Below are 855,380 nucleotides of genomic sequence, written 5' to 3'. Positions count from 1 at the left end.
AGTCCATTTACGTAGACTCCGGCGGGAACAGCGTCTTCCGAAGACCCCGCAGGCAGTGATTTTCTGCCGAGGAGGCTGAGGTGGCGCCCGCGGAAAGCGAAGTAAATGGACGGAGCTTTTGCTTAACACTCATCATACTCTCAAAATCGCTACAAGTTCGCAGTTTGTGTCTACTTAATATTGAATGTTTAGTGTTTGGATTTATAGATTTTCCAGGTATTCGACTGCTTCGTCAAAATGATCGACAGGCACTATTTTCATGTCTGTTCCTATGTCTTTTGCCACCTGTTTGGCTACTTCATAGTTAGATCCTGATCTTCCATTTTCGTACGGTGCAAAAAAGATATCACAGCCTGCTCGATCTGCGGCCACTACTTTTTTATCCACTCCACCAATTCGTCCAACATTACCTTGATAATCCACTTCACCAGTACCTGCTATTTGATGACCTTTTGTCATGTCTTGTTCCGTTAATTGGTCATAAATTTCTAGAGAGAACATCAATCCGGCACTTGGACCACCTATGTCACCACTCGAAAATTGTAATTCAGGTGAGACGCTAACCGATCGATTCGTAACTAAACTAATACCAATTCCCGGTTTACCCTCCAATTGTTCAAGTGCTTGCAATGTAACTTCTTTTTCAAGGGTTTCGTTATCTCGCAGAATGGTTAATTCAATCGTATCTCCCGCTTGTTTAGCTGTCACATAATCAATTAAATCATTTGCTTCATTTATTTTTTGTTGGTCTATTTCTATTATTTCATCCTCTGGTTGAAGTATGCCCTCGGCAGGCATATCCTCGACCACAGAAACAACATATACACCCTCATATTCTATCTCAATTTCTTGATTCGCTGCCTCATATGCTACAACTTTAGAGGACTCCTGAGAGTCTTCCATCATCATTAGTTGCATCTGACGGTATTCTTGATCACTCATGCCCTCTGGCAATACATTTTCGATTGGCAATATATCATAATAATCTCTCATTAATGCCATTAGATATTGAAAAGGTGTTGCCTTCCCACCTTGTATCGTAACAAGATGCATATCCCCTTCACTCTCAAATCCTCCCTCAACCGCTACCACAGGATTAAGAGGATCGGCATGGCCAGGTTTATGGATATAATATGGCAATTGATAACTAAAAAACAAGAAGATGCAAATCAAAGCTATCATAAACAGTATAATACGTGCTTTACTCTTAAGTTGAAACATAAGTAACCTTCTTTCTCGAAATCACGATTTCCTTAAAAACTTTATGAAGTGTAATATTTCCTGTACAAGCTTGCGTATATATTAGCAAACAAATATTTTAAAAACATAATATATTTTACTACTCATTCGAGCAAAGGTACAGAAAAGTGTTACCAAAGGAGTGCAAAAGTTGAATCAAAAGGTGTATTCTATTATCTATGCATCCATATCCGTATTTATTGCGGGAATGGTAATATATTTTCCACAAGAAGTACTAAAAGCTAGTCAAAGAGGGTTAGAAGTTTGGGCGAATGTAGTATTCCCTTCACTGCTTCCGTTTTTCATCGTTGCAGAATTATTAATTGCTTTTGGTGTGGTACATTTTATCGGTGTCCTCTGTGAACCTATTATGAGGCCATTATTCAATGTTCCAGGGGTAGGGGGTTTTGTTTGGACAATGGGAATGGCAAGTGGTTATCCTTCTGGAGCTAAATTTACAGCACGATTAAGACAAGAAGGACAGTTAACAAAAACAGAGGCAGAACGACTTGTCACTTTTACTAATGCTTCAAATCCTTTATTTATTATCGGTGCCGTTTCTATCGGTTTTTTTTATGATCATCAACTTGGTATTTTATTAGCGCTAACTCATTATTCGAGCAACTTTTGTGTCGGAGTTTGTATGCGTTTTTATAAATATCGCGAAAGAAACAATTATAGATTTCAGAATTTTTCAATTTCAAAAGCATTTGAACAACTACACTTAGCCAGGATCAAAGAAAATAGACCTCTTGGCAAGATTCTTGGCGATTCTGTTACAAACTCAATACAAACACTACTCGTCATTGGGGGATTTATCATTTTATTTTCTGTTCTCACAGAGATAATGCGTGAAATTCATTTGGCACACTTTTTTGCTGGTGGAATTGCTGGATTTTTACAGCTACTTCATTTACCGATAGAAATGGCACTCCCTTTATTTACAGGATTTTTTGAAATTACGATTGGTGCTAACGAAGTATCTCAAACAGAAAGTTCCATACTAATAAAGGCTGTATTTGTCTCAATTATACTTGCCTTTAATGGATTTTCTGTACAAGCACAAGTGGCTAGTATTTTAGCAGAAACAGATATACGTTTTGCTCCCTATTTTTTTGCGCGTATTCTTCATGCTATTTTTGCGAGTATTATTGTCGTACTTTTATATGTACCGATATATAAATATCAAATCCAGTCTACTATGGTTTCCTTTATGAATTGGGCACAACCGCCGCTCGAAAATATGCAACAGTTATATCGATCAATTGAACAAGCTGGTTTATTATTCACTTTAATGGCGTTGTTTGTTTATCTTTTATTACTAATAAAACACAAATAGTTACGTTATCGAAACTTATTAATTAAGGCATCCTCTACAACCTGTGGTACAAGATCAGAGACATTCGCTTGGTATTTTGCTATTTCTTTAACCATACTTGAACTTAGAAAAGAATACTGATTATTTGTCATCATAAAAAACGTTTCTATTTCTTCGTTTAATTTTCTGTTCATGGAAGTTATTTGCAATTCGTATTCAAAATCGGTTACAGCACGAAGCCCTCTTAACACTGCCTGGGCATTCTTACTTTGAGCATAATCCATTAAGAGTCCACTGCATGAATCAACAGAAACATTATTCATATCTGCTGTAGCTTCCTCTAGTAGATAAACTCTTTCTTCCACGGTAAAAAGTGGTTGTTTAGATTGATTATTAAATACGGCAACAATAACTTCATCAAATACTTTTGCCCCTCTGCGAATAATATCCAAATGACCATTAGTCACAGGATCAAAACTACCTGGGCATATTGCTAATCTAGTCACACTCTTTCACATCCTTTTTAAAAATGGTGATGGCTGTTGTATTGTTATACTCTTCATATTTAATTAGGCTGTAATCGGTTAATTTGGTTTCTAGCTTTGTACTAGGGTCATGTTCACAAACAATACTTCCATTATCTTTTACGATATCCATAGATATAATACTGTCTAACAACTTATCGTAAGAAACTTTATGATACGGTGGGTCTAAAAAAATTAAATCAAATTGGATATCTCTTTTTTTAATAGCTTTCAACGCTCTAAAGGCGTCATTTCGATAAATTTCGACGTTTTTTTCCAAACGTAAATGTTTGATATTTTGACGAATAGTAGATATAGCTTTTGGATGTTTATCAATTAAAATGGCTTGTTCCATTCCCCTACTGATCGCTTCAATAGCTAATGCACCGCTACCTGCAAATAAGTCGAGACAAGTTCCTCCATTAAAAAAAGGGCCAATTATTTGAAATAATGATTCCTTTATTTTATCACCTGTCGGTCGTGTTACTTGATTAGGAACTGGTTGGATTCTATTTCCTTTATATTCACCAGCAATTACTCTCAAAGCCTTTCCCTCTCTTCATTTTTACTAAATCTCCCTTACTATAGCACGAAAGTAGTAATATTCTCAAATTCACTTGTATAAAACGATCCGTCTTGGTACAAACTTTAAATACAGCAACGCATATGGTTGCTTAAATTCGGAGAAGACTTACATTTCCCCATAAGTTCTTCCTCCGGTTTCTCCTCTCCCTTTATCTTTTTATTTTCTTTTTGATTAAGAAAATAAAAAGAACCTGCAGTTAAAGGATAACTGCAGGTTTTTTTATATACGGCAAGAAAGTATAAAAATTTGAAGTTGTTTAGCTCCGAGCACCCAGAAACTAGGCGACTTCACAAATCTGCTTGCGATAAAGAAGACTTGCCGATTGGTGAAACCAGAGGCTTAGTAGCACTTATGCCTTCAGGTGAAAGTCATCATCGGTTCGTAATGGAGGTACATCTGCTAAGGTCGCCTACGTCCTGTAGGCAACACAGATGTCAACACTTCCTGTGTAAGTCCGTGATTCCTTTATCTCAGTTGATTCGCTCCATTCGCTACGTTTCTAAACGGGTGCTCTCCGCTTTTCTTATATACCCATTTTATAATCATATTCTTTTTCTTCTTTATCAAACACTTTTTTCTCAAAGTCGGTTTTGATGAAAGGTTTATAAGATGGTTCAATTTTTGTAACAAAAGGTAATTTTATAAGCTTTTGATATGTATCATCCAATTGATCTTGATTGACATATATCATTGCATATTTTAACTTTTTAGATACATGAACCATGTGTCCGAATTTCTTTATATGTTTAACATGCTTCATTTGATGAAACCAAACTACTAAACCTTGGCGTTTAACTATCATATATATACCTCACTTCAAACAGGATTATACTTAAGAAGCTTTACAGCCACAACCACTGCTTCCAGACCCACAGCCACAGCCACCATCTGTAAGTGCAGCTCCATCCATTGGAACCTTTACTTTATCACTCACACTAAAAGCGACCACTTGGCTTACCTCATCTAGAAGTTTTTGTAAGTCTGTTTCTGCCATTTTATAAGCGGCAATAGTTTCGTGCATATCCATTTCCCGTTTCGCAACACGAATTTCCTTCATGATTTTACTATAATCCGGGTGGTATCTGCCGAATCGCTCGACTTCATCGTAAGAATCCTTGACTTTGGTAAAGTGTCTAATTAAGCCCTGTGCCTCTTGATCTTGATCCATCGTTTCTTTCGCTTTATTAAAATTCTGCATTACATCTGACTCTAACACCATTTGACCTAATGCTTCTGATTTATCTAAAATATCAACAATCTCGATTGTTGCTAACATGTATGAAACACCTCCATTCTCTTTATCATACCAATAATTGAAGAGAAATAAAAGAGGCAGACTCTTAATCATTCCATGAGCCCGCCATTTCCATTAGTAATCGTATCATTTGTATATTTTGTTGTGTTTTTTCCAACCTTTGAGGTAATGTCTTTCCAAAATATTGTTTTGATTTTAACTCTAGTTCACTTATCCTGTCAGGTTCTCTTGTTAAATAGCGATACCATTCAGGGTTATTTCTAATGAAACGCCATAAGTCTTCTCGCTGTTGTATTAATCGATAGGTTTCCGGCTCCATTCAAATCCCCCTAATCTTTTGGACGATTAAAAAAATGGTCAGACTGAGAGGAAGACATTTGATTATTTCTAAATTGTTTGAACTGTTCAATTAAGGTTAGTATATTACCGATTGCTCCATTCAAGTCATTAATATGATTCTCTACTTGATTGACGTCCAAGTGTTCTATGTGTTTCCATAATTTTTGATAGAGCTGACTAGTACTATTATTTTCTTCCGTCTTTTCCTCTCGATTTTTTTTATATTTTTCCCATGTAGGATCCTCTTCACCTAATAACACATATTTTTCATATGTTTCTTGTAAGTTTAATTCGCCCTCTCGAACTTTTTTGATTAATAAGGGGTGTTCATGAATAAAGGTTTTAAATTGTTGGACAGAAGAATGGGATGCATTTGTCATTTTACGTGCTCCTTCCTCATGATCTTCCTATCCTCAATATATGCGAATTACCTACATATGTGTACCACTATTTCCCAAGAAAATTTTGTGTGTAATACGATTGATATACCCCAACACCTAAGTGAGTATAGTCTTCTTTTAATAAAGCCTCCCGGTGTCCTTCACTGTTAAGCCAGCCATGGATCACAGCTGGACCATCTATATAATGTGCCGCAATATTTTCACCTGCTACTAAGTAATAGGCATCAACAGCTAGTAATCGTTCCTTCAAACCATCTCCGTTTTGACTATAATGTGAGAAGTAATTTTTTTTCACCATATCTATACTGTGGTTTTTTGCCGCTTCTGCAGCCTGATCGTCCCAAGTTAACGAATCAAGTTCATACACACTTCTTAGTTCATTTGTTATTTCAAATATTTGCTTTTCGATACTTTCTTCGATTTCGTTTCTTTTATTATCTTTAGGAGTCTCAACTTCTTTTAACTCCCCCCAATAAAATAATTCATATGGTTTAAGTATTTCTAGTGCTTCCTTATTTAACACTCGTATTCCAACAAGTTTGTTAGTAAATTGATCGATGTATAATTGAGCAAATATTTTTTCTGATAAGCGAACGATCGGCCTTTGTTTCAGATCTTGTTCCGACAATTTAAACTTAAGATGATCAACTTCTATTTCTTCGTGAAATGTATACGTATCTTCTAAACTTTCAATATCTTGTCCAATAATTAATGGTCGAAAATCCAATTTTGGTGAATTGGAATATAAACTAATTATCTTGTTATTTTTGACAGCAATCTGCAAATAATAATTTTCATTGTTATAAATCCACCAATCATAATTGTACATCGAGGGGTCTTTTCGATCCGGATTTCCAATCTCAGATTGGATAGTTGTTACATCTTGGTTTATATATTTCCAAATCGCGTCTTGTTGTTCAATAAGTGTATGATCTTCGGCAAATTGTACTTTACTATCTTTAATCTGTGACTGTTTTTTATGATAAATAACCTTCTTTGGTTCGTCTTCTGGACTAAAATAAAAATAACTAAGAGAAATCCCGACAAAAAGAAAAGATATTACCGCTATCACTTTATATTTCATCACACACCACCTTGAATTTTAAAATAGTATTTTTATAACTATATGCACGCTCTTTTTATTGATGAAAGTTTTTATCAAGGAATATCCTTTTTAAATTGCATCTTTTCGCATTTCATACTATTATAGTTTTAGTGATAATTTTAGATGGGGTGAAAGTATGAAAATTACAGACACAGGAATTGAAGACAATCTAATCGATTTAAAACCCTTAGACCATGCGATGGAGAAAGCTAACTTTGTGCGTGCAGGTCAATGGGATTATGAAAGGGTTACATATGATTATAAAATCGGTTCACCAGAGAAAAACATTACCTATTACATAAGAGTACAAGGGTATGCGGTTGAAGGTGACGTAGATAAAGGTGATGCTGTCATCAAATTATTAACACCTTTACTTGGGAAGCATTATTATCCTACAGGTATCGAATACGGCGAACAGGAAGAATTTCCACAAACAACAGTGGAGCGCGCTTCGACATTATTAAAAAACGCTAAGCAAAACTTCGAACCTTTTGTGAAAAACTAAGTTTCAATCTCTGAATGAGCGGCTGTATACGTAATACAGTCGTTTTTCATAATACATAACCATCTTCTTTCTGAAAGGAGTTATGATAGTAGTTAAATGAAAAATATATCTAAAAAACATATAAAATTATTCTTTATTATACTTTTATTGATAGTAGCGGCTATTCTTATCTTGCCTGTATCTATCCCCTTAATTTTAGCTTTTATTACGGCATTAATTCTTAATCCTGTCGTACGCTGGATTATACAAAGACTTAGATTAAGCCGTAAACTAGCTGTAACAATTGTCTTTATAATTTTTCTTGTAATTATTAGTACAATTGGTACTTATGCCGTTACCAAGATTATCGGACAAGTTGTAAATTTTGCTGAAAACGCACCTTCATATATGCTTTCAGTAAAAGACCAAGTATTAGAATGGGAAGAAGATTTGGATCATTTTACAGAAGATTTACCTAATGAATTCGTCATTGAAGTAAAAAAACAAATTCAATCAACTACAACATCTTTGAGTGATAACCTACGAGATATGGTACGCATTGAAAAAATTGCTAATATAGCAAGTGAAATCCCTAATTATTTGGTTAGCTTTATCGTATATTTGATTGCTCTATTTATGTTTATGCTAGAGTTACCTCGATTAAAAGCAAATGCATATAAACATTTAAAAGAGACTACTGCTGAAAAAGTAAAATTCATGAATGATCGTTTGTCCTATGTCATATTTGGTTTCTTTAAAGCACAATTTCTAGTTAGTATTATCATTTTTATTGTTTCCTTAATCGGATTATATATTATTGTGCCTGAATATGCGTTAATCATGTCCCTTATTATTTGGATCATTGATTTTATACCTATAATTGGTTCTATTGCAATATTAGGCCCATGGGCACTCTATATGTTAATCACAGGCGATATTTTTATTGGTAGTCAACTAGCCATACTCTCTGTCATCTTGCTAGCCATCCGAAGAACCGTTGAACCTAAAGTAATGGGCAAACATATCGGCCTATCTCCTTTAGCCACGCTGATTGCTATGTATATTGGTTTAAAGCTATTAGGAATATTAGGATTTATTGTGGGACCGTTGATTGTTATCGCATTTAACTCTGCGAAAGAAGCAGGTATTTTTAAAACAAATTTTAAAATTTAGTATTTTCCTAAACTAGAATGCCCCCAAGAAGTAGATCTTCTTGGGGGCATTAACTGTTTGATTATTAAGTTCCGAGAATTGCCTTCAATAAGCTAGTGGTTTCTCCACCTTCATAAAATACATATAACAATAAATAGACGGCAACTCCTGTTATTGCGGTAAAAAACCATAACACACTAGTAACAGGGCCAATTTTTTGATGCTTTTTAATATTTCGCTTAAAAGCTAAGATTAAAGTGACAACCCCAAATATAGCCCCTGTCGTTGCTAATGTAATATGGAAGATTAAAAATACAGTATAATAAATCTTTAAATCTTCGGGACCACCAAAACTTGTATTACCGATAAAAATCGTTCTCGAAATATAAATAATAAAAAAGCAAAGTGCACTTATTGCTGCAGCAACCATTGTTTTTTTATGTGCCTTATATTGCTTTTTTACAACGAATCTCCAACCTATTGCAACGAGAATCGCACTTAACACAATAAAAAAAGTACTAATTGTTGGTAATATTTCCATTTCCCCCACGCCTTCCGATCTTATATTTGTTCTGCTTGGTGATTTTCAGGCAACGGATCAATTTTGTCTGCTCCACTTCTAAACCAAGGGAAGAAGATTCGTGCTAGAATTGCACCATAGATAATTTCTTGGGTGATTTTCATTACGATACCACCAAGTTGTTGATCTTCAAGTACACCTATTGGTGAAAACATTTCAGGTCCACTTAATGACAGACCGCTTAAAACATCTCCAGGAACACATAGTGCTAAAGCTTGAATCCAGCCACCTGTTGCTCCATATGTGGTGTAAATGGTGTCTGTTGAAAATATAATAAGAGCACATGCCGGTGTGATTAATATCCCATTGGCGGCTATATAACCTATTTTTAATAAAGGCGACATTGTATCCATTTCTTTTAATGGCGTGAAAATAGGCCACCATACAATAAAAGCAGTGAATAAAATAGTAAGTGAGATGCTTGCATGTGCGATGTCATTTGCTTTAGCAAAATCAAAAATTACTGGGATATGATAAAAAGAAAATGTCCCATTAAACAATAATAATGCGATTAATGGTTTTGTTAGTAGCTTCAATATTTGCTTCAATACTGGAACTTCGAATACTTTTCGCCAAAACCATATTGGCATTCCTTTGATTATTAAAATTGGAAATAATAAATAGTACAAAGCCATTTGGATCATGTGTGCCGTAAACATTATATGTGATAGTAAATCGATAGGAGATCCCTTGATCACATACAATAACAATAAACCGCCATAGAAGAATAGTATTTGCTGGATATTTACTTGTTTAGAATCTTTCCTCTTTATAAAGATAGCATAATAAACTAAGGCTGATGCTACAATAAACAAGGCATAGTATGGACTCCATAAGGCTCTAAAACCGAATATTTGTAAATCCTCTAACATATATGATCACTCCAATTTATATCATGACAACTAGTCCTTATTATACCGAAGTTGCCCAGGATTAAAAAGCAATATATCAACAATTATTCAACAATTTAATGAACAAAGCATAGCCCACTCAGAAAAGCCAACCTTCAACAAAGTAGACACAAACTGCGAACTTGTGACAATTTTAACTGCTTGATGAGTGCTAGCAAAAGCTCCGTCTATTTACTTCGCTTTCCGCGGGCACGTCGGTCTGCTTCCTCAGAAAAGCAAAGAACGCTTTTCTTGCGGGATCTTCAGCTCGCACTGTTCCCGCTGGAGTCTTCGTAAATAGACTACGCTTTAGTAAAGTTCTACAAATATAGTAACTGCAAGAATATTGATGTCACAGCATATTTCATCGTTTTTGAACAGAAATCTAGTCAAAGCGGAGGAAAAATGCGACACTCCTGGGGGAATAGCGCGAGCTGAAGATCCACTTTGGAAAGTGGTTTTCTTTCCAAAGTTAGCTGAAGCCGTGCCCCCGGAAAGGGAGTGTTTTTCCGGAGCGTTGGATTAGCACTTATCTCAATACTTTTGCCAATAATCCTATGTCACTTACTTCGCAGTTTAGTTTTAATGTATCATAAAAAAAGCTTGAGAAGTGTTTAGACTTCTCAAGCTTCATTTTTACCACCAAACCAATGCAGCTAATGCTAGAATGGTTAGAAACGCGGCAAATGCTCCACCATAGAACATCATCGCTGGTAATTCATGACCTTTATGACTCATATGCATGAAATAGTAAAGTTGGAAAGCAACTTGTACGGCAGCAAGTACGAGTAATATTGGTATAACGAATAATTTATCTAATCCAGATGTCACCATTGCAAAGGCGATAATTGTAAAGATGATCATTAAAGCAAACGTAATAACCTGTTGCTTCATTTCTTCTTTTCTTTTTTGTTTTTCATACTCATGTTGCAGAGGAGATTCAGATACTTTTTCTGACATTTAAAGCACCCCCATAAGATACACTACTGTGAAGATAAATACCCATACAACATCAATAAAGTGCCAATATAAACTCGCAACGTAGAACTTAGGAGCGTTATATAAATTTAATCCTCTTTTCGCATTACGAATCATTAGGGAAACGATCCAAAGCAAACCGAAAACAACGTGACCACCGTGGAATCCAACTAAGGTATAGAAAGCTGATCCAAAAGCAGATGATCTCAATGTGAATTCATATGCATGAATATAGTGATAGAACTCATAGATTTCAAATCCAAGAAATCCTAGACCTAAAGCTACTGTAATACCTAACCAGATTTGCATCTTCTTGAAATCATTATTTTTCATATGATACATTGCATAAACACTTGTCAATGAACTTGTTAAAAGTAACATTGTCATAATGAAAACTAATTCTAGACCAAATAACTCTTCAGAAGATTTACCACCGTTTGTAGAATTATTCAGAGCTAAATAGGTACCAAATAAACTTGCAAAAAGAACTGCTTCTCCACCTAAGAAAAACCAAAAACCCATAAATTTATTTTTACCTTCCAAGGTGGCCTTCTCAGGGTTTTGAGGCATTTGTCCTGGGTTTAACACATCATGTTCACTCATTATTCCCCTGCCTCCTTTTTCAAGTCTTCTTTATGGATATGGTATCCAAGATCATCTTTCACAGATCTGATTAACATACAACCGAGCGTTATACCCATACCGATAAACACAAGTGATAACCAAGCTATGTCAAGCTTTTGATAGATAAAACCGAATCCTGCAATAAACAATCCTAGAGACATTACAAATGGTAAGAAAGAATTGTTTGGCATATGGATATCTGTAAGTGGTTCTGCAGGTGTCATGCCTTTTCTGCCTTCCATTTTTTCAATCCATAAAGGATCTAAACCACGTACTAATGGTAATTGTTTAAAGTTATAAAAAGGTGGTGGTGATGGAATTGCCCATTCTAAAGTACGTCCATCCCATGGATCTCCACTTACTTTTTCATTTTTTACAGATGTCTTAATTATATTAATTAATAAGACGATCGTACCAACTCCCATTAAGAAAGCACCGATTGTACTAATTACATTACCTAAATCTAAACCTTGCCCTTCTAAATAGGTCCAATAACGACGTGGCATACCCATCAGTCCTAAGAAATGTTGGATAAAAAACGTCATATGGAATCCAATAAAGAATAACCAAAATGTCAGTTTTCCTAATTTTTCATCAAGAATAGTTCCAAACATTTTTGGCCACCAATAATGTGTCCCTGCAAATAAGGCAAATACAACACCACCAACAATTACATAATGGAAGTGTGCAACAACAAAGTACGTATCATGGTATTGGAAATCAGCTGATGCTGCAGCCACCATTACACCTGTCATACCACCTAAAGTAAAGGTTGGTATAAAACCAAGTGCCCATAACATGGCTGTATTAATTTGAATATTTCCACCCCAAAGGGTAAATAACCAGTTAAATATTTTGATACCGGTTGGTACTGCAATCGCCATTGTTGCTACGGCAAAGATCGAGTTCGCTGCCGGTCCCATTCCAACTGTAAACATATGGTGTGCCCACACCATGAATCCTAGAAAACCAATTAAAACTGTCGCAAAAACCATTGCCGTATAACCAAATAATCGTTTTTTAGAAAATGTTGAAATGATTTCACTAAATATACCAAAGGCTGGTAAGGCTAAAATGTACACTTCAGGGTGTCCAAAAATCCAGAATAAATGTTGCCAGATTACTGAATTACCACCCATAGATGGGTCAAAGAAACCTGAACCAAATAAACGATCAAACATCATTAAGAATAAACCAACCGTTAATGCCGGAAATGCAAATAAAATAAGTGCACTTGCAACAAAAGCAGTCCAAGTAAATAATGGCATACGCATATAAGTCATACCGGGTGCACGCATATTTACAATCGTTACTAGGAAGTTAATCCCCCCGATTAACGTACCTGCACCTGAAATTTGAAGACCTAATACATAATAATCTACACCTTCACCAGGTGATGTTGTGGAAAGTGGTGCATATGCTGTCCATCCAGCATCCGCCGCTCCCCCAGTGAACCATCCCACGTTTAGCATGATACCACCAAATAAAAATAACCAGAAACCTAAAGAGTTTAAAAATGGAAATGCAACGTCACGTGCCCCGATTTGCAAGGGCACTACTGCATTCATAAAAGCAAAAATTAACGGCATCGCTGCCAAAAATATCATTGTTGTTCCGTGCATGGTGATTAATTCATTGTAAAAACCTGCACTAACAAAGTCGTTCATCGGTTGCACTAATTGCCATCTAATAGCAAGTGCTTCTAAACCACCTAGGATAAAGAAGAAACCACCCGCAACTAAATACATAATAGCAATTTTTTTATGGTCTACTGTTGTTAAATAGTCCCAAATAGTAGAACCGAAGCTTTTTTTGTTATTAGCTACCATTGTACTCACGTCTAGTTAACCTCCCTTTAATTGTTGTTCTCTGCCTCTTCTTCTTTAAATTGCTCTACACTATCAACAGGTTCATCTGTTGCTTTTAACTCCATTAAAAAGTCAGCAATTTTTTCAGCATCCTCTTCTTGAATTGAATTATCTTGTAAATATGGAGCGCCAAGCATACCATTACCTGGTTTCATTTCAGCTGGATCCATAATCCAATTTACAATAGCTTCTTTACTATAATTTTTGATGCCAGCAACCATTGTTCGATTTCCAAAATCAGCTAAGTTAGGACCAACAACAGGATTACTCGAACTTGCATCTATTGCATGACAACTTATACAACTATTTGCGAACATTTCTTGTCCTTCTTGTGCTGTAGAAGATTCAGCAGTATATTCAGGATCAGTGTTTTGCATACCTTCTACCCACTGATCGTATTCTTCCTGACTAACTACTACAACTTTGAAATCCATTAAAGAGTGTGAATCACCACAAAACTCTGTACATTTCCCCCAATACACGCCTTCTTCATATGCTTCAATGTACATCGTATTTTCATTATCAGGGTTTACGTCCATTTTCCCTGAAATAGACGGTAACCAGAATGAATGAATTACATCACTTGATAACATGTTCAAATAAACTTTTTCATTTACTGGAATGTACAGTTCCTGGCTTGTTTGTATTTCTTCATTGGCATATTCAAAATTCCACCAGAATTGCATCCCTTGTACATTAACATTAATACTGTCTTCTTTTTCGGATTCATCTGCTAAATCATATGTACTAGCAATAGTTGGAACCGCAATAATAATTAGAAGTAAAATAGGAATAACTGTCCAAACAACCTCTAACGTTTTGTTCCCCTCTGTTTGTTTCGGTATATGATTTTCTTGTCCTTTTCTTTGACGGAATTTAAAAATTACATACACATAAATCGCCATTACAACAATAAAGACAAAAATCATAACTAGAATTGATATCAAAATGACATTAAATGATTCCTCTGCCCCATATCCTTTTGGCACTAATGCAGTTAGATTGTCTTTACCGCACGCAGAAAGTATGATTACCAAAAAAGAAAATAATGACAGAGTTCGGATTTTTCCCATCCATTCTTTCATTTTTAACCCTCTCTTTCTTTTTTTAACTTAAAATATTATTTAGAAAAACCTGAAAAAATTCAAGTTCTACTGACAAAAAAACTCCTATTAGTTATTATAACAAATTACTTGGAAAAGTAATAATAATCATTGAAAAGAAAATGATTGTTAAATATAACAAGGAATAAATAAACATTTGATTAGCCCATTTATAATCGTCTTTTGCAAAGAAACCTTTGATTGCTAAAACGAACCATCCAATATTTAAAATAGAAGCTAATACAATAAAAAGCAATCCCAACTGATGCAAGAAAAAAGGGATCGGTATTAAACAAATGATATAGATTAGCATTTGCCGTTTCGTAATTTCAAAACCATGAATAACTGGTAACATTGGAATATTTGCATTTCGATAATCTTCGACTTTTTTCATGGCTATTGCTAAAAAATGTGGCGTTTGCCAAATGAAAATCAATAGAAATAACACCCATGCACTTGCTCCTAAATTTGGTTCTACTGCTGACCAACCTATCAATGGAGGTACGGCTCCAGATAAACTTCCTATTGCAGTATTGATCGTATATTTTCGTTTAGACCAAATCGTATATAAAACTACATAGCTAAACCACCCTACTAAACCAAAAAGAGCCGTTGGGATAGATGCTAATGATAACACTAAAACCCCTATTACGGAAAGTGCTATTCCAATAGTAAGCACATGTATGATATCAATCGTCCCTGTTACAGTAGGTCTTGATTGTGTTCTTTTCATCACTTGATCAATATCTCGATCATAATAATTATTAATCACACAACCGCCTGCAATAACAAATGCAGTACCTATTAAGGTCACAAGCAGTACATGCCAATATTGTGACAAGGAGGAACCTGTATAAAACAAGGCTAACCAAAACCCAGCAAATGCAGTCATAGTGTTCGAATTAATGATACCAACCTTCATCAATGATTTTAATTCTGACCAACTATATAAATATTCATTAGTGTGTGTTGATAAAATTGGTTCATTCGACGAAAACTCCATTTTATCCATTTTTAGTTGTTACCTCCTTTCCAACATTTCAAAACATAAAAGTATGTAAATCAATTCTTTACAAATAGTGATTTCACTATGATAAACTACCAAACAATGATATTGTACCATGTATTAAGCTGCTTCGCTATTTAAGTTGTCTAGAGATTTTTAAATATGACATTTTTGTGAACAATTAAACGAAATAGATTATATATGACACGAAGCGACTTTATTTTGTTATAATTAACAAGATTTTTATAATGTTTCTTCTATTATGCCCTATTTATTTCTAGCATAATCCATTGTGATTTTGCAAGGGTTTAACTAAGTGTATTTATAATTGAGAGATGTTAAGCTATCAGAAAATGATTATGGAATAATAGATGATCAGCTAGACGAAGAGGTGTATATATTTAATGAAATTTTTGAAATACTTATCAGTTTTATCAACAATTGCTATGATGTTTGTACTTGTAGGAGGTGCACTTGTTACAAAAACAGAATCTGGTATGGGGTGTGGAGCCAATTGGCCATTCTGTTACGGTGATTGGTCCTTGGAGATGTTCATCGAGCTTAGTCACCGTATCGTTTCTGGAGCCACAGGTTTTTTAGTTTTATTATTATCGATTCTATCCTGGAAGTTAATCGGTCATATTCGCGAAACAAAATTCTTAGCATTTATTTCGATTTTCTTTCTGGTTGCCCAAGGTTTAATAGGAGCTGCTGCGGTGCTCTGGTCACAGTCTGATTTTGTGCTGGCACTTCACTTTGGAATTTCTCTCATTTCCTTTGCTGCCGTTTTATTACTTACTTTATTAATTTTTGAAATTGACCAAAAGTTCGATGCATCCTCATTAAATATTAGCGCATCTTACCGTAAACAGTTTATCTGGTTGACGGTGTACATTATGTTTGTAGTCTACTCTGGAGCACTGGTAAGACACATTGATTCAAGTCTTGCCTGTCCTAGTTGGCCATTTTGTAATAATGGTCAACCTTTCAGTTTTGATTATCATCTAGGACAGTGGGTGCAAATGGGGCATCGTTTATTAGCCGGTATTGCGTTTGTTTGGACATGGGTGATATTCTTTAAGATCAAACGTGACTATCGAAATCATCGCGTCATGTACCTAGGATGGATGATTGCAACAATTTTCATATCAATCCAAGTTATCCTAGGAGCATTTGTTATCTTTACGATCGGTAACTTAATAATTGCTCTATTACATGCATTATTTATCACATTGTTTTTTGGATTGTTATGTTATTTCTTATTATTGTCATACCGTAGTAGTAGAATGTAATATATTTAAGGTTGTTAATTAACCTAAAAAAGCAAAGCCTAAAATTTAGGCTTTGCTTTTTTTATAGCTTATGACATTTATCAAGTCTTAATCGTGCGAAGTAAACTTATATTAACGTGAAGAATATGTTTGCCTAAACCTATTGGAAGTGACTTGTTTATTTGTTTCTTGCTCTTCTGGTATTGTAGATTCTTCATTAAATCGGTGATAATTTACATGTCTGGTAATGTTATTTAAAATGCCAACTGAAAATAATAACACCACTAGCGATGTCCCACCATAACTAACAAAAGGTAATGTTACCCCTGTGATAGGCAATAATCCACTGATCGCCCCTAAGTTAATAATTGCTTGAATACCTATCATTGATGATATTCCTATAGCCAGAAGACTGCCAAAAGCATTTTCGCACTTTTTAGCAATGAATAAACCTCTTAATACAATAATACTTAAATTTACTAAAACAAACAATACACCAAATAATCCTAGTTCTTCGGAAATTACCGCCATAATAAAATCACTTTCAGCTTGTGTTAAATAACCTAATTTTTGAATACCTTGTCCAATACCTACACCTGGAACTCCACCAGTTCCAATAGCTATATAGGACTGAATAAGCTGGTAACCACTATCTTCTGGATCTTCAAAAGGTTGATAAGCACCCGTGAAACGTGAGGCTTTTTCATCTGTTACCATTTGAAAGCCAATCGCTATAAGAATAGTCACTCCAATAAAGATTAGTAATGATAAGTGTTTAAATTTTATCCCAGAACTAAAAATAACAGTACATGCGATTGAAAAAATAATAGCTGCAGTTCCGACATCTGGCTGTTTGATAATTAAGGCTAGCAAAAGACTAGTAATGGCAAGTGGTGGTAAAACAGCTTTAAAAAAATCACCTATGTAGGCTTGTTTTTTTGTATAAATTGCCGCTAAATAGATAATTAAACCTATTTTAATAAATTCAGAAGGTTGTACTGAAAAAGATCCTATATATATCCAAGACTTAGAGTAATTAAGAGTTACTCCAAAAAGTTCAACTGCTAGTAATGCCATTACCATCACAAGAACAATCCACTTTGTTAATTTTTGGTATATTTTATAATTAAAAAAACAAGCAAACAAGAAACCTACCAATCCAACTGTGAACCATATACCTTGTTTTAATGCCAGACTATACGCAGGCTCATCTTTCATGACTGAAGTCACCATACTGGCACTGTAGATCATCACTATACCGAATCCTGATAACAGTAAAGGTGGTAGCATTAATAAAAAATCAAATGTTTTTGTTTTTTGCTTCATATTGAATACCTCGATAGTTTCTATATCATTGTAATTATTCTATCACAAATTAAGCTTCTATTAATATAGGTCATTTTATATAATATTAGTAAAAACTCAACTTTCGCACACTGAAATAGGCAGGTAAGCCCTGATGTAGATAGGTAATCCTGCAATCCAGTGTTGGACTTGATTTTTGATTAATTTTTGTACCTTCTTGTTGCTCTGTTTCAAGGCATCTTCAAGAAGCTCGATCAACTGCTGAAGTGCCACAGCCCAATCGAGATCATGAATTTCATCACATAATTCATAAAACATGCCGCCAAGTGTTCGCTCGTCTGTGCTACATCGGTTTTGCCACGAGAGAATAATATATCGTGCAAATACGATGGTCGTATGACTAATTAAACCGTCATACGAACGACTTTGGAACTCTTTTTGAAGCTTCAAAAGAGATTTTGTTGTTTTGAAAAAAACTTCAATGTCCCATCGCATCCCATAAATACGAATGATTTCTTGATCACTAAGTGTACAATCGGTGCTTAGAATAGCTAACCATTCACTCTTTTTATTTCGATTACGAACAAAGACAACTTTAATAGGAACGCCATTCGCTTGTGTGGTATGAATCGAACGAAGAATGCCTTTCTTTCCCCCTGTTGGTTTCGCAAAACGATAAAGGTCCTTTAAGCTTGCAAGGTGGCATTCACAGGGTAACGCTGTTTCAAGTTCTTTACCATGCCAATGACGTCCAACCCTTGCTCTTTTATTTCCTTAACGAGAGGCTGATACGTGAACCAAGAGTCCATCAGCACATAGGAAGCATCGATACCGGCATTCATGGCGCGTTCCACCATACCTGGTAGTTGTTCAGGTGCGGTTTGTAATGCTTCTACTCTACGTTTATAACCGGAACTACGCTTATCAACTTTTGATGATATACCATTGATTTGGCTTTTCTTTGAGCTCAATAAGGAAAAGTCCACTGGAATGAACGTTGCACCATCTGACCAGCCAAGCGTGAGCATACGGAATCCTTTATAAAAGCGCATCTTTTGGGATGCATGGTCAAAACAGCGAGCTAATAATTCAACGGATTTACTGCGATTACGATCATACGAAGAATCGTCGACAATCAATACTTTTGGTCGATCATGACTCGTTAAGTTCGTTACTTTTCCAATGGTATGAGCGCTTAGAAATAGTAAAAACCTTCTCCAAGCAAAGGTAGATTTGTTTAAAAAGCGATAGACGGCATTCTTCTCTGGACAATCATTCGCTTTGTTACTTTGAAGTACTTGATACCAGTTCTTATTTTCAAAGATCAAACAAAAAATCAATTGAAAAAGATAGGCACAAGTAAAGCCGACAGACTTTGTAATACCAGCTTTTCTAAGATGCTTATACACGTTTAATTCTTTAAAGATGGAGGAAAGTTCATTTGGTAGTTGATTATTTTGGTCATTATTCGCTATCATATAGGAGACACCTCTTCTGTATTGGTAGTGTTTTCTAGTCAATTACACTATACCAAAAGTTGAGGTGTTTTTTTATACCTATTTCGATTGTCAATGAGCATATTTGAACAGTAATAAGCTTTACAGCTAGTTATATGGAATGCTTTTTTCTAGCTGCGAAAGTTGAGTAAAAACATAAAAACTTTGCCCAAAATGGCAAAGTTTTTGAACTTTTCCGATTAAACGTTTTGTGATGCTTCGTGCAGTACATTTAATTGTCTTTCTAAATTATCTAGTAACTCCTTACCGTCCTCTTCTTGAATGAGCTCTAAGCGGACAGCAAAATCTATTTCTCTAGATAATCCAAACATTTGAGTATCCAGTACTTCTTCATATAAAGGGCACTGAGGCATGGTTAAATTATCTATTTGAACTTTTATTAATTGCAGAATCTTATCCGCATCTGCCTTTAGAAGGGCATAGGCTTGCTTCTCTTTACTTAAAGCCACTTCAGGTATCAAAAAAATCCCCTCCGTCTATAAAACTTCTATTATTAATTTTATCGTGAAAATTTCTAAATTGCAAGATAATACAAATGTTCACAAACTATCTCTATAGTTATAATTAATTAAAATGCATTTTTTTTAAGAGTCTGCTATCCTTAATAGTAACGTATAAATGAAGAGGTGAAAGATAATGATAATCCAAATTAAAGGAAATGTTAAATATCCTATTACATTAGACCCTAGTGTCTGGATTTTTGATGACAGAAAAGTCAGATTGGAAGAGGCTTTTAATGATGCAGCTCCCTCAAGTGAAGAAAAAATCGAATCAAACAGTAAGCTTAATAAACCACCAGTCAATAACAGCATCAAAAAATATAATAAAAAAGAATTGCTCGAGAATTCTTATGTCATGCCAATCAAAGAATTTATCGAAAATGCAGAAATGAACGAAAATGTTACCAAAGCTAACTTGGTAATGAAAGATGATACTAAAACAATCTCAAAGGAACAACTTATAAACAGTTATTTGTTATTTTCTATCGATGGCAAACAAATAAAAGATCAAGGTCCTGCTTATTTGTATTTTGGAGATGGTTCAAATCAAGAAAACCCAATAAAAGGTATTAAAGAAATCGAAATGATTTAAACAATTCTTTCGTCCTTTCTTCTACTCGTTAGTATATTTTATTATTTATTACAGAAAATATACAGAGAAGAAGGAGGGATTTTTTTATGAAATATTTAATTATGTGTAGTTTACTATTTGTGTTGTTTGGTTGTCAGCAAGATGTACAAGAAAATGATTTATCCACTAGCACAGATAATATTGGTGCAGTTCAAGTCAAAAACTCTGATCCATCTGCACCAGATGACGCAGATAATCAAGAAAAAGCTCAATATTTAGCAAATCTTGCAAGTAAAGTGCCAAATGTAAACGATGCTTCCGCTCTTATTACGAACCGAGGGGTAATTGTAAGTGTTGATGTAAATGAGGATTTAGATCGGACACATGTTGGATCAATAAAATACTCCGTTTTAGAAGCTTTAGAACATGATCCCTTCGGCAGAAAAGCAATTATTGTAGCTGATGCAGATTTGCATAAAAGAATTCAAGGGATGGGAAATAAAATACAAGATGGGCACCCTATCGAGGCAATTACTGAAGAACTCGCTAATATAACAGGAAGATGGATGCCTGAACTGCCTTTAAATGAAAAACAATCCGATAAAATTGATCAAAATAAACAAATGATCGATGAAAAAGAAGAACAGGAATTGGAAAAAATAAATCAAGAACAATCTAATCACCAGAAAGATCGATAGTGTATAACTCTCAAAGTACTTCACACAAAGAAAGAAGCCGTGTATGGTCGGCTTCTTTTTTTATGATTCTTTCACTTTATTATAATAATCGACACCAAATTGAGACCCTTCGGCAACCATGTCGGCATTTTCTAAATTATCTTTTCCAGGGTCCCCTGCTTCCTCAATTGGTAAGTCTGTATTCTCATTTATGAATGAACTTCTTAAGTCACTCCATTTAGTCTTAATCATATCTCTTCGGTTTTTATCCATTAATAAATAAGATAAAGTAGCCACACCTGCAGCTCCACCAACCATACTTATTACATTCCTCTTGCGCATATCTAAACCATCCTTTCTGTATTTCTATCTAGTATAGTTTTACCCCCAGCACCTAAAATAAAACATTATTTTTGAATTTTATCACGATGCAAGCGCCCTTAATACTCTAAACGAAAAATTCTATCGTTAGTAAAGGAGATAGGTGAGGAATAACTCCCGATAATTGCAGAATCACTTTATGGTTTTATGACGTTTTATGTTACAATAACAAAAAGACTGACGAATAACTTGAGGTGAAAGTATGAGAGTGAAATGTGTAATATGTGATTCTATTAAAAAAATAGACAATGATTGCCCAAAAGCTAAAAAGTTACGAAATCGTCTTATTCACACGTACATGTGTCCCGAATGTGACGAACGCATCGAAAAAAATACAATGGCAAGACATAGAACAGGTAATTTTAAGTTGTATAGAAAAAAAGAAGTGCAAGATCAATATTTATCTTAATTTTAATAAACAAAAAGAAAAGGCTGGGCAATTTTAAAGTGGTCCCTATGTCAAGGACACTTTTAAAAAAAGGCCTTAAATTTAGATGATTAATATCGTATTCTTCTGTTAAGGAGAAGATACGACATAAGAACCAGTACCTCTTCTGCCATAGAAAGTTACTGGTTCTTAAATTTTATCCGTGTCTTAGATGTATATATGAATAGAAATTTTATAAAGTCATTTGATAGCTTTCAAGTATTTATGCTGGGGGAAGATAGGCCGAATTACATTCATAGGTATTGTAACCAATTGGATGATTCACAATGGCAATGGTTTTATGAACAGATGTTGGAACCTGTTGCTTTTGTTACGGACATCACGTATCTTTTCTATGTACTAAAGTGGATTCTAAAGTATGACTTTGACGATTTATCCTATGCTGTGTATTTTCAGGATATTATGAATCCCGAATGTATTCCGCAGTCACAAATCAAAGATGAGTGGTTGGCGAAACTGTTGGATCGCTATGAGCAACGTTTGAAGAAGGAATTATCGGAAATCCATTATAGCTCGAATGTTACTATTGATGATGACGCTGGTATATTCTAAGTGGGTATTCACCTGTTTTTAAATACGCTGCATATTGATTAGGGGAGAGTTTTGCTAGTTTCCATTGATAACGGTCATTATTATAATAATCCATGTAGTTATCAACCTCTTGGCAAAGCTCCTCAAAACAATGGCAGTTTTTCAAATTGAGTTCATCCTTCATATGCCCGAAAAATGACTCCTGCGGTGCGTTGTCCCAACAGTTACCACGTCGGGACATGGATTGCCTAAGTTCCTTATCTTTTAACAGTTGTCGGAAAGAGACGCTTGTATAGTGACAGCCTTGGTCAGAATGGATGATGGCATCCGTCTCTAAGTTATTACCATGCGTTTTTAGTAGGATTTTAATTGTTTCCAATACAAAATCGACTTCAAGTGATTCACTTGAAACGTATGCCAGTACCTGTTTCGTGTAACCATCCTTTATGACAGAGAGATAAGCTTTACAGCCATTATTGTAATAAAGATAAGTTATATCTGTAAGTAGTATTTTTCCTGCACCATGTTGTTCAAATTCTCTATTTACTATATTTTCTGATATGGTATCTGTCCTCAACGCTTTAGCCATTCTTCTGTATGGATTTGCCTTTCTGATTGGACAAAATAAACTAAACTTTTTCATGAGGCGACTGATTTTCTTTTGGTTCATCCTTATGCCCATATGCAGAAGGCGCATATATATGCCTCGTCTGCCTTTGTCATATCCGCGAAAACGATATGCTTCCAATATTAGTTCAAAATCTTTTTTATCCTGCTCATCTTTCTTTATGCGTTTCTCTGCGGACTTCAACCAGTTGTAATAACCACTTCTTGACACACCTGCCATATCACAAAGCCAATAGATATTAAGCTCATTATTATCTCTTAATGTTATTTCTTCGATGTGTCTGAATTTTTCTTCTGGCGTTGCTTCTGGTTTTCCTGCCACTCTGCCTGCCTGTCTAGAAATTCTGTTTTTTTTAGAAATTCATTCTCTTGTTTTAAGTATCTGATTTGATGTTCCAATCGCTTTATTCGGTCGACATCCGTTAATTCCTTAGTGGAAGGACGACCAGAATTTTTCCCTCTCAGGTCTTGATAACCGTCTATTCTCGATGCATACTCCTTAATTCTTTGAACCAGACTGCTTCTTCTCTTTTCACCTAAAAGAGTCGGATCAATTCCCATATCACTTAGTATAGCTGATGGTCCTTTTCCAGTTTGGTATTCGTGATGAAAACGTTCTTTAAATTCTTTTGTGTAAGAAATAGTTGTTTCACTTACTTTCTCGATGAAAGGATTGGACCGTAGCTGTATTTGTTGTTCTTCTGAAAATTTGTTTCTCCCCATTTTTTCAACCTCACCTATTAGAATAAGTTAACTATAACAAAAAAAAGACCCTGCAAAACAGAGTCAGTAAAAATTCAAGGACATGCCTCTTTTTTTAAACTGTCTATTCTACAGGGTCCATTTTATTTATCGCTCAGCCTTTTCTTTTTGTTTATTCTGTTTACGTTCTTGCGAAAGGCGTAAACGGTATATACCCATTACCACTGCAATAATAAATAAACTTTCTGCAAGTGGAAGATTTAATCCAAAAATAAGTGTTAAAAAGAATACACCAATGAATAACAAAATATAAATAATCAAAGATTTTAAAGGAGATAGCTTTTTTGCAAAACCAAACTTATAAGCCAAAATAGCAAACAAGACGACAGTCAAATAAAGTAGCATGAATCCTCTTATTAATAGTGCCATCTCGCCTTCATCTGCAACGTTTACCTCTCCACCTAGATCTTTCATAAAAAAATCAGCCACTGGCCAAAGATTGTCAGGTACTTGAATAACTGTTTCTCTTAGCATGTGAAACCTCCAAATTCTACATTCAAACAAATCTATTATACTTTAATCCACTTATAAATACAATTTCTATAAAAGTAAATTATTTTATGATATGCTAAAAATAGTTCTAAATATTTGAGGTGACACAATGAAGTTTCAATTCTCGAAGTTTATATTAGCAATTTGTGTGATTTTGGCATTTTCTGCAGCAGGAGTTGGTATTGCTCTACGTAGTATCTGGTTTATACTTATAGCCTTTTTAATCGGTTTTGCATTAATGGGTTTCGGAATCTCGCTAAAGAAAAAAGAGTACAATTAAAAACTAGCAATCCTTTGACTGCTAGTTTTTTTCAATTCACTTTAAATCAATATACGTATCTAAAAGCTGATGTTGTATTTGTTTATTTGTTGTTAATATCGTATTCTTTTCTAATAAATTAACAGGTTGACCATTTGCCTGGACAGTAACTCCTCCAACCTCATTGACTAAAATAAGCCCCGCCGCAAAGTCCCATGGTGCTAATCTCATTGTCAAATAAGCGTCCACAATTCCTTCTGCTACATATGCAAATTCTAAAGCTGCCGAACCATATGATCTTGTCCCTCGACAATCCTTAATCAATTGTTGCACTTTTTTCTCATTAATGCGTTTACTCTCACACGCTAAAGAGCTATTCAATGCGATGATGCTTGTTTCTAAATTTACCTGTTCAGTCAGTTGAGCTAATCTTTGTCCATTTCGAAAGGCTCCTTCTCCCTTGATTCCAGTATATAAGACATCATCCATCACATTATAGATAAAACCAATTTCACCAATACCATCATGGTAGATGCCAATGGAGATTGCAAAATTTCGCTTTTGGTGCACAAAATTCATTGTTCCATCAATCGGATCGATAATCCATATCGTACCATCCAAAGAGTCAACTTTATCTCCATACCCCTCTTCACCCACTATATGGTGGGATGGATATGTTTCTCGTATTTTCTCTGCAAAAAACTGTTCCGTTGATCGGTCTACTTCGGTTACTAAATCATTTGCATTTGATTTTGTATCAATTTGATAATTATCATGAATTTGTTCACGTATTAATTTTCCGGCTTGATAAATCCATTTTTCTGCATCATTATATATATTTTGTCGGATTGTTTTATTCATCAACCTTCCTCCATTCTCCTTAGAGTATCTTCTATTTTAGCAAAGAAAAGACTAATTGAAAAATATCGGGTGTTTCTTTTGCAATTAGATAATAATTATTATAAAATTATAATGATAATAAACAGATAGAAAGGTGAAATTTATGACATTCAATGGTTTTAGTAAGAAAGACTTTGAAACCTTCCATATTGATGGACTCGATCAAAGGATGGAAGCAATACAAGAGAGAATTCAACCAAAATTCAGGAGTATATATGAGGAAATTACTGATAATTTAAATGAAGTCACAGGTCACGATATGTATTTACATATTGCTAAACATGCTCGACGAACTGTAAATCCTCCAAAAGATACCTGGTCTGCATATTGCCATAACAAACGTGGTTATAAGAAACATCCTCATTTTCAGGTAGGTTTATGGGAAGATAATTTATTTATTTGGTTAGCTTTTATTTACGAGTTACCACATAAAAGTGAAATTGCTCAAAAATTTTTAAATGAGCTAGAAGATATTCAACAAACGATTCCTAAAGATTTTCAAATTTCACTGGATCATATGAAAAATCAAGCGTCATTAATTTCTGAAACGGATTTACAAGAGTCATTAGAGAGATTTAAAAAAGTAAAAAAGGGTGAATTTTTAGTTGGTCGAAGAATTGCAGCAGATGATCCGATTATTAAAGATGGCGACCAATTAGTAACAACAATCAAACAAACCATCCAACAACTGGCACCAATCTATCGCTCATCTATGAATCTTTAAATAGTATAAGGAGACTATGATATAAATATTTTATTGAAAATTTAAACACGAACCATGTAATATGTATTATTGCGCAATATCATGAAACTGCGCAACAAAAGATATAGTAATTTTGAAATTTTTTTAACTGGTTAACAACCGCTCCGGCTGCCCACTTCCCTTTCCGTGGGGTTTTCCCTTCAGCTAACTTTTTTAAGCAAAGAACGCTAAAAAAAGTGGATCTTCAGGTAAAACGTTCCCACAGGAGTGAAAGTGGGCGGCCTGCACTAATATAAGGCTTCTACAACTATTGTGCCAGCTAACATTTTGAGTTGTTACTCCAATCAACGAATTTTTCACAAGAAAGTAATGTCACAATGCAACTTCATGCTAGAGTTGTAAAATATCAAATTAGCGCAGACGTCCACTTCGACTCCTGGTGGATTAGCGTGATCTGAAGATCCACTTTGTAAAGTGATCTTCTTTACAAAGTTAGCTGAAGAGCATGCCCTCCGGAAAGCGAAGTGGGCAAGCCGTAGCGGTTGGTACGCTCATATTTACTGTCAAAATTACCACATCAGTTATTGCGCAGTATGTTCCTAATACTCATATAAAACCAAACGATTTCGAATGATTGTTTTTTTTTTTAGTTATAGAATTCTTTTATCTCAGTCTCTTTTTTAACAACTGTTTTACACTAAACGTTTTTACATCTTCACCAGCTTGTCATTTTCGAGATCTTTTGCTTTTTTTATTACTCGAAATGGTACATAGCCAGATTGTTTTTCAAATTGTTTATCTAATTGCTTTTCTTCACTTTTTGATGGCACAATCTCCTTGTAACGATTGTAAGCAGCTATTAAATCTTGCTTCAGCACTCCTTTTTCATAAGCTTTTTCAATTAAAGAATAATAATTGACCACATCTATAATTTCCTTTGTAGACCACGCTTCATCAATTGGATAGCTGTAATTCATCATAAAACACCTCTTATTTAGATTCGATCGTATTTTAACATGTTGTTTTACATAAGTACATCATTATAACTAGCTATTCTTCACATGATTTGCTATAATACCTCTTGCTTTATACTTAAATTTATTAAAGGAGCACTACCAAAAGCATGTATACTCAGACAGATACCCCATTATTTAGTGGCCTATTACATCATATCGAAAAAAAACCAAAAGCCTTTCACATTCCCGGGCATAAAGCGGGAAAAGGCATGGATCCATTATTTAGAGAATTCATTGGAAATAAGGCACTTGCTATTGATTTAATAAATATTGAACCATTAGATGATCTACATCATCCAAAAGGTATGATCAAAGAAGCACAACAGTTAGCAGCGAACGCATTTGGAGCAGATCATACCTATTTTTCAGTGCAAGGAACAAGTGGCGCTATCATGACAATGATACTAAGTGTCTGTAATCCAGGAGATAAAATTATCGTTCCAAGAAATATTCATAAATCGGTATCATCGGCTATTATATTTTCAGGTGCTATTCCCATTTTTATTCATCCAGAACTTGATCACAAACTAGGGATTTCCCATGGAATTACGCCTAATGCTGTATCAAAAGCACTGCATGCACATCCCGATGCTAAAGCGGTTTTGGTAATCAATCCTACCTATTTCGGAATTGCTGCTGATTTGAAACAAATCGTTGAAATTGCACACACTTTCCAAATACCAGTATTAGTTGACGAAGCACATGGTGTTCACATCCATTTTCATAACGAATTACCCTTATCTGCAATGCAAGCAGGTGCTGATATGGCAGCAACAAGTGTGCACAAGTTGGGAGGATCTTTGACTCAAAGCTCGGTTTTAAATCTCAAAGAAGGTCTTGTTAAGACTGAACGTGTACAAACCGTCATGTCAATGCTAACAACCACCTCCACTTCCTATATTTTGTTAGCTTCATTAGATGTAGCTAGAAAATATTTAGTTGAGCAAGGTGAACAGTTATTATCTGATACTCTTAAACTTGCCCAAAAACTAAGGGAAGATATTAATAAAATCCCTAATTTATATTGTGCAGGTAAAGAAATGTTAGGTACAGAAGCCACACATGATTACGATCCGACTAAAATTATTATTTCCGTAAAGGATTTAGGTATTACTGGACACGATGCAGAAGTTTGGTTAAGGGAAAGATTTCAAATTGAAGTAGAGCTTTCTGATATGTATAATATTCTATGTATTTTAACCCCTGCTGATGATCAGGATGACACGAATTATCTTTTAAAAGCGCTTTTGGAGCTATCTATGGAACTACTAACAAAAGCAAGTCAACAGGACGTTAAAGTTTCAATTCCAGAAATACCGATTCTTGCTGTCAGTCCTCGTGATGCTTTTTATGCTGATTATGAAATCATTCTCTTAGAAGACTCTGCTGGAAGAATTAGTGCAGAATCTATAATGGTGTACCCCCCAGGTATTCCGATTTTCATACCAGGTGAAATTATTTCAGAAGACAATTTAGCCTATATTTCTGAAAATATTAAATCTGGATTACCTGTTCAAGGCTTAGAAGACGAATCCTTGAAAACTGTTCGTGTACTGAAAGAGAGAGTAGCTTTTAAATAGAAGCCGGGACAAAAATATTTGTTGTGCAATATATCAATACTAAGCAGTAAATGATGTAGTCATTTTGACAGTAAATTTGTGCGTAACAACCGCTACGGCTTGTTCGCTTCCCTTTCCATGGGGTTTTCCCTTCAGCTAACTTTTCCAAGCAAAAACCGCATGGAAAAGTGGATTTTCAGGGAAAACGAGTCCCATAGGAGTGGAAGCGAACGCCTACGCTAGTTAATGTTCTAAAATATTTAAACAAAGACTACTATCGCGTAATATAAACGAAATACTTACAGAAAGATCAACATGATAGCTGTGACAACAGTTGTAGAATCCATTCAGAGCGAAGGCGTCCACTTTCACTCCTGCGGGATGTTTTTACCCTAAGATCCACTTTTTTAGCGAACTTTGCTTAAAAAGTTAGCTTAGGGTAAAAACCCGCGGAAAGGAAGGCGGGCAAGCCGCAGCGGTTGCAAAGCACATATAAAACCTCATAATTACCACTTCAGCTATGTCGCAGTATCTTCCAACTATGCATAAAAATCCAAACGATTAAGTTCGTTTGGATTTTTCTTATTTTATATTTCTTTTGTCACAGCCTTTGTTTACTCAGGCAATTTTAATGTCATTGGATCGGCCATTTCGTAGCCTTTCTCACGTAAACCTTTAACAATGTCCTCTAATGCCGCAGCTGTCCATTCACGATCATGCATCAATAGATTAGCTCCATCTGTTAAAAGTTCTGTATTAACCATAATATCTGCAATTGCATCTTTAGATCGATAGTCCGCTTCCCAATCATAGCCATAGGTCCAATTCATTAATAACATACCTTCTTCTTCTACCAAAGCTGAAGCATAGTCTGTATTTACCCCGTTTGGTGCTCTGAAGAATTTGGGCTTTTCACCAATAGTTTCTTCGATAAGTTCACTAAGCTCAAGAATTTCTTGCTTTTGTGTTTCTTCGTCTACTTCAGATAAACGTTGATGGTTATATGTATGGTTACCAATCGCAAAGCCCATTTCATGAATTTGACGCAACACATCTTTACTTTCTTCTGATTCAAGAAAATGTCCATTCACAAAAAAGATTGCAGGAGCGTCAAGTTGATCTAAGGTTTGAGCCATTTCTAAAGCATGACCATCAGGTGCATCATCAATGGTTAATAAAACAACCTTCTCATTGGTACCTTCTTCTATTGGAACCAAATTCCATATCTCATTTAATTCATACATTGCTTCTTTTATTTCTTCATCACCAGAGGTTTGCTCTGTTTCACCCTCCATTTCACTATCTTCATCAGGTGAGGTTTCCTCATCCGTTTCTGGTTCCGATTCATCAGTTGTATTCGTTTCCTGTTCTGTTGGCTCTTCTTCTGTTATTTGTTCTTCTCCTGATTCTTCTTCACTCTCGTTATTACTACACGCAACACTGAAAAGACCTAAGAATATTATGAGAAGCATTATGATACTTTTTCTAAACAAACTAGATTCCTCCTAAAAGCGTATTAACTGTTGTAAAAAAGGAGTCTGCACACGCAGACTCCTTTTTTATCATTATTTTACAATGTGAATTGGCGTACCCATTGCAACTTCTGCTGCTTCCATTGTAATCTCACCTAAAGTAGGGTGAGCATGGATTGTAAGTGCTAAGTCTTCTGCTGTCATACCAGCTTCAATAGCAAGCCCTATTTCAGCGATCATATCACTAGCATTAGGTCCAGCAATTTGACCACCAATTAATAAACCATCCTGTTTGCGAGTAACAAGCTTAATAAAGCCATCACTATCATTTAAGGATAATGCACGACCATTTGCTGCAAATGGGAATTTAGATGCTACGGCATCATATCCTGCTTCTTTAGCAGCTTCTTCTGTAAGTCCTACAGAAGCAAGTTCTGGATCAGAGAATACTACAGCTGGAATTGCATTATAATCAATAACCGAATTCTCACCTGCAATAACTTCAGCGGCAATTTTACCTTCATAAGATGCTTTGTGCGCTAATGGAGGTCCAGCTACAATATCACCAATTGCAAAAATATTATCTACACTTGTGCGACATTGCTCATCAATCTTAATAAGACCTTTGTCATCCATTTCGATTCCTACTTGCTCTAAGCCAATTTCTTCTGTATTTGGTTTACGACCAACCGTAACCAATACATAATCGGCATCAATCGTTTCTTCTTTACCTTTTGCTTCATATGTTACTTTTACACCGTCTTTTGTTTCCTCTACGCCCTTAGCCATAGCTTCGGTAACGATTGTTGCACCTTTGCTTTTTAACTTTTTCTTCACTAAGGCACTCATTTGTTTTTCAAATCCACCAAGAATATCTTTTAATCCCTCAAGAATGGTAACTTCAGTACCAAAGTTAGCATACGCAGTACCTAATTCAGTACCTACATAACCCCCACCAATAACGACAAGCTTCTTAGGGATTTCTTGTAAGCTAAGAGCGCCTGTAGAATCTAATACACGATCAGAATATTTGAAAGATGGCAACTCTATAGGAGTTGAGCCTGTTGCAATAATACAGTTTTTAAATGTGTATGTTTGTGAATTTTTATCATCCATCACTTTTGCTGTATTTTTGTCTACGAAATAAACTTCACCTGATACAAGATCTACTTTATTTCCTTTTAATAAACCTTCTACACCGCCTGTTAATTTCTTAACAACTGATCCTTTCCATTCTTGGACTTTTGAAAAGTCTACGGAAACATTCTCAGATTTAATTCCTAAAGCTTCATCACCATGTGCATGTTCTACACGGTGTCCTGCTTGGATTAAGGCCTTAGATGGGATACATCCAACGTTAAGACATACACCACCAACGTCACCTTTTTCTACTACTGTAACTTTTTGACCAGTCTGCGCTGCACGGATTGCTGCAACATAGCCACCTGGTCCCGCGCCAACTATTAGTGTATCTAATTCGATCGGAAAATCTCCTACTACCATTTGTTTACCCCTCCATCATAATTAATTGTGGGTCTTCTAATAATCGTTTAATTTGATTTAATGCATACTGTGCAGTTGCACCATCGACGATTCTGTGGTCAAAGCTTAAAGATAATGCTAATACTGGTGCTACGACAATTTCCCCATCACGAACTACTGGTTTCTCTGCAATACGTCCAATACCTAAAATCGCTGCTTCTGGATAGTTAATAACTGGTGTAAACCATTGTCCACCTGCAGATCCAATATTCGTAATCGTACAAGATGCACCCTTCATTTCATTTGGAGCAAGTTTACCATCTCTTGCTTTTCCAGCTAGCTCATTGATTTCACTTGAAATAGCAAAGATAGATTTAGCATCTGCATTTTTCACAACAGGTACGAGCAATCCTTTTTCCGTGTCTGCTGCGATACCAATATTATAATAATGCTTTTGAATAATTTCATCTGTATCATCATCTACAGAAGAATTTAAAATCGGATATTTACTTAATGCTGAAACTAATGCTTTTACAACATATGGTAAGTAAGTAAGCTTAATTTCTTGTTCGGCAGCAATTGGTTTAAATTTCTTACGATGTGATACTAATTCCGTTACATCTACTTCGTCGTGTAGGGTAACATGTGGTGCTTTATGTTTGGAATTTACCATCGCATTGGCAATTGCTTTACGGATTCCACTCATTTTTTCGCGAGTTTCAGGGAATTCACCTTCTGGAACAGCATTAGCTGTAGCCTTTTCTTCACTAGGTTGATCGGCAGATTCAGTTGATTCTGCTTTTTGATCTCCACTTAGGTACGCATCAATATCTTCTTTTAATACACGATTATTTTTACCTGAACCTTGTACCTCAGTAATATTGACATCATTGTCACGTGCATATTTACGAACAGAAGGCATTGCAATTACGCGGTTGTTCGGATCTTTTGCTGCCGGCTCTTGGTTTTCTTGTTTATCCGCTTTTTCTTCAGAAGCTTCTTCTTTTTTCTCTTCCTTCGGTTCTTCTTTTGTTTCTGATTCTTGTTTATCATCAGAAGAACCTTCATCTTCATAGCCTTCTGCATCGATCGTAATGATGATTTCACCAACTGTCGCTACAGAACCTTCATCAAAATGAACTTCTTTTACTGTTCCATCTACTGGAGAAGGGATTTCAACTACAGCTTTGTCATTCTGTACTTCACAAAGCACATCGTCTTCTTTAATCTCTTCACCAGCTTTTACAAACCATTTTACAATTTCACCTTCATGGATACCTTCACCAATGTCAGGCAATTTAAATTCAAAAGCCATTCAAATGACCTCCCGTCTCGATTTTGTTACTTAGAAATTAATAACTTTATTTACTTTTTCAATAATATCGTTATAGTTTGGTAACCATACTTCTTCTGCTTGTGTAAATGCATATACTGTATCAGGAGCGGCTACTGTTAAGATAGGAGCTTCTAAGTGTAGTATTGCTCTTTCTTGTACGTTAGATACCACATATGAAGCAATTCCTGCTTGACGTTGTGCTTCTTGTACCATAACCATACGATTGGTTTTTTCCACAGATTCGATAATTGTATCAAAATCTACAGGCATAACAGTACGTAAATCAATAACTTCTGCATCAATGCCATCTTTTTCAAGGTCTTCAGCCGCTTTTAGTGCAGAATGTACCATTGCACCATACGCTACCAATGTTACATCATTACCTTCACGAACAACATTTGCTTTACCTAATTCAATCGTGTAATCATCTTCAGGTACTTCTTCACGGAAAGAACGATAAAGTTTCATGTGCTCTAAAAATACAACCGGATCATTGTCACGGATAGATTGAATAAGTAATCCTTTAGCATCATAAGGACCAGATGGAATTACTACTTTCATACCTGGCTGTTGCGTAATTAGTCCTTCTAGAGAATCAGCGTGTAGTTCCGGTGTATGTACACCTCCACCAAATGGCGAGCGAATAGTTACTGGCATACTAACAGTGTTACCAGAACGATAACGTAGACGAGCCATTTGACCGTTAATCGCGTCCATTGCTTCATAGACGAAACCAAAGAATTGGATCTCAGGTACAGGACGGAACCCTTGTGTTGCAAGTCCGATAGATATACCAGCGATGCCTGATTCTGCTAATGGTGTATCAAATACACGGTCTTCACCGAATTCATCTTGTAATCCTTCTGTAGCACGGAAGACACCACCATTTTGTCCGACGTCTTCTCCATATACTAGAACATTTTCATCATTTTTCAATTCAACTCTTAAAGCATCAGTTATTGCTTGGATCATTGTCATTTGAGCCATGATTTACTTCGACTCCTTTGCTTTGTATTCTTCCATTTGTTCCTGCAAGTGAGCTGGAAGTTCTTCATACATATTGCTAATTAAATCAGTAACCTTTTGTTTTGGCTGCTCATCTGTTTTCTTAATAGCAGCTTTTATTTCTTCTTTTGCTTTTTCAATTACTTCGTTTTCTTCTTCTTCTGTCCATAATCCTTTTTCTTCTAAGAATTTACGGAAACGTACGATGGGGTCTTTTTTCTCCCATTCACTGTCCATATCTTCTGTACGGTAACGAGTTGGATCATCACCTGCCATCGTGTGCGGACCATAACGATATGTTAGAGTTTCAATTAAAGTCGGACCTTCACCATTAACGGCACGTTCTCTTGCATCTTTAGTAGCAGCGTAAACAGCTAAAACGTCCATACCGTCAACCTGAATCCCTTCTATACCAGCTGCAACAGCTTTTTGTGCTAATGTTTTAGCAGCTGTTTGTTGTTCAACTGGAACAGAGATAGCAAATTGGTTGTTTTGTACAACAAAAATAGCTGGCGCTTGGTATGCACCTGCAAAGTTAATACCTTCATAGAAATCACCTTGAGACGTACCACCATCACCTGTATACGTGATCGCTACAGCTTTTTTGTCACGCTTTTTCATACCTAAAGCAACACCGGCCGCTTGTGTATATTGTGCACCTATAATAATTTGTGGACTAAAAGCATTTACACCTTCAGGCATTTGATTTCCATGATAATGACCACGAGAAAATAAAAATGCTTGGTATAACGGAAGACCATGCCAAATTAATTGTGGAACATCACGATATCCCGGTAAGATAAAGTCTTCTTTTTCAAGAGCAAACTGTGTACCTAATTGTGAAGCTTCTTGTCCTGCCGTTGGTGCATAAAACCCTAAACGACCTTGACGATTTAAAGCAATCGAACGTTGGTCCAGAATTCTCGTGTACACCATACGATACATTATTTCTTTTAAATCTTCATCTGAAAGTTCAGGCATAGCATCTTCGTTAACAATCTTACCTTCTTCATTCAGAATTTGAAACGTTTCAAACTGTTCTTCAATATTTTCTAAACTACGCTTCAAAAGAATTCACCTCTTCCTTTCTCAATCCCTAATTTAAATTTATCAAAATTAGCTTTCCCAAAAGATTAAAAAATCTGTACCAAAGTCATTATTATTGCTATACCCAGTTAGGATAAAAATTAATCAGCTTATGAACATTTCAAACTGTTACATAAAAATTGACTAAATAAACTGGTACAATTTTTTCTCATTCTTAGTTTAGCTTATTGATCCAAGTTGGTCAAACACTTTGCAACATTTATTTATATTTTTGTTAGCTATTTTCACAAGGATAGTTCATCGGAAATAAAAGCGCTTTTATATCATCTGTTTCACTTTGTTTTTATGTCTGTACTATTTTTATTAAAATTAGATTTTTTAAATAAAAAAAGCTTTCGAATAATCGAAAGCTTAGTTTTACTCATATACCACATTTAATTCTGCAGATTCATAAAAATCTTCTTTTAATTGATTGTATTGTTCTGTTAATTCGTTAAACTGATTGTTTATTTCTGATACATTATCATAGGAACTATTAACAGTTTCTATTTGCGAACGTAATTCTTCTTCTGTTAATTCTTCATCCATAAATAATTCATATAATACTTTATCTTGATCTAATGAAGCATGATAGGCTTCATTAAGTTCACCATATGTATTATAACGTTCCTCCATGGTTTGTATCATATCGTTTGCGATACTTTTAGGGTCTTCTTCTAAGTCTTCTACATAATCCTTTACTTTAGAAAACTCTTGCTCTGCTGCTTCGATGCTTTCCAATTCTGTTTGTAGCAACTCTTTTCGGTCATCGATTGTTGTGATTGCTTGCTCTGATAATGATGTAATTTCATCCATTTCATCAGCTGACAATTCAATAATTTGATTATATAAATCCTGTTCTTCTTGCTCTAATTCAATGAATGGTTCTTGTTGATCTACAAACGTTTTCTCGATTTCCACAGTTTCTTCAAGGTGTTGATACATGTCATTAGCTACTGATTCTCCACTACACCCAACTAAAATAAGGGTTAGTGAAACAGCAATGAACAATAATTTTCTCATTCTTAAAATCCTCCTAAAACAACTTCTTTATTAATAAGCGAATTTATTATAACATAAAAAGGACTATCTTTTTGTGAAAAGTAAAAATTGCTTATTAGAATTCTATATTTTTATTTTATTTTTCGTTAAGATAGATATTACTACTAAATGAAGAGGTGGATATCAATGATTACTATGAAGGATATCGTGAGAGAAGGGCATCCTGTTCTTACTCAAGTAGCCAAAGAAGTGAAATTACCTTTAAAGGATGATGATAAAAAGACTTTAGAAGAAATGTTGCAATTTTTGAAAAATAGCCAAGACGAAGAACTTTCTGAAAAATATGAATTGAGAGCTGGTGTTGGGTTAGCTGCACCTCAACTTGGCATTTCTAAACGAATGATGGCTGTTCATTTTCAAGATTTTGACGAGAATCAATATAGTTATGGATTAATCAATCCAAAAATAGTCAGTCACTCTATTGCCCAAACTTATTTATCAAGTGGTGAGGGTTGCTTATCAGTAGATCGAGAAGTTCCTGGTTACGTTCCTAGATACCATAAAATCACCATTAAAGCAACGAACCTTGAAGGAAATGAAGTGAAATTGAAACTCAAAGGATATGCTGCCATTGTTTTTCAACATGAATTGGATCATCTGAACGGCGTTATGTTCTATGACCGCATTAACAAACAAGATCCATTTACCATCCCCGAAAACGCCAAAGCTTGTGATCAGTAATTCTAATAGTCAAAAATCCACAACCATGTTCCAAATTAACATGGTTGTGATCAAATGCTTTTTTATTCAATTAGTGACAAGTGCTTCATGGCCTTGCTTAATCCATCCTTGTCTACATCATCTGTTACATAGTTGGCAATAGCTTTTACTTCATCTACACTGTTGCCCATAGCTACTCCCATGTTTACTTTTTCAATCATTTCTACATCATTTAACCCGTCTCCAAAAGCGTAAGTGTCTTTCCAATCAATTTCCATAGCTTGAATGAATTGTTCGATTCCGTGCGCTTTAGAACCGATAATTGGCATAACGTCACACGAATATTGATGCCATCTTACAAACCTTAAATGGTCGAATGCATTTTCGTAAATAGCTTGTTCCTCTTCTCCGTTAAAGAGCAGCACCTGAAATATCGTGTGTTTTTTATAGTATTCAGAATCTACGATAGGAAATTCTCTTTTTAAACTTTCCATTCCCTCTGTTATATGCGGATGATCACTTACTGATGACTTCATATCATTAATACTCTGATAAACTAATGGATGGTTATTTTTTATACTGAATTCTGTAATTGCCTCCAGCTGATTCAATGCGATCGGATTTTGATGAATTACTTCGCCATCGTGCACAACATACTGACCATTAAAACTAACAAAAGTAGAAATATTTAATTCTTCTAATAAATTCTCAAACATAAATGGTGCTCTACCTGTCGCAATTGAAACAATTACACCGTTCTCCTGCAACTGTTTCACAGCTTGTTTTGTAGCGATTGGTATTTTTTTTTCATGATTAAAGATTGTCCCATCAATATCGAGAAATACAACTTTTTGTCCCAATTCAATTCTCCTCTATCTATTTGTAATAAGCATAAAACCAACTGCAATTATATCATGAATGAAGTGAATAAGTATATTTAACATTGTTAAAACTAAGAAAAAGATTCGCAGTGAAAATACTATTTAAATCACCAATCTTAGGATGGTTAAGAAAAATAATTCAGTTATTTTAGGCTTTTTTGTTTCAAATTTTAAAGAATCGTACTATACTATAAGTAATAGGGATTGGATCGGTTCGTTGAATACTTGCTTTGCTTTTCTTTTCTATATCTGGATAGGAAGGAGTTGGCAGATATCATGTTAAAACGTTTAAGAGAAAAATTAAAACGACGCATGCGGGAAGCTTTACGGAGAAAACGTATACCAACTACAATTAATCGTTCTGGAAGTGTAACAAAAAATACTAAACAAACCATAGAATCTAAGAATAAATAACAACTAAAGGAGAGATACCGTGATATATAAAGTACTTTATCAAGAAAATGGATTAGAAGTACCTGTACGTGAACATACACAAAGCTTATATGTCGAAGCTACTTCTGAAAAAGAAGTGCGCGATGCATTAAAAGAAAAAAATATTAACATTGAATTCATCCAATTATTAAATGAGGCACATTTAGAATATGAACAACAATCTCCTTCTTTTAAAGTGGAGAATGCCTAAACTATGAAATTTGTAAAGAATGATCAAACTGCAGTTTTTGCATTAGGTGGTCTAGGAGAAATTGGTAAAAACACTTACGGTGTTCAATTTCAAGACGAAATCATCTTAATCGATGCAGGTATCAAGTTTCCAGAAGATGAATTATTGGGAATTGATTATGTCATACCTGATTACACCTATCTGGTGCAGAACCAAGATAAGATTAAAGGTCTATTTATCACCCATGGCCATGAGGACCATATTGGTGGTATTCCTTACCTGCTTCGAGAGATCAATGTGCCGATCTATGCAGGGAAATTAGCAATGGGACTAATTAGAAACAAATTGGATGAACATGGATTATTAAGAAGAGCTAAACTTCACACCTATCAAGAAGAAGATATATTTAAATTCAGAAAAACGTCTGTATCGTTTTTCAGAACGACCCATAGTATTCCAGATTCATATGGTATTGTAGTTAAAACACCTCCAGGAAATGTAGTTCATACTGGTGATTTTAAATTTGATTTTACTCCTGTTGGAGAACCAGCTAATCTTTCTAAAATGGCTGAAATTGGTAAAGAAGGTGTTCTTTGTCTCTTATCCGACAGTACAAATAGTGAAGTTCCAGGATTTACATTGTCCGAACGAGTAGTTGGAGACAGCATTAATGATATTTTCTCTAGAATTGATGGCAGATTAATTTTTGCTACATTTGCTTCCAATATTCACCGCTTGCAACAAGTCGTTGAAGCAGCCGTTAAACATAACCGTAAAGTTGCTGTATTTGGTAGAAGTATGGAGGGCGCGATCAAAATTGGACAAGAGCTCGGTTACATTCGTGCACCGAAAAATACATTTATCGATGCTCATCAGATAAATCAACTTCCAGCAAACGAAGTAACGATCCTATGTACCGGTTCACAAGGTGAGCCGATGGCAGCCTTATCAAGAATAGCTAACGGGACACATCGTCAAATTCAAATTATACCTGGTGACACAGTTGTATTCTCTTCTTCACCAATCCCTGGGAATACATTAAGTGTTAGTCGTATTATTAACCAATTATATCGTGCGGGTGCTGAAGTCATTCATGGACCATTAAATGATATTCATACTTCTGGTCATGGTGGTCAACAAGAACAGAAATTAATGTTACGTTTAATTCAACCCAAGTTCTTTATGCCAATCCACGGTGAATATCGCATGTTGAAAGAACATACGAAATTAGCAGATGATTGTGGCATTTCACCTAAAGACAGCTTTATAATGGATAATGGAGAAGTTCTGGCTTTAGGAAAAGATAATGCTACCATTGCTGGAAAAATCCCATCAGGATCAGTATATGTAGATGGCAGTGGAATTGGGGATATCGGAAATATTGTTTTACGTGACCGTCGAATTCTTTCTGAAGAAGGCCTGGTTATTGTAGTAGTAAGTATCAATATGAAAGAATTCCAAATTGCTTCAGGTCCAGATATTATTTCTCGCGGGTTCGTATATATGAGAGAATCCGAAGATTTAATTAATGAAGCCCAAAAACTTGTTTCCAAACACTTAAATAAAGTAATGGAACGCAGAACCACACAATGGTCTGAAATTAAAAATGAAATAACAGATACAATTGCTCCATTCCTATTTGATAAAACAAAACGTCGTCCAATGATCTTACCGATTATTATGGAAGTATAAACAAAAGCCCGATGATTTTTCATCGGGCTTTTTAATTTACAAAAATAATGAAAACTAAGCATAATAACTAAACTAAGAAGTATCCAGACAAAGGATTATTGGCAAAAGTATTGAGATGATTGCTAATCCAACGCTACGGAAAAACACTCCCTTTCCGGGGGCACGGCTTCAGCTAACTTTGGAAAGAAAACCACTTTCCAAAGTGGATCTTCAGCTCGCGCTATTCCCCCAGGAGTGTCGCATTTTTCCTCCGCTTTGTGCAGATGTCTGTTCAAGTACAATGAAATATGAAATGACATCAATAGTCTAGCAGTTACTTTATTTGTAGAACATTACTAAAGCGTAGTCCATTTACGTAGACTCCGGCGGGAACAGCGTCTTCCGAAGACCCCGCAGGCAGTGATTTTCTGCCGAGGAGGCTGAGGTGGCGCCCGGCGGCATAGAAAACACTACGAAAGCTTTGCTTGAGTAGATGTTGCACTTGTGCCCTTGGGTGAAAGCGAAGTAAATGGACGGAGCTTTTGCTTAACACTCATTATACTCTCAAAATCGCTACAAGTTCGCAGTTTGTGTCGACTATCTGTGTGATTCTTTAACGAAGCAATAAAATATTTTTGCTTTGAGACCTTTTTTATGTAATTAGTCTTCAACTACCAGCTGTTTTTCGAAGCGTGAGAGGTCTTTATCTGCGCCGATTACGATAAGTATATCGTCCTTTTCAATTTTTTGTGTGGCCATTGGTGAAACATTGATACCTTTTTCATCCGCTTCTTTTATGGCGACAACGTTACATCCGAATTGAGCTCTGATATCTAACTCGATTAATGTCATACCATCCATTTTCTCTCCGGCTTTCACTTCCACAATACTATGATCATCTGACAACTCTAAATGATCCAAAATATTTGTTGAAATAATACTATGGGCAATTCTCCTACCCATATCACGTTCTGGATGAACGACATGATCTGCCCCTATTTTATTTAATACTTTTTCATGATAATCATTTTGAGCTTTCACGGTTATTTTATTAATACCTAATTCTTTTAACATCAATGTTGTTAATATACTTGCCTGAATATCGTCACCTATCGCAACAATTACGTGATCAATATTACGAATTCCAATTTCTTTCAAAACGTTCTCATCCGTTGTATCAGCAATAACAGCATGTGCTGCTATATTCTTAAATTCTTTTACTTTATCTTCATGAATGTCGATTGCTAGCACATCCATACCTTCTGCACTTAACTCACGACATATACTTCCCCCAAATCGACCTAAACCTATGACAGCAAACTCACGTTTCATAATAACTCCTCCAAAAAAATAGAATCTATCTTATTTTACCATATCCAATAAAAAAGGAAACCAGTTTATCATTAACTGGTTTCCTTATCTTTATCACAGCGTAACCGTCCGTAAAACCCTAAACGAAAAGATTCGAGTATAGACGGAGAAGCTAAGTGGGGGGTAAACGGACGATAAATCCTGATAAGTTTCGCTAACAATCAGTGGGAGTTAAAAACTGCCACTGATTGTAGTCTCACTTTATAACGCATCTAACATTTCAAATTGAGATTTAACAAGGTCATAATACTCCCCTTGCTTTTTCATTAACTCATCATGGTTACCTTGTTCTAAAATTTTACCATGTTCTAAAACGATTATATTATCAGCTTCTCTAATCGTTGATAGTCGATGGGCAATCATAATTGCTGTCCGTCCCTCAAGCAGCTTTTTTAGTGCTTTCTGTATTTTAACTTCTGTTTCGGTATCAATACTTGCCGTAGCTTCATCTAATATCAAGATTCTAGGATCTGCTAATAAGGCGCGAGCGAACGATAACAATTGTCTTTCACCAGCAGAGAGAATATTCCCTCTCTCTTCTACTTCTGTTTGATAACCATTCGACAGTCGTTTAATAAAGTCGTCCGCACCAACAACCTTTGCAGCCTCCTTGACTTCATCATCACTAGCTTCTGGTCGGCCGAATCGGATATTTTCCATAATCGTTCCAGAGAAAATAAAGGTATCTTGTAAGACAACAGAAATATTAGTACGAAGGCTATCTAGGCGCATATCGCGTAAATCATGGCCATCAATTCGCACTTCCCCTTTTGTCGGATCATAGAAACGACTAATCAAGTTAGCTATCGTGGACTTACCTGATCCAGTATGACCAACGAGAGCAACCGTTTGACCCTGGTTCATTTTTAAAGAAATTTCATGTAAAGCGACACGATCTTCATCATACGAAAATTGCACTTTATCGAAAACAATATTTCCTTTCATGTCTTTAAATGCTTTGGCATTTTTCTTTTCTTCCACATTTGGTTGTTCATCTAAAAATTCAAATATTCTTTCAGAAGAAGCCATTGCTACCAGCAATTGATTATAAATTTGACCTAGTCTGGAAATTGGTTCCCAAAACATACCTAAATAGAAAGCAAAAATAACAAACGTACCAATATCGATTTGATTACTAATAATTAAATGAGCACCATATGAAATAAGAATGATTGTACCTATTGCATTACTCATCTCAACAAACGGACCAAAATAGGCACTTTTCTTCATTGCAAGACGTTCTTTTTCGTAATTATCTGTATTGACACCATTAAAAAATTCTGTGTTCTCTTTTTCCTGAGAAAAAGATTGCGTAATACGAATACCTTGCATGCTTTCATTTAAGTGCGAATTTAACCGGGATTTTTGAATACGGACGTCTTGCCAAGAACGACGGATTCTTCTTCTTAACTTCGTCGAAATAAAAAACATAATCGGTAATATTATTAATACCGCTAATGCTAATGGCGGGCTCAAAACAAATAAAACTATAATAATAGCTGACAACATAACTACATCCATCAGTAAATTAATGATACCGTTTGTAAATAATTCCTGTAATGAATTAACGTCATTCAGTATTCGTACTAGAATTGAGCCTGCTGAACGTTTATCAAAAAAGTTATGGGACAAACGTTGTACATGAGAGAACAGACTTTTCCGTAAATCATGTATAACTCGCTGTCCAAGAATATTGACCCATTTAATACGAAACATATTCGCTAAATAACTTAATAAATAAAGAATCGATATTCCAATAATCATATATGTTAATAGCCCTACATTTTCGTTTTGAATAGCTTGATTAATTACTACTTCCCCTATAATAATCGGGACAGCTAAGCGGACAAGGGTGGAAATTAACATAGCGATTATGGCCGCTGGCATTAGCGTTTTTGAATATGGTTTTAAATAAAACAACAGTCTGAGCATTTGTTTCCAGTTAAAAGGTTTTTCTACTGCTTGATCTAATGGATAATAAAACCTTTTTAAATGCGGACTATTTTTTTTCATCTCTTCTGCAGTCATAGATTTTGACACTGGTTGTACCCTCCCTTTTATTTAATCGATTGCATGACACTTTCTCGATCTTGATATTGAATATCATAAATTCTTCGATACGGTCCTTTATTATTAATTAGCTCTTCATGGGTTCCACGTTCTTTAATTTGTCCTTCTTCTAAAACTAAAATTTCATCTGCATGTTTCAATGATGAAATACGATGTGCAATAATAAACGTAGTTCTACCATCCATTACTTCTTTTAAAGCTTTTTGAATTCGAAATTCTGTTTCCATATCTACTGCCGAAGTGGCGTCATCTAAAACTAGGATACTAGGATCAATTAAAATGGCACGAGCAATCGCAATTCGTTGTTTTTGCCCACCTGATAACCCCATACCTCTCTCACCCAATAAAGTGTCATACCCCTTAGGCATTTCCATAATAAATTCATGGGCTTGTGCTCGTTTAGCAGCCGAAATAATTTCTTGCATGGAAGCTTCTGGATTACCGTATGCAATATTCTCTTTGATCGTAGTAGAAAATAGAAAAGATTCCTGTAATACAAAACCTATATGTTTACGTAACCATTTCAAAGAATAAGAGCTAGTTGGTTTGCCATCTACTAACACTTCACCCTCTTCCGGTTCATAAAAGCGGGTAATAAGTTGTGTAATACTCGTTTTACCTGCACCAGTTGGTCCTATTAGACCGATCACTTTTCCAGGAGGAGCATCAAAAGAAATATCTTTTAGTGCCGCGTCATCATCTTCTGTATAAGTTAATGTTACATTATTGAATGCGACATGCCCTTTAATACGCTCTGGAATAAGTGGATCATTCTCTTCTTCAATATCTTCAGGTGCCTCTAAAATTTCTAATAGACGTTCACCGGAAGCTTTTGCTTGAGAAAATTGATTGACAATAAACCCTAAGTGCATTAACGGGCCTAAAATATAGGTAACTAAGCTAAAGAAGGCTATCAGCTCGCCCAACATAAGCTCTCCATTAATCACTAAATATCCTCCATATATCAACAATGCTACCATACATACATTTCCGATAAATTCCATGAATGGAAAGTATCGCGCCCAAATATTCGAAGTGAAAATATTTACTTCTTTATAATGTGCATTACTAGTAGTAAATCGATTTATCTCAAAGTCTTCTTTGGACAAAGATTTAACCGTATTCATACCGCTGACATTTTCTTGGATACGTGTATTCAATCTACCTAACGACTTCCTAATATTACGAAAAGCTGGGTGCACTTTTTTATCAAATTGAAAAACGACCACTGCTAAAAAAGGCATTGCTGCCATTGTTACTAATGCTAATGGAACAGAATAATAAAACATAACCCCTAAACTAATAATAATTAACAATGATACTCTTATAAGTTCTTTAAATCCGGCAGCCAAGAAAAATTTAAAACCTTCGACATCCATTGTTAATCTCGACATAAGATCGCCAGTTCGAGCATTGTCATAATAAGTAAAAGAAAGCCTTTGCAATTTCTTGTACAATTCATCTCGCAGTGTGTAAACGGATTTCACTCCAAAAAGATCGCCTAAATATTGCTGCGAGAAGTTGGCCACACCCTTTACAATCATAATTAATAAAAATCCGATTGCCAAATATGGTATTAATTGATATTCGCCAGGAGTTACGACGTCATCAATTGTAATTTGTAAAAGGATTGGATATAGCACAGTAATTCCTGTAACAATCATTACAAATAAAACAGAATAGAAAAAGTACTTTTTAAAAGGCCAATAAAAATCTTTTAATTTTTTAAATGTTTCCATCTAGTTTGCACCCCCAATTTTTTTACGTATGTATAAATATAACGGCAACCGAAATAAATTTCCACCTTTTCGACTTATTTTCTTAAATTTTTTTAGAAATGAATATAATATAAAAAGCGTATGGCACTTTAATAATAATTTTTTTCTGTTTACAAAATAGCTTTTCAGGTTATTTACTTATTAGTTGCTAGTTGTATTAGTATTTAATATGATAGTACTATCATCGAAAGAGGAGGAAAATAGATGTTTGAAGATGGATTAGAAATAGATTGGGGTTACATTTTGGATAACGTAATTACATATGGGATTCAAATCGCGATTCTTATTATCGCTTTATTAATAATAGCTCCAATAGGAAAAAAACTAATTAAAACGGCATTAAAAAAGTCGAGTGCAAAACAATCTGAAGCACGAATGCAAACATTAGAAAAATTGTTATTAAATGTTTTTTCTTATGTATTAATTTTTATTTTCATCGTTATGTTCTTTGGTATCATTGAACAACCGATAGGACCACTATTAGCTGGAGCTGGTGTTATAGGTTTAGCGATAGGTTTCGGGGCTCAAGGATTAGTCAGCGATGTAGTCACAGGCTTTTTCATTTTATTAGAAAAACAAGTCGAAGTCGGAGATTATATAACTGCTGCAGGTTATGATGGGATTGTGGAAGAAGTAGGACTAAGAACAACCCAAATCCGTGGATTCGATGGCACTTTACATTTTGTACCCAATCGTGAAATTGCAGGAGTTAGTAATCACTCCAGAGGCAATATGCGTGCACTTGTAGACATTGGTATTAGTTATGATGATAATATTGATCAAGCTATGAATGTATTGCAAGGTATTTGCGATGAATTTGCAGAGGACGCACGTTTTGTAGATGGACCTAATGTACTTGGTGTACAAGCATTCGGTTCGAGCGAAGTAGTACTCCGTATTCTTGGCAAAACGGTTAACATGGAACAATGGGGTGCTGAGCGAGATATTCGAAAACGCATCAAAGAGGCATTTGATCAAAATAACATCGAAATCCCATTCCCACATCAAGTAAACATTCAAAAGAATCAATAAGTAATATTTTTCGATGAACGTATTACTATAAAAGATAAACCCGAATGACATCAAATTTGCATGTACATTCGGGTTTTTTCAATTTCTAAAATATAATTTCAACTTGCTACGTATAAGAATGATTATGCGACATAACTCTAGTGGTAATTTTGAAATGGTATATGTGCTTAGTAACCGCTTCGGCTTGCCCACTTCCCTTTCCATGGGCTTTTTCCTTCAGCTAACTTTTCCAAGCACAAACCGCATGGAAAAGTGGATCTTCAAGAAAAAGAATCCCATAGGAGTGGAAGGAGGCCACTGAAAAACATATTATGGAAATTATTTTCCCCACTTTAACCACCGAAACACTATTGAAAATGCATCTAATTCCCCACCTTCATATGATATTTAGTATGAATTTTGGGATTGTATTTTTATTGATTAAAAAGGAAGGGGGTTTTTCAGTAGCCTCGAGTGGAAGTGGCCGCCTACGCTTAGTGGCACTCTACAACTATTGCAAATGCTAATATTTTGGATGGTTACACTTAGACAATAAATCAGCTTAAATTGATAACAATGATAAGTAGTGAATAACGCCAACATGATTATTCTTGCTTGAGTTGTAGAGCATTAAAAAGCGCAGGCGTCGGCTTTCACTCCTGGGGGATGTTTTTATCCGAAGATCCACTTTTTAAGCGCACTTTGCTTAAAAAGTTAGCTGAGGAGAAAAACCCGCGGAAAGGGAAGCCGACAAGCCAGAGCGGTTGCAAAGCACATATAAAATCTCATAATTACCACAATAGTTACGTCGCATAATCCTGCTTAAATTCATTTTCATTTACATATCTCTGATCATGGCGGTTACGGCGTTTATGCCTACTGTAATGGCATCTTCGTTAGGATTTAGTTTACTATGATGTAATCCATATGGGGAATCTACACCAAGCCAGAACATAAAGCCTGGTATCTCTTTTAAGAAATAACCAAAATCTTCTCCTGTCATCGCAGCATTAGCTTCAACATATTCAATTCCTTCTTTTCCAACTACCTCTGCGAAGCGATTGACATATTCACCTTGATTACTGACCTGATAATACATTGCACCGTAATCAACATCTATTTTACAATCGTACACCATTTCAAATCCCTTTATAATCTGTTCTAACTCTGTTTTTATAATCTCCATTGTCGCTGGTTGCAAGGTGCGAATGGTTCCTTCAAGTCGTGCTGTTTCTGCAATAATATTCTGGACAGTCCCTGCAGTCATTTTTCCGATGGTTATCACACCACTATCGAGTGGATCAATTTTCCGAGAAATTATTTGTTGTAACTGTGTAACAAAACTGCTTGCGGTAACAATCATATCTTTCGTTAGATGTGGATATGCAGCATGACCACCCTTTCCAGTAAAGTTCAAAAATAATTCACTCGTATTGGCAAATAATAAACCTTCACGACTTGAAACAGTACCTACTGGTAATTCTGGGGCAATGTGCAAAGCAAAAATGCTATCCACCTTCCAATTCTTAAAAGTTTCAGATGCTAACATTGGCTCTGCTCCACCTGGTCCTTCTTCTGCTGGTTGAAAAATAAATAAAACATTATCATTAATTGGTTGTTCACTTATATGCTCTAACGCACCTAAGGCAATCGTCATATGTAGATCGTGTCCACACGCATGCATATTTTCACTATGTTCTGAACGAAATTCTAAGCCTGTTTCTTCTTTTATTGGTAAGCCGTCGATATCAGATCGATATGCTATCGTTTTTTTTGGATTTTTCCCCTTTACAAAAACAAAAAGACCTGTTTTCCATTTTGTTATTTCAATGTTTGATCTATCCATTTCTTCAATCTTTTTTATTAATAAAGCTTGTGTTTTGAATTCTTGAAATCCTAGTTCAGGTATTTGATGTAATTGGCGTCGAGTAGCTACTAACTGTTCAATGTTCATGATAAACTCCTTTCTATCTAAATAAGCGATAAAGAAGACAGGACCATTGACGATGATCCTGCCTGACTTTTTATGATTAATTATCTAATTTGCGTAAAGCTTCCATAATTTCAGTTTTCGATTTTGTTTGATCATCGATATCTTTAATTACTCTTGCAGGAGTACCAGCAACTACTTTATTTGGCGGTACATCTTTTGTAACAATTGCACCAGCTGCAACAACTGCTCCTTCACCAACTCGAACACCTTCTAAAACTACTGCATTCGCACCGATCACCACACCATCTTCAATAATAACTGGTTGTGCAGATGGTGGCTCAATTACGCCTGCTAAAACAGCACCCGCACCAACGTGGCAATTTTTACCTACTGTAGCACGTCCACCTAATGATGCATTCATATCGATCATCGTACCTTCACCAATAACCGAACCAATATTAATCATTGCACCAAACATAATAACAGCACCATCACCAATTTCTACTTGTTCACGGATGATTGCACCTGGTTCGATACGTGCATTGATATCCTTCATATCTAATAATGGTATCGCAGAATTACGACGATCACTTTCCACTACATAATCCTCAATTTGCTCGCTGTATGTATCAAGTAAAGCTTTTACTTCTTTCCATTCTCCGAATATAACACCATTCGTATCATTTAGAAAAGTTTGAATGGATTCTGTAGCTTCAATTGCAGCTAAGCCAGTCCCTTTTACATATACTTTGACTGGGGTTGATTTTTTACTGTTTGAAATAAATGATATTATTTCGTTTGCATCCATTTGTTTCATCTTTTAGTTCCTCCAATATGGTTGTTGTTATTAATGTAACAAAAAATCAATTACTTTTACAAGTAGAATTATTTACTAGCGTACATAGACTTGTTTACTTCCTTTAAAATTGCACGTCTAGTTAAAATACCGAGGAAATACCCTTCCTCATCTACTACACATGCAAAAGCATGATCGATTACTATTTTTAAACTAGTTAAAAAATCGGTATCTTTCAATAATGTTGGTTGATCTTTTTGCATCACAGCTTCTACTTTTGTCTCTGATAATTTTTCCATTTCGAATCGTTCAATTCCCATTATACTTTTAAGGATAGGTGTTTTTGCTATGGTTCCTTTAAATTTATAATTTAAATCAAGTACAGGAACAGATGAATAACCCGATTCAACTAAAACAAGTAAGGCATGTTCTATCGGATTACCTTCTTGAACATGTGCTACCTTTTCCGCTGGTATCATGAGATCAGCTACCGTTAAATCGGTAAGTGTTCGTTTCAATACACTGGACATATAGACACTCCTTTATCTATTGGTGAAGGAGCTATGAAGACAATCACCTTAACTATTTTAACATATTTTTAAAAATTGTGTGTAGACTCACCACTATATATTTTTCTTGATATACTTCATGCTATAATGGCATCATATGTGATTATAGGAAGGGCATTGTGAATTTATGAATCGTAGAACTTTTTTAAAAAGACTTTTTGGTAGTTTTATAACCATGTTTGGACTAAGCGGTGGTACTTATTATTATGCAAGAGAGTTAGAGCCGAATATGTTAGATATTCATAATGTGAATATTGAATCATCAAAAATAACGAATACTTTCGAAAATTATAAGATATTGCAATTTTCTGATACACATCTAGGATTTCATTATACACTTAATCAATTGGAAGAATTAGTTAGTAAAATCAATCAGCAAAATCCTGATATTGTCGTTTTCACAGGAGACTTAATTGATAATCCTAGAACATATACAGCAACTCAACGTCTAATAACCTTACTCGATCAAATACAAACAAAAGATGGAAAGTACTGGATTTACGGTAATCATGATCATGGTGGATATGGAACAGATATACTTAAGGATATTTTTGACCAGAGTGGTTTTGAATTGTTACAAAATGGACACAGACAGATTAATAAGAATGGTGATATCATCAATATAATAGGTGTTGATGATGTGTTATTAGGTCAACCTGATATAAACCAAGCTTTAGAAAAAGCAGATCAGAACTATTTAACTATTCTCCTAGCACATGAACCTGATTTTGCAGATGTTGTACAAGACTATCCAGTTGACATTCAATTATCTGGACATAGTCATGGTGGTCAGGTTCAACTACCATTTATAGGTTATATATACACGCCACATTTAGCTGAAAAGTATGTGGAAGGTTACTATGCTGTAGGTAGTAGGCCCTTGCAATTATTTGTAAGTAGAGGAATAGGAACTACCCGTTTACCTTATCGATTCTTTTGCAAACCCGAAATTACCGTCTATCATTTAAAACAAATATAATGAGGTGTACTATATGTTAAAAAAGGCATGGATTTTTTTACCCTTTATTATTATAACTGCTTGTGGTGGAAATAATATATTAGGCGAAAATAATTCAAATAATAATGGAAATGAATTTTCATATGAAGTGGAAGACTTTACTTTCACAAATCAAGATGGCGAAGACTTTTCTAAAAATGAACTGGACGGAAAATATTGGATCGCTGATATGATCTTTACCAATTGCGAAACCATTTGTCCCCCAATGACAGCTAATATGGCTCGTTTACAAGGATTATTAGAAGAAGAAAATATTGATGCTGAACTGGTATCTTTTAGTGTTGATCCCGACAATGATTCACCTGAAGTATTAAAAGAATACATTAAACAACGTGGTGGTACTTTTGATAATTGGCATGCACTAACGGGCTATTCGAATGACGAAATAAAGAGCTTTGCACAAAACTCTTTTAAAGCTTTTGTAGAAAAACCCGATAATGAGGATCAAGTCATCCATGTTAAAACGTTTTATTTAGTTACTCCTGATGGAAATGCTATTAAAGGATATAATGGGGAAAAAGCAGATAATATGAAAAAAATTGTTGAAGATATCAAAGCAATGAATTAAAGTAAAAGTAGAAGGAGTCCATTTCCTTCTACTTTTTTTATAAGCAAGTAAAGCATAATCCTCGGTATCAAGGCATTTGTTATCAAAGTAGTCATTTTGAGATGTAGTATGTAGGAATCCACCGCTACGGCTGTCCACTTCCCTTTTACCACGGGCACAAGTGCAACATCTACTCAAGCAAGCTTTCGTAGTGTTTTCTATGCAGTGGCGTTTTCCCTTCAGCTAACTTTTTCGAGCACAAACCGCTCAAAAAAGTGGATCTTCAGGGAAAACAGATGCCACAGGAGTGGAAGCGGACGGCCTTCGCTATAAAGTGGTTCTACAACGTTTGTAACAGCTAACTTGTTGAGGTTTATGAACAATATGAAATAAAAGTCGCCATTTCACTACCTACTCCCATTGTAGCGCATCATTTAGCGCAGGCGGCCACTTCGACTCCTAAGGGATCAGCGTGATCTGAAGATCCACTTTTGTAAAGTGAACTTCTTTACAAAAGTTAGCTGAAGACACGCCCCTTGGAAAGCGAAGTGGGCAAACCGTAGCGGGGTTTAAATCTATAATCCATTTCAAAATTAATACTAAATGGACCGGGTGGGCTTTCCTGGTTTTTCTTAATCCTATCGTAAAGAAGGTGAACCTATGACAAAAAAAGACACTACAGTAGAAAGCATTGGACAAGCATTATTTATTGTGAATCGTCATGCGAAAACAGCACCAGATCCTTCCTACCTCTATAAGTTAAAAAATGAAACAATGAAAAAATTAATCAGAGAACAAAAAGCTCACAAGATAGGATTACATTATTCGAGAAATCCTAAACGTAGCCACCAGCATTCTGTGCTATTAGTACAAATTGGCGAATACTTCTTTCATATGCCACCTACAAAGGAAGATATGAATTTTTTACATCATTTAGGGCATTTAGATGACTCCTATAGAAATCCTAAGCCCTCCCTATCGCTTACTAAATCAAAAGGGATATTACAAGAATATCTTAATTGGATGGAACCAAAACGCAAGCCAATAAAATCTCATTATTCTAACCAACCCTCTTCTCTCTCTCCTTTTTATCATAAAAGAAAACGTTGGTAAGTTTGTAATCACAGGAAGCATCAATGGACTTCCTGTGATTACGCTAATCTCTTCTTATAACTAAATATACGATCAGCCCTATAACAGGGAAGAATAGTGTTCCGATTAAAGCTATCAATGCATATTCTTTACTATTACCATTACGAATCGCATCTCGATATGTCCAAATACTTGTAATAATATTTAGAATTAACAAAAATAAAATGAATAATAAAGGCAAAAAGATCACTAGTGTTTCCAATTCAAAACACCTCCTTATATATTCATATACGTAACGACAACACATTTGGTTTCACACTACAAAAATTATTGATACTTATTCCTCAGCCAACTTGTATATGCGTGTAAAACCACCGATATCTTACTATGCTTTATATTTATTCCTTCTCAATTGAATACCTCTTTTTATACTGAGGAGGATCGAGAAAACTACAATTGCATATAATACATATTGCCATTCTTCTACATGTATCATTGTTGACATAAACCAAAACATCAGAATAACAGCAATAATATAAGTTAAAAACACACTCCACTCTAAAGCTATAACAAATTTAACAAATGGTAATAATAATAAAAATAAAAGTGATAAGCCTAAGACCACGTAGATTACAAAGAACATTTCCGTTTGCATCGTTAGTAATAAAAAGTCACTAATCCTTAGCATTTCCTTCCAAAACTGTTCAACCAATTTGTATCGTCCCCTTTGAATATATGATAAAATAATGCTAGATTTTTAATTTTACTATTATTATCACCATGCTATTCAATAGATATAAGTCATTTAGGAGGTATTTTCATGGAACAGCTTATAAATAATCGTGTCAAAAATATAGAAATCTCAGGAATAAGACAATTTTTTAATATGGTAGCAGATAAGAAAGATATATTATCGTTAACAATCGGGCAACCAGATTTTCCAACACCTCATCATATAAAAGAAAAAACAAAGGATGCTTTAGATAAAAACCATACTAGTTATACACCTAATGCTGGTATTTTATCATTACGAAAAGCCATTTCAGATTTCAGCTATAAAAATCATCAACTAAACTACAATCCAGAAAGTGAAATAATTGTAACTGTAGGTGCTTCACAAGCAATCGATGTTTCACTACGGACGATTTTGCAAGAAGGCGATGAAGTGATTCTTCCTGGACCTGTTTATCCTGGATATGAACCGTTGATCACTTTAGCTGGCGGTATTCCAGTACATATTGATACACGTGAAAATCAATTCAAGATTACTGCAGAACAGATTGAACAAACGATCACAGATAAAACAAAGGCTGTTATTATACCCTATCCTTCCAATCCAACTGGAGTTACCTTATCTAAAGAAGAATTAGAAGAGCTATCTGCAGTAATAGATAAATATAATATATTTTTAATTGCAGATGAAATTTATAGTGAATTAGTTTATAAAGACACACATGTATCTATTGGAAGTTTTGAGAATATTAGAGATAAAGTTATTATTATTAATGGGGTATCCAAATCTCATTCAATGACAGGCTTTCGAATCGGATACATATTAGCAGCAAAATGGTTAGCAAAACAGATGTTAAAAGTGCATCAGTATAATGTCTCCTGTGCTTCTTCCATCAGTCAATATGGTGCTTTGGAAGCTATTAAAAATGGACAAAACGATGCTTTGGAAATGAAAAAGATCTATCAAGTAAGACGAGATTATGTATACGATCGGTTAAGAAAGATGAATGTGGTTACTTATTTACCGACTGGAGGGTTTTATTTCTTTATTGACATAAGACACTTGGAGGAAGATTCATTTACGGTCGCTTTAAAGTTGGTAGAAGAAGCAAAAGTTGCTCTCGTTCCAGGAAGTGCATTCTCTCAATTCGGTGAAGGATTCTTGCGTTTATCTTATGCTTATGACTTAGAAACAATCAAAGAAGGGCTAGATAGAATCGAATCATTTATTAAGAAGGATGGAAAATAAAAAATCGGCAACTTTAGTGAGACTGCACCTGGTGGAAGTTTTGAACTTTTTACTGACAAAAAAATCCATTGGGAACTTATCGTCCGTTTATCACTCAGTTGCTTCATTACTAAAGCTCGAAACTTTTCGTTTAGGGTATTGCGGACGTTAACATCTTAATAAGAGTTGAGAGAACTATTAACATACATTCTCTAACAGTTTCTAGAAATACTAAAATCAGTTTATCCCTGGTGTTTATGCTTTTCGTTCTCTTGATGTTTATATTGTTCATAATCATTTAATAATTCATCTAATTCTTGACTTATATGTAAAGACTCTTTACTCGTTATCCCTTTTTTAAGAGCAACATCGGTCATTTCTTTACGTAATTTCTCAATCTTAATTATTAAATTAACGGAATATAGTGACATTATACCGAGTTACCCCCTATATAATATTTGCTTTGCCGATAGAAAAATATTTGGTAAACGCTATTGATTATCCCAAACAATTTAATTAATGTAAAGCGAACCGCAAAATAAGACATATTTTTCACAAGAATTAACGATAATTTTTTCATTTCGATGTGGATTCGACAATTTCATCACTTTTTATGATATAGTATAAATCAATCTAGTAGTCATAAGGGTGAATTGTTCCATGCATTATAAAAGAAACGAGGCATTCCGTTATCAATTCAAAGAAAATATTACAGCAGAAATAACAATGGAAGGACGAACTACTCACGCAATTACAATTATTGATGTCAGTCCAAAAGGAATGAAACTTCGATGCGCAGAAAAAATACCAGTAAATTCAAATATATGTATTAAATATAAAATATTAGAAGGCAATTTACAAGTTAACGGATTAATTGTATGGCAAATAGATTATGGAGAGTTTTATTTATACGGGGTTTCTTTAGAGGATAGTGAAACATATCAAACACAATTAATAAAAGAATTAAAAAGACTTGCCAAGACAAAACCTCAATAGGCACTATCCTATTGAGGTTTTTATTATAAGCTTGGATTAAAATTTCACACATAAATTAAAACTTATTAGAACGTTAGTGTCCATTTATCCCCCATTAGATTCTTTGCTAAAGCTTGAATTGGGTTGTACGAACCATTTGATCTTAATAAAAACTATTTAACTCGGTCAAATAGACTAAATCCTATACAACCGATCAAAATAACAAAACATAAAATTCCAAAAATTGTAGACTCCACAATAACACACCTCTTTTTCATAAATCATTAATATTTATAGTATACCTAAAATGCTCCTTTTATTAAAGAAGATTGTTCATTATTTATAAAGATTTTTCCAATTTCATGCTATAATATAAAGTAAGACTTGATATACTTTGCAGAAGGTGAGGTTTTACATTGTCTTTTTGCCCTAAATGTGGTGGCCAGGTTCAAGAGATTGAAACATTTTGTGTATCTTGTGGCAAAAGGCTTCCTGAAGATTTAAAGAAAAGAAATATGCCTGAAAAACCTACAAAAAAATGGTGGTTTCTTCCTGTTCTGTCTATAGTAATTGCTTCAATTATATTATTTTCTACATATTTATTTACAACTTATCAATCTGATAGAGCGCTAGCATATTATCAAGAAGCAGAGGAAATGGCTTTAATAGGAGATTACGAACAAGCAAAAGATTTATTGCAGCAAGCACTGCAATACAAAGAAAAATTCCCATCAGCAAGAGAAGTCTTGAATTTCTTGCAAGTGGCGTCAGATGTAGAACACAATTTACAAAAAGTGCAACAACTAAATGAAAATAAAAATTTTTCTGAAGCATTTGATGCGATTCGTCAATCGGAGAATGAGCTAGAAAAATATAATGGCGATTTAGTTGATCAAATGACAGAAAAAACAATTTCCAGAAAAAGTCAAACATTGTTAAATCAAGCTTCTTATAAGCTAAATAGTGACCCTACTATAGAAGATTTAAAGTCACTAGTTTGGGAAACAAAGGATTTATCACATGAACAAGCACCTGAGTTAATAGAACAAGTACATCAAAAGTTAGTGGCAATGACGTATCAAGAAGCAACTAGTTTGTTAGATAATCTTCAATTCTCTCATGCCTTACGTACTATTGAAGATACATTAGCGGTTATCGAAAATTCTGAACAATTGGAAAGTCTAAAAACCACAATAAATAAAGAAAAGACAGCTTTTGAGTCGGCACAAGAACAACGTATTGAGCAAGCACTTTCGATATTTGAAGAAGAACAAGAATTAAATGAAAGTCATGCTATCGAATTAATTGATATCCAATTAAAAACGGAAGATGAAAAGTGGCTAATTAGTGGTCAACTTAAAAGTGTCGCAACCGTACCTATTCACTCTATTTTAGTTAGTTATTCCATCACTGATAAAAGCGATGAAGTGATCTTAGAAAATGAAGTCTATGTCTATCCGGAGACACTTTATCCAGACGAAACTGGAAAGTTTGAATTTACTCATTTTGATGCCAGTACAGAAAATTCTAGACTAACAGCTAAAGTAGACGAAATAACATGGTATCTTGAATAAAACGATACTTCATCATTGGGAGTATTACGGACAATTACACCGTGATAAACAACGGAGGAATATGATGTACAAAAAGAGAAAATATATCCCTGTTTTTTTGTCTATTCTCATTTTGCTTGCAACAATAATTATCGCCTTTATTCATTTTCGTGATTGGCATAATCAACCATATTTATTAGATAATACACTTGCAACCAATATAGAAAATAGTCAAAATCAAATTAATTTAAAAAATATTATTCATGAATCCCAAAAATCTGTGGTACAAATTGAAACAGCTAATGAAACAAATAGTAAAACGGGATCTGGCTTTGTTATTAATAATAATGGTGATATCATTACAAACGCTCATGTTATTGAAGAAGCAGACTCTATTGTAGTAATGTTATCTAATGGAAGGCAATATCCTGCGGCAATTGTAGGCATTGGTAAAGAACAAGACTTTGCTGTTATTAGAGTGCCTGAATTAAACCATTTAGATCCTATTACAGTCGATTCAGAATATCAAGCAGAAATCGGAGATGAAATAATAGCTATTGGTAGTCCTGTAGGCATCCAAAATAGTGTTTCCTTAGGTTTGATCGTTGGAACAGATCGCTCTTTTACGATTAACGATTTTCAATATGAGGAAGTATTCCAAATTTCCGCAAACATAACGTATGGAAACAGTGGCGGTCCACTTATTTTACGGGATAGCGGCAAAGTTATTGGCATTAACTCAGCGGGTATTACAGATACTGATATTGGTTTTAGTATACCAGTGACACAAGTTAAAGATCAGGTAGCTGAATGGATTGACGAGGCAAATAGTGAAAAACTAGAATATCTACCCGCTGCTGGACAACAAATTGATCAACAACAATTAGAAGAAGATGCCTTGTATCTTGTTGATTATCTAATTGATAATATTTCTTTGAGAGATTATGTGAATGCATACTCTCTGTTTGGTAGTGAATATCAAAGTCAGACAAGTTATACTGAATTTCGTCAAACTTTTCAATCTTTACTTGGTTTAAATGCTAAAGAAAAATCAATCATCGAAAAAAAGAACGATACAGTTCAAATTAAAATAGATATGGAAGTGACAGCAAGAAATGAATCATATCAAGAAGTAAAAGAAAATAAACAATATACCATAGTAGTTGGATATGAAAACGATCAATTAAAAATATTACAAATGTCAACTTCATCTTAATATAGATTGGAGGTGGTTTTTTTGAAGAAACTGATTTATTTATTGCCTTTTCTCTTAATAGCTTGTAGCAACCAGGAATCCGAGCCTATGATAACAAAAGAAGAACCCCATGAACCTGTTGAAGAAATGTTAGAAAAAGAAGAAGTCTCAGAGACACCTCAAGAAAAGCAAAACTTTGAAATAGAATTTGTTTTGGAAGATGAAATCATTACATTGAATACTAAAAATATTACAATCCTAGACGCATACCTAAAAACCGTAAAAAATAAACAAAAATCGATTTCAAATATGGAGTTAGAAAAACTTGATATGGATAGCCTCTATTTATTAGCTTTTAATTGCAGTGAGAATACCTGCTCCTATCTTCTACTAGATAGAAACGAACCAAACCGTTCCTTTCTAATAGACGACTTAGTAAATATAAAAGAAGTAAGCTATTCTCCTAAGCAGTCGAAGCTGTTATTTATAATTGAAACTTATCATACAGATACATATAAAATTTTTGATTTAGATGATTGGACACCGAAGTCTTATGAACCTAAACTTTCAGAAGAATATATTAGAATTGATAATAAAATCTGGGTTGATGAGGAGACTGTTAAGTTAGAATACCAACATCTATCAGATAGCAGCACTAACCATGAAATGACATTGAAGCAAAGTAAAGAACAGTTATTTGAATAGTCCATTTAATTTTAAAAAAATGTGCTGGAAGCAAAAAATTGTGTAATTAGTAAAAAAACAAACGAAATCGAAAAACTATTCGATTTCGTTTGTTTTTGTGTGGTAAAGAATTTTCCAATGCTAACTCTTTATTTAAACTTTATTTCACTTTCTGTTCTAATATCTATTCTTTGTTCCTCTATAAAAAATTGTGTATGCACATAGACTTTATGTACACCTTTATCAAGCGCTTGAAATTTAAGAGGTTCTTGCGGATGATACTGTAAACCAGGCTCCATTTGTTTTGATATTGGACTGCCTGTAAAAACTGCATTATCAGCATTAATAGTTACTTGAGTAAGCGGTGTACGATGCCTCAGCATAATGGCCTCTTGTCCAATGTATTCAATTGACCTCAATACTTGAAAACCTTCTTCTGTTTTTTCGATTCTAATATGTACAATAAAATCCTCATATTGCTCCTCAATCTTGACTGTTTTATCTAAAGATGTTTTTTGAATATCCTTAAAAACAAACAATGAGATTGCCCCAATACAAGCGATTAAAGCGATGACAATCGTGATCTTTTTCCACATCTGTCACTCCTCCTCGCTACTCTTTTTTTTAAAATAAGACTTGAATCAGTAGAAGTTTTACCCTCCTACTGATTGTTAACGTTAATTATTAGGATGTTAGCCTCTCGCTCAGCTTCTTTGCTAAAGCTCAAATCCTTTCATTTCGGATATTACAGACGTTTACCCCGTGATAAATATATAGACGAATTAATTACTCCATAGGTTTCATTTATGATGTATACTTTCTTCAAAATTCTGCAAGATATAGATATAGTTTATCAAGCAACAGGAAGGAAGTAAAAAATGAAACAGTTACACATAGTACTTTTTTTCATTTTGATGAGTTTAGCAGCATGTAATAATCCTGAACAAACTACCCAGAATAATTCTTCAGACATAGTGATGCTAAATTCTGACACACCAGCTACTTTTGAACAAAATTCCATTCCTAGAATAGCACAGTCCTATTTAGACGACCAATCAAATGGTATTTCTACCTACAGAGCAATTCATGTAAATGACCAACTTTTTGTAGCATTTAATGCTACTCCATTAAAACAAGCTACTGAACAAAAGGTGGAAAAAAAGGTAAAAAATGATCTAAAAACACTTACAAAGATTAACCATATTCATGTAACATCCGATCAAAAATTCTTCATGGAACTAACAAAACTTGAGAATGAAAAACTAACAAAGGATGAAACAATAAAACGCCTAAAAAAGCTTGAAAAATTATCCAAAGAACAAACCTAACGGAGGATTCAATAATGAAATATAAAGACTATGAAAAAACGAAAGAGCCTAAAAGACCACTAATTAAAAACTGTAGTAAAGCATTCTTAGTTGGTGGTTTCATTTGTGTTATCGGGCAAGCAATTTCAACCTTTTATATGTATTTTTTCGAATTTACTGAACAAACTGTGGGAAACCCGACTGTCGCTACATTAATATTTATAACGATGTTACTTACTGGTTTTGGTTATTATGATCGCATCGCCCAATTTGCAGGCGCAGGCACCGCCGTCCCCGTTACTGGTTTTGGTAATGCTGTTATATCAGCTGCGATTGAACACAGGACGGAAGGTTTCGTTCAAGGCGTGGGAGGAAATATGTTTAAACTAGCTGGATCTGTAATATTGTTTGGGGTTTTTTCAGCTTTCATAATTGCTCTTATTAAAACAATCTTCTCTTATTTAGGTGGTGCAGCATGATTTCTGGTAAACAAACAATGGTATTTGAATCCCCTCCTTCTATACTCTCTACAGGAGTTGTAGGTGGTCCCTTTGAAGAATTAGGTAATATTCCTACTGACTTTGATTATTTTTATTCAGATCAATGGATGGATGAAAAATCGTTTGAGCTTGCGCATCAACATATGATAGAAGATGCATGTCATTACGCGATCGAGAAGGCAAATTTAGAAACAAGTGACATCCAGTTTTTCTTGCATGGCGATCTTATCAATCAATTAACACCATCTAATTTCGCTGCCAAAAACTTAGCAATTCCTTATTTAGGTCTTTTTAGCGCCTGTGCAACCTCTATGGAAGGTTTAGCTTTATCTGCATTAATCATTAACCAAATGAAAACAGGCTATATTATAACCGGAGCTGCTAGTCATAACTCTGCTGTAGAAAGACAATTTAGATATCCAACAGAATATGGCAGTCAAAAACCTGATACTTCACAATGGACGGTGACTGGAGCAGGTGTCGCGATAATTTCCTCCAATGGAAGCGGACCTAAGGTTACTTCAGCAACCATAGGTAAAGTGGTGGATCGAGAGCTAAAAGATCCATTCAATATGGGAGGTGCTATGGCTCCGGCAGCTTATGACACAATCACAAGACATTTAAAAGATCGAAATTTAGAAGCAGATTATTATGATTATATAATCACCGGTGATCTAGCAAAAATAGGAAGAGACATTTGCCTCGATTTATTTGAACAAAACAAAATAAATATAAATAGAAATCAGTTTGTTGATTGTGGTTTAACCATTTATAAACCCGAACAGCAGGTTTTTGCAGGTGCTAGTGGTGCAGCTTGTTCTGCTATCGTTACTTATGGTCATTTTTTCAATAAATTAAAGAAAGGTGAATGTGACCGGATTTTAGTTGTTGCCACAGGTGCTTTACTTTCTCCATTAACTGTTCAACAGAAACAAACTATTCCATGTATCGCACATGCAGTTTCTATTGAAAATATATAAGAAAAGCGCAGAGCGCCCGCTTAGAAACGTAGCGACTGGAGCGAATCGACTGAGATAAAGGAATCACGGTGAGCTTGCGAACCGATGATGACTTATCATAGGGCGATTTCGTGAAGTCGCCTAGTTTCTGGCGCTCGGAGCTAGACATGACGCCGATTATATACTTTCATATATAAAGCGTTACTTCAATGAACGAGATAAACTAAGTCATTAGGGATGTTAAAAGAGGTGATAATTAATGGTGTTTTTATGGGCTTTTATTGTTGGTGGACTAATTTGCGTGGTCGGACAACTCTTACTGGATGTGGGGAAACTCACTCCAGGTCATACGTTAAGCATATTGGTTGTAGCTGGTGCTATTCTTGATGGCTTTGGTTTATATGAACCGTTAATTGATTTTGCTGGTGCTGGTGCTACGGTACCTATTACTAGCTTTGGTAATTCCCTTGTACATGGTGCCTTAGCTGAAGCAGAAAAACATGGCCTAATAGGGGTTGTCACAGGTATGTTTGAAGTAACAAGTTCTGGTATCTCTGCTGCTATTATATTTGGAATGATAGGCGCTATTTTTTTCAAAGCAAAAGGCTAAATCTTTTAAGAAATATCGATATACTAATTTAATACCATTACAGTAACAAATGAGATTATGACTATAGCTGAACATAAGAATGATTATACGACATAACACAGGTGACAATTATGAGATTTTATAACTGCGTAACAATTGCTTCGGCTTGTCCGCTTCCCTTTCCACGGGTTTTTCTCCTCAGCTAACTTTGGTAAGCAAAGACCACTTACCAAAGTGGATCTTCGGATAAAAACATCCCGCAGGAGTGGAAGCGGACGCCTGCGCTTTTTAATACTCTACAACTAAAGCAAGAATAATCATGTTGGCGTATATACTATTTCCCATCAATTTATCATTAGATTACTTATCAATGTTATCAATATAAGCTGATTTATTGTCAAATTGTAACAATCCAAAATATTAGCACTTGCAATAGTTGTAGAGTCCGGCTAAGCGTAGGCGGCCACTTCTACTCCTATGGGATTCTTTTTTCTGAAGATCCACTTTTCCATGCGTTTTTTGCTTGGAAAAGTTAGCTTAAGGAAAAAGCCCATGGAAAGGGAAGGTCGGGTAGATGGCAGGCGCGCGCATTCAATAGAACCACGTTTCCTGCAGCCCCCATACGATCCCGGACGGTCGGATTTCCCGAGTCCGGTTCTGACACTGGGTTTCTATCGCTATATAAGCCTTCCTTATGTATCCCAGGTTTAAATGCTGACACGCATGTTCACCCATTGATACATAAGTTTACTTATATGCTAGTCTTATGCCAATCATTCAACAGACTCTGTGTTCTGTTTATTCTTTGACACGGACGCCCAGTCGCCCAGAGGTCCTTCGCTCTACTCTGGTGTTACCTTTGTAGAAGCTTCATTCCATAAGCTTAGAAAGGCATTACCCTTTCCTCTTCGCTACTACGACCTCATGCGTCCATCCTAAATCCTCCTAACCATTTTCGCTTGTCACTTATATGGTTGGTCTTTGCTGGTTGTTGTCATCCCAGCTGGAAGTAGGACTTTCCCGTCGTTATCTCTGAAAATCTTTCTCTAGATGCCAGAACCCCTACTCCGGCTGCTTCTATGGTGCTCTTGACCGTTACTTCCCATAGAACATCGGCCTTCCCCATTGCCCAACCAGGTCGGCGCATCACAGACATCCCTTCAACAGCTTCTGAAGGGCGCTCGATTTCGGAGCTGCAGTATTCGTTAAAGCCTTCTAGCCTCTAGATTTGCTCGCCACTCTAGCTGTTCCGACCCATACTCTCTCTGCGTAAAGTTGAGCCGCAGTGACTTTTACTTCCAAGCAGAACGTGACTCGTTACCTCACCACGCATTGGATATACTAGTCATCCGAACCGGTCAATTGATGACAGGAGACTTTCACTCCATTAGATTCTCAGCCTTGACGGCTACTCCTGGGCAAGCCGAAGCGGTTTTACGCACACAAATCATTTCATAATTACCAACAAAGATATATCGAATAATCCTGCTTTTATGCATTGTAAAAATCGAATCATTAACTTATTTTCACCCTGTGTCGCTCTCTCACTTTCGGTGTTATTTTGCAAAGTCTATATATACCTTCCCTAGTTGTTCTTGTGAAGCTAAATAAGAAAATGCTTGATCTATTTGATCGAATGAAAATCCTTTGTCCATTATCGGACTGATTTTATATTCTTTTATCAGTTTAATTAACTCGTGCAGCTCTTCCCTGCTCCCCATAGTAGAGCCAATTAATTTATATTGACCATAGAAAAATTGTCTTAAATTAAACGTGAATTCATCATTTGTCGAAGAGCCATAAGTTACGATGCGTCCTCCCTTCTTTAATACTTCTAAAGATCTGTTAAATGTAGCGCCCCCTATACTTTCAATCACCATATCTATTTGTTCATCCGCTAATTCACTCTTCCAATCACCCGTTGTTAATACGCCACGGTCAAAACCCAACTTTTCTGATTCTTTAAGCTTTTTCGGATCTCTGGAACTGGTAATGACTCTTGCCCCTAGTGCTTTAGCCATTTGAATTATAAAAGAGTTTACTCCCCCACCGACACCTGGTATAAATAATGTTTCACCTTTTTTTATGTTACCTTGCGTAACTAAAGCGCGATAACCTGTCAATGCCGATAAAGTAAATACACCTGCTTCCTCCCATGAGAAATGCTTTGGCTTCTGTTCAATAAAATCTTCATGTATTAGAATTTTATCAGCAAATGTACCGGCAAATGGCACACCTACTATCTCAAAATCTTTTGGCGGTGCCTCCGATTTATGATACCAATTCAAACTAGGATTAATGATTACCTCATCTCCAATTTGAAAACGAGAAGCATTATCTCCCATTTTTTCAATAATTCCAGCACCATCTGAACCTAAAATGAAGGACTTGCCTTTATCCTTAACTCGATCTTTTAACATTAAATCACGATGATTTAATCCTGCTACTTTTAATTTAACCAATACTTCGTTGTCTTTTGGGCTTCTCTCTGGAACATCTCTTAAACGATATTCTCCGTCTATTACAACATAAGCTTTCATATCAAATTCCACCTTCCTTATTTATGTAAAGGAACATTTGCAGTAATGCTCTCTTTTAATAATCGTTGCATTTCGCCAATCCCTTTTGTCCCTAATAATGGAAACTGAATCGAATCCGCGTGCGAAAATGTGTTATTAATAATTGGACGATATTTTTTTCCAGTTAATACGATGATATCATTAAAATGTTCCAGTTTCTTTTCTTTTAGCTGCCGTTGCAAAGTCTTAACGGAAACCACTTCAGGATCATTTGGTCTAAACGTAACATCATAGTTTTCTGGAACCTTATCGCTCGGTAACAATAAACCGTGTTTACCTGAAATAATCACCCAGTTATTAAAATAGTTCGTTACATATTGCTGACATAAATTATGGAGTACACCGATATAAGCAAATTGTGCTTCTGTCTCAGTCGCGTCAGGAAACTTATCCCATATTTTCTTTTTACCACAAGGTATAATACAAAGTTGTTTCATCTAATCCCTCTCTTTTGTTTGTACCGTTAATTATACAAAATTATAATTAGAAAGAAAAACAAGCAATTTGTTAGAAATAGTTACAGGAAACGAAATGTAGATAACAGCAACGTTGTAATCGCTTACCGTTATTACTTGCATAAATAAATGTCAGAAAATTATTAAAAAACGGTTGACCAAACGCGATTTTGGTTGTATTATTGTCGTCAATCAGATATTTCTGAAAAGTTAATCATTTTCAAAAAATACCTGTAGACAGGATATAATCAATCGTATAGTATAAACTATAGAAGGTTCATTATAAATTCAAAAACGAAGACGGGAACAAAAGAACAGGACCCTGTATTAATAGAGAGCCAAGGACGGTGGAAGCTTGGTAATACACCCTATTCTGATTACTCATCCCTGAGTGTTATGTTGAAAAGATTTCTTAGTAAACATAACCAGGTGAAGCATTCACCTGTTATCAAAATGAAGCTAATCCTTAGTTAGCTTCACAAGGCAATATTTGTAAAAATATTGCGAATCAGGGTGGTACCGTGAAAAGAAAGGCCTTTTCTCCCTTGTTTATTGCTAAATAATAGCAATTACAAGTTAGAAATGGCCTTTTTTCTATATATACTCTAAAGATTATAAAGATATCAAATAGAAAATACTATACTCTACAATTTAGGAGGGATTAGAATGGAAAGAACACAAAAGCAAGAACAATCAGTAGCAAAAACAAAAGAACCGAAAACAGGTGCTGATCTACTTGTCGAATCGTTAATCAACGAAGGTGTTGAGACTTTATTCGGTTACCCTGGTGGAGCCGCTTTACCAATATTTGATGCGCTATACAAAGCACAAAACTCTTTTGATCAAATTCTAGCACGTCATGAACAAGGTTCGATTCATGCTGCCGAGGGATACGCTAGAGTGTCTGGTAAACCAGGTGTTGTAGTTGCTACTTCTGGTCCTGGTGCAACAAACCTTGTGACAGGAATTGCAGATGCGATGATTGACTCCTTACCTTTGATTGTAATTACCGGTCAGGTTGCCCAAGGTGTAATCGGAACGGACGCCTTTCAAGAGGTTGATGTAATGGGAGTGACTACACCGATTACGAAACATAACTATCAAGTACGTGACGTTAAAGAGCTACCAAGAATTGTGAAGGAAGCATTCCATATAGCAACAACTGGTAGACCTGGACCCGTTTTGATTGATATGCCTAAAGATATCTCGGCAGAAGTAATTGAAGCAGAATTTCAAGCAAATGTGGAATTAGATTTACCTGGCTATCAACCAACAACAAAACCTAATCCACTACAAACCAAAAAATTAGCAGAGGCAATCGGAAACGCTAAAAAGCCAGTATTATTAACTGGAGCTGGGATCCTGTTCGCTGAAGCTTCCGAACAGGTTAAAGAATTTGCAGAAAAGTATTCACTACCTGTTGCTTCTACCCTTCTAGGCTTAGGTGCATTCCCAGGAGACCATCCATTATTTATGGGGATGGCCGGTATGCATGGGACATATACTTCAAACACTGCGCTTTATGAATGTGATTTACTAATCAACATTGGAGCTCGTTTTGATGACCGTCTAACAGGGAAATTAACTTCTTTTGCGCCAAATGCAACTGTTGCTCATATCGATATTGATCCGGCAGAAATCGGTAAAAATGTTCCAACCGATATTCCGATTGTTGGCGATGCCAAAGAAGCATTAACAAAATTATTAACACATGATATTAAACAACCAAAACATGATGAATGGCTTGTTCAGATTCATGAAAACAAAGAAAATTATCCGTTATGGTTTAATACTCCTGATCAAGATATGATTGGTCAATGGGTGATTAAGAAAGTCCATGAAGCAACTAAAGGAAATGCGATTGTCACCACAGATGTTGGTCAACACCAAATGTGGACTGCCCAGTATTATACGTTTACACAACCAGATCGTTGGGTTTCATCCGGTGGTTTAGGAACAATGGGATTCGGTTTTCCTGCAGCAATCGGAGCACAATTAGCAAAACCAAACGAGACAGTTGTAGCTATTGTAGGTGACGGTGGATTCCAAATGACTCTGCAAGAATTATCTATCTTGCAAGAAAAAGGATTACCTGTAAAAGTCATTATCGTTAATAACCAAGCATTGGGTATGGTAAGACAATGGCAAGAAGCATTTTACTCTGAACGTTATTCCCAATCCATCTTTAGCATCCAACCTGATTTTGTAAAATTAGCAGAATCCTATAACATCAAAGGAATGCAACTTAAAACACAAGATGAATTCATCAAAGCATTGCCTGAAATTTTCGATTATGAAGGCCCTGTAGTTGTTGATGCTCGTGTCCTTCAGCAAGAAAATGTATTTCCAATGATTGCTCCAGGTTCAGGAATAAATGAAATGATTGGGGTGAAACCATGAAACGAATAATTACAGCAACTGTTAGAAATCGAAGTGGTGTTCTAAATCGAGTAACTAGTCTTCTTCAACGTCGACAGTTTAATATTGAAAGTATTTCTGTTGGAAGAACGGAAACTGAAGGTATGAGTAAAATGACTTTTGTGGTCGATGTCGAGGATTTTCAAAAGCTCGAACAAGTAACCAAACAATTAAACAAACAAATTGATGTTATTAAAGTGTCTGATATCACCGACAAAGCGATTGTGGCTCGTGAATTAGCTTTAATTAAAATTGTGAGCAATAGTCAATTACGCGCAGAAATTCAAGGTATTATTGAACCATTCCGTGCTACCATAATCGACGTAAGCAAAGATAGCTTATCGATTCAAGTAACAGGAAAACCAGATAAGGTAGAAGCATTAATTGAATTGTTGAAACCATATGGCATTAAAGAGTTAGCAAGAACTGGATTGACTGCTTTTGTTCGTGGTCATCAACCGAATACACAAGATGGCAGTTTTCAATCCCTATTAGGTTAATAATAAGTAAAATTATTATATAAAAAATACAAATTATTTGAGAGGATGTAGTTTTTCATGACTAAAGTACTTTATAACAACAATATTAACGAAGAGGTATTACAATCTAAAAAAATCGCAATTATCGGCTATGGTTCACAAGGTCATGCACACGCATTAAATTTAAAAGAAAGTGGATTTGACGTTGTAGTTGGTCTTCGTAAAGGCCGTTCTTGGGATAAAGCAGTTGAAGATGGTGTTGAAGTAAAATCTGTTGCAGATGCATCTAAAGAAGCAGATGTAATTATGATTCTTCTTCCAGATGAGTACCAACCATCAATCTATAAAGAAGCAATTGAACCGAACCTAGAAGCAGGAAACGCATTAGTATTTGCTCATGGCTTCAATATTCATTTCAACCAAATTGTACCTCCAGCAGACGTTGATGTGTTCTTAGTAGCACCTAAAGGTCCTGGTCATTTAGTACGTAGAACATATGAAGAAGGTGCTGGTGTACCTGCTCTTTATGGTATTTTCCAAAATGCAACTGGTAGCGCAGTTGATGTTGCCCTAGCATATGCTAAAGGAATCGGAGCTGGTCGTGCTGGAATTCTTGAAACTACTTTCCAAGAAGAAACAGAAACAGACTTGTTCGGTGAGCAAGCGGTACTTTGTGGTGGTACTTCTGCATTAGTTAAAGCAGGATTTGAAACACTAGTAGAAGCTGGTTACCAACCAGAAGTTGCTTATTTCGAATGTCTACACGAATTAAAACTAATCGTTGATTTACTATATGAAGGTGGACTAGAAGGTATGCGCCATTCTATCTCTGACACTGCTGAGTGGGGTGACTTTGTTTCTGGACCACGTGTTGTTGATCAAGATACGAAAGCACGCATGAAAGACGTTCTTACAGATATTCAAACAGGTAAATTCGCTCAAGGATGGATCCTTGAAAACCAAGCAAATCGTCCTCGTTACACTGCAACTAAAAAAGCAGAGAGCGAACACCAAATTGAAAAGGTAGGGAGAGAGCTACGTGAATTAATGCCATTTGTTAAGCAAAAGGCGATTAATAAAAAGGAAGTGGTCTCTAATGACTCAAATTAAGATTTTTGATACGACACTAAGAGATGGTGAACAATCACCAGGTGTCAATCTAAATCAGCTAGAAAAGTTAGAGCTTGCTAAACAATTAGAACGCTTTGGGATAGATGTGATGGAAGCAGGATTTCCTGCTTCCTCCCAAGGTGATTTTGATGCAGTCAAAAAAATTGCTGAAACTGTCAAAAATGTATCGGTAACTGGTCTTGCTCGTGCGGTAAAGTCAGATATTGATGCATGTAGAGACGCATTAAAAAATGCTACTAATCCAAGACTTCACGTTTTTATCGCTACCTCCCCTATTCATATGGAATATAAACTAAAGAAAACTCCTGAAGAAGTGATCGATACTGCTGTAGAAATGGTTACTTACGGTAAACAGTTCTTTGACCATGTAGAATGGTCTGCAGAAGATGCTTCTCGTACAGACTTAGCGTTTTTAGCAAAAATCATTGAAAAAGTGATTGATGCTGGAGCGACAGTAATTAATTTGCCAGATACTGTCGGTTACACGATGCCTCGTGAATATGGAGCAATGTTTAAATATATCAAAGAAAATGTGCCAAACATAGATAAAGCTGACCTTTCCTGTCACTGTCATGATGACTTAGGAATGGCATTGGCTAATTCCTTCGCAGCTATTGAAAATGGTGCCACTCAAGTAGAAGGTACGATTAATGGTATTGGTGAACGTGCAGGCAATGCTTCATTAGAAGAGTTTGCAGTAGCCTTGAAGATTCGCAATGATTATTATCCTTATCATACTAATTTAGTATTAAATGAAATTAAACGAACAAGTGACATGGTTGGCAAATTTACCGGTATGACTGTTCCTGGTAACAAAGCGGTTGTCGGACGCAATGCTTTTGCACATGAATCAGGTATCCATCAAGATGGTGTGTTAAAAAATGCTGAAACGTATGAAATTATCACTCCTGAACTTGTTGGGGTGCATTCGAACAACCTAGTCTTAGGTAAACATTCTGGTCGACATGCTTTTACCGATAAAATTAAGCAGCTTGGTTATGAGCTTCCCGAAAACAAGCTAAAAGAAGCTTTTAAAGCGTTTAAATTGCTTACAGATCGTAAAAAAGAAGTTACCGATGATGATTTGTTTGCGATCCTTACCGACATCCAAACAGATACTTCGAATGTGAAACGTTATAAACTAGAACATTTCCAGGTACAATATGGTTCAAATGATCAACCTAGTGCAACTGTATCCTTATCTACGCCAAGTGATCAAACAGTTGAAGAAACAAGCACAGGGTCAGGTAGCGTTGAAGCACTGTATAATACATTAGATCAAATTATTACAGAGGAAACACACCTAACAGACTTTCAATTAAATTCAATTGGTCAAGGTCGTGATGCTCTAGCTGAGGTCCATGTCAGTCTAACGGTAGATGACAAAACAGTCAGTGGACGTGGTTCTGCACAAGATGTTTTAGAAGCTGCAGTTCAGGCATATTTGAATGGTGTAAATCGTGCCATTTATCAAAAGAAAGCAAACTAAGCTCGTTTGGAGGTTTTGTAATTGAGCAATAAAATCGTACTGCTTCCGGGTGATGGTATTGGAGCTGAAGTAATTTACGCTGCCAAAGATGTCCTTGAAGCTGTCAGTAAAAAATTTAATACAACTTTTGAATTCTCTTCATACGATATTGGTGGAGTTGCCATTGATAATCACGGCACTCCCCTGCCAGATGAAACCGTTAATGCTTGTAAAAATGCGGATGCCGTTTTGTTAGGAGCTGTTGGTGGTCCAAAATGGGACAATAATCCTTCTGACCTAAGACCAGAACGTGGTTTATTAGGTATTCGTAAAGCGTTAGATTTATATGCTAATTTGCGTCCTGTAAAAGGATTTGCTAAGTTATTACACGCATCTCCTTTGAAAGAAGAAATTATCCAAGGCAGTGACCTTCTCATCGTTCGTGAATTAACTGGTGGTTTATATTTTGGCCAACCAAGTGAGCGATTGGACAATGGCAATGCTGTTGTAGATACATTATCTTATACCAAAAGGGAAATGGAACGTATTATTGATAAAGCATTTCAAAGTGCACAATTACGTAATAAGCATTTAACTTCTGTTGATAAAGCGAACGTGTTAGAATCTAGTAAATTATGGCGAGAAATTGTTGAAGAGAAGAAACAAGATTATCCTGATGTAACGGTGGAACATGTCTTGGTGGATGCTGCAGCTATGAAGCTGATCACGAATCCAACTCAATTTGATGTTATTGTTACAGAAAACATGTTTGGTGATATTCTAAGTGATGAGGCTTCTGTCTTAACCGGATCACTAGGAATGCTCCCTTCTGCCAGTTTAGCTGAAGATGGTGTCGGTCTTTATGAACCAGCACATGGTTCTGCACCAGATATTGCTGGTAAAGGCATTGCTAACCCGATTGCGATGATCCAGTCAGCTGCTATGATGCTTCGCTATTCTTTTGATAAGAATGAAGAAGCACAAGCAATTGAAGATGCTGTTGAGAAAGTTTTAAATCAAAATTATCATACAGCCGATTTAAAAAACGACAACGGAACTTTAGTCAATACAACAGAAATGACACAACTAATTGTAGATGCAATATGAGTTCGTGATATAAAAATGAGTCTTTTGAAAAACTTCGGCGCCACCATTTCAATTTAATTGGTCGCCGATGTTTTTCTACCCACAACAACAGGTAAGGAGTGAAAAACGATGAGAAAACCAAAAACAATTGTTGAAAAAATTTGGGAAAAGCACATGGTACATCAAGAAGCAGGTAAACCCGATTTATTATATATTGATTTGCATTTAGTTCATGAGGTTACCTCCCCTCAAGCTTTTGAAGGGTTAAGAATGAACAACAGAAAAGTACGTCAACCTGAACGTACTTTTGCTACGATGGATCATAATGTACCGACCATCCATCGTAATGTCATCAAAGATGAAGTATCCAAAACACAAATGGAAACATTAAAAGCAAACTGTGATGAGTTTGGTGTACCTTTAGCAGACATCCATCATCCAGATCAAGGAATTGTACATGTTATTGGGCCAGAATTGGGCTTAACACAACCAGGTAAAACAATCGTTTGTGGTGACAGTCACACCTCAACACATGGTGCATTTGGTGCTTTAGCATTTGGTATTGGTACAAGTGAAGTGGAACATGTACTAGCGACACAAACGATTTGGCAGCAAAAACCTAAGACCTTAAATGTCAAAGTGAATGGCAAATTAGGTACAGGTGTAACTGCAAAAGATTTAATTTTAGCGATTATCGGAAAATATGGTGTTAAATTCGGAACTGGATATGTACTTGAATATACTGGTGAAGCCATCCGTGATTTATCGATGGAAGGTCGTATGACAATTTGTAATATGTCAATTGAAGCAGGGGCTCGTGCCGGTCTAATTAGTCCAGACGATACCACTGTAGAATTCTTAAGAGGAAAACGACATGTTCCAGATGGTGAAGCATTTGATAAGCTTGCTGAAGAATGGAAGGATCTTGCTACCGATGAAGGTGCTGTCTATGATGAGCAAGTAGAAATAGATGCAAATGAAATCGAGCCACAAGTAACATGGGGAACAAATCCTGGTATGTGTATTCCAGTAAGCGCAAATGTCCCTACTCCAGAAGATGTACAAACGGATAATGATAAAGACGAAATTAAACGTGCATTGGAATATATGGGTCTTGAGGGCGGCGAACCAATATCTTCTGTAGCAATTGAGCACGTCTTTATTGGTTCTTGTACGAACTCTCGCTTAGCCGACTTACGTAAAGCATCAGAGATAATAAAAGGCCAGAAAGTCAATCCAAGTGTTACAGCAATTGTTGTGCCTGGTTCTCATAGTGTAAAAACACAGGCAGAAAAAGAAGGTATTGATGTAATCTTTAAAGAAGCTGGATTTGAATGGCGTGACGCTGGATGCAGTATGTGTCTTGCAATGAACGATGACGTTGTACCTGAAGGTGAACGCTGTGCCTCTACTTCTAACCGTAATTTTGAAGGCCGTCAAGGTACTGGCGCTCGTACACACCTAGTAAGTCCTGAAATGGCTGCAGCAGCTGCGATTAAAGGGCACTTTGTAGATGTAAGACATTTAGGTGTAGCAACACCAAGTTAATTGATAAAGGGGGTAACTACTAATGGAACCAATTCGTAAACATGAAGGGCTTGTCTTTCCATTAAATCGAGCAAATGTGGATACAGACCAAATCATTCCTAAACAATTTCTGAAACGAATTTCTCGTCAAGGTTTTGGACAGTTCGTTTTTTACAATTGGCGTTTTGATTCAAAAGGCGAATTACGTCAAGACTTTTCATTAAATCAACCAAAATATGAAGGAACTTCTATCTTAGTAGCTGGTGAAAACTTTGGCTGTGGATCATCCCGTGAACACGCACCATGGGCATTACAGGATTATGGTTTCCGAGTTATTATTGCGCCAAGCTATGCGGATATCTTTTACAACAACTGTACAAAGAACGGTATTCTTCCTGTTAAATTAACAGAGGAACAAGTACAGACTTTAATCAAAAATGCTGAAGCAGATCAATATAATCTGACCGTTGATTTAGAAGAGAAAAAAGTCTATGACAATCAAGGTTTTGAGGCATCTTTTGACTTAGATGCTTATAAACGGGAAATGTTGTTAAACGGTTGGGATGAAATTGCTGTTACATTAACACACGAAGAGAAAATTACTCAATTCGAAAAAGCAAGAGGCTAAACTAAAACTGACTTTCTTTTCTAAAGGAAGTCAGTTTTCTTTATGTAACCTCATTTTCCCCTCTTCTACTCCAAATTATTCTTTCTAGAATTTCCAAAAACATCTTTAGTTAAAATGACATTTTCGGTGATACTAAACGTGTAAGGAGGTGCAGTAATGATTGAACAAAGACAACTGCAACAATGTAGAAATGAACTCCTTTCACGAAAAAAATCTATCATGAAGCATGTGGAAGACCATTTTGGTGTAGGACTAGCGTTGAATAAAGAATCGACGTCCGAGTTATCGAATTATGATAACCATCCAGGAGACACAGGTACAGAATTATTTGAACGAGAAAAAGATATTGCTTTAAATGACCATGCAGAACAGGAATTAAAAGATATAGACACTGCTTTACAAGCCATCGACCAAGGCACCTATGATAAATGTGAAGAATGTGGTGCAGAGATTCCTACAGAAAGACTTCTGTCAATGCCGACTACAAGACGATGTATACAGCACGCGGAACATCATCTAGCAAAAACACGCCCAGTTGAAGAAAATGTTATTCATTCCAGTATTAATGAAATGGAATCAGAAGTTGATGAAGAAGAATCAACCATATTTGATGCGGAAGATTCCTGGCAAAGAGTTGAAAAATACGGATCTTCCGATGGCCCATCAGATTTTTATGATTCCGAAAAAGATTATGATGACATGTTTTTTAACTCAGATGAATTGGTCGGCAGTGTAGAAGAATTAGAAGGTTTCTTACTATCTGACATCAATGGTAAATTTATTGGCGTTAATGAAAAACATGAACGATATGAAGATTATTTGGATGAGAATGATATCGGATCTATTCTATATACTGAGAGATAAAACAAATGAGATGGGATATCTTCTGTGATAGTCCCATCTCTTATACAAAACCTCTACTTTAAATGATCAAATGGTGGATTTTGATGACCTTTGTTTGCAACTTCTGCAAAGAGGTTATCATTTTGTTGTTTATTTACTTCTTCTATCTTATTTTGCAATTGTTGCAATTGACTAGTAATTAAGTTCAAATCCTGTTTTGTTATAGGTTGTGCCTCTTCTCTTAAAATAAAACCTAATTGTCCATTTGGTTCTAATGTTGCCCATTCTACATCACTTATTTTATTAACATTTTTCTGCCTTAACAACATTTCTAATAAATCAACTGTTATTCGATACTTCTTTAAATTCTTCTCGACAACTTGACCATTTTCAATTAAGATCGTTGCTTTACCGGTTATAATACTCTCAACTGTATCCAATTTTAGCTGAGCATACTCCATAATTATTAACGTGATAACTAATATGCCACTTACACCAAAAGTTACCCAAATATTTTCACCAGCAACTGGCTGAATAAGTAATGACCCAATTCCTATCATTAAAACCGTTTGTGCTAAAGACATTTGAGATATCGATTTTCTTCCTGCTAAGCGAAGGAGCATTGTACCTATAAGTATAATTAAAACAGCTTTCCAAACCCAATCTAACTCCATACAACCCCTCCCTACCGTATTGATAGGTTGGCTTGTCCAGAATAAAATTATACATGTAACATTATATAAGGTCTATCATAGCTAACATGCCAGTAATAGCATACATATTCCAAAGTATATGTAGTATAATTGGGACCACTAATGACTTGGTGACTCGATATAACAGAACAAATATTGCTCCCATAATTGCTGCAGACAAGAAATGTCCCGGATGGAGAGCACCAAAGATAACAGACGATACAATCAAGCCAATCCAGAAATGATATTTCACATCTAAAAACTTATGAACTAGTCCTCTGAACATTATTTCTTCTTTAATCGGTGTAATAACTGTAAAGGCGACGTAAAGCAATAAAATATTAAACCAATGATCCGAAACTCCTTCTAAACCAAAGGTATCTACCTGACTTGTACCATCTTCCCATTTTAATACATTCAGTACGAGAAATTGACTTATGTAATTGATGATAAACGCTGCAATTAAGAATAAATATGTACTTACTTTTTTTAATGGTGCAAACGAAAAGGCGGTCTTTAGAAACTGACGAACCTTCTTAAATAGCAACAATGCTAAGACAAATCCGATCGCATCTAAAATCAACATATAATGACTTTGCATAAATAGATTTGTATAATAACCATCAGTTCCTCGATCTAAGATCACAGCAAGTATGCCTATCATTAATCCCATTACAATAACAATAACTAAATAGGAGGCAAATAAGCCGATTACTCCACCCCACCCTACTTTTCGATTGTCTTCTGCTGTATCTTGATCCTCATTATGAACAACCTCTTCTTCGTACATATAACTCTCCCCTTTTTTCATCATACCTATCATATATAAGTTAAAATTATCATAAAAGTTTCAGGTAACTGGAAACATTTGCATATTTACTATCAACTTTGATGTGTATATTATCAACTTCTTATTCTACTGGCAACTTTTTAAAATTACTATCATAAGTGACTATTAAGAAAAACCGTGGAAAGCCCACCCGGTCCTTTTAATAGTAATTTTGAAATGGATAATAGATGTAAAACCCGCTACGGCTTGCCCACTTCGCTTTCCAAGGGGCGTGTCTTCAGCTAACTGTTGTAAAGAAGTTCACTTCACAACAGTGGATCTTCAGATCACGCTGATCCCTTAGGAGTCGAAGTGGCCGCCTGCGCTAAATGATCCACTACAATGGGAGTAAGTAGTGTAATGGCGAGTTTTTTTTTTATATTATTGTTCATAAACCTCAACAAGTTAGCTGTTACAAACATTGTAGAACCACTTTATAGCGAAGGCCGTCCGCTTTCACTCCTGTGGCATCTGTTTTCCCTGAAGATCCACTTTTTTGAGCGGTTTGTGCTCGAAAAAGTTAGCTGAAGGGAAAACGCCACGGAAAGGGAAGGGGACAGCCGTAGCGGTGGATTCCTACACACTACATCTCAAAATGACTACTTTGATAACAAATGCCTTGATACCGTGGATTATATACTTTCCTTGCTTATCAATAAAAAAGGATACAACCTTCCCTCAGGTTGTATCCTTCCCTTTAATAGTCACTATTACTTTCTTCCCCTTTGATGATTGAAACACTTGCACTTGCGCCAATTCTGGATGCACCTGCGTCTACCATTGCTTGTGCGGCTTTTTGATCGCGGACACCGCCTGAAGCTTTAACGCCAATTTCTGGTCCGACTGTTTTACGCATTAATGCGATATCTTCTGTTGTTGCGCCAACGGAAGAGAAGCCTGTTGATGTTTTTACATAATCCGCACCTGCAGCAACTGCTAATTGACATGCTTTTTGTTTTTCTGAATCTGTTAATAAGCATGTTTCAATAATAACTTTTACTAGTGCTTTTCCTTCAGCAGCTTGAACGACTGCTTCAATATCTTTTTGGACAGCTTCATGATTTCCATCTTTTAATGCCCCTACATTTATAACCATATCGACTTCTGTTGCACCTTTTCCAATGGTATATTTGGTTTCAAATGCTTTTACAGCTGATGTGGTAGCACCTAATGGAAAACCAATAACTGTACAAACTGCCACGTCAGTACCTTTTAATAGTTCCGAAGCCAGTGGTACCCATGTCGGATTAACACATACGGAATAAAAACCATGTAATTTAGCTTCATTACAGAGTGTTTCAATTTGCTCCTTAGTTGTATCTGGCTTTAACGCTGTATGATCAATCTTGTTAGTTAATGTCATAATAATTCCTCCTTATTTTTTTGCGTGTGATAGATCGTCTGAGATAAATGCTCCCGGTAACAGCTCACTGACAGTTGTTTCTAGCACATCACCTTGCAAGTTTGTTAATATGACTTTCATGTTGGCGTCACATAATTCTGCAAGTACTTGACGACATGCGCCGCACGGAGATACTGGTCGATCTGTATCTGCCACAACTGCCATCATCTTGAAGTTTTTCGAGCCATTGGCATATGCGTGGAATAGAGCAGTTCTTTCTCCACAATTACACATTGAATAGGCAGCATTTTCGATGTTACAACCGTGAAAAATGTTACCTTGATCATCTAATAGTGCTGCACCTACTTTAAAATGAGAATAAGGCACATAAGCTTTTTCACGTGCTTTTTTTGCTTCTTCGATTAATTGTTGATCCATCTAGGTTCCTCCTCTTATCCAATCTCTTTAATTAATTGTTTAACAAACATTAGAAAGGATTCTCGAACCTTCTCTGTAGTCTCTATCACTTCATCATGTGTTAACGGCTGATCTAGAATCCCTGCTGCCATGTTCGATATACATGATATACCTACACATTGAATACCTGCATGACGGGCAACGGTTACCTCGGGTACGGTTGACATACCAACTGCATCACCGCCGATTGTTTCAAGCATGCGAATTTCAGCTGGTGTTTCATAACTTGGTCCCGTATTCCAAACATAAACACCCTCTTTAAGTGTGATATCTAATTGACTTGCTACTTGTTTGGAAACCTGTTGAAGATTACGATCATATGCTGTTGACATATCTGGAAAACGAACACCGTGATCACTTAGATTTTCCCCAATTAAAGGATTTTGCCCTGTATTATTAATATGATCAGTGATTAGCATTAAATCACCAGGTTCTAAATCACGGTTAATTCCACCAGCAGCGTTTGTGACCAACAACTTACCGACACCTAACTCCTTCATTACTCGCACTGGAAATGTAACGGCCTCTAAACCATATCCTTCATAATAGTGGAAACGTCCTTGCATCGCAATTACCTCTACCCCTTGCAGGTTCCCGATTACTAATTGACCAGCATGTCCCTCAACTGTTGATATAGGGAAACCTGGTATTTCCTCATACTTTATTTTGGTTGGATTCTTTATTTCATCCGCAAGCATTCCTAGACCTGAACCTAGAATTAATCCAACTTTTGGTTTTGTCGTAATTTTAGTTTGGAGATAAGATGTTGCTTCGTTTAGCTGATTCATTGTCATGTCCTCCTGATTATTCAATATCCTTTAGAAAACTCTTCCCGTTTGACGGTAGTGATACACCAAAATTTTCTGCAATGGTTGCACCGATATCTGCAAAGGTTTCTCTTAATTCTAGTTGTTTACCTTTCGTGATCTGGTTATGATGAACCAATAATGGTACATACTCTCTGGTATGATCTGTGCCATGATGGATAGGATCATTTCCATGATCAGCGGTAATGATTAATAGGTCATCTTTCTTCAATTTTTCTAAAACTTCAGGTAGTCGTTTGTCAAAAGTTTCTAATGCTTCCCCATACCCTTGAGGATCACGGCGATGACCATATTTTGCATCAAAGTCAACCAAATTCAAGAAATTAAGCCCATGAAAATCTTTGTCGATGGATTGGATGAATTTTTCCATACCATCGTCGTTATCTTTTGTTCGAATCGATTCCGTTACTCCTTCTCCGTCATATATATCCGCTATTTTCCCTAAGGCAATAACATCAAAATCACCATCAGCAAGATCATTCATTACTGTTCTTCCAAATGGTTTCAAGGCGTAATCGTGTCTGTTTGAGGTACGTTCAAAGGAACCTGGCTCTCCTTTAAATGGACGTGCAATAATGCGACCTACCATATATGTTTCATTTTTGGTTAATTCTCTTGCGATCTCACAAATTTTATATTGCTCTTCAATTGGAATAATTTCTTCATGGGCAGCAATTTGTAAAACAGAGTCAGCAGATGTATATACGATTAAATCTCCACTCTTCATATGCTCCTCACCAAGTTCTTCAATAATAGCTGTTCCTGAGGCAGGTTTATTTCCAATGATTTTACGTCCAGTTTTTTCTTCTAATTGTTGAATTAAATCGTCTGGAAAACCATCTGGGAATGTTTGAAAAGGCTGTTCGATATGTAAGCCCATAATTTCCCAATGACCAGTCATCGTATCTTTACCATTGGAGGCTTCCTGCATTTTTGTATAATGAGCTTTAGGTTTTTCTGCTTTTTCGATCCCTTTAATCTCTCTAATATTGCTCAATCCTAATTCACCGATATTTGGCATATTAAGTCCATTCATATGTTCCGCAATATGACCTAAGGTATCTGCTCCCTCGTCATTAAATTGAGCAGCATCTGGAGCTTCACCAATCCCAACGGAATCCAAGACAACTAAAAAAATGCGTTTAAATGGTTGATTCATATATGTTCTTCCTTTCTATAATGTAATTTTTTATCGTCGATGATCTTTGAAAACTAGACATACAGCTTCTATAATTATTCCCCACATTTAGTCTAACTACCATTTCTTCCGAGAATTTGTCCACAAAAAAGTTAGTTTGCAGTAGGATGTCCAACCTATCCAACTATGTATGTAGCCCTTTTATAAAGTAAAAGGGCTTTGCTCTTAATTAATAATATCATAAATTAAAGGTTGCACTGAAACGTTTTGATCTGTGATGGCATACGCTTGCTGTATTTTTTGTTCTACTTCTTCGACGTTCGTTTGATTGCTATATATTTGGACAATGACGTCTCCTTTATTTACTTCTTCCCCGATTTTTTTCTTTAAAACTACACCTACAGCCAAATCAATAACAGAATCTTTTGTTAACCGTCCTGCACCTAACATACTTGCTGCAGTACCAATTTCATCTGCAATAATTTCACTAACAAATCCTGACTTTTGTGCTTTTACTTCAAAAACGTGCTTCGCTTGTGGTAGTCTTTCTGGTTGATCTACCACAGTAGCATCGCCACCTTGAGATGTAATAAATGTTTTGAATTTCTCGATGGCTTTACCAGAAGAAATGGCTTCTTCTAATTTTTTTCGTGCTTCTTCTAATGAGTCTGCCTTTTTCGCTAAAAGGACCATTTGACTGCCTAATGTTAAACATAATTCATAAAGGTCTTCTGGGCCTTGACCTCGCAGTGTGTCGATTGCCTCTTTTATCTCTAAAGCATTTCCAACTGCAAAGCCTAATGGTTGATTCATATCTGATATAACGGCAATCGTATCCCTTCCAGCTCCATTACCAATATCAACCATTGCTTTTGCTAATTTTTTGGCATCATCTAATTCTTTCATAAATGCCCCCGATCCTGTTTTCACATCTAATACAATCCCATCGGCGCCTGAAGCAATTTTCTTACTCATAATCGAACTAGCAATTAACGGGATAGAGTTTACAGTTGCCGTTACATCACGTAAACCATATAATTTTTTATCTGCAGGAGTTAAGTTTCCACTTTGGCCAATCACAGCTACCTTCTGATCATTTACCAACTGATTGAATTTTTCCGCAGTTAGTTCAACTTGAAAACCTTCAATTGACTCTAATTTATCGATCGTCCCTCCTGTATGTCCTAATCCTCTTCCTGACATTTTTGCAACAGGTACACCTACAGATGCTACAAGTGGTGCAAGGATTAATGTAGTAGTGTCCCCAACACCTCCAGTTGAATGCTTGTCCACTTTAATACCTTCAATATCTGATAAATCTACTTGATCTCCAGATTCAACCATTGCCATTGTTAAATATACTCGTTCTTCTGTTGTCATTTCTTGAAAATATAAAGCCATAGCCATTGCCGACATCTGATAGTCAGGTATTTCTTCTTTTGTATAGCCATTGATCATGTAATTAATTTCATCTTTAGTTAAAGAATAACCATCTCGCTTTTTTGCTATTAAATCAACCATTCTCATTTGTCCGTTCATCCCTTCGAAAAACATATTATTTTAGAAAAACATACCTGCTACAGCTGCACTTAATAAAGAAGCTAACATTCCAGCAGCTACTGCCTTTAATCCCATCTTAGCAATATCTTTACGACGATTCGGAGCAATTCCACCAAGTCCACCTAAAAGTATCGCCATTGAGCTTAAATTAGCAAATCCACATAAAGCAAAGCTTACAATAAGATTCGTTTTAGCTGATAAGTTTTCCATTTCAGGTGAAAATGATGCATAGGCAACAAATTCATTTAACACTAGTTTTTGTCCAATGAAACCACCAGCCATAACTGCTTCAGACCAAGGTACTCCGATTGCAAACGCAACTGGAGCAAATAAATACCCTAAAATCAATTCCAGTGTTATTCCACCGAATATACCTAATATACCATTAATAAGTGCAATCAGTGCAATAAACGCTAGTAACATTGCCCCTACATTTAACGCTAATTTTAAACCATCTGACGCACCTCTCGCAGCTGCGTCAATCACATTTGTTGACTCTGAATCTTTTTCAATCTCTATTTTATCAGTAGTTTCAGACACCTCTGTCTCAGGCATCATTATTTTAGCCATAACTAAACCTGCTGGCGCTGCCATAAAACTTGCTGCTAACAAATATTCTAATGGTACACCTAATAAAGAATAACCGATTAACACAGAACCCGCTACAGATGCTAAGCCTCCAGTCATCACTGCAAATAACTCAGACTGAGTCATTTTAGCCAAAAATGGTCTAACGACTAATGGTGCCTCTGTCTGACCAACAAAGATATTAGCGGCTGCTGACATCGACTCAGACTTGCTTGTTCCTAACAACTTGGATAATCCTCCACCAAGAATCTTAATGATCCATTGCATTATTCCTAAATAATACAATACCGAAATTAACGAGGAGAAGAAAATGATGATTGGTAATATATGAAAAGCGAATATCGTACCAACGTCATCCGCATCTCCTAGAGGACCAAATAAAAAAGCGATCCCTTCATTCGCATAATTAATTACATCTTGTACACGAAGGGTAAACCATTCTAACCCCTCTTTTCCATTTTCCCATTTTAAAACAATAAAAGCAAAAAAGATTTGAATGGCTAATCCACCAAATATCGTTCTGAAATTAATCGCTTTCTTTTTTGTTGAAAATAACAATGCAATGCTTAATACGACAATAACTCCTACTACTCCCCATAAAAAATTCATTCTATTTTCCCCTTTCATTATATTGATTGGACGTCCAACAACTATCCGCAAAAATGAAAACCCTTTCTAATCAGGGTCCGGAATTTATTATATAGGTTAGACGTCCAACAAGTCAATAGCTAAATATTACAAAAGAAAAACCACCCTTGCTAGAGTGGTTTGCTTACAGTATTCTTTTCCGATAAACACTAAAACTCACTTGATCAGAACGGAAAAAGTTCAATGAATATAAAATAGGCTTATCATTCAAATCATAATGAATTTGCTTGAGGATTAACAGTGGTTCGTCTTGTTCTGCTCCTAAAATATCCGATATTTCTTCATGATAACCAATTGTTTTGATATCAGCTTTTGCATAACTAATCGTGATTCCTTTTTTCTCCTGAAGGGAATTTAACATCGATTCCTCATTAAAATCATAATCTTCACCAATAACAGAAGTTGGTATTTTATCTATACAGTATACCAATGGCACCCCATCAGCTGTTCGTACCCGTTTTACTAAATATACACGATCATCATCTGTCAAATTTAATTCCTGTTTATCTTCGCCGACAGCAGCTACATTACCATGATGGATTAATTGTGTGCCAGGCTCTTTGCCTTCTCTTTTAATAAAATCAGTTATACTAAATAATTCTTCTATTCCACCTGAAAAAATCGGCTTTTTATTCACGAATGTGCCAATACCATGCTTACGTATGATCACATGTTCCTCTTCCAATATTCGAAGCGCTTCCCTTAATGTGTTACGAGAAACATTTAATTGCTTTGCGAAATCCATTTCGGATGGCAAACGCTCCCCTGGTTCTAGTTCGCCGTCATTTATTTTTGCTTTTATCTGTTCAATTACATGCAAATATCGTGGTGTTTGATAGTCAAATGCCAATTTTCTTCCCCCTCTAGTCACCCGGACAACAGTCAATATGTATACATGATACCACATCTATCTTATAAAAAATAAGTCCTAACTTCTTAATTTTCTGAAATCTAGTTTCTCTTGACACTTTTCAGAATTTATGATAATTATTATGTGTTAGCACTCTAATAGCAAGAGTGCTAACCTACATATTATACAATTATTAGGAGGACGTAAATAATGGAACAAAAGCAATTCCAAGCTGAATCGAAACGATTACTCGAGATGATGGTTCACTCCATTTATTCACAGAAAGAAATCTTTTTACGCGAACTTATTTCCAATGCTAGTGATGCCATCGATAAAATCTATTATAAAGCATTAACAGATGATAGTATATCTTTCAATAAGGATGATTATTATATCCGCATTGAAGCAAACAAAGAAGACCGTAAGCTAACGGTAAAAGATACAGGTATTGGCATGACGAAAGAGGAATTAGAAGATAACTTAGGAACTATTGCTAAAAGTGGTTCACTCGCCTTTAAAAATGAAGTAGAAATGAAAGATGGTCAAGAAATCATTGGTCAATTTGGTGTTGGCTTCTATTCTTCTTTTATGGTCGCAGATAAAGTAACTGTCTATACTCGCGCCCTTCACAGTGAAGAAGGCTATAAATGGCAGTCAGATGGTGAAGAAGGATACACCATTGAACCTTATAATAAAGAAGATGTTGGTACTGAAATCATTATCCAATTAAAAGAAAATGCGGATGAAGAAAATTACGATGAGTATTTAGAAGAATATAAATTGAAATCTATCATTAAAAAATATTCTGATTTCATTCGTTATCCAATAAAAATGGATGTAACGGAACAACACCCACAAGAAGATAATGAAGAAGAAACAGTGGAAGTAACAGAAGAACAAACAATTAATAGTATGGTACCAATCTGGAGAAAAAATAAACAAGAATTATCGGATGAGGACTACGAAGCATTCTACCAAGAAAAACATTTTGGCTTTGATAAACCTCTGAGCCACCTGCACATTAGTGTTGATGGGATGGTACGATTCCAATCGATTCTATATATACCAGAACAATTACCATTTAATTATTACTCCCAAGATTTTGAGAAAGGCTTAGAGCTTTATTCAAATGGTGTGTTAATTATGGATAAATGTGCTGATCTTTTACCAGATCATTTCAGCTTTGTTCGTGGTATTGTGGACTCTGAAGATCTATCATTGAATATTTCTCGTGAAATTTTACAACAAGACCGTCAAGTAAACCTAATTGCTAAAAATATTGAGAAAAAGGTGAAGAATCACCTGCAAAGCATGCTTAAAAACGATCGTGAAAAATACGAAAAATTCTATGAAGCATTCGGTCGCCAAATTAAATTTGGTGTATACAATGACTTTGGGGCAAATAAAGAGAAATTACAAGACCTACTTCTCTTCTATTCTTCAAGTGAAGAAAAACTTGTATCACTAAAAGAATATGTAGAGCGCATGCCTGAGGATCAAGAACATATTTATTATGCGACAGGAGAATCACATGACCGTATAGAGAAACTGCCACAAACCGAGATGGTTAAAGATAAAGGATATGAAATCCTTTATTTCACCGATGAAGTCGATGAATTTGCAATCAAAATGTTAGTCAAATATGATGATAAAGAATTCAAAAATGTCTCAAGTGGTGATCTTGATTTAGAAGATGAAGAAACCAAAAAAGAAGCAGAAAAACAGAAAGAAGAACATAAAGACCTTTTAACTGAAATGAAAGAAATTCTAGGCAATAAAGTAAAAGACGTCAAACTATCCACGCGATTAAAATCACACCCTGTTTGCTTATCTGCAGAAGGTGATGTATCGATAGAAATGGAGAAAGTCTTGAAGCAAATGCCTGATAATCAAAATATTGAAGCAACGAAAGTATTAGAAATTAATAACAAACACGAGATTTTCAAAGCTCTCATTAGCGCACACGAATCTGACAAAGACAAAGTAAAATTATACACTAATATCTTGTATAACCAAGCTCTTCTTATTGAAGGATTACCAGTTGAAGACCCAGTTGCACTAACGAATGATATGTGTAAAGTAATGGTATAACTCAAAAGCCATTCATGATCGATTACGATTGTGAATGGCTTTTTCTATATATTTTCTTTCCCTGAATATCCTCAGCTATATACTTAATAACGTTTATCACTAATTAAAATGTGTAATATACATAATAAAGCACAATATAAAACCGAAGAATTTTATATTAAGGAGGATGGGTATGAAACTAAATGTTGCACAAAAGTTAATCAAACAGCATCTTATCTCTGGTGAGATGAAAGCTGGTAATGAAATAGCACTAAAAATAGATCAAACATTAACCCAAGATGCGACAGGAACTATGGTTATGTTGGAATTAGAAGCAATGGGAATTGACCGTGTCAAAACAGAAGCTTCTGCTCAATATGTTGATCATAACTTAATCCAGGAAGACTATCGTAATGCGGATGATCACTTATTTTTAAGAAGTGCTGCCCGTAAATTCGGTATTTTTTATAGTCGCCCCGGTAACGGTGTTAGTCACCCAGTCCATATGCAGCAATTAGCAAAACCAGGAAAAACATTGCTAGGCTCTGATAGCCATACCTGTGCGAATGGCTGTATGGGAATGTTAGCTATCGGTGCGGGCGGAATTGATGTTGCAATGGCGATGGCTGGTGAACCTTATCATATAAAAATGCCAAAAGTGATTGGAGTAAAATTAACGGGTACACTACCTGACTGGGTGAGTGCCAAAGATGTTATTCTTGAAATGTTGCGCCGACATGATGTCAAAGGCGGAGTTGGTAAAATAATCGAATATTACGGACCAGGTCTTAAAAACTTATCTGCAATGGATCGTCACGTGATCGCAAATATGGGTGCTGAATTAGGTGCAACCGCTACTGTCTTTCCTTCCGATAAAGAAATTAAACACTTTTTAAAACAACAAGGTCGTGAAGAAGATTGGATCGAATTAACTGCAGATCGTGGTGCTCCATATGACGAAGAAGAACATATCGATTTATCTAAGCTAGAACCACTTATTGCAAAGCCTTCTAGTCCGGGAAATGTAGTACCTGTTAAAGAGATAGCAGGAGAAACCATTTACCAATCGTATATCGGTTCTTCAGCAAATCCAGGGTACCGAGATTTTGCAATTGCTAGTGAAATAGTAAAAGGGAAAGAAATAGCTGCAGGTATTTCCTTTGATATTAACCCTACATCCCGTCAATTGTTAGAACAATTAGTGGAGAACGGTCATATTGCTAATCTTTTATCCGCTGGTGCACGTATGCATCAAGCAGGTTGTAATGGTTGTATCGGAATGGGACAAGCTCCTGCAACTAAACGTAACAGTTTACGAACCACACCAAGAAACTTCCCAGGTCGTTCAGGAACAAAAGAAGACAGTGTATTCTTATGTAGTCCTGAAACAGCTGCAGCATCAGCTTTAACCGGTAAAATCACAGATCCAAGAACATTAGAAATGAAGTATCCAAAAATACAAGAACCAAAAAAATTTAAAACAGAAGGTATGTTAGAAGCACCACCGAGTGAACATACAAGTGATATTGAATTGGAAAAGGGTCCAAATATTACAACAATTCCAGATTTTGAACCAATTGAGAACAACTTTGACTTGCCTGTTCTGTTAAAAATGAGCGATAACATTTCAACTGATGAAATTTTAGCAGGTGGATCACGTGTTTTACCTTACAGAAGTAATATTCAAAAAATAAGTACATTTGCTTTTGAAATAATTGATGAAGACTATTATGAAAAGGCAATGAAGAAACGGGATAGTGGTGGTCATATGCTTCTAGCTAGTTCGAACTATGGTCAAGGATCAAGTCGTGAACATGCTGCACTTGCACCACGTTATTTAGGTTTAAAAGTCGTTCTTGTTAAAGATTTTGCACGTATTCACCTACAAAATTTAATTAACTTTGGGATCTTGCCATTAACGTTTGTAGATGATAGTGACTTCGATCATTTATCACAAGACGACATTTTAGAATTTAGGAATGTCCATCAATCCATTAGGGACGGTCGCACGCTTGAGATACAAGTTAAAGGATCCAATCGTACAATAGAGGCTCAGCACGATTTAACACAACGCCATATTGACATTATTTTAGCAGGCGGAATTATCAATTGGATTAAACAAAAACAAAGCTAATATCAGAAAAGGAGTTCAAAAATGGGATCACAACATATGAGATGTAAGGCTTGCGAAGGAACTGGATTGTTAATGGATGATGAAGAGTGGCGTTACACTTGCTCCATTTGCCACGGAGACGGCTTCATTTCAAGGTACGAATCCAAAGAAAATCACGACTTAATCGATGTAGATATAACTAACAGAACCCTAGAATAAATTCAAATCGGTCAAGCAAAAAAAATATACTAACCATTTCGTTATAAAAATATGTTCAAAAAAATCAGTTCACAAACGAAATATTATACGACATAACTGAGATAACCATTTTGAAATGATATATGTGCATAGAAACCGCTGTGGCTTGCCCACTTCCCTTTCCGTGGGGTTTTCCCTTCAGCTAACTTTTCCAAGCAAAAAACGCCTGGAAAAGTGGATCTTCAGGGTAAACGATCCCACAGGAGTGGAAGTGGCCGCCTCCGCTGGATAAAACTCTACAAATATTGCAAATGCTATCATTTTGGATAGTTAAAAATAAGAACATTTTTTGTTAATTATGATAAGTAATCAAAAGACAAATTCATAGGCGATATGGAATAACGTTAATATGATTATTCTGACTTTAGTTGTAAAGCATTAAAAAGCGCAGGCGTCGGCTTTCACTCCTGCGGGATGTTTTTATCCGAAGATCCACTTTTTAAGCGCCCTTTGCTTAAAAAGTTAGCTGAGGAGAAAAACCCGCGGAAAGGGAAGCCGACAAGCCGAAGCGGTTGTTACGCACTTCTCAAATCTCATAATTACCACAAGAATTATGTCGCATTGTCCTACTTTAAAGATACTTATGTCTTAAATAGTTGATTTTATTGAATCTTAACACCGTGTAGTAGTTTTTTTAGTCCATATTAAAAGGCCACTTTGCGTAAGTGGCCTTTTGTTTATGCGTGTAGGAATTTTAAACATACCGCTTCTGGAGCTTTTACATCTTTCTGGATTAGAGACAATGTACCTTTATCCGGATCACGCTCAAACAAAACTAATGTACCTGACTCCTGGTTAGAGGCAACGATAAATTGTTCGGTTGGATCCAGGACAAAATCACGTGGCCAGTCACCTTCTGTATCCGTCCACTCAATAAATTCTACCGTAAAATCATCTGCTACTCGATAAACAGCGATAGAATTATGTCCGCGATTGCCAGCATAGACAAATTTACCATCAGAAGATAAATGAATGGCACTACCTTGACTATTTTCCTTAAAATCTTCAGGGAGTGTGGTAATATACTGCAATTCTTCAAATGAACCATCCGCTTCATTATATTTTAAAACAATTACTTCGTTACTTAACTCTGTCATCACATAAGCATATTTACCATTTGGATGAAATGCTAAGTGTCTCGGTCCACTACCGGACTTTGTATTCAATACACTGATCTTTTCAAGTTTATCTGCCTCAGGACGATACGTTGTGATCGTATCACTGCCTAAGTCAACCACCACTACAAATTGTTGATCAGGTGTAAAGCCAGCATAATGTAAATGTGGTTTTTCTTGACGTTCATGTGGGCCATTCCCCTCATGCTCTACAGACTTAGCAGCTTGAATAGTACCATCTTGATTAGTTACGTGTGCTTCTACTTGTTTGGTATGATAATTCGCTGTTACAATTAAGCTATTATCGTTTTTTACACTTACATGACATGGCGCAGACCCGTCCGTTGCTTCACTATTCAATTTCTTTAAACTGCCTTCTGAGTCGGTAACTTCAAACGCTGTGATACCACCCTTATCCTCTTCTTTTGAAACGGCGTATACATAACGATTATCGTTACTAATAGTCAAGTAGGTAGGATTATCAAGAGGTGCTGCTACTTCAACATTTTTTAATTTTTTATCCTCTGTATCTAGAATAAAACGGTAAACACCTTGGCTTTCTTTTTTAGTATAAGATCCAATATAACCTATGTATTCTTTCCCCATTCTTTCAAATCCTTTCTCTTTCAATATTTAACTTTTTTAATTATAACAAATTTCAGAAATGAAAGAAAACTTGGCACTAGCCAAGTTTTCCTTTTCATTATATCGTCTTATCTTTTTTCATTTGATAATATGCGTATGCTCCAATACCGATAGAAGCTAACATTGGTAACATTTTAGCTCTTCTTCTCATTTGTATCCCTCCATTTTGTTTTGGGTACATCATTATTCTGTACTTGTTAGCCTGTATTACTCCAAGCTAATCAAGGAATTATTGGAATTTACTCCCTACAAAAAGGAAAAATAAAATAAAGAGCCCAATTGTAAATGGTAAGGCACCTATAAGGCTTAAGCTCATTCCATTATAGCCACCTACAATTTCATTACCGACTAAATAAATGATTACTCCGACAGCACAACTTAAAAACCCCCACCAATAAGGCAATTTTTTTATAATGCTATAAAGGACACCAATCAAAAACAAGCATAAAAAGATCCATGGCAACACAACATATATAATATAACTCATAACAGACATCCTTTAAATAAATTCAGAATCACATCTCTAAAGATAGAATTTTTTAGTGATGATCCTTCATCCATTATATACCTAATTTGCAAAAGAAAAAACCAGAAACATTTTATGCTCCTGGTTTTAATAGACCTACATCATTCTGATTATAACTTTGTTTAATTAACGTTCTTGCTCTAAAAATTCTTGTTTTAACAGCAGAATGTGTAATATTTAATATTCTTGCTATTTCATGATCATCTAATTCGTGTTTGAATTTTAAATCGAAAACACTTTTTAATTTATCATTTTTTTCTATATACTGTTCTAAATCCTCGATTGTAGATGTCCAATTCATTTTTTCTTCAACCTCATTAGTTGAACATATGCTAATTTCTTCTAACAAGGAAGGATCATCAAACATGAAAGATTTTGAACGTTTTTCTTTTCGTAATACATCGATCGCTGTTCTAGAGGTGATTGTTCGTAACCATGCTCCGATTTTATCAATTTTGGTTTCATTTAGATGTTGAAAGATCTTAATCCATGACTCCTGTACAACATCTTCTGCTAACTGTCGATCTTTGACAATCTTTAAGGCCGCATAAAACATCATACTTTGGTACTGATCCACTAATCGCTCATACATATTATCTACGAACATATAGTCACCTCCTCTTCAAAATTTATTTAAAATATTCTAAAACGAATGCAGGTAATTGATTTTCATTAACACGAAAACTTGTGATAAAGTTATTGGTATTAATCTCATATAAGCCAATCTCCCAATCACCTTCTATAGTTTCTTGCGTTTCTTGCTCCCTTAGGGAAAAAATTTGATCTAATTGCTCTCTATCCTCTATCAGCATCAAATTTTCTTCGTCAAATTCATTGGGCCGAGACAAATCATAAAACAACTCTCTATTATTGTCGCTCACCCTGGTTACAGCTGCCATTGCTATATCATCTTTTTCTAAGAAGATTCCACGATTTAATTGCTCTTCTTCCAGTACTTGTTTTAAATGTTCATAATTATTTAAAATAGGTACGTGATAAAACTGTTCTGTTTTTTTCTCAAATTCGATACTGCCTAAATCTTGATGATAATATCCTTGGGTTATCTCCTCGTAAGAAGCCTTCATATAATCTTTTTTCAATGCTTCTATTATTTTAGCCATAGTGTTTTGATTATCTATTTCTTGATTTCCATGAAAACCATATAATGAAATTTTATTAAAGTTACTTATATCATCATATAGCCAGGCAAGGTTAGATCGTTTATAACTATCTGATTCCAATATTGGTTTCAGTAGGTGATCTAGCTCACTCATCGAAGAAATAAAATACCTGCGATTTATTTTTTGCCCATTTTCCAAATAATAAGTGATGAAAATTGTCTGAGAATCTTCGTTGTAATTTCTGTTTTGGGTTTCTTCATAATAATTTTCATCTAGTATGGTTTGATGAAGTGTAATTATTTGATTAATTAATTCTGGATCTGTAATGTTTGCTTTATCGTTCGCGTCTTCATGACTTTGATACGTATTAAAACGAAACTGCTCATCTGTTATAAAAACACTGTCTACATTTTCAGTTTCTGGAATTCTCGTTTCAAAGCCGTAGATATCAAATACAATCGATAAAAGAACCAATAGAGAAACACCAATATAGATTAATAACCCTTTCCATTGATGAAAAATTCGCCATGTTTTTTGAAGCAACATTTCCGCTAATAAGTAACCTATTATAGCTCCAAATAAATAGCCAAAAGACACCCAACCAATAAATTGACCTTGAACAAGTCCGAAATATGTTCCGCCCAATAACATAAAACAGAAAGTAACACCGATTTTAAAAACTGGTTTAAGAATCGTGAAAGCAAGAGCTTGATTAGCTGCTTCAACATTCCTAACCCGGTAAAATACAATGGAGAAAACAATACAAATAAGCGAGATTATCCAATAAAATGAAAAATTATATATATCAAACTCACGATATTGAATTTCAAAAACTTGGATAAAGGGTGATAAATTGGATAAGCTATTTTCCCAAGCATATTCCGGACTAAAACCGATCAACAACATTTCTAGATTATAGTAGATCAACATCGAGATACCTGCCGGGAATAGCAAGAAAATATAACTTAATGCTGCTTGAACTGTTGATATACCTGTTAGAACACCTATTAATACCGAGAAGGCGTAAAATAAAGTATTAATCATAATCGTGAAATATAGCCAGTTCCCAATATCTGCGTGTTGATACATATAATCGACATCCATCGTACCGTAAATGGTTAACAATAACAGGGCAATAAGTACAACTGGTAAAATCACCATCATATAACCTAGTGAAAATTGGTGATAAAACAGCCTTGATCGTGTAATTGGTAAACTATGCATGAAATCTGCCGACCCTTTAACTTGCATATACCGAAAACTAAAAATTCCTGCTAATACTGGTGCAGTCACCATTAATAAACCTTGAATTTCACCATTAAAATACAATAAATGTTGCACATTTTCTTGATAAAAAGTAATTGTTTCTTTGTCATCTCTCGATAGTTCCATTATGATTTGGAGTGGTAATACAAAAATAAGGGCGATAAAATATGCAATCCCTATCCAGCCAGATGTACGAAAACCTTGTTTCCAAATTTCCTTTTTAAAGTAAGATGTTTTCGATGGCATACCCTGCACCCTCCATTTCGTAAATAAAAATTTCTTCCAATGTTAATGGCAACATATCAAAAACAACAGGATCATAATTATTTATGTGACTTTCCACCTTTTGATATTCGCCTCGTACTATACATACGAACACGCTACCTCTTTTTTCTTGGTATAGCATGTCTAAACCTTCAAATAATGAATCATCAACGTCATTTTTGAAAGCTACTTGTACTTTATGGATATCTGCTTTGAGATCATCTAAATCTTTTTCTACTAATAATTCACCGCTATGTAAAATGCCAACTGCATCACAAATATCTTCGACTTCTTCTAAATTATGGGAAGATACCAGCACTGTCATTTCACGATCTGCTACATCTTGTATGATCCAAGACTTTATTTTTCTGCGAATTACCGGGTCTAATCCATCGAATGGCTCATCAAGAATTAGATAATCAGGCATTGCACATAATGCAAGCCAAAAAGCAACCTGACGTTGCATCCCTTTTGAGAATCTTTGAATCTTCTGGGTTATATCCAAATCTAGCAACTTTTGCATTTGCACAAATCGCTCTTGATTCCATTTTGGATAGAGGTTTGCATAAAAGCTTGCCATTTGATTGACTGTGTAATGGGAGAAAAAGAACAGGGAATCAGGAATGAAAATTAATCGTTCTTTCAGTTCAACATTTTCGAAAACGGGTTTACGTTCTATTTCTACCGTACCGCTATTTTGTTTGATAATCCCAGCAATCGTTTTTAACAACGTCGTTTTGCCTGCTCCATTTGAACCTAATAATCCATAAATAGAGCCTTTTTCAATTTGTAAGCTAACATCTGCTAATACGATATCCTTTTCAAATTTCTTTTTCACGTTCTGAACTTGGATCATTTGTTTCCCCCCCTACTACCGATTGATTTGCTTCTGTAATAAGTGACTGTAATTCTTTTACGGTTACACCTAAAAACAAAGCTTCGGACATTTGCTTTTTTATTTGTTCTTTTACTTTTTTAAGCTCAGCCGCGTTATCCGTTATAAGCATATGATTCACAAAACTCCCCTTCCCTTTTACCGAATATATATATCCTTGGGCCTCTAATTCACGATATGCCTTTTGAATCGTATTAGGGTTAATTGACAACTGTTGGGCAAGCGTTCGAACAGAGGGTAATTTTTCGTCTTGCTTCAGAACGTCATTGATGATCAATTGCTTTAATTTTTCAACTAACTGTTCATAAATAGGCTTTCTACTGCGTAAATCAAGTTCAAACATAACACCCTCCCTTTCCACTGTATGATCTGTATTAATTGTATTAACTGTATTAATATATTTAGTACAGTTATATTATATGCTATATCTTAAAAAATGCAAGCATTATTTTAATTATTTAAAAGAAGGAAAATACGCCATAACTCTAGTTGTTAATTATGAAATGATTAGTGTGCGTAAAAACCGCTTCGGCTTGTCCACTTCCCTTTCCATGGGCTTTTTCCTTCAGCTAACTTTTCCAAGCAAAAACCGCATGAAAAAGTGGATCTTCAGAAAAAAGAATCCCATTGGAGTGGAAGTGACCGCCTACGCTTAGTGGGACTCAACAACTATTGCAAATGCTAATATTTTGGATTGCTACACTTAGACAATCAATCAGCTTATATTGATAACATTGATAAGTAATCTAATGATAAATTGATGGGAAACAGTGAATACGCTAATATGATTCTTCTTGCTTGAGCTGTAGAGCATTAAAAAGCGCAGGCGTCGGCTTCCACTCCTGCGGGATGTTTTTATCCGAAGATCCACTTTTTAAGCACACTTTGCTTAAAAAGTTAGCTGAGGAGAAAAACCCGCGGAAAGGGAAGTCGACAAGCCGAAGCGATTGTAAAGCACATATAACATCTCATAATTACCACTACAATAGTGTCGCAAAGTCCTTCTTATATGCCTCAATTTGAGGTTTATTTTTATACATATTAAGAATATGCACAGAATTTTTTCTATTAAAAAAGCTATGCACCTCGGAGGAGGTTACATAGCTTACAATTAGACTATTTTGTTTTGATACCATTCTTTGGCTGCTTCTACTTCTGTTCTTGTTAATTGATGACCGTTATTTTCCCAATGGACTTGAACTTCAGCACCATTTTCTGCAAGAATCTTCTCAAGGTCGATCGATTCTTGTTCGGTACATAGAGGATCATTATGGCCTGCCGTGATCAAGACCTTAACTCCCGATAGATCAGGTAATTCGACTCCTCTTTTTGGAACCATCGGATGGTGTAGCACCGCTCCATTTAAGACATCTTGGTAATGGAAGAGTAAACTGCCTGCTATATTGGCCCCATTGGAATAACCAACAGCTATCACATAATTTCGATCAAATCCATATTCCTCAGCTGCTTCATCTATAAATTCATATAATTCCTTCGTACGTAACAATAAATCCTCTTCATCAAAGACACCTTCCGCTAATCGTTTAAAAAAACGCGGCATACCGTTTTCGGATACACTTCCTCTAACACTTAAAATATTAGCATCAGGGTCTACAATCTCAGCCAGTGGTAATAAGTCCTGTTCAGTTCCACCCGTACCATGAAGTAATAATAATGTTGGACCGTATAAGCTTTTGCCTTCTTTAAAAATATGCTTCATATGAACACCTTCCTTTCATTTATCTCAAATTCGAACTATTTTCTTTTTGTAGGAAAAGAATCTACCTTTAGTGTAAGAAAACTTGCTAACATCTGTCAATTAGCTTGCCTTGACTAACTGCTACGTACTACAATAAAATGAGACTTCAATGCTCCGGATAAATAGAATAGGAGGTGCCATCATCACATACCTACCATTGCTAGTCAATTTAACAAATAAAAGCATTGTCATTATTGGTGGTGGAAAAGTGGCTGAACGACGATTATCTCAATTATTAGACTTTAAACAATCAATAACTGTAGTTAGTCCGACTCTCACTGATACCATGAAAGAAATAATTACTATTAATAATATTAAATGGTCAAATGCACCTTTTAGAAAAGAAGATATAGAAAACGCAGATCTAATTATCGTAGCTACTAATGATGAAACAATCAATGACAACATTATCAAGCATGCACCTAAAACAGCCTGGATTAATGCAGCACATCATGCTGAAAAAGGTACCATACATTTTCCGATTACATTAAAACGTGGACGCTTACAAATTGCAATATCAACAGGTGGAGCAAGTCCTCTTCTGGCAAAGCGAATTAAAAAGGAAATAGACTCACAATTTCCAGAAGACTATGAAGGCTACATCGATTTTTTATTTGAGGCAAGAGCAATAATAAAAAAATTAGACATCAATAAAACGGAAAAACATCAATTACTTAAAGATATTGTACATAATCCAATTTATGAAACAGAAAAACAGCAAACGATTATAACAACATTAAAAAAACAAATGTGAAAGGTTATCTGACCTCACATTTGTTTTTAATAATCGATTCCAGTTTTCGCATCCCATTACCATTTTTAAGTTGCTGCTCGGCAATATTAATTCCCTCTTTAATTGAACCCGTATGATGAAATAAATAATAGCGTAAACCTGCATTTAGTAATATTTGATTGTAATAATAGCGATACTCGGGTTTTGACTCTCCAGATAAAATCGAGCGCATAATAGTTGCTTGTTCCTCTGCTGATAGCTTCTTAGACTTATCAAACTCTTTACATTCAAGTCCATATTCACTCGGTTTGACAATAAAAGATTCTAAATTTTCTGGTGTCCAATCAAACACAAAACTATTACGATGAACCGGAACATCTTCTGAACCTTCTAGACCTTGGACAATATAGACATGACGGTAATCTAACTGTTTAAAGACATCATTCAATTTATGAATTGCTGTTCTGTGAAAAGCACCTAACATGACGTTTTTTGCTTGAGGTATATTAATTAATTTTTCAACGGTATTAAACAATGTACGCACCCCAATTTCCTCCCTGATAGGACGAACTGAAGCTAATACATTGCTATAGTATTCAGTATCGACGAATCCAAAAGCTTCCTTCTCAATTATCTCTTCTATTCGACTACTGGAAAGTGTCACATCAACACCTAAAGAGATCATAATCGATTTAAGTGATGTACCATATTTTGGTGGCAATGTATCACTTGCAGATAGGAATACCGGAATTCCCTGATCCGCTAATAATAATGTAACCGGAATTGTAGCTGCAAATGAATTTCGACCATTGTATGGACCAGCAAAATCAATCAAATTATCCTGTATCTCATCAGATATATTTAATCGATTAGTATGATTTTTTAATGTCTCAATAAATGCGCACAATTCATCTGGTGATTCTGTTTTAATTCTTTCGGCAACTAAATAGGCTGCGATTTGAGCATCAGTAGCTTCTCCAGAAAGGATTTTTTCAGCAACAGCTAGTGTATCTTCATAGTTTAAATCCTTTGCACCTTTTTTACCTCTAGCTACTTCTTTTAACCATTGTTGCATGGGGGTCCGCTCCCTTTCTTGCTTCTGCTACGCGACTTATTAACACTTCAGATACATTTTGATGGTGTCCTAAATAATCAGCAAGCAATATTTTTTGACCTGCTTGCAAATCTAATTGCTCAATGTATTCTTTAATCCCTTTATCTAATAAACCAGTAAAAAGTAAATAAGGTAAAATAAGAACAGATTTATTGTCTTTCACTTTTTCTAATAAAAGTGCTTCAAACTTGGGTTCGCTTGCAGCAAGAAAGCACTTCTCTATTTTATTGTTGGGATAATGCTCTTTTAGATGTTGAACAATTTTTTCAGTATCCTCTACAGCAGATCGATCACTACTTCCGCGACCTACAAGGAGGAGATCATATTGTTCTACTTCAGAAGTACAAGTTGATATGCGATCGATTAATATTTCTACCATTTTAGCGTCAACTTCAATCGCTCGCCCATAAATAAAATCTATCTCAGGGTATTTTTCTCTTTCTTTATCGATCATATTTGGAATGTCCTTTTTCGCATGGCCTGCTGTAAGTAACAAAATTGGCATTATGATTACTTTGGTAGCCCCTTTTTCAATCACTTTGCTAACCGCTTCTGCAAGAGTTGGTTCTTGTAATTCGAGGAAACAGGTTTCTTGTAAAGGTATATCTACGCCTTTTTTCACTTTATCGATTAACGCATAAGACTCTATCTTTGATTTGTGTAATCGACTACCATGACATATATAGATGACAGCTTCCATTCTTATTCACTCCTACTAATATGCTTCTAATGCCGGAACTTCAGCAGACTGCTGCTGATAGCGTTCTTTCAAATACTGTAATTTTTCGCCTACTTTTACAACTTCTCCCACGACAATCATTGCTGGATTTTCAATTTTGTTTTGTTCTACTAAATGTACAATAGATTGCAGTGTTCCAGACACTACTTTTTGATTTTTAGTTGTTCCTTCTTGAATAATAGCCACAGGGGTTTTTGCTGATTTTCCGCAATTGATCAATTTTTCTGTAATATATGGTAAATTACTCATGCCCATATAGATTGCTAACGTGTCCACAGATTTCGCTAAATATTCCCATTTAATGTCAGATGGTTCACCATTTTTACAATGCCCTGTTACAACCGCAAAAGAGCGACCCAATTCACGATGTGTTATTGGAATGTCTGCATAAGCTGGTGCAGCAATTCCAGAAGTGATCCCTGGCACCACTTCATAGGCAACACCATTTTTAGCTAAAGCGACAGCTTCCTCCGCACCTCTTCCAAAAACAAAGGGATCTCCACCCTTTAATCGTACAACATTTTTACCTTTTTTTCCATATTTAACTAACAAATGATTAATGGTATCTTGCTTCATCAGATGTAATTTTGGCAGTTTTCCACAGTAAATCAAATCAGAATCCCGTTTTGCCTCTGCTAATAATTCTTGGTTTACTAAGCGATCATAAAGAATAACATCCGCTTGTTGGATTGCCTTTAAAGCTTTTACTGTTATTAAATCCGGATCTCCCGGTCCTGCACCGATCAAATAAACTTTCCCCATTTGTATTCCCCACCATTCATGTTTCTTTTTTAGCTCCGAGAGAATATCTTTCTGCCCGGAGCGTTAGTTCATTATTTTTCTGGAACTTCCACAAATACCTGATTTTCTTCTACACTTGTCTTGTAGGTCTGCACACAGCCTTCATCAGGGGCTTGTACGAGGCCATCTGTGACATTAATTTTCCAATCATGTAATGGACAAAAAACATGTTCGCCACTTACCATTCCTTCTGACAAAACACCACCACGATGGGGGCATTTATTTTCAATTGCCTTTACATTGCCATTGGAAAGTCGGAAAACGGCCAATTCTTTGTCATCAATAACGACTGCTTTCCCTAAGCTTACTGGTAAATCATCATAATTAGCTATGAATATTTTGCGCACAATCTGTTCCATAAACGTTTCCCCCATCCTTTATTTCGCTGTTACTTTTTGGTAAAGATCTTTTAAAGTTGTTTCACTCTCTAACACTTCGTTCCAAGGTTCTTTATAGACACCTAAAGCTTCATCCATACGATCATTTAGTTCTTTACGCAATTGATCATCATTAACAACTTCCTTCACGTGTTCAATGCCTACACGTTCTAAATAATGTGAGGATCTTTCTAGGTATCTAGCATTCTCGCGATAATATTGTAAAAAAGCAGCTGTATATTCGAGTACTTCTTGCTGTGATTTCACTTTGACTAATAGCTCTGCTTTACGCAATTCCGTACCACCATTACCACCAACATACACTTCCCAGACACCATCTAACCCAACAACACCAACGTCTTTAATCCCGCCTTCTGCACAGTTACGTGGACAAGCAGATACCCCCATTTTCACTTTGTGAGGCGTATTTAACCCTTCAAATTTTTTCTCTAATTGAATTCCCATCCCTGTAGAATCCTGTGTTCCGAACCTGCAAAATTCTGCACCTACACATGTTTTCACCGTTCTCACTGATTTACCGTATGCATAACCTGAAGGCATCCCTAAGTCCTTCCAAACGTCTGGTAAATCTTCTTTCTTAATTCCTAGTAAGTCAATTCGTTGACCCCCTGTTAATTTAATCATTCCCACATCGTATTTTTCTGCTACATCTGCAATCGTTCGTAAATCTTTGGCATTGGTTACCCCACCATACATTCTCGGAACTACAGAATAAGTACCATCTTTTTGAATATTAGCGTGAAGACGTTCATTGACAAAACGTGATTCTCTCTCATCTTCATGTTCTTTCGGATAAACCATGCCTAAATAATAATTAAGTGCTGGTTTACACTTGGAACATCCTTCTTCCGTTTTCCATTCCAGTACATTCATAACTTCTTTTGTGTGTGTCAAACCTTTCTCTTTTATTTCAGCAATCACTTCATCACGTGATAAATCGGTACAAGCACAAACTGTCTCTTTTGTATCTGCTTCATATTCATCACCAAGCGTGTCGGTTAATAAATCAGACACTAAATTTTTACAAGTACCACATGACCTGGAAGCATTGGTAGCACCTTTCACCTCTTCTACTGAGGTTAATCCATCAGATTTGATCGCACTTACAATCGCACCTTTTGATACGCCATTACAGCCACAGATAATTTCATCATCACTCATCGACGCAACAATGCTTTCCCCATCGTCTGCTGCGGATTGACTTTCCAGATAGTCCTCTACATTCGCTCCTTTTTTGATTAGGCTCAGTAATTTCGTGCCTTCTTTTGTATTACCAAATAATACGGCGCCTTTTAATTTATCATCCTGTACAAGAATTTTTTTGTAGGTATTTTGCCATTCGTCAAATACTTTAATTGACTTCGTCTCCGCTGTTTCATTAATTAAGCCCGTTGAAAAAACATCAACTCCTGAAACCTTCAATTGAGTAGATAATACAGATCCTTTGTAACCTTGATGGTTCATACCACAAATATGTTTGGCTAATGCTTGACCTTGCTCATATAACGGTGCAACTAATCCATAAACCATTTGGTCATGTTCAGCACATTCTCCAACAGAATAAATATTTGGTACATTGGTTTCCATATGATCGTTCACGACAATACCACGATTTACTGCAATGCCTGATTCCTGAGCTAATGCTACATTCGGTTTAATCCCAACTGCCATTACCACTAAATCTGCCGGAATCCAACCACCATCTTTGAATTTCAAACCTGTCACTCGTTTTTTTCCAGTTATTTCAGCAGTTTGTTTCTCTAATAAGAAATTCATTCCTTGAGACTCTAATTCCTTTTGTAGTAGTTCACCAGCAGGCCGATCAAGTTGACGCTCCATTAAATAGTCTGAAAGATGAATCACATCTACTGCCATTCCAAGATTCAATAAACCACGAGCAGCTTCTAAACCTAGTAACCCTCCACCAATAACAGCTGCTCTTTTATAGTTTTTAGAAGCATCGATCATTTTCTCGCAGTCTTCTATATCACGAAAAGCTGTTACTCCCTCTTTATCAGCGCCTGGTAACGGAAGCATAAACGGATTGGAACCAGTTGCAATGATCAAATAATCATATGGAGTTTCTTTTCCTTTATCGGTATAAACGACTTGGTGATCTTTATCTATTTTTGTTACTGTTTCGCCTGGATATAGCAAGATGCCGTTATCTTCATACCATTGCCATTCATTTAACGTTATATCTTTTAGTTCCGTATCGCCCTGTAAAACTTTCGATAACTGAATTCGATTATAGTTTGGATAGGGTTCTTTTCCAAACACGGTAATTTCGAATTGATCCGGTAATAACTTCATGATTTCCTCAATCGTCCGAATACCGGCCATACCATTTCCTATTAATACAAGTTTTTTCTTATCCATTTTTAGTCCCCCAATATCATTTGGAAAATTTAACTTGTATTCATCGTACCTATCAAAAAGTAATCTTGCTATCGACTTGTCAACTTATCTTACACGCTTTTTGAAGTATCTAAAATACACCTTTAAAGAAATAACGTTATATTATCTGACATGATCACGGACAAAAATAGTTGGATCATGATAGTCTTCGAGATGATAACGAACGAAAGATCAGTGTCATTAGGAGGTATTATAAAAATGAATAAAAAAAGACTTGTCGTGATCGGAAACGGGATGGCAGGCTTAAAAACCATTGAATATTTGTTAAAAGAAAATTCATCTTTATATAATATTACAATCTTCGGATCTGAACCCTATACCAATTATAGCCGGATCATGTTGTCTTCCGTTTTACAGGGTGATGTTTCGTTCGAAGATATTACAATACACGATTGGCAGTGGTATAAGGATAATCAAATAAAACTGTTCACAAATGAAACGGTTCTATCTATAGAAAGAAACAAAAAAATAATTGTGACAGATAAAGAGAGAACCGTACCCTATGATCACTTAATAATTGCTACAGGTTCTAACCCGTTTGTCTTACCTGTTCCAGGAATTGATAAAAAAGGGGTAATGTCTTTCAGGACGATTGATGATTGTAAAGAAATGATTGATGTATCTAAACAGCATAAGAAAGCAGCAGTAATTGGTGGTGGGTTATTGGGACTCGAAGCTGCAAGAGGTTTATTGAATTTAGGTATGGATGTTGATGTCATTCATTTATCCAACCAGTTAATGAATCATCAATTAGATCAGACAGCAGGATCTATGTTAAAGCATTCGTTAGAAGAACAAGGCATGCGTTTTATATTCGAAAAAGAAACAGCTGAGATTTTTGGGACGGATCGTGTCGAGGGCTTATGTTTTAAAGATGGAACAATACTTGAAGCTGATTTAGTGGTGATGGCAGTTGGAATAAGGCCTAATATTTCATTAGCAGATCAAGCTCAAATAGAAACGAATAAAGGGATTATCGTAAATAATGTTTTACAAACAAATGATCCAGATATTTTTGCAGTAGGTGAATGCACAGAACATAAAGGAACAGTATATGGTCTCGTTAAACCGCTTTATGAACAAGCAGAAATTCTTGCAAAACATTTAACGAAACAAAATGCTACCTATCAAGGTTCTACGATATATACCCAACTAAAGATATCAGGAATTGATCTGTTCTCTATCGGTCAAATTAATGAAAAAGAGACCACAAAAGCAATCTATACGTACGACTCGATAGCGGATAGCTATAAAAAAGTAGTATTCGAAAACGATAAAGCCATTGGTGCTGTGTTATTTGGAGATACATCGATGGGGCCAATCTTGCTCGATAACATTCAGAAAAAGAAATTTATACCTAACAATAAAAAAGCTACTTTATTACAAGCCGTTAAAATCGACGAATCATATGCGGCTACATTACCCAAAAATGAAAATATCTGCACATGTAACAATGTTTCAAAAGGATGCATTATTAAGCAAGTACTTGCAGAAGATTTATCAACTGTTAATGATGTAAAAAAATCCACTAAAGCATCTAGTTCATGTGGTGGATGTAAACCAGTAGTCCAAGAACTACTCGATTATATCAACAGTGACTTTTTTGATGAGAAGGTCAAAGATAATCGATTTTGCAATTGTACAACACTCTCTGAAGATGAAATAGTCCAAGAAATACAGGAACAGAAATTAACGAATCTTGACATGGTTTTCAACTCTTTAAACTGGAAAAACCTAAACGGATGTGAAACGTGTATTCCAGCTCTGCACTATTATTTGGACATGATTTATCCCGAATATCAACAAAACGACTATTTCTTTTATCTCGACCCACAGACGAATGCATGGTTAGAAACCGACGGCACCTATAGTGTAACGCCTCAATTATATGGTGACAAAGCAACTAGTAGTCAATTGCGTAAAATAGAGGAGGTTTTGCGTAAATACTGCTTACCTGGCCTGACCATAACAGAAGATCAACGATTAAAAATAACTGGTATTCAAGAAAAAAACTTAATCTCCATTTGTAGTGACCTCAATATGAGATTACACTCACCAGAAAATCATGTATTGAGAAAGGTGCAAATAATTGGAACTACTCATCCAATCGGTAACGAAATCGAGAATATAGCTTGTAAAATAGAAAAACAAACAGAATTTTTAACGATGGCTAGCAACCTTAAAGTGAAAATTTTCACTAATAAAACTGGCATGCTAGAGAATTATTTTGATCTAGCACTAATAAAAGAAAATGCAGGTTGGGAGTTGATTGTACAGGAAAACAATAAACAATCACTATTGGCTATTGCTAAAACAAATAATGAAATCATCAATCTGACCCTTTCATTCCTTCAATATTACCGGCAGTCCGCTAATTTTAATGAGAAAGTAGGAAATTGGCTGGAAAGAGCAGGCATGATTCATGTTCGTGAAGTGTTATTTGATCAGGAAAATCAAACGATGTTGCTGCAAAATCTCTGTAATGATCAAATTAATCGTAAAAAAACCTTTGTTTCAACGTTATAAGAAAGGATGTCTAGAAAATGACAGAACTAATGCTTAAATATTTCCGCGATAAACAACAAAAAGCACAATCCGAAAAAATATATGATACTCAATGCCCCTATTGCAGCATGCAGTGCAAAATGCAATTGATTGAACAACGTGTTATATCAAGAAAAAAACACAAAACAATCGGTAAAGACAATCCCACCTCTGAAGGTCGCCTTTGTGTGAAAGGAATGAACGCCCATCAGCACGCCTTGCACCATGACCGAATTAAACAACCTTTACGAAAAATTAATGGTGAATTCAAGCCCGTATCTTGGGAAGAAGCCTATCAACTTATTACTGAAAGATTTCAAGAAATACAAAAAACAGATGGAAAAGATGCCTTATCTGTCTATGGTAGTGCCTCGATAACAAATGAAGAAGCTTATTTACTCGGTAAATTTGCTAGAGTTGGTTTACAGACCAAACATATTGATTACAATGGCAGACTATGTATGGCCTCTGCAGCAACAGGTGCCAACCTCACATTTGGTATGGACAGAGGTTTCACAAATACCTTAGCAGAAATTCCACATACACGTTGCATTATATTAGCCGGCACTAATATTGCAGAATGCCAGCCAACGATTATGCCCTATTTTGAAAAAGCCAAAGAAAATGGTGCCTATATTATTGCAATTGACCCACGAGAAACAAGTACTACAAATCTAGCTGATTTACATTTAAAAAACAAACCAGGCACAGATGTTGCTCTGGCAAGTGGGATTCTAAAAATCTTAATTGATTTAAACTTAATTGATCACGAATTTATCCAAAAGCGCACGGAACATTTTGAGGATGTTAAAAAATATATACAATCGCTAAATCTCGATACGATCGCAACGGATACCGGCATATCGTTAGATGATCTCTATCAAACAGCTCTTGTGTTTGGCCGTGAATCTAGTGGTATGATTTTTACCGCGCGAGGAGTAGAACAACAAATAAATGGTACAGATACGGTAAGAAGCTTCTTAAATCTATTATTAGTCACAGGAAAAATAGGAAAGAAATATTCAGGATATGGGGCCATTACTGGGCAAGGAAATGGTCAAGGAGCTAGAGAACATGGTCAAAAAGCAGATCAACTGCCTGGCTATCGTTCGATTGAAAAGGAAGAAGACCGAAAATACATCGCAAAAGTCTGGGGGATAGAAGAACAGTCTCTTCCAAGAAAAGGTGTTTCAGCCTATGAAATGTTCGAGAAAATAATAGATGGCGAGATTACTAGCATGTTTGTCATGTGCTCTAATCCAATTGTCTCCAATCCCAATGCAAACCTCATTCAAAAAGCATTAAAAAAATTAAAGTTTCTAGTTGTGGTCGATTTATTTTTATCAGAAACAGCTAAATTGGCAGACCTTGTACTCCCTACTACTTCGTATCTAGAGGATGAAGGTACCTTAACAAATGTAGAAGGACGAGTAATGTTACGTGAAGCTAGTTATCCTATCCAGGGAGAAGCGAAACACGATTGGGAGATTTTATGTGATATTGCACAGTCACTTGGAAAAGGAGCGTTTTTTAATTTCACGAATGCTGAGGAAATCTTTGAAGAATTGCGAATCGCAAGTAAAGGTGGAAAAGCGGACTATTCAGGAATTACCTATGAACGAATTCGCAAACAACAAGGGATCCTATGGCCTTGTACTGAGAGCAATCAAGCGGGTACAGAGCGATTATTTGAAAGTACTTTTGCTCATGAGAATGGGAAAGCAAAAATGGCAGTTATTCCAATCGCAGATACCAAAAAACCGAGTATTAACAACGAATATCCATTATATTTAACGACTGGCAGAGTAATGTCACACTATTTAACGGGTGAACAAACTCGGAAAAGTCCTTCCTTAGCGGCCAGAAACTTTGAAGCTTTTTTAGAAATACATCCAGATACCGCTGAGTTATATGGAATCAAGCCTGATACGCTCGTTCGAGTCACTTCTAAAAAAGGTTGGATCATCGTTCGAAGTAAATGGTCTACATCGATTAGGAAAGACACCGTTTTTGTACCGTTTCATTGGACAGAAAAGCAGAATGTGAATCAATTAGTTGCCGATACCCTTGATCCTTATTGTCAAATGCCCGGCTTTAAAATGAGTGTCGTACGAATAAGTCCAATAAACTAAAAAACCAACCTAAAAAGTAATCTCTACTCACAAAAGCAGGATTATGCGATATAACTATAGTGGTAATTTTGAAAGGATGTATGTGCGTAAAAACCGCTTCAGCTTGCCCACTTCCCTTTTACCACGGGCACAAGTGCAACATCTACTCAAGCAAGCTTTCGTAGTGTTTTCTATGCCATGGGCTTTTTCCTTCAGCTAACTTTTCCAAGCAAAAATCGCATGGAAAAGTGGATCTTCATGAAAAAGAATCCCATAGGAGTGGAAGTGGCCACCTACGCTTAGTGGGACTCTACAACTATTGCAAATGCTCATATTTTGGATGGTTACACTTAGATAATAAATCAGCTTAGATTGCTAACATTGATAAGCAATCTAATGATAAATTGATGAAAAATAGTGAATAGGCCAACATGATTATTCTCGCTTGAGTTTTAGAGCATTAAATAGCACAGGCGTTGGCTTCCACTCCTGCAGGATGTTTTTTCCACGTTGCTAACTGTCCGTAATCCCATTCTTGATATTCTCATAATGCAAAAAATAACGTATGGGATACGGTCAGTAACAACCTGATAAGTTTCGCTAACAATCAGTGGAAAAACCCCACTGATTGAAGTCTCACTTTATCCGAAGATCCACTTTTTAAGCGTACTTTGCTTGAAAAGTTAGCTAAAGAAGTGTCCGCGGAAAGGGAAGCCGACAAGCCGGAGCGAGTACAAAGCACTATAATATCTCATAATTACCACTAAAATAGTGTCGTATAATCCTGCTTTTATTCTGTACATAAATCTTTTGTTTTAATAGACAATATTTATTTTGTTACAAGAAACAAAATGTCTTTAATGAATGATCAGTTACGGACGGTTAAGTCATGTTCAAGAAAAGGTTATGTTAGATCAAGCAACCTATTCCATTAATTTTAAAGATGCTGATCTAACATTCTATGTAAGATTATTTTACTGTTTCATTGTTTCATAACTCTATCTTCTTATAATGAAGATATCAACATAAAATGGAGGTACTTGAAATGAGCACAGGTCATAAAGGAAATATAAAAACACTCGGATTCACAACGTTAGCTTTTTTTATCACATTTGTCGTCTGGTTTAATATGGCACCATTTATGACGACATTAAAAAAACAATTTGGATTAACAAACGATGAAATAGCTTTACTAGCAGTAGCGAACGTCACGCTTACCATTCCAGCCCGGGTTTTAATAGGTATGCTTGTCGATCGGTTCGGACCTAGAAGAGTTTTTTCAAGCCTATTAATGATATTAAGCATCCCCTGTTTCACATTTGCTTTATCCAATTCCTTCACTCAATTAATGGTTTCAAGAATATTCTTAGCATTGATTGGTGCCGGTTTTGTTATTGGTATTCGTTTAGTATCAGAATGGTTTACAGAAAAAAATGTCGGGTTTGCTGAAGGAATTTATGGTGGTTGGGGTAATTTTGGGTCTGCCGCTGCGGCAATGACTTTGCCAGCATTAGCTATTCTATTTGGTGGTGAAGATGGCTGGCGTTATGCTATTGGTTTAACAGGATTAATTAGTTTAATTTATGGGTTTTTGTTCCTTCGATTAGTGAAAGATACACCAGAAGGAGTTACCTTTAAAAAACCAAAGAAAAGTGGGGCATTAGAAGTTACTAGTTATCGCGACTTGATCGGTTTAATGTTGATGAGTATCCCTCTCTTTGGTATTTTAATCTTTCAAAGCTTTCGTTTATGGGATTTAAATTTCATTAGCTTTAATATTATGTTAATTTTAATCTTGTCGCTTGTTGCATTGTTTTTCTATAATTTATCAAAAATATGGAATGTAAATAAGGACCATTTAAAAGAAGGAGTACCAGAAAAAGAAAAATACTCGTTTAAACAAGTAGCTATTCTTAATTTCGCTTATTTCTGCACTTTTGGATCAGAATTAGCAGTAGTCTCAATGTTACCTCAATTTTTTGAGGAAACCTTTGCACTTGGCGTAGCTCAAGCTGGTATTATTGCCGGTAGTTTTGCCTTTATGAATCTAATGTCTCGCCCTAGCGGTGGTTGGTTCAGTGACAAGTTTGGTCGCAAAAAAACCTTAATGATATTCTTAGCAGGTCTTGCGGTTGGATATATCGGCATGGCTCTAATTGGTTCAAGTTGGCCGATTTGGTTTGCAGTCTTAGTAACAATAGGTTGTTCTTTCTTTGTTCAAGCGGGTGAAGGTGCAGTATATGCAATGGTTCCCATGATTAAAAAGCCTGTAACAGGTCAAATATCTGGTATGGTTGGAGCATATGGAAATATCGGTGCAGTAGTATTTTTAACCATTTTTACGATGGTAAGTCCAGCCGTCTTTTTTATCATAATTGGGCTAACCGCTGTTGTTTGTTTCTTTTGTATCTTCTTCCTAGACGAACCTCAAACAGCGACTGCGAAAGAAAAAATAAAAAAAGCCCGAACAAAAGATGCAGTATCGTTTTAATAAAGGATGATACCGAACATTATACCTACGTCAAATACCAACAATACAATATATAGTGTTGCGCAATAACAGGATACTACGCAGTAAGTGATGTAGTCATTTTGACAGTAAATTTGTGCGTAACAACCGCTACGGCTTGTTCGCTTCCCTTTCCATGGGGTTTTCCCTTCAGCTAACTTTTCCATGCAAAAATCGCATGGAAAAGTGGATCTTCAGGTAAAACGAGTCCCATTGGAGTTGAAGCGAACGCCTACGCTAATTAAAGTTCTACAATAGATGCAAGAGTTTAAATAAAGACTACTATCGCGAAATATAAACGAAATACTTATAGAAAGATCAAATTGATAGGTGTGAAGACAGTTGTAGCATCCATTAAGAGCGAAGGCGTCCGCTTCTTTCACTCCTGCGGGATGTTTTTACCCTAAGATCCACTTTTTAAGCGAACTTTGCTTAAAAAGTTAGCTTAGGGTAAAAACCCGTGGAAAGGAAAGCGGGCAAGCCGCAGCGGTTGCAAAGCACATATAAAATCTCATAATTACCTCTTCAGCTATGTCGCAGTATGTTCCTAATACGCATGAAAATATTTTCAATTCAAGTCTTATATTTAACCTAAACTACTATTTCACAATAACCTCTTGGCCAATAATTTCTGGTATTTGTACTAATTCAAAAACTTCTAATATATCTTCTTTCACATTCAAAATTTTCACTTGTTGATTTTTTTCTTTTAATTGGTTAACAATTTGGATTAATAGACCCATACCTGACGAATCAACAAAATTAACCTTTTGGAAATTCAAATGAACTTCTGGATAATTCATTAATTCAGGAATCAATGTATCATTGACATGTTCAGTCGATTCTATATCAAAATCTCCAATTAGTGCCACGTTACAATGATTAGCTGTTTTTTTTAGTTGATATTCTAGCATAACTGAACCTCCTACTCGAAAATAATCTGTCCATTTTCGTCTAATTTCGCCTTAATAAACTTTTCCTCCCGAAACAACTGTCTAACGGCATCTCCAATACGAAGAATTGTTCCTTCATACGCTCGCATTATTGTGATAGATTTATCAGATGCAGTAGATATAATTGTTTTAGTGCCACTGATTGTACCTACTTCACTGACGATCACTCCCAACCTACCGTATACTTCACCACCTCTTAAAGAACCATCTACTTTTAATAATCCACCAGAATGTACTTTTGTATTAATGCAACCTTTTCCTATGATATTGACATTACCACTAGAATAGATTCTACTATTTGTAGTATCTGATATAGTGATGTATGAATTGGGTTCGACATCTGATTCTGTTGTTTGCGCTAATTCTTGCATCAAATCTTTTAAAATATTTAATTTTGAAAGAGTTATCGTTTCATTCGTTAGTGTGAGAAACATCATTTTCAAATCAGAACTGACCTTTTTCCATTCTGGCTCTTCAATATAAGCATCCGCTTTTTCTACTATATCTACATATTTACGTGCAAAAGATTTAAAATCTTTGAACTTTTTTTCAGATAATAAAATAATTAATGGTTGTAAACCTTTCATTTTTAGCTCTTCTGACTTATATGCCTTAGAACTTGTAAGTTGTTGAATAATAACGATCATCTTATCTAATTGTTTTTCTAATATCGTTAATAGATGGCCTAACTCAATAACAAGCAAATGGTGTTTTCCCGCGGTCAAACTAGAGTTAATAACATTTCCTTTTGCAGTTATCGATTTGGAAGCAGTTATGTTCGATTCGCTAATTGATCGTTGCACATAAATATCACCACCTGCTTCCACAATCATGTTGTCTTCTACCTCTCCCAAAATCTCGATATCACCGCTAAAACGAATATTACCGGAAGCAATATTGACATTTCCGTCATGAACGAGCTTCGACATAATCATTGCTTTTACAGTCCGACCTCTTTGCTCGATGACAGGTCTTCCGGATTCTGTTGCAATAATCTTATCTTCGATTAAATCGACACCTTTCCCGGGAACCAGTCTTAATTCATGTGTCTCTTTTGTGGGTATTTCTTCGTCCAAAACAGAGCGCCCTGGTAATCCAGGTATGGGCGGGTGAAGAATAGCCATTATCGTACCCACTTCTACATTTGGTATTATATTGGCATCTTTAAAGTTAATATTTCCATTTTCATCTTCAACGAGTCCATTTTCCGCATCAATATCTACCTTTACTTCTAACTCACCATCTAATCCATGTTTAGCCTCTTTACCTAGAGCAATAACAAAGCGACCTTCTACTTCTGTTTCAATTGCGTGTTCAATTGCTTTCTCATTCAAACCAAACGTGATATTTTGGTTTTCAAGTTCTTTTATAATATCTTGTCTGGATAATGTATTAATAATTTCAGACTGTGCCTCTAATTCCATATTGATATGTTCACTAGGTGGGGTATCCTTCAATGTATAGGAAATTTTTTCACCTGGATACACATCTAATATAGATTCTAATCCATTTTTTATAATTGATATTTTCCATGACATTGGCTTTTCCGTAAATTGATCGTAATCAATCTTATATTCATCCTCTTCACTTAATAGCAATGTTTTTTTATTAATTAATTGTCCATTTTTATATAATGAAATCTTTTCATCAATTGAAGCGGTTGCATATTTATTATTAGCACTTTTCATAAACAGCTGATTATTAATAATCCAGGCTCTTCCATCCGTTTTATCATCCCAAGAAGGTTCTTTCAGTGCTTCGATTTCTAAGTGCTCCAATTCAGTTGTTTCATTGATTGCATTTTCAACTAGTTGGTCCAACTCTACTTTTTCATGGATTTCTCCATCATTCGTAGTATTTTCACTGGATTTTGATAATTTAACGATTGCTTGTTTCTTACCTATACCCATAAAGCCCTCTGTATCGAATTGAAGTACTTCAATATTGACTTCATGTTTAGACATTTGCATTATTTTTAACCCGCGATCAATTGCTTCTTCTACTGATTTACCTCTTGAAGTAAACTGATTCAAGTCTATCCCTCCTTCTCAGAAGCAATTTTACTGTGTAATCTTTCTTCTATTCTCTTCATTTTCACAACGACCATTGTTATGTCATCCTTTTGTAAAACGCCATTAGTAAACGATTTTACATCTAGTTGAATTGCTTCTTCAATTTGCTCTGCTTCTAAGTGTTGATACTTTCTTAAACTATTAACTAATCTATCAATTTTAAATAACTCTCCCTTTTCACTTTGAGCTTCAATAATACCATCCGTGTAGAAAAAGATAAGGTCTTCATCTGCCAGTCTTACACTTTTTTCTTGATACTTTGTATTTGGTAAACCACCTAACATAACTCCTTTTATAAGTGGTAAGTTTTTTAACTCTAAATGCTGATCAATGATTATTGGTAAGTTATGACCTGCACTTGCATAGGTTAACGTTTGATCCTTTGGGTTCCAATCCGCACACAGTAATGTGACAAATGATCCCAATGTGCGTAAGTCACTGTACATTGCTTCATTCATTGCTTCCAATGTATCGCTAGGAGAAAAGAGGTGCTCTGCACTACTCCGAAAGACTCCACGGGTAAGAATCATTAACATAGCTGCTGGAATTCCTTTACCCATTACGTCACCAATTACGATTCGTACATTTCCCGATGGTAAAGTGTGAAAATCAAAATAGTCCCCACCAATTAAACGTGCAGGGATCGAAACACCTGAAATCTCCCCTTCATTTAACTCTGGTTTTCTCGCGTTTAATAACTTCATTTGAATCTTTCGTGCCTGTTTAATCTCTCTTGCTAGAGTTTGATCCATATGGTCAGTACCATTACTTTTTTTAAATTGATTTTGTTCGAGCAAATCGACCACCGCCTTAAATTGCTGCTAATACCTGATATACACCTAGCGTCTCCAATATTTCTTCTACTTGTTCTGTCGCTCCGTTAATGTTCAACTGAACTGCATTGTCTTTTGATTCATGAATAAGATTGATGAATAACCCGACTCCGGTTGAATCAATAAAATCTAATTTACTTATATCAAGGATTAACATATCAAATGACTCGTTTATCTCATAATCGTCTTCATGAAGTGAGTTAATTGTCGAAAAGTCCAATATACCATCAAAATAAATATATTTGGTTCTATTAATAATTTCATTCTCAACCACTAAATATTCTTTCATTCGCCTATCCTCCAAATCTCTAACGAATTAGGCTATATTATTAGAATAAAAAAGTCCACCAATGAAGGTGGACATATAGAGTAACTACAGTGTTTTGTAGTCTCTGTAAATATTCCTTACCCTTCGGCAACCCGGCTACCATAGTCAATTGACCTTAGATCCATAGGTTTTGCGTCCTTACTTTTCAATAAGTTTGCCATTATCGTTAGTAGTAAAAAAGTCTTATTACATTTATATTTTAAAAGATATTACGTTATTCGTCAATATGCATATTTAGGACCAATTAATAAGAGTATTATGCTGCAAAGATTCTCAAATAAGGAAATGCCCTTTAGTTCTTTGGACTCATATTATCATTTAATAAATAACAGTAAAATATAACATCGCTCTCCACTTCAAACAAGACTATTCAATGTATTGTTGCGCAACAACAGGATACTGTGCAATAAATGGAGTGGTAATTTTGAAATGTATTAATTACTAGATACCCGCTCCGGCTGCCCACTTCCCTTTCCGTGGGGTTTTCCCTTCAGCTAACTTTTCCAAGCACAAATCGCTTGAAAAAGTGGATCTTCAGGTAAAACATTCCCACAGGAGTGAAAGTGAACGGCCTGCGCTAATATATTGGCTCTACAACTACTGTGACAGGTAGCATTTTGAGCTTTTACTGTAAATAATGTTTTACAAATGATAGAAATACCAATAAGCTTCCTGATAATAGCGTTGTAGAATATCAAATTAGCGCAGGCGTCCACTTCGACTCCTGGGGGATTAGCATGATCTGAAGATCCACTTTGAAAAGTGTTTTCTTTTCAAAGTTAGCTGAAGAGCATGCCCCCCGGAAAGCGGAGGTCGGGTAGATGGCAGGCGCGCGCATTCAATAGAACCACGTTTCCTGCAGCCCCCATACGATCCCGGACGGTCGGATTTCCCGAGTCCGGTTCTGACACTGGGTTTCTATCGCTATATAAGCCTTCCTTATGTATCCCAGGTTTAAATGCTGACACGCATGTTCACCCATTGATACATAAGTTTACTTATATGCTAGTCTTATGCCAATCATTCAACAGACTCTGTGTTCTGTTTATTCTTTGACACGGACGCCCAGTCGCCCAGAGGTCCTTCGCTCTACTCTGGTGTTACCTTTGTAGAAGCTTCATTCCATAAGCTTAGAAAGGCATTACCCTTTCCTCTTCGCTACTACGACCTCATGCGTCCATCCTAAATCCTCCTAACCATTTTCGCTTGTCACTTATATGGTTGGTCTTTGCTGGTTGTTGTCATCCCAGCTGGAAGTAGGACTTTCCCGTCGTTATCTCTGAAAATCTTTCTCTAGATGCCAGAACCCCTACTCCGGCTGCTTCTATGGTGCTCTTGACCGTTACTTCCCATAGAACATCGGCCTTCCCCATTGCCCAACCAGGTCGGCGCATCACAGACATCCCTTCAACAGCTTCTGAAGGGCGCTCGATTTCGGAGCTGCAGTATTCGTTAAAGCCTTCTAGCCTCTAGATTTGCTCGCCACTCTAGCTGTTCCGACCCATACTCTCTCTGCGTAAAGTTGAGCCGCAGTGACTTTTACTTCCAAGCAGAACGTGACTCGTTACCTCACCACGCATTGGATATACTAGTCATCCGAACCGGTCAATTGATGACAGGAGACTTTCACTCCATTAGATTCTCAGCCTTGACGGCTACTCCTGGGCAAGCCGGAGCGGTTGGTACGCTCATATTTACTGTCAAAATAATCACATCAGTTATTGCGCAGTATCTTCCTACTATAAATAAAATCCAAACGCTATCGAAGTTTTTTCGAATAATCGTTTGGATTTTTTTGATTGATACAATTTTTGTCCCAGTCTTCACTAAAATAACCATCTCTAAAATAATTGTTTTCACTTATGTTTAGGTCATGAGCCCTGGTTCTGCGATTGTCTGCCACCATACTATCAAACTAATAATAATAGCAATAAATACAATTAAACTTTTCACCGCGTATGGAAGACGATTTGGAATAAACTTCAGTGCTAACCCTACAATAAGACCGGCTATAAACATATAAATAACTGCATATATCAACATTCCTAAAAAATTATCGACAGGTGTTGCCATTGATTGTTGTATCAAGTCCATATTTCCACCTCATTATCATACATAATCATCAAATCTTTTTCTTCACAAATACTATCATACAAATAATTTTATTATTATGAAAGTATTTTTTTCATTTTTACTAAAGATTGTTAAAGATTGTAAACTATTGTATAGATTTTTTTACGCCAGATTTAAACTACTTTCATACTTATTTTTTATAATCGGCACTAAGGTACAAGCAATTGAACTAAAGGAGATATACTTATGTATTCAGTCGAATTAATGAATGTAGACAAAACGTATGACAATAAGCAACTCGTTGTGAAAGATGTAAACGTCACGATCGAACCTGGAGAGTTCTTTGTGCTTGTAGGTCCTTCGGGCTGTGGCAAAAGCACATTATTACGAATGATTGCTGGATTGGAAGACATTTCTGCAGGTTCTATTCGAATCGATGGAAAAAAAGCTGACCATTTACCACCAAGTAAAAGAGAATTGTCGATGGTTTTTCAAAATTATGCTTTATATCCTCATATGACAGTAGAAGATAATATCAGATTCGGATTAGATGTAAAAAAAATGAACAAAAAAGAACAACGAAAAAAATGCAAAGATATCGCCGACATGTTAGGTTTATCTGATTATTTAAAACGAAAGCCCCGGCATCTTTCAGGTGGGCAAAGACAACGAGTAGCTTTAGCACGTGCTATTATTACCAATTCCCCTATCTGTTTAATGGACGAACCATTATCAAACTTAGATGCCAAACTTCGTGCACACATGCGCGCAGAAATCAGAGAATTGCAACGTAAACTTGGAATAACCCTAATCTATGTTACCCATGACCAAGTTGAAGCAATGACAATGGGTGATCGCATAATGGTATTAAACGAAGGTGAAATTCAACAAGTTGGAAAACCGATTGATGTCTATAATTCACCTGCAAATCCTTTTGTAGCTAAATTTATAGGTTCACCTCCTATGAATCTCACAACAGGACTTGTAAATCGTGAGAAACATCATATTAGTCTAGAAGATACTTTAACCATTCCAATCGATCCAATTACCTTAAACAATATCGAAAATAATAAAGTGATCGTTGGAATTAGACCAGAAAATATCGAAATCAGCGCTGCTCACAACCAGGAAAATCTTTCATTTGAAGTTACGATAGATCATGTAGAAATATTGGGTACAGAAACATTGCTGAAGTTTAAATGGAATAACTCGAATTGGTATGCAAAATGGTATGGTCAATGGAATATCCAGGTAGGACAAAGCCTTTTTTTACAGTTAAACAAAGATTCTCTATGTGTCTATGATTCACAGTCAGAAAAGTTGATTGTTGAGCCAAAAAATATTCAAAAACAAAATATTCATGAGGGAATTGTATGAAGAACACAGCAGAAATTCAGGAAAACCCAATAACTAAAATTGATCCTAAATGGCGTTTTATCCATTGGCGTTCAGCAATCCTGTATCTTTTACCATCGATCATTCTATTTAGTGTGTTTCTGTTTTATCCATTAGGAAAAACACTATATCTAAGTTTTTTCCTAACCGATCAACAAGGAATCGCAAATGTCTTTGTAGGGTGGGAAAATTATCAATATATTTTACAAGCGGAAAGTTTCCATAAAAGTATTAAAGCCACCTTATTATTTGTGTTATATACTGTCCCGACTGGGATCATAATTTCTTTGTTTTTAGCCTTACTAGCAAATGAAAAAATAAAAGGTGTTGGTTTTTTTCGTACGATTTATTCGTCCACTATGGGCGTCTCTGTAGCAGCATCTGCTGTTGTCTGGTTATTTATTTTTCATCCCAGTATGGGGATCTTAAATCAATTCATAACATCAGTTGGCGGCACTTCTATTGATTGGTTATTACATCCAGATTGGGCACTCGTTTCCGTTGCTGTGACGACAATCTGGATGAATATTGGATTCTCTTTTTTAATTATATTAGGTGGACTACAAAATGTTGATGAGCATCTATACGAAAGTGCCAAAATATCTGGTGCTGGCTATTTTTATCAATTACGACGTATTACAATTCCGATGTTATCTCCTACCCTATTTTTTGTCGTAACAGTATCCTTGATTAATGCATTTCAGACTTTTGGTCAAGTTGATATTTTGACACAAGGTGGTCCTTCTGAATCCACCAATCTCATTGTGTATTCTATCTATCGTGAAGCTTTTGTTAATTATCAATTTGGTACTGCTAGCGCACAATCGATCTTTCTTTTTCTATGTATTTTAATTGTAACTATTTTACAATTTAAATTTGGCGAAAGGAAGGTGCACTACCAATGAGAGTTTTTCGACCGATTATTACCTATGTATTATTAATCATGACAGCGATTATTGTCTTTTTCCCGGTTGTCTATGCCTTTTTCATTAGTTTCATGAGTGGCTCAGAACTTTTGCAAGGTAAATTCATTCCAGAATCCTTCCACTTTGACAATTATCAAAAAGCATTTGAACGGTTACCATTAGCACATTATTTATGGAATAGTTTCTTTATTTCAACTACCGTGATGCTCGGGCAATTGCTTGTGAGTGCCCTAGCTGCATTCGCGTTTGTCTTTATTCCTTTCAAAGGACGAAATCTAGTTTTCTTTATCTTTATCTCAACAATGATGATTCCTTGGGAAGCTACCATGATACCGAATTTTATTACGATTCAACAACTGGATTGGATTAATAGTTATCAAGGCTTAACGATTCCCTTTTTCGCTATTGCATTTGGAACTTTTCTGTTGCGACAACATTTTCTTACGATTCCAAAAGAATTAAAAGAAGCAAGTGATATTGCTGGGATTCGCTCGTTTAAATTCTTCTGGAAAGTTGTCATTCCATATTGCCGAACTTCCTTTGTAACATTAGGGGCCTATGGATTTCTGACGACATGGAATATGTACCTGTGGCCTTTACTTGTGACAAATAATGATGATGTTCGACCGGTTCAAATTGGTTTAAAACAACTCCAAACCCAAGAGATGGCTACAGATTGGGGGGTGGTAATGGCCGGCGTTATTATTGTAATCATTCCAACATTAATACTGTTGTTTTTAGGACAAAAACAACTCCAAAAAGGGCTCGCTCAAGGTGCTTTAAAATAACAAGGGGGAAATAAAAGATGAAAAAGTTTTTATTAATATTATTAACAATCTGCTTTGCAATGCTGATCACTGCATGTTCAAATGATGCAGATGGTCAAGAAGTAGAAGAGGAATCAAACGAGTCAGAAGAAACGAACGAAACTACGGAAACAGAAGAAGAAACAACTGAAGAAGCTTCAGACGAAAAAGTAGAAGCTGTATTCTGGCATGCTATGTCAGGTGGTGGACAAGAATCAATCGAAGCAATCGTAGATAATTTCAATCAATCACAAGAAGACTATACGATTATTCCAGAATTCCAAGGATCCTATGAAGAAGCGTTGACGAAATATCGTAGTGTTGGTGGTACGGAAGATGCACCTGCCATTATTCAAACGTTTGAAGTTGGAACAAAATATATGATTGATAGTGGTTTTATTGAACCAGTGCAATCATTTATCGATGAAGAAGGCTATGATATCTCACAACTTGAAAAAAATATCCTAAATTACTATACAGTGGATGATCAATTATATTCGATGCCTTTTAACTCTTCCACTCCGGTTATGTTGTATAATAAAGATGCGTTTAAAGAAGCTGGACTTGACCCTGAAAACCCACCACAAACATTTGCTGAAATAAAAGAAGCGGCTGAAAAGCTTACTGTTAAAAATGGTGATAATACAGAACGGTACGGTTTCTCACTTTTAAATTACGGATGGTTTATTGAAGAATTGATCGCGACACAAGGTGGCCATTTTGTTAACAATGATAATGGTCGATCTGAAGCAGCAACAGAAGCTGTATTTAATGGCGAAGAAGGCTTACGCATATTTGAATTAATAGATGAAATGAATAAAGCTGGTACGTACGGTAATTTCGGCTCTAACTGGGATGATATTCGAGCTGCATTCCAAACAGAAAACACGGCGATGTATTTAGACTCTTCTGCTGGTGTAGCTAGTACGATTGAAAATGCACCATTCGAAGTTGGCGTTGCTTATATTCCATATTCAGAAGAAGCAGAACGAAATGGTGTGATCATCGGTGGTGCTTCGCTTTGGATGTCTAATGGTATTGATCAACAGAAACAACAAGCAGCATGGGAGTTTATGAAATTCTTACAATCAGCTGAAAGCCAAGCAAAATGGCACATTGACACAGGTTACTTTGCGATTAATCCAGCAGCATATGAAGAAGATATCGTAAAAGATAGATGGGAAGAATTTCCGCAATTAAAAGTGACAGTTGATCAATTACAAGAAACAACACCTTCTTCTGCGACACAAGGTGCTTTAATTTCCGTTTTCCCTGAAGCAAGACAACAAGTCGTTACCGCAATGGAAAATGTACTACAGGGTACGGATCCAAAAGAAGCGTTAGACAAAGCAGCTGAGGAAACAAATCGAGTGATAGAGCAAGCAAATCGAGCAAATCAATAAGGACTAAAAGAAAGACATGGTATCTACACATTGCCATGTCTTTCCTTATCTGTAATTTAGTTATTGCAATTCTTTTATTACTGCTTCAGGCTTTTCTTTGTTTAATGCTTGTAAAGCGTTCTTCGCAGCGAAAAATTTCATTTCTTCACGTGTTTCAGCAGTAGCAGATCCGATATGAGGTAATGTCACGACATTCTTCATTTTCAAGAGTGGATTATTAGGATCTACCGGTTCTTGTTCGAATACATCTAAGCCTGCACCAGCAATACTTTCCTCTTTGAGTGCCTCAATCATCGCAGCTTCGTTTACAACTGCACCTCTTGAAGCATTTATAAAAAAGCAGGTTTCTTTCATGTTTGCAAATGCTTTTGCATCTATTAAATGATACGTTTCTTTCGTTAAAGGAGTCATTAATAAAATAAAATCAGACTCTTTTATCAAATCATCTAATTCTTGAAAATTGACTCCTAATTCTTTTTCCAAGTTTTCTTTTCTACTTCTATTATAGTAGGTTACATCCATTTCAAATCCTAGTTTCGCTCTTCTTGCCACTTTTTCGCCAATCCGCCCCATCCCTATTATACCTAGTTTTTTATGATGGACATTGCGACCGAATAAAGGAAGGTCTACAGCTTTGTTCCAATTCCCTTGTTTAACATAGTGATCAAGTTCTGGAATTCTTCTTGCACTACTTAGAATCAAACCAAAAATAAGATCTGCTACTGTTTCATCTAATACGTAAGGAGTATGAGTTGCTATCACCTGAGAGCGCTTTAACGCTTCCACATCAAAATTGTCATAACCTACTGAAATGTTACTAACAACTTCTAGTTTCTTTGCTTTGTTAAGTAATTCATCATCAATTTTATCCTTTGCTGTAATTAGACCATGGTAGTCTCCTATCGTATCTAGTAATTGCTGTCTTGGCATCTGATCAGGACTATCCCAGGTATCTACTTCCACTTGTTCTTTAAGGTAGTTTTTCACGTTTTCAGGTATTGGTTCTGTTACTAAGATTTTTTTATTCATGATGTCCTCCTTCAATTATTCCTCTGTTATACCATTCATTTTAGCATTTTCTTTTCCTTTAATCGATAAAAGCGATTTCAAAAAAATCATTAAATGTGTGTTATCACATAGTGATGTGGGAATAGTATACAAAATATTAAATGATGAGGAGAATGAAAATGTCTAATCGATTCACAGGTAAAGTTGCTGTTGTAACTGGTGGAAGTTCAGGGATTGGAAGAGCCTCTGCGATCGCTCTCGCCCATGAAGGTGCTAAAGTTTGCTTAATGGATATTAAAGAAGAACAGGCTAATCAAGTAAAAAATGAAATTGAAGATATTGGTGGTGAAGCCATAATTGTAGATGTGGATTTATCAGATCATCAACGTGTTCAATCAGCAATGGAGAAGGTCCATGATACGTGGGGCAGGCTTGATATTGTCTTTGCAAATGGTGGTATAAACGGTGTACTTGCTCCAATTGAAGATTTAGACCCTGAGGACTGGGACAAGACTATTAATACAAATTTAAAAGGGACGTTTCATACTGTAAAATATGCCGTACCTTATTTAAAAGAAAATGGTGGAAGTATTATTATTACAAGTTCCGTGAATGGAAATAGAATTTTCTCAAACTTTGGAATGGCAGCTTATAGTACGTCAAAAGCTGGACAAATGGCTTTTGGAAAAATGGCAGCTCTCGAACTTGCTCAATATAAAATAAGAGTAAACATCATCTGTCCTGGTGCTATTGAAACGAATATCGGTAAAAATACAGAAAAAACCCCTGAACTGGAAAAGATCGATATCCCAATGGACTTTCCAAAAGGGGATAAACCATTAGAAAATAGACCAGGTAAACCAGAAGAAGTGGCCAAGCTAGTAACCTTTCTAGCATCCGACGACTCGAGCCATATAACAGGCACAGAATTGTTCATAGACGGAGCAGAGTCATTATTAAAATAAATTAGTTCACAAAGACATAACTTTGTTAGCAATTTTGAAAAGGTATATGTGCGTGGTAACCGCTTCGGCTTGCCCACTTCCCTTTCCGTGGGGTTTTCCCTTCAGCTAACTTTTTCAAGCAAAAACCGCATGAAAAAGTGGATCTTCATGGAAAACGATCCCACAGGAGTGAAAGTGGCCGCCTACGCTGAATTAAACTCTACAAATATTTCAAATGCTAGCATTTTGGATTGTTACAGATATGAAAATATTTTGTTAATTAAGAGTAAGTAGTCTAAAGACAAATTTATAGGCGATATGCAATAAAGCCAATATGATTATTTTTACTCTAATTGTAGATCAATAAAAAGCGCAGGCGTCGGCTTCCACTCCTGCGGGATGTTTTTATCCGAAGATCCACTTTTTAAGCGCACTTTGCTGAAAAAGTTAGCTGAGGAGAAAAACCCGCGGAAAGGGAAGTCGACAAGCCGAAGCGATTGCAAAACACATATAACATCTCATAATTACCACTAAAATAGTGTCGCATAATCCTGCTTATATTCATCATTGGTATTACAATCGATCATATTTTAATCCGTAAAAAAAGTAGGAGCTTATATTTTGCTCCTACTTTTGATTTGCACGCATGTTCATGATAACTCCGGCAGTTTCTTCAATTGATTTATCCGAAACATTAATAACAGGACAATCTAATTTGGTCATTAATTCATTCGCAGTCTTTAATTCTTTTTTAATCTGCTCCATTGAAGCATATTTAGATTGGGCTGGTAAACCAAGAGTCTTTAACCTTTCCGTGCGGATCTTTAATAAATGCCCAGGGTCTATCGTTAAACCAACAATCATACGATCTTCTTCTTTAAATAACTCTTCTGGAGCTTCCATATCAGGTAAAATAGGAAGATTTGCTGTTTTTATCCCTTTATGCGCTAAGAAAATGCTTAATGGCGTTTTTGACGTTCTGGAAACACCAATTAGTACAACATCGGCTAATAACAGCCCTTTTACATCTTTACCATCATCATATTTAACAGCAAATTCTACTGCTTCAATTCGTTTAAAATATTCTTCATCAAGTACTTGTCGTTGACCTGGTTCAGGTTTAGGATTGCCATTAAACGTATCAATGTATGCTTGCATCATCGGCCCCATTACGTCTACCGCTCGTATATCATAACGAATTGCATCTTGCTGCATTTTAGCTCTTAGTTCAGGTTGGACGAGCGTATAAGCTATAAAGCTGTGATTGGCACGTACTTCTTGAACAATGGTTTCGATTTCTTCTTCAGATTGGATGTGACTGTACCTTTTCACTTGTACATTACTATTGGTAAATTGTCTGACCGTTGCTCGAACAACTGCCTCAGCTGTCTCCCCTACTGCATCGGAACAAACATAAATAAAAGACTTATTTTCAACCATACCTAATATCCCCCTTACATTATGCTTCTGATCCCATATCAATTAATGCTTTCACTATATTCGTTTTAGTGATACGCCCTATCACTTTATTTTTGTTGTCATCTTCTGGTTTTACAACTGGTAAGCTATCCACTTCATAATACACCATCATTTTTGCTGCATCATACACACTCTGATCTGCTGTTATGGTGTATACCTTTGGTTGCCTAGTCATCACAAGTTGGACCGGCATTGATGTCGCCTGTGGATTTCCTAATGTTACCTTTAATAAATCTTTCCGTGAAACGATACCTTGTAAATATTGATTTTCATCAACCACGATCAATGAACCCACATCGTCTAGAAAAAGGGAGATCACTGCATCATTAACGGTTGTGGTCCTTTGAACTGTTACTGCAAGACCTTGAACATCTTTCACTAAAGTATGCTTCCATACATTTTGATTATTTGTTTCACTTTTTGTTTTCGATAAAAAATAGCCGACTTTAGGTTTTGCCTCAATATGTCCGGTCATTACCAATACCGCTAAATCTGAACGAAGGGTTCCCTTACTTACACCAAGCATCTCAGCAATTTGTTCAGCAGTAATTGGTTCGTGTTTTTTTAAAATTGTCATAATTTCTGATTGCCGTTTTGTAAAATCGATCATTTTCTTCCTCCTGATTTCAAACCAAAACCTATCCTGTAATAATTCAATCATAACACATTTTTGAATAGTACAAATGAAATGTTATGTTAACTCATTGTATCTTTTATTTAATAATGAATGAAGCTACACTTCAGATTGGAGTGTAGCTTAATGAAAGAGCATTTACATCGTACGAGTCCAAACTATCATTTCTCCTTTCCCTCTATTACCCCAATAACTATAAGGAATTGCCCGCCAAGTTATCCTTTCTTGTTCTATCTTCTGATCAAATGTATATAAATTGGGGGTAGAAAGCTTTTCCCGTACACCATTGCCTTCTAAGAATGGAATACCATTGATAGTTGCATCTGATCGAGCATTTATTTTTTCAGTAAGATCAAGTTTAATGGCATGTAAATCCTCCGCATTATCTAATTCCTCTAACGCATAGACAATTGGTCCTCTCTGTAATGCAACCTTACCAGCATTTTCTCTTACTTTTGGATTTGCTCTAACCACTTTAATATCCATATTGAACGATAAAGTTATCCGATCATTATTCTCCCATAATTTATTAATAAATAGATAGCCATTCTCGATCTTGTCTAAAACTACCGTTTCTCCATTAATTTTTACCTTGACCTCATTTGACCATGAAGGCTTTCTAAAAGCTAATGTAAAGCTTGTACTTTCAGCTATTTCTATAGATATATTAACACTACCATCGCTAAGATAATCCGATTTTTGATTCAATTTAACTGGCTGTTTTTCTATTTCAAATTTAGTTTGATTACCTATATATAAATGCGTGTAAATCGTCTCGTTATCTTGAGTATATATATAATTGCCTAGCGATGTTAAAAGTCTTGCAATGTTCGGTGGACAACAAGCACAACCAAACCAACCGACCCGCTCAGAATCGACATGTTGATGGTCATGTCGATAATCTGTTACTTCTGGAACCATTTCTAACGGATTGACATAGAAATATTTTTTTCCATCCTCTGACATACCACTTAAAATACCATTATATAATGCTTTTTCCATGACATCCCCATAGTTTTGATTTGCCTCAATCTGTAACATTCTTTTTGCCCAGAAGACCAAGCCAATCGAAGCACAGGTTTCAGCATATGCCACATTATTAGGAAGATCATAATCTAAAGTGAATCGCTCACCATGGCCTTGTGATCCAATTCCACCTGTAATATACATTCTTTTTTCTACTACATTGTCCCAAAGGAGTTCTAATCGTTTTTTCCATTTTTCTGAGTCCGTATATCTTACAAGGTCTGCCATCCCAGCATACAAATAAACCGCACGAACAGCGTGTCCTTCAGCTGTATCTTGTTGATCTAATGGAGCGTGTGCTTGATGATAAGCTAGATCGAACCATTTATCATTAAAATGTAAGCCTAAAGTTGGTTCATCAAGAAAAACACTTGGTTGTTTTCCTCTTTCTTCGATAAAATATACCATCAAGTTAAAATATTTTTCTTCATGGGTTACCTCATATAATTTGACTAATGCTAATTCTAATTCGGGATGACCCGGATAAGTCTTGTACTTACCTTCTTCAGGTCCGATTACACTTATAATATAATCCACATATTTTGTCACAATTCGCAACAATGAATCTTTTTTGGTTGCTTCATAATATGCCACTGCTGCTTCAATCATATGTCCTGCACAATATAACTCATGTCCATGACAAACGTCTTTCCAACGTTTTTCAGGTTCTTTCACAGTAAAGTATGTATTGAGGTAACCATCTTCTTGCTGTGCTTTTCCGATTAATTGAATGACTTCATCAATCGTTTTTTCTAATTCTTCGTCATATTCATAGATCAAACTATAACTTGCAGCTTCTAACCATTTTGCGACATCGCTATCCTGAAAAACCATTCCCTTGAATTCACCATCAGATAAACCGGCAGCAATCCGAAAATTTTCAATCGCGTGGCTCGGAGCAGCTCCTGGAATATTATCATTTAACGCATCCCATTGATAGGGAATGATAACATCTTTGGCTAAATCTATTTTACTTTTCCAAAAATCATCTGTTATTTGAACTTGTTTTAGTGGTATGGTTTTCATCTGTGTCTGATTCATATTATCACCTCTGTTTGAAATCGCTTACTTTCGAGTATAATATATTCATATTTTAGAATCTATCATTTCGAATCACAAAGCATTACAAATTAATGCTTTTAATGTATGATTGTTAATAACGTTTTCACAAGGAGAATAATACATATGAATCTTAAACCAAAAACGAATTATTTTTTACTTTTATTTGTTATCTTTGGTGGTTTTTTAATTTTTGGGGTTTCCGAGAATATTAAAGGGCCAGCTATACCTGATATGCAAAATGAATTATCTCTTAGCGACGGGACACTAGGAGTGTTATTAGCTATTAATGCATTTGGATTTTTACTCGCATGTACGTATACATCTTGGTTAATTGCGAAGATCGGTGCTAAAGCCACGAGCATTCTAACCTTTCTACTAATGGCGATTTCTGGAGTATTCATCTATTTTTCTACTAATTTCGCTTCTCTAGTAGGGGCTTACTTTTTATTATATATTGGAAATGGAATGCTCGAGATTGGTTTAGCGATCATTGCCGCACGATTATTCACTAAAAATACTGGAACAATGCTTAATTTGTCCCATTTCTTTTATGGACTTGGTTCAACGGTTGCACCAATTGTAGCTGCCCAAATGATGGGTTGGGAAATCTCCTCTACTGTGCTTGGCTGGCGTGGGATGTATATGATTATGCTATCCTTATCGATTTTACCAATTATACCTGTTGTATTAAGCCGTTTCCCTAAAGATGAGGGAGCTGAAGAGGAAGACCGTACTTCTATAAAAAAATTAACACGTGATCCGATTGCATGGCTCATTGTATTTGCATTAACCATGGGGGTCACTGCGGAACTTGGAATCGCAGCATGGCTTGTTAACTATCTGGTAAAAGTAAGTGAATGGTCGATTGCTGAAGCTTCTGGAATGTTATCGATCTTTTTCTTTTCGTTTATGTTAGCAAGACTTTTATTAGGACCTGTAACAGATAAATTTGGATACGCTATCTCGATTATTGTATTTTCGATATTTGCCGGGGTATTTAGTATGATTCCAATTTTTACTGGTGATCAATATGCTATTCTATTTGCCATCGCTGGTTTTGGAATTGGTCCGATTTATCCTACGATGATGGCGTTAATTGCTAAAAAGTACACGAAAGGAACAGATACCGCGATTACCTTTACCGTAGTGTTAATTGGGATTGGAGGTGTGGTAACGAATTTATTGATTGGATATATTATTGAATGGGTTACCAATCTATCTTTTGGTGTTTCATTTGAGGAAAGTAATAGAATCGGTATGCAAGCAGGCTATTTCTTTATCGCATTCACCGCTATACTATGCGCCTTAGCTACCTGGGAGATATATCGGAGATTAAAAAAAGAAGGGAATATTTTATAGTGGACAAATCGAGATTATAGATTTCGTTTAAAATGAAAGTATTTTTTCTTCACAGGAATTTACTCGCGCTTAACGGGAATCCTCTTCTTCTAGACAGGAATTTTCATCGGCTTCACGGGAAAAAAGCATAATTCCCGTCTAGCGAACAACACTTCCCGTGAAGAAACTATAAACAAATACTTCACAGTTTCACTCCATTCATAATAAAAAAAGCATGGAATTATCCATGCTTTTTCATTATTGTGTTAATCCTTCAATTTCAATTTCTTCGACTGTGGCGGTCCCGTTGTCTAAGGTTTGAACTTCCGCTCTAATGGTATCTCCTTTTTCTAAAAAGATCGATAGTGGTGAAGAACTAGCATTAACCGTATAAATCGTTTGATCACCATTTAATAAAAACTGCACGACCTGTCCTTGCTCAGTTGATGTCACCAAGACTCGATCTATTTCACCCGACCTTGTCTCCAACTCTGCGTCATCCGTAGCACCGACATTACCTGGTCTTTGTAATAATGCCATTCGATATGCATCTAAGGTCTGATTAGCCGTATCTCCAAATACAACAAAATCAGAATCATTTGCTTTTATATAGGCGTATTGTTTGTGTAATCCATTAGGATCTAGTACATTAACTACCCAGGTCGGATTGCCATCAATATTATATAATACTGGCATGTATCCTTCCCATTTCTTCTCAGGAAACTCCTTATTTACAATCTGTTTAGCACCTTCACTATCCATTATTCCATTATTTTTTTCTCCACCATAATAGGTTAGTTCCCCAGTACGGGCGTGAATTAAGGTATAACCCAATGCAGAATCAATATTTTCCTTAGGTGACGTCAAGTCTGTAAAATAGAACATCTCCCCATTCTCATCAAAAATTGGGGTAACTTCGGACTCTGAACCAGATGCATTTGGTATTTTAACATCTCTTTTTCCAAAAACACTATTTAACCAACCATGTATATACTTACCAAAATAATTGTTTTCTGTTGTAGCCATTTCTGAACTTACCGATCCTTCGATAAAATCAGGTGCTTGATCGGTTTCAAACATCTCCATCTCCCCTGAAGTTGGATCAATTACAACGACTTTTAATGCTTCTAGATTTGGTTTATTGGTAACATGCATTGGGCGATAAATAGTTTGAACATACCATGGCTTTCCATCATCGTCGATTTCAATTTGAGCATCACCACTTTGAATATATTGTGGATACTGATTATAGATCACCCGTTTTACATATTTATGAAAATAGCTGGAGTTTGTATACTGCATCGCACTCTCATGAAATTCTGGTTGGGCATTTACATTTGTTGCAGAGATCGTAAAATAACCTGCTGTTTCTTTTCCACGAACAAACTTCCAGAAACCTGCAAACTCTACTGGTGCTACATAGACAATTTCTTGATCGACTTTTTGCACTTGTAATTTACCTAAATCATAAAATTGCGGATTTGGTACAACACTCATTGCTTTCTGAATTTTATTTCGTGCAAACTCAGGCGCCACTGTAATTGGCGTTTCATCTTTTGTTAATGGTTTTGCTTCCTCTTCTTCTGTTACAGAAATCGATTGATGTGCTTCATCTAAGGTAGTAAAACCTAATACAATTACGACGATTACTGCGATAAAAGCAAGACTAAAAAAGCCAATTATTGGTTTCATTACCCTTGTTTCTACTTTTTTCCCTGGCTGAATCACATAAAGAAACAGCGGTAAAAAGATCACGGCTACTACCAGATTAGCGATTAACATATTTGGCACAGATACTGCTGGTAAAGCAAAATAAAATATAATTCCAGTAGTAAGGTAACCCACGACAAATATAAATAAACCGTGTTTCATTACGCGAGTAGCATTTAGTTTTGAAATGCTTACGGTTAGAATTACACCTACTACATATAAAATCATTGCGATTAATGTTGCGATTAATACACCTAACATTTTTTATCCCCCTTGTTTTTCTCTACTACTACTTACGAATGAGGGTAAAAAAGGTTTCAATTATTTGATTTCATCTTCTGTTAAACGAAAAATATGTACTATTTTACCTCCACCAGAACCTCCTGAGTTACCCGAAAAATAGTTGTCAACAGATAATATTTGATCTTGACTGTCATAAGGAACCCATCCTACATTTATTTCTGGTGGTTGTGACTGAAAATGAAACATTTCATTTGTACTCGTTGGTTCATGTGGTTGAAACTCAAAAATTACTTTATCCCAAACTGAAGGTAATGGCTTCATACCATATACTTCTTTTGATACATTAAGTTTTTCCGTCATATCAATCTCCGGATGATAAAAATCATTTCCATTTGTTATGCCGTACTCTCTCTCCCGTTGTCCTAGTAAATCGACATACTCCAAGCTATCATTCGGCTTAACATTCCATATAAGATAATTTTGATCATCCACTTTCCAAATCGTATATGCCCCCATTGCATTATGACCAATGCTTTGCCATTCTGCTTCCTTCCATTGCCAAAAAGCTAATGCATATTTATCTGTCTCTGAGATGAAAGGAATAACGACATGGGCATCGTCTAAATAGATCGTTTCTTGTATTTTCTTTACGTTCATTTGATGATACTCTTTTATTTGGTTTTTGATTGTTTGTTTTGATAAAAATGTATCAGGATTTGCATAAAATTTACTGATGCCAAACCAAATCAGAGCAATCACGATGATCACTGCTAGGATGACTCCTATTTTTTTATATGCCATTGATCTGTCACTCCCATAGGCGCTTTTCAGTAGTAAAATAATATTGTTTTTCAGGTGAAGAAACCAGCATCCCTTTCCCATCTTTTTCTAGGTAAATGACAGGTATTATACCACTACCCCACTTTGGATTTATTCCATCTAAAATATAGGGAAACTGTTCTGTATGGCCTTGATCTAATTGTGAAAAGTTATTAATATCTAAATCTTTTACTTCAGCAGTTTCCAAGGCATCCATGAACTGCTCCTTATCGATCGTTTTATTCGAAAGATTCCCATAAGTCGTAATGATATCCGCATTCTCCACATCGGCAATATAGGTATCAATCTCATCTAATGGATAAATGATAGGTTGCAATACAAGAGAAATAAGGTTCGATAATAAAAATAGAAAACTTGCGGCATAACCTAACCATGCAAAAGGACGAACTCGTTGCCAGCGCTCTGGATCATTTCGCAAAAGAAAGTAAATAATCCAAACGCCTAGTGGCAGAATCGGCAGGGTCCATTGATTCTGTCCCGATGATTGCCAATTAAAATCAACCGTAAATAATCCTACTAATATAAGCAAAATTACTTTCCATATCGCCATGTGCTCTTGTTTTTTTCGATAAATATTAACAGCGGCAAAAGCAATGATCATCCATACTGGAATGATCGATACTAATGCGATAAGATCTATGTGAAACTGCACGTTTACCACTCCTCTTTATCACGATGTCGATCACTCTAATGGCACATATCCTGTTCGATCAACTATTTCTTGACCTAGTTCTGTTTGAATCCAATCGATTAACTTTTCAACATTTTCACTTTTTGTTCTTCTAGTTACTGCATAAAACTCAGCTATCACTGGATATTTTTCATTTTGGATATTTTCTTTCGATGGTTCTACTTCATTAATAGCTATATGTTTAATCTCACCATTCTCAACCATCTCTTGTGAGAAAAAGCGAAATGAAAAACCTATCGCATTTTTATGGTTTTGGTAATTAGACGTTTCTCTAATAATTCCGCCCATGCCAGAAACAATTTCATCAGCAGGGGGTTCCATTAATTCTCTGTTTTCCATAAATCGAATTAATGCCGATTGGCTACCACTACCTTCTGGACGCTGAAAAGCACGAATTTCTTCATTATTTCCTCCGACCTCTTGCCAATTTGTGACTTCACCTGAATAAATCGCTTGAATTTGCTCTATTGTTAAAGAATCTACTGGATTGTTTTTGTTAACAAAAAAGACAAACGCTTCTTTCCCAATCGGGGTTAATTCTATGTCAACATTTATCGAGTCTGCATATTCATATTGTTTTTCTGAAGGTTCTGCCATAAAAGCTATATCGGCATCACTATGTATTACGTTTTTAAATGCATTAGATGTTTGACTTGATATGACTTCACTCTCATCTAAATTATAAGTTTTTTCAGGATAGACAGCCTGAGCAAATCCTGCATATACTGGATATAATGCCGTAGCACCATCTAATTGTGGTAAGTCATCTGTTAATTGTAGTGTCGACTCTTCTTCTAACCTGATTGCCCTTGTGTCTTCTTGAAAAGGTTGGTATTCGGACAAGTCGACGTCCTGAGTGCTTACAATTTCAAGACTTTTTAAATAATATTGATAGCCTTCATAGGAACCCATAGTAATAATCGCTATTACTAAAAAAGATATACTGAACAATTTTGTTCCTTTCTCTTTCCACTTATCGTAGATTGCTAGAATTATGATCACGATTAGACCCAAGCTCAAAATCGGAATATATACACCGTAAAATTGCTGATCTTTTCCTAATAATGCAATAATCCATAAAAACAGTCCCGCAACGCCAATCCCAATAACAATCAATATGCTTGCAAATAACCTCATTATTTCACCTCAATAATTGGAATAGTTCTAATCACATAGTACCATAAGTAAAGAGGTTGTTTGAAGTTATTTCCATAAGAAAAACTCATCACTCGCCACGTCTTTTAGCGAGTGACGAAGTTTTTCTATTACTTAGTTCATTTGAAATTTTACCTTCGCTGAAATTTTATGATTTCCTAGCGTAAAAAATAAAAAGATAGAGCCTTGGCCCTATCTTTCAAAATCTATAAACTCTTGTTTTTCATTTATAAGTAAGGATGTTTCTTTCGGTTTTGTTCCAACTATTTTTTCACCATTCCGATAAGATGCAATCACTTCTGCTTGCTTACGAACCGCATCGTACTCATTCGTTGCATTTAAAATAATAAAATTGGCTGGCTTACCAATCTCGATGCCATATTGATCCTGAATATCTAAGGTTATCGCACTGTTACCTGTAATAAAATCAAAAGCATCGATGATTTGGTTATATCCCATTAAATGCGTCACATGAATTCCCATATGTAAGACTTGTAACATACTGCCTGTTCCTAACGGGTACCATGGATCGAAAATATCATCATGGCCGAAACAGACATTTAAACCAGCCTCAGACAATTCTTTTACACGGGTAATACCACGTCGCTTTGGATAATCGTCAAAACGGCCTTGTAAATGAATATTAACTAGTGGATTCGCAACAAAATTAATTTCAGACAAACCGAGAATTTTCATTAATTTTGATACATAGGCTCCGTTATACGAATGCATTGCTGTCGTATGACTTGCTGTTACTTTGCTACCTAAGCCTCGTTTGTATGCTTCAGCAGCTACTACTTCGACAAATCGTGATTGCTCATCATCAATTTCATCACAATGAATATCAACTAACTTGTCATACTTCTCAGCTAAATCAAAAGCAATTTTCATAGACTCCACACCGTATTCCCGAGTGAATTCAAAATGCGGAATCCCTCCAACAACATCTGCTCCAAGTTTCAATGCCTCTTCCACTAACTCTGTACCATTCGGATAAGATAAATAGCCATCTTGCGGAAAAGCTACAAGCTGAAGGTCCACATATTCTTTTAACTCATCCTTAACTTCTAACAAAGCTTTCATTGCGGTTAAAGATGGATCACAGACATCAACGTGTGTACGAACATGTTGAATACCTTGAGCGATTTGCCATTTTAATGCTTTTGTTGCTCGTTCTTTGACATCTTCTATTGTCAGAGTCTTTTTTCGTTCTGCCCAAGTTGATATACCTTCAAAAAGGGTTCCACTTTCATTCCATTTTGGCTCACCTGCTGTAAGAGTGGTGTCCAGATGACAATGTGGTTCAATAAAAGGGGCACTCACTAGTTTTCCTTCCACATCGATCGCACCTTCGACAGGCTGTGCTTGCTCGATTTTGGTGAATTTACCTTTTTCGATATAAATATTAAATAAGCCTTCTTGTTTTGGTAGTGCTGCGTTTTGAATAATCAATTCTATACCTCTTTTCCAAGTGTCAAACTTTTCTCCGTTGTAAAAACTTTTTCTGTTAAAAGTGTTAGTCCTACATATAACACAACTGCGCCGATAATTCCATTCAGAGGTGGAATTCCTGATAGATATTGTGCTGCGGCAAAGCCACCGCCCCAGGCTACAATTGCAGGCCAACGTACGGCTTGAAAGCTCATATCTTCCAATTTCGGATATTTACCTTTTTTCATAATGAAAAAGTCTGCTAACAGAATCGCTCCAATTGGTGGTAAAGCTGCACCTAAAAGGGTTAACCATCCAACAAAATTGTTATATAACCACATCGCAAAAATCGTACCTACGATGCCATTAAAGATAACGACTTTACTCTTTTTAATTTTTGTAATATTAGAAAACCCTAAACCTGAAGCATATAAGGAATTATCATTTGTCGTCCAGATATTTAACCCTAATACAATGATGGCCGGTACAACCAATCCTTGAACAAACATAACTTCGGATATATCGCCAAGACCTGTTGCAATCGAACCAACTGCCCCGAATAAAAACATTAGTGAATTTCCGATAAAAAATGCGATCAGAGTAGTGACAACTGCTGTTTTTTTCGTTTTCGCAAAACGAGCAAAGTCAGGCGTTAATGTACCACCACTGGCAAAGGATCCAACACAAATCGTCAATGCAGCTGCGAGTCCTAATGATGCCTCTGGTTCATAAGCGAATAATCCAGCTAAACCACCAAGATCATCGACTGCTATTCCGACTGATATACTTCCTAAGATCGCTATTGCCGGAACTGCGATAAAACTTAAGATCGCTAAAGCTTTCATTCCAAAAAATGCAGAGAAAGTCATAACAATCCCGGAGACGATGATCAACGTGGTCATATCGATTCCTGTTACCTTATTAACTGGTACAGCAAACATTGCTAAACCTACTCCAAACCAACCAACTTGAGTGGCTCCCAGTAAAAATGATGCTAAATAAGAACCTTTTTCTCCGAAAGCGTAGCGTGCTAATAAATGTGTGGATAAGCCTGTTTTTGCTGCAATATAAGCTAGTCCACCTGTATATAAACCTAAGATTAAGTTACCTAATAAGACCATCCAAATAAATTCTTGCATCGTTAAACCTAAACCTAACTCTCCACCTGATAGCATGCTTGCCGAGAAGAATGTAAAACCTAACATGACGACAAACATTTTCCAAAAACCATTTCTGTGTGATTTAGGTACTGCTTGTAATGAAAATTCTTTATCCATTTAAAATCTCCCCTTGTCTGTTTGACTGGCACCTGTTGAGCAAGTCACTTTATTGTAAGAACAACTGAGCTAATCGACTACTAGATTGTAAGATTACCTGTCAACATTCTGAACAATAAAAAAACTCCTTGCCCAACTGACAAGAAGTTTCAGACAAAAGGGTACAAATCGTCCATAGACGTATCCCTTCTGCAATCCGTTGTCCTTGTCAGCCTCACGGGACTGAATTAAAGGTACCAATATTTGATTGAAATTATTATCTCAAGATTGAAAGAGTTTGTCAATATTTCTTATGTTGTTTTAATTAAGAAATTTTAACAAAAGTGATCTCGTTTAAGCTTATTTCAAAGGAGTTAATACTTTTTCCACGAAACCTACTCTTGCTGCTGTTCACTTTTCATGCTATCTTCGCTTTTTCCGTGAAATTTCCTCTTGTTTCGGTCCACTTTTCATGCAATCCTTGCTTTTTCCATGAAATCTCCTCGTGCTCCTGTTCACTTTTCATGCTATCTCCGCTTTTTCCGTGAAATTCCCTCTTGTTTCGGTCCACTTTTCATGCAATCCTTGCTTTTTCCATGAAATCTCCTCGTGCCCTCTCCACTTTTCATGCTATCTCTGCTTTTTCCATAAAAAAAGAATATTATTCTATCGGTATATAATAAGCTCCCTTTGTATTTCCTTGTAAACTAAGATACTTTTTTAAAATGTAACGCATTCTTTGGTTGGATATAGGTAAATCACACCATTCCTGCATCTTCTCTATAGTTATTCGTTCTTTCGGAAAAAGCAGCGTGTATTCTTTAAGATTACGTAAAACACTATCATGAACGAATTCACGATTGCTACAAGAAGAACAAAATGTTTGCTTTCCTTTCACTACATTTAAAAATTGGCGACATGAAATACAGGGTATACCTTTTTTCAACTGATCATAATTATAATTAACGATATTAATATATGATGATTGCTTTAATTGGATGGATTCTAGCCGTTTTGCTAATTGGGGAAATTTATGATTTAAAGAAACATGTTGCTGGAATTGTTTGAAATAGCGATTTATTTGTGTAGGTAAAAGAATATTATTATTTCTGGAAGCCTGAAAAATAGTACATTCGGAATTGATGAAGACAACCTTAGATTCAAGATGATAGTGGTAGCCTAGAGACTTTAGTAATTGTCTTAAAAGTGACTCACTTCTTTTCAGTTGGATGAGAGGATCATCGATCTCCTGTCCTGTTTCCTTATACAGCTTTTCGTTTTCGTAATAGAAATCTCCAGAGTAGTTTTTCACTTCGAACATATATATGCAGTCTTTGTAAAACAATAGATGATCCAGTTGGAATATTCGGTTATTTTTAGAGAGCCAAACATCTCTGAGGACTATAGAATCGCATGATAATTCCTCAAGATAGGAGTCAAACAGAATTTCACCTTGATAACCTCGCCATAAATTTTTATAGGTAAGCAATTCTTGTTGCGTAAGGGTTTTGCGGTTTAATAAATACTCAAACAAGAGCAGTTCCGTTGGCTTTTTTCGTTTATTCAAATACATCACTCCTTTTTTACAACTATATTTTACCCTACTAAAAGTAACTTGGCTAGAAAAGGCTTCCATCTTTGAACTGAAAGCCTAATATATTTCTTGTAACCAATTTTGTAAAGAACTATTCTTTCTTATATCTTCAACTTCTTTTTGCTCAATAATCTGGCCATCTTTCAAAACGATAACCTCATCTAAAATGGCTTCGACTTCTAATAATTCGTGCGTTGTTATAATTAGCGATTGCATTTCCAGATCGATAAATTGAATAATTCCTTTTATAATTTTTTCCTTCACCATCGGATCAAGACCTGCTAGAGGTTCATCCAATACTAAAAAAGGGGCTTCTCTAGCAATTGTTACTGCAATTTTCACACGGCCTACTTGCCCTTTTGAAAGATATTTAATTTTTTCTTTGCGGTTTAAATCAAAAAAATCAATTAAACCCTCCGCTCGCTCCCGATTAAAATCGGAATATTGGGTCTGATAAAAATCGATCAACTGTGCGATCGAAAAATAATCAAAAAAATAGGATTGATCAGGACTATAGGAAATATATTGACTTGGATCTTTAGCAATATTCCTACTTCCCTGACTGGGATGTAATAATCCTGTCACTATTTTTAGCAGGGTTGTTTTTCCACTACCATTTTCACCAATAATGCCAACAATTTTCCCAGTATCAATGGCAAATGTACAATCTTTTAACACGGTTTTAAACATTCTTTTTTTACGTACATTCTCAACTTTAAGCATCTTCTTCCCCCTCCTTTAGACTTTGGAAAATTTCTGCTTTGCTAAATCCTAAAGCTTCCATATCAGAAAAAAATTGCTTGATATATCGCCTTTTAAAATCCGTTCTAACCTGTTCGATAAGCTCTTTATCTTCTGTCACAAACGTTCCTTGTCCTCTTTTTGTTATCGTTACTTCTCGTATATCTAATTCCCGATAGACTCTCTGAATCGTATTGGGATTGACACCGACATCGACTGCCAATTCCCTTACGGATGGTAATTTATCGCCAGCTTGTCTGTTGCCACTAACTATTTCCTGCATTATCTGATCGACAACTTGTAAATAGATTGGCTTATCTCGTTGAAATTGTGGCGTCATAGTCATACCTCCACTTTTGTTACAAGAAGCCAAGTTGTAAAACGATAAAAAACATACAAAATGATAAAAAACACTAGCATCATACTAACAGACAATTGATTATCTACTATAAATATTGTAAACGGGACATCAATTAGGGAACCGACTTTCACCGACCACCAATTAGCTATAAATGATAAATTTGTTATGATTATGTCAAATAGCTTTAGCAACAGATTAAATGTTACGATAAGTGCGACTAGACTTAATACAAAGCCAATTTTTTCTCTAAACCATTGATGCAGGACCCATGCAATATAAACAGCGACAGTAGAGATGATGGAGATAATCGAGATAAAAATAAATATAATCAATAATACCTTCATTGTTTCTAGTAAGGATATACTCAACCAGCCGAACCATTTAAAAAGGATAGCTAAACTTACCATCATAAAAAAGGATACTCCTGTTAACATAGCCCCGTGTAAAAATTTGATATGTATTTGTTTGACAATTTTCTGCTTCGAAAATAAAAACATCGACAATTGATGTTTTTCCATATTGAGACTAAATAATACAGTAGCTGGGGGAATTATAAAACTAAACGTCGCCAACTCCACAATATAAATTTCATCTATATTTGTGGTCCTCTGGTAAATCATGAAACCAGCTAATATAAAGAAAATAAATGCAAGAACCATTTGATACCCACTCATCATCGTCATTTCCTTTTTCCATAGACCTCGATAAATTGACATACGATCGCTCCTTGTATTAGTGTACTATCCAAATAGTACACTAATGTTTTAAAAGTTACAAATAAAAAACTACCTCTCTGATGAGTAAGTAGTTCCGATACAAAGGAGAAAATGTTAAATAACAGTAAATCGAACTCATTTCACTTCCTTTTTATGTCATCAACTCTTTAGGACACGGGTTAATAATTATGAAATTTACTCACTTAAATACATTTTTTCTTCAAATAACTCCTCCAATTCTTGTGAAAGTATATTGCCGATAGTTCAAGTGCAACATTTCACAATTTACATCAAACAGTGTAATCATAGGTAAGACAAATATTATTTGGAACAAAGAAAAAAGAAGCTAAATTGCTCCTTATTGTTTTTCAATATGCGTTTAAATCTTTAAGTTCATCTGTTTTTTCATCAATATGTTTTTCGACACTTTCAAAGTATGGTCCAAAGATAAGATTACCTTTGATACTCGAAACGTCTTCTTTTAGTTCTTGCTGTCCTTCTTTAAGTTCTTTTAATTCATTGAGAATTAATTTTAAAGTTTCCTCCATTAAAATCACATCGAATTCTTTTTCATATTATAACACGAATAAGTTAATATGAATTATTCTAATCAAATTTCTCTTCGCAATATCTGTCTAAGGTAAAATAACAAAATGAATTTAACATTCGAAAATTTAGTCATAACAAAAGAAAAGGTACAACCCTGGTGTTGAATATTCGCCCCACGTTTGTTGAAGAACAAATATATTAGTGCTTAACATTTCTCTCGGTTCAAGACTTTATTACCGATTCCCAAGCTAAAACGAACTCTTCTATTGTTGAATATCTGTCTTTTGTGTCTTTTTGAACTGCCTTCATTGCTATCTGATAAAGTTCTTGTCCCGCTTCCCACTTTGAAATTGAACGGTCAAGTTCTCCCCCTAAAAGACCAAATGCTATTGCTCCCATATTATACACATTGGTTTTTCCATCAATTTTAGCACCTAATTCAAATTCTTCTGGTGACATAAATCTCGAAGAACCCCATAGCCTCCCCATTGTATTGATGAATGGTTTTTTCTTATATAAATCAATGTCGCAAATCTTTGTTAGATTATTTCTAAAGTCATATAAAATACTCCCGTCATAGAAATCAACTGCTACATAGTTATTCCTTTCCACATGACGATGGAACTCTAATATACTCTTAAATGACTTTAAACGTCGTTCAATTGGTAATTGCTTGAATCGATAAAAAGGAGACTCAGGGTGTGTGTATTTATGCGGTGGTGGAAATGACCAGTGGGGGTGAAGACAGTCACCTTCAAACCACTCAAAGACTAATACATATCCTTTCTCGACTTCAAAATGCTCTAGCAAATTTATCAAGTGTTTATGTTGCAAGTCTTCAAAAATAAAAATTGAATTCTTTAATGTCGTTATCGCATCTTTTGGTTGTCCTGTATATTCTTTTGTTTTTGCACCAGCATACTTCACAAACTTTTTTATCCCGTCTTTTTCAATTCCGAAACATATATTTCCTGAGTCTTGTTGATCAAAAACTCTAAACACTTCTCCCATATTTGTTAGCCATTTGAAGTTATGTTTTTCTTGTAATTGAAAAGTTACGTTATCCAGACTGATAAATTGCAATTCACCCATTTAAAACCTCCATTTTATGTATAATGACATATTTTATTTCATATTGTAGAATTTCTTCCACTAACCTGCTCCGTCAATGAAGAAATTCACTTCACAACCTCTACATTTATTTTAACATAAAATTACATTTACTTACTTAGTTAATAAAAATCAACAGACCAAATCACCTACGATTTGGTCTGTTATAAATTTGCTATTTTGACTATTTCACCACTTACTTATTTCAAGAGAAAGTTTTACTATTCATATCTCGTTACATCCACTTGATCCAATATCATATCATTCAATTTTTCATTAACAACTAATTGAAACCTATGCAGTTGTTCCCGTTGTTGTGCATTGGCACTATTCATGACTCGATCAATACTCTGAGATAACTTTTCCAATTCTAAATGGGCATTTGTATAGTCTTCATTTAGTGTAAACTGACTACGATTGGACATATCTAATTGCTCTTCTGCTTGTTGAATAATATGTTGACCTTCGATAAGTAAGTTTTCGATCGAATCTCTAGTGGTCATAATCATCACCTCATGCTTAGTGTGAAACAAGCAAAGAAATTCATACACATTCGCATAATAATTTGCTAAAATAAATTTTGATTATAAGCTATTTAAGGAGTCCTACTAAAATGAAATCAATTATTGCTTTTTCTCATCAATTATTAAAAGATATCATTCAAAATGGTGATGTGGTCATAGATGCAACCTGTGGGAATGGAAATGATACGGCCTTTTTAAGTAGATTAGTTGGAAAAACCGGAAAAGTATACGCCTTTGATATTCAAAAACAGGCAATTGAAAAGACGCAAGTATTATTAGAAAAAAATAATATAGAAAATGTCGAATTGATCCATGCTGGCCATGAACAAGTTTCGCATTATATACAGGATCAGACGATAACAGGTGCGATATTTAATTTAGGCTATTTACCACACGGTGATCCTTCGATCATTACTGTGCCGGAAACAACGATTCATGCAATTTCATCAATGTTAGCTTTACTAAAAAAACGCGGACGAATTGTGATCGGCATTTATCATGGTCATTTAGGCGGGACAACAGAGAAAAATGAAGTATTAGCTTATTGTGAGCAGTTAGATCAAAAAAAATATCAAGTATTGCAATATCAATTTATTAATCAAACCAATAAGCCGCCTTTTATTGTGGCAATTGAAAAGAAATAATGATCAGATCTACAGGTTGTTACTTACTGGCAAGCTAAATTCACCTGTCTATCCCTCTACCATTGCCTGATAAACGAGTATTTCACCATCTTTTTCTACTAAAACTGTAAATGGTGCAGCATCTTTTTCGTATTCTTGTCCTTCTTTTATATATACTGCTGTTCTCTTTGGCAAGATCGTAGCGAAGTAATCAAGATAAAACCATTTCCGCTTTGTTTGTTTTCTTATTTCGCCTATTTTATCACCTAATAGATATTCTTGCTCTTTTATCCACTCATTATCTGTCACATTAGAGTAAATTAAACCATCTATCTGTATAATATCAGCGTCTGAATTAGCTTTTAGTATATCTCTTGCAGTTGGATTACCGATCGCACTGGAATTTGCCGACGCGATTAGTACAATGACCAAACATACAATGGACGAAAAGATAAATAGCTTTACTTTCATAGTTCGCTCTCTCCTGTAGATTAGTTAATCTCTATAATGTAGACGTATATCTATCCTAAAAGTTACAATACTCCTATTTAGACTGAATCATTTATTAATGATAAGCTAAATACATAACTTTTATGGGAGGATGACATGTGATGAGCAATGTTACTTCAACACTTACCATGCAGAAAGCTTACTTCGCTACTGGAACAACAAAAGATATCTCGTTTCGTAAACAAGCATTAATAAAGTTAAGAAAAGCGATCCAAAAAAACGAAAAAGAGATTATCGCTGCTCTTCATCAAGATTTAAACAAATCAGAGACAGAGGCTTTCACAACGGAAATCGGGATCTTATATAGTGAAATTGATTTTAACCTCAAACACATAGATGGATGGGCAAAAAAGAAAAAAGTCAAAACAGCGGTGACACATGCTGGCTCCAGTAGCTATATTTATCCCGAACCTTATGGTGTAGCTTTGATTATCGCACCATGGAATTATCCTTTCCATCTTGCGATTGCACCATTGATTGGAGCAATTGCTGCAGGCAACTGTGCCGTCATTAAACCTTCTGAATTAACACCAGCTACCTCTTCACTACTAAATCAATTAATAGCGAAAAATTTTGCAGAAGAATATATAACAGTAATCGAAGGTGCAGTTGAAACAAGTCAATCACTGTTAGCAGAAAACTTTAATTATATCTTTTTCACCGGGAGTGTGCCAGTCGGAAAAATCGTCATGGAAGCAGCAGCGAAACATCTTACCCCAGTTACATTAGAGCTTGGTGGTAAAAGTCCAGCGATCGTTGACAAAGATGCCAATCTAACATTAGCAGCTAAGCGTATTGCCTGGGGGAAATTTACGAATGCAGGACAAACCTGTGTAGCACCTGATTATTTATATGTGCACAGTGATATAAAAGCAAGCTTTCTCTCAGCGCTTAAACAAGAGATTCAGACCATGTACGGGGAACACCCTATAGAGAATAAGGATTTTGTTAAGATTGTGAATGAAAAACATTTTGACAGATTATCACCGTTTTTAGCAAATGGCGATACAATATTAGGTGGTAAAAAAGATCGACAACAATTAAAAATAGAGCCTACCCTGCTTACTAACATTAATTGGGAAGATCCTGTTATGAAAGACGAAATTTTCGGACCAATTTTACCAATCTTAGAATATCAAAATATAGAAGAAGTCATATCAGGTATTCAAAATCATCCTAATCCATTGGCATTTTACTTTTTCTCTGAAAATGATCGTTTAGCAGAAAAGATGATTGAAGAAGTTTCTTTCGGTGGCGGGTGTATTAATGATACCTTATATCACTTGGCCTCTCCCTATTTACCTTTTGGTGGTATTGGAAACAGTGGGATGGGTGCCTATCACGGCAAAGAAAGCTTTCTTACTTTTTCTCACCAAAAAAGTTTACTTAAACAAACAACCAAGTTTGATATTCCTTTCCGTTATCCACATGTTAAAAATGGTTTGAAATTAATGAAAAGATTTTTGAAGTAAATAAAAGCCCCCGATCGAATCATGATTTAGATTTGATCGGGGACTTTTATTGTTTTTTACGACTTAATAACGACCGGCTAATCGATTGTATACCTTGATATTCCAATGGAAAAATTGCGATTTTCGACCACTTGCTTTAATCAATCTTTTAACAGTCGATTGAAATTGACGCATTTTTCGCACTTTAGGATCGGCCAAATATAATCCGATTAAGCCATGTTGAATCATTTCATGGAATTTTTTATTCGGTAACGTTTGGACATGCTTATTCGTTTGCTCGACAAAATAAAGGAGTCGCTTTTCTAATTCTAGTTCGTCTTGATAATAGTTACAGAAATTCAAGTCGCCTTCTGCTTCATCCTCATCTTGATCAATAAAGTAATCCAGCATAATATGTAAGCCCTGTAAGAAAGGGAAATAGCTCTCGAATACGTTATCTGCTAGTTCGATAGTCATCTGATTATTTAAGCCATAGGAAACCATGCAAAAAACACCTAATGTCGAACCAGTACAAGCAGAAAATTCATACCATTCAAGCATCGGCCATTGCCGTTGATGCTCCTTAAACCATTTTTCTAATCTTGGTATCCGTTCACTATGTGTGACATGTTTATGTACTTGTAAATCACTATACAAGTTTTCTAATTGAATCATATGTTTTTGGAAAAGGGAGTAATTCGGAATATCACGAAGCACGTCTTGACATGTTCGGACTAAGTCTGTTAAATATCCTTCATCTGCTTGTTCTTCCCGATATTGATAATAGTTTTTCACTCCAGTTTCAGGCGTTAACGCATCCTCCATTGATTGATGAAGCATTCTAAAATCAGTCGGATCTAATGAGGTACTGCGGTCACATAAATTATCCAAATAGTCACTAATAGTCTGATAGGCAACAATGAAACGAATTGCCTTCTTCCATTCCTCACCTGCTAACAGACTATAGACACCGCCACCTTGACAGTGAAATTTTTTATCTTGAATACTAGCTAAAGCTTGAGTACGTAATTCTTCGTTCGTAATCTTTGATGCGCGTTCTTTCCAATAATTCAGCTCTAACTTCACTTGTGGAAATATTTTTTGGTATACATTTTTCATTAAAAATGGTGCATTTGTTGGGATTTGTAGTGTCACCTTTTTTCCCTCACTTTATATTTCTTATGGTATCATAAAGATAACTAGATACTAGGAGGTTAACATAGATGATATATGATTATAAAGGAAAAACCCCTGCGATTGATCAAGCTGCTTATATAGCACCAGATACTGTGATCACAGGTGATGTCGAAATTGGTGCCTACAGTAGTGTCTGGTTTAAAACAGTGATTCGTGGTGATGTCGCTCCCGTAAAAATTGGTGCTTACTCAAATATTCAAGATTTATCACTTTTACATCAAAGTCCTGATTTACCATTAATCGTTGAAGATAATGTTACGGTAGGACATCAAGTAACACTTCATTCAGCCATCATCCGCAAAAATGCCTTGGTTGGCATGGGTTCCATTATTTTAGACGGAGCAGAAGTTGGCGAAGGTGCTTTCGTTGGCGCAGGAAGCCTAGTACCTCCAGGGAAAAAAATTCCGCCACACACACTTGCTTTCGGTCGCCCTGCAAAAGTAGTTCGGGATTTAACAGAAGAAGATGTAGCAGAAATGAAACGAATCCAACAAGACTATGTTGATAAAGGGCAAGCATACAAAGCGAAATTATGATCGGTGGGGCAATACACCCACCGATCATAAGCGACAAACTCACCCTATTTTTTAAAATTTAAAGTTAAAGTGTTAGTGAATATAAGCAGGGTTATACGACATAACTTTGGTAGCAATTTTGATAAGGTATATGTGCGTGATAACCGCTCCGGCTTGCCCACTCCCCTTTCCATGGGGGTTTTCCTTCAGCTAACTTTTCCAAGCAAAAACCGCATGGAAAAGTGGAGCTTCAGAAAAAACGAGTCCCATAGGAGTTGGAGTGGCCGCCTACGCTCAATGAGATTCTACAATTTTTGCAAATGCTTTTATTTGGGATTATTTCTAAAATATTTACCACAAAAGATTGTGATTATAGCAAAAATGCACTCTCTTGCTTTAGTTGTAGAGTATAAAAAAAGCGCAGGCGTCCGCTTCCACTCCTGCGGGAAGTTTTTATCCGAAGATCCACTTTTTAAGCGCACTTTGCTTAAAAAGTTAGCTGAGGAGAAAAGCCCGCGGAAAGGGAAGTGGATAAGCCGGAGCGATTGCAAGGCACACATAACATCTCATAATTATCACTCCAATAGTGTCGCATAATCCTTCTTTTATTCATCAAACGACTTTTATTTCATACCAACTCACATCGCTACCATCGCTTTTTCTAATATATAACGAAAAAAGCAAGCTTGTTAGGAAACCTGTACAAGCTTACTTTCTGTTTTGTCTTCTGCTTGAAGTTCTGTAATATCAAATTTATCTTCCACGTATATTTGATGCCATAGCATAAACATCAGAACGGTCCATAACTTTCGACTGTTATCCCTTTTATCCATACAATGATCCTCTAATAGATCAAAAATTACCTCTTTATCCAATATATGCTCAGTTTGACTTTCTTGAATTAAGTTCAATGCCCAACTGTATAATTCATTTTTCAGCCAATGACGTATGGGAACAGGAAATCCCAGTTTTTTTCGATCCAAAACATGATCAGGTACAATTCCCCGTGCTGCTTGGCGTAGAATGTCTTTGGTAGTTCCATTTGCGATTTTTTTATTTACCGGAATTTCTCTTGCTAGCTGAAACACCTCTTTATCTAAAAACGGAACACGCAATTCTAAAGAATGTGCCATCGTCATTTTATCCGCTTTTAATAAAATGTCACCACGAAGCCATGTCTGTATATCGATATATTGCATTTGATGAACAGCAGGCTCATTTCCTATCTGATCATAAAACGGTGCTGTTACATTTTGATAGCGATAATCCTGATGATACTTCTTTAATAAACTATTTTTCTCTGTTTCTTCAAACATTTTCGCATTTCCGATATACCGCTGCCTTAATGGTGTAGTTCCTCTAGTTAGAAAACTTTTTCCTTTGACACCTTCTGGTAAGATATTTGCTATCTGTGCTAATAAATTCTTGACCAATGTTGGTATCGATTCAAAAACGCGTAATGAATCTGGTTCATGATAAATATTATAGCCACCGAATAACTCATCTGCGCCTTCACCTGATAGTACAACTGTGACATGCTTTTTTGCTTCTTTTGCAACAAAATATAGGGGTACACATGCAGGGTCTGCAAGGGGATCATCTAAATGCCAGATGATTTTTGGTAGCTTTTCCACATATTCTTCTGGAGAAATAATATAAGAATAGTTTTCAACCCCTAATTTATTTGCTGTTTCTTTTGCTACATCTATTTCTGAATAGCCTTCTTGTTCAAATCCGACAGAAAATGTTTTGATATTTGGGTGGTACTGTTTGGCTAATGCTACAATTAGGGATGAATCAATCCCACCTGACAAAAAGGAACCGACAGCTACATCGCTACGCATATGCATTTGAACTGATTGATCTAATGTAGCTTTAATTTTATCTACCCACTGATGATCCGTATATTCTTTCGTTTGAAAGCTTGGCTCAAAATAACGAACACATGTTATAGGATTATTTTGTTGTTTAATAAAGTAAGTGCCTGGTTCTAATCGATTGACTTCTTGATTCATTGTTATCGGCTCTGGTACATATTGAAAAGTGAAATAATGTTGTAAACCTTGTTGGTTTATTTGTTCAAACTTAGATAATAAGCTTTTCTTTTCCGATGCAAAATAGGTGCCTTTTTCTGTTTCTTTATAATAAAATGGCTTAATCCCAAAAGGATCTCTGGCACCGTATAAACATTGAGCATGCTTATCCCAAATTAAAATGGAAAACATGCCGCGGAGTTGCTTAAAACAATCGACACCTTGTTTAGAAAACAGAGCAATAATCACCTCTGTATCAGATTCCGTCGCAAAATCGATCCCCTCTTGTTGTAAACTTTCTCTTAATTCAATATAATTATAAATCTCCCCATTAAACACTATCCAATAACGCTCGTCTTCATAAGCAAATGGCTGGTTGCCCTTATCTATATCTATAATACTTAGTCTTCTAAAACCAAGGATGATATCCTCATCTTCAAAACAACCTTGGTCATCAGGTCCTCTGTGGTCGATGATGCTAAGACGGTTTTCGAATTCCTGTCGCTCTGAAACCTCTAACATTTGTTTTTTTGCTTTTAATAGTCCAATAAAACCGCACATCAAATTTCCTCTTTTCTATTCCAATATTGTTATTCGCTTATTTGACGATATTTTGTTCTGATTGTTTCACTTTTTTAAAATTTTTGACAAAAAAAAGCCAAGTACTTCGTAAGTACTTGGCTTTTGTATTACTTATTTCATTCCTGTTTTACGCTTTTGACAAGAAATTTTTTAATTCATCCACTTTATCCGTGTTTTCCCAAGGGAAGTTGGCATCAGTACGACCAAAGTGTCCATATGCCGCCGTATTGCGATAAATTGGTCTTCTTAAATCTAACATTTTAATAATCCCCGCTGGACGCAGATCAAAGTTAGCTCTCACTGCATTTACTAATTCTTCTTCTGAATATTTTCCAGTACCGAACGTATTAATAGAAATGGAAACAGGTTGTGCGACACCAATCGCATATGCAAATTGCACTTCACATGCCTCTGCTAATCCTGCAGCAACAATGTTCTTTGCTACATATCGCGCTGCATATGCTGCAGATCGATCCACTTTTGTTGCATCTTTACCACTAAATGCACCACCACCATGACGCGCATAGCCACCATAAGTATCCACAATAATTTTTCGACCTGTTAGACCAGCATCCCCTTGTGGACCACCAATTACAAATCGACCAGTTGGATTAATAAAATATTTCGTCTCCGCATCTAACAATTCTGTGGGAACCACTGGCTTAATAACATGCTCTTTTAGATCTTCTTGAATTTGTTCTAACGTAATATCTTGATGGTGTTGAGTAGAAATTACGATCGTATCGATTCGCACAGGTTTATCATTTTCATCATACTCTACTGTTACTTGTGTTTTACCATCGGGGCGCAAATATGCTAAGGTTTTATTGTTTCTTACATCAGATAATTGCTTAGCTAATTTATGTGCTAGACTAATCGGCAGTGGCATTAATTCTGGTGTTTCGTTATTGGCATAACCAAACATAAGGCCCTGATCACCAGCACCAATTGCTTCAATTTCGTCATCAGTCATTTGTCCTTCTCTTGCTTCTAATGCTTGATCAACACCACCAGCAATGTCCGCTGATTGTTCATCAATAGCAGTTAATACACCACAAGTTTCTGCATCAAACCCATATTTTGCTCTCGTATATCCAATTTCTTTGATTGTATTTCGAACGATTTTTGGAATATCTACATATGTAGAAGTTGTGATTTCTCCAGACACCAGTACTAATCCTGTTGTAACTGTTGTCTCACAAGCAACTCTTGCATTAGGATCTTTTGATAATATTTCATCTAATATCGCATCAGAAATTTGATCACATATTTTATCTGGATGTCCTTCTGTAACAGATTCTGATGTAAATAAACGTCTATTTTTAGCCATGTTTTAAAATCCTCCCTATTTGTTTCTACCAAGACTTTCCACACTGTATTTTAATGATAGAAAACGGGACCTCTTCTAACTCGTCTGCCTATCTGAGTGTTTAAAGTCCTTACTTATATTTTATTTGTTTAAATTTCTACATGTTCCACTATACAACGTTTCACAAAAAAATGCACGAATCAAATTAACATATTAATCCGATCTAAATACTTTGAATTGATTATAGATTTTATCGTATCGAATTGTTTAATGAAAGTCAATTTATTGATATTAAAAAAGCGCAGAGCACCCGTTAGAAACGTAGCGACTTCTGAATCACTGAGAAAAACGAACCGATGATGACTTTCACCTGAAGGCATAAGTGCGACTAAGCCTCTGGTTTCACCAATCGGCAAGTCTTCTTTTATCGTAGGGTGAGTCGTGAAGCCGCCTAGTTTCTGGGTGCTTGGAGCTAGACGCCTGCGAATTTTTATACTGTCTTTCCTAATAAGAAAAACTCGGCATTCGCCTCGTTTTTTAACGAGTCCCGAAGTTTTTCTTATACTTTATACACATGATTTTTTCTTCGTCGAACTACTTCATTGCTAAAACTTTATGCATTTCTAACGTATAACGAAAAATAAATAGCTAACCCGTAGATTAGCTATACATTAATTCAGCTTTATTCTTAATATAATCTAAACTATATGTTAATACATCATCTTTCATCATAAAACTATAAGACTTATTTGTTTTTATATTTTTGGGTAATATTTCTAATAAAACAGGTCCATCAGTTTCATAATAATCATTTTTTTCTTGAAGCGTTTTTACAGTTGCGAAGTATATATTTTTTGCAAGTTGTTCTCTTTTACCCCAGACAAAGTATTGTCCCAAATATGTAAGTTGTTCTACCTCGCCTCCAGTCTCTTCTAATACTTCTCGAATGGCTGCTTGATTTGGGCTCTCATTTTTTTCTACCTTTCCGCCTGGAAATTCTAATCCGCGATTTTTATGTCTGGTCAATAGCCACTTTTTTTTGTATCTACAGATTACCCAGACATGCTTTGGATACGACTCAAACGGTTGACTATCAAAAGCTAATTGCACTTTGTTGTTATAGTAATCATAAAAAGTTTTCATACTCCTATACTACCTTTTATTTTTACTCATGGCTAATATTTACTATCTTCCAGGTTTCATCGATTTTTTCGAATGTGAGGACAATTGTATATTTTCCATGTAGTGCATTTTCATTTGTTTGTGTCACAGTTATTTTTCCATCTTTTTGTTCCTTCTCATATTCAGCATCCTTTACAAACCATGCTGGTGTTTCAGTTGGAACAATATATAGTCCATCTTCTTTTTCTTTATAATAAAAATCAATGTATGGTTGTACTACTTCTTGTTTAACGTAAGGATCAAATACTTTTATAAGTTCTTGTTTTGTATCAAATTGTTCTACTTTATAATGATCGTCAATATCCTGTACTAATAGTTCCATAAACTTATCAGTTAAAGTTACAATTTGCTCATGTGATAGATTTGCCTCTTTTTGCGTCATCTGTTTAATATCATCCATCTTAAGTGACTTTAGTTCATTGCTTTTGGTAGCATGTGCTTTCGGTGTCTCCTGTGCCTGTGCCTGATCCATTTGTGGTTGATTAACCACCATCATTGCGAATGCAAAAAGGGCTATAACTGTTACCGTCGTGATGATTTTTTTCATGATTTCTACCTCCTATTGTCCCTTTACCTATCTATTCCTTTTTTATGTTTTCTTAAACACATATTTATAAAATTAGACGTATTTACCTATTCATTTGTTTCATTATTCCTCATTTTTTCTTGTCCAATATTTGATTCTTCCATTGCTACCTTGGTTTCTGGACTAGCTAATTGATAGATCATTTGAAACGCGTCTTGTAGGTCTCTATCGTATTCATCATTGTCACGATCATCATGATATTGGACAAAAGGGATATGAGCCCTAACATAGGTGCCGAAGTCATCGTCATGAATTTCACTGAATTTTTCTCTCAACATAAATACTTCTTCATCTGTCGCCTCAATCGTAAATTCCGTATTTGCTCCATAAGGAATCTGAGAAATTTCCTGTGATCCTATATTGACATAGTATGTTCTTTTTTCCATATTCACTCACCTCTTCACACATATTGTATGTAAAACAAGTCGAAACATGCATCGTTATCCTTCCGAAAAAAATCAAAACATTCCTATGCCATGCACATAAGAAAGATTAAGCGACATAACTATTGTGGTAATTATGAGATGTTATATGTGCTTTGCAATCGCTCCGGCTTGCCCGCTTCCCTTTCCGCGGGTTTTTCTCCTCAGCTAACTTTTTAAGCAAAGTGCGCTTTAAAAGTGGATCTTCGGATAAAAACATCCCGCAGGAGTGGAAGCAGACGCCTGCGCTTGTGTATGCTCTGCAACCTAAGCAAGAATAATTATGATGGCTTTATTCACTGTCTTTAGGATACTCTTTAATTTTTTAATGCCTTAAGCAATTATTTTGTAAAAACCCAAACTGTTAGCATTTGTAATCGTTGTAGAGTCTCACTGAGCGTAGGCGTCCACTTCGACTCCTAGGGGATCAGCGCGATCTGAAGATCCACTTTTGTAAAGTGAACTTCTTTACAAAAGTTAGCTGAAGACGCGCCCCCTGGAAAGCGAAGTGGGCAAGCCGGAGCGGTTACCTCAAACATATAACCTTTCATAATTACCACAAGAGTTATGTCGCATTGTCCTGCTTATGTGACGCTGTATTTATTATTATTGGAGAATTATATAAGTTCTTTGATGTTATCGTGACAAGGGTGATTTTTTGCTCAGGTATACAAAAAACCCTGTATTCTTTATCGAATACAGGGTTTTTCTTAACTGGTTAATTGTTGTTGTTTTGACTCTTCTACGGCTTCTTTAATGAGACATCGGCCTCTGCCGTGTGGGATACACATCGGGGTACCGAACATTGGATCATACATCACATCTGCCTTCATTTGGAAGACATCGTGGACAAGACCACAGCTGATAATTTCTTCCGGTTTACCTTGTGCATATACTTTCTTATCTTTTATGGCTACGATATGATGCGCATAGCGACAAGCTAAATTTAAATCATGTAATACCATCACAATTGTGCTTCCACGTCGTTCATTTAATTCAAATAGTAAATCAAGGATTTCTATTTGATGTGTCATATCCAAATAGGTGGTTGGTTCGTCTAATAGTATTGTGTCTGTCCCTTGCGCTAACGTCATCGCAATCCATGCTCGCTGACGCTGGCCACCTGATAAAGAATCAACCGCACGATCTTTTAACGCGGTCATATTGGTTGCATCTAATGCTTCATTAACAGCTTTTTCGTCATCTGTAGACCACCGTTTAAACATTGTTTTATAGGGATGTCTACCTTGCTTTACTAAATCTTCTACTGTTAAACCTTCTGGGCTAATTGGGCTTTGAGGTAAAATGGCTAATTGTTTAGCTACATCCTTTGTCGGAACTTTTGCAATATCTTCGCCATTTAATACGACATCACCTTGTTTCGGCTTCAATAACCGCGCCAAGGAACGTAATAATGTGGACTTTCCACAACCATTTCCGCCAATAAATACAGTAATTTCACCTTTTGGAATCGTAATATCTAGATCATCTATAATTATCTCATCGCCATAACCTAGCGTTAAATCTTTCGTTACTAGTGTTTCCATTAGGAACCTCTCCCTTATGTGCGCTATGTAAAAGCTGGGCATTGTTTATCTTTTATTCAAACTATTTCTCTTCTTCTAGTTTATTAGCTTTTATCAAGAAAGTCAATGAGTTTGATAATCCTTCTCAATTATTTACTATATTTTAACACTTTTCTTTTTTAGTTTTCTCGTCTATAATAAACGAATAAGAACAAATGTTCGTTAGCGAGGTTGAACTGATGGATTATCGAACTTTTCCTAAACATAATGTACTTTGTATCGATATGCGTTCCTTTTATGCTAGCATCGAGTGTGTGAAACGCGGATTAAATCCGATGACAACAATGTTAGCGGTAGTTGGCGATAAAAATCGCTCAGGTAGTATTATTCTCGCTGCTTCTCCTGCATTAAAGCAGCGACACGGCGTAAAAAATGTTAGTAGATATTTCGAATTACCAAATGATCCAGCGATTCATGTCGTAGAAGCTAAAATGGGAGATTATGTGCAAGTATCTGTTGCCATTACACGATTATTGCATGACTATGTACCAAAAGAAGCAATACACCCCTACTCTGTCGATGAGATGTGGATTACAGTCGATGGATTAGAACCCCTGTATGGAAACGCAGAACAAATAGCACAAATGATAAAAGAAGAAATATATGAGACTATGGGATTAACTTGCGCTATTGGGATTGGAGACAATAAATTTTTAGCTAAAGTTGTAATGGATTTGTATGCTAAAAAAACAGGTATTGCCACATGCCGCTATCAAGATGTTGAACGATTATTATGGCCGGTCTCCATTGAAAAAATTTGGGGAATTGGCCGACGTTTAACGGTTCATTTAAATCGAATGGGGATTATTTATTTAGGACAATTGGCGAATTATCGTTTAGACCGACTAAAGAAACGATTTGGTGTAATTGGGGAACAATTATATTGGCATGCATGGGGAATCGACCTAAGTCCAGTATATGATTCTTATGGCAAAAAAGAAGAACAAAAGGGATTTGGTCATGGCATTACCTTGTTAAGAGATTACACGGCTGAAGAGACATTAACTTGTATTCTTGATTTAACAGAAGAAGTCTGTCGACGAGCACGGGATCACCAAAGAGCTGGGAGAACGATCCATCTCGGTATAGCTTATGCTGACCATAGTGGAGGATTTCACCGTTCTTCGTCTCTCCAGTTACCCACTAATGTCACGATGGATGTGTATCGTGTATGTTTACAGTTGTTTCATCAATTTTATAATCATCACAGTAAAATTAGACGTGTCTCCGTATCGTTAAATAATCTTTATGATGATATGGAAACCCAATTAAATTTATTTGATGATCAACCAAAGAAAAAAGATATTGGCTATGTAATGGATGCGATTCGCACCAAATATGGCTCTACCTCTCTTTTACGTGCGACTAGTTATACAGAAGCTGGGATCACAAGAGAAAGAAGCAAAAAAATCGGTGGACATTATGCTTAAAGTGGGCAATTTTCCACAGGGATTGAGATACTGTGACGTAAAAGACATTTGGAGCGAAACTGGAACATAACATTTTTCTCCGCTTCAAACACACGCTAAGCAATATAGTGTGTGCAATAGCTATCTGCACTATATAATGACTCAGGGAACCATACAAATAGGAAACAGACAATGAAACATACACCTAAAACTATCATAGTATACCTTTTTATCCTTTTACCGAGTGAATCAATATTATATCTGAATAAAACGGGGACTAAAGCCGTTCCTATAATAGAAGAAAGCAGAATACCAAAGCTTATAATTCCATATGTCATTCCTTCCCAACCGTTACTGGTAAACCACAAGCCATAACCGGTAAAAAGTATCGCTAACAAAAAAACAATTATGGGTGGTATGAAAAGAAACTTTGATTTATTAATTTTCACATAGCTATAGAAAAGAATATTTAACCCTAGAAAAAAACCAAACAGAATATAAATAAATAGCATTCAAGTAACCTCCTTGTGTTAAATAAGTTGAAAAATTACTATCAAAAGTTGTTTTCCACTAAATTGTGAAGAAAGCTCCCTAAATGTGAGATTTCTTTGTAATTGCAGAATGTATCTATTTTCAAACAGACTTAGCAAAGGAAACAATAGAAAAAAGTAAGATTGTGACAGCTAAATAAATATATGCAGCACCTTCAAAACCTCTAACAACATAAATAGCTACTACCATTAATACTACAAAAGCGATAAAACCAATCAATGAAGGAATTTTTGAAAAAGAAGTATGTGCATTCTTAAGCCATTTGGTTAAAAATAATATGACAATGCCAATTCCAAACCCTATTGCAACTGGAACATATACTAACACGCAATCACCCCTGCTTTTAGTAACGTAATAATATTCTATTTTGTTTTATTTACCTAGTTTTGTTCAAACTACAACGTTTTTCTATATATGTAAATAGAACTAAATCCTTTTCATTAAAAAAATTGCATCGCATAAAATTCACAGATTTTGTAGGTGTACACCGAAGAAACTACGATAAGAATCGAACCCAACACCAACTGGATTTTATCTATTTTGTTTTTTGTATATCTATATAGAAGCCCATACCACATCAAAAGCAACATAGCAGATGTTCCCAAAAACATATATGGTGGAACATCTTTTATTGGGGTAGGGACCAAAGTTGTTAGAAATAGACTATATACTATCAAAATACCAGAAAGAAATATACTGATAAACGTCCAATTTTTAGCAGGATAAATTAACTGTATCTTATCTGCATCCGATTTCAAACTTAGAAAACGCCAAGTGTAATCACTAAGCCATAGCGTACTTAAAACAAAAGGAATAACCAAAATAAACAGGTTAATTTTTCCAGCGAATCCCGCGCCAAAGATTATAAAAAAAGACATGAAAGAAAGGACAATAAGCGCAAAAAAATAACTTATGTGACAAAATTTCACCTTCAAAATATTCAGTCCCTTTTTTAAATGATAGGAAACACACCTGTTAGAACTAAGCTTCAGTTCAGTTTGCTTAACCTCCTAATACATATTTTACCATAAAATAGAAATAAAAAAAGCTAATGAAAAACTATCTCTTTATAATTGTCGCGCAAAACTACCACCTACCACCTTTACAATCCCTTAACTTATGTGGTTACGAAGACTCATCGCACTAATTGCTGTCGTTGGCGCTATTTTAAAAGCAAAAAAATAGCCCCCCCTATTCTGACCAAATGGGTAAGCTATTTTCTGGTTTGAACTAGAATAAATAAGACAATTTTTTTACTTGGCGACCTGCTCGATTTCACGAAAAGAAAAAGTCATTCGTCAAGAATTTTTTGCCCTATTTTAGTTTATGTCGTTGTAATTTATTGGTAGCATTTCTAGGAAGCTGATCGCGAAAGTGAATTTGTTTAGGAACTTTAAAATTTGCCAAGCGTTCTTTACAATAATCTTTTATATGATCCGTGGTTATTTGTTTATCATTTTTTACTATATACGCTACTGGCACTTGTCCCCACTCCCTATCTTCCTGCGCTGTCACTCCTGCCTCCATGACGCCGTCCACAGTCAAAAGAACTTCTTCGATTTCAGCAGGATAGATATTCTCTCCACCAGAAATAATTAAATCACTGCGACGATCAACAACATAAAGAAAACCCTCTTCATCGAAATAACCTAAATCCCCTGTTCGCAACCATTCATTACTTTGTTTCTTATGTTGATAATAACCTGGTGAAACCATTGGCCCCTTCGCCAGTATTTCTCCGATTTGATTAGGAATACATTCTCCTTTTTCATCGATAATTTTTAATGACGCAGTGAAAAGTGGCTTTCCTGCAGAACCTAACTTTCGCAAAGCATCTTTTTCATTCAATGTAGCGATTTGTGAACAGGTTTCGGTCATGCCATAGGTTTGAACAATAGGTACCTGCTTCACTTTAGCCTGTTCTAATAATGGTTTTGGAGCTGGTCCACCGCCCAATAACATACAACGAAATGAATCTGGATAGGATTCGGTACCCATTCTTTCTAATAAGCGTGAACATGTTACTGCAACTACTGATATGATCGTAACTTGATCTTCCATAATTGCTTTGTGTGCCTGTTCTGCATCAAATTTTTCTAGCAAATATATCGGCATGCCATAAATTACACTTTTTATTAAAATCGATAGTCCGCCAATATGAAATAACGGCAAAGAAGCCAACCATTTATCCTCAGGGAACAATCCAAGATTCAGAGAAGATGCAACAGCACTTGACCAATGATTGTCAAAGGTATGCTGAACAGCCTTTGCTCTGCCAGTAGTTCCCGAAGTAAACATCATCGAGCAAACTTTTTCCATATCTATTTCATCTACGAGTGGATCCTCACTTATAGTTAATTTTTTTATTGCGAAAAAGGATTCCAGTGACACATGAAGATGTTTAGCTTTTTCCAAATAACGAGATGATGTAAGAATAAGACCGACATCTGCATCGTTACATTGTTGTTGCCATTCTGCTATAGACAATCTCGTATTTAGAAACACAACAGGTGTATGTATATATGTACACGCCCAAAAGGCAACCACCATATCGATCGAATTGTCGGATAAAATCGCAATATGACCATTTGGCTTAAGGTTATTTAACTGACGAGCAAATTGTTGTGATTTTTGTTGCAACTGAAGAAAAGTCACAGAATGATCTTCCGTTTCAATTGCAATCTGATTAGGCGATAGGACTGCCCTCTTATTTAACCAATGTTCCATAACACACCTCCACGATGGATACTAGTAAAGAGACTGGGACATAACTATTATTTAGATTCTAACACGAATGATGTAATATGTATTATTGCGCAATTAAAGGATTATGCGACATAACTTTGGTAGTCATTTTGATAATTTGGAACAGCTAAAAACCGCTACGGCTTGCCCTCTTCCCTTTCCATGGGGTTTTCCATTCAGCTAACTTTTCCAAGCAAAAACCGCATGGAAAAGTGGATCTTCATGGAAAACAATCCCACAGGAGTGGAAGTGGCCGCCTCCGCTCAAAGGAATTCTACAACTATTGCAAATGCTAGGATTTTGGATTGTTACAAATATAAGCTTAAATTGCTAATAATGATAAGTAATTCTAGAAGTCATTTATGATCAATAGGGAATAAAGCCAACATTTTTATTCTTACTTTAGTTGTAAAGCATTGATAAGCGCAGGCGTCGGCTTCCACTCCTGCGGGATGTTTTTATCCGAAGATCCACTTTTTAAGCGCACTTTGCTTAAAAAGTTAGCTGAGGAGAAAAACCCGCGGAAAGGGAAGCCGACAAGCCGGAGCGGTTACTAAACACAACCACCATTTCAAAATTACCACTAGAGTTACGTCGCACAATCATGCTAATACACATGAAAATCCAAACGATTTCATAGTCTATCCTGATAATCGTTTGGATTTCGCTAATCGTATATTAAGGGAAACGTGGGAATTTTTTAAAGTCTGGCTTACGTTTTTCTTTAAACGCATCGCGACCTTCTTTTGCTTCATCTGTTGTATAATAAAGCAATGTAGCATCTCCACCCATTTGTTGTAAGCCTGCTAATCCATCTGTATCAGCATTAAACGAAGCTTTCAAGAAACGTAGCGCTGTTGGCGATTTTTCTAACATTTCCTCACACCATTGCACCGTCTCTTCCTCTAGTTTGTCTAGCGGAACCACCGTGTTTACTAAGCCCATATCTAACGCTTCTTGGGCATTATATTGACGGCATAAATACCAAATTTCACGAGCTTTCTTATGTCCTACGATTCGAGCTAGTAATCCAGCACCATAACCAGCATCAAAGCTTCCTACTTTAGGTCCTGTTTGGCCAAAAATAGCATTATCTGCTGCAATCGTTAAATCACATACAACGTGCAGTACATGTCCGCCACCAATTGCATAGCCTGAAACCATGGCGACAACGGGTTTAGGAATTACCCTAATTAAACGCTGTAAGTCTAAAACATTTAGACGCGGAATTTCATCTTCTCCAACATAACCACCATGACCACGTACTTTTTGATCTCCACCTGAACAGAAAGCTTTTTCTCCTGCTCCAGCTAGCACGATCACACCAATTTTGGAATCATCACGCGCATATGTAAAAGCGTCGATTAGTTCATTTACCGTCTGCGGACGAAAAGCATTTCGCACCTCTGGACGGTTAATCGTTATTTTTGCAATACCATTATATGTTTCATATAACACATCTTCGTAGCTACGTTCACTTACCCATTCTACTGTCATCGTTTGTCCTCCTCTTATTTATCGATTGAGACTTCCATCAATCTAAGTATTAAAACTTCTGCTATCCACGACGAAACTTATCTGGAAGTTTGCGTCATAATAAAGTCTTCTACTATTGTACCAAAAATTTTTGATTGTTCCACATGAATTGCATGTCCAGCTTCTTCGATCACTACCAATTTGCTATTTGGCAGGGATTGATTGATCTTTTGATTGATCGTGACAAACTTTTGATCCCACTCACCGACGATTAATAACACAGGTAAAGTTAAATCGGAGAGCTTATTCCACAAAGAAGGCATAACACCAGTCCCCATTACTTGTAATGAAGCGGATAAACCTCTTTTATCCTGATTTAATCGTTCTTCTCTAATAGCCAAACGTTTTTCAAAAGGGAGTTGCTTTTGTGAATCAAATAAGGGGATATTCTCCCATTTATCAACGAAGTCCTCTATTGTATGATGTAAAATAAAATCAGCTAATTGTGCGTCTTTTTCCTGTCGTTCATGTAGATCTTGCTTGGCTTTTAATCCTGGAGAAGCACTTTCTAAAATTAAAGTGCGAATGATTTCTGGATAGTAACAAGCAAAAGAAAGTGCTGTCCTACCTCCCATTGAGTACCCGACTAAATCTATTTCATCTAATTGTAAATGAGCTAAAAGCATTTTAAGATCAGCACAACAATCTTCCATTGACTTCACACTTGCTTTTGTCTGCCCATGACCAGGCAGATCAATCAAAATACATTCATTTTTCGGAAAAAACGAAATGATCGACTGCCATGTCTGGGTGGAGCCGGTAAAACCATGTAAAAAAACAATCGGCTTTCCTTTCCCATAACGTTCCACCCAGTACTCGTTATTTCTAGTCTTGACGAGCATCGCTATTTTCCTCCAAAACAGATAACGAATTCTTTTCTATTTCTTGCCATTTTGTTCGATGCCAATTGACATTTTCATCGCGAATCGTCTGTACCTCTATCAGAGATACGCCGCCTTTCATATAACTTATGTTTAAAGCGCTAAGATATTGTTGCCAATCTTCGACAGCATGGTAGTCGATATCGTATAAAGCTGCCGCCTTTTCCATTGAAATATGTTGGGGCGTTCCAAATAACATTTCATAATGAACATTTTCCGCTTGTGCTTGCGGTAAAAAGGAAAAGATGCCACCACCTTGATTGTTAATTAAGACAATTGTAAGGTTAAACGAATAGTTTTTGGTCAATAATAGACCGTTCATACTATGTAAGAAAGAAATGTCCCCCACTAATAGCGTGACATGTTTTCCCGTGACCGCTGTACCTATAGCAGTAGATAAAATACCATCGATTCCATTTGCACCACGATTAGCATATATCGTTATTTCTTTATCACTAGCAAACCAGAAGGTATCTACGTCACGAATTGGCATGCTATTACCTACAAAAAGCGTACTCTCTTTTGGAATGGATGATTGAATCCCTTGTACAGCCGTTCCTTCTGTTAATAGCTGGTGATCTCGAGCTAATATTTCTTTTGTCTGTTTATTTAAGGATTGCCATAAGGATAACCAGCTTGAATCCATTGAAACCGAAAGTTGCGCTAGTTGTCTGGCAATCTCTTGTGGGTGACCATCAATATAGTCTGCCCCTTTGATAGATGGATTACGATAGCTAATTTCTTCATCAATAATAAACTGCAAAATGTTTTTTTCCTGTACTAGTTGCAAAAAAGCTTTGGATACAGGCATTGCTCCAAATCGAATAACAATGTCCACATTAAGTCGTTCACGCACTTGCTTTGATTTCAAGATACTGTCATAACTTTCTATAAGGAAATCTTCGTTTTTTACATCCCTTAAGTAGGATAATGGATCAGCAAGAATAGGCATCTGCCAAGCTTTAGCCAATTGCAGAATGGACTCTGCTAGTTTCGGATCGTCATGCGGTCCACAAACAATTAATCCCCGCCTAGATTCACCTATTTTATTCTGAATCGCAGCTATTGTAGTCTGATCTAACTGAGATTTTCTAGTGTGAAAATGAGTTACTTCTTGAGAAGTTGCTCCCCACACATCATTTTCCGTAAAATCAGGTATCAGTGGTTCACGAAATGGAAAATTAAGGTGGACTGGTCCTTTTATAGGAAATAATGATTGTTGTACTGCACGGTCGCCATGATTTCTTGCGTATTGTAACATGTTTTCGGTTGCTTCCGGCAACGCCATTTCTTGAAACCATTTAACATAATTACCATAGATCTTGATTTGATCAATCGCTTGTGGAGCACCCACATCACGTAACTCATGAGGGCGGTCGGCAGTTAAAACAATTAAAGGAATTCTGCTATAGTAAGCTTCAATAATAGCTGGAAAATAATTAGCGGCAGCCGTACCAGATGAACATACCAGTACGACTGCTTGTTTGGTTTCTTTCGCAATTCCTAAACCAAAAAATCCTGCCGAACGTTCGTCAATATCTACCCATAATTTAAATGCTCCATATTCAGCAAATGTTAATGCAAGAGGTGTCGATCGTGAGCCAGGTGAAACTACAACATGCCGCACCCCACTTTGGTAAAGCTGATCAACAAAATTACCGACATACTTTGTTAAAGATGTAATATGACTCATATTGATCCTCCAAGCGCCTGCAGCATAGGTGTAAACTTTATGTTTGTTTCTTGGTATTCGATTTCAGGATCAGACCCCTTCACTACACCACAGCCAGCGAACAAGGAAGCTTTATCCTGATCAATTAATGCCGAGCGAATAGCCACTGCAAATTCACCATTAAAATGTTGATCAAACCAACCGATAGGTGCACCATACCAACCACGTTCCAACAACTCAAACTTTCGGATAAATGCTAATGAACTTTCACGCGGAAAACCACATAAAGCAGGTGTTGGATGTAATTTCTCAACAACATCTAATAACGTATATCCTTTTTTTAGCTCTGCTTTTACAGGGGTGTATAAGTGTTGCAGATTTTTCAATCGATATAATGTTGGTTGATCAGGAATTTCTACATACTTAGCACATGAATGTACCGCATTTTTTATCATGTCGACGACAAACTGGTGCTCTTCCCTATTCTTTTGATCGTTAAGTAATTGTTGACCATACCAATTATCTTCTTTCAAAGACTTTCCTCTTGGCGAAGTACCCGCCAAACAAGTCGAAAATAATTGTTGATTATCTACTTTCACTAGTCTTTCCGGTGTAGCTCCTACAAAACAAACATCATCTTTTTCCCATGCAAAAACAAAACTATGCTCTTGTGTACTTTTTAAAGTGTTCAAAACTTGTCCAATATCACATATTTCATCAAATTCGATTTGAAGTTCTCTTGCTAATACAATTTTATCGACATCTTCTCTTTCAATCGTGTCCGTGGCTTTGACAACTAACTCTCTCCACTGCACAGGATCCACTTCATGTTTTAATACAATTGCATTTTTCTCAAATATCGGCTTCGGGGCATGAATCAACTGGTTTCTTTTAGTAACTAGATCTGCTGACAGTTCATCGATGTTACTTTCCTCATTGACATAGACCGTTGTTGTTAAGAATGCACGATCATATTCCACCGTCAACAAAAAAGTTGGCACACGAAATTGACTTCCCTCAAAACCTTTCCATAGTTCGTTGACTTTTTCATCCGAGTCAAAAGGAAAGCCCCCAAATGCAATCGGACCTGTTTTATAGTTATCGTATGGATTATCCACCCAACTATTTTTCAACACTTGTTGCCATTCATTGGTTAATTGGTGATAAGAGCCGTCTTGATTTTGTAAAAGCACAGCATCTCCAATACCAACAAATTGTGTAGATTGATCTGCACTTGACCAAAACATTCTATTCTCTTGCAGTCCTTTACCAGCCTGAAAAAATTGGATTGGATCGATCCATGCTATTTGTTCCGTAATACTTACAAAGGTTGGTGCAGCCTTGCCTATTGATTGCTTCTGTGCTGCTTGCAACACACCATCTATATCTAAATCCTTTGTTTCAATCATTGGTAACCCTCCAATATAATAGGGCATTTATCATAAACGCTATTCATTATAGTATAATTTGTTATATTTTAAAAGGTTATAACTTATGCTACTAGTTATATACCCTTTATTAGTATAACAAAAAACTTAACTTTGGTGCTGAATAATGTTTCAAACAATAGATTGACACATATTTAAGTATTCACTAAACTTATAATGTTACTTACTTTTTTTCAAGGAGATTATTTACATATGGGAAATAAATCAGATTCAAACGCAAACCACTTAAATGAGAAACCGGGATTTCATATATGGTGGAGACTATTAAGACCACATACACTAACTGCTTCATTTATTCCTGTGTTCGTTGGAACGATGCTTGCCATTTTAGATGGAACTTTTCGTCCTTTTGTATTTATTGCGATGTTAATTGCAGCTATACTTATTCAAGCGGCAACAAATATGTTTAATGAGTATTATGATTTTGTAAGAGGCTTAGATAACGAAAATTCGGTAGGCATAGGTGGCACCATTGTTAGAGACGGTATAAAACCAATTGTCGTCAAAAGGTTAGCATTTACCTTTTATGGAATAGCAGCTCTATTTGGTATCTACATCTGTATCATTTCAAGTTGGTGGATCGCAGTCATTGGACTTGCATGTATGTTAATCGGTTATTTATACACGGGCGGACCTCTTCCAATTGCCTATACACCGTTTGGAGAAGTTTTTTCTGGTCTTTTAATGGGAACGGTCATTATTGGAATTAGTTACTATATCCAAACCTTCGCTATCACATGGCAGGTACTTGTCATCTCTATTCCGATTGCCATTTTAATTGGATGTATTTTACTGTCAAATAATATTCGGGATCTTGATGGAGATAAGGAAAACGGGCGTAAAACGATTGCTATTTTAGTTGGTCGAAACAAAGCGATTATATTATTATCCAGTTTAATGTTAACAAGTTATGCCTTAACGGCTGCTTTTATTATCGCTGGACTATTACCTATTTACAGTATTATTAGTTTACTTAGTATCTCTAAAGCTAGAGAAGCAGTTAAAACGTTTCAAGCAAATACCACAAATGTTGGAATGATCCCGGCAATGGCGGCAACGGCTAAGACGAATACATTCTATGGTGGATTAATAGGTTTCTCTCTCTTGTTGCAAATCCTTTTTCCATTGTCTTTATAAATTAAGAGAAGACTTAGGAGGAAATAGACATGACACATCAAACATTAATGGAAGCATTACAGATGAACATAACAAAACAATCAAAAGAACTAGTAACAGTTGAAATGCCAATTACAGGATCGGTAAAACAGCCGATGGGTTTTTTGCACGGTGGAGCAACTGTTTCGTTAGCAGAAACCGCTGCAAGTATTGGTGGTATGCAATATGTCAACCCTTCTTCACAAGCAATTGTAGGGATTGAAATTAACTGTAATCATCTGAAAGGTAAAAAAGATGGCACTATAACTGCACAAGCAACACCAATTCATATTGGGAAAAAAACAATGGTATGGAATATCAATATAGTTGATAAAAACAAACAATTAATCGCTATATCACGATGCACGCTAGGTATTGTCAGCACAAACAAAAACTTAGAGTAATCACTTCACTTATCACAGAGGTTGAGACAAAATATTTTTTTAACTAGAAAATCCAAACGATTTCAAAAGCTATTCGAATAATCGTTTGGATTTTATGCGTATTAGAGCTATGAAATAATCTATGGAGAGATAATAACTGCGTAACAACCGCTCCAGCTTAGAGGGACTCTACAACTATTGCAAATGCTGATATTTTGGAATATTACAATTAGACAATAAACCAGCTTATATTGATAACAATAATTAATCTAATGATAAATTGATAGAAAATAGTGAATACGCCAACATGATTATTCTCGATTCAGTTGCAGAGTATTAAAAAGCGCAGGCGTCCGTTTCCACTCCTGCGGGAAGTTTTTATCCGAAGATCCACTTTGGTAAGTGGTCTTTGCTTACCAAAGTTAGCTGAGGAGAAAAACCCGCGGAAAGGGAAACGAACAAGCCGGAGCGATTGCTAAGCACATATAATACCTCATAATCACCACTACATTAGTGTCGCATAATCCTTAAAAATGCATATTGCATTATTCGCTTTTTAAGTTAAGAACAACCTTTATGTCTAAGTATTTTTTCTATTGCTTCTTTATCCATTTTTGTAATTTAGTGAATATAATAGCAAAAACAATTCCCACTATTACACCTTTGATAAGGTTAAAAGGTAAAATCCCCACTAATACTGTGCTTAGCTTCACACTCTCAGACATTTCTTCCCATCCCATAAACCAACTGTAAGCTGGGATGAATAGAAAATAATTCAAAATACTTAAGCCAAGTGTCATAAAGATCGTACCAAGTACTATTCCATTTAAAACACTTTTCATTGTGCCATGTTTTAAATAAAGAAAGCTTACCGGAACAATATAAAACATACCAGCAAAGAAATTCGCCAATGCTCCAATCGGATCGGATATTGCTGTCAAAAGTAAATAAAGAATATTCTTTATAGCTACTACCAAAACACCGGCAACAGGAGAAAACATAGTTCCGGCAATAAGTGCAGGTATATCGCTGACATCTATTCGTAGATATGCCGGTATAAATGGAAATGGTAATGGAAAATTCAAAAACATTAATAAGACCGAAATGGTTCCCATAATGGAAATAACTATTAAACGATACAAATTATTCGTTTGGGTCAAGGATGACTTCAATATGTTAGCCTCCCAATACAACATATATTTTTTAGGCGGTCCAAAAAGATCCACCACAAATTATCGTATGGTTTTTAACATATTATGTCAACCTTTAATTTAATCTTCTAATGGATTTAAGGTTTCCGTTCCACTCATGTTTGTGATCATTTCCACTAACAGTTCAATTTCTTCTTCGATATCTTTTAAACTTGCTGTTTCAACTGGAGAATGCATATACCTTAGTGGTAAGGACACTAAACTGACAGGTACACCGTTGCCAGTCAGACGCATTTTGTCGGCATCTGTTCCGGTATGTCTTGGCGTTAATTCATATTGTACGTTCATTTCTAATTTTTTCGCTGATTTTTCTAATAACTGATTCAACTTTCGGTTTATTGGTGCACCTTTTGCTAGAACAGGTCCTCCATCTAGTCGGATATCACCGTGTTTACGTTTATCTACAGAAGGATAATCTGTAGCAAATGTCACGTCTAATGCTAATGCAGCATCTGGTTTCAATCCAGCTGCTGCAAAATAGGCACCACCCATGTTCGTTTCCTCATTTACTGTACTGACTCCGTAAATTCCGATATTGAGTTTTTGATCCTTTAATCGCTTGATCACTTCTGCAACAATAAAAGCACCCGTACGGTTATCGAGGCCTCTTCCAGAAATATAACGATCGTTTAATATTTCTGAGTTACGCCTGTACACCACAAGATCTCCTATCTGAATATTTCGTTCCAATTCTTCTTTAGAAGTGGCTCCACAATCGATAAATAGATCTTCTACATCAAAATCACCTTTTAAACCACCATGATGTTGCGCATTCACTCCAATAACACCATTTACATTTTTTTCAGACCCTAAGATCTCCACTTTCATTCCAATCGCGGACTTAGGATTAATGCCTCCCATTTTTTCTACATATACAAACCCTTGATCATCGATCCGGTTAACTACAAAAGCGACTTCATCACAATGACCTGCTAAGAGCAAATGAAAGTCTGCCTTCTCATTTAGCACTGCAATCACATTTCCAGCATGATCGGTACGGATTTCATCGGCATAAGGTGCAACATATTTCATCCACTTCTTCTGAATTGCCATCTCCATGCTAGATGGTGATGGGGTATGTAATAATTCTTGTAAAAATTCTTTTTCCATTAAAATCACTCCTATAAAAAAATTGAATAAGCATTTGTATATTGTGAACACTAAAACAAAAAAGGTGATGACATGCTTTGGAATAAATGGATCCAATTTTATTTCCATCTTCCTATTATCGTTCGATTACTATTTAGCGTTTGTCTCTTAATGCTATTATTTGGTTATTTAATACATATTATTGAGCCAAGTCATTTTCCAACGATTTTTGATGGCGTCTGGTGGTCCTTTGTCACAGGATCGACTGTAGGATACGGTGATTATGTACCCTTAAGCTTTTTAGGTAAGTTAATAGGAATATTGTTAATCCTTGCCGGTGGTGGTTTAGTTACCTTCTATATGGCTACTCTATCTGCTGGCACGATTAAACATGAAAAGGATTTAACAGATGGTAAAGTATCATATAAAGGTTCCAACCATACCATCTTAATTGGGTTGAATGAACGTACCAAGCAATTAATTGAAATGTTCAAAGAGCATCATTTTAAGACAGATACTGTATTGATAGACCATACATTAAATAAGGTCTCCTATCAAGACCATCACATACATTTTATACATGGACAACCTACGTCAGATGAGACATTAAAAAAGGCGAACATCGAAAAAGCGAATTTTGTGGTCATTACAGCAGATCCTTCCTTAACTGAGGAAGAAGCAGATCGGCAAACCATTCTTAATATCATCGCTGCTCGCGGAAATCATTCAAGTGTACATATTATTTCGGAAATTCTGACAGAAGTCCAACGAATCAATGCAATTAGAGCAGGGAGCAATGTTGTTCTCCGCTCCAATAATTTCATGAGTTCATTATTTTACCAGTCATTATTTCAAAAAGATGTACAGGTTACAGATATTATAGCAAAGACATTGGAGGAACAACAATTCTGCTCTTGTATTATTAAAGATCCAATGATAGACCATGATTTTTATTATTGTGCAAAACAATTTTTACACGAAAAAAAATGGTTAATTGGTCTGATCCGTGATGAAGAAATGCTTTTACATCCATCTTTTTCATTGCTTATGCAAAAAGGAGACAGACTTATTTATCTGAAGGGTATGGAGCAGGAATGAATCATCATGATTTAATACTCAAAATTTTCACTTCGACGAGTTGAATTTTCAGCTTTTCTACAGTAAAAAAGACAAAGTGGCTCTCTGTCTTTTTTATCATTACTGCTATATTTGCTCAAGCAAAACTTCTAAATTCTCTAAAACGATTTTTCCTTTTTCAATATATGAAGTCGGTATATCTGCATCTTTTTCTACTGGTGTTTGAAACTGATTAAAAGAAGCTTGAATAACACTACTCTCTGCATAAGCATCTACGTCGTCTTGATAACGGTGTGTTAAAATATAGGGCTTATCCATTTTAATCACAGCATTCTCATTTTCAATTTCACCTTTAAGAGAATGAAATGGTACTCGGAGAAAGTGATAGCCATCATCATTTGCCAATTTATAGTCGAAATATCCATGGTCGTACTCCCAAGCTCCACCTAAGGCATATCCTTCCTTCTCCAATATGCGCTTAACTTCACGATAAAAAAACACTTTATTTTCGATGGTCGAATCTAATTCAAACAACGCATTCACCCCTTTTTCATTTAGGATGCCAAAATAAACTGCTTTTATGTGAACCAGGTTATATTTATAGTAAAACTAAACTGCGAAGTAACAACTGGTGTCTGATTGACAAAAGTATCAAGTTGAACGCAAATCCAACGCTACGGAAAAACACTCCCTTTCCGGGGGCACGGCTGAAGCTAACTTGGTAAAGAAAATCACTTTACCAAGTGGATCTTCAGCTCGTGCTGTTCCCCCAGGAGTGTCGCATTTTTCCTCCGCTTTGTTAGTTATCTGTTCAAGTACGAGTAAATATACTGGAATATCAATATTCTAGCGGTTCCTGAATTTGAAGAACACTATTAAAGCGTAGTCCATTTACGTAGACTCCAGCGGGAAAAGCGTCTTCCGAAGACCCCGCAGGCAGGGATTTTCTGCCGAGGAGGCTGAGGTGACGCCCGCGGAAAGCGAAGTAAATGGACGAAGCTTTTGCCTAGCATTCATCATATTTTCAAAATTGTCACAACTTCGCAGTTTGTGTCTACTTATCACTTCACCGATATTAAAAACCTCCCATTTCAAAATAAAATGAGAGGTTTTGGCATTATTATAGACGTTTTTCTAATTTTGCTTTTTCTTCTTCAAATCCTGGCTTACCTAATAGTGCAAACATATTTTTCTTATATGCTTCTACACCTGGTTGATCAAATGGATTCACACCTAATAGGTATCCACTGATTGCACATGCTTTTTCAAAGAAATAGACAACATAACCGAAAGTATATGCGTCAAGTTTCGGTAAATGTACTAATAAGTTTGGCACTTCACCATCTGTATGCGCAAGTAATGTACCCTGGAATGCTTTTTCATTTACAAAGTCTAGCGTTTCACCAGCTAAGTAGTTAAGACCATCTAAATCCTGATCTTCTTTTTCAATCGTGATATTTGATTTCGGCTCTTCTACATGCAGGACCGTTTCAAAGATATCACGACGGCCTTCCTGTACATACTGACCAAGTGAATGAAGGTCTGTCGAGAAATTGGCGGAAGATGGGTAAATTCCCTTGAAATCTTTACCTTCACTTTCACCATAAAGTTGTTTCCACCACTCAGAGAAATATTGAAGTGCTGGTTCATAATTAATTAACATTTCAATCGTTTTTCCTTTATTGTAAAGAACATTTCTTACTGCTGCATATTGGTATGCAGGGTTTTTAGCAAGATCAGCTTCACTTAATTCAACCTGTGCTTTTTGTGCACCTTGCATCATCTCATCAATATCTACACCACTTACGGCAATTGGCAATAAACCTACAGCAGTAAGAACAGAGTAACGCCCACCAACATCATCAGGAATGACAAAGCTCTCATATCCTTCTTCATTCGCCAACGTTTTTAAGGCACCTTTCGCTTTATCTGTTGTCGCATAAATACGTCCTTTTGCTTCATCAACTCCATATTTTTCTTCTAGAAACTTACGGAAAATACGGAATGCTATCGCAGGCTCTGTTGTTGTCCCACTTTTAGAAATAACGTTTACTGATACGTCTTTATCCTTTAATACATCAAAAAGATCATTAATATATGGAGCACTTATGCTGTTACCAACGAAGAATACTTGTGGTGTATCACGTTGACCTTTAGATAATTCGTTATAAAAAGAATGATTTAACATTTCAATTGCTGCGCGTGCTCCTAAGTATGAACCACCAATACCCACTACTAAAAGAACATCCGAATCTGATTTGATTTTTTCAGCAGACTTTTTAATACGTGCAAACTCTTCTTTGTCATAGTCAGTTGGAAGGTCTACCCAACCTAAAAAGTCATTTCCTGCACCAGTTTTGTTATGTACCATTTCATGCGCTAATTTTACCGGTTCTTTTAAATAATCCAATTCATGTTCACCGAAAAAAGTTAGTGCTTTCTCATAATCAAAGCGTACATGTGTCATGTTTTAGTAACCTCCAATAATTTTTATCACTATTTAAATGTACCGAATCCTGCAATGTAAATCAAGCATTGCGGTATTAGATTTTTTATTACTTTCTGAATTTAGGCAAAATTTCTAAATATTAAGAAATAACCGATAGCTATTTTGTATATTTTTCAAGAAAGACCGCAAAATAGAAAAGAATCTTATGGTTTTTATAAAATTATGGGAAATTATTCAATATCTAACCTTTGAGTATTTTATCTTTAATTTTAGAAGCTGTGACCATAAGTAGTTGTTTGGTATTTTTTTTTAACAGAAAGGAGTTAACCATAAATGAAAAAATTAGCATTAGTTCTTATCATCGTTGGCGCGATCAATTGGGGGTTAATAGGCCTTTTTCAATTTGACTTAGTTGCTACCCTTTTCGGTGGTGGTAGTCAAGAAGGAGCATTCGCAAGAGTTATCTATACGATAGTTGGTATAGCCGGTGTTGTCAGTATTGCCTTTCTTTTTGATTCCAATAAACATGAATAGTAATCCAAAAAACCAACAACAATAATAGTTGTTGGTTTTTTGTGTTACTCGGATTGTTTGATCCATTCTTTTAACTTATCTTTTAAGGTGTTAAAACCATGTTCGCCTTCTTTTTCAGAAATCGCATTTTCATTTCTAGTTTCCGTTCTTTCAGGTTCCAAAGCACGTATTGATAAAGCATATTTATTCTGCTCGTCATCAATTTCAAGAATCTTTACTTTTACTTTATCTCCTTCATGAACATGGTCTGATATATCTTTGACAAAGCCATTTTTAACTTCTGATATATGAACCAACCCTTGGACCTCATCACTAATTGAGACAAAGGCACCATAAGGTTGTACACCTGTAATTACACCTTCCACAACATCTCCTACATGAAATTCTTCAGACATATTTCCAACTCCTCGTAAATTTCTTGCCAATTTATTAGTCTTTGAACATTAAATAATGTTAGCATATTAAGAATAAAAATAGCAAAAGAAAGCCAAAAAAAGATTTTTATAAAAAAGGTTTAAAAATTTAAAATTCGGGCATTATATAGACATGTAAGACTTTCTCGTATTCCCCCTGGATAGCAAAGCGATCAGTCGCTTTGCTTATTTTTTTCCTAAGTGAGGTAAGTATAATGAATCAGACGGTTACTTATCAAGGCCATCATATAAATTATCTTCTTTTCAAAAACCCAACGAAACCTACTATTTTATTACTACATGGTTTTTTAGCTTCTACTTATTGTTTTCGCCACTTAATCCCATTATTAGAAAAAAACTATCAATTAATCGCGATCGACCTACCACCGTTTGGAAAAAGTGAAAAATCACATACTTGTTTGTATTCGTACGATCATATGGTTGATATCACTTCGTTTCTATTAGATACATTAGCCATAAATAAACTATCTATTATCGGCCACTCAATGGGAGGGCAAATCGCTTTACGCTATGCCTTTCGATATCCAGAGCAACTTCATCATTTATTTTTATTATCACCGACGAGTTTTATGAGAAAATCTCAAGTATTCTCCCGTCTTATCTGCCATAACCCGTTTTCCCCTATAATTGCACGCCAGTTATTAAAAAGAAAAGGTGTCTACGAAATGTTACGTCATTCCATATATCATGATCAGTTAATAACAGATGAAATGCTCCAACAATATAAAGAACCTTTTTTAGACAGAAAAATATATCCTTGTTTAATAAAAATATTAAATGACCATCAAGGCGACTTGTCTGAATCTGAATTACGAAATCTCCAGACACCTTGCACAATTCTATGGGGTAAAAATGATGAAATTATTCCTTTTACCATTGGTTATGAATTATTACGCTTTTTATCTAATTCTTCCTTGTCTTTACTCGATAACATAGGGCATTTAATCCCAGAAGAGGCACCAAATTCTATAGCAAAAATGGTAATCAATGTGAAGCATTAAACTTTTTTTCTTGCGATCAATATGATTAGATATAGGTAGGAAGTGAGACTTATAAGGAGTGAAAAGATTGAATTTTTCATTTGATAAACAAATAGAGAGAAGAAATACAAGAGCTGTTAAGTGGGATCTTGTAAAGTCATTATACGGAGATGAAGACGTATTACCGATGTGGGTTGCTGATATGGATTTTGAAGCTCCACCAGCTGTTACACAAGCACTTACAGAGCGAGCTAAGCACGGGGTTTTTGGTTACACATTTACCGATACAGTCCTCCAAGACACGATAACAGAGTGGTTAGCCTATAAACATAATTGGGAAGTCAATCGTGCATCCATTCTATACAGTCCTGGTGTGATCGCAACCTTATATATGGCAATCCAAACATTTACTGAGGTTGGAGATAAAGTATTAATCCAGACACCCGTTTATCCTCCTTTTTATGACATCGTGAAAAATCATGACCGACAATTAGAAAAAAACCAGCTAATCTTAGATGGAGATACATACAGAATCGATTTTGAGGACTTCGAGAATAAACTAAAACAAGGTGTCAAAGCTTTTATACTATGTAATCCTCATAATCCAGTCGGAAGAGTGTGGACCAAAGATGAGTTAGCAAAAATGGTAGCTTTATGTAAACAGTACGATGTGCTAATCCTTTCAGATGAAATCCATGCAGATCTTGTATTTTCTCCTAATAAACATTTGCCAGTGGCAAAGATAGATCCGGAGATGGCCGACAATATCATCACATGTATGTCACCAACCAAAACGTTTAACTTAGCTGGACTTCAAGTATCCTATGCTATTGTTAGCAATAAACAAAAACGTGAGGCATTGGAAAAAACGTTCCACAAACAAGGCATGCATATTCTAAACACCATGGGAATCACTGCGTTAGAAGCAGCATACCAGGATGGACGAGATTGGTTAGATGGATTAATGGAGCAGTTAAAAGAAAATCTAAATTACCTAACAAACGCTTTTTCTAACCGTAATGAGGTGAAAGTTTTCCAACCAGAAGGTACTTATTTGGTTTGGCTTGATTTTAGAGCATTGAATCTTTCACAGGCTGACTTGAAAAACTTTCTGCAAAAGGAAGCTAAAGTTGGATTAAATGACGGCGCCTCTTTTGGCGAAGAAGGAAATGGCTTTATGCGCATGAATATCGCCTGTCCATTAGAAAGTGTTAAAGAAGGCACAAAACGAATAATCAAAGCCTTAGATAGGCTGTAATATATGTTGTAAGACTGGATTAATGATTTTCGCCCATTCAATTTACCTATAAATTGAATGGGCATTTTCATTGTCAATTAAAGCACAGGTCATGCATGAAAGTAAAAAAAATCGCCCATCATTAAATCTTAGACCATTGCGTATAAGCAAGACAATGCGACATAACTCTTACGGTAATTATGAGATTTAAGGACTGCGTAACAACCGCTTCGGCTTGTCGGCTTCCCTTTCCGCGGGTTTTTCTCCTAAGCTAACTTTTTAAGCAAAGTGCGCTTTAAAAGTGGATCTTCGGATAAAAACATCCCGCAGGAGTGGAAGCCGACGCCGACGCTTTTTTATGCTCTACAACTATAGCAAGAATAATCATGTTGGCGCATTCACTATTTTCCATAAATTTATCATTATATTAATTATCAATGTTTACAATATAAGCTGATTTAATATCTAATTGTAACCACCCAAACTATTAGCATTTGCAATAGTTGTAGAGTCCTACTAAGCGAGGCGGCCACTTCCACTCGAGGTCACTGAAAAAGTCCACAATATTTCACACCAAGAGAACGGAATCCCAAATTTCATGCTAAATATCCTATGAAAGTGGGGAATTGAAACCACTTTAGCTTTATTTATAGCTGTCTAAGTGGGAGAAAAAAATTCCATAATATGTTTTTCAGTAGCCTCCTTCCACTCCTGTGGGATCGTTTTCCATGAAGATCCACTTTTCCATGCGGTTTTTGCTTGGAAAAGTTAGCTGAATGGAAAACCCCACGGAAAGGGAAGTGGGCAAGCCGAAGCGGATACTACCCACACACATCATGTCATAATTACCACCAGGGTTATGTCGCATAATCCTTCTTTTATGCAGCAGCAATTCTTATTAAGACTAATAAATTTTTTTTTTCAAACGCAAAAAATAAAGGTTTTTCCTCTGTTAAAACGAGAAAAAACCTTTTATGCTTTGCATCGCTTTCCTATTCAGCTTGTTACTCTTCTTCTTCATTTGATTCTGTTGGATCTGTCGGTTTTTCTTCTTGTGTTGCTTGATCAAGAGATATTATACCACATGCGATTCGTTCACCTGCATCACCGGCTGGTTGTGAAACACCATCATCTTGAGCTGCATGAATGACAATAGATGTTCCATCTTCACGTAATAAAGACTTCTCTCCATCCATTAATGTTACACCAGGCAATTCGAATTCAACATCAGCAGTTCCATCTGCCTCTATTTCAAGATTTGGCATATCACCTAAATGAGCACCATCAGGATGCATAAGACCATGTTCTTTACCTTCAGGATTGAAGTGGTTACCAGCAGATTGAAAGTCTGGCCCCTCACATTTCGGATACTCGTGTATATGTACGCCATGTAAACCTTGTTCCATAGCTTCGACTTTAATTCGTACGGTAACTTTATCTTCTTGTTCCTTAAAGGTGGCAGTACCGACTGCATCTTTATCAACATTAAATAAACGCACTTCTAAAGGTGATCGTTCGTCACTTTGGCAACCAATTAAAAAAAATAGAAACACAAAACTCGCAAAAAATAATTTCCAATTCATTTGATGATCGACTCCTCTTATCTTATCCACTACTATTATGGACAAAAATTAATGAGGATAATCAATCTTTCATATTCTTATACTTCTGTTCCCATTTTGCTTCCTCTTTTTTCGAAGCTTTCTTAAAAAAATACATTGCCACTAATGCACCAATAAAAAATATCGTCAAACTTATGATGGCTGGTATATATAGTGATTTATCTTCTGGGAAATAAAGAAATTCCATCATTGTCAAAACACTTCCCTTTTTCATTTTATTAAAAACTCATTATAACATAAAAAAAAAGCTAGTATAAAAACTAGCTTTTTTTCAAAGAAAAAAAGGAAATTCAGATGATGATTCCTATTATCAGCACCAGAAAGATCAACCGAATACCTGTAAATACGGCTCGTTTCCTTTCAATCGGAACATATTAATTGTCCTTATTATTTCCCTAGATGCTCTTCAATTGTTTCTGCGATGCCTTCAAGTGCTTGATCTTCATCATTACCGTCTACAGTAATACGAATTTCTGCCCCTTTAGGAACACCTAATGACATAACACCCATGATAGATTTTAAATTTACTGTCTTACCATTATAATGTAATTCCACATGTGATTCATATTGCCCAGCTTTATTCACTAATAAAGTTGCTGGCCGTGCGTGAATTCCTGTGTCACTTTGAATAGTAAAAGATTGTTCTTTCATAAAAAAATTCCTCCTCATCAATCGATCATCATTAAACAGTCAAGTTTTGCCCAAACTTGTGAAATGACTAACTAAATCTATTATATACGATAAAGACGATTTAAGAAACTAAAAATTAAAATTTTCCCTTTACAATGTAAAGGATACCATTTGTATTTCATTTTTTTATATGATATTTTCTTACTATAACGATTTGCCTTTAAGGAGGGCTATAACATGAGTGTACATATTGGAGCAAAAAAAGGGGAAATAGCTGATACTATTTTACTTCCCGGTGATCCATTAAGAGCTAAATATATTGCTGAGAACTTTTTAGAAAACGTAACTTGCTATAATGAAGTACGAGGGATGCTAGGTTTTACAGGTACTTATAAAGGGAAAGATATTTCTGTACAAGGTACTGGAATGGGAGTCCCTTCTATTTCTATTTATGTAAATGAATTAATCCAAAGTTATGATGTACAAAATCTAATTCGAGTCGGTACGTGTGGTGCCATTCAAAAGGATGTAAAAGTACGAGACGTTATTCTTGCAAGTACATCCTCAACAGATTCTCAAATGAACCGCATGGTATTTGGTGGCATTGATTATGCGCCAACAGCTAGCTTTCAATTACTTAAAAACGCTTATGATACTGGGATAGAAAAAGGTCTTTCATTACGAGTGGGAAATGTTTTCACAAGTGATAGCTTTTACCGTGACAACATGAAGGAACTTTTAGAACTTCTTGATCAATATAATGTATTAGCGATTGAGATGGAAACTACTGCATTATATTCACTAGCAGCGAAGTTCAACCGCAATGCTTTGTCTGTGTTGACAGTTTCTGATCATATTATCACTGGTGAAGAAACAACTGCCGAAGAACGTCAAACAACATTCAATGAGATGATAGAAGTTTCACTTGATGCTGCAATTAAGTAATAAGAAAATGGTGAGAAATAACTCTCACCATTTTCTTTATTAAAAGCTTGTTAATTGCTTGGTTAATTCATATAAAATATTAAAAAGCTATGCTATAATGTTAAAGAAAAATTCAAAACTCACCATGAAAGGTTAACGAGGGTAGCTACTCATTATACCTATGTGCATTTCTTGAAACCATCGAAGTTTGAAGTAAGAATTTATCACTTAAATGAATACATACTTTAATTCATCTAAGAGTCAGAAAGGATGTTACTAATTGGAACTTTTCGGAAATTTTCCATTGTGGGCGGCATTATTTGCCATTACTTTTGCTCAAATTGTTAAAGTTCCCCTACACCTTATTGCAACAAAAGAATTTAAACCTAGTCTCGCTTTCAGCACAGGTGGAATGCCAAGTAGCCACTCTGCTGCAGTAACTGCACTCTCCACAGGTATTGGAATCGAACATGGAGTCTCTTCAGGATTATTCGCCGTTTCCTGTGTGTTTGCCATTATTATTATGTTTGATGCCACAGGGATTCGTAGACAAGCGGGGGAACAAGCTATCTTATTAAATATGTTAGCAAAGGATTTTCACCACTTTGTATCAGAGGCAAAAGGATGGTCAAAAAAAGGAGAATACGAGAAACAAAAAGAGCTAAAGGAATTATTAGGACATCAACCTATCGAAGTATTTTTCGGTGGCCTAACCGGCATTATCCTAGCCTTTTTACTATTTCCCCTATTCTAAAACCAAGCCACACACGATTATATTTAAACACCGTGGACAAAAACTGCGAAGTAATGACAATTTTGAGAGTATGATGAATGCTAGGCAAAAGCTCCGTCCATTTACTTCGCTTTCCGCGGGCGTCACCTCAGCCTCCTCGGCAGAAAATCACTGCCTGCGGGGTCTTCGGAAGACGCTTTTCCCGCAGGAGTCTACGTAAATGGACTACGCTTTAATAGTGTTCTACAAATTCAGGAACCGCTAGAATATTGATATCACAGCATATCTTCTCGTACGTTAACAGATCTCTAACAAAGCGGAGGAAAAATGCGACACTCCTGGGGGAACAGCACGAGCTGAAGATCCACTTGGTAAAGTGCTTTTCTTTACCAAGTTAGCTTCAGCCGTGCCCCCGGAAAGGGAGTGTTTTTCCGTAGCGTTGGATAAGCATTCATCTCAATACTTTTGCCAATAATCCTATGCCAGGTACTTTGCTGTTTTAGTTTTACTGCATATATTCGTAAGTTGTGTTAAATAGCTTATTAAAAAAACAGCCTGATTGGCTGTTTTTTTATTTACTCTGTTTTATATTGATGGCGGAATACTTGGAGTGCTTCTGTATTATTTAAGTTTGCTAGAGCTTCTTCGGTTAATTTACCATCGCCATACTCCACTACATAAACATCCACTGACTTTTTCCCCCACTGCTCATAGACATCTTCTACAGAAGGGTAATAAAGATCAATCTTATTACCTTTTATAGCCCCACCTTTATCTGCGACAATTCCATAACCATAGTCTGGTATATATAAAATTGTACCGAGTGGAAAGATGGTCAGATCAGCAGCAATAGTAGAATATAAATCTCTAGTGACTTTTACTCCTGAATAAGTAATACCATATGCAGGATGGTCTGGTGTTTTTCCAGTTGACTCTACACCCGCTGTATAACCTGTTGCCACAACATTTCTTTTTTCATATTCATTGAAATCTATTGTCTCTTCTAGTGTTGCTGGTCCAGTTACTTGCTCACTCGAAATATATGTTACACGATTATTTACATGTTTCATATATTTCTTTTTGTCAATAATTTCTCGATCTCTTTGATATTGTATATCGAATGATTGTTCATTCTCTTCTGTTAAACTAGCGAAGACTTCTGTAGCAGAAACATTAGATATCATTGTAAAACTAGACATCAGGGCACAAATAAATAGCAATAGTAACAACACGTTTTTTGCTAATTTCCATAAAAACATGAAAGATCACACCTTTCTAGGTGTCATCTTATCCAGTAATAAAAGTTTTTATACATCCAGCATGGATTTAAAACATTTGATAACCATTTTTCCGTAAGAACTTAATAACCATTCCAGCAGAAATAGTTCCAACAAATCCAGACAATAAAATAATGGCATCTTGTAAACCTAACGTGATGAACTCATTCCATAACGTACTAAAAGCATAACCTGGATCTGTAAAATAGGTAGAAAAAGAAAATGTATCGATTATTAAAATTACGATCAGTGGAAAAACAAACGCCATTAACCATGTTTGTCTCAAAATCATATTTAATATAAAACTAATTCCAAAAAATAAAACAAAAAATAGTAGTACTGATATAAAAAGTTGAATCATTGGTCTACTCCTCTTCCATTATCTCAAAACTAATGAACTTCTCCTATTTTATAATGGAGTTCGGTCAGTTGCAATAATGTTCATTGTATTGTAAATATATAAGGCTCTTTTAAAAAAGCAGAGGAAAGATCCTCTGCTTTTACATTTCTATTACAAAATATTAAATTTACCTTTTTTCAATACCAATCCAACTCCACCGATTTTATACAATGCACGGTTATCAATAACTTTCTTCATAAAGGAAGCAGTCCATCCGTAGATTTTCTTACCACCGAAAATAGATCCCATAGCATCGTCTTCACCTAATGAACAAACAGTTCCACGATTAATGAATTCAAAATGCTCTAATTCGCCACCTTTTACAAGTGCAACTAAATTATGAGCACAAATCTCAGCTTCTTGCATAGCAATTTGCGCAGTTGCTGGGTATGGACGATCGATTTCTTTATTCCACACTAATGCACAATCTCCAACAACAAAAACGTCTTCATGGGATGGTGCACGTAATTCTGGCGTCACTTCTACTTTACCACGGTTATCTTCTAATGATGATTCTTCCACTAAATGATTAGCACGAACACCTGCTGCCCATACTGTCGTCATTGTCGCGATATCTTCTTTCTCACCATTTTGTTCTACCGTAATACCATCAGCACGTACTTCTTTCAAGAAAGCGCCTAGCTTGAATTCAACTCCACGTGCTTCTAGTGAATTCATAGCATATTCGATTAGTTCCGGATCAAAGCCTGGCATAATGGTATCCATAGCTTCCACCACAATTAAACGAACTTTACTGCGGTCAATATCATACTCTTCACATAATTCAGGAATGCGATTTGCTAATTCCCCAACAAATTCGATACCGGTAAAACCACCACCACCGACAACAATGTTAAGACGTTCTTGTTTTGCCTCAGGCTCATTGTTATATTGAGCAAATTGATGTTCTATATGTTGACGAATTAAACGTGCTTTATTAATACTTCCAATCGTAAAGGCATTTTCTAACAGTCCAGGAATACCGAATGTTGCTGCTTCAAATCCTAGTCCGACAACAAGATAATCATATTCTAATTCACCATCTTGTAATTCCACTTTTTTCTCATCTGGTTTAATCGCTGTTACTGTGTCTTGAACAAAGTTAACCTTTGCAGAGTTAATTAGATCCGTGATTTTAACACGACTTCGATCATGGTGTAACGTTCCTGCTGCAGCTTCATGCAACCAAGTTGATTCATAGTGGTAATCGTTTTTGTTTACAAGTGTAATATGTGCATCGTTTACCCCTAACTTTTTTTGCAGTTTTGCTACTGTTGTAAGTCCACCATAGCCTGCACCAAGAATTACTATTTTGGGTTGATTCATCTTTCTCACATCCATTTAAAGTATTTTTTTGTTCCATTTCGTGATATTCTTCACGTACTACCACAAAAGGTATGAGTGAATAATAATTAGTCCATATTATATGTTAGACTTTTTTCCGACATTTTTCAACCCTAGATTTACTTTTTTGTGTTATTTATTGAAAACTTAATTTCGGATTTAGCTGATTTCACAAAATTTATATTTACGACTTGTTCTAATGACATGATAGTAAAGATTGTGTTAAAATATATTGCATTGATGCAAGCATTAGGGGGAATCTAAATATGTCAAATCAAGTTTACGATATAACAATAATCGGGGCAGGTCCTGTCGGATTATTTACTGCATTCTATGGAGGGTTAAGACAATCGTCAGTTAAAATTATCGAGAGTTTACCACAAATTGGCGGGCAACTCAGCGCATTATATCCAGAAAAATATATTTATGATGTAGCTGGTTTTCCAAAAGTTCGTGCACAGGAACTCGTCGATAATTTAAAAGAACAAACCGATTTATTCGAACCAGAAATTGTCCTAAATCAATCAGTAGAACGAGTAGAAAGATTAGAAGACGAGACATTTAGAATCACTACTTCCACTGAAGAACATTACTCCAAAGTAATCATTATTACTGGTGGTAATGGTGCCTTCCAACCGAGAAAATTAGCAATTACCAATGCAGAAAATTTTGAAGATAAAAATCTTCACTATTTCGTTGATAATATGGATAAGTTTCGTGATAAGCGCGTGGTTCTTTTTGGTGGTGGGGACTCTGCTGTGGATTGGGCTTTAATGCTTGAACCTATCGCAAAAGAAGTGACCTTAGTCCACCGTCGTGACAAATTCCGTGCCCATGAGGCAAGTGTTGAAAATTTAATGAATTCCAATGTGAATCTTTTAACACCATATGTTCCTGAAAGCTTAATAGGACAGGAAAAAATAGATCAGGTTCGCTTAAAAGAAGTGAAAGGCGAGAAGGAAATCGTACTGGACGTAGATGACGTCCTTGTTAATTATGGCTTTATTTCTTCACTGGGACCTATTAAAAATTGGGGATTAGAAATTGATAAAAATAGTATTGTCGTCAATTCGAGAATGGAAACAAATGTCCCTGGCATTTATGCTGCAGGTGATATTTGTACCTATGATGGAAAAGTCAACTTAATCGCTGCAGGTTTTGGAGAAGGACCAACTGCCGTAAACAATGCAAAAGCATATATGGATCCAAAAGCCAGAATTCAGCCTAAACACTCTACTAGCATGTTTTAAGAATGAAAATAAAAGCACCGAGCTTAAAATGCTCGGTGCTTATTTTTTATTTAACAATTTTCAGGGGTTCCTTCACGTTCTTTCGCTTTAAAAGAAGAGCCACACCCACAGGAAACAATGGCATTTGGATTATCAATCGTGAATCCGCCACCCATCATGTTTTGCTTAAAATCGATGGTTGTTCCTTCAATTACGTCAATATCAAACCGCTTTATGGTAAGTGGTATTCCATTTGATTCTTCTGTATAATCCAACTCTTCATTGACATCATAATCAAATCCTAGCGAATACGACAGGCCACTGCAGCCTCCACCTTTGACACCGAAACGTAAACGTACAGTTTCAGCATCTTCTTCTTTCATCATTTCTTCTATTTGAGATTTAGCATTTTCGGTAACATTAATAACCATAGAAAAAAACTCCTTTTTCTAAGTAACTTTTTTATATTGTAACAACAAGTATACTAACTCAGGTCTTGTACTTCAATATTTTTGTTTTTATCTTCTGAATTGATCTACCAGATAAATGTTCCTTCAACTGTTGTTTCTGCCGCTCCTCGCATCCAGACATGGTTATCTTCGGCCCAAGTAATATATAAGTCACCACCAGCTAAATGCACGGTAATTTCTTTCCCTTTTTCTAATTTATTATTAAGAATTGTTGCGACTACTGATGCACATGCACCTGTTCCACAGGCTTGGGTGACACCTGAACCACGTTCCCATACACGGAAGTTGATTTCTTGCTGATTCACTATCTCGATAAATTCTACATTAACTCCCTCAGGAAAACGGTCATCTTTTTCGATCTCTGGTCCTAACGTAGTTAAAGGAGCTTTTTCTATATTATCTACAAAGAAAACCGCGTGAGGATTACCCATTGATACGGTTGTTACTTCCAGTGTATCATTTTTTATTGCAAAAGGTTCTGCTACCACTTGATCAACTGGCTCTCCAACCATTGGAATTTCACTTCTTTTTAATAATGGCAGTCCCATATCAATGGTGACCTCTTTCACATGACTGCGATCACCATGTACTTCAGCACTGACATTCCCTGCTTTTGTTTCAATCGTAAAATGGCGATTATCTATAAGTTGATGTTCATAGGCATACTTTGCAACGCAACGCAGACCATTTCCACAGTTTTTACCTTCTGATCCATCTTTATTAAAAATTCTCATGCCGACATCCGCTTGATCTGTTGGATGAATTAAAATAAGACCATCTGAACCGATGCCCGTATCTTTGTTTGCTACTGCTATTGCTAGATCAGCTAAAAGATTTTCTTCTATAGGAAAATCGAAAACATTTATAAAAATATAACTATTGCCTAATCCATGCATTTTTGTAAATGGTATTTTCATTTTGATATCTCCTTAATTTATAAATGATCCAATAATTCGTTATCGATATAATCATCAATATTCGTTAATAATTCCTCTGGGGTATCCGCTGTGATTGGTTTTCCATTAACAATTGCTACGTGATAGTTGCGACAAATACCGCAGTAACTTGTACAACCATATTCAATCACATCTAAATCAGGGTCTTTCAATAATTTTTGTCTTGCTGCTTCTGTACCTTTAGCTAAATTTTTGACACAAAATGCAACTTTAATTCTTATCATTATTATACCACACCTTCAACTTATCTAAAGAACACTGCATACTCCATTATATTTTTAACACACTTTTATTTACAAATAAATCGATAAGATATAAAATAGTAATGAAAATGTTTATCATTCGTGTGACTTATCGCATAGATTTTTATGTGTTTCACTTTTATATTAGTAGTAGCAGTTAGGAAAGGAGACCTTTTGTATGGAACAACAATCAGAACAAGTACAAGAAGTATTAAATAAATTACGTCCTTTTTTATTACGTGATGGTGGCGATGTTGAGTTAGTTGATGTAGAAGATGGCATTGTGAGATTACGTCTAATGGGAGCATGCGGTAATTGCCCAAGCTCGACAATTACCCTAAAAGCAGGTATTGAACGCGCCCTAATGGCAGAAGTACCCGGAGTAACAGAAATCGAACAAGTATTTTAATAGCATTACCTCAAGAGAAACGAATCAACCATTCGTTTCTCTTATTTATTATATTGCGTAATAACAGGATCACAGTGCATCTTTCCTGCAGTAATTTTGACATGATGTTTGTGCTCAGCAACCGCTCCGGCTTGTCCACTTCCCTTTCCACGGGTTTTTCTCCTCAGCTAACTTTGGTAAGTAGAGGACGCTTACCAAAGTGGATCTTCGGATAAAAACATCCCGTAGGAGTGGAAGCGGAAGCCTACGCTAATTTGGTATTTTACAACACTAGTATGAGGTAACATAACATATTGCTATTTTTTCTTAAAAAACATTAATAAATTGGTGTAGTAACTCAAAATAGGACCTGTCACAAACATTGTATAATTTTTCATATAGCGGAGGCCAATTGCGGAGACTCCTGCAGGAACAGGGCGAGCTGAAGATCCATTTTTCAAAATAAATTTATTTTATTTTGAAAAATTAGCTGAAGCCGCCCTCGCGGAAAGCGAAGTAATCGGCCGGAGCGGTTGAAAAGCACGTACAAAATCTCACGATAAAAATATCCGAGTAATAACGAATTCCATAATTGAAATTTGTTATCGCTCGGATTATTTATAGCTATTCACTTTTTAGTTAACTAATTTCTTCAACGGTTTTATATGCAGTGGCTCCTGAGTTTTCTACTTGAAGTGGTAACCACTGATAATCAGGATACTTTCTTTGCCACTCTTTTATGACAGTGAAGACTTTTTTATCGTCAACAACCGCAATCATGGTTGGTCCTGCTCCACTTAAGAAAACGCCATACGCTTCTTGGTTTAAGAATTGATAAAGCTCATCATAATGAGGAATCAGTCCTTTTCGATATGGCTGATGAAAATGATCTTTTTCCATCATTTCACCTAAAACATCCCAATCCCCTTTGCAAATCGCAGCCACACTGACATTAGCTACACTGCTTGCTTGTACACTCTCTTTGAAAGAAAATTCTTTCGGTAAAACCGCTCTTGCATCTTTTGTTTTCAATTCAAAACCAGGAATAACCGCAACAAATGTGACACCTTTTACTGGAATTTTGGTATAGGTTACTTTTCCATCATAATGACCAATTACACATCCACCTAAAAGCGATGGTGCGACATTATCTGGATGTCCTTCAACCTCTGTAGCAATTTGTACTTTATCATCACGTGATAAGCCTAATTCCAATAAAATATTTGCAAGCTCAATTCCCGCAATAATTGCTGTTGCACTACTTCCAAGTCCACGAGCAAGAGGGATTTCACTTTTCATTACTACCTGGCATGCGGGGATCTGATCCGTTTTTCCATATTTGGATGCCACTTGCTCGACAATTTCATATACCAAGTTATCTTTACCGGTTGGAATACCTGCAAGACAATCAGAACCGGCAATAAACTCCCATTCACTTGCCCTAGTGACCTGCAATTCCAAATATAAATTCAATGCCAAACCGATCGAGTCAAAACCAGCACCTAAATTGGATGTACTTGAAGGTACTTTGATCGACCAACTCATGCTTTGACACTACCTAGAATTTCATTCATAATTACTTCTTCGTCGTTTGGCAGGACAGTTGGTTTTACTTCGCTGTAATCTATTGCAGTATTAGGATCTTTTAGTCCATTACCAGTTAACACTGTAACAACCGTTGATCCTTTCTCCACTTTTCCTTCTTTTAACTTTTTCAATAGTCCGGCTACAGATGCACATGATGCAGGTTCAGCAAAGACACCTTCATTTTTGGCAATCCATTGATATGCTTCAATCATCTCTTCATCAGTAATTTCGTCAATTTCGCCTTTTGATTCGTCACGAGCATTGACAGCACCTTGCCAGCTAGCCGGGTTACCAATTCGAATCGCAGTACCTACTGTTTCAGGGTTTTCAAACACACGATTATGTACAATCGCTGCAGCACCACTTGCTTCAAATCCCATCATCTTAGGTAAGCCTGTTTGTTTTTTCTCGTTATATTCTTTAAAACCTTTCCAGTATGCTGTGATATTACCGGCATTTCCAACTGGAATAAATAGATATTCAGGTGCTTTACCTAATTCATCAACTACTTCGAATGCAGCCGTTTTTTGACCTTCGATACGATACGGGTTTACTGAATTTACTAAAGCGACTTTGCCTGTTTCCGCCATTTTACGTACATAACGAAGGGCATCATCAAAGTTACCTTCAATTGAGTAGATTTCAGCGCCATACATCACAGCTTGTGCTAATTTACCTTGTGCAATTTTGCCATCAGGAATAACGACAATACATTTTAATCCTGCGCGTGCCGCAAATGCTGCTGCAGATGCAGAAGTGTTACCAGTAGAAGCACAGATAACCGCCTTTGCACCATCTTCTACTGCTTTTGCCATCGCCATAACCATTCCTCTATCTTTAAAAGAGCCGGTTGGGTTAAGACCATCAAATTTTGCGTATGCATTAATGCCATATTCCTCTGACAATTTTTCTAATTTATATAAAGGAGTGTTACCTTCATATAAAGTGATAAGTGGTGTATTTTCTTCAACAGGTAAAAATTCTTTATATTCTTTCAAAAGACCTTGCCAAGCCATAATAATTAATCCTCCCCATCGACGCGATAACAACTGATAATTTCGTTAACAACGTCTAATCCTTTTAAGTTTTCTCTACTATTTAGTAATTGCTGCTTACTAATTTTATGTGTCACCATCACAATTTCAGCCATCTTATCTTTATCTGAAGGTAATTGCAAGATTTTTTGGAAACTTACTTTTTCATCTGTAAAGACGTTCGTAATTTTTTGGAAAGTACCTGCTTCATCGTCGACTTCCATACGAATAAAATATTGCATATACTTTTCATTATTTTCTTTTAATTGTTTTTCATATTGTGGAACAATGTATTCATTTCCGGTGATACCTAGTCGAATGTTTTTGACTACGTCCATTAAGTCAGAAACAACGGCCGTCGCGGTAGGCATACTTCCAGCACCTGGTCCATAAAACATCGTCTCGCCAACGGCTTCCCCGTAAACATATACCGCATTGAATTCGTTTTTCACCAATGCTAATGGGTGATCTTTAGGCAGAAGCGTTGGTTCCACACTTACTTCGACTTTTCCATTATGAATCGATGCAATCCCTATCAACTTAATAGTATACCCTAAACTCGTTGCAAAAGTAATATCTTCTTGAGAAATAGTTCGAATTCCTGTAATTTCTACATCCTCTAATCCAATTTCCATTTTAAATGCTAAATTAGCGAGCAATGTCATTTTTCGTGCAGCATCTAAACCATCTACGTCTGATGTTGGATCAGCTTCAGCAAATCCTAATTCTTGAGCCTCTTGTAGCACTGGTTCAAATGCTAATTGATCATCTGTCATTTTAGTTAAGATATAGTTTGTTGTTCCATTAACAATACCCATAATTTTTTGAATTTTATCAGATGCCAGTCCCTCTGTTAATGAACGAATAATAGGAATACCACCGGCAACACTTGCATCATACAAGATATCACAGTTATTTTCTTTTGCTAAGCGTAATAATTTTTGACCATGAACCGCCATTAAATCTTTATTCGCTGTTACGATATGTTTTTTATTACGGATTGCTTGTTCTAATAATAGGTTTGTATCTTCAATCCCACCCATTACTTCAATTATGATATCTATATCAGGATTACTTACTAAGTCTTCAGCGTTGTCTGTTAACCATTCCGATTGAATCGCTACATCACGCTTTTTATCGATATCATGAACAAGAATTTTTTTAATCTGGATTTCACTACCTACTTTATATTTAATCTCTTCGGCGTGGCTTTGCAGTAATTTGACAACACCTGTCCCTACCGTTCCTAAGCCACATAAACCTACGTTAACTTGACTCATTTAGACGTCCTCCCTTTGTTTGCGCTTCGAATACATTTGTTTATATATAGTGGACATTATACATGTGTCTTACCTGTTTATCAAGACACAAAAGCCTAAAAAAGTAAAAAATAATGCACCCTCTTATTAAAATGTGGGGTACATTACTTTCTATGCACTAAGCATTCAATAGCCAATCTAATTGTATACTATTTATTTGTCTTTCATCAATACCCAACTGAAAGAAAAATGTTCTTAAATTTTCTTCATAAATAGCTTGATTTTCAATGATTTGATCAATGCTTTGATTTGGTTCTGACGAGTTTCGAACATGGTCCATAAAGTCTAATAAATGAATAGGAAATAGTAAACGTGCATATAATAGTTTCCATCCAAAAACTGATAATGGTAAGGTAGATACGTATTCTTGTAAAAAGGAACGACATTGTTCAGAAGATAAACCATTATCTTTCATCATAAAAGGTCTGATTTTTTCTGCAATATCCCGAACCGGGTGATCATAAACAAATTGATTACACCAAATAAAAGACTCTCCGATTTGATCGTTAAATCTGCCAAACGTTATGGTTGGTTGATCATGTTGATGAAATTGCGTTTCTTGCTCGACATGGTTCATATATTGAATTGCATTCTCTGCAATGCCTACCATATAGGGAAACAGATTTACTAACTCCCGATTGTAAACGGAAGCAGGTCTTTGTTGGTAAAGTTGCTGATAAAGAGCCTCATATTGATCCATTTTAGTAATCCATAACTCTTTCCATTTTCCATAATTATTAATAGAATCGGGCTGATATGGATACTGGAAACCTGCTTGATGGAAAGAATTTAATTCGTAAGTCTCGTTACTTTTCCTCGCATAACACAACATGAATTTTTCCTTTCCAATCATTGTGACGAATTGATTATGTACGTTAGGTATAGGACATGTAACTTGAGGAAATCCTTGTTGATGAAAATGGGTAGCAATAGTATACAATTCTAGTGCATAGCGTTCGGATACGTTTGTAGGTACCACAAAATAATAATACGATTGCTCCGTAAAAGTAGGATATGGTTGTTCTGATACTTGTTTAGTCGGAACATGAATAGGGTAATGTAAAAATATCGGATGCAACAGAATCTTCCCCCTTTAATTGTTATTCTCATAATGCTTAATGTCAGTAAGTCTTTTTCATATTTCAAATAGTTCTATTTCAGATACGAACCGCTTGATAAGTTTTGCAATGTTCAGATGGATTCAAAATAACCCCCACGGAACATAATATCGCTTTATATTATGATATATATGTATACTTTTATGGTAAAATGATGAATATAGGATGTGATCAAATGACAAATGAACGCAAACAAACTGCGTTAGAGTTAAAAGCCCGAAGCTGGTTAGAAGAACGAGGCGTCAAATTAGAGGATATTGCAGAATTAGTATATTATTTACAGAATAAATACCAAGAGAATTTAACGTTAGAGCACTGCTTAGAAAATGTCGATCGTGTATTAATGAAAAGAGAAGTACAAAATGCGATTATTACTGGCATCCAGTTAGATGTTCTGGCAGAGGAAAACAAACTCGATTCTCCATTACAGGAAATTTTAGAGACGGATGAAAGTCTGTACGGAATTGACGAAGTAATCGCGTTATCTATTGTTAATGTTTATGGATCTATTGGATTCACGAATTATGGCTATATTGATAAGCAAAAGCCTGGTATATTGGAAAAGTTAAATGACAAATCCAATGGTTGCCACACTTTCCTGGATGATATAGTCGGAGCAATAGCAGCAGCAGCTTCCTCAAGACTAGCCCACAGCGCAGCACAAGACGAAACAATAGATGATGAATAAACCCTATAAAGTGAGACTTCAATCAGTGGGAGTTTTAAACTCCCACTGATTGTTAGCGAAACTTATCAGGAAGTTAGCGTCCGTTTATCCCCTTCGCTGTCGCTCGACTCTTGAAGTGGGGGTTTTACGGACGATTACACCGTGATAAAATAGAAATATGGTATGGCTTCACATTTTAAGTGATATATCCTTTTTATCGGACAAACGTGTGGGTCTGCGCTTACCCTTTTGGGCGATACATCTTTTTATCGGACATATGCATGGGTCTGCGCTTATCCTTTTGGGCGATATATCCTTTTATCCGACAAATGCGTGGGGCTACGTTTATCCTTTTGGGCGATATATCCTTTTATTGGACAATTGCATGGGTCTGCGCTTATCCTTTTGGGCGATATATCCTTTTATCGGACAATTGCGTGGGTCTGCGCTTATCCTTTTGGGCGATATATCCTTTTATCCGACAAATGCGTGGGTCTACGCTTATCCTTTTGGGCGATATATCTTTTTATCCTAGTTTTCAGCGCTTTGCACAGCACTCATCTCTATACTTAATAATACTGGTGTTTAGATGATATAGGACTATATTTTCTTTCATTAAGCGGAGCATTTGATAATGCCCGTCTTTTATTTACTATTAGTAAGATTCTTCTTTTCCTTTAACAAGGGGGAAGTAAAGATGAAGATGGTGACGAATATTGCGACACCGATCATAAAGATTTTCACATATAATAAAGGAATCACGGTCAATGTAAATAATACGCTCGTCCACACAATCATGACCGCAAAAATTTTAATGCGAATCGGTACACCTTTTCCACTCTGATAATCCATTAAATATCTGCCAAAATATTTATTAGTAACAAGCCAGTGATGTAGAGCTTTTGACGATTTGCCGAAGCAAAAAGCAGCCAATATAACTAAAGGAGTGGTTGGTAATAAAGGCACAACAATACCGATTAACCCGATAATGAGGCTTAAACTCCCAGCAATCATCCATAAAATTCTTTTAAAATTCCACATAAGATCACTCCAACTAGTCCCTCAAATAGTATTGATAGTCTTCCTCTGTATTAATATTTGCAAAAAAATGTTCCTCTTCGGATGAAAAATCAAGATATTTAACTGCTAATTTTGCTAATAATTGATGCATGGAAAGCTGATTATTTTGCAATTGCTGGAGGATCACCTGAATTACGTTGGCATGATACATTCCAATAAGTGGCTGGCATTTACCGTTCACACGTGGGATGACAGCCTCATAATTATTATTGCTACATTTAATTATTCGTGAGAGAATCGCTTCATTCATTAAAGGTGTATCAACTGGTAATACTAAAAACCATTCGGATGAACCTTTTTCCATAGCTGAATAAATACCAGCTAAAGGACCTGCCCCCATAAATTGCTCGATATCTGTTATTACTGATATTTTAGCACTTTCTACTGTTATCTGCTGTTCCAAACGCTTCACCAGATATACACGATCTGTTATAGATTCGATTAATTGCAATGATTTTTGATAAAAAGATTCATTATCATATTTAGCAAATGCTTTATCTGATTTAAATCTACTTGATTTTCCACCAGTTAACAAAATGCCTGTTATATCATTATTCACCATGCACACCCCTTTCGTTCAAACATTCACAAAATAGTCAAATTTCCTTCACTAAATTGTTTAATCTTTATCGTCAAATCTTTAAACCTATGTGATAAACTTAAACTAAATAGTTAAAAAATTAAATAAACCATGTTATGTCATTTTATTCTGTCTACGTTTTACTGTCTATTATTTAATTTCGCTAAATGGAGGGTTCATTATGCAACCTGCAAAACAGTTAACCAGAAATAACCGAAAGCACTATAATCAAATTTCTGTAGAGTTACGCCAATTACTAGAATCGATTAGTACAACGAAAAAGATAAGAAAAGACACGTTCTTATTTCAAGAGGGCATGGATGCTCAAGAAATTTATATTTTAAAATCAGGTTTAATCCGTATTGAAAAATTAACTGCAGATGGTAAAGAACTTACGCTAAGACTATGTAAATCGAACGATATAATAGGTGAACTAACATTATTTAGTGACGATGCTAAGTATTTATTAAGTGCCAAAGTACTAACAGCTGGTGAGGTTTTAGTAATAGACCGCAAACGTTTAGAAGAAGCACTGGTAGAGAATGGAAAACTTACTTTTGAATTTATGAGATGGGTCAGCAACCATATGCGCGTGTTTCAATCCAAAATACGCGATTTATTATTAAACGGCAAAAAAGGCGCATTATATAGTACATTGATCCGACTGACAAATAGTTATGGTATCGATACAAATAACGGTATTTTAATTGAAATGACGTTAACGAATCAACAGCTAGCTAACTTCTGTGCAACCACAAGAGAAAGTGTTAATCGGATGCTCAGTGAATTAAGAAAGCTTGATATCATAGAAGTTAAAAAAACTGGACATATTTTAGTCAAAGATATTCAATTTTTGCGCGATGAAATTGGTTGCGAAAACTGTCCAATTGAAGTTTGTAATATAGATTAAATAAATTTTGAAGCTGATACAAATCACAAATGTGTCAGCTTCTTTTTTATTTTATTCCAATCAAACTCCTCAAAGTCTTGCGCAATCTGTTTTATAAGCTCACGATTCCTTTTATCATCAAAAGAATGACAGATAGCTTTTACATTTTCTGTATCTTTCAGTAATTTCTCGTCACCTTCCCGTAACAGAACTATTTTTGGAAAAGGAACGCTCTTATACCCTTCTACTATCACAACATCGATATTTAAAATATCATATATGTCTAATAATTGACTAAGTGATAACTGCTCATTACGACCCGTCATCACAAACTGCTGTGCTCCTTTTACTGTTGACAGTACTGCACCGCTTTCGACATGTTGATAGCTATCAGTGTGCTTCACTTGGTCTGGTTCTCCACCATGCCCATGATGTTTAATAGTAGCTACCAGATAACCTGTTTGTTGTAAATAGTCGATCCAATTATTAATTAACGTTGTTTTCCCGCTATTTTTATAACCGACAACTTGGATCACAATCATATTAACCACCACTTACAGGAGGTATAATTGCCACCGTATCTCCTGCCTTAATGATATCATCGTCTAATGCATATGATTCGTTAACAGCTATCATAGACTCTTCAATCTGTTGAAAGGCATATTCATTTCGTAGCTGCTCTTTTAATTGCTTAACCGTAACAGTAGTAAAATCGACCGTTATCCGATCGGTCCCTGCCTCTTCTTGTAATTGAGCAAATAGTAGAACTTCAATCATTTGTCTCATCCTTTATATCTGGTTTTTCATTTGGATAGCGGACTTTTTCTAATTGATCACCAATCCATGCTTCGCCATCGTCCCATTGTTCTTTTTTCCAAATCGGTACAATTTGTTTAATTCGCTCGATGGCATATTCGTTCGCCTGGTATGCCGCTTTGCGATGTGGTGAAGATACCGCAATAACGACAGCAACTTCTAAAATATCTAATGACCCGATTCGATGGGTTATTGCAACCTTTGTTCCATGCCATTTCTGTTTAATTTCGTCTCCAATTTGAGCGAGCATTTTCTCAGCCATTGGTTTATATGCTTGGTATTCTAAATAGACGGTGCGTTTCTCACCAGTTAATTCACGTACCGTTCCAATAAAAGTGGTGATCGCTCCTGCATTTCGATCCTCGACTTTTTTTATGATCGATTCAATATTAATAGGTTTTTCTACTATATCAAAAAGTTTTTGTTCCATTGTTAAGCTCCCCTAAAAAACGTTATTCCAATATATGAATGGTAACTTGACTCCCCTTCTCATAACCGCTACTTCCTCCAGGCAATTGAATCAAACAATTAGCAGTGGCCAAGCTATGTACCATATTGGATTTATCCTTACCCGCAGGTCGCGCAAATAACTCCCCTTGTTCTATTGAATAAGTCCCTCGTATAAAACGATCAAATGGGTTATTTTTAGCAATATCGACCGCTAGCCTTGCCTCTTTTTTCTGATTACCAACCTCTTGTTTTCCGAGGTAATAATCAATGATTGGCTTTGTAAATAATTCAAATCCCACATAACAAGCAGACGGGTTCCCAGATAAACCAAATAAAATTTGATTCTGTAATGTAGCAACAGTTGTCACACTACCTGGGCGCATTGCTACTTTATTAAATAAAACATCTGCTTGCATTTCTTGATAAATTTCTGGTAATAAATCAAAATCACCTACAGATACACCACCAGTTGTGATCAGAAAGTCAACTTCCTTAATTACCTCTGTCATTTTAGCTAAGCTTTCTGGTAAATCATCTGTTAGTTGACCAAAATATTTTGGAATAGCACCAACACGTTTGATTTGTGCCATCGTCATGTAGGCATTACTATTACGAATTTTACCAGGCTCTAAAGGTTGATCTACTTCTAATAATTCACTACCAGTAGCAATCACACCGATCACAGGCTTTTTAGCCACTGGTACTTCTGCATAACCAAATGTTGCAAGTAACGCTGTAATCCCTGGGTTAATAACGGTTCCTTTTTCAACTAATGCTGTTCCTTTTTGGATGTCTTCTCCTTGAAAAGAAATGTTGTCATGATACTTCACGCTTTTTTTTACAGAAACAAATGGTATTCCCTTGTCTTCAAACATATCCGTATCTTCTAACATAATTACCGCATCTGCACCTGTTGGAATTTTTGCTCCTGTCATGATTCTTACCGCTTGACCTTCTTCTAAACGATCAGAATAGACACTTCCTGCACCGATATGACCTACTATTTCTAAGACTCTTGGATTCTTATCTGTAGCTTGAGAGATGTCTTGTGCTCGTAAAGCATATCCATCATAAGGAGAACGATCAAATCCTGGTACATCCTGATCAGCGAGGAGGTCTTCTGCTAAAACTCTGTGATAAGCATCAGATAAGTGCACATACTCTGTTTCACCTGTTACATACTGATCACAAACCCGTTGTATTGCTTCTGTAACAGGTATTGGTTTTCTTTCATTTAACATAAATATTCCCTCCTACCCTACAACTTGATAATAGATCTTTTTAGCATCTTCTATCGAATTGGTACCATGTACAAATGCACGTCCATCATGAAAGAAAACGAGTCGCTTCGAATCTATTTCTACCGATACTAAAAAAGGATTTGCTTGCACCTCACCAAATTGAGCTAATTTGGATTCCAAGCTTTCTAATGGGTACTTGCGGCCACGAATTTGTACTGTTTCTCTTCCACATAATACTTCTGTTTTGGTGCTATTTTGATAAGTTAATGACGGATAAGTTGGGGTAACGCCACAACTTTTACAATTTTCTTGCTTGGACCTACTTACATCTATTTGTTGATAATGATTATGCCACAAATCAAATAGGACAAGCTGGGTACGAAGCTTTTGATTTGCTTCAATTAAAATCTTAATCGCTTCTGTTACTTGATGGGTAACGACCATTTGAACGGCAGGTCCAATAACACCTACTGCATCACAGGTGGCACCAAATACAGGTGTTACTTTTAACAGGCAGTCTAGACACGGGGTTTGACCTGGCATTATCGAAAAACTCATACCAGAACTTCCGACACATGCCCCAAAAATCCATGGAACTTGATATTTGTGGGCAAGATCATTGATAATAAATCGTGTATCAAAGTTATCAGTGGCATCGATAATTAGATCTACTTGTTTAACATAGTTAACCATATTGTCGGCCGTAGCATCGATTACTACATGATTTATTGTTATTTCACTGTTAATAGTGGCAAGCTTATTAGCTGCAGCAACTGCTTTGGGTGTTTTGTTCTCTACGTCTGCTTCCGTAAATAAATGCTGGCGCTGCAAATTGGTTAATTCGACATAATCTCGATCGAGTAATGTTAATTCTCCGATACCAGCACGTGCAAGCATCTCAGCAGCAGAGGAACCTAATGCACCGCAGCCCACGATCAAGACATGTTTGTGTGCTAATTTAGCTTGTCCCTCTTTACCAATTGGTGCGAATAAAGTTTGACGATGATATCTACTCATGTCTGTCATAGCACAAATTCCTTTCTTTAACCACCAATATATGACATCTCAATTTTTTTGCGATTCTTAGCAGTTTCCTCTGTTCGTTGATCAGAATATCGGTCATCACGGTATTTCCATCTAGATATAATCGTTTCGGTTAATTCCTGATTGGTTGCACCATCTCTTAATATATCTTTTAAATTCAAACCTTCTCCAGCAAATAAACAAGTAAAGAAATGGCCATCAGCTGCAATACGTGCTCTCGTACAAGACGAGCAGAATGATTCTGATACAGAGGTAATAAACCCAACTTCAATATCTGTTCCTTTATAACGATAACGTTTTGCAACCTCTCCAAAATAAGCTGGATCAACTGCTTCTAAGTCATGTTCTTGTGCAATCATTTGATAAATCTCTTTCTTTGTTACCACATGTTTGAAATCCCAACCATTTGTTTGTCCAACATCCATAAACTCAATGAAACGTAGGGTAACGCCTATTTTCTTAAAAAAGTTAGCCATCGGCAAAATCTGATGATCATTCATTCCCTTTTTGACAACCATATTTACTTTTACTTTAAGTCCTGCTTCTTTTGCTTTTATAATGCTATCGATAACTGGCTGTGATTTGACATTGCTATCATTTATTTTCATAAAAGTTTCGTCCTCAATCGCATCTAAACTTACATTCACTCGCTTCAGTCCCGCTTGCTTTAGTCCGCTTGCCATTTTTCCTAATAAGACGCCGTTCGTTGTTAAACCAATATCCTTTAATCCGTCCAAATTCGCCAATCTTTCAATTAAATGTGTAATATCTCGTCGTAATAATGGCTCTCCACCAGTAAGACGAATTTTACGAACGCCTAAATCTAAAAATATCGTTGTTAATCGTTCAATCTCTTCAAAACTTAATAAATGTTCTTTCGGCAAAAAAGCAAAATCTTTCCCGAAAATTTCACGTGGCATGCAATAGCGACAACGGAAATTACAACGATCTGTCACAGAAATCCGTAAATCCTGAAGTGCACGACCAAATTTATCTGTTATGACTGACTGTTGCATAAAACCGCTCCGTTTCTTTAAAAAGTTATATATCTAGTTAAACATATTAATAAAAAAATATTTGTGAGAAAAATCACAACAGTTTCTAACCTATTTTTGGTTTGAAAATGTGTTCGCTACACCCATTTCATTTGCTAAATAGCTACGAACTTGATTAGTAAAGTTTGCATACGATTCTTGGTGTTCGCTCAAAATATTCTTGATCAGATTATGATCGATTTTTTGATAATCTTGTACAAGTTCTTTTCTTATATTTATAATCGATTCATATGCTTGTTTCTCGTTCTGATCGAGTACTTTTTCATCGATCAAAATATAAATAATATCAAGATAACTTCCCGGATCACGCATAATAAAACCGTCAATCATCATGTTACCAACATCCAAAATCGATTCGATCATTACTTGAGTAATTCGCTCCAATGCTAATAAATCAAATTTTGATTCAAACTGTTTTTCTTTTAGTAAAGATAACGTTTCATCAAAAAAATCTAATGTTTCATTCATTTTTCTCATATCAACAAAGTACACTGTAATCCTCCTACTACTTATTACTAACATGATATCATATTACAACAGCTCTCGTTAAAGATAATTGTCTGATAATCTTACAACAATTTACACTTTGATAAGAAAAGAATATACTGAAGAAAAGAAGGAGGGTTTTCTATGAGTGACATAAAACTGAGTTATTTTAAAAATGAGCAAGAACCTAGTGACACACGTTTTATCAGCTTCAAAGGAGCTTCAGAACGGTTTGATCTTGCTATTATCACTTCAAATTCACTTGGGAAGGACTATATAATTTTGGACATGAATAGTAATAAATACTCTCGACTTAATTTAGACACCATCGATCAACCAAATTATGTCGAACATGCTTTTCAATATAATGAAATGGAAGCAGAAGACTTCAGAGCGTATCTAAAACCACTATTAAACGAAAACTAACACTAAAGATAGTGTTAGTTTTCGATTTGTTTTACGATGAAATAACGACACCCAAAATTGCAATATTCGTATAAATAATCTTCACACGTACTTATTTTTGTATCAAAAGTTGCTTTCGGATTTTGATCATCATAAAACCCTTTGAGCCTTAGTTGTTCATAGCCCCAGTCGCCAACAATAAAGTCATATTTACTTAAAATATCTGTGTACCTTTCTTTAAACGCTTTTTCATCGAAGCCATTATCAAAATTCTTAATCACTTCATACCGATGTCCTTGAACTTCAACCACTATATTCACACCTTTTACAAGATAATCTTTTTTAGCAAATGTTACTAGCATGAAATCAAAGAATATAACCGACAATAACGATAGACTAAAAAAACTATCCAAGGAGGCAAATTCCTTTGATTCAAAAATGCTTAGGATTAATACTTACAACATTTTTTCTTCTTACTACTATAGCACATGCAGAAGAAAATGTGGATATCGATCAAGAAAAAATCACTTTATATAAGCAAATCGAAGCACTCACTTTTATCCCCTGGTATTATCTGGCTGCTATTAATCGTTATGAAACAAATATAAGTGACAATAAAACTCCTGAAGATCAACGAATTTTCATTAGTATTCCTGAAGAAAAGTGGTATGGACTCACCCCTGAGCAAAAGCCAGCTGATGAAAAAATTGTCGCTTTATTTGGAGGTATTGGAAAAGATGGTAACGGAGATAACATTGCCGATCCTACCAATGAATATGATATTCTCTATACAATGGCCATGTATCTCCAACAATATGGCCACACAAAACAAGATATTCGCACAGCTCTGTGGAATTATTATCATCGAGAACTAACCGTTTTATCGATTATGAATTATGCGAATATGTTTGATACTTATCAAAAAATAAGTTTAGATGAAACAGCATTTCCTATTCCGAAAGGCTACAACTATAGTTATCGCAATACTTGGGGAGATGCTCGAGGATTTGGTGGACGAAGGATTCATGAGGGTACCGATATTTTTGCAGGGTATGGAACCCCAGTACGTGCGAGTACGTATGGCGTCATTGAATTAAAAGGGTGGAATAGATTTGGCGGTTGGCGTATTGGCATCCGCGATATCTATAATCGCTATCACTATTACGCTCATTTAAATGGTTTTGCTGATGGATTAGAAATTGGCGATATTGTCGAAGCTGGTCAAACTATTGGTTCAGTTGGTTCGTCTGGATATGGACCTCCTGGAACTTCTGGTAAATTTCCACCACATTTACACTATGGTTTATATAAAGACGACGGAAAATCAGAATGGTCATTCGACCCCTATCCACATTTAAAGCGATGGGAAAGAAAATAAAACGAGCTGAAAATACACCTTATATAAAAGGTATTATTTTAGGTGACGAACAAAAGAGAAGGATTACAGGACATAACCTGATGGTAATTTTGACATGATGTACGTGTGTGGCATCCGCTTCGGCTTGGCCACTCCCCTTTCCATGGGGTTTTTCCTTCAGCTAACTTTTCCAAGCAAAAGCCGCGTGGAAAAGTGGATCTTCTGGAAAAACGAGTCCCATAGGAGTTGGAGTGGCCGCCTACGCTTAATGAGATTCTACAACATTTACAAATGCTTATACTTTGGTTAGCTGGATAGTGAAAAAAGCCAATATGATTACTCTTATTTAAGTTGTCGAGTATATCAAAGCGCAGGCGTCCGCTTTCACTCCTGCGGGATGTTTTTATCCGAAGATCCACTTTTTAAGCGCACTTTGCTTAAAAAGTTAGCTGAGGAGAAAAACCCGCGGAAAGGAAAGCGGACAAGCCGGAGCGGTTGCTAAGCACATATAACCTCTCATAATTACCACTACAATACTGTCGCATAATCATCCTTTTATGCATTAAAAAATCCGAACGATTGTTGCAAATTCTCTATGTGGAATTTGTACAATCGTTCGGATTTCGTTTTTTAACCAAATCATTCCTGATCCAGCATTGTATTAATTAATTTTTTGAAGCACTTCTTGCTCTTAAAATACTTAGAGCTAAGCCTCCCCAAATAATAACAATCCCAATTACCGCCATCACAATAGCGCTAGTAGACATAAAGGAAACCTCCTTTTATTTATGTTTTTTATGCTTCATGGTCTTTCGTAGGCCATTTTTTAATTGTAATAACTGCACCAAGTAACATCGCACCAATGGCGACTACCCAACCAAAATTGAATAAGAAATCGATTGGATAATCTTCATATGAACGTGATACTTCAGTTTTTAAGTTTTGTAACATCATGTACCCTAAAACGATAGGTGTAATAACTCCTAAACATAATCTCCACCAAACTCCAAGCTTAATATCAGATACTGAGTCTGCATGTTTTTGTAAATCTTTTAGTGATCTTGCAAACCAAGCAATTGCTACAACTTCAAACAATCCTGCCAATGCTACACCATAGTTATTAATAAAGTAATCAACTGTATCTAATAAAGTCAATCCACCTTGAGTGGCATAAAAAATTGAAACTATAAACGCAAGGCCTCCACCAATGGCAACTGCTTTACCACGGGAAATCGCGAACTTCTCTTGTAAACCGGCTATATAGGTTTCTGAAATAGAGATCATTGAAGATAAACCTGCTAAGAACAAGGATGCAAAAAATAGAAATCCAAACAATCCTGATGCCGGCATCTGACTAATAATTTCAGGGAATACCATAAAAGCTAACCCTACGCCGTCAGCAGCTACATCTTCTACTGCAGAATTTGATTGGAGAGCCATAAAACCTAATACCGCAAATACCCCAATACCTGCTAATAATTCAAAGGATGAATTCGCAAAACCTGTAATAAAGGCATTATTAGTAATATCTGACTTTTTCGGTAAATAAGATGAGTAAGTAATCATAATGGCAAATGCAATCGATAAACTAAAGAAAATTTGACCATATGCGGCAACCCATACAGATCCTTCTGTGATACTACTCCAATTAGGTTCAAAAAAAGCATTTAAACCATCAAGTGCACCTGGTAACGTTACAGCACGAATAACAATAAATATGAATACAATTAATAATGTTGGAATAAATATTCTGTTAGCAAATTCTATCCCTTTTTTAACACCTCTTCCAAGAAAGAAGAAAACTAATACCCAAACAATGAGTAATGGAATTATAACGGCTGGTACGATAGAACCAAATGTTCCTGGATCTGCTAAATTCAAGAAATCTCCGACAAAGAATGCTGTTGGATCGTCACCCCACTGTGTACCAAAAGAGAAATAGGCATACATAATGGCCCAAGCTATAATAACTGGATAATACGTAGAAATAACGAATGATATCAGTACTTGCCACCAGCCAATCCATTCCATTCCTTTACTAATTTTCGAAAAACTTCTAGGTGAAGAACTTCGATATTTATGACCAATTGTGTATTCCATAATAAGTAACGGAATACCTGCTGTTAATAGAGCAAATAAGTACGGTACAAAAAAGGCACCTCCACCATTCTCAAATGCTGTTGCTGGAAAACGCCAAATATTCCCTAGCCCAACAGCTGAACCGATTGCTGCCAAAAGAAAACCTAATCGTGTTCCCCACTGTGATCTTTTCTCCATCACTCAAACCCCTTTCATTTTTTTAGCCCACTATATCTATCAATCATAGAGTTGAAATTGCTTTCAAAAATGGGCTTTTTTTAGAATAAAAAAATGGTAACAATATTTCTAATCTTTGAAATTATAACGAACTTTCGAATATTCTGTCAAAGGAAATAATAGGAATGCTCTCACTCGATAAAATCCGGCTCTATTGGAATTGACAAATTTGACGATCCCTCCCCATCATGATAATAATTTGGCACATCTCCAGGATGAAACACCTTGGTTACTGGAATATCTTGTACAATTTGGACTGGCTCTGAAGCAAAAGGTATGACAACCATCATTTCTACTTCTATATGTACATTTACTTCAATTAATGCACCGTTTATTCCGGTTTGAGCCAATTCACTCGTTATCTCAGTTCCAACACTTCCAATCACTTCCATATTCACAGGCACCTTTGGACCTAAATTAGCAAGGATCGGTATACCTAATGTTTGACCGATTGGTACTTCTACCAATAATCCTCGTTCCCTTACATCATCCAACAGTTCCTGTTCATCCGGTTCTAGGTCTAATTCTACTTCAATTGGTACACCAGTTTCTGGCCGTTCCCCTTTTTCTAATAATTTCAAAAAATTTTCGACCCTGTATTGTACATTTCGTTGAACACGATTTTCTACAACTGAATTAAAAATGTAGTGTTCTACCTGTCCTTGTTCATCTAATTGAACTTGAACAAGTTCTTCTGTTTCCAAGTCTTCCGAAATTTTCTTACTTACTGCGATCCCCATTGCCTGATTAGCAATGGCAGTCACCCGAACCTTAGCATAATCCAGTAAGACTGGCTTTATCCCTTCATTTACAATTAATATACTAGCAATCATGCATAAGACGAATAATAAAAGAGATATTATCACCAATTGATTTTTAGGAGGTGAACCTATCTTTCTTTTATTCCAACGATTTTTCCGCATAAAAAATCCCCCCTTTATATTCATATGAAAGGGAAGATCTTTTTAGAGATAAAAATGTATATTTATCATGGTGTAACAACTAATCGATCGGTATTTTCTATCATTACATTTAGTACAATTGATAAATCGAGATCGTATGGTACAACTTTTGATCCATTCTCCTTGATTATCCTAATAATAGGCCGCTCATACATATGTGGGTTTTGTCTAGCAACTACCCCTTCTCTGCCGTCACTTAGATATACAGTGAGTCCATTAGGATACAATGCGACCGTTTTTTTGAACTTCTCTACTAAACGTTGGTCAAATTGTGATCCCGCTCCAGCATATAGAATTTCAAGGCCTTCATGAGGCAGCATAGCATCTCGATAAGCTCGATTACTTGTAACTGCATCAAATACATCTGCTACTCCTATAATCCTTGCATATGGGTGTATATCTTGATTTTGAATACCACGCGGGTAGCCGGAGCCATCGAGTCGTTCATGATGTTGATAGGCACAATGAGCAACGAGCAAAGGAATGCTAGGAGTTTTTCTTAACATATCGAATCCATATTCTGTATGTGTTTGAATAATTTTAAACTCCATATCTGATAGCTTTGCTTCTTTATTTAATATTTCGTCAGGTATTATTATTTTCCCAATGTCATGAAGCACAGCACCTAAACCAATGTCTTCTAATTCTTTTGGTTTGAAATTTAATTCTTGTGCCAATGCTAAAGTATACATACTAACATTTAAGGAATGTGAAAAAACATAATCATCAATAATTAATAGATCAGATAGATAGTGGATTACATCATCATTACGGCTTATTTCTTTCGCTATTTCTTTTACCAAATCATTTAATTCAAAGGCAGTTCTTTCGAGCAAAAAATTATTTTTCGTAAGATCCTCCTTTTGTAAGGAACGAAAAGCCGATTTGATTTTTTGTACCGCATCGATCCGTTGCTCATCTGGAATTGGTGGATTTACAATAATATCGTCAGTGTCTTCATCTCTAATGAAGACATAGGTGACGCCCATATTTTGCAATCGATTTACCATAGCTTGTGATAACTGCATATTTTTTTGCAATAAAATCCTACCATGGATGTCATATATTGGTTTTGCTAACTCGATCCCTGGTCGAATGATCGTTGTTGGAACTAATCTCATATCAAAACACCTATTTTTCATTTTAGTAAAATATTATCAGAAATTGTCGATTTTATCTAGCCTTTTTGTCACTTTGTTAAATATTTTTAATAACTAGTATTATTATATGTTTGGCTTTGTAAGCATTAACAGTGCTTCCTTTACAGGCATTCCAGGTGCCCAACCACGCAACTTGGAGGCATGGGTCACTTTCTCTAATTTCGCATTTTTCAATTCTTCGATTGTCTTCACACCAATTGCTCGCCCTGCTATAATAGGACGATCGGCTAATTTATCATTCAAAAGGTCTACATCTAAAGCACCACACATTACATAACCTTTGTCATTAGCAATTACCAAAAGAGTAGTATGTGGTAAGTTCACAGTAATAGCGGTAAACGGATGATTATTTATATAAACGGGTTTTAATTCCATCATAAAAAGCCCACTCCTCTCCCTACAAAGTATGTAGGAAGCTAAGAAGTGTGCTAGTCTTAGTCGGTATGATTATCTTTGTCATATGAGTTTTTTATGGAATCAGCCAATAAGTCCCTCATAAATTCAGGTAAATAAAATTTCTTAGTTGTCGAACGTGCTATTTCCGGAAACATTTTACCAAATGTAAACATATCGGCAGTTGCTAATGTAAAAATACGGTCATTATCAATAAGTTTTCCATTATAATAGACATGTTGTACATGACTTATTCCTTGTTCATCCACATACGTATCTATATCAATTCCGCTAAAAACAAACTTTCCAATTACTTTCCCTCGAAAGCCAAATCCTTTAAGTTCAAGCCGCATTAAGGCTTCATCAAGTGCTCCCCGAACCACTTCCAATAATTCAATTCCCCTTAGTTGAACTGTAACTGGATTTATCGGGTGTGGACATATTCGATGCACATCACCATAAGTTACATGACCTTTGTGGATATGATCCAGCAATAAACCAGCGTTTAACATACTGATATCCGCTTTTGTCCACTCTTTTAATTTATCTGTTAACTGTTTAATAATAGGTGTTTGCACAAACCAATCCACCTCTAATTGCTGTTCTAAATAAGCTATCTGTTTGCCTAATAATTCATGGGCTTCTTCCTTCATTTTTCTTATTGTATTACTAGTTGCAATATCTTGATCTAAATAGGCTGTCTCGACTGTAAATGCTTGTTTATTCGATAGTTTATTTTGCGAGTGATCCCAATCAATATGTATCTCACCTACATATTTACCATGTTTCCCCGCTGCTGTAAGCAGAGTTTCATTTATTAGTTCTCCATTTTTAAAAAGGTGGTGAGTGTGACCACCGATTATAATATCAATTTCAGGATATTTTTCGGCAATATTCTGATCATCTGTTAAACCGAGATGGGACAATAAAATAAGAATATCGGTATCATTCTTTAATTGGTCAATATTCCGTGACAAGTAGTCATAGGGTGACTCAACATCCCAACCCAATGGATGATAAAAAGGACGGAAGGGTGCCGTTAAACCGATTAATTTGACCCTTAATTGATGTTTGGTAACAAAAGAAATACTATCTTTAAGCCAAAAAGGCTTCTGTTTATTTGTTGGCTTTAGATTGCCACAAGTAACTTGAAAATCAGCTTTATCGTACAAGTGATATAAATCATCATGTTCCAATGTTATTCCTTCGTTATTCCCAATAGTTGCAAAGTCAAATTGTGCATCATTTAAGAGTTCTACATTCGCTTTGCCTTTAAAAGCTTCTGCTATCGGATGAAAACGATCCACATGATCACCAATATCAATGATCCAGCTCTGCTCATTTGTTTGCTGATGATGTTTCTTTTTCTGTTTAAAATAATGCACAATGTTTGGCCATTGATTAAAATGACTGTGCAGATCATTACAATAATAAAAATGGATATGTTCGATCATGAAGCTCAGCCTCCTCTAAAACAACCCTTGCCATATCAAGCGCAATCCTATAAAAAGTAATACGATTCGAAGTAAATTCTCTACTGCTTTACTGGACAAATGTTGGTTTATTTTAGCACCTAAAACACCACCAAACCAAGCACCTGGGATAAATGCCCAAACATAAATCCATTCGATATGCCCTAATATAATGTGTGTAAAAGAACTTACCATACTCAGGGCTAAAATCATAAACATTGATGTTGCAGTAGCAATATGTGGCGGAAATTTAAAAAATAAGATCATCGCAGGCACCATCAGCGAGCCTCCGCCAATACCAAAAAAACCAGACAACATCCCTACTGTAAAAGCAATCAGCAGTGCCAGCACCGGTGAAAAAGCATATTGGTATATTTTTTTACCTATTTTCACCTCTCGAATCACCTTATTAGAAAGGTTCGAATTTAGCTTTGGTGATTCAGGGTTCGGTGTTTTTTTGAATAAAAACAGTGAAAAAATCAGCAACATAAAGATTCCTAAAAATAAAGAGAACATTTTTGTTTCTACAAATTGATTAAACCATGCACCTAAAACACCACCAGGTATACTACCAGCTATAAAATACAAACCACTTTTATAGTCAATCCGTTTAACTTTTGCATAAGTGTACGTGGATGACATTGCCGTGAAAATCATAATGACTAATGAAATCCCGACTATAGTACTGGCATTTGCCCAATCAAACATATCAGTAGTGCCATGTAAAATAAGTAAGATCGGAACTAATATCACGCCTCCACCTAGACCGACAATACTTCCTAACATAGCAGAAAGCAAACCTATTAACAAACAAATAATAATTACCAATTAAATCCCTACCATCGTCGTCTCTGTTGTATATCAAAAATTTTCGTGAACTCTTTATATTATAAAGGTTATCTAACAATTTATCCAATTAGCCATTCTTTTTAATTAAATACAGATAAGAAGCACAATGCGACATAACTCTTGTGGTAATTATGAGATTTGAGAAGTGCGTAACAACCGCTTCGGCTTGTCGACTTCCCTTTCCGCGGGTTTTTCTCCTCAGCTAACTTTTTAAGCAAAGGGCGCTTAAAAAGTGGATCTTCGGATAAAAACTTCCCGCAGGAGTGGAAGCCGACGCCTGCGCTATTTAATACTTTACAACTCTAGTAAGAATATTCATATTGGCATTATTCAATATAGCCTATGAATTTTCTTTAGCTTACTTACGATAATTAACAAAAGATGTTCATATCTGTAACAATCCACTATGCTAGCACTAGCTATCTTTGTAGAACTTCATTCAGCGTAGGCGGCCACTTCCACTCCTGTGGGATCGTTTTCCCTGAAGATCCACTTTTCCTTGCGGTTTTTGCATGGAAAAGTTAGCTGAAGGGAAAACCCCACGGAAAGGGAAGGTCGGGTAGATGGCAGGCGCGCGCATTCAATAGAACCACGTTTCCTGCAGCCCCCATACGATCCCGGACGGTCGGATTTCCCGAGTCCGGTTCTGACACTGGGTTTCTATCGCTATATAAGCCTTCCTTATGTATCCCAGGTTTAAATGCTGACACGCATGTTCACCCATTGATACATAAGTTTACTTATATGCTAGTCTTATGCCAATCATTCAACAGACTCTGTGTTCTGTTTATTCTTTGACACGGACGCCCAGTCGCCCAGAGGTCCTTCGCTCTACTCTGGTGTTACCTTTGTAGAAGCTTCATTCCATAAGCTTAGAAAGGCATTACCCTTTCCTCTTCGCTACTACGACCTCATGCGTCCATCCTAAATCCTCCTAACCATTTTCGCTTGTCACTTATATGGTTGGTCTTTGCTGGTTGTTGTCATCCCAGCTGGAAGTAGGACTTTCCCGTCGTTATCTCTGAAAATCTTTCTCTAGATGCCAGAACCCCTACTCCGGCTGCTTCTATGGTGCTCTTGACCGTTACTTCCCATAGAACATCGGCCTTCCCCATTGCCCAACCAGGTCGGCGCATCACAGACATCCCTTCAACAGCTTCTGAAGGGCGCTCGATTTCGGAGCTGCAGTATTCGTTAAAGCCTTCTAGCCTCTAGATTTGCTCGCCACTCTAGCTGTTCCGACCCATACTCTCTCTGCGTAAAGTTGAGCCGCAGTGACTTTTACTTCCAAGCAGAACGTGACTCGTTACCTCACCACGCATTGGATATACTAGTCATCCGAACCGGTCAATTGATGACAGGAGACTTTCACTCCATTAGATTCTCAGCCTTGACGGCTACTCCTGGGCAAGCCGGAGCGGTTACCACGCACATATATCATTTCAAAATGGATACCTCAGTTATGTCGTATAATCCTTCTTATGTACATTAATTAGATGGAATGCGTTTTGGGAATCCTGTTTGCTTTTCTAATGTACAAAAAAAGGTAACGAGATCGTTATGAACTCGTTACCTTTTATTTTAAATATTATATACATCAACTGGTTAATGACAATTAACCAATACTACCTTCCATTTCGAACTTGATTAGGCGGTTCATTTCTACCGCATATTCCATTGGAAGTTCTTTTGTAAATGGTTCAATAAAGCCCATTACGATCATTTCAGTCGCTTCTTCTTCCGAAAGACCACGACTCATTAGATAGAATAATTGTTCTTCGGATACTTTTGAAACTTTTGCTTCGTGTTCTAATGAAATATTGTCATTAAGAATTTCATTATACGGGATTGTATCTGAAGTAGATTTATTATCCATAATTAACGTATCACACTCGATATTAGAACGTGCACCATCTGCTTTACGACCAAAATGAACCATTCCTAAATAAGAAACCTTACCACCTTGTTTTGAAATCGACTTAGAAACAATTGTCGAAGAAGTATTAGGTGCTAGGTGGTGCATTTTAGCTCCTGCATGTTGGTGTTGTCCTTTACCTGCTAACGCGATAGATAGTGTGTTACCACGTGCACCTTCACCTTTTAGGATGATTGCTGGATATTTCATTGTTAACTTAGAACCAATGTTACCATCGATCCATTCCATTGTGGCATTCGCATCACATGTAGCACGTTTTGTAACTAGGTTATAAACATTATTTGCCCAGTTTTGAATTGTTGTATAACGGCAATAAGCATCTTTCTTAACGAAGATTTCCACAACGGCACTGTGCAATGAATTTGTCGTGTATGTTGGTGCTGTACAACCTTCTACATAATGTACAGAAGCACCTTCATCCACAATAATTAACGTACGCTCGAATTGCCCCATATTCTCCGAGTTAATACGGAAATATGCTTGAAGTGGTGTTTCACACTTCACTCCTTTTGGAACATAGATGAACGAGCCACCAGACCAAACAGCAGAATTTAGTGCAGAGAATTTGTTATCTGCAGATGGAATAACTTTACCAAAGTATTCTTTAAAAAGATCTTCGTTTTCTTTTAATGCTGTATCCGTATCTTTAAAGACAATTCCTAAATCTTCAAGATCTTCTTTCAGATTATGATAAACCACTTCTGATTCATATTGGGCAGATACACCTGCAAGATATTTCTGTTCTGCTTCTGGAATACCTAGTTTATCAAATGTTTGTTTGATTTCATCAGGTACTTCATCCCAAGAACGTTCAGAGCGTTCAGATGGTTTTACGTAATACGTAATTTCATCAAAATCTAACTCTTGTAAATCACCACCCCATTGTGGCATGGGTTTTTTGTAAAATTGCTCTAATGCTTTTAAGCGGTATTCTAACATCCACTCTGGTTCTTCTTTCATGCGAGAGATTTCTTCTACTACTGCACGAGTTAAACCTCTTTCAGTACGAAAAATCGAAACATCACGATCATGAAAGCCATATTTATATTCGCCTATTTCAGGTGCTTGTTTAGCCATATTAAATTACCTCCTATTTAGGATTTCTTCATGCCTTATTGCTCATCAGTCGCGACTGCCTTTTCCATTGCTTTCCACGCCAATGTTGCACACTTGATTCTAGCCGGAAACTTAGAAACACCTTGTAATGCTTCAATGTCTCCTAAATCGAAATCCACATCTTCCAGATCTTCACCTAACATCATTTTCGAAAAAATAGTTGACATTTTAAGTGCATCGTCAACATTTTTCCCTTTCACAGCCTGTGTCATCATTGATGCTGATGACATGCTAATCGAACAACCTTCCCCTTCAAACTTTGCATCTTTCACTTTGTCGTCTTCTATTTGAAGGTGTAACTCAATTCTATCTCCACAAGTAGGGTTGTTCATATCTATTGTAACAGATTCTTCCGCTAAACTTCCACGGTTTCGCGGATTTTTATAATGATCCATGATTACCTGTCTGTACAATGTATCTAAATTATTAAAAGACATCGCCGAAATACTCCTTCGCTCGCTGTAATCCTTCAACTAATCGGTCAATATCACTTTCATCATTGTATAAATAAAAGCTCGCTCTTGCTGTTGCCGTGACATCTAACCATTTCATTAATGGTTGTGCACAATGATGACCAGCACGAACTGCTATACCTTCTGCATCGAGAACAGTAGCAGTATCATGAGGATGAACACTATCAACATTAAACGTTACTAATCCTCCACGTTTTTTAGGACCGTAAATCGTTAGTCCTTCGATCGTTGATAATTTATCTTGAGCATAATCTGCCAACTGTTGTTCATGTTCGATAATATGTTCCAAACCGATATCTTCTAGAAAATCAATTGCTGCTCCCAAACCAATTGCTCCGGCAATGATTGGGGTACCACCTTCAAATTTCCAAGGTAGGTCCTTCCATGTCGAGTCATATAAATCAACAAAATCAATCATTTCCCCACCGAACTCAACAGGTTCCATTTCTTCTAAGATCGATTTTTTTCCATAAAGTACACCTATACCAGTTGGTGCACACATCTTATGGCCTGAAAATGCGTAGAAATCACAATCCAAATCCTGCATATCTACTTTCATATGTGGAACACTTTGGGCACCATCCACTACAATTACTGCATTATGCCCATGTGCAATTTGTGCAATCTCTTTTATCGGATTAATGGTACCTAACACATTTGAAACATGTGTCACTGCTACGATTTTAGTTTTTTCCGTTACCGTTGACTGTGCTGCTTCAAGGGTAATCGTTCCATCTGCTTCCATCGGAATATACTTTAATTTTGCACCAGTATATTTTGCTGCCTGTTGCCATGGAATAATGTTACTATGATGCTCCATCTCTGTTAAGACAATTTCGTCACCTTCTTTTAATTGATGACGAGCATATCCATATGCCACCATGTTTAAAGCTGTGGTCGTACCTCTTGTAAAGATAACTTCTTCAGTTGAACTCGCATTTATAAAGTTTTTCACTTTATCTCTGGCACCTTCGTACTGATCCGTTGCTCTTGTACCCAAAGTGTGAACACCACGGTGAACATTGGAATTGTGTTGTCGATAATAAGCATCCAGTGATTCAATAACTGGTAAAGGCTTTTGAGATGTAGCTGCAGAGTCTAAATACACTAATGGATGACCGTTTACTTCTTGATTTAATATCGGAAATTGTTCACGAATAGATGTAACATCCATTAGTAAACTTTCCTTTCAATTACCTCTGTCAATTGTTCACGCACTGCGTTAATAGGTATTTCTTTAACAACAGGCGCTAAGAACCCGTGAATAACAAGTCTTTCCGCTTCCTCTTGTGATATACCTCGACTCATTAGGTAATAGAGTTGAATCGGATCTACCCGGCCTACAGATGCTGCGTGTCCTGCTGTAACGTCATCTTCATCAATTAACAGAATCGGATTTGCATCCCCACGTGCATCTTTACTTAACATTAATACCCGTGATTCCTGTTCGGCATTTGCTTTAGTTGCGCCATGTTCGATCTTGCCAATACCATTAAATATAGCAGAAGCACTATCTTTCATTACACCATGTTGTAAAATATGCCCTTCACTTTGTTTACCATAATTAACGATTTTCGCTGTATAGTTTTGAGCTTGGTTACCACGTCCAACGGCAACTGTTTTAGCATAAGATGTTGAATTATCACCAATTAGGTGTGTAATGTTTTCTGAAACAGTATTGCCATCATTCATTTGTCCAAGGTTCCATTCAATGCGAGCATCACGATAAGCCACTCCACGACGATTTACGTATACGGTAGTGCCTGCTGCAAAATTATCAACAGAACCAAAATTAATATTCGCATTATCATGTGCAATTACTTCCGTGACAATATTAGCTACTGCATGTTCATCCGTATTGTGAGAAATATAGTTCTCCACATACGTTAAGGAGCTATTTGCTTCAGCTACTACAATGACATGATTAAAGGTTGCAGCTTCAGGATCTTCTTGCCAGAAGATAGCTTGCAACGGTTCTTCAATTTGTACATTTTTAGGAACATATACAAATACTCCACCGTTCATTAAAGCTGTGTGCAGTGCTGTTAATTTATGTTCATCAATTTGGACAGCATCTTTCATATAATAACGCTGCACTAACTCACTGTGGTCTTTTATTGCTGTTTGAATATCTGTAAGAATAACACCTTTTGCTTCTAATTCTGAAGCAAGAGATTTATATGCAACAGATTGATTACGCTGAATTACAAGGTTTTCATTAAGATTTTCCATATCCAAAAATACTTGAATATCTTCTGGTAGATCATTTAATGAATGGATTTGTTCTCCGTTGACATCATGTTTATAGTCATTGAAGTTCCATCGTTTGATACTAGTCTTATCTGGTTTTGGCATTTCTAATCCCTCTGCCAATTCAAGAGCTTGCATTCTTAATTCTTTCATCCATTCAGGTTCATTTCTATTTTCTGAAAATGATCGGACATAGTCCTGATCATATGGTAGTTTTGTTTCCACAGTCATACGATACCTCCTACCTTACGCTTTTTGTCCTACTGTTTCGTCTTCGATACCTAATTCTTGCTTAATCCAGTCATAGCCTTCAGCTTCTAAACGTTGTGCTAATTCTGGGCCACCTGACTTAACAACGCGTCCTTGCATCATTACGTGTACTTTATCTGGTGTAATGTAATCCAATAGACGTTGATAGTGCGTTATGATTAAACAACCGAATGATTCATCACGTAATTTATTAATCCCTTTAGAAACAACTTTCAATGCATCGATATCTAGACCAGAGTCAATTTCATCTAAAATTGCAATTTCAGGCTTTAACATCATTAGCTGAAGAATTTCGTTACGTTTTTTCTCACCACCAGAGAAACCTTCGTTAAGGTAACGCTGCGCCATGTTTTTATCCATTTCCAGGTAATCCATTGCCTCATCCATTTCTTTGATAAATTTCATTAAAGAAATTTCATCGCCTTCTTCGCGATGGGCATTAATAGAAGAGCGTAGGAAGTCAGAAGTTGTAACACCACTGATTTCACTTGGATATTGCATAGCTAAAAATAAACCAGCTTTTGCACGTTCATCTATTTCCATTTCTAATACGTCTTCACCATCAAGAAGAACTTGACCTTGTGTCACTTCATATTTCGGGTGACCCATGATTGCAGATGCTAAAGTTGACTTACCGGTACCATTTGGTCCCATTACAGCGTGGAATTCTCCACCATTGATGGTAAGATTAACACCCTTTAATATTTCCTGACCTTCAATTTCAACATGAAGATCCTTAATTTCTAAAGTAGAACTTGCCATAACTACATACCTCCAAAGCTTTTAGTTGTTCTTGATTTGAAGTGGAATTAAATCTATTCTCACTTTATTCTCATTATAATCTTATACTATTTCGAATCTATAATCAACCATTTACCGTTGTTTCAGACTATACGATTCATAACATTTTCGTTTGATATTATACCACAAAAAGCAATCCTCTATAAACGTTAATAAAATGAGCCTACAATCATTAAAGATTTCCTATACTATAATTTTACATATGGAATAAATAATAACAAAACCATGATATATATTCATAAGAATCAACTACCTATTCATATAAGTAGGATTATACGACACAAATTTGGTAGCAATTTTGAAAAGGTATATGTGCGTGGTAACCGCTTCGGCTTGCCCACTTCCCTTTCCGTGGGGTTTTCCCTTCAGCTAACTTTTCCATGCAAAAACCGCAAGGAAAAGTGGATCTTCAGGGAAAACGATCCCACAGGAGTGGAAGTGGCCGCCTTCGCTGAATGAAGTTCTACAAAGATAGCTAGTGCTAGCATATTGGATTGTTACAGATATGAACATCTTTTGTTAATTATCGTAAGTAAGCTAAAGAAAATTCATTGACTATGTTGAATAACGCAATATGATTATTCTTACTGGAGTTGTAAAGTATTAAAAAGCGAAGGCGTCGGCTTTCACTCCTGCGGGACGTTTTTATCCGAAGATCCACTTTTTAAGCATACTTTGCTTAAAAAGTTAGCTGAGGAGAAAAATCCCGCGGAAAGGGAAGCCGACAAGCCGAAGTGGTTGTTAAGCAGTTCTAAAATCTCATAATTACCACAAGAGTTATATCGCATAATCCTGCTTTTATGCAAAAAATTATGCTTCTTTTGAAATTTAATTACGAATAAAAAACAACAGCTACTTATTTATAAAGCAACTGTTGTTTTAATTTTATTACTACTTATATATACGATCTGATTATCTGTGAACTAAACGCTCTACATCCTTCACAACTTCTTGGCTTTCGCGGTAGCTCATTTCTCGTTCTCTTTCCACTTCTAATCTTTGAGAAAGCTTACGCCCATACTCTGCATACCCTACACCATGTGATTGGTGCATCGCTTTTTCCATCTCCGTTGTGTAATTTAGATGTAACTGTTGGTCACTAATAATAAATCAATCCTTTCTTTTTTTGACAATAGTAATTGTAACATCTTCTCACAATCCAACCAAGTAACCTGAGAGATGATCTGTCACAATAAACTATCGTTTGTAAAGGATATACCCAAGTACGAATATGTTTAATCATATTTATAACAATTTACTGCCAAATATTTTAAATTACTCTATAATTGATGCCATTGTTCTAAAACTTCATGCAAATTGGTCACCGATTCAAAAGCATATATATGATCACGAACTATACCTTGCTCCACTAATAATAAGGCTGGAACACTTTCGATTTTATTTTTCTCCATAAACTCAGGAAAGAATGAAGCGTTCAATCGATAGAAAGATTGATTTGGTTTGGCTTCTTCTATGATTGCAAGCATTCGTTCCGCCAGTTGGCACGTAGCACAAAAAGGAGTATGGACAAACACAACTTTTTTTTCTTCATCTCGCTCCAATTGTTTCCAGCTATCTATTGTCACTTCAATCATGTTAATCTCCTTTTGCTATAAATAATTTGGATTTATCAAAATATGTGATGAAACAAGGGCTACAGCCAATTCTGATTCAGGAGTGGCTGCTACCTCACGGTAAGATTTATCAATAAATATGTGCGCAGCATGTGGTAACTCTTTTGACAATTGTTTTCTAAGCTTCTTCCCTGCATTATCTTCGTCTACTAAAATAAATACATCTCGATGGTCCATATGATACATTTCAATTAGGTTTTCTAATCTTTCTACATTAATTGTGCCATTCGTACAAACAATTTCTACCTCTTCATTAAGTAATTTTGCAACTTTATCTCTGTCTGTTCGTCCTTCAACTATAATCACTTTTTTCTCTTGCATTGACATCGAATCACCTACTTCATCATTGTTCAAAACAAAAAGCTATTAGTTCATTCTATGGAAAAACCTTTGCAATTTATTACTGATAAAGTGAGACTTCCATCAGTGGGTGCAAAACCACTATGTTCAGCAAAAAATATCATGGTGTTAGCGACACTTTTCACTCACGCCGAGATAAAAATTAGCATTCACTAGGTAGCGAATGCTAATTACTATTATTCCTCATTAATCATTTCGTCATAATCTTGAGCAGATAACAGTTCATCTAACTCTGCCTGATTATTGGGTTCAACAACAAGCATCCAGGCTTTATCGTATGGTGATTCATTTACCAACTCTGGACTGTCCTCTAATTCACTGTTTACTTCAACAACTTTTCCACTTAAAGGAGCATATAATTCGGAAACGGTTTTTACAGATTCCGCGCTACCAAACGGTTCGTCTGTCTTAATTTCGTCTCCAACTTCCGGAAGTTCAATAAAGACAATATCTCCTAATTCAGATTGTGCATGCTCTGTGATACCTATCCGTACTTTACCATCTTCTTGATTAACCCATTCATGTTCTTTCGAATATAAATACTTTTCAGGTAAACTCATATAAATTGCCTCCTATTATTTGTTCATTTCTAACTATTCTTACAACCACTCTTGTTCAAAAGTAGCTTCTTTAAAGCCTACCGTAACGCGATTCTCACCAACAGTAAGCGGTCGTTTAATTAACATACCATCTGAAGCTAAATATTCAAGCATTTCTTCTTCAGTTGCATCATTTAATTTATCTTTCAGTCCTAATTCGCGATATTTTTTTCCACTGGTATTAAAGAATTTTTTATATGGTAATTGACTTTTTTCAATAATTGTCTTTAATTCAGATTTAGTTGGAGTTTCTTCAACAATATGTATGGCATCATATGCAATCTGATGTTGATCTAACCATTTTTTTGCTTTTTGACACGTCCCACACTTCGGGTACCAATAAAACTTTAAAGTCATGTAGAACTCTCCCCTCAGATTCGATGCTTTCATTTTATCGAAAAGAGACTTTAAAAACAAATAATTAGCTGATTATGGTTATTAGCCACAATATTTGAATAGTTTTTCTTTTTAATGAAAAGCTATAATGACAATAAACAGAGGAGGAAACTAAAATGCCCTTTGAACAACAGCAAAATCAAGCAATGACCCAACCACCTAAAATGATTAGCACAAAGGATCATCTATATTTAACCGATATGCTTTCATGGAACCTAAATGCTGCTAATAAAGCACATTTTTTTGCAGAAAATTGTTCGATTCCAGAAGTGAAACAAACAATTGAAAAGACATGCCAAATGCATGAAAAACACTATAATATCTTATTGGAACATTTAATGGATAACCAAAAAAAATTAATGTGAGGTGGTAACTTATGCAACAAATGAATAATGCAAAGGTCCAAAATCCAGAAACTCAAATTCCTAAATCACAAGCGATGAACGATCGTGATTTTATTAACGACATTCTGACCACAGAAAAATATTTTACTCAAGCTTATAGTACTGCACTAAATGAAGCCAGCAATCAAACATTATATCAAGATATACTTCACATATTTGAGGATACTCAAAATAGTCAGCGAGAATTGTATAATCTTATGTTTAAAAATGGCTGGTATAGTTTAGAACAAGAATCAGCACAAACTTGCCAACAAAGCTACCAACAGTTTCAGCAATATCAGCAACAATTACCAAAACACTAGAAAAAAATTCAAAATCGGGTAGTCACTTTTAACTAAGTCGCCCGGTTTTTTAAATTCATTAATATAGGTAAGTCTACATTAAATAAATCATATATTTTACAAACCGTAATGGTTACGATAAAATACTTATAAGTTCTAGTTACAAGGAGATTATAAAATGACAAAAGCTATTGTTGAAATGAACAATGTTAGTTTTCATTATGGTGATCGTCAAGCCTTATCTAAAGTAAACTTCACAATAAATGAAGGAGATTTTATTGGCTTAGTTGGCCCCAATGGTGGTGGTAAAACCACCTTAATTAAATTACTTTTAGGGATGGCAAAACCAACAAATGGTTCGATTCACTTATTTGGCAAACCTATTGATAAATTCAAGCAAAAAAATAAATTAGGATATGTATCACAAAAAGCAAATGCATTTAACAGAGGGTTTCCAGCCACAGTTGAGGAAGTTGTAACGATGGGCCTAACGTCAAAACTGGGCTACTTTCATAGAGTTTCAAAACAAGACAAAGAAAAAATTCACCAGGCCGTTGAGAAGGTTGGCATGGAAAACTACCTTTCTGAAAATATCGGTGACCTTTCTGGTGGGCAACAACAACGAATTTTTATTGCCCGTGCATTAGTTAGTGAACCCAGTTTGTTAATTTTAGATGAACCCACAGTAGGTGTTGACGCAGAAAATGTTGAAAAGTTTTTCGATTTATTACATGTATTAAATAAGCAGAACATCACCTTATTGTTGGTTACACATGACATCGGAACCATGACACATCATGCATCAAAAGTAGCGTGCTTAAATAAGACACTTCATTTCCACGGAAATCCGAATGAATTTCATTCGATTTCGAAGGATCAATTATCGGATTTTTATGGTCATCCTTTGCATTTAGTGACACATGACCATTAATGGAGGAACAAAAAAATGTTATTGAATTTATTAGAATATGAGTTTTTAAGAAACACTTTTATCACTGGTATTATAATTGGAATTATCGCACCTCTTTTAGGTGCTTTTATCGTGGTTCGCAGATTATCATTAATAGCTGATGCTTTATCACATGTTACACTTGCAGGTATCGCTTTCGGACTGCTTTTAGAAAAGAAAACAGGTGCCATGTTAATTACACCCTTCTATTCCGGACTTGGCTTTTCCATTATCGGTTCTGTATTAGTGGAAAGATTACGAAGAGTTTATACTGCTTTTCAGGAATTAGCAATCCCTATTATTTTATCTGGTGGCGTTGGGCTAAGTGTCATTTTTATTTCAATTGCAAATGGTTTTAATACAGACTTATACAATTACCTATTTGGCTCTGTTTCAGCTGTCAGTCGACAAGATTTATATAGCATTCTTATTATCGCAGTAATCGTATGTCTCGTTATTTTCTTATTATATAAAGAGCTATTTTTATTATCATTTGACGAGGAACAAGCTGTTGTTACCGGCATTCACGCTAAAAGAATTCATTTTGTTTTCATTGTGTTAACAGCCTTAGTAATTGCCGCATCCATACGAATTGTAGGCGTGTTACTGGTTTCTGCTTTAATGACCTTACCAGTAGCATCTAGTATTCGAATTGCAAAAGGATTTAAACAAACGATTATTTATGCGATAATATATGGAGAAGTATCCGTTATTTTCGGTCTGATATCTGGTTACTATTTAGAAATACCTCCAGGTGGAACGATTGTAATGCTATTAATCTTTTTATTAATAGCAACTATTTTAACGAAAAACGTCATAGAAAAAGCAAAGAATCGAAAGCATCGTTTAAAAACGGGGTGAGCAGATGAATACAGAAGAAGCATTGGATATATTAAAAATGAAAGGCTACAAGTATACGGATAAACGAAAACATATGATTACCTTTTTCGTTGAAGAAAACCGTTACCGTACAGCAAAGGATCTGTTAGTGAATATGGAGCCAAATTATGAAGGTATAAGCTTTGATACCATATACCGTAACCTCCATTTATTTGATCAATTGGGAATATTAGAGTCAACGGAATTAAACGGTGAAAAACATTTCCGGTTAAAATGTGACCATCATCACCACCATCACTTTATTTGTAAAAACTGTGGAGTCACAAAAGAAATTCATCACTGTCCAATGGATGAGATATCAGAAGAACTAAAGCAATATATGATAGATGATCATAAATTTGAAATTTACGGATTCTGCCCAACATGCCAATGAAAAAGAACTGTTTGCCAGTTGGTTACAAGACCAACTGGTATTTTTATTAAGCAAGGAAAGCATATAATCAGCGGTATCAAGGGATTTGTTATCAAAATAGTCATTTTGAAATGTAGTGTGTATGAATCCACCGCTCCGGCTGTCCACTTCCCTTTCCGCCACGTTTTCCCTGTTTTTTCTTATTTTCATTAACGAAATTAAGTAGAACAATTTATTTTATTATTATTACCGGACACGAAATATTTTTAGCGACTTTATGACTGACACTACCAAGAACCATTTCTTGAAATCGATTCAATCCTCTACTTCCAACAATGCACAAGTCCATTTCTTCTTGCCTCGCATATTTCACCAATTCATGCTTCGGTTCTCCGATCAAGATCACCGTACGAAAATGCACTCCTGCCCTTTTTAGCTTTCTCTTTGTAAGTTTTAGCTTTTCTTCCACTACACTTACCATATTGAATGAATTACTTTCCTTTACATTTTCTTTTATTACAATTACAACATCTAAATTATATTCTCTAACACTTTTCACGAATTTTATAGCATGATCGGTAGCTCTTAAAGCATGATCTGATCCGTCTGTGGCTAATAATATTTTTTGATAAATCATAGCACATCTCCCTTTATCTCCTACCTTTATTATACAAAAAGGCATCCATTCATGAAAGCGTTATCTTAACTGGTATACAAACTATTTACAATCATTTAACATACTACAGTTGTTCTTTACAATTTTTCGACATATGTTTAAATTAGGAAATACTTTAAGGGGGAATCCATTTGAAAGTAGCCATTTTCACTGATACCTTTTTGCCAGACGTCAATGGTGTCGCTAAAACGTTAGGTCGTTTCACAAAATATCTCGATCACAGTCATCATTCCTATATCGTTATTTCACCGAAACAAACTAAAAGCGAAATAAGTGCCGGCCAAATCTATCGTCAATCAAGCTTTCCCTTCCCACTATATAAAGATTGTCGTATTTCTGTACCTAACACACTCCATGTGAAAGATATTATTAAATCATTCCAACCAGATATCATTCATTTAGCGACCCCTTTTTCGATCGGATTAGCAGGGCTCCACATTGCCAAAAAATACAATATACCAATTGTGGGATCCTATCATACTGATTTCGATCATTATTTGAAATATTATCATCTTACCTTTCTAGCTAAACCTTTGTGGCGATATATGGAATGGTTTCATCAACCATTACATCGTCTCTTTGTTCCATCCGATGTTACCTACCAGCAGTTAAATCAAAAAGGATTCTCAAACTTACAAATTTGGCAGCGCGGCGTCGATATGACTGTTTTTCATCCTTATCCAACCACAAACGAAATTAGAACAAAATATCAAATCAAAGAGCGATTTATTTTGAGTTATGTTGGTAGACTAGCACCTGAAAAAAATGTGGAATTATTAGCAAAAATTGCGAAACAGTTGCCGCCACACCTTCAAGAGAATATTCATTGGTTAATTGTTGGCGATGGACCTTCAAAAGCTACTTTACAAAAAGAATGGGACCAAAAAGTAACGTATACTGGCTTTTTACCACAGGGTGAAGTTGCTCAATTAATTTCTAGCAGTGATATTTTTGTTTTCCCTTCTGAAACGGAGACTTTTGGAAATGTAGTATTAGAAGCATTGGCTACTGGTACTCCAGTTGTGGCAGCAAATGCTGGTGGTGTAAAAAATATTATTCAAGAGGGTTTTACTGGGAAGCTCTGTGAAGCGAATGATAGTCTATCGTTTATAAGTGCGATACAGTCCATTTTACAAGATGCCCAATGGCGAAAACAATTAGAGGAAAATGCCATTCGCTATGCTCAAAAACAACGTTGGGAAGACCGCTTCCAAGAACTGTTGCAAGCCTATCAAGAGACTCTTGACGAAACAAAAAAACAACAAAAACACGCCTAATCCTATCAGCGAGTGTTGTTGTTAAGTAATACAAATATTTTGCATAAAAACTAAACTGCGAAGTATCTGCCCTTCTCAGTTTGAAAATGTCATGAGTGGAACCCCGCCAGAGTCTATGCAAATGGACTACGCTTTAGTAATGTTCTACAAATAAAGTAATTGCTAGAATACTGATATAATAGCTTATTTCATCTCACTTGAACAGAGATTTCTACAAAGCGGAGGAAAAATGCGACACTCCTAGGGGAACAGCACGAGCTGAAGATCCACTAGGTAAAGTGTTCTTCTTTACCTAGTTAGCTGAAGCCGTGCCCCTGGAAAGGGAGTGTTTTTCCGTAGCGCTGGTAATCCACTCATCTTTATCCTTTACATGAAGTAGTTTTCATTAGTTCACAATTTTTGTTTACTTGCCTGTATATTTGTTGTTTGTTTTGCTTAGGATAAGGCATTTTTGGCTAGCAGTGAAATGACCATGTCGTCCATTGGTGGGTTATGAAGGCCTGCCCTTATATCACGGTAATATTGCTCAAAAGGCATATTTTTTGATAACCCTCTTCCTCCTACTACTCTCATCACAAGATCTATAACTTCATTTGCACTATTGGTAGCGACTAGTTTTACTGCACCTAATTCCTTCATTAACTGATCTCTTTTTTCAGGATGTTCATCCCATTTCTGGGCAACACTGTACATAAAATAACGAGCCTGCATTAATTTTAAATCAATCTCACCAATTTTATTGCGAACATGGTCCACTTCAGATATTGGCGTATTTAAACTATTAGGCTGAAAGTTTTTCGCGAATTCTATTACATCATTTCGAGCGGCTATCGCCATCCCTAAATAACAAGCAGGTATATGCAACAACCATCCCTTAGGACCAGGACGTTTTGGTTTGTCACTTAATTCTACCAAATTTTCGATTGGTACGCGGACGTTTTCCATAATTAAATCGTCACTCCCAGTACCACGCATCCCTAACGTATCCCACGTTTTATTAACCCAAAGTCCATCTGTATCTTTTGGAATTAATATCGAGCCTACTGCATCCTTGTCCTTCACATAGGCTGTTACAATATAATAATCTAATACTAATGCCATCGTGGTGAAGGTTTTTTTACCATTAATGATTAAATCATCTTGGTCGATTGTAGCTGTTGTTTCTGGCATGCCACCTCGAGTTGGACTACCTGTAGCAGGTTCTGTCGCACATCGGTTTACTAATTTTTGATTCTCTCCCACTTCTTTTGCTATGAAATCATACATTTTAGGTTCCCAAAGTTTTTCTTCGCTTAATTCCTGGATAACGCCTAAATGCCAACCAACAGATAAAGCAGTTGCACCGTCCCCTTCTGCTAATCTCTCTTGTAATAAAAGAAATTCATATAATGATAAAGATTCTCCACCATACGACTTAGGTAACGTTAATGATAAATATTGCTCTTTTCTTAATTCTTTAATATTATCTACCGGCAAACTGGCTTCATCATCTGCTTGTTTTCTCCGATCACGAAGCTTTTCCGCTAATTGTGTTGCTTTCTGATATAACCTTTCTTGTCGATCCGTTTGAATAAAATTAGTACTTACATCCATCAATTTTCTTCCTTTCTTTGTTCTTACACCGATGATATCGAACGAATAGCATTTTTACCAATATTCTACTCAATATCGTTTATTTTACCAAACTATATGAATATTTTTCATATATAAGATACACAATAGGTTCACCAATACTTGTGTATTATAGGAAGGTTATCATTGCTATGTTTAACAGAATAAGAACTAAATCTAAAAAGAATAAAAAACAAACAGACGTACATGATTTCGAACAATTAATCCAAATCATGGAGAAAAGCGATGATTTTAAAAAAATCGATTTTGGCAATGTTCAGACGATTAAACTTTTTTATTATCAATCTTTAATAAATACTGAAAAACTTCAAACCAACCTATTACCTTATTGTCAGCAGTTAGATATTAAGAATATAGAGGAATTAGAAAGCATCTTACCTTTCGATGATACCGAAATCACTTCTGATATCGGTATCATCGAAGAAAAAATAATGGCCGGCTTTATTGCTACTCACTTAAAAGATGATACTACTAATGTTTTATTAATCCCTGCAAAATTTGAAACAGATCGCGATGTGGCACCACCAGAAATTGAATTTAGTGTGATTGGGCCAAAATTAGCATTTATAGAAGACATCAACACAAACATTAATCTGATAAGGAAACGAGTGAAATTACCACAATTACATGTTAAACGTCTGCAAGTAGGAAAAGTTACGAAAACTACGATTGCCGTTATGTATATTGATGGAATTGCAAGCCCGGATAATGTCCAAACGGTGATTCAAAGAATATCCGAAATTGAATATGATCAAATTATCGACAGCTCTTTTATCGGTCAAATGATTGCCGATAACGCACAGTCCCCCTTTCCACAACTAATGGACTCGGAAAGACCTGATAGAGTTAGTAGCGCTTTAGTGGAAGGGAAAGTCGCTATTGTTTGTGATGGTTCCCCGCATGTATTAACAGGACCTACAACATTGGTTGAATTTTTTGCAGCGTATGAAGATTATTTTTTAACTTGGCCTATTGCTACCGCATTTCGTATTATACGTATTTTCGCTGTTATGTTTTCCGTTTTAATCACACCTTTATATGTCGCTGTATTAACCTATCATTATCATATTGTACCAGGGGACTTACTTGGGACATTAATTTCTTCTAGAAAAGATATCCCTTTTCCACCGATATTAGAGGTATTAATTCTGGAGTTAACGATTGAATTACTGAGGGAAGCAGGGGCACGATTACCGACAAAAATCGGTCAAACGATTGGTATTGTTGGCGGTATTGTAATTGGTACTGCAGCTGTAGAAGCTGGTTTAACAAGTAATGTATTGCTTATTCTAGTAGCATTAGCTGCTTTAGCATCGTTTACCACTCCTATTTATCGGATTGGTAATACTATTCGGTTAATTCGATTTCCGTTTATTATCTTTGCCCAAATGTGGGGACTAATTGGGGTAACAATTGGAGCGATGTTTTTAGTCACTCATTTATTAAGGCTTACATCATTAGGTCGTCCTTTTACAGAGCCTTTATTCCCACCTAGATGGAGAGATTTGAAAGATGCATTTATCCGTTTACCTTTTAATTTACAAGGAAAACGACCAATTTACACATCATCGAAAGATCACAATCGAATTAATCTTAACAGAACCAAGCACAAAAGAGGAAAACGAAAGTAGGTTAATGATGAATAGTCAAAACAAACCGGATATCAGTCAAATGGTATCCCCTTTCTTACTCTTTTTTATTCTTCATGCTACTCAAATCGGGGAAGGAATATTAAGCTTTGAAAGACGAATATCAGAAGTAGCAGGTTATGATAGCTGGATCAGTATTCTTTTAACTAGTTTGGCTACAGCCATAGTTATTTTTCTTATATGGCGTATCTTACCTGAAAATAATGATCTAATTGACGTTCATTTAGAGGTCTTTGGAAAAATTATTGGAAATTTATTTTCTGTATGTTTTAGCTTATACTTTTTCTCTATTGCCATTATTATTGTTCGTTCCTATATAGAGATTATTCAAATTTGGTTTTTTCCAGAATTAAATGTAACTTTCTTTTTAATCATCCTCTACATCTTAATCCTTTACATTGTTTTAGGGGGTTTTCGGATTGTCGTTGGTTTTGCCTTTTTTAGCGTATTTATAACGACATTTTTAGCTATTTTTAAGCATGCCGCATTTTCAAATGGTTATAACGATAACTTATTACCAATACTAAATACGGAATTTATCAATATTATCAAGGCTATCGAACCAATGACATTTGGATTTCTAGGCATTGAACTTATTTTAATATATGCACCTTTCCTTCATCGATTTCAATCGGGGTTAAAGTGGGCTATTCTTGGGAATGGTCTAACTTCTTTTGTCTATTTATATTCTACGATCGCGATCTTTGTTTATTATAATATGGAGCAACTTCAGAAAATAACATGGCCTTCCCTACAATTATGGAAAGTAATTAATTTTCCTTTTGTTGAACGCTTTGAATTTGTTGGCATAAGCTTACACTTTATTGCCATTATTGCTTCTGCCTGTCTTTATTTTTGGGCAGGAACACAATGTTTTCACCGAATAAGTAATATTTCATTCAAAAAAATTGCTATATTAGTTGCAATTACAGGTGTTTTTAGTGTGTTTTACGTGACCAATTTTTTAGTAATTGAAAAAGTTACTACATATCTTTCTAAATGTGGTGTTTATTTATTGTTCGGATATATACCTTTTTTATTTATTTGGCGATTATTCGTACTTGGAGTGAAAAAAAAACATGGTAAAAACTAAAAGTATGGTTGCATTTCTCTTATTATTGGCTTTTTTAACTGGATGTGTTAAATCAAAGGTAATCGATGATATTGAGTTAATAATGATGCTTGGTTATGATTGGAATGCTTCCGAAGAGGAATACATCGGAACTGCCGTTGCACCAAGATATGGAAGCAGTGAGGAAACAGATATGCGTGAAAATGTAGAATATACTGCTCAGGCTAAGACGATACAGAATATTAATTCCTATATACAAACAAAAGCCCCCAATCCAGTAGAAATCGGGAAAATTTTAGGCATTATATTTGGTGAAGATCTAGTAAATAATGGGATAGAGGATATATTGCTAGCCATTAATGAAGATCCAAATATAGGACGAGGAATTTACCTGGCCATTGTTCGTGACTCTGCTGAATCTTTGTTGAAAGACGAAATGATTACAGAACATACTCTACCTCGTTTTATTGAAAAGTTATTAAAGAATAATGCTAAGACCAATGTGCCTGAGATGAATTTACACGATTTTAATTATCGTTACTTAGGACAAGGTATGGATCCTTTTCTACCAATTATTGAATCGACAGCAACTGGAATTGAATTAACTGCCTTAGGCTTTTTTCAAAAAGATAAATTCGTACACGAAATTGGCTATGATCAATTTTTTGTGTTTAAGTTACTTTATGAAGATTGCGAGGATCACACATATGAATATGACAGAGAAGAACAAAATAAAACGATTGCTATTAGTTCGATTCATTCTAAAATGAGTAAGAAATGGTATGGTAAAGATAAAGTGGAAATTCAGGTAGAAATTACAGGAATGTTGACAGAATCAAAACAGTTAGGTATTGGCACATTTAAAGAGAAGGCTGAATTAGAAAAAGAAATATCAGAAAAATTAGAGGAAGAAGGAAATACCATTATTGCAAAATTTCAAGAATTAAACATTGATCCTCTAATGATAGGCGCCTCAGCAAAAGGTGAATTCAGAGATTGGAATATTTCAGACTGGGAGAAACGTTATCCGGAGCTTGAAATTGTTCCGAAGATTGAGTTTAATCTTGAACAAAGCAATATTATTAAAAAGTGAAGAACGAAATGAGTGTAACCTTTAAAACTTTTTGTTATAGTTAGCAAGTGAGCTTTCCTAAGAGGTGAATAACATGTTAAAACTATATCAAAAAGGATTTATTTATTATATTATTGGGATTGTCATTTTAACGTTAGGTATTTCACTAACCATACATTCTCATCTTGGTACTTCGCCATTTGATGCACTGTTAGTCGGTCTCTACCGCACTTTTGGTTTAAGTATCGGTAGCTGGGAAATTGTAGTTGGCTTCTCGATCATCATACTAAATGCATTATTTTCCAAAACAAAGCCAGAATATTTCGCGATGTTAACCTCAATATTTACTGGAATTGGCATCGATAGTTGGTTATATATACAGGGATCATGGCTAACTCCAAACTCTATTTTTGAGCAGTCTATCTTCCTATTGCTCGGAATTATATTTACTGGGATTGGTGTTGCCATCTATTTAGAATCTAGCTTTGCCCCAAATCCCATGGACCGTTCCATGGTTATCTTAACCGATAAAACAGGGTGGTCTTTTAGTAAATCTCGTGCAATTATTAGTATCGCTTTAGTAATAGTAGCCTTTTTCTTTAATGGCGCAATTGGAATTGGAACCTTACTAAACGCGCTATTTTCCGGACTAATCATTCAAAGCCTCCGCCCATATGTTGTATCTTTTAAACAGAGAAACTATTCAAAAAAAGTAAAAGTAAGCTAAGAAAAAAGAATTTAGTATAACATCTCCTCCACCCTTACAATAACAGAACAATATATAATGTTGCGCATTATACGGAAACTGCGACATAACCTTGTGGTAATTTTGACTTGATGTAAATGTGTAGTATCCGCTCCGGCTTGGCCACTCCCCTTTCCATGGGTTTTTTCCTTCAGCTAACTTTTCCAAGCAAAAACCACTTGGAAAAGTGGATCTTCAGGAAAAACGAATCCCATAGGAGTTGGAGTGGCCGCCTACGCTGAATGAGATTCTACAACATTTACAAATGCTACTACTTTGGTTTCCTACTAAAAAAATAGTAAAAAAAGCCAATATGATTACTCTTGCTTAAGTTGTCGTATATATCAAAGCGAAGGCGTCCGCTTTCACTCCTGCGGGATGTTTTTACCCTAAGATCCACTTTTTAAGCGAACTTTGCTTAAAAAGTTAGCTTAGGGTAAAAACCCGCGGAAAGGAAAGCGGGCAAGCCGTAGCGGTTACAAAGCATATATAAAATCTCATAATTACCTCTTCAGCTATGTCGCAGTATGTTCCTACCACGCAATAAAAAAATCCAATCGATACAATTTTAATTGAAATTGCATCGTTTGGATTTTAGTTTGCTCGAATATTTTTTCTTATAATAATTTATCTAGGGTTTCTTTTACACGCTCTTCTGTAAATGGCTTGACAATAAAATCGGAAGCTCCTGCTTTAATAGCGTCCAATACCATTTGTTGTTGCCCCATTGCGGAACACATGATTATCGTTGCATTTGCATCTTTACCTTTAATTTCTTTTGTCGCTTCCACACCGTTCATCTCAGGCATGGTAATATCCATCGATACAATATCTGGATTTAAATCTTGATACATTTCTGTCGCTTGTTGGCCATTCTCCGCTTCTCCGATTACTTCATGTCCTAAATTAGTAAAAATATTCTTTAATTGCATGCGCATAAACGCAGCATCGTCAACGATTAATATTTGTGCCAATTCTTACCCCTCCATTAACTATGTATATGTTTATTCATCTGCAACTTGTTGTACTTCATCTAACTCGTCTAAACTTAATACGTGATTTAAGTCTAGTAATAACAACATACCTCTGTCTTCTAACTTGGCAACACCTTTCATGTAGCGATGGTCCACACCTTTTACTAATTCAGGTGCATCTTCTACTACTTCTGGGGATATATCGATTACGTCTGTTGCTTCATCAACAATGAGACCGACTTGTACACCTTGGACTTTCGCAATTAATACTCTAGTTTGTTCCGTTGGCTCCAATTCTTTCATTCCAAGTCTTGTTCTTAAATCAATTATTGGTGTTACATCACCCCGCAAGTTGATAATCCCTTTGATAAAATCAGAGGTTTGCGGTAATGATACAATCTCCTCTAACCTTTCAATAGATAAAATCTGATCAATATTAGCACCATATTCCTGGTTGTTTAGTTTGAAAATGATTGTTTTTGTCATCGTCTCTTCCATTTCATTCACCTACCCATTTTATTAATTTAATAATAGTGACATTTTCATATCGCCTACATTCTGATAATGTATAGCAACTTCTAATACTCTTTTAAACCCTGTCAACTTTGCTTGACCACTTATAATTGTAGGATGAGTAATATCTGTATCAATACCTGTATTAGCTAAATGGGTAGAAAGACTACCAGCTAACATATTCCCTAATTCCCCAGAAAAAGAATCCAACATTTCGTCTGAGATTTCCATTCCGTATAATGCTTCTCCTATCGCGCTAAATACCTTGTTGTCCGCCTGAATCAATAAATCTCCTTTAAAAGTCCCGCTATAACCAATTAATACACCGAATTCTACATTTAAAGGTTGAGTACTCATTTTTGGTGCTTCAAATTCATGGTCAATAGGTACAACATTTTTTATCGCTTGAACCGATCCATTATATAATTCTTTGATGATTTCATTTACTTTAGTTTCTGTCGATGATGACATATAACCATTCCCCTTATTTAATAAAAAATAGTAGTAATATAAAATTATTCCTTATAATTCATAATACCTAATTTGAAGCTATTACACAACAAAAACTTATAGACAAATAGTCATAACGCGAAATTTTCTCAGTATTTTGATACAAAAAAAGAGACTGATTCCGACATCAGCATTTACTGATGCACGAAAATCAGTCTCTTTATTGTCCATCTTCATAATGGATCATAAGACAGGTCGATCACTTTTGCTAAAAACAAAACGAGTTATCTTTACTTCAATGCTTCTACAACTTCTTCAATTTTTGCAAGTTCTGATTGAAGACCACCACCACTTAGATACCAAAGTGCTCCATCTAAGTAAACGATTTGTTCATTTTCATAAGCTGTCGTTTTTTGAATGATGTCATTTTCCATATCTGTATCAATGTTAGATTCGCCATTTATCGCTGCTGTACGATCTATAACAAATAATACTTCTGGATCAAATTCTAGAATTGCTTCAAACCCAAAGTTAGAACCATGAGAAGAGGCTTCAATATCTTCTGTTACTGGCTCGAAACCATATACGTCATAAATATAACCAAAACGAGAATTTGTAGCAAAACCTGATAAACTACCTTCGTTGTACATCGTTACTAAGCTTGTTTCATAGTTACCCGCTAGCTCCTCTACTTCTGCTAATGCTGTATCAAATTTAGCAAGATATTCTTCAGCTTCTTCTTCTTTGTCAAACATTTTTGCTGCTATATCTACTGAATCTAAAAAGGTATTCCAATAGTCATCCTGAGTAGTTCCGACGAATACTACATTTGGAGTGATCTCCTTCAATTGGTCATAAAATGCCGATTGACGTCCAGAAATAAAGATTACATCAGGTTCTAATGCAGCAATATCTTCAAGTAGTGGTTCCTTTAAACTACCTATGCTCGTATAGTCATCAGAATTATATTCCTCTAAATGATCAGGTAATGTATTTCCATTGGCAACACCTACAATACCTTCCACACCAAGAGTATCTAATGTATCTAAGAAACCATAGTCAAATACTACAATATTTTCTGGTTTTTCCTCAAGTTCAACTTCCGCAAAGTTATATTCTGTACCGTCTCTATCTTCTGTTCCCGAGATTGTTGGAGATATAGTCATCGGGTAGTTCGAACCTTCATCATCTGTTGCTTCCGTTTCACCTTCATTGTCTGATTCTTGATCCTCAGAAGTTTGATCTTCTGAAGCAACAGCCTCATCTGTTCCCTCTGTAGCACTCTCTTCATCAGTACCACAAGCTGCCAACAATACTGCAAAAACTAAAAATACTATAGCTAATTGCCATTTTTTCATTATACTCTCTCCTCTTATGTATCTTTTATTATTAATAATGATAATCATTATCATTGATAACAATTATCATTATACTGTTATTAATCAATATCGTCAATAACATTTTTCATTTTTTTGAATATTTTTACTATATTTGATGGATAACATACAAAACGGTCTAGAGAAAAAGAGCTTTTAAGGTAAAACTGTTTCTCTAGACCGTAAATAAATTTAAAAACTACGTTTGAGAATTAAAATAAACACAAATCCTGCATCCATCTTGCTCTTGAATTGGAATATTCATATCATAAATTTCTCTCAATGTATCTGAATTAATTATTTCATTGGTAAGACCATTTTTGACCAGTTTCCCATCTTTCATGGCAACAATACGATCTGAATAAACGGAAGCGAAGTTAATATCATGTAAGACAATAACAACGGTTCTCCCTAGTTCATTTACAAGTTTACGTAATATTTTCATAATTTGAACAGAATGCTTCATATCTAAATTATTTAGAGGCTCATCAAGTAGAATATAATCAGTATCCTGAGCAATCACCATCGCAATAAAGGCGCGTTGTTTTTGTCCTCCAGATAATTCGTCTAAAAACTGATCTTGCATATCGGTTAAGTTCATATATTCCAGTGCCTGATCGACGAATTTTTCGTCTTCTGCTGTTAGTCGGCCCTTGGAATATGGATATCGACCAAAGGAAACAAGTTCACGGATTGTCAAGCGAACATTAATAAAGTTTGCTTGTCTTAATATCGCAACTCGCTTAGCAAAATCATTAGACTTCCACTTTTTCACATCATTTTGATCAAGTAAAACCTCTCCTGTATCTGCATTCAATAACCTACTCACCATAGAAAGAAGAGTAGATTTACCAGCACCATTCGGACCGATAAAAGAGGTAATCGTTCCGGGTTCAATATTGACTGATACATCTTCTACGACAGACTTCTTACCATATAGTTTTGTTAGTCTCTTGATTTCAATCATCCTGAAGCCCTACTTTCTTTTAATAGTAAGTAAATAAAGTAAATTCCACCAACAAAATTAATAATAACACTTATGGTTGTACGCAATTCCAATACATGCTCCACCAGAAATTGACCACCAACTAAGGCGACAATACTAAACAAGCTTGCACCTAAAATCAGAGTCGAGTGCTTATAGGTAACGAAAAATTGATAGGAAAGATTCGCAACAATTAATCCAAAGAACGTAATAGATCCTACCAACGCTGTCGAGGTGGCAATTAAAACCGATGACAATATTAAAATATTCATTACCATCCGATCATAATTAATACCCAGGTTTATCGCATTTTCCCGACCAAGCGACATCACATCTAGTTTTTTCATAATGAAATAACCATAAATAAACGCGATAATCAATATTCCCAAAGCAATATATAGTAACTCCGCCTTTACTTTTGTAAAAGATGCAAATAATTGTGATTGCAGTCCTAAGTATTCGACTGGATCAATTAACACTTGTAAAAATGTTACAAAACTACCTAAAAGTGTGCCGATAATCATCCCGATTAATAAAAGTAAGTAGATCGGATACTTATCAGGTCGAAATAAGAATCGATATAACAGTAGGGCAAATACAATCATTGCTATAATCGCTGCACCAAAATTCAAATATTTATTAAGCACCCAAATCGACATCGAACCTGCAAAAAAGTATATTAAAGTCTGCACGACTTCATACATGGAACCAATACCGATCACACTAGGGGTTAAAATCCGATTATGAGTGATCGTCTGAAATACGACAGTTGAATAGGAAATCGCAACTCCAGTGATCACCATTGCGGCAACACGAATCATCCGTCTTGGGAAAGCATAATCAAATCCACCTTTAATATCATAGAACCCATACAAAAGAATACTGATAATCACCAATATAAATAACAAAATCATTTTTGTACTATTTCGCATATGCTCTCCCCCTAAGCAACATAATTAAGAAGATTGCACTGCCTATTACTGCTACCGTAACGTTTACAGGTATCTCATAAGGGTGAATAATGACACGGCCAATAATGTCACAGATTAAGAGAAAGACAACCCCTAATAACATCGTATGCGGGATGATTTTCCGCAAGTTATCACCTAAATAAATCGATACAATATTAGGTACAATTAATCCTAAAAAAGGAATAACCCCAACAGTTAACACTACTGTTGTCGAAATAATCGCAACAAGGAATAAACCTATATTTAGTACTACTTTATAACTTAATCCTAGATTTTTTGCGAATTCTTCACCCATTCCGGCGACAGTAAATTTATTTGCAAAGAGATATGCTAAAATAATAGCTGGAATACTAATATATAAAAGCTCATAGCGTCCAGATATTATTAACGTAAAACTCCCCATTAACCAAGCCGAAATATTTTGGATCAGATCCGCTTCATATGCAAAAAAAGTGGTAATCGATGATAAAATATTTCCGTACATAATCCCGATTAACGGAACAAAAATAGCATCTTTAAATTTGATACGATCTAGAATTTGCATAAAAATAAATGTTCCAACTAAAGCAAATGCAAAACTAAAAATAATTTGCTGTGTGTATGTAACGTTTGTAATAAACAACATAGAAATTAAGATTCCTAGTTTTGCAGCATCTAACGTACCTGCTGTTGTTGGAGACACAAATTTATTACGACTTAACGCCTGCATGATTAACCCTGCAATACTCATGCCCGCACCCGCCAAAATAATTGCCAGTAAGCGTGGTACCCTGCTTATTAAGAAAATATGTGTTTCGTCTGAATTCCAGTCAAACAAATCACTAATACTGATATCAATCGCACCTATAAATAATGATATGAATGATAGAATAATGGTAGAAATAATTAATATCCATAATTTCATATGTAATCCTCTTAACCTATTAAATTCTTATCACGATAATTGAAAATGATTATCATTCCAAGTACGTAGATAATTATAATTAAATATGAAAATAATGTCAACCTGAAATTACACTATAACAAAGAACTTCAATTATTTATCCTCCATATACTTCACTTTTTAACCTTTGTAAATTACGTTATAATAAATTGAAACATCAATCAGTAAATTAGCTTCCATTTAAACTAGACATAATTTCTATGCTATTTTTGTTTAGGGAATTGTGAAGACTCAAACTGTGATAAATTCGTAACTCTATATTTAAGTGAGGGAAAGCTCATGATTGTGATTATCGATAATTATGATTCATTTACATACAATCTAGTACAATATTACCGTCAAATGCGAGAAGATGTCGTTGTATTTCGAAACGATAAGACGTCAATTAATGAAATTGCAGCAATAAATCCTACCCTTCTGGTCCTATCTCCTGGACCAGGGTCACCTGCAGATAGTGGAATTTCATTCAAAGCTTTAGAACATTTTCATAAAGTAATTCCTGTTTTTGGTGTCTGTCTCGGGATGCAAATTATCATTGAATTTTTTGGTGGTGAAATCGTCCCTGCAAGTAAACCGATGCACGGGATGACAAGTACGATCCACCATAAAAATGATGGTATTTTTCACAACTTGCCTGCTTCTTTTAAGGTAACGAGATATCATTCTCTTGCAGCCAACAAAAACTCTATGCCAAATGACTTATTAATAACCGCCCTAACAGAAGAAAATCAAACAGTGATGGCTGTAAAACATCAGCTCTTACCAATAGAAGGAGTCCAATTTCATCCAGAGGCGATTTTAACTGAATATGGTTATGAGCTTGTCAAAAATAGTCTGAAAATGAGAGATCAAACGGTCAACTATCGAAGGGAAGTGTTGTAAATGAAAGCATTTCTACAGTTCGATTTTAAAGGTATGGAGAGCACATTCACAAATCCAATCGAGATCATTACAGCAACCGAAATAGATCGTGTGCCCGAGGCTTTCGTAAAAATAGAAAATGCTTTACAGAAAGGTTATTACCTTGCTGGATATGTTTCATACGAAGCCGCCCCAGCTTTTGACGACAGTTATAAAGTAAGAGCCGAGAGTTCTTTACCATTACTTTGGTTTGGAGTTTTTAAGGAGAAATTAATATATCCTATTAAAAAGAAAGAAGCCTTACCATACTCTATTTACAGGTGGAAAAATACCATGAGCAATGGTCGCTATAATCAAATGATAGAGAAAATCAAATCACTCATTGGACAGGGCATTACATATCAAGTGAATTTCACTACAAGGTTAAAGGCAGAGTTTGAAGGAGATAGTTATTCATTTTACAAGCAGTTATTAAAAAACCAATCGGCCTCCTATAGTGCATATTTCGATCTAGAGGATTTTCAAATTTTGTCCGTATCACCCGAATTGTTCTTTCAAGTTGATAAAGGAAAAATTACAACAAAACCGATGAAAGGAACGATCAAACGAGGAAAAACATTAGCTAGTGATGTAGAGTTAAAAGAGCAATTGAAAAATTCCAAAAAAGATCAAGCAGAAAATGTAATGATTGTCGATTTATTGAGGAATGATTTAGGTCGAATTGCGAAACCAGGAACGGTCCATGTAGAAAGTTTATTTGATATAGAGACATATCCAACTGTACATCAAATGACCTCTACAATTACGGCTGAATTAGAAAAAAATAGTGTTTTTGATTGGTTTAAAGCATTATTCCCATGTGGTTCTATTACAGGTGCTCCTAAAGTAGAGACGATGAAATATATTGCTGAATTAGAAGATACACCACGCGATGTGTACTGCGGAGCGATAGGATTTATCACTCCAGAACGTCAAGCAACTTTTAACGTTCCAATCCGTACAGTTGTTATTAAAGATGGAGTCGCGACTTATGGAACAGGAGGCGGGATAACATGGGAGTCAACGTCTACTGCTGAGTATCAAGAATTAATGCAAAAGGCAGCGGTTCTTCATCAACAACGACAAGACTTCTCACTATTAGAATCTATTAAATTGGAAAATGGGCATTATCCTTTATTATCTTATCATTTTAGTAGATTAAAGCAATCGGCTGACTATTTTCAAATTTCCATTAACTTTGATCATCTAAAAGAACAATTAGAAAATGTTGCTAAAGAGAATTCAACTGGTCTATTTAAAGTAAGGTTACTGGTCCATACAGATGGAAATTTCGAAGTAGAATATCAGCCAATAAACAAATTATCCAATCAAATACAAGTAGCTATTGCAAAAAATCCAGTAGATAAAGAAAATAATTTTCTCTATCATAAGACAACGAATCGATTATTATATCAGGCTTTTGATCAAGATATGCCTGATGAGGCAATGACGACACTTTTATGGAACGAGGATGGCTTTATTACGGAATTTACAATTGGTAATATCGTATTAGAAAAGAACGGTACTTACTATACTCCTCCTATTACAGATGGGCTGTTAGCAGGTACTTATCGAGAAAAGTTATTAAATGAAGGTAATTTAATAGAAAAAAGGATTCGCTTGACTGATATAAAAAATTTCGATCAAATATGGTTCATTAACAGCGTAAGAGGTTGGTTAAAAGTTACAGTTCTATAGAATCATATATGTCGCTAACACTGTACCTTTTTTGTTAAAATTGGATTACACGAAATTTAGGAGGTTAAATATGAATGCATATGAAGAATATATGAGAGAAATGGCACAACCAATGCGTGATGAATTAACAAATGCTGGCTTTGAAGAATTACAAACGCCTGAAGAAGTCAACGAATTTATGACATCTAATCAAGATACTGCGCTAATCGTGATAAATTCCGTATGTGGTTGTGCAGCAGGACTTGCGCGACCTGCTGCTATCGAGTCACTAAAACATGATAAAAAGCCTAATAAGATTGTAACGGTCTTTGCGGGGCAAGATCGAGAAGCAACAGCGCAAATGCGCGATTATTTCGATGGTATCGAACCTTCTTCCCCTTCAATGGCAGTAATCGTTGGTGGTGAATTAAAACACTTTATACCTCGAGAACTAATTGAAGGATATGAAGTAGAAGATATCGTAGAGCAACTAACCGCAGCATATCAAAAATACTGCTAAACTCTAGCAAACGAACGAAAAATAACCGGCTTAGTTGCCGGTTATTTTTTTATCTTATTGGCATAGTAGACACAAACTGCGAACTTGTGACAATTCGTTTAAAGGACTTAGATGAGTGTAAATCCAGCGCTACGGAAAAACACTCCCTTTCCGGGGGCACGGCTTCAGCTAACTTTGGAAAGAAGAACACTTTCCAAAGTGGATCTTCAGCTCGTGCTGTTCCCCCAGGAGTGTCGCATTTTTCCTCCGCTTTGTATAGACGTCTGTTCAAGTACGATGAAATAATCTATCTTATCAATATTCTTGCAGCTACTTTATTTGTAGAACATTACTAAAGCGTAGTCCATTTACGTAGACTCCAGCGGGAACAGCGTCTTCCGAAGACCCCGCAAGAAAAGTGCTCTTTGCTTTTTTGAGGAGGCTGAGGTGACGCCCGCGGAAAGCGAAGTAAATGGACGGAGCTTTTTGTATACCACTTATCATAATTTCAAAGTGAGCAGTAACTCTTACTTCGCAGTTTAGTTTTACGGGAGAGCGGGTAATTACTTATATATAGATACAAAAAAGCAAATGACTTTAATGGAAAGTCACTTGCTTTTATTAGTTATTATTGTGCGACACGGCGTACGTGGCCAGAAAATGTTGAACTCCAATAACCACTCATGCTCGCTATAGCAACGCCTGTTGAACTTTGAGCACCGATAAACTTATTATTCCCTAGATAAATACCTACATGGCCATTTGTTTTATAAGTGTTAAAGAAAACTAAATCACCTGGTTTTGCTTCACTCATTGATACTTTTGTACCTACTGATGATAAACCAGAAGTACTTGCAGGTAAGTTAATACCAGCTTGTCTGAATGCCCAGCTTACAAATCCAGAACAATCAAATCGACCATTTGCAATATCGGAAGCAGTTCTTCCACCACCAAATACATATACAGAGTTACCGATATAACGATTACCAACAGTCATTGCAGTTTGTAGAGCACCACTACTTGCTGAGGCTGGAGCTGATGAGCTATTGGCATATTGTTGGATAGCACTATTGTTTGTAGAACCATTTGATTGATTACTTCTTTCAGAAGAGGAATTATTTGCAACTTGTTCTTCTGCTTCTTTTAAAGCTTTCTCTTTATTTGCTAAAACTTGGTCTTCTATTTTCAAATCATCTAAAACATCACTATTTTCTTCTTCTTTCTTACTTAATTCTTCTTTTAATTCTTCGTTCTCTTCTTTCTGAGCAACGATTTGTTTTTGCATTTCTTCATATTCAGCTTTCATAGACTCTAAATCTTCTAATTTATTATCTAATTCTACTTTACCTTTTTCTACTTCCAATTTATCTTGTTCTTGACTCTCTAAAAGATCTTGATCTGCTTGAGTAATTTTATGTACTAGAGAAACGCGATCAATGAAGTCTACGAAACTAGTAGCTCCAAATACCACTTCTATATAGCTAGAAGAACCACCATTTTCTTGAAGCGAAGAAATTCTTTCTTTTAATATGTCACTTCGTCTGTCAATATTTTTTTGAATATCAGCAATCTTCTGCTCTAGTTCCTCTGCTTCGGCTTCAACAGATTGCATTTTTTCTTCTGTTTCTGCTATTACTTCTTCATTAGCTTCAATAGCTTCATCATAGCGAATAATATCTTCATTTAACTTCACTAATTCTGCTTTAATTTCTTTTAATTCTTCTTCTTTATTATCAATATCTGACTGTAATTCGGATCGCTGTGCTTGAATTTCCTCTTCCGTTTCAGCACTTACTGTTTGCACAAAAAACAAACTAGACATTACCGTTAAAACTACTACAGAATTTTTGACTAAACCTTTTATTTCTCGCACTCGCTTCCCCTACTTTCAAACAAAATTTTAATAGATCAAATTTTTCTCTATGTATTAAAAACCAGTTTCAGAAAAGGTTTTCATGTTGTCTATCTTTAGAACCAGACTCATTGTAACATAGAAAGATTTCAGCCATGTTATATAAATGTTACAAAAACATTTCAATATTATGATTTCTTATGTTAATATCTGTCGAATCACCTAATTAATAGAATTCAAAATTAAAGAAGCTGGTACAAAAGATTTTTTATGCGTATTAGGAACAAACTGCGCAATAACCGATGTGTATTTATTAGCCAAAGTGGTAATTTTGAAATGTATTGTCAGATAAACATCCGCTCCGGCTGCCCACTTTCCTTTTACCACGGGCACAAGTGCAACATCTACTCAAGCAAGCTTTCGTAGTGTTTTCTATGAAGTGGGGTTTTACCTTCAGCTAACTTTTTAAGCAAAGAACGCTAAAAAAGTGGATCTTCAGGTAAAACGTTCCCACAGGAGTGAAAGTGGGCGGCCTGCGCTTATTATTTACCTACAATTATTTTGACAGGTAGCATTTTGATCTGTTACATTAATAATTCTTTTTTTACATTGCAGAAATGGCATAATGCTACCTCATGCTAGCTTTGTAAAATATCAAATTAGCGTAGGCGTCCGCTTCAACTCCTACGGCATGTTTTTATCCGAAGATCCACTTTGGCAAGCGGTTTTTGCTTTCCAAAGTTAGCTGAGGAAAAAAAGCCGTGGAAAGGAAAGCGGACAAGCCGTAGCGATTGCTAAGCAGTGTTATTATCTCAAAATTACTACTTCATGCACAGTTTCCTGATATTACGTAACAATGCATTTTGCTTCTTTTCAGTTTAAGGTTAAGAAAATTGTTATGTCCAAGTCTCAATTAATAGAATACAAAAAACGAGCCGATCACAACGGCTCGTTTTTCTATAAATCGGTTAATGTTTGATTTTTATTATACGATTGTTTCTGTTGTATCTTATCAAATGCTTTAATGGCAGGCATCATTAAGGCGACTGCTAGCAAACTCAAACTAAAAAATAAGGCTAACCCTTGAAATTGCCACAGTATAAAGATGATGCCAAATGCTCCAAGACACATTACTAATGTAGGCATTGGGTTTAGTATCATGATAAAAAAAGAGCTTTTAATTATTTGAAAAAACTTCATTTCAAAATATACGTATACTGGAAATATATACAACGCTGTTAATGAAAATAGGATACTAATAAAAATAAAGGGGATAGTAAGTAACATGATATAATCATTCGGCACTAATGTTATAAATAAAAAATCCAAATATAAAACGTAAGCTACTACAACCATTAAATACCCAAGTAAATTACTTTGCAATAATGATTGATTAAACGCTCTCCAAAACGTTTTAAAAATAGCAACATCAGAATAACCGGTCACCCATTTTCGAACGACTGTAAATGTCGCCGCTGTAGCAGGGAAAATACCGAATAAAACTAAGCCTAACAAGGTGAATCCTAACCATAATAAATTTAAATATGCTATTTTCGTTATCCATTCAAATGCTTTATTTAATGCACTCATGCTACTATCCCCTCCAAAAATATTTACAGAGGTAATAGTTAGAAATTAACAATTACCCCTATTAATTACCCTTTTAACCCACTAGTACTAATACCTTCTACTACATAACGTTGGAAAATAAAGAAGATAATAAATACTGGTACTAATGATACAACCGACATCGCAAACATTGCACCCCAGTTAGATACGGTTTCATTACTTAAGAACATATTTAATGCCATCGATACCGTGTATTTAGATGGACTGTTTAAATATAACACCGGTCCAAGTAAATTATCCCATGTCCAATAAAATGTAAAAATAGCCGTAGTTGCTAATGCTGGTACAATTAATGGAAGAATAATTCGATAATAGATCCCAAATATATTTGATCCATCAATAATCGCTGCTTCATCCAATTCTCTTGGTATTGTTCGAATAAATTGAACAAGTAAAAAGATAAAAAATGGATGGCCGAAGTACGCAGGTACAACTAATGGTTTTAATGAGTTTAGCCACTCCAATTGAGCAAAAATGATATATTGCGGAATCATTACTACTTCATAGGGAAGCATTAATGTCATGATCATAATCGCAAACCAAAAATTACGTCCTGCAAAATTAAGTCGCGCAAACCCGAAAGCAATTAACGAACAAGATATTAAGTGACCAATCAAAACTAATACGACAAATATCGCTGTATTCGTAATAAATGTTCCGAACCCGTAATCTCCGAAACCTTCCCAACCTTGAGCATAGTTAGAGAATACAAATGGATCTGGAATTAATTGATCTGCTGTTACAAATATCCTCTCACTTAATTTAAAGGAACTCATCACTAACCAAAATACTGGATACAATAACAGAATGGCAAAACCACCAACGATAATATGATAAATAAGTTTTTTGATATTTTTTGGTTTCATCAGCTATTTGCCTCCTTCTGATTCATAGTGAACCCAATATTTTGATGATAAAAAGATTAATGAGGTTAGAATCGCAATAATAATTAACATTACCCATGCCATTGCAGAGGCATATCCCATATGGAAAAATTCAAAACCTTGTTTAAATAAATATAGGGAGTAAAGCAATGTTCCATCTAAAGGACCACCAGTACCTTTTGAGATAATAAAGGCTGGTACGAATGTCATGAATGCTGCTATCGTTTGCATGATCGCATTAAATAGAATAACTGGGCTTAACATCGGAATTGTAATATTAAAGAATTTCTGAAAGAAACTAGCTCCATCCACACTAGCTGCTTCATAATAACTTTGTGGAATCGATTTAAGACCTGCCAAGAAAATTAACATGGATGAACCAAATTGCCAAACGGATAAAAAGATTAACATCCATAAAGCTGCTGTTGGATCCCCAAACCATCGCACAGGATCAATCCCCATCGTTAATAATGCAATGTTAACAATACCATCATCACCAAATATATTTCGCCACATAATAGCTACCGCGACACTACCGCCAATTAAAGATGGTAAATAATATAGAGTACGGTATAATCCTACTGCTCTAGAAGCTGTATTTAATAGCATTGCTACAATAAGCGCAAATATCAGTCGAAGAGGAACACCCACAAAAACATAAATAAATGTAATTTTTAAAGAATGTAGATATCTGGGATCAGATGTGAACATTTCCTTAAAATTATCTAGTCCTATCCACCTCGGCGCATTAAAGAGGTCGTAACTTGTAAATGAAAAATAAAAGGAAGCAATAATAGGAATAATGGTAAAAGCTAAGAAACCAATAATAAAAGGTCCAATAAAGATATATCCCCAAAGGTTCTGTTTCATATTTGTCTGCATTTTTATAGTGACTCCCTTCCGATAAAGAGTAGTTGAACAACAATAGCTGACCACTTAAGGATCAGCTATTGCCTTTTATATTGATGACAATTAGTTTCCTAAAATACTTCCTGCTTGTGTTCTGAAATGTTCGGCCGCATCCTCCGGAGTAATTTCGCCATAAGCGATTTGCTCTGAGAGGTTACTCAATAATTCAATAATTTCACCTGCTCCTGCTGGATCTGCTGCTCCCATTTCTGAACTATTCTCTTCAACCCATTCAATGTATTCAAAAACTTCTGCTTGAGAAGCTGATACTTCTTCTTTTAATGCTTCTTTTACAACAGAAGACACTGGTACACCACGATCGCCAAGAATTAATTTATTTGCTTCGATATCGTTAACAAAGTAGCTTATAAATTTAGCTGCTTCTTCTTTTGCTTCCGAATTTTCTGAAACAGAGAAGAACATACTAGGTTTTAGGAATAAACCATCTGCCACATTCGGACCTGGCATAGGTGCCATATCAAATTCATGTTCAGAAATATCTTCTAATCCAACGAACTGGTTAGACCATTGGAAAATACCAATACCTTCACCTTTTACAGTTGGATCATCTTCTGGTCCAGCTAATTGAGCCAAGTAATCTGGTGTTGGTGTAGCTTCTTTTTCTACTTGCCCCTGTACCATAGAGAAGAAGTCCACGAATAACTGATCATCCTCATAACCTAAACCGCTTCCATCTTCAGCATATAGACGTTTCCCGTTCTGACGTAAGAAATAGTTAAAAAATACATCTGCTTGGAAACCAGTATCAAAAAATACTCCTGCATCCACTGCTTTTTGAGACATTTCTTGATAATCTTCCCATGTCCAATCTTCTGGAATTTCATCAATTCCTGCTTCAGCTAATAATTCTGGATTATAATGAAAACCTACCGCATTTACCCCTAAGTTAAAGCCATAAATTCCATCACCTACTGTACCACCGTTAACAACATCTTCTGATATATTTTCAACATCAATTTGATTACCTAAAAATGGATTCAAATCTGCTAATTGGCCATTATCGGCATATTGTGATAAATAAGATAAGTCCATTGCTAGAATATCAGGTAATTCATTTGCTGCAGCCTGAGGTGCTAGCTTTTGCCAATAATCATCCCAACTAGCGTATTCTGGTTCAATCGTAACGCCAGGGTTTGCTTCTTCATACATTTCAATTACTTCTAGTGTATAATCATGACGTGGTTGAGAACCCCACCAAGCAATTCGTAATGTGACATCTTCACCACTAGCTTCTTCTTCTTCTTCTGAAGCATTGTCATCTGTTGTCTCTTCCGTTGCATCCTCGTCTGTGTCTCCACCTGTTTCTTCAGATCCCTCATCGCCACCGCAGGCAGCTAACCAAAGAATCATCATCATTCCTAACAGTACTAACAAAGATTTTTTCATTTCTTTCCCTCCCCTTTTTTATTCGCTGTAAGCGATTACAGTAATATCATATCAGATTTAATCTCGATTGTATGATAGAAAAATCAGTGGTAAATGTTTAAAAAAAAGAGGAAATTGTAACCGTTTTATTCTCCGTCATTTGTTTTAATTATCTCGGAAGGCGTAAACCCTTTCATTCTTTTAAACAATTGGCTAAAATATTGAGGATTATTACCAAACCCTAATCTCTCCGCTAATTCAAATACTTTAATATCTTCCTCAGACTCTATTATTTCAACAGCTCTATTGATTCTGGCATTTGTTACATATGATGAGAAACGATGACCGGTTTCTTTTTTAAACGTTTTTCCTAAATAATCTGCATTCATATATAAACAATTGTTTGCTAACCATTGTAAAGTTAGTTCTGGGTTTTCAATTTCCTCTTCAATACATTCCTGCATTTGTCTCACAACTTTTGAATATTTTGTAGGATGTTCCACTTGTTCAACCATTCTCTGAAACAAATCTTTAAAGAAATGAATGAATTTTGAAATATGTTGAAAGTCTTCTAATTTACCGATTGCTTGTACTCGATCTTCAGTAGAATACTTAGAGTGCTTACTCATCAACAATAAATATATTTGGATAAAATATCCTCTTGTCGTTTTTGGACTTATTTTATGCTCTTTTAATTGACTGATAAAGTCTTCTAAATATTTCAATGCTTCCACTTGTTGGTTTTTCTTTAAATAATACATGATTTTATCAATGTCAATTTCTATATCTGAATGTAAGTTTTCATAAAATGACATCCAATTATGGTGGTTAACACTACTATAAGCAGGAAGGTAAAATAATTGCTGAATCATATCTTCCATCTTAGGAACATCTTTTAAATTTTGTTTGGTATAACACTCTGTAGACACAACACTATAACCACTTTCGTAGGAAAAAGGAAGTGAATCTAAAAATCCATACACTTCTTGTTCTGAAATTCTTTTTGGCATCATTATAAGTATTTTATTTTCTATAAAAGTGGTTATAACTTCAGGTTGATCCCAATGGTTTTTAATCGATTGCACTACATCGATAATTTGATCATATGAAACGATTGCTTCCATATCGATATACCAAAAATAAAAGGCTTCAGAAGCATACACTTGTTCTACTAGACTTTTCATTTTTCTTTCGGTATCATCTGTTAACTTCTGATACAGGAAAAATTGTTTCACGATTTCCTCTTGTTCTGAAAAATTGTTTTTCGTGACTTCTTCTTCCATTACTTTCATATAAGTTAGTGCTTCTTCCTCTTCTTGCTTTTCTTTGACTACTTCTTCTAATGCCTCTGCAATATTATTCTCGTTACATGGCTTTAACAGATAGTGTTTTACACCAAAACGCATTGCTTGTCTGGCGTATTCAAATTCATTGTATCCAGATAAAAAAATCCATTTTATATCCGGATAGTGTGCTTTTGTCTTTTTCACTAAACCTATTCCATCTAATCCTGGCATTGTTATATCTGTAATTACAATGTCAGGTTCATTTTGGGAAATAAAATCAAATGCTTCCAGACCGTTCATTGCTCTACCCACTAACTCGGTTTGATGCTTAGACCAATCAACAATTACCGATATGCCGTCTAGAATCATTCGTTCATCATCTACTAACAATACTTTGTACATAAGCTTGTTTCTCCTCCCTTGGCAACATGATCGAAACTTTGGTACCTTTTCCTATCTCACTATCAATTTTCAATCCATATGGTTCACCAAATAATAACTTAATTCTTTCATCTATATTTCGTAACCCAATCCCTGTACCTTTTGGTTGATATTCGCCTGTTTCAATTTGTTCCAGATATGCTTTTTGCATGCCTGGTCCATTATCTTCCACATGAATAATAAAAAATCCCTTTTCTTCTATAACAGATAGGTGAATTTTACAAACTCCAATCATTTCCTGTAATCCATAACGAATAGCGTTCTCTACTAATGGTTGAATAATAAACTTAGGTACTTGCTCAGATAAATATGCCTTTGGTATATCTTTGGTAAATGCTAACCTTTCTTCAAACCGATAACTTTGAATGGTTATATAATGTTCTGCGATCGATAGCTCTTCTTCTAACGAAATTAACGTGTCCTTCATATTAATAGAAGCACGTAATACATATCCTAATGACTCCGCCATTTGCGATATTTTCTTTTCCCCTACAATTTTCGCTGACCAGTTAATCGATTCCAGTGTATTATAGAGAAAATGTGGGTTGACTTGAGCTTGTAATGTTTTAAATTCTGATTCCTTAATTAATAATTGCTTTTTATAATTTTCTCCGATAAGGTAATTAATTTGATTCATCATTTTTTTAAAATTTTCATGCATTTGTCCTGCTTCATCTTTGGTTAATTCGTTTTCAATACCAACATCATAATAATCAAGGTCACCTGTCTGAACTTTTTTCATTTTCTTATTTAAACTTTCAATTGGATTTACGATGGTACCTGTAAACTTTGAACCTAAAAAAATCATAAGCAAAAATAAAGCAAAATAAGTTATAAAAACAGCAGTTCTAGCCTTGGTTATAACTGTAAACAAATTACTGTAAGGCGTTAAAATCATGTAAGTCCAATCCAAATGATTTGCTTCCGAATAGGTAAGAAAGTAGCGTTCATCTTTGTATTTTATAATTTGATATCCTTGTTGATTTTTTTGCAAATACTCAGAAGGATTAATCGAATCGATACCATCTTCTTTAGCAAATACGATGTTGTCATTCTTATCAAATATTAAAAAGTCTGTTTCCTGTTCTGCTAAATTATTGGTAAGCTCATTCATAATTTCATGGATATCAACTCGTACACCCACCGTGCCAAGTCTCTCAAATGAAAAGTCCATATACTCTCGTATATCTCGGACTGCCATCACAGTTTGATCTCTTTCAGAAGGTGAGACCCAGTTCACTCCACCTTCCTCTTGCTTTGCCACTTCCTTCATAGTTTGTAGTCTGTCATCAGACAAATTCATCATGAAATTACCGCTGGCGTATTCCTTATCAAACACATCGTATACTTGAATTGATTGGACATATTTATTTAGAGCACCTATATGTAATAACCGCTTTCTTAATTCGTTCCCAATCATAAACATATCATAGCTAGAATCGGTACTGCTCAATTCTTCTAAATAGGATTGAACATAAGCGTCTGTAGAAATCTGATAAGATAAACGTTCCATTTTTTTTAGTTCGGCTTCTACTGAGTTGGTGGATACCTGTAATGCTTGAGCAGATTGACGATATATTTCTTTATTATATAAATTAAAAGCATATTGTAATATCGATAAACCACCTATACTAAAAGCGAGCAAAACCAACGAAGTTAGGATTATCATTTTATACTTCAGACGTAAATTCAAATAATATTGACGGACTTTTCGAAACATCATCTCACCTCGCTTTATTGTTAACGCTTTCAGTTAAGTGCACTATTATTATATGGGCAATTAATAATAGCGTCAATTCAAGAAAAAATTCTTAAGCGAATTTAAGAAGAGCTAACGATAACAAATCCCAGAGTAAATAAAAATAGTGATCCTACAATACTTATCAAAACATAAAAGATCAATTCTTTCCATTTTTTTGAACTAAATAATTGAATTGATTCTACGCTAAAAGTAGAAAATGTCGTGAATGCTCCAAAAAAACCGATCGCTAGACCTAGATAAATGGGATCTGAATAACTACCATTAGAAAGAACTCCATCATATAAACCCAAGAATAAACCTAAACCGAACGATCCAAGTAGATTTACAACAAGCATCGCCACCGGAAAACGTGGTTGCTTGTATCTTTTCTTTAGGCTCATACCAAATAAATAACGACTAACAGCACCTATTGATCCACCTATCATAAGTAGGGCAATATTCATTTCGCATTCACCTCTTTCCTTTGATCCTTTACTTTTGTTGCTATGTTGCTAGCAATTAAATAACCGCAAAGTGCTAATAAGATACCACCTAATACTGATCCACCTATATATATCAATACTTCTACTAATGAAGATTTAACAAATAAGGTGAAAGTATCTGCTGCAAAAGTAGACATTGTGGTAAAACCACCACATAGACCAACACCTAAACCTACTTTCACCCATTCTCTCGGAATGAGAACAATAAACCAAGCGGTCAGAAATCCTAATAAAAAACTACCAATTAGATTTTCTAATAGTGTTTCAACCGGATAAATGGAATCACTTGTTATAATATTTAAACTGTAACGACCATATGTCCCTATAGCTCCACCTACTGCAATCGCTACTATGTTTTTCCAATGGTTAGTCATTTTGAAATCACCTTCTACAAATACTAAGTTTCTACATATTCATTACTTTATATAATATACGGTGTAATGATCATAGTCCAAAAAAATAGATTTTTGTAAATATATGTGAAAAATTTTGTTTGAAATGTGTTAAGGTAAGAACTATAAAATAAGACATTAATCCTGAGTTTTACAGTGGAATTAGACAAAAACACCCCTTCATCCCTTGGCGCACAAAGGAAGAAGGGGTATCTTATTTTTCAACTTTTCATCGTGAAATAGACCCTTTTTTCGTCTTCCCTAAAATTTTTTTAATTTCTCCTAATTTCCTATACCTTTTCGAGAAATCGATGTGAAATTTGGTTCCTAATTCTTCTAGAATGTCATCATAATAATCAAATAAATAATAATTCTGAGTGAGTTCCGTGCATTCCGCCTGACGTAAACTATCCAATAAATTGGCGACGCTATGCTTGCCGTCTGATTCTACCTGTAAAATACGCGCAAGCACAAGGGAGACAAAGCACGTAAGAAAATGGGCTTCAATGTGTTCTTTTCTGGATACGTAAACCGGTCGTGCTTCTAAGTCACTTTTGGTAATACGAAACGTTTCTTCAATTTGCCACAATCCCCGATACATATCAATAATCGCATCATCAGCTTCCCTGTATTCGCTTGTAATCAGCACATAGTACCCATCTAATGCTTCTTGTTCTTGTATTTTCTTCTCATTGAGGTGCAGTTGTTTCTTAGGTGTTAAGATTTCTCCTGTCGTTTTGTCGAACGCAATATCTTTAATATAGTTGCTTGCTCCAACGGATGTGGCTCTCTTATAAGCGCCAGGATTCTCCATTAATGCTTTCGCTTTTTGAATGACTTTCTCTCGTTCATATTTGGCTTTTTTGGCATATTTCGCACTCCAAAATACCACTTGTTTTTCATGTACTTGCTTTTTCATTTTGGATCCATTTTTCGCTGTTACCAGAATATCTCTTGGGTACAATCGGGACTTTCGCTTGTATTCCTTTCCAACCCATTGATAGTCTGCTTCGTTTTTGACATATTCTTTTAATTCTTTATTGGCACCACGTACCGACATACTGAATACATAGCCGTCTTTTGCTGATAAGGTAAACCAGATATTATCCCCCGTTGTCATTCCCTTGTCCGCCACAACTACGGCTCGTTTTATACCATAATCCAGTTTCAATTTTTTTAAGTTGGGACGATACGTCATACAATCATTGGTGTTGCCAGGGAATAGTTGATAAGTGATCGGTATTCCCTGGTTATCCATAAACAATCCCATCTGCACAATCGGATTCGGTCGATGCTCTTTCGACACTCCTTTACGCCGCATGTCTGTTTCATCGATCGTATCGGACTCAAAATAATAATTGGTCACATCATAAAAAACACGAGTGGTATCCCGTCCATATTGACTAGTCACTTGGTTATGTAGCCATTTCAACAAGTCATCCTTTTTTTCATGAAAGAAGGTGAGTGCGCGGTATACATCCGCCAATTCAAAAGTGTTTCGTTCAAAAAATAAAGAACGAGAGGCAAACGACTTCGCCTTGGAACCGGGATACAATAATCGCGTAAAAATTAATAATTTGAAAATAATATTAGGGTCAAAGGCAAAGGAGCGACGTCTGGCACGATTTTTCCAAAAGGTATCTAGCTGTAACTGATGATAAAGTTGGCTCAGGATCACGTGTCCAAAATTTTTGCGATAGTCCTTCTTCTTTTTTATCTTTTCGTTCGGAGAAAGTTCTAGTTGTATCGGTTCTTTTTGTGCTGCTTTCGCTTTCTTTAATTCCTCTACTCGTTTTTTAAAATGAGCAATCGGGTCGTCGTATTCTTTTTCTAATTCATCCAGATATCCCAAACTTTCTATGGTTACCTGACGAGCATATTTTTTCTCTTTATCATAATAAGAATCCACAATCGATAAATGGATACGGCCTTTTTTGTTTTTCGTTTTTTTCAGATACACGTTATCACCTGTTTCGTTACTCGTTTTTATACTTATTATATCATGTTCCGTCATAAAACGCTATTAAAATATGACGAAAAATAAAATAAAAAAATAGCGCTCTAGGTTGTTAGAGCTACTTTTGCGCGACTTGTATGTGAAAGAGTACTGTAAAACTACCGAGAATAAACCTAAACCGAACGATCCAAGTAGATTTACAACAAGCATCGCCACCGGAAAACGTGGTTGCTTGTATCTTTTCTTTAGGCTCATACCAAATAAATAACGACTAACAGCACCTATTGATCCACCTATCATAAGTAGGGCAATATTCATTTCGCATTCACCTCTTTCCTTTGATCCTTTACTTTTGTTGCTATGTTGCTAGCAATTAAATAACCGCAAAGTGCTAATAACATACCACCTAATACTGATCCACCTATATATATCAATACTTCTACTAATGAAGATTTAACAAATAAGGTGAAAGTATCTGCTGCAAAAGTAGACATTGTGGTAAAACCACCACATAGACCAACACCTAAACCTACTTTCACCCATTCTCTCGGAATGAGAACAATAAACCAAGCGGTCAGAAATCCTAATAAAAAACTACCAATTAGATTTTCTAATAGTGTTTCAACCGGATAAATGGAATCACTTGTTATAATATTTAAACTGTAACGACCATATGTCCCTATAGCTCCACCTACTGCAATCGCTACTATGTTTTTCCAATGGTTAGTCATTTTGAAATCACCTTCTACAAATACTAAGTTTCTACATATTCATTACTTTATATAATATACGGTGTAATGATCATAGTCCAAAAAAATAGATTTTTGTAAATATATGTGAAAAATTTTGTTTGAAATGTGTTAAGGTAAGAACTATAAAATAAGACATTAATCTGGGAGGAGATTTTTTTATGAGCGAACAAAAAATTGTACCGCACTTATGGTTTAATAATGAAGCAAATGAAGCTGCACAATTCTATACATCGATTTTTCCCGATTCTAAGACTATTAGTAACACTACCATTCATGATACACCATCAGGGGATAGTGATCTTGTTTCTTTTAATCTAGCAGGATATTCATTTATGGCCATAAATGGAGGACCACATTTTACATTCAATCCTTCAATTTCTTTTTTTGTTAATTTTGATCCATCGAAAGATGAGAATGCAAGGGAAAACTTACTTCAACTTTGGGAAAAGTTGTCTCAAGATGGCACACCACTAATGCCTTTACAAGAGTACCCTTTCAGCAAATTATATGGCTGGATTCAAGATAAGTATGGTCTTACATGGCAATTGATCCTTACCAATCCAGATGGAGAAGACCGCCCATTTATTGTACCTTCTATGATGTTTGTTCAGGACGTATCCGGTAAAGCAGAAGAAGCCAGCGATTTTTATCTTTCGGTCTTCCATAATACAAGACGAGGTGAAATTGCTCGTTATCCTGCAGGTATGGAGCCTGAAAAGGAAGGAAATCTAATGTTTACAGATTTTACGTTAGAAAAACAATGGTTTGCAGCGATGGACAGTGCTCAATCCCATGACTTCACATTTAATGAAGCAGTCTCACTTTTAATTCAGTGTGACAACCAAGAAGAGATTGATTACTACTGGGAAAAGCTTTCCTCCGATCCAAACGCAGAACAATGTGGTTGGTTAAAAGATAAGTATGGTGTTTCTTGGCAAGTCTGGCCAAAAATTATGGCAGAAATGATAGCAAATGGATCAAGTGAACAAATGGAGCGAATAACTAAGGCGTTTTTGAAGATGAAAAAATTTGATATTGAGAAATTAGTAGAAGCTTATCAAAATAAATAAAATTAGGACTTTTATAATAAACTATAGTTTGTGAGAGCTAATCATAAGAAGTGAACTAGATATGTATGTTTTACTAACCATTTTGTATAAACCTCTCTTCTTTGTAGTAATATACATTGGTTGACTTACTTATACTTATTATTCATTATTTGGAGGTAAAAGTGATGGAGGTTCCAGAAGCTGCATATTTAGCTGGTATAATTGATGGTGAAGGTACTATCACACTTACTAGAATACACAAAAATGAATACAGAAGACCTTGTGTGACAATTGCTTCAACGGATCTTGAATTATTGGAATATTTGCAGACAATTACAAACGGAAATATCTTAAATAAAAAGAATTATAAACCTGATATATATAAGGATTCCTATATTTTAAGTATAAGAAAAAAAGTAGATGTTTTCTATACATTAACAGCTATTTTACCCTACCTTCGCATAGAACAAAAAAGAAAAAGAGCGGAATGGATTTTAAAATATTATGATATTGTTACAGTAAGAAATGGAAAATACACAAAAGAGAAATTAATTAAAAAAATAGATTTTAAAAATAATTTTTTCACTCTACTTTAATATGCGAATAATTAGTAAAAATCTTCATTTTTTTAATCCACAATAAAAAACCACCAATTATGTATTGGTGGAGACGGTGGGACGTGCTATTCCATGCTTTCGTCATGGCACTGACTATATCTTGAACCTGTTTAGTCTTAACAGGTTCTTCGGCGTATTATGCAAAATCAAGATTTACATTCGTATGCACGAAAGTAGTATTTTGCATCCTAGTACTACCCTAAAGGCAGCCTATAAGTCGATACACGGCTGTTGGATCACTCCACACACCGCTCGGTATTGCCTTATTACCAAAAAGGTAACGTAGGTTTCACCGATAAAGCCGAATTTTCACATATGTGTTACCACATAAGGCGACTAATTACTAATCGAACCCACGTCCAAGGATATCGTCACTCAGGCGTCTACACGCATAGTTGGTATATTGATAATTCGCTAGCTCTTCTGCCTACCAACAGGCGTCCGAGTAGCTAGTCTGATTAATCTCTTCTACAAATCCACAGACGGAGGATCGTAGCGTAGCCCACTAATAAGTGAGACCCTTCGATCTATCACATGGGCGATGATAGGAAGGATCCTTTAGGCAGTGCTTACGCAGCTGCTAAAGAGTAATTGTTTTCTTTGCCAGTTATTATTGGCGATAACGTTTTACGAGTCGTAACCTCGACGCGCAACCTGAGCTCGATCTACCCCTGTCGAATCCGGAACGTCCCCATATAAATATAGGGCATACGGACAAAAGCATTCAAGCTTACATTATTCAATTATAGATGTCCTGCCGATAAATTCATTATAACATATAGGATACAAATTTCAAGATAATACAACTGGTAAATACTAGTTCAAACGATCTTTGATTGCTCGGTCCATATCTCGTTTCGCTTGCTTTTGTTTTAAATCTTCACGTTTATCAAATTTCTTTTTACCTTTTCCAAGTCCAATTAATACTTTTGCAAAGCCATTTTTAATATATACTTTTAATGGAATAATCGAATAACCCGCCTGTTTACTCTCTCCGATTAATTTATCGATTTGCTTACGATGTAATAACAATTTTCGGGCTCTAGTTGGCTCATGGTTATAACGGTTACCTTGTTCATATGTTGATATATGCATGTTATTGATATATGCTTCCCCTTGCTTAATAGTGGCGAAACTATCCTTTAAGTTAACCCTTCCTGCCCTAATTGATTTGATCTCAGTACCTTGTAAAACTAACCCTGCTTCATAGGTTTCTTCTATAAAATAATCATGATTTGCTTTTTTGTTTTGTGCTATGACTCTACTTTGATTTTTTGCCATATCCGTTCCTCCTATTGTTACCGTGACACTTATTTTAACAAAAAAAAGAGAAACGTGCTAATCCTTATCTATAGTTCGAGAAAGAAAAAGCAGAAAAGCAAAAAGCTTCTCTACTTCTTCTTTTTCTTTCTACCACCGTTTTTCTTTTTCTTGCCATTGGATTTTTGTGATTTTTTTGCAGTCTTTTTTAATTTACTGTTATTTCGCTTCGTTTCGATAACTTTCCCTCTGGTTTGAGGTCGATTTTTTCTTGGTTTCATACCTAAGATTTCAAAATCAACTGCTCTTTCATCCAAGTTAACTTGCGCTACTTTTACCATAATCGCATCACCTACTTGAAATACATTTCCAGTACGTTCACCGATCATAGCATAAGCTTTTTCGTCAAAATGATAATAGTCATCTGTCAGATAACTTACATGTACAAGACCTTCTACTGTACTAGGAAGCTCTACAAACAGACCAAAATTAGTAACAGAACTAATGACGCCTTCGTATTCTTCACCAATTTTATCCTGCATGTACTCTGCTTTTTTCAAGTCATCTACTTCACGCTCTGCATCGACTGCTGCACGTTCTTTTAATGAAGCTTGTTTCGCGATATCTGGCATACGATCTTTCCAATGATTACGTGTTTTCGCATCTAATTTATTTTCAATTAAATAGGTGCGAATCAATCGATGCACCGTTAAGTCTGGATACCTTCTTATTGGCGATGTAAAATGGGTATAAAATTCTGTTGCCAATCCGAAGTGTCCAACTCCTTGTGGATCGTATTTCGCTTGTTTCATCGAACGTAACATAAGCTTAGAAATAATCATTTCCTCTTCGGCTCCAGCTACTTCATCCAATACATTTTGTAATGCTTGTGGATGTATTTCATTGGAAGAACCTTTAACAACATAACCGAACCTTGAGATAAACTCAAAGAACGTTTGTAATTTTGATGGATCCGGGTCCTCATGAATACGATGAATAAAAGGAACATCCATCCAATGGAAATGCTCAGCAATCGTTTCGTTTGCACATAACATAAATTCTTCAATTAAACGTTCACCCACTGAACGTTCGCGGATCACGACATCATTTGCTTTACCCTTGTCATCTACTAATACCTGTGCCTCTTTAAAGTCGAAATCAATCGCACCACGACCAAAACGCTTACCTCGTAATATTTCTGCAAGCTTCTCCATATCTTGAAACATCGGTACTAACGATGCATATCTTTCCATTGTTTCCTGGTCTTTATCAGCTAATATTTGGTTTACTGCTTTATATGTCATCCGCTCTGTTGTGTTAATTACTGCTTGAAAGATTTCGTGGTTGACCACTTCACCTTTCGTATTGATCTCCATATCACAACCAAGAACGAGTCGGTCTACTTGCGGGTTCAATGAACAAATACCGTTGGATAAGCGGTGTGGGATCATCGGTATCACGCGGTCAACTAAATAGGCACTCGTCCCCCGTTCTAATGCTTCACGATCAATAGGTGAACCTTCTTTGACATAATGCGTGACATCAGCAATATAAACACCTAATTTATAATTACCATTGTCTAATTTCTTCACGGTAACTGCATCATCTAAATCCTTGGCATCTGCACCATCAATGGTCACGATAACTTCATTTCGCAGATCGCGTCTATCCTTTATTTCCGATTCTGTTATTTCCTCGGAAATATTCTCCGCTTGCTCTAATACTTCTTGTGGGAAATCAATAGCAATGCCATTTTTATAAATGATCGATAATATGTCCATTCCTGGATCGTTTTTGTGACCAAGAATGTCAATTACTCTACCCTCAGCACTCATTCTACCTTCAGGAAACTTGGTGATCTCGACAATCACTTTATGACCACTTACGGCTCCCTTTGCTTCACCCTTTGGTACAAAAATATCATTTGGGATTCGTTTGTCATCCGCAATAACAAAGCCAAATGCTCCATTATCTTCATAGGTTCCGATCAGTTCTTTCATATTTCGCTCGATGATTCTGACTACGACGCCTTCTGCCCGTTTCCCATCATCATCCCGGCGATCAACACGAACAAAAACTTTATCACCATTCATAGCAGATGCTAAATCCGCATGGTTGAGATAAACATCTTCCATTGTCTCATCGTCTGGTAATAAAAAAGCAAATCCTTTTGCATGCATTTGGATCGTACCTCGGATTAGATTCATTTTTTCAGGTAATCCATAACGATTTTTTCGTGTGCGGATTAATTCTCCATTTTCTTCAAGTTGATTAAGTGTTTTAATTAGTTCCGTGAACTGATCTGCATCGTCTAACTCTAGTACATCCTCTAGTTCTTGAACAGATAGTGGTTTAGTTGCATTTTCATTAAAATACTCTAAAATTTGTTGTTGTAAATTTGCCATATTTACGCTTCACCTCTTTCTTCTTTTTTTGTTAGTATGGCTATTACCAATCAAGTGATGCGAGAAATTCTTCAACATCTTGGTGTAATTGGTCTTTATCTTTACTAAATGTAATGGCATGTCCTGCATTTTCATACCATTTAATATGCTTATTATCCGATTCTACATTCTCATAGATATAATCTGCACTTTTTGGATTAATCATTTGATCGTGAGTTGCTTGTGCAACAAATGTCGGCGTATAAAGCATATCGACATTTTCTTTCACTCTCGTGATCGACTTTTCAATTTGTTGAAATAGTTCTTTAGAATTAGTCAAAAGGTTTTCTACTTCCTCTTTGATCGTTTCTTCGTCCTTTTTTTCTAATTGCTTATACTCTTTTGCGAATTGTCTAAATCCAATCGTTAATTGTTCTTCATTATCAAAAAACATTGGAGAACACATGGTTATTACTCCTTTAATTGGATTATTGCATGCCAATCGTAAGCCTAGCACTCCTCCTAGTGATAATCCTGCAACTGCGATTTTTTGATATCCTTTTTCTTGTAAATGCTGATAGGCATCAAGTACGTCTTCCCACCACTGTTCAGCGGTTGCCTCAATTAATTCCTCCGGTGATTTTCCATGTCCTCGATATATCGGTGCATAGCATGTATATCCAATACTGTTTAAATGTCTTCCCAACATTCTGACATCTGCCGAGTGTCCAGTGAATCCATGTAATAGTAATACCGCACGTTCGTCTCCTTCAAACATAAAAGGTTGTGGTTGTTTCATTTTCATGGTTGGCTAACTCCTTCCTACCTAGTAAATATTTCTAAGTTTACTACATATTTATATTCTTTACTAAGAAAAGCGCAGAGCGCCCGAATAGAAACGTAGCGACTGGAGCGAATCGACTGAGATAAAGGAATCACGGTGAGCTTGCGAACCGATGATGACTTATCGTAGGGCGATTTCGTGAAGTCGCCTAGTTTCTGGGTGCTCGGAGCTAGACATCTGCGAATTTTCATACTTTCTTGCCTTTTAAAGAAAAACATCCTCTGCATGAGAGCTGAGGATGTTTTAATTGATGCTATTATATTGTCCTATTTCTGGATTATAATAAATACGCAATAGCAAATGTAAGAACAAACAGTAACACTCCGGTTACGATCGTTCCACGATGCAATACAGCATCGACACCTTTTGCTTTTTGTTTACCGAATAATTGTTCTGCTCCACCTGAAATTGCTCCAGATAGACCTGCGCTTTTTCCTGATTGTAATAATACAAATACAATTAAAACGATGGCATCAATAATTAATAAAGTCATTGCAACGGTTAACATGTTGCAAACCCCCCTTAGACGTACAAATACATATTAACAATGTAGCAAAAAGTATCATAAATAGCAAGAAGTTTTTCTAAATCTACCACCTTTATCATGGTATGATATATTTAAGTAGAGCAAAGGCATATTAATATTAAACTGCTGCGAAGTAAGAATTGTAAAGTCTCTTCACGGGAATTCATGTGCAGTTAACGGGAATTGTAAATTTCTTCACGGGAAATACCTTTCTGTAGACGGGAATTGTTTGCTTCTTCACGGGAATAAACGACAATTCCCGTGAAGAGCAGTATAATTCCCGTCTACAGCAGCACTTTTCCCGTGAAGAAGATCAGAAGTAACTTATCCACGTTAAACGAACTTACAAAAGAATCAATAATTCGCAGTTTGTTTCTACAAGGGGGTTAAGTACATGAATGAGGAGTCTTTTTGGTATCATACTAATGATCAGCATGAACTTTTTGTGAGGTGTTGGAAAAGATCGGTTGAACCAAAGGCAGTTGTGCAAATTGCTCATGGTATGGTTGAACATATTGAGAGGTATAACGAATTTGCTACATATTTGGCAGAACAAGGCTTTATTGTATACGGCCATGATCATAGAGGGCATGGAAGGACTGGTCAAAGAGCTGACAGTTTAGGTTTTTTTGGGGAAAGCAATGGATTTGAGAGAGTGGTTCAAGACTGTATTGAACTAACAGAACATATTAAGAAAAAGCATCCATCAATCCCTATTTTCCTCATTGGACATAGTATGGGATCTTTTATTAGTCGGCGCTATATCATGCAAAAACCAGAATATCTTAATGGCGTGATTTTAGTTGGTACGGGCTTTCAACCTTCAGCTTTACTTAAAATAGGAAAGCTGTTAGCAAAAACAATTGGTATAAAGAAAGAAAAATCATCACCTTCACCCTTTATGAATAACATTACCTTTTTTGGCTATAACAAAAAAACGGATCGTAAAACGTCATTAGATTGGTTATCTTCCAACCCACAAGAAATCAAAAAATATCAAAATGATCCTTTATGTGGTTTTGTACCAAGCATTCAATTTTTTTATGATTTTTACAATGGCATAGAAAACATTCAGTCAAAAGCATCCGCGAATAAAATACCAAAGGATCTTCCTTTATTATTACTAAGTGGTAAAGAAGACCCTGTTGGTCATTATGGCAAAGGGGTGGAAAAGACTGTTGCCTTTTATCAATTGCTTGGATTACAGTCTATTGAATGGCACTTATACAATCATAGTAGACATGAATTATTAAATGAAACGAATAAAACAGTAGCTTATCAAGATATTATTAAATGGTTAGATAGGCAAATTGCTTGTAAGAATAGCACTTAATACGTATAATTACCATGCTACACATGATTTCCCTTGAAATATGACCCATAAAAAGAGTAAAATTAAGTTGTAGTATTATCTAAAATCATATTATTTAGGAGGTTTTTTATTATGGCAGTAGAAAAAACAGTAACAATCACAGACGAGACAGGGGTTCACGCACGTCCAGCAACAGTACTAGTAAATAAAGCAGGTAGTTTCGCATCAGATATGAACTTAGAATATAACGGTAAGTCAATTAACCTTAAATCAATTATGGGTGTTATGTCTCTAGGTATCCCACAAGGTGCAGAAATTAAAATCGTTGCAGACGGATCAGACGAGCAAGAAGCACTAGATGCAGTGGTAGAAGTTATTAAATCAGAAGGTCTAGGAGAGTAATACTTAAATGAGTCAATTAACAGGAATAGCAGCATCAAACGGGATAGCTATAGCGAAAGCTTATAAATTAGCAATTCCCGACCTTTCTTTTGAAAAAAAGAAAGTAGAAGATACGAACAGTGAAGTAGACCGCTTAACAAAAGCATTAGATATTTCCAAAGCTGAATTGGAAAAAATCAAAGAGCATGCTCGCACCTCTTTAGGTGACGAGCATGCAGAAATTTTTTCAGCTCACTTATTAGTTCTAAGTGACCCTGAATTAATTAATCCTATTGAAGACAAGATCAAGTCAGATAATGTCAATGCTGAATTCGCATTAGATGAAACAGCACAAATGTTTATTCAAATGTTCGAAAACATGGAAAATGAGTACATGAGAGAACGTGCAGCAGATATTAAAGATGTAACCAAACGTGTTATGGCACATTTATTAGAGGTTTCATTCCCGAATCCTGCTTTAATAGATGAGCAAGTCGTTGTGATTGCTGAGGACTTAACACCATCTGATACGGCACAATTGAATAAACAATTTGTACAAGGGTTCACAACAAATATTGGTGGCCGTACATCGCATTCAGCTATTATGGCACGTTCCTTAGAAATTCCTGCAGTTGTCGGTACAAAAGATGTAACCGAACAAGTGAAACAAGGAGATATCTTAATTGTTGATGGCATCGATGGTAAAGTTATTATTAATCCATCTGAGGAACAAGTGAAATCCTATCAACAAAAACAAGAAGACTTCGAACAACAAAAACAGGAATGGGCGAAATTGAAAGACGAACCATCTGTTTCAAAAGATGGTCACCATGTAGAGCTTGTAGCCAACATCGGTACACCAAATGATGTCGAAGGTGTTTTAAACAATGGCAGCGAAGGTGTCGGCTTATATCGAACAGAATTTCTTTATATGGGTAAAAACGAACTGCCAACAGAAGATGAGCAATTTGATGCTTATAAATCTGTATTGGAACAAATGGGTGAAAAACCTGTTGTCGTTCGTACGCTTGATATTGGTGGCGATAAAGAGTTGCCATACCTTGAATTACCTGAAGAGATGAATCCTTTCCTCGGTTTCCGTGCCATTCGTTTATGTTTAGAACGTGATGATATTTTCCGTACACAATTACGTGCACTACTTCGTGCAAGTACATATGGAAATTTAAAAATCATGTTCCCTATGATTGCGACATTAGACGAGTTCCGTCAAGCAAAAGCAATCCTTTTAGAGGAAAAAGATAAACTGACAAACGAGGGTACAGAAGTATCTGATTCAATCGAAATCGGAATTATGGTGGAAATTCCTTCTACCGCAGTAATTGCTCGTCAATTTGCGAAAGAAGTTGACTTTTTCAGCATTGGAACTAACGATTTAATCCAATATACATTGGCTGCTGACCGTATGAACGAACGTGTTAGCTACTTGTATCAACCGTACCACCCTGCTATCCTAAACCTTGTCAATAATGTGATCGAGGCAGCGCATGCTGAAGGTAAATGGGCAGGTATGTGTGGAGAGATGGCTGGCGATTCGATTGCGATTCCAATTTTACTTGCGTTAGGTCTTGATGAATTTAGTATGAGTGCAACTTCTATTCTACCAGCTCGTACGCAAATCAAAGACTTATCGAAAGAGGAATTAGCTTCGTATAAAGAGCAACTTCTTAGCATGAATACAGCTGACGACGTAGAAACTTTTATACGTGAGAAAACTAAACAATAGTTATAATTAATCCCCTCTTGAATGATTTTTCAGAGGGGATTTTATAATTTTCAACCTATGATCGATAGAATTTCTTCTGGTGTATGCACCATATAATCCGGACTATGTTTTTCTATTACTTCTTGTGAATCATATCCCCAATCAACCCAGATCATACGGACATTCACTTTTTTACAAGCAATTATATCCCGTTCTTCATCCCCAATATAGGTTACTTGAGAAAAAGGTATGCGTTGTTCTCTCACAAATTTCCTTAATAATTTATCTTTTCCAAAAACACTGGTTGAGCTGTAAATCTTACTAACACTTGATATGTTATAGCGTTTTAAAATGATTGAAATATTTTCTTTTGAATTCGTAGAGATTATTCCAATCTCATACCCTCTGCCTTTTAAACTATCCATCAGTTCTTTTATGCCATTTATGATTTCGACTTCATCAATAGAGTCTCGGTATACAGAATAAAATTTTGGCATTAGAAATGGTATTTTAATTAATGGACACCTTAAAAATTCGCTTTTTGCCTTTAGAGATAATTGTCTAAAGGCTTCAATATCACTTAATTTCATTTCTCTGTAATTTGCTTTTCTTGCTAGCTTATTCCATCCCGCAATTAATGCTTTTTTAGAATCAACCATTGTGCCATCGAAATCAAAAATAATTGTTTTTGTAATTGTTACCACTTCCATTTAATTTGATAATTACATTATACCATATATTAACAAAGGATTATCCATCTTTTTAGATAGATAATCCTCTTGTTACATTTTCCACTTATTTGACCGATTCATTAGCCATAAAAAGTATGGCGCACCTATTATAGCGATAATAATACCTGAAGGAATTTCCTTAGGTACCAGCAGTGTACGGCTAAGAACATCCGCTATCATCAGAAATACGCCACCTAATAACGCAGATGTCATAAATAATTGTTTATGTGTTGGGCCTAAGAGCATACGGGCAACATGTGGAGCTATTAGCCCGACAAACCCAATCGTTCCAACAGTTGCGACACTTGCTGCAGCTACTATCGATGCCAACAAAGCTAAATAGAACCGAGTTTTTAACACAGGTAAACCTAAGCCTTTTGCTGTGTCATCTCCTAGTGCAAGTGTATGAATCCGATCACTAACTAAAAAGACGATTGGCACCAATATAATCAGAGGTCCGACAAGATAATATAATAATTCTGTCCAACTTTTAGCATAGGTTGTCCCTGAGAGCCATGTTAATGCAGAAGCAACCGCCATATCGGAACGTACTACAATGATTTGAATGATCGCTGAACCAAAAGCAGATACACCTATCCCTAATAATGCTAATAACGCTGGTTGAAAGTCTGCCCGATAAGCTAACACCATAACGATTAAGAAGGCTATAATTGCACCAGTAAATGCCCCCAACGGCACCCATACTGCTGAAATCGATCCGATATAAAGGAAGATTAATGCACCAACACCTGCACCGGAAGTGATCCCGATAACCGATGGATCTGCTAAAGGATTTCGTAAAACACCTTGGAAAATGTAACCACTGATCGCAAGTAAAATACCACTTCCAGCTGCTACGAGTAATCGAGGCAAACGCAAATCCAATGCCATATTCTGAATAAAAGTATCATTATTCAAAAATATTGCTTGAAACGTTTGGACTAATTGAATACCATTGTTTCCTGTCGATATCCCAATAAAAAGTGTCAACAAAGCTATCAATATCAGTGTAGGGACGACCAATTTTTGAAACTTGCTAGACTTTATCTGACCTGCTAATATACCTGTATCTTTACTGCTATAATTTTTGTTTTGTTTTTTCATAATCAAAAAGATTAACCATGGCGCACCAATAAATGCTGTAATCGCACCAACCGGTAACTCAGAGAACGTTGGATCTAAAATTCGTGCAAGTACATCTGCTCCTACTAAAACAATTGCCCCCCACAAAAAGGAACCTAAAATAACCATATAGTGTTTTTGAAAGCCAAGGAGTTTAATTAGATGAGGTGCGATGATTCCTACAAATCCAATTGGTCCTACTACACTGACAGTAACGGCGGTTAGAAAGACAGCTAACGTGATCGTTATCATTCTTGTTCGCTCTACATTTTGTCCTAGACCAGTAGCCACCTCTTCGCCTAATTGGAATAAATCAAGTGATCTTGCAATCAACAGCGAACCAATCACCCCTACGATAATAAAAGGATATGTAAATTGAACGCCATCCCAATTATTTTGAACTAATGTACCTGATCCCCATAAAAATAAACCGGCAGTTTCATTCTCAAAGAAAATCTGTAACATCGACGTAAATGCCGAAAACATCATAGTAACAACCATTCCTGCCAGCACCATTTTGACTGGGCTCGCGTTCGCTACGCCCGCTAATGTATAAACTAAGACAGCAGTCAAAATCCCACCAACAAATGCAATCAATAAACCACTCCATCCACTTGTTGCGGATATAAATACACTGGCAAATACAACAGCAAAATAAGACCCGGAGTGAATACCAAGAGTACTGGCAGAAGCGAGTGGATTTTTCGTAATTGTTTGTAATAATGCACCAGAAACTGCCAGTGCTCCACCAGCTAAAATACCTATAACAGCACGAGGCATTCGTAAATACCTTACAGTGTGGTGTTCTAATATATCTTTTGGAGCAAATATCGCTTCAAGTATAGTTTTAGGAGCGATTGATACGCTCCCTTGGTTCATATGTATAAAAACTAATAAAAGCAAAAGGACGGTTCCGCCCCCAAAGGTCAGAACCGTTCTTCCCATATATGTTTTGTTTTTTGTTACCATAAAATCACTTCTCTTGTGTTAATGCTTCTTTAATTTGGTTTGCAAAAACTTCAGCAGACAGTGGTCCACCAAATGTCCATGTATCACCAGGTAATTGGTGCGTTCTCTCTTCTTTGACAAAAGCTAATTCTTCCCATGCAGGATTTCCTGCCAATTGATTGGTGAAAATATTATCATCTTCTTGCACAATATAGAAAAAATGTGCATCTTGTGCTGTCTGTAATGATTCTACACTAGTTTCGTCAAATCCGTAAAGTTGGAAACCATCTGATTGATAAGCATTTTCTAAACCAATCTTTGTCATGATTTCAGTAGCCATTGCGTTATCTTTAAATAAGCGAATCACTGGAGAATTGTCAGAGCTGAATGCTTGTGCCAAAACAAAGTCTGTGTTATCAACACCTGCTTCAGAAATTTCTGTCTCAATATCGCTATATGTTTGATCTAAATCAGCTAAAAGTTGATTTGCTTGCTCTTCTTTTTGTACCAATTTAGCCATCTCTTTAAAGGTTGATTCCATCTCTTCATACTGTGTTCCTTCTCCCTCTTCCGGGTAGGAATTGTAAGCAAGTGTTGGTGCGATTTCTTTTAAGCTATCCATGATCGCTTCATGTCGGGAATTCGCGGTGATAATCACATCCGGTTCGAGCGCTTGAATCGCTTCTAAATTTGGTTCTTGTCTCGTTCCAACATCCTCTACATCATCACCAATTTCTGGTTCGATGTTTACCCAATCATGATAACCTTCAATATCTGCCATACCAACAGGTTGTATATCAAGTGCTAGCAAATTTTCGGCATATACCCATTCTAACACAACGATTCGCTCAGGCACTTCATCAAAGGTCTGCTCTCCATAAACATCTGTAACAGTGATAGATGTTTCTTCACTTGTCTCTGACTCATTAGCCTGCTCTTGTTCTTGATTTTCCTCTTGCCCTTGTTGGTCGTCCTGATCAGATTCAGTATTACCCTCTCCACAGGCAACTAAAACAACACTAATAAACATGATAAATGCGATAAAAAATAACTTTTTCATAAATATGTCCCCTCTCTTACATTATGTATTTTTTTGTGTGGTGGCAAATATAATCCGTTTATCGGACAAAACAGGTGCTTTTTTCTTTGCGTTTTGGGCGATATATCCGTTTATCGGACAAAACGGGTGCTTTTCCTTTGCGCTTTGGACGATATACACGTTTATCGGACAAAACGAGTGCTTTTGCTTTCGATTTTGGGCGATATATCCGTTTATCGGACAAAACGAGTGCTTTTGCTTTCCGTTTTGGGCGATATATTCGTTTATCGGACAAAACAGATGCTTCTCCCTTTGCGTTTTGGGCGATATATTCATTTATCAGACAAAACGGGTGTTTTTTCTCAGCGCTGAGGTGAATATAAAACCTCATCTAATTGAAAAAGATTATCATTTGCACTACCTAAAATAATACACATTAAATAAATCCTTGTCAATTATATTTTTCAAATAAAAAAGTCCAAAAGGATTATCAATAATCGTTTTGGACTTTAGTCACTCTAACTTAGTTATTTAGGTTATAGAATGCTGTTTTACCAGCGTATTTTGCTGTTCCAATTAGTTCATCTTCAATGCGAAGTAATTGGTTGTATTTTGCTACACGGTCTGTACGAGACGGTGCACCTGTTTTGATTTGGCCAGCATTTGTAGCAACTGCGATGTCAGCAATTGTTGCATCTTCTGTTTCACCTGAACGGTGCGAGATAACCGCTGTATATCCAGCTGTTTTTGCCATTTCGATTGCTTCAAATGTTTCTGTAAGTGTACCGATTTGGTTCACTTTTACAAGGATAGAGTTACCTACACCTTGTTCAATACCTTGAGCAAGACGCTTGGTATTTGTAACGAATAAATCGTCACCTACTAATTGTACTTTGCTACCGATACGATCTGTAAGAAGTTTATGACCTTCCCAGTCGTTTTCATCAAGACCGTCTTCGATTGAAATGATTGGGTACTTATCTGTCATTTCTTCATACCATGCAACCATTTCTTCTGAAGTACGAACAACACCTTCACCTTTAAGGTTGTACTTACCATCTTCATAGAACTCAGAAGATGCTACGTCCATTGCAAGCTTCACTTCTTCACCTGGTTTGTAACCAGCTGCTTCGATTGCTTCAATGATAGTAGAAAGTGCTTCTTCATTTGATTTCAAGTTTGGTGCGAAACCACCTTCATCACCAACACCTGTGTTATATCCTTTTCCACTAAGAACTTTTTTCAAGTTGTGGAAAATTTCTGCACCCATACGAAGTGCTTCACGGAAAGTAGGCGCACCTACAGGCATGATCATGAATTCCTGAATATCTACGTTGTTATCCGCATGCTCTCCACCATTAAGGATGTTCATCATTGGTGTTGGAAGTGTAGTAGCATTAAATCCACCTAAGTACGTATAAAGTGGAACACCTAAGTAGTCAGCCGCTGCATGTGCTGCTGCCATCGATACACCTAGGATTGCATTTGCTCCTAGTTTACCTTTGTTTTCTGTACCATCAAGTTCTAATAAAAGTTGATCAATTACAACTTGGCGAGTTACGTCGATACCAAGTAATTCTGGAGCGATTACTTCGTTAACGTTTTCTACTGCTTTTAGTACACCTTTTCCAAGGTAACGGTCTTTGTCACCATCACGTAATTCTACTGCTTCGTGTTCACCAGTGGAAGCACCACTTGGAACTAGTGCAGAACCGAATGCTCCTGTTTCTGTATAGATTTCAACTTCAACTGTTGGGTTACCACGAGAATCTAATACTTCGCGTGCATAAACATCTGTAATAAATGGCATAATCTAAAACTCTCCTTTTAATTCATTATTTTTTAATAAGGCTTGCGCCGGTCATTTCTTTTGGTTGGTTGACTTCTAATAAATCTAATAGGGTTGGTGCAAGATCTGCTAAAATACCACCATCTCGTAATTCCACGCCATCCTTAGTTACGATAACAGGAACTGGATTGGTTGTATGGGCAGTCATCGGCTTACCTTCTTCGGTTAACACTTCATCAGAGTTACCATGGTCAGCTGTGATGATGGCATTTCCACCTTTTTCAATGATCTTGTCAACGATTTTACCTAAGCACTCGTCAACCGTCTCAATTGCTTTGATCGTCGGCTCTAACATACCAGAGTGACCTACCATGTCAGGATTTGCAAAATTTAAAATAATCGCATTTTGCTCGTCCTTATCTAATTCTTCTAAAAGTGCGTCTGTTACTTCATAAGCACTCATTTCCGGTTGCAAATCATATGTTGCAACTTTAGGTGAATCGATTAAGATACGTTTTTCGCCCGGAAACTCTTTCTCACGGCCACCACTCATAAAGAAGGTAACGTGTGGGAATTTTTCGGTTTCGGCAATACGTAATTGATTTAAATTGTTTTGTGCTAAAACTTCACCGACTGTATTGTCCAGGTTCACTGGTTCATAGGCAACATAACCATCGACTGTTTCACTAAAGTTAGTAAGACATACAAAATGAATATCCTTCGGTGCTTTAGCTCCTCTGTCAAAATCACGGAAATCTTCATTTGCGAAGGTCCGAGAAATTTGAATAGCACGGTCTGGTCGGAAGTTATAAAAGATCACAGAATCTTCATCTTGAATCGTTGCTTTCGGTTGTCCATTCTCATCCGTAATAACGGAAGGAAGCACGAATTCGTCATAGATTTCATTCTTGTATGAATCCTCCACTACTTCAATAGGATCTGAATAGGTTGGACCTTCACCGTTTACCATCGCATCGTACGACTTTTTAACACGATCCCAACGTTTGTCACGATCCATCGAGTAGTATCGACCAGAAATGGTAGCAAATTCACCAACACCAAATTCATCCATTTTGGCTTGGGCATCTTCAATATATTTTTTTGCTGATTTTTGACCAACATCACGGCCATCTAAAAAGGCATGCACATACACTTTTTTAAGACCTTTATCTGCTGCTAACTTGAGTACTGCATATAAATGTTCAATATGACTGTGTACCCCACCATCCGATAATAATCCGAAAATGTGTAGTGCTTTATCATTATTTTTGGCATGATCAGTTGCGTCTAATAATACTTTATTTTCAAAAAAGTCGCCTTCTTTAATCGATAAGTTGACACGGGTTAAACTTTGATAGACAATTCGTCCTGCACCAATGTTTAAGTGACCAACTTCTGAGTTCCCCATTTGTCCATCAGGTAAGCCCACAGCTTCGCCTGAAGCAGTTAGCTGACTGGTTGGGTATTTGCCCCAATAGCGATCAAAGTTAGGAGTGTTTGCTTGTTTGACTGCATTTCCTTTTTCTTCATCTCGAATCGCATAACCATCCAAGATGATAAGTGCAGCTAATTTGTTTTGGCTCATTTGGCACCAGCCTCCACTAGCTGTAAAAAGGAATCTGCTTCAAGACTTGCACCACCTACAAGTGCGCCATCAATATCCGATTGTGAAAGTAGCTCATCCACATTTGCTGGTTTTACACTTCCACCATATTGAATACGTACTGCATCACCTGCAGCAGCGGAGATTGTATCTGCAACTACTTTACGAATATGTGTACAAACTTCATTCGCTTGTTCAGAACTAGCTGTTTTGCCTGTACCAATTGCCCAGATAGGTTCATAAGCAATGATCGTAGCTTTAACTTGTTCTTCACTTAACCCTTCAAGTGCTGCTTTTACTTGTTTTTCGACAACATCCATTGTTTGATTTGCTTCACGTTGTTCCAATGTTTCACCAACACATACGATTGGAGTTAAATTATGAGCGAAAGCTGCATGTGCTTTTTTATTTACTGTTTCATCTGTTTCAGCAAACATTTCGCGACGTTCTGAGTGTCCTAATACAACATAAGTTACTCCAATATCTGCAAGCATGCTTGGGCTTACTTCACCTGTAAATGCACCATTTTCTTCAAAGTGCATCGTTTGAGCTGCTACAGCTAAGTCGGTACCTTTTGCTTTTTCTACTAATGTTGGTAGGTAAGGAAAAGGTGCACAAACTACTGATTCTACTTTTTCTGTGCTAGGTACTTTGTCTTTGGTATCTTCGACAAATTGTACTGCTTCACCTAGTAGCTTATTCATTTTCCAGTTACCTGCAATTACTTTTTTACGCATGTCATTCACCTCTCCTTTATTACTTGTCTGTTAGTACACTTACACCTGGTAGTTCTTTACCTTCCATAAACTCTAAGGAAGCTCCACCACCTGTTGAGATGTGGTCCATTTGATCTGCGTAATCAAATTTTTCAACAGCTGCTGCTGAATCTCCACCACCAATAACAGTATAACCTTCTGTTTTGCTTAATGCATCTGCTACAGCTTTCGTTCCATTAGCAAAGACTTCTAATTCGAATACACCCATTGGTCCATTCCAGATAACTAGCTTAGAATCTTTCACGATATCTGCGTATTTTTCACGCGTTTTCGGACCGATATCTAATGCTTCTAAGTCAGCAGGAATTTGATCAATTGCTACGATTTGCGTGTTCGCATCATTAGAAAAGTCATCCGCAACTACAACATCAACAGGCATTACAAAGTTAACACCTTTGTCTTTCGCTTTTTGCATATACTCTTTCGCTAATTCAATTTTGTCTTCTTCTAAAAGTGATTTCCCTACCTCATGACCGAGTGCTTTTACAAACGTATAAGCAAGACCGCCACCAATAATAAGGTTATCTACTTTATCTAAAAGATTATCAATTACACCGATTTTATCCTTTACTTTTGCTCCACCAATGATTGCAGTAAAAGGACGTTCTGGGTCTGATAAGGCTTTTCCTAAAACATCTAATTCTTTTTCTAATAAAAATCCTGCTGCAGATGGAACATGCTCCGCAATTCCTGCTGTAGACGCATGTGCACGGTGAGCAGCACCAAACGCATCATTAACAAAGTAATCGGCAAGACTTGCGAATGCTTTCGCTAATTGAGGATCGTTTTTAGTCTCTCCTGCTTCAAATCGAACATTTTCGATTAACAAAAGATCTCCATCTTCTAATTGAGCTACTGCTTGATTTACTTCGTCACCATAAACCTCATCTGTTTTAATGACAGATTTGTTGATTAAATCGCTAAGGCGCTTTGCTACTGCATCCATTCGAAGTTCTTCGACAACTTCTCCACCGGGACGACCTAGGTGACTAGCTAGGATTACCTTTGCACCTTGATCTGATAAGTATTGAATCGTTGGTAATGCTGCTTTTATTCGTGTATCATCTGTTACCTCTCCGTCTTTCATTGGCACATTAAAGTCTACACGACAAAATACTTTTTTACCTTTAACTTCTATGTCTTTAATCGTTTGTTTGTTCATAAAAATGAACCTCCCTACAGATTTAATCCTATCCATAAGTACGCATAAAAGGGGAAGCGCGTAGCTTCCCCGCTTTATATGGTACATGAATATTTGTTACGAACGCTTTATGATTATAATTTAGCGAAATATTCTAATGTACGTACTAATTGAGCAGTGTAAGACATTTCATTGTCATACCAAGATACAGTTTTTACTAACTGCTTATCTCCTACTGTCATCACTTTTGTTTGCGTTGCATCAAATAGGGAACCGTAAGTGATACCAATTACATCACTAGATACGATTTCGTCAGTAGTGTAACCATAAGATTCATTTGAAGCTTCTTCCATTGCTTTGTTTACTTGTTCTGGAGTTACTTCTTTATCAAGAACTGTTACTAGCTCTGTTAATGAACCAGTTGCAACTGGAACACGTTGAGCTGCACCATCTAATTTACCATTTAATTCAGGAATAACAAGACCGATTGCTTTAGCAGCACCAGTTGAGTTAGGGATGATATTTTCCGCTGCTGCGCGCGCACGACGGAAATCACCTTTCGGGTGTGGACCATCTAATGTCATTTGATCACCAGTATAAGCGTGAATTGTAGTCATTAGACCTTCTACAACACCGAATTGATCGTGAAGTGTTTTAGCCATTGGTGCTAAACAGTTTGTAGTACAAGATGCACCTGAAATAACTGTTTCTTCACCAGTTAACGTTTCATGGTTTGTATTATATACGATTGTTGGCACATCATTTCCACCTGGAGCAGAAATAACAACACGTTTAGCGCCACCTTTAAGGTGAAGTTCTGCTTTTTCTTTTGAAGTAAAGAAACCAGTACATTCAAGTACGATATCTACTCCAAGATCTCCCCATGGTAATTCATCTGGGTTAGCATTTGCTAATACTTTAACCTCATTACCATTAACAGTGAATGATCCATCATTTACTTTAACATCGCCGTTGAAACGGCCTTGTGTAGTGTCATATTTTAATAAATGTGCTAACATATCTGCGTTTGTTAAGTCATTGATTGCTACAACCTCAATACCTTCTACATCTTGAATACGACGGAAAGCTAAACGTCCGATACGTCCAAAACCATTAATACCTACTTTTACTGCCATGCTAAAATTCCTCCTTAGAATATGCTTTATAATTTATATTTAAAGGGATTTACCCCTTTAACAACTCTTTTGCGGCTGCTTCATCTGTTATCAATACATTACTCTTTCCTTGTTTGAAGTAAGATTGAATTGCTTTTGCTTTTGAAGATCCACCAGCAACTGCTACTACGTACTCTGCATGTGCTAATTCTTCTAGTTGCATACCGACTGTTCGAACTTTATATACTACTTTTCCTTGTTCATCTAAATAATAACCAAATGCTTCACTAACGGCATTTTCATTAGTCAATTTATCTATTACAGGTGTAGACGCTTTACGGCGTTTCGCCATTGTAATAGCATCCCCAATACTATGAAGAACAATCTTAGAATCATGAATCATTTCCAAGATATCTTTTATTGCTGGCTCTTCAATAATCGTATGATACGTATCTTCACTTAAAGGATCAGGTACATATAACATTCGATAATTGCCGTTAACCTTTTTAGCCATTTGCGCACATATTGTATTGGCCTGATTTTCCACCTGTTCACCTAATCCGCCTCGTGCTGGAACAAACGTACAATTTGCAGCATGCTCCATTGGTTTCATTTGGTTTGCAACCTCTGCCATAGATGTTCCACCTGTGACAGCAATCGTTTGATTGGAAGTTAATATCGAACTTAAAAATTGTACACAAGCTTTTCCTAAATCTTGTTTGACGGATAATTGTTCATCACTATTACCTGAAACAATAATGACATGCTCCAATTGTAATTTATCCTTAATTTCTGATTCTAAAACACGAAATTCAGAAATTTCATCCATAAACGAAGATAATTTCTCGATGATATTTTCACCATCTGCTGTTAATTGCATGCCTTTTGATGTCACCATAATAAATTGATGCTTATTTAAGAATTCTATTTCGGTTCGAACGACACGTTCTTTTAGCTTGATATTCTCAGCTAAGCTTCGTCGCCCGATTGGCTGCATTAGTTGTATGTAATGTAATATTTTATATCTTCTTTGCATGACATCAAGTAAATCTGGGAACAATTTTTCTTGAATATCTAATAAATCCTTCAATCGAAAAGCTCCTTTGCTAGTACCGGGAAATATTTGTCCCTCCTAGTCGCATTTCGTCCCACTCAGAACAAAAAAAATTAACTTCCATAGATAATTGTACCAAATGCTCTAACTTCTCTCAACTATTTTCTGAATATTTTTTCGATTTCAGATAAGTTTCGACCTTTTCGATGTCAATAATCTCTGAGTCAATCAAGTATTCCTTGTGTTTAATCACCGGAATTAACAAGTGGTATTCTTCTAAAAGCTTATCATCATTATAAATGTTTATTTCTTCTATTTCAAATGAATAGTCTTGCTGCAACATTTCCAGAGTGACTCTGGCCTGATCACAAAGCCCACAATTTTCCTTACCATACAAAGTCAGTATCATAACACCCTCCGAAGTGTGTTTAATTTATTAAAATAATACTTATTAAACACAAACTGTGAAGTAAGAGACGTGATAATTTTGAAATGATTTATCTATTAATTATCCGCTCCGGCTGCCCACTTCCCTTTCCGTGGGGTTTTGCCTTCAGCTAACTTTTCCAAGCATAGACCGCTTGAAAAAGTGGATCTTCAGGTAAAACGTTCCCACAGGAGTGAAAGTGGGCGGCCTACGCTTTAAATAGATTCTACAACGGTTTTAACAGTTATAAACTTGGCCTTTCTAGAAATGATGAGTTAGTAGTCATTATTTTAACTCTTGCCTCCATTGTAGAACTTTATCTAGCGTAGGCGTCCACTTCGACTCCTGGGGGATTAGCATGGTCTGAAGATCCACTTTGAAAAGTGTTTTTCTTTTCAAAGTTAGCTGAAGAACATGCCCCCCGGAAAGCGAAGGTCGGGTAGATGGCAGGCGCGCGCATTCAATAGAATCACGTTTCCTGCAGCCCCCATACGATCCCGGACGGTCGGATTTCCCGAGTCCGGTTCTGACACTGGGTTTCTATCGCTATATAAGCCTTCCTTATGTATCCCAGGTTTAAATGCTGACACACATGTTCACCCATCAATACATAAGTTTACTTATATGCTAGTCTTGTGCCAATCATTCAACAGACTCTGTGTTCTGTTTATTCTTTAACACAGACGCCCAGTCGCCCAGAGGTCCTTCGCTCTACTCTGGTGTTACCTTTGTAGAAGCTTCATTCCATAAGCTTAGAAAGGCATTACCCTTTCCTCTTCGCTACTACGACCTCATGCGTCCATCCTAAATCCTCCTAACCATTTTCGCTTGTCACTTATATGGTTGGTCTTTGCTGGTTGTTGTCATCCCAGCTGGAAGTAGGACTTTCCCGTCGTTATCTCTGAAAATCTTTCTCTAGATGCCAGAACCCCTACTCCGGCTGCTTCTATGGTGCTCTTGACCGTTACTTCCCATAGAACATCGGCCTTCCCCATTGCCCAACCAGGTCGGCGCATCACAGACATCCCTTCAACAGCTTCTGAAGGGCGCTCGATTTCGGAGCTGCAGTATTCGTTAAAGCCTTCTAGCCTCTAGATTTGCTCGCCACTCTAGCTGTTCCGACCCATACTCTCTCTGCGTAAAGTTGAGCCGCAGTGACTTTTACTTCCAAGCAGAACGTGACTCGTTACCTCACCACGCATTGGATATACTAGTCATCCGAACCGGTCAATTGATGACAGGAGACTTTCACTCCATTAGATTCTCAGCCTTGACGGCTACTCCTGGGCAAGCCGGAGCGGTTGTTATACACATGCTTTCATTCAAAATAACACTCTTTTTATGGCCCAGTTTGTGTCTAAGGGTAAATATTATTTTAGTTGATTATTACTTGATTGCTTTCATGCCGGTGTCGATCATTTCTTGGATGACGTCTGCTGATTTTTTGAGTTGTTTTTGTTCTTTTTCGGTGAGGTCGAGTTCCATTACTTCACGGATACCATTTTCATTCAATAATGCCGGCACACCGATGTAAAGATCGTTGAGGCCATATTGTCCATCTAAATGAGCAGAAATGGTAAGTATCGCATTCTCATTATTCAATATGGCTTTCGTTAAGCGAACTAAGCCAAGTCCGATTCCATAATAAGTTGCCCCTTTGCGCTCAATAATATGATAAGCAGCATCTCGAACATTTTCAAAAATGTCTGTCATTTCTTGATTTTGATAGACATCTTCTATGTTAGCATACTGACTAAGCGGTACCCCTCCGATCTGTACATGACTCCAGACAGGTAATTCAGAATCACCATGTTCTCCTATAATATAGGCATGCACATTACGAGCATCAACTTCAAAATGTTCGCCTAAAAGATATCGGAACCTAGCCGTATCTAATATCGTACCAGAGCCAATCACGCGTTCTTTGGGTAAACCAGAAATTTCGCGAGTTAGATGGGTTAAGATATCAACAGGATTTGTTGCAACCACAAATATCCCTTGAAAATCCACAGCCATAACTTTATCAATAATTCCTTTAAAAATCTTTGCATTCTTTGAAACCAGATCCAATCTTGTTTCGCCAGGCTTTTGATTCGCTCCTGCTGTTATGACAACTAAATCCGCATTATGACATTCTTCATAATCTCCCGCTTTAATACGCATTGGATTACCAAAAGCCATACCGTGATTTAAGTCTCGTGCTTCACCGTCTGCTTTTGCTTCATCTAAATCAATCAGCACTAGTTCATTCACTACACCTTGATTCAGTAAAGCGTAAGCATAACTCGTACCAACAAACCCTGTTCCAATTACAACTACTTTTCTTGTTTTTGTTTTACGATTTGTCATAACATTCATTCCTTTCCATAAATAAATAGGATATAGTTATACTATATCCCACTTGCCATACTTATGAAACTATAATTTATAACAATTATGTGAAAAGTTGAGCAATGTTATCTTCTACGCCTAAAACTCCTGCTGTTACTAATCCATATATATAATGACTCTTGATAGTTACAGCGTCAGCACCATGTAGAAGATACTGGTTTACTACCTCTTTCGTTTCCACTTCGGTTTCGATCACTACTTTTAATTTATCAGCGACGATAGTATCCACCTGTGCTAAAAGATCAGTTGTTGCTGAAGGAATATTTGTGAAAATAAGTCCATCAACTTGATGCTGCAAGGCACTGCGAACATCTTCAATTGTTAAATCCCCATAAATATAAACTGGAAGTGTCGTGAATTGTTGTAAATAACTAATATCCTCCCATGTTATCTGACGATCCTGATACTCTTTTGTAATCTGTTCCTTAATTGTTAATGGACTATTAAAATTCTTTTTTGCGAATATAGGATCAACTACAAAATTAGCAATCCCTTTGTTTAATTGGTCTGCATGATGATGAATTGTGTCATCTGAGATATTTAAGATAATGGCTTGATACCCCGAAAGTTCTGCCCTTTGGATGAAGTTTTTAGTCAGAGCACGATCTTTGAAAATATGTGCCTGGAACCATAACTCACACTCTGGTACAGCATCACTAATTTCTTCTATGCTATAGGCTGAATGACTACTGACGATGAAAGGTATTCCTTGTTTTTGGGCAGCTTGAGCACTGGCAAGTTCGCCATCCTCATGGAAATAGGTCTGTGCCCCGATAGCTCCTAGTAACAAAGGGGAAATTTTATTTTTTGATTCCACACCTTTATTTAATCGAAAAGAAGTGGGGCGTATCCGTGGTTTTGTGATCTCCCTTAAATAATCTTGAGATGCTTCTGACAATTGATGGATCGCCACTTCCTTTAATTCTTCCTCTTTACTTTTGCGGATGATTGTTTTTACCATTTGCTTATTCCTCCTAAAGTTAAGGGAAACAAAAAGTCCCTCTTGATCGAACAAGAGAGACTCACATTTATGATCTCCCTCTTATTTTTCAAACAATTGTTTGCAGGATTTAGCACCTTTTAAGCAGTTGCTTAAGGTTGCCGGGTTTCATCGGGCCAGTCCCTCCACCTCTCTACATAAGAGTATTTATATGTTTTAAATGTTTACTTTATTAGCATTAGCTCTTTCGATTTCTAATGCTTTTAATTGTCGTCTTAAAATTTTACCACTGATTTTGGTTTTTGGCAGTTCATCGACTACTTCAATCTCTCTTGGAGCGGCATGTGCAGATAAGTTTTTCCTAACAAAAACACGAATTTCTTCTAATAATTCCTTAGATTGACTAAATCCTTGTCGTAATGTGATAAATGCTTTTACCAATTCCCCACGTAATTCATCAGGTTTACCAATCACACCAGCCTCTTCAACTGCAGGGTGTTCAATTAATTTACTTTCCACTTCAAAAGGTCCAATCCGCTCACCAGCAGAATTGATCATATCATCGTTACGACCTTGGAAAAATACATAACCTTCTTCATCTTGTAATGCTAAATCTCCAGAAATGTACCAGCCTTCATATTGGAAATAGGATTTGAATTTATCCTGGTTTCCCCAAATCTCTTTCATCAATCCTGGCCATGGCGTTCGAACGGCTAATTGACCAACTTCACCACGAGGTAACTCTTGCCCTTCATCATCTAATATACCAACCTGTACTCCTGGAAAAGGTCTTCCCATTGATCCAGGTTTGATTTTTTCAGCAGGGAGATTAACGATTAAATGTCCACCTGTTTCTGTCATCCACCATGTATCATGAATTCGTACTTTCAAGCTATTCCAAGCCCATTGAATTACTTCTGGGTTTAATGGTTCCCCTACACTTAATACATGTCTAACGGATGATAGATCATATTTTTTATATAAATCTCCTTGTGATAACAACATACGGAAAGCGGTAGGAGCACTGTACCAAATCGTCACCCCTAGCTCTTCTATCAGAGAATACCAGTTTTCAGCACTAAAACGGCCACCTTGAATAACAACAGTCGCTCTATTTAATAACGGGGCAAATAAACCATATACACTACCTGTTACCCATCCTGGATGTGAAGTACACCAGTAGACATCTTCATCCTTGATATCTAACACCCATTTACCTGTTACAATGTGATGCTGAACTGCACGATGAGCATGTAAGACACCTTTTGGCTTTCCAGTTGACCCACTCGTATAATGAATGATTAAACCATCTTCCCAGTCAACCCATTCGACAAATTGATCACCATCGACTGGTTGTAAGGCTTCTTTTTCAATATCTTCTACATATAAAATTGTTTGAAGTGACGGAATATCTTGTTGTGGTACTCGTTTGGCTAGTTCTTGATCGGTAATTAACAAGGTACCATCACAATCATTAATTCGGTCTCGTACCGCATCTTCCATAAACGCCTCGAATAATGGACCAGCGATAGCACCTACTTTAATCGCCGCTAAGATGGCAATATAACATTCAGGTGTTTTCGAAAGGAAAATGAATACACGATCACCTTTTTTTACACCGTTTTCTTTTAAAATTTTGGCATAATGATCGGTTTTATCTTTTACTTCTCTAAAAGTGTAAGATCTCTTCTCAGTCTCATTTATATAGTGTATTGCTATTTTGTCTCCATATCCTTCATCCACATGACGATCAATCGTCTCATATGCTGCATTAACTTTCCCTGTTTTGGCTGCCGACAATAACTCTTTTGCATCTTCCCAGTCAAAATTTTCACGAATGGTTTCATAGTTACTAAGGTTATAGTTACCCTCTACTTTTTCTATATGTGATGTTGCTTGTTTTGTCATGAGATTATCCCCCTTGAAGACTGTTACTTTTTATTTAAGTCCAAGCAATCCAGAATTTCAGATTTTAAATGTGCTAAATATTCACTGCCTCTGTCTCGTGGACGCTCCAGATCTATTTTTATTTCTCTTTCAACTTCACCAGGCTGTCCTTTTAAAATAACGACACGGTCACATAAATACATCGCCTCATCAATATCGTGTGTCACCATAACAATTGTCGATTGATACTTTTTCCAGACATCAAGTAATAGATCCTGTAATTGCATTTTCGTAAAGGCGTCCAATGCACTAAATGGTTCATCTAATAGTAAGATTTCTGGAGACGTAACCAGCGCTCGAGCGATTGCCACACGCTGTGCCATACCACCGGATAATTCGCGAGGATAAAGGACTTCTTTACCTCGTAAACCAACACTTTCTAAATAATCAATTGCTCTATTTTCTTTGTCTTTACGTTTACCTGTCAATCCGAATGTGACATTATCTAACACATTTAACCATGGTAACAATCTCGGTTCTTGAAAAATAAAACTTGCTGTATCCTGAATTTGTCTGGAGACATTGCCGTTAATTTCAATTTCTCCATCATATTCTGGATCCAATCCTGATATTGCTCGTAATAAGGTACTTTTCCCACACCCACTTGTGCCAAGTAAACCAATAATTTCTCCTGGTTTTACTTCTAAATTAACACCTCTGACAGCAGTAGTTCCATTAAATGTACGACTAACATCTCTAAGTGCTAAACTCATTTTAAATACCCCTTCCTATTTCTCCAGTCGATCTTGCCAATGCAAAGAACGAACTTCTACTTGTTTTAAAACCCAGTCAGAAAGCTTGCCAATAATCGCAAAAAGGATAATACTTGCTAAAATCGTTTCTGGACTCGACATATTCTGTCCAAATACAAGTAAGAAACCAAGACCTTGACTAGCACCCATTAATTCTGCGGCTACGACAAACATCCAACCTAGTCCTAACCCACTACGCATTCCTACTAAAAAGGAAGGTAATGATGCCGGAAGAATGATTCTTTTGACAAGTTGGAAGGTATTTAAACCGTACATTTTTCCTACTTCAATTAATTTTCGATCGACACCTAAAATCCCACTAACAATGTTTAAGTAGACAGGGAAAAATACCCCAACAGCAATCATTACTACTTTTGATGTTTCTCCGATACCCATCCATAAAATAAACAATGGTACCCATGCTAGAGATGGAATCGAACGAAACGCTTGAATCATTGGATCAAATAATTGTTCCGCCTTCTTATAAAAGCCGACTACTGCACCTAAAACAATGGCTGCAGCTGTTCCGATAATAAATCCTGCGAAGACTCGATAAGTGGTGATCCATATATGTCCCCAAAGTGATCCATCCTGACCCAAACTAATGGTTTTTTCTAAAATAGTAGTTGGAGCTGGTAGTTGATTGGAAGGGACAACGCTAGCACGACTTAGCAGCTCCCATAACACAATCAACGCAACTGGAATAATACTTCCGTATAAGACCGTTTCAAGTAACGATCCTCTATTTTTTTTTGAGGAATCATATTTTCCCTTCTGTTTTAAATCGATTTGCGCTGGACTAGCATATCCAGAGACTGTACTATTTTGCTGTTCTGCCATTGTTTGCCCCTCCTATTAACCTTTACCTATTATTCAATAACACTTTCCGCATATTCTGGATTAATCAATTCATTTGTTAATGCTTCTACATCGTCATCTTCTTCCAAATCTCCTGCCTGTTGTAACACATCCCCAGCAGCTTTAATTGCTTCCACATGCGTATCTCCAGGTACTGGATTATCTAGAATGGTTCGTTCTACTAGTTGAATATTTGCAACCTCTGTACTGATATCGGCTTCTTCTGCTAACAATTCTGCCGCTTCATCAGGATTTTCCAAGACCCAGTTACGAGCTTTTTCATATACTTCGATTACTTTTTCTACATATTCCGGATGATTTTCAGCAAATTCTTCTCGAACATTTAAGAATCCATATGTGTTTAAGTCAATATCTCTAAAAAATAATTCTGTGCCTGACTCTAACTCATGCTTTGCCATGTGCGGATCAAGTCCTGCCCATGCATCAACATCACCATTTACAAGTGCATTACCACCATCAGCGTGCTGTAGATTGACTAATTCAATGTCATTGATCGTTAAACCAACGGAGTCTAGTGCTCTTACTAAGAAAATATATGGATCTGTACCAAGCGTTGCTGCAACTTTCTTACCTTTTAGATCTTCAATGGATTCAATTCCTGATCCTTCGTTCGTTACTAATGCCGTCCACTCTGGTTGTGAATAAACATAGACGTTTTCTAATGGTACATCATTTGATTCTGCGATAAGTGCTGCTGCACCTGCAGTTGATCCAAAATCAACACTGTCACTATTTAAATATTCAATTGCTTTGTTACTTCCTTGACTTAGTGTCCATTCTACTTCGATACCTTCTTCTTCAAATGCTTCTTCTGCCCACTTGAATTCTTTTAATACAATACTTGTCGGCGAATAATAAGCATAATCTAAACGAATTTTTGATGGTTTACCTTCTGCTTCGCTTTCAGATGAACAACCTACTGCTAATAATAAAATAATGCCAAATACTGCGATTGCTAAAAAACTTCTTAAATCAATTAATGGTACTCTTTTCATGATAATGTCCCCTTTTTCCTTTTATTTTTTATCATCGACGCTAACAGCTTCGCTAAGAATCAGTGGTGGTTTAACCACCCACTGATGGAAGTCTCACTTTAGATTTCACATGCATATGTTGAAATCGTTCCTCTTAATCGTTGTGCTTCTTTATAAGTACAACGGTTATGCACTACTTGCAGGCCGCCTTCTAATGCAACTTGTTCTGCCTTAGGTGATACGACACCTTCTTGTAACCAGAATACTTTCGGATTTACTTCAATTGCTTCTTTGGCAATTTCAATTGCTGCATCTGGACTACGGAATACTTGAACAATATCAATATCTACCGGAACACTCTTCAAATCCGGATATGCTTTTTCTCCTAAAATTTCTGTTTCTCTCGGATTGACTGGAATGATTTTATAACCAAGTCGCTGCATTTTTCTTGCAAGTCGATAACTTGGTCTTGCTTCTTTGCCACTCAAACCGACAATTGCTAATGTTTTTTGACGTGTTTTTTCCTCACCATTTTCTGTATAACGTTGATGTGGTGAATTTAACGCCCATTTGATGATACCTTCATCATTTACGATAATTTGTTGTTGTTTATCTGTGCCGATGCCAGTTGCTTTCGCTAGTGCTTGATCTAAATCGTTTTTGATATCTCTAACAGATTCAATACCAACCGATAAACGAACCAATTCTTCTGTAACTCCTGTTTCATCTAATTGATCTTTTGTTAACTGCTGATGCGTTGTTGATGCAGGGTGTATGATTAATGATTTGGCGTCCCCAACATTAGCAACATGTGACCAAAGTGCAACATTATTAATTAAGTCACGACCAGCATCTCTGCCGCCTTTAATACCAAATACAATTATCGACCCAAAACCGTTGTTTAAAATATGCTTCGCTAAATCATGTGAAGGATGACTTTCAAGTCCTGGGTAACTAACCCATTCTACTGCTTCATGATTGTTTAAGTATTCAGCAAGTTCTTGGGCATTTTGATTATGGCGTTCAATTCGAATGTGTAAGGTTTCTAACCCTTGAAGAAGTTGAAATGCATTAAATGGACTTAATGCTGCACCAAAGTCTCTTAATAGTTGAACTCTCACCTTCGTAATAAATGCTAATGTACCAAAATCAACGGCATATCGAATGCCATTATAACTCGGATCAGGTTCCGTGAATGCTGGATACTTTTCAGAATTCCAATTAAATCGTCCACCATCAATGATGATCCCACCGATCGAGGTACCGTGACCACCAATCCATTTTGTTGCTGAATGTACGACGATATCAGCACCTAATGTGATTGGTTTGCACCCGAATGGTGTAGCAAACGTATTATCGACAATTACCGGAACACCGGCATCATGTGCGATTTCTGACACTCTTTCTACGTCTAATACTTGCAATCCTGGATTACCAATAATTTCACCGTACACAGCTTTTGTTTTATCGGTTATCGCTGCTTTAAAGTTCTCTGGATCTGTTGGATCAACGAATTTAACATTAATGCCATATCGTGGAAGTGTTACATTAAAGAGGTTGTATGTTCCACCGTATAAGTTAACCCCTGCCACAATTTCGTCGCCAGCGCTTGCTAAGTTTAAGATTGAAAGTGTGATAGCGGACATCCCAGATGCAGTGGCTACTGCTGCAACTCCATCTTCTAACAGTGCTAACCTTTTTTCGAAAACATCTACTGTCGGATTTCCGATTCGTGAATAAATATTTCCTGGTTCATCTAGAGCGAATAATCGTTCCGCATGCTCGGTATCGTGAAATACATAGGACGTAGATTGATAGATTGGTACCGCTCGTGAACCTGTTGTTGGGTCTGGCGCTTGCCCACCATGTAAGTGAATTGTCTCTGGATCATATGTTGAATTTTGAAAGTCTGTCATTTCTATTTCCCCCTCAATTTGTTAATTTCATCATTTTTTGGTAATAAAAAAGCCTTCTTCGATAAGAAGAAGGCTTTAACTGTCATTGCAGTTGTCCTCCTCTTATCTACCAGGATTCGCATCCTGCAGGAATTAGCACCTTTTAAGCTTTACTTAATGGTTGCCGGGCATCGTCGGGCCAGTCCCTCCGCCGCTCTTGATAAGAGTTATTATTAAATTTTAAATTAAGAAAAGCGCAGAGCGCCCGCTTAGAAACGTAGCGACTGGAGCGAATCGACTGAGATAAAGGAATCACGGTGAGCTTGCGAACCGATGATGACTTATCGTAGGGCGATTTCGTGAAGTCGCCTAGTTTCTGGCGCTCGGAGCTAGACATGACGCCGATTAAATGCTTTCTTTACTTACAAAAAAGTCTCTCTACATGGAGATAGAGAGACTTTAAATATCTGGATTCGCTCTCTTATCTCTCCAGGTTTTAGATCACCTAGTGGAATTGGCACCTGTATTAAACGAATGAATCGCTCAATGGTTGCCGAGGTTTCAAAGGGCCAGTCCCTCCACCTCTCTGGATAAGAATTATTTAATTCCGAGTATTTCACTCGCTTTTGTTTTTCGATATTTATAACTTTAGCATGACGCTTGATTGATGTCAATATATTTTCTGAATTTATTTAAATTCACTGTAGAATGAGTCTAATGAAACATATATCTATTTGTATATATGATAGGACAGGTAATTTAATGAATGTGTTTTTTGAACAGTTACAATTGTGAATAACTTTTTTAAAATGAACTATATTTTATTTGATACATATTATAGAGTACAACAATCTTGTAGGTGGAATTCATGTTGCTGGAATGATCTTCATTTTCCACCCCTCAATGGGCTTTCTCAATGGTTGTTAGTTTTAGAATGTTTTCATTTTTAATTAGAGGTTTGAAATCATATTCAATGAATTCGTTCCAAAAAAATTAGTATATTTTTAAATTCTGAAGTATTAAGAAAGGTGTGAAATTATGAATCCTACGCTTTGTGAATTATTGGATAAAGGAGGAATCACAACCTGTTTTTTGTCAGATGAATTTGGTAATCCACTTGACCCCTTTAGTACAGAATCACTTATCTGTGAAGAGGTAAAAGAGGGAAAAGGAAGGAAAAATGTTCCTGTAACATTGCCCGATGGTCAAGAAGTGCAATTGCAAAAAGTCATAATACGTAAATCGGGCTTTATAGTTGTAAAGGTGTCAGATGGCTTGAATACATGTTTGTCAGAGCCCATCTCTTTCTGTAAAATCGAGAACGTCCTTCTTTGTGCTCCTGAAGGCACAGAAATTTTATGTAAGGTTAGTGACTTTCAATGCTTTGCATGTATTAACTGCCAAGGAGGATTTTATAATTCTCTAGAGGTCTTTTTGGACATATGTCAAGATATTCAAGTGAGTACCGATGTAACAGTTGAATTGACAAGTGACTTTTGTGAACCTAGGGATATCATTGATGTTTCTTGTAAAAGAAATGTTTCCATCCCCCCGCAGTGTGATCTAGGGTTTGGTAGTCAGAGTTCCGCAGAAGATCTTCCAATCGTAAGGAAGGTTGAGGGAAATTCCATTAAGGACAACACTTATTTTGAAGAAAATATTTGTATAAACACTAAAAAAGTATATGACTGGATTGTTCAGCAAACTAATATTGAAATACGAAAAAATTCTGACGATGCTCCATTTGTTTGTGATATATGTAGAATCGATCAATTTGTTCCGTCTAACATTATTTGTGAGGACGAGATTACAGGAAGCGTAGTTTGCGATAGTACACCTGTTGTAGGAGCTTCCGTTTTCTTTACTAGTTCTAACGATATCGTTACTTTTTCACCAAATCCAGCCATAACTGAACCTGATGGAACATTTTTCACTACAGTTACTGTTCCGGAAGGAACCGATTTATCAGAAGTAACCATAACTACTACTACCAATGCGAATGGACAAACGGTTTCTGACACAATGCCGACCATGGTTTCATGTCCTGAAGAAGAATGCAGTATTGTTTTATTTGGTTCTTCCGCCATTGAATGTAGTGGCGTAGTTTCAGGTAACATCACCTGTGGAAATGAGCCGATTCAAGGAGTTGAAGTGACATTTACCGCAGCCCCTGATATAATAAATTTCGACCCTAATCCTGCTACTACAGGGGCAGATGGGAATTTCTTTTCAGGAGTCATTGTACCTGATGGAACACCACCAACAGAGGTTGAGATAATTGCTTCAACTAATGTGGACGGTGAGCTCTTATCAGATACTATTATTACTGAAGTCTCTTGTGATCAAGATTGTGAGCTGACCATAGACGTCCCTAACGAAATTACTTGTGAAGGGGACATCACTGGTACCATTTTCTGTGACGATCTACCTGTTGAAGATGCAGAAATTACCTTTAGTATTTTCCCTGCCATCGGTACTTTTACTCCTAATCCTGCACTATCAGCAGGGGATGGTACCTTTACGACAAATTTGATAATTCCTGTAAACACACCACCAACTTCGGTTATGATTACTGCTACTACAACAATTAATGGTTCGACAGTAACGACCATGGCTGGAACAACTGTGGATTGCCCAGGTGAAGAATGCCCATGTAAGTTCCGTATAGGTGTTGAAGGAAACGCAGCACCAGCAGAAGTAGTAATCACTGAAAACGGATCAAGTGATACCCTAAATGGAACAATTAACATAACAGCTGTTGAGTGTTTTACTGCTAGTCCGATGTGCAACCCTGCTGTTGACAACTTTAATGTAACATTTAGTTCGAATGGAACAACAATTAATTTTATCCAAGGTAGAAGAATTGAAATTGAGTGTGAAGGTAATTCATTTGCTCGTGTTAGAGGTACAGCAATGGCCCAAGGAAATCTGTTAAGTGGCATTTTCGAAGTAGAAATTACGTTAGCTATAGATAATATGAATATAGGAACATGGTCCGTATTCGCAACTAATTTCGAAGGTGAGACATTCTCGACAACATTTTTGGCGGAAGTGAATCCTATGACCTTTATTGGTGATTGTGATGATACCACTGTCAACTAAAATCTATAAAAACCTTCCTAACTCATGTTGATTTAAAAATTGTGTGGATTCAAGGGTAAAAGTAAGTATTAGAATTTAAACAATCCAAATATGAATTTTTTTCCTCATGCTCAAGCTTTGGAGTATTTCAAATCAATTAAACTATATTTCTATATATAGGATTCAACTCACTATTTGTATTGTCTCTTAATCTTAAATTGCCCTTCTGCAACATTGTAAAGGGGCAATTTGTTTTTTGAAATTCTGCCTCTTTTGTTTTTACTTTATATTAATAGTTCATACAATAAACATAGAGCTTTTAACAAACTATCACAATTATGTATATCTATAAACCGTTTCTATAATAATTATCCACATCAAAGACAAACTGTTTGCTAAATTGCTTATAAATCCTCTTACCTTTGTTATACAGGAGTTTAACGCGCCCGGAGGGATTTGAACCCCCGACTCATGGTACCGGAAACCATTGCTCTATCCCCTGAGCTACGGGCGCATGTCAATTATATTATATCGAATATATTATATAATTTCAATAAATCTAAATAGAAATTGAAGTAATACTATATAAACTCTCCCTAAATAGTTTATAGTCAACTTTAATCGACCACACTTTTTAGCATACAATGGAAAATATATTATTAATTACACCTTTTTTGTATAACTAAGATATTTATCTAGCCTCGTTTGTTTAAGCAGCAGCGGTTTGGGGTAGTATGAGTATAGAAAATCAAATCTTTTGACCTTTTTTGACCATTGGGTTAAGATGTACATAGTTAGAAAAATACTAACGAAAAAGCAAGTGTTTAAAGGAGGAATTGTTTTATGAATTTAATCCCAACAGTTATTGAACAAACAAACAGAGGCGAACGTGCATATGACATTTATTCTCGCCTATTAAAAGACAGAATTATTATGTTAGGAAGCGGTATTGATGATAATGTATCCAACAGTATCGTAGCACAACTGCTTTTCTTAGCAGCAGAAGATCCAGATAAAGATATTTCGTTATACATTAACTCACCAGGTGGTTCCATCACTGCAGGTATGGCGATCTATGATACGATGCAGTTCATCAAACCAAATGTTTCCACAATCTGTATTGGTATGGCTGCATCTATGGGCGCGTTCTTACTTGCAGCAGGCGAACCAGGAAAACGGTTTGCACTACCTAACAGTGAAGTAATGATTCACCAACCACTAGGTGGTACACAAGGTCAAGCATCAGATATTCAAATCCATGCCAACCGAATTATTGAAATGCGCAAAAAATTAAATCAAATTCTTGCTGATCGTACCGGTCAACCGATTGAAGTTGTGGAAAAAGATACAGATCGTGATAACTTCATGACGGCAGAAAAAGCAAAAGATTACGGTTTAATTGATAAAGTAATGGAAAAGAAACCATCTGACCTAAATTAAACAGGAAAAAAGTGGCGAACTCAATATTCGCCACTTTTTTTATTTTTTTCCTTCTACAAATTCTACTAACTCTTTCAATGCCTCTTGGTCGTCTGAACCATCCACTATAATTTTTATTTGATTTCCTTTTGATAAGGCAAGACTCATCAATCCCATGATACTTTTGGCATTAATTCGTTTTGAATCTTTTTCAATAAAAATTTCTGATGAGTAGCTATTCGCCTTCTGAACAAATTGTGCTGCAGGTCTCGCTTGTAATCCTGGTTCTATTGATATTACAACCTCTTTCTCTAACATGATATTCCCCTCCTGTTTAATAAACGCCATTTAGTAAGCGTTATCATTTTATTCTACTATTTAATAGCTCGTCTTATTCATTTTTAATGAAGCGGGGAGTGAATCCCCGCTTTTGCTTAATTTACTGGTAACCCTTCATTGCGTAACTGTTCTGCAAATTGGTCAATTTTTTTCAAACGATGATTAATACCAGATTTACTGATCTTCCCGCCAGAGACCATTTCACCTAACTCTTTTAAGGAAACATCTTGATGTTCCATGCGCAGTTTGGCAATCTCTTGCAATTTATCAGGTAATGCCTCCAGACCAACTGTTTTGTCAATAAATCGAATATTTTCTAGTTGTCTAAAAGCAGCCCCGATCGTTTTATTAAGGTTAGCCGTCTCACAATTCACCAAACGATTAACGGAGTTTCTCATATCTCTGACAATTCTTACATCTTCAAACTTAAATAAGGCTTGATGTGCACCGATATAGTTTAATAACTCAGTAATTTTTTCTGCTTCTTTGATATAGGTGATGAAGCCTTTTTTTCGTTCCAGGATTCGCGCATGTAAACCATATTCATTCAATAAATCACAGAGCGACTGATTGTGCTCTTCGTGAAAATTATATATTTCTAAATGATAGGAAGAAGTCTCTGGATTATTCACAGAACCACCAGCTAAAAAGGCGCCTCGTAAATAAGCTCGGCGACAGCACTCTTTTTTCGTATATTTAGTTGAGATCGTTCGAATGAATTGTAACGGTTCAACAAGTATTTCCATGTCTTGCAACATTTCTTTTACACCCTTACTCATTCGTACAATGTAGACATTATTTTTCTTTAATTTCATTTTTTTCCTTACGAGTAACTCTACCGGAATAGCATACCTCGCTTTAATCAGCGTATAGATTCGGCGCGCAATAGCCGCATTTTCTGTTTGAACATCTAACGAGTAATGACTTTTTGAAAAAGAAATTGCCCCATTCATCCGAATTAATGCTGCCAATTCTGCTTGTTGGCAACAATCATCACTCTCGATTTTCGTTAACTCTTTTTTTATATCTGCAGCAAATGACAACTTTCTCCCTCCCGTCTCACCTTATAAGGAGTCTTTTACTATATTAAGGAACATAATACCTTAGCTACCTTATCTGTGTCATGACGTAATGAATGATTACGTTCTTTTACGATATCTTCTTCAATAATTTCTAATCCCATACTTCTTAGTTTATCCAAATCATAGCGAACAGGTTCCGCATTTTCTTCCGCATAGACCATTTGCACGTCTCGGTCAATCGTTCTGTTGTGCATAACAACTGCTTGAATGCACCCTGTTCCAATATGATCTGCAATAGCCTGTACATGATCGGATGCACTGTAATGACTTGTTTCACCTGCTTGTGTCATCACATTACAGACATATACTACTTTTGCAGTTGTTTCTCGTAAGGCTTCACCAATTTGGGGAACAATCAAATTAGGAAGTGTACTGGTGTACAAGCTTCCAGGTGCAATTACCACAAGATCAGCATCATGGATTGCTTCTACAGCTTCTGGTAAAGGAAGTACTGGATTTGGCTTTAGAAATACCCGTTTAATACGCTTGTTTGCTTTAGGAATATTCGACTCGCCGGTCACAATGTCACCATCTTCATACTCGGCATGTAAAAACATATTTTGATTTGCGATCGGATAGATATTCCCTTTGACATTTAATACACGTGAGATTTCTTTTATTCCTGTGTAAAAATCACCTGTTACAGAGGTCATAGCAGCTAATAAAAGATTTCCCATTGAATGACCTGAAAGACCATTCCCTTTGGTAAAACGATGTTGAAATAACTCCATTAACATTGGCTCTACATCAGACAATGCTGCAATCACGTTCCTGATGTCACCTGGTGCTGGCATTTCCATCTCAGATCGCAGACGACCAGAACTGCCCCCATCATCGGCTACTGTGACAATTGCTGATAAATCGATGGGATGTTGCTTTAAACCACGCAGTAAAACAGGCATGCCTGTTCCACCACCAATCACAACTATTTTTTTTAGAGCGGTTTGTGCCATGTAATTATCCCTTTCGCTTCTCTATATCACGATGACTGACATGTGTGACATAATTTTTTTGAAAATGTTTTGCTAGATGCTCAGCAATTGCTACAGACCGGTGTTGACCACCTGTACAACCAATCGCAATCACTAACTGTGTTTTTCCTTCTCGTTTATATTGAGGAAGCATAAATTGTAAGAGATCGGTCACTTTTTCTAAAAATTTCTGTGTATCTGACCATCTAAAAACGTAAGATGATACTTCTGTATTTAAGCCTGTTAATGGCTGCAATTGCTCGACATAATGTGGGTTTGGCAAAAATCGCACATCAAATACTAAGTCTGCATCAATCGGCAAACCGTATTTAAAACCAAAGGAAAGCGCATGAACGGAGAAAATTTCTTGATCTTTTTGACTATATCTTTGGACAATTTCTTCCCGTAATTCCTTTGGCTTTAGCTTAGATGTATCAATAAAATGCTGCGAACGTCCTCTTAATTCATCTAAAATCTTTCGCTCGGCATGAATACCTTCTAATGGCAAGCCATCTTGTGCTAAAGGATGGGAACGTCTTGTTTCTTTATACCGTGATACTAACACGTGATCACTTGCGTCTAAAAACAGAATATGTTCTTCGAGCCATTCTTCTTGTCCAAGTGTATCTAATGCTTCAAATAATGTATCAAAAAACTCACGGCCTCTCAAATCCATTACGAGCGCGACTTTTTGAATATTATTTGTTGCATCTTTCATTAATTCGAGGAATTTTGGCAACAGTGCAGGAGGAAGATTATCTACACAATAATAACCAAGATCTTCAAAACTTTGTACAGCAACGGTTTTACCTGCACCGGACATCCCTGTAATAATCACTAATTTCGTTTCTTCAGATTGTCTCCCCATCTCTCATCCACTCCTCTCTCTTACATTTATAGGTAACGATTCTTTTTTTTTATTCTACTTCTATTATACACGGAGTGAATCAGCTCTACCACAAAAAAAATTGGCATAGGTATGAGAACCTATGCCGTCAAGTTATATTTATTAAAAAGGGGGTCAATTAGTTAACTACATTGTATCGCATTTATATTTCGTCCGTGTTACAGCCACGTTAATTTCTATTTACGTGTATATGTCGAAATGATTACAGGACTAGCTTGGCGTATTAACAGCCTCATCTAAATTCTCAATATACGCTTGAGCGGCCTGTGCTGCAATACTTCCATCACCTGTTGCCGTAACAATTTGACGTAATTCTTTTTCGCGAATATCCCCAGCAGCAAATACACCTGGTACGCTTGTTTCCATTTTCTCATTTGTTGGAATATAACCTTCCTCATTAGTAATACCTAATGACTTGAAAGGTTCACTTAATGGCACCATGCCGATATAAATGAAAGTACCATCTATCGCACGATCATATTCTTCACCTGAGTTTTTGTCATAGAGGGTAACACTTCCGACCTTACCATCTTTTTCATTAATCGATTTAACAATCGTATCCCAAATGAAATCAATTTTATCATTTTTAAAGGCACGATCTTGTAGTATTTTTTGAGCGCGTAGTTGATCACGACGGTGAACAATCGTCACTTTCTCAGCAAATTTCGTTAAATATACGCCCTCTTCAACCGCAGAGTCTCCGCCTCCAACAACGATTAATTCTTTTCCTTTAAAGAATGCACCATCACAAACCGCACAATAAGACACACCACGACCGCCTAGTTCTTCTTCACCTGGCACTCCAATCTTCTTATATTGTGCACCAGTTGTAATAATAAGTGCTTTCGTTTTATATTCTTTAGATCCTGCGACTACTGTTTTATAATCGCCATGATCAATTACTTCTTTAATATCACCATATGCATATTCTGCACCAAATTTTTTAGAGTGATCAAACATTTTCGTCGATAAGTCTGGACCTAATATATGGTCATATCCAGGATAATTTTCGACATCTTCGGTGTTAGCCATTTGGCCACCTGGTATTCCTCTTTCAAGCATCAATGTATCTAAATTTGCACGTGATGTGTAAACAGCAGCTGTTAAACCAGCTGGACCAGCACCTGCAATAATAACGTCATAGATTTTTTCCTCAGTCATTATCGTCATCCTTTCATCTTTAACTTATTACTATTATCTTATGCTTATAAAAAAACGTCTAATATTCTGCTCATTTACCTTTTTCCCATGCTGGTAACTGTTGAGAAAGAATGTTGTGTTGTTTGCAACCCTCTTTCCAGAGACGAATCGCTGCATCTTCCATTCCTAAGTAGTATTGACATGTACTATACCATCTATAATATGAAGGATGACCCTTTAGTTTAGATTTATGCAGCATTTTAAATCGATCTAATGCTTGCTGATATAAGCCAATCTGAGCAAAAGTTACAGCGATCCGTAATTTTTGTTGTTCATGGATCGGATATATATTTTCAAGCATTGCCGTAAAGTAATCTCGTTTTTCCTCGTCATTTTCATGAGAATAAAAAATCGCCAAATTCATACAACTGAACAAAGCATCTGGATGCTCTTTTAAATACTGTTCTTCCATAGCAATCGCCTCATCTTTTTCTCCAACAAAAAATAACGCATAATGGTATTCATGTCTTGCTTGTGAAAATTCTGGGAACAATGTAATCATTTCTTCCAAGACCGCGATCGCTTCCTCCCACTCTTCACGCTCTAAGTGATAAAAAGCAGTTTCTTGGTAGATGATGAGATCGTCTTCTTCCTCAAAGGTCCAATCATCGTCGTCTTCCTCTTCTTCACTAAAATCCAATAATTCTAATAACGTTTTAGCTTCTTCTTGGAAATCACCATCTGGTTCTTTTTCCAAATAGATTTGGGCATATTTTGTTGCGTCTTCCAATAAACCCAAATGTGCATAGTTATTTGCAATTAAATAATAGCAGTCCATGTATTCTTCACCATGTTCTGATAATACCTTAGTCAACAATTGATTCGCTAAATGATAGGAACCTATTTCTGTATAGACAATCGATGCTTGACATTGATACAATGGATTTTCAGGCTTTTCCGATAGCGCTTTTTGAAACCACTTCAAGGAGAGGTCAAATTTCTTTTTTTGATAGGCTTCTACACCTTTTGAAAAATAAAAATCCCCTTCAGGAATGAAAGGTATGATGTTTCCTTCTAATTGATTTGGATTTTGCACGTGACTATTTCCCCTCCCATTCATTTTTAACTTATATATTATATCTACTAATTATTTTAAAATCCGATGACTTAAGCATTATAACACATTTTGCTCACAATAAAAGAGTTTATTGTATAATAACTGTAAGAGGAGGAATTTTAGATGAATATTGCAATCATTGGCGCAGGCGCTCTTGGTAGTTATTTTGGAGCAAGATGGATTAAAGCCGGAGCAAATGTGCAATTCATAGTAAGAGAAAAAAGAGCAAATCAATTGAGAGAACATGGTTTAAAAATCGAAAGTGTGCTTGGTAATGATGTCATTGACAATCCAGACATCGTAACAGATCCAAGTAAAGCACGAGTTGCCGATATCATTGTTATAGCTGTAAAAGGCTATCATGTAGACGGCATTTTAGACACGATTACTAAGATGATGAACAAGCATACGTTTATTCTGCCTATAATGAATGGCGTTCGTCATTACTCTGATTTAGTTGATCATTTTGGAAAAGAGAACGTATTAGGCGGTTTGGCGAATATTATTGCAACATTGGACAGTAATGGGCACGTGGTACATACAAGCAAAATTCATGAGCTTCGTTTCGGTGCATTACAAGACAACCAACAACAGATATGCGATAAACTAGCCGTTTTATCAGAAGATGCTAATATGGCTAGTACCTATAGTCAGGATATATTAACAGATATTTGGTATAAGTATATGTTTATTACTGCTTTTTCGGGAATAACCACCGTAAGTGACCTTGAAATTGGTCCTATTCTCAAGCAGGACGAAACAAAGACGATCATAGATCATTTGTTAAAAGAGATGCAAATGATTGCCAAACATGAAGGTGTAGTACTTTGGGATCAACATTTAGAAAAGGCCTGGAAAATATTGACTAACCTACCAGCTGACGCTACTTCTTCGATGCATCAGGATTATCGCAAAGGATTAAATCTCGAAGTCGATCACCTGCAAGGAGCTGCAATAACGTTAGCGAAAAAGTATCAATTGGATGTGCCATATTTAGAAACGATATATGGAATTATCAAAGTTAAAACCAGCTAAAAACAGTTTACACAACTTCAAAGTAGATACAAACCCGAAGTAATGATAATTTTGTAAGTTTGTTAACGCGGATAAGTTACTTATGATCTTCTTCACAGGAATTAGTCTTTTCTTCACGGGAAAAGTGCTACTGTAGACGGGAATTATACTGCTCTTCACGGGAATTATCGTTTATTCCCGTGAAGAAGCAAACAATTCCCGTCTACAGAAAGGCATTTCCCGTGAAGAAATTGACAATTCCCGTTAACACCACATGAATTCCCGTGAAGAGACTCTACAATCTGGTACTTCGCGGTTTAGTTAAAAACAGGAATATACGATCGCGTTGGTGGCGATGTATATTCCTGTTTTTTAACTCTCGGATAAGAAGGTGTCATTTTTTATTCGCTCTTGCATTTGTTCTTTGGTATAAATCACTCGCATTGGGTTACCTGCTACAAATGTTCCGGCTTCTACATCCTTATGTACCACCGTACCCGCTGCAACAACCGCTTGATCGCCAATCGTCACTCCAGGCAAAATCGTGCTATTTGCACCAACCATCACTTCATCTCCTATAATCACGTCGCCTAATCGGTACTCTTTGATTAAGTATTCATGCGCTAGAATTGTGGTGTTATAGCCGATCACCGTGTTTTTTCCGACATGAATCTTCTCAGGGAACATGATATCCAGCATAACCATCAGTGCAAATGCGGTTTCTTGGCCGACTTCCATCTTTAAAAAGCTACGATACATGCGATTTTTTAAATTTAAAAAAGGTGTGTATCTGGCTAATTGTATTATAATAAAATTTCTAACGACCTTCCAAAAAGGCACCGTTTTATAGATATGCCATAAACTGTTCGCACCTTCAACGCGATAACGTTTCGTTCTACGCATCTTATTCCACTCCAACGATTTTTAATAGATCACTCATTTCCTCTAACATATAATCCGGATCATGGTCTTCTAAAATTTTTCTACCTTTAATCGTCCAAGCTACACCTGCTGTTTGCACACCGGCATTATGTCCCGCTTCAATGTCATGATAATTATCACCAACCATCAATGTTGTCATTGGATTGGCGTTTAGCTCATCAATCGCTTTTAGAATAGGCTCAGGGTGTGGTTTCGCATTTTCAACATCATCTAGACCAATCAGTACATCAAATAACTGATCCATTCCCGTAATTTTCAGACCTAATTTAGCTGTATCTGATAGTTTTGTTGTGACAATACCTAATTGAAATCCTGCTTCTTTCAATGTCTTGATGGTATCCACCACGGTGGGATAGGCCTCGACATATTTTTCGTGATTCGCATAATTATGCTCTCGATAGGTTGCCATCATTTCTTCTACTTTTTCTGCGTTGACTTTTTTCAAACTGTCTATTAATGGTGGACCAATAAAATCAAGTATTTCTTCTCTTGTATAGGGGCGATTTCCATACTTTTCTACTGTGTGTGTAAAAGAAGCGATAATCAATTCATTGGTATCAATCAATGTTCCATCTAAATCAAATAATAGTGTTTCCATTTTCACATTCATTACCTCCAAGTTACATTACGAGAAACGAGCTTTTGCTTATAAGCAAAAGCTCTTATTCTTTATTTTTTCTTATGTTGTCTAATTTTTTTACCTTGATACGTATGTGTAGCTAATCCTTTTTTACGACGATACACCATCACAATTATAGCACCCACAACAAGCAAGATTGATATAATCTGCGCTGTTCTCAATTCGCCAACAATATAAAGGCTATCGGTTCTCATTCCTTCTATAAAATAGCGACCAATCGAGTACCATATTACATAGGTTAAGAACATTTCGCCGCGACGAAGTGGGTATTTGCGCAATACTAATAATAAAATAAATCCTGCAATATTCCAAATCGATTCATACAAAAAGGTAGGGTGATACATCGTGCCTTCAATACACATCTGATTCATAATAAAATCTGGTAAGTATTGATGAAAACTTTCATATGTAGATTGTGAGATCGGTCCGCCGTGTGCTTCTTGATTCATAAAGTTACCCCAGCGACCAATTGCTTGTCCTAAAATTATGCTTGGCGCTAAAATATCGGCAATTTGCCAGAAAGATAACTTTTTTACTCTGGTAAACACAATAGCTGTAATAACAGAACCGATTAACGCACCGTGAATCGCAATCCCGCCTTCCCAAACCGCGAAGACTTTCCACCATGGTTCACCAACATAGCGATCCCATTCAAAGACAACGTAATAAATTCGTGCTGACAAGATAGCAATTGGGATAGCAAATACTACTAGATCAACAATATAGTCCTTCTTTACACCTAATCGATCCGCTTCCTTGGTTCCAACCCAAAGTGCTAAAAAGGCACCTGTCGCAATAATGACGCCATACCAATAAATAGATAAAGGGCCAAGTTGCAGAAATACAGGATCAAGTGCAGGAGCTTCACATGCCAAATTCAATCTCCTCCGTTCTACTTTTAATCCATATCTAAGTCTGTTTCAAATTCTGACTCTTCGTGTTCGCCATTTTGTATCATCTTTGATAGTCGTTGTGAGAATTCTTCTGCTGCATTGACACCCATTCGCTTTAAACGGAAATTCATCGCAGCCACTTCTATAATAACAGCTAGGTTACGACCAGGTCGAACAGGAAGCGTTGCTTTCGGTATTTTTACGTCGATTATTTTCATTGTCTCTTCTTCTAAGCCTAGACGATCATACTGTTTCTTCTGATCCCACGTCTCCAAATTGATCACAAGTGATATACGTTTATGGGAACGAACTGATCCAGCACCAAACAATGTCATCACATTAATAATACCTAGACCACGAATTTCTAATAAGTGTTCAATCAATGGAGGTGACGATCCGATCAGTCGATCATAATCTTCTTGGCGAATCTCCACACTGTCATCTGCAACAAGACGGTGACCTCTTTTCACTAATTCTAAGGCTGTCTCACTTTTACCTACACCACTTTGCCCTGTTATCAGCACACCGATACCATAGATATCAACTAATACACCATGAACAGCAGTAAAAGGTGCAAATTTTGCTTCAAGGAAATTGGTAATACGGCTTATTACTCGTGTTGTTTTATACGGAGAACGCATCAATGGAACACCTGACATCTCACATGCTTCAACAAGTTCTTCAGGTACTTCCATATCTCTTGTTACGACAATTCCCGGGGTAATATCTGTACAAAGTCGATAGGAACGATCTTGTTTTTCCTCTTTGGTTAACTCAGAGAAATACGATAATTCTGTTTTGCCTAACAGTTGCAATCGATCTTTAGGATAATATTTAAAATAACCAGTGAGTTCAATACCTGGTCGCGATACTTCACTCATAAAAATTTCTCGATGCACACCTTCTGAACCTGCAATCAATTCGATTTTAAAACGATCCAACAAATCTTGTGTACGCACTTTTGCCATTACTTAGCCCCCTATTCACATCACGTCTTTTTATCTTCATGATGTAACTATTGTAGCACTTTTTTTAAAAGATAGTACAGATTTGTCCAAAAAAATCATCACTTTATGCTATTTTTAATGGAACAGAGGGTAGGACATAAATATTGTGAACAGTGCAATATCGATTATTTCGCAATAGAAGGAAACTGTATCATAATTTTGGTGGTAATTTTGAAATGATGTGTGTGCTTAGAAATCGCTACGGCTTGTCCGCTTCTTTTTCCACGGGTTTTTCTCCTCAGCTAACTTTGGTAAGCAAAGATCGCTTACCAGAGTGGATCTTCGGATAAAAACATCCCGTAGGAGTAGAAGCGGACGCCTGCGCTAATTTGATATTCTACAACGCTGGAATGAGGTAGCATTATGTCATTTCTCTCATGTGAAAAGTTTGTTGATTGGATTAACAGCTCATAATGTTAGCTGTCACAATAGTTGTAGAGCAAATATATTAGCGCAGGCCGCCCACTATCACTCCTGTGGGATTGTTTTCCCTGAAGATCCACTTTTCAAGCGCTCTGTGCTTGAAGAAGTTAGCTGAAGGGAAAACCCCACGGAAAGGGAAGGTCGGGTAGATGGCAGGCGCGCGCATTCAATAGAACCACGTTTCCTGCAGCCCCCATACGATCCCGGACGGTCGGATTTCCCGAGTCCGGTTCTGACACTGGGTTTCTATCGCTATATAAGCCTTCCTTATGTATCCCAGGTTTAAATGCTGACACGCATGTTCACCCATTGATACATAAGTTTACTTATATGCTAGTCTTATGCCAATCATTCAACAGACTCTGTGTTCTGTTTATTCTTTGACACGGACGCCCAGTCGCCCAGAGGTCCTTCGCTCTACTCTGGTGTTACCTTTGTAGAAGCTTCATTCCATAAGCTTAGAAAGGCATTACCCTTTCCTCTTCGCTACTACGACCTCATGCGTCCATCCTAAATCCTCCTAACCATTTTCGCTTGTCACTTATATGGTTGGTCTTTGCTGGTTGTTGTCATCCCAGCTGGAAGTAGGACTTTCCCGTCGTTATCTCTGAAAATCTCTCTCTAGATGCCAGAACCCCTACTCCGGCTGCTTCTATGGTGCTCTTGACCGTTACTTCCCATAGAACATCGGCCTTCCCCATTGCCCAACCAGGTCGGCGCATCACAGACATCCCTTCAACAGCTTCTGAAGGGCGCTCGATTTCGGAGCTGCAGTATTCGTTAAAGCCTTCTAGCCTCTAGATTTGCTCGCCACTCTAGCTGTTCCGACCCATACTCTCTCTGCGTAAAGTTGAGCCGCAGTGACTTTTACTTCCAAGCAGAACGTGACTCGTTACCTCACCACGCATTAGATATACTAGTCATCCGAACCGGTCAATTGATGACAGGAGACTTTCACTCCATTAGATTCTCAGCCTTGACGGCTACTCCTGGGCAGCCGGAGCGGATTTTTAGTAAATCAATCATTTCAAAATTACTACTTTGGCTAATAGTTACTCATCTGTTATTGCACAGTATTCTCCTACTACGCATAAAATCCAAACGATTCGGTGGTTAGCCCTTTCGAATCGTTTGGATTTTTAAAATTAAAATATTCGTTTGTCAGAACCACTAGTCTTTGATTATTTTGTTGATGATTAAATTCATGATCGAGAATAGGATGGCTGCAATGATTGCTGTTCCGAAGCCTTCAATTGTAAATTTGTCTCCTAATAACATTTGTGTGAGCCATAGGGTGACAGCGTTTATCACAAATAAAAACAAACCTAACGTTAAAATTGTGACTGGTAATGTCAAGAGGACTAAAATAGGTTTAACGATCACATTTAAAACGGCAAGTATAACAGCAGCAATCAACGCTACAACAAACCCATCAATCATAAACCCTTCAAATAGATAGTCAATCAACATTAATGCTAGAGCATTAAAAACAAGTGATAATATCCAACGCATTTTATTCGACTCCTCTTTTGAGCGCATTCTATTCTATACTCTTCCACAAAATGATAAAGATAAACCTTTGATACATTCTATGTCTAAATATAATTCACCATGTCTCAAAATTTCCAAGTATAGAAAGATTCTACCCCTAACCATTGTTTGGCGGCCTCTTCCAAATCTTCTTCTTCTTGCTTCATTTTTGCTAGCATGCCATCTGCTTGTGATTTATGCGCCATGATTGTTTCGAACTTCTTATGAAAGACAGATTCTACATCTTTTTGGATATCTGGTTCACCGATTTCCTCTACATGGGTTCTACTGATCGCTTGCGCCCAAACAGTTGGACGTTGATCCGCAGAAAATTTCTCCACAGCTCTGATAGCAGCTGCCCCAAAAGCATCGTGATCTGGGTGGACAGCGTGTCCAGGATAATGCGTAATTACCAATGATGGCTTTATTTTATCTAAATACGTAAAAAGGTGGTCCGCAACCTCTTCGGTCGACTCAAATTCTAAGGTTTTGTCACGATACCCTAACATTTCTAATTGAACATCCATCACTTCACATGCTTTGATCAATTCAGCTTTTCTGATTTCCGGCAATGTTTCTCTTGTCGCAAAAGTTGGATTGCCCATATTACGGCCCATCTCACCTAATGTTCCGCATAAATATGTAACCGGAATCCCTTGTTCACGGAATGCTGTGATCGTGCCAGATGCTCCAAACGCTTCATCATCTGGATGTGGATAAATTACTACAACATGTTCTGTCACTATAATTCCTCCTTCATATTAATAATTAAATGGTGTTTCACTTATTTGTAAGGCAACCATTAAACGCCCTTCCCGGTCATGGCCCGCCATTAATAGTTTATTATTGTCATCTACTTCATATTGGTTAACACCTTCTGCATAAATCCAGCCAATATCTAACTTAAGACCAACTCGATAAGTTGTGCCAGCACCTACGACTTTCCCGCGTTGATAAGTTACTTTAGCATTTCTGATAAACGCACCAACGTTGTATGCATCTTGGTTAAAGTGACTAGCATATGCTCCATTGGTTGTTTCCAAATGTACATAGACTTCTTTATTGGCATGTTGATCGATCAGTTTTTGCAAATGATTTATTTCAATTGGTTCCATAAGTAAGATGCCTCCTCTTCCTACATTCATATCTATTTTAGCATAGTATAAGCAGAAGTTCTTGTTAGACAGACCGACTTGTAAAGTTTATATACTGTTTTCTATTTGTAATACCATCAACTTTCAATATTAATCAAAAAACGCTCAAAATCGAGCGTTTTTAAAATACTTACCTTTTCTACTTGAAGTCCCTTCATTTTGATTATCTATTCCCACAATTGGGACATGAGGTAAGTTGATCATCATATTCATAGTCGCAATTTGGACATTTGATTGTTTTTGTGTGAAGCTGTCTAGTAAATTCATTATGTAATTGCAATTGATACAAAATCTTTAACTGATTATCATTGATTTGAGATAAAGCAAATAGCAGAGATCCAACAACGACTCCTCCGATTGAACAAATAATGAAACCCAAGAGCGAACCTGAAAACACCCCTGATATGACACTAACTATGATTAAAAACCCACCAATGAAATAAAGTGCCCCACTCATTATTAACCACTCCTTTTTAAATGAATGAATAAGTATCCCACTTCGATAATAGCATAATATTCCAATTACTCCATAAAAAATTGTTTTACACTGTTGAAAAACGTTAACTTTTGTCAAATAAAAAAAGGAGTACAACCTCAACGCGAATTGTACTCCAAAATAGGATAATATTTCTTACTCAAACTTTAATTAACTATTAATCTTAGCTTCCATTCGTTTCTTGTCTCTTTCTAAAATTGGCTTAAGATATCTGCCTGTATGGGACTCTTTAACTTCAGCAACTTGTTCTGGTGTACCTGTCGCAACAATCGTCCCTCCGCCGTCGCCACCTTCTGGACCGAGATCGATAATATAATCAGAGGCTTTGATCACGTCTAAGTTGTGTTCAATGATAATTACGGTATCGCCGTTATCGACTAACCTTTGAATCACAACTAACAATCTGGAAATATCATCAATATGCAACCCAGTCGTTGGCTCGTCTAATATATAGAGTGATTTACCATTGGAACGGCGATGGAGCTCACTTGCTAATTTTACACGCTGGGCTTCCCCACCAGACAATGTTGTGGCAGGTTGTCCAAGTCGAACATACCCCAACCCTACATCATAAACCGTTTCTACTTTTCGTTTAATCTTCGGGATATTTTCAAAGAATTTTAATGCTTCTTCGATCGTCATATCTAATACATCCGCAATATTTTTACCTTTATATTTCACTTCTAAGGTTTCACGGTTGTATCGTTTACCGTCACATACTTCACAAGGTACATAAACGTCAGGTAAAAAGTGCATTTCGATTTTAATAATACCGTCACCGCGACAAGCTTCACAGCGTCCACCCTTGACATTGAAACTAAAACGACCTTTCTTGTAGCCGCGAATTTTCGCTTCATTAGTTTGGGCAAAAACATCACGAATATCATCGAACATTCCCGTATACGTGGCCGGATTCGATCTAGGTGTTCTGCCAATTGGTGATTGATTAATATCGATTACCTTTTCTAGATGTTCGATTCCTTTTATTTCTTTATGCTTACCAGGCTTTTGTTTCGCGCGATGTAGATTAGCTGCCAAACTTTTATGCAAAATTTCATTAATTAAACTACTTTTTCCTGAGCCCGAGACTCCTGTAACTGCCGTATAAATACCGATCGGAATCTTTACATCAACGTTTTTTAAATTGTTTTCTTCTGCACCAATAATTTCAAGATAGCGACCATCATTTTCATGGCGCCTTGCTGGCACTGAAATAAATTTCTCACCTGACAGATATTGTCCGGTTAAAGATTTTTTCTTCTTCTTCACTTGATTCGGTGTACCTTGGGCGATAATTTCACCACCATGTTCTCCAGCACCAGGTCCGATATCAATTAAATAATCGGCCGCAAGCATCGTATCTTCATCATGTTCGACGACAATAAGGGTATTACCTAAGTCGCGCATTCTTTCTAATGTTTGAATCAAACGATCATTATCCCGTTGATGAAGTCCAATTGACGGTTCATCTAACACATATAAAACACCTGTTAGTGCAGAGCCAATTTGAGTTGCTAAACGAATTCGCTGTGCTTCTCCCCCAGACAGAGAACCTGCTGAACGTGATAAGGTTAAATAATCTAAACCTACGTTTTGTAAAAAGCTTAAGCGATCATCTAACTCGCGGACAATCATTGCTGCAATTTGTTTTTCTTTTTCGGATAACGAAAGCGTAGCAAAAAAGTTATTTGCTTCCGTAACTGACATTTCGGTTACTTGGCCAATATGCAGATCGTTCACTTTTATTGCTAGTGCCTCTTCTTTCAAACGATAACCGTTACAACTTGGGCATGCTGTGTTCGCCATATATTTTTCCATCTGTTCACGGATAAAATCGGATGACGTTTCCCGATAACGACGAGCAATATTATTTAGTACTCCTTCAAAGAATATCGAGGTCTCACGCTTCATACCGTATTCATTTTCGTAATTGAATTCGATCTTTTCTTTTCCACTTCCATGCAAAATTTTATCTAATTGCTTTTTGGTTAGCTTCTTAACTGGTACATCCATATCAATCTTGAAATGTTTACATACACTTTTTAATAATTGTGGGTAATACTGTGAACTAATTGGTTCCCATGGCACGATGGCACCTTGATTTAACGTTAACTCCTTATTTGGAATCACAAGGTCGACATCTACTTTTAATTGTGAACCTAAACCATCACAGGTCTGACAAGCTCCCCACGGACTATTAAAAGAGAATAATCTTGGTTCTAATTCATCAATCGAAAATCCACAAATCGGACATGCGTGATTTTCACTAAATAACAATTCTTCATCATCGATAACATCGACAATTACTTTACCATCACCCAGTTTTAAAGCTGTTTCTAATGAATCAGAAAGACGGCCTGCAATGCCTTCTTTCACGACGATTCGATCAATCACTACTTCGATCGAATGTTTTTTGTTTTTATCTAATTGGATATCATCACTAATTTCACGCATCTCATCATCAATACGCAGACGAATATAGCCTTCTTTTTGTAAGTCTTCTAATACTTTAACATGTGTCCCTTTTCGTCCTGACACAACTGGTGCAAGTATTTGTAATTTCGTACGTTCCGGATAAGCAAGGATACGATCCACCATTTGCTCTACCGTTTGAGAAGTAATTTCTTCACCGTGAATCGGACAAATTGGATGACCAATTCTGGCAAAAAGTAAACGCATGTAGTCATAGATTTCCGTTACGGTCCCGACTGTTGATCTTGGATTTCGACTGGTTGTTTTCTGATCAATCGAAATCGCCGGTGATAAACCTTCAATCGAATCAACATCCGGTTTATCCATTTGTCCGAGAAATTGGCGAGCATATGCTGACAATGATTCAACATATCGTCTTTGACCTTCTGCATAAATCGTATCAAAAGCTAAAGATGATTTACCAGACCCAGACAAACCAGTCAGAACGACTAGCTTGTCTTTCGGAATATCGATTGATAGATTTTTTAAATTATGTGCACGAGCACCTTTTATCGAAATGCTTTTTCTAGCCATTAGATTCACCCTTCTGCTTTCAATTCTAATACAGCATCACGCAGCTCTGCCGCTCGCTCGAAGTCGAGGTCGCGAGCCGCTTGTTTCATTTCGGCTTCCATTTTTTCGATTAACGCTTGTTTTTCTTTTTTGGTCATTTCTTTGACTTTTTTTGCTGTGCCTTCGTATTTCTCTTCATCTTCCGCTGCGATTGTGGCACGGATGACATCACGTACTTCTTTGTTAATCGTTTTAGGTGTAATACCATGTTTTTCGTTATATGCTTGTTGTTTTTCACGACGACGATACGTTTCATCAATCGCCTTTTTCATAGAGTCGGTCATCTTATCCGCATACATGATAACCATGCCTTTTTCGTTACGGGCAGCACGTCCCATTGTCTGAATTAAGGACCTTTCAGAGCGTAGGAAGCCTTCTTTGTCAGCATCTAAAATCGTAACAAGCGATACTTCGGGAATATCCAGCCCTTCTCGTAAAAGGTTAATACCGACAATTACATCGTATTTTCCGACCCGTAAATCCCGAATAACTTCAATTCGTTCCAACGTTTTAATTTCGGAGTGCAAATAGGCAACTTTTAAGCCTACTTCTTTCAAATAATCGGTTAAATCTTCCGACATTTTTTTGGTCAGTGTTGTCACAAGCACCCGTTCATTGCGATCGACCCGTTTATTAATTTCACCGATCAGATCATCGACCTGACCATCGATTGGTCGAACATCGACAACAGGATCTAATAAACCAGTCGGTCGAATGATTTGTTCTGTCATGTACGGTGTATGTTCTAACTCATATGGTCCAGGGGTCGCTGAAACAAAAATAAGTTGGTTCGCCTTTTGATCAAATTCATCAAAGGTTAATGGTCGGTTATCTAAAGCAGATGGTAAGCGAAACCCATGATCTACTAATACTTGTTTACGAGCCTGGTCTCCATTATACATACCACGAATTTGCGGTAAAGTAACATGGGATTCATCAATTACGATTAACGAATCCTCCGGAAAATAATCAATTAACGTATAAGGAGTTGATCCCGGTTCACGTAATGTTAAATGACGTGAGTAATTTTCAATCCCTGAGCAAAAGCCCATCTCTTCCATCATTTCGAGATCATAATTGGTTCTTTGCTCAAGGCGTTGTGCTTCTAATAATTTATCTTCTTCACGGAATTTTGCTAGTTGTTCATTTAGTTCTGTTTTGATATTGACCATTGCTTTTTTTAATTTTTCTTCTCCAGTGACGAAGTGGGATGCTGGGAAGATAGCAATATGCTCACGGTCACCGATAATTTCTCCTGTTAATGCGTCTACTTCACGTATTCGATCAATTTCATCACCGAAAAATTCGACACGCACGCAATGTTCTTCACGTGAAGCCGGAATAATTTCAACCGAATCACCACGAACACGAAAAGTACCGCGCTGAAAATCAATGTCATTCCGTGCATATTGAATATCGACAAGGCCTCGTAATAATTGGTCACGATCTTTTTCCATACCGACCCTTAGTGACAGGACTTGGTTTCGATATTCTTCAGGTGAACCTAAACCATAAATACATGAAACACTAGCGACAATCAATACATCATTTCGTTCAAAAAGGGATGAGGTCGCTGAGTGACGTAGCTTATCTATCTCATCATTAACACTGGCGTCTTTTTCAATAAACGTATCTGTCGATGGGACATATGCCTCTGGTTGATAATAGTCGTAATAACTGACAAAATATTCGACAGCATTATCCGGGAAAAATTCTTTGAATTCACTATATAATTGACCAGCCAACGTTTTATTGTGAGCGATCACTAATGTTGGTTTATTGATTTCTGTGACCACATTGGATATGGTAAATGTCTTACCCGTACCTGTTGCACCAAGTAGGGTCTGGTGGCGTTTGTTTTGTTTGACACCCGTAACTAACTCTTTTATCGCACCAGGCTGATCACCTTGGGGTTGATAGGGGGCCTGTAAAGAAAAGGTTTGTTGTTCCAAATCAATTCCTCCGTTCTTTTTGCTAGAAATAGTATACACTATATTTTATAAAAAAGCGAACAAATATTCGTTTTTGATTTCTTAACTCTTTCTACATTATAACCAAAGCTGTCAGGATGTTAAAAAGATATGATGTAATTAATTTGAAGGAGGATAAAAAATAAGATCCAAATGATGAGGTAATTTTGACAATATGTATGTGCTTAGAAAACGCTGCGGCTTGTCCGCTCCCCTTTCCACGGCTTTTTCTCCTCAGCTAACTTTAGTAAGCAAAAACCGCTTACCAAAGTGGATCTTCGGATAAAAACATGCCGTAGGAGTTGAAGCGGACGCCTACGCTACTTTGATATTCTACAACGCTTGCATGAGGGATGCTTATTGATATTTCTATCATTTGAAGAATTCGTTACTTGGCTTAAAAGTTCAAAATGCTAGCTGGTACAAACATTGTTGAATTATTCAAATAGCGGAGGCCGATTGCGAAGACTCCTGCGGGAACAGGGCGAGCTGAAGATCCATTTTTCAAAATAAAATTAATTTTATTTTGAAAAATTAGCTGAAGCCGTCCCCGCGGAAAGCGAAGTAATCGGCCGGAGCGCCATTTTGACACATTACTGGTTTCAAAATTACCACAATGCTTAATACGCAGAAAATCCAAACGATTCGGTCGTTTGGATTTTATAATGATATATTTTTGTCGAATATTCCTTATGTCGTTTGATCGTATTGGTTTACTTCGTATAAATCGATCAAATCAACTTCAGGGTGTTTGTCGATGAACCATCTTAAGGCAAAGTCATTTTTGAATAATACAAGGAATTCGCCGTCGCGGTCTTTTACTAAAAGATTGCGTTCATCAAAAAGCTTTGGATCAACCTGTTCCTTTTTTAGCCAACGTGGAATCCTGTCACCAATTGATTCAAGTAATACTTCGACATTGTATTCATTCTTCATTCGATGCTGGAAGACTTCATATTGTAATTGTCCGACTGCTCCAATAATCATTGAATCAGTTGGATAACCTCGGAATAATTGAATAGCACCTTCCTGGACCAGTTGCTCAATCCCTTTTCTAAACTGCTTTGCCTTCATTACGTTCTTGGCAGTTACACGTTGGAACATTTCTGGAGGGAATTGTGGCAATTCGTCATATTCAAACGTCTGTTTACCATCAACTAATGTGTCACCAATTCGGTAAGATCCAGGGTCATATACCCCAATAATATCGCCAGCAAATGCTTCTTCAACTGTGTCACGGGAAGATGCGACAAATTGTTGGGTTTGCCCCAACCGTATTGTTTTCCCTGTTCGGGCAAGCTTGACATTCATACCTCGTTCGAACTTACCAGAGCATACTCGTAAAAATGCAATACGATCACGATGTTGTGGATTCATGTTCGCTTGAATTTTAAAGATAAATCCAGAGAAGTCTGGATAATCTGGACTTATCACTTCTTCTGTCGTTCTTCTTGGACCTGGTGCAGGTGCCATTTTGATAAATGTGTCGAAAAATGACTGTACTCCAAATGGAGCTAAGGCACTACCAAAGAAGACTGGTGTTTGTTCACCTTCTAATACTCGATCAAGCGAGAATTGATCCCCTGCTTCATCCAGTAACTCTAATTCTTCCACCGTTTCCTGAAAAGTCGGCTGCTGGGAAACCTCATCTTTATCGATCTCACTCATTGGAATATAACTCTCTTCTTCATTACCGTTATATTTAATAAATTGATCATGATAGCGGTCTAGGATTCCTAAGAAACGTTTACCCATACCGACTGGCCAGTTGATTGGATATGTTTCTATATTTAAAACTTCTTCAATTTGATCTAATAAATCGAGGGGTTCGCGTCCTTCTCGGTCCAATTTGTTAATAAAAGTAAAAATTGGAATGCCACGCATTTTACATACTTTAAACAACTTTATCGTTTGTGCTTCGATCCCTTTGGTTGCATCGATAATCATGACAACACTGTCAACAGCTGTTAATGTTCGATAGGTATCTTCACTGAAATCTTCGTGACCAGGTGTATCGAGAATATTGACTTTATGACCCATATAATCAAAATTCATCACACTGGAAGTAACAGAGATTCCACGTTGTTTTTCAATCTCCATCCAATCCGACGTGGCAAATTTTCCTGATTTTTTACCTTTAACCGTACCTGCTGAACGAATTAAATTTCCAAATAACAAAAGTTTTTCCGTCATTGTTGTTTTCCCTGCATCAGGGTGTGAGATAATTGCAAATGTCTTTCTTTTTTGCACTTCATCCTGTAGTCCCATTCTATAACCTACTTTCTCCATTACGTACCTTTTAACCTATCCTATTTTAACATTAAACAATCAGACTGAAAATAAAAAAGACAATAGGATGGCATGAATTTGGAAATCTGCTATAACCTGAGTTTTACAGTGGAATTAGACAAAAACACCCCTTCATCCCTTGGCGCACAAAGGAAGAAGGGGTATCTTATTTTTCAACTTTTCATCGTGAAATAGACCCTTTTTTCGTCTTCCCTAAAATTTTTTTAATTTCTCCTAATTTCCTATACCTTTTCGAGAAATCGATGTGAAATTTGGTTCCTAATTCTTCTAGAATGTCATCATAATAATCAAATAAATAATAATTCTGAGTGAGTTCCGTGCATTCCGCCTGACGTAAACTATCCAATAAATTGGCGACGCTATGCTTGCCGTCTGATTCTACCTGTAAAATACGCGCAAGCACAAGGGAGACAAAGCACGTAAGAAAATGGGCTTCAATGTGTTCTTTTCTGGATACGTAAACCGGTCGTGCTTCTAAGTCACTTTTGGTAATACGAAACGTTTCTTCAATTTGCCACAATCCCCGATACATATCAATAATCGCATCATCAGCTTCCCTGTATTCGCTTGTAATCAGCACATAGTACCCATCTAATGCTTCTTGTTCTTGTATTTTCTTCTCATTGAGGTGCAGTTGTTTCTTAGGTGTTAAGATTTCTCCTGTCGTTTTGTCGAACGCAATATCTTTAATATAGTTGCTTGCTCCAACGGATGTGGCTCTCTTATAAGCGCCAGGATTCTCCATTAATGCTTTCGCTTTTTGAATGACTTTCTCTCGTTCATATTTGGCTTTTTTGGCATATTTCGCACTCCAAAATACCACTTGTTTTTCATGTACTTGCTTTTTCATTTTGGATCCATTTTTCGCTGTTACCAGAATATCTCTTGGGTACAATCGGGACTTTCGCTTGTATTCCTTTCCAACCCATTGATAGTCTGCTTCGTTTTTGACATATTCTTTTAATTCTTTATTGGCACCACGTACCGACATACTGAATACATAGCCGTCTTTTGCTGATAAGGTAAACCAGATATTATCCCCCGTTGTCATTCCCTTGTCCGCCACAACTACGGCTCGTTTTATACCATAATCCAGTTTCAATTTTTTTAAGTTGGGACGATACGTCATACAATCATTGGTGTTGCCAGGGAATAGTTGATAAGTGATCGGTATTCCCTGGTTATCCATAAACAATCCCATCTGCACAATCGGATTCGGTCGATGCTCTTTCGACACTCCTTTACGCCGCATGTCTGTTTCATCGATCGTATCGGACTCAAAATAATAATTGGTCACATCATAAAAAACACGAGTGGTATCCCGTCCATATTGACTAGTCACTTGGTTATGTAGCCATTTCAACAAGTCATCCTTTTTTTCATGAAAGAAGGTGAGTGCGCGGTATACATCCGCCAATTCAAAAGTGTTTCGTTCAAAAAATAAAGAACGAGAGGCAAACGACTTCGCCTTGGAACCGGGATACAATAATCGCGTAAAAATTAATAATTTGAAAATAATATTAGGGTCAAAGGCAAAGGAGCGACGTCTGGCACGATTTTTCCAAAAGGTATCTAGCTGTAACTGATGATAAAGTTGGCTCAGGATCACGTGTCCAAAATTTTTGCGATAGTCCTTCTTCTTTTTTATCTTTTCGTTCGGAGAAAGTTCTAGTTGTATCGGTTCTTTTTGTGCTGCTTTCGCTTTCTTTAATTCCTCTACTCGTTTTTTAAAATGAGCAATCGGGTCGTCGTATTCTTTTTCTAATTCATCCAGATATCCCAAACTTTCTATGGTTACCTGACGAGCATATTTTTTCTCTTTATCATAATAAGAATCCACAATCGATAAATGGATACGGCCTTTTTTGTTTTTCGTTTTTTTCAGATACACGTTATCACCTGTTTCGTTACTCGTTTTTATACTTATTATATCATATTCCGTCATAAAACGCTATTAAAATATGACGAAAAATAAAATGAAAAAATAGCGCTCTAGGTTGTTAGAGCTACTTTTGCGCGACTTGTATGTGAAAGAGTACTGTAAAACTACCGAGATAATTGCAAATGTCTTTCTTTTTTGCACTTCATCCTGTAGTCCCATTCTATAACCTACTTTCTCCATTACGTACCTTTTAACCTATCCTATTTTAACATTAAACAATCAGACTGAAAATAAAAAAGACAATAGGATGGCATGAATTTGGAAATCTGCTATAATATAACGATGGATTCTTTTATAAGGATGGGATCAATTTGCAACAAATACAAATGACTGAAGAATCGATTCGCCAACTAACAGGTGAACGTTTTTATACGAGAGGATACAGCTATTACAAAAATGGAAAAGTATATGGCCTATCCTATAACCCCGAAAATAATTCATGGCGTGGTCTTGTTAAGGGAAGTAAAATCTACACGGTGAGAATATTCTTTACAGACGAGATGATGGTCGATACCACTTGTAACTGCCCAGCTTTTGCAACACATGATACATGTAAGCATGTGGCTGCCGTCCTTTTGGCAATCACTCAGGATGCGCAATCCAATCGCAAAAGGTTTGCAGTAGACCGTAATGCACAAGCAGCCCCGGTTCAAGATACCGATCTTTTTGCGAAACAGTTATTACATACATTTCGTGACAAAAAGGAAGATGCTGAAACACCTCAGGTAGTCGACACGGAATATTTGCTGACTTTAACTAAAGCTAATCGAAACTCACAATATGTGCTGACTTTCGAACTGAAAATTGGCGATAAACGCCCTTATGTAATTCGAGATATACGTGGATTCTTAAAAGCCTTAAATAGTGGTGAGTCCTATAAAATAAATCAAAGTTTCACATTTTATCCAAGCATTCATTACTTTACATCAAAAGATCAAAAAATGATTGAAATGCTTTTGACCTGTTATGATCAAGAACGCTTATTCGGAAATAGCTATGTATTAAAATTAGATCAGCCACGAAGTATTTATATACCGCCAAGTCTAGTTGACCAACTTCTAGATCAGTTGGTGGATATGGACTATATTTTCAAACAGGAGTCACAAAAAGAATATAAATCGATTATCGTTAGTGAAATGACCGATCAGTTGCAATTTCAATTAGATTATCAACAGCAAAAAAGTTACACATTAGAAATGACCGACCTTTCTGACTATTATTTTCTGGATAGTTATCGATTTCTGATTCACGACAATCATTTTTACAAAGTCAGCTATCAGCAAAAACAAATTCTTGAAAAATTATTTCGAATTATGCCTTTTCAAAATAAGAAAAAGCAATATATTTCACCAGATGAAATGGATGTTTTCGTTAAAAATGTGATGCCGCAATTCGAACAAGTCGGTTCACTAAAAATGACAGAACGTATGGAAAGTCAAATGAATACCGCACCTCTAATGACGAAAGTATTTGTCGAGGAAATCGATGGCACTTTAAAAGCAGATGTCGAATACCACTACGGTGACTCTGTCTTCACTCCCTTTTCCGAAAGTGGTTCAGGTGAAGCTATCGTCAAGCGTGAAACGAATAAAGAGCAACAAGTCTTGCAAATGCTTCGTGATGAAGCCTTCATCGAAATTAATCAGGCATTCTATTTATTTAATGATGATGCGATCTATTCGTTTATTCACGAAGGTGTCTACCAACTCGAAACAATGTCAACGGTATATTTATCAAAAAGTGTCAAACAAATGCTGGAAGGAATCGATCAAATTAGTTTACAATCAAATGTCGATTATCGTCCATCAGAGGGCATGCTTGATATTGAATTCGACATGGACGGAATCTCAACAGAAGACGTTTCAAATATTTTGCAAGCATTAGTCGAAAAAAGGCGATTCTATCGGATTCCTAATGGCACTTTGATTCACTTAGAGTCAGATGACTTTTCTTCCTTCCAATCGTTACAGGAGAATTTGCAATTATCAAAAAAACAAATGGAAGATGGAAAAATCTCGATACCTGCTGCTCGAAGTTTTCAGGTTGAAGAAGCATTAAATAAAACAGATTATCGTTATAGTGCTTCGTTTCAACAAATGTTAGAACAATTAAAACATCCGGAACAATTGCAATTTGAATTACCAGATCATTTAGATGCTGATATGCGTGATTACCAAGTCACAGGTTTTCAATGGATGAAAGCATTGTCTCATTATCATTTAGGTGGTATTTTAGCGGATGATATGGGGTTAGGTAAAACATTGCAAACGATTAGCTATATGCTTTCGGAAACGAATGAAAAATCGGAGCAATATCAAGCAATAGTGGTTGCACCTGCATCACTTTTATATAATTGGAAAAAAGAAATAGAAAAATTTTCACCTACTTTAACGACAGGTGTGATTATCGGACCTAAGCAACAGCGTAAGGACCTTTTAGAACAGCATAAGGATACGAATATTTTAATTACTTCCTATCCAACCTTGCGCAAAGACCAAGACCTATACGAAGAGCATTTATTCGATTGTATTGTGTTAGATGAAGCACAGGCAATTAAAAATCATTTAACATTGACGGCAAAAGCAGTTCGCTCTCTTAAAGCAAAACAATTTTTCGCTTTAAGCGGGACACCCATCGAAAATGCGTTGGATGAATTATGGTCGATCTTTTATACGATATCACCTGGTTTATTCGGCAGTAAAAAAGCGTTCAGTAACCTTGATGCTCATTACATTTCTAAAATTACACGGCCTTTCATCTTACGTCGGGTCAAAAAGGATGTATTAGAGGAACTGCCAGATAAAATTGAATCAGTACAGTACTCGGAATTAACCAAACAACAAAAAGAAGTTTATATCGGATACTTACAACGAATTCAAGATGAATTAGATGAAACCATTGAGTCAAAAGGATTTGATCGAGGTAAATTGCAAATCTTAGCTGGACTGACTCGATTAAGACAAATCTGTTGTCACCCTAGCTTGTTTTTAGAAAATTACAGTGGTGCTTCAGGAAAATTAGATCAATTAATGGAACTAACAGGGGAATTAGAAGCAAATGGAAAACGAACGCTCATTTTTTCTCAATTCTCAAGTATGCTGCAAATCATTCGTAAATCTCTGGAAGATAGCGGACACCAGGTCTTCTATTTAGATGGCTCGACACCATCTGAACAACGGATGAAAATGGTTGAAGCTTTTAACGCAGGAGAAAGAGGCTTTTTCTTAATCTCCTTAAAAGCTGGTGGAACCGGACTTAACTTAACAGGAGCAGACACGGTAATCTTATATGATTTATGGTGGAATCCAGCTGTAGAAGAGCAAGCTGCAGGCCGTGCACACCGAATTGGCCAAAAGAAAGTAGTGCAAGTGATCCGGTTCATTACAGAGGGCACGATCGAAGAAAAAATATACCAACTACAACAAAAGAAACGCGAATTAGTCGATCAAATCATCCAACCAGGAGAAACACTATTATCCAAATTATCAGAAGACGAAATAAGAGAATTATTGCAATTTAACGAAAAACAAGAGAGCTGAATTAGCTCTCTTGTTTTAATTTGCTATAGGCTTCTTTTTCACTTACTAATAAGATTCCTAACTTATGGTGTTCACCTTCGTACAAAGCTCTTTGTGCAAAACGAGTTTCTCCATTTAAATCTTTTATCGCCATTTTGCAAAACGCACGATTTTCATTAATTGCTTGATAATATTGTTGCTCATTTTCAACTACTATTTCATTAACTTTAACGATTCGCTCTCCTGGAATTAATCCTAAATCCACCGCTGGGGTATTTGGTAACGTACCAAGCACTAATAAACCATTTTTCGCTGGTTGAAAATAGGCTTTGCTTTTGTGTTCAAGGGTACGATAAAAATACTGAATGATTTCTTTGCCTAGGAATGCTGTTACCAAGGCGATCACCGTTAATATTGGTAGATAATAACCACCGATAGCTAACCCTAAAACAACTAAAGCTACTAATGCTATCCGTTTGGCCAGCCACTTGGATGCAGTTTGAGGCAGCATCGATTTTGCTAAATATTCAAAACCAAACAAGTACGGTATTACGATTAAGCCAAAAGAGGTTTCACCAACTTCTAATAATGGCCACCAATCCGCAAAAGGTTCGATTATCCCTGCAGGTAATAAGGCTATAAACGGTATAATTGTCAATTTCTTAATCCGATGCTGTCCTAAATATTTTCCTCGATTACTTTTTATCAGTTCAGGAAAAGTATCAGTGCTATCCACTTTTGCTAAGTACCACGTTTCCGCTAGTAACAATATCAATACTAGAAAAGGTATGTAAAATAGATCGGTAACATCTAAACTGTTGATCCAACTAGTAGGTATATACCCATCACCATAGACATTGATGAAGTACATCACTGCAGCGGCAATGGCAAATACATATCCGGCAGAAAGCCAACTAAATCGATTTGTTATTGCAATTAAAAAGATAATAACACCTATTAATAAACTAAATGGAATTGACACCATAAAACCGAATGCGATTGATAATCCTGATAAAAGTAAACCCATTACTATAGCAATCGACCAAGTATTCTTTGCCTCATAGAAATACGGATATACCTTGGAACCAAAGCTTTTACGATCCTTTTTAATTCTTCGATAGCCACTGATCAAAATAAACAAGAAAAATAAATAAATAAATGGTTGCATAAAAATCCGAGCAAATGCTAGTCCTACTTCGATCATCCAATCCATCCCGTTGACCCCTTTCCAACCAAACATTACAAACGTTATGTATAGTACTTCTATTATGATCAATAATTTGATTTTTGGCTACCCATTTTTTTATTTTAGTTACAAAATACTAGAAAACCGAAAAATTGGTATGAATTAGCATCTGTTGAAAAGTGAGAGTCCAATTGATCGTTAGCTTCCCTACTTAACTTGTTTACTTATGCTTCAATTTTTATTTATGAGAACATTTCGAACGATAACGGTGTGAAAAAGCCGTCCTTCTCAAAGAAAGGATACAATTATCAAAACAATGATAGGTAGGACATAGACCCGTTCTTATGGACACTTTTTGGCGTTTTCACCTATTTCTGTCCATAAGATTCGTTCTTACGGACACTTTTTAACGTTTTCACCTATTTCTGTCCATAAGATCCATTCTTACGGACACTTTTTAACGTTTTCACCTATTTCTGTCCATAAGATTATAAAAGTAATAAGACAAGGCTATTGATCACAGCCTTGTCTTATTTATAACTTTAACTTTTAATTTATTCTGTTAATGTTTCAATCGCTTTATCAAGTTGCAGGTCATCTTCACCTTCTTGAACTTTTTCAATGATAGCTGTTTGTAAAAGTTCTGCGGTTTTCTCATCGACTTCACCTGTCACTTCCGTTTCTCGATCTTGTTGGAAAGCTTCAACAGCTGATTTAGTAGCTTCATTAAAGTAACCATCTGTGCGTCCTGGCTCATAACCTAATCCTTCCAACATAATTTGGACATTTTCGATCTTACTATCACTTTGATCTAATGTTAACGGCTCCTCAACTTGAACCGGATTTGTATAGTAGTAGTCAGGCATTTTTTGTTCAATTGTTGGTTCTACGCCAACTTCATGAATCGAATTACCATCAGGTGTTAACCATTTAAATCGAGTAATTTTAATGGTACTGCCATCGCCCATTGAAACGGTTTGTTGTACGGTTCCTTTACCAAATGAAGTTTCCCCAACGATATCATAATCTAAAGCTTCATTAAGTGCTGCTGATAAAATCTCAGAAGCGGAAGCACTACCCTCGTTTATTAATGTTACAACTGGATAGTCTTTAGCGGTCTCAATATTAGAAAAATATCGTGTTTTCTTTCCACTAGGATCTTCAATTTGAATATATGGGGTGTCTTTTGGAATAAAGTTTTTTAGAATTTCTTCCACTGATGGTAATAAACCACCAGGATTACCTCGTACATCAATCACTAGACCTTCAATTCCTTGTTCCTCCAATTGACTAAGTTCTTTCTCAAAATCACTAGCTGTATTTTCAGAAAAAGAAGTCAATTCGATAACACCAATTAATTTACCGTTCTCTTCTTTCGTATCTGCATAAACGGTTTCGAGTGGAATAGAATCTCTGGTAATTTCAATTTCTAACGGATCTTCTACTCCAGGCCGGTTCACTTCAAGAACAACTGTAGACCCTTTCTCACCACGAATTTTATTGACGGCTTCATATAGATCTAATCCCTCTACACTCTCTCCATCAACCGATAGAATCTGATCATTTGGTTTTAATCCTGCTTCTTCTGCAGGTGAATCTTTGATTGGTGCTACAATCGTAACACTTCCTTCTTTCATTGACACTTCTGCACCGATACCTTCAAATGAGGATTCTATTTGTTCATTAAATTTTTCCATCGTCTCTTGATCCATGTATACACTATATGGATCTTCTAGCGAACTTAACATACCTTGAATCGCACCTTCAATTAGCTGTGTATCTTCTACCTCTTCCACATAGTTTTCTTGAATAATCGAAAATGCATCTACTACTTTAGACATTTTGCCCATGTTTTCTTCAATATTCTCTTGTTGATCTGCTAATTCAGTTAATAGATCACGATCGGAACTTGCTATTCCACTATTATTTAGGCTTGTTTCACCTGAAAACATCGACAAGCCAACATACGTACCAACTCCTCCAAGCGCAATTGCTACTAATAAAATTAACGTTAAATACCTTTTTCTTATATTCATTATTCCACCCCATAGACGTATTAAAAAGTCAAACTTTTCATTTCAAAAATAATTTCTCTATTATATATTATGAACGTTTAAAAAAGACATCACAAGTTTTTTGTGATGTCTTTTAATATTATTCTTTAAGGTAAATAGTTATAAGGATTGACTCCCTCATGTTGGTCCCATCCGCCTTTATGTACTTCAAAGTGCAAATGATCTCCAAATGATCTACCTGTGTTACCCATTCCACCAATGGTCTGACCTTGTGATACCGACTGCCCATAAGATACGTTTCTGTAATTTAAGTGAGCATAAACGGTAGTAAGATCTAGGTGAGGATGATACACAAATATTGCATTTCCAAAGCTAGTAGATACATAAGATCTTGTAACAACACCATCAGCAGCTGCTTTTATAGGCGTGTCTTTGCTATTTGCAATGTCAATACCATAATGGAATCCACCACCATTGAAGTCACGATAACCATAACCTGAGCTCCTTCTTCCTGTCGTAGGCCAAGCTAAAGAACCGCTACCACCTGCAGATAGTGATGGAGTAGTTGAACTATTATTTGATGATCCACCACTATTAGAAGACTCTGATTTCTTTCTTTGTTCTTCTGCTAATTGTTCTATTTTTTGTTGTGCTTCTTTTTTAGCTTTTTCAATCATTGAAGCTTGCTTTCGAAGTGTTTCTTGTTCCTCTGATAAACTCATTTTATGATCATGTAATTCTTTCTCTTCTGTTTCCAACTCAGCCATCAAACTCTGTTTATTCGATTTTTGTTGATCTAATGTTGATTTAATTTCATTTAACTCTTGTTGTTGAGCTACGAGAGTTGCCTTTGTGCCTTCTAACTCTTCTTTATCTTCTTCCAACGCCACTTGTTTCTCTTCTACTTCTTTTTTATTTGCTTCTACAGTTAACTTGCTTTCTTCTAACTTCTCTTTATCACTTTGCTGTTCTTCCATGATTTTCTTATCCGAATCCATGATTTTTGTTACAGCTGTTGCACGGTTAATAAAGTCACCAAAACTTTGGGCTCCTAAAATGACTTCTAAGTAACTTGTATTTCCACCATTTTGCTGAATTGCACGAAGTCTATTTTTTAATAAATCTTCTCTGGCAGCGATTTTTTCTTCAAGCTGTTTTATTTCTTCTTTTAATTCTTCAATTTCTTCTTTTAATTGCTCGATTTCTGATTCTGTTTTGAAAATTTCATCTTCCGTCTCTGCAATTTTATTATTTGTTGCAGCTATTTCATTTTGTTTAGCTTTTAATTGAGCTTGAGTCGATTCTAAGTCACTATCAATTTCCTCAATTTCATTTTTAGTCTCTTTTTGTTCACCTTGATTTTCAGCAATCTTTTTCTCAGTCTCGTTTACTTTACTTTTTATTCCGTCTGCTTCTTCATCAATTTGACTTTTTTCTTCCTCTAAACCATTGATTTTCTCGTTCAACTCACTTTTGGTTTCAGCAAAAACAGAGATGGAAGAGATAAAAAGTGAAATCATTACCACCGTAAGTACTAGATAAAACCGTTTCATGTAATTTCCCCTCTCTAAGACGTTTCTCGTATTCTATCAGACCTTTAAGAACTTACGTACACTCATTAAACTTCCCCAAACCCCAATTGTTGCACCAATTCCGATAATTAGAGCTGATACTTGAAGGGCAAATGGATAAAAAGGAAGTATTGTAACAAAATCAAATTGCTGTAATATATCTAAATTTTGTGTTAGGAAATAATAACCGATTAATATAACGGCAATAGGAATTAAACTTCCTAAAACACCTAACAACATACCTTCAACGAAAAATGGCCACCTAATAAAGTTATTTGTTGCTCCCACCAGCTTCATAATCCCAATCTCTTTTTTACGGGCTAAGATGGTTATTTTAATAGTGTTCGAGATTAAGAAGATCGCGGTGAAAACTAATGCTATTATTAATGCAAGACCTACATTCCTTGCATATTCATTGAATTTAAACAAACTATCTACATATTCTTGTCCATAATTAACACGATAAATGGAATCAAATTGTTCTATTTCATTTGCGATTCTTTCGGTTTCAAGCGGGTCCGTTGCTTTTACAACAAAAGCATCATTCAATGGATTATCCTGTTCATACAATCCCCAGGCTTGTCCTTGATCGCCCATACTTTCCATTAAGTTTTCCAATTCTTCTTCCTTGGTAAGAAATTCAATGCTCTGCACACCTGAGATATCTCTGATTTCTTCTTCGATCTGATCAACATCTACCTCTTCTGCTGTTATTTCAACCAAAGCTTTTATTTGAACATCTTTTTCTAACTCACCTGCAATGTGATTAAGATTGAGCATCAATACGAGGAATACACCTACTAAGATAAGTGTTGTTGTTACTGCACCCACAGAAGCCACTGTCATCCATCCATTGCGCCAAGTGTTTCTTGCACCTTCTTTGAAATGTCGCTTCAACGTATTAAATTTCATAGCCATACTCTCCTCGATGCTCATCACGTACAATTCTACCGTCTTCCATAGCAATTACACGTTTTTTTACTGTATTTACAATTTCTTTACTGTGTGTTGCCATTAATATCGTGGTACCACTTGCATTAATTTCTTCTAAAATCGACATGATTTCCCAAGAAGTATCCGGATCTAGATTACCTGTCGGTTCGTCTGCAATTAAAAGAGCAGGACGATTTACCATAGCTCTAGCTATAGCGACACGTTGTTGCTCCCCACCAGATAATTCATCTGGTATAAAACGCGCTTTGTTCTTTAATCCAACTTGATCTAGTACATTCATTACACGTTTACGAATATTTTTGGAGGTTTCTTCTATCACTTCCAAAGCGAAAGCTATATTTTCATAGACAGTTAACTTCGGTAATAAACGAAAGTCTTGGTAAACAACTCCAATATTTCTTCTGAAGTAGGGAACTTCTTTCCACTTCAATTTTATTAAATCTTTATTATTAACTAATACCGAACCATCTGTTGGTACTGCTTCGCGGAATAACATTTTGGTGAATGTTGATTTACCGGCACCACTCGGACCTACTATGTAAACAAACTCTCCTTGCTCTATAGTTACATTGACCCCATTAAGCGCAACAACACCATTAGGGTATGTCATATACACATCGTGCATCTCTATCATAAAGTAATCACCTTTTTTTATAATTATAGTATATTTTCACGAAAAATGGAATATTATATCCAAACAAGATTCACACTGACTACATTATAACATCATTTTCGCTATTTTTTATAAAAAATTATATTACATTTTTATTTCAATTTTAATTAAACAAATTCCTGGAATTGATTAGAAAAAGATTTTTTTAATGCCTTAGGATCGTTTGAAACCTTCCCCTAATACTTCCGTTGCATTCATTGCAACCACAAATGCATCTGGATCAATTAATTTTATTGCTCTCGTTGTTTTGCTAAATTCATTCTGATGAACGACACACATTAACACTTTACGATCTTCATCTGTATAACCACCAGAACCATTAAAAATAGTAACACCTCTATCAATATCATTCAACAAAATTCGACGAACTTGTTCAGGTTGATTCGTTATTACCATAATATTTTTAGAGGTATTTAGACCTACCTGAACAAAATCAATTGTACGGCTTGTAACGAATAAAGCAATGATTGCATATAAACCTTGTTCCAAAGAAAAAACAAAAGAGGCTGTCACAACAATTAGACCATCAAACATAGCGAGGCAAATACCTAATGGTAATGCTGTGTATTTGTGTAAAATTTGGGCGGCTAAGTCTATCCCGCCCGTCGAGGCTTTTCCGCGAAATACGATTCCAATTCCAATTCCAACGATCATCCCACCAAAGATAGCTGCTAACAACGGTTCTTCTGTAGCAGGTTGTACATCTTTGGTTAAGAATACGTAAAAAGGTAAAATAATGGTGCCCACTAAAGATTTAGCACCGAAGTTTTTACCTAAAATAACAACACCTGCTATAAAAAGCGGTACATTTAGGGCCCATTGTACAATCGCTGGTTCCCAATCAAATAATGCTTTTGTGATTGTACTGACACCTGCTACACCACCAGAGGCAATTTCATTTGGTAATAAAAAAACATTAAATGCTAACGCTACAAAAAAGGCTCCAATCAGCACATAAGTGTAATCTAATGTTTGTCGTAACATATTTGGCATTTGCTTTCGTCTATATTTAGCTATCATAAATGTTCACTCCATTTCTTTTTGCACAGTAAAAACGAGCAAAAGGAAACCATTCCCCTTTTGCTCGCTTGGATTAATTCATTACAGAACGTAAATAAGCATCAATAAAATTATCTAATTCTCCGTCCATAACAGCTTGACTGTTGCCTGTTTCATAGTCTGTACGATGATCTTTCACCATTGAATATGGATGAAAAACATAAGAACGAATTTGACTACCCCAGCCAATTTCTTTTTGTTCTCCGCGGATTTCCGCCATTTCTTGTTTTTGTTTTTCTATTTCAAGCTGATAAAGTTTTGCTTTAAGCATCTTCATCGCTTGATCTCTATTTTTTATTTGTGATCTTTCTGATTGGCACGTTACTACCGTATTGGTTGGCAAATGCGTAATTCTGACGGCTGAGTCTGTTGTATTAACATGCTGACCACCGGCACCGCTGGAACGATAGGTGTCAATTTTTAGATCTTCTGTTTGAATATCAATATCGATATCATCATCAAGCTCTGGTGTCACATCACAAGAAACAAACGATGTGTGACGACGACCTGATGAATCAAAAGGTGAAATTCGCACAAGACGGTGCACGCCTTTTTCTGCTTTAAGGTAGCCATAGGCATTATGTCCTTTAATCAGTAATGTCACACTTTTGACACCTGCCTCTTCACCTGGAAGATAATCAAGGGTATCAACTTTAAATCCTTTTGAATCTGCCCATCTAGTATACATACGAAGCAACATGCTTGCCCAGTCTTGCGATTCTGTACCACCTGCACCTGGGTGTAATTCGAGAATCGCATTATTTTTGTCATATGGTTCACTTAAAAGAATAAACAATTCAAAGCGATTTAACGCTTCTGTTAAAGTTTTGACTTCGTCTTCAAGGTCTTCACGTAGATCTTCGTCTTCTTCCTCTTTGACTAATTCATAAGAGACTTCTGCATTTTCCAATGACTCCGCATTTTGATCAAATGCATTTACTAGCTCTTTTATGTCATTTGCTTCATTAATTGTTTTTTGGGCTGCTTGTTGATCATCCCAAAAGCTTGGATCAGACATCATTTCATCTAGTTCAGCAATACGAGCTCTTTTTGCCTCTAAGTCAAAGAGACCCCCTAAAGTCCGCTATACGATTAGCCATTTTGTCAAGTTCTTGTTTGATTTCTACTAATTCCATCTTTCCACCTCATTTAATCTTAACGTCCATGACAATTTTTATACTTCTTACCGCTGCCACATGGACATGGATCATTTCTGCCAACCGTTTGTGCTTTTACAAATGGTTTTTTTACTTTTTTCTTTTCCTGATTGCCAGAGACTGCTTGTGTATCTTTTACAACTGCTTCACGTTTTAAGTTTTCACGAATTTGAGCTTTCATGACATATTTTGATACTTCTTCGTTAATGGCTGCCACCATTTGTTCAAACATGGCGAAACCTTCCATTTGGTATTCCCGTAAAGGATCATTTTGGCCATATGCACGTAAATGAATACCTTGACGAAGTTGATCCATTTGATCGATATGGTCCATCCATTTGGTATCAACCGTACGAAGAAGAATAACTTTCTCAAATTCGCGCATCTTTTCTGGTGTTAACTCTTCTTCTTTTTGATTATATTTTTCTTTTACTTTACTAATAATTAAATCGATCACTTCATCTTTTTCCTTATCTTTAAGGTCATCCTCTGTGATCCAATCTGATTCAATTAATGTGCCGTGAAGATACTCGGTTAACCCTGAAATATTCCAGTTTTCTGGAACTTCATCAGCCATGTAAGTATCAACAGCACTTTCCACTGTAGTCTGAATCATTTGTTCAATAATTTCTCGTAAGTTCTCAGAATCAATTACATCAAAACGTTGTTTGTAAATGATCTCACGTTGTTGACGTAAGACATCATCATACGACAGAATCGTTTTACGTGCATCAAAGTTATTTCCTTCGACACGCTTCTGTGCAGATTCTACGGCTCTAGAGACCATCTTACTCTCGATTGGCTGAGTGTCATCCATACCTAGTCGTTCCATCATATTTTTCATATTATCAGAACCGAAACGACGCATTAATTCATCTTCCATTGAAAGGTAGAATTGTGTTACACCAGGATCCCCCTGACGACCAGAACGACCACGCAATTGGTTATCAATTCGGCGTGATTCATGTCGTTCTGTACCAATAACCGCAAGTCCACCTACTTCTGTAACTCCTGTACCCAATTTAATATCGGTACCACGACCAGCCATATTTGTCGCAATAGTTACTGCTTTTGGTTGACCAGCATTCTCGATGATTTCTGCTTCACGATAGTGATTCTTCGCATTTAATACATTATGTTTTACACCAGCACGAGATAATAGCTTCGAAATTAATTCTGACGTTTCAACGGCAACTGTCCCTACTAATACTGGTTGACCTTTTTCATATCGACCCTTAATCTCTTCGACAACAGCTTTAAACTTACCATCCATTGACTTATAAATTAAATCGGCTTTATCTTCACGGATGATTGGCTGATTCGTAGGTATCGCAACAACATCCATCGCGTAAATGTTACGAAATTCCTCTTCTTCAGTTTTCGCTGTACCTGTCATACCTGCCAATTTCTCATACATACGGAAGTAGTTTTGGAAGGTAATCGACGCAAGTGTCATACTTTCATTTTGGATCTGAAGCCCTTCTTTTGCTTCGATTGCTTGGTGCAGACCGTCACTATAACGACGACCTTTCATTAAACGTCCTGTAAATTGATCGACAATCACAACTTGATCTTCTTCGACTACATAGTCGGTATCACGTTGCATGGCAACATGTGCTTTTAATGCTTGATTAATATGATGAGTTAATGTCACATGGTTTAAATCAAAAAGGTTCTCGATAGAAAAGAATCGTTCTGCTTTATTAATACCTTCTTCTGTAAGCTGAACACCTTTCGATTTTTCGTCATAGGTATAATCCTCTTCATTTTGTAATGTGCGCACAAATGCATTTGCCTGTTGATACAGGTTTGCTGATTTTTGAGCAGTTCCTGATATAATTAGCGGTGTACGTGCTTCATCAATTAAGATCGAATCAACCTCATCAATAATTGCAAAATGCAAAGGACGTTGAACCATCTGTTCTTTGTACAGGACCATATTATCCCTTAAATAATCAAAACCATATTCATTATTAGTACCATATGTAATGTCTGCTAGATATGCTTCTCTTTTATCTTCTTTTGACATACCATTTTGGTTAAATCCTACTGTTAAACCTAAAAATTGATATAGCTCTCCCATTTCACGTGCATCACGATCTGCTAAATAATCGTTGACCGTGATAATGTGGACCCCTTTTCCAGTGATCGCATTTAAATAAGCTGGCATAGTGGAAGCTAGTGTCTTACCTTCACCTGTTTTCATCTCAGCAATATCGCCTTTGTGCATCGCAATTGCACCTAATAACTGTACATAAAATGGACGCATCCCTAATACACGATTTGCTGCTTCACGAACAACAGCATATGCTTCTGCTAGTAAATCATCTAATGATTCACCTTGTTGATATCTTTCTTTAAATGACTCTGTTTTATTAGCGAGTTCATGATCTGACAGTAGTTGTATCGAAGGCTCTAACGCTTCTATCTCATCTGCTATTTTCTCTAAGTTTTTTAATTGTCGTTGGTTACCATCACCGAATACTTTCTTTAATAATCCACGCATTCTAGCCGCTCCTCTTTATCTTAAAATCGATACACGAAATATTAAATAATTTCCATACTTATCATAACACTAGCTTTATAAAAATTACAACAATCGGCTAAGTGAAAGAAGAAGCAGTCAAAAGTCAGACTGCTTCACTAAGGTAAGAGGCGAAATGATTTACACCATTTCGAAAGGAGCTAATTTAGTTATAACATAGTATGTAATTCGCACCAAATTACTATTTTCTGATTTTCATATAGTAAGTACACAGTGGAAATTGTTTTTTCATTAAGAGATTCTTGCTTTTTAGCTCTTTTCTCTGATATGAATCAATCAATTTGTATACTTATATGAAAATATACAATTCGACCAGTGCGAGAAACGTAAAAAAGCGATCCACAATGGATCGCTTTTTAATTAAGTATGGTTTAGCTTGGTTCAATCAAGCCATATCTGCCATCACGGCGTCTATATACAACATTGGTGTTACCTGTAATGGAATTCTCAAAAACGAAGAAAGCATGTCCCAACATATCCATTTGCAATACTGCTTCTTCTGAATCCATTGGTTTTAAGTCGAATCGTTTGGTTCTGACAATTTCTAAATCTTCATCATCTTCAAATTCTTCTTGTTCACGAGCTTTTAATGCTTCATTTTCAAGTTCCGCAAAAACATGCTTTGGTGCACCTTGTTGGCGGAATTTACGATTTACTTTTGTTTTATGCTTACGAATTTGCCTTTCTAGTTTGTCAACAACAAGATCGATCGCTGCATACAAATCAATGTGTTGTTCTTCTGCTCTCAATAACAAGTTTGTCATCGGAATTGTAACCTCGATTTGTTGCTCGTCATTATAGACACTTATATTTACATTTACATCAGAAGCAGGAGGAGTATCAAAATATCTTTCCAGTTTGCCGATTTTCCTCTCGACATACTCCTTAATAGCACTGGTCACTTCTACATTTTCTCCACGGATGTTGTATTTCATAAAAAGTGTCCTCCTTTCAAACTATAAAGCTTTAATAAGCTATATATTAATAATACCACATTTAAGACTCTTTAAACGAGTAATAAGTCAATATATATGATAAATTTTTAACAAAATCTTTACATGGGAGTTTTTAATGAACATAAGCAGAATAATGCGACATAACTCTAGTTGGTAATTATGAAATGAGTTGTGTGCGTAAAAACCGCTTCGGCTTGCCCACTTCCCTTTCCATGGGCTTTTTCCTTCAGCTAACTTTTCCAAGCAAAAACCGCATGGAAAAGTGGATCTTCAGGAAAAAGAATCCCATAGGAGTGGAAGTGGCCGCCTACGCTAGTGGGACTCTACAACTATTGCAAATGCTAATATTTTGGATGGTTACACTTAGACAATAAATCAGCTTATATTGATAACATTGATAAGTAATCTAATGATAAATTGATGAGAAATAGTGAATAGGCCAACATGATTCTTCTTGCTTTAGTTGTAGAGCATTAAAAAGCGCAGGCGTCGGCTTTCACTCCTGCGGGAAGTTTTTATCCGAAGATCCACTTTTTAAGCGCACTTTGCTTAAAAAGTTAGCTGAGGAGAAAAACCCGCGGAAAGGGAAGCCGACAAGCCGGAGCGGTTGTTACGCAGTTCTAAAATGTCATAATTACCATTAAAGTTATGTCGCTTAATCCTGCTTATACTCAATAAGTTGACAATGTTAGGGTATTCATGGGAAATAGACAAGCGGATGATGTAGGATACACCGCAATAATGACTTTGCTTGTCTTTGGTACGAAAGTAAAGACCACTGTTCGATACAGTGGTCCGGTTATTTCTTCGAATCAAGAAATCTGCCGTCATAACTTGCGACGTTTTTATATGGATTTAAATAGGAATTATTAGATCGAGGTTGTTTTTTTGCATTTCGCATATCTTTCCTGAGATGTTGATACACTTTTTCCAACGATTCGGATAGTTGCTGATCCAGTAAAATCGCCTTTTTACCAAGCTCTTGTTGTGTATCGTTAAAGGGACCTTTAATTTGTTTTGTGATCATTTCCCTTTCTTCAATCAATTGATTAATCGTTTCGATCGCTTTTTCTCGTTGCTCATTTTTTAATGGTTTTTCTAGAAGTTTCAGCATTTTCTCTGTCTTTTCAATATATTGGTTTATGGATTCCATTAGGCTTTTACACCTTGTCCATGTTGACGAATTCGCTCTTGCTTGATCACTTCTTTCCAGGTATCACGAAAATCCTGAATAATTTCTCTCGCTTGTTCTAGCTGATCAACGTCATTTTTTATATTCGCTTGTGTTAACGCATGGTAAGCGAAATCATAAAGCGGAATAATTTCTTTAGTAATTGGTGCCTCTTGATCTAACGTTACCATCAATTCTCGAATAATATTTTGAGTTTTTTGAATCATTACGTTTTTAGTTTCATGTTCCTCGTTTTCTATTGCTTTTTTGGCTTGCTTGATGAATTTTAAGCAACCATTGTATAACATTAAAGTTAATTCACCTGGTGATGCCGTGTTTACTGAGTTGTTTTGGTATGCTTGATATTGCTGGTAAGCCATATATCGGACGCTCCTCTAATTTCTTACTTAAATTTTTTCATCTACTATGAATCCCATTAACTCTGCCATAGATGCATAGACATCTAATAATTTTTTTGGTGGAATCTCTTTTACGATCTCATCGGTTTCCTGATCAACTACTGTTACATAATAACGATCTAGTTTATCGTGTAACTCATAACGAATACTCGTGTTAGATGGTTCTAAAAACGAGTTAAGTCCATCGACCATGCTTGCTGCTTGATCCTTTGTTAATTCCTCTTGGCCGTTTAATAATTTTACTTTTTCTTGTTCATGGTTATTGGATCGCTCTCGTGCGGATGTGGATTGCTCAATTGTCGGTTCAGTTTGCATGAGTGGAGATCCAGTGATCATTTTACCAACTTCCATGACAAATTTCATCTCCTTATTTGGTTGTTTATTTTATTATCGGATTATGTAGGCAAAAGGTTTAGTTTTTTACGTAATAAACCTCCTATATACACAAAAGGAATCTAGAAAATCCAGATTCCTTTACATGTTTATCCTTTTAGATCAATATTTCCACCTAGGTGTGGTTGCATTGATGTTTCCATCATTTTAATCATGTCACTAGATTGCGTTTCAGCTTGGTCTAGCGCTTTGTCCATCAGGGAAACACTCGCTTGTTGCTTTACTTGTGCCTGATTCATAATTACTGACATTGCAGCTACATCCATATTAGAGCCCCCTTTCAAAAGGTTGCTATATTATTGCATTCCCATACCACCAAATTGTTGCATCATATACGAAGCTTGCTGATTTGCTTGTTGCATCGCTTTTTCCATCGCGGTAAATTGACGCCAGTAACGATCCTCAATTTGAGTTAAACGATCTTGGAATTGTTGAATTTGATCTTCTACATCTTCTAGATTACGACCAATTGTAAACTGTTGATTTGTTGCTGTTGCACGTCCTGCCCGTTCATAGATACGATCCATAGTGTTGTTTACAGAATCTGTTAAGCGACGAGCGATCCCTTTTTCGCCAAACTCTTCACCATCACCACGGAATAAATTCTCTACACCAGATGGATCAGATTCGATTGCTTCTCGTAACTTTGCTTCATCAATTTCTAATTTTCCACCATCCATATAATTTCGAGTAGTGGTGATACCTATCTGTGCTAATTGATTAAAGGATCCTTGAGAATCTCCATTATTTACAGGTGAGTAAAAATCTGTTCTCATTGTTGACAAGGCACTTTGCAAAATGGAGTCTCTTCTTAACAAACCACTCTTTGCCATCTCTTCCCAATCTTCTTGTTGTGTTTCAGTTAAAGATTCTCGCTGATCATCGGTTAACGGACTGTAGTCACGATAATATTCTTCGTTTACTTTTCCATTTATTTCACCTATTAGCGTATTGTAAGTTTCAACAAACTCTTTAATGTTTTCAAAAACAGCATCGGAATCGTTTGTGACACCGATTGAAACAGGACCATCTGCTACATCAAATTTTTGTTTTAAATTAAAGGTGACACCATCAATTTGAAAATTATTGGTGTGTCGCTCTGTCTCTAAACCATTTATCGTAAATGTTGCATTCTGACCTTCAGAATAATTGGTATTTGTTACTGGATCTGGATTTGCAGCAAAATTTAATGCATCCGTCATAAACGATCCACTCAAACTCATATCATTTCCTGTGCCATAATCTCCTGTTTCCGTTCTTCTTAGTGACACACGATCAGAATAAGAATCATACATCATCGAAACTCCCAAGTCGGCACTGTTTACCTTACTAACCACTTGATTTAGAGACTCATTACCACGAATAATAAAATCTTGGTATTTAGCACCCTCAGAAGTTTCCGAACCAACACCAAATGATGTATAATTTTGTGAATACGTAGCAGTTAACTCTGTCTCGCCATCAATAACTCCTTCATCAAAAGCGATTCGACCTAGATCTTTACTCATCAATCCAATTTTGTCGTTCGGATCCGCGCTGTTAACTAGATCATATAATCCATCTTCATTTGGGTCAGCACTCATTGTGTAAGTATTACCATTTAATTGCAATTCAAAACCTTCTAAAGAACGCCCATCAAGTTGTAAATTACGCGCTCCATCAGCTAACGTCTTTGTCTCTTCGTTAGTTTCTCCTGATATAGCATATTGAACACTTACCTCAGAACCTTCCTGTATAACACCACTAGCGAATTCTAATCCCGATCCGTTTAATAGAACAGTATCTTCTGTAAGGTCTGCACTATCTGTAACCACTTTATAGTTTTTTCCATCCACTTGAACAGATAATGCATCTTCACCTCCCAGATTAACAGCATGATCTAAATTAATCGGCTCATCATCAGCACTTGCTGTAATAGATTCTTCATAAATTGCACCAGTAGTAAACGAAAAGCCTGCTAACTTATCTTGTTGACTTAGTAAAGTTTCACTTGCATTTATTGGATCATTGACGTCACTTGAAACTTTTGCTTCGTTCACCCAAGAAGCAGATTTAGCAAGTTGTTTTACCTCTGACAATTCAAAAGACGATTGACTTGCTGCACTACTAGCAGTTGCACTTACTAAATTCTCATTTGTCGAAGAAGTTTCGCGTGATCGATAACTTGTCGTCATACGCATATCAGTCAACTTTGAACGAAAATCTAATAAAAGTGTGTTCATCGCACGATAATCATCGCGCTTCCATTCTAATGTCTGTTTCTCTTGCTCCATTCGTTGAAGAGGCATGCTCTCTGCTTTCATTAAGTCGTTGACCATCTGGTCGATATCCATACCACTGGCAAAACCACTTATTCTCATAATGTCACGTCCTTTAAATTCATTATTATTTCTATTATCGGACAATTAAGTCATATGTTGAATAGAACAAAAGTACCATATTAAAAATAACTGCCTAAAACAGACAGTTATTTTCGTTCATTTATTTTTCTCCATATCTCGTATAATGGCTGCTCATCTTCCTCACTTAAGTTTTTATCGCCATACCGTATATCGTCATACCAATTTTCTAGTCTTTTTAGTAATTGATCTTGTTCATTCAATGCTATAACTTCGTGAGCTGTGAGTGACGCTCGCCACTTTTCTTGTTTTTTTAGATCACGAGCAACCTGGCGATACAAAAAGCGTACTTTCTCTTCTTTTGACATGTTTTCAAATTTTGGTTTACGTTTTGTTACATTTCGAAAAGCTTTTCCGATTTTTTCTTGATTTTCTTTACGCCATTTTTTCCAATCAAACAAGTTCTCTTTCTCATCATCGTAATCTGTTGTTTCAGCAAGATCTTTTTTGCCGGTTACTTTCTTGATAATAGCCCAGAGCGAAAGTATCGCCCGCTTCATCATATTTCGGAATTTTTTAAATAATAAAGCGATAAATAACAATATTAAACAGATCGCCATCACAATACCAAAAATAATCATAATCTGGTCGATCCATTCTGAAAATCTTGAAGGTTCTGACTGATCTTGAGGTAGAGCTGGCATTTCATTTGTTTGTTGCTCTTCTTGTATCGGCTCAGAGTCGCTACCAAATAAAGATGCGAACCACATGACAGACTGGATAATCGATCGTATACCGTTGTAAACCGCTGCTTGAACAACTTGAAAATTAGTGATCGCAAAGACCAATAAGAGCGTTAGTACTAAATAAATTCGATTTAATCTTGTGATTCCTCTTCCGATCTTTTTCTTTTTATCTTTTGCTAAAGATTCTTTTTGCAAATGCTCCCTATTGGTAATAAACAGCATGATAATAATAAACAAGAAACCAACATAACTAATTTGTGATTGATAGCCTTCTAAGGAATCAAGGTTAATAAACAAAATATATCCCACAAAATAAATTGGCATACTAACTGCCCAAAAAATCCTACTTGGTAATATATCCTCCCATTCATTTTCTGCATGCTGAATTCCTCTGAAAGACGCAACAAGTCCTATTAAAATCCCTGGAATCAGTGACCAAATGACTGTCATCACTAAAACATTTACGAATATAGTCAAAAGAATCGCAATAATGAATACTGTCCAGCGTTTTTTTATCAAAGTACGAACAAAATAACAGACCCCAAACAATAGCAGTAAAGCTATATACCAGAAGTACCTGTCAGGTGTATCAAAGAAAAGGACCGCCACTAACAAAACAACAGGGAAAAATCCGATAAATTCAACGATACCGTGCCAAAGCGCAGAAAGGTGATGTTTCATGTTAACTGGCATGTGCCTCACCACCTTTTTTACCGTCATTTAATAAAACAACTTCGACAGCATTACCGTAACTCTCTAATTGCGCTATTTGTCTTTCCATTTTTTCGGTTCGATTAAGGCTAAAAATGATAATGTCTGTTTTGGTTAAACCGTTCTCGACATCCTCTTGCAAAAAGGCTCTAAAGTTACGGCTGCGATCCATTTTAACCTTGGCTATCGCATCCAAAATATAAGAAATTTGTTGACCACTATTGGATGGTTCTATCCGAACAGAAGATTTAATTCGTTCGGTCGTGTTCGTAAATGGTTCAACATAATAGCCATTACAGCCAAAACCAGTGGAAATTCCCTGATCAATGGTATAGTTAGCAAGTGATGCCGCATAGGATAACCCTTTTTCAATTACCTCTGGTTGTTCAATTGGCATGCGAATGTCTTCATTTGTATCGAAATTAACATAAATCATTAAATGGTGATCTGCGGTAAAATCTTTCTTATTAATTTGTAAGTCTTGTGTTCTAGCAGTTGCTTTCCAGTTAATCGAATTCAATGGATCGCCTTGCTGATATTCACGGATACCTGCTTGCAAAAACGGATCTTCGACAATCCAGCGTTTGACAATAATATCACCTAACCAGCTATGAGATGGAAGCGGAATATCATCAAGCGAAACAATTGTTGGATAAACCGTCACAGCGGTACTTGCTTCAAAGGAGTCAAATACCTCACCAAAACCAACCCCATCACCGGTAGTGACCGACACCGTGTTCAACGGATAATACCCTCTTTTAGTTCCGATCAAATGATGACGACGTGTGATTTTTTGATAAGGTAATAAACTAAAAAGAGTGCGATGAAACATCTCTCCCTCATTCACCTGTAGTTCACGTTCAGATTGGGTGATTAGATATGGACTCATTTTAGATTCCAAACGAATCCAAGGAACAGGTAACAGTTTTTTATTCGCTATTTCATCGACCATCTCAATTTTTTCACCTTCAAAAACAGTGGTTTGGGTAAAATCTCGTTTATATGTGATACCTCTTAAGCCAACTTTTCCATAAAGAAAACCTTGCAAAAATACAATCATAAGTAAGACTACGATGACCCATGCGATATTCATGCATTGATGCCAGCCTTTTCTGTTGGCACTGTGACTTGTCCTAAGACATCCGTCAATACAGCTTCTACCTCTCCTTGTTTGATCCCAATCCTTTGTGCTAATACGATTCTGTGACTTAATACAGGCTTAGCCATTTTTTTAATATCATCCGGAATCACATAGGTACGTCCTTGCAATAAAGCATAGACTTGTACCGCTTTTAGCAATGCTTGACTCCCACGTGGACTTACACCTAGTGCAACATTTTCGTGTTTTCTAGTTTGTTCGACAACATCGATTAAATACTGCAAGACATCCTCACGAACTTCTACATCACTATACACCTGTTGCATCTCGATAATATCTTCTATAGAAACAATCGATTGTAATGTTTCTAATGGGTTAACTGCTTTAAAGCGTTTAAGTATTTCTAACCCTTCCTCGCGAGTTGGATAACCCATATTTACTTTTAATAAAAAACGGTCTAATTGCGCCTCAGGCAATGGAAATGTCCCTTGACTTTCAATTGGATTTTGTGTCGCTATTACTAAAAACGGCCTTTCTAACGTATGGGTATTCCCATCAATTGTCACCTGTCGTTCTTCCATACTTTCTAATAAACTTGATTGCGTCCTTGGTGTGGCCCGATTAATTTCATCTGCCAGCAATATATTAGTAAAGATCGGACCAGGTCTGAATTCGAACTCAGCTTTTTGTTGACTGTAAAAATGTATACCGGTAATGTCTGTTGGTAATAAATCTGGCGTAAATTGAATCCGCTTAAAGTTACCTGACAGTGACTTCGCTAACGATTTGGCCATCAATGTCTTCCCTGTTCCCGGCACATCTTCCAATAGTACATGACCAGAAGAAATCATTGCCACTAACAAAAGGTCAATCGTATCTTCTTGCCCTACGACTACTTGATTAACATTCGCTTTTATTTTACTTGTTACATGCTGTATCTCAGTTAATTCCACCTGTAAAAACTCCTCCATAATATGTTTACGCTTACAAACCTCTTTCTACTTTTATAACATTTCTATTAATAATAGGCAAAATATTACACTTGAATTTTCTGAATAATTAAACACTTCGACATCAACGGTTTTTTTGCAGTTTTTAATAGTTTTTTTGGACTAATTTTGGTAGTCTAATTATAGATAAGAAAGGGAAACTAATAATAGCGTGTATGATTTTATGATAGACAGGGGATTTGCAATAATGAAAAAAGTTGTTTTAATCGGTGGAGGCTATGGTGGAATGAACGCCTTACATCAATTAATCGATAACGAAATACCACAGGATGTACAAATAACTGTAATCGATCGAAACCCATATCATTCGTTAAAAACCGAATTTTATGCAGTTACGGCGGGAACAAAAGCGGATAAGGAAGTCCGGATCGATTTCCCGATTCATGAACAGATCAGATATGAATTCGGTGAAATTCTCGAAATTGACACTGAAAATGAACATATTCGGATTAGAGACAATGATGTTCCAGTTGAATACGATTATTTGTTGATTGGACTTGGTTGTGAAGACAATTACCATGGTGTCCAAGGGGCAATGGAATATACAGAAAGTGTACAAACGATTACGAAAGCACGACGGGCAAGCTTCAAAGTCAACAATTCAGCTGCCTATAGTCAGGTATCTGTAGTAGGTGCTGGACTTAGTGGAATTGAAGTAGCTTCTGAAATCAGAGAAAGTCGACCTGATTTAAATATTCGATTGCTAGATCGTGGTGCATCCGTGTTGTCTGCTTTCGATGACAAAGTACAGTCGTATGTGGAAGACTGGTTTCGAAAAAATGATGTAGAAATACTACATCACTCGAATGTTGAATTAGTGGCAGAAGGTATTTTTTATAATAATGGTGAAGGTATCGATAGCGATGTAATTATCTGGACAGCGGGGGTACGACCAAACTATTTAGTAAGAAGCTTACCTTTTGAAAAAGATCGTCAGGAAAAAATTGTAGTAAACGATTTTTATCAAGTACCTACACATCCACATGTTTATGTCGTTGGGGATTGCGCATCCTCTACCTATTCACCAAGTGCTCAGCTTGCCGGTGTTCAGGGTGAACAAATTGGAGATGTTTTAGCCGATGTGTTAAAAGGCAAAGAACCAAGCAAACCTAAAGACATAAAATTAAAAGGTCAGTTAGGTTCACTTGGTAAATCGGATGGATTCGGAAATATGTATCGTAAACCTGTTACAGGTCTATTGCCTCGTTTAGCGAAATCTGGGGTACTTTGGTTGAATAAGCGACATTAATGGACAAAAACATCTCATTAAAGAAGACGCATTTGCAGAAATGCGTCTTCTTTTGTTGTTTATTGTTCGTCATGAAGAACGTTTTCCATAAAAATTATAGTAATTAGAAGTAAACAATCGAAAAACAAAGAAAATGTTCTTTAAAAAGATCAAAATAAGCCATTTACACCTTTTTTAGAGCTTTATTTATAAAATATCTAGATGTATAATTCGTTTGTAGTTCTTTATAAAGAACAAAATAAAGGAGGAATTATTTATGTCAATGAAGAAAAAATTAGGTTTAGGTTTAGCGTCCGCTGCTCTTGGTTTAGCACTTGTAGGAGGAGGTACATATGCGTATTTTAACGATGTTGAAACATCAAACAATACTTTTGCAGCGGGGACTTTAGATTTGAGTTTAAGTCCAGAAGTAATTTTTAATGTTAAAAACTTAAAGCCAGGTGATTATATGGTGAGAGACTTCAAAATGGTGAATGATGGATCTCTAGATATTAAGCAAGTATTACTAGATACTTCCTATTCTGTAGACGATATCAATTCGGATAATGGAACAGAAGACTTGGGTGACCACTTTGAAGTTAAATTTATTATAAATGAAGGTCACACTGAATGGGAAGATGGTTGGTGGGATAACGATGATTACCAAGTAGTTTATGAAAAAACACTAGCTCAGCTTTCTAACATGTCTCTTGATGATTTAGCTACTGAATTAGAAGATGGTTGGTGGGGTGACTATGAAAAGGATGGAATTCCAGCTGGAGATCACGATCATTTAACAGTAATGATTGAATTCGTTGATAATGGTGAAGATCAAAACATTTTCCAAGGTGATTCTTTAGAATTGACTTGGGAATTCACAGCTAAACAAGAAGAAGGAGAAGCTAGATAAAGAAATTATGTGGAGAGGGATAACTTCTCTCTCCCTCCTTTTTATACATAAACATTTAAGTCTATGTATAAAAAGGAGCATATCATATAGTTACTAAAAGCTCTCGAGGAGGATAGTCTATGAAATTCATGTCATATTTCCCTTTTTCTCGAAAACACTTAATTTTAATCATACTTATTTTATTTCTTTTCATGTCTATGTTGTCTTATGTGGTATTGGCAACTGAATCTAAATTTTTTGATAAATCAGAAGATTCATTTACAATCCAAGCAGGCACATGGTGGGATGGTAGCGATCTTTCTTATATTCAAGACCCTGAACAAGATACAAACGCCTGCCCTACTTTATTTATTTCTTTTCACCTTGAGAACGGTGGTTTTACCATGTTAGACACAACAACGTATCAACTCTATTATTCAGCTGAAGGTGATCCTTTAGAAGGAGAAATAGTAAAAGAAGGTACCTTACCCATCATCTCCGAGAATGAGACCTATACCTTAGATGTTGAGGTCGATTCAGAAGGGATATATCAATTAAAAGTAGATCAACGTCCAATGTATCTGGATGATGAAGAAAAGCCACATTCCATTTGGAGTGAGCATATTACTGTTATTTGTATAGAAGAGGAAGAAGAAATGGAAACAGAAGAAATAGAATCGGAAGAAAATAATAAGCAATCTGAGCCTCAAGAAAAAGAGGTAATCATTGAAAAAGAAGAAATCATAGAAGAAGAAAAAGAGCCTTCAGTTAATGAAAAAGAAGAAGTAGAAATAGAAGATGAACAACAAAACGAGAAAAACGATGAAAAACCAAAAGAAGCACCTATCAAAGAAGAAGATAAACAAGTTAAAGAAGAGACCACAGAATCAGAAAGTACTGAGAAAGACAAGAAACAAACAGATAAAGAAGGTGAACAAGATGGAGTCACGAACCCAGAAGGAACAGAACAACAAGAAGCAGATATCGAAAAGAATAAGGAAAGTGATCAGTAGTACGATTACAACTCTGCTGTTCCTTATTTTAATCACAGTCTCGACATTAGTAATTATGACCCGACTCGGTGATGGTGAACCTGAACTTTTTGGTAAGCAGTTAAAAGTTGTCTTGTCAGGATCTATGGAACCAACTTTTCAAACGGGATCGATAATAGCTGTAGATGAATACTCAGATAATACCACTTTAAAAAATGGTGATGTCATTACTTTCGTAAATGAAGATGAGGTACTTGTCACCCATAGAATTATCGATATTGTGGAGAGCGGTGAACACACGCTTTATGAAACAAAAGGTGACAATAACAATGCTGCAGATAATGAATTAGTACAACAGGAAAACGTTGTGGCAGTTTATACAGGATTTACAATTCCACTTGTAGGCTACGCTGTCGATTATATTCAAACTCCAATTGGAAGTGCGTTATTGTTGATTATCCCAGGACTTATGTTAGTTGGATACGGAATCGTTACTGTATGGCAAATCATTATCGACTTAGATCGAAAATCAAAAAAAATAACCGAAGAAAACTAAAGCTAATAGTTGCTAATAGCTGATTAAAAGGTAGGTGGTTTTATTGAAGCAGATACTTACATTCTTCACTCTTTTATCGATCGTCTTTCTTTTTATGGGTTCCCCTGTTCAGGGTAGTCAACAAAATATTATCGATATATCTGGTACTATTTCAGAATCGAATCAATTATTTGATTTAGAAAATATTAAACCTGGAGATTGGGCAGATCGAGAATTGATTATTTCAAACAAACGAAATAATGACATTACGTATGATATTGAAATAGCTTATGAAGATGGTTCAAAAATGTTTTATGATGCGCTTTTTTTAGAAATAAAGTCTGCGGGTAATCAACTTTATTACGATAAATTAGCTAATTTTACTACTATCAAAGATCTTACCTTAGCTGCAAATGAAGAGGAAATACTTGAGATGCAATTGACCTTCCCACCAGAATCCGGAAATGAATTCCAAGGACTAACAACTAAAGCAACGATAACAATTATTTCTCAAGATGATATTGACGAAGAATCTTCTACGTTCACGATTTCAACTGACAGTCAATCAATGGATAATGACTCTTTTCTACCAGCAACAGCAACATTTGCTTTTAACTTTCTAATAATAGGATTAGCTCTATTACTAGTAGGAAGTATTATTTACCTTATCATTAAAAAGAAAAAAATTGCATAAATTTGTCTTACTTGTACTCTCTTATTACTGCAAAACAGGAGTTTTCATTACTCCTGTTTTTGGCTGTTCTGTGGCATTTTATTCTTAGGTATTTTTTCATCTGATTTTATGGATTTCGATTTTTCATTGTTCTTTTGAACTTTCTTAGATCCGTTGTTTTTATTTCGATTATTTTCATCAATTTTACCATTTTTAGGTGATTGTGTTTTTTCATTCACTTGTTTTTTATTTGTTTCTGGTTTAGAGGATTTATCCTTCAAATTTGCATTCTCCTGCACAGCAGCTTTCTTTTCATCCATTTTTTCTTCCGCAGGTTTTTTATTCGTGTTTTCTGGCTTTGGCGTCAATGTTTTGTTCTGCTTTTGCTTTTGATTATTAGACGGTGCTATTTTGTCATTTTGCTTCACATTTTTTTCTATCTTTGCTTCAGTATTTTTTTTTTCTTTTTTACTACTCTTATCACTGTTTCTTGGTTTTGGAGGCGGTACTTCATTCGTATCTTTTGAATTGCTGTTCTTTGGTTTGTTTAGTTTCGCCATTTCCCGTATTTCTTTAATAGATTTACCTTTAACCTCTTCTATATCAATTTCCATGTCATTTTTAGTGATGTCTTGATAGGCGCGATAGACATTAACAGAAAGATCAGATTTAGTAGCCTCTTCATAGTATTGTTGATTTTCTACATGTAAATCTAATTTCGCAGTAACTTTTTCTTCTGCTAAAGATAATCGGAATGCATTTTCAACAGTTACTAATTGAGACTCAGACTGTTTATCTTCAGAGTTTAATTCAATTAGGGTACTACTAATGATCGTTGCGTCGTTTTCTGAAAGATAGTTTTCTTTTTTCAATATTTTTAATAAATTAGAAATGACAGAATCTATATTTTTATCGTTAACATTCAACTGTTCAATGATATCTTTGGCCTCTCCGTTTAGTCCTTGAACATCTAATACATGAAGGTTCTGATCTAATGATATTTCCATACTAGGATTAATATCGACAGCTAGAACATATGCCTGTTGGTTGCTAGGTTGAGAAAAGGGGAAATTACCAAGTAAAAATAGGAGTAGTGCCACGAACGATAAAACAGGAACAACTATTTTACTTTTGGCGAAGATAGATCGATTAATAGTTTTGACTCGGTATGCCTTATACTCACCAATCACCGGAAAATCATTTTTTTCGCGTGGGACATTACGAAAAGTGCCATCTTCACAAAACAATACAATCGTATCCTCTTGTATTTCCATCACTGTTCCTTTTATTTTTTGATAGACCATTTTTCACTCTTCCTTTCCCCACTGACATATGCTTGTAAATTCTCCCACTCTGGATGTAATAAGATGAGAATGACTGCAATTAAATACTTTCTATATTTTTCGACAGCTTTTATTCGATAGTTCGTCCTGCTGGTAAAGTCTTTCATCGGAAAATGCTTTTTTTGAAATAATTGCACAATTAAATCAGATTGCTCTATAAATTCTTCTGCCATCTGTTGCGCTTTTTTTCTTGATCTTTTTTGCTTAGGGCAAGACGATTCTAAATCTGCAAATCGAATATAAAATAGTGACAGTTCCTGATTGAATGCACTAATTTCTTCAGCCATATTACTAACCTTTTGTTGATGAAGATATTGGTCAATGGATTCCTTTATCTCGGGTTCGAATCCTTCTCCCCCACTATCTATAACGTTGTGATACTTGTTTTCTTTTCGAAAAAAATCTATCAATTCTCGATGTATAAGTAAATATACATAATTGAGAAAAGTTCGTCGTTTAGCAGGATTATATGTATCAATTGCTCGATTAAACGCTATTAAACCAATACTTGCTTCATCATCTTTCCACGTTTTAAATTGTTTACACACTTTGCCAACCACACTCAATATATATGGCTGATAATACCGAATAAGTTGTTCACGTAAAATTTCATTTCCTTTTTGAACTTCTGCAATGGATTTGTCGATGTCTTCTGGATTCATATGCCCTCTCCCTTATCCACTCTCTAATGAGCGCTTAAAAAAAGAAAGCTTTATCCTTTCAAAAAAATAATTATATTGAAGGATAAAGCATTGCTATATTTAATGTACGCGATAAGTAAAAAAGGGTAAAGATATTTAGCGAAATTCGTCGAAAAAACCACCTTGTTTTATCTGGTTGTCATAGTTCCACTGATTGAAGTCTCACTTTATCTTTGGTGACCCTTTTATTGATTATTTCCTTTTCCGTTTGCTTTGTCTTTTTTCTTCTCTTCTTTTTCAATCGCTTTAGCGGCTTTTTTGTCTGCTTTCTCTTGTGCTTTCTCAAGCTTTTCTTGCGCTTTTTCTATCTTTTTCTCAGCTTTTTCTTCTGCCTTTTTACGTTTTTCTTCTGCTTTCTCTTTAGCTTTCGCGGCTTTTTCCTGTGCCTTTTGTATTTTGTTTTCTTCTTTCACAGTTGATTTATCAGTTTCTGTCGGTTCATCTGTTTCATCTGTTTCCTCAGTTTCTTCATTTTCTTCTGTTGCATTTTCTGTATCTTGTTCTGGCAAGCTTACTTGTTCAACTTGTTCTTCCTCATTTTCTTTATTATCTTCTTGTTCCTCTTCCTCTACTTCTTCTTTACCTTTAGCACGCAGATAATTTTCTTCCGCTCGTTTTTGATTTTCTAACGCTTTAGCAATTCCGGCTTTTGCTTGCTCAGGTAAATCTTCACGCTCTAGTAATGCTTGTAGCTTAATCGTTCGCTGCTTAGCATTTTCTCTGAATTCCTCTTCGACTTGTTCATTATCATCTTGATCTTCTGTTGATTCTTCTTGATCTTCTTCGACATTTTCATCGTTTTCGCCTGTTTCTTCTTCAGGCATTTCAACTTCCTCTACGTCTTCCTCTTGGGATTCTTCGCCGTCCTCTATCACATCTTGGCTGTCCTCATTTCCTTCTAACTCACTCTCCAAACGATCTAAATATTCTTGATATTCTTCAAGCAATTTCTCCGCTTCTTCTACATCGCCTGCTTCTACTAATGCCTCGAATTCACTTAAGCGATCATCTGCAAACTCATCTAACAAACGAGCTCGTTCTATTTGATCTTCTGTGAATCCTAATTCAGTTTCTTCAATTAAAATCGAAGTATCATAAAAATCATCCTCAGGTGCTAGGCTTGTTTGTTCTGTATCCTCATTTGCGTAAACGGTGCTGCCTACAAAGAAGAAACTAAGTGTTGTGAGTGTTAACCATTTTTTCATTTTCATTTCATCATTCCTCCATTAGAATAATTCTATTTTTTCGTTAAATGATTGAATCTTTTCTTTATCATAATCTTGTTCAGGGGTCATAAATATCAATACTACTTTAAAATCAGATCCTTGATGAATATAGATATCACCAAAAATATTTTCATTTCGATTGGTTTCAAGCCTTACATAATTCTCTTTTTCTTTTACTATTGTTGCATTTTTTGAAAAAGAGGAAAGGAATTTGCTTTTTAATTGATCATTTGATTGTTCGTTATTTGTAGTGGTAATAATTACTTTTGTATTATCATTGATAAATGATACATTTTGTTCTTTTTCTGTAACTGTCTCTTCTTCTATTGTCCAACCATTGATAGCTTCCACCTGATATAACTGATTTTGATAAAGTGGGGCTTTTTTTTCAGCATGAGCCGTTTCATCTCCATTGCTATCAATAGTATCCGCCTGACCACATGCAATTAACAAAAGAAGAGATAGAGCTATAAATACTTGTTTCAACGCTTCACCTCCATCTATTAGATTTTTGATTGATAGCATTACTTAGCTATTCAAGTTTTTAATTTTCCCATTGCAATTATCTATACGAATCAAATAATTCAAAAAAAGGGGGGAAGTTAAATATTTTTTTAAATTAATGCAATTTTTGTAGAAATAACGAAATTAATGATGTAAAATATTAGGTACAACTAATTAGTTTGATCAATAGATTAAATGATTGTTAGTCATATAGTTGCGTTTGTTTTAGGGGGTTGTTTATGTCTATTGCAAAAATTAACGATTTAATTGATAATGAAAAATTTGAACATTATTTTCAAGCGTTATACGATCTGCACACACTATCACCAATTGGATATGAGGCATTATTACGAACCAAATTATTTACAAATCCAGAAATACTATTTGAAAAGGCTAGTCACACTGATCGCTTTTTTGAACTAGAGATACGTTCAATTAAGAAAGCGCTTTATTCTTATGATTCTATATTGTCTAGTCCGTCTGATAACAAAAAACTACTTTTAAATGTATTTCCGACTAATTTAGTACATAAAGATTTTTCTAGCATATTATTTCAAACATTACAAAATACAAAAATTAGTCCTGACCAAGTTATTATTGAAATAAATGAATCAGAAGTCATTCAGAATGTTGATTTTTTTATTGATAGTGTGGAAGAATTAAAAAGCGAAGGCTACTTAATTGCGATCGATGACGTAGGAAAGGGTGTCTCTTCTTTACAAGCGATCGTTGAATTACAACCAGACTATGTAAAAATGGATCGTTATTTTGCAAAACATTTAGCCCAATCAAGTCGAAAGCAAGAAATGGTGCGATCAATTGTTACCTATTGTCTTAATACTGATACAAAATTTGTACTAGAGGGAATTGAAATTCCAGAAGATTTAGAAATAGCAAAAAAAATAGGCGTTTCCATTGTACAAGGCTTTTTATTAGCCAGACCTGAACCCCTTGAAGTGATAAAAAAATACGAAAATGATCATCGAATGACCGGGAATTAATTATTAATATATAGATTCGAAATTTAATTCGATGTATTTACAAATACAATTCAGATTGAAAAAGGGGCAGTTCACATGCCCCTTTTTATCTACTTCAATAACTTTCTTCTCTTTATCAATATAGTGATAGCTAAACCTAGAATTAATAATAGTATTCCAGCTAGAATAACATTAAAATTATTGGTAGCCGTATTTGGAAGCTTTTGATTTGATTCAGTTGCTGTCGAATCTGATTCCTCTTGCATTTCGCCATCATTGTTTGAGCTTTGACCCTTCTCTTTTTGCTTATCATCATCCTTGTTACCATTAGGCGGAGTTGTTGGATTATCTTGATCCTCAATTGGTTTCTCTTCTTGTTCTTCATCTTCCTTTTCTTTATCCGGCTCTGTATCATTTACAGTATATTCAAATTTACCTAACTCTTTGTTGGAATCTAATATAGAAGCAAAAACGGTTAACGTATAACCCTTTTCTTCATCAACATCTAATGCACTAATCTTATCAGAATCTGACAACGCATTAGTTATATGAATCTCTTGATCTAATTCAATATTCGTTGAACCTGATATTTCTGTATATTCAACGTGATTAAATACAATTTTTCCGTCTTGTTCGATTTGATAGGTTATCGGAATTTCCATATCTGGATTTGTATTTAATGTATATTTAGAATCTGGAATGACATTCAGCCATTGGTCAAATGAATCTAAAAACTCTAGATTTGTTGAGATAGCAAGAATATCTTTTGTCATTGTTGCTTCTATTTCCCCCGTAAAATGATCCGTAATAGTGCCATTTGTTGTATACATGCTATCACTAACGTAACTAAAAGCATCAATTACAAAAGGTGTATAAAAAGCACTATTGTGTTCACCATTTTCAATAAAGAACTTGTGATCCACTCCACTTGCACGAAGTTGCTGGTCTAGTCGAATATTCGGGGTTCCAAAACCATAGACATCTCTGTTACCAGAAATGAAATAATGACTGAAGTTTTGTAGATATTCAGCACTCACCTCAGATGCTATCGCATTAGGACTATTTTCACCACCATAGCTAAATGCACCAAAAAAGCTAATAATAGACGAAAAGTAATTCGGATTTCTTAAACCAATTCCATATGCTCCTTGTCCCCCCATCGAGGCACCTGCCGTTCCATTATAGCGGGCGTCAGCTATTGTACGATAATTAACGTTAACAAATGGAACTAAATCTTCTGTTACCATTCGCTCCCAGTCACCTCTCCACCAGCTTAAACCATCACTGTCAGGAATAACTACGATCATATCTTGGATATCCCCACTCGACATACCAGCTTCTAAAAGTTTATCAATACCATCAATTTCATATGATTTACTCGTACTACTAAACTGATGTAACAAATAAACAACAGGATACCTTTTATCTGAAGTAAAATATCCATCCGGTAAATAAATACGATAATTCATATCAATAGGTCCATCTACTTCCTTTGCGCTTGCAGCATATTCCGATGAATATTGATCTAAATAGAAGCGTTCATGATCCCCATACAAACTAATTTTATCATCTTCGATCAGATAGTATTGATTAACAGGTTCTGTAATAGTCTCACCATTTGCGGTAGTAATTGTTCTATCTGCTTTATACAAATACATATCTTGATAGAGATAAACATTTCTTGATTGATCTGAAATACTTACCTCACCATCACCAGCTAGATATTCTTTTACTTTTTCTAGTAATCTATTTTTATCATAACCAGCTTGAAAATAATTAGGTGCAATGGTTGCCGCATAAGTGGTTAAATCCTTTGTTTCCAGTGCCTTATTCTGCTGATCTACGAATGAATTAATTCTCTCTGTAGTAGAACTATCCGCCAGTTCGGAAGGTAAACCAATGACTTTGTTATAAGCAGCTGGTGAGTATATTCCGATCGGTCCTTCATACCAACCACCAGCACCGTTAGAATTAACCATTCGTACAGCTATTGTATTCGTGCCACCATAATTTAAAACAGTGGAATCAAGATCATAAACGCGATCCACGTCCCATGGATTACTATTATCATAATTCCCACCCGGTTCAGGGATGCCGGTTGAGCCAATTCGACTTCCATTTATATAGACTTCATCAGCTTCATCAAACTTACCTAATGCTAATACCAAATCTTCATTTGCAAAATCGGTTGGTATATCAAATTCACGTACATACCAAGCATATCCAGTCCAGTTTGGATTTTCACCTAAACTTTCATCAAAGTCTGCTGGCCACCAGTCAAGGCCAGGTTGCACTGTGCCCCAAGAGCTCCAGACATCCTTAGTAACATTGTCAATATTGTCAAGTGATACATTAGAACTGTTAGAATACTCTTTATATGCATTGAATTTCCAATCACCCATAAGGTCGATTAACTGCTCATCAGGCGCAGAACCTGTATCTTGAATACGAACTAATGCTTCTTTGCCTATTTCCATTTCAAACCCAAGTATGTTTGCAGTCACTTGAACATTAGAACTTTTACCGTTCACCATATTCGGAATTGAAAAAGCACCTTCCAAACGTTCTGGATCAGTAACCTCAACTGTATCGGCAGAAGTATAAAATATTTCTTGATTATCCGGATCAATTAGCGTAACTTCAATATCCATATCTAATGTATCTACGGATAGGTCATTAAAATAGTCATGAATCTCCAGATCATAACCAACATCGATATTTTCAACAGAGCTTGCTGCTACTTGTGGTGATAACGATATACTTCCACTAACGAGGTCACCATAAAATTGTTTACTAAAACGGTTGATCACACGATGAATGGACTCTTTTAAATATGTTTCGTTATAAGATCCGAAACGCGCTGTATATTCATGGTATTGATATGGTGCCATTTGAAACCAATCAATAAATAATGAGCCTATATCATTTGTCGATTCTGACTTGTACGTTGATTCGTCTTCCGTAGGACTGTCAAGGTACGTATAATAGTTATATATATTTTCTGATCCTATCTCGTTGATAATGTCATATACATTCCCATACTTTTGTTGAAATGGATGATCGGAACTATTAAAATCCCCACGAATACTGCCTATATTTTTAATCGAATCAGGTTCATTCATAATCGAATCTTCATCAGTCATACTGTAGACGTAAGCCATGTAGCCACCTAAGCCTACTCCAAGAATGGCACGTTGATCCACTTTTGCTATCGTATTATAAGTATTGTCCACATCCTCAATGATAGTGTCTAATCCCTTTCGAAAATCCTGATTATTATTAAAATGTGGTAGAACTAGAATCATATCGCCAGCATTATTTGTTGCCATTTCTTCTTTAATCATCGAAATCATTTTATCACTATATGAAGATTGTCCGTCCTCTGGCATTAAGTAAAGTACAGGATAGGATTGCTCACTTTCTTCCTTATAATTGGAAGGTAATATAAGTTTATAGGATAAATCATCATCTAGCTGAATATCTATTTCTTTGTTATCTGCTTTCAACGTTTGGAAAAACGGTACATTCATTAAAATAAGAGTACTGATTAAAGTAAATAAAATTATTTTTCCTTTCATGGATAAACCTCCTTGTGATAATAGAGCATGTATAATTCTAGTAAAAATACACTTTCAGATATACTATTACCTTTTGTAAAATCACAAAAGTATCCGTTTACATTTTGGTTTTTGATAATATTCTTTTATCATCATATTTAAAAGTTGGAAATCATAGATGTGTAGTCGATAAAATCGAATGTTAATCGAGGCGATGATAGGTGTAAAACATGAGATGAATTTCAAAACTATAATGAAAAGGTACATATAGCGCATAATAGTATTTAGCTATTGTATATGTATGGTACAGGATATTAAAAGTTTCACCTCCTTCTGTCTAAGCGTTATCTGAAAGCGTGTACATAGTATATCAAACTAAAATTATTTAATTATGGAATAAATACAGAGGATTTTGGTATTTTTTTCACACCAGTTGAAGTTAATAAGAGGTATTATGTAATATATTTAGAATTCGAACTATTTTTAGGTGAATTGTTATAGAGTGATTGTCATAACCTAAAAACTGATGACAATTTTTCACAAAAAATCAGCCAGCGTCTAAAACGCTCACTGATGGCAACCTTACTTTAAATATTTTTCTATTTCTTGTAATGAGTTACATTCATATACATTTTCAATTATACTTTCTAAAGTGGAAATCTCTTGTTTTTTCAATCTATACAACATATCATCTGGCATCGGGGCTACATATTTTTCGATTAACCTCACCGCTGTGTTTAAAAGGGCATCAGTCGCACCTTCTATTTTTTCAGTTCGTATTCCTTCTTTCTTACCTACTTTTTTTCAGACCTGAACCCCTTCAAGTGATAAAAAAATACGAAAATGATCATCGAATGACCGGTAATTAATATTCAATAATAGGAGCTAAACGATTTGATTCTACTTCATTAAGAAGAATTCGGCATTTTCCTTAGCTATTGGCGAGTGCCGGAACTTTCTTATACTTTGTAGATTCAAAATTTTTACTTTGTCGAATTACTCAAGCGCTGAATTATTATGCTATCTTATCGTAGAAAAAGAAAAGCCATAAGATACTTAAGATTTTTTTATTGTTAATCACTTAAAAAGTGAAACAGCTGCTCCGTCCCCATGTTGCATGCAAAAGTTGATTAAATCCTCGATAATAGGTATAGTTATAGTTTAATATATAATGTTGAATAACTAGTATAAGTTAGAGGGGCAGGGATAGAGAATGTTAATTGTTGCTTTAGTTTTATCACTCTTAATGTTTTTCTTCCTTTTTCATTTTAGAAAAATAGCTAGGAAAAATATCTTTCGGCACATGGCAATTATGTATATGATTTTGTTTGGCTTTTTAAGTATTGGAATTGGTAGTTATTATGTTTATAATGCTAATTTACCGACACTTTTTAATGCTATATTTCAAGATAAACAAGTACAACTACATACCTCTAAAAAAAGTAAGTTAATCAATAAATCAAATATATCTTATCAAATAGAAGCTCCCGTGATAAAACAATTCCCTGAACTTCCAAGAGGTTGTGAAGTGACATCCTTATCAATGTTACTTCAATTTCATGACATTGAGGTTAATAAAATGGAGACGGCTGAAAAAATAAAAAAAGACGAGACTTCATATACCAAGAAAAATGGAGTTATTCATTTTGGCGATCCAAATGTTGGTTTTGTAGGTGATATGTATAACATTAGCAATCCTGGATATGGTGTTTATCATAAACCACTTTATCAGTTAACAAAAGATTATGTAGGAGACAAAGCTCTCGATATTACGGGCAAACCATTTGATAGTGTAATAGAATTAGTTGCGCAAGGAAAACCAGTTGTTGTCATTACCAATATCACCTATAAGGCTTTGCCAGATACAAATTTCATTACTTGGCAAACACCAAATGGACCTTTAGATGTTACGATGAAATTACATGCCGTTCTTGTCACAGGTTTTGACTCTAAAAGTATCTATTTCAATGATCCATACGATGGCACACAAAAAAAAGCCCCTAGGCAAGAATTCGTGTCTGCCTGGGAGCAAATGGGTAATCAAGCTATTTCAATTAAATAAAGCTTTATTCTAGTTAAAGTTATTTAAACACAGTTCAGACAGAGATTAAAAATGATTTCAACTTACTGCCTGTTTAGTTTTAGAAATGAATTTTTCTGCATCAAATTTATTTTCTATATAAATTTGATGCCATAGCATAAACATTAATACTGTCCATAACTTACGACTATTGTCAGCCTTGCCGGCACAATGATCATCTAGAAGCTTTGTAATCACTTGTTTATCTAATATGTCACCTGTTTGACTTTCCTGAATTAATTGTTGGGCCCAGTCGTTTAATTCATTTTTTAACCAATGACGTATAGGGACAGGAAATCCTAATTTTTTACGATCTAAAACATGGTCTGGTACAACGCCTCTTGCAGCTAAACGTAATATATGTTTCGTTGTCCCTTCTGCAATCTTCATATTAACCGGTATTTGACGAGCCACGTCAAATACTTCTTTATCTAAAAAAGGAACTCTTAACTCTAATGAATGGGCCATGGTCATTCTATCAGCTTTTAACAGGATATCACCTCGTAACCATGTATGAACATCTATATATTGCATTTGATTCACAAGGTTCTCCTGCGCTACCGATTGATAAAGTGGAGCTGTTAACTGCTGATAAGCTATACTATCTTGATGAGTTTTTAATATAGTTTTCTTCTCTTTCTCTTCAAACATTTTTGCATTTCCAATATAGCGATCTTTTAATGGTGTCGTGCCCCGCTCTAAAAAACTTTTACCTTTTACCCCTTCAGGAATTACCTGTGCTACTTTAGCCAATAAGTTTTTAAATGATGTAGGTATAGAATGGAACATTTTTAAAGATTCTGGTTCACGATAAATAGTATATCCGCCAAATAACTCATCTGCTCCCTCACCTGATAATACTACTTTCACATGTTTTTTTGCTTCTCTTGCTACAAAATATAACGGTACACAAGCTGGGTCTGCTAATGGATCATCTAGATGCCACATTATTTTAGGGAGTTCTGCCACATACTCTTCAGGAGAAATTATATATGAATGATTTTCTACACCTAGTTTTTCAGCCGTTTCTTTAGCGACATCCACTTCTGAATAACCTTCTTGTTGGAAACCTACAGAGAAAGTTTTGATGTTTGGATTATATTCTTTCGCCATAGCAACGATCATTGTCGAATCAATTCCACCTGAAAGAAATGAACCAACCGGAACATCACTTCTCATATGTATACCAACAGAATCAAACATTACATCTTGAATTTTTCTAGTTAATTGATGTTTATCCTGTTGAACTGGATCAAATGTAGCATGGAAATAACAATGGAACTTAATTTCTGCATCAACTGGTTTGACAAAATAATGTCCAGGCTCAACTTTATTGATATTTTCATTCATTGATAATGGTTCGGGAACATATTGAAAACTCAAATAATGTTGTAGTGCTTCAGAATCAATTGTTTCACCAGTTTCAGATAGTAAGCTTTTTTTCTCTGAAGCAAAATACAAACCATCTTGTCCATCTTTGTAATATAGTGGTTTGATACCAAAACGATCTCTTGCGCCATATAACGTTTGATGTCTCTTATCCCAAATTAATATCGCGAACATACCTCTAAATTGTTCGAATGCTTCAACTCCAAATTCTTGAAACATCGCTATAACAACTTCTGTATCAGATTCTGTTGAAAATGTATATCCTTTTTCCTTTAATTTATCTTTTAATTCAATATAATTATACACTTCCCCATTAAATACCATCCAATATTGGTCATCATTATATGTAAATGGTTGATGTCCACTTTCGATATCAATAATACTAAGACGACGAAAACCAAAAAGTACATTGTAATCTTCGTAATAGCCTTCATCGTCTGGACCACGATGGGTAATTAATTGATTTCTTTCAATAAAACTTTTGCGAGCTTGTTCTCCTAACTCCTTATTTATTTCCGAATACTTCATCATACCAACAAAACCACACATGTTAAATTACCTCTTTCTTGTTTTCCCTAAAGAATAACTGATATTTTTACTTCTAATTCATTAATACTATTAAACATTTATCCTAGAGACTACATAAATCAGAAATTAAAGATCTGAAAGTAATAGTCACTTAGTACTAAATTCTACTATTTTTGCGATTATTTTTCAATAAAATTTCATGTTTTCCATAAATTAATATTTTGAAAAGTCATTAATACTGTGTGGATTCTGCCATCCGTTCTGAAGGTATTTGTTATCTCAGTATTTTTTTATTCACATAATGATCGTTTTGACGCAACCTGCAAGTTTATTGTTTATATTATTGTTTCTGAACAATCAATTTATTAAACGAGGTTCTGTGTAAAATCCTCTACAAATACTTTTCCTTCTAAAAATCATATAGAATATTGATAGCCAATCTCGATACAATGCTCTTTATCTTCTTTGTTACATTCTTTGGATAAGTGAAACACTTGCTCCGTCCCCCTGTTGCACCCTTTCTAATGCTTTTATATATAATGGTTGTTTGAAGTCTGGGAATAGTTCGTCTACAAAACATAGTTGGGACATGGCGGATTGCCACATTAGGAAATTGCTTATTCGTTTTTCTCCGCCAGTTCGGATCACAATGTCTGGATCTGGTAAATTTCTGGTATACAAATAGTTTTCTAACATCTTTTCGTCTAATTGATCTATTGAAATTTTGTTTTCCTTTACATCTTTAATAATCTGTATCGTTGCTTGCCTTATTTCATTCCTACCACTATAATTCAAGGCAAAATTAACGATTAGACCTGTGTTGTTCTTTGTTTCGTTCATTGCTTTGATTACGACATTTCTTGTTTTATTGGGCAGATTCTCAATATCTCCTGAAATAAGAATTTTAATATTTCGTTTCATAAACTCTGGTAACTTTTGATTGAAAAATTTCACCGGTAAACTCATTAAATAATTCACTTCCTCAGCAGGTCTCTTCCAATTCTCCGTAGAAAATGCATAGAGCGTCAAAATCCTAATTCCGATATCGGCACTGGCATCAATCAGTTCTTCCATCGTTTTGGAACCTGCATAATGACCTTCACTCCGACTCCTGCCATGAAGCTTTCCCCAACGACCATTTCCATCCATAATAATGGCGACATGTTCTGGAATTGTTTTCATATGCCTCTCCTTTACTATAATTCAAGTTCTCTCAGTCTTTCCACTACCTGCTGCTTTTTGAAATTAAATGACTGCCACGTATCTAAATCAAGAGTATCTATCCTTTCTTTTCGAAGCTGCAAGAGATTTCGTAACTCTGGATAATCAGGTTCCATTTCATATAATGTAATTAATCCATCAATCCCTGAATAGGATAGCGAATCAAAATAATAAATATCAATCTTCTCTGTTTCTTGATAGCGTTCCAGATTATTCTCGACAATCATTTCCTCTAAATCAATGGCATTTAAGCCAGTGTAAAAAATCAACGCTGTAATCATATAAAAATGGAACAGAGAGATTCCTTTTAGCCATACATGGATTAACGTATAAGCAAAGATGACAATAAGGAATAACATAAACGTGTGTGCAAAAATGCGATCGATCGTAAATCCATAAGCATCTTCATACATACTTAATCTCATATATGCCGAAGCTAGCATGACACCACTTGTCATAATTAAAAGGGTATACATGCTTTTCATAAAATAACCGCCAGACTTTCTTTGCACATTCACGAACTTCAAACATATTAACAACAACGACCAATTAATCATCGTTACAACTACAAGTTCAAAAAAACCTCTCCGTGCATACTCGGCATATGTGAAATCGCCTTGAATAGATTCTCCAAAGAAATATTTAAATTGTATAACTGCAAATAATAAGTAGATACTGTTTAACAGCACTAAGATTGTCCCGGCAATGACACCGTCCCAACTCAGCGGTTTATGAACATTCGTTGATCTGCCAAGTGGTATCACATACCTTTTTCTCAGCGTTTGGAATAATGAGAAAAATAATAGAGTGAACAAAATAACCGCAATCCCTCGGAATAACCATTCTAAGAAGTTCACATCCAAGATAAAACTTGGAACTTCCATGATCACATTGGCAAACTTAGCATCTGCTGATATCAAGAGACCGACAATGACGATCAGCAATGGTCCTCCAAGTAATAATCCAATTACAATTCGTTTTACTATCTGGGTAGTGGATTTATTCATTCGTCTGAATATCGTTCTTTTCAAAACAAATTTGACCCACCTTTTTCCATATCCAAACGTTTGTGTGAACTTTTGATGCCATTGCTTCACAAAGACAGTTGAAATCCAATCGATGTTATTAGGAGTTGTAATTAAAACTATGTGGGTAAACACCAACACAGGTATAACAAGAATATTTAAATCATAAAAAACCTGATTGTCATAAAACAAATAGGATGCTGCTAAAACCCAGATCATGACCATCAGTAACAATCCAATTCGACGATGGGAAAACTTCATTCCCAACCGGTAAAAAAGGAGTGTATAAAAAGCTGCAATAAAAAGGACATAACTTATCCCTATCACACCATGAAAAAAGCTAAGTTCTGCCAATACACCAAGCCCTAAACAAATGAATAAAAACAGGAAACTCTTTTGTCGTTGCTTCATTTCATCCACCACCATTTTAGTTAATCTATATACATAGTTATTCTATGCATATAGGCAAAAAAACACTTCAGTTTTTAAATTAAAAGCCCAGGTACTAGACCGAAGCTTTCCTTCCCCAGCGATATCCTATCCAGCTGATGGGAAACAATACTACAGTTAATAAAATACATACAATAATAAAAGGCCCATTTAAAAACGGTTGAAACCATTGATGCGGTATCAATTTAAATACAATTAAATACATTAAGACAATATTTGGAATAACTGCATATGTAAAGGTTTTACGAAGTATTTTTAGTCCGCCACTACCAAATTCTTTGCCAATCTCATATCCAAGCAAGCCCCAAAACGCTGTGTACACGATAATTAGGATAGATGGTACAGCTGTGAGTCTTTGCCACAAAACTTCGATCCATTCCACTTCGTATACATTATAGACAATGGTAAGAAAAATCCCGCCAAGAAAAATGAGAATATTTAATACAACAAACAATAATTGCATCTTTTTCGGTGTAACATTAGCCTCACCTTGCCAGATTGCTGCAATTTCTTCAGGTGTTCCTAGCCTTTTCACGATTTCTTCATAGGATTCTTTCACATCTTCTTCCTGCATAAGGTCATATACATGTGAACGATACTCGGCAATAATTTGCTGTTTTTCAGGATGTTTCCCAAGAGCTTGATCAAGCTCTTGAACAAACTGTTTATCAGCTCGCGTCACGATTCGTTTCTCCCAATGAGATTGTTCATAACTTGCACGTAACGATGCCATTCACTTGTTTTGGTTTCTAATATTTTCTTACCTTCATCTGTAATCCGGTAATATTTCCGAGCAGGACCTTTTTCTCGATTTTGCCAATAGCATTCAATGAATTCTTGCTTTTCAAGCTTATGAAGCGCAGGATATAATGTACCTTCTTTTAATTGCAAATGATGCTCACTGCGACGATCCATTTCCTTCACAAGTTCATAACCATACATGTCACGCTCGATTAATAACTGCAGGACAAGAAGCGATGTGCTTCCTTTTACTAATTCACGATCAAACATTTCCTCACCTACCTAGAATTATTAGGTAACTCCACTATATAGAATTTCGAGGTATATGTAAAGGGTTTTTCAAATAATTATTTTGTCACTTGAATATTTTTATAATTGTGTGTTAAAAAGGACCTCCTTTGTGGATGGCTTTGACATAATAATGATGTTAAAATATAAGTACATATAGTTATATGAGGAGTGCTCCTTATGAAAAATAACTTCGCACAGCAACCAAAATTAACATCATCTGATCGCGATGAAGTACTTACATATTTAAGGCACATTATTACTGATCAGTTGAAAGGAAAGACTTGTAACGTATATTTATTTGGTTCTTGGGCACGCAATGAAGAAAAGCGGACATCCGATATTGATATAGCGATAGAATCGAAAAACCAACTCTCTGAGCAGTGTTGGCTTGAATTAAGTGAACGTATAGAAGAGTCTTACCTTCCATATCGTGTAGATATCGTCAATTTATCAAATGCAAGTCAAGTCATTCAAGAAAAGGTTAAGAAAGAAGGTGTAATATGGAAAGGCTAAAGGAAAGAATGGAAATGGCTACAAGGGCTTTATCAGCTTTTTCATGAAATTCTCCACCATCATGAAGTGAATGATATTATTCGGGATGCAGCTATTCAACGCTTTGAATTCACCTTTGAAGCTAGTTGGAAAGCTGCGAAGCAATATTTATTTGATATCGAAGGTCTAGACATAGGATCTCCTAAAGGTGTAATCCGTAGTTCTCGCGAAGTTGGTTTGCTATCAGATGACGAAACAATTCTTGCTTTAAAGATGGTAGATCATCGTAATTTGACTGTATACACATATAATGAAGAACTTTCTATTGAAATCTTTCAGCAACTAACTAACTATCTCGACTTGATAGGAAAATGGTTAAAGCAGATAAAAGAACGATGTTAATTTCTAAAATAGCTTAGTCAATTTTTCTGCGTTTAAGTTACAACGTATTTTTACTTTCTATGGGTCCCCTTAGAACACGTCTGTACAGTATTATACTATACATGTTAATATAAAAATCACGTAAAAAACTATAACTACATTGTAAGGAGTAATATAATGGGAAAAAAATATACTGATGCTGATTGGGCAAATGCAAAAAAGCGCTGTCGGCTAAATCAAGCTGATATACAAATGGCAAAAGAACTGGGAATGACACCGAAAAGTTTAACAAAGAACATACCAGCAAAAAACGAATTATGGAAAGCACCTGTTAAAGAGTGGGTCAGAGATTTATATGAAGAAAAATTTGGCACTTTGATAGGGAATAAACAAAATCACAAAGAGAAGAAACGAAAGAAAAAATTTGAACCATATCACATAGATCCGGATGATTTACCCTTTTAACCAGGCGATTAATACGAAATTTGGTAGAAATCAACATTCGCCTAGAGCTATACAGTGCTTCATCTTAACTTCATCTAAGATAAAGCACCTTGTTGTCGCTAATTATCTGCTCACAAAAATTTTGAAGTTGAAGTGGTGCTCTTCTTCATACATATCTCAATGTTACAAATGTCCTTTTCATGACAATATCATCCTTTATTAACTATATAAAATAAAACAGTTGCTCCATTCCCGGATTGTCTTCATAGATTTAAAATCTTTTTTCCATATCTATCATTTTGTCTAGTAAAATATCAATGTATGTAATGGGATTTAAATCTAGTATCTTTTTTATATCACTTTTATTTTGATATGCAGGCAATAGATTTAAATCAGTATCATTATAATTATTATTCAAATATTGTACCTCTCTTAAGTTTTTACTATTCTTGATTGCTTTTTCCATTTTATCAAACAAAGTATCTTTATGCGTCCTATACCATTTCTTTGTCTTCTCATAATTAGGTATAGGAAGCATAGTGTTATTATCAGTAAACTTTTGAAAGTATTGATAATGTAAGACAATCCAATTCTCCCAGTGGCGGTTAGATAAATATATAGATATGTCGGCATCATTGCATATTTTTGAAATTTCTTTTATTCTTGCATCAGCACTTTTTTCATAATTGTTATAATCAATGTCACCATCAATAATTGCAGCAAAATGATCCAACTTAAATTGATCCTGATATTTCTTCTTTTTTGACATTTTGGCTTTCTTTTTCAATTCAGATAAAGATAAATTAGGATCTATATTAATATGCTTAAACTGCCGATTCAGTTCACTAAAATACCGTTGCTCAGAGTTTTGTTGATGTTGATTCGCTTCAATATATAAGTGGAACTTAGGATGTAATCTTTGCATTAATAAATCACCTTAGGTATAGCACCTATTCTTCCTTCTCGATAGATATTTCGCCAATTATGATTTTCATATGTTACTTCATCAAAGTCTGACAAACGGTAAACTTCTGACGCAAGTGAGTGGCGATCCTTGTCGATCAACCATATTTGTTCTTTAGCAAATAATTTAGATTCGAGAAAATCAGTATTATGTGTTGTGAATATCAATTGGGAAGTATGCCCTTTTCCTTGTTGCAAAAATAATTGAAGAATGTAACGTTGGATTAAAGGATGATAATGATTTTCCATTTCATCTGTTATATAAACACGATTATTCTCTATACAATCCATTAGTTGAATAAATTCAAATATAAATTTTATGGTACCTAGGGATTCTGAACCAAATTCTATATTAAAGTGGCCATCTTTTAGCTCCCTTACCGTTTTAATATTATAAACTCTGTCTGATTTTTTAGTCTCAATAAATTTCTTTTTTAAGTCTTTTGGCCAATGAGTATCATTCATAATATCTTCAATTAACAAATCCGTTACATCTTCAAACTCAAGATCAGTAATTGATATGTCAATATCATATAGAGCGTCAATTAATTGTTCTTTTAATTCCGGAGATTCTTGCAATTTTTTAACTAAGTATGATTCATCAATTGATTCTCTGCCAAAAACAAGATCATACGCTATAAATTCGTAGGCTACTTTTAATAATTGGTAAGCTAATGTATCTACTGTATTTTGATAATGTGTTTTATTAATGTCTTGATAAAGGACGGTTAATATAGATCTTGCTTCATTATTATTTTTATTTGTATCTTTAACAAGTTCATTTAATGCACGTTCGTATTCGTTAATCTGATCTTTTTCCCTCTCAAAAATAATTTGTTTAGCAGATAATGTTGTCTTTCTAACTAACTGATACGACAACTGCTCCTTCAATACTTTTCCATCAAAAATATCTAGTACATATTCAAAAAGATAGTTATCCTCGTCATATCGCTTTAAAAATTTGATATAAAAAGAAGTAGGCTTTCTTTCTTTTGTAAATTGAAAAGAAGCAATTGCATTTAAATCATTCGATGATTTCACTATTTCATGCAAGTATCTCATCGATGCAATTAAATTCGTTTTCCCTCCCGCATTTGAACCATAAATAGCTGCTGTGTTAAGCACATAACGGTTCTTTTTATCTACTGGGACCTTATACAATACGTTATCATTGAAGATATTTGATCTTCGATAATCAGAATCCATCTTGAAAATTTGACGATCTTTATATGACAAAAGATTTTCAACACCAAATTCAATTAACATGTATGAATCCTCCTCTCCATTAAAGTATAACTTTTTCAATAGTCGAAATCAATCTAAATAAGCAAAACTATTTTAGATTGAACATTAGATAGGATTAACGATTAATTCGTATATTATACATATGACATGATAACGGTGAGATTGCTCAAACATCTCAATTTCTCAGAATGTTCTCCACAAGTGAATTTTTGTCTTTTTGAGGAGTCTTACCCATTAGCCAAAAATGGTTTACAATAATCAATGATCACACAGAATTCTTATAAAATGTCTTCCAAACGTGAACAACTATATTATAATTTTATTAGCCCTGTCATCTTTTTTTCTTTAGAATATCATCAGTTAGCTCATCCATATAAGGATTGTAAAAGCTAATATTAATCATAATATACGATATGAAGCAACTAAACATGACATTTCATATCTTACCGTACCAACACCTCCACACTATTTGCAGAAAAACAAACAACTCCTAAATTAATTTAAATGTCCTCAATAAATGAACATTTGTCTTTTCGAAGGGTCTGACCCTCTATCCCAGTGGTCTGACCCGGAGAACATGTCTGTACAGAGCTATAATATCTATGTTAGTATAAAAAAATCATGTGAAAAATAATTCTGCATAGAAAGGAGTAATAGGATGGGTAAAAAATATACAGATGCTGATTGGGCAAATGCAAAAAAGCGCTGTCGACTAAATCAAGCTGATATTCAAATGGCTAAAGAACTGGGTATGACACCGAAAAGTTTAACAAAAAACATACCAGCAAAAAACGAATTATGGAAAGCACCTGTTAAAGAGTGGGTCAGAGATTTATATGAAGAAAAATTTGGCACTTTGATAGGGAATAAACAAAATCATAAAAAGAAAAAATCAAAACCGTATCCTATAGATCCTGATGACCTACCCTTTTAATCAGGAGATTTATACGAAATTTGGTAGAAATCCACATTCGGCATAGAGCTATACAGTACTTCATCTTAACGTCATCTAAGAAAAAGCACCTTATTGCTGATTTTCTGCTTGTAAAAATGAAACAGTTGCTCCGTCCCCCTGTTTCACTATCAAACGCCTGGACTTTGTAAATAATTCCGCAGTAACTCATCGGCTTCTTCTGCTATTTTTTTCTTTTCCGTTTCTGTTTTTTGTTTAGTGGACAGATGTTGTTTCTGCTTATGTTTTTCATACCAATCAGGTATTGGGGCAGACTTTTGTTCACGATTCCTTTGCTGAAACGTATACTGCTCTTCAAAATGCCGAACATCAGCCAATGTGCAAACTCCAGCATTTTTCCAATTACTTAAAATACTCTCAATAAATCTTACTCCTTTTGCTTCACGTTTAGCTGCTACTTGCATCGCAGAATATAACACATCATAACCAAATTCTTTGTACCATTGCTTCAATAATTCGATATTAAATGGAGACTCTGTCATCCCTTTTTGCAAATTGTTGCGATAAAAATCGATCAGTTCACTAAACCCCTGGTCTCTATTATCATAATTTAATTCTTTTTTGTCTTTCTTCTTTTCTGTCTTTAAAAATGTCTTTACGGACGGTTCAAGCTTTGTGGATATTGGGGTTTTATGATTATTGGCTTCGTGTTTTACGAAGTTGACTGTTCGTGTTTTACTTACTAATTTTGTTCGCTTTATTCGTAAATTACGAACCTTGATATTAGTGGGCTTTCGTAATTTACGAACTTTTTCCATCTTCGCAGTTGTCGTTTTTCGTTTAATATTGGTATGAATCAACTGCTTAAACGTCTTGGTTTGCCATTTAGAACATGGTGTGATTTGCCAATCACGATAATCTTTATTGATCGAAAATACCATCGAATTTTTGTTCCATTGTAGCACGCAACAATCGACTAATCGTTCCAATTCTTTACGAACATCTTGTGTATGTATACCAGCGAGTTCAAACATTTTTAAAGTTGGGATGAGACAGTCTTTTTGTCCTGTACCATATGACAGACGCCAAATAAAGAAAATAATATTCTGTTGCCTTTTGGTGAAATTTCGTCTGATGATCTCGTTCCATAAATCATTTGCAATACGGATGTAGCCCTTTTCGACTTGGGGATTGGCCATTTAGCTCACCTCATTTTTTTATTAAAAACTTATTTATCAGTATAAGAAAAAATAAAAAAAGTGCACAAACTCAAACTTGTTAATGGCCTTATGAAAATCCAAAAACTTGTAGAAGAAATCCGTTTTTCTTCCGTGAAAATCTTTTTTTTGGTTGATTAGAAAAAGTTAGAGCATTATTATGAAAAATTTCATTGATCCTATAGGCGAAGATTAAAATACTAAAAAAATAGAAGTGCATTTGCCTCTATTTTTAATGAACTACATAGGATTGGAATGCTTGATCTAAGTGATCACTCCATCTTTTAACACTTGGTAATAAAGTAAACTGTATAATCTCTTGAACTTTGCCGCGATTTTCTAATTCGTATTGATCGACGACTAGAGAGTTTTACATTCTTGTAGTAAACATCCATTCATATTTCAACCCTACTATTATTATCTGATGAATAATAGTAATTTCAACAAGATTAGATACACAGGAAAAGACGGGCGTGATTGCTAAGATCTTCATATAACCATTTTAGCGGTTGAGACTTTTTTTATTTTTCAATTCTTTGAGTCACTCCATCACTATAATTTTATACCTCCTTTATTCTTTCCTAACATAAAAAAATGGAACATCATTCGTCATACAATACGAAATTAAGTAGTAACACGTGATACTTGATATCTTATCACAACAACCGCTACACACTATTTGCAGAAAAACAAACAACACTCCTAAATAGATTCGAAGGTCCTCAATAAATGAACATTTGTCTTTTTAGGGTGTCTGATATCTATTTCAAAAATCAATCTAGGGTCTATTCGAACTATTAAAACTATCTTATAATAATAAGGTAGACATCATTAATTCCGAATAACATCAGGCACAATTCTCTATATCACAATACAGAAAAGGAAATGAAGGTATGTTTCAGTCATTTATAAACAATCTTAAAAGTAAATTAGCTAAAAAAAGTAAAAAAAGCCCACCAGAACGATCAAACAGTTTTGATGACAGTATAGAAAAGGAAATTGATAAACGAGTAGAGCAGGAAGTTGAAACAAGGTTAGAAAAAGAAGTACATAAAAGGTTAGAACAGTTAAAAGTCAAGCAGAAACAAGAGCAAAAGCAACATCAAGAAGTGGATAAAGTCTACCGTTCACAATTAAGGCAGGAGAAAATAAGCGCATATGACAATACTCAAGCTAATCTGAACAAGAACAAGAAACCACAAATAAGAAAGGCAGAAATAGAAAATGATGAACGATTACGTGCTCAAGAACAAACCTCGAGACGAGTCAAAGCGGAATTAGAGCGGAAAGAACAAATAAAGAATGGAAGTATAAAAGAGAAAAAGCTTGAACAAGAGCGACAATTAAAAGAACAGAAAATCGCGGAACAAAAGAAACAGCAAGAAAAACTCAAAAAGGAAAAAGAAGAACGTTTACTAGCTTTTAAACAGATGAAAGCACGAGAAGAGAAAGAATTAAGGCTAAAAAAACAAAAACTGGCCGAGGAAGAGAAAGCGCGTCAGGAAAAAAGAAAGCAAGAAAAAATAAAACAAGAAAAGCTAGAACAAGAACAAAAATTAAAAGAACAGAAAAAAGCAAAATTAATCGAGTTGGAAAAGCGAGAAAAAGAAAGAAAAAAAACAGAGGAAAAACTTAAAAAAGCACAAGAACTGGCAGAGTCTTTCAAACTTGAATTCGTTAATCAAAGTACTCCTTTGATGATTGCAGCAGAAAATAATGATGTAGAACGAGTGAGGGAACTGTTAACTTCTGGTGCAAATCCGAATGTATGTAACAGATATCTCGAAACTCCATTGATTTATGCACTAAAAAGCATCAAAAAAGGACCATTTCATGAAGTAGTAAAATTATTACTCGATCATGGTGCCAATCCACATATTAAATCAACTTTGGATGTTACAGCATTTATGTATGCCAAATCAAGAAATGATCAGAAGTCATTAGAATTGCTAAAAGCACACGATGTTGATGTAAATGAATATAAGAAACCAAAATCTGAACGGCGACCAATCAAGAAAAAATCAACACGTACAATCATCAATAAAGAGAGTCAGACAAAGGTTAACAGTAAAACAAACATGGCTGATGATACCTTAACAGCAAGAGATATTGACAGGTCTCATGAATTCGAAAAGCATTTATTCGATGCAATAAGAATGCAAATAAGAGCAGAAATTAATAGCTTAAAAGAAAATTTAAGAAGCAATGACCTTGGTGGTGCAGACGAATATACAAATGCTGTTTTAAGAGAACATCGATATAAGCAAATTGATCAATTAGAGAGACAATACACAAAGCCGTATTTTGGAAGAATCATTTATAGAAAAGGAAAACAAATTAAAAGTTTTTACATTGGTGAGCGTGGTTATGATGATTTGATTATATCATGGACAACACCTGCTGCCTCCCTCTTCTATCAAAAGAAATTAGGTAAGCAAAACCATCACACATTAGGTACAGTAAATGTTGAACTGATTCGTCAATTTGATCATGGTAAAATTTATGATCTAGCTGTAACAAAAAGCGGGTATTACGACCCTGTGCTGCATCAAAAGCTTGGGAAGCAATCCAGCCATCAGCTCGGGGAAATCATCGAGACGATACAGGCAGAACAGGATGCTATTTTGCGAACACCAAAGAATACACCAATCCTGCTACAAGGTTCGGCAGGAAGTGGCAAAACAACGATTGCATTACATCGTATTCCCTATTTATTATATCAGTATAAAGAAATCAAACCCGAACAAATCCTTTTTCTCGGACCTAATAAACTGTTTTTAAACTATGTGGAAGCTGTGTTGCCAAATATAGGAGTAGAAAATGCAGAACAAAATACATTGGATAATTGGATCATCGAAAGAATTGACCCGAAAAGTCACGGTTATTCCCTTACTGATTACAATGAAAATCTGAATATTATAGAGAAACTGGACACTGGTAAAAAGGCAGAAATAATAAAAAGATGCAACATAAAGGGTAGCATTCTATTTAAAAAAGCAATCAGCCATTATTTGACAGATTATATGAATTATTTTAGCAATGTTCCCGATTTCAGTTTCAGTTATAAAGACTTTTCTTTCAAAGTGCCACATACAGAAATAAAAGATTGGTTTCAGCGTGCATATCAATCTACTTTCTTCTACGGTCGGAAACAGAAAATTATCCAGCGCTTAGCGGAACAATTTAGTTCTTCGTTGACAAGACATAAATTCGATGAGGAAGACGAAAAACTGTGTAAAGAAAAATTCGAGGCTAGTATCCAGCAATTTGAGCAACAGCAGATGAAGTATATGGATATTTATCAGATCTATTTTCAGTTCATTTCAAATGAGAAGTTACTGAAATTTTATGCGAAAGATTGTTTTGCAGACTATGATACGCTAAATTTTTTCGTGCAATCTAGTAAATATATGTATACAGATAAAGAAATTGAGTATGATGATCTTGCTGGTTTATTCTCGATCTTCGCCAAACTACATGGGAAATATGGTGTTCCTGAGCATAAACAAAAAAATAAAAAAAATTCCTATACGACGAAACGGTACCAGTATTTAGTTATTGATGAGGTTCAGGATTATAATCCATTTCAAATCGAAATAATAAAAGACGTAACAGAAAAAGGATCGATGCTGTTAGTTGGTGATTTAGGACAAAGCATTCACCAGTACAGAGGGATATCAAGTTGGGATCAATTAAGACAATTGTTTAATGAGAACTTACTCTACCAAGAGCTTAGCACTAGTTATCGTTCTACAAATGAAATAACGGATTTTGCCAACAAGATTATTCAGCCATACAGTGATGGATTATATAAATTATCAAAACCTGTTGGCAGAAACGGCAGCAACCATTCCTTCGTATACTCTAATACGGAACAAATGAGATCGGACCTAAGTAAAACGATTAGTAAAATTCAGGAAAAGGGTAGCAGTAACATTGGTATTATTACAAAAAGCCGAACTGAAGCTACATCTATTTATAGTCAGCTCATCGAAATCGACGTTGGTGCGGAATTATTATTGGATCACAATAATAGATTTGAAGGTGGAATTGTTGTTTTACCAGTCTATCTAAGTAAAGGCCTCGAATTCGAAGCAGTAATCGTTACAAATGTTACGAAAGACCAATATAAAAATTCACATGAGGATAGGAAATTGCTCTATGTTGCCACAACAAGAGCTTTAAATGAACTATTTATCGTCACAGAGGATGGCAATATGTCAGAATTAATTGATTGATAGGAAGCCTCTTGTAAAATTGAGGATCCATGTAAAGGCAAGACTTAAGGCAATTTGGATTTTATTCAAATTGCCTTAATGATTTATAAAGTCATCAAGCTGATATATATTATCCATTTTCAGTTGTATCAACATTAGCTTTTTTAGAATTATTGCTGGAACTATCATAGAAAGAATAATAAAACTAACGTGATTGATAGATTTTATTCCAATATACAATTCGACAAAATCCAGTTAGTGACAAGCACTATACCAAAACGTGTCCCTGTTTCCCTTGATAGTCTTTCACACAGTCTCTTCCTGCGTCCTTAGCTTGATACATGGCTTTGTCTGCTTTCTGATAGATCTCTTCAAATTGTGCGGTTCGATTTACTTGAACAACTCCTACACTTACTGTTATTTCTTCTGTTATGGATATATCTATTTCTTTACTTTTCATTTTGAGCGCTTGTTGAAAAGCTTTAATTTGTTTTATCGCTAGCTTACTATCTGCTCTTAGTAAAACGCCTAATTCTTCTCAACCAAGTCGTGCTACTTCGGCATCTTTTTTGGGAAAGTGTTGACGCATTAAATGGGCTACTTTTTGAAGTACTTTATCACCTGCAAAATGTCCATATTGGTCATAGAAATGTTTAAAATAATCGATGTCTAATAGTAAAAAGCTATACTCCGATTCCTTGTCACGTTTATTATACCTATCAATAAATGCTCGCCGATTATATAATTTTGTTAACGGATCTTTTGTAGCCATTTCCTGTAATCGCTTCTCATACAGCGTCTTATCTGTTACATCCTTCCAGACAACAAGAAACAAATCATCTACACGGTTACCGAGTTTCGTCACATGGATGTCATAATACTTATTTGCACGGTGATAGGAGAACTTTGTCATTTGGTTGTTTTCTATTGCATCTATTAGTGGCTCGACCTCTTGAAAGACATGGTTTACAGGCTGATCGATTATTTCAACTGAATAATCTTCTATTTGAAATAATTGACGAAAAATTCTCATGACTAAAGCACCCTCCGAAGTTCTAACTAGACGATCCAATATTACCATAAAGTGATCATAATTATCCAAATTCTAATTCTAAAACACTAGATTTTTTCAAATAATTTTGCTTTAATCTTGAAAAAAATTAAAATGGATAACATGAACTCAGTACCAACTCTCTTTATTAATGAAACTGCACTATAGCAATATGAAAGAATTGAATACGAAATCATTTCAGAAATTGAATTTTTAAAAAACGCGGTTGCATATGTTAGTTAGCGATGAAATTTGCACCTTATATTTGCAGATAGAATAAATTGTGTTGGGTGGTGCCTTTTAGGAAGTGCAACCATTCATTACTAACTACTACAAGAGAACATTTGTCTTTTGGAAGGATCTGCCCCCTTAGTCAGAATGGAAGCATTTACGAGAATATGATGAAAATTAATAGGAAGATTACATAAGGCAAATATTAGCGAATTAAAATCTAGTCTTACTGTTTCTATCCAATAACTAGGTGCTAGAATTCGATTTGAAACTTATGTGAAATTTATAGATAATAATCACAGTTAGAGAATTTTATGATGAAGGTGAAAACATGTACAAACTGATTACTAATGCAGAAGTTACTCAACATAATTTATTCGACGATTTATTTTGGATGAAAATTCTTGATATGTCAAAGATAATGGCTAGTCCTATAGATAAATTTAAAGTGGGTTTTGGCTGGCAATTAAATGTGATTTTTTTAGTTGAAAATGACTTTATCTCATTAGAAGACTTTCACCACTTAAAAAAATGGTTTTATTCTGATTTGAAGGTTGGTGATAAGATTTCAGATAAAAGTTGGCTTGATTATAGTCAAAACCGTCATTATCTTGAGCAGTTATTAGATATCAACCTCAAAAATAAATGATCATAAGTTTATTAATACTTTACCGATCATAGCTATCGTTTTCTATTTAAGTATCTATGATCGGTAAAAAAGGAATTTTCTCCCCTATTTAAATACTAATTATTAAAATACGATTTCACATTATCTACTACAGTGCTAATCTCTTTTTCTGTTAAGTAAGGATGTATTGGTAATGATAGAACTGTATTGCATAATTCATTAGTTATTGTAAAGTTATCATCGTTATATTTCAAATATGAGAATGCTGTTTGTTTGTGCATTGGTTTATGGTAGTATACAAAACTCGGAATACCCATATTAAGTAGATGATTATGTAAACCATCGCGATCTGTTGTATGCTTCAATTTGATTGTATATTGAGCAAAACTTGAATAATAACCTTGTGGAATCTTGGGTACTTTTACTATTGATGCTAATTCATCATCATACATTTTAGCAACTTTATTTATATCTTCTAACTCATGCTCAACAAATGCTCTGTACTTCACAAGTAAAACAGCAGCCTGAATGGTATCTAGTCTAGAATTAAATCCAATTCTGATATTATCATACTTATTTTTACCCTTTCCGTGCATTTTTAACGAAGTTATGGTCTCTGCCAATCGATCATCACTAGTAAAAATTGCACCTCCATCACCATAAGCTCCTAATGGTTTTGCTGGAAAAAATGAAACTGTACCAGCATCACCAAAACTGCCTGCATTTTTATCTCCTATTTTTCCACCAAATCCTTGGGCACTATCTTCCAAAATTAATAAATTATGATGTTTTGCAATCTTTTTAATTTCTATATAGTTTGCAGGAAGTCCAAATAAATCAACTGGAATAATAACTTTTGGTGTTAATTTCCCCTCTTGTATTACTTTTGTAATGGACTTTTCTAATTTCACTGGGTCCATGTTAAAAGTGCCCTGATCAACATCTACAAAAATGGGAGTAGCACCAATTAAAGCTACCACTTCTGCGGTGGAAAAGAAAGTGAAATCTGGAACGAATACAGCGTCTCCTTCTTTAATTCCCCAAGCCATTAAAACTAATGACATTGCTTCTGTTCCGTTAGCACAAGTTATGCAATGTTTTACGCCTTGATATTTACTTAATTGTTCTTCTAATTCTTGCACTTCACTTCCACCGATAAAATGCCCTTTTTGTAGTACATTGTGTATGGATTCATCAATTTCACTTCTATATTTTTGATATTGTGCTTTTAATCCTCTAAATTCCATATTAATTAACTCCAATTGTATTTTATAACAGAAAATTAATTTACCCTTTCTAAAATTCCGTCAATTAAAGAATATTGCTTTGAACATTCCGTACAATTATACTGATTGTTCAATACATTTCCACACTCACAAACCCAGTTAATTTGTTCTGCAGGTACTCCTGCTACAAGGGCATAATCTGGTACATCTTTTGTTACTACTGCACCTGCAGCTACCATTGCCCAACTCCCTATAGTATTACCACAAACAATAGTGGCGTTTGCGCCAATGGAAGCTCCGTATTTCACTATGGTTCGCAGGTAATTTTCTCTCCCTTTTGGGAATTTACTTCTTGGTGTTAAATCATTAGTAAAAACCATAGAAGGACCGCAAAAAACATAATCTTCAAGTTCGACGCCTTCATACACAGAAACATTATTTTGTATTTTAACATTATTACCAATCTTTACTCTTGAAGAGATATTCACATTTTGTCCTAGGGTACAGTTAGTGCCTATTTGAACTTCAGCTTGAACATGACAAAAATGCCAGATTTTTGTACGCTCACCAATGCTAACGTTAGCATCAATATAACTACTTGGATGTACAATGGCCGTCATTGGTTCCAACCTACCTTTTTAAAATCGTTTGTACTCCCTCTCCGCATAGGTAAAGATATAGCCTTTCCTTTAGCGGCTGACTCATATATAGCTAAAACAAGTTCTAGTGCCCTTCTACCATCCACAGCCGATACATAAGGTTCTCTGTTATTGTTAATCGCATCGATTACATCTGCGTATAATGGAGTATGACCGAACCCATAAACATTTGGTGGGTTTTCTTTATAAGTGGCTTTTATCATTTCAGGATCATCATTAGAATCTGCAAAATTCCATTCTTCTATGATATTAACAGATTTTCCGCCAGCTTTTACAGTTCCTTTTTCACCAAATATATACAGTGTTTCTTCCAAGTTATTTGGATAAACGTTTGTCGTTCCTTCAATCATACCATAGCTACCATTTGAAAATTTTATTAATGCCATTCCTAAATCTTCTGCTTCTATATATGGATGTTTAAGATTATCTGTCATACCAATTACTTCTTCTATATCATTTCCCATCATCCAACGAAGCAGATCAATATTATGTATACATTGGTTCATTAAAGCTCCGCCATCTTGTTCCCATGTCCCTCTCCAAGGTGCTTGATTATAATATTCTTTTTCACGATTCCATCTAATATGAGCGGTTCCATGCAAAAGTCTGCCGAATCTTTCTTGTATTAATGCTTCCCTGATTTTTTGTAGAGACTTGTTAAAACGGTTTTGGTGGCAAGCACTTACTTTCAAGTTTTTTTCTTTCGCTTTATTTATAATATCATCTGCTTCCTCTAAAGAAAGTGTAATTGGTTTTTCGATAATTAAATGACAACCTCGATCCAAACAGTTAATAGCTATCTTCCCATGGTTACCACTTTCGGTGCAAATAGCGACTAGATCTGGCCTTTCATTTTCTATTAACTCAATATAATCAGTATATACGTTAACCTTACTAGTTAATTGATGTTTATCAATTTTCGCTTTGACTTTCTCTATATTCAAATCACAAAAACCTACAATATCCAATTCATTTTCTATAGCTGACGCAATATGATTATCTGCTATTCTACCGCAGCCAATGATAGCATATTTCAAAGTCATTACTGATCTCTCCTACAAAAGTTCTATGTTGCTACGTTTTACTTTATCCTTTAATACATTTTTCGTATCAAATATTACTTCGGCATTTTGGCAAACTAACTCATAATCTACGTTTGTATGAGCTGTTGTAATAATTACAATATCAGCATCATTTATGATTTTTTTTGTTAGAAGACTCTCTCCATATTTTATTTTATCCTTAAAGAGATATTTTTTTACGAAAGGATCGTAAAAATTTACTTCTGCACCTTCTTTTTCTAATTCGTTTATGACTTTGATTGCAGGACTTTCTCTAAAGTCATCGATATCTTGTTTATAAGCTACTCCTAATACCAATATTTTAGATCCGTTAATAGGTTTTTTTTGTTTATTTAATATTTTGCTTACTCTTTCAGCACAATATTCAGGCATTCTATCATTAATCATCATTGAAGATTCTATCATTGATGTATGAAATCCATATTCTCGAGCCTTCCAAGATAAATAATATGGATCTAGCGGTATGCAATGTCCCCCTAAACCTGGTCCAGGATAAAAGGCTTGGAAGCCATATGGTTTTGACTTTGCTGCTTCAATAACTTCCCAAATATTAATCTTCATTTTTTCACATAATATAGCTAATTCATTAATAAGACCTATATTAACATTCCGGTAAGTGTTTTCCAGAATCTTTTCCATTTCAGCAATAGCCGGGGAAGAAACTTTATGCACAGGAGCTTCTAGTATATTTTCATATAAAGTAGCAGCAACTTCAGTACATTTAGCTGTAACTCCTCCAACTACTTTTGGAGTGTTTTTCGTTTTATAGATTAAGTTACCTGGGTCCACCCTTTCCGGAGAAAACGCCAAGTAAAAGTCTTGCCCACACTTTAAACCTGATGACTCTAAAATTGGTTTGATAATTTCCTCGGTTGTACCTGGATAGGTTGTAGATTCTAATACAATTAACATATCTTTATGTAAATAAGGAACTAATTTTTCAACAGAACTTTTTACATAACTAATATCTGGCTGTTGATGTTCGTCAAGTGGAGTAGGTACACATATTGATACACAATCTGCTTGAGCTACTTCAGAAAAATCTGTCGTAGCTTTCAACAATCCTTCTGCTACTAAATTTGAAAGATCCTCGTTAACTACATCACCAATGTAATTCTTTCCTTGGTTTACCATGTTTACCTTTGAATTCTGTATGTCAAAGCCAATTGTTTGGTAACCCGCCTTTGCTTTTTCTACTGCGAGGGGCAGTCCTACATAGCCTAATCCGATTACGCCAAGCGTAGTTGATTTCTCTATGATACTTTGTATTGTTGTCATATAATATAGCCTTTCTAGTACATTAGTCAAATAAGAATATTTTATTCAAACTCATATCCATACAGATTCGCAAGTTCTATAAGAGAATATTGATTTATATCGACTAAAGAAGAAAATTCTTTAGTTACTATAAGTTTCTTTAAAATATTGAAGTCAATACTTGAATTTTGGAACTTTTTTATAGAGTTCTTACTAATTTTCGCCTTAGGATTATTATCCCAACTTTTTAGACCACTTTCTCGTTTAATATTTTTCGATTCATATCTGTCAGAATAAAAATAATCATTGTGAAATTTCGTATCAATAAATTCACAAATTTTTTCTAAGATAATATTAGGTGAATTGACTAAATCTTCATACCTTATTTCTAACACCCTATCATCATTGCGATATTTTTGGATGAAACTTACTGAAGATAGCCACCTTTCTGCCGAATTGGTAAAGGTATATCCTCTCTTCATTAATGATAGAATTACATCTCTCGGATCTCTTACTATATGAATCACTTTAACATTGTCTCCATTAAAATGATTCAAAAAATTCCCAACTGCCATTATATTTTCTGGAGTTTTTTCTACCCAGATTTTCTTGTTTGTCATATTTAAGATATGTTCTTTTATATGAAAGGTAAAGTCTATAAAAGTATTAGCTTGTAAGATCCAGTTTTTTAGATCTGAATAATTCATATTATAGGTTGAATAACTTGTTAGAATTTGTTTACCCGGTTGATTAGGAAAAGGACTATAAGGAAAATCAGGTAATGACTTATTCATAATAAAGTCAAAATTATCTCTAACTAGATTAAATTTTTCATACATTTTATTATTTGAAAAAATACTTAATTCCTCTCCGCATACCATTTCAGGATGCCTATTTAATAAATGACTTAATAAGGTACTACCTGACGATCCACAACAACAAATATTTACAATCATCTATGTTCCACCTCATCTAAAAATGTTGTTCTATTATAAGTTTGCTTAGTAGGTTTAAACAATGAGAGCAATTCAGAATCGTTAGTAAGTGATCCATCTAACAATAAGTTTTCATAATACTTCTTGGCATAAGTATAGAATTCCTTCATTTGACTGAATGATAAATTCTGCATTCTTTTACTTCTTTTATCTTCATCTTCATTAATAAAAAATGGCTGTAATTGATTTTCTAAAGTTTTTCTTTGTTCAATTCCCTCAATAAGAGCTAAAGATTTTTCATAATATAAAATAGCCTCTTCTTTTCTATCTAATAACAGTTGTATTTTTATTATGCTCTTATGTAAATCTGCTCTTTGATTATCAAGGAATAATCCGTAATCTATCAGTTTATATGCTCTTGAAAATTCTTTGTAATTTATTAGAATTTCAATAATTTCTAGAACTAATGGTGAATCTACTACATGTTGATAGATATGGTTATTTTTATCTAACTTATCTAACGTTATTATTATTTCGTTTATGTTATTTTCTTGGGTATTTTTGTTTAATTTATTAATGAAATATTTTATCTTTGGAGTAGCACTATTTAAAGATTTTTTTTTCCGATTTTTATGATTCAAAAGGCCTCACCTATTTCAAATTAATTACGTATATATTTCCTTAGTAACTCCTCAATCACTTATGTTATAAATTTACGAAATAAAAATAAACAACTACTTAGCTAATTATTAATTCTATCAGATATTTGATGGTTATGTTTTGTCATAATTAGCAATATGATTCATAACTTTTTAGTGTATCAGGCTTTACAATGAATTATTTTTTTGTAGAGTTACTTATTTTAAAATACTTAAGGTTGTTGAGAACCTTCCAAAGAAGTAATCTTATTTAGTATATCATCCTGCTCTTCATCTGATTCCGATTTAATTAATGCTTCTTCATACATTTCCATAGCTTCTTCATACATATTTTTTTCTATTAAACCCTTTGCTATATCCTGATATAACTTACCCAAATATATTTCCAAATATTTTGCAAATGGTTTATATACATCAACTGCTTTTTTATAATAAGAAATCGTAGTTTTTACATCACCTTTTTTAGCAGATTGTGCAGATAAATAAAGCAATATAAATAATTGATGTTCCATATCATCAACTACACTGTAATTAATTCGCAATCTATCCACTTGATAAAGCAAGTTAATATAATTTTCTCCACTAGCAATATATTGATTAAAGGCTTCAAATAAACGTTCATCTTTTAATTGCTTATTCTCTTCCTTATTCGCTTTTTCCTGTTCATGTAACAATATAGGATTCGAAATTGCACAGTAAACTCTATTTGTTTGGAAATCACTAGTTCGAATATTTGAAGTTGAGTACATATAATCATAAAAATATGAACTTAAGTCAGTACTCTTTTCAAAAGAATATAAAACTAAATGTTTTATATATCTTGAACTTGCTTTTTTTAATTCTTTCAATATTGGGAAGTTAACACTAATTGCTATTTCAAAGATCACATAGTAATTTTTACCTAAAGTAGTTATATCATAACTCTGAAAAAACTCTTTAATAAGGATTGATTGTACTCGTTCATCATCCATTGACCTTATATTATTTAACATACCATAGGAGGTTTCTTCGTCTGCGAATATTGCACTTATATCTCTTATAACTTTATCATCTTTATTATTTAAAACCTCTTCGACTAGATTTTCGATTTCGGTTGGATATTCAGTTTCATGGAAATGGACTATTAGATACTCTTTTAGAGCTGTATAATCTTCTGATTTCAAATACAATTCAATAGCGAGTTTATTTTTGGCTTTTGTATTATTAACAAGATGGATATATTCATTTGCAATTTTAAACTCATTAATTTCTATCGCCGTCATAATTAATTCTTTAATAACATTTAATTTATAATTTTCTTCAAAATAAATTACTTCAAGACTAGCATCATCAAAAATCGATAAATTTTCTCCAATTTCATAAAGTTTAAGATACCTTCTATAAGCGTGAATTGCTTCATGATACATTTTTATATTATATAAACCTTTAGATAGAATAAAAAATAAGTCAATATATTGATCATTAAATTGTAATCCCTCTTCAGAAATTTCAACCGCTTCATTGTAACACTTATTCAGTAATGCTAAATTCGCATACGTCAAGTAAATATATAGTTTAATTTGTTTATTTTCTTTCATTACTTTATAAGCCGTTCTGATTTGTTGTAAGGCTTCGATATGATCTCCATGCATTCCCAAAGACTTTGCTAATTGATATTGATAATATACATTATTAGGATCTTTTAAAATTTCTCTTTTTAATATAGTGGCAGTACGATTGAATTTATTATCCATCAGTTCTCTATCATCATTAATATAGCCATAATGATTAAAGTATATATTGGTATTGTATACAGGTCCATTAAAAATGGGTTGATTATGGATGGCACCATCGTATGATAAATTCCCATTTTTAAATATCCGGCAACTTGGAGTAATAATTGTCTTAGAGCCATCTTTATAAAGAATATTATTGGTTAATAACTGAATGGCGTTATAATTATCAATATCATTAGAATTTAATAGTTTAATGATTTTATCCAATTCAATAAATTCCTCATCAGCATCTATTATAAAAACCCATTTACCATTTGCAGCGGAAATTGAATAATTTCTAATTTCAGAAAAGTTATCTTGCCATTTTCGATAAAAGATTTTTTTAGTATATTTATTTGCAATTTCAATAGTGTTATCTATAGACCCGGTATCCACAATTATTAATTCAACATCACTTCTATCCAAAAGTGGGGTTATACTTTGTAAACAACGTGATAAATTACTTTCTTCATTTTTCACCATCATACAGATACTTATCAAGTAACTATTCTCTTTATGCATGGATAATATGCTCCTCCCAGTGTTGTAATAAAGGATAGAGTTCATATTCTATTATATTAGATACAAGTGAATAATTCTTATTTTCCATCTCATTTAGTATTAATTCCAATTTTTCATTTATTTCTTCTATTTCTATTTCTGTATAATTCTCTTCTATTATAGAAACGCCCTCAAGTAAAACATTTAAATCTTCAAATATAAATTGAAGCTTCTCATTTCCTTTTTCGAACTCCATTTTATTAAAATGCTCAATTGTTACATTGAATCTTTGCAATAAATTATTTAACATTTCTTTTATTGTAATTTCTAATTCTTTTTGCTCCATGGTATTTCATCCTTTTTTGTATAAGAAAAGCCGACCTCAGTCGGCTTTTCCATAATAATTCAATCAATTATCCTAGCAATTGTAGTACTGATTGTGGTTGTTGATTTGCTTGAGCTAACATAGACTGAGATGCTTGAGAAAGAATGTTTGCACGAGTCATCTCCATCATCTCTTTGGCCATATCGACGTCACGGATACGAGATTCCGCAGCTGATAGATTTTCTGATGAGTTATCTAAGTTGGCAATAGTATGTTCTAGTCTGTTTTGTACAGAACCTAAATTAGATCTTTCTGAAGAAACTTTCTCAATAGCATCGTTAATTGCTGTGATTGCAGCTGAAGCATTTTCATGAGAAGAAACATCTAGTGCTGCTTCTGCTTTAATATCATTAGTACCATTTGTTACACTATTTGCATCTGTATAACCTAATTGACCTGCGTTTCCAGTAATTCCTAGCGCTGAAGCTCTCATATCACTAATATTAAGATTAATTGATTGGCCTTCATTAGCACCAATTTGGAAGGTTGAAGTAAATCCTGAGCCTTGAGCACCTGCATCTACTACTTGTTCTACATTACTTAAGGTATTTGTCATCTTTAGTGTAGACAGAGGAGTTCCACCATTATCTGCAACAGAGAAATCTCGTCCACTCTCTGAAATAAACTGCACCTCATCATCTTTAGATAAAGAAGCAGTAATTTCACCATCTAATCCAGCGTCTTGAAGAGAAGCATTAAGGTCATTAATCAATTGAGCTCTTCCTGCATTAGTATCCTCATAATCTCCTTCTTTCAAATCCACCGTATAACTTGGATAGTTAGCATTACCAGTATCGGTTGTTCCAAGCTGGATAGTAAGCGATTCATTAGCTCCAATAGAAGCACTAGTTACAGCCGTTGTTCCAGCAATCCCTACCCGTTCCATGGTAGTTGGATCACCTTCTACTTCAGTACCATCAGCTATTTTTAAAGCTTCAACACCATCAGCACTTAAGCTGAAACTTATTGAACTAGAAGAACCTTCTGATTTTGATTCAATATTTAAAAATCCATTACTATCATATGATACATCTGCGAAATCAGATAACTTTTGTCCACCTGAAGTTACATTCTTTAAAGCTTCAATATTAGCACTACCAGAACCAGCTGCGAAGTCCAAACCTTGTAAATCAAAAGTTCGATTATCTATGGTTATTGTATTATCGCCCGCTGTAGTAGAAAGTGTTGTAGCCCCTGCTGAAGCTGTTCCCACAGCAGTTGCACTGGTAGCTTCAGTAATAGCATCACTATTACTTGAATCCATCCCACCATTAAGAACTTTCTGTGTATTAAATTCAGTAGTATTACCAATACGGTTAATCTCGCTAGTTAATTGGTTAATCTCTTTCTGAATTTCTTCACGATCCACATCTACGTTTGTATCGTTGGAAGCTTGTGTTGCAAGTTCACGCATACGTTGTAGAATATTATGTGTTTCGCTTAATGCACCTTCAGCAGTCTGAATCATAGAAATACCATCTTGTGAGTTACGGCTTGCTTGATCTAAACCTTTGATCTGAGCACGCATTTTTTCAGAAATCGCTAGACCTGCTGCATCATCACCAGCACGGTTAATACGAAGACCCGATGATAGTTTTTCCATAGAATTTTGTGTAGCGTTTTGATTGATTCCCATTTGGCGATAAGTATTCATCGCTGGAATATTAGTGTTAATAATCATAAGTATTGTTCCTCCTTGAGAATTGTAAGTTTCCACATCCTTGTGGTTGTATACTAATTAGTGAAAGCGGCCGCCAGTCACTGAATTAGTTCCTACTTATACTATCGGTAAATGTTACTAGATGTTTAATACTTTTTATCACTTTTTTTTATTAATTCGAGTAAATTTGTCGAAATGTCCGCTGCTTCATTGTTTTCTGCTTGAATTGCTTGATAAATCTCTTGCCTGTGAATTTCAACATTTTTAGGGGCAGAGATTCCTAATTTAATTTGTTCACCATCTATTGCTAATACTTTTACTTCTATCTCATCACCGATTTGAATCGCTTCATTTAGTTTTCTAGTTAGTACTAACATTATTTTTCCCCCTCTGTATTGGAGGTTTGCTTGAATATTTTTTCTTTTGATGTGTATTTTGTATTACCGGTTATATATTGTTTCGCTAATTTTTGATTTTGATTGATGACTATTGGTGCTTGTAAATTTGCTGTACTCGTTGCAAGTGGGTCTTTAACCGTCATAATCGCTAACACAAGTACATCATTTTCTTGCTTGATCTTCAGTTGTTCGATTGTTGTATCATCTAATTTAAATTCGTAATCTTTGACAAAAAGAAATGGATTTACTACCACAAATGCTGGATCAATTGTTTCTGTCGATTGCAACACTTGAAATAAGCCGTTCTCCTCAAAACTTAATAGTATAAAATCTTTTTTTTCTAAAAAACCTGGTATTCCTTGTGGAAAATGAATGACTTCTTCTTGATTGATTTCGATTTCACCGAAGTATTTCGTATTAATTCGCATAGTTTCACCTTTCTATACTTCCATTTCAAAGTTATTGCCGACAAATTTCACATTGACAAAATCAATATTAATGGAGTTCTCTTGTTCTAGATAAACATCAATACCGCCTCGTTGGTAATTAAATTGATTTTTCGTTGGTTGAGTACTTATTTGGGGTGGATTTGCTTTAGCGTTTATATCAACTTCCGCTGGTTGATAATCAAACTTCACCGCATCACCGGAAGGTATCCAGCCGATATTAAATTGTTTTTCGGGTCGTTGGCCATTTTGTTTTGCGATTATTGCTAAAGGATTGCCACCGTTTTCAATTTTCATAAGCATATCACCTTGGCGACGGCGTTTTTTTGCCCCTTCTATTGCTGTTTGCATGGCTTTGTCTGCCATTCTGCTAACCGATTCTTCAGTAGGAATAATCCCAACATCTGCTAAGGCTTTTGACTGATCGATGGTTAATTTACCTTTTATCGTATTAATTTGCAGGTCTGCTTTTGGTTGTTTGATTTCTTGTTTGGCTGGTCCAGCTTCAATCGATAATTGTGCATTTCTGGTTTGAATACCGATCATCGCGTTTTGCTGTTGGATTCGTAATTGAGGTAACTGCATATGAATCCCTCCATTCACATAGTGAGACTTTCATCAACCTAACACCGTGATAAAAAGCCTCACCTTTTTTTAAAAATCAAGGTAAGGCTTCAGTATTAACGTAAAAAGTCTAATAAAGTTGGTTGTATAATTCGTGCTCCACCACTTAATGCCGCTCGATGGACTGCTTCTTGAGATGTTAAATTCATAATCACTTGCTCCATATCAGCATCTTCATTCTTAGACATCATATCTTTTGCCGTTACTGCTTGTTCCTGCACACGATTTTCAATCAAGTCGATTCGATTTTGTCGTGCACCTAAATCAGCACGTGCATTTACATTATTATCAATATGTGTATCCATTCTGCTAATAAATTCGCCTAAAGCTTCATCATCGTTTCCTTCACGAAGCTCTTCTGCAAAATCTGTTAGATCAGAGAATAATTCTTCGTTAAAAATACTGTCCGGTTGTACATTTACTCGAATTTTTGTTCCATCTGATACTTCTATTCGAACGTCATCATTATTAATTGGATTAACAAACGTACCATCATCATTCAATACATATGGTTTGTCTCCACCATTACCAGTCGTTTCTGTTCCACTGAAAATGTATTTGTTATTAACCTTTGTATTCGCAATCTCAAGCACATGTTCCTTTAACTGCTCAACTTCTGATGCGATATTGCCACGTTGTCCTTCTTCATACGTTCCATTTGCACCTTGAACTGCTAATTCACGAAGACGTTCTAAGCCTTTTTGTACCTTATCAAGTGCAGAATCAGAGTTGTCCATCCAATTATGAACTTCACCAATATTTCGCTCATATTGCTCTACTTGGTTTACTTGTGTTCGATAATCCATCCCTTTCATCGCTACAACTGGATCATCAGAGGGGCGGTTGATCTTCTTACCTGTTGATAATTGCTCCATATATTTTCCTAAACTATTATAACTGCTACTTAAATTACGTAACATATTGTTCGTTAACATACTTTGAGTGACACGCATTTAATTACCTCCCTACTAAGCCCATGTTATTAATGATTCGGTCCAACATTTCGTCGACTGCTGTCATGTTTCGTGCTGCGGCATTATAGGCATGCTGGTATTGAATCATATTGGTCATTTCTTCATCCAATGAGACAGAACTGATTGCTTGTCGTGATTCTTCTACTTGTTGTCTTAGAATCTGTGAGTTCCCTTGCATACGTTGTGATTCCTGAGCAACAACACCCATTTCCCCGATAACAGATTCGAAATAACTTTTGATCGTTGCTTTATCATCTAGTTGTTCGGGATTTGTATCGTCATATGACAGAAATTCTTCTACCCGTTTGGTATAGGCATTTGCTAACTCTGTAGCATTTTCACCATCACCCGGTGCACCAGAGCTGCTTGCCGCAATGAGGTCTGCATCCTCTTGGATTGCTTCGACAACTGAGATCGTGTCTGCTGTCGTTCCGGTGAAAAAGTCGCCACCTGGTACAGCGTCACCTGCAGCATCAGTCGTTAAGGTATAGCCATTATTGTGTACAGCGTTAAATTCGGTCACGAAATTCTCTACCATGCGGTCTAATTTCGTAAGCATCTCATTAATTTCGCCTGATGGTGTGCCATCTTCATTACCTGTTCCATCATATTGGAACCCTTCCAGATAGCCAGACCCATCAATCAATGCCTTGAGCTTCCCTTGAACATCGTAATTACTCGCATAGATATGTACTTCATTGTCATAATTAGCTGCAAGATTTTCTGTTTGTTCTTCAACGGTTAAATCTCGGTCAGGTTGGTCAAAAAATAGTGCTTTTAAATTATTATCACTATCAAAATCGCTAAAAACATGTCGAACTGCTTCATCACTACCTAATTCAACGCCTACACTGCCATCAACAAGCTTGATTGCCTCATTATTACCATTTTCGACATCATCACTGTCTGTGATTAATGTTACCGTTGCAATTCCTTGAGCAATTGGGCTTGGTTGACCTGAACTTTTACGGTAATCTACTTTTATATCTACATATTCTGAAAGTTCATCGATTAGGCGGTCACGTTCATCATACAAATCATTTGGTACATAACCATGTGGCTCGATTTTCGTTATTTGACCATTTAACTGATTGATCTGATCAATTAGCGAGTTCACTTCGGTATTATCGACACCAATTTCATTCTTTAGATTGGCTCTGACGTCCTGCAAGGAATTATGGACATAGGAAAAGGCATCTGCTAAGGCATTACCACGCTCTTTTACTACTGAACGAGCACCAGAATCCTCAGGGTTTACTGATAAATCCTGTAATGATTGCCAAAATAAATCGAGAGTTTGTGATAACCCTTCATCTGTCGGTTCATTTAGAATCGATTCCATTTTTGACATCATATCTGCTTTCGATTCGTAAAAGCCAACCTTCGTATTTTCTTGACGGAATTGTTTATCAATAAAACTATCACGAATTCGCTCAACGGAACCTGCTTCGACACCACTACCAATTTGCCCTGGTATTTCTGGACGATTTCTCGATGCAGGTGGATATGGTGCAGTTGGACTCATATTAACTCGCTGTCTTGTATAGCCTTCTGTGTTGGCATTGGCGATGTTATGTCCTGTCGTATATAGGGCTGCTTGTTGGGTATGGAGTGCACGTTTCGCCACTTCCAATCCATTAAAAGTTGATGGCATGCTCTTTCCTCCTACTTATGCTTTCGAATCAAATACCGAACGTTTTGGAGCAGACGTATCAGGTTGTTTTTTGGTTTTTCCGTAATTCATATTCTTTATCGATGGTTGCATCATATCAAGTGATAGTTGAACGAATTGCAACGATTGCTGGGTTAGTTGTTTGTTTAAATCCTCTTGCCGACGTAACTCCATCAATTGCTCTGCTAACGTTAAGGTAACCTCTTCTAAATCTTTTTGATCCGCTCCACTTGTATGCTCTTCAATGATAGTCGATACGGTGATAGTTGTTGGATCTAATTGGTTAGTCTCTGCCCACTGATGAACAGCCTCTAATCGTTTTTGCTCGATTTGATTGATGGCCTGAACATGTTTTTGTTCATTCTTCAACAATTCTTGCAAATGATCCATGTTTCCTTCTTTCAGTATTTCAGTCTTCTGTTTGGAAACATGTACTAAGCTATCATGTAACTCTATCAATTTTCTTAGATGGTCAATAATCGTTTGAACGGACATTGATTCGTCTGCTCCTTTTACTTACGTTTTATTAGGCTTTCCAGAAATTCAGGATTTTCTTCGCTGTTTCTTGTGTATTTACTTGGTACTCACCGGCATCTACTTGTTGTTTAATTTCATTTACATACTTTTGGCGAGCGTCTTTTTGTTGCATTTTTAATGCTTTATCTGAAATTTCCAGTTGATCGGGCTTGTAGGCATTGCCAGTCGATTTCGTATCGTTTTTTTGGATGTTCTTTTGATTTTGATATGGGTTAATATTGGAATGATTTGGTCCATGAATTTTCAAGACCTTTCACCTCTTTCCTTCCTTCGCACGTAGTGATTTAACTATTATATCGGACGATTCTTTTAAATGTTTAATGATTCTTTTAGTATATCTGTTTGGAGTAGTATTGAGAAGAGGTCGAAAGTAGGAGAAATAGCTCGTTTATCACTAAAAAGAGACTGGTTTAATATATTGTACAATTAGAGATAACCAAACGATTGTTCAAATAGAACTTGAAATCGTCTGAATTTTAAGCTATTAGTAAAAACAGCGAAGATTATTACATTCGTTTAGTATGGCATAATTTTTCTTCACGGGAATCAGTACATTCTTGACGGGAATTAAGTCTCTCTTCACTGGAATTCATTTGTTCTTGACGGGAATTGTCTTCTTCTTCACGGGAAAAATGCTTTATTCCCGTCTAGCGGATGATAATTCCCGTCAACAGTAACTAGATTCCCGTGAAGAAATCAACATATATAGGTAAATATCTGAAATAAAACTATTTATATTCCGGTCACAGTGATCCTCCGACTACTTTACAAATTATACTAGTTCTTGTTTCTTGTAAAATACGTGCGGGCCTTTTTGTTTTCTTCTTCTTGATTTTTACGCTTGATTCGTTGCAATTCTTGTTCGTGACGTAGGTCAGATGAGATATCGGTTGTGCAGTTATCGCATAACTTACCACGAGCGATTGGTTCACCACACCGCTCACAAGGGTAACTTAAATTTGGAAATTGCGTTGATCTCAGTCGATTATCTTTAACAAATTGTAGAATAAGATCCTCTTTCACTTCTGTTGCTTCGACAATTTCTGGAATGGTTGCTTGGCGATTTTCACGTTTTTTTAAAAAATTGTAAACGATTTGAAATAATCTTTCATCCTCTTTTATACATTCTGGACAGACCGATTTGGTTGTTTTAACAAACACTTTATCACATCTGGCGCAATTTGCTAATTCACCCATTATTAGCACCTCTCTCTGTTGGATTTTGTTATATTATATCATAACTAAATAGGTTTATAGAACTATCTAACTAAAGTGAAACTGTAGATTTTCGCACATCCTGCATCTTTTAATACTTTTGCTGCATGATGAATCGTCATACCTGTTGTATATATATCATCGACCAGAAGCACATTGGTTTGAAGCTTTTGCGTTAATTGAAATGGATTTTTTGTTGTCATTCGTTCTTTTTTTGATTTTTTCGACTGTTTTTCTGAATGTTGTGAGTTTCTTTCTAAGGCATTTACGATCGGAATATGGGATTTTGCTGCAATGATTTCAGTAATTGCCTCTGATTGGTTAAATGCTCGTTCCTGCAATCTTTGTTTCGTTAGCGGAATCGGCACAATTGTTAGTGATTTAATGGGAAAAAGACTAGAGATCTTTTGAGAAATAGCCTCTTCAAAAATTGAGATTAATTGATAATCGCCTCTATATTTCCACTGAGCTATTATATCCTGCATAAAAGGGTTGTATTGATAAATCGAGCGATTATATTCGAGGACCGATTGAAAATTTTCTGACGCTAACCACTGCTTACAATCGGAACACACTTTTTCTTTCGTTGATCTTCCACATTTTTCACAAATTACATCTGTTATCGCCTGAAGCTGGGCTCTGCAATCATGACATAAGTTATTAGTAGAAGCAGAAATGAAGAGCGTCGACCATGTTACCGATTGGTCAATGCTTTCCTGACAATAGATGCAATTCATAGTTTCATCCCCTTCTTATTCATCATCTTAATTTGGGTAATTGCTTGTTCGATGGCAGTTGTTTTCCCTTGATGGATTAACACTACTTCACCTGTCGGATCATCTGGACTTCTCCCAGCCCTTCCTGCAATTTGTACTAAAGCTGCTTCATCGAAGACTTTATGTCCTGCGTCAAGAACGACAACATCAACAGAGGGAAACGTTACACCACGTTCTAAAATAGTAGTTGTAATCAATACATCTATCTTTTTTTGACGGAAATCTATGACTTTCTCTTTTCGCTTCGGATCCCCTGCATGAACTGACTCTGCCTTTAAAAGAGTGGCCACCTTCTCTAACAAGGCAATGCTCGGAACAAAAATAAGTAACTGTCGCTGATTTGTACGTTTATTGATAAAGTGTTGGAGTGTATTAGGTTGGTTTCCTCGTTTTAGTTTTTTTCTTAAATTCCACTCTATTTGCAGTTGAGGGATTGGTAAGGGATGTCCATGATAACGAATTGGAACAAAAATGGTGGGAAGTTTCTTTTTAGAAATTTGTTTTTGCTGGCTTGGTCTCGGGGTTGCGGTTAAATAGATTTTTGTCGCATCTTCTTTGCATGCTCTGTTTGATAGAAAAGGTAGGGTTGGATCATGATGAAACGGGAAAGCATCGATTTCATCAATAATCATTAGATCAAACGCCTCTTGATAGCGAATTAATTGGTGGGTTGTACTAATGACGAGTTGGCCTATTTCGGTGCGGTCAGGTGAATCTGCATACAAGGCCTCGGTCTCTGTTTGCGGAAATGATTGTTTGATTCGGGGAAATAGTTCTCTTACAACATCTGCTCTAGGCGTTGCAATACATAGACGTCGATTTTCTTTAATCGCAAGTTCTATCACTGGGAAAAGCATTTCCGTTTTACCAGATCCGCAAACGGCCCAGACTAATTGTTCGGCTTGATGAGATGCTAATGCCTTTTTTAATGTTTCTGCTGCTAGTTGTTGATGTTTCGTTAAGGTACCTTTCCAATTACAGGGGTTTACTTGTTTTGGCCATTTCGGCGGATCACCAGTCCAGGTCGTGAGATGCTCACAAGCTAATACTCTTCCAGTGGCGATACAATTCCGACAATAAAGATGTTGACTTTGACATCTAGCACATGGCAGGTTGGCAAATAATGATTGTTTGCGATTACCACAGCGCAAGCATTGGTACCTGTTATATTTTTGTTCGATACTTGGATGTTTTTTAATTTGATTGGTGCGGTGTAAATAAGAAATCGTAGCTGTACTTAGTGGAATTTCTTGAGGTAATAAGAGTTTACCGGCGAGGAAGTCAGAAAAATTCATTAACTATCTCCTTTTTTTAGTGAGAAGATGGGAAAACCCACCTTCTTATTTTTTGTACCAGCCTAGGCCAAGTGCTCCTTCACCCAAGTGGGTTCCGATAACTGGACCGAAATAACTTACACATACATCCACGTTTTCAAAACGAGATTCTAACTGGTGTTTCCATTCCATTGCTTCTGCTTCACGATTGGCATGAATGACAGTAGCTTTGATTGGCGCTCCTTTTGATGCATCTTCTTCAAACAATTGAAATATACGCTTTAATGCCTTTTTCTTTGTTCGAATTTTTTCATAAGGAACGATCTTAGTATCTTCAAAATGAAGAATTGGTTTGACCTGAAGCATACTTCCAATTAATGCTTGTGCGCCATTTAATCGGCCGCCACGGTGAAGGTGTGTTAAATCATCTGCCATAAAATACGCTCTTAATGACGTTTTCATTTGGTGGAGCCTTTTCATAATTGTTTCGGCATCTTGTCCATCTTTCGCCATTTCTGCTGCTTCTAATACATAAAAGCCTTGGGCCATACAGCTGATTTCAGAGTCGAACGGAAATACGTTGATATCCTCTACCATCGCTTGGGCAGTCACAACAGATTGGAATGTTCCGCTAATTCCACTTGATAATGTGATAAAAATAATTTGATCATGTACTTCTGCCAGCTCTCTTAACTTTTCGGTAATCAATCCAATCGAGGGTTGTGAAGTTTTCGGTAATTGCTCTACTTCTCTCACTTTTGGGTAGAATTCATCCGTGGTAATATCTACTTCCTCTTGATACGATTCTGTTCCGAATACGACATTAAGTGGGACCATATGTATATTCATTTGATTTCTTTGTGATTCTGATATGTATGCGGTACTATCGGTGATTATAGCAACTGTCATGGTTTAATCGTACCTTTCTACTTTTGTTTTGGATATACTTATTATATTCTACCTAATATTGTCTACTTTGCATAGTCCAAACTAATTGGATATACAGTATCTAGGTGAATAAAAAAAGCCCCTTTTCAGGAGCTTTTTTCTATAATATCTCAACCCAGCCTTTTTTAATAGCAATGACTACTGCTTGGGTACGGTCTTTTACTTTCATTTTTTGTAAAATACTACTCACATGGTTTTTAACTGTTTTTTCACTAATATAAAGAGATTCTGAGATACCTTTGTTACTTTTACCTTCTGCTAACAATTGTAACACTTGGCATTCACGTCTTGTCAGAAGGTGAAGTGGTTTGCGGTGTTCAATATCTTTTAATCTGGATAGTGTGTTATCAGAATCATATAAAGCATCTTCTTCTGAAACAAGTCTGCGATATTCTTTCACAAGATTATGAGTGACTTTCGGGTGTAGGTATGAACCTCCCTCAGACACTACAGAAATCGCGTCGATCAAAGCATCTGAATCCATTTCTTTTAATAAATAACCTTGAGCACCTGACTTTAATGCGTGTGTCACATAGTTTTCATCATCATGTATCGATAAAATTATCACTTTAACTCCAGGATATTTTTCTAATAATTCAGCAGTCGCTTCTACACCATTGACATCAGGCATGTTAATATCCATAAGCACAACATCTGGCTTATATTTTTTTACAAGCTCTGTTGCTGTTGATCCGTCATCACCTTCTGCTAATACATTAAAGCCATCTTCCAATTCTAAGATCCTCTTTACACCTTCACGAAACAACTTGTGGTCATCGATTAATACGATATTGGTTGTCATAATTAAAATCCTCCTCGATATTTTGATTAACTTCTACTCTATCTGCCATTACCTTTGTTGTATTGTTTCTATCTATTTACTTGTCCATCATCCCTACTATTATACCTAATTTTTGTTAATTTGCATGAAGATTTTCTTGGTTTAGTGGAATTTTAAAGAAAACTTGTGTACCTTCTCCAACTTTACTATTGATTCGAATGTCTCCACCAAGCATTTCAATACGTTCTTGCATTCCTATTATACCAAATGATTTTTCTTTTTTCTGAGATTGCTCAAATCCCTTGCCATTATCAGTAATTCCCACGATAATCCGATCACATGTGATATCAAGGTTGACCTTAATTTCACTTGCCTCAGCGTGTTTGATTGCATTCTGAATCGATTCTTGAATGAGACGAAATAATGCGACTTCATATTGACTGTCCAATCGTTCATCAGATGACTTATATGTGAAATGAATGTTAGAATGCTGATCTTCTAACGTTGAAATATACTTTTTTATGGTTGGTACTAACCCAAGGTCATCTAACGCCATTGGTCTTAAGTCATATATAATCCGTCTTACTTCATGTAAAGAATCTCGCACCAGCTTACGAACACCACGCATTTCTTGAACCGCATTATCGATATCTCCTTTTTTGTAGGTGCGATCGATGATTTCAGAGCGTAACATTATATTTGCTAACATCTGTGCAGGCCCATCGTGCATTTCTCTTGATAAACGGCGACGTTCTTCTTCCTGGGCTTCAATAATTTTTAAGCCGAATTGTTGTTTTTCCTTGGCATCATCAATTAGATCGGATACTTGTTTAAAATCTTCACTCAAATAATTAAGCACAATTGAGATTTTACCAACTAGCCCTTCAGCACGGGCTACCATCTGTTCAATCGCTTTCAACCTTAATTCGATTTCATTTCTGCGTTCTCGCAAAACCTTTTCCTTATCTCTTTTGACAACTAGTTCTGTTTGCAGTTGATGGGCATGATCATATGCTTTCCTAATTTCTTGTTCCGAATATTGATGAAAGTTTTTACTGAGTGTTGACAGTTTTTTCCTTGCTAACTTGGTTTTCTTATCTAACTGATCTCCTTCGTCTATGACGAGGGCAACATCCTCTTTCAAAATAGAGAGTTCTTTATTCAGATTCTCATGTTCTTTACGAGAATCTTCAGCAATTTCAAACACTTCATCTTTGCTGTTTTTTACTGTATCTATCATCTCTTCTATTATATAATTTAATGTACGGTCATTATTTCCCATATATAAAAACCCTCACTATCTAGTGTCATTCATACCATACGAATTATATAGTTCTTTTTTAGGGGGTAGTTTTAACATTCTTTATTCCCTATTACATTCATTTTACACTTTTTATTTTTGAGAATACAAATTTAATCCCGAATTGGAGGAAATTTATTTATGCTGGACCAGTACTTTACAGTAAAAATAGAAGGAACAGATCAACAAATCATTCAAAAATCACGTTTCATTGGTTATGTAAAAAGAGTGACTTCAGAAGAAGAAGCACAAGATTTCATTCAATCCATTAAAAAGAAACATGCGGATGCCAATCATAATTGCTCTGCCTATATGATTGGTGAACATGATCAAATTCAAAAAGCGAACGATGACGGTGAACCCAGTGGTACAGCAGGAGTTCCTATCTTGGAAGTATTAAAAAAAAGAGAATTAAAAGACACAGTAGTCGTTATAACCCGGTATTTTGGTGGAACAAAGCTCGGTGCCGGAGGATTAATTCGTGCTTATTCAAGCACAACGACGTTAGCAATTAATACCACAGGAGTTGTCGAAAGAAAACGAATGCGAACGTTTTATATTAAGGTCGACTATACACTGCTTGGCAAAATCGAAAATGAATTACGTCAATCTACTTATTTGTTAGAAAATATCGAATATTTAGATGTTGTGACGATACATGTGCGAGTTCTAATAGGTGAGGAAAACTTTTTTATCGATTGGATAACCGATTTAACTAGTGGTAATGCTGATATAACAGAAGGTGAAGATTCTTACATCGAACTAGATGTTTCTGCTCACTAAACTATTTCCCAGGAAATATAGCAACTGGAATATGCGAGACTTCTAGTAAAATCTCTTATACTCCAGTTGTTTAGCAGTCTATTAAGTGAGACTTCAATCAGTGGGAGTTAGGTCCGTTTACCGTGATAAATTCTCATGAAAAGGTGATACTTTCGCTTGTTTAATTTCATTTGTTAATTTTTTTATAAAATCTTGTGAGTTATCGATTTGTTTTCTCTCCGTTTGATCTAACATCTTTTGAAGAATTGATCGATATACGTCTTGCTCCGTCAACTATCTCAGCCCCTTTTGCCTTACTTATATTAAAATATGAAGTTGCCTCTATTTTCGTAACTTGTTAGACTTATTATTTTTTATTCGAAAGATGATTAGCATCAACAAGACAGCTAATAGTGCGCCAAAACCATCTAAGAGAACATCCCCTATGTATGGTGTGCGATTAGGTGTCCAACTTTGGTGCCATTCATCAAATATAGCGTACAGTAAAGTTGCAAAAAAAGCAAAAAAACTTAAAAATTTGCGATTGCTATACTTGCTTGTTTGCTGAAATGCAAGATAAAACAAGATACACAATACCATAAAAACCCCAACATGAGCACCCTTACGAATAAAGAATTCTATCAAGCCATTCACACCTAATTGATCGATACTTACTTCGGATTGATTATACGTGAAGGAGATCGTTTGTAAGTATGGTTCTAAAAAAGATAGATCAATATAATCTGATAAGAAAGGTTTTATATCCTGTTCTTGGTAGGGCTGGTCTGATGAATAATAGATTAAAGCCATCCATAGAATTGGGAGTATCCAATATACTAATTTCTTCATTTAACCTTAAAACTCCTCTTTTTTCTTGTTTTTTTTCAATTTATGACTCTTCATTTTCTATTAGTAAAGTGCGTTACTAACAACCTATTATGACATGATTGTTCCTACTAAGCTATCGTCGGTTATATAACATATATTTTAAAAGACACAAAAATAGCCAGCTACTTCTCTTCCAGTTGCTGACTATGTGATCTATGTTTTAGGCTACTATTGTTTTTGTTTCCATTTATTAAATTCCAGAAATTCTTTAAATTCTTGTTTGGATACACCAGAGTTCATGGCATCTTCTGCGAGTCGTAACCATTCATCATCTAATTGTTCCTTAATTTCTTCATCAGATTGAGACATTAATAATTCATTTACAGATACGCCTAACACCTTCCCGATCTTTTCCATAAATTGAATAGAAGGATTCGATTGAATTCCACGTTCAATGGAACTTAAATACGATTTAGCAACCCCTGCTTGTTCCGCAACTTCCGATAATGACATACGCTTTCTTTTTCTTAATTCTTGAATCTTAGGCCCAATCACAACAATTCACCTTCTTTCTTATTAACGAGTTTTCATTATATCATATTATATTATTTCGTTCTATATAAAGTTACGACTTTTTGTCGAATTATGCAAGTGCTTATGACGATTTTGTGTTAAATATCGTTAAAATTAGACTAAAGTCCTAATGTTTCATTCGTTAAAACGTCATAACTACTCTTTAGAGTCGATAACTATTTTTTCTATACTAATTTAACCAAAAATCTTTGTTCTCAAACACGTGCATTTTTGCTACATTATTAGTATAATATGGATAATACATATTAAAGAGGTGTTAAACAATTATGAAAAAAGTAGCTCTACTTTTTATCCTTGCTGGATTTGTATTACTTGGAATTGGTGGCTATCAATATTTCAAAATTCAGGCTGCCGAGAAACAAGCAATGACCGAAGCAACAACACTGCTTGAGCAATCATCAAAAGAAACGAACGAGGCTAAAAAAGTATCACCTGAGGAATTCTTCCCTGAGATCGGTGATGCCGTTGGGATATTGGAAATACCTACCCTTGATGCAGAACTTCCAATTGTCGAAGGGACAGATCCTGATGATTTAGAAAAAGGTGTTGGACACTACCGTGGTTCTGCCTATCCTGAGCAAAATGACCAAATTGTTTTATCAGGACATCGTGATACCGTGTTTCGCAGCTTAGGCGAAGTTGAAATTGGTGATACCTTTACTGTTAAACTTCCATATGGAGAGTTTGAATATGAAATGGTTGATTCCAAGATAGTAGACGCCGACGATACGACTATTATCAAATCAACAGCACCGGATGAAGAATTGGTTATTACAACATGTTACCCATTTTCATATGTTGGAAATGCACCAGATAGATATATTATATATGCAAAACCAATTAATTAAGCGTATTGATCTTTACAATACGCTTTTTTCACACTTACATAAGGGGGAGCCAAACTTATGAAACGAATTATTCTTTTACTTTTGGCTAGTATAGCGGTGATGCTAACCGCCTGCCAAGAGGACGAGGAACAAGTCATGCCAGAAGATCGTTTGCAAGAATATGTCGATTATTGGAACGAACAAGATTTTGACAGTATGTATGAGATGGTAGAAGAAGCAGAAAAGGAAACGTTCGATCGTTATCCGAAAATCTATGGAGATATTGAAGTTAGCGAATTAGCTGTTGACTTTGAAATACCAGAGACAGGTGAAGACGAGGAAGAAGTAGACATCGAGGAAATCGAACAACAAACATTTCCGCTTCAAGTCAGTATGGAAACAGTAGCAGGTCCTATTTCTTTTGAAACAGAGATTGAAATGGTAAAAACGATCGAAACGGTAGAAGAGGAAGAACAAATTGATTGGCTAGTCAATTGGCATCAAGGACTGATTTTTCCTGAATTAGAAGATGGCGGAGAGGTTGGTATGTCCACTATTTCACCTTCTCGCGGTCAAATATATGATCGAAATCGACGCGGTCTGGCAGTTAATGAAAGCGTCTATGAATTCGGGGTGGAGCCTCAACTATTTACAGAAGGACAAGAAGAAGAGGAAAAAGAAGCAATTGCGGAAGTATTAAATATTTCGGTGGATGATATTGACTCGGCGATGAATGCTGGTTGGGTAGAGCCTCACCTTTTTGTCCCATTAAAAGTCGTTCCAAGCTTGAATGGTGATCTTGAAGAGGCATTAGCATCATTAGCACCACTAAAATATCAAACCCCAACAGGCAGAATTTATCCTTTAGGGGAAGCTGCAGCACATCTTGTTGGATATATTGCACCGATCACTGCTGAAAAATTAGAAGAAGTCGACAGTGAGATCTATTCTGAAAGTGATATGATCGGTTACCGTGGCTTGGAAGAATTATTTGAAGAAGAGTTACGTGGTGAAGAAGGTGTTGAAATTTATATCGAGAAAGAAAATCAAGACCCGATCACCTTGGCTGAAAAAGAAGTAAAAAATGGTGACAATATCAATCTAACAATTGATGCCAGTGTACAAGAGAGTATTTTTCATTCACTTGGCGATGACGCGGGGGTAGCGTCAGCGATAGACCCTACTACTGGTGAAACACTAGCATTAGTTAGCAGTCCTTCTTTTGACCCAAATGCATTTGTTTACGGGCTTAGCGGTGATCAATGGAACGAATGGCAAGAGGATCCGAAAAATCCTTTATTAAATCGCTTTACAGCAACTTTTGCTCCTGGATCTGCTTTTAAACCAATTACAAGTGCGATCGGAGTAGAAAATGGGAGTATCGATCCGAATGAAGGACTTACAATCAACGGACTAACCTGGCAAAAAGAAGGCTGGGGAGATTACTCAGTGCGTCGTGTATCAGAATCTAGCGGTCCAGTCGATTTAAAAGACGCACTTGTCCGTTCAGATAATATTTATTTTGCCCAACAAGCATTAGAAATGGGAGAAGAAAGCTTTATAGAAGGTCTAAAGCAGTTTGGACTTGGCGAGGAATTCTCGTTCACTTATCCGATTGAAGATAGTTCGATTTCATCAGATGGCTCATTGAGCAGTGAAGTGTTATTAGCAGATACAAGCTATGGTCAAGGTCAGATTGAAATGAGCGCCTTACAGTTAGCCACAAGCTATTCCGTTTTCTTAAATAATGGAAATCTTGTACAGCCCACCCTCTTATTAGATGAAGAAAAAGGGCAAAGCTGGAAAGAAGGTTTATTATCTGAAGAAAACTCCAACATTATTCAAGATGCATTGCGTGGTGTTGTAACAGATGGAACCGGAAGTGGCGCGAATGTTGATGGCCTAGGTGTTTCAGGTAAAACGGGCACAGCTGAACTGAAACAAACGCTCGAAGAAGAAGGTGCAGCAGAAAATGGCTGGTTTGTCGGTTATCCAGAAGATAGCAGTATCATCATCTCGATGATGGTTGAAAATATCGAAGACAAAAGTAACGGAAGTGGTTACGTCGCCGAAAAAGTAGGCAACGTCTTATCTGAAATAAAATAGCGAAAGAGCTAGCCTAGTGCTAGCTCTTTTCTATTATATCGGGCACTTTATGCGACAATTCGGGCACTTTTTTTATTTTTCCGGGCACTTTCGTGAGGAATCCGGGCACTTTTTCACATTATTCGGGCAATATTTTAGCTAATTCGGGCACTTTATAAAAATGGAGCTAAATCACAATGTTTATACTACGATCCTTTTGTCTCCCCTACTCGAACAAGTGGAGCTCTTTGCAATATCTTTTTGATTACTTCTGCTGATGATATTTGAAGGAATTCCCTTGCGATCTTATTCGTTATCTTATTATCCGTCAGTAATGCTTGTTCATATAAAGCTTCCAGATGTGCAGTAGCATTTCTTTCTCCACAGTGAGGACATTGCCAGCGCATTCTTATTCTCGTCATAGCATATTGATGACAATTTGGGCAACGAACTCCTTTAATGATATCTTCCCAAGGAATTGCATACTTATCGAGAATCGGATAGTATGCTTCTCTGTGCTGATTAGTTAAAAAAGATGAGATCTCATTATTTTTAGAGTGTGAAATTTTTGCTGGATGATTCGAATTGATTTTTTCTAAAAAGGATGGAATAGCTTGTGCAGTTAAAATACGCTTTCGTTCGGGGTAATCGTGGAGTTGCAGTTCTGCATTGCGATTGACAAATACAGCTGCTGTATAGGTTGGTAGTTGCTCTATATTATGCTCTAGGAAAAAGTTACGCAAATGCATGTATTGTCGTTCTACTTGAAATAAAGGATCAGGAAAAATATCTTTAGTACTTCCTTTTTGACGAATTAATTGACGGGAATAAGGATCAAAATAGATAGTGCCGGTGATGTTTTTTACTTCCAGAAGTATGCGGAATCCTAATCCGAGGATAAGGCAATCGATTTGAAAAGGGGTATCATGTTCCATACGTAAACCCTTTAAAAAATGAAGTGAAGTTATTTGGGATTGACCGAGGTAATATTCGAGGTTTGTTTCTCCTGCTTGTCCTGAATCATAACGCCGATACCGATCAGATACCATTTGGTACAATGGATGTTGTTCTGGTAAGCGATGTAGCAACGCTTGATGCTTAGATAATTTTATTGATTTTTCTGGTAACATTATTCTCTCCCTTCCTACAAAATAACGCAGAAGGCACAGCAGAAACCTACTGTGCTCCTGAACATTAAAGTTTTACTACTTCTCCTTTTTTACTACTTTCGTAAACGGCATCTAAAACTTTCATTTGATTTTGCATAGCTGTTAAGTCATATGTTAACGGTTGATCATTTAGAATGGCGTTAGCAAAGTCTTCTGCCATTAAGGTATATTGATCTCCTGCTTCTTTTACTACTTCTGTTGTTCCGTCGTCTTTAGTTACAATAATTTCACCAGCCATATTTTCGTTCGTATCTGGACGGAAAGCGGATGTTACGTTAATACTTCCTTTTGAGCCGACCACTTCATAACTTTCACGTGGTGCACAATCAAAACTTGTATCAAACGATGTGACAATGCCATTATCAAAATTTAGTGTACCGGCCATCGTTGTATCTACTTTTAATTCTGGATGGTAATTTGCACTGGCATAAACACTCGCTGGCTCTTGATCTAAAATGTTGCGGATCACATGTAATGCATAACAGCCTACATCAAACATTGCCCCGCCACCTAATTCATTACTTAGACGAATATTGCTGCGATCTTCTAAATAAAAGGAGAAGCTTGCACGCATAAAGGCAACATCCCCAATCACACCTTCTTCGATTAATTCTTTTACTCTCTGATGTTGCGGATGGAATTGATACATAAATGCTTCCATGAAGACAACTTTATTCTTTTTACACGCGATAAGCATTTCATCTAATTCACTATTAGTAATAGCTACAGGTTTTTCACAGAGTACATGTTTTTTCTTGTTGGCAGCCTGAATCACCCATTCTTTATGCATCGCGTTCGGTAATGGAATATAAACGGCATCAATATTAGGATCATCTAACAGGCTATCATAACTATCATATGTCTTTGGAATTCCCAATTCTTTTGCCGCTTCCTCTGCCTTCTGCTCGTTTCTTGAGGCAATCGCTACAACTTCTCCATTATTGGATCGTTGAATCGCTGGTATTACTTGTGTTCTCCCAATTTGTGCTGTACTTAAAACTCCCCATCTTAACTTGGTCAATGTGATCTCTCCCTATCATAATGTTTTCATTGCGCCACCGTCTACGATTAAAGTTTGTCCGGTGATATATGTATTTGCTTCGGAACCTAAAAACAGAATTGCCTTGGCAAATTCATCTGGTTGACCAATTCGGCCGATTGGTACGTCTTCTCCTGCTTTTACTAAGCGTTCTTCTACCGATTCTGTCGATGCTTGTTGTTTAAAGATATCACGAATTCGATCTGTTTCCATTGTCCCTGGTCCAACCGAGTTAATCAGAATGTTATCTGAAGCAAGTTCTTGTGACAAACTTTTGGACAGACCGACAATTGCTGGTCGAAAGGTATTGGACAATAATAAGCCATCTAATGCTTGCTTCATCGAGCTAGAGGTAATATTGACAATTCGGCCAAATTGTTGTGCTCTCATGCCTGGTGTCACTACTCTAACCGTACGTATGATGTTCATCAGCAATAATTCAAACGCATGCTGCCAGTCATCGTCATTAAAATCATCAAATTTTCCTGCTGGAGGTCCACCTGAATTATTAATCAAAATGTCAATCGTTCCAATACGTGTGATCATTTCTTTAATGTCCTCAGCTTTCGTGAGGTCACAAACGATCGAGGAGACCTGATTGTTGCCGGATTCTTCAATTATTTCTTGTGCCGCCTCTTCTAATTGTTGTTTATTTCTGCTTGCTATGTAAACTTGTGCGCCTTCTTTGGCATAAGCCTTTGCACAAGCTTTGCCAAGACCTTTACTCGCTGCTGTGACAAGTACTTTTTTACCTTTTACACCTAAATCCATGTCACACCTCCTCTACTTCTATTTTACGAGGAATGCGATTACAATAGCAAGTAAAAATAAAAGTAGCAGATGCTTGTGCAACTACTACTTTAAGCTTACATTTCATTTAGTTTTGTTGTATATAATTGAAAACTGGCTAGATTTTTTTCATCTAGAGCACGGTCAATTAAACGCAATAAGTTACTTCTTTCTAATTCCATGATAACATGATCAATATTATCTGTTTTTTCTTCTGATTCTGTCATAATGATATATGGACTTAAAATAGTGGTTAGGTGTTGTTGGAAATCCTTCACCTTCATTAAATCAGCTAATGTAATCCGGTTGTATTGTTTTCCTTTTTGAAAAACAAAAACCGATTCTTGATTTTCGATTGTCTGCGTCTTGCGATTAATTCGGATTTCTCGTGCCTCAAGTGGTACAAAATGATATACTTCATCATCCATCAATAAAGAAAAATATTGATATGCTAACACCACTCGAATATATTTATCTTCTTCCTTCACGTAATAAGGTTTTAACATCTTCACAGAAAGCAAGATCAACACCTCCTTAAAAATTCACAACGCATATTACAACTTGAAACTATACCTCTTATTCTACATCATATGCAGTAAATAAGAAAGCGTTTACAAGTATTTTACAGAAAGTTTTTTTAGATTGCAAAAGATACGTTTTACTTTTTCAGATTGACATGGAAACAGATATCTAGATGATGTATACTATGAAATAGATTGTTTGAAGGAGTATGTCTGTAATGAAACTATCCAAGTTACGTTATCGCCTTTTTGGCAGAAGAGTGATCAAAACGGCTTTAGCGGTATTTTTAACGTCATTAATATGTGAGTGGATCGGCTGGCCTCCAGTATTTGCAGTGATTACAGCAATTGTCACGATTGAACCAACAGTAGCGGCCTCGATTAAAAAAGGTATTGTACGATTCCCAGCATCAGCGATTGGTTCGGCATATGCGGTATTTTTCATTTTTTTATTTGGTGATTCTCCGATTACCTATACGTTAGCAGCCTTATTCACGATTATAACGTGTTATCGTTTAGGTTTGCACGCAGGATTACTTGTGGCAACATTAACTTCTGTTGCCATGATTGAAGTCATTCATACCAATTTCTTTTACTCTTTCTTTATACGACTAGGAACAACAACCATAGGTTTGCTTGTCTCGACACTTGTTAATATGTTTATTTTACCACCGAATTACACAAAAAAAATCATGACAAATATCAATGATTTATTAAAACAAACCGGTGAAGAATTAGAAATTATTTTAAAACAAGTGATCGGAAAAGGTGAACTAACAAGTAAGAAAACAGAAATCGACCGCCGCTTTTCCACGTTAAAAAATACGTTGGATCAAACTGATAAATTATTACATTTTCAATCCGATGAATCGAAATATCATCGTTTGGATGCTCGTACCAAAAGTGTTTTTGAATATGAACAGAAAAATTTGACCCGATTACGCCTGATTCATTATCATATTGGCAATTTAATCAATATGCCGATTCAACAAGTCTGTTGGTCGAAGCAAGAATGTGATGATATTGTACAGATGGTAGAGACATTGGTTGATTTCATGAAATATCCAGACCATTATAAAGCCAGTGCTTACCGCCAACAAGTGAAAAAGTTAATGAATCAATTTTGGGAAAGCAAAAAACCAAACGAGGATGCCAATCATACATTATTTACCCCTGAGGTCATTATCCTTTATGAACTATTGTCTATCTATAATATTGTCAATGATATTTTAATCAGTGAAAAAGATTTTGATAAATGACGTAAACGTAATATAAGTAAATTGAGAAGTATTTGCTTATATTTTCTTCACGGGAATTGCGGCGCTGTTGACGGGAATCATGGTTCGCTAGACGGGAATTATGCTTTTTTCCCGTGAAGCCGAAGACAATTCCAGTGAAGAAAAAGTGAATTCCCGTGAAGAGCGGATGAAATCCCGTTAAGCGCGTGTAGTTTCCCGTGAAGAGGAAATAACTCTTTCCTCTTAAACAAAAACATACATTACTAGATCTAGTTTTGAGTAAAATACATATAAAAATCCAAACAATCGAAATTATTCGATCGTTTGGATTTTCTATTTACAATATACTTCTGCTCTAGACTCGTTTTTTTCGTTATAGTTTAAATTGTCTTACCAATCCATTTAATTCTTCTGCTAATTTTGCAAGTTCGTCTGAGTTTGAAGATACTTCTTCCATAGAGCTGCTTGCTTGTTGGGCGGAAGCAGATGTTTGTTCGACTCCTGCAGCTGATTCTTCTGAGATCGATGCGATTTCTTCAACGGAACTATTAATTTCTTCACTGCTTGCGGTCATTTCCGTCAGATTACCGGTTACCGTTCGAATGCTTGTAACCATATCGTTGACAGCATGGTTAATCTGTTCAAACGTTTCTCCTGTTTTCTCTATTTGAGTTGTTCCTTCTTCAACTTCTCCATAACCCACTTCTAATGATTGTGAAACATTTGAAGACTCGTCCTGAATAGTAGTGACAATTCCAGTAATATCTGTAACAGAGCTTGCTACTTGCTCGGCTAATTTACGTACTTCATCCGCTACTACTGCGAAACCTTTCCCATGTTCTCCTGCTCTTGCTGATTCAATTGCTGCATTTAATGCTAGCAGGTTCGTTTGTTCGGCGATATCTTTAATTACTGCTACTAGTTTTGACACTTCCTTTGTCTGGCCATCAAGACCACGTACTTTCTCCACCGCTTCCTTAACAATTCGATTCACTCGATTCATTTGAGTTACAGATGAAGTCATCATTTCCTGTCCATCTTTTGTCATACCAAGTACGTTAGTTGAGGCACCTTCGATTTTCTCACCGTTTTCATTTGCTTCTCTTACTTTTTGAGAAAAATCACTCATTTTTGATGCGACATCTCCGGCATGATTCGCTTGTGTTTCTGTACCAGAAGCTAGCTCTTGCATCGTAGTAGCGATCTGCTCGGTGCCGGATTTCACTTCATTTGCGGATTGATTCATTTCTTCACTTTGTGCACTGACTGTTTCAGATACATTCGAGATACGTTCGATAATTTGTCGTAAGTTAGCACTCATCGTATTCATTGAGCTTGCTAGTTGTCCTATTTCATCTTTGCTGTGATAGTTGAGCTCTTCTACTTGTAAATCGCCACCTGAAATTTGATTACTGACAGCTACAACTTTGTTTAAATTTCTGGAAACCAAACGATTGACCATGGTAATTAAAAGAATGCTGATCACGATCGAAATAGCGATTCCAATAAGTAATGAAGTTAAAGCAATCGTTTGACTCGTTTGAGCATTTCTTGCCGCTAAAGCTCTGTCTTCATTTACTAACGATGTCAGTTGGTCCAGATTTTCTACTGCCTCGAGCTGTATGGCATTAGCATCTTCTGCAGTACTTAGAGCAATTTCTTCCTCTCCTTGTCTCATATACCCTATCACTTCATTAAATTTACGATTTAATTGATCATCTAATGTTTCAATTTGCTCAAATAATGCTTTTTCTGTATCTGTATTCATCCTTGGTTGTAATTCTGCTTCTAAAGCATCATACAATTCACTTCTTGTTGTATATTCTTCTTCCACTTCTGTCGTAGGATCATCCATATATTGATAGACTCGAATACTTTTAGCGCGAATAAGTGAACCCATTTCGGTAACATCTACAGCTCGATCTCCTCGTCTTTCCATTGATTCGATTTCGGTTTGGATGTTTTGCAACAGGAATCCCACAACAACCGCTGAAATAATAAATAATACAAGTACAATTGATAATATAAATGCGTATTTAGAACCAATCTTTAAATTACTAAAACTTAATTTTTTCCGTTTCGATTTATCTTTTAGCTTTTTCAACATCATCCCCCCTAATTTCAGTATCGTTGTCACCGTATGTATAATGACTAAAAAGCTAATTACGTAAATCTATTTTATCACGAAAACGTATACATTACTATAACTTTATGTAGTTCTTTTTACCTTACAATGATCCTTTTGTATCAACATACAGATCATCTTGCATAGTCCTGTATTTAGGTGAGATTCTGTAATATATAGAAAGAGGACAATACGATAGCAATTTTGAAAAAGGGTATGTGCGAGGTAACCGCTTCGGCTTGCCCACATCCCTTTCCGTGGGGTTTTCCATTCAGCTAACTTTTCCAAGCAAAAACCGCATGGAAAAGTGGATCTTCATGAAAAACTATCCCACAGGAGTGGAAGTGGCCGCCTCCGCTGAATAACTCTACAAATATTGCAAATGTTAGCATTTTGGATTGTTAGATATATGAACATTTTTGTTAATTATGATAAGTAATCAAAAGACAGATTCATAGGCGATATGAAATAACGCCAACATGATTATTTTTGCTTGAGTTGCAGAATACAATAAAGCGCAGGCGTCGGCTTCCACTCCTGCGGGAAGTTTTTATCCGAAGACCCACTTTTTAAGCGCACTTTGCTTAAAAAGTTAGCTGAGGAGAAACAAACGCAGAAAGGGAATCCGACAAGCCGGAGCGGTTGTAACGCAGTTCTAAAGTGTCATAATTACCATTAAAGTTATATCGTATAATCCTACTTTTGTTCACTATTTTAAATATGATTTGATATAATATTACTTCTTAAAAATAAAGATCCCACATCAATTGATATGGGATTTTTTGCTTATATTTTAAATTGTCTTACTAAGCCGTTTAATTCCTCTGCTAATTTGGCTAGTTCATCTGAGTTTGAAGAAACTTCCTCCATTGAACTGCTCGCTTGTTGGGCCGAAGCTGATGTTTGTTCTACACCTGCAGCAGATTCCTCAGAAATCGATGCAATTTCTTCTACAGAACCATTAATTTCTTCACTACTTGTCGTCATTTCCGTAAGATTTGTTGTAACTGTCTGAATACTTACGACCATATCATTGACAGCATCATTAATTTTTTCAAACGTCTCTCCTGTTTTTCCGATTTGTTCAGAACCCGCTTCTACTTCACCATATCCTTCTTCAAGTGATTGTGAAACATTGGAGGATTCGTTTTGAATATTCGATACAATGCCTGTGATATCAGTAACAGAGCTACCTACTTGCTCTGCCAATTTTCGAACTTCATCGGCTACTACTGCAAAACCTTTACCATGTTCCCCAGCTCTTGCAGATTCGATTGCAGCATTTAATGCTAGCAGGTTCGTTTGCTCTGCAATATCTTTAATAACTGCGACGAGTTTTGATATTTCTTTAGTTTGGCCATCTAACCCTCTAACTTTTTCAACTGCATCTTTTACAATCGAATTCACACGACCCATTTGAGTAACAGAAGATTCCATCATTTCACGTCCATCTGCCGTCATACCCAGTACATTCGTCGAGGCCTTTTCGATTTTATCGCCATTTTCATTTGCTTCACGTACTTTTTGAGAAAAATCACTCATCTTGGAAGCAACATCTCCAGCATGATTAGCCTGTGTTTCTGTACCGGAAGCTAATTCTTGCATAGTAGACGCAATTTGTTCTGTACCAGTCTTCACTTCGTTAGATGACTGGTTTAACTCTTCACTTTGAGCACTAACGGTATCAGAAACAGTAGAGACTTGCTCAATAATGTTGCGTAAATTTGCACTCATCGTGTTCATCGAGTTTGCTAATTGACCTATCTCATCATTTCCTTTGTAATCTATCGATTGTACTTTTAGATTACCATCCGCAATTTGATTACTTACTTCCACGACTTGTGTTAAGTTTTTAGCGATCATACGGTTAACGATTGTTATTAAAATAATACTTATAATTATTGAGATGATGATTGCAATGATTAATGCAAATAATGCTCGTGTTTGACTATCTGTTGCTGAATCAGAGGCAATATCTCGTTGTTCATTCACTAATGTTTTTAATTTATCTAATTGTTCAACAGTTTGCGATTGAGCATTGATAGCTGATCCTGCTACATGTGCGGCATTATTCATATCTCCTTGACTGACAAAACTAACAACCTCACTAAAACGTAGGTTGAATTGTTCATCCAGTTCGGAAATAATTGAAAATAGTGATTTTTCTTCTTCTGTATTCATTTTCGGTTCTAGTTCTTCTTTTAATGCATCAAATAATTCTCTTCTTTCATTAAATTCATTTACTACGTCTGATGATGGATCATCCATATACTGATAGACTCGAATACTTTTTGCTCGAATTAGTGAGCCCATTTCGGTTACGTCTGCTGCCCTATCCGCTCTACGATCCATCGCGTCGATCTCCGTCTGGACACTTTGCAAAAAGAAACCTACTATTAATGTTGAAATAGCAAACAACCCTAATACTATTCCGAGAATCAACCCATACTTAGACCCAATCTTAACATTGCCAAACTGAAGATTTTTCAGTTTAAATTTCGAAAAAAAACTCTTCACACCTTTTCCCCCTACAATTATGTAATTTCTGGTTGCCATTTTATTTCCTATGACAATCAAACTATATATGAGTCTATTATAACATGACTATTTATCTGTTACTATATATAATGAATAGGACTTAAGTACTGTATTTACTTAATATTTTATTCTCTATCCTTTATTCGTTAAAATAAAGGTACTAGATTTATCTAAAAGAAAGGATGTTTTTATGGATCTGCAATCGATCGCTGAAGATGCCATCCTGATTCGTTTCCACGATGAAAATGATCTATCACCAAAATTAATTTCATTACAATATGAGCTTACTAATCATCCAAGCCTGCCGATCGTCGAAGCAGTAATTGGTTATTGCACGATAACGATTTATTTCGATCCTTTCAAAATAAGTCATCAGCAATTGAAATTGAAACTGCAAGAAATTATTAAGGATTTTGGCGATTCAAAAAATGATCAGGGTACCCTTCATATGATCCCTGTTTGTTATGAAGAAGAATATGGAATCGATTTAGCAACTTTAGCAGATATCAATCATTTTTCAGTGGAAGAAGTCATAAAGATCCATACCAGCCCTATCTATCATGTTGGCTTTTTAGGTTTCTCACCCGGCTTTCCTTTTTTAACGGGTATGGATCAAAGGTTAGCTACGGATAGAAGAGACAAACCTAGATTAGAAGTAGCTAAAGGGTCGGTTGGTATTGCTGGAGGGCAAACCGGTATCTACCCTAGTTCTTCACCTGGAGGGTGGAACATAATCGGCAGAACTCCGATCAATTTATTACCTTTTAAAAAAGATAGACCAACATTATTTTCACCTGGAGACCAGCTTAAATTTTATGCAATTTCCAAATCAGAATTTGAACAGATTTACCAAGAGGAGCGAACTAGACATGTCATTAGAGGTTATTGAGGAAGGTCTATATACCACGATTCAGGATAAAGGACGAACTGGTTATCAATCCTATGGTTTCTCTGTTAGTGGTGCCATGGATGAATTTGCTTCAGTGATGGCCAACCTTTTAGTCGGAAATGATCCTGAAGAAGCTTTGATAGAAATGAGTTTCATTGGTCCAACCATTAAATTTCACAAAACTACAATTATAGCGATAACAGGTGCTGATATGTCAGCTAATTTGAACGACCAACCTATCCCTTTGGGCAAACCGATTTCAATTAATGAAGGAGATGTTCTTCAATTTCGCACTGCTAAAACTGGCTTGTATAGCTATATTGCTGTAAAAGGTGGTATAGACGTTGACGCTGTTCTTGGTAGCAGAAGTACGATCGCTCGAGCAAAGGTGGATGGATTCTTAGGTAGAAAATTGATAATTGGTGATACCATCCAGTTAAACATGAGTTTCACTACTCATTCATTAAGTAACTGGCGGTTAAACCCTTCATTTTTCGACTATATGGTGCAGCCTTCCCAGACAGTAAGATATATTAAGGGACCTCAGTATGACTGGTTTGATCATCAATCATTTGAATTAACCGATTGGTCTACTTCGACGCAATCCAATCGCATGGGTTACCGGTTAAAAGGTCCAACTATTCAGCGAAAAAATCAGCAGCAATTATTAACAGAAGCGACCACATTTGGTTCTATTCAAATTCCAGCTAACGGACAACCGATTGTATTAATGGCAGATGGGCAACCGACAGGCGGTTATCCGAAGATCGGTCAAGTAGCAAAGGTTGATCTCGGAAAATTAAGTCAAATACGACCTAGTCAGTCTTTCCGTTTCCAACAAATTTCAGTTGATGAGGCGATCGAGCTTCTGCATGAGCGCCTTAAGTTATATCGACAAATACAGCAATTTATTTTTGAGAAATGGTCGGAGGTTCGGTAATGAAAAGAATGATATTAAATTGTGATTTAGGAGAAAGTTTCGGTGCTTATCAAATTGGTAATGATGAAAAGGTCATTCCACTTGTAGATGCTGTTAATATTGCTTGTGGTTTTCACGCTGGTGATCCAGATACGATCAACCAGACGATAAAGCTAGCAAAAAAGCATAACGTAAAAATAGGCGCACATCCAGGTTTTCAAGATTTACAAGGTTTCGGCCGTAGAAATATCGAGATGAGCCCAGAATCTGTTTATAATCTTGTCGTCTATCAATTAGGCGCATTACAAGGATTCACGAATGTTCATCGTGTTAAACTCGATCATGTCAAACCTCATGGAGCCCTTTATAATATGGCATGCAAAGATTACAAACTTGCAGGCGCGATTGCCAGTGCGATTGCGGACTTTGATAAAAGCCTAATATTAGTGGGTTTAGCTAATAGTAAATTAATAGATGCAGGATTAGAAAAAGGATTAAACGTCATGAATGAAGTATTTGCAGACCGTACCTATCAAAAGGACGGCACTTTAACACCTCGAACGGAATCGGGGGCAGTTTTGGATGAAACAGAAGATGTTATCGAACAAGTAAAAGAAATGGTCGAGCAAGGGGTCGTTACAACTACAGAAGGTGAGAAAATTACGATAAAAGCAGATACCATTTGTGTGCATGGTGATACGGAAAAAGCTTTAACTTTAGTAAAAGCCATTAATGAACAATTAAAGTGAAACGTCCAGCTAAGCTAACAAAATATCAGATCTTGTTCGTTTGATCCAAAAATATAGAAATCCTTACCACCCCACAAGTATGAAATTGAGCATAAGCAGGATAATACGCCATAACCCTTCGCTGTGAAATAATCTTTGAGATCTGATAACTGCGTAAAAATTGCTCCGGCTTGCCCACTTCCCTTTTACCACGGGCACAAGTGCAACATCTACTCAAGCAAAGCTTTCGTAGTGTTTTCTATGCAGTGGGGTTTTCCCTTCAGCTAACTTTTCCAAGCAAAAACCGCATGGAAAAGTGGATCTTCAGGGAAAACAGTCCCACAGGAGTGGAAGTGGCCGCCTCCGCTGAATGAAGTTCTACAAAGAATGCAAGTACTAGCAATATCGATTGTTACAGATAGGAACATATTTTGTTAATTATGATAAGTGATCTAAAGACAAATTCATAGGCGATATGGGATAACGCCAATATGATTATTCTTACTTTAGTTGTAGAGCATTAAAAAGCGCAGGCGTCCGTTTTCACTCCGGGATGTTTTTACCCTAAGATCCACTTTTTAAGCGCACTTTGCTTAAAAAGTTAGCTTAGGGTAAAAACCCGCGGAAAGGAAAAGTCGGGTAGATGGCAGGCGCGCGCATTCAATAGAACCACGTTTCCTGCAACCCCCATACGATCCCGGACGGTCGGATTTCCCGAGTCCGGTTCTGACACTGGGTTTCTATCGCTATATAAGCCTTCCTTATGTATCCCAGGTTTAAATGCTGACACGCATGTTCACCCATTGATACATAAGTTTACTTATACGCTAGTCTTATGCCAATCATTCAACAGACTCTGTGTTCTGTTTATTCTTTGACACGGACGCCCAGTCGCCCAGAGGTCCTTCGCTCTACTCTGGTGTTACCTTTGTAGAAGCTTCATTCCATAAGCTTAGAAAGGCATTACCCTTTCCTCTTCGCTACTACGACCTCATGCGTCCATCCTAAATCCTCCTAACCATTTTCGCTTGTCACTTATATGGTTGGTCTTTGCTGGTTGTTGTCATCCCAGCTGGAAGTAGGACTTTCCCGTCGTTATCTCTGAAAATCTTTCTCTAGATGCCAGAACCCCTACTCCGGCTGCTTCTATGGTGCTCTTGACCGTTACTTCCCATAGAACATCGGCCTTCCCCATTGCCCAACCAGGTCGGCGCATCACAAGTTATCCCCTCAACAGCTTCTGAAGGGCGCTCGATTTCGGAGCTGCAGTATTCGTTAAAGCCTTCTAGCCTCTAGATTTGCTTGCCACTCTAGCTGTTCCGACCCATACTCTCTCTGCGTAAAGTTGAGCCGCAGTGACTTTTACTTCCAAGCAGAACGTGGTTCGTTACCTCACCACGCATTGGATATACTAGTCATCCGAACCGGTCAATTGATGACAGGAGACTTTCACTCCATTAGATTCTCAGCCTTGACGGCTACTCCCGGACAAGCCGGAGCGGTTACAAAGCACATATAACATCTCATAATTACCAAAAGAGTTATGTCGTATAATCCTTCTCTTATGTAATATAAAAAACCCGAACGGTAAGAAATTCTAATCGAATTTTCTTACTTGTTCGGGTTTTTTTATTGATTTAATTTTGTTTAATCTCAGCTTTTCAAGTTTTGCGTCTTCGTATTACAACCAATCCCACACCTACTATAACTAGCAAAGATCCTATCGCTAACCAATTAAACAGTGTCGTTGCTGTATCAGGTAATTCTTTGTTGTCTTGTTTATCTTCTCCGTTTTGAGGTTTTTCCTCTTCTTCTGGCTCTGTCGGTTGCTCATTATCTTTCGGCTGTTCTGGATCTGGTTCATTATTGTCGTTTGGTTGCTCTCCTGTAGTTTCTCTCATCAATACCCCATAAATCGAAAAGTGAGCTACTTCAGCTGAAATCATTCCTTGTTGTGCCTCACTATTGCTTTCTTGTTTTTCCCACTTTTGATCTGCTTCATTATAATAGTAGATCGCTACCTCTTCATCCTGATTTGCTTCATCTACCTCTAAAGTGAGTAAAAACGGGTCAGTTGGTTGCTGACTTCCTTCTGGATAGATGATTTCAAAATCAAATATGCTTCCAGCAAGTTCAAAAGGTTTGTTTACCAATGCTTGAGCATCCGCCTCGTTAATAGTTAATAATGTTCCAGCTGGTAAATCATCTGGCATTTGAATCGTTACTTTGGAATCTGTTAAATAATACAACTCGCCTGCATTTACTACTGTTTGTTGACCAATTTGTAATTCATTAGTAGGTACAGGGTCCGTTTCTTCTGTCACTACTACTTTAGCAACATCTGAATGTTTACCATTTGCCGTACTAACGGTAATGTAAGCTTCACCTTCAGCGTGTGCGGTAATCGTTCCAGTTTCATTTACTGTCACGACTTGCTTATTATTAGAATTCCACAATAATTCTACATCTTGATCTGGGTTTATTTCTGCGGTTAGTTGTTTATTTTCTCCAACTGTTAATCTCAAATCTTTATCCGTAATTGTGATCGACTCAATTGGATCTTGTGGTTCTTCTTGCTCTTCTGGCAATTGATTTTGCAGTGCTTGGTATTCTGATGCTGTGATTGGTAAAACAGTTCCGTGACGTGGTCGGCTCGGTAATTCATATTCATCTGGGATCGTCCATTCACCTGAAGCAAGATCTGTCGTTTCAAATGGAACATATCCTCTTCCGCCGAATTCATCAATAAACAAATACCATTTTTCCTCTGTATTTGATTTAAAAATGGCTGGTCCTTCTCCTTGGTTGATGGTTCCTTTTCCTACACCTTCTTTGATCATTTCAAAGTCAGGATCTAATACAGAATCGCCAACTTCTTGGAAAATGAATTTGCCATTTGGAGAATCCTCCGCATGGTATCCTCTTTCATCTTTGGTAAAACGATAGATTTTCCCATCATGCTCAATCATCGTCGTATCTATAATCGAATAACCATAATCTAAATATACTTCAGGTTCAGTAAAGGTATGGAAATCTCTTGTCTTGGTATACATCATTCGTTGGTAGCTTGCGCCATTGTTTCGATCTGTTTCATTTTCATATAATTTAGATGCCCAAAAAACAATGTATTCACCTGTTGTCTCATCATAAAAAATTTCAGGTGCCCATGTATTTCCGGCTTCTTTTGGTGCGACTTCTACCATACGCTGTTCAGACCAATTGATAAGGTCATTGGACTCCCAGACCATAATCGAGCGACTACCTTGTGTTTGCGCTTTATTCCAATCACCATTACCGTGAATCTTCAAATCTGTCGCAATCATATAGAACTTATCGCCCTCTGGTGAACGGATGATAAAAGGATCGCGTAAACCTTTTTCTCCAAGTTCTGAAGTGAATACTGGATTGCCATCATTTAATTGTTGCCATTTCAATGGATTATTTCCTTCACTTAAAGCGAAATAGATTTGCTCACCATTTTCATAACCTTCACCTGTAAAATAGGGAAAGAAATAACCTTGATATTCCTCAGGCTCAGGTAGTTCCTTTACTTTCGCTTTAAATGACTTTACTAATTTTTGTTCGTCCAACTGCAACGTTGCCGTTAATACAACATCTGTATCACCTTCACCAAAAGCAGGCCTTGATACTTCGCCTGTTGCGGTAATAGTCTCTGTATCTGAAGTCGTCCAAGTTACATCAACTTCTTCTGTAACATTCGTAGGTAACGTCAAATTGCCTCTGACATCTTCGACATTGTGAACAACTAATGCTTGTAATGCTTCTTTTAAACGTTGCTCGACAGATGTTTTTTCAAGTACCGTCAAGCTAAATTCTTTTTCAACCGAAACATTTCCATCAGAAAGGGTCGCTGTTAATGTGACGGTTTTGTTTCCTTGTCCATGGTTCGGTCTTGCCACTTGTCCTTGATCACTTATCCATTGTGGATCAGATGATTTCCAAGAAATAGTTGTGTTATTACTTCCAGAGTCAGGTAGTAAAAGATCTTCTGTTATAGTTTGTGCGTCTTTATTTTCACCAAGTATTTGCGAAACCGTTAATCGTTGTTTCGCTTGTTCCACTAGAATCGAATCAATCGCATCCCTTTTTATTTCCGCTACTTCTTCTAACTGTTGTATTGCTGACGCAGATAAGGCCCCATCATACACTTCGAAATCAGCAATAAGACCTTTAAAATAAGGATCTGCACTATAGAAGGATTGTCCGATATAGCCACTTGGACCAGTTGGATTAGCAATATCGGCTAACGTAAATTCACCTGCTGACTCACTGGAGACAAATTCACCATCAATATAGAGATCTAGCGTTTCATCACTTCCATTAAACACGGTGGTCACTAATTTCCATTGATTAGACGCCAACGTATCCGCTTTGGTTGACACTTCATTTCGCCAGCCGTCTGTGGCAATGCCAAAGCGAGCCGATCCATCTGCATTATATCTTGGCGTAAAGTATAGGTACTGTTGATCGTTTTGACCAAAGCTGTACAACCATTCCGCTACATTCTCACCATTCCAATTCACTAAAGAAGAAACCGTAATGCTTTCTTGATCATCTAAAATTCCTTGAGGCATCTCAATATAAGCATCTTCACCACTAAGCTCGATGATTCCAATATCATCTGTTGTAACGATCTCTTCCTCATCAATTCCAGTTAGCGTTCCATCAAAATTACCTGCCTGATCTATGATAGTGTCGTCCTCAATATGTTGCATATCATAATCAAGTAAAAGATCGATTTCTGTTGGTGGTGGCTCAACCGTTTCTTCATCTGCTAAATGTTCAATTTCCTGCTCTGTTAACGCTCGATTATAAATTTGAAACTCGTCGATTCCTCCTGCAAAATAGGCTTGATTATCACGACTTGATCTACCCAGATAATTCATTGTCGTTTCCATTAACATTCTTGGTTCGAGATTATAGGTATCACTCGAATCAACCAGTTCACCATTAACAAAGGTTTTGGCAGTAAAGCCATCAATCGTTACAGCAACATGTTGCCACTGATTTAACCCTAATCGATTAGATGTTAAACGATATTTATAATCCGATGGTAAATCGGCAGTTGCATTGCCGAATTTTTCAGTAAAAGGGGTGACGGTTGCAAATTCCAACTGTCCTGAATCACCTTGGGTACTTAAGTACATACTGTTTCGATTGGCGACTCTACCTGTGTCTGCTCCAAAATCAAAAATGCGTTGATCTGCTTGATTCTGATCGACTTTGACCCAGGTTGAAATTGTCATTTTTTCCAGGTTTTCTTGTTGGATAAGGTTTTCAGGCATTTCGACATAACCTGTGTCACCATCTAACTGCACAAATCCTTGGGAATCCCCAATCGCGTCTTCTGTTTCTATGCTGGCATTGCCATGCATCTGTGCATCATAACCATTACCACTTACATCTGTAATGGAACCATCATCGCTTTGATCAAAACGGTAATGAACAATGGGTTGATCTTGCTCTTCTGGTCCTTCTGGTAAATATTTTTCGGTTAATGCTTGATATTCTTGATTGGTAATCGGTATGACGGTACCATGTCTAGGGCCTGGTGGAAGTGCATAGTCCTCTTCATCTAATACATTGTTCACTAGTTGACTACCATCTTCTAAGTCATCCGTCCAGCGTACATGGTATGGCCATGAATCGAGGAACAAATACCATTTTTCTTCATCGATTGCTTTAAAGATAGTTTGTCCTTCATTATTTCCTCCATGACCAATTAAACCTTGGTTACCACTTTTAGTCCCATCGATCAAATTAAATTGATAACCATTTTCTGCTATTCCATCCACATCTTCAAAAATATCTGTTGCTTTCTCGTAATATACTTTGTAATTCACTTCAGACTTGGTAAATCGGTACAATGTTTCGTCATCCTGAATAAAAGTGGTATCGATCGTTGGAAAACTATCATCAATATACACTTTTGGTTCCGAGAACGTATGAAAGTCACGAGTTGTCGCATAATACATTACATTATATTGACCATTTGGACGACCATTTGGATAATCACCATAGGTTTCTTCATTCGGAATCGAGGATGCCCAAAATACGACATACTCGCCAGTCGGTTCATGATAAAAAGCTTCTGGAGCCCATGTGTTACCACCATTATCTGGAGCAACTTCCACCATACGCTGTTCACTCCAATTAACAAGGTCATCTGATTCCCAGACCATAATCGAGTGACTTCCAGTAATTTGAGCTTGATCAAAGTTTGTGCTCTCACCCATTTTTAAATCGGTTGCGATCATATAAAATTTATCGCCTTCTGGAGAACGAATCACAAACGGATCACGCAATCCCTGTTCTCCCATTGTCGATTGAATGACAGATTGTCCATTATTTAACGCACGCCAATGTAAGGGATCTTCGGCAACGGCAAAAGATATTTCTTCTCCACCTTCATATTCACCAGTAAAATAACTAAAGAAATAAGCATCATAATCTTGTTCTCCTGGATCTTTTTTTACGGTAACTGGAATCTCTTTAGTGGTAATTGCTTCATTATATTGAACACTTGCTGTTAAGGTAACATCTGTGTCAGTAGTTGGCCTTTTAACCCAACCTAATTGATTGGCATCCTCTGTTACTTGTTCGGTTCCTTTTATGATTTCTGGATGTGAGGATTCCCAACTAATTTCAGAACCATTTTCTCCAGTTGTTACTAAATGGAGATTACCTTTGACGTTAGTCGGATTATAAACCGAGATTGATTCTGCATCCTGTTCAACTCTCTCCATATCGGAAAATTGTTTGATAACCGTAACTGCAAACGTTTTTGTCGTATCGATACCTTGATAAGTTAAAGTGGCTGTTAATTCCACTACTGTATTCCCTTGCTCTACTCCAGGGCGCGAAACTTTACCGTCTGATGAAATAATTTCTGGATTAGACGTTTCCCAAGTTACTGCCACACCATTTTCTGTTTCTGTAGGTAAAGAAAGATCTCTTGTCACAGAATCTACTGTATCCTGCGAGTGCAAGTACGGTTCGATAGCTAATTGTTCTTGTTGCTTGTCGACCAGCAATTGATTTAAAGGATCAATTGTATCTTGTAATTGATCTGATAGGCTTGCTACTTCGACAGCTGTTAATGCTTCACCATGGACACGAAAATCTGCAATACTTCCTTTAAAATATTGATCATTTTGAAAAATAGATTTACCAATAAAACCGGAATAACTTGCGCTTGGATCGATAATATTGGCAAGTTGTTTACCTTCCGTAGAACCTGCAGCAATTTCTTCTCCGTTCACATATAATGTGAGTAAACCCTCTTCCCCATCAAATACCGAAGTAACAACATTCCATTGATTTGCTGAAATGATTTGATCTGCTTGAATGAGTGATTCATTTCGCCAGCCTGCTTCAGATATGCCAGTAGCCGCAACATTACTAGCACCATGCATCGGAGTTGTGAACAGATAACTATTTCCATGTTCGATGTCATCATCTACTGTTCCAAATCCATAGATCCAACGATTTGTTCCATCATTTGACCAATTCACCAAAGAGGTAACCGTTACACTGTCTAAATCACTTAATAAATCACGTTGATCATCTGCTTTGGGAATTTCAATATAAGCATTCGCGTCACTTGCCGGACCACCATCTAATTCAACAAATCCTACCTGTTCATTTGAGTAATGATCACCTTTACTATCGTTTTGGTAAATACCATCAAATTCTGCTCCTGCTTTATTTTTCAAAACGATTTTTCCATCTATCTCTTTTGATTGTTTCATGTCATAATGAAGAAGCAAACTACTCTCAGAGTTGTTTGCTTCTTCTGCTGCTTGAACTGTATAAGGAACACTTCCAGCGAACAATTGGAATAAAAGTAATGAAACCATCAACAGGGATATATTTCGTTTATTGTTCATATCTATAACTCCCTACTAAATTATTATTCTTTTGCTTGTTTTTTCTCACTGCGCATCACAATAATTCGTTGTAAAACGATAAACAAAAACAATAAGACACCAATCGCAATTTTGGTCCACCATGAGCTCAAGGTTCCTTCAAAAACAATAATGGTTTGAATGATTCCTAGAATGAGCACACCAACGACACTACCAGCTATATAACCAGCACCACCTGTTAACAATGTTCCGCCAATAACGACTGCAGCGATGGTATCAAGTTCCATACCATTTGCATGTAATCCATAACCAGACAACATATAAAATGTAAAAATTAAACCTGCTAATGACGCACAAAAGCCACTTAACGTATAAATAAGTATTTTCGTTCTGCCTACAGGTAATCCCATTAACATTGCGGATTGCTCACTGCCTCCAATCGCATAAACCGTTCGACCAAATTTTGTGAAATGGCCTAGGAAAATAGCGATAATGACAATGATTATAGCAATCACAACACTTATCGATATGAAGGTATCACCAGGGAATGGAATTTGCGTACTTGCCATATAACTAAAAAAAGGATGTTCGATTGCAATGGTTTCGACACTTATGACATAACTTAAGCCTCGTGCTAAAAACATCCCTGCTAGGGTAACAATAAACGGTTGCAAATTATAGAAATGAATCAGTGATCCTTGTACCATTCCTAGCACCGTACCTACTAAAAGACTAATAGGTACCACAATCACTGGAGATAATTGTGCTTCCATTGTCAAACTTGCAGCAACCATACTCGTTAATGCAATAACAGATCCTACCGATAAATCAATCCCACCAGACAAAATGACAAAGGTCATTCCAACTGCTACAACGATCAAAAAGGCATTATCAATAAATAAATTAAGAAATACTTGGGTAGAAAAAAAGCCCGTATAACGTAAGGAACCAAAACTAAACATAAGAACAAATAAAGCAATGGTGGCAATTAACGGAAGTTGTTTGTAATCAAGTGATAATCGATTAATCATGATAAAGTAACACCCTCGCTTTCTTTTTGTTCTTTTGTCTTTTTCAGCTTACCAGTTCCGAATACTTTGCTCCTGAATTCTGGAGATTGTAATAAACAGACAATCAATACAACAACCGCTTTTACCACTAGGTTCGTTTCTGCTGGGACACCAATTGAATAAATCGTTGTGGTTAAACTTTGAATAATCAAAGCGCCAATGATTGTCCCCATTAAATAAAAACGACCTCCCATGAGTGATGTACCTCCAATAACAACAGCTAAAATCGCGTCTAATTCAAACCACAGACCTGCGTTGTTTCCATCTGCACTCATCACATTAGATGATAAAATTAAACCACCTACTCCTGCACAAAATCCGGAAAACAAATAAACCATAAGCATAATATTTTTTGAATTTATACCAGCCAATCTACTCGCATCTGGATTCGATCCAACTGATTCAATAAATAAACCTAACGCTGTTTTTCTTGTTATCAACACCGCTATTAATAAAACAAATGCAACGATAAAAACGGAGAATGGTAAGGCAAGTAAATAACCTCCACCGATAAAATTATATGGATCATAATAAACGGTCGTAATTTGACCTCCCGTAATTAACTGGGCGACCCCTCTCCCTGCTACCATTAAAATTAAGGTTGCAACGATCGGCTGTACACCTATTCTTGAAACAAGCAGGCCATTCCAACCACCTACTAATGTAGAAATAACTAAAGCTAGGGCAATAGCTGTAAATAGTGGTCCAAGACCATCTGTCTCTGCGCTTGCCACTGACATAGCACCAATTGCACCAGACATTGCAATCACAGAACCAACACTTAAATCAATACCTTTCGTCGCAATAACTAATGTCATGCCAATCGAAATTAACATTAATGGTGCCCCACGGTTTAAAATATCAATAATACTTCCTGTTAGGCGACCATTGCGTACCTCGATTGATAGAAAACTACTATCAAAAAATAGATTGATTAATAGAATAAGTAGTAACACCATGATTGGCCAAAATAATCTTGATCTCATAATAGATTTCCCCATATCACATTCCTCCGGCCATTTCTTTCATTAATTCTTGCTGTGTTAAATCTTTTTGGTTTTGATACTCCGATACTTTCTTTCGATCTCTTAGAACAGCTATCCGATGACTGGTTCGCAAAATCTCTTCTAGTTCAGAAGAAATAAATAAAATGGCTTTATTTTTCTGACTTAATTCTGTCATTAACTTCATAATTTCTGTTTTTGCTCCAATATCAATTCCACGTGTTGGCTCATCTAAAATCAGTAATTCTGGATCCGTGACTAACCATCTTGCCAACATTACTTTTTGCTGATTTCCACCACTTAAATTCTTGATTAATTGTTCTGGGTTGGCTGGATTGATATTTAAAAGTTCTATATATTCATCCGCAATTTTGGATTGCTTCGTTTTTGATAAATAACGAAACCAACCATTAACACTTTGAATAGCTAGAATAATATTTTCCCTAACTGTCAATTCCGGGATAATACCTTCCGCTTTACGGTCCTCAGAACAAAAACCAATATTATTTAAAATCGCTTGTCTTGGTGAAGAGAAATGTACTTTCTTTCCATTGACTGAGATAGATCCCTGGTCTGCTTTATCAGCACCAAATAAAAGTCTAGCAACTTCTGTTCGGCCTGAGCCTAATAATCCAGCAAACCCTACTATTTCCCCTTTATTTAATTCGAAATTAAATGGTTGAATTTTCCCTTTTAAACCGATTTCATCTGCTTTTAGAAATGTTTCTTTTTCTCTTACTTGTTTGGTAATATTTTTCGAAACATTTTCAAGCTCTTCCAATTCCTTGCCTATCATCTTGGACACAAGATCCATGCGCTCGATATCTTTGGTCATATATTCACCGATCCATTCACCATTTCTCAAAACGGTTAGACGATCAGTAATTTCATATATCTGATCTAAAAAGTGACTAACAAAAACGATTGCTAAACCGTCTTTTTTTAAATTCCTTATAACTGAAAATAATTGTTTTACTTCATCACGATCAAGACTTGAAGTAGGCTCATCCAGAATGAGGATTTTAGCAGAGACATTAAGGGCACGTGCAATAGCAACCATCTGCTGAATCGCCACAGAATAATTAGATAATAGCTTTGTTACATCTATGTTTAATTGCAAACTTTCGAGCAAATCTTTTGCACGACTATGCATTTCCTTCCAGGCTAAACGCCCGTGTTTTTTGATTTCTCTTCCAATAAAGATATTTTCGGTAACGGAGAGATTGGTACATAGGTTTACTTCCTGATACACGGTACTAATCCCGTGCTCTTGGGCATCCTGGGGATTTTTAATATGGACTGTTTTGCCATCCATGACGACACTGCCCTGATCAATAGAATAAACACCTGTTAGCACTTTAATTAAAGTAGATTTTCCTGCACCATTTTCCCCCATTAAGGCATGCACTTCTCCAGGATAAAGTGATAGTTGTACATCTGATAAAGCTTTAACACCGGGAAATTCTTTCACGATATTCTCCATGACTAATCGTGGTTGTTGTTCAGGCAACTTGATTACCTCCTTTTTTTGCAAAGTGGTAATTTTGAATGATATGAATACGTAACAACCGCTCCGGCTTGCCCACTTCGCTTTCCAAGGGGCGCGTCTTCAGCTAACTTTGCAAAGAAGAGCACTTTGCAAAGTGGATCTTCAGATCGCACTGATCCCTTAGGAGTCGAAGTGGACGCCTGCGCTAAATTAACTTCTACAATGCATGTAAGTGGTATAATAAAAGTTTTATCATCTTAGTATTAATTGTGATTTTTTTAGATGTGTCAAAATTCAACTGTTACAAACATTGTAGAGTATCATTATAGCGAAGGCCGCCCGCTTCAACTCCTGTGGGAACGTTTTATCCGAAGATCCACTTTGGTAAGCGGATTTTGCTTACCAAAGTTAGCTGAGGAGAAATCCCCACTGCATAGAAAACACTACGAAAGCTTGCTTGAGTAGATGTTGCACTTGTGCCCGTGGTAAAAGGGAAGCGGGCAGCCGCAGCGACTGCTAAGCAGAATAATAATTTCAAAATAACCACATTAAACATTTTCTATCATATGTTCATTATTTTTGATCATTTGTCTTTAGCTGGGACATGGATGTTGTGTCCCAGCCTCTTACTGTTTGCTTTGTCTCTTTTAATTAATATTCACGCGTTGGTAATAATTCTTCTGCTTGATCCATTGTGTACATGCTTTCCTCAACAGCAATTCGTTTCTCTAGTTCTTCACCAGCAAAATGCTGCTCAATTAAGTCTACTAATTGTGGACCGAATAATGGATTACACTCGATCGTAACATTCATTTTTCCATCAGCCATTGCTTCAAATGCACCTCTTACCGCATCGACACCAATGATTGTGATATCTTCACCTGGCTTTAATCCATATTCTTCAATGGCTTGAATCGCACCGATCGCCATATCGTCATTGTGAGCATATAAGACATCAATATTTTCTCCATCAGACTTCAAAAACGCTTCCATAACCTCTTTACCTTTCGCTCTTGTAAAGTCACCAGTTTGAGATTTAATAATTTCGAATTTATCTTCTGAACCAATAATTTCTTCAAAACCTTCTTTACGATCAATTGCTGGAGCTGAACCAACGGTACCTTGTAATTCAACAATATTTACTGGTCCTTCTTCATCAGCCATCTCTTCTACTAACCAATTTCCAGCTTTACGACCTTCCTCAACAAAATCAGAACCTAAGAATGTTGTCCATAATGAATCATCTTCAATGTCTACGGATCGATCTGCTAAGAAAACAGGAATATCTGCGTCTTTTGCTTCTTGTAATACAGTTTCAAAACCAGTTTCAACCACTGGTGAGAATACAATCGCATCCACTTTCTGTGTTATAAAAGAACGAATCGCTTTAATTTGATTTTCTTGCTTCTGTTGAGCATCAGAGAATTTCAGTTCATGACCTGCATCGGTGATTGCGTCTTGAATCGATTTCGTATTTGCTGTACGCCATTCACTTTCAGCACCTACTTGTGAAAAACCAATCACTAATTTTTCACCAGCTTCTCCATTACCTTCTTCCTCTGTTTCCGTTTCGGTTTCTGTTTCTTCTGTCTCATTTTCCTCTTCTGTTTGCTCTGGGGTGTCATCTGCTGCTGGCTCCTCGTTACTGCTTTCTTCTGATGATCCGCATGCAGCCAGTAATAATAACAGACCTAATAGTAAGACCAATATTCCTTTACTTGCTAAAAATTTCTTCATGTTCGTATAACCTCCCTTTTTCTTTACCAAATTTAATTGGTATGTTCTCATTCTAAAACGCTTTCATCATCTTTGTAATAGAATATTTTTTGAAAAAAATTAATTATTTATCAAATTTATAGATAACAGTGTAATTTTTTAAGTAATAATTGTAATTTTTTTTAAAATATTTAAAATAGACTATAGAAACTTATTCTTATAAGTTAGAATAGAAGATACGAGATGAGCGTATCATATTTCACGCAGTTAGGAGCAAATAATAATGAATGCGTTTTCAAGATTTCGAAAATTGCCGATTCGCTCTAAGTTTTTGTTTGTATTTGTTCTACTTTTTTTATGGTTTGGTCTTATTCAATTAGTACAGCTTTTTTTCTTTTTTAGTTATATTAAGCAATATAATGAAATGACAGAAACCATCCATCTTACCAATTCCATTCATGGAGAATTAAGAGATCAATTAGAAGAAGAGATTCGTGATATCGTTTATGGAAAAGTATATTTCGAAGATGGCAAGCAATATCAGATTTTAGCTCAAATGGAAGAACATCTTAATACGGTGGAAAGTAAAGAAACAGCAAAACCTTTTACAAAAGAAATAACAGAAGTCCGAACAGTGATTGGCACAACAACTGAGTATATCGATCGCTTGGGAAATCAAATTAAAACAAATGCCCCTGCTGAAGAGAAGTACATTACCCAAGAATATATCGGTATTGCATCTGGATTAATAAATGAACATGTCCAAACCTTATTACAGGAAACACTTGCAGAAAGTGAGAACCAAAAAGAGGCCATCAAAGATAAAATCAATCGAGATATACGTATAAGTATCATGGTATATATTTTTCTAGTGGTGATTACGTTCTTAGTCATCTGGACGGCATCGAAATTTATGTTAAAACCAATTTACTTATTACATAGACATGCAAGAGAAATCGCAAAAGGAAATTTGGCGGAACCGATCAAGCCAATTATAGCCATGAATGAAATTGATGATCTCTACAATGCATTTCACGTAATGACGAATTATTTGAAACATATCATAAGCCAAGTACACCAAACGAGTAATGAAATCATTCAGACATCACATTACATTCATAAAAGTACGGAAGAAAACTTATCTGCTGGTGAACAAATGACAGCCACTAGCCAAACCATCATCAAAGACCTTCAAAAGCAAAAACTCCAAATCGAATGGCTGCAACAACATAGTAAACAATTAATGGAACAACTATCATTGCAACAGCACTTCCTTGAATCCGGGTTATCCAATCAGCAAGATCACTTCCAAGAAAATACTCATACTTCTATTAGAATGATGAAACAATTACAAAATAATATCGGCGAATGTAATGAACAAGTTAAAAAGTGTTTCCGAAACATGGAAATTATCGGGGGTTTAGGTGAGGAACAGCTTACAACTATAGAAGAAATTGCAGAAATCTCTGAAAAACAACTTATTTATGTAGATCAACTACAAAATCAATTAAAACAATTTCAAATGTAAAAGTTCCTATTATGTTTTACGAACAATTACACCGTGATGAAGGATGGGTGGCAACATGCAATGGAACTGGTTCACGTGGTTAGACAAAAGCTTACGTACAAAAATGCTTGTCATGTTTGTACTTTTAACCGTTTTTCCATTGATATTTATAGGTTTTATATCTTACAACAAATCTGCCAATATCATTTCAGAAAGAGCTTATAGTCTAGCACAAATTAAAAATAGCCAAATAACACGCGAGATTGATGTTTTATTTCAAGATATTCATCGTTTTAATGAAATTGGCAAACAACAAAGTACTGTTCAGTTTCTATTGCATCAAGAAGAAACATATGATGAAGCTAAAGAAATATTAAGTTTGTTTGATTTTTATCAAAGAAGTTATCTTTCAGGAGAGCATATTTTTGATATAGAAATTATGAATCTTACAGGAAAAACAATAAGCGATAAACGTGGAGTCTATCAAAGAGAGGTTACAAAAAACGATGAGCAGTTACATGCATTATTTAGTGAGGATCCGAGCCAGGCTCAAATGGAAATTACCTATCAGGACGGTTTTCCTACCTTAGAAATAACCAATGCCATTGTATGGGATATTACGGAAGCAGTTATAGGTACGATGAAAATCACAATTGATGCTTCTACGATAACATCGATCTTAGCCAATAAATCATTAACAGACACTGATAATAGTTCCTTTTACATTTCGTCGGAAGACCGTGATATCTTTTTCCAACAGAAGGATAGAAACAAAGATCAGCCTGTATATATTGACATGAGTCAAATGAATGATAAGGAACAAGGTTATTATACTAGCGATGACATGTTTTATGTATATGAGACTACCAAAATGACCAACTGGAAAGTGATCGGCCAAGCACCTATTAAAGAAATTATGAAAGACAGTAATGACATTCGAACGTTAATCGTGTTAGCCGTTATTAGTAGTATTATTTTCATTATTGGTTTGTATATGTTCATTTCCAATCGATTGATACGACCAATCCGCTTACTTAAAGATAAAATGCAACAAGCTGCACAAGGTAACTTGGAAGCAAAGGTAATACCTGTTGGTGAAGATGAGATTGCTACATTAGGTGATAGCTTCAATCAAATGATTGTTAAAATCAAGTCACTGTTAGACCTTAGTATTGAAGAAGAAAAAAAATTGAAAGCAGCCGAATTTCGAACAATGCAGGCACAAATTAATCCACACTTTTTATATAACACATTAGATACTATTATTTGGCTGGCAGAAGCAAAGGAACATCAATCTGTAATCGAACTTACCAAAGCGTTATCACAATACAGCCGAATCTCACTTAATAAAGGGAAGGATTGGATTACGATTGCAGATGAGATCGCTCATATTGAAAGTTATTTATATATTCAAAAAACAAGATACGAAGACATATTAGATGTATCTGTTCAAATTGATTCCAATATATTACGCTATCATATTCTAAAATTATTGTTACAACCAGTCGTTGAAAATGCGATTTATCATGGGATTAAAAACAAACGGGGTCAGGGTTTTCTACGGATCAACGGCGGGATAGATGAAGAGAATTGCATACGTTTTGACGTGATTGATAATGGGATTGGAATGGATGAAGAACGATTACAAGAATTAAGAGACCATCTCCTCACTGGTGAGGTTTTACCAGAAGCAAAAAATGGTTTTGGACTTATAAATGTGCAGCAACGAATACAATTATATTATGGGAAAGATTACGGTCTAAAGATAAATAGCTGGAAAGGTTCAGGCACAAGAGTAACGATTACGATTCCAAAATCGGGGGGAAGAAAATGAAAAAGATATTTTTAGTAGATGATGAAGCAGTTATAAGAAGAGGAATTGCCCAGAAAATCGAATGGGAAAAAGAAGGATTTAGCTATTGTGGCGATGCTTCAGATGGAGAAATGGCCTTACCTCTTATCGAAAAACACCAACCAGATATTGTGATAACAGATATTAAAATGCCTTTTATGGATGGATTAACCTTATCAAAAATCATTAAAGAAAAAATGCCGAACATAAAGATTATTATTCTAAGCGGCCATGATGAATTCGAATATGCCCAACAAGCTATCCGCCTACAAGTAGAAGAATATTGCCTGAAGCCTGTCAGCAGTCAGGATTTACTAACGATATTGCGTAAAGTAAAAAAAGAAATGGAGGCACAACCTGTACACTATGCAAAAATTGATACAAAAGAGGAACTGTATGATCATTTATGCAAAGGTTCTTTGTCAACAGAAGAAATCTCACATCAAGCTAAAGCATTACAGATTGACTTGATGGCTAGTTGTTATACAGTCTTAGTAGTAGAATATGGCGAAGAAACAAAACATCTAGCAACATTATTACAAAACGATCAGGCTTTATTTTTTGTTAAAGAAACAAAATGGATTGTCATCTTAAAACATGATGTTGAACATATGCTCATTAAACTAATCAATCAACTACGTGAATCGTTGTCCACTACAGTATTTGGTATTGGGTCGATTGAAACGAGAACCGAACATATTACACTATCGTATGAAAATGCGATAGAAGCATACAGTTACAGTCGCGCGATTCAATCGTATACTTCAACAATGTTTCTTCATGAAAATGATGATATCTACCAAGATTTAATGAGAGCAGCAGACCGACGTAAATTAATTCATTTTTTGAAATTTGGGCAATTAAATCAAGTCAGCAGGTTCGTTCAACATTATTCGGAATTCATTTTAAATAAAAAAGAACGATCTAATGTACTTATTTATTATTTTTTATTAGATTTCACGATAACTATTAAACATCATATCGAAGAAACAGACCAATACGACGATGATTGCGTTAAAATGATTCAACAAGTAGAAGAAGGTATTTATAAAGTACAGTCGACAGAACAAATAGTTGATTATATGAATAATATGCTACTCCCGCTTTTTTCGCGCAAAGATACTGGTAAATATGCAAAAGTAATTCAACAAGTAAAACAAGTGGTTTCAGAGCGTTATCACGAATCCAGTTTATCTCTTCAACAAATTGCGCTCGAAGTAAATATAAGTGCTTCCTATCTCAGTAATATTTTTAGTAAAGAGATGAAACAAACCATTACGGAATATTTAACAAAAGCAAGAATTGAGAAGGCGAAAGAATTATTGGAATTGACCAACGACAAGACGTATGAAATAGCTTATAAGGTAGGATATAATGATTCTCATTACTTTTGCCATATTTTCAAAAAAATAACAGGAATGACCACTAAAGAATACAAAAACCAGTTAACGAACCAATACTCAGCTAGTACATTATAATACGTTCGTTATAAAATGAGGGATTGCCATGAAGAAATGGAGTGTTGTACTTGTCATAGTTTTACTTACCATTAGCTTGTTTCTAATATTTTGGGATTCTAATCCTAACAATCCTGTGGATCAGATTATACCTGAGAATACACAAACTGAAAATACTCAAACTTTTGCCATAATTTATCCTGTTGCACATCCCTTCTTTGAAAAGATTACAGAAACGGCTCAAAAAGAAGCGCATAGAATAGGAATTAATGTGCGAATTGATGCACCGAAAATCGCATCTGCTGAAGATCAAGCCGCTCTTCTTCAAAAATATATCGAACAAGGGGTGGATGGTATAGCTATCGGACCTACTGATCCCGAAATGATTACACCATTAATCGATCAAGCCATTGATCAAGGCATACCAGTAGTTTGCTTTGATACCGATGCACCTAGTAGCAAACGATATACGTATATTGGTACGGATAATTATTTAGCTGGGCTTCACATTGGGGAAACGATTGCTAAATTACTCGATTATGAAGGGGCAATCATTGTCAGTAGTGGCTTATCTACGATGGAAAACCTAAAATTAAGAATGGAAGGGCTGCAAACAGTTGTTGAAAGCTATCCAAAATTAACAATTGAAACGATCGAATATAGTGATGGCACAGCACCTTCTACATTAGACAACATCGAAACTATGGTAGAAAATCATCCAAGCTTTGACGGTTTTGTTGGCATCGATTCTCTTGCTGGTCCTGCTGCTATTACGGTGTGGAAAGCTCATGGTTTGGATAAAACTGCCGTTACATTTGATGACTTACCACTAATTAAAGAAGGTTTGGTGAATGGACAATTAACAAGCATCATATCTCAAAACCAAGAAAAGTGGGGGAATTTAATTATCGAGAAGCTATTCGCCCTCTCAAAAGGTGAACAAGTGAATCAAACAAACTACACCGAAACAGTTGAAATCAATAATCTTGATGATTAACAACAAACAAAACAAATATACACAATTCCGAAAAAAAGAATTATGCGACATAACACTGGTGTTCATTATGAGATTTTATAACTGCGTAACAATCGCTCCGGCTTGCCCGCTTCCCTTTCCACGGGTTTTTCTCCTCAGCTAACTTTGCTAAGCAAAGATCGCTTAACAAAGTGGATCTTCGGATAAAAACATCCCGTTGGAGTGGAAGCGGACGCCTGCACTATTAAATGTTCTACAACTCAAATAAGAATAATCATGTTGGCTTTATTCAATATCGTCTATGAATTTTACTCTAGATTACTTATCATTCTTAACAATATAAGTTCATACCTGTAACAATTCAAACTGTTAGCATTTGCAATCATTGTAGAGCATTATTCAGCGTAGGCCGCCACTTCCACTCCTGTGGGATCGTTTTCCCTGAAGATCCACTTTTCCATGCGGTTTATGCTTGGAAAAGTTAGCTGAAGGGCAAGCCGCAGCGGTTACTATGCACATACATCATTTCAAAATGGATACCAGAGGTATAACGTATAATCCTTAATTCATACAAGAATTTAATAATATGTACAGCAAAAAAACTGACCATTTGGCATCTTTTTGTGCCTTTTGGTCAGTTTTTAGCGGTAGCGATATTTTAACAAGCATTGATCTAGAAAGTCTTGTGGTAATTTTTTGACGGCTCGTTGCCAAATAGTAATGTGTATAAAGGCAAATAGACTAACCATTGCAATAATCGCCATTGGCATATAGAGAACAACGATCGCAAACAAAAGTCCAATTATACCAATCAATAAAATTTCAGGCAAAATAGTAATAGAAGCAATCCAAGCATTTTTCCATAACTTTACTCCCTTTAAGTGAGAAGTTACGATTAATGGAAGCATTGCAATTAAAGTTAAGATAAATATACTAGCTGCAAATAACCATATGACCTGCATAAAAAAATGCATAAACCCAATTAAGGCCGGAATAATAGTTGCGTTCAACGTAAGGATTAGCATGATGACAGCTATATTCAAACCTAAAAACAATGTCTTTCTAAAATAGTATTTGAATGAGTGAAAGAAATTCTTCCAAATTCCTAAGTCAATTCCGTTTTTCGACCATTCAAGTACCACAGCATACATTGCAAGTGTCGCAGGAATAACCGTTATTATCCCCAAAGAGAAGAAAAACCACAACAACTGTAATGTTACAAAAGAAGCGAAAACATGCAAAATACGAAACAATATTGGCTCCGATTGATTCATCCCTTCACCTACTTCACCATTTAATATTTTAAAATAATTTGTTAACATTATTGCCGATTTTTAAAATATTAAACATGAATGTAAGAAAGACTGGGAACCCACCCGGTCCTTTTAGTGGTAATTTTGAAATGAAAAATAGGTGTAACACACGCTACGGCTTGCCCACTTCGCTTTTACCCATAGGGCATAAGTCAACATCTGCTCAAGCAAGCTTTCGCAGTGTATCCTATACCAGAGGGCGTATCTTCAGCTAACTTTTGTAAAGAAGTTCGCTTTACAAAAGTGGATTTTCAGATCACGCTGATCCCTTAGGAGTCGAAGTGGCCGCCTGCGCTAAATAATGCGCTACAATGGGTGTAAGTAGGGATATGGCGACTTTTAACTTCATATTGTTCATAAACCTCTACAAGTTAGCTGTCACAAATGTTGTAGAACCTTTTTATAGCGTAGGCCGTCCGCTTCCACTCCTGTGGCATCCGTTTTCCCTGAAGATCCACTTTTTTGAGCGGTTTGTGCTCGAAAAAGTTAGTTGAAGGGAAAACGCCACGGAAAGGGGAGTGGACAGCCGGAGTGATGGATTAATATACACTATATTTCAAAATGGCTACATTGAAAATGCGTGGATTCAGGGGATTATATGCTTTCCTAACGTACAAGCAAATAAAGTAGGCTTTTAAATCTCTCCTGAGTCTCGAATAATTAATTCCGGATCGACTAAAACAGATTTTTGTACTTTTCGTTCATTAATTAAATCATGTAACATATTGGCGGCCAACCTGCCAATCTTGATCTGATCCTGCTTCACAGTAGCTAAACTTGGCTCACTGTAACGACAGGCTTCAATATCATCACAACCAACAACTTTGATGTCTTGTGGCACGGATAAACCCGCTTCTTTAATTGCTTTCATCACCCCTAATGCCATCATGTCGGATACTGCGTAGACAGCGTCAGGCCTTACATCTCCCTGTAACATTTCTTTCATTTTTTCATAACCACTCTCTTCAAAGTAATTCCCATATTTCACCCATTCATAACGTAAATCCATACCATAATCTTCCATTGATTGTATAAATGCATCTTTTCGCACATTAGAAATCACCGAATCTTCTTGACCACCAATAAACGCCAATTTACGAATGCCATTCAAATAGAAATATTCCACCACTTGACGAGAAATCTTCTGGTTATCTGTCATCACATAACTTGATCGTTCACCTGTTAATTTTAAATCGACTGCAACTGTTGGAATATCACTTTGATCTAACTGGTATATCGTTTCTCCAATATTTTCCCCTGCAATTATTAAGCAACCATCTAATTGATAATGTTTCGCTCGGGCAACGTAATCTTCTTTACCGATATTAAAAGCTTGATTAGAAAAAACGAGTATATCGTATCCTAATTGACCTACTGCATTTTTAAAAGCGTTGATAACTTGATTAAAAAAAGGATGGTTAAATTCTACATGTACTTCCCCTGCATAAATAAGTCCAATCATATTCGATTTTTTAGTTGCTAATGCTTTCGCCGAAAAACTAGGCTGATATCCTGTATCTTCAATAACTTTTTTGACTTTTTGGATCGTATTAGGACTGATACTACCTGTCTGATTAATAACTTTAGATACTGTACCTGGAGAAACCCCAGCCATTTTTGCAATCTCTCGAATCGTTAATTTCATATTATTATCCCTCTATTTGTATTGATGAGAATGAGTGTTTCCTAGTCTATTTTTAGCTTTTTTTGATGTCTTTTGTCAAATAATAATGTTCAGCTATTATACCTAATTCTAAACGAACAACGACAATATAACCAGACCTTAATACTATTGTTGATTTATACTCTATTCAATGAAGCTTATCTGTGTGTTCAACAAATGTTACTACCACTTACATTCTAGAATAAATTAACCCTGCGTATCCTCAGGATTTAAGATAATAATTTTCCCATCTTCAAACTTCACTTCAAGTTTATTATCTTCTTGTGTGAAACCAATAGAATCGAGATATTCTCTTGGAAGTTGAATACGTCCAGTCCGATCTACTACCGCTAACTCTACATGTGTATCCTCTTCCGCTTCTTCCTTATCAAGATCTATATTAGTATTAGAAGCATGAATGGTACGTCTTAAGAATTCACTTGATGTCTTACCATCTCGAATCGAAACAACTCTATCCATCTTTTGCGTTAATTGAGTATCATGAGTAACAATTACGATTGTAATGCCAAGTTCTTTATTCAGTTTTCGAAAAAGATCGAGGATAATATCTGCCGTTTTGGTATCCACACTGCCTGTCGGTTCATCTGCTAATAATAGACTAGGATTATTTGCTAAAGAGATTGCAATCGCTACTCGCTGTTGTTCTCCACCGGATAATTTATCAAGTTTACTATTTATTCGGTGACCCAAGTCGACCATCTTTAATAATTCAATGGCGCGAGCTCGTTTATAACTTCCTTTTAAAAGCATGGGCAACTCTACATTCTCTACAGCCGTTAAATAAGGGATTAAATTCCGAGCATTATTTTGCCATACAAAACCAACCGTTTCAAGCTTATACTTTACAAGTTCTTTATCAGAAAGTCTGAGCAAATCTTTACCATCAACGATTAACTTTCCAGCAGTTGGTCGATCCAAACCACCTAGCATATTTAATAACGTTGACTTGCCACTACCACTATTTCCGATAATCCCCATAACTTCCCCTTTTTCAACTTGTAAGTCAAGTCCCTGGAGTGCCATTACTTCGATTTCATCATCTATCTTATAGATCTTTACTAGATTCTCACATGTTATCATTTTAGTCCTCACCTAACTTTATTGCCTGATGTATTTTTATCTTTTTCACCAACAGAACTAGGATTATTAAACCTACCACTAGCATAAACCCTACAAAACCATAAATTCTCCAAGTATCACTGGGATCAAAAATCACTTGAAAAGGTGGTACGATCGTTTGTGGATCAAATGACAACTGAAATAGAGGTACAAATAACCTACTTGTAATGCCACCAATGGCTACTCCAAATAAGCAAGCCATACCAGAAGTCATTAGTTGCTCCCAGGTTAGCATTGCCACCAACTTATGGACTGGGAATCCCATCGCACGATATACACCATATTGTAATGTACGAGATTTGATGGTAAGTATCCAAAATAACAGAAATCCAATAAAAGTAATCATCATTGCGATAATAAACCCTAGTGTCAATGTCCCGTTTATCCCTAGCAAGAAAGCACTCGTTTTTAATTGTATCAACTGGGGCTGAATATCTTTCATATTGCTGACTGGAAGTTTATCTTGTTTAATAGATTGATATAATTCATTTCTGGTTGTTTCTGGTGTTGTTTTTAACCAAACTTGATATGGCTCTAAGCCCATTAAATTTTGGATATAAGCTAAATTTGCAACAATTAATGATGGATTCTTGTTATCTTCCGTTTCAGCTATAGGATTGAACGTTGGCCAATAATCAATTATCCCATAAACAACGAATTCAGCACGATCCGCCCCATCCCACTCAATAGTTAAATAGTCGCCCTCTTTCACTCCTAGTGAGTTGGATACGGACGATGAAATAAGAACAGCACTAGGTTCCTTAGCAAGTAAATTTAAATAATTATACCAATGGTGTGGGAGTAATGAAGGCTTAAACCATGCAGTTTGCCCAAACTCTTTCGGCTCAATACCTAGCATTTCCGTTGAGAATAATTGATTCCCTTTCGCTTCCACTTGTACAGGCTCTTTTTTAAAAACCTTTGTGGCATGTTCGACACCGTTTAATTGGGTATAAGGTTCGAATGGTGGTTCACTATAGACAATTTCCTTTGTATCTACTTCTTCTGTTACTTCCTCTTCTTCCTCAATTGTGACATTAGCAGGGACTGATTGATTACCTGCTATTATTTCATTGCTCTCCCATCTGATTTCAAGCTGTAGATCGGCACCGTTTTGATAAAGAATTTGTTCTTCTAAGTTATTATTAATCGTTCTAGCGGCACTGGCACTATATAGACCAACACCGATTGTCATTATTAAAAAAACCATTAAGAATTGATACTGTTTCGTCGAACGACTTACTTGCAGGAAAGTGGAGTATAGAGAAACTGACCAAAACTTCTCTCCTATTCGGTAAATTATCTTTAAGAGAAAAGGATATATTCTTAATATAAATAGACCAAGTCCAATAATAAATAATGCAGGAAGAAAAAATAAAACCGGGTCAATGTAGACATCCTCACCAGGCATCACGGAAGCTAGTGCTTTTTGCCGCTTTTGAAAGGAAAATAAACCATATATAGCTAAAGCAATTAACGATAGATCAATTAGCAATGTAAAGCCTTTGAAATGCTTAGCTCTTTTTTTATTTGTCTGTTTTTGATGGACAATACTTTGATTGGATGCAAAATACACAGGTATCATTACCATCACAACAGAGACGATAACAGCAATCAATCCATACAAATACGATGTTGGCAAAATTTCAATTGGAAGGGCGGTTCGATTAACAAATTCTAAAAATCCATTTGTTGCCCCTAATAGTTTACAAAATTGCAGTCCAATATATGGACCGATTATAAATGCGATTACTCCCAAAATCGCTATTTCAATAAAATAAATAACGAGTATTTGCACTCGATTAGCACCACGACTTGCTAATACTGCAATTTCATTTAACTGCCTTTGAACGATCAAACGGGATACCATAAATAAATAGATACCCAGCATAATTAATACAGGTACATTTAGTGACCACAACATTGTTTTTAATTGCTCACCTTTTTGCAGATAGGATGACAAAATATTTTGAGTAGGAAAGTCGACAAGAATAATCGTCTCCATCATTGCACTTATTTCAGCATTCACTTTTCTTTCAAGATTTAATAGTTGCGGTATATCGTTACTTTTAAAAGCAGCATAGTCAAAAGCGGTGATAAATTTGCTAGTTTCTAATAATTCCGCATTATTTTTTAATAGTTGGTCTTTAAATAATCCCTCTAAAATAATAAAATCTTGACTATAAGCATTTGGTGATAAGCTCCAATAAGGATCATTCGTATCTTTCACACGAAATGTTCCAACCGGCTGTACTTGGTACTTCGTTTCCCCTTCTCCTATTGTTAGTGTGTTCCCCAAAACCATTTCCCTATCTAACAACGCCTTCTCAGGAACCAAAACCTCATAAACACCTTCTACTTGCTTACTAATTGGAATTCTCCCATCCGTTATTGTAATATGATCCTCTATATTTGATAACGAAAGAATCCGGGCACTCTTTTCCTGTGATTCACCTTGAAGGCTAACTCGTTGGGGTGAAGTGCTTAAAATAGTGACTTCCGTTACTTTAGGCAGCCCTGTATCCTTTATCATTTGTTGGTTGAATTTCTCAATTCTATTCAAAGTAGACAGGCGATTAATATCCTCATCTTTCGAATAATTTACTGAAAAAGTAAATTCTCCTGGATACTCTTGCTTTTCTATTTTATAATCTTCCAATTCTCCTACCAACAATTTATGAAGTACACCGGAAGTATAGGTTGGTATACTGGAAACGAGTGACACCGTAATCAGCAAACCGAGGAATAAGCTAATCGTGAGCCAGCGATTTTTGAGCATTTTTCTGATAATAATTTTGATGGTTGCCATAGCTTAATCCCTCCTCTATTTAAGAATAACTTCGTCTCCCTCTTCTAATCCTTTCCTTATTTCTACTTCTGTTTTTGAAATAATACCTGTTGCAACATCTATCTCTCTTTTGGTATTATCAACCAGGATTTGCACATAATTTCTAGCTCCAGACGTTCTTAAACCATTTTTAGGGATAAATAATGTATCCTCTTTTTTAGCGATAACTATTTCAATTTCTGCACTTTCACCAACTTCTACTTCTTTCGATTCCATTTCTACATCAATTAAAAGTGATCTATTATACAAATCTGAATCTGTTTCTGAAATATCCTCTGGAATGTCATCAGGTGTTTGAGCTACTTCACCTTGTATTGTTTCTCCATCAATGGTAACGTTTACACTCATGCCGATTTCTATTTCTTCGAGTTCACTTGTATTCATCGCCGAATAAATAAGTTGTAAATTTGCTGTATCCGCCACTCGTACAACGGATTCGAATGCTTCGATATTCTCTCCAATACCTTTATCTGTCACAAAAGTAACAATGCCATCCATTGGAGCAACAATTTTAGAATCAGCCAATTGTTCCCTTAACTGGGAAAGGCGGTGTGCTAAACCTTGTTTATCTAATTCCGCTATTTCTATCGAAAATTCATCAGATTTCTGATGCTCTAACTGTTGAACTCGTAAATCTGCTTTTTTATAGTCAATTTCTAATTGTCGAATGTCACTTTTCAAGTTACCACTGTTGACTTCGATCAAAGAATCCCCTTTCTTAACTACATCCGACTCCGCCACATGTACTTTTTCAAGACGTCCACCTGATTGCTGGTAAAATAAATTCTCACTACTATTTGGTTTAAAAGTCGCTGTACCAGTTAATTTTTTTTCAATCGTCCCTCTTTTAACTTCTGCTACGTCGTAATTTACTTCCGCAGGCTCCACTAAGGGAGGAGCAATTACTTGCTCTTCCTTGGGAAAAAGCGAACAAGCTGTTAATGGTAGAAGCATTGCCATTAAAACGAATGAAAAAATCTGACTACGTATGTTTTTCTTTTTTATCGTCTGCAAGTTGCCCATCCTCCAGTGCATAAACATTATCGATTATTTCCAGGATTGCCGGATCATGTGTGGTCATTAAAATTGACATTTTATCGTTTTGGGTTAATTCCTGAAATACATTGATGATTCGTAATGCCATATTCGAATCTAACTCTGCTGTTGGCTCATCCGCTAAAATTAAGGGTGGCTTGGGTGCTATCGCTCTCGCAATCGCTACCCTTTGTTGCTCACCACCAGATAATTCAGACGGACGATGTTTGCTCCTTTTATTAAGTCCAACCAGATCAATCGATTGATCAACTCGTTTTTTCCATTCTTTCCTTGGCACATCTGTAATTCTAAGACCAAATTCAATATTCTCTTCTACAGTCAACAGCGGTACTAAACCATATGATTGAAAAATAATACCAATATACATCCTTCTTAACTCAGAGCTTTGCTTTTCTGTATACTGACTTATTTGCTTATTTTGAAAAAAGATGTCACCTTCTGAAGGTTTATCCAAAGCACAAAATAGATTTAATAATGTCGTTTTCCCTGAACCTGACCTTCCCCTTAAAACAGTTAAACTACCTTCACTCATTGTAAGATTAATGTCTTTCAACACTTGTACTTTGTTACTACCTTTACCAAAGAATTTTCCTAGATGGCGCGCCTCAAGTATAGAATTCATTTCAATTGCCACCACTTTCTATCAAACTGTTATTATCAAATTTAATACCTAAACTGACTAACTAATGTGTTCAATTCTTCTGCTATTCTGGAAAGTTCTTCTGCATTAGTCGCAACCTCTTCCATCGAACTATTCGTCTGTTGAGATGAAGCTGATGACTGTTCAATACCGGCAGCCGCTTCTTCAGAAACAGTAGCTATTTCTGTAACGGCACCACTCATATTCTGACTATTTGCTGACATAGATGCAATATTCCCTGTTACTGTTTTAAAATTTGCCACCATTTGTTTCATCGACTGGTTAATTTCTGAAAATGTTTTACCAGTATTTTTTATTTGCTTTGTCCCTTTTTCGACTTCTTCATAACCACCTTGTAACGAATTCGCGACCCCTGTGGACTCTTGTTGGATATCGCCAACAATGTTCGTAATGTCTGCAACCGAAACAGATACCTGCTCAGCTAGTTTTCTAACTTCATCAGCTACTACTGCAAATCCTCGTCCATGTTCTCCTGCCCGTGCAGCTTCAATAGAGGCATTGAGTGCTAATAAATTAGTTTGCTCTGCGATATCTTTTATGACAGAAATTAATTGAGAGATTTCTTGCGATTTCGTATCTAAACCATGTACTTTTTCGACGGATTGTTTAACTATTTGGTCAATGAGGCTCATTTGGTGTACAGATGCTTCCATCAACTGTCCACCTTTTTCCGTAATTTTAAGTACATCGTTAGAAGAATGATTAATCTGTTCACCACTTGCACTAATCTCTTGGATCTTTTCGATAAAGGTAGCCATGGAAGAAGATAAAGCACTCGTGTTATTCACTTGTGTCTCAGCACCTGATGATAATTCCTGCATGGTTGCAGAAACTTGTTGAGAACCTGCTTTTACTTCAAGAGAAGATTGCGTTAGTTCTCCACTTTTTTCGCGTACAGTGTCAGAAACTTTAGAAATTTGCTGAATAATATCTCTTAAATTTTGACTCATTGTATTTATAGCCAGTGCAAGTCGACCAATTTCATCTTTTCCTTCATAACTTATCGTTGCCACTTCTAGATTACCCTCTGAGATACTATTGCTTACTGTAACTAACCTATTAAGATTACTGGAGATTAAACGACTAATAAAATATACGAGTAGCCCACCGATCACTATAGATATCATCATCGATAAAAGTAAAACAACGGTCGTAGCTTGCTGATTTTCTTTGGTTTGCGAAACCGATACAGCTTGCTCTTCTATTAACGTTTTTTTGATCTCTTCCAATAAAAAAAGAGACTCATTGCGTAAATTTCTAATTTGAGTGGCGAAGCTCTCTGTATTTGTTTGATTACCTGAAGTTCTTTCTTCCATAATATCCGTTAAGAATAATTGATTGATTTGCTCATCGTTTGCTATTACACTTTCTAACAATTCAGTCTGTTTGTCTGTTTTCATTGATTTTTTTAAATTGTCTGCCAGTGTATCAAATTCCTGTTGTTGAGTTTGATATTCATCAATAAATTGTTGATGACCTTCTTGTACAAAAGTCACAACACTAATTCCTTTTGACTGTATGATTGAACCTAATTCTGTTATTTCCATTGCTTTATTTCCTGTTTTTTCTAAATTCGAGATATCTTCTTCCGTATTATTCATAAGCATTAAGACGATAGCTGTCGAAATAGCAAATAAAATAAATACGACAGATAATGTCAGACCATATTTCTTTCCAATATTTAAGTCCCGAAGTGTACGTTTAGGAAAATTTATTTTTTTCATTTTAGAAATAAGTGTATTTAACATATGTGGTTCCTCTTTTCTAACAAAACAAGAATGTATGTTCTTTAATGGTTTAAGAAAAACCTGGAAAGCCCACCGGTCCTTTTAGTGGTAATTTTGAAATGGATAATAGTTTTAACACCCGCTTCGGCTTGCCCACTTCGCTTTCCAGGGGGCGTGTCTTTAGCTAACTTTTGTAAAGAAGTTCACTTTACAAAAGTTAGCTTAAGGGAAGACGCTACTGCATAGAAAACACTACGAAAGCTTGCTTGAGTAGATGTTGCACTTGTGCCCGTGGTAAAAGGGAAGAGGACAGCCGCAGCGGCGGTTTCCTGTACGCTTTATTTCAAAATGGCTACTCTGATCACAAATGCGTTTATACCAAGGGTTATATGCTTTCCTTCCTTATAAAAAAACGCATTATGAAGATAGGCTGTCAAGGTAATTACTTGACAGCCTATTAAAAATGATTCTATATATTCTTCATATAAAAATGATTCTACTCAAAGCGGGCAAAGCTATCAGGTACTCAGAAAAGCGTAGTTTCTGACTTTTTCATAATATCACCTTCATGTGGGAATAGTTATCTCCGTTTCAATAACACATGATTCTCGTATCATTAATTGTGGATCGACTAATATAGAACCTGGCTCTGCACTATCAGATATTAAATCATGTAGCATGTATGCTGCTAATTTTCCCATTTTTTCTTTATCTTGCTTGACAGTTGCAAGAGGTGGATTACTGTAGCGGGTAGCTTCGATATCATCACACCCGATGATTTTTATATCTTCTGGTACACGAATTCCTTCTTCTTTTATTGCTTTTAGTGCACCAAATGCCATCATATCGGAAGCTGTATAAACAGCTTGTGGATAGGGAGCAGATGCCAGAATTCTTTTCATCGCTGTATAACCACTTTCTTCAAAATAGTCACCATATTGAATCCAATTATTTCTTTTAACCATTCCAAAAAGTTCGACAAAATGAATAAATGCATTTTTTCTAATATTAGATATAATCGAATCACTAGGTCCGCCAATGAAAGCTACTTCTTTAATCGAATTCAGATAAAGGTATTCAACTACTTTTGCAGAAACTTTGTTATTATCTGTAGATACATAACTTGATCTTGGACCTTTTAGTTCGATGTCAATACCTACACACGGAATATCACTCTGATCCAATTCATCGAGAGGTGGTTCCAACTTTTCTCCAGAGATAATTACACAACCATCTAATTGAAAATGTTTGCACCTTGCTACATAATCTTCTTTATTGCCACTAAAATTTTTATCAGAAAAGACCAGAATATCGTAACCTAGTTTTCCGATCGCCGTTTTAAATGAATTCACTACATCGTTAAAAAAGGGATGGCTAAATTCCACATGGAAAATTAAACCAATCAAATTAGATTTTTTCGTTGCCAAAGATCTGGCCGAAAAACTAGGTTTATATCCTGTTTCTACAATTATTTTATTTATTTTTTTAGCAGTCTCTGAACTAATGCTTCCTGTTTTATTAATTACTTTAGAAACAGTTCCTGGTGAAACACCCGCCATTTTTGCAATCTCTTTGATTGTCAACTTCATGAGAATCCCTCTATTAATCAAAAATTAAAATTTTTAACTCTTTACTGCACCTTCTGTTAAACTTTGAATAAATAAACGATTTAATAACAGGAAGATAATTATTAATGGGACGGTAGCCCAAAATGTTCCGGATAAAATCATGCCATTATCACGTACATAGTTATCAATCAAACCACGTAAAGCAACCTGAATCGTAAAAGAAGACTCTTCTCGTAAAACTACAAGTGGCCATAAAAAATCGTTCCAAATATACATAAACTTAATAATCGCTAATGTAGCAAAAGCCGGTATAATAACAGGAACTGCAATATTCCAATATACTCTAAAGTTAGAACACCCATCGATTTTGGCAGCATCTACGAGTTCATCGGGAACATTACTACTTATATATTGCCTCATCCAAAATATACCAAAAGCATCTATCAAGCCTGGTACTATTATCGCTTTTAAATCATTTAGCCAGTCTAATTGAGTTATGATGAAATACTGTGGAATTAACCCAAGTTGTGGAGGTATCATCATCGTAACAAGAATCGCCACAAACAAGAAATTTTTTCCTTTGAACTCAAATTTAGCGAAAGCAAAACCTGCTAAAGAACATAAAAATAACACACCTATTGTTGTTACAACAGATACAATTAAGGAATTCCAAATTGCACCAAAAAAATCGATTGTATTGACCACATTTGTAAAATTAGTAACTAATTCCGAACCGGGAATAAACGCCGGTGGCACACTATTAATGACACTATTATGGTTTGTAGCCATTACAAACATCCAATACAATGGAAAGATTGATAGAAAGGCAGCAATTACAAGTAATAAATAGACAAACAACTTAGAAATTGAAACCTTTTTAGATCCTGTTTTTTCACTCATTTGCTAACCCTCCTTATCGTCCTATCCGATTTGCAATGAATACGTTAATAGACGATATTATAATTATTATAATAAATAAGATAATCGCAGCTGCGGAAGCTGGACCAAATGATAAATTCGTAAATGCTTCACGATATAAATATAAAACAACGGTTATACCTTCTTCTCTGAATGACCGACCAATATAAATTAACGGCTCTGTAAACAATTGCAAAGCACCAATAGTTGAAGTGAATACAGTCAATATAATGATCGGGCGTAGCATCGGAATGGTTATATACTGTATTTTCTGACGTATCGTAGCTCCGTCAATCTGTGATGCTTCATACAATTCGTTTGGTATAGCTTGAAGTCCTGCAAGGTAAATAATCGTGTTGTAACCAACCCAACGCCAAAATACCATAGTAGAAATGGCTATTTTAACCCCCCACCAGGAAGTTCCCCAACTAACTGAATCAAATCCAAACCAGCCTAAAATAACATTAAACAGCCCAAAATCCTGATTATTAAACATAATCCCAAAAACAATCGCAACCGCAACAGTCGAGGTTACATACGGCATAAAAATCGCTACTCTGAAAAGACTTTTCATCTTAATCAGTGCCGAATTTAGGGCATATGCCAAAATGATACCAATTATTAATTGTGGGATCGTTCCTAACACCCACATAATTAATGTGTTAGATAAGGAAGTCCAAAATATCTGATCAGTTAATATCCATTTGAAATTTTGCAAGCCTACAAATTCCATTTCACCTAAACCATTCCATTTTTGAAACCCTAAATAAAAACTAAATAAAATTGGAAATAGCCCAAATATCCCAAATAATATAAAAAATGGTGAAATGTATATGTAAGCAGAAATGGCTTCTTTTGTTTTCTCACTTAAGGATGATTTTTTTTTGGTGGTTAACGTCGTTTCCGTTTGAGCCATCATAATCTCTCCCTTCATTGATTTCAAACGGTCTATGAATCGATTCCATAGACCGTTTGCATATCATCCTTATTGTCTTTCTAACTGTGAATTTATACGTTCTACTGCTGCATCCCATTCATCTTGCGGATCAGCTCCGTCTACCGCGACATTTGTAAGTGCGGTTGACAACTCTGTATCAACAACTGCATAATTCACACCCATGTGTACTGTTTCTACTGCTTGTGCAGCTTCAGCAAAAATCTGTGCAGTCGGAGCACCACTAAAGTATTCATCAGAAGTTGCTAAAAATTCTTCATTCTCATATACATCTGGTGTAGATGGGAACAACCCAGCAATTTCAAATGATCTCAACTGTTGTTCAGGTGCTGTTAACCATGAAATGAAATCAAATGCTTCTTGCGGATATTCTGATTCTGCTGGGATAGTTAAGAAAGAACCGCCCCAGTTACCAGCACCTTCAGGAATAGATGCAATATCCCATAATCCGGAAGCATCTGGTGCATTACCTTTTACATTAGCAACCATCCAACCAGGAGCACCCGGCAATGTGGCATAAGTACCTTCAGCCATTGCAGTTCCCCACTCTGGTGTCCAAAGTTCATTTTGTCCAACTAAGCCTTCTTGAATCATTTTTGTCGTGTAGTCATATGCTTCTTTTACAGTTTCTTCTATGATCAGCTCGTTATCTTCATTAAAATATTGTTGATCTTCTTGATCTCTTAATGCATTAAATACAAGTTTTGGTGTATCTGCAATAAACTTACCTGTTTCAGCATTAACTGTTTTAGCTGCTTCATAGTAAGCATCCCAAGTATCAATTTCAGCTGCTAGTTCTTCACGATCTGTTGGAAGACCAGCTTCTTCCATTACATCTGTACGATAGAACATTGTGGTTGGACCAATATCAGTTGGTAAACCAATTTGGAAAGATCCATCTACATTTTGAGCTTGTGCCCATTTCCAATCAAGGAAATTACCAGAAACATCATTTGCACCGTAGTCATTTAAATTATAAAACTGATCAGATGCTTCCAGAAATTTTTCAACTTGACTGATTTCTATCTGAGCAATATCAGGTGCACCGCTTCCTGCAGAAATGGATGTAAACAAGTTGTTGTGCATATCATTCATTTCACCTTCATTGATGGTGATTTCCACATTTGGATTTTCTTCCATATACTCATCTACTAACTCTTGATAGCCTGTGCTACCAAAAATCCAAAAATCTAAAGCTACAGTTTCACCACTATCAGCTTCGCCATTATCAGTACTTGTACTCTCTCCATTACTATCATCTCCACCATCATCACTACTTGCACTGTCACTATCGTCACTACAAGCAACTAAAGAAAAAACTACAAAAGAAAATATAATTAACATTAACCATTTTTTCATCATTACTAACCCCCATGATTTTTAAGTTGATAAAACACTTACTACTACAACCTTTGACAATTGCGGTTCCAATAACTTTTCTTTCAAAGATACATCTTATTTTCTTGCCAAATCACGAAAACGGTTTCCTTATTTCCTAAAAAAAGATACAAAAATTTCCGCTGCAGCGTAATGTATCCGTTTTCTGATTACATTATATTACGGTGAGTTTACAAAATCAAGTATTATTTCAAAAAAATATCCTTTAATATGCAAATGAAAGGAAAACGGTTTCTGCATAAAGTGTACCGTACTCAATTCTTCTACTTTAAATTCCACTTGTAATATTAAGTAGTGCTGAATTTTTTTATACATGGTAGATTGTATGAGTTACTACATTGTTAATTTACTTCCTTCACTAACAAAAGAAACTGCTTCTCTCCTTATATTAGGAGAAAAGCAGTTTTATTTTACCCTCTATTTCATCTCTGGTATCACTCGTACCTCTTTTTTCATTTCAGAATGACAGATTGGGCAGGCTGGTTCTTTTTCAAACGAATAATTTTCTCGCATCCATCCTTGGCAATCATCACTCACACAAGACCAGACATTTGTTTCTACGCTTTCTACAGGTTCTTTTTGGTTATTAAAATAAGCCATTCGGCACTCCCTTTCATGGGTTATACCTCTATTATACGCTTAATTATCTTTAATTACAAAGTTATTACGATAATCCTTCCAGCGTGAAACGATAGACATAGTTTTGGTTTGCGAATAAACGATATTCTGGGTGTGTTTGTTGCCCCCAACTATCATCACCGCCAACACCCATTTGCCATCCGTTGACTCTTACGGAGACCTTATCAGAGACAGGTAATTTGTAATGATGACTGGCTTCTTCAAGTTCAAAAGGTGTGTAGGCTAGTGCATTCACTTCAATGGTTGGATCTCCAGTTATTTGGATACCATTGCCTTGATTGTCGGTAATTTTCATCCAACGAACACCACTTTTATTTCCACTCTCTTGTGGTTTTAAATAAGGTTGCAGCTGTTCTGAAACTTTTCCTTCATGTTTCGCAACTTTACCACTTTTTTGTCGATCCCAATACGTTTCATGTGGTCCTTTTCCATACCATTCCAAACGGTCAAATGAATCTGCCAATTCAAATCTCATTCCTATTTCTGGAATATCTGATAAACTTTTTCCTGGCTGTAGCATATTTTCCACCTCGATCTTACCTGAAGCATGGATCGTATAACGTATGGTTGCCATTGAAGCTGATGTTGTCGGTAATTGATAAAATGCTTCAACAACTATTATATTCTCCAACTGCTCGATATGAAGGTCGATTAATGTTCGTTCAAGACTAGCCTTACGCCACTCACTGCTCTTTTCATCTACTTTAGCACCACGATCATTATCGGTCATAGCTCTCCAATAATTAGGAACCATCGGACTTTTTATTAATTCTACTCCTTTGACAAGATAAGATGTCAAATCACATGTAGTTTGATCAAAAGAAACGCTAAAATCTTCTCCTGTTATCTGATAAGCATTTGACTGTTCGTTTACACTTATCGTACCTTTAGTCGCATTACTTTTCGATATTGCAGGGATAAAGAATTGTTCAAATGCCACCTCATGATCAGGTTTAGCCCAAAACGGAAGGTTTTCATAGACGATTTGTAATGTAATCACTTGTTCCTTAGATGGATCGAATTTATCATTTTGGTAAGCTAAAGTTACGATCTGTTCTTTTTGTGGTGCTGCATCTAATAATTGGACCCCAGATTCGATAACTTCGCCGTTCTCTTCAACGGTCCATACTAATTTATAGTCCTCTAAGGTTTGGAAAAGGTGCTTATTGATAATTTTAAATACACCTTTTTCTAGGTCTTGTTCTTCAAAATCGATATTACGATAGCAGGCTTTAACCTCTAGCAATTTAGGCGATACGGATCCATCTGCGAATATCAGACCATCACCTGCAAAATTGCCATCATGTGGTGACTCTCCAAAGTCGCCACCATACGCTAAAAACTCTGTACCATCATCCGTCTGATGACGAAGTGCTTGATCTTTCCAATCCCATATAAACCCACCTTGTAATGATGGATATTGATCAAAAAGCTTAGTATATTTATCTAAATTCCCTGTTGAATTCCCCATTGAATGTGAGTATTCACATAATATATATGGTTTTTTATCACCAGGTTGCGTCGCATAAAACTCTAACTCTTGTGGACTTCGATACATGGTTGATTCCATATCTGACGCATGATCAGATGGTCGATAATGGAAAACACCTTCATAATGGACAAGGCGAGTTGGATCTTCTTTCGCAAAATAGTCATGCATCTTCACGAAATTATCACCACCAAATGATTCATTTCCTAATGACCAAATGATAATGGAAGGATGATTCTTATCACGTTCATACATTGATTTACAACGATCCAACACATTTTCTGTCCATTCTGGCTTACTACCAGGCAACGAATCTTCTAAATTTTGCTGTCCATATTCCCATGTTCCGTGTGTCTCCAAGTTTGTTTCATCAATTACGTACAATCCATATTGGTCACATAAGTCATACCATTTAGGATGATTTGGGTAATGAGAAGTACGAACGGCATTGATATTATATTTCTTCATAAGCACAATATCTTCAATCATATCTTGTTCCGTAACAGCACGACCTTTATCAGCAGTGAATTCATGGCGGTTTACACCTTTAAAAACAATTCGTTTGCCATTAATATGCATAATGTTATCGATCATTTCAAACTGACGGAACCCTACTTTTGTCGCAAACACTTCGAAAACTTGACCATCTTCACCTTTTAGCGTCATAACGACCGTATATAAATAAGGATTTTCCGCACTCCACTGAAAAGGTTTTTTAATATTTGTTGTAATTGTAGCCGTTGAAGACTCTTTTTGATCCAAGTCTAATTCAATCGTTTGCTTGCTTACGGTCTTATTATCAGCTGACAACAATTCTATTTCCAGTTGACTTGTAGGAAGAGATTTTTGAAAATAATTAAGCACATGTGCTTGTACTTCAAGGCTTGCATCCTGATAATTTTGATCAAATGAAGTACGAATACGGTGATCATATAGATGTAAGTCTGGTAATGCATAGGCATAGACGTCACGAAAGATCCCGCTCATTCTCCAAAAATCCTGATCTTCTAGCCAACTAGCGTCTGCCCAACGGTATACTTCAACAGCTAATTTATTCTCACCTTTTTGTAAATACGGCGTAAGATTGAATTCTGCTGGGGTAAAGGTATCTTCACTATAACCAACTAATTCTCCATTAAGCCAAACATAGAAAGCCGCTTCCACACCTGCAAAATGTAAAATAACAGGCTTCTCTTCCCAAGAATCCGGAAGATCAAAAGTTGTCACATATTGTCCAACAGGGTTGTAATTTGTTGGAGCAAATGGTGCTTCAATTTCCTCATGTTCAATCCAAGGGTATCTCGTATTGACATATTGAGGATAGTCATAGCCTTCCAACTGCCAGTGGGCTGGTACATTTATTTGTTCCCACTTCGATACATCAAAGTCATTTTGATAGAAATCCTTGATCCGCCCGTCTGGGTTCTTCGAAAAATGAAATTTCCATTTACCATTTAAACTTTTGACAAATGGTGACTTTTCATTCTTATAACTAAGAGCTTGTTCTCGATTTTGATAAGGAATTGCTAAAGCATGTTGAGGCATACGGTTCCATTCAAATATCTCTGGATTGTTATTCCACTCTGGATAGCCATTTTTTGGCGGTGTGTAGGTTTGTTTTGTTTTGTTAAACATCAACTTAATACCTCCTAATATTGAAATCGAATACATTTTCTCATTTCGTATTTTACTTACTTATGTAGTATAATAAAATAAACAGTAAAAATAATCAAGTTAAATTTTACTTATTTTACTTAATGGATGGTGAAATAAATGGCAACAATAAAAGATATAGCAAAAGCAGCTGGCGTATCTATCGCTACGGTGTCTAGAGTATTAAACTATGATCCCACCCTATCAGTGGGCGAAATAACAAAAAAACGAATATTTGAAATCGCTGAATCGATGTCCTATCAAAAAAAGAGTAACCGAAAAAAAATAACACGACGAATTGCTTTTGTACATTGGGTGACAGAGTCTGAAGAGTTGACGGATTTGTATTATATGGGAATTCGTCACGGTATTGAAGATCAAGCCAAAGAAATGCACCTTCAATTAATAAAATATACAGTAAACAATATAGACGAGATCCCACCTGACATAGATGGCATTATTGCGGTAGGACGTTTTAGTAAAATTCAAATTGAGCAATTGAAAGCGATTAGTGCTCATATCGTCTTAGTTGATTCAGACTTTGAACATAGTGGATGTGATGCTGTATTAACAGATTTCAGGCAGGTTATCACCCGTGCTATAGACCACTTATTAGAACAGAAAGTAGCTAAGATTGGTTTTATCGGTGGTAAAGAAACCTTACAAGGTACCATTGCACCAACAGAAGATATTCGAGAATATTATTTTCGTCGGTATGCAAAAGAAAAAAATGTATTAGATGAGGAGCTTATTTTACAAGACGATTTTAATGTAGATAGTGGTTATCAATTAATGAAAGAGTTTCTCTCAAAACAATCGATACCTAATATTGGTTTTTTAGCTGCTAACGACCCACTTGCAATTGGTGCTTTAAAGGCTTTAAATGAATCAAAAGTGGATATCCCCAATAAGGTTCGTTTAGTTGGTATTAATGATATTAGTGTTTCCAAATATGTTTATCCTGCACTTACGACAATACGAATTGAAAAAGAATTGATGGGCAAAACAGCCGTTGATCTAATGATGGAACGTATACGCGATGATCGTCAAATTTGTAAAAAGGTTTATATCGAAACATCCTTAATCAAACGAGAAACAACCTGAAACGATACCATATGTATTATTGCGTAATAACAAGAAACTATGCAATAATTGATGTGGTAATTTTGACATGATGTGAGTGCTTAGCAACCACTACGGCTTGTCCGCTCCCCTTTCCATGGGGTTTTTCCTTCAGCTAACTTTTCCAAGCAAAAACCGCATGGAAAAGTGGATCTTCAGGAAAAACGAGTCCCATAGGAGTTGAAGCGGACGCCTACGCTAATTACAGTTCTACAATAGATGCAAGAGTTTAAATAATGACTACTATCGCATCATGTAAGCGAAATACTTATATAAAGATCAAAATGATAGCTGTGACAACAGTTGTAGCACTTATAGAGCGAAGGCGTCCGCTTTCACTCCTGCGGGATGTTTTTACCCTAAGATCCACTTTTTAAGCGTACTTTGCTTAAAAAGTTAGCTTAGGGTAAAAACCCGCGGAAAGGAAAGCGGACAAGCCGAAGCGGTTGCAAAGCACATATAAAATTTCATAATTACTACTTCAGCTATGTCACAGTATCTTCCTATTCCCCATAAGAATTCTGTTGTCACAATGTCTTTACTCATTAACAGAAGCAGTATCCAGTAGCTAATGTGTTATTTAATCATTGCTTTTAATTCGTGCAATGTCTTTGCGTCTTTTAGGAATTGTCGTTCGTCGTCGTCTTTTACAAACTCCATTAGTACATATCGTTCTTTTCCATCTTCTTCAATGGATTCTAAATAGTTTTGCCATTCTTTAGCACCATTCGCTAAATCCATTCGTTCATTAAATGAGTACCAATGAAAGATATGAACATTTGAAATCCATTGCTTAACCATCTCTATACTAGTAATCCTTTCTTCTACAGATACGCGATTAGGTGGTTGCCAATAAAGGAATACATTTTGATGTGCTATCTCTTCCATTAATCTTCTAGCACTTTCTTTCGTATCTGTTAAGGTATGATCATGATATTCCAGATGAACACTAATCCCTTCTTCTCCTGCTAAATCTGCAATTTTAATTGCATCTACCACCACTTTTTTTCGATAACTATCATCTGCATCCTTACTTCCCATCATTCCAGGCCAAACCCTGATCGCAGGTGCTCCCAATCTTTTAGCTGTTTCTAAAACTGTGATAAAATCATACTCATTACCAGAATGATCTGCTAAACGGTAATACGAACCATATGAACTTACTTCTAACCCTCGAGATGTTGTCAATGCAGCTATTTGCTCTGCTTTTTGATATTCCCCAGGTGAAACATGAACGTCTCCTCCCCATTCAATTCCATCTAATTCTGCTTCCATCGCCAAATCAATAATTTGTTCAGGATTTTTGTCACGAAATGTTACAGAGCATAATCCCAACTTCATATCTATTTCTCCTCTCGTTATTTGAATATGTCTTATTTATAAGATATACCTTTTTATTAGGTACTACTAAACATTAGCAATTATTAGAAAAAATCGACAAGCATATATATGACTTGTCGATTTCTATGTTAAGATTCTAATAATTTTTCTAAAAATTGTGTAGTTTTATCTAAATTCTTAGAGCTAGCCGGTATGATCAGAATTCGATCTTGAAAAGCTTCGATATCATTAAACACATCAAATTGATTGGTACTTATACCGTACACTTTTTCGGAATCGAACTTATATAATTCTACATCATGCTCCTCCAGCAAAGAAACATCAATAACTTCGCTAAAATCCAATAATCCTTCTTGTTCTAACATTTCTGCCGCAAATTCTTCCTCTGTTACCATGATGTCAATCATACCAGTCGCAATTCGCGCAACTAATTTTTGCACCTGTTCATAGGACTGTTCAGATAATGAACCGCCATCAGAAATAATGTTATCGGTTGCTACTTGAAAATCTTCAAAATATTGTTCATTTATTTGAGTCGAAAATTCGTCGGTTTGTTCATACGAAATTTCGCTTACTACCATCAGTTGGTATAACTCTTCTTTTTCCTCAAAAACAGTAGTTAATATCGATACCAATATAAACACACCAAATACAATTGCAAATATATGTAATTTATAATATTCCCAAATATAATCGACGGCTTCTTTAAAAGACATCGTTTTCAATGTTGCCCATAGCTTTTTCATTGTGATGAAACTCCCCCTGATTATTGCTTCTCTATTTAAAAGTATAGCACAATTACGAAAATCTGAGATTGCTCTCGGTTAAATTACACAAAATTTCCTTTATTGAGATTACAATTATTCACATATTCTTTTATGAAAGTTGATCACTTAACCAGTCATAAGCCTTTCTACCGCTAATTTCATGTGTTCCTGGAAAGATATCGCAACTGAACTTTTCTGGTCGATTTTGATAATTTTCTTCAATTTGGTTTATGGCTTCCATTACATAACGATTCGGGAAAATTGGATCCTTTTCGCCTGATTCAATAAAAAGACTCCGTGGTGAGATTAACGAGATCCACTCCGGCAATTCTGCATAGTTTAGTATTCCAGGAATATAATTGTCAATGCAATGATGCATCGCCATAATACTCCCCTTAAATGTGTTTGTAAATCCGGTCAAGACTGTCGCTTTTACCCGTAAATCAAGAGCTGCCGTGTAAGCAGCAATCAATGCACCGCCTGAGAAGCCCATTATTGCTATTTTTTTCTTATCGACGTCACTCGATTTTTCTATAAAATCTACTATTCTTCGTGTTTCCCAAATTCTTAACCCTGCCAATGTTTTTCCTTCCATTAATAAGGTGGTTGCCATCGCTTCACAAGAATTGATATTACCTTGTTGAATATCTCTTGTTAAACGACGATCACCAAATCCGATCACTTCAGGTGCAAAAACTTTAAAACCTTTTTTTACTAAATGTACGGCAAATTGATTATGTATTCTCACCACCTGTTCTTTTTCACCATCTTCAGATAATCCAACAGCTTCTTTCACACCATATCCGTGACCATGCAGTGCTAATACGGGAGAAAAAATTTTTTCGGCTTTAGGTGTTAAAACATACATTTTTATTTCCAAATGCTTTGTTATAGATAAAATCATTAATTCTCGTTTATAATCAGAAAATTCTTTTGTTTCAACTATTGTTGCTTGAAGTGGCACTCTCGTCTCATCTAAATAAGAAAAATCACCTAAGAGTTCTAACAAACTACTTTTCAATGTTAACTTTCTTTCTACTGGCCCTGCAGCTTTAATTGTTTCTTCTAAAGCATTATCATAAAACTGTTCAAATAATCGATCAAGCTGATTCATATATCCAACTCCTTTTAAAAGGTTTTTCTCGATGAAATGAAAACGTTTTTATTTAGTGTTTCTATTATAGCTTATTTTAATCATCGCGAAAATACATAATGTATATTTCATTTAGAAATTAAAAAATCCAAAGTATTATTCGAATTGACTTCGATATCTTTTGGATTTTTGTACGTATTAGGAAGAAGAAGAGACATAGCTGATGCGGATATTCTGTTAGAGACGATAGTATTTTTCTCTTCACAGGAATTAACATGTGCTTGACGGGAATTCAGTCTCTCCTCACGGGAATCCTCTACTTCTTGACGGGAATTATCTTCGGCTTCACGGGAAAAAAGCATAATTCCCGTGAAGAGAACTGTAAGCAATTATATCGCAGTGTACTTATATTCCGATCATTTGTTATTTTTTCTTCAAGAACTCTGTCGGGATATTCGATTTAAAACGAAGGAGTTCTCCTGTTACTGGATGCTTAATCGCTAATACGATTGCGTGTAAACCGAGACGTCCAATCGCGTTTGCTTTTGCTCCATATTTCTTATCGCCAACAATCGGATGTCCAATATCAGACATATGAACACGAATTTGATTTTTTCTACCTGTTTCTAAATAAACGGACAACAGTGAAAGATTATTATTAGCTTTGATTAACTTGTAATGCGTAATTGCTTTTTTGCCATCTTCCGCTTTCTTACTGGAATACATTTTGAACGTTTTCGTCTCTTTTAACCAAGACGTAATGGTATCCTCATTTTTCTTAACAATACCTTCTACAAGTGCCACATAGGATCGCTCTTGGACCATTTCTTTCCAACCTTCTTGCAAGATCTTTTTTATCTTTTCCTTTTTTGCAAATAACATCACTCCAGATGTTTCTCGATCTAGACGATGCACTACAAAAATTCGATTGTTGGGATCAATTGTTTGAACATATTCCGTTAATTGCTTATAAGCAGTTATCGATTTTTCTCTTTCTGTTGCCACCGACAATAAACCTGATTCTTTCTCAATTACAATAATTTCCTCATCTTCATATAAGATTTTCATTTTTTCAAAAGTGGCTGCTTTGGCTGCTTTATTTTTTTGAATTGAAACACTGTATCCAGGCTCAAGAACGTAATTATGTTGGGTGATTTCTTGATTATTCACATACACCTGACCACGTGTCAAAATTGATTTAACGGCATTTCTACTACGATTAGAAAATATTTCGAGCAAGAAAGGAAGCAGTTCTGTCGTTTTTTCCACTTTGTACTCTTCCATATTCGAATTTTGTCTGTTATTTTTCATAGTTTTCGCCTCCATTCTATTACCATTATACCTTTTTTCGAGTTAAAATGTTGGATTTAAGGATATTTCAACAACTTTTAACCATGCTAATACAGTGAGACTTCGATCAATGCACGGATTACATACAGTTAGGAGATGGCATATGGAAGGAAGTTGGATTGCCGTGGTTCCATTTATTGTGGTGATTGTCACCGCTATGTGGACCAAGCAAGTATTCCCAGGTTTAACACTAGGTTTGATCGTTGGCGCTTATTTTATTCAACCTACCCTACTTGGTGGGATGCAAGTATCGATTCAATATATTGTCGATGGCTTAACCGATATCAATAACTTACAAATTATTATCTTTTTATATATGTTTTCCGGTCTCGTTGGTATTATAAAAATTTCTGGTGGTATTAAAGGATTTGTTGATCTCACTTCTAAACGAATTGATAGTAAAAAAGAAGCGATCGTTTTAACATGGTTATCCACTCTAGGTACCTTCAGTGCACCAAGCTTTAGAATCGTTACAGTGGCACCGATTATGAAAGCATTATTAACAAAAATAAACATGACAAGAAAAGAACTTGCGTTTATGATTGAAACAAGTACACAACCCGTTATTGTGCTTATTCCTATTGCGACAGCCTCCGTAGGTTATATGGTTTCGGTAATCGAAATGGGCTTGCAAAATCATGGTATTGAGCAAGATCCCTATTCGATTTTCATTCAAAGTATTCCTTTTAACTTTTTTGCTATTACGATGATTATCGTCGGTACATTATTTGTATTTTTTCGCCATTCTAAAGAGCCATTAATAGAAGAAGAACGAGATCCGAATAAAGTAAATATAGAAAAGGAAAATGCAGCTACTGCTGATGATTTACCTTCTAAACCTTGGAACCTTATTATTCCGGTAACATTGGTGATTACGTTGACATTGTTTTTGACATGGTGGGATGGTTTTACAAAAGGTTTTCGGTTTCCACAAGCATTTATTGAAGCAGATGTCTTACAAGCAATGGTACTTGCATTGTTTATCACCGTACTATTTACTTTTTTGATGCAAGTAGCTCAGCGAAATTCGTTAAAAAAAATGATACATGAATTTATCGAAGCAGGGAATAATCTAATGTCTGTGATTTTATTATTATCGGTTGTTTGGGCATTATCATCTGTCGCAGATGAACTTGGATTTTCTTCGTTTGTAACTAACAATGTAGATTGGATTCCATCATTGTTTATTCCTCCTGTCATGTTTTTAATTGGCTCTTTTGTTTCTTATTTTATTGGTTCATCATGGGGGACATGGGGGATATTAATGCCGCTCGGATTTTCGTTAGCGCAAGCTGCAGATGCTTCCCTACCGTTAGTAATTGGCGCTGTATTTGCCAGTGGTTCTTTTGGTTCCTTTTCTTCCCCGTTAAGTGACAATACGAATACTATTGCCAAAATTCTTGGTCTCAATGTCATTCAATATGCCCGGTACAAATTAGGCCCTGCACTGGTCGCCGTCATTATATCGACGATCCTTTATAGTATTATGACACTAATTCTTTAATAGCTGGAGGTTGCTATGTACAATACAGACTATTTTGCGGGATTTAATGATATAAGAATTTTTTATCGTAGTTGGCTTCCTCAAAAACCAAAAGCAATGGTTTTGTTAGTTCATGGAGCAGGAGAGCATTCCGATCGGTATAAACATATTGGTGAGTTTTTCTTAAATGAAGATATTGCGGTTGTTTCACCTGATTTAAGAGGATTTGGTAAATCAGAAGGAATCAGAGGTCATGTCGATACGTTTGCAGATTATTTACATGACCTCGAAATCCTCATCCAAAAAATAAGAAAAGATTATCCTGCTATCCCTCTTTTTTTATTTGGCCACAGTCTTGGCGGGTTAATCGTAATTCGTTATGTCCAGCAATTTCCCGATTTGACGAACGGTGTTATTTTATCCTCACCTGCATTGGAATTACGGGTGCAAATTCCTTTTTTGGCGAGAAGACTATTAGATACAGCCTCGATCCTTACTCCAGGTCTATCAATCCAACCTACGAGATGGAGGAAGCTTGCAGAGAAATTTCCGATATTAGAACCTTACTTGCCAAAAGAAAAAGCATTACAACAAGACCCACTGATTACTGCAGAGTATACTGCAAGATGGTTAACAGAATTAATAAAAAATGGCATGCAAGCAATCGCAGAAAGTGCGCTTTTTCGTTTTCCGTTATTATGTGTTTACGACCAAAAAGATCCGATTGTTCATCCTCGTTCGATTCAGTTATTTTTAGATTCTGTTTCGATTCCAGAAAAAGGTCTCATTTCATTTGATGAGGGATATCATCATCCATGGCATGCACGCTATCAAGACAAAGCAATCGACAGGCTGATGATATGGTTAAACAATCAGCTTTAACACTTATTTTTGCCAATCAAAGTCGATTTCATTTAGAAAAGCCTTGGCCAAAACAGTATGCCCCGTTTCATTAGGATGGACACGATCCCAAGCAATGGCAGCAGGGTATAGGTTTTCTAATAGTTTATTGAATGCTGCTTGTGTATCTATAAAAAGCGTATTGTGTTTGGCAGCTAACTGATTTACTACTCGTCCATAATCATCCATTTTGGCGCGCATTTGATCGTTCGGATTTGCTTCAATGTAATAGGGTGTCATTAATACGATATTTCCTGCTACTGATTTCGCATCGCTAACTAATTCATTTAATGTATTTTGATATTCATCAATATCTACATGATGGTCCGGAATAAAAGGTGTATCAAATTGTCTCCATACATCATTAATTCCGATCATAATCGCTAACCAATCCGGATTTTGGTCGATTACATCTTCCTGCCACCTTGCTTTTAATTCTCTTACTTTATTACCGGATATACCTTTATTCACTACTCGAATTCCCAATTCAGGATAACTCGCCTGCAAGAAGGCATTCACAATCGATACATAACCATTTCCTAACGCTTGAAATAATCCTTCCCCTTCAGGTTTAGCTCGATCACAATCAGTAACAGAATCACCGATGAATAATAATTTTTGGCTTTTTTCTAATTTCATGCTTTACCACCTCTCGATTCATTATTAGATGATCTCTACTTTTTTTCCTGTTTTAGCGCTTTCTAATGCAGCAAACACCATTTTCATACTGTTAATATTGTCGTGACAATCTGTTTCTGCTCTTCTATTTTCTTCTAAGCCGGCAAACATTTCATCTAAACATCCAAAGTGCCCTTCTCTTCCTTGCCATTGAAAATCATTAGACATTTGCTTGGTTGTTTTGATAAATTCTCCTGAAGAAACTTCAGCAACTATTTCTGATGACGGAGTATTAAAACCGTCCCACTTTGCTGTACCTTTTGTGCCAATCACTCGCCACTCACTTTCCCAGGAAGTAGGAAATCCTTCTGCACACCACGAACCACGATAGCTAAAGACAGAACCATTTTCCATCTCGTAAATACAAATGGCCGAAGCATTTCCATCATACCAAGAACCTTTTGGATTAAATTCATAGCAATAAACGGAGGATGGGTTACACCCTGCAATAAATCGTGCCTGATCAAAAGTATGTATCGCCATATCAATGATAAGCGGGCTTTCCATTTGCTCCCTGAAACCACCAAAATGTGGACCAAGAAAAAAGTCGGCATGTAATTCTTTTATGTCACCGATTTTTCCATTTTGGACAAGATGATGAAGTTGTCTGATTTGTTTTAAATATCTCCGATTTTGCATGACCGTGTATGTTTGTCCAGTGGCTTCCGCAATTTTTATAAGTTCTTCTGCGTCTTGGATATTTTCTGCCATCGGTTTTTCACCGAAAACATCACAACCGTTAGTCAAGGCTGTTGATACCACTGTTTTGTGTGCAGCAGGAATGGTGACATCAAATACAAGAGTAGCTTGTGTTTGTAAGATCGCAGTCTTTAAATCTGTGTATACTGGTACCTCAAGATTTCTTTGTTCTTTCTTGCGAATGGCAGCGCCTTCATTTAAATCAACAAGTGCTACAATCTTAGCATTCTTTCTTTGCTGAACATAGTCCAACCAAATATTGGCCATGTCCCCACATCCAACCACAATTATTTTATGTAAACTCATAATCGCTCCCCCTTCTTATATTCTATATTAGCGAACTAAGGAAAATAATTCTATTCAAAAGGCCCTATTATATTTTACCCACCATTAAGTAGCCCGCAAATGTAGAAAATTGTTCAGTAACACTTGTGGTAATTTTGATATGTTATATGTGTGTAATAACCGCTGCGGCTTGCCCACTTCCCTTTCCGTGGGGTTTTCCCTTCAGCTAACTTTTCCACGCACAAACCGCATGGAAAAGTGGATCTTCAGGGAAAACGATCCCACAGGAGTGGAAGTGTCCGCCTACGCTTAGGGGGACTCTACAATTTTTGCAAATGCTAATATTTTGGGTTATTAAAAATGTATAATAATCCAGTTAATATTGATCACAATAGTAAGTAATATTATGTCAAATTTGTAGACCATAGTACATAAGGTTAACATGTCTATTCTTACCTTAGTTGTGGTAGATATAAAAGCGCAGGCGTCCGCCTCCACTCCTGCGGGAAGTTTTTATCCTAAGATCCACTTTTTAAGCGCACTTTGCTTAAAAAGTTAGCTTAGGGTAAAAACCCGCGGAAAGGGAAGCGGACAAGCCGGAGCGGTTACAAAGCACATACAATATCTCATAAATTGCCACCAGGTTATGTTGCACTTTCCACGCATGAACGTTTTTTAGATTTGAGATATTAAAGAACGATGGTCAAGTTTTTACTTGACCATCATTTTGTCTTACAACTCTATTTCGATCGTTTCGTCACCAGGATTTGCTGATACGCGTTTATGTCCTACTACTTCTACATGGTAAGCATTGCTTAACCCATTTGTTGTAACGGTAACCTTTTGACCATGACGTACTGCCATTATTGCCCCAACCGTTTCACCTTTCGCATTCACGATATTTCTGGTCACTTTTTGATTATTATCAAGATTAAAAATCTTAAATGTAACATCATTCGTATAATCGTAAACTGGGTTCTCTTCATTTACACCAACCGGTAAAATCGTATTCGGACGCACGAATAAAGGCAGGCTGAAATAATCATAGTTTTCTTTAATCCATTTACCACCCTCTAAAACCTCACCAGTTAAAAGGTGTGTCCAGTTTCCTTTTGGTAAATAGAAAGATCCAAGTCCTGCTTCGTTGAAAATCGGTGCTACCAATATCGAATCACCTAACATGTATTGACGATCGAGCGTTTCACATAATGGATCTTCTGGAAATTCCATGACCATCGAACGCATAACCGGTATACCTGTTTTACTGTTTTCGACTGCCTGCCCATATAAATAAGGCATCAAGCTATTTTTCAATTTGGTAAAGTGGCGAGCTACATCTACTGCTTCCTCATCAAAATTCCATGGTACCCTGTAGGAAGAACTACCGTGGAATCGACTGTGACTTGACAATAAACCAAAGGCCGTCCAACGTTTGAAAACATCTGGAGTTGCTGTATTCTCAAATCCACCAATATCATGACTCCAATAACCAAATCCAGAACTCGTTAACGAGAGGCCACCACGTAAGCTTTCTGCCATCGCATCATAAGTGGAATCACAATCTCCTCCCCAGTGTACCGGGAATTGTTGTCCTCCAGCTGTTGCAGAGCGAGCAAAGACCACCGCCTCATCTTCTCCAAGCTCTTCTTTTAACAGATCAAACACTACTTGATTGTATTTATAGGCATAATAGTTATGCATCTTTTCCGGATCAGAACCATCAAAATAGATAACATCTGTTGGTATACGTTCACCAAAGTCTGTTTTGAAGGAATCTACTCCCATATCTAGTAACGCTTTTAACTTTTCTTGGAACCATTCACAAGCATCAGGATTGGTGAAATCAACAACGCCCATTCCCGCTTGCCAGAGATCCCATTGCCATACATCACCATTCGCTTTTTTAATAAGATAGCCTTTTTCCATTCCCTCATCAAAAAGTGGTGATTTCTGCGCAATGTAAGGATTGATCCAAAGACAAATCTTTAACCCTTTATCTTTCAGACGTTTCAACATACCTTCTGGGTCAGGAAAGTTGCGGCGATCCCAGATAAAATTACTCCATTCGAATTCCTTCATCCAGAAACAATCGAAATGAAAAACACTTAATGGAATACCACGCTCAGACATGCCATCAACGAAATGATTAACGGTTTCTTCATTATATTCTGTTGTGAAAGATGTAGATAACCATAAACCAAAACTCCATGCCGGTGGTAATGCTGGTTTTCCTGTTAGTTCCGTATAGCGACTTACAACTTCTTTAGGTGTCGGACCATTGATAAAGTAATAATCTAAGTATTCGCCTTTGACACTAAACTGAGAGCGAGAAACCAATTCTGATCCTAATTCAAAGTTAACCTCTGCTGGATGATTTACAAAAACACCATAACCTTTACTACTTAAATAAAAAGGAATATTTTTATAGGATTGCTCTGAGCTGGTACCACCGTCTTTGTTCCAAACATCTACGGTTTGCCCGTTTTTGACAAATGGCGTAAAACGTTCACCTAATCCATATAAGTGTTCACCCACACCTAAACGAAGTTGTCCTCTCATATAAGTGCTATCTTCGGGACCATCAATCCATGCAAGACCTTTTCCGTCGACATCTGTTAAACGCCCGGTTTGATTCTCAAAAGAGATAGAAAAATCTTGTTTGGATATATTTAATGTAAGTTCCCCACTGCTAAAAGTTACGAATTCTCCTTCATTTTTAACCTGTAGAGCATTCGCTTGATCTAATACATTGAAATGAGGAAATCTTTCTCTTCCGCCTTTAAAATGCCATGTTTGGATTCGAAGAACATCATTGATTGGGGCAGAGATTTTAATGGTCAAAAGTGGACCATCTAATGTATTACCACGGTTATTTAAGTATTTACATGGAGCATATAATGTAACAGCACCATCTTTTTCCTCAACTTCATGTACTATTCTTGGAAAATGTATCTGATAACCTTCTCGTACTAACCAATTTCCATCTGTGAATTTCATATTGTTACCTCCTCTATTTACTTGACTGCTCCATCAGATATACCGTCAATAATATATCGTTGTAAAAACATGTATAATATAATGATAGGTATCATTGCTATAACTAATGCAGCTAAGGCTAGATGCCATTGGGTTGAATACTCACCAAAGAAATAGAATGTTTTTAACGGTATCGTATACATTCCTTCTTTATTAATCACAAGTGACGGTAGCAAGTAATCATTCCAAAACCATATAGCATTGAGTACAATCACTGTAACGGTGGTTGATTTCAACATTGGTAACATGATATACCAATAGACTTGAAATCTATTACATCCATCAATAATTGCAGCTTCATCCAAAGCTTTCGGGATCCCTTTCATCGCGCCAACATAAAGAAATACAGCAAGACTTGATCCTAAACCTAAATACATTATTGCTAAGCCCATTCTATTTAACATATCAACTGCACCAAATAGTGAAATTAATGGAATCATAATCGACTGAAAAGGTATAAGCATACAAATCGCAAATAAAAAATAAACTAATGTACTAGATTTTCCAGGTTTACGCGATAATGCATACCCTGCCATCGATGTGAAAATAACTATAATGAATATACTTCCACCAGTTACTAAAACAGAATTAAAGAAAGTTAATAAAAAGTCTAATTCTGCAAATGCTGTTGGATAATTTTCTAAAGTAGGCGCTGAAGGAAATCCTAGAGTGCCCTCAAAGATTCCGGCTTTGGTCTTGATTGAATTAATAAATACTAAATAAAATGGATAGATCCATAATAAAGAGACAATTGCACCTATAAACAGCATCGTATATTTATGTGTACGTTCTCTATTTCTCATAGTTCTGTCTCCTTTTTACGCGTGAAATAAAGTTGAATAACAGATATTAATGTAATCACAATTAAAAAAACGATCGCTTTCGATTGGGCATAGCCCATCTCTTGTACTTTAAAAGCTGTATCGTAAATATTCATCGTTGCCATTTCTGTTGAACCGAATGGGCCACCACCTGTTAGTGCCATATTTTGATCATAGACTTTAAACGCATTAGATAGCGTTAAAAATAAACTGACAGTAAAGGCAGGAATAATTAATGGAAATTTCACTTTCCAGAAACTTTGCCATTTGTTAGCACCATCTATTGTTGCTGCTTCTAGCAATTCTTTCGGTACATTGTTTAAGAAGGAAATATAGATTACCATGATATAACCACTCATCTGCCACACAAATAGAATGACTAATCCCCAAAAACCCGTTTCCGTATCAGCTAACCAGCCTCTAAAAAATTCAAGTCCAGTTACCTCAGAAATTCCCGTGAAAGCTTTTAGGAATACAAATTGCCAAATAAACCCTAGAATAATACCTCCGATAAGATTCGGCATAAAGTAAACGGTTCGAAAAAAGGTACTCGCTTTACCTAGTTTTTGTGTAACCAGCAATGCAAATGCTAAACCAATAACATTTATACCGATTACAGAAGCTAACGAAAATGCTCCCGTAAATCCTAAACTATACAAAAACTGCTCATCTGAAAATAATTTTATATAATTGTCTAATCCTACAAAACCAGTTACTTGAAACCCGTTATATTCGGTTAATGAATAATATACACCTTGAAAAAACGGAATAATCAATACTAGTAATAGAGCTAATAATGTTGGTAACAAGAACAGCCAATATGTTCGGCTTTTAAAATTCATTTTCCCACTCCTTAACGAAATATCTGTGATGGAGCAAAAGGACCTTTGCTCCATCTACCAGGGAAATATTTATCACGGTTCAATCGTAAGTAATACTCCTAATTAATGATTGCAGTCTCACTTTATCGCATTTCCGTGAATGACTGACTAATATTTTCTTCAAATTCTTCCCATGATTGTTGATCACCTAAATATTTTTGGAATTCAGGGAGTAAAGCCTCTGAGAAAAAGCCATCAGGATATTGATTGTTAGCCCAAATTTTTCCTTTTTCATCTAGTAAGTACTCATATACTTCTCTTGAAACCGGATCGCTAATATCTTCAGGGTCATACCCTTCATGTGCAGGTACATATTTAAAGTCATTCACAATTAAATCTTTACCGGTATCAGAAGTGTACATCCAATCTAAAAACTTTTTAGATTCTTCAACTACTTCTTCATCTTTTTCTTTGTTGATTCCCCAATACCACGAAGGACCTGCAACGATTTTTCCTTCATCATCTGATTCAACAAACAACGGTACAATGCCTAATTTTTCTTCTACAAAACTTTCATCAATACTATTTAAAGATGGTACGATCCAGTTACCTTGGTGAATAATAGCAGCTTGATCATTAGCAAATAATTCTTCTACAGAAGTACTGTAATCAAGTGATAAAATTGGTTGATAGTTATATTGATTAAATAAATCAACATATTCTTTCATGCGGTCGCCATATTCAAGATTTAATTGATCTGTTTCAAATGCAGTTTGTATATTATTATCAAATTCAGGTGCTGTAAAATGACTTGAAAACTGGCTTACTACCCAATCTTCTTTCGCACTAAAAGCAAATACTGATTCGATTCCTAGTTCTTCTTTTTGTGCATCGATTGTTTCGACAGCTTCTACAAAGGATTGATAACTATCAATAGATGCCGGATCCACGCCAGCTTGCTCAAAAATTTGTTTATTAATCATCCAGCCATACCCTTCAATATTTAAAGGGATGCCATAAGGGGTTCCATCAATGGTTGCACCATCTAATGTTCCATCTATCGCCGTCTTAGCACTTTCCATGTCAGATACATCTAATAAATACTCACTATACTTTTCAGTATCTGATAGACCACCAAGTAAAAAGATAGAAGGTTCTTCTCCTGATGAGAATTTAGCTTGTAGTGCTGAAGGTGCATCCTGTCCGCCACCTACAGTAGTAACATTAATGCTTACGTTTTCATTTTCGCTTTCATACTCTTCAACTAAATTATTTAGTTGATCTGTTGTTTCTACCTTGATATTAAACACATCAATTACTACTTCATCACCATTTGATGCCGAGCTATTGTCATCGCTTTCACCAGAGCTACAGGCTACCATTAAACTTACTAAAATAAGCAAACTAATAAATAATCTCACTTTCATATACAATCTCTCCTTAAATTTTTTTCTATGTGATGACTCCCCTCTGTTTCACCTCCACGCTTCAAAATGATGTACGTACATCATTTTTCTTTATAAAAATATGGTGTTCCCACTTAGTAAGTGCTTTCACCATAATTTTAAGATTGCATATTCATCATAAACCATTAAATGAGGTACGTCAATCATTTTTTGATGTACGTTCATCTTTTTTTAAGAAAATTGCTATTTCGATCTATTGAAATAGTATTTTGCATTTGATTTTGTCACTATCTCTGGTTTCACAATATACGAGTTAATCGGCGTCGTTTCTTCATCCATAAAGTAATTCGCTATTTTTTTTAACGAAAAACTTGCTTGTGCAACAGGATCTTGACATATCGAAGCCGTTATAAGTTCTTCTTCAAACGCTTTATAAATAGGTTCATTTATATCATGACCAATGATGACTGGCTTGTAACTCCAACCACTAATGAATTGCACTACTTTATCCAATAAACCTCCAGCCACGTATATGGCATCGGCATGCAAAAAAGTTTCCTTATTTTCGTTCATTAATGTATTTATTTCTTCGGTATCTATGTAAGCTGATGATTCATAATAAATGCTACTTATGCTTGTTTTTTTACTTTTGAAATAATCTTTAAAGCCATTGTCTTTGTTTAACATTTGATAGGTGTTTTCTCTTTCTCTTATTATCAAGACGTTTTTAACATCTCTATTAAATAAGTGAATTAATTCTCCTGCCAAATAGCCAGCATCATAGTAATCACTTCCTACATAAGCAATTCTTTTACTGTTAGGCACATCTGTATTGATGGTGAAAACAGCGATATTTTTATCCATTGCTTGTTCTATTAATTCTTCTAATGGTTCTGTATCATGTGCAGCAATAACGATCGCCTCATATTTATTGTCATCAATGATTGATTGCACAAAGTCTACCTGATGATTGTTTGGAACAGTGTGTACTCTATGGATATCTACTTTTAGGCCAAAATCTGAATAAAGAGAGGCAGCTTCTGTTATTTCATAGTCTAAGTGATCCCAAAAGTAATCTGGGAAAACAGGAAGAACAAATGCGATATTAGTAAATTTTTGAGTAGCTAAAAATTTAGCCGCTTTATTCGGTCTATAACCTAATTCTCGTGCTTTTTCTTTCACTTTCTCAACTGTTTTTGTACTTACGCCTTTTCTATTATTTAATACTCTATCAACTGTTGCTGGCGATAAGCCCAGTTCATCTGCAATCATTTTGGCTGTGATTCGCATATAAATGCCACCTTTTTACCCATCTTTTTATATTTTATAATCGTCCTCATTATTTAATATTTACTATTTATTTGTCAAGTTTTTCATGCTAAGCCCAAAAAAGAGGCTGGGCAGAAGTTATTGTATATATACAAAAGAATTCTAAGGGTTTTATCATCATTCTATTTAATAATTATAACCCCTTTAGATTTTGTATTTATCAAATCTTTTCTTTCCCAGCCTCTTTACTTTCTATTATTAAAATTTTCAATGATAATTCTATATCGACTATGATTTAAATTGAAACCAATTAAAATTAAAATTGGATCCAGGCAAGAAGATAATTGAGATTTTTTGGACTCCTTTTACCCTATTAAAATGAAACCTTTTCTCTTGGTAGTCTTCTGAGTACTCAAACTCCAATATTTCTGCTCTTTCGTCTACACCATCAAAAAAGCGAATATGAATCGAGTTTCTATCGATCGGCGAATGACCATATAATACTAGCTCTGAAGCACCTTGCTCTCCAAAATCAAAATCATCAAATTCAAAGGAAACATTATTTCCTATTTGCTCGACACGGTTTTCTAACTTCGTAAAATCATCACCATAAATTTTATCTGCATTTACCGCATAGTTTTGCTCAAACGCTCTATTTTGTTTTTCGAAACGAAATCCTTTAATATGCATCTTTTTATTCGTAACAAATGATAGCGATGTAATGCCTTTTAATTTCTTTGATAATGTGAATGTTTCTTCTTGATAAACATTCCATTTTGATTCCTTTTGATAAATAGCGTCCGCTAACAAAATACTTGAAGGTTCTCCAGGCATCCCTTCCCAGATTTGAACTTCGTATGGTTCACTGGTTAGGGCAAAGATAGGTATCGTGACTGTATCGGAACCATCTTTACCAAAATCAATATCCCGAAAACCTACCTGTGATTCTCCATCTCTGCTAGTGGCAACACCTCGTTCATTACCATTAGTTAATTCACCTTTGTGTTGGTCATACAAACCTGCTGAAATAAAGGAATATGGATCTTTAAAGGCAGTACCCAATCCTTCTGCTTTAAATTCCAGTTCCGAAATGAGATTAATCGTATCTTTACCGTTTCTACTTGTACACCTAACACGGAAGTCCCCGTCACCAAATGCTGAAACAGTTGCATCGAGCCCGTGGGCTGTAATCGAAGCTATATTAGATTCAATTCCTACATCATTTACGACGCTCCATTTCACTTCCTGATAATCCGTATTCTTTGGACAAAGGTTAGCAGTAACATTAGCTGTAGGTTGTTTAGCAGTTAAAATTTGTCCTTGATCTGAACCAATTTCTATTTTGCGAACAGGTATTTCATTTTGTTGACCTGTTATTATAGCTGTAGACTGATTAGCAGCAATTGGAGTTTTATTCGGCAACTCTATTTTAGGTTTGTTGGCAGTTAGTATAAGAGATGCCTCTGGCAAAGTAGGAGAATTTACTTTTATATGAATCGGACCTGTTTCAAAAGTTGAACTAATAATCGCCATTAATTTACCATTAAATAGACGTCTGCTTGTTCCTTTGTACTGGTCATAATCGGTTTGATCGCCATTGTCTAATCCGACCAAACGACCTGCACCCTCCACCTCAACGTTCACACGATTGTTGGCATTCTCAACAGCCTTCCCATTCTTATCAATCATTCCAATTTCAATAAAAGCAAGATCAATTCCATCTGCTTGAAGTGATGTATCTGCAGTGGCAAGTGTTATATCTGCCGGGTCTTCAAAAGATTGCTTCTGATCCTGAGCAATTATATTTCCTTCCAGATCATAGGCATAGGCTTCTAAAGTTCCTTTTTGATAGGGAACCTTCCACCAACCAGAGATGACATCTCCGTGATTATGATCAATTTCCTGAATACCTAATGATTGACCATTAAGAAGTAAATCAACTTTTGGTGCATTCGTAGCTACCCTCACATCTATCATTTGTCCTTCATTAAAATCCCAATATGGAAAGATATGTACCATTGGACTTTCCTTATAATTTGTCCATGCCGATTGATAGACATAATATGAATCTTTTTTAAAGGTAGCTGTATCAATCGAACCAAAATAAGCGTTTTTTGTGTGATATGGCGTAGGCTCTCCTATATAGTCAAATCCAGTCCAGATGAATTGTCCTAATGAAAAAGGTGTATCTCTTTCTTTAATCAAAGCAGTTTCTATTGATTTTGCACCCCAGCTTGTCGCACTATTTCCTAGTGATGAACAATGCTGATCATCATCTGCTAGAATCGGTTTATCGTAAGGAAAATGATAAACTCCTCGACTTTGAACAACCGCTACTGTTTCACTACCATAAATGACCCAATCCGGATGTTCTTTGTGGTGTTGTTCATAATATTTTTCACCATAATTATACCCAGCCATTTTGACAATATCAGCACATGCTTGAGCATTTTCCCACGGCATGTAATTAGAGCCAATTGTTACAACCGCATTCTTCTTTGGATCAAATTGGTAGACTAACTCTGTAAGTATCTCTGTTAATTGCTGACCTCTTTCATCTGCATGTGTATCATAGATCTCGTTTCCAATACTCCACATGATTAGACTTACATGATTGCGGTCACGTTTCACCCATGATTCTATATCTTTTTTATGCCATTCTTTAAAAAAGCGCGCGTAATCATAGCGAGTTTTAGATCTTTCCCACATATCAAATGCCTCTGTAACGACAAGAAAACCCATTTCATCTGCAAGCGTCATCATTTCTTTTGCAGGCATATTGTGGGCAGTACGGATAGCATTGACCCCCATGTCTTTTAAGATTTTCATCCTTCTTCTTAAAGCGTTAACATTAAAGGCAGCACCTAATGCACCTAAATCATGATGTTCATTGACACCATACAATTTCAGATGTTGTCCATTTAGAAAGAAACCTCTGTCTGTATCAAATTCAATCTGTTTAAAGCCAATTTTCTGAGTTTGAGACTCTATTATTTCGTTATCTAATTTTAACCTTAGCGTTGTGGTTAACTCATATAAATCTGGCTTTTGAATATCCCATATTCTAGGATCATTTATCTGGAAATTTGTTTGACTGATCATCTGATCAGACTTTACATCAGTAGTAACATCGGCAACAACTGTACCGTTTTTAAGAAGCGCATGTCTCAACTCTAAGGGCTCTGTGACTGATAAACTTGTATCCACCTCTACTCTCCAGTTTTCATTTTCTTTAAAAGTAGAAACATATACTCCATCTGTCTCAATATAATTCTTACTTCTCTCTTTCAACCATACGTCACGGTAAATTCCTGCACCTGTATACCACCTACTATTTGGACTTTGATATGTAACTTTCAATAAGAGTTGATTTGTTCCACTATTAAGAAATTCACTAATGTTAAACTCAAATTTCGAATAACCATATTTCCATTCGCCAACCTTTTGATCATTTACAAATAAGACAGAATCCATGTAAACCCCTTCAAAAGTTATCACGATATCTTTCTCAGAAGATGGATCATATTTGTATTCTTTCTTATACCAACCAATACTGTGTTCATATAAATTCTCCGTATCATATATTAACCAGTCATGCGGAATTTCTACCGGATGAAAATTTAAATTTCTTGTAGTAGTTGTTTCTAGATCACTTTTAGCAAACTGCCAATTGTCATTAAATACGTACATTTTATTTAGCATTTTTGTTTATCGTCCCTTTCCAAAAAATTATGTATCTTGTTGCTCATAATGTTCATTTTTAACAAAACTAATCTTCACATCTTGAATAATGGGTTTAGTATTTAAGATGATAAACCAAGCCACTAAACTACTTAGAAAAATGATAATAAAGTCTGATGTAAAAAACATCACCACTACTGTTAAGAATAAAATCGCTATATTACCTGTTGTCCTTTTAATCCAAGTAAAAATGTAATATAGTGATAAACGGTAAATGTCTCTAATTCTAAATTTATAATGTGTAGTAATTATTAATGTGTAAATAGAGAAAATCACTAACAAGAATAATACTACAAGAAATATCCCATTTAAAATTTGGTTGAAGACCGTTGGATTTTGATTAAAGTATTGAATATCAATTACTAAAACAAAAAAGACAGTTAGTATTGGAAACCAAACTTTTAAAACATCTTTAAAATTACTTTTATAAGCAGAAAGAAAAGTTGAAACAGGAGTCATTTCTTGTTGTCTAGCTAAAATACTTAAACTGTGAAGCAAAGCAGCAATCGCCGGACCTGTTGGTATTAAGGCTATGTAATACAAAATCGCATTTGAAATCGTTGGAATCAACAAAATCAGTGCAGCAAAGCTTAATAAGTTTGTAAATACAAAAATGAAATTTAATATTAATAAGCAATATACATAATTCGAAAAACGATAAAACCCACCTTGATTATAATCCATCAAAAAACCCTTCCTTTATATCTATTTACATATCTTATTCTACTATGAATCATTGTTGAATGGGTGATATTTGTATCAGTTTTTTAGAGAACTTGAATACAGTTTTTTGAGGGAAGATAGGATATCTCTATATTAGGTAACAGTCGTTTAAGTTCTTCGGTTACATATACCATCCCAGGTGCTTCGCTTTCATAATGACCTAATATGATCGCAGCCTTATTTTTTTTCATAGCAATCGCATCTCTAACATATTCAGGTGTTTCCCATTCCGGTCCTTCTCCATATATAACGAGGTCCACATGTTCGTGTATAAATGGAGGGATAGCTGTTATGCCCCCACCTCGAAATCCTACTAAAAGAGCGATATGTTTGATTTCAGTAGTCAAATCTCCAATATATCGAATAGGATTGATGTCTAATTTGTCTTTCAAATAGCTTAGTACTTCTATTAATTGTTGCTTAGGAATCTCAAAGATCGAGTATGCTCGCTCGTTTTTCCGTACAAAACCTTGCCATTGTAAAGTTTGAATTATTCCTTGCATGATTCCATCTGGTTGATAACTATGCACATAATCATGTAATCGAAAAATGGCTAAACCAGAATCTTCAATCAAGTCTCGTTTTTGTTGGTACACTTCACTTTCTTCTATAACACCGAGGTTTCCATGACTGTAAAACAATCCTTCGTGACATATTAGTAAATCGATGTTAGTACTAATTGCTCCTTTTATTACCTCATATGTAGGCATAAAGGTAACCGCAACCTTGTTGACTTCTTGGTTAAGGTCTCCAAACTTTAAAGTGTCTACCGTATTGTCTACAGCTTCTACATTGCTTATCAACGTATGAATAACATCCTGAACCTGTACCATATTCTAACTCCCTCTAGATTTATTATTATAAAGAAACATAACACGGAGAAAAGTTTCTCCGTGTTATTTGTTTTCAATCGTTTTTATTTATTGTTTTGGTACACTTCATTCGCAAGATCTACATATCCTTGCATGTTTTGAGCTTCAAGTTCTTGTACATAAGCATCCCATTCAGACATGTCGCGGTCACCAATGATAAATTTCAATGTGTTTTGTTCAACAGTATCTTTTAATGGTGTACTCATTAATGAAGATTGCTCTAATTGAGTTGCATCATAACGGATTGGCGGGTCTGGTAATACCAATTCTTTAGTTTCGTGCATGGCATTTTGGAACTCAATTTCCTCTTCATTGAACATAGAGTGAAGCAATTCCGTAGGTCCACCGTAAGACCAGTTACCTTGAGAGAAACCGTAATCGATTTGCAGGTGTTCTTCAGCATCAGGGTTCATACCACGGAATGTGATGTTATCGAGTAACTCTCGATCTCCACCGTCAGTAAGTTCATACGTTTCTCCTTCTACACCCCATTTAGAAAATTCTAAACCTTCATCACTGTACATTAACCAGTCAATGAATTGTAGCATTGCTTCGAAATTAGGATCATCTTTGGCTTTAGATGAGAACATGATACCGTTTTCTAATTTAGAACCATTCATTAATTGTCCTGCTGGTCCACCTGGAACAACAATTTTCTTAATAGAATAGTTACCTTCACCCATAGTTTCATCCATTGTGTTACGATACTGTGTTAATGTTTGACCGTTTGTATTAATTACAAATGACTCGCCAGAAGTGAATTTTTGAATTGCTGGATCGTCTTCTTGAGTAAGACTTTCGGGATCTAATAATTCTTGTTCAATTAAGCCATTGAAATATTCAACCATTGAACGATATTCTTCAGTTGCTGGTTCAAAAATAAATTCATCAGACTCTTCTTCATAAGATAACATATTGCCGAGACCCCAGCCTGAAATAGTTCCAAAACCAGTCGCTGCAATATTAAGCGTACTGTTAAATTGGAAACGGTCAGAGAATGGGTACTTATCTGGATAAGCTTCTTTCATAGCTGCAAGCATTTCTTCTACTTCCACCCAAGTTGTAGGTTCTTCAAGTCCTAATTCTTCTAAGATATCGGTACGAACTGCTAAACTATAATCTGGCCATACTTTTTCGTGAATACCAGGAATCACATAATATTTACCGTCACGTTGACGTAAACCTTCTAAGAATGGTTCAATTTCCCACTCTTCTACTTTTTGCTGGAAGTGTGGCATCATATCTACATACTCACTAATTGGTAACACTGCTCCAGAAGCCACAAACTGTGTTTCTTGGCCTGGATATGTTTTCGGAAGAATATATGGTGCGTCACCACTACTAATTAATAAACTTCTTTTGTCTTCATAATCACTCATTGGTACTGAAGTGATGTCTAATGTAACATTTGTTTTCTCTGCTATTTTTTCATAAAACATCCAATCTTCCTTTAATGGATAGTTCGGGTGATCACTAAAAAGTGTTGAAAGTGTGATTGGTTCTGTCGCCTTAAAAGTATCACCTACACTATAATCCTCCATTGCTGCTCCAGAAGTTGTTTCTTCAGAACCGTCTTCGCCTTCCTCATCATCAGAAGAGCTTGAGTCATCACTACACGCAGCTAATACGCCTAGTACTAATACTAACAACATAACCAACATCAAATTTTTCCATTGCTTTGACATGTTACTTCCCCCTCTTTTATAAGACCATAAGTTTAAAAAATAATTGCATATTATCAGATTGCGACTCCTTACCTCTTTGGCCACCACCCCCTTAGAATGCGGTGTGAATGATTAACCTTTCACAGAACCTAACATTACACCAGACACGAAATATTTTTGAATATAAGGATATACCGTCAAGATCGGCAATACCGTTAATACCATAGTTACTGACTTGATATTCGCAGATATTTGCACCATATTATCTGCTGATGTTGCCCCAGTTCCCACTGTCGCTTCTGCACCTTTAATCATATTTCTTAGATAAATCGATACCGGAAATAATTCTTTTTCAGTAAAGAAAATAAAAGCCGGAAACCATGAATTCCAATGTGTAACCGCATAGAACAACATCATTGTTGCTAGGATCGGTTTCGACAAAGGTAAAACAATTTTGAACAGGATACCAAATGTACTTGAGCCGTCCATGATCGCTGCTTCTTCAAGTTCATCAGGAATGTTTTGAAAGAAGGTTCTCATGATTAACATGTTAAACACACTTATTGCATTTGGAATTACTATTGCCCAAATACTATTTCCAAAACCTAAAGACGTTACTAATACGTAGTTTGGAATTAAACCACCGTTAAAAAACATAGTGAAAACGAAGAACAGTGTTAAAAACCTTCTACCCCTCAGTCTTGTTTTAGCTAAGGGATAAGCTATCATAGTCGATAATATTAGTGAAATAATCGTACCGACTATCGTGTATACCACTGTATTTTTGTAATTGATCCAAAACATCGTATCCGACATGATCACTTTATATGTTTCAATGTTAAACCCTTTCGGCCATAAACTTACTTGACCAGAATTTATATATGCTTCTGAACTAAAGGATTGAGCAACGATGTTAAAGAAAGGAAACAACGTTACAAAAACTATAAAAATTAAAACAGTTACATTAAAAACTTTAAAGACTTTATACTGCCATGATTCCTTCATTGTTTGTCCCCCCTACCACAAGCTATTATCTGTAATTCTTTTAGAAAGATAGTTAGCACCTAACACTAATATTAATCCAATAATAGATTCAAATAAGCCGATTGCTGTACCATAACTGAAACTACCTGATTGAAGACCTACACGATATACATAGGTCGCAATGACATCTGCTGTTTCATACGTTAATGGATTATATAATAATAAGACTTTTTCAAAACCGATTTGCAGAAAATTACCAATATTCAAGATTAACAAAACGACAATTGTTGGCAAAATTCCTGGGAGTGTAATATGGATTGTTTGCTTCCATCTATTCGCCCCATCAATTCTTGCTGCCTCATATAGTTCTTCATTAATACCTGTTAAAGCTGCAAGGTAAAGGATCGCACCCCAACCTAATGTTTGCCATAAGTCAACCCCAACGAAGATTGTTCTAAACCACTCAGGCAACTGCATAAAACTGATTTTTTCAAAACCCCAACTTGCCAGTAAACTGTTTACTGGACCGTTAAGCGCTAACACTTCAAAAACCATACCTGCTACAACAACTACCGAGAAGAAGTGTGGTAGATATGAAGCTGTCTGCACAAACCGTTTAAATAATTGATTTTTTAATTCATTTAATAATAACGCGAAAATTATTGGTGCCGGAAATGTTATAACTAATAGTAGAAATGCTAAGATAAATGTGTTAGCAAATACTTTATAGAAAGTCGGATCGTTCAAAAACATTTGAAAATATTGAAATCCAACCCATTCTTCACCGATGATGCTCCCACCAGGAACAAAACGTCGAAAAGCAATGATATTTCCAAACATTGGACCATACTTAAATATAATTAAGTAAATGACAGGTACTAACACAAGGGCATATAATTGCCAATCTTTTTTAATGCTGCTCCATAATTCATTTCTTGCTGTTTTTTTAAATTTCACAGTTTCTTCCATTTTTATCCTCCTTTATTTATTGACTTAAATCCAAGAAAAGTATGTATTGAGAAATAAAATCCTTTAATTATCAAAAATAAGAAAAGGCTTTCATGTTTATCAAAAAGAATAACTCTAGTATGATTAGTATACTAGCATACACATACAATAATGATATCGCTTACTAAATTGTTTCTGATTAGATTGAATTTATTATAAAATAATATAAACAGTTTGTCAATATACTAGAATGGTAGTATTTTAATTTTTCTATTATAAATACTTATTTTTAACTTTAAATTTAGACTTTTATTTCCTGATAAGGTAATTCGAATCGTTTCTTAGTGCCCGTTCCTATAGTGTTACCAGACTTACTAAACTTTTTTAAATTACATAAATTAACTTCTTATTTCACTCATTTAGTTTGTATAGCGAATAAACTAAATATTACTAAAAGATAATATAATTTTTTAAATAAATTAAGTTCTTACCGTCTTAATGTTACTCCCGCCCCCGCTAAGTTCAACTTGGAATATAGGTAGTAATTATATCAACTCTACCACTTTTCATCATTTTCATATAATTTGTGTAAACAGGAATATCTGGATATAAATCATTTGCTGTTTTTCGCTTTGTTTTGTCATGGTCATATATTGCTCCAACTTCAATACCCTCTACCAATCCGTCTAAGATAAACGAGATATAACTTTTGGAATGTCGATGAAAACCAACGATGCCAACCTTTATGTTCGCCATATCTATTAATCCCTTCTGTAAAATTGTAGACGCTGATTTCTATAATCTTTCGGTGAAATACTTTCTTTCTCCTTAAAATATCGACTAAAATGTGTGGGATTTTCAAAACCACATTGTTGTGCAATATGTTTTATTGTTTGATGCTGCTCTGTTTCCAATAAATATTTTGCCTTCTTGATTCTACATGCCATGACATATTCCATTACGGTAAATCCAGTCATATCTTTAAAAACATGAGAAACATATGATTTATTAAGATTTAAAGTGTTTGCTATTTTATTAATTGTTAAATTTTCATGGTGGTTTTTTTGAATATAACTAACAATTCGTTCGGCATGACAGGTTTTACCTTTACTCTTTTCCGCTACCTTTGATGTAACATCTTTTAGTAAATAGTTAATAGTTACTAGTAGCTGCCCCATGAGAAATTTAACTTCCCACTCTTTCTCTACTCTAGAAATATCTGTAGCATTGTTAATCTCACTCATTTTCTTAAATATATTTTCTACATCTAATAATCTGCTGTTACTTTTTGTGCGAATTAAATAATGATGAAATGATTGAAAAACATTCAACAGGTCTGTTGCATTAACAGATTTCAACATATCTTGTATAATCTCTGGTGAAAAGTGCAGGTGGCTTCGTACATATTCACTGTCTTTTGGAATATTAGGTTTGTGTAAAGCCATGCCGTCCATTAACAGAATATCACCTGACATTAGTTCATATATTTCATTATTAATAAGATAGCGACATCGACCTCTGTGAAACATATATATTTCGTATGCATGATGTGAATGAAGTTGATCATGATCAGGGTCTCTACTCACCCTGTATTCGACAGAGACTATTTCCTCCATGAATATCTCACCACCTATTATCTATTGTATTTGAAATGAATGATTCTTTAAATAGCTAGAAATGCGATAATATCTTTCATCCTTTTCTGATAGTGCGCAGAAAAAAGTCAAACATTGTTTTATATTAAGCAACTTGCTATGATTTCTTTATTTTAACATAAACAAACCCGTTTCATTTGAAAATGAAACGGGTTTGTTATTTTTAAATTTTTTTCAAAAAAAGTTATTCTACTATTTTTTGCAGCACATCTTTCGGTTCCTGATTTTGGTCAAATAAGAATGGCCAGTTTTTGCGTCCTCTAACTGGAAAATTATCCAACCATGTATAATCATCTGCAACACCCCAAAACGTCACAGCTCCGATATGTTGACTATATTCTTTAAATATTTCAAAGAATTTGAGATATCTTTCATGTTGTAATTCTATCATCTTTTCTGTCGGAGCAGTTAAATCTGTTCTCTTATCGTCTGATGCAAACATAGATACGTCCATTTCTGTTATCTGCACTTCGACCCCTAATGAGGCATACTTTTCAATTGCAGAACGTATATTATCTAATGTTGGATCATAAATATTCCAGTGTGCTTGCATCCCGACTCCATGTATAGGCACATGCTTGTCTTTTAATTGTTTAACAAGTTGAAAAATCTTATCACGCTTTATTGGATCGGATTCATTGTAATCGTTATATAATAATTTGGCACCGGGATCCGCTTTATGTGCATAGTCAAAAGCTTTTTCTATAAAAGACTCACCCATTATTTCATACCACTTAGAATTTCGATAAAAAATATCTTTTTCGTCAGATATTACTTCATTTACGACGTCCCAACTATATATTTTTCCTTTATATCTTCCGACAACGGTGTCAATGTGATCTTTCATTCGATTTTGCAGGGTAATCGCATCCACTACTTTCCCATTCTTTTCAAAGATCCAGTCACTTGTTTGATTATGCCATATTAACGTATGCCCGCGCATTGCTTTATCATGCTTTTGAGCAAACTTGATCATTTCATCACTTATTTCAAATACGTATTCATCCTCAGCAGGGTGAAGATTTTCAAACTTCATTTCATTCTCAGCAGTCAAACTATTAAAATGTTTATCAATCAGTTTTTCTGCAGAATACATTGTCCTATGATTAATCGCCGCTCCTATTTTAAATTCTTTCTCATACTTTTTATATAGACTATTAGCTTCCAACATATTCTAAATCCCCTTTCTATTTAACGGCCCCAAGCGTCATCCCTTTTACAAAATATCTTTGTAAAAATGGATAAATCATAATGATAGGTAAACTTGCCACAATCGTCATTGTAGCTTGAATCGATTTTGGCGTTACCAGGTTACTTCCACCATCCGCAGAGTTGGCAAAAGCGGATGCCATATCACCACTCGAAGTCGTACTAGAATTTTGCAATATTTTCATTAATTCATATTGTAATGTGGTTAAGTGCTCTTGACTAGAGTTATATAAAAACACGTCAAACCATTGATTCCATTGAAATACCGCCACAAACAAAGCTACTGTTGCTAATACTGGTAATGACAATGGTAAAACGATTTTGAAAAATATTCTGAAATCACCTGCACCGTCGATTCGGGCAGATTCAAAAATACTCGTTGGTAATCCCTCTATAAAAGATCTCATAATAATTAAATTAAAAGCACTTATTAGAGTTGGCAAAATATATACCCAAAAAGATCCTATTAGTTGCAGATCTCTCATTAACAAGAAAGTAGGAATTAACCCACCATTAAAATACATCGTCATAATGAATATGATCGTTACCGAGCGTTTGAACATAAAATTCGGTTGCGCAATAGCATATGCTACCATTGCTGTACAAAAAAGTCCTACACCGGCGCCAATGACCGTCCGTAATACGGAAATAAATATGGCCTGATAAATCGCTGCTTTATCAAATACATGCTCATAATTACTCCAAGTAAACTCTCTCGGCCACAAATAAATGGAACCTTTCACCGAGTCTGTCGCCTCATTTAATGATATTGCTAATTGATTTAAAAAAGGATATAGCATAAAAACGCATAGAATAAGCATGAAAATTATATTACTTGTATCAAAAATAACATCTTCTTTTGTTCGCATAAACCCTGCTTTTTTTCGTTTAAACATTTTGCATACCTCCTAGTAAAGTCCGCCTTGGCCCATTTTCTTAGATAATGAATTCGCTGCAATTAAGAATACAAAACTTATTACGGTTTTAAACATTCCAGCTGCTGTTGCTAATGAAAAGTTGAACATGGAGATACCATATTTAATTACAAACACATCAATATTCTCTGAATATTCAACGTTTTGTCCGTTACCGAGTAAGTATTGCGGTTCAAATCCAGCTTCGAGAATGTAGCCAATATTCATAATTAAAAGGACAATAATAACTGACTTCATACCAGGTATGGTAATATGTAAGATCCGCTGAATTCTTGATGCACCATCTATCTTTGCGGCTTCATATTGTTCTTGATCAATCATAGAGATAGCAGCCAAATAGATGATGGCATTCCAACCTACATTTTTCCATGTTTCTGCAGCACCTAAAATTCCCCAGAAATACTCACCTACACCTAACCATAAAATTTCATCCTCGATTAATCCTAAACCAGTCAATATTTCGTTTAAAATCCCATCTATCGAAAGCACAGAAGAAACTAGGGCAGCAGCCACAACCCATGAAAGAAAATGAGGTAAGTAACTGATGGTTTGTACTACTCTTTTAAATTTCATATTAGATAATTCATTAATCAAAACTGCAAGTGTTATCGCTGTAACAAATCCCAACACTAAGTTTATTAAACTTTGTGCCAAGGTGTTACGGAGTACGCCTAAAAATCGATCATCTGTAAATAAAAATAGAAAATGCTTAAAACCAACCCACTCCTGTTCCGAAAAACTTATAGCAGGTTTATAATCCTGAAAAGCCATTGTCCAACCCCATACTGGTAGATATTTAAAAATAAATACCCAAATAATAAATGGTATTGTCATCCACAATAGGGCTTGTTGCTGTTTACATTTTTTTAAGAATCCTTTTATTCCTCTTGGTTCAGCCTCTGTTATCGATTTTGATTTTATTGCATCGGTTTGGCCTGCCATAGATATTCCCCCTCTTTTATATTTATCTTTATGTTTTCGGACCATTAGGCAATTCATAGGTTTGCCTAATGCTCACCATACCTAGCATTCTAATAAAGAATGGTCCGAAAACAACAAAGTAATTCATTTTTTAAAAGCGGAAGGCTGTGTAATCAGCCTTCCACTCTATTATTCAGCTGCCTCTGTGGCTTTTTCAGCTATCTCCATTTTACGTTCAACAGAATCTTGAATAACCTGTTCGTACTCTTCATATGGAAGTCCTTCAAATTCATCTAAATAAGAATTCCATTGACTATCAAATTCACCAGGTTCTGCAAAAATAAGCTCTGGATATTTTCTCTTCATTAAATCATCTAATTGTTGTTCATATAACTGTGCAGGTGTACCCGTTTCAATTGGTGTATCCCATGCAGGGAACCAAGGTCTCTCATCAGGCTCTGCGAATAATTCGGTAAATGTTTCAATACCATAAGCTTCTAAGAACTCCTTATCTCCCTCATCGTACATCATCGTGGCGACTTCCGGTTGTTTCGGTGGTTCTACAGCGTTACCATCTTCATAGAGACCATTCATCCTTGGCCAACCCCATTCAAAGTAACTAAAACCAAATTCATCACGGAACTCAGTATTCCTAGTTTCTGCAATTTGCTCTTCCGTACGAATGTAGCGACCTTCGTCGTTTACTTCATATGTTTCACCTTCAATACCCCAAGTAATAAGTTTTTGAGATTCTTCTTTAGCCATATGATCTAAAAACTTAATAATTCTGATTTGGTCTTCTTCAGAAGTACCTGTGGTAATCCCCATACCTGGTGAAGCTGCAAATCCTACTGGATCTAGGTATTGATCTTTGATACCTTCCTCAAAAACTACTGGGAATGCCATGTAATCATTATAAAAATCTTCATCTTGGTAAAGTGTGTCAAGAGCTTGACCTACTTGCCAACGATAATCGAAGAAACCTACAACACGACCAGAAGTAATTTTCGCTAAATACTCATCGTAATTTTGAGTGAACGCTTCTTGGTCAAATAATCCAGCCGCATTTACTTCATTTAATTTTTTTAACCAACGCTCTGTCTCAGGTTTGTTCCCATAAACATTTACATCTAACGTATCCATATCTACCATGATTCCACCGTCATTCGGATAACCCGCTAAATGATTTGGTTGATTTGATAGTGCAAAGAATCTCCAATCATGCGTTAACGCTGTAAAACCGATTGTGTTCGCACCGTCAATTTGTGGGTTAGCTTCTGTATACTCTGCAATGATATCAAAATAGTCATCTAAAGTTTCTGGTTGTGGATAATCTAGTTCTCGTAACACATCTCGCTTAATCCACCAACCACCTTGCTCAAGATTTGCAGGCTTCACAAAACCATGTGATGCCCCAGATGGTATAATGTAAATATTTCCATCATCACGCTTCATAAATTCTAAATAAGGTCCATACATTTCCATAATATTAGGTGCATGTTCTTCTAAAAGATCATTTAATGCAACAAATCCACCTGCATCGATAACCGCATCAGTTGATTGCTCTGCATTTAATAGTTCCGGATACTCTCCACTTGCAATCATAGTTCCGATTTTTTGATTTACATCACCTACGATATGCTCAATGTCAAAATTAACCCCTGTTTCTTCTTCGAACATTTTACCTATTGTTGTTTCAGAAGTATTAATGTCTTCTCCTGGTCCTGAACCATCAAAGAAATCAAATGTATAAACTTCTCCATCATCTTCTGCAGTTGATTCTCCATCTGAATCATCGTTTCCACCTTCGTTATCATTACTTCCTGTCTCGCTGTCATCACTACACGCTGCCAATAACATCAAAAATGCAACAAGTAAACTAAATAACCATAATTTCTTTTTTCCTAACATCATACTAATTCCCCTTCCTTTTTTAATTTTCTTTAGAAGACTTAATTTGTAAGCACTTTCATTCTATCTTTAATTAGAGTGAATTGTTACCCACCAAAGTTTAGATGATACTTTGAAAAATAAAGAGAGACTTATTCGGAAGGTAATGTCCGTCCATCTCACTACGCTTCTTTGTTAAAACTATAATCTTGTAGTCGGAGGATTACACCGCGATAAAGTACGTGTATCAACTGAGTATATGTAACAAAAATCGTAAAAGAAATGTAGTCCGATTCCGAACTACATTTCTTTGCCAAAATTTAATGGGATTTTTATATAAACTGTCATGCCTTCTTTTTTATTTCTTCTGATATTTAAAGTAAAATGGTCATCATAGTACATTCTCAAACGTTGATAAACATTACATATTCCTATACTTTCCCCAGCTATTTCATCTAAGTTTAAGGATTGCATGATTTCTTGATATTTTTCTTCAGACATTCCCACCCCATTATCTTCAATGATGCATTCCAAGTGTTTATCATTTATCTCCATATAAACATTAATTTTCCCATTGCCTTTAAGAGGCTCAATCCCGTGAATACTAGCATTCTCAACAAATGGAATAATCGTCATATTCGGTATTAAGATATGTTCTGCTCGGCTTGAAAGATGGATCTCATATTGCATTTTCTCATCAAAGCGATATTTTTGAATTTCTAAAAATGCTTGGATTAACTGAACTTCTTCTTTGACTGTTACAAAATCTTTATCCCATGTTATCGAATTTCTAAGTAATTGTGCCATATTACGAATAATATCAGCAGTCTCCTTTTCTTCCTTTAAGAGACTTCTCATTCTTATTGTTTCTAATACATTAAATAAGAAATGGGGATTTATTTGGCTTTGTAATGCTTTTAATTGTGTCTCTTTTTTCTGAATTTCTAAGTCCTTTTTTTGAATCTTGACAACATATACATCATTAATAAGATCTTTGATTTTTTTTGACATACGATTAAATTCTGTTGTTAGTACTCCTATTTCATCTCTATATGGTTTTCCTTCAATAAGTTCAAAATTTTGATCTTTCACTTTTCTCATCTTTTTGACAATAGTATTCAAGCGAAAGTGAATATTACCTGCAAGATAAACGATAAATAAAGTCGGTATTACAAAATTCCATAATGCTAAGTACAAAATGGAAGGAAGAGACTTTCGTACTTCGGTCAACAATTGATCTTCTGGAATTACCCCAACCAATTTCCAATCTGACATATATTGCATTTGATAAGACTCTTCGAATACTAATGAATTTTCTGGAATATCAATGCTATTAAACGGAATATATTCCGATGACCACTGTACTGTATCATCCGTAGTGAATTCGATTGTATTATTCTCATTCAGTAAAAATATTTCACCTTCAAATGTTTCATTTGTAAAGATCTGATGAATAAAACGTTCATTTAGATTAATCATAATTACTTTCTCATTTGAAACAGTATCACTTGAGTCAAGCGCTCTTACGACTACAAATTGCTCTAACTTACCATTTTCCTCTTGTCTTCTTGTAACTACCGGATATTTCTTTCTTGTATCCATGGTAGTTTTATACCAATGTGAGTTGATTACTTCCTCATTAATATCATATATACCTCCTGCTTTGATTACAGTTGGATTATCTGTAAATAAATGAATCGATCTTATTGAGGAATAAATTGGTGTAAACTTATTAATATCTCGAAAATGAGTATTATACGCTAAAATAAAATCCAAAGGTGATTCATAGTTTTTATTGAGAAATTCATATACAAACGCATCCGAATAAAGCACTGAGGCGATTCCGGCAGCATCTTCCACACCTTGATTAAAGCCATTCTTTACTTGACGTAAAGCTAGCTCATTGTCATGAATCTTTTGATTACGTACATTTTCAGAGGTAACATGATAAAAAATCACATTTGTTAAAACGATAGGCAAAAAAACAGAGAACATGTAAATTAATAATAACTTATTTTTTATCCTGATATCATTTAGATGGATTTTATTCATATACTACCTTCTAACTTATCTGTTCCATTAATTTTTTCCGGTACTGTGAAGGGGTAGTGCCGACATTTTTCTCAAACTGTGTAACAAAATAGTCTGGATTCGTAAAACCTACTTTTTCCGCTACTTCATATACTTTCAGGTCTGTTTTTCTTAATAGTTTCTTCGCCTCATCCATTCGTACTTTTAGTATATAATCTTTAAAATAGATGCCATACGTTTTTTTAAATAGTTGTCCCATATAGACGGGATTCATATAAAATGTAGTAGCAATAGACTTCAACGTAATTGGTTGATCGAAATGCGAATGAATATACTTCTTTATTTGATGGATCGTTCCCTTCATATTATTATGATTTAAGTTTGCTAATAATAAAGTGGCTTCTTTTATAAATTGCAACCATAATTCTGTTAATTGACCTAAAGTCAGTGAAACTTCTTCCCACTCTAACATTTCTTTTAATGTTGAAATCTCTTGTTCATCTCCATCCACTTCTTTTATCGATTTTAATATTTTATGATTCAATCGGTTCACAACTGTACGAAAGGCATCTTTAGCAAAATTCAACTCAGTACATGCTTCTATCATTTTGGTTAACTGTTCTTCGATTTTTCTTTGACTATTCTCTTCAATAAATTCAAGCATATCGTCATAGTAGGACTGATCAAGGTCAATAAAATATACATCTTTTTCCTCTATCATTTTAGATGTAATAATTTGCTTATTTAACAGATATTTAAATTGCACACACTTTTTGGCTGATTTGTAGGATGTAGCTAATCCATCAATTCCGTTTACTGTATTTCCACTATACAAGTTAATATTCAACTCTAATTTTGTCGTATACGTATTATATTGTTGAATCAGGAATTGTTCTAAGGTGAGTTTGTTTGCTTTTAAAAAAAGATCATTTATTACCAGTCCAAAGCAATTCACATTATCTTCAAACCAAATATAATGTTCTTGCCCTTCTAATGTTAATAATTCGTTCTCAATAGCGGTGAAGCAACTTTGGTAGTCGATTCCCATGCTGTTAAATTCAGCTTTCAAAAACGTATACGTCTCTGCTGAAAAAAAGGGGTGTTGGTAATTTTTGTCCTTTTTGCACGATTCGTCAAATATTATCTTTTTCATTTCTGTCATTGCTTCCATTTTATCTTGAAGATGTCGAGACTCACAGTCCTTTTGGATAGTTGTCGCTACTCGTTCTAATGTTTGATGAATTTCTTCTTGATCGACAGGTTTTAGAATAAAATCTTTCACACCATACCTTAGAGCACGCTGAGCATACTTAAAGTCCGTATAGCCACTAATTACGATAAAATAAGGTGAATACGTCAATGACTCTTTCGTATATTTAATGAGATCTAAGCCATCAAGAACAGGCATTCTAATGTCGGTTAAAACAAGCTCTGGCTGTAACTGTTGTATATCCGCTAAGGCATCTTCTCCATTATCAGCTTCGCCACAAATAGTAAAGCCATAAGTTTCCCAATCTATCAATGTTTTAATCCCTTTTCTAACATACACATCATCATCCACTAAATACACCTTATACATGTCCTTGTTCCCCTTTCTTTAAAGAGTTATTTTCTGTTTCTAACAATCTCTGTTGTTTCACTTCAAATCGTTCAAATGCCATAATCGATAATCTTGTAATAATATAAATAGGTAAACTGACACCGATTACCGGCAAAAGACCTGGAATAAAGCTCCATAGATAATAAAGCAAAATCAATGATATCCCAATACCAAGGGTAACTAATGGACTAAAAACACCAATAACAATTGCATGCTTCATTACCTGACCAATACTTAAATCAAAATGCGCCATAACTGGAAACGTATACATTATTGTAATTAGATAGATAAAGGCCACAACACACAATACAACTAAGAATAAAAATTGGAAGGTGCTAGTATTTTGTAATATCCATTGTAAATCAACAAATAAAATATACCCTGCCACCAAAAATAGAAGTCCAAATAAATTCGATTTTATAAAATAATGCTTATAAGCTTTTAGAAACGATTTATGGAAAGAAATTTCCTCATGTACATGCCATTCTCTTATGGTTGTGGTTAATGCCATGGTGGCTGGAAATAAACCGAAAATAATTAATCCAGCTAATGTAGAGATAATCCAAAGTAAATTAAGATACATGATCCACATTAACCATTCTAAAAATTTATAAAAACCATTTGTATTTGCTGATTTCATTAAATAACCCACCCCTTCATGTAAACGCTTTACTTTTTAAAGAAAAAAATTTACTTTGTTTATTCATCGGACATACTTTTTATATTATACTATATGTGGAAAGAAAAAAAGGGCATATGTTAATTTCCTTTTCGAACTAGTATGACAGTATTTATTATATCATCACAGATCTATTTTGAGAACCTAAAGGAGGATATTCATGAAAAAATTGTCAGCATTTCACAGTAACCATTACCGGAATTTATTATTAGAATACGGTTATGATCAAACAGAGATCGATACTAAGGTAAAACAAACCTGGGAGATGTTATTTCATTCCGACCATCCCGATACAAAAATCTATTATGAGGTTGGAAATGATTTAGGGTACATGCTTGATACAGGAAACGATGATGTACGTACGGAGGGCATGTCGTACGGGATGATGATGGCAGTGCAAATGGATGAGAAAGACATCTTCGATAGAATTTGGAATTGGTCGATGAAGTATATGTATATGGAGGAGGGAGAAAATGCCGGTTATTTTGCCTGGTCTTGTGCACCAGATGGTACTAAAAACGCATATGGCCCTGCTCCAGATGGCGAAGAGTATTTTGCCATGGCACTGTTTTTTGCCTCAAATCGCTGGGGAGATGGTGAAGGTATCTATCAATATAGTAAACATGCCAAGGATTTGCTCCATAATTGTGTACATAAAGGAGAAAATAATGATGGCTATCCGATGTGGAACCCTGATAATAAATTAATTAAGTTTGTTCCAAGTGTGGAATTTTCTGATCCATCCTATCATATTCCTCATTTCTATGAACTTTTTGCATTATGGAGTTATGAGGAAGATCGTACTTTTTGGAAAGAAGCAGCGGAGGCTAGTAGGCATTACATTGCGAAAGCTGCCCACCCAATAACAGGTTTGTCACCTGAATATGCATTTTATGATGGTACTCCGAATCATATAAGAGGATTTGGTCATTTTTTCAGTGATTCTTATCGTGTGGCTTGTAATATTGCCTTAGATTATGAATGGTTTCATGATAACTCCTGTCCAGTAGTCGTCAATGAAAAATTGCAAGCTTTTTTTGCAGATAAAAATCCAGAAGATTTTCGCCGATACGATATTGCAGGTGAACCTTTTGAGGAAAAGTCTCTCCATCCTGTTGGTCTAATTGCCACAAATGCGATGGCGTCATTGTCTACAAGTGGAGAAAACGCAAAAAAATGCGTTGATTTATTTTGGAATACTCCAGTGAGAACTGGTAATAGAAGGTATTACGACAACTGCTTATACTTCTTTAGCTTGCTGGCGCTTAGTGGTAATTTTAAAATATGGAAGCCCCAGTAGTAAGTCAACATTATATTTAAATAAGAAAAACCGGGAAAGCCCGCCCGTTCCTTTTAGTAATAATTTTGAAATGGATAATAGATTTAAAACCCGCTTCGGCTTGCCCACTTCGCTTTCCAAGGGGCGTGTCTTCAGCTAACTTTTGTAAAGAAGTTCACTTTACAAAAGTGGATCTTCAGACCACGCTGATCCCTTAGGAGTCGAAGTGGCCGCCTGCGCTAAATGATGCGCTACAATGAGTGTAAGTAGTGATATCGCGACTTTTATTTCATATTGTTAATAAGCTTCGTCAAGTTAGCTGTCACAAACGTTGTAGAACTACTTTATAGCGTAGGCCGTCCGCTTCCACTCCTGTGGCATCTGTTTTCCCTGAAGATCCACTTTTTTGAGCGGTTTGTGCTCGAAAAAGTTAGCTGAGGGGAAAACGCCATGGAAAGGGAAGTGGACAGCCGGAGCGATGGATTAACATACACTACATTTGAAAATGACTACTTTGATAAAAATGCCTTGATACCGCGGATTATATACTTTCCTTGCTTAGAACTGAAAAAGCCGAGCGATTCAAACTTCTAATCGCTCGGATTGTAGTTTTAAGCATTCGCGTCTTCCATAGTCTCATAGTTGATTTAGTACTTTCCACCTGTTGTAATGTTATTGCTTGAGAAATTCTCTACAGATTTACCCTTCTCATAAAAGTGATCAACCGTCGATAAGATTCCCTCTCTCGTGTAAAAAGGACTTTTTTCTGTCAAAGGTAAAGATACTGTCTTTTTTGTGTTAGCAGATTGATAAATGGCTGTAATTAGTTCCAAGGTTTGCCGGCCTTGAATGCCATCTACTAGCAACTTCGCTTTTTCGTTTATCGCATCTATCATATTATTAATATGACCTGGATGGCCTTCATATTCAAGGTCAGGTTGCTCTTCAAACACTTCTGTTAATCTTTGCTCAAGTTCAGAATTATTTTCGGGAAAGCCATTTTCCTGAGAAATGGATGCTTTTACCTTCCAAGGAACAGACACGCGTGCCTTCTCACCTTGAAAAATAAGTTGTTGTTCTTCCCCATGGTGGACAACCGAACTGGTGATTTGAGCCAAACTGCCGTCGGGGTAACGAGCAATCGCAATTGAAATATCTTCGACTTCTGCGTTATCATGTGCAGTATTGCTTGTCACAGCCGTCACTTCTGTCGGTACCCCTCTCATCCACTGGAAAATATCGATATGATGGACGGCATGATTTAGAGTACAGCCACCACCTTCTTTTTCCCATGTTCCACGCCACCATAAATCATAGTAGCTATGACCCCTCCACCAAAACGAATCAACCTGTGTATGCAAAATATTACCGATCAAATCTGTATCCAACACTTTTTTTAAGTTCATCATCGGTGTTGTGAACCGATTTTGAGCGACTACCGATAATAGTTTATCATTTCTAGCAGCTGCTTCATTCATCGCATCGCATTCTTCAAGTGAAGAAGCCATAGGTTTTTCGACTAAAACATGTTTTCCTGCATTCAACGATCCAATCGCAATTTCAGCATGTGTGTAAGGTGGGGTACAAATCGAAATTAAATCTACCTCTTCCTTCTCCAGGAGATCTTGATAATTATCATAAATGTTGACATCTAGATGAAAATCTTCCTTTAATTTTTGTGCTTTATCCGGGTAAATATCACATAATGCGACAATCTTACACTTACTCGAAAAACCCAAGTAACCCTTTACATGTGAAGGACAGATAGCACCTGTACCAACAATAGCTACATTTAACATTCCATTCGTCCCTTTCATTTGTTTTTAGAGAAAACCCTTACATTTTAACTTACTACTGTAGAATAACAAAGATGAAGAGGATATTCCAAGATCTTTGGCAATACCCTCTTTGTATTTTCTATTTACGAAATTTCATCAAATCATGATTTAATTCTTTTGTTTTTGTATAAACATTCTTGTATAAATCAAACAGTTGTTGATATTTCTCCACATTAGTAGCAATTGGTTGATAGGTTTCGGCATCTTCTAAAAAGTTATCTGCGCAGTCTTTTAGTGAACGAAACCATCCAGATCCAAATGCCGCTAGCATAGCAGCACCCATTCCAGGACCTTGCTCACTCTTTAGCTTTACGATGTTAGCATTAAAAATATCTGCTTGCATTTGTAACCAATCAGGGTTTTTCGCTCCTCCACCAATAGAGTAAATCGTATCAATTTGTTTACCATTTTCTCTGAAAATAGCAATCGATTCATTTAGAGAAAAAGTAATCCCTTCTAATACCGCACGAGCAAAATCCTTGATCGTATGTGAGCTATCCATACCAATAAAACTACCACGAATTTGTGAGTCAGCATGCGGAGTTCTCTCGCCTACGACATATGGTGTAAAAAGAAGACCATTTGCACCTACTGGTACTTCACCTACTCCGTCTAAAAGTTCTTCAAAGCTTTTATCAGCAGCAAATGTGCTCTTAAACCAATTTAAGCTGTGTCCAGCTGCTAGAGTTACACCCATTGCATAATAAGCATTTTCTTCACCATGGTTGAAATAGTGTACTTTCCCTTGGTAATCTTTATCACCAGTTGGCTCATAGGATAGTACAACACCAGATGTACCTATACTCGCAAATGTTTTCCCTTCTGATAAAATGCCTGAACCAATCGCACCACACGCATTATCAGCTCCACCTGCAAAAACATCGGTGTCTGATGATAGACCTGTTTGCTCAGCTATAGCTGACGTTATTTTACCTACATTTTCATGTGAATCTACTAATGGAGGGCAGATAGAAATAGGGAGATCTAATAAATCACAAATTTCTTGACTCCATTCTTTTTCAGCCACATCTAACAAGCTAGTACCTGCTGCATCGGAATAATCCATGTGCAAGGTTTCGGTCAAACGATAGCGAACATAATCTTTAGGCAACACAAATGTTTTCGCTTTGGCGAATAGTTCGGCTTCATTTTCTTTCACCCATAAAATCTTAGGTAATGTAAAACCTTCTAGTGCTAAATTTTTGGTGATATCAATAAATTTAGTCTTTCCTACTTTGTCATATATCTCTTTACATTGTGCAGTTGTACGAGTATCATTCCACAGAATTGCATTACGAAGTGGTTTATTATCAGCATCAAGCAACACTAATCCGTGCATTTGTCCAGAGAAACTTAACCCTTCAATTTCAGAAACATTTCCCTTAAATTGTTCCACAAGTTCTTTTAAACCTGCTACTGTTTGCTCTACCCAGTCTTCAGGCTTTTGTTCTGAATATCCTGTTTTTTCTTGGATTAAAGGATAGTCTTTTGATACTTCTTGAACAACTTCGCCTGATTTGTTGACTAATAACAACTTTACGGCACTTGTTCCAAGATCGACACCAATCACATAACTCATCGTGACACCTCACATTTCATTTTAATTAGTTAGAAGACTTAGCCGTGATTTAGCTAAGTCTTCTAGAATTTAATTATTTACCTGCATATGCATTTAATAAATATTGATTAATCGTAGCTTTAATTACTTCTAAGCGACCTGATTTATTTTTGATTTCTTTCAGGTTCAATGCATGTTCTTCTAGTGATTTGAAGTCCGCTTTTCCTTCTACGATATCTTTACCAATACCTTCTTTAAAGCTTGCATAACGATCATCGATAATATTTTCAAAAACGCGATCTTCAACTAATTGGCTAGCTACTTTGTAACCTACTGCAAAGTGATCCATACCAGCGATATGTGCATGGAATAAATCATCTTGATCGAATGAGCCACGACGAGCTTTAGCATCAAAGTTTAAACCACCTGATCCAAGACCACCGTTTTTGATAATTTCATACATTGCAAGTGTTGTCGAATAAATATCTGCCGGGAATTCATCTGTATCCCATCCTAATAATGGGTCACCCTGATTCGCATCCACAGAACCTAATAGCCCGTTGACACGTGCATAACGTAGTTCATGCTCGAATGTATGACCTGCAAGTGTTGCGTGGTTTGCTTCAATGTTTAACTTGAATTTATCAGCAAGTCCATATTTCAATAGGAATGCATGTGTTGACTGAGAATCAAAATCATACTGGTGCGTAGTTGGCTCTTTCGGTTTTGGTTCAATTAAGAACTGTGCATCAAAGCCGATTTCTTTCGCATAGTCAACTGCCATTTGGAAGAAACGTCCTAGGTTGTCCTGTTCTAAACCTAAATCTGTATTAAGTAATGTTTCGTAACCTTCACGACCACCCCAGAATACATAGTTTTCTCCACCAAGCTCTTTACCAATTTCTAATTGTTTTTTTACTTTTGCTGCTGCATATGCGAATACGTCTGCATTGCTCGAAGATGCTGCCCCATGAACAAAACGAGGGTTGGTAAAGTTATTCGCTGTGTTCCAAAGTAATTTCACGTTGCTATCTTTCATATGATCCTTAATTAAAGAAACAATCGTGTCTTGGTTTTTATATGTTTCTCTTAGTGAATCACCTTCAGGAGCGATATCTACATCATGGAAACAGAAATACTCTGCACCTAATTTTTCGAAGAATTCAAAAGCTGCTTCTACTCTTGCTTTCGCCTGATCCATTCCATCATATTTGTCCCAATTACGAAGTGCTGTACCTGAACCAAATGGATCATCCAATGGAGCAGTGAACGTGTGCCAATAAGCAACACCGTAACGTAAGTATTCTTTCATTGATTTCCCGTTAATGATCTCTTCTGGATTATAAAATTTAAAAGCTAACGGATTTTTTGACTGCGGTCCTTCATACTGAATCTTGTTAACGTTTTCAAACCATGTCATTTATTCATACCTCCACATTACCTTGTTAGGTTAATTGATTTCGTGATTATTATATCAACTCTCGCAAAGTTTGTCTAGTCAATAAACAAAGATTATAGAATTATTTGATAAATTGTGTTAAAATAGTCCTAATAAAGTAAGACTTCAATCAGTGGGAGTCTAAAACTCCCACTGATTGCTAGCGAAATTTATCAGGAAGTTAGCGTCCGTTGATCCCCCACACTTAGCTTTTTTGCTGTTGCTCGACTCTTGAAGTGAGGTTTTACGGACGATTAAACCGTGATTAATTGAATACGGATGCAGAAAAGAGTGAATTGAATGAGTCAAACATGGAATCAGCATGTCGTGAAAAAAGAAAATAAAGCACTTGTATTAGAAACCATTCAGGAAAAAGCCCCTATCTCTCGTGCTAGCATTGCACAGGTAACTGGTTTAAATAAAGGAACGGTTTCCTCTCTTGTCAGTGAATTAATCGATGAAAAATTAATAAATGAATCTGGAACAGGTGAGTCCAGTGGCGGCAGAAGACCTGTTATGTTGTTACTTAATGAACGAGCTGGCTACACCATTTCTGTCGATTTAGGCGTGAAAAGTATTTTAGGTGTATTAACTGATTTACGTGGCAACATTATTAATGAAAAAAGAATTCGTTTCCAAAATGATAATGTTGATGAAGTTTTACATCTTTTATACACATTAATTAGTGAATTAAAATTAAACGCTCCTACTTCCGAATATGGGATTGTAGGTATCGGTGTCGGGGTACCTGGTGTTGTCACAACAGAAGGAGAAATACTACTAGCCCCTAACTTAGGTTGGAAGAAAGTACCTCTAAGAAAAATGTTAGCGGAACATTATCAAGTTCCGATCACAGTAGAAAACGAAGCAAATGCTGGTGCCTATGGTGAAAAAGTATATGGTGTAGGCCAGTTTTCAACTGAGTTAGTTTATGCCAGTGTAAGTGTTGGTATTGGTGTTGGGCTCATTTTAGACGGCAAGTTATATAAAGGTTTACGTGGTTTTTCTGGAGAGCTTGGACATATGACGATCGAAAAAGATGGAGTAGATTGTCGTTGTGGAAATAAAGGTTGTTGGGAACTTTATGCTTCAGAAAAAGCATTGATAGAACAGGCAGAAAAAAAGGGGTATAAAGCAGCTTCTGTCGAACACATTGTAGAAGCAGCAAATAATGGTGAATCGAAAGCAATCAAATTGTTAGAACAATTAGGGGATTACCTGGGTGTTGGTATTACCAATATTATTCATATTTTTAATCCAGAACAGGTCGTTGTAGGAAACACACTTCAATTAGCAGAAAATTACATAATGCCTGCTATTGAAAGAAGAATCGAAAAAAATGCAATTGGTTTTAATAAGAATGATGTCCAGTTGAATGTTGCTAAACTAAAGAAACATTCTACCGTTATGGGAATGGCTGCTTTTAATATCGAAAAATTTTTTAAGTCTAGCGAAAATGAAATCATGCCAAATTAATACAATGAAGTAACTGCACACTCTGTAAGGTGTGCGGTTACTTTTTTTATTTGTAATTTTCTATTAGTAATCACTTTGCCTCAAGCTACTACATAAGCTACATGGGGTGATGTCATGGATAAAGAATACCAACAATATCTTAATGGATTAGTCGAATGGGGAGAAAAGCTAAAAAATAAGTTACAGGAGTCCTCCATACCTGAAGAAGAAAAACTTCACGCCATTCAACAAGTTGAAATATGGCAAGAAAACATTTATGAGCTATTAAGTAAAGAAGAAGAAGACATTGATTATCAAAGAATACATGATCTAAGATTAGACGGCGAAAATATCATTCAAGAACTTAGAAGTCCTAAAAAGAAAGACAGTGTGCCTTATGGAAAGCATCAATTGCCACAACTTCCTTATAGCTATAATGCATTAGAACCGTATATAAGTGAGGAAATTATGCGATTACACCATACCAAACATCATCAAGCATATGTGGATGGATTAAATAAGGCCGAAGAAGCGTTATATACAGAAAAAAAAGGTAAAGAACCATTAAAACACTGGTTACGAGAACAAGCTTTTCATGGATCTGGTCATTATTTGCACACCATTTTTTGGTTTAATATGACACCTACCAGCGAGAAAAAGCCCTCAGGTGCTATTTTGAATCAGATCAAAAAGGATTTTGGATCTTGGCAAAATTTCAAAAAGCTTTTTACGGATGTTGCTAATTCAGTCGAAGGTGATGGATGGGCGGTATTGGTGTGGTCACCAAGAAGTGGAAGATTAGCGATTCAATCTTTTGAAAAACACCAATTATTTCAAGTACCTGATACCATACCATTATTAGTGTTAGACGTATGGGAGCATGCCTACTACCTACAGCACAAAAATGACAAAGCATCCTATATTAACAATTGGTGGAATGTAGTGGACTGGGATAATGTAAACCAACGATTTAACAAAGCACATCAATTAAAATGGGATTTGTATTAACGTCCTCTTACATGAAAACTAGCTAGTTGAAAAAGCAAAAAGACTGGGACATAACAATATTCTATAACTACAATCACGTACGATACAAAATGTATTGTTGTGTAATATATGGAATGCTGTGCAATAAATGATGTAGTAATTTTGAGATAATGTTTGGCGTAGAAACCGCTCCGGCTTGCCCGCTTCTCTTTCCACGGGTTTTTCTCCTCAGCTAACTTTGGTAAGCAAAAACCACTTACCAAAGTGGATCTTCGAATAAAAACATCCCGTAGGAGTAGAAGCGGACGCCTACGCTACTTTGATATTTTACAACGCTAGTATCAGGTAGCATTATTCTACTTCTCTCATGTAAAAAATTCGTTGCTTGGAGTAACAGCTCAAAATGCTATCTATCACAGTAGTTGTAGAAGCATTATATTAGCGCAGGCCGCCCACTTTCACTCCTGTGGTAACTTTTTACCTGAAGATCCACTTTTTCAAGCGATCTTTGCTTGGAAAAGTTAGCTGAAGGGAAAAAACCACGGAAAGGGAAGTGGGCAGCCGGAGCGGATATTTAGTAAATAAACCATTTCAAAAATACCACTCTGGCTAATAAAAACACATCAATTATTGCGTAGTTTCTTCCTAATACGTATGAAAATTGTTTGTTCCAGTCTTTTAATCCCTGTTCAACCATTCTTATTCCTAAACTTGACGATTGAGTTTAACTTTCTCTGCCTTTTTCTACTGCTTCAATAAATTGTTTTGCTTTTTTAGTTATATCAGTTAAATACTCTTCGGTTATTTTGTTTGTTGGTTTTACTAATGTACTTCCGGCACCGACAGCTACTGCTCCTGACTTAATATATTGACTAGTATTTTCAGCATCAATTCCACCTGTCGGCATTAATGGAATATGTGGAAGTGGGCCTTTTACATCTTTGAAGAATTTAGGTCCTACTACACTTGCAGGAAATACCTTAATCATATCTGCCCCAGCTTCATAAGCAGTTAATATTTCTGTAGGTGTAAATGCACCTGCCACTGAAACGGCACCATATCTTTTTGTCATTTCAATTGTTTCTTTCCTAACAGTTGGAGAGAATATGAAAGATGCACCAGCCATCATAGCGGCCCGAGCCGTCTCCGCATCTAATACGGTACCAGCACCCACCATTACTTCGTCCGCTAATTCATCTTTTACCTTTTCGATTAAGGTTAATACTTTTGGTGTTTCAACCGTAATCTCTAAGGAAGTTACTCCCCCATCACGTAATGCTTTCGCTATTGGAATAATGGTTTCTGGTGTTGTTTTTCGTATCACAGCCACTACACCATTATCAAGCATTTTTGATAACACAGTCATCCTGTTCACCTACCTTTATACGTCAGTATCTTCGATAACAATCACAAGTGTCACATCAAGCACAATTTAAACTCCACTATATGCCATAAATCCACCATCCACCGGAATACAAGTTCCGGTTACAAACCCACTCGCTTCTTCATCTACGAGCCAAAGTAATGTTCCCAATAAGTCTTCAGATGATCCTAACCGGCGCATTGGTGTGTGATCAACAATCTTTTGCATTCTTGGTGTAGGGCTACCATCTTCAGTGGTTAAAAGAGAACGGTTTTGATCGGTTAAGAAAAAACCTGGTGCAATGGCATTGACACGGACGTTAGCCTCCGCCATATGAACTGCCAACCATTGAGTAAAATTATTGATCGAAGCTTTTGCCGCACTATAAGCAGGCACTTTTGTCATCGGACTAGGTGCACTCATCGAAGAAATGTTAATAACTGTTGTTTTTCGTTCTACCATTCGTTCAGCAAAGATTTGCGTTGGAATTAAAGAACCTATAAAGTTTAAATTAAATACGGATGAGAATCCTTCGGTTGTCATATCAAAAAAAGTACGAATGGAAGGATCAGTGAGGTCCTCTTTATTAAACTTTTCTCCTGCAGTGGTACCGTCGGGATGATTTCCCCCTGCTCCATTAATGAGTACATCACAAGCACCATATGTTTGGTATACTTGATTTTCCGCAGCAAGCACGGCTTCCCGATCTAATACGTCACAACCGATCGCAATTGCTTCTCCACCCTTTGCTTTAATATCATCAACTACTTTTTCTGCTTTTTCGAGAGTTCGATTTAATACAGCCACTTTCATGCCTTGTCGTGCTAATTCTTTTGCCATCTCACCACATAAAACACCACCACCGCCTGTTACGACAGCTACTTTATTCGATAGATTAGTGTGTATTGGTAACATATTGCTCATCCTTTCGTTTTGATAATCTCAGGGCATCCCAGAGCCCCCACAAGTACATAATACCAAGAGCTCGATCATATAAACCATAACCAGGTCGACATTGTTCATCCCAAATATGTCGACCATGATCAGGTCTTACATAACTATCGAAACCAATATCATGATAAGCCTCAACAATTTGATTAATTGGTAATGATCCATCTTCAGTACGGTGAGAGGTTTCGATAAAATCGCCATTTTTAAATAATTTGACATTACGGATATGAGCAAAATGAATGCGTTCTTTAAATTCGTGAATCATTGAAATGATATTATTATCTTCTCGAACACCAAGAGCACCAGAACACAAGGTAATACCGTTATATTTACTAGGGACTAAATTGACGATTTCACGCAAACGCTCTTGTGTAGTAACAATGCGGGGGAGGCCAAATATCTCCCATGGTGGATCATCAGGATGTATTGCTAACTTAATATCATATTCTTCACAGATTGGAATCACTTTTTCGAGAAAATATTGCAAATTATCCATAAGTTCTTCTGTAGTTACTTTCTGATAAGCAGCAAATAAATCTTTCAATGTTTCTAATCGCTCCGGCTCCCATCCTGGCATCGTGTAATCCGGATTGGCAGCAATTTTTTTAACTAAATCTAATGGATTCATGTCAGTTACTTTAGCTTTTTCATAAAACAATGCAGTAGATTGATCTGGTAACGAACCAAATAAATTAGTTCGTACCCAATCAAATACCGGCATAAAGTTATAGCAAATTACCTTCACATCAATCGAAGCTAAGTTTTTTATTGTTTCTATATAATTATTAATATAATAATCTCGTTCGCTATGACCTAATTTGATCGATTCGTGAATATTAACACTTTCTACTACATCAAGGTGAAAATCATATGCATCTGCTTGTTTTTTTATAGCTTGAATACGATCCACAGGCCATACTTCTCCTGCTGGAATGTCATGTAATGCCCAAACAATTCCTTCAACACCTGGGATTTGTTTAATTTGAGGAAGTGTAACACTATCATTACCCTCACCAAACCAGCGAAAGACCATTCTCATCGTGCATACCTCCTCTTTGCTCAATAAATAGTGCGATTATGTTGATCATTTATCCCTGATTTCCGATAGAAATAAGTATTAATTTGATCACGCCATTCTCGAGCATTCGCTTTTTGTCTTTGCAGCCGATCTTGCACATTTTTAAAACGATCTTCATCAATGAAATGCTTTAGACTATCCCATTTTTCAATCAGACCATCGACTTGATCAAACCCTTTGAAATGAGTATCATAAATGTGTTGGATGATTGTTTTTCCACTTTTTAACGTATACTTGTATGGTACGTGATGGAAAAATAAAAGCAGTTCATCAGGACAGTGCTCCAAGTTATTATATGTGGACTGGTTTGGTTCCTCATATTGTTCTGTATATCCTGTACCTGTTTCTTTGGTTCGATCTACACCTATTCCATATCGATCAGCAAAGTGATAGGTTCCCCATCTCGAATATTCATATCCATCGATATTTGGACCATAGTGAACACCCGGTGTTACCATCCAACCTACTCCGAGAGGTGCAGTATAATTTTCATAAATTCCCCATGAGTTTAATAACATGTCTTCTATTGTTTCAATGATTGCTTCTGCATTACCAAAAGTTTGCATAATCCATTCTTGAGCAATCTCCTCTGCTGAAAGTGAAGGATCCCACGTTAAACGACCATACCCGTAAAGGTTAGCTTGCGCTAGTGTGTTTCCTGTCCAATTCTCATCATCACCAATATTGGAAACCGCTGAAATTCCACTGTATTTATAATGATGAATATTTCCAGCCACAATTTCTTCTATACTACTACCTTCACCTTTGATATGTGTATCAAACTGTAATACTTGTTTCCATTGTGGAATCAAATAGCACAAGTCAATCTGTTGACCTGTATACTCTTGGGCTACTTGAAATTCTATTATTTGATTGGTGTTTGGCATTGCACCTATCAAAGGGGAAACAGGTTCTCTTACTTGGAAATCCATTGGTCCATTTTTGATTTGCAAAATAACATTTTCATGAAAACGCCCATCTAATGGTTTAAAGTGATCAAATGCCGCTCTTGCGCGATCTGTTGAACGATCACGCCAATCTTGTAAACAATTATAAACAAAACAACGCCAGACTACTTTACCGTCAAAAGGTGCTAATGCTTCCGCTAACATATTGGAACCATCTGCATGATCTCGATCATATGTAAAAGGTCCAGGTCGATGTTCGGAATCCGCTTTGACAACGAATCCACCAAAATCAGGGATATATTCATAAATCTCTGTTACTTTATCTTTCCACCACTCTCGTACAGAATGATCTAATGGATCTGCTGTTGATGAACCACCTATAGCCATTGGACTGGCAAAGTTAATGCTTAAATATAATGTAACACCGTACGCTCTAAATATATCAGCAATTTCTTTAATTTCTGGTAAATATTTTTTTGTAATAAAGTAGGTTTCTTCTTTCCAGACATTAACGTTATTAATAGAAATAGCATTAATTCCAACAGATGAAAGGTACCTGGCATAATCCTTAATTCTCGATTTATCTTGAACAATCTTCCCATTTTTATAAAATATCGATTTACCAGAATACCCTCTTTCCACACTTCCATCTAGATTATCCCACTGATTTAACATACGGAATTGATTTTTCGGTTGTTGATACATCTCAAGATTCCGAAGATCTTTTTCAAGTTGTACTAAACGAATTAAATGGTGCACTCCATATAATACGGCGCGATCAGAATTTCCAATCACTTTTAATTGATGATCGCTACTAGAAAGAAGATACCCTTCATCATTGCTAGCCTTTAACTTTTGAATTTGTTTTGCATCAAGTACATTTTCAAGTTCTTTTGTGGTACCGATTACAATTTTCCCTGAAAAATCGTTCTCTTTTACGTCGACTGATTGATTTAGCATTTGAGATAGTGCCATATGTAGTTCTTGTTTAGCTGCTTCAATAGCAGGTGTATGACCAAAAACACTAATTTCATTTATTAATTGTTCATATTGCGTCGTGTCAGAAATCGGCCGATATTGTAACCACATATTATATTTAGTACGAGTCATTTCTAAATTCCTCCTTAATTACACAAAAAATTCTGGATGTTCTTGCTTTAATTTATTTTTTTCAATATCTACTAATTGTAAGTGTTCTATGGTAGACTGTTCAGCCAAAGTAGTATTCTTTAAAGAAACTGCTTCAAAAATCTTTCTATGTTGCGAAACAATAATATTCCAATCATGATTTACCGACAAACGTAGTAAGCGTAAGCGATCAAACTGGATATTCATGCGCTTAACCATATCCCATGTGCGGTTTTTACCACACCCTTTATATAATAATTGGTGAAATTCATCGTCCAATTCAAATAAACGTTGAAAAGAGCCTTTTTCTAATGAAAACTCTTGAAGAGTTAAATTGGATTCTAATTGTATTAAATCTTCCTCTTTCATCGTTTCCACAGCCTCTTTGACAATTGCTTTTTCGATATTTTCTCGAACAAATCGGCCTTCTTCTACAAGTTTTAAATCAATTTTTGTTACAATAGTACCAATCTGAGGAAAGACGCCTAATAGTTCTTCTTGATTTAACTTTAAGAATGCTTCTCTTACAGGCGTTCGACTCACATCTAATTTTTCCGATATTTCTTTTTCAGATAATTTTGTGCCCGGCGCAATATCACCATTCATAATTTGCGCTTTTATAGTATCATACACATAATCACGTGATGATCCTCTGGTTCTTTGGTTTTGAGTAACCATTCCTACACCTTCTTTATACTAGTATGGTAGATTCATTATACTGTTTTTACTTCTTTAATTCAACTTTAAAAACTTAATTGATTATCAAAATAAATAAACTTTTATATAATTACAAATGAATGTACCACTAATTAATTTTATAACTAGTATTCCCACAGCATTGTCCATTTTTGATCCTCTTCTAAAACAATAACCGGCTGATGGATTTCCAGATAGCCATATTTACTTTCATAAAAATAAATTACGGTTAATCTATAAGCTGTTTGAGGAAAGTTGTTTTCCTGATCAAGCTGATACCCTTCAATTTTTTCTGCATCTGTTAATGTGAACTCAAATGTATCCACTCCAAAGTGGTCAAAAAATACATGTGCTCGATCTTGTATATAACTAGTTTTATCGAATTTTTCTTTCATTTGAGAATGAAATAGTTCCCATGAATTTGAAAAATCTCCTTGTTGTTCATACTGATAAAAATCTTCAACAAAATTGATTACTTTTTGTTCAGTAGAGAATAGGCTGTTAAAAATATAGATCACTAGAATAACAATAATAGTACTCACTGCTGTCACTAGAATGAGTTTAGTGTAATTTTTTCGAGAGTAATATCGTTTTTTTCTCAATTTTATCACCCATTTTATAATTATAATATAATTCCTAGATGCCTTTATAAAGCATATTCAAATAATATATATATTATTATTCTGAGTTACTCACAAATAAAATAGTCCTAATTACCTATTGTAATCGTTTTCTAAATTTTATATACTGAAAACGGTTACAGTAATAGTTGTTGTGTACATATACTGTTCACGCCTTAATCGGTGTGAATCCATGTACAGTATTTTGATTCAAAATAGATTGTCCCCCTTTGCACCCTATTGTAAAATAGGGTGCCTTTTTTTGTTTAATGATAAGTTGGTGATCACAAATCAATACTGATAAATCTTAAAACACACGAACTAGCTATAATACGTATAGATGGGAAACTACGCAATAACCGGTTTGGTAATTTTGAAATGACTCATGTGCTAATATACCGCTCCGACCGGCCACTTCGCTGTCATGTTGCTTTACAACGTTTGTGACAGTTATCACTTGAGCTTTTTGCAAAGAATATCACAGTCATCCACTTGGGCATAAAAATCGAAATGCTAGCTCCTGCATACATTGTCGCACCTTATACTAGCGGAGGCCGCCCGCTTCAACTCCTGTGGGATTGTTTTATCCGAAGATCCACTTTTCCAAGCGATCTTTGCTTGGAAAAGTTAGCTAAGGAGAAAAGCCACGGAAAGGGAAGGTCGGGTAGATGGCAGGCGCGCGCATTCAATAGAACCACGTTTCCTGCAGCCCCCATACGATCCCGGACGGTCGGATTTCCCGAGTCCGGTTCTGACACTGGGTTTCTATCGCTATATAAGCCTTCCTTATGTATCCCAGGTTTAAATGCTGACACGCATGTTCACCCATTGATACATAAGTTTACTTATATGCTAGTCTTATGCCAATCATTCAACAGACTCTGTGTTCTGTTTATTCTTTGACACGGACGCCCAGTCGCCCAGAGGTCCTTCGCTCTACTCTGGTGTTACCTTTGTAGAAGCTTCATTCCATAAGCTTAGAAAGGCATTACCCTTTCCTCTTCGCTACTACGACCTCATGCGTCCATCCTAAATCCTCCTAACCATTTTCGCTTGTCACTTATATGGTTGGTCTTTGCTGGTTGTTGTCATCCCAGCTGGAAGTAGGACTTTCCCGTCGTTATCTCTGAAAATCTTTCTCTAGATGCCAGAACCCCTACTCCGGCTGCTTCTATGGTGCTCTTGACCGTTACTTCCCATAGAACATCGGCCTTCCCCATTGCCCAACCAGGTCGGCGCATCACAGACATCCCTTCAACAGCTTCTGAAGGGCGCTCGATTTCGGAGCTGCAGTATTCGTTAAAGCCTTCTAGCCTCTAGATTTGCTCGCCACTCTAGCTGTTCCGACCCATACTCTCTCTGCGTAAAGTTGAGCCGCAGTGACTTTTACTTCCAAGCAGAACGTGACTCGTTACCTCACCACGCATTGGATATACTAGTCATCCGAACCGGTCAATTGATGACAGGAGACTTTCACTCCATTAGATTCTCAGCCTTGACGGCTACTCCTGGGCAGCCGGAGCGATTGCTTAGCAGAAATATCATCTCAAAAAATGCACTATATTTACTTCGCAGTATCTTCCAAATGTGCAATAACTTTATGCTTCATTTAAATGAAAACGATTCAAGGAGATGCATTGAGAATGATAGTACTTTTTTTATCAATAGAAAAACACGCTCTTTTAATTAGAGCGTGTTTTTTACTTAATGCATTTCTGCTGGTTTAACATACGCTTGCTCGTTTTTGTGGAATACTTTTGCTTTTAAGAATGGGACAACGTAACGGTCTAATCCGAATCGACCTGCATTATATCCAGCTACTAATAAGAATAATGTGAGTAAAATCATTTGACCATTCGTGCTCACGGTTCCACTGAACAAGAAGGCAAAGTTCATGATGATTCCCATTAAGGCTGCGAAATTAGTAAACACTCCAAGGATCAAAGCAATACCAACTAAGAATTCGCCCCACATTACTACGAAAGTAAATATATCTGCACCTGGTAATGCTACTGTTTCTAGAAAACTAGCCCACCAACCTTGCACTGCAGGATGATCACCTGTCGCTTTACCTATGGCGCCTTGAATAAAACCTTCCGCATCAAAGCCTCCTGTTATCTTGCCCCAACCACCTACTAACCATTGATAACCAATATAAACTCGAATGAATGTTAACAGCCCTGCAACTACTTTATTGTTTCTTAATAAATTCACAAACATTTTAAACACTCCCTAAATTGTTTTTTTGTTCACAATTTCACATAATAAACTAAAAATTAATGGGTTTCTGCCACTACTGCTTTTGTTCGATTTTTTCTTTCCTCTGCAAATTTACGAATAAATGGAATTACATAACGATCTACTCCAAAGCGACCTGCATTATAACCTGCTACTAGTAAAAATACTGTTAGTAAAATCATTTGAGCATTTGTACTTACTGTACCACTGAATACAAATGCGAAGTTCATGATAATTCCCATTAAGGCTGCAAAATTTGTAAATAAGCCAATGATAAGAGCTATACCTACTAAAAACTCTCCCCACATTACAAGAAATGTGAATATATCAGCTCCCGGTAATGCTACACCTTCTAGGAATGCTGCCCACCATCCTTGTACCGCTGGATGTTCGCCACCTGCTTTTCCGATTGCTCCTTGTAAATAACCTGATGCATCAAAACCACCTGTAATTTTACCCCAACCTGCTGTCATCCACTGATACCCTAAATAAATACGAATAATTGCTAAAATACCTGCGACATAAACATTTTTCCTTAAAAATTCAACAAACATTTAACTCACTCCTTTTATTTGTTCAATATTTCACATTCATTTATGTGAATGTTTATCTTTACTACACTTATATCATATCATGTTTATAAACTAATTCAATTACTTTGTTCACTATTTCACATTTTGTTCAATGTTTTATGTCTAAAATGTGACAAGGGATTTATAAAAGAAGCAACCGTTTATAGATCAGAAACAGTTGCTTCTTTTAGATAGTAAATTATCTACCATATACATCCTCACGAACTCCTCGTTCGCCATTATCTGATGAACTTTGAACGGAATGATCTACGTTATTCGTAGATTGATCGTTATTACTAGTATATCGTTCATTTTCTATTTCCGCATTATGATAACTTTCCATTTCTTCATCTTCTTCTAGAGACTCGCTTAACTCATCTTTCTCTTCTTTGTCTTCTAGTTCGTCATCATTATCATTTGCTATACTTATACTGTTTTGCTCATAATGATTCATTTCACTTATATCTCTTGAATCGTGAAGAGCGTAAGGATATTGTTGAATAGCATTATTATTAAAGACAGTGTCACCACTAAGGTAGCTTTTGACAAACCACCCCACACCTATTAGTAAAGTAATTCCTAGTGCTATTGTAATATAAACCGGCATTGAATCTTGATTATTCTTCAGGACTCTCCCCTCCAAGCGTCACATTATCATACTACTAAATTACCATTGAAAAATAAAAAAGTAAATAATTTCATTTATTAGACATAGAAAAAGTGCGACTCTTTTTAGTCGCACTTTCCACACCTATACATGTTTTGCAAAACTTTGTGTTACCTCTTTTAAAACATCATCCCCGCTTCGATCCCATAAAGATTGATTAATAATCTCTACTTCGATCGGACCATGATAACCTGCATCTTCCACTGCTTTTCTCATTCTATTTATTTCAATGACGCCCTCACCCATCATCGCGCGTCCTTTAAACATATCTGCCATTGGCACTTTCCAATCAGAAACATGAAAGCCTAGAATTCTTCCCTTTGCTCTTTCTATTTCGTGATAAAGATTTGGATCCCACCATACATGATAAACATCGACGATCACACCAACTTCGTTTGCACTATATTTTTCGGCAATTGTAGTCGCTTGGTTTAATGTATTAATAACAGAGCGATCGGCTGCAAACATCGGATGTAAAGGCTCAATAGCAAGCTTTACTCCATGATCTTTCGCATATGGAACTAACTTGTCAATGCCTTCAGCTACTTGAGCTCTTGCAGTGTCGATATCTTTGTCAGCACTTGGTCCGCAAACAAGTACAAGTGTGTCTGTTCCCAATTCAGCAGCTTCCTCGATGGCTCTTTTATTATCGTCTATTTTTTCTGCTCGTTCTTTGGCCGTTGCAGCTGGAAACATTCCACCTCGACATACACTCGAAACTTGTAGCCCAGCATCTTGAATTAATCGTTTTGATTGTTGAAGACCGATTTCTTCTATTTTATGACGCCACACTGAAATCCAAGGTATATCATGACGGACACAACCTTCAACAGCTTCTTGTAAATTCCATTGTTCTGTTGTAATTTGATTAAGACTAAGTCGACTCATTAGTTTGTCATTTGTCATCGGTGACCCTCCTGCTTAACACCCGCTAATTCAAGTGCCAGTTGCATTCTTTTTGTTGCCATTTCTGGATCTCTGAGGAGTCCTGCCTCGTCAGCCATTACAAATAGATCCGATAAATGAACAATAGAGCGCGCACTTTCTTTTCCGCCAATCATACGGAAGTGATCTTGGTGACCGTTTAAGTATGCCATAAAGACAACACCTGTTTTATAGGAGAAGGTTGGTGCTTGGAAAATATGACGTGATAATGGTACCGTTTTTTCCAGAAGTTGATCATATTTTTGAAGATCTCCTGCATCTAGAGCATGCATAGCTGCTGCCGCCGCTGGTGCTATCGCATCAAAGATTCCTAGTAAGGCATGACTATACCCTTTTTCATCACCTTTAATTAATTCTGGATAATTAAAATCATCCCCTGTATACATGCGCACACTATCTGGTAAACGTCTACGCATTTCGATCTCCTTCTGATCATCTAGAAGCGAGATTTTAATTCCATCTACCTTTGATTCATTATCACGAATAATTTGTAAACAGACATCCATGGCCTCGTCTATGTCTTGATGACCCCAATAACCTTTTAATGCTGGATCAAACTTATCTCCTAACCAGTGTAAGATAACTGGCTCTGAAACATTTTGTAAAATTTTATTATAAACGCGTTGATAATCTTCTGGTCCTTTTGCACAAGCTGCAAGTGCACGACTTGCCATTAAGATAATTTTTCCGCCTTCACCTTCGACAAATGAAACCTGTTCTTCGTATGCTTGTTCGACATCTTCTAAAGTAACAGTTGAAGAAACTTCTAGATGATCTGTCCCAACACCACTTGCGATGTTACCACTAACAGACTTAGCTTCTTTAATCGAACGAGATATTAGTTCTTTAGCGCCTTCCCAACTTAACCCCATTCCACGTTGTGCGGTATCCATTGCTTCAGCAACTGATAATCCAAGTGACCATAAGTAATGACGGTATGCCATCGTTTTATCCCAATCAATTTGAGAATGTAAGGTCGGATCTGCGTCAGCTAATGGATCAGCGACCACATGTGCAGCTGAATATGCTGTCCTTTTTTGAAAAGGTTTATCTTTTGGTATGTCAAAAGGTGTGAATGGACTTGCTTCATATGTGTATAGTTTGCGATCCTTATTTGGTAAAATTAGCTTTGTCATTCTACTACCTCCTTACAATTTGATTTCTGGTACATCCACCCAACGTCTTTCTTCCCACGATTTTAAGCCAAGGTCAGATAGTTGAGTACCTTTTGCTCCTTCTAATAAATCCCACGGGAATTCCGCGTCCTCAACTACGTGCTTAAGAAATTGCTCCCATTGTACTTTGAATCCATTGTCAAACACATCATTTGTCGGTACTTTCTGCCATTGTGCTTCAAAATCAAACGGATTCTCAATGTCTGGATTCCAGGTAGGTTTCGGTGTGTTCACACGATGTTGTACTTTACAATCGCGAAGACCAGCTACTGCACTGCCTTCCGTTCCATCGACTTGAATTGTTAATAAATCATCGCGATTTACACGTACCGCCCAAGATGAATTTGCCTGCACGACAACACCATTATCTAATTCAAATGTACCGTAAGCAGCATCGTCTGCTGTTGCTTTGTATCTATCTCCGTTTTCATCTACACGCTCTGGAATATGTGTCGCACCTAAACAGGATACAGACTTCACATTTCCAAATAAATTATCAATCACATAACGCCAATGTGCAAACATGTCAACGATAATACCACCACCATCTTCCTTGCGATAATTCCATGATGGACGCTGACCTTCCTGCCAATCTCCTTCAAACACCCAATAACCAAATTCCATTCTTACGGACAACATTTTTCCGAAAAAGCCGGAATCAATTAATCGTTTTAACTTTAATAAACCAGGTAAAAATAATTTATCTTGTACTACGCCATTTTTCACACCAGCTTCTCTAGCTAATTTTGCTAGTTCAACAGAACCTTCTAAATTCGTTGCCGTCGGTTTTTCACAGTAAATATGTTTTCCTGCTGCAATTGCTTGCTTAATACTATCTGCACGTCGAACGGTTGTCTGTGAATCAAAATAGATCACATTATAGTCATCAGCAAGAGCTGCTTCTAAATCTGTTGAATAACGTTCAATACCATGCGCTTCTGCTAACGCTTTCAATTTTTTCTCGTTTCGACCAATCAAAATAGGATCTGGCATTAATGTATCTTCATTTTTTAATAATACGCCACCTTGTTCTCTAATCGCTTTAATTGAACGAATTAAGTGTTGATTCGTGCCCATTCTTCCTGTTACACCATTCATAATAATCCCGATTTTTTGCTGCGCCATTTTGTTTTCCCCTTTCAATTGCTATGATACCTCTATGTTAACGCAATAAAAAAAATCCGTCTTATTAATCTAAGAACGAATTTCTTAAAATCGGAAATGAATTTATTGATGGGATTACTGGCGACTTCAGCGTATTTACTGGCAACTTTCACGATTTACTGGCAACTTCTAATGATTTACTATCAACTGTGCTTTTGATTGGTCCGATACTTATTAGGTGATATAGCTGTTATGTTTTTAAATGCTCGATAAAAAGTAGATATAGATTCAAAGCCGACCTCAAAACAGATCGATGCAATGTCTTTATCCGTCTCCACTAACATTTTTTTAGCTAATCCTACGCGAACCTCTGTTAAATATTGAATAGGTGTCATATTATACGTTTCTTTAAAAATAGTGTTCATATGTCGCGTACTGATTCCTAATCTTGAAGCAAGATCCTCAGCATGAATCCAGTCATAATAATGGGAATCGATATAATCTCGTAACCGGTCCGCTCTAAGTGTATTCGCATCTTTTGTTTCCCAGTTTTTTTCGCCACGGGAAATCAACAAGAGTAATTGCGATAAATAGATTTTTAGTGCAATCTCCTGATGAAGGCTGTGATTTGATTGTTCATACAGCATAGTCCTTAATAATTGGCGAATCTCACTACTATTAAATGGATTTAATCCAATGAACTTTGATTCAAACAAAGACTTTTCGAACAACTTCTGATTAGTAGAATTAATCACGCGCTGGTCAAAAGCTAATACTAATACCGTTAATTTATGATCAGACACAATCGCATGTGGTGTTAACGGTGTTATAAACGTTAAATGATCGTGTACAAGTTGATATTCTTTTCCATTTAAACGAATTTGTCCTGTACCTTCTAATGTATAAATTAACTGGTACACTTGATGGTGGTGTTCTTCTATTCTGTCCCCTGCATGGTGTTTACTTTCATATAATTGAACACCAAACGGTTCTATTAAAATATCTCTTAGCATACACTTCCCCCACTTATCAGATTATTTTGCATAATTTCTAGTAATTTATCAAGCGCTACTGCGAAAATTAGGAAGTTATGATATATTCTATTATAATGTATTATATTTTAAAAAAGCAAAAAGTGAGGAGATTTCATTATGAAAACCGTAGTTTCCATTGTGTTAGTCGGAATTGGTGGTTATGGAAACGTCTATTTAAAAAGCCTATTCAGCAAAGAAAATGAAAGCGCATTAGTGGAAGGTGTTGTCGATGTTGCTCCAAAAAGGTCGAACTATCATCAAGAAATCATCGATCGAAACATACCTATTTATGATTCATTAGAAGATTTTTATAAAGAAAATAAAGCTGATTTGGCGATCATTTCTACCCCGATTCATTTACATAGGGATCAAGCATGTCTAGCCATGGAAAAAGGTAGTCATGTACTTTGTGAAAAGCCTGCTACCGCAAATCCTAAGCATTTACAGGAAATGATCGAGACGAGAGATCGCACAAACAAAAAATTAGCAATTGGTTTCAATTGGTCATTCACCGATTCAGTACAAGAACTGAAACAAGATATTCTCAAAGGACAGTTTGGTAGACCGTTAAGAATGAAAAGCCTCGTATTGTGGCCACGAAATGCTGATTATTTTAATCGCTCTGGATGGGCAGGGAAAAAATTTAGTCCGAATGGTGATATGATTTTTGACAGTGTCGCTAATAATGCCACAGCTCATTTCTTGCATCATTTATTATATTTATCTGGTGATAAAATTGAAAAAAGTGCTGAAATTGATCAAATTTCTGCCGAATTATATCGTGCGAATCCGATTGAAACATTTGATACTTGTGCCGTTCATTTACATACTAAAAACGACGTGGAGATCATTTATCTTGCATCACATGCCGTGGCGGATGAGCACCGTCCAAAGTACAAGCTAGAATTTGAGGATGCAACCATAACATATCATCCAGATGGCGAGAGAAGTGAAATTGTAGCAAAATGGCATGATGGAAAAGAAAAAGTATACGAGGATCCTGAGCAGAATCATTTAGCAAAGTTAGGGGTCATGATAAAAGCGATCCAATCGGAAGATCAGAGTATATTATGTGGACCTGAAGCAGCAAGAGCGCATGTTCAAGCAATTTACGGCATGCATCAATCGGTTCAAGACATTCCAAATTTCCCGGTGCATTGGGTTGCGTATAATGAAGAAAACAAATTAACAACCGTCCAAGGACTTGATGAAACGTTAAAACAATGCTACCACCAATTTTGCTTACCGAACGACCTAGGCATCGAATGGAGCACAGCGGGAGATATAGTAAAAGTATAAAACAATTTCAGGAAAAAGGGCCTGAGACTATGGTCTAATGTTTTAAATTGACAGCGTTAACAAATAAATGTATACTAAATTTTAAGTTAATATTTTGTGATGAGATTTGGAGACACATTAATTTCTTTGGATATTTTTTAAATTCAAGGGGGTTTAATGTGTCTTTTTTTTTTATCTTAATTACATTTGTTAACAATATAATATGAAGGAGGATATTATGGGTAATTTAAAGAAATCGATCGTTTTATTGCTTGTATCATTGTTACTCGTTTTTATTGGTAGTTTTATTGCTTATCAATCCAATAGTTCTAGTGGAGAGGTGGATGTATCGAGGATATCTTTTGAAACTGCTAGTGGTCAATTATCAGGTCTATTATATAAACCAGACGGAGCTGATGAACAACCGAGACCAACGATCGTTGCAACTCACGGTTATTTAAACTCGGCTGAAATGCAAGCACCACAAGCTATTGAAATGTCTAAAAGAGGTTATGTTGTGTTGGCTTTAGACCAATATGATCACGGTCATTCTGTAGGAACCATGGAAAAACCGATTCCATTCTTCTCCTTCTGGCCGAATTCAATCTATGATGCCGTTCAGTATGTGTATGAACAAGATTACGTATTGAAGGATGAAAATGGTAATGGTATTATTTCTGTTTCGGGTCATTCGATGGGCGGCTTCTCATCTACACATGCGGTTATTCTTGATGAAATGGCTTTTGAAGAAACCGGTATACGAAAAATTAATAGTTATTTAACGATGGGTTCTGATTACCAGTGGATAAAGGCCTTAGAATATAGTGTGGAAGACATTGTTGCTGCGTATGGGCCAAGGACAGCTGGGAAAATCGCAGGTGTTTATGATGAATTTTTCTTTGATGCTGAGGCAGCAGGGGCCGGTCAACCAGTTGTGAAGAAAGATTATGTATCTACGGAAGAAGGACAAGCCTTTTTAGGGAATCCTGAAAATGCAGTCGCTGGTGAAGCTTATCAAGTAGATGATGGGACGAGAATTATTTATCAGCCAAATGAAACACACCCTTGGAATCACTTTTCAATGACTACTACAGGACATGTAATAGATTTTTATGATATGGCATTCGCTGATTATAACAACTTGGTGACTACTGGTGAAGAAAGCCAGTCATGGATGTATAAAGAGTGGTTCTCATTCTTAGCATTAATAGGGTTCTTTTTGCTATTTATTCCTGTGATCAATTTACTAACAAAACTGCCATTCTTAAATAATGTTTTCACATCAAAACCTGCACCACTTCCAGCTCCGAAGACACCTGGTGGTCGGTTAACAAATCTAATTTTAATGTTATTTGGCGCGCTATTTCCAGCATTATTATTCACTACTTTCTACAGTGGAGATATGACAGGAATGAGGCTTGTTCGCCAAGTTAGCATGATTGTTATTCTTGTATCAGCTGTACTAGTTATTTATGCTCTTATTAAAAATGCAAACAAAAATATTAAAGCGGCATCGATATTTATGCTTGTATTGAGTCTGATACAGTATTTTTATTTAAGAAATCAGAGTACACTAATTGATGTCAATGAGTTTTTAGGTGCCCCAACAGGGAATCCTATTGTCTATTGGGCAATTAATGTTGCGATCATAACCTTAATGATTATAGTGGTCCACCATTTTGTTACCAAGAAAGCCGAGGGTGCCACTATAGCAAATTATGGTGTGAAAGCAAGCATAAAATCAATTATTGCTGGACTAACAACAGCGGTTATCGCAGTAATTATTGGTTATGCCCTTCTATTCTTAATTGATGCGATATTCAAGACAGATTTCCGTCTATGGACATTTGCGGTAAAAACATTTGAAGGACATCATGTCGTAGCATTGCTAAAATATGCACCATTATTCTTCATATACTATTTTGTAGTAGGTTTATCCGTTAATATAAATACGGCGAGTAAGAAATTCGAAGGTTTAAAAGGCTACATCGTGGCAATTCTCATGTTTATTGGTGGCTTAATGCTGTATTTAGGCTATCATTATGGTTTATTATTTACCACAGGTGTAGCAGGTTATCCTGCAGAATCACTGTCATCTATTATAGTTATTGGCTTAGTGCCAGTACTCCTAATCGCAGCAGTATTTAATCGATACTTCTATCGAAAAACAGGAAATGTGTACGTTGGAACATTTCTGAATACAATCCTAATGACAATGATTACACTAGCAAATACAGCTTTATATACAATTTTATAAACTATAGAACAGAGAAATGAAATGGATATTGATTGTCCCTTTATAGTAAACAGCAAAACCTGTTTTACTATAAAGGGATTTTTTTAATGATTTTTTAAACTTACTCACTTTTTTACTAACACGATTCTTAGCTTGCCAGTGATGAAGCATATCTTTTTCACATCTCAGTTATTTCTATTTTTTGTAAACTTTTTCGTATTTCTTGAAGAGATTTACCCAAGTTTGCTTCAACTGCGGCAATGTAGGAGCCTTCTACAAGCGGTATGTGATCTGCAAGTTGAACATTGGTAGACTCTGAAAATTCGATTGACATTTCAGCATTCATTTTGGCACTACCTAGATCATACATTAATAATACACCGTTACCGCTATCTACCTGTTCAATCGCATCCTTAATTTTTTCCATACTTGTTCCAATTTTATTGTCATCTGTTCCTGCCGCGACTGCAATTGGTACTCCGGTAATAACTTGCTTTATAAGATCGAAAACGCCATCACCGATCTTTGGACTGTGCGAAATGATAACAATACCTACTTTATCTGACATCGTTTCAATCCCCCACTTCTATTACAGCTACCAATGCTTCAAAAATATAAAAAGAAGACATTGAACCAGGGTCAACGTGACCTAGAGTTCTTTCTTTTAAATAGGAAGCTCTTCCTTTAGTCGCAACCATCTCCCTGGTATCTTCAATTGTTGCCTGGCAAGCTTCGATCATTTCTTCCCAATCTTCTACGTTTTCTGATGCTAAAAATTCAGCAACTTGATACCAGACGTCGTACATTGTCTTTTCACCGAATTCTGCATGCCCTCGCATTTTAATACCTGCAAGTGCTGCATCGATAGCGGCTTTAAAATTTTGCTGATTGACTTCTTTATCTTGCATAGCCATCGACATTTTTAAAAAAGCGGTTCCATATAATGGACCAGAAGCTCCTCCAACTTTAGCTGTTAACGTCATTGCTGCTGACTTTAAAACATCTGCCACCGAATCATAGTCTGTATCATCAATTTTATTTACAACTTCATTGAAGCCTCGAGCCATATTAATACCATGGTCTCCATCTCCAATCGCTTGGTCTAATGCTGTTAACTGCTCTTTATTTTCTTCCATCCTTTTCTGAATTTCTTTCATCCATTGTTTCGTTTGTTCAACCGTTAAAATAATCATAGTTTGCTCCTTTATTTTTTATTACGATACTAAACTTTTATTTCAGTTAAACCCTAAATGCTAAAGCCTTTGAATTAGCGTTTAATCCATCTTTTAGCTGGTCATCTAATTTTAACAGAGTAATAGAGAAACCGGACATTTCTAAAGCTGTCATATATTCTCCTATCCAAGTTCTATAAATAGTAATCCCTTTATTTTCTAATAATTTGGCTACTTGACGCTGAACAATATAAAGTTCCATTTCTGGTGTTGCTCCCATACCATTAATCATAACGGCAACTTCACTGCCCTCAAATTCAATGTCTAGTAAAATTTTTTCAAGCAAAGTAGCAGTAATCTGATCTGCAGATTGTAATGATACTCGCTCTATCCCAGGTTCTCCATGAATACCAATTCCTATTTCCATTTCATTATTTTCTAATGCAAAACTGGGCTTTCCAGCTGCTGGAACTGTACAAGCTGATAAAGCTACACCCATTGAACGTACATTTGCTATCACTTTATTTGCTACAGCTTTAACCTCTGCTAAACTCGCCCCAGTTTCTGCTAAAGCACCAGCAATCTTGTGAACAAAAACCGTACCAGCAATACCTCTTCTACCGGTTGTAAAGGTACTATCTTCGACAGCAACATCGTCATTTACAATGACCTTTTCAACGTTAATGCCTTCTGCTTCTGCTAATTCTGCGGCCATTTCAAAATTCATAACATCTCCGGTGTAATTCTTAATGACCAGCAAAACACCTGCCCCGCTATCCACAGCTTTAATTGCTTCTAACACTTGATCAGGGGTGGGAGATGTAAATACTTCGCCTACAACTGCTGCATCTAACATTCCCTCTCCGATATAACCAGCATGTGCTGGCTCATGGCCACTTCCTCCACCACTTACTAAACCCACCTTATCTTTAATCGGTGCATCCTCTCTAACTAACACAGTTGTATTATCAATTCGTTTGATAGAATCTGCGTGTGTCGTTACAATACCATCTAACATTTCTTCCACTACATGATCGACATTGTTAACCACTTTTTTCAAAACAGATCACCTCTATTTTTAATATAGTTTCATCGTAAACAAAAATGAATAAAATTACCAAGAATAACGGCTCCAAACTGACAAAATTTTTCTGGACACTTTTGTTAGTTTATTGGACACTTTTCATCATTTGTTGGACACTTTTTCAACTTTACTGGACACTTTCAAGATTTTATTGGACACTTAATAACATTTATTGGACACTTTAACTATTCCAACGATAAGAAAGCCGTGAGATGTTATCTCTCACGACTTTGTTGGATGAACTGCTTCGTAAATGAATTGCTCTAACTCCACTGTATAATTTTCGGTTTCTTGATCTGACCATTTTAACTGTTGCGCCATTTCGGCTATAACTGCCTCTTTTTCTTGCTTTACCCAGTCAATATCAAAGAATAAAGCACCTGTTCTACGAATAAAGAAGTCAATCGGCTTACATGTCGCTTCATATTCAATACTGTAGTTAAGCATCGCATTTGTGACTGGATTCATTTGCTTATCATCTTTCAATTGCTGATAATAATCGAATACAACCGGTACATTTGAGCCATATCGTTGAACAAGCATATCTGCTTCTTGTTCTGACAGTCCTAAATGTATACCTTTAGCCACTTGCTCTTTTTTATATTCGGTAAAACCTTTTGATCCACCAACATCCCCGCCTGATAGTGGTAAATGTTTCGTATCACTTGGATAGAAAACTTTCTGTTCCGATTTCACCATTTTATCGCGAATCACATTCACGACATCTTCTGCCATTTTACGGTAACCAGTTAGTTTACCACCAGCAATCGAGATTAAGCCTGATGCCGATTCAAAAATTTCATCTTTACGTGAAATTTCGGAAGGATCTTTGCCCTCTTCAAAAATCAATGGACGTAATCCAGCCCAGCTTGACTCCACATCATCTGCCGTAATTTGAAGGTTAGGAAACATAAATTCAATCGCCTTTATAACGTAATCCCGATCAGACTCTGTCATAGTAGGATGAGCAATATTTCCTTCATAAACGGTATCTGTTGTCCCTACATATGTTTTACCATCCCGTGGAATTGCGAAAACCATTCTTCCGTCTGGCGTATCAAAATAGATAGCCTGTTTTAACGGAAAACGAGATTCATCAAATACTAAATGAATTCCTTTCGTTAAGCGAAGTCTTTTACCTTTTTTGGAATGATCTTTTTCTCGAAGTGTGTCAACCCATGGGCCTGCAGCATTAATAACATACTTTGCTTCTAATTCATGTATTTCATTTGAAAGTTGATCCTCGATTTGCACACCTTTAACACGCTCATTCTCATAGACAAGTTCTTTAACTTTGGCATAATTTAATGCGAGTGCACCATTCTCGACAGCTTTTTTCATAACTTCCATGGTCAAACGGGCATCATCTGTACGATACTCAACATAATACCCTGCACCTTTTAATCCTTCACTTTTTAACAATGGCTCACGCTTCAAGGCTTCATCTTTGCCAAACATTTTACGACGTTCCGACTTTTTCACACCTGCAAGAAAGTCATAAACACGCAAACCAATATTGGTAGAGAACGGACCGAATGTTCCACCTTGGTAAAACGGAAGCATCATCCACTCTGGTGTCGTAACATGTGGACCATTTTCATAAACGATTTCTCTTTCCTTACCTACTTCTGCAACCATTTTCACTTCGAATTGCTTTAAATATCGTAAGCCACCATGAACTAATTTTGTGGACCTGCTTGATGTTCCTGCAGCAAAATCTTGCATGTCCACTACAGCTACTTTTAATCCTCTTAGAGTTGCATCAAGTGCAATACCTGCTCCGGTAATGCCTCCCCCGATAATAATCATGTCGAGAGAGGTTGATTTTATTTTATCGTATGTTTCCGATCGTTTTTTACTTGATAAAGTCATAGATTACGCCCCCATGGTTCATTTTATTATTTAAAAACTCTAGTCGCTTTCACTGCTTTTTTCCAACCACTGTATAAATCAATTCTAGTTTCATTTGACATCTGACTATCAAAGCGTTTATTAATTTGCCATTGATTACTTATTTCTTCTCGGTCATTCCAATATCCTACTGCCAAACCAGCCAAATAGGCTGCCCCTAGTGCCGTAGTTTCTGTCACTTCAGGTCTTTCAACGGGCACATCGACAAGATCACTTTGAAATTGCATTAAAAAGTCATTTGCTACAGCTCCGCCATCTACTCGTAATGATTTAACATAGGTGTTTGAGTCCTCGATCATAGCATTTAAGACATCTTTCGTTTGATATGCTAAGGATTCTAATGTAGCTCGGATGAAATGTTCTTTCGTTGTTGCTCTGGTTAAACCAAACATCGCACCTCTTGCATCACTATCCCAATAAGGTGTACCTAAACCAACAAAAGCAGGCACAAGATAAACACCTTCTGTCGATTCAATTCTTTTTGCATATTGTTCTGTATCTTTCGCAGATTTGACCATTCTTAAACCATCTCTTAACCATTGAACAGCTGAACCAGCTACAAATATGCTTCCTTCTAATGCATACTCTACCTTGCCGTCTACTCCACATGCTAGAGTGGTTAATAAACCATGATCAGAGCGAACAGGCTCTTCACCAGTATGCATTAACATAAAGCAACCAGTGCCATACGTATTTTTAACCATTCCTCTTTCGAAACATGCTTGACCAAATAAGGCTGCTTGCTGATCACCAGCTGCTCCAGCAATCGGAATATTCTCACCAAAGAAATGATAATCAACTGTTTCCCCGTAAACTTCTGAAGAAGACTTTACTTCTGGCAGCATACTCTTAGGAACACCTAGTATCTCTAAAAGTTCGTCATCCCATGTTAATTCATAAATGTTATACATTAACGTTCTCGAAGCATTTGAATAGTCCGTTACATGGACTTTTCCACCAGTTAATTTGTAAATAAGCCACGTATCAATCGTTCCGAATAATAACTTTCCTTGATCCGCTTTTTCTCTTGCACCTTCGACATGGTCCAATATCCATTTAACTTTTGTTCCAGAAAAGTAAGCATCAACTAGTAAACCTGTTTTTTGACGGAAAGTGTCTTGATGTCCTTGTTCTCTCAATTCACGGCAAATTTCCTCTGTCTGACGTGATTGCCATACAATTGCTTTGTAAATAGGCTTCCCAGTATCTTTATCCCAGACCACTGCTGTTTCCCGTTGATTTGTGATCCCAATGCTTGCGATCTGTGATGCCTCAATATCTGCTTTTCGAATCACCTCAGCAATACATGCTAAAACAGATGTCCAAATCTCATTTGCATCGTGCTCTACCCATCCTGATTTAGGAAAAAATTGTTCAAACTCCATTTGAGCTGATTCTACAATTTCCCCTTTTTGATTAAATATAATAGCTCTTGAACTTGTCGTACCTTGATCAATCGATAAAATAAATTTCTCCATAAGAACCCTCCTCTTTTTAAAAACGTTTCCCAACTAAACAGAAGTCGAAACGATATGTGAGAAAACATTGCTCCTTTTGCGTATAAAAAAGTCCACACAACTTGTTATATTCTCCAATAATAATGAAGAATATATACGTAGCTGTGTGGACTCCTTGTCTCCGGCACATTTTTTAACTTTTAGTATACCTATATGTTATTACAAAATTACCTGCATTGTCAATGAGCCTTAGGAAGAAATCATGAAGTAGCTACTACGATTTGATGTTGGTCCTTATATAGCTGACCATTTACTTTTATCGCTCTTTGTTCTTGCTTTGGCAAATGTAATGTAATTTGATCGAATGGAAGCTTGTAATCTCCAGCTATTTCTGTCTTAATATCAACAAATTGTTCATCACATTCCATCTTCACTTTAATGTACGTATATTCGCCATCTTGGTAATTCATTGTATTTCCGTCATCTTCATAAATCCATTCTTCTATTTCACCATTATTTTGGAAAGGAAATAGTAACAAACCGCGTTCCTCTTTACTATCTTTAAAGCTTATTTCACCATCTCTAATTGGTAAAATAGAGCCTGCTTGAGCATACATTGGAATCTTATTCAACGGAGCTTCTGTAGTTAAGTTTGTACCACCTTCATAATAGGTATCAGATTCAAGGTCATACCAGCCGTGCTGATTTTCAGGTAAATAAACGTCTCGCTCTGTTGCACCTTGCTCCACTACATTACAAATTAAGAGTTTTTCTCCTAATAAAAAATCATCATTCTCCGTAAAAGTCTTTTTATCTTGATCAAAATGATAAAGAGTTGGTGTCAATATCGGTTTATAATCTTTATGCGCTTGGTGTACAGTTTGATAAATAAATGGTATCCACTTCACGCGTTCTTTCATTAATCCACGGATTAAATCTAAGTATTCTGGATACATCCATGGTACGTTTACAGTTTTGTCCTCATTCCAAGAATGGATGGTAAACCGCGGATGGAAAATACCATTTTGAATCCAACGTATTAGTAATTCCGGATCAGGTGCTTTACCTGAGAACCCACCGACATCATGCCCGAAATTATAGACACCACTCATACTTAAACTTAGACCCATTTTGATGTTATATCTAATCGTTTTCCATTCCGTGAAATTGTCACCTGACCATGTTTGTACATATTTTTGCATCCCTGCTGCACCAGATCGTGATATTAAATACGGTCTTGTGTTCGGATAAAATTCACGTTGCGCTTCATAAGAGGCCTTCATCATCAACATTGTTTGAATTGGTTTGATATAACTTACAGGAATCGTATTGCCAAAACCTTCTGCCTTGGCTTCTTCATCCCAAATTTCATATTCATTATTGTCATTCCATGTAGAATCAATCCCATATGACAATAATTGTTCTTTAATTTTTGCTTTCCACCAATCAAACGCCTCTTTATTAGTGAAATCCAAATAGGAGCCAATGTCATCCCAAAACTGCGAAATTTCTGGTTGTTCTGAATCTTTTGCTTTAATGAAATATTTCTTTTCAGCTAGTTCTTCGTATAAAGGATGATCCTTTAACAAAACTGGTTTGATATTAGCACATAGATTTATACCATTGTCATGAAAATTATCAATCATATCAGTTGGTGATGGTATTTTTGAATAATCCCAATTAAATACATAACGTTTATCACCAATGCTTGTATAACCAGACGATAACTGGAACGAATCGCATGGAATATCAAATTCTTTACAGGAATCCACAAATTTCTTTAATTGCTCTTGAGCATCTGGTGCATCTGTATAAGTCATAGTAGACCCTGAATAACCTAGACTCCATTTTGGTGGCATAATCGTTTTTCCAGTAAGTTTTGAAAAGGATTCGACCACATCTTTAACACGCGGACCTAAAATAAAGTAATAATCCAAATCGCCTTTAGCGGCATGATAATATCGGTACAAACCATGATAATTGTCTAATTCATTACCCAAGTCAAAAACGGAATCACTATAATTATCATAATATAATCCGTAAGCAACCTCAGTTTGCTCATTGTAAGTGATATAATATGGAATATGTTTGTATAAAGGATCCGTATTTTCGGCATCATAACCCATCGCATCAATTGTTTTCATACGATATCGTTTCCCTACTTTATTAAAAGGGCCACCCTTTTCACCTAGACCGTAATAATTATCATGCTTATCTCTTTCCAAATAATGATAAACACCAGTTCCTAAACTATCGTTGAAATTATAATTTTGCGTCTTTCTGTCATTTGCAATATTGATCCATTGATTGTTCACCTTAGTAAACCACTGGAATTTTAATCCTGTTAGTTCAATTACAACTCGTAATTGATTGGTGTATATTTCTACTTCTTTCTCTCCTTGAACAATCTCAAAAGCTGGTAAAGAAAAAGGAGATAAGTCCGATTTATCACGGCCTTCTGCACTTACATCCTCAGCACCTGGAGTAATCGTCCATGTTCGTTTTAAAAGTGGATGATCTTCTTTAGGAATATATACTCTAAAAACATCTTCTTCTAATATATAAACATGTGCCTCTATTTCATTGGATTTTAATGTTACTGTATTGTTTTTAACTTTATCTACTTGGAAATGTACATCTTTTATCATATTTAAACCTCACTTTTTTTCATTACATTAACCCAAATAATCTTGGGATTAATAAGCTGATCCATTCAAAATACGTGACTAACAGTAATGCGATAACCATTGGAATATATAATTTAAACAATGGCCTGATTACCGATTCAATTGAGACATTGGCAACACTACTACCTACAAATAATGCACTACCAACCGGTGGTGTTGTTATCCCGATACATAAGTTAAATATTAATATTACGCCAAAATGAACAGGATCGATTCCAATATTTGTTGCTATCGGAAGGAAAATAGGTGTAAATATTAAAATAGCTGGCGTGATATCCATGAAGATTCCAACTGCTAATAAAATGATGTTCATTAAAAGCAAAATAATAATTGGATTATCCGATATCGAAAGTAGTATATCTGTTATTTGTTGTGGGATTCCAGCATAAGCCATCACCCAAGACATAATCGATGATGCTCCAACTAGAAACAACACAATACCAGTCATCACTAACGTATCTTTCAAAACATTAGGTAAATCTGCTATTTTAATTTCTCTATAAAAGGCAGCTAAAATTGCTGAGTATAAAACTGCTACTGCTGCACCTTCTGTAGCAGTAAAAATTCCGGCTACAATTCCTCCAATAACCACGACGATTAAAGAAAGACTTGGAAGAGAATCCAGGATTACTTTAAGACCTTGTTTAAAAGTGACCTTATCTGCAATCGGATACTTTTCTTTTTTTGCGATAAAATAAGCAACGATCATAATCGATAAACCCATTAAAATACCTGGCAGATATCCTGCCATAAATAGAGCTGAAATGGATGTACCTCCACTTACTAATGAGTAAACGATGAAAGCTGTAGTAGGTGGAATTAACAATCCTGTCGGTGCGGATGCAATATTAACCGCTGCAGAAAAAGACGGATCATATTTTTCTTTTTTTTGTAGCGGGGTCATTACACTACCGATTGCTGCTGCAGAAGCTACAGCTGAACCTGAAATAGATCCAAATAGCATATTACCTACAACATTTGTATGGGCTAAAGAACCAGGCATTCGACCAACAAAAAGTTTTGCTAAATTAATTAATCGAATAGCAATCCCACCATTGTTCATGATACTGCCAGATAACATAAAAAAGATGATGGCAAGAAGTGTAAAGCTATCGATACCTTCAAATAACTTTTGCGCCGCTGTAAACGTAATGATATCTAAAGGTACTAAAGTTAAGGCAGCTAATAAGGAAGAAATTCCGATTCCAACAGAGATAGGAACACCTATCACTAACATAATAAAAAAGGATCCAAATAATACGATTGTAGCTAATAAACTGGTATCCACCTTATTCACCTTCTCCCTGATTAGTTTGGAAATAATTTTTTACGTTTAGTAATTTGTACATAATAATGAGCACACCACTGATCGGTAAAATTGTATAAACAAGCCCTTTTTGTATTCCTAGTATTGGCGTAGTTTGAGACATTGTTGTGTTTACTGCATCCATACCACCCTGCAACAAAATAACGACAGCAAAAAATACAACAAAAAGGTCATTGATAATAGTAATGATTAATTTTCTGCTGCCTGATAATTTATTAGTAACAAACGTTAATGCTAAATGTTTATTTGATCCAAAAGCATAACAAGCTCCTAAAAGAGACGTCCACACTAATAAAAAACCTAACAATTCATTCGTAAATGTACTCGGATTTTGCAGAACATAACGAGTAAAAACCTGCCAAAGAGCTCCTAATACCAGGACAACTAACAAGGTGGAAGCCACTATTAAAATCGTACGGTCCAACATCTTTTTTATTTTATCTACCAACATGGAGTATATTCTCCTTTTTTGTTATGATTTATCATTAAAAGAATTAACTTTCTGTCACTCTAACCGAACGCCAAAATCCTTTAATCTAGTTCTATCCAACTTCACAAAATAAATGTATGAATAGAGACACTCGAAGAGAGCGTCTCTATTTTTCAAAAATTATTGATCAAGTTCATTAATTGCATCAATAATTTCAGCTAATTTTTCGTCTTCTTTCATTTCCTCATGTAACGGTTGTACTGCTTCAATAAATGGTTCTTTATCTACTTCGTTGAATTCAACACCCATTTCTTCTGCTTCAGTAACAGCTTCTTCAAGTGCTTGATTCCATAATTCAGTATGTTCTTTTCTTGTTTCATCTGCTGCTTCATTAAAAGCTGTTTTCTCCTCTTCTGATAAGCTATCCCATAAATCTGTACTAACAATTAAGATATCTGGAATATTTGTATGTTCAGAATAAGAGAAGTTTTTAGCAACCTCGCCATGCTGTCCTGTTGTTAAAGCAGTTGGATTACTTTCAGCACCATCAATAACACCTTGCTGTAATGATGTGTAAATTTCGTTATATCCTAATGGAGTTGGTGTACCTCCTAATAAATCCACCATATCAATTGCTGTTTGGCTATCCATAACTCTGATATTTAATCCTTCTAAATCAGCTGGCGTTTCAATTGGTGTATCAACTGTATAAAAACTACGAGCACCAGAGTCAAAATATGAAAAGCCAACAAAGCCATTATCTGCAGTTGATTGATAAATATCTTCAACAACGTCTGATTCCATTACATTTCGATAATGCTCGTTACTTGTAAAAATGTAAGGTAATGAGAAAACAGCAAATTCATCCGAAAACGATTCCAAAGCCCCTGCACTTACTTTTGTCATTTGAACACTGCCATTTTGTACTTGTTCTAATACTTCCGATTCAGAGCCTAATACACCATTCGGAAATATTTCAATTGTAGTATTACCGTCTGTTTTTTCTTCTACACTTTCAACAAATGTTGTTAATGCTTGATGAATAGGATGATCTTCACTCAAGTTATGCGCTAATCTTAATTCCCTAGTTTCACTTCCTGATTGTGATTCACCTTCATTACTCTCTTCTGATGAATCATTGCTTCCACATGCTGCTAATAATCCGATTAACAAAATCAAAATACCAACTAATTGTTTTTTCATTGTAACCCTCCTGAAAATATTTTCTTATTTTATTTAGTGACTCAACAAACTAATTCTTTCTTAAAAAAAGATCCACCTCCTAATTTAAACGCAAAAAAAGACCCATGACTAAGTGAAGGTAAGCGCAATTATATTTGTTTAATCGCATACCTTGTAAAGTTTGGATCTCCGTTTTCTCCGCAATAAATATTATTAACTTGTACGACAATAATATACAATAACTAAAACGCTGTCAACCAACTTCCGCTTTTTTTCTACAAAATCTTCAAAAATTCGAGTAATTACCACGCTCCATTACTATTTTAGTCGATATAAATCTTCATTAGAAGTGGTAATGGCGATAGCACCATTCTTAAGCGCTTGTTCTATATCTGCTTCTGTCTTAATCAAGCCTCCTGCTATTACCGGAATGCCAGTCCGTTCTGCAATATCACTGATAACTGAAGGGATAATTCCTGGTAAAACTTCTATATAATCTGGTTTTGTTTTTTTTATTAATTCAATATTTTTCTCTAGTGCTGAGCTATCAATTGCAAACAACCGTTGGATCGCTACAATATTACTCTTTTTAGCCATCGCAATCACATTTGCTCTTGTTGATATAATCCCATCCACTTTCACATGACGCACAAGAAACTCCATTCCATATTGATCTACTTTTAAGCCATTTATCAGATCGGCATGTACAAATATTTTCTTTTGGAATTTTCTAGCATAACTAACGATTTGAGGTAATTGTGCCACTCTTGTTTCTAGAATAATGATTAAGGGATGATCACTTTTAAGTATTTTTTCAAAGTCCTTTATTTTTCTTACAGCAGGTAATATTCCTTCGACCTTCATATCTTCTTCTCTCCTCTCATCTATAGTAGAGACATTTGCGAATATCGCTAAATTATCATAAACTTATATTAGTATAGGTATTACTCTCTATATAATCATACATGATTTTCAGACTATTAAGACATTAAAGTGAAATCATTATTCATTTTTTAAAAATCATGTTATGATAGGTTATGTGCCTATTTTTTGTCGCATTTTTATGTTTTTCGATTCTTTCTGACAATTGCGGAATCGATTGTTCTGTTTACGTCCTCTAACCAATTCCAGCCAAAAAATCTATTGTAGTTATAAGATGCTCTAATCTAAACATTCAATGAACGACACAAACAAATTAATCATTAAGAAAACATCTTATCAAATTAAAACTTTGAAAGGAAGTGGGACACTATGACAACAACGTCAGAAGAAAAATCAAATGTATCCTTATTAAAAGATGTCGATTACTTAACGAAAATCTTAGATAATGTACTACTACATGAAGGTGGCGACCAGCTCTTAAACACGGTGAAAGAAATTCGTACACTTTCCAAAGAGGTTAGAGAAACAAAAGAGGAAAAAACGCAAGAGAAAATAAAAGAAAAAATTAGTCAATTAGAGCCTGGATTTAGAAAAAATGTTATTCGTGCATTTTCAATTCATCTTCACCTATTAAACATTGCAGAACAAAATTACAGATCAAGAAGACGTCGTGAGTATCAAGCACAAGATGCGAACATTATTCAACCTGGTTCACTTGAAGCGGGCGTTAAACAACTAATTGATAACAATGTCTCACCAGACCAAGTGACAGAACTTTTAGGTAAGTTATCGTTGGAGCTTATCATGACTGCTCACCCAACAGAAGCAACAAGAAGAACAATTCTGCAAATTCACAAAAGAATTGCTCGTTTATTAACATCATGGGATTATTCTTATACACGTTATGAGAAAAAATTAATTAAAGAGCGAATTGCCAATGAAATCACTATTTTATGGCAGACTCAAGAAATCAGACAGAAAAAGCCGTCTGTTATGAAAGAAGTTTCTAACGGTTTGTACTATTTTGATCGCGTCTTATTTGATGTTTTACCGAAAATTCATGATGATTTGGAAGATTTATTATATGAAAATTATAATCAAAGATGGAATATTCCTTCTTTCCTACGTTTCGGTTCATGGATTGGTGGTGACCGTGATGGTAACCCTAATGTAAAAGCTACCACCACTTATAACACATTAAAGCGTCATCGTGAACTCGTACTTAAGAAATATAAAGAATCAATAGGTACACTACAAAATAGACTTAGCCATTCGGACTCAAAAGTTGAGGTAAGTAAAGAAATAAGAGAATCTATTCAAAAAGATCGTCAAGAATTAAATTATAATGGTTGGCATAAAGAAGACGAAGTATATCGTGTGAAATTATCACTTATGCTTAAGAGATTAGAATATACGGAGCAAGATGATGAACGTGGGTACGCAGTATCAGAAGATTTATTAGCTGATTTAAATATGATTCGTGAGAGTATGATGATTCATCATCCAAAACAAAATCCAGTGAAATTATTACGTAAGGTGATTCGCCAAGTTGATTTGTTTGGTTTCCATTTAGCATCATTAGATGTACGTAACCATAGTGGTGAACATGAATCTGCTTTAACGGAAATTTATGAAAAAGTAAATATCACGGACAATTACAAATCATTAGACGAAGATGAGAAAGTAAAAACGCTTATTTCATCATTAGAAAATCCACGTCCAATGATCTCAATATATGATGAATTCTCACCAGAAACACAAGAAGTAATTGATACATTCCGCATGATTAAAAATGCTCAAGATACCTTTGGAATGCGTGCAATTGAAGTGTATTTAATCAGTATGACAAACAATGTAAGTGACTTGTTAGAAGTGCTAGTACTTGCTAAAGAAGTAGGACTCTATCGAGTTTATCCCGATGGCAAAGTAGTAAGCCGTATTCATGTTGCTCCATTATTAGAAACAATTGATGATTTAAAACATGGTCCAGAAATGGTTAAGAAGTTATTTGATATACCATTATACAGAAAGCATCTTGAAGCTCGTGGAGACCTGCAAGAAATCATGCTTGGTTATTCTGATGGTAGTAAAGATGGTGGAAATATTACTGCTAATTGGGTGCTCTATAATGCACAACAAGAAATTCATGACGTTTCCTCCAAATATGGCGTTAAATTAAAATACTTCCATGGTCGTGGCGGATCACTTGGTCGTGGTGGCGGACCATTATATTCTAGCCTATTATCACAACCTGCAGTAACTTTAGGTGATGGAGTAAAAATTACCGAACAAGGAGAAGTATTATCTTCACGTTATTTATTAGAAGACATTGCTTATCGTAGTTTAGAACAAGCTACTTCTACCCTATTAACTGGAATCATGGGATTAAGTGATGATTATGAGAATATGCAACCTTCTCAAGAAGAAGTGGATGCAATGAGTGTTATCTCTGAATATGCATTGAAGAAATATCAATCATTAGTCTTTGAAGATCCTGGATTTATTCAGTATTTCAACCAAGCAACACCATTACACGAATTAGGAGATCTAAACATCGGTTCACGACCAATGAAGCGTAAAGGCAGTAACCGTTTTGAAGATTTACGTGCAATTCCATGGGTATTTGCTTGGACTCAAAGTAGACAACTATTACCTGCTTGGTATGCAGCTGGTACAGGATTCAAGAAATATCTTGATGAAACAGGTAACCTTGAATTCTTACAGAAGATGTATAACCGTTGGCCATTTTTCCAGGCTATTATTAACAACTTACAGATGGCATTAACTAAAGCAGATATTCAAACAGCGAAAGAATATGCCAATATGATGAAAGATACAGAAATTAGCGGTAGAATCTTTGGACAACTTGCTGATGAATACAAAGAAACAAAGGATATTGTTCTAAAAATTACGGGACAAGATGAGTTACTGGATAACAGACAGAATATTAAAGAATCTGTTCGACTACGTAACCCACTAGTTGATCCGTTAAATCTCCTGCAAGTTCAACTTGTCTCACAACTTCGCAATGAAGGTGAAGAAAGTGAAAAATATGAAGAACTTCTAATGGAAGCACTTCTCACCATCAACGGTGTAGCAGCAGGACTTCGCAACACAGGTTAATTTAACTACCATAAGCCTTTAAGCAATCATTTGCTTAAAGGCTTTTTTGTTGTATATCACTGTTAAACTAAACTGCGAAGTAACAACTTGTGTCTGATTGACAAAAGTATCAAGTTGAATGCAAATCCAACGCTACGGAAAAACACTCCCTTTCCGGGGGCACGGCTGAAGCTAACTTGGTAAAGAAAAGCACTTTACCAAGTGGATCTTCAGCTCGTGCTGTTCCCCCAGGAGTGTCGCATTTTTCCTCCGCTTTGCAAGATATCTGTTCAAGTACGAGGAAATATGCTGTGAAATCAACATTCTAGCTGTTTCTAACTTTGTAGAACACTATAGAAGCGTAGTCCATTTACGTAGACTCCGCACGTGTTAAGCGTCTTCCGAAGACCCCACAGGCAGTGATTTTCTGCCGAGGAGGCTGAGGTGACGCCCGCGGAAAGCGAAGTAAATGGACGGAGCTTTTGTCTTGCACTCATCGAACTTTCAAAATTGTTACAAGTTCGTAGTTTTTGTCTACTTAGTCATGTATATAGCTCTCAAAAAAATGTGTCTAAACTATGAACTAATTGTTACAATAATATGAACTTTATGTTATACTATATTTGAAAACACTTACAGCTATTATGTGATATATAAGAGGTGACAAATATGGATATATTATTAACTTTCTTACTGATATTTAGTTTCACTCCTATCTTGTTATGGGGAGATAATTGGAAAAAAACAGCTATAGGGCAAGTTCCATTTGTTGTAGGAGCATGGTTGGTATTTTATAAGTATATGACAGTTGGCATTGCTGCTGGTGAAATGTACTTATGGGGTATTTTTATTGCCAATCTTGTATATGGACATATCGCGTTTACGATCATATTGTTAGAAATGCGCAAGTCCATGAAATCACATCGACCAATGATACACCAAAATAGTTAATACACTCACTTTTCTTAAAGGGAAATGCATTATTTGCATTTCCCTTTTCGTATGTTTAGTTCTCTATTGTTTGTAAGCGGTAACTTCAGTATAATTTAGGAAGTGAGACTTAATCAATGGGAGTTTTAGACTTCCACTATGCTCGGCGAAACTTATCAGGAAGTTTTCGTATGTTTATCCCTCACTTAGCTTCTTTATTAAACTCGAATCTTTTCACTTAAGGTATTAGGGACATTTACACGGTGAGGAAAAATATCGTCAATTATTGGAGGAATATTAAATGAAAATCGTAATAGCACCAGACTCATATAAGGGAAGCCTTTCTGCTACAGAGGTTGCCAACACAATCGCACAAGCTATCGAAGAAACAGGTAGCCATCAAATAATCAAAAAACCAATGGCTGATGGTGGTGAAGGAACGATAGAAGCTATTCTTTCAGCTACTGACGGACAAAATATAGTTATTTCCACATCAGGTCCATTAGGAAATTCAATCAAAACAAATTATGCAATCATTAACAAATCGACTGCCATCATCGAAACTGCTTTACACGCTGGTTTATATCAAGTACCCACACAACACCGCAACCCTGATCTCACAACTAGCTTTGGAATTGGACAAGCCATTCTTGATGCGATAGATAAAGGATGTGAGCAAATTATTGTGGGACTAGGTGGAAGTGCCACGAATGACGGAGGTTTAGGTTTATTACAAGCACTTGGATTAAAAGCCTATGATAGGAACGGAAATCAATTAAATAAATTTGGCAAAGACCTTCTACATATTCATTCCATTGATCTTAGCGAGCTAGATTCTCGTATAAAAAAAGTAGATTTTCGAATTGCTTGTGATGTAGATAATCCTTTATGTGGCGAGTTGGGTGCAAGTGCTGTGTTTGGCCCACAAAAAGGTGCTACTTCTAATCAAGTATCCGAGTATGACCAAGCATTAAATCACTTTGCTGGATTATTAGAAACAACTCTTGGCCAAGAATGGAGAAATCTCCCAGGGGCAGGTGCGGCTGGTGGTTTAGGTTTCGCCTTTTTAACAATAGGTGGAAAACTTGAGTCTGGTGCAGCTTTGATTGCTGAATCTATTCAACTAGATGACCAACTGAAACATGCCGATTTAGCAATTACCGGTGAGGGGCAAAGTGACGAACAAACACTATACGGAAAAGCACCGGGTTTTGTAGCTGAATTAGCTAATCAATGGCATGTGCCTACCATCCTACTTTCTGGTAGTTTAGCAGAGAATAATCAACCTTTACGTGAGAAATTTGCCGGTTGTTTTTCGATCGTAAATCGTCCCTTAAGTTTAGAAGACTGTATGAAGAATACGTCACATTTATTAGCAGAACAGACAAAACAAATCATGACATTAATTCACTCTATTCGAGCAAGATGACTTGTTTCCATTGTCGCTTTTTGCGATAATATAATAATGAACATATACATAGGAGGTCTTTTCCTTGAACGACACATATCATGATACCAAATTAAAAGTCTTCTCATTAAGCTCTAACGTTCCATTAGCAGAAGAAATTGTACATCATATTGGTATTGATTTAGGTAAATCATCTGTAAAAACATTCAGTGATGGAGAAATTCAAATTAACATTGAAGAAAGCATCAGAGGTTGTGATGTTTTTCTTATTCAATCCACGTATGACCCTGTAGAAGATCACATTATGGAACTGCTGATTATGACAGATGCTTTAAAAAGAGCTTCTGCTCGTTCTATTAACATCGTTATGCCTTATTATGGCTATGCGCGCCAAGATCGTAAATCACGCGCACGTGAACCTATTACAGCTAAATTAATCGCTGATCTCATTCAAAAAGCTGGTGCAACTCGAATGATCTCCATCGATTTACATGCTCCGCAAGCACAAGGCTTTTTCGATATACCAGTTGATCCGATTACAGCCGTTCCAATCATTGGTAGTTACTTAGAAGCAAAAGAGCTTGAAGATGTAGTGGTAGTTGCACCAGATCACAGCAGTGTATCTCGTGCAAGACAATTAGCTGATCAATTAAAAGCACCAATTGCTATCGTAGATCGTCGAGGGCCTAGAGACAGTGCTTCCACTATAAACATCGTGGGTGATGTCGCTGATAAGACAGCGATAATTATTGATGATATCATTGATACAGGACGACGGATCACGACAAGTGCCGAAGCTTTAAAAAACCACGGAACTAAAGAGGTATATGCTTGTACAACACATCCTGTTCTCTCTGGAATTGCCGTAAACAAAATAGCTGAATCTTACATAAAAGAATTAATTGTTACCAATACGATTCCATTACCTGAAGATAAACAGTTAGATAATATTACACAATTAACGGTTGCCCCAGTAGTCGCAGAAGCGATTATTCGACTATATGAGCAACAATCGATTAGTTCGTTATATATTTAATGAATCTTAGACAATGTAAACTCTTGCCACAATCATCCAAACATTACAAAGGAATTAAAACCATGCTACTTTATATTGATAGCATGGTTTTATTATTGTTTTAAACTCTCTTATTGTTGTCCAACTCCCTCCTTTCTTTTGAAAATTTTATGTGCACACCTTTTGGGCGAACACATATAATAATTTGTAAAGAGAGGAAGAGATGCAATGTTACAAAAGTTTAAAAAACCATCATTGTCTCAATTCATTACTATCTCCTCTCCCATTCTCTTACTACTGCTCTGGGAAGTCTGTTCACAGTTGTCTCTACTAGACCCACGTTTCTTTCCAGCACCAACATTAATTCTAGCTACATTAATTCAAATGGGGGAATCAGGAGATCTGTTTAAACATATTTATATCAGTTTAACTAGAATTATCCTTGGTTTTGCACTTGGCGTTATTCCTGCTATTTGTATTGGATTATTAATGGGGATGTATAAATACTTTCGGCATTTTTTCTCACCAATTATTATGATTTTCATGCCTATTCCTACACTGGCTATGTTACCAATTATCTTGATATTATTTGGTATTGGTGAATTTTCGAAAATGATTACCATTGCAATAAGTGTCTTTTTTCCAGTAGCAATTAATACGGCTGCAGGTGTAGCGAATATCGACAGAATCTATTTAGATGTTGCAAAGAATTATCACGCGAACGCGAAAGATTTCTTTTTTAAAATTGCCTTACCTGGTTCATTACCAGTAATGTTAGAAGGGATTCAAATGGGGCAAGCGATCGCCTTACTAACGATTGTAGCAGCTGAAATGATTGGAGCAACTTCAGGTATTGGATATTTAATCTGGATGAATTATAAAGCATTTTTATTACCTCAAATGTATGTTGGGTTAATACTTATTTCGTTTTTTGGATACTTTTTCTCTTTATTACTTAGAGGATTTGAACGTAAATTATTACCCTGGAAATAAAGTAGAAATGAGGGATAAAGTTGTCAAAAATTCAAATCAATCACTTATCAAAACGGTTTGTTAAACGGGATAAGTATATAGAAGCTTTAGATGGTATTAACCTCACAATAAACCAAGGAGAATTCGTTTGTTTGTTAGGGCCAAGCGGTTGTGGAAAGACAACATTATTAAGAATACTTGCCAACTTAGAAAAACCTAGCACAGGAAAAGTTTTGATCAATCAAACAGATCCAAAGAAACCTTTACAATCAATGGTGTTCCAAGAAAATGGAATCATTCCTTGGCTTACAGTGGAAGAAAATGTTGCATTTGGTTTAAAAATGCGACATTTATCAGATGACTTTGTGAAAGAACGAACAGAATATTATTTACAAAAAGTTGGATTAACAAATTTCAGACGATTGTATCCTAAAGAATTGTCCGGAGGAATGAAGCAACGTGTTAGTATTGCGCGTGCATTTGCCAATGATCCTGAAATATTATTGATGGATGAACCCTTTGCGGCTTTAGATGAGCAAAATAAATTCATTTTACAAGAAGAGTTATTAGCCATTTGGCAAGAAACGAAAAAAACGGTATTATTTATCACCCATAGTATTGACGAGGCATTGCTTTTAAGTGATCGAATTTTGTTGATGAGTGCGCAGCCTGGAAAAATCATTAAAGATGTGACTATTGAGATGAAACGACCTCGTACGATCGAAAAAGTCCGATCAGATGCTACGATGACCAACATATTCCTAGAAATTTGGGAGCAACTGCAAAGTGAAGTCAAACAAACGAGATTAAAATAAATTCTCTATAAAAAGTGTTAGCGACGGTTCATACCAAAAAAGAATTTTAAATGGGGGAAAAGTAATGAAAAAATTAGTATTACTAGTGATTGCAGCTGCGGTTATTGTTTTAATCTCAGCTTGTCAATCTTCGGATTCTGATCAAAATGATAATGCGAATAGTACAGATCCACTAGCACCATTGGAAGAAACCGCAAAGGTTGTCATTGCCGAAGATGGCTCAGCCTCAGGTGCAGGATTTTATATTGCACAAGATAAAGGATATTTTGAAAAATATAATATTGAAGTAGAATTTGCGACATTTGGAAATAGTGATGAAATGCTTCCTGCTGTTGCTGCTGGTGAAGTTGACGTAGCTGGTGGAATATCTTCTGCTTCCTTTTTCAATTCGATCGCACAAGGGATTGATGTTCGATTTATCGCGGATAAAGGACATAATAATGTAGGGAGTTCTTATTTTACCTTTGTCGTACGAGAAGATCTTAAAGACGACATAACGGATTATGAAGATGTAAAAGGCAAAAAAATCGCTGTCTCTACTCAGAATGCAGTAGATCATTATATTTACGATGAAATGTTAAAGCATGCGAACGTCTCAACAGAAGAAGTAGAATTTATTTTAATGAGCGATTTTGGTAATATGATGTCAGCAATGGGTAATCAACAAATTGATCTTGCCCTGCAAATCGAACCTTTAATTACACAAGGTGAAAACCAAGCGATTCATCAAAGATTCCTCGATGCGACTGACTATGCTCCTGAAGCACAGATCGCTATGGTTCTTGGTTCCCCAAAATTTTTAACAGAACGTAGAGATGTAGCAGTTCGCTTTATGGCGGCATATCTACAAGGTGTTCGAGATTATCATGATGTTTTTATCAAAGATATCGACGATGATGGTGAAGTTATTTCGATAATGGCAAACCATACCGCTTTAAAGGATGAGGAATTGTGGAAAGAAGTTGGAGTTACCGGTTTAAACCCGAATGGTTATATTTTTGAAGACGATGTAGAAAAGCAATATCAATTCTATAAAGAAAATGGGGCAATCCAAGGTGAATTGGATTTTGATAGCATAATTGATATGTCTTTAGTAGAAGAAGCCCTTGATATTATTGGAACGTACGAAGAATAATATTTCTCCCCAACTATCTTTTCTTTCATTCGAATTTCCAGCTAACATTTGGTAAAATGAAGAAAATGGTAAGAGGAGGAATTGTATGGATGTATTAGAAGCAATCAAAAATAGACGAGAGATTACAAAATATCAGGATCGTATTATTGAAAAAGATGTATTAGAATCTGTTGTTGATGCTACTTATTTTGCACCAACAGGCAACAACTTACCGTCAAAAGATATCATAGTCGTAACAGAAAAGGAAAAACTTGTTGCATTAAAAGATACCACTCCTTTTATGCCTTGGATTGTAGATGCTAAGGCTGCAGTAGTGATAACAGGGCGTCCTGATATAAGTAAGTATTGGTTACAAGATAGCTCGATCGCTTCTGGCTACTGTTGGTTAGAGGCAGTCAATCAAGGCTTATGCGGTGCTTTTGGTGCGATTTATCACGCAGAAGATGCAGAAGAATCTGAAAGACGGGAAGGTCATGCTCGTGATGTATTAAATATTCCTAACGATCGTCGTGTGGTTGCGATCATCGGCCTAGGATACCCAGCCGAAACAAAACCACCGAAAAAACATATTCCAAAAGAAGAAATCGTTCACTATCAATCTTTTTCACAGTAATCATCTTGTTAAGAGACTTCGATCAGCGGAAGTATCGTACTTCCACTGATTGTTCTGCTTCTTAATCGTCTACTTAAACACAAAAGCGAATTCTAAATCCAGAATCTTAGTTGGTTGCTTCAGTTCAAATAATATATGTAAAAAATACTCTTTTAGCCCCTGATGATTAATAAAATGTCTTCGTCTCACCGTCGATCCTACTTTTTTGTTATCATAGGACAATTCTAGTTCACCCTTATTTCCAGTTAACAAAATGTAACCTTCCTTTAAATAATAAGGAAGATCAGCAACAATGAAAGATTCTATCAACATATCAGGTTCCTGAGAAAATTGAAAAAAATCTTTCATAACTAGCGATGTATGTTCCTTATTGCTAGTATATGTTCGAGTGAATCTTTCAAGTGTTTGATCCTGATAAGCCTCTGTCATATCTACTTCTATTTGATCATAAGAAGCATGTTGTTCCACCTTTGTAAAAACACCTTTATACTCTTGCCCCGCTGGTTGATATCCGTTAACTACTGGAACAGAATGACCTTCTGAACTGTTACATAAAAACTGATATCGTCCATCACCAAAATATGCTTTGTTATACTGACCTGATCCCAGATCTCGCAAAAAGACTTGATCCATCCCATACAAAATAAATTGACCAATATCATTATGATTATGCGGTTCATTATTATGACCAGCTTTTACCGCAAATCCAAAGTTCTCTCCTTTTGCCTTCCATCTAGATAAGAAGATCGAAGTGTGATCAAAAAGTTGAGATATTTCTGGCCATTCATCACCATGAGTAGTTGGATCATGCCACCATAATTCTCTAATTGCTGGAGCCCATCTCCCACATGGATCTACAATATCGCTAGCTACCAAATGATGAGGTGGTACATGTACCTTCGGAAATTGCTGATGCAAGTAGTGAGTAAAACCAATCATCGGTTTCGCTTTTGGTTCTGCATCGGCAAAATTCATCACATGATTCAACGCTAAAAAGCTATTTTGTTGAAACAGTGCTATTCGCTTCACTTTCGGATTATCTAGTAAATCGATATTCTGATACTTTTTAAGCAAGTCAGCAAAATAAATAAAATAACCAAAACCATATTGCCAGTATCCATATCCTTCTTGACATGCCCCGTCATCTTCAAAGCCTTTTAAGTAGTACTCCATCGTTACGATCACACGATCAATAATTGTTTTTTGTTCGTTACCTTCCAGTAAATATAACGCGGCAGACCCTATTGATCCTGCACAAACCGATGCCCAGTTATGTGTAGCAGTTTCCCAATGAAAATGAGTATTCAAATAGGGAGTAAAAATTCTCCGATCTATTTCAATCTTGATCTTGTTCACTAAAAAATCATCGAGTTGTTCTTCAAAAAGAGAAACGATCTCTGCTAAAGAAAAAGCAGTCTCTGAAGCAAATAAGTCGATCGTATAGCATAGCTGGTTGGTTTGTTTATAAGTCTCATAGCTTTGTTCCTCTAAATCCTGGTCAAGATGTGCAGGTAAACACCAGGTAAATTCATTGCAGATCTGCCATATTTCGTTTTCTAACGCTTCTAAATAAGCTCGCTCATCAGGATATAAATAAAGAAGCAAACCAAAGATAGTCAATCGTCTTCTTCGCAGAAAATATTGGGCCTCAAAGCTTTGACGTTCTCCTTCTTTCATGAATTGACGATAGGTTTGGAAGGTGATCTCTGAAACAGATTCCTGTAAATAACGATCCCCCTCCATTTTTAATTTTGATTTCACTGTTTTTAACCAATCATTATTTGTCACGTTCATTTAGCAAATACCCCATTTATTTGTTTCCCTCTATACTCTAAAGGTGTGTAACCTACTATTTTTTTAAATACTTTAATGAAATAGCTTTGGTTGTCATAACCTAATTGTTCGCAAATACTTCCTACTGAATCATCTGTTATCTCCAATAATTCCTTTGCCCGTTCTACCTTTCTTTGTTTTACATATTCTACAAAAGTGATTTGCATTTCTTTCTTGAATAGTCTGCTAAAATAGCTGGCATTGAGATATAAGTAATCTGCTACTTCATCTAGTGACAGTTTTTTCTCTAAATTATGTGAGACATAATAACATGCACTTAAAACATCTTTGTGGTATTTATCTTTAAGTTGCTGGTTGGTTTCAGCTAAACATTTTTGAGCATATTCTATTAACCAATTACGTAATTCATAGATAGTGTTTAATAAAAAAACTTCCTCTTGTAACGACTCTACGTAATAATTGGATTGTAAATAGGGGATGGTTCTTAACCTCATTTTTAAATCTAAAACCATTCGCAAAAACCATTCTTTTACAATTTTTGAACTGTACTGTTTACTAACACAAAAATGTATCCAATTATCTAAATGATTAGTAAAACTCATGATATCACGCTCAAAGATCGCTTGTTTTAGCTGATTAGCAACATTCTGATAATAATCAAACATCTCCTGGCCTTGATAACTAGATAACTCTTCGCTCTTTTTCATTATTATATTTTTGTTTGCGTAAAAAATTTGTTCCTCACTATTTAGTAACGAATGGATGGAATCCTTTATATCGTTATTCTCCACCTGCTGACTTACCACAAAACTGATATCAATAGATAAATATCGATTTAAAGCTTCTTGAAGTTTTCTTAAAAGCTGTTTTAACGTACCGTGTACATCGTGTTTAATCGTTAAGGAATGTTGGTAAAAGACAAAGCCCTTATTATTTTCATAATGAATACAATAGGATTGCTGTGATTCTTGACTATCAATAATCTCTTGCATAATATTTTGCACTGCAAACTGAAGTGTATCGGACGAAATAAAATTTTTCTTTACTTTATAATAATCATTGATATAAAAATAAACGGGTATGCTATAGTTCGCTTGCTTGAACAAATCTAAAAACTTATTGGAAGAACCTTGTATATATTGTCTTAATAGTTTTTGATGTTCGATATCATGATTCACCTTAATTTTATGTTGTAATTTTTTTACTTCTATCACTTTGGTAGTATTGTTATCTAATCGTTCTTTACAGGCCAAAAGTATTTTTTGCAAATCTTCGGGATCTAATGATTCTTTTAATATATAATCTTGTACATCAAGCTTTAACGCTTGTTGTGCATAGGAAAATTCATTATGGCAGGAAATGATTGCTACCTGAATACTGTCTTTCAGTTTTTTAATTTCTCTCGTTAATTCGATGCCATCCATTTTGGGCATACCAATGTCAGTAATTAATATATCTGGCGTAGTTTGTTTCGCAAATTCTAGAGCCTGTAATCCATTCTCATGCGTACTTATTAATTCAAACCCTAAGCTTTCCCAATCTATAGCTTCTGTTAAAAACTCAATCGTAGGATAATCGTCATCAACTAACATAACCTTGTACATGTTTCTCACCACCTAGTGGAATCTTTATCGTAATTGTCGTACCAGCATCATGCTTACTATCTATGATCATTTGTGGTTTTTCCAAGTAGGATAGCTGCAGGCGTTCATATACATTCGTCATACCAATGCTAGAAAAACCACTTCTAGACCTCTTACTAGAATCTTCTGAAAGTAAAGCTTGATTTAACTTATTCAATCGTTCTTTGTCTATTCCTTCTCCATTATCCTCGACTTTGATTACAAAAAAATCATCAGATATCTCCGCTTTAATGTTAATCGTACCGGAACTTTGATTTAAACCGTGAATAATAGAGTTTTCAATTAAAGGCTGCAATAAAAAACGTGGAACCAATTGTTGGCTAGACTCTGGTGTGATATTTATAAACAATTCGACTTTATTTTTTTGTCTCATATTCATGACATTGACATAATCCTTCACTAAATTAATTTCATCACTAAATTTAATATTGTCCTCTTTATAATCAATCGTCCATCTCAATAACTTGGAAAGGGACTGAATCATACTGGCACTTTCTTTATCACCAAATTTAAATACTTTCATCCGAATAGAATTTAATACATTAAATAAAAAATGAGGATTAATTTGCGCCTGTAACATCGCTAGTTCTGCTTTCCTTTTTCGTTTATGGGTCTGATTAACTTCCTCTATCATGATGTTTACTCGATCTAACATTTCGTTTAATGACTGAGAAAATTCGCCGATCTCATCATTACTATCTACTTTGGATCTGATTGATAAATCACCAGTTTGTACTTTTTTGACGACTCGATCCAAGTATCGTAATGGTCTTGTTATTCGATTCATTAAATAAGCTAATATAATAAAAAATACCGCAAAAGAAACCGCTAACAAAATAAACACTTCTGAGAAAATCGAATTAATATTAGATGTGGCGGCTTTATAAGGTATGACAGAAACAAGTTGCCAATCATTAACAGATAATTCTTTCGTCGTTACAACGTATTTTTGATTATCGAGTTCTGTAATTTGTGATCCTTCTTTTGGATCTATCTTCGTTACAAAATCTGCATTTTGACTAATAAGATCTTGATTTTTATGAGATAAAATTTTGTAATCGTTATCAATAAGCATGATATCTTCTGATTGATTTGTGTTATTTAAAATATCTCTAACCTTTGTCTCTAGTAATGTGACCACCACATACCCATATATTTCTTGGCTACTATCTCTTAACGTTCGTGCAACTGAGAATTGATAGGGGCTTAAGCTTCTTTCATAGGCAAGTACTGTCGGTTCAACGCTAGACCAATAAGATTCAAAGCCATTTAGTGATTGCAATTCGTTAAACCATTGTTCTTGATAAAGCGAATTCGGGTCATACTGAGCAGTTGAATAATTCGTGTAATACTTACCATTTTTCAATAAAATTGTTACATAGGATTTTTCACCTAATAGTGTAATATTATCAATCGTTTTACGTACCTGACGATCTTCAAGATATTCACTATAACTTTGCTTATTAAATTCCTCTAACCTTAAATTCGATTTATTTTTCAAAATGGTATTTAATTCAGAATCAATTTGCACAAAATTAGAGGCATTCATCACATCATCTAAAACACGTGAGATATTTTCTTCTGTTAAATCAAGCTCTTTGTTGGCATTCTGCATCGCTTGTTCTTCCACTGCATCCCTAGTTAGATAACTATAAATCGATAAAGACAATAAAACAGGAATACCAATGCAAATAAAAGAAGCAAGAAATACCTTTGAACGAAAAGAAGGAGACGTTAATCCCCGAAATTTAACCCTCATTTTCATCCTCCTTACTATCAAGAATGTTGGGGGACAACGGAATTAACGTCCCTTACCTTAAGTGTAATTGACGATAGAGCGTTTCATCAAGCTTTATTCGTTATTCGCAATTATTTCTTGTGCTTTTTGATCCATTGCTTCTATCGTCGCATCAATATCCTGTTCTTCATAAATTAATTTCTCATATTCGTCTCCTGCCATTTCATAAATTTCAGCTTGATACGGTGCAGGTGGAACCAATTTTGAAGCTTTTGAATTCTTTAATACGGAGATTAATGCTTCTTTATCTACTTTTTCTGGATTATTAGTGTCATTTAAAATAGTGTCTACGATGTTTTCTAATTCATCATCGCCAACCCCATTCCAAGACGGTATATTTTTACCCTGTACTACTTGACCTTCTGTTGTATACCAACGAATAAATTTATATGCAGCCTCTTTATGCTCTGAATTAGAGGCAACTGCCATGTAGTCTGTTGTTACAGGAGTATATCCTCCTTCATCTTCTGGGTTATTTTTCGGATATGGCGCTACTCCTACATTGAATTCTAACGGGAATTGATCGGTACCACCTAATTCCGTATTCATCCAGCTTCCGATCATTACAAGACTTGCATCTTGATTAAAGAATGTATCACGATAATGTAATTGTTGCGACATGATGTCTGTATATGGTGTAGCAGACTGATCTTCTTTCTCCATTTGCCAACGCAGTTCTAACGTCTTTTTAAACATTGGATCAGTAAAATTAGAACTTCCATCTGCTTTTAATAATTCTGTTTCCTCTTCCTTACTTGCTAATGCTAATTTTAAATATTCCATCCAACCACCATTTTGTGGTCCGTGGAAGAAGGTTCCATAGTGATCATCGTTTGTTAATTGTTTAGCATAGTCTGCATATTCATCCCAAGTCCAATCAGTAGGTGTTTCAAGACCCGCTTCATCTAAGTGGTCTTGGTTGACTAAAACATACCATGGATTAAATTTTCCTGGTAGTGCATAATATTCATCACCAAGTTGTGTATTCACCTTGTAATCTTCGGTGACCTCATATCCTTCTTCTTCGATAAATTCATCAATCGGAGCTACCATACCTAGATCTACTCGTTGTGCATAAGATGCTGGATCACTAAACATTAAGACGTCCAGTTGCTCTCCAGAAGAAGCTGCAAGGTCTAATTTTTGCAGTGCTTCATTTGTATCTCCACTTTCACTTAGAATGACGAGTTCCACTTCGATATTTGGATTTGCTTCTTCAAAAGCAGGAATTGTTTCAGACCAGTTATATGAAGCCTCATTCCCATGCGTATGGAATTTGATTTGAACTTTCTCATCTGATTCAGGTTCTGCTTCCTCTTCCGTTCCTGATTCTGTTTCTTCGGTATTTTCTTGATCTTCAGGTTCTGAATCTCCCGCTGTCTCTTCTCCTCCTGAATTACATGCCATCAGTACCCCAACTAATAAAATCATACTAAATAATAACATGAAGACTTTTTTACTCACTTTACAAACCCCCTAAGTATTTTTGTAAACCCTTACATATATGATGGTATCAAATCTTTAAATTAGATCGATATCATTATTTTTACCATTGACAACACTTTTTTTACTTTAAGTAAATATTCTTTTAAGTCATCCTTTCACACCACCTAAGGCAATACCATCAATAACATGTTTTTGACCCATAATAAATACGATTAATAATGGTAGAATCGCTGATACTGCTGCCGCCATGATCAGCGTGTAAAAACTTCCGTTAATAGTGGTGAACTTTTGCATCGCTAATTGAATCGTATATAAGGCATCAGTTCTTAAGAATATCAACGGATTTTGATAATCATTCCAAGTCCAGATAAAACGTAAAATCGCATAGGTTGCAACAGCCGGACGAACGATTGGTAATGCAATTTTCCAGAATATCCGCCAATGTCCTGCTCCATCAATTTTTGCGGCATCAATAAAATCATTATGAATACCGATGAAAAATTGTCTAAGCATGAACGTACCTAATACACTAAAACTACCTAGTAATATCAATCCAAAATGTGTATCGAATACCCCTAAATAACGAAATAGAATAAACTGCGGTACCAAACTTGCTTGTGGTGGAACCATATAAGTAGCTAATACAATAATAAATAACCATGCTCCTGCTGGAAACTTCACTTTCGAAAAACCATAAGCAGCTAAAGATGAAACTACGACAGATACTAATGTTGTTAAAACAGCTACCTTTATCGAATTCCAGTAATAAATATAAAAAGGATAATCGCCAAACCATACTTCTTGATAGTTTGCTAACGCATTCCATCTCGAAGGTATCCACTCAATCGGATACCTAAATACATCTGCTTCAATTTTTAAAGAAGTGGAAAGCATCCAAATAAAAGGTAACAAGAAAGCAATACTGCAAAAGAATAAGATGATCGTGCTCATGATTTTCTTTATGTTAAATTTACGTTCCTTTCGCATCCTAACACATCCCTTTCGATTAATAATTGACCCATTTCTTTTGACCTACCCATTGCAGGATCGTAATAGTAAAAACAAATAAAAATAGTACAACAGCAATGGCTGACGCATATCCTACATCCAAATCAAGAAAGGCCCGCTCATATAAATGCCAGACTAACATTGTGGTTGAATTTAATGGCCCACCTTGTGTTAAAACGGCAATTAAATCAAAGGCTTTAAATGATGCGATGATCCCGGTAATCAAAAGAAAGAAGGACGTTGGTGATATTAAAGGAACGGTTATATTTCTGAATTTATACCAACTATTAGCTCCATCTATATCCGCTGCTTCATATAATTCTTTAGGAATAGACTGTAAACCTGCAATATACACGATCAAGCTAAAGCCTATTGAGATCCATGTGTGAATGATCATAAGAGATATCAATGCGAAATTCGGATCTGAAATCCATGTTGGTGGATTTTGAATGCCGAATGTCATTAATACTTGATTAATAGGTCCTTGTGATGGATGAAATAGCACTTGCCAGACAACTGCAATCGCCACGACACTCGAAATATACGGCATAAAAAAGGCGACTTTAAAATAACTTTTCAAATAGACATTTTTATCAATGATGACTGCAAGAAATAAGGCACACATCATGGTAATTGGAACGGTTAAAATGAAAATGGCGTTATTGATGACTGATTTTATGAATTTCTCATCATTCGCTAAATTAATAAAATTTTCAAAACCAATCCATTTTAGCTGATCAATACCTGTTATGAACTTCCAATCTGCAAAAGCTAGAATAAAAGTTGCAATAATCGGAAATAAAACAATGACAGAAATACCTAATAACATTGGTGAAACAAATAAAAAGCCGATAAAGTTCTCGTCTTTCTCAATTTTCGACTTTCTTAATTTTCCGATCGTTTTTGGAGCTTCTTTAAATTCCTCTGTTGTTGTAAATTGTTTACTCACTATGGATAACACCTCTTTCGCTAAGAATAGATACACTGGAATGTTTGTTTTTATGATCTTCTATTCGTTTAAAAGCAAAATTACTAAAGTACATTGCGATAAACGATAATCCGCTTCCAACAAATAAAAATGCAAATCCTGGTATCACCCAGCATATAAAAAGAAAGCTTATTAATGACAATGTCATCCACAGTGTTTGAAGTGGAAATAAAGTACTGACTTGGATTGCTCTTCTTATCTGTTTTATCAATGAATTCTGAGGAAATACGGTAATTAAACTAAACACATATAAAAGTACGGTATAACTTAACACTAGTACCGTTGCAGAACTACTCAGAATAATATAATACAAAATCCCATTAAAATTTTGCACGAGTGCAAAATCAATATACAATGTGATCGTTGTCAGAATAATAAGTATTCCTAACAAATTACTTTTAAAGAAATACTTTTTGAAAGCGATCCAAAATTCTTTTGTTATTGAAAAATCCCCTTCGCCCTGGAGCCATTTATTATTTAAAACAAACATAGCGGTTATGGCTGGAAAGACACCAAAGATCACACCACCTACAATCGAAAAACAAATGGCTAACAAATTTAAGAAGGCTAGTCGATATAACCACTCACACATTTTAAACAAACCACTTGATGAATCAAATTGCATCTAACTTCCCCCTTCCTTACAAGAATTATAAACGCTTTCATTTTCATAAAAATAGCACTATTTTTACTTTTATCAGAAGATATTTTACATCGAAAGAGCGTTTTGGTAAGAAGGGGGAATTTTTTAATCAGATGAAATACTTGTTCTTCTACATAATAATAGAGGTTCCACCATGATCACAAAAACCGGGAAAGCCCATCCAGTCCTTTTAGCAGTAATTTTGAAATGTATAATAGATTTAACAACCGCTACGGCTTGCCCACTTCGCTTTTACCACGGGCATAAGTCAACATCTGCTCAAGTAAGCTTTCGCAGTGTATCCTATACCAGGGGGCGCGTCTTCAGCTAACTTTGTAAAGAAGAACACTTTACAAAGTTAGCTGAAGACTGGCGCTGACAAATGCGGAGTCGAAGTGGACGCCTGCGCTAATTAATGCGCTGCAACGGGTGTAAGTAGTGATATGGCGACATTTATTTCATATTGTTAATAAACCTCGACAAGTTAGCTGTCAAAAACGTTGTAGAACCCCTTTATAGCGTAGGCCGTCCGCTTCCACTCCTACGGGGTAATTTTCGCCTAAGATCCACTTTAGAAAGCGTTCTGTGCTTACTAAAGTTAGCTTAGGCGAAAATCCCGTGGAAAGGGAAGCGGACAGCCGAAGCGATGGATTAATATACACTATATTTCAAAATAGCTACATTGAAAATGCGTGGATTCCGAGGATTTTATGCTTTCCTAACGTATAAAAAGAAGACTAGCTAAAACATGTTATGCTTTAGCTAGCTAACTGAAATACCTGTTAGTTAAGTTTTCGACGGAACAACCATACACCGATACCGATAAGTAATAAAACGATTCCCACCAGTAATAGGTTAAATTGATTCGTTGCTGTTTCTGGCAAATTGTTAGATGAATCGTTATTGTCTTTTCCTGAGTCTGCATCACTTGATGGATTATCTTCCGACTCTTCTTCTTTGGCATCTTCTTTATTCTCTGTTAATACTGCATAACTAGAAAAATGATTGACTTCTACTGATAGGGTCGCTCCCTGATCTTTTGTAGCATGTTGTGCTATCCATTGCTCATTTTCTTCATCAAAATAATAGATATCTTTATCGCCAGCGATCGTTTCATCTAGACCTAACGTTAATAGATAGGACTCTTGAGGTTTATCTGCACCTTTAGCAAAGTCAAACTTAAAGGTGAAACTGTCACCAGCCACCTGCCATTGATCGTCTTTGACATCATTCTTATAAATTGCTAGTTTTGTGCCTTCTGGTAAATCAGATGGCATTTTAATCGAACTATTGGTCCCTTTGATTGTGTATAGTTGGCCTGCTACTACATCAAAATATTGCACTTCATTCGCGCTACTTAGAGTTATCTCTTGTTGCGTATTGTCACCAGGATCTTCAGGATCACTTGGATCTGTCGGTTCCTCCGGTTCTTCCGGCTCTTCCGGCTCTTTTTCTTTCTCCGTTATCGAAATCGAATACGTTTTTTGATCTTCTTGATTTTCAGCTAAAACAGTAATGGTTGCTACTCCCGGTATAGTGTCCGGCATTTCTATCTGATAAGTAGCAAATATATCAGCAGTCATTGCAGAAATAGTTGGCAGCGTTTCGCCATGATCTAATTCTATTTGATAAGAATATTGATCGGATTGAAATCCTTCTAAGTTTTGATCATTAATCAAAATCGAATCAAGCGATGCATCATCACCTATTACTGGCGTTTCACCCAATCCATAAACTTCCATTTCAACAATTGCAATACAGGTTTCTTCCATTGCCGTTAATTGCGTTCTTACTTTAGAAGTAGTGATCTCTTCAAATTCAATCGAAATTTCATCCTCTTCCTCTACAGTGGTATCTGAATTTTCGATTTTTATCCAATCGTCGCCATCCCAATATTCAAGATATAATGATTTTGGAGGCCTTGTACCATCTTCATCATCATAAAAGGTAAAATCTACTTTTGAAATAACCTGATCATTCTGAAAGTCTATCTCTACCCAGTCTGTTTCTCTCCATTCATTGGGAACCCAATTGGTCCAGCGTTCATCCGAATATACACCATCGTTCACATGGTCAACACTATCCCATTGTCCTGTAAAAGATGCAGATGCTACAGAGCTATCACGCAATGCTAGGTTCTCGAGACCACTTTCAACAACTTGAATTGTAGCAAGTGCTTGTTGATCTGTATTCTCTACCTCTCCTGTGATGGTGAATTTTCCATAATCAGCATAGTCATCAGTCTCGACCTGTTCCCAATCGACTGTAACATCCATTTCTTCATCATTGGATAGAACTGCTTTAATTGTATTCGGTAAAGAAGGTGCTACTCCTTTGACCGTTTTTAATTTTGTAGCTTTTAACTGCTCAATGCTGCTTACATATACAGTGGCAGTTGCCTGTAAATCAGTTCCTTCTACACTACCTTCAACTTCAAATTCTCCTTCTTGACTGTACTGTTCGGAAGTTATAGCATCCCACTCCACAGATACTTCTGATTGTTCTCCATCACCGTAATAGGCAAGAACGGTTTCTGGAAGATCTGGAGAATTCCCTATCGTTGTCCAAGTAGTTATATTTTCTAATTTAGTAATACCGGACTCCATTATGGTCCATTCTTGATGAGCACCGGCATTCGCTTCCCATACACCTACTGAAGCCCCTTCTGCTGTTGATTGGCCACCAACTTCTAATAATGTACCTGTTGCTTTATTTATAAATGTATAGTCTTTTTTCCCTGAAGTAGAAAGGATCCATTTTTGAGCATCAGTGTTTTCGTTAGCTGATGCAATCACATTACCATCATTTGATGTTAATACTTCATTTGTTGCTGCATGAACAATATGATATTCTTCAGAGGAAGTGTAATCATCTGTTACTTTGTCTAACTGCCATTCTTGACTTGCTTTATCCTTTTCAGATGTATTTTGAACAAGATCTTGTCCGTTTAAATCAAGCACTTTTTCACTATTCTTATTCTCGATTTTAAAGCGCTTGTCTTCCTGTAAGAAGCTTTCCTCATCATTCACACCAGCGACTCCTGAAACAACAAACGTAGTTACAGATTTTGGTTCCACTGTTGTTTGAAGTGTTTTACTATCGATATCAATAGCTTCTCCTTGCTCGACATTCTTTTCAGCTGTAGTAGCATATGGCACTGCACTTGCAGACTGATCGATCACGCCAAAACCTGATAAATCAAGTGCAATGTTTTCTTCTGATTCAGACTGATTGGTATAAACTACCACAGCCTGTTGATCCTTTTTATTAATTGCTGCTAATGTATTTTCATTATTTGTGTTTATCACTTGATGGCCTGGACGAATAAACTTCGTATAGTTAGCCATCGTATAATATTTTTTGTTTTTATAATATTCTAAACCATCAAAATCTTCCGGATCAAAGTCAACATGAATCAAGCCCCAATTCATATTCTCGTTATCAGCATTCATATTGACTTGATCTTCAATCGCTTGCCATAAAACCCATGCTTTCGGTTCTAGAGTCATAATATCAGAAGTGATTCGCTCTGATAATGCCAAGCCTGGTTCAATATTGTCAAAATCTTGCGGGATTCCACTAGGTCCTAAATCAACTTCAGACATCCATAAGCGTTTATCTTCCCCTTTTGCAATATCTCGCACAGCTCCTCTTTCTTCTGGCCAATAGGTATGGACATTCATTTGACCGACATTATCACGAGTTGCTTGATTATATGCTTGCCAGTTTTGACGGAATTTTTGTGGGTTCGTCTCATCCATCGCTGCGATGTCCGTATTTAACCCTAAATCATTCAGTTTGTCGCTTACCTCATTAATGATTTTCGCTTGAGAATCCGGTGACCAATGTGATCCCTCTTGTCTACCTTGCGCGCCCCAATAATCTGTATTAGGCTCATTCACTGGTGAAAGTGTGTTAAAGGTGATTCCTTTTTCTTCTTCAAAATGTTCGACAACTCTCGTTAGATAGGTTGCAAATTCATCGTACTTGTCTTCCCGCAGATTGTCTTCAGTTGAATTCGTATTTCCTGATGTGTAACCACTATTTGTCATAAAATACGGTGCAGAATTTGAGAACGCTTCAAACGTATCAGCACCTCTTGATTTGGCTGCTTCCAACCACCACTGTTGATTGGCATCTTTATCCCAGTCCCAGTGTTCAGGATTGTCAGGATCCCACCAATTTTCTTGCTCTTGCCCATCCTCTGGTGGCGCAAATTCTGCAGGTCGGTTCCAATATCCCGGTACAGCTGCTCCAAGACGCATATAAGGTTCCGTCTCCGGGGCATCTTCTCCACCGATATTATACCTGGCAATATTTAAATTTAAACCGCTTTCATCAAAGAGTTCGTCAGCTAGCTGATTTCGTATATCATCAGGCCAGCCTCCTGTTACATTTGCAAACCATACTAATGCTGTTCCCCAACCATCGAATGGTGCATGCTGATAGCTCGGGTCTAATTTTATTGTCGTATCTATGCTGCCTTCTGATTGATTAGTAGAGTCTTGTGCATTTGCAGAAACAGGGGTAAGTGTTGCAAAAAATAAAACAAAAATACTTAAGCTAAAAGCCATTTTATTCACTAACTGTTTCAACGATTTCATCCTCTCTAATTTTAGGCATTGCTAAACTTACATAAAAAAAGAAAAAGGTTCACCTCCTTTTAAATCATTGTCTAATCGTCCGTTACCCAATTTCAAAAGACGATGATCGGATAACGGACACAACTTTCTGTTCAATAATATTTGAAATCCTAAGCTAACTTAGGAGCATCAACTAAATGTATCTTCTTCTCATCAGCATTCTCTAATTCGAGGACAACTAATTCATTTTCTCCCTGCTTTAACAAGGGACCTGGTAGATACAGTCGTTGTTGTGGTCCTGCAGTGACCCAATACCTGCCAAGGTTGAAGCCGTTAATAAATACATTACCTTTAGAAAAACCTGTTAAATCAACATAGGTATCTGCTTGTACATCTACAGTAAAATAGCCTTTAAAAAATCGAGGGTATCTAGTATCAGAACCTGTAAAACTTTGTGGTAATGTCTCTAATTCGATCGCATACATCTCCCAATCAAACCAATATTGCTCACCTAACCATAGATTCTTCACAAGACCTTTTTGATCTGTTAAATGCTCTCCATAGTTGGCACGTCCCATATTTTCAATTAATATCTCCAACACATTGTCTTGATTAGGAAAGTTTAATTTTCTTTCTTTGATCTCATCATTTTTATATACTGTATCCACATACTCACCATTGATATAAACAAATGCACGATCCTGAATGGCATCAATATTAAATGATAACTCTCCCTGTCTATTTACGTTTGTCTTGTATAAGATATATCCATAGGCTTGATCAATTTTTTCCATGGTTAATGGTGCAATATGGCTGACTTTTCTTCCTAGTTGTGGAATCATATCAAAAATACTTACAGATTCCGTTAATTCTACTTCCCCGTAATTCTTTGTTTCTATTTGACTATGATAATCTTCAGGAACTTCGATATAATCGGAAAGGACCTCTTTCACCTTCTTATATTTTTCAGTAACTTCTCCACTTTCCGAGAGCAAGCTATCATAGTCATAGCTTGTAATGGTTGGATAATAGATATCATAATGGTTAGCACCATTCATAAAACCGAAATTCGTACCTCCATGGAACATGTAGAAATTGACGGAGCTTTTTTGTTCCATTAATTCACGAAATACATCTGCTGCATCTTGAGCATCTCTGGTATGATGTTTTCCTGTCCAATAGTCGAACCAGCCAATCCAGAATTCGGTCACCATTTTAGGTGAACCTGGCTTATAGGCATCAAGCGTTGCAAAAGCACTTTCGACTTTAGAACCAAAGTTAAGTGTTGTTGTCACATCTGGTAATGATCCCTGTTCAATAAAATCTGGTCCATCTGAAGTAAATAAAAAGGTGTGCAGCTCATGTTTTTGATATTGTTGTTTTAAAAACTCCAAATAGGCTTGGTCATTTCCATATGCCCCATACTCGTTTTCAATCTGCATCGCTATAACCGGTCCACCATTTTGATATAAGTATCGCTTGAATTTCGGTAATAGTACATCAAAGTAATCCTCTACATGTTTTAAAAAAGTAGGATGACTGCTTCTTAATACGATATCATTATCCTTTAGTAGCCAAGCAGGTAATCCACCCATTTCCCACTCTGCACAAATATACGGGGATGGCCTGAGAATTACATACAAATCTAATTGATCCGCAAGTTCGATAAATTTTTCAATATCGGCTAATCCTGAAAAGTTAAAATCACCTTTTTTAGCTTCATGAACATTCCATGGTATATACGTTTCTACTGTATTTAATCCCAATGCTTTTAATTTTCGTAATCGATCTTCCCAATATTCAGGAACGATTCGAAAATAGTGGATTCCTCCTGATAATATTTGAAAAGGTTGATCATCCAAGTAAAATTGACTGTTTTTTGTTGTTAACATGTTTATCCCCCTAATCTTTAATCTTGAAATGGGTTTCATGATTAAAGGTAATTGTTTTTTCTAGTCTAATTTTCATATTTTTATAATTACTATGAAACGGGTTTCATAATTTGAATTAGATTGAAACCCTTTTCAATTAGATACTAAAATATGTTTATCTATTTGTCAACTCTTTATTTTTCTCATTATGTCTTTACTTGTTGACAAGAATTCCGCACCATCAATTTTGTCGGAACGGTGATCTTTTTTTCTGCTAACTCATTATTAATCCGTTTAATCAGTACATCTACAGCAGTTCGTCCTAGTTGATCATAATTTTGACTGACAGATGTGATGCCAGGTGGAAAATCCTTTGCTAAATATATATCATCAAAGCCTACAACAGATATATCTTCAGGAACTTTTAGACCAAATTTTTCTAGTGTTTTAATAACTCCAATCGCTACAAAATCATTGACACAAACGATCGCAGTTGGTCGATCCTGTAAAGTTAACAATTGGGAGGCTAGTGCTTCCCCTGATGCTATTTCAAAACCGTCAGCCAATATCCAATCCGGAATTAAAGGTAATTGATTATTCTTCATCGCCTGCTGAAATGCGTTGTATTTTACTTCATGTGAACTAATTCCTGATTCACCGCCAAGAAAAGCGATTTTTTGATGATTTAAATTTTTAAGTAGATCGACAACTTTGGTAATACCATCTATTTCATTTGTTTGAACGATATGAGTATCCACACCCTCCATCTCTCCATTGACAAAAATAACTGGTACTCGATCCATAATTTGATTCATTTCTTCAGCTAAGGCATGATTCGTTTCCACTTGATTGATTCGACCACCAAGAAAAATAATACCATCCACTTGTTTATCCACTAAATTATGTAAGTAAGTGGACTCGATTTGCTCATCGTTCATTGAGTTACATAAAAAGGTTGTATACCCTAATGATAATGCATGTGCTTCAATCTTCAATACAAGTGTCGAGAAAAAAGGGTGGTTAATATCTGGCAAAATGATCCCTATCATTTTTGATTGTTTAAATAATAGACTTCTTGCTAAACTATTAGGCCGGAAATTGTACTTTTCAATAATTGCCAACACTTTTTCTTTTGTAATTGGCTTGACGCGTTCATTTCCAGTAAGAACCCTTGAGACAGTTGCAGGAGAAACATTTGCTTCTTTTGCTATATCGTAAATAGTTATATTTTTTTTCATTTTAGTCACCTAGTTTATCGATTTGTTTTATTCAAACTGATCTTATTATACTATTTTATCACACTATAGTAAAAATCTAGATGAACAATGAAATATATATAGTTGCGTAATATTATGAAACTGGGCAGTAAATTTTTGCGTTGTATTATTTTTGAGATAATAACACTGCTTAGCAATCGCTACGGCTTGTCCGCTTCCCTTTCCACGGCTTTTTCTCCTCAGCTAACTTTGGAAAGCAAAAACCGCTTGCCAAAGTGGATCTTCGGCGAAAACCATCCCGTAGGAGTAGAAGCGGACGCCTACGCTAATTTGATATTCTACAACGCTAGTATGAGGTAGCATTATGGTATTTCTCTCATGTAAAAAATTCGTTGATCGGAGTAACAGCTCAAAATGCTATCTGTAACAGTAGTTGTAGAACCAATATATTAGCGCAGGCTGACCACTTTCACTCCTGTGGGAATGTTTTCCCTGAAGATCCACTTTTTTAAGCGTTCTTTGCTTGAAAAAGTTAGCTGAAGGGAAAACCCCGCGGAAAGGAAAGTGGGCAGCCGGAGCGGATGTTTATCGGACAATACATTTCAAAATTACCACTTTGGCTAATACATACACATCAGTTATTGCGTAGTATCTTATAGTTATCCATAAAACTCCAAACGATTTTAGAAGATTCAAAATCGTTTGGAGTTAAAATTTTTGCCACAGTCTTTTATCTCGTTATTTCTTCAGTCTTCTACCAGCCAATAAAAGAGTTCCAAAAGCTAAGAGAATAAGGCTTATCAATAAGTAGTTATAGATAGATGTCGCCGTATTCGGTAGTTCATCACCTGATTGTTTTTCACCTTCTTTTCCATTTGTTTGCTGATTTCCGCTAGGTATTTCATTATTGTCATCTGTGTCATCCTGATCGTTTGAGTTATTGTTATCATCATCTGAATCTTGATCCTCATCATCATTTGAACCATTATTACCATCTCCGTTATTATCTGGATCTGTTGTATCATCTTCTATCTCAGCAAAAACACCATAACTAGAAAAGTGTGAAACAGCAATCTGGATCGTTTGATGTTCTAAATCTACCTCGCCACCACGATGCTCCCATTCGTCTTTTTCTTCATTATAATAATAAACCGCAATCTCATCTGGATTTGCATCTGCTTGATATCCCAAGCTAAGAATAAAATCATTTGCTGGTTCACTGGCACCTTCCGGATACTCAACCGTAATGTTAAATGCCTCCCCTGCTATTTTTAAACCTTCATAATTGGTTCCTTCTATATCCATGGGTTCAACAATGATCGTTGTTCCTTCAGGTAAGTCTGATGGCGTTGTAATCTGAGCATTTGTTCCTGAAATGATATAAGTTGTAGCTGCTGTAACCTCTTGTTTTTCATGGAAGTCTAACTCTAAGTCCTCTTCAGGTGTTTCGTCATCCTCATCTGGGTCAGTACCTACTTTATCAATATACACGGGTTCTGTTATCCCCTCTAATGTTGGTACCACGTCTTTTATTGTACCATCTTGATTGAATTCCATTTTATCGATCATTACTTCTCGATTAAATCCATTGCCATCTGGAATGGAAAACCTATGATAGACAATATAATAATCATCCGTATCAGGTATATTCAGCACAGAATGATGCCCTGTTGCCTTAATTCCTTGAGCTAAATCTTTATTTAAAATCACATCTTGTTTCGTCCATGGACCCATTGGCGTGTCCCCTATTGCATAGGCAACTTGATAATTTTCATCTCTGGTATCATTCTCCGACCACATTAAATAGTACTTATCATCACGTTTAAATACTACAACACCTTCCCTGAAATTATCAGGCGTCATATTCACTGGTTCTTCTGCAAGTGAAATCATATCCTCATTCAATTCAGCACCCCAAAGCGAACCATTCCCCCAATAAAAATACGATTTCCCATCATCATCGGTAAAAACATATGGATCGATCGCCTGACCAGAATATTCGTCTCTTGGAATAAGGGGTTCTCCAAGTGCATCTTCAAACCCTTCTGTAGGTGAGGACGAACTAGCGACACCTATTTGCTGATTTGCAGAGAAATAATGATAGAATTTCCCATCTTTTTCTGCAAATCCTGGGGCCCATGCATTGCCCGTTGCCCACTCTACATCATCTGTCGCAAGATCAAGAATAACTCCATGATCTTCCCAATTGATGAGGTCTTTCGAAGAAAATGCTTTAAATTGTGTACCAGACCATCCTTCAAACCCATCTGTTGTCGGATACAAATAAAAAGTATCATCGTGTACAAATATTTGTGGATCAGCATACAATCCAGGCAGTGTAGCAGATGGATAGATTTCAACCTCTACTGTCCATTCTTGTTGATTACCATCTTTATCGGTAACGGTATACCTAATCGGCTCAGTAAAATCTTGAGCTTGATCAGCAGTTGGACTTATCTCGGCATCAGATGCTATTACAATTTCAGGTGTTAGATTACTCAAATCAACCTCTTTACCTTTAAAAGGTACGGTTATCTGGTGATTCACTGCATCGATCTCTGTTACACCTTTCTGTCCTGGTAATTGAAAAGCAGCAATACCTGTAGATGAAAGTGATTTATCAAGAATTTCATCTGTACTTAATGCACGATTATAGACTTCTACATTATCAAAGGCACCACTAAAATACGGATCTTCAGGATAAAATGACTTACCTAAATAAGCGAATAAATCATTACCCAAGTCGGACATCGAGACCGTAATATTATTGTTTTCTGCCAATAATATACCATCTTTATACATCTTCATACTGGTCGGTGTAACGACTAAATCAACCGTCATCCACTTATCTTTTACAGAAGCTGTATTCGCTTTTACTTCCTGCTCATTGGACCAACTATTGGAAGTGATCGCATTACGTATTTCCGTATCTCTTGTTCTTAAAAACATGTAACGTTGATTGTCTTTTCCTAATGCAAATGTGAAGAAATTACCTGTTACTGTTTCTGGTTTAATATCCATTGATATTGTAACCGTATCTCTACCATCGAAAAATCCTGTAGGAAATCCTGCAAAAGTGTTGTCTGTTCCATCTAAATATAAAACTTGGGAATCTTTTTCTTGATCATGTTGATATGTTGCATTTCCGTACAGTTTACCATCACGTTCATTACCTGAGTTGTCTTGAATGACGCCTTCATCCATTGATTCCTCAAAAGAATACGATAAAACAGGTGCTTGCTGTTCTTCTTCATCAGGAATTTCCGATTCTTGATTCCACTTTTCTTGAATTGCTTGATATTCTTCCATTGTAATAGGTAAAACCGAACCATGTCGTTTACGGTTAGACCCTAATGAATAATCATTTGCTTCCACCCTTGTAAAATCTCCACTTGATAAATCTGTTGTTAATAATGGAAGGTATCCTTGACCTGTTGCATACTGATCGACCATTAAATTCCACTTATCCTCATCATTCATTTTAAAAATTAAAGGTCCTTCGACATCATCATTCGTTAATCCTAATGGTTCCAGGTTGCCTACTTCCGACCAATCTCCTAAAATCTGTTGACTTTGTTCAATCGTAATTTGACCATCAGCTGAATATCGGTAATACATGTCATGATCTTTAATAATCGTAGTATCAATGATATGTTGATCACCAGGTCGATCAATATAAATTTCTGGTTCAGTAAAGGAATAAAAATCTCTCGTTTTTGCATAATAGATATCTGCTTCACTGTATTCTCCATTTTCATTCCGTGTTGTAGAAGCCCAAAATACAATATATTCTCCTGTTTCTTCATCGTATACTGCTTCAGGTGCCCAGGCATTACCGGCATTTGATGGGGCAACTTCTACCATACGTGCTTCTGACCAATTCACTAGATCTGATGATTCCCAAATGATTAACGATTTACTACCATTTGTCGAGGCTTGACCCCATCCCTTTCCACTAGCAATTCGTAGATCTGTAGCAATTAAATAAAACCTATCACCCTCTGGTGAACGTATAATATATGGATCCCTTACTCCTTTTTCTCCAATGTCTGAAGTTAACACGGGATCACCATCATTAAGATCTTCCCAATGGAAACCATCTTCACTATTAGCGAAATAGATCTGTTCACCAATATCATGTTCACCAGTAAAGTGTGTCATCAGATAGGCTTGATAATCTTCTATTTCTGCTGCGGCTTTGACTGTTACCTCTAGCTCTTTAGTCTCGACAATATCACCATAAGAAATAGTAGCCGTTAACGTAACGATAGTATCTGTTGCTTGACGTGTTACGACACCTGGCGGGATATTATCATAACTCTCGTTGATCCCTTTTGTGACACTAATTACATCTGCATTGTCTGTTTCCCATGTAATAGACGCGCCTTCTGCACTAGAACTAGGGAGCGTAATATTACCTCTAATATCTGAGGCATTCGGAATAACCAGCTCGCTTTTTGCTTTGTCAACGATTTCTTGATCCGTTAATCCTGCCATTTCTTTAATTTCCTCTGCAGTTAAGGTATAGTTATACACTTTAAAATCCGCTAATTTCCCTGTGAAGGCCGGATCAGGAGTATATAGTGATTTACCAATATAGCCAATAAAATCGGCTTCGACATCCACACCATTTGCAAGTATATCCATCACAGAGAAAGTATGTGGAAGATTACCTACTTCCTCCCCGTTGATATAGATAGTAATTAATTCGTCTTCGAAGGTAGCAGTCACCGTTTGATATTCTCCAGATTCGATCGATGCTTCCTGAAACAGCTCTTCAGATTCCGCATCTTTTATTCCAAATCGTACCGTGTCATTTCCTTGCTTCGGATTAAAAAAAACATAATTATTTACATTTGGCCATTCCGCTTCCATTGTTCCTAGCGTATATAACCAATGATTGGCCGCTGTACTTGTGCTAAAAGTCGTTTCAATCGTAAATGTCTCATCAGTAATTAATCCTTTTGGCAATTTGACATACTCCGATTTATCACCCGTGAAGTTTAGAATCGTGTTATCATTTTCTGCTGTGAAATCTGCCTGATCGAAACCTACAACAGGCGCATCATTTCCATTATTTGTTACATCTACTAAATTGCCTTCCTCTTGTGACATATCATAATGTGCAATTAATTGATCTGTAGATGATAAATAAATATGTTTTACTTCAGCCGCTGTTAAAGTTTCATTATACACTTTAAAATCAGCTAATTTTCCTGTGAATGCGGGATCAGGAGTATATAATGATTTCCCAATGTAACCAATAATATCTGAACCAGCTTCCACACCATTTTCTAGAATCTCTTGCACCGAATAGGTGTGTGGCAATTCTCCTGCTAGCTCTCCGTTAATATAAATGGTAATCAACTCGTCTTCAAAGGTGGCCGTCACGGTTTGATATTCTCCAGACGCAATCGATGCATCTTGGAATAATAATTCATCCTCCGCATCCTTTATCCCAAAACGTATCGAATCATTCCCTTGTTTTGGATTTAGAAAAATATAATTGTTAACATTAGGCCATTCTGCTTCAATCGTTCCTAAAGTATATAACCAATGGTTTGCTGCAGTGCTGGTACTAAAAGTTGTTTCAATTGTAAAAGTTTCGTCATCTATTAAACCTTGTGGAAGTTCTATATATTTGTCTTTATCTCCGGTGAAATCAAGTATTGAATGATTGTCTTCCTCTTTAAAATCTTCACTTTCAAACCCAATAATAGTTGCATCATTTCCATTATTCGTTTTATCGATCAGTTGATTTTCTAAATTTGTCATATCATAATGTGCAATTAGTTCAGTTGCTGAATGATTATTCGCCTTCACAGTTGCCGGAACCGGAAAAAGCGACAGAAACATAAGAAAAACCATAAAAAGAGCAAGATATTTTTTACCCAACATTATTTACCTCCCTTAAAAATTTGTTTCATTGCGATTAGTAGTAAAAAGTTCCTCCTTCTCTACGCAAATTTGTAAACGCTTACTTTCTTAGTTGTATAATGTTAATTATGATTAGCAATCTACTAAATTGAAATGTAATATTTTTAAAATTTAGTACGTTTTTTTACGATAAACTCGCATGAGATTACACTTTTCAGAAAAAAATTAACTTCACGGGAAATGTAGTGATCTAGACTGGATAACTGGATAGCTTCACGGGATATGTTTCCTTCTTGACAGGATAAGTCTTGATATCCCGTTAAGAAAAGGATGTTTCCCGTGAAGCATCAGAATTATCCCGTCTAGCAAAGGTATTATCCCGTGAAGCTTAATCTCATAGTAGACTAACTAACTATTATTTACTGCTTTTTCTAACTCTCATAAACATTACTGCTCCAATAATTAAGAGAATGAAACTGATTAATAGATAGTTTGCTATATTTGTCGCGGTATTTGGTAATTTCTCATCTGATGCTTTTTGATTTCCTTGATTATTATTGTCGTTTGCTGGTGTCTTAGTCTCATTATCTGTATCATCTTCATTTGATCCTTTTTCGTCATCAGTTGTACTTCCTTGTTCATCATTTGGTTGTTCCTCCTCATTTGGAGACTCAGGTTCACCATTTGTCGGAGGATCAGATGGTTCCTCTTCATGAGGATCCTCTTCTTCTACCTCAGCGAAAACGCCATAAGTTGAAAAGTGTCGCACCTCAAGACGAATCACTTGGTTCGTTTCATCGACCTCTCCACCGCGGTGCTCCCACTCATTTGTTTCTTCATTGTAATAATAGATGGCTAGTTTATCTGTATCTGCACCTGTTTCGTATCCTAACACTAAGATAAAGTTCTCCGCTGGTTCTTCCGCTTCTTCTGGATAATCAAATGTGAAAGTATAAGCTTCACCAGCAGATGTTATGTCTTGCTCACTGGTATCGGATATCTCTTTAGATTCAACCACTAATGTAGTGCCTTCTGGTAAATCTTTTGGCATCTTTATTTGGGCACTTGTTCCACTAATGATATAGTTAACTCCTGCTATTACTTCATGACTTTTCCCTAGTTCTAACTCTTGGTCCTCTTCTGGGGTCTCATTGTCGGAGTCATCAATTACCGTTATTTCAACCGTCGCCGTAAATCCTCCATCAGCAGTTGTAACTGATATGACAGCTTCTCCTTCACCTACTGCTTTAACCAGTCCATCTTGTGATACTGTCGCAACCTCTTCATTGTTACTGCTAAACCAAACCTCTTGATTTGTAGCATCTTCCGGTTCGATCGTTGCATTGATCGTTGTTTCTTCATTGATTTTTAACTCAACAGTATCCTGATAAACAGTAATACCCGCAACAGGGATGTCCGTGCTATCTTCTATTTCTGTTGGAACATTAGCAAGTAAGGCATCATATTCTTCTTGTGTTACTGGTAACACCGTTCCATGACGCGGACTACTTGGTAAATCATAATCTTCTGATAATGTCCATTCACCGGAATCTAAGTCCGTTGTTTCAAAAGGTACATATCCTCGGCCACCGAATTCATCGATAAACAAATACCATTTCTCTTCTGTATTTGATTTAAAGATCGCTGGTCCTTCTCCTTGACTAATCGTACCTTTTCCAATACCTTCTGTAATCATTTCGAAGTCAGGATCCAACACGGAGTCTCCAACCTCTTGGAAAATAAATTTCCCATTAGGAGCACTATCCTCGTTAAAACTGCGTTCATCTTTCGTAAATCGATAGATCTTATCATCATGCGCCACCATTGTTGTATCAATGATCGAGTAGCCATAATCCAGATAAACCTCAGGCTCACTAAACGTGTGGAAATCTCTTGTCGTCGTGTACATCATTCGTTGGTAGCTGTCTCCTGAATTTCTGTCTTCTTCACTGTCATACAATTTCGAAGCCCAAAAAATCACATATTTACCAATCGTTTTATCGTAAAATATTTCAGGAGCCCATGTATTACCCGCTTCTGTTGGTGCGACTTCAACTAATCTTTGCTCTGACCAATTTACTAAATCAGTTGATTCCCAAACCATAATTGATTTGCTACCTGATGTCTGGGCACGACCCCAATCACCATTTCCATGGATTTTTAAATCAGTAGCAATCATATAAAATTTATCGCCTTCAGGTGAGCGAATAATAAACGGGTCTCTTAGGCCTTGTTCTCCCAATTTGGAGGTAATTGCCGGCTCACCATTATTAAGTTGTTGCCAATGAAGTGGATCATTTCCTTCACTTAGTGCAAAGTAAATTTGCTCGCCGTTTGCTGTACCTTCACCTGTAAAATAGCTAAATAGGTAGCCCTTATAATCTTTTTCTTCTGGCATTTCTTTTACTTTTGCTACAAATTTTTTCGTCATTTCTTGGTCATTTAGTGATACGGTTGCAGTTAGTGTAATATCTACATCCCCTTCTCCGTAAGCAGGACGTGTCACCTCACCTGTTGTGGTAATCACATCAGCATCTTCTGAGCTCCAACTGATACTTGTTCCATTTTCACCTTCTGTTGGCAGAGTCAAATGACCACGGACATCATTTATATTCGGAACTTTTAAAGCACTCAGAGCTTCTCTGATAAGCTCGTTATCAGCAGACATACTTTTTACGGTGATCGTAAATTCTTTCGTAACAGAACTTTCACCTTTTGAAATAGTCGCCGTCACTACTACCTCCTGATTTCCCTCCTCATACGATGGGCGTTTAACCGTACCATCATTGGAGATTAGCTCTGAATCACTCGATTCCCAAGTAACATTTGCTGTTAACCCATCAACATCTACTTCATTCGGAAGCGAGACATCTTCGCTCACTTCTTCAGGTAATACTAATTGAGATTTCGCAAGTTCAACAATCTCTTGATCGCTAACACCTGTTATTTCTTCTGAAGATAATGCATAATTATATATTTTAAAATCTTTCAATTTCCCAATAAAAGCGGGATCAGGATTGTACAAAGATTTGCCGATATAGCCAATATAATCAGCCTCATCTTCTACTCCTGCTTCCAATATTTCCTGAACAGAATAATCATGCTCAAGCGAACCTACTGGTAGACCGTTTAGATAAAGTGATATACTTCCTTCTTCAAAGGTTGCAGTAAAAGTGTTATATTCTCCTTCATTGATACTGGCATTCTGAAATAATATTTCTGTTTCTGCATCTTTAATTCCAAATCTTACTGTTTCATTCGCTTGATTTGGGTTTAAGAATATATAGTTGTTTACATTTGGCCAATTACCTTCTATTGTTCCAATACTATATAGCCAATGATTGGCACCGGTATCAGTATGGAAAGTTGTTTCAATTGTAAAGGTCTCATCATCTATTAAACCAGCTGGTAATTTCACATATTGAGAGTCGTCACCCTTAAAGTTCAGTGCAGTGAAATCCGCTTCTTCTAGAAAATCTTCTTGTTCAAACCCAACTAATGGTGCATCAAATCCATTTTCTGTTACATCTGTTAATTTTCCATCTGCATAACTCATGTCATAGTGTGCTATTAACTGATCTACATCCGTATCTCCATCTTGATTATCATCATCTCCGTCAGAATTATCTGGGTCATCATCTGCCGGACTACTATCTGTAATGATATCAATACCATCTAATATATAGCTGCCACCTTTTATTACTATTTTTGCCGTATGGTTCGTCTTTTCAAGACCACGAATACTATAAGATGTTTGTCTATCACCTTTCGAATAAACGCGATAATCTTGTTCGACTAATTGATCATCAATATAGATATCGATTAAAGCATCTGGAGTAGCGCCAAATAAATTAAAGCCACTACCTTCAAAGTCAAAAATAATTGAATTATCACTTTCTTCTGGTGTGCTATAAATGGTTACACCTCGATAATCCATATACTGTTCTTTTACTTCATTATCTCCCAGTGAAACTTTTAATGTATGTTGTTTTTCTTCTAGGTCTCGTATTGAATATCTGACACCGTCCTCTGCAACATCGAAGTTTCCAACACTTTCACCATCCAATTCAAAATGGTATGTCGTTTCATTACCTGTCCCTGCAAGATAATCGATTCCTGTTCCGGTAAAATGGATTAAGATATACGGATTATCATTAAAATCCGCCCACGCATTCGAGCTATTCGCACCCCATACGTTGCCATTTTCACGATAGGCATAAACAGTATTTTCGTGATCATCTATTTCTGAATCATCTTCAATCGCAGTAAAATCATTTGGTGCTATGGTTGTCGTAGCTTCAAATTCCATCGGTTCGTCTGTTTCTATCTCCGCTCGAACAAAACTTGTGTAACTCTCTTTCGCTACTACTTTCAGCGTATGTTCCCCTTGTTCCAGATCTTCTGCAGACCATACCATTTGGACAACGGAACTATTATTTAAGTAACTCGCTTCCCCTACTAGTTCACCATCCAAATAAATATCTGCGGTCCCGTTAGACGGATTGGTTTCGCCAAAAAGTCTTATTTCATTACCTTTAAAGGTAATTTCAAATGAATCACCATCATTGCCCCAAGCATTGCCACTATTGGAACCCCAGTCACCAGAATAGAATACTTTGTTTAAAGCTCCTTGTTCTGTTGTGGTGTCCGTATGTTCAACAGTTACACCGTTCCAAACAGGGAAATCGGTAGTAGTCCTCATCTGCGTCCGATTAAAATGGGCATACCCCGCTTGTAAGAAATCCCAATCTCCTAGATATCCAATTGGATTCCATGAATCATTGTTGCTTAGTGCTGCCTCTTCTGTATCATATTTTTGACCTTGAGCATTATCGAATTTTAAAGATTGGTATGGGTAACCTTCGATTGGCTCAATCCGCAAATTATCGATAAGTGTTTCATAATAACCTGAGCCTAATGTTACTCTACCTGCCATTACTGTCTTTGCTTCATCCGTATAGTAGGCAATTTCCTCACCATCAAGATAAAGGGTAAATACATTTTCTTTCGCTTCAAAGGCCAGGTTATGCCAAACCGTATTATCAAAATTTTCTATTTCGCCCTGTTCCACGACATTTCCAAGTTTGAGAATTTGATAGCTACCATCTGTGTGTATTCGCGCATTATAAGGAGCTTGTGAGTCAGACCATTCTGCTTTCACTTGACGGAGTCCTATTAATGCATAATTTTCCCGATCCTCGACTTGATTTGTATTTGTGTCTAATAAGAAATCATAAGAGACTTTGTAATTAACCCAACGAAAATCTCCAATATTTGTATTAGGGTTCACATCTGCTGCTGATCCGTCATCACCACCCCAGACAGACCAATCTGCTCCAATAATATCAGTGTTGATTTTTTGTTGTAGCATATTTCCATGTTCAGTTGCATTTGGAATATCACGCTCTACTCTCTCAAAACTGTCACTTTCTGCTGGTTGAGTAGCTTCTGTGACTACTTCAAAAGCACCAATTTGATCTGTTGTATAGCGAGGAGTTCCTCCACGACGTTCTACGTAATCTCTTTCTTTTTCGTCTATGTCATATTCGTCATATTCAAAATCATCTTCATATGGCAGGGACATGATTGTATCCTCTGATAGATTTACAGAGTTAGTCTGATACTCAAATCCTTCAATTTTTGATTGACGATCCAATGTAGAAATCGTTACAACAGAATACGGTTTTACTTCCACCTGGTAGCTTCCATCTTCTGGATTAATGGTTTGAATGTTTTTAAACCAGTTTTCATCATAATTTTGTCCTTGATCAGATCCACGTGTTTCCCAAACATATACTTCAGCATTCTCCTTACCACTTAAATTCTCAGTATTGATGGTATAAACTCTAGTATCTGCTGTATTGTTAGTGAACACACTTGTATAATCATCTGTTTCTGGATCTTTCAATGTCATATAATTGTGCGTACTTGTATCCACACGGACACCGCCATCCCCTTCAACACCATCACTATATGTCGCACTATTCACATACATCCAGCGCTCATTTTCTGTCGTCGTGTGATCGTCATAACCAACAAAGTTCATGACATGGCGAACACCTTGTATACCAGCGTCAGCTTCATAAAATCCAGACCACGGATCGAAAGCACTAATAAGATGCTTTGGATTATATTGTGCACCCTGATAAAATGCTGCGACAGAAGGTTGGAAATCGAAGGACACTGCCTGTAATGGGTTCTCTGTTTCCCCAGTCCAGGAGTAAATTGAAATTATTCGTGAAATAACATCAGCAACACCAACTTCTCCACCAATTCCCTTATAATGCGGCTGCATATTTTCTCGGTAACGAGCATTAATCATCGGTGCTACCCCTTCTGATACCCAAACTTCTTTAGGTTCTTTTCCCTCATCAATCAATTGGTCTTGCAATTGTGTCAACTCATTGGAACCATTTAAATCATAATGACCGCTTATAACATCAATTTCATCTCTTAATTCCGCATCATCAAGCAGTACTTGACTGATCGAAGAAGTGTCTCTGTAACCATCAGCGGCAACTAGTTTAATATTTTGATAGTCTTCTTCATAATTCGGCTCTTTTTTAATCTCTGAGGTAAAATATTTGAGCCAATCGACTTCAATTCGATTATTGCCATTTATCGCTCGTTCGTTTTGCGAAATACCGACATAATCCAACTTAAATCCATATTCTTCATAGACTGCATCAATTGTTTGTTTATACCACTGGTAACGATTCTCGTAATCACCATTTTCGGCGCCTTCCCAAGACCACCGTGGCTCACCCCAACGCAAAATTTCAGTGGTAATATCCTCGTTAATTGACTTAGCATCAGCGGCAAATTGGAACCCCGCACCTCGCAAAACATTCGCAGGTTCATCCGAATATCTCATTGTCGCAGGTTCTGTTCCAGAGGACGAATTAATATCGCCACCTAACTCTACTTTTACGTGAGCTAAGCCAGCGCCTGTTTCTTTATTAAATAACTGATTCATAATTTCCCAATATTTATCTGGATGTTCTTCCTTGTAATCTAGTAATAATCGAGAGGTATTGTTCCCGGAAACAGTCCCAAAACCTTTAAAACGATTGTATGGATCAACATCATCACCATCAATCGTAATTGTTTTTGTTATCTCTTCTGCTTGAGATTGTGGAGTACTAAGAAAAGAAACAAGTCCTACCACTAATACAGTTATGACAAAGAGGCCAACGATTCTTCCTAAGTTACTTTTTATAACCATGAGTTATATATTCCCTCCTATGATATTAGACTGAATGTCATTTATGTAGTTCTTGATGGAAACAGATCACACCTCCCTATTATGAATGCGCTTTCATTATTACACACTAATAATTTTGTTATTATCATTTTTTTTACTTTTTTTACGTCTATTTTTACTTTCTGGAAAACATCGTAAGAAGCAGAGTAGTCAACCTAAGCGAATGCTTTACAATAAAAACTATTTAAATATGCATAAAATCCAAACGAACCTGTTCGTTTGGATTTCATCTTTTACAATTATCTAACTACCGTTGGTCCAACTAACATATCTAACTCTTTTCCTAAAACTATTTTACAAATGTGGTCATAACTTACATCTTTATACTTAGCTAATAATTCTCTTACTTGATCAAATGCATGTGCCTTTTTAAGTTCATTTACTTCTCGTTGAAAAATGGATTGAACATAACTATCCTCGACTTTAGGCTGAAATTCGCTAATGCTTTCATCCATTAATAAACAACCTAAATATTGAAAACCATATTGTAATTGACGAGTCAATTCTATTATATTTTTAAATTGTTGAAATTGTGCTGGTCGCTCCATTCGCAACCTTTCAACTGCTTTTTGGACATTCTGTAATTCTTGAACATTAGTAGATATAATCATACAATCTCTCCTTTAATCCCAAGGTTTATCTAATGATATATTAGAGATTAATTCTTTGCTTTGTTTTCTCTTTATATCTCTAATTTTAACTCGTTCACTGCTTGTCTCATATAAATATTTTTCTTCTTTAGACTCAGGAATTACTTTCGGTACATGTGCCGGCTTTTTATCTGGCCCAATTGCTACAAATGTAAAAAAGGCAGTAGCTGCATGCCTTCTGTTGCCTGTTTCTAAATCTTCTGCAATGACTTTACAAAAAATCTCCATTGAACTTTTTCCAGAATACGTAACAAACGATTCAATACAAACGGAATCTGTCTGGCGAATAGGTGCAATGAAATGTACGGAATCTGTGGATGCTGTTACACATTCTTTAATACGTGAGTGTCTTCTAGCCGATAGGGTCGCACAAGCATCCATCTTCTTCATTAAAACCCCACCAAAAAGTGAGTGATAGTTGTTTAAATCATTTATTAACACTTGATCTGTTTGTACTACTCTAGTGTCTTTCATCTTTTTTGTTTCCATTATATTGTCACCCCTAAAAAATAACCATTTTCTCTACCAATCCTGCCACCTATAAATTATAATCCCTCAGGTCAGTTGAAGTACAATACGAATATCGTATGCTTAAGATAAGCAAATTGAATGGAAACGAATTCAGTTTAATTTTTTTCTTACAAAAAAAACTCACCGTTTTCTCTCGGTAAGTTTAGGTTGCATTATGTGTAATTAATTTTTCTTTAGTAAAATTGATAAATTGTTTATTTGTTTGAGAAAGATAAGTATCTTTTTTCCAAATAAACGCAAGACTCCATGTGATTTTTGGATTATGTATGGGAATACTTTTTATATTTTTGGTCAGTTCCTTACTCGTGCTACTCGGTAATAAGGTAACACCTAAACGTGTAGCAACCATTTCTTCTAAGAAATCAATTTGAGAGGTTTCAGAAACAATCTTAGGAGTGAACCCTGCTTTTTTACATGCATTAATAATAATGTTTCGTGATTCAAAGTCTTGATTGAACATAATAAAAGACTCATCTTTAAGATTTTCTATTTTAATCTCTTGTTTTTTTGCTAATAAATGGTTTTCTGCCACTACTAAATTCAACGTATCTTCGACAAAAGTATAATAATCAAACGATGGGTGCTGGTTGGTTAATACCGATACGCCACAATCTAATTCCCCATTCGTCAATTTTTCTTCTATTATTTTTGATCCATATTCCTCTAATTGAAATGTTACTCCAGGATATAAATCATGAAACTCCGCAATCAATTTTGAAAAAAAGAAAGAATTCACTACAGTTGGAAGGCCAATACGAATATGACCTGTTTTAATAGTTCGCAGTTGATCCATTTCATCATCAAGTAGATGTAACTGGCTAACAATGGTTGAAGCATGTTTGCGAAGCACCATTCCGGCATCTGTCAACTGAATTTTTTTACGAGATCGAATAAAAAGAGGAACACCTAACTCATCTTCCAATGCTTTAATGATTCTACTGAGTGCAGGCTGTGTAATATATAAATTTTCGGCTGCTTGTGTAAAGTTTTCTGTGTTTGTTACTTCCAGAAAGTACTGGAGATGTTTAAAATCCACACTCGTCCCCCCCTTGTTATCATATAATGACCAATTTTACCATAGATGTTGTGTATCTGTTTAGTTTATAATTACACATAAAAAAACAGAGCTGCCTTCGCAACCCTGTTTTTTGAATTTATTTTTCAAACCAATTATTATCAATCGTTTGTTTAAACCAATAGTAGCTATCTTTTTTCGTGCGTTCTAGTGTTCTGTAGTTGACGTGAACAATTCCAAATCGCATAGTATATCCTTCTGCCCATTCAAAGTTATCCATTAATGACCAAGTGATATACCCTTTTACATTTACACCAGAAGCAATAGCACGGCTTAAAGCTGTTAAATGTTGTTGTAGATAATTAATACGACCTGCATCTTTTACACGTCCATTTTCCGGTTCGTCATTATAACAGGATCCATTTTCAGTAATATAGATCGGGATATCACCGTAACTATCTTTAATGCGCATTAATACATTATAAAACCCTTCAGGGAAAATCGGCCAACCAATATCTGTTCGCTCATAATTCATTTCCACCATTTCCCAGTCAAGAAGACCCTCATTTTCTTTATAGCGGGCAATATGACCTGTATAATAATTTATTCCAAGGAAATCAACAGGCTGATTGATAATCTCCATATCACCCTCTTGAATATCTAATTCCACTCCTTTTTTCTTAAACCAATCTACTAAAAATTGTGGATATGTTCCTTTGAAAACAGGGTCCATAAACCATTCAATATACCAGCCGATTTCGCGATTACATGCATCAATATCTTCCTGACGATTACTGTATGGCTCTAACCAAGTGGTATTCGGTGCAAAACCGATCTGTCCATCGAATCCTAATTCACGAAATTTTTTCACTGTTTTACCGTGAGCCACAAGTAAATGGTGAGAAATTTGTGTTGCTAATTGCAAGTCTTGATTGCCTGGTGCATGAATCCCGATAAAATTCGATAAAAAAGAGATACACCATGGCTCGTTTAGAGTCAGCCATTGTTTAATTTTACCCGAAAATTCTTTAAACATTACTTCTGCATAGTTTACAAAAGCATCGATCGTTTCACGGTTATTCCATCCACCTTTATCTTGCAAAGCTTGGGGAAGATCCCAGTGATAGAGCGTACACATAGGCTCAATACCTGCTTCCAATAACTTATCGACTAAGCGATGATAATAATCCAAACCTTCTTGATTTACTTCACCTGTTCCATTCGGAAAAATTCTCGGCCATGCTACCGAAAAGCGGTAGACATCAATTCCAAGTTCTTTCATGATTTCTACGTCTTCTTCATAGCGATGATAACTATCACATGCTACATCTCCGTTATCACCATTGACGACATTTCCAGGTGTTTTAGAAAATGTATCCCAAATCGATACACCTCGACCACCTTCACTTGTAGCTCCTTCTATTTGATAGGAAGCTGTTGCAGTTCCCCATTTCATATCTTTCGGAAATTGTATAATTGCCATTTTAAAACCCCTCCAAAATCTATAGTTTAATTAAAATTGCTGAAAGTATTAACTTCACGAAGAAGGAAATCGGTTTCCGTTTAATGTTAAAATAATATAGTTTATTCACTTTTGCAACGCTTTCGATTGTGTTTTTACTATGTACTCCTGTATATCAACTAACATTAAAGGATACCGGTTTCATTATAACATAAAATAAATGAATCGTTATCATAAAAACATCAACTTTTTCTATTATCCTATAAAAAAACAAAAACCCTATACCTTACCAACCCATGCTACATAAAGGTTGGAGATATAGGGAAGTACTTCAAAAAATAATATTTAAGAATTAATCAATTTTTTCAAATTAACAACATTCTCTTTCGAACTATCTAAAGGATCGCCATCAAAATGCTCTTGCTCTATAACATACCAGTCTACGCCTACTGCTTCACCAGTCTGCCATAATGTTTCAATATCTAACGTACCTTTTCCAATTTCAATACTTCTTTTTTCACCATTCTCTATTGTCATATCTTTAATGTGTAAGGATACTACTAAATCATCATAGCTTTTTATCGTTTGTAATGGATCTACTCCAGCATGTGTAGCCCAATAACAATCTAGTTCCATTTTCACATATTCTCGGTCTGTCTCTTCAAATAAAATATCAAAACCTCTTTTGCCATTGCCTAAATCAAAAAATTCCATGTCGTGATTATGATAAGCAAATGTAAAACCATTTTCCTTACATTTACGACCAATTTCATTTAATTCTTCGGCTGCTCGGTAATAAGCACCTTCATCTTGTCGATATTCATCAGGCAAGATCGGACAGATAATTAAATCATTTCCGATCGTACGGTTGTATGTTAAGGAAGACTCTAGTTGATCACCTGTTAAACTAGCAAAAGGCATATGACTACCTGCAGCAACTAAACCAGATTGATCCATAACTTGCTTCAATTCTTCTGCTGGCGTATCAAAAAATCCGGCAAATTGTACCGCTTCATAGCCCATGTCACCTAACTTTCGGAGTGTAACTAAAAAGTCCTTTGTCGTATGTTCACGAACTGAATATAATTGAATCGCAATCTTTCCCATTAATTTTTCACTCTCCTCGATCTAATATTGTTATATTTTCCATGCTTCTGCTTATTAAACACATGCTGCTAACTCGTGATAATTATAAGCTCCGTAGAATTTTCCTCTTCACGGGAATCTACACACGCTTGACGGGAATTCAATCTCTCTTCACTGGAATCCTCTTCTTCTTAACGTGAATTATCTTCGGCTTCACGGGAAAAAAGCATAATTCCCGTCAAGCGAACCATAATTCCCGTTAACAGCACCTCAATTCCCGTGAAGAGTTGTATCTATACGGACTTAAATTTAATTGATCTGTCTTATAAATTAACTGCTTTGCCTGTTTGGGCGGATTGGTAGAGTCCGTCGATAATTTTTTGGATGTTAGTTCCTTGTTTGGCAAAGTTATCGGTTATATTGCCTTCTAGACAATCTTTTACAAATGTATGGATCTCTGTTTCATGTGCATTTATTTGTGGTAAATATGCAGGTGTAAGATCAATTAATGTATCATGTTTTTCCTGGTACATCTTCAGTGGAAAAATATCTGCGCCACCTTTATTGCCCATTAAGGAAACCTGCATGGTATCACGTTTTTCTACATTGGCTGCGAAAGCAGATTCCAGTACAAGTGAGGCACCATTTTTAAAAGTGATCATCCCAACAGCCATATCCTCGACCGTATAGTTTTGATAATCCCATTCACCAAGTAAGCCTACACCTTTTTTTGTACCTATTTGTTGGTGTGTTTGCCCTAAAACGACTTCTGGTTCAGGATAACCCATTAGATAAAGTGCCGTATCTAACATATGGACACCAATATCAATTAGTGGGCCTCCACCTTGTAATTCCTTATTGGTAAATACTCCCCATCCAGGAATACCTCTTCTTCTTATCGCTTGAACACGTCCAGCGTAAATTTCTCCAAATTCTCCAGCATCAATAAATCGTTTAGCGGCTTGAGTTTCAGATTGAAAGCGATAATGAAAACCGTACATTAATAATTTTCCTGACTTAGTTGCTGCTTCTTCCATTTCGATTGCTTCTTCTTGGTTCATCGCTGGTGGTTTTTCACACAGTACATGACAACCGGCATTTAAAGCTGCAATTGCTGACTCGTTATGAAATTTATTTGGTACACATACACTGACTGCATCCAAATCTACTTTTTCTAACATACTTTGATAACTATCAAATGCTTCTGGAATCCCATGCTCTTTTGCTACTGATTGTGCACGTTCATACGCAACATCTGCTATTGCAACAACTTCAACTTGTTCTGAAATATTTTTATATGCTGGAAGGTGCACATCTGTGGCAATTCCTCCTGCACCAATTAAACCTACTCTAAGCTTTGTCATCCTCATCGTCCTTCCTTATGCCCACCACATATCTGTTGGACTCTCTTTAATATTAACTGCTTTTAAATTATCCACTGCTCGAGAAAAACCTTCATTAATTGACATAATTGGATCTTCATGTTCAATACTTACGACATAATCATAACCATAGGTTCTTAACGCACTTATCATATTGGACCATTCCTCTAAACCGTGACCACAACCTACAGATCTGAAGTTCCATGCTCTTGTTTGGATATTTCCGTATGGTTGCATATCGGTTAAACCATACATGTTAACATTATCCTGATCAATATAGGTATCTTTCGCATGAAAATGATGGATGGCATCTTCTTTTCCTAATATCTTGATTGCTGCGACAGGATCAATCCCTTGCCACCACAGATGACTAGGATCAAGATTTGCACCAATTGCTGGACTCGTTTTTTCACGTAACTTTAACATAGTATATGGCGTATGCACTAAAAAGCCTGCGTGCAACTCAATACCAATCTTCACCTTATGTTTTTCAGCTATTTCACCGATCTCTTTCCAGTAAGGTACAAGCTTTTCTTCCCATTGCCAATCTAGTACTTCAGCGAATTCATTCGGCCAAGGTGCTACAGGCCAGTTCGGAGCTTTAGCATTTTCTTGATCTCCTGGTGTCCCTGAGAAACAATTGACAACTGGCACACCTGTTAAACCTGCTAATTCAATGGTTTTTCGCAAGATTTCGTCACTTTCTTCAGCAAATGCCTGATCTGGTGTTAATGGATTACCGTGACAGCTGAAAGCACTAATCGTTAAACCTCGGTCTGCTACTGCTTTTAAATATGCATCTCGTTTTGATGCGTCATTTAAAAGTTCATCTATTTTACAATGGGCATCACCTGGATAACCACCGGTTCCTATTTCTACGGCATCTAAACCGCTCGCTTTGACATGATCAAGCATTTCTTCAAAGTTTTTGTCTGCGAATAGTACTGTGAAAACACCTAACTTCATATATATGCCTCCTCGTAAAACTTATAGTGAAACATTTTTCTTTGTTTGATTCGATTCTAATGCTGCTAGAATTATTTTTAAAGATTTATAACCTTCTGTTCCATCAATTAATGGCTTGCGATCATGAAGTACGCAATCAACAAAATGATCAACCACTCCAGACGATGTTTGACCATCACTATCATTGGTTTGAATTTTACCTAATTCATAATTTACTTTTGTGCCATCCGTAAAACTTGCGATTAAACTGTAGTTCGGATCATCTTCAAGACGCAAGTTACCTTTTTCACCATAAATGACAGTAGAATTGTCTTCTCCACCTTTATAAGCCCAACTAGCGGTTAACGTTCCGATAATACCTGTCTGACTACGTAAAATAGTTACTGCCTGATCATCGACATCACTATTTTCTTTCGCAGATGATTCGATCATCGAAGCTACTTCCGTAAACTCTTCGCCTAAAATATATCGAATCATATCCGCTTTATGGACACCTAAATCACCTAATGCACCAATAAAAGCTTCTTCTTTACGGAAAAACCAGCTATCTTTTCCATCGATACTCCAACCTTCTGGACCACCATGACCAAAAGTAGTACGGAAACTATATAATTTGCCTAACTCTCCTGCAGCAATCATTTGTTTTGCTTTTTCGTGACTAGGTACAAAGCGTTGGTTATGTGCAATCATTAACTTTTTACCAGCTTTCTCACTTGCTGCGATCATATCTTGAGCTTCTTTTTCTGAAGTTGCCATCGGTTTTTCACATAGCACATGTTTTCCTTGTTCTGCTGCAAAAATCGATACGGGTGCATGTAAATAATTTGGTAAGCATACACTTACTAAATCTGCATCAGATTCTGTTATAGCTTTTTTATAATCGGTATAGGCTGGTGCGTTATACTCTGAACCAGTTAACTGAGCACGTTCTTCTAAAACATCACAAACGGCTACAATTTCCACATGTTTATTTGCTTTATATTCCGGTAAATGGCGGTTGATTGCGATGCTCCCACAACCAATAACTGCTACTTTTAATTTACTCATTATTACTCACTCCTCTTATATTATTTAGCTTTAATATCTTCTAATGGTTTTGCATTGCCATAACTCGAGAATGTTCTGTTTGTCGGCTTAGCCCAACGGACAGCATTTTGTATGACTTTTTGAACATCTTTATGGTAATAGGTAGGATATGCCTCATGACCTGGACGGAAATAAAAGATTTTCCCATGACCACGACGAAACGTACAGCCTGAACGAAAAACTTCTCCACCTTCGAACCAGCTTACAAGAACAAGTTCATCTGGGGCAGGTATATCAAAATGCTCTCCATACATTTCTTCTTTTTCAATTTCAATGTACTCTCCAATTCCTTCTGCTATTGGATGCGAAGGATTAACGACCCACATTCTTTCTTTTTCATCTGCTTCACGCCATTTTAAGTCACAGCCCGTTCCCATAAGTTTTTGGAAAATTTTCGAGAAATGACCGGAATGTAATACGATTAATCCCATACCTTCTAACACACGTTGATGTACTTTTTCGACAATTTCATCTGCTACTTCATGATGTGCTAAATGCCCCCACCATAGCATTACATCTGTTTTTGCCAGTATTTCATCGGTAATGCCGTGATCAGGTTCATCTAATGTTGCGGTTTCTACATGGATATCGTCTGTCTCTACAAATTCTTTAATAGCTCCATGAATACCTTTTGGATAAATTTTGGCTACATCTTCATTTTGCTTTTCATGTCTGTGTTCATTCCAAATTAAAACGTTCATAAAAACGCTCTTCCTCCCTTATCTAGTTATCCTATTTACTTAATCTTTTAGGAATCAAGAGTTACATTCTTTATTTAGATCCTCAATTCTTATGTATTGTCAGCACTTACATACGCAATACAACTATCTATTATATTAAAGGATGATGAATTCAATGAACATAAATGATATAATCAAAACATGAACTATTTTGCTATTATTATAAAATGAAACTTCAATTAGTAAGAGTTTTGAACTCCTACTGATTGCTAGCGAAACTTATCAGGAAGTTAGCGTCCGTTTATCCCCCACTTAGCTTCTTTTCTGTCGCTCGACTCTTGAAGTGGGGTTTTATGGACGATTACAACGTGATGATTTATTAGGAGGTTTTTCTTATGAGAATAGATTTTTGTGGCTATTCCTATCATGATAGTCTTTTTCACACTTCACACCAATCTCGATTTGCTTCCTACTTATTTCGGTTACAGACTGAAGGACGGTCTCAAGTAAAAGTGAATGATAAAATACATATAGTCGAAAAAGGAGATTTGCTCATTATAAAACCAGGAGAAACATATGAATTATATGTTGAAGATGGCCAACAAAGCGGAGATTTTCATTTGTATTGTGAAGGTGAATGGATTGATACTCGCTTCCATCAAGCACCAACTTTAGCAAATATTACGCTAGAAGATACTGTGTTAGATTTGTGGCATCATTTAATCATTGAGGGACGACGACCACAAAAAGAAAGAAACAGTGAACTTACCCAATATTTGCTAAGTGCACTCTGTGTTTCACTAGAAAGATCTTTAGATAAGAAAACGTCAACGATATATCGACCATATGTTGTAACCAAAATGATGAGATACATAGAAGAAAATGCTACAAAGCAAGGTTTCCAAGTACAAGACATTGCAAATCTGTCAAACCTAAGTGTTTCAAGATGTGTACACATTTTTAAAGAGCATGTTCACATGACCATTATTGAGTATGCACAATCTATTAGGATATCAGCCGCCATCAACCAAATGAAATATACAACGATGACACTGGAGAATATTTCACATAATTGCGGCTTCGGTTCTTATTCCTATTTTCATCGCGTCTTTAAAAATAAATTTGGTGTCTCGCCTAGTTCTTATCGAAAAAAGGTTTGACGAGTAAGAAAAAAAGGGGATGTGGACAGACGCAACGAAATTCTGGCCCACACCCCGTTCAAACATGGATAGGATCGATAAACTATCCTGTCATATCTGATAGCATCTGTAATAGAGCAACACGATTTTTGATTTGTAATTTCTTATAGATGATCGATAAATAATTTTTGACAGTACCTTCACTAATACCTAAGTGCTCGGCAATCATCCGATTCGTCCAACCTTTTTTCATTAGTTGAATAATTTGCCATTCTCTATTATTTAAATCTTTTCGATTATTAAAATGTTCTTTAATAAAATGTAAAGAACTCTCTCTTTCAATTTTCAGCAATGATTCTAATCGTTCGGAAAAAGATTGAACAAGTCTTTGAGGTGCTACAAATTTCCCGTCTATGATAAAACGTAGCGTGTTTTTAAATTCTTCGAGACCAGAACTTTTTAATATATAGCCATCTGCAGATACAGTCAATACCGTTTCAATCGACTCTTCATCATCATAAGCAGAAAGTAATACCACTTTGATATTAGGATAAATTTCCTTTAACTGTTTCGCACATTCAAGCCCATCCATTATTGGCATATGTATATCTAATAATACTAAGTATGGTCTAACTTCTTTTTCTTTAATAAAATTGATGACTTCTTGCCCATTCTTTAAAGTCCCTATCACACGAAATTCTTCCATATCTTCAACAAAGCTTGTGATCATGTCACGAAAAAGTGTTTGCGATTCTGCTACTACTACGGTATGTTTAGTCATTTATTGTTCCTCCTCATTTCCTAATTTATTTATTGTAATTATCAAATAAATTACGTTTACTCCTACCTTCTAATTTTATTATAACGTATTTTTCATTCGTTTTAAAGAACATTTTAGTTTTAATTTACTATTTTTTAATTTTTATTCTGTTATTTACTAATTGAATTCAAATACTGTGTAGTTTTCTATTCCTATATAACATACTATTTCACATAAATTACCATACATGATTAGCAAAATAAAAATATCTTTTATTCGAGATATTTTTTTCTAAATGATTGGAAATTATCTTTTTGAACAAACAGTAGTTGATCTGCTATTTTTAAGATCGAATACAACTCATTCATTAAAGTTTGTTTTTCATACTTTATAGATCTTTTTAGATTGATAATCGGTTTGTTGAGTAATTCTGCTTCAAAATAGATCGATGATTGCTTCTCCCATTCCACATAAATATCAATTCCCAGTAAATACAGGAGTAAATTCGCTTCCTCTCTAATGAACTGTACGTTCTTTTCTAAATTTAGTTGCTTCATGTAAGAACGTATTTTTTGTTCACTCTTTATTTCCCCATAAAAATACCATATAAAATTAGCATTCCTATACTTTAACTTCTTACAAAGGTGTATAAACGCTTCGATATGTCGGTGACAAGGTGGTCCGTTGACAGAAAGTATCCTCAATTGTTGATTTGGTTGAAAACGAATATGATTCCGTTTTCTCATTTTAATTAAAGACGCTTTATAAAATGGGTCTGTATAATATTTTACATTAAACGAACTGTTAGCCACCATTTCACTGTACATCGACTGTGAACCTACGTATATAAAATCGTTTTTTTGTAGCCTATTTAAGATAGGTTGATATGCATTAGAGAAAAGTCTTATAGGGAAATAGTAAATTTTTCGACCTGCATTAACCTTATCACGTAAATAATAGGAAGCAAGTCCGGACGAGAAACTGATGGCAGTTTCATAATATGTATGTGGGTGGTGGATTTCTGATTTTATTTTTTTCCAATAAATTTCAACAATAGCTGGATAATTATAATAAGCATTTCGAATACGAGTTGGGATTGGATGATTTTCCACCTTGAAAAACCAGTTCTTTTTTTGATTAATGTTCTTTATAACTTCTGTGATCCTATCTGTAATAGGTGGCAATAATCTAACCGGTTCGGGCAATAAAGTTGTGAAGGTTTTGTTGTCTTCTAATAGTTTTATGTCAATAATCGTATCCTTCGACATATGACGATGAATAAGGAATAATTGATGTTCTATTGTCAAAATAGGATCTACTGGATCGATAATAAATAGCATTCTATTTTGCTTTTTCATGATTTTGTCATCCTCTCTGTCATATAGTCAGACTCGTTATTGTTGATCTTGTTTGTTTTTCCATTTTATAAATTCGAAAATTACTCTATATTCGTCAATATCAGGTTTGGTAATGCCTAATTCTTTTAACTCACTAATAAATTCAGTCCATTCATTATTTGTAATAATCGGTTCATTTTCCGCTCCTAATAATGTTACGACTTCCACTTTTAGTACTTCTGCAATTTTTTCAACAATTTGAATGGAAGGATTGTCGTTTAGGTTTCTTTCAATATTACTTAAATATGATTTTGAAACACCTGCTCGTTCTGCCAATTCAGACAGTGTTAAATTTTTTGCTCTTCTGATTCGATTAATATTTGTCCCTATCATGTAAAAACCTCAAATCCTATCGAAATTCTATTTAATTTACTATGTCTAGTAGTGATAGGTGTAAAAAAAGATTAAACTCATATTCCATCATCCCTAAGTTGTAAATATTTTTGCTCTGTTTGATGTGCTACTTTTTTTACATCGTAACCCTTATTCATTAATACTTCTGCATCTACTGGATTTCGATATTTTTTCTCATATGCTTTATACATCTTTGCTAACCATTCAGATTTATCGTCTAATCGGATAAACTCTATCAAATTGGCACCTAAATCGACCTCTTTTGGAATGCGATCTGAGGCAAGTATAGGTAAGCCTGCACTCTGTGCTTCAATTAATGTCATTGGTAATCCTTCATGCAGCGATGGATACACCAATAAATCAAATGCTTGCATCCATCGTTCGGTATCTTCCTTACCACTTAAAGAAACTACGTGTTCAACTATATGATATTGTTTAATCTTTGCTTCAATTTCTTGCTGTAACGGACCATCACCTATTAAAATTAACTTAGCTTGTGGAATTCTTCTTCGAAATCCTACAAACAATTCAATTAAGTAATCATGATTTTTTTGAGGTGAAAAAGGACCGATGTGGCCAATTAGAAATTCCTTTTCACTAATATGTAAATCTTCTCTCACCTGTTCTCTTACTGATTGCGAATAACAAAAACGTTCTAATTCAATAGCGTTATACATAATTTCAGCATTTTTAGCTTTCGTTTTGAATAGCCACTTTGCAGCTTCCGTTGAACAGGCAAAATAATGAGTAGCATATAAGGAAATAAATGAACCTGCTATATTTTGAAGGAGTTTTTCCTTTCCCGTTTCTTCAGTACCTGTATTATGACTGTGAGCAACCCTAACAGGTATGCCAACTCTTTTAGCAGCTTTGAGAGAAAAAACACTCATTTTATCTAAATGAGCATGCATTACAATATAAAATCGATGTCCTTTAAAAAAATGTCTTAAGGCATTTTGATAACCTTGTGCTCCTACCTCATTAATATAAGGAATACGATAAAGATGACCTCCCATCGTACGAATTTCCTCATCGTAATCGCCTTCCTCATTGGTTAAGAAATCAAATTGCACCTTACTTGTGTCTAGATTGCGATAGACGTTCATTAGCATGGTTCCTATTTCACCATGATTCATCTTTCTGACAACATGTAATATTCTTAAAGCACTTTCCAAGTTAATCCTCCTCTTTCTTTCTATAAATTCTAAAAAACAAAAGGCGGGAATGATTTATTGAAATAGTATTAGTGATACTCTTTATAAGATTTAGCTTCAACTAGTTGACTTATATTTTGTATCCCTAATGTTTCAGTGAATTCATTGCGAATAATTCTCGCCGTTGTGTTTGCAATCAAAACAGCTCGATCCGGTTCTGTATCGACTACAGATATTCGAATAACCTGAGAATCATCTACCCTTTGGATATTTAAATTTCTACTCAAACTTTTTTTGGAATAGGGTAGTTGCAATTCCTTGATTATTTTTTCCATAATGCTGTCATCGCCAATCATCGTCACTAATGTCGTCAACCTTTCTGAATCGGTCTCAACAACCACTTGTGTCGAAGTTTGAAAAAGGGCTTTGTCAGCTTGATAATATAGAAGACTTCCTGCCGCTAAAATGGTGAGAACAGCAAGTAATGTAAAAATACTTCGCTTAATAAAATTTGATCTACTATTTGCTTTCTTGACGTGCTTTTGCATAAGGTTCACCTTTTTCATTATAACGAACAATAATTTCGAACTCTTGGTATTACGAGAGGTAATTTAATATATTAGTGCAAAAATATAATATAAAGAACATAAATTCCTTTATAAAGAACATAAATATATAATCTCATGAGTTTAAAGGCTTGTCAACTGAATTTTGGTAAAAAGGAGGGTGAGCATTCACTCACCCTTTTTCTAAACTATTCTTTTTCTGCTTTTTTTCGATAGAAATAGACAATTCCACCACCTAATGCAAGTAACAATATACCGAAAACAAATAAATTAAACATATTTGTTGCCGTATCAGGTAAAGAAGTATCCTTATTTTCTGATCCATCATCTCCAGAACTCTCATCATTAACTTCTTCTGTGTTGTCGTCGGTTGGGTCATCATCATTTTCTGTTTCATCTGACGCTATTTCAAATACACCATATTTGCTAAAATGAGTGACCTTCGCCGAAAATTCATGTTTATCTTCCTTGTACTTACCTTCCAAAAATTCAATATTTTCATTATTATCATTTATATACACGAGTCTTAATAAATCTTCGTCTGATATATCTTCTTTGTTTACATCGAAGGCTAATGTAATCGGTGTCTCATTGAATTCTGTTACAATCTCTCCATCAATCAACAGTGTAAATTCAAAAATAGCTGATAACGCATCCTGGTAAACAGATGATTCTACTTCTTCAAAGCTAAACACTATTTCTTCACCTAACTGTAACAAGGAAACAGGTAAAAAGGCTTTCACCTTTCCATTCGATAACTGAATAAATGTGCCTTCTTCCATTTGATTGATGACACCATTTTGAATCGTAAATGTATTTCCTTCTTGTTCGTAAATATATACATTATTGGACTTTTTAGTTTGATTAATATTATCTAGTATTGGATGATTTGGTTCTTCTGGTTCTTCTGGTTCCTCCGGCTCTTCTAATTGTGAAATTGCATGTTCTAAATTTGTGTATGCTTGATCAATTTCTTGTTGTTCGTTTGATGATTCAAGTGCGTTTTCTGCTTCTGTTATGGCGGAAGCTAACATTTCAAAAGATTCTTCTGTGAATACATTCTCATCATTTGAATATCCTTTTGCTTCTGAAATTAATTGTGTTAACGCTTCCGTTTCCAATAATTCACCAACATAGTAAAGTTCTAAGCCATTTATTCGTTCTGCTATTTCTACATTTAATTGTCCATCTTCGACAGCAACAAATGTTTCAAACTCCGCAAATTCACCACTTGCAGAATTGATACTATCATAGGTCACTCCTTCAATGGTCAATGTAGTTTTGTTTGATGCTATCTGGTCACCTGTTATTGTTTTTACAAGATACCTGCCATTACTTAAATCTTTGATAAATTCATAATCACTTTGAACCTCTCATGACTAAAATCACTAGATTCTTGGGAAGAGAGTCTACTTGCTCATTTTTTGTCCACTAAGCAGCGGTTTCTCTTATTTACCAAGCTAGCCCCGTAGTTCCTACGGTTCTTCGTTTTCTTGATTATTCCAATGTATAGAGTCTTAGACCTTCATTTCGTATATTATTACTCGCATTGATATCACGGTCATGATGGGCATGACAAGCAGGACACATCCACTTACGTATGCCGAGTGATTTCTTGCCATCTCGATGACCACATTCAGAACAGATTTGACTAGATGGATACCATTGATCCACCTTGATGATGGCACGACCATACCATTCCGCTTTGTACTGTAATTTCGCAACAAAGCTAGACCAGGATACGTCTGAGATACTTTTCGCTAGTTTGTGATTACGCAACATACCTTTTGTGTGTAAGTCTTCCATACAGATCACATCGTGGTTTTTGATGATTGCTGTGGAGAGCTTATTTAGAAAGTCGTTGCGTTGATTTGTTACTTTTTCATGTAAGCAGGCCACTTTTCGTTTTTGTTTTTGATAGTTTTTCGCTTCCAGTAGGCTAACACCGTTCTTTTTAGCGACTAATGCTCGTCTGGACAATTTTCGCTGCTCACGTTTTAGTTTCGCTTCCATTTTGGTTGTAAACCGATGATTGTCTACTTTATGTCCATCCGAAAAAACTGCGAAATCTGTGATGCCTAGGTCCAGCCCTATTGCCGAATCTGTTTTGGGTAATTCGTGGATGTCTTCTTCGCAAAGAATCGACACAAAAAAACGACCACTAGCCTGTTTGCGAATGGTTGCTTTGACAATACGTCCTTGAGGTTCTTGACTTTTTGCACATTTGACGAAACCAAGTTTGGGTAATTTAATCGACTTGTCTAAAATAGCAATGTTGTTATTCGTGAAGTGTGTCGTATAACTTTGAATAGGATTCTTTTTGCTTTTAAAATGTGGCTTATCATTTTGGTGGGAGAAAAAACGTGTGAAAGAATCTGCGAGGTTTCGAAGCGCATTTTGAAGAGAAAACTTGTCTACTTCACGAAGCCATTCTGTATCAGGTTGTCTTTTTAAATCGGTTAACAACTTGGAACATGCGGAATACGTTAGTCCTTTTCCCGTATCTGCATAGGACATATTCCATTGATCCAAAAAATGATTATAGACAAATCTGGAACAGCCAATTGTCTTCATGATCAGAATCGCTTGTTCGTTGGTTGGATAGATTCTATATTTATAGACTTTGTGTCGTAGCACCGTCTTCTCCTCCATTCTTTTTCAGATGATGAATGTACGCTCATTCTTCATGATTAGCTCCTACAGAAAAGTTCCTCTACCATAGTATAACATCTTTTTATCACAAACGCACGTTCGTAACCTATATTATCTTTCTTTTATGTGAAAAGCGTGTCGGTTGATAAGCATCGTTAAAACGATGCCTCAACCGAAGCTTGCTTACTCACGACTGAAGGCACTAGTTTGCGCAAGCCATGTCATCAAGTACTCCTAGCAAAAAAGAAGCTCAGACATAAAAGTCTTTTTTAACTTTTAACACGAACGATGCCATATCTATTATGGCGTAATATCAGAAAACTGTGCAACAATTGATTTGGAAATTTTGACATGATGTATCTGCTTAGCAATCGCTACGGCTTGTCCGCTTCTCTTTCCGTGGGCAGCCGGAGCGAGCGCATGTTTATCATACAATACATTTCAAAATTATCACTTTGGCTAATACATACACATCTGTAATTGCGCAGTTTCTTCCTACTACGCAAAGAAATCCAAACGATCGAAATATATTCGAATCGTTTGGATTTCTTAATGACACAATTCTTTTCTCCAAGCGTCTTTAATCTTCCATCATTTTTTTTCGATCATTTTCTTCTGTTAAGAAGTTCATAAACGTATGGATTCCCATTCGCGGTTGCGATTTAATTAAGGAAATGTAATCCTTTTTCTTATAATCGTTAATGACATCACTTTTTTTAATTCTCGTTACCATATGCTCCATCTCTAACTCTTTTATTTTCCTTTTTATATGTTTCGATTCTTTATATAAGGCTAAACCAACTGCTGCCATGAGCGCATAGACTACTGCAATTGCAAACATTCCATTGGAGAAACCACCAAAGAATAAGAAAAAGATTAAGTTAAAAAGCGAGATAAATAGTAATGGAACGGCAAACATCATATATTTTGTATTCTTCTTGATTAATGGATTAATTTTCTGAAACAACTTTTCTAATTCTAATTTCATAAATGACGGTAATTCTTTAGAGATAAAAGAAAACATATTGAAAACCTCCTTATTTAGAGTTATTCCCATATCACATAGTTTGAAAACCAATTAAAAATTTATTCTTACTATACCTATATTATATGTTTGATGAAAAGAGAACGTCAAAATCTTTGCTTTTGAAAAGTATCATACTTTATCATAAAGGTGGAGGTGTTCACATGAGAATAGCATTTCTTTCAGATATTCACGGAAATGCCGAAGCACTTGAAAAAGTAATCGAAGATATTAAAACAAAGCAAGTAGATCGGATTGTTTTGCTCGGGGATATTGCTTACCGAGGGCCAGAACCAGCTAAATCAATTGATCTGATTCGTTCCTTAACTACAGACGTCATTAAAGGCAATGCAGATCAGTGGGTAGTACGAGGCGTTCGTGAAGGCGAAGTGCCGAATCAAGCGATAGACGTCATGCAAAAAGAACAGCAATGGACAAAAAATCAATTAACTGAAGATCAAGTAGCTTATTTAGAGGAATTACCTTCAGAGCTTTCGTTTGAAGCTGATGGCATTAAAATTCATGCTTTTCACGCCACCCCTGATAGTTTATTTGATGTTGTCTTACCGAATGTGTCGGACAATGATCTACTTGGAAAACTGACACAAAAGCAAGAAGCAGACCTTTATTTATATGGTCACATCCATAAAGCCTATCAACGGACGATTGAAGGGAAAACCATCGTCAACTTAGGTAGTGTCGGCCTACCATTTGATGGAATAGCTAAAGCATCGTACGTATTGGTAGACATTACGGAAGGTCAAATCCAGACTAGTCATGTACGATTATCTTATGATATAGAAAAAGTATGTCAACAGTATGTAGATGTAGATTATCCAAATATAGAGAAGATGCAAAACATTATTCGTTCAGGACGAAATTAACTTCTCAAAAAAAAACTGTTCACAGTAATAAGATCTGTGAACAGTTTTTAATTTAAATCCTGTTCTTCCGCATCAGTCTTAATGCATTTAGTACAACGATTAAAGTCGCTCCCATGTCTGCAAAAATGGCCAACCATAGCGTTAACCAACCAGGAATCACTAATAATAACGCTATTACTTTTAAGCTAAGAGCCAAGAAGATATTTTCTTTAATAATTCGTAATGTCTTTTTACTTAAATGAATGGTATCTGGTATTTTAGCAAGATCATCCCCCATTAAGGCGACATCTGCTGTTTCGATTGCCACATCCGTTCCTGCACCACCCATTGCAATTCCAACAGTTGCTTCTGCTAACGCTGGTGCATCATTGACACCATCTCCTACCATCACCACGTTGCCATATTTATTCTTTAATTCTTTAATAGTAGTTAATTTCTCTTCTGGAAAAAGGTCTGCTTTTACTTCCGATAAATCTAATTCTTTTGCAATGTTATTCGCTACACTATGATGATCACCTGTTAACATAATCGCATGTTTGATTCCTTGCTGATATAATCTGTTGATTTGATCCACTACATTTTTTCTCGGTTGATCAGCCACCGCTATAAATCCGATGATTTCATCGGTTGTTCCAACATATAAGATCGTTTTCGTTTCCAAACCTGAGACATCAGGTAAACGAAATCCCGCAAATAACTTCTGATTACCAATTTTGTACCTTATTCCATTGATCGATGCTTCTACTCCTTTGCCAGTATAGGATTGAAATTGTTCCGCTTCAGGTAATGTAATCGATTGTGTTCGCTTGATAATAGCTCTAGCAATCGGATGTTCGGAATAGGACTCTAAAGCCCCAGCAATTGTCAACAATTCTTCTTCTGTTCCTTCTAATACAGTAACATCAGTCACAATAGGCTTTCCTAGAGTTAATGTTCCCGTTTTGTCAAAAGCTATCGCATCCACTTGCGCCAATTCTTCTAAATAGGCGCCACCTTTAATCAATACGCCATTCCTGGCAGCATTACCAATAGCAGTAACAATAGCAACTGGTGTGGAAATGACTAAAGCACACGGACAACCTACCACTAACACGGCCAGACCATTGTAAATCCACGACTCCCAGCTTAAGTTGAATAGAAGTGGTGGAATGACCATAACAAGTACCGCTAATATCATAATAAAAGGTGTATAATACTTAGCAAAACGATCGACAAATTGTTGTGAAGGTGCCTTTTCTGCTTGTGCTTCCTCTACTAAGTGAATAATTTTGGCAATCGTTGTATCTTCACTGGATTTCGTTACTCTGACAACCATTGCTCCTTCTTCATTGATCGATCCAGCAAAAACATTACTTCCTACTGTTTTTTCTACGGCTACAGACTCACCCGTTATCGCTGCTTGATTGACCGAAGACAATCCTTCGATTACTTCGCCATCCATCGCTACTTTTTCACCAGGTTTAACGACCATTGTATCGCCAATAACGACATCTTCTACATCTACTTCCATCCATTCATTTCCACGTTTAATAGTTGCACGATTAGGAGCGAGCTCCAACAACGATTGAATTGAATTTCTTGCTTTATCCATTGAATAGCTTTCCAGTGCTTCACTCAAAGCAAATAAGAAAACAACTACCGCCGCTTCTGCCCATTCTCCGATGATGGCAGCACCAATTACTGCTATCGTCATTAATGTTTTCATATCAAACTGTAATCTTAGTAAATTCTGCATTCCACTCTTAATTAAATCATATCCCCCGATAGCAATAGCGAGTATGAACGTCACAATCGTCAGCCAAAACGATTCTCCAAGCTGGAAAAAGAAAACATAACCAAGCAACACAAACATTAATGATAATGCTGTTAATTGGTTTTCTCCTTTTTGATAAAAGGGAATTTGAGGCTTCTGTTCTTTCTCAGGATAAACCTTGATATGGTCAAAAGCACCTGCTTGTTCCAATTCTTCGATGGTTGTATGTCCATGGACCGTTAATTTAGCTGCTGAAAAATTCAATTCCACATCATCAATATCTTCTAACTTGCGGACGTTTTTTTCAAAAGTTGCAGCGCAATTGGTACAAGATAGGCCTTGCAATCGATATACTTGTTTTTCAGACAATTTTAACACCTTCTTCAGCATGTGTTTTTGCTATTGTTACCAATTGACGAACATGACTGTCTTTCAATGAATAAAAAACTAGTTTCCCTTCCTTACGATACTTGGCTAATCCCATATTCCTCAACATTCTTAAATGATGAGAAGCTGTTGCTGTTGACGATCCAATAATGTTCGCCACGTCACAAACACATAGTTCCTTTTCAAGGGTCAATGCATACGTTATTTTGAGTCTGGTAGCATCTGATAATGCTTTAAATAATAGCTCTACTCCTGATATTTCCTCGATTTTGGGTTGTACGCGATCTATAACAGCCTGATCATAACAATACGTTTCACAGGCATCTTGCTTGTGCTTAGTCAATGGATCCACCTCATTCAAATAATAATTTGATTGTTTGAATATAGTATATCGGAATTTAGACAAATATGAAACCACTATCAGCAAGAAAATTCTAAAAAGGGCTTGCAAATTTCAACACTTCGTTATATAGTTAATTACATGAGTAACTAACCAATTAGGTGGTGAACTAAAATTGACAGAACGACTCAAAGAAGACCAACCAATCTTCCAACAAATAGCCGAAATGATAGAAACGAATATTGTGGAAGGAGAATTACAAGCAAGTGATAAAATACCCTCCACCAATGAATTTGCCAAACATTATCAAATAAACCCAGCAACTGCTGCAAAAGGAATTAACTTGCTCGTTAATCAGGAAATTATATATAAGAAACGAGGGGTCGGTATGTTTGTTTCAGAAAAAGCGCGTGACATCGTCATTAAAAAAAGAAAAGCACAATTTTATGATCAATATGTGCAACCAATGCTAAAAGAAGCTACAAGAATTGAGTTAAGTGAAGAACAATTAACAAAATGGATTAAGGAGGTTTATAATCGTGGAAATTAAAACAAACCATCTAACGAAAAAATATCGAAAAGAAGTGGCACTTGATGATTTATCTTTTCAATTATCAGGAGATAAAATTATTGGGTTATTAGGTAAAAATGGTGCCGGAAAGACTACATTAATGCGGTTATTGGCAGGACATTTTTCACAATCGAATGGAGATCTGTTGATAAATCAAGAATCGCCATTTAATAACTATTCCTTATCAAAAAATATTTGCCTGATCATGGAAAGCAATAACTTTCATGATAAGTTTACCGTAAAAGACATTTTAAAAGTCTCTGCAAAATTTTACCCATATTGGGACCAAGAATATGCAGAAGAATTACGCGAGATTTTTCGTCTCAAACCAAAGAAAAAAGTAAAAACCTTATCTAAAGGGATGTATTCAGCTTTAGGTATTATTGTAGGTTTGGCTAGTAATTCTCCTATTACCATTTTTGATGAGCCTTATATTGGTTTAGATGCAGCGTTTCGTTCCACATTCTATGATTTATTATTGGAATCCTATGAACGAAATCCTCGTTTGATTATACTTTCTACACATTTAATCGATGAAGTAAGTAAATTATTTGAAGAAGTAGTAATCTTACAGGAAGGTAAACTATTACTACATGAATCAGTGGACGACTTAGCCAATAAACATATCTTGCTATCGGGTAACAAGGAAGAAGTAGATCAATTTTCATCCAATAAAAATGTAATCCATGAAACTTCAATGCTTGGACAAAAAACCGTCGTCTTATATGATGAATCAATTACAGATGCAGAAGGTTTGAAGGTTAGTCGGGCAAGTTTACAAGAATTATTTGTCTATTTAACAAAAGAAGAGGTGAATCGACATGCTCGAGCAAATTAAATTAAATTTATATTTCTTTTGGAAAACGTCATGGATGACACTGTTAATTTTTTGGTTGATTTATGCTAGTTTTATCCTATTTATGTTGATAATTACGATTTCATTTGATGGTGGAATTGAAATGATAGGAGTTAATACTTTCCCAAGTATGATTTTCTTTATTATTTTTGGCATTTATTTCTTTAGGGAAACCTTTTCTAATGTGATTAAATTTGGGATTACCCGGATGAGTTACTATGTATCATTAATGATTTATATCGTACTTTTCAGTATACTCATGACCACAATTAGTCAACTGTTTATCCAATTGATCGACTTACTTATTGAAATTTTCAACATTTCCAATTTTACCTTCACTGGAATTGATCTCAACATGATCGAGAACGTATCACAATGGGAGTTCATATTATACGAAGTGTTAATCTATATATTACTATTTCTATTTAGTCTGTTATTAGCTAGTATTTTCTACCGCTTTGGCTTAAAAATAGGTTTCTTAACGTTATTAGTATTCCCTTTGTCATTCGTCTTCAGGGATGTAGCTGAGATAATTTTTGACGCTCTAGGATACTTACTTATTGGCAGTGAAAAATATCAAGCATTTTACTTTTTGATACCGTACCTAGTTCTTGCTTTAATATTGCTACTACTGACGAAGAGATTAAGTGTGGTCGATCAGGTAACATATAAATAATTTACAAATAACAGTAGGTGGAGAATTCTCCATCTACTGTACTATACATTGCCTTTTTGATTTATATTAGAAAGGTGATCTGTTTGATTATAACGATTAATTTTCCAAGACTCTTCCAACCATTCAATATGCGTAATACAACCATTTACTAATGTTGTTTTACCTGATCCAATCTCCCCTTCAGAGTAAAGAGATAAAATCATATTGATCACAGCACCATGAGCAACGAGTAATACCTTTTTGCCCGTATACTGTTGGTGAATTCTATTTAAGCCAGCTACTAATCTTGTAGAAAGTTCTTCTTTGCCTTCCTGATTAGGATAGCTTCCATCGGGGAAGTAACGTAACCGCTCTTCTACAGTCATTCCTTCAGCATCTCCAAAGCCTCGTTCACGGAATTCGTCCATTTCGATCATCGAAAGATTCAAGTACTGATCAATAATGGTAGCCGTCTGTTTCGCTCTTTGGAGTGGACTACTAATCAGAAGATCCCAATCTGTATCTTGTAAAAATTGACCACATTCGTCCGCTTGTAACTTTCCATTTTCATTGAGCGGGATATCTGTTTGACCTTGGATTCTACCTTCTGCGTTCCAATCTGTTTCACCATGTCTAACTAAACAAACCGTTGTCATATTGAGCCCTCCTTATTCGTGAATTTCCTCAAAAAACTGTTCTAGATATTGAAGCATAAATTGATGACGTTCCTTTGCTAATTTACGTCCGGTGTCTGTATTCATCAAATCTTTTAATTTTAATAGTTTTTCATAAAAATGATGGATAGCACTCGATTTTTCATTTCGATACTGCTCTTTGCTCATCTCTTCCCTTACTTCAATATCCGGATCATAGATAGGTTGACCTTTTTGACCAGAAAAAAGAAAACATCTGGCAATACCAACAGCACCGATTGCATCTAGGCGATCTGCATCCTGAACAACTTTTCCCTCAATTGTTCTTAAAGGTATACCATTACCACCTTTAAATGACATGTGTTTAATAATCGATATGATATGTTGTATATCTTCTTCCATTACTTTTTGAGATTCCAGCCAGTTTTGAATCGTTGCTAATCCTTGTTCTTCACTTTCTACTACTTTATCATCAGCTAAATCGTGTAACAATGCAGCAATGGTTACAATAAATAGATTTGCGTTTTCTTCTTTTGCTAGTTTCCTGGCAGTCTTGGTCACCCTTTCGATATGGTACCAATCATGACCTGACTTTTCGTTTAGTAATTGCTCACGCACCATCTCTTCGGTATGTAATATTATATTCTCTTGCTCCATTCGATCACCACTTCAACAAATTTTTATTTAATTAAAAAACCACAACGGTTATGCTGTGGTTAGTCTAGGCCTGGAAAGCCTTGTTGCTTCATGACATCGTAGACAACAATTGCTGCTGTATTAGACAAGTTCAATGATCGAACCTTATCGGTCATTTGCAGACGAAGACAACGATCTTCTTTTCCTGTTAATAAATCCTTCGGTATACCATTTGTTTCACGACCAAATACGAAAAATAAATCTTTATCACTATCACTAAAATCAAAATCAGAATAGTATTTAGTACCAAAATTCTCAATATAATAAAACTCACCTTGAGGAAACTTTTGATACATTTCATCTAAAGAATCATAATATTCGATCGAAACATCATGCCAATAATCTAAGCCCGCTCTCCTCAACATTTTATCATCGGTTGAAAAGCCAAGCGGACGAATTAAATGTAAATGCACATTTGTAGCAAGACAAGTTCTTGCAATATTTCCTGTATTCGCCGGAATTTCTGGTTGATATAATACGACATGTACTGCCAATTTCGTTCACCTCAACTATTGCTTACTAACCTAAACATTATACCATATTACAATATTTTTGCACCTGCTTAATCGCCAATTCTAAAAAATCGATACTTGCAATTGGGAGTCCATGCTGCTGAATCCTCATATGTCCAATATCGATGTCTACTATTATTAGTATGTGCGTTAACCAATGGCATATTGGCATCATCTTTGGTTACCACAATCGTTGTATGGTCCCATTTGTCATCACCTTCAAAATCATAACAAATCACATCACCAGGGAGAAGTTGAGTTGGTTCACTTAATTCCTCTCCTTTTAATCCAGAATTAGATCCACTTAAATACCAACGAAAAGCATTAGCAACAGACCAACTGTAACTCCAGTTCGAATTATTGTACCACCATCCCTTCGCTCGATTTGGTGCACCGTGCATCGGCGCGCCACCGGCTCTTAAACATTGTGAAATATAATTGGTACAATCATTATCATCAAAATATTTATAAGCAGGGTTTGCATCATTCCACCATCTTTCGGCATATTGAACTGCAGCTCTGCGATCATACACAAATCGATTTGAATATTCGCCTATAGTCATTTGGTCGAAATCGGGTGTTTCTAACTGCTCTCTTTCCATTAATATATCTTCATTTATCTCTCCGTTAATAATGATGGCTTTTCTATTTTCAGATTCTTCTTCATGATAAAAACTGTGCAGATCTTCAATAAAATAAGTGCGGATCAGACTGTAATAAATCTCTACGCCATTATTCGTCTGTAGAGTTTTTTTCTTTTTCCCAGTTACATGAATCCGTTTAATTGTTTTATCATATTTATGATGCAGGTTTCTTTTTGTTTGAAAAATGTCATCTGCATCATTTGATTTAGCCTTCCAATATAATTCAACTAATTTCCATGTTGACACCTTATCCCCTCCTTTCTTCATGTATATTCGTTAAGTTATTGAAAATCACACGAATTGTGATAACTGTTGCATCGACTAAAATGATTGGCGATAGTTAAATATGTCAAATCGGTTACTTTTTTTACAAAACATTACCTTTATATTAAAATAGCTATTTTTATGATTATTAGGTTTTATCCGGGGTATCAGTAGAGTGAACAAACAACAAGGAGGAATTAACATGATGAAAAAATTCTTATCAATGATAGGTATATCTGCATTAACAGTGGGATTATTGGCAGCTTGTGGTGAAGAGGAGTCACCAGAACCAGTAGAGGAAACACCAACAGAAGAACCAGCACCTGCTGAAGAAGAAGCTCCGATGGAAGAAGAAGCACCAGCTGAGGAAGAAGCACCAACGGAAGAGGAAGCTCCAGCTGACGAAGAGGCTCCTACGGAAGAAGAAGATTCGGATATGGAAGAAGACAGTGAAGAAGATATGGACATGGAAATGGAAGGCGACGTTGAAATGGAAGAGTAAAAATAGTTTATAAAGAGACTAGGACCAAAGCAGTCTCTTTTAGAAAAATCCAGACGATTCAAATCGTTTGGATTTTTTTCGTATTAATCGATCATTAATATATTGTAAAGTTTGTTAAAAATTGTATATAGACGTATCTTTTCTTCTCTATTTATCGTATATATGGGTAGTACAGAAAAAAAGGAGGGATAACAATGATCAAAAAGAAATGGTTTTCTATTTTTGCAGTAGCTGTTCTTTCCATCAGTCTTCTTACAGCTTGTGCAGAAGATGAAGGCGAAGAAGATCAAACAGAAGACACGACAACAGAAGAGACAAACGAAGAATCAGAAGAATAGAAAAACTTGGACTACATACCAAGTTTTGCTACCTAAGAGAATTTCAAATTAAATGAATTAAAATGGAATCCGAATGATTGCAGTCCCATTTGAATGTGCAATCATTCGGATTTTTTAATTACATTCCAAAAATGAATGTGTGCATTATTTCAAAAAAATTTTTTATTTAGATGTTATGGACAATTTCGTCAACAACGTGCTCGATCGGTGCAGTGGCGTCAACTACAATGCCTCTTTTCGGAATGTCTTCTTTCGTTTGTTGCAATCGCGTAATAAGTTCTCGTTCCACCTTTTTGCTACCAAACTCATTTTCAGGTCGCTCTTTAAGCCGCCGGTTCAATGTGTCAATATCGACTTCGAGGACAAAGATAGCGTCAAACAGATCAATAAATTTCAAAAAGTTTCTAGATCCGCCGCAAAAAAATGTGACAGCATCATCCTGGTTGGCAACCAAATTCTTTACTTTATCTACATGCCAAATGTGGTTCTCGTGTGTGGCGCTATCCATAGGTATACCAGTCTCCGGATCACCTTGATATGCCAATTCACGGTCACCATGAATAGCTTGGTAACCGCGTTTCTGTAATTCTTCACAGACCGCAGTTTTTCCAGTGCCGGAAACGCCTTCAATTAGATAATTTCTAATACCCATTGACTGCCCCTCCATTCCAATCGTTTTATTTTTCCCTTTCTAATTCCAATAAAAATTCTTTCTTATCAAGACCACCGCCATAACCAACTAACTTTCCATTCTTACCAATTACTCGGTGACATGGTACAATGATCGAAATTGGATTCTGGTTATTAGCTCCTCCTACAGCTCTGACTGCTTTAGGTGAACCAACAATTTGAGCAATATCTTGGTATGAACAAGTAGTGCCATATGGTACTTGAGAAGCCAGCGCTTCCCATACTTTTTGTTGAAAAGGTGTACCATAAAATTTATAGGGAATCGTAAACGTTTTTCGTTTTTGTTGAAAATAATCATCAAGCTCTTCAATGATATCGTGAAACGGTTCGTTATCCTTCTTTAATTCGATCGGAAGCTTATTTTTACTTAACCATTCCGTAATTTTTTTATGTTTGTCTTGAAAACTCCCAAATTCCGTACGAATGAGATAGTTATCTTGATTAACTAGCGTCAGCAAGCCTATCGGGGACTCATATTCGATATAATACATGGTAACCTCCTAATCAATCTGACTTTCCATTTCCAACCCTTTGGTCATTTCATTCAACACGTCTTCATTTGTTTCCCGGATTTTTGCATCTTTTATAGCTTGAAACCCACGTTTTTCACCGATTTTACCGATCGCCCATGCTGCTGTTCCGCGAATTACCGGTCTGGGATCTTGTTGCATGAGCTCTATTAGCACATCTAGAGCAGCTACTTCCTTGTAGTGACCAAGCGCTATTATCGCATTTCGTTGCAGAGGTTTTTTACCACGCCATGAACCTGCCATTTTCCCGAATTTCGTTTTGAACTCTCTGTTGGAAATCGTTAAAAGGTCTACCAATCTGGGTTTAACTAAATCAGGATCTGGCTCAAACTGTTCATGATGATGAAAATCAACACCTTTATTATAAGGACAGACGACCTGGCATGTTTCATATCCATAGATAAAATTGCCAAGTTTATCTCTATGTTCATCAGGTAGAAATCCTTTTGTTTGAGTTAGAAAAGCTAGGCATTGTTGGGCGTTCAATCTTCCCGGTTCCACTAGTGCACCTGTTGGACAGGCGTCCAGGCACTTTGTACAAGTCCCACATCCCTCTTCTATTGGTTGATCCGCTGTAAACGGGATATTGGTAATCATTTCACCTAAGTAGATATAGGAACCATATTCTGGTGAAATGATCAGCGTATTTTTCCCACTGAAACCAATCCCTGCCCGTTCTGCCACTGCACGATCTGATAATTCACCTGTATCGACCATCGAGCTATATTGAAAATCGCCTACTTTTTCTTGCAAAAAGTCAGCAAGTTGATCAAGCTTTTCCTGTAAGACAAGGTGATAGTCAGTCCCCCATGAAGCACGACAAAACATGCCACGTCGATCACCTTTAACACTTTTTGGGTCATCTTTTATTTTTGTTGGATAAGCAAGTGCAATGGCTATGATCGATTCTGCTTGTGGCAACAAAAGCTTGGGTTCGGTACGTTCTTCATTACTACCTTTTTCAAATCCTGATGCATAACCTAAAGCTTGTTGTTCTTCCAATCTCGATTTTAAGTTTGAAAATGAATCGACACTGGCAAAACCGATCTTATCAATTCCAATTTCTTTGCTGAATTGGATAAGTTCTTCTTTTAATTGTGTATATGCCATTACACTCACCTCCTTTTATTTTTACTTTATTTTAGCTGTTCGTATCCGATTTAAGCATGCTGCGATCTCAAAACGTCTTGGACGAGCAAGGTCTCCTGGATGTTGCTTCGGAAATGGCGCAAAAGCTTGCAAGCCCTCCTGATCGATAACCGCTTCGATATCATCTAATAATTCGGTTAGTGGTTTCGCTTGTTTTAATACACCTTTATCGTCCAAATAACGAAGAAGCTCAGCAATCGCTCTTGTCTGCGAACTATCTACTAATTGTTCAACATCTTGTAATTGGATCGAATGATTCCCCATTAGAATTAAATCAAGACCTTTTGCTTGGACTTTTTTCTTTTTACCTTTTTGTAATTGTAAACTATTTGCTAAGAAGGTGCGCTGATTCATTGTGGTTGTTAATTCACCATGATAATCGCTGCGGGTCTCTGGTTGATCTTTTACAATTTGTTGTGCTTTTTCCGTAACATTATATGGTTTATATTGATCCATCATAATCACTTCGTTTGCGACATCAAAGTAATCACCCGAACCTCCCATGACTAAAATAGTGGAAACATTTAATTGATCTCGTAATTGCTTTATTTTATCGATGAAAGGTGTTATCGGCTCTTTTTCTGGAGCGACAAGTGCTTGCATTCTCGCATCACGGATCATAAAGTTTGTCGCACTAGTATCTTCATCTATTAACAATGTGCAAGCGGAAGCCTCGATTGCTTCTACTACATTTGTTGCTTGTGATGTACTTCCACTTGCATTCTCTGTTGAAAACTTTTTGGTATCCTGTCCATGAGGTAAGTCATTAATAAAAGCTGAAATATTTACAGAGGTTACCTGTCTTCCATCCTCTGCTCTAATTTTAACAGCATTAGGATCTGTTAACACATATTCTCGTCCATCACCTTGTATATGGTGATAAACGCCTCTTTCTAATGCTTGTAATAATGTACTTTTCCCATGATAACCACCACCGACAATTAAGCTGATCCCTTTTGTAATGGCCATTCCTGTTAGTGGTTGATTTCGATGAGGAATATCAATGGTTACACCATTTTCTTTCGGGCTTTCAAATGGTACTGCATTTTGTAATGGGCGGTTGCTTACACCACTTTTTCGGGGTAAGATCGCTCCATCCGCTACAAAAGCAATCCAATCTTGTTTTTTCATTTCTTCTCTAATTGCGATATGTTGATCTGCAAGTTGTACACTTTTTTCTAATTCTTCATCTGACACTGAAAAAATCGAATTTTTCAGGATAGATGGGATCATGGCAAAGAATAATTTCTCCGCTTCTTTCCCATTTATTCTTCTACCATTTGCAGGTAATCCTATTGATAAACAGATAACGGTCGCTTTATTATTTAATTGAACTGCTGTTCGTTCTAGTATTTCCTGTCCTGGTTTATCGATGTGAAGCAACCCACTTTTTCCAGAACCTTTTGCAAAAGATGATTCTTTTTCTATAGCATTTGCAACCGTACGTGCGAGGTGGTCTGCTGTATATATATTTCGTTCTTTTGATTGTTTCCATTCTTCTTTAATCGGACGATTTGAATTGGGAATGATTACTCTTATTTTAGAAGGTGATGCAAAAGGGTCGCCTTGAACGTAGTCAATAGATAGTTGATATTGCTCGAAGGCATAGCTTCCTTGGATCGATTTATAGGCTTTATATCCTTTTCCATCTATGTTTTTTAAGAGTTGTTGTAACTTCTTCACTATATCAAAACTCCTTTTTTAGATTCCTTATCAATAAAAAAACGTAATGCTTCATTTTAAAAACGAAACACTACGTTCACACCTATGTATGGAGCGGGTGAAGGGAATCGAACCCTCGACATCAGCTTGGAAGGCTGAGGTTTTACCACTAAACTACACCCGCATTATAATATGAGATTTAACATCTCGCATTCCTCAACGCAATACATGTTCCTGCATCTAATAGTTATTTCAAAGAAGCATCATGCTTCGGAACAACTCGAGGTTTACTCGGTGGATGTATCGCTCGTGGCTGAGGTTTTACCACTAAACTACACCCGCATCTAAATAATGAATTTGTTACATGGGTTTCATATATAATTTACATTCCCTTTACGAAACCACGTGTTTTATTATAACAATCTACCAAAATTAATGCAACAAATATTTTAAAAAAGTTTAATAAGAAAACAAATGGGTATCTTATACATAACAAAATTAAAAAAGGAGTGTTTCAACATGATTTGGACAATTATCGGTATTTTGTTATTAGCTTGGTTACTTGGCTTTTTATTTGAAATCGCAGGTGGATTAGTACACATTTTACTAGTTATTGCACTTATCGTATTCATAGTTAAAATGATACGTAGTTAAAACAAAAACGGGGATTACCCCCGTTTTTCATATGAATAATAACAAACTCAAAGCCATTACAGCCATTCCAGCGATTAGTCCATAAATTGACGTATGGGCTTCATCATATTTCTTGGCAGCTGGTAATAATTCATCTAAAGAAATAAATACCATAATACCTGCAACACCAGCAAATATCATCCCAAACATAACCTCGGAGAGAAAGGGCATGAGAAATAGAAAGGCAGCTAATGCTCCGATTGGTTCTGATAAACCTGATAAGAAAGATAATTTAAATGCTTTTTTCTTATCCCCTGTTGCGAAATAGATAGGTACTGATACGGCGATACCTTCCGGGATATTATGGATAGCTATGGCAACTGCTATTGCAATACCTAATGAAGGATCTTGTAACGCTGCTGTGAATGTTGCAATACCTTCCGGGAAATTATGAATAGCGATCGCTAACGCCGTAAATGTTCCCATTTTCAATAATGCGCCATCTCCATTTGGATTTTTATTCATGTCCTCCACTTTTTTTAATTCATGTGGATTACCTTGTTTAGGGATAAATTTATCAATCAATGCAATTAGAATCATTCCCGCAAAAAATCCAATCACAGTGAGCCAATTACCTTGCGTTTCTCCTAACTCTCCAACCAAAGAATCCTTTGCTTTCACAAATATTTCTACCATTGACACGTAAATCATTACACCTGCAGAAAATCCCAATGCCCATGATAAGAACTTCGTATTTGTACTCGATGTAAAAAATGCTAATACACTACCAACACCTGTAGCCAGACCTGCCAATAAAGTTAAACTGAACGCTAAAGCTACACCTTCTAATTCCATCATTAGCTGTACACCTCTCGTAATCTATTTAAAGTTAAAGATACCTTTATATATATATGACAGAAACCCGAAAAAGTTTCTCTTAGGAAACATATTACACCTAACGCAAAAAATCGTCAATACTTTTAAAAAATCGTCCATCGGAGATTTTCGCTAATGCGAGAAAATGCGCAGTAACTTTATTTTATATTTGAAATGAACTTTTATGATGATAGTATCTCTCGTCGGGATTTTAATCGAAACTAACGGTTGAACTACCGAGGACAACTTTCCATAACTAAACGGTCCAAAGAATTTTTCATTTAACACAACCAAAAAAAAAAGCCCCTGTTTTAAGGGACTTTTAAGTATCTGTGCGATAAGAATACCAATCTGCTATTTTATCAACTTCTTCTACAGGTAATTCTTTAACAACAAAATGACGACCCATAAATTTGTTTAATATAGCCGTATCTATGGTTGCTAAATTCTGCTTGCGGTGTAGAATATGCTGTTTCTTTTTAAATGATTGCAATCGTTTATGTTGCACCAATGCCGTGTCTTTACTAAGGGTTCGACTTTGCACCAACAATTGCTTTCCATTCAGAAGAAAACCAGTCGTCTTATATTGAAAATAACCATACCCCCATGCTAAAAGCGTTACAATAAGTGGTATCCAGGAAAATTCAAAAAACATGATGGCAATCACAATAGTGGCAATCAAAGGTAATACTGCCGACCTAAATAAATAATACGGCAAAGCTTTTTTAGGTAGTTTTGTCATACCTTCTATTTCGTATTGATATTCGGGTAATAATTCCTGTAAAAAGGATTGTACTTGACTCTTTCTTAATAACGGAAAGATTAACGTATGCATTTCTTGATTTTGACTTATTTCCCCACTAGCAATCTCAACATACATCGTCGCTAATCCTAACGGCTGTCTGATAAGTGTTTCTTTAATACCGACCGCTTGAATTCTCTTAAGCGGAATTGTCGACTGTTTCTTTTCTAACAATCCCCTCGTAATAAATAATTCCTTTTCATATCTAGTTATCGTAAAATTCCAATATTGAATAATCGTCGCCAAAACACCCAAGACCCATAACAATAATAATACGATAATTGCAAATACGATTAATATCTGAGCAGCTTGTGAAAACAGCCATTCTGTAACCTGATTATAAAATCGATCAGGGATTACACTTTCAAATTGAGAAAAAACAAGACCAAATAAACCTAAAATGATCCCAAAACTTCCGGAGGTAGATCCTGCTACCAATAGTGCTTTTGGTGTGATTTTTCTCTGAGCTTCTGCTACTGGAACAACATCTTCTGTAGGCTCTCCTTCTTCTTCATCTTCTTCCATTACTTGTTTCTTATATTTAAGTTGGTCGTGAAGCTTTTTTCCCTCGGCCATCTTAACCGCTGAAAGAGCTGCATCAATACGGTGATCACTTCCAGCTGTCTCAATCTGTACTTTCGTTAAACCCATAATCCGATGAATAATATTTTGTGATAAATCGATGGATTGGATTCGGTGTTTTGAAATTGTCCTTTTTTTGCGTATAAGGATACCTTGGTGGATTCGAATTTGATCCTCTTCCAATAGATACGTATACCGATACCAAGATAAGACACTGAAGATGATGATAAGCGCTGCTAATACAGATGCACCAATTATTACATAAAACCATGCATCATTTCCTACTGCTAAAATTACTAAAGGTAAGGCGCCAAAGATAGATTGTCTTATAGCTTGGACTATATTAAATATCATCGCTGCTGGGTGTAGTCGTTTTGGTTCAGACATCATCTTGTTCCACCCTCGCTAACTCTGATATTTGGTCACGTAAATCGGCCGCTTCTTCTTCTAATAATGCAGGTATTTCATGCGTTGTGGCCGCTGTCGATATCTCCAATGTAGATAAACCGTATTTTTTCAAGATAGGCCCTTGTTGGGTATCAACATGTTGAACACGTATCATTGGAACAACGGTTCTTGTAACAATTAAGATACCGTGTTGTATGTATACTTCTTGGTCATAAATCTGATAGCGCCATCTTCTCCATCGCAACTTTGGAATCAAAAACGCAGTAATTCCCCATTCTACTATAGTAATAGCTGCAAGGATAATTCCAATCCAGTATGGAAAAGGTTCAAAATAATAATTGACTACAAAAGCGGCAATTGTTAATAACAACGGAATAATTGCAATAAGGTGTGCTGTTAATTGCCAAGCTTTCACCGCATCTGTAGCGATTCTTTCATTTGGTTGTTCTCTCATTAGTTTCACCCTTTCTATGCTTATTATTGTATACGATTAATCTCTTTCTTTGGTTTCATTAATTGTTTAAAATCTATTACTTTATCACAAAGATTGTTTAATAAAATCTTATCATGACTAATAATTAATAATCCGATATGATTAGTTTGAACGTGTTCTAGTAGCATTTTAAAAATTTCTGCTTGTGATATTGGATCTAACATCGTAGTCATTTCATCCGCTATGATAAATTCTGGTCGTGCTAACAAACACCTCGCAATACATACTCGTTGTAACTCCCCTCCAGAAAGTTGTTCAGGGTAACGATGTAACCATTCCTCTGAAATTTTTAACTTTTTTATTATGGATGGATCGAGCGTACCTGCTTCTGCTAATATCTTATCGATTCGCCATTTCGGATTGACCGCCTGCTCAGGATTTTGCCAAATTAATTGGACAGGATGGGGCTTGTCTTTTTTTTGTTGCACATTTATATCACCATGATCTGCACGTATGTATCCTGCCACAATTTTTGCTAGGGTAGTTTTTCCGAGTCCGCTTTTACCACTCAACCCTATTATTTCTTCACTATTGATTGACAATGAAATGTTTCGAAAAAGAGACAAATGGTTAGGTAATGTGTAAGATATATCTTTAATCTTTAACATTTAAAGGCCCCTTATAAATAGATTTTTAGGTAATGCCTGCCATAAAGCTTTTGTAAAAGGATGGGATAGCCTCTCAGCATTTCCTGCAAAATTTTCTTTAAGCGTGTTTTCGATTATTTTCCCGTCCTTTATTACTGCGATTCGATCAGCTAATTCGACAGCAGCATCATAATCATGTGTAATCAATAGTATCGACTTGCCGGATTCTTTCACTTCTTTTAACAACGACAACATGTCCGCTTTCGCATCTTCATCTAAACCTGGCGTTGGTTCATCGGCAATTACTACTTTCGCAGCACTACCAAGTGCAATCGCGACTAATATTCGTCGAGCCTGACCACCAGATAATTGGAAAGGATAACGTTGAGATATTTCTACTTCGAGACCCAATTTCTGCAATAAATCTACTACCTTATGTTCAGAATCAGAAACTTGTTTTCCGACTTTCATTAACGGATCTAAAGCTTCAACTGATTGTGGTATTAAGGAAATCATTCGTCCTCGATCATTTTTTGAAATTGGTCGACCTCGATAATAGAGCTTACCTGTTTGTCTAAGATTATCAGGTAAGAGCTGTAATATCGCTTGAGCAATCAGACTTTTTCCTGAACCACTAGCACCGACTAATGCTACGATCTCACCTTCATCTACAGACAAATCAACAGAATCTAATAGTTTATGGTTTGTTTTTTGATGAAAAATCGATAGTTGTTCAATCGTTAACATGCTCATCATATGCACGATCCCTTCCAAAATAATCTTTTAATGTATTAGCAAATCGCTGAAAGATGATGATCATCATTAATAACAAAAGGCCAGGGAAAAATGCCAACCACCACATACCTGCTGATAAATATTGCATCGATTCTGACAAAATAATACCAATCGCTGGCTCCTCGGCTGATAAGCCAAAGCCTAGAAAAGTGATGGCCGCTTCATGCAAAATCGCATGAGGAAAAATCAGAGTAAAACCTACCAACAATTGGGGCACAAGGTGTGGTAGAAAATGATGTCTCGCTCTCCACCAAAACGGTTTTCCTAACTGTTTTGATAGTTGAACATATGGCATTTCTTTTAATTGCAATAATTCCGCGCGTAACACTCTAGTAATCACTGGCCAGTGAGTTAGCATTAGACCAACCACTACACCTTTTAATCCTCCACCTAAAACGAATGTAATCAGAATAAGGGTGACAAGATGTGGCAAACTCAAAAACAAATCAATCAACCATGTCACGATTTTATCTAACATTTTATTAATAGAAGATACTAAGCTTAAAACGAGTCCCAAAAATGTAGATAACAAAGCTGTTAATAACCCAATCATCATACTTAATTGCAGTCCTTTTAGCGTCCTGTTCAACATATCACGACCAAGCCAATCGGTACCAAACAGATGATTGAAGCTAGGTGCCTGATTTTTTATTTGCAAATTTATCCCGATCGTATTTTTATCAATAAAAAATGAGGTTAGGTATAGACAAATAAACACAATTAACGGGATCATCCATTGTTTTTTCAAGTTTAACTTCCCCCTTTACGCAAACGAGGGTCTAACATGTAATAGAGTGTATCTGCTATCCAACTCCCAGCAAACACAAAGCAAGCGCTAATTAAAACGATCGCTAAAAATAACGGAACATCTCCGTTCAGACCGGCTTCCACAATTGCCTCACCTAATCCAGGATAACTAAAAACTTGCTCAGCTAGAATGGCACCTCCAAATAATTCCCCAAAAGAAGCAAAATGTACGGATATGGCCGGTAAGATCATATTGCGCAAACCATGCCTGAAAAATAATTTATATCCAGTATAACCGTTTGCTCTTGCTTGCAAAATGTATGGAGTATTTAGCACTTCTACTAATTTTTCTCGAGTATGTAAACAGACATTGGCAACCCCGATGATACTTAAAGTTGCTGCAGGTAAAATAGCATAGTAGACGAGATCTATAAAGGTGACCTCTGTTGCGGTAACTCCAATCGGCGCACTCAAACCTGTCGGAAATATACCTAACCAAACCGAAAAGACCATTAATAAAAGTAATCCTAACCAGAAACCTGGGGTCGACAAAAGCACGTAACAATACCCTTTTATAACATGATCTAGCCAGGACCCTTTTTTCATAGCTGCTATTGATCCTAAGACGATACCAAATAGACCAGAAGCCAACCAAGCAAGCGCAATTAAAATAATAGATGATAAAAAGCGATCCATAATCACGTCAATTACAGGTGCACGATGAATCAGCGAAGTACCGAAATCACCTGTCACAAGACTTGCTACCCATTGAAAATACTGATTGATTATCGGCTGGTCTAACCCCCAATACGCCTCAATCATTCCCCGCTGCTCTTGACTAACGAGTAGCATGTCTGCACCGATATATGCACGAACAGGATCGATAGGTGACAAACTGATAAGTAAAAAGGTTAGGAAGCTTACAGCTACTAGTAATGTTAGTAATCGTAATAGTTTCTTGATCATAAATAGTACCATCCGTTTCACCGTCTTCTTTCTATCTTAATCTACCTGTTGCCATTCCGTAATAAAATCGGTTATCGGCCAGCCGTGACCATGTGGTTGCACTTTCTGTTCGCCAATATCCACATCTTCATTCACAAAGTAAATATGGTTTAAATTGACCAACCAAACCCACGGAGCATCACCTATCACACTCATGCCTGTTTCCCCGTCCCACTGGGCTAATTGCCAGTAGTTATATGCCTCTTCTTCTGAACTAGCAGATAATGCTTGATCTAAATATTGATCGACCTTTTCATTTTGATAATAATTGGCATTATAATAATCGATCCCCTGTATATCAGAATGATACAATGAATATAATTCTGTCGGGTTATGACTGCCCCACCCCATCATTACAGGATGTGCATGCATTTGCTCCTCAATTTCATTCCAGCTAGCTCCTTCTGTTATTACCTCGATACCAAACTCAGTGATCATATCGGCAAAAACAAGTGAGAGTGATTGTCTCATTTGGTCATCTGTTGGGTAATATAACGTCAAGCTCGCTTTCTTACCATCTTTTTCAAAAAAATCATCCGTTCCTCGCTGCCAACCTGCTTCTAGCAAAATTTGCTCTGCTTTTTCAGTGTCACCATCGTCAATCATAACCTCCGGATTTTGCCATGGTAATCGGTCAACACTAGAATAAGCAATCGTTCCCTCTCCATCCAGGACACCATCAACAATCGCCTGGCGGTCCACGGCATAATTGAGAGCTCGCCGAATCGCAGGATCAGATGTGATATCATTTCCGATTGGTTGTCCTTCTTCATTTATGCCTGGTTGTGGGAAAGGTAACATTACACCACGGTTATCGACGCTTTGAAAGGAGAGACGTTCCATTCCTTCTATTTCTTGATTCGACATCGTGATCGGAACTGACAACACATCAACTTGTCCTGCTTTTGCAGCTGCAAGTGCTTGATCTTCTCCTACAAATAAAAAAGTAAGCTGCTTAAATTCTGGCTCTGTCCCATAATAATGCGAATTTATTTCCACCATTAATTGTTCACCTTTACGCCATTCTACCAATTGATAGGGGCCAGAGCCAATCGGATTTTGTGAATAGTCACTATCATAGGCATGTTCAGGGACAATTCCTAATGTTTGTAAGGTATGAACGAAGGTCGATTGTGGCTCTGAAAGATGGAAGATCAATTCAAAGTCATTTACTTTTTCGATTTTTGCAATATTTGCTACATCTACAATTGATTGTGTTTGTTGAGCAGTTTCAAATGTAAAAATGACATCGTCCGCTGTTAATAATTCACCATCTGAAAACTTAGCATCCTCACGAAGGAAAACAGTCCACGATTTGCCATTCTCAGATACTTGATAGTCTGTAGCCAAGTCATATGTAATTTCAAGGTCTTTATTGTAGGCTAATAACGTGCTTTGAAAAAGAGCTGAACCATATCTTCCCCATCCTGTTGTCGGATCAAAACCATTGTCTGGTTCACCACCAACAGCTAGCGTCAGTTGTGATAACGTGTCTTCTTCTGTTTCTGGCTCTAGTTTATCGTTACATCCAGTTAATATAAATATATATATAATAAGTAAAATAGTTATTTTCTTCAACTTGATTGTGCTCCTTTTTAAAGATTACCGAATCATATTATAACATAGTAGAGTTATCAGTGGTCAGATGAGACAATCAACCTATTGATATTTAAAAACCCGAACGAAAAAGCATTCTTTTTCGTTCGGGTTTAAACATTTCTCTTATTGTTTAGGAGGTACTATATCTGATTTTTCTTCCTTCACTTTCGCAATTTCTTCTTGGATCTCTTTCATCTTATGTTCATCTAATGGATAGAATTTCATTGCTAAAATCGAAATTAACCAGCCTGCAATTGGAATACCAAACGCTAACACTAGCGTCATCACAAATAAATCAGGCGTCAAGGTTTCGCCAATCTGCGGAAATTCATTTTGATAACCGATAATCGCAACCATAAAGCCAACTACGGCTGGTGCTAATGAAGATACTAATTTATCAACAAATGAGAACAGCGCTGACATCATACCTGGAACGTAACGCCCTGAACGATAGGTTTCATAGTCAGATGCATCGGCAATCATCGGAATAACAATCGATGGTGTTAATGTGGATACACCTCGACCAATACTGTACAGAATTAAGAATAATATCGTAACAAAGCCGATACTCTCAAAGTTAGCCACTTGTGGATCATCCACTACCATAAATAATCCGATAATGGCAATGAACGAAATTACCCCAACCCAAGAAAAACGTACTAGTGACTTCTTTAGTCCTGTTTTTCTTGCATAACCTACACCTAAGAATGTAATAAGCAAACTTGGAACTAAAATGATTAAATTAATCGTACCACTTAATGCAAAGTTACCTAACAAAATACCAAATAACATGACATTAACGGCTTGTTGTTGCATAGCTTGTGCAGCCAGTTTATCTGTAGACGCTGAAATAACAAGCATTTGCATTGCTCGGTTTTTCTTTAATACTGGCCAGTAATCACGGAAACGTGTTTGTACATTAATATCTGCGAGACCGTAAAATTCTTTGCGGTCTTTAGAACGAATTGCAATAATTGCTAATATCGTAAACGTTAATGACACAATGACTACTAACGTATTTAATTCAACAAATAATGGCATCGGAAAATCTTCACCATGTTTTCCAACTAAATAGGAAGAAACATAAATTTGACCTAGTGAAAATAATGACGCATTATAAATGGAATCAAATATCGTAAACAATGGACGTTGCTTCGGATCATTGGTTAATACTGTTTGTGCTGCTCTTGTTACTGATGTTTGCATCGTGTAACCTAAAATATAGATCGCATGTGTCACAATAAAACCAATCAGTTGCAGATTGTCTGGTAAATGATGAATACTATACATCGCTATAAAAGATGTTAGCAAGACAACGTTACCAATTAATTGGATCGGTCGGAACTTACCAAACTTTGTTTCTGTTTTATCAATAATAAAACCGATAATTGGATCTGTTATTGCATCAAATGCTCTCATTGACGCTAGAATTGTACTTACTACCACAACGGTTAATCCAGCGATACCTGTTGCATAATAGGTTACAAAAGTCATAGCAAAAAGGTACAAATTCGTTGCTGTATTATTTAAGGCAAATAAAGCAATCTGCCAATTCTTTGCTGTATGATATCTTGATTCCATTTCTTGTTTCGACATATTATCCCCTCAATTCTCTTTATTTATCCGCTTACATCTTAAATTAATGTTCGTTATTTTATTTGTTGGAAAAACAAACTAATTAAGTTGTTATTTTGCTTGGGTACCACCTAACAGCATAACCAAGCATATCATTATTGTTTGTAACCGAACTCTGGAATGTTTGTCCAACGATTTCTCAAATCAAAAGCAACTGCTTTCGGTTTGCGATCTCTTGTGAATATCCCTTTTTTATTCCCTTGTACGCGAATAACTCCTTGACTTGTTTCGAAATCGGCGAAGTTCAATACTTGTTCACCAATAAAGTTATCGAATTCGTCAAACACTTCATGGTTAGCTCGATAATACGCAACTTGATACTCTTCTGTGAACATAATCGAATCAATATCATGAAAGCCTGCAACCGTATCTGCCCCATACTCCGTAAACATAATCGGCTTTCCTGGGCATCGTTTATTCCAAGCCTCTAGTTCTTGACGCAGGTGAATTTTAGCTAACTCTAAATTACCACCATCTACATACCAACCGTAATAACGATTAAGCGCCAATACATCGATCAACTCCGCAATTTTATCTTTATCCGGTGTTGCCATCATTAATGTAACGATAGTAACGGGTCTAGATTGGGGATCGAGTTCCTTAGCTAATTCTACTAGCGGTTTGAAATATTCATAGGCTCCCTCTTCTTCAGAAGCAGGCTCATTTGCAACCGACCACATTACAACTGATGGATGATTTTTATCTCTTGCAATTAATTCACGAATTACATCTTGATGATGCTCAAATGTTTGAATTTCTTCAAACGTTTTTCATTTTTCAGCATTGGATAACAAAGTTGCCATGAAATTCAAATGCACCCCAACTGCTGGCGTCTCGTCAATTACCACAATACCTTCCCGGTCAGCCAAACGCATGATTTCTTCTGAATAAGGATAATGGGCAGTACGGAAAGAGTTAGCACCGATCCATTTAATTAAATTAAAATCCATGACATTACTCGCTTCATTAAAACCTCTACCATGAATTGGTGTATCTTCGTGTTTTCCAAATCCTTTAAAATAAAACGGTTTGTCATTAATTAAAAATTGACCATTTTTAACTTCCACTGTTCGGATTCCAACCGGTTGCTCATAAACGTCATTTGCTCCATTTAACTCAATACGCATCGTATACAAATAGGCATTTAGTGGTTCCCATAATTTAGCGTTTTCAATCGTAATCTTTCCTTTTTCGCCAGATGCACTAGCTACTTTTTGATCATCTTCATCAAAAATGGAGATTTGAACATCGTCCACAATTCCATTTACTTCTAATTGATAATCAATTACACCTTGATCACCGATAATATCCGTTACAACGGTAATATCCTCGACATACGTCTTAGGAGTCGTATAGATTTTAACTGGACGATGAAGACCTGCATAATTAAAAAAGTCAAAGTTTGGAGAATTTTGAACAACTTTTCCTAATCCCTCTACCTCTTCTTCTTTATAGATACCAACTGGTAATGTCGATTCATCCACAATATTATTAACTGCTACGGTAACACGATTTTTCCCTTTTGATACAAAATCGTTAAGTTCTGCTTCAAAAGGTGTAAAGCCACCTTTATGTTCAGTAATCAATTGACCATTAACATACACTTTGGCAAAATGTGTTGCCGAGCCAAACCGAAGTACAATTCGCTCATTTAACATATAATTCGGAACCGTAAAAGAACGCTCATACCATACCCAACCAACATGGTTTCGAAGTTCTTTTGTAACTGCAACATCATTATAAGAAGATGGAACAGCCATTGACATCGCATTTTCTAATGGCTGTTGATACCATTTTTCATCAAAGCCATTTCCTTCATCGATTTTAAAATTCCAAATACCGTTTAAATCCACTTGTCCTCTTGTTTCCGTTGTAATCGGGTACAACATCAGTAAACACCTCTCTTTAAGGTTTCATTAGTTTATCAACCAAACTAATTGCTATCTATATAGTAAATTCTATGTCGGTTCCTGACAATACTTTTGTTTGGTAAACAAATTAATTAAGTTATTTATTATCCTTAACCGAAACTTGATCACTTTTATATCTATAAGCTTTTGGAGACATACCCGTTGCTTTTTTAAACGTTTTAAGAAAATAACTTTTACTATCGAACCCCAATTCAAAAGAAATCTCTTCTACTGTTTTTGTACTATGGTTCAAAAATTCCATTGCTTTTTCCATTTTGATTCTTGTCACATATTCAATAAAGGTTTCCCCTGTTTCCTTTTTAAACAAGCGACTAAAATAGCTGGGATTAAGATGTAAATGAACCGAAATATCTTTTAACGTAATTTTTTGATCAAGATGCTGATGGACAAACCTTTTTGCTTTTATAATTTCTTCGTGTTGTGAGCGAGCATCATTTACTGGTACTTGCTGTATATATTGTTGAAAAATATACATTAGTAACGACTCTAATACTTGATAATTTTCTGATTCTTGTAACATACGACTTGTCATGGAATCAAATGGCTTATTTTCGAAATGTTGTAATGCGTTTAAACTGATTTTAATATCCAATACTAATTTTATGGCCCAATCAATAATCGCTTTTGGAGAATACTTATCAGCTACTATTTGCTCCAACCTTTCTTGAATCCAGATTGAAACAGATTGTTTATCTTTATTTAATATGGCTGTTTTTAGCTGGTCAACTTCTTTTGTATAGGAAGTAAAAATCGAATTATGTTGGTATTCTCGTCGTTGGAAATAGTGTAGTGACCCATGTTTATAATAAAAACGCTGTTCTTCATGTTTCATCAATTCATGCAAAACTTCTGTTAACTGCTCACGTTGATGATTTCCTGAATGAATAACAGATGTAATCGATAAACTTAAAAAGCTGGAAATTTTACTCTGTACTTCATTAAGAGCTGCTTCTATCATGCGGTGAATCGTAGTATGTCTGGCTTGCTTAGCTGGAAACAAAATGAAAAACTTATTGTTTAAATAAAAAACTTGTACACCTACAGCATATTTCATTAATACTTCTTCTAAGACATTATTAATACTAAATTGTAGTAATCTTTCATTTTCATAATGAGTATACGCTTGGTCGAAATTATCAATAAAACAGAGTGCGACTGCATAGCTTTCATGTGAAAAATCCATTTCAAGTAGTTCTTCTTGTTCTTGCCACCAAGACTCTTTGATCGTATTAGGTATGTGTAATATTGTCTCTAAAAATTTTGATTTTAGCGACATATTATTCTCTTTCATAAATTTTTTTATTTTTTCTTGATACGTGTCATTTTTTTTCGTTTGCTCTAACGTTTCTTTTAATCTCTCTAAAACAGCTATAATGTCTTCCTCTTCCATCGATTCTTTCAAAATATAATCAAAGGTGCCTATTTTTAATGCTTGTTGCGCAAAATGGAATTCGTCATGACAAGATAAAATAACTTGATAACTAGCACCACTTTGTTCCTTCACTTTTGTGATTAACTCAATTCCATTCATATGCGGCATCCCGATATCTGTTATGAGAACATCACAAGTATGATCATTAAAATAGTTTAATGCTTTCACACTATCCTGAAAGGTCGCTACCACTTCAAAACCTGACTCTTGCCAAGGAATCATTTTTTCAAGAAACTTGGTTACCAATTTATCATCGTCCACTAATACTACTCGGTACATCACAATCACTCCTTCTCAATCGGAAGATAAAAGGTATAACTTGCACCTACATTTTTTTCACTTTCCAATTCCATCGAGAATTGATTACCATAAATCATTTTCATTCGTTGATAGACATTCTTAATACCAATACCATTAAAAGATTGATGGTTTTTCGGCATGGAATCATATTCAGTTTCAAAGATTTTTGCTTTAATTTTCTTTAGTTCTTCTTCATCCATACCTATGCCATCATCTGTAATTTGTAATTTTAACACGTTATCATCTAGTATAACACCATAGATCACAATAGAACCATTTCTTTCATTATAACCATGTATGATAGCGTTTTCAATGACTGGTTGCAAGAAAAATCGAGGAACTTCGACTTTTTTTGTTTCATCTTCCAAAATATAGGTTAACTCCACCTCATGCTGGTGTCTAAAATTCATTAGCCTTGTATAATGATCAATAATATCTAACTCTTCTGCTAACGTAATAAAAGGATTATTGCGATTTATGGTCATGCGCAATAAAGATGATAGAGCATGGATTAAATCCGCACTATGCTTATCTCCATTTAATTTAATTTGTAAACGAATCGCATTTAACACATTAAACAAAAAATGTGGATTGATTTGTGCTTGAAGCATTTCCAATTCTGCTGTTCTTTTTTCTTGCTCACGCAAGCGAACTTCATCGATCATTTCTTCGATGGTATCTAACATCTCGTTAAATGAATAACCTAGGTTTGCGATATCATTATTACCAGATAATTTTGCCCTCCTGCTTAAGTCACCATTTTCGACTGATTTTGTGACAGCATTTAATTCGGTTAACGGTTTGGTTAGCTCTCGAACAAGTGCGATTAAACCAATTAAGAATAATAATAATAGAGCACCTTGAATAAGAATAGTCGTGTTGGTTACACGATTTATATTACCAATCGTTTCTTGATAAGGAATTAAACTGACCAGTCGCCAATTTGAATATGAAACTGGATAACTAACAAGAAAATAATCTTGTCCATTTCGATTCACAATTTGATAATTGGATTGATTCACATCATATGGTAATTGTTGATCTATGAAAGATTCATCCACACTTGAATAAACTTTTCCACTTTGGTCCGTTAAAAAATATTCAGAATTGTTTTCTTGTTGATACGTCTCTAATAAAGATCGGAATTGTTTTTCTTTAATCGAAACAATTAAGTATGTATCATATTGTGTTGCTTGCTGCAAGTTTTTACCAACACTTATAAGATACGGATCTGACTCATGTTCTGATGAAATATAGGTGGGGTGAGCTCCAATCCATAACGTATCGTAATAGTTAGAAGCTTTCAATTTATCAAACCATGGTCTATCGTAAAAGTCTAAAGGATAATATTCACTCAAAGGATAGTTAGTATAAAATAAATCATTGCTAAAAAGAATAGTGAAATAACTTGGTGCTAATACATCTGTAATACTAGATAAACGGTTCGACATTTCAATATAATTTAATGCAATTTCTTGGCTAGCTCTTGAACTACTAGGATCAATTGCTTGATGTTCCTTCATTATTTGATTAAACCCTGTATCGAATTGAATATAGTTGGATGCATACATCACATCATCTAAAATATTTTTGATATTTACTTCAATTAAACTAAGTGATTCGTTCGCTTGATTGGTAGCACGCTCCTCTAACACGTCTTTTGTAATATAATTAGAAACAAAATATGTACTAATCCAAGGCAGAAGTATACAAACGATTACCGCAATAATTAAGCGACTTCTTAAAGATAATTGATTAAGCTTTTTAACAGTATTTTTCATGCTGTACATCACCTCACTTTTAAGGTTGGTCACTAGTAACTCAACATAAATAGAGAGAAGGAGTTGTTCCTTCTCTCTATTCTAGCATATTATTATTGATTAGAGTCTACTACATTCTGCACTCGTTCTTTTAAATTATCCATCGTAGTATCAAGGTCTTGATCTCCTAATAGATATTTCTCTACTTCTGCTGCATACTCAGTGTGTACTTCAGTTATATATGGAGCCGGTGCATACGTTTTTTGCGCCTCAATCGTACTTATAGAATGTACAAATGATTCAATATCGATTGCTTCTGGATTTGGTGTGTTTGATGCTACGTTTTCTACTGCTGTATTCAAGTCAGCATTTTTCCATGATGGTACCCATACACCTTGATCCATAATTCCTTCTGTTGATAACCAACGAATGAAGTCATATGATGCTTGTTTGTGCTCTGATGATTTAGCAACACTTATTAAGTCACCGCCAACCTGAGTATACATATTATCTCCAGATTCATTCTGTGGGAATGGAGCCCAAGCAATTTCAAAATCAGGTGTAAACTGTCCCCACTCCGATAACATATAAGAACCGATTGGTATCATACTAATTGATTGTGTAAAGAATTGCTGACGATAGTCCATTTGCTGTGAAAGATTTTCTGATAATGGTACAGACGTTTCATCCACATTTTCTAAGTTATAACGTAGTTCTAGTGATTCTTTTATTAATGGATCATCCATATTGGAAGTACCATCTTCTTTTAATAGGTTATTATCTCCTTCTGGCTTTCCAAATAATTTAATAGCTGAGAATGCTTCATGCCAAGTATGAAAATATGACCCATAATGATCATCTGTTGTTAATTGTTGTGCATATTCACGATATTCATCCCAAGTCCATTCTGTTGGAATTTCTAATCCAGCCTCTTCTAAGTGATTCTTATTCATCATGACTAACCATGTTACCTGTTTCATCGGCAATCCATAATATTCACCATCAAAAGCAGGATAACCATTCAAATATTCTTCATTAATATCGATTCCTTCTTCATCTAAAAATGAATTCAGTGGCTCTACTAAACCTGCATCAATACGTTTTGCTAAATCATTTGGGTTACTGAACATTACAATATCCAAATCCTCACCAGCTGATGCCATTAAATCGAGCTGTTGAAAGTAGTCTTGTGAATTCATGTTTTCTACTAATGGCATTGACTCAATGGTAACACCTGGGTTTTCTGCTTCATACTTTTCGATTACAGACTCCCATTTCCCATTTTCTTCATTAATCCAGTGAACAAATTTTAAATTAATTTCTTCTTCACTACTTGACTCTCCGCCATTGTCATCATTTGCAGCATCGTCACCTGAAGCATTTTCTTCATCACCATCACTTCCACCCGAACACGCTGCTAATAGCAGAAAACCTACTAACATTAATACAGATAATAAAGACCAACGTTTTTTCATTTACTTTCTCCCCTTTTGATGAAATTTATTTATAGTAAACCAAAATTGGTTTCTACCGAATTAACCTTTGACACCGCCTAGTTGAATACCTTCAATTACTTGCTTTTGACCTATGATAAAAATAATCAGTAGTGGAACAATTGCCGATACTGAAGCAGCCATCATTAAAGAATAAATACTTCCGTGTTCATCGGCAAAGCTTTGCACCCCGAGTTGAATCGTATACAACCCTTCACTTCTCAAGAAAATAAGTGGATATTGGAAGTCGTTCCATGTCCAAATAAAACGTAATATAGCATAAGTTGCAATTGCTGGTCGAACTAATGGTAGTGCTATAGAAGCGAAGATACGGAAGTGACCAGCACCATCCATTCTCGCCGATTCAATAATTTCGTTACTAACCCCAAGATAAAATTGCCGAAGCATAAACGTTCCAAATACACTAAAACTATTTAATAGGATTAAACCTGTGTGAGTGTCATATAACCCAAACCAACGATATAATAAGAATTGTGTTACCAATAACGTTTGTGGTGGGATCATAAATGTCGCTAATACAAGTAAGAAAACGGCATCGCGACCTTTGAAATTTATTTTTGCAAAACCATATGCCGCTAGACCGGACACAAACACTGATGTAAGAGTAGTTAATACCGTTACTTTAATGGAGTTCCAATATAGTAATAAAAACGGCATTGATCCAGTCCAAACTTCTTTGTAATTCTCAACTGCATTCCATGTTTGCGGTATCCATTGAATAGGAAATGTTAATACTTCTTCTTCTACTTTTAAGGAAGCAGATATCATCCATAAAAATGGAGCCATAAACATTATTCCGATAATTGTCATTATAATCGTCATTACTAATCTACGATAATCAAAACTCTCTGTCATTATAAATCCCCCTCTCAAATTAATAGTTCACCCATTTTTTCTGGCCAACAAATTGGATATACGTAATCGCTAGGATAATGATAAACATTACTAGGGCTATTGCCGATGAATATCCTGTTTTCAATTCTAAAAAGGCTTGCTGGTACAGATAAACGACTGGTATATTGGTGGAATTTGCAGGACCACCGTTCGTTAATACAATAATTAAATCAAATATTTTAAAACTTGAAATGATACCGGTTACAAATAGTAAGAAAGTTGTTGGTGAAACAAGTGGTACCGTTATTTTTGTAAATTGATACCATGCAGAAGCACCATCTATTTGTGCCGCTTCATATAATTCTTTCGGTATGTTTTGTAAACCTGCTAAATAAATAATTAAATTAAACCCAATACTTGTCCATATCATGATGATCATTACAGATGGTAGTGCATAGGTAGTATCCGCAATCCATCCTGGTGGATTATCAATTCCTATTGACATCAGAAACTGATTGACCGGTCCTTCTGATGGATGGAATAAAACTCTAAACACAACTGCAACTGCCACGACACTTGAAATAAATGGCATAAAGAATATTACTTTGAAAAAATCTTTGAAGAAAATGTACTTATTAATAATAACTGCAATCCCTAAAGAAAAAATTAATGTAATGGGTATTGCGATTAAAACAACGAAGTTATTAATCAATGACTGTATAAATACATCATTATTAAATAACGTAATAAAGTTTGCTAATCCTACAAAGGATGCATTCTCATAACCTGAAACAAAATTCCAATCCGTAAAACTTAAAACAAATGAAGCTGCCATCGGAAACAGTACTAATATCGAAGTACCAATTAACATTGGAGCAATAAATATCCAACCAGCTAGATTTTCACGCCATCCACCAAATGGATCTCCGTTTTTCTTTTTTACTTTAGCTTTGGACTGTGCGGATTTTTCTTTTACTTTCAATTCCGCTTTCACTTCACTACTCATGTTGCTCACCTCTTTTTCTAAATTGTAGATTCATTATAATCTTTGAAATCGCTTCCAACAATGTACTTTCTTGACGTAAGCAAGAAAATCTTTACTCTTTCAAAAACAGGGTTAAATCCCTTATAAAACAGGGTTTATGACAATTATGTTACAGCATATATCAACCCAATTGTTTTCAGCTTGATTTTAATCCCATATATTACCTATGTTATTTAGCGAGATTTTTACTTTTGCGAGAAAATATTTACTTTATATAAGAAAACGCTTAAATGATAGTACAAACATGATATATTAAATGAAAAAGGAGGAATTTCAATGCAGTTAGGAGCTTTTTCTGGAGCGATTTATACGTTTTGCAACTGGTTTTATCGACTTGCTTTTGTGAACGTCTTATGGATACTCTTTACTATATTAGGGTTAGGCATATTTGGTATTTTCCCAGCAACAATTGCCATGCTAGCAACATTACGAAAATACATTAATCAACAAGAAGTATCGGTATTCTCCACTTTTTGGTATTATTTTAAAAATGAATTTATCCAAGCCAATAAGCTAGGGGCAGTCATTACTTTGATTGGTATTGTACTATATATCAACATTCAGTTTATCCAAACTACTGATGCTGCTTTATCACAATTCATTTATGTTTCTTCTATTATAATGAGTGGTTTCTATTTTTTAGTGATTTGTTACTTGCTCGCTTCTTATGTTGAATTCGATCTAACTATTAAAACACACATTAAAAATTCAGTATTAATCGCTATCTATAATCCGCTAGCAAGCCTATTCATCATTTTTGGTTTTGCAGCCGTATACTACGCGATCACCTTTATTTCCGGACTCGGTTTTTTCTTTAGTATTAGTTTACTTGGATTAGTTGTATTATCATCTGCCAACTTGGCCTATCGTAAAGTGGAGAAAAAACAGGCAGCATTACAAGCATAAAAACAGTTAGTAAAGTTATCAGAATAATCAACCATAAGAAACCCCAAACATGATTGTTTAGGGTTTCTTATATTGAAGTACTTAATTTAATAACTTAATCCAAAGCCAAACAAATATCGATTATGATGTTTATCCGTATAGACGTAATGCTCACCTTTTTTATGACCAGGTATGTCACCTGGCGTTTGTTCCACTATTTCTTGGCTTTTAGGAATCGTAAATGGTAACTTTCCTGACGGCTTGGATTGACCTGTTAGTGTAGCTGCAAGTGCTTCGTATTTAACACCGAATGTCGCAAATGTCGCCACTGCGTCTTGTTCTATTTCACCAATCGCCCATGGATTCATCATATTAACTGCTAAAATTGTTGGTTTTTGTTTTTCAATTGCTTTTATACGATCGACATCTACACCTGTTTCATGATCTACTTTAATCGTCAAAGGTGTATCTGGACGATCAGCAATACCTGTTGGCACAACTACTACTAATGCATAATCTGCTTCTTCGATATTTTCTACAATATTTACATTCTCTGCTTGTTGACCAAAAGCTTTAATAACTTTATTGCGTTCTTCGTCTTGTTGATCATGTTTCACTACTTCTATATATAGTTTAATGTTGGCTGGTAATGGTAGAGATTGATTATCATTGCGCAATAGCACTAGTGATTTTTGATGTGCGTAATCTGCTTTTAGTTGTGAATTTGCACTGTCTGCAATTTCCTGTGCTTCTTGTTCGTCCACATAAGGATTATCAAATAATCCAAGCTCCATCATTTCCGATAATAGGTAACGAACAGATTGGTCTAATAAGGATTCAGAAACATATCCACCTTTTACAGATTGGATTAAACTAGATGGATCCGCCTCATCTGAAAACATATTAACACCAGCCTTTAACGCTTTCGCATAGCGTTCCACTTTTGATAAATGCTCCACGCCCCAAGGCATCATGTTGACAATTCCTGTATCCGAATTGATATATCCATTAAATCCGAGTTCATCACGTAAAATATCTTTGACGATCCTTTTATTATAAGCAAAGCCATACTCTTCAAATTGTTCTCCATTTGGCAATTGTTCTGCACTATGCTGATTACTCGGAAATGCATAATATGGCATGATCGATGACGTACCTGCATCGATCGCTGCTTTAAATGGTGGTATATGATATTCATATAAACTACCTTTAGTTGGATATGGATTAAAGCTACCCCAAGGGTAATGTGGATCGTGTCCTTGGTGTCTAGCACCACCGCCAGGGAAATGCTTTATCGTTAATGCAACACTATTCTTATTTAATTTTTCACCTTGGAACCCTTCTACAACAGCTCGCGTCATAGCTGCTGCTAAATTAGGATCTTCACCAAATGTACCATTGTATCTCATCCATAATGGATCTGTTGCTATGTCTGCCATATAACCATACATTTTATGAAGTCCAGCTGATCGCCATTCCTTCGCAGCAATCTGACCAAATTCTTTCACCAATTCAGCATCATGTGTTGCGGCAAGCCCTAGTTCTCCCGGCCATAAAGAGAATTCGCCAGACGCTTCCATCATTCCATGATATAAATGCCCAATATGGTTTCGTGGATTAGATGTCATGATAGCTGGGATCCCTAGTCTAGAGCTCTCAGCTATTTCTTGAATTTTATTCGTCCATTTTGCTAAGTCTTTTGCTTTTGGGTTATCTCGAACAATGAAATAACGATTATGTAATTCATGGATCGCCTTTTTTGTTCCAGCACTATATAATAAAGGTTGTTCAAATTCATAACCATCATCGCCAGGTTTTAAAAAAGGATGATATTTTAACTCTACATCTTTTGTATTAAGCAAGCCACTTTCATCTGTAACAGTAGCTTCTTTTCCACCTGGAATCCGATCAGAGCCTGGCATAAACTGCGAAGAAATCATCATCATACCTGCTTTTTCTTCTAAAGACATTTTAGATAATAAATCTTCTACTCTTTCCTCAGTTGACAATTCCCAGTTTTCATACGGATCTAAAACACCATTACCATTCAAATCCCGAAATGATTTTCCGTCAACCGTAATCGTTTGTTTCACCTTTGTTTTTACTTCGTTTTGTTTCATGTTTGTTCTCCCTCCTGAGGAATAGAATTTGCAAGTCGATGAATCATAACCGCATTGTAGGCACCACCAAAGCCGTTATCAATATTAACAACACTAATACCTGATGCACATGAATTGAGCATCGTTAATAATGCAGATAACCCTTTGAAATTCGCACCGTAACCTACACTAGTTGGAACTGCCATTATTGGATGGGAGACTAGACCACCCACCACACTAGGTAATGCACCCTCCATACCCGCTATCACTACAGATACCGTTGCCGCTCTAATCTCATCTATATGTGCAAATAAACGATGAATTCCCGCTACTCCAACATCGTAAAAACGTCGTACTTCCACTCCAAATGCTTCCGCTGTTTTTGCAGCTTCTTCTGCAACTGGTAAGTCGGATGTACCTGCACAAACGATAGCAATATATCCAGTATTACCCACTATTTCTTCACTATTTTTCATAAAAAGAGTTCGGCTCGTTTTATCATAATCAAAGTCAGGCAAATGTTGCGATACGACTTCTGCTTTGGTATCTTCCACTCTGGTCACTAAAATATTCTCTTGTTTTTTCATCATTGCCCGGGAAATATTGATGATTTGTGTCGGATCTTTTCCTTCCCCAAAAATCACCTCTGGGAAGCCTTGACGCTTTTTGCGGTGATGATCCACCTTAGCAAAGCCTAGGTTTTCAAATGTTTCTAATTCCTTTTGAGCCTGATCAGGTGATAATGTACCATCTGCTACTTGTTTTAAAATTTGCTCCAACATTTTGACCACTTCCATCGACGGATTTTTTATGGCCACTTTTTATTTGCTTTATGGCCATTTTCAGATGTTTTATGGCCACTTATAACAATTTTATGGCCACTTTGCTTACTTTTATGGCCACTTTCACACTTTTCATGGCCACTTTCTAAAAATATTTCTCAACATCTTTTGCTAATTGTTGATATTTCGTAAATACCTCTTGATATATCTGATGCTTTTTCATGTCAGGTTGTACCACTTTATCAATCGGAATATTCTCTTTAATTTGCTCAAAGGATTCCACTTTTCCAGTAGCGACAAGTGCTGTCCAGCTTGCTCCCCATGCAGCACCATGATGTGTGTCTGCAAGTTGTATTTCTTTCCCAAACACATCAGCTAAAATTTGCACCCATAATGGTGATTTGGATAGTCCACCGTTAACCGAAATCGTGGTTGGTTTTCCTGCGATCTCTTCTAATGACTGACCAATCTGATAAAGGTTAAAGACGATACCTTCTAATACTGCTCTCACTAAATGAGGTCTGCGGTGCGTTACACTTAAACCATAAAAATTACCTCGGGCATCTTGATTCCATACTGGTGCACGCTCGCCATTGACATATGGAACAAACAGTAAACCTTCAGATCCTACTGAAATGTTTTCAGCACCAAGTAGAAATTCTTCATGGCTACCACTGAATTCCATCATTTCCTTCAACCACTGAAGTGCAATCCCACCGTTATTCGTTGGTCCACCAATTATTGAGGTATCTTTTGTAAAAGCATAACTGAACGTTTCGCCATTATCATTCACATGATGTCCCGAAATCAACTGACGGATGGCTCCACTAGTGCCAACAGTCACTGCTACTTCACCTGGTTTAATCGCGCCATTACCGAGGTTCGCTAGTTGACCATCTGCCGCTCCTATTACTAATGGTGTATCTTGTGGCCAATCTAAATCCTGTGCTATCTCAGATTTTAATCCAGTAATGATTTCGGTTGGTGGAACGATCGTAGATAATTGAGTGTTGCTGATACCTGCTAGTTCTAAAGCTTCAGGTTCCCAATCTAATGTGTTTACATTCATCAAACCGGTTGCAGATGCCATTGAATAATCAACAACACGCGTGTCAAACCATTTAAACAGTAGATATTCTTTTAAGGACATAAAATAAGCAGCTTCTTGATAGGGACGATAATTATTTTCTTTCATCCAGATCAATTTCAATAACGGTGACATCGGATGTATTGGTGTCCCTGTTTTACTGTATACACTTTTCTTCGTAGCAGGATCCAAACGCTTTGATAGTTTGGTACTTCTTCCATCAGACCAAATCGACATATCCGAAAGTGCTTGACCTTGTTGGTCTACACATATTAAAGAATGCATGGCACATGAAATCCCTATTGATAAAACCTTTTGATTTTTAGTTTCATGAAAAATATCACGTAAAACTTGTTGTGTCTTTAATTCAATTTCAACTGGATTTTGCTCTGCGAATGAAGGCTCAGGATAATAAGTGTCAATTAGTTGTTCTTTTTCAGTTTTTACATTGCCCTTCAAATCAAATGCTACAGCCTTCACACTTGTGGTCCCGAAATCCAAGCCAATGACTAACTCTTCCATAATGTCCTCCTCTACCTAGATAGAAGAAAAGCCTTGGATGATCCAAAGCTTTTCCACTCAATTATGATAATGCACGGTTCATACTTCCACTTTTATATCCGACTAAGTCCATTGTTACAAATTTATATCCGTAGCTTTGTAACTTTTCAGTAACACGTTGATGATTTGCTAATAATTTCTGCATGTCTTGTGGTTCTACCTCAATACGAGCAATATCTTCATGTGTCCGTACTCGTACTTGACGAAGTCCGATAGTTTTTAGAAACGCTTCTGACTTATCTACTTTAGTTAGTTTCGCTTGTGTGATCGTTTCACCATAAGCAATACGGGAAGATAAACAAGCGAAGGATGGTTTATCCCATGTTGGTAACCCAACTTGTTTCGAAAGCTCACGGATCTCCTCTTTATATAAATCTGCTTCCGCCAAAGGCCCTCGAACTCCTTGTTCTTTGGCAGCTCTCATCCCTGGTCGAAATTCACTCATATCATCTGCAATCACACCATAGACGATGTTTTTAAAGCCTTTTTCCTGCATAATTGGTACAAGATGATCAAACAAACTACTCTTACAAAAATAGCAGCGATTTTTATCATTTTCAGTATAACCTGGTATCGCTAATTCACTTGTCTCGATTACTTCATGTCTTGCCCCAATATGGGATGCTAATTGTTTTGCTTCTTCTAGTTCACTTGTCGGATAGGTTTCTGAGTCAGCAGTTACTGCTAGAACGTTCTCAACCCCTAATGTATCAACGGCTACTTTTAACAAAAAGGTACTATCTACCCCACCGGAAAAAGCAACAACAACTTTCTTCATATCTTGGAGAATAGAAACCAACGCTTCCTGCTTTTGCTCTATCATGTTCTATCTCCCTCCCTTTTTAACGAGTCTTAACTCTATTATATCGTCATACTGCCAAATCCGCCATCCACTCGCAGTAATTCACCAGTTACATATCCACTCGCTTTGTCTGAGGCTAAATAAACGGTAGCTCCTTGCAGTTCTTCTGGATCACCAAATCGATTCATTGGTGTGTGACCCATAATCGAATTAACACGATCTTCGCTCAAGATTTTACGATTTTGTTCAGCTGGGAAAAATCCTGGAATAATCGCGTTTACCCGAATATTGTGTGGTGCAAATTCACGTGATAAATATTGAGTCACACTATTAATTGCCGCTTTTGATGCTGAATACGTAAATACTTTCGATAATGGCGTTGTAGAAGAAACAGATGAAATATTAATGATGCTTCCACCACGTTTTTGCTCGACCATTTTCTTAGCAAAGATTTGTGTTGCAAATACTACTCCTCGTAAATTTACGTCCATAATTTTATCCCATTCTTCAGTTTCTAATTCTAAATAAGGTGTTGTACTATTCATCCCTGGCGCATTTAGGAGAATGTCCCAACCTCCTGACCATGCTTCAATTTCCTTTGCAACTTGTTCTACCGTTTCTAGTTTACTTACATCTGCTTGAAATGCTTTTGCTTCGCCACCAGCTTCAACGATTTCTTTTACAACTTCTTCCGCTGTCTCAAGATTACGTCCGACGATGGCTACCTTTGCACCATGCTCTGCAAGACCTTTTGCCATCGAACCTCCTAGTGTACTATTACCTCCTAGTGCTACTGCTACTTTTCCTGTTAAATCAAATAATTTACTCATATTATTTCCCCTCTCTATTTATTTAAGATTTCCATCTTGATCAAATGATAATTCGTATACATCACTCGTTTTTTCTAGGTTTTCATGTTGTTCAACGTCCGCTATCATATTTTCTGATACTTCAATTTCACCAATCTCTAATGTGTTTTTGATTCGGACTACTCTTGCTTTGGTAAAATCTAATATATTACATGTTTTGATAGCTGCTTGAATCGCTGTTTTATCTGTTGGCATTGCTGTTGAAATATGTGTAGGTCCTACAACTGTTGATGTTAAGCCATTAGCATACGTAGCTTCTCGATTCATTTTGTCGACTAATTTTTGCGTAGTAAAATCAGCCGTACCTACGCCATTAGCATTTCCTTCCGTTTCTTCCGTTAAGTCCAAAACGATCATTTTGGACACATCTGGACCACCGTAGGCATATGGCGTTGGATAGCGACCTGTTATATTAGGATCCATTCCATCACCACTAATGTTTTTACCTATCTCGTCGATAATTAAGACATCAATTTGATCAAAAAACAGCTTCGGCAATGATGCTTTTGCTAGTTTTTGTAGATCGGGTTCTTGTTCTGAGATTTCTTCCGGCAGTAACACATCCAACTTTGCCACTTTATCAAAAGCATTTTCTACCGTTGCTACGGCAAAAAGAATTGGCATTTTATCAATAATAATTTCTGCCATTGCTGGAACATGTTCAGCCATATGCTTAAACCCTAATTGATGACAAGCTTCTGCTCCTTTTTGTTTCCCTAAGCCGATACTAATCATCTTCATAATCCCGCTTTCAACCGGACCACGAAAGGCAGTGTGTGGTTTTACCCGATTAATGACAACAATACCATCAGCTTCAGATGCTAGTTTGTCAATATAAATAGGTAAACCATTTTCTAGTTGATCAATTTTAATGACTTCCATAGAAGAACGGATCTCTGCGCCTACGACATCTTCTTTAACACCTAAATGTTCTAATACCGCTTTCTGCCCAGGGCCTGTTGCTCCACCATGACTTCCCATACACGGCACAATAAAAGGTTTTGCCCCATGCTCTTTTAAAAAATCGATCGTTACTTTTGTTGTTTCAACTAATCGATCTAAGCCTCGACTACCTACCGCTACTGCTACTTCCATCCCAGGTTTTATTTGGGTTTTTATGTTTTTTTGTTCTAGCTGATTGAAAAGCTCTTGACCTAAATCATCCAATTTCTGATCATCAAAGTACTGTTTTACCTTCATCATTTTTGGGATTGGAATAGGTTCTACTAATTCATGTAAAATACTCATTGATAACACTCCTTTATGATTAGTATGGCTATATGTTGTTACTTAGTATATCATTAATTTGTTTGGCGGACAAATTAATTAAACCATTAAAAAATAATTTTTGCAAAAAAGATGACAATCGTAACGGTTAGCATACTTGCTATAGTAGAAAATAACACGGTTTGGGCTGCAAGATCTGGATGACTTTTATATTCCTCTGCTATTACAGCACTATTAACCGATGTTGGCATTGCTGAAGCGATAAATAAGGCTTGTGCCATGATATCCTCCATTTGAAATAACCATATAATGACTAGGGCTACTACCGGTCCACCGATTAATCGTAAGACGATACTTGCATACACGGTATATAATCCTTTTTTAAATTTCATTTTTGCTACCTGTGCACCTAGTGTCATTAAGGCTAACGCAATCATAGCATCTGCAATATAGTTGGCAGAAACCCAAATTGGTTCTGGTATCGCCACATCCCAAGCATTTAATAAAACACCCGCAAGCATCGCATAAAGTACTGGCATTTTAAAGTAGCCTAATGCAGCTTTCCACTTTCCTTCCTTAGCGGCCCTTAGCGAAAAGATACCGTAAGAAAACAGAAATATATTTTGCAGTGTCAACACAATAACCTGTATCGACATTGCAAAAGGATCTCCGCGGAATACTAAATCATTGACCGGAACTCCGTAATTACCTGAATTAAAAAACATGACACTATTGGCAAATGTTGTTTTCTTTCCACCCGTTATTTTCATTACATACGCTGTTGCAAGAGACAACAAATACAATAAGACAATAAGTAATAAAAAGTACAACAACACATAAATAAATAATTCCAGTCCAAAGGTTGCTTCATATAATTTAACAAAAATAAAGCCTGGTACAAGGAAATAAATATTTAATTTAGCTAAAGTAGCCAAGTCTAGTGTGAATCGGATATATAAAAAATAACCAATTGCCATTAATATAAAGATAGGGAGAATAACATCCTTGAAGATGACAAAAAATTCTACCAAACCCTCACTCCCTTTATAACAACGTTGTTATTGTTATTTTATCATACTAATATTTCAAAAGAAACATTACTCGACGAAAGAAAAACTGCATTTTGATTGTAAAATGCAGTTTTTTTATATCATTATTGCGTTACATCTAATGCATTTTCTTGTGCGATCAAGCATAATTCTGCTGCTTTAAATGCATGTTCTTGCGTCATTGCATTTTCTGTGCGATCGATACAGTCTTTTATTAACTGACCAAAGAATGGGAAGCCAACTTTTCCTGCAAGGTCATAATGCTTTTCACCATCTTGATTTACTAAATATAGTTGGTCGCCACCTTTATCTGTTGCCAAATCAACGTACTTTCTAATTTCGATCGTACCTTCTGTACCAACAATAAATGTTCGACCATCTCCCCAAGTACTCAAACCATCTGGTGTAAACCAATCTACTCGGAAAAATTGTGTGGCACCATTATCACCTTTTAGCGTTGCGTCACCATAATCTTCTAGTTCAGGGTGATCAGGATTTGCATAGTTCGCTACTTTACTATGAAGAATCTCTGCATCCTCACAACCAGCGTAATGTAGAAACTGTTCGATTTGATGACTTCCGATATCACATAAAATTCCACCATACTGTTCTTTCTCAAAGAACCATTGCGGCCGACTTGGTGCATTTAGTCGGTGCGGACCAAAACCGGTAACTTGAATAACTTGTCCAATTGCACCGTCATCAATAAGTTGTCCAGCAAATACAGCACTCTCTACATGCAAGCGTTCACTAAAATACACCATATATTTTTGACCTGTTTCAGCAACCACTTTCTTTGTCTCCTCAAGTTGTTCCATTGTTGTGAAAGGCGTTTTATCAGTAAAATAATCCTTACCTGCTCTCATGACTTGATTGCCAAGTGCACTACGCTTTGAAGGGATTGCTGCTGCTGCAACTAATTTTACTTCCTCATCCTCTAGCACCTGCTCAAGTGATTCTGCTCTTTTAGCTTGTGGAAACTGTTCTAAGAAGTTATCTACTTTTTCGGGATCTGGATCATATACCCATTTCAAGGTTGCGCCAGCTTCTACAAGTCCGTTACATTGACCAAAGATATGTCCGTGGTCTAATGCGACAGCAGCGATTACAAATTCACCGTCTTTTACGACCGGATTCGGTTTACCTTTAGGCGCATAATTCATACCATCTGCTTTGCTCATTTTACTTCACTCCTTTGAACGATCTTGTTCCTATTGTATACGTTTTTCTAGGTTCATTCCAATTAAAACCAGTCAGCGTAACCCATCTTTCTAAGGTTTTCAGCCGAATCATGTAAACAATCAAACGGATCACGGCCATACGTGTCGTCTTGTTCGATTAGAAAATACTTTGCACCAGCTTCCTGACTTGCTTCAATTATTGCTGACATATTTAGGTTACCTTCGCCTACCTCGGCAAACTCGATTAAATTGACAAATTTATTGAAAAAGTTACCCATATCTTTTAGATCTTCTTCAGTAACATCAAGATTTCCAATGCGATAATCTTTTAAGTGGATTAAAGAAACTCGATCTTTATATTGTTTGATAAAGTCAACTGGATCAACGCCTGCTCGATGAATCCAATGCACATCCAGTTCAAACCCAAGTTCTTTGGTGTTTTCTTTCATAATATCTAATAGAAACTTACCATCAAAGCGTTGGAATTCGATATGGTGTGTATGATAATATAACTTGATTCCTTCTTCTTTTAATCGCTTAGCAGTTTCTTCTGCTCGATCAATAAAATTCAATATTTTCTCTTTATCTCCCATAATAGAAAATGGAAGCATTCCAATCCGAATGAATTGACAATCTAGTGCCTTACAATCTGCTACAATCTTATCGTAATTGTCTGTTAAGTTTTCTTGCTCTTTACCTGCTACCATTGGTTCTAGTGGTGCAGAGATCGCCGTAATATCAATGTTGAAATCATCACTTGCCTCTTTTAGCTTTTGAACATTTTCTGCTGTCATCGGAATTTGAGAAACTTCCACCGAGCGAAAGCCTAGCTCATGAATTTTTTTCATCGTTTCATAGGCACCAAGCTCTTCCACTTTTCCTTTCAACATCATCATTTGCACACCGATTTTACCAGTTGTCATTGTAAAACCCCCATCTTCATTATTTGCTTATTTTCTGATGATCGGTTAATTAAATCAATCATCTCCATCGATACATAACCTTCTTTTGCATGAATATAATCATGACCATCTTGAAGTATTTGATTATAAAAGTTATTTATCAATTTTGAATGACTTGCGCCATAATAAAATTTAGACCCAGCTAATTTACGGTCTTCCAATAACCTTACTTTTTTGCCTTCTTCGTTTGCAATCGTTAAAATACTATCTTTTATTGTCAATTTTGCTTTCTCCAATAGCACTTGAAATTCAACGGATGAATTTTGCGCATTCGAAACGGTCGCAAAAAATAAACCTGTTGCCCCATTAGCATATTTGATATGTGCAGTTGCTGTATCTTCCACATCAAACCCATAATCTAACAAGCGATCGACTGAGCCTCGAATCGTTTCGATCTTACCACCAATCCATTGCATTAGATCAAGGGTGTGAATCGACTGGTTGATCATTACCCCACCACCAGCCGTTTCCATTTTCCCTCGCCACGGTTTTGCTTCATAATAAGATCTTGGTCGATGCCACGTAACGATTCCTTTTACACCTGTAATGTTGCCATATTTTCCGCTGTTAACAATAGTTGCTAATTCTTCTACCGTTTCATTCAAACGATTTTGCAGACATACTGCAATTTTAACCTCTGGATGTTGTTCTTCCAAAGCAACAATCGCTTGGCTGTCTACTTTAGAATGTGCTAGCGGTTTTTCTAATAACACATGAATGCCACGATCGACAGCAGCTTTTGTAGCGGGATAATGAAGATGATGTGGTAAGCAAATATGCACACAGTCGATATCTACTTCATCCATCATCACTTGATAATCACTATAAAAAGGAACTTTCTTTACCTTGTTAGAAACATGTTTAACGATATCACATATTGCAACTAATTGTGCATTTTCGTTTTGTTGGATTGCTGGAAGATGAATGTTCGATATATCACCTAGACCTATTATTGCAACTTTTAACATCATTTCACACCCCATTGTTATACCGAATTTGGTTACTTTTCTTGTTGACGTAGTTTCGTTAATTCTTCTAAATATTGCTCTTCATTTATCGGTAAGCTAATTTCTTTATTTAACCAACTTGATAAATGCATCGCATTCGCTAATTCGACACCATTGATACCATCTGATCCAGGTGCGATTAATGGTGTTCCATCTAAGATGTTCGCAGCAAAGTTCTCTAAAACGGCTACGTGTTGACCACCCCATACGCTTTCAAATTCTAATACTTCTTCCTGATAAATAGAACCAGGTCCTTCACCTTGGAATAATTTCATAACATCCTGCATCGACATCGAATCGCTCATTTCGCTTTCAGGTGTATTCAAGCGTTTTACTGTTACCTTTTTACTATCGTCAACCACGATTTTCCCTTTATCACCATGGATTTCAAGGCGGTCGGTGCCCATAATATCATGTGTACATGTTATGAATACACCCGTAGCACCATTTCCATAATCGAAAACAGTGGTTACATCATCTTCTACTGGAATATTACGCTGATAGCCATATTGTGCTTTCGTGTATACTTTTTCTGGCATACCACAAATCCATTGTAGTAGGTCAATTTGGTGTGGTGCTTGATTAACGAGGACACCGCCACCTTCTCCGTCCCATGTTGCTCGCCAAGACCCTGCATCATAATAACCTTGTGGACGCCACCATGTTGTAATAATCCAATTTGTACGACGAATCGCACCGATTTCTCCATTATCAATAATCTCTTTTACTTTTTGATATAATTCATTTGTTCTTTGATTGAACATAATCGCATACGTAAGCTCTGGTTTAGTTGCTGCAAATTCGTTAATTTCTTTTACTTGCTTTGTATAGACTCCTGCAGGTTTTTCGAGTAATGGATGGATATCACGTTTCAAGGCTTCGATACCCATTTCCGGGTGCAAATAGTGTGGCACACATGTGACGATAGCATCGACATCACCACTTTCCATCATATCAATATAATTGTCATAAAAAGGTACCTCTGGGTACTCTTCATTTGCTCGTTTCTTTTTTTCAGGATCGGTATCACAAATAGCACCAATTTCCATATTACCTACTCGACCTTCCTTAATGAAAGAAGCATAAGCTCCCCCTTGTTGTCCTAGTCCAATAATTCCTAATTTAACTTTTGCCATTATTTTTCACTCCTTTTATATATTTCAAGGCGTTTCTGACGATATTGTCTAGCCGTCATTCCAACATTCGCTTTAAAAAAACGACTAAAGTGAGAAACGCTTTCAAAACCACATTCATCCGCTATTTGATTTAAAGTTTTCTCTTCATCTACTTCCAAAAGAAATTTTACTTGTTGGAGGCGAGTTGCCATTACATATTCCATAATGGTATAGCCTGTCATTTCTTTAAAGACATGTGACACATAAGATTTACTTAAATTTAAACTTTCAGCAATTCGGTCAATCGACATTTTCTTTCTGAAGTTTTCCTGGATATATGTCGCTATTTTCTCTGCATGCTGTGTCTTATCGTATTTTTCGTTGACAGCTTTTTGAGAGGAGGTTTGACCTAAACGGTTCACGAGAACAAGTACTTGAATCAGTAATGCTTTCATGCCCCATTCCTTTTCTTTTTCTGAGGCAACTTGGTCATTTTTTACCTCACTCATCTTCTTGATTAAATGTTCCAATTCTTCGATATCCTGTCGTTTCGACGAGCGAATCAAACAATGATGAAGTTGGTGGAACACATCTAGCAGAGAAGCGGCACCTATCGAAGCTAATGCTGGTTCAATTACGTCTGGTGAAAAATGAATATGACTACGAACATATTCACTTTCTCTCGGTAAATTAGGCTTATGAAGGGCTAAACCATCCATCAATAAAATATCCCCTGGTTGCAAATCATATATTTGGTTATGAATTAAATACCTACAAGTTCCCTGATGAAACAAATAGATTTCATATTCTTGATGGGAATGCGCTTTTACCTCACCAAATTGACCTTGCAAACGATAATTTACCATTAATTCTCGATTCATATTTTCATCACCTTTATCACTTACACTTTTATTCTATTGTAAACGATAGGATAATAAAATAACTAATATTGCTTTATTTTCTGCAAAAATTGACTCATATTGCATAGATCCACAGCGAATAATGCAATATGAATTGTTACACATTATCAAATAACAGCGACATAATCTTGTAGTAATTTTGACATGGTTTATAAGCGTGGTATCCGCTCCGGCTTGCCCACTCCCCTTTCCATGGGGTTTTACCTTCAGCTAACTTTTCCAAGCAAAAACCGCATGGAAAAGTGGATCTTCAGGAAAAACAGTCCCACAGGAGTAGGAGTGGCCGCCTCCGCTCAATAAAATTCTACAACTGATGCAAATGCTAGCATTTTGGATGGTTACAAATAGGAGCATATGTTGTTAAATATGATACGTAATCTGAAGACAAATTCATAAACGATATGAAATCACGCCAATATGATTATCGTAACTATAGTTGTAGCGTATAAAAAAGCATAGGCGTCGGCTTCAACTCGAGGCCACTGAAAAACCCCCTTCCTTTTTAATCAATAAAAATACAATCCCAAAATTCATACTAAATATCATATGAAAGTGGGGAATTATATGCATTTTCAATAGTGTTTCGGGGGTTAAAGTGGGGAAAATAATTTCCATAATATGTTTTTCAGTGGCCTCCTTCAACTCCTGCGGGATGTTTTTATTCGAAGATCCACTTTTTAAGCGCACTTTGCTTAAAAAGTTAGCTGAGAAGAAAAACCCGCGGAAAGAGAAGCCGACAAGCCGAAGCGGATGTTACACAGTTTTTAAATCTCATAATTATCACAAAAAATGTGTCCCACTTTCCTTCTACTAAGAAAATCCAAACGATTATATTCGAATGGATTTCGAAATCGTTTGGATTTTTCTGAATTAGAATTTTTTCTCCACTTTTTAGAGAATAGCCTATGGTTTTTCGTCTTATATGCTATCCTTTTACACTTCCTGCTGTGATCCCTTCGACGAGATACTTTTGGAAAAATAAGAATACCAACAATTGTGGAACAATCGATGCGACACTCATCGCAAACATTGGGCCCCATGCTGATAAGGCAGAAGGGTCTGAAAATAATTGTAAACCTAACGCCACCGTATATAAACTCGTATCATTTAAATAAACAAGCGGAGTCATGAAGTCATCCCATGTCCAATAAAAGGAGAAGATGGCAACAGTAGCTAACGCAGGTGTAGTTAACGGTAATATAATTCTCCAAAAGATTTGAAACGTACTAGCTCCATCCATATACGCTGCCTCATCAAGTTCTCTAGGTATACCTCTTATAAATTGAATCATTAAGAAAATAAAGAATGGAATACCACCTATAAAAGACGGAACGATTAAAGGTAGATAGGTATTTACCCAACCTAAATTATGAAACAAAATATATTGTGGTATTAATGTAACTTGTTGCGGTAACATTAATGTGATGATCATACATACGAATAAAGCAGTCCTAAAGCGAAAATTCACACGAGCAAACCCAAACGCTACTAATGTTGAAGAAAACAATGTACCGATTACAACCATCGTTGTTACAAACGTAGAGTTAATAAAGAAAGTGGAAAATGATAAATTACCAAAACCTTCCCATCCTTTTGCATAGTTTTCCCAAACCCATTCAGAGGGAATAAGTGAAGCGGCATTTCGAAATATCTCTGATTCTGGTTTTAATGAACTGGCAATCGTCCACAAAATCGGATAAATCATGATAAATCCTAAAATCCAAATCGAACCGTGATAAATTAACGTCTTTCTAGTATGATGATTTTTCACGATTAATTCCCTCCTTCCGATTCATAATGAACCCAACTTTTGGCAGTTTGGAAAATAAAAGCAGTAAAAATACCACATATGATTAATAGAATCCATGCTAATGCAGATGCATACCCCATATCAAAGTGAGCAAATGCTTTTTCATATAAATAAACAGCATAGAATAATGTTCTATCCATTGGACCACCATTGGTGATCAAGAAACTTTGTGTAAAAGCCATAAAACCTTGAATCGTTTGCATAACAAGATTAAAGAATATGACAGGTGAAAGCATCGGGAGTGTGATACGAACAAATTGCAAGAATTTACTAGCGCCATCTACGGCAGCCGCTTCATACAATTCATTTGGTATCGCTTTCAAACCAGCCAAGAAAATAAGCATTGGTGAACCAAATTGCCATACAACTAATATAATCAAAGTGGATAACGCGAAGTCTGGACTCGATACCCAACTTGTACCTTCAATTCCAAAAAAGCCTAAAATATCATTAACAGCACCTTCACGACCGAATAATTGTCTCCATACAACAGCTATTGCAACACTACCACCAAGAATCGATGGAACATAGTATAGTGTTCGATATAGACCGACACCTTTTCGTTTCGTATTAAATAACATGGCTACAAATAAAGCGAAAGCTAATTTCAATGGCACCGAACCAAACACGAAGATAAATGTTACCTTTATTGCTTGAAAAAACCGTGGATCATTGGTAAACATTTCAACGTAATTTTGAAGACCTATCCATGTTGGAGCAGATAATAAATCATAATCGGTAAAAGAAAAATACAATGAAGCTAACATAGGACCAACTATAAATCCTAAAAACCCAATTAGCCATGGGGATATAAATGCAAAACCGACAAGGTCGATTGATTTTTGTGTTTTTAATCTCGTTATCTTTTCCTTTTTATTGGATTCGTTTGCTACATCGTTACCCTGCATGCCTTCCACCTCCTATTGAGTAGGACAAGTCACCGTAAAGGTGACTTGTCATCACTGTTATTGGTTGTTTGCTAGTATCTCACTAGCTTTCTCTCTAAAGTTCGCGGCTGCTTCCTCTGGAGATATTTGCTGATAATACATTGGATGTTCTACTTCATTTTCATACATTGATAAGATCTCTGTTGCACCTTCAGGCTCTGGAGGATCAATAGGTTTTGAATAGTCTTGCGCTAATTCAACAAAGTCGAACATTTTGACACCAACAGGGTCTTGTAAACCTCTTAGGTGTTCACGAACTGCAGTTGCGATCGGCACACCACGCTCAGCATTTAATACTTCGTTTGCTTCAATATTATTTGTGAAATAACTGATGAATTTCGCTGCTTCTGCTTGTTGCTCAGAATGTGATGTCACAGAGAAGAATTGACTTGGTTTTAAGAAGTGACCATCTTCTCCACCTTCTAACATTGGACTAAGCGCTAATTCTAATGGTCGACCTGCTGCTGATTCAAGTGCAACAATTTGGTTACTGTAAATATCTAAAAACATTGCAGTATCTCCATTTACAATTGGTTGCTGTTCAATGTTCGAGCCAGCATCCATAAATACATCAGCTGGAGCAGCTGCACCAGATTCTTGCATATCAACTGTTAATTGTAGGAAATCCACTAATAATTGGTCATCATCATAACCAAGCGCTGTTCCATCTTCATTAAATAAAGACACACCGTTTTGACGTAGATAATGACGAAGATTGTTCACACCTGCAAAAGGCTGAATACCATATGCACCATCTAAGTTATTAGATAATTCTACTCCCATTTCGTTTAATTCTTCATACGTATATTCTGTTTCTGGAACTTCTACTCCCGCTTCTTCAAATAAGGCAGGATCATAAGCAACACCATGTACATTGGCACCTAGATTGACTGCGTAAAGACTTCCATCTACTTTACCACCATCAATATAAACATCATCCACGTCGCTTAAATCTAATGTACCATCATCTACTAATGAATTTAGATCAACTAATAATTCGCGACCAACATACTCATTTAAATAAGCATAATCCATTTGGACGATATCAGGCATGTTTCCACCAGCTGCTTGCGTCGCCATTTTCTCCCAATATCCATCCCAACCTGAAAACTCTGGAGAAATAGTAACATTAGGGTTTTCTTCCATGTACATGTCAATCACTTCTAATGTTCGATCATGTCTATCTTGAGAACCCCACCACAAAATTCTTAATTCTATTTGCTCACCATCACTAGCTTCTGAGCCATCGTCATTAGACCCATTTTCATCACTAGAAGCATCCTCAGAATCATCATTGTTTGTACCACTAGCGTCATCTGAGTCACCTGAACTACAAGCTGTGACTAACCCTACAGCGAACAATAATAACATAAACAGATAAAGCCATTTCGAATTCTTGTGCATAAACTTTTCTCCCCTTTTCTTTTAAAAATTTTATTTAAAACAATTGCTATTACAATTGTTTTAGACAGTTTGGATCGATTCATGTAGATTTTGCTTGTTTTTCTTGCAGTACTGTTACATGATCGATAGCTTGCAAGGATATAATCATAATCATAAAGAAAGTTAAACTAATTCCTACTGAAAACAAAATTTGCGGGTAAAATAAGGATAAATACACAATTCCAAACAAGGAAACTGCAATCCCTACTGTTTTTAATGGATTTAACATGCCAATAATGAAGGCATATTTTATATATTCCAACAGTTTTAACTGGTAAGATACATATATTGGAAATATGTAAATCAACGTCATCATAAACCACACCGATAAAATAAAAATCATGATACTTACCATTTGTGGAACAAGCCCTTCCATTTTCATAAAAAACGTTAAGTCAAAATAAATGATACCACCTATTATAAGCATAATAATCGCTAAACCATTTGACCTAAAAAAATGTTTTTTATAATAATTCCAGAATTCCTTTGTGATCGAGCGAGTATATTTTTCTTCTAACCAACGTTTTTGCAGTTTGCATAACGTAACAGAAGCAGGTACGATCCCAAATATTCCAGCACCTAATAAGGAGAAGAAAAACCACAATATATTGAGGTATACGAGTTTTATTAATCCTTCACAAAATTTGCGTACAATTTCTGTTAATGCCACAGCATTCATTACTCCCACCTCATTTTTTTAAATAATCGATCTTCTATATTGCGTAATTTTTATGTTATGATCATTATAGTAAGCGTTTCCATTATAGAAAAGATACTCTTATAATGAAAAAAGGCATCTTTATTCATCTAATTTCAATAAAAGTATCTTTAATTACGAATTCGGAAATTAAGATACTTTTATGAGGGGGTAACCGTAATGTACAAAATGATAATTGTCGATGATGAAGCAGAAATACGCAATGGTTTAGCTCATTACTTTCCTTGGAATCAACTCGGTTTTGATGTTATCAATAATTGCAGTAATGGTAAAGACACATTAACTTGCATCGACCAACATAAAGTAGATGTAATTTTAAGTGATATACGGATGCCAGTAATGGATGGGATTGAATTAGCAAAAGAACTTTATCAACGAAATTCTTCTATTTATTTAATTTTTTTAAGTGGTTATAAAGACTTTCAATATGCGAAAGAAGCGTTGAAATACGGAGTAAAAGATTACATCGTAAAACCAGGAAAATATGAAGAAATTCATGAGGTTTTCTCTAATGCCAAAATAGAATTAGATAAAAAATGGAGCAAATCACACTCCCAAAATCAGAATTACAATGAGAATATTGTAGAAACGATCGAAAGTTATATTCAAAAAAACTATTCGGACATTTGCTTAGATGACATTGCAACTGTCTTAAAAATGTCCCCCAATTATATTAGTAGTTTTTATAAAGAAAGAACCGGTGATAATATTTCGAAATTCATTACGAAAACTAGGATGGAAAAAGCAGCTGAGTTATTAAGCGATTATCATTACAAGACGTATGAAATAAGTGAAGCAGTCGGTTACCATAATCCGAAAAATTTCACAAGAATGTTCAAAAAATATTATGGTGTTACACCTAGAGAATATCGATCTAAAAAATTGGAGTTAACTAAATGAACAATAAAATACTCTTTAAAAACATTATGTTATTTGTTTTTCCGTTATTGATCCCTGTGTTTATCCTTGGATCGTTCGCTATTTTTATCACAGACAAATATATGCGAGAATCGATACAAAGTAATAATATGAATGTATTACAACAACTGGAGCAACAAACGAATACTATATTAAACGAAATGTATTTATTAACGTTAGATTATAATTGGAACCCTGATATTATTTTAACGTTACAAAATGTTTTTAATGCCGATTCCTATACGTATGAGCAAATCAAAGAAGCGGACTTTCAAGAAGGGAATTTACGTAGAAAAGAGATTGCTACACCTTACATTCAATCGATTTACATTTACTATACGAATCGAAATGAACGTGTTCTAACATCAAGAAATGGTTTTACCCGATTGGATGCCATGTTAGATCGTTCCTGGCTTGAAGAATATGATGACGCTGCAATTAATGACAACATATGGATGAGAAATCGTTTAGTGCCCGATTATTCGTTTAGTGAAACAGAACCTGTTATTAGTGTTTTTCGGAATATTTTTAAAACAAATGCTAAAACATCTGAAGGTCTAATTGTATTAAATATCTATCAAAGTTATTTTTCTGAATTAATTAAAGAATTAAATAATTATCATCACCAAAGTATTTTTGTTTTAGACGAAAATAATAATAAAATATATGGTAATAGTCATAGTGAAACATTAGATTTAGATCAGTTATCTTTAAACAACAATAAACCCAATTATGAAATAACGATTGATGACACAACTTATATCGTTAATCAATTTATTTCCGATCAACATCAGTTACGATATTTTTCAATGGTGGAGAAACATGAAATCTATCAAATTCCCAACCAATTACGATTAGGGACGGTATTATTTGTGCTTTTATCACTAATACTCGGTACAACTACCATCTACTACTTATCACGAAAGAATGCTAGACACATAAGTGATATTCTTTCGATTTTAAATACAACCAATCAAGAAGAAGAAAAATTAACAAAAAATATTTCCTTTAAAGATAATGAATATCAACTGATTGTCCAGAGGATTTTAAAAAATTTCGTATCAAAAAATAATTTAGAAATGGAATTAAACGAAAAAAAGTATCAACTTCAGTCCGCGGAATTATTGGCACTACAAAATCAAATTAATCCGCATTTTTTATCAAATACACTGGCAATTATTTATTGGCGAGCAATGGCACTTACAGGAAAACCGAATAAAGTGACGAAAATGCTCGAAACGCTAACGGATATATTGAATTTTTCACTAAGAATCAAACATCATACAGTATCTTTAAAAGAAGAAATACATCATACCAAAAATTATCTCGAGATCATTAAAATCAGGTCAGAGCAAGAAATATGTGTACTCTGGGATTATGATGAACAGTGTTTGGACAAACAGGTATTAAAATTTATTCTCCAACCTATTGTAGAAAATGCAATCACTCATGGTAGTGACCAGAACACGTCCTTAACCATCAAAATCAAAATCAGACACGTCAATGGAAAAATCCGTTTTATCATTACGGATAATGGGATAGGAATGTCAAAACAACAGTTACATCACCTATTACAGAAATTAAACAAAGAAGAATATATGACCAACCATATTGGCTTATCCAACATTCAAAAAAGAGTCGCATTATTATTTAATAACGAGTATCGCTTTGTTATCCAAAGCAAAAAAGGATGGGGAACAACAATTATTATCGAACACCCCAGTGAATAATCAGCAGCACATTATATTTAAGAATAATAAAGAAAGACTTTAATCAGTGGGACTTGAAAAATCCCACTGATTAATCACGAAAATTATTATCAAGAATATCGTCTGTTTATTCCGATCATCTCCAATACCAATATTTAAATATTTCATACACTAACACTTTATTGAAATCGATTGTTTTTTTATTCAAACACTATTAATTCCTTTTCATTATTTGGTATACTATATAGTAAACAGTTAGTTTGTTTTTTAAACAAATAAATTTTTGGGGGTTTACATATGGTTACCGGAGACGGATCATATATCAAAAAAATAAATAGAAGCAATATATTATCAGAAATTTTCGAGCATCACAAAATATCAAGAGCTAGCCTTTCGAAAGTTACAGGTCTTAACAAGGCAACTATATCTGTACAAGTAAATGATCTACTTAAAGAAGATCTAATCTATGAAACACAAGAAGAACACCATTCTGTCGGTAGAAGACCGATATTACTTTCCATTAACGAAAAAGCAGCTTATTTTTTGGGAATCGATCTTGATCATGATCAACTACTATTTAATATTACTGATTTAAAAGGCAACACGGTTAAATATGAAAAAGTTGATCTACACACAGATATCTATGATGAGATTGTCACACTAATTGCAGATCACATAAAAAACTACGAAGCATTTTTTTCATCTGCTCGATATGGTTTGGTTCAGACAGTAATCGCTATACATGGAACAATTTCTACTGATAATAGAATTCACTTTATTCCTAGAAATCAGTGGAGAGAGAAAGATATTTTATCAGATTTAAATAAACTAGGTATTCACAATGTTACGATTGAAAATAATGCGAATTTATCGGCATATGCGGAACGGATATTTCAATATCATAAAAGTGAAAATTTGTTAAATATTAATCTTTCATCAGGTATTGGTGCCGGAATAGTTATTAATGGCGAGTTACACAAAGGTTATCATGGGCATGCAGGTGAAATGGGACATATGATCATATATCCGAAAGGAAAACCTTGTCGCTGTGGTAATGAAGGCTGTTGGGAAAGGTATGCATCCGAACCTACTTTTTTTGAAAATGCAAAAAAAATTCTGGAACGTAATATTGAGACACATGCAGATATCAAACAATTATTAAACGAAAAGAATGAAGGTATCATTAGAGCCTTAAATGATTGGATATCTAATTTGGCTATTGGATTAAATAATGTAATCAATCTTTATAATCCCGAGATGATTGTTTTAAATAGCCCTATCTTAAAAATCTATCCTGATTCATTAATAGAAATCAAAAAACATCTGATCTCTTCTGTATCACAATACCGTGATATCGTCCTTTCAGGTTTAGGTGCAAAAGCAAGTGTAGTGGGGGCATGTGCAATGGGAATTCAACATTTTCTCGAATTACCGCACCTAACGTTATCAGAAACCAATAATTCTATTGCTATTTAAAGCAAAAGTTGCAAAACAATTTGATACTTAGCAGACTTTTAAATGATAAATATTTTTGTCAAAATAATTCTCACCACTTAACCTAAATTTAACCTTTTTTTTATAAAATGGTTCTAATATATGAGTATTGGAGGGAATATTAATGACAGAAGAAAAAAAAGAACAAGTAGTTGAAGAAAAAGGTAAAACATCCTCAGGGATGACGGAGAATGTAGCAGGTGCTTTAACGTATGTTTTAGGCTTTATTACTGGGATTATATTTTTGTTGATAGAAAAAGAAAACAGGTTTGTTCGTTACCATGCTTTTCAATCTATCATTTTATGGGTTGGCTTTTTTATTTTAAGTTTTATACTAGGACTGATACCCATTCTTGGCTGGATCTTATCTGCACTAATGACACCAGTTGGTCTAATTATTTGGATTTACTGTATGTACCAAGCCTATCAAGGCAAAGAGTTCCAGTTCCCGATGGTTGGTAAAATCGCTAAGGATCAAATAGAAAAGTAAAGCTCATTATAGAAATTTTTTTCATAAAGTGAGACGTAGGAACCATCATATAATAACCTGTATGATGGTTCCTGTTTTACTCATTCACCTTGTTCAAAACAATAACCGAATCCTCTAATCGTCTTAATGAATTTTGGTTTTGCTGGGTTTACCTCTATTTTTTTCCTTAATGTACTTATGTGCACTTTTACTGTTTCTGAATTTCCAGTCGAATCAATTCCCCATAGCTGGTCATAAAGATGCTCTGTACTCCAAACTCTTTTCGGATGTCTCGCTAATAAGATAAGCAACTCCATTTCTTTTCGAGATAATATTAATTCTTCTTGATTCAAATAACAACTAAAACGGTCTAAGTCAATTACAAGTGTCCCATATATTAATTTATTATTTACTGACGCTTGTTCCGAACTAACACGTCTAAGTACCGCTTTTATACGTGCTTCCAATTCGATAAACTCAAAGGGTTTCGTTAGATAGTCATCCCCGCCTAACTCCAATGATTTTACTTTATCAGCTGTTTCTCTGCGAACACTCATAAAAATAATAGGTGTTTCAAAGTGTTTCCGTATTTGTTGACATACTTCAAATCCATCCAATTTAGGCATTTCAATATCTAACAATATGGCATCCGGATGATGTTTGTTCATTATATTTAGCACTTCAGTACCACTGTCAGTAGTAAATACGGTATATTCTTGTTTCTCTAAATACATACGGGTCATTTCTCGAACACCAAATTCATCTTCTACGACGAGTATTTTTTGAGAATTCAATTTTTACCCTCCCAATAAACCTATTAAGTTTCTTTATACAAAGGTAAAGAAATTATGAATTGAGTACCTTGTTTTAGTATACTACTTACCTTAATTGATCCTTGATGTGCTTTAAGAACCTCATAAACAATGGCCAAGCCTAAACCAATACTTTCTTGAAAATCATGATTGCCCTGATTTTTTCCTTTATAAAACCTCTCGAAAATATGTTCCATCATTTCCTCTTCGATGCCTACTCCATTATCTCGAATCAATAGCTTTAAAGCTTCTTCCTCTGAATCCCAATCAGCATAGAAATAAATCTTTCCAAATTTATCATTGGTATGTTTAATCGCATTTGAAATAAGATTCAAAAACACTTGTTGGATCCGATCCTCATCTACGAGTATAAAAGATGTTTTGTCAATCGATGCATCTAATTGACATTCAAATCCTCGCCCACCTTGTTCAACGGTCAAAGCCAACTGTTTACTAATATTTTCTAACCATTGGTGAGCTATTTTTTTCTCAAAATGAAGATTTATTTTTCCTGATTCCAACAACGCTAAATCGTATAGGTCCTTAATCAAACGTCGTAATACATTTATTTTATTCATTACCAATTGATTATATTGAGTATCTTCAATCGAGATTAACCCTTCTTTGATCGATTGAATGTAGCTATGCATCAATGTAACAGGAGTCCCTAGTTCATGTGCAATATTTTGTAACATGTCACGACGAGATTCTGCCATTTGAACCAACCGCTGATTCATTTTTGTTAAATCGTGATTTACTTCATGTAATTTATTGGTTCGTTCTTCTACTTTTCTTTCTAATTCTTGATTTAATAAAGACAATTCTTGATTTAATTTTTTTACATTAACAAGGGTTTTCACTCGTGCTAATAACTCTGATTTATCACACGGCTTAACAATATAATCATTAGCACCTGTGTCAAAAGAAGCAATTTTACTTTCGTCCTGATTCTTTGCTGTTAACATTATGATAGGAAGCTCAATTAAAGAGTACGATTTTCTCAATCGTTTACATATTTCATACCCAGAAATAGACGGCATCATTAAATCTAAAATAACGATATCAACCGGATTTTTTTGTAATAAAGAAAGAACTTCGGCTCCATTCGTTGTATGGATAACATGATAGCCTTCCATTGATAAGTAATTAATCATAATTTGTACGTTAACAACCTCATCATCTACAATTAAAACAGTGCCTTGTTTAGTTGAGCGTAATTTCTCAGGTACTTCAAGGTGAAATGATTCATCTGCTTGATGCACGATAGGCTGCTGTTCCTCAACCTGCTCACTGTCTGATAATAATGCAGGTAGCATTATACGAAAACGCGTTCCTTTATTTACCTCGGACTGCACGTCAATTGTACCGTCGTGTAACTCGACCAATCGTTTGGTTATATCCAATCCGATACCCAATCCTGACACTTTCCTCGAAACACCTGATGTTGCTTGATGAAATGGTTGAAAAATATGCTCTAATTGTTCTTCTGCTATTCCTACTCCAGTGTCTATCACTTCAATTATAACTTTCTCATTCTGTGCTTCTGCCGTTATATTGACGGTTCCTTCCTTCGTATATTTAACAGCATTATCAATAAGGTTATATAAAATTTGTTGGATTCGACTGGGATCTCCGTATATGTGTGGTAAAGTGGCATCCAAGTTTTTTGTTAGTCGTATTGATTGGTGCTTTACCAATGCTTGGCTCATATGAACGACATTATCGATAATTCCTTGCAATTGAATTTTTTTGCGATCTAGTTTGATTTGATCATGATGTAATACCGACAAATCTAAAATATCATTTACTAATTTCGTTAAACGCTGACCACTGCTTATGATCATCGATAATTGATTACGTAATTCAGGTGCAACTTTTCCGTATACTCCATCTCGGATCGATTCAGCAATCCCCATCATTCCAAAAAGTGGTGTTCGTAATTCATGAGAAGTTACCGCCAGAAATTCATCTTTCAATCGATCTGACTTCTTTAAATTTACCATTGCAAGATGTTGACTTTCAGAGATTTGTTGTTCTGCTAAGGCTTTTTCTTTTCGCATAATATTAATTTTATCTGCTAGTGCAAATGACAACAGTACAACTTCAATAGTTAAAGTAGCCTGACCTGCATATTCTGTAATCATTGTAAACGGTAATACAACCGTCCGTTCCAATATCGTAATAAAAACACCGGTTAAAAAAATTAACCACCCCGCAATAAAAAAACGGGCTTGTCGAGCACCACGTCTTAAACTAATAAATGCTGAAGCTAGAACAGACACAAACGTTATAAATGCACCGAAAACCATCAGTGAAAGTGCAGTATAATGAGATATATATAAAGTTGCGATTACAACGATTTGATAGAAAATTAATATATAAGCACTTTGTTTCACAAATGGAATATACCGATCAAGATCTAGAAACGACCTAGTAAAAACAACTATCATTATACATGCAGTACTTACCCAGAACGTTGTTGAAATAATATTAAATTCTGGTTGATCTGGCCAAAAGAATTGGTAGCCGATACCATTAATCGACAGCTTACCCATCAGTGTTAGGAAAATGACACAAACATAATAAAGATAACTTCTCATTTTCAAACTGAAATAAAGAAATAAATTATAAATGATCATAACCAATACAATGCCATAAAATAAACCGAGTAAAAGTAATTCTTGTTGATTTTTTTCAAGAAATGATGTTGGTTTCCAAATATTAATGGGAGGATGTAAGTCCCCGCCCCCGACAGCTTTAACATAGAAGGTTTTTGTAGTATTTGGTTCAATAGCAAGTTCAAAAATAAAATGCCGATGATTAGTAGGACGATTATCGAATGGAAAATAAGCACCTGTATGGTAAAGTTCTGTTAGTTCACCATTCGTTTCTTGGAATATTTCCAGTTCGTAAATAATTGGAAACGCAAATTCTAACATCCATTCTTGCTGTTCTGTACGGTTTTCCACGTCAAATTTTAACCAATTGGATGTATAAAAAAAACCTGATTCCTGTCTCACTTTATGCGACGGAACAAAAGAATCTGCAGCATCACCTAAGCTGACATCTTCGATTGATAATCTATTTTCTCTATCTTTAATCATTTGCAATGACTGATATACATCGATTTTTTCAGTTTCTGCATCTAAGATTAAATGATTTTGCAGCGAAGGATGTTCTTCTCTGTTAAATAAAAATATAAGGATTATGATGAAAAAAATTAACATTAAGATGCTTATCCATTTCTTCAATGAGATCACCTACTCTAGTAAACTCCTATTACTATTTTATTATACACATTTCCAATACAGTTGTAAGAATTTTCTGATTTTTCTGTTTTTTTCTAAGTCTTTGTTAGTTTAGAAAAAGCGAGACAGATACAATTTGCCCTTGATTGATTGCTTTGCTGTCCCAACACTCGTACCACATATCTCGTTACTCTTTACAACAAGCGTAGTTTCCTTCAGCTAGGACATCTTCATTGGTAACCACACCAAAAATTTTTACAGGTGCATTTCCTTCTAACCCTTTCCTGTTGTTGATATAATTACTCATCATCATAGTTAACAAAGGTTAAATCTAGGTTAAATTAAGGAAAGAGTATGAAAAGATTCATTATTTGAAGGTGCATAAGAAAATCCAAACGACTTCGAAAACTTTTCGAATAATCGTTTGGATTCCATTAATCAATTAATTCAATTGTCCAAATTTTTAAATAGAAAATATCAACTTCTAGATAATCCCATCATCAAACTGAAGATTATCGTTATATATTACTAATTATTTCATCCACTCTGTATGGAAAGTACCTTCTTTATCTTTTCGTTGATAGGTATGTGCCCCAAAGTAATCACGTTGTGCTTGGATTAAGTTCGCTGGTAAGTTCTCAGAACGATAACTATCATAATAAGCAATCGCACTTGCAAAGGTTGGAACCGCAATACCATTAGCAATCGCAACAGATACCACTTCTCTTAGAGATGATTGGTATCCTTCTACAATTTTTTTGAAATAAGGATCTAGCATTAAGTTAGCTAGTGCTGGTTCACGATCATAAGCGTCTTTAATTTTTTGTAAGAAGTGTGCACGAATAATACAGCCACCTCGCCAGATCATCGCAATCTCACCATAATTTAAATTCCAATCATTTTCATCTGAAGCCTGGCGCATTTGGGCAAATCCTTGTGCATAGGAAGTAATTTTGCTCATAAATAATGCCTTACGAACCGATTCCACTAACGCTTCTTTATCTCCATCAAATTGTACAGTTGGTCCATTCAATTGCTTACTCGCTGCAACCCGCTCTTCTTTTAAAGCTGAAATAAAACGTGCAAATACGGACTCTGTAATTAACGGTAATGGTACACCTAAATCCAGTGCATTTTTACTTGTCCATTTTCCTGTACCTTTTTGGCCAGCAGTGTCTAGAATAACATCAACGAGTGGTTGACCTGTTTCTTCGTCCTTCTTCGTAAATATATCTGCCGTGATTTCGATTAAATAGCTGTCCAGCTCACCTTTATTCCACTCTGTGAATACGTCATGTAATTCTTCTGTTGTCAGTCCACCAACATGTTTCAAAATATAATAGGCTTCTGCAATTAATTGCATATCGCCATACTCAATGCCGTTATGAACCATTTTGACATAGTGTCCAGCACCATTTGGCCCGATATACGTTACACAAGGGTCACCGTCAACTTTTGCAGAAATTGCTTCTAAGATTGGTGCCACTAAATCATATGCTTCCTTTTGTCCACCAGGCATAATTGAAGGCCCCTTTAAAGCTCCTTCTTCACCACCAGAAACACCCGTTCCAATGAAGTGAATGCCTGTTTCATCTAATTCTTTGTTACGGCGGATTGTATCTGTAAATAACGTATTACCACCGTCAATTAGAATATCACCTTCCGCTAAATAAGGTTTCAATGATTCTATTGTTGCATCTGTCGCAGGTCCAGCTTTCACCATTAATAAGATTTTTCTCGGTTTCTCCAGAGATTGGACAAATTCTTCGATCGTCTTAGCACCTGTGAAATTTTTACCTTGTGCTTCATCTGCAAGAAAAGCTTCTGTTTTTTCATAAGAACGGTTAAATACCGCAACAGAATACCCACGACTTTCGATATTCATAGCAAGATTCTTACCCATTACAGCTAAACCAATTACACCAATTTGTTGTTTTCCCATTTAATTCACCCTCGTTTATAGATTAAAATATTTTTTAGCATTGTAATAACAAATATCTGCAACATATTGTTTTAATAAAGTAATATCATTTGGTACTTTACCTTCTTCTACCCATGTACCAATGACATTACACAAAATACGTCTGAAATATTCATGACGTGAGAATGATAAGAAGCTTCTCGAATCAGTCAACATACCGACAAAATGACGAATCAGTCCAAAATTGGCTAGCGTTTTCATTTGATATTCCATTCCATCAATATGATCGTTAAACCACCATGCTGTCCCAAATTGAACTTTACCTGGTATTTCTGCGTTTTGGAAGTTCCCAGCTGTCGCAGCTAATACTTCGTTATCACGTGCATTTAACGTATACAGAATCGTTTTTGGCAATTTATCTTGCTGCTCCAATGCATCTAGGAATTTATTTAATGGTTCTGCTAATAATTTATCACCTAATGAATCAAAACCTGCATCTGGTCCGACTTGATTAAACATTCTCGTGTTGTTGTTTCGCTGAGGGCCAATATGTAATTGCATCGCCCAGCCTTTGTCGGCATACCATTCACCAAGTTGAATTAAGGTAAATGTTTTAAATTGATCGACTTCTTTGCTTGTTAACGATTGATTATTCAAACGCTTATTAAAAATGGAAGCTATTTCTTGTTTTGTCGCTGCTTGATAAAACATCACATTGATCCCGTGATCAGAACTACGACATCCTACCTCATCAAAAAAGTTCACGCGTTTTTCCAGCGCTAGTAAGAAGTCCTCATAAGTCTCAACGTTCATGTTAGTAACACTTGCTAATTTTTCAACCCAATCATTGAAACCTTCTTTCTCAATAGCTAAACCATTATCTGGACGAAATGATGGAGATACTTTAGTGGAATATCCCTCTTCTTTTAATTTGATATGATAAGCTAGATCATCAGTAGGATCATCTGTTGTTCCTACTAGTTCAACCTTATCCTTTGCTAAAATGGATCGAACTGATAATTCAGGTGATTGTAATTTTTGATTTGCTTGTTCCCAGATTGTTTCTGCTGATTGTTCATTAAGCAACTCGTCAATATCAAAATATCGAAGTAATTCAAGATGTGTCCAGTGGTACAACGGATTACCAAACGTGTTTGGTACTGTTTTTGCCCATGCTTTAAATTTATCGTAGTCACTTCCATTACCTGTTATCAACTCTTCTTTAATACCGTTTGCTCTCATGGCACGCCATTTATAGTGATCACCAGATAACCAAATATCGAAAATATTTTGATAATTTTTATCCTCATAAATTTCATTTTGTTGTAGATGATTATGGTAATCAATAATAGGTAAGTCTTTAGCTGTTTCATGATACAATCGTTTTGCAGTCTCGTTATACAATAAAAAGTCTTCTGTAATAAATGTTTTCATATTTTTGCCCCTCCTCTTTAGTTTGTTTGGCAAACAAATTTATAATTACATCATAAGCTTATTTCTAGTTTATTTCAAGTTTTCTTCTTACTAGAAAGCTGAAAAGCTAAAATAAAACCTAATATGGCCATCACAATAATTCCAATAAAGGCAACATTAATTCCTTCAAGTAACGCTAACTGTGGGTTGGATTCAGTTGATAGTAACGTTATACCACTCATAACCGATACTAATAAACCAGTTATGATCGATCCCCCTACCATTCGTATCGCATTATTCATGGCAGTTCCATGTGCAATCCATTTTGGTGGCAAATCATTAATACCAGCGGTTGGCATTGGCATCATTACCAAACTTAAACCTGCCGAAAGTAACGTAAAAAATATAGTTATCAGAATTAGTGACGAGTTTATATCTAATAATACAAAGTAACTAGCTCCCACAACTGCTAATAAAAATCCGATGATTGCTAGTACTTTACCACCGTGTTTATCGAAAATCCGACCTACAATTGGTGACATAATCCCCATTATTATGGCACCTGGTAATAACACTAGTCCTGACTCCAAAGCGGAAAATCCTAAAACACGTTGAATGAAAATGGGTAGAATGGTTTGAGATGCGATAAGAATTGCAAATAAAAAAACGGTTAATATAGTAGTAATCGTGAATATATAGGATCTAAATACTCGGAACTCAAGAATCGGTTCATCTAATCGTAATTGTCTTTTGATGAATATTGTTAATGATACAATTCCGATCAAAATCGCGATAATCACTTGGCTATCATTAATACCATAGGTTCCTAGCAGACTAAATCCATACAGTAGACCACCCCAACCAAGTGTTGAATAGATAATAGATGGATAATCAATTTCCATCTTTTGTTGTTCTAAAATGTTTTTCATTACAAATGACGTTATGATTAATACAATCAAAGCGATTGGAATGATTGTATAAAAAAGGTATCGCCAGTGAAAATGATCAATTAAAAAACCCGATAAGGTAGGTCCAATTGCAGGTGCAAACGAAATGACTAGACCTACTAACCCCATGGCTTGTCCTCTTTGTTTAACCGGATACATCAATAAAATTAACGTTTGCATTAACGGCATGATAATTCCTGCACCTGCAGCTTGAACAATTCTACCTATCAATAATATTGGAAAAGTTGGGGCTATTGCTCCGATAACTGTCCCCATAGTAAAAATCGCCATGGCGGTAATTAATAATTTTTTTACTGAAAATTTTTCAATTAAAAACGCACTTACAGGTATTAAAATACCATTTGTTAGCAAATAGACGGTTGTCACCCATTGAGCTAAATTTGCATTAATATTAAATTCAGACATAATCGGAGGGATGGCGACTATTAATAAAGTTTGATTAAGTACTGTTACAAAAGCCGTTGCGAGTAATATAGCTACAATAAAAGGCCTTGAATAGGTAATATTTTTTGATGGTGTCATTTAAATTCTCCATTCGGTGACCGATATAATGAATATCACATATTAATTATAAAGAATAGTCCTATGCTGTTCATTGCCTATAAGTGCTTACAATTGTCAAAAACTTTACTATGCATCTTTATACATAGAAAGCAAGACTCTACTGAATGGGTGCAAACTGAAGGTAGGGTTATTTGCATCAAACAAATAACAATTTAAAGGAGTACAAAAGTGCCAAAGGAAACTTTTTTTAATCTACCCACTGAAAAAAATCAAAAATTAATCGATGCTCTAAAGAAAGAATTTTCAAATACATCTTTAACTGATGCATCAATCGCTAATATTATTAACTATGCTCAAATTCCTAGAGGCAGCTTTTATCAGTATTTTGAAAATAAAGAAGATGCTTTCTTCTATCTATTTGATAAGCAAATAAATTATGCTATGGAACAATTTATTTTGATTCTTCAAAAGCATGATGGTAATATATTTGATACGACTATTACCTTTTATCAATTGATTATCGAAGAGCGTGAAAACTTTACGTTCTTTAAAAACGCTCTCTTAAATATGAATTATAAAATCGAAGAATCACTAATCGGAATCTTTGCTAGTACAGACAAAATGGAACACTTTAAAAACATCTGTCAACAAATTAACTGGTCACTGCTCACCATTCAATCAGAGGAAGACTTTTTTCAGTTAATGAAAATAATCGCTGCAGTCACTTTTCATAATTTTGTTGAAAAATTCTCCAAAGATTTACCTATTGATGTTTCCATTTATAGATATAAAACACAGCTATCTTTGATTAGAAATGGTATTGGTAGATAGTTTATGAAACGATATGAGGAGAGAAATATATTGAAAAAATCAGCTATCAATCAGTTTAGGTGGATTGGCCTTATTGAAGGAAGCTCATTAGTGATTCTGCTTTTCATTGCTATGCCTTTAAAATATTGGGCTGGTTTACCTGAAGTGGTGACAGTAATCGGAAGTCTTCATGGCGGTTTATTTATTTGTTATATCTTGTTTACGCTTTATACAACCTTCAAAGTGAAATGGTCTATTATTTGGCTTGTGAGTGCAGTAGCTGTCGCATTTATCCCGTTTGGAAATTTTGTATTAGATAGACGTATTCAAACAAAGTTCACGTAGATTTTTTTGAACTCTACGTGAACTTTTTTAATTGTAAGATCGCTAGTAATTGTTTCGACATATAGACGGAACTATATTTAAAATCTTGCCTAATCCATTCCATAATTAGCCCCCATATTGCATATGCTTGATAACTAGCTAATAACTCTGGTTCAATTTGCTTAACTTTATATTTCTGGATAACTTCAAGCATTAATTCTATTAATTGGGAACAAATTCTATTTTGTATACCTATTAATATATTAGATTGCGTTAATATTCTATAAAAATCAGAATAGCTTTCTACATGGTCAAAAATTTTGATAGCGGAAGCATTCAATTGTTCTAATGAAAATTCCTCTTGAGTTTTATACGGTTCACGATAGGAAATAATTAAATCTGCTATAAGATCATCTACCATCTCTTCTAGTAGATCTTCTTTATATTGATAATGTTTATAAAAGGTGCCTCGATTTAAATCTGCAACAGCAACGATGTCCGTAATTGTAATTTGATGAAGTGCACGTTTTTTCAATAAATTCATTAAGGCCTGTTTTAATGCGGATTTTGATTTTCTTACACGTCTGTCATGATAATCTCTCACAAACAATTCACCACCTGAATGTATAATAACGATCAAAATATATTCATAAATATATAATATCGTTCACTATTAGACATTTGTCTGTTGTTTTGCTTATTGTCTATAAATGAATAGCAATATTATACTATAAACAGATGTTGATTAATATACATCTGTTTTTTATAAACGATGCCAAAAAGAGGAGGAGTTTAAAGTGAAATTAAAAAATAAGGTTGCCATTGTTACGGGAGCAGCATCTGGTATGGGGCATGCGATAGCAGAGCGGTTTGCAAAAGAAGGTGCATCATTGGTTCTTGCGGATTTGAATCTTGAAGGGGTAAAAGAATTAGAAAGTAAAATTGAAAACAGTGGTGGTAAATCGACTGCACTTGAAGTCAATATAGCAAATGCAACCGATATTGAAAAGATGATCGATACAGCAATCGAGAAATTCGGAACATTAGATATATTAGTCAACAATGCTGGAATCATGGATGGATTTGAACCTGTCGCAGAAGTAGATGAAGACAAGTGGGATTTAATCTTCGATGTGAATACAAAAGGGCTTATGCGGGCTATGAAAAAAGCGATCCCTATATTTTTAGAAAAGGAACAAGGTGTAATAATTAACACTGCATCCACTGGGGGCATTAGTGGTGCTCATGCTGGTGCTACCTATTCTGCTTCGAAACACGCAGTTATTGGATTAACCAAAAATACTGGATACATGTATGCGAAACATGGTATTCGCTGTAATGCCATTGCACCTGGCGCAATTGCTACTAATATTAGCCAAACGATAAAAAATGTCAGTGAATTTGGAAGTGAAAGACTAAAAATGGTACAAGGTCTTATTCCCTCTGTAGGTACACCAGAAGATATTGCAAATGTTGCCTTATTTCTAGCTTCCGAAGAGTCAAGCTTCTTAAATGGAACGGTTATTACTGCGGACGGTGGTTGGACTTCCGCATTCTAATAAGTGTATCTATTTCACTGATTTGAGATAGCTTATTCGAAAAAATGCTAATCTATGGTCACCGCTGATAAACAGTGATTACGTGATATTTTTATCGGGGGCTACCCTTCTTTGATATGCTCTCTTTGGGAATCAACTGTAAAACATGAAGTTAAGTGGACGATTTTCTGATAAATTTCATTACTAACGTTTTACTCCCATTGATTGCTAGCAACACTTATCAAGAAGTTAGCCTCTGTTTCACCACAGCTATAGCTCAAATCCCGTAGCGGAGGGTATTAAAGACGATAATAATAATCAATAGAAGTTAAAACTTCCACTTTTTGAATTTTCATTTGTTCATAAATCTTTAATTTTCTTCATAAGATAAAATAATGTCTAAGATCGGAGGAAATTCAAATGAGAGTACGTGTTCGAAAAGGTGATTCCCTATGGTATTACAGTCAATTGTTTCAAATACCACTTCCTTTAATCCAAGCGTCCAACCCACCATTAAATCCAAATCAATTAGCCGTTGGTCAAGAGATTGAGATCCCTGGGTTTATACTCCAATCCCATTCAATCCAGGCAAATGATACGCTTTGGCACTTGTCACAAAGCATATCATTACCTGTGGATGCCTTATTATTACTTAATCCCACCATTCAACCAACTCAATTACAAATTGGCCAAAAGCTCATACTCCCCCATCGAGTGACTAACCTCGTAGTATCAAATGAAAATAATTATTCTTATCAAACAATGCTGACAGATATTCAACAATTGGTTACTGTTTATCCTTTTATTCAAACACAAATTATTGGTCAGTCCGTTTTAGAAAAAGATATCATCGAATTGCAAATTGGCAGAGGATCTCGCCAAAAACATATAAACGGTTCTTTTCATGCTAATGAGTGGATAACAACACCTGTAATTATGAGGTTTATTAATGAATATGCATTAGCACTTACAAATAACAACTCCATTCGTGGACTGAACCTGCTCCCTCTTTTTGAAACCAATACATTATCATTGGTTCCGATGGTTAATCCTGATGGTGTGGACCTGGTGCTAAATGGAGCAGAAGCAGCTGGAGATTTACGCGAGTCTGTACTCGCATTAAATAATGGCAGCAACGATTTCTCAGGATGGAAGGCAAATATTAACGGAGTTGATCTCAACAATCAATATCCAGCCCTTTGGGATACAGAAGCAGGACGTAAGCCGACTTCACCAAGCCCACGTGACTTTCCAGGGTACCAGCCATTAACTGAACCGGAGGCTATTGCAATGGAGCAATTAGCACAACAGCGGCCATTTGAAATTGTGAACGCTTTTCATACGCAAGGTGAAGTTATTTTTTGGGGTTTTCAAGGGTTAGAACCACCTCAATCACAAACGATAGTAGAGGAATTTAGTCGTGTTAGTGGTTATCAACCAATTCAATATGTAGATAGTTTCGCTGGGTATAAAGACTGGTTTATCCAAGAGTTCCAACAGCCAGGTTACACGGTCGAATTAGGTATGGGTGTAAATCCTCTGCCTATTTCTCAGTTCGAGGAGATTTATCAGGAAACATTAGGCATTATGTTAGCAACATTGTACTTATAAACAAGACAATTTATAAAGAAAAATATTCTTATATTATTTTTAAATTCTATTTCCTTTAATAATTTTTGAGCACCTTTCAAATTGAAACAAGCGGTTTAACTATCCTATTTACTCTTTATATGTTTTAATTTAAGCATACAAATCATTCAACTTTATAGAACCAGTTGTTCTGTATCGGTATCAGTATAGAAAGGTGTTAGGCTATGAAAGGAAATCCCTCTCTTCAACCATATCTGGAATCGGAGACTAAAAGAAAGCATTTATACAAGCGGACATTAATTTTTGTTATTTTATCGCAAATTTTTGGCGGTGCTGGACTAGCTGCTGGTATAACCGTCGGGGCTTTATTAGCTAAAGATATGTTAGGTACAGACAGTTATGCAGGGCTTCCTGTTGCTATTTTCACATTAGGATCAGCCCTTGCAGCATTTTTAGTAGGGCGAATTTCTCAACGAAATGGCAGAAGAATGGGTCTTGCTTCCGGATTTATTACAGGTGGTATTGGAGCTATAGGAGTTGTGTTAGCAGCCGTTAGTGATAATATATTTTTACTCTTTTTCTCCTTATTAATCTATGGTGCAGGTACGGCAACAAATTTACAAGCAAGATACGCAGGTACTGATTTAGCCAGTGATAAACAAAGAGCGACTTCTGTTAGTATCGCAATGATCGCTACTACTTTCGGTGCTGTTGCGGGTCCTAATTTAACAGAACCAATGGGAGAAGTCGCATTATTTTTCGGTATTCCAGCTCTCGCTGGTCCATTTTTATTAGCTGCAGCAGCCTATCTACTTGCAGGAATGATATTATACATTTTTCTAAGACCTGATCCACTATTAGTAGCCAATGCACTAGCCAATCAACCGACCAGTTCCAATGAAACCACTAAAATGGCTGAAAGAGAAGTTAAAACCAATAATAACGGGATCATAATAGGAGCTATCGTTATGGTGACTAGTCAATTGGTGATGGTAGCTATTATGACGATGACTCCTGTTCATATGGGTCACCACGGTCATACAATAAGTGCCATCGGTATGGTAATAGGCATACACATCGCTGCCATGTATTTACCTTCTCTTGTTACAGGTGTATTAGTAGATAAGCTAGGAAGAAATACTATGGCGATTGCCTCTGGATCGACATTGTTGATTGCGGGGATCTTACCATTTGTTCTGGATCAAAGTTCAGTCAGTGTGATGATTCTATCATTAGCATTATTAGGTTTAGGATGGAATTTTGGATTGATAAGCGGGACTGCGATGCTAGTGGATGCTACCACTGTTAAAAATCGTGCTAAAGTTCAAGGGTCAGTAGATGTCTCGATCGCTTTATCTGGTGCAACTGGTGGAGCATTGTCTGGCATGGTAGCTGCTCAAACTAGTTTTGTGACGTTATCTCTTATTGGTGGTATTTTGGCCGTAGGGTTACTCCCTATAATTGTTTGGTACACCAAATCGATGAACAAGGTTAAGTCGTGATGATTGTAAGAGTTTGTATAGATTAGTACACGAAAAGCGAACCAAAGATCATGGTTCGCTTTTCACATAATTTTTATTACATTTTTTCTTTTTACGGCAATTTATTCCCTGCCACACGATACAAGTCATACCATTCTTCTCGAGTCAATTTCACATCAGATGCTTTTGCGATTTCTTGTAATCGTTCAGGGTTCATCGTACCAACAATCGGTTGCATCCGTGCAGGGTGACGCAAGATCCATGCGATTGCAATCGTGGTTTTAGTTACACCTTTTGCATCTGCATATTCTTGAAGTTTCTCATTTAAAATAGGAAACTTCTCATTATCCACAAATACGCCTTCAAAAAATCCGTGCTGGAATGGTGACCATGGTTGGATGGTCATATCATGTAGACGACTATAATCTAAAATCCCTCCGTCCCTTACGATTGCTGGATCATGTTCCATATTGACATTTAAACCAGCATCAATCATCGGCGTAAACATCATACTCAATTGTAATTGGTTTGCCACAAGTTCTTGCTCGACATTTTTCTTCAATAGTTCAATTTGTGTTGGATTGTGATTACTTACACCAAAATGACGGACTTTGCCACTTCGTTTTAGTTCATCAAAAGCTTCTGCTACCTCTTCTGGCTCAACTAGTGTATCTGGTCGATGTAGCAATAGAATATCTATGTAATCTGTCTTTAATCGTTTTAAACTACCCTCAACAGATGAGAGAATATGTTCTTTTGAAAAATCAAAGAAACCATCTCGAATCCCGCATTTAGTTTGGATTACCATTTTTTCACGAATACTAGAGTTCATCTCAATCGCATCAGCAAAAATTTCTTCTGACTTGCCACCACCATAGATATCTGCATGATCAAACATATCAATTCCTAATTCAAGTGAATTCTCAATCACGCGATTTGCATCTTGTTTTGACAATTGATCCATACGCATACAACCTAATGAAATTTCACTTACCTGTAGGCCACTTTTTCCTAGTTCTAGTTTATTCATCTCTATCACCTCGTTGATATTGTAGCATATAGCTTTGATGTAAGCGATTAACTTGCTCTATTTTGTAAAAGGAATGTTAGTAGAAACATTCCTTTTATTAGTCATTGCATCACTAAATAGAGTGCGCCTTTCACTCCAGCTTCATCTGTTAAGCCAGGAGAAACAATATAACGATCGATTTCTTTTTCAGTTAAATATGGCGAACTGACATAGCCATTTAACATCTCTAGAACATTTTTTCGAATTAATGGGAATAGTTGTTTTTGTTTCATTACGCCTCCACCCATAATAATTCTCTCAGGGGACAATATATAGATATAATTCGTCAAAGCTTGTGCAAGATAAAATGCTTCCATTTCCCAAACTTTTGGATCATCCGCTAATTCGACACCTTTTTTGCCCCACCGTTTTTCTAAAGAAGGGCCCGCTGCTATTCCCTCTAAACAATCTCCATGATATGGACAGGTGCCATCATAAGTGTCATCAGGATGACGACGCACTTTAATATGTCCCATCTCTGAATGTGATAATCCTTTTAATGTTTTTCCATGAAAATATGCACCTGCACCTATTCCAGTCCCTACCGTTATGTATAAACACGATTCTACATCTTTTGCATTACCCCATTTAGCTTCAGACATTGCTGCTACGTTGACATCCGTATCTATTATGATAGGTATATTTAATCCATCTTTTAGTTTGGCACCAAGTGGATAATCGACCCAGTCTGTCTTTGGTGTTTTTTGTAATTGACCATATGTTGGACTTGTTTCGTTAATATCAATTGGGCCAAAACCACCGAGTCCTAAACGTTCTATACCTTTTCCATCAAAAAATGCTAAGATCTTTGGCATGGTAATGTCAGGGTGTTCCGTGGGAATAACTGTTTTTTCAATGATATTACCTTTTTCATTACCAATTGCTAAAACAAATTTTGTCCCTCCAGCTTCAATAGCACCTAAATACATCTGTATGTTCCTCCTCAAACTAAAACAACTTAATCATATTCTATAAAATATTGTAGCATAATCTGACAGCTAAAATATTATCTATTTTAATATATTTTTTGAATTGGGCAATGCTATTAAAAAAACTAATGTAAAGGAGTTTTATTAGATGAACATAGAAACTTTTTGGCTAATTGTTATTTTAACAGCTAGCTTTATCTTACTTTTAAGACATTTAGGATTGTTGATAAGTCAAATCATTTTTGCAATATTAGTCGATCAATTTATACATTCATTTCTATTTACAATAGCGTTCATCAGTCAAATCTTGTTCGGTTTATGGGTGGCATATCGTGTTTTTCAAGCAGCAGCATACCATTACCAATTAGAAATGGAAAAGACCAGTCGGATTCCCCAACACTATACAATCGAAAGCAGATCAGGCAGAAGAAAAAATTTCTTATAGATAGTACTAAGGAAAAGTTTGATAAAGCGTGGGGATTACGAACGGTTCATATCGTGATATAATATGTTAGTCAAATCTACCAAAGGAGTACATACTAACATGTTAAAACAGTTTTTCTCTTATTATAAACCACATAGACGATTATTTATCATTGATTTCACCAGTGCAGTTATTGTAGCCATTTTAGAACTGGCTTTTCCAATCGCTGTTCAATGGCTAATTGACGATTTATTAGTTGATGGCAACTGGAACTTAATTGTTACCATTAGTATTTTATTATTTGCTATATACTTATTAAGTACATTTTTACAATATGTCGTGAGTTACCTCGGGCACAAATTAGGGATTAACATTGAAACAGATATGCGTGAGGAATTATTTACACATGTCCAGCGCCAATCGTTTCGTTTCTTTGATAATACCAAAACAGGACATATTATGAGCCGGATCACCAACGACCTGTTTGATATTGGTGAGCTTGCCCACCATGGTCCAGAAGATTTTTTTATTGCGATTATGACATTCACAGGAGCTTTTTGGATTATGTTTACGATTAATCCGACACTTGCCCTGATTGCATTAGTCATGGTTCCACTATTGGTAGCACTTGTAACCTACTGTAATATTGCGATGAACAAGGCTTGGCATCAAATGTATCATAATATTGCCGATGTCAATGCGCGTGTAGAAGATGCGGTTTCTGGTGTGCGTGTTGTCCAATCTTTTACGAATGAGGATTTCGAGTTAAACCGATTCAAGGGAGATAATGGCAGATTCCGCAAGGCAAAGATTAAAGCATACAAAGTAATGGCAGGTACCCATTCAAGTATTTATATGATGACACGTTTTCTTACATTGATCGTGCTAATAGTAGGAGCATGGTTAAGCATTAATGGTAAGCTTTCTTATGGAGAATTAGTCAGTTTTGTTTTGTATACCAATGTTTTGATTAAACCCATTGATAAAATCAGTGCCTTATTGGAGTTATATCCAAAAGGAATGGCAGGCTTCCGTAGGTTCAGAGAAATCTTGTCTAAAGAGCCAGAAATAAAAGACGATCCAAATGCCATACATGTAGAAAAATTAGAGGGTAACATTAAATTTGAAAAGGTTGATTTCTCTTATGATGATCAGCAGCAAGTATTAGAGGGTATTGATTTGAAAATAACTCCTGGTGAAACGATTGCATTTGTAGGACCTTCTGGTGCAGGAAAAACAACCATTTGTTCATTAATTCCGAGGTTTTATGATGTCAACAGTGGGGCTATAACAATTGATGGCATCGATATTCGCCAAATGACCCAAAAATCACTTCGGGCGCAAATTGGCATTGTTCAACAAGATGTATTTCTTTTTACTGGAACAGTTCGAGAAAATATTGCGTATGGCAATCACCAGGCTTCAGAAAAAGATATTATTGAAGCTGCAAAAAAAGCACATTTACATGATGTGATCGCCAAGCTACCTGAAAGATATAATACTCAAATCGGTGAACGAGGCTTAAAATTATCGGGTGGTCAAAAGCAGCGATTAGCGATCGCCAGAACTTTTTTAAAAAATCCGCCGATTCTGATTTTAGATGAAGCAACATCAGCGTTAGATACCGAAACTGAACGGATTATTCAACAGTCGTTGGATCAACTCGCAGAAAATCGGACTACATTAGTCATTGCCCATCGTTTAGCTACCATTCGAGACGCTGATCGAGTCATTGTAGTTACCAATGATGGCATTGCAGAAGAAGGAAGTTATCAGGATTTGCTAACTGAAAATGGCGTATTTGCACGATTACACAAAATTCAATATGAGCAAAATCAAAATTAAGGAGTGTATTTACTTACTAAGACAAGGGTGATAGACACTTTTTCTTCCTTTTTGCTTTTTTTGTCCTTCATACCGCTTATGAAGGACACTTTTTCTTCCTTTTCGCTCTTTTTGTCCTTCATACCGCTTATGAGGGACACTTTTTCTTCCTTTTCGCTCTTTTTGTCCTTCATCTCGCTTATGAAGGACACTTTTTCTCCCTTTTCGCTTTTTTTGTCCTTCATTTAAACTGATATTTGTAAAAACGTCCCTTACTCTTCTTCCCAAAATAAATCATCCAATGTTTTCCCCAATGTCTTACATATCGATAGGCATAATTGTAAACTGGGGTTATACTTTCCCTGCTCTATTAAACCTATTGTTTGTCTCGTTACACCGACTTTTTTAGCAAGCTCCGCCTGTGACAAATCATGTTCCACCCTAGCCACTTTGATTTTTATATTTTTCATTCTTCCGCATCCTCTAATTGCTTTTCAATTGCCTTATCACTTCTATTTTTAGCTATTGAATAACTTACAACTATAAATACTACTAAAAAAGGAATATAAAACATCATTGAAGCTCCGAATGTAATAAAGAAGTAACTAACGGCTTCAGAAGTACTATCCGCAAATCTAAATGCACTATTAAAACCAAAAAACAAAGCAATCAGAACACCAAATACAACACCTAAAAAAATATTTTTCGTTTGAAAACTCCACTTACTTCGATTATCATGCATTTCTACTTCTGAGGAGAAGAGCCCTTTTTGAGTGGACCTAATACCATAATAAATACCTGCGACAAGAAAAATAATCATTTCTGTTGCCACATGCTCTATCTCGATCCCGAAGTTAACCATTTTATAGACCACTGATCCTAAGCATATCAGATAAATCAATATATAAATTTCCCGGTAAATTTTATTTTGCTCAATGGTTACTCGTTCATCCTGATATTTCTTTTTAAATAAACCCATCTAAAGATCCTCCTTGAAATATTATATTTTAATAATACATCATCAGATTACTTTTTGCAATATATATATTACATTTTGATAAATATAGCAAACAAAAAAGAAGCCCTCAAAAATTCAGGCTTCTCTCTAAGAGATTTTCGTTCCGTTCTCCACTGGTTGATCCGGGCTTAACAATACTACATCATCTGTTTCCGGCACTCCACCTAAAACTAATACTTCTGATTTAAACCCTGCAATTCTAAGTGGTGGGAAATTAACGACAGCTGTTATTTGTCTGCCAATTAGAATCTCAGGTTGATAGCGTTTGGTAATTTGAGCAGATGATTGCTTGATCCCAAGCTCGCCAAAATCTATCTTAAGTTTAATTGCAGGTTTTTTAGCTTCCGGGAATTCCTGTGCTTCTATTATGGTACCAATTCGCAAATCTAGTTTCGCAAAATCTTCAAAATTCGCCAACTTAGTCACCTCATTTGCATTTTTAACATTTACTGTTTATTATTTTATATTCATCACGAAGTAATGGACAGTTAACCACCAAATTTTTCACACTACAGGACTTTTGTAGGATTTTTAAAATCGGATTTACATAGTAATCCTTTCCATATCAACTTTTCTATCGTTTTCGTGATAGAAGCCCCTAATATTTTATAGTTGTCAAAAACCTCTTCATCGTATAAAATACAACATATAGTAATTCATATTCAAAAGGCATCAATATATTGTATTTTCGCATCTATACTGCAAGAGTGCACTTCGATTGCGGTTTGAAGATATTATACATATTTTATTCTATTATCGCTCCAAGCTGGGCGCTTTTATTATGTAAATGGAGGTTTTCTCATGACAACTGAAATTCAATCTATTAAACAAACTGTCATTACTGCTTTACAAGAAGCGGAAGAAAAGTACGGTCTTGATACAACGGATATTACAAAACGTATCGAGGAATCGACAAAATCAGATAAAGAGTCTACTCAAGAAGCACTCTTTTACTCTTTAAATCGTATTTCCATGGATCAGCCGAACTGGACATTTGTAGCAGCGCACTTTCACCTGACACAGTTATATGAAACTGCTAGTAAAAACAGAGGCTATGATGCTGATCAGAAATACGGTGATCTTTATTCTCTTATTCAAATTTTAACGGATAAAGGTATATATAGCAAAGATATACTTGCACACTATACCAAAAATGAAATTGATCAACTGCAACAATCTATCAACCCTGATCGGGATGGTTTATTTAACTACATAGGATTATTTTTATTAGCAGATCGCTATTTAGCAAGGGATCATGATCGTAATCTGTATGAACTTCCTCAGGAACGATTTATGATTATCGCGATGACACTTATGCAAAACGAAGCAGCTGAAAATCGTTTAGAGTTAGTAAAAGAAGCTTATTGGGCATTAAGTAACCTCTATATGACAGTGGCTACTCCTACTTTATCTAATGCTGGGAAAAGCTATGGTCAATTGTCATCCTGTTTTATTGATACCGTAGATGATTCCTTAGATGGCATCTACTTAAATAACTGGGATATTGCTCGTTTAAGTAAAGACGGCGGTGGTATTGGTATTTATTACGGTAAGGTTCGTGCATTAGGTTCCGATATTAAAAAATTCAAAGGGAACTCTTCAGGTGTTGTGCCGTGGATTCGTCTACTTAACGATACAGCAGTAAGTGTCGATCAACTTGGCCAACGTCAAGGGGCAGTTGCCGTTTATTTAGATGTATTTCATAAAGACATAATGAATGGCTTCCTGGATTTAAAAACAAATAATGGTGACGAGCGCCGTAAAGCACACGATATTTTCACTGGCGTCTCTATTCCGGATCTATTCATGGAACAAATCCAAGAAAAAGATGCAAACGGAAAAAGTATCGGGGAATGGCATACATTCTGTCCACACCAAGTCAAACAAATGATGGGGTGGAAGGATAAAGATGGTAACCCGCTAGGTTTAGAAGATTTTTATGATGAAGAAGATCATAAATATTTCACTGAAAAGTATTGGGAAGCCGTAAATCACCCGCTTCTTCCTAGAAAAACATACCGTGCAATCGATATTATGGCACGAGTGATGATTGCACAATTAGAAACAGGAACACCTTATATGTTCTATCGAGATGAAGTAAATCGTCAAAATCCAAATAAACATAAACGAGGTATCGGTAAAACATCGATCTATTGTAGTAATTTATGTACAGAGATTGCGCAAAATATGTCTCCTACTTCAATTACGAAAGAATATCAGGATGAAGATGGTAATATTGTGATTGTACGTAAACCTGGTGATTTCGTTGTTTGTAATTTATCATCGATTAATCTACCGAATGCCGTTCGCGAAAAAGTATTAGAACGTTTAATTTCGATTCAGGTACGAATGCTAGATAATGTGATCGATTTAAATACAATCAGTGTTGGACAAGCCGAAGCTACCAATAAAAAGTACCGTGCAGTAGGTCTTGGAACATTTGGCTGGCACCACCTGCTTGCATTAGAAAGTATCCATTGGGAATCAGAAGAAGCTGTAGAATTTGCAGATAAAGTATATGAAGATATAGCTTATTATACGATAAAAGCCTCTATGGAGCTTGCAAAAGAAAAAGGAACCTATTCTGAGTTTGAAGGATCGGAATGGCAATCAGGTGTCTATTTTGACCGACGCGATTATCAATCCGACAGATGGAACCAATTACGTCAGGACGTTGCAACAAACGGCATTCGTAATGGTTGGTTAATGGCCGTTGCACCGAACTCGTCAACAGCTAAAATCGGTGGCTCTACGGATGGAATTGATCCACTATATGCGGTAGAATACGCAGAAGAAAAGAAAAACTTTAAATTTAAAGTAACGGCACCAGATCTTGATCATGTGACATATAACTATTATCGCCGTGCTCGTCATGAATTGGATCAAGTATGGAGCATTAAACAAAATGCCAAAAGACAACGTCATATTGATCAAGCCATTAGTTTTAATTTCTATGTACGTCATGACATCAAAGCAAAAGATTTATTAAATTTACATGTTGCTGCCTGGGAGAATCGACTAAAAACGACCTATTACGTCCGCAGTACATCACAAACAGAAATCGAAGAATGTGAAGCATGCCATAGCTAAATAGCTGATCAAACGATTATATTTTCTGGATTTCACAGATCTTACCTTCTGTGAAATCCTTCCATTATTTTTTGAAATGTATACAATAACAGCCATTCTACTTTTTTACATAATTATTCCAAAGGAGGAGATCTGACATGACACAAGTCGATCAACCTTTAACAAAAATCAAACTATTAAACCCAACCTATCCTAATAAAGCAACAGGTATCATTAATGGCGAGTCTTCCGGACTATTAAATTGGAACGATATTGCCTATCCTCAAATGTATGACCTTTATCAAACATTACTAGCAAACTTTTGGAAAGCGCAAGAAATTAATATGCAAGACGATATCAAACAATGGGATAACTTAACTGAGACGGAAAAAGATATCTTCTTACGTATTAACACACAATTAGCATCATTAGACAGTTTGCAAACACCAACAATGACACATGTTATGGATTATGTGACAGATTCTAGCTTTAAGGCCATTTTTGCAGTAATCGCACAACAAGAAGCTGTTCACAATGAATCTTATTCCTATATTCTAAGTTCGATTGTGCCATTACGTGAACAAAATGAACGTTTTACACAGGCAAAAGAGGATCCTATTGTACGTAAACGAAATCAACTTATTCTCGACAGTTATGAAGCGTTTCGTGAAAATCCTACACCACAAAGACTATTTGAACTTGCGATTAACTCTATCAATTTAGAGGGTATTTATTTCTATGCTGGTTTCGCCTTCTTCTATCATTTAGCGCGTCAGCAAAAAATGTTAAAAACGAGTACAATGATTAGCTACATTCAACGGGATGAGATGCAACATGCTTATTTTGTATCACAGTTTGTTCGAATCTTACTTACAGAGAATCCTGAATTAAATACAGAAGAGAATATCCAATACGTGTATAAAACAATTGACCATGCGGTTCAATTGGAAAAAGAATGGGCAGATTACATTTTGAAAGATATCGATGGTATTGATCTTGAAGAATTCCATGGGTATGTGGAATATTTAGCAAATAAACGTTTCCGTCAAATTGGGCTTGATAATTACTATCCGGAACGTGATAATCCGATGGAATGGATTCATGTCTTTAGCGATGAAATGATGAATGAAACAAAATCAGACTTCTTTGAACAAAAATCACGTACTTATACAAAAGTATCCTCATCCAATGGATTCGATGAGCTGTGATGATTCGAATAAGGAGGCACAACTGAAATGAAAGCAGCGATAATCTACACCTCTGTCACTGGTAACACCTCTACCCTGGCAGAAATTATTCATGATAAAATGGAAAAACGTGATATTGTCACTGACCTAATACCAATTGAAGATTTCCATCCCAGTCTATTACAGCAATATGATATTGTTGCTGTTGGCACGTATTCATGGGATAATGGAGATCTTCCGATGGAAATGGAAGATCTTTTTGAAACGTTTGAAACAGAAGAGCTCAAACATCTGACTACAGGTGTGTTCGGAACAGGCGATAGTTTCTATCCTTATTATTGTGGTGCTGTCGATCTTTTTAGAGATATGCTTTTTGTCCACACTAATTTAGCTGTGACATTAAAAGTAGAATTAACGCCACAAGATGACGATTTAAATCGTTGTGAAAAGTTTTGTGATCGATTGACACAAGAACTTGCAGTTGTTTATTAAGACTGTTTAACACTGTCTACAGCTGGTTCAAACGGATAGAAGTTGACATGTGAGCTTATGATAGTTGCTGTAAGGAGAATTTATTATGATGGTTGAATATTTGTTAGTATTTTTAGGTGCCGCTATCCCTTGGTTTGAAATTGCATTAGTTATTCCATTTGGTATTATTACTGGATTAAACCCTGTCGTCGTTATGATCGTTGCTTTTATTGGAAACATGGTGACGATATTGGCTTTAATTATTGGATTTGATAAATTTGAACACTGGTTTTCCAAGAAAGAAAAGAAAAATTCTAAACGAGAAGAACGGGCAAGAACGATGTGGAATAAATATGGCCTACCAGGAATGGTAATGCTTGGGCCTATCTTTATTGGTTCCCATATTGCTGCATTCATCGGAATGCTACTGGGAGCAACAAAACAAGCAACATTGGCCTGGTCCACTATTAGTATTGGCGTATGGTCATTAGTTTTTGGTATATTTACTGCATTAGGGTTTGATTTTTTTGTTCGGTAATAAATAGACTATCCTATAATTTCTAGGATAGTCTTTTGTTATTTGTTCACAAATTTATCATTAGAAGTTGACGGTTATTAGGTTATAATAGGCAATAAGAAGGTGATGGAATGCAATCCTTATATTCATGGCTGGTCATCATTCATATTTTTTCCGCTATCGTCGGGATCGGTCCTGGTTTCATTTTAACAACTATTGTTCGATCAGCGAAAACGATGCCTGAAATACGTCATGCATTCGCTTTAAAAAAAACCATACATATTTTTGTGATGATTGGTGGGATTCTCGTCTTAGTGACAGGCCTATTAATGGGAGCTATTAGACCGATTCTTTTTCAACAAGGTTGGTATGTAATGAGTATGCTTCTATACTTCGTCGCTCTATCATTAGGGCCTACGTTTTTGAAAAAGTACTCTGTGCCTATCAAAAAAATACTGGCAGATAAAGAAATTGAACAAGTACCTGCCAGCTATTATCCGAACCTACATCGATTATTGCGCATTGAATATTTGGAAAATGGTTTGCTCTTAATCGTAATCTTTCTAATGATCACCAAACCATTTTAATATAAACTCTAAACATAAATTTCGTAATAATTTCATTCATACTTGAAGGATTATACGACATAACTCTGGTAGCAATTTTGAAATGGTATATATGTGTGGTGCCCGCTTCGGCTTGCCCACTTCCCTTTCCGTGGGGTTTTCCCTTCAGCTAACTTTTCCAAGCAAAAATCGCTTAAAAAGTGGATCTTCAGGTAAAACGATCCCACAGGAGTGGAAGTGGCCGCCTCCGCTGAATAAAACTCTACAAATATTACAAATGCTAACATTTTGGATTGTTACAGATATGAAGGTATATTGTTAAGAATGACAAGTAATCAAAAGACAAATTCATAGGCTATATTGAATAAAGCCAATATGATTATTCTTATTTGTTTTGTAGAGGAAAAAAAGCGCAGGCGTCCGCTTTCATTCCTGCGGGATGTTTTTCCCCTAAGATCCACTTTTTAAGCGAATTGTGCTTAAAAAGTTAGCTTAGGGAAAAACCCGCGGAAAGGAAGCGGACAAGCCGGAGCGAGTGTCACGCAATCATAATATCTCATACTTATCACTACAATAATGTCGCACTTTCCTGCTTTTGCTAATTAAGATTTATTGTTTCAATTTTCTAAGTGGAGAATATTATTTATCTCCGTTTCTTATTTTTAACTCGCTTGTTTCTTTTCTATATACATTTCCACCCATGGGCGAATCGCTATGTATAGTCCAGCGATTATTAACCAAGTGAATGCTAAATATGTCCATCCTTTGAAGAAATTCAAACTATATTCATAACCAGTGATAAACATGATTCCTGGAAAAAGAATAATAAACACAAACGTCAAACCAAATGCCCATCTCGTACAAAGTTTCGCATCTTTTAGTAATTGTTTATCTTCCATTGCTTACACCACTTCCTTTTTCATAACACTATCGTTAGATTCTTCTTTTTTATCCTCATCAAAACTATGGAATTTATCTTTTAACGAATCAAAATCAAACTCTTGATTGCTAAGCAGTCCATGTCCAATTGCGATTAAACCACTGACTAGAAACACCGTGACATTACCGAATAACATTGAATGCAATTCACCTAACGAAGCAACCGAAATTTCACCGTATCGTACTTGAGCGGTAATAACCCAAACAGTTATACCTGTTACCATTCCTGCTAATGCTCCATAAAAGTTACCTGTGCTTGTTGCTTTCTTCCACATCAGACCTAATGTTAACGGAATAACGGCCCCACTAACGAAAATACCCATGGCCATGTACACAAAGCTTAAACCGATCCCTACTTTGAAAAGTAGAATAGATAATAGCCCCATTGCTAAACCGAAACTTAAGGTAACGATACGTGAGACTTTTAATGTTTTTTCTCCTGTTGCATGTGGATTAATTGATTTACGGTAGATATCGGTCACTATAATATTGGTTATCGCTGTTAACTCTGCAGCTCCAGTTGACATAACTGCCATAAACAGCATGACTAAAAACAAAATAGAACCAACAGAACCTAATAAATGTTGTGCCATCAATGGAGCTGAAGCATCCGGATCGCCAATATTTAATCCAAGTCCTGCTGCACTAACCCCTAGAAACGTTGCAATCGCAAATGGAATAGCAAACCAAGCAATCCCACCATAAATATATGCTTTTGATGCTGCGCTATTCTTACTTGCGATCGCACGCTGCCAATAGGATTGATCGACAAATACCGTACCAAAGTTTCCAATGATATTTATCATCCCAAAGAATAAGCCTGGTACAGATGCCATTGTAAGCATTTGACTTTGTTCTGGAATCGCCTGTAATCCTTCATAAACCGTATCGACACCGAATTTTACATACACAACCGTTGCAAAAATTGTAAGAATCACAAAGATCATAACTGTATTTAAATAATCGGCAATAAATGATGCCTTTAAACCACCAATCATCGTGTAAATAGTGAATGTTAACGGGATAAGAAAGGCTGCGATATAAATGTTCATCCCTGTTAAAGAATTAAGTGCAATCGCACCACCTAAAATAACCATCGCTGTTACGATGATATTGGTCATTAACGCAAATCCCATCATTAACTTGTGATTCTTTTTATCAAATCGTTTACCAACAAATTCTAAAAATGTGTGTGCTAAAGGAGCTTTTCGCTTTAAGTGAATCGCTACAATTGCAAAAAGCAATACTTGAATACATGCACCTGCTGCATACCAATAGGGACCACTAATTCCATACTGAAATCCTGTTGATGAAGACATCATTAAGGTTGCTGCCCATGTCCATGCTGCAATAATGGATGCACTTGCTAAACCAATTCCTACACTTCGTCCTGCGGTACTAAATTGTTCTGCTGTCATTTTCTCTTTTCGGCGACGTTGCATGACGATTGTCAATCCTGTAAAAAACACGCCAAATATTAGTAATATCAGATAACCCGTTGTTGATGATAACATAATTGCTCCTCCATTTTTTTGTAATGAAGCTCACCGGAAAGCTTTTTGAATAGTTAGATTATTTAACAACTATTAGGTTATCGGAGATTATCTGACGAAACAAACACCATGTCAGGAAACCTAACATACTTTTTCGCAAATTAAAACAAATTCACAAAAGCAGGATCATGCGAGATAACTCTAGTGGTAATTTTGAAAGGATGTATGTGCGTGGTAATCGCTTCGGCTTGCCCACTTCCGTGGGGTTTTCCCTTCAGCTAACTTTTTCAAGCAAAAACCGCATGAAAAAGTGGATCTTCAGGGAAAACGATCCCATAGGAGTGGAAGGAGGCCACTGAAAAACCCCCTTCCTTTTTAATCAATAAAAATACAATCCCAAAATTCATACTAAATATCATATGAAAGTGGGGAATTATATGCATTTTCAATAGTGTTTCGGGGGTTAAAGTGGGGAAAATAATTTCCATAATATGTTTTTCAGTGGCCTCGAGTGGAAGTGGCCGCCTACGCTAGTGGAACTCTACAACTATTGCAAATGCTAATATTTTGGAGTGTTACACTTAGACAATAAATCAACTTATATTGCTAACATTGATATGTAATCTAATCTAATGATAAATTGATGAGAAATAGTAAATGCGCCGACCTGAATTTTCTTGCTTGAGTTGTAGAGCATTAAAAAGCGCAGGCGTCGGCTTCCACTCCTGCGGGATGTTTTTATCCGAAGATCCACTTTTTAAGCGCACTTTGCTTAAAAAGTTAGCTGAGGAAAAAAACCCGCGGAAAGGGAAGCCGACAAGCCGAAGCGGTTGTTACGCAGTTCTCAAATCTCATAATTAGAAACTAGAGTTAGGTCGCATAATCCTTCTTATATTCAGTAAAGCTACAGAATCATTCCCTTTTGCTTTTTGGTTCTCTTGAGATATTATATTTGATCTACTATAATACATAGTATGATATTACTAGAATTTCCATAAAGGCGGTGGTGACATGGATAATAACGCGCTTAACGACCTACTTGAGCTTGTAAACAACGCCATACCTGGTAATAGATTGTTTTTAGGTCGTACGACGGACACGACGTTTACTATTATTCATACAATTGATAAGAGTCAAACAGGTATCGAATTATATAATAATCAAACAGTAGATATGAACGAATCCTATTGTCAACAAATCTTTTTTGACCAACAAGAACCAGTACTTATTAATGATTCAACAAAAAATAATCTTACAAAAGATCTTGATGTAACTGCAGAACAACATATTCGTTCCTATGTTGGTGTACCTGTTTTTTATAAAGATGGAGATATGTTCGGTACATTATGTGCTGTTAATCCTGAGAAAAACCAATTTAATCATAAAACAATTGATCTATTAGAACGATTCTCTCGACTTTTTTCATTTGTTATAGAGCTAGAACGGCAAGCCACCATTGATAACCTTACCAATACCTTCAATCGAAACTATCTATTTGAACATTTTACTAATTGGGGAACGGAAGGTATCGTAATGTCACTCGATTTAGATGGTTTTAAAAACGTCAATGATACATACGGACATAACATAGGAGATCAAACACTTATTGAAGCTACCAATCGTATGAAACAAATCATACGTAAAAATGATGCGCTTGTTCGCTTAGGTGGCGATGAATTTATCGTAATACTGCCTCATGCAACTATAGATGAAGCACAAATTATCGCAAAACATATAATAAAATCTCTTAGTGATTGGTCTAGCTACACACCCAAAATTTCTATATCAGCAAGTATAGGCATTGTTTATTATACAAATGAACCAGTTAATACTCTACTAAATACTGCTGATTCTGCTCTATATAAAGCAAAACAAAATGGAAAATCAACCTATGTAACTGTATGTGACTGATAGAGACAACTATTATATTCTTATCAATCAAAACCACCAGTGTGAACTGGTGGTTTGCTCTGCGGCTGAAAGCCTCTATTACCGGCCTCGGCCTAAAAGGCCCACTGAATAGGTTTCCCTTCTGCACCACACTCACTCACTGATTCTAAAAGAATCTCTTATTTCTTCTTATGTTTTTCTCCAGTGAACGGGTCAATTTCTTCGAATAAGGTCAACTGATCACTCATGTAGTCCTCTCTAAGCTGATTTCTAATATATTCTTGTATTTGATTTTTATTTCTTCCCACTGTATCTGCGAAGTAGCCTCGACACCAGAATTTTCGATTACCGTACTTGTATTTTAAATTGGCGTGACGATCATATATCATTAAACTACTTTTACCCTTTAAGTATCCCATGAATTGAGATACACTTAGTTTTGGCGGAATACTTACTAACATATGAATGTGATCTCTGCATGCATGTGCCTCGTGTATTTCAACTCCCTTCCTTTCACAAAGCTCTCTTACTATTTTGCCAATACTTCTTTTATATTTTCCATATATAATTTGCCTTCTATATTTTGGCGCAAAAACTATATGATACTTACATCTCCACTGTGTATGTGCTAAACTGTTCTTGTCCTGCATTGGACATGCCTCCTTCTTTGGTGAGATTTGGTGGTCGGGAAACCAACCTTATCTTACCATGAAGAGAGGCTTTTTTGTGCCCCTACGCTAGAAGCTCTATGGAACCCCCGGCATAGCCAGGGGTTTTCCAAGACCGTAAAAAAATCAGCGGAAGTATTAAACTCCCGCTGATAAAAACCCCCCGCTACTTACTTTCCACATATTGACTAATGCTTGCCATTTCATTTTTGATTCGAGGTAAATCATTAGATAGAAAGCGCACTAAATAACCGATGTCACGTAAACTAGTAACACTTACTTGATGATCTGCAGATGATTGATTCCAATGCTCCGGATCTATTTTTAATTGGTGATCGATTATCCAGATACTTGCCACATATTGAAAATTACCCATTACACCTTGATGTTGAATTGACTGAATATTTGGATCAAAATGTATTCGATCATATACCAAGCATTGCTCTTCCATCCATACCTCTAGCATCGTTTGACAGCTTTCGAACGTAAATGACTCTCCACGTTTTTCTCGACCAGGATATAGTATTTCTTCCCAATAGAAACGGCTATTCCGTTTCATATCTACTTTGGTATGACTTTGAAAACTACTATTAGCAAACGGTATGACCTCTTCTGTTTTCCATGATAAAGAAGCCCTGTCTGCAAGTTCAATACTCACTTTTTGCGAGCTCGGTCGGCCATTGAAAGATGGATATACTTTAGTTGCTGCTTGCGGATGGAGTGTTATAGTGCTACCTTCTTCCAATTGAACATTATATTCGTTGCTGTCACCTGCGACAAGACCACCTGATGACTCCATCAAATAAACGGTTAAGTCGCTAGCATTTTTCACATATAGTCCTCTGCTTGCTTTTAAAGGTGGTTGGTAATAAACATCCTTCATGATTGTTTTGTTTTTTCTCTTGCCAAATAAAAGATCAAGCTTACCATCCATCTAAGATAGTTCGCTTCCTTCTAATAGCATTGCATGTTGAATCCACTCGATCACTTCTGGAATACCGTCACCTTTTTTTACATTGGTAAATACAAATGGTCGTTCTTTACGTGCTTCCTTCGCATCTAGTTTCATTTTATCCAGGTCTACTTCCACGTATGGGGCTAGATCGATTTTATTGACTAACAACAAATCTGACCTCGTTACACCTGGACCACCTTTTCTTGGAATATCGCCACCTTCAGCCACGTCAATTACATAAATATAACCGTCGACTAATTCCGGACTAAAGGTTGCCGATAAATTATCTCCACCGCTTTCTAACAATATGATATCTAAATCATTAAAACGTCGTTTCAATTCATCTATCGCTTCAAAATTCATTGAGGCGTCCTCTCTGATCGCAGTATGTGGACATCCTCCTGTTTCGACACCAATAATCCGATCTTCAGGTAAAATACCTTGTGTAATCAAAAATTGCGCATCTTCTTTGGTGTAAATATCGTTAGTGATAACCGCAACACTATAGTTTTCCACCATTTCCTTTGTTAGCTTCTCTACTAAAGAGGTTTTCCCTGATCCTACAGGGCCTCCAACACCTACAATAACTGGTTTCATTTTCTTTTCCCCTTCCTTATGATATAAATAATCTTGACGTTAAATATTTATGTTGCATTGACGCTAACTCCAATCCCACTGCATGGTTTGAAAGGTCTTTTAATGAGCGCCTTAAAATTTGATTTGTTGCCTTTTCTATCTCAGGAATTAAACGATGAATCACTTCAATTCCCGCCTTTTGTCCTAATGGAATCGCTCGGACAGCATTGTGGACAAGACCGACTGTTGATGAATATAGAAAAGTCATTATTGTTGTATAAAGATCAAATTTCATCTCTTTTGCATACAAACTATAGACGATTGGAAAATGAGCGGTCACTTTTTTCTGATGTAAGAGTCTTTCCCATTCTTGAAGGGATGGGACCTCACTTACTGGTAACACCGCTTTTAGAAATTGCTTACCAATCATACTGCTAGCTTCCCTTGTTTCTTCGGCATTTTTACTGGCATCACAGATTTTTTCTAAACGAATTAACGCAGGCATTTCCTCCTGCAAATAAGCTTCCTTAACAAAAATCCCATCTGTATAGGCAACATTTTCTCGGACATACATGCTGCAAAACGAAAATAGATCTTCTTTTGAAGCAATGGTGTCTGCCTGAATAAACGTCTCCATCCCAAACGAATGAGTATAGCTTCCTATCGGAAATGCCGAATCATGAATATGCATTAAGTACAAAAATTTAGTGCTGATGGCCTCTGTACTTAAAGGGCTCTGTAAATCTTCTTTCTGTTGCTTCATACTCTACACCTACTTCATCAAATAGACGTTCTAACGTTTCATCATAGCGGACCACGATTTCTGATTCCGAAATTAAGCACGGGGTATGACGATTCCCTAATTCAAATGCTGCTTTCCCCATTTCGATGATCGAAGAGGGATAGACAACATAAACTCTTTCCTTTTTGGTACGAATTACAATTTGTTTTGTAGCATCTTCATAAACAATATCTCCAACTTTTAATGGTGCTTTTTCCTCAAGTGAGATCGCCACATCTGTACCTTTATCTGTTGTCTTTCTTAAAATTCGTTTGTTTAATTCGTCCCAATCTAATTCGATCCACTCACGGTTGGCATGATCTTTGGTTTGTTCTTCTATATTTCCAATAATTTCTTTCGTTAACATTACGACTCCTCCTAAAATAAATAATATCTTTGTGCCAGCGCAACTTCTTCAAATGGTTCACAAGTTATCACTTCTCCATCAAGTTTTACCTCATATGTTTCTGGATCAACCTCAATTTTCGGTGTGAATCCATTTAAAGGTAAATCAGATTTTTGAAGATTTCGACAATTTCGCACTGGACGAATTATTTTTTGCAAGCCTAATTTTTCATGCACCTTATCTTGAAGGGCAGCTTGCGATACAAAAGTGATGGCAGTTTGATACTTCGCCTTACCTAAAGAGCCAAACATTGGTCGCATCATCACTGGTTGTGGCGTTGGGATCGATGCGTTTGGATCACCCATTTGTGCATAGGCAATCATTCCACCCTTGACCACGGTTTCTGGTTTCGTTCCGAAAAACTTCGGATCCCAAATAACGATGTCGGCAAGTTTACCAACTTCAATTGACCCTATATCTTCATTCATCCCGTGGGTAATAGCAGGATTTATCGTGTATTTAGCAACATAACGTTTCGCACGTGTATTGTCATTTGCGGCTTGCTGATCTTCTTGTAAAAGACCTCGTTGTTTCTTCATTTTATCGGCTGTTTGCCATGTTCTGGTGATACTCTCACCAACTCGCCCCATTGCTTGCGAATCAGAGGAAATCATACTGATGACACCTAGGTCATGTAAGATATCTTCTGCAGCAATCGTTTCTGGACGAATACGTGAGTCAGCAAAGGCCACATCTTCTGGCACATTATGATCTAAATGATGGCAGACCATCAACATATCTAAATGCTCATCAATGGTATTTACTGTATATGGTCTGGTTGGATTGGTCGACGATGGTAATACATTAGGTAAGGATGCAATTTTCATAATATCTGGTGCATGTCCTCCACCAGCACCTTCTGTATGATAAGTATGGATCACCCGTTCACCAATTGCTGCCACAGTATCTTCTAGGAAACCTGCTTCGTTTAACGTGTCGGTATGGATGGCCACTTGCACATCCATTTCATCTGCAACAGCCAAACACTGACTAATTGCTGCCGGTGTAGTGCCCCAATCCTCGTGCAGTTTCAAACCAATTGCACCTGCTGCTATTTGTTCACGTTGGGGAGCTGCTGTGGATGCGTTCCCTTTTCCTAAAAAACCTATATTGATCGGATATTCTTCTGCCGCTTCCAGCATGCGATGAATATTCCACTGTCCTGGTGTACAGGTAGTTGCATTCGTTCCAGTTGCTGGCCCTGTTCCCCCACCTAGCATTGTAGTATACCCTGCAGCTAATGCTACTTCAATTTGTTGTGGACTAATAAAATGAATATGAGCATCGATTGCACCGGCTGTTACAATCTTATTTTCACATGCGATTACTTCTGTTGAGGCTCCTACAATCATATTTTCAGTAACACCTTCCATGACATCAGGGTTACCACCCTTACCAATCGCCACAATTCGACCATTTTTCACACCTATATCTGCTTTAACAATACCGGTATAATCTAAGATAAGCGCGTTGGTCAAAATCAAATCTAAAACATTCTCATCTCTTGTTCTAGTACTGCTTTGTCCCATGCCGTCTCGTAATACTTTTCCACCACCAAAAACACTTTCATCCCCATAGCTTGTATAATCTTTCTCAACCTCTATCCATATTTCTGAGTCGGCTAAACGAATTTGGTCACCTGTCGTCGGACCATAGAGGGCCGCATATTGTTGACGTGATAGTTTCATAGATTACGCTCCTTTCTAAAAATCTTTTTCCTTTATCGTTTGCAAAATCTTCTCTTTTTCTGAGGTAGCTCCGTTTGTAAGATTATTAAGTCCATATACGTGAAGATTACCTGCTATTTCAACAAGCTCGATTTCCTTTTCCTCGCCAGGTTCAAAACGCACCGCTGTACCTGCAGCAACATTGAGACGCATGCCGATCGTTTCTGAGCGATCAAATACAAGTTCACGATTCACCTCTGGAAAATGATAATGGGAACCTACTTGAATTGGGCGATCTCCTTGATTGGAAATCTTTATCTTTTTTGTGTTTCTTCCCTTATTAATAGTGATCGTTTCTTTAGCTAATTTTAATTCTCCTGGTATCATTTCCACACCTCCTAAATGATTGGTTGATGAACCGTAACAAGTTTCGTTCCGTCCGGGAATGTTGCTTCGATTTGCACACTCTCCACCATTTCAGGAATCCCCTCCATTACGTCATCCGCTGTTAATAAATGTTTTCCTTCTTGCATTAATTGAGCAACTGTCTTTCCTTCTCTTGCTCCTTCTAATAAATAACAGCTAATTAAGGCAACTGATTCTGGATAATTTAGTTTTATTCCTTTATTCTTACGTTTTTCCGCTAGTTCACCTGCTACGTGTAGTAACAGTTTTTCTTGTTCCACGGGCGAAAGCTTCACCTTTATTCCTCCCCATTTACTTTTAATATATTGTTAACCCTAACATGACAACTCACAATCCACTAAAGTATTGTGAGGTTTTCTTACATATCTTTTTACGATACTATTAATCTTCTTTTGATAATAAACAGATTATTAAAACTAACGAAAAATCATATCAGTAAAATTATAAGAGTATTTTAATGACCAAAAAAAGCAGGTGAAATATATTATCCACCTGCTTGACGAAAATAGTTGTATGTTCCCAGTCCATCTCTTTTAAATTAATGTAAATCTTCTAGAATTCATTTAATTTGTATTCTTACTACTTGATAATCAATGTAATACCGGATAAAAAGAATATCAAAACTACTATGATATCCTTTTTATCCCACTCGTTCGTATGTTTATGATAATGAATAGCGTCCATCATCATACTAACAGAGCCTATTATCGGAGCAATACCAATAAACCCATACTCCGAACGAATGATAGCTGCTATTAAAATAACGATCATGGCTGCTAATAGTAGACTTTGCGTTATCATAAATAGTTTCGATTTTGGATATCTTTTACGATGGTCATCTTCAAAGAATATTCCCACATCAATTCCTCTTTCATTCTATTATTTCGATATTTACAGGATAAACATAAGGCTGATCAGGCTCTTCTATTACAGTAGCGTCCTTTACTTGAATCAATGGCAGTTCAGTACCTTGGTACTCCGATAATGCAATGGTTCCGGTTATTTCCAACCAGGTATTATCCTCTATTGTCATTGGATGATCAAATTCTGTTAAAAAGCCAATCAAACTAGCATCTGCCACACAATGTGTAACTAGAAATCGTCCGATGACTAATTGTTGAGGACTAAAATCCGCTTCCCGATAAACAAACCCGGATAAAGTAACTTCTACTCCTTGTAATTGTTGAGCATTCTGCATTATTTCCTGATAATAGGTCGAGAAAAGCGTGTCATCCATCATAATATGGTTTTGATTTACAATATTTTCACGTAATTGATCATAGTCTTTATTAGAAATTTTATTTTTATAAATATTTGGATCAATCGCATTATGGTCAATCTCGGTTTGTTGGTCTTCTTGATTCTGAGCACCGTTTTCTTTTGCGGACTTTTCTGCATTATTTGTAATTGATAATGTTGCTCCTTTATTTTTTGCTATCGATGCATCTAAGCTTGATAAAGGGACTAGTATACCTGTGAATAGTGGAAATATAATCACACTATAACTAATCAACTTCCTAACGTTTAAAGGTTGATCACCATGATCGTGAAAATGATCGTGTTCGTGATGGTGGTGTTGATGATTGTCCTCTTTTTCATTAAAGGTAAATACTCTATGCATCTGAGCCAAAAATAATACGAGAAATAACCCCGCTCCAGTTTTACTTAACGACTCATATTTAGGATTAATTAATTTTAGTATATCCTCACTTACATGTAATTGAAAGATAAACACAGTGAAAAATATTAAAATAATGGCACGACCTAGTTGTTGCCCATTGATTTTCATTAACTTCCCCTCCTACAAAACAATTGTCAACAGACTGATAGTAAGAAACACAGTTATCGACACAATCCCGACAAAAATAATAACAAATTTGGTTTTAAAGACACTTAACATCATCAAAGTATTTTTCAAATCGATCATAGGGCCGTAAACAAGGAATCCAAGGATAGCACTTCTAGGAAATATACTAGAAAAAGATGCTCCGATAAATGCATCAGCTTCTGAACATAATGAAAGCAAATAGGCTAAGCTCATCATCACTACAAGCGACGTGAATTGATCATCCCCTAAACTCACTAACAGATTGGTAGAGACATAAACTTGTACAAAAGAAGCTAAAAACGCACCAATAATAAGATATTTTCCCATATCAAAAAATTCATCTACCGCATGTATAAGAGTTTTTCCTAATTTTTCAAGCAATGATTGACGGTCTGTATGATCATTACAACTTGTCATGGAGGTAGTCGTTGTCTTTAATTGATTGGATTTGAATAAGAAACTGATTAAAACAGCAATTATCAAGGCAATAATAAACCCCACACCCATCCGTAATATAGCCATCTCTAAGTCATTTCCGAATGCCATATATGTGGAATAAATAACAATAGGGTTTATCAATGGTCCTGTTAATAAAAATCCTACACCAGCATAAATAGGGACACCTTTATCTATCAGACGCCTGACAATAGGAACTATTCCGCACTCACAAGCAGGAAATAACCCGCCAACGACACAACTCATAAATATGGCTGCATACCTATTTTTTGGTATCCATTTCTTTAGTTGATTTTCTGTAATAAACATCTGAATAAATCCGGCGATCAGTACACCGATTAATACAAATGGTAAAGCTTCAATCAAAATGCTTAAAAATATAGTGTTGAGCTGATACAAATCATTTGATAAGCCATTTATTTTATAGGTATCACTAAAACCTATTACATAAACGACCATACCAAATAGTAATAAAATTGCCGTATCAATAATAATAGATGGTACACTTTTTTTCATAGCTTAACTTGCTCCTTTATATACTAATCTATTAATATCTATATGAATCGTTTTTTAATAATAGAAGTAAATCACAGGATTAAATCGTAATCATTCCGTTTTTTTCTTCCCATGATATTTCTTACTGAATAAACAGCAAAAAATGAAAAAATGCAATTATGTTTTGATCTAAATATGTTACAATATTTAAGGCTTTTATTTGATTGAAGGAGGATTTATATGCAACAAGAAGGTGAACTTTCACGTGCAACAGGCAGTTCTAAAATAAATAAATTGGACTTCCGTTTAGGTGCTTTTGGCGCAGCTATTCCGTTATTAGTTTTTGTAATATGGGCGATAACTACGAGTGTATTGCAATTATCTTCTGAAATTGGACTCGTTTTAGGGGCTATTTTCGGGATTACTTTAGGTTTATTCTTTTCGAAAAGTAAATGGGCGGATTATGCCCAAGGATTATTTGAAGGATTAGCTCAGCCAATAGGCGTGATAGCAATGGTGGCATGGTTTTATGCCGGTATGTTTGCTCAAGTGCTTCAGGTTGGTGGACTTGTTGAAGGTCTGGTATGGATTGGTACCATCACTGGATTTACAGGTGGACTTTTCGTAGGTTTAACTTTTATATTAGCAGCTATCTTCTCAACAGCAGTTGGAACAGGGTATGGAACAACAGTTGCTTTCTGTACATTAATGTTCCCAGCTGGAGTAGCAACAGGAGCTGATCCGACAATTTTATTCGCAGCGATCCTAGCTGGTGCAGTATTTGGGGACAACCTTGCACCTGTATCTGACACCACGATCGTTTCAGCAACCACCCAAGGTGCGGATGTACCTGGAGTTGTCCGTAGTCGATTTAAGTATGCTGTTTCTGCAGCGATCCCTACACTTATTTTATTCGTCATTTTTGGTGGTGGTGGTTCTTTTGAAAATCAAAATAGTTTAGAAGCCACCACAAGCCCAAATGGACTTTTGATGCTGATACCTTTTATTATTGTCTTGTTTCTAGCGATTTCTGGACATCACATTATTACATCCCTAACGTGGGGCATTTTAGTGGCAGTATTAATGTTAGTACTTTTTCCAGTCGGGACGTTCAGTGATGTGATTCGTTTTAATCCTGATTCGGACACTATTGTGGAAGGAGCGCTGATTAACGGAATTGTCGGTTACATGAATATGGCGATCCTCATTCTGTTAATTGTCGCCGCAGCGCATTTATTACGTTTAGGTGGAACAATGGATGTTATCACATCTACATTAGTCAAATGGATTAAAAACTCTGTAAAAAGAGCTGAAGTTTCGATTTGGGCAATTGTTGCATTACTAAATAGTGCGATCACGATTAATACAGCAGCTGAAATTGCCGCTGCTCCTTTTGTACGAGAAATCGGAGAAAAGTACAAGATTCATAGTTACCGTAGAGCAAATATGCTGGATGCCATTACATCTGCACTCGGTTATATTTTTCCTTGGGGCGCACCGGTTTTACTTGGCTGGTCCACAATTTCTATGATGCAAGAAACCTATCAATGGTTGCCTGTTGTTTCACCGACGGCCGTTTTTCCATTTGTGTTTCAAGGATGGTTCCTAGTAATTGTAATGCTAATCGCAGCACTTACAGGGTGGGGCCTACGTTATCAAGGTAAAAATGGAGAGGAATTAAAGCAACCGCCTAAAGCATGAAAAACAAAGTGATTTGGGGAAAGAATGCTTTAATTAGACATAAAAGGCGACATCATTGATGAGTATAAATTTTGTTAGATACGGAAGCACTTTCTTCTTCACGGGAATTTACTCGCGCTTGACGGGAATTCATTCTCTCTTCACGGGAATCCTCTTCTTCTTGACGGGAATTATCTTCTGCTTCACGGGAAAAAAGCATAATTCCCGTGAAGAATATTATAATTCCCGTCAACAGCAAACCAATTCCCGTGAAGAAAACCTATAAGCAAATATGTCGCAGCTCCCTTTTATTGTGTTGATTTTTTAATTAAGAACAACCTCATTCATCTTTGATTCAAATCACTACTTAAATAATCGTAATTTCTCTATTCTTTCACATGCCTCTTGTAACCTTACCTCGTTATCTAACAGTCCAATTCGAACATAACCTTCACCTGACTCACCAAATCCATTACCTGGTGCCACAACGACGTGTGCCCTTTCCAATAAAAGTTCAGCAAATTGTTCAGACGAGAATCCTTTTGGTGTTGGCATCCAGACGAAAAAAGAACCACTAGCTGTTCCACCATACCAGCCAATCTTTTCTGCATTCGTTAAAAAGGCATCTCTTCTTCTCTGATAGACCTCGTTTAACTCCTCAATAGCTACTTGTCCATTATCCAATGCTGTTTTGGCAGCTTTTTGAATCGCACCAAAAATACTGACATAATAATGATCTTGAATTAATTCTAATGCTTTAATAACTGAAGGATTTCCGACAGCAAATGCTACACGCCATCCCGCCATATTAAATGTTTTAGATAATGTATAAACTTCAACCCCCACATCTTTAGCGCCTTTAGATTGGAGAAAACTTTGAGGCTTATTTCCATCAAACCCTATCGCCCCATATGCAAAATCATGTACCACACAAATATGATGTTTGTTTGCGATTTGAATCGTTTCATCAAAGAATTCCTTTGTTGCTGTCGCTGCTGTTGGGTTGTTCGGATAATTTAAAAACATTAATTTCGAATCATTCAAATCTGCATCTGTTATTTTTTGATAATCTGGTAAAAAGCTGTTTTCTTTTAATAAAGGCATATCTATAGGCGATGCATTGGCAAGGGCAATCCCTGACATATAATCGGGATAGCCTGGATCTGGTACTAACACTTTATCATTTTCATTTAACAAACATTGACTTATTTCGACCAGTCCTGTTTTTGCACCAAATAATATGGCTACTTCTGTTGTCGGATCAATATCGACCTGATACTCCTTTTGATAGAAGTCGGCAATTGCCTCTTTTAAAAAAGGATAACCTTGGAATGGCGAATATTTATGAAACTTTGGATTCTCACTCGCCTCTTGTAATTCTTTCACAATAAATTCAGGTGTCGGCTGATCTGGGTTTCCTTGACCAAGGTTGATGACATCATGTCCTTCTTTCATCAGTGCTTGAGTCGTTTTTACTAATTTAGCAAAAAATTGTTCCGGTAGTCGTTTCAGAGCTTCTGCATATTCAAATTCCATAACAAAATCACTCCCCGTAAAGGTGTGGTACCCGACTAGTAAAGACAGGTATATTGCTTCTGATTTCTTCGACAATCGATAGGTCAATGCTAGTCTCAACCGTGGCCTCTTTTTCTGGTGGTCCAGACTGAACAAGTTCACCAGAAGGATTTATAATAAATGATTCTCCCGCAAAGTCCGTGCCATTACATGTTCCACTGCTATTGGCTGAAATAACATAACATTGATTTTCAATCGCACGTGCATGCTGCAGATATTTCCAATGTTCTTTTCTAGATGTTGGCCATTGGGCGACAACATGAATGACTTCTGCCCCTTGTAATGCCAATGAACGCATTAATTCCGGAAAACGCAAGTCATAACAAATAATCACACCCATTTTGACGCCATCTAGTTCAAATACTTTTGCTTTTTGCTCGCCACCATTTAAGAATTTTGGTTCATCTAACATCGGCACAAGATGGATTTTGTCATATTCATAGACCAAGTCCCCTGTGCGATTAAAAATATAACTCGTATTGTAAATGTCTTTACCTTTTTTATTTGCGATCGATCCAGCAATAATGTTGATTTGATGTCTTTTAGCTAAATTACGCAAAAATGGAATCGTTACTCTGCCATTGTCATCTGCTAATTCATCTAACTGGTCTAATGCATAGCCTGCATTCCACATTTCAGGCAAAACAATCGTGTCTGGCTTGCTTTTAGTCACTTCTGTTTCAACCCATTTTTCTATTTTTTCTTGATTTTCTTTTGGACTAGCGACCACTACATCCATTTGATAAATCATATATTTCATCTGAACACCTACTTCTACTTTTCTCCCATTGTAAAACATATCAATGAGATTAGCGAGCGAGGAAGCACATGATTGATTACATAACCTTTACTAGGATGGGAATAATGGAAAGGACTAGTTACAAGGAGGTTACATAATGGATAAAAAAAGCAAACCAAATCACGGGAAAGAAACATTAACCAATCAACAAGGACATGTCGTAACAGACAATCAAAACGTAAGAACTGTTGGTAATCGTGGTCCGATGACACTTGAAAATTATGATTTTTTAGAAAAAATTAGTCATTTCGATCGCGAAAAAATTCCAGAACGTATTGTTCATGCACGTGGCACAGGGGCACATGGTCATTTTCAATCTTACGGAACAGTAGATGGTGATCCTATTTCAAAGTATACAAGAGCTAAAGTATTCACTAATACCGATGTTCAAACACCTGTCTTTGTTCGCTTCTCTTCCGTCGTTCACGGTAAACATTCTCCTGAGACTTTAAGGGATCCTCGAGGATTTGCAGTGAAATTTTATACTGAAGATGGGAATTGGGATCTTGTTGGCAACAACCTAAAAATATTCTTTATCCGCGATCCACTAAAATTTCCAGATATGATCCACGCTTTTCGACCTGATCCTGTTACAAATATACAGAACCTAGAGCGAATGTTTGATTTTGTAAGTCAATCGCCAGAAGCAATGCACATGATTACTTTTGTCTATTCTCCGTGGGGCATTCCTGCGACCTATCGTCATATGCAAGGTTCAGGTGTGCATACCTATAAATGGATTAATGCAGAAGGAAAAGCTGTGCTTGTTAAATATCATTGGGAGCCTGTTCAAGGTATCAAAAACTTAAGACAAGAGGAAGCAAATAAAATCCAAGCTACTAACTTTAATCATGCTACACAAGATTTATATGAAGCAATTGAGAATGGGGATTATCCCGAATGGGAATTATATGTGCAAATAATGGAGGACGGTGAACACCCTGAATTAGACTATGATCCACTAGACCCTACAAAAATATGGTACAAAGATACCCATCCATGGCATAAGGTTGGAAAAATGGTATTAAACAAGAATCCTGATAACTTTCATGCCGAGACAGAACAAGTTGCATTTGGGACAGGAGTATTGGTAGATGGGTTAGATTTTTCAGATGATAAATTATTGCAAGGCAGAACCTATTCCTATTCTGACACACAACGTTATCGCGTCGGTGCGAATTATTTACAATTACCGATCAATCGACCACACAAAAAAGTAGCTACCAACCAAACCGGTGGACAGATGGATTTCAGACAAGATTACGGAGAATTTAAAAATCCACATGTCGATTATGAACCTTCGATAATAGCTGGTTTAAAGGAAGCGAAAAACCCTGGCGTTGAGCATAAACCCTATGTAGAAGGAAAATTACAACGCACAGCAATTTCTCGTGAAAATAATTTTGGACAAGCAGGTGAAACGTACCGAAGATTAGATGAATGGGAACAAGAAGAATTAATAAAAAACCTTGTATCTGCATTATCAGGATGTCGAAAAGAGATCAAAGATCAGATGGTGAAGATGTGTTATGAATGTGACCAGGACTACGGTGCACGAATAGAAAAGGGATTAAAAGACAGTAGTAATTCTCAATCAGAAAAAATGGATGATGCTATGCGAGCTGAAAGTATGGGACACCCATCTGATCCATATTAAAAGGAGCTTGAGAAACAACCAATTTTCTTAACACCAAATACGAACAATACAATAAGGTTTATTGCGCAATATTAGGATACTGCGCAATAAATGATGTAGTAATTTTGAAATTTCTTTAACTGGTTAACAACCGCTCCGGCTGCCCACTTCCCTTTTACCACGGGCACAAGTGCAACATCTACTCAAGCAAGCTTTCGTAGTGTTTTCTATGCAGTGGGGTTTTCCCTTCAGCTAACTTTTTTTAGCAAAGAACGCTAAAAAAGGTGGATCTTCAGGCAAAACGTTCCCACAGGAGTGAAAGTGGGCGGCCTGCGCTAATATAATGGTTCTACAACTATTGTGACAGCTAACATTTTGAGCCTGTTACTCCAATAAACGAATTTTTCACATGAAAGTAATATCATAATGCAACCTCATGCTAGCGTTGTAGAATATCAAATTAGCGCAGGCGTCCACTTCGACTCCTTGGGGATTAGCATGATCTGAAGATCCACTTTGAAAAGTGTTTTTCTTTTCAAAGTTAGCTGAAGAGCATGCCCCCCGGAAAGTGAAGTGGGCAAGCCGTAGCGGTTGGTACGCTCATAGTTACTGTAAAAATTACCACATCATTTATTGCCTAGTATCTTCCTACTATGCATCAAAATCCAAATGATTCAATGTCTAATCGTTTGGATTTTTTTAATTATAGAATTCTTTTGACCCATCCTATTTTAATTTGTGGAATAATTATCTAGTTTAAGCTTTATATAAAAAGGGGTATATATCATTTGTGAGTACATTTAACTAGTATAGATAAATCTAGGGAGATAAAAACATGACTACGATACCAATGAATTACAACTATTTTATCGTTATCTTATCAATATTAATAGCCATTTTTGCATCATTTACTACAATTGAACTAATTGGAATTGCTAGAACATCTCTAAGAGTCAAAAAGAAGAACCTTATACTACTCGCAGCAATTACGATGGGCTTAGGTATATGGTCGATGCATTTCACAGGCATGATAGCTAGCGGCATCGGTGATTATAACCTTCGCATTAATTTAATTGCGACTATTTTGTCATTAGTTGTAGCAGTCGTTGGGTCTCTTATCGCATTTCGTATTGTACTTTGGAAGAAAAGCAATATATCTTTTATGAGCATTTCCAGTATATTAATGGGGCTAAGTATTGCCTCCATGCACTATATAGGTATGTACGCTGTTCATTATGATTTATATATGGAACACGATATCTCAATTGTCTTGCTGTCGATCTTGATTGCTATTAGTGGTGCATTTGCAGCAATATATGTTTTTAGCAAAGTACCCGATAAATATTTATATATTTATCAATTGCCAATCGCTATTATATTAGGATTAGCTATAAGTCTAATGCATTATGTCGCCATGGAATCTTACACGCTATACAATGTGCCACATCAACATACTACCATTTTTTATGATATTACTTTTTCGATTGATACCTCCGTGATGTTAAATACCTTAATTGTTGTATATTTGATTATCTTTATCATTACCATAGCAATCGCGTTGCGCAATAAACAATTGCAATATCAAATGTATGAGATGGCATTTCATGATCCTGTCACGAAACTACCAAATCGGTATTTATTAGAACATCATTTTCAACGCCTTATGCAAAAAAACACTACAAAGAAAGAGAAGTTTGCAATCTTTTTTTTAGATTTAGATGATTTTAAAATGGTTAATGATCAATATGGTCATGAGGTAGGTGATCGCTTATTACAAAAAATAGCTGAAATATTAACAGATACTTTGACCGATCGAGTACTTGTTTCAAGGCATGGTGGGGATGAATTTATTATTCTTTCTAAAAAAACGGATAAACAAATGGCAGAAAAGCTAGCAGAAAAAATTAGAAGTTCCTTCGATAAGCCTATTATAATCGACGGTAATATGATCGCCATAAGCTTTAGTGTAGGTATAAGTCTATACCCTGATAATGGCCTTGATATAGAAACTTTAATTAAACAGGCCGATCAAGCAATGTATATCGCTAAAGCAGAAGGTAAAAGTAAGTTTCAGCTTGCGAAAGGTTAAACACAGACTTACATTAGTGGGAGATTCAGACTCCCACTAATAGTTACATTTTCACTGAAACATTATCGGCAATATTCTACTACCTCTTGATACGATAGATCACCACCAAATATATCTAAGGCACTACCTATCGTAACATTCAGGTTACCTCTTGATAATTCTTTGAAATTTTCAAGGTCTTTCATCGAGCTTACTCCACCTGCATAGGTAGTAGGTATCGAAACAGCATCCGCTAAGATTTCTACTAGATTTTCTGCGATACCACCTCGCTTCCCTTCCACATCGGCAGCATGGACAAGAAACTCATCACAATAATTCTCTAAATCTTTTATAGTAGAAGGAGTAATTTCAATCTTACTAAATCTCGTCCATTTATCGGTTACTACATACCATTTTCCATCTTTTTGTTTACAACTTAAATCAATTACAAGCTTTTCCTTCCCGATCTTGTCCACTAATCGTTGTAAACGATCCATCTTTAACTCGCCATCATGGAAAATATAAGAGGTAACAATCACATGTGATGCACCAGCTGCAAGAAATTCTTCGGCATTTTCTGCATTTATACCACCGCCAACCTGTAACCCTTCAGGATAAGATTGTAAAGCTTTAATCGCTGCATCTTTATTACCCTCGCCTAACATGATGACATGACCACCCTTAAGCTTATCCTTTTTGAACATGTCAGCATAATAACTGCTATCATAAGTTGATACATAATTTTCAATTACTTCTTGATTTTCCTTATTTAATGTCGCACCCACAATTTGTTTGACTTTACCTTGATGCAAATCAATGCATGGCCTAAATTCCATGGTATCACTTACCTTTCTCTAGCTTTTATAGCCTTATTTTAGAATAGTTTTCAAAAAAAAGAAAGACGTCGTTTTATTGAAACAGACGTCTTTCTCCATGTCCTAATTTTTAGAATCCTCTTTGATATGGCACAGGTACGTCAATTGCATCACCTAACTCATGTGCAGCATGTATTGCCCAGTATGGGTCACGAAGCATACCACGACCGACTGCTATTAAATCGGCGTCTTGATTCCCAACGAGGGCATTTGCTAAATGGGCATCTTCTAAGCGACCTACAGCAATTACAGGTATTTGAAGTGCTTCACGCATCGCTCGCGCAAAAGGAATCATATAACCTGCATGGCTACCCGGATTCCGATTAGGAGAAATGGCACCTTCTCCACCAGCACTAATATGAAGCATGTCGACCCCTGCTTCTTTATATGCTTTTGCGATATCAATTCCCTCTTCCAAAACATATCCTTCTTCCACAAACTCCGTTGCAGAAATCCGCATAATCAATGGCATATCTTTGGGCATCTCACTTTTAGCAGCCTTGACCACTTCTTGACCAAAGCGCGTCAGTTCCGCGTATTCATCTTCACGTTTATTGGTATAATTGGAATGAAACTGATGAATTAAATAGCCATGTGCTCCGTGTAATTCAATCGCATCAAATCCAGCCTTGACGGCACGGCGAACCGCTAACCGGAATTTTTCGACCATTTCTTTTACTTCTTCCGTAGTCAACGCACGCGGTTCCTTATATTTATCACTAAAACGAATTGCTGAAGGAGCAACAGGTGTCTCTGCATCTTCCGCTTTGCGTCCTGCATGTGCAATTTGAATCGCTATTTTGGAACCATTCTCATGTACAGCATCCACGATTCGCTTGTAAACAGGAATCTGATCATCTGACCACAAGCCTAAGCAATTATTAGAAATACGTCCATCTGGTTCGACATTTGTCATCTCAACAATAATTAGACCGGTACCACCTACTGCTCTACTTACATAATGCGTATAATGCCAACCATTTGGAGTTCCGTCTTCCTTTGTAACAGAGTATTGACACATTGGAGGCATCACTACTCGATTTTTTAATTCAAGATTTTTTATTTGAAATGTACTGAATAATGTATTCATATTTAAAGGTATCCCCCTTATCTTTTTCAATTACCATAGACAAGTATACCAATAAATATAAAGTGAATCATGAAATTAGCTTTGTTTAAGCTTTTTCCTTTTTCCTCGCCAAAGCAAAAACTCTAAGGAAATCAAGCAAGTAATTAACCAAGCTAATCCTAGAGCCATACCAGCTAAAATATCTGTAAAGAAGTGAACACCTAACACTACTCTGCTAAAAGGTACGAGAAGAGCCAGTAATCCTAATAATGTGATCGAGAAAAATTTGATCCACTGACGAGATGGTTTTTTCCAAACCAAATATATCATAAAACCATAAAATGCAATAGCTCCTGTCGAATGTCCACTAGGAAAACTAAAGCCTGTTCCATCATATTGATCAATCAATTCAGGACGAGTACGTTCAAAAAATAACTTCAACACTTTCGTAAACGCACTAATACCAACCATATTAATGATAAAAAATAGAATATACCATTTACTTTTCTTAGTTAACAATAGATAGGCAATAACTACTAGTGATATGATCGTTAAAAATAAAACCGACCCTGCTTCAGTTATAAGCTCCATCATTTGATAAATAAAGTTACCTGACTCAAACCCCAAATTATCTTGAAAGAATTGATCCACCATAAACATTTCTTCTTCTAAGACGTCTTCAGCCAGTTCTAAAAATAACGCTGTTGTTGCAATAATCGTAATAAATCCTATTACTAAAGTAATAATTGCAGCTTTTGAAAGATCTTTTAATATCATATTTTATACTCACTCCTATTGATTATCTTCCCTATCTAATAGAAAATAAAACTTCTGTGGCAAAAGTGTGAAGAATTCCTTTCCATTGTTGTTTAAATGTAATAAAGTACTTTAACTGTTGTCCCCTCGGGGTCTTACAGTCTTTCATTCATTTTTACGATTTGCAATTACACCTATTCATATGTTTGAATGGACAAACAATGTTTTTTATTTGGAGGTAATAGAAATATGAAAAAAATAATAATGTTATTAATGATGATGATGACTTTAGCAGTTATTATGGTTGCTTGTGGCAATGATGATGCAGCTGAAGAAAATAATACGGAAGAGGATACTTCTTCTGAAGAAACTAGTGAAGAAACAAACGAAGAGACAGTGGCAACAGATGAAGAAGATACTGAAAGTGCTCAAGCTCAACAGAATGCAATAAGTGATGAAGAGGTTGTCGAAGAAGGACAAGCGGTAGCGACGATTAATGGAGAAGAAGTTTCAGCTGCCAAGTATAATCGTATATATCCAACAGTAAAAAATATGCTCCAACAATATGGCCAAGATGTAGAAGATACAGATGCAGTTAAAGACCAAGTTTTAAATGAGTTAATTACACAAGAGTTAATTTTACAAGATGCGAAAGAAGAGGGACTTGAAGTCGACACAGAAGAAGTCGAAAGTCAAATTACAGCTTTAAAAGAGCAATCTGGTGAAGACTTTGCTTCCATACTTGAGTCTGAGGGTTTTACCGAAGAATCTTATAAAAATCAACTAGAAAATGACTTAATGAGAAATCAGTATATGGAATCTGTCATAGGTATCACAGTAACAGATGAAGAAGTAGAAGAATATTACAATCAGTTAAAAGAACAATCAGATCAAGAGGTTCCACCACTTGAAGAAGCAGAAAGCACAATTAAGCAACAATTAACAACGCAAAAACAGCAGGAAAAGCAAGAAGAGATTAGTGCTAAAATTGAAGAACTAAGAGAAAATGCTGAAATCGAGAAATTAATATAAGTAAGAAGGAAATCCCCCTGACATATGGGGGATTTTTTATTTTCTCCAAATCAATAAGTTTATGACTAGTAAAACTAGACCGTGAATAATTAACCCGTATGGGAAAATATTTGCCACATAGTGAATGACACCAAATAATACGATAAGAGCCAACATACCCAGTGCCTCTCCTGCCTGCTTATTTTGAGCGATTTTAAAGGAGACTGAAAAAGGTAAGCTGTTTTTGAAAAATGTTTTGTAACAAATTCTCCCAAAAACAGAAGCAGATAACAGCAATCCAATTAAAAATGGAATAATTCTCTCAGAAAACATAACTAAAAATATCAGAGTAAGAATGAAATAGACGGGTATAAACAATTTTACAAAAAAAGCTTTTAATGTTGCCCGGTGACTAAGCCTAATATCTTCGATAGGTGCTGTCCGGTAAATCCATGCTCCTTTTTCAGTACTTGAATATTGAAGCATTTGTACACCTGCTGGAATCATTATAAAGCAAACATACATAGCGAAATACATATTCCCTTCCTGTATCTCTTCCATATTATGTAAAATCAAATCGTTAATAATAAAAATGAATGGGAACGCTAAAGCCATTGCAATGGAAGGATATACCTTTAATTTATAATCCCGTTCATTTCTTATCATACGACCAGCAAAATCAAAAAATATCTTTTCTTGTTTTTTTCGGACAAGCAAACGCGACCAAAGTTTCATCCACCAATCTTTCACTTCTTTATGTTTGCCTCCATTGGATAATAATTTCTCGAGATTACGTTCAAATGATGGAATGAGCTTCACATAAAGAGCAAGCGCAAGAAATGGAACAACTATACCTAGTGTCGCAAGAATAATATAGCTTTGATTAACCACTCCATTCATTGCCATTTCATAAATAGTACCATACCAAATCGGAGGCATAAAAATGTGCCACCATTCAAAAGTAAAGCTGATATCTAAGTTAACAAAGTTAAACGATCTGGCCACTAATTGATAACCAACAACCATAGAAATACTTAGCAGAATCTGTATGTAGTTTATAATATCTTTTAACTTTTCACCATCAAAAAATCGGAGAATCGTAATATATACAATCGCAGTTAAAATCAAAACCAGTATATTAATAAAGGTAAAGCTAATAAGACTTATTAAGAAAAAGATAATCCCATGCTTAAATAAACCAACAATTAAAGGAATCCCGACAAATGCAGCCGATAAAAACACTAAATAAATCGTAATATGAATCACTTTGGCTGCGTTAATTGTTTTCGAATCTACTGGTTTAGTGCTTAAAACCATCTTATCTCTAACATCTAACAACACACTCGAAAAATCAGAAATCATCGATGTCATCACGATAAACATAACGATCGAAAATAAAATACTCATTTGAAAAATAAATTCATCGCCAAATAGAAACGGAATTAGAATTAGTCCCATCAAAGCATAGATCCAAAGAGACTTAAGAAATTGATTACCTGATTGATCTTTTGCTTCATTAAAAATGGTTGGGACTCTTCTAGCATCCATCAATAGTTTAATATATAATATGTGTCGCATCATCTTATAATCGATATTTGCCTTTTGAAATATAAACTCAAATTTATCTAACACCTTTAAGGACTTAAAATCAGACATTGTGATCACCATTTCTAACAACGGAAACAAATTGATTAGCTATTTCCTGATGCTGATCAAAACCTGTTAATTGATTAAAGATTTCCTCTAGTGAACCTTCTTTGTTTTGCTGTTGAAGTTGTTCAAAACTACCATCTGCGACAATTTCACCATCTGTTAATAAAACAATCCGATTACTAATCTTCTCGACGACATCCATAATATGTGAAGAGTAAAAAATAGTTTTTCCTTGACTTGCCAACTGATCTAAAATTTCTTTCACGATCATCATACTATTGGCATCAAGGCCACTAAGAGGTTCATCTAGAAAAAGTAAATCAGGGTTATGTATAAGACTAGCGATAATCAATACTTTTTGGCGCATCCCTTTTGAAAAAGATGAGATTCTCGTATGTAACATATCTTCTAAATCAAATAACTGCATTAATTCGGTTGTTTTATAAGTTATTTCATCGTTTTTCATTCCATACAAGCCGCCAACAAATGATAAATATTCTAATGGTGTTAAGCTATCATAGATTTCTCCGTTTTCCGGTACATATCCAATTCTGCTTTTATAAGCTGCTCCACTTGTTTTAATATTATGACCGAATATTTCAATATTGCCATCGAATTCTGTAATGAGACCTAACATCATTTTTACTGTTGTGCTTTTGCCTGCTCCGTTTGGTCCAATATAACCAATAATTTGCCCTTTATACACTTCGAGATTAATAGAATCTAAGACTTGCGTTGCCCCATAGGACTTTGATACATCTCGGATGGAAAGTACGATTTCTTCAGATTGGGACATTATCATCACCTCCACTAACACCTTAACATATATTTACTTTTTATTCTTTATTTTCTAAAAAAATTAGACATTTCTGTTCTTATTAAGTTATTTCAAAAGCAAAAAGAGGTTAGGACATATATATATTATGTTTAACTAAAAACACAAAAAATGAAATATATAGTGTTACACAAAAGCAGGACAATATGACACTATTGTAGTGGTAATTATGAGATTTGAGAACTGCGTATCAACCGCTTCATCTTGTCGGCTTCCCTTTCCGCGGGGTTTTCTCCTCAGCTAACTTCTTAAGCAAAGGTCGCTTAAAAAGTGGATCTTCGGATAAAAACATCCCGCAGGAGTGGAAGCAGACGCCTGCGCTTTTTAATGCTCTACAACTAAAGTAAGAATAAAAATGTTGGCTTTAATTCATAACATATCGCTTACGAATTTATCTTTAGATTACTAATCTTAATTAATAAAATATGTTCATATCTGTAATAATCCAAAATGCTAGCATTTGCATTCTTTGTAGAGTTTCATTCAGCGTAGGCGGCCACTTCCACTCCTGTGGGATCGTTTTCCATGAAGATCCACTTTTCCATGCGGTTTTTGCTTGGAAAAGTTAGCTGAATGGAAAACCCCACGGAAAGGGAAGGTCGGGTAGATGGCAGGCGCGCGCATTCAATAAAACCACGTTTCCTGCAGCCCCCATACGATCCCGGACGGTCGGATTTCCCGAGTCCGGTTCTGACACTGGGTTTCTATCGCTATATAAGCCTTCCTTATGTATCCCAGGTTTAAATGCTGACACGCATGTTCACCCATTGATACATAAGTTTACTTATATGCTAGTCTTATGCCAATCATTCAACAGACTCTGTGTTCTGTTTATTCTTTGACACGGACGCCCAGTCGCCCAGAGGTCCTTCGCTCTACTCTGGTGTTACCTTTGTAGAAGCTTCATTCCATAAGCTTAGAAAGGCATTACCCTTTCCTCTTCGCTACTACGACCTCATGCGTCCATCCTAAATCCTCCTAACCATTTTCGCTTGTCACTTATATGGTTGGTCTTTGCTGGTTGTTGTCATCCCAGCTGGAAGTAGGACTTTCCCGTCGTTATCTCTGAAAATCTTTCTCTAGATGCCAGAACCCCTACTCCGGCTGCTTCTATGGTGCTCTTGACCGTTACTTCCCATAGAACATCGGCCTTCCCCATTGCCCAACCAGGTCGGCGCATCACAGACATCCCTTCAACAGCTTCTGAAGGGCGCTCGATTTCGGAGCTGCAGTATTCGTTAAAGCCTTCTAGCCTCTAGATTTGCTCGCCACTCTAGCTGTTCCGACCCATACTCTCTCTGCGTAAAGTTGAGCCGCAGTGACTTTTACTTCCAAGCAGAACGTGACTCGTTACCTCACCACGCATTGGATATACTAGTCATCCGAACCGGTCAATTGATGACAGGAGACTTTCACTCCATTAGATTCTCAGCCTTGACGGCTACTCCTGGGCAAGCAGAAGCGGTTACCACGCACATATACCCTTTCAAAATCACCACCAGAGTTATGCCGCATAATCCTTCTAATACGCATAAAAAATCCAAACGATTCGAAAATAGCTTTCGAGATCGTTTGGATTTCTCTAATTAAAGAATTCTTTTATCTCAATCTTCACTTTATTATTCTACGCCTTCTGTCCATTCTGCAACTTTATCTTGGTTATCTTCTATCCAAGCTTGTGCTGCTTCTACTGGATCTTCTTCATTTACAACAACTTCTACCATAACAGAGTTAATGTCTTCTTGCGTCCAGTTGAACTGGTCTAAGACTTTATATGCGTTTGGTAGATCTTCTTCTAAGCCTTGACGAACCATTGTTTCAATTGTTTCTGCTTCACCAAATCCACCATTTGGATCTTCTAAATATTTAAGGTCATATTGAGAGAATTTCCAGTGTGGTGACCAACCTGTTACAATGATTTCTTCTTCATTATCAATTGCTTCACCTAGTGCAGTTGTCATAGCTCCACTAGAAGATGTTTGTAAATCCCAATCACTTAAGTTATCATACTCTTCAATTGCCGCTTCTGTTGCAGCAGTTACACCAGCACCAGGCTCAATACCTGTAATCGTTTGATCTGCCTGACCTTCTAAATCTGCAATAGAATCAACATCCATATAAGATGGCACAACTAAACCAGTTTTTGCACCTTCTAGGTTAGGTCCTAATTCAACAACATCTTCGCCAAATTCAGAATATTGTGCTTCGTGAGTTAATGGTAACCATGCAGCTACCATACCATCAGCTTCTCCAGTTGCTACAGCTTCCCACATCGCTGCATTTTCGATTGATGTAAGAGTTACATCATATCCTAAATTTTTCAATACTTCACCAACAACATGTGTAGACGCGATTTCTGTATCCCAGTTCACATAAACTAGTTCAATTTCTTTTCCATCGCCTACTGCAGTTTCTTCTGTTGTTCCTTCGTCACTTCCTGTATCTTCTGTAGTGTCTTCATCATCTGAACCACCACAAGCAGCAAGTACTAATACTAAGGCTAATACAGCCATTAATCCTAAAGACTTCCATGTTTTTAACATGAATAGATCTCCCCTTTTCTATAAAATATATATTTAAACTTTCCAGTAATTCTGGAAAAGTTTATCACCTTATCCTTTGTTTAGGTTTTGTGATACACGATCAATAATAATCGCTAAAATTACAATGCCTAAACCGGCCACAAAACCTGGTCCCTCTTGCGAACGTTGTAGTGCGGTTAATACATCATTACCGAGACCTGGTGAACCAATCATCGATGCAATAACAACCATCGACAATGCAAGCATAACAGTTTGGTTTACTCCAGCCATAATCGTCTTGCGAGCCATTGGTAATTCAACCTTAAATAACTTTTGTGATCCTGTCGTACCAAATGCATCAGCTGCTTCTACTAACTCAGCAGAAACTTGTCTGATTCCGAGGTTCGTAAATCTTACGACAGGAGGTGTTGCAAATACTACGGATGCAAAAATACCTGGCACCATTCCGATACCGAAGAAAACAACGGCTGGAATTAAATAAACAAAGGCTGGCATTGTTTGCATAAAATCTAATATCGGCGTAATAATTGTCTGTGCCCATTTACTTTTTGACATCCATATACCAGCTGGAATACCAATAATAATCGATATTAAACTGGCAAAAACAACTAGTGTGAAAGTATACATTAATTGTTCCCAAAGCTCTTGATTGTAAACAAACCAAAGGCCTACGATTGAGAAAATCGATAAACCAAATTTCTTACCAGATACGAAAAAAGTAATAAGAGCAACGATAATAATAATCAATATTGGCGGCAGTTGACTTAACCATTCAGCAGTGTTTTCAACAAAATCACCAAAGTCTTCTTTGATCGGATCAAAAATAAATTCAAATGTGTTTTGAATATTCTCAACTGCTGTATTGACCCAATCAGCCAACGGAATTTTGGGTATAAAATCAAGCATCTTCCGTCACCCCATTTCCATTTGCTAGTGCTGCAATTACTGCTCCACGTACAATAATACCTTTTAACTTACCTTCTTCGACGACAGCTACTGGAACTGGTGCATCATGAATGATTTCAAAAATCTCATGAATTGGTGCATCACTTCCAACGATCGGCATATCAGTACGTAAGATGGTGTGCAAATCTTTTTCTTCTTTTTCTCTTGCTGCTTTTACATCTTCTGCGATCACATAGCCTTTTAATTGTTTAGAGCGATCAACTACATAAATGCTAGATAAGCCTTGCTCGCGGATACGTTCCAAGGCAACGCGAGGACCGTGCTTTTCGATATCCACCGTTTCAGGTCGTTTCATAATATGACTAGCAGTTAATACTTTAGATCGATCGACATCTTCGACAAAACGCTCGACATAATCGTTGGCAGGATTCACCAGGATTTCTTCTGGTGTACCTATTTGTACGATCGAACCATCTTTCATTAATGCAATACGATCACCAATTCTTAATGCTTCATCCAAATCATGGGTAATAAAAATGATTGTCTTCTGCATTTTTTCTTGTAGATCTAATAATTCATCTTGCATATCCTTTCTGATTAAAGGATCTAACGCAGAAAAAGCTTCATCCATTAAAAGTACTTCAGGATCATTTGCTAAGGCGCGGGCTAAACCAACACGTTGTTGCATCCCACCGGACAATTGATCTGGATACTGGTGAATAAAACTTCCCAATCCAACTAATTCTAAAGCTTCTTTTGCTTTCTTAGCTCGTTCTTCTTTATTGATCTTTTGTATTTCAAGACCAAATTCGGTATTTTCTAATACCGTACGAAATGGAAACAGTCCAAACTTTTGGAAAACCATACTCATTTTTTCGCGACGAACTTTTCTTAATGTTTCCTTTCCAACTTTCGCAAGGTTTTCTCCACCAACTTCTACGTCGCCTTCCGTTGGATCAATCAAACGGTTCAATAATCGCACAAGTGTAGATTTACCACTACCAGAGAGTCCCATAATCACAAAGACTTCTCCTTCTTCAACTTCAAAGCTGGCACGATTCACACCTACAGTACAGCCGGTCTTCTTTAATATTTCTTCTTTTGAATAACCCTCATCTAATAATGAGAGTGCTTCTTTTGTCTTTTTACCAAATACTTTTGATAAATTATTCACATTAATAACAGACATGAATTGATATCACCTCATTTTATTCGACTTTTTCCGCTGTTTTTTTGCATCACTTTTACCATGCTAAAGGTTTTACATATAAATTTCAAGCGTTACACACTGTTTTTTCTGTTTATTACGTTTATAAAGTTTAAACTTTACAAAATGAATTCCTTTCTTTTACCATATATGTAGTATTTCCATTGATTTTTAAATTATGTAGTGTAAAGTTATAAATAAGGTTTTTAAGGAGGTTGTCATGCTTGATGTCACATGAAGCAGATCAAATGAAACTAGAAAAAGTAAATAATAAAATCATTTCGGAATTCTCTAAAACATTAGAAATGTTTTCTTTAAATAAAACGGAAGCACAATTATTTGTCACCCTCTATTTGCATGAGACACCAATGACATTAGATCAAATGAAGGAATCTCTAGGTAAAAGTAAAACAGCAATGAGTTATGCAGTTCGGAGATTACAGGAATTTAATCTGGTCGAACGCGTCTGGCAAAAAGGGGTACGAAAAGATTTGTATGAGGCACGTGAGGATTTATATAAGAAATTCATGAAAACCTATGTCAATCGTTGGCTAGAGTCACTAAATCTTCAAATCAACAACTTAGCTGATATTCAAGACGATTTGGATAACCACCCTAATGAACATAAACAATTAATTGAACATAAAATCCATGAAGCAATATCGTTTCATCGCTCATTGGAAGAAGTATTTTCAAAAATAAAAAAAAATGATTTTCTATAAAATAGACGGAAGCATAAAGATGTTTCTTAGCTTCAAAAACGAATAATATGTATCGTTGAACAGTATCAGGATACTGTTCAATAAGTGATGTAGTGATTTTGAGATGATGTGTGTGCTTAGAAACCACTACGGCTTGTCCGCTTCTCTTTCCACGGTTTTTTCTCCTCAGCTAACTTTGGTAAGCAAAAACCGCTTGCCAAAGTGGATCTTCGGATAAAAACATCCCGTAGGAGTAGAAGCGGAGGCCTACGCTAATTTGATATGCTACAATGCTAGCATGAAGATGCATTATGTTATTTCTAACTAATGAAAAATTCACAGATTGGTGTAACAATTCAAAAAGCTACCTCTCACAAGCATTGTAAAAGATATATATAGCGGAGGCCGATTGCGAAGACTCCTGCGGGAACAGGGCGAGCTGAAGATCCACTTTTCAACATAAAATTTATTTTATGTTGAAAAATTAGCTGAAGCCGTCCCCGCGGAAAGCGAAGCAATCGGCCGGAGCGTCATGCTAGCACACTACTGTTTTTAAAATTACCACAATGATTATTGCGCAGCATTCCTAATACGCATGAAAAATCCAAACGATCAGATCGTTTGGATTTTCTAATTATAAGATTATATTGGCCTAGTCTCTCGTTTGTTACATCATTTCTTCAACGGAACCATCATCTTTATCGACAATATACCATCCTAATGTTGCCGTATGGCTTGTTTCACCATTAGAAACTAACTCATAAACTTGCACGACAAAATCGCCTTCCTCATTATTATGATCCATTACCACATTAATTTCAGAATTTTGTCCAATATTGAGGTGTTGGCGTACGATATCTTCTGCTCTCGCATCCGTTATCTCACCTTCATCACCACTATCACCTTCTGATGGTTCTTGGTCTTGTTCATCATTTTCATTTGTATCAGTATTTAATTCCTCGGATCTCACTTCTGATACAATCCAATCCTCACCTTCTAAAGTGATGACATACGTCATTCTAACATTTCCATTTAATTCACCTGAATTTTCCTGGACAATTTCATATTCTTCATCACTTACTTGTTCAAAGGAGTACTCTTGTTCTTGGTCAAACCAAACCGGTGCTTCTGTCGCTACCACATATAATTTTCCATTATCTTCTTCAAAGTAATGAGCAACAAAAGATTCAGCTAATACATCTGACATTATTGTTGTAAAATCTTCTTTTAATTCTTCTTTTGTTTCATATCCTTGCAGTGCACCTTCATTATCGCTATTTTCTACTACTTCCATAAAAGTATCACGGTAATCATTTAAAATGTCTATTGCTTCTGTTTCTGTTAGGGTAGTAGTTTGTTCGGCGTCTGCATCTGAATCTTCATTTACAGGTTCTTCATCTTCTACTTGCTCTTCTTGCTCATTGTCGACATCTTCTGTATTATTTTCCTCTGCATCATTTTCTGAGCAGGCCATCAAAAATAGTGAAAATAACATTAACATAATTACGAATAAACTTTTCTTTTTCATATTGACCATCCCCTATTATTAATCTTTTTTTGGGCATGCTTTCTTATTATATTTATACCCTTTACTTTATGATACCAAACTATTCCTCACACTCCTATAAGCCTTTATTACTATAATTTTACTTTCATGTTAAAATTAATATATATAATAATGCGAATTAAGGATACTATATATACAGTTTCAGAAGTCACTAGCTTTTCTTTATTGTTCGACTACTTTGTCTAAAAAGGATTGTAATTGTTCTTGGTATTTTTTTGGATGCAGGGCATACCCTTCACCATGTCCAGCATCATCGAATAACATGATATCTGTCACAGTACTAGTATTTTCATGTAATCGATTAGCCATTTCCGTTGGTACAAAAGTATCTGCCTTTCCATGAAAATAGAGAATAGGGACTTGTGCATTTTTAACTTGTTCAAGTGCTGAAGCCTCCCTGAAAGAATAGTTTGCTCTTAAATCTGCAATTAAACTAGTCGTAGGTAATATTGGTACTGCGGGCAAATGATACATGCGACTCATTTGATACTGAAATAATTGATAAACATCTGTATACGCACTATCCGCTACAATTGCTTTTACTTGATCAGGATGTGACTCTCCACTGGCCATTAACATTGTTGCTGCACCCATTGACAAACCATGCAATATGATTTCTGCATCTTCTCCAACTCTATCAATGATATTTTCGGTCCAATCTAGTACATCTAGACGGTCATGCCAGCCAAATCCAAAATAGTCACCCTCACTTTTCCCATGACCTCTCATATCATAGAAAAAAACATTGTAGCCCAACGTCTCATAATAATATTTTGCATATAGTCCCATATCTGTTCCTTTACCAAGATAACCATGCGTGAAAATTACTGTTTTATTCGTTGATTGCTTTGCTGGTAAATAAGAACCCGATAATCGTAAGTTATCAAACGTTCTCAGTTTCCATTCTTCAAAGTCTTGCTCTGTAACCCAACTTCTCCATTGCCCTTTTGTAAATACATCCATCGCTGTAGCAGAGACTTCTAGATCATTATTGTCTTGTAAAAAGGTTTTCTGTTCTCGTTTGATAGCTAGATTATAGAAATAATTACCTGCAACAATATCTATCATTAATAGAGTAACGATAGTCACTATTATTAATTTTAAGCGCTTACTTTTCTTCACCCAAAAATCCCCCTTTTTTTCGACATGTTATCTCTAGTATAACAATTGAAATGGCTGAAAAGGGGATTTATTTCCTGGAAAAGTTGGTGAATTCAGTCAATATTTTAGTCTTCTATATTAGATAAAATTTTATTTATTTTGGTAAAAGAAGCTTTTAAATCGTTTTTATCATCTTGTGATAATGAAGAAAATCGTTCTTGCATCTTATCATACAAGATTGCTTTATTTTTTTTGGAAAACTGTTGTCCTTCTACTGTCATTTTAATATAGGTAATGCGTCGGTCCTGATTATCTTTTATCTTATAAATATAGCCTTTTTCGACAAGTTTTTGAATTAATGGTGTTAAATTTGATTTATTAATACCTAATTTGTTTGCAATATCAGCCATCTGAATCGAATCGGCCTGCTCGACAATATGCAGGACATGGAAATGAGAAGGATGGAGCCCTTCACTTTTGACAGATGGTGTTGAATCGAAAATTTTTTTTGGTAGCAGTGGTAATACCGTTAACACTTGTTCTACCAACTCATTTGTGAGCATATCTTGATCTTTCATCTCATTCGCTCCTTGATTAAAATTGACTTTATATTTGATACAAAGGATAATAGTTATTATAACATAACTATTTAATTTGTAAGGAGGTTACATATTGGATTCTATCATTTCAGTCAAAAATTTAACAAAGACGTATAAAAAAGTAGATGCCGTTAAAGGAATTAGTTTCGATGTCGAAGAAGGAGAAATCTTTGGCTTCCTTGGACCAAATGGAGCTGGAAAAAGTACAACAATCAATATGATATGTACCATGTTAAAACCAACTGCAGGCGACATTATCATTAATGGGTTTGATGCCAATAAACAAAAAGACGATGTTCGTGGCAGTATCGGTATTATTTTTCAGGAAAATACGTTAGATGAGAAGCTTACTGCGAATGAAAATCTAAAACTACACTGCCGCTTTTATAATGTACCGAAAGAAAAGCGAAATCCACGGATACAAGAGGTATTAGAAATTGTCGATTTAGTCGACGAACAAAATCAACGTATTGAAGAATATTCTGGTGGAATGAAAAGACGTCTGGAAATTGCACGAGGTCTACTGCATTATCCAAAAGTACTCTTTTTAGACGAACCAACAGTAGGTCTTGACCCTAACACACGTGCCCATTTATGGGAATATATATTAAAACTAAAAGAAAAAGAAGGCATCACGATGTTTCTCACCACACATTATTTAGATGAAGCAGAAATCAGTGATCGTGTCGCCATTATGGATCAAGGGGAAATTATCGCAATTGATTCACCAAAAGCATTAAAAGACCAACTAGGTGGCGACATTATAGAATTGTCAACAGAAGATAATCAAACAGCCCTTGAAGAAATCAACGAAAAAATCGAAGGTGCAGAAGTAAAAGTAGAAGAGGATACCATTCATTTAAAAGTTGCCAGTAGTGATGCTTTTATTTCCTCATTTATTAAAACATTAGAAATTCCTATTACGAAATTAAATATACGAAAGCCGACATTAAATGATGTATTTTTAGCATTCACGGGTCGCAAAATTAAAGAATAAGGAGGTTTTGAAATGGAAGGTATTATCGCCATTTGGCAAAGAGATTTAAAGAAATTTTTTAGGGATCGCGCCCGATTATTTGGTTCATTTACGATGCCTATCTTATTTTTATTAATATTTGGTGGTGGTCTTAGCGGTACTATGGAAACGATGATGACGGGAAATTTGGGTGAAGATTCAGGAGACTTTAACTATGTAGAATTCATATTTCCCGGGATTGTAGCTATGACTCTATTAATGACTGCTATTTTTTCAGCGATGTCTGTCATTGAGGATAAAAATTTTGGCTATATGAAAGAAATGCTAGTCTCACCTATCTCGCGTGTTAGTATCGCAATTGGAAAAATGTTAGGTGCGGCAACGGTATCTACCATTCAAGGCGTTATTTTATTTCTTTTAATTCCATTCCTTGGGCTGTCCTATAGTATAACTTCGCTCCTCCTAGTTATTCCTTTTATGTTTTTACTTGGTGCAGCATTATCAGGTGTTGGTCTATTATTTGCTAGTATGATTAAGTCAACACAAGGGTTTCAATTAATTGTCCAGATTCTAGTGATGCCGATGATATTCTTATCGGGGGCACTATTTCCTATTAATAATATGCCTTTCTGGCTTGATATTGTCGTTAAGCTAAACCCTGTCACCTACGGGGTGGACGTCATGAAAAAAATAATGATTGATGTCGATAGTTTATCTGCAACAGTCAGGGAAACGATGGGACTTAATCTAACTGTATTTGGTCGACAGGTTTCTGTGTTTGAAGAAATAGTATTTATTTTAGGATTTGCCGTTTTATTTGTAGCGATTGCAACCGTTAGTTTTAAGCGGGCTCACGCCTAAGAATGTTTTCAAATGATGATAGAGCATAATTGGATTAACTAGACTATGCTCTATCATACAACTAGTCTTCATCTTTAAATAATTCATGTAAATATCGCTCTCGATTGTCAAGAAACGATTTTGTTATTTGATAATGGTCGGTATCCTCATAATTCACTTTATTTATCTCACCATTGTCGAAACTATTAATGTCTGAATCAGGATAACCCAATAAAATCGGTGAATGCGTCGCAATGATAAATTGACTATTCCCATCGGTGGATAAATCGTGTAAGACACGCAAAAAAGCGAGCTGTCGTTGTGGTGACAATGCTGCTTCTGGTTCGTCTAATAAGTAGATTGCCTTTTGATGAAAACGATGCTGAAATAACGATAAAAAGGACTCGCCATGTGATTGATGATGAAGCGATCTGCCACCATAGGCATGGCTTGCTCCCACTTCATCAATATGAGAAGCAAATTGGTAAAACGTTTCTGCTCGTAGAAAGAAACCATTTGTTACTTTTGGTAACCATGAAAGTTGAATATAGTCTGCTAGTGCTGACTCAGCAGCATCGACATGATAGGTATTATTTCGTCCCCCTCCTGCCGTGTTAAAACCTGCTTTATCCGCAATAGCTTCAAGTAAAGTTGATTTACCCGAACCATTTTCTCCTACAAAAAAAGTGATATTACTAGTTATGTCTAGTTGATTGAAATGTTTTATGGCTGGTATAGAAAAGGGATAAGTTTGATAGGATGGGATCGTTTCTTGTTGAAGGGTAATTCGTTTTAAAAACATCTATTCGCCTTCCTTTAATTAATGTGGTTCGTTTATAACATATAAACTTTTTTCCCACGATCGTTTTTTATTCGAAATATTTTTCTACATATTGTTGTTCTTCTTCCTCTGTTAAAAGTCTTGACGCTCGACCTATCGTTCCATTTTGTCGTTCCCAAATATAATTGTGGACTTCGACTGCATTACTAAAGTTACCAGTTTGCCAAGCTGTTAATGCCTGCATATAAAAATCGCGATGAGTAAATGTGGAATCTTTGGCAATGTTAAGCATCAAATCGATACGGTCTTGCGTTATTTCAACAGCTCCCCATTTTTCTTCGGCGTGAATCTTCTGGTGGGTCATTTTATGGAGAGTGTTCATGAAGGAATTTTCGCTTAGAATTTTTTCTTCATCTACTTCTTGTACTTCTTCTTGTATGCTTTCTTGATCCTGTTGTTTGGATTCTTTATCTGCTACAGACTCTGTTACTTCCTTTTCATTCGTCTCATCTTGACTAGCTTCGTCCGCACTATTTTCCGACACCAATGCAAATATAATAAAAATAGCGAAACCAATAACTGCAATTCCTAACCCAAGAGCAACAATCCATCCTATAATGCCTAACATTTTATTTTTCATGTCACAACCTCCACCACTTGATCTATGTATAGGTTACCAAATATTGTGAATAGTGGAAAGTGAAAGATATTTTTAAAACCTTTTTTGTTTACGTTTACAAACCATCTATTTAGTGGTAATTAATAGATATAACATATTTAAAAGGAGTGGGATAATGCGTTCACAAATACCTGAAGTGACATTACATGATGGATTGAAAATTCCTAGTATTGGTCTAGGTACAGCAAAACTGAAAGGTAGTGATGGGGTTACTGCTATCACTAGTGCAATTGATAATGGTTATCGTCTAATAGATTCCGCCTATAATTATGAAAACGAAGGGACAGTTGGTGAAGCTGTCAGAAAAACGACCGTGCCTAGAGAAGCATTACGCATTACGTCAAAATTGCCTGGTCGATACCATAGTTATAGCGATGCTGTAACGACAATACAAGAATCTTTATATCGAGCAAATCTAGACTATTATGATTTATATATTATCCATTGGCCAAACCCAATTCAAGGAAAATATATAGAAGCATGGCAAGCATTAATCGATGCAAAAAAATGGGGATTGATTCGCTCAATTGGAGTGAGTAACTTCTTACCAGAGCATTTAGAGCGCTTGAAGAATGAAACTGGTGTACTACCAACAATTAATCAAATTGAACTCCATCCTTTTTTCAATCAAGAAGAGCAAAGAGAATGGCATGAAAAACATGGAGTCATAACAGAATCTTGGAGTCCATTGTCCCGCGGTAGTGACGTGTTTGAGAATGAAACAATTCAAGCTATCGCCAATAAATATAACAAAACAATTCCACAAGTCATCTTACGTTGGCATTATCAACTCGGTGCTGTCAGTATCCCTAAATCATCTTCACCTTCACGCCAATTAGAAAATATTTCTATCTTTGATTTTGCTTTAGATTATGAAGATATGGATTCACTTGCTCAACTAACTCGACCTGACGGCAGAATGAATGATCAAAACCCAGCAGTGTACGAGGAATTTTAAGAAGATAAGTGTGACGCTAAAGTCTTATTTTAGCGTCACCTTTTTTTAATATTATTCTTCTATAACCTTATATATCTATCACAATAGACTTTTCAATTCTCTTGATTTTGCCGAAATTATTGTTTATCGGACAAAAGGGGTGCTCCTCTTCCTTTGTTTTCTCCGATATATTCGTTTATCGGACAAAAGAAGCACTCTTCTCACCCTGTTTTGTCCGATATATCCGTTTATCAGACAAAAGAAGCGCTCTTCTCACCCTGTTTTGTCCGATATATCCATTTATCGGACAAAAGGGGCGCTCTTTCCCTCTTGATTTGTCCGATATATTTGTTTTTACAATGCTAGCTTTTATATTTTTCTTCTGACTGTGACGAACTTTGACTGTTATGTTTTTTCTTATTGTTCTTTTCTTCGATTTCTAAATCTTTTAAAGGGATATCGTCGACAAGTTGTTGTTCTTTAAATTTATACAAATCCGGGCGTTTCTCATCATGCACACTTTTGCGTTGGTTATCTACCTTCTCTTTATTTTTTACCTCTTCCCTTTCTCTTTTATTACTCATTTTAACTTTCCTCCTTTGAAGTATGACGCACATTACTAATAGATATTCTGCTTTTTGGTAATGCCGGAATCTCATTTATACTATAGTTAAAGTTTTGAGCGGGAAAATCAAATTGAATACCATGAACAAAATAATCTAAGGTTACTTTTAGAATATCAATGGTTATCCATTCGCCTGCACAACGGTGACCAATATCAAATTCACCACCCCCTTGAGGAATAAAATCAAATGGTGAGCCATGCCAACTCTCAAAACGATTTGGATAAAATTGATTAGGATTCTTCCAAATAGATGGATCATGATTGGTGCCATATAAATCTAATAAGGTCAACCTTCCTTCTTTAAAGGTATAATCATTCCAAATAAAATCCCTTTTTACTCTAGCAGATGTAAAAGGAAAGAAAGGATAGTACCTTCTAACTTCTTGAATAAATTGTTTTACTTTTTCCTCGTCTTTTAGTTTCCTAATTTCATCTGGAAAGTCATGAAGTGCCAGGACTGTGAAATCTACGTATACAGAAATCGCAACAATAGGACGTAATAAGTTCAACAATTCCACTGCTACGATTCCAGAATCCAACAAATTCCCTTGAGAATCACGGTGCCACGAGAATTGATAAACTGCCCTTTCCTCTTCAACATCTATTCGCTGATCACGAACGTTTTCAACTAATTTTTTTAACCAACCTTCTGCTTTTGCGCGCGATCTTCTAGCTTTCCAATGTTTCGGTCCTATATCGGCAGCATTCTCAAATAAGTCACTTAATTCATCCACCCATTTTTCTGCTTGAGACTGTTCTAACGGTATGCCCGTCCAACGGAGAGCAACATGTGTCAACACTCGCTTTGCCGCCTCATAAACGTTAACTTCTTTTTGAATCATTCCTGAGAATTCTTCGTTCCATTCTTCATAAGTAAAAGCTTTTATTTCTTGTAATCTTTCTTTTGTCATCAATGACATAAACATTGCCTTTCGATGATGATGTTCACTTCCGTCTAATCCTTGAACACCACCTTCGCCAAACAGTGTTTTTTGAATTCTTCCAGGTGCTGCATCTTTTCTTATAAATTTTTCATTATCATAAAACAACTTTGCTTGTTCCTCACCGGTTAAGCAAATCACTTTTTCACCTAATAGTCTTGTTTCAAAAATGCGTGAATCGAATTTATCGGATCGATTCATAATGAAATGATATCCTTCTTTAAGCACTTGAAGCGTATGATCTAAACCTTTATCTTGAGGTATATTATTTTTTGACATGATCACTACTCCCATAATCGTTCAGTTGTCATTATTTTTCCCTTGTAAATCAACATATAAACACCTGTATTTTAGAAAATACTAAAAAACGCATAACGATTATAGGGTATCTAATCGTTATGCGTATAGCAGAAAATGTAATCTTCACATTAGTTCATATATCGATATTCCATCAAACTTTTCAGCATATCTATTTCCTCTAATAGTTCTTTGCCGACATTCGTTTCCAACACTTTTTTTCTTTCTAATTCTTTATCTACTACTCTTTTCACCGACAAAACATCTGTACCGTTCAATAATACATCTTCTTTCGATTTAAATTGTTGATGGGCAACAAGCTGCATTCCGTATGAATTATACAATAATGTGTACCCTGCAATACCTGTAGTTGATTGGTATGCTTTAGAAAATCCACCATCAATCACAATCATTTTGGCATCTGCTTTAATCGGATTTTCCCCATCAATTTCTTTTACCGGCGTATGACCGTTAATAATATGACCTTGATCTGGGTCAAGATCGAATTCTTCCAAAATATTACGGCACGTTTCTTCATTTTCTCTTAAATAATAGTAAGGATTTTTTTTCTCTTTATGTGTGGCCTTATCCTTTATAAAGTATCTCTCAAAGGTTGTCATCGCCCTTTTGCCAAACAGGGACGAATATTCCCCCGTCCACAAATACCATGCCATATCTGTTGCAAGGTCATCTGTTATCTCGCGATGGGAGAAGGCATAGCGTAAATATTGTTCGAATACATCTAATAAATCACGTCCTGCATAGGTTTTTCCTTCTATTTTCATTTGTTCCATATTACCTTGATCATCTATTGGTATACAGCCATGAATTAATAAATTACCGTTGTATTTTAAATAGAGACTGCCTTTTTTCATTAAAAACTTCATATGTCTCGCTAGTTTTTCAGAATTTTGAACAGAAAACAGTAATTTATTGATCACTTGTTCTTCTTCTTTTAAAAGTTGATCAGGTTGTTCTGGATTAATAGTGGCAAAACAAGTATTGTCCAATGGATATGTTTTTCCATATATCGTAATTTCATTTTTTTCATAATCTACTTTTTCAAGTAGCAATCGTTCTGACATATTAAAATAAGGACGTCTTTTAATGATTGGGCTTTCTAATTTAAATTGGATCATGGCAATTGCTTGGTGTATTTTTGTTATTTGCGATTGTTCTTCGGTTAAAGGCTTATCCGAATGAATTTTTGGTCTGAAAGCTGGATTATCGTCGTAATATTTCTCAGCTAAATTGAGAAGTGGACGAAGGTTTATCCCATAGACATCTTCAATAATATCTAAATTATCGTAACGTGCACAGATTCGGATAATATTAGCGAGACAAACCTTTGACCCAGCAAAAGCACCAATCCATAATACATCATGATTTCCCCACTGAATATCAAGTGAATGATAGTTAATTAACGTATCCATAATTTTATCAGGTTCTGGCCCACGGTCATATATATCTCCGACAACATGGAGATGGTCGACCACTAATTGTTGTGTTGTATAAGCAAGACCTGTTATTAGTTTATCAGCTTGACCAAGTGAAATAATTTCCTGGGTAATTTTTTGATAATATGGTTTTTTATTTGTGTATTCATCTGTCTTATATAATAATTCTTCGACAACATAAACGAATTGCGTTGGTAAGGCTTTGCGCAACTTAGAACGAGTATATTTTGAAGAAGCATAGGATATAAGCTGAATCATTTGTTCGATTTTTTCTTTATACCATTTATTCAGCTCTTCTTTATGATCAAAATTACTTTTAATTAATTTTAACTTATCTTCTGGATAGTAAACTAATGCAGCAAAATCATTAATTTCTGTTTCTGACAACTCTGCTTTAAAAATATCTCTTATTTTTTCCTTAACTTTCCCTGATCCGTTCCGTAATACATGTTGAAATGCTTGATACTCCCCATGTAAATCACTAACAAAATGCTCCGTACCTTTTGGAAGATTTAAAATGGCTTCTAAATTAATAATTTCCGTTACCACTTTCTCTTCACAATCAAAATTCTGCGCTAATAAGTCTAAAAATTTTGTATTCACCGCGGAGGAGACCCCTTTCTGTACTATTTCTATAATATATTATACATTATTTATATAAATAATACAGCATTAAACATATATAATGTCATTATTTCATTATATATGTTGTGTTATTAAGAGGAATCGGGAAAGCCCATCCTGTCTTTTTAGTAGTAATTTTGAAATGGATAATAGATTTAAAACCCGCTTCGGCTTGCCCACTTCCACTCCTGTGGCATCTGTTTTCCCTGAAGATCCACTTTTTAGAGCGGTTTGTGCTCGAAAAAGTTAGCTGAAGGGAAAACGCCGCGGAAAGGGAAGTGGGCAGCCGGAGCGGTGGATTCATATACACTACATTTCAAAATGACTACTTTGATAACAAATGCCTTAATACCGCTGATTATATACTTTCCTTGCTTAATAAAAAAACAGCCTTGTTCATGACAACAAGACTGTTTTGAATCTTTTTTTACCTGCCACCTTTGATATAAGGCACTCCATTTGCGCGTGGAGCATCGGCACGTCCGATAAAACCTGCTAAAGCTAATATTGTTAGTAAATAAGGCGCAATTAGTAATACTACTTGTGGAATATCTGCTAATAGAGGGATTCCAGAGCTTACTACACTTAGGCTTTGAGCAAGTCCAAAGAATAGTGCTGCACCCATTGCTCCAAGTGGATGCCATTTTCCAAAAATAACGGCTGCCAAAGCCATAAAACCTTGACCGACAATCGTAGAGTGGGAGAAATTCGATGCAATGGTCAAGGCAAATACAGATCCACCCAGTCCACCAAAAGCACCTGAAAGTAAAACAGCTATATAACGCATTCTTTCCACTTTGATACCATTCGTATCTGCTGCCATAGGATGTTCCCCAACAGCTCGTAAACGTAAGCCGAATGGTGTTTGATATAATACATACCAAGCAACAAAAGCTAAAATAAGAGCTAGATAAGAAGTAATATAAATTCCTTCAAAGAAAATCGGTCCAATGATTGGAATATCTGCTAATACCGGAATATCCATCGTGTAGAATGGGCGATCCACCATATCTGTCTGACCTTTTCCATACCAAACCTTGGTTAAATATACGCCGATACCCAACGCCAGCATGTTGATTGCAACCCCACTGACAACCTGATTGGCATAAAAAGTTACGGAAGCAACAGCATGGATAATCGAAAATATCGAACCTATCACCATCGCCACCAAAATCGAGATCCACGGTGTCCAAATACCAAATACATCCGCAAATGTTAAATTAAATACGATACCAACAAATGCACCCATTACCATTAAGCCTTCTAAACCTATATTAACAACACCAGATCTTTCACTAAATACTCCACCTAAGGCCGTCAAAATAAGAGGAGCTGAATAGAATAGAACGGTTGGAATAATCGATTGTAATGCTTCAAACATCTATTTCCCCTCCTTCTTAAAGCGAGATAAAGCCCAGCGTATAATATAACTAGATGCCACAAAGAAAATAATAAGAGCGATAATAATATCAACAAGCTCTGTTGGAACACCAGCTGCTGTAGGCATCTCTCCCGCCCCTTCTTTTAGCACACCAAAGAGAATACCTGCTAATATCACACCAAAGGCATTGTTAGCTCCGAGTAATGCAACGGCAATTCCATCAAAGCCGAGATTCGTAAATCCAGACATGACTGAAATGGTTCCATATGTTCCTAGACCTTCCATTGCACCTGCAAGGCCTGCAAAGCCCCCACCAATAACCATGGATAAAATGATATTTTTACTTACATTCATACCAGCATAATTGGATGCATGGCGATTAAACCCTACTGATTTGAGCTCGTAACCATAAGTAGTCCGCTCAATAATAAACCACATGACAAATGCTGCAAATAAAGCGATTAAAATACCATAATGAACTCTCGAATAAAAAGTAATTGTTTGTAACCATTCGGACGCTAAAGAAGCGGTACCTGCTATTGGCTCTGTTGTTGTACCTTGATCTGTAAGAACATTACGAATAATAGCATTTGTTATATGTAATGCAATATAATTCATCATTATCGTTATAATAACTTCATGTACACCTAGTTTTGCTTTTAATAGACCAGGCAAAAACCCCCAAAGTCCACCAGCAATAGCACCTGCTAATATGGCAAGTGGTAAATGAATAATCATCGGTGCATCTATGGCAAGCCCAATCCAGATAGCCGCAAGCCAACCCACAATCACTTGGCCCTCTGCACCAATATTAAACAGTCCTGTTTTAAAGGCAAACGCTACTGCTAAACCAGTTAATATTAAGGGCGTGGAACGACGAACTGTCTCACCTATCGTATAGGAGTCACCGAAAGCACCAGCCCATAATGCTGCATACCCTTCAATCGGATTATGGCCAGATAATAGCATAATGAGAGCACCTGCTAATAAACCAATAATTACAGAAATAATAGGAACTAATAATCCAAACTTTTTGCTAATAGATGTCATTGACTTGTCTCACCTGCCTTATTTACCTGGCTACCTGCCATCAGCAGACCAAGCTCTTGTTCATTTGTTTCCTCTGGTTTTACGTTAGCCACTACTTTTCCATCAAACATAACGGCAATTCGATCACTAACATTGATAATTTCATCTAGTTCAAAGGATACGAGTAGAATCGCTCTGCCTTTATCACGCTCTTCAATTAACTTTTTATGAATAAATTCAATTGCCCCTACATCCAAACCACGAGTTGGTTGTGTGGCAATTAATAGATTAGGCGAACGGTCAACTTCCCGACCAATGATAGCCTTTTGTTGATTACCACCGGATAGAGCTCGGGCTTTGGTATAAACACTAGGCGTTCTTACATCATATTCTTCGATAATGTTGGTCGCCTTATCAAAAATTTCCTTATAGCTTAACACCTTTGCTTTTGAATAAGGCTTCTGATAATAGGTTTGCAGAACAATATTTTCACCAATGGAATAATCTAATACTAACCCATATTTATGACGATCTTGTGGAATATGTCCCACGCCACTCTCGGTAATTTTACGAGGAGAAAGATTTGAAATTTCTTTATTATTTATTTTAATCGAACCCGATCTCGCTTTACTTAATCCAGTAATTGCTTCTACTAATTCCGATTGTCCATTACCATCTACTCCTGCAATACCAACTATTTCTCCTGCACGAACTTCTAAATCCAATCCTTTTACTAAATCTACTTTACGTGCATCTCTGACATATAAATCTTTAATTTGAAGCACCGTGTCTGTAGGCTGAGCTGTGATCTTCTCGGTTTTAAAATTTACTTCGCGACCAACCATTAACGAAGCAAGTTCCGTCGAATTGGTCTCAGAAACATTAACCGTTCCAATCCCTTTCCCTTTACGAATAACAGTACACCGTTCACACACTTCCATAATTTCCTTTAACTTATGGGTAATTAAAATAATTGATTTACCTTCCTTGACTAAGGAACGCATAATTTCAATCAATTCTTTAATTTCCTGTGGTGTCAAAACAGCTGTCGGCTCATCAAAAATTAATACTTCTGCACCTCGATAAAGTGTTTTTAAAATTTCCACACGCTGTTGCATACCAACTGATATTTCACTGATCTTGGCATCAGGATTTACTTGTAGTCCATAACGATCAGATAGTTCTTGTATTTCATTTCTAGCTTTAGCCAGATCAATTTTCCCAAGTTTATTGGTAGGTTCACTTCCAAGCACAATGTTCTGTGTTACTGTAAAAGGTTCTACTAACATAAAATGTTGGTGAACCATACCGATTCCTAAATCATTGGCGATGTTCGGATTTGAAATGTGTACCGCTTTACCATTGACACGAATTTCCCCTTTTTCAGGTTGATATAAACCAAACAGTACATTCATTAATGTAGATTTACCTGCGCCATTCTCACCTAATAATGCATGGATTTCACCTTTTTGCAACTGGATGGTAATGTCATCGTTGGCGACAATTCCAGGAAATTCTTTTCGTATATTTAGCATTTCTATTGCATATTCCACTCGTTTCACCCCTATATTAAACATACTATTTATATCTTTGTTACTAAAAATGTGCAATGAAAAGGCCTCTTACAAGAAAAGACCTTTTCATTGGAAATTTTCTTGAATTACAAAATAGTAGAGAAGGCTATGCTTAAGCCTTCTCTATAGACCTTATAATGAACCTTCGTATGCTTCTAATTCTTCAGTTGTTTGAGGTGCTTCTACTTCACCATTCAGAAGCTTCTCTTGCCATTCCTCAACAGAAGTAATAATTTCTTCTGTCATTGCTTCTTCATTTGTTGTAGCAAATGTAATACCATTTTCTTCTATACCATATTCAAGTAATTCTCCACCAGGAAATTCGCCATTCATTCCACGGTCAGCAACGTCTTGAACTGCAACGTCTACACGTTTAACCATTGATGTTAGTGTTACATTGTGATCATTGATTTCTCCTTCTTCATGCTGATCACGGTCAACACCAATCACCCAGATTTCTCTTTCAGGGTCATTTTGTTTTATATCTTTCGCTTGGTTAAATACACCATTACCAGTAGCACCAGAAGCGTGATAAATAACATCAATATCATTATCATACATATTGGTTGCTATTAATTTACCCTTAGCAGCATCTGCAAATGATTCTGCATACTGTACATCTACTTCAATATCAGGATTTACTGATTTAGCACCAGCAATAAAACCTGACTCGAACTTTTTAATTAGAGGAGAATCAACGCCACCAACAAATCCAAGTTTATTTGTAGTCGTTTTTAAGGCTGCCGCCACACCTACTAAAAAACTACCTTGGTGTTCTTTAAATGTAATACTGACAGCATTTGGTGCATCTACAGTATCATCTACTAAAGCAAAATTAGTTTCAGGGAATTGATCTGCAGCTGTTTGAATATCTTCTTTTAATTCAAAACCAATACCATACACTAAGTTATATTCATCACGAACAAAACGAGTAATGTTCGGCATATAATCAGCTTTTTCATTTGATTGAGCATAATCATAACCTTCATCTTCAGTTAAACCATTTTCCTCGCCCCACGCTGTAATACCTTCCCAAGCAGATTGGTTAAAGGATTTATCGTCTACACCACCGATATCGGTAACCATTGCAATTTTGTAATCTCCAGAAGCAGCTTCCTCTTCGGTAGCATCTTCTGTATTTTCTTCTGCACCTTCAGTTGATTCTGATTCTGTTCCTGAAGTGTCTTCAGTGCCCTCTTCTTCTGTTTCTGTACCGCATGCAGCTAAAAACAGACCTAATGTTAACACTAAAACAAATAATAAAAATGTACGATTTTTCATCGTGTCCCCTCCTGTTTTTTATATTTATGTAAGGAAATTTGCATACGCAAATGCATTCTCCTTGCATGATTCTTTCAGGACATCCTTTAATGATGATTTTTTCTGAAAGCTGAATTAATAGTACCACTATTGATGAAAATTATAAATACAATTGTAAAAAAACATTTCATAAAATTCATAATCCTGTAACAAAAATGAAACATTCTTTATTGTTAGTAAAACAATACTTTTATCATCTCCTCCATACTCCCCATTTGATAAAAAACAAATCCTATAAAACTCCAAATGAAAACCCTTTCTTTCGTTGTTTTTATTATATAGGTATGACGTCCAACAAGTCAACACTAATTTAATAAACACATAGAAAAACCGACTGCTTTTATCTGTAAAGGCAATCGGTTATTATTAATATAGTTGATACATAAGCTATCATGGTTGATTGAAAAACGTATGAGTTGAATTAAATTAAACCGTCTTCATTTCACGTTTATATTGATACATTTTCTTATCTACCGTCGAATAAAGTTCATCAACGGTCATCAATTCATTATACGTCTGATACCCATAACTGAAACTCAATTGTTGAATAAATGGATTATTATTCTTTTGTAATAAATTTCTAATATCAGCAATAAGGGATTCAGTACTCTCCACCTGATTCTCCACCACTACGATAAATTCATCGCCTCCAAGACGAGAAACAAAACCAGAATTTGAGAACACCTTTTTCAATATCGTTGCGAATTCAATAAGTACATGGTCTCCTACATCATGCCCATACTGATCATTAATCTCTTTAAAATAATTTAAATCGATCAGCAAAATGCCAAATGACCGGTTTTCTTCCAACAAATGTTGTAAGTATGTTTCATAACTTTGCCTATTATATAATTTTGTAAGGAAGTCTTCTTCTGTAGATGTAGTTTCAAGAAAAATATAAGCAACTAAAATAGCTAGAACAATAGAGGTCCAAGAAAAGTAAAGCTTTGAATCGAATAACTGGACAACCATTCCAATGATTGGAAGCATAAAGAAAATAATAAATATAGTGGCTACATAGGTGTGGATTCTATCTTTGTTTTTATATAAAAAGTAGAGCATGTAGATATATAGACTTGCTAGAACAAAGTAATGAAGGGATTTGAAGTCACCACTACTATAACTATTCGTCACAGGTTCTACATTGAAATACACTGGATGAAAGATGTTAATGATTAAAATAACGAACGTGAGGATACTTAAATGTTGATAAAAACCTTTTTTGTAAACTCTTTGGGGATCCTTGAAAATATGATAATCAACATAAGCCAGTAGCAATCCGCCGATGATTGGTCCCATCATAAATAAGATGAAATTAGTTGAATACTCCAGGAAATAAGCGCCAGGAAACTGCATACCATCAAATATCCAAGTTAACGGTTCTATAATAATAGCAACAGCAGACATCATCATCAATATTTTCAGCAATTTCTTACCGAAGCTTTTAACTCTTGCCTTCATCTTGATAATAATATATAGAACAACCAGCACCATTAAGGCAAAAATATTTAATTGAAATTGCACTAAGTAGTCCATACCCTTTTACTCCTATCTACTTTTTTATAACTTTATAATCGTTCTTTTTATTGAATTTTATTATAATACTATTTTCGACTCGCGTCAAAGGTATGATGAGGTTTTTTGACGGTTTTTGATAGATATTGTCACTGTGATGCATTGAGATTAGACGACGGATTTTTATCTTATAAAGAACACCCATGTTTTAAATTATGGAGTAAAAAGAAGGTAAAAAAATAATACAGAAAAATAAAGAAGAAACCTTGGCAACAAACTGCTGCTTCTCAAACAAATAAGGTAAAGGTAATCCGCTCATAAAGTAGTAATTGATACAGAGGTGAGTTGAGACCATATTAACCTTTACCATTCTTAATTTATTTATTATATATTTGATTTATTACTTATCACTTTAGGATTTAACTCGCTATTTAATATAATTGCTTTGAAAAGATGGATAAATGGGTAATGTCAAATCAAAGACATCTTCTTTCATTCCGTCTTTTCTCCCTTCTCTCTATCGAGATTCTTCTTTTCTGCATACATGCGTTTATCCGCTACTCTATATAACTCATCTTTTGTCTCTCCATCAGAGGGATAGCGACTAACACCGATACTAGCAGATAAACTAATTGTTTTATCATCGAATAACGTCATCGGCAAGTATAGCTGACTTCTTATTTCTTTAACAATCTGCTCCGATTCATCAACATTAAATAACAAAACGAATTCATCTCCTCCTAATCTAGCAACATGATATTTACTTGGTACTACTCCTTTAATAATATTTGCGACACGCTGTATAGCATAGTCTCCTGCTTGATGGCCGTATGTATCGTTTATTTGCTTTAATTTGTTTAAATCTAACAACAGTAAGTAGAAAATTTCTTTTTCGCTTAATAGATCAGCTATTTTCTTTTCAAATGCAGCACGATTTGGTAAACCAGTTAGCATATCGTGGTAAGCCAAATACTGTACTCTCTCTTCTTTTATTTTAGCTTCCGTAATATCCTTAGCCATAATAACTTGTAACCTTTTTTCCTCTACTTGAATAAAATCAGAATCCACCTCTACCGTTTTTCTTTGTTTTGCTTTGTTCTCAAACGATAACTCTGCATTTTTTAGCTTAATTTCCTCTGCAAAAGACTTTTGATACTTACCCATAAACACTAGCCTGTCTACCCCACCCAAAAAAGACACTAATGGAGATTGAATCAGATCCTGCTGTTCCACAGCTAGATATGAAAAAATCCTCGGACTTGCCTCCACCACCTTCGCTTTCTCATCCAAAATAAGTATTCCTAGCGGAGCGCGTTGAAATAGTATATTATACTTTTTTTCATAAGACGATAAATAATCATACCTTGACATACTAAGGAAAATAGCAATCATCCAGAATAATGATCCATGTGGAATGAAGTAATAAAAGAAGTACAAACTAGTACCCTGAAATAATATAGATAGTGTTAACAATGAAACTGTCCAAACAAAATATAGGGCTATTCCTTTAAGCCATAATTTTGCAGCATTATTTCCTTTTTTCATTTCAATTACGGTAAGAATAATATTTATAAAAAGATAGATAAAATCAACTATCCATATCAAATATAAACCAGTTCCGGGTATGAATAGTGCTTCTTGGGAACTCGCATCCGACGATAACATCCATGAATCTATAGGTATTGTCATTAATAAAAGAATGCCCGGAATAAATAAAAGTTTAAATAACTTACCATTCCTAGAATTATACATCTTAGCATTCATTAACCAGAGGTGTAGAGCTAATAAAGCCCCAATAAGTATGGCTCCATTAATCCAATAAATAATAATAGTATTAAAGTATTTCGGATATATAACTAAAGATGTAAATACACCAAAAAACCACATCGATGTACAAATATACAATAAACTGCACGTAATGTGCCTTGCACTGTGACGATTATGACTGTAAATCATGCCTGCCATAAAGATGAATATACAAGCTGGTATAAGATACAAGATGAAATAAAACAGAATATTCAAAGAAGTCACCTACTATTTCTACAAAACTTACATATGCAGAGTTATTATTTATAAAACTAATATTATGCATAGCGCTTTTTCAACTTACCAATTATAGTCATTACGATAGATTTTTTCTATATTTCAGGATAACTCTAGTTCCTTTTGTTTATGATAAGTATATTACATTTTTACTAGTTTTTGAAAATTTTTCGTTCATATCTTTAAGCAAAATTTCATTAGTACAACAATAGTACTCAAATAAACTGTGATTCTTGTTCCTATCCTTAAGTCCTAGAATTCCAATTAATCAATGACTTGTTAACCATCTGCTAATTTCTTACCTAATTATAAAAGGCTATACATTATTCATTTTTATGAATGAATGCATAGCCTTCTTTATTATTTCTTTTTTGTATTACACCACTCAGGAATGAAGGTAAGTAACGTTTTAGTAAAGGAAATTAATTCTTCCAATTCAACCTTTTCATCCACCGAATGTGCTTCGCTCAATTTTCCCGGACCATAAATTGCTGTTGGAATCCTGGCATCATTGAACCATCCTGCATCTGTAACCGTTTTTGACATACCAATTGACGTAGTCTTCTGTTCCACTGCATAATGGGATTTTTCCAAGAGCTTGATCGCTGGATGTTCGGGGTCTACTTCAGCAGACGGGAATATTTCTCCCAGGTCTTCTATCATTGATTTTCCTCCCCATTCGAAAAGAAGGGGATTATTCTGAAACCAAGGATCTTTCTGAACAGATCGCTGTAAGTATTGCTCTATTTCCTTTGATACTGCTCGATAATTTTCATTAGGGTAAAAATGTACAGTAATCCAAAGGCGGCATTCATCAGCAACAAAAGCAGGATGTCGTCCTCCTTCAATTACAGCAGGATTTATAGTGGTCGTTCCTTTTTTAAAACCTGGGTATTGCTTTGTATCTGCCCATTCTTTTTCTAATCTATGTAAGTTTTCAATAATTTTTGTCATTTTTTCTATCGCACTTGCTCCGTGACCAGTTTCATTTAATTCAGCGCGCATCGCGTCATGATAAACTTCTTTACTTTTTACAGTGATCCAACCTGTGATGACGCCTCCTTGTCCCTGTATCTCACGATCGCTTCCATCGATAACCAATGCAAAGTCAGCCTTATATCCTTTTTCGATGCAAGAAAGAGTACCAGCTTCCCCTACTTCCTCACCAATTACAGTCTGCAGCTGCAGATCGCCTTTTAATTCAATTCCCTTTTCATGTAATACTTTCATTGCGAATAAGGCACATGCGACTGCTCCCTTCATATCCGAAACACCACGTCCGTAAAGATAACCTGATTGCTCTGTAAGGGAAAAAGGTGACACTGTCCAACTCGAATCGTCTCCCACATCTGCCACATCAATATGTCCGTTAATAATCAGACTGTTGTATACATCAGGTTGTTTTCCTTTCTTAATTCCGACAAGGTTAGGATCATTAGGGAAGACATTCCAACGCTCTGTGCAAAAGTCTATTTTTTCTAAAAAATCTGCAATATATGCTTGGATTTCAGATGTGTTTCTAGCTGGTGGGCTTACGGTTGGATAACTAATAAGCTTTGATAAAATATGTTTTAATTCTTCTTTTCTTTCATCTACAAGACTTGCAAGTGCTGATTCTCTCATCGGGCATTCACCGGCCAATTCTCTTTGTTGTCAACCATATCCCAAAACATATACTCAAATTGACTAGTTTTCACTACAATTTCTTCGATTTGAGCTAATTCATGTTCAGGCTTCCCTTCTGTGACCTGATTCATCAATTGCTTAGTCTCTTCGGCTAAGTCGGTAAATTCATTCGAACTATACATTTCGATCCAGCTTTTGTAGAAATTATCATCAAGAGCTCCTGGCCATTTTGCCAAAGACTTTCCGATAAAATTATAGCTCCATTCACATGCGAGCACAGAAGCGACAACATTTTCCACTCCACCGCGCTGAGATAGATTTAACATATAACTTGTATAAGCCGTTGTTATCGCAGATGGTTCAGTCGCTTCGAGTTCTTCTTTAGAAATACCAAAATCAGCTGCATACTTCCTATGTAGATCCATTTCCACATCTAATACTCCGTGTAAAAGTTTGGCAAAGACCGTCATTTTTTCTAGGTCCTCCGCTTTCGCACTACCTATTGCAAAAAGTCTCGCATAATCGATGAGATATACATAATCTTGCTTTAACCAGTGTTCGAATTTTTCCTGCTCTAATGTACCGTCACCTAAACCTTTAACAAAAGGATGATCCAAATAAGAACTCCAAATCGGTTCTACCCTTTCCCATAGACGATCTGTAAATAATTTGCTCATTTTACACTCTCCTTTTTTACTTAATAATAGATAGTAAAATCCATTTAGTAGCCAGAGAAGCAGGTGTAATTGCATAATAAAAACCCATCACCATTACAGGGAGAAGGGTTAGTAATATACAGAATAGTGAAACAATCTATATATCTACCAATTCCACTTCCCTACGCTAGTGTTAACTAGATCAGGTTCAAAGGGTCGAATTACTCTCTCAGCATCTTCATGCTCCCCTAGTCGAATTTACGCAATATTTAATTTCCATTATTAGTATACTAGCAAATATTTGGAAAAGCAAAATAAATTAACCTGTGAATTCATAGCACGGTGAACATATTAAGGCTCCACTAATTATCATTGTGTTTATTAATATGTTATTTTTTATGTTGGTTATGATAAAACTCGTAGTTTGCTATTCATCAACTTTAACTAATAACTTTCCGATATTATTTCCTTCAAATAAGTCAAGGAATGCTTCTGGGATTTTGTCGAAGCCTTCTTTTATAGTTTCTTCATATTTGAGTTTGTCTTCTTGAAGCCATTGTGCAAGTGCTTTAGAACCTTCGGCGAATCGGTCTGCAAAGTCTCCTAATGTAAAACCTTGCATTAAGACACTTTTCTTAATCAGTGTTGTTTGAATACGTGGTCCGATATCTTCTCCTTCGAGGTTGTAACTTGATATCGCTCCACAAATAGAGATTCGTGCATATTTATTTAGATTTGAGTGAACCGCATCAGATATTTCTCCACCGACGTTATCAAAATAAACATCGACTCCATTCGGACATGCTTTTGCGATATCTTCCTGCAAATTAGAGGTAGTCTTATAGTTAATTGTCTCATCAAAATGCAATTCTTCTTTTAAATATTGATTCTTTTCATCGGTACCAGCGATTCCGACAACGTGTGCGCCTTTTATTTTAGCAATTTGGCCTACAACGGAGCCGACAGCACCTGCCGCTCCAGAAATAACCACTGTTTCGCCCTCTTTTGGTTTACCAATGTCAAGCAATCCGAAATATGCGGTTAAACCTGGCATACCTAAAATACCTAAATGAGTAGAAATCGGTGCAATATCTTTATCTATTTTCCTCACTTCATCTTCCTTCGCAGTATAATAGCTTTGCCAGCCATAGCTGCCCAGGACAATATCGCCTATTGCAAATTGCGATGACTTAGATTCGACTACTTCACCGATTGCTCCTCCGCCAAGCACATCATCTATTTGATATGGTGGAACATAGGAAGGAGCATCAACCATTCTGCCACGCATGTAAGGATCAACGGAGACATAAATTGTGCGAATTAACACTTCCCCATTTTCCGGCTTTTTTATATCTGTTTCTGCAAATTTAAATGTATCTTTATCAGGTGTTCCTTCTGGTCGCTTTGCTAAAAGAATTTGTTTGTTTATACTCATGTCTATCACTCCAAATATTATTAAAGTTTCTTCTTCCTTAAAATAACAGAAATGAGCTTCTAGCTAAAGTTACTTGCTTATTAATTTTAACTCTACTTATTTTTCTTTTTATTTAGCGATAACTACGGTTAAGGATAAGTGATCTCCCCCCAGAGAGACCGCATATAAATATAATAGATTCCTTTTATGAAACATCAAGAACCGTCCGGGATCAGTGAAAAAGTAATGTTTTTTATTGGAGATAGTAAAGAAGGGATTCTAAACAAAGCCAAAAATTGTTTTTGTATGAATTTTCGGTAATTTTTTAGGGGTATTTGAGGCTATTAGGCGGATGCTATTGCTGCTATCCGCTTAATGTTTGTTGCTATTGCTGCTAACTTTGATTGTTGAGACACGCTGAATAGACCATATCCCCTTGCTCGAGATAGGCCATGGAATCGTTTAAGCTCCGCATTTTTCCCTTCAATAGAAGCTCTTTTTTTATATTTTTCTTTAAATTCTTCTCTCTTTTGATATTGAGATATGTCGTAGAACTCTGCCGTATTTAAACCAACTGTTAGAATTCTACGTGCTGCTTTTTTAGCGCACAAATCATGTAACGGACATGCTTTACACTGCTCGATATCAAAATAATACTTATATCCTTGCCTTTCCCCGTCCTTGTTTTTTGATGTGAAATATTTCTTTTTGACCGTGGTATTACCTTGGCTACAGGACCATTCATCCGAATCTTTGTTATAAGTAAAATTAGATTCATCTATACGATATACGGTAGAACTAACTGGAATAAAAGGTTGTGCCTCTATGGCTTCAATTGCTTCTAATATTGGTTTTCTAAAGTAAGCTTTGTCTCCATATACTTCTTCGATAGTCATTCCGCTTTTAAGTGTTAATTCCAATATCTCGTTCATGAAGCTACCATCCAAATAAGCACCGTGTCCCGTACGAACGGCCGTAATAATGCGTTCCACAGTAGTCATCATAAATTCTGCTTTAAATCCATAAAACGATTCTGTTTTACTTTTGCGACCTACCCTTGCATCTTCATCCACAATGGAGCGAACCCCTTTTTGATTTATAAATTTAGGGTCATAAAGAATGTCCTTCGCCTTCTGAATCCAGGAGCTGGTAAGCTCATGATCGTCTGTCATTTGCTTTTCCACATGATCGATCACTTCTTCCAAGTAAGATTTCATACGTGCTTTTGCTTCTCGGTGATCGGATAATTCTTCATAATTTGGTATTTCAGGTAAACCATCAATTTGTTTTCCAGTTTCTGTTTCATATGCATGAACAATCATTCGTGCTAAATGCTTCATTAAACGCTCAGGCGTTTTCTTAATTGTATTTGCCATAATGTGCGTGGCATCTATGCTCACACTACTCCCTTGTAATATGCCGTTTTCCACACATTGACGTACCATTTCTGTGAGGATACCATCAAGTGTATCCTCTCCAAGACGATGTGTTCTAAATTTGGAAAGAAGACTCTTGTCGGGTAATTCATCTTCAGGATTAATGCCTATAAAGTACATGAAAGCTAAATTTAAACGAGCTTCTACTTGTACTTTTTCGTCCGATAAATTGTATAAGTGTTGAAGAAAAAGTAGCTTACACATCATTTCCGGTTCTTTTGCTGGACGCCCAAAATCTTTACAATAGGTGTCTTCTAGCAATATATTAATAAAGCTAAAATCAATGACAGAAGAAATGACTTTTAGTATATGATTTTCTGGAATTTTATCGTATAATACAGAGTGAAAACTAGATTGCTTTGAATGATTTCGAAGCATGAAGAAAAACCCCCTAATGGTTTGGTATTTGGACGTACTAATTATACCATTTAGGGGGTTTTTATAGTGACATATCTTATTAAAATGTCACAAAAATCTATTATTTAATGACTTTTTTAAAATACAGGGGAATTCGGTGACTTTTTCACTGGTCCCGAACCGTCCCCATGTTTCACTTTCACAATCATTCTCCCGCTTACTTGCCCTTTCAGTAATTTAGGAAGAACATCAGGAAGTTGCTCTAGACTAACTTCTTCTGCCACAAACTCTTCCAAATTTGCTGGCTTGATATCATTAGCGAAACGTTGCCATGTTTTTACTCGCGTCTCCATTGGACAGTTTACAGAATCAATGCCTAATAAATTTATGTTTCTCAAGATAAATGGGATAACACTAGTCGGCAGTTCAGTTCCACCAGTCAATCCACTAACAGCAACAGAGCCACCGTATTGAATTTGAGTTAAAAGAGATGCAAGAGGTTCGCCACCCACAGGGTCAACAGCTGCTGCCCATTTTTGTTTTCTAATAGGATTTAATTCTCCATCATATACCTCTTCACGAGAAATAACGGTATCTGCTCCAAGCTTTTTTAAATAGTCATGTTCAGCGTCTTTACCTGTACTGGCTTCCACCTCATAACCAAGTGAAGCTAAAATCGATACTGCAAAGCTTCCTACACCACCTGTAGCTCCTGTTACAAGCACTTTGCCATTTTCAGGTGTCAGATTGTTTTTTTCCAAGCGTTGAACAGATAATGCCGCCGTGAATCCTGCAGTACCGATGATCATTGCTTCTTTTAGAGAAAGACCTTCCGGCAGCGGAACAATCCACTTTCCCGGGATACGCGCATATTCACTATATCCCCCGAAATGGGAAACACCGATCTCATAGCTTGTTGCAATGACTTCATCTCCCTCCCTAAACTGTGGATCGTCAGATGAAACGACAACACCTGCTAAATCAATGCCAGGTATTGCAGGATACTCTCTTATAATTTTACCATCTGGATGTGCAGCAAGGCTGTCTTTATAATTTATCCCAGAATAATGTACTCTGATTAGTACTTCTCCCTCTTGTAAATCTCCAAAGGATAGTTCATTGACTTTTACGGAAAATTCTTGATCTTTTTTATCGACAACTAGTGCCCTAAATGTATCTGGCATTTTTCATCTTCCTTTCTATTATTAATTGATCCAATTAATTGCCATTGTTTTTTTGACATAAACAAGCTTTCCTACCTCGGCCACCTTTAACGTATATTCTACATACATGCCAGGTGGTGTGGCAATATACACTGCATCAACCTTTTGAAAAGCAGGACCACTCTTTACTTCTGTTACGTCACCACAGCCAATTATTCCCCAACGAACTTTTTTGAAACCCGTGAATGTGCGCCTCCTCTTTTTTTAATTAAAGCAATATGAAGTTTGTTTTTATTATTTGTATTTACTATATAGTTTAGCATTATCGCCTCAATCATGCTTGAATATTATTTATTGTATTGTTGCATGATAATGTAGTGTATTGACAGACCTTCCCCATGTTTCAGTGGCCTTTTCACAGGGAAGATGGTAAAGAGAGGTGATATAATGAATAAGGTAAAAGCTATAGATGAGATCAAAAAGATTTTAGATGTGTCTAAGGTTGGTGTACTATCTACAGCATATGATAATCTGCCACACAGCCGCTATATGATCTTTTATAATAAGGAAGAGGTTTTATACACAAAGACAAGCAAGGACTCTTTCAAAGTTGAAGAGATAGAAAGTAATCCCCATGTGTATATTTTATTAGGTTATGAAGAAACGAAGAATCGAAGTTATGTGGAAATTACCGGAAAAGCAGAAATCGTAGAAGATCAGGAAACAATTGATTGGTTATGGAATATACAGGATAAAAGTTTCTTTGAGTCTAAAGAAGATCCAAGATTGACAGTGTTAAAAATTACACCAACCGAAATCAAGCTATTGAATGATGATAACCTAGATACACCAGAGACAGTCAATTTTACAGATTAACAAAAAATAGTGCTACTGTTGATGAAATGTCAATAGTAGCACGTTTTTTCTTTTATCTAACTAGTGAACCATGTTTACAAACCAAAATCCCGCTCATACGTCTTATGCAATACATACCTTTGCAGTCCTCTTGAACTTGTTCTTGCTTGAAGTGCATGGTTTTTAGCGCTTTCTATATTATCTCGTTTTCGCTCAAGTTCTGCTAACAAGGCATACTTCTTCCACCTTGTCTTTATTTGTTCCGCTAAAGCTTCTGCCTTATCTAAATCACCTTCCTCCATCAGGATAGAAGATTGATAGTACAAGCTATATTCAGAATGGTTAATATGTGTAACATGTTCTTTTGCTTCCTGCAAATTTTCAAAATACAAAGCTCGTACGACTCGATATGACGCATGGCGTGAGCCTTGTTTATACTTATGCAAAAGTGTTTCTGTTAAATCTTCTACTTTGTCATCCAACTTATTTGCTAAAGCATATATAATGTAAAAGTTAGGGTCTTTTTTATTTTTCAACAAAAATCGTTCTAATTTATCAACATCTGTTTGCCAAAGTGTTGTATAAAGCATTGGAGCTAAAAGAATGACTAAGATTAGTAGAACCACGAAAACTATCGTAAAAATATTATTCAGATTAAAATATCCCAATACAAAAAATGCTACTAAACTAATAAAAAAAGCAGTAATATATCTCATCATCCACATCCTATTATTTTAATCTCCTGCAGACTTACAGAGAACCCTTCCAATTCATTACTTTTCCACACTTCTAACAAAATCGAAAACTTGTTTAACGGTTTGGAGATTTTTACTTTGACTTAACAGAGTAAAACCATATGCATCATGATTTGTAAATAATATTAACGGATCTGTGAAGAAGGCATACTTTTTAATATAACTTATACTAGAATTCTTCGTTATCACCCACATGTTATTCGCACATGCTAAGTCAAACCAATCACAAAATACTGCGTCTAACTGCAACTCATCTTTTATTTTCACCGTATAGCCGGGAACTTCAGCGAGATAATTTTTTCCATCGGAGTAAGTCAGTATTCTTCTTTTTGAATCTCTATATTTAATCGAGAAACATTTTCCTTGCTTAAGTGTTTCAAGTATGGTGTCATCGTAACCTTCAAAATGAAGATAAAAAGGAAACGAGAGCAGTTTAACAGCCAGTTTTTGCATTAGCTCACTAGTTGCCTTTGTGTAGTCATCCTCATCCACTGTTACAAAAAATTTATCGTATTGACCTGTTGTGTGAAACCAATCTATTTCCAAGTTGTTATCATGTATAATTTCTATTTGTATATCGATAACCTCCCACTTACATAATTTATACCACAACTTTTACTGCAAGCTATACTTTTTCTGAAAGAGATAACTTAAGTTAATTGCTGCTCAGCAAAAGATCTGTATAATGCATGAGTTTCTAAAAGTTGCTGATGTGTCCCTTTTCCAGTAATTTCACCATTTTCAATAAAAATAATTTGATCAGCATGAACGATTGTTGCAAGTCGGTGGGCAATCACGAAGGTGGTTCTTCCTTCCATTAACCGATGCAGCGCTTTTTGGACAACTTGCTCGGATTGGCTGTCAAGACTGGCTGTTGCTTCATCTAGTAATAACAACTTAGGATTACGCAGAAAGGCACGAGCAATATTGATTCGCTGCCGTTGTCCACCTGAAAGCTTCGTGCCTCGTTCGCCAACTTCTGTATTCAATCCTTTTGGAAGCTCTTGAATGAACTGTTCGGCATATGCCATTCTAGCAACAGACCAAAGCTCTTCCTCAGAAACATGATCAGCATTTGTTAATCCATAGGTCAGATTCTCACGCACCGTACCAGACATCATCGAACTTTCTTGTGACACATAACCTAGTTGTGAACGCCATGCTCGTAATGATAAAGAATTAATAGACTCTTCTCCAATCAAAACTTGACCTTTTGTTGGATTATAATATCTTTCAATCAAGCCAAATACTGTAGTTTTTCCTCCTCCACTCGGTCCTGCAAAAGCAATCATTTCTCCAGAAGCTACCGAAAAAGACATATTCTTTATAATGGAATCATCTTCATCATAGGAAAAATCTACGTTATCAAAGGTGATAGGCAAACCTTCAATCATAAGATCCGCTCCCTGTTGCTTTTCTTCCACTTCTTCATCAAGTATTTCCATTATCCGTCCTGTAGCACCTTTTGCCTTTTGAAGCTCAGTAAAAAACATGGCGAAACTTGTGATCGGAAAAACAATTTGAAATAAATAAAGCAAAAAGGCCACCAATGATCCTGTCGACATCGTTTCTTCTTCTACTCGAATCCCACCATAGGCAATGATCACCACAATTACCAGCATCACGACCATATACATAAAAGGAGCAATGACAGAGAATATTTTCGATTCCTTTAAGCCTGTTTTCAGTAGCGTGCGGATGCCTTTATTTCCTTTTTGGAATTCTATATCCTCGGCTGTCGATGATTTCATTAATTTTATTTCACTTACTGTCTGCTGGATTTCTCCTTGGAAACTGGCTGTCTGATCCTGCAGATTACGGGATATTTTTGACATTCTTGAACCTAATGGCATCATTACAAGCACCGTTAATGGCACAGCAATCAGCATCATCAGTGTCATACGCCAATCCATAATGAACAAGATAATGACTGCCCCCAAAATCGAAATGAGACCAGAAATGAATTGAGGGAAATGCTGTGAAACCAGATTTTTCACAATCCCGGTATCATTAATGACACGACTAACCGACTCACCACTTGGCTGCTGGTCAAAGTAACGAACAGGTAACCGAATCATTTTCGACCAGATCACCTCTCGTAAACCCGCAACCACTTTTTGGCCTACATAGGAAAGGGCATATGCAGAAAAGCCATCAATTAAGGCATGGATCACGAAAACTCCCACGATGAGGGCAATAAATCCAAGGCTAATGGATGCGATAGAAAAGCCGTCAACTAATTCTCTTGTCAGTAATGGAATAGTTAAACCGACTAAGGTGGTCAGAACACTACCTGCCAGACCGAGGATTAATATTAATTTTGGCAACTTTAATGAAAAAATAAGCGACATAAAGGCTTTCACTGATTGATTATTCATAAATTATCTCCTTTTTCTTCTTGATTGAAAAATTCTGCTACTATCTGATCCAGCCATGCTTCTTCTTGTTTTGTTAATGGCAAATACATCAGCTTATCCCAATCCTTTAAAAATTGATTAATTTTCTCTTGATTCTCCTCTTCTTCCAGATCGATAGTAAAGATTTGTGTTAATTCTTGATAATCCTGAAGTTCAAGCGTTTCAAATAGATAGGTTTGTAGTTTCTCTAACATCCTAATTACTTCAGGATGGTCACTAGGTTTACCAGCCAACCGCTTCACTTCTTTGAAAAGATTCAACAGTTTTTGCTCCGAGTGCATTTTTTCCGAGAGCGTAACATCGAATATCTTTGCTAAAGCCTCATCCTTTAAAATCGACTTGGAAATTTCCCTCTGCTGTTTCTCTGTTTGCATTCCAGCTATTAAACTGAATAGAAAGGTGCTGTCTATTTCCTTTTCCTGATCGATTAAATGGACGGTTCGATGAATGATCTCCAATGAGGTGTCAATTCTTTCCCTATCCTTTTTCAACTTTTTTTCTTGTATTTTCAAGGTATCCCTAAAGCCTAAATCCATATTATCAGATTGTATGTATTGCTTGATTTCGCTTAATGGAAAGCCTAATGATTTTAGAATAGTGATCTGATGCAGTCGAATAGCGTCTTTTCTTCTATAGATACGGTGGCCTGTTTTTCTATCACGATGCGGATGCATAAGATTCTTTTCCTCGTAGTAATGCAAGGTGCGTATCGAGACTCCTGTATATGAGGCGAATTCACTTACCGTAAAGCTTTCTGTCTCCACAGATTTCACTCCTCTCTCTATTGGTTAAATATAGCATATCACCTCACGTAACGTTAGGTGCAAGTGTTTTATAATTTATGTGGAATCGTCTGTAGAGATAGGATTATGAAAGCGAAAGCCAACTCCACTGAGAGTTGGCTTTCTATCATTATTAGTCATTTTCCTTTATGATCCCAGTATCCACATAAGTAACTTCCCCAGTATGAGCGTTTATTTTTTCAATATGACCGCCCGTTTTCGGAAAGTCAACAAGATAAGAAAGCGTGTAGTATGTGACATCATCAAGATCTTTCACAGAACGAGATAATGTCATCTCCACTTCACTAAAGAAACGGTGCTCAGCTTCTTCCATCGTTAGAGTGGGGGAAAGGTTTAACTGTGAAAGATTGTATAGTTGTTTTTCTGTCAAATTGGTAACAGAACATTCACGAATAGTGCCTGTGTAAATTCCTACATGAACATGTGCCTCGTACCCATTTAATCTTATCCCCTGATATTCCTTGTAAAATGTAAACATCGATGTTGGTTCAGGATCAGGTAACTCCTCCCATTCTTCCTCCTCAAAATCTTCTGACTCTCCTTGTTCGATCTCCTCTTCAAACAATTCTTCATCGAATTCAGTCAAATCCTCACTTGGGTCATAAGGCTCCTCTATTACGTACTTCTCATGAACATTACCAACTACTAACTCCAAAAACTTTTCGGCTCTCTCTTGCAATTGACCTAGAGATAATTTAGCGTCTTCCTCATTATTTTCGTACGGAAGATTAGAATAACTAAAATGACCCTTTTCATTATTATAAATAGAAATTATAGCTTCTTCTTCCATGGGTACCGTCGGATCAACCCATATTTCAGAGTCATCCTCCCCAAGCTTTTTCATTAAGCCAGCATGTACATGTAACATTTCTTCTATTGTTTCTGTCGGTGTTGTCTCAGCAATACGGTGCACAGGCTTAATTTCCGTATCCATAAATTCATATAAGGACTCCACCTTGCCATCCACACTGACTGACATTAAATCATCATTTGTACGGTAAACGAGCATCGCATCTCCGTAATTTTTCTCATCTTCATCAGGTAGATCAATAGCGAGTTGAAGATAGCCAGCTGATCTTAATCGCTCTTTTGCTTCTTCCTTAGAAATTTCAATGGTTGGATACTCGAGGACAAAATCTGTTTGACCAATCGTAGCTGAAGTTAACTCCCCATTTCTTGTAAAATGCAGAGTGCATCCTGTATGAGGAATAGCAATATTAAGCTTTGGATCGCGCTCCTCATAGATTACCATATAAGTATTATCCGTAAATTCGTTCAACATACTAAACTGTACTTCTCGATCAATGAAAGTATCAACAAAAAGTTGTGATAGCCTCATTATTTCATTAGTGTTTACAGGTATATCACTTAAAGTTTCTTCCATTTCATCTTCATCATAGAAAGAATAGGACTCATAACCTTCAAATTGTCCTTCATCATTTAGTAAAACTACACCATATTCCTCTTTGGTCACTGAGTCTACTATCTGTGAACCATCTTCATCAGTTGCTATTTCAATTGCATTACTTTCTGATACGAATGGCTGTAATTTTTTTATTAAATTTTTCATATTTTCGCTCCATTTCAAAGATATTTTGGTGAATTGATAGTTATACGAGTCTACTTACAAAAAGGTTACATTTTACATAAAGTGAGATTTTATCGCCTACTTAGATTCTTTGCTAAAGCTCGATTCCTTATATGGGGATGTTACGAACGTTTACACCGTAGTTAAAATCAAAAAAAAAAAGCCTTCACGCCCATATAATCAAGGAGTAAAAGCTATCTATAGTCTTTGTTATAAAAAATTGCATTTTCTAATCTCTTTCAATTCCCGCAACACCAAATCCCCCTGGACCAGCGTGCGTAGATATCATTGCACCTGCTTGAATCCATGTGATATTCTCAAATCCATTTTCTTTTGCAATTTCGGTCATTTTCGTCTTGATTTGTTCATCTAAGCCAATCGAATAAATTAGATATAACTGTTCCTTATCAAGTTGATATTGATTGAAATACTCCTGGATCAGTTTTTCAGTAACAAAACTCATTTTACCGCGATATTTTTTAGTAGAAACCAGCTTACCATCTTTTAATTCAATGCATGGTTTTATTTTTAACAGAGCCCCGCCAAGATAAGCTATATTACTGACTCTTCCACCCGCTTTCAAAAATTCTAAACTACCAGGAACAAAGGCAAGTCTTGATTTTGTTACGATGGATTCGATTTTCTTAACTAACTTTTCTGGTTCTATCCCAGGTTCTTTTTCTAATATATTCACAGCGTACATTACAATAGCTGCTAATCCTCCAGTGACGTTTAAGGCATCAATTAGAAATATATTCTCCAACTCTTCGGTAGCAATCACGGCATTTTGGAAAGAAGATGATGCTTTTGAGGTATAACCGATATGAACAATCACGCAACCTGGATTGTTTGCTTGAATATTTTGAAAAAAATGTTGATACTCATGGACGTTAGTTGCTGTGGTGGAAGGGATTTTTTTCGTTCGGTCGTAAAAGTCATAGATCTCTTCCACCGGTAAGGAACCATCTAAATAATCTTTACCATCCATAATCACGTGCATCGGAACCACTTGTACAAGTTGTTGCTCAGTAACACCTTCTGGTAAATCCGCTCCACTTTCAGTCGTTAAAATAATTTTACTCATTTTAAAGGCTCCTTTCTAATTGCTTAATTTTTTCTTACTCTTACTATACATGAATATCTAATATCTGCCAGAAAAATATAAAAAGATATGTAAAAGGATAGCAAATTACCTGCATTAAACATCCTAACCAAAAATAGATCTAATTAGATTAATAATTCTAATTAGATCTATTTACTTGCACTAGTGCAAGATTATTTAGCATTTCTTGTATTTGAACTTGATTTAGATTCCGCTATCTTTCCTAGAAAAAAGCCGTCAATTTCATTTAAGTTTCCTCTCCAGAGTATATTACCTTTAGAAGGGGTTGATTTACTGTCACCACAATACACTTTTGTATTTTTTAAATGAATGAAGCTTGCTGAATCATTTGTATTTGTTTCAGCATCTTGACTTGCCTGCGCTAATTGTTCACTGATTTTTTTGATATTTCATTCCCATCTTCAAAGGCATCACTTAATTCTTCAAAGTATTCCTGGGCTGAAATCGTTGTGCCCGAAACAAGTGCTCCATTGAGATTTAGCGTAATATCCAGGTTGAAATCATGTTTATTCGTAGCTTGTACAAAAAAACCAAGAATTGTATCAGCACTCATTGATATCACTCCTCTTTCTCTTCAGATTTTGTGTCATCATTATTAGAAACAGATGTATCAGTCGATTCAGTTTTTTTGTTGGTTTTATTCGTTGTTTTACTTTTAGGCTTCTTAGTACTGGAAGATTGCTGACTACTTTGTTTTTTAGTGGAAGTATTTTTTTCTTTAGCTATGGAAATTTGATTTAATCTCTCCTCCAGATATTCCAACCTTTCTTGCAATTCCCTATTTTCTTCCTTCAATTCTAAATAACTTTCTTCATCTACTAGTTCAGTGGTTACCTCACCATCAGCATTTGCTTGATCATTTTTCTCATCTGTAAAGACCGTAGAATCTTTTACACGCTGATAAACATTCTGCGTTTTTTGTTTTCCTGCTTCTTTTAAATTTGATACCTTTCCTTTTGTTGCTTTCCCTAAATTCTTTCCTTTTTCTTTCCATTGCGTGTCATTGATACGTGCAATAAGTTTTTTGCTGTTTTCAGGTGTTGCAAGGTATCCAATTGTCGCTCCTACCACTCCACCCGTGACAGCTCTTCTGATAGGGGCTTTGTTGTTTTCGTTCCCTGATTGTTCTTCTCTCATGATCACCACTCCTCAATTAGTTATTAGTAGTTGTCTTCATCGTTTTCTCCAACTGATTTAATCGTTCATGAAGCATTTTATTTTCCTCTTCTAATGCCTTCGTGTTTTCATTAGCTTTAGAACTGAGATAAGGATCTGTTTCCCACCAATCCATACCTATTTCCTTCGCCTTATCTACCGAGGCTACAATTAACCTTATTTTGATCGTTAACAATTCTACATCAGCTATTCCTACCGAAATATCCCCTGCTATCACCACGCCTTTGTCCAATATCTTATCTAATACATCAACAATCGTATTGGATTGGGTTGGGTGTTCTACTGGCATAGCCATTCACCTCCAGTTTTTCATTACATCAAGTTTCCTAAAGGTCCCAGGTCAATATTTAAATCCTCTGCATCAAGACCAAAAACATCCTTTAGCTCTTCCATTTTTTCTTCTAGGTTCATTAACGCAACACCTAAGTTCTCTATTTGTTCTTCTGTTAAATTGCCACCTTCCACTCTCCTCATGGCATGCCTTTCCACTATTTGTCTCAATAGCTCTATTACTGTCATTACAAGCTGTGCAAGTCCTTCTTCGGCATTATCAGGATCTAGATTAATCCGGCCATCTTTCTGATTCACTGGTTGCATGGGACAGTTCCCTCCTTTGATTATCAAATTGCTCAGACGTAATACTACTCTCACGAGATTGTACAAGTTTCTCTACAGAAGAAATCAACACTCTTAAATCTAAATAGACGAGGTCTACTCCCGCAATGGAAATAATTAAGTCTCCCTTTATAGCAATTCCTTTATCCAGGATCACATCTAAAATATCAATCAATGCAATATCCTTGTTTTCGACAGATTCCTTTATCGGCATGATGATTCCCTCACTTTAAATCGGAAAAATGATAGGCTGGCCAAGGACCCGATAATTCTAAGGTAAAGCCTCTCTTATCTACCGACTTTTCAATTTGTACCAATTTATCTTTTAATGATTCAACCATTGGTCTTTCCAGAAAATATACACTGTTCCAGCACATATTCTCCTTGCGTCCTGTCATTTCTTTATTCCAATTTTTCTTAATAATTGACTCTAGGGCAAACTGATTCATTTGCTCATGAACTTCTTTACAAATCTGATGTTTTTCCTTTTCCAATTCCTCTTCCATTAAACTGTCCATTTTTTTCATTTCAAAAAATCGACGTCCAGGTGATAGGTGATTGATTTCTTGTTTCTTGGCTTCTATCGTGGAACTATGCTGACTTATATCTGCTTTTAACTGCTGATCAGCACAGTAGATTTTCAAATTCCATTCTTCTTTTTCTTTCAAATTTTCTAAGGTATTTTTCATCTTTTCCTTTTTAGTTTCTATTGTCTGATAGAGTCTTTCTTCATTTTTATAAATCGTACAAAACTGTAAAGGGATTAAGGTATACGTATCATTGAGATCCATAATGGTTTGATGATGATGAAGAGCCTTTTGTTGAAGCCAATCCATATCATTTTCGGTTTTTTCTTGCAATACTTGCTCAGAAAACTCACTTTCGTTAAGGCCACAAACTACCGCTTCCATAGATCCGACTGGAATCGTGTAGATGCTTTCTTTGTCATCAAAGCCGTTGATTTTTGGTAATGGTTTTTCCTTTGATTCATTTTCTGGGATAAAACCATATAGATAAATTAATTGTTCCACAATCTCACCTCATTACTTCCTTTCGGTCATCTGTTGCCATTGTTCCATTTCGATCCGTTTAGCTCGTTCATAGCGAGCCATTAACTCCTCTTCCTGTTTCTGATAATCTGCTTCAGTTATTTCCCCTTGCTCATAAATCGTTTGTAAGAGGACAAGCTTTCGTTGAATGGTTGAAATATCATACCACTCTTTATCCACCTCTTCCTTTACCTTCTCCCCGATCTTGGTTAAGACATTGATAGGTGCTGTAGCAATTTTGTGCAACATTTGATTAACTCTCCTCCACTGTCAATCGAATATTAACAAAATTATACGCTGGCCACGGACCACTATATTTAAAGTCTACTTTATCCTTCCATTTTTCATGTGCTTCATTTACCAATTGATCAAATGCTGTTTCGTTGTTACGGTCGACTAAAAAAGATGCGTTCAGTAGCATTTTCTCGCCAACTGGATCATTTATTTTTGATGCTTCGGCATTCGATTCAAGAGGAGTATAAACATCCTGTTCTATTTCTTTACTTATAGAAGAAAAGATCTCCTGTGCTGCTCCACCTAGCTGAATCCGTTCATAGTATCCAGCGTCTACTGTTTTACCTCGAAGTTGTTCTGATAACTTTTCTACTTTCTCACTAGCATGAACCTCCGACTTGAGCCAATCTGTTTTTCCAACAACCTTTAGTCCTAGCTCCATCTTCCCTTTAATTGCGGGAAAAAGCTCTTCTAATTGTGGATAGAGATTTTCCAGTAAAACTTCTACATCCTCGACTGATTGAAACACATTTCCAAAACTGATAGGAATAACCGTGTCTTTTTCTGCCATAACCTTAGAAATTAGGTTTTGGTGCATCATCAGATTTTCTTTATTTGGATGATAAATTTTAATCGGGACCCGAGCTGCAACCATAGCTGCATCTTTATAATGGATCGTGAAGGTAGGTCTCTCTTCATTTTCTAGTAGAATATTTCCGAAATCTTCTTTTACATCTGTCTGAATTCCACAGAATATATATATACCATTTTCTTGTTGTTCTGACATAGTCTATACCCCTTTATGTTACGTAGTTTTCTTGCATAACTCTCGAATAAGATCACTTGCATCTTCGTAAGTAATCTCAAGACCTTGAACAACAGAATTACTTAACAAATCAATGCACAACTGCAGAAAGTCCTGATTTGATCCCTTGATAGGTATGTCATCATTTTTCGCTATCTTTGCTATTTGAATCGTTGTTCTGATGCTAGGTGCTCCATGTCTTTCATGAAATTCTTTTCGTACATCCTGCACCAGACTCGAAATGATAGTAGCTTCATTCTCTTCAATACCTATTTTTTCACTTAAAATAAATGTTTCTTCCTGTTTACTTTTATAACAAACATATAAGGTTATCAATCTATCTAACAAGGCATCCTGTGTTTGGTAGACCCCTGCATATTCATTTGGATTACTAGTAAATATTATATTAAACTTAGGATGAACCTTTACATACGGTCGGTTGGACTTTAATCCATATAAAGGCAATATCCCTTCTTCCAGAATGGATAGAAAAATATTATTGGTCGCTGGACGTGAACGGGAAAATTCATCATAAATGAGCGTGTATCCATTCTTCACCGCTTCAAGCAAACGACCATCTTTCCATGATTCCGTTACGGTTTCATCTTTTTTATAGACAGATCTGACATATTGATCCACTACCTTTGAACTCGTATATCCACTAAAGCTGCCAATTAAATCTTTATTGTCCAATTCATGATTACCATGCATCAACATAACAGGCCGTTTTAGTTTATTTGCCAATGCAATAGCGATCGAAGTCTTACCTGAACCAGAGGGACCAATAAAGTGGACAGGATATCCTGTTTTAACATACTTTAAGGATCTTGATAGGAGTGATTTCGTAAACTCATCTTGAATAAAAGCATTATCATTTGTTGTGATTCTCTCACTTAAAACAGTCATCTCCTCTTCCCTCCATCAACTCTAACCCTCTACTCCAACCGCACTTCTGTAACGAAGCTCTAGTCTCTTATACGAGGTAATTTCTTTATCATCGTCTAGCAAAACTTCATATGTTCCTAGCATTTCATCCTTAGCGTATTTCTTCATATATTCTTTTTCTTCCAACACCTCAATTTGCACTCTCCAACCACCTTCTTCAAGCTTTTCTACTGAAGTAATTTTATGTGGATGGGCTATATTCTCTTGAAAGAAGTCCTTGATATTCTTCATTATTTCTTTAATTTTCATGTGTTACCTCCTTCGAATGAGTAAGTGAGGGCTATAGAAGCCCTTCACTTTAAAAGCTAAATGGCGTTTCCCTTCGTTCGTTTTGCTGTGAAGGTAATCCTTCTTCTTCCACTTCATCTCTTAAGAGACCAACAGCTTCCGCATAACGCAACCAAGTGTCGACACTTGCAATAACAACTCGTGCCTCAACCGTTAATATTTCAATTCCTACCACTGAGACTCTTGCAAATGCATCGATTACTATACCCTTGTCTAAAATTCTATCTACTACTTCTGCTAGGCTTGAACTATCTGTCGTCTTCTGAATAGCCATAATTCATTCTCCTTTAATAAAATTTTTAAGAGCCTATTTTTTTGATATCCTTAGATGATTTAATTCTTGTCGAACTTTTAATATCACTTGCTCCTTTAATATCCATTGAGCTCTTAATATGTTGGATACCTTTAACATCTTGGTAGCTTTTTACCTTGTTACTTTTATTACTTGAGGAAATATCCTCCTGAAAGTTTTTCCCCGCCTCTTTCACTTTTGCTAATTTTTCTCTTACAGACAATAATACATCTTGTACCTTCTCTTTTGCTTCCTCTGCATTACCATGCACCTTTTCGGCATTTTGAGCCTTTGCTTCTCGCAAATTAGCAGAGGCGTGTTTCGCTTTATCTTGTACTTTCTCTTCAATTTTTTCTGTTGCCATTTCTTTCATTTTGTCTTTGGCCTTTTCTTTTAAAGGCTCCGGTGATTTTTCGAAAGCTTTTTTTGCTACTTTTTTGGCCGTTTTTTTAATAGGTTTATTTTTCATTGCATCCTCCTTTAATCTTTGACTAATCATTTACATGGAGAAGCTCATCTAACTTTTTCTCTATTTGATCTAAACGTTGATTAATTTGCTTGTTTTCTTGTTTTACCATTTCATATTGTGTGTTATCTTCATTTTCTGACTGATCCGATTCATTGGAAGACATGCCCGTAAGTCTTTTTTTTGGCCTTATTCAAGTAATCAGGTGTTGAATGTTGAACTACTGCCATCACCTGATGGGTAATCAGTTGTTGGACATTTCTACCTAATTCTTTTGCAATTATTTGCCCGGTTTCTGAGTTTTGAACTCTCCGGTAAAGCTGCTGAGCAGTTCCTGGATTCGATAATAATCCAACACCAGCTCCTACAACTCCACCCATTAAGATATATCCCATTGAACCTTGACCACTGTTCTGATCAATTGATTGTTGAATCTCTTGACCTGCCATGAGTAACCTCCTCTCATTAGATCGCTAATTCTGCTTTACTTCTACTAGAATTACCTTCTTCCAATGCCTCATCACGAAGCAATCCAACTGCTTCTGCATATCTCAACCAAGTATCAACACTTGCGATGACGATTCTGGCATCTACAGTCAACACCTCAATTCCTACAAGAGAAACTCTTGCATAAGCATCGATGACAATTCCTTTATCCAGGATTCTGTCAATCACTTCGGCTAAACTAGAGCTTTCCGTTGTCTTTTGTATACTCATAAGCAATACCTCCTTAGCTAAAATGGCTACTACCATTTGCAAAGTTAGTTAACCCTACCACGCTAAACCACCCTTTAAAACATGGGTTGGATAGAAGAGGAAGATAAATGGTAATTATTCCATCCATTTTTACAATCTAGAAATATTTTGTAATAGAAGAAGTAAGATATATCATGGATATCTTTGTTAAACTAAACTTTTCTGTAAGAGTTATTACAATTTCTTTACTTTTATTATTTATTTGTTTCATAAAGTCTGAAGAGAGTGGAAAGAGAGAATAAATGGAGAACAGATTTATCAGGAGGGTATTAGTGAATATAAAGTTCGAATCGTTTGCCTTATAGTTATGTATCAATACTAAAAAAACGTGAAGCAATATATACTTCACGTGTTTTAACTGATTTCCAATTATTATTTTAGACCTGTTATCTAAGCTGCCTTATTATAAACAGGTCGAAATTGTAATATACCACTTACTTGTTTCCGCCCTATCATTACCAGAAAAATTTAATATCCGCCGTATCCACCTGCATACGAAGTCCCTACAATAATTAAAAGAATAAACAAAACTACAATCAATGTAAATCCTGAACCATAACTTTCACTCATCGATATTGCCTCCTTTCAACCGTTATATTAGTAACATATTAATTATTAACATAAACGGAAGGGCGTTTGTACGTATCCATGCTTTTTTTATTGTAGTATGTACACAATACCCTTTGTTTCTTACACTATGTTGTTTTAATGTAACAGCCCTAATGTGCCATCATCTCATGGGCAATGTCACGTCCATCCATTTCTGTTGGATAATAAGTAGGCCAATTTGTCACTTCATCTAAAAGAGCTTCTCGATCATCTCCCCAATAGAGATGGTAATGGTCTGCTTTAGTCGGAAAAATACTATGGTCACTAAATTGGATATATTGCGGAAGTTCTTCCACGTCTTCTACTCGTTCATAAATAAATCTTACCCCTCTATTACCAGCTTCATAGTTTAATATCTCGTACCCATCATACGTATACTCCGCAGAATTTTCTTCTCCGTTTTCAAAAAATGACACAAGATTTTCTTCAATCACTACTCGGTCTAGATTTGTCTCATATCCTATCTGATAATATTCCTTGTACTCTTCGTCATTCATTTCATCGCTATGTTCTGCTTTATGTTCGAATACTTCATCTAGTGTCCCATCTTGAAGATAAGGATAGACTGATTGCCAATCTCCTTCCCAATCGGAAAGCTCGCGATCTTCTATTTGACTGTCCTCAAAATAACCATCATAAATTTCTTGTGTTTCCTCATCGTGTGAATGATCATGTTCGTGGTCATGTTCAGATTCTTCCTCCTGTTTATGCGCGTTATCCTCTTCAGTTTCATTACTGTGATCATGCGTCTCTTCTGCGTCCACATTATTTTCCTCAGATTGCTCATTAGCAGCATCTGAATTCTGACACCCAACTAACAACATTAATCCAAATACTACGAAACTAAACCCTTTTACCAATGAAAATTTCATCATTACATTCTCCTTTTCTTAAATCGTAATCATTACGCTTTATGATTATATATGTTAATAGAAGGATCGTCAAGAAATATTTGGTAAACATTTATAAAATAATTGAAAAATGCCCATCATCCATGGTTTCTAACGGATGATGGGCTACATATTATTTTTAGTAGATATTAATCGACCTTTATCTAAGAATCCCGCTTACTTAAATACCATTCTTTTCACCTGTTTCACATAAAAATATCGTACAATAGTGAAATAAAGAATTTGAATGATCGCGAAACTTCCTAATACAAGGGCAGATTCGACCATTAAGTTGTAATCAAACAAATGAGATAATGCAGTCAGCGCAATGGCTCCATGAACTAGTGCGACAACAATTGGCGAGAAGAATAAAATGGCAATTTCCCTGTTTACGATCTTTTTTAACTCAGATTCTTTCAAACCAATCTTGGCAATCGAAAGGAACTTGCGCTTTTCCTCATCCAAATCAGTGAATAACCGGAAGTAAAGAAAGCTGCCAGCGGAAACAAAGAAGACAATTCCAATAAATAATCCAATAAATAATATCGGTCCATACGCTTTTTCAATTTCATAAAGGGTATAGTCAACAGAATATGCTTTATACTGTAATTGTTCATTTAATTTCCTTCCAGCTTCAATCACTTGATCGGTTTGCCCTTCTTTTGCTTTCCATACGGCCCTCCAGTCAGTATTTACCGGTGTTTCGAGCTTTTCGTAGGCTTTGTCGTTAATCACATAATAGGCACTGTACTCCGACATGACTGAAGTCGATACTACATGACTGGGATCCAGTTTTTCTCCATCTTCCAATGTGATCTTTGACTCCATCAATCTTTCACTCGCCTTGGTTCCCTGTGAGATCATAGCATCACTCTGTTCAACTACAATCGCTTTGTTTGGTTCCGGATGAAGTTCTTTCGCTTCGATCAATGACGCAAAGTAATTATAATCAGAAGCTCTTATAATAAGTACACTATTAATTTGCTCAGACAGCTCATAATAGTTTAACTCCAATTTACCCATTTGCGCTTCGATATTTTCCTCCTCTAAAACAGTGTTGATTTTACGAATATCTCCCTCAATCACTTCTTCACTATCATCCTTCCATGGCGAATACGTAAAGGTATATAGGTTCATATCCTTTGCACCTTTCGTAAGATACGAATGAAATCCGTACAATGAACCTATCGCGCTAAAAGCAACTGTAGAGATAATGGCGACCATAAAAAATGTCCTGGCATTATCTTTCATTCGAAAAGATAGATCAGAAAATAAGAGCATATTCGTTTTTCGCCAGAAGATCGATTTGTTACTTTTCATGCGACGAATAATATACACACTAAGTTGTGTGAATAAGAGATAAGTTCCAAGTGTCACAACTAAAATAACTGGAACCATCGCAAAAACCACAGCAGCTTCTCTCACACTTATGGCAGTGACGTAACCAGCAATAAGCAGAATTGCAGCTATGATCGATAGAATAATGGAAGCTTTTGGCTCTCCTTTTGACTGCTTATCTCCTTTAATTAATTCGGTCAATTTATTCGTACGCAGAATAAAAGAAACAAACAAGGATATACAGAAAAACAGAAAAATAAAGCTGACAAACGTAATCGTAATTGCCAATGTTGGAAAATAAAAATCCAGTGATTCACTAATGATCAGAACATTTTCAGCAATTAATAAAATCGCTTTAGCGAATACTAAGCCAATCAGAATACCCCCAACAGTGGCAATAAAACCAATTATAATATTCTCCAAAAATACCATTAACCGGATTTGTTTATTGGTAGCTCCGAGCATCATTAACAAACCAAACTCTTTCTTTCTTGACTGTAAAAAAGAACTCATCGAATATAGAACGAAAAAGAATGAGAAAACATATATAATGCTTCCAGCAACAGCCATTCCAAACAATGCATTTTGATTAATAGACCCTTCTGAAAACGCTGGATGAAAGGCAAAGATAGCAAAGGTGAAAAACACCATCACGGTGAACATGCTACTGAGGAAATAGGCAATATAAAGTCGCTTGTTCCTTAGTACATTATTAAGAGCGAACTGACGAAAAGTCATTACCGTCGCCCCCCATCAGCGAAAGCATGTCAATTATTTTATGAAAAAACGCTTGTCTACTCTCTCCACGGTGAATTTCTGAGTGAAGCTTCCCATCTCTGATAAAAATGACGCGATCTGAATAGCTTGCAGCTTGTGCATCATGGGATACCATTAACAAGCTTGTTTGTTCCTTCTGATTAATTGACACAAGCATATTCATTACATCCTCGGACGATTTTGAATCAAGGTTACCTGTTGGCTCATCGGCTAACAGTAATTTAGGCTCATGAATCATCGCTCTTGCAATGGCTACCCGCTGCATTTGACCACCTGATATTTCGGTTGTTCGTTTATTCATGATCGACGAGATACCAAGACTCTCAGCAATTTGATCTGCTCTTTTCTTCATTTCTCTTACACTCGTACCATCTAAGGTAAGGGGCAGGACGATGTTCTCCTCGACCGTCAACGTATGCAGTAAGTTAAAATCCTGAAATATAAATCCTAATTGATTTCTACGGAATTTAGCTAACGCATTTTTTTTCAGTTTTAATGGATTCTTCCCTTCCATTTCTATGTTTCCAGTTGTTGGTTGATCATTTGTGGAAATAATATTAAGTAATGTCGTCTTACCACTTCCCGATGGACCCATTATGGCGACAAATTCACCTTTTTCTACTTCTAAATCGATATCTGTTAGTGCACGATAAGCTACTTTTCCCTCGTACACCTTACTTACTTTTGTAAGTTTAAGCATAATCAATCTCCTCTCAAATCTTCTATTTAAAAGTATAGCTTAAGTATGTTTCGGCAAACTATCGATTATGCTTTCACGAAGCTTACATCTTTGTAAGGTTTTGCGAACGGGAAAAAACAATTCGAACGGTCGTACCTTCTCCGACTATTGAATCTAATTCCAACTTGTGTTCTAACTTTTCTGCAACTTCTTTTACCAAATAAAGCCCCATACCTGTTGATTCCCGGTATTTCCGGCCATTTTCACCGGTATAGAATTTGTTAAAAATTCGTTTTTGATCGGCAACTGGAATTCCAATTCCGAAATCTTGAATTTCTAACACCGCTTTTGAAGATCTCTGATAAAGAGCAATTTCAAGATGCTTTGTTTTACCAGTAGAGTATTTTACAGCATTATGTATCAGTTGAGTTAATAAGAAAAAGAGCCATTTTTCATCGATTTCGACCGTGATGCCTTGTTGCTCTTCCCTTAGTTGAGGATATACTTCATTGCGTATATAAAAACGCTTATTTTCCTGATTGACTTCATTTATCAGCTTAGAAAGGTGGACAGGTTTAATGTGAAAATCTTCGGTAATCGTTCGAAGTCTAGCCATATAAAGCACCGTATTTAATCCTGTGCGCATTCGGTCAGTTTCCTCTCGCATACTTGAAGACTCCGGTTCATCCAATGATTGTGCCGTTAGTTCGATAACAGATAAAGGGGTTTTCATTTGATGAACCCAGCGATCCATAAAAAGTAAATGTTCATCCTGTCTCTCTTCCGCTTTTTGAAGCTGTTCGGTATAAAGACGATATTGTTCTAATAGGAGTTGATCAAGAGCTTGTGAGAGTGGGGCTTGTTCCGTAGTCTCAAGAGAGTCATCCAAATTTCCCATTTGGTTCTGTAACCTTTGATAGAATTTTTTTCTACTAATATACTTATATATAAGATATAAAGTTATAAAAAATAAATAAAGGAAGGCAGCGTATATACTTACACCAACACCTCGATAGCCATCCAACCAAAACAGTAGTGGCACTGTAACGCACAAGATCAGCTGCATCACAATCAGTAACAAGTGTTCACGTAAAAATAGTTTCATACTTCTTCCTCTTTCCAGGTGATTCTCAACCGGTATCCCGCTCCTCTAACTGTTTCAACAGCACCTTCCACGCCGAGCTCTTTAAATTTTTTCCGCACTCGTGTTATATTCACATTTAAGGTATTTTCATCGACATAGGTTTGGTCATCCCAAATTTTCTCTAATAAATCTTGTCGTCCCGCAACACGCGGATAGCGTTCAAGTAAACTTTCTATGATATCTGTTTCTTTTTTAGTTAATTGTGCTATTCCTATTTTGAAATGCAATTCATAACGCTCTGGATATAGGGTAAGGCCATGTTGGGTTAGTACTCTTTCTTCTAGCTTAGCTGCGTATTCACCATATGCACGACGCAGTTGACTTCGGATTTTTGCCATAACAATATCAGGGTGAAAAGGTTTTGTAATAAAATCATCCCCTCCATTGTCGAGTGCCATGACTTGATCCATTTCCCCTGTGCGAGCTGATATGAAAATCACTGGACAAATCGACTCTTTTCTAATTTGTCTGCACCAATAATATCCGTCATAACTAGGTAAGTTAATATCGAGTAGCAACAGATCGGGTGCTGTTTCTCGAAAAGTAGTCATTATCTCCTCAAAATCAGTAGCAATCACAGATTGGTATCCATATTTATCTATAAAGGAACCTAAGTAGTCAGCGATTTTCCTATCATCTTCAACTATCATGATTTTTGTCATATATATTTCACCGACCTTTTCTTTATCTTTGTATCGTATATGCCTATCATAACATGTTTTGGACAGATGAATTGTGAGAGAACCCTCTCCTACTAAACTATGAACGATGTTTTGAGAACAACGAATAGGATCCACTAAATATCGCAATTAATAAGGCCGCTATTGGGAACACAATCCAATTAATACGCCACATGTCATATATGAAACCACTAATTAAAAAGACAATCACAGCTAAAGGCATTAAAATGGTTGCAATGGCATCATCGAAACGATTATGTTTTTGAGCTGTTTTTCTATCTAGTAGAGGCTTCTCTAAGAGTTTTGAATACGCACTTCGACTCATACCAAAATAAATCAGTATGTGAATGGCAAACGCTACGATTGTTAACAATATCACTACCCCAAAGATAACCATACTTTCATTTATCAATATAGTGATGAGAAGAATCGATGGTGACAAAATAATCAGAACAACAGCAACTATAATAGCTGTTACAAACTTCGGGTGTTCCTTCTGTTTTTTTGCTGCAATTTTGTCTTTTAAGTACCTAGGTAGTTCCACATCTATTTGCTGATATACATATTTCCACTTATTCATCTTCATCCCCGCATAGATAAACAAACCAACCGCTAACGCTACTACTAATAAAAAGAAACTAATACCTATAGTTAGAGCTATACCGGTGCCCATATAACCAAACTCAGTAAATCCAGTAAACAGGACAATTAGGGCCGATCCTAAAATACATAGCAGTGTACCTAAGCCAATCCATTTGGCTGCTATTCGATTGGACTGAAGAAATGCATCAACCTCTTCTTCCGATAGTGATTTCTTTGATTCTTGCTTTTGTTCCCGGGAAATATCATATGCTTCCATAATTTCATCGATATTACCAAATTCAGCGATCACAATACCAATTGCTTCATTCTCCGTTTTCCCGTCTTGTAACAGTTCATAATACTTCTCTTCCATATTCGCCAAAATTTCATCACGTAATGCTTTCATTTCTTCTGTTTTCGGAAGTGAAGCAAACATGTTATCAATATAATTTTCAATCGTCTCCATTAGCAAAATCCTCCTTGATAAATTGGTTTATCACTTCTTTTGTCAGTTCCCATTCATAACACTTTTCCTGATAATATTCTAATCCTGTTTCCGTAATGTTGTAATAAGTTCTTTTTTTTCCAAATGTCTGTTGTTGATGAAATGACTCAATGTATCCTTTCTTTAATAATCTATTAAAAGCTGAGTATAAAGTTGTTTCTTTTATTACATACTTTCCATCAGATAGCTCCTTAATTCTTTTAGAAATCTCATATCCATAGGATGGCTTTTCTAAAAGTAAATAAAGAATGATGGTATCATTGTATCCACGAATCACATCACTACTTATCACAAAGATAATCCTCCTCTCAAAACTTACTTCACCTGTCGTAGTAATTTAAGAATAACACAATTACTACGACAGGTGAAGTAAATTATTTAAAAAAAGGAAAGCTATTGTGCAGCTTTCCTTTTTTATACTATTAAAATGCTTTTGTTAAGCCTATCGTTTTTTCGATAATGACTAAGGCTATCACAGAGATAAGAATAAACACCACCGAAACAGCATTAATGACAGGATCAAACGTTTGCTCGACATAATTGAAGATTCGTACCGGGACCGTGACAAATTGAGGCGAAGACACGAATACACTTACCGATACTTCTCCAAATGACGTTACGCCTGCAAACACTGCTCCAGCCATAATCCCCGGCTTAATGTTTGGGACCGTTACTTTGAAAAACGTTCGAATTGGTCCTGCACCAAGACTCATTGATGCCTGTTCTAGTATTGGATCAAGGTTTGACATACTTACCCCAACCGATCTGATTACAAATGGAAACACAATGACAGCATGTGCAATGATTAATGCTGTCAATGTCCCAAACCAGCCCATTGCTGTTCCCTGATATAAGAAAGCAATACCTAGAACTACATGTGGAATCATCAATGGGGACATCATCATTGCTTGCAGTGCTTGTTTGCCCGGGAAATTCAAACGGCGTATAGCAACTGCAGCAGCTGTCCCTAAAGTAACCGTTATGGGTGTTACTATCAATACTAAAAGTACACTTGTCCATAATGTTTCCAACCAAGCGCTACTCGTAAACAATTCCACATACCACCTGATCGAAAAGCTTGTCGGGGGGAACTCTGGGTATGCATTCGGACTGAACGATGATAGGACGATAATCAAAACAGGAATCGTCATAAACAAATAGACAAGACTACCGAACAGCCAAATCATAGTGGTTCCAAGATTAAACTTTTTTGATTGGTTGTTTGATTTAGCCATAGACTCTCTCCTCCCAACGACTTAATAACCACCCTAAAAACAACACACAAATAGCTACTATCACAAGTAATGTAAAGGATAATGCTGCTGCAAATGGCCAGTTTGAGATTTGTACAACCTGTTGATATATCGTTAATGGAAGTAATGGCTGCATCCTACCCCCGATTAATAAAGCCGTAATATAACTCCCAGCAGCTAGAGAAAATACAATGACAAAACCAGATATTAAACCCGGAATAGATAATGGTAAAGTTACTTTTATAAAGGTTTTCCACCTATTCTCGCCAAGGCTCATCGAAGCACTTTTCAACTTCGGATTCATATCACCAAGCGTATTAGCGATCGGTAAAGCTGCAAACGGTAATAGAACTTGGACTAAAGCGATCACAACAGCAGTCAGGTTCCAAAGCATTGGGAGCGGTTGATCAATGATATTTAAATTTACTAAAACTTGATTGATCATCCCATTTTGTGCTAATAAAACGATCCATGCAAAACTGAGTACCACCATGCTAATTAACAATGGCATGATCAGTAATATATAAAGAAAAGTTCGCAAACCTGAGTGCCTGGCGTTTACTAACATATAAGCTGCTGGGTATGCCAAGATCATGCAACATAGGCCGGTTATAAAGGCCACCCCTAAAGTAGTTCCAATTGTCTTCACGTAAGTTCCAGATTGAAAGACCTCGATATAATGCTGAAATGTATAAGTCTCCTGGATGTTAAGATAACTGTCTACTTCACGAAAGCTTACTTCTGCTAGCATTACTAACGGTGTTACCAGAAAAAATAATAATAATAGAATGGTTGGAATTAACAGTCCCCAGTAAAAAGCTTTTTGTCGGTCTGATTTCATAATCGTTTTCAACATAGCTCGTTACTCCTTATCTGCCAATGGAATAATGTCTGTTGAATTCCAATATAGATACAATGTTTCTCCTGGTTGTGGTGGCTCTTCAAACACTGTATCAGAAATATGAAGGAGAAGGTCACCTTGCTCAGCTAAAGATGCATGAACACGAAGCGAGTCGCCAATATAATTTGTATGAACAACCGTTACCTCTACTTCGTTACTTTCCTTGTTGCCTTTTGCACCAGCCACTTGAATACGTTCCGGACGTAGCATCATAAGTGATTTATCTTCATTATTTGTGTCCAAATCATAAGCAGACTCCAATAATAAAGCCTGGTTCTTAGCAACTTTATGGTGTTTGGCAGCAAATGTTCCATCCATACCTGCTTCTACTTCAAAAATATTAACCTGTCCAATAAATTCAGCAACAAATCGATTTTTTGGTTGTCGATAAATCGTTAATGGGGCATCTACCTGTTTAACATGGCCGTCGCCTAAAACACCAATACGATCAGATAAACTTAGTGCTTCCTCTTGATCATGGGTAACTAACACTGTCGTAATCCCTATCCGTTGTTGTAACAAGCGTAATTCCGTTTGCATTTCTTTTCTTAATTTGGCATCTAAATTACTTAATGGTTCATCCAGCAGTAAAACGGATGGCTCAATTGCAAGTGCACGAGCAATTGCAACCCGTTGCTGCTGTCCACCACTTAATTGATGAGGCATCCGTTTTGTAAACTCTTCTAAATGGACTAACTTTAAAACTTCTTCTACTTTTTTCTTAATTGCTTTCTTTGACATTTTTTTCACCTTTAATCCATAGGCGACATTATCAAAGACACTTAGATGTGGAAACAAGGCGTAATTTTGGAATACCATACCAATCTTACGCTGATAAGGGGGAAGATTTGTGACATCCTTCCCATTAATCGAAACAGAACCTGTAGTAGCTGGCAAAAATCCTGCAATTATATTTAGTAGAGTTGTTTTACCACAGCCACTGGGACCAAGTAGGGAGAAAAACTCCCCTTCCTTGATCGTGAGATCCACTTGGTTCAAAGCTGTATTATCTCCAAATTGTTTACTGATCTCTTTTACGGTAATACTCATTATTGTCCTCCATCAAAAGTAGTACTCCAACGTTGTGTTATATCGTTTAATTTCGGAGTTAATGCTTCATAGTCTACCCATGTTAAATCTTGATAAAATTCTTCACCTACTTGAACACGTTCACTTAAACTTTCGCTATATTCAACATTTTCATTTGTCATTCCATAATAAGAAAGCTCCGCAAAAGCTCCTTGTACTTCTGGAGATGACAGGTAATTAACTAAATCATATGCATTAGCCAAGTTCGGTCCTCCTTTTGGAATAACCCAGCTAGCAACTGCTGCTACTGGTCCGTCTTCCGGGTAGGTGAATTCAACATCTAAACCAGCATCCTGAAGTGCAAATACGCGTCCATCCCAGAACGGTATTGCTGATATTTCACCACGCTCCAATAATGTTTGGATAGTCCCTGGATTATCTGGATAGGCAACGGTATTTGGCTGTAATTCTGCCAGTTTTTCAAATGTGGCATTAATACCCTCTTCAGTTGATGCATCTCCATCAACTGTATTCATTACACCAGAAAAGAACTGTAGGCCGGCCGAATAGGAAGGTGAAGATATACCAAGTTGCCCTTCAAATTGCTCGTCCCATAAGTCTTCCCAGCTTTCTGGTTCAAATGGAACAAGGTCTGGTCGGTAAGCAATACCTAATTGCCCCATACTAAATCCAGCCGCATAAACGTCATCTTCTACTGTAAACCTTTCATTTACAGAGTCATAAATGTTTTCGATATTTGGAACCTGCTCAGGATTAAGTGGTTCCAATAAATCACCTGCAACAGCGCGTTCAATCGTATCCGGCTGAAAGATCAGTACATCATATTGTGCATTTTCTCCGCCTGAAGATTTTAGATTGGAAAACCAGTTTGCGTCAGCCCCTGCTTCAACAATCACTTCAATACCTGTTTCCTCTTCATACTGTTCTAAACCTGCTTCCATAATTTGCTTTTCCCAATTACCACCATAGACACCAATAACCACTTCATCTGTCTCAGGTAATTCACCTGCATTTTGCTCTTCTTCTGTATCACCGCCACAAGCGGCTAAAACGATTCCAGTTAATAAAATGACTAATAAGATAAAATGTGCTCTTTTTCTCATGTTGTCGACACTCCTTTGTGTAATTTGATTGTGCTGCATGCTAGTACAAGATGTTAACCTATTTAATTTTTCCAAAGATTATAAGTGATCCCACGCCTCTTCTAAATCTGCTGATGTAACAGCTTGATCCTGTAACTTGTCTTTTAAATAGTTTTGAATGGCTATCTTTTGATACCAGCGCTCAGTAGGAGGCAATGTGTGCAATTTTTCAATCAATTGATCCATCACATCCACTGGCCAATGCTGCTCAAATTGTTCTCTATTACTGCCTAAATCGAATTCATTAGTTGTATTTGGTTGGTATTGCGCTCTGAGTTGTGCTGTTTTCGCTTTATTTAGGGTATGGTGACTGGATGTACCATCTGTTTCGATAACCACACCATACTTACTTTTTGCTGTTTCCACACTAATTAGTCCCATTTCAACTTCTCGTAACACAAGCTCTGCTTCCCTCTTATAAGGTAATCCCCAGCCCCCGCCACTCGCAGTTCGAATACTTACCACATCACCAACTTCTGGTGTTAATACATTAATTTTTGTAAGTTGCTTTTCGTTAGGTGCATCTGGATTCAGTACTACTCCACCAAGAGAACCCGCTTCTCCACCAAAAAGTCCCCATGGTTGGAATTTCAATCGCTCCATTCCTCGGGCTGTCACAATCGAATCTGGACGCCTTATTTCAAAATCTAATCGAATCGCATGGCCACCTCTACTTTGACCAACTCCTGCTGTATTTGGCATTAACTCATAGCGATGTACCAATGTATCGATATGTTGTTCCAAGCTTTCAATTGGTGTATTTTTCAGAAATCCGGAAGAATGATCAATTCCATCAATCCCATCAAAGTCATAGTGGCCACCGCCACCCCCACCAAGCGGTTCCACCACAGCCATATTTCGAGATCCGCTTGATTTCTCCTGTGTGGAAAGTACAACAATAGCTGCCTGACCAGCACCGGCTGACGGAATTTTATCCGGTATCGCTTTTGCTAACGCACCAAGTATTGTGCTGTACATCCGCATCGTAATACTATGACGCACACCTACTGATGCCGGGTATTCAGGGTTCACGATCGTACCTTTAGGTGCATGAATACGCACTGGGTTTAGGATCCCACCATTTATAGGTATATGTGGATCTTCACTAATAATAAAGTTAATAAGTCCTTGTAACAAAAAGGAATGTCTGCTCCCGTTCGTCACTAAATTGAATGCAGATTTCACCTGTGGGTCACAACGCGACAAATCAACATCAATACTACTGCCATTTACCGTCAAATCAACAGCTAACCGAATCGGATGTTCGGTAACCATATCGTCATCTAAATAATCATGAAAACTGTAGGTCCCATCAGGTATTTGTAAAATAACTTTTCTTGCACGTGTCTCACTTTGATCCATAAGATCTTGAATGGCAAACTCGATATTCTGCACTCCAAACTTGTCGACCATACTCATTAAACGATTTTCCGCTGTATTAACAGCCGCCACCATGGCATTAATATCTCCATAGTTGAGGTGGGGTACGCGACTATTAGCATCTAACATTAATTTAATATCTGGATTCAACGAGCCCTTGCGATAGATTTTCACTGGCGGAATACGTAGACCTTCCTGGTGAATATCGGATGCTGTTGGGGAAATACTTGCAGGAACAAGCCCACCAACATCACTGCAATGGACGAACGACCATGCATAACTAATTAAGGTATCACCAGCGAAAACCGGCTTAATAATATGGACATCAGGCAAATGTGAGGCAAGACCATTTGTTGTATATGGATCATTGGTGATAACGATATCCCCTTTTTCTAATGGACCACATTCTTCCAACGTTCTTTTTAAGCTTAGCCCTAGAAAAATGGTAACCCCTACGGAACGTGGGTAAACATAGAAGTCACCTTCTGGTGAAGCTAATGCGGTCGCAAAATCGGCTGATTCTTTTACAAATGTAGTATAAGATGTACGTTCAATCACATGTCCCATACTGCTTGCAATCGCGTGAAAATAGCTTCGCATAATTTCTAAATTAGCTGGATCTGTTCTCAAATTAATGACCTCCTTTCTCGTTAGATAAGATTAAGTGACCATATGAATTTACCTTAGCTGTCCAATTTGGTAAAACAACGACAGTAGAGTCATGTTGCTCAATAATTGCTGGCCCTTTAATCTTATGACCATACGTAAGCTCCGTTCGTGTATAAACCGGGGCTTGATACAGGTCACCTTTTAACATGATTTGTCGCTCTGTTGTGGAAACAGGATTTTCCAGTGATTGTTCTAATTCTTGATTGACTACTTTTGGAGGTTTTCCTACGATTCTAACATGAGCATTGATCATTTCAATGGAAGCATCCTGGTTACTATGTCCATACTGATTAAAATGAAGCTGATGAAACTGATCTCTAATCTTTTCCTTTTCCCCTTTTTCTAACCATTCCAACTCGATTGGTACTTCGATTTCATATGCTTGATGCTGATAACGCGCATCAAGTGTATAGGTTAACTGTTGATCCTGTAAGTTTTCTACTTGCTGAGAATTCAGCCATTTTAACGCCTGTTCTTCTAATTGCTTAAAACGATCGCATAGTTCATCGATTGAAATATCATTCAGTAACACCTGTTGGGTCATAATTTCATCATGAATAAAATCAGCATTTAGTGCTCCTGAAGCACAAAGTGTACCAGGCAAAGGCGGTATTAATACTTCATTAACCTGGATTTCTTCTGCTAAGAAATTAGTTAAGACTGGTCCTGCTCCACCATAACCTAATAAGGCAAATTCACGAGGATCAAAGCCGTGATGCTCCATAATATTGTTCACTTCAGCAAACATATTGGCGATCGCTACCTGAATCATACGGTCCGCCGTTTCCTCAATCGTTAATTTTAAGTGTTCTGCAATCGGTTTAACTGCTAGTTTTGCTTTTTTGATATCGAGTTCAAACCCACCACCAGCAAACGATTCCGTATTTAAATAGCCACATATTAAAAAGGCATCTGTCAAAGCAGGTTTATCACCTGTTCCATAACATGCTGGACCAGGAGTAGACCCTACTGAATCAGGTCCAACTTTTAGCATCCCACCATTATCAATCCAAGCATATGAGCCGCCACCAGCACCTACTGAAAACATCGAAACAGATGGCAACATAACGGGGAATCCACCTAAATGATTGTTACCTGTATAGGTTGGATTACCATTTTCTATAATCGAGATATCGGCACTCGTTCCTCCTACATCGAATGTAATAACATTTTCGTAACCTGCTTTCTTCACCATGTCTTGTGCACCAATAACTCCTGCTGCAGGTCCTGAGAATAAGGTTCTAACGGGATATTTACTAGCTGTTTCAATATTCATAATACCGCCGTTTGATTGGGTAATGTATGGAGTAGCCGGCACAGCCTCTCCTTCAAGTCTTCTCTTTAAGTGCTTAAAATGATGTTCTATTTTTGGTTGAACATACATATTTAAGATGGTCATCATCGCCCGTTCATATTCTCTCATCTGTGGCCATAATTCAGATGATAGATTTACTTTTACTTTCGGCAAACGCTCAGCTATCCTTTTTTTGACTTGCTGTTCATGAACAGGATTTATATAACTATGCAAAAAGCAAACAACTACCCCATCAACATTCGCTCGTTCAATCTCATCTATTTTCGTTTCAAGATCATTATCATCTAGAGGTCGGACCACTTTTCCATCATGCTGTAATCGCTCCTTCACGGTAAAAACGAGATCACGAGGAATTAGTGGCTCTGGATGACGAGATCTAAAATCATAGGGAACTGGTAAACGCAACCTTTGGAAACTTAACATATCGCGAAATCCATCTGTCACAATAAAAGCAACCTTTGCTCCATTACGCTGGATGATCGTGTTTAATCCGATCGTTGTTCCATGAACAAAATATTCGATATCCTTCGTGTCAATACCGCTCTCTTTTAAGGCTTCCAGACCATTGGTTATCCCTTGCGTCGGATCTTCTGAAATGGTCGGTGTTTTTTTGCTTATAATCTCCCCATTGTTTTGGTCAATCAAAACTAAATCAGTGAACGTACCACCAATATCTATTCCTAGACGAAAGCGATTTTTCGCCATAAAATCTCTCCTTTAATGTATGTAATAATCGTAGGTGCATGAAACTAACTATATATTCCGATAATTCCTACTTATCTAGTAAGTTTTAGAATAGCTTAAGAAGTTCTGTTTTTCAAGTTATTGAACTGTCACTGATTAGCTTCAAATTTATTACAAAATTTTATGCATACCATTCGATTTTAATAAACTTTTTAAAGAAAAATAATTATACAAAAGTTATACAAAAAGTAGTTTGATATTACTACGACAGGGTATAAAGAACTAAACAAGAATACAATTACTTTTATATAAAGAGGAGCACTATTATGTTAAGCACCCTACCAACAACTGTTATTTCAGACAATTTAAAATTAGAGGCAATCTATCAAAATCTTGCTATTATTCAATTTGATACCGATTGTAAAGTAGTAGATGTCAATGACTTATTTAGAAAAACGATGAAGTTCGATACAAATGAACAAATGCTTGGTAAACACCACAAAGAATTCTGTTTTGATTCATTTACGAACAGCATTGACTATAAATATTTTTGGAGAAGGTTATTAAATGGTGAAACGCTTCAGGATAAGATTAACCGTAAAGATGCTCTAGGAAATTCTATCTGGTTAGAAGCAACTTATATGCCAACCTTCGAAAATGGAAGAGTCGTTGGTGTATTAAAAGTAGCGACAGATATTACAGAAAGACAAACAAACATACAAAATTTTGTCCAACAACTGCAAGTAACCTCCCATAATCTTTCTGAAAGAGCAAATAGCGGCTTAATTAATCAGGAGGAGTTAAATACGATGATGGAGAAAATGGAACAGATATCTAATCAGAATACGAATACTTTAAGTGATCTTCAACAACAAGCTAAGGATATACAAGGGATCGTCGAAACGATCAAAAATATAGCTTCGCAAACGAATTTATTATCTTTGAATGCGGCAATTGAAGCAGCACATGCTGGTGAACACGGAAAAGGATTTGCAGTGGTCGCACAAGAGGTTCGTAAACTATCAAATAAAGTTGAAGATTCGATCTCAGAAGTCAATAATAATGTTACAAATATCACTAATGAAATTGGAAATATTTCTAATGGGGTCATGCACATACAAGAAGATATAAAAAGCGGAATTGGAAAAATACACAATGCAACAGATGATTATCAAATGGTTGCCAAAGCCTCTGAGACTTTAACTGAAGATGCGGATAAACTGAGCACTATCGTTTGAAGTTATACTTTTAGAATTGTTGATTACTGATGAGATCTCATCGGGAGATTGTGCCTCGATTTCTGTTAAGATACCGATGAGATTGCTCCTCGTCGGCATTTTGTCTCTTGATTCCCGCTATTATCCCGATGAGACTGTTCCTCATCGGCAGTTTGCTCCTTGTTTTCCGCTATTATCCCGATGAGACTGTTCCTCGTCGGCAGTTTGCTCCTTGTTTTCCGCTATTATCCCGATGAGATCACTCCTCATCGGCAGTTTGCACCTTGTTTCACCTTATAATGCCGATGAGATCACTCCTCATCGGCAGTTTGTACCTTTTCTCACGTTATAATGCCGATGAGATACTCCTCATCGGCAATTCATACTTTGATTTCTACTGAAGCCACGATGAAACCCTTATTCATCGGGAGTTGTTTTAACTTAATAATTCTAATTGTTCTCTTCTCTCTTGTTCATTCAAAAAATCTGTTAAAAACTCTCTGCTTTGATATAATCTCTCTTTGACCTCCTGCTTAGGGATATTCATCAATAAACTGATGTCTTCGGCAGATACGGAACAAACATGTGTCAATCCTATAATAATCCTATCTTCAGTGGAAAGAAGACAAACTGCTTCATTCACTATAGAAGTGTTACTTTGCAATCTGCTTATTATCTTGTTTCTTTTAACAAGTAATGAGTCTTTTACACAAAGGACCAGATGTTGATAGAGGCTATATGAATTTATTTCTCTGATGTTGCCTTTCTCGTATATGGTGAGAAAAACATTAGCTGTGATTTCTTCTGCTACGGATCGATCATTCACAAGTAAGTAACAGAATTGATAGACCTTTGCTTGATACTTTTTCAAAAATGCTTTAAAAATAAATTTATCTCTGAAGGAAAACTGTAACGATTGTTTTAGCATGTTTATTCCTCCACAAATTCGAGATTCTCAGCAATTTTTATTAAATCTTCCTTCGTGAATTCCGGGTTATTAGATAATATAGAATAACGAATCCCCTCTTCATCCCAGACAAGGTTTTGAATAACATCGTCTGTATATGTAGCACTTAGCCCACGAACTTCTAAGTTTTCTCCCTCACCGAAACCTAAAGATGCTGCCTCCTCTGGTGCCTCAAACGAAGTTAAAGTGAATTGTAAAATGTCATCCTTTATAAATTCTTGGTTTGCTTCCGTCCTGTCAAACTCCTCCATCTCATATTTGTCTATTCCATACAACTTATAGTCTTTACTCGTCAATATCGGTTGATCATAAACTTCTACTAATTCAGCTATTGTTGTCTCTTCAGTAAGGTCCATTTCTTCTATAGGTTTGACGTCAACACCATCTGGTAGATCTATAGTAAAGGTTGAAGTCTCAAATGAAGGATTAATTTCCAAGTCAGTAACTGTATAATCTACTGTTATATCATCATTTTGAGACACAGTTCTGATAATGAACCAATTCTCTTTATCAATCCAATACTCTTCAGTTCCTCTAATCGTACCTTCTTCTTTAGGAGTTGCTTTTATGTGATGCGTATCAAAGCCGTTGATCTCCTCATTGCCCACTACTTCAATATCATGTGTTTCTCTTATCAGCTTTAAAGTGTTTTCAACTTCTTCCCTCGGTGACTGACCAATTAATGTATCATTTGGATCCAGTGCTTCCATTGTATAAGCCTCTTCCTGTAAACTTGAATAGTGAATGATCTCTTCACCGTCATTTACGCTCATTGAAATGTCACCATTTGCTGTTTCAGATATTGTTTTTATTCGATTATTTTCTTTGTCTGTCCATTGCTCTAAAATCGAATCATCGATTTTTTCCTCACCTTTATATACAACTAATTGATTTTTTGTATAATATCCGTTAATATCATCCGTCACTTCTACTGCCTTTGCCACTATTTGATCTGGAGAATACTGGTCAAATCCCTCTGTTGAACAAGCTGCTAAAAGCAATCCGAAACTTAAAACCAATAACATTTTCCAACTATTTTTCATTCGATTCGTTTCCTCTCTCTATTCGAAATTTCATTACGATGATGGTTCCTCTGTTTTCTATTGACCACAACTTTAATTCTCCTTGATGTTTTTCTGCAATTCGTTTGGCAATATTTAATCCTAATCCAGTATTCTTTGTCTGATTAGATGTTCGTGCCTCTTCTCCTTGGAAAAATGGCATAAAAATAGATTCTTTATCCTGAATTGCTGGACCATCATTTTGTACAAGAAGAATGCCGTGCCCTTCTCTAAATTGATCAATTCCTTCTCTTGCTTCGGAAAATACCCAATCTGGTAGTGGTTGCATAGCGTCTACCGCAGCAAGTCCAATTGTCATTCCTTGTGGTGTAAACCTTAAAGCATTACTCATTAAATTATCCAGGTATCGCACCATCTGTTGATCATTCATATCACACGTTCCATCAACAGCATTCGTTTTTACCAAATGAACCTGCTGCTTTTTTGCTAGCTCATCATAGCCTTCAAATAACATTTCAAAAAATTCCTCTGCATCCACATTCGTTAATTCGATATCATACTGTGAGGATTGAAGTTTCGCATACAGAGTCAGATCCTCAATCATACCTTTTATATGAATAGATTTATTCTTCAGGATTTGCAGATACTCTTTTCGTTCTTTGTTTGTTAAACTATCCTCATCTTGTAAAGCTTCAGCATATGCTTGAAGAGAGGTTAATGGTGTTTTTATATCATGTGAAAAAGAGGCCATCATTAGTTGCTTTTCTTCTTGCTCTTGTTTTGCTTGGAATTGTGCCGTCTTTATTTCATCTTGCATTTGTTCAAAATGTTCCATCAATTTACCGATCTCATCTTTTTTCTTATCTTGAAAATAGGTAGGTTCTTGGGTTGAAGAAAAGTTCGACATACCTCTCATCAATTTGTTTAGTGGTCGGTTAAGTTTTCGATTCAGCATAAAAATAACTACTATGTAAACGATCAGAAACAGGGCGAATGATAAAAATATCATAATATTCCGCCTATTTTGTATTCCCTCGACCCATTCTGAACGATCCACACTTACTTCGTATATGCCAAGAATTTGATCGTTCTGATAAACCGGCTTTTTGACTGTTAAAGAATCATAGGACAAGTCGTATTGATAAAGATTTTTAAAAAGTTCAGGTCGATCAACTTGAATTAACATTTTACTTTCATCTTCGGACTGATAGATACGCAAACCGTCATAACGATAAAGTGCAATAGTAATATCAGTTGTTTTCAGTTCTGGGGATAATTTCTTCTCTATATTACTCCCAAGACTATTTTGATATAGAGTAGGTGACTGTAATTCTTCTTCAATCGATTCCATTCGTTCATATAATTCCAAGGTATCTGTCAGTTCTTTAGACTGATTCCATTCTTGAACTAAGATAAAAAAACCATATGCGGCAACTAGCGGAAGTAACATCACAATTAAATAAGAAATAATTAACCATGTCCGTATTTTCATACGATCTGTGCTCCGATAAACCGATAGCCCGTTCCCCAAACGGTTTCAATCCATTTTGGCTCTTTCATTCGTTCTCCCAGTTTATTTCTTAAGCTTTTTATATGAACATTAATCGTGTTGTTTCCAACGCCTTCCACTTCGCCCCAAACATGCTGATATAATTCAGATTTTGTAAATGTTCTGTTGGGATGATGAATAAACAATTGTAGTAAAGCAAATTCCTTCGAGGTTAAAGATATCTCTTTGCCACTTATGCTTACATGTCGTTGTTTTATGTCAAGGACCAGCTCATTATTAAATTTCAGTTGATTGGATTTTGGTTTGATCCCCTGATATCGTTGGTATCTTCGTAAATGTGATTTCACACGTGCCATTAGCTCAGTTAGACTAAAAGGTTTCGTAATATAATCGTCAGCACCCAGGTCCAGTCCCTTGATTTTTGCTTCTTCTTCTAGCTTTGCACTAATGATCAATAATGGAATGTCACTATTCAATCGAATATTTTTACAAAGTTGAAAGCCATCCATTTCTGGAAGCATCAAATCGACAAGTACTAAGTCATAATTTGCTTGATTAAAATCCTCCCAGCCTTCTTTTCCAGTTGATGCCCAGGTGACCTCCATTCCTTGGCGAAGAAGATGATCTCGACAAATTCTGGCAATCTCTTTATCATCTTCTACAAGTAATATAGAAACCATGGTTATTACTCCTCTCACACTATCGATTGTATAATAATTTTCTTTGTTGATTTAAAATTTAATAATTATTTTATAATTGTATATAGATGGAATACTTTTGTTCCTTGATTAGTGTAGCATTCAGCGCTCTATTAGGACCAGCTTTAACATAGCTAAATCTTCCACGCCATCCTCTGTAAAAGTGCTACTTCTGTCTATATTTTTAGCCTAGCTAATTATGAAAAAATCTAATTTAGAGTTTAACAAATTGTGAGGAAGGAATAAGAATAATGTGAAAGATAAAAGACTTCTTACCACAGAATATCTGAGTGAGAATCATTATAAAAACTAATTTTAAGAGGAGTGTTTGTAAATGAGTAAGAATAATGGTATGAGCGATAAGGTAAAAGGTGCAGTAAGTAAAGCGAAGGGCGAAGCAAAAGACCAAATAGGAAACGCAACTGACGATCCTAAAATGCAAGCCGAGGGTAAACTGGATAAAAAGAAAGGAAAAGTTCAAGATAACATTGGGGAAAGTAAAAATAAAGAAGATGAACAAAATAGACATTAAAAGTTTATCAATAGCCCATTTGGTAATGCATATAAAATCGCATTGCAAAATGGGCTATTTTTTTGAGGTAACAAAAGTATATGGATGAAGTGAAATGATTTTATAAGTTAAAACCACTTAGATTCTTTGCAAAAGCTCCAATCTTTTCGCCTAAGATATAACAGCGGTAAATTTAATTTATTTATAAATACTTTAAAGGAATTTTCGTTATACATATAGAAATAACTATAAACCAAACTTTAGAAAGCAGGTTAAATATAATGAGTTATACTAATCCAAACTGGAGAAATTCTGTTTTAGTTACGATCGACACACAAAATGACTTCAGTTTACCTGGTGCACCCGCTGAAATTGAGGGCACAATAGATATAGTCCCCAACATGAAAAAGTTATTAACTATTTATCGAAAATATGAATTACCTATCATACATGTTATTCGTTTGTATAAATCGGATGGCTCCAATGTAGATATTTGTCGCAGAGAAGCCGTCAGAAGTGGTTTGCATATTGTCACACCAGAGACGGAAGGTGCTGAATTAGTTGCTGAAATAACCCCTAATAATAATGCCAAGATTAATTCAAATTTATTGTTGAAAGGTGAATTTCAACTTATAGGAAGTAATGAATGGGTTATGTATAAACCTCGATGGGGCGCATTTTATAATACCAACCTGGAACAATTTTTGCGTACTAAAAAAGTTGATACTCTAGTTTTTTCCGGTTGTAATTTCCCTAATTGTCCCCGGACTTCCATTTACCAAGCAAGTGAAAGAGACTTCCGTATAGTGATGGTGCAGGATGCTATGTCTCAGGTTTACGAAAAAGGGATAGAAGAAATGAAAAATATAGGAGTAAATGTTTTAGAAAGCAATGAAATTAAAGATATATTACGAGCACATGAAAAACTAAAATAATAATGAATTTCGACCACACTTTACTAACGATTGTATCCTTAACTTTCACCAGCATAAAGTGAGACTTATAAGGAAGTTTACGGACTGTTACTTCGTGATAACTGCTGCACCGCTTCCTCAATACGATGTTTTGTTATCTTAAAATGTGATGTATTCCATACAATTTGCTGTTTATCTATAAGAAAAATCTGAGGTGATTTATGGGGGATTCCTGTATCTTTTGCAATCTGATTGGATACTGGTCTATTCTCAATAACTTTCACGGTATAGCAATCTATTATTTCTTTTTCTTCGAAAGCTTTCACGTGCTTGAAGGCTCTAGCACTAATCATACAAGAAGTACTATGTTTATATACCAATAGCGGCAACTCCATTGATCGTTCCCATATTTCAGACCATTGTTCAAGGGTTGTCAGGTAATTGATAACTTTCACATTTCTCACTCCATTCCACTATATTCTACTGACTACGTTTATCCAAGATGATGCCAAAGACTAATCCCAACGCAATTCCTAATGCAAGGCTCGTCGCTATTTGATCAATTGCTACGCCTACACTAGTTCCAATAGCTGCGCCAAGAGCAATACCTAAACCACGAAACTTAGATTTTCCCATATTCATTTTCCTCTCCATTTAGGATTGATTGTTTTTATTAAGTGAGATATGTCAGCTGAATTCCTCCCCACTCACTTGTTTATGCGTGAAGTGGGGAGTTTTATAAAAAATTACGGCTTAATAAAACCTTTTTCCAATTATACGTTTCACAAGAGTTTAAGTTTCATTCTTTTAGTGTCAGTTTATCATTCAGTAACATTGAGCAAGTAACACAATTTAACTCTGTAAATAATTTTAAAGCAAAATCAGCGAATCTGGATAATGTTCACAGAATGTGGCTTCACTTCAATCTCCATATCGTTCTCAAAATCCCCTAATGCTTCTTGATAGATAGCCACTTCCTCACGGTCCACATCATTATAGGAATCTTTTGTTTCTCCACTAATGCAAAATAAGGTTACTTGATTACCATTAGCCGGTAGAGAAAGTTTGATTTTTTGGTGATTAACCGGATCCTTGTTCACCACAGCTAAAGCAATACCTGTTTGATCGGACCATTTAGTTGCAAGAATATCAAGACTCTCTAATTCTAGTTCTGTTCCACTTTTATTTTGAACGGACATTGTCGGTACTTCTTCAGACCATGAATCAATGATTGTATCACCCAAATAATTTACATATAAATCAAATACGTGATACGTTGATCGCAAAACAATGCCTTCATCATGACTGTAGATACAGCCTCGTGTATTTAAAATGGGGGCAAAATTGGCCATTCCAACAATATCGCAATTTCGATTCATCGCATTGAGAAAACTTGCCGTAAATACCGCATCTGCCATCGTGTATTGACTGTTGTCATCATTTTTGTCACGAGGATCAATATAATCTTTTTTATCTATGCCCTGTTTGATCGTATGTACATTAGGATGGTGCCAGCTTCTTAGATTCCATTCGTCGAAAGCGATTTTTATTTTTTTATCAAGCTTCATCGCTTGCAGCAAGCCTCTCACCTCTGTTACGGCATGATCAATATGTTGAGTGAAAGCGATCGACGCTTCATAGTCGGCAAGATCATTCACTTCGGGAACCATATCCCAATATTCATGAATCGAAATCCAGTCAAGAAACTCCCCGCAATGCTTTAACAAATTGACATTCCAATCGACATTAGGCAAGGCAGCAGCGGAAAGCTCGACCTTAGGATCCGCATGCTTCATCATTTTTGCTGATTCTAAAACCAATCGTCCCCACTCTTCTGCTGATTTTGCGCCAATTTCCCATGATCCATAATTTTCGTTCCCGATACTCCAGTATTTCACATTAAACGGCTCTTGGTGGCCATTTTGAATGCGCCATTTCGCATATTGGCCTTCATCTTCAAGATTGCAATATTCTACCCAATCACTCATCTCTTCTGCCGTACCTGTTCCTGCGTTGGTACAAATATACGGTTCACTCCCTATTTTTTCACAGAGCTTTATAAATTCATCTGTACCAAATGTATTCGGATCTTCTACTCGCCAAGCTTTATCGAAAAAAGGCTTTCTATCTTCCCCAACAGCATCTTTCCAATGATAGGAGGAGACAAAGCATCCTCCTGGCCACCTCAGAATCGGAACCTGGATTTTCCGCATCGCTTCAATAATATCGGTCCGAAAACCATCTTGATCCGATAGTGGTGAATCGGGATCATAGATGCCATTATAGATTTGTCTGTGAAAATGCTCGATAAAATGCCCATAAATCATTTTGTCTCTTTTGCCAAGTGTTCTATTTTGATTAATTGTGATTTTCACCATTCCATTCATCCTTTCTCAACAAATCAGAATTTTGCCTTTATATGATAACGCTTACTTCTAGTATAGCTCAACCTTTCTAAATTTAAAAAAATCCCGCTTCAAAATGAAAGCGGGATTTTAATTCATGAAAAATATCTAAATTTTGCTTTATAGTCTTTCTCCATTAGTCTCAATTACATCTTTGTACCAATAAAACGATTTTTTACGACTTCTATCTAACGTTCCTTTGCCTTCATCATCTTTATCGACATAGATAAAACCATAACGCTTAGACATTTCGCCAGTTGATGCACTTACTAAGTCAATGCAACCCCAGGCTGTGTAACCCATGAGATCCACACCGTCTTCGATAGCCTCACCCATTGCTGTGATGTGATCATGCAAGTAGGCAATACGATAATCATCTTGGACAGAACCATCTTCTTCTACTTTGTCATATGCACCTAGACCATTCTCGACGACAAACAACGGAATACGGTAACGGTCGTATAATTGATTCAAGGCAATTCTTAAACCGGTAGGATCGATTTCCCATCCCCAATCGCTAGCCTTCAGAAATGGATTACGAACACCTGACATAATATTACCGTCTGCACCGTCCTGATCTGATTTATCTAATTTCTCCGTGCGTGACATGTAATAACTGAAACCAATATAATCCACAGTATGTTCTTTAATTAGTTCTAAATCGCCTTCTCTAATATCTAATTCGATGTTATTTTCTTTAAAATAGCGAGTCATAAATGCTGGATATTCACCACGCACCTGAACATCTGCACAATAATAATTAAAGAGACGCTCTTCTTCTAAGGCATACATCACATTGCCAGGATGTGAGTCATAGGAATAGACAGGAGCATAAATAATCATACAGCCGATTTGGGCATCTGGAATGATTTCATGACAAGCTTTCACCGCTAAACTGCTTGCGACAAACTGATGGTGAAAGGCTTGGAAGGTTGGTGTATATTTGTCCTCTTCCTTTTCGATAGAAAAACCTAAGCCCATGATTGGCATCACTAAACCACTATTGATTTCATTAAAGGTCATCCAGTATTTCACTTTATCTTTATAACGGTTAAAAATCGCATGTACATAACGCTCAAAGAATGTCACCACTTCACGACTTCTCCAGCCACCATAATTTTTCACTAAATCTACTGGCATTTCATAGTGGGAGATCGTTACAACCGGTTCAATGCCGTGCTTGTGTAATTCGTCAAATACACGGTCATAGAAAGCTAAGCCTTCTTCATTTGGTTCTTTCTCATCACCTTTTGGAAAAATACGAGTCCACGCTATTGACATACGGAATACTTTAAATCCCATTTCGGCAAAGAGTGCTATATCCTCTTTATAACGATGATAAAAATCAATTGCTTCATGGTTTGGGTAGCTATATTTTTCTTTATCGATTTCAAAATTAAAGCCTGGTTCTTTTAAAATATTTAGACGTCCTTTGCCACCTGGCAAGACATCGGCAATATTTAATCCTTTATTACCCTCGTGAAAACCACCTTCGATTTGATTAGCAGCAGTTGCGCCACCCCATAAGAAATTTTCAGGGAATTGATATGTTTTATTAGACATGATGTTGCCTCCTATTCGATATTTTCTCCATTTGATTCAATCACTTGCTGATACCAATGAAAACTTTTTTTCTTACTTCTGTTCAATGTTCCATTTCCTTGATTATCACGATCAACATAAATATATCCATAACGCTTTTTCATTTCACCTGTTGAGGCACTTACAATATCTATCGGCCCCCAGCTTGTATAACCAATGATCTCGACGCCATCTTTTAGTGCTTCTGCCATTTGTTTTATGTGCGCTCGTAAGTAAGCAATCCGATAGTCATCATTAATTTCTTTATCTTGATCGAATTGATCAATCGCACCTAATCCATTTTCTACTACAAATAGCGGTTTTTGATAGCGATCGTAGAGTTGATTAGCGGTAATACGGAAACCTTTTGGATCAATCGTCCATCCCCATTCAGAGGCTTCTAAATATGGATTGGTGATTGAATCGAATACATTTCCTGCAGTATGATTCTTTAATATTTCAGGGTCTGTACTGGTAGTGCGGGAACTGTAATAACTAAACCCAATGTAATCTACTGTGTTATCCCTTAATAATTCCTCATCCCCGGCTTCGATCTTCAGTTCAATATTATTCTCTTCAAAAAAGCGTTTTGCATAACCTGGATATTTACCTCGAGATTGCACATCAATAAAAAAGAAGGATTCACGGTCTTGATCCATTGCCTTTTGCACATCATCAGGATTACAAGCATATGGATAGGTCATCCCGGCTGCCAACATACAACCAATTTGGGCATCCGGAATAATCTCATGACCCGCTTTTACTGCCAACGCACTGGCAACTAACTGATGATGTGCCGCCTGATACATGACTTGCTGTTTGTCTTCCCCTTCTTTAAAGATAAGACCTGCTCCAACAAATGGTAGGTGCAACAACATATTTATCTCATTAAAGGTTAACCAATACTTCACTTTATCCTTATACCTAGTAAAAACGGTTTTTGCGTATTTCTCAAAAAAGTCTACTACTTTTCGATTCTTCCAACTGCCATATTCTTTCACCAAATGTACAGGAACATCAAAATGTGCCAATGTCACTACAGGTTCAATTCCATACTTATTTAGTTCATCTAAGACATTGTCATAAAATTGCAATCCTGCTTCATTCGGTTGATTATCATCCCCATTTGGAAAAATCCGTGCCCATGATATAGATAGACGGAATGACTTAAATCCCATCTCTGCAAAAAGGGCAATATCTTCTTTGTAACGGTGATAAAAATCAATTGCTTCGTGTGATGGATAGAATTCATTTTTTTCTGGAGTATAGTTTTCTATCTCACCAAACATCATTGGAAAGCGCTTCTCACCAGTTGGTAATAAATCAACGGTTGTTAATCCTTTTCCATCTTTCAAGTACGCTCCTTCTACTTGATTTGCGGCTACAGCTCCACCCCAAAGAAAATCCTTTGGAAATTTAGTTGTCATCATACAGTCCCCCTATGGAAAAAGGAGCTTGGAACAGCCCCTTTTTTTATTTAGTTGTTAACTCAAGAACATCATTCTCTAGAGTAACATTTGAATGCTCGGTTACTTTTACTTGATATTGATCATGATTGGTTATTACTACGGGTGTTGTGATTTTAAAGCCCGCTTTTTCAATATTATCAATCTCAAATGTTACTAATTCTTGTCCTTTTTCAACACGATCACCTTGCTGTAAGGAAGTTTCAAAATATTTGCCATCAAGTTGCACCGTATCAAGTCCGATATGCATCAAAATCTCCGCACCGTTATCAGAAGTAATACCAACCGCATGCTTTGTAGGGAACAAAGCAGAAATCGTACCTGAAACCGGTGCTACTAATATACCTTCTGTCGGTTCAATCGCAACACCTTTTCCTAGTGCGCCAGATGCGAATGCAGTATCATCGATTTCTTCTAATTTTTTCATTTTTCCTGTTAAAGGACTTGTTATAACTTCACTTTTGATTTCTATTTCGTTATTGTTTAAAGATTCTTGACTTGTTGACCCTTCAGTTGTTTCTGTTGCTGCTTCCGCTTTTCTAATACCACCAAAGAAATAAGTGAGAACAAATGCCAATACTCCTGCAACAATCATCGCAATGATCGAAGCATAAAAGGATAGATTTAATCCTTCTTCAGGGTGAATAAAACTTGGTATTTGGAAGACACCTAATCCAGCCATTTCGTAACCAAGTGTTCCAAAAGCACCCAGTATGGCACCACCAACAGCTGATGATATAACAGTAAAAACAAATGGCCATTTAAGTGGTAAAGCAACACCATACATACCTGGTTCTGTTACACCAAATATCGCCGAAACAATCGCAGGTGGTGTTAATACTTTTGTTTTTTGATTTTTTGTTTTTATGATAACAGCAGTTAAAGCACCTGCTAATGCAAAGGAATGCGCAAAAATCAGCACTAAAATCGGGTCTTGTCCTAGTGTAGCCAAATTATTAATTGCAACAGGGATAAGTCCCCAATGTAAACCGAACATAACAAACACTAACCAAAAACCACCAATAAATGTACCTGCAATAATTGGACTTAATTCATAGATACCAACACTTGCCGACCCTAATAATTGACTTGCCCATGTTGCAATCGGCCCGATGATAATAAAAGTTAATGGAATAATGATTATCATCGTTAATAATGGTACTAAGAACATTTTTAAAACACTTGGAACAATTTTCGCAAAAGCTGTTTCGATTTTAGCTGCAAAGAATGTTGCAAGAATTATTGGAATAACGGACATCGAATAGGTCATTAAAATGACTGGTATTCCTAAAAACTCAATATATACTGGTGATTCAAACATCGTTCCCGCAAATAGCGTGTACAACGGATCGCCTGAAGCAGGTATTCCTTCTAAATCTGGATATAATAGCGCCATTGCTATAACCATACCTAAGAACGGGGTTCCACCAAATTTTTTCATTGCGGTATAACCTAAGATGATTGGCAAGAAATAGAATAGTCCGTCACCAATAGCATTCAGAATTTGATACGTCCCATCCCCTTCTTCTAATAATCCAATTGCTACAAATAGGGCATTAAACCCTTTTAAAACACCTGAAGCTACTAACACAGATAGAATCGGTGTGAAAATCCCAGAAATCATATCGATAAAGCGATTTAAAAGATTTCCTTTGTCTTCATTTGGATCTACTTCACCTTTTGCTTCGAATCCGCCTTCAGCTGCCACAGCTTTATAGACATCTGCCACATGGTTGCCAATAACTACTTGATATTGACCACCACTTTTACGAACGGTTACAACATCGTCCATATTGTTTAAAGCTTCTGTATTTGCTTTACTTTCATCTTTCAATTTAAAGCGAAGTCGTGTAATACAATGAACCACACTGTTTACGTTTTCTTTGCCACCAACATGCTGAATAATATCTTTTGCTAACTGTTGATATTTCATCTCACTTTCACCCCTCTATTTTTTTATGAAAGCTTTCATTTAAGTTGTAAGAAAGCTACTTTGGGCAAATAAAAAACCTGAACGAACTGGTATCTACACACGCAACAATAGCGATGTGCTTCCAATCCATTCAGGTTATGCCCAATAAAGGTAACATTCCTTACTTTTCCTATAGGTTTTGTTAAAAATAATTTATCATCTTCTCTTTCAAATGTCAATCAAAAATTAAAACGTTTTCTTATTTTTTAGTTCATCTTTTTTTGCCGATAGGTAACGCGATGAATATGAATCGTCAAATACACCATATCATCCACCGATAAGACCCACTGATAATTCTTTTCTAAGAACGTTGCAATTTTTTCTGCGCATTTGAAAGCCTGATGATATTTAGTTTGAACTTGCTCATAAAAGAACGTATCGATCGTTTCTTCCATTTGTTCTTTACGCAAATAACGGATCGCAAAAAATCGCAAATGTGTTAAAAACCGTTCATAGTTGATCGAATTTTCATCTAATTCGGTTTTATAATGATATTTCACGATATTTAAAGTCTTGTTAACAACTTCTGTAACCTGAACAGCCATGTCCATATTTTCACCAGATAACTGACTGTTTACTAAATGTAAGGCAATCGAGGCTGCTTCATCCTCATCCATTTTTATACCTGTGTATTCTTCTATAATCGTCAATGAGTGCAAACCAATGTCAAATTCTGTTTTATAATATTTGCGAATCTCAAATAGCAAGGTGTTTTTTAGTTGAATGCCCTCCTTCATTCTCGTGATCGCAAAGCTGATATGATCGGTTAATGCAATATATAAATAATCATTGAGCTTATACGGTAATTTCGCCCGGGCATACTCATAAATTTCGGAAGCAATATCTAAGTATTTATCTGATGTGTTTTGTAATAGCTGATTTAATTTTTCACTTGTATCTGTATCCTGTAGAACAAAATGCTTTTCGATCTTTTCCTTTTCAATATTTTGTCCTACTTTCTTTTGAAATGCTAAGCCTTTTCCCATAACAACCATTTCCTGGCCATGCTGGTTCGTAGTGACGACGACATTGTTATTCAACACTTTATTAATTTTCATATCACACATCCTTTTATTCGATATTTTTGGACGCTAAACTTATTTTACCCTATTAATTCAAAAGGAGGAAACGCCTTGCAATAAAAAAACCTAAGCAATTGAATAGTACACACCTCTCCACAGATGGTGAGTAATGTATCATTCAATAACTTAGGTTTTGCCTGCCTACCCAGTAACAATCCTAGAATTATTCAGTATATTGTAACCGCTTTTATAATCAATTATAACTATTTTAAATTAGATGTCAAGAGTGAAAGAAGGACTTTTCAATTAGTCAGTATAGCATAGTATATTAATAACCGCCAGAGTAGTATATACTATTTCTGACGATGGTTTTATTTTTAGATTAAGCAAAAATAGAATTTTGCCAATACTTGACGTTATCTGAAACTTTTAATGCTTTGAATCGTAAATATAAGTAAGTATCAAGTTAGGAGTCGATAAAGATGTATAGGTTTCTGTCTATAGTCATCGGGATATTCTTCACCATTCCTATGATGTCCATAATATGGTTGATTAGTTTCTTCGCAATCGATCTATCCTTTTGGCTATCATCATTGATATCTTTGATCGGTGCTGGCCTAACGACGTCGGTGATTTTTATTTCTATCTATTTTCGGTTTCTGAAAAAGAATCAGCTACGTATGAAAGATTACCACTATATTCGTAAAAATTTAGCTGAAGCGAATCTTAAAATTCACCGGATGCAAAAAGCACTATTTGCGGTTCGCAATTTATTCTTTTTAAAAGAGAACATGGAGTTATTACGAGTAATTAAAAAAATATATCGTGTTACGAAGAAGGATCCTAAGCGCTTCTTTCAAGGTGAGGAATTCTATTTTTCTCATTTGGATTCCGCAGTCGAATTAACAGAAAAGTATGCACTACTTTCGACACAACCGAAGAAAAACGTAGAAATAGAACAAGTTCTTGATCAAACACGTCATACCTTAAAAGATATTAAAACTAGTATAGAAAAAGACCTCCATCATATTCTTTCGGATGATATTGAGCAGTTACAGTTTGAAGTAGATTTTGCTAAGTACACGACAAAACAAAAAGAAAGGTTGGAAGATAAATGAATCCTGATGATAATAACAATTTAGTTGATGACCTACTAACAAATCCTTTTGATGAGCAAGATAACAAGCACGATATCCAGATAAATGAGAATAAGCAGCTGATCGATGTGCTTCCTGAAGACGACCAGGAAAGAGCACGTTCGCTCGCAACACAAATTGATCCTAAAAATCACAATGCGATCATTTCCTATGGGACACAAGCACAGGCAAAGTTATTAGACTTTTCCCACACCATGCTTGACCATGTCCAAAATAAGGATGTCGGTGAAGTCGGACAAGTTATCAGTGACCTAATGAAGAAATTTAATGATATCAACCCAGATGAATTAAATACCGAGAAAAAGGGTCTCAAACGTTTATTTAGCAAGCTTTCTAGCTCAGCACAGGAAACATTATCGAAGTATCAAAAAACGGGTGCACAAATTGACCGGATTACCGTAAAGCTAGAGCGAAACAAAGATGGGCTTCTTTCTGACATTGGAATGCTTGAAAAACTTTATGAACATAATAAGGAATATTTTAAAGGATTGAATGTTTATATTGCAGCTGGTGAGCTCAAGCTTGAAGAAATTCAGTTAAAAGAAATTCCTGCCTTAAGAAAAGAGGCAGAAGCTACCAATGATCAAATGAAATTTCAAGAAGTGAATGATATGCTACAATTCACCGATCGCTTGGAAAAACGACTTCATGACCTGAAATTAAGTCGCCAAATCACTACTCAAAGCGCACCACAAATACGATTAATCCAAAATACCAATCAAGTACTCGTTGAAAAGATTCAATCATCTATTCTAACAGCCATTCCTTTATGGAAAAATCAGATTGCGATAGCTCTAACGATGCTAAGACAGAAAAGTGCTGTAAATGCACAAAAACAAGTATCCAAAACAACGAATGACCTTTTACTAAAAAATGCGGAGATGTTAAAAACAAATACAGTTGAAACGGCAAAACTAAATGAACAGGGCCTTGTTGATATTGAAACGTTAAAGACAACACAAGAGAATTTAGTTTCTACATTGGAAGAGGTATTAAAGATACAGGACGATGGGCGAAAAAAGCGGTTGGAAGCAGAACAGGAAATAAGCACGATGGAACAGGAATTGAAACATAAACTTTTAGATATAAAAGAGCGCGAGTAATTTTCGAAATAAAAAAGCGTGCTAAAAACTCAACAAATAAGATACCCCTCCTTCCTTTGTTTGCTAAAGGATTGGAGGGGTGTCTTATTTTATTTCACCATAAATTATACCGATTAACCGAATAAATAGTTCCTGCATTTAACAATTATCTTCTGATTATTCAATAAGACGACTTTCTCTGGATTTTTGAACCGTTTTTTCAATTCGCTTTGCCAATATCGGTTTTAACAATACTCCTATTGTGAGCGAAATAATCAAGAAAAAGATCAGCATCACTGCATTTTCCCACGCTACTTCTGGAATGATACCACCAATCGCTTCCCTCAACAAATCAATCCCATAGGTAAATGGCATAAAAGGATGTAATGCTTGAAAAAACGGTGGCGCTACTTCAATTGGAAATGTCCCCCCTGCACTGGAAAGCTGTAATACTAGTAAAACAATCATTAGCGCTTTTCCGATATTACCTAAAATGGACGCGAATGTATAAACAATTGTCATAAACACCACCGCAATTAGCAATGAAAACAATATAAATTGTAATGGGGCACTCGCATAAACATTTAGAACCAATAAATCACCAATACTTACGATTAACCCTTGCAATATGGCAACAACTAAAAACAGAAGTAATCTGCCAAAATAAATTTGTCTTTGTGTATATTCATTGCGATTATCTAATCGATGTAAGTTTGTCGAAAGTAGATTAGAAAGCAACAAAGCACCAACCCATAAGCTTAATGTCGTATAAAAAGGTGCATTAGCTGATCCATAATTGGGAATTGGAAAAAGATCTTCTTGGACTAATTCTACCGGGCTCGCAAAGAAATCATTTTCTTCTGCAAGATCGTTGCGCAACAAGGAAATAAGCTCGTTTAATCTATCTTCACTTTCTAATTGCTGGACCTTATCAGTTGCTTCTGAAACGCCATCACTTAATTCTGGTAAATCATTTTTGCTAAAACTGGCAAGGTCATGGATAGATGATGCAAATGTATCCTTGTTTGCTTCCAATAAATCTGCTACTCTCAAATAGCTTTGTTCCATTTCAGGTAAGTCTTCATTCACGACTTTTGCCAAAGCATTCACTTTATCTTCTACTTCTGGCAAATCATTTTCGATAAAACCACTAAAAGCATGAACAGATTCTATAAATACTGGAAATGTTTGCTGTAATTTGTTATTAACCTCGTTCCATTGTTGCTCGATTTGGGGTAATTGCTCTTGAATTGCTGTCAGATCTGTTTCCAATGTAGCTAATGCATGATCGGCATCTGTTAGCATCTCCTGTAATGTATGGTTTAACTCTGTTAACTGGTCGACGTTCAAATCGGAATCTGTCACACTATCTTGTATCACGGAAAAGCTATTATTAAGGCTTTCTTCTCCATACTGATCAAGCCATGTTGCCATTGTATCTGTATGAGACTGAGCACTGGTAATATCTGTTTGAATCTGATCTCGATCCAGTGTTTGAGAGCGGACTACTCTATCCAAATTCTCTTTAAGAACAGAAAAGCTACTAGAAGCGTTCTCCATGTCAGTGATGAAGCTATTGATATTCTCATCTTGAGAAATATCATATAGATTGGAATACATTTGAATATTACTATCTAAATAAACAATGTGTTCGGTTAATTTTGCCTGTAATTGCTCCAGCTCCGTTTGATGCTCTGGAATATCTTGATTGTCTTTGATACTTTCCATCTCTGCACTTACTTCCGCTAGTGTCTTATTCATCTGCATAATCTGTGTTTGGAAGGACTGGACAAACGGATCCGCATTCCAACTCGTTTGCGAAATGAATTCTTGAAAATCTTCTTGATATTGATGAAGTGAACTTGCTTGTTCCTCAATATCTGCTAAAGTATCTTTATTTTGCTGCAATTGTTTTCTCACTTCTTGGACATGACTTACTGCATCTGTTAAAAACTGATCCACTTCCTCAAAATGTGAACCAATCTTGTCAAAGTCTTCAACCGCTTTTTCAATTGTTGGTAAGGCGTCTTCTACTTGTAGGATTGAATCACTTAACTGATATATTTTCGGAAATTGATCCTGTAACGATAAAATGAGTTCAGCACCTTCATGGATTTCTGGTATATAATCTCTTATTGATAAAAAATAGTCAATCTTGTCATCTATATTATCCCAATCCTGATCAATATCCTCGATAAAATGACCAACCTCAATAATTTCCGGCATATTCTGATCAAGATCAAACAAGGCATTCTCTACCTTCCGAATGGTAGGTAAGTTTTCTTCTAACTGAATCCCTAATTTATCAAATTCTTCAAATAAAGTGTGGGATGTCTCATTGACAAATTGATCATTTATGGTGTTGACGATAGAAGATGCACCGGCTGACGTCATTTTTGGTGCAATCGCGTTCTTTTTATCATTCACTTGATATTCAACACTTGCTTTTACCGGTTCACCTTCAATAACTTTTGCTAAATGTGCAGAAAAGTCTTCATTTATAAAAATACCAGCATAGTATTTACCATTTTTTATACCATCTTCTGCTTCTTGCCTGCTAGTGAACACCCAGCCCAAACTATTATTGTCTTTTAAATTTTCTTCTAATTGGTTTCCTAAATCAATCGATTCGTCTTCCACTTCCGCCCCGATGTCTTCATTGACAATCGCTACTTTGACGTCTTCTGTGTTTGAATAAGGATCCCACGAGGCACTTAAGTTAAACCAGGCATATAAGGAAGGCAAAACCGCTAAGCCAAGTAGTAATAAACCTACTAATGGAACCCGTATAATGTTACGTATATCTTGTATAAAAATGCTAAAAATGGTTTTCATGTATTCCACACCTCTTAATCTGATGGTGCTAAACCTTCTATAAAATAAAAATGAATTAAAGCCGCTACTTTATCCTTTGGAAGCACTTCTTGTTCGCGTTCCTTCCAATCATTCACTAAATTAATATACATTTTAAACATAAGGAAGGCCGTAAGCTTTGGTTCACATTGGCGTATTTCTTCGCGCTTAATAGCATCCGTAATTTTTTCTTCGATAAACAAACAAATTTCTTGCTCAAATGCTTGAAGTGACTCGCTGACAATGGAAGTTCCAATCTGTTTTGCCTCCTGTGATAATTTAATGATTAACTCATGTTGATCTCTAAAAGCTACGACATGATGCAAGACATCACTAAAATTATCGATAAAGGATTGCTCTAATTTAATTGCATTTTGCGCTACAATCCGCATTTCTTCCGCAACATTTTGAATAATTTCCTGTAACAACTCTTCTTTATTTGAAAAGTAGTTATAAATAGTCCCCTTGCCTACTTGAGCAATTTTCGAAACTTGATCCATTGTGGTTGCTTTATATCCAAAGCGCGAAAAGCACTCTGTAGCAGCATCCGTAATCTGCATTTTACGATTCATGTTAGATCACTCCTTATAAATGACTAAAATACTAATATGGTCATTTATACAATATATCATGTGTTTTGTATTACGTAAACTTTCAAGTTCGACAAATACAAAAAGGTTTTCAAGTATGATTACTTGAAAACCTTTTTAAAATTACTATTTATTTGTATTCTAGAAATAATGGCCGAAACTAGGTCGGCAAAAGTCATCCTTCTACCAATCCTAAATATCGTAGTTCCTCTCCATCCACTATTACGATCAATATGCCACTATTTTCAATAGGTGCGTGAATGTCAGTTCCAACTGCCAGTTGGGTTGCTGCATAATTATTGAGTTCATCACTATTACTTGTTTGCTTGTTGATCTCAGCAACTTTTTCACCTAAAGTCAAATCTTGTTCTTTAACCCATTCAATATCTTCTGCATTACTATATACAATATTATTTAGTACAAATATGTCTGCATTCTCATTATCCGCTAAAATTTCTTCCGCAGTTGGATTACCAATTTGTTGCTCTGAATTATCGGTTGGTTGATTATTACAAGCTATTAATGTAATGACTAGAAAGAAGAACGGTAACCTTTTTCTGGTAGGCATCAAAAAACTCTTTTGAATATTTGGCGATTACCTTAAAGGATAGGTTTCTATTGCAATTTCATTACTAGTTAAAATTTATGTCACGAAGATTTAAAATAGCTTATTCATCTATTAAATGAAATCTTCAAACCAAATGCCACTTGATCATATTTAACCACAACATTTCTTGTATTTTTTCCCGCTACCGCATGGGCAAGGGTCATTTCTTCCAACTTTATGTTCATTGACCACTGTAGATTGAATTTCTTGATCTGTTTCTGATTCCACATATTTCTGTAAATAATACTCTGGAAGCTTGTCTAACTTTTTACAATATCGCTTTTCGTTGTACACTTCATTATTTTTCATGACATCGTACATTTCTTCTACTAAGATAGCTGCTATCATTTCCTTTGAGTCTGTTTCGGAATAACCAAGGTCTAATAAGCGATGTAATGTTCGATTTGTGGTTTTAGGATCATTATCACGTAATTGATTGTCTACAACTTCAAGCAGCTGAGCCTTAAGTTTATAATTAACCATTATCATCACTCCTCATTTAGCTCTGAAATTTAAATATTCACTATTTAGAATAATTCTATCACAACGTTCCATGTTAAAGGTAACTATACAATAACATAAAAAAAGTAAGAACATCCATGCCATGTTCTTACTTTTTTGCAATAATCATATATACGGATAGTATGATCCTCCATGCAAATCTACCATTCATTACTATACATAGCTTATATCCTCATTCTTACTCTCAAATTCCTCTAACAATGCCCGAACTTCATCCGTTGATTTGGTCTCCATCAGCTGATTTCTCAAGCCACTTGCACCACGAAAGCCACGTACATAAATCTTAAAGAAGCGACGAAGTGGTTTAAATAAACGAGGCTCGATCTCTGTATATTTGTCATGAAGATCCAAATGTAACCTTAAGAGATTCAATAATTCGCTACTATTCGGTTCTTTCGGTTCTTTAGCAAATGCGTATGGATTCGAAAAGATCCCACGTCCAATCATCACACCATCCACACCATATTTTTCTACAAGCTCTAGTCCTGTTTCTCGATCAGGAATATCACCATTGATCGTCAGAAGAGTGTCAGGTGCTACCTCATCACGTAATTTTTTAATCTCTGGGATCAGTTCCCAATGCGCGTCTACCTTACTCATTTCTTTTTTTGTCCTTAGATGTATAGAAAGGTTAACAATATCCTGCTTTAAGATATGTGTAAGCCATTCTCGCCACTCCTCAACCTCTGTGTAACCAAGCCTTGTCTTCACACTGACAGGTAATCCACCTGCTTTTGCCGCCTGGATCAGTTCTGCTGCAACTTCTGGACGACGAATCAAACCGCAGCCCTTTCCATTTGCTGCAACATTCTGAACTGGACACCCCATATTAATATCCACTCCACGGAAGCCCTCTTTTGCCATACCAATACTCATTTCTCGGAATAATTCAGGTTTATCTCCCCATATATGAGCCACCATTGGTTGTTCATCTTCGGTAAAAGTCAAACGTCCTCGCACACTTTGATGCCCATCAGGATGGCAATAACTTTCCGTATTTGTAAATTCCGTAAAAAATACATCCGGTCTTCCTGCCTCACTCACTACATGTCGAAACACTACATCTGTCACATCTTCCATTGGTGCTAATATAAAAAACGGTCGTGGTAAATCACGCCAGAAATTATCAGTCATATATATCAAAATCCTCTCACTGTGGGTTATACTCAAACAATGAATTAAATACATTCCTTTTTACACTTATATATTTATACCATGACTACGCGGTATTTATCAAACAGATTTTAATAATTTATTGTATTTATAGTTTTTTTAGAGTAAATGGATGTCCTTCACGGGATATGTAATGTTGTAGACGGGATATCATCGCCGCTTAACTGGATAAGTGGAGTTATTATCCAGTTAAGGGTAGGAGTTATCCCGTTAAGAGAAGGTATTATCCCGTGAAGCAAGAAAGTTATCCCGTTAAGACGTCCTATTGTCCGACGAAACTGACTTTTTTAATAGTGGAACGTTTGATTTTCTTAAACATATAAGAAAAAAACGAATATGGTTACCCACATCCGCTTAACTACTCGTTCTCTTCTATTAAATAGGTTTCGGAATATTTTTATCCTCTATACCTAACCGTCAACCCTTTCAAAAAGTTCCGAGCATATTTATCGCCACATTCTTTAAAGTTTTTATGATCTTTTTTCCTTAATAGAGCGCTAAGTTCACCTTTTGTTACATTTATTCCTGCATTTTCAAATATTTCTATGACATCTTCACTAGTCAATTGCAATGCAATTTTCACTTTTTTAAGCAAGCTATTATTAACTGGGTCATTGGTTAGTGGTGGACTGTCAGGTTGCCCCGGCTTCAGTTCTTGTTTTCCTCTCTTGTAGATAATTAATCCGTTTAAGAATTGTTCGAACTCTTTGTTATTTATATGTACTCCGTCGTCTTCTGTTGTATCTAATTCATCTTCATAAGATAAGTTTTTTTGCTTTGTGAGTATGCTTTGCACATCTTCTATAGTTAAATTAATTCCACCAAGTTCAAAAATTTTAACCATATCCTTGTCCTTAATATCTAACGCATATCTTAATCTGATTAAAATGTCATTATTAATCATTTCGTAACCCTCCTCATATGTTACAAAAATATTCTCTATCATTTTTTGTTGTTCTTTCTCTCTGCTTTCCTTTCCAAGCTAAGATAGTCGTCTGTTTTTACTATAGGTATATCCTGTTCTTCTGCAAATTCTAATAAGTGGTCATATGCTTCCTCTGGTTGCAGGACCGCTAACCGAACATTTTTTCCATTATCAACTTCTATAACAGCAGCTTTTTTAGCCCATCCGGCAAGTATGAATTCTATTTGATCTACTTGGTCGGGATAAATTGCTTTTTTTATAATGGCTTTCTTAAAAAAGAATACTTGGTAGACCAAATGGTCATTCTTTATTGTAAAGGCAAAACGATTGGAATAAGCAAATAAAACTACCAATAGTAAATAAATTACGAATAGAGTAACAGAGCTTCCATAATAATCCGCTAATATATTCCATATTATCGCAACACTAAAAATACTAATAGTCGACCATCTTAACGGATATATATGATAATCGATAAAAGAATCCTCCTCTTCTATATAAAATGAGACTTCAATCAGTGGGAGTTTTACGGACGATTGCACCGTGATAAGTGCCAAGTTTGATTACAGATTCATATTTTCTATACCAAGAATAAATGGTAGTATCAGGATCACAATACCTATAATAATTATTATACTACCAAAGAATTTGTTTGAGAGTTTATCATTATATGTCACACCTTGCTTCAAGAAAAAATCAAGTAAAGTAGGGGCTTTTCTTAAAAAAATCAAAGAACCAAAATAAATAAATGCTAGACCAATTAACAAAACGAAAATTACTTTAAAAGGCATAGAAATAACCTCCTGCGATTCAGTCTTTTACTATGTAATATCTTATACGTTTGTAATTGATCTTTAGTTCCATTTTGTTACAAATATTCTTTTTCACATAGATATTACTAATAAAAAAGGATTTAATTGCGATCATGTTAGCGTACATAAATCGTTTCATTACATTTATCTATCTCAAAGCGCAGTTCTTTTGGGGCGTGTTCCCATCTTATCAAATCAAATTTTAAGAGAGTTTCCAAATTTTCAATCTCCTCGGTAAATAAAAACCAATTAGTTTCTGTTAATTTAGGTGCGATAACTGCGAGATCAATATCTGAACGATCTTCATGGTCATTATGCGCTCTTGAACCAAATAACACTATCTTTTCAATCTCAAAATAATGCTTTGCAATATTCTGTACCTGGTTATAAAGCTCTTCCATTCTCATAACTTCCCTTTCTCTCTCAAATCAAAGAACGTTTTCTTCATTTCTGGAAAATAACCCTGAATATTCTCAACTATTTGTATTGCTAATTCTTCATTATACGTATGAGATGTTTCATTTCTATCACGCAACATTTGTAGCCAAGCTTTTTCATTTTCTAACCAGCCAACTTGATAAGCTTCTTTTAACGTTTCTTTAGGTGTTTTTGCAACTATTCCTTCTACCTGTAACAACCGTTTTAAAGTCTTCCAATAAAGTTCGATTGTAAATTCAAAGCGTTGTATCGTTCCATCCACAATCAAACTGTTGTTTTGATTCTCATGTAGTGCTTCTTCTAATCGTAAAAGAGACTTCTCTAAATTACTTGCACTTTGTTGTAATTTTCGATCTTCATTTCCCATCCAAGCACCTCCATCAACTATTTTGTTTAGAAAATACAATGAATCTCAAGTATATGTCATTATTTCGAATAAGCTTACATTAATTTCAATGCTTCCATTATAGCATGTCACATAATCAGTAGCCATCTAGTATCAAACATCAGACAGTAAAATACATAATATTCCACAAAAAGATACACATGTTCACAATATGTCAGTCGAAATGAAGAAACCGTAAATTTATTCACACTAAATTTACATACTACATCCACTTTTATCTAAATAGACAAAGTCAATCCCAACCTCAGCCCTTTCTAATTATCTCACTCAAAAAATATCCCCACAAATAAATTTACAAAGTATTAATCAAAAAACTAATTCTAGTTAAAACCAGCTTAATATTCATCCCTTATAGTATTAGGTGAAGGCAGGTGATGACATTGGACTTACATATCCATTCAACAAAATCGGATGGAGAATTAACCCCAAAAGAGATTGTCGATGAAGCAACTAAAGCTGGACTCAACATGATATCGTTCACAGACCATGATCAAATCGAAGGATATCATTTAGCAAAACCTTATGCAGAGCAAACAGGCATCACTCTCATTCCAGGTATTGAATTAAATACAGATGGAATGGACGGCGATCTTCATATTCTAGGGTACCATTTTGATCCGCATCACGAAGAAATAGTCAAACACATCGCATGGCGAATGAAAGATCGCAGACAATGGGCACAGAAAATCGTAACTCAACTAAAGAAAATGAATTATGATATCGATTTTGCATCCTGTAGTAAGCGAGCAAAAGGAGGCATCATTGTCCGAACACACATTGCAGATGAATTAGTAAGCCAAGGGTATTTCACTAATTCAAAGAACGCTTATACTACTCTTTTACAAAAAGGTGCACCTGCTTTCAGCGAACGGAGCAGCTTTACAGCGAAAGATGCTATTTCACTGATTCACAAAGCAGGTGGTGAAGCTTATTTAGCTCATCCGGGTATTTATCCATCTAAACTCCCCATAGAGCGCATTGTAAGTTATGGTCTCGATGGAATCGAAGTCTACCATTCGAAACATACGGACCAACAAATAACCTATTGGAAAAATCGAGCTCAAGAATTCGGTTTAAAGATATCTGGTGGAAGTGACCATCATGGACCAAATTCCAGGAACCCATATCCAATCGGAAGTGTGCTTATTGATGCTGAGTGTATCAAGCAATGGAACAAGGAGGTCTCGCTTTCATGAAAATGTATTTGGCTTCACCACTATGCTGGGGCTATCCCGTTGATGAAGTGATTCGACACGCGAAAGCTTTCGATTTTGATGGTGTGGAAATTCGCGCGGAACATGTTGAATTATATGAAACTGAGGTGTGTTCGATTCTTCAGGCAAAAGAAGAAACAGGAATGGAATTATCACTGCATGCGGCAAGCTGGGATCTCAATTTATGTTCGATTAATAAAGGAATCGAGAAGCAATCGATTAAGGAAACGATAAAATCGATGAAACTCGCACAACAATTAGGGGCAAAGAGCTTGACCATTCATCCCGGTAGACATTCGCTTGTCGATCAATTTCAAGCTTTAAGTAAACAAAAATTAATAAGGAATCTGAATTATTTAGCAGAACAGGCAAATCAATTACATGTCACGTTATCCATCGAACAAATGGAGCCGATAAAAAAGGAATTCATTGCAACACCTGAAGCGACAAATGAGCTGTTAAATTATTTGCCTGAAACTGTTAAAACAACTTTAGATATCGCACACATTCCCCTTAATCAAAAGCCTGAACACGATTTTATAACACTGCAGCGAATTAACAACATACATATTAGCGACTCAACACCCTCTACGTATCATGTAGCCATAGGTGATGGAAATATACAGTTTGATGGGATAATAGAAAAATTAAAGCAAACCAATCTTCCGGTCGTATTGGAAGGCTTCGATAATAGTCATTCTTTAGATGTGTTAAAGAAAAACATCACACAATTAAAGGCATTTCAATTATTAAGGGGGGAAACTTTTGAGAATTTTAGTTACCAATGATGATGGCATTTTTCATCCAGGTGTAGAGGCAATGGTTTCGGTGCTTCAACATTTTGGTGACGTATATGTCGTTTGTCCTGATGAAGAACGGAGTGCTATCAGCCATTCCATCACATTAAGAAATCCAATTAAAGCAGTACCCACCAATATATTTACAACTGGTATTTCATCCTGGTTAGTTAATGGCACACCTGCAGATTGCGTCAAACTTGGAGTCGAAGTATTAATGAAGGAACCACCTGACATTGTTTTTTCGGGTATTAATATTGGTCCTAACCTTGGACGCGACATTTATTATTCTGGAACGATTGCAGGTGCAAGTGAAGCAGCATTGTATGGCATTCCTGCCGTTGCTGTATCATTAGCATCTTTTGATAAAGCAAGTGTTAACTATCAACAAATCAAAGCGTTATTTTATCAAATTGGGGAGGTGATTATCCAAAATAAGATTCCGAGCGGGATGTTGCTGAACGTTAACTTACCCTATACGTCAAAAGAATTATGCCAGGGTGTCAAGGTTGTCCCTTTAGATATGTCCGTTTCCAGGTACCGTCATGTCGGTTTAAATGATCCAAACGGAAACATTTATTATTGGTTAAAGGATACCTATCAGGAGTTAGACGAATTAGCCAAAGGGAAAGACTTTAGTTTGCTAAGGAAAAATTTTGTCACGATTTCGCCAATTGAAAATAAGGCGATCACCAAACGAAGAATCGATTATGTAAGCAGATGGTTTCATACATTCAATCAAAAAAAGGAGGATTTCTTTCATGTCAAACATTAAACGTTTCATTTTATTAGTCAGCCTTATTAGTATTTTAAGTATACTCGCAGCTTGTGGTGAAGAATCAGAGGGGAATGCAAGTGAAGGTGTTTCAGGTGAATTAAATTTCTACACCTCTCAGCCTGATGCAGATGCAGAACAACTGGTTAGTGCATTTAACGAGCAATACCCAGATGTAGACGTAAGCGTCTTCCGTTCCGGTACAGAAGAAGTCATTAGCAAAATCCAAGCAGAACAACAAGCCGGAGACGTTCAAGCTGACATGTTATTGGTTGCGGATGCTGTCACATTTGAAAGTTTAAAAGAACAAGATATGTTACTAGAATACAAATCTAGTGAAACCGAACAAATTCCAGAAAGCTTTGTTGATTCAGATGGCACGTATACTGGAACAAAAGTAATGTCTACTGCTTTAGTAGTGAACACAGATAAAGTAAATGAGATGCCAACATCATGGAAAGTACTTTCTGATCAAGCATCTACTGGACAAGTCATCATGCCAAGTCCACTTTACTCTGGGGCAGCTGCCTACAATTTAGGTGTTTTGACTCGAAATGATGATTTTGGTTGGGACTTCTATGAAAATATTCAAGCAAATGATCCAATGATTACCCAAGGGAATGGTGATGTGTTAAAAGGTGTTGCAAGTGGTGATCAATCCTATGGTATGGTCGTTGATTTTATTGTCGCTCGTGCAGAAGCAGATGGTTCACCTGTAAAGCTTGTTTATCCTGATGAAGGAGTACCAGTCATCACAGAACCAATTGGTATCATGAAAAATACAGACAATGAATCTGCTGCAAAAGCATTTGTTGACTTCGTTTTATCTCAGGAAGGACAGGAATTAGCAGCTGAAATTGGTTATACCCCAATTAGAGAAGGTGTAGCAGCACCTGAAGGATTAAAAACTATTGACGAAATGAACGTACTTGAAGCAGATATTAATGAATTATATCAAAACCGTGAGCAGGACAAAGAGCAGTTCAACCAACTATTTGGAGAATAAGGGTGACGTGCAGCATGAAAAATAATAACAATAGAGAAGTAATGCCAAATCTGGCATTACATTCTCTTTTTTCTAATAAAAATATCTTCAAGCTTTTAGGAATTATTGCGATATGTGTATTCTTTCTTTTACCGATTTATCGCTTAATCATGCTCAGTTTTAGTTCAGAGGGAACGCTATCTTTCGAAAATTACACAACCATTTTACAGGATGCAAGCACTTGGAAAGTTGTGTCCAATACGCTTATTGTTGTCGCAGGTTCAACCGTTATTTCTCTTGTTATCGGTATTTCACTAGCTTGGTTAGTCGCGTACACAGATATAAGAGCAAAGAGACTGATGCAAATTTTTATTATCCTGCCCTTTGTGATCCCATCATATATCACAACTCTAGCATGGACACAATTTTTAGGAACGAATGGACTTTACGTCAAACTTGCATCTCTTTTACCTTTTGAAGTAGAAGCTATTAATCTATATAGTCTGGCAGGCATTATTTTCGTCTTAGGCTTTTCCCATTATCCGCTAGTTTACTTGCTTACCGTTAGCGTGTTTCGCAAAATACCAAGGGAACTTGAGCTCGCTTCTCGTGCTTCAGGCGCCAAGCGTTGGACCACATTCCGTAAGGTTAATATGCCTCTTGCATTACCGGGTATAGTTAGTGGAGGGTTTCTTGCCTTTTTAGCCAATCTCGATAACTTCGGGATACCGGCGTTCCTTGGTATCCCAGCCCAAATTAATGTGTTAAGTACATATATTTATCAGCAAGTAGTCGGATTCGGTCCTTCCGCTTTTGCAAGAGCTGCAACTTTTTCTGTAATCTTAGGTGTCCTGGCTTTACTTGGAACGGGAATTCAATGGTTTTTTTTACGAAAATCCAAACGATTGGAAACGACAATGGAAGACAAACACCCCCGCTACTTTTTAGGAAAGAAAAAGCTGCCCGTAGAGTTTGTTATATGGCTGTTTTTCCTTGTTACCGGTGTCGTTCCATTAATTTCGATGGGAATGACTTCTCTAGTTACTGCTTACGGTGTTGATTTTTCCTTAAAAACAATGAATTTCGAAAACTATCAATTTATTTTAACTACAAGTTCGAAAGCGAAAGAAGCTCTAGGAAATAGTGTTATGCTAGCAGGAGTTACAACGATCATTGGTATAATACTTGGAACAGCTATTGCTTACCTTCGTGTGCGAAAGCCTAATTCCTTAAGTAAATTTACAGAGGTTTCGATCAGTTTACCTTATGCGCTACCAGGAACAGTGATGGCATTAGCGATGATCTTTGCCTGGATGGAGCCTATCCCCGGTTGGAATCCTGGTATCTATGGATCGATTATCATTCTTTTTATTGCTTATATTACGAGATTTCTCATTTTACAAGTACGAGGCAGTATTACCGCTGTGATGCAAGTGGACCTTTCCATAGAAGAGGCTGCACATGTAAGTGGTGCGAAGGGATGGCCGAAATGGCGAAAAATCTTACTGCCACTGCTTACTCCCGGTGTTTTAAGTGGTGCATTCCTTGTTTTTTTAAGTGCCTTAACTGAGTTAACAGTGTCATCATTGCTATGGTCCACTAATTCAGAAACGATTGGTGTTGTGATCTTTGGCTTTGAACAGGCAGGTTACACCACATACTCGACGGCTTTTTCAAGTTTGATCGTTATGCTGATCATTCTAGGCTTTATGATTCTTTATTTGGCACAATCCTATTGGAACAGAAAGGTAGGGAAACGAACATGACAACCATTATTGAAAATTTGGTGAAACGCTTTGATCAAACAACCGCATTAAAGAAAATAAATGTAACGATTGAAGACGGAGAATTTATTGCCATACTCGGTCCATCTGGTTGTGGGAAAACAACCCTACTCCGTTTGTTGGCAGGATTCGATGCTCCATCAAGTGGCAATATATCGATTGGGGACCAGCGAGTAAGTGATAATAAGATGACACTCCCACCAGAAAAACGAAATATCGGAATGGTCTTTCAATCATTCGCCCTTTGGCCACATCTGAACGTGCGAAAACATATTGAGTTTCCGCTACTCCATCATGCTTATGTACCAAAAGACGCTAGTTCCAATATCTCAAAACGCGTTGATGAGGTAATGGAAATTATAGAATTAACAGAACTAGCAAACAGGATGCCTAGTGAGCTGTCTGGTGGCCAAAAGCAACGCGTCGCATTAGGTCGCGCCATCGCACCAAAACCAGAGCTGTTATTAATGGATGAACCACTAAGCAATTTGGATGCAGAGTTAAGGATGGAGATGCGCAAGGAAATTCAAGAGCTGCACCGAATGACAAACGCAACGATAGTCTATGTCACCCATGATCAAGGGGAAGCATTAGCCATGGCAGACCGGATCGTTGTCATGAATAAGGGTGAGATCGAACAGATTGGTACACCTCAAGAAATTTACAGTCGGCCCAACACATCTTTTGTTGCTAATTTTGTAGGCAAAGCTAATTTAATAGATGGTATATGGGAGGCAGATCAATTTACACCAGCGTCCAATCCCGATCTCACATGGCCTGACTTAGGTGTTTCAGTCCCATTAAAGAAACAAGGAATTTATCCAGTTCGACCAGAACAATTAACACTTATGGAGGATGACCGAGAGGGTATCCATGGTGTGATCACAAGTGTTCAATACCAAGGGAAAGAAATCCACTACACGGTGCAGGCGAATGGTCAAGCCTGGCTTGTACATACAGATATTCTGCAAAAGTTTCAATTAGGGCAGCAAGTCAAGCTACAGTTAAAAGTAGGAGAGCGAGAAGCTAATCGGAATGTTGTTTATTTATGATTCCAGAATGGAAGATGTAGGGGTACTTCGAGCGATTATATGTATTTATGTTAAACTATAACTGTTAAATTTTTTAAGTTTAACATAATCAAACCATATGAAACTTTTTCCGCTATATAATCGTAACCAAACTGGGTGATTCTATGAGGAAAATAATAGGAATTATAATTATCGTAATTAGTGTCTTATTCGGAGTAGCATCTGCCACCTTATTCTTTGAAGATGGCATTGCAGCCTTAATCGGCATCTTGGTATTTTGCCTTCCACTCTTTATCGCAGGGCAAATCATACGAAGTTCCTGGACAGAATTTAAGAATAAAAAGATGTATTGGATCTGGATATATTTATTTTTCTTTCTGTTTGTTCCTGTATGCTTTAATTTTCTTATATCCATAGATGAATTAAAAAAACAAGTGTTTAACGCTGAAGAGTATATTATATTTCGTCCCAAATCCAGCAGTTTGATCGGAGGATTACAATTATTTAGTTTTTTTGTATTTTGCACACTTTTCTTTTACCGATTTTTTGTACCTCATTCAAAAGGTAAAAAGATCATCACTAAATTGATTATTAGTCTCGCAGTATTTTTAATCTGCTTCAGTTATTTAATGTTTAAAGATTATCGAGGTGTTCACCCTGAAGATGGACTTGTCAGAAGTAATTGGTTAGGGAATCAAACCACTGTTTCATTTGATCAAATAGACTCTATTAATTTAGATCCTGATTATTCACCGGGTGGCCATGCACGGTATGGCGGATCCCCTCATTTTATTTGGTCGATTGAGTTCAAACATGATAACGAGCATTCCACTTACAACTTTACATTGATTGATAAATCAAACCTTGAAAACACTATTCTAATGAAAGAACTAGCAAGTAAAAGACAAATTCCATTTACAGTAGAAGAAATGAATAAGGAAGCGTACGATTTGTTAGCTCTTGATCTGGAGTTTAAGGAACTTGATGAAGATAAATACTATCAACTATTTGAAGTATCAAAAAAGTAAACTAAAAGCTGTACCGTACTTGAGCATATCAAGTACGGTTTTTTTATCTCTTACCCGCTTTTTAACAAAAAAATGTTTGGATCGTTTAAATCCAAACAATGTCATATTTATACACTTGTTTCCTTCACTGTGATGGCTTGAGACAGTTTATTAGTTTTGCAACTGCTGAACTCTTCTTCATCAACTATATCTATTTTCATTGCCGCTTCTAATTTTTCAATGTCTGGTTGTTTTACTTGTAAGATGAAGTCTGCTAAATGTAATTCTTCTAATTTTTCTACTGTTTTTTCTTGATCGTAATTTACGGAAGATCGAATAATACGCTGGGCCTTATATTTTCCTCTTTGGACTTCACCTTTTTGTTCATTACCAAAAGTTACATCTAGATAATTGTGTATCTGCTTTTTTATCTGATTGATTTCTTTCTCTAATTCTTTTTTCTGAATGTTTAAATAATAGTATTTCTTTAACATTTCTTCAGATAGTTCAGAAGATTGCTCAATCTCTGTTATCTTTGACATCAATATTCCCCCCAGTCAGTTATGATTAATTCATTTATATGAAACTGGGGAAGATTTATGCAGTTGTTATGATAAACTATAACGTCTAGTAATTTATCATTGCGTTACTTGCAACTAAAGTAAAACAGTCAGTATGAAAAATAACTTAATATTTCATCAAAAGAATTGACTTCGGCATATGGTTTTATGTCGGTATCGTTCTTGTACTTATACGGGTTTAACCATATGCCCTTTATATTTGCATTTTGACAACCTCCAATATCCTTTTCTATGTCATCTCCAACAAATAATGAGTCTTCGGGTTTTACATGAAGCTTATTTAATGCTAATTCAAATATTCGTTTGTCAGGTTTGCTAAATCCCACTTCATCGGAAATAATTATTATTTCAAAACAACTATTTAAATTAGTATTATTTATTTTATCTCGTTGTCTCTGAGCTGAGCCATTTGTTATCATTGCAACTTTAGCTTGCGTCTTTATTTTATTTACTATTTTTATAGTATTTGGGTTTATGGTAAAACAATTAGGGAAGTTATTATTCCAAAAATCTTGAATGGCATTGCGTGGTAATCTATATTTTGGTGGGAATTCATCAAAAAATGATTCAAAAACTTTCATTTTATTATTATGACCATAGCTTTCTTTATCATATTCTTTGAATTTCTCCAACATTTCATTTTTTACTGAATGTTTAACATCCTCATAACACTTACCTAAAATCATTAAAAACATTTGCTCAATTGCTTTCCCTCTATTAAGTAAGGTTTCATCTAAATCAAAAATAGCAGCCTTAATCATTGTAATTTTTATCCTCCTATATTGTTAATGTATGAATTATTTCTAAAATGTCAGCAAGCTCTTCAATTGCATCATTATCACTATCTGTCTCTAAATATTCATCTAATTCCTCTTGAAACTTATTCTTTAATTCTTTAACAAAGTCAACTGACTTCAGTTTTTCGACTTTGCATTTTTGTCCATTTTCTTCAATTATAGATGGTATGTTATCTCTTACTAATTTGTTATATACAGGCATAAATACCCTCCGCAAATACTAAAATAAATGCAAGTAATATCCTTTCCAATGTATCCGATATTAATAATTACGATCGTATATTCTAATTAATTAGACCGCAAAAATCCAATCACTTTTGCGGTCCTTTTACTTCTTCAAAAATTAAATTTTATTCATTATATGTCTAACAGACTCTTCTGCAGCTTCAATCAACTCTTCAGCCTGTTCTTCCGTTAGCTTACCAGGTTTCACAAAATTATTGACCTGTTTGATAAAGTTGTCCAATTGTTTGATCGCTTGTGCAGATTTGTCATGTTTTGAATCGGACAGAAAATCCTCTGCCTTGTTTAGCTTCGCCATTAATGCATTCTTATTGCCTCGCACAATATCTAAGTCGGCTACTGTTTCTTTAAGATCGGCAATACGGTTTCTGTATTCAACTGTAACAGTTGCTGTCACCTTTTCAATTGCTCCCTCTACAGTTCCCTCAACCTCAAATACTCCTGGGCCATCGTTGCCATAATAATCTGAGTCAACTTCTTCCCAATCAACTGCTCGTTCTTCTGATGCAATTCCTGTAGCGCTGTAATTGACATCAACAGTTATTGTTTCAGGTAACGATGGAGCAACACCAGAAACAGTATTAACTTCTACATCCGATATATCTCGAATTTTGCTCTTTGAAAATAACCAATCAATGAGCATGCCACGTTCTGGGTGCTCATATTCATTATAGACCGGAAGCCACACTGCATGTCCATCAAACACGTGACCATTATAAGGTGGTTCATCCAACCTGTTTTCTGGCAATATCGTTAACAAGGAATCGTTCATATACGGTCCATAAGTTTCGTCAATTTCAACAACAGCGTCATAAAGAAAATCCCCTTCATCTACAAAAGACCAAACAGGCAAATATGCTACTGCTTCGGCATCTGCCACATCATCAGGCCCACCTGCTGGACAAAGTGGTGCAGCCGCTGCAGCAAAATCAGGATAAGTTTTCATAAAGGTCCATGTGGAGCCTCCACCCATTGAGAATCCTGTAATATAGACTCGGTTAGGATCAACTTTTCCTTCCGCTATCATGTCATCGATGACACCCTTAACTTTATGCATGTCTTCTGGCGTTGTAGCATTACGAGGAGCCAGTACATGACTTGGATACTTCTCTTGGTTCTCCGGGTTAGCCCAAACAGTTCCACCGTTGCTAAATCTGATAGGCGTATAGATATCGTTGCCCTGTCCACCCCCATGGAAGAAAACTACTAAGGGTAATGGTTCATCCACATCTTCATTATAAAAATAACTGTAATCAAGTCCTTCATAGTTTGCATACTGATACTTGTCAAGAACAGGACTGACTATATCATCCTGAGTAAATCCTTCAGGTACCAGGGAAGATCCATCCACAAAAGTAATTTCGTCTCCCTTATAAGTTAGCGTGTACTCTAAGTCAAATGTATATCCGTCAGCGATGGTGGATCCACCATCCTCCCATCCAACGTCAGGAAAATCAACCACAATATATCTTCCACTATCAGTTGGTGAACCAGAGTCATTCACTTCACTGGTATACACATCAATTACCTCGCGGGGTCCGTCATATCCCACATAATCTGGATCGACTTTTCTTGTAGTGGTCACATGAACATCAAAATCTGAGGTATCAAGCGTAGAGCCATCTACTTCTTTGCCTGCATCAATAATGAGCGCATCCGTACGTTCGTGGAAAGCAAAATTTTCATTTTTGAGTATAAAAGGTAACATTGTTTCGGTCACTTCCTCAGATGCGAAGGCTGAAGGTACGTTTAATAACAAGAAAAAGCAAACTAGCAAAAACAAAACTACTATTCTCTTTAACATTTTTCATAAAACTCCCTTCGTTGTAAGCGCTTTTAAAAACAGTGACTATCCTACAACAACAACCTATTTATACACCTCCTAAATTTTGATAGATTCAGTATAACATGAAAATATTATTAATAATGTTGATTAATAGAATTTCGCTCCTTTTTAACTAAGTGAACGGATTTCCTCTTAAGTACTATGACACATTATGGTTAAATAGACTGATAGATTAGACAATTGCTTAGGAAAAAGTAATAGCGTATGATTGTGCTAGTAATTTTTAATTAAATCGCAAATCATAAAGAAACACTTCAAGGAGGTGTGAGTGATGGCTGAGTTGTTTCGAGTAGTCATTCCGTTGTTTTCTATCATTTTGTGTGGTTTTTTGGCTGGACGTCTTTCTATAATATCATTTAATAGTACGACTGCTTTAAATAATTTTGTTTATTACTTTTCGTTACCTGCGTTACTTTTCTTATCGATCTCAACGGCACCTGTTGAGCAATTATTAAATTGGAATTTTATTTTATTAAATATTTGTATCATCTCCACTATGTATGTTTTTTCTATATTGATTTTTCGTTTTATATTCAAAAAAAATTTCCCAGAACTTAGTTTATACGGGATGATCACTACATATGGCAACACAGGATTTCTAGGAATTCCTCTATTGATCACGGCTTTTGGACAGTCTGCTGCAATTCCAGCTGCCATTATCAATTTTGTCTATGACGTACTTATTATTTCTTTTATTATCATAACCTTCGAACTAGCAAAAATAAGGAAAAACAAGCAACAAAATGGTCCAACACACTTGCTACGTTTAATTGTTAGATCGATATTTTTTAACCCTATTAATGCTTCCTTATTATTAGGTGTATTGATAGCACTAAATACTATTCCTGTCCCTCAGCCTATTTATGTATTCACTGAAATACTTAGTCCAGCAGCAGGGCCAACTGCTCTGTTTGCTTTGGGGCTGGGGTTATCTGGCGAACGAAACGTATTAAAGAATGAAAACTACCAACTGGCTGAATTGATAACGTTGGTGGGGCTAAAATTAATTGTTTTACCACTATTAGCTCTATTTTATATTTATTTTGTTTTTCAACCAGAAAATGCAATGTGGGCGAAATCTGTGATTCTGCTCTCTGCCGTACCAACTGGCGCATTAGTGTATGTATTTGCAAAAAAATATAATACGATGGCTAAACAAGTACCACTCTATATATTGGTCACAACGGTTCTTTCTATTTTCACGATTGCATTTGTTTTAATTTTCTTATAATAAAATTTATAAAGGGTTGAAACTACTTTTTTCAATAAATTCATACAAAAAGTACTCCACCTTAATTTCTAAGGAAATTTGAAGGTGGAGATTTTATTGGATAGACTACCTCATCATTTGCGAGACACATAAAGTTTGTAGTCTACTGCTGATACAAAATCGTTTGGGCAACGCCGATAAAATATTCTGATTCTACAATAATATGATTCAAAACAACTTTGGCTGTAGGATTGGTGCTGATAGGTTCACTTTCTTCCATCATTGTACTGCAAAAGCTGATAAATTGTTGGCTTTGTTGAAGACAAAATGTAATGAGCTGGATAATATCTTTGTAGAGCGCAGGAGAAACTTGCCCATTTGAACGATTTACAGTCTCAATATACCTTATAACTCTGTGATGTGCATTAGCAAACTCTTTTTCCCATTCCTTTAATTCGTTTACATAATTCTGTTCAAGATTATCTACAAGTTCTCTAATAACAACCGTATGTTCCTCTTCTTGATGTTTCCAAAACTCCGCTTCGTCAAGAACACGTAAAGGCATTTGGTTACCATAATAATATTGCATGATACAACCCTCCAAATAATTTATTGCTTATAAATATATATTCGAAGGTTGTTTAATAAGAACTTTTAATGGGACTTACATTAGATAACTTCACATCTAATTTACTGGTTGAAGTGAGATTATTACTGTCTCTTTGTTAAAGAATCAATCGCAATTTTTATTTGTTCTGGCTGACGAGTACCAATCACCATAGTTTGACCTTTAATTACCAACTCTATTGCTTTGTTACCATCCATATTATAAGCCTTTTCTCCGTTAAGATTTAATCGAACTCCCCAACCACCAAAACGTTTTAAGGGACTATAAGTGATGATTTCATAATCTTTTATCTCCTTAAACAAAAACTTTTTATAGTGGAGATGGAAAGGCATATATCTAATATACAGCCCATCTTCACGAACCTCTATTATAAGTTTTGTGAAAAACATCAAAATTATAGGTACGATAATACAAAAAAATAACCAGAGAAAAATTAAAAACACATCAGGTGCAGGTTTAGTACCAACTGGTTTACCTAGAAATATTTGCTGAATGAAATTATACCAGATTGAAAAAATAAACACAGAAATAAATATCCATAATAGTATTGAGCGTGGTTTTTGAATTTCTCTAAATACAACTTTATTTTGCTCCTCTATTTTCAACACCCCATTGGATTAACAATTCTATACCGCTTGTTCTTGATGAATTATCACACTATAATAATACCAAATAATTTCAATGGATTGTTTATAAACTTAATAAGCAGGAACTGATTAAGCACCTGCTTTTCTCTTTTAAAAAACACCTCTGTTACAAATGCAATATGCATCATGGTATGAGTGTTGATATGTTACTTAAAAATTTCATATCTAAGATTCTTGAATTTCCCTTTTGTCAACTAGAAGTTAGATTTTATGATAGTATACTACGGTTATTCAATGTTTGAAAATATTTATATACTTTATTTATTTTTTCTTTGTGCTTTCCCTTTGGATTTTCCATATTTCCAAACTCAAAAAACTTTACCTTTTTAATACCCACGTATCGAAATAATGCCTTACGCATTAAAACTTTATGTGCGTTATTCAGCCAAAACATTGGATATAAAGCTGGGCCTTTCATTACGGAAATACATACGACTGATTTTCCTTTCAACAAACCGACCGGTAACAAACTACCATTATCTTTATAGGCAAAACCTGAAGCAAACATTTTATCAATATACCCCATTAACATAGCAGGTGGCCTTCCCCACCATATAGGGTAGATATAAATAACCTTGTCAGCCCCTGATAGTTGATTCCGATATTTTTCCATATCCGGATCTTTATACATATCTCTTCTTTTCTTTTTCTCACCAAATTTAAGGACAGGATCAAAATTTTCTTCATATAAATCTAATACTTGAACTTGTTGTATATCATGGTTTTCCTCGCATCCTCGAAGTACTTCTTGTAAAAATGCGTAGCTCAGACTTTGATGATTTGGATGCGTAAAAACAATCAGAACATTCACTATTAAACACCTCATTGGTTATCATTTGATAACTAAATAATACCACCATTTATATTTAGTTGTCAATTGATAATTGTTTTTTGATAATATATTTGATACTTTGTAATTGAGGTGATTTATATGGATAAGAGTAAGCTTTTCCAGCAGTTTGTTCGATTTACTACATCTGTACATCAAGTGACAAATGATTTGACAAAAGAAATTAATATTGAAAATATAACTACCGTTCAATACAAAATATTAGAGTTCATTACAGTTAGCCAACCGGTAACTCTTAGTGAAATCAGTGAATGCTTGCATTTATCTTTACCTAATTCAAGCCGTGAGCTAAAAAAATTAATTCAAAGCCAGCTATGCGAAAAGATTGTTGATCCGGATGATCGTCGCAAATTTGACATTCACCTAACCGAAAAGGGAACAGAGTTAATGGATAACGTTTTTCATCAGCTTGAGTTAAAATTTCAAGAACAAATTAGCAATTTGACTGACTCTGAACTAAAAGAAATAGAAGAAGCAATGAAAATTTTACAAACTAAATTTTTTGCTTAAGTGGAGCCAGCCACTTTGAGTGACTCTATGGTCTCATTAAGCTCTAACGTTCAAATTATTTAGCAATCTACTCCGTTTTTTACTGTCCAGCAATTAGTCTGTTCGATATAACTCTCGCTATTTCAGTTGGTACTTGTATTTATCTTCGAGGGAATTCCAAACTTGACAATAGGATGAGCAAATATTATAGTTAGCGAGTAAATAGTTAACCATTTAATTATTTGAAAGGAGGTAACATCTATCGAAGAATGGCGTCCTTTTGAACAACCGCTTCAATCAGTAAGCGTTTTTTTGACACTTTATAAAACAAATCATCATTTGGTTCAACAATTAGAGGAACAGTTAGGAAAGTTCGATCTGACGTTAGGCAGGTGGTGCGTGCTAGTTGCTCTCAAGTCTAGCGGAAGAGCAATGGTCCCTTCCGAGTTAAGCGACGATCTTGCAGTTACAAGGGCGAACATAAGTAATTTATTAAATTCTCTTGAGCTAGCAGGTCGCATTCGAAGAAGTTTCGACCCTGAAAATAGGAGAAGAACTCTAGTTAATTTAACACCTGAAGGTCATGAGATCATACTGGATTTTTGGCCCGTATATGAAAAGACTATCGATCAAAATGTAGGAAGTAAACTTACTTTGGAAGAACAGAAACAATTAGAAACTTTATTAAAAAAAATAGGTAAGTAAAGCTCGCCTGTCCTGTTTAAGGACAGTTTCCCTCAATAGTTAATTGATTAATCATTAACCAATTAACTATTTAATAATTAACGTTTATCGTATTGTTAGAGCTAAAAGGTGGAGAATGAACAAAAAAATAAGTTTAAGGAGATGGGATCATGTTTAAAGACAAAGTTGCGATCATCACAGGCGGCGGTGGCGGAATTGGGTTGGCTGCAGCTCAAATGTTAGCTGCAAAAGGGGCAAAAGTACTTATCACTGGACGTACTAAAACCAAATTGGAAGAAGCTGCAGCTACTAATTCGAACATTAAGACATTTGTGGCAGACGCCAGTGATCCAGACTCAGCAGCCAAAACGGTTGCAGCAGCACTTGGATATTGGGGACGTATTGATATTCTCGTGAATAATGCTGGCGGTGGCACCATTCAGCCGCTCGAAAATGCGAATGCAAAATCGGTAAATGATATTTTCTCTATAAATGTCACTGGACCGATATTGCTTGCTTCAGCTGCGCTTCCAAGCCTCGCTGAAACGAAAGGAACAATCATCAACATATCCAGTACCTACGGAAGTAAGGCGGGAGCTGGGTTATCGCTGTATGGCGCAAGTAAGGCTGCTATTGAACACCTCACGCGCAGTTGGGCTCTTGAGCTCGCTCCGAAGGGAATTCGTGTAAATTCGATCGCGAGCGGTCCTGTCGAAACGGCATTTCTTAAAGAACGTTTGGGTCTTAGCGATGAGCAAATCAATGAAGTTAAGGAACAGGAGCGTAAAACAATCCCTCTAGGGCGTCGCGGTGTGCCGGATGATGTTGCAACATGGATTGTTCATTTGGCTGAATCGGGTTGGATCACAGGACAAATCATCGCAGTTGACGGAGGACTCGTTATTGCTTGATCCGCTCTCTATAATCCGTGAGCGAGGAAACTTCTCATAGATAAAAAATAACCTATTGCAACAAATGTCATTTAGTTAAGGGCAATAATCAAGTACAAGAGCAAGTTTTCAAAAAGAAATATAGGATTTGACTAGTGGTTAAAAATAAGTCGCTAATCTCCAAAAAAGGAGTTATGCCAATTAATTCGCTAAAACTAAAACCACCGGTGTGAACTGGTGGTTTGCTTTGTGGCTGAATGACTCTACGGCCAAAATTGATAATATTTTGATTCAAAGAGTTTATTTTTTTTTTACTTTTTCAACTCCATCAGCGCCACGGACTCGACGTGAACCGTTTGTGGAAACATATCCACTGGCTGCAATTCTTTTACCTCATAACCATTCTGTACTAAATATTTTAAATCGCGTACCTGTGTCACCGGATTGCAGGACACATAGACGATACGCTTTGGCTTGAGCTGAACGACACTAGATAAGAAAGCTTTATCACTCCCGCTTCGTGGTGGATCCATAATGACTACATCCGCTTTCTCACCACGTGCCGCCATCTCCATCATGAATTCACCAGAGTCTCCCTGGTGGAAGCGGGCATTCTTCACGCCATTGCGCTTTGAATTGCGGATGGCGTCTCGAACAGCATCCTTATTCAACTCTATACCAATGACTTTACCAGCCTTCTGACTTGCTATCAGACCAATGGTACCAATCCCGCAGTACGCATCGATTACGGTTTCTTTTCCAGTCAACTGAGCCATTTCAATTGCTTTTGAATACAGCTTTTCTGTCTGGACCGGATTAATCTGATAGAAGGATTTTGCGGAAATATCAAACTTCATTCCACAAAGGGTGTCTGTTATTGTTCCTTTACCGAATAACACTTTCTCTTGATCCCCTAAAACCATGCTTGTCTTCCGGTTATTCACGTTCATGAGGATGGTCGTAATCTCGGGGTGAGCCTTCCTTAGAGCTTTTACAAAATTATTACTACCTTTAAAAATAGGTGAAGCTACAACCAGCACTACCATAATCTCACCACTTACCTTGCCCACCTTCACCAATACGTGGCGCAGGAAACCACGTCCAGTGTCTTCATTATACGGCTGCATTTTAAACGACTTCATCATGTCCTTAATTGTATTCCAGATCTCATCCGCTTTCGGATCGTGAATCAGACACCGATCCATCGAAATAAGCTGATGACTATTCTGAGCGTATAGCCCACCAATAATTTGCCGTTCCTGATTCAGACCAAATGTGATATGGCTCTTGTTCCGATAATCATATGGGTGGTCCATCGTTAAAATAGGTTCCGGTTTACCGAAGGGTTTCATCAGTTGATCGATTGTTTCTTGTTTGAAACGTTCCTGAGCCTGGTTGTTCATATGCTGCAACTGACATCCACCACACTCATAGTAATAGGGGCATGGTGGCTTGGTTCGATCATCCGACGTTTTAATGATCCGCTTCACTTTTGGATTCACATCTTGACGGTTAGTAAATACAGAAATTTCAGCCGTTTCCCCTGGCAATAGTTGCTCTACTGCCAGCTGTTTTCCTTTCCATTGAACGATGCCTTTCCCCTCTTGAGTCAGACCCGTACAGGTTACCTCTGCTGTTACAGATTGTTTATTAGCTTGACGTTTATTAGTTTTTGACTTACCTTGGGATTTTTCGTTCTTTTTAGTCGTCTGTCCGGAGCGCTTTTTTCCATATGTTTTATTTGAATGATTGTGTTTTTTTCCCGGCTTATTTCGACTCTTTTTGTTTTTATTCATAGTCTCTTCCTATCTCATTTTTCTTTAATTTCTCATTATATACTATCTCATAGCAGTAGTAAATCTAACTAGTGCAAAAAAAGACTGTTCCCAAATACTGGATGGGACAGTCCAACTTCTATTTACTGCTCATGAGAATAAATAGTGATTATGAAAAGAATTAGGATTAGATCGATAATTACAACGTAAAAACTTTTTTTCTGCCACAGGATAAAGTTTTATCGCTATACTACCTTCGAATTTTTTCCAAATAAATTTTAGTTAACGCTAATGTAAAAAGCAAAATTAACTCAAATGCATTTGTTACAGCACCGCTTGGCAAGAAAGACGACAAAGCACTGCCGATTCCCATGATAACTGTTCCAATCAACATCCATTTCCACCTAGTTTTCCTATATATAATAAAGCCTCCAATTAACAACACACAAGTAACTCCAATGATCATATATGGCGGATGATTAGTTGAAGAAGTTGATATGTATTGAAGAACACCGTTATCCCATATTGGTTTTAACTCTAATTGAAGGACCGCCAGAATTTCAATCACACTAAGAAGTAGTGTTACTAAGACTGATAGCCATTTTACGATATTGCTTTTCATCCAACTTACATCTGCTAATTTTAAGATGCCATAACTAAATAGTACTAAAGTTGGTGTAACTAATGCGTGTATCCAGTAGCGCCATAAACTTAATATTTTCAGTAACTCACCTGTACCAACAAATCTCCCAACCGCTAAGATCAAGTTGTCATAGAATAAACCAATAATGATAATATAGAGAAAACTTCGATATGTTAACTCTTTCTGAGATGACTTAAAAGTCCAGATAATTAGTATGATATAAGCAAGTACAAAAAATGCGTAAAAAAAAGTATCCATAATAACGCCTCCTATGTAACAGGTGCGAATCAACTGAGATAAAGGAATCACGCTGAGTTTACGAACCGATGATGACTTTCACCTGAAGGCATAAGTGCGACTAAGCCTCTGGTTTCACCAATCGGCAAGTCTTCTTTATCGTAAGACGATTCGTGAATCACCTTAAAAATAAGACTGAATCATAGATGATCCAGTCTTATCCAACAACTTTTTTAAGGTAACAACACTTTATCAATAACATGAATGACACCATTAGACGTTTCTAAATCGGCTTTAAGAACATTTGAATTATTGACCATTACAGGATCTAATGATATTTCCACTTTTTTATCTGCGAGCGTTTTGGCCTTCATTCCATCCTGTAAATCTCCAGACATCACTTTTTCTGGTACCACATGATACAAGAGAATGTCTTTCAAATCATCTCTTGCTAATAGCTCTTCAGCAGTTATGTCTAATTCCTTTAGTAGCGTTTCAAATGCTTCATCTGTCGGCGCAAATACAGTAAAGGGTCCTTCTCCTTTTAATGTATCAACCAAATCAGCTTTTTCTAATGCTGCAATTAATGTATTAAAGTTACCTGCTTCTTTAGCAACATCGACAATATCATTTTCAGTTTCAGAATTCTCTGCAGCAAATACACCACTTTCAAATGAGAGAAACAACATAACAACAAACAGAATTAACGTTGATTTTTTCTTTAACATAAGTAAATTCCTCCTTTTTTCACTAAATTTCTACATCGAAAATGAACGTTCTCAAAGGTAGTATTCTAATAATCGATATATTTATCCTGATTTCAACTAAAAACACTGTTTTTTTATGTAGTTTCTGAATAACTTTAGAATCAGGTAATTATGATACGGGAGGCACACTCAAAAATCACTAAAAAAAAGGCACCTTATATTTTATATAGGCACCTTACAAATTCATTAATTATAGAAAACTTGAGATTGATTATTGGACAGTATTATGTTTGAGTCATTTCAATTACCTTGCTTAGCTTAAACCCTTCCTGCTTATTGTACTTTTAACATAGAATACTTTTGATAAGCTTTATAATAACTCCTACTAAAAAGCACTACCATAAGTACAGGAAGTAACTTTAAAAGAACAAATGGCGTTTCAAATACTAATGCTTTCCAAAATAGTGACCCTTCCATACGCCAAAGGCCATCATGGTATAATCCAGAATTATTAAAGAGCATAAAGCAGTAGGCCAAACATAACGATCCCAACCAAATGGAGTAACCCATCAACCTTTTATAATAATTACTTTTTGATTGATTATCTGAGAAGATATCATTTTGGTCATTATCTTCTTTTTGCCAATACCGTATTCCACCAATCCAGGAACCCGTAATATAATTCCAACCAAAATCTTCATATATCCCTTTGTATTCCTCAAACTTTTGTTTTGGTAAATAATCTCGACAATCTAGCCGAATCGCATATCTCTTATCCGTTTTTTCGAAACTGTATATTCCAAATTTACTAATATTCGTGCAACGGTAACCATTCTGTAATTGCTCGTTCAGCCATTGTTCTTCTTTCTCAATATTAAAAAACACTTTAAACTTCTTCATTTAAATCACTTCCTTCATATAAAGATAAAATATGGGTTAATCTTTCTTGTTCCATTTTCAAGATGGCGCTTCCTTCAGTTGTAGTCTTATATATTTTCCTTCGCCCTGAATGTCCAACTGGTTCAATCCAACCATGTTTGTTCAAGTTTTCAATCGCACCGTATAATGTACCAGCAGCTAAAATCACACTGCCCTTACTTAGTTCTTCTATTTTCTGCATTACTGCATAGCCATGGAGTGGTTCACGTAAGGCTAATAGAATATAATGCATCGTTTCAGACAACGGCAGTAATTTATGTTTCATTTTCTCACCCTCTATTCAGTTCAACTATATATTTTAACTTAACACTACTATAATTCAGTTCAACTGAATAGTCAATAACATTTTGAAAATTAATCGAAAGCGTTTAAAGTGAAGAAAAAAAGCCGATTTCTCCGCACAGAGAAAATCCACTTTTTTGTAAAGTCTTATTTAATTTAGAATATGAGGCCATAGCTCCTCATGCGAACAATTGACTGATACGAAGGGTTTTAAGCTATTGCTAGATTCCCTTGTTCTGTACAGTATAATAATAGTCGTTTCTACTCTCTATTATTATAATGGGATTCAATATCCGCTATTTCCTCCAAAAGTAAAATATCCGTCTTATTCTAATATAATTTAGGCATCAGGTTTTGCATGAACGATCCTTTTTAACCCTCTTCTACATTATAATTTCCTAAAATTGATAGTATATTAGAAAAGGCATATTGGGTTGTATCTTTAGAGATTTGCTCCAACTCCTCTATTTTTGCACATATAACTTTAGCCATATAATTATACTCTCCGCTAATTCTCCATAAATCTATAATATTCTTGTTTTCCTTACAATAATTCATTAACTTTTCACAGCTCTTTGTTTTAAATAAAACAAAGCCATGGATTCCCTTGTTAAGTTCATTATGATTGACCTCTACTGTATACCGATTGATCACATAATCTTCTAATCTTTCCATTCTCGTTTTTACAGCAGGTGAAGACATGTTTATCTGTTTACCGATTTCCGTATAGGTGAGTCTTGAATTTCTTTTTAATAAATCTAATATTTGATGATCGACATCATCTAACATCGATTTCACCCACTCTCCCATTACTTTAAAATTTAAAGTTTTTCATATTATATAGCTTAATAATTCCATTGTAAACAGATTGGGATAGGATTAAAATTTTATCTGAGGTGATAAATATGACATGTTCCATTTTCTCTGATTACAAAATCGAAAACTTAACATTAGAAAATAGAATTGTGATGGCGCCAATGACAAGAGGATTTGCTGATAATGAAACTGGTGAAGTCAATCAATTGATTGCCGACTATTATGGAAAAAGAGCGAGGTACGGCGCCGGTTTAATCATCACAGAAGGTATTGCCATCAGTGAATTAGCCAAAGGAACCTATGGGATTCCGGGAATATTCACACATCAGCAAACACTACGTTGGGAAAAAGTAACAAGAGAAGTTCATCAATATAAAACGAAAATTTTTGCGCAGCTTTGGCATGTAGGCAGGCTAAGTCATCAGGAAATTTTAAAAGGGCATCCGCCTGTCGCTCCATCTGCTATAGGTGCTAGCGGCCACGTGCATAGATTAAGAAAACCGTTCCAAGCACCTAAATCTTTAAGTCAGTCAGAAATATATCAAATTATCGATGATTATAGACAGGCAGCAAGAAATGCAATGGAGACTGGATTTGACGGTATCGAAATACATGCCGCGCATGGCTATCTCATTGATCAATTTATCAGCGAGAAATCAAATATCCGTGAAGATAAATTTGGAGGATCCATACAAAACAGACTGCGATTTTTAGAACTAATTATTAAAGAAGTAAAGAAAGTTGTCCCTAAAAATAGAATTAGTATCAGAGTTTCTGAAAAAAAAGATGACGATGGAGATTATGTATGGGAGCAACCGGAGGAAATGGTGCACGCTATCACTGAGATGCTTTCCAAACATCGAATAAAAATTATCCATCCTTCTGTAGAAAGCTATGGTAACGAACTTAAAAATGATCAAAGATCCTTGCATGAGTTATTCAGAAAATACTGGGATGAAACCCTTATCGCTGTTGGTAATATCGTTCCTCATAAAGCTATAGCCATCGTTGAAGAAAATCAGGCAGACCTAGTTGCATTTGGAAAATTATTTATATCCAACCCTGATTTGGTTATTCGTCTGAAAGCGAATCAAGAGATCTTACCTTTTCACACCAAAGAGCAACTAAAATGTTTAAATTAGGTTACAAGTGCCTACAAATGCAAACGAAAACTACACCATCAGCATGCACTGGTGGTGTATTCTGCTTTTTTTAGGTTTATTTCTTCAAATTTGTTTGCTGTTAACGGATTCCATTTTTTAAGTAAATAAGCTAAAAAGCATAAAAATTAGTTTATATATGTAATAGACCTCTATTTAGCAATGGAGATAGTAGAGAAGCAGGTTTAAATATCAATTCGAATTCTTAGCGTACAGGAATTCGACTTTTTCCCTTATTGTAATGAAGAGAACCCAATGTTGAAACCACTTGAACCATTCGGCCAAGGGGACTTGTTTCATATTCTTAAGAATATCTTTAATTCATTATATAAGCTAATAGCCTCATGATCGGCAAAGTTATGTAGATGCTCTTCTATTTTTAGTTTGTTTTCTTTAAAATAGGGATGGATTTCGGTAGTGTTGGATATGTTATATATTCCTAATAATATTTCTATAGTTTCAGATATTAAGAAACTATTTTCCATTCTCAACAAAACATTCACTATATCAGGGATAGTATTATATGCTTCTTCTGATGTTAATTTATCTGTTATTCTTTCATATGCATTTTGAAAATACCATTCATCACTTTCTAATTTTTTCTCCCAATCCTCAAAAATCTTTATAATAATGGCTTCCATACGTTCACCTCATTAATGTTGTATCACATTTCTTTACAATTAAAACTGCATCCCACTTTCAATCCTAAATGTAAGCTGCATTTTTACCCATCCTTTTATTGAACTAAGGAAATAAGTTAATGACCACTAATAATTAACATCAAAAAAATGATTTGGAAATCTGTCCAAATCACCTTTTTTCATGGTTAGTAACGTGATCAATCATATTTAACATAAAATTCTGCTCATATGTTTGTTTTTCATGCTATAATACGAACATCTATTTTTAATACGGTTGAAATGTACCACTTAATTTATTTTTATATCGTTCGAGTTTTGAAATCTTTCTGAAGGTAAGGTAAGAACAAATTGCGACAATTATAAGCATCCACTCATGTTCTTCGCCTTGATTGTCAATGATCTTTATCAACAAAAACTCTCCTTTCTTTCAGAAGATTTTCTAAATTACAATATTCGATGAGAAATAGTAACATCCTTTGAAGCGAATTCACTTTGGTTTATTGTGTAAATACCAAACACAGGTCAATCATTAAATCATCAAAGATGGATACCCCTATTTGATCGTCATCTGTATATAATTCGGGGCGACCAAATCTTTGATTCGATTGAAGTGTAAACACACTCACAATTTGCTCTTGTGGTTCAACTAGCCAAAATTCTTTCACACCAGCTTGCTCATACCTATTGAATTTCTCAATTTTATCTTTTCGTACTGTTGAAGGAGAAGTAATCTCTATTACCATATCTGGAGCACCTTTACAACCTCGTTCATCCAATTTAGTTGGATCACATACTATCGTAATATCGGGTTCGAACACATTTTGCCTCTCTTCTTCGGTTGCTTTTTCCAAGTCTAAGACTACATGAAAAGGAGCAGGATAGACTTTGCAATCCTTGCCAACTAAATAATTCGCCACTTGACGATGTAATTCAGATAATATCTCTTGATGCAGTCTAGAAGGTGCAGCCTGTAAGTAGGGTACACCATCGATAATCTCGATTCGCTCATCCTCAGGCCATGACAAGTAATCAGCATACGTAAATGTACGACCTTTATTAGGTAATGACAATTCAAATCACCCTAACTATAATCATTTACGTTTATTATATCATGGAATGATGAGCATTAGAAAAGTTCTAAGCATACCAATTACACAAGGCATCTCGGTATGCTATTCCTTCAATTTGTTTAACATCGGCAACTTCAGGCAAATCCTTAACTTAGAGCAGTATGTTACTAGTATTGTGCTATTAAAAAGTATCTAAGTTATCTAAATTATTTTCTTTAATACCGTCAGGTTCACTACGGATAATGTCTCGACCATACTTATGAAATACGTCGACATGTTCGAGGTTTCCTGCTTTTGCTTCATCGATTGCGGTGACATAGTCTAACTCTCTGCCGCTACTTGTTTTGAATGCAATAATATCGCCCTCATCATTTTTCCTGACAGCAACAATTTGCTCTTTTCCAATCTCTCCTGATGCAGGTGCTTCCTGCTGAGCTTGTTCCTCACTCTGTTGTTTATAGTCTTGATATATTTTCTCAAATTCTTGATTATCCATATTCCACACCTCCAAAAGATATACTTAGTTTGTGACAAAGGAAACATTATTATGTGTAATCTCTCCCCTGCCTATGGATTGCACATAATCGATTTAAATTATCACAAAATAATAGTACAAGTTGACGTATCTAGTAATCCGCATTACTCTGAATAGAGATGCACCAATTGATGCAACAAAAGGAGACGTAAAAATGAATAAAACGCAATCATTAAATGAAATATTACCCTATCTCAAACCGTTTCTTCAAACCGCTTGGGATAAATCTGGATTCGAAAAGCTTACTGCCATTCAACGCCATACGATCCGTTTTATAATCGAAGGAAAAGATATCATTGCGGAGTCACCAACTGGAAGTGGTAAAACGTTGGCTTACCTGTTACCACTTTTGCAGCAAATCGACCCAACACAAAAAAATGCACAGGTTGTTATCTTAGCATCTTCCCATGAACTAGTAATGCAAATACATCAGGAAGTTCAGGAATGGTCTAAAGATAGTGGAATTGGTAGTGCTACATTAATTGGCGGAGCAAACGTAAAACGCCAGATTGAAAAGTTGAAAAAGAAACCGCAAATCGTGATTGGAACACCTGGAAGAATGAACGAACTAATCAACCAGAAAAAATTAAAGATGCATCATGTAAAGACCGTTGTATTGGATGAAGCAGATCAACTATTTATACCTGAACATATAGCTACGATCGAAAAAATTGTAAAAAGTACCTTAAGTGAACGGCAAGTGCTCGTCTTTTCGGCAACTCTACCTGAAATAATTCAATCAAAGGCAGAAGAACTAATGAATCGTCCTGAAGTAATTCGAGTTGGTAAAGAAGAGGATGATCGACCGAATGTCGAGTATATGTACCTTGTTTCTGAAGCACGTGATAAGATTGAAACATTACGGAAGCTCGTACGAAATCAAGACATGAAAGCACTCGTTTTCGTCAAAGACATTACAACGCTTTCGATACTGGCAGAAAAATTAGACTATATGGGAATTCATGCAGGAGTTTTACATAGTGACGCAAAAAAACAAGAGCGTGCTAAAGCAATTAAAGAATTCCGCGAAGGAAAATCGGAACTACTACTAGCTTCTGATGTTGCTGCAAGAGGCTTAGATATTCCTGATATAACCCATGTTATACATATGGACTTGCCTAAAGAGACGAACCAATTTGTGCATCGCTCTGGAAGAACTGGACGACTGGGGTCTAACTCAGGAACCGTTGTAGCAATTGTTACGGAAAGTGAGGAGCGACAACTGCAGAAGTTTAGTCGCCAGTTAAATCTAACTGTTTCAAAAAAAATTTTAGTCAGAGGGAATTTAGCAGATTCAAAAAGTACAAGTGATAAATGACTTTAAAATGTAAATGAGAGGTGCTTTCATGCTCCCCTCATTTACATAATTGAAAGTGAACCTTTATTTTTGGATTATTGAGTATACCTTACTTAACCCAGTTTCATTAATTACCTTTCTTCTGCCGCTCCCTTATAATCAATCTCAAACCCCAGATCTTCAATCATTTTATGATCAATCGTGCTTTTTTGACCAGCTGTTGTTAAATAATCACCGACAAAAACAGAATTGGCTGGATATAGTCCTAATGGTTGCAGGCTTCTTAAGTTTACTTCTCTACCACCTGAGATACGAATTTCTTTAGATGGATTAATAAAGCGGAATAAAGCGAGCACCTTCAAGCAATAGCGTGGATCCAACTCCTCCGTCCCCTCAAGTGGTGTTCCATCTATAGCATGTAAGAAGTTGACTGGAATCGAATCTGCATCGAGTATTTTTAAACTTCTGGCCATATCAATTACATCCGCTTGTGTTTCCTTCATGCCAACAATGACACCAGAACAAGGAGAAATCCCAGCATCCTTGGCTGTATTGACTGTTTCAACTCGATCGTCATATGTATGAGATGTGGTTATATTTGGATGATGAGCTTTGGATGTATTGATATTATGATTATATCGGTCCACCCCTGCCTCTTTTAATTGCTCTGCTTGTTCCGGTTTCAAAATTCCCATACAAGCACATACCTTTAAGTCATATCTTTCTTTGATCTCCTTTACGGAAGTTGCTACAGTGTCAACCTCCCGCTTGCTCGGCCCTCTACCACTAGCAACAATGCAATAGGTCCTCGCATTGAGTCTGTTTGCTTCGGCCGCACCACTCAATAAGGATGTCCGATTCACCATTGTATATTTTTCAACAGGGGCCGTAGACAAAGATGATTGTGCACAATACCCACAGTTTTCGGGACAAAGACCTGATTTGGCATTGATAATCATATTTAACTTCACTTTATTCCCGAAATAGTGGTACCTAATTTTATAGGAAGCTTGTAATAAAAGTAAAAGCTCGTCATCTGGACAGTTTAAAATAGAGAGTGCTTCCCTATTTGTAACTTCTTCCCCCGCAATAACTCTGTCTGCAATTTCAGACCAATCATTTAACATGTCTCTTTCCCCTTCCTTTTTCAAAGCTGTTGTTGTGCACCTATCATGCAAGCGTCTCCCTTTTTAGTTTTTTCGAATGTGACAAATAGGCATTCCCCTGAATTCGATAGGCTAATCCACCAGCTAAGACGGATAAAATAAGATCTTTCGGTAACGGAGCTAACATCCATAACCAAGCCATCGCATAACTAAATCCTTCTGGTGCACCAAACCATAACTGATAGGCGAAATACATCCAAGTGGTACCAAAAACGTAATTAATGCTCATCCCTATCAAGGATGCAACCAAAAAACTTACTCGAGAAGGTTTTATCTCTATTATTTTTCCGGCCACATTGGCTAATAGAATATTAGATACTATAAATCCGAAAGTGGGATTAAGAATATAAGATACACCACCTGAAAATTGAGCAAATACAGGGGCACCAGCTAGCCCAACTAGTGCGTAAACCGTCATGGAAATGGCACCTAGTCTGCTTCCTAGTAAAAGGCCGGATAAAATACTAAAAAAAGTCGTTAAGGTAATCGGAACTCCACCAATCACGATAAACGAAGTAATATTTGCACCAATTGCCATTAACGCAGCAAACATCGCTGCCAAAGTAATATCCAATGCTTTTAACTTCATAAAGTCACTCCTTTTTCCTACTCATTGGAACACTATTAAATCTATTCCTTAAATTTTTCAATGAATATAGAATATTTCATCTTCTGTTTATTGTCAACATAAAACAATAAAAGGTTAACAATAAACAAAAAAACTTATCCTCTAAAATCAATCATGGTTGTACCATCATTTTCCTCATGAATTTTTGAAACTTTTTTCTCTGTAATTCGTCAAATTATTATAGGTGAATTTTTATAAGGTTGATAATGCAATTGTTTTTGCTTATACTTAAGAACGCTTGGTCTATAAGTAAATTGCTATATTCATAGACATTAATTAAGTGAGGTAGTTAAATTGACAGAATTAAGAAGTAACAAAAACAAAAAAAAGAAGTCATGGAAAAAGAGAATTCTTTGGATATTTTTGATTATTTTAGCAGTTGTAATCGGGTATGCTATCTATTTATTCAGCACCGTATTTGGCGCAGCTCAGGAGTCTCATCAAGAATTAGAGCGTCCTGAAGGAAAGTCTGAATTAAGAGAAGAGACCGTAACAATTGGAGATGATCCAATATCGATTTTACTGATAGGTGTAGAGGATTACGAAACAGATGGTAAGAATGGACGCGCAGATACACAAATTGTCGTAACATTGAATCCAGACACAAACCAAATGTCGATGACCACTGTCCCCCGTGATACCAGAATGGAATTTACAGAGGAAGAGGCCCAACAGTATGCAGGCACACATAAAATAAATGCCGCTTATACTTACGGGTCAATCTACAATTATAATGATAGTGAAACAAACGGCGGCAACATGCTTACCGTGAAAAAAGTCGAAGAGTTATTAAACATACCGATTGACGAATATGTAACGGTAAACTTTGATGGATTCAGCAAAATTGTAGACGCGCTTGGTGGCGTTACAGTTGATATTAAAGAACCCTTTTGGGAAAAGAATTTTTATACAAATGATCGAATTAATTTTGAAGAAGGTGTATCAAAATTAGATGGTGAGGAAGCACTAGCCTTTGTACGTATGAGAAAAAGAGAAGTAAATGCTATTTATTCCCGCGAAGAAAGGCAGCAACAATTTATTCAAGCAGCGATTGATCAAGCAATTTCAACAGGGACACTTTTTAAAGTAGATGAACTATCTAGTATTCTAGGGGAAAATATCTCTACGAGTCTAAGTCCTAATGAAATCTATCAGTTGCAACGATTCTATTCATCGATGAGCTCTTCAGATATAAATAAATATGAAATAGAGGGATCTAATCAAAGGATTAATGGTACCTATTATTTCGTACCAACTGATGAAGGTTTAAGCACCGTTACACGTCAATTAAGAGAAGAATTAGGTATTGACACTTCTCCTGATACAAATAGTACAACTACTCAGGAAGAAACAACTCTTAATTAAAAATGGTGAAGGAGCAGATGATTTTCTGTTTTACTAAACGGGAAATCATCTAGTTCCAGTAAATCACTTCTATTTTGATCATCTACATGTTTTTTTCCCATAGTTTCTTCTACTTCTGGTTCCTCGTAACGAGTATCGAATTTATCTAATAATAATAATGCCCCAAATACAATCGAAAAACCTATTATGACAATGCAAACAACACTAAAAACAAAATAAATCACTAATTTCTTCCAACCAATACCTTTCATCCTTTGTAGCAAATTCATCCCTTCCTTTCCAAGCTATTTTTTACCATATTATAACAAAATTCTCGCTATTAATATAGCCATCTTTGAAATGACTGCTTTCTACTATAAGATTAAATTTTAAAGAATTTTAGTATTATCTAACTTACAATGTTTTCAATCAAAAAAGACATACTATTTTAACTAGAAGGGCTTCATTTGCTGATCTTGTTGTCCGGCTCAATGCAGACTATTGGATTTTTGAGGGTCTGACACTGACCACACAATTCAGAGAGTACAACTAATGAGTCACAAACACTTCATGAATAGCTAATCAGCTGCATACAAACAAAAGAGAAGTCGGTAATTAAGATGGAAATATTTTCACCAGATCCAGGCGGAAACCATCTAATAATTTAGATGTGATTTCTCCTGTATCTGTTTTCATGTCATGTTGTTCATACATTTTTTCATCATTTAGTGTATATACCGTTATTGTATTCAGCATCGGATTGACAATCCAATACTCCTTGACTCCATAGCTCATATAGAGATTCAACTTTGTAATTAAATCATACGATTGATTGGAAGGGCTTAGAATTTCAACGATCAAATCTGGAACACCAACGTATCTAGCATCTGTAAAGCCACTTTCATCACAGATAATGCTGATGTCTGGTATGATAATTTTAGTTCCTTCCATTTCTTCGTTTTTTAATTCCACATCATACGGTGCATGGAATAATTCACAGGATGTTCCTTCAAGGAATGTTCTAAAGTTTGTTTCAAGGCTGTTGGATATACGTTGATGCTTTGTGGAAGGTGATGGTGACATGTAAACAATTCCATCTATATATTCTAGTAATGCGTCACTTTTTTCACGAATTTGAAAGAACTCATCTACTGAAATTGAATGTTGAAGATATTTATGCATTTCAGTGCCTCCTCCAAAATGGTTAGTTTTATTATACCGAGAATTCAACTCCTCGCTGTCCTCATTGTAGACAATTGTACTTTTTAGGGATCTGATCCAAAGCTCGTATAAGGGAAAATGGGGTCAGTTCTAAAATATATTAACCGCCCCTATTTGCATACTTGATCGTTTTTTTATCTACTATTAAGCTGAAATTATATCTGTCGGATTTACTTTTGTAACTGAGGTCATATTCATTGCTTCCATCACTTGCTGAATTCGTTCAATTGTAGCACCATAGTATTCATTTCTTTCATCACGTGAAACCTGTGATGGAGATACTCCTAATTTCTCCGCCAGTTCATTTTGTGACATTCCAATATAAATTCTATATGCGATTAAGGTGTTACCAATTGTGCGTAAATTAATGACTGTATCAAATTCTCCGCGTTTTATTCGCTCATAATAATCAACTTCTTCTTTTAACTGTTCATGAAAAGAGACATAAGGTTGAATAGCAAGCTCAATATGTTCTTTTTCAAGTCCCATTTCTACAAAGCGATTCTTTTCTGATTCAATAAATGCTTTATCTTGTTTAAGTTTTTGCACAGCTTCTCTATAAGCACTTTCCGTTTTAATCATACAAAATCCCTCACTTCCAACTATGTATAGTGTTTCTAAAATGTCCTTTTAAGTTGATAATATCTTCCCCAATTTTCACTTAAATTAATTTACTTACTAATTTTAACTACTCCCTTTTGTTTGAAAGTATCTCTAGTTTGTCTAAAAGCTGAAGGAAACAACAGATTGTTACCATATTGATCAAGTATACCTGTTCCTGGACCCAATCCATAATGCGGATATAATTCAACACGATACTTGTGCCACATTGGTAATTGTCTTTTTGTATAACCTTTATAAGGTTTTCGTGATTTATTATCCCATGTCCAAATTTTATCAGGTTCAATAATATTTAATTCTCGTACAATTGCGGGTAAATCTCTAACATCACATTCAAAGTAGCCATCAATGTCATTGGGATGTGCTTTGTTTTCTACAAAGGAACCATCAATAAAAATCTCATATATACCAACTGACCAAAGTTGTTGAACCATTAACTCTAATTGATTAACTAAATATAAACGCCATTTTTCATCCCAGCGTAGACTATCATTAGGTCCTGTAACTAACAATGATTTTTTTAATTGCTCTATAGTTAATTCGTAATCTCCTGATGGTAATAAACCGCATTCGTTAAACTGCATCATTTATTCCATCCTTTTTAAATTAGATATGACATTTTTGTTAAATTAACAAATTTGTTAATTTAATTATATCACATAGAAATTAAAATTCAATACTAGATCAGGAAGACAAAAATACTCAGCAACAATAATTCGATATGTATAAAATGTATATAACAGGCTTTTTCTGGATTAAAAATTGATAAGGTAAAAGTACCCCTAGCACTAGAAAATTTTCTTTTTTTATTAGTTGACTTGTTAATTGCAGCATCCCTTCACGATAACTTATTCTATATTAGTTTTAAAAATATCTCTTCCTGCTTTATTATAATAAAAAAAGAGTTGCGCAATCAGCCACACAACTCTTTAGCCATCATTTACTCTTCAATCTCTGTATAAATTTGAAAGGTCACGCCGAACTTGTCCGTTACATCACCAAAGCCGGGGCTGAAGGGTTCTTCTTTAAACGACATATTGACTTGACCGTCTTGCCTCAGGGCTTCATAAATCCGTTTTGATTTTTCTACTTCGTTAGTTGTAATGCAAATAGTTACTCGTTTTCCGTTTTCGATAGTCGAGTCTCCTGGGGTATCAGATAACATGAGTTCCGTTTCACCAACTTTTAATTTGGCATGCGCGACAAGACTCTTCAGCTCGTCCGTGAAAGTATCAGGCATGTCTGGCATTTCTCCGTACGTAAAAATGGAGATAATTTCTGCACCAAGGGTTTCTTTATAAAACTGAATAGCTTCCTTTGCGCGGCCCTCCAAAGTAATATAGGGGGTTAGTTTTACCATCATAGATTGTTCCTCCTCGATTTTGGATTGAATGAAAAATAATCATTCATAAGTATAGACGTTTCCACCAATGCAAAATCATCGGTTTGTCGAGAAATTCTTATTTGCATCCAAATAGGGAGGTAATCCAAATCGATCAAATAAATCAGAATCTATGAAATGATGGATATGAGCAATCTTCTCATGGCTCATCTCGAGAATATGTATTGCCCATGGTGTCAGCAATCCTTCTCGTCCATTTGGTACATACTGAGCATAAGCGGGACTATTTCCATTGGCACGGATTGGTAGCAACCGTGAACCCAAACAATGACTACGGGTAAGATGATAAAATTGAAACAGATTCGAGTTGCCACGAACCCACATCGTATATGGTGGCATTGACAAGCTGCCGCCCTCGCTGAATAACGCTAATAAAGCGTCAATATCGTACTTCTCAAACGCTTCTACATAACGAGCAAGCACCTGTTGGTCTGCTTCGAAAAATCCACCCTTCCATTCATTGGACTGCAGATTTGATTGGGTGATCGTCCTTCGTGCTCGTTGCAAAGCACTGTTAACAGCTGCCGTCGTCATCCCTAACACGTTTGCCGTTTCACTCGCTGACCATCGGAAAACATCATGCAGGATCAGTACAGCCCGTTGTCGAGGTGGCAATATTTGCAGGATCGCAATAAACGATAATCGAATCGTTTCTCTGCTAACTACGATATTCAGTGGATCGCCAACTGTATCAGGTGTTGGCCATATCCAGGAAGCACGAGGTAATTGTTCCCTAGGTTCTGTTACACTACTGACCGGTTCTGAAATATCCATTGGGAGCGCCCGTCTCTTTGCATTCCTTAGCTTATCTAAACAAACATTCGTGGCGACACGATACACCCAAGCTCTACGCGAAGAATGCTCTCGAACCTGATCCCAATTTTGCCAGGCACGCACCATGGTATCCTGTACCGCGTCTTCCGCTTCAAAAATCGATCCCATCATCCGATAACAGTATCCGGTTAATTCAGGACGCAGCTCCTCGATCATGTCTATTTTCCCCTGCTTTTGGCACATTTAACATTCTCCTTTTTTAGACACTCAAAACTCACCTAGATAACAGGGATTATGTACTTCCTCTACAAAAAGACATAATACCTTTATCTGATTTAATTGCTAAGTTAAAAAGCTGTGTATGAACTATGGCTTCGAAGAGTATTGGATTGTCAATCCGATATCAGTGTATGCACTAAATATGTATGAACAACACGAGATGAAAACATGATTGATTTGGATTGGCACCTTAATTATACCAAAAAGCCAGTGCTCACACAGATTTTCATTGCTTGTTCAGTTTTACTGGTTGCGAAACTCATGTTGGTCCACATTCACCACTCCTGTTATTCATCAATACCTAGCCCTTACTAAGTAAATAGTCCAATAAACCAAATAAAATATGTTTGTTTTCGAATGGAATAGGATAATTTTTTATTGTTGATGCGGGTTGAACATATCTGCCTTGATCGATATAATCGCTATCATTAATAAGAATGGATTCAATACTTTCTTTGGTAGCTTCAAAATGAAACTGCAACCCTATCACATGCTGGTTATACATAAATCCTTGCTGCGGACATGCTTCACTTTGAAATAACCTGGTCGCGCCTTTCGGAAGATCAAACTGCTCGCCATGCCAATGAAATACCGTCATATCTTTAGATACAAAATCAAATACTGCTGATGTGGATTGAATCGGATGCCAGCCTACTTCTTTATATGAACCTTGGTAAATCCTAGCACCAAGCGCCTTGGCTATTTGTTGCGCACCTAGACAAATACCTAAGATCGGTCTTTTCAACGCAATGACTTGTTCGATAAGCTGCCGTTCTTGCTCAAGCCACCCTTGTGAATCATTGGAACTCATTGGTCCACCTAAGATAATAAGGAAATTAACTTCTTCCGCATTAGGAAAGCTATGCTTTTGATCTAATCGGTGTGTTATAAATTCCACACCATTCTTTTCTCCCCACTCTTGAATCGCTGCTAATCCTTCAAAGGCTACATGTTGCAATACATCTATTTTCATTTCCAATCCCCCTCATACAGTCAAATCACTGTAATTTTCAACATTATGATTATTCATTTGGTCCTATTACACGATTACGAATGTCCAATTTCCCTTCACCTCTGGCACGTTTAGATAACGTATTACGCCAGTTAGGTGCGAGTAGTTCACAAGCAGCAAGTCTAGCTGCTAATTCTAAATCATGTTGTTTATTGTGCATAACATCATTGCATTTAGCGACAGTCCATTCAGGGTAGGGTCTTTTTTGAAGTTGGAGATAATCTCCTGCTTGTATCTCACCCTCTTTAAGAACACGAAAATACCACCCTGTTAAGCCCTCTTGTTGCATTTGTAATGCTAAATCTTTTATCTTCCAGCGTCTTGCTGGTTTCCAACATGGTTGCCTTGGTTGCGAAACTTGAACGACAGCCTCACCAATGTGAAATACATCACCGATACATAATTCATTTTCATTAATGTTTTTAACCGCTAAGTTTTCACCAAATGCACCGACGGAAAAGTCTGGTCTTTGTAATTTTTTTTGCCAATAATCATAATGTGAAACGGTATAGACAAAAATAGCTTTTTCCGGTCCGCCATGTCGCTTAAGATCTGCTTGTCCATCTCCTCCAAGATTTGTTTCCCCCGCCCATACCTTTCCATTAACAGAATATTTTACAATACCCGTTGTCCACTCACGATCCATTGGATGTTTTGCATCTTTGTTTCCGAATGTTTGTGGCTTTCCCACCAATATTTTATCTATCACAGGTTGACTCACTGATATCAACTCCTTTAAAAAAATTAGCTTTGATTCATATTTGAGCTTTTCGTAATAGTAAAAACTCCTTTTCGTCTATTAATTTCATCTTTTCATAAAATAATTAGTATATAATGGTAGTTAAAACCATTGATTATAAATGAGAAAATTGGGAGGAAATTCGATGGAACTAAAGCAATTGGAATATTTTATCGTGTTATGTCAAGAGCTCCACTTTACACGTGCGGCTGAGAAACTAGGCATTGCCCAACCTTCTCTTAGTCAACAAATGGCTTTGTTAGAGCATGAAGTAGGAATGCCTTTGTTTGATCGTATTGGCAAAAAAAATATACTCACTGATGCAGGGAAAACATTGTTAAATCACAGCTACAATGTCTTTCATGAGATTTCTCAGGCACATGCAGCAATTAGCGAGCTTCAAGGATTAGAAAGGGGCACGCTCAAAATAGGCTCTTTACTCACAGTTGTTAATTACTTGCTCCCTCCAACAGTTATTGGGTTTCACAATGCTTATCCCAATGTGGAACTTTCTGTACAAGGGTTACGAACTGGAGATATTCACAAGGGACTACTACAAAATGAACTAGATCTGGGCATCACTTTTTTACCCATCGAACATGATGATTTGGAATCCATTCCAATTTACGAAGAAAGCCTTGCTCTTGCAGTACCTATAGATCATCCTTTGGCCCATAAAGAATCTGTGACACTTCAAATTTTAAACGATACACCATCTATTTTATTACCTGACACCTATTACCTACGACAAGTTATTAATGAACAGTGTCGTTCATTAAATTTTACACCTAAACCAGTACTCGAAATGACGACAATGGAATCTATCATCCTAATGGTAAAGAAAGGCGTCGGTGTCACGATACTACCAAAAGCTTACTTAGACTACATTGATAACAAGAAAATTAAAACAATTCCTATTCAAGATCCGGTGATCACCACACAAATTGGTATCGCTTATCGAAAGAACAAACATTTATGTGCGGCCAGCCGTGTTTTTATGGAACAATTGATTACAACAGTTAAAGATAAACGTCTTTACTAAAGCTTTATCAGGAATATTTTAACAAACATTATAGAAAAAAAGGAAGGTGCCAAAACAGCACCTTCTTTTAAAACTTACCCCTTCACATCAGCTAAACTTGCTCCAAAATTGATATGGTATACATTTTCACCAATTACCAATGCTGGGACTGATTTTACTCCAACTTTTTCTGCTTCTTCAATACGATCTTGATCCGAGCCAAGATGCACTACTTCCGGAGTAATTTTAGCTTTGTCAAGATATTCAAGAACACCTCGCTCCGCATCTACACAAACTGGACAACCTGCATGATAAAAAATTGCTTTTGACATTTATGATCATCTCCCATATTTTTATGTAGCATTGCTACTTAAACTAAATTATAGGAGGTGCCATAAAAGTAAACAATATCAAATCACCTATTGTATCCATAGGTAAAACTAATTGATATTTCAAAAGTATTATCAGCTTCTATTGAAGTTGTACTTTATTTAACTAGATCATTGCTTAACAATAGCGGGATTATGTTGATGGTGAACAACCATATATAATCATGGATAAGATTCATCACTTAGCAGGTATTTATTTCGTGGATATTGTGTTTGAAGAAATTACAGATTCTGTTTTAAAGGATCAAATTCTGCGAGATAGTATCACCATATATGATCAAAACAGTGAAACGCTGGAAAGGTTCTTCTGCCTCCATATAATGAGAATTAATCACTCATGTTTGAAAATTTAACATCATTATAAATGGTCACTTATTAGTCAATTACGCTTCGGATAACTTAAAGGGGTCTACTTATTGACCCCATAACACTCTGGTTTTACAAACAAATTATTGACGCTTTTTCGTCTTCGTGTTGTTCGCTCTCTCAGCTGGAGTCAGTGGCTCATTGGCAAACTCATGATCAAATTGCCGTGACAAATCTTTCCGGACAGCCTGCTCATCACTCGTAATACTTTCCCGCTTTCCTTTTCGTTCTTTACCCATCCTTATCACCTCCACACCGATAGTCTGGCTCAATCACCACGATTTATGCTAGTGGATAAGGTCAATGGGTCTGGCCCTTAAAAAAATCTAGATACTCAGATGTAAAACAAGTGAAATTCAATTTTCTTTATCCCTATGATATTCAAGTGGAATATCTATTCCATTTCTTAAACCATCACTAATTTCAGGGGAACATTTTCCATTAAGAATATCTATTTCTTCTAAGATAAAGTACCAGTCCTTACTTTTTTAAACTCACCTGCTAGCTGAACAGGGATTTCCGGAGAGTGACAGACACTAGTGCATTTTTACGCTACACTGTTAAAGCTGTTTCATTGCATTACTAGTAAAAAAATATGTTAAAGTAATTGTATAATCATACACGAAAACAACTTTCAGCAAATACAAATTGGAGGAAACTATGAATAGTAAACATGTAATGATTAATACGGATTGGCTTGAAGTTCGCTTGAATGACCCGAAACTTCGATTGCTTGATGCAACTGTTATTATGAAACAAGATGAGAATGGAGTAGATATATCATCTGGAAAAGAAGAATATGATAAAGAACATATTCCAGGTGCAGTTTTTGCAGATCTTATGCATGAACTAAGCGATACGAAGGCACCCCTTCCATTAACTGCACCGTCACATGAAGAATTTGCACAAACAATTTCTGATTTAGGTGTTGGGGAAGGTACCTATGTTGTTGTCTATGATCGTGGAGCTGTTGTAGGAGCACCATTCTCAGCTTCAGATTGGGCTTCTCGTTTATGGTGGCAACTTCGCCTCGAAGGTTTTGATGAGGTATATGTATTAGCTGGTGGCTTACCAAAATGGAAAGAAGAAGGTCGCCCATTGACAGATGAACCAGGATCTTATCCAAAAGCAACTTTTACAGGGCAACGAAGACCTGAACTGCTAGCATCTAAAGAGGATATAAAGAACGCTATGCATGACACCTCCACTGTCATCATTAATTGCCTATCTCCTGCTGAGTTCAAAGGTGAAACAGATGCTTATCCACGTAATGGGCATATTCCAAACAGTAAAAATGTGTTCTTTGGTGATGTTACAGACCCGAAAACAAAAGGAGTGCCAGACAAAGAGAAATTACACGAACTTTTTGATCCAGTCGGAGCTTTAGATACCTCCAAAAAAGTAATCACTTATTGCGGTGGTGGAATTGCTGCAACATGGAATGCGTTAGCACTATTCACACTTGCTCGTGAAGACGTTGCTATCTATGACGGTTCCATGGTGGAATGGTCATCCGATGAAAGCCTTCCGCTCGAAGTAGGGGAATAAGCTGTAAATATACAAACCTGGAGTACTTTTATACTTCGGGTTTTGTTATGTGTACGTTTGTTACCGAACAGAATTTGTTTTTTCTGGCTAGATGACTGGTAATCCATGAACGCCTAATTAAGCCAACTCTATTAATTTCGTATTTGTATCCAGTTCTTACTAGTAGCTTCAGGCCCCTATAAATGTTATAATAATTGTGCGATGAGCTGATTTGTGTAAGACGAGGAATGTTAATATATGTGAATGTGGTCGCATAATTTCTCGCCACAAATATACGTAAGAAACGTCTGTATTTATACAGGCGTTTTTTTATTAGGGGAAAATCAGGTTTACCATTGGAATACCTATTGTAAAGTTTGAAACCAGCTCTTCTTCTACTTTGGGAGATGTCGAAACTATCAGAAATTTCGATTCTAGTTGTGTCACTTTCGTTTTGCGATTCTACTCATGCTTGTAACAGGATTAAACAAACACAAGAAAAGTAAATCGAAAAACACTGGAATCAACTTTATTTTCATAGTTTCATAAATTGCCTCTTCAATTGAATGAATTTGAATAATTCAATAAGTCTTATATAATAATTACAATAAATGTAAAAAATTTCTGTGGAGGGAAGTGTTACTATTAGCAAAAAGATTGTAGTTTTGCTTCTTATCGTCTTTTTAGTTAGCTGTTCAAGTTCAACCTATTTAACAGATGAAGAAGAGAATGAGAAGTCCGTTGAGATAAAAGACTTTAATATCGAAATCATTGATGATCAAAAAAATCAAAACTACCTAGTGGAATTAACAACGAGAGGAAAACAGATTGGTAATAAAGCAGTGCTACCACAAACAGAAATGTTGATTATTAACAAAAATAAAGAGACATTCGTAAGTTTAAATACAGATACAAATTACCAGATTAATGTATTTAAAACCCATGTTGAAACAATGGGGGAATATTTGAATAAAGAAAACCAACAGAATGTAAGGGGAGAAAAACTTAAAACTCTTAATTACACCCCTACAAAAGACGAAAAAAATATAGAAATTAGATTAACTGAAGATACTGAATAATTCTACTAGAATTAGCTTCCCTCTCTTTTCACGAAAAAAAATGAAAGGGAATATAATTTAGCTAGTAAGAATAGATTTTTAACTATCGTATATTGAATCTTTATCTCCATCCGAGATAGTCTATTGTGTCTTCAATAAATGTCATCCGGAAACCTTCTACTGAAGGAAGTAAAAGTAATGTTGGAAAAGAAATAAGAGATTAGGAGGAAGCATTTCTTTGCTTAATGACTTCCACTCGAGTAACATTACCTTGCATAGGGAAAGATTCATATATAGGACCATCTACTATGATAGAAATATAATCACCATTTTTCAGTTCATTTCTATATTCAGAAGGAATGGTCAATAAATTAAATCCACTTTCTTCTCGGAAGTAATCTTCATAGTTTTCTTCCTCAGACTCCTGCAATTCTGTATTTTCTTCTGGCATTGTTATTTTCCTATAGTATGCTTGAAAATACTTATCCATATAATAAAAATACTCTTCTTCATCATCTTCTTCTAATTTATCTCGCATATCTATATATCCGAAGTAGAAGTATCCAGTAATTGGCTCTAGATTTTTCTCTTGATGTGAAGTTTGTTCTTCATTTGTTGAAGGGGTGGAATTTTCAGGTTCTGTGGTGTTAAATTCTAAAATAAAAACCAATATTGCACATAATAGTATGAAAGGAATAAGAATAGGTAAAATTTTACGCATTAACTCTCCTTCTCTCTTTAAGGACTTTGTATGTATGAGGCTTTCACTGAATCTAAGGCTACACCTAAGTTTAAATTCTAAAAACAAACAATATCAAATCACCTATGGTATCCATAGGTAAAACTAATTGAGCTCTTTAAAAGCATAATCAGCTTGTATTGAAATTATGTTTTATTTAAATAGATCGTTAATTAACAATAGCCGGATTATGTTCTAAATTGAATTGTCACAACAACCCTTCATCACTATAACAAAGCAAAAGAATGATTACGTGTACATGGTGCTTTACTCGATAAATCATAAGATATATAATGTACCTCATTCATTTCCAGCATGTGTCTCTCCACTTTGCTGCTTTTCAAAAAAAAGAGTGTCAGCTCTCCAATGACAATTAATAATACATAAGAGCTTTACTCCATAGCCCAAAGTAGTTTTAACAAGCTTTTCAGCTCATGTAAAAACAAACAATACAAATACTGCTAAAACAGTCGTGTTAATAGGTATTGTCAATAAACCCATATATTTAGCTTTAGTTTCAACTTTATAATTTTTTCTGTTATAAGCATTTTCTATTATGAAATTTCCTATGCTTATAACTGTAATTAGTGTCAAGAAAAAAACTAAGTTTGATGAAAAACGATCAGTTAAAGCTGGTGAAAGTATTAGGAGTAAAACTAACTGCGATATAGACATAATATACTTATCCATACACCGGTCTACCCTCCTTACTTAAGCTGGACACATTAAATTTCCACCTAGATATACGAATCCAACACTACCTGCAATCGCTAATGCTGTCCAAGAGGCAATATCTAATGCAATAGCCGCAGCCGCCAAACTAATTGGATGTGCAAAAACTACCCTTCATCAAATCTCCATACAGTATGTGTTTAAAAATACTTCCTCATTTATTAAGTTATAAACAGAAAAAACTTTTACCTCAATTCATCATCCAACGGTACAATCACCTGATCCAAAGCAATCCTCCACTGACGCTTCATTTCTGGTCCGTATTTCAACGGTTTAGCATCCGGGTTTACAGCTTTATACTTATCAAAATCCCTACTGTTAAGGATATCACTGATATTTGGTATAGGATCCATTCCAATTACATATTGAATGGCAGATAAATGGAGTGCATCTTTTTCTACAAACCAAGTGTTTGCAAAATCTTCTATCGCATTATTTTTTTCTTCTGTAAAGAATGTTCTTTTCACGATAAAAATATCTTCCTCTTCATCTACTTCTTTATTATCGATCGCATTTAAAATGGCGCGATACACATTCTTAACGATTTCTGCTTTTTCTAACTTTTGGAGTGCTTTTTCAATATCGTCACGGATATTCTTATTATTAGCGGAGTACGTTTCGAGTAACTTATCAATATAGGTTGCATCGATATCGTAAATCTTAGCAGCATTTTCACCATGGAATTCAATATCTGAAAAATCAACATCTGGTTCAGCCGATTCCTCATCCTCCATTAATGATCCTTTTACCGTGTTATATACGCCTACAGATTCTTCTATCGTCATAACTTCATCTTTCAATGTAGTAGAATATTCGATATCATCGTTGTATTCATTATACGTTACGAGCGCGTCATACGAATTGTTTAGTTCCTGAAATGCCTTAACAAATTCAACACGAGTTTCAATTGGGGTGTGTTCATCTATATTTTCTATATTAGCTGTAATCTTCTGTAATTCTTTATGTGCCTTTTTAAAACGTTTCTTTGAATCCTCGTAGGTTGGATAGATCAACGTAGATTCTGCACTTTCATCGGAATAGACTTTTGTTGCTTCTTGTACATTATGTTCCATGGTGTATGGTTTTCTGAAGGTAACGATTAACCCTTTTGTCTTGTCCGGGTATGTCCGATTGGTTCGGGAAAAGGCCTGAATCAAATTGGCATAACTTAAATTCCGATCGACAAAAAGCGTTTGAACTGTTGGCGCATCAAAGCCTGTTAATAAACGTTCGACACTTTCAAGGGACCAAGCTGTATGATAATAATCATTATAGTCCTTGATAATTTGTTTCATTTCGTCTTGATTCTCTGTCGCATGTCCTTCATTTTCTTCTAATGAATACGTAATCGCAATTCGAGGGAAATTCGGATCCTCAAAGGTACGACCTTTTCTTATCGGGTGTTCAGGAAATTCATTCTGCAGCCAATCCGGATCTTTTGTCATTTCTTTAATGGCATGGTAATAATGTTTCGCCATCTCAATCGAACTTGTTGTAAGAATAGCAGATTTCTGTGGTCGACCATTTTGAAAATCGAATTTCATATAAGCGTTATCTGGACGGAATATCTTAAAAATCACTCTTTAAACCTTAATCTTTCTTTAACATCCTATAATTTCAAATACAAACTGGGTTAATATTAATTATCCATTTTCCACTATTAAAGATATTAATCAAGCTCAGAAAATTCTTCATTTGAAATAATTTTAGTGAACTTTCCATTATCATAAAAAGTGTTGTACCACCATGCATGTCTCTCTTGGTGCGCAATTTTTTCCATATAAATTTCCCATCCAAGTAAATATTCATTATCGCCGAGAAACTTGCAGAGTTTCTCTTTATCTATAAGTAAACTTTCATTATTAAATCCAATTAATTTGGAATTTATACATATCTTTTCTCCATTTGAATCCGTCCAAATACCTTCTGTTTCTTGCTTTAAAGAAAAATAATTCATTATATTTTCACCTGGGATATTAAAATTTAATGCGTTTTCCTCAAAGGAACTGTCTGACTCCCAAATATAATCGTGCGCAGCAAACACTTTCAATTCGTTTGAATCTCTTTCTATATCTTTTTTATAATCTTGATATGCTTCGCCCCAGTAATGCTCATATAAGAAGACATTATGTGCAGTAGGTGTATTTATACCATTTCCATACTCTTTCGCTCTTCTCTCAAGTATTTCATCACTTTTCTCTTTATCGAAAAAATAACCTAATGCATGGAAAAAACTTGAATCTCTCTCATTAAACGAAGAGTCAGCTTCACTGTTCTCATCACTAAACATTGCAGCCAATGAAATATATTTCTCACTGTCAATCTCTATTTCTAAAAACATTTCAGTATCATCAAAAATAGCATTCCCTTTAACCCAGTCAGCCGTTGGTTTCTCAGGGAGTTGCCTAGGTATCAGTTCATTTAATCCTTTTTCGATTTTTGTTATTACTATGGTTGGATCAATATCTCTTATATAGTCTAACCATGGTCCAGTGTATTGTTGATTCGGAACTTTTATTATTTTTTCAATGTACTTTTCTTCATCTTCTTTACTTTGAATTAAATCACTTGGTGAACTATCTACTTCTAATTCTAAACTACTTCCTTCTTCATCGATATCATCAATGATACTGAGCGTTGTCTTGGGATTCTCCTTTAAATAGTCCTGAACTTCTTTTGTATAAACTTTCTCTTCATCAAATGTAGGGAAATTGTCGACAAGTTTTGCCAATAGTTCATGAAAAGCAATCCACTGATATTTTTTCCCTATTCTTTCAACAGAATTATTATGTCTATCATGAGGACTTACAGATAAATCAAATTCTCCTTGCGTCTCAGCCTCATATCCCATCTTAAAAACTCTCATAATCACATGGTTACTCAGTTCTTGGTCACTTTCGAATTGATTCATCCATCTCTTAACAGCATGCCCAAAAACATATCTTCCAAAATCACCATATGCTCCAGTCCCTCTACCATGCTCTGTGGTCATAGAAGAAACAATTCTATTAATAGCATTTTGTGTATAGTTATCTAACTCAGCTTTTTTGGTTTTAACAAATTCATCAATCTCTTCATTAGTGTAAGATCTACTGTACCACTCACTAGAGTATGGTGGACGTATCTTGTCTAAGTTAATATTTAAAATGCTATTTGATAAACAAACATATTCTACTGTTTGTCTTGCGTAATCTCTCATTAAAATATGCGGATATGTGAATTCTTTTTCAAAAACTTCAGTGTAGATATATTTAGCTATCTCTATATGTTCCTCACAGCGATTACTTCGGACTACACCACCAAAAACAGAAGCATATAGCCTCTCAACCACATAAGGATCGTCATTATCTTGAAATAATTTTAATGCTTTAATCATTAAAGAAGGGAATTCTCTGAACAACATTACTAAAGACTTAGTGCTACTATCTCTTAATTTTTTATTTGTAGAAGTAAATAACCATGTCAAAACAATCATATACATTTCAGCAGATTCTTCATCCAATTTTTTATAGTTATCAAACAGCCAATTGACAATCTTAAAAAAGTTCTTATTATCCTTAGTTATATATTGTGTCCATGCAAAATCTCTAATTGGTAATTCCCAATGTCCTAACACCCTATTCAAAGCAATTGCATTCAGAGGATGGTTTTTTTGGGAAGTTTTCAGTAACATCACATCTAAAAAGGTATCTCTATAATATTTGAAAGGTAATACATTTTCATTAATAAACTCTTTAGTAGTACCTGTTATACTATCTCCCGCTCTCCAGACTAAACTATTGATAAATGACAAAATAATATCGTCATTTTCTTTATACTCCGTAAATATTTCAAATAGCTCTAAGTCACATTCATCTGCTAATTTAATTGAAAGTTCCTCAATTAGTCCCTGATTATAGGATAGATTACTTTCAGTTTTAAAATATCTAGATATTTTTTCATCTGACTTTATCTTGTCTATTAAACTAGCTTTATTTTCTTTAATTGAACAGTTTTTATAATCCCTTAAAAGGTAGTCTGATAAAAAGTAATCACCCATACGTTCGTATGAAAAATAAATAATCGTCTCATCATCATAGTTTCTATTTTTACTGAGTATATTCTCATCGATTAAAGCCTCTAAAAATTTTCCTGGCTTTTGAACATATTGTCTTACTATACTGTTTACAATACTATAAGTGTCGCTATACTTTAATTCTCTATAATCAGATTGGCTCATTAATTCAACTATACCGTTGATAACCTCATGAACTACATTTAGGTTGTTATCAAAATCAAATTTTTTAGCTTTAGATAAACTAATATTTACTGATCCAATAATATTATTGAAAAGGTCGGATATCTTCAGGGTCTGTTCAAACGATTTACTTATATTTTTATAGTATTCGCATGCTAACTTTAAAAATAAAGGGTTCTCATATTCTGTGTTTAATACTGGAAAGGTTGGCAGCTCTAATTCATAATAATCACAGAAAGAACGGATCGGTTCATAACCTTCTTCACTGAAACCTTGATGTTGAAAAATATTAATGTTATTTTTTTCAATTGCTCCTTTCGGTAATACAATATCTTCAAACGGTGTTCTAATCGAAAAAATAAAAGCAATATTAGAATATTTATTTATTCTATTAATAAAAGCTTGGAAATAATTCTCCCATAGTATCTTACCTTCTCCTTCATTTAGTGCATCAATTATAATAAAAGCTCTTTTATTTAATTCCTTGGCTTTACTATCTATTGCCCATAGAAATTTATCAATTGAACTTTTGATATCTAAACTTCTAAGCATTTGATTCCATGGGTCCTTATTTTCCGTAAAGAATTGACCTAAAAAAAGATAGGTAATATGATTTTTCTCTCTAAGCCTTCTAGTTATATGTCCTAAAAGATGAGATTTACCTATACCTGCTCTCCCTTGAATCAGTAAATAAGGAGTAAACAAACTTTCACTAGACGTTTCTTTTAAATATTCTTTATATTTAAGTAATTCATTATCAATTTTTCTTAAAAAATTGATAATTCGCTTTTGATCTTCGTCTTCTATATCACTTTCATAGATCCAAAAAGTATCAGAACTCATACTAGCCGAATCTAGTAATTCATAAACTCCCTTTAGAACCTCAATTTTATTTTCAAATTCCTTATCTAAGTTCAAAAATTGCTCAACTAATTGCTTAAAGTGCGCTATCTCCTTCATATAGTTATCATATTCTTCTATACCCTTGTCTGTTTCTAATTTATCTTTAACATCATTTTCCATATATCTTTTTATGTTCTTGAGATATGAGATATTTTTTGATTTGAAATCATCGGTTATAGCAATTGCTTCAATCACTTTATTATTAATAGTATCTATGTCGTTTTCTTTGGTATACCTAGAATCTAGATTAGATATACTAAAATCCACCTGCTCATCTATGAATTTATTACTTAAATAAGAGTATGATTCTTCAAATAAAATTGGAGATAGCTCCATATCAAGCAATTCTAGAATTTTTTTTTGCTCATAGACCGTTTTATCAAAAAATTCTTTATTTAAATCATCAGTCAAAAGAATATCAACAGCCGGGTCAAATAAAATACTATAAGGATTAGCATAACTCCCTTTTTTTATGCTTTCTTTTTGTTCTCCAATAAACATAAATTTCACTCGAAAGTTTTCCAGTTGCCTTTTCTTTATAACTTCTTTCTCTAATGTCTGTTCTACCTTTTGTTTTGTACATGTTGAAGAAACTTGAATGATAATTTTGTTTTCTTCATCTATCAAATCAATCGCTTGTGCATTTTGATCTGTTCTGTTTAGGTTTTTTAGAGAATAGCCATACAGTTCGTTTATTAAATCTCTAAAAAAGTTTTCAGAGTATACATGATTAGATAAAATATTTATTTTTCCTAACATTATTATTTTTTGATTGAGTCTAGTTAGCGTATCTATAAATTTCTCTTGGTTTTGTCCTCTTCTCAATATTATTTAGCCCCTTTCAATACACAAAGTTCATTTAGCAAATAAACCAGCATTTGTGATTTTATATATTCCAGTATGATTTTGTGGTGTAGTACATGTACATTCTATTAAGTTATTTAGCTACCACATACTTTAACTCGTTCTTCTAACAACCCGATTAACCCTCTCAATCTCCCCAAACGGATCCTTCCACCAATTCCGACTCCAAATCCTCTCAATCTTCCATCCTTTCGCTTCTAAAAACCGTTGCCTATAAATATCCCGCTCTCTAGCTGCAGGCGAACTATGATACATTGCCCCATCACATTCAATACCTAATACATACTTGCTCGGATCATTGGGGTCGACTACTGCTAAATCAATTCGATAACCGGACATACCCACTTGTGTATCAACGGTGTAACCAATTTCTGTTAGTTTTTCATATACTTCTTCTTCAAATGGGGAATCAAATTGCAGGCTACTTTCTTGTTTTACTGTATTAACTTCCCCGCTTAGATTCGTCAACGTGGCTTCAATAGAGTCCTTTTTCAAATCCGAAACAGCTTGTGCATATTCCATATATGCTTTTAACAGTTTCGGTCCAATATTTTTAGCATTGGTGACATTCAGTTCATGTGGCTCAATACTTGCGACTAAATGAATCTCTTGCTTAGCACGGGTTACCGCCACATTCAAACGGTTTTCTCCGCCTTCTTGACCAAGCGTGCCAAAGCGCTTATAGACTTTTCCTTCTTTATTTTTGGCATAGGCAATCGAGAAAATGATGATGTCTCGTTCATCACCTTGGACATTTTCAATATTTTTCACAAAAATTTGTTCATCTAAGTCACGACTCATTACCTGATCATAGATCACAGCAAACTCGGCATCTTCTTCACTAAAACGATCGATCGCATCTTCAATGGCCGCTTGTTGTTTCGCATTAAAGGTAATAATACCAATCGTTTTCGATGCATCTTCGATTAATTTTTGCTTCAGCAGTTTCACAACGTCTTCTGCTTCCACGGTATTTTGCTGGTTGATCCAGCGTCCACTGGATTCGTGCCATTGAATTGCTGCTGGGTCTTGCAGGTGATTGACGTTTGGTGCAATCTGCATATGGCCATGATAAAAAGCGTGGTTAGAGAAATTAATTAACTCTTCTGATTTCGAGCGGTAATGCCATTCCAATAAGCTGCTTGGCAATATCCGTTTCGCTAAGTTGAGCAAGCTCTGTGATTCTTCAAATTCTTCTTGTTCCTCATCTTCATCTGATTCGACAGATCCTTTAAAAAGGGAAGAAGGTGGAAGCTGTTGTTCATCCCCCGCTACGACCACTTTATTACCTCTGTAAATTGATGGTATGCCGTTTTCGACGGTACACTGTGAAGCTTCATCAAAAATGACAAGATCAAATATTTTTTCTTCTAATGGAAAAATAGCAGAAGCGATCTCAGGTGATACTAACCAGACCGGGATCACATCTAGTAATCCTTTTAAAGCAAATTCGTTTACTAAACGACGAACTGGCCAGAGTTGGCGTTTTTTCCCTGTTTGATAAATCATATCTTTTACTGCTTTCGGATTGTTTGCTTTCACTTCTGCAATCATTTGATACATTTGATTCTGCAGTAAATCAATTGTCAGACTTTGCTTTTTCTGTAATAATTCTTTTAGCTCGTCTGTTAGATGCTCGAAGGTGCCAGTTCCAATCATGGCAATCTCCGGATACTTCCTTTCAATTTGATCGATCCAGTGAATATATGCCGATTGTTTGGCCACTTCAGCCCATTCTTCTGCTAGATTACTACTGTCTGTTAGATTGCGTTCGATTAACCGATCGATTATCTGCTGTACTTCTTTGGCACTTTGATCATACAAGCGATCCATCTCACGTAACTCATCAAAGAATTCCTTGATATAGGTCTGTTTCTTTTTTAATACTTCTAAAGGGATGTCCCCTTTTGACATACGAGTTTTTAGCGTTTTGATCGAATCTGCTGATAAATAGGGATCCAATGCTTCTAATTGCTTAAACAATCCTTCTGTTGCCTGTGATAAGTCATAAAGAATCGTTAAGCTTTCTTGTAATTTCGGCCATTCTTTTGATGATAAGCCACTGAATTTTTCGCCATCCAGTAACTCTTCGATGATCGTTTTACCGGTGAAAGTGGTCCATAGCCACAATCGTAATTTTTGCAGTGTCTTTTTGTCCTCTGTGTTCAAGTCATCATATATTTTTTCTAGCTTTTTATCGATCTGACGACTATATGCAGGGGTAATATCCTCATCATTGAAATGCTCTAAATGCTCAATGCTTTGTTCGGATTCCTTTATGGCATTTTCCAGAATTTCGATCAATTGAATCCGATCCTTTATCTCCATATCTGAAAAAGATTTGCGATCAGCTACAGGATTGTCCTTTCCAAATGTCGCATAATAGCTGCCATAGGTACTGACTTTTCGTAAAACGTCTGCTAGATTTTGTTTATCTAGCTCTTCCAGGATACCTTCTAACGGGATCATTTTATCTTGTTCTTTCGCTGTTTTACTTAATCCATATAAATCATACGCTCTGTATCCATGAGGCTGTACTTCAAATAACGCTTTTGCGGTTTGATCCAGTTTATCTTCTGTATTAATAATTTTTTGAGACAATTGATCAAATGCTTGCTGGAGATCTTGGTAGGAATGATCTCTGTTCAATTGCACATTCAATTTTTGATAAAAGGTTTTGCGATCGTTCTTCTCATCGTGCAGTAATGCTACATTTGACGACAGTTGGAGTGCATCTAAACGTTGATAGACGACATCCAACGCCGCCCGCTTCTGGGTAACAAGCATCACCCGCTGCCCTTTTGCGATCGCATTAGAAATCATATTGACGATCACTTGTGACTTCCCTGTTCCTGGTGGGCCGTGAACAACCATGCCTTTTTCATGATCAAGTGCGTCCAATATTTTCTCTTGAGAGGCATCGGTATCCAGTACATAATGTTTATTTTTCTCTTGTGCGAGTTTTTCCTGATAGGTTTGATCGTTTTTCGTTGGGAGGTTATCTATCTTCTCATCCGTTTCCTGGACATTGAGATCCAGAAATTCGCTTACCACTCCTAAATCGCCTTCACCTTGCTCGAGCATTTCAACAAACTTTTCATAGTCACTTAAAATAGCCGAATTTCCTTGTGGAAAATGGCCAACTACTGCTTGCTGATTGAGACGGAATGCGCCTTTAGAAAAGGTGGGGATCGTATCTCTTGTATACTCTTCGATGGACTCTAATTGCTCAGATGTGTTGGCTGTTATCGTAAAATCATGATCAGCCAACCATTGGCTCCATTCTTCGATATTGATCGATGTTGCCTTTGTTTCTGCTTCTTCAAACAAAGACTCAGGCACATGAATATTACTTAATTTTTGTAATGCGAGGAATAATGTTCGATTTAATTGTGGCGCTTGATCGTTTATTGGTTCGACATGCCATTCTACACCATTTCGCTTTTTTCTTTCGAGACGAACTGGATATAAAAATAATGGCGCTCTGACATAGGTACCATCCGACATAGCGCCTTCGATCATTGGGTATCCCAGATAGAGATCATACAGACCTGTTTCCTCTTCAATCGAACGGATATTTCGAAAAAGCGTCGTTAACTTTCTAGAGAGTGCTAGTTCTACTTGGTTATCCGCCTTTTCTTTGACAAACAGCTTCGATTTGTTGTCTGTGAGCGCCTTCAATATTTCGATTGGATCTTTTTCTATTTTTGCTAGCTCAGCTAGATCGAATGTCCATTTATTATATAATTTCAGTAAACGTATTGACCGATTGCTTCTGCTTATGTCGTTTAACCTGTCACTTAACGTTTGTAATTTATGCTTCATTAGCTACCACCCATTTTTTAACATGTTAGATGGTGCTATTATACTATAGTTGGTGGAGGGAAGAAAGATGTTGGGAAATAGGAAATTCAAAATTAGTTCTAAAGGTATATTGTTAATAGTTGATCTCACTTTCGCATTTAATGAAACAAAGATTTTTGATCTTTTCTTCATTCAATATATTAGTCTTTCACCCTTATTGCTAGTACATAGCTATACAAAAACAAAGAAAAAATTCACAGAATAATTACGTATGTTATCACAGTGACTGGACATAATAGTTAATGATTTTCTATAAATCATTAATTAACTATAACTAGCATATTATTAACTAAAGAGTTATAATGGAGGTGAAAGAGGTGAAAATGATGACTGCGACGATATTTGAAGAAACAGAAAAAGACATTGAGAATGCTTACGAGTCACAAAGCAAATCAAAGATTGAAAAAGAAACAAGTTATGTCTTAAGCCAAATTATTGTCATCATGTTAGGGACTTTCAAGAATCGGTTAAAGGAAATCACTTTTGATACGACCTACCTTCATTTCAATGAGCAATACATTTTATCAGACCAAAATCGTTCTACATTACTGAAATGGTTAAAACGATTGATGGTGCTTAGTCAACCAACCAGTGATTTAGAATTTGGGAAACTAAAGTTAGATTTAGAAGAATGGTATTATCAAATTAGTAGTCAGGATATTAGCTTCGAATATCGGGATGACTATTTGATCAAACCAAAACAAGCAGCAGAACTTTTAGGTGTATCTAACGTAACCCTGAACAAATACATGAAACAGGGGTTTGAACACATAGATACGTCTTCTCATAATAAAATCCCCAAACATGCAGTAGATCTTTGGAAGGATCCTGTTTACTGCATTAAAATGCAATACCTGTACCAAGAGAAGAAGCGTTTACGTCAAACACCCGAAGAACGTTTAAGTGAAGTTCATGAAGAACAATTGCAATACAAAAAGAAATACAAGACTCCTAGTATCGAAAAAGCCTTTGAAGGAATGAATATTGATGCGATGGATGATCCCTCTGATTATTATGAATGGCGGGATTTACTTGAAGAGGAAGAGGAGTTAACCAAGCTAATTATAGGAGAGAAGAATAGTGAGTAGTAGTGAGTCGGAAAAAATTCTTCTCCCTGCTAACATCCCAGAAATATTAGAGAAATACGGTAACTTATTATACAATTATCCTCAGCTGGCAACAAAGGATTCAATATATGGTAATTATAAACGAACAAATAGCAAGTTATCGGTACTGTTTCCGCTAAAAGAACACCCCGTACACGGGAAGACAGGATTACATGCAACTGAAAAATATAGAACCGGCTTTGTTGTTGAGTATCATTACCAATGGAAAATTATTATTCCAAAAATGGGCAAGTTGTATCATCATATTTCTGCTTGGGAAAATGAACCTCACGATGCATCTTGGACTCCAGAAAAATACAAAATTAATTCCGAACCACATCACCATCATCATGTACCTGGTGACAGAGAGCAACGAAAAGAAAATTGGGACATTTTAACCTTAGATGATGCCTTTTCTTTCGTTGCTCGTTATATACATAGCGGTGAAGAGTATAAGCAGTAGAGGATTCCGGTTAATCAAAAAAAGCACTCAGCCAAGCTAATCAGACACACCTTATACTCAAATGGTCGAAATAACATAAAAAATAGTAACCATTATTACTATCATAGCAAAACCGATACCCATAATTATGCCCACCAAATTTGATTTCCAAGTGTAGCCTTTTAAATCTGTTACTGAATTTGAACGATCAATTTTACGAATATGAAAAAATAGACTGATATTTACTATCACAAAGAGAAAAAAAGTCATGGCTAGCATAAAGATCAAATCTGGTTGCAACGTAGAATCTGTTGCGTCGCGATATAAATAATATTGCAGAAATATAATGCCACTTAATATCAAGTTCCAAATATTATTCATCCGCAGTTGTTTCTTCCACTCTTTCCCCATTTTATGCTTCTCATAATAAGCGACTTGTTCGAAAATAGGGATCCATGATTTTGTTGACTCACCTTTTGCTAATCTAAGAACTGATTGAACCAAAAGGATAATACCAAGGCCTAAAAAGAATTGTGAAAATGTAATATCAATTAAACGGATCAATAAGATAAAGGTTACTAAGATTGACACTATCAGACCATTCATTACGAGAAATTGAGTCTTTCTCATTTTCCTTAGTTCGCTGCTCTCCATTTAATCCCTCCCAACGAGAAGTTGGTATTTTTTAATAAAGCTACAGAATCATTATATGTCCTACTACTTATACGATTAAAATCCTTCAAAAGTTACACAACCGCGTTATATATGTGATGATAGGTAAATACAAAAAAGTAAAATCCTCTTTTCAAAGCAATATTATCGATTACACAGCACATACCTTTAAATAATTCCAATTATGTATGAATCTTACTTAATGTAAAATATCCTGATTCCTCTCTCTTCTCCATTTCCAAATAATAACTACCAATGAGAGAATTAAGATTAAAATGTATAAGACGGGGGCGATAAACTGTGGCTGGTTTATTAAAAGCGCCGCTCCAAGTAAAGCACCATCCATAACAAGAAAGCAAATGATGAAGAAAATAGGCAGTTGAATGCCAATAAGAGAGATGTAATTTTTGGATATACTTGATACAAAGATCGCCATTAGTGCCGAGGATAACGCCAACACATATGTCAGCACAATGGTGATGATGATCAATTGCAGAAAAGATAAGTCATACCAATACACATTCCCCATAAAGGAATTGATTCCATTATCCAAAAATATACCAATTTTATTTGTAGAATACATACTATAATAAATCACTATCTGAATCGTGGTAATTAAGAAAGTCGAAAGCAGTCCTGCAACTATCTTCCATTTAAATAAGCTTCTTCCCACTTTCGACGTATACTGCAAGCTGACCATATTATTCTTATCGTCTTTGATAAAAATCGGTGAAATCATAAAAACAACACTCACCAGGATTGTAATCATAATATACTTGCTAATTTCAATGAAGTTATATTCAACGGGATAAGCAGGAAAAATAGAATTGATCATACCAGAATCAATTACTTCTTGAATTCTCTGCTCCTGATTATGCGAAGGCGATTCGAGCATATTGTCATACCGATAGCTTTCTTCTACGAATTCGATGATTTGTTTCCTTTCTGGAATTTCCCAGAATAAATCAATTTCATCTTCGAACATTATTTCACTACTCAACTCATCAAAAGAACTGTTTACACCTTGATCCATTTCTTGGAACTCTTTGAATGAGGAAATTCCCATTTCAGATAATACCTGATTTGCCTGAATCCATTCGTCTGCCTTCTTTAACTCCTGTTGATATACTACTTTAAAATCCGCAAATTCTTGTTGATCCAATTCATGACCATATTTTTCTATCATTTCAACTCCTATATGGTAAATGTCTGTCGCTGGCCGTCCGTTTTGAAAATCTGATACATAATAATCAATAAAAAAATAATACATAAGCAAGTTAATCAGAACAAATATCAGTAGCATTACTGGGTGAAATATTTTTTTCATCTCCTGTAATAAAATCCGCAAGTTCTCTCAGCTCCTTTACTTAAGATCACATTTTCTAAAGCTTCTTTCACAAAACGCAGTAGCTAATAGTAAAATCACAAACCATACCGTTACTGTGATTACTTCAAAATAAGCTGTAAATGTCAGCGGATTGTACATAAACCATAAAAACGAGTTCAACACAAGATGAACAGGTGTGAAGAAACCTAGAACAAAAGCAATGTTGTCACTTGGAATTAGTCCTTGAAGCGCAATGATCACCCCAAAGAGACAAAGGAAAAGAAAGAAAACGAGATAGCTATTGTGTATCCATCTAGCTAAAATAACCGTCATTAAAGTAAAAAGAATGATTAGTAGATAAGCTAATACTATAGCAGCAATCAAATATTCAAGAAAAGATAAATTCCACCAAGACATAAACCACCAATTCCCAGCATTAAAATAACTGCTAATCGGTACATTCCAAAAACTCTGGTAAGAAAACACACTGAAATAAGCTGATAGGCCAATACCTAATAATAAAGTCAACATACCGACATTTGTAATTAACGAAGCCCAGAGCTTATCTACCCACAATTTCCTTCCTCTCCTCGAGCTATAAGTGAGCAAATGGGTTCTTCTATCAAACTCGAAATTCATGACATACGCGGTCACAAGCACTGTCAGGATAAGACTTTCGAACAAAAATGATTTAAACATCGTTTTAAAAAGGAGCAGATGCGTCGCAAATAGACTTTGTGCAGGGAAAAGGTGCTTATATTCTTTGTTTTTTAGTACATCTGAATAGCGCTCATTGAATTTGTCATATTGACTTCTGATCAGTTCGGCCGCTGACCCTCTGATCCCATACTTTTTTATTTCAGCCTCAGCAATTTTAACAGGATCAATCTCATAAAAGCTTTCGTCTACATGAAAACTGGTAAAGTAGTACATCTCAAGTAATACAGTGTTGGAGAAAAGTTCTAACTCTTTTTCAGTAAATGCATCTTCTGTATAAAAAGAGTTATCCAAATAGAATTCATTCATATCCTGATAAGTTTTCGACAACACTTTAGATGTGATCCCATTCACTTTTTCCATTTGAAATTTATAATCATTTTCCATCAAGCTGACCATCTCATCATTGATTACTGTGCCATAGCTTTCAGCCATTCGATTTACTTCACGTAAATCTTCCTTTATATAGGCATTCTCATACATCTGGAAAAAATTAAAGACAATAAAAAGGATTAAAAGCGTTAGGATGACGGGTGAAACGATCGCTTTGCGAATTTCACACAATAAAATCCTCATCCAATTTGTCCTATACCCTCATCTTGATACTGATAAAGGAATACATCTTCTAAGGTTGGCGTCACTCGCTTCCATCCTGCATCGGAATCTTTTTCTGCAATAAAACGGATGTTCATCACACCATTTTCTTGTCTTTCTGAAAGAGATAAATATTCTCTTCGGAAACGTTCAACCCGTTCAAAATCCACCTCTGTTTGATAGACCTTACCATCAAGTTGGTGACAAATGGTATGAATACTGTCTTTATAGAGAATACGTTCATTTTTTATCATGATGATTTGATTGGCAATCGACTCCACATCTGAGACAATATGTGTGGATAAAACCACAATTCGATCCCGTGCCAAATCAGATAATAAATTTCTGAAACGAACCCGTTCTTTTGGATCAAGACCCGCTGTTGGTTCATCAAGAATCAAAATTTTCGGGTCATTTAGCATCGCCTGAGCAATTCCCACCCTTTGAATCATTCCACCAGAAAACTTTCCCATCTTTTTTTTGATGGCACCTTCTAAGGCAACTAACTTGAGTAGATCTGGTATTTTTTCATTCGCATCTTTTTTGGAAATTCCTTTTAGTGCCGCTAAGTATTGTAAATATTGAAAAGGATTATAGTTTTTATAGAAGCCAAATTGCTGTGGGAGATAGCCAATCAAATCGCGATATTTCTCTCCCATACTGTAGACATCTTGGCCATTATATACAATTTCTCCTTTTGTCGGATGTAGCAAAGTTGTCAGCATTTTAATTAAAGTAGTTTTTCCTGCGCCGTTTGGTGCAAGTAAACCGTATACTCCGTTTGAGAACTCAAGCTGAATATCCTGTAGCACGGAAAAATCTCCAAATTTTTTACTTACACCATTAACCGTTAACATAGTGAATAACTCCTCTCCTTTTATGCAGTAAGATGAATTCTTTTAACTTTTTCACATAAAGATAGGGTGTCAATATAATAATGATCCCGTATAAATACCACGGTATCGCTACTAACAACTGGTGATAAAATGCTGAATCAATCATCAAAAGTAAAACATTAATCCCCATCCAACCCATCATCACTGCCAATTTAGTAAACATAGTTTTTAAATTCGTTAATACATATAAAAACAACAAGGAAAACAGCAGTAATGAGGTGGTTGATATCATGAACGCTTGGACAAAATGAATAGATGAAAATTTCACGGCCATTGATAGCACCCAAATAGTATTTAACAGAAAACAAAACACACTGAATACTAGCATACGAAAAGCAGCTAATTGATATAGGTTATATTTACTCGTCATCTCCACTTCAAATGTGCCATTAGTTTTACTATTAAAAAAAGGCAATAGTGAAAGCAGACCATAAAGGATCGGTGAAATACACATGATCATCCCATAAAAGCTTGATGTTGAATTAGGTCGTTCGTGACCATTTACGACAATCGATACCATCAAAATTACCATCATCGTTATCACTATAGCTATTTCCTTTGTATCCCTTAACAAAAAGCGGATGCCTATTTGTTTATACATATTCTGTAGGAGCTTGTGAAATGGTGCTGGTACCATCACACCTTTTGCCACGATTGTTTTTATTTCTTGTTCGACTTTATCTATATCCAGAAAGGGTTTCTGCTCCTTATCGTGCATCTTCATCCGCCTCCTTCACTACTTTCCTTACAAACTTCAAACTACGATAATATTTGGTTTTCACAGTAGATTCTGGTATGTGTAAGGACGCAGCGATTTCTTGGAAAGTATATTCTGCAAACAACTTCAAACGAAAAATCTGTTGTAGCGATGTCTCCAAGCCATTGACAACATCCATAACAGCCTTCAATTCTTCCTTGTGTAAAAGTGTTATCGTAAAATCATCCTCATCTCCAAATTCGATATCATCAATATCACTTGAAAGATTTTGGACTCTATAATATTTCGATCGAAAATAATCCACCACTTTATAAGTGGCAATCTTATATAACCACGTTCGAAAGGAAGCTCTCTTTCCTTCGAACTGATGTAGCGCCTGGAGCATATTAATAAAAATATCCTGCGTTAAATCGAGAGATTGTTCTTGATCAAGAGTCTGTCTAAAAACAAAATGATAGATTTCGTGGTAATAGTTAGACACAAGCTCATTAGCAGCTGCCTCGCTTCCCCTCTTATTAATTTTTTGAATCAGCTTAAGATCTCGCTCCATACTTCACCACTCTATTTCTGTAATCTATTGTGTAAGCTTATATTTATATATTCGTAAAACAATCAGCAATAGTTTTGCTTTTTTTGAAGTTTTTTTAAAAAGATAAAAAAACGAAAAGCTTACTCCTTAAAAGTATCTGCTTTCCGGTTTCCGTTTAATTCCATTACATATCTTTAAACAAAAAACGAAATGAATGTTCTTTGTTCACTTCAACAATCATCTGATGCATTTGATTTTACAGTAAATCAATCTTCAGGCTTTGCTTTTTTTGTAATAACTTTTTTAGCTCGTCAGTAAGATGCTCGAAGGTATACGTTCCTGTGATGGGGATTTATGGATACTTCCTTCAATTTGACCGATCTAATGAATAGCCCATTTTTATGCTAAATTACGATTGTCTGTTAGATTGAGGTTCACTTAACGTTTGTAATTTGTGCTTCATAAGTTAACATCCATTTTTTAACATATAAGATGGTGCTATTATACTATAACAGGTTGGGAGGATAAAGGTAACGGAGGGATACTGTTTGGAAAGTTAAAATGAAACAATAATTAAGTCGTACAGACGGCCACATCCATTATAATAAAAAACGTTAGAATATTGATTTATCAACATTCTAACGCAAATTGTATTCATTATATGAACTAGAACACTATTCGTTAAAAATAGCTTCGTATTGTTGTTAACACTTTCTGAATATCTTGTTCATGCAATTTTCCTATTTTAAATAGTAATTCTTCAAAATGAACTGTGTTAATTTTTGAACATCTAACAACAGAAGGTTTTGCTAATCCCGCTTCCTCCCAATATTCAATCTCCACATCAAATTCATTTCTTGACTGTTGACTTGTAACTGTCGCTATTAGATGATCTAATTCCACTATGACATTATCATTACTTACAATTACAGCTGGTCTTCTTTTTCCATTTAATTCAATCGTTCAAATCTCTCCGCGTTTACCTTTTTTACTCATCTTCTTTACCCCAAAACATTTCCGCTTTCTCCTTGATAATTTGTTCTTTTGGAGGTCTGCTATCAAAATAATTGTCAAATAACTTATTCAGTAATTTAATTCGTTCACCATTATCCATTTCTTTTATTGCTTTCATGATCTCTTCAGCAGTCATTATTAACCACCTCATTTAATATTAGATCTATTGACATCAATTATACTTTAGCAAAACAGAAAAATAAACGACAATGAAAAGTGAAAATAAGTCAATTATATAAGGGTAAAATTATATTAACTAAATTCAATATCATTTTTTTATTTTAAACTAGTATGACCCAAGAGCAAAAGAAAATTAAAAACCGCCATTCCGTACTAATATATTGTTTATAAATATATGTATCAATTTTCCGTTATTATGATATTGTATAAGTTATAATAGAATTAATACTATTTGATTATAATCAAAGAAGGGCTAATACACAAAACATGCCAAAACTTAACTTACAACCATCCGAATACCTATACACATACACGCACGCTCTCGAAGAAAGCTCTCTCTGTGCATTAGAGCAAAGAGCGCTCTTCGGACGGGAATCAGATAACATAATAAAAAGTACAACAAACATCGATCCAAGCAGGAGTCCGTTTATTAAGGGAAAACTCTCGATTCTCTTTTCCGGCAAATCTGTTCAGGCAATTGATGAACAGGTTGACCAACTCGAGCTTAGAGATCAAACCTTTAAGGTACTTTTCGTAAAAATTAATGACCTTTCCAATGAACAGAAAATAGAATTTGGAGAACAGCGAAATATTGAAAGTGAGCTTGGCTGGAAGATCATCGGAAAGGCTCAGATGAAAAATCCTGATCTTCTTTTCGGTATTGTACCATTTGAAGGACAGTGGTACTTCGGCACATATCAGGAAAGTGAACCTGTATGGCTGCATCATGTAAAGAAACCTCAAGAATACTCAACAGCAATAAGCACACGTTTGGCGAGAGCCATAGTAAATATAGCAGTTCCAGACCCATCAGGTCTCCGCGTCATCGATCCTTGCTGTGGAATAGGTACCGTACTTGTCGAAGCACTCTCGATGGGGATTCAGATTGTCGGCTCTGATCGCAATCCGATCGTAGTAAAAGGAGCTAGAGAAAATATCACATATTTTAACTATAACGGGGTAGTGGAAGTAAAAGATATTGCCGATGTAGAAAGCCCTTATGATGTGGCGATCATAGATATGCCTTACAATCTTTATTCTCCGGCTACACCGGAAGAGCAGTACGCAATAATCAAGCATGCGAAAAGAATAGCAGATAGAGTGGTCATTCTTACAATCGAAAACTTGGATGAGATGATTTTGAAGGCTGGATTTACGATAGTTGATCGATGTGTTGCCAATAAGGGGAAAAAGGGGCTTTTTTCAAGGCAGGTAATTGTTTGTGAATAATCGGAAAAGTGAGATAGCATACGCCAGCCCTTTTCTGGTGGCGATTCATCTCCATACTCGCTCAGGCTCCTTTAAGTAGGAGTCTTCTCACCTAAAAGCTATGAATAAGCATAGTCATTCATCTTTAAAAAAACTAGAAAATCACCTCAACCGTCTAGTCTTTATTTTGTACCTGTGGGACAGAAAACCTGTCCCCATGTCCATTCCTTATGTTTTAATTAAGGCTTTTTGTGATCCCTTGCCATAAGTTTGCTGAAAACCCTCCAAGCAACTAAATTTTTACGTCACGCGGAAAATTCATTAAATAGTTTATTCCGGAGGATGATTTCTTCCTCACTTCCAGTAGTTTTCAACCTTATAATCGGAATATTATACTTCCGTAATATAGTATCCTTCATTTCATCTCGTTTTAGCTGCTTAGGATTATTTGCATGGAAAGCATGTCCATCCACTTCAACAACTAGTACTGGCATTTTATCCATTTTATTAAAGATAACAAAATCAGTATGCGTTAAAATATTCATAGCATATTTTCGTTCTTTTTCGGTAAGCTTTTCTGTATCTTTGATTAGCATTCGTAAGGGGTGATGCAGGACATAGTCAAGGCTTTGAAACGATTCGTCATCCAAAACTTTCTCAATCACATTATTCATTAAATTTTCCGAGATATGTGCAGAAACTTTTTTGCTCTTTTTGATAACTTCAAATAATTTATCTGTATAGCTACTATATAGAAGATCAAAAACCGAGCGTATTTGACTATCCTTTATCTCAAAATTATTGTATTTAATATATCTTATTAAATCTCCAATATTCGTTCCATGCCATTCTTCACTACTTTCAGCAACTACTATGATTAACTTTTTTACCGCACGTGAAACTGCTACATTAATAAGATTAGGATTATCCGCAAAATCATTGGGGTTCATTTGATTTGAAACGGTCGACAATATAATAATGTCTTTTTCTCTCCCCTGGTACTTATGAACTGTATCAGATTCGATATCCACTATACCTGTAGCCTTTTGAATCTCATCGGCTTGTAAGCGAAAAGGTGCTATAATCCCAATTGATTCATGATATCCTAGCCTTTTTTGCTCTGGTATTATTTCTTTCGTAATGACATCTATTTGCCTTTGATTCATTGTTCCTCTTGCATGATTACCCTTTACTGTTTTAAATAAGATTAAGGGTTTTTCTTCTATTTGTTCATCCGTTAAAATCACTAGATCATCATTATAGAATTTTTGGTTACAGAAACTTATAATCTTTGGATGACAACGATAATGCTCTTTTAATAACGTCTTAGGCAAATTATCAAATAAATTCTCAATAGAAGATAGTAAACTATGTTCTGCATAGTTGTATGCATTATCAAGTTGATATGACTCAAATATTATAGTAGATTTTTCTTTAATTTCTTCCGTTACTACATTAGGAAGTTGTTTATCGTCACCAACGATGACTGCATTCTTAGCACACGAAAGGGCCAAAGCTCCTGTTACAATATCTACCTGTGAAGCTTCATCAATTAATACATAGTCAAATAAATAATTATTAGCAGCACAATTGCGTAATGAATGAGTTGTACTTAAGATGACAGGATACTCTTTACTAAATGTATCAAAATTTCTCCATAATGCATCAGATGAAAAAGTAAGTCTTTTTCCTCCTGTACCGTACCTTTTGGCCAAGCTTGCCTTAAACAGTTGCATTGAATCTTTACTGAATGCTTTCATTGCACTATCAAAGTCGTAATTTACAAGCTCACTATCCAAAACTCCTATTTCATCTATTAACTCTTTCAATTTCAATTCATAATATACCTTTTGCAAGTAAGAAATAACAATATCTGGTGACTTCTTATATATTTTAAAATTAAAAATACCATATACAAATAGGTTATATAACTTATTCCTTAATCTAATTTGACCTTGCCCAGCTTGTTGCTCATATTCTACTATCAATTGTAATATGTTATCTGCTTTCATTCGATGTAAAGATTTGATTTCAAAATCTAAAAAATTTGTATCTGTATAGTATTTTTCAAAATACGCATTCTCAGTTTTTAACTCAGATAGTTCTTGTTTTAAGGTAGCTTGTCTAGTTTGTTTTTTCAGCATTTTATTTAATTTACCTTGCTCATCTCTTAAATGACTTTTAATCGAATGAAGTTCCGTATCATCTAAAATCCAATCGCTCATATTTGGGTAGCTTCCATTCTGTTCTGAAAAGAATTTATCCTTATTTTCTTTATTACCTAAATAAGCTGCTATGAAATCAATGCCATACTTTTGTAATTTTTCAAGGACATTAGCTGTTGCAGAGTTATTATTAGAAACTATTGCTACCGTTTTATGATTTATAACTGCGTTTGCAATGATATTTAAAATGGTTTGCGTCTTCCCAGTTCCTGGAGGACCTTCAATCATGCTAATTTGGCTAGTCATTGCCTTTTCAGTCGCCATTTTTTGACTTGCATTGAAACCGAATGGATAGATGACTTGTTGTTCTTTCTGCCGTTCATTAATTAGGGTTTTCTTTCCCAGATAAGTAGATAAAACGCTTCGTGGACTAATCAAAGATAGTTTATTATACTGCTTACGTAAAAAGGATACATCTCCATCAAGTTTTACACTAACAGAATTTGCTAGTGTTTTTAGATAATCAAAGCATTTATTTTCTTTTGCATTACTCAATGCTGTTTGCTCTATTACAAGTGCTGAAGCAGGATATGTTTTTTTAAATCCGCTGTTGAAGGTAACCTTTATATAAGTACCGAAATCCAAGATGGTATGAATACCGGAAATTGGCAGGTTATTTTCATATACAATATTGTTATTAGGGTCTAAGATATTTGGATTGCGGAGCCAAATTACATTTTTATCGTTATATGTATATACTTTTTGGTTGTTAAAATACTTGATGTCCCATTTTTCATTATTGTTCTTACAAAAATCAATTTGTTCGGTTTTATCTACATTTTTAATGAGTACTAAATTATGTTCTATATCCATCGCTTTATATACACCTCTTAATGAAAGAAAAATTAACAACCACCAATTACTGGATATATTCTCTAGTATAATCATAAGTTTAGTTCACATATTTTACAAGGCCTTAAACGATAAACAAAGTGATGGACACACTGGCTTCCAGAGTGGAAGGAATACGTAATGGATTACATCGTTTTTAGCTAAGAATACCAGTGATCTTAGACCGATTTCGTCCGTATATAGAACATGCCTTTTTTGACAATTATCGCTATCGTGAGGTTTATTTATATAATCACGCAGCCTTAGCCTTATTGAAGGCAACAGATATCCTGTTTGATGATATCAATACGCAATTAGCAAAGGCCATCGATGAACTTCTTCTCAGTGGCGAAGATATAGATAAAAATAATAAACGGTTAACTGAACTGTTGGAGCTGGGAACTTTATATTATTAGAGACTCTTTAGAAACAGAAAATAATACCCCTGAATAATTCATTTTAAGAATTAACCAGGGGTTACAAAGTAATGATCAATGAAACAATAACATTAGCTTTATAAGGAAGTACTTAGACATTCACCATAATGTCAAAATTATCTCTCTCTTGTAAATAGGAGCTATAGTTTCCATGAACAAAGATATTAACTTTTAACTGTGGCTTTGCATGTTCTCTAATAGTCGATATTGTAGCATGATACTCCCCATCATTATTTAAAACATCGCACATAAAACCGCTATAGAAAGCTGGAATATAGCCTAAATGATAATCAGATTTCACAGCCCGTACCATTACAGCCATAGTATCTTTAGGATTTTCCTTTTCTATTTCAAACTGAACTTCATCACCTTCATGTAGTTCATTTAGCGCTAATTCCCCTTCATAGTAACGCCAGCCCGCTACATAAAAGTCTAAATCAAAATGAGATTGATGACGATGAATGGGAGCAACAAATTCATAAGGATCCGTTCCTAATCTTCCGCCTGTAGCACGTAATAAATCCATTTCAGAATAATCTTCACTTAGCCCAAGTGTTCGCAAAAGATTGGAAAAATCCGGTCTTCTTTTATCGGGTAAACGTCGTGCGAAAGCATCAAATAGCCTATTAGATGTATACTTTTTATAAATATCTCTAAAAGCCAGATGTGGACGATAGCCATCTTCCATCGCCTCTAACAAAGTTCTCCTTTTTCCACTTAATTCATAAGAAAAAGTGTATTTACCTTCCAGACAATATAAGTTACCAATGTGATATCTTTGTCTTGTCTCAACATTCTGCCAAACTAACCATAACACAAATGGTCTTCTTTTCATTGATTTCCCCTCCCACTTAACCTGTTAATTAGCCAATCTCTACGATATAAAATAAGTTTTAGTACCCACTCTTTATATACTTCATTCATAATAGAATTAGGGATATATCTAATATATTCTGAATGTTTGTTTTATTCAGTATCGTAAATTTGGAAATTAAATTCTGTATTTCTTCAGAATAATCCTTTTTAAGTTCGAACAATAACTCTAAGTATTTAGGTTTTTGTTTATTTTGAATCCCAATTAATGAGTAACTACGATTCGTAAATGCTTCAAACATCCGCTCATCCTCTAAAATCTTTGTAAGACGGTCTTGGTTTAGATTAAATCCTAAGGATGCCCCATTATCATATATGGGTGCTAAAACATATTGACCTTTAACCTGAATTATACCCCAATTATCGCAATGTCTATCCTGATTACCAATTAACGCATCAAATACAGGTATAGAAATAAAAGCATTTTCTAATTGAAAATGTGATAACGCTTGGAGAATATGATGAATGTAATAATTATCTAAAGAATACCTGTTAAAGTCATCCACTTCGGATATAATAAGGTCTCCACCTTCATAAAATTCATCAGACCCACTCGTGAATTTCTTAGCAACTACTCCTAGTGTATTATTACGCAAACCAAATTGTACATCCATCATATTTAATCCAATTAATTTACCTATTTCAGAAGCAACTTTTTCTGCCCACGCCTCTCCTGTATTTTTTGTAGGAATTTTAAACATAAATGATTTATTAGAACTTGGTTCAATGATCCAATACTTCTCTCGTGTTCCAGAAATTTGCCGCTTATCATCAACTTTCCAATCACTTACATCTAAAATAGCCATTTAAACGTCCCTTTATTCAATATACTTTTATTAATTATAACAAATAGTAATTGTAAGTTGTACTCTTAATGATTGAATTCTAGGTACATTAACTTTACACGTGCATACGATAATTTTATGAAACTTGTGAAGGGATTGAGAAAAAAATGTATTATGTTCCTGATATGGATGCAAATACACCTATATATAATCAAGGAAGACAGACTGTTAATGATTCCATTCCTAATGAGGGAGGGCGATCAAAAGAATTTAATGACTTTCGACGTTCAAATGGTAGTGGTAATATTTCTTCAAGAGACTATGGACCAAAACCATTTGTGATAGATATTAACGAAGCAACGAAAGATAACGATACGTTTCGTACTGCTTTGTGGACAGGTGAACATTTACAACTTACCTTAATGAGTATCGATGTTGGCGAAGATATCGGCTTGGAGATGCATCCTAATCTTGACCAATTTCTACGGATTGAAGAAGGTCAGGGAAGGGTTCGTATGGGAAAAAATAAAGATAATTTAAACTTTGTAAAAAAGGTAGAAGATGATTCTGTCATCCTTATACCTGCTGGAATGTGGCATAATCTAACCAATACAGGTAATACTCCTATAAAACTTTACTCGATCTACGCTCCACCTAATCATCCATTCGGTACTGTTCATGTTACCAAAGAAGATGCAATGGCTGCGGAGGAAGGCATTGCCAATGGAAATGTATTTGGAAAGACACCGGATGAATGGGTACAGTACACAGAATTTTTAGTTAAGGAAGGGCTAGAGGACGTGAAAAGAGGGATCAATGCTACACACATTCTTCAGGAATTTATTTTAATGGGAGTTCTTGTTGGAAAAGGTTATTCTCCTGAAAGAGCCTATGAAACAGTCGAAGAATGGGAACGTACAGGGGAATCCCAACTACTACAACAAAGTAAAAATATGTAGAGATAGAGTATTGGTATAGTGTCAAGTTGACAATTGAGTGATCAATACAATACCCCTGATTAATGTGAAAAGACTTAATCAGGGGTAACCTTCTGTTTGAATTAGACGCCGATCATTACAATACAACTAAAAATATTTAATCAATCTCTTTTTTGTTTTCACCTCGAACAATCAATCTCTTTATATTGATCATCGCTCTAATATCTCTTCATTAGATTTACCCTTTAGTTGTTCCTCATTCATAGCACCCTCTCCTTTTCTTTTATACTGTTAGACGAAGATAGTGGTGTTTCAGTTCCCTATTTTAAAGAAATACATTATCATATGAATCTACTTCGATAATGAGTTACAATTTAGTTGTAAAATTATAGTATATCGGAAATACTATTTATAGAAGGTTGTTGTTTTAAAAAGTTATAAAATTGGAGGTATTACAAATGGGATTTCTTGATGGTTTAATGGGAAATGCTTCAAATGTAGACACAAAAGAAATTATGAAGGATTATGATCAGTTATTGGTGGAGGGTGAAGAAGTAAAAGCTGCATTTAAAGTCATACGAGACATGTTTATTTTTACAGATAAGCGATTGATCTTAGTGGACAAACAAGGACTAACAGGTAAAAAAACGTCTTTTCATTCGATTATGTATAAAAGCATTTCACATTTCAGTGTGGAAACCGCTGGCACTTTCGACATGGATTCCGAACTAAAAATTTGGATTTCAGGTAACCTTGAACCACTTGTTTCTAAGACTTTTAAAAAAGATAGTAACATATATGAAATCCAGAAAGTTCTGGCTGCTGTTAGTGGATAAATATTTAGTTGACATCCAACTTATGAATAACAGTTTGTCTAGTTTTTTTGTTTTCAATTTCCGTGACCAGATTCATTGTTTATTAATTAAAAATACAGGGTAAAACAAATATATAACCAATTCCAATTGAAAGGATGAACACTATGTCTAAAAGAGCACAGTATCAACCTATAGGAGGAAATGGTGAAGAACCATCAGCAGCGCAAGAGGTTATTTATGCTAAAGAATTTAAGAAAGCAGATATTGCTGGTGGCTATCGAAAGCCAAAAGTAAAAGAAGCAAAAAGGGAAAATCCTGATTTAAAAAGATAAGTCATTTCAAAGCAGCTTTCTTAGCTGCTTTTTTAGCATGTCCATTCTTCTCTACAGTTAATTAATCATGGTGCCGTGTTAAATGAGCTTTCGCTACAGCATATAATATAGTTCCAGCTAGATACAACATGACTATGAACCAACTTGCAATCGCTGAATAATCACCATTAAAAATAAATTCGCTCATTAAATTGACAAATACCATTATTGTCATGACAATATATAAACCTGTTAAATATTTCATTACTGTATCTCTCCTTACATAATTAACTGATTTTTTGCTTGCTTTTTGTTACTCAACAAAATTATAACATAAATTCCCAATTACTATTCCAATTAATAAGAAGACCTGAGAATACTAAAAACCAACACCAGATAAAATGATTACGGTTACTTCACTTAGTTGACGCTTTTTGTACTACGCTATACTATGTAAGTAGATTTAAAATACTGTTTGAGAAAATAACTAATTAAAAGCGAGGGGAACAGCATGGGAATTATAGAAAAAATGCGACTTGATGGCAAAAAGATATTTGTAACTGGTGGTGCTCGCGGTATTGGAAAAAGTGTTTCAATTGCACTTGCTGAAGCAGGCGCTGACTTGGCAATTGTGGACTTAGACATCGAAGAAGCTCAAAAAACCGCAGAAGAAATCGCTAAAAATAATAATGTACAAGCGATTGCGATTAAAGCAGATGTTACCAACCCAGAAGATGTCAATCGTATGATAGATACATTTTTGAACACGTTTGGTAAGTTAGATGCAGCTTTTTGTAATGCGGGGATTTGCATTAATGCTCCTGCCGAAGAGATGACTTTCGAACAATGGAAAAAGGTACTTGATATCAATCTTTCAGGTGTATTTCTAACAGCTCAAGCAGCTGGAAAAGTAATGCTCAAACAAGGTTACGGATCGATTATAAACACGGCCTCGATGTCAGCACATATTGTTAACCAACCTCAGCCGCAATGCTCTTACAATGCATCCAAGGCTGGTGTGATTCAATTAACCAAATCTCTCGCTGTCGAATGGGCAACACGAAATGTACGGGTAAACTCAATCAGCCCTGGATACATGGGGACTGAATTAACGTTAAATTCTCCGGATCTGCAGCCATTGATTGAGCAATGGAGTGAAATGACGCCAACTAAACGAATAGGAAAACCAGAAGAATTGCAATCGATTTGCGTATATCTTGCTGGTGATACGAGCAGTTTTACTACAGGATCTGATTTCGTTATAGACGGTGGTTTCACAAGTATTTAAGAGGCATTCGTCATTTAGCGAGTGCCAAGGATTGCGATTACACTTTAAACATGTACAAACAAACACCTTGCAAATCATTAATTAATCGATTTGCAAGGTGTTTTCTTTTATAGATTCATATATTTTAAAACTACTAATTACTACTATCATCTACTTGTTTAGCATTCCTAGCTAATAGATAATAAGATAAAAAGGCCAAAAAACTTGCTGAGAAGATAATAATTCCCATTGGAATAGCTGTATGTTCGCCTGCTATTCCTACAAGTGGAGCCGTAAATGAACCAAGTAAAAATGGCAGTACACCTAATAAGGCAGATGCACTTCCAGCAATATGTCCCTTCGTTTCCATAGCCAGAGAAAAAGCCGAGGTTGCAATAATACTAATAGATGTAACTAAAAAGAAAATCGGAATAGCAACGGCAATTAATGGTGCATCTAACAGCAATGCTATTAACAGTACAATAGCTGAAGAATTAGAAAGCAGTAAACCGATCTTCAAAAATGTTTTTTCAGAAAGTGCTCCCGAAAATCGACCAACAATCTGGGTTCCCATCATTAAACCAAAACCATTAACTCCAAACAATAAACTAAATACTTGTGGTGATACACCATAAATATTTTGATAAACAAAAGAAATACCCGATACATAAGCGAAAATTCCGGCAATGGTAAAACCTTGTGTGAATGCATAACCCGAAAATTCCCGATCCTTTAATAATGAGCCAAAATTGCTAACAACTTGTTTAAAGTTGCTCGGTATACGTTTTTCAGTTGGTAATGTTTCCTCCAATTTAAACGATACGACGACAGTTAAAGTGAGACCAATGCAAGCCAACACTATAAAAATCACTTGCCAGTTAGCAAAGGTGAGAATTCCAGCACCTATGACCGGCGCAATGATAGGACCAAGATTTCCTACTAGCATTAATAATGCAAAAAATTTCGTAAGTTCCCTTCCACTGTATAAGTCACGAACAATCGCCCTTGATATAACAAGACCACCAGCAGCTGAAAAGCCTTGCATAAAACGAGCGACAATTAATACGTAAATATTAGGAGCAAAAGCACATATTATAGAAGATAATAAATACATAAACAGAAATGTTAGCAGGGGCTTACGCCGTCCTTGCACATCACTCATCGGTCCTATAACTAATTGCCCCAAACCTAACCCTAACAAGCAAGTGGTTAAACTAATTTGTACTAAAGAAGCATTTGTATTGAATTCATCAACAATTGTCGGGAAGGAAGGCAAATATGTATCGATTGTAAAAGGGCCTAAAAGTGCCAGTGACCCCAATAATAAAGCAACTTGTAAACGTTTAGTCTTGGATAGTGTATTCAAAATTACTGTCACCTTTCTAGAAAAGTCTGTTGTGTATTTTGCTATAAAAACGAATAGGCAGAAAAAATGATATTCTTAAGTTAATGAGGACTTTTATACCACTATTAAAGACAGAAAATTACCACACCTTATTTCACTTGAATTAGAAGAATCATTTATACCGCTTTCAATAGTGTATTACTTTAGTAGAATTATTTCACTAATTATGCTTCAATTTTATTTTCGCTGAAATATCTTTGATTTGAAATAAATTATTATTCCAGGTGCTTGAAGAGGGAGTTGACGGAGTGCGAAAACAGAGAACTTTTCCTGACTATTAGTAAATAGTGTTAGTGCTACTCTTAAAACAGTGTGACCGCCATTTAAAATGAAACAGTTTCCGCAAAAATAAATGACATACTTTATTGGAATTTGTCGCCCCCCAAGACATTCGTTAATCATTGTCCAGATTTTATACGATGAAGATAAATAACAAAGAGACAAAATACAAAAACTTTTATTCCGAAAATAAATAAAAATCTATCCAAATACACCTCCATTTAAAATCTCATGTTGTAAAACACCTGACCGTTAGTACAATAACTTCAACAAAAAAAGCGCTTATCCTTCTTGTAGAAAAGCGCTCGTTTGTCTAAGTACACTGTTTCACAATTAAAATAAATTTTGGATTAGAACCTTTATTCCCTCATATATAGCTATTCCTAAAACAACCCCTAAAACCATTGTGATAAAATTCATAGGTTTGGTTTTCATATAAAACCCCCCTTTAATAACTTAATACTATAGGCATATAATCTGTTGCTTCCATAATGTCTACACTTCCACAATTCAAACTAACTTGCTTTTTTAGTAAAAAAAGATTTCATTCGCCTTATTAAAGTAAAGCACCTGATAGTTTTACAATGCACCATTATCTCGATATAAAAACAACGTAGATGCATTTAATAAAATTGTAATAATGACAAGTACCGTTGAAGCAACAGCTACACCGTGCATTTCCGACAGAGCAGACCAATCTTCAATGGTTACCAAATAAAGGTTATAAAAAATTTGTAAACATATTGCGATAGCGCAAGCGCTGAAACTGATAATGGTAAGAGCAATCCATTTCTTACTCATCTGTTTTCTACCTAACGCAAGATTTATAATAGGAATTATCCAAGCTACTAATCCAAGTACCAAACTGCCGATATTAAGCCAACCAGCATCGAACATATTTCATCCCACCTTCATATTTTCTTTCTAATTTTTTCCTCAACAAAATGTACCGATTGCGGAACATAATACAATAACACTCTTCCACTAATCTGCCCGTTAATAAAAGAGAATTTCTATAAATCCACTTAACTCTATTACATCAATAGGACAACTCCTTTTACACTATCGCAACCCATTTATTGAATAGTATTATTTGAATCGTTTTATCTCTTCAAGTAATTCAATAATTCTTTTATTTTGTTTGGATTGTTCTTTCAAAAATCCACAAATTGTCCCCACACCTACCACAATTAATAGTGTGAAAATCCACATATAAATTCCCCCAATACTAAGTGTATTTGCATTATCTCACTATACTTATTTTTAATCCTAGTTTCACTATTCTATTGCTTTAACGAAGTAAAGGCTGTATCCCTTGTTGCAGATAAGCATTCGTTAGTTAAAATACTAAATTGCCGATACACTAATCGTCTTCTTGTTCTTCAAAGGATGACTTATCCTCGTGGAACTTTGTACTGCTTTGACCAGTAATATGGTCATATGGTGTATAACGATTATCAGGTGTTCCCTTACCAGAAAGCATTTTATGAATTCCAAAACTTACTACCAGTATTACAAATATCGAAAAAATTATTGCCACTAAAGACACCACCTATTAAGCAAAATCTAAGGTTTCAGTTTCGAATAAGCGTATTTTTATATCTATTGTTAAAGTAAACACCGTTTGTTGAAAAAGAAAAATAACACAAATATTCTTAACTAATATTTCAAGGATGCCGCCCAAAACAATAAATAGAGTGGTGCAATAAAACAAATAGCTAAAAGGACAATTGCAATTGAAAAAGGCAAAATTGAATCCATTTCAACTGAATTTCTTAGAAGTGCTTCATTAGCAAATATCAAGGTTATAGAGCCAAGGTATTGAATTAGTAAAGTCGCTTTTTCAGCTTTAGAATATTGTATTTCTTTGTTTTCTTCTGTGAGATTGATATAGTTTAACTTCTCTGGATTTTTGACTAATACCCCCATAAGATACCAAATAAAAACACTTACAGCGGGCATCATAAATAAAATAAATTTCGAGCCCCAATTATCAGGTTTTCCCCTACTAAAATGAATAGCTATTTGATTTGGAATATCTGACCAAAGATAAAGTAAATGGAAAGCATGATATAAGAAAATAGCAGTTGAGATTATTATTAGTGTTAATTTAAAAGGCTTATTTTTCATTTTATCCTCCACATTTTATTGCTATCACCTTGTCTTTTTCCAGTAATATTTAATACGTTTTTCGTTAGTATCACTACGAAAAAGACAAACAGTGGTTGCATTATCCTTAATACCATCATACACATTCTCCCATAAAAAAGGGAAATATTTACTGGGGTAAGTGTTTCATTTTATAAAGCAAAAACTGTGTCATCTCTTTCCAAGCAGTCACAAACAGCTTAGTGCACCATCTTTTTGTCTTATTAATAATGCTGTGTCTAAAAATCACTTCAAAATATTACGAGACAATCCGTTACTAGATTATACAATTGATTGAAATAAAGTAATAGCGTATGATTGTTCTAGTATTTGTTCAAATAGCATGCCTATCAATTTACATAATATCGCACCCAAATAGATGAACCCTATTTCAAAAGGAGGTTTGCTTGATGGCTGAGTTGTTGCAAGTAGTTATTCCGTTATTTGCTATAATATTGTGTGGTTTTTTGGCAGGAAGGTTCTCTTTAATTTCATTCAATAGTACATCTTCTTTAAACAATTTTGTTTATTACTTTGCGCTGCCTGCTTTGCTTTTTTTATCGATATCGACAGCACCTGTTGAGCAATTATTAGATTGGAATTTTATTTTCCTAAATGTCAGTATCATCACAACGATGTTTGTATTTTCAATGTTGATTTTCCGTTTTGTCTTCAGAAAAAAATTCCCAGACCTTAGTTTGTATGGGATGATCACTACCTATGGCAACACAGGCTTTCTCGGTATTCCTTTATTAATTACAGCTTTTGGACAAGCAGCCGCAATTCCAGCAGCTATTATCAATTTTGTTTATGACGTACTTATTATTTCTTTTGTTATCATAACCTTCGAATTGGAAAAATCAAGAAAAGACAATCCAACTAATTTATTCCTGTTGATCATAAAATCTATCTTTATTAACCCGATTAATGCGTCCTTAATACTTGGGGTATTGGTAGCACTAACTAGTATTCCTGTCCCTGAATCCGTCTATGTGTTTACTGAAATTCTTAGTCCTGCAGCAGGACCAACCGCTCTGTTCGCACTAGGATTGGGTTTATCTGGTGAACGACAAGTATTAAAAAACAAAAACTTTCAAATGGCAGAATTGATGACATTAGTAGGGTTAAAATTAATTGTCTTGCCCTTGTTAGCTATATTTTATATCTATTTTATTTTTCAACCGGAAAATGCTATGTGGGCGAAATCTGTCATTTTACTATCTGCAGTACCAACTGGGGCATTAGTGTATGTATTTGCTGATAAATATAAAACGATGACAAAACAAGTACCACTCTATATTTTGGTCACAACGGTTCTATCTATTTTCACGATTGCATTTGTTTTAATTTTCTTTTGAAATGTCTCTACACAAACAGATGACAAGCAAAAATACCATAATCACAAAAAAGCGTTCCCCACAGCTGTAGGGAACGCTTTTTTGTCCACTTTTATAAAAATTAATTTACTCTAAAGCAATCATCTACAAAGTAGATATTTAATGTCTGTAATTAAACAAAAAGTTAATCACTCTTCTGCGCAACAAGCATGTAAAAAGATTCTGCTGGGAAAAATTTCTCTGTTACTTTTAATCCAGCATCTTTCAACTCCCGCTCCATTCCTTCCAAAGTAATTCTCGGTGCTTTCTCAGAATTTCCTTTTGGTTCAAGTTCCAGACAGATTAGATAGCCCTCTTCTTTTAATAGATTTTTCATTTGCTGTAACAACGGGTTCAATGGCTGAATTTCATGCAGCACAAGAGATGCTATGATTATATCGATAGAGTTTTTAGGCAAAGGAAGTGCCTCGATACTCCCCTCTACTGAAACAATATTTGTAAGCTGATGCTTCAAGGCTTTCTCTTTGATTATTTTCAACATGCTAACATCTATATCAAGTGCGTATAGATTTCCCTTGATCTTTTTCGCTGCAGGGATGGAAAAATAACCAGTTCCAGCACCAAAGTCCAATATGGTATCCGATTCTTTTAAAGGAATCCTATTCAGTAGTTGTTCTGGTGAAAATTCTTTTCTTCGTTCAGGACTTTCCAAGTACGATACCTTGTTTTTTCTATGCTTGCCATGATGATGCATATAGATCCTCCTTTTTTAAACAACTGTTTGTTTCACCTAATTAAATTTTTCTTCTATCAGTGCTGCGTTCACAGCCATGGCAGCAATCGAGCCTTCTCCTGCCGCAATAATTAATTGAGAAGGACCTGCAATTTTTGTGTCTCCACAAGCAAACACGCCTTCTGTGTTCGTACGTTGCCAGTCATCTGTTACAATTCCACCCTGTTCATTTAATGTATATTCGAGTGAAGAATCAAAGGAAGCTGCCTGTTTCCATTCAGTTGCGATAAATCCTCCTTCACGCAGTACTGTTGATTGATCGTCTAACTGGATTTTTTCAAGCATGCCCTTTTCGCCAATAAAAGTGGTGATCTGCTTTTCATTAATCCCGATGCCATTTCTTTGCAGCAATTCTTTCTCATCTAATGAAAGTACTCTACTGCCGTTAGTAAAAACAATTACATCGTTCGTCCAATTGGAAACCATTTTCGCCATATGAAAGGCCTTTTGATCATCTGCAATCACTGCCAACGGACGATCTCTTAATTCCCATCCATCACAGAACGGACAACTGAACAGGCTCTTCCCATAAAATTCATTGACCCGCGGTATATCAGGAAGCTCTTCCTTAAAGCCTGTTGCCAGTATGATTTTTTTTGCGCTGTATACTTCTCCATTTTCTGTCTCTACCTGGAATAAGTTATTTTCTTTATTTATACGATGCACCCTTAGCTTTTCGATCGAAACATCCGGATACCTGCTTAATTCCTCTTCTGCAATCCTTTTAAATTCCTGTGGATCGATACCGTCTCTTGTGATAAATCCATGAGACTCGGAAGTCACAGCATTTCTCGGCTTATTGTCATCAAACAGAATTGTTTTACGTCTTGACCTTCCAAGTACTAAAGCAGCATTCAGTCCAGCCGGTCCTCCACCAATCACAGCGCAATCAAATACCATCTGATCCACTCCTTTTTTAAAATTTTTACTTAGATTCAGCCTTTTTAGCAATATCGATCAACAGCTTTGATTTTAGTTCGCTTTTCATATTTTCCTCGGCCTGAGTCATGACGTTCTCAATCAAACATCCTTCATGATGAATAGAGCATTCGAAAAAATTTGTTTCTCCCTCAACTGCATAGATCACATCCAAGAAAGATATGTTATGCTTTGTTCTGGAGATCTTATAGCCTCCCTTCGCTCCAGGTGTCGACTCGATTAAACCAGCCTTCGTAAGTTTGGTTAGTATTTTAGAAAGATATGTCGGGGAGAGATCTTGCATTTGTGCTAATTCCTGTACTCCCACCGAACTTCTCTCAGGCTGTAACATTAAATGGACCATTGTATGCAGGGCGTAGTTCGTCGCGTTTGAATACCTCATATTTAACCTCCTCTTTCAAAAAAAGATATTAAAGACTCTTAATATCTATAATATAGAAATCTTATCACCTTCAATATAGCAAGTCAAAAAAGATGATTTTCTTTTTTGAAAATCCCCTTCTATTTAGATAAAGCAATTGCTCCATCAAGGGCATGAAATGCAAAAATTCCAAATACGAGGGATTTTAACATCGACTTGATCTACTTTTTACTTTTTGTGCTATTTAAAAAGAAGCACGGACGACAAAACCCTCATGGAATTTTCTTAATCCTTGAGGGTTTTTACGATCTTTATTAAATAAAATAAAAATACTGTATGTTCATTACTACATTCGTCATCCAAGTGGTATTTTTACTCTCACAAAGTTGTAATAATCGGTCCTTCCTTGGTAAGTATAATTGTGTGTTCATATTGAGCCACAAAGCTTTCATCGGTCAGGAAGGTCCATCCATCATCAGATTGGAAAACTTCCTCTTCTAATGTAGAGATAAATGGTTCAAAGGCAATGACCATGCCATCTTTTAAAATTTCATCATCCCAGCGTGAGTAAAAATTCAAAATATGGTGTGGTGCTTCATGAATCGAACGTCCAACACCGTGTCCAGTAAGATTTTTGATAACTGTTAAGCCATGCTGTTTCGCTATACTGTTTACAGCTTTTCCAAGACCACTTTTTTTCGCTCCCGGCTTTGCCTTTTCAAGTCCAGCATTAAATGCTTCTTTAGCAACATCACATATTTTCTGTAAAGTTGTGTCTCCATTACCAACAACGAAGGAAATTCCAGTATCTGCGAAGTATCCGTTTTTAGAACCTGAAACGTCAATATTAACAAGATCTCCTTCTTGTATGGTTCGTTTCCCCGGAATCCCGTGCGCTACTTCTTCATTTATGCTAATGCACGTATATCCTGGAAAGTCGTATTCCCCTTTTGGTGCAGATTGAGCCCCTGCTTTTTCAAACATCTCTCCTGCCATTTCATCGAGTTCTTTTGTAGTCATTCCAGGTTTTGTCGATTGAACTAACTCATCTCGAATCGTTCCACAAATTTTACCAATTTCTTTTAACCCATTAAAATCTTCTTTAGTCTTTGCTATCATCGTGTTTCCTCACTTTTTATATTATTTTACTCTCATTAAAAAGGACAGAAGCTTGGAATGAATACAGGCTTCTGTCAAAGTTATGTTCTTGTGAATCCCTCTTCTTCTAAAAAAGCTCTAGCCTCATTATACGAACGAAAGGTACCATCAAGATTTCGACCGGCATAAACGTTCCACAAATCCCCTTCGTTCACTAAAAGGAGTGAATGTTTTTCTGAATTAATCCAGTACTCTTCAATCGGAGCCTCAGCGACTGATGTTAGTGCCAATGATTCCATTGATTTTTGAATGACTGTACGTAATTCCGTTTCAGAAAAGTCTCTTATATTAATCATGCCTTTGTGATCTGTAACATAGTCATTCAGATATTCTGCATAAACAAATCCATTTCCATTGGGATGCAAATGATATACAACATTCTTTTTATCATCAGCACTTTCTTCATAATGAAAATTAACTCGATTCATCGATACATTATGTCTTGTTAATTCAGGAAAAGATTCAACTATTTTTAATTTTTGTTCAAAAGTTAACATGTTACCTCCATTTTGCCTCAAATAAGATTAGTCTAAATTATACCACTAAAGTTGAACATCACCAAAAGCTTAATACAGGAAGATATGTTCAAACAATATATAGTGTCTATTTAGTTTATAAGCTTACCAATCGAAATGGAGGTAATACATATTCTTCAAAAGGAAAGAAGATATAGCCGAGAAATTCACTTATAGTTTAAAAATAATATCTAGCAATAACTGATTAACTTTTGGCAACTGGGGTGATTTGTGATTGAGATGTTTCCTCTTCTTTTGCCTTTTGAAAAAGCTTTTTAAAATTCGAAGAGATGCCTAATAATTGTTGTTGTAAATCCACCGCTGGTTCTAAGTCATTAATACTTATTTGATATGCTCTAACCATAATTATCGTAACAATTGGGTCAAGTAGTGCCCGTTTCAATAAAGTGGTTAATACGTATGCGCCGATAATTGCTAAAAACCCTAGAAACGTGCCCAAATCAGGAGTTCCTGCTGAAATCAGTTTAGATACGAACATTAATGGAAAGACAAAGATCAGAAAACTAATAATGTTAAACAGATAGATAAAAATAACCGATCCTGTTGCTGCTTTCAGGACCCCTTTCCAACTTTGAGCATAAAGTACAACTCCATCAGATGCAGATTTCCAAACAGTCTTTTCGTTTTCTTCACTTTTTTGCAAGAAAATATAGCTCATAATAGCCTCATCAATATATCTTAAACTAACCGACATGATAGCGTTGATAATTCCGATAATATTTTTGGAACCAGGAACAAATGAAAACATATTTCCAATCCGCATAATCCATCGTTGAATTTGCCTAACAGCTCCATGTACCATGCGATCAACGACAAAAGCAACATTGGAAGCCCCAAAATTTTGTGTTACTTGATCTTTTCCATAGGCAACCATTCCTTTTCCTTCTGGTGTTTTGCCAGTTCGCAACAATTCTGTGATGACCGCAACATGACCGATTTTCACCATATATAATACGTAGCGTTCCAAAAATCTTAAACCACCGTAAATTGCTCCAAATGATAAAATCATTATAAATAAAAACGCCGCAGAACTTTCACCAAACAGCTTGAGTAATAAAAATCCTATCCCAATCATAATTCCAAGGAAGACGAAAGCTATTAAACCAAACAATCCGTAAAACAGGATTCTTGTAATGAAAAATGGCATCGTCTTCGTTATCAGTTTCATTATAGACATTTTTTAAAATTGCCTCCTTTTCATCATTTAAAACTAGTTAGAATAATAATGAATATAGGACAAACCAACATTTTCTTCATCTTGTTGAATTGTAATTTGTGATCTGCCTTCATCTGAAAGAACTGCATCTAATCTAACGAATTGACTTTGAATATTTTTATTTTCACCTTGCACCTTTTCACCTAGAAATTCCTTATATTCATTTAGAATCTCTTCCCAATCTCCCGGTTCAACTATAAAATCAGCAGATACATAACTAGAATTTTTATTCACACTATTTATAATGGCACAATTGGGGATAAAGATCTCTGCGTCGATGCTGTCTGTTACATCGGAATAATCTTGTTCTTCACACGCTGAAGGCTTCGCATCACTGGTTGCCTCTTCATTTTCTTCTGACTGTACTGAATCAGACCCTTCCGTATTTTCATCAGTCTCCTCTGTTTGCTCTGCCTGCTCATCTGACTCATTATTGACGTTGTTCGTTTCGTCACTCTCGCTATTATTTTCATCACTTTCATTATTCACAAATTCTATCCCTTCAGATGACATTTTCAGAACACCATCATTTAAAGGAATCGATACACATCCAACTAAAAGACCTGTCATAATGAACAGGCATAATCCTATCAAAAACTTTCTCATTTTTTGTATATACCTCCTGTTATTAATATCGATGAAATCATATATTTAGAACCTTTAGAAACCTAATTGTTTATCACATCTCCTACTTTCTTTTGTTTTTCTGGTTGATTAGAAAGGATATCGCGTATGTCCACTAATGTACCCTGCACTTTAAACATAACAATCAACATTTCACAATAAACACGAATAATGATAGGTCCTAAAAACAAACTGACAAAACCAGTAATGATTTGCAATGCACCACCAGAGCTAGATATGATTCCATAGCCAATCATAAAAATTCCTGAAATGATTGAACCTAACAAACACACCCAAAAAATAATTTGTATAATGATAGGGGTCATCATCTTATCGAATTTTAAAAATCTGCTCATTATCCTTCTCCCCTCCATTCTTCTCTTCCTTTGTTGTATTAAATATTCAATTAGAGCTGTTTCATCCTCCTCATGAAGTAACGAATGTTTCCTCAATTGTTACTGATATACGAATGAGGGAATCGTTAAGCTATTATGATCACCAAAATCACTAAATCTGTATTCACCAGATTCTTTTACTTGGTAGTCCCCTTCATCCGGTACTGTCGTTGTTGCTTCATAAGATAGCGTATAATCCGTCAACGTATACGATTCTTTTTCAAACTTCATGATTAATTCACCAGATATGTTCCCTCCTTCTGATACAAAATAGTTATTTAACGTATCATCGACGATAGTTTCAAATCCAAAGAAAATCAGTTCTTCAAACTGTTCGTCTGTTCCGAAAAATTCAATTCTAAAATGTGTATCGTCATCATAACCAACAAATAAATCGGAATGCTCGGCAAAGTGATTCATCACCTCCGAATTGATCCAGTAGTAGTGACGATAGCCTCCAAGCCTATTTTCGTCCTCTAACCATTCATCTGTCTCCGCTATATTCATAAAACTAACATCTGGATGGGAATACACTTCGACAAAGACATCATCGCTTCTCCCATCACCCATAACAATTTGTTCATGTGTAGTAATTTTGCTCGATTGGTTAATATAAATTTCCAGGTCCCATGTTAATGGAGATTTTTGATAGATATTTGTCTGAACTGCTTCTATATTGGCATCCAATTTCATACTGTTAATGTACATAGAACCATATGTTTCCATAATTTTCTTAACCGTTGCAACATCTAAAACTCCTTCACTTTGGTCATTGGCCTGGTCATTTTCCACCAAATTGGTCTCAGTTGTTTCGGAAACAACTTGCCCCTCGCCTCCTAATTTGTTATCAGCTTTTATTTCACGATTTCCAATGTTTTCCTCTTCAACATCTCCAGCATTTTCTACTTCTATTAATGGATCTTCATTAGCCGGCTCATCAAACAAGAGTGTCACTTCACACCCTACCAATAACAAAAAAGAAAACAAAAACAAATATTGAATCTTCCTTTTCATCTAACTTTAGCCTCCAATTTTTAGAACTGTTCGAAAGTCTATATCGCCTTTCTCATAATCATCATAATTAAGCCACGTTAAATCCAGGTTAAAAAATAAGAATTAACTGGAAATCCAAGCAGAAAAGTAGTGAGACCTCTTTTCAATATAGAAATAAATTTTTCATTAACTTATGACTAAACTAAAAAAAGCTTGTCATGAAATTAATAACTCCAATTGGAAGAGCTATATATTCATCAAGCTTCGTATAATTTTGCAGGATTCAGAGAAAATAAATGTAAGTATCTTTCAAACTTTTGAAGCATTACTCATACAAATAACAAAGCAACCATGGAGGGGTTTTATTTGAATCAGCCTTACAAGTGCCCTAAATGTAAAACAAACCGATCACGTTTTAATGTAATCGAACAAGTTGCCAAACCTGTAAAATTAAACACTACTACTGGAGAAGTAATAAACAATTATGAACAGGAACCATTAGAAGCTTTTCATGTCGCTTATAACGGCCCTGACAGAAGAATACAATGTGGAGTATGTGGCTTAATTGAAGGGGAAGACACCTTTATTAAATATGCTCAAATGCCATAAATAAATCATGGAGGATGAATAACTATGACCAAAAATCGTAAAGGACCAAAACAGCAGGAACAACCTAATTTACCCAAGAGCGTACAACAACCCTACGGTGAACCATTATCAGGATCGCATAAAGTAAAAAATAAAAACCATTCACGACAAAAACATAATCCATCACATGACATGTAAAACACCTATTCGTTAATGTAGGAATTCATCTAAAATCTGGCCACAATGGCAAAAGTTGCTACATTTTATCCATAAATAACCTGTAGCAACTTTTTTAAAATTCTATATTGAAAGACAAATCTCTAGTCCAATAATCGACAATTACATTTGCATGTTTGAGTCCAATCGTTTCTTTTAGATACGTAATAAATGTATCGAAATCCGTTTGCGTTATGTCCTTATGGCCTTTTTCAAATGTTACAACAACCATAGGTTTTCCTACTGCTACGTCGTAACTAATATATATATGTCTTGTATCTCCAAAATTTTCTGTTATATATTTTTCAATTTTTGGTTTTATTTCAAGTTCTATATATTTCTCTTGTTTTTCTATGATGATCGAATCTTCCATTCGATTCATTTTTTTATCATAATACACTATAAAGGTTTCATTTGTATCGATGTTTTGAACTGTTACTTCATGTTCAAAATAACCATAATGTTTAAAGTCAGTAGATGAGGAAATATTTTGTATTTCATAATTGATATCATGATAGTTCTCAGCTAAATAGTGTTCTGTTTGTCTAATAGCTTCGTCTTGCTCTTTATTGTTAAGCATTACGTTTATTTTGAAAGCTAAAACGATTAACAAGAAAAGTACACTAATTCCACTGAGAATGTATATCAATCTTTCAAATCCTTTTTTCATAAGAATTTTCCTTTCCCTGTTTTCACCTTTATGATCCTCTCCTTTCTTCTATAATAAACGATTTTGAGTTTTATTCTACTTTTATTTTAAAAATTATATCGTACAAAAGGAGGGCATCACGGCTGAACTTTTGTACGATAAATAGATATATCGAACAAAAGGAGGGTATCACGGTTGCGCTTTTGGGCGATAAATGATCATTGAACAATTCAGACAATTAAAACTATTTATGTAAAATAAAAAAACCTTCAACAAAAGTTGAAAGTTTTTTTTGGGATACCTGAGGTGGGATTCGAACCCACAAGCCCGAAGGCACGGCATTTTGAGTGCCGCGTGTATGCCAGTTCCACCACTCAGGCAAATATAGAATTGGAGGCGGCAACCGGATTTGAACCGGTGATAAAGGTTTTGCAGACCTCTGCCTTACCACTTGGCTATGCCGCCCCGATAAATATAGTATATGTTATTTAAAAGAAATTGTTAAATAAAAATGGAGCGGAAGACGGGATTCGAACCCGCGACCCCCACCTTGGCAAGGTGGTGTTCTACCACTGAACTACTTCCGCAAAAAATGGCTGGGCTAGCTGGATTCGAACCAGCGCATGACGGTACCAAAAACCGTTGCCTTACCGCTTGGCTATAGCCCAATAAATAAAATTAATGGGGCGACCAGTGGGGATCGAACCCACGCGTGCCGGAACCACAATCCGGTGCGTTAACCACTTCGCCATGATCGCCATTATCATAAGAAAAACAGGGGTAGTAGGAATCGAACCCACACTGGAGGTTTTGGAGACCTCTGTTCTACCGTTAAACTATACCCCTACGTTAAAAATAAATATTTAGTTAAATAAAAAAAATGGTGGAGGGAGTAGGACTCGAACCTACGAACCCGATGGGAGCGGATTTACAGTCCGCCGCGTTTGGCCAACTTCGCTATCCCTCCACTATTATAATAAGTTATATAGAGAAAAAACTTTAAAAGTGGTGGCTCGGGACGGAATCGAACCGCCGACACACGGATTTTCAGTCCGTTGCTCTACCGACTGAGCTACCGAGCCATAAAATGAATGATTAAATTGATAAGTTTAAAGTGGCGGTCCGGACGGGACTCGAACCCGCGACCTCCTGCGTGACAGGCAGGCATTCTAACCAACTGAACTACCGGACCAAATTTGGTTGCGGGGGCAAGATTTGAACTTGCGACCTTCGGGTTATGAGCCCGACGAGCTACCAGACTGCTCCACCCCGCGATGATAAAAATAATAATTATACTGTTTTGAATGATCACACGGTTATTTCAATGTATGACCTCTGCATCTTCTAGCATCCTCAATGAAGCTTGATGCTTCGAGGTTACTCGATGCTTATTCGGTGGATGTATTGCTCGTTGCTCCACCCCGCGATAATAAAAATTATAAAGTTGTAAATGGTGGAGGATGCAGGGCTCGAACCTGCGACCCCTTGCTTGTAAGGCAAGTGCTCTCCCAGCTGAGCTAATCCTCCGAAGTACAGGATGTACAAGTGCATGCGTTGCGACAGGACGTCGCGATCTTAGCATGCCATCCTTAATATAAAGTAGCAATAACTAATGATTACTCTGGTTATTATGGTGACCCGTACGGGATTCGAACCCGTGTTACCGCCGTGAAAGGGCGGTGTCTTAACCACTTGACCAACGGGCCTTATATGAAAGTGGCGGAGAGCGAGGGATTCGAACCCTCGGTACGGCGTTGACCGCACACACGATTTCCAATCGTGCTCCTTCGGCCACTCGGACAGCTCTCCATTGGCTCCACAGGTAGGATTCGAACCTACGACCGATCGGTTAACAGCCGATTGCTCTACCACTGAGCTACTGTGGAATGGATGAATATGCCTGGCAGCGTCCTACTCTTGCAGGGGCGCGAGCCCCAACTACCATGGGCGCTGGAGAGCTTAACTACTGTGTTCGGCATGGGAACAGGTGTGACCTCTCCGCTATCGCCACCAGACTTGTCCTTTTATTTTTAGTGACAAAGAATATTATACTATGTATTCACAAAAAATCAAGTGAAAATTTAATATACTTTCAAAACTAGATAAGAAGTAAAACAAGCTTCAAACAAACCGTAACTTATAGTATAGATAAGTCCTCGATCGATTAGTATTCGTCAGCTGCACATGTCACCATGCTTCCACCTCGAACCTATCTACCTCATCGTCTCTGAGGGATCTTACTCTATCGAATAGATGGGAAGTCTCAT

At 35.9% G+C, this 855,380-nt stretch carries 765 protein-coding genes, 16 tRNA genes, 2 rRNA genes, 1 other RNA gene, 10 pseudogenes and 5 riboswitches; of the genes and pseudogenes, 196 read left to right on the top strand and 598 right to left on the bottom strand.

Features of this window, described 5'->3' with window-relative positions; genetic code table 11:
* Positions 1-201: 201 nt before the first annotated feature.
* Positions 202-1,221: a SepM family pheromone-processing serine protease gene (locus tag BN3107_RS07610; protein WP_058307008.1), complete on the bottom strand. Its 1,020-nt coding sequence runs from the start codon at positions 1,219-1,221 to the stop codon at positions 202-204.
* Between the two features lie 160 nt (positions 1,222-1,381).
* Here BN3107_RS07610 and ylbJ point away from each other — a divergent pair, with 160 nt between their 5' ends.
* A complete protein-coding gene (gene ylbJ, locus BN3107_RS07605; protein ID WP_316245022.1) occupies positions 1,382-2,578 on the top strand; it encodes a sporulation integral membrane protein YlbJ in 1,197 nt (398 codons plus the stop codon).
* A gap of 5 nt (positions 2,579-2,583) precedes the next feature.
* Here ylbJ and coaD read toward each other — a convergent pair whose 3' ends face one another.
* The 7 genes from coaD to BN3107_RS07570 all read right to left on the bottom strand — a co-directional run bounded on the left by coaD (position 2,584) and on the right by BN3107_RS07570 (position 6,746).
* Positions 2,584-3,063 carry a pantetheine-phosphate adenylyltransferase gene (gene coaD, locus BN3107_RS07600; RefSeq protein WP_058307006.1) on the bottom strand — a complete coding sequence of 160 codons (480 nt, stop codon included), beginning with the start codon at positions 3,061-3,063 and terminating at the stop codon, positions 2,584-2,586.
* A complete protein-coding gene (gene rsmD, locus BN3107_RS07595) occupies positions 3,056-3,625 on the bottom strand; it encodes a 16S rRNA (guanine(966)-N(2))-methyltransferase RsmD (RefSeq protein WP_058307005.1) in 570 nt (189 codons plus the stop codon). The genes coaD and rsmD overlap by 8 nt, the downstream gene beginning before the upstream one ends.
* A 565-nt stretch (positions 3,626-4,190) precedes the next feature.
* Positions 4,191-4,469: a YlbG family protein gene (locus tag BN3107_RS07590; RefSeq protein WP_058307004.1), complete on the bottom strand. Its 279-nt coding sequence runs from the start codon at positions 4,467-4,469 to the stop codon at positions 4,191-4,193.
* A 30-nt stretch (positions 4,470-4,499) separates the two neighbouring features.
* Complete coding sequence (locus tag BN3107_RS07585) at positions 4,500-4,943, bottom strand: YlbF family regulator (protein WP_058307003.1); 444 nt, start codon at positions 4,941-4,943, stop codon at positions 4,500-4,502.
* A gap of 64 nt (positions 4,944-5,007) precedes the next feature.
* Positions 5,008-5,241 (bottom strand): YlbE-like family protein, encoded by a 234-nt coding sequence (locus tag BN3107_RS07580; protein ID WP_058307002.1) that lies wholly within the window; start codon positions 5,239-5,241, stop codon positions 5,008-5,010.
* Between the two features lie 10 nt (positions 5,242-5,251).
* Entirely contained in the window at positions 5,252-5,641 is a 390-nt protein-coding gene (ylbD, locus tag BN3107_RS07575; RefSeq protein ID WP_058307001.1) for a spore coat protein YlbD, read from the bottom strand.
* A gap of 67 nt (positions 5,642-5,708) precedes the next feature.
* The gene (locus BN3107_RS07570; RefSeq protein ID WP_058307000.1) at positions 5,709-6,746 is read right to left on the bottom strand and encodes a CAP domain-containing protein; all 1,038 of its coding nucleotides are present in this window, start codon (positions 6,744-6,746) and stop codon (positions 5,709-5,711) included.
* Positions 6,747-6,903: 157 nt separating this feature from the next.
* Between BN3107_RS07570 and BN3107_RS07565 the strand changes: the two genes are divergently transcribed.
* On the top strand, positions 6,904-7,272 hold the full coding sequence (locus BN3107_RS07565; protein WP_058306999.1) for a YugN family protein: 369 nt from the start codon (positions 6,904-6,906) through the stop codon (positions 7,270-7,272).
* 96 nt (positions 7,273-7,368) lie between these two features.
* A complete protein-coding gene (gene ytvI, locus BN3107_RS07560) occupies positions 7,369-8,424 on the top strand; it encodes a sporulation integral membrane protein YtvI (protein ID WP_058306998.1) in 1,056 nt (351 codons plus the stop codon).
* Between the two features lie 64 nt (positions 8,425-8,488).
* On the opposite strand, the gene BN3107_RS07555 is transcribed toward ytvI, so the two are convergent.
* The 7 genes from BN3107_RS07555 to cyoE all read right to left on the bottom strand — a co-directional run bounded on the left by BN3107_RS07555 (position 8,489) and on the right by cyoE (position 15,458).
* Positions 8,489-8,944 carry a DUF420 domain-containing protein gene (locus tag BN3107_RS07555; RefSeq protein ID WP_058306997.1) on the bottom strand — a complete coding sequence of 152 codons (456 nt, stop codon included), beginning with the start codon at positions 8,942-8,944 and terminating at the stop codon, positions 8,489-8,491.
* Between the two features lie 20 nt (positions 8,945-8,964).
* Positions 8,965-9,855: a cytochrome c oxidase assembly factor CtaG gene (gene ctaG / locus BN3107_RS07550; RefSeq protein WP_058306996.1), complete on the bottom strand. Its 891-nt coding sequence runs from the start codon at positions 9,853-9,855 to the stop codon at positions 8,965-8,967.
* A 654-nt stretch (positions 9,856-10,509) separates the two neighbouring features.
* Entirely contained in the window at positions 10,510-10,833 is a 324-nt protein-coding gene (ctaF, locus tag BN3107_RS07545; protein WP_058306995.1) for a cytochrome c oxidase subunit IVB, read from the bottom strand.
* The gene (locus BN3107_RS07540; RefSeq protein ID WP_058306994.1) at positions 10,834-11,454 is read right to left on the bottom strand and encodes a cytochrome (ubi)quinol oxidase subunit III; all 621 of its coding nucleotides are present in this window, start codon (positions 11,452-11,454) and stop codon (positions 10,834-10,836) included. It abuts the gene before it with no gap.
* On the bottom strand, positions 11,454-13,304 hold the full coding sequence (gene ctaD, locus BN3107_RS07535) for a cytochrome c oxidase subunit I (protein WP_187371008.1): 1,851 nt from the start codon (positions 13,302-13,304) through the stop codon (positions 11,454-11,456). The genes BN3107_RS07540 and ctaD overlap by 1 nt, the downstream gene beginning before the upstream one ends.
* A 26-nt stretch (positions 13,305-13,330) precedes the next feature.
* A complete protein-coding gene (gene coxB / locus BN3107_RS07530) occupies positions 13,331-14,428 on the bottom strand; it encodes a cytochrome c oxidase subunit II (RefSeq protein ID WP_058306992.1) in 1,098 nt (365 codons plus the stop codon).
* Between the two features lie 94 nt (positions 14,429-14,522).
* Complete coding sequence (cyoE, locus tag BN3107_RS07525) at positions 14,523-15,458, bottom strand: heme o synthase (RefSeq protein WP_058306991.1); 936 nt, start codon at positions 15,456-15,458, stop codon at positions 14,523-14,525.
* A gap of 398 nt (positions 15,459-15,856) precedes the next feature.
* Between cyoE and BN3107_RS07520 the strand changes: the two genes are divergently transcribed.
* Positions 15,857-16,744, top strand: a complete 888-nt coding sequence (locus BN3107_RS07520) for a COX15/CtaA family protein (RefSeq protein WP_058306990.1) — start codon at positions 15,857-15,859, stop codon at positions 16,742-16,744.
* 111 nt (positions 16,745-16,855) lie between these two features.
* On the opposite strand, the gene BN3107_RS07515 is transcribed toward BN3107_RS07520, so the two are convergent.
* The 3 genes and pseudogenes from BN3107_RS07515 to BN3107_RS07505 all read right to left on the bottom strand — a co-directional run bounded on the left by BN3107_RS07515 (position 16,856) and on the right by BN3107_RS07505 (position 20,006).
* Positions 16,856-18,049 carry an FtsW/RodA/SpoVE family cell cycle protein gene (locus BN3107_RS07515; RefSeq protein ID WP_058306989.1) on the bottom strand — a complete coding sequence of 398 codons (1,194 nt, stop codon included), beginning with the start codon at positions 18,047-18,049 and terminating at the stop codon, positions 16,856-16,858.
* Positions 18,050-18,145: 96 nt separating this feature from the next.
* Positions 18,146-19,506: pseudogene (locus BN3107_RS07510) on the bottom strand (IS4 family transposase).
* Between the two features lie 218 nt (positions 19,507-19,724).
* Positions 19,725-20,006 (bottom strand): YlaN family protein, encoded by a 282-nt coding sequence (locus BN3107_RS07505; protein WP_058306988.1) that lies wholly within the window; start codon positions 20,004-20,006, stop codon positions 19,725-19,727.
* A 175-nt stretch (positions 20,007-20,181) separates the two neighbouring features.
* On the opposite strand from BN3107_RS07505, the gene BN3107_RS07500 reads away from it, so the two are divergent.
* Positions 20,182-20,637 carry a hypothetical protein gene (locus BN3107_RS07500; RefSeq protein ID WP_058306987.1) on the top strand — a complete coding sequence of 152 codons (456 nt, stop codon included), beginning with the start codon at positions 20,182-20,184 and terminating at the stop codon, positions 20,635-20,637.
* An 86-nt stretch (positions 20,638-20,723) separates the two neighbouring features.
* Positions 20,724-21,314, top strand: coding sequence for a YhcN/YlaJ family sporulation lipoprotein (locus BN3107_RS07495; protein ID WP_058306986.1), 591 nt, complete (start codon positions 20,724-20,726; stop codon positions 21,312-21,314).
* A 60-nt stretch (positions 21,315-21,374) separates the two neighbouring features.
* On the opposite strand, the gene BN3107_RS07490 is transcribed toward BN3107_RS07495, so the two are convergent.
* Positions 21,375-21,635, bottom strand: a complete 261-nt coding sequence (locus BN3107_RS07490) for a hypothetical protein (RefSeq protein WP_058306985.1) — start codon at positions 21,633-21,635, stop codon at positions 21,375-21,377.
* Between the two features lie 241 nt (positions 21,636-21,876).
* On the opposite strand from BN3107_RS07490, the gene BN3107_RS07485 reads away from it, so the two are divergent.
* Positions 21,877-22,083, top strand: coding sequence for a YlaI family protein (locus tag BN3107_RS07485; protein WP_058306984.1), 207 nt, complete (start codon positions 21,877-21,879; stop codon positions 22,081-22,083).
* Positions 22,084-22,281: 198 nt separating this feature from the next.
* The gene (locus BN3107_RS07480; RefSeq protein WP_058306087.1) at positions 22,282-22,674 is read left to right on the top strand and encodes a hypothetical protein; all 393 of its coding nucleotides are present in this window, start codon (positions 22,282-22,284) and stop codon (positions 22,672-22,674) included.
* Here the strand turns inward: BN3107_RS07480 and BN3107_RS07475 are convergent.
* The 3 genes from BN3107_RS07475 to BN3107_RS07465 all read right to left on the bottom strand — a co-directional run bounded on the left by BN3107_RS07475 (position 22,646) and on the right by BN3107_RS07465 (position 24,516).
* Positions 22,646-23,602, bottom strand: a complete 957-nt coding sequence (locus BN3107_RS07475; protein WP_058306088.1) for an IS3 family transposase — start codon at positions 23,600-23,602, stop codon at positions 22,646-22,648. The two genes, BN3107_RS07480 and BN3107_RS07475, sit on opposite strands and share 29 nt — an antisense overlap.
* On the bottom strand, positions 23,545-24,003 hold the full coding sequence (locus BN3107_RS07470) for an HTH domain-containing protein (RefSeq protein ID WP_058306983.1): 459 nt from the start codon (positions 24,001-24,003) through the stop codon (positions 23,545-23,547). The genes BN3107_RS07475 and BN3107_RS07470 overlap by 58 nt, the downstream gene beginning before the upstream one ends.
* A gap of 126 nt (positions 24,004-24,129) precedes the next feature.
* Positions 24,130-24,516, bottom strand: coding sequence for a YlaH-like family protein (locus tag BN3107_RS07465; RefSeq protein ID WP_058306982.1), 387 nt, complete (start codon positions 24,514-24,516; stop codon positions 24,130-24,132).
* A gap of 127 nt (positions 24,517-24,643) precedes the next feature.
* Here BN3107_RS07465 and BN3107_RS19995 point away from each other — a divergent pair, with 127 nt between their 5' ends.
* Complete coding sequence (locus BN3107_RS19995) at positions 24,644-24,814, top strand: DUF5325 family protein (protein WP_187371005.1); 171 nt, start codon at positions 24,644-24,646, stop codon at positions 24,812-24,814.
* 36 nt (positions 24,815-24,850) lie between these two features.
* Here the strand turns inward: BN3107_RS19995 and BN3107_RS07460 are convergent, their stop codons facing one another.
* Positions 24,851-25,654, bottom strand: a complete 804-nt coding sequence (locus BN3107_RS07460; protein ID WP_058306981.1) for an inositol monophosphatase family protein — start codon at positions 25,652-25,654, stop codon at positions 24,851-24,853.
* Between the two features lie 142 nt (positions 25,655-25,796).
* Here BN3107_RS07460 and BN3107_RS07455 point away from each other — a divergent pair, with 142 nt between their 5' ends.
* A complete protein-coding gene (locus tag BN3107_RS07455; protein WP_058306980.1) occupies positions 25,797-26,417 on the top strand; it encodes a YktB family protein in 621 nt (206 codons plus the stop codon).
* A 686-nt stretch (positions 26,418-27,103) separates the two neighbouring features.
* On the opposite strand, the gene BN3107_RS07450 is transcribed toward BN3107_RS07455, so the two are convergent.
* Positions 27,104-27,373 carry a UPF0223 family protein gene (locus BN3107_RS07450; protein WP_058307046.1) on the bottom strand — a complete coding sequence of 90 codons (270 nt, stop codon included), beginning with the start codon at positions 27,371-27,373 and terminating at the stop codon, positions 27,104-27,106.
* Positions 27,374-27,519: 146 nt separating this feature from the next.
* Here BN3107_RS07450 and BN3107_RS07445 point away from each other — a divergent pair, with 146 nt between their 5' ends.
* A complete protein-coding gene (locus tag BN3107_RS07445; protein WP_058306979.1) occupies positions 27,520-28,992 on the top strand; it encodes an aminotransferase class I/II-fold pyridoxal phosphate-dependent enzyme in 1,473 nt (490 codons plus the stop codon).
* Between the two features lie 593 nt (positions 28,993-29,585).
* Here the strand turns inward: BN3107_RS07445 and BN3107_RS07440 are convergent.
* The 6 genes from BN3107_RS07440 to BN3107_RS07415 all read right to left on the bottom strand — a co-directional run bounded on the left by BN3107_RS07440 (position 29,586) and on the right by BN3107_RS07415 (position 36,375).
* Positions 29,586-30,464: a polysaccharide deacetylase family protein gene (locus tag BN3107_RS07440; RefSeq protein ID WP_231735267.1), complete on the bottom strand. Its 879-nt coding sequence runs from the start codon at positions 30,462-30,464 to the stop codon at positions 29,586-29,588.
* Positions 30,465-30,536: 72 nt separating this feature from the next.
* Entirely contained in the window at positions 30,537-31,946 is a 1,410-nt protein-coding gene (gene lpdA, locus BN3107_RS07435; RefSeq protein WP_058306978.1) for a dihydrolipoyl dehydrogenase, read from the bottom strand.
* 4 nt (positions 31,947-31,950) lie between these two features.
* On the bottom strand, positions 31,951-33,240 hold the full coding sequence (locus BN3107_RS07430) for a dihydrolipoamide acetyltransferase family protein (RefSeq protein ID WP_058306977.1): 1,290 nt from the start codon (positions 33,238-33,240) through the stop codon (positions 31,951-31,953).
* Between the two features lie 30 nt (positions 33,241-33,270).
* On the bottom strand, positions 33,271-34,248 hold the full coding sequence (locus tag BN3107_RS07425) for an alpha-ketoacid dehydrogenase subunit beta (protein ID WP_058306976.1): 978 nt from the start codon (positions 34,246-34,248) through the stop codon (positions 33,271-33,273).
* A 3-nt stretch (positions 34,249-34,251) separates the two neighbouring features.
* The gene (pdhA, locus tag BN3107_RS07420) at positions 34,252-35,334 is read right to left on the bottom strand and encodes a pyruvate dehydrogenase (acetyl-transferring) E1 component subunit alpha (protein ID WP_058306975.1); all 1,083 of its coding nucleotides are present in this window, start codon (positions 35,332-35,334) and stop codon (positions 34,252-34,254) included.
* A 396-nt stretch (positions 35,335-35,730) separates the two neighbouring features.
* The gene (locus tag BN3107_RS07415; RefSeq protein WP_058306974.1) at positions 35,731-36,375 is read right to left on the bottom strand and encodes a YkyA family protein; all 645 of its coding nucleotides are present in this window, start codon (positions 36,373-36,375) and stop codon (positions 35,731-35,733) included.
* 165 nt (positions 36,376-36,540) lie between these two features.
* Here BN3107_RS07415 and def point away from each other — a divergent pair, with 165 nt between their 5' ends.
* Entirely contained in the window at positions 36,541-37,095 is a 555-nt protein-coding gene (gene def / locus BN3107_RS07410) for a peptide deformylase (protein WP_058306973.1), read from the top strand.
* A gap of 62 nt (positions 37,096-37,157) precedes the next feature.
* Here the strand turns inward: def and BN3107_RS07405 are convergent, their stop codons facing one another.
* Entirely contained in the window at positions 37,158-37,934 is a 777-nt protein-coding gene (locus tag BN3107_RS07405) for a Cof-type HAD-IIB family hydrolase (protein ID WP_187371004.1), read from the bottom strand.
* A gap of 454 nt (positions 37,935-38,388) precedes the next feature.
* Here BN3107_RS07405 and BN3107_RS07400 point away from each other — a divergent pair, with 454 nt between their 5' ends.
* Positions 38,389-38,598, top strand: coding sequence for a DNA-dependent RNA polymerase subunit epsilon (locus BN3107_RS07400; RefSeq protein ID WP_058306971.1), 210 nt, complete (start codon positions 38,389-38,391; stop codon positions 38,596-38,598).
* Positions 38,599-38,601: 3 nt separating this feature from the next.
* The gene (gene rnjA / locus BN3107_RS07395) at positions 38,602-40,269 is read left to right on the top strand and encodes a ribonuclease J1 (RefSeq protein WP_058306970.1); all 1,668 of its coding nucleotides are present in this window, start codon (positions 38,602-38,604) and stop codon (positions 40,267-40,269) included.
* Positions 40,270-40,908: 639 nt separating this feature from the next.
* Here rnjA and BN3107_RS07390 read toward each other — a convergent pair.
* The 3 genes from BN3107_RS07390 to BN3107_RS07380 form a co-directional block, all read right to left on the bottom strand.
* A complete protein-coding gene (locus BN3107_RS07390) occupies positions 40,909-41,580 on the bottom strand; it encodes a potassium channel family protein (RefSeq protein WP_058306969.1) in 672 nt (223 codons plus the stop codon).
* 240 nt (positions 41,581-41,820) lie between these two features.
* Complete coding sequence (locus BN3107_RS07385; protein WP_058307044.1) at positions 41,821-43,647, bottom strand: ABC transporter ATP-binding protein; 1,827 nt, start codon at positions 43,645-43,647, stop codon at positions 41,821-41,823.
* 29 nt (positions 43,648-43,676) lie between these two features.
* A complete protein-coding gene (locus BN3107_RS07380) occupies positions 43,677-45,428 on the bottom strand; it encodes an ABC transporter ATP-binding protein (protein WP_058306968.1) in 1,752 nt (583 codons plus the stop codon).
* Between the two features lie 243 nt (positions 45,429-45,671).
* On the opposite strand from BN3107_RS07380, the gene BN3107_RS07375 reads away from it, so the two are divergent.
* Positions 45,672-46,499, top strand: coding sequence for a mechanosensitive ion channel family protein (locus BN3107_RS07375; RefSeq protein WP_058306967.1), 828 nt, complete (start codon positions 45,672-45,674; stop codon positions 46,497-46,499).
* Between the two features lie 817 nt (positions 46,500-47,316).
* Here BN3107_RS07375 and BN3107_RS07370 read toward each other — a convergent pair.
* From BN3107_RS07370 to cbpB, 3 genes are all read right to left on the bottom strand, one after another.
* Entirely contained in the window at positions 47,317-48,432 is a 1,116-nt protein-coding gene (locus BN3107_RS07370; protein ID WP_058306966.1) for an N-acetyldiaminopimelate deacetylase, read from the bottom strand.
* A gap of 76 nt (positions 48,433-48,508) precedes the next feature.
* Entirely contained in the window at positions 48,509-49,228 is a 720-nt protein-coding gene (gene dapD / locus BN3107_RS07365) for a 2,3,4,5-tetrahydropyridine-2,6-dicarboxylate N-acetyltransferase (protein WP_058306965.1), read from the bottom strand.
* Between the two features lie 68 nt (positions 49,229-49,296).
* Entirely contained in the window at positions 49,297-49,737 is a 441-nt protein-coding gene (gene cbpB / locus BN3107_RS07360) for a cyclic-di-AMP-binding protein CbpB (protein ID WP_058306964.1), read from the bottom strand.
* 166 nt (positions 49,738-49,903) lie between these two features.
* Between cbpB and BN3107_RS07355 the strand changes: the two genes are divergently transcribed.
* From BN3107_RS07355 to BN3107_RS07345, 3 genes are all read left to right on the top strand, one after another.
* Positions 49,904-50,755 (top strand): metallophosphoesterase, encoded by an 852-nt coding sequence (locus BN3107_RS07355; protein ID WP_058306963.1) that lies wholly within the window; start codon positions 49,904-49,906, stop codon positions 50,753-50,755.
* Between the two features lie 13 nt (positions 50,756-50,768).
* Positions 50,769-51,362 carry an SCO family protein gene (locus BN3107_RS07350; RefSeq protein ID WP_058306962.1) on the top strand — a complete coding sequence of 198 codons (594 nt, stop codon included), beginning with the start codon at positions 50,769-50,771 and terminating at the stop codon, positions 51,360-51,362.
* Positions 51,363-52,001: 639 nt separating this feature from the next.
* Positions 52,002-52,454 carry a YkyB family protein gene (locus BN3107_RS07345; protein ID WP_058306961.1) on the top strand — a complete coding sequence of 151 codons (453 nt, stop codon included), beginning with the start codon at positions 52,002-52,004 and terminating at the stop codon, positions 52,452-52,454.
* Between the two features lie 43 nt (positions 52,455-52,497).
* Here the strand turns inward: BN3107_RS07345 and BN3107_RS07340 are convergent, their stop codons facing one another.
* Together BN3107_RS07340 and BN3107_RS07335 are read right to left on the bottom strand one after the other, a co-directional pair.
* The gene (locus tag BN3107_RS07340; RefSeq protein ID WP_058306960.1) at positions 52,498-52,740 is read right to left on the bottom strand and encodes a PLD nuclease N-terminal domain-containing protein; all 243 of its coding nucleotides are present in this window, start codon (positions 52,738-52,740) and stop codon (positions 52,498-52,500) included.
* Between the two features lie 78 nt (positions 52,741-52,818).
* Entirely contained in the window at positions 52,819-53,145 is a 327-nt protein-coding gene (locus tag BN3107_RS07335) for a hypothetical protein (RefSeq protein WP_058306959.1), read from the bottom strand.
* Positions 53,146-53,253: 108 nt separating this feature from the next.
* Between BN3107_RS07335 and BN3107_RS07330 the strand changes: the two genes are divergently transcribed.
* Positions 53,254-54,414 carry an aminotransferase A gene (locus BN3107_RS07330; protein WP_058306958.1) on the top strand — a complete coding sequence of 387 codons (1,161 nt, stop codon included), beginning with the start codon at positions 53,254-53,256 and terminating at the stop codon, positions 54,412-54,414.
* Between the two features lie 221 nt (positions 54,415-54,635).
* On the opposite strand, the gene BN3107_RS07325 is transcribed toward BN3107_RS07330, so the two are convergent.
* Positions 54,636-54,824 carry an aspartyl-phosphate phosphatase Spo0E family protein gene (locus tag BN3107_RS07325; protein ID WP_058306957.1) on the bottom strand — a complete coding sequence of 63 codons (189 nt, stop codon included), beginning with the start codon at positions 54,822-54,824 and terminating at the stop codon, positions 54,636-54,638.
* 229 nt (positions 54,825-55,053) lie between these two features.
* Here BN3107_RS07325 and BN3107_RS07320 point away from each other — a divergent pair, with 229 nt between their 5' ends.
* The 4 genes from BN3107_RS07320 (at position 55,054) to BN3107_RS07305 (ending at position 58,821) form a co-directional block, all read left to right on the top strand.
* Positions 55,054-55,389 (top strand): PilZ domain-containing protein, encoded by a 336-nt coding sequence (locus tag BN3107_RS07320; protein WP_058306956.1) that lies wholly within the window; start codon positions 55,054-55,056, stop codon positions 55,387-55,389.
* Between the two features lie 395 nt (positions 55,390-55,784).
* The gene (locus BN3107_RS07315; protein ID WP_058306955.1) at positions 55,785-56,942 is read left to right on the top strand and encodes a zinc ribbon domain-containing protein; all 1,158 of its coding nucleotides are present in this window, start codon (positions 55,785-55,787) and stop codon (positions 56,940-56,942) included.
* Between the two features lie 64 nt (positions 56,943-57,006).
* Positions 57,007-58,137: a S1C family serine protease gene (locus BN3107_RS07310; RefSeq protein ID WP_058306954.1), complete on the top strand. Its 1,131-nt coding sequence runs from the start codon at positions 57,007-57,009 to the stop codon at positions 58,135-58,137.
* Between the two features lie 21 nt (positions 58,138-58,158).
* Positions 58,159-58,821, top strand: coding sequence for a hypothetical protein (locus BN3107_RS07305; RefSeq protein ID WP_058306953.1), 663 nt, complete (start codon positions 58,159-58,161; stop codon positions 58,819-58,821).
* Between the two features lie 128 nt (positions 58,822-58,949).
* Here BN3107_RS07305 and BN3107_RS07300 read toward each other — a convergent pair whose 3' ends face one another.
* A complete protein-coding gene (locus BN3107_RS07300; RefSeq protein ID WP_058306952.1) occupies positions 58,950-59,396 on the bottom strand; it encodes a hypothetical protein in 447 nt (148 codons plus the stop codon).
* Between the two features lie 282 nt (positions 59,397-59,678).
* Here BN3107_RS07300 and BN3107_RS07295 point away from each other — a divergent pair, with 282 nt between their 5' ends.
* From BN3107_RS07295 to spoVAE, 4 genes are all read left to right on the top strand, one after another.
* The gene (locus BN3107_RS07295; RefSeq protein WP_058306951.1) at positions 59,679-60,128 is read left to right on the top strand and encodes a YhcN/YlaJ family sporulation lipoprotein; all 450 of its coding nucleotides are present in this window, start codon (positions 59,679-59,681) and stop codon (positions 60,126-60,128) included.
* A gap of 14 nt (positions 60,129-60,142) precedes the next feature.
* The gene (gene spoVAC, locus BN3107_RS07290) at positions 60,143-60,586 is read left to right on the top strand and encodes a stage V sporulation protein AC (RefSeq protein ID WP_058306950.1); all 444 of its coding nucleotides are present in this window, start codon (positions 60,143-60,145) and stop codon (positions 60,584-60,586) included.
* Positions 60,583-61,587: a stage V sporulation protein AD gene (spoVAD, locus tag BN3107_RS07285; RefSeq protein ID WP_058306949.1), complete on the top strand. Its 1,005-nt coding sequence runs from the start codon at positions 60,583-60,585 to the stop codon at positions 61,585-61,587. Before spoVAC ends, spoVAD begins: the two co-directional genes overlap by 4 nt.
* Before the next feature lie 238 nt (positions 61,588-61,825).
* A complete protein-coding gene (spoVAE, locus tag BN3107_RS07280) occupies positions 61,826-62,176 on the top strand; it encodes a stage V sporulation protein AE (protein ID WP_058306948.1) in 351 nt (116 codons plus the stop codon).
* A gap of 1,535 nt (positions 62,177-63,711) precedes the next feature.
* Here spoVAE and BN3107_RS07275 read toward each other — a convergent pair.
* Complete coding sequence (locus tag BN3107_RS07275) at positions 63,712-64,695, bottom strand: zinc-binding dehydrogenase (RefSeq protein WP_058306947.1); 984 nt, start codon at positions 64,693-64,695, stop codon at positions 63,712-63,714.
* 17 nt (positions 64,696-64,712) lie between these two features.
* The gene (locus tag BN3107_RS07270; RefSeq protein ID WP_058306946.1) at positions 64,713-65,171 is read right to left on the bottom strand and encodes a DUF6884 domain-containing protein; all 459 of its coding nucleotides are present in this window, start codon (positions 65,169-65,171) and stop codon (positions 64,713-64,715) included.
* Between the two features lie 684 nt (positions 65,172-65,855).
* On the opposite strand from BN3107_RS07270, the gene ilvB reads away from it, so the two are divergent.
* The 8 genes from ilvB (at position 65,856) to BN3107_RS07230 (ending at position 74,790) form a co-directional block, all read left to right on the top strand.
* A complete protein-coding gene (gene ilvB / locus BN3107_RS07265; protein WP_058306945.1) occupies positions 65,856-67,589 on the top strand; it encodes a biosynthetic-type acetolactate synthase large subunit in 1,734 nt (577 codons plus the stop codon).
* The gene (gene ilvN / locus BN3107_RS07260; RefSeq protein ID WP_058306944.1) at positions 67,586-68,107 is read left to right on the top strand and encodes an acetolactate synthase small subunit; all 522 of its coding nucleotides are present in this window, start codon (positions 67,586-67,588) and stop codon (positions 68,105-68,107) included. The genes ilvB and ilvN overlap by 4 nt, the downstream gene beginning before the upstream one ends.
* Positions 68,108-68,164: 57 nt before the next feature.
* Positions 68,165-69,196: a ketol-acid reductoisomerase gene (ilvC, locus tag BN3107_RS07255; protein ID WP_058306943.1), complete on the top strand. Its 1,032-nt coding sequence runs from the start codon at positions 68,165-68,167 to the stop codon at positions 69,194-69,196.
* Positions 69,183-70,706, top strand: a complete 1,524-nt coding sequence (locus tag BN3107_RS07250; protein ID WP_058306942.1) for a 2-isopropylmalate synthase — start codon at positions 69,183-69,185, stop codon at positions 70,704-70,706. The genes ilvC and BN3107_RS07250 overlap by 14 nt, the downstream gene beginning before the upstream one ends.
* 21 nt (positions 70,707-70,727) lie before the next feature.
* Positions 70,728-71,792: a 3-isopropylmalate dehydrogenase gene (gene leuB / locus BN3107_RS07245; protein ID WP_058306941.1), complete on the top strand. Its 1,065-nt coding sequence runs from the start codon at positions 70,728-70,730 to the stop codon at positions 71,790-71,792.
* Between the two features lie 108 nt (positions 71,793-71,900).
* On the top strand, positions 71,901-73,319 hold the full coding sequence (gene leuC / locus BN3107_RS07240; RefSeq protein WP_058306940.1) for a 3-isopropylmalate dehydratase large subunit: 1,419 nt from the start codon (positions 71,901-71,903) through the stop codon (positions 73,317-73,319).
* A 22-nt stretch (positions 73,320-73,341) separates the two neighbouring features.
* Positions 73,342-73,926, top strand: coding sequence for a 3-isopropylmalate dehydratase small subunit (gene leuD / locus BN3107_RS07235; RefSeq protein WP_058306939.1), 585 nt, complete (start codon positions 73,342-73,344; stop codon positions 73,924-73,926).
* Between the two features lie 156 nt (positions 73,927-74,082).
* Positions 74,083-74,790, top strand: a complete 708-nt coding sequence (locus BN3107_RS07230; RefSeq protein WP_058306938.1) for a TraR/DksA C4-type zinc finger protein — start codon at positions 74,083-74,085, stop codon at positions 74,788-74,790.
* 53 nt (positions 74,791-74,843) lie between these two features.
* Here the strand turns inward: BN3107_RS07230 and BN3107_RS07225 are convergent, their stop codons facing one another.
* The 9 genes from BN3107_RS07225 to BN3107_RS07185 all read right to left on the bottom strand — a co-directional run bounded on the left by BN3107_RS07225 (position 74,844) and on the right by BN3107_RS07185 (position 83,720).
* Positions 74,844-75,443 carry a DUF421 domain-containing protein gene (locus tag BN3107_RS07225; protein ID WP_058306937.1) on the bottom strand — a complete coding sequence of 200 codons (600 nt, stop codon included), beginning with the start codon at positions 75,441-75,443 and terminating at the stop codon, positions 74,844-74,846.
* Between the two features lie 61 nt (positions 75,444-75,504).
* A complete protein-coding gene (locus tag BN3107_RS07220) occupies positions 75,505-76,251 on the bottom strand; it encodes a CPBP family intramembrane glutamic endopeptidase (protein ID WP_058306936.1) in 747 nt (248 codons plus the stop codon).
* Between the two features lie 736 nt (positions 76,252-76,987).
* Positions 76,988-77,653, bottom strand: a complete 666-nt coding sequence (gene deoC, locus BN3107_RS07215; protein WP_058306935.1) for a deoxyribose-phosphate aldolase — start codon at positions 77,651-77,653, stop codon at positions 76,988-76,990.
* 12 nt (positions 77,654-77,665) lie between these two features.
* Entirely contained in the window at positions 77,666-78,070 is a 405-nt protein-coding gene (locus BN3107_RS07210; RefSeq protein ID WP_058306934.1) for a cytidine deaminase, read from the bottom strand.
* A 14-nt stretch (positions 78,071-78,084) separates the two neighbouring features.
* Positions 78,085-78,903, bottom strand: a complete 819-nt coding sequence (locus BN3107_RS07205) for a purine-nucleoside phosphorylase (protein WP_058306933.1) — start codon at positions 78,901-78,903, stop codon at positions 78,085-78,087.
* A 10-nt stretch (positions 78,904-78,913) separates the two neighbouring features.
* Positions 78,914-80,095, bottom strand: a complete 1,182-nt coding sequence (deoB, locus tag BN3107_RS07200; RefSeq protein ID WP_058306932.1) for a phosphopentomutase — start codon at positions 80,093-80,095, stop codon at positions 78,914-78,916.
* A 204-nt stretch (positions 80,096-80,299) separates the two neighbouring features.
* Entirely contained in the window at positions 80,300-81,601 is a 1,302-nt protein-coding gene (locus BN3107_RS07195) for a pyrimidine-nucleoside phosphorylase (RefSeq protein ID WP_058306931.1), read from the bottom strand.
* 33 nt (positions 81,602-81,634) lie between these two features.
* Positions 81,635-82,831, bottom strand: a complete 1,197-nt coding sequence (locus tag BN3107_RS07190; protein WP_058306930.1) for a NupC/NupG family nucleoside CNT transporter — start codon at positions 82,829-82,831, stop codon at positions 81,635-81,637.
* 163 nt (positions 82,832-82,994) lie between these two features.
* Positions 82,995-83,720: a GntR family transcriptional regulator gene (locus tag BN3107_RS07185; protein ID WP_058306929.1), complete on the bottom strand. Its 726-nt coding sequence runs from the start codon at positions 83,718-83,720 to the stop codon at positions 82,995-82,997.
* Between the two features lie 210 nt (positions 83,721-83,930).
* Here BN3107_RS07185 and htpG point away from each other — a divergent pair, with 210 nt between their 5' ends.
* The 3 genes from htpG to BN3107_RS19990 all read left to right on the top strand — a co-directional run bounded on the left by htpG (position 83,931) and on the right by BN3107_RS19990 (position 88,122).
* Positions 83,931-85,811, top strand: coding sequence for a molecular chaperone HtpG (gene htpG, locus BN3107_RS07180; RefSeq protein WP_058306928.1), 1,881 nt, complete (start codon positions 83,931-83,933; stop codon positions 85,809-85,811).
* Positions 85,812-85,983: 172 nt separating this feature from the next.
* Entirely contained in the window at positions 85,984-87,924 is a 1,941-nt protein-coding gene (locus tag BN3107_RS07175; RefSeq protein ID WP_058306927.1) for an aconitate hydratase, read from the top strand.
* 21 nt (positions 87,925-87,945) lie between these two features.
* Positions 87,946-88,122, top strand: coding sequence for a hypothetical protein (locus tag BN3107_RS19990; protein WP_187371003.1), 177 nt, complete (start codon positions 87,946-87,948; stop codon positions 88,120-88,122).
* A 716-nt stretch (positions 88,123-88,838) separates the two neighbouring features.
* Here the strand turns inward: BN3107_RS19990 and BN3107_RS07170 are convergent.
* The 7 genes from BN3107_RS07170 to BN3107_RS07140 all read right to left on the bottom strand — a co-directional run bounded on the left by BN3107_RS07170 (position 88,839) and on the right by BN3107_RS07140 (position 95,713).
* Positions 88,839-89,882, bottom strand: coding sequence for a lactonase family protein (locus BN3107_RS07170; protein WP_058306926.1), 1,044 nt, complete (start codon positions 89,880-89,882; stop codon positions 88,839-88,841).
* A 268-nt stretch (positions 89,883-90,150) separates the two neighbouring features.
* Positions 90,151-90,408, bottom strand: a complete 258-nt coding sequence (locus tag BN3107_RS07165) for a hypothetical protein (RefSeq protein ID WP_058306925.1) — start codon at positions 90,406-90,408, stop codon at positions 90,151-90,153.
* Positions 90,409-90,520: 112 nt separating this feature from the next.
* The gene (locus BN3107_RS07160; protein ID WP_058306924.1) at positions 90,521-91,054 is read right to left on the bottom strand and encodes an RNA polymerase sigma factor; all 534 of its coding nucleotides are present in this window, start codon (positions 91,052-91,054) and stop codon (positions 90,521-90,523) included.
* A 22-nt stretch (positions 91,055-91,076) separates the two neighbouring features.
* On the bottom strand, positions 91,077-93,080 hold the full coding sequence (locus BN3107_RS07155) for an ABC transporter permease (protein ID WP_058306923.1): 2,004 nt from the start codon (positions 93,078-93,080) through the stop codon (positions 91,077-91,079).
* On the bottom strand, positions 93,055-93,954 hold the full coding sequence (locus tag BN3107_RS07150; RefSeq protein WP_058306922.1) for an ABC transporter ATP-binding protein: 900 nt from the start codon (positions 93,952-93,954) through the stop codon (positions 93,055-93,057). The genes BN3107_RS07155 and BN3107_RS07150 overlap by 26 nt, the downstream gene beginning before the upstream one ends.
* A complete protein-coding gene (locus BN3107_RS07145; protein WP_058306921.1) occupies positions 93,920-94,336 on the bottom strand; it encodes a GntR family transcriptional regulator in 417 nt (138 codons plus the stop codon). Before BN3107_RS07145 ends, BN3107_RS07150 begins: the two co-directional genes overlap by 35 nt.
* Positions 94,337-95,104: 768 nt before the next feature.
* Positions 95,105-95,713, bottom strand: coding sequence for an alpha/beta hydrolase (locus BN3107_RS07140; RefSeq protein WP_058306920.1), 609 nt, complete (start codon positions 95,711-95,713; stop codon positions 95,105-95,107).
* A 148-nt stretch (positions 95,714-95,861) separates the two neighbouring features.
* Between BN3107_RS07140 and BN3107_RS07135 the strand changes: the two genes are divergently transcribed.
* Positions 95,862-96,506: an NAD(P)-binding protein gene (locus BN3107_RS07135; protein WP_077065062.1), complete on the top strand. Its 645-nt coding sequence runs from the start codon at positions 95,862-95,864 to the stop codon at positions 96,504-96,506.
* Positions 96,507-96,510: 4 nt separating this feature from the next.
* Here the strand turns inward: BN3107_RS07135 and BN3107_RS07130 are convergent, their stop codons facing one another.
* The 5 genes from BN3107_RS07130 to nirB (BN3107_RS07110) all read right to left on the bottom strand — a co-directional run bounded on the left by BN3107_RS07130 (position 96,511) and on the right by nirB (BN3107_RS07110) (position 101,916).
* Complete coding sequence (locus tag BN3107_RS07130; RefSeq protein ID WP_058306918.1) at positions 96,511-97,560, bottom strand: anthranilate phosphoribosyltransferase; 1,050 nt, start codon at positions 97,558-97,560, stop codon at positions 96,511-96,513.
* Entirely contained in the window at positions 97,532-98,299 is a 768-nt protein-coding gene (locus tag BN3107_RS07125) for a sirohydrochlorin chelatase (RefSeq protein WP_058306917.1), read from the bottom strand. The genes BN3107_RS07130 and BN3107_RS07125 overlap by 29 nt, the downstream gene beginning before the upstream one ends.
* A gap of 15 nt (positions 98,300-98,314) precedes the next feature.
* Positions 98,315-99,100 (bottom strand): uroporphyrinogen-III C-methyltransferase, encoded by a 786-nt coding sequence (cobA, locus tag BN3107_RS07120; protein WP_058306916.1) that lies wholly within the window; start codon positions 99,098-99,100, stop codon positions 98,315-98,317.
* A 71-nt stretch (positions 99,101-99,171) separates the two neighbouring features.
* Positions 99,172-99,498: a nitrite reductase small subunit NirD gene (gene nirD / locus BN3107_RS07115; RefSeq protein WP_058306915.1), complete on the bottom strand. Its 327-nt coding sequence runs from the start codon at positions 99,496-99,498 to the stop codon at positions 99,172-99,174.
* An 18-nt stretch (positions 99,499-99,516) separates the two neighbouring features.
* Positions 99,517-101,916 carry a nitrite reductase large subunit NirB gene (gene nirB, locus BN3107_RS07110; protein ID WP_058306914.1) on the bottom strand — a complete coding sequence of 800 codons (2,400 nt, stop codon included), beginning with the start codon at positions 101,914-101,916 and terminating at the stop codon, positions 99,517-99,519.
* 237 nt (positions 101,917-102,153) lie between these two features.
* Here nirB (BN3107_RS07110) and nirB (BN3107_RS07105) point away from each other — a divergent pair, with 237 nt between their 5' ends.
* The 3 genes from nirB (BN3107_RS07105) (at position 102,154) to BN3107_RS07095 (ending at position 109,101) form a co-directional block, all read left to right on the top strand.
* A complete protein-coding gene (gene nirB, locus BN3107_RS07105; RefSeq protein ID WP_077065061.1) occupies positions 102,154-104,481 on the top strand; it encodes a nitrite reductase large subunit NirB in 2,328 nt (775 codons plus the stop codon).
* Positions 104,482-104,498: 17 nt separating this feature from the next.
* The gene (gene nasC, locus BN3107_RS07100; protein ID WP_058306913.1) at positions 104,499-106,631 is read left to right on the top strand and encodes an assimilatory nitrate reductase catalytic subunit NasC; all 2,133 of its coding nucleotides are present in this window, start codon (positions 104,499-104,501) and stop codon (positions 106,629-106,631) included.
* A 1,024-nt stretch (positions 106,632-107,655) separates the two neighbouring features.
* Positions 107,656-109,101, top strand: a complete 1,446-nt coding sequence (locus tag BN3107_RS07095; protein WP_148434681.1) for a NarK family nitrate/nitrite MFS transporter — start codon at positions 107,656-107,658, stop codon at positions 109,099-109,101.
* Between the two features lie 617 nt (positions 109,102-109,718).
* Here the strand turns inward: BN3107_RS07095 and BN3107_RS07090 are convergent.
* From BN3107_RS07090 to BN3107_RS07065, 5 genes are all read right to left on the bottom strand, one after another.
* Complete coding sequence (locus BN3107_RS07090; RefSeq protein ID WP_058306911.1) at positions 109,719-110,033, bottom strand: STAS domain-containing protein; 315 nt, start codon at positions 110,031-110,033, stop codon at positions 109,719-109,721.
* 11 nt (positions 110,034-110,044) lie between these two features.
* Positions 110,045-112,105, bottom strand: a complete 2,061-nt coding sequence (locus BN3107_RS07085; RefSeq protein WP_058306910.1) for a flagellar assembly protein A — start codon at positions 112,103-112,105, stop codon at positions 110,045-110,047.
* Positions 112,106-112,107: 2 nt separating this feature from the next.
* The gene (locus BN3107_RS07080) at positions 112,108-112,941 is read right to left on the bottom strand and encodes a PP2C family protein-serine/threonine phosphatase (RefSeq protein WP_316245021.1); all 834 of its coding nucleotides are present in this window, start codon (positions 112,939-112,941) and stop codon (positions 112,108-112,110) included.
* A gap of 13 nt (positions 112,942-112,954) precedes the next feature.
* On the bottom strand, positions 112,955-113,266 hold the full coding sequence (locus BN3107_RS07075) for an STAS domain-containing protein (RefSeq protein ID WP_058306909.1): 312 nt from the start codon (positions 113,264-113,266) through the stop codon (positions 112,955-112,957).
* 122 nt (positions 113,267-113,388) lie between these two features.
* A riboswitch (cyclic di-GMP riboswitch) is annotated at positions 113,389-113,474 on the bottom strand.
* A gap of 1,697 nt (positions 113,475-115,171) precedes the next feature.
* Positions 115,172-115,399, bottom strand: coding sequence for a hypothetical protein (locus BN3107_RS07065; protein ID WP_058306907.1), 228 nt, complete (start codon positions 115,397-115,399; stop codon positions 115,172-115,174).
* A 225-nt stretch (positions 115,400-115,624) separates the two neighbouring features.
* On the opposite strand from BN3107_RS07065, the gene BN3107_RS07060 reads away from it, so the two are divergent.
* From BN3107_RS07060 to BN3107_RS07045, 4 genes are read left to right on the top strand one after another with little or no spacing between them, the layout of a single operon-like run.
* Positions 115,625-116,755 (top strand): ABC transporter ATP-binding protein, encoded by a 1,131-nt coding sequence (locus BN3107_RS07060; protein WP_058306906.1) that lies wholly within the window; start codon positions 115,625-115,627, stop codon positions 116,753-116,755.
* Positions 116,752-117,678: a carbohydrate ABC transporter permease gene (locus tag BN3107_RS07055; RefSeq protein WP_058306905.1), complete on the top strand. Its 927-nt coding sequence runs from the start codon at positions 116,752-116,754 to the stop codon at positions 117,676-117,678. The genes BN3107_RS07060 and BN3107_RS07055 overlap by 4 nt, the downstream gene beginning before the upstream one ends.
* Complete coding sequence (locus BN3107_RS07050; protein WP_058306904.1) at positions 117,675-118,487, top strand: carbohydrate ABC transporter permease; 813 nt, start codon at positions 117,675-117,677, stop codon at positions 118,485-118,487. The genes BN3107_RS07055 and BN3107_RS07050 overlap by 4 nt, the downstream gene beginning before the upstream one ends.
* Before the next feature lie 17 nt (positions 118,488-118,504).
* Complete coding sequence (locus BN3107_RS07045) at positions 118,505-119,908, top strand: ABC transporter substrate-binding protein (RefSeq protein ID WP_058306903.1); 1,404 nt, start codon at positions 118,505-118,507, stop codon at positions 119,906-119,908.
* A gap of 60 nt (positions 119,909-119,968) precedes the next feature.
* On the opposite strand, the gene BN3107_RS07040 is transcribed toward BN3107_RS07045, so the two are convergent.
* Complete coding sequence (locus BN3107_RS07040; RefSeq protein WP_058306902.1) at positions 119,969-120,937, bottom strand: 2-hydroxyacid dehydrogenase; 969 nt, start codon at positions 120,935-120,937, stop codon at positions 119,969-119,971.
* 158 nt (positions 120,938-121,095) lie between these two features.
* Here BN3107_RS07040 and BN3107_RS07035 point away from each other — a divergent pair, with 158 nt between their 5' ends.
* The gene (locus BN3107_RS07035) at positions 121,096-121,881 is read left to right on the top strand and encodes an SDR family oxidoreductase (RefSeq protein ID WP_058306901.1); all 786 of its coding nucleotides are present in this window, start codon (positions 121,096-121,098) and stop codon (positions 121,879-121,881) included.
* Positions 121,882-122,487: 606 nt separating this feature from the next.
* On the opposite strand, the gene BN3107_RS07030 is transcribed toward BN3107_RS07035, so the two are convergent.
* The 3 genes from BN3107_RS07030 to BN3107_RS07020 all read right to left on the bottom strand — a co-directional run bounded on the left by BN3107_RS07030 (position 122,488) and on the right by BN3107_RS07020 (position 126,040).
* Positions 122,488-123,300, bottom strand: a complete 813-nt coding sequence (locus BN3107_RS07030) for a pyruvate, water dikinase regulatory protein (RefSeq protein WP_058306900.1) — start codon at positions 123,298-123,300, stop codon at positions 122,488-122,490.
* Positions 123,301-123,319: 19 nt separating this feature from the next.
* Entirely contained in the window at positions 123,320-123,949 is a 630-nt protein-coding gene (locus BN3107_RS07025) for a helix-turn-helix transcriptional regulator (RefSeq protein ID WP_058306899.1), read from the bottom strand.
* Between the two features lie 162 nt (positions 123,950-124,111).
* Positions 124,112-126,040, bottom strand: coding sequence for a glycoside hydrolase family 127 protein (locus BN3107_RS07020; protein ID WP_077065060.1), 1,929 nt, complete (start codon positions 126,038-126,040; stop codon positions 124,112-124,114).
* A 144-nt stretch (positions 126,041-126,184) separates the two neighbouring features.
* Between BN3107_RS07020 and BN3107_RS07015 the strand changes: the two genes are divergently transcribed.
* Positions 126,185-127,420: an MFS transporter gene (locus BN3107_RS07015; RefSeq protein ID WP_082631251.1), complete on the top strand. Its 1,236-nt coding sequence runs from the start codon at positions 126,185-126,187 to the stop codon at positions 127,418-127,420.
* Positions 127,421-127,657: 237 nt separating this feature from the next.
* Here BN3107_RS07015 and BN3107_RS07010 read toward each other — a convergent pair whose 3' ends face one another.
* The 13 genes from BN3107_RS07010 to BN3107_RS06950 all read right to left on the bottom strand — a co-directional run bounded on the left by BN3107_RS07010 (position 127,658) and on the right by BN3107_RS06950 (position 140,299).
* A complete protein-coding gene (locus BN3107_RS07010) occupies positions 127,658-129,370 on the bottom strand; it encodes a hypothetical protein (protein ID WP_058306898.1) in 1,713 nt (570 codons plus the stop codon).
* 60 nt (positions 129,371-129,430) lie between these two features.
* Positions 129,431-130,153: a hypothetical protein gene (locus tag BN3107_RS07005; RefSeq protein ID WP_058306897.1), complete on the bottom strand. Its 723-nt coding sequence runs from the start codon at positions 130,151-130,153 to the stop codon at positions 129,431-129,433.
* 7 nt (positions 130,154-130,160) lie between these two features.
* A complete protein-coding gene (locus BN3107_RS07000; protein WP_058306896.1) occupies positions 130,161-130,844 on the bottom strand; it encodes a hypothetical protein in 684 nt (227 codons plus the stop codon).
* A gap of 30 nt (positions 130,845-130,874) precedes the next feature.
* A complete protein-coding gene (locus BN3107_RS06995) occupies positions 130,875-132,020 on the bottom strand; it encodes a PstS family phosphate ABC transporter substrate-binding protein (RefSeq protein WP_058306895.1) in 1,146 nt (381 codons plus the stop codon).
* 210 nt (positions 132,021-132,230) lie between these two features.
* Positions 132,231-133,490, bottom strand: coding sequence for a cytosine deaminase (gene codA, locus BN3107_RS06990; protein WP_058306894.1), 1,260 nt, complete (start codon positions 133,488-133,490; stop codon positions 132,231-132,233).
* A 2-nt stretch (positions 133,491-133,492) separates the two neighbouring features.
* Complete coding sequence (gene codB, locus BN3107_RS06985) at positions 133,493-134,746, bottom strand: cytosine permease (protein WP_058306893.1); 1,254 nt, start codon at positions 134,744-134,746, stop codon at positions 133,493-133,495.
* Between the two features lie 640 nt (positions 134,747-135,386).
* A complete protein-coding gene (locus BN3107_RS06980) occupies positions 135,387-136,292 on the bottom strand; it encodes a nuclease-related domain-containing protein (RefSeq protein WP_148434679.1) in 906 nt (301 codons plus the stop codon).
* 84 nt (positions 136,293-136,376) lie between these two features.
* Positions 136,377-137,042: an ATP-binding cassette domain-containing protein gene (locus BN3107_RS06975; RefSeq protein WP_058306892.1), complete on the bottom strand. Its 666-nt coding sequence runs from the start codon at positions 137,040-137,042 to the stop codon at positions 136,377-136,379.
* Positions 137,035-137,400 carry a GntR family transcriptional regulator gene (locus BN3107_RS06970; protein WP_058306891.1) on the bottom strand — a complete coding sequence of 122 codons (366 nt, stop codon included), beginning with the start codon at positions 137,398-137,400 and terminating at the stop codon, positions 137,035-137,037. The genes BN3107_RS06975 and BN3107_RS06970 overlap by 8 nt, the downstream gene beginning before the upstream one ends.
* Positions 137,401-137,402: 2 nt before the next feature.
* A complete protein-coding gene (locus tag BN3107_RS06965; RefSeq protein WP_058306890.1) occupies positions 137,403-138,137 on the bottom strand; it encodes a hypothetical protein in 735 nt (244 codons plus the stop codon).
* 368 nt (positions 138,138-138,505) lie between these two features.
* A complete protein-coding gene (locus BN3107_RS06960; protein WP_058306889.1) occupies positions 138,506-138,685 on the bottom strand; it encodes a hypothetical protein in 180 nt (59 codons plus the stop codon).
* A 223-nt stretch (positions 138,686-138,908) separates the two neighbouring features.
* On the bottom strand, positions 138,909-139,778 hold the full coding sequence (locus BN3107_RS06955) for a protein kinase domain-containing protein (protein ID WP_058306888.1): 870 nt from the start codon (positions 139,776-139,778) through the stop codon (positions 138,909-138,911).
* A 239-nt stretch (positions 139,779-140,017) separates the two neighbouring features.
* Complete coding sequence (locus BN3107_RS06950) at positions 140,018-140,299, bottom strand: DUF2524 family protein (protein ID WP_058306887.1); 282 nt, start codon at positions 140,297-140,299, stop codon at positions 140,018-140,020.
* Positions 140,300-140,409: 110 nt separating this feature from the next.
* Between BN3107_RS06950 and BN3107_RS06945 the strand changes: the two genes are divergently transcribed.
* Positions 140,410-140,964 carry a class I SAM-dependent methyltransferase gene (locus BN3107_RS06945; protein ID WP_058306886.1) on the top strand — a complete coding sequence of 185 codons (555 nt, stop codon included), beginning with the start codon at positions 140,410-140,412 and terminating at the stop codon, positions 140,962-140,964.
* Between the two features lie 48 nt (positions 140,965-141,012).
* Here BN3107_RS06945 and BN3107_RS06940 read toward each other — a convergent pair whose 3' ends face one another.
* Positions 141,013-141,414 carry a hypothetical protein gene (locus tag BN3107_RS06940; RefSeq protein WP_058306885.1) on the bottom strand — a complete coding sequence of 134 codons (402 nt, stop codon included), beginning with the start codon at positions 141,412-141,414 and terminating at the stop codon, positions 141,013-141,015.
* Positions 141,415-141,554: 140 nt separating this feature from the next.
* On the opposite strand from BN3107_RS06940, the gene BN3107_RS06935 reads away from it, so the two are divergent.
* Entirely contained in the window at positions 141,555-142,925 is a 1,371-nt protein-coding gene (locus BN3107_RS06935) for an aldehyde dehydrogenase (protein ID WP_058306884.1), read from the top strand.
* Between the two features lie 63 nt (positions 142,926-142,988).
* On the opposite strand, the gene BN3107_RS06930 is transcribed toward BN3107_RS06935, so the two are convergent.
* Positions 142,989-144,023, bottom strand: coding sequence for a tetraprenyl-beta-curcumene synthase family protein (locus BN3107_RS06930; protein ID WP_058307039.1), 1,035 nt, complete (start codon positions 144,021-144,023; stop codon positions 142,989-142,991).
* Between the two features lie 104 nt (positions 144,024-144,127).
* Here BN3107_RS06930 and BN3107_RS06925 point away from each other — a divergent pair, with 104 nt between their 5' ends.
* On the top strand, positions 144,128-144,637 hold the full coding sequence (locus BN3107_RS06925; RefSeq protein ID WP_058306883.1) for a gamma carbonic anhydrase: 510 nt from the start codon (positions 144,128-144,130) through the stop codon (positions 144,635-144,637).
* Positions 144,638-145,305: 668 nt separating this feature from the next.
* Here BN3107_RS06925 and asnB (BN3107_RS06920) read toward each other — a convergent pair.
* From asnB (BN3107_RS06920) to BN3107_RS06895, 6 genes are all read right to left on the bottom strand, one after another.
* Positions 145,306-147,210, bottom strand: coding sequence for an asparagine synthase (glutamine-hydrolyzing) (gene asnB, locus BN3107_RS06920; protein ID WP_058306882.1), 1,905 nt, complete (start codon positions 147,208-147,210; stop codon positions 145,306-145,308).
* Positions 147,211-147,358: 148 nt separating this feature from the next.
* Positions 147,359-148,561, bottom strand: coding sequence for a methionine adenosyltransferase (gene metK / locus BN3107_RS06915; protein ID WP_058306881.1), 1,203 nt, complete (start codon positions 148,559-148,561; stop codon positions 147,359-147,361).
* 639 nt (positions 148,562-149,200) lie between these two features.
* Complete coding sequence (gene ytkD, locus BN3107_RS06910; RefSeq protein WP_058306880.1) at positions 149,201-149,683, bottom strand: RNA deprotection pyrophosphohydrolase; 483 nt, start codon at positions 149,681-149,683, stop codon at positions 149,201-149,203.
* A gap of 22 nt (positions 149,684-149,705) precedes the next feature.
* Positions 149,706-150,269 carry a hypothetical protein gene (locus BN3107_RS06905; protein ID WP_058306879.1) on the bottom strand — a complete coding sequence of 188 codons (564 nt, stop codon included), beginning with the start codon at positions 150,267-150,269 and terminating at the stop codon, positions 149,706-149,708.
* An 86-nt stretch (positions 150,270-150,355) separates the two neighbouring features.
* A complete protein-coding gene (locus BN3107_RS06900; protein ID WP_058306878.1) occupies positions 150,356-150,694 on the bottom strand; it encodes a hypothetical protein in 339 nt (112 codons plus the stop codon).
* Positions 150,695-151,440: 746 nt separating this feature from the next.
* The gene (locus tag BN3107_RS06895; RefSeq protein WP_058306877.1) at positions 151,441-152,277 is read right to left on the bottom strand and encodes an ABC transporter ATP-binding protein; all 837 of its coding nucleotides are present in this window, start codon (positions 152,275-152,277) and stop codon (positions 151,441-151,443) included.
* 218 nt (positions 152,278-152,495) lie between these two features.
* Here BN3107_RS06895 and BN3107_RS06890 point away from each other — a divergent pair, with 218 nt between their 5' ends.
* Complete coding sequence (locus tag BN3107_RS06890; protein ID WP_058306876.1) at positions 152,496-153,746, top strand: DNA polymerase IV; 1,251 nt, start codon at positions 152,496-152,498, stop codon at positions 153,744-153,746.
* Between the two features lie 95 nt (positions 153,747-153,841).
* Here BN3107_RS06890 and BN3107_RS06885 read toward each other — a convergent pair whose 3' ends face one another.
* The 7 genes from BN3107_RS06885 to BN3107_RS06850 all read right to left on the bottom strand — a co-directional run bounded on the left by BN3107_RS06885 (position 153,842) and on the right by BN3107_RS06850 (position 162,520).
* Positions 153,842-154,237 (bottom strand): hypothetical protein, encoded by a 396-nt coding sequence (locus BN3107_RS06885; RefSeq protein ID WP_058306875.1) that lies wholly within the window; start codon positions 154,235-154,237, stop codon positions 153,842-153,844.
* Positions 154,238-154,358: 121 nt separating this feature from the next.
* Entirely contained in the window at positions 154,359-154,604 is a 246-nt protein-coding gene (locus tag BN3107_RS06880; RefSeq protein WP_058306874.1) for a hypothetical protein, read from the bottom strand.
* A gap of 987 nt (positions 154,605-155,591) precedes the next feature.
* Positions 155,592-157,004 carry an o-succinylbenzoate--CoA ligase gene (locus BN3107_RS06870; protein ID WP_058306872.1) on the bottom strand — a complete coding sequence of 471 codons (1,413 nt, stop codon included), beginning with the start codon at positions 157,002-157,004 and terminating at the stop codon, positions 155,592-155,594.
* A gap of 696 nt (positions 157,005-157,700) precedes the next feature.
* Positions 157,701-158,519, bottom strand: a complete 819-nt coding sequence (gene menB / locus BN3107_RS06865) for a 1,4-dihydroxy-2-naphthoyl-CoA synthase (RefSeq protein ID WP_058306871.1) — start codon at positions 158,517-158,519, stop codon at positions 157,701-157,703.
* A gap of 77 nt (positions 158,520-158,596) precedes the next feature.
* Positions 158,597-159,400 carry a 2-succinyl-6-hydroxy-2,4-cyclohexadiene-1-carboxylate synthase gene (menH, locus tag BN3107_RS06860; protein WP_058306870.1) on the bottom strand — a complete coding sequence of 268 codons (804 nt, stop codon included), beginning with the start codon at positions 159,398-159,400 and terminating at the stop codon, positions 158,597-158,599.
* Positions 159,384-161,132 carry a 2-succinyl-5-enolpyruvyl-6-hydroxy-3-cyclohexene-1-carboxylic-acid synthase gene (gene menD / locus BN3107_RS06855; protein ID WP_058306869.1) on the bottom strand — a complete coding sequence of 583 codons (1,749 nt, stop codon included), beginning with the start codon at positions 161,130-161,132 and terminating at the stop codon, positions 159,384-159,386. The genes menH and menD overlap by 17 nt, the downstream gene beginning before the upstream one ends.
* Complete coding sequence (locus tag BN3107_RS06850) at positions 161,129-162,520, bottom strand: isochorismate synthase (protein WP_058306868.1); 1,392 nt, start codon at positions 162,518-162,520, stop codon at positions 161,129-161,131. Before BN3107_RS06850 ends, menD begins: the two co-directional genes overlap by 4 nt.
* Positions 162,521-162,751: 231 nt before the next feature.
* Between BN3107_RS06850 and BN3107_RS06845 the strand changes: the two genes are divergently transcribed.
* Both BN3107_RS06845 and BN3107_RS06840 read left to right on the top strand, forming a co-directional pair.
* Positions 162,752-163,696, top strand: coding sequence for a 1,4-dihydroxy-2-naphthoate polyprenyltransferase (locus tag BN3107_RS06845; RefSeq protein WP_058306867.1), 945 nt, complete (start codon positions 162,752-162,754; stop codon positions 163,694-163,696).
* Positions 163,697-163,725: 29 nt separating this feature from the next.
* A complete protein-coding gene (locus BN3107_RS06840) occupies positions 163,726-164,118 on the top strand; it encodes a PaaI family thioesterase (RefSeq protein ID WP_058306866.1) in 393 nt (130 codons plus the stop codon).
* 572 nt (positions 164,119-164,690) lie between these two features.
* Here the strand turns inward: BN3107_RS06840 and BN3107_RS06835 are convergent.
* A complete protein-coding gene (locus BN3107_RS06835; protein WP_231735265.1) occupies positions 164,691-165,269 on the bottom strand; it encodes an ECF transporter S component in 579 nt (192 codons plus the stop codon).
* Between the two features lie 99 nt (positions 165,270-165,368).
* The gene (locus tag BN3107_RS06830) at positions 165,369-166,418 is read right to left on the bottom strand and encodes a M20/M25/M40 family metallo-hydrolase (protein ID WP_058306865.1); all 1,050 of its coding nucleotides are present in this window, start codon (positions 166,416-166,418) and stop codon (positions 165,369-165,371) included.
* A 72-nt stretch (positions 166,419-166,490) separates the two neighbouring features.
* Here BN3107_RS06830 and BN3107_RS06825 point away from each other — a divergent pair, with 72 nt between their 5' ends.
* Positions 166,491-167,495, top strand: a complete 1,005-nt coding sequence (locus BN3107_RS06825) for a potassium channel family protein (RefSeq protein ID WP_058306864.1) — start codon at positions 166,491-166,493, stop codon at positions 167,493-167,495.
* Between the two features lie 105 nt (positions 167,496-167,600).
* Here BN3107_RS06825 and BN3107_RS06820 read toward each other — a convergent pair whose 3' ends face one another.
* Complete coding sequence (locus BN3107_RS06820; protein WP_058306863.1) at positions 167,601-168,008, bottom strand: YugN family protein; 408 nt, start codon at positions 168,006-168,008, stop codon at positions 167,601-167,603.
* Between the two features lie 586 nt (positions 168,009-168,594).
* Positions 168,595-169,941 carry a glucose-6-phosphate isomerase gene (locus BN3107_RS06815; RefSeq protein WP_058306862.1) on the bottom strand — a complete coding sequence of 449 codons (1,347 nt, stop codon included), beginning with the start codon at positions 169,939-169,941 and terminating at the stop codon, positions 168,595-168,597.
* A 315-nt stretch (positions 169,942-170,256) separates the two neighbouring features.
* On the opposite strand from BN3107_RS06815, the gene BN3107_RS06810 reads away from it, so the two are divergent.
* Positions 170,257-170,457 (top strand): DUF378 domain-containing protein, encoded by a 201-nt coding sequence (locus BN3107_RS06810; protein ID WP_058306861.1) that lies wholly within the window; start codon positions 170,257-170,259, stop codon positions 170,455-170,457.
* A 44-nt stretch (positions 170,458-170,501) separates the two neighbouring features.
* Here the strand turns inward: BN3107_RS06810 and yugI are convergent, their stop codons facing one another.
* A complete protein-coding gene (yugI, locus tag BN3107_RS06805) occupies positions 170,502-170,852 on the bottom strand; it encodes a S1 domain-containing post-transcriptional regulator GSP13 (RefSeq protein WP_058306860.1) in 351 nt (116 codons plus the stop codon).
* 233 nt (positions 170,853-171,085) lie between these two features.
* On the opposite strand from yugI, the gene BN3107_RS06800 reads away from it, so the two are divergent.
* On the top strand, positions 171,086-171,892 hold the full coding sequence (locus tag BN3107_RS06800; RefSeq protein WP_058306859.1) for an alpha/beta fold hydrolase: 807 nt from the start codon (positions 171,086-171,088) through the stop codon (positions 171,890-171,892).
* Positions 171,893-171,959: 67 nt separating this feature from the next.
* A complete protein-coding gene (locus tag BN3107_RS06795) occupies positions 171,960-173,129 on the top strand; it encodes a MalY/PatB family protein (RefSeq protein WP_058306858.1) in 1,170 nt (389 codons plus the stop codon).
* A gap of 983 nt (positions 173,130-174,112) precedes the next feature.
* Here BN3107_RS06795 and BN3107_RS06790 read toward each other — a convergent pair.
* The 3 genes from BN3107_RS06790 to BN3107_RS06785 all read right to left on the bottom strand — a co-directional run bounded on the left by BN3107_RS06790 (position 174,113) and on the right by BN3107_RS06785 (position 175,381).
* The gene (locus BN3107_RS06790) at positions 174,113-174,691 is read right to left on the bottom strand and encodes a superoxide dismutase family protein (RefSeq protein ID WP_058306857.1); all 579 of its coding nucleotides are present in this window, start codon (positions 174,689-174,691) and stop codon (positions 174,113-174,115) included.
* Positions 174,692-174,752: 61 nt separating this feature from the next.
* Entirely contained in the window at positions 174,753-174,920 is a 168-nt protein-coding gene (locus BN3107_RS19985; RefSeq protein ID WP_187371002.1) for a hypothetical protein, read from the bottom strand.
* A 197-nt stretch (positions 174,921-175,117) separates the two neighbouring features.
* Positions 175,118-175,381, bottom strand: coding sequence for a phosphocarrier protein HPr (locus BN3107_RS06785; protein ID WP_058306856.1), 264 nt, complete (start codon positions 175,379-175,381; stop codon positions 175,118-175,120).
* Between the two features lie 216 nt (positions 175,382-175,597).
* Between BN3107_RS06785 and deoD the strand changes: the two genes are divergently transcribed.
* Both deoD and BN3107_RS06775 read left to right on the top strand, forming a co-directional pair.
* On the top strand, positions 175,598-176,305 hold the full coding sequence (deoD, locus tag BN3107_RS06780; protein WP_058306855.1) for a purine-nucleoside phosphorylase: 708 nt from the start codon (positions 175,598-175,600) through the stop codon (positions 176,303-176,305).
* A 259-nt stretch (positions 176,306-176,564) separates the two neighbouring features.
* Positions 176,565-177,038 carry a divergent PAP2 family protein gene (locus tag BN3107_RS06775; RefSeq protein ID WP_058306854.1) on the top strand — a complete coding sequence of 158 codons (474 nt, stop codon included), beginning with the start codon at positions 176,565-176,567 and terminating at the stop codon, positions 177,036-177,038.
* Positions 177,039-177,592: 554 nt separating this feature from the next.
* On the opposite strand, the gene BN3107_RS06770 is transcribed toward BN3107_RS06775, so the two are convergent.
* The 3 genes from BN3107_RS06770 to BN3107_RS06760 form a co-directional block, all read right to left on the bottom strand.
* Positions 177,593-178,276 carry a 3D domain-containing protein gene (locus tag BN3107_RS06770; protein ID WP_058306853.1) on the bottom strand — a complete coding sequence of 228 codons (684 nt, stop codon included), beginning with the start codon at positions 178,274-178,276 and terminating at the stop codon, positions 177,593-177,595.
* 67 nt (positions 178,277-178,343) lie between these two features.
* A complete protein-coding gene (locus tag BN3107_RS06765) occupies positions 178,344-178,655 on the bottom strand; it encodes a YuiB family protein (RefSeq protein WP_058306852.1) in 312 nt (103 codons plus the stop codon).
* Between the two features lie 150 nt (positions 178,656-178,805).
* Positions 178,806-180,020: an NAD(P)/FAD-dependent oxidoreductase gene (locus BN3107_RS06760; RefSeq protein WP_058306851.1), complete on the bottom strand. Its 1,215-nt coding sequence runs from the start codon at positions 180,018-180,020 to the stop codon at positions 178,806-178,808.
* A gap of 284 nt (positions 180,021-180,304) precedes the next feature.
* On the opposite strand from BN3107_RS06760, the gene BN3107_RS06755 reads away from it, so the two are divergent.
* Complete coding sequence (locus BN3107_RS06755) at positions 180,305-181,288, top strand: NAD(P)/FAD-dependent oxidoreductase (RefSeq protein ID WP_058306850.1); 984 nt, start codon at positions 180,305-180,307, stop codon at positions 181,286-181,288.
* Positions 181,289-181,338: 50 nt separating this feature from the next.
* Here BN3107_RS06755 and BN3107_RS06750 read toward each other — a convergent pair whose 3' ends face one another.
* The 3 genes from BN3107_RS06750 to BN3107_RS06740 all read right to left on the bottom strand — a co-directional run bounded on the left by BN3107_RS06750 (position 181,339) and on the right by BN3107_RS06740 (position 182,917).
* The gene (locus tag BN3107_RS06750; protein WP_058306849.1) at positions 181,339-181,698 is read right to left on the bottom strand and encodes a HesB/IscA family protein; all 360 of its coding nucleotides are present in this window, start codon (positions 181,696-181,698) and stop codon (positions 181,339-181,341) included.
* A gap of 104 nt (positions 181,699-181,802) precedes the next feature.
* On the bottom strand, positions 181,803-182,654 hold the full coding sequence (dapF, locus tag BN3107_RS06745; RefSeq protein ID WP_058306848.1) for a diaminopimelate epimerase: 852 nt from the start codon (positions 182,652-182,654) through the stop codon (positions 181,803-181,805).
* Between the two features lie 17 nt (positions 182,655-182,671).
* Entirely contained in the window at positions 182,672-182,917 is a 246-nt protein-coding gene (locus BN3107_RS06740) for a DUF1450 domain-containing protein (RefSeq protein ID WP_058306847.1), read from the bottom strand.
* A gap of 196 nt (positions 182,918-183,113) precedes the next feature.
* On the opposite strand from BN3107_RS06740, the gene BN3107_RS06735 reads away from it, so the two are divergent.
* Positions 183,114-183,344: a NifU family protein gene (locus tag BN3107_RS06735; RefSeq protein WP_058306846.1), complete on the top strand. Its 231-nt coding sequence runs from the start codon at positions 183,114-183,116 to the stop codon at positions 183,342-183,344.
* A 618-nt stretch (positions 183,345-183,962) separates the two neighbouring features.
* On the opposite strand, the gene thrB is transcribed toward BN3107_RS06735, so the two are convergent.
* The 4 genes from thrB to BN3107_RS06715 form a co-directional block, all read right to left on the bottom strand.
* On the bottom strand, positions 183,963-184,868 hold the full coding sequence (thrB, locus tag BN3107_RS06730; RefSeq protein ID WP_058306845.1) for a homoserine kinase: 906 nt from the start codon (positions 184,866-184,868) through the stop codon (positions 183,963-183,965).
* Entirely contained in the window at positions 184,865-185,926 is a 1,062-nt protein-coding gene (gene thrC, locus BN3107_RS06725; RefSeq protein ID WP_058306844.1) for a threonine synthase, read from the bottom strand. The genes thrB and thrC overlap by 4 nt, the downstream gene beginning before the upstream one ends.
* Positions 185,927-185,931: 5 nt before the next feature.
* Positions 185,932-187,224, bottom strand: a complete 1,293-nt coding sequence (locus BN3107_RS06720) for a homoserine dehydrogenase (protein ID WP_058306843.1) — start codon at positions 187,222-187,224, stop codon at positions 185,932-185,934.
* A gap of 157 nt (positions 187,225-187,381) precedes the next feature.
* The gene (locus tag BN3107_RS06715; RefSeq protein WP_058306842.1) at positions 187,382-188,341 is read right to left on the bottom strand and encodes a protein kinase family protein; all 960 of its coding nucleotides are present in this window, start codon (positions 188,339-188,341) and stop codon (positions 187,382-187,384) included.
* 215 nt (positions 188,342-188,556) lie between these two features.
* Between BN3107_RS06715 and BN3107_RS06710 the strand changes: the two genes are divergently transcribed.
* On the top strand, positions 188,557-189,069 hold the full coding sequence (locus tag BN3107_RS06710) for a phosphatidylglycerophosphatase A family protein (RefSeq protein ID WP_058306841.1): 513 nt from the start codon (positions 188,557-188,559) through the stop codon (positions 189,067-189,069).
* A 624-nt stretch (positions 189,070-189,693) separates the two neighbouring features.
* On the opposite strand, the gene BN3107_RS06705 is transcribed toward BN3107_RS06710, so the two are convergent.
* Both BN3107_RS06705 and BN3107_RS06700 read right to left on the bottom strand, forming a co-directional pair.
* On the bottom strand, positions 189,694-190,089 hold the full coding sequence (locus BN3107_RS06705; RefSeq protein WP_058306840.1) for a YbaN family protein: 396 nt from the start codon (positions 190,087-190,089) through the stop codon (positions 189,694-189,696).
* Positions 190,090-190,102: 13 nt separating this feature from the next.
* Complete coding sequence (locus tag BN3107_RS06700; RefSeq protein ID WP_058306839.1) at positions 190,103-190,690, bottom strand: molybdenum cofactor guanylyltransferase; 588 nt, start codon at positions 190,688-190,690, stop codon at positions 190,103-190,105.
* 199 nt (positions 190,691-190,889) lie between these two features.
* Here BN3107_RS06700 and BN3107_RS06695 point away from each other — a divergent pair, with 199 nt between their 5' ends.
* Positions 190,890-191,618: a Crp/Fnr family transcriptional regulator gene (locus tag BN3107_RS06695; RefSeq protein WP_058306838.1), complete on the top strand. Its 729-nt coding sequence runs from the start codon at positions 190,890-190,892 to the stop codon at positions 191,616-191,618.
* Positions 191,619-191,641: 23 nt separating this feature from the next.
* Here the strand turns inward: BN3107_RS06695 and mobB are convergent, their stop codons facing one another.
* The 7 genes from mobB to BN3107_RS06660 form a co-directional block, all read right to left on the bottom strand.
* Positions 191,642-192,139 (bottom strand): molybdopterin-guanine dinucleotide biosynthesis protein B, encoded by a 498-nt coding sequence (gene mobB / locus BN3107_RS06690; protein WP_058306837.1) that lies wholly within the window; start codon positions 192,137-192,139, stop codon positions 191,642-191,644.
* A 1-nt stretch (position 192,140) separates the two neighbouring features.
* On the bottom strand, positions 192,141-192,374 hold the full coding sequence (gene moaD / locus BN3107_RS06685) for a molybdopterin converting factor subunit 1 (RefSeq protein WP_058306836.1): 234 nt from the start codon (positions 192,372-192,374) through the stop codon (positions 192,141-192,143).
* Complete coding sequence (locus BN3107_RS06680; RefSeq protein WP_058306835.1) at positions 192,367-192,843, bottom strand: molybdenum cofactor biosynthesis protein MoaE; 477 nt, start codon at positions 192,841-192,843, stop codon at positions 192,367-192,369. Before BN3107_RS06680 ends, moaD begins: the two co-directional genes overlap by 8 nt.
* A 22-nt stretch (positions 192,844-192,865) precedes the next feature.
* The gene (locus BN3107_RS06675; protein WP_058306834.1) at positions 192,866-194,104 is read right to left on the bottom strand and encodes a molybdopterin molybdotransferase MoeA; all 1,239 of its coding nucleotides are present in this window, start codon (positions 194,102-194,104) and stop codon (positions 192,866-192,868) included.
* A 12-nt stretch (positions 194,105-194,116) separates the two neighbouring features.
* A complete protein-coding gene (locus BN3107_RS06670) occupies positions 194,117-195,130 on the bottom strand; it encodes a ThiF family adenylyltransferase (protein WP_058306833.1) in 1,014 nt (337 codons plus the stop codon).
* A 17-nt stretch (positions 195,131-195,147) separates the two neighbouring features.
* Positions 195,148-196,164 (bottom strand): GTP 3',8-cyclase MoaA, encoded by a 1,017-nt coding sequence (moaA, locus tag BN3107_RS06665; RefSeq protein WP_058306832.1) that lies wholly within the window; start codon positions 196,162-196,164, stop codon positions 195,148-195,150.
* 90 nt (positions 196,165-196,254) lie between these two features.
* Entirely contained in the window at positions 196,255-196,695 is a 441-nt protein-coding gene (locus tag BN3107_RS06660) for a DUF86 domain-containing protein (RefSeq protein ID WP_058306831.1), read from the bottom strand.
* A 138-nt stretch (positions 196,696-196,833) separates the two neighbouring features.
* Between BN3107_RS06660 and BN3107_RS06655 the strand changes: the two genes are divergently transcribed.
* On the top strand, positions 196,834-197,115 hold the full coding sequence (locus BN3107_RS06655; protein ID WP_058306830.1) for an SAV0927 family protein: 282 nt from the start codon (positions 196,834-196,836) through the stop codon (positions 197,113-197,115).
* A 14-nt stretch (positions 197,116-197,129) separates the two neighbouring features.
* On the opposite strand, the gene BN3107_RS06650 is transcribed toward BN3107_RS06655, so the two are convergent.
* Positions 197,130-197,405, bottom strand: a complete 276-nt coding sequence (locus tag BN3107_RS06650) for a YutD family protein (RefSeq protein ID WP_058307037.1) — start codon at positions 197,403-197,405, stop codon at positions 197,130-197,132.
* A 116-nt stretch (positions 197,406-197,521) separates the two neighbouring features.
* On the opposite strand from BN3107_RS06650, the gene BN3107_RS06645 reads away from it, so the two are divergent.
* Positions 197,522-198,472: a M23 family metallopeptidase gene (locus BN3107_RS06645; RefSeq protein WP_058306829.1), complete on the top strand. Its 951-nt coding sequence runs from the start codon at positions 197,522-197,524 to the stop codon at positions 198,470-198,472.
* 644 nt (positions 198,473-199,116) lie between these two features.
* Here the strand turns inward: BN3107_RS06645 and BN3107_RS19350 are convergent.
* The 17 genes from BN3107_RS19350 to BN3107_RS06570 form a co-directional block, all read right to left on the bottom strand.
* Positions 199,117-199,218, bottom strand: coding sequence for a methionine/alanine import family NSS transporter small subunit (locus tag BN3107_RS19350; protein ID WP_077065057.1), 102 nt, complete (start codon positions 199,216-199,218; stop codon positions 199,117-199,119).
* 28 nt (positions 199,219-199,246) lie between these two features.
* Positions 199,247-200,728 (bottom strand): sodium-dependent transporter, encoded by a 1,482-nt coding sequence (locus BN3107_RS06640; protein ID WP_058306828.1) that lies wholly within the window; start codon positions 200,726-200,728, stop codon positions 199,247-199,249.
* A 170-nt stretch (positions 200,729-200,898) separates the two neighbouring features.
* Positions 200,899-201,690, bottom strand: coding sequence for a sporulation protein YunB (gene yunB / locus BN3107_RS06635; RefSeq protein ID WP_058306827.1), 792 nt, complete (start codon positions 201,688-201,690; stop codon positions 200,899-200,901).
* Between the two features lie 65 nt (positions 201,691-201,755).
* Positions 201,756-202,850, bottom strand: coding sequence for an HD-GYP domain-containing protein (locus tag BN3107_RS06630; RefSeq protein WP_058306826.1), 1,095 nt, complete (start codon positions 202,848-202,850; stop codon positions 201,756-201,758).
* A gap of 102 nt (positions 202,851-202,952) precedes the next feature.
* Positions 202,953-203,267, bottom strand: a complete 315-nt coding sequence (locus tag BN3107_RS06625; RefSeq protein ID WP_058306825.1) for a YunC family protein — start codon at positions 203,265-203,267, stop codon at positions 202,953-202,955.
* Positions 203,268-203,323: 56 nt separating this feature from the next.
* Positions 203,324-204,736: a bifunctional metallophosphatase/5'-nucleotidase gene (locus BN3107_RS06620; RefSeq protein WP_058306824.1), complete on the bottom strand. Its 1,413-nt coding sequence runs from the start codon at positions 204,734-204,736 to the stop codon at positions 203,324-203,326.
* Between the two features lie 15 nt (positions 204,737-204,751).
* On the bottom strand, positions 204,752-205,582 hold the full coding sequence (locus tag BN3107_RS06615; protein ID WP_058306823.1) for a sulfite exporter TauE/SafE family protein: 831 nt from the start codon (positions 205,580-205,582) through the stop codon (positions 204,752-204,754).
* 1,636 nt (positions 205,583-207,218) lie between these two features.
* Positions 207,219-208,616, bottom strand: coding sequence for a Fe-S cluster assembly protein SufB (gene sufB, locus BN3107_RS06610; RefSeq protein ID WP_058306822.1), 1,398 nt, complete (start codon positions 208,614-208,616; stop codon positions 207,219-207,221).
* Between the two features lie 35 nt (positions 208,617-208,651).
* The gene (gene sufU, locus BN3107_RS06605) at positions 208,652-209,092 is read right to left on the bottom strand and encodes a Fe-S cluster assembly sulfur transfer protein SufU (protein ID WP_058306821.1); all 441 of its coding nucleotides are present in this window, start codon (positions 209,090-209,092) and stop codon (positions 208,652-208,654) included.
* Positions 209,082-210,302: a cysteine desulfurase gene (locus BN3107_RS06600; protein ID WP_058306820.1), complete on the bottom strand. Its 1,221-nt coding sequence runs from the start codon at positions 210,300-210,302 to the stop codon at positions 209,082-209,084. The genes sufU and BN3107_RS06600 overlap by 11 nt, the downstream gene beginning before the upstream one ends.
* The gene (sufD, locus tag BN3107_RS06595; RefSeq protein ID WP_058306819.1) at positions 210,302-211,609 is read right to left on the bottom strand and encodes a Fe-S cluster assembly protein SufD; all 1,308 of its coding nucleotides are present in this window, start codon (positions 211,607-211,609) and stop codon (positions 210,302-210,304) included. The genes BN3107_RS06600 and sufD overlap by 1 nt, the downstream gene beginning before the upstream one ends.
* A 15-nt stretch (positions 211,610-211,624) precedes the next feature.
* Positions 211,625-212,410 carry a Fe-S cluster assembly ATPase SufC gene (sufC, locus tag BN3107_RS06590; RefSeq protein WP_058306818.1) on the bottom strand — a complete coding sequence of 262 codons (786 nt, stop codon included), beginning with the start codon at positions 212,408-212,410 and terminating at the stop codon, positions 211,625-211,627.
* A gap of 951 nt (positions 212,411-213,361) precedes the next feature.
* Entirely contained in the window at positions 213,362-213,502 is a 141-nt protein-coding gene (locus BN3107_RS19980) for a hypothetical protein (RefSeq protein ID WP_187371001.1), read from the bottom strand.
* 227 nt (positions 213,503-213,729) lie between these two features.
* Positions 213,730-214,044, bottom strand: coding sequence for a thioredoxin family protein (locus tag BN3107_RS06585; RefSeq protein ID WP_058306817.1), 315 nt, complete (start codon positions 214,042-214,044; stop codon positions 213,730-213,732).
* A 15-nt stretch (positions 214,045-214,059) separates the two neighbouring features.
* Positions 214,060-214,410, bottom strand: a complete 351-nt coding sequence (locus BN3107_RS06580) for a toprim domain-containing protein (RefSeq protein ID WP_187371000.1) — start codon at positions 214,408-214,410, stop codon at positions 214,060-214,062.
* A 209-nt stretch (positions 214,411-214,619) separates the two neighbouring features.
* A complete protein-coding gene (gcvH, locus tag BN3107_RS06575; RefSeq protein WP_058306815.1) occupies positions 214,620-215,003 on the bottom strand; it encodes a glycine cleavage system protein GcvH in 384 nt (127 codons plus the stop codon).
* A gap of 39 nt (positions 215,004-215,042) precedes the next feature.
* Positions 215,043-215,399, bottom strand: a complete 357-nt coding sequence (locus tag BN3107_RS06570) for an arsenate reductase family protein (RefSeq protein ID WP_058306814.1) — start codon at positions 215,397-215,399, stop codon at positions 215,043-215,045.
* A 155-nt stretch (positions 215,400-215,554) separates the two neighbouring features.
* Between BN3107_RS06570 and BN3107_RS06565 the strand changes: the two genes are divergently transcribed.
* From BN3107_RS06565 to BN3107_RS06545, 5 genes are all read left to right on the top strand, one after another.
* A complete protein-coding gene (locus BN3107_RS06565; protein WP_058306813.1) occupies positions 215,555-215,803 on the top strand; it encodes a hypothetical protein in 249 nt (82 codons plus the stop codon).
* Between the two features lie 20 nt (positions 215,804-215,823).
* Positions 215,824-216,144 (top strand): spore coat protein, encoded by a 321-nt coding sequence (locus BN3107_RS06560; protein WP_058307036.1) that lies wholly within the window; start codon positions 215,824-215,826, stop codon positions 216,142-216,144.
* A gap of 157 nt (positions 216,145-216,301) precedes the next feature.
* Entirely contained in the window at positions 216,302-217,054 is a 753-nt protein-coding gene (locus tag BN3107_RS06555; RefSeq protein WP_058306812.1) for a metal ABC transporter ATP-binding protein, read from the top strand.
* A gap of 15 nt (positions 217,055-217,069) precedes the next feature.
* The gene (locus tag BN3107_RS06550; RefSeq protein WP_058306811.1) at positions 217,070-217,933 is read left to right on the top strand and encodes a metal ABC transporter permease; all 864 of its coding nucleotides are present in this window, start codon (positions 217,070-217,072) and stop codon (positions 217,931-217,933) included.
* Positions 217,934-217,937: 4 nt separating this feature from the next.
* Positions 217,938-218,345 carry a Fur family transcriptional regulator gene (locus tag BN3107_RS06545; protein WP_058306810.1) on the top strand — a complete coding sequence of 136 codons (408 nt, stop codon included), beginning with the start codon at positions 217,938-217,940 and terminating at the stop codon, positions 218,343-218,345.
* A gap of 211 nt (positions 218,346-218,556) precedes the next feature.
* Here BN3107_RS06545 and BN3107_RS06540 read toward each other — a convergent pair whose 3' ends face one another.
* A complete protein-coding gene (locus BN3107_RS06540) occupies positions 218,557-218,961 on the bottom strand; it encodes a universal stress protein (protein ID WP_058306809.1) in 405 nt (134 codons plus the stop codon).
* A gap of 170 nt (positions 218,962-219,131) precedes the next feature.
* Between BN3107_RS06540 and BN3107_RS06535 the strand changes: the two genes are divergently transcribed.
* Positions 219,132-220,277 carry a glycosyltransferase family 4 protein gene (locus BN3107_RS06535; protein ID WP_058306808.1) on the top strand — a complete coding sequence of 382 codons (1,146 nt, stop codon included), beginning with the start codon at positions 219,132-219,134 and terminating at the stop codon, positions 220,275-220,277.
* Between the two features lie 435 nt (positions 220,278-220,712).
* On the opposite strand, the gene BN3107_RS06530 is transcribed toward BN3107_RS06535, so the two are convergent.
* Complete coding sequence (locus BN3107_RS06530) at positions 220,713-221,870, bottom strand: acyl-CoA dehydrogenase family protein (RefSeq protein ID WP_082631248.1); 1,158 nt, start codon at positions 221,868-221,870, stop codon at positions 220,713-220,715.
* A gap of 170 nt (positions 221,871-222,040) precedes the next feature.
* On the opposite strand from BN3107_RS06530, the gene BN3107_RS06525 reads away from it, so the two are divergent.
* The 4 genes from BN3107_RS06525 to BN3107_RS06510 all read left to right on the top strand — a co-directional run bounded on the left by BN3107_RS06525 (position 222,041) and on the right by BN3107_RS06510 (position 226,429).
* Entirely contained in the window at positions 222,041-223,540 is a 1,500-nt protein-coding gene (locus BN3107_RS06525) for a spore germination protein (protein WP_082631247.1), read from the top strand.
* On the top strand, positions 223,422-224,651 hold the full coding sequence (locus BN3107_RS06520; RefSeq protein WP_231735264.1) for a GerAB/ArcD/ProY family transporter: 1,230 nt from the start codon (positions 223,422-223,424) through the stop codon (positions 224,649-224,651). Before BN3107_RS06525 ends, BN3107_RS06520 begins: the two co-directional genes overlap by 119 nt.
* Positions 224,638-225,723: a Ger(x)C family spore germination protein gene (locus BN3107_RS06515; protein ID WP_058306806.1), complete on the top strand. Its 1,086-nt coding sequence runs from the start codon at positions 224,638-224,640 to the stop codon at positions 225,721-225,723. The genes BN3107_RS06520 and BN3107_RS06515 overlap by 14 nt, the downstream gene beginning before the upstream one ends.
* A gap of 73 nt (positions 225,724-225,796) precedes the next feature.
* Entirely contained in the window at positions 225,797-226,429 is a 633-nt protein-coding gene (locus BN3107_RS06510) for a YczE/YyaS/YitT family protein (RefSeq protein ID WP_058306805.1), read from the top strand.
* 635 nt (positions 226,430-227,064) lie between these two features.
* Here BN3107_RS06510 and BN3107_RS06500 read toward each other — a convergent pair.
* The 7 genes from BN3107_RS06500 to BN3107_RS06470 form a co-directional block, all read right to left on the bottom strand.
* Complete coding sequence (locus BN3107_RS06500) at positions 227,065-227,421, bottom strand: response regulator (RefSeq protein WP_077065056.1); 357 nt, start codon at positions 227,419-227,421, stop codon at positions 227,065-227,067.
* A 30-nt stretch (positions 227,422-227,451) separates the two neighbouring features.
* Entirely contained in the window at positions 227,452-227,919 is a 468-nt protein-coding gene (locus BN3107_RS06495) for a chemotaxis protein CheW (protein WP_058306803.1), read from the bottom strand.
* Positions 227,920-227,940: 21 nt separating this feature from the next.
* Positions 227,941-228,405, bottom strand: coding sequence for a chemotaxis protein CheX (locus tag BN3107_RS06490; protein WP_058306802.1), 465 nt, complete (start codon positions 228,403-228,405; stop codon positions 227,941-227,943).
* A 269-nt stretch (positions 228,406-228,674) separates the two neighbouring features.
* The gene (locus BN3107_RS06485; protein ID WP_058306801.1) at positions 228,675-229,742 is read right to left on the bottom strand and encodes a siderophore ABC transporter substrate-binding protein; all 1,068 of its coding nucleotides are present in this window, start codon (positions 229,740-229,742) and stop codon (positions 228,675-228,677) included.
* Between the two features lie 217 nt (positions 229,743-229,959).
* Positions 229,960-230,727, bottom strand: a complete 768-nt coding sequence (locus tag BN3107_RS06480) for an iron ABC transporter ATP-binding protein (RefSeq protein WP_058306800.1) — start codon at positions 230,725-230,727, stop codon at positions 229,960-229,962.
* Entirely contained in the window at positions 230,724-231,677 is a 954-nt protein-coding gene (locus BN3107_RS06475) for an iron chelate uptake ABC transporter family permease subunit (RefSeq protein ID WP_058306799.1), read from the bottom strand. Before BN3107_RS06475 ends, BN3107_RS06480 begins: the two co-directional genes overlap by 4 nt.
* Positions 231,667-232,620, bottom strand: coding sequence for an ABC transporter permease (locus tag BN3107_RS06470; RefSeq protein WP_058306798.1), 954 nt, complete (start codon positions 232,618-232,620; stop codon positions 231,667-231,669). The genes BN3107_RS06475 and BN3107_RS06470 overlap by 11 nt, the downstream gene beginning before the upstream one ends.
* A gap of 318 nt (positions 232,621-232,938) precedes the next feature.
* On the opposite strand from BN3107_RS06470, the gene BN3107_RS06465 reads away from it, so the two are divergent.
* The 3 genes from BN3107_RS06465 (at position 232,939) to BN3107_RS06455 (ending at position 235,756) form a co-directional block, all read left to right on the top strand.
* Positions 232,939-233,541 carry an anthranilate synthase component II gene (locus BN3107_RS06465; protein WP_058306797.1) on the top strand — a complete coding sequence of 201 codons (603 nt, stop codon included), beginning with the start codon at positions 232,939-232,941 and terminating at the stop codon, positions 233,539-233,541.
* Positions 233,542-235,257: an aminodeoxychorismate synthase component I gene (gene pabB / locus BN3107_RS06460; protein ID WP_058306796.1), complete on the top strand. Its 1,716-nt coding sequence runs from the start codon at positions 233,542-233,544 to the stop codon at positions 235,255-235,257.
* A 70-nt stretch (positions 235,258-235,327) separates the two neighbouring features.
* Positions 235,328-235,756, top strand: a complete 429-nt coding sequence (locus BN3107_RS06455; protein WP_058306795.1) for a BrxA/BrxB family bacilliredoxin — start codon at positions 235,328-235,330, stop codon at positions 235,754-235,756.
* Positions 235,757-236,363: 607 nt separating this feature from the next.
* Here the strand turns inward: BN3107_RS06455 and BN3107_RS06450 are convergent.
* From BN3107_RS06450 to BN3107_RS06395, 12 genes are all read right to left on the bottom strand, one after another.
* Positions 236,364-237,608 (bottom strand): C40 family peptidase, encoded by a 1,245-nt coding sequence (locus tag BN3107_RS06450; RefSeq protein ID WP_082631246.1) that lies wholly within the window; start codon positions 237,606-237,608, stop codon positions 236,364-236,366.
* Positions 237,609-238,544: 936 nt separating this feature from the next.
* The gene (locus BN3107_RS06445; protein WP_058306794.1) at positions 238,545-239,177 is read right to left on the bottom strand and encodes a YesL family protein; all 633 of its coding nucleotides are present in this window, start codon (positions 239,175-239,177) and stop codon (positions 238,545-238,547) included.
* 65 nt (positions 239,178-239,242) lie between these two features.
* Positions 239,243-240,082, bottom strand: a complete 840-nt coding sequence (locus tag BN3107_RS06440) for a carbohydrate ABC transporter permease (protein WP_058306793.1) — start codon at positions 240,080-240,082, stop codon at positions 239,243-239,245.
* A 3-nt stretch (positions 240,083-240,085) separates the two neighbouring features.
* Positions 240,086-240,982, bottom strand: coding sequence for a carbohydrate ABC transporter permease (locus BN3107_RS06435; RefSeq protein WP_058306792.1), 897 nt, complete (start codon positions 240,980-240,982; stop codon positions 240,086-240,088).
* Positions 240,983-241,072: 90 nt separating this feature from the next.
* Entirely contained in the window at positions 241,073-242,416 is a 1,344-nt protein-coding gene (locus BN3107_RS06430; RefSeq protein WP_058306791.1) for an ABC transporter substrate-binding protein, read from the bottom strand.
* A gap of 125 nt (positions 242,417-242,541) precedes the next feature.
* Positions 242,542-244,083: a response regulator gene (locus BN3107_RS06425; RefSeq protein WP_058306790.1), complete on the bottom strand. Its 1,542-nt coding sequence runs from the start codon at positions 244,081-244,083 to the stop codon at positions 242,542-242,544.
* On the bottom strand, positions 244,058-245,845 hold the full coding sequence (locus BN3107_RS06420) for a cache domain-containing sensor histidine kinase (RefSeq protein WP_231735263.1): 1,788 nt from the start codon (positions 245,843-245,845) through the stop codon (positions 244,058-244,060). Before BN3107_RS06420 ends, BN3107_RS06425 begins: the two co-directional genes overlap by 26 nt.
* A 98-nt stretch (positions 245,846-245,943) precedes the next feature.
* Positions 245,944-246,327: a fluoride efflux transporter CrcB gene (gene crcB / locus BN3107_RS06415; RefSeq protein ID WP_058306788.1), complete on the bottom strand. Its 384-nt coding sequence runs from the start codon at positions 246,325-246,327 to the stop codon at positions 245,944-245,946.
* A complete protein-coding gene (locus BN3107_RS06410) occupies positions 246,324-246,740 on the bottom strand; it encodes a fluoride efflux transporter FluC (protein ID WP_058306787.1) in 417 nt (138 codons plus the stop codon). The genes crcB and BN3107_RS06410 overlap by 4 nt, the downstream gene beginning before the upstream one ends.
* A 247-nt stretch (positions 246,741-246,987) precedes the next feature.
* Positions 246,988-248,718 (bottom strand): IS1634 family transposase, encoded by a 1,731-nt coding sequence (locus BN3107_RS06405; RefSeq protein WP_058306741.1) that lies wholly within the window; start codon positions 248,716-248,718, stop codon positions 246,988-246,990.
* 63 nt (positions 248,719-248,781) lie between these two features.
* Positions 248,782-249,033 (bottom strand): fluoride efflux transporter FluC, encoded by a 252-nt coding sequence (locus BN3107_RS06400; protein WP_058306786.1) that lies wholly within the window; start codon positions 249,031-249,033, stop codon positions 248,782-248,784.
* The gene (locus BN3107_RS06395; protein ID WP_058306785.1) at positions 249,030-249,446 is read right to left on the bottom strand and encodes a fluoride efflux transporter FluC; all 417 of its coding nucleotides are present in this window, start codon (positions 249,444-249,446) and stop codon (positions 249,030-249,032) included. The genes BN3107_RS06400 and BN3107_RS06395 overlap by 4 nt, the downstream gene beginning before the upstream one ends.
* 179 nt (positions 249,447-249,625) lie before the next feature.
* On the opposite strand from BN3107_RS06395, the gene BN3107_RS06390 reads away from it, so the two are divergent.
* Both BN3107_RS06390 and BN3107_RS06385 read left to right on the top strand, forming a co-directional pair.
* Positions 249,626-250,537: a VOC family protein gene (locus tag BN3107_RS06390; RefSeq protein WP_058306784.1), complete on the top strand. Its 912-nt coding sequence runs from the start codon at positions 249,626-249,628 to the stop codon at positions 250,535-250,537.
* 164 nt (positions 250,538-250,701) lie between these two features.
* Complete coding sequence (locus BN3107_RS06385) at positions 250,702-251,112, top strand: LAGLIDADG family homing endonuclease (protein ID WP_058306783.1); 411 nt, start codon at positions 250,702-250,704, stop codon at positions 251,110-251,112.
* Positions 251,113-251,477: 365 nt separating this feature from the next.
* On the opposite strand, the gene ssrA is transcribed toward BN3107_RS06385, so the two are convergent.
* The 5 genes from ssrA to secG form a co-directional block, all read right to left on the bottom strand.
* Positions 251,478-251,818: a transfer-messenger RNA gene (gene ssrA / locus BN3107_RS19345) on the bottom strand.
* Positions 251,819-251,949: 131 nt separating this feature from the next.
* On the bottom strand, positions 251,950-252,414 hold the full coding sequence (smpB, locus tag BN3107_RS06380; protein ID WP_058306782.1) for an SsrA-binding protein SmpB: 465 nt from the start codon (positions 252,412-252,414) through the stop codon (positions 251,950-251,952).
* A 110-nt stretch (positions 252,415-252,524) separates the two neighbouring features.
* The gene (rnr, locus tag BN3107_RS06375; RefSeq protein WP_058306781.1) at positions 252,525-254,798 is read right to left on the bottom strand and encodes a ribonuclease R; all 2,274 of its coding nucleotides are present in this window, start codon (positions 254,796-254,798) and stop codon (positions 252,525-252,527) included.
* Between the two features lie 43 nt (positions 254,799-254,841).
* Positions 254,842-255,582: an alpha/beta hydrolase gene (locus BN3107_RS06370; protein ID WP_058306780.1), complete on the bottom strand. Its 741-nt coding sequence runs from the start codon at positions 255,580-255,582 to the stop codon at positions 254,842-254,844.
* Between the two features lie 316 nt (positions 255,583-255,898).
* A complete protein-coding gene (gene secG, locus BN3107_RS06365) occupies positions 255,899-256,129 on the bottom strand; it encodes a preprotein translocase subunit SecG (RefSeq protein ID WP_058306779.1) in 231 nt (76 codons plus the stop codon).
* Positions 256,130-256,541: 412 nt separating this feature from the next.
* Here secG and BN3107_RS06360 point away from each other — a divergent pair, with 412 nt between their 5' ends.
* From BN3107_RS06360 to ptsP, 3 genes are all read left to right on the top strand, one after another.
* On the top strand, positions 256,542-257,480 hold the full coding sequence (locus BN3107_RS06360) for an alpha/beta hydrolase (protein ID WP_058306778.1): 939 nt from the start codon (positions 256,542-256,544) through the stop codon (positions 257,478-257,480).
* A 111-nt stretch (positions 257,481-257,591) separates the two neighbouring features.
* On the top strand, positions 257,592-257,861 hold the full coding sequence (locus tag BN3107_RS06355; RefSeq protein WP_018930942.1) for a phosphocarrier protein HPr: 270 nt from the start codon (positions 257,592-257,594) through the stop codon (positions 257,859-257,861).
* Between the two features lie 7 nt (positions 257,862-257,868).
* Entirely contained in the window at positions 257,869-259,584 is a 1,716-nt protein-coding gene (gene ptsP, locus BN3107_RS06350) for a phosphoenolpyruvate--protein phosphotransferase (RefSeq protein ID WP_058306777.1), read from the top strand.
* Between the two features lie 50 nt (positions 259,585-259,634).
* On the opposite strand, the gene BN3107_RS06345 is transcribed toward ptsP, so the two are convergent.
* From BN3107_RS06345 to BN3107_RS06260, 17 genes are all read right to left on the bottom strand, one after another.
* The gene (locus BN3107_RS06345; RefSeq protein WP_058306776.1) at positions 259,635-260,273 is read right to left on the bottom strand and encodes an HAD hydrolase-like protein; all 639 of its coding nucleotides are present in this window, start codon (positions 260,271-260,273) and stop codon (positions 259,635-259,637) included.
* A 72-nt stretch (positions 260,274-260,345) separates the two neighbouring features.
* Positions 260,346-262,385, bottom strand: coding sequence for an iron ABC transporter permease (locus BN3107_RS06340; RefSeq protein ID WP_082631245.1), 2,040 nt, complete (start codon positions 262,383-262,385; stop codon positions 260,346-260,348).
* Positions 262,386-262,389: 4 nt separating this feature from the next.
* Positions 262,390-263,424, bottom strand: a complete 1,035-nt coding sequence (locus BN3107_RS06335; RefSeq protein ID WP_058306775.1) for an ABC transporter substrate-binding protein — start codon at positions 263,422-263,424, stop codon at positions 262,390-262,392.
* 502 nt (positions 263,425-263,926) lie between these two features.
* Positions 263,927-265,213, bottom strand: coding sequence for a phosphopyruvate hydratase (eno, locus tag BN3107_RS06325; RefSeq protein WP_058306773.1), 1,287 nt, complete (start codon positions 265,211-265,213; stop codon positions 263,927-263,929).
* A gap of 25 nt (positions 265,214-265,238) precedes the next feature.
* Entirely contained in the window at positions 265,239-266,777 is a 1,539-nt protein-coding gene (gene gpmI / locus BN3107_RS06320; protein ID WP_058306772.1) for a 2,3-bisphosphoglycerate-independent phosphoglycerate mutase, read from the bottom strand.
* On the bottom strand, positions 266,774-267,532 hold the full coding sequence (gene tpiA, locus BN3107_RS06315; protein ID WP_058306771.1) for a triose-phosphate isomerase: 759 nt from the start codon (positions 267,530-267,532) through the stop codon (positions 266,774-266,776). Before tpiA ends, gpmI begins: the two co-directional genes overlap by 4 nt.
* Positions 267,533-267,551: 19 nt before the next feature.
* Complete coding sequence (locus tag BN3107_RS06310) at positions 267,552-268,733, bottom strand: phosphoglycerate kinase (protein WP_058306770.1); 1,182 nt, start codon at positions 268,731-268,733, stop codon at positions 267,552-267,554.
* Between the two features lie 113 nt (positions 268,734-268,846).
* Positions 268,847-269,848 carry a type I glyceraldehyde-3-phosphate dehydrogenase gene (gap, locus tag BN3107_RS06305; RefSeq protein ID WP_058306769.1) on the bottom strand — a complete coding sequence of 334 codons (1,002 nt, stop codon included), beginning with the start codon at positions 269,846-269,848 and terminating at the stop codon, positions 268,847-268,849.
* A 49-nt stretch (positions 269,849-269,897) separates the two neighbouring features.
* Positions 269,898-270,917 carry a sugar-binding transcriptional regulator gene (locus BN3107_RS06300; protein WP_058306768.1) on the bottom strand — a complete coding sequence of 340 codons (1,020 nt, stop codon included), beginning with the start codon at positions 270,915-270,917 and terminating at the stop codon, positions 269,898-269,900.
* A 118-nt stretch (positions 270,918-271,035) separates the two neighbouring features.
* The gene (locus BN3107_RS06295) at positions 271,036-271,290 is read right to left on the bottom strand and encodes a glutaredoxin family protein (RefSeq protein ID WP_058306767.1); all 255 of its coding nucleotides are present in this window, start codon (positions 271,288-271,290) and stop codon (positions 271,036-271,038) included.
* Between the two features lie 1,404 nt (positions 271,291-272,694).
* Positions 272,695-273,657, bottom strand: coding sequence for an L-lactate dehydrogenase (locus BN3107_RS06290; protein WP_058306766.1), 963 nt, complete (start codon positions 273,655-273,657; stop codon positions 272,695-272,697).
* Positions 273,658-273,742: 85 nt separating this feature from the next.
* On the bottom strand, positions 273,743-274,660 hold the full coding sequence (locus BN3107_RS06285) for an alpha-hydroxy-acid oxidizing protein (protein WP_058306765.1): 918 nt from the start codon (positions 274,658-274,660) through the stop codon (positions 273,743-273,745).
* A 78-nt stretch (positions 274,661-274,738) separates the two neighbouring features.
* A riboswitch (SAM riboswitch) is annotated at positions 274,739-274,843 on the bottom strand.
* 12 nt (positions 274,844-274,855) lie between these two features.
* Complete coding sequence (gene acsA / locus BN3107_RS06280; protein WP_058306764.1) at positions 274,856-276,547, bottom strand: acetate--CoA ligase; 1,692 nt, start codon at positions 276,545-276,547, stop codon at positions 274,856-274,858.
* A gap of 23 nt (positions 276,548-276,570) precedes the next feature.
* A complete protein-coding gene (locus BN3107_RS06275; protein WP_058306763.1) occupies positions 276,571-277,299 on the bottom strand; it encodes an ABC transporter ATP-binding protein in 729 nt (242 codons plus the stop codon).
* 15 nt (positions 277,300-277,314) lie between these two features.
* The gene (locus BN3107_RS06270) at positions 277,315-278,178 is read right to left on the bottom strand and encodes an ABC transporter permease (protein ID WP_058306762.1); all 864 of its coding nucleotides are present in this window, start codon (positions 278,176-278,178) and stop codon (positions 277,315-277,317) included.
* Positions 278,179-278,207: 29 nt separating this feature from the next.
* Positions 278,208-279,212 carry an aliphatic sulfonate ABC transporter substrate-binding protein gene (locus BN3107_RS06265; protein WP_058306761.1) on the bottom strand — a complete coding sequence of 335 codons (1,005 nt, stop codon included), beginning with the start codon at positions 279,210-279,212 and terminating at the stop codon, positions 278,208-278,210.
* A gap of 98 nt (positions 279,213-279,310) precedes the next feature.
* Positions 279,311-281,107: a PLP-dependent aspartate aminotransferase family protein gene (locus BN3107_RS06260; RefSeq protein WP_058306760.1), complete on the bottom strand. Its 1,797-nt coding sequence runs from the start codon at positions 281,105-281,107 to the stop codon at positions 279,311-279,313.
* Between the two features lie 99 nt (positions 281,108-281,206).
* Positions 281,207-281,313, bottom strand: a riboswitch (SAM riboswitch).
* A gap of 251 nt (positions 281,314-281,564) precedes the next feature.
* Positions 281,565-281,683, bottom strand: a riboswitch (SAM riboswitch).
* A gap of 441 nt (positions 281,684-282,124) precedes the next feature.
* Here BN3107_RS06260 and BN3107_RS20100 point away from each other — a divergent pair.
* On the top strand, positions 282,125-284,188 hold the full coding sequence (locus BN3107_RS20100; RefSeq protein WP_231735262.1) for a BMQ_0737 family morphogenetic spore coat protein: 2,064 nt from the start codon (positions 282,125-282,127) through the stop codon (positions 284,186-284,188).
* 420 nt (positions 284,189-284,608) lie between these two features.
* Here BN3107_RS20100 and BN3107_RS06250 read toward each other — a convergent pair.
* A tRNA-Arg gene (locus tag BN3107_RS06250) sits at positions 284,609-284,681 on the bottom strand.
* Positions 284,682-285,010: 329 nt separating this feature from the next.
* Between BN3107_RS06250 and clpP the strand changes: the two genes are divergently transcribed.
* Positions 285,011-285,607, top strand: coding sequence for an ATP-dependent Clp endopeptidase proteolytic subunit ClpP (clpP, locus tag BN3107_RS06245; RefSeq protein WP_058306759.1), 597 nt, complete (start codon positions 285,011-285,013; stop codon positions 285,605-285,607).
* A gap of 39 nt (positions 285,608-285,646) precedes the next feature.
* Here clpP and BN3107_RS06240 read toward each other — a convergent pair whose 3' ends face one another.
* The 6 genes from BN3107_RS06240 to BN3107_RS06215 form a co-directional block, all read right to left on the bottom strand.
* Positions 285,647-285,904, bottom strand: coding sequence for an HPr family phosphocarrier protein (locus tag BN3107_RS06240; RefSeq protein ID WP_058306758.1), 258 nt, complete (start codon positions 285,902-285,904; stop codon positions 285,647-285,649).
* Positions 285,905-286,020: 116 nt separating this feature from the next.
* Positions 286,021-286,968, bottom strand: coding sequence for a DNA-binding protein WhiA (gene whiA, locus BN3107_RS06235; RefSeq protein ID WP_058306757.1), 948 nt, complete (start codon positions 286,966-286,968; stop codon positions 286,021-286,023).
* 38 nt (positions 286,969-287,006) lie between these two features.
* On the bottom strand, positions 287,007-287,960 hold the full coding sequence (locus tag BN3107_RS06230; protein WP_058306756.1) for a gluconeogenesis factor YvcK family protein: 954 nt from the start codon (positions 287,958-287,960) through the stop codon (positions 287,007-287,009).
* 4 nt (positions 287,961-287,964) lie between these two features.
* A complete protein-coding gene (gene rapZ, locus BN3107_RS06225; protein ID WP_058306755.1) occupies positions 287,965-288,846 on the bottom strand; it encodes an RNase adapter RapZ in 882 nt (293 codons plus the stop codon).
* A 249-nt stretch (positions 288,847-289,095) separates the two neighbouring features.
* Positions 289,096-290,046, bottom strand: coding sequence for a thioredoxin-disulfide reductase (gene trxB / locus BN3107_RS06220; protein WP_058306754.1), 951 nt, complete (start codon positions 290,044-290,046; stop codon positions 289,096-289,098).
* Positions 290,047-290,116: 70 nt separating this feature from the next.
* Complete coding sequence (locus tag BN3107_RS06215; RefSeq protein WP_231735261.1) at positions 290,117-291,121, bottom strand: tetratricopeptide repeat protein; 1,005 nt, start codon at positions 291,119-291,121, stop codon at positions 290,117-290,119.
* A gap of 144 nt (positions 291,122-291,265) precedes the next feature.
* Between BN3107_RS06215 and BN3107_RS06210 the strand changes: the two genes are divergently transcribed.
* On the top strand, positions 291,266-292,177 hold the full coding sequence (locus BN3107_RS06210) for a ketopantoate reductase family protein (RefSeq protein WP_058306752.1): 912 nt from the start codon (positions 291,266-291,268) through the stop codon (positions 292,175-292,177).
* A 351-nt stretch (positions 292,178-292,528) separates the two neighbouring features.
* On the opposite strand, the gene BN3107_RS06205 is transcribed toward BN3107_RS06210, so the two are convergent.
* The 11 genes from BN3107_RS06205 to BN3107_RS06150 form a co-directional block, all read right to left on the bottom strand.
* Entirely contained in the window at positions 292,529-293,059 is a 531-nt protein-coding gene (locus BN3107_RS06205) for an acyltransferase (protein WP_058306751.1), read from the bottom strand.
* 1 nt (position 293,060) lies between these two features.
* On the bottom strand, positions 293,061-293,702 hold the full coding sequence (gene ppaX / locus BN3107_RS06200; RefSeq protein ID WP_058306750.1) for a pyrophosphatase PpaX: 642 nt from the start codon (positions 293,700-293,702) through the stop codon (positions 293,061-293,063).
* A 65-nt stretch (positions 293,703-293,767) separates the two neighbouring features.
* Positions 293,768-294,613: a prolipoprotein diacylglyceryl transferase gene (lgt, locus tag BN3107_RS06195; RefSeq protein WP_058306749.1), complete on the bottom strand. Its 846-nt coding sequence runs from the start codon at positions 294,611-294,613 to the stop codon at positions 293,768-293,770.
* A 23-nt stretch (positions 294,614-294,636) separates the two neighbouring features.
* Positions 294,637-295,599, bottom strand: a complete 963-nt coding sequence (gene hprK, locus BN3107_RS06190; protein ID WP_058306748.1) for an HPr(Ser) kinase/phosphatase — start codon at positions 295,597-295,599, stop codon at positions 294,637-294,639.
* Between the two features lie 1,632 nt (positions 295,600-297,231).
* Positions 297,232-297,573, bottom strand: coding sequence for a phage holin family protein (locus BN3107_RS06185; RefSeq protein WP_058306747.1), 342 nt, complete (start codon positions 297,571-297,573; stop codon positions 297,232-297,234).
* A gap of 104 nt (positions 297,574-297,677) precedes the next feature.
* Entirely contained in the window at positions 297,678-298,334 is a 657-nt protein-coding gene (gene bshB2, locus BN3107_RS06180; protein WP_058306746.1) for a bacillithiol biosynthesis deacetylase BshB2, read from the bottom strand.
* An 18-nt stretch (positions 298,335-298,352) separates the two neighbouring features.
* A complete protein-coding gene (locus BN3107_RS06175) occupies positions 298,353-298,706 on the bottom strand; it encodes a YojF family protein (protein WP_058306745.1) in 354 nt (117 codons plus the stop codon).
* Between the two features lie 685 nt (positions 298,707-299,391).
* Entirely contained in the window at positions 299,392-302,247 is a 2,856-nt protein-coding gene (gene uvrA / locus BN3107_RS06165; protein ID WP_058306743.1) for an excinuclease ABC subunit UvrA, read from the bottom strand.
* 5 nt (positions 302,248-302,252) lie between these two features.
* Positions 302,253-304,238, bottom strand: a complete 1,986-nt coding sequence (uvrB, locus tag BN3107_RS06160; protein WP_058306742.1) for an excinuclease ABC subunit UvrB — start codon at positions 304,236-304,238, stop codon at positions 302,253-302,255.
* A gap of 708 nt (positions 304,239-304,946) precedes the next feature.
* Positions 304,947-306,524: a peptide chain release factor 3 gene (locus BN3107_RS06155; RefSeq protein ID WP_058307029.1), complete on the bottom strand. Its 1,578-nt coding sequence runs from the start codon at positions 306,522-306,524 to the stop codon at positions 304,947-304,949.
* 202 nt (positions 306,525-306,726) lie between these two features.
* Positions 306,727-308,457, bottom strand: a complete 1,731-nt coding sequence (locus BN3107_RS06150) for an IS1634 family transposase (RefSeq protein ID WP_058306741.1) — start codon at positions 308,455-308,457, stop codon at positions 306,727-306,729.
* Positions 308,458-308,819: 362 nt separating this feature from the next.
* On the opposite strand from BN3107_RS06150, the gene BN3107_RS06145 reads away from it, so the two are divergent.
* The gene (locus BN3107_RS06145; protein ID WP_058306740.1) at positions 308,820-312,047 is read left to right on the top strand and encodes a DEAD/DEAH box helicase; all 3,228 of its coding nucleotides are present in this window, start codon (positions 308,820-308,822) and stop codon (positions 312,045-312,047) included.
* Between the two features lies 1 nt (position 312,048).
* Here BN3107_RS06145 and BN3107_RS06140 read toward each other — a convergent pair whose 3' ends face one another.
* The 17 genes and pseudogenes from BN3107_RS06140 to BN3107_RS06065 form a co-directional block, all read right to left on the bottom strand.
* The gene (locus tag BN3107_RS06140; protein ID WP_058306739.1) at positions 312,049-313,239 is read right to left on the bottom strand and encodes a PDZ domain-containing protein; all 1,191 of its coding nucleotides are present in this window, start codon (positions 313,237-313,239) and stop codon (positions 312,049-312,051) included.
* A gap of 527 nt (positions 313,240-313,766) precedes the next feature.
* On the bottom strand, positions 313,767-315,248 hold the full coding sequence (locus BN3107_RS06135; RefSeq protein ID WP_058306738.1) for a S41 family peptidase: 1,482 nt from the start codon (positions 315,246-315,248) through the stop codon (positions 313,767-313,769).
* Between the two features lie 125 nt (positions 315,249-315,373).
* Complete coding sequence (locus tag BN3107_RS06130) at positions 315,374-316,780, bottom strand: murein hydrolase activator EnvC family protein (protein ID WP_077065055.1); 1,407 nt, start codon at positions 316,778-316,780, stop codon at positions 315,374-315,376.
* Between the two features lie 36 nt (positions 316,781-316,816).
* A complete protein-coding gene (gene ftsX / locus BN3107_RS06125) occupies positions 316,817-317,710 on the bottom strand; it encodes a permease-like cell division protein FtsX (RefSeq protein WP_058306737.1) in 894 nt (297 codons plus the stop codon).
* The gene (gene ftsE / locus BN3107_RS06120) at positions 317,700-318,386 is read right to left on the bottom strand and encodes a cell division ATP-binding protein FtsE (protein ID WP_058306736.1); all 687 of its coding nucleotides are present in this window, start codon (positions 318,384-318,386) and stop codon (positions 317,700-317,702) included. Before ftsE ends, ftsX begins: the two co-directional genes overlap by 11 nt.
* Before the next feature lie 192 nt (positions 318,387-318,578).
* A complete protein-coding gene (locus BN3107_RS06115; RefSeq protein ID WP_058306735.1) occupies positions 318,579-319,445 on the bottom strand; it encodes a YitT family protein in 867 nt (288 codons plus the stop codon).
* A 73-nt stretch (positions 319,446-319,518) separates the two neighbouring features.
* Positions 319,519-320,620 (bottom strand): peptide chain release factor 2 gene (gene prfB / locus BN3107_RS06110; protein WP_148434676.1). Its coding sequence is split into 2 segments (ribosomal slippage): positions 319,519-320,547 and positions 320,549-320,620, totalling 1,101 coding nucleotides; the frame shifts between segments, so codons are not numbered across the junction.
* 19 nt (positions 320,621-320,639) lie between these two features.
* Positions 320,640-323,147 carry a preprotein translocase subunit SecA gene (gene secA / locus BN3107_RS06105; protein WP_058306734.1) on the bottom strand — a complete coding sequence of 836 codons (2,508 nt, stop codon included), beginning with the start codon at positions 323,145-323,147 and terminating at the stop codon, positions 320,640-320,642.
* A 410-nt stretch (positions 323,148-323,557) separates the two neighbouring features.
* On the bottom strand, positions 323,558-324,121 hold the full coding sequence (gene hpf, locus BN3107_RS06100) for a ribosome hibernation-promoting factor, HPF/YfiA family (RefSeq protein ID WP_058306733.1): 564 nt from the start codon (positions 324,119-324,121) through the stop codon (positions 323,558-323,560).
* Between the two features lie 820 nt (positions 324,122-324,941).
* A complete protein-coding gene (locus tag BN3107_RS06095; RefSeq protein WP_058306732.1) occupies positions 324,942-325,295 on the bottom strand; it encodes a hypothetical protein in 354 nt (117 codons plus the stop codon).
* Positions 325,295-325,693, bottom strand: a complete 399-nt coding sequence (fliS, locus tag BN3107_RS06090; RefSeq protein WP_058306731.1) for a flagellar export chaperone FliS — start codon at positions 325,691-325,693, stop codon at positions 325,295-325,297. Before fliS ends, BN3107_RS06095 begins: the two co-directional genes overlap by 1 nt.
* Positions 325,694-325,720: 27 nt before the next feature.
* Positions 325,721-326,083 carry a flagellar protein FlaG gene (flaG, locus tag BN3107_RS06085; RefSeq protein WP_058306730.1) on the bottom strand — a complete coding sequence of 121 codons (363 nt, stop codon included), beginning with the start codon at positions 326,081-326,083 and terminating at the stop codon, positions 325,721-325,723.
* 131 nt (positions 326,084-326,214) lie between these two features.
* Positions 326,215-326,391, bottom strand: coding sequence for a YjfB family protein (locus BN3107_RS19340; RefSeq protein WP_077065054.1), 177 nt, complete (start codon positions 326,389-326,391; stop codon positions 326,215-326,217).
* A 30-nt stretch (positions 326,392-326,421) separates the two neighbouring features.
* Positions 326,422-328,485: a flagellar filament capping protein FliD gene (gene fliD / locus BN3107_RS06080; RefSeq protein ID WP_058306729.1), complete on the bottom strand. Its 2,064-nt coding sequence runs from the start codon at positions 328,483-328,485 to the stop codon at positions 326,422-326,424.
* A gap of 107 nt (positions 328,486-328,592) precedes the next feature.
* Positions 328,593-329,903, bottom strand: a complete 1,311-nt coding sequence (locus tag BN3107_RS06075) for a DUF4129 domain-containing protein (protein WP_058306728.1) — start codon at positions 329,901-329,903, stop codon at positions 328,593-328,595.
* Positions 329,893-331,014: a DUF58 domain-containing protein gene (locus BN3107_RS06070; protein WP_058306727.1), complete on the bottom strand. Its 1,122-nt coding sequence runs from the start codon at positions 331,012-331,014 to the stop codon at positions 329,893-329,895. Before BN3107_RS06070 ends, BN3107_RS06075 begins: the two co-directional genes overlap by 11 nt.
* Positions 331,011-332,003, bottom strand: a pseudogene (locus BN3107_RS06065) (AAA family ATPase); the annotation flags it as partial. The pseudogene BN3107_RS06065 and the gene BN3107_RS06070, both read right to left, overlap by 4 nt.
* 214 nt (positions 332,004-332,217) lie before the next feature.
* Between BN3107_RS06065 and BN3107_RS06060 the strand changes: the two are divergent.
* The 5 genes from BN3107_RS06060 to BN3107_RS06040 all read left to right on the top strand — a co-directional run bounded on the left by BN3107_RS06060 (position 332,218) and on the right by BN3107_RS06040 (position 336,368).
* Positions 332,218-333,279, top strand: coding sequence for an NAD(P)/FAD-dependent oxidoreductase (locus tag BN3107_RS06060; RefSeq protein ID WP_058306725.1), 1,062 nt, complete (start codon positions 332,218-332,220; stop codon positions 333,277-333,279).
* Between the two features lie 256 nt (positions 333,280-333,535).
* Positions 333,536-334,168: a TasA family protein gene (locus BN3107_RS06055; RefSeq protein ID WP_058306724.1), complete on the top strand. Its 633-nt coding sequence runs from the start codon at positions 333,536-333,538 to the stop codon at positions 334,166-334,168.
* A gap of 119 nt (positions 334,169-334,287) precedes the next feature.
* Positions 334,288-335,160: an amyloid fiber anchoring/assembly protein TapA gene (gene tapA, locus BN3107_RS06050; RefSeq protein ID WP_058306723.1), complete on the top strand. Its 873-nt coding sequence runs from the start codon at positions 334,288-334,290 to the stop codon at positions 335,158-335,160.
* Complete coding sequence (sipW, locus tag BN3107_RS06045) at positions 335,150-335,695, top strand: signal peptidase I SipW (RefSeq protein ID WP_316245020.1); 546 nt, start codon at positions 335,150-335,152, stop codon at positions 335,693-335,695. The genes tapA and sipW overlap by 11 nt, the downstream gene beginning before the upstream one ends.
* A 43-nt stretch (positions 335,696-335,738) precedes the next feature.
* A complete protein-coding gene (locus tag BN3107_RS06040) occupies positions 335,739-336,368 on the top strand; it encodes an LPXTG cell wall anchor domain-containing protein (protein ID WP_058306721.1) in 630 nt (209 codons plus the stop codon).
* A gap of 47 nt (positions 336,369-336,415) precedes the next feature.
* Here the strand turns inward: BN3107_RS06040 and BN3107_RS06035 are convergent, their stop codons facing one another.
* From BN3107_RS06035 to BN3107_RS06020, 4 genes are all read right to left on the bottom strand, one after another.
* The gene (locus BN3107_RS06035; RefSeq protein ID WP_058306720.1) at positions 336,416-337,651 is read right to left on the bottom strand and encodes an anti-sigma-I factor RsgI family protein; all 1,236 of its coding nucleotides are present in this window, start codon (positions 337,649-337,651) and stop codon (positions 336,416-336,418) included.
* Positions 337,633-338,352 (bottom strand): sigma factor, encoded by a 720-nt coding sequence (locus BN3107_RS06030; protein ID WP_058306719.1) that lies wholly within the window; start codon positions 338,350-338,352, stop codon positions 337,633-337,635. Before BN3107_RS06030 ends, BN3107_RS06035 begins: the two co-directional genes overlap by 19 nt.
* 224 nt (positions 338,353-338,576) lie before the next feature.
* Positions 338,577-339,602, bottom strand: coding sequence for a DUF5667 domain-containing protein (locus tag BN3107_RS19795; protein WP_058306718.1), 1,026 nt, complete (start codon positions 339,600-339,602; stop codon positions 338,577-338,579).
* A 15-nt stretch (positions 339,603-339,617) separates the two neighbouring features.
* Positions 339,618-340,103: a hypothetical protein gene (locus tag BN3107_RS06020; protein ID WP_058306717.1), complete on the bottom strand. Its 486-nt coding sequence runs from the start codon at positions 340,101-340,103 to the stop codon at positions 339,618-339,620.
* Positions 340,104-340,360: 257 nt separating this feature from the next.
* Between BN3107_RS06020 and BN3107_RS06015 the strand changes: the two genes are divergently transcribed.
* A complete protein-coding gene (locus BN3107_RS06015; RefSeq protein ID WP_058306716.1) occupies positions 340,361-341,122 on the top strand; it encodes an EAL domain-containing protein in 762 nt (253 codons plus the stop codon).
* 89 nt (positions 341,123-341,211) lie between these two features.
* Here the strand turns inward: BN3107_RS06015 and BN3107_RS06010 are convergent, their stop codons facing one another.
* Entirely contained in the window at positions 341,212-344,679 is a 3,468-nt protein-coding gene (locus tag BN3107_RS06010) for an alpha/beta hydrolase-fold protein (protein ID WP_058306715.1), read from the bottom strand.
* Between the two features lie 1,192 nt (positions 344,680-345,871).
* On the opposite strand from BN3107_RS06010, the gene BN3107_RS06005 reads away from it, so the two are divergent.
* Complete coding sequence (locus BN3107_RS06005) at positions 345,872-346,720, top strand: C39 family peptidase (protein WP_058306714.1); 849 nt, start codon at positions 345,872-345,874, stop codon at positions 346,718-346,720.
* Positions 346,721-346,777: 57 nt separating this feature from the next.
* On the opposite strand, the gene asnB (BN3107_RS06000) is transcribed toward BN3107_RS06005, so the two are convergent.
* The 5 genes from asnB (BN3107_RS06000) to BN3107_RS05980 all read right to left on the bottom strand — a co-directional run bounded on the left by asnB (BN3107_RS06000) (position 346,778) and on the right by BN3107_RS05980 (position 352,362).
* Entirely contained in the window at positions 346,778-348,676 is a 1,899-nt protein-coding gene (gene asnB / locus BN3107_RS06000) for an asparagine synthase (glutamine-hydrolyzing) (RefSeq protein WP_058306713.1), read from the bottom strand.
* 447 nt (positions 348,677-349,123) lie between these two features.
* Positions 349,124-349,837, bottom strand: coding sequence for a polyprenyl diphosphate synthase (gene uppS / locus BN3107_RS05995; RefSeq protein WP_058306712.1), 714 nt, complete (start codon positions 349,835-349,837; stop codon positions 349,124-349,126).
* Between the two features lie 14 nt (positions 349,838-349,851).
* Positions 349,852-351,312, bottom strand: a complete 1,461-nt coding sequence (locus BN3107_RS05990; RefSeq protein ID WP_058306711.1) for a DUF4153 domain-containing protein — start codon at positions 351,310-351,312, stop codon at positions 349,852-349,854.
* Positions 351,313-351,406: 94 nt separating this feature from the next.
* On the bottom strand, positions 351,407-352,033 hold the full coding sequence (locus BN3107_RS05985; RefSeq protein ID WP_058306710.1) for an HAAS signaling domain-containing protein: 627 nt from the start codon (positions 352,031-352,033) through the stop codon (positions 351,407-351,409).
* Positions 352,030-352,362, bottom strand: coding sequence for a PadR family transcriptional regulator (locus tag BN3107_RS05980; protein WP_058306709.1), 333 nt, complete (start codon positions 352,360-352,362; stop codon positions 352,030-352,032). Before BN3107_RS05980 ends, BN3107_RS05985 begins: the two co-directional genes overlap by 4 nt.
* Before the next feature lie 198 nt (positions 352,363-352,560).
* On the opposite strand from BN3107_RS05980, the gene mntA reads away from it, so the two are divergent.
* The 3 genes from mntA (at position 352,561) to BN3107_RS05965 (ending at position 353,721) form a co-directional block, all read left to right on the top strand.
* On the top strand, positions 352,561-352,896 hold the full coding sequence (mntA, locus tag BN3107_RS05975; RefSeq protein WP_058306708.1) for a type VII toxin-antitoxin system MntA family adenylyltransferase antitoxin: 336 nt from the start codon (positions 352,561-352,563) through the stop codon (positions 352,894-352,896).
* Between the two features lie 66 nt (positions 352,897-352,962).
* On the top strand, positions 352,963-353,277 hold the full coding sequence (locus BN3107_RS05970) for an HI0074 family nucleotidyltransferase substrate-binding subunit (RefSeq protein ID WP_197412037.1): 315 nt from the start codon (positions 352,963-352,965) through the stop codon (positions 353,275-353,277).
* 156 nt (positions 353,278-353,433) lie between these two features.
* Positions 353,434-353,721 carry a hypothetical protein gene (locus BN3107_RS05965; protein ID WP_058306707.1) on the top strand — a complete coding sequence of 96 codons (288 nt, stop codon included), beginning with the start codon at positions 353,434-353,436 and terminating at the stop codon, positions 353,719-353,721.
* A gap of 250 nt (positions 353,722-353,971) precedes the next feature.
* Here the strand turns inward: BN3107_RS05965 and BN3107_RS05960 are convergent, their stop codons facing one another.
* A complete protein-coding gene (locus BN3107_RS05960; protein WP_058306706.1) occupies positions 353,972-354,625 on the bottom strand; it encodes an RloB domain-containing protein in 654 nt (217 codons plus the stop codon).
* Positions 354,625-355,929, bottom strand: a complete 1,305-nt coding sequence (locus tag BN3107_RS05955) for an AAA family ATPase (protein WP_058306705.1) — start codon at positions 355,927-355,929, stop codon at positions 354,625-354,627. Before BN3107_RS05955 ends, BN3107_RS05960 begins: the two co-directional genes overlap by 1 nt.
* Positions 355,930-356,566: 637 nt before the next feature.
* Here BN3107_RS05955 and BN3107_RS05950 point away from each other — a divergent pair.
* A complete protein-coding gene (locus BN3107_RS05950; RefSeq protein WP_058306704.1) occupies positions 356,567-356,842 on the top strand; it encodes a hypothetical protein in 276 nt (91 codons plus the stop codon).
* Positions 356,843-356,991: 149 nt separating this feature from the next.
* Here the strand turns inward: BN3107_RS05950 and BN3107_RS05945 are convergent, their stop codons facing one another.
* Positions 356,992-358,020 carry a replication protein gene (locus BN3107_RS05945; protein WP_058306703.1) on the bottom strand — a complete coding sequence of 343 codons (1,029 nt, stop codon included), beginning with the start codon at positions 358,018-358,020 and terminating at the stop codon, positions 356,992-356,994.
* Positions 358,021-358,931: 911 nt separating this feature from the next.
* Between BN3107_RS05945 and BN3107_RS05940 the strand changes: the two genes are divergently transcribed.
* Positions 358,932-362,276, top strand: a complete 3,345-nt coding sequence (locus BN3107_RS05940; protein ID WP_058306702.1) for a UvrD-helicase domain-containing protein — start codon at positions 358,932-358,934, stop codon at positions 362,274-362,276.
* Positions 362,277-362,523: 247 nt separating this feature from the next.
* Here the strand turns inward: BN3107_RS05940 and BN3107_RS20095 are convergent.
* A pseudogene (locus BN3107_RS20095) lies at positions 362,524-363,168 on the bottom strand (GGDEF domain-containing protein).
* A 700-nt stretch (positions 363,169-363,868) separates the two neighbouring features.
* Between BN3107_RS20095 and BN3107_RS05925 the strand changes: the two are divergent.
* Positions 363,869-364,186: a hypothetical protein gene (locus BN3107_RS05925; protein WP_058306699.1), complete on the top strand. Its 318-nt coding sequence runs from the start codon at positions 363,869-363,871 to the stop codon at positions 364,184-364,186.
* Between the two features lie 95 nt (positions 364,187-364,281).
* Here BN3107_RS05925 and BN3107_RS05920 read toward each other — a convergent pair whose 3' ends face one another.
* The 22 genes from BN3107_RS05920 to BN3107_RS05815 all read right to left on the bottom strand — a co-directional run bounded on the left by BN3107_RS05920 (position 364,282) and on the right by BN3107_RS05815 (position 385,210).
* Positions 364,282-365,412, bottom strand: coding sequence for a DegT/DnrJ/EryC1/StrS family aminotransferase (locus tag BN3107_RS05920; RefSeq protein ID WP_058306698.1), 1,131 nt, complete (start codon positions 365,410-365,412; stop codon positions 364,282-364,284).
* Positions 365,413-365,447: 35 nt separating this feature from the next.
* Entirely contained in the window at positions 365,448-366,011 is a 564-nt protein-coding gene (locus BN3107_RS05915; RefSeq protein WP_058306697.1) for an acyltransferase, read from the bottom strand.
* On the bottom strand, positions 366,008-367,093 hold the full coding sequence (locus BN3107_RS05910; protein WP_058306696.1) for a Gfo/Idh/MocA family protein: 1,086 nt from the start codon (positions 367,091-367,093) through the stop codon (positions 366,008-366,010). Before BN3107_RS05910 ends, BN3107_RS05915 begins: the two co-directional genes overlap by 4 nt.
* Positions 367,094-367,105: 12 nt before the next feature.
* A complete protein-coding gene (locus BN3107_RS05905; protein ID WP_058306695.1) occupies positions 367,106-368,410 on the bottom strand; it encodes a nucleotide sugar dehydrogenase in 1,305 nt (434 codons plus the stop codon).
* 41 nt (positions 368,411-368,451) lie between these two features.
* On the bottom strand, positions 368,452-369,345 hold the full coding sequence (locus BN3107_RS05900; RefSeq protein WP_058306694.1) for a sulfotransferase family protein: 894 nt from the start codon (positions 369,343-369,345) through the stop codon (positions 368,452-368,454).
* Positions 369,342-369,965: a hypothetical protein gene (locus BN3107_RS05895; RefSeq protein ID WP_058306693.1), complete on the bottom strand. Its 624-nt coding sequence runs from the start codon at positions 369,963-369,965 to the stop codon at positions 369,342-369,344. Before BN3107_RS05895 ends, BN3107_RS05900 begins: the two co-directional genes overlap by 4 nt.
* A gap of 230 nt (positions 369,966-370,195) precedes the next feature.
* Positions 370,196-372,259 carry a glycosyltransferase family 2 protein gene (locus BN3107_RS05890; RefSeq protein ID WP_058306692.1) on the bottom strand — a complete coding sequence of 688 codons (2,064 nt, stop codon included), beginning with the start codon at positions 372,257-372,259 and terminating at the stop codon, positions 370,196-370,198.
* Positions 372,252-372,584 carry a hypothetical protein gene (locus tag BN3107_RS05885; RefSeq protein WP_058306691.1) on the bottom strand — a complete coding sequence of 111 codons (333 nt, stop codon included), beginning with the start codon at positions 372,582-372,584 and terminating at the stop codon, positions 372,252-372,254. The genes BN3107_RS05890 and BN3107_RS05885 overlap by 8 nt, the downstream gene beginning before the upstream one ends.
* A gap of 67 nt (positions 372,585-372,651) precedes the next feature.
* The gene (locus tag BN3107_RS05880; protein ID WP_058306690.1) at positions 372,652-374,304 is read right to left on the bottom strand and encodes a flagellin N-terminal helical domain-containing protein; all 1,653 of its coding nucleotides are present in this window, start codon (positions 374,302-374,304) and stop codon (positions 372,652-372,654) included.
* Positions 374,305-374,429: 125 nt separating this feature from the next.
* Complete coding sequence (csrA, locus tag BN3107_RS05875; protein ID WP_058306689.1) at positions 374,430-374,660, bottom strand: carbon storage regulator CsrA; 231 nt, start codon at positions 374,658-374,660, stop codon at positions 374,430-374,432.
* Positions 374,660-375,109 (bottom strand): flagellar assembly protein FliW, encoded by a 450-nt coding sequence (gene fliW, locus BN3107_RS05870; RefSeq protein WP_058306688.1) that lies wholly within the window; start codon positions 375,107-375,109, stop codon positions 374,660-374,662. Before fliW ends, csrA begins: the two co-directional genes overlap by 1 nt.
* A 12-nt stretch (positions 375,110-375,121) precedes the next feature.
* Positions 375,122-375,712, bottom strand: a complete 591-nt coding sequence (locus BN3107_RS05865; protein ID WP_058306687.1) for a DUF6470 family protein — start codon at positions 375,710-375,712, stop codon at positions 375,122-375,124.
* 95 nt (positions 375,713-375,807) lie between these two features.
* Positions 375,808-376,704, bottom strand: coding sequence for a flagellar hook-associated protein FlgL (flgL, locus tag BN3107_RS05860; RefSeq protein ID WP_058306686.1), 897 nt, complete (start codon positions 376,702-376,704; stop codon positions 375,808-375,810).
* A gap of 4 nt (positions 376,705-376,708) precedes the next feature.
* Positions 376,709-378,379, bottom strand: coding sequence for a flagellar hook-associated protein FlgK (gene flgK, locus BN3107_RS05855; RefSeq protein ID WP_058306685.1), 1,671 nt, complete (start codon positions 378,377-378,379; stop codon positions 376,709-376,711).
* A gap of 15 nt (positions 378,380-378,394) precedes the next feature.
* The gene (locus tag BN3107_RS05850) at positions 378,395-378,892 is read right to left on the bottom strand and encodes a flagellar protein FlgN (protein WP_058306684.1); all 498 of its coding nucleotides are present in this window, start codon (positions 378,890-378,892) and stop codon (positions 378,395-378,397) included.
* A gap of 31 nt (positions 378,893-378,923) precedes the next feature.
* The gene (flgM, locus tag BN3107_RS05845; protein ID WP_058306683.1) at positions 378,924-379,181 is read right to left on the bottom strand and encodes a flagellar biosynthesis anti-sigma factor FlgM; all 258 of its coding nucleotides are present in this window, start codon (positions 379,179-379,181) and stop codon (positions 378,924-378,926) included.
* A gap of 530 nt (positions 379,182-379,711) precedes the next feature.
* Entirely contained in the window at positions 379,712-380,131 is a 420-nt protein-coding gene (locus BN3107_RS05840; protein ID WP_058306682.1) for a TIGR03826 family flagellar region protein, read from the bottom strand.
* Positions 380,132-380,193: 62 nt separating this feature from the next.
* Positions 380,194-380,886, bottom strand: coding sequence for a ComF family protein (locus BN3107_RS05835; protein WP_058306681.1), 693 nt, complete (start codon positions 380,884-380,886; stop codon positions 380,194-380,196).
* Positions 380,883-382,220 carry a DEAD/DEAH box helicase gene (locus BN3107_RS05830; protein WP_058306680.1) on the bottom strand — a complete coding sequence of 446 codons (1,338 nt, stop codon included), beginning with the start codon at positions 382,218-382,220 and terminating at the stop codon, positions 380,883-380,885. The genes BN3107_RS05835 and BN3107_RS05830 overlap by 4 nt, the downstream gene beginning before the upstream one ends.
* Positions 382,221-382,265: 45 nt before the next feature.
* A complete protein-coding gene (locus tag BN3107_RS05825) occupies positions 382,266-383,108 on the bottom strand; it encodes a DegV family protein (RefSeq protein ID WP_058306679.1) in 843 nt (280 codons plus the stop codon).
* A gap of 139 nt (positions 383,109-383,247) precedes the next feature.
* A complete protein-coding gene (locus BN3107_RS05820) occupies positions 383,248-383,949 on the bottom strand; it encodes a response regulator transcription factor (protein ID WP_058306678.1) in 702 nt (233 codons plus the stop codon).
* 115 nt (positions 383,950-384,064) lie between these two features.
* On the bottom strand, positions 384,065-385,210 hold the full coding sequence (locus BN3107_RS05815) for a sensor histidine kinase (protein ID WP_058306677.1): 1,146 nt from the start codon (positions 385,208-385,210) through the stop codon (positions 384,065-384,067).
* A 159-nt stretch (positions 385,211-385,369) separates the two neighbouring features.
* Here BN3107_RS05815 and BN3107_RS05810 point away from each other — a divergent pair, with 159 nt between their 5' ends.
* Positions 385,370-386,011 carry a YigZ family protein gene (locus BN3107_RS05810; protein ID WP_058306676.1) on the top strand — a complete coding sequence of 214 codons (642 nt, stop codon included), beginning with the start codon at positions 385,370-385,372 and terminating at the stop codon, positions 386,009-386,011.
* A 117-nt stretch (positions 386,012-386,128) separates the two neighbouring features.
* On the opposite strand, the gene BN3107_RS19790 is transcribed toward BN3107_RS05810, so the two are convergent.
* The 3 genes from BN3107_RS19790 to BN3107_RS05800 all read right to left on the bottom strand — a co-directional run bounded on the left by BN3107_RS19790 (position 386,129) and on the right by BN3107_RS05800 (position 387,373).
* The gene (locus BN3107_RS19790) at positions 386,129-386,284 is read right to left on the bottom strand and encodes a hypothetical protein (RefSeq protein WP_156416110.1); all 156 of its coding nucleotides are present in this window, start codon (positions 386,282-386,284) and stop codon (positions 386,129-386,131) included.
* Positions 386,285-386,332: 48 nt separating this feature from the next.
* Complete coding sequence (locus BN3107_RS05805; protein WP_058306675.1) at positions 386,333-386,839, bottom strand: VanZ family protein; 507 nt, start codon at positions 386,837-386,839, stop codon at positions 386,333-386,335.
* 207 nt (positions 386,840-387,046) lie between these two features.
* Positions 387,047-387,373: a helix-turn-helix domain-containing protein gene (locus tag BN3107_RS05800; RefSeq protein WP_058306674.1), complete on the bottom strand. Its 327-nt coding sequence runs from the start codon at positions 387,371-387,373 to the stop codon at positions 387,047-387,049.
* A 305-nt stretch (positions 387,374-387,678) separates the two neighbouring features.
* On the opposite strand from BN3107_RS05800, the gene BN3107_RS05795 reads away from it, so the two are divergent.
* Together BN3107_RS05795 and BN3107_RS05790 are read left to right on the top strand one after the other, a co-directional pair.
* Positions 387,679-388,260 carry a class D sortase gene (locus tag BN3107_RS05795; protein WP_058306673.1) on the top strand — a complete coding sequence of 194 codons (582 nt, stop codon included), beginning with the start codon at positions 387,679-387,681 and terminating at the stop codon, positions 388,258-388,260.
* A 57-nt stretch (positions 388,261-388,317) separates the two neighbouring features.
* On the top strand, positions 388,318-390,345 hold the full coding sequence (locus BN3107_RS05790; RefSeq protein ID WP_058306672.1) for a penicillin-binding transpeptidase domain-containing protein: 2,028 nt from the start codon (positions 388,318-388,320) through the stop codon (positions 390,343-390,345).
* Between the two features lie 185 nt (positions 390,346-390,530).
* On the opposite strand, the gene BN3107_RS05785 is transcribed toward BN3107_RS05790, so the two are convergent.
* The 4 genes from BN3107_RS05785 to BN3107_RS05770 all read right to left on the bottom strand — a co-directional run bounded on the left by BN3107_RS05785 (position 390,531) and on the right by BN3107_RS05770 (position 393,833).
* Positions 390,531-391,454: a nuclease-related domain-containing protein gene (locus BN3107_RS05785; RefSeq protein WP_058306671.1), complete on the bottom strand. Its 924-nt coding sequence runs from the start codon at positions 391,452-391,454 to the stop codon at positions 390,531-390,533.
* Between the two features lie 64 nt (positions 391,455-391,518).
* Positions 391,519-392,514: a Gfo/Idh/MocA family protein gene (locus tag BN3107_RS05780; protein ID WP_058306670.1), complete on the bottom strand. Its 996-nt coding sequence runs from the start codon at positions 392,512-392,514 to the stop codon at positions 391,519-391,521.
* 15 nt (positions 392,515-392,529) lie between these two features.
* Positions 392,530-393,303 (bottom strand): SDR family oxidoreductase, encoded by a 774-nt coding sequence (locus BN3107_RS05775; RefSeq protein WP_058306669.1) that lies wholly within the window; start codon positions 393,301-393,303, stop codon positions 392,530-392,532.
* Positions 393,304-393,398: 95 nt separating this feature from the next.
* Complete coding sequence (locus tag BN3107_RS05770; protein WP_231735270.1) at positions 393,399-393,833, bottom strand: IDEAL domain-containing protein; 435 nt, start codon at positions 393,831-393,833, stop codon at positions 393,399-393,401.
* Between the two features lie 227 nt (positions 393,834-394,060).
* On the opposite strand from BN3107_RS05770, the gene BN3107_RS05765 reads away from it, so the two are divergent.
* On the top strand, positions 394,061-395,101 hold the full coding sequence (locus tag BN3107_RS05765; protein ID WP_058306667.1) for an FUSC family protein: 1,041 nt from the start codon (positions 394,061-394,063) through the stop codon (positions 395,099-395,101).
* Positions 395,102-395,453: 352 nt separating this feature from the next.
* Here BN3107_RS05765 and BN3107_RS05760 read toward each other — a convergent pair whose 3' ends face one another.
* A complete protein-coding gene (locus BN3107_RS05760) occupies positions 395,454-397,187 on the bottom strand; it encodes a methyl-accepting chemotaxis protein (RefSeq protein WP_058306666.1) in 1,734 nt (577 codons plus the stop codon).
* A gap of 804 nt (positions 397,188-397,991) precedes the next feature.
* Positions 397,992-399,722, bottom strand: a complete 1,731-nt coding sequence (locus BN3107_RS05755; protein ID WP_231735259.1) for a methyl-accepting chemotaxis protein — start codon at positions 399,720-399,722, stop codon at positions 397,992-397,994.
* Positions 399,723-399,933: 211 nt separating this feature from the next.
* On the opposite strand from BN3107_RS05755, the gene pxpB reads away from it, so the two are divergent.
* Genes pxpB through BN3107_RS05740 form a run of 3 tightly spaced genes read left to right on the top strand, consistent with a single transcriptional unit; the run spans position 399,934 to position 402,300 of the window.
* Complete coding sequence (gene pxpB / locus BN3107_RS05750; protein ID WP_058306665.1) at positions 399,934-400,632, top strand: 5-oxoprolinase subunit PxpB; 699 nt, start codon at positions 399,934-399,936, stop codon at positions 400,630-400,632.
* On the top strand, positions 400,613-401,572 hold the full coding sequence (locus BN3107_RS05745) for a 5-oxoprolinase subunit C family protein (protein ID WP_058306664.1): 960 nt from the start codon (positions 400,613-400,615) through the stop codon (positions 401,570-401,572). Before pxpB ends, BN3107_RS05745 begins: the two co-directional genes overlap by 20 nt.
* Entirely contained in the window at positions 401,572-402,300 is a 729-nt protein-coding gene (locus tag BN3107_RS05740; protein WP_058306663.1) for a 5-oxoprolinase subunit PxpA, read from the top strand. Before BN3107_RS05745 ends, BN3107_RS05740 begins: the two co-directional genes overlap by 1 nt.
* A gap of 1,640 nt (positions 402,301-403,940) precedes the next feature.
* Here BN3107_RS05740 and BN3107_RS05735 read toward each other — a convergent pair.
* The 5 genes from BN3107_RS05735 to BN3107_RS05715 form a co-directional block, all read right to left on the bottom strand.
* Positions 403,941-410,189 (bottom strand): immunoglobulin-like domain-containing protein, encoded by a 6,249-nt coding sequence (locus tag BN3107_RS05735; RefSeq protein ID WP_058306662.1) that lies wholly within the window; start codon positions 410,187-410,189, stop codon positions 403,941-403,943.
* A gap of 23 nt (positions 410,190-410,212) precedes the next feature.
* Complete coding sequence (gene yjfF, locus BN3107_RS05730; RefSeq protein WP_231735258.1) at positions 410,213-411,199, bottom strand: galactofuranose ABC transporter, permease protein YjfF; 987 nt, start codon at positions 411,197-411,199, stop codon at positions 410,213-410,215.
* Positions 411,196-412,239 (bottom strand): ABC transporter permease, encoded by a 1,044-nt coding sequence (locus BN3107_RS05725; RefSeq protein WP_082631240.1) that lies wholly within the window; start codon positions 412,237-412,239, stop codon positions 411,196-411,198. The genes yjfF and BN3107_RS05725 overlap by 4 nt, the downstream gene beginning before the upstream one ends.
* Before the next feature lies 1 nt (position 412,240).
* A complete protein-coding gene (locus BN3107_RS05720; protein WP_316245019.1) occupies positions 412,241-413,752 on the bottom strand; it encodes a sugar ABC transporter ATP-binding protein in 1,512 nt (503 codons plus the stop codon).
* 630 nt (positions 413,753-414,382) lie between these two features.
* Positions 414,383-415,468, bottom strand: a complete 1,086-nt coding sequence (locus tag BN3107_RS05715; protein WP_058306661.1) for an ABC transporter substrate-binding protein — start codon at positions 415,466-415,468, stop codon at positions 414,383-414,385.
* Positions 415,469-415,730: 262 nt separating this feature from the next.
* On the opposite strand from BN3107_RS05715, the gene BN3107_RS05710 reads away from it, so the two are divergent.
* The 4 genes from BN3107_RS05710 to BN3107_RS05695 are packed head-to-tail and all read left to right on the top strand — an operon-like array spanning position 415,731 to position 421,260.
* On the top strand, positions 415,731-416,975 hold the full coding sequence (locus tag BN3107_RS05710) for a methyl-accepting chemotaxis protein (RefSeq protein WP_058306660.1): 1,245 nt from the start codon (positions 415,731-415,733) through the stop codon (positions 416,973-416,975).
* Between the two features lie 55 nt (positions 416,976-417,030).
* Positions 417,031-418,788: a sensor histidine kinase gene (locus tag BN3107_RS05705; protein ID WP_058306659.1), complete on the top strand. Its 1,758-nt coding sequence runs from the start codon at positions 417,031-417,033 to the stop codon at positions 418,786-418,788.
* Complete coding sequence (locus tag BN3107_RS05700) at positions 418,785-420,284, top strand: response regulator (RefSeq protein WP_058306658.1); 1,500 nt, start codon at positions 418,785-418,787, stop codon at positions 420,282-420,284. Before BN3107_RS05705 ends, BN3107_RS05700 begins: the two co-directional genes overlap by 4 nt.
* 28 nt (positions 420,285-420,312) lie before the next feature.
* Complete coding sequence (locus BN3107_RS05695) at positions 420,313-421,260, top strand: substrate-binding domain-containing protein (protein WP_058306657.1); 948 nt, start codon at positions 420,313-420,315, stop codon at positions 421,258-421,260.
* Positions 421,261-421,880: 620 nt separating this feature from the next.
* On the opposite strand, the gene BN3107_RS05690 is transcribed toward BN3107_RS05695, so the two are convergent.
* The 13 genes from BN3107_RS05690 to BN3107_RS05630 form a co-directional block, all read right to left on the bottom strand.
* Positions 421,881-422,513: a DUF624 domain-containing protein gene (locus BN3107_RS05690; RefSeq protein WP_231735257.1), complete on the bottom strand. Its 633-nt coding sequence runs from the start codon at positions 422,511-422,513 to the stop codon at positions 421,881-421,883.
* Positions 422,514-423,186: 673 nt separating this feature from the next.
* Positions 423,187-424,197, bottom strand: coding sequence for a LacI family DNA-binding transcriptional regulator (locus BN3107_RS05685; RefSeq protein ID WP_058306655.1), 1,011 nt, complete (start codon positions 424,195-424,197; stop codon positions 423,187-423,189).
* Positions 424,198-424,422: 225 nt separating this feature from the next.
* Positions 424,423-425,316 (bottom strand): ABC transporter ATP-binding protein, encoded by an 894-nt coding sequence (locus tag BN3107_RS05680; protein ID WP_058306654.1) that lies wholly within the window; start codon positions 425,314-425,316, stop codon positions 424,423-424,425.
* Position 425,317: 1 nt separating this feature from the next.
* Positions 425,318-428,164 carry an ABC transporter permease gene (locus BN3107_RS05675; protein ID WP_058306653.1) on the bottom strand — a complete coding sequence of 949 codons (2,847 nt, stop codon included), beginning with the start codon at positions 428,162-428,164 and terminating at the stop codon, positions 425,318-425,320.
* A gap of 15 nt (positions 428,165-428,179) precedes the next feature.
* On the bottom strand, positions 428,180-429,217 hold the full coding sequence (locus BN3107_RS05670) for an efflux RND transporter periplasmic adaptor subunit (protein WP_058306652.1): 1,038 nt from the start codon (positions 429,215-429,217) through the stop codon (positions 428,180-428,182).
* Positions 429,186-429,881: an ABC transporter ATP-binding protein gene (locus BN3107_RS05665; protein ID WP_058306651.1), complete on the bottom strand. Its 696-nt coding sequence runs from the start codon at positions 429,879-429,881 to the stop codon at positions 429,186-429,188. Before BN3107_RS05665 ends, BN3107_RS05670 begins: the two co-directional genes overlap by 32 nt.
* A gap of 41 nt (positions 429,882-429,922) precedes the next feature.
* Complete coding sequence (locus BN3107_RS05660) at positions 429,923-431,668, bottom strand: methyl-accepting chemotaxis protein (protein ID WP_231735256.1); 1,746 nt, start codon at positions 431,666-431,668, stop codon at positions 429,923-429,925.
* 545 nt (positions 431,669-432,213) lie between these two features.
* Positions 432,214-433,236, bottom strand: a complete 1,023-nt coding sequence (locus BN3107_RS05655) for a LacI family DNA-binding transcriptional regulator (RefSeq protein WP_058306650.1) — start codon at positions 433,234-433,236, stop codon at positions 432,214-432,216.
* Positions 433,237-433,269: 33 nt separating this feature from the next.
* Positions 433,270-434,115 carry a carbohydrate ABC transporter permease gene (locus tag BN3107_RS05650; protein ID WP_058306649.1) on the bottom strand — a complete coding sequence of 282 codons (846 nt, stop codon included), beginning with the start codon at positions 434,113-434,115 and terminating at the stop codon, positions 433,270-433,272.
* A gap of 13 nt (positions 434,116-434,128) precedes the next feature.
* Complete coding sequence (locus BN3107_RS05645; RefSeq protein WP_392389048.1) at positions 434,129-435,052, bottom strand: carbohydrate ABC transporter permease; 924 nt, start codon at positions 435,050-435,052, stop codon at positions 434,129-434,131.
* Positions 435,053-435,118: 66 nt separating this feature from the next.
* Positions 435,119-436,447, bottom strand: coding sequence for an extracellular solute-binding protein (locus BN3107_RS05640; RefSeq protein ID WP_187371006.1), 1,329 nt, complete (start codon positions 436,445-436,447; stop codon positions 435,119-435,121).
* A gap of 456 nt (positions 436,448-436,903) precedes the next feature.
* Positions 436,904-437,086 (bottom strand): cold-shock protein, encoded by a 183-nt coding sequence (locus BN3107_RS05635; protein ID WP_058306646.1) that lies wholly within the window; start codon positions 437,084-437,086, stop codon positions 436,904-436,906.
* Between the two features lie 64 nt (positions 437,087-437,150).
* Positions 437,151-440,249 (bottom strand): glycoside hydrolase family 2 TIM barrel-domain containing protein, encoded by a 3,099-nt coding sequence (locus BN3107_RS05630; RefSeq protein WP_058306645.1) that lies wholly within the window; start codon positions 440,247-440,249, stop codon positions 437,151-437,153.
* A gap of 138 nt (positions 440,250-440,387) precedes the next feature.
* Between BN3107_RS05630 and BN3107_RS05625 the strand changes: the two genes are divergently transcribed.
* The gene (locus BN3107_RS05625) at positions 440,388-441,371 is read left to right on the top strand and encodes a LacI family DNA-binding transcriptional regulator (RefSeq protein WP_058306644.1); all 984 of its coding nucleotides are present in this window, start codon (positions 440,388-440,390) and stop codon (positions 441,369-441,371) included.
* 594 nt (positions 441,372-441,965) lie between these two features.
* Here BN3107_RS05625 and BN3107_RS05620 read toward each other — a convergent pair.
* The 4 genes from BN3107_RS05620 to BN3107_RS05605 form a co-directional block, all read right to left on the bottom strand.
* Entirely contained in the window at positions 441,966-442,730 is a 765-nt protein-coding gene (locus BN3107_RS05620; RefSeq protein WP_058306643.1) for a sugar phosphate isomerase/epimerase family protein, read from the bottom strand.
* Between the two features lie 128 nt (positions 442,731-442,858).
* A complete protein-coding gene (locus tag BN3107_RS05615) occupies positions 442,859-443,476 on the bottom strand; it encodes a hypothetical protein (protein ID WP_058306642.1) in 618 nt (205 codons plus the stop codon).
* Between the two features lie 130 nt (positions 443,477-443,606).
* Positions 443,607-444,611, bottom strand: coding sequence for a dienelactone hydrolase family protein (locus BN3107_RS05610; RefSeq protein ID WP_058306641.1), 1,005 nt, complete (start codon positions 444,609-444,611; stop codon positions 443,607-443,609).
* Positions 444,612-445,013: 402 nt separating this feature from the next.
* A complete protein-coding gene (locus BN3107_RS05605; RefSeq protein ID WP_082631237.1) occupies positions 445,014-445,901 on the bottom strand; it encodes an RluA family pseudouridine synthase in 888 nt (295 codons plus the stop codon).
* A 142-nt stretch (positions 445,902-446,043) separates the two neighbouring features.
* On the opposite strand from BN3107_RS05605, the gene BN3107_RS05600 reads away from it, so the two are divergent.
* Positions 446,044-447,444: a Na+/H+ antiporter NhaC family protein gene (locus BN3107_RS05600; protein ID WP_058306639.1), complete on the top strand. Its 1,401-nt coding sequence runs from the start codon at positions 446,044-446,046 to the stop codon at positions 447,442-447,444.
* A 15-nt stretch (positions 447,445-447,459) separates the two neighbouring features.
* Positions 447,460-448,305 carry an alpha/beta hydrolase gene (locus tag BN3107_RS05595; protein WP_058306638.1) on the top strand — a complete coding sequence of 282 codons (846 nt, stop codon included), beginning with the start codon at positions 447,460-447,462 and terminating at the stop codon, positions 448,303-448,305.
* Positions 448,306-448,308: 3 nt separating this feature from the next.
* Here the strand turns inward: BN3107_RS05595 and BN3107_RS05590 are convergent, their stop codons facing one another.
* The 22 genes from BN3107_RS05590 to BN3107_RS05485 all read right to left on the bottom strand — a co-directional run bounded on the left by BN3107_RS05590 (position 448,309) and on the right by BN3107_RS05485 (position 477,151).
* The gene (locus tag BN3107_RS05590) at positions 448,309-448,962 is read right to left on the bottom strand and encodes an SGNH/GDSL hydrolase family protein (protein ID WP_058306637.1); all 654 of its coding nucleotides are present in this window, start codon (positions 448,960-448,962) and stop codon (positions 448,309-448,311) included.
* 24 nt (positions 448,963-448,986) lie between these two features.
* Entirely contained in the window at positions 448,987-450,006 is a 1,020-nt protein-coding gene (locus BN3107_RS05585; RefSeq protein WP_058306636.1) for a Gfo/Idh/MocA family protein, read from the bottom strand.
* A 711-nt stretch (positions 450,007-450,717) separates the two neighbouring features.
* Positions 450,718-452,982, bottom strand: coding sequence for an alpha-xylosidase (gene yicI / locus BN3107_RS05580; protein ID WP_058306635.1), 2,265 nt, complete (start codon positions 452,980-452,982; stop codon positions 450,718-450,720).
* A 17-nt stretch (positions 452,983-452,999) separates the two neighbouring features.
* Entirely contained in the window at positions 453,000-453,824 is an 825-nt protein-coding gene (locus BN3107_RS05575) for a carbohydrate ABC transporter permease (RefSeq protein ID WP_058306634.1), read from the bottom strand.
* On the bottom strand, positions 453,821-454,684 hold the full coding sequence (locus BN3107_RS05570) for a carbohydrate ABC transporter permease (RefSeq protein ID WP_058306633.1): 864 nt from the start codon (positions 454,682-454,684) through the stop codon (positions 453,821-453,823). Before BN3107_RS05570 ends, BN3107_RS05575 begins: the two co-directional genes overlap by 4 nt.
* A gap of 122 nt (positions 454,685-454,806) precedes the next feature.
* Complete coding sequence (locus BN3107_RS05565; protein WP_058306632.1) at positions 454,807-456,090, bottom strand: ABC transporter substrate-binding protein; 1,284 nt, start codon at positions 456,088-456,090, stop codon at positions 454,807-454,809.
* Between the two features lie 222 nt (positions 456,091-456,312).
* On the bottom strand, positions 456,313-457,359 hold the full coding sequence (locus tag BN3107_RS05560) for a LacI family DNA-binding transcriptional regulator (protein WP_058306631.1): 1,047 nt from the start codon (positions 457,357-457,359) through the stop codon (positions 456,313-456,315).
* Positions 457,360-457,626: 267 nt separating this feature from the next.
* Positions 457,627-461,040: a glycoside hydrolase family 2 TIM barrel-domain containing protein gene (locus tag BN3107_RS05555; protein ID WP_058306630.1), complete on the bottom strand. Its 3,414-nt coding sequence runs from the start codon at positions 461,038-461,040 to the stop codon at positions 457,627-457,629.
* A 27-nt stretch (positions 461,041-461,067) separates the two neighbouring features.
* Positions 461,068-461,763 carry a YesL family protein gene (locus BN3107_RS05550; RefSeq protein WP_058306629.1) on the bottom strand — a complete coding sequence of 232 codons (696 nt, stop codon included), beginning with the start codon at positions 461,761-461,763 and terminating at the stop codon, positions 461,068-461,070.
* A gap of 83 nt (positions 461,764-461,846) precedes the next feature.
* Positions 461,847-462,635: a Nif3-like dinuclear metal center hexameric protein gene (locus tag BN3107_RS05545; protein ID WP_058306628.1), complete on the bottom strand. Its 789-nt coding sequence runs from the start codon at positions 462,633-462,635 to the stop codon at positions 461,847-461,849.
* An 83-nt stretch (positions 462,636-462,718) separates the two neighbouring features.
* Complete coding sequence (locus tag BN3107_RS05540; protein WP_058306627.1) at positions 462,719-464,359, bottom strand: ABC transporter substrate-binding protein; 1,641 nt, start codon at positions 464,357-464,359, stop codon at positions 462,719-462,721.
* Between the two features lie 111 nt (positions 464,360-464,470).
* Complete coding sequence (locus BN3107_RS05535; RefSeq protein WP_058306626.1) at positions 464,471-465,343, bottom strand: carbohydrate ABC transporter permease; 873 nt, start codon at positions 465,341-465,343, stop codon at positions 464,471-464,473.
* Positions 465,344-465,355: 12 nt separating this feature from the next.
* A complete protein-coding gene (locus BN3107_RS05530; RefSeq protein WP_058306625.1) occupies positions 465,356-466,291 on the bottom strand; it encodes an ABC transporter permease in 936 nt (311 codons plus the stop codon).
* Positions 466,292-466,792: 501 nt separating this feature from the next.
* A complete protein-coding gene (locus BN3107_RS05525) occupies positions 466,793-467,026 on the bottom strand; it encodes a Gfo/Idh/MocA family oxidoreductase (RefSeq protein WP_058306624.1) in 234 nt (77 codons plus the stop codon).
* Between the two features lie 5 nt (positions 467,027-467,031).
* Positions 467,032-467,886 carry an AraC family transcriptional regulator gene (locus tag BN3107_RS05520; protein WP_058306623.1) on the bottom strand — a complete coding sequence of 285 codons (855 nt, stop codon included), beginning with the start codon at positions 467,884-467,886 and terminating at the stop codon, positions 467,032-467,034.
* A gap of 223 nt (positions 467,887-468,109) precedes the next feature.
* Positions 468,110-469,096 (bottom strand): endo-1,4-beta-xylanase, encoded by a 987-nt coding sequence (locus BN3107_RS05515; protein ID WP_058306622.1) that lies wholly within the window; start codon positions 469,094-469,096, stop codon positions 468,110-468,112.
* Between the two features lie 16 nt (positions 469,097-469,112).
* Positions 469,113-470,030, bottom strand: coding sequence for a carbohydrate ABC transporter permease (locus BN3107_RS05510; protein ID WP_058306621.1), 918 nt, complete (start codon positions 470,028-470,030; stop codon positions 469,113-469,115).
* Positions 470,031-470,042: 12 nt separating this feature from the next.
* Positions 470,043-471,011, bottom strand: a complete 969-nt coding sequence (locus BN3107_RS05505; protein WP_058306620.1) for an ABC transporter permease — start codon at positions 471,009-471,011, stop codon at positions 470,043-470,045.
* A 168-nt stretch (positions 471,012-471,179) separates the two neighbouring features.
* Positions 471,180-472,904, bottom strand: coding sequence for an ABC transporter substrate-binding protein (locus BN3107_RS05500; protein WP_231735255.1), 1,725 nt, complete (start codon positions 472,902-472,904; stop codon positions 471,180-471,182).
* Between the two features lie 276 nt (positions 472,905-473,180).
* The gene (locus tag BN3107_RS05495; RefSeq protein ID WP_058306619.1) at positions 473,181-474,932 is read right to left on the bottom strand and encodes a sensor histidine kinase; all 1,752 of its coding nucleotides are present in this window, start codon (positions 474,930-474,932) and stop codon (positions 473,181-473,183) included.
* A 10-nt stretch (positions 474,933-474,942) separates the two neighbouring features.
* A complete protein-coding gene (locus BN3107_RS05490) occupies positions 474,943-476,490 on the bottom strand; it encodes a response regulator transcription factor (protein ID WP_058306618.1) in 1,548 nt (515 codons plus the stop codon).
* The gene (locus tag BN3107_RS05485) at positions 476,483-477,151 is read right to left on the bottom strand and encodes a YesL family protein (RefSeq protein ID WP_058306617.1); all 669 of its coding nucleotides are present in this window, start codon (positions 477,149-477,151) and stop codon (positions 476,483-476,485) included. Before BN3107_RS05485 ends, BN3107_RS05490 begins: the two co-directional genes overlap by 8 nt.
* A gap of 199 nt (positions 477,152-477,350) precedes the next feature.
* On the opposite strand from BN3107_RS05485, the gene BN3107_RS05480 reads away from it, so the two are divergent.
* Positions 477,351-478,490 (top strand): glycosyl hydrolase family 8, encoded by a 1,140-nt coding sequence (locus BN3107_RS05480; RefSeq protein ID WP_058306616.1) that lies wholly within the window; start codon positions 477,351-477,353, stop codon positions 478,488-478,490.
* 626 nt (positions 478,491-479,116) lie between these two features.
* Here BN3107_RS05480 and BN3107_RS05475 read toward each other — a convergent pair.
* From BN3107_RS05475 to xylA, 3 genes are all read right to left on the bottom strand, one after another.
* Positions 479,117-480,268, bottom strand: coding sequence for a Gfo/Idh/MocA family protein (locus tag BN3107_RS05475; RefSeq protein WP_058306615.1), 1,152 nt, complete (start codon positions 480,266-480,268; stop codon positions 479,117-479,119).
* 118 nt (positions 480,269-480,386) lie between these two features.
* Positions 480,387-481,886 carry a xylulokinase gene (gene xylB / locus BN3107_RS05470; RefSeq protein WP_058306614.1) on the bottom strand — a complete coding sequence of 500 codons (1,500 nt, stop codon included), beginning with the start codon at positions 481,884-481,886 and terminating at the stop codon, positions 480,387-480,389.
* Positions 481,887-481,959: 73 nt separating this feature from the next.
* Positions 481,960-483,285 (bottom strand): xylose isomerase, encoded by a 1,326-nt coding sequence (gene xylA, locus BN3107_RS05465; protein WP_058306613.1) that lies wholly within the window; start codon positions 483,283-483,285, stop codon positions 481,960-481,962.
* Positions 483,286-483,603: 318 nt separating this feature from the next.
* On the opposite strand from xylA, the gene BN3107_RS05460 reads away from it, so the two are divergent.
* Positions 483,604-484,779, top strand: coding sequence for an ROK family transcriptional regulator (locus tag BN3107_RS05460; RefSeq protein ID WP_058306612.1), 1,176 nt, complete (start codon positions 483,604-483,606; stop codon positions 484,777-484,779).
* A 114-nt stretch (positions 484,780-484,893) separates the two neighbouring features.
* A complete protein-coding gene (locus BN3107_RS05455; RefSeq protein ID WP_058306611.1) occupies positions 484,894-485,766 on the top strand; it encodes a superoxide dismutase in 873 nt (290 codons plus the stop codon).
* 703 nt (positions 485,767-486,469) lie between these two features.
* On the opposite strand, the gene BN3107_RS05450 is transcribed toward BN3107_RS05455, so the two are convergent.
* The 13 genes from BN3107_RS05450 to BN3107_RS05385 all read right to left on the bottom strand — a co-directional run bounded on the left by BN3107_RS05450 (position 486,470) and on the right by BN3107_RS05385 (position 500,203).
* Positions 486,470-487,111: a bifunctional 4-hydroxy-2-oxoglutarate aldolase/2-dehydro-3-deoxy-phosphogluconate aldolase gene (locus BN3107_RS05450; RefSeq protein WP_058306610.1), complete on the bottom strand. Its 642-nt coding sequence runs from the start codon at positions 487,109-487,111 to the stop codon at positions 486,470-486,472.
* Positions 487,112-487,177: 66 nt separating this feature from the next.
* Positions 487,178-488,023: an SDR family oxidoreductase gene (locus BN3107_RS05445; protein WP_058306609.1), complete on the bottom strand. Its 846-nt coding sequence runs from the start codon at positions 488,021-488,023 to the stop codon at positions 487,178-487,180.
* Entirely contained in the window at positions 488,004-489,098 is a 1,095-nt protein-coding gene (gene uxuA / locus BN3107_RS05440; protein ID WP_058306608.1) for a mannonate dehydratase, read from the bottom strand. Before uxuA ends, BN3107_RS05445 begins: the two co-directional genes overlap by 20 nt.
* A gap of 20 nt (positions 489,099-489,118) precedes the next feature.
* The gene (locus BN3107_RS05435; RefSeq protein WP_058306607.1) at positions 489,119-491,155 is read right to left on the bottom strand and encodes an alpha-glucuronidase family glycosyl hydrolase; all 2,037 of its coding nucleotides are present in this window, start codon (positions 491,153-491,155) and stop codon (positions 489,119-489,121) included.
* A gap of 18 nt (positions 491,156-491,173) precedes the next feature.
* Complete coding sequence (locus BN3107_RS05430; protein ID WP_058306606.1) at positions 491,174-491,851, bottom strand: GntR family transcriptional regulator; 678 nt, start codon at positions 491,849-491,851, stop codon at positions 491,174-491,176.
* 143 nt (positions 491,852-491,994) lie between these two features.
* Positions 491,995-492,471, bottom strand: coding sequence for a hypothetical protein (locus BN3107_RS05425; protein WP_058306605.1), 477 nt, complete (start codon positions 492,469-492,471; stop codon positions 491,995-491,997).
* 1,722 nt (positions 492,472-494,193) lie between these two features.
* A complete protein-coding gene (locus BN3107_RS05415) occupies positions 494,194-494,709 on the bottom strand; it encodes a DoxX family protein (RefSeq protein ID WP_058306603.1) in 516 nt (171 codons plus the stop codon).
* Positions 494,710-494,765: 56 nt separating this feature from the next.
* Positions 494,766-495,281: a DoxX family protein gene (locus BN3107_RS05410; RefSeq protein WP_058306602.1), complete on the bottom strand. Its 516-nt coding sequence runs from the start codon at positions 495,279-495,281 to the stop codon at positions 494,766-494,768.
* Between the two features lie 217 nt (positions 495,282-495,498).
* Positions 495,499-495,906, bottom strand: coding sequence for a hypothetical protein (locus tag BN3107_RS05405; protein ID WP_058306601.1), 408 nt, complete (start codon positions 495,904-495,906; stop codon positions 495,499-495,501).
* A 144-nt stretch (positions 495,907-496,050) separates the two neighbouring features.
* Positions 496,051-496,872 (bottom strand): sugar phosphate isomerase/epimerase family protein, encoded by an 822-nt coding sequence (locus BN3107_RS05400; RefSeq protein ID WP_058306600.1) that lies wholly within the window; start codon positions 496,870-496,872, stop codon positions 496,051-496,053.
* Positions 496,869-498,047: a dihydrodipicolinate synthase family protein gene (locus BN3107_RS05395; protein WP_058306599.1), complete on the bottom strand. Its 1,179-nt coding sequence runs from the start codon at positions 498,045-498,047 to the stop codon at positions 496,869-496,871. Before BN3107_RS05395 ends, BN3107_RS05400 begins: the two co-directional genes overlap by 4 nt.
* A gap of 12 nt (positions 498,048-498,059) precedes the next feature.
* Positions 498,060-499,211, bottom strand: coding sequence for a Gfo/Idh/MocA family protein (locus BN3107_RS05390; protein WP_058306598.1), 1,152 nt, complete (start codon positions 499,209-499,211; stop codon positions 498,060-498,062).
* A 182-nt stretch (positions 499,212-499,393) separates the two neighbouring features.
* Positions 499,394-500,203: a helix-turn-helix transcriptional regulator gene (locus BN3107_RS05385; RefSeq protein ID WP_058306597.1), complete on the bottom strand. Its 810-nt coding sequence runs from the start codon at positions 500,201-500,203 to the stop codon at positions 499,394-499,396.
* A 138-nt stretch (positions 500,204-500,341) separates the two neighbouring features.
* On the opposite strand from BN3107_RS05385, the gene BN3107_RS05380 reads away from it, so the two are divergent.
* Together BN3107_RS05380 and BN3107_RS05375 are read left to right on the top strand one after the other, a co-directional pair.
* Positions 500,342-501,523 (top strand): Gfo/Idh/MocA family protein, encoded by a 1,182-nt coding sequence (locus BN3107_RS05380; protein ID WP_058306596.1) that lies wholly within the window; start codon positions 500,342-500,344, stop codon positions 501,521-501,523.
* 217 nt (positions 501,524-501,740) lie between these two features.
* Positions 501,741-503,759, top strand: coding sequence for a serine aminopeptidase domain-containing protein (locus BN3107_RS05375; protein WP_058306595.1), 2,019 nt, complete (start codon positions 501,741-501,743; stop codon positions 503,757-503,759).
* Between the two features lie 157 nt (positions 503,760-503,916).
* Here BN3107_RS05375 and dhaM read toward each other — a convergent pair whose 3' ends face one another.
* The 10 genes from dhaM to BN3107_RS05325 all read right to left on the bottom strand — a co-directional run bounded on the left by dhaM (position 503,917) and on the right by BN3107_RS05325 (position 515,852).
* Positions 503,917-504,306 carry a dihydroxyacetone kinase phosphoryl donor subunit DhaM gene (gene dhaM, locus BN3107_RS05370; protein ID WP_058306594.1) on the bottom strand — a complete coding sequence of 130 codons (390 nt, stop codon included), beginning with the start codon at positions 504,304-504,306 and terminating at the stop codon, positions 503,917-503,919.
* Between the two features lie 4 nt (positions 504,307-504,310).
* Positions 504,311-504,931 carry a dihydroxyacetone kinase subunit DhaL gene (dhaL, locus tag BN3107_RS05365; protein ID WP_077065053.1) on the bottom strand — a complete coding sequence of 207 codons (621 nt, stop codon included), beginning with the start codon at positions 504,929-504,931 and terminating at the stop codon, positions 504,311-504,313.
* Between the two features lie 46 nt (positions 504,932-504,977).
* Positions 504,978-505,970: a dihydroxyacetone kinase subunit DhaK gene (gene dhaK, locus BN3107_RS05360; RefSeq protein ID WP_058306593.1), complete on the bottom strand. Its 993-nt coding sequence runs from the start codon at positions 505,968-505,970 to the stop codon at positions 504,978-504,980.
* 246 nt (positions 505,971-506,216) lie between these two features.
* Positions 506,217-507,866: a glycerol-3-phosphate dehydrogenase/oxidase gene (locus BN3107_RS05355; protein ID WP_058306592.1), complete on the bottom strand. Its 1,650-nt coding sequence runs from the start codon at positions 507,864-507,866 to the stop codon at positions 506,217-506,219.
* 26 nt (positions 507,867-507,892) lie between these two features.
* Positions 507,893-509,383, bottom strand: coding sequence for a glycerol kinase GlpK (glpK, locus tag BN3107_RS05350; RefSeq protein ID WP_058306591.1), 1,491 nt, complete (start codon positions 509,381-509,383; stop codon positions 507,893-507,895).
* Positions 509,384-509,622: 239 nt separating this feature from the next.
* Positions 509,623-512,010: a glycoside hydrolase family 31 protein gene (locus BN3107_RS05345; protein ID WP_058306590.1), complete on the bottom strand. Its 2,388-nt coding sequence runs from the start codon at positions 512,008-512,010 to the stop codon at positions 509,623-509,625.
* A 22-nt stretch (positions 512,011-512,032) separates the two neighbouring features.
* On the bottom strand, positions 512,033-513,337 hold the full coding sequence (locus BN3107_RS05340) for a TRAP transporter large permease (protein WP_077065052.1): 1,305 nt from the start codon (positions 513,335-513,337) through the stop codon (positions 512,033-512,035).
* A 1-nt stretch (position 513,338) separates the two neighbouring features.
* A complete protein-coding gene (locus tag BN3107_RS05335) occupies positions 513,339-513,827 on the bottom strand; it encodes a TRAP transporter small permease (RefSeq protein ID WP_082631236.1) in 489 nt (162 codons plus the stop codon).
* 159 nt (positions 513,828-513,986) lie between these two features.
* Positions 513,987-515,009 (bottom strand): TRAP transporter substrate-binding protein, encoded by a 1,023-nt coding sequence (locus tag BN3107_RS05330; RefSeq protein WP_058306589.1) that lies wholly within the window; start codon positions 515,007-515,009, stop codon positions 513,987-513,989.
* Positions 515,010-515,306: 297 nt separating this feature from the next.
* Positions 515,307-515,852 carry a glycerol-3-phosphate responsive antiterminator gene (locus tag BN3107_RS05325; RefSeq protein WP_058306588.1) on the bottom strand — a complete coding sequence of 182 codons (546 nt, stop codon included), beginning with the start codon at positions 515,850-515,852 and terminating at the stop codon, positions 515,307-515,309.
* 387 nt (positions 515,853-516,239) lie between these two features.
* On the opposite strand from BN3107_RS05325, the gene ppc reads away from it, so the two are divergent.
* The 8 genes from ppc (at position 516,240) to BN3107_RS05285 (ending at position 525,860) form a co-directional block, all read left to right on the top strand.
* Positions 516,240-518,993, top strand: coding sequence for a phosphoenolpyruvate carboxylase (gene ppc, locus BN3107_RS05320; protein ID WP_058306587.1), 2,754 nt, complete (start codon positions 516,240-516,242; stop codon positions 518,991-518,993).
* A 648-nt stretch (positions 518,994-519,641) separates the two neighbouring features.
* Positions 519,642-519,923 (top strand): spore morphogenesis/germination protein YwcE, encoded by a 282-nt coding sequence (locus BN3107_RS05315; RefSeq protein WP_058306586.1) that lies wholly within the window; start codon positions 519,642-519,644, stop codon positions 519,921-519,923.
* A 280-nt stretch (positions 519,924-520,203) separates the two neighbouring features.
* Positions 520,204-521,331: a glycerate kinase gene (locus BN3107_RS05310; RefSeq protein ID WP_058306585.1), complete on the top strand. Its 1,128-nt coding sequence runs from the start codon at positions 520,204-520,206 to the stop codon at positions 521,329-521,331.
* 64 nt (positions 521,332-521,395) lie between these two features.
* Entirely contained in the window at positions 521,396-522,346 is a 951-nt protein-coding gene (locus tag BN3107_RS05305; protein ID WP_058306584.1) for a ribose-phosphate diphosphokinase, read from the top strand.
* A 207-nt stretch (positions 522,347-522,553) separates the two neighbouring features.
* Positions 522,554-523,318, top strand: coding sequence for an ABC transporter permease (locus BN3107_RS05300; protein WP_058306583.1), 765 nt, complete (start codon positions 522,554-522,556; stop codon positions 523,316-523,318).
* A gap of 20 nt (positions 523,319-523,338) precedes the next feature.
* Positions 523,339-524,112 (top strand): ABC transporter ATP-binding protein, encoded by a 774-nt coding sequence (locus tag BN3107_RS05295; RefSeq protein ID WP_058306582.1) that lies wholly within the window; start codon positions 523,339-523,341, stop codon positions 524,110-524,112.
* Between the two features lie 64 nt (positions 524,113-524,176).
* Positions 524,177-525,247 (top strand): ABC transporter substrate-binding protein, encoded by a 1,071-nt coding sequence (locus tag BN3107_RS05290; RefSeq protein ID WP_058306581.1) that lies wholly within the window; start codon positions 524,177-524,179, stop codon positions 525,245-525,247.
* Positions 525,248-525,332: 85 nt separating this feature from the next.
* Positions 525,333-525,860, top strand: a complete 528-nt coding sequence (locus tag BN3107_RS05285) for a nitroreductase family protein (RefSeq protein WP_058306580.1) — start codon at positions 525,333-525,335, stop codon at positions 525,858-525,860.
* A gap of 69 nt (positions 525,861-525,929) precedes the next feature.
* Here BN3107_RS05285 and BN3107_RS05280 read toward each other — a convergent pair whose 3' ends face one another.
* From BN3107_RS05280 to BN3107_RS05180, 21 genes are all read right to left on the bottom strand, one after another.
* Entirely contained in the window at positions 525,930-527,654 is a 1,725-nt protein-coding gene (locus BN3107_RS05280) for a heparinase II/III family protein (protein WP_058306579.1), read from the bottom strand.
* Positions 527,651-529,258, bottom strand: a complete 1,608-nt coding sequence (locus tag BN3107_RS05275; RefSeq protein WP_058306578.1) for a response regulator — start codon at positions 529,256-529,258, stop codon at positions 527,651-527,653. Before BN3107_RS05275 ends, BN3107_RS05280 begins: the two co-directional genes overlap by 4 nt.
* Positions 529,236-531,056 carry a sensor histidine kinase gene (locus BN3107_RS05270; RefSeq protein WP_058306577.1) on the bottom strand — a complete coding sequence of 607 codons (1,821 nt, stop codon included), beginning with the start codon at positions 531,054-531,056 and terminating at the stop codon, positions 529,236-529,238. Before BN3107_RS05270 ends, BN3107_RS05275 begins: the two co-directional genes overlap by 23 nt.
* 93 nt (positions 531,057-531,149) lie before the next feature.
* A complete protein-coding gene (locus tag BN3107_RS05265; protein WP_058306576.1) occupies positions 531,150-532,559 on the bottom strand; it encodes an extracellular solute-binding protein in 1,410 nt (469 codons plus the stop codon).
* A 129-nt stretch (positions 532,560-532,688) separates the two neighbouring features.
* Positions 532,689-533,492 carry a carbohydrate ABC transporter permease gene (locus BN3107_RS05260; RefSeq protein ID WP_392389050.1) on the bottom strand — a complete coding sequence of 268 codons (804 nt, stop codon included), beginning with the start codon at positions 533,490-533,492 and terminating at the stop codon, positions 532,689-532,691.
* 55 nt (positions 533,493-533,547) lie between these two features.
* Entirely contained in the window at positions 533,548-534,447 is a 900-nt protein-coding gene (locus BN3107_RS05255) for a carbohydrate ABC transporter permease (RefSeq protein WP_058307018.1), read from the bottom strand.
* Positions 534,448-534,490: 43 nt separating this feature from the next.
* On the bottom strand, positions 534,491-535,162 hold the full coding sequence (locus BN3107_RS05250; protein ID WP_058306574.1) for a YesL family protein: 672 nt from the start codon (positions 535,160-535,162) through the stop codon (positions 534,491-534,493).
* 800 nt (positions 535,163-535,962) lie between these two features.
* A complete protein-coding gene (locus tag BN3107_RS05245) occupies positions 535,963-539,775 on the bottom strand; it encodes a glycoside hydrolase (RefSeq protein ID WP_058306573.1) in 3,813 nt (1,270 codons plus the stop codon).
* A gap of 158 nt (positions 539,776-539,933) precedes the next feature.
* Positions 539,934-541,655, bottom strand: a complete 1,722-nt coding sequence (locus tag BN3107_RS05240; protein WP_058306572.1) for a glycoside hydrolase family 35 protein — start codon at positions 541,653-541,655, stop codon at positions 539,934-539,936.
* Positions 541,656-541,840: 185 nt separating this feature from the next.
* Positions 541,841-542,872 (bottom strand): LacI family DNA-binding transcriptional regulator, encoded by a 1,032-nt coding sequence (locus BN3107_RS05235; RefSeq protein ID WP_058306571.1) that lies wholly within the window; start codon positions 542,870-542,872, stop codon positions 541,841-541,843.
* Between the two features lie 717 nt (positions 542,873-543,589).
* The gene (locus BN3107_RS05230) at positions 543,590-548,749 is read right to left on the bottom strand and encodes a family 43 glycosylhydrolase (RefSeq protein ID WP_058306570.1); all 5,160 of its coding nucleotides are present in this window, start codon (positions 548,747-548,749) and stop codon (positions 543,590-543,592) included.
* 394 nt (positions 548,750-549,143) lie between these two features.
* Complete coding sequence (locus BN3107_RS20090) at positions 549,144-555,953, bottom strand: immunoglobulin-like domain-containing protein (protein ID WP_082631234.1); 6,810 nt, start codon at positions 555,951-555,953, stop codon at positions 549,144-549,146.
* Positions 555,954-556,231: 278 nt separating this feature from the next.
* The gene (locus BN3107_RS05220) at positions 556,232-556,603 is read right to left on the bottom strand and encodes a hypothetical protein (protein ID WP_058306569.1); all 372 of its coding nucleotides are present in this window, start codon (positions 556,601-556,603) and stop codon (positions 556,232-556,234) included.
* A 12-nt stretch (positions 556,604-556,615) separates the two neighbouring features.
* Positions 556,616-557,131, bottom strand: a complete 516-nt coding sequence (locus BN3107_RS05215) for an acyl-CoA thioesterase (RefSeq protein ID WP_058306568.1) — start codon at positions 557,129-557,131, stop codon at positions 556,616-556,618.
* 184 nt (positions 557,132-557,315) lie between these two features.
* Positions 557,316-558,209, bottom strand: coding sequence for a LysR family transcriptional regulator (locus BN3107_RS05210; protein WP_058306567.1), 894 nt, complete (start codon positions 558,207-558,209; stop codon positions 557,316-557,318).
* Between the two features lie 118 nt (positions 558,210-558,327).
* The gene (locus tag BN3107_RS05205) at positions 558,328-559,671 is read right to left on the bottom strand and encodes a GH1 family beta-glucosidase (protein ID WP_058306566.1); all 1,344 of its coding nucleotides are present in this window, start codon (positions 559,669-559,671) and stop codon (positions 558,328-558,330) included.
* Positions 559,672-559,995: 324 nt separating this feature from the next.
* On the bottom strand, positions 559,996-560,757 hold the full coding sequence (locus BN3107_RS05200) for a sugar phosphate isomerase/epimerase family protein (RefSeq protein ID WP_058306565.1): 762 nt from the start codon (positions 560,755-560,757) through the stop codon (positions 559,996-559,998).
* 302 nt (positions 560,758-561,059) lie between these two features.
* Positions 561,060-562,100, bottom strand: coding sequence for a Gfo/Idh/MocA family protein (locus tag BN3107_RS05195; protein WP_058306564.1), 1,041 nt, complete (start codon positions 562,098-562,100; stop codon positions 561,060-561,062).
* A 15-nt stretch (positions 562,101-562,115) separates the two neighbouring features.
* Complete coding sequence (locus BN3107_RS05190; protein WP_058306563.1) at positions 562,116-563,084, bottom strand: sugar phosphate isomerase/epimerase family protein; 969 nt, start codon at positions 563,082-563,084, stop codon at positions 562,116-562,118.
* A 21-nt stretch (positions 563,085-563,105) separates the two neighbouring features.
* Entirely contained in the window at positions 563,106-564,131 is a 1,026-nt protein-coding gene (locus BN3107_RS05185; RefSeq protein ID WP_058306562.1) for a Gfo/Idh/MocA family protein, read from the bottom strand.
* A gap of 20 nt (positions 564,132-564,151) precedes the next feature.
* On the bottom strand, positions 564,152-564,871 hold the full coding sequence (locus BN3107_RS05180; RefSeq protein WP_058306561.1) for a ThuA domain-containing protein: 720 nt from the start codon (positions 564,869-564,871) through the stop codon (positions 564,152-564,154).
* 374 nt (positions 564,872-565,245) lie between these two features.
* On the opposite strand from BN3107_RS05180, the gene BN3107_RS05175 reads away from it, so the two are divergent.
* Positions 565,246-566,010 carry a helix-turn-helix domain-containing protein gene (locus BN3107_RS05175; protein WP_058306560.1) on the top strand — a complete coding sequence of 255 codons (765 nt, stop codon included), beginning with the start codon at positions 565,246-565,248 and terminating at the stop codon, positions 566,008-566,010.
* Positions 566,011-566,092: 82 nt separating this feature from the next.
* On the opposite strand, the gene BN3107_RS05170 is transcribed toward BN3107_RS05175, so the two are convergent.
* From BN3107_RS05170 to BN3107_RS05135, 8 genes are all read right to left on the bottom strand, one after another.
* Positions 566,093-566,770: a response regulator gene (locus tag BN3107_RS05170; RefSeq protein WP_058306559.1), complete on the bottom strand. Its 678-nt coding sequence runs from the start codon at positions 566,768-566,770 to the stop codon at positions 566,093-566,095.
* A gap of 251 nt (positions 566,771-567,021) precedes the next feature.
* Entirely contained in the window at positions 567,022-568,107 is a 1,086-nt protein-coding gene (locus BN3107_RS05165; protein ID WP_058306558.1) for a glycosyltransferase family protein, read from the bottom strand.
* 36 nt (positions 568,108-568,143) lie between these two features.
* On the bottom strand, positions 568,144-568,479 hold the full coding sequence (locus BN3107_RS05160) for a helix-turn-helix domain-containing protein (RefSeq protein WP_058306557.1): 336 nt from the start codon (positions 568,477-568,479) through the stop codon (positions 568,144-568,146).
* 77 nt (positions 568,480-568,556) lie between these two features.
* A complete protein-coding gene (locus BN3107_RS05155; protein ID WP_058306556.1) occupies positions 568,557-569,675 on the bottom strand; it encodes a glycosyltransferase in 1,119 nt (372 codons plus the stop codon).
* A 68-nt stretch (positions 569,676-569,743) separates the two neighbouring features.
* Entirely contained in the window at positions 569,744-570,202 is a 459-nt protein-coding gene (locus BN3107_RS05150) for a YveK family protein (RefSeq protein WP_058306555.1), read from the bottom strand.
* A gap of 206 nt (positions 570,203-570,408) precedes the next feature.
* Positions 570,409-571,479: an LPXTG cell wall anchor domain-containing protein gene (locus BN3107_RS05145; RefSeq protein ID WP_148434672.1), complete on the bottom strand. Its 1,071-nt coding sequence runs from the start codon at positions 571,477-571,479 to the stop codon at positions 570,409-570,411.
* Between the two features lie 238 nt (positions 571,480-571,717).
* Positions 571,718-572,857 carry an IS200/IS605 family element RNA-guided endonuclease TnpB gene (tnpB, locus tag BN3107_RS05140; RefSeq protein ID WP_058306553.1) on the bottom strand — a complete coding sequence of 380 codons (1,140 nt, stop codon included), beginning with the start codon at positions 572,855-572,857 and terminating at the stop codon, positions 571,718-571,720.
* Between the two features lie 595 nt (positions 572,858-573,452).
* Positions 573,453-573,896, bottom strand: a complete 444-nt coding sequence (locus BN3107_RS05135; protein ID WP_058306552.1) for a DUF5392 family protein — start codon at positions 573,894-573,896, stop codon at positions 573,453-573,455.
* A gap of 164 nt (positions 573,897-574,060) precedes the next feature.
* Between BN3107_RS05135 and BN3107_RS05130 the strand changes: the two genes are divergently transcribed.
* Positions 574,061-574,780 carry a metallophosphoesterase family protein gene (locus BN3107_RS05130; RefSeq protein ID WP_058306551.1) on the top strand — a complete coding sequence of 240 codons (720 nt, stop codon included), beginning with the start codon at positions 574,061-574,063 and terminating at the stop codon, positions 574,778-574,780.
* A gap of 52 nt (positions 574,781-574,832) precedes the next feature.
* Here BN3107_RS05130 and BN3107_RS05125 read toward each other — a convergent pair whose 3' ends face one another.
* On the bottom strand, positions 574,833-576,923 hold the full coding sequence (locus tag BN3107_RS05125; protein WP_058306550.1) for a heavy metal translocating P-type ATPase: 2,091 nt from the start codon (positions 576,921-576,923) through the stop codon (positions 574,833-574,835).
* Complete coding sequence (locus BN3107_RS05120) at positions 576,895-577,263, bottom strand: ArsR/SmtB family transcription factor (protein WP_187370999.1); 369 nt, start codon at positions 577,261-577,263, stop codon at positions 576,895-576,897. Before BN3107_RS05120 ends, BN3107_RS05125 begins: the two co-directional genes overlap by 29 nt.
* Positions 577,264-577,435: 172 nt before the next feature.
* On the opposite strand from BN3107_RS05120, the gene BN3107_RS05115 reads away from it, so the two are divergent.
* From BN3107_RS05115 to BN3107_RS05105, 3 genes are read left to right on the top strand one after another with little or no spacing between them, the layout of a single operon-like run.
* Positions 577,436-577,810 carry a GntR family transcriptional regulator gene (locus BN3107_RS05115; RefSeq protein WP_077065051.1) on the top strand — a complete coding sequence of 125 codons (375 nt, stop codon included), beginning with the start codon at positions 577,436-577,438 and terminating at the stop codon, positions 577,808-577,810.
* Entirely contained in the window at positions 577,800-578,669 is an 870-nt protein-coding gene (locus BN3107_RS05110) for an ABC transporter ATP-binding protein (protein WP_058306549.1), read from the top strand. Before BN3107_RS05115 ends, BN3107_RS05110 begins: the two co-directional genes overlap by 11 nt.
* The gene (locus BN3107_RS05105) at positions 578,653-579,363 is read left to right on the top strand and encodes a hypothetical protein (RefSeq protein WP_058306548.1); all 711 of its coding nucleotides are present in this window, start codon (positions 578,653-578,655) and stop codon (positions 579,361-579,363) included. Before BN3107_RS05110 ends, BN3107_RS05105 begins: the two co-directional genes overlap by 17 nt.
* Positions 579,364-579,404: 41 nt before the next feature.
* Here the strand turns inward: BN3107_RS05105 and BN3107_RS05100 are convergent, their stop codons facing one another.
* The 4 genes from BN3107_RS05100 to BN3107_RS05085 all read right to left on the bottom strand — a co-directional run bounded on the left by BN3107_RS05100 (position 579,405) and on the right by BN3107_RS05085 (position 582,093).
* Positions 579,405-579,998 (bottom strand): histidine phosphatase family protein, encoded by a 594-nt coding sequence (locus BN3107_RS05100; protein WP_058306547.1) that lies wholly within the window; start codon positions 579,996-579,998, stop codon positions 579,405-579,407.
* Positions 579,999-580,010: 12 nt separating this feature from the next.
* Entirely contained in the window at positions 580,011-580,652 is a 642-nt protein-coding gene (locus BN3107_RS05095; RefSeq protein WP_058306546.1) for an HD domain-containing protein, read from the bottom strand.
* Positions 580,653-580,711: 59 nt separating this feature from the next.
* A complete protein-coding gene (gene trmL / locus BN3107_RS05090; protein ID WP_058306545.1) occupies positions 580,712-581,185 on the bottom strand; it encodes a tRNA (uridine(34)/cytosine(34)/5-carboxymethylaminomethyluridine(34)-2'-O)-methyltransferase TrmL in 474 nt (157 codons plus the stop codon).
* 68 nt (positions 581,186-581,253) lie between these two features.
* Positions 581,254-582,093 carry an amidase domain-containing protein gene (locus BN3107_RS05085; RefSeq protein WP_058306544.1) on the bottom strand — a complete coding sequence of 280 codons (840 nt, stop codon included), beginning with the start codon at positions 582,091-582,093 and terminating at the stop codon, positions 581,254-581,256.
* A gap of 220 nt (positions 582,094-582,313) precedes the next feature.
* On the opposite strand from BN3107_RS05085, the gene BN3107_RS05080 reads away from it, so the two are divergent.
* Both BN3107_RS05080 and BN3107_RS19770 read left to right on the top strand, forming a co-directional pair.
* Complete coding sequence (locus tag BN3107_RS05080) at positions 582,314-582,613, top strand: hypothetical protein (RefSeq protein WP_058306543.1); 300 nt, start codon at positions 582,314-582,316, stop codon at positions 582,611-582,613.
* 194 nt (positions 582,614-582,807) lie between these two features.
* Positions 582,808-582,951, top strand: coding sequence for a hypothetical protein (locus tag BN3107_RS19770; protein ID WP_156416109.1), 144 nt, complete (start codon positions 582,808-582,810; stop codon positions 582,949-582,951).
* Between the two features lie 166 nt (positions 582,952-583,117).
* Here the strand turns inward: BN3107_RS19770 and BN3107_RS05075 are convergent, their stop codons facing one another.
* The 5 genes from BN3107_RS05075 to BN3107_RS05055 form a co-directional block, all read right to left on the bottom strand.
* Complete coding sequence (locus BN3107_RS05075; protein WP_058306542.1) at positions 583,118-583,603, bottom strand: AAA family ATPase; 486 nt, start codon at positions 583,601-583,603, stop codon at positions 583,118-583,120.
* A 25-nt stretch (positions 583,604-583,628) separates the two neighbouring features.
* The gene (locus BN3107_RS05070) at positions 583,629-584,132 is read right to left on the bottom strand and encodes a methylated-DNA--[protein]-cysteine S-methyltransferase (RefSeq protein WP_058306541.1); all 504 of its coding nucleotides are present in this window, start codon (positions 584,130-584,132) and stop codon (positions 583,629-583,631) included.
* Between the two features lie 9 nt (positions 584,133-584,141).
* Positions 584,142-585,281, bottom strand: a complete 1,140-nt coding sequence (gene queG / locus BN3107_RS05065) for a tRNA epoxyqueuosine(34) reductase QueG (RefSeq protein ID WP_058306540.1) — start codon at positions 585,279-585,281, stop codon at positions 584,142-584,144.
* Positions 585,282-585,302: 21 nt separating this feature from the next.
* Positions 585,303-587,003, bottom strand: a complete 1,701-nt coding sequence (locus BN3107_RS05060; protein WP_058306539.1) for an ABC-ATPase domain-containing protein — start codon at positions 587,001-587,003, stop codon at positions 585,303-585,305.
* A gap of 89 nt (positions 587,004-587,092) precedes the next feature.
* Positions 587,093-587,166, bottom strand: a tRNA-Gly gene (locus BN3107_RS05055).
* Between the two features lie 335 nt (positions 587,167-587,501).
* On the opposite strand from BN3107_RS05055, the gene BN3107_RS19765 reads away from it, so the two are divergent.
* Positions 587,502-587,636, top strand: coding sequence for a lmo0937 family membrane protein (locus tag BN3107_RS19765; protein WP_139251827.1), 135 nt, complete (start codon positions 587,502-587,504; stop codon positions 587,634-587,636).
* A 27-nt stretch (positions 587,637-587,663) separates the two neighbouring features.
* Here the strand turns inward: BN3107_RS19765 and zupT are convergent, their stop codons facing one another.
* The 15 genes and pseudogenes from zupT to BN3107_RS04980 form a co-directional block, all read right to left on the bottom strand.
* Positions 587,664-588,470, bottom strand: a complete 807-nt coding sequence (gene zupT, locus BN3107_RS05050) for a zinc transporter ZupT (protein WP_058307015.1) — start codon at positions 588,468-588,470, stop codon at positions 587,664-587,666.
* Between the two features lie 343 nt (positions 588,471-588,813).
* Complete coding sequence (locus BN3107_RS05045) at positions 588,814-590,265, bottom strand: PH domain-containing protein (RefSeq protein WP_058306538.1); 1,452 nt, start codon at positions 590,263-590,265, stop codon at positions 588,814-588,816.
* Complete coding sequence (locus tag BN3107_RS05040; RefSeq protein ID WP_058306537.1) at positions 590,255-590,737, bottom strand: PH domain-containing protein; 483 nt, start codon at positions 590,735-590,737, stop codon at positions 590,255-590,257. The genes BN3107_RS05045 and BN3107_RS05040 overlap by 11 nt, the downstream gene beginning before the upstream one ends.
* Positions 590,738-590,760: 23 nt before the next feature.
* Complete coding sequence (locus tag BN3107_RS05035; protein WP_058306536.1) at positions 590,761-591,384, bottom strand: ABC transporter ATP-binding protein; 624 nt, start codon at positions 591,382-591,384, stop codon at positions 590,761-590,763.
* Positions 591,385-592,119, bottom strand: a complete 735-nt coding sequence (locus BN3107_RS05030) for an ATP-binding cassette domain-containing protein (protein ID WP_058306535.1) — start codon at positions 592,117-592,119, stop codon at positions 591,385-591,387.
* Positions 592,097-592,906: an ABC transporter permease gene (locus tag BN3107_RS05025; RefSeq protein ID WP_058306534.1), complete on the bottom strand. Its 810-nt coding sequence runs from the start codon at positions 592,904-592,906 to the stop codon at positions 592,097-592,099. The genes BN3107_RS05030 and BN3107_RS05025 overlap by 23 nt, the downstream gene beginning before the upstream one ends.
* Positions 592,907-592,908: 2 nt before the next feature.
* Positions 592,909-593,871 carry an ABC transporter permease gene (locus tag BN3107_RS05020; RefSeq protein ID WP_231735254.1) on the bottom strand — a complete coding sequence of 321 codons (963 nt, stop codon included), beginning with the start codon at positions 593,869-593,871 and terminating at the stop codon, positions 592,909-592,911.
* Positions 593,872-593,907: 36 nt separating this feature from the next.
* Positions 593,908-595,488: an ABC transporter substrate-binding protein gene (locus BN3107_RS05015; protein ID WP_058306532.1), complete on the bottom strand. Its 1,581-nt coding sequence runs from the start codon at positions 595,486-595,488 to the stop codon at positions 593,908-593,910.
* Between the two features lie 144 nt (positions 595,489-595,632).
* A complete protein-coding gene (locus BN3107_RS05010; protein WP_058306531.1) occupies positions 595,633-597,105 on the bottom strand; it encodes an MFS transporter in 1,473 nt (490 codons plus the stop codon).
* A 134-nt stretch (positions 597,106-597,239) separates the two neighbouring features.
* A pseudogene (gene uidA, locus BN3107_RS05005) lies at positions 597,240-599,033 on the bottom strand (beta-glucuronidase).
* A 118-nt stretch (positions 599,034-599,151) separates the two neighbouring features.
* Positions 599,152-600,786 carry a response regulator transcription factor gene (locus tag BN3107_RS05000; RefSeq protein ID WP_058306530.1) on the bottom strand — a complete coding sequence of 545 codons (1,635 nt, stop codon included), beginning with the start codon at positions 600,784-600,786 and terminating at the stop codon, positions 599,152-599,154.
* A 5-nt stretch (positions 600,787-600,791) separates the two neighbouring features.
* Positions 600,792-602,588: a cache domain-containing sensor histidine kinase gene (locus BN3107_RS04995; RefSeq protein WP_058306529.1), complete on the bottom strand. Its 1,797-nt coding sequence runs from the start codon at positions 602,586-602,588 to the stop codon at positions 600,792-600,794.
* Positions 602,589-602,680: 92 nt separating this feature from the next.
* Entirely contained in the window at positions 602,681-604,042 is a 1,362-nt protein-coding gene (locus BN3107_RS04990; RefSeq protein WP_058306528.1) for an ABC transporter substrate-binding protein, read from the bottom strand.
* A gap of 60 nt (positions 604,043-604,102) precedes the next feature.
* Entirely contained in the window at positions 604,103-604,936 is an 834-nt protein-coding gene (locus BN3107_RS04985) for a carbohydrate ABC transporter permease (RefSeq protein ID WP_058306527.1), read from the bottom strand.
* A 19-nt stretch (positions 604,937-604,955) separates the two neighbouring features.
* Positions 604,956-605,921, bottom strand: coding sequence for a carbohydrate ABC transporter permease (locus BN3107_RS04980; protein ID WP_058306526.1), 966 nt, complete (start codon positions 605,919-605,921; stop codon positions 604,956-604,958).
* A gap of 315 nt (positions 605,922-606,236) precedes the next feature.
* Between BN3107_RS04980 and BN3107_RS04975 the strand changes: the two genes are divergently transcribed.
* Complete coding sequence (locus BN3107_RS04975; RefSeq protein ID WP_058306525.1) at positions 606,237-606,866, top strand: YesL family protein; 630 nt, start codon at positions 606,237-606,239, stop codon at positions 606,864-606,866.
* Between the two features lie 86 nt (positions 606,867-606,952).
* Here BN3107_RS04975 and BN3107_RS04970 read toward each other — a convergent pair whose 3' ends face one another.
* The 16 genes from BN3107_RS04970 to BN3107_RS04895 all read right to left on the bottom strand — a co-directional run bounded on the left by BN3107_RS04970 (position 606,953) and on the right by BN3107_RS04895 (position 625,385).
* Positions 606,953-608,965 carry a glycoside hydrolase family 3 protein gene (locus BN3107_RS04970; protein WP_058306524.1) on the bottom strand — a complete coding sequence of 671 codons (2,013 nt, stop codon included), beginning with the start codon at positions 608,963-608,965 and terminating at the stop codon, positions 606,953-606,955.
* Positions 608,962-609,726: a nickel pincer cofactor biosynthesis protein LarB gene (gene larB / locus BN3107_RS04965; protein ID WP_058306523.1), complete on the bottom strand. Its 765-nt coding sequence runs from the start codon at positions 609,724-609,726 to the stop codon at positions 608,962-608,964. Before larB ends, BN3107_RS04970 begins: the two co-directional genes overlap by 4 nt.
* A gap of 145 nt (positions 609,727-609,871) precedes the next feature.
* Positions 609,872-611,335 carry a gluconokinase gene (locus BN3107_RS04960; protein ID WP_058306522.1) on the bottom strand — a complete coding sequence of 488 codons (1,464 nt, stop codon included), beginning with the start codon at positions 611,333-611,335 and terminating at the stop codon, positions 609,872-609,874.
* Positions 611,336-611,396: 61 nt separating this feature from the next.
* Positions 611,397-612,197 (bottom strand): ATP-dependent sacrificial sulfur transferase LarE, encoded by an 801-nt coding sequence (gene larE, locus BN3107_RS04955; protein WP_058306521.1) that lies wholly within the window; start codon positions 612,195-612,197, stop codon positions 611,397-611,399.
* A 38-nt stretch (positions 612,198-612,235) separates the two neighbouring features.
* On the bottom strand, positions 612,236-613,006 hold the full coding sequence (locus BN3107_RS04950; protein WP_058306520.1) for an SDR family oxidoreductase: 771 nt from the start codon (positions 613,004-613,006) through the stop codon (positions 612,236-612,238).
* 18 nt (positions 613,007-613,024) lie between these two features.
* Complete coding sequence (locus BN3107_RS04945) at positions 613,025-614,293, bottom strand: nickel pincer cofactor-dependent isomerase, group 22 (RefSeq protein WP_058306519.1); 1,269 nt, start codon at positions 614,291-614,293, stop codon at positions 613,025-613,027.
* An 86-nt stretch (positions 614,294-614,379) separates the two neighbouring features.
* Positions 614,380-615,303, bottom strand: coding sequence for an AEC family transporter (locus BN3107_RS04940; protein WP_187370998.1), 924 nt, complete (start codon positions 615,301-615,303; stop codon positions 614,380-614,382).
* 122 nt (positions 615,304-615,425) lie between these two features.
* Positions 615,426-616,502, bottom strand: a complete 1,077-nt coding sequence (locus tag BN3107_RS04935) for a Gfo/Idh/MocA family protein (protein ID WP_058306518.1) — start codon at positions 616,500-616,502, stop codon at positions 615,426-615,428.
* Positions 616,503-616,564: 62 nt separating this feature from the next.
* Positions 616,565-617,425 (bottom strand): sugar phosphate isomerase/epimerase family protein, encoded by an 861-nt coding sequence (locus tag BN3107_RS04930; RefSeq protein ID WP_058306517.1) that lies wholly within the window; start codon positions 617,423-617,425, stop codon positions 616,565-616,567.
* The gene (locus BN3107_RS04925) at positions 617,422-618,435 is read right to left on the bottom strand and encodes a Gfo/Idh/MocA family protein (protein ID WP_316245018.1); all 1,014 of its coding nucleotides are present in this window, start codon (positions 618,433-618,435) and stop codon (positions 617,422-617,424) included. Before BN3107_RS04925 ends, BN3107_RS04930 begins: the two co-directional genes overlap by 4 nt.
* 29 nt (positions 618,436-618,464) lie before the next feature.
* The gene (locus BN3107_RS04920; RefSeq protein WP_058306515.1) at positions 618,465-619,607 is read right to left on the bottom strand and encodes a Gfo/Idh/MocA family protein; all 1,143 of its coding nucleotides are present in this window, start codon (positions 619,605-619,607) and stop codon (positions 618,465-618,467) included.
* A complete protein-coding gene (locus BN3107_RS04915; RefSeq protein ID WP_058306514.1) occupies positions 619,607-620,467 on the bottom strand; it encodes an AraC family transcriptional regulator in 861 nt (286 codons plus the stop codon). The genes BN3107_RS04920 and BN3107_RS04915 overlap by 1 nt, the downstream gene beginning before the upstream one ends.
* A gap of 964 nt (positions 620,468-621,431) precedes the next feature.
* Positions 621,432-622,277, bottom strand: a complete 846-nt coding sequence (locus BN3107_RS04910; protein ID WP_058306513.1) for a carbohydrate ABC transporter permease — start codon at positions 622,275-622,277, stop codon at positions 621,432-621,434.
* A 2-nt stretch (positions 622,278-622,279) separates the two neighbouring features.
* Positions 622,280-623,224 carry a carbohydrate ABC transporter permease gene (locus tag BN3107_RS04905; protein ID WP_058306512.1) on the bottom strand — a complete coding sequence of 315 codons (945 nt, stop codon included), beginning with the start codon at positions 623,222-623,224 and terminating at the stop codon, positions 622,280-622,282.
* Between the two features lie 57 nt (positions 623,225-623,281).
* Positions 623,282-624,667, bottom strand: a complete 1,386-nt coding sequence (locus BN3107_RS04900) for an ABC transporter substrate-binding protein (RefSeq protein WP_058306511.1) — start codon at positions 624,665-624,667, stop codon at positions 623,282-623,284.
* A 79-nt stretch (positions 624,668-624,746) separates the two neighbouring features.
* The gene (locus tag BN3107_RS04895) at positions 624,747-625,385 is read right to left on the bottom strand and encodes a YesL family protein (RefSeq protein WP_058306510.1); all 639 of its coding nucleotides are present in this window, start codon (positions 625,383-625,385) and stop codon (positions 624,747-624,749) included.
* Between the two features lie 198 nt (positions 625,386-625,583).
* Between BN3107_RS04895 and BN3107_RS04890 the strand changes: the two genes are divergently transcribed.
* The 4 genes from BN3107_RS04890 to BN3107_RS04875 all read left to right on the top strand — a co-directional run bounded on the left by BN3107_RS04890 (position 625,584) and on the right by BN3107_RS04875 (position 630,035).
* Complete coding sequence (locus tag BN3107_RS04890) at positions 625,584-626,324, top strand: response regulator transcription factor (protein ID WP_058306509.1); 741 nt, start codon at positions 625,584-625,586, stop codon at positions 626,322-626,324.
* Entirely contained in the window at positions 626,321-628,072 is a 1,752-nt protein-coding gene (locus BN3107_RS04885) for a sensor histidine kinase (protein ID WP_058306508.1), read from the top strand. Before BN3107_RS04890 ends, BN3107_RS04885 begins: the two co-directional genes overlap by 4 nt.
* 276 nt (positions 628,073-628,348) lie before the next feature.
* Positions 628,349-629,527, top strand: a complete 1,179-nt coding sequence (locus BN3107_RS04880; RefSeq protein ID WP_058306507.1) for an ROK family transcriptional regulator — start codon at positions 628,349-628,351, stop codon at positions 629,525-629,527.
* Between the two features lie 142 nt (positions 629,528-629,669).
* Positions 629,670-630,035 carry a DUF4870 domain-containing protein gene (locus BN3107_RS04875; RefSeq protein WP_058306506.1) on the top strand — a complete coding sequence of 122 codons (366 nt, stop codon included), beginning with the start codon at positions 629,670-629,672 and terminating at the stop codon, positions 630,033-630,035.
* A gap of 80 nt (positions 630,036-630,115) precedes the next feature.
* On the opposite strand, the gene BN3107_RS04870 is transcribed toward BN3107_RS04875, so the two are convergent.
* The 5 genes from BN3107_RS04870 to BN3107_RS04850 all read right to left on the bottom strand — a co-directional run bounded on the left by BN3107_RS04870 (position 630,116) and on the right by BN3107_RS04850 (position 638,898).
* Positions 630,116-630,808 (bottom strand): response regulator transcription factor, encoded by a 693-nt coding sequence (locus BN3107_RS04870; RefSeq protein WP_058306505.1) that lies wholly within the window; start codon positions 630,806-630,808, stop codon positions 630,116-630,118.
* Between the two features lie 23 nt (positions 630,809-630,831).
* Positions 630,832-634,077 carry an ATP-binding protein gene (locus tag BN3107_RS04865; protein WP_148434667.1) on the bottom strand — a complete coding sequence of 1,082 codons (3,246 nt, stop codon included), beginning with the start codon at positions 634,075-634,077 and terminating at the stop codon, positions 630,832-630,834.
* 529 nt (positions 634,078-634,606) lie between these two features.
* Complete coding sequence (gndA, locus tag BN3107_RS04860; protein WP_058306504.1) at positions 634,607-636,016, bottom strand: NADP-dependent phosphogluconate dehydrogenase; 1,410 nt, start codon at positions 636,014-636,016, stop codon at positions 634,607-634,609.
* Positions 636,017-636,031: 15 nt separating this feature from the next.
* The gene (uxaC, locus tag BN3107_RS04855; protein WP_058306503.1) at positions 636,032-637,429 is read right to left on the bottom strand and encodes a glucuronate isomerase; all 1,398 of its coding nucleotides are present in this window, start codon (positions 637,427-637,429) and stop codon (positions 636,032-636,034) included.
* 74 nt (positions 637,430-637,503) lie between these two features.
* Positions 637,504-638,898 carry an MDR family MFS transporter gene (locus BN3107_RS04850; RefSeq protein ID WP_058306502.1) on the bottom strand — a complete coding sequence of 465 codons (1,395 nt, stop codon included), beginning with the start codon at positions 638,896-638,898 and terminating at the stop codon, positions 637,504-637,506.
* A gap of 210 nt (positions 638,899-639,108) precedes the next feature.
* On the opposite strand from BN3107_RS04850, the gene BN3107_RS04845 reads away from it, so the two are divergent.
* Both BN3107_RS04845 and BN3107_RS04840 read left to right on the top strand, forming a co-directional pair.
* Positions 639,109-639,711: a TetR/AcrR family transcriptional regulator gene (locus BN3107_RS04845; RefSeq protein ID WP_058306501.1), complete on the top strand. Its 603-nt coding sequence runs from the start codon at positions 639,109-639,111 to the stop codon at positions 639,709-639,711.
* A 30-nt stretch (positions 639,712-639,741) separates the two neighbouring features.
* A complete protein-coding gene (locus BN3107_RS04840; RefSeq protein ID WP_187370997.1) occupies positions 639,742-640,035 on the top strand; it encodes a DUF3817 domain-containing protein in 294 nt (97 codons plus the stop codon).
* A gap of 13 nt (positions 640,036-640,048) precedes the next feature.
* Here BN3107_RS04840 and BN3107_RS04835 read toward each other — a convergent pair whose 3' ends face one another.
* Complete coding sequence (locus BN3107_RS04835; protein ID WP_058306499.1) at positions 640,049-640,618, bottom strand: TetR/AcrR family transcriptional regulator; 570 nt, start codon at positions 640,616-640,618, stop codon at positions 640,049-640,051.
* Positions 640,619-640,811: 193 nt separating this feature from the next.
* Here BN3107_RS04835 and BN3107_RS04830 point away from each other — a divergent pair, with 193 nt between their 5' ends.
* The 3 genes from BN3107_RS04830 to BN3107_RS04820 all read left to right on the top strand — a co-directional run bounded on the left by BN3107_RS04830 (position 640,812) and on the right by BN3107_RS04820 (position 644,644).
* A complete protein-coding gene (locus BN3107_RS04830; RefSeq protein WP_058306498.1) occupies positions 640,812-641,573 on the top strand; it encodes an SDR family oxidoreductase in 762 nt (253 codons plus the stop codon).
* A gap of 399 nt (positions 641,574-641,972) precedes the next feature.
* A complete protein-coding gene (locus BN3107_RS04825) occupies positions 641,973-643,163 on the top strand; it encodes a M14 family metallopeptidase (protein WP_058306497.1) in 1,191 nt (396 codons plus the stop codon).
* Positions 643,164-643,366: 203 nt separating this feature from the next.
* Positions 643,367-644,644, top strand: a complete 1,278-nt coding sequence (locus BN3107_RS04820; protein ID WP_058306496.1) for an MFS transporter — start codon at positions 643,367-643,369, stop codon at positions 644,642-644,644.
* Positions 644,645-644,735: 91 nt separating this feature from the next.
* Here BN3107_RS04820 and BN3107_RS04815 read toward each other — a convergent pair whose 3' ends face one another.
* Both BN3107_RS04815 and BN3107_RS04810 read right to left on the bottom strand, forming a co-directional pair.
* Positions 644,736-645,653, bottom strand: a complete 918-nt coding sequence (locus BN3107_RS04815; protein WP_058306495.1) for an aldo/keto reductase — start codon at positions 645,651-645,653, stop codon at positions 644,736-644,738.
* 101 nt (positions 645,654-645,754) lie between these two features.
* On the bottom strand, positions 645,755-646,621 hold the full coding sequence (locus tag BN3107_RS04810; RefSeq protein ID WP_058306494.1) for an ROK family protein: 867 nt from the start codon (positions 646,619-646,621) through the stop codon (positions 645,755-645,757).
* A 148-nt stretch (positions 646,622-646,769) separates the two neighbouring features.
* Here BN3107_RS04810 and BN3107_RS04805 point away from each other — a divergent pair, with 148 nt between their 5' ends.
* A complete protein-coding gene (locus BN3107_RS04805; RefSeq protein WP_058306493.1) occupies positions 646,770-647,066 on the top strand; it encodes a hypothetical protein in 297 nt (98 codons plus the stop codon).
* Positions 647,067-647,165: 99 nt separating this feature from the next.
* Positions 647,166-648,890 (top strand): ABC transporter ATP-binding protein, encoded by a 1,725-nt coding sequence (locus BN3107_RS04800; RefSeq protein ID WP_058306492.1) that lies wholly within the window; start codon positions 647,166-647,168, stop codon positions 648,888-648,890.
* On the opposite strand, the gene BN3107_RS04795 is transcribed toward BN3107_RS04800, so the two are convergent.
* The 4 genes from BN3107_RS04795 to csaA all read right to left on the bottom strand — a co-directional run bounded on the left by BN3107_RS04795 (position 648,887) and on the right by csaA (position 650,304).
* Positions 648,887-649,114: a hypothetical protein gene (locus tag BN3107_RS04795; protein WP_058306491.1), complete on the bottom strand. Its 228-nt coding sequence runs from the start codon at positions 649,112-649,114 to the stop codon at positions 648,887-648,889. The genes BN3107_RS04800 and BN3107_RS04795 overlap by 4 nt on opposite strands.
* A 27-nt stretch (positions 649,115-649,141) precedes the next feature.
* Positions 649,142-649,339, bottom strand: a complete 198-nt coding sequence (locus tag BN3107_RS04790; protein ID WP_058306490.1) for a helix-turn-helix transcriptional regulator — start codon at positions 649,337-649,339, stop codon at positions 649,142-649,144.
* Positions 649,336-649,848 carry a DUF6773 family protein gene (locus tag BN3107_RS04785; RefSeq protein ID WP_058306489.1) on the bottom strand — a complete coding sequence of 171 codons (513 nt, stop codon included), beginning with the start codon at positions 649,846-649,848 and terminating at the stop codon, positions 649,336-649,338. The genes BN3107_RS04790 and BN3107_RS04785 overlap by 4 nt, the downstream gene beginning before the upstream one ends.
* A gap of 126 nt (positions 649,849-649,974) precedes the next feature.
* Positions 649,975-650,304 carry a chaperone CsaA gene (gene csaA, locus BN3107_RS04780; protein WP_058306488.1) on the bottom strand — a complete coding sequence of 110 codons (330 nt, stop codon included), beginning with the start codon at positions 650,302-650,304 and terminating at the stop codon, positions 649,975-649,977.
* A 384-nt stretch (positions 650,305-650,688) separates the two neighbouring features.
* Here csaA and BN3107_RS04775 point away from each other — a divergent pair, with 384 nt between their 5' ends.
* From BN3107_RS04775 to BN3107_RS04755, 5 genes are all read left to right on the top strand, one after another.
* Positions 650,689-652,977, top strand: a complete 2,289-nt coding sequence (locus BN3107_RS04775) for a ribonucleoside-diphosphate reductase subunit alpha (RefSeq protein WP_058306487.1) — start codon at positions 650,689-650,691, stop codon at positions 652,975-652,977.
* Positions 652,978-653,114: 137 nt separating this feature from the next.
* Entirely contained in the window at positions 653,115-654,164 is a 1,050-nt protein-coding gene (locus BN3107_RS04770) for a ribonucleotide-diphosphate reductase subunit beta (protein ID WP_058306486.1), read from the top strand.
* Between the two features lie 27 nt (positions 654,165-654,191).
* Positions 654,192-654,635 carry a flavodoxin domain-containing protein gene (locus BN3107_RS04765; protein WP_058306485.1) on the top strand — a complete coding sequence of 148 codons (444 nt, stop codon included), beginning with the start codon at positions 654,192-654,194 and terminating at the stop codon, positions 654,633-654,635.
* 88 nt (positions 654,636-654,723) lie between these two features.
* Positions 654,724-655,152 (top strand): small multi-drug export protein, encoded by a 429-nt coding sequence (locus tag BN3107_RS04760; RefSeq protein ID WP_058307012.1) that lies wholly within the window; start codon positions 654,724-654,726, stop codon positions 655,150-655,152.
* 110 nt (positions 655,153-655,262) lie between these two features.
* Positions 655,263-655,718, top strand: coding sequence for a DUF2269 family protein (locus BN3107_RS04755; protein WP_058306484.1), 456 nt, complete (start codon positions 655,263-655,265; stop codon positions 655,716-655,718).
* A 641-nt stretch (positions 655,719-656,359) separates the two neighbouring features.
* Here the strand turns inward: BN3107_RS04755 and BN3107_RS04750 are convergent.
* Both BN3107_RS04750 and BN3107_RS04745 read right to left on the bottom strand, forming a co-directional pair.
* The gene (locus tag BN3107_RS04750) at positions 656,360-656,596 is read right to left on the bottom strand and encodes a hypothetical protein (RefSeq protein ID WP_058306483.1); all 237 of its coding nucleotides are present in this window, start codon (positions 656,594-656,596) and stop codon (positions 656,360-656,362) included.
* Positions 656,597-656,599: 3 nt separating this feature from the next.
* Positions 656,600-658,150 (bottom strand): sodium:solute symporter family protein, encoded by a 1,551-nt coding sequence (locus BN3107_RS04745; RefSeq protein ID WP_058306482.1) that lies wholly within the window; start codon positions 658,148-658,150, stop codon positions 656,600-656,602.
* Between the two features lie 990 nt (positions 658,151-659,140).
* Between BN3107_RS04745 and BN3107_RS04735 the strand changes: the two genes are divergently transcribed.
* Positions 659,141-660,040, top strand: coding sequence for a sensor domain-containing diguanylate cyclase (locus BN3107_RS04735; protein WP_058306480.1), 900 nt, complete (start codon positions 659,141-659,143; stop codon positions 660,038-660,040).
* Positions 660,041-660,198: 158 nt separating this feature from the next.
* Here BN3107_RS04735 and tnpA read toward each other — a convergent pair whose 3' ends face one another.
* The 11 genes from tnpA to BN3107_RS04680 form a co-directional block, all read right to left on the bottom strand.
* Positions 660,199-660,669 (bottom strand): IS200/IS605 family transposase, encoded by a 471-nt coding sequence (tnpA, locus tag BN3107_RS04730; protein ID WP_058306479.1) that lies wholly within the window; start codon positions 660,667-660,669, stop codon positions 660,199-660,201.
* A 184-nt stretch (positions 660,670-660,853) separates the two neighbouring features.
* Positions 660,854-661,621 (bottom strand): urease accessory protein UreD, encoded by a 768-nt coding sequence (locus BN3107_RS04725; protein ID WP_058306478.1) that lies wholly within the window; start codon positions 661,619-661,621, stop codon positions 660,854-660,856.
* Positions 661,622-662,239, bottom strand: a complete 618-nt coding sequence (gene ureG, locus BN3107_RS04720) for an urease accessory protein UreG (protein ID WP_058306477.1) — start codon at positions 662,237-662,239, stop codon at positions 661,622-661,624. It lies immediately after the preceding gene.
* A gap of 16 nt (positions 662,240-662,255) precedes the next feature.
* Complete coding sequence (locus BN3107_RS04715; protein WP_058306476.1) at positions 662,256-662,981, bottom strand: urease accessory protein UreF; 726 nt, start codon at positions 662,979-662,981, stop codon at positions 662,256-662,258.
* Positions 662,923-663,366, bottom strand: a complete 444-nt coding sequence (locus BN3107_RS04710; protein ID WP_058306475.1) for an urease accessory protein UreE — start codon at positions 663,364-663,366, stop codon at positions 662,923-662,925. The genes BN3107_RS04715 and BN3107_RS04710 overlap by 59 nt, the downstream gene beginning before the upstream one ends.
* Positions 663,367-663,377: 11 nt before the next feature.
* Entirely contained in the window at positions 663,378-665,093 is a 1,716-nt protein-coding gene (ureC, locus tag BN3107_RS04705; RefSeq protein WP_058306474.1) for an urease subunit alpha, read from the bottom strand.
* Between the two features lie 15 nt (positions 665,094-665,108).
* Entirely contained in the window at positions 665,109-665,459 is a 351-nt protein-coding gene (gene ureB, locus BN3107_RS04700) for an urease subunit beta (protein ID WP_058306473.1), read from the bottom strand.
* A gap of 11 nt (positions 665,460-665,470) precedes the next feature.
* Positions 665,471-665,773, bottom strand: a complete 303-nt coding sequence (ureA, locus tag BN3107_RS04695; RefSeq protein ID WP_058306472.1) for an urease subunit gamma — start codon at positions 665,771-665,773, stop codon at positions 665,471-665,473.
* A 304-nt stretch (positions 665,774-666,077) separates the two neighbouring features.
* Complete coding sequence (locus BN3107_RS04690) at positions 666,078-666,356, bottom strand: hypothetical protein (protein WP_058306471.1); 279 nt, start codon at positions 666,354-666,356, stop codon at positions 666,078-666,080.
* A 13-nt stretch (positions 666,357-666,369) separates the two neighbouring features.
* A complete protein-coding gene (locus BN3107_RS04685; protein WP_058306470.1) occupies positions 666,370-667,287 on the bottom strand; it encodes a TIGR03943 family putative permease subunit in 918 nt (305 codons plus the stop codon).
* 12 nt (positions 667,288-667,299) lie between these two features.
* A complete protein-coding gene (locus BN3107_RS04680) occupies positions 667,300-668,298 on the bottom strand; it encodes a permease (protein WP_058306469.1) in 999 nt (332 codons plus the stop codon).
* A 219-nt stretch (positions 668,299-668,517) separates the two neighbouring features.
* Here BN3107_RS04680 and BN3107_RS04675 point away from each other — a divergent pair, with 219 nt between their 5' ends.
* Positions 668,518-669,978, top strand: a complete 1,461-nt coding sequence (locus BN3107_RS04675; RefSeq protein WP_058306468.1) for a Na+/H+ antiporter NhaC family protein — start codon at positions 668,518-668,520, stop codon at positions 669,976-669,978.
* 342 nt (positions 669,979-670,320) lie between these two features.
* Here the strand turns inward: BN3107_RS04675 and BN3107_RS04670 are convergent, their stop codons facing one another.
* Both BN3107_RS04670 and BN3107_RS04665 read right to left on the bottom strand, forming a co-directional pair.
* Positions 670,321-671,493: a pyridoxal phosphate-dependent aminotransferase gene (locus tag BN3107_RS04670; protein ID WP_058306467.1), complete on the bottom strand. Its 1,173-nt coding sequence runs from the start codon at positions 671,491-671,493 to the stop codon at positions 670,321-670,323.
* A gap of 7 nt (positions 671,494-671,500) precedes the next feature.
* Positions 671,501-672,292 (bottom strand): carbon-nitrogen family hydrolase, encoded by a 792-nt coding sequence (locus BN3107_RS04665; protein WP_058306466.1) that lies wholly within the window; start codon positions 672,290-672,292, stop codon positions 671,501-671,503.
* A gap of 136 nt (positions 672,293-672,428) precedes the next feature.
* On the opposite strand from BN3107_RS04665, the gene BN3107_RS04660 reads away from it, so the two are divergent.
* Together BN3107_RS04660 and BN3107_RS04655 are read left to right on the top strand one after the other, a co-directional pair.
* Positions 672,429-673,988: a catalase gene (locus BN3107_RS04660; RefSeq protein ID WP_058306465.1), complete on the top strand. Its 1,560-nt coding sequence runs from the start codon at positions 672,429-672,431 to the stop codon at positions 673,986-673,988.
* A gap of 814 nt (positions 673,989-674,802) precedes the next feature.
* Entirely contained in the window at positions 674,803-676,056 is a 1,254-nt protein-coding gene (locus BN3107_RS04655; RefSeq protein ID WP_058306464.1) for a diguanylate cyclase domain-containing protein, read from the top strand.
* A gap of 62 nt (positions 676,057-676,118) precedes the next feature.
* Here the strand turns inward: BN3107_RS04655 and hisA are convergent, their stop codons facing one another.
* The 3 genes from hisA to BN3107_RS04640 form a co-directional block, all read right to left on the bottom strand.
* Positions 676,119-676,871, bottom strand: a complete 753-nt coding sequence (gene hisA / locus BN3107_RS04650; RefSeq protein ID WP_058306463.1) for a phosphoribosylformimino-5-aminoimidazole carboxamide ribotide isomerase — start codon at positions 676,869-676,871, stop codon at positions 676,119-676,121.
* Between the two features lie 109 nt (positions 676,872-676,980).
* Positions 676,981-678,000 carry an NADH:flavin oxidoreductase/NADH oxidase gene (locus tag BN3107_RS04645; RefSeq protein ID WP_058306462.1) on the bottom strand — a complete coding sequence of 340 codons (1,020 nt, stop codon included), beginning with the start codon at positions 677,998-678,000 and terminating at the stop codon, positions 676,981-676,983.
* A gap of 75 nt (positions 678,001-678,075) precedes the next feature.
* Positions 678,076-678,756 (bottom strand): phosphatase PAP2 family protein, encoded by a 681-nt coding sequence (locus BN3107_RS04640; RefSeq protein ID WP_058306461.1) that lies wholly within the window; start codon positions 678,754-678,756, stop codon positions 678,076-678,078.
* Positions 678,757-678,984: 228 nt separating this feature from the next.
* Between BN3107_RS04640 and BN3107_RS04635 the strand changes: the two genes are divergently transcribed.
* Complete coding sequence (locus BN3107_RS04635; protein ID WP_058306460.1) at positions 678,985-679,767, top strand: SurA N-terminal domain-containing protein; 783 nt, start codon at positions 678,985-678,987, stop codon at positions 679,765-679,767.
* 36 nt (positions 679,768-679,803) lie between these two features.
* On the opposite strand, the gene BN3107_RS04630 is transcribed toward BN3107_RS04635, so the two are convergent.
* The 5 genes from BN3107_RS04630 to BN3107_RS04610 all read right to left on the bottom strand — a co-directional run bounded on the left by BN3107_RS04630 (position 679,804) and on the right by BN3107_RS04610 (position 686,872).
* Complete coding sequence (locus tag BN3107_RS04630; protein WP_058306459.1) at positions 679,804-681,402, bottom strand: hypothetical protein; 1,599 nt, start codon at positions 681,400-681,402, stop codon at positions 679,804-679,806.
* A complete protein-coding gene (locus BN3107_RS04625; RefSeq protein WP_058306458.1) occupies positions 681,395-682,195 on the bottom strand; it encodes an ABC transporter ATP-binding protein in 801 nt (266 codons plus the stop codon). Before BN3107_RS04625 ends, BN3107_RS04630 begins: the two co-directional genes overlap by 8 nt.
* Positions 682,196-683,853: 1,658 nt before the next feature.
* The gene (locus BN3107_RS04620; protein ID WP_058306457.1) at positions 683,854-684,777 is read right to left on the bottom strand and encodes a glycine betaine ABC transporter substrate-binding protein; all 924 of its coding nucleotides are present in this window, start codon (positions 684,775-684,777) and stop codon (positions 683,854-683,856) included.
* A gap of 69 nt (positions 684,778-684,846) precedes the next feature.
* Entirely contained in the window at positions 684,847-685,683 is an 837-nt protein-coding gene (locus BN3107_RS04615) for an ABC transporter permease (protein ID WP_058306456.1), read from the bottom strand.
* On the bottom strand, positions 685,676-686,872 hold the full coding sequence (locus BN3107_RS04610) for a quaternary amine ABC transporter ATP-binding protein (RefSeq protein WP_058306455.1): 1,197 nt from the start codon (positions 686,870-686,872) through the stop codon (positions 685,676-685,678). Before BN3107_RS04610 ends, BN3107_RS04615 begins: the two co-directional genes overlap by 8 nt.
* A 245-nt stretch (positions 686,873-687,117) precedes the next feature.
* Here BN3107_RS04610 and BN3107_RS04605 point away from each other — a divergent pair, with 245 nt between their 5' ends.
* Positions 687,118-687,612 carry a GbsR/MarR family transcriptional regulator gene (locus BN3107_RS04605; protein ID WP_058306454.1) on the top strand — a complete coding sequence of 165 codons (495 nt, stop codon included), beginning with the start codon at positions 687,118-687,120 and terminating at the stop codon, positions 687,610-687,612.
* Between the two features lie 646 nt (positions 687,613-688,258).
* Here the strand turns inward: BN3107_RS04605 and BN3107_RS04600 are convergent.
* The 3 genes from BN3107_RS04600 to BN3107_RS04590 all read right to left on the bottom strand — a co-directional run bounded on the left by BN3107_RS04600 (position 688,259) and on the right by BN3107_RS04590 (position 690,837).
* Positions 688,259-689,119 carry a hypothetical protein gene (locus tag BN3107_RS04600; protein ID WP_058306453.1) on the bottom strand — a complete coding sequence of 287 codons (861 nt, stop codon included), beginning with the start codon at positions 689,117-689,119 and terminating at the stop codon, positions 688,259-688,261.
* 201 nt (positions 689,120-689,320) lie between these two features.
* Positions 689,321-690,280, bottom strand: a complete 960-nt coding sequence (locus BN3107_RS04595; protein WP_058306452.1) for an alpha/beta hydrolase — start codon at positions 690,278-690,280, stop codon at positions 689,321-689,323.
* A gap of 104 nt (positions 690,281-690,384) precedes the next feature.
* Positions 690,385-690,837 (bottom strand): MarR family winged helix-turn-helix transcriptional regulator, encoded by a 453-nt coding sequence (locus tag BN3107_RS04590; RefSeq protein WP_058306451.1) that lies wholly within the window; start codon positions 690,835-690,837, stop codon positions 690,385-690,387.
* 94 nt (positions 690,838-690,931) lie between these two features.
* On the opposite strand from BN3107_RS04590, the gene BN3107_RS04585 reads away from it, so the two are divergent.
* Positions 690,932-691,855 (top strand): ATP-binding cassette domain-containing protein, encoded by a 924-nt coding sequence (locus tag BN3107_RS04585; RefSeq protein ID WP_058306450.1) that lies wholly within the window; start codon positions 690,932-690,934, stop codon positions 691,853-691,855.
* Positions 691,856-691,867: 12 nt separating this feature from the next.
* Positions 691,868-692,695 carry an ABC transporter permease gene (locus BN3107_RS04580; RefSeq protein WP_058306449.1) on the top strand — a complete coding sequence of 276 codons (828 nt, stop codon included), beginning with the start codon at positions 691,868-691,870 and terminating at the stop codon, positions 692,693-692,695.
* 61 nt (positions 692,696-692,756) lie between these two features.
* Here BN3107_RS04580 and BN3107_RS04575 read toward each other — a convergent pair whose 3' ends face one another.
* Positions 692,757-693,476 (bottom strand): AAA family ATPase, encoded by a 720-nt coding sequence (locus tag BN3107_RS04575; protein WP_058306448.1) that lies wholly within the window; start codon positions 693,474-693,476, stop codon positions 692,757-692,759.
* Between the two features lie 67 nt (positions 693,477-693,543).
* Positions 693,544-694,095, bottom strand: a complete 552-nt coding sequence (locus tag BN3107_RS04570; protein ID WP_058306447.1) for a DUF6241 domain-containing protein — start codon at positions 694,093-694,095, stop codon at positions 693,544-693,546.
* A 154-nt stretch (positions 694,096-694,249) separates the two neighbouring features.
* Between BN3107_RS04570 and BN3107_RS04565 the strand changes: the two genes are divergently transcribed.
* Positions 694,250-695,092: an aldo/keto reductase gene (locus BN3107_RS04565; protein ID WP_058306446.1), complete on the top strand. Its 843-nt coding sequence runs from the start codon at positions 694,250-694,252 to the stop codon at positions 695,090-695,092.
* 341 nt (positions 695,093-695,433) lie between these two features.
* On the opposite strand, the gene BN3107_RS04560 is transcribed toward BN3107_RS04565, so the two are convergent.
* From BN3107_RS04560 to BN3107_RS19760, 15 genes and pseudogenes are all read right to left on the bottom strand, one after another.
* Complete coding sequence (locus BN3107_RS04560; protein ID WP_058306445.1) at positions 695,434-695,655, bottom strand: hypothetical protein; 222 nt, start codon at positions 695,653-695,655, stop codon at positions 695,434-695,436.
* A 1-nt stretch (position 695,656) separates the two neighbouring features.
* Entirely contained in the window at positions 695,657-696,916 is a 1,260-nt protein-coding gene (locus BN3107_RS04555; RefSeq protein WP_058306444.1) for a cytochrome P450, read from the bottom strand.
* Between the two features lie 149 nt (positions 696,917-697,065).
* Positions 697,066-698,994: a fructose-1,6-bisphosphatase gene (gene fbp / locus BN3107_RS04550; protein WP_058306443.1), complete on the bottom strand. Its 1,929-nt coding sequence runs from the start codon at positions 698,992-698,994 to the stop codon at positions 697,066-697,068.
* Positions 698,995-699,442: 448 nt separating this feature from the next.
* On the bottom strand, positions 699,443-700,396 hold the full coding sequence (locus BN3107_RS04545) for an ABC transporter permease (protein WP_058306442.1): 954 nt from the start codon (positions 700,394-700,396) through the stop codon (positions 699,443-699,445).
* Positions 700,397-701,446, bottom strand: coding sequence for an ABC transporter permease (locus tag BN3107_RS04540; RefSeq protein ID WP_058306441.1), 1,050 nt, complete (start codon positions 701,444-701,446; stop codon positions 700,397-700,399).
* Positions 701,443-702,978 (bottom strand): ABC transporter ATP-binding protein, encoded by a 1,536-nt coding sequence (locus BN3107_RS04535; protein WP_058306440.1) that lies wholly within the window; start codon positions 702,976-702,978, stop codon positions 701,443-701,445. The genes BN3107_RS04540 and BN3107_RS04535 overlap by 4 nt, the downstream gene beginning before the upstream one ends.
* 153 nt (positions 702,979-703,131) lie before the next feature.
* Positions 703,132-704,280 carry a BMP family lipoprotein gene (locus BN3107_RS04530; protein WP_058306439.1) on the bottom strand — a complete coding sequence of 383 codons (1,149 nt, stop codon included), beginning with the start codon at positions 704,278-704,280 and terminating at the stop codon, positions 703,132-703,134.
* Between the two features lie 465 nt (positions 704,281-704,745).
* The gene (locus BN3107_RS04525) at positions 704,746-705,855 is read right to left on the bottom strand and encodes a diguanylate cyclase (RefSeq protein ID WP_058306438.1); all 1,110 of its coding nucleotides are present in this window, start codon (positions 705,853-705,855) and stop codon (positions 704,746-704,748) included.
* Positions 705,856-706,326: 471 nt separating this feature from the next.
* The gene (locus BN3107_RS04520) at positions 706,327-707,856 is read right to left on the bottom strand and encodes a sensor domain-containing diguanylate cyclase (protein WP_058306437.1); all 1,530 of its coding nucleotides are present in this window, start codon (positions 707,854-707,856) and stop codon (positions 706,327-706,329) included.
* 381 nt (positions 707,857-708,237) lie between these two features.
* A complete protein-coding gene (locus BN3107_RS04515) occupies positions 708,238-709,500 on the bottom strand; it encodes an acetylornithine deacetylase (RefSeq protein WP_082631229.1) in 1,263 nt (420 codons plus the stop codon).
* Positions 709,497-710,180 carry a thiaminase II gene (gene tenA / locus BN3107_RS04510; protein WP_058306435.1) on the bottom strand — a complete coding sequence of 228 codons (684 nt, stop codon included), beginning with the start codon at positions 710,178-710,180 and terminating at the stop codon, positions 709,497-709,499. The genes BN3107_RS04515 and tenA overlap by 4 nt, the downstream gene beginning before the upstream one ends.
* A 141-nt stretch (positions 710,181-710,321) precedes the next feature.
* Positions 710,322-710,419: riboswitch (TPP riboswitch) on the bottom strand.
* A 167-nt stretch (positions 710,420-710,586) separates the two neighbouring features.
* Positions 710,587-711,594, bottom strand: coding sequence for an NADP-dependent oxidoreductase (locus tag BN3107_RS04505; protein WP_058306434.1), 1,008 nt, complete (start codon positions 711,592-711,594; stop codon positions 710,587-710,589).
* Positions 711,595-711,920: 326 nt separating this feature from the next.
* A pseudogene (locus BN3107_RS04500) lies at positions 711,921-713,387 on the bottom strand (IS1182 family transposase); the annotation flags it as partial.
* 116 nt (positions 713,388-713,503) lie between these two features.
* Positions 713,504-714,550 (bottom strand): NADPH:quinone oxidoreductase family protein, encoded by a 1,047-nt coding sequence (locus BN3107_RS04495; RefSeq protein ID WP_058306433.1) that lies wholly within the window; start codon positions 714,548-714,550, stop codon positions 713,504-713,506.
* A 33-nt stretch (positions 714,551-714,583) separates the two neighbouring features.
* Positions 714,584-714,745: pseudogene (locus BN3107_RS19760) on the bottom strand (gfo/Idh/MocA family oxidoreductase); the annotation flags it as partial.
* A 231-nt stretch (positions 714,746-714,976) separates the two neighbouring features.
* Here BN3107_RS19760 and BN3107_RS04490 point away from each other — a divergent pair.
* The gene (locus BN3107_RS04490; RefSeq protein WP_058306432.1) at positions 714,977-715,405 is read left to right on the top strand and encodes a pyridoxamine 5'-phosphate oxidase family protein; all 429 of its coding nucleotides are present in this window, start codon (positions 714,977-714,979) and stop codon (positions 715,403-715,405) included.
* Between the two features lie 74 nt (positions 715,406-715,479).
* Here the strand turns inward: BN3107_RS04490 and BN3107_RS04485 are convergent, their stop codons facing one another.
* The 35 genes and pseudogenes from BN3107_RS04485 to BN3107_RS04325 form a co-directional block, all read right to left on the bottom strand.
* The gene (locus BN3107_RS04485; protein ID WP_148434665.1) at positions 715,480-716,103 is read right to left on the bottom strand and encodes a hypothetical protein; all 624 of its coding nucleotides are present in this window, start codon (positions 716,101-716,103) and stop codon (positions 715,480-715,482) included.
* 54 nt (positions 716,104-716,157) lie between these two features.
* Positions 716,158-716,751 carry a hypothetical protein gene (locus BN3107_RS04480; RefSeq protein WP_058306430.1) on the bottom strand — a complete coding sequence of 198 codons (594 nt, stop codon included), beginning with the start codon at positions 716,749-716,751 and terminating at the stop codon, positions 716,158-716,160.
* Between the two features lie 38 nt (positions 716,752-716,789).
* A complete protein-coding gene (locus BN3107_RS04475; RefSeq protein WP_058306429.1) occupies positions 716,790-718,517 on the bottom strand; it encodes an ABC transporter ATP-binding protein in 1,728 nt (575 codons plus the stop codon).
* Entirely contained in the window at positions 718,514-719,320 is an 807-nt protein-coding gene (locus tag BN3107_RS04470) for a MerR family transcriptional regulator (RefSeq protein WP_058306428.1), read from the bottom strand. The genes BN3107_RS04475 and BN3107_RS04470 overlap by 4 nt, the downstream gene beginning before the upstream one ends.
* A 151-nt stretch (positions 719,321-719,471) precedes the next feature.
* Positions 719,472-720,929, bottom strand: a complete 1,458-nt coding sequence (locus BN3107_RS04465; protein WP_058306427.1) for a PepSY domain-containing protein — start codon at positions 720,927-720,929, stop codon at positions 719,472-719,474.
* 247 nt (positions 720,930-721,176) lie between these two features.
* The gene (locus tag BN3107_RS04460; RefSeq protein WP_058306426.1) at positions 721,177-722,031 is read right to left on the bottom strand and encodes a DegV family protein; all 855 of its coding nucleotides are present in this window, start codon (positions 722,029-722,031) and stop codon (positions 721,177-721,179) included.
* 191 nt (positions 722,032-722,222) lie between these two features.
* Positions 722,223-722,623 (bottom strand): annotated as a pseudogene (gene gvpU / locus BN3107_RS20260) (gas vesicle accessory protein GvpU).
* Positions 722,624-722,628: 5 nt separating this feature from the next.
* Positions 722,629-723,207, bottom strand: a complete 579-nt coding sequence (gene gvpT, locus BN3107_RS04450) for a YtxH domain-containing protein (RefSeq protein WP_058306425.1) — start codon at positions 723,205-723,207, stop codon at positions 722,629-722,631.
* A 16-nt stretch (positions 723,208-723,223) separates the two neighbouring features.
* Entirely contained in the window at positions 723,224-723,535 is a 312-nt protein-coding gene (gene gvpJ / locus BN3107_RS04445; protein WP_058306424.1) for a gas vesicle protein, read from the bottom strand.
* A gap of 23 nt (positions 723,536-723,558) precedes the next feature.
* Positions 723,559-723,843 (bottom strand): gas vesicle protein K, encoded by a 285-nt coding sequence (locus BN3107_RS04440; protein WP_058306423.1) that lies wholly within the window; start codon positions 723,841-723,843, stop codon positions 723,559-723,561.
* Positions 723,809-724,075, bottom strand: coding sequence for a gas vesicle protein (locus tag BN3107_RS04435; RefSeq protein WP_058306422.1), 267 nt, complete (start codon positions 724,073-724,075; stop codon positions 723,809-723,811). Before BN3107_RS04435 ends, BN3107_RS04440 begins: the two co-directional genes overlap by 35 nt.
* Positions 724,076-724,085: 10 nt before the next feature.
* Complete coding sequence (locus BN3107_RS04430) at positions 724,086-724,892, bottom strand: GvpL/GvpF family gas vesicle protein (RefSeq protein ID WP_058306421.1); 807 nt, start codon at positions 724,890-724,892, stop codon at positions 724,086-724,088.
* A gap of 12 nt (positions 724,893-724,904) precedes the next feature.
* A complete protein-coding gene (locus tag BN3107_RS04425) occupies positions 724,905-725,159 on the bottom strand; it encodes a gas vesicle protein GvpG (RefSeq protein ID WP_058306420.1) in 255 nt (84 codons plus the stop codon).
* A 4-nt stretch (positions 725,160-725,163) separates the two neighbouring features.
* Positions 725,164-725,931: a GvpL/GvpF family gas vesicle protein gene (locus tag BN3107_RS04420; RefSeq protein ID WP_058306419.1), complete on the bottom strand. Its 768-nt coding sequence runs from the start codon at positions 725,929-725,931 to the stop codon at positions 725,164-725,166.
* A gap of 18 nt (positions 725,932-725,949) precedes the next feature.
* A complete protein-coding gene (gene gvpN / locus BN3107_RS04415; RefSeq protein WP_058306418.1) occupies positions 725,950-726,855 on the bottom strand; it encodes a gas vesicle protein GvpN in 906 nt (301 codons plus the stop codon).
* Between the two features lie 21 nt (positions 726,856-726,876).
* A complete protein-coding gene (gvpO, locus tag BN3107_RS04410) occupies positions 726,877-727,143 on the bottom strand; it encodes a gas vesicle protein GvpO (protein WP_058306417.1) in 267 nt (88 codons plus the stop codon).
* 49 nt (positions 727,144-727,192) lie between these two features.
* Positions 727,193-727,456: a gas vesicle structural protein GvpA gene (gene gvpA, locus BN3107_RS04405; RefSeq protein ID WP_058306416.1), complete on the bottom strand. Its 264-nt coding sequence runs from the start codon at positions 727,454-727,456 to the stop codon at positions 727,193-727,195.
* A gap of 25 nt (positions 727,457-727,481) precedes the next feature.
* Positions 727,482-727,943, bottom strand: coding sequence for a gas vesicle protein GvpQ (gene gvpQ, locus BN3107_RS04400; protein ID WP_058306415.1), 462 nt, complete (start codon positions 727,941-727,943; stop codon positions 727,482-727,484).
* A gap of 22 nt (positions 727,944-727,965) precedes the next feature.
* The gene (locus BN3107_RS19755; RefSeq protein ID WP_156416108.1) at positions 727,966-728,106 is read right to left on the bottom strand and encodes a hypothetical protein; all 141 of its coding nucleotides are present in this window, start codon (positions 728,104-728,106) and stop codon (positions 727,966-727,968) included.
* Entirely contained in the window at positions 728,093-728,389 is a 297-nt protein-coding gene (locus tag BN3107_RS04395) for a hypothetical protein (RefSeq protein WP_058306414.1), read from the bottom strand. Before BN3107_RS04395 ends, BN3107_RS19755 begins: the two co-directional genes overlap by 14 nt.
* 16 nt (positions 728,390-728,405) lie before the next feature.
* Positions 728,406-728,657, bottom strand: coding sequence for a gas vesicle protein GvpJ (gene gvpJ, locus BN3107_RS04390; protein WP_058306413.1), 252 nt, complete (start codon positions 728,655-728,657; stop codon positions 728,406-728,408).
* A gap of 507 nt (positions 728,658-729,164) precedes the next feature.
* Positions 729,165-729,266 (bottom strand): YjcZ family sporulation protein, encoded by a 102-nt coding sequence (locus tag BN3107_RS19315; RefSeq protein WP_077065050.1) that lies wholly within the window; start codon positions 729,264-729,266, stop codon positions 729,165-729,167.
* A gap of 149 nt (positions 729,267-729,415) precedes the next feature.
* Positions 729,416-730,177: a metal-binding protein ZinT gene (locus tag BN3107_RS04385; RefSeq protein ID WP_058306412.1), complete on the bottom strand. Its 762-nt coding sequence runs from the start codon at positions 730,175-730,177 to the stop codon at positions 729,416-729,418.
* A 195-nt stretch (positions 730,178-730,372) separates the two neighbouring features.
* A complete protein-coding gene (locus BN3107_RS04380; protein WP_058306411.1) occupies positions 730,373-732,271 on the bottom strand; it encodes an ABC transporter permease in 1,899 nt (632 codons plus the stop codon).
* Complete coding sequence (locus BN3107_RS04375; RefSeq protein ID WP_058306410.1) at positions 732,246-733,010, bottom strand: ABC transporter ATP-binding protein; 765 nt, start codon at positions 733,008-733,010, stop codon at positions 732,246-732,248. The genes BN3107_RS04380 and BN3107_RS04375 overlap by 26 nt, the downstream gene beginning before the upstream one ends.
* 82 nt (positions 733,011-733,092) lie before the next feature.
* A complete protein-coding gene (locus tag BN3107_RS04370; protein WP_058306409.1) occupies positions 733,093-734,094 on the bottom strand; it encodes a sensor histidine kinase in 1,002 nt (333 codons plus the stop codon).
* Positions 734,091-734,795: a response regulator transcription factor gene (locus tag BN3107_RS04365; RefSeq protein ID WP_058306408.1), complete on the bottom strand. Its 705-nt coding sequence runs from the start codon at positions 734,793-734,795 to the stop codon at positions 734,091-734,093. Before BN3107_RS04365 ends, BN3107_RS04370 begins: the two co-directional genes overlap by 4 nt.
* A gap of 97 nt (positions 734,796-734,892) precedes the next feature.
* Positions 734,893-735,861 carry a permease prefix domain 1-containing protein gene (locus tag BN3107_RS04360; RefSeq protein ID WP_058306407.1) on the bottom strand — a complete coding sequence of 323 codons (969 nt, stop codon included), beginning with the start codon at positions 735,859-735,861 and terminating at the stop codon, positions 734,893-734,895.
* Entirely contained in the window at positions 735,848-736,192 is a 345-nt protein-coding gene (locus BN3107_RS04355; RefSeq protein ID WP_058306406.1) for a PadR family transcriptional regulator, read from the bottom strand. Before BN3107_RS04355 ends, BN3107_RS04360 begins: the two co-directional genes overlap by 14 nt.
* A 130-nt stretch (positions 736,193-736,322) precedes the next feature.
* A complete protein-coding gene (locus BN3107_RS04350; protein ID WP_058306405.1) occupies positions 736,323-737,135 on the bottom strand; it encodes an ABC transporter permease in 813 nt (270 codons plus the stop codon).
* Positions 737,128-738,009, bottom strand: a complete 882-nt coding sequence (locus tag BN3107_RS04345) for an ABC transporter permease (protein WP_231735252.1) — start codon at positions 738,007-738,009, stop codon at positions 737,128-737,130. The genes BN3107_RS04350 and BN3107_RS04345 overlap by 8 nt, the downstream gene beginning before the upstream one ends.
* 6 nt (positions 738,010-738,015) lie before the next feature.
* Positions 738,016-739,107: an ABC transporter ATP-binding protein gene (locus BN3107_RS04340; RefSeq protein ID WP_148434662.1), complete on the bottom strand. Its 1,092-nt coding sequence runs from the start codon at positions 739,105-739,107 to the stop codon at positions 738,016-738,018.
* Entirely contained in the window at positions 739,104-740,207 is a 1,104-nt protein-coding gene (locus BN3107_RS04335) for an ABC transporter substrate-binding protein (protein WP_058306403.1), read from the bottom strand. Before BN3107_RS04335 ends, BN3107_RS04340 begins: the two co-directional genes overlap by 4 nt.
* 78 nt (positions 740,208-740,285) lie before the next feature.
* The gene (locus tag BN3107_RS04330; protein WP_058306402.1) at positions 740,286-742,256 is read right to left on the bottom strand and encodes a hydantoinase B/oxoprolinase family protein; all 1,971 of its coding nucleotides are present in this window, start codon (positions 742,254-742,256) and stop codon (positions 740,286-740,288) included.
* A gap of 1 nt (position 742,257) precedes the next feature.
* Complete coding sequence (locus BN3107_RS04325; RefSeq protein WP_058306401.1) at positions 742,258-744,315, bottom strand: hydantoinase/oxoprolinase family protein; 2,058 nt, start codon at positions 744,313-744,315, stop codon at positions 742,258-742,260.
* A gap of 305 nt (positions 744,316-744,620) precedes the next feature.
* Between BN3107_RS04325 and BN3107_RS04320 the strand changes: the two genes are divergently transcribed.
* Entirely contained in the window at positions 744,621-745,532 is a 912-nt protein-coding gene (locus BN3107_RS04320) for a methyl-accepting chemotaxis protein (RefSeq protein ID WP_058306400.1), read from the top strand.
* Between the two features lie 415 nt (positions 745,533-745,947).
* On the opposite strand, the gene BN3107_RS04315 is transcribed toward BN3107_RS04320, so the two are convergent.
* From BN3107_RS04315 to BN3107_RS04300, 4 genes are read right to left on the bottom strand one after another with little or no spacing between them, the layout of a single operon-like run.
* On the bottom strand, positions 745,948-746,439 hold the full coding sequence (locus BN3107_RS04315) for an RNA polymerase sigma factor (protein ID WP_058306399.1): 492 nt from the start codon (positions 746,437-746,439) through the stop codon (positions 745,948-745,950).
* A gap of 2 nt (positions 746,440-746,441) precedes the next feature.
* Entirely contained in the window at positions 746,442-747,521 is a 1,080-nt protein-coding gene (locus tag BN3107_RS04310) for an outer membrane lipoprotein-sorting protein (RefSeq protein WP_058306398.1), read from the bottom strand.
* Positions 747,511-748,992, bottom strand: coding sequence for a HAMP domain-containing sensor histidine kinase (locus BN3107_RS04305; RefSeq protein ID WP_058306397.1), 1,482 nt, complete (start codon positions 748,990-748,992; stop codon positions 747,511-747,513). Before BN3107_RS04305 ends, BN3107_RS04310 begins: the two co-directional genes overlap by 11 nt.
* Positions 748,989-749,690, bottom strand: coding sequence for a response regulator transcription factor (locus BN3107_RS04300; protein WP_058306396.1), 702 nt, complete (start codon positions 749,688-749,690; stop codon positions 748,989-748,991). Before BN3107_RS04300 ends, BN3107_RS04305 begins: the two co-directional genes overlap by 4 nt.
* A 352-nt stretch (positions 749,691-750,042) precedes the next feature.
* Between BN3107_RS04300 and BN3107_RS04295 the strand changes: the two genes are divergently transcribed.
* Positions 750,043-750,240 (top strand): CsbD family protein, encoded by a 198-nt coding sequence (locus tag BN3107_RS04295; RefSeq protein WP_058306395.1) that lies wholly within the window; start codon positions 750,043-750,045, stop codon positions 750,238-750,240.
* Between the two features lie 260 nt (positions 750,241-750,500).
* Positions 750,501-751,154 (top strand): cysteine hydrolase family protein, encoded by a 654-nt coding sequence (locus BN3107_RS04290; RefSeq protein ID WP_058306394.1) that lies wholly within the window; start codon positions 750,501-750,503, stop codon positions 751,152-751,154.
* Between the two features lie 77 nt (positions 751,155-751,231).
* On the opposite strand, the gene ytxJ is transcribed toward BN3107_RS04290, so the two are convergent.
* The 7 genes from ytxJ to licT all read right to left on the bottom strand — a co-directional run bounded on the left by ytxJ (position 751,232) and on the right by licT (position 759,615).
* Positions 751,232-751,588 (bottom strand): bacillithiol system redox-active protein YtxJ, encoded by a 357-nt coding sequence (gene ytxJ, locus BN3107_RS04285; protein WP_058306393.1) that lies wholly within the window; start codon positions 751,586-751,588, stop codon positions 751,232-751,234.
* Between the two features lie 25 nt (positions 751,589-751,613).
* Positions 751,614-751,769 carry a hypothetical protein gene (locus tag BN3107_RS19975; RefSeq protein WP_187371009.1) on the bottom strand — a complete coding sequence of 52 codons (156 nt, stop codon included), beginning with the start codon at positions 751,767-751,769 and terminating at the stop codon, positions 751,614-751,616.
* 245 nt (positions 751,770-752,014) lie between these two features.
* Entirely contained in the window at positions 752,015-753,511 is a 1,497-nt protein-coding gene (locus tag BN3107_RS04280; RefSeq protein WP_058306392.1) for an alpha-L-arabinofuranosidase C-terminal domain-containing protein, read from the bottom strand.
* A gap of 147 nt (positions 753,512-753,658) precedes the next feature.
* A complete protein-coding gene (locus tag BN3107_RS04275; protein WP_058306391.1) occupies positions 753,659-755,101 on the bottom strand; it encodes a glycoside hydrolase family 1 protein in 1,443 nt (480 codons plus the stop codon).
* 11 nt (positions 755,102-755,112) lie between these two features.
* Positions 755,113-756,549 (bottom strand): 6-phospho-beta-glucosidase, encoded by a 1,437-nt coding sequence (locus BN3107_RS04270; protein WP_058306390.1) that lies wholly within the window; start codon positions 756,547-756,549, stop codon positions 755,113-755,115.
* 43 nt (positions 756,550-756,592) lie between these two features.
* Complete coding sequence (locus BN3107_RS04265; RefSeq protein ID WP_058306389.1) at positions 756,593-758,518, bottom strand: beta-glucoside-specific PTS transporter subunit IIABC; 1,926 nt, start codon at positions 758,516-758,518, stop codon at positions 756,593-756,595.
* Positions 758,519-758,763: 245 nt separating this feature from the next.
* A complete protein-coding gene (gene licT / locus BN3107_RS04260; protein WP_058306388.1) occupies positions 758,764-759,615 on the bottom strand; it encodes a BglG family transcription antiterminator LicT in 852 nt (283 codons plus the stop codon).
* Positions 759,616-760,061: 446 nt separating this feature from the next.
* Between licT and BN3107_RS04255 the strand changes: the two genes are divergently transcribed.
* On the top strand, positions 760,062-760,697 hold the full coding sequence (locus BN3107_RS04255; protein WP_058306387.1) for a 5-bromo-4-chloroindolyl phosphate hydrolysis family protein: 636 nt from the start codon (positions 760,062-760,064) through the stop codon (positions 760,695-760,697).
* Positions 760,694-761,839, top strand: a complete 1,146-nt coding sequence (locus BN3107_RS04250; protein ID WP_058306386.1) for a toxic anion resistance protein — start codon at positions 760,694-760,696, stop codon at positions 761,837-761,839. Before BN3107_RS04255 ends, BN3107_RS04250 begins: the two co-directional genes overlap by 4 nt.
* 156 nt (positions 761,840-761,995) lie before the next feature.
* Here the strand turns inward: BN3107_RS04250 and BN3107_RS04245 are convergent, their stop codons facing one another.
* From BN3107_RS04245 to BN3107_RS04200, 10 genes and pseudogenes are all read right to left on the bottom strand, one after another.
* Positions 761,996-764,653, bottom strand: coding sequence for a YhgE/Pip domain-containing protein (locus BN3107_RS04245; protein WP_058306385.1), 2,658 nt, complete (start codon positions 764,651-764,653; stop codon positions 761,996-761,998).
* 14 nt (positions 764,654-764,667) lie between these two features.
* Positions 764,668-765,243 carry a TetR/AcrR family transcriptional regulator gene (locus BN3107_RS04240; RefSeq protein ID WP_058306384.1) on the bottom strand — a complete coding sequence of 192 codons (576 nt, stop codon included), beginning with the start codon at positions 765,241-765,243 and terminating at the stop codon, positions 764,668-764,670.
* Between the two features lie 193 nt (positions 765,244-765,436).
* Entirely contained in the window at positions 765,437-765,829 is a 393-nt protein-coding gene (locus BN3107_RS04235; RefSeq protein WP_058306383.1) for a hypothetical protein, read from the bottom strand.
* Positions 765,830-765,979: 150 nt separating this feature from the next.
* Positions 765,980-766,051, bottom strand: a pseudogene (locus tag BN3107_RS20215) (SEC-C metal-binding domain-containing protein); the annotation flags it as partial.
* 492 nt (positions 766,052-766,543) lie between these two features.
* Positions 766,544-767,524 (bottom strand): tRNA dihydrouridine synthase, encoded by a 981-nt coding sequence (locus tag BN3107_RS04225; protein WP_058306382.1) that lies wholly within the window; start codon positions 767,522-767,524, stop codon positions 766,544-766,546.
* A 436-nt stretch (positions 767,525-767,960) separates the two neighbouring features.
* Positions 767,961-768,467 carry a YehS family protein gene (locus BN3107_RS04220; protein ID WP_058306381.1) on the bottom strand — a complete coding sequence of 169 codons (507 nt, stop codon included), beginning with the start codon at positions 768,465-768,467 and terminating at the stop codon, positions 767,961-767,963.
* A gap of 38 nt (positions 768,468-768,505) precedes the next feature.
* Positions 768,506-769,045: a hypothetical protein gene (locus BN3107_RS04215; RefSeq protein WP_148434660.1), complete on the bottom strand. Its 540-nt coding sequence runs from the start codon at positions 769,043-769,045 to the stop codon at positions 768,506-768,508.
* Between the two features lie 6 nt (positions 769,046-769,051).
* The gene (locus BN3107_RS04210; RefSeq protein ID WP_058306379.1) at positions 769,052-769,279 is read right to left on the bottom strand and encodes a hypothetical protein; all 228 of its coding nucleotides are present in this window, start codon (positions 769,277-769,279) and stop codon (positions 769,052-769,054) included.
* Between the two features lie 137 nt (positions 769,280-769,416).
* A complete protein-coding gene (locus BN3107_RS04205; RefSeq protein WP_082631226.1) occupies positions 769,417-769,701 on the bottom strand; it encodes a nucleotidyltransferase domain-containing protein in 285 nt (94 codons plus the stop codon).
* 2 nt (positions 769,702-769,703) lie between these two features.
* Positions 769,704-770,105, bottom strand: a complete 402-nt coding sequence (locus BN3107_RS04200; RefSeq protein WP_058306377.1) for a nucleotidyltransferase substrate binding protein — start codon at positions 770,103-770,105, stop codon at positions 769,704-769,706.
* Between the two features lie 413 nt (positions 770,106-770,518).
* Here BN3107_RS04200 and BN3107_RS04195 point away from each other — a divergent pair, with 413 nt between their 5' ends.
* The 7 genes from BN3107_RS04195 to BN3107_RS04165 all read left to right on the top strand — a co-directional run bounded on the left by BN3107_RS04195 (position 770,519) and on the right by BN3107_RS04165 (position 777,758).
* Positions 770,519-771,340 carry a PHP domain-containing protein gene (locus tag BN3107_RS04195; RefSeq protein ID WP_058306376.1) on the top strand — a complete coding sequence of 274 codons (822 nt, stop codon included), beginning with the start codon at positions 770,519-770,521 and terminating at the stop codon, positions 771,338-771,340.
* Positions 771,337-772,146, top strand: a complete 810-nt coding sequence (locus BN3107_RS04190; protein ID WP_058306375.1) for a sugar phosphate isomerase/epimerase family protein — start codon at positions 771,337-771,339, stop codon at positions 772,144-772,146. Before BN3107_RS04195 ends, BN3107_RS04190 begins: the two co-directional genes overlap by 4 nt.
* Positions 772,124-772,930: a 5'/3'-nucleotidase SurE gene (surE, locus tag BN3107_RS04185; RefSeq protein ID WP_058306374.1), complete on the top strand. Its 807-nt coding sequence runs from the start codon at positions 772,124-772,126 to the stop codon at positions 772,928-772,930. Before BN3107_RS04190 ends, surE begins: the two co-directional genes overlap by 23 nt.
* Positions 772,917-773,936 carry an ABC transporter substrate-binding protein gene (locus BN3107_RS04180; RefSeq protein WP_058306373.1) on the top strand — a complete coding sequence of 340 codons (1,020 nt, stop codon included), beginning with the start codon at positions 772,917-772,919 and terminating at the stop codon, positions 773,934-773,936. Before surE ends, BN3107_RS04180 begins: the two co-directional genes overlap by 14 nt.
* Before the next feature lie 14 nt (positions 773,937-773,950).
* The gene (locus BN3107_RS04175) at positions 773,951-775,681 is read left to right on the top strand and encodes an ABC transporter permease (RefSeq protein ID WP_058306372.1); all 1,731 of its coding nucleotides are present in this window, start codon (positions 773,951-773,953) and stop codon (positions 775,679-775,681) included.
* Positions 775,678-776,751, top strand: a complete 1,074-nt coding sequence (locus BN3107_RS04170) for an ABC transporter ATP-binding protein (RefSeq protein ID WP_058306371.1) — start codon at positions 775,678-775,680, stop codon at positions 776,749-776,751. The genes BN3107_RS04175 and BN3107_RS04170 overlap by 4 nt, the downstream gene beginning before the upstream one ends.
* Positions 776,752-776,894: 143 nt before the next feature.
* Positions 776,895-777,758, top strand: a complete 864-nt coding sequence (locus tag BN3107_RS04165) for a hypothetical protein (protein ID WP_058306370.1) — start codon at positions 776,895-776,897, stop codon at positions 777,756-777,758.
* Between the two features lie 107 nt (positions 777,759-777,865).
* Here BN3107_RS04165 and BN3107_RS04160 read toward each other — a convergent pair whose 3' ends face one another.
* From BN3107_RS04160 to BN3107_RS04145, 4 genes are all read right to left on the bottom strand, one after another.
* On the bottom strand, positions 777,866-778,279 hold the full coding sequence (locus BN3107_RS04160; protein ID WP_058306369.1) for a hypothetical protein: 414 nt from the start codon (positions 778,277-778,279) through the stop codon (positions 777,866-777,868).
* A 128-nt stretch (positions 778,280-778,407) separates the two neighbouring features.
* Positions 778,408-779,079, bottom strand: a complete 672-nt coding sequence (locus tag BN3107_RS04155) for an HAD family hydrolase (protein WP_058306368.1) — start codon at positions 779,077-779,079, stop codon at positions 778,408-778,410.
* Positions 779,080-779,095: 16 nt separating this feature from the next.
* Entirely contained in the window at positions 779,096-779,317 is a 222-nt protein-coding gene (locus BN3107_RS04150; protein ID WP_058306367.1) for a nucleoside triphosphate pyrophosphohydrolase, read from the bottom strand.
* Between the two features lie 141 nt (positions 779,318-779,458).
* On the bottom strand, positions 779,459-781,162 hold the full coding sequence (locus BN3107_RS04145) for an FIMAH domain-containing protein (protein WP_058306366.1): 1,704 nt from the start codon (positions 781,160-781,162) through the stop codon (positions 779,459-779,461).
* 313 nt (positions 781,163-781,475) lie between these two features.
* Here BN3107_RS04145 and BN3107_RS04140 point away from each other — a divergent pair, with 313 nt between their 5' ends.
* Entirely contained in the window at positions 781,476-782,435 is a 960-nt protein-coding gene (locus BN3107_RS04140) for an AEC family transporter (protein ID WP_058306365.1), read from the top strand.
* A gap of 142 nt (positions 782,436-782,577) precedes the next feature.
* Here BN3107_RS04140 and BN3107_RS04135 read toward each other — a convergent pair whose 3' ends face one another.
* From BN3107_RS04135 to BN3107_RS04125, 3 genes are all read right to left on the bottom strand, one after another.
* Complete coding sequence (locus BN3107_RS04135) at positions 782,578-783,003, bottom strand: DUF2935 domain-containing protein (protein ID WP_058306364.1); 426 nt, start codon at positions 783,001-783,003, stop codon at positions 782,578-782,580.
* A gap of 122 nt (positions 783,004-783,125) precedes the next feature.
* A complete protein-coding gene (locus BN3107_RS04130) occupies positions 783,126-783,641 on the bottom strand; it encodes a DUF6141 family protein (protein WP_058307010.1) in 516 nt (171 codons plus the stop codon).
* Between the two features lie 256 nt (positions 783,642-783,897).
* Positions 783,898-784,500, bottom strand: a complete 603-nt coding sequence (locus BN3107_RS04125; RefSeq protein WP_148434658.1) for an NAD(P)H-dependent oxidoreductase — start codon at positions 784,498-784,500, stop codon at positions 783,898-783,900.
* 120 nt (positions 784,501-784,620) lie between these two features.
* Between BN3107_RS04125 and BN3107_RS04120 the strand changes: the two genes are divergently transcribed.
* The 3 genes from BN3107_RS04120 (at position 784,621) to BN3107_RS04110 (ending at position 786,623) form a co-directional block, all read left to right on the top strand.
* The gene (locus tag BN3107_RS04120) at positions 784,621-785,049 is read left to right on the top strand and encodes a MarR family winged helix-turn-helix transcriptional regulator (RefSeq protein WP_058306362.1); all 429 of its coding nucleotides are present in this window, start codon (positions 784,621-784,623) and stop codon (positions 785,047-785,049) included.
* 291 nt (positions 785,050-785,340) lie between these two features.
* Positions 785,341-785,733 carry a MarR family winged helix-turn-helix transcriptional regulator gene (locus tag BN3107_RS04115; RefSeq protein WP_077065047.1) on the top strand — a complete coding sequence of 131 codons (393 nt, stop codon included), beginning with the start codon at positions 785,341-785,343 and terminating at the stop codon, positions 785,731-785,733.
* A gap of 149 nt (positions 785,734-785,882) precedes the next feature.
* A complete protein-coding gene (locus BN3107_RS04110) occupies positions 785,883-786,623 on the top strand; it encodes an SDR family NAD(P)-dependent oxidoreductase (protein ID WP_058306360.1) in 741 nt (246 codons plus the stop codon).
* Between the two features lie 290 nt (positions 786,624-786,913).
* Here the strand turns inward: BN3107_RS04110 and rlmD are convergent, their stop codons facing one another.
* The 6 genes from rlmD to BN3107_RS04080 form a co-directional block, all read right to left on the bottom strand.
* Complete coding sequence (gene rlmD, locus BN3107_RS04105; RefSeq protein ID WP_058306359.1) at positions 786,914-788,398, bottom strand: 23S rRNA (uracil(1939)-C(5))-methyltransferase RlmD; 1,485 nt, start codon at positions 788,396-788,398, stop codon at positions 786,914-786,916.
* A gap of 229 nt (positions 788,399-788,627) precedes the next feature.
* Positions 788,628-789,278 (bottom strand): hypothetical protein, encoded by a 651-nt coding sequence (locus BN3107_RS04100; protein ID WP_058306358.1) that lies wholly within the window; start codon positions 789,276-789,278, stop codon positions 788,628-788,630.
* A gap of 212 nt (positions 789,279-789,490) precedes the next feature.
* Positions 789,491-789,985 (bottom strand): fasciclin domain-containing protein, encoded by a 495-nt coding sequence (locus BN3107_RS04095; protein WP_058306357.1) that lies wholly within the window; start codon positions 789,983-789,985, stop codon positions 789,491-789,493.
* Between the two features lie 312 nt (positions 789,986-790,297).
* Entirely contained in the window at positions 790,298-790,864 is a 567-nt protein-coding gene (locus tag BN3107_RS04090) for a DUF2812 domain-containing protein (RefSeq protein WP_058306356.1), read from the bottom strand.
* Complete coding sequence (locus BN3107_RS04085) at positions 790,851-791,168, bottom strand: PadR family transcriptional regulator (RefSeq protein ID WP_058306355.1); 318 nt, start codon at positions 791,166-791,168, stop codon at positions 790,851-790,853. Before BN3107_RS04085 ends, BN3107_RS04090 begins: the two co-directional genes overlap by 14 nt.
* A 389-nt stretch (positions 791,169-791,557) precedes the next feature.
* Positions 791,558-791,974 carry an Lrp/AsnC family transcriptional regulator gene (locus tag BN3107_RS04080; RefSeq protein WP_231735268.1) on the bottom strand — a complete coding sequence of 139 codons (417 nt, stop codon included), beginning with the start codon at positions 791,972-791,974 and terminating at the stop codon, positions 791,558-791,560.
* Positions 791,975-792,090: 116 nt separating this feature from the next.
* On the opposite strand from BN3107_RS04080, the gene BN3107_RS04075 reads away from it, so the two are divergent.
* The gene (locus BN3107_RS04075; protein ID WP_058306353.1) at positions 792,091-793,143 is read left to right on the top strand and encodes an oxidoreductase; all 1,053 of its coding nucleotides are present in this window, start codon (positions 792,091-792,093) and stop codon (positions 793,141-793,143) included.
* A 314-nt stretch (positions 793,144-793,457) separates the two neighbouring features.
* Here the strand turns inward: BN3107_RS04075 and BN3107_RS04070 are convergent, their stop codons facing one another.
* From BN3107_RS04070 to BN3107_RS04060, 4 genes are all read right to left on the bottom strand, one after another.
* A complete protein-coding gene (locus BN3107_RS04070; RefSeq protein ID WP_058306352.1) occupies positions 793,458-793,802 on the bottom strand; it encodes a hypothetical protein in 345 nt (114 codons plus the stop codon).
* Positions 793,803-794,067: 265 nt separating this feature from the next.
* Positions 794,068-794,211, bottom strand: a complete 144-nt coding sequence (locus BN3107_RS19970; RefSeq protein ID WP_187370994.1) for a hypothetical protein — start codon at positions 794,209-794,211, stop codon at positions 794,068-794,070.
* An 88-nt stretch (positions 794,212-794,299) separates the two neighbouring features.
* Positions 794,300-794,872, bottom strand: coding sequence for a Uma2 family endonuclease (locus BN3107_RS04065; RefSeq protein ID WP_058306351.1), 573 nt, complete (start codon positions 794,870-794,872; stop codon positions 794,300-794,302).
* Positions 794,873-795,053: 181 nt separating this feature from the next.
* The gene (locus BN3107_RS04060) at positions 795,054-795,368 is read right to left on the bottom strand and encodes a DUF3892 domain-containing protein (protein WP_058306350.1); all 315 of its coding nucleotides are present in this window, start codon (positions 795,366-795,368) and stop codon (positions 795,054-795,056) included.
* Positions 795,369-795,561: 193 nt separating this feature from the next.
* On the opposite strand from BN3107_RS04060, the gene BN3107_RS04055 reads away from it, so the two are divergent.
* The gene (locus BN3107_RS04055; protein ID WP_058306349.1) at positions 795,562-796,725 is read left to right on the top strand and encodes a DEAD/DEAH box helicase; all 1,164 of its coding nucleotides are present in this window, start codon (positions 795,562-795,564) and stop codon (positions 796,723-796,725) included.
* Between the two features lie 110 nt (positions 796,726-796,835).
* Here BN3107_RS04055 and bioB read toward each other — a convergent pair whose 3' ends face one another.
* Positions 796,836-797,831 (bottom strand): biotin synthase BioB, encoded by a 996-nt coding sequence (bioB, locus tag BN3107_RS04050; RefSeq protein ID WP_058306348.1) that lies wholly within the window; start codon positions 797,829-797,831, stop codon positions 796,836-796,838.
* Between the two features lie 43 nt (positions 797,832-797,874).
* A complete protein-coding gene (locus BN3107_RS04045; RefSeq protein WP_058306347.1) occupies positions 797,875-798,459 on the bottom strand; it encodes a biotin transporter BioY in 585 nt (194 codons plus the stop codon).
* 333 nt (positions 798,460-798,792) lie between these two features.
* Between BN3107_RS04045 and BN3107_RS04040 the strand changes: the two genes are divergently transcribed.
* Positions 798,793-799,863 (top strand): LCP family protein, encoded by a 1,071-nt coding sequence (locus BN3107_RS04040; protein WP_058306346.1) that lies wholly within the window; start codon positions 798,793-798,795, stop codon positions 799,861-799,863.
* Here the strand turns inward: BN3107_RS04040 and BN3107_RS04035 are convergent.
* The 8 genes from BN3107_RS04035 to BN3107_RS04000 form a co-directional block, all read right to left on the bottom strand.
* Positions 799,860-800,126, bottom strand: a complete 267-nt coding sequence (locus tag BN3107_RS04035) for a hypothetical protein (RefSeq protein WP_058306345.1) — start codon at positions 800,124-800,126, stop codon at positions 799,860-799,862. The genes BN3107_RS04040 and BN3107_RS04035 overlap by 4 nt on opposite strands.
* 331 nt (positions 800,127-800,457) lie before the next feature.
* Complete coding sequence (locus BN3107_RS04030; RefSeq protein ID WP_058306344.1) at positions 800,458-801,024, bottom strand: Uma2 family endonuclease; 567 nt, start codon at positions 801,022-801,024, stop codon at positions 800,458-800,460.
* A 183-nt stretch (positions 801,025-801,207) separates the two neighbouring features.
* Complete coding sequence (locus BN3107_RS04025; RefSeq protein ID WP_058306343.1) at positions 801,208-801,645, bottom strand: helix-turn-helix domain-containing protein; 438 nt, start codon at positions 801,643-801,645, stop codon at positions 801,208-801,210.
* Positions 801,646-801,734: 89 nt separating this feature from the next.
* Positions 801,735-802,271 (bottom strand): DUF6932 family protein, encoded by a 537-nt coding sequence (locus BN3107_RS04020; RefSeq protein ID WP_231735251.1) that lies wholly within the window; start codon positions 802,269-802,271, stop codon positions 801,735-801,737.
* 353 nt (positions 802,272-802,624) lie between these two features.
* Positions 802,625-803,047 (bottom strand): VOC family protein, encoded by a 423-nt coding sequence (locus BN3107_RS04015; RefSeq protein ID WP_058306342.1) that lies wholly within the window; start codon positions 803,045-803,047, stop codon positions 802,625-802,627.
* 75 nt (positions 803,048-803,122) lie between these two features.
* Entirely contained in the window at positions 803,123-804,103 is a 981-nt protein-coding gene (locus BN3107_RS04010) for a sigma-70 family RNA polymerase sigma factor (protein WP_058306341.1), read from the bottom strand.
* Between the two features lie 337 nt (positions 804,104-804,440).
* Positions 804,441-805,112, bottom strand: a complete 672-nt coding sequence (locus BN3107_RS04005) for a type 1 glutamine amidotransferase (protein ID WP_058306340.1) — start codon at positions 805,110-805,112, stop codon at positions 804,441-804,443.
* 49 nt (positions 805,113-805,161) lie between these two features.
* On the bottom strand, positions 805,162-805,872 hold the full coding sequence (locus BN3107_RS04000; protein WP_058306339.1) for an MOSC domain-containing protein: 711 nt from the start codon (positions 805,870-805,872) through the stop codon (positions 805,162-805,164).
* Between the two features lie 163 nt (positions 805,873-806,035).
* Between BN3107_RS04000 and BN3107_RS03995 the strand changes: the two genes are divergently transcribed.
* Complete coding sequence (locus BN3107_RS03995; protein ID WP_058306338.1) at positions 806,036-806,932, top strand: LysR family transcriptional regulator; 897 nt, start codon at positions 806,036-806,038, stop codon at positions 806,930-806,932.
* Positions 806,933-807,006: 74 nt separating this feature from the next.
* On the opposite strand, the gene BN3107_RS03990 is transcribed toward BN3107_RS03995, so the two are convergent.
* The 3 genes and pseudogenes from BN3107_RS03990 to BN3107_RS20075 all read right to left on the bottom strand — a co-directional run.
* Positions 807,007-807,243, bottom strand: a complete 237-nt coding sequence (locus BN3107_RS03990; RefSeq protein ID WP_058306337.1) for a glutaredoxin family protein — start codon at positions 807,241-807,243, stop codon at positions 807,007-807,009.
* Between the two features lie 506 nt (positions 807,244-807,749).
* On the bottom strand, positions 807,750-807,905 hold the full coding sequence (gene sspO, locus BN3107_RS03985; protein ID WP_058306336.1) for a small acid-soluble spore protein O: 156 nt from the start codon (positions 807,903-807,905) through the stop codon (positions 807,750-807,752).
* 120 nt (positions 807,906-808,025) lie between these two features.
* Positions 808,026-808,124, bottom strand: a pseudogene (locus tag BN3107_RS20075) (MmcQ/YjbR family DNA-binding protein); the annotation flags it as partial.
* A gap of 202 nt (positions 808,125-808,326) precedes the next feature.
* On the opposite strand from BN3107_RS20075, the gene BN3107_RS03980 reads away from it, so the two are divergent.
* Entirely contained in the window at positions 808,327-809,214 is an 888-nt protein-coding gene (locus BN3107_RS03980) for a sulfurtransferase (protein ID WP_058306335.1), read from the top strand.
* A gap of 605 nt (positions 809,215-809,819) precedes the next feature.
* On the top strand, positions 809,820-810,272 hold the full coding sequence (locus BN3107_RS03975; RefSeq protein ID WP_148434656.1) for a hypothetical protein: 453 nt from the start codon (positions 809,820-809,822) through the stop codon (positions 810,270-810,272).
* Positions 810,273-810,471: 199 nt separating this feature from the next.
* On the opposite strand, the gene BN3107_RS03970 is transcribed toward BN3107_RS03975, so the two are convergent.
* The 4 genes and pseudogenes from BN3107_RS03970 to BN3107_RS03950 all read right to left on the bottom strand — a co-directional run bounded on the left by BN3107_RS03970 (position 810,472) and on the right by BN3107_RS03950 (position 821,551).
* A complete protein-coding gene (locus BN3107_RS03970) occupies positions 810,472-810,972 on the bottom strand; it encodes a DUF3221 domain-containing protein (protein WP_058306333.1) in 501 nt (166 codons plus the stop codon).
* 935 nt (positions 810,973-811,907) lie between these two features.
* A pseudogene (locus BN3107_RS03960) lies at positions 811,908-813,305 on the bottom strand (type I restriction endonuclease subunit R, EcoR124 family); the annotation flags it as partial.
* 86 nt (positions 813,306-813,391) lie between these two features.
* Positions 813,392-817,687 carry an SMEK domain-containing protein gene (locus BN3107_RS03955; RefSeq protein WP_058306330.1) on the bottom strand — a complete coding sequence of 1,432 codons (4,296 nt, stop codon included), beginning with the start codon at positions 817,685-817,687 and terminating at the stop codon, positions 813,392-813,394.
* Between the two features lie 132 nt (positions 817,688-817,819).
* Positions 817,820-821,551, bottom strand: a complete 3,732-nt coding sequence (locus tag BN3107_RS03950; protein WP_058306329.1) for an AAA domain-containing protein — start codon at positions 821,549-821,551, stop codon at positions 817,820-817,822.
* A gap of 356 nt (positions 821,552-821,907) precedes the next feature.
* Here BN3107_RS03950 and BN3107_RS03945 point away from each other — a divergent pair, with 356 nt between their 5' ends.
* Together BN3107_RS03945 and BN3107_RS03940 are read left to right on the top strand one after the other, a co-directional pair.
* Positions 821,908-822,678, top strand: coding sequence for a MerR family transcriptional regulator (locus tag BN3107_RS03945; protein ID WP_058306328.1), 771 nt, complete (start codon positions 821,908-821,910; stop codon positions 822,676-822,678).
* Positions 822,671-823,159: a DUF6516 family protein gene (locus BN3107_RS03940; protein WP_077065046.1), complete on the top strand. Its 489-nt coding sequence runs from the start codon at positions 822,671-822,673 to the stop codon at positions 823,157-823,159. Before BN3107_RS03945 ends, BN3107_RS03940 begins: the two co-directional genes overlap by 8 nt.
* Positions 823,160-823,216: 57 nt before the next feature.
* Here the strand turns inward: BN3107_RS03940 and BN3107_RS03935 are convergent, their stop codons facing one another.
* From BN3107_RS03935 to BN3107_RS19965, 8 genes are all read right to left on the bottom strand, one after another.
* A complete protein-coding gene (locus tag BN3107_RS03935) occupies positions 823,217-823,792 on the bottom strand; it encodes a hypothetical protein (RefSeq protein ID WP_058306326.1) in 576 nt (191 codons plus the stop codon).
* Between the two features lie 217 nt (positions 823,793-824,009).
* Positions 824,010-825,158 carry an ABC transporter permease gene (locus BN3107_RS03930; RefSeq protein WP_058306325.1) on the bottom strand — a complete coding sequence of 383 codons (1,149 nt, stop codon included), beginning with the start codon at positions 825,156-825,158 and terminating at the stop codon, positions 824,010-824,012.
* A 15-nt stretch (positions 825,159-825,173) separates the two neighbouring features.
* Positions 825,174-826,430 (bottom strand): hypothetical protein, encoded by a 1,257-nt coding sequence (locus tag BN3107_RS03925; protein ID WP_058306324.1) that lies wholly within the window; start codon positions 826,428-826,430, stop codon positions 825,174-825,176.
* Positions 826,427-827,305, bottom strand: a complete 879-nt coding sequence (locus BN3107_RS03920) for an ABC transporter ATP-binding protein (protein WP_058306323.1) — start codon at positions 827,303-827,305, stop codon at positions 826,427-826,429. The genes BN3107_RS03925 and BN3107_RS03920 overlap by 4 nt, the downstream gene beginning before the upstream one ends.
* Positions 827,292-828,062: a hypothetical protein gene (locus tag BN3107_RS03915; RefSeq protein ID WP_058306322.1), complete on the bottom strand. Its 771-nt coding sequence runs from the start codon at positions 828,060-828,062 to the stop codon at positions 827,292-827,294. Before BN3107_RS03915 ends, BN3107_RS03920 begins: the two co-directional genes overlap by 14 nt.
* Positions 828,052-828,612 carry an RNA polymerase sigma factor gene (locus BN3107_RS03910; RefSeq protein ID WP_058306321.1) on the bottom strand — a complete coding sequence of 187 codons (561 nt, stop codon included), beginning with the start codon at positions 828,610-828,612 and terminating at the stop codon, positions 828,052-828,054. The genes BN3107_RS03915 and BN3107_RS03910 overlap by 11 nt, the downstream gene beginning before the upstream one ends.
* A 660-nt stretch (positions 828,613-829,272) precedes the next feature.
* Complete coding sequence (locus tag BN3107_RS03905; protein ID WP_262359937.1) at positions 829,273-829,551, bottom strand: type II toxin-antitoxin system PemK/MazF family toxin; 279 nt, start codon at positions 829,549-829,551, stop codon at positions 829,273-829,275.
* A gap of 28 nt (positions 829,552-829,579) precedes the next feature.
* Entirely contained in the window at positions 829,580-829,741 is a 162-nt protein-coding gene (locus BN3107_RS19965) for a hypothetical protein (RefSeq protein WP_187370993.1), read from the bottom strand.
* A gap of 311 nt (positions 829,742-830,052) precedes the next feature.
* On the opposite strand from BN3107_RS19965, the gene BN3107_RS03900 reads away from it, so the two are divergent.
* Positions 830,053-831,015, top strand: a complete 963-nt coding sequence (locus BN3107_RS03900) for a TRM11 family SAM-dependent methyltransferase (protein WP_058306320.1) — start codon at positions 830,053-830,055, stop codon at positions 831,013-831,015.
* 284 nt (positions 831,016-831,299) lie between these two features.
* Here BN3107_RS03900 and BN3107_RS03895 read toward each other — a convergent pair whose 3' ends face one another.
* On the bottom strand, positions 831,300-834,032 hold the full coding sequence (locus tag BN3107_RS03895; RefSeq protein WP_058306319.1) for an AAA domain-containing protein: 2,733 nt from the start codon (positions 834,030-834,032) through the stop codon (positions 831,300-831,302).
* Between the two features lie 191 nt (positions 834,033-834,223).
* On the opposite strand from BN3107_RS03895, the gene BN3107_RS03890 reads away from it, so the two are divergent.
* Positions 834,224-834,466, top strand: coding sequence for a hypothetical protein (locus BN3107_RS03890; protein WP_058306318.1), 243 nt, complete (start codon positions 834,224-834,226; stop codon positions 834,464-834,466).
* Positions 834,467-834,578: 112 nt separating this feature from the next.
* Here BN3107_RS03890 and BN3107_RS03885 read toward each other — a convergent pair whose 3' ends face one another.
* Together BN3107_RS03885 and BN3107_RS03880 are read right to left on the bottom strand one after the other, a co-directional pair.
* Positions 834,579-835,322 (bottom strand): HIRAN domain-containing protein, encoded by a 744-nt coding sequence (locus BN3107_RS03885; RefSeq protein ID WP_058306317.1) that lies wholly within the window; start codon positions 835,320-835,322, stop codon positions 834,579-834,581.
* 85 nt (positions 835,323-835,407) lie between these two features.
* Positions 835,408-836,166, bottom strand: coding sequence for a HipA domain-containing protein (locus BN3107_RS03880; protein WP_231735249.1), 759 nt, complete (start codon positions 836,164-836,166; stop codon positions 835,408-835,410).
* Between the two features lie 146 nt (positions 836,167-836,312).
* Here BN3107_RS03880 and BN3107_RS03875 point away from each other — a divergent pair, with 146 nt between their 5' ends.
* The 3 genes from BN3107_RS03875 to BN3107_RS19740 all read left to right on the top strand — a co-directional run bounded on the left by BN3107_RS03875 (position 836,313) and on the right by BN3107_RS19740 (position 838,230).
* Complete coding sequence (locus BN3107_RS03875; protein ID WP_058306316.1) at positions 836,313-837,104, top strand: cupin domain-containing protein; 792 nt, start codon at positions 836,313-836,315, stop codon at positions 837,102-837,104.
* Between the two features lie 437 nt (positions 837,105-837,541).
* A complete protein-coding gene (locus BN3107_RS03870) occupies positions 837,542-837,919 on the top strand; it encodes a PH domain-containing protein (RefSeq protein ID WP_058306315.1) in 378 nt (125 codons plus the stop codon).
* A gap of 143 nt (positions 837,920-838,062) precedes the next feature.
* Positions 838,063-838,230, top strand: coding sequence for a YfhE family protein (locus BN3107_RS19740; RefSeq protein WP_077065045.1), 168 nt, complete (start codon positions 838,063-838,065; stop codon positions 838,228-838,230).
* A 61-nt stretch (positions 838,231-838,291) separates the two neighbouring features.
* Here the strand turns inward: BN3107_RS19740 and BN3107_RS03865 are convergent, their stop codons facing one another.
* On the bottom strand, positions 838,292-838,474 hold the full coding sequence (locus tag BN3107_RS03865) for a hypothetical protein (protein ID WP_058306314.1): 183 nt from the start codon (positions 838,472-838,474) through the stop codon (positions 838,292-838,294).
* A 246-nt stretch (positions 838,475-838,720) separates the two neighbouring features.
* Here BN3107_RS03865 and BN3107_RS03860 point away from each other — a divergent pair, with 246 nt between their 5' ends.
* Positions 838,721-839,497 (top strand): SDR family oxidoreductase, encoded by a 777-nt coding sequence (locus BN3107_RS03860; protein ID WP_058306313.1) that lies wholly within the window; start codon positions 838,721-838,723, stop codon positions 839,495-839,497.
* A gap of 133 nt (positions 839,498-839,630) precedes the next feature.
* Here BN3107_RS03860 and BN3107_RS03855 read toward each other — a convergent pair whose 3' ends face one another.
* From BN3107_RS03855 to BN3107_RS03845, 5 genes are all read right to left on the bottom strand, one after another.
* Positions 839,631-840,842, bottom strand: coding sequence for a multidrug effflux MFS transporter (locus BN3107_RS03855; protein ID WP_058306312.1), 1,212 nt, complete (start codon positions 840,840-840,842; stop codon positions 839,631-839,633).
* A gap of 897 nt (positions 840,843-841,739) precedes the next feature.
* A complete protein-coding gene (locus tag BN3107_RS03850; RefSeq protein WP_058306311.1) occupies positions 841,740-842,057 on the bottom strand; it encodes a hypothetical protein in 318 nt (105 codons plus the stop codon).
* Positions 842,058-842,249: 192 nt separating this feature from the next.
* Entirely contained in the window at positions 842,250-842,372 is a 123-nt protein-coding gene (locus BN3107_RS20210) for a hypothetical protein (protein ID WP_262359931.1), read from the bottom strand.
* A 151-nt stretch (positions 842,373-842,523) separates the two neighbouring features.
* Positions 842,524-842,700: a DUF3951 domain-containing protein gene (locus BN3107_RS19300; RefSeq protein ID WP_187370992.1), complete on the bottom strand. Its 177-nt coding sequence runs from the start codon at positions 842,698-842,700 to the stop codon at positions 842,524-842,526.
* A gap of 119 nt (positions 842,701-842,819) precedes the next feature.
* On the bottom strand, positions 842,820-843,290 hold the full coding sequence (locus BN3107_RS03845) for a DUF1648 domain-containing protein (RefSeq protein ID WP_058306310.1): 471 nt from the start codon (positions 843,288-843,290) through the stop codon (positions 842,820-842,822).
* A 428-nt stretch (positions 843,291-843,718) separates the two neighbouring features.
* Between BN3107_RS03845 and BN3107_RS03840 the strand changes: the two genes are divergently transcribed.
* The gene (locus tag BN3107_RS03840) at positions 843,719-844,666 is read left to right on the top strand and encodes an AEC family transporter (RefSeq protein WP_058306309.1); all 948 of its coding nucleotides are present in this window, start codon (positions 843,719-843,721) and stop codon (positions 844,664-844,666) included.
* 163 nt (positions 844,667-844,829) lie between these two features.
* On the opposite strand, the gene BN3107_RS03835 is transcribed toward BN3107_RS03840, so the two are convergent.
* From BN3107_RS03835 to BN3107_RS03795, 9 genes are all read right to left on the bottom strand, one after another.
* Positions 844,830-845,399 carry a class I SAM-dependent methyltransferase gene (locus tag BN3107_RS03835; RefSeq protein ID WP_058306308.1) on the bottom strand — a complete coding sequence of 190 codons (570 nt, stop codon included), beginning with the start codon at positions 845,397-845,399 and terminating at the stop codon, positions 844,830-844,832.
* 36 nt (positions 845,400-845,435) lie between these two features.
* Positions 845,436-846,338 (bottom strand): NAD(P)/FAD-dependent oxidoreductase, encoded by a 903-nt coding sequence (locus BN3107_RS03830; protein WP_058306307.1) that lies wholly within the window; start codon positions 846,336-846,338, stop codon positions 845,436-845,438.
* Positions 846,339-846,363: 25 nt separating this feature from the next.
* Positions 846,364-846,759 carry an RrF2 family transcriptional regulator gene (locus tag BN3107_RS03825; protein ID WP_058306306.1) on the bottom strand — a complete coding sequence of 132 codons (396 nt, stop codon included), beginning with the start codon at positions 846,757-846,759 and terminating at the stop codon, positions 846,364-846,366.
* A gap of 357 nt (positions 846,760-847,116) precedes the next feature.
* Positions 847,117-847,857: a type I methionyl aminopeptidase gene (map, locus tag BN3107_RS03820; protein WP_058306305.1), complete on the bottom strand. Its 741-nt coding sequence runs from the start codon at positions 847,855-847,857 to the stop codon at positions 847,117-847,119.
* An 80-nt stretch (positions 847,858-847,937) separates the two neighbouring features.
* On the bottom strand, positions 847,938-848,393 hold the full coding sequence (locus BN3107_RS03815; RefSeq protein ID WP_058306304.1) for a hypothetical protein: 456 nt from the start codon (positions 848,391-848,393) through the stop codon (positions 847,938-847,940).
* Positions 848,394-848,616: 223 nt separating this feature from the next.
* Positions 848,617-849,609 (bottom strand): hypothetical protein, encoded by a 993-nt coding sequence (locus BN3107_RS03810; RefSeq protein WP_058306303.1) that lies wholly within the window; start codon positions 849,607-849,609, stop codon positions 848,617-848,619.
* 33 nt (positions 849,610-849,642) lie between these two features.
* Entirely contained in the window at positions 849,643-850,254 is a 612-nt protein-coding gene (locus tag BN3107_RS03805) for a hypothetical protein (RefSeq protein WP_058306302.1), read from the bottom strand.
* A gap of 62 nt (positions 850,255-850,316) precedes the next feature.
* Positions 850,317-850,628, bottom strand: coding sequence for a DUF4282 domain-containing protein (locus BN3107_RS03800; RefSeq protein ID WP_058306301.1), 312 nt, complete (start codon positions 850,626-850,628; stop codon positions 850,317-850,319).
* Between the two features lie 99 nt (positions 850,629-850,727).
* Positions 850,728-851,681, bottom strand: a complete 954-nt coding sequence (locus BN3107_RS03795) for a hypothetical protein (protein WP_058306300.1) — start codon at positions 851,679-851,681, stop codon at positions 850,728-850,730.
* A gap of 345 nt (positions 851,682-852,026) precedes the next feature.
* On the opposite strand from BN3107_RS03795, the gene BN3107_RS03790 reads away from it, so the two are divergent.
* Both BN3107_RS03790 and BN3107_RS03785 read left to right on the top strand, forming a co-directional pair.
* Positions 852,027-852,269: a hypothetical protein gene (locus BN3107_RS03790; protein WP_058306299.1), complete on the top strand. Its 243-nt coding sequence runs from the start codon at positions 852,027-852,029 to the stop codon at positions 852,267-852,269.
* Positions 852,270-852,293: 24 nt separating this feature from the next.
* Positions 852,294-852,446, top strand: a complete 153-nt coding sequence (locus BN3107_RS03785; RefSeq protein ID WP_058306298.1) for a small acid-soluble spore protein P — start codon at positions 852,294-852,296, stop codon at positions 852,444-852,446.
* Between the two features lie 94 nt (positions 852,447-852,540).
* Here the strand turns inward: BN3107_RS03785 and BN3107_RS03780 are convergent, their stop codons facing one another.
* The 17 genes from BN3107_RS03780 to BN3107_RS03700 all read right to left on the bottom strand — a co-directional run.
* Positions 852,541-853,134: a hypothetical protein gene (locus tag BN3107_RS03780; RefSeq protein ID WP_058306297.1), complete on the bottom strand. Its 594-nt coding sequence runs from the start codon at positions 853,132-853,134 to the stop codon at positions 852,541-852,543.
* Positions 853,135-853,411: 277 nt separating this feature from the next.
* A tRNA-Leu gene (locus tag BN3107_RS03775) sits at positions 853,412-853,493 on the bottom strand.
* A gap of 11 nt (positions 853,494-853,504) precedes the next feature.
* A tRNA-Cys gene (locus BN3107_RS03770) sits at positions 853,505-853,578 on the bottom strand.
* A 47-nt stretch (positions 853,579-853,625) separates the two neighbouring features.
* Positions 853,626-853,700 (bottom strand) — tRNA-Gly (locus tag BN3107_RS03765).
* Between the two features lie 6 nt (positions 853,701-853,706).
* A tRNA-Gln gene (locus tag BN3107_RS03760) sits at positions 853,707-853,781 on the bottom strand.
* Positions 853,782-853,795: 14 nt separating this feature from the next.
* Positions 853,796-853,871 (bottom strand) — tRNA-His (locus BN3107_RS03755).
* A 17-nt stretch (positions 853,872-853,888) separates the two neighbouring features.
* Positions 853,889-853,959 (bottom strand) — tRNA-Trp (locus BN3107_RS03750).
* A gap of 35 nt (positions 853,960-853,994) precedes the next feature.
* Positions 853,995-854,080: transfer RNA gene (locus BN3107_RS03745), tRNA-Tyr, on the bottom strand.
* Between the two features lie 39 nt (positions 854,081-854,119).
* Positions 854,120-854,195, bottom strand: a tRNA-Phe gene (locus tag BN3107_RS03740).
* A 33-nt stretch (positions 854,196-854,228) separates the two neighbouring features.
* Positions 854,229-854,305 (bottom strand) — tRNA-Asp (locus BN3107_RS03735).
* A gap of 5 nt (positions 854,306-854,310) precedes the next feature.
* A tRNA-Met gene (locus BN3107_RS03730) sits at positions 854,311-854,387 on the bottom strand.
* A gap of 177 nt (positions 854,388-854,564) precedes the next feature.
* Positions 854,565-854,640, bottom strand: a tRNA-Val gene (locus tag BN3107_RS03725).
* A 104-nt stretch (positions 854,641-854,744) separates the two neighbouring features.
* Positions 854,745-854,819: transfer RNA gene (locus BN3107_RS03720), tRNA-Glu, on the bottom strand.
* 11 nt (positions 854,820-854,830) lie between these two features.
* Positions 854,831-854,922 (bottom strand) — tRNA-Ser (locus tag BN3107_RS03715).
* Positions 854,923-854,924: 2 nt separating this feature from the next.
* A tRNA-Asn gene (locus tag BN3107_RS03710) sits at positions 854,925-854,999 on the bottom strand.
* A gap of 12 nt (positions 855,000-855,011) precedes the next feature.
* A 5S ribosomal RNA gene (rrf, locus tag BN3107_RS03705) occupies positions 855,012-855,128 on the bottom strand.
* A 129-nt stretch (positions 855,129-855,257) separates the two neighbouring features.
* Positions 855,258-855,380, bottom strand: a 23S ribosomal RNA gene (locus tag BN3107_RS03700); the annotation flags it as partial.

Source organism: Gracilibacillus massiliensis (assembly GCF_001458115.1).
Taxonomy (GTDB): domain Bacteria; phylum Bacillota; class Bacilli; order Bacillales; family Amphibacillaceae; genus Gracilibacillus; species Gracilibacillus massiliensis.
This window is presented reverse-complemented; position numbering and strand designations above follow the sequence as displayed.

Coding starts and splice junctions, on each gene's coding strand:
- BN3107_RS04420 (WP_058306419.1), bottom strand. CDS start 725,931: ATGTCAGAACAACAAGAAAATGGTATATATATATTCTGTGGAATTCAG.
- clpP (WP_058306759.1), top strand. CDS start 285,011: ATGAATTTAATCCCAACAGTTATTGAACAAACAAACAGAGGCGAACGT.
- BN3107_RS04085 (WP_058306355.1), bottom strand. CDS start 791,168: ATGAAACATAAATTACTGCCGTTGTCTGAAACGATGCATTATATTCTA.
- BN3107_RS06240 (WP_058306758.1), bottom strand. CDS start 285,904: ATGTTAGAGAAAGAGGTTGTAATATCAATAGAACCAGGATTACAAGCG.
- hprK (WP_058306748.1), bottom strand. CDS start 295,599: ATGGCAAAAGTGCGTACACAAGATTTGTTGGATCGTTTTAAAATCGAA.
- BN3107_RS03800 (WP_058306301.1), bottom strand. CDS start 850,628: ATGAGCAGATTTTTAAAATTCGATAAGATGATGACCCCTATCATTATA.
- BN3107_RS05590 (WP_058306637.1), bottom strand. CDS start 448,962: ATGAAATTAGAAAAAAGCCAAAAATTATTATTCATCGGTGATTCTGTT.
- BN3107_RS04670 (WP_058306467.1), bottom strand. CDS start 671,493: ATGGAATTTGAATATGCAGAAGCTCTGAAACGACTACCGGAACAATTT.
- nirB (WP_058306914.1), bottom strand. CDS start 101,916: ATGGATAAGAAAAAACTTGTATTAATAGGAAATGGTATGGCCGGTATT.
- yicI (WP_058306635.1), bottom strand. CDS start 452,982: ATGAAATTCACAGATGGAAATTGGTTAGTACGAGAAGGTTATCAGATA.
- thrC (WP_058306844.1), bottom strand. CDS start 185,926: ATGGCTTGGCAAGGTCTTTTGAAAGAATATAAAGAATTTTTACCTGTT.
- BN3107_RS06550 (WP_058306811.1), top strand. CDS start 217,070: ATGTTATTGAATTTATTAGAATATGAGTTTTTAAGAAACACTTTTATC.
- BN3107_RS04270 (WP_058306390.1), bottom strand. CDS start 756,549: ATGATGACAACTAAATTTCCAAAGGATTTTCTTTGGGGTGGAGCTGTA.
- BN3107_RS19765 (WP_139251827.1), top strand. CDS start 587,502: ATGATTTGGACAATTATCGGTATTTTGTTATTAGCTTGGTTACTTGGC.
- BN3107_RS05950 (WP_058306704.1), top strand. CDS start 356,567: ATGGGTAAAAAATATACAGATGCTGATTGGGCAAATGCAAAAAAGCGC.
- BN3107_RS05900 (WP_058306694.1), bottom strand. CDS start 369,345: ATGATTGTAAATATTTGTTGTTGTGGATCGTCAGGTAGTACCTTATTA.
- BN3107_RS04265 (WP_058306389.1), bottom strand. CDS start 758,518: ATGAAATATCAACAGTTAGCAAAAGATATTATTCAGCATGTTGGTGGC.
- BN3107_RS06900 (WP_058306878.1), bottom strand. CDS start 150,694: ATGGAAAAAAGAACATACTATGTCAATATAGGATCACAGGAAATTTCT.
- BN3107_RS07230 (WP_058306938.1), top strand. CDS start 74,083: ATGATTGAACAAAGACAACTGCAACAATGTAGAAATGAACTCCTTTCA.
- BN3107_RS07570 (WP_058307000.1), bottom strand. CDS start 6,746: ATGAAATATAAAGTGATAGCGGTAATATCTTTTCTTTTTGTCGGGATT.
- BN3107_RS05010 (WP_058306531.1), bottom strand. CDS start 597,105: ATGTCGAAACAAGAAATGGAATCAAGATATCATACAGCAAAGAATTGG.
- BN3107_RS06435 (WP_058306792.1), bottom strand. CDS start 240,982: ATGCAGACAAATATGAAACAGAACCTTTGGGGATATATCTTTATTGGA.
- BN3107_RS05640 (WP_187371006.1), bottom strand. CDS start 436,447: ATGAAAAAATGGTTAATGTTAATTATATTTTCTTTTGTAGTTTTTTCT.
- BN3107_RS07375 (WP_058306967.1), top strand. CDS start 45,672: ATGTTTGAAGATGGATTAGAAATAGATTGGGGTTACATTTTGGATAAC.
- BN3107_RS04075 (WP_058306353.1), top strand. CDS start 792,091: ATGACATGTTCCATTTTCTCTGATTACAAAATCGAAAACTTAACATTA.
- BN3107_RS07165 (WP_058306925.1), bottom strand. CDS start 90,408: ATGAGTTATATTATATATGTTGTGTTGCCATGGATCTTTTTATGCTTG.
- BN3107_RS04950 (WP_058306520.1), bottom strand. CDS start 613,006: ATGAGTAAATTATTTGATTTAACAGGAAAAGTAGCAGTAGCACTAGGA.
- acsA (WP_058306764.1), bottom strand. CDS start 276,547: ATGACAAAACAAGCAACATCACATATAGAAAAAGTAGAGGGTAACTAT.
- gcvH (WP_058306815.1), bottom strand. CDS start 215,003: ATGAGTTTACCTGAAAAGTATTTATATTCGAAAGAACATGAATGGGTT.
- BN3107_RS04920 (WP_058306515.1), bottom strand. CDS start 619,607: ATGGCAAAAGTTAAATTAGGAATTATTGGACTAGGACAACAAGGGGGA.
- BN3107_RS07045 (WP_058306903.1), top strand. CDS start 118,505: ATGAAAAAGTTTTTATTAATATTATTAACAATCTGCTTTGCAATGCTG.
- BN3107_RS07040 (WP_058306902.1), bottom strand. CDS start 120,937: ATGAATAAAAAAATCTTAGTAACAGAACCAATACCTGAAAACGTGAAA.
- BN3107_RS06360 (WP_058306778.1), top strand. CDS start 256,542: ATGAATGAGGAGTCTTTTTGGTATCATACTAATGATCAGCATGAACTT.
- BN3107_RS06155 (WP_058307029.1), bottom strand. CDS start 306,524: ATGGGACTACAGGATGAAGTGCAAAAAAGAAAGACATTTGCAATTATC.
- BN3107_RS04960 (WP_058306522.1), bottom strand. CDS start 611,335: ATGGAAGAGTTAGTCATTGGCTTGGATTTCGGGACCACAAGTGTGAAG.
- BN3107_RS04770 (WP_058306486.1), top strand. CDS start 653,115: ATGACACAAGTCGATCAACCTTTAACAAAAATCAAACTATTAAACCCA.
- BN3107_RS06175 (WP_058306745.1), bottom strand. CDS start 298,706: ATGGAACCAATTGAAATAAATCATTTGCAAAAACTGATCGATCAACAT.
- BN3107_RS05635 (WP_058306646.1), bottom strand. CDS start 437,086: ATGGCTTATTTTAATAACCAAAAAGAACCTGTAGAAAGCGTAGAAACA.
- BN3107_RS04250 (WP_058306386.1), top strand. CDS start 760,694: ATGAATCCTGATGATAATAACAATTTAGTTGATGACCTACTAACAAAT.
- BN3107_RS05170 (WP_058306559.1), bottom strand. CDS start 566,770: ATGACTAAACATACCGTAGTAGTAGCAGAATCGCAAACACTTTTTCGT.
- BN3107_RS05240 (WP_058306572.1), bottom strand. CDS start 541,655: ATGTTAACAACAAAAAACAGTCAATTTTACTTGGATGATCAACCTTTT.
- BN3107_RS06545 (WP_058306810.1), top strand. CDS start 217,938: ATGAATACAGAAGAAGCATTGGATATATTAAAAATGAAAGGCTACAAG.
- BN3107_RS05100 (WP_058306547.1), bottom strand. CDS start 579,998: ATGACAACGGTTTGTTTAGTTAGACATGGTGAAACAGATTGGAACGCA.
- BN3107_RS05480 (WP_058306616.1), top strand. CDS start 477,351: ATGAAAAAATTGTCAGCATTTCACAGTAACCATTACCGGAATTTATTA.
- BN3107_RS05915 (WP_058306697.1), bottom strand. CDS start 366,011: ATGACGGCCATTGTACATCCAAGTAGTTATATTGATGCTAACGTTAGC.
- BN3107_RS05190 (WP_058306563.1), bottom strand. CDS start 563,084: ATGAAGTTAGGTGTTTTCACAGTACTATTCGCAGACAAAAACTTTGAA.
- smpB (WP_058306782.1), bottom strand. CDS start 252,414: ATGGCAAAAAATCAAAGTAGAGTCATAGCACAAAACAAAAAAGCAAAT.
- BN3107_RS05445 (WP_058306609.1), bottom strand. CDS start 488,023: ATGTTACCAATACACACTAATCTATCGAATAAAGTAGCTGTCGTAACA.
- BN3107_RS06440 (WP_058306793.1), bottom strand. CDS start 240,082: ATGAAACCAAAAAATATCAAAAAACTTATTTATCATATTATCGTTGGT.
- BN3107_RS06285 (WP_058306765.1), bottom strand. CDS start 274,660: ATGGTAAAAACAATCATCCGCAAAAGTAAAGAGGAAGAATTAAAGGAA.
- BN3107_RS05840 (WP_058306682.1), bottom strand. CDS start 380,131: ATGGGTGAATTAGCAAATTGCGCCAGATGTGATAAAGTGTTTGTTAAA.
- BN3107_RS05450 (WP_058306610.1), bottom strand. CDS start 487,111: ATGACTGTGTTATCAAAAATGCTTGATAATGGTGTAGTGGCTGTGATA.
- BN3107_RS07015 (WP_082631251.1), top strand. CDS start 126,185: ATGAATCTTAAACCAAAAACGAATTATTTTTTACTTTTATTTGTTATC.
- BN3107_RS04575 (WP_058306448.1), bottom strand. CDS start 693,476: ATGTTTTTAAAACGAATTACCCTTCAACAAGAAACGATCCCATCCTAT.
- BN3107_RS05830 (WP_058306680.1), bottom strand. CDS start 382,220: ATGAATTTTTCTGACTTCCTCGCCGGTAAACTCTTATTACCTCAAGAA.
- BN3107_RS04145 (WP_058306366.1), bottom strand. CDS start 781,162: ATGTTAAAGAGAATAGTAGTTTTGTTTTTGCTAGTTTGCTTTTTCTTG.
- BN3107_RS06770 (WP_058306853.1), bottom strand. CDS start 178,276: ATGTTTTTATGGAAATTAGCAAAAAACGTGTTGTTACTATTGCTATTT.
- BN3107_RS06815 (WP_058306862.1), bottom strand. CDS start 169,941: ATGACACATGTACGCTTTGATTATGAGAAAGCACTAACTTTTTTCGGT.
- BN3107_RS06585 (WP_058306817.1), bottom strand. CDS start 214,044: ATGATTGAAGTGACAATAGATAGCTGGAAACAATTGGAGCGAGATGAA.
- BN3107_RS04100 (WP_058306358.1), bottom strand. CDS start 789,278: ATGGATACTTTTTTTTACGCATTTTTTGTACTTGCTTATATCATACTA.
- uxaC (WP_058306503.1), bottom strand. CDS start 637,429: ATGAAAACATTTATTACAGAAGACTTTTTATTGTATAACGAGACTGCA.
- BN3107_RS03935 (WP_058306326.1), bottom strand. CDS start 823,792: ATGGAGAGCAGCGAACTAAGGAAAATGAGAAAGACTCAATTTCTCGTA.
- htpG (WP_058306928.1), top strand. CDS start 83,931: ATGGAACAAAAGCAATTCCAAGCTGAATCGAAACGATTACTCGAGATG.
- ytvI (WP_058306998.1), top strand. CDS start 7,369: ATGAAAAATATATCTAAAAAACATATAAAATTATTCTTTATTATACTT.
- BN3107_RS05215 (WP_058306568.1), bottom strand. CDS start 557,131: ATGGAAACAAAAAAGATGAAAGACACTAGAGTAGTACAAACAGATCAA.
- BN3107_RS07565 (WP_058306999.1), top strand. CDS start 6,904: ATGAAAATTACAGACACAGGAATTGAAGACAATCTAATCGATTTAAAA.
- BN3107_RS05630 (WP_058306645.1), bottom strand. CDS start 440,249: ATGTTTAACAAAACAAAACAAACCTACACACCGCCAAAAAATGGCTAT.
- BN3107_RS06465 (WP_058306797.1), top strand. CDS start 232,939: ATGATTGTGATTATCGATAATTATGATTCATTTACATACAATCTAGTA.
- ilvB (WP_058306945.1), top strand. CDS start 65,856: ATGGAAAGAACACAAAAGCAAGAACAATCAGTAGCAAAAACAAAAGAA.
- BN3107_RS07480 (WP_058306087.1), top strand. CDS start 22,282: ATGAATAGAAATTTTATAAAGTCATTTGATAGCTTTCAAGTATTTATG.
- BN3107_RS05400 (WP_058306600.1), bottom strand. CDS start 496,872: ATGACAAATGACAAACTAATGAGTCGACTTAGTCTTAATCAAATTACA.
- BN3107_RS06930 (WP_058307039.1), bottom strand. CDS start 144,023: ATGAAAAATGTATACCAAAAAATATTTCCACAAGTGAAGTTAGAGCTG.
- BN3107_RS05560 (WP_058306631.1), bottom strand. CDS start 457,359: ATGCGAATCACAGCCAAAATGATTGCAGATGAACTGGGCTTATCGCCA.
- BN3107_RS04005 (WP_058306340.1), bottom strand. CDS start 805,112: ATGAAAATAGATGTATTGCAACATGTAGCCTTTGAAGGATTAGCAGCG.
- BN3107_RS05665 (WP_058306651.1), bottom strand. CDS start 429,881: ATGAATTCTATACTTGAGGCGCGCCATCTAGGAAAATTCTTTGGTAAA.
- BN3107_RS07380 (WP_058306968.1), bottom strand. CDS start 45,428: ATGGAAACATTTAAAAAATTAAAAGATTTTTATTGGCCTTTTAAAAAG.
- BN3107_RS05310 (WP_058306585.1), top strand. CDS start 520,204: ATGAAAATCGTAATAGCACCAGACTCATATAAGGGAAGCCTTTCTGCT.
- BN3107_RS06060 (WP_058306725.1), top strand. CDS start 332,218: ATGAAAAAAGTTGTTTTAATCGGTGGAGGCTATGGTGGAATGAACGCC.
- gvpA (WP_058306416.1), bottom strand. CDS start 727,456: ATGGCTATTCAGAAGACGACAGATAGTTCAAGCCTAGCAGAAGTAGTA.
- BN3107_RS04280 (WP_058306392.1), bottom strand. CDS start 753,511: ATGGTGAAAATCACAATTAATCAAAATAGAACACTTGGCAAAAGAGAC.
- asnB (WP_058306882.1), bottom strand. CDS start 147,210: ATGTGCGGTTTTATTGGACTATTAAAAGCAAAAAAACAAATGTTAGAG.
- BN3107_RS04175 (WP_058306372.1), top strand. CDS start 773,951: ATGAAAAATAATAACAATAGAGAAGTAATGCCAAATCTGGCATTACAT.
- BN3107_RS06400 (WP_058306786.1), bottom strand. CDS start 249,033: ATGAATATTGCCCTACTTATGATAGGTGGATCAATAGGTGCTGTTAGT.
- BN3107_RS05270 (WP_058306577.1), bottom strand. CDS start 531,056: ATGAGGGTTAAATTTCGGGGATTAACGTCTCCTTCTTTTCGTTCAAAG.
- sspO (WP_058306336.1), bottom strand. CDS start 807,905: ATGGGTAAAGAACGAAAAGGAAAGCGGGAAAGTATTACGAGTGATGAG.
- BN3107_RS04905 (WP_058306512.1), bottom strand. CDS start 623,224: ATGCAGGGTAACGATGTAGCAAACGAATCCAATAAAAAGGAAAAGATA.
- BN3107_RS05620 (WP_058306643.1), bottom strand. CDS start 442,730: ATGAAGTTGGGATTATGCTCTGTAACATTTCGTGACAAAAATCCTGAA.
- ctaG (WP_058306996.1), bottom strand. CDS start 9,855: ATGTTAGAGGATTTACAAATATTCGGTTTTAGAGCCTTATGGAGTCCA.
- BN3107_RS05070 (WP_058306541.1), bottom strand. CDS start 584,132: ATGTATTATATCGAATATGAGTCCCCGATAGGCTTGCTGACGCTAGTT.
- ctaF (WP_058306995.1), bottom strand. CDS start 10,833: ATGTCAGAAAAAGTATCTGAATCTCCTCTGCAACATGAGTATGAAAAA.
- BN3107_RS05135 (WP_058306552.1), bottom strand. CDS start 573,896: ATGTTTTCTTTTATCTCTAAAGAATTACCGTCATTTATGAAATTAGAA.
- BN3107_RS04805 (WP_058306493.1), top strand. CDS start 646,770: ATGAACATAGAAACTTTTTGGCTAATTGTTATTTTAACAGCTAGCTTT.
- ppc (WP_058306587.1), top strand. CDS start 516,240: ATGACAACAACGTCAGAAGAAAAATCAAATGTATCCTTATTAAAAGAT.
- BN3107_RS07445 (WP_058306979.1), top strand. CDS start 27,520: ATGTATACTCAGACAGATACCCCATTATTTAGTGGCCTATTACATCAT.
- BN3107_RS06895 (WP_058306877.1), bottom strand. CDS start 152,277: ATGGAAACACTAGTAACGAAAGATTTAACGCTAGGTTATGGCGATGAG.
- dhaM (WP_058306594.1), bottom strand. CDS start 504,306: ATGTCAGATAAAGTAGGTATTGTTATCATTTCGCACAGTCCAAAGATC.
- BN3107_RS05290 (WP_058306581.1), top strand. CDS start 524,177: ATGAAAAAATTAGTATTACTAGTGATTGCAGCTGCGGTTATTGTTTTA.
- BN3107_RS06410 (WP_058306787.1), bottom strand. CDS start 246,740: ATGACTAACCATTGGAAAAACATAGTAGCGATTGCAGTAGGTGGAGCT.
- BN3107_RS06735 (WP_058306846.1), top strand. CDS start 183,114: ATGGAACAACAATCAGAACAAGTACAAGAAGTATTAAATAAATTACGT.
- tenA (WP_058306435.1), bottom strand. CDS start 710,180: ATGAGCAAATTATTTACAGATCGTCTATGGGAAAGGGTAGAACCGATT.
- leuD (WP_058306939.1), top strand. CDS start 73,342: ATGGAACCAATTCGTAAACATGAAGGGCTTGTCTTTCCATTAAATCGA.
- BN3107_RS04245 (WP_058306385.1), bottom strand. CDS start 764,653: ATGAAAACCATTTTTAGCATTTTTATACAAGATATACGTAACATTATA.
- BN3107_RS07055 (WP_058306905.1), top strand. CDS start 116,752: ATGAAGAACACAGCAGAAATTCAGGAAAACCCAATAACTAAAATTGAT.
- secA (WP_058306734.1), bottom strand. CDS start 323,147: ATGCGTGGATTATTAAAGAAAGTATTCGGTGATGGTAACCAACGACAA.
- BN3107_RS06010 (WP_058306715.1), bottom strand. CDS start 344,679: ATGAAAGGAAAAATAATTTTATTTACTTTAATCAGTACTCTTATTTTA.
- BN3107_RS05820 (WP_058306678.1), bottom strand. CDS start 383,949: ATGACAACCAATATCGTATTAATCGATGACCACAAGTTGTTTCGTGAA.
- BN3107_RS05965 (WP_058306707.1), top strand. CDS start 353,434: ATGGGAAAAAAATATACTGATGCTGATTGGGCAAATGCAAAAAAGCGC.
- BN3107_RS04935 (WP_058306518.1), bottom strand. CDS start 616,502: ATGAGCAAAGCAGATGGTATGAATTATGCGCCTAAAGGTAAACCGAAT.
- BN3107_RS05515 (WP_058306622.1), bottom strand. CDS start 469,096: ATGTTGGAAGCTAATAGTCTATATAAAAAGTATGAGAAAGAATTTAAA.
- BN3107_RS05865 (WP_058306687.1), bottom strand. CDS start 375,712: ATGCAGTTACCTCAATTACGAATCCAACAGCAAAACGCGATGATCGGT.
- BN3107_RS04930 (WP_058306517.1), bottom strand. CDS start 617,425: ATGACAACTGGTAAAATCGGTGTGCAAATGATGATGTTGAAAGGAAAA.
- BN3107_RS04275 (WP_058306391.1), bottom strand. CDS start 755,101: ATGTCTAATAAAACATATCAATTCCCTGAAAATTTCTTATGGGGTGGC.
- BN3107_RS05605 (WP_082631237.1), bottom strand. CDS start 445,901: ATGAAAAATAACAGACAAAATTCGAATATGGAAGAGTACAAAGTGGAA.
- BN3107_RS04150 (WP_058306367.1), bottom strand. CDS start 779,317: ATGCCTGTATATAACAAATTAGTAAGAGATAACATACCATCTATAATT.
- BN3107_RS06470 (WP_058306798.1), bottom strand. CDS start 232,620: ATGAAATTATGGATATTAATTATTTCTACCATTATTCTATCATTCATA.
- BN3107_RS07540 (WP_058306994.1), bottom strand. CDS start 11,454: ATGAGTGAACATGATGTGTTAAACCCAGGACAAATGCCTCAAAACCCT.
- yunB (WP_058306827.1), bottom strand. CDS start 201,690: ATGCGGAAAAATCGTTGGAATAAAAGAAAGATAGGTTCACCTCCTAAA.
- BN3107_RS06295 (WP_058306767.1), bottom strand. CDS start 271,290: ATGATACTGACTTTGTATGGTAAGGAAAATTGTGGGCTTTGTGATCAG.
- BN3107_RS07370 (WP_058306966.1), bottom strand. CDS start 48,432: ATGAACATTGAACAGTTAGTAGCTACTCGACGCCAATTACATCAAATA.
- BN3107_RS03850 (WP_058306311.1), bottom strand. CDS start 842,057: ATGTTCGATGCTGGTTGGCTTAATATCGGCAGTTTGGTACTTGGATTA.
- BN3107_RS05125 (WP_058306550.1), bottom strand. CDS start 576,923: ATGCTGAAGAAGGTGTTAAAATTGTCTGAAAAACAAGTATATCGATTG.
- BN3107_RS04660 (WP_058306465.1), top strand. CDS start 672,429: ATGGATAAAAAAAGCAAACCAAATCACGGGAAAGAAACATTAACCAAT.
- BN3107_RS03805 (WP_058306302.1), bottom strand. CDS start 850,254: ATGAGAAAGTTTTTGATAGGATTATGCCTGTTCATTATGACAGGTCTT.
- BN3107_RS05485 (WP_058306617.1), bottom strand. CDS start 477,151: ATGAAATCAGCAAATACAAATGGTTTTTATAAATTTTTAGAATGGTTA.
- xylA (WP_058306613.1), bottom strand. CDS start 483,285: ATGACATGGTTTGAAAACGTTAACAAGATTCAGTATGAAGGACCGCAG.
- BN3107_RS04205 (WP_082631226.1), bottom strand. CDS start 769,701: ATGGAAGAGCTTTATAACCAGGTACAGAATATTGCAAAGCATTATTTT.
- BN3107_RS06750 (WP_058306849.1), bottom strand. CDS start 181,698: ATGGTTATTAATGTTACCGAAAATGCTAAATCTCAAATAGAAGAAATG.
- BN3107_RS04665 (WP_058306466.1), bottom strand. CDS start 672,292: ATGAAATATATGATTTATCAAATGGATGTAGTGGTCGCTAGTCCAAAA.
- BN3107_RS03780 (WP_058306297.1), bottom strand. CDS start 853,134: ATGAAAAAAGGATTTGAAAGATTGATATACATTCTCAGTGGAATTAGT.
- BN3107_RS04300 (WP_058306396.1), bottom strand. CDS start 749,690: ATGGTTTCTATATTACTTGTAGAAGATGATAAAGAGATTGCCAGAATT.
- BN3107_RS06830 (WP_058306865.1), bottom strand. CDS start 166,418: ATGGAAAAAGAATTTTTACAAGAATTATTACATACCCCATCACCATCT.
- BN3107_RS04310 (WP_058306398.1), bottom strand. CDS start 747,521: ATGAAAAATAGTTGGAAAATGTTATTGGTTTTAAGTTTCGGATTGCTT.
- BN3107_RS06670 (WP_058306833.1), bottom strand. CDS start 195,130: ATGACAGACATGAGTAGATATCATCGTCAAACTTTATTCGCACCAATT.
- BN3107_RS05690 (WP_231735257.1), bottom strand. CDS start 422,513: ATGAATCAATCGGAGCCAATATTGTTTCGTATTTTGCATGTTTTCGCT.
- BN3107_RS07415 (WP_058306974.1), bottom strand. CDS start 36,375: ATGAGAAAATTATTGTTCATTGCTGTTTCACTAACCCTTATTTTAGTT.
- BN3107_RS05460 (WP_058306612.1), top strand. CDS start 483,604: ATGAGTCAAACATGGAATCAGCATGTCGTGAAAAAAGAAAATAAAGCA.
- BN3107_RS04345 (WP_231735252.1), bottom strand. CDS start 738,009: ATGTTGAAAACGATTATGAAATCAGACCGACAAAAAGCTTTTTACTGG.
- BN3107_RS04015 (WP_058306342.1), bottom strand. CDS start 803,047: ATGATGGTAAAACTAACCCCCTATATTACTTTGGAGGGCCGCGCAAAG.
- BN3107_RS06275 (WP_058306763.1), bottom strand. CDS start 277,299: ATGAGTTTAGCACTTAGAGATGTTAGTCGTACATTTAATGGAACTACT.
- BN3107_RS05940 (WP_058306702.1), top strand. CDS start 358,932: ATGTTTCAGTCATTTATAAACAATCTTAAAAGTAAATTAGCTAAAAAA.
- BN3107_RS04225 (WP_058306382.1), bottom strand. CDS start 767,524: ATGACTGATAATTTCTGGCGTGATTTACCACGACCGTTTTTTATATTA.
- BN3107_RS05745 (WP_058306664.1), top strand. CDS start 400,613: ATGTCATTAGAGGTTATTGAGGAAGGTCTATATACCACGATTCAGGAT.
- BN3107_RS04425 (WP_058306420.1), bottom strand. CDS start 725,159: ATGTTGCACAAAATTGCTACAGCACCTATCAATGTCTTAACCAAGATC.
- BN3107_RS04615 (WP_058306456.1), bottom strand. CDS start 685,683: ATGCTTGATTTTATACCCAAAATTCCGTTGGCTGATTGGGTCAATACA.
- BN3107_RS07205 (WP_058306933.1), bottom strand. CDS start 78,903: ATGACAATGAATCAGCTAAACGAAGCAACATCTTATCTCCAAACTAAA.
- BN3107_RS04055 (WP_058306349.1), top strand. CDS start 795,562: ATGAATAAAACGCAATCATTAAATGAAATATTACCCTATCTCAAACCG.
- BN3107_RS06530 (WP_082631248.1), bottom strand. CDS start 221,870: ATGGATGTAAGTACTAATTTTATTCAAACGGATCGACAAGAAAGGTTA.
- BN3107_RS03840 (WP_058306309.1), top strand. CDS start 843,719: ATGGCTGAGTTGTTGCAAGTAGTTATTCCGTTATTTGCTATAATATTG.
- BN3107_RS03785 (WP_058306298.1), top strand. CDS start 852,294: ATGACCAAAAATCGTAAAGGACCAAAACAGCAGGAACAACCTAATTTA.
- BN3107_RS07300 (WP_058306952.1), bottom strand. CDS start 59,396: ATGTGGAAAAAGATCACGATTGTCATCGCTTTAATCGCTTGTATTGGG.
- BN3107_RS06765 (WP_058306852.1), bottom strand. CDS start 178,655: ATGATTCAACTTTTTATATCAGTACTACTATTTTTTGTTTTATTTTTT.
- BN3107_RS05130 (WP_058306551.1), top strand. CDS start 574,061: ATGAGAATAGCATTTCTTTCAGATATTCACGGAAATGCCGAAGCACTT.
- BN3107_RS03915 (WP_058306322.1), bottom strand. CDS start 828,062: ATGCACGATAAGGAGCAGAAACCCTTTCTGGATATAGATAAAGTCGAA.
- BN3107_RS06480 (WP_058306800.1), bottom strand. CDS start 230,727: ATGATTGAAATCAAGAGACTAACAAAACTATATGGTAAGAAGTCTGTC.
- BN3107_RS06455 (WP_058306795.1), top strand. CDS start 235,328: ATGAATGCATATGAAGAATATATGAGAGAAATGGCACAACCAATGCGT.
- BN3107_RS04685 (WP_058306470.1), bottom strand. CDS start 667,287: ATGAAAATCAATGGGCAACAACTAGGTCGTGCCATTATTTTAATATTT.
- BN3107_RS04290 (WP_058306394.1), top strand. CDS start 750,501: ATGAGTTATACTAATCCAAACTGGAGAAATTCTGTTTTAGTTACGATC.
- BN3107_RS07155 (WP_058306923.1), bottom strand. CDS start 93,080: ATGCCATCGAAAACATCTTACTTTAAAAAGGAAATTTGGAAACAAGGT.
- BN3107_RS04570 (WP_058306447.1), bottom strand. CDS start 694,095: ATGAAAAATAAAATGTTAGGCATTATAGGATGGATTGTTGCTCTTGGG.
- BN3107_RS05805 (WP_058306675.1), bottom strand. CDS start 386,839: ATGAAGAAATTAGTATATTGGATACTCCCAATTCTATGGATGGCTTTA.
- BN3107_RS04435 (WP_058306422.1), bottom strand. CDS start 724,075: ATGCCGATAAAGGAATCTGTCGAAAACAAGGATATTGCATTGATTGAT.
- BN3107_RS05335 (WP_082631236.1), bottom strand. CDS start 513,827: ATGTTGGTAGATAAAATAAAAAAGATGTTGGACCGTACGATTTTAATA.
- BN3107_RS04715 (WP_058306476.1), bottom strand. CDS start 662,981: ATGAAGCAACAGAAAGAAGATTTACAGAGCCCTTTAAGTACAGAGGCC.
- BN3107_RS03835 (WP_058306308.1), bottom strand. CDS start 845,399: ATGCATCATCATGGCAAGCATAGAAAAAACAAGGTATCGTACTTGGAA.
- BN3107_RS04970 (WP_058306524.1), bottom strand. CDS start 608,965: ATGAAACAAAACGAAGTAAAAACAAAGGTGAAACAAACGATTACGGTT.
- BN3107_RS07355 (WP_058306963.1), top strand. CDS start 49,904: ATGAATCGTAGAACTTTTTTAAAAAGACTTTTTGGTAGTTTTATAACC.
- BN3107_RS04790 (WP_058306490.1), bottom strand. CDS start 649,339: ATGAAAAATATAAAAATCAAAGTGGCTAGGGTGGAACATGATTTGTCA.
- fliW (WP_058306688.1), bottom strand. CDS start 375,109: ATGCGAATTAATACGAAATACTTCGGTGAAATCGAAATCAATCAAGAA.
- BN3107_RS05885 (WP_058306691.1), bottom strand. CDS start 372,584: ATGGAGCAAAAAGAATTAGAAATTACAATAAAAGAAATGTTAAATAAT.
- BN3107_RS07140 (WP_058306920.1), bottom strand. CDS start 95,713: ATGAAGCATATTTTTAAAGAAGGCAAAAGCTTATACGGTCCAACATTA.
- BN3107_RS03920 (WP_058306323.1), bottom strand. CDS start 827,305: ATGTTAACGGTTAATGGTGTAAGTAAAAAATTTGGAGATTTTTCCGTG.
- BN3107_RS06995 (WP_058306895.1), bottom strand. CDS start 132,020: ATGAGGTTATTTGCAAGCATATTGATTGTTATTGGGATTGGCGTTGCG.
- BN3107_RS04045 (WP_058306347.1), bottom strand. CDS start 798,459: ATGAAGTTAAAAGCATTGGATATTACTTTGGCAGCGATGTTTGCTGCG.
- BN3107_RS04475 (WP_058306429.1), bottom strand. CDS start 718,517: ATGAATAATCAATCAGTGAAAGCCTTTATGTCGCTTATTTTTTCATTA.
- BN3107_RS06560 (WP_058307036.1), top strand. CDS start 215,824: ATGAATAATGCAAAGGTCCAAAATCCAGAAACTCAAATTCCTAAATCA.
- BN3107_RS05660 (WP_231735256.1), bottom strand. CDS start 431,668: ATGTTAAATACACTTATTTCTAAAATGAAAAAAATAAATTTTCCTAAA.
- gvpJ (WP_058306413.1), bottom strand. CDS start 728,657: ATGAGTATACAAAAGACAACGGAAAGCTCTAGTTTAGCCGAAGTGATT.
- BN3107_RS06800 (WP_058306859.1), top strand. CDS start 171,086: ATGAATCAGACGGTTACTTATCAAGGCCATCATATAAATTATCTTCTT.
- BN3107_RS05795 (WP_058306673.1), top strand. CDS start 387,679: ATGAAAAAAGTAGCTCTACTTTTTATCCTTGCTGGATTTGTATTACTT.
- sufU (WP_058306821.1), bottom strand. CDS start 209,092: ATGTCTTTTAATAATTTAGATACATTGTACAGACAGGTAATCATGGAT.
- deoC (WP_058306935.1), bottom strand. CDS start 77,653: ATGACATTAACTAACAAGATTGATCATACAGCGTTAAAGCCAGATACA.
- BN3107_RS07175 (WP_058306927.1), top strand. CDS start 85,984: ATGAAACTAAATGTTGCACAAAAGTTAATCAAACAGCATCTTATCTCT.
- BN3107_RS04010 (WP_058306341.1), bottom strand. CDS start 804,103: ATGTGCCAAAAGCAGGGGAAAATAGACATGATCGAGGAGCTGCGTCCT.
- BN3107_RS05260 (WP_392389050.1), bottom strand. CDS start 533,492: ATGAGCACGATCATCTTATTCTTTTGCAGTATTGCTTTCTTGTTACCT.
- BN3107_RS05545 (WP_058306628.1), bottom strand. CDS start 462,635: ATGGTACAGGTTCAGGATGTTATTCATACGTTGATAAGCAATGTAGAA.
- BN3107_RS06385 (WP_058306783.1), top strand. CDS start 250,702: ATGGAGGTTCCAGAAGCTGCATATTTAGCTGGTATAATTGATGGTGAA.
- BN3107_RS06850 (WP_058306868.1), bottom strand. CDS start 162,520: ATGATTGAAACAAAGGATTTAGATATAGATGGTGTGTTGCAAGCAGCA.
- BN3107_RS05810 (WP_058306676.1), top strand. CDS start 385,370: ATGCTGGACCAGTACTTTACAGTAAAAATAGAAGGAACAGATCAACAA.
- licT (WP_058306388.1), bottom strand. CDS start 759,615: ATGAAAATTAATAAAGTGTTGAATAACAATGTCGTCGTCACTACGAAC.
- BN3107_RS06565 (WP_058306813.1), top strand. CDS start 215,555: ATGCCCTTTGAACAACAGCAAAATCAAGCAATGACCCAACCACCTAAA.
- BN3107_RS05960 (WP_058306706.1), bottom strand. CDS start 354,625: ATGCAAAGATTACATCCTAAGTTCCACTTATATATTGAAGCGAATCAA.
- BN3107_RS04620 (WP_058306457.1), bottom strand. CDS start 684,777: ATGTTAAAAACATGGAAGTCTTTAGGATTAATGGCTGTATTAGCCTTA.
- BN3107_RS06525 (WP_082631247.1), top strand. CDS start 222,041: ATGTTTAACAGAATAAGAACTAAATCTAAAAAGAATAAAAAACAAACA.
- queG (WP_058306540.1), bottom strand. CDS start 585,281: ATGGCATATACACAATTAAAAGAAGAACTTATCCAATTCAGCAAAGAA.
- BN3107_RS04710 (WP_058306475.1), bottom strand. CDS start 663,366: ATGTTAACGAAAGAAATTATTGGAAATATAGAAGAACAAACCAAAGAT.
- BN3107_RS19315 (WP_077065050.1), bottom strand. CDS start 729,266: ATGAGTGAAAGTTATGGTTCAGGATTTACATTGATTGTAGTTTTGTTT.
- BN3107_RS07210 (WP_058306934.1), bottom strand. CDS start 78,070: ATGGATCAACAATTAATCGAAGAAGCAAAAAAAGCACGTGAAAAAGCT.
- BN3107_RS06620 (WP_058306824.1), bottom strand. CDS start 204,736: ATGATCGAACATATCCATTTTTATTATTGTAATGATCTGCACAGTCAT.
- BN3107_RS07135 (WP_077065062.1), top strand. CDS start 95,862: ATGCTCCGGATAAATAGAATAGGAGGTGCCATCATCACATACCTACCA.
- BN3107_RS07025 (WP_058306899.1), bottom strand. CDS start 123,949: ATGATCGATTTTACAAAACGGCAATCAGAAATTATGACAATTTTAAAA.
- BN3107_RS06960 (WP_058306889.1), bottom strand. CDS start 138,685: ATGGAGGAAACTTTAAAATTAATTCTCAATGAATTAAAAGAACTTAAA.
- BN3107_RS05455 (WP_058306611.1), top strand. CDS start 484,894: ATGGATAAAGAATACCAACAATATCTTAATGGATTAGTCGAATGGGGA.
- BN3107_RS05990 (WP_058306711.1), bottom strand. CDS start 351,312: ATGAAGCAACGACAAAAGAGTTTCCTGTTTTTATTCATTTGTTTAGGG.
- BN3107_RS05355 (WP_058306592.1), bottom strand. CDS start 507,866: ATGACTTTATCAAGTAAAAAACGATCGGAAACATACGATAAAATAAAA.
- BN3107_RS04325 (WP_058306401.1), bottom strand. CDS start 744,315: ATGGCGAAAAATCGCTTTCGTCTAGGAATAGATATTGGTGGTACGTTC.
- def (WP_058306973.1), top strand. CDS start 36,541: ATGATTACTATGAAGGATATCGTGAGAGAAGGGCATCCTGTTCTTACT.
- BN3107_RS04560 (WP_058306445.1), bottom strand. CDS start 695,655: ATGAGTAATAAAAGAGAAAGGGAAGAGGTAAAAAATAAAGAGAAGGTA.
- BN3107_RS04555 (WP_058306444.1), bottom strand. CDS start 696,916: ATGTCAAAAAATAATATACCTCAAGATAAAGGTTTAGATCATACGCTT.
- BN3107_RS05075 (WP_058306542.1), bottom strand. CDS start 583,603: ATGGGTATTAGAAATTATCTAATTGAAGGCGTTTCCGGCACTGGAAAA.
- BN3107_RS06095 (WP_058306732.1), bottom strand. CDS start 325,295: ATGGAATCCATAAACCAATATATTGAAAAGACAGAGAAAATGCTGAAA.
- BN3107_RS04580 (WP_058306449.1), top strand. CDS start 691,868: ATGGAAGGTATTATCGCCATTTGGCAAAGAGATTTAAAGAAATTTTTT.
- BN3107_RS06700 (WP_058306839.1), bottom strand. CDS start 190,690: ATGGTGAATAATGATATAACAGGCATTTTGTTAACTGGTGGAAAATCA.
- BN3107_RS05945 (WP_058306703.1), bottom strand. CDS start 358,020: ATGGCCAATCCCCAAGTCGAAAAGGGCTACATCCGTATTGCAAATGAT.
- BN3107_RS04235 (WP_058306383.1), bottom strand. CDS start 765,829: ATGCCTACCAGAAAAAGGTTACCGTTCTTCTTTCTAGTCATTACATTA.
- BN3107_RS05675 (WP_058306653.1), bottom strand. CDS start 428,164: ATGGCAACCATCAAAATTATTATCAGAAAAATGCTCAAAAATCGCTGG.
- ftsE (WP_058306736.1), bottom strand. CDS start 318,386: ATGATAGAGATGCACGATGTGTATATGACATACCCTAATGGTGTTGTT.
- BN3107_RS05435 (WP_058306607.1), bottom strand. CDS start 491,155: ATGACTCGTACTAAATATAATATGTGGTTACAATATCGGCCGATTTCT.
- BN3107_RS04540 (WP_058306441.1), bottom strand. CDS start 701,446: ATGACATCTATTAGCAAAAAGTTTGGATTATTAGTTCCTATTATTTCT.
- BN3107_RS06905 (WP_058306879.1), bottom strand. CDS start 150,269: ATGAAAAAAATCATCACGACGGTAACAGTTATAGCCCTTTTTGCATTC.
- BN3107_RS04645 (WP_058306462.1), bottom strand. CDS start 678,000: ATGAATACATTATTCAGTACATTTCAAATAAAAAATCTTGAATTAAAA.
- BN3107_RS03925 (WP_058306324.1), bottom strand. CDS start 826,430: ATGAGGATTTTATTGTGTGAAATTCGCAAAGCGATCGTTTCACCCGTC.
- BN3107_RS04295 (WP_058306395.1), top strand. CDS start 750,043: ATGAGTAAGAATAATGGTATGAGCGATAAGGTAAAAGGTGCAGTAAGT.
- codB (WP_058306893.1), bottom strand. CDS start 134,746: ATGGATAAAGAATTTTCATTACAAGCAGTACCTAAATCACACAGAAAT.
- BN3107_RS05375 (WP_058306595.1), top strand. CDS start 501,741: ATGGGTAATTTAAAGAAATCGATCGTTTTATTGCTTGTATCATTGTTA.
- BN3107_RS04190 (WP_058306375.1), top strand. CDS start 771,337: ATGAAAATGTATTTGGCTTCACCACTATGCTGGGGCTATCCCGTTGAT.
- BN3107_RS05200 (WP_058306565.1), bottom strand. CDS start 560,757: ATGGGAAAGATTGCGATTCAATTATATTCAGTTCGTGAACATACGACA.
- BN3107_RS06035 (WP_058306720.1), bottom strand. CDS start 337,651: ATGGTCTATCAAAAAATAAAAGGAACAGTGATGGAAATACAAGAGGAT.
- BN3107_RS06935 (WP_058306884.1), top strand. CDS start 141,555: ATGAGCAATGTTACTTCAACACTTACCATGCAGAAAGCTTACTTCGCT.
- BN3107_RS03900 (WP_058306320.1), top strand. CDS start 830,053: ATGCCAAAACTTAACTTACAACCATCCGAATACCTATACACATACACG.
- BN3107_RS05585 (WP_058306636.1), bottom strand. CDS start 450,006: ATGAGTTTACATAAAATAATTGTGGTTGGATGTGGGGACATGGCCAAT.
- BN3107_RS05715 (WP_058306661.1), bottom strand. CDS start 415,468: ATGAAGAAATTTTTAGCAAGTAAAGGAATATTGGTCTTACTATTAGGT.
- BN3107_RS07075 (WP_058306909.1), bottom strand. CDS start 113,266: ATGAAAGAATATTTAGTGGTTGAGAATGAAATTATTAATAGAACCAAA.
- BN3107_RS05835 (WP_058306681.1), bottom strand. CDS start 380,886: ATGAATTGCATCTATTGTCAGGAAAGCATTGACCAATCGGTAACATGG.
- BN3107_RS19350 (WP_077065057.1), bottom strand. CDS start 199,218: ATGTCTACTAGCGCTATTGTGATGGCGGTAATTGGGATTGTTATTATT.
- BN3107_RS03815 (WP_058306304.1), bottom strand. CDS start 848,393: ATGTTAACTTTTGAACAAAAATTAAAAATAGTTGAATCTTTTCCTGAA.
- BN3107_RS04675 (WP_058306468.1), top strand. CDS start 668,518: ATGCAACAAGAAGGTGAACTTTCACGTGCAACAGGCAGTTCTAAAATA.
- BN3107_RS06945 (WP_058306886.1), top strand. CDS start 140,410: ATGAAATCAATTATTGCTTTTTCTCATCAATTATTAAAAGATATCATT.
- BN3107_RS06955 (WP_058306888.1), bottom strand. CDS start 139,778: ATGGGTGAATTGCAATTTATCAGTCTGGATAACGTAACTTTTCAATTA.
- BN3107_RS06755 (WP_058306850.1), top strand. CDS start 180,305: ATGTCAAATCAAGTTTACGATATAACAATAATCGGGGCAGGTCCTGTC.
- BN3107_RS05825 (WP_058306679.1), bottom strand. CDS start 383,108: ATGACAGTTGCTATAATCACCGATAGTACCGCATACATATCAGAATCA.
- BN3107_RS06950 (WP_058306887.1), bottom strand. CDS start 140,299: ATGACCACTAGAGATTCGATCGAAAACTTACTTATCGAAGGTCAACAT.
- spoVAC (WP_058306950.1), top strand. CDS start 60,143: ATGAAATATAAAGACTATGAAAAAACGAAAGAGCCTAAAAGACCACTA.
- BN3107_RS05490 (WP_058306618.1), bottom strand. CDS start 476,490: ATGTATAAGGTGTATTTAGTGGATGATGATGTGTATGTTAGAAAAGGG.
- gndA (WP_058306504.1), bottom strand. CDS start 636,016: ATGGGAAAACAACAAATTGGTGTAATTGGTTTAGCTGTAATGGGTAAG.
- BN3107_RS07590 (WP_058307004.1), bottom strand. CDS start 4,469: ATGATAGTTAAACGCCAAGGTTTAGTAGTTTGGTTTCATCAAATGAAG.
- BN3107_RS05600 (WP_058306639.1), top strand. CDS start 446,044: ATGGAAGGAAGTTGGATTGCCGTGGTTCCATTTATTGTGGTGATTGTC.
- BN3107_RS05315 (WP_058306586.1), top strand. CDS start 519,642: ATGGATATATTATTAACTTTCTTACTGATATTTAGTTTCACTCCTATC.
- BN3107_RS07330 (WP_058306958.1), top strand. CDS start 53,254: ATGGAACAGCTTATAAATAATCGTGTCAAAAATATAGAAATCTCAGGA.
- BN3107_RS06345 (WP_058306776.1), bottom strand. CDS start 260,273: ATGGAAGTGGTAACAATTACAAAAACAATTATTTTTGATTTCGATGGC.
- BN3107_RS03875 (WP_058306316.1), top strand. CDS start 836,313: ATGTATTATGTTCCTGATATGGATGCAAATACACCTATATATAATCAA.
- BN3107_RS03845 (WP_058306310.1), bottom strand. CDS start 843,290: ATGAAAAATAAGCCTTTTAAATTAACACTAATAATAATCTCAACTGCT.
- BN3107_RS04460 (WP_058306426.1), bottom strand. CDS start 722,031: ATGAGTAAAATTATTTTAACGACTGAAAGTGGAGCGGATTTACCAGAA.
- BN3107_RS04240 (WP_058306384.1), bottom strand. CDS start 765,243: ATGAATCGTAAAATGCAGATTACGGATGCTGCTACAGAGTGCTTTTCG.
- BN3107_RS04745 (WP_058306482.1), bottom strand. CDS start 658,150: ATGTTATCATCAACAACGGGTTATCTGATATTACTAATATTTGGCGTG.
- BN3107_RS06630 (WP_058306826.1), bottom strand. CDS start 202,850: ATGAGATTAGTTCCAACAACGATCATTCGACCAGGGATCGAGTTAGCA.
- BN3107_RS06270 (WP_058306762.1), bottom strand. CDS start 278,178: ATGGCAGAACAGCAAAATAGTACAGTCTCTGGATATGCTAGTCCAGCG.
- flaG (WP_058306730.1), bottom strand. CDS start 326,083: ATGGAAGTTGGTAAAATGATCACTGGATCTCCACTCATGCAAACTGAA.
- BN3107_RS07195 (WP_058306931.1), bottom strand. CDS start 81,601: ATGAGAATGGTTGATTTAATAGCAAAAAAGCGAGATGGTTATTCTTTA.
- ptsP (WP_058306777.1), top strand. CDS start 257,869: ATGAGTCAATTAACAGGAATAGCAGCATCAAACGGGATAGCTATAGCG.
- BN3107_RS03825 (WP_058306306.1), bottom strand. CDS start 846,759: ATGAGGTATTCAAACGCGACGAACTACGCCCTGCATACAATGGTCCAT.
- BN3107_RS19995 (WP_187371005.1), top strand. CDS start 24,644: ATGAAGTTTCAATTCTCGAAGTTTATATTAGCAATTTGTGTGATTTTG.
- BN3107_RS06135 (WP_058306738.1), bottom strand. CDS start 315,248: ATGAATATAAGAAAAAGGTATTTAACGTTAATTTTATTAGTAGCAATT.
- BN3107_RS05030 (WP_058306535.1), bottom strand. CDS start 592,119: ATGATGAGCATGTTAACGATTGAACAACTATCGATTTTTCATCAAAAA.
- BN3107_RS04785 (WP_058306489.1), bottom strand. CDS start 649,848: ATGGGTTTATTTAAAAAGAAATATCAGGATGAACGAGTAACCATTGAG.
- fliD (WP_058306729.1), bottom strand. CDS start 328,485: ATGAGAATAAGTGGTTTTGCCAGTGGTATGGATATCGACCAGATGGTC.
- BN3107_RS05500 (WP_231735255.1), bottom strand. CDS start 472,904: ATGATGTTAGGAAAAAAGAAATTATGGTTATTTAGTTTACTTGTTGCA.
- BN3107_RS04255 (WP_058306387.1), top strand. CDS start 760,062: ATGTATAGGTTTCTGTCTATAGTCATCGGGATATTCTTCACCATTCCT.
- BN3107_RS05710 (WP_058306660.1), top strand. CDS start 415,731: ATGAATGCGTTTTCAAGATTTCGAAAATTGCCGATTCGCTCTAAGTTT.
- BN3107_RS05695 (WP_058306657.1), top strand. CDS start 420,313: ATGAAGAAATGGAGTGTTGTACTTGTCATAGTTTTACTTACCATTAGC.
- rnjA (WP_058306970.1), top strand. CDS start 38,602: ATGAAATTTGTAAAGAATGATCAAACTGCAGTTTTTGCATTAGGTGGT.
- BN3107_RS07250 (WP_058306942.1), top strand. CDS start 69,183: ATGACTCAAATTAAGATTTTTGATACGACACTAAGAGATGGTGAACAA.
- BN3107_RS06355 (WP_018930942.1), top strand. CDS start 257,592: ATGGCAGTAGAAAAAACAGTAACAATCACAGACGAGACAGGGGTTCAC.
- BN3107_RS19340 (WP_077065054.1), bottom strand. CDS start 326,391: ATGGATGTAGCTGCAATGTCAGTAATTATGAATCAGGCACAAGTAAAG.
- ureC (WP_058306474.1), bottom strand. CDS start 665,093: ATGAAACTATCACGTCAACAATATGCGGCCCTCTATGGTCCGACGACA.
- BN3107_RS07275 (WP_058306947.1), bottom strand. CDS start 64,695: ATGAAAGCTTATGTTGTAATAGACGGAGAATATCGTTTAAGAGATGTT.
- BN3107_RS06840 (WP_058306866.1), top strand. CDS start 163,726: ATGACACATCAAACATTAATGGAAGCATTACAGATGAACATAACAAAA.
- BN3107_RS04885 (WP_058306508.1), top strand. CDS start 626,321: ATGAACAATAAAATACTCTTTAAAAACATTATGTTATTTGTTTTTCCG.
- asnB (WP_058306713.1), bottom strand. CDS start 348,676: ATGTGTGGTTTTGTTGGTATGATGAAGTATTCGGAAATAAATAAGGAG.
- BN3107_RS05735 (WP_058306662.1), bottom strand. CDS start 410,189: ATGAACAATAAACGAAATATATCCCTGTTGATGGTTTCATTACTTTTA.
- BN3107_RS04170 (WP_058306371.1), top strand. CDS start 775,678: ATGACAACCATTATTGAAAATTTGGTGAAACGCTTTGATCAAACAACC.
- BN3107_RS05080 (WP_058306543.1), top strand. CDS start 582,314: ATGATGAAAAAATTCTTATCAATGATAGGTATATCTGCATTAACAGTG.
- BN3107_RS07225 (WP_058306937.1), bottom strand. CDS start 75,443: ATGGAGTTAGATTGGGTTTGGAAAGCTGTTTTAATTATACTTATAGGT.
- BN3107_RS04365 (WP_058306408.1), bottom strand. CDS start 734,795: ATGACAAAAATCATGATAGTTGAAGATGATAGGAAAATCGCTGACTAC.
- BN3107_RS06390 (WP_058306784.1), top strand. CDS start 249,626: ATGAGCGAACAAAAAATTGTACCGCACTTATGGTTTAATAATGAAGCA.
- BN3107_RS06425 (WP_058306790.1), bottom strand. CDS start 244,083: ATGTACAAAGTATTGTTAGTAGATGATGAACGAATGATTCTAGACGGC.
- BN3107_RS05955 (WP_058306705.1), bottom strand. CDS start 355,929: ATGTTAATTGAATTTGGTGTTGAAAATCTTTTGTCATATAAAGATCGT.
- BN3107_RS06260 (WP_058306760.1), bottom strand. CDS start 281,107: ATGACAGACTTTCAAAATTCAACATATGATCCAGAGACAATTCACTTA.
- BN3107_RS20100 (WP_231735262.1), top strand. CDS start 282,125: ATGAATCCTACGCTTTGTGAATTATTGGATAAAGGAGGAATCACAACC.
- BN3107_RS05495 (WP_058306619.1), bottom strand. CDS start 474,932: ATGAATAAAATCCATCTAAATGATATCAGGATAAAAAATAAGTTATTA.
- dapF (WP_058306848.1), bottom strand. CDS start 182,654: ATGAAAATACCATTTACAAAAATGCATGGATTAGGCAATAGTTATATT.
- trxB (WP_058306754.1), bottom strand. CDS start 290,046: ATGACTGAGGAAAAAATCTATGACGTTATTATTGCAGGTGCTGGTCCA.
- BN3107_RS05430 (WP_058306606.1), bottom strand. CDS start 491,851: ATGGTTACTCAAAACCAAAGAACCAGAGGATCATCACGTGATTATGTG.
- BN3107_RS19990 (WP_187371003.1), top strand. CDS start 87,946: ATGGGATCACAACATATGAGATGTAAGGCTTGCGAAGGAACTGGATTG.
- BN3107_RS05905 (WP_058306695.1), bottom strand. CDS start 368,410: ATGACAACAATACAAAGTATCATAGAGAAATCAACTACGCTTGGCGTA.
- BN3107_RS03860 (WP_058306313.1), top strand. CDS start 838,721: ATGGGAATTATAGAAAAAATGCGACTTGATGGCAAAAAGATATTTGTA.
- ilvC (WP_058306943.1), top strand. CDS start 68,165: ATGACTAAAGTACTTTATAACAACAATATTAACGAAGAGGTATTACAA.
- mobB (WP_058306837.1), bottom strand. CDS start 192,139: ATGATTGTGATCCAAGTTGTCGGTTATAAAAATAGCGGGAAAACAACG.
- BN3107_RS06540 (WP_058306809.1), bottom strand. CDS start 218,961: ATGATTTATCAAAAAATATTATTAGCCACAGACGGATCAGATCATGCT.
- BN3107_RS05910 (WP_058306696.1), bottom strand. CDS start 367,093: ATGACTTTGAAATATGCTATCATTGGCTGCGGTAGAATAGCAGATAAT.
- BN3107_RS04030 (WP_058306344.1), bottom strand. CDS start 801,024: ATGCATAAATATCTTCAACATTCAATTTCAGTAGATGAGTTCTTTCAA.
- BN3107_RS03885 (WP_058306317.1), bottom strand. CDS start 835,322: ATGAAAAGAAGACCATTTGTGTTATGGTTAGTTTGGCAGAATGTTGAG.
- BN3107_RS07125 (WP_058306917.1), bottom strand. CDS start 98,299: ATGGAAGCTGTCATCTATATATGTCATGGTAGTCGATTACACAAATCA.
- BN3107_RS05700 (WP_058306658.1), top strand. CDS start 418,785: ATGAAAAAGATATTTTTAGTAGATGATGAAGCAGTTATAAGAAGAGGA.
- BN3107_RS04880 (WP_058306507.1), top strand. CDS start 628,349: ATGGTTACCGGAGACGGATCATATATCAAAAAAATAAATAGAAGCAAT.
- BN3107_RS05925 (WP_058306699.1), top strand. CDS start 363,869: ATGTACAAACTGATTACTAATGCAGAAGTTACTCAACATAATTTATTC.
- BN3107_RS04165 (WP_058306370.1), top strand. CDS start 776,895: ATGAGGAAAATAATAGGAATTATAATTATCGTAATTAGTGTCTTATTC.
- BN3107_RS04825 (WP_058306497.1), top strand. CDS start 641,973: ATGAGAGTACGTGTTCGAAAAGGTGATTCCCTATGGTATTACAGTCAA.
- BN3107_RS04505 (WP_058306434.1), bottom strand. CDS start 711,594: ATGAGTATAAACAAACAAATTCTTTTAGCAAAGCGACCAGAAGGAACA.
- BN3107_RS06600 (WP_058306820.1), bottom strand. CDS start 210,302: ATGGATGTTACATCTATTCGTGAACAATTTCCGATATTAAATCAAGAA.
- BN3107_RS19985 (WP_187371002.1), bottom strand. CDS start 174,920: ATGATGGAATTTCTTTATTTCCCAGAAGATAAATCACTATATATACCA.
- BN3107_RS05760 (WP_058306666.1), bottom strand. CDS start 397,187: ATGTTGAAAAAGCTAAAAGATAAATCGAAACGGAAAAAATTAAGTTTT.
- BN3107_RS06310 (WP_058306770.1), bottom strand. CDS start 268,733: ATGAACAAACAAACGATTAAAGACATAGAAGTTAAAGGTAAAAAAGTA.
- BN3107_RS05790 (WP_058306672.1), top strand. CDS start 388,318: ATGAAACGAATTATTCTTTTACTTTTGGCTAGTATAGCGGTGATGCTA.
- BN3107_RS07030 (WP_058306900.1), bottom strand. CDS start 123,300: ATGGTTGAAAATAAGTCTTTTATTTATGTTTGTTCCGATGCAGTAGGG.
- menD (WP_058306869.1), bottom strand. CDS start 161,132: ATGAGTCATATTACATCTTTAACAAAGTATGTCGGTAATTTTGTTGAT.
- BN3107_RS06115 (WP_058306735.1), bottom strand. CDS start 319,445: ATGATAGCTAAATATAGACGAAAGCAAATGCCAAATATGTTACGACAA.
- tapA (WP_058306723.1), top strand. CDS start 334,288: ATGAAATTCATGTCATATTTCCCTTTTTCTCGAAAACACTTAATTTTA.
- deoB (WP_058306932.1), bottom strand. CDS start 80,095: ATGAATCAACCATTTAAACGCATTTTTTTAGTTGTCTTGGATTCCGTT.
- BN3107_RS04605 (WP_058306454.1), top strand. CDS start 687,118: ATGTCACATGAAGCAGATCAAATGAAACTAGAAAAAGTAAATAATAAA.
- menH (WP_058306870.1), bottom strand. CDS start 159,400: ATGCTCGTCAAGACTAGAAATAACGAGTACTGGGTGGAACGTTATGGG.
- BN3107_RS04335 (WP_058306403.1), bottom strand. CDS start 740,207: ATGAGAAAAAGAGCACATTTTATCTTATTAGTCATTTTATTAACTGGA.
- BN3107_RS03870 (WP_058306315.1), top strand. CDS start 837,542: ATGGGATTTCTTGATGGTTTAATGGGAAATGCTTCAAATGTAGACACA.
- BN3107_RS05645 (WP_392389048.1), bottom strand. CDS start 435,052: ATGATGGCTCAAACGGAAACGACGTTAACCACCAAAAAAAAATCATCC.
- BN3107_RS06420 (WP_231735263.1), bottom strand. CDS start 245,845: ATGATGTTTCGAAAAGTCCGTCAATATTATTTGAATTTACGTCTGAAG.
- BN3107_RS04810 (WP_058306494.1), bottom strand. CDS start 646,621: ATGTATTTAGGTGCTATTGAAGCTGGAGGGACAAAATTTGTTTTAGCA.
- BN3107_RS04155 (WP_058306368.1), bottom strand. CDS start 779,079: ATGATTAAGGCTGCTATTTTTGATTTAGATGAAACCTTACTTAATAGA.
- BN3107_RS07145 (WP_058306921.1), bottom strand. CDS start 94,336: ATGTTTGAACTTGATTTACGCAGTAGAAAGCCTATTTATGAACAGTTA.
- BN3107_RS19740 (WP_077065045.1), top strand. CDS start 838,063: ATGTCTAAAAGAGCACAGTATCAACCTATAGGAGGAAATGGTGAAGAA.
- BN3107_RS05205 (WP_058306566.1), bottom strand. CDS start 559,671: ATGGCAATTATACAATTTCCGAAAGATATGAAATGGGGAACTGCAACA.
- BN3107_RS06005 (WP_058306714.1), top strand. CDS start 345,872: ATGTTAATTGTTGCTTTAGTTTTATCACTCTTAATGTTTTTCTTCCTT.
- BN3107_RS07490 (WP_058306985.1), bottom strand. CDS start 21,635: ATGCGCAAGAGGAATGTAATAAGTATGGTTGGTGGAGCTGCAGGTGTG.
- BN3107_RS05705 (WP_058306659.1), top strand. CDS start 417,031: ATGCAATGGAACTGGTTCACGTGGTTAGACAAAAGCTTACGTACAAAA.
- BN3107_RS05180 (WP_058306561.1), bottom strand. CDS start 564,871: ATGAACGTTTTAATTTGGAATGAACACAGACATGAAAAGCAAAATGAA.
- BN3107_RS06705 (WP_058306840.1), bottom strand. CDS start 190,089: ATGTGGAATTTTAAAAGAATTTTATGGATGATTGCTGGGAGTTTAAGC.
- BN3107_RS05765 (WP_058306667.1), top strand. CDS start 394,061: ATGAAACTATCCAAGTTACGTTATCGCCTTTTTGGCAGAAGAGTGATC.
- BN3107_RS07455 (WP_058306980.1), top strand. CDS start 25,797: ATGACATTCAATGGTTTTAGTAAGAAAGACTTTGAAACCTTCCATATT.
- BN3107_RS05415 (WP_058306603.1), bottom strand. CDS start 494,709: ATGTTTGTGAATTTATTAAGAAACAATAAAGTAGTTGCAGGGCTGTTA.
- BN3107_RS04680 (WP_058306469.1), bottom strand. CDS start 668,298: ATGAAAAAAAGTGTACCATCTATTATTATTGATACGGCAATTTTATTA.
- gvpT (WP_058306425.1), bottom strand. CDS start 723,207: ATGAGAGAAGAACAATCAGGGAACGAAAACAACAAAGCCCCTATCAGA.
- BN3107_RS06570 (WP_058306814.1), bottom strand. CDS start 215,399: ATGACTTTAAAGTTTTATTGGTACCCGAAGTGTGGGACGTGTCAAAAA.
- BN3107_RS05345 (WP_058306590.1), bottom strand. CDS start 512,010: ATGATAAAAGATGTACATTTCCAAGTAGATAAAGTTAAAAACAATACA.
- BN3107_RS04350 (WP_058306405.1), bottom strand. CDS start 737,135: ATGGCTAAATCAAACAACCAATCAAAAAAGTTTAATCTTGGAACCACT.
- BN3107_RS05230 (WP_058306570.1), bottom strand. CDS start 548,749: ATGTTGGGTAAAAAATATCTTGCTCTTTTTATGGTTTTTCTTATGTTT.
- BN3107_RS06785 (WP_058306856.1), bottom strand. CDS start 175,381: ATGAAAGAACAATCTTTTACTATTCAAAGTGACACAGGAATTCACGCA.
- BN3107_RS04990 (WP_058306528.1), bottom strand. CDS start 604,042: ATGAAAAAACGTTGGTCTTTATTATCTGTATTAATGTTAGTAGGTTTT.
- BN3107_RS04360 (WP_058306407.1), bottom strand. CDS start 735,861: ATGGAGACGATTGAAAATTATATTGATAACATGTTTGCTTCACTTCCG.
- ureG (WP_058306477.1), bottom strand. CDS start 662,239: ATGAAACCAGTTATTGTAGGTGTTGGAGGCCCTGTAGGATCAGGGAAA.
- BN3107_RS04495 (WP_058306433.1), bottom strand. CDS start 714,550: ATGCCAGATACATTTAGGGCACTAGTTGTCGATAAAAAAGATCAAGAA.
- BN3107_RS05280 (WP_058306579.1), bottom strand. CDS start 527,654: ATGAACGTGACAAATAATGATTGGTTAAAAACAGTGAAATCAAAATTA.
- BN3107_RS05595 (WP_058306638.1), top strand. CDS start 447,460: ATGTACAATACAGACTATTTTGCGGGATTTAATGATATAAGAATTTTT.
- BN3107_RS05165 (WP_058306558.1), bottom strand. CDS start 568,107: ATGAAAAAGCAAAATAGAATGCTATTTATTATCGATCCAGTAGATCCT.
- BN3107_RS04490 (WP_058306432.1), top strand. CDS start 714,977: ATGAATAAGGTAAAAGCTATAGATGAGATCAAAAAGATTTTAGATGTG.
- moaA (WP_058306832.1), bottom strand. CDS start 196,164: ATGCAACAGTCAGTCATAACAGATAAATTTGGTCGTGCACTTCAGGAT.
- BN3107_RS07050 (WP_058306904.1), top strand. CDS start 117,675: ATGAGAGTTTTTCGACCGATTATTACCTATGTATTATTAATCATGACA.
- BN3107_RS06940 (WP_058306885.1), bottom strand. CDS start 141,414: ATGAAAGTAAAGCTATTTATCTTTTCGTCCATTGTATGTTTGGTCATT.
- BN3107_RS06185 (WP_058306747.1), bottom strand. CDS start 297,573: ATGCGTTGGATATTATCACTTGTTTTTAATGCTCTAGCATTAATGTTG.
- BN3107_RS05565 (WP_058306632.1), bottom strand. CDS start 456,090: ATGAAAGTGAGATTATTTATTAGTTTGCTTATTTTAGTAAGTTTAATG.
- BN3107_RS05410 (WP_058306602.1), bottom strand. CDS start 495,281: ATGTTTGTTGAATTTTTAAGGAAAAATGTTTATGTCGCAGGTATTTTA.
- BN3107_RS06395 (WP_058306785.1), bottom strand. CDS start 249,446: ATGACTAACCATTGGAAAAACATAGTAGCGATTGCAGTAGGTGGAGCT.
- BN3107_RS04090 (WP_058306356.1), bottom strand. CDS start 790,864: ATGAAGAAGTTTAAAGTGTTTTTTAATATTGAGAAAGAAGAACAATGG.
- sufC (WP_058306818.1), bottom strand. CDS start 212,410: ATGGCAAGTTCTACTTTAGAAATTAAGGATCTTCATGTTGAAATTGAA.
- BN3107_RS05540 (WP_058306627.1), bottom strand. CDS start 464,359: ATGTCAAAGCAATGGAAAAATTTGATGTTGGTTATGTTGTTAGTATTA.
- tnpA (WP_058306479.1), bottom strand. CDS start 660,669: ATGCAGGACAAGAACAGTTTAGCACATACACAGTGGAGATGTAAGTAT.
- bioB (WP_058306348.1), bottom strand. CDS start 797,831: ATGTTAAATGATTGGTCTGAAATTGCAGACAGAGTTATTGCGGGGGAA.
- gvpJ (WP_058306424.1), bottom strand. CDS start 723,535: ATGCCAGTAGAACACCCAACCCAATCCAATACGATTGTTGATGTATTA.
- BN3107_RS07585 (WP_058307003.1), bottom strand. CDS start 4,943: ATGTTAGCAACAATCGAGATTGTTGATATTTTAGATAAATCAGAAGCA.
- BN3107_RS05185 (WP_058306562.1), bottom strand. CDS start 564,131: ATGAGTAAATTAAAAGTAGCAGTTATTGGTTGTGGGAGCATCGCAATC.
- BN3107_RS07555 (WP_058306997.1), bottom strand. CDS start 8,944: ATGGAAATATTACCAACAATTAGTACTTTTTTTATTGTGTTAAGTGCG.
- BN3107_RS07350 (WP_058306962.1), top strand. CDS start 50,769: ATGTTAAAAAAGGCATGGATTTTTTTACCCTTTATTATTATAACTGCT.
- BN3107_RS06070 (WP_058306727.1), bottom strand. CDS start 331,014: ATGAATATCGCATGGGTCATCGTAGTCTTACTTATGATTGTATTTTTG.
- ctaD (WP_187371008.1), bottom strand. CDS start 13,304: ATGGTAGCTAATAACAAAAAAAGCTTCGGTTCTACTATTTGGGACTAT.
- cbpB (WP_058306964.1), bottom strand. CDS start 49,737: ATGTCCAGTGTATTGAAACGAACACTTACCGATTTAACGGTAGCTGAT.
- BN3107_RS06625 (WP_058306825.1), bottom strand. CDS start 203,267: ATGATGGAATTAAAACCCGTTTATATAAATAATCATCCGTTTACCGCT.
- BN3107_RS20210 (WP_262359931.1), bottom strand. CDS start 842,372: ATGTGGATTTTCACACTATTAATTGTGGTAGGTGTGGGGACAATTTGT.
- BN3107_RS06760 (WP_058306851.1), bottom strand. CDS start 180,020: ATGAATCAACCCAAAATAGTAATTCTTGGTGCAGGCTATGGTGGACTT.
- BN3107_RS07425 (WP_058306976.1), bottom strand. CDS start 34,248: ATGGCTCAAATGACAATGATCCAAGCAATAACTGATGCTTTAAGAGTT.
- BN3107_RS05610 (WP_058306641.1), bottom strand. CDS start 444,611: ATGAATCAGCTTGATCGATTATTTGAACAGTTTTATGATAATGCTTTA.
- thrB (WP_058306845.1), bottom strand. CDS start 184,868: ATGAGTTGGTCGATCAAAGTACCTTCAAGTACATCCAATTTAGGTGCT.
- BN3107_RS06970 (WP_058306891.1), bottom strand. CDS start 137,400: ATGACGCCACAATTTCAACGAGATAAGCCAATCTATTTACAAGTTGTC.
- BN3107_RS07190 (WP_058306930.1), bottom strand. CDS start 82,831: ATGAATTTTTTATGGGGAGTAGTAGGAGTTATTGTCGTATTAAGCATT.
- BN3107_RS05775 (WP_058306669.1), bottom strand. CDS start 393,303: ATGGATTTAGGTGTAAAAGGTAAAAAAGTACTTGTCACAGCAGCGAGT.
- BN3107_RS06265 (WP_058306761.1), bottom strand. CDS start 279,212: ATGAAAAGAGTACCATTAATTGATTTAAGAAGTTTTTTAGCAATCGCA.
- BN3107_RS05160 (WP_058306557.1), bottom strand. CDS start 568,479: ATGATAGGGACAAATATTAATCGAATCAGAAGAGCAAAAAATTTAACA.
- BN3107_RS19795 (WP_058306718.1), bottom strand. CDS start 339,602: ATGAAAATGAAAAAATGGTTAACACTCACAACACTTAGTTTCTTCTTT.
- BN3107_RS07010 (WP_058306898.1), bottom strand. CDS start 129,370: ATGTTAGGTGTATTAATCGCAACATTAATCGCAATGATTTTATATGTA.
- flgK (WP_058306685.1), bottom strand. CDS start 378,379: ATGCCATCAACTTTTAATGGATTGGAAGTGGCGAAACGTGCACTCCAT.
- BN3107_RS04980 (WP_058306526.1), bottom strand. CDS start 605,921: ATGAGTAGTGAAGTGAAAGCGGAATTGAAAGTAAAAGAAAAATCCGCA.
- crcB (WP_058306788.1), bottom strand. CDS start 246,327: ATGAATATTGCCCTACTTATGATAGGTGGATCAATAGGTGCTGTTAGT.
- BN3107_RS04525 (WP_058306438.1), bottom strand. CDS start 705,855: ATGGACTACTTAGTGCAATTTCAATTAAATATTTTTGCCTTAATGGTG.
- deoD (WP_058306855.1), top strand. CDS start 175,598: ATGAGTGTACATATTGGAGCAAAAAAAGGGGAAATAGCTGATACTATT.
- mntA (WP_058306708.1), top strand. CDS start 352,561: ATGAAAAATAACTTCGCACAGCAACCAAAATTAACATCATCTGATCGC.
- BN3107_RS05520 (WP_058306623.1), bottom strand. CDS start 467,886: ATGGAGGAAATAGTCTCTGTCGAATACAGGGTGAGTAGAGACCCTGAT.
- flgL (WP_058306686.1), bottom strand. CDS start 376,704: ATGCGTGTCACTCAAAGTATGTTAACGAACAATATGTTACGTAATTTA.
- cobA (WP_058306916.1), bottom strand. CDS start 99,100: ATGGGGAAAGTTTATTTGATCGGTGCAGGACCGGGAGATCCGGATTTA.
- BN3107_RS05510 (WP_058306621.1), bottom strand. CDS start 470,030: ATGTTTAAACGAAAAAAAGCAGGGTTTATGCGAACAAAAGAAGATGTT.
- BN3107_RS19770 (WP_156416109.1), top strand. CDS start 582,808: ATGATCAAAAAGAAATGGTTTTCTATTTTTGCAGTAGCTGTTCTTTCC.
- BN3107_RS06430 (WP_058306791.1), bottom strand. CDS start 242,416: ATGAAAAAATCTTTGTTAGTACTGTTAGGAATGATGATGATTCTTTGG.
- map (WP_058306305.1), bottom strand. CDS start 847,857: ATGATAGCAAAGACTAAAGAAGATTTTAATGGGTTAAAAGAAATTGGT.
- BN3107_RS05385 (WP_058306597.1), bottom strand. CDS start 500,203: ATGCTAAGAGATATTTTAATAGAACCGTTTGGTGTTCAATTATATGAA.
- cyoE (WP_058306991.1), bottom strand. CDS start 15,458: ATGGATAAAATGGAGTTTTCGTCGAATGAACCAATTTTATCAACACAC.
- BN3107_RS04465 (WP_058306427.1), bottom strand. CDS start 720,929: ATGAAAAATTTAATAAAAAAATTACAGCCATTCGTATCAGAAAGTAAT.
- BN3107_RS05505 (WP_058306620.1), bottom strand. CDS start 471,011: ATGGCAGGCCAAACCGATGCAATAAAATCAAAATCGATAACAGAGGCT.
- BN3107_RS05625 (WP_058306644.1), top strand. CDS start 440,388: ATGGCAACAATAAAAGATATAGCAAAAGCAGCTGGCGTATCTATCGCT.
- BN3107_RS06845 (WP_058306867.1), top strand. CDS start 162,752: ATGGGAAATAAATCAGATTCAAACGCAAACCACTTAAATGAGAAACCG.
- ureB (WP_058306473.1), bottom strand. CDS start 665,459: ATGATACCAGGAGAATTAAAATTAGCTAAAGAAACGATCACTATTAAT.
- BN3107_RS04900 (WP_058306511.1), bottom strand. CDS start 624,667: ATGCACAAGAATTCGAAATGGCTTTATCTGTTTATGTTATTATTGTTC.
- BN3107_RS06555 (WP_058306812.1), top strand. CDS start 216,302: ATGACAAAAGCTATTGTTGAAATGAACAATGTTAGTTTTCATTATGGT.
- BN3107_RS05150 (WP_058306555.1), bottom strand. CDS start 570,202: ATGCAAAAGCACGTCAAGAAAGCAAATAGTAGATCAAATTTTATTAAG.
- BN3107_RS03810 (WP_058306303.1), bottom strand. CDS start 849,609: ATGTCTATAATGAAACTGATAACGAAGACGATGCCATTTTTCATTACA.
- BN3107_RS06790 (WP_058306857.1), bottom strand. CDS start 174,691: ATGAATTGGAAATTATTTTTTGCGAGTTTTGTGTTTCTATTTTTTTTA.
- BN3107_RS05525 (WP_058306624.1), bottom strand. CDS start 467,026: ATGGCGAACATAAAGGTTGGCATCGTTGGTTTTCATCGACATTCCAAA.
- BN3107_RS04800 (WP_058306492.1), top strand. CDS start 647,166: ATGTTAAAACAGTTTTTCTCTTATTATAAACCACATAGACGATTATTT.
- BN3107_RS05555 (WP_058306630.1), bottom strand. CDS start 461,040: ATGCTAAATAAAATGTACGTATTTAATGACAATTGGCAGTTTGCTAAA.
- BN3107_RS04995 (WP_058306529.1), bottom strand. CDS start 602,588: ATGAAAAATACTGTTAAAAAGCTTAATCAATTATCTTTAAGAAGTCGC.
- BN3107_RS07220 (WP_058306936.1), bottom strand. CDS start 76,251: ATGTACGAAGAAGAGGTTGTTCATAATGAGGATCAAGATACAGCAGAA.
- ilvN (WP_058306944.1), top strand. CDS start 67,586: ATGAAACGAATAATTACAGCAACTGTTAGAAATCGAAGTGGTGTTCTA.
- rapZ (WP_058306755.1), bottom strand. CDS start 288,846: ATGGGGAGACAATCTGAAGAAACGAAATTAGTGATTATTACAGGGATG.
- BN3107_RS05045 (WP_058306538.1), bottom strand. CDS start 590,265: ATGATGTCTGAACCAAAACGACTACACCCAGCAGCGATGATATTTAAT.
- BN3107_RS05685 (WP_058306655.1), bottom strand. CDS start 424,197: ATGAAATTAACGATTCGAGAGATTGCAAAAATGGCTGGGGTTTCTCCA.
- uppS (WP_058306712.1), bottom strand. CDS start 349,837: ATGAAAACAATTCCAGAACATGTCGCCATTATTATGGATGGAAATGGT.
- BN3107_RS05740 (WP_058306663.1), top strand. CDS start 401,572: ATGAAAAGAATGATATTAAATTGTGATTTAGGAGAAAGTTTCGGTGCT.
- BN3107_RS04925 (WP_316245018.1), bottom strand. CDS start 618,435: ATGATGTTAAAAGTTGCAATAATAGGTCTAGGTGATATATCGAACATT.
- BN3107_RS06675 (WP_058306834.1), bottom strand. CDS start 194,104: ATGTTAAATGAAAGAAAACCAATACCTGTTACAGAAGCAATACAACGG.
- BN3107_RS05095 (WP_058306546.1), bottom strand. CDS start 580,652: ATGGAGCAAGAGAATATAATATTACATACCGAAGAGATGGTGCGTGAG.
- zupT (WP_058307015.1), bottom strand. CDS start 588,470: ATGGAATTAGAAGGTGTAGCTTTAGCGTTCAGTTTAACTTTATTGGCA.
- BN3107_RS04020 (WP_231735251.1), bottom strand. CDS start 802,271: ATGATGCAGTTTAACGAATGCGGTTTATTACCATCAGGAGATTACGAA.
- BN3107_RS04820 (WP_058306496.1), top strand. CDS start 643,367: ATGAAAGGAAATCCCTCTCTTCAACCATATCTGGAATCGGAGACTAAA.
- BN3107_RS04875 (WP_058306506.1), top strand. CDS start 629,670: ATGACAGAAGAAAAAAAAGAACAAGTAGTTGAAGAAAAAGGTAAAACA.
- BN3107_RS06445 (WP_058306794.1), bottom strand. CDS start 239,177: ATGAGTGCATTAAATAAAGCATTTGAATGGATAACGAAAATAGCATAT.
- BN3107_RS03970 (WP_058306333.1), bottom strand. CDS start 810,972: ATGCGTAAAATTTTACCTATTCTTATTCCTTTCATACTATTATGTGCA.
- BN3107_RS03910 (WP_058306321.1), bottom strand. CDS start 828,612: ATGGAGCGAGATCTTAAGCTGATTCAAAAAATTAATAAGAGGGGAAGC.
- BN3107_RS04610 (WP_058306455.1), bottom strand. CDS start 686,872: ATGTCTGTTATTAATGTGAATAATTTATCAAAAGTATTTGGTAAAAAG.
- BN3107_RS19980 (WP_187371001.1), bottom strand. CDS start 213,502: ATGCACCAATCACATGGTGTAGGGTATGCAGAGTATGGGCGTAAGCTT.
- BN3107_RS04385 (WP_058306412.1), bottom strand. CDS start 730,177: ATGAAATTTTCATTGGTAAAAGGGTTTAGTTTCGTAGTATTTGGATTA.
- nirD (WP_058306915.1), bottom strand. CDS start 99,498: ATGGAACAGATTGTGCGCAAAATATTCATAGCTAATTATGATGATTTA.
- BN3107_RS05035 (WP_058306536.1), bottom strand. CDS start 591,384: ATGTTAAAGATTAAAGATATATCTTACACATTACCTAACCATTTGTCT.
- BN3107_RS04975 (WP_058306525.1), top strand. CDS start 606,237: ATGCAGTTAGGAGCTTTTTCTGGAGCGATTTATACGTTTTGCAACTGG.
- BN3107_RS06825 (WP_058306864.1), top strand. CDS start 166,491: ATGCTTTGGAATAAATGGATCCAATTTTATTTCCATCTTCCTATTATC.
- BN3107_RS06140 (WP_058306739.1), bottom strand. CDS start 313,239: ATGGATTGGATGATCGAAGTAGGACTAGCATTTGCTCGGATTTTTATG.
- yugI (WP_058306860.1), bottom strand. CDS start 170,852: ATGTCTGAAGAATTTCATGTAGGAGATGTTGTGGAAGGTGTAATTACA.
- menB (WP_058306871.1), bottom strand. CDS start 158,519: ATGACAGTAGAATGGGTAAGTGAACGTAGCTACGAAGATGTGTTATAT.
- BN3107_RS07460 (WP_058306981.1), bottom strand. CDS start 25,654: ATGAATAAAACAATCCGACAAAATATATATAATGATGCAGAAAAATGG.
- BN3107_RS04025 (WP_058306343.1), bottom strand. CDS start 801,645: ATGATTAAAACGGAAAGTGCTTATAGAGAAGCTGTGCAAAAACTTAAA.
- BN3107_RS04895 (WP_058306510.1), bottom strand. CDS start 625,385: ATGAATGCTGTGGCATTAACAGAAATTGTACGCAAATTTTGTGAAGGA.
- BN3107_RS04760 (WP_058307012.1), top strand. CDS start 654,724: ATGGTTGAATATTTGTTAGTATTTTTAGGTGCCGCTATCCCTTGGTTT.
- BN3107_RS03895 (WP_058306319.1), bottom strand. CDS start 834,032: ATGGATATAGAACATAATTTAGTACTCATTAAAAATGTAGATAAAACC.
- BN3107_RS04095 (WP_058306357.1), bottom strand. CDS start 789,985: ATGTTAAAGAAAAAATCAACGTTAATTCTGTTTGTTGTTATGTTGTTT.
- BN3107_RS07485 (WP_058306984.1), top strand. CDS start 21,877: ATGAGAGTGAAATGTGTAATATGTGATTCTATTAAAAAAATAGACAAT.
- BN3107_RS05850 (WP_058306684.1), bottom strand. CDS start 378,892: ATGTCCGTTCAAACGATTATTGACCATCTAAGAAAATTGATAGAGTTA.
- hisA (WP_058306463.1), bottom strand. CDS start 676,871: ATGGAATTTAGGCCATGCATTGATTTGCATCAAGGTAAAGTCAAACAA.
- BN3107_RS05570 (WP_058306633.1), bottom strand. CDS start 454,684: ATGAATTTTAAAAGCCGAACATATTGGCTGTTCTTGTTACCAACATTA.
- BN3107_RS07500 (WP_058306987.1), top strand. CDS start 20,182: ATGATAATCCAAATTAAAGGAAATGTTAAATATCCTATTACATTAGAC.
- BN3107_RS06210 (WP_058306752.1), top strand. CDS start 291,266: ATGAATATTGCAATCATTGGCGCAGGCGCTCTTGGTAGTTATTTTGGA.
- BN3107_RS04545 (WP_058306442.1), bottom strand. CDS start 700,396: ATGTTTGAAGCATTACAATCGATTATTCCAACCGTTCTATTCTATTCA.
- xylB (WP_058306614.1), bottom strand. CDS start 481,886: ATGAGTTATGTGATTGGTGTCGATCTTGGAACAAGTGCCGTAAAGTTG.
- BN3107_RS05815 (WP_058306677.1), bottom strand. CDS start 385,210: ATGGGAAATAATGACCGTACATTAAATTATATAATAGAAGAGATGATA.
- BN3107_RS05020 (WP_231735254.1), bottom strand. CDS start 593,871: ATGATCAAGAAACTATTACGATTACTAACATTACTAGTAGCTGTAAGC.
- tpiA (WP_058306771.1), bottom strand. CDS start 267,532: ATGCGTAAAAAAGTAATTGCAGGTAACTGGAAAATGAATAAGCTACTA.
- BN3107_RS06485 (WP_058306801.1), bottom strand. CDS start 229,742: ATGAAAAAATGGCAATTAGCTATAGTATTTTTAGTTTTTGCAGTATTG.
- coxB (WP_058306992.1), bottom strand. CDS start 14,428: ATGAAAGAATGGATGGGAAAAATCCGAACTCTGTCATTATTTTCTTTT.
- BN3107_RS07150 (WP_058306922.1), bottom strand. CDS start 93,954: ATGATCCAAGTTCAGAACGTGAAAAAGAAATTTGAAAAGGATATCGTA.
- BN3107_RS05275 (WP_058306578.1), bottom strand. CDS start 529,258: ATGTACAAGGTTATGTTAGTTGATGACGATTATCCTACGATTGAGTTT.
- BN3107_RS05250 (WP_058306574.1), bottom strand. CDS start 535,162: ATGCAATTTGATTCATCAAGTGGTTTGTTTAAAATGTGTGAGTGGTTA.
- BN3107_RS06680 (WP_058306835.1), bottom strand. CDS start 192,843: ATGGAACAAAAACTTTTTGATATAGTAGAAAAACCTATTAATATTGAA.
- uvrA (WP_058306743.1), bottom strand. CDS start 302,247: ATGGCTAGAAAAAGCATTTCGATAAAAGGTGCTCGTGCACATAATTTA.
- BN3107_RS07130 (WP_058306918.1), bottom strand. CDS start 97,560: ATGCAACAATGGTTAAAAGAAGTAGCTAGAGGTAAAAAAGGTGCAAAG.
- BN3107_RS07270 (WP_058306946.1), bottom strand. CDS start 65,171: ATGAAACAACTTTGTATTATACCTTGTGGTAAAAAGAAAATATGGGAT.
- dapD (WP_058306965.1), bottom strand. CDS start 49,228: ATGAAACAAATGGATGCAAACGAAATAATATCATTTATTTCAAACAGT.
- BN3107_RS20090 (WP_082631234.1), bottom strand. CDS start 555,953: ATGGTTATAAAAAGTAACTTAGGAAGAATCGTTGGCCTCTTTGTCATA.
- BN3107_RS07020 (WP_077065060.1), bottom strand. CDS start 126,040: ATGAATCAGACACAGATGAAAACCATACCACTAAAACAAGTTCAAATA.
- BN3107_RS05390 (WP_058306598.1), bottom strand. CDS start 499,211: ATGGCGCAGCAAAAAATCGGGATTATTATGAATGGTGTAACAGGAAGA.
- BN3107_RS05890 (WP_058306692.1), bottom strand. CDS start 372,259: ATGCATAAAGAGAATAGTTACTTGATAAGTATCTGTATGATGGTGAAA.
- BN3107_RS07310 (WP_058306954.1), top strand. CDS start 57,007: ATGTACAAAAAGAGAAAATATATCCCTGTTTTTTTGTCTATTCTCATT.
- BN3107_RS04305 (WP_058306397.1), bottom strand. CDS start 748,992: ATGAAAATACGGACATGGTTAATTATTTCTTATTTAATTGTGATGTTA.
- BN3107_RS07325 (WP_058306957.1), bottom strand. CDS start 54,824: ATGTCACTATATTCCGTTAATTTAATAATTAAGATTGAGAAATTACGT.
- ytkD (WP_058306880.1), bottom strand. CDS start 149,683: ATGAAAACTTTTTATGATTACTATAACAACAAAGTGCAATTAGCTTTT.
- BN3107_RS06975 (WP_058306892.1), bottom strand. CDS start 137,042: ATGCTTAAAGTTGAGAATGTACGTAAAAAAAGAATGTTTAAAACCGTG.
- BN3107_RS04725 (WP_058306478.1), bottom strand. CDS start 661,621: ATGGATGGTAAGCTTGATCTTTTATTTGGCAAGAGAAAAAACAAAACA.
- BN3107_RS06580 (WP_187371000.1), bottom strand. CDS start 214,410: ATGTCAATGCAAGAGAAAAAAGTGATTATAGTTGAAGGACGAACAGAC.
- BN3107_RS05650 (WP_058306649.1), bottom strand. CDS start 434,115: ATGAGTGAAAAAACAGGATCTAAAAAGGTTTCAATTTCTAAGTTGTTT.
- BN3107_RS06640 (WP_058306828.1), bottom strand. CDS start 200,728: ATGGAGAAAAGATCACAGTGGGGAACACGATTAGGTTTTCTTTTGGCA.
- rlmD (WP_058306359.1), bottom strand. CDS start 788,398: ATGAATAAAAACAAAAAGAGTCGAAATAAGCCGGGAAAAAAACACAAT.
- BN3107_RS05395 (WP_058306599.1), bottom strand. CDS start 498,047: ATGACAAAGCTAATTTTACCAAATAAGGATCGCAAACTATACACATAT.
- BN3107_RS19755 (WP_156416108.1), bottom strand. CDS start 728,106: ATGTCTTCCAATGAATCGGATCAGTCAGAAAATGAAGATAACACACAA.
- spoVAD (WP_058306949.1), top strand. CDS start 60,583: ATGATTTCTGGTAAACAAACAATGGTATTTGAATCCCCTCCTTCTATA.
- BN3107_RS06340 (WP_082631245.1), bottom strand. CDS start 262,385: ATGGTAACAAAAAACAAAACATATATGGGAAGAACGGTTCTGACCTTT.
- BN3107_RS04210 (WP_058306379.1), bottom strand. CDS start 769,279: ATGCCTTTTAAAGTAATTTTCGTTTTGTTAATTGGTCTAGCATTTATT.
- BN3107_RS06870 (WP_058306872.1), bottom strand. CDS start 157,004: ATGGAACATTGGTTAAATAAGAGGGCAGTCCTATCGCCTAATCAGATT.
- pxpB (WP_058306665.1), top strand. CDS start 399,934: ATGGATCTGCAATCGATCGCTGAAGATGCCATCCTGATTCGTTTCCAC.
- BN3107_RS05550 (WP_058306629.1), bottom strand. CDS start 461,763: ATGGATTATAATCAAGGTGGGTTTTATCGTTTTTCGAATTATGTATAT.
- BN3107_RS06290 (WP_058306766.1), bottom strand. CDS start 273,657: ATGACAAATCGTAAAACAAAAACAAGAAAAGTAGTTGTAATTGGAACA.
- BN3107_RS04180 (WP_058306373.1), top strand. CDS start 772,917: ATGTCAAACATTAAACGTTTCATTTTATTAGTCAGCCTTATTAGTATT.
- BN3107_RS06490 (WP_058306802.1), bottom strand. CDS start 228,405: ATGTCATCATCGACAGAAACTAAAGTAAATGAAATCATCAAAGAATTA.
- BN3107_RS06710 (WP_058306841.1), top strand. CDS start 188,557: ATGACAAATGAACGCAAACAAACTGCGTTAGAGTTAAAAGCCCGAAGC.
- BN3107_RS03980 (WP_058306335.1), top strand. CDS start 808,327: ATGAATAGTAAACATGTAATGATTAATACGGATTGGCTTGAAGTTCGC.
- BN3107_RS05330 (WP_058306589.1), bottom strand. CDS start 515,009: ATGAAAAAACAATTAGTTGGTATTTTGATTTTGTTAATCGGATTATTA.
- BN3107_RS05530 (WP_058306625.1), bottom strand. CDS start 466,291: ATGGAAGAAACTGTGAAATTTAAAAAAACAGCAAGAAATGAATTATGG.
- BN3107_RS07465 (WP_058306982.1), bottom strand. CDS start 24,516: ATGCTAAGAGAAACAGTTATTCAAGTACCTGACAATCTTTGGCCAGTG.
- metK (WP_058306881.1), bottom strand. CDS start 148,561: ATGGCTAAAAATAGACGTTTATTTACATCAGAATCTGTTACAGAAGGA.
- BN3107_RS06740 (WP_058306847.1), bottom strand. CDS start 182,917: ATGATAAGAATTAAAGTTGCATTTTGTGTCAAAAATTTAGCTAAAGGT.
- BN3107_RS06515 (WP_058306806.1), top strand. CDS start 224,638: ATGGTAAAAACTAAAAGTATGGTTGCATTTCTCTTATTATTGGCTTTT.
- BN3107_RS05195 (WP_058306564.1), bottom strand. CDS start 562,100: ATGACAAAGCTTAGAGTAGGTTTAATTGGTGCAGGAGGAATTGCCACA.
- BN3107_RS06810 (WP_058306861.1), top strand. CDS start 170,257: ATGAAAAAATTAGCATTAGTTCTTATCATCGTTGGCGCGATCAATTGG.
- BN3107_RS04195 (WP_058306376.1), top strand. CDS start 770,519: ATGACATTGGACTTACATATCCATTCAACAAAATCGGATGGAGAATTA.
- BN3107_RS05405 (WP_058306601.1), bottom strand. CDS start 495,906: ATGCCGGTTTATATTACAATAGCACTAGGAATTACTTTACTAATAGGT.
- BN3107_RS04135 (WP_058306364.1), bottom strand. CDS start 783,003: ATGCAATATTATTATGGTAACCAAATGCCTTTACGTGTTCTTGACGAA.
- BN3107_RS06475 (WP_058306799.1), bottom strand. CDS start 231,677: ATGCGAAATAGTACAAAAATGATTTTGTTATTTATATTGGTGATTATC.
- BN3107_RS05655 (WP_058306650.1), bottom strand. CDS start 433,236: ATGAAGTTGACAATCAAAGAGATTGCAAAAATGGCGGGTGTTTCACCA.
- ftsX (WP_058306737.1), bottom strand. CDS start 317,710: ATGAAATTTAATACGTTGAAGCGACATTTCAAAGAAGGTGCAAGAAAC.
- BN3107_RS04775 (WP_058306487.1), top strand. CDS start 650,689: ATGACAACTGAAATTCAATCTATTAAACAAACTGTCATTACTGCTTTA.
- BN3107_RS07060 (WP_058306906.1), top strand. CDS start 115,625: ATGTATTCAGTCGAATTAATGAATGTAGACAAAACGTATGACAATAAG.
- gvpO (WP_058306417.1), bottom strand. CDS start 727,143: ATGAAAATTAAAGAAATAATGAAGAATATCAAGGACTTCTTTCAAGAG.
- csrA (WP_058306689.1), bottom strand. CDS start 374,660: ATGTTAGTACTAACTAGAAAACTAAATGAAGCGATTCAAATCGGTGAT.
- BN3107_RS04755 (WP_058306484.1), top strand. CDS start 655,263: ATGCAATCCTTATATTCATGGCTGGTCATCATTCATATTTTTTCCGCT.
- BN3107_RS07515 (WP_058306989.1), bottom strand. CDS start 18,049: ATGAAGCAAAAAACAAAAACATTTGATTTTTTATTAATGCTACCACCT.
- BN3107_RS06015 (WP_058306716.1), top strand. CDS start 340,361: ATGTCTATTGCAAAAATTAACGATTTAATTGATAATGAAAAATTTGAA.
- BN3107_RS04630 (WP_058306459.1), bottom strand. CDS start 681,402: ATGTCTGATTTTAAGTCCTTAAAGGTGTTAGATAAATTTGAGTTTATA.
- BN3107_RS06230 (WP_058306756.1), bottom strand. CDS start 287,960: ATGGCACAAACCGCTCTAAAAAAAATAGTTGTGATTGGTGGTGGAACA.
- BN3107_RS04590 (WP_058306451.1), bottom strand. CDS start 690,837: ATGAAAGATCAAGATATGCTCACAAATGAGTTGGTAGAACAAGTGTTA.
- BN3107_RS04120 (WP_058306362.1), top strand. CDS start 784,621: ATGGATAAGAGTAAGCTTTTCCAGCAGTTTGTTCGATTTACTACATCT.
- BN3107_RS04370 (WP_058306409.1), bottom strand. CDS start 734,094: ATGAAACTATTTTTACGTGAACACTTGTTACTGATTGTGATGCAGCTG.
- gvpQ (WP_058306415.1), bottom strand. CDS start 727,943: ATGAAAAATAAACCTATTAAAAAAACGGCCAAAAAAGTAGCAAAAAAA.
- BN3107_RS06925 (WP_058306883.1), top strand. CDS start 144,128: ATGATATATGATTATAAAGGAAAAACCCCTGCGATTGATCAAGCTGCT.
- BN3107_RS06055 (WP_058306724.1), top strand. CDS start 333,536: ATGTCAATGAAGAAAAAATTAGGTTTAGGTTTAGCGTCCGCTGCTCTT.
- BN3107_RS04515 (WP_082631229.1), bottom strand. CDS start 709,500: ATGAGAGAATCAGCACTTGCAAGTCTTGTAGATGAAAGAAAAGAAGAA.
- BN3107_RS05535 (WP_058306626.1), bottom strand. CDS start 465,343: ATGAAGGAATCATGGCAGTATAAAGTCTTTAAAGTTTTTAATGTAACT.
- BN3107_RS05235 (WP_058306571.1), bottom strand. CDS start 542,872: ATGAAAAAAAATATAACTATTTACGATATAGCAAAAGAAGCAAATGTT.
- BN3107_RS04080 (WP_231735268.1), bottom strand. CDS start 791,974: ATGTTAGATGATGTCGATCATCAAATATTAGATTTATTAAAAAGAAAT.
- BN3107_RS05880 (WP_058306690.1), bottom strand. CDS start 374,304: ATGATTATTAACACTAATATTCCAGCGATGAATACTTATCGCCAAATG.
- BN3107_RS07450 (WP_058307046.1), bottom strand. CDS start 27,373: ATGAATTACAGCTATCCAATTGATGAAGCGTGGTCTACAAAGGAAATT.
- BN3107_RS04110 (WP_058306360.1), top strand. CDS start 785,883: ATGTTTAAAGACAAAGTTGCGATCATCACAGGCGGCGGTGGCGGAATT.
- BN3107_RS04795 (WP_058306491.1), bottom strand. CDS start 649,114: ATGAAGGACAAAAAAAGCGAAAAGGGAGAAAAAGTGTCCTTCATAAGC.
- hpf (WP_058306733.1), bottom strand. CDS start 324,121: ATGAAATACAACATCCGTGGAGAAAATGTAGAAGTGACCAGTGCTATT.
- moaD (WP_058306836.1), bottom strand. CDS start 192,374: ATGATTGAAGTTCTACTATTTGCTCAATTACAAGAAGAGGCAGGGACC.
- BN3107_RS06510 (WP_058306805.1), top strand. CDS start 225,797: ATGTTAAAACTATATCAAAAAGGATTTATTTATTATATTATTGGGATT.
- BN3107_RS05575 (WP_058306634.1), bottom strand. CDS start 453,824: ATGAGAAATAGAGAACGTACACATAAATATACGATGCTGTTTATAGGT.
- BN3107_RS07320 (WP_058306956.1), top strand. CDS start 55,054: ATGCATTATAAAAGAAACGAGGCATTCCGTTATCAATTCAAAGAAAAT.
- BN3107_RS07295 (WP_058306951.1), top strand. CDS start 59,679: ATGAAACAGTTACACATAGTACTTTTTTTCATTTTGATGAGTTTAGCA.
- BN3107_RS06030 (WP_058306719.1), bottom strand. CDS start 338,352: ATGAATCCAGAAGACATCGACAAATCCATTGCAGAAGTTCAAAAAGGA.
- eno (WP_058306773.1), bottom strand. CDS start 265,213: ATGCCATTTATTACAGATGTTTATGCACGCGAAGTATTAGATTCTCGT.
- BN3107_RS04625 (WP_058306458.1), bottom strand. CDS start 682,195: ATGTCCCAATCTGAAGAAATCGTACTTTCCATCCGAGATGTATCAAAG.
- leuC (WP_058306940.1), top strand. CDS start 71,901: ATGAGAAAACCAAAAACAATTGTTGAAAAAATTTGGGAAAAGCACATG.
- fliS (WP_058306731.1), bottom strand. CDS start 325,693: ATGGCTTACCAGCAATATCAAGCATACCAAAACAACTCAGTAAACACG.
- BN3107_RS05475 (WP_058306615.1), bottom strand. CDS start 480,268: ATGTTAAATGTAGCTATTGTTGGTACAGGTGCTATCTGTCCTTCACAT.
- BN3107_RS05785 (WP_058306671.1), bottom strand. CDS start 391,454: ATGTTACCAGAAAAATCAATAAAATTATCTAAGCATCAAGCGTTGCTA.
- BN3107_RS06965 (WP_058306890.1), bottom strand. CDS start 138,137: ATGTCAATTTATCGAGGTCTATGGAAAAAGGAAATGACGATGATGAGT.
- BN3107_RS05285 (WP_058306580.1), top strand. CDS start 525,333: ATGGATGTATTAGAAGCAATCAAAAATAGACGAGAGATTACAAAATAT.
- BN3107_RS05325 (WP_058306588.1), bottom strand. CDS start 515,852: ATGAAGGTCGAAGGAATATTACCTGCTGTAAGAAAAATAAAGGACTTT.
- BN3107_RS04640 (WP_058306461.1), bottom strand. CDS start 678,756: ATGATATTAAAAGATCTTTCAAAAGCTGCAATTATTACTTTAGTAATA.
- BN3107_RS06885 (WP_058306875.1), bottom strand. CDS start 154,237: ATGCTATTTATTTATATTCTGTTTGGTTTTTTTCTAGGGTTAAATATT.
- BN3107_RS03950 (WP_058306329.1), bottom strand. CDS start 821,551: ATGAAGCATAAATTACAAACGTTAAGTGACAGGTTAAACGACATAAGC.
- BN3107_RS04815 (WP_058306495.1), bottom strand. CDS start 645,653: ATGAATAAACTAGAACTAGGAAAAAGTGGCCTACAGGTAAGTGAAATT.
- BN3107_RS04945 (WP_058306519.1), bottom strand. CDS start 614,293: ATGAGTATTTTACATGAATTAGTAGAACCTATTCCAATCCCAAAAATG.
- BN3107_RS03880 (WP_231735249.1), bottom strand. CDS start 836,166: ATGGCTATTTTAGATGTAAGTGATTGGAAAGTTGATGATAAGCGGCAA.
- BN3107_RS04060 (WP_058306350.1), bottom strand. CDS start 795,368: ATGGATAATCAAGAATTTGAGAAAATATATCAAGACTATAAACAACAG.
- BN3107_RS07090 (WP_058306911.1), bottom strand. CDS start 110,033: ATGCTAGAATATCAACTAAAAAAAACAGCTAATCATTGTAACGTGGCA.
- BN3107_RS06205 (WP_058306751.1), bottom strand. CDS start 293,059: ATGCGTAGAACGAAACGTTATCGCGTTGAAGGTGCGAACAGTTTATGG.
- BN3107_RS04735 (WP_058306480.1), top strand. CDS start 659,141: ATGGATAATAACGCGCTTAACGACCTACTTGAGCTTGTAAACAACGCC.
- lpdA (WP_058306978.1), bottom strand. CDS start 31,946: ATGGTAGTAGGAGATTTTCCGATCGAATTAGATACACTAATAGTTGGC.
- BN3107_RS07340 (WP_058306960.1), bottom strand. CDS start 52,740: ATGTGTTGTCGTTACGTATATGAATATATAAGGAGGTGTTTTGAATTG.
- pabB (WP_058306796.1), top strand. CDS start 233,542: ATGAAAGCATTTCTACAGTTCGATTTTAAAGGTATGGAGAGCACATTC.
- BN3107_RS04750 (WP_058306483.1), bottom strand. CDS start 656,596: ATGGAAGATAAACAATTACTAAAAGATGCGAAACTTTGTACGAGATGG.
- BN3107_RS04985 (WP_058306527.1), bottom strand. CDS start 604,936: ATGACAGAGAGTTTTGATTATCGTAGATTAGTAATGACGATTATAATG.
- BN3107_RS19975 (WP_187371009.1), bottom strand. CDS start 751,769: ATGGGAAAATCTAAGTTTCGTGGTTTAGGTATTGCTCTTGGCGCAGCT.
- BN3107_RS07495 (WP_058306986.1), top strand. CDS start 20,724: ATGAAATATTTAATTATGTGTAGTTTACTATTTGTGTTGTTTGGTTGT.
- gap (WP_058306769.1), bottom strand. CDS start 269,848: ATGGCAGTAAAAGTAGGTATTAATGGTTTTGGACGTATCGGACGTTTA.
- BN3107_RS04890 (WP_058306509.1), top strand. CDS start 625,584: ATGTACAAAATGATAATTGTCGATGATGAAGCAGAAATACGCAATGGT.
- BN3107_RS06130 (WP_077065055.1), bottom strand. CDS start 316,780: ATGAAACGGTTTTATCTAGTACTTACGGTGGTAATGATTTCACTTTTT.
- BN3107_RS05980 (WP_058306709.1), bottom strand. CDS start 352,362: ATGTTTGATCGTGAATTAGTAAAAGGAAGCACATCGCTTCTTGTCCTG.
- BN3107_RS06520 (WP_231735264.1), top strand. CDS start 223,422: ATGCATTTATCCGTTTACCTTTTAATTTACAAGGAAAACGACCAATTT.
- BN3107_RS19965 (WP_187370993.1), bottom strand. CDS start 829,741: ATGACTGCTGAAGAGATCATGAAAGCAATAAAAGAAATGGATAATGGT.
- BN3107_RS07005 (WP_058306897.1), bottom strand. CDS start 130,153: ATGGCATATAAAAAAATAGGAGTCATCCTAGCAGTGATCATCGTGATT.
- BN3107_RS07095 (WP_148434681.1), top strand. CDS start 107,656: ATGAGCACAGGTCATAAAGGAAATATAAAAACACTCGGATTCACAACG.
- BN3107_RS04485 (WP_148434665.1), bottom strand. CDS start 716,103: ATGATGAGATATATTACTGCTTTTTTTATTAGTTTAGTAGCATTTTTT.
- BN3107_RS07580 (WP_058307002.1), bottom strand. CDS start 5,241: ATGGAGCCGGAAACCTATCGATTAATACAACAGCGAGAAGACTTATGG.
- BN3107_RS04220 (WP_058306381.1), bottom strand. CDS start 768,467: ATGATTAATAATGACATTTTAATCAGATTAAGATATGCGTTAGATATT.
- BN3107_RS04600 (WP_058306453.1), bottom strand. CDS start 689,119: ATGAAAAAGAAAAGTTTATTCGTAATTATGTTAATGTTATTTTCACTA.
- BN3107_RS07610 (WP_058307008.1), bottom strand. CDS start 1,221: ATGTTTCAACTTAAGAGTAAAGCACGTATTATACTGTTTATGATAGCT.
- BN3107_RS05615 (WP_058306642.1), bottom strand. CDS start 443,476: ATGAAAAAGCTATGGGCAACATTGAAAACGATGTCTTTTAAAGAAGCC.
- BN3107_RS04070 (WP_058306352.1), bottom strand. CDS start 793,802: ATGGAAGCCATTATTATAAAGATTTTTGAGGATTGGGAGAAAAAATTA.
- dhaL (WP_077065053.1), bottom strand. CDS start 504,931: ATGATTATTTTAACGGTTGAACAAACGAAACAATGGATGAAAGAAATT.
- BN3107_RS06075 (WP_058306728.1), bottom strand. CDS start 329,903: ATGCCAGTTAACATGAAACATCACCTTTCTGCGCTTTGGCACGGTATC.
- BN3107_RS03865 (WP_058306314.1), bottom strand. CDS start 838,474: ATGAAATATTTAACAGGTTTATATATTGTCATGACAATAATGGTATTT.
- BN3107_RS07520 (WP_058306990.1), top strand. CDS start 15,857: ATGAAATTTTTGAAATACTTATCAGTTTTATCAACAATTGCTATGATG.
- larE (WP_058306521.1), bottom strand. CDS start 612,197: ATGATAGAGCAAAAGCAGGAAGCGTTGGTTTCTATTCTCCAAGATATG.
- BN3107_RS07345 (WP_058306961.1), top strand. CDS start 52,002: ATGACAAAAAAAGACACTACAGTAGAAAGCATTGGACAAGCATTATTT.
- BN3107_RS06495 (WP_058306803.1), bottom strand. CDS start 227,919: ATGGAAGAGACGATGACAAAAACAATCATTTTCAAACTAAACAACCAG.
- BN3107_RS05725 (WP_082631240.1), bottom strand. CDS start 412,239: ATGGGGAAATCTATTATGAGATCAAGATTATTTTGGCCAATCATGGTG.
- BN3107_RS05040 (WP_058306537.1), bottom strand. CDS start 590,737: ATGAGAGAACAACCAAATGAAAGAATCGCTACAGATGCGGTGAAAGCT.
- BN3107_RS05220 (WP_058306569.1), bottom strand. CDS start 556,603: ATGATTATATCTACTAATGTTCAAGAATTACAGAATGTCCAAAAAGCA.
- BN3107_RS07385 (WP_058307044.1), bottom strand. CDS start 43,647: ATGACTGCAGAAGAGATGAAAAAAAATAGTCCGCATTTAAAAAGGTTT.
- gvpN (WP_058306418.1), bottom strand. CDS start 726,855: ATGACTGTTTTAAGTGAGAGAATCACAACAAATGATAATGCTTTTATT.
- BN3107_RS04380 (WP_058306411.1), bottom strand. CDS start 732,271: ATGACTTTTCGTCAGTTCGCTCTTAATAATGTACTAAGGAACAAGCGA.
- BN3107_RS07170 (WP_058306926.1), bottom strand. CDS start 89,882: ATGGGGAAAGAATACATAGGTTATATTGGATCTTATACTAAAAAAGAA.
- BN3107_RS07065 (WP_058306907.1), bottom strand. CDS start 115,399: ATGGACTTGATACAACAATCAATGGCAACACCTGTCGATAATTTTTTA.
- BN3107_RS04915 (WP_058306514.1), bottom strand. CDS start 620,467: ATGAATCGAGAATTAATGGTAAATTATCGTTTGCAAGGTCAATTTGGT.
- BN3107_RS03990 (WP_058306337.1), bottom strand. CDS start 807,243: ATGTCAAAAGCAATTTTTTATCATGCAGGTTGTCCAGTTTGTGTAGAT.
- BN3107_RS04200 (WP_058306377.1), bottom strand. CDS start 770,105: ATGGGAAATGAAGATCGAAAATTACAACAAAGTGCAAGTAATTTAGAG.
- nirB (WP_077065061.1), top strand. CDS start 102,154: ATGAATAAAAAAAGACTTGTCGTGATCGGAAACGGGATGGCAGGCTTA.
- glpK (WP_058306591.1), bottom strand. CDS start 509,383: ATGGAGAAATTTATTTTATCGATTGATCAAGGTACGACAAGTTCAAGA.
- secG (WP_058306779.1), bottom strand. CDS start 256,129: ATGTTAACCGTTGCAATGACTTTATTAATTATTGATGCCATCGTTTTA.
- BN3107_RS04765 (WP_058306485.1), top strand. CDS start 654,192: ATGAAAGCAGCGATAATCTACACCTCTGTCACTGGTAACACCTCTACC.
- BN3107_RS06695 (WP_058306838.1), top strand. CDS start 190,890: ATGCAACCTGCAAAACAGTTAACCAGAAATAACCGAAAGCACTATAAT.
- BN3107_RS04440 (WP_058306423.1), bottom strand. CDS start 723,843: ATGCAACCAGTGAATCAGAAAGATGGCCGGATTAATCTAGATCCTGAT.
- spoVAE (WP_058306948.1), top strand. CDS start 61,826: ATGGTGTTTTTATGGGCTTTTATTGTTGGTGGACTAATTTGCGTGGTC.
- BN3107_RS07035 (WP_058306901.1), top strand. CDS start 121,096: ATGTCTAATCGATTCACAGGTAAAGTTGCTGTTGTAACTGGTGGAAGT.
- BN3107_RS05380 (WP_058306596.1), top strand. CDS start 500,342: ATGAAAACCGTAGTTTCCATTGTGTTAGTCGGAATTGGTGGTTATGGA.
- gpmI (WP_058306772.1), bottom strand. CDS start 266,777: ATGAGCCAAAACAAATTAGCTGCACTTATCATCTTGGATGGTTATGCG.
- BN3107_RS04395 (WP_058306414.1), bottom strand. CDS start 728,389: ATGGCAGGTCAAGAGATTCAACAATCAATTGATCAGAACAGTGGTCAA.
- BN3107_RS04530 (WP_058306439.1), bottom strand. CDS start 704,280: ATGAAAAATCGTACATTTTTATTATTTGTTTTAGTGTTAACATTAGGT.
- ylbD (WP_058307001.1), bottom strand. CDS start 5,641: ATGACAAATGCATCCCATTCTTCTGTCCAACAATTTAAAACCTTTATT.
- BN3107_RS04140 (WP_058306365.1), top strand. CDS start 781,476: ATGGCTGAGTTGTTTCGAGTAGTCATTCCGTTGTTTTCTATCATTTTG.
- larB (WP_058306523.1), bottom strand. CDS start 609,726: ATGTTGGAGCAAATTTTAAAACAAGTAGCAGATGGTACATTATCACCT.
- uxuA (WP_058306608.1), bottom strand. CDS start 489,098: ATGAGAATGGTCTTTCGCTGGTTTGGTGAGGGTAATGATAGTGTTACA.
- BN3107_RS05920 (WP_058306698.1), bottom strand. CDS start 365,412: ATGGAATTTAGAGGATTAAAAGCACAATATCAAAAATATAGAAGTGAA.
- yjfF (WP_231735258.1), bottom strand. CDS start 411,199: ATGATTAATCGATTATCACTTGATTACAAACAACTTCCGTTAATTGCC.
- BN3107_RS05300 (WP_058306583.1), top strand. CDS start 522,554: ATGTTACAAAAGTTTAAAAAACCATCATTGTCTCAATTCATTACTATC.
- BN3107_RS04375 (WP_058306410.1), bottom strand. CDS start 733,010: ATGCTTAAACTTACAAAAGTAAGTAAGGTGTACGAGGGAAAAGTAGCT.
- BN3107_RS04635 (WP_058306460.1), top strand. CDS start 678,985: ATGAAAAAAATAATAATGTTATTAATGATGATGATGACTTTAGCAGTT.
- nasC (WP_058306913.1), top strand. CDS start 104,499: ATGACAGAACTAATGCTTAAATATTTCCGCGATAAACAACAAAAAGCA.
- BN3107_RS04160 (WP_058306369.1), bottom strand. CDS start 778,279: ATGTCAAAGATAACAGAGATTGAGCAATCTTCTGAACTATCTGAAGAA.
- BN3107_RS04315 (WP_058306399.1), bottom strand. CDS start 746,439: ATGCTAAAACAATCGTTACAGTTTTCCTTCAGAGATAAATTTATTTTT.
- BN3107_RS04565 (WP_058306446.1), top strand. CDS start 694,250: ATGCGTTCACAAATACCTGAAGTGACATTACATGATGGATTGAAAATT.
- BN3107_RS05680 (WP_058306654.1), bottom strand. CDS start 425,316: ATGATAACATGTGAGAATCTAGTAAAGATCTATAAGATAGATGATGAA.
- BN3107_RS05175 (WP_058306560.1), top strand. CDS start 565,246: ATGAGAATAGATTTTTGTGGCTATTCCTATCATGATAGTCTTTTTCAC.
- BN3107_RS07430 (WP_058306977.1), bottom strand. CDS start 33,240: ATGGCTTTTGAATTTAAATTGCCTGACATTGGTGAAGGTATCCATGAA.
- rnr (WP_058306781.1), bottom strand. CDS start 254,798: ATGGCAAATTTACAACAACAAATTTTAGAGTATTTTAATGAAAATGCA.
- BN3107_RS07160 (WP_058306924.1), bottom strand. CDS start 91,054: ATGTTCGTAGATAATATGTATGAGCGATTAGTGGATCAGTACCAAAGT.
- BN3107_RS06720 (WP_058306843.1), bottom strand. CDS start 187,224: ATGAGTCAAGTTAACGTAGGTTTATGTGGCTTAGGAACGGTAGGGACA.
- sufB (WP_058306822.1), bottom strand. CDS start 208,616: ATGGCTAAACAAGCACCTGAAATAGGCGAATATAAATATGGCTTTCAT.
- BN3107_RS04655 (WP_058306464.1), top strand. CDS start 674,803: ATGACTACGATACCAATGAATTACAACTATTTTATCGTTATCTTATCA.
- BN3107_RS07390 (WP_058306969.1), bottom strand. CDS start 41,580: ATGAAACGTGAGTTTGCTGTCATAGGTTTAGGTCGATTTGGGGGAAGT.
- BN3107_RS05105 (WP_058306548.1), top strand. CDS start 578,653: ATGCTCGAGCAAATTAAATTAAATTTATATTTCTTTTGGAAAACGTCA.
- sufD (WP_058306819.1), bottom strand. CDS start 211,609: ATGACTGTGGAAACAAAACTACCATATGATCAGGACTATGTCCGATCA.
- BN3107_RS06890 (WP_058306876.1), top strand. CDS start 152,496: ATGGATTATCGAACTTTTCCTAAACATAATGTACTTTGTATCGATATG.
- BN3107_RS03995 (WP_058306338.1), top strand. CDS start 806,036: ATGGAACTAAAGCAATTGGAATATTTTATCGTGTTATGTCAAGAGCTC.
- BN3107_RS04320 (WP_058306400.1), top strand. CDS start 744,621: ATGTTAAGCACCCTACCAACAACTGTTATTTCAGACAATTTAAAATTA.
- BN3107_RS06335 (WP_058306775.1), bottom strand. CDS start 263,424: ATGAAAAAGTTATTTTTTATCGCATTTATCATGTTTATTAGTGTTGTT.
- BN3107_RS03830 (WP_058306307.1), bottom strand. CDS start 846,338: ATGGTATTTGATTGCGCTGTGATTGGTGGAGGACCGGCTGGACTGAAT.
- BN3107_RS05000 (WP_058306530.1), bottom strand. CDS start 600,786: ATGTACCGAGTAGTATTAGTGGACGATGATAAATTGGTAACCAAGTTT.
- BN3107_RS06370 (WP_058306780.1), bottom strand. CDS start 255,582: ATGAAAATGAAACAACCACAACCTTTTATGTTTGAAGGAGACGAACGT.
- BN3107_RS03795 (WP_058306300.1), bottom strand. CDS start 851,681: ATGAAAAGGAAGATTCAATATTTGTTTTTGTTTTCTTTTTTGTTATTG.
- BN3107_RS06655 (WP_058306830.1), top strand. CDS start 196,834: ATGAGTGACATAAAACTGAGTTATTTTAAAAATGAGCAAGAACCTAGT.
- BN3107_RS07470 (WP_058306983.1), bottom strand. CDS start 24,003: ATGGGGAGAAACAAATTTTCAGAAGAACAACAAATACAGCTACGGTCC.
- BN3107_RS04850 (WP_058306502.1), bottom strand. CDS start 638,898: ATGACACCATCAAAAAATATTACCTATTCAAGGCCTTTTATTGTAGCT.